755 protein-coding genes, 7 tRNA genes, 6 pseudogenes, 11 riboswitches and 3 other annotated features (2 of these 782 cut by a window edge) are annotated in these 736,815 nt (G+C 41.2%); of the genes and pseudogenes, 585 read left to right on the top strand and 183 right to left on the bottom strand.

The features are described from left to right. The 9 genes from ACLGGR_RS05000 to ACLGGR_RS04960 all read left to right on the top strand — a co-directional run. Positions 1-2 (top strand) — tRNA-Gln (locus ACLGGR_RS05000) (it extends 70 nt beyond the left edge of the window). A 7-nt stretch (positions 3-9) separates the two neighbouring features. Further along, positions 10-84 (top strand) — tRNA-Gly (locus tag ACLGGR_RS04995). Positions 85-89: 5 nt separating this feature from the next. Further along, a tRNA-Cys gene (locus ACLGGR_RS04990) sits at positions 90-160 on the top strand. A gap of 14 nt (positions 161-174) precedes the next feature. Continuing rightward, a tRNA-Leu gene (locus ACLGGR_RS04985) sits at positions 175-263 on the top strand. Between the two features lie 36 nt (positions 264-299). Next, positions 300-381, top strand: a tRNA-Leu gene (locus ACLGGR_RS04980). A gap of 175 nt (positions 382-556) precedes the next feature. After that, positions 557-838 (top strand): hypothetical protein, encoded by a 282-nt coding sequence (locus tag ACLGGR_RS04975; protein WP_410972601.1) that lies wholly within the window; start codon positions 557-559, stop codon positions 836-838. 4 nt (positions 839-842) lie between these two features. Then, complete coding sequence (locus ACLGGR_RS04970) at positions 843-1,310, top strand: hypothetical protein (protein ID WP_410972600.1); 468 nt, start codon at positions 843-845, stop codon at positions 1,308-1,310. A gap of 421 nt (positions 1,311-1,731) precedes the next feature. Next, entirely contained in the window at positions 1,732-2,526 is a 795-nt protein-coding gene (locus ACLGGR_RS04965) for a phosphotransferase (RefSeq protein ID WP_410972599.1), read from the top strand. Positions 2,527-2,544: 18 nt separating this feature from the next. After that, positions 2,545-3,249 carry a hypothetical protein gene (locus ACLGGR_RS04960; protein WP_410972598.1) on the top strand — a complete coding sequence of 235 codons (705 nt, stop codon included), beginning with the start codon at positions 2,545-2,547 and terminating at the stop codon, positions 3,247-3,249. A gap of 34 nt (positions 3,250-3,283) precedes the next feature. On the opposite strand, the gene ACLGGR_RS04955 is transcribed toward ACLGGR_RS04960, so the two are convergent. The 5 genes from ACLGGR_RS04955 to ACLGGR_RS04935 all read right to left on the bottom strand — a co-directional run bounded on the left by ACLGGR_RS04955 (position 3,284) and on the right by ACLGGR_RS04935 (position 6,074). Then, on the bottom strand, positions 3,284-3,826 hold the full coding sequence (locus ACLGGR_RS04955; protein ID WP_251215766.1) for a histidine phosphatase family protein: 543 nt from the start codon (positions 3,824-3,826) through the stop codon (positions 3,284-3,286). Between the two features lie 62 nt (positions 3,827-3,888). Then, positions 3,889-4,086 (bottom strand): hypothetical protein, encoded by a 198-nt coding sequence (locus ACLGGR_RS04950; protein WP_087975674.1) that lies wholly within the window; start codon positions 4,084-4,086, stop codon positions 3,889-3,891. Positions 4,087-4,228: 142 nt separating this feature from the next. Beyond that, a complete protein-coding gene (locus tag ACLGGR_RS04945; protein ID WP_410972597.1) occupies positions 4,229-4,498 on the bottom strand; it encodes a hypothetical protein in 270 nt (89 codons plus the stop codon). Positions 4,499-4,562: 64 nt separating this feature from the next. Next, entirely contained in the window at positions 4,563-5,252 is a 690-nt protein-coding gene (locus tag ACLGGR_RS04940) for a DUF1963 domain-containing protein (protein WP_410972596.1), read from the bottom strand. 18 nt (positions 5,253-5,270) lie between these two features. Beyond that, positions 5,271-6,074 (bottom strand): DUF2262 domain-containing protein, encoded by an 804-nt coding sequence (locus ACLGGR_RS04935; protein ID WP_410972595.1) that lies wholly within the window; start codon positions 6,072-6,074, stop codon positions 5,271-5,273. A 541-nt stretch (positions 6,075-6,615) separates the two neighbouring features. On the opposite strand from ACLGGR_RS04935, the gene ltaS reads away from it, so the two are divergent. After that, the gene (gene ltaS, locus ACLGGR_RS04930) at positions 6,616-8,559 is read left to right on the top strand and encodes a lipoteichoic acid synthase (RefSeq protein ID WP_410972594.1); all 1,944 of its coding nucleotides are present in this window, start codon (positions 6,616-6,618) and stop codon (positions 8,557-8,559) included. Positions 8,560-8,714: 155 nt separating this feature from the next. After that, complete coding sequence (lepB, locus tag ACLGGR_RS04925; protein WP_024425343.1) at positions 8,715-9,281, top strand: signal peptidase I; 567 nt, start codon at positions 8,715-8,717, stop codon at positions 9,279-9,281. Positions 9,282-9,322: 41 nt separating this feature from the next. Here lepB (ACLGGR_RS04925) and ACLGGR_RS04920 read toward each other — a convergent pair whose 3' ends face one another. Continuing rightward, positions 9,323-10,618 (bottom strand): homocysteine synthase, encoded by a 1,296-nt coding sequence (locus ACLGGR_RS04920; protein WP_142946817.1) that lies wholly within the window; start codon positions 10,616-10,618, stop codon positions 9,323-9,325. A 266-nt stretch (positions 10,619-10,884) separates the two neighbouring features. Between ACLGGR_RS04920 and ACLGGR_RS04915 the strand changes: the two genes are divergently transcribed. The 12 genes from ACLGGR_RS04915 to ACLGGR_RS04860 all read left to right on the top strand — a co-directional run bounded on the left by ACLGGR_RS04915 (position 10,885) and on the right by ACLGGR_RS04860 (position 20,124). Next, entirely contained in the window at positions 10,885-11,040 is a 156-nt protein-coding gene (locus ACLGGR_RS04915) for an FbpB family small basic protein (protein ID WP_410972593.1), read from the top strand. A 163-nt stretch (positions 11,041-11,203) separates the two neighbouring features. Further along, positions 11,204-11,971: an ABC transporter ATP-binding protein gene (locus ACLGGR_RS04910; RefSeq protein WP_410972592.1), complete on the top strand. Its 768-nt coding sequence runs from the start codon at positions 11,204-11,206 to the stop codon at positions 11,969-11,971. A gap of 28 nt (positions 11,972-11,999) precedes the next feature. Continuing rightward, positions 12,000-12,977, top strand: coding sequence for an aliphatic sulfonate ABC transporter substrate-binding protein (locus ACLGGR_RS04905; protein WP_410972620.1), 978 nt, complete (start codon positions 12,000-12,002; stop codon positions 12,975-12,977). Further along, a complete protein-coding gene (locus ACLGGR_RS04900; RefSeq protein ID WP_048240186.1) occupies positions 12,974-13,804 on the top strand; it encodes an ABC transporter permease in 831 nt (276 codons plus the stop codon). Before ACLGGR_RS04905 ends, ACLGGR_RS04900 begins: the two co-directional genes overlap by 4 nt. 17 nt (positions 13,805-13,821) lie before the next feature. Next, positions 13,822-14,964, top strand: coding sequence for an FMNH2-dependent alkanesulfonate monooxygenase (ssuD, locus tag ACLGGR_RS04895; protein ID WP_323647482.1), 1,143 nt, complete (start codon positions 13,822-13,824; stop codon positions 14,962-14,964). A 536-nt stretch (positions 14,965-15,500) separates the two neighbouring features. Continuing rightward, positions 15,501-15,713 carry a hypothetical protein gene (locus ACLGGR_RS04890; protein ID WP_003211695.1) on the top strand — a complete coding sequence of 71 codons (213 nt, stop codon included), beginning with the start codon at positions 15,501-15,503 and terminating at the stop codon, positions 15,711-15,713. A gap of 115 nt (positions 15,714-15,828) precedes the next feature. After that, a complete protein-coding gene (locus ACLGGR_RS04885; protein ID WP_142944355.1) occupies positions 15,829-16,575 on the top strand; it encodes an ABC transporter ATP-binding protein in 747 nt (248 codons plus the stop codon). Then, positions 16,553-18,019 carry a hypothetical protein gene (locus ACLGGR_RS04880; protein WP_142944356.1) on the top strand — a complete coding sequence of 489 codons (1,467 nt, stop codon included), beginning with the start codon at positions 16,553-16,555 and terminating at the stop codon, positions 18,017-18,019. Before ACLGGR_RS04885 ends, ACLGGR_RS04880 begins: the two co-directional genes overlap by 23 nt. Further along, the gene (locus ACLGGR_RS04875; RefSeq protein ID WP_410972591.1) at positions 18,003-18,908 is read left to right on the top strand and encodes a PqqD family protein; all 906 of its coding nucleotides are present in this window, start codon (positions 18,003-18,005) and stop codon (positions 18,906-18,908) included. The genes ACLGGR_RS04880 and ACLGGR_RS04875 overlap by 17 nt, the downstream gene beginning before the upstream one ends. Next, a complete protein-coding gene (locus ACLGGR_RS04870; protein WP_251215759.1) occupies positions 18,905-19,186 on the top strand; it encodes a hypothetical protein in 282 nt (93 codons plus the stop codon). Before ACLGGR_RS04875 ends, ACLGGR_RS04870 begins: the two co-directional genes overlap by 4 nt. A gap of 80 nt (positions 19,187-19,266) precedes the next feature. Beyond that, the gene (locus tag ACLGGR_RS04865; protein WP_410972590.1) at positions 19,267-19,923 is read left to right on the top strand and encodes a hypothetical protein; all 657 of its coding nucleotides are present in this window, start codon (positions 19,267-19,269) and stop codon (positions 19,921-19,923) included. 127 nt (positions 19,924-20,050) lie between these two features. Then, positions 20,051-20,124: transfer RNA gene (locus ACLGGR_RS04860), tRNA-Gly, on the top strand. Between the two features lie 98 nt (positions 20,125-20,222). On the opposite strand, the gene ACLGGR_RS04855 is transcribed toward ACLGGR_RS04860, so the two are convergent. Continuing rightward, positions 20,223-20,819: a hypothetical protein gene (locus ACLGGR_RS04855; protein WP_251215757.1), complete on the bottom strand. Its 597-nt coding sequence runs from the start codon at positions 20,817-20,819 to the stop codon at positions 20,223-20,225. A gap of 83 nt (positions 20,820-20,902) precedes the next feature. Here ACLGGR_RS04855 and queG point away from each other — a divergent pair, with 83 nt between their 5' ends. The 10 genes from queG (at position 20,903) to ACLGGR_RS04805 (ending at position 31,560) form a co-directional block, all read left to right on the top strand. Next, positions 20,903-22,051 carry a tRNA epoxyqueuosine(34) reductase QueG gene (gene queG, locus ACLGGR_RS04850; RefSeq protein ID WP_041816180.1) on the top strand — a complete coding sequence of 383 codons (1,149 nt, stop codon included), beginning with the start codon at positions 20,903-20,905 and terminating at the stop codon, positions 22,049-22,051. A gap of 61 nt (positions 22,052-22,112) precedes the next feature. Continuing rightward, positions 22,113-23,015 carry an amidase domain-containing protein gene (locus tag ACLGGR_RS04845; RefSeq protein WP_142944358.1) on the top strand — a complete coding sequence of 301 codons (903 nt, stop codon included), beginning with the start codon at positions 22,113-22,115 and terminating at the stop codon, positions 23,013-23,015. A gap of 43 nt (positions 23,016-23,058) precedes the next feature. Continuing rightward, positions 23,059-23,532 carry a tRNA (uridine(34)/cytosine(34)/5-carboxymethylaminomethyluridine(34)-2'-O)-methyltransferase TrmL gene (gene trmL, locus ACLGGR_RS04840; protein ID WP_034282301.1) on the top strand — a complete coding sequence of 158 codons (474 nt, stop codon included), beginning with the start codon at positions 23,059-23,061 and terminating at the stop codon, positions 23,530-23,532. A gap of 172 nt (positions 23,533-23,704) precedes the next feature. After that, positions 23,705-24,412 carry a YrpD family protein gene (locus ACLGGR_RS04835; protein WP_041109863.1) on the top strand — a complete coding sequence of 236 codons (708 nt, stop codon included), beginning with the start codon at positions 23,705-23,707 and terminating at the stop codon, positions 24,410-24,412. 377 nt (positions 24,413-24,789) lie between these two features. Further along, positions 24,790-26,685, top strand: coding sequence for a PrkA family serine protein kinase (locus ACLGGR_RS04830; RefSeq protein WP_024425326.1), 1,896 nt, complete (start codon positions 24,790-24,792; stop codon positions 26,683-26,685). 139 nt (positions 26,686-26,824) lie between these two features. Beyond that, positions 26,825-27,988: a sporulation protein YhbH gene (yhbH, locus tag ACLGGR_RS04825; RefSeq protein ID WP_034282299.1), complete on the top strand. Its 1,164-nt coding sequence runs from the start codon at positions 26,825-26,827 to the stop codon at positions 27,986-27,988. A gap of 365 nt (positions 27,989-28,353) precedes the next feature. Further along, positions 28,354-28,986: a biotin/lipoyl-containing protein gene (locus ACLGGR_RS04820; RefSeq protein ID WP_142944360.1), complete on the top strand. Its 633-nt coding sequence runs from the start codon at positions 28,354-28,356 to the stop codon at positions 28,984-28,986. A gap of 39 nt (positions 28,987-29,025) precedes the next feature. After that, the gene (locus tag ACLGGR_RS04815) at positions 29,026-30,645 is read left to right on the top strand and encodes a DHA2 family efflux MFS transporter permease subunit (RefSeq protein WP_041116922.1); all 1,620 of its coding nucleotides are present in this window, start codon (positions 29,026-29,028) and stop codon (positions 30,643-30,645) included. A 17-nt stretch (positions 30,646-30,662) separates the two neighbouring features. Beyond that, positions 30,663-31,187, top strand: coding sequence for an NAD(P)H-dependent oxidoreductase (locus tag ACLGGR_RS04810; RefSeq protein WP_024425322.1), 525 nt, complete (start codon positions 30,663-30,665; stop codon positions 31,185-31,187). A 13-nt stretch (positions 31,188-31,200) separates the two neighbouring features. Further along, positions 31,201-31,560 (top strand): hypothetical protein, encoded by a 360-nt coding sequence (locus ACLGGR_RS04805; protein ID WP_048240197.1) that lies wholly within the window; start codon positions 31,201-31,203, stop codon positions 31,558-31,560. Positions 31,561-31,673: 113 nt separating this feature from the next. Here the strand turns inward: ACLGGR_RS04805 and cspB are convergent, their stop codons facing one another. Further along, the gene (gene cspB, locus ACLGGR_RS04800; RefSeq protein WP_003212277.1) at positions 31,674-31,874 is read right to left on the bottom strand and encodes a cold shock-like protein CspB; all 201 of its coding nucleotides are present in this window, start codon (positions 31,872-31,874) and stop codon (positions 31,674-31,676) included. A gap of 211 nt (positions 31,875-32,085) precedes the next feature. Next, on the bottom strand, positions 32,086-33,177 hold the full coding sequence (locus ACLGGR_RS04795) for a GGDEF domain-containing protein (protein WP_410972589.1): 1,092 nt from the start codon (positions 33,175-33,177) through the stop codon (positions 32,086-32,088). 97 nt (positions 33,178-33,274) lie between these two features. On the opposite strand from ACLGGR_RS04795, the gene ACLGGR_RS04790 reads away from it, so the two are divergent. Next, complete coding sequence (locus tag ACLGGR_RS04790; RefSeq protein WP_251215754.1) at positions 33,275-33,655, top strand: hypothetical protein; 381 nt, start codon at positions 33,275-33,277, stop codon at positions 33,653-33,655. 34 nt (positions 33,656-33,689) lie between these two features. Here the strand turns inward: ACLGGR_RS04790 and ACLGGR_RS04785 are convergent, their stop codons facing one another. Further along, on the bottom strand, positions 33,690-34,088 hold the full coding sequence (locus tag ACLGGR_RS04785; RefSeq protein WP_251215753.1) for a spore coat protein: 399 nt from the start codon (positions 34,086-34,088) through the stop codon (positions 33,690-33,692). A 151-nt stretch (positions 34,089-34,239) separates the two neighbouring features. On the opposite strand from ACLGGR_RS04785, the gene ACLGGR_RS04780 reads away from it, so the two are divergent. Beyond that, the gene (locus ACLGGR_RS04780) at positions 34,240-34,746 is read left to right on the top strand and encodes a YhcN/YlaJ family sporulation lipoprotein (protein WP_285845971.1); all 507 of its coding nucleotides are present in this window, start codon (positions 34,240-34,242) and stop codon (positions 34,744-34,746) included. 156 nt (positions 34,747-34,902) lie between these two features. Continuing rightward, positions 34,903-35,778, top strand: coding sequence for a hypothetical protein (locus tag ACLGGR_RS04775; protein WP_323647541.1), 876 nt, complete (start codon positions 34,903-34,905; stop codon positions 35,776-35,778). Between the two features lie 25 nt (positions 35,779-35,803). Here ACLGGR_RS04775 and ACLGGR_RS04770 read toward each other — a convergent pair whose 3' ends face one another. After that, on the bottom strand, positions 35,804-36,448 hold the full coding sequence (locus tag ACLGGR_RS04770; RefSeq protein ID WP_410972588.1) for a spore coat protein: 645 nt from the start codon (positions 36,446-36,448) through the stop codon (positions 35,804-35,806). Positions 36,449-36,592: 144 nt separating this feature from the next. Between ACLGGR_RS04770 and ACLGGR_RS04765 the strand changes: the two genes are divergently transcribed. From ACLGGR_RS04765 to ACLGGR_RS04755, 3 genes are all read left to right on the top strand, one after another. Continuing rightward, a complete protein-coding gene (locus ACLGGR_RS04765; protein WP_410972587.1) occupies positions 36,593-39,973 on the top strand; it encodes a CheR family methyltransferase in 3,381 nt (1,126 codons plus the stop codon). Positions 39,974-40,060: 87 nt separating this feature from the next. After that, complete coding sequence (locus ACLGGR_RS04760; protein WP_410972586.1) at positions 40,061-42,964, top strand: 5'-nucleotidase C-terminal domain-containing protein; 2,904 nt, start codon at positions 40,061-40,063, stop codon at positions 42,962-42,964. A gap of 46 nt (positions 42,965-43,010) precedes the next feature. Beyond that, positions 43,011-43,577 carry a class D sortase gene (locus tag ACLGGR_RS04755; protein WP_095408068.1) on the top strand — a complete coding sequence of 189 codons (567 nt, stop codon included), beginning with the start codon at positions 43,011-43,013 and terminating at the stop codon, positions 43,575-43,577. Positions 43,578-43,615: 38 nt separating this feature from the next. On the opposite strand, the gene ACLGGR_RS04750 is transcribed toward ACLGGR_RS04755, so the two are convergent. Further along, positions 43,616-44,524 (bottom strand): RluA family pseudouridine synthase, encoded by a 909-nt coding sequence (locus ACLGGR_RS04750; RefSeq protein ID WP_410972585.1) that lies wholly within the window; start codon positions 44,522-44,524, stop codon positions 43,616-43,618. Between the two features lie 109 nt (positions 44,525-44,633). Between ACLGGR_RS04750 and ACLGGR_RS04745 the strand changes: the two genes are divergently transcribed. The 15 genes from ACLGGR_RS04745 (at position 44,634) to ACLGGR_RS04675 (ending at position 62,456) form a co-directional block, all read left to right on the top strand. After that, the gene (locus ACLGGR_RS04745; protein ID WP_410972584.1) at positions 44,634-44,984 is read left to right on the top strand and encodes a DUF5365 family protein; all 351 of its coding nucleotides are present in this window, start codon (positions 44,634-44,636) and stop codon (positions 44,982-44,984) included. 310 nt (positions 44,985-45,294) lie between these two features. Then, positions 45,295-45,960: an HAD family hydrolase gene (locus ACLGGR_RS04740; RefSeq protein ID WP_041089572.1), complete on the top strand. Its 666-nt coding sequence runs from the start codon at positions 45,295-45,297 to the stop codon at positions 45,958-45,960. A gap of 15 nt (positions 45,961-45,975) precedes the next feature. After that, positions 45,976-47,514, top strand: a complete 1,539-nt coding sequence (locus ACLGGR_RS04735; protein WP_012009394.1) for a bifunctional GNAT family N-acetyltransferase/carbon-nitrogen hydrolase family protein — start codon at positions 45,976-45,978, stop codon at positions 47,512-47,514. A gap of 212 nt (positions 47,515-47,726) precedes the next feature. After that, the gene (locus ACLGGR_RS04730) at positions 47,727-48,143 is read left to right on the top strand and encodes a VOC family protein (RefSeq protein WP_142944373.1); all 417 of its coding nucleotides are present in this window, start codon (positions 47,727-47,729) and stop codon (positions 48,141-48,143) included. An 85-nt stretch (positions 48,144-48,228) separates the two neighbouring features. Beyond that, positions 48,229-49,146, top strand: a complete 918-nt coding sequence (locus ACLGGR_RS04725; protein WP_142944374.1) for an AEC family transporter — start codon at positions 48,229-48,231, stop codon at positions 49,144-49,146. Positions 49,147-49,178: 32 nt separating this feature from the next. After that, on the top strand, positions 49,179-50,768 hold the full coding sequence (locus tag ACLGGR_RS04720; protein ID WP_142944375.1) for a PucR family transcriptional regulator: 1,590 nt from the start codon (positions 49,179-49,181) through the stop codon (positions 50,766-50,768). A gap of 255 nt (positions 50,769-51,023) precedes the next feature. Further along, positions 51,024-52,364, top strand: coding sequence for an aspartate aminotransferase family protein (locus tag ACLGGR_RS04715; protein WP_410972583.1), 1,341 nt, complete (start codon positions 51,024-51,026; stop codon positions 52,362-52,364). A 167-nt stretch (positions 52,365-52,531) separates the two neighbouring features. Next, on the top strand, positions 52,532-53,089 hold the full coding sequence (locus ACLGGR_RS04710) for a glycerol-3-phosphate responsive antiterminator (RefSeq protein ID WP_142944377.1): 558 nt from the start codon (positions 52,532-52,534) through the stop codon (positions 53,087-53,089). Between the two features lie 213 nt (positions 53,090-53,302). Next, positions 53,303-54,118 carry an MIP/aquaporin family protein gene (locus ACLGGR_RS04705; RefSeq protein ID WP_142944378.1) on the top strand — a complete coding sequence of 272 codons (816 nt, stop codon included), beginning with the start codon at positions 53,303-53,305 and terminating at the stop codon, positions 54,116-54,118. A gap of 15 nt (positions 54,119-54,133) precedes the next feature. Further along, positions 54,134-55,630, top strand: coding sequence for a glycerol kinase GlpK (glpK, locus tag ACLGGR_RS04700; RefSeq protein ID WP_410972582.1), 1,497 nt, complete (start codon positions 54,134-54,136; stop codon positions 55,628-55,630). Positions 55,631-55,769: 139 nt separating this feature from the next. Continuing rightward, positions 55,770-57,431: a glycerol-3-phosphate dehydrogenase gene (gene glpD, locus ACLGGR_RS04695; RefSeq protein WP_323647456.1), complete on the top strand. Its 1,662-nt coding sequence runs from the start codon at positions 55,770-55,772 to the stop codon at positions 57,429-57,431. 196 nt (positions 57,432-57,627) lie between these two features. Beyond that, positions 57,628-59,373: a phospho-sugar mutase gene (locus ACLGGR_RS04690; RefSeq protein WP_142944381.1), complete on the top strand. Its 1,746-nt coding sequence runs from the start codon at positions 57,628-57,630 to the stop codon at positions 59,371-59,373. A 156-nt stretch (positions 59,374-59,529) separates the two neighbouring features. After that, on the top strand, positions 59,530-60,675 hold the full coding sequence (locus ACLGGR_RS04685; protein ID WP_142944382.1) for a GAF domain-containing sensor histidine kinase: 1,146 nt from the start codon (positions 59,530-59,532) through the stop codon (positions 60,673-60,675). Next, a complete protein-coding gene (locus ACLGGR_RS04680; RefSeq protein ID WP_075622701.1) occupies positions 60,672-61,322 on the top strand; it encodes a response regulator in 651 nt (216 codons plus the stop codon). The genes ACLGGR_RS04685 and ACLGGR_RS04680 overlap by 4 nt, the downstream gene beginning before the upstream one ends. A gap of 198 nt (positions 61,323-61,520) precedes the next feature. Continuing rightward, positions 61,521-62,456, top strand: a complete 936-nt coding sequence (locus ACLGGR_RS04675) for a GNAT family N-acetyltransferase (protein ID WP_410972581.1) — start codon at positions 61,521-61,523, stop codon at positions 62,454-62,456. A 51-nt stretch (positions 62,457-62,507) separates the two neighbouring features. Here ACLGGR_RS04675 and ACLGGR_RS04670 read toward each other — a convergent pair whose 3' ends face one another. Further along, positions 62,508-62,756: a YhdB family protein gene (locus ACLGGR_RS04670; RefSeq protein WP_024426598.1), complete on the bottom strand. Its 249-nt coding sequence runs from the start codon at positions 62,754-62,756 to the stop codon at positions 62,508-62,510. Positions 62,757-62,947: 191 nt separating this feature from the next. On the opposite strand from ACLGGR_RS04670, the gene ACLGGR_RS04665 reads away from it, so the two are divergent. Continuing rightward, entirely contained in the window at positions 62,948-63,268 is a 321-nt protein-coding gene (locus tag ACLGGR_RS04665) for a YqzG/YhdC family protein (RefSeq protein ID WP_410972580.1), read from the top strand. Positions 63,269-63,391: 123 nt separating this feature from the next. On the opposite strand, the gene ACLGGR_RS04660 is transcribed toward ACLGGR_RS04665, so the two are convergent. Together ACLGGR_RS04660 and ACLGGR_RS04655 are read right to left on the bottom strand one after the other, a co-directional pair. Then, positions 63,392-64,867 carry a catalase gene (locus ACLGGR_RS04660; RefSeq protein ID WP_142944385.1) on the bottom strand — a complete coding sequence of 492 codons (1,476 nt, stop codon included), beginning with the start codon at positions 64,865-64,867 and terminating at the stop codon, positions 63,392-63,394. 160 nt (positions 64,868-65,027) lie between these two features. Further along, positions 65,028-65,459, bottom strand: coding sequence for an Rrf2 family transcriptional regulator (locus ACLGGR_RS04655; RefSeq protein WP_048238354.1), 432 nt, complete (start codon positions 65,457-65,459; stop codon positions 65,028-65,030). A gap of 183 nt (positions 65,460-65,642) precedes the next feature. Here ACLGGR_RS04655 and ACLGGR_RS04650 point away from each other — a divergent pair, with 183 nt between their 5' ends. After that, positions 65,643-66,842 carry a globin domain-containing protein gene (locus ACLGGR_RS04650; RefSeq protein WP_410972579.1) on the top strand — a complete coding sequence of 400 codons (1,200 nt, stop codon included), beginning with the start codon at positions 65,643-65,645 and terminating at the stop codon, positions 66,840-66,842. Between the two features lie 67 nt (positions 66,843-66,909). Continuing rightward, positions 66,910-68,334 carry a SpoVR family protein gene (locus ACLGGR_RS04645; protein ID WP_410972578.1) on the top strand — a complete coding sequence of 475 codons (1,425 nt, stop codon included), beginning with the start codon at positions 66,910-66,912 and terminating at the stop codon, positions 68,332-68,334. Positions 68,335-68,381: 47 nt separating this feature from the next. On the opposite strand, the gene ACLGGR_RS04640 is transcribed toward ACLGGR_RS04645, so the two are convergent. Then, positions 68,382-69,746 (bottom strand): alkaline phosphatase, encoded by a 1,365-nt coding sequence (locus ACLGGR_RS04640; RefSeq protein WP_410972577.1) that lies wholly within the window; start codon positions 69,744-69,746, stop codon positions 68,382-68,384. A gap of 353 nt (positions 69,747-70,099) precedes the next feature. Between ACLGGR_RS04640 and ACLGGR_RS04635 the strand changes: the two genes are divergently transcribed. Both ACLGGR_RS04635 and bcaP read left to right on the top strand, forming a co-directional pair. Continuing rightward, positions 70,100-70,930 (top strand): C40 family peptidase, encoded by an 831-nt coding sequence (locus tag ACLGGR_RS04635; RefSeq protein WP_142944389.1) that lies wholly within the window; start codon positions 70,100-70,102, stop codon positions 70,928-70,930. Positions 70,931-71,380: 450 nt separating this feature from the next. Further along, positions 71,381-72,781: a branched-chain amino acid transporter BcaP gene (bcaP, locus tag ACLGGR_RS04630; RefSeq protein WP_142944390.1), complete on the top strand. Its 1,401-nt coding sequence runs from the start codon at positions 71,381-71,383 to the stop codon at positions 72,779-72,781. A gap of 60 nt (positions 72,782-72,841) precedes the next feature. On the opposite strand, the gene ACLGGR_RS04625 is transcribed toward bcaP, so the two are convergent. From ACLGGR_RS04625 to ACLGGR_RS04615, 3 genes are read right to left on the bottom strand one after another with little or no spacing between them, the layout of a single operon-like run. Then, the gene (locus ACLGGR_RS04625) at positions 72,842-73,132 is read right to left on the bottom strand and encodes a hypothetical protein (protein ID WP_024425288.1); all 291 of its coding nucleotides are present in this window, start codon (positions 73,130-73,132) and stop codon (positions 72,842-72,844) included. After that, positions 73,120-74,178, bottom strand: coding sequence for an anti-sigma factor (locus ACLGGR_RS04620; protein ID WP_142944391.1), 1,059 nt, complete (start codon positions 74,176-74,178; stop codon positions 73,120-73,122). Before ACLGGR_RS04620 ends, ACLGGR_RS04625 begins: the two co-directional genes overlap by 13 nt. Further along, on the bottom strand, positions 74,171-74,662 hold the full coding sequence (locus ACLGGR_RS04615; RefSeq protein WP_024425287.1) for a sigma-70 family RNA polymerase sigma factor: 492 nt from the start codon (positions 74,660-74,662) through the stop codon (positions 74,171-74,173). Before ACLGGR_RS04615 ends, ACLGGR_RS04620 begins: the two co-directional genes overlap by 8 nt. 371 nt (positions 74,663-75,033) lie before the next feature. Between ACLGGR_RS04615 and ACLGGR_RS04610 the strand changes: the two genes are divergently transcribed. Further along, the gene (locus ACLGGR_RS04610) at positions 75,034-75,636 is read left to right on the top strand and encodes a lysophospholipid acyltransferase family protein (RefSeq protein ID WP_142944392.1); all 603 of its coding nucleotides are present in this window, start codon (positions 75,034-75,036) and stop codon (positions 75,634-75,636) included. Between the two features lie 246 nt (positions 75,637-75,882). On the opposite strand, the gene ACLGGR_RS04605 is transcribed toward ACLGGR_RS04610, so the two are convergent. Both ACLGGR_RS04605 and ACLGGR_RS04600 read right to left on the bottom strand, forming a co-directional pair. Beyond that, on the bottom strand, positions 75,883-77,214 hold the full coding sequence (locus ACLGGR_RS04605) for a hemolysin family protein (protein ID WP_048238362.1): 1,332 nt from the start codon (positions 77,212-77,214) through the stop codon (positions 75,883-75,885). Between the two features lie 58 nt (positions 77,215-77,272). Further along, positions 77,273-77,713 (bottom strand): MerR family transcriptional regulator, encoded by a 441-nt coding sequence (locus ACLGGR_RS04600; RefSeq protein WP_034667702.1) that lies wholly within the window; start codon positions 77,711-77,713, stop codon positions 77,273-77,275. Between the two features lie 337 nt (positions 77,714-78,050). On the opposite strand from ACLGGR_RS04600, the gene ACLGGR_RS04595 reads away from it, so the two are divergent. Next, positions 78,051-79,433 (top strand): hemolysin family protein, encoded by a 1,383-nt coding sequence (locus ACLGGR_RS04595; RefSeq protein WP_142944393.1) that lies wholly within the window; start codon positions 78,051-78,053, stop codon positions 79,431-79,433. 89 nt (positions 79,434-79,522) lie between these two features. Then, positions 79,523-79,915 carry a hypothetical protein gene (locus ACLGGR_RS04590; RefSeq protein ID WP_034282242.1) on the top strand — a complete coding sequence of 131 codons (393 nt, stop codon included), beginning with the start codon at positions 79,523-79,525 and terminating at the stop codon, positions 79,913-79,915. On the opposite strand, the gene crcB (ACLGGR_RS04585) is transcribed toward ACLGGR_RS04590, so the two are convergent. Genes crcB (ACLGGR_RS04585) through ACLGGR_RS04575 form a run of 3 tightly spaced genes read right to left on the bottom strand, consistent with a single transcriptional unit; the run spans position 79,912 to position 81,395 of the window. Continuing rightward, positions 79,912-80,277, bottom strand: a complete 366-nt coding sequence (gene crcB, locus ACLGGR_RS04585) for a fluoride efflux transporter CrcB (protein ID WP_251215736.1) — start codon at positions 80,275-80,277, stop codon at positions 79,912-79,914. The genes ACLGGR_RS04590 and crcB (ACLGGR_RS04585) overlap by 4 nt on opposite strands. After that, on the bottom strand, positions 80,278-80,673 hold the full coding sequence (crcB, locus tag ACLGGR_RS04580) for a fluoride efflux transporter CrcB (protein ID WP_251215735.1): 396 nt from the start codon (positions 80,671-80,673) through the stop codon (positions 80,278-80,280). Between the two features lie 5 nt (positions 80,674-80,678). After that, entirely contained in the window at positions 80,679-81,395 is a 717-nt protein-coding gene (locus ACLGGR_RS04575) for a glycerophosphodiester phosphodiesterase (RefSeq protein ID WP_142944396.1), read from the bottom strand. Positions 81,396-81,700: 305 nt separating this feature from the next. On the opposite strand from ACLGGR_RS04575, the gene ACLGGR_RS04570 reads away from it, so the two are divergent. The 3 genes from ACLGGR_RS04570 to ACLGGR_RS04560 all read left to right on the top strand — a co-directional run bounded on the left by ACLGGR_RS04570 (position 81,701) and on the right by ACLGGR_RS04560 (position 83,816). Next, positions 81,701-81,802 (top strand): YhdX family protein, encoded by a 102-nt coding sequence (locus ACLGGR_RS04570; RefSeq protein WP_017360338.1) that lies wholly within the window; start codon positions 81,701-81,703, stop codon positions 81,800-81,802. Between the two features lie 164 nt (positions 81,803-81,966). Continuing rightward, positions 81,967-83,055: a mechanosensitive ion channel family protein gene (locus ACLGGR_RS04565; protein ID WP_048238367.1), complete on the top strand. Its 1,089-nt coding sequence runs from the start codon at positions 81,967-81,969 to the stop codon at positions 83,053-83,055. A 29-nt stretch (positions 83,056-83,084) separates the two neighbouring features. Continuing rightward, positions 83,085-83,816: an NAD-dependent protein deacylase gene (locus ACLGGR_RS04560; RefSeq protein WP_410972619.1), complete on the top strand. Its 732-nt coding sequence runs from the start codon at positions 83,085-83,087 to the stop codon at positions 83,814-83,816. A gap of 40 nt (positions 83,817-83,856) precedes the next feature. Here ACLGGR_RS04560 and ACLGGR_RS04555 read toward each other — a convergent pair whose 3' ends face one another. Further along, positions 83,857-84,711: a polysaccharide deacetylase family protein gene (locus ACLGGR_RS04555; protein WP_142944398.1), complete on the bottom strand. Its 855-nt coding sequence runs from the start codon at positions 84,709-84,711 to the stop codon at positions 83,857-83,859. Positions 84,712-85,007: 296 nt separating this feature from the next. Between ACLGGR_RS04555 and dat the strand changes: the two genes are divergently transcribed. Continuing rightward, entirely contained in the window at positions 85,008-85,865 is an 858-nt protein-coding gene (gene dat / locus ACLGGR_RS04550) for a D-amino-acid transaminase (RefSeq protein WP_323647427.1), read from the top strand. A gap of 45 nt (positions 85,866-85,910) precedes the next feature. Here the strand turns inward: dat and ACLGGR_RS04545 are convergent, their stop codons facing one another. After that, positions 85,911-86,417, bottom strand: a complete 507-nt coding sequence (locus ACLGGR_RS04545) for a universal stress protein (protein WP_142944400.1) — start codon at positions 86,415-86,417, stop codon at positions 85,911-85,913. A gap of 556 nt (positions 86,418-86,973) precedes the next feature. Between ACLGGR_RS04545 and bmrC the strand changes: the two genes are divergently transcribed. Together bmrC and ACLGGR_RS04535 are read left to right on the top strand one after the other, a co-directional pair. Further along, a complete protein-coding gene (gene bmrC, locus ACLGGR_RS04540; protein ID WP_323647424.1) occupies positions 86,974-88,731 on the top strand; it encodes a multidrug ABC transporter ATP-binding protein BmrC in 1,758 nt (585 codons plus the stop codon). Continuing rightward, entirely contained in the window at positions 88,728-90,743 is a 2,016-nt protein-coding gene (locus ACLGGR_RS04535) for an ABC transporter ATP-binding protein (protein ID WP_410972576.1), read from the top strand. The genes bmrC and ACLGGR_RS04535 overlap by 4 nt, the downstream gene beginning before the upstream one ends. Positions 90,744-90,864: 121 nt before the next feature. Here the strand turns inward: ACLGGR_RS04535 and ACLGGR_RS04530 are convergent, their stop codons facing one another. From ACLGGR_RS04530 to ACLGGR_RS04500, 7 genes are all read right to left on the bottom strand, one after another. Further along, on the bottom strand, positions 90,865-91,482 hold the full coding sequence (locus ACLGGR_RS04530; protein WP_142944403.1) for an NAD(P)-dependent oxidoreductase: 618 nt from the start codon (positions 91,480-91,482) through the stop codon (positions 90,865-90,867). Positions 91,483-91,768: 286 nt separating this feature from the next. Further along, complete coding sequence (locus tag ACLGGR_RS04525) at positions 91,769-91,972, bottom strand: alpha/beta-type small acid-soluble spore protein (RefSeq protein ID WP_039177528.1); 204 nt, start codon at positions 91,970-91,972, stop codon at positions 91,769-91,771. Positions 91,973-92,208: 236 nt separating this feature from the next. Further along, the gene (locus ACLGGR_RS04520; RefSeq protein ID WP_142944404.1) at positions 92,209-93,315 is read right to left on the bottom strand and encodes an ABC transporter ATP-binding protein; all 1,107 of its coding nucleotides are present in this window, start codon (positions 93,313-93,315) and stop codon (positions 92,209-92,211) included. Positions 93,316-93,459: 144 nt separating this feature from the next. Further along, on the bottom strand, positions 93,460-94,335 hold the full coding sequence (locus ACLGGR_RS04515; protein WP_410972575.1) for a helix-turn-helix domain-containing protein: 876 nt from the start codon (positions 94,333-94,335) through the stop codon (positions 93,460-93,462). A 20-nt stretch (positions 94,336-94,355) separates the two neighbouring features. Continuing rightward, a complete protein-coding gene (locus ACLGGR_RS04510) occupies positions 94,356-94,565 on the bottom strand; it encodes a YheE family protein (protein ID WP_008348933.1) in 210 nt (69 codons plus the stop codon). 152 nt (positions 94,566-94,717) lie between these two features. Continuing rightward, positions 94,718-96,076, bottom strand: coding sequence for a YheC/YheD family endospore coat-associated protein (locus tag ACLGGR_RS04505; protein ID WP_410972574.1), 1,359 nt, complete (start codon positions 96,074-96,076; stop codon positions 94,718-94,720). Continuing rightward, complete coding sequence (locus ACLGGR_RS04500) at positions 96,033-97,148, bottom strand: YheC/YheD family protein (RefSeq protein WP_410972573.1); 1,116 nt, start codon at positions 97,146-97,148, stop codon at positions 96,033-96,035. Before ACLGGR_RS04500 ends, ACLGGR_RS04505 begins: the two co-directional genes overlap by 44 nt. Positions 97,149-97,362: 214 nt before the next feature. Here ACLGGR_RS04500 and ACLGGR_RS04495 point away from each other — a divergent pair, with 214 nt between their 5' ends. The 5 genes from ACLGGR_RS04495 to ACLGGR_RS04475 all read left to right on the top strand — a co-directional run bounded on the left by ACLGGR_RS04495 (position 97,363) and on the right by ACLGGR_RS04475 (position 103,253). Further along, positions 97,363-98,496 (top strand): DUF445 domain-containing protein, encoded by a 1,134-nt coding sequence (locus tag ACLGGR_RS04495; RefSeq protein ID WP_323647413.1) that lies wholly within the window; start codon positions 97,363-97,365, stop codon positions 98,494-98,496. 121 nt (positions 98,497-98,617) lie between these two features. Beyond that, entirely contained in the window at positions 98,618-98,974 is a 357-nt protein-coding gene (locus tag ACLGGR_RS04490) for a YlbF/YmcA family competence regulator (protein ID WP_024425750.1), read from the top strand. A gap of 449 nt (positions 98,975-99,423) precedes the next feature. Further along, entirely contained in the window at positions 99,424-100,290 is an 867-nt protein-coding gene (locus tag ACLGGR_RS04485) for a Cof-type HAD-IIB family hydrolase (protein ID WP_142944409.1), read from the top strand. Between the two features lie 113 nt (positions 100,291-100,403). Beyond that, a complete protein-coding gene (locus ACLGGR_RS04480; RefSeq protein WP_410972618.1) occupies positions 100,404-101,903 on the top strand; it encodes a coproporphyrinogen III oxidase in 1,500 nt (499 codons plus the stop codon). A 75-nt stretch (positions 101,904-101,978) separates the two neighbouring features. Then, the gene (locus tag ACLGGR_RS04475) at positions 101,979-103,253 is read left to right on the top strand and encodes a lysine N(6)-hydroxylase/L-ornithine N(5)-oxygenase family protein (protein WP_410972572.1); all 1,275 of its coding nucleotides are present in this window, start codon (positions 101,979-101,981) and stop codon (positions 103,251-103,253) included. Positions 103,254-103,290: 37 nt separating this feature from the next. Here ACLGGR_RS04475 and ACLGGR_RS04470 read toward each other — a convergent pair whose 3' ends face one another. The 3 genes from ACLGGR_RS04470 to ACLGGR_RS04460 form a co-directional block, all read right to left on the bottom strand. Beyond that, positions 103,291-104,514, bottom strand: a complete 1,224-nt coding sequence (locus tag ACLGGR_RS04470; protein ID WP_323647405.1) for a cation:proton antiporter — start codon at positions 104,512-104,514, stop codon at positions 103,291-103,293. A 3-nt stretch (positions 104,515-104,517) separates the two neighbouring features. Continuing rightward, on the bottom strand, positions 104,518-105,015 hold the full coding sequence (locus ACLGGR_RS04465; protein ID WP_142944413.1) for a cation:proton antiporter regulatory subunit: 498 nt from the start codon (positions 105,013-105,015) through the stop codon (positions 104,518-104,520). A gap of 64 nt (positions 105,016-105,079) precedes the next feature. Further along, positions 105,080-105,406 carry a potassium:proton antiporter gene (locus ACLGGR_RS04460; protein ID WP_251215718.1) on the bottom strand — a complete coding sequence of 109 codons (327 nt, stop codon included), beginning with the start codon at positions 105,404-105,406 and terminating at the stop codon, positions 105,080-105,082. Between the two features lie 180 nt (positions 105,407-105,586). Here ACLGGR_RS04460 and ACLGGR_RS04455 point away from each other — a divergent pair, with 180 nt between their 5' ends. Continuing rightward, positions 105,587-106,360, top strand: a complete 774-nt coding sequence (locus ACLGGR_RS04455) for an enoyl-CoA hydratase (protein ID WP_410972571.1) — start codon at positions 105,587-105,589, stop codon at positions 106,358-106,360. A gap of 31 nt (positions 106,361-106,391) precedes the next feature. On the opposite strand, the gene ACLGGR_RS04450 is transcribed toward ACLGGR_RS04455, so the two are convergent. Beyond that, positions 106,392-106,580 carry a YhzD family protein gene (locus ACLGGR_RS04450; RefSeq protein ID WP_034282213.1) on the bottom strand — a complete coding sequence of 63 codons (189 nt, stop codon included), beginning with the start codon at positions 106,578-106,580 and terminating at the stop codon, positions 106,392-106,394. Positions 106,581-106,751: 171 nt separating this feature from the next. Here ACLGGR_RS04450 and ACLGGR_RS04445 point away from each other — a divergent pair, with 171 nt between their 5' ends. From ACLGGR_RS04445 to ACLGGR_RS04430, 4 genes are all read left to right on the top strand, one after another. Continuing rightward, complete coding sequence (locus ACLGGR_RS04445; protein ID WP_410972570.1) at positions 106,752-107,969, top strand: metallophosphoesterase family protein; 1,218 nt, start codon at positions 106,752-106,754, stop codon at positions 107,967-107,969. Positions 107,970-107,985: 16 nt separating this feature from the next. Beyond that, positions 107,986-110,763 (top strand): ATP-binding protein, encoded by a 2,778-nt coding sequence (locus tag ACLGGR_RS04440; RefSeq protein ID WP_410972569.1) that lies wholly within the window; start codon positions 107,986-107,988, stop codon positions 110,761-110,763. 62 nt (positions 110,764-110,825) lie between these two features. Then, positions 110,826-111,773, top strand: a complete 948-nt coding sequence (yhaM, locus tag ACLGGR_RS04435) for a 3'-5' exoribonuclease YhaM (protein WP_267585932.1) — start codon at positions 110,826-110,828, stop codon at positions 111,771-111,773. A gap of 117 nt (positions 111,774-111,890) precedes the next feature. Then, positions 111,891-112,121 (top strand): sporulation YhaL family protein, encoded by a 231-nt coding sequence (locus ACLGGR_RS04430; RefSeq protein WP_041089925.1) that lies wholly within the window; start codon positions 111,891-111,893, stop codon positions 112,119-112,121. Between the two features lie 53 nt (positions 112,122-112,174). Here the strand turns inward: ACLGGR_RS04430 and ACLGGR_RS04425 are convergent, their stop codons facing one another. Continuing rightward, positions 112,175-113,053, bottom strand: coding sequence for a peptidylprolyl isomerase (locus tag ACLGGR_RS04425; protein WP_039177572.1), 879 nt, complete (start codon positions 113,051-113,053; stop codon positions 112,175-112,177). A gap of 161 nt (positions 113,054-113,214) precedes the next feature. Between ACLGGR_RS04425 and ACLGGR_RS04420 the strand changes: the two genes are divergently transcribed. Continuing rightward, positions 113,215-113,301: a YjcZ family sporulation protein gene (locus ACLGGR_RS04420; RefSeq protein WP_008361129.1), complete on the top strand. Its 87-nt coding sequence runs from the start codon at positions 113,215-113,217 to the stop codon at positions 113,299-113,301. Positions 113,302-113,446: 145 nt separating this feature from the next. Further along, complete coding sequence (locus ACLGGR_RS04415) at positions 113,447-113,536, top strand: YjcZ family sporulation protein (RefSeq protein WP_017360317.1); 90 nt, start codon at positions 113,447-113,449, stop codon at positions 113,534-113,536. A 51-nt stretch (positions 113,537-113,587) separates the two neighbouring features. Here ACLGGR_RS04415 and ACLGGR_RS04410 read toward each other — a convergent pair whose 3' ends face one another. Together ACLGGR_RS04410 and ACLGGR_RS04405 are read right to left on the bottom strand one after the other, a co-directional pair. Then, positions 113,588-113,773: a hypothetical protein gene (locus ACLGGR_RS04410; RefSeq protein ID WP_072368131.1), complete on the bottom strand. Its 186-nt coding sequence runs from the start codon at positions 113,771-113,773 to the stop codon at positions 113,588-113,590. Between the two features lie 82 nt (positions 113,774-113,855). Further along, positions 113,856-114,377, bottom strand: a complete 522-nt coding sequence (locus ACLGGR_RS04405) for a DUF3267 domain-containing protein (protein ID WP_410972568.1) — start codon at positions 114,375-114,377, stop codon at positions 113,856-113,858. Between the two features lie 232 nt (positions 114,378-114,609). Here ACLGGR_RS04405 and ACLGGR_RS04400 point away from each other — a divergent pair, with 232 nt between their 5' ends. After that, entirely contained in the window at positions 114,610-114,954 is a 345-nt protein-coding gene (locus ACLGGR_RS04400) for a YhaI family protein (protein ID WP_142944417.1), read from the top strand. On the opposite strand, the gene ACLGGR_RS04395 is transcribed toward ACLGGR_RS04400, so the two are convergent. Together ACLGGR_RS04395 and ACLGGR_RS04390 are read right to left on the bottom strand one after the other, a co-directional pair. Then, the gene (locus tag ACLGGR_RS04395; RefSeq protein ID WP_070325667.1) at positions 114,932-115,552 is read right to left on the bottom strand and encodes an HTH-type transcriptional regulator Hpr; all 621 of its coding nucleotides are present in this window, start codon (positions 115,550-115,552) and stop codon (positions 114,932-114,934) included. The two genes, ACLGGR_RS04400 and ACLGGR_RS04395, sit on opposite strands and share 23 nt — an antisense overlap. Before the next feature lie 187 nt (positions 115,553-115,739). Next, a complete protein-coding gene (locus ACLGGR_RS04390; protein WP_048238393.1) occupies positions 115,740-116,096 on the bottom strand; it encodes a YtxH domain-containing protein in 357 nt (118 codons plus the stop codon). Positions 116,097-116,224: 128 nt separating this feature from the next. Between ACLGGR_RS04390 and yhzF the strand changes: the two genes are divergently transcribed. Next, on the top strand, positions 116,225-116,416 hold the full coding sequence (gene yhzF, locus ACLGGR_RS04385) for a membrane protein YhzF (protein WP_142944418.1): 192 nt from the start codon (positions 116,225-116,227) through the stop codon (positions 116,414-116,416). 49 nt (positions 116,417-116,465) lie between these two features. On the opposite strand, the gene ACLGGR_RS04380 is transcribed toward yhzF, so the two are convergent. The 3 genes from ACLGGR_RS04380 to ACLGGR_RS04370 all read right to left on the bottom strand — a co-directional run bounded on the left by ACLGGR_RS04380 (position 116,466) and on the right by ACLGGR_RS04370 (position 118,781). Continuing rightward, positions 116,466-116,984 carry a tryptophan transporter gene (locus ACLGGR_RS04380; protein ID WP_095408118.1) on the bottom strand — a complete coding sequence of 173 codons (519 nt, stop codon included), beginning with the start codon at positions 116,982-116,984 and terminating at the stop codon, positions 116,466-116,468. A gap of 127 nt (positions 116,985-117,111) precedes the next feature. Beyond that, positions 117,112-118,191, bottom strand: coding sequence for a 3-phosphoserine/phosphohydroxythreonine transaminase (gene serC, locus ACLGGR_RS04375; protein WP_142944419.1), 1,080 nt, complete (start codon positions 118,189-118,191; stop codon positions 117,112-117,114). Between the two features lie 161 nt (positions 118,192-118,352). Further along, entirely contained in the window at positions 118,353-118,781 is a 429-nt protein-coding gene (locus tag ACLGGR_RS04370; protein WP_024425457.1) for an HIT family protein, read from the bottom strand. 486 nt (positions 118,782-119,267) lie between these two features. On the opposite strand from ACLGGR_RS04370, the gene ACLGGR_RS04365 reads away from it, so the two are divergent. From ACLGGR_RS04365 to ACLGGR_RS04355, 3 genes are read left to right on the top strand one after another with little or no spacing between them, the layout of a single operon-like run. Beyond that, positions 119,268-120,008: an ABC transporter ATP-binding protein gene (locus tag ACLGGR_RS04365; RefSeq protein ID WP_073979228.1), complete on the top strand. Its 741-nt coding sequence runs from the start codon at positions 119,268-119,270 to the stop codon at positions 120,006-120,008. Next, complete coding sequence (locus ACLGGR_RS04360) at positions 120,001-121,221, top strand: ABC transporter permease (protein ID WP_410972567.1); 1,221 nt, start codon at positions 120,001-120,003, stop codon at positions 121,219-121,221. Before ACLGGR_RS04365 ends, ACLGGR_RS04360 begins: the two co-directional genes overlap by 8 nt. Positions 121,222-121,272: 51 nt before the next feature. Next, positions 121,273-121,980 (top strand): EcsC family protein, encoded by a 708-nt coding sequence (locus ACLGGR_RS04355; protein WP_410972566.1) that lies wholly within the window; start codon positions 121,273-121,275, stop codon positions 121,978-121,980. Positions 121,981-122,007: 27 nt separating this feature from the next. Here the strand turns inward: ACLGGR_RS04355 and ACLGGR_RS04350 are convergent, their stop codons facing one another. Then, positions 122,008-123,195: a M20 family metallopeptidase gene (locus ACLGGR_RS04350; RefSeq protein ID WP_410972565.1), complete on the bottom strand. Its 1,188-nt coding sequence runs from the start codon at positions 123,193-123,195 to the stop codon at positions 122,008-122,010. A 284-nt stretch (positions 123,196-123,479) separates the two neighbouring features. Between ACLGGR_RS04350 and ACLGGR_RS04345 the strand changes: the two genes are divergently transcribed. Next, positions 123,480-123,632, top strand: a complete 153-nt coding sequence (locus ACLGGR_RS04345; RefSeq protein WP_223250951.1) for a hypothetical protein — start codon at positions 123,480-123,482, stop codon at positions 123,630-123,632. A 65-nt stretch (positions 123,633-123,697) separates the two neighbouring features. Here the strand turns inward: ACLGGR_RS04345 and ACLGGR_RS04340 are convergent, their stop codons facing one another. Beyond that, entirely contained in the window at positions 123,698-124,183 is a 486-nt protein-coding gene (locus ACLGGR_RS04340; RefSeq protein ID WP_142944425.1) for an antibiotic biosynthesis monooxygenase family protein, read from the bottom strand. Between the two features lie 127 nt (positions 124,184-124,310). Here ACLGGR_RS04340 and ACLGGR_RS04335 point away from each other — a divergent pair, with 127 nt between their 5' ends. The 7 genes from ACLGGR_RS04335 (at position 124,311) to ACLGGR_RS04305 (ending at position 134,557) form a co-directional block, all read left to right on the top strand. Next, positions 124,311-126,446 carry a transglycosylase domain-containing protein gene (locus ACLGGR_RS04335; RefSeq protein WP_410972564.1) on the top strand — a complete coding sequence of 712 codons (2,136 nt, stop codon included), beginning with the start codon at positions 124,311-124,313 and terminating at the stop codon, positions 126,444-126,446. Positions 126,447-126,570: 124 nt separating this feature from the next. Then, positions 126,571-127,629 (top strand): uroporphyrinogen decarboxylase, encoded by a 1,059-nt coding sequence (hemE, locus tag ACLGGR_RS04330; RefSeq protein WP_410972563.1) that lies wholly within the window; start codon positions 126,571-126,573, stop codon positions 127,627-127,629. 32 nt (positions 127,630-127,661) lie between these two features. Further along, positions 127,662-128,600, top strand: a complete 939-nt coding sequence (hemH, locus tag ACLGGR_RS04325) for a ferrochelatase (protein WP_251215707.1) — start codon at positions 127,662-127,664, stop codon at positions 128,598-128,600. Between the two features lie 22 nt (positions 128,601-128,622). Continuing rightward, positions 128,623-130,035: a protoporphyrinogen oxidase gene (gene hemY, locus ACLGGR_RS04320; protein ID WP_142944429.1), complete on the top strand. Its 1,413-nt coding sequence runs from the start codon at positions 128,623-128,625 to the stop codon at positions 130,033-130,035. 173 nt (positions 130,036-130,208) lie between these two features. After that, a complete protein-coding gene (locus tag ACLGGR_RS04315) occupies positions 130,209-130,787 on the top strand; it encodes a TetR/AcrR family transcriptional regulator (RefSeq protein ID WP_410972562.1) in 579 nt (192 codons plus the stop codon). Between the two features lie 64 nt (positions 130,788-130,851). After that, positions 130,852-133,161, top strand: coding sequence for a YhgE/Pip family protein (locus ACLGGR_RS04310; protein ID WP_410972561.1), 2,310 nt, complete (start codon positions 130,852-130,854; stop codon positions 133,159-133,161). 346 nt (positions 133,162-133,507) lie between these two features. Continuing rightward, a complete protein-coding gene (locus ACLGGR_RS04305; RefSeq protein WP_410972560.1) occupies positions 133,508-134,557 on the top strand; it encodes a M42 family metallopeptidase in 1,050 nt (349 codons plus the stop codon). Positions 134,558-134,590: 33 nt separating this feature from the next. On the opposite strand, the gene gltT is transcribed toward ACLGGR_RS04305, so the two are convergent. Then, complete coding sequence (gltT, locus tag ACLGGR_RS04300) at positions 134,591-135,880, bottom strand: glutamate/proton symporter GltT (RefSeq protein WP_142944432.1); 1,290 nt, start codon at positions 135,878-135,880, stop codon at positions 134,591-134,593. A 339-nt stretch (positions 135,881-136,219) separates the two neighbouring features. Beyond that, positions 136,220-136,357: a protein YhfH gene (gene yhfH / locus ACLGGR_RS04295; RefSeq protein WP_008359029.1), complete on the bottom strand. Its 138-nt coding sequence runs from the start codon at positions 136,355-136,357 to the stop codon at positions 136,220-136,222. Positions 136,358-136,513: 156 nt separating this feature from the next. Between yhfH and ACLGGR_RS04290 the strand changes: the two genes are divergently transcribed. The 3 genes from ACLGGR_RS04290 to ACLGGR_RS04280 all read left to right on the top strand — a co-directional run bounded on the left by ACLGGR_RS04290 (position 136,514) and on the right by ACLGGR_RS04280 (position 139,975). After that, a complete protein-coding gene (locus ACLGGR_RS04290; RefSeq protein ID WP_410972617.1) occupies positions 136,514-137,257 on the top strand; it encodes an MBL fold metallo-hydrolase in 744 nt (247 codons plus the stop codon). A gap of 2 nt (positions 137,258-137,259) precedes the next feature. Next, a complete protein-coding gene (lplA, locus tag ACLGGR_RS04285) occupies positions 137,260-138,249 on the top strand; it encodes a lipoate--protein ligase (RefSeq protein ID WP_024425472.1) in 990 nt (329 codons plus the stop codon). Positions 138,250-138,421: 172 nt separating this feature from the next. Further along, positions 138,422-139,975, top strand: a complete 1,554-nt coding sequence (locus tag ACLGGR_RS04280) for a fatty acid--CoA ligase family protein (RefSeq protein WP_142944434.1) — start codon at positions 138,422-138,424, stop codon at positions 139,973-139,975. A 104-nt stretch (positions 139,976-140,079) separates the two neighbouring features. Here ACLGGR_RS04280 and ACLGGR_RS04275 read toward each other — a convergent pair whose 3' ends face one another. Continuing rightward, on the bottom strand, positions 140,080-140,487 hold the full coding sequence (locus tag ACLGGR_RS04275) for a YhfM domain-containing protein (RefSeq protein ID WP_142944435.1): 408 nt from the start codon (positions 140,485-140,487) through the stop codon (positions 140,080-140,082). A gap of 177 nt (positions 140,488-140,664) precedes the next feature. On the opposite strand from ACLGGR_RS04275, the gene ACLGGR_RS04270 reads away from it, so the two are divergent. Continuing rightward, positions 140,665-141,948 (top strand): M48 family metallopeptidase, encoded by a 1,284-nt coding sequence (locus ACLGGR_RS04270; RefSeq protein ID WP_410972559.1) that lies wholly within the window; start codon positions 140,665-140,667, stop codon positions 141,946-141,948. 46 nt (positions 141,949-141,994) lie between these two features. Here ACLGGR_RS04270 and ACLGGR_RS04265 read toward each other — a convergent pair whose 3' ends face one another. The 5 genes and pseudogenes from ACLGGR_RS04265 to ACLGGR_RS04245 all read right to left on the bottom strand — a co-directional run bounded on the left by ACLGGR_RS04265 (position 141,995) and on the right by ACLGGR_RS04245 (position 147,095). After that, positions 141,995-143,140, bottom strand: a complete 1,146-nt coding sequence (locus ACLGGR_RS04265; protein WP_410972558.1) for a serine alkaline protease SapB — start codon at positions 143,138-143,140, stop codon at positions 141,995-141,997. Between the two features lie 389 nt (positions 143,141-143,529). Continuing rightward, positions 143,530-144,114: a histidine phosphatase family protein gene (locus ACLGGR_RS04260; RefSeq protein WP_251215703.1), complete on the bottom strand. Its 585-nt coding sequence runs from the start codon at positions 144,112-144,114 to the stop codon at positions 143,530-143,532. Positions 144,115-144,175: 61 nt separating this feature from the next. Further along, complete coding sequence (locus ACLGGR_RS04255; RefSeq protein ID WP_394336034.1) at positions 144,176-144,691, bottom strand: methyl-accepting chemotaxis protein; 516 nt, start codon at positions 144,689-144,691, stop codon at positions 144,176-144,178. Positions 144,692-144,931: 240 nt separating this feature from the next. After that, positions 144,932-145,471 (bottom strand): annotated as a pseudogene (locus ACLGGR_RS04250) (protoglobin family protein); the annotation flags it as partial. Between the two features lie 91 nt (positions 145,472-145,562). Continuing rightward, the gene (locus tag ACLGGR_RS04245) at positions 145,563-147,095 is read right to left on the bottom strand and encodes an FAD-dependent oxidoreductase (RefSeq protein ID WP_410972557.1); all 1,533 of its coding nucleotides are present in this window, start codon (positions 147,093-147,095) and stop codon (positions 145,563-145,565) included. A 141-nt stretch (positions 147,096-147,236) separates the two neighbouring features. Between ACLGGR_RS04245 and ACLGGR_RS04240 the strand changes: the two genes are divergently transcribed. Next, the gene (locus ACLGGR_RS04240) at positions 147,237-148,097 is read left to right on the top strand and encodes an SDR family oxidoreductase (RefSeq protein WP_323647341.1); all 861 of its coding nucleotides are present in this window, start codon (positions 147,237-147,239) and stop codon (positions 148,095-148,097) included. A 56-nt stretch (positions 148,098-148,153) separates the two neighbouring features. On the opposite strand, the gene ACLGGR_RS04235 is transcribed toward ACLGGR_RS04240, so the two are convergent. Beyond that, positions 148,154-148,390: an IDEAL domain-containing protein gene (locus ACLGGR_RS04235; RefSeq protein ID WP_008348804.1), complete on the bottom strand. Its 237-nt coding sequence runs from the start codon at positions 148,388-148,390 to the stop codon at positions 148,154-148,156. A 288-nt stretch (positions 148,391-148,678) separates the two neighbouring features. Here ACLGGR_RS04235 and ACLGGR_RS04230 point away from each other — a divergent pair, with 288 nt between their 5' ends. Both ACLGGR_RS04230 and ACLGGR_RS04225 read left to right on the top strand, forming a co-directional pair. Further along, positions 148,679-149,257, top strand: coding sequence for a competence protein ComK (locus tag ACLGGR_RS04230; RefSeq protein WP_024425481.1), 579 nt, complete (start codon positions 148,679-148,681; stop codon positions 149,255-149,257). Positions 149,258-149,602: 345 nt separating this feature from the next. Then, on the top strand, positions 149,603-150,085 hold the full coding sequence (locus ACLGGR_RS04225; protein ID WP_142944440.1) for a hypothetical protein: 483 nt from the start codon (positions 149,603-149,605) through the stop codon (positions 150,083-150,085). A 31-nt stretch (positions 150,086-150,116) separates the two neighbouring features. Here ACLGGR_RS04225 and pdxR read toward each other — a convergent pair whose 3' ends face one another. Further along, complete coding sequence (pdxR, locus tag ACLGGR_RS04220) at positions 150,117-151,556, bottom strand: MocR-like pyridoxine biosynthesis transcription factor PdxR (protein ID WP_323647338.1); 1,440 nt, start codon at positions 151,554-151,556, stop codon at positions 150,117-150,119. A 145-nt stretch (positions 151,557-151,701) separates the two neighbouring features. Between pdxR and ACLGGR_RS04215 the strand changes: the two genes are divergently transcribed. The 3 genes from ACLGGR_RS04215 (at position 151,702) to ACLGGR_RS04205 (ending at position 154,311) form a co-directional block, all read left to right on the top strand. After that, positions 151,702-152,871, top strand: a complete 1,170-nt coding sequence (locus tag ACLGGR_RS04215) for an MFS transporter (protein WP_410972556.1) — start codon at positions 151,702-151,704, stop codon at positions 152,869-152,871. 65 nt (positions 152,872-152,936) lie between these two features. After that, a complete protein-coding gene (locus tag ACLGGR_RS04210) occupies positions 152,937-153,215 on the top strand; it encodes a barstar family protein (RefSeq protein WP_142945010.1) in 279 nt (92 codons plus the stop codon). Between the two features lie 139 nt (positions 153,216-153,354). After that, on the top strand, positions 153,355-154,311 hold the full coding sequence (locus ACLGGR_RS04205; RefSeq protein ID WP_410972555.1) for an LCP family protein: 957 nt from the start codon (positions 153,355-153,357) through the stop codon (positions 154,309-154,311). 71 nt (positions 154,312-154,382) lie between these two features. Here ACLGGR_RS04205 and ACLGGR_RS04200 read toward each other — a convergent pair whose 3' ends face one another. Beyond that, on the bottom strand, positions 154,383-154,745 hold the full coding sequence (locus ACLGGR_RS04200) for a YhjD family protein (RefSeq protein WP_142944444.1): 363 nt from the start codon (positions 154,743-154,745) through the stop codon (positions 154,383-154,385). Between the two features lie 156 nt (positions 154,746-154,901). Between ACLGGR_RS04200 and ACLGGR_RS04195 the strand changes: the two genes are divergently transcribed. Then, a complete protein-coding gene (locus ACLGGR_RS04195) occupies positions 154,902-155,519 on the top strand; it encodes a TVP38/TMEM64 family protein (RefSeq protein ID WP_410972554.1) in 618 nt (205 codons plus the stop codon). After that, positions 155,519-156,031, top strand: coding sequence for a signal peptidase I (gene lepB / locus ACLGGR_RS04190; protein ID WP_142944445.1), 513 nt, complete (start codon positions 155,519-155,521; stop codon positions 156,029-156,031). Before ACLGGR_RS04195 ends, lepB (ACLGGR_RS04190) begins: the two co-directional genes overlap by 1 nt. A gap of 37 nt (positions 156,032-156,068) precedes the next feature. Here the strand turns inward: lepB (ACLGGR_RS04190) and ACLGGR_RS04185 are convergent, their stop codons facing one another. Next, positions 156,069-157,214, bottom strand: coding sequence for an AbrB family transcriptional regulator (locus ACLGGR_RS04185; protein WP_251215697.1), 1,146 nt, complete (start codon positions 157,212-157,214; stop codon positions 156,069-156,071). 265 nt (positions 157,215-157,479) lie between these two features. Between ACLGGR_RS04185 and ACLGGR_RS04180 the strand changes: the two genes are divergently transcribed. The 3 genes from ACLGGR_RS04180 to ACLGGR_RS04170 are packed head-to-tail and all read left to right on the top strand — an operon-like array spanning position 157,480 to position 159,203. Further along, positions 157,480-157,902: a BlaI/MecI/CopY family transcriptional regulator gene (locus ACLGGR_RS04180; protein ID WP_142944446.1), complete on the top strand. Its 423-nt coding sequence runs from the start codon at positions 157,480-157,482 to the stop codon at positions 157,900-157,902. Further along, positions 157,895-158,734, top strand: a complete 840-nt coding sequence (locus ACLGGR_RS04175) for a M56 family metallopeptidase (RefSeq protein WP_410972553.1) — start codon at positions 157,895-157,897, stop codon at positions 158,732-158,734. The genes ACLGGR_RS04180 and ACLGGR_RS04175 overlap by 8 nt, the downstream gene beginning before the upstream one ends. Before the next feature lie 58 nt (positions 158,735-158,792). Further along, positions 158,793-159,203, top strand: a complete 411-nt coding sequence (locus ACLGGR_RS04170) for a DoxX family protein (RefSeq protein ID WP_142944448.1) — start codon at positions 158,793-158,795, stop codon at positions 159,201-159,203. Positions 159,204-159,399: 196 nt separating this feature from the next. On the opposite strand, the gene ACLGGR_RS04165 is transcribed toward ACLGGR_RS04170, so the two are convergent. Continuing rightward, complete coding sequence (locus tag ACLGGR_RS04165; RefSeq protein WP_410972552.1) at positions 159,400-159,846, bottom strand: ferritin-like domain-containing protein; 447 nt, start codon at positions 159,844-159,846, stop codon at positions 159,400-159,402. A gap of 153 nt (positions 159,847-159,999) precedes the next feature. Here ACLGGR_RS04165 and addB point away from each other — a divergent pair, with 153 nt between their 5' ends. Genes addB through ACLGGR_RS04140 form a run of 5 tightly spaced genes read left to right on the top strand, consistent with a single transcriptional unit; the run spans position 160,000 to position 172,104 of the window. Then, a complete protein-coding gene (gene addB / locus ACLGGR_RS04160; RefSeq protein WP_410972551.1) occupies positions 160,000-163,509 on the top strand; it encodes a helicase-exonuclease AddAB subunit AddB in 3,510 nt (1,169 codons plus the stop codon). Beyond that, positions 163,487-167,191, top strand: a complete 3,705-nt coding sequence (gene addA, locus ACLGGR_RS04155) for a helicase-exonuclease AddAB subunit AddA (protein WP_410972550.1) — start codon at positions 163,487-163,489, stop codon at positions 167,189-167,191. The genes addB and addA overlap by 23 nt, the downstream gene beginning before the upstream one ends. Positions 167,192-167,217: 26 nt before the next feature. After that, positions 167,218-168,393 (top strand): exonuclease subunit SbcD, encoded by a 1,176-nt coding sequence (sbcD, locus tag ACLGGR_RS04150; RefSeq protein WP_251215692.1) that lies wholly within the window; start codon positions 167,218-167,220, stop codon positions 168,391-168,393. Then, positions 168,390-171,785 carry an AAA family ATPase gene (locus ACLGGR_RS04145; RefSeq protein ID WP_410972549.1) on the top strand — a complete coding sequence of 1,132 codons (3,396 nt, stop codon included), beginning with the start codon at positions 168,390-168,392 and terminating at the stop codon, positions 171,783-171,785. Before sbcD ends, ACLGGR_RS04145 begins: the two co-directional genes overlap by 4 nt. Positions 171,786-171,804: 19 nt before the next feature. Then, a complete protein-coding gene (locus ACLGGR_RS04140; RefSeq protein WP_039177660.1) occupies positions 171,805-172,104 on the top strand; it encodes an HNH endonuclease family protein in 300 nt (99 codons plus the stop codon). A 47-nt stretch (positions 172,105-172,151) separates the two neighbouring features. Here ACLGGR_RS04140 and ACLGGR_RS04135 read toward each other — a convergent pair whose 3' ends face one another. The 8 genes from ACLGGR_RS04135 to ACLGGR_RS04100 all read right to left on the bottom strand — a co-directional run bounded on the left by ACLGGR_RS04135 (position 172,152) and on the right by ACLGGR_RS04100 (position 175,615). Beyond that, entirely contained in the window at positions 172,152-172,370 is a 219-nt protein-coding gene (locus tag ACLGGR_RS04135) for a spore germination protein (RefSeq protein ID WP_003211468.1), read from the bottom strand. A 27-nt stretch (positions 172,371-172,397) separates the two neighbouring features. Further along, positions 172,398-172,823, bottom strand: coding sequence for a spore germination protein GerPE (locus ACLGGR_RS04130; protein WP_410972548.1), 426 nt, complete (start codon positions 172,821-172,823; stop codon positions 172,398-172,400). Then, positions 172,823-172,999, bottom strand: coding sequence for a germination protein GerPD (locus ACLGGR_RS04125; RefSeq protein ID WP_003210893.1), 177 nt, complete (start codon positions 172,997-172,999; stop codon positions 172,823-172,825). The genes ACLGGR_RS04130 and ACLGGR_RS04125 overlap by 1 nt, the downstream gene beginning before the upstream one ends. Beyond that, on the bottom strand, positions 172,996-173,610 hold the full coding sequence (locus ACLGGR_RS04120) for a spore germination protein GerPC (RefSeq protein ID WP_410972547.1): 615 nt from the start codon (positions 173,608-173,610) through the stop codon (positions 172,996-172,998). Before ACLGGR_RS04120 ends, ACLGGR_RS04125 begins: the two co-directional genes overlap by 4 nt. A 31-nt stretch (positions 173,611-173,641) precedes the next feature. Then, complete coding sequence (locus ACLGGR_RS04115) at positions 173,642-173,875, bottom strand: spore germination protein GerPB (RefSeq protein WP_008355157.1); 234 nt, start codon at positions 173,873-173,875, stop codon at positions 173,642-173,644. A gap of 14 nt (positions 173,876-173,889) precedes the next feature. Then, positions 173,890-174,111, bottom strand: coding sequence for a spore germination protein (locus ACLGGR_RS04110; protein ID WP_003211745.1), 222 nt, complete (start codon positions 174,109-174,111; stop codon positions 173,890-173,892). Between the two features lie 125 nt (positions 174,112-174,236). Further along, the gene (locus tag ACLGGR_RS04105; protein ID WP_029707539.1) at positions 174,237-174,398 is read right to left on the bottom strand and encodes an aspartyl-phosphate phosphatase Spo0E family protein; all 162 of its coding nucleotides are present in this window, start codon (positions 174,396-174,398) and stop codon (positions 174,237-174,239) included. Positions 174,399-174,520: 122 nt separating this feature from the next. Beyond that, positions 174,521-175,615 (bottom strand): CotH kinase family protein, encoded by a 1,095-nt coding sequence (locus tag ACLGGR_RS04100; RefSeq protein ID WP_410972546.1) that lies wholly within the window; start codon positions 175,613-175,615, stop codon positions 174,521-174,523. A 205-nt stretch (positions 175,616-175,820) separates the two neighbouring features. On the opposite strand from ACLGGR_RS04100, the pseudogene ACLGGR_RS19260 reads away from it, so the two are divergent. After that, positions 175,821-175,895: pseudogene (locus ACLGGR_RS19260) on the top strand (spore coat protein CotG); the annotation flags it as partial. 390 nt (positions 175,896-176,285) lie between these two features. On the opposite strand, the gene ACLGGR_RS04090 reads toward ACLGGR_RS19260, so the two are convergent. After that, positions 176,286-176,501: a hypothetical protein gene (locus ACLGGR_RS04090; protein WP_410972621.1), complete on the bottom strand. Its 216-nt coding sequence runs from the start codon at positions 176,499-176,501 to the stop codon at positions 176,286-176,288. Between the two features lie 111 nt (positions 176,502-176,612). Between ACLGGR_RS04090 and ACLGGR_RS04085 the strand changes: the two genes are divergently transcribed. Both ACLGGR_RS04085 and ACLGGR_RS04080 read left to right on the top strand, forming a co-directional pair. Continuing rightward, a complete protein-coding gene (locus ACLGGR_RS04085) occupies positions 176,613-177,518 on the top strand; it encodes a fumarylacetoacetate hydrolase family protein (protein WP_251215686.1) in 906 nt (301 codons plus the stop codon). Between the two features lie 92 nt (positions 177,519-177,610). Next, positions 177,611-177,979: a YisL family protein gene (locus ACLGGR_RS04080; protein WP_034282135.1), complete on the top strand. Its 369-nt coding sequence runs from the start codon at positions 177,611-177,613 to the stop codon at positions 177,977-177,979. Between the two features lie 38 nt (positions 177,980-178,017). Here the strand turns inward: ACLGGR_RS04080 and ACLGGR_RS04075 are convergent, their stop codons facing one another. Beyond that, complete coding sequence (locus ACLGGR_RS04075) at positions 178,018-178,545, bottom strand: DUF2777 family protein (protein WP_410972545.1); 528 nt, start codon at positions 178,543-178,545, stop codon at positions 178,018-178,020. 154 nt (positions 178,546-178,699) lie between these two features. Between ACLGGR_RS04075 and asnB the strand changes: the two genes are divergently transcribed. The 4 genes from asnB (at position 178,700) to ACLGGR_RS04055 (ending at position 184,507) form a co-directional block, all read left to right on the top strand. Beyond that, entirely contained in the window at positions 178,700-180,541 is a 1,842-nt protein-coding gene (gene asnB / locus ACLGGR_RS04070) for an asparagine synthase (glutamine-hydrolyzing) (protein WP_410972544.1), read from the top strand. A 147-nt stretch (positions 180,542-180,688) separates the two neighbouring features. Beyond that, positions 180,689-182,203, top strand: a complete 1,515-nt coding sequence (locus ACLGGR_RS04065; protein ID WP_251215683.1) for a phytoene desaturase family protein — start codon at positions 180,689-180,691, stop codon at positions 182,201-182,203. Continuing rightward, the gene (locus ACLGGR_RS04060; RefSeq protein WP_410972543.1) at positions 182,200-183,675 is read left to right on the top strand and encodes a phytoene desaturase family protein; all 1,476 of its coding nucleotides are present in this window, start codon (positions 182,200-182,202) and stop codon (positions 183,673-183,675) included. The genes ACLGGR_RS04065 and ACLGGR_RS04060 overlap by 4 nt, the downstream gene beginning before the upstream one ends. Beyond that, entirely contained in the window at positions 183,668-184,507 is an 840-nt protein-coding gene (locus tag ACLGGR_RS04055) for a phytoene/squalene synthase family protein (protein ID WP_410972542.1), read from the top strand. Before ACLGGR_RS04060 ends, ACLGGR_RS04055 begins: the two co-directional genes overlap by 8 nt. 225 nt (positions 184,508-184,732) lie before the next feature. On the opposite strand, the gene ACLGGR_RS04050 is transcribed toward ACLGGR_RS04055, so the two are convergent. Then, a complete protein-coding gene (locus ACLGGR_RS04050; protein ID WP_410972541.1) occupies positions 184,733-186,109 on the bottom strand; it encodes an MATE family efflux transporter in 1,377 nt (458 codons plus the stop codon). Between the two features lie 113 nt (positions 186,110-186,222). Here ACLGGR_RS04050 and ACLGGR_RS04045 point away from each other — a divergent pair, with 113 nt between their 5' ends. The 4 genes from ACLGGR_RS04045 to ACLGGR_RS04030 all read left to right on the top strand — a co-directional run bounded on the left by ACLGGR_RS04045 (position 186,223) and on the right by ACLGGR_RS04030 (position 188,292). Beyond that, positions 186,223-187,089, top strand: a complete 867-nt coding sequence (locus ACLGGR_RS04045; protein WP_410972540.1) for an AraC family transcriptional regulator — start codon at positions 186,223-186,225, stop codon at positions 187,087-187,089. A gap of 14 nt (positions 187,090-187,103) precedes the next feature. Continuing rightward, positions 187,104-187,661 carry a GNAT family N-acetyltransferase gene (locus ACLGGR_RS04040; RefSeq protein ID WP_142944465.1) on the top strand — a complete coding sequence of 186 codons (558 nt, stop codon included), beginning with the start codon at positions 187,104-187,106 and terminating at the stop codon, positions 187,659-187,661. A gap of 63 nt (positions 187,662-187,724) precedes the next feature. Beyond that, complete coding sequence (locus tag ACLGGR_RS04035) at positions 187,725-188,000, top strand: hypothetical protein (protein WP_142944466.1); 276 nt, start codon at positions 187,725-187,727, stop codon at positions 187,998-188,000. A gap of 31 nt (positions 188,001-188,031) precedes the next feature. Continuing rightward, positions 188,032-188,292, top strand: coding sequence for a hypothetical protein (locus ACLGGR_RS04030; protein ID WP_142944467.1), 261 nt, complete (start codon positions 188,032-188,034; stop codon positions 188,290-188,292). Here the strand turns inward: ACLGGR_RS04030 and ACLGGR_RS04025 are convergent. Then, positions 188,287-188,823 (bottom strand): serine O-acetyltransferase, encoded by a 537-nt coding sequence (locus ACLGGR_RS04025; protein WP_410972539.1) that lies wholly within the window; start codon positions 188,821-188,823, stop codon positions 188,287-188,289. The two genes, ACLGGR_RS04030 and ACLGGR_RS04025, sit on opposite strands and share 6 nt — an antisense overlap. A gap of 385 nt (positions 188,824-189,208) precedes the next feature. Here ACLGGR_RS04025 and ACLGGR_RS04020 point away from each other — a divergent pair, with 385 nt between their 5' ends. From ACLGGR_RS04020 to ACLGGR_RS03995, 6 genes are read left to right on the top strand one after another with little or no spacing between them, the layout of a single operon-like run. Next, complete coding sequence (locus tag ACLGGR_RS04020) at positions 189,209-190,555, top strand: aspartate aminotransferase family protein (RefSeq protein ID WP_142944469.1); 1,347 nt, start codon at positions 189,209-189,211, stop codon at positions 190,553-190,555. Further along, on the top strand, positions 190,542-192,038 hold the full coding sequence (locus tag ACLGGR_RS04015) for a pyridoxal phosphate-dependent decarboxylase family protein (protein WP_410972538.1): 1,497 nt from the start codon (positions 190,542-190,544) through the stop codon (positions 192,036-192,038). The genes ACLGGR_RS04020 and ACLGGR_RS04015 overlap by 14 nt, the downstream gene beginning before the upstream one ends. After that, positions 192,035-193,816, top strand: a complete 1,782-nt coding sequence (locus tag ACLGGR_RS04010) for an IucA/IucC family protein (RefSeq protein ID WP_410972537.1) — start codon at positions 192,035-192,037, stop codon at positions 193,814-193,816. The genes ACLGGR_RS04015 and ACLGGR_RS04010 overlap by 4 nt, the downstream gene beginning before the upstream one ends. After that, entirely contained in the window at positions 193,813-194,367 is a 555-nt protein-coding gene (locus tag ACLGGR_RS04005) for a GNAT family N-acetyltransferase (RefSeq protein ID WP_267585987.1), read from the top strand. The genes ACLGGR_RS04010 and ACLGGR_RS04005 overlap by 4 nt, the downstream gene beginning before the upstream one ends. Then, a complete protein-coding gene (locus ACLGGR_RS04000) occupies positions 194,342-195,691 on the top strand; it encodes a lysine N(6)-hydroxylase/L-ornithine N(5)-oxygenase family protein (protein WP_410972536.1) in 1,350 nt (449 codons plus the stop codon). Before ACLGGR_RS04005 ends, ACLGGR_RS04000 begins: the two co-directional genes overlap by 26 nt. 13 nt (positions 195,692-195,704) lie before the next feature. After that, on the top strand, positions 195,705-197,519 hold the full coding sequence (locus tag ACLGGR_RS03995; RefSeq protein ID WP_410972535.1) for an IucA/IucC family protein: 1,815 nt from the start codon (positions 195,705-195,707) through the stop codon (positions 197,517-197,519). A 43-nt stretch (positions 197,520-197,562) separates the two neighbouring features. Here ACLGGR_RS03995 and ACLGGR_RS03990 read toward each other — a convergent pair whose 3' ends face one another. From ACLGGR_RS03990 to ACLGGR_RS03970, 5 genes are all read right to left on the bottom strand, one after another. Beyond that, positions 197,563-198,420, bottom strand: coding sequence for a GNAT family N-acetyltransferase (locus ACLGGR_RS03990; RefSeq protein ID WP_410972534.1), 858 nt, complete (start codon positions 198,418-198,420; stop codon positions 197,563-197,565). A 197-nt stretch (positions 198,421-198,617) separates the two neighbouring features. Beyond that, the gene (locus ACLGGR_RS03985; RefSeq protein ID WP_142944476.1) at positions 198,618-199,553 is read right to left on the bottom strand and encodes an anti protein; all 936 of its coding nucleotides are present in this window, start codon (positions 199,551-199,553) and stop codon (positions 198,618-198,620) included. 120 nt (positions 199,554-199,673) lie between these two features. Next, positions 199,674-203,102, bottom strand: a complete 3,429-nt coding sequence (metH, locus tag ACLGGR_RS03980) for a methionine synthase (RefSeq protein ID WP_410972533.1) — start codon at positions 203,100-203,102, stop codon at positions 199,674-199,676. After that, positions 203,086-204,927 carry a bifunctional homocysteine S-methyltransferase/methylenetetrahydrofolate reductase gene (locus tag ACLGGR_RS03975; protein WP_410972532.1) on the bottom strand — a complete coding sequence of 614 codons (1,842 nt, stop codon included), beginning with the start codon at positions 204,925-204,927 and terminating at the stop codon, positions 203,086-203,088. Before ACLGGR_RS03975 ends, metH begins: the two co-directional genes overlap by 17 nt. Before the next feature lie 78 nt (positions 204,928-205,005). Continuing rightward, positions 205,006-205,124: riboswitch (SAM riboswitch) on the bottom strand. Between the two features lie 81 nt (positions 205,125-205,205). Next, entirely contained in the window at positions 205,206-205,697 is a 492-nt protein-coding gene (locus tag ACLGGR_RS03970; protein ID WP_012009527.1) for a YajQ family cyclic di-GMP-binding protein, read from the bottom strand. Between the two features lie 225 nt (positions 205,698-205,922). Here ACLGGR_RS03970 and ACLGGR_RS03965 point away from each other — a divergent pair, with 225 nt between their 5' ends. The 3 genes from ACLGGR_RS03965 (at position 205,923) to ACLGGR_RS03955 (ending at position 209,541) form a co-directional block, all read left to right on the top strand. Then, complete coding sequence (locus tag ACLGGR_RS03965; RefSeq protein ID WP_142944479.1) at positions 205,923-206,771, top strand: CvfB family protein; 849 nt, start codon at positions 205,923-205,925, stop codon at positions 206,769-206,771. A gap of 146 nt (positions 206,772-206,917) precedes the next feature. Next, a complete protein-coding gene (locus tag ACLGGR_RS03960; RefSeq protein ID WP_251215668.1) occupies positions 206,918-207,895 on the top strand; it encodes a BMP family lipoprotein in 978 nt (325 codons plus the stop codon). Beyond that, positions 207,892-209,541, top strand: a complete 1,650-nt coding sequence (locus ACLGGR_RS03955; RefSeq protein WP_251215667.1) for a methyl-accepting chemotaxis protein — start codon at positions 207,892-207,894, stop codon at positions 209,539-209,541. The genes ACLGGR_RS03960 and ACLGGR_RS03955 overlap by 4 nt, the downstream gene beginning before the upstream one ends. Positions 209,542-209,588: 47 nt before the next feature. Here ACLGGR_RS03955 and ACLGGR_RS03950 read toward each other — a convergent pair whose 3' ends face one another. Next, on the bottom strand, positions 209,589-210,440 hold the full coding sequence (locus ACLGGR_RS03950) for a DegV family protein (protein ID WP_142944482.1): 852 nt from the start codon (positions 210,438-210,440) through the stop codon (positions 209,589-209,591). A 139-nt stretch (positions 210,441-210,579) separates the two neighbouring features. On the opposite strand from ACLGGR_RS03950, the gene ACLGGR_RS03945 reads away from it, so the two are divergent. Next, on the top strand, positions 210,580-211,422 hold the full coding sequence (locus ACLGGR_RS03945) for a YitT family protein (protein WP_024425072.1): 843 nt from the start codon (positions 210,580-210,582) through the stop codon (positions 211,420-211,422). A gap of 14 nt (positions 211,423-211,436) precedes the next feature. Next, complete coding sequence (locus ACLGGR_RS03940; protein WP_410972531.1) at positions 211,437-211,892, top strand: BsuPI-related putative proteinase inhibitor; 456 nt, start codon at positions 211,437-211,439, stop codon at positions 211,890-211,892. Positions 211,893-211,942: 50 nt separating this feature from the next. Here ACLGGR_RS03940 and ACLGGR_RS03935 read toward each other — a convergent pair whose 3' ends face one another. The 3 genes from ACLGGR_RS03935 to ACLGGR_RS03925 form a co-directional block, all read right to left on the bottom strand. Next, positions 211,943-212,134: a DUF3813 domain-containing protein gene (locus ACLGGR_RS03935; RefSeq protein ID WP_024425070.1), complete on the bottom strand. Its 192-nt coding sequence runs from the start codon at positions 212,132-212,134 to the stop codon at positions 211,943-211,945. Further along, entirely contained in the window at positions 212,131-212,280 is a 150-nt protein-coding gene (locus tag ACLGGR_RS03930) for a hypothetical protein (RefSeq protein WP_024425069.1), read from the bottom strand. The genes ACLGGR_RS03935 and ACLGGR_RS03930 overlap by 4 nt, the downstream gene beginning before the upstream one ends. 88 nt (positions 212,281-212,368) lie before the next feature. Further along, positions 212,369-213,181 carry a Cof-type HAD-IIB family hydrolase gene (locus ACLGGR_RS03925; RefSeq protein WP_048238455.1) on the bottom strand — a complete coding sequence of 271 codons (813 nt, stop codon included), beginning with the start codon at positions 213,179-213,181 and terminating at the stop codon, positions 212,369-212,371. Between the two features lie 137 nt (positions 213,182-213,318). On the opposite strand from ACLGGR_RS03925, the gene ACLGGR_RS03920 reads away from it, so the two are divergent. The 13 genes from ACLGGR_RS03920 to ACLGGR_RS03860 all read left to right on the top strand — a co-directional run bounded on the left by ACLGGR_RS03920 (position 213,319) and on the right by ACLGGR_RS03860 (position 227,798). After that, the gene (locus ACLGGR_RS03920) at positions 213,319-214,104 is read left to right on the top strand and encodes an alpha/beta fold hydrolase (RefSeq protein WP_323647294.1); all 786 of its coding nucleotides are present in this window, start codon (positions 213,319-213,321) and stop codon (positions 214,102-214,104) included. Positions 214,105-214,150: 46 nt separating this feature from the next. Next, positions 214,151-214,459: a metal-sulfur cluster assembly factor gene (locus ACLGGR_RS03915; RefSeq protein WP_024425066.1), complete on the top strand. Its 309-nt coding sequence runs from the start codon at positions 214,151-214,153 to the stop codon at positions 214,457-214,459. 122 nt (positions 214,460-214,581) lie between these two features. Then, entirely contained in the window at positions 214,582-216,027 is a 1,446-nt protein-coding gene (locus tag ACLGGR_RS03910; RefSeq protein ID WP_410972530.1) for an FAD-binding protein, read from the top strand. Next, entirely contained in the window at positions 216,024-216,566 is a 543-nt protein-coding gene (locus ACLGGR_RS03905) for an MFS transporter (RefSeq protein WP_410972529.1), read from the top strand. The genes ACLGGR_RS03910 and ACLGGR_RS03905 overlap by 4 nt, the downstream gene beginning before the upstream one ends. 143 nt (positions 216,567-216,709) lie before the next feature. Further along, positions 216,710-217,747 (top strand): N-acetyl-gamma-glutamyl-phosphate reductase, encoded by a 1,038-nt coding sequence (gene argC / locus ACLGGR_RS03900; protein WP_323647291.1) that lies wholly within the window; start codon positions 216,710-216,712, stop codon positions 217,745-217,747. Between the two features lie 22 nt (positions 217,748-217,769). Further along, complete coding sequence (gene argJ, locus ACLGGR_RS03895) at positions 217,770-218,990, top strand: bifunctional ornithine acetyltransferase/N-acetylglutamate synthase (RefSeq protein ID WP_323647290.1); 1,221 nt, start codon at positions 217,770-217,772, stop codon at positions 218,988-218,990. Between the two features lie 14 nt (positions 218,991-219,004). Beyond that, positions 219,005-219,781 (top strand): acetylglutamate kinase, encoded by a 777-nt coding sequence (gene argB, locus ACLGGR_RS03890; protein ID WP_142944489.1) that lies wholly within the window; start codon positions 219,005-219,007, stop codon positions 219,779-219,781. After that, entirely contained in the window at positions 219,778-220,929 is a 1,152-nt protein-coding gene (gene argD / locus ACLGGR_RS03885; protein ID WP_410972528.1) for an acetylornithine transaminase, read from the top strand. The genes argB and argD overlap by 4 nt, the downstream gene beginning before the upstream one ends. Positions 220,930-220,999: 70 nt before the next feature. Beyond that, complete coding sequence (locus tag ACLGGR_RS03880) at positions 221,000-222,061, top strand: carbamoyl phosphate synthase small subunit (RefSeq protein WP_251215660.1); 1,062 nt, start codon at positions 221,000-221,002, stop codon at positions 222,059-222,061. After that, on the top strand, positions 222,054-225,134 hold the full coding sequence (gene carB / locus ACLGGR_RS03875) for a carbamoyl-phosphate synthase (glutamine-hydrolyzing) large subunit (protein ID WP_410972527.1): 3,081 nt from the start codon (positions 222,054-222,056) through the stop codon (positions 225,132-225,134). Before ACLGGR_RS03880 ends, carB (ACLGGR_RS03875) begins: the two co-directional genes overlap by 8 nt. Next, positions 225,131-226,081: an ornithine carbamoyltransferase gene (gene argF / locus ACLGGR_RS03870; RefSeq protein WP_410972526.1), complete on the top strand. Its 951-nt coding sequence runs from the start codon at positions 225,131-225,133 to the stop codon at positions 226,079-226,081. Before carB (ACLGGR_RS03875) ends, argF begins: the two co-directional genes overlap by 4 nt. Positions 226,082-226,183: 102 nt before the next feature. Then, a complete protein-coding gene (locus tag ACLGGR_RS03865) occupies positions 226,184-226,363 on the top strand; it encodes a YjzC family protein (protein WP_008348517.1) in 180 nt (59 codons plus the stop codon). A 169-nt stretch (positions 226,364-226,532) separates the two neighbouring features. Continuing rightward, positions 226,533-227,798: an MFS transporter gene (locus ACLGGR_RS03860; RefSeq protein WP_047201781.1), complete on the top strand. Its 1,266-nt coding sequence runs from the start codon at positions 226,533-226,535 to the stop codon at positions 227,796-227,798. A gap of 114 nt (positions 227,799-227,912) precedes the next feature. On the opposite strand, the gene ACLGGR_RS03855 is transcribed toward ACLGGR_RS03860, so the two are convergent. Further along, on the bottom strand, positions 227,913-228,107 hold the full coding sequence (locus ACLGGR_RS03855) for a YjzD family protein (RefSeq protein WP_003211779.1): 195 nt from the start codon (positions 228,105-228,107) through the stop codon (positions 227,913-227,915). Positions 228,108-228,319: 212 nt separating this feature from the next. Here ACLGGR_RS03855 and ACLGGR_RS03850 point away from each other — a divergent pair, with 212 nt between their 5' ends. From ACLGGR_RS03850 to ACLGGR_RS03835, 4 genes are all read left to right on the top strand, one after another. Beyond that, positions 228,320-229,060: a hypothetical protein gene (locus ACLGGR_RS03850; RefSeq protein WP_142944495.1), complete on the top strand. Its 741-nt coding sequence runs from the start codon at positions 228,320-228,322 to the stop codon at positions 229,058-229,060. A 73-nt stretch (positions 229,061-229,133) separates the two neighbouring features. Next, the gene (locus ACLGGR_RS03845; protein WP_323647286.1) at positions 229,134-229,709 is read left to right on the top strand and encodes a nad binding enzyme; all 576 of its coding nucleotides are present in this window, start codon (positions 229,134-229,136) and stop codon (positions 229,707-229,709) included. A 91-nt stretch (positions 229,710-229,800) separates the two neighbouring features. Then, positions 229,801-230,763, top strand: a complete 963-nt coding sequence (locus ACLGGR_RS03840) for a BMP family ABC transporter substrate-binding protein (RefSeq protein ID WP_048238469.1) — start codon at positions 229,801-229,803, stop codon at positions 230,761-230,763. 12 nt (positions 230,764-230,775) lie between these two features. Next, positions 230,776-230,973 (top strand): ComZ family protein, encoded by a 198-nt coding sequence (locus tag ACLGGR_RS03835; protein WP_034282083.1) that lies wholly within the window; start codon positions 230,776-230,778, stop codon positions 230,971-230,973. Between the two features lie 10 nt (positions 230,974-230,983). On the opposite strand, the gene ACLGGR_RS03830 is transcribed toward ACLGGR_RS03835, so the two are convergent. Next, positions 230,984-231,217: a hypothetical protein gene (locus ACLGGR_RS03830; protein WP_142944498.1), complete on the bottom strand. Its 234-nt coding sequence runs from the start codon at positions 231,215-231,217 to the stop codon at positions 230,984-230,986. A gap of 171 nt (positions 231,218-231,388) precedes the next feature. Between ACLGGR_RS03830 and ACLGGR_RS03825 the strand changes: the two genes are divergently transcribed. The 9 genes from ACLGGR_RS03825 (at position 231,389) to ACLGGR_RS03785 (ending at position 241,359) form a co-directional block, all read left to right on the top strand. After that, complete coding sequence (locus ACLGGR_RS03825; protein ID WP_024425052.1) at positions 231,389-232,327, top strand: beta-ketoacyl-ACP synthase III; 939 nt, start codon at positions 231,389-231,391, stop codon at positions 232,325-232,327. A gap of 21 nt (positions 232,328-232,348) precedes the next feature. Then, the gene (gene fabF / locus ACLGGR_RS03820; RefSeq protein WP_251215656.1) at positions 232,349-233,590 is read left to right on the top strand and encodes a beta-ketoacyl-ACP synthase II; all 1,242 of its coding nucleotides are present in this window, start codon (positions 232,349-232,351) and stop codon (positions 233,588-233,590) included. A gap of 77 nt (positions 233,591-233,667) precedes the next feature. Beyond that, positions 233,668-234,471, top strand: coding sequence for a DUF2268 domain-containing putative Zn-dependent protease (locus ACLGGR_RS03815; RefSeq protein ID WP_410972525.1), 804 nt, complete (start codon positions 233,668-233,670; stop codon positions 234,469-234,471). Between the two features lie 149 nt (positions 234,472-234,620). Further along, positions 234,621-235,601 (top strand): ABC transporter ATP-binding protein, encoded by a 981-nt coding sequence (locus ACLGGR_RS03810; protein ID WP_142944501.1) that lies wholly within the window; start codon positions 234,621-234,623, stop codon positions 235,599-235,601. Beyond that, entirely contained in the window at positions 235,598-236,620 is a 1,023-nt protein-coding gene (locus tag ACLGGR_RS03805) for an ABC transporter ATP-binding protein (RefSeq protein WP_410972524.1), read from the top strand. The genes ACLGGR_RS03810 and ACLGGR_RS03805 overlap by 4 nt, the downstream gene beginning before the upstream one ends. An 85-nt stretch (positions 236,621-236,705) precedes the next feature. Beyond that, a complete protein-coding gene (locus tag ACLGGR_RS03800; protein WP_410972523.1) occupies positions 236,706-238,340 on the top strand; it encodes a peptide-binding protein in 1,635 nt (544 codons plus the stop codon). 227 nt (positions 238,341-238,567) lie between these two features. Continuing rightward, the gene (locus ACLGGR_RS03795; RefSeq protein WP_034621771.1) at positions 238,568-239,518 is read left to right on the top strand and encodes an ABC transporter permease; all 951 of its coding nucleotides are present in this window, start codon (positions 238,568-238,570) and stop codon (positions 239,516-239,518) included. Between the two features lie 33 nt (positions 239,519-239,551). Continuing rightward, positions 239,552-240,451: an oligopeptide ABC transporter permease gene (gene opp4C, locus ACLGGR_RS03790; protein WP_142945012.1), complete on the top strand. Its 900-nt coding sequence runs from the start codon at positions 239,552-239,554 to the stop codon at positions 240,449-240,451. A gap of 155 nt (positions 240,452-240,606) precedes the next feature. Further along, a complete protein-coding gene (locus tag ACLGGR_RS03785; protein WP_039177811.1) occupies positions 240,607-241,359 on the top strand; it encodes a YjbA family protein in 753 nt (250 codons plus the stop codon). 35 nt (positions 241,360-241,394) lie between these two features. Here the strand turns inward: ACLGGR_RS03785 and trpS are convergent, their stop codons facing one another. Further along, positions 241,395-242,390, bottom strand: coding sequence for a tryptophan--tRNA ligase (trpS, locus tag ACLGGR_RS03780; RefSeq protein ID WP_142944504.1), 996 nt, complete (start codon positions 242,388-242,390; stop codon positions 241,395-241,397). A gap of 54 nt (positions 242,391-242,444) precedes the next feature. Then, positions 242,445-242,665 (bottom strand) — a binding site (T-box leader). Between the two features lie 471 nt (positions 242,666-243,136). Between trpS and ACLGGR_RS03775 the strand changes: the two genes are divergently transcribed. From ACLGGR_RS03775 to spxA, 8 genes are all read left to right on the top strand, one after another. Beyond that, on the top strand, positions 243,137-244,774 hold the full coding sequence (locus tag ACLGGR_RS03775) for a peptide ABC transporter substrate-binding protein (protein WP_251215653.1): 1,638 nt from the start codon (positions 243,137-243,139) through the stop codon (positions 244,772-244,774). 116 nt (positions 244,775-244,890) lie between these two features. Then, positions 244,891-245,835, top strand: a complete 945-nt coding sequence (locus tag ACLGGR_RS03770; protein ID WP_047201795.1) for an ABC transporter permease — start codon at positions 244,891-244,893, stop codon at positions 245,833-245,835. A gap of 3 nt (positions 245,836-245,838) precedes the next feature. Further along, positions 245,839-246,756 carry an ABC transporter permease gene (locus ACLGGR_RS03765; RefSeq protein WP_048238483.1) on the top strand — a complete coding sequence of 306 codons (918 nt, stop codon included), beginning with the start codon at positions 245,839-245,841 and terminating at the stop codon, positions 246,754-246,756. A gap of 12 nt (positions 246,757-246,768) precedes the next feature. Then, positions 246,769-247,848, top strand: a complete 1,080-nt coding sequence (locus ACLGGR_RS03760; RefSeq protein ID WP_024425042.1) for an ABC transporter ATP-binding protein — start codon at positions 246,769-246,771, stop codon at positions 247,846-247,848. A 1-nt stretch (position 247,849) separates the two neighbouring features. Beyond that, positions 247,850-248,770: an ABC transporter ATP-binding protein gene (locus ACLGGR_RS03755; protein WP_024425041.1), complete on the top strand. Its 921-nt coding sequence runs from the start codon at positions 247,850-247,852 to the stop codon at positions 248,768-248,770. Between the two features lie 104 nt (positions 248,771-248,874). Further along, a complete protein-coding gene (locus tag ACLGGR_RS03750) occupies positions 248,875-249,162 on the top strand; it encodes a hypothetical protein (protein WP_323647277.1) in 288 nt (95 codons plus the stop codon). 137 nt (positions 249,163-249,299) lie between these two features. Beyond that, positions 249,300-249,878, top strand: coding sequence for a GNAT family N-acetyltransferase (locus ACLGGR_RS03745; protein WP_048238487.1), 579 nt, complete (start codon positions 249,300-249,302; stop codon positions 249,876-249,878). A 193-nt stretch (positions 249,879-250,071) separates the two neighbouring features. Then, positions 250,072-250,467 (top strand): transcriptional regulator SpxA, encoded by a 396-nt coding sequence (gene spxA, locus ACLGGR_RS03740; protein ID WP_003211421.1) that lies wholly within the window; start codon positions 250,072-250,074, stop codon positions 250,465-250,467. Between the two features lie 39 nt (positions 250,468-250,506). Here spxA and ACLGGR_RS03735 read toward each other — a convergent pair whose 3' ends face one another. Next, entirely contained in the window at positions 250,507-251,172 is a 666-nt protein-coding gene (locus ACLGGR_RS03735; RefSeq protein ID WP_142944510.1) for a TerC family protein, read from the bottom strand. A gap of 264 nt (positions 251,173-251,436) precedes the next feature. Between ACLGGR_RS03735 and mecA the strand changes: the two genes are divergently transcribed. The 4 genes from mecA to pepF all read left to right on the top strand — a co-directional run bounded on the left by mecA (position 251,437) and on the right by pepF (position 257,072). After that, positions 251,437-252,102, top strand: a complete 666-nt coding sequence (mecA, locus tag ACLGGR_RS03730; RefSeq protein WP_251215649.1) for an adaptor protein MecA — start codon at positions 251,437-251,439, stop codon at positions 252,100-252,102. A gap of 86 nt (positions 252,103-252,188) precedes the next feature. After that, the gene (cls, locus tag ACLGGR_RS03725) at positions 252,189-253,709 is read left to right on the top strand and encodes a cardiolipin synthase (protein ID WP_323647275.1); all 1,521 of its coding nucleotides are present in this window, start codon (positions 252,189-252,191) and stop codon (positions 253,707-253,709) included. Positions 253,710-253,870: 161 nt separating this feature from the next. Continuing rightward, positions 253,871-255,031 (top strand): competence protein CoiA family protein, encoded by a 1,161-nt coding sequence (locus ACLGGR_RS03720; protein ID WP_410972522.1) that lies wholly within the window; start codon positions 253,871-253,873, stop codon positions 255,029-255,031. Between the two features lie 214 nt (positions 255,032-255,245). Further along, entirely contained in the window at positions 255,246-257,072 is a 1,827-nt protein-coding gene (pepF, locus tag ACLGGR_RS03715; RefSeq protein WP_282707040.1) for an oligoendopeptidase F, read from the top strand. A gap of 107 nt (positions 257,073-257,179) precedes the next feature. Here the strand turns inward: pepF and ACLGGR_RS03710 are convergent, their stop codons facing one another. The 5 genes from ACLGGR_RS03710 to ACLGGR_RS03690 form a co-directional block, all read right to left on the bottom strand. Then, the gene (locus ACLGGR_RS03710) at positions 257,180-257,353 is read right to left on the bottom strand and encodes a hypothetical protein (RefSeq protein WP_185907577.1); all 174 of its coding nucleotides are present in this window, start codon (positions 257,351-257,353) and stop codon (positions 257,180-257,182) included. Positions 257,354-257,649: 296 nt separating this feature from the next. Next, on the bottom strand, positions 257,650-258,561 hold the full coding sequence (locus tag ACLGGR_RS03705) for a ClpXP adapter SpxH family protein (RefSeq protein WP_142944514.1): 912 nt from the start codon (positions 258,559-258,561) through the stop codon (positions 257,650-257,652). Next, complete coding sequence (locus tag ACLGGR_RS03700; protein ID WP_008355333.1) at positions 258,558-258,956, bottom strand: globin domain-containing protein; 399 nt, start codon at positions 258,954-258,956, stop codon at positions 258,558-258,560. The genes ACLGGR_RS03705 and ACLGGR_RS03700 overlap by 4 nt, the downstream gene beginning before the upstream one ends. A gap of 275 nt (positions 258,957-259,231) precedes the next feature. Continuing rightward, complete coding sequence (locus ACLGGR_RS03695) at positions 259,232-259,999, bottom strand: lytic transglycosylase domain-containing protein (RefSeq protein ID WP_410972521.1); 768 nt, start codon at positions 259,997-259,999, stop codon at positions 259,232-259,234. A gap of 21 nt (positions 260,000-260,020) precedes the next feature. Continuing rightward, positions 260,021-260,599 (bottom strand): CYTH domain-containing protein, encoded by a 579-nt coding sequence (locus tag ACLGGR_RS03690; RefSeq protein ID WP_410972520.1) that lies wholly within the window; start codon positions 260,597-260,599, stop codon positions 260,021-260,023. A 234-nt stretch (positions 260,600-260,833) separates the two neighbouring features. On the opposite strand from ACLGGR_RS03690, the gene ACLGGR_RS03685 reads away from it, so the two are divergent. The 4 genes from ACLGGR_RS03685 (at position 260,834) to ACLGGR_RS03670 (ending at position 263,637) form a co-directional block, all read left to right on the top strand. Further along, complete coding sequence (locus ACLGGR_RS03685) at positions 260,834-261,199, top strand: UPF0738 family protein (protein WP_410972519.1); 366 nt, start codon at positions 260,834-260,836, stop codon at positions 261,197-261,199. Positions 261,200-261,232: 33 nt separating this feature from the next. Next, on the top strand, positions 261,233-261,862 hold the full coding sequence (gene yjbM / locus ACLGGR_RS03680) for a GTP diphosphokinase (protein WP_024425028.1): 630 nt from the start codon (positions 261,233-261,235) through the stop codon (positions 261,860-261,862). 63 nt (positions 261,863-261,925) lie between these two features. Next, complete coding sequence (locus ACLGGR_RS03675) at positions 261,926-262,726, top strand: NAD kinase (protein WP_003211364.1); 801 nt, start codon at positions 261,926-261,928, stop codon at positions 262,724-262,726. Positions 262,727-262,734: 8 nt separating this feature from the next. Then, positions 262,735-263,637 (top strand): RluA family pseudouridine synthase, encoded by a 903-nt coding sequence (locus tag ACLGGR_RS03670; RefSeq protein WP_410972518.1) that lies wholly within the window; start codon positions 262,735-262,737, stop codon positions 263,635-263,637. 41 nt (positions 263,638-263,678) lie between these two features. Here ACLGGR_RS03670 and prpE read toward each other — a convergent pair whose 3' ends face one another. Then, a complete protein-coding gene (gene prpE, locus ACLGGR_RS03665; protein WP_410972517.1) occupies positions 263,679-264,422 on the bottom strand; it encodes a bis(5'-nucleosyl)-tetraphosphatase PrpE in 744 nt (247 codons plus the stop codon). A 161-nt stretch (positions 264,423-264,583) separates the two neighbouring features. On the opposite strand from prpE, the gene ACLGGR_RS03660 reads away from it, so the two are divergent. The 10 genes from ACLGGR_RS03660 (at position 264,584) to ACLGGR_RS03615 (ending at position 273,568) form a co-directional block, all read left to right on the top strand. After that, positions 264,584-266,425, top strand: coding sequence for a monovalent cation:proton antiporter family protein (locus ACLGGR_RS03660; RefSeq protein ID WP_410972516.1), 1,842 nt, complete (start codon positions 264,584-264,586; stop codon positions 266,423-266,425). Between the two features lie 59 nt (positions 266,426-266,484). Continuing rightward, positions 266,485-266,594: riboswitch (TPP riboswitch) on the top strand. A 78-nt stretch (positions 266,595-266,672) separates the two neighbouring features. Then, complete coding sequence (gene tenA, locus ACLGGR_RS03655) at positions 266,673-267,383, top strand: thiaminase II (RefSeq protein ID WP_142944521.1); 711 nt, start codon at positions 266,673-266,675, stop codon at positions 267,381-267,383. Beyond that, positions 267,358-267,975: a thiazole tautomerase TenI gene (gene tenI / locus ACLGGR_RS03650; RefSeq protein WP_410972515.1), complete on the top strand. Its 618-nt coding sequence runs from the start codon at positions 267,358-267,360 to the stop codon at positions 267,973-267,975. Before tenA ends, tenI begins: the two co-directional genes overlap by 26 nt. After that, positions 267,959-269,071 carry a glycine oxidase ThiO gene (gene thiO, locus ACLGGR_RS03645; protein ID WP_410972514.1) on the top strand — a complete coding sequence of 371 codons (1,113 nt, stop codon included), beginning with the start codon at positions 267,959-267,961 and terminating at the stop codon, positions 269,069-269,071. Before tenI ends, thiO begins: the two co-directional genes overlap by 17 nt. Further along, the gene (thiS, locus tag ACLGGR_RS03640; protein ID WP_024426466.1) at positions 269,068-269,271 is read left to right on the top strand and encodes a sulfur carrier protein ThiS; all 204 of its coding nucleotides are present in this window, start codon (positions 269,068-269,070) and stop codon (positions 269,269-269,271) included. Before thiO ends, thiS begins: the two co-directional genes overlap by 4 nt. Before the next feature lie 4 nt (positions 269,272-269,275). After that, a complete protein-coding gene (locus tag ACLGGR_RS03635; RefSeq protein WP_142944524.1) occupies positions 269,276-270,043 on the top strand; it encodes a thiazole synthase in 768 nt (255 codons plus the stop codon). Next, a complete protein-coding gene (locus ACLGGR_RS03630; protein ID WP_251215642.1) occupies positions 270,040-271,053 on the top strand; it encodes a thiazole biosynthesis adenylyltransferase ThiF in 1,014 nt (337 codons plus the stop codon). The genes ACLGGR_RS03635 and ACLGGR_RS03630 overlap by 4 nt, the downstream gene beginning before the upstream one ends. A 16-nt stretch (positions 271,054-271,069) precedes the next feature. Then, positions 271,070-271,876 (top strand): bifunctional hydroxymethylpyrimidine kinase/phosphomethylpyrimidine kinase, encoded by an 807-nt coding sequence (gene thiD, locus ACLGGR_RS03625; RefSeq protein WP_251215641.1) that lies wholly within the window; start codon positions 271,070-271,072, stop codon positions 271,874-271,876. Positions 271,877-272,026: 150 nt separating this feature from the next. Beyond that, positions 272,027-272,803 (top strand): enoyl-ACP reductase FabI, encoded by a 777-nt coding sequence (gene fabI, locus ACLGGR_RS03620; protein ID WP_024425017.1) that lies wholly within the window; start codon positions 272,027-272,029, stop codon positions 272,801-272,803. 114 nt (positions 272,804-272,917) lie between these two features. Continuing rightward, positions 272,918-273,568 (top strand): CotO family spore coat protein, encoded by a 651-nt coding sequence (locus ACLGGR_RS03615; protein ID WP_410972513.1) that lies wholly within the window; start codon positions 272,918-272,920, stop codon positions 273,566-273,568. Positions 273,569-273,601: 33 nt separating this feature from the next. On the opposite strand, the gene ACLGGR_RS03610 is transcribed toward ACLGGR_RS03615, so the two are convergent. From ACLGGR_RS03610 to ACLGGR_RS03590, 5 genes are all read right to left on the bottom strand, one after another. Beyond that, complete coding sequence (locus tag ACLGGR_RS03610) at positions 273,602-274,045, bottom strand: CotY/CotZ family spore coat protein (protein WP_142944528.1); 444 nt, start codon at positions 274,043-274,045, stop codon at positions 273,602-273,604. A gap of 203 nt (positions 274,046-274,248) precedes the next feature. After that, the gene (locus ACLGGR_RS03605; protein ID WP_003211658.1) at positions 274,249-274,740 is read right to left on the bottom strand and encodes a CotY/CotZ family spore coat protein; all 492 of its coding nucleotides are present in this window, start codon (positions 274,738-274,740) and stop codon (positions 274,249-274,251) included. 146 nt (positions 274,741-274,886) lie between these two features. After that, positions 274,887-275,381 carry a spore coat protein gene (locus tag ACLGGR_RS03600; RefSeq protein ID WP_142944529.1) on the bottom strand — a complete coding sequence of 165 codons (495 nt, stop codon included), beginning with the start codon at positions 275,379-275,381 and terminating at the stop codon, positions 274,887-274,889. An 88-nt stretch (positions 275,382-275,469) separates the two neighbouring features. Next, the gene (locus ACLGGR_RS03595; RefSeq protein ID WP_142944530.1) at positions 275,470-275,805 is read right to left on the bottom strand and encodes a spore coat protein; all 336 of its coding nucleotides are present in this window, start codon (positions 275,803-275,805) and stop codon (positions 275,470-275,472) included. A 44-nt stretch (positions 275,806-275,849) separates the two neighbouring features. Then, on the bottom strand, positions 275,850-276,236 hold the full coding sequence (locus tag ACLGGR_RS03590; RefSeq protein ID WP_142944531.1) for a spore coat protein: 387 nt from the start codon (positions 276,234-276,236) through the stop codon (positions 275,850-275,852). 175 nt (positions 276,237-276,411) lie between these two features. Here ACLGGR_RS03590 and ACLGGR_RS03585 point away from each other — a divergent pair, with 175 nt between their 5' ends. From ACLGGR_RS03585 to spoVIF, 5 genes are all read left to right on the top strand, one after another. Beyond that, positions 276,412-276,762 (top strand): DUF1360 domain-containing protein, encoded by a 351-nt coding sequence (locus tag ACLGGR_RS03585; protein WP_142944532.1) that lies wholly within the window; start codon positions 276,412-276,414, stop codon positions 276,760-276,762. 71 nt (positions 276,763-276,833) lie between these two features. Further along, positions 276,834-276,962 (top strand): hypothetical protein, encoded by a 129-nt coding sequence (locus tag ACLGGR_RS03580; RefSeq protein ID WP_254967544.1) that lies wholly within the window; start codon positions 276,834-276,836, stop codon positions 276,960-276,962. Between the two features lie 87 nt (positions 276,963-277,049). Continuing rightward, a complete protein-coding gene (locus tag ACLGGR_RS03575) occupies positions 277,050-277,271 on the top strand; it encodes a hypothetical protein (protein WP_041117157.1) in 222 nt (73 codons plus the stop codon). A gap of 83 nt (positions 277,272-277,354) precedes the next feature. Then, entirely contained in the window at positions 277,355-277,489 is a 135-nt protein-coding gene (locus ACLGGR_RS03570) for a YjcZ family sporulation protein (RefSeq protein WP_047201816.1), read from the top strand. 138 nt (positions 277,490-277,627) lie between these two features. Next, positions 277,628-277,885, top strand: a complete 258-nt coding sequence (gene spoVIF, locus ACLGGR_RS03565) for a sporulation-specific transcription regulator SpoVIF (protein WP_008348417.1) — start codon at positions 277,628-277,630, stop codon at positions 277,883-277,885. Positions 277,886-277,901: 16 nt separating this feature from the next. Here the strand turns inward: spoVIF and ACLGGR_RS03560 are convergent, their stop codons facing one another. After that, on the bottom strand, positions 277,902-280,214 hold the full coding sequence (locus tag ACLGGR_RS03560) for a UvrD-helicase domain-containing protein (RefSeq protein ID WP_410972512.1): 2,313 nt from the start codon (positions 280,212-280,214) through the stop codon (positions 277,902-277,904). A 126-nt stretch (positions 280,215-280,340) separates the two neighbouring features. Here ACLGGR_RS03560 and ACLGGR_RS03555 point away from each other — a divergent pair, with 126 nt between their 5' ends. Next, complete coding sequence (locus ACLGGR_RS03555; RefSeq protein ID WP_024425007.1) at positions 280,341-280,598, top strand: hypothetical protein; 258 nt, start codon at positions 280,341-280,343, stop codon at positions 280,596-280,598. An 82-nt stretch (positions 280,599-280,680) separates the two neighbouring features. Here the strand turns inward: ACLGGR_RS03555 and ACLGGR_RS03550 are convergent, their stop codons facing one another. From ACLGGR_RS03550 to ACLGGR_RS03540, 3 genes are read right to left on the bottom strand one after another with little or no spacing between them, the layout of a single operon-like run. Beyond that, complete coding sequence (locus ACLGGR_RS03550) at positions 280,681-281,115, bottom strand: GNAT family N-acetyltransferase (RefSeq protein ID WP_142944534.1); 435 nt, start codon at positions 281,113-281,115, stop codon at positions 280,681-280,683. A gap of 6 nt (positions 281,116-281,121) precedes the next feature. Then, positions 281,122-281,637, bottom strand: a complete 516-nt coding sequence (locus ACLGGR_RS03545; protein ID WP_024426454.1) for a YjcG family protein — start codon at positions 281,635-281,637, stop codon at positions 281,122-281,124. A gap of 52 nt (positions 281,638-281,689) precedes the next feature. Further along, positions 281,690-282,430, bottom strand: a complete 741-nt coding sequence (locus ACLGGR_RS03540) for an alpha/beta hydrolase (RefSeq protein ID WP_142944536.1) — start codon at positions 282,428-282,430, stop codon at positions 281,690-281,692. A 221-nt stretch (positions 282,431-282,651) separates the two neighbouring features. Continuing rightward, a riboswitch (SAM riboswitch) is annotated at positions 282,652-282,773 on the top strand. 78 nt (positions 282,774-282,851) lie between these two features. Here ACLGGR_RS03540 and ACLGGR_RS03535 point away from each other — a divergent pair. The 8 genes and pseudogenes from ACLGGR_RS03535 to ACLGGR_RS03500 all read left to right on the top strand — a co-directional run bounded on the left by ACLGGR_RS03535 (position 282,852) and on the right by ACLGGR_RS03500 (position 289,529). Further along, positions 282,852-283,970: a methionine biosynthesis PLP-dependent protein gene (locus ACLGGR_RS03535; protein ID WP_142944537.1), complete on the top strand. Its 1,119-nt coding sequence runs from the start codon at positions 282,852-282,854 to the stop codon at positions 283,968-283,970. Then, positions 283,967-285,145 carry a cystathionine beta-lyase gene (gene metC / locus ACLGGR_RS03530; RefSeq protein ID WP_410972511.1) on the top strand — a complete coding sequence of 393 codons (1,179 nt, stop codon included), beginning with the start codon at positions 283,967-283,969 and terminating at the stop codon, positions 285,143-285,145. The genes ACLGGR_RS03535 and metC overlap by 4 nt, the downstream gene beginning before the upstream one ends. 132 nt (positions 285,146-285,277) lie before the next feature. Next, positions 285,278-285,350: transfer RNA gene (locus ACLGGR_RS03525), tRNA-Val, on the top strand. A gap of 687 nt (positions 285,351-286,037) precedes the next feature. Further along, a pseudogene (locus tag ACLGGR_RS03520) lies at positions 286,038-286,456 on the top strand (tyrosine-type recombinase/integrase); the annotation flags it as partial. Between the two features lie 676 nt (positions 286,457-287,132). Beyond that, positions 287,133-287,633: a hypothetical protein gene (locus tag ACLGGR_RS03515; protein ID WP_410972510.1), complete on the top strand. Its 501-nt coding sequence runs from the start codon at positions 287,133-287,135 to the stop codon at positions 287,631-287,633. After that, positions 287,630-288,682 carry a serine/threonine-protein kinase gene (locus ACLGGR_RS03510; RefSeq protein WP_410972509.1) on the top strand — a complete coding sequence of 351 codons (1,053 nt, stop codon included), beginning with the start codon at positions 287,630-287,632 and terminating at the stop codon, positions 288,680-288,682. Before ACLGGR_RS03515 ends, ACLGGR_RS03510 begins: the two co-directional genes overlap by 4 nt. 23 nt (positions 288,683-288,705) lie before the next feature. Continuing rightward, entirely contained in the window at positions 288,706-288,888 is a 183-nt protein-coding gene (locus ACLGGR_RS03505; protein ID WP_410972508.1) for a hypothetical protein, read from the top strand. 122 nt (positions 288,889-289,010) lie between these two features. Further along, entirely contained in the window at positions 289,011-289,529 is a 519-nt protein-coding gene (locus ACLGGR_RS03500) for a hypothetical protein (RefSeq protein ID WP_410972507.1), read from the top strand. A 93-nt stretch (positions 289,530-289,622) separates the two neighbouring features. On the opposite strand, the gene ACLGGR_RS03495 is transcribed toward ACLGGR_RS03500, so the two are convergent. Further along, positions 289,623-289,892 carry a hypothetical protein gene (locus tag ACLGGR_RS03495; protein ID WP_341053068.1) on the bottom strand — a complete coding sequence of 90 codons (270 nt, stop codon included), beginning with the start codon at positions 289,890-289,892 and terminating at the stop codon, positions 289,623-289,625. Positions 289,893-290,183: 291 nt separating this feature from the next. Between ACLGGR_RS03495 and ACLGGR_RS03490 the strand changes: the two genes are divergently transcribed. The 3 genes from ACLGGR_RS03490 (at position 290,184) to ACLGGR_RS03480 (ending at position 291,495) form a co-directional block, all read left to right on the top strand. After that, positions 290,184-290,669: a hypothetical protein gene (locus tag ACLGGR_RS03490; RefSeq protein WP_410972506.1), complete on the top strand. Its 486-nt coding sequence runs from the start codon at positions 290,184-290,186 to the stop codon at positions 290,667-290,669. 253 nt (positions 290,670-290,922) lie between these two features. Then, positions 290,923-291,171: a hypothetical protein gene (locus ACLGGR_RS03485; protein WP_410972505.1), complete on the top strand. Its 249-nt coding sequence runs from the start codon at positions 290,923-290,925 to the stop codon at positions 291,169-291,171. Positions 291,172-291,270: 99 nt separating this feature from the next. After that, positions 291,271-291,495 (top strand): hypothetical protein, encoded by a 225-nt coding sequence (locus tag ACLGGR_RS03480; protein ID WP_410972504.1) that lies wholly within the window; start codon positions 291,271-291,273, stop codon positions 291,493-291,495. Positions 291,496-291,808: 313 nt separating this feature from the next. On the opposite strand, the pseudogene ACLGGR_RS03475 reads toward ACLGGR_RS03480, so the two are convergent. The 4 genes and pseudogenes from ACLGGR_RS03475 to ACLGGR_RS03460 form a co-directional block, all read right to left on the bottom strand. Next, a pseudogene (locus tag ACLGGR_RS03475) lies at positions 291,809-292,071 on the bottom strand (tyrosine-type recombinase/integrase); the annotation flags it as partial. A 104-nt stretch (positions 292,072-292,175) separates the two neighbouring features. Continuing rightward, on the bottom strand, positions 292,176-293,120 hold the full coding sequence (locus ACLGGR_RS03470) for an acetyl-CoA carboxylase carboxyltransferase subunit alpha (RefSeq protein WP_410972503.1): 945 nt from the start codon (positions 293,118-293,120) through the stop codon (positions 292,176-292,178). A gap of 32 nt (positions 293,121-293,152) precedes the next feature. Further along, the gene (locus ACLGGR_RS03465; protein WP_041105892.1) at positions 293,153-293,599 is read right to left on the bottom strand and encodes a MarR family winged helix-turn-helix transcriptional regulator; all 447 of its coding nucleotides are present in this window, start codon (positions 293,597-293,599) and stop codon (positions 293,153-293,155) included. Between the two features lie 437 nt (positions 293,600-294,036). Then, positions 294,037-294,456 (bottom strand): stress protein, encoded by a 420-nt coding sequence (locus tag ACLGGR_RS03460; RefSeq protein ID WP_285707914.1) that lies wholly within the window; start codon positions 294,454-294,456, stop codon positions 294,037-294,039. 166 nt (positions 294,457-294,622) lie between these two features. Between ACLGGR_RS03460 and ACLGGR_RS03455 the strand changes: the two genes are divergently transcribed. From ACLGGR_RS03455 to ACLGGR_RS03430, 6 genes are all read left to right on the top strand, one after another. After that, positions 294,623-295,453 (top strand): sialate O-acetylesterase, encoded by an 831-nt coding sequence (locus ACLGGR_RS03455; protein WP_410972502.1) that lies wholly within the window; start codon positions 294,623-294,625, stop codon positions 295,451-295,453. A gap of 110 nt (positions 295,454-295,563) precedes the next feature. After that, on the top strand, positions 295,564-296,220 hold the full coding sequence (catA, locus tag ACLGGR_RS03450; RefSeq protein ID WP_410972501.1) for a type A chloramphenicol O-acetyltransferase: 657 nt from the start codon (positions 295,564-295,566) through the stop codon (positions 296,218-296,220). Positions 296,221-296,395: 175 nt separating this feature from the next. Continuing rightward, complete coding sequence (locus ACLGGR_RS03445) at positions 296,396-297,514, top strand: response regulator aspartate phosphatase (RefSeq protein WP_410972500.1); 1,119 nt, start codon at positions 296,396-296,398, stop codon at positions 297,512-297,514. Continuing rightward, complete coding sequence (locus tag ACLGGR_RS03440; RefSeq protein ID WP_251215630.1) at positions 297,504-297,680, top strand: RapH phosphatase inhibitor; 177 nt, start codon at positions 297,504-297,506, stop codon at positions 297,678-297,680. The genes ACLGGR_RS03445 and ACLGGR_RS03440 overlap by 11 nt, the downstream gene beginning before the upstream one ends. A gap of 109 nt (positions 297,681-297,789) precedes the next feature. Beyond that, entirely contained in the window at positions 297,790-298,620 is an 831-nt protein-coding gene (locus ACLGGR_RS03435; RefSeq protein ID WP_410972499.1) for an SMI1/KNR4 family protein, read from the top strand. Between the two features lie 425 nt (positions 298,621-299,045). Continuing rightward, positions 299,046-299,942 carry a macrolide 2'-phosphotransferase gene (locus tag ACLGGR_RS03430; protein WP_410972498.1) on the top strand — a complete coding sequence of 299 codons (897 nt, stop codon included), beginning with the start codon at positions 299,046-299,048 and terminating at the stop codon, positions 299,940-299,942. A 242-nt stretch (positions 299,943-300,184) separates the two neighbouring features. Here ACLGGR_RS03430 and ACLGGR_RS03425 read toward each other — a convergent pair whose 3' ends face one another. Both ACLGGR_RS03425 and cuyB read right to left on the bottom strand, forming a co-directional pair. Next, entirely contained in the window at positions 300,185-301,060 is an 876-nt protein-coding gene (locus ACLGGR_RS03425) for a LysR family transcriptional regulator (RefSeq protein WP_251215628.1), read from the bottom strand. 23 nt (positions 301,061-301,083) lie between these two features. After that, positions 301,084-301,782 (bottom strand): cysteate racemase, encoded by a 699-nt coding sequence (gene cuyB / locus ACLGGR_RS03420; protein ID WP_251215627.1) that lies wholly within the window; start codon positions 301,780-301,782, stop codon positions 301,084-301,086. 179 nt (positions 301,783-301,961) lie between these two features. Between cuyB and ACLGGR_RS03415 the strand changes: the two genes are divergently transcribed. Then, the gene (locus ACLGGR_RS03415) at positions 301,962-302,486 is read left to right on the top strand and encodes a DinB family protein (RefSeq protein ID WP_323647225.1); all 525 of its coding nucleotides are present in this window, start codon (positions 301,962-301,964) and stop codon (positions 302,484-302,486) included. A 4-nt stretch (positions 302,487-302,490) separates the two neighbouring features. On the opposite strand, the gene ACLGGR_RS03410 is transcribed toward ACLGGR_RS03415, so the two are convergent. Beyond that, positions 302,491-303,054 (bottom strand): GNAT family N-acetyltransferase, encoded by a 564-nt coding sequence (locus tag ACLGGR_RS03410; protein ID WP_410972497.1) that lies wholly within the window; start codon positions 303,052-303,054, stop codon positions 302,491-302,493. 16 nt (positions 303,055-303,070) lie between these two features. Beyond that, positions 303,071-303,961 (bottom strand): LysR family transcriptional regulator, encoded by an 891-nt coding sequence (locus ACLGGR_RS03405; RefSeq protein ID WP_048238561.1) that lies wholly within the window; start codon positions 303,959-303,961, stop codon positions 303,071-303,073. 127 nt (positions 303,962-304,088) lie between these two features. Between ACLGGR_RS03405 and ACLGGR_RS03400 the strand changes: the two genes are divergently transcribed. Beyond that, positions 304,089-305,246, top strand: coding sequence for an MFS transporter (locus ACLGGR_RS03400; RefSeq protein WP_185854343.1), 1,158 nt, complete (start codon positions 304,089-304,091; stop codon positions 305,244-305,246). A gap of 90 nt (positions 305,247-305,336) precedes the next feature. Here ACLGGR_RS03400 and lpdA (ACLGGR_RS03395) read toward each other — a convergent pair whose 3' ends face one another. Next, positions 305,337-306,731, bottom strand: a complete 1,395-nt coding sequence (gene lpdA / locus ACLGGR_RS03395; RefSeq protein ID WP_410972496.1) for a dihydrolipoyl dehydrogenase — start codon at positions 306,729-306,731, stop codon at positions 305,337-305,339. A 186-nt stretch (positions 306,732-306,917) separates the two neighbouring features. On the opposite strand from lpdA (ACLGGR_RS03395), the gene ACLGGR_RS03390 reads away from it, so the two are divergent. From ACLGGR_RS03390 to ACLGGR_RS03375, 4 genes are all read left to right on the top strand, one after another. Beyond that, positions 306,918-307,487, top strand: coding sequence for a TetR/AcrR family transcriptional regulator (locus ACLGGR_RS03390; RefSeq protein WP_410972495.1), 570 nt, complete (start codon positions 306,918-306,920; stop codon positions 307,485-307,487). A gap of 31 nt (positions 307,488-307,518) precedes the next feature. Then, the gene (locus tag ACLGGR_RS03385) at positions 307,519-307,938 is read left to right on the top strand and encodes a GNAT family N-acetyltransferase (protein WP_410972494.1); all 420 of its coding nucleotides are present in this window, start codon (positions 307,519-307,521) and stop codon (positions 307,936-307,938) included. 129 nt (positions 307,939-308,067) lie between these two features. Further along, entirely contained in the window at positions 308,068-309,201 is a 1,134-nt protein-coding gene (locus ACLGGR_RS03380) for a Rap family tetratricopeptide repeat protein (protein ID WP_099663169.1), read from the top strand. Positions 309,202-309,572: 371 nt separating this feature from the next. Then, complete coding sequence (locus tag ACLGGR_RS03375; RefSeq protein WP_410972493.1) at positions 309,573-310,022, top strand: GyrI-like domain-containing protein; 450 nt, start codon at positions 309,573-309,575, stop codon at positions 310,020-310,022. 79 nt (positions 310,023-310,101) lie between these two features. Here the strand turns inward: ACLGGR_RS03375 and ACLGGR_RS03370 are convergent, their stop codons facing one another. Next, on the bottom strand, positions 310,102-310,425 hold the full coding sequence (locus ACLGGR_RS03370; protein ID WP_410972492.1) for a YunG family protein: 324 nt from the start codon (positions 310,423-310,425) through the stop codon (positions 310,102-310,104). A gap of 143 nt (positions 310,426-310,568) precedes the next feature. On the opposite strand from ACLGGR_RS03370, the gene ACLGGR_RS03365 reads away from it, so the two are divergent. The 5 genes from ACLGGR_RS03365 (at position 310,569) to ACLGGR_RS03345 (ending at position 316,304) form a co-directional block, all read left to right on the top strand. Further along, positions 310,569-311,180: a GlsB/YeaQ/YmgE family stress response membrane protein gene (locus ACLGGR_RS03365; protein WP_410972491.1), complete on the top strand. Its 612-nt coding sequence runs from the start codon at positions 310,569-310,571 to the stop codon at positions 311,178-311,180. Between the two features lie 182 nt (positions 311,181-311,362). Further along, on the top strand, positions 311,363-312,544 hold the full coding sequence (gene alr, locus ACLGGR_RS03360; RefSeq protein ID WP_410972490.1) for an alanine racemase: 1,182 nt from the start codon (positions 311,363-311,365) through the stop codon (positions 312,542-312,544). A gap of 118 nt (positions 312,545-312,662) precedes the next feature. Further along, positions 312,663-314,144, top strand: a complete 1,482-nt coding sequence (locus ACLGGR_RS03355; protein ID WP_410972489.1) for a Kelch repeat-containing protein — start codon at positions 312,663-312,665, stop codon at positions 314,142-314,144. Between the two features lie 228 nt (positions 314,145-314,372). Next, positions 314,373-315,194 (top strand): flagellin Hag, encoded by an 822-nt coding sequence (gene hag / locus ACLGGR_RS03350; RefSeq protein ID WP_041105913.1) that lies wholly within the window; start codon positions 314,373-314,375, stop codon positions 315,192-315,194. Positions 315,195-315,482: 288 nt separating this feature from the next. Continuing rightward, a complete protein-coding gene (locus ACLGGR_RS03345; RefSeq protein ID WP_251215616.1) occupies positions 315,483-316,304 on the top strand; it encodes a flagellin N-terminal helical domain-containing protein in 822 nt (273 codons plus the stop codon). Positions 316,305-316,337: 33 nt separating this feature from the next. On the opposite strand, the gene ACLGGR_RS03340 is transcribed toward ACLGGR_RS03345, so the two are convergent. Continuing rightward, positions 316,338-317,810, bottom strand: a complete 1,473-nt coding sequence (locus ACLGGR_RS03340; RefSeq protein WP_410972488.1) for an NAD(P)/FAD-dependent oxidoreductase — start codon at positions 317,808-317,810, stop codon at positions 316,338-316,340. Positions 317,811-318,027: 217 nt separating this feature from the next. Between ACLGGR_RS03340 and ACLGGR_RS03335 the strand changes: the two genes are divergently transcribed. Continuing rightward, entirely contained in the window at positions 318,028-318,852 is an 825-nt protein-coding gene (locus tag ACLGGR_RS03335; RefSeq protein ID WP_410972487.1) for a methyl-accepting chemotaxis protein, read from the top strand. Between the two features lie 235 nt (positions 318,853-319,087). Here ACLGGR_RS03335 and ACLGGR_RS03330 read toward each other — a convergent pair whose 3' ends face one another. Next, the gene (locus tag ACLGGR_RS03330) at positions 319,088-319,459 is read right to left on the bottom strand and encodes a DUF5412 domain-containing protein (protein WP_142944574.1); all 372 of its coding nucleotides are present in this window, start codon (positions 319,457-319,459) and stop codon (positions 319,088-319,090) included. A gap of 242 nt (positions 319,460-319,701) precedes the next feature. Here ACLGGR_RS03330 and ACLGGR_RS03325 point away from each other — a divergent pair, with 242 nt between their 5' ends. Next, positions 319,702-320,325: a poly-gamma-glutamate hydrolase family protein gene (locus ACLGGR_RS03325; protein WP_410972486.1), complete on the top strand. Its 624-nt coding sequence runs from the start codon at positions 319,702-319,704 to the stop codon at positions 320,323-320,325. Positions 320,326-320,352: 27 nt separating this feature from the next. Here ACLGGR_RS03325 and ACLGGR_RS03320 read toward each other — a convergent pair whose 3' ends face one another. Next, complete coding sequence (locus ACLGGR_RS03320) at positions 320,353-320,901, bottom strand: ImmA/IrrE family metallo-endopeptidase (RefSeq protein WP_024424963.1); 549 nt, start codon at positions 320,899-320,901, stop codon at positions 320,353-320,355. A 310-nt stretch (positions 320,902-321,211) separates the two neighbouring features. On the opposite strand from ACLGGR_RS03320, the gene ACLGGR_RS03315 reads away from it, so the two are divergent. Beyond that, entirely contained in the window at positions 321,212-322,111 is a 900-nt protein-coding gene (locus ACLGGR_RS03315; RefSeq protein WP_142944576.1) for an N-acetylmuramoyl-L-alanine amidase, read from the top strand. A gap of 218 nt (positions 322,112-322,329) precedes the next feature. Here ACLGGR_RS03315 and ACLGGR_RS03310 read toward each other — a convergent pair whose 3' ends face one another. The 5 genes from ACLGGR_RS03310 to ACLGGR_RS03290 all read right to left on the bottom strand — a co-directional run bounded on the left by ACLGGR_RS03310 (position 322,330) and on the right by ACLGGR_RS03290 (position 325,687). After that, entirely contained in the window at positions 322,330-322,500 is a 171-nt protein-coding gene (locus ACLGGR_RS03310) for a type II toxin-antitoxin system SpoIISB family antitoxin (protein ID WP_024424961.1), read from the bottom strand. Continuing rightward, positions 322,475-323,245 carry a type II toxin-antitoxin system SpoIISA family toxin gene (locus tag ACLGGR_RS03305; protein ID WP_039177934.1) on the bottom strand — a complete coding sequence of 257 codons (771 nt, stop codon included), beginning with the start codon at positions 323,243-323,245 and terminating at the stop codon, positions 322,475-322,477. The genes ACLGGR_RS03310 and ACLGGR_RS03305 overlap by 26 nt, the downstream gene beginning before the upstream one ends. Before the next feature lie 145 nt (positions 323,246-323,390). Beyond that, the gene (locus ACLGGR_RS03300) at positions 323,391-324,389 is read right to left on the bottom strand and encodes an inorganic phosphate transporter (RefSeq protein ID WP_017359158.1); all 999 of its coding nucleotides are present in this window, start codon (positions 324,387-324,389) and stop codon (positions 323,391-323,393) included. A gap of 15 nt (positions 324,390-324,404) precedes the next feature. Beyond that, positions 324,405-325,022: a DUF47 domain-containing protein gene (locus ACLGGR_RS03295; RefSeq protein ID WP_024426775.1), complete on the bottom strand. Its 618-nt coding sequence runs from the start codon at positions 325,020-325,022 to the stop codon at positions 324,405-324,407. A 206-nt stretch (positions 325,023-325,228) separates the two neighbouring features. Then, on the bottom strand, positions 325,229-325,687 hold the full coding sequence (locus ACLGGR_RS03290; RefSeq protein WP_251215612.1) for an ASCH domain-containing protein: 459 nt from the start codon (positions 325,685-325,687) through the stop codon (positions 325,229-325,231). Between the two features lie 227 nt (positions 325,688-325,914). On the opposite strand from ACLGGR_RS03290, the gene ggt reads away from it, so the two are divergent. The 18 genes from ggt (at position 325,915) to ACLGGR_RS03200 (ending at position 343,250) form a co-directional block, all read left to right on the top strand. After that, positions 325,915-327,666, top strand: coding sequence for a gamma-glutamyltransferase (gene ggt / locus ACLGGR_RS03285; RefSeq protein WP_410972485.1), 1,752 nt, complete (start codon positions 325,915-325,917; stop codon positions 327,664-327,666). A gap of 260 nt (positions 327,667-327,926) precedes the next feature. After that, entirely contained in the window at positions 327,927-328,964 is a 1,038-nt protein-coding gene (locus tag ACLGGR_RS03280; protein ID WP_410972484.1) for a sulfate ABC transporter substrate-binding protein, read from the top strand. A gap of 11 nt (positions 328,965-328,975) precedes the next feature. Continuing rightward, positions 328,976-329,821 (top strand): sulfate ABC transporter permease subunit CysT, encoded by an 846-nt coding sequence (cysT, locus tag ACLGGR_RS03275; protein WP_041105928.1) that lies wholly within the window; start codon positions 328,976-328,978, stop codon positions 329,819-329,821. 5 nt (positions 329,822-329,826) lie between these two features. After that, on the top strand, positions 329,827-330,696 hold the full coding sequence (gene cysW / locus ACLGGR_RS03270; protein WP_142944580.1) for a sulfate ABC transporter permease subunit CysW: 870 nt from the start codon (positions 329,827-329,829) through the stop codon (positions 330,694-330,696). Between the two features lie 15 nt (positions 330,697-330,711). Further along, on the top strand, positions 330,712-331,443 hold the full coding sequence (locus ACLGGR_RS03265) for a sulfate/molybdate ABC transporter ATP-binding protein (protein WP_251215609.1): 732 nt from the start codon (positions 330,712-330,714) through the stop codon (positions 331,441-331,443). A gap of 239 nt (positions 331,444-331,682) precedes the next feature. After that, positions 331,683-332,150 carry a PTS sugar transporter subunit IIA gene (locus ACLGGR_RS03260; RefSeq protein ID WP_041105930.1) on the top strand — a complete coding sequence of 156 codons (468 nt, stop codon included), beginning with the start codon at positions 331,683-331,685 and terminating at the stop codon, positions 332,148-332,150. Between the two features lie 53 nt (positions 332,151-332,203). Continuing rightward, on the top strand, positions 332,204-333,577 hold the full coding sequence (locus ACLGGR_RS03255; protein ID WP_095408274.1) for a PTS galactitol transporter subunit IIC: 1,374 nt from the start codon (positions 332,204-332,206) through the stop codon (positions 333,575-333,577). Positions 333,578-333,596: 19 nt separating this feature from the next. Beyond that, positions 333,597-333,875, top strand: a complete 279-nt coding sequence (locus ACLGGR_RS03250) for a PTS sugar transporter subunit IIB (protein ID WP_003212259.1) — start codon at positions 333,597-333,599, stop codon at positions 333,873-333,875. 60 nt (positions 333,876-333,935) lie between these two features. Beyond that, complete coding sequence (locus ACLGGR_RS03245; protein WP_142944582.1) at positions 333,936-334,382, top strand: hypothetical protein; 447 nt, start codon at positions 333,936-333,938, stop codon at positions 334,380-334,382. After that, entirely contained in the window at positions 334,379-335,410 is a 1,032-nt protein-coding gene (locus ACLGGR_RS03240) for an alcohol dehydrogenase catalytic domain-containing protein (RefSeq protein ID WP_142944583.1), read from the top strand. The genes ACLGGR_RS03245 and ACLGGR_RS03240 overlap by 4 nt, the downstream gene beginning before the upstream one ends. Before the next feature lie 180 nt (positions 335,411-335,590). Further along, positions 335,591-336,574: a pyruvate dehydrogenase (acetyl-transferring) E1 component subunit alpha gene (gene pdhA, locus ACLGGR_RS03235; protein ID WP_410972483.1), complete on the top strand. Its 984-nt coding sequence runs from the start codon at positions 335,591-335,593 to the stop codon at positions 336,572-336,574. A 31-nt stretch (positions 336,575-336,605) separates the two neighbouring features. After that, positions 336,606-337,586, top strand: coding sequence for an alpha-ketoacid dehydrogenase subunit beta (locus tag ACLGGR_RS03230; RefSeq protein WP_410972616.1), 981 nt, complete (start codon positions 336,606-336,608; stop codon positions 337,584-337,586). Between the two features lie 17 nt (positions 337,587-337,603). Beyond that, positions 337,604-338,929, top strand: coding sequence for a dihydrolipoamide acetyltransferase family protein (locus ACLGGR_RS03225; protein WP_251215605.1), 1,326 nt, complete (start codon positions 337,604-337,606; stop codon positions 338,927-338,929). 12 nt (positions 338,930-338,941) lie between these two features. Continuing rightward, complete coding sequence (lpdA, locus tag ACLGGR_RS03220; RefSeq protein WP_410972482.1) at positions 338,942-340,324, top strand: dihydrolipoyl dehydrogenase; 1,383 nt, start codon at positions 338,942-338,944, stop codon at positions 340,322-340,324. An 18-nt stretch (positions 340,325-340,342) separates the two neighbouring features. Beyond that, a complete protein-coding gene (locus ACLGGR_RS03215) occupies positions 340,343-341,044 on the top strand; it encodes an SDR family NAD(P)-dependent oxidoreductase (protein ID WP_251215603.1) in 702 nt (233 codons plus the stop codon). Next, positions 341,022-341,807 (top strand): SDR family NAD(P)-dependent oxidoreductase, encoded by a 786-nt coding sequence (locus ACLGGR_RS03210; protein WP_410972615.1) that lies wholly within the window; start codon positions 341,022-341,024, stop codon positions 341,805-341,807. Before ACLGGR_RS03215 ends, ACLGGR_RS03210 begins: the two co-directional genes overlap by 23 nt. 93 nt (positions 341,808-341,900) lie before the next feature. Further along, entirely contained in the window at positions 341,901-342,857 is a 957-nt protein-coding gene (locus ACLGGR_RS03205; RefSeq protein ID WP_024424944.1) for a sugar-binding transcriptional regulator, read from the top strand. Positions 342,858-342,920: 63 nt separating this feature from the next. Then, positions 342,921-343,250, top strand: coding sequence for a bh protein (locus tag ACLGGR_RS03200; RefSeq protein ID WP_142944588.1), 330 nt, complete (start codon positions 342,921-342,923; stop codon positions 343,248-343,250). A gap of 13 nt (positions 343,251-343,263) precedes the next feature. On the opposite strand, the gene ACLGGR_RS03195 is transcribed toward ACLGGR_RS03200, so the two are convergent. Further along, entirely contained in the window at positions 343,264-344,589 is a 1,326-nt protein-coding gene (locus ACLGGR_RS03195) for an APC family permease (RefSeq protein WP_251215602.1), read from the bottom strand. Positions 344,590-344,918: 329 nt separating this feature from the next. On the opposite strand from ACLGGR_RS03195, the gene ACLGGR_RS03190 reads away from it, so the two are divergent. Then, entirely contained in the window at positions 344,919-345,875 is a 957-nt protein-coding gene (locus tag ACLGGR_RS03190) for a ring-cleaving dioxygenase (RefSeq protein WP_410972481.1), read from the top strand. Positions 345,876-345,909: 34 nt separating this feature from the next. Here the strand turns inward: ACLGGR_RS03190 and ACLGGR_RS03185 are convergent, their stop codons facing one another. Then, a complete protein-coding gene (locus ACLGGR_RS03185) occupies positions 345,910-347,199 on the bottom strand; it encodes a S1C family serine protease (protein ID WP_410972480.1) in 1,290 nt (429 codons plus the stop codon). A 170-nt stretch (positions 347,200-347,369) separates the two neighbouring features. Between ACLGGR_RS03185 and proG the strand changes: the two genes are divergently transcribed. The 10 genes from proG (at position 347,370) to ACLGGR_RS03135 (ending at position 357,771) form a co-directional block, all read left to right on the top strand. Further along, positions 347,370-348,194, top strand: a complete 825-nt coding sequence (proG, locus tag ACLGGR_RS03180; RefSeq protein ID WP_410972479.1) for a pyrroline-5-carboxylate reductase ProG — start codon at positions 347,370-347,372, stop codon at positions 348,192-348,194. Between the two features lie 189 nt (positions 348,195-348,383). Next, positions 348,384-349,208 carry a M55 family metallopeptidase gene (locus ACLGGR_RS03175; RefSeq protein WP_410972478.1) on the top strand — a complete coding sequence of 275 codons (825 nt, stop codon included), beginning with the start codon at positions 348,384-348,386 and terminating at the stop codon, positions 349,206-349,208. 18 nt (positions 349,209-349,226) lie between these two features. Then, entirely contained in the window at positions 349,227-350,162 is a 936-nt protein-coding gene (locus ACLGGR_RS03170) for an ABC transporter permease (RefSeq protein ID WP_410972477.1), read from the top strand. After that, positions 350,159-351,121, top strand: a complete 963-nt coding sequence (locus tag ACLGGR_RS03165; protein ID WP_034281490.1) for an ABC transporter permease — start codon at positions 350,159-350,161, stop codon at positions 351,119-351,121. Before ACLGGR_RS03170 ends, ACLGGR_RS03165 begins: the two co-directional genes overlap by 4 nt. A 6-nt stretch (positions 351,122-351,127) precedes the next feature. Next, entirely contained in the window at positions 351,128-352,138 is a 1,011-nt protein-coding gene (locus tag ACLGGR_RS03160) for an ABC transporter ATP-binding protein (protein ID WP_410972476.1), read from the top strand. Next, positions 352,138-353,760 (top strand): peptide ABC transporter substrate-binding protein, encoded by a 1,623-nt coding sequence (locus ACLGGR_RS03155; protein WP_410972475.1) that lies wholly within the window; start codon positions 352,138-352,140, stop codon positions 353,758-353,760. The genes ACLGGR_RS03160 and ACLGGR_RS03155 overlap by 1 nt, the downstream gene beginning before the upstream one ends. A gap of 115 nt (positions 353,761-353,875) precedes the next feature. Then, on the top strand, positions 353,876-354,817 hold the full coding sequence (locus tag ACLGGR_RS03150) for a S66 peptidase family protein (RefSeq protein ID WP_410972474.1): 942 nt from the start codon (positions 353,876-353,878) through the stop codon (positions 354,815-354,817). Next, positions 354,814-355,893 (top strand): mandelate racemase/muconate lactonizing enzyme family protein, encoded by a 1,080-nt coding sequence (locus ACLGGR_RS03145; RefSeq protein WP_410972473.1) that lies wholly within the window; start codon positions 354,814-354,816, stop codon positions 355,891-355,893. Before ACLGGR_RS03150 ends, ACLGGR_RS03145 begins: the two co-directional genes overlap by 4 nt. 2 nt (positions 355,894-355,895) lie before the next feature. Further along, positions 355,896-356,813, top strand: a complete 918-nt coding sequence (locus ACLGGR_RS03140; RefSeq protein ID WP_410972614.1) for a C40 family peptidase — start codon at positions 355,896-355,898, stop codon at positions 356,811-356,813. After that, positions 356,803-357,771, top strand: a complete 969-nt coding sequence (locus ACLGGR_RS03135) for an ABC transporter ATP-binding protein (RefSeq protein ID WP_224928072.1) — start codon at positions 356,803-356,805, stop codon at positions 357,769-357,771. Before ACLGGR_RS03140 ends, ACLGGR_RS03135 begins: the two co-directional genes overlap by 11 nt. Before the next feature lie 39 nt (positions 357,772-357,810). Here ACLGGR_RS03135 and ACLGGR_RS03130 read toward each other — a convergent pair whose 3' ends face one another. Next, positions 357,811-358,692 carry a dimethylarginine dimethylaminohydrolase family protein gene (locus tag ACLGGR_RS03130; RefSeq protein WP_251215591.1) on the bottom strand — a complete coding sequence of 294 codons (882 nt, stop codon included), beginning with the start codon at positions 358,690-358,692 and terminating at the stop codon, positions 357,811-357,813. Between the two features lie 179 nt (positions 358,693-358,871). Here ACLGGR_RS03130 and ACLGGR_RS03125 point away from each other — a divergent pair, with 179 nt between their 5' ends. The 5 genes from ACLGGR_RS03125 (at position 358,872) to ACLGGR_RS03105 (ending at position 361,753) form a co-directional block, all read left to right on the top strand. After that, positions 358,872-359,393, top strand: a complete 522-nt coding sequence (locus ACLGGR_RS03125) for an acyl-CoA thioesterase (protein WP_008346212.1) — start codon at positions 358,872-358,874, stop codon at positions 359,391-359,393. Positions 359,394-359,507: 114 nt separating this feature from the next. Beyond that, complete coding sequence (locus ACLGGR_RS03120) at positions 359,508-359,834, top strand: PadR family transcriptional regulator (RefSeq protein ID WP_410972472.1); 327 nt, start codon at positions 359,508-359,510, stop codon at positions 359,832-359,834. A 4-nt stretch (positions 359,835-359,838) separates the two neighbouring features. After that, entirely contained in the window at positions 359,839-360,591 is a 753-nt protein-coding gene (locus tag ACLGGR_RS03115) for an HAAS domain-containing protein (protein ID WP_410972471.1), read from the top strand. Between the two features lie 110 nt (positions 360,592-360,701). Beyond that, positions 360,702-361,190 carry a small multi-drug export protein gene (locus ACLGGR_RS03110; protein ID WP_142944603.1) on the top strand — a complete coding sequence of 163 codons (489 nt, stop codon included), beginning with the start codon at positions 360,702-360,704 and terminating at the stop codon, positions 361,188-361,190. 17 nt (positions 361,191-361,207) lie between these two features. Continuing rightward, a complete protein-coding gene (locus tag ACLGGR_RS03105) occupies positions 361,208-361,753 on the top strand; it encodes a GNAT family N-acetyltransferase (protein WP_410972470.1) in 546 nt (181 codons plus the stop codon). Positions 361,754-361,770: 17 nt separating this feature from the next. Here the strand turns inward: ACLGGR_RS03105 and ACLGGR_RS03100 are convergent, their stop codons facing one another. Together ACLGGR_RS03100 and ACLGGR_RS03095 are read right to left on the bottom strand one after the other, a co-directional pair. After that, complete coding sequence (locus tag ACLGGR_RS03100; protein WP_410972469.1) at positions 361,771-362,814, bottom strand: bifunctional transcriptional activator/DNA repair enzyme AdaA; 1,044 nt, start codon at positions 362,812-362,814, stop codon at positions 361,771-361,773. Positions 362,815-363,042: 228 nt separating this feature from the next. After that, complete coding sequence (locus ACLGGR_RS03095; RefSeq protein WP_080701185.1) at positions 363,043-363,177, bottom strand: YrzI family small protein; 135 nt, start codon at positions 363,175-363,177, stop codon at positions 363,043-363,045. Positions 363,178-363,398: 221 nt separating this feature from the next. After that, positions 363,399-363,508, top strand: a riboswitch (guanidine-I (ykkC/yxkD leader). A gap of 66 nt (positions 363,509-363,574) precedes the next feature. On the opposite strand from ACLGGR_RS03095, the gene ACLGGR_RS03090 reads away from it, so the two are divergent. Both ACLGGR_RS03090 and ACLGGR_RS03085 read left to right on the top strand, forming a co-directional pair. Beyond that, positions 363,575-363,904 carry a DMT family transporter gene (locus ACLGGR_RS03090; protein WP_410972468.1) on the top strand — a complete coding sequence of 110 codons (330 nt, stop codon included), beginning with the start codon at positions 363,575-363,577 and terminating at the stop codon, positions 363,902-363,904. Continuing rightward, complete coding sequence (locus tag ACLGGR_RS03085) at positions 363,901-364,215, top strand: DMT family transporter (RefSeq protein ID WP_410972467.1); 315 nt, start codon at positions 363,901-363,903, stop codon at positions 364,213-364,215. The genes ACLGGR_RS03090 and ACLGGR_RS03085 overlap by 4 nt, the downstream gene beginning before the upstream one ends. Positions 364,216-364,413: 198 nt before the next feature. Here the strand turns inward: ACLGGR_RS03085 and ACLGGR_RS03080 are convergent, their stop codons facing one another. Beyond that, on the bottom strand, positions 364,414-364,599 hold the full coding sequence (locus ACLGGR_RS03080; RefSeq protein ID WP_251215584.1) for a hypothetical protein: 186 nt from the start codon (positions 364,597-364,599) through the stop codon (positions 364,414-364,416). Between the two features lie 161 nt (positions 364,600-364,760). On the opposite strand from ACLGGR_RS03080, the gene purU reads away from it, so the two are divergent. The 6 genes from purU to ACLGGR_RS03050 all read left to right on the top strand — a co-directional run bounded on the left by purU (position 364,761) and on the right by ACLGGR_RS03050 (position 370,328). Further along, positions 364,761-365,663: a formyltetrahydrofolate deformylase gene (gene purU / locus ACLGGR_RS03075; protein WP_410972466.1), complete on the top strand. Its 903-nt coding sequence runs from the start codon at positions 364,761-364,763 to the stop codon at positions 365,661-365,663. Positions 365,664-365,706: 43 nt separating this feature from the next. After that, positions 365,707-365,925: a binding site (T-box leader), on the top strand. Between the two features lie 55 nt (positions 365,926-365,980). Then, positions 365,981-367,078: a glutamate 5-kinase gene (gene proB, locus ACLGGR_RS03070; protein ID WP_410972465.1), complete on the top strand. Its 1,098-nt coding sequence runs from the start codon at positions 365,981-365,983 to the stop codon at positions 367,076-367,078. Between the two features lie 12 nt (positions 367,079-367,090). Beyond that, positions 367,091-368,338, top strand: a complete 1,248-nt coding sequence (locus ACLGGR_RS03065) for a glutamate-5-semialdehyde dehydrogenase (protein ID WP_410972464.1) — start codon at positions 367,091-367,093, stop codon at positions 368,336-368,338. 124 nt (positions 368,339-368,462) lie between these two features. Next, positions 368,463-369,599 (top strand): Rap family tetratricopeptide repeat protein, encoded by a 1,137-nt coding sequence (locus tag ACLGGR_RS03060; protein WP_142944609.1) that lies wholly within the window; start codon positions 368,463-368,465, stop codon positions 369,597-369,599. Beyond that, positions 369,589-369,723: a hypothetical protein gene (locus ACLGGR_RS03055; protein ID WP_048238660.1), complete on the top strand. Its 135-nt coding sequence runs from the start codon at positions 369,589-369,591 to the stop codon at positions 369,721-369,723. Before ACLGGR_RS03060 ends, ACLGGR_RS03055 begins: the two co-directional genes overlap by 11 nt. Before the next feature lie 176 nt (positions 369,724-369,899). Continuing rightward, positions 369,900-370,328, top strand: a complete 429-nt coding sequence (locus ACLGGR_RS03050) for an organic hydroperoxide resistance protein (protein ID WP_024424643.1) — start codon at positions 369,900-369,902, stop codon at positions 370,326-370,328. Positions 370,329-370,360: 32 nt separating this feature from the next. Here ACLGGR_RS03050 and ACLGGR_RS03045 read toward each other — a convergent pair whose 3' ends face one another. Next, entirely contained in the window at positions 370,361-370,807 is a 447-nt protein-coding gene (locus ACLGGR_RS03045; protein ID WP_142944610.1) for a MarR family winged helix-turn-helix transcriptional regulator, read from the bottom strand. Positions 370,808-370,968: 161 nt separating this feature from the next. Between ACLGGR_RS03045 and ohrB the strand changes: the two genes are divergently transcribed. Beyond that, positions 370,969-371,385, top strand: coding sequence for an organic hydroperoxide resistance protein OhrB (gene ohrB, locus ACLGGR_RS03040; RefSeq protein ID WP_142944611.1), 417 nt, complete (start codon positions 370,969-370,971; stop codon positions 371,383-371,385). Between the two features lie 36 nt (positions 371,386-371,421). On the opposite strand, the gene guaD is transcribed toward ohrB, so the two are convergent. The 3 genes from guaD to ACLGGR_RS03025 all read right to left on the bottom strand — a co-directional run bounded on the left by guaD (position 371,422) and on the right by ACLGGR_RS03025 (position 375,734). After that, positions 371,422-371,892 (bottom strand): guanine deaminase, encoded by a 471-nt coding sequence (gene guaD / locus ACLGGR_RS03035; protein WP_251215581.1) that lies wholly within the window; start codon positions 371,890-371,892, stop codon positions 371,422-371,424. A 139-nt stretch (positions 371,893-372,031) separates the two neighbouring features. Then, entirely contained in the window at positions 372,032-374,320 is a 2,289-nt protein-coding gene (metE, locus tag ACLGGR_RS03030) for a 5-methyltetrahydropteroyltriglutamate--homocysteine S-methyltransferase (RefSeq protein WP_142944613.1), read from the bottom strand. 150 nt (positions 374,321-374,470) lie between these two features. After that, positions 374,471-374,662, bottom strand: a riboswitch (cobalamin riboswitch). Positions 374,663-374,774: 112 nt separating this feature from the next. Next, positions 374,775-375,734, bottom strand: a complete 960-nt coding sequence (locus ACLGGR_RS03025) for a S8 family peptidase (RefSeq protein WP_024424648.1) — start codon at positions 375,732-375,734, stop codon at positions 374,775-374,777. A 442-nt stretch (positions 375,735-376,176) separates the two neighbouring features. Here ACLGGR_RS03025 and ACLGGR_RS03020 point away from each other — a divergent pair, with 442 nt between their 5' ends. From ACLGGR_RS03020 to ACLGGR_RS02990, 7 genes are all read left to right on the top strand, one after another. Then, a complete protein-coding gene (locus ACLGGR_RS03020) occupies positions 376,177-376,863 on the top strand; it encodes a response regulator transcription factor (protein ID WP_410972463.1) in 687 nt (228 codons plus the stop codon). Positions 376,864-376,866: 3 nt separating this feature from the next. Beyond that, a complete protein-coding gene (locus tag ACLGGR_RS03015) occupies positions 376,867-378,216 on the top strand; it encodes an ATP-binding protein (RefSeq protein WP_410972462.1) in 1,350 nt (449 codons plus the stop codon). A gap of 66 nt (positions 378,217-378,282) precedes the next feature. Beyond that, positions 378,283-378,972 carry a PepSY domain-containing protein gene (locus ACLGGR_RS03010; RefSeq protein ID WP_048238678.1) on the top strand — a complete coding sequence of 230 codons (690 nt, stop codon included), beginning with the start codon at positions 378,283-378,285 and terminating at the stop codon, positions 378,970-378,972. A 93-nt stretch (positions 378,973-379,065) separates the two neighbouring features. Beyond that, the gene (locus ACLGGR_RS03005) at positions 379,066-379,584 is read left to right on the top strand and encodes a PepSY domain-containing protein (RefSeq protein WP_122631240.1); all 519 of its coding nucleotides are present in this window, start codon (positions 379,066-379,068) and stop codon (positions 379,582-379,584) included. A 76-nt stretch (positions 379,585-379,660) separates the two neighbouring features. Beyond that, entirely contained in the window at positions 379,661-379,801 is a 141-nt protein-coding gene (locus ACLGGR_RS03000; protein WP_003212346.1) for a hypothetical protein, read from the top strand. Positions 379,802-379,932: 131 nt separating this feature from the next. Then, a riboswitch (M-box (ykoK) riboswitch) is annotated at positions 379,933-380,097 on the top strand. Positions 380,098-380,305: 208 nt separating this feature from the next. Continuing rightward, on the top strand, positions 380,306-381,664 hold the full coding sequence (gene mgtE, locus ACLGGR_RS02995; RefSeq protein ID WP_142944617.1) for a magnesium transporter: 1,359 nt from the start codon (positions 380,306-380,308) through the stop codon (positions 381,662-381,664). 290 nt (positions 381,665-381,954) lie between these two features. Continuing rightward, complete coding sequence (locus ACLGGR_RS02990; protein WP_251215574.1) at positions 381,955-382,353, top strand: hypothetical protein; 399 nt, start codon at positions 381,955-381,957, stop codon at positions 382,351-382,353. A 106-nt stretch (positions 382,354-382,459) separates the two neighbouring features. Here ACLGGR_RS02990 and ACLGGR_RS02985 read toward each other — a convergent pair whose 3' ends face one another. Further along, a complete protein-coding gene (locus ACLGGR_RS02985) occupies positions 382,460-383,323 on the bottom strand; it encodes a LysR family transcriptional regulator (protein WP_410972461.1) in 864 nt (287 codons plus the stop codon). 182 nt (positions 383,324-383,505) lie between these two features. Between ACLGGR_RS02985 and ACLGGR_RS02980 the strand changes: the two genes are divergently transcribed. Beyond that, entirely contained in the window at positions 383,506-383,877 is a 372-nt protein-coding gene (locus ACLGGR_RS02980; RefSeq protein WP_142944620.1) for a cupin domain-containing protein, read from the top strand. Between the two features lie 126 nt (positions 383,878-384,003). Here ACLGGR_RS02980 and ACLGGR_RS02975 read toward each other — a convergent pair whose 3' ends face one another. Then, on the bottom strand, positions 384,004-384,333 hold the full coding sequence (locus tag ACLGGR_RS02975; protein ID WP_024424656.1) for a MerR family transcriptional regulator: 330 nt from the start codon (positions 384,331-384,333) through the stop codon (positions 384,004-384,006). Between the two features lie 192 nt (positions 384,334-384,525). Between ACLGGR_RS02975 and ACLGGR_RS02970 the strand changes: the two genes are divergently transcribed. From ACLGGR_RS02970 to ACLGGR_RS02960, 3 genes are all read left to right on the top strand, one after another. Beyond that, complete coding sequence (locus ACLGGR_RS02970; protein WP_185847124.1) at positions 384,526-384,681, top strand: hypothetical protein; 156 nt, start codon at positions 384,526-384,528, stop codon at positions 384,679-384,681. Positions 384,682-384,718: 37 nt separating this feature from the next. Next, the gene (locus tag ACLGGR_RS02965; RefSeq protein ID WP_041106000.1) at positions 384,719-384,883 is read left to right on the top strand and encodes a hypothetical protein; all 165 of its coding nucleotides are present in this window, start codon (positions 384,719-384,721) and stop codon (positions 384,881-384,883) included. 357 nt (positions 384,884-385,240) lie between these two features. Beyond that, positions 385,241-385,705 (top strand): MarR family winged helix-turn-helix transcriptional regulator, encoded by a 465-nt coding sequence (locus ACLGGR_RS02960; RefSeq protein ID WP_095408317.1) that lies wholly within the window; start codon positions 385,241-385,243, stop codon positions 385,703-385,705. Between the two features lie 30 nt (positions 385,706-385,735). Here ACLGGR_RS02960 and ACLGGR_RS02955 read toward each other — a convergent pair whose 3' ends face one another. Further along, positions 385,736-388,156 carry a bifunctional diguanylate cyclase/phosphodiesterase gene (locus tag ACLGGR_RS02955; protein ID WP_410972460.1) on the bottom strand — a complete coding sequence of 807 codons (2,421 nt, stop codon included), beginning with the start codon at positions 388,154-388,156 and terminating at the stop codon, positions 385,736-385,738. 245 nt (positions 388,157-388,401) lie between these two features. On the opposite strand from ACLGGR_RS02955, the gene ACLGGR_RS02950 reads away from it, so the two are divergent. From ACLGGR_RS02950 to ACLGGR_RS02935, 4 genes are all read left to right on the top strand, one after another. Beyond that, the gene (locus ACLGGR_RS02950; RefSeq protein WP_142944622.1) at positions 388,402-389,016 is read left to right on the top strand and encodes a DedA family protein; all 615 of its coding nucleotides are present in this window, start codon (positions 388,402-388,404) and stop codon (positions 389,014-389,016) included. A 77-nt stretch (positions 389,017-389,093) separates the two neighbouring features. Further along, positions 389,094-389,264, top strand: a riboswitch (yybP-ykoY riboswitch). A 31-nt stretch (positions 389,265-389,295) separates the two neighbouring features. After that, positions 389,296-390,087, top strand: a complete 792-nt coding sequence (locus ACLGGR_RS02945; protein WP_142944623.1) for a TerC family protein — start codon at positions 389,296-389,298, stop codon at positions 390,085-390,087. Between the two features lie 215 nt (positions 390,088-390,302). After that, positions 390,303-391,058 (top strand): RNA polymerase sigma factor SigI, encoded by a 756-nt coding sequence (gene sigI, locus ACLGGR_RS02940; protein WP_003210952.1) that lies wholly within the window; start codon positions 390,303-390,305, stop codon positions 391,056-391,058. Further along, positions 391,055-392,215: an anti-sigma factor domain-containing protein gene (locus tag ACLGGR_RS02935; RefSeq protein WP_410972459.1), complete on the top strand. Its 1,161-nt coding sequence runs from the start codon at positions 391,055-391,057 to the stop codon at positions 392,213-392,215. Before sigI ends, ACLGGR_RS02935 begins: the two co-directional genes overlap by 4 nt. A 39-nt stretch (positions 392,216-392,254) precedes the next feature. On the opposite strand, the gene ACLGGR_RS02930 is transcribed toward ACLGGR_RS02935, so the two are convergent. Then, positions 392,255-392,449 (bottom strand): alpha/beta-type small acid-soluble spore protein, encoded by a 195-nt coding sequence (locus ACLGGR_RS02930; RefSeq protein ID WP_024424662.1) that lies wholly within the window; start codon positions 392,447-392,449, stop codon positions 392,255-392,257. A 124-nt stretch (positions 392,450-392,573) separates the two neighbouring features. Next, positions 392,574-393,290, bottom strand: coding sequence for a DUF1836 domain-containing protein (locus tag ACLGGR_RS02925; RefSeq protein WP_410972458.1), 717 nt, complete (start codon positions 393,288-393,290; stop codon positions 392,574-392,576). Positions 393,291-393,568: 278 nt separating this feature from the next. Here ACLGGR_RS02925 and htpX point away from each other — a divergent pair, with 278 nt between their 5' ends. The 5 genes from htpX to ACLGGR_RS02900 all read left to right on the top strand — a co-directional run bounded on the left by htpX (position 393,569) and on the right by ACLGGR_RS02900 (position 396,923). Next, complete coding sequence (gene htpX, locus ACLGGR_RS02920) at positions 393,569-394,468, top strand: protease HtpX (RefSeq protein WP_024424664.1); 900 nt, start codon at positions 393,569-393,571, stop codon at positions 394,466-394,468. Positions 394,469-394,623: 155 nt separating this feature from the next. Then, on the top strand, positions 394,624-395,970 hold the full coding sequence (locus tag ACLGGR_RS02915; RefSeq protein ID WP_142944626.1) for a TrkH family potassium uptake protein: 1,347 nt from the start codon (positions 394,624-394,626) through the stop codon (positions 395,968-395,970). 97 nt (positions 395,971-396,067) lie between these two features. Next, the gene (locus tag ACLGGR_RS02910) at positions 396,068-396,586 is read left to right on the top strand and encodes a DUF421 domain-containing protein (RefSeq protein WP_410972457.1); all 519 of its coding nucleotides are present in this window, start codon (positions 396,068-396,070) and stop codon (positions 396,584-396,586) included. 6 nt (positions 396,587-396,592) lie between these two features. Then, positions 396,593-396,757 (top strand): hypothetical protein, encoded by a 165-nt coding sequence (locus ACLGGR_RS02905; RefSeq protein ID WP_087975542.1) that lies wholly within the window; start codon positions 396,593-396,595, stop codon positions 396,755-396,757. Continuing rightward, positions 396,750-396,923, top strand: a complete 174-nt coding sequence (locus ACLGGR_RS02900; RefSeq protein ID WP_185907583.1) for a hypothetical protein — start codon at positions 396,750-396,752, stop codon at positions 396,921-396,923. The genes ACLGGR_RS02905 and ACLGGR_RS02900 overlap by 8 nt, the downstream gene beginning before the upstream one ends. 226 nt (positions 396,924-397,149) lie before the next feature. Here ACLGGR_RS02900 and ACLGGR_RS02895 read toward each other — a convergent pair whose 3' ends face one another. Beyond that, positions 397,150-398,169 (bottom strand): acyltransferase family protein, encoded by a 1,020-nt coding sequence (locus ACLGGR_RS02895; RefSeq protein WP_410972456.1) that lies wholly within the window; start codon positions 398,167-398,169, stop codon positions 397,150-397,152. Positions 398,170-398,462: 293 nt separating this feature from the next. On the opposite strand from ACLGGR_RS02895, the gene ACLGGR_RS02890 reads away from it, so the two are divergent. The 3 genes from ACLGGR_RS02890 to ACLGGR_RS02880 all read left to right on the top strand — a co-directional run bounded on the left by ACLGGR_RS02890 (position 398,463) and on the right by ACLGGR_RS02880 (position 401,392). Further along, positions 398,463-400,673, top strand: a complete 2,211-nt coding sequence (locus ACLGGR_RS02890; protein WP_142944627.1) for a PAS domain-containing sensor histidine kinase — start codon at positions 398,463-398,465, stop codon at positions 400,671-400,673. A 1-nt stretch (position 400,674) separates the two neighbouring features. After that, positions 400,675-401,166, top strand: coding sequence for a methylated-DNA--[protein]-cysteine S-methyltransferase (locus ACLGGR_RS02885; protein WP_410972455.1), 492 nt, complete (start codon positions 400,675-400,677; stop codon positions 401,164-401,166). A gap of 88 nt (positions 401,167-401,254) precedes the next feature. Beyond that, the gene (locus ACLGGR_RS02880; protein WP_185907584.1) at positions 401,255-401,392 is read left to right on the top strand and encodes a hypothetical protein; all 138 of its coding nucleotides are present in this window, start codon (positions 401,255-401,257) and stop codon (positions 401,390-401,392) included. Positions 401,393-401,416: 24 nt separating this feature from the next. On the opposite strand, the gene mtnA is transcribed toward ACLGGR_RS02880, so the two are convergent. Both mtnA and mtnK read right to left on the bottom strand, forming a co-directional pair. Next, positions 401,417-402,478, bottom strand: a complete 1,062-nt coding sequence (mtnA, locus tag ACLGGR_RS02875) for an S-methyl-5-thioribose-1-phosphate isomerase (protein WP_410972454.1) — start codon at positions 402,476-402,478, stop codon at positions 401,417-401,419. 6 nt (positions 402,479-402,484) lie between these two features. Continuing rightward, complete coding sequence (mtnK, locus tag ACLGGR_RS02870) at positions 402,485-403,678, bottom strand: S-methyl-5-thioribose kinase (protein ID WP_410972453.1); 1,194 nt, start codon at positions 403,676-403,678, stop codon at positions 402,485-402,487. Between the two features lie 80 nt (positions 403,679-403,758). Beyond that, a riboswitch (SAM riboswitch) is annotated at positions 403,759-403,916 on the bottom strand. 164 nt (positions 403,917-404,080) lie between these two features. Here mtnK and ACLGGR_RS02865 point away from each other — a divergent pair. The 6 genes from ACLGGR_RS02865 (at position 404,081) to ACLGGR_RS02840 (ending at position 409,128) form a co-directional block, all read left to right on the top strand. Next, positions 404,081-405,271, top strand: a complete 1,191-nt coding sequence (locus ACLGGR_RS02865) for a pyridoxal phosphate-dependent aminotransferase (RefSeq protein WP_251215564.1) — start codon at positions 404,081-404,083, stop codon at positions 405,269-405,271. A gap of 44 nt (positions 405,272-405,315) precedes the next feature. Further along, positions 405,316-405,417, top strand: a riboswitch (SAM riboswitch). Positions 405,418-405,519: 102 nt separating this feature from the next. Further along, entirely contained in the window at positions 405,520-406,740 is a 1,221-nt protein-coding gene (gene mtnW / locus ACLGGR_RS02860; protein ID WP_410972452.1) for a 2,3-diketo-5-methylthiopentyl-1-phosphate enolase, read from the top strand. After that, complete coding sequence (locus ACLGGR_RS02855; protein WP_142944633.1) at positions 406,741-407,436, top strand: 2-hydroxy-3-keto-5-methylthiopentenyl-1-phosphate phosphatase; 696 nt, start codon at positions 406,741-406,743, stop codon at positions 407,434-407,436. Beyond that, a complete protein-coding gene (locus ACLGGR_RS02850) occupies positions 407,400-408,038 on the top strand; it encodes a methylthioribulose 1-phosphate dehydratase (RefSeq protein WP_142944634.1) in 639 nt (212 codons plus the stop codon). The genes ACLGGR_RS02855 and ACLGGR_RS02850 overlap by 37 nt, the downstream gene beginning before the upstream one ends. Positions 408,039-408,054: 16 nt before the next feature. Beyond that, the gene (locus tag ACLGGR_RS02845; RefSeq protein WP_410972451.1) at positions 408,055-408,585 is read left to right on the top strand and encodes a 1,2-dihydroxy-3-keto-5-methylthiopentene dioxygenase; all 531 of its coding nucleotides are present in this window, start codon (positions 408,055-408,057) and stop codon (positions 408,583-408,585) included. Between the two features lie 300 nt (positions 408,586-408,885). Continuing rightward, positions 408,886-409,128: an aspartyl-phosphate phosphatase Spo0E family protein gene (locus ACLGGR_RS02840; RefSeq protein WP_034322108.1), complete on the top strand. Its 243-nt coding sequence runs from the start codon at positions 408,886-408,888 to the stop codon at positions 409,126-409,128. 46 nt (positions 409,129-409,174) lie between these two features. Here the strand turns inward: ACLGGR_RS02840 and kinD are convergent, their stop codons facing one another. Then, complete coding sequence (gene kinD / locus ACLGGR_RS02835; RefSeq protein WP_251215562.1) at positions 409,175-410,680, bottom strand: sporulation kinase KinD; 1,506 nt, start codon at positions 410,678-410,680, stop codon at positions 409,175-409,177. A gap of 205 nt (positions 410,681-410,885) precedes the next feature. On the opposite strand from kinD, the gene mhqR reads away from it, so the two are divergent. Next, on the top strand, positions 410,886-411,341 hold the full coding sequence (mhqR, locus tag ACLGGR_RS02830) for a MarR family transcriptional regulator MhqR (RefSeq protein WP_034281539.1): 456 nt from the start codon (positions 410,886-410,888) through the stop codon (positions 411,339-411,341). Positions 411,342-411,570: 229 nt separating this feature from the next. On the opposite strand, the gene motB is transcribed toward mhqR, so the two are convergent. From motB to ACLGGR_RS02815, 3 genes are all read right to left on the bottom strand, one after another. Beyond that, positions 411,571-412,341, bottom strand: a complete 771-nt coding sequence (motB, locus tag ACLGGR_RS02825; protein WP_251215560.1) for a flagellar motor protein MotB — start codon at positions 412,339-412,341, stop codon at positions 411,571-411,573. Next, positions 412,334-413,128 (bottom strand): flagellar motor stator protein MotA, encoded by a 795-nt coding sequence (motA, locus tag ACLGGR_RS02820; protein ID WP_041085024.1) that lies wholly within the window; start codon positions 413,126-413,128, stop codon positions 412,334-412,336. The genes motB and motA overlap by 8 nt, the downstream gene beginning before the upstream one ends. A 376-nt stretch (positions 413,129-413,504) precedes the next feature. Beyond that, a complete protein-coding gene (locus tag ACLGGR_RS02815; RefSeq protein WP_410972450.1) occupies positions 413,505-415,607 on the bottom strand; it encodes an ATP-dependent Clp protease ATP-binding subunit in 2,103 nt (700 codons plus the stop codon). A 245-nt stretch (positions 415,608-415,852) separates the two neighbouring features. Between ACLGGR_RS02815 and ACLGGR_RS02810 the strand changes: the two genes are divergently transcribed. The 6 genes from ACLGGR_RS02810 (at position 415,853) to ACLGGR_RS02785 (ending at position 420,180) form a co-directional block, all read left to right on the top strand. Further along, positions 415,853-416,896, top strand: a complete 1,044-nt coding sequence (locus ACLGGR_RS02810) for a YkvI family membrane protein (RefSeq protein WP_251215558.1) — start codon at positions 415,853-415,855, stop codon at positions 416,894-416,896. Positions 416,897-416,967: 71 nt separating this feature from the next. Then, a riboswitch (PreQ1 riboswitch) is annotated at positions 416,968-417,012 on the top strand. 159 nt (positions 417,013-417,171) lie between these two features. Continuing rightward, the gene (gene queC / locus ACLGGR_RS02805) at positions 417,172-417,828 is read left to right on the top strand and encodes a 7-cyano-7-deazaguanine synthase QueC (RefSeq protein ID WP_024424683.1); all 657 of its coding nucleotides are present in this window, start codon (positions 417,172-417,174) and stop codon (positions 417,826-417,828) included. Further along, positions 417,829-418,269, top strand: a complete 441-nt coding sequence (queD, locus tag ACLGGR_RS02800; RefSeq protein WP_142944640.1) for a 6-carboxytetrahydropterin synthase QueD — start codon at positions 417,829-417,831, stop codon at positions 418,267-418,269. Next, positions 418,262-418,993, top strand: a complete 732-nt coding sequence (queE, locus tag ACLGGR_RS02795) for a 7-carboxy-7-deazaguanine synthase QueE (protein WP_047202223.1) — start codon at positions 418,262-418,264, stop codon at positions 418,991-418,993. Before queD ends, queE begins: the two co-directional genes overlap by 8 nt. A 15-nt stretch (positions 418,994-419,008) precedes the next feature. After that, positions 419,009-419,506 (top strand): preQ(1) synthase, encoded by a 498-nt coding sequence (queF, locus tag ACLGGR_RS02790; RefSeq protein WP_003211403.1) that lies wholly within the window; start codon positions 419,009-419,011, stop codon positions 419,504-419,506. Between the two features lie 455 nt (positions 419,507-419,961). Then, a complete protein-coding gene (locus ACLGGR_RS02785) occupies positions 419,962-420,180 on the top strand; it encodes a hypothetical protein (RefSeq protein WP_039178087.1) in 219 nt (72 codons plus the stop codon). Positions 420,181-420,304: 124 nt separating this feature from the next. Here ACLGGR_RS02785 and ACLGGR_RS02780 read toward each other — a convergent pair whose 3' ends face one another. After that, complete coding sequence (locus ACLGGR_RS02780; RefSeq protein ID WP_003211747.1) at positions 420,305-420,493, bottom strand: YkvS family protein; 189 nt, start codon at positions 420,491-420,493, stop codon at positions 420,305-420,307. Between the two features lie 167 nt (positions 420,494-420,660). On the opposite strand from ACLGGR_RS02780, the gene ACLGGR_RS02775 reads away from it, so the two are divergent. From ACLGGR_RS02775 to ACLGGR_RS02765, 3 genes and pseudogenes are all read left to right on the top strand, one after another. Further along, on the top strand, positions 420,661-420,855 hold the full coding sequence (locus tag ACLGGR_RS02775; protein WP_060699271.1) for a hypothetical protein: 195 nt from the start codon (positions 420,661-420,663) through the stop codon (positions 420,853-420,855). A gap of 307 nt (positions 420,856-421,162) precedes the next feature. Beyond that, a complete protein-coding gene (locus tag ACLGGR_RS02770; protein ID WP_142944641.1) occupies positions 421,163-421,813 on the top strand; it encodes a cell wall hydrolase in 651 nt (216 codons plus the stop codon). A 283-nt stretch (positions 421,814-422,096) separates the two neighbouring features. After that, positions 422,097-422,325: pseudogene (locus ACLGGR_RS02765) on the top strand (transposase); the annotation flags it as partial. Between the two features lie 35 nt (positions 422,326-422,360). Here the strand turns inward: ACLGGR_RS02765 and ACLGGR_RS02760 are convergent. The 3 genes from ACLGGR_RS02760 to ACLGGR_RS02750 all read right to left on the bottom strand — a co-directional run bounded on the left by ACLGGR_RS02760 (position 422,361) and on the right by ACLGGR_RS02750 (position 424,258). After that, positions 422,361-422,645: a hypothetical protein gene (locus ACLGGR_RS02760; RefSeq protein WP_041115399.1), complete on the bottom strand. Its 285-nt coding sequence runs from the start codon at positions 422,643-422,645 to the stop codon at positions 422,361-422,363. Continuing rightward, complete coding sequence (locus ACLGGR_RS02755; RefSeq protein WP_410972449.1) at positions 422,635-423,762, bottom strand: response regulator aspartate phosphatase; 1,128 nt, start codon at positions 423,760-423,762, stop codon at positions 422,635-422,637. Before ACLGGR_RS02755 ends, ACLGGR_RS02760 begins: the two co-directional genes overlap by 11 nt. 328 nt (positions 423,763-424,090) lie before the next feature. Beyond that, positions 424,091-424,258, bottom strand: a complete 168-nt coding sequence (locus ACLGGR_RS02750; RefSeq protein ID WP_410972448.1) for a hypothetical protein — start codon at positions 424,256-424,258, stop codon at positions 424,091-424,093. Positions 424,259-424,684: 426 nt separating this feature from the next. On the opposite strand from ACLGGR_RS02750, the gene ACLGGR_RS02745 reads away from it, so the two are divergent. The 5 genes from ACLGGR_RS02745 (at position 424,685) to ACLGGR_RS02725 (ending at position 430,935) form a co-directional block, all read left to right on the top strand. Continuing rightward, complete coding sequence (locus ACLGGR_RS02745) at positions 424,685-425,356, top strand: hypothetical protein (protein ID WP_410972447.1); 672 nt, start codon at positions 424,685-424,687, stop codon at positions 425,354-425,356. Positions 425,357-425,667: 311 nt separating this feature from the next. After that, a complete protein-coding gene (locus tag ACLGGR_RS02740; protein WP_142944642.1) occupies positions 425,668-426,984 on the top strand; it encodes a polysaccharide biosynthesis protein in 1,317 nt (438 codons plus the stop codon). Between the two features lie 54 nt (positions 426,985-427,038). Further along, positions 427,039-427,527, top strand: coding sequence for an endospore biogenesis thiol-disulfide oxidoreductase StoA (gene stoA / locus ACLGGR_RS02735; RefSeq protein WP_251215555.1), 489 nt, complete (start codon positions 427,039-427,041; stop codon positions 427,525-427,527). Positions 427,528-427,816: 289 nt separating this feature from the next. Next, positions 427,817-429,736: a heavy metal translocating P-type ATPase gene (locus ACLGGR_RS02730; RefSeq protein WP_410972446.1), complete on the top strand. Its 1,920-nt coding sequence runs from the start codon at positions 427,817-427,819 to the stop codon at positions 429,734-429,736. Between the two features lie 104 nt (positions 429,737-429,840). Continuing rightward, entirely contained in the window at positions 429,841-430,935 is a 1,095-nt protein-coding gene (locus ACLGGR_RS02725; RefSeq protein ID WP_410972445.1) for a M24 family metallopeptidase, read from the top strand. A gap of 54 nt (positions 430,936-430,989) precedes the next feature. Here ACLGGR_RS02725 and ACLGGR_RS02720 read toward each other — a convergent pair whose 3' ends face one another. Continuing rightward, positions 430,990-431,133, bottom strand: a complete 144-nt coding sequence (locus ACLGGR_RS02720) for a hypothetical protein (RefSeq protein ID WP_162842493.1) — start codon at positions 431,131-431,133, stop codon at positions 430,990-430,992. A gap of 93 nt (positions 431,134-431,226) precedes the next feature. Between ACLGGR_RS02720 and ACLGGR_RS02715 the strand changes: the two genes are divergently transcribed. The 11 genes and pseudogenes from ACLGGR_RS02715 (at position 431,227) to ACLGGR_RS02665 (ending at position 442,781) form a co-directional block, all read left to right on the top strand. Beyond that, entirely contained in the window at positions 431,227-432,216 is a 990-nt protein-coding gene (locus ACLGGR_RS02715) for a LacI family DNA-binding transcriptional regulator (RefSeq protein ID WP_251215552.1), read from the top strand. Positions 432,217-432,271: 55 nt separating this feature from the next. Next, positions 432,272-433,126 carry a glucose PTS transporter transcription antiterminator GlcT gene (glcT, locus tag ACLGGR_RS02710; RefSeq protein ID WP_142944647.1) on the top strand — a complete coding sequence of 285 codons (855 nt, stop codon included), beginning with the start codon at positions 432,272-432,274 and terminating at the stop codon, positions 433,124-433,126. A 202-nt stretch (positions 433,127-433,328) separates the two neighbouring features. After that, complete coding sequence (gene ptsG, locus ACLGGR_RS02705; RefSeq protein WP_095408349.1) at positions 433,329-435,428, top strand: glucose-specific PTS transporter subunit IIBC; 2,100 nt, start codon at positions 433,329-433,331, stop codon at positions 435,426-435,428. Between the two features lie 93 nt (positions 435,429-435,521). Continuing rightward, on the top strand, positions 435,522-435,788 hold the full coding sequence (locus ACLGGR_RS02700) for a phosphocarrier protein HPr (RefSeq protein WP_003211078.1): 267 nt from the start codon (positions 435,522-435,524) through the stop codon (positions 435,786-435,788). Continuing rightward, positions 435,788-437,506: a phosphoenolpyruvate--protein phosphotransferase gene (gene ptsP / locus ACLGGR_RS02695; RefSeq protein ID WP_142944648.1), complete on the top strand. Its 1,719-nt coding sequence runs from the start codon at positions 435,788-435,790 to the stop codon at positions 437,504-437,506. Before ACLGGR_RS02700 ends, ptsP begins: the two co-directional genes overlap by 1 nt. 115 nt (positions 437,507-437,621) lie before the next feature. Then, positions 437,622-437,849 carry a splAB operon transcriptional regulator SplA gene (gene splA, locus ACLGGR_RS02690; protein ID WP_410972444.1) on the top strand — a complete coding sequence of 76 codons (228 nt, stop codon included), beginning with the start codon at positions 437,622-437,624 and terminating at the stop codon, positions 437,847-437,849. A gap of 82 nt (positions 437,850-437,931) precedes the next feature. After that, complete coding sequence (gene splB, locus ACLGGR_RS02685) at positions 437,932-438,960, top strand: spore photoproduct lyase (protein WP_410972443.1); 1,029 nt, start codon at positions 437,932-437,934, stop codon at positions 438,958-438,960. Between the two features lie 114 nt (positions 438,961-439,074). Beyond that, positions 439,075-440,097, top strand: a pseudogene (locus ACLGGR_RS02680) (cache domain-containing protein); the annotation flags it as partial. Further along, on the top strand, positions 440,089-441,036 hold the full coding sequence (locus ACLGGR_RS02675; protein ID WP_369810468.1) for a methyl-accepting chemotaxis protein: 948 nt from the start codon (positions 440,089-440,091) through the stop codon (positions 441,034-441,036). The pseudogene ACLGGR_RS02680 and the gene ACLGGR_RS02675, both read left to right, overlap by 9 nt. 73 nt (positions 441,037-441,109) lie before the next feature. Further along, on the top strand, positions 441,110-441,895 hold the full coding sequence (locus tag ACLGGR_RS02670; protein ID WP_142944651.1) for an SDR family oxidoreductase: 786 nt from the start codon (positions 441,110-441,112) through the stop codon (positions 441,893-441,895). Between the two features lie 13 nt (positions 441,896-441,908). Further along, positions 441,909-442,781 (top strand): NAD(P)-dependent oxidoreductase, encoded by an 873-nt coding sequence (locus tag ACLGGR_RS02665; protein WP_410972442.1) that lies wholly within the window; start codon positions 441,909-441,911, stop codon positions 442,779-442,781. Between the two features lie 109 nt (positions 442,782-442,890). Here ACLGGR_RS02665 and ACLGGR_RS02660 read toward each other — a convergent pair whose 3' ends face one another. Next, on the bottom strand, positions 442,891-443,691 hold the full coding sequence (locus ACLGGR_RS02660) for a CAP domain-containing protein (RefSeq protein WP_142944653.1): 801 nt from the start codon (positions 443,689-443,691) through the stop codon (positions 442,891-442,893). Between the two features lie 337 nt (positions 443,692-444,028). Between ACLGGR_RS02660 and ACLGGR_RS02655 the strand changes: the two genes are divergently transcribed. Then, complete coding sequence (locus ACLGGR_RS02655; protein WP_323647083.1) at positions 444,029-446,155, top strand: peptidoglycan D,D-transpeptidase FtsI family protein; 2,127 nt, start codon at positions 444,029-444,031, stop codon at positions 446,153-446,155. Between the two features lie 156 nt (positions 446,156-446,311). Beyond that, positions 446,312-448,141: a PAS domain-containing protein gene (locus ACLGGR_RS02650; RefSeq protein WP_410972441.1), complete on the top strand. Its 1,830-nt coding sequence runs from the start codon at positions 446,312-446,314 to the stop codon at positions 448,139-448,141. A 25-nt stretch (positions 448,142-448,166) separates the two neighbouring features. Here ACLGGR_RS02650 and ACLGGR_RS02645 read toward each other — a convergent pair whose 3' ends face one another. Then, complete coding sequence (locus tag ACLGGR_RS02645) at positions 448,167-449,336, bottom strand: aminotransferase A (RefSeq protein WP_142944656.1); 1,170 nt, start codon at positions 449,334-449,336, stop codon at positions 448,167-448,169. A 293-nt stretch (positions 449,337-449,629) separates the two neighbouring features. Here ACLGGR_RS02645 and ACLGGR_RS02640 point away from each other — a divergent pair, with 293 nt between their 5' ends. Then, positions 449,630-450,514, top strand: coding sequence for a cation diffusion facilitator family transporter (locus ACLGGR_RS02640; RefSeq protein WP_142944657.1), 885 nt, complete (start codon positions 449,630-449,632; stop codon positions 450,512-450,514). Between the two features lie 64 nt (positions 450,515-450,578). Here the strand turns inward: ACLGGR_RS02640 and ACLGGR_RS02635 are convergent, their stop codons facing one another. Continuing rightward, the gene (locus ACLGGR_RS02635; protein WP_185907586.1) at positions 450,579-450,731 is read right to left on the bottom strand and encodes a hypothetical protein; all 153 of its coding nucleotides are present in this window, start codon (positions 450,729-450,731) and stop codon (positions 450,579-450,581) included. A 301-nt stretch (positions 450,732-451,032) separates the two neighbouring features. Between ACLGGR_RS02635 and ACLGGR_RS02630 the strand changes: the two genes are divergently transcribed. The 3 genes from ACLGGR_RS02630 to ACLGGR_RS02620 all read left to right on the top strand — a co-directional run bounded on the left by ACLGGR_RS02630 (position 451,033) and on the right by ACLGGR_RS02620 (position 453,991). Then, the gene (locus tag ACLGGR_RS02630; protein WP_142944658.1) at positions 451,033-451,572 is read left to right on the top strand and encodes an RDD family protein; all 540 of its coding nucleotides are present in this window, start codon (positions 451,033-451,035) and stop codon (positions 451,570-451,572) included. Positions 451,573-451,698: 126 nt separating this feature from the next. After that, entirely contained in the window at positions 451,699-453,009 is a 1,311-nt protein-coding gene (locus ACLGGR_RS02625) for an MFS transporter (RefSeq protein WP_410972440.1), read from the top strand. Positions 453,010-453,082: 73 nt separating this feature from the next. After that, positions 453,083-453,991: a chemotaxis protein gene (locus tag ACLGGR_RS02620; protein WP_142944660.1), complete on the top strand. Its 909-nt coding sequence runs from the start codon at positions 453,083-453,085 to the stop codon at positions 453,989-453,991. Between the two features lie 36 nt (positions 453,992-454,027). Here ACLGGR_RS02620 and ACLGGR_RS02615 read toward each other — a convergent pair whose 3' ends face one another. Together ACLGGR_RS02615 and ACLGGR_RS02610 are read right to left on the bottom strand one after the other, a co-directional pair. Beyond that, complete coding sequence (locus tag ACLGGR_RS02615; RefSeq protein ID WP_410972439.1) at positions 454,028-454,489, bottom strand: YkyB family protein; 462 nt, start codon at positions 454,487-454,489, stop codon at positions 454,028-454,030. Between the two features lie 178 nt (positions 454,490-454,667). Further along, positions 454,668-455,585: an AraC family transcriptional regulator gene (locus tag ACLGGR_RS02610; protein ID WP_410972438.1), complete on the bottom strand. Its 918-nt coding sequence runs from the start codon at positions 455,583-455,585 to the stop codon at positions 454,668-454,670. Between the two features lie 113 nt (positions 455,586-455,698). Between ACLGGR_RS02610 and ACLGGR_RS02605 the strand changes: the two genes are divergently transcribed. After that, on the top strand, positions 455,699-456,595 hold the full coding sequence (locus ACLGGR_RS02605) for a DMT family transporter (protein WP_410972437.1): 897 nt from the start codon (positions 455,699-455,701) through the stop codon (positions 456,593-456,595). Positions 456,596-456,747: 152 nt separating this feature from the next. Here the strand turns inward: ACLGGR_RS02605 and ACLGGR_RS02600 are convergent, their stop codons facing one another. From ACLGGR_RS02600 to ACLGGR_RS02585, 4 genes are all read right to left on the bottom strand, one after another. Continuing rightward, the gene (locus ACLGGR_RS02600) at positions 456,748-456,963 is read right to left on the bottom strand and encodes a hypothetical protein (RefSeq protein WP_323647068.1); all 216 of its coding nucleotides are present in this window, start codon (positions 456,961-456,963) and stop codon (positions 456,748-456,750) included. Between the two features lie 277 nt (positions 456,964-457,240). Next, positions 457,241-458,518 (bottom strand): MFS transporter, encoded by a 1,278-nt coding sequence (locus tag ACLGGR_RS02595; protein WP_221887309.1) that lies wholly within the window; start codon positions 458,516-458,518, stop codon positions 457,241-457,243. A 73-nt stretch (positions 458,519-458,591) separates the two neighbouring features. Continuing rightward, positions 458,592-459,089: a L,D-transpeptidase family protein gene (locus tag ACLGGR_RS02590; RefSeq protein WP_142944665.1), complete on the bottom strand. Its 498-nt coding sequence runs from the start codon at positions 459,087-459,089 to the stop codon at positions 458,592-458,594. Positions 459,090-459,245: 156 nt separating this feature from the next. Continuing rightward, on the bottom strand, positions 459,246-460,103 hold the full coding sequence (locus tag ACLGGR_RS02585) for a metallophosphoesterase (RefSeq protein WP_251215541.1): 858 nt from the start codon (positions 460,101-460,103) through the stop codon (positions 459,246-459,248). A 138-nt stretch (positions 460,104-460,241) separates the two neighbouring features. Between ACLGGR_RS02585 and fadH the strand changes: the two genes are divergently transcribed. From fadH to ACLGGR_RS02510, 15 genes are all read left to right on the top strand, one after another. Further along, a complete protein-coding gene (gene fadH, locus ACLGGR_RS02580) occupies positions 460,242-461,006 on the top strand; it encodes a 2,4-dienoyl-CoA reductase (protein ID WP_251215540.1) in 765 nt (254 codons plus the stop codon). A gap of 64 nt (positions 461,007-461,070) precedes the next feature. Then, positions 461,071-462,291 carry an EAL domain-containing protein gene (locus ACLGGR_RS02575; protein ID WP_251215539.1) on the top strand — a complete coding sequence of 407 codons (1,221 nt, stop codon included), beginning with the start codon at positions 461,071-461,073 and terminating at the stop codon, positions 462,289-462,291. A gap of 398 nt (positions 462,292-462,689) precedes the next feature. Further along, positions 462,690-463,586, top strand: coding sequence for a manganese catalase family protein (locus ACLGGR_RS02570; RefSeq protein WP_142944669.1), 897 nt, complete (start codon positions 462,690-462,692; stop codon positions 463,584-463,586). Positions 463,587-463,770: 184 nt separating this feature from the next. Next, the gene (locus tag ACLGGR_RS02565) at positions 463,771-464,013 is read left to right on the top strand and encodes a YkuJ family protein (RefSeq protein ID WP_003212254.1); all 243 of its coding nucleotides are present in this window, start codon (positions 463,771-463,773) and stop codon (positions 464,011-464,013) included. 144 nt (positions 464,014-464,157) lie between these two features. Continuing rightward, positions 464,158-464,673, top strand: a complete 516-nt coding sequence (locus tag ACLGGR_RS02560; protein ID WP_410972436.1) for a ribonuclease H-like YkuK family protein — start codon at positions 464,158-464,160, stop codon at positions 464,671-464,673. A gap of 149 nt (positions 464,674-464,822) precedes the next feature. Continuing rightward, positions 464,823-465,014, top strand: a complete 192-nt coding sequence (abbA, locus tag ACLGGR_RS02555; protein WP_003210802.1) for an antirepressor AbbA — start codon at positions 464,823-464,825, stop codon at positions 465,012-465,014. Positions 465,015-465,161: 147 nt separating this feature from the next. Further along, a complete protein-coding gene (gene cbpB, locus ACLGGR_RS02550) occupies positions 465,162-465,605 on the top strand; it encodes a cyclic-di-AMP-binding protein CbpB (RefSeq protein ID WP_048238791.1) in 444 nt (147 codons plus the stop codon). A 96-nt stretch (positions 465,606-465,701) separates the two neighbouring features. Continuing rightward, positions 465,702-466,583 carry a transcriptional regulator CcpC gene (gene ccpC / locus ACLGGR_RS02545; protein ID WP_142944671.1) on the top strand — a complete coding sequence of 294 codons (882 nt, stop codon included), beginning with the start codon at positions 465,702-465,704 and terminating at the stop codon, positions 466,581-466,583. A gap of 85 nt (positions 466,584-466,668) precedes the next feature. Continuing rightward, positions 466,669-467,091, top strand: coding sequence for a DUF4275 family protein (locus ACLGGR_RS02540; protein WP_251215538.1), 423 nt, complete (start codon positions 466,669-466,671; stop codon positions 467,089-467,091). A gap of 184 nt (positions 467,092-467,275) precedes the next feature. Then, positions 467,276-467,752 carry a flavodoxin gene (locus ACLGGR_RS02535; RefSeq protein ID WP_070325767.1) on the top strand — a complete coding sequence of 159 codons (477 nt, stop codon included), beginning with the start codon at positions 467,276-467,278 and terminating at the stop codon, positions 467,750-467,752. Then, the gene (locus ACLGGR_RS02530) at positions 467,742-468,635 is read left to right on the top strand and encodes a WD40/YVTN/BNR-like repeat-containing protein (RefSeq protein ID WP_142944674.1); all 894 of its coding nucleotides are present in this window, start codon (positions 467,742-467,744) and stop codon (positions 468,633-468,635) included. Before ACLGGR_RS02535 ends, ACLGGR_RS02530 begins: the two co-directional genes overlap by 11 nt. A gap of 16 nt (positions 468,636-468,651) precedes the next feature. Next, positions 468,652-469,110 (top strand): flavodoxin, encoded by a 459-nt coding sequence (locus ACLGGR_RS02525; RefSeq protein WP_410972435.1) that lies wholly within the window; start codon positions 468,652-468,654, stop codon positions 469,108-469,110. Between the two features lie 109 nt (positions 469,111-469,219). Further along, positions 469,220-469,930: a 2,3,4,5-tetrahydropyridine-2,6-dicarboxylate N-acetyltransferase gene (gene dapD, locus ACLGGR_RS02520; RefSeq protein WP_095408367.1), complete on the top strand. Its 711-nt coding sequence runs from the start codon at positions 469,220-469,222 to the stop codon at positions 469,928-469,930. Positions 469,931-469,964: 34 nt separating this feature from the next. Beyond that, positions 469,965-471,143, top strand: a complete 1,179-nt coding sequence (locus ACLGGR_RS02515; protein ID WP_410972434.1) for an N-acetyldiaminopimelate deacetylase — start codon at positions 469,965-469,967, stop codon at positions 471,141-471,143. Positions 471,144-471,193: 50 nt separating this feature from the next. Further along, positions 471,194-471,436 (top strand): YkuS family protein, encoded by a 243-nt coding sequence (locus tag ACLGGR_RS02510; protein ID WP_024424725.1) that lies wholly within the window; start codon positions 471,194-471,196, stop codon positions 471,434-471,436. Positions 471,437-471,458: 22 nt separating this feature from the next. On the opposite strand, the gene ACLGGR_RS02505 is transcribed toward ACLGGR_RS02510, so the two are convergent. Continuing rightward, complete coding sequence (locus tag ACLGGR_RS02505; RefSeq protein ID WP_024424726.1) at positions 471,459-472,268, bottom strand: mechanosensitive ion channel family protein; 810 nt, start codon at positions 472,266-472,268, stop codon at positions 471,459-471,461. 272 nt (positions 472,269-472,540) lie between these two features. Here ACLGGR_RS02505 and ahpA point away from each other — a divergent pair, with 272 nt between their 5' ends. The 3 genes from ahpA to ACLGGR_RS02490 all read left to right on the top strand — a co-directional run bounded on the left by ahpA (position 472,541) and on the right by ACLGGR_RS02490 (position 474,677). Next, positions 472,541-473,083: a biofilm-specific peroxidase AhpA gene (gene ahpA, locus ACLGGR_RS02500; protein WP_003211758.1), complete on the top strand. Its 543-nt coding sequence runs from the start codon at positions 472,541-472,543 to the stop codon at positions 473,081-473,083. Positions 473,084-473,165: 82 nt separating this feature from the next. Beyond that, the gene (locus ACLGGR_RS02495; RefSeq protein ID WP_024424727.1) at positions 473,166-473,624 is read left to right on the top strand and encodes a TlpA family protein disulfide reductase; all 459 of its coding nucleotides are present in this window, start codon (positions 473,166-473,168) and stop codon (positions 473,622-473,624) included. 480 nt (positions 473,625-474,104) lie between these two features. Next, positions 474,105-474,677, top strand: a complete 573-nt coding sequence (locus ACLGGR_RS02490) for a Rok-like winged helix domain-containing protein (RefSeq protein ID WP_410972433.1) — start codon at positions 474,105-474,107, stop codon at positions 474,675-474,677. A 46-nt stretch (positions 474,678-474,723) separates the two neighbouring features. On the opposite strand, the gene ACLGGR_RS02485 is transcribed toward ACLGGR_RS02490, so the two are convergent. Next, a complete protein-coding gene (locus ACLGGR_RS02485) occupies positions 474,724-475,641 on the bottom strand; it encodes a coiled-coil domain-containing protein (RefSeq protein ID WP_142944677.1) in 918 nt (305 codons plus the stop codon). An 85-nt stretch (positions 475,642-475,726) separates the two neighbouring features. Between ACLGGR_RS02485 and ACLGGR_RS02480 the strand changes: the two genes are divergently transcribed. Genes ACLGGR_RS02480 through moaD form a run of 6 tightly spaced genes read left to right on the top strand, consistent with a single transcriptional unit; the run spans position 475,727 to position 479,861 of the window. Continuing rightward, complete coding sequence (locus tag ACLGGR_RS02480) at positions 475,727-476,308, top strand: molybdenum cofactor guanylyltransferase (RefSeq protein ID WP_410972432.1); 582 nt, start codon at positions 475,727-475,729, stop codon at positions 476,306-476,308. A 29-nt stretch (positions 476,309-476,337) separates the two neighbouring features. Beyond that, a complete protein-coding gene (locus ACLGGR_RS02475) occupies positions 476,338-477,354 on the top strand; it encodes a thiazole biosynthesis adenylyltransferase ThiF (protein WP_251215533.1) in 1,017 nt (338 codons plus the stop codon). A 12-nt stretch (positions 477,355-477,366) separates the two neighbouring features. After that, a complete protein-coding gene (locus ACLGGR_RS02470) occupies positions 477,367-478,641 on the top strand; it encodes a molybdopterin molybdotransferase MoeA (RefSeq protein ID WP_410972431.1) in 1,275 nt (424 codons plus the stop codon). After that, positions 478,623-479,147 carry a molybdopterin-guanine dinucleotide biosynthesis protein B gene (gene mobB / locus ACLGGR_RS02465; protein WP_410972430.1) on the top strand — a complete coding sequence of 175 codons (525 nt, stop codon included), beginning with the start codon at positions 478,623-478,625 and terminating at the stop codon, positions 479,145-479,147. The genes ACLGGR_RS02470 and mobB overlap by 19 nt, the downstream gene beginning before the upstream one ends. Then, positions 479,144-479,635: a molybdenum cofactor biosynthesis protein MoaE gene (locus ACLGGR_RS02460; RefSeq protein ID WP_410972429.1), complete on the top strand. Its 492-nt coding sequence runs from the start codon at positions 479,144-479,146 to the stop codon at positions 479,633-479,635. Before mobB ends, ACLGGR_RS02460 begins: the two co-directional genes overlap by 4 nt. Then, on the top strand, positions 479,628-479,861 hold the full coding sequence (gene moaD, locus ACLGGR_RS02455) for a molybdopterin converting factor subunit 1 (RefSeq protein ID WP_039178180.1): 234 nt from the start codon (positions 479,628-479,630) through the stop codon (positions 479,859-479,861). The genes ACLGGR_RS02460 and moaD overlap by 8 nt, the downstream gene beginning before the upstream one ends. 47 nt (positions 479,862-479,908) lie before the next feature. Here moaD and ACLGGR_RS02450 read toward each other — a convergent pair whose 3' ends face one another. After that, positions 479,909-480,286 (bottom strand): Rok-like winged helix domain-containing protein, encoded by a 378-nt coding sequence (locus tag ACLGGR_RS02450; RefSeq protein WP_048238818.1) that lies wholly within the window; start codon positions 480,284-480,286, stop codon positions 479,909-479,911. A 517-nt stretch (positions 480,287-480,803) separates the two neighbouring features. Here ACLGGR_RS02450 and ACLGGR_RS02445 point away from each other — a divergent pair. From ACLGGR_RS02445 to lepB (ACLGGR_RS02405), 9 genes are all read left to right on the top strand, one after another. After that, positions 480,804-481,004: a hypothetical protein gene (locus ACLGGR_RS02445; RefSeq protein ID WP_410972428.1), complete on the top strand. Its 201-nt coding sequence runs from the start codon at positions 480,804-480,806 to the stop codon at positions 481,002-481,004. Then, the gene (locus tag ACLGGR_RS02440; RefSeq protein ID WP_410972427.1) at positions 481,005-481,409 is read left to right on the top strand and encodes a YIP1 family protein; all 405 of its coding nucleotides are present in this window, start codon (positions 481,005-481,007) and stop codon (positions 481,407-481,409) included. A 31-nt stretch (positions 481,410-481,440) separates the two neighbouring features. Continuing rightward, complete coding sequence (locus ACLGGR_RS02435) at positions 481,441-482,547, top strand: efflux RND transporter periplasmic adaptor subunit (protein WP_410972426.1); 1,107 nt, start codon at positions 481,441-481,443, stop codon at positions 482,545-482,547. Continuing rightward, positions 482,544-483,245, top strand: a complete 702-nt coding sequence (locus ACLGGR_RS02430) for an ABC transporter ATP-binding protein (RefSeq protein ID WP_410972425.1) — start codon at positions 482,544-482,546, stop codon at positions 483,243-483,245. Before ACLGGR_RS02435 ends, ACLGGR_RS02430 begins: the two co-directional genes overlap by 4 nt. Then, on the top strand, positions 483,232-484,425 hold the full coding sequence (locus tag ACLGGR_RS02425) for an ABC transporter permease (protein ID WP_323647032.1): 1,194 nt from the start codon (positions 483,232-483,234) through the stop codon (positions 484,423-484,425). Before ACLGGR_RS02430 ends, ACLGGR_RS02425 begins: the two co-directional genes overlap by 14 nt. A 319-nt stretch (positions 484,426-484,744) precedes the next feature. Continuing rightward, the gene (locus ACLGGR_RS02420) at positions 484,745-485,500 is read left to right on the top strand and encodes a DeoR/GlpR family DNA-binding transcription regulator (protein ID WP_203129755.1); all 756 of its coding nucleotides are present in this window, start codon (positions 484,745-484,747) and stop codon (positions 485,498-485,500) included. After that, positions 485,497-486,408 (top strand): 1-phosphofructokinase, encoded by a 912-nt coding sequence (pfkB, locus tag ACLGGR_RS02415; protein WP_410972424.1) that lies wholly within the window; start codon positions 485,497-485,499, stop codon positions 486,406-486,408. Before ACLGGR_RS02420 ends, pfkB begins: the two co-directional genes overlap by 4 nt. 13 nt (positions 486,409-486,421) lie before the next feature. Then, positions 486,422-488,314 carry a PTS fructose transporter subunit IIABC gene (locus tag ACLGGR_RS02410; RefSeq protein WP_251215525.1) on the top strand — a complete coding sequence of 631 codons (1,893 nt, stop codon included), beginning with the start codon at positions 486,422-486,424 and terminating at the stop codon, positions 488,312-488,314. A gap of 211 nt (positions 488,315-488,525) precedes the next feature. Then, positions 488,526-489,098: a signal peptidase I gene (gene lepB, locus ACLGGR_RS02405; RefSeq protein WP_410972613.1), complete on the top strand. Its 573-nt coding sequence runs from the start codon at positions 488,526-488,528 to the stop codon at positions 489,096-489,098. Between the two features lie 64 nt (positions 489,099-489,162). On the opposite strand, the gene ACLGGR_RS02400 is transcribed toward lepB (ACLGGR_RS02405), so the two are convergent. Beyond that, positions 489,163-489,438 carry a hypothetical protein gene (locus ACLGGR_RS02400; RefSeq protein ID WP_048238832.1) on the bottom strand — a complete coding sequence of 92 codons (276 nt, stop codon included), beginning with the start codon at positions 489,436-489,438 and terminating at the stop codon, positions 489,163-489,165. A 143-nt stretch (positions 489,439-489,581) separates the two neighbouring features. Between ACLGGR_RS02400 and ACLGGR_RS02395 the strand changes: the two genes are divergently transcribed. Further along, positions 489,582-491,201, top strand: a complete 1,620-nt coding sequence (locus ACLGGR_RS02395; RefSeq protein WP_142944692.1) for an ABC-F family ATP-binding cassette domain-containing protein — start codon at positions 489,582-489,584, stop codon at positions 491,199-491,201. Between the two features lie 34 nt (positions 491,202-491,235). On the opposite strand, the gene ACLGGR_RS02390 is transcribed toward ACLGGR_RS02395, so the two are convergent. The 3 genes from ACLGGR_RS02390 to mreBH form a co-directional block, all read right to left on the bottom strand. After that, the gene (locus tag ACLGGR_RS02390) at positions 491,236-492,468 is read right to left on the bottom strand and encodes an aminopeptidase (RefSeq protein WP_142944693.1); all 1,233 of its coding nucleotides are present in this window, start codon (positions 492,466-492,468) and stop codon (positions 491,236-491,238) included. Positions 492,469-492,575: 107 nt separating this feature from the next. Next, positions 492,576-492,707: a protein YkpC gene (locus ACLGGR_RS02385; protein WP_003210922.1), complete on the bottom strand. Its 132-nt coding sequence runs from the start codon at positions 492,705-492,707 to the stop codon at positions 492,576-492,578. Between the two features lie 74 nt (positions 492,708-492,781). Then, the gene (mreBH, locus tag ACLGGR_RS02380) at positions 492,782-493,789 is read right to left on the bottom strand and encodes a rod-share determining protein MreBH (protein ID WP_410972423.1); all 1,008 of its coding nucleotides are present in this window, start codon (positions 493,787-493,789) and stop codon (positions 492,782-492,784) included. A 276-nt stretch (positions 493,790-494,065) separates the two neighbouring features. On the opposite strand from mreBH, the gene abhA reads away from it, so the two are divergent. The 5 genes from abhA (at position 494,066) to ade (ending at position 499,340) form a co-directional block, all read left to right on the top strand. Beyond that, positions 494,066-494,344: a transcriptional regulator AbhA gene (abhA, locus tag ACLGGR_RS02375; protein WP_017359400.1), complete on the top strand. Its 279-nt coding sequence runs from the start codon at positions 494,066-494,068 to the stop codon at positions 494,342-494,344. 145 nt (positions 494,345-494,489) lie between these two features. Beyond that, positions 494,490-495,800: an ATP-binding protein gene (locus tag ACLGGR_RS02370; RefSeq protein ID WP_142944695.1), complete on the top strand. Its 1,311-nt coding sequence runs from the start codon at positions 494,490-494,492 to the stop codon at positions 495,798-495,800. A gap of 4 nt (positions 495,801-495,804) precedes the next feature. After that, positions 495,805-496,641, top strand: coding sequence for a gamma-glutamylcyclotransferase family protein (locus tag ACLGGR_RS02365; protein WP_410972422.1), 837 nt, complete (start codon positions 495,805-495,807; stop codon positions 496,639-496,641). A 37-nt stretch (positions 496,642-496,678) separates the two neighbouring features. Further along, entirely contained in the window at positions 496,679-497,347 is a 669-nt protein-coding gene (locus ACLGGR_RS02360; protein ID WP_008345123.1) for a potassium channel family protein, read from the top strand. A 262-nt stretch (positions 497,348-497,609) separates the two neighbouring features. Next, positions 497,610-499,340, top strand: a complete 1,731-nt coding sequence (gene ade / locus ACLGGR_RS02355; protein ID WP_410972421.1) for an adenine deaminase — start codon at positions 497,610-497,612, stop codon at positions 499,338-499,340. A gap of 92 nt (positions 499,341-499,432) precedes the next feature. Here ade and rnjA read toward each other — a convergent pair whose 3' ends face one another. Together rnjA and ACLGGR_RS02345 are read right to left on the bottom strand one after the other, a co-directional pair. After that, entirely contained in the window at positions 499,433-501,100 is a 1,668-nt protein-coding gene (gene rnjA, locus ACLGGR_RS02350) for a ribonuclease J1 (protein ID WP_003212511.1), read from the bottom strand. Positions 501,101-501,105: 5 nt separating this feature from the next. Next, complete coding sequence (locus tag ACLGGR_RS02345) at positions 501,106-501,315, bottom strand: DNA-dependent RNA polymerase subunit epsilon (RefSeq protein ID WP_008345114.1); 210 nt, start codon at positions 501,313-501,315, stop codon at positions 501,106-501,108. A gap of 399 nt (positions 501,316-501,714) precedes the next feature. Here ACLGGR_RS02345 and ACLGGR_RS02340 point away from each other — a divergent pair, with 399 nt between their 5' ends. Beyond that, positions 501,715-502,494 carry a Cof-type HAD-IIB family hydrolase gene (locus ACLGGR_RS02340; protein WP_142944698.1) on the top strand — a complete coding sequence of 260 codons (780 nt, stop codon included), beginning with the start codon at positions 501,715-501,717 and terminating at the stop codon, positions 502,492-502,494. Positions 502,495-502,533: 39 nt separating this feature from the next. Here ACLGGR_RS02340 and def (ACLGGR_RS02335) read toward each other — a convergent pair whose 3' ends face one another. Together def (ACLGGR_RS02335) and ACLGGR_RS02330 are read right to left on the bottom strand one after the other, a co-directional pair. Further along, entirely contained in the window at positions 502,534-503,091 is a 558-nt protein-coding gene (gene def, locus ACLGGR_RS02335; RefSeq protein ID WP_410972420.1) for a peptide deformylase, read from the bottom strand. A 111-nt stretch (positions 503,092-503,202) separates the two neighbouring features. Continuing rightward, on the bottom strand, positions 503,203-503,403 hold the full coding sequence (locus tag ACLGGR_RS02330; protein WP_142945017.1) for a YjcZ family sporulation protein: 201 nt from the start codon (positions 503,401-503,403) through the stop codon (positions 503,203-503,205). A 233-nt stretch (positions 503,404-503,636) separates the two neighbouring features. Here ACLGGR_RS02330 and ACLGGR_RS02325 point away from each other — a divergent pair, with 233 nt between their 5' ends. The 5 genes from ACLGGR_RS02325 (at position 503,637) to lpdA (ACLGGR_RS02305) (ending at position 509,676) form a co-directional block, all read left to right on the top strand. Next, positions 503,637-504,305 carry a YkyA family protein gene (locus ACLGGR_RS02325; protein ID WP_323647019.1) on the top strand — a complete coding sequence of 223 codons (669 nt, stop codon included), beginning with the start codon at positions 503,637-503,639 and terminating at the stop codon, positions 504,303-504,305. 409 nt (positions 504,306-504,714) lie between these two features. Next, positions 504,715-505,830, top strand: a complete 1,116-nt coding sequence (gene pdhA / locus ACLGGR_RS02320) for a pyruvate dehydrogenase (acetyl-transferring) E1 component subunit alpha (RefSeq protein ID WP_410972419.1) — start codon at positions 504,715-504,717, stop codon at positions 505,828-505,830. Positions 505,831-505,833: 3 nt separating this feature from the next. Continuing rightward, positions 505,834-506,811: a pyruvate dehydrogenase complex E1 component subunit beta gene (pdhB, locus tag ACLGGR_RS02315; protein WP_012009824.1), complete on the top strand. Its 978-nt coding sequence runs from the start codon at positions 505,834-505,836 to the stop codon at positions 506,809-506,811. Positions 506,812-506,918: 107 nt separating this feature from the next. Further along, positions 506,919-508,259: a dihydrolipoamide acetyltransferase family protein gene (locus tag ACLGGR_RS02310; protein ID WP_003211261.1), complete on the top strand. Its 1,341-nt coding sequence runs from the start codon at positions 506,919-506,921 to the stop codon at positions 508,257-508,259. A gap of 4 nt (positions 508,260-508,263) precedes the next feature. Beyond that, positions 508,264-509,676 (top strand): dihydrolipoyl dehydrogenase, encoded by a 1,413-nt coding sequence (lpdA, locus tag ACLGGR_RS02305; protein ID WP_039178233.1) that lies wholly within the window; start codon positions 508,264-508,266, stop codon positions 509,674-509,676. A 125-nt stretch (positions 509,677-509,801) separates the two neighbouring features. On the opposite strand, the gene ACLGGR_RS02300 is transcribed toward lpdA (ACLGGR_RS02305), so the two are convergent. Further along, entirely contained in the window at positions 509,802-510,182 is a 381-nt protein-coding gene (locus tag ACLGGR_RS02300) for a hypothetical protein (RefSeq protein ID WP_223250976.1), read from the bottom strand. A gap of 316 nt (positions 510,183-510,498) precedes the next feature. On the opposite strand from ACLGGR_RS02300, the gene ACLGGR_RS02295 reads away from it, so the two are divergent. After that, positions 510,499-510,618: a GapA-binding peptide SR1P gene (locus ACLGGR_RS02295; protein WP_003212464.1), complete on the top strand. Its 120-nt coding sequence runs from the start codon at positions 510,499-510,501 to the stop codon at positions 510,616-510,618. 43 nt (positions 510,619-510,661) lie between these two features. Here ACLGGR_RS02295 and ACLGGR_RS02290 read toward each other — a convergent pair whose 3' ends face one another. Then, positions 510,662-512,134: an aminotransferase class I/II-fold pyridoxal phosphate-dependent enzyme gene (locus tag ACLGGR_RS02290; protein WP_117603474.1), complete on the bottom strand. Its 1,473-nt coding sequence runs from the start codon at positions 512,132-512,134 to the stop codon at positions 510,662-510,664. 190 nt (positions 512,135-512,324) lie between these two features. Here ACLGGR_RS02290 and ACLGGR_RS02285 point away from each other — a divergent pair, with 190 nt between their 5' ends. Next, positions 512,325-512,594, top strand: a complete 270-nt coding sequence (locus ACLGGR_RS02285; protein ID WP_410972418.1) for a UPF0223 family protein — start codon at positions 512,325-512,327, stop codon at positions 512,592-512,594. Positions 512,595-512,621: 27 nt separating this feature from the next. On the opposite strand, the gene ACLGGR_RS02280 is transcribed toward ACLGGR_RS02285, so the two are convergent. After that, positions 512,622-513,257: a DUF1054 domain-containing protein gene (locus tag ACLGGR_RS02280; protein WP_024426894.1), complete on the bottom strand. Its 636-nt coding sequence runs from the start codon at positions 513,255-513,257 to the stop codon at positions 512,622-512,624. Between the two features lie 287 nt (positions 513,258-513,544). On the opposite strand from ACLGGR_RS02280, the gene ACLGGR_RS02275 reads away from it, so the two are divergent. The 6 genes from ACLGGR_RS02275 to ACLGGR_RS02250 all read left to right on the top strand — a co-directional run bounded on the left by ACLGGR_RS02275 (position 513,545) and on the right by ACLGGR_RS02250 (position 517,774). Beyond that, positions 513,545-513,733 carry a hypothetical protein gene (locus ACLGGR_RS02275; RefSeq protein WP_024424761.1) on the top strand — a complete coding sequence of 63 codons (189 nt, stop codon included), beginning with the start codon at positions 513,545-513,547 and terminating at the stop codon, positions 513,731-513,733. 133 nt (positions 513,734-513,866) lie between these two features. Further along, positions 513,867-514,673 carry an inositol monophosphatase family protein gene (locus tag ACLGGR_RS02270; protein ID WP_142944702.1) on the top strand — a complete coding sequence of 269 codons (807 nt, stop codon included), beginning with the start codon at positions 513,867-513,869 and terminating at the stop codon, positions 514,671-514,673. Between the two features lie 111 nt (positions 514,674-514,784). Continuing rightward, a complete protein-coding gene (locus tag ACLGGR_RS02265; RefSeq protein WP_410972417.1) occupies positions 514,785-516,710 on the top strand; it encodes a hypothetical protein in 1,926 nt (641 codons plus the stop codon). Continuing rightward, on the top strand, positions 516,700-516,963 hold the full coding sequence (locus ACLGGR_RS02260) for a hypothetical protein (protein WP_410972416.1): 264 nt from the start codon (positions 516,700-516,702) through the stop codon (positions 516,961-516,963). Before ACLGGR_RS02265 ends, ACLGGR_RS02260 begins: the two co-directional genes overlap by 11 nt. Next, positions 516,963-517,481 (top strand): sigma-70 family RNA polymerase sigma factor, encoded by a 519-nt coding sequence (locus tag ACLGGR_RS02255; protein ID WP_410972415.1) that lies wholly within the window; start codon positions 516,963-516,965, stop codon positions 517,479-517,481. Before ACLGGR_RS02260 ends, ACLGGR_RS02255 begins: the two co-directional genes overlap by 1 nt. Further along, positions 517,478-517,774: an anti-sigma factor family protein gene (locus ACLGGR_RS02250; RefSeq protein WP_410972414.1), complete on the top strand. Its 297-nt coding sequence runs from the start codon at positions 517,478-517,480 to the stop codon at positions 517,772-517,774. The genes ACLGGR_RS02255 and ACLGGR_RS02250 overlap by 4 nt, the downstream gene beginning before the upstream one ends. A gap of 42 nt (positions 517,775-517,816) precedes the next feature. Here ACLGGR_RS02250 and ACLGGR_RS02245 read toward each other — a convergent pair whose 3' ends face one another. Both ACLGGR_RS02245 and ACLGGR_RS02240 read right to left on the bottom strand, forming a co-directional pair. Then, on the bottom strand, positions 517,817-518,452 hold the full coding sequence (locus ACLGGR_RS02245; RefSeq protein WP_251215514.1) for a hypothetical protein: 636 nt from the start codon (positions 518,450-518,452) through the stop codon (positions 517,817-517,819). Between the two features lie 275 nt (positions 518,453-518,727). After that, entirely contained in the window at positions 518,728-518,907 is a 180-nt protein-coding gene (locus ACLGGR_RS02240; protein WP_142944707.1) for a DUF5325 family protein, read from the bottom strand. Between the two features lie 113 nt (positions 518,908-519,020). Between ACLGGR_RS02240 and typA the strand changes: the two genes are divergently transcribed. Together typA and ACLGGR_RS02230 are read left to right on the top strand one after the other, a co-directional pair. Next, positions 519,021-520,859, top strand: coding sequence for a translational GTPase TypA (typA, locus tag ACLGGR_RS02235; protein WP_095408397.1), 1,839 nt, complete (start codon positions 519,021-519,023; stop codon positions 520,857-520,859). Positions 520,860-520,955: 96 nt separating this feature from the next. Beyond that, positions 520,956-521,237: a YlaH-like family protein gene (locus tag ACLGGR_RS02230; RefSeq protein ID WP_044334035.1), complete on the top strand. Its 282-nt coding sequence runs from the start codon at positions 520,956-520,958 to the stop codon at positions 521,235-521,237. 31 nt (positions 521,238-521,268) lie between these two features. Here ACLGGR_RS02230 and ACLGGR_RS02225 read toward each other — a convergent pair whose 3' ends face one another. Then, positions 521,269-521,499 carry a YlaI family protein gene (locus ACLGGR_RS02225; protein ID WP_024424769.1) on the bottom strand — a complete coding sequence of 77 codons (231 nt, stop codon included), beginning with the start codon at positions 521,497-521,499 and terminating at the stop codon, positions 521,269-521,271. A 102-nt stretch (positions 521,500-521,601) separates the two neighbouring features. Then, positions 521,602-522,219 (bottom strand): YhcN/YlaJ family sporulation lipoprotein, encoded by a 618-nt coding sequence (locus tag ACLGGR_RS02220; protein ID WP_142944708.1) that lies wholly within the window; start codon positions 522,217-522,219, stop codon positions 521,602-521,604. 140 nt (positions 522,220-522,359) lie between these two features. Between ACLGGR_RS02220 and ACLGGR_RS02215 the strand changes: the two genes are divergently transcribed. Next, entirely contained in the window at positions 522,360-523,682 is a 1,323-nt protein-coding gene (locus tag ACLGGR_RS02215; RefSeq protein WP_410972612.1) for a PhoH family protein, read from the top strand. 15 nt (positions 523,683-523,697) lie between these two features. Here the strand turns inward: ACLGGR_RS02215 and ACLGGR_RS02210 are convergent, their stop codons facing one another. After that, the gene (locus ACLGGR_RS02210) at positions 523,698-524,180 is read right to left on the bottom strand and encodes a peptidyl-prolyl cis-trans isomerase (protein ID WP_410972413.1); all 483 of its coding nucleotides are present in this window, start codon (positions 524,178-524,180) and stop codon (positions 523,698-523,700) included. 119 nt (positions 524,181-524,299) lie between these two features. Here ACLGGR_RS02210 and glsA point away from each other — a divergent pair, with 119 nt between their 5' ends. From glsA to ACLGGR_RS02185, 5 genes are all read left to right on the top strand, one after another. Next, complete coding sequence (gene glsA / locus ACLGGR_RS02205) at positions 524,300-525,229, top strand: glutaminase A (protein WP_323646998.1); 930 nt, start codon at positions 524,300-524,302, stop codon at positions 525,227-525,229. Positions 525,230-525,351: 122 nt separating this feature from the next. Then, positions 525,352-525,633: an Fpa/YlaN family protein gene (locus ACLGGR_RS02200; RefSeq protein ID WP_041117290.1), complete on the top strand. Its 282-nt coding sequence runs from the start codon at positions 525,352-525,354 to the stop codon at positions 525,631-525,633. A 210-nt stretch (positions 525,634-525,843) separates the two neighbouring features. After that, entirely contained in the window at positions 525,844-527,055 is a 1,212-nt protein-coding gene (ftsW, locus tag ACLGGR_RS02195; protein WP_041117291.1) for a putative lipid II flippase FtsW, read from the top strand. Between the two features lie 79 nt (positions 527,056-527,134). Continuing rightward, positions 527,135-530,581, top strand: coding sequence for a pyruvate carboxylase (gene pyc, locus ACLGGR_RS02190; RefSeq protein WP_041117293.1), 3,447 nt, complete (start codon positions 527,135-527,137; stop codon positions 530,579-530,581). Positions 530,582-530,681: 100 nt separating this feature from the next. Continuing rightward, positions 530,682-532,118, top strand: a complete 1,437-nt coding sequence (locus tag ACLGGR_RS02185) for a cryptochrome/photolyase family protein (protein WP_410972412.1) — start codon at positions 530,682-530,684, stop codon at positions 532,116-532,118. Between the two features lie 37 nt (positions 532,119-532,155). On the opposite strand, the gene ACLGGR_RS02180 is transcribed toward ACLGGR_RS02185, so the two are convergent. Beyond that, a complete protein-coding gene (locus ACLGGR_RS02180; RefSeq protein WP_142944712.1) occupies positions 532,156-533,079 on the bottom strand; it encodes a COX15/CtaA family protein in 924 nt (307 codons plus the stop codon). Between the two features lie 393 nt (positions 533,080-533,472). Here ACLGGR_RS02180 and cyoE point away from each other — a divergent pair, with 393 nt between their 5' ends. The 6 genes from cyoE (at position 533,473) to ctaG (ending at position 539,645) form a co-directional block, all read left to right on the top strand. Then, complete coding sequence (gene cyoE, locus ACLGGR_RS02175; RefSeq protein ID WP_003211774.1) at positions 533,473-534,390, top strand: heme o synthase; 918 nt, start codon at positions 533,473-533,475, stop codon at positions 534,388-534,390. 279 nt (positions 534,391-534,669) lie between these two features. Beyond that, positions 534,670-535,737 carry a cytochrome c oxidase subunit II gene (gene coxB / locus ACLGGR_RS02170; protein WP_024426909.1) on the top strand — a complete coding sequence of 356 codons (1,068 nt, stop codon included), beginning with the start codon at positions 534,670-534,672 and terminating at the stop codon, positions 535,735-535,737. A 175-nt stretch (positions 535,738-535,912) separates the two neighbouring features. Further along, the gene (gene ctaD, locus ACLGGR_RS02165; protein ID WP_142944713.1) at positions 535,913-537,784 is read left to right on the top strand and encodes a cytochrome c oxidase subunit I; all 1,872 of its coding nucleotides are present in this window, start codon (positions 535,913-535,915) and stop codon (positions 537,782-537,784) included. Next, positions 537,784-538,404: a cytochrome c oxidase subunit III gene (gene ctaE, locus ACLGGR_RS02160; RefSeq protein ID WP_024424780.1), complete on the top strand. Its 621-nt coding sequence runs from the start codon at positions 537,784-537,786 to the stop codon at positions 538,402-538,404. Before ctaD ends, ctaE begins: the two co-directional genes overlap by 1 nt. A 2-nt stretch (positions 538,405-538,406) precedes the next feature. Next, positions 538,407-538,736, top strand: coding sequence for a cytochrome c oxidase subunit IVB (gene ctaF, locus ACLGGR_RS02155; protein WP_024426910.1), 330 nt, complete (start codon positions 538,407-538,409; stop codon positions 538,734-538,736). A 30-nt stretch (positions 538,737-538,766) separates the two neighbouring features. Then, a complete protein-coding gene (gene ctaG / locus ACLGGR_RS02150) occupies positions 538,767-539,645 on the top strand; it encodes a cytochrome c oxidase assembly factor CtaG (RefSeq protein ID WP_410972411.1) in 879 nt (292 codons plus the stop codon). A 270-nt stretch (positions 539,646-539,915) separates the two neighbouring features. On the opposite strand, the gene ACLGGR_RS02145 is transcribed toward ctaG, so the two are convergent. Further along, a complete protein-coding gene (locus ACLGGR_RS02145) occupies positions 539,916-540,281 on the bottom strand; it encodes a YugN family protein (protein ID WP_410972410.1) in 366 nt (121 codons plus the stop codon). Positions 540,282-540,442: 161 nt separating this feature from the next. Here ACLGGR_RS02145 and ACLGGR_RS02140 point away from each other — a divergent pair, with 161 nt between their 5' ends. The 9 genes from ACLGGR_RS02140 (at position 540,443) to coaD (ending at position 545,502) form a co-directional block, all read left to right on the top strand. Next, a complete protein-coding gene (locus tag ACLGGR_RS02140; RefSeq protein WP_251215779.1) occupies positions 540,443-540,865 on the top strand; it encodes a CBS domain-containing protein in 423 nt (140 codons plus the stop codon). A 122-nt stretch (positions 540,866-540,987) separates the two neighbouring features. Then, on the top strand, positions 540,988-542,031 hold the full coding sequence (locus tag ACLGGR_RS02135) for a CAP domain-containing protein (RefSeq protein ID WP_024426913.1): 1,044 nt from the start codon (positions 540,988-540,990) through the stop codon (positions 542,029-542,031). A 111-nt stretch (positions 542,032-542,142) separates the two neighbouring features. Then, a complete protein-coding gene (locus ACLGGR_RS02130; protein ID WP_142944716.1) occupies positions 542,143-542,556 on the top strand; it encodes a YlbD family protein in 414 nt (137 codons plus the stop codon). 19 nt (positions 542,557-542,575) lie between these two features. Continuing rightward, entirely contained in the window at positions 542,576-542,824 is a 249-nt protein-coding gene (locus tag ACLGGR_RS02125) for a YlbE-like family protein (protein ID WP_039178297.1), read from the top strand. Positions 542,825-542,897: 73 nt separating this feature from the next. After that, on the top strand, positions 542,898-543,305 hold the full coding sequence (locus ACLGGR_RS02120; protein WP_024426915.1) for a hypothetical protein: 408 nt from the start codon (positions 542,898-542,900) through the stop codon (positions 543,303-543,305). 57 nt (positions 543,306-543,362) lie between these two features. After that, positions 543,363-543,812, top strand: coding sequence for a regulatory iron-sulfur-containing complex subunit RicF (gene ricF / locus ACLGGR_RS02115; RefSeq protein ID WP_007499807.1), 450 nt, complete (start codon positions 543,363-543,365; stop codon positions 543,810-543,812). Positions 543,813-543,877: 65 nt separating this feature from the next. Then, positions 543,878-544,150 (top strand): YlbG family protein, encoded by a 273-nt coding sequence (locus ACLGGR_RS02110; RefSeq protein ID WP_048238857.1) that lies wholly within the window; start codon positions 543,878-543,880, stop codon positions 544,148-544,150. Between the two features lie 310 nt (positions 544,151-544,460). Beyond that, positions 544,461-545,018 (top strand): 16S rRNA (guanine(966)-N(2))-methyltransferase RsmD, encoded by a 558-nt coding sequence (rsmD, locus tag ACLGGR_RS02105; RefSeq protein ID WP_039178303.1) that lies wholly within the window; start codon positions 544,461-544,463, stop codon positions 545,016-545,018. Between the two features lies 1 nt (position 545,019). Then, on the top strand, positions 545,020-545,502 hold the full coding sequence (gene coaD / locus ACLGGR_RS02100) for a pantetheine-phosphate adenylyltransferase (protein ID WP_024426917.1): 483 nt from the start codon (positions 545,020-545,022) through the stop codon (positions 545,500-545,502). Positions 545,503-545,515: 13 nt separating this feature from the next. Here coaD and ylbJ read toward each other — a convergent pair whose 3' ends face one another. After that, on the bottom strand, positions 545,516-546,724 hold the full coding sequence (ylbJ, locus tag ACLGGR_RS02095; RefSeq protein WP_410972409.1) for a sporulation integral membrane protein YlbJ: 1,209 nt from the start codon (positions 546,722-546,724) through the stop codon (positions 545,516-545,518). 156 nt (positions 546,725-546,880) lie between these two features. Between ylbJ and ACLGGR_RS02090 the strand changes: the two genes are divergently transcribed. Both ACLGGR_RS02090 and ACLGGR_RS02085 read left to right on the top strand, forming a co-directional pair. Then, entirely contained in the window at positions 546,881-547,660 is a 780-nt protein-coding gene (locus ACLGGR_RS02090) for a patatin-like phospholipase family protein (RefSeq protein ID WP_142944718.1), read from the top strand. Positions 547,661-547,664: 4 nt separating this feature from the next. Continuing rightward, positions 547,665-548,693 carry a SepM family pheromone-processing serine protease gene (locus tag ACLGGR_RS02085; protein WP_142944719.1) on the top strand — a complete coding sequence of 343 codons (1,029 nt, stop codon included), beginning with the start codon at positions 547,665-547,667 and terminating at the stop codon, positions 548,691-548,693. A 241-nt stretch (positions 548,694-548,934) separates the two neighbouring features. Here the strand turns inward: ACLGGR_RS02085 and ACLGGR_RS02080 are convergent, their stop codons facing one another. Next, on the bottom strand, positions 548,935-550,182 hold the full coding sequence (locus ACLGGR_RS02080; protein ID WP_410972408.1) for a nucleotidyltransferase: 1,248 nt from the start codon (positions 550,180-550,182) through the stop codon (positions 548,935-548,937). A 206-nt stretch (positions 550,183-550,388) separates the two neighbouring features. On the opposite strand from ACLGGR_RS02080, the gene ACLGGR_RS02075 reads away from it, so the two are divergent. The 3 genes from ACLGGR_RS02075 to gerR all read left to right on the top strand — a co-directional run bounded on the left by ACLGGR_RS02075 (position 550,389) and on the right by gerR (position 551,780). Next, positions 550,389-550,907: a YceD family protein gene (locus ACLGGR_RS02075; RefSeq protein WP_019743276.1), complete on the top strand. Its 519-nt coding sequence runs from the start codon at positions 550,389-550,391 to the stop codon at positions 550,905-550,907. Positions 550,908-550,928: 21 nt separating this feature from the next. Further along, positions 550,929-551,102: a 50S ribosomal protein L32 gene (rpmF, locus tag ACLGGR_RS02070; protein ID WP_008354700.1), complete on the top strand. Its 174-nt coding sequence runs from the start codon at positions 550,929-550,931 to the stop codon at positions 551,100-551,102. 138 nt (positions 551,103-551,240) lie between these two features. After that, positions 551,241-551,780, top strand: coding sequence for a sporulation-specific transcriptional regulator GerR (gene gerR, locus ACLGGR_RS02065; protein ID WP_034281678.1), 540 nt, complete (start codon positions 551,241-551,243; stop codon positions 551,778-551,780). A gap of 46 nt (positions 551,781-551,826) precedes the next feature. Here gerR and ACLGGR_RS02060 read toward each other — a convergent pair whose 3' ends face one another. Further along, a complete protein-coding gene (locus tag ACLGGR_RS02060) occupies positions 551,827-552,306 on the bottom strand; it encodes an N-acetyltransferase (RefSeq protein ID WP_142944722.1) in 480 nt (159 codons plus the stop codon). A 210-nt stretch (positions 552,307-552,516) separates the two neighbouring features. On the opposite strand from ACLGGR_RS02060, the gene ACLGGR_RS02055 reads away from it, so the two are divergent. The 59 genes from ACLGGR_RS02055 (at position 552,517) to ACLGGR_RS01765 (ending at position 614,950) form a co-directional block, all read left to right on the top strand. Then, a complete protein-coding gene (locus ACLGGR_RS02055; RefSeq protein ID WP_323646966.1) occupies positions 552,517-553,416 on the top strand; it encodes a 2-dehydropantoate 2-reductase in 900 nt (299 codons plus the stop codon). A 65-nt stretch (positions 553,417-553,481) separates the two neighbouring features. Beyond that, the gene (bshC, locus tag ACLGGR_RS02050) at positions 553,482-555,101 is read left to right on the top strand and encodes a bacillithiol biosynthesis cysteine-adding enzyme BshC (protein ID WP_410972407.1); all 1,620 of its coding nucleotides are present in this window, start codon (positions 553,482-553,484) and stop codon (positions 555,099-555,101) included. Between the two features lie 128 nt (positions 555,102-555,229). Further along, the gene (mraZ, locus tag ACLGGR_RS02045) at positions 555,230-555,661 is read left to right on the top strand and encodes a division/cell wall cluster transcriptional repressor MraZ (protein WP_003211163.1); all 432 of its coding nucleotides are present in this window, start codon (positions 555,230-555,232) and stop codon (positions 555,659-555,661) included. Positions 555,662-555,727: 66 nt separating this feature from the next. Next, on the top strand, positions 555,728-556,660 hold the full coding sequence (rsmH, locus tag ACLGGR_RS02040) for a 16S rRNA (cytosine(1402)-N(4))-methyltransferase RsmH (RefSeq protein WP_024426925.1): 933 nt from the start codon (positions 555,728-555,730) through the stop codon (positions 556,658-556,660). A 37-nt stretch (positions 556,661-556,697) separates the two neighbouring features. After that, on the top strand, positions 556,698-557,045 hold the full coding sequence (ftsL, locus tag ACLGGR_RS02035; RefSeq protein WP_039178324.1) for a cell division protein FtsL: 348 nt from the start codon (positions 556,698-556,700) through the stop codon (positions 557,043-557,045). A 7-nt stretch (positions 557,046-557,052) separates the two neighbouring features. Then, a complete protein-coding gene (locus ACLGGR_RS02030) occupies positions 557,053-559,203 on the top strand; it encodes a penicillin-binding protein (RefSeq protein WP_221887310.1) in 2,151 nt (716 codons plus the stop codon). A 127-nt stretch (positions 559,204-559,330) separates the two neighbouring features. Beyond that, positions 559,331-561,250 (top strand): stage V sporulation protein D, encoded by a 1,920-nt coding sequence (locus ACLGGR_RS02025; RefSeq protein WP_076839520.1) that lies wholly within the window; start codon positions 559,331-559,333, stop codon positions 561,248-561,250. Positions 561,251-561,461: 211 nt separating this feature from the next. Continuing rightward, positions 561,462-562,937, top strand: coding sequence for a UDP-N-acetylmuramoyl-L-alanyl-D-glutamate--2,6-diaminopimelate ligase (locus tag ACLGGR_RS02020; RefSeq protein ID WP_410972406.1), 1,476 nt, complete (start codon positions 561,462-561,464; stop codon positions 562,935-562,937). A 135-nt stretch (positions 562,938-563,072) separates the two neighbouring features. Continuing rightward, positions 563,073-564,047: a phospho-N-acetylmuramoyl-pentapeptide-transferase gene (gene mraY, locus ACLGGR_RS02015; protein WP_003211854.1), complete on the top strand. Its 975-nt coding sequence runs from the start codon at positions 563,073-563,075 to the stop codon at positions 564,045-564,047. Between the two features lie 9 nt (positions 564,048-564,056). Further along, positions 564,057-565,403 carry a UDP-N-acetylmuramoyl-L-alanine--D-glutamate ligase gene (murD, locus tag ACLGGR_RS02010; protein ID WP_410972611.1) on the top strand — a complete coding sequence of 449 codons (1,347 nt, stop codon included), beginning with the start codon at positions 564,057-564,059 and terminating at the stop codon, positions 565,401-565,403. A 59-nt stretch (positions 565,404-565,462) separates the two neighbouring features. After that, positions 565,463-566,563 (top strand): stage V sporulation protein E, encoded by a 1,101-nt coding sequence (spoVE, locus tag ACLGGR_RS02005; protein ID WP_142944728.1) that lies wholly within the window; start codon positions 565,463-565,465, stop codon positions 566,561-566,563. Positions 566,564-566,761: 198 nt separating this feature from the next. Further along, entirely contained in the window at positions 566,762-567,856 is a 1,095-nt protein-coding gene (murG, locus tag ACLGGR_RS02000; protein ID WP_410972405.1) for an undecaprenyldiphospho-muramoylpentapeptide beta-N-acetylglucosaminyltransferase, read from the top strand. A 31-nt stretch (positions 567,857-567,887) separates the two neighbouring features. Continuing rightward, positions 567,888-568,799, top strand: a complete 912-nt coding sequence (murB, locus tag ACLGGR_RS01995; RefSeq protein WP_142944730.1) for a UDP-N-acetylmuramate dehydrogenase — start codon at positions 567,888-567,890, stop codon at positions 568,797-568,799. Positions 568,800-568,925: 126 nt separating this feature from the next. Then, positions 568,926-569,705: a cell division protein FtsQ/DivIB gene (locus tag ACLGGR_RS01990; protein ID WP_410972404.1), complete on the top strand. Its 780-nt coding sequence runs from the start codon at positions 568,926-568,928 to the stop codon at positions 569,703-569,705. Continuing rightward, positions 569,702-570,391, top strand: a complete 690-nt coding sequence (locus ACLGGR_RS01985) for a DUF881 domain-containing protein (protein ID WP_024424255.1) — start codon at positions 569,702-569,704, stop codon at positions 570,389-570,391. The genes ACLGGR_RS01990 and ACLGGR_RS01985 overlap by 4 nt, the downstream gene beginning before the upstream one ends. Before the next feature lie 20 nt (positions 570,392-570,411). After that, positions 570,412-571,137, top strand: coding sequence for a DUF881 domain-containing protein (locus ACLGGR_RS01980; protein ID WP_024424254.1), 726 nt, complete (start codon positions 570,412-570,414; stop codon positions 571,135-571,137). Further along, entirely contained in the window at positions 571,137-571,505 is a 369-nt protein-coding gene (locus ACLGGR_RS01975) for a small basic family protein (protein ID WP_003210988.1), read from the top strand. The genes ACLGGR_RS01980 and ACLGGR_RS01975 overlap by 1 nt, the downstream gene beginning before the upstream one ends. A 159-nt stretch (positions 571,506-571,664) precedes the next feature. Next, positions 571,665-572,987 (top strand): cell division protein FtsA, encoded by a 1,323-nt coding sequence (gene ftsA / locus ACLGGR_RS01970; RefSeq protein ID WP_410972403.1) that lies wholly within the window; start codon positions 571,665-571,667, stop codon positions 572,985-572,987. 33 nt (positions 572,988-573,020) lie between these two features. Next, on the top strand, positions 573,021-574,166 hold the full coding sequence (gene ftsZ, locus ACLGGR_RS01965; protein WP_024424252.1) for a cell division protein FtsZ: 1,146 nt from the start codon (positions 573,021-573,023) through the stop codon (positions 574,164-574,166). 302 nt (positions 574,167-574,468) lie between these two features. Then, positions 574,469-578,785 (top strand): S8 family serine peptidase, encoded by a 4,317-nt coding sequence (locus ACLGGR_RS01960; RefSeq protein ID WP_410972402.1) that lies wholly within the window; start codon positions 574,469-574,471, stop codon positions 578,783-578,785. A 249-nt stretch (positions 578,786-579,034) separates the two neighbouring features. Then, on the top strand, positions 579,035-579,964 hold the full coding sequence (gene spoIIGA, locus ACLGGR_RS01955) for a sigma-E processing peptidase SpoIIGA (protein WP_410972401.1): 930 nt from the start codon (positions 579,035-579,037) through the stop codon (positions 579,962-579,964). Positions 579,965-580,022: 58 nt separating this feature from the next. Then, positions 580,023-580,742, top strand: coding sequence for an RNA polymerase sporulation sigma factor SigE (gene sigE / locus ACLGGR_RS01950; protein WP_007499746.1), 720 nt, complete (start codon positions 580,023-580,025; stop codon positions 580,740-580,742). Positions 580,743-580,884: 142 nt separating this feature from the next. Further along, positions 580,885-581,664: an RNA polymerase sporulation sigma factor SigG gene (gene sigG, locus ACLGGR_RS01945; RefSeq protein WP_034317964.1), complete on the top strand. Its 780-nt coding sequence runs from the start codon at positions 580,885-580,887 to the stop codon at positions 581,662-581,664. A 150-nt stretch (positions 581,665-581,814) separates the two neighbouring features. Continuing rightward, positions 581,815-582,753 (top strand): sugar-binding transcriptional regulator, encoded by a 939-nt coding sequence (locus ACLGGR_RS01940; protein WP_142944735.1) that lies wholly within the window; start codon positions 581,815-581,817, stop codon positions 582,751-582,753. A gap of 247 nt (positions 582,754-583,000) precedes the next feature. Then, positions 583,001-584,245 (top strand): NAD(P)H-dependent oxidoreductase, encoded by a 1,245-nt coding sequence (locus ACLGGR_RS01935; RefSeq protein ID WP_142944736.1) that lies wholly within the window; start codon positions 583,001-583,003, stop codon positions 584,243-584,245. 12 nt (positions 584,246-584,257) lie between these two features. Then, on the top strand, positions 584,258-584,689 hold the full coding sequence (locus ACLGGR_RS01930) for a transcriptional regulator GutM (protein WP_024424247.1): 432 nt from the start codon (positions 584,258-584,260) through the stop codon (positions 584,687-584,689). 18 nt (positions 584,690-584,707) lie between these two features. Beyond that, a complete protein-coding gene (gene srlA / locus ACLGGR_RS01925; protein WP_003210918.1) occupies positions 584,708-585,238 on the top strand; it encodes a PTS glucitol/sorbitol transporter subunit IIC in 531 nt (176 codons plus the stop codon). A 13-nt stretch (positions 585,239-585,251) separates the two neighbouring features. Then, a complete protein-coding gene (srlE, locus tag ACLGGR_RS01920) occupies positions 585,252-586,262 on the top strand; it encodes a PTS glucitol/sorbitol transporter subunit IIB (protein ID WP_048239606.1) in 1,011 nt (336 codons plus the stop codon). A 26-nt stretch (positions 586,263-586,288) separates the two neighbouring features. Continuing rightward, a complete protein-coding gene (locus ACLGGR_RS01915) occupies positions 586,289-586,645 on the top strand; it encodes a PTS glucitol/sorbitol transporter subunit IIA (RefSeq protein WP_007499733.1) in 357 nt (118 codons plus the stop codon). 130 nt (positions 586,646-586,775) lie between these two features. Continuing rightward, positions 586,776-587,552, top strand: a complete 777-nt coding sequence (locus ACLGGR_RS01910; RefSeq protein ID WP_185907589.1) for an ABC transporter ATP-binding protein — start codon at positions 586,776-586,778, stop codon at positions 587,550-587,552. A gap of 79 nt (positions 587,553-587,631) precedes the next feature. Then, positions 587,632-587,868, top strand: a complete 237-nt coding sequence (locus ACLGGR_RS01905; RefSeq protein WP_008344958.1) for a YlmC/YmxH family sporulation protein — start codon at positions 587,632-587,634, stop codon at positions 587,866-587,868. A 211-nt stretch (positions 587,869-588,079) separates the two neighbouring features. After that, a complete protein-coding gene (gene pgeF / locus ACLGGR_RS01900) occupies positions 588,080-588,943 on the top strand; it encodes a peptidoglycan editing factor PgeF (RefSeq protein ID WP_410972400.1) in 864 nt (287 codons plus the stop codon). A gap of 6 nt (positions 588,944-588,949) precedes the next feature. Next, positions 588,950-589,639, top strand: a complete 690-nt coding sequence (locus tag ACLGGR_RS01895) for a YggS family pyridoxal phosphate-dependent enzyme (protein ID WP_251215495.1) — start codon at positions 588,950-588,952, stop codon at positions 589,637-589,639. A gap of 1 nt (position 589,640) precedes the next feature. Continuing rightward, positions 589,641-590,099, top strand: coding sequence for a cell division protein SepF (gene sepF, locus ACLGGR_RS01890; RefSeq protein ID WP_024424241.1), 459 nt, complete (start codon positions 589,641-589,643; stop codon positions 590,097-590,099). A 6-nt stretch (positions 590,100-590,105) separates the two neighbouring features. Then, positions 590,106-590,387: a YggT family protein gene (locus ACLGGR_RS01885; RefSeq protein WP_024424240.1), complete on the top strand. Its 282-nt coding sequence runs from the start codon at positions 590,106-590,108 to the stop codon at positions 590,385-590,387. 53 nt (positions 590,388-590,440) lie between these two features. After that, positions 590,441-591,217: a YlmH family RNA-binding protein gene (locus tag ACLGGR_RS01880; RefSeq protein ID WP_142944740.1), complete on the top strand. Its 777-nt coding sequence runs from the start codon at positions 590,441-590,443 to the stop codon at positions 591,215-591,217. 26 nt (positions 591,218-591,243) lie between these two features. Further along, complete coding sequence (locus ACLGGR_RS01875; RefSeq protein ID WP_008344947.1) at positions 591,244-591,738, top strand: DivIVA domain-containing protein; 495 nt, start codon at positions 591,244-591,246, stop codon at positions 591,736-591,738. 59 nt (positions 591,739-591,797) lie between these two features. Next, positions 591,798-592,035, top strand: a binding site (T-box leader). Positions 592,036-592,094: 59 nt separating this feature from the next. Then, positions 592,095-594,860, top strand: coding sequence for an isoleucine--tRNA ligase (ileS, locus tag ACLGGR_RS01870; protein WP_410972399.1), 2,766 nt, complete (start codon positions 592,095-592,097; stop codon positions 594,858-594,860). Between the two features lie 160 nt (positions 594,861-595,020). Next, positions 595,021-595,395 (top strand): TraR/DksA family transcriptional regulator, encoded by a 375-nt coding sequence (locus ACLGGR_RS01865; protein WP_024424237.1) that lies wholly within the window; start codon positions 595,021-595,023, stop codon positions 595,393-595,395. A 94-nt stretch (positions 595,396-595,489) separates the two neighbouring features. Further along, positions 595,490-595,957 (top strand): signal peptidase II, encoded by a 468-nt coding sequence (gene lspA / locus ACLGGR_RS01860; protein WP_410972398.1) that lies wholly within the window; start codon positions 595,490-595,492, stop codon positions 595,955-595,957. After that, a complete protein-coding gene (locus ACLGGR_RS01855) occupies positions 595,954-596,868 on the top strand; it encodes an RluA family pseudouridine synthase (RefSeq protein ID WP_410972397.1) in 915 nt (304 codons plus the stop codon). Before lspA ends, ACLGGR_RS01855 begins: the two co-directional genes overlap by 4 nt. A gap of 170 nt (positions 596,869-597,038) precedes the next feature. Continuing rightward, the gene (pyrR, locus tag ACLGGR_RS01850) at positions 597,039-597,581 is read left to right on the top strand and encodes a bifunctional pyr operon transcriptional regulator/uracil phosphoribosyltransferase PyrR (protein WP_024424234.1); all 543 of its coding nucleotides are present in this window, start codon (positions 597,039-597,041) and stop codon (positions 597,579-597,581) included. 155 nt (positions 597,582-597,736) lie between these two features. Further along, complete coding sequence (locus tag ACLGGR_RS01845; RefSeq protein ID WP_039178389.1) at positions 597,737-599,065, top strand: solute carrier family 23 protein; 1,329 nt, start codon at positions 597,737-597,739, stop codon at positions 599,063-599,065. A gap of 131 nt (positions 599,066-599,196) precedes the next feature. Beyond that, the gene (locus ACLGGR_RS01840; RefSeq protein WP_410972396.1) at positions 599,197-600,120 is read left to right on the top strand and encodes an aspartate carbamoyltransferase catalytic subunit; all 924 of its coding nucleotides are present in this window, start codon (positions 599,197-599,199) and stop codon (positions 600,118-600,120) included. Beyond that, the gene (locus tag ACLGGR_RS01835) at positions 600,104-601,390 is read left to right on the top strand and encodes a dihydroorotase (RefSeq protein WP_410972395.1); all 1,287 of its coding nucleotides are present in this window, start codon (positions 600,104-600,106) and stop codon (positions 601,388-601,390) included. Before ACLGGR_RS01840 ends, ACLGGR_RS01835 begins: the two co-directional genes overlap by 17 nt. Further along, positions 601,387-602,481: a carbamoyl phosphate synthase small subunit gene (locus ACLGGR_RS01830; protein WP_251215489.1), complete on the top strand. Its 1,095-nt coding sequence runs from the start codon at positions 601,387-601,389 to the stop codon at positions 602,479-602,481. Before ACLGGR_RS01835 ends, ACLGGR_RS01830 begins: the two co-directional genes overlap by 4 nt. Then, positions 602,466-605,681, top strand: a complete 3,216-nt coding sequence (gene carB, locus ACLGGR_RS01825; RefSeq protein WP_410972394.1) for a carbamoyl-phosphate synthase (glutamine-hydrolyzing) large subunit — start codon at positions 602,466-602,468, stop codon at positions 605,679-605,681. Before ACLGGR_RS01830 ends, carB (ACLGGR_RS01825) begins: the two co-directional genes overlap by 16 nt. Further along, positions 605,678-606,454, top strand: a complete 777-nt coding sequence (locus ACLGGR_RS01820) for a dihydroorotate dehydrogenase electron transfer subunit (protein ID WP_251215487.1) — start codon at positions 605,678-605,680, stop codon at positions 606,452-606,454. Before carB (ACLGGR_RS01825) ends, ACLGGR_RS01820 begins: the two co-directional genes overlap by 4 nt. Then, positions 606,448-607,380 carry a dihydroorotate dehydrogenase gene (locus ACLGGR_RS01815; RefSeq protein ID WP_047202127.1) on the top strand — a complete coding sequence of 311 codons (933 nt, stop codon included), beginning with the start codon at positions 606,448-606,450 and terminating at the stop codon, positions 607,378-607,380. The genes ACLGGR_RS01820 and ACLGGR_RS01815 overlap by 7 nt, the downstream gene beginning before the upstream one ends. Further along, on the top strand, positions 607,352-608,056 hold the full coding sequence (gene pyrF, locus ACLGGR_RS01810; protein WP_410972393.1) for an orotidine-5'-phosphate decarboxylase: 705 nt from the start codon (positions 607,352-607,354) through the stop codon (positions 608,054-608,056). Before ACLGGR_RS01815 ends, pyrF begins: the two co-directional genes overlap by 29 nt. 7 nt (positions 608,057-608,063) lie before the next feature. Continuing rightward, complete coding sequence (gene pyrE / locus ACLGGR_RS01805) at positions 608,064-608,702, top strand: orotate phosphoribosyltransferase (RefSeq protein ID WP_024424225.1); 639 nt, start codon at positions 608,064-608,066, stop codon at positions 608,700-608,702. 168 nt (positions 608,703-608,870) lie between these two features. Beyond that, positions 608,871-608,973, top strand: a riboswitch (SAM riboswitch). Positions 608,974-609,089: 116 nt separating this feature from the next. Further along, positions 609,090-609,194 (top strand): DUF2292 domain-containing protein, encoded by a 105-nt coding sequence (locus ACLGGR_RS01800; protein ID WP_369810469.1) that lies wholly within the window; start codon positions 609,090-609,092, stop codon positions 609,192-609,194. Positions 609,195-609,239: 45 nt separating this feature from the next. Further along, positions 609,240-609,941, top strand: a complete 702-nt coding sequence (locus tag ACLGGR_RS01795; RefSeq protein WP_251215485.1) for a phosphoadenylyl-sulfate reductase — start codon at positions 609,240-609,242, stop codon at positions 609,939-609,941. Between the two features lie 13 nt (positions 609,942-609,954). Next, positions 609,955-611,019, top strand: coding sequence for a sulfate permease (cysP, locus tag ACLGGR_RS01790; RefSeq protein WP_142944753.1), 1,065 nt, complete (start codon positions 609,955-609,957; stop codon positions 611,017-611,019). Positions 611,020-611,076: 57 nt separating this feature from the next. Next, positions 611,077-612,213 carry a sulfate adenylyltransferase gene (sat, locus tag ACLGGR_RS01785; protein WP_410972392.1) on the top strand — a complete coding sequence of 379 codons (1,137 nt, stop codon included), beginning with the start codon at positions 611,077-611,079 and terminating at the stop codon, positions 612,211-612,213. A gap of 14 nt (positions 612,214-612,227) precedes the next feature. Further along, positions 612,228-612,821 carry an adenylyl-sulfate kinase gene (cysC, locus tag ACLGGR_RS01780; RefSeq protein ID WP_044330722.1) on the top strand — a complete coding sequence of 198 codons (594 nt, stop codon included), beginning with the start codon at positions 612,228-612,230 and terminating at the stop codon, positions 612,819-612,821. Positions 612,822-612,850: 29 nt separating this feature from the next. Beyond that, a complete protein-coding gene (cobA, locus tag ACLGGR_RS01775) occupies positions 612,851-613,606 on the top strand; it encodes a uroporphyrinogen-III C-methyltransferase (RefSeq protein WP_142944755.1) in 756 nt (251 codons plus the stop codon). A gap of 74 nt (positions 613,607-613,680) precedes the next feature. Beyond that, positions 613,681-614,466 carry a sirohydrochlorin chelatase gene (locus tag ACLGGR_RS01770; protein ID WP_410972391.1) on the top strand — a complete coding sequence of 262 codons (786 nt, stop codon included), beginning with the start codon at positions 613,681-613,683 and terminating at the stop codon, positions 614,464-614,466. Beyond that, complete coding sequence (locus tag ACLGGR_RS01765) at positions 614,447-614,950, top strand: precorrin-2 dehydrogenase/sirohydrochlorin ferrochelatase family protein (RefSeq protein WP_410972390.1); 504 nt, start codon at positions 614,447-614,449, stop codon at positions 614,948-614,950. Before ACLGGR_RS01770 ends, ACLGGR_RS01765 begins: the two co-directional genes overlap by 20 nt. A 39-nt stretch (positions 614,951-614,989) precedes the next feature. On the opposite strand, the gene ACLGGR_RS01760 is transcribed toward ACLGGR_RS01765, so the two are convergent. Beyond that, positions 614,990-616,699 carry an Rqc2 family fibronectin-binding protein gene (locus ACLGGR_RS01760; protein WP_410972389.1) on the bottom strand — a complete coding sequence of 570 codons (1,710 nt, stop codon included), beginning with the start codon at positions 616,697-616,699 and terminating at the stop codon, positions 614,990-614,992. Positions 616,700-616,864: 165 nt separating this feature from the next. Between ACLGGR_RS01760 and ACLGGR_RS01755 the strand changes: the two genes are divergently transcribed. From ACLGGR_RS01755 to spoVM, 17 genes are all read left to right on the top strand, one after another. After that, positions 616,865-619,540 (top strand): calcium-translocating P-type ATPase, SERCA-type, encoded by a 2,676-nt coding sequence (locus tag ACLGGR_RS01755; RefSeq protein WP_410972388.1) that lies wholly within the window; start codon positions 616,865-616,867, stop codon positions 619,538-619,540. An 83-nt stretch (positions 619,541-619,623) separates the two neighbouring features. Continuing rightward, positions 619,624-620,499, top strand: a complete 876-nt coding sequence (locus ACLGGR_RS01750) for a YicC/YloC family endoribonuclease (protein ID WP_252058018.1) — start codon at positions 619,624-619,626, stop codon at positions 620,497-620,499. Between the two features lie 76 nt (positions 620,500-620,575). Beyond that, entirely contained in the window at positions 620,576-620,845 is a 270-nt protein-coding gene (gene remA, locus ACLGGR_RS01745) for an extracellular matrix/biofilm regulator RemA (RefSeq protein ID WP_008344898.1), read from the top strand. A 9-nt stretch (positions 620,846-620,854) separates the two neighbouring features. Further along, entirely contained in the window at positions 620,855-621,469 is a 615-nt protein-coding gene (gene gmk / locus ACLGGR_RS01740) for a guanylate kinase (protein WP_024424214.1), read from the top strand. Between the two features lie 3 nt (positions 621,470-621,472). Then, positions 621,473-621,676, top strand: a complete 204-nt coding sequence (gene rpoZ, locus ACLGGR_RS01735) for a DNA-directed RNA polymerase subunit omega (RefSeq protein WP_003211647.1) — start codon at positions 621,473-621,475, stop codon at positions 621,674-621,676. Positions 621,677-621,793: 117 nt separating this feature from the next. Then, positions 621,794-623,011 carry a bifunctional phosphopantothenoylcysteine decarboxylase/phosphopantothenate--cysteine ligase CoaBC gene (gene coaBC, locus ACLGGR_RS01730; protein ID WP_410972387.1) on the top strand — a complete coding sequence of 406 codons (1,218 nt, stop codon included), beginning with the start codon at positions 621,794-621,796 and terminating at the stop codon, positions 623,009-623,011. After that, the gene (gene priA, locus ACLGGR_RS01725; protein ID WP_410972386.1) at positions 623,008-625,416 is read left to right on the top strand and encodes a primosomal protein N'; all 2,409 of its coding nucleotides are present in this window, start codon (positions 623,008-623,010) and stop codon (positions 625,414-625,416) included. Before coaBC ends, priA begins: the two co-directional genes overlap by 4 nt. A gap of 15 nt (positions 625,417-625,431) precedes the next feature. Beyond that, positions 625,432-625,914, top strand: a complete 483-nt coding sequence (def, locus tag ACLGGR_RS01720) for a peptide deformylase (RefSeq protein ID WP_267586227.1) — start codon at positions 625,432-625,434, stop codon at positions 625,912-625,914. A 5-nt stretch (positions 625,915-625,919) separates the two neighbouring features. Continuing rightward, positions 625,920-626,873, top strand: a complete 954-nt coding sequence (fmt, locus tag ACLGGR_RS01715) for a methionyl-tRNA formyltransferase (RefSeq protein ID WP_410972385.1) — start codon at positions 625,920-625,922, stop codon at positions 626,871-626,873. Then, a complete protein-coding gene (gene rsmB, locus ACLGGR_RS01710) occupies positions 626,860-628,203 on the top strand; it encodes a 16S rRNA (cytosine(967)-C(5))-methyltransferase RsmB (protein ID WP_410972384.1) in 1,344 nt (447 codons plus the stop codon). The genes fmt and rsmB overlap by 14 nt, the downstream gene beginning before the upstream one ends. A gap of 3 nt (positions 628,204-628,206) precedes the next feature. Beyond that, complete coding sequence (rlmN, locus tag ACLGGR_RS01705) at positions 628,207-629,289, top strand: dual-specificity RNA methyltransferase RlmN (protein WP_410972383.1); 1,083 nt, start codon at positions 628,207-628,209, stop codon at positions 629,287-629,289. A 3-nt stretch (positions 629,290-629,292) separates the two neighbouring features. Next, on the top strand, positions 629,293-630,063 hold the full coding sequence (locus tag ACLGGR_RS01700) for a Stp1/IreP family PP2C-type Ser/Thr phosphatase (RefSeq protein ID WP_034281746.1): 771 nt from the start codon (positions 629,293-629,295) through the stop codon (positions 630,061-630,063). After that, entirely contained in the window at positions 630,057-632,012 is a 1,956-nt protein-coding gene (pknB, locus tag ACLGGR_RS01695; RefSeq protein WP_410972382.1) for a Stk1 family PASTA domain-containing Ser/Thr kinase, read from the top strand. The genes ACLGGR_RS01700 and pknB overlap by 7 nt, the downstream gene beginning before the upstream one ends. A 12-nt stretch (positions 632,013-632,024) precedes the next feature. Further along, positions 632,025-632,921, top strand: coding sequence for a ribosome small subunit-dependent GTPase A (rsgA, locus tag ACLGGR_RS01690; RefSeq protein WP_410972381.1), 897 nt, complete (start codon positions 632,025-632,027; stop codon positions 632,919-632,921). 3 nt (positions 632,922-632,924) lie between these two features. After that, positions 632,925-633,575 carry a ribulose-phosphate 3-epimerase gene (rpe, locus tag ACLGGR_RS01685; protein ID WP_410972380.1) on the top strand — a complete coding sequence of 217 codons (651 nt, stop codon included), beginning with the start codon at positions 632,925-632,927 and terminating at the stop codon, positions 633,573-633,575. 60 nt (positions 633,576-633,635) lie between these two features. Beyond that, positions 633,636-634,280 carry a thiamine diphosphokinase gene (locus ACLGGR_RS01680; protein ID WP_410972379.1) on the top strand — a complete coding sequence of 215 codons (645 nt, stop codon included), beginning with the start codon at positions 633,636-633,638 and terminating at the stop codon, positions 634,278-634,280. A gap of 71 nt (positions 634,281-634,351) precedes the next feature. Next, entirely contained in the window at positions 634,352-634,432 is an 81-nt protein-coding gene (spoVM, locus tag ACLGGR_RS01675; protein WP_008354550.1) for a stage V sporulation protein SpoVM, read from the top strand. A gap of 69 nt (positions 634,433-634,501) precedes the next feature. On the opposite strand, the gene rpmB is transcribed toward spoVM, so the two are convergent. Then, positions 634,502-634,690: a 50S ribosomal protein L28 gene (gene rpmB, locus ACLGGR_RS01670; RefSeq protein WP_003212514.1), complete on the bottom strand. Its 189-nt coding sequence runs from the start codon at positions 634,688-634,690 to the stop codon at positions 634,502-634,504. 271 nt (positions 634,691-634,961) lie between these two features. Between rpmB and ACLGGR_RS01665 the strand changes: the two genes are divergently transcribed. The 93 genes from ACLGGR_RS01665 (at position 634,962) to ACLGGR_RS01205 (ending at position 728,827) form a co-directional block, all read left to right on the top strand. Continuing rightward, a complete protein-coding gene (locus ACLGGR_RS01665; RefSeq protein ID WP_048239670.1) occupies positions 634,962-635,324 on the top strand; it encodes an Asp23/Gls24 family envelope stress response protein in 363 nt (120 codons plus the stop codon). A 15-nt stretch (positions 635,325-635,339) separates the two neighbouring features. Next, positions 635,340-637,013 carry a DAK2 domain-containing protein gene (locus tag ACLGGR_RS01660; RefSeq protein ID WP_142944768.1) on the top strand — a complete coding sequence of 558 codons (1,674 nt, stop codon included), beginning with the start codon at positions 635,340-635,342 and terminating at the stop codon, positions 637,011-637,013. 148 nt (positions 637,014-637,161) lie between these two features. After that, complete coding sequence (gene sdaAB / locus ACLGGR_RS01655; protein WP_024424201.1) at positions 637,162-637,824, top strand: L-serine ammonia-lyase, iron-sulfur-dependent subunit beta; 663 nt, start codon at positions 637,162-637,164, stop codon at positions 637,822-637,824. 20 nt (positions 637,825-637,844) lie between these two features. Then, positions 637,845-638,747 (top strand): L-serine ammonia-lyase, iron-sulfur-dependent, subunit alpha, encoded by a 903-nt coding sequence (gene sdaAA / locus ACLGGR_RS01650; RefSeq protein ID WP_024424200.1) that lies wholly within the window; start codon positions 637,845-637,847, stop codon positions 638,745-638,747. Beyond that, positions 638,725-640,773, top strand: coding sequence for an ATP-dependent DNA helicase RecG (gene recG, locus ACLGGR_RS01645; protein WP_142944769.1), 2,049 nt, complete (start codon positions 638,725-638,727; stop codon positions 640,771-640,773). The genes sdaAA and recG overlap by 23 nt, the downstream gene beginning before the upstream one ends. A gap of 112 nt (positions 640,774-640,885) precedes the next feature. After that, positions 640,886-641,452 (top strand): transcription factor FapR, encoded by a 567-nt coding sequence (gene fapR / locus ACLGGR_RS01640; protein ID WP_024424199.1) that lies wholly within the window; start codon positions 640,886-640,888, stop codon positions 641,450-641,452. Between the two features lie 14 nt (positions 641,453-641,466). Next, positions 641,467-642,465, top strand: coding sequence for a phosphate acyltransferase PlsX (gene plsX / locus ACLGGR_RS01635; RefSeq protein ID WP_410972378.1), 999 nt, complete (start codon positions 641,467-641,469; stop codon positions 642,463-642,465). A gap of 15 nt (positions 642,466-642,480) precedes the next feature. Then, positions 642,481-643,425: an ACP S-malonyltransferase gene (gene fabD, locus ACLGGR_RS01630; RefSeq protein ID WP_410972377.1), complete on the top strand. Its 945-nt coding sequence runs from the start codon at positions 642,481-642,483 to the stop codon at positions 643,423-643,425. After that, positions 643,425-644,168 (top strand): 3-oxoacyl-[acyl-carrier-protein] reductase, encoded by a 744-nt coding sequence (gene fabG, locus ACLGGR_RS01625; protein WP_024424196.1) that lies wholly within the window; start codon positions 643,425-643,427, stop codon positions 644,166-644,168. The genes fabD and fabG overlap by 1 nt, the downstream gene beginning before the upstream one ends. 81 nt (positions 644,169-644,249) lie before the next feature. Next, on the top strand, positions 644,250-644,483 hold the full coding sequence (gene acpP / locus ACLGGR_RS01620) for an acyl carrier protein (protein ID WP_034317822.1): 234 nt from the start codon (positions 644,250-644,252) through the stop codon (positions 644,481-644,483). A 181-nt stretch (positions 644,484-644,664) separates the two neighbouring features. Beyond that, complete coding sequence (rnc, locus tag ACLGGR_RS01615) at positions 644,665-645,408, top strand: ribonuclease III (protein ID WP_008344850.1); 744 nt, start codon at positions 644,665-644,667, stop codon at positions 645,406-645,408. A gap of 105 nt (positions 645,409-645,513) precedes the next feature. Further along, entirely contained in the window at positions 645,514-649,074 is a 3,561-nt protein-coding gene (gene smc / locus ACLGGR_RS01610; protein WP_410972376.1) for a chromosome segregation protein SMC, read from the top strand. 21 nt (positions 649,075-649,095) lie between these two features. Further along, the gene (gene ftsY / locus ACLGGR_RS01605; protein WP_024424194.1) at positions 649,096-650,082 is read left to right on the top strand and encodes a signal recognition particle-docking protein FtsY; all 987 of its coding nucleotides are present in this window, start codon (positions 649,096-649,098) and stop codon (positions 650,080-650,082) included. A 143-nt stretch (positions 650,083-650,225) separates the two neighbouring features. After that, entirely contained in the window at positions 650,226-650,558 is a 333-nt protein-coding gene (locus ACLGGR_RS01600) for a putative DNA-binding protein (RefSeq protein WP_142944772.1), read from the top strand. 13 nt (positions 650,559-650,571) lie between these two features. Then, entirely contained in the window at positions 650,572-651,912 is a 1,341-nt protein-coding gene (ffh, locus tag ACLGGR_RS01595) for a signal recognition particle protein (protein ID WP_041117374.1), read from the top strand. A 105-nt stretch (positions 651,913-652,017) separates the two neighbouring features. Next, complete coding sequence (gene rpsP, locus ACLGGR_RS01590; RefSeq protein ID WP_008344841.1) at positions 652,018-652,290, top strand: 30S ribosomal protein S16; 273 nt, start codon at positions 652,018-652,020, stop codon at positions 652,288-652,290. Beyond that, positions 652,290-652,535, top strand: coding sequence for a KH domain-containing protein (locus tag ACLGGR_RS01585; RefSeq protein ID WP_024424192.1), 246 nt, complete (start codon positions 652,290-652,292; stop codon positions 652,533-652,535). The genes rpsP and ACLGGR_RS01585 overlap by 1 nt, the downstream gene beginning before the upstream one ends. Positions 652,536-652,638: 103 nt before the next feature. Beyond that, complete coding sequence (locus ACLGGR_RS01580) at positions 652,639-653,025, top strand: YlqD family protein (RefSeq protein ID WP_024424191.1); 387 nt, start codon at positions 652,639-652,641, stop codon at positions 653,023-653,025. Positions 653,026-653,033: 8 nt separating this feature from the next. Next, positions 653,034-653,558 (top strand): ribosome maturation factor RimM, encoded by a 525-nt coding sequence (rimM, locus tag ACLGGR_RS01575; protein WP_142944773.1) that lies wholly within the window; start codon positions 653,034-653,036, stop codon positions 653,556-653,558. Beyond that, the gene (gene trmD, locus ACLGGR_RS01570) at positions 653,555-654,289 is read left to right on the top strand and encodes a tRNA (guanosine(37)-N1)-methyltransferase TrmD (RefSeq protein WP_251215467.1); all 735 of its coding nucleotides are present in this window, start codon (positions 653,555-653,557) and stop codon (positions 654,287-654,289) included. The genes rimM and trmD overlap by 4 nt, the downstream gene beginning before the upstream one ends. Before the next feature lie 137 nt (positions 654,290-654,426). Continuing rightward, on the top strand, positions 654,427-654,774 hold the full coding sequence (gene rplS, locus ACLGGR_RS01565) for a 50S ribosomal protein L19 (RefSeq protein ID WP_012009940.1): 348 nt from the start codon (positions 654,427-654,429) through the stop codon (positions 654,772-654,774). Positions 654,775-654,861: 87 nt separating this feature from the next. After that, positions 654,862-655,710, top strand: coding sequence for a ribosome biogenesis GTPase YlqF (ylqF, locus tag ACLGGR_RS01560; RefSeq protein WP_034281765.1), 849 nt, complete (start codon positions 654,862-654,864; stop codon positions 655,708-655,710). 76 nt (positions 655,711-655,786) lie between these two features. Then, positions 655,787-656,551: a ribonuclease HII gene (locus ACLGGR_RS01555; RefSeq protein WP_144470474.1), complete on the top strand. Its 765-nt coding sequence runs from the start codon at positions 655,787-655,789 to the stop codon at positions 656,549-656,551. 26 nt (positions 656,552-656,577) lie between these two features. Continuing rightward, positions 656,578-658,317 (top strand): glycosyltransferase, encoded by a 1,740-nt coding sequence (locus tag ACLGGR_RS01550; RefSeq protein ID WP_410972375.1) that lies wholly within the window; start codon positions 656,578-656,580, stop codon positions 658,315-658,317. Next, positions 658,314-658,589 carry a FlhB-like flagellar biosynthesis protein gene (locus ACLGGR_RS01545; RefSeq protein WP_047202155.1) on the top strand — a complete coding sequence of 92 codons (276 nt, stop codon included), beginning with the start codon at positions 658,314-658,316 and terminating at the stop codon, positions 658,587-658,589. The genes ACLGGR_RS01550 and ACLGGR_RS01545 overlap by 4 nt, the downstream gene beginning before the upstream one ends. A gap of 176 nt (positions 658,590-658,765) precedes the next feature. Further along, positions 658,766-659,926: an ADP-forming succinate--CoA ligase subunit beta gene (sucC, locus tag ACLGGR_RS01540; RefSeq protein ID WP_024426972.1), complete on the top strand. Its 1,161-nt coding sequence runs from the start codon at positions 658,766-658,768 to the stop codon at positions 659,924-659,926. Positions 659,927-659,948: 22 nt separating this feature from the next. Further along, positions 659,949-660,851, top strand: a complete 903-nt coding sequence (gene sucD / locus ACLGGR_RS01535) for a succinate--CoA ligase subunit alpha (RefSeq protein ID WP_003212080.1) — start codon at positions 659,949-659,951, stop codon at positions 660,849-660,851. A gap of 63 nt (positions 660,852-660,914) precedes the next feature. Further along, entirely contained in the window at positions 660,915-661,817 is a 903-nt protein-coding gene (gene dprA / locus ACLGGR_RS01530; RefSeq protein ID WP_251215465.1) for a DNA-processing protein DprA, read from the top strand. Positions 661,818-662,010: 193 nt separating this feature from the next. After that, positions 662,011-664,086, top strand: a complete 2,076-nt coding sequence (gene topA / locus ACLGGR_RS01525; RefSeq protein WP_267586244.1) for a type I DNA topoisomerase — start codon at positions 662,011-662,013, stop codon at positions 664,084-664,086. Positions 664,087-664,156: 70 nt separating this feature from the next. Then, positions 664,157-665,461: an FADH(2)-oxidizing methylenetetrahydrofolate--tRNA-(uracil(54)-C(5))-methyltransferase TrmFO gene (gene trmFO, locus ACLGGR_RS01520; RefSeq protein WP_410972374.1), complete on the top strand. Its 1,305-nt coding sequence runs from the start codon at positions 664,157-664,159 to the stop codon at positions 665,459-665,461. A 62-nt stretch (positions 665,462-665,523) separates the two neighbouring features. Then, positions 665,524-666,441, top strand: a complete 918-nt coding sequence (gene xerC / locus ACLGGR_RS01515; protein ID WP_323646876.1) for a tyrosine recombinase XerC — start codon at positions 665,524-665,526, stop codon at positions 666,439-666,441. A gap of 14 nt (positions 666,442-666,455) precedes the next feature. After that, entirely contained in the window at positions 666,456-667,001 is a 546-nt protein-coding gene (hslV, locus tag ACLGGR_RS01510) for an ATP-dependent protease subunit HslV (RefSeq protein ID WP_024424181.1), read from the top strand. Between the two features lie 16 nt (positions 667,002-667,017). Then, complete coding sequence (hslU, locus tag ACLGGR_RS01505; RefSeq protein WP_142944782.1) at positions 667,018-668,418, top strand: ATP-dependent protease ATPase subunit HslU; 1,401 nt, start codon at positions 667,018-667,020, stop codon at positions 668,416-668,418. A gap of 34 nt (positions 668,419-668,452) precedes the next feature. Continuing rightward, positions 668,453-669,232 carry a GTP-sensing pleiotropic transcriptional regulator CodY gene (codY, locus tag ACLGGR_RS01500; RefSeq protein WP_142944783.1) on the top strand — a complete coding sequence of 260 codons (780 nt, stop codon included), beginning with the start codon at positions 668,453-668,455 and terminating at the stop codon, positions 669,230-669,232. A 288-nt stretch (positions 669,233-669,520) separates the two neighbouring features. Continuing rightward, complete coding sequence (gene flgB / locus ACLGGR_RS01495; RefSeq protein ID WP_012009952.1) at positions 669,521-669,910, top strand: flagellar basal body rod protein FlgB; 390 nt, start codon at positions 669,521-669,523, stop codon at positions 669,908-669,910. After that, the gene (flgC, locus tag ACLGGR_RS01490; protein ID WP_024424179.1) at positions 669,910-670,362 is read left to right on the top strand and encodes a flagellar basal body rod protein FlgC; all 453 of its coding nucleotides are present in this window, start codon (positions 669,910-669,912) and stop codon (positions 670,360-670,362) included. The genes flgB and flgC overlap by 1 nt, the downstream gene beginning before the upstream one ends. A gap of 11 nt (positions 670,363-670,373) precedes the next feature. Next, complete coding sequence (fliE, locus tag ACLGGR_RS01485) at positions 670,374-670,691, top strand: flagellar hook-basal body complex protein FliE (protein ID WP_007499609.1); 318 nt, start codon at positions 670,374-670,376, stop codon at positions 670,689-670,691. A 49-nt stretch (positions 670,692-670,740) separates the two neighbouring features. Continuing rightward, positions 670,741-672,333 carry a flagellar basal-body MS-ring/collar protein FliF gene (gene fliF, locus ACLGGR_RS01480; protein WP_142944784.1) on the top strand — a complete coding sequence of 531 codons (1,593 nt, stop codon included), beginning with the start codon at positions 670,741-670,743 and terminating at the stop codon, positions 672,331-672,333. Positions 672,334-672,344: 11 nt separating this feature from the next. Continuing rightward, on the top strand, positions 672,345-673,361 hold the full coding sequence (fliG, locus tag ACLGGR_RS01475; RefSeq protein ID WP_034281776.1) for a flagellar motor switch protein FliG: 1,017 nt from the start codon (positions 672,345-672,347) through the stop codon (positions 673,359-673,361). After that, positions 673,354-674,118 (top strand): flagellar assembly protein FliH, encoded by a 765-nt coding sequence (fliH, locus tag ACLGGR_RS01470; RefSeq protein WP_251215461.1) that lies wholly within the window; start codon positions 673,354-673,356, stop codon positions 674,116-674,118. The genes fliG and fliH overlap by 8 nt, the downstream gene beginning before the upstream one ends. Continuing rightward, positions 674,115-675,431, top strand: a complete 1,317-nt coding sequence (fliI, locus tag ACLGGR_RS01465; protein ID WP_041117382.1) for a flagellar protein export ATPase FliI — start codon at positions 674,115-674,117, stop codon at positions 675,429-675,431. The genes fliH and fliI overlap by 4 nt, the downstream gene beginning before the upstream one ends. 8 nt (positions 675,432-675,439) lie before the next feature. After that, positions 675,440-675,883: a flagellar export protein FliJ gene (gene fliJ, locus ACLGGR_RS01460; RefSeq protein ID WP_024424173.1), complete on the top strand. Its 444-nt coding sequence runs from the start codon at positions 675,440-675,442 to the stop codon at positions 675,881-675,883. A 12-nt stretch (positions 675,884-675,895) separates the two neighbouring features. Next, complete coding sequence (locus tag ACLGGR_RS01455) at positions 675,896-676,597, top strand: MotE family protein (protein ID WP_142944787.1); 702 nt, start codon at positions 675,896-675,898, stop codon at positions 676,595-676,597. Next, positions 676,598-677,923, top strand: coding sequence for a flagellar hook-length control protein FliK (locus ACLGGR_RS01450; RefSeq protein ID WP_410972373.1), 1,326 nt, complete (start codon positions 676,598-676,600; stop codon positions 677,921-677,923). It abuts the gene before it with no gap. Continuing rightward, entirely contained in the window at positions 677,923-678,366 is a 444-nt protein-coding gene (flgD, locus tag ACLGGR_RS01445) for a flagellar hook assembly protein FlgD (RefSeq protein WP_251215459.1), read from the top strand. The genes ACLGGR_RS01450 and flgD overlap by 1 nt, the downstream gene beginning before the upstream one ends. A 21-nt stretch (positions 678,367-678,387) precedes the next feature. Then, entirely contained in the window at positions 678,388-679,179 is a 792-nt protein-coding gene (gene flgG, locus ACLGGR_RS01440) for a flagellar basal body rod protein FlgG (protein WP_251215458.1), read from the top strand. Positions 679,180-679,216: 37 nt separating this feature from the next. After that, positions 679,217-679,432 (top strand): swarming motility protein SwrD, encoded by a 216-nt coding sequence (gene swrD, locus ACLGGR_RS01435; RefSeq protein WP_230030151.1) that lies wholly within the window; start codon positions 679,217-679,219, stop codon positions 679,430-679,432. Continuing rightward, positions 679,429-679,857: a flagellar basal body-associated protein FliL gene (gene fliL / locus ACLGGR_RS01430; protein ID WP_024424168.1), complete on the top strand. Its 429-nt coding sequence runs from the start codon at positions 679,429-679,431 to the stop codon at positions 679,855-679,857. Before swrD ends, fliL begins: the two co-directional genes overlap by 4 nt. A gap of 33 nt (positions 679,858-679,890) precedes the next feature. Beyond that, positions 679,891-680,889, top strand: coding sequence for a flagellar motor switch protein FliM (gene fliM / locus ACLGGR_RS01425; protein WP_024424167.1), 999 nt, complete (start codon positions 679,891-679,893; stop codon positions 680,887-680,889). Further along, on the top strand, positions 680,879-682,003 hold the full coding sequence (fliY, locus tag ACLGGR_RS01420) for a flagellar motor switch phosphatase FliY (protein WP_410972372.1): 1,125 nt from the start codon (positions 680,879-680,881) through the stop codon (positions 682,001-682,003). Before fliM ends, fliY begins: the two co-directional genes overlap by 11 nt. Before the next feature lie 27 nt (positions 682,004-682,030). Continuing rightward, positions 682,031-682,393 carry a chemotaxis protein CheY gene (gene cheY, locus ACLGGR_RS01415; RefSeq protein ID WP_007499584.1) on the top strand — a complete coding sequence of 121 codons (363 nt, stop codon included), beginning with the start codon at positions 682,031-682,033 and terminating at the stop codon, positions 682,391-682,393. Positions 682,394-682,411: 18 nt separating this feature from the next. Next, positions 682,412-683,071 (top strand): flagella biosynthesis regulatory protein FliZ, encoded by a 660-nt coding sequence (gene fliZ, locus ACLGGR_RS01410; protein WP_251215456.1) that lies wholly within the window; start codon positions 682,412-682,414, stop codon positions 683,069-683,071. After that, on the top strand, positions 683,064-683,729 hold the full coding sequence (gene fliP, locus ACLGGR_RS01405; protein WP_008354479.1) for a flagellar type III secretion system pore protein FliP: 666 nt from the start codon (positions 683,064-683,066) through the stop codon (positions 683,727-683,729). Before fliZ ends, fliP begins: the two co-directional genes overlap by 8 nt. A 16-nt stretch (positions 683,730-683,745) precedes the next feature. Then, positions 683,746-684,015, top strand: a complete 270-nt coding sequence (fliQ, locus tag ACLGGR_RS01400; RefSeq protein ID WP_003211206.1) for a flagellar biosynthesis protein FliQ — start codon at positions 683,746-683,748, stop codon at positions 684,013-684,015. Positions 684,016-684,021: 6 nt separating this feature from the next. Then, positions 684,022-684,801, top strand: coding sequence for a flagellar biosynthetic protein FliR (gene fliR, locus ACLGGR_RS01395; RefSeq protein WP_024426982.1), 780 nt, complete (start codon positions 684,022-684,024; stop codon positions 684,799-684,801). Further along, positions 684,798-685,886, top strand: coding sequence for a flagellar biosynthesis protein FlhB (gene flhB, locus ACLGGR_RS01390; protein WP_142944793.1), 1,089 nt, complete (start codon positions 684,798-684,800; stop codon positions 685,884-685,886). Before fliR ends, flhB begins: the two co-directional genes overlap by 4 nt. Before the next feature lie 29 nt (positions 685,887-685,915). Then, on the top strand, positions 685,916-687,949 hold the full coding sequence (gene flhA, locus ACLGGR_RS01385; protein ID WP_251215455.1) for a flagellar biosynthesis protein FlhA: 2,034 nt from the start codon (positions 685,916-685,918) through the stop codon (positions 687,947-687,949). After that, the gene (gene flhF / locus ACLGGR_RS01380) at positions 687,949-689,067 is read left to right on the top strand and encodes a flagellar biosynthesis GTPase FlhF (protein ID WP_410972371.1); all 1,119 of its coding nucleotides are present in this window, start codon (positions 687,949-687,951) and stop codon (positions 689,065-689,067) included. The genes flhA and flhF overlap by 1 nt, the downstream gene beginning before the upstream one ends. Continuing rightward, the gene (locus tag ACLGGR_RS01375) at positions 689,061-689,966 is read left to right on the top strand and encodes a MinD/ParA family protein (protein ID WP_410972610.1); all 906 of its coding nucleotides are present in this window, start codon (positions 689,061-689,063) and stop codon (positions 689,964-689,966) included. Before flhF ends, ACLGGR_RS01375 begins: the two co-directional genes overlap by 7 nt. After that, positions 689,963-691,036: a protein-glutamate methylesterase/protein-glutamine glutaminase gene (locus ACLGGR_RS01370; protein ID WP_410972370.1), complete on the top strand. Its 1,074-nt coding sequence runs from the start codon at positions 689,963-689,965 to the stop codon at positions 691,034-691,036. Before ACLGGR_RS01375 ends, ACLGGR_RS01370 begins: the two co-directional genes overlap by 4 nt. Positions 691,037-691,041: 5 nt before the next feature. Beyond that, entirely contained in the window at positions 691,042-693,066 is a 2,025-nt protein-coding gene (locus ACLGGR_RS01365) for a chemotaxis protein CheW (protein WP_410972369.1), read from the top strand. A gap of 24 nt (positions 693,067-693,090) precedes the next feature. Continuing rightward, a complete protein-coding gene (locus tag ACLGGR_RS01360) occupies positions 693,091-693,552 on the top strand; it encodes a chemotaxis protein CheW (protein WP_410972368.1) in 462 nt (153 codons plus the stop codon). A gap of 12 nt (positions 693,553-693,564) precedes the next feature. Further along, positions 693,565-694,191 carry a chemotaxis protein CheC gene (locus tag ACLGGR_RS01355; protein ID WP_142944798.1) on the top strand — a complete coding sequence of 209 codons (627 nt, stop codon included), beginning with the start codon at positions 693,565-693,567 and terminating at the stop codon, positions 694,189-694,191. Continuing rightward, complete coding sequence (locus tag ACLGGR_RS01350) at positions 694,191-694,691, top strand: chemotaxis protein CheD (protein WP_048239726.1); 501 nt, start codon at positions 694,191-694,193, stop codon at positions 694,689-694,691. Before ACLGGR_RS01355 ends, ACLGGR_RS01350 begins: the two co-directional genes overlap by 1 nt. Positions 694,692-694,715: 24 nt before the next feature. Next, on the top strand, positions 694,716-695,483 hold the full coding sequence (locus ACLGGR_RS01345) for a FliA/WhiG family RNA polymerase sigma factor (RefSeq protein WP_024424154.1): 768 nt from the start codon (positions 694,716-694,718) through the stop codon (positions 695,481-695,483). A gap of 21 nt (positions 695,484-695,504) precedes the next feature. After that, on the top strand, positions 695,505-696,044 hold the full coding sequence (locus tag ACLGGR_RS01340; RefSeq protein WP_323646859.1) for a Swarming motility protein SwrB: 540 nt from the start codon (positions 695,505-695,507) through the stop codon (positions 696,042-696,044). A gap of 155 nt (positions 696,045-696,199) precedes the next feature. Continuing rightward, complete coding sequence (gene rpsB, locus ACLGGR_RS01335) at positions 696,200-696,934, top strand: 30S ribosomal protein S2 (protein ID WP_007499561.1); 735 nt, start codon at positions 696,200-696,202, stop codon at positions 696,932-696,934. Between the two features lie 90 nt (positions 696,935-697,024). Further along, on the top strand, positions 697,025-697,906 hold the full coding sequence (gene tsf, locus ACLGGR_RS01330; RefSeq protein WP_034281801.1) for a translation elongation factor Ts: 882 nt from the start codon (positions 697,025-697,027) through the stop codon (positions 697,904-697,906). A 134-nt stretch (positions 697,907-698,040) separates the two neighbouring features. Next, complete coding sequence (pyrH, locus tag ACLGGR_RS01325; RefSeq protein WP_008344767.1) at positions 698,041-698,763, top strand: UMP kinase; 723 nt, start codon at positions 698,041-698,043, stop codon at positions 698,761-698,763. Position 698,764: 1 nt separating this feature from the next. Further along, positions 698,765-699,322 (top strand): ribosome recycling factor, encoded by a 558-nt coding sequence (gene frr / locus ACLGGR_RS01320; protein WP_024424150.1) that lies wholly within the window; start codon positions 698,765-698,767, stop codon positions 699,320-699,322. A 128-nt stretch (positions 699,323-699,450) separates the two neighbouring features. Beyond that, positions 699,451-700,233, top strand: a complete 783-nt coding sequence (uppS, locus tag ACLGGR_RS01315) for an undecaprenyl pyrophosphate synthase (RefSeq protein WP_142944801.1) — start codon at positions 699,451-699,453, stop codon at positions 700,231-700,233. A 12-nt stretch (positions 700,234-700,245) separates the two neighbouring features. After that, entirely contained in the window at positions 700,246-701,040 is a 795-nt protein-coding gene (locus tag ACLGGR_RS01310) for a phosphatidate cytidylyltransferase (RefSeq protein WP_024424148.1), read from the top strand. A 39-nt stretch (positions 701,041-701,079) separates the two neighbouring features. Further along, positions 701,080-702,231, top strand: a complete 1,152-nt coding sequence (gene dxr, locus ACLGGR_RS01305; RefSeq protein WP_251215450.1) for a 1-deoxy-D-xylulose-5-phosphate reductoisomerase — start codon at positions 701,080-701,082, stop codon at positions 702,229-702,231. A 6-nt stretch (positions 702,232-702,237) separates the two neighbouring features. Beyond that, positions 702,238-703,503 carry an RIP metalloprotease RseP gene (gene rseP / locus ACLGGR_RS01300; RefSeq protein WP_087975441.1) on the top strand — a complete coding sequence of 422 codons (1,266 nt, stop codon included), beginning with the start codon at positions 702,238-702,240 and terminating at the stop codon, positions 703,501-703,503. A gap of 80 nt (positions 703,504-703,583) precedes the next feature. Then, positions 703,584-705,281 carry a proline--tRNA ligase gene (locus ACLGGR_RS01295; RefSeq protein WP_410972367.1) on the top strand — a complete coding sequence of 566 codons (1,698 nt, stop codon included), beginning with the start codon at positions 703,584-703,586 and terminating at the stop codon, positions 705,279-705,281. Positions 705,282-705,354: 73 nt separating this feature from the next. Beyond that, positions 705,355-709,668, top strand: a complete 4,314-nt coding sequence (locus ACLGGR_RS01290) for a PolC-type DNA polymerase III (RefSeq protein ID WP_410972366.1) — start codon at positions 705,355-705,357, stop codon at positions 709,666-709,668. 429 nt (positions 709,669-710,097) lie between these two features. After that, the gene (locus ACLGGR_RS01285) at positions 710,098-711,948 is read left to right on the top strand and encodes a glycoside hydrolase family 9 protein (RefSeq protein WP_410972365.1); all 1,851 of its coding nucleotides are present in this window, start codon (positions 710,098-710,100) and stop codon (positions 711,946-711,948) included. A 33-nt stretch (positions 711,949-711,981) separates the two neighbouring features. Beyond that, a complete protein-coding gene (locus ACLGGR_RS01280) occupies positions 711,982-714,087 on the top strand; it encodes a glycoside hydrolase family 48 protein (RefSeq protein WP_410972364.1) in 2,106 nt (701 codons plus the stop codon). A gap of 81 nt (positions 714,088-714,168) precedes the next feature. Continuing rightward, a complete protein-coding gene (locus ACLGGR_RS01275) occupies positions 714,169-715,398 on the top strand; it encodes an endo-1,4-beta-xylanase (protein WP_410972363.1) in 1,230 nt (409 codons plus the stop codon). 24 nt (positions 715,399-715,422) lie between these two features. Then, positions 715,423-716,553, top strand: coding sequence for a glycoside hydrolase 5 family protein (locus ACLGGR_RS01270; protein ID WP_410972362.1), 1,131 nt, complete (start codon positions 715,423-715,425; stop codon positions 716,551-716,553). A gap of 241 nt (positions 716,554-716,794) precedes the next feature. Next, positions 716,795-717,268 (top strand): ribosome maturation factor RimP, encoded by a 474-nt coding sequence (gene rimP / locus ACLGGR_RS01265; RefSeq protein WP_003211398.1) that lies wholly within the window; start codon positions 716,795-716,797, stop codon positions 717,266-717,268. Between the two features lie 32 nt (positions 717,269-717,300). Beyond that, positions 717,301-718,416: a transcription termination factor NusA gene (nusA, locus tag ACLGGR_RS01260; RefSeq protein WP_024424140.1), complete on the top strand. Its 1,116-nt coding sequence runs from the start codon at positions 717,301-717,303 to the stop codon at positions 718,414-718,416. A gap of 15 nt (positions 718,417-718,431) precedes the next feature. Further along, positions 718,432-718,716, top strand: coding sequence for an RNase P modulator RnpM (gene rnpM, locus ACLGGR_RS01255; protein WP_024424139.1), 285 nt, complete (start codon positions 718,432-718,434; stop codon positions 718,714-718,716). Continuing rightward, positions 718,709-719,011, top strand: coding sequence for a YlxQ family RNA-binding protein (locus ACLGGR_RS01250; RefSeq protein ID WP_024424138.1), 303 nt, complete (start codon positions 718,709-718,711; stop codon positions 719,009-719,011). Before rnpM ends, ACLGGR_RS01250 begins: the two co-directional genes overlap by 8 nt. 19 nt (positions 719,012-719,030) lie before the next feature. Then, entirely contained in the window at positions 719,031-721,151 is a 2,121-nt protein-coding gene (infB, locus tag ACLGGR_RS01245; protein WP_251215444.1) for a translation initiation factor IF-2, read from the top strand. Then, positions 721,148-721,426: a DUF503 domain-containing protein gene (locus ACLGGR_RS01240; RefSeq protein ID WP_024424137.1), complete on the top strand. Its 279-nt coding sequence runs from the start codon at positions 721,148-721,150 to the stop codon at positions 721,424-721,426. The genes infB and ACLGGR_RS01240 overlap by 4 nt, the downstream gene beginning before the upstream one ends. A gap of 17 nt (positions 721,427-721,443) precedes the next feature. Then, positions 721,444-721,794, top strand: coding sequence for a 30S ribosome-binding factor RbfA (rbfA, locus tag ACLGGR_RS01235; RefSeq protein ID WP_007499525.1), 351 nt, complete (start codon positions 721,444-721,446; stop codon positions 721,792-721,794). A gap of 68 nt (positions 721,795-721,862) precedes the next feature. After that, positions 721,863-722,792, top strand: coding sequence for a tRNA pseudouridine(55) synthase TruB (gene truB, locus ACLGGR_RS01230; RefSeq protein WP_410972361.1), 930 nt, complete (start codon positions 721,863-721,865; stop codon positions 722,790-722,792). Positions 722,793-722,809: 17 nt separating this feature from the next. Beyond that, positions 722,810-723,775: a bifunctional riboflavin kinase/FAD synthetase gene (ribF, locus tag ACLGGR_RS01225; RefSeq protein ID WP_410972360.1), complete on the top strand. Its 966-nt coding sequence runs from the start codon at positions 722,810-722,812 to the stop codon at positions 723,773-723,775. A gap of 140 nt (positions 723,776-723,915) precedes the next feature. Continuing rightward, a complete protein-coding gene (gene rpsO / locus ACLGGR_RS01220) occupies positions 723,916-724,185 on the top strand; it encodes a 30S ribosomal protein S15 (protein WP_008354438.1) in 270 nt (89 codons plus the stop codon). A gap of 180 nt (positions 724,186-724,365) precedes the next feature. Continuing rightward, positions 724,366-726,483, top strand: a complete 2,118-nt coding sequence (gene pnp, locus ACLGGR_RS01215) for a polyribonucleotide nucleotidyltransferase (RefSeq protein ID WP_142944812.1) — start codon at positions 724,366-724,368, stop codon at positions 726,481-726,483. A gap of 124 nt (positions 726,484-726,607) precedes the next feature. Continuing rightward, a complete protein-coding gene (locus tag ACLGGR_RS01210; RefSeq protein ID WP_142944813.1) occupies positions 726,608-727,561 on the top strand; it encodes a polysaccharide deacetylase family protein in 954 nt (317 codons plus the stop codon). A 33-nt stretch (positions 727,562-727,594) separates the two neighbouring features. Beyond that, on the top strand, positions 727,595-728,827 hold the full coding sequence (locus tag ACLGGR_RS01205; RefSeq protein WP_251215441.1) for a M16 family metallopeptidase: 1,233 nt from the start codon (positions 727,595-727,597) through the stop codon (positions 728,825-728,827). Between the two features lie 51 nt (positions 728,828-728,878). Here ACLGGR_RS01205 and ACLGGR_RS01200 read toward each other — a convergent pair whose 3' ends face one another. Then, positions 728,879-729,142: an acyl carrier protein gene (locus ACLGGR_RS01200; RefSeq protein WP_251215440.1), complete on the bottom strand. Its 264-nt coding sequence runs from the start codon at positions 729,140-729,142 to the stop codon at positions 728,879-728,881. A 169-nt stretch (positions 729,143-729,311) separates the two neighbouring features. Here ACLGGR_RS01200 and ACLGGR_RS01195 point away from each other — a divergent pair, with 169 nt between their 5' ends. The 3 genes from ACLGGR_RS01195 to ACLGGR_RS01185 all read left to right on the top strand — a co-directional run bounded on the left by ACLGGR_RS01195 (position 729,312) and on the right by ACLGGR_RS01185 (position 733,890). Beyond that, positions 729,312-730,232 carry an aminoglycoside phosphotransferase family protein gene (locus ACLGGR_RS01195; RefSeq protein ID WP_410972359.1) on the top strand — a complete coding sequence of 307 codons (921 nt, stop codon included), beginning with the start codon at positions 729,312-729,314 and terminating at the stop codon, positions 730,230-730,232. 173 nt (positions 730,233-730,405) lie between these two features. Further along, positions 730,406-732,175, top strand: coding sequence for an ABC transporter ATP-binding protein (locus tag ACLGGR_RS01190; RefSeq protein WP_410972358.1), 1,770 nt, complete (start codon positions 730,406-730,408; stop codon positions 732,173-732,175). Beyond that, the gene (locus ACLGGR_RS01185) at positions 732,172-733,890 is read left to right on the top strand and encodes an ABC transporter ATP-binding protein (RefSeq protein ID WP_251215437.1); all 1,719 of its coding nucleotides are present in this window, start codon (positions 732,172-732,174) and stop codon (positions 733,888-733,890) included. The genes ACLGGR_RS01190 and ACLGGR_RS01185 overlap by 4 nt, the downstream gene beginning before the upstream one ends. Here the strand turns inward: ACLGGR_RS01185 and ACLGGR_RS01180 are convergent. Continuing rightward, positions 733,877-734,137, bottom strand: a complete 261-nt coding sequence (locus ACLGGR_RS01180) for an acyl carrier protein (protein WP_185907591.1) — start codon at positions 734,135-734,137, stop codon at positions 733,877-733,879. The two genes, ACLGGR_RS01185 and ACLGGR_RS01180, sit on opposite strands and share 14 nt — an antisense overlap. Positions 734,138-734,238: 101 nt before the next feature. Here ACLGGR_RS01180 and ACLGGR_RS01175 point away from each other — a divergent pair, with 101 nt between their 5' ends. The 3 genes in view from ACLGGR_RS01175 to ACLGGR_RS01165 are tightly spaced (at most 19 nt apart) and all read left to right on the top strand, a layout consistent with a single transcriptional unit that may run on beyond the window. Next, positions 734,239-735,252: a hypothetical protein gene (locus ACLGGR_RS01175; protein WP_410972357.1), complete on the top strand. Its 1,014-nt coding sequence runs from the start codon at positions 734,239-734,241 to the stop codon at positions 735,250-735,252. A gap of 19 nt (positions 735,253-735,271) precedes the next feature. Beyond that, positions 735,272-735,850 (top strand): CYTH domain-containing protein, encoded by a 579-nt coding sequence (locus ACLGGR_RS01170; protein WP_410972356.1) that lies wholly within the window; start codon positions 735,272-735,274, stop codon positions 735,848-735,850. 6 nt (positions 735,851-735,856) lie between these two features. After that, positions 735,857-736,815, top strand: partial view of a nucleotidyltransferase domain-containing protein gene (locus ACLGGR_RS01165; RefSeq protein WP_410972355.1) — the 5' portion only. The gene runs 187 nt beyond the window's last position; 959 of the gene's 1,146 nt are visible here — the first part of the coding sequence; its start codon is at positions 735,857-735,859; the stop codon falls past the right edge of the window.

Here is a 736,815-nt window from a genome sequence, read left to right as displayed (position 1 = left end):
AGTTGATGTGCGGAAGTAGTTCAGTGGTAGAACACCACCTTGCCAAGGTGGGGGTCGCGGGTTCGAATCCCGTCTTCCGCTCCAATAATGGCGGCATAGCCAAGTGGTAAGGCAGAGGTCTGCAAAACCTTTATCCCCGGTTCAAATCCGGGTGTCGCCTTTTTTGAAAAGACTGCCGGGGTGGTGGAATTGGCAGACACACAGGACTTAAAATCCTGCGGTAGGTGACTACCGTGCCGGTTCAAGTCCGGCCCTCGGCACCATGTTTTTTAATATAAGATGCGCTCTTTAATGATCATGCCGGTGTGGCGGAATTGGCAGACGCGCACGACTCAAAATCGTGTTCCTCACGGAGTGCCGGTTCGACCCCGGCCACCGGTATCTAGTTTTAGATATTCTTTATTGTCGTCAATTACAGAAGAATTAAGGAATATCAACGATTAAAACGTCTTTCTACAAATTGTAGGAGGGCGTTTTTTATTTGTTTTTTAGCTGATTTTACACACGACAAAATTACTTCAAATCGCGTTCACTACTGAAAGGGTGAATTAGCTAAATGGCAAGACGTAAAAATATTTTAGACCAAGGTGAATTGGCAATATTAGAAAAGAAAATTAAGTCTTATGTTGAATTATTTGTTAAGGACTGTGAGTTAAGAAATTTAAGACCACATACTATTCAGTATTACATGAATGAATTTAAGGCGTTTCTTAATTCTCTAACAGCAAAAGGAATAAATATTGCTGAATCAAAGCCTTACAATATGACAGAGTTATATATTAAGGAGATTAACTTTTACTTTATTGATGGTTACCTTATTATTAAACTAAAGGGGTAGGATAATGGAAGAAGGATTGGATAAATTGTACACAGGAGATGTTGTAATGATTACGGTTAAAAATGCTGAAAGTTATCTTAAAGATAGCATTGGTGAAGATACAATTGATATAAAAAAGGTTTGGGAAACATTTAAGGATTTTTCAAAGGAGACAGTTGAGGGCGAAGAAGATAAAGAAATTTTATTTCAGTGTGGTGTCTATGATTTTACAGGAGAGGAACTATTTCATTTTGACTTTGTACGTCAGTTTACAGTTTATGAAGAAGATGATTATTCTCACATGGAACAACTACACTGTGAATTTTTATTTAAACCAACAAGCGAGTTAAAAAAGTTAAAGGTAGTAGAGGAATGGTCAATGGATTATGACGATATAGATCATTTTTTTCATCATATTGAAAGTATTCATGAGTTTAAAATACCTTTGAGTTTAAAGCCGATAAAATCAGAAATATATCAAGAAGAACTTTAATTCTTATTTCATTAACGGTGCTTTATTTTAAGAGAATATACCTTGTTTTTTTGGAATAATTTATCAAGGAGTGCGGTTCGACCCCGGCCTCCAATATCTATTGAAGGTTTCATGAGTGGTTTTTACCATCAACCTAACGTTTCACCCTCGTGGTGAAACGTTTTTTTGTGGTTTAAATGAGTTATTTAGATAAAAATAGAAACCTATTAGAATAGAATGAGCATGTACTACTGTTAACAGTATAATCTTTAGTTGTTTTGCAACATTTGATAAGATACATTTAACCATGTAAGGAAACAAAATGGGGCAGCATATTCACATAAAACAATGTACTACCTTTGAGTAACTAAATGAATATTTGTGGGTACATACACATCTTTAGCTGACTTCAACATTGTGACCCAGTTTAAGGGGAGAATTTATGAAAAAACAAAATGATCATGAGGAGTTATTGGCAGGTGGAAATGTCTCAAACGTATATCGATCGGGAGATACGGTTCGTCGAGAAGTAAAGTCAGACAATATCAATATACGAAAGCTGCTAAAGCATTTAGAAAAAAAGAATTTCTCCTATGCTCCAAAGTTTTTAGGGATTGATGAAAAAGGTAGAGAGATCTTGTCTTTCATTGAAGGCGTAGCCGGTCATGATCCTTTAAAAGAATACATGTGCTCTTCTGATGTCTTAAAAGATATAGCGAAAATGCTTAGACTGTATCATGATGCTGTTCGTGATTTTCCCATTTCAGACGATTGGGAACGAATGGACAATACGCCTGGCGAAATAGAAGTTGTGTGCCATAATGATTTTGCGATGTACAACATCATTTTCAATAGTGAAAAACCAGTAGGTATCATTGATTTTGATGTAGCTGCTCCTGGTCCGAGACTTTGGGATATCGCTTATACCCTTTATACATGTGTGCCTCTCAGTAGATTTTTTCGCACTGAAATAGGGGAGGTCGTGAATTATCTTTCATTACACCATGCAGACCAGATAAAGCATAGAGTGAAGCTGTTTTTTGAATCTTATGGTGAGGAAATAGCAGAAGATTATTTGGATATGGTGCTGCTTCGTTTAGAAGGGTTATGTCAATATATGAAACGAAAAGCGAGTGAGGGTGATATCGCTTTTCAAAACATGATTCAAGAAGGACATCTTGAACATTATCAAAAAGACATTCAATTTATTCATGAACATAGAAAAGATTGGATGTAAAGAGGCGGCGTTGTGATCATGCAAACGAAGACGATATTGCAAGCTATCATTCAAGACGAGGGAGTAAATGATTATCCTCTTTTTAGACAGTACTGTGTGAGAAAAGAACAGGGCCTGCGTAAAGATGCGCTAAAAGTTCTTCAGGCCTTTATTGAAGAGATGAAAGAGAACGATTTTGAAGTACAGCGTGAATTTGCGGCTTGGCTGTTTGAGTGGATTGAACGATTTGAGGATGGTCATCATCTGCTTGTGTATCCGCTGGTAAATGGGGTGATCCAGCCTGTTTTTCAAACGTGGGAGAAAGTTGATCCATTGGATGTGAGACTGTATCGGTGGCAAGGTTTGTTTGTGCATCAGGGAGAAGGGCTGCCTCATTTATTGAAGGCACTAGAGCTTGGGGGCAGCAAGGAACAGCGTGTGATTGTTCAAATTTGTGAAATCTATTTATCGGCCTTGTGGTATTCGTTTCATCATATACATGAAGATCTTTATTTAAGCACCTATGAGAAGGATCAAGAGAGAATTCAAGGGATTGAACGTGTTATGATGCTGATTCAAGATAAAAGAACTCGTACCAATGTTCAAAAACAAGCCGTCTATTATGGCCAGCTTTTAACGGACTGGATGGCGTTTCAGCAGACGGAGACAAGAGGCTTTATGAAATGGTGTGCAGAGCGTAAAAGGCCGTATGAGTGGGTAGAGGCATTTTATTATCAGCAATAGATGAGAAAACGGCAGAGTTCATTCTGCCGTTTTTTTAATGCCATATTCGTTCTGTTTCTATATGACCTGGACTAAAATATTTCAGAATATAGACATCTGGATTACTTAGTTTCTCCCACTCTTCGAATCCAATCGTTGGATCGGCGTGTTTAAGAAGAAGGCTCATGATATTGCCATGTGTGACGAATAGGGTATGATCTTTTTCTAATTTTATTTGTTCGTGGAGTGCTTCTACAATACGATTCATGGCTTCTTGGCTCGATTCTCCGCCTTCACAGGTCATATGTAAATCTGTAAAACTCAGTTTTAGCTTCTCATACCAATTGTCTATTGGCTTATTGCTTAATACACGTTCAGAGAGGCGCTGATCGATTTTTATCTCGAGCTGCTGTGCATGAGCAAGGGGTTCAATGGTTTGGATCGCTCGTTTATATGGACTTGAGATGATCTGATTGAGATGAATGCTGGAAAAAAACTGTGCCAGTTCCTGAGATTGAGTGATGCCTTGTGGCGTTAAAGCTGCATCTTTAGATTGTCCATCTGCTTGGCAGTGTCTGACGATATAATATGTTTTCATTGGATACACCTTTCATTGAGTATAAAAAAATCATCCAGTATTGGATGAGGATTTACGAAGGTCTAGGTAAGCTTGTTTGTGTCTGTTTCTTTATAGGGATCTGTGAGCTTGGAGGTCAGGTCTAGGTTGAACAAAAAATCATCGACGGTGTCTGTGCCAAAGGGAAGTGTGGAGAAGTTGATTGGGATGCTGTCTTCTTGCTTTTCTGAAGTGACTTGCTGTGCAGGCTGTTTTTTTCTCCAGTTCTTAAATAAGCGCATGTGAGGCCCCCTTTTCTTTGAAAAAGATGGATTTATACATAATATACGGGGAGAGTTGTCCAGGCGTCAAATGTTTTCTTCAAAAGGAACGATTCAATTGATAAAACAAGAGCCACAGGAAAGTGCGGCTCTTGTTGTCAGTTTACATTGCACGTTGTAATGCTTGTAGTAATTTACGTTCGCAACTTAAGTTGTATCGTTTTTTATGGAGTTTATCCGTTTTAAACTTGCCTATAACACGTCGAACATCGGGATGATAAATGATGAGGTCCCTGCAAGTTTGATCATGTAATAGGGCTTGAAACCAGCTAGATTTTTTGAGATGTGCTGCGTTCCTCGAGATATCCTCTTCATCCACTTGTAGAAAAGGGATATACACAGCAAATGAAAAGATGTCTAAAATGAATCCCATTTTGCTTCCTCCTTTCATATTATTCATTACGCTTAGGAGAAGGCAAGGTTTCATTCAATAAACGTTAAAAACAATCCCAGTGCATAAACCATTCTTTTAATTCTTTGTCGTAATAGAAATACATTGTGCTGTTATCACCAATCATGAAACGAGGTTTTTCTTCTGAGGCGATTTGCAGCATGAATTCGCCTTGTTGTTGATGAGGTGGGGATTGAATATACGCCCCATATCCACCGATTTTTGTGAACGAATAATTTGTGTATTGATTAAAGAAGTGGTCTGTCGCTTCTTCACTTTCGTTTACTTCTGTTAGATCCACATATGACCATGCTTCTTCCCAGCAAGGGAAATCCCTTTGTTCACTTTCGTTCCATTGGATTTGAAAGGGTTTGAGTCCTCTCACTTCTTCAGGAGTTTCAACTACTTCTAATTCTTCGATTGTTGAATATTCAATGAGTTTCCAGCCTTCGCCGTTTTTGGTGAGATCAATCGGAAGTGCTTTTTGGTTGAGAAAAATTTGAATCATCTTACATTCATTGAAGCCGTTCATTCCTCCTGGCACTTCTGGTAAATAAATTTGTAAAATCGGAATCATGGCCCCATCTTGATCTGTCGGCCAGCCCTGATTAGGATCAATAAAAAAATGGCCGGCAAACCAGCTGTGTACAGCTGGATCAGGACGGAATCCGCCAATTTTGGCGATGGCTGGCGTTTTCCCAATTAGATTTAATTCTTGAAAAGCTTTGATCTCCATCTATTGTTCCTCCAGCCTTTAGCCTGCAATGTGTGCATCTTGAAATGTGCCATTTATATTTCCTGTGATAATAATGACATGTCCCCAAAATAAATCACCGTCATGATAGTAGACTTCAAACTCTCCCTCAGGGTAAACATGCAGGCTTTCAAGTGAAATGCGGCTCATAAATTGATTTAGTGTGAGTTCTTCTTGCTTTTCAGCTGATTCGTCTTGTTCCTGCCAATCTTTTGCTAGATTTATCAGCTTGTTCGCGGCAAATGATTTAATAGAAGAATCCCATTTGGCTTGCTCTTGGATGAGCTTTCTTGCTGTTCGAAGAGAGTCCTTTATTTTTTCATCTTCTTCGAGGTTGAAGTAGAGAAGGCACTCTTCATTGCTCCATTGGATTGTCTTTTCAAATAAGTCTAGTCCTTTCACTAACTCAAAGGTTCCGAGTGTATCATCATGATAAAACACAGGCTTTTGGGCTTCTTCTAAGATTTCTTGAAGTGCTGGATCCTTTGTGTCTGTATCAATCAAAGATACAAGCATGAATTCGCCTTCGCCTTTTCGGACCTGAAGTGTAACGATTGATTCTTTATGTAATTGTGCCTGCTTTTCTCTTAATCCCTCGTCATCTGTTAGCCAGCAAAGTCTTATATTTTCGGTTGTGATATGGCCGTTTTCTTTCCAAGTAATCAGTGGAATAGAAGCGGTCCAAAGAGGTGCCTGTCCTGCTTTTCCTGCCCCTACACCAGAAGGTCCTGTAACAGCAATGATAGTGACAATATCTTCTGAAAATCTTTCTTCAAAAGTGTTGATTTGTTTGTTAATCTTCATATGATGTCCTCCAGCCTGATTTTTTTGTCATGAACATAAGGATGATATGATCAAAATCTACCTCTTAATCACACCGCACATCAGTAGGGGAAATCAAGCTTTTTTTGTTTAAAACTGTTTTTTTAGGGAGGTACATGGATTAATGGAGGTTGAGTCACAATAAAAGAAGCATGGCTCGAATTTTGTATAAATTTGGGTAAGTGAGTCGAAAAGCCTAGGTGATTCTTCCTTTTCTTTATAATTACTTTGACACGAATAGATGAAAAAAGTAAAGTAATACTGAGTGATTTACAAAACCTTCTTCATCCACTAAAACATGAAGTGTGTGTAAATTTAATGTAAATGGATATTTTTCCTTTTATTTACTCGTATTTTTTTTGAAACTTATGATGCTTTTCATTCGTTATATTAAAGGAGCGCATGTATCCGGCGGAGACAGAGCATCGGCATGCTTGGCGAAGAAGATTTACATTTGCAAAATGAATGTAAATTTTTTATGATTTCATTTATATCAGAACGATGATAAGAAAGAAGAGGTTTTATGAAAAAAATATTTGCAAACAAATATAGCTTTTTTGTTTTGGCTGTCCTTTTATTCTGGGCAAAATCGTACACAGCCTACAAAATGGACTTTAATTTAGGAGTAAAAGGTTCTTTTCAAGAGGGGCTTCTCTTATTGAATCCATTTAGTTCAGCCATTGTGTTTTTTGGACTTGCTCTCTTTTTGAAGGGGCGTAAATCTGCCATTGTTTTAATTGTTATTGATTTTATTATGACCGCACTTTTATATGCAAATGTAGCGTATTACCGTTTCTTTGATGACTTTTTGACTTTCTCAACAATGAAGCAGGCAGGTAATCTTGGGGGAGGCATGACTGGCGGTGTGTTAGCAAGCATTAAGCCGCATGATCTTTTATACTTCCTTGATATTATCATCTTGATTGCCATTGTCATTTGGAGACCAGAAGTGAAGAAGTTCCAAATGAAAAAGACGTTTGCACTGCTGATTGTAGCTGCAGGTATTGGATTGTTCTTTGTAAACCTTCATTTGGCTGAAAAGGATCGTCCAGAATTATTAACGAGAACCTTTGATCATAAGTATGTTGTCAAATACTTAGGTGTTTATAATTATACGATTTATGATGGGGTACAGGCAGCACAAAACGCAACACAGGTAGCAAATGCAAGCAGTGAAGATTTAACGGATGTTGTGAACTATACGTCTTCTCACTATGCGAAGCCAAATGCAGAGTATTTTGGGAAAGCAAAAGGTAAAAACATTATTAAAATTCATTTAGAAAGCTTCCAGTCTTTCTTAATTGACTACAAATTAAATGGAGAAGAAGTGACTCCATTTTTAAACAAACTGGCTCATGGGAAAGAAGATTTTACGTATTTCGATAACTTTTTCCATCAGACTGGTCAAGGGAAGACATCAGATGCTGAGCTGATGATGGATAATAGTATGTTTGGCTTGCCAGAGGGAGCAGCATTTGTGACAAAGGGTGAAAATACCTTCCAATCACTCCCTGCCATCCTAGATCAAAAAGCAGGCTATACGAGTGCAGTGCTTCACGGGGACTATAAATCTTTCTGGAACCGTGACACGATTTATAAACATATGGGAATTGATCAATTCTTTGATGCTTCCTATTACAACATGGATGAAGAAAACCTTGTGAATATGGGGCTGAAAGATAAACCGTTCTTCAAAGAATCAATCCCAATGCTAGAATCAATGAAAAAGCCATTTTATGCACATTTAATGACGCTGACAAATCATTATCCATTTAATTTAGATGAAAAAGATGCAACAATCGCTAAGGCAACAACGGGCGATAAAACAGTCGATAATTATTTCCAAACAGCAAGATATTTAGATGAGTCATTAGAGCAATTCTTCAAAGACTTGAAAAAATCAGGTATGTATAAAGACTCAGTCATTTTATTATATGGTGACCATAACGGTATTTCTGAGAACCATAACCGTGCAATGAGTGAAATTCAAGGGAAAGAAATCACTCCTTATCAAAATGCACAAAATCAGCGTGTTCCGCTCATGATTCGTATCCCTGGTAAGCAGGGTGGCGTCAACCATACGTATGGTGGTGAAGTCGACGTCATGCCAACACTTCTTCACTTACAAGGTATCGATTCAAATGAATTCGTGAATTTTGGAACAGATCTATTCTCTAAAAAGCATGATCAGACCGTTGCCTTCCGTAATGGAAACTATGTGACACCGAAATATACACTTGTCGATAATACCGTTTATGATACGAAAACGGGTAAAGTGGTGAAACAAAATAAAGAGACAGAGGCGGTTAAAGCCCGTGTTGATAATCAGTTAAGTCTTTCAGATAAAGTGCTCTATAGGGATCTTCTTCGATTCCATAAGTTATCTGATTTCAAACCAGTGAATCCATCGGATTATTTCTATGGTAAAGCAAACAAAGAAAAAGAAGCGGATTCTTCTGCTAACTAACTGAGTTTTGGGCAAGCACAGAAAGGTGCTTGCCTTTTTCTCTCTCATTGCTTGATTTGTTGGCAAAATATGTTTATATTTAGGGAGAAACAAGCGTGATGCCGGCTGGCAGCTGGTGACACACATTTCGTCCTTGGGGAATTCAGGAGGAGCTTATGACAACAAATACAAAAACACAAAAAAAGAAATCAGAATTATGGGGCTGGATCAAAGCCATCTTAATTGCATTTATTGCTGTTTTTATCATTCGGAACTTTTTATTCGCGCCATACATTGTCAAAGGATCTTCTATGTATCCGACATTGCATGATACAGAGCGGGTGTTTGTGAATAAAACGGTTGATTATTTCGGTGATTATAAACGGGGACAGATCATTGTTCTTGATGGGGAAGACCGCAGCACCCATTATGTTAAACGATTGATTGGTTTACCTGGTGATAAAATTGAAATGAAAAATGATCAGTTATATGTCAATGGAAAAAAAGTGGCTGAGCCTTACTTAGCGTCAAACAAAAAGAAAGCAGCTGCAGATGGTACCTTGCTGACACCTGATTTTGGTCCTCTGACTGTTCCAAAAGGAAAGTACTTTGTCATGGGTGACAATCGCCAAAATTCAATGGACAGCCGCAACGGATTAGGTCTTTTTACAAAGCGTGATATTCAAGGAACTACCTCATTTGTATTTTATCCTTTCCAAGACATTCGATTACTCAATCATTAATAAACAAGAAAAAAGCACACAGCCGTGTGCTTTTTTCAATGTCATTCAGACTGACTTTTTGTAATCGCCTGTTCAAGATCTGCAAGAATATCTTCAATCGCTTCTGTGCCAACAGATAAACGAATGAGCTCTGGTGTGACACCTGTCGCTTTTTGTTCTGCTTCGCTTAATTGTTGATGCGTTGTGCTGGCAGGATGGATGATGAGCGATTTAGAATCGCCCACGTTTGCGAGATGGGAGAAAAGCTTCACAGAATCAATGAGCTTTTTACCTGCTTCGCGTCCACCTTTAATACCGAATGTGAGGATTGCGCCTTGTCCTTTTGGTAAATAGGTTTGCGCAAGCTCATAGGATTCGTGACTTTCAAGGCCCGGATAGCTTACCCAATCGACAAGAGGGTGATCCTGTAAGAATTGTGCTGTTTTCAACGCATTTTCACTATGCCGCTCAAGACGAAGGTGTAATGTTTCTAAGCCTTGCAGAAGTAAAAATGAGTTGAATGGCGACAGAGCTGCTCCTAAATCACGTAAGAGCTGTACTCGTGCTTTTGTGATATAAGCCGCTTCTCCAATTGCTTCTGTATATGTCAGCCCGTGATAGCTTGGATCTGGTTCAGTCAGCCCTTTGAACTTATCGCTGTCAGTCCAAGGGAATCGGCCGCTATCAACGATGACGCCGCCAATTGATGTACCATGACCGCCAATAAATTTCGTCGCTGAGTGGACGACAATGTCTGCACCGAACTCAATAGGTCTTAATAAATAAGGGCTGGCGAGTGTATTGTCCACAATAAGCGGGATATGATGCTTGTGTGCAATGGCTGAGATGGCTTCAATATGTAAAATGTCGCCTTTTGGATTCCCAATGCTCTCTGCATACACTGCCTTTGTTTTGTCTGTAATCGCTGCTTCAAGTTCTTCAAGGTTGGATGAATCGACAAATTTCACAGTAATTCCGAGTTTTTTGAGTGTATGGGCAAATAAATTGTAGGTGCCGCCATAAAGACTGCTTGAGGAAACGATTTCATCCCCAGCTCCTGCAATGTTTAAAATAGAATAAGTCGTCGCTGCTTGTCCAGAAGAAACAGCAAGTGCACCAATTCCACCTTCAAGCTCAGCGATACGCTTTTCAAATACGTCATTTGTAGGGTTCATAATACGTGAATAAATATTTCCCGGTTCCTGAAGACCGAATAAATTCGCTGCATGCTCACTATCTCTAAAACCAAAGGAGCTTGTTTGGTAAATAGGCACGGCTCTTGAATAGGTCGCTGAATCAAGCTCCTGACCTGCGTGAATGGCTTTTGTTTCTAAACGAAATGGACGTTCTTCTGACATGTGTATATCCTCCTTTTGTTAGATAAAACCAACTGTTTTGATAAGAAATATTTAATAAGACTATAAATCTTGTTCCTTGCTCGGTCAATCATTTTTTAGATAAATCTGAAAAAACAATAAATATAGTTGACAGGTAGGAATAGTGTGTATTAACATGAGCATACTGAAAACACGAACAAGAATGGCTGATCGGTCAACCGAAGGCTCTATCACTCAAGCATGAGTGAAGAGCCTTTTTTTTATTTGAATAAGAAAGGATGATGAAGATGGAAAAAAAGAAAAAACGAAAAAAATACAGAAAACACATGGATATCACACTAGACATATTGATTGAGCGGAACAAATATGAGATTTACAGTAACAAGGACCGAATAGAAGCGATTTACGATCGAATCGATGAAAAGCATACAAGGACAAAATAACCATTTTATAAAATTGAGTTGATTTATATGATTAATATGATTTAGGATGGTGCTAACAAATCAATATGATTAGCTGATCGGACAACACGAAGGCTCTTATCTCTTTTTTGGGATAAGGGCCTTTCTGTGTATTTATCTGATCGCAAGAGGAGTGGAGGTTTCAATGACGATTTCAATTGATATTGTGGATAAATCCTTTTGGAAAGACAAACAGACCATTCGGGTACTTGAAGACTTGAGATTGAGCATCATTCCCGGTGAATTTGTAACAGTGATAGGTCCGAGTGGATGCGGGAAAAGTACATTGCTAAAGATCATAGGCGGGCTCGACACAGCGTATCATGGGCAAATTTTGATAGGAGACAGACGGATCACAGAGCCAGGAATGAAACAAGGCTTTATCTTTCAGGAACACCGCCTGTTTCCATGGCTGACGGTCGAAGAAAACATAGCAGCCAATTTCAATTTAAAACAACAGGATGTACGCCGCAAAGTGGATGAATTGATTGAAATTGTTCGATTAAAAGGATTTGAACATGCTTATCCACATGAGCTTTCAGGAGGAATGTCACAACGGGTTGCCATTGCGAGAGCACTCCTTCGTGATCCGGAGATCTTATTGCTTGATGAACCATTTGGTGCGCTGGATGCATTTACACGAAAACACTTGCAGGATGTGCTGCTGGACATTTGGCAGGAGAAAAAAACAACGATGATGCTCGTAACTCATGATATTGATGAATCGATTTATTTAGGAAATGAAATTGTGCTAATGCAAGCGAGACCTGGCCGAATCCATAAGATTCTTCCTGTGAACCTGCCTTTTCCGCGTGATAGAACGTCAACCGCTTTTCAACATTTAAGACAAAAGGTGCTTTCAGAATTTGAGAAAACAGATGAATTGTTACTAAACGATGGATCAGGGATTTAGGGAGGGACATCGCATGAAAAAGAAACAAATGATCGTTATCTTTTTGAGTCTTTTACTTGTTTTAGCTGGGTGTGATCAAGCAGCAGACGGTTCGGAAAACAAGGTGAAAGAAATTCGGATTGGGATTCAGCAAAGTTTGAGCCCGCTTCTTTTAGCAAAGGAAAAAGGTTGGTTTGAACAATCATTTGAAAAAGAAGGAGTGAAGGTAAAGTGGGTGGAGTTTCAAAGTGGTCCTCCCCAATTTGAAGGACTTGCTGCAAATCAATTAGATTTCTCACAAGTTGGTAACTCACCTGTCATCGCAGGTCAGGCAGCAGGTATTGATTTTAAGGAAATTGGTTTATCTCAGGATGGGCTGAAAGCGAACGGTATTTTAGTAAATAAGAACAGTGAGATTCAAAAAGTAGAAGATTTAAAAGGGAAAAAAATCGCTGTCGCTAAAGGGAGCAGTGGCTTTGACTTTTTATACAAAGTATTAGATCAGGCAGGGTTATCTGCGAAGGATGTACAGATCATTCAGCTTCAGCCTGATGAAGCGATATCTGCATTTGAAAATGGGTCCGTTGATGCTTGGTCGATCTGGGAGCCGTTCTTATCCCTTGAAACGATAAAGAAAGGAGCAAAGCTTCTGGTGAATGGGGAAGCGACCGATTTATATTCTCCAGGTTTCACACTTGTTCGAACTCAGTTTGCTGATCAGCATCCTGAACTAGTAGTGAAATTCTTAAAGGTATATGACCATGCGGTGAAGTGGCAGAAATCACATCCAGAAGAGGCTGTTACGCTATATGCGCGTTTAAAAAATTTAGATAAGAAGGTCGTCACACAAGTATTAAACAATACGGAACCACTCAATAAGCCCATTTCGAAGAAGATCATCAATGCTCAGCAGCATACCGCTGATTTTCAATATAAGACAAAGGCCATCCAGCGGAAAATTGATGTTAATCAGGTTGTAGATAATTCGTTTATTAAAAAAATGCTGAAAGAGGAGATGGATGAATGAAAGCTATTTCGAATCCGGCTTTAGCATCTAAAATCGAGCGGACAAAGAAAAAAAGGAGAAAAGCTTCTTCTTTATATAAGTTAAAGGGACTGGTATTACCTGTTCTACTTATTGCGGTTTGGCAGATCATAGCTGGTTCTCAAATCGTTTCTTCCACTGTACTTCCTGCGCCTGTCTTGATTGCAGAATCCTTTCGAGATTTATTTCGTTCTGGTGAACTGTTTGGTCATCTTTACATCAGTCTTTATCGAGCGATATGTGGATTTTTACTTGGGGGTGGTTTAGGTCTTTTGCTTGGCGTATGCGTAGGGTTTTCTAAAAAAACAGAGCAGTATGTAGATCCGACGTTGCAAATGCTGAGAACCGTTCCACATTTAGCGGTCACTCCTTTATTTATCCTCTGGTTTGGCTTTGATGAAACGGCGAAAATTTTATTGATTGCACTTGGCGCTTTTTTTCCGATTTATATTAATACGTTTCTAGGTATCCGCAGTGTAGATAATAAGCTGTTTGATGTGGCCCGCGCCTTAGAGTTTAATCTGTATCAAAGCATCACAAAGCTGATTTTACCGGCTGCACTTCCTCATATTCTTCTGGGCGTGAGGCTGTCATTAGGAATTGCTTGGCTTGGTCTAGTGGTAGCTGAGTTGATGGGTTCAAGCAGCGGCGTCGGCTATATGATTATGGATGCAAGGCAATTCTCTCAAACGGATAAAGTGTTTGTAGGAATTATCATCTTTGCAGTAGTAGGTAAGCTGACAGATTCATTTGTACGTCTGTTAGAAAAGCGTCTGCTCAAGTGGCGCACTAGTTATCAAGGTGAATAATAACAGGGGGCGATGTCATGAATATTTTATGGTTTATTCCAACGCATGGAGACGGCCGTTATTTAGGATCAGCGAAAGGGGCAAGACAGGCAGACTATCCATATTTTAAACAGATTGCTCAAGCAGCTGATCAGCTTGGTTATACAGGGGTTTTGCTGCCTACTGGGAGATCATGTGAAGATCCATGGCTGACGGCAGCTGCTTTAGCTGCTGAAACAACTCATTTAAAGTTCCTCGTGGCTCTTAGACCAGGGCTTATGCAGCCGTCTGTTGCTGCTAGAATGACTTCTACATTAGATCGTCTTTCAGGCGGGAGGCTGCTGATTAATGTGGTAGCAGGGGGAAGTAAAGAGGAGCTTGAAGGGGATGGGCTGTTCATTTCTCATGATGAACGCTATGAGGCAACAGAAGAGTTTTTGACGATTTGGAAGCGGTTATTGAAAGGAGAAAATGTAAAATTTCATGGCAAACATCTACAAGCAGAGAATGGCCGGCTGTTATTCCCTCCAGCTCAAACACCCCATCCACCAGTCTTTTTTGGCGGATCATCAGAAGCAGGAATTCAAGCAGCCGCCAAGCATACAGATGTTTATTTAACTTGGGGCGAACCGCCTGCACAAGTAAAAGAGAAAATTGCACAAGTGAAGAAACAGGCCGAAAAGGAAGGAAGAACGGTGAAGTTTGGCATTCGTCTTCATGTGATTGTGAGAGATACCGAAGAGGAGGCATGGCAGGCAGCGGAACATCTGATTCGTCATTTGGATCAAAAAACAATTGATGAGGCGCAAAAAGCTTTACAGGGGATGGACTCAGTAGGTCAAAGACGAATGGTCGAATTACACCAAGGGAGGAAAGACAAACTTGAAATCAGCCCAAATCTTTGGGCTGGCATTGGTTTAGTACGCGGCGGTGCAGGAACAGCACTCGTCGGAGATCCGCAAACAGTAGCAGATCGTATCATAGAATACCAGTCTCTAGGCATTGATACATTTATATTTTCTGGATACCCGCACCTAGAAGAAGCTTATTATTTAGCAGAGCTTGTTTTCCCGCTCCTTCCATTCAAGAGATCAGGGGATACAGGACTCTCTGTGCCAGCTGGTGAAATCATTGGGAACAATCATTTTCCAGATGCAGCCTCTGCTGCTAGTTCCTCATAAAAAAAGCAAAGCAGTCTGCGGTGGCTGCTTTGCTTTTTTTCATAGAAAGGGAACGAGTCATATGTTGTGTGCTGCTGAAAAAGGTAAGGGCTTTTTTCCCAATCGATTTTCTTGTATATACATATTTTTAGAGTCAAGAGAAGAAGGAAAATATGCTCACTCTTTTATCGGAATTATCAGTAAATATTTCATAAATGACGTTATTGCGACATATAATCAGGACTTTTATATCTGATATATCGGGGGAATTCTTGCTATCTCACAAAAAAGAAAGAATATATATCACAGATGATAAATATGAACTATTTCAAAAAAGGAAGAAAAAAGATGGTTCAATTGACATTATATGGGTTTTGTGGTTCTTATGGGGTGTCAAAATCTAGTAAATAAGAGAGGGTTTAAGCAGTTGAAAGTGAATAATTGAATAAAAAGTCACATTTTAATCAAATGTATGTTCGGTCAAAAATGGGATGTTCTGTAGATGTTTGGAGTGTGACGCCTATGATACGATCATCATAAGCTGGGAGGTGAAAAGTATGACTTATGCAGCGCCGCAAGTTGACTATTCCACTATGGAACCTGCTATTATGGACCAAGCTTGGTTCTTAGTATTTGTTGCTGTCCTTCTTGGATTGGGAGCAACAGTCGTTCTAGGAGCAGCAGTTTGGTGTTTAGCAAACGGCAAGGGTAGCTTTACAGGAGCCGTTCAGTGGGAAAGTGGCTTAAAAGTCCAAATTGAATGTAAGTAGCTATACTTAGGATTCATCTTTTTACTTCTTAGATAAGACACCAGGGCTAAACCGTCTGTGGCGGGCGGTTTAGCCTGATCTGTTTTTAAAGAATATGCAGACACTTGGAGGTTATATGTTTACGATCGAGAATTTAACCAAGACGTATAAAAATAACGTGACTGCTGTCAATGATTTTCATTTAAAGATCGATCCTCATCAAATCGTTGCTGTTGCTGGACCGAATGGTTCGGGTAAAACAACGATGATTAACTGTATACTCGGGATCATTAAGCATACAGAAGGAAGGATTCACTTGCAGAACGTCACAAATGATGAACCATCCTTTAAAAAACAAGTAGCCTATGTTCCAGATGACCTGCTGCTCCCTGAAGCATTGACTGGTGCTGAATATTTAGATTTTGTTTCTTCTATGTATGAATGTAAAACAATTCACAGAAGAAATCAACTAATTGAACTGTTTGATATGGACTCGGCCTTATCAAGACCGATCGAAACTTATTCACATGGGATGAAAAAAAAGACACAGCTGATTGCTGCATTTATGCTTGATAGTCAATTGGTGATCATGGATGAGCCCTTTAGAGGACTTGATATTGAAGCGGTTATAAACACAAAGAAACTGATGAAGCGGTATGCCGAGCACCATGGTGCGATCTTGCTTTCAACGCATGATATGCTTTCAGCGGAAGAGCTGTGCCACAAAATCGCCATTATTTCTAAAGGAAATAAAATGGATGAAGGAACAGTCTCAGCTTTAAAGGAGAAGTATCAATCAAGCACACTGGAACAGGTGTTTCTGAAAGCTTCAATGTTAAGTGATAGGGGTGCACATTTTGATGAAATCATTAATCATTTCTAAAATGATGCTTAAAATGTGGCAGCAGGAGATGTATAAGCTCTTTGATACTCAAACGAAGCGGATCATTGTGGTCTTATTCTTTTTGTTTGCCGTCACAATGGGAGCCATTATCGGATACAGCTTTACGGGTGTCTTTATGAAGGCTTTCTTAAATGGTGATGAACGTTCACTCGGATTACTCGTCGTGTCAATGGCGATCAATGCCTCCATTTTTACAAGCTTGTTATTCGTTTTGATCAAGGTCAGAACACCTGAACAAGACCGGTTTTCTATGCAGCTCAGCTGGTTCCCGCTCTCTACCTTTCAGAAAAGTTTTGGTTACTTCATTCCGATGGTGACAGTAGTGGCAGGGCTTGTTTTATTTTTTATCGGCATCCTGCTTTTACCTAATTTTATTGCCCAGGGAATCGGTATTTTCTTTATCTTCACTTTCTTTTTGATGGTGCTTTTGCAGTCGCTTTTTGTCTTAATGCTGCTGCAGTTTATTTACAATATCACTTATTTGCTCGTTCTGAAATTAAAATTACCGTTGCAAAAATTTGCAGCGATATTTGTTTTATTGGCACTGGTTGTCGCGTATGGATTGACGCACTTTGATATTAGCCAAATTCAGCAATCATATATACAGTTTGATTATCATTTGATGTATTTGACAGCTCCGTTTTTCCTAGCGGGACAAGGAATGTCTCCTGAAGGGGTAAATTATGCCGTTTTGATTCTGTTCATCCTTTTATCGGCAGGCGGTGCATTTCTTTCTCTTGCGATGATGCCAATTATGGCAGAGAAAAAAGCGTTAACCTTTTTACACAAACTGCCGTTCTCTTCTTCAAAGAAATGGTCGCTTATTGTGAAGGAAATGAAGTCACAGGTGCGAAATGAAGAAAATATTTTAAATTTTCTTATTCTCCTCATTGTGATCTTATTCGTCCGTTATCAGTTTGGGGTCCGATTTGAAGAAGAAGCATTTTTTGTTCTATGCGCTCTTGCTGGATTAACAGCCTTCAATTCGTTTGGCAATGATAAACGAATGCTGGGGATGTATAAAACATTTGGCCTGAGATCGTGGGAAGTGGCTTTGTATAAGTTTATCGGCCTTCTGCTCGTTGGTGTACTGCAAATTGTTTTATTCATGCTGACAACGCTGACGCTTCCTGATCAGATTTGGCACGCATTGATTGGTGCCGCTGTCTTATGCAATGCCACTGCGCTTTTTTATGTGGTAGGGATTTTACTTCCTCTTGATCGAAACAATCCCTACACAGGCATTTTTTCATTTGGAGCGCTTATTTTACTCATGATTCCGATTGTTTTTATTGGGAACTATGTTATAGGGGCGTCTAGTCAAACGCTTCAGTGGCTGCTTGTGGCTGCATTTGAGGGTCTGCTCATCTTTGCCATATACAAAGGTTTTTCATGGAGGTATTCACATGATTCAACTTCTTAACAATAAGCTAAAGATTGAGCGGGTACCGGCACTAGCGCCGTATGTGACCTTACAAAAGAGGCATCTCACGGATACGCAGTATGGAAGCACACTCCCGATCAATGAAAGTGCCTATTATATGTTAACGAAAGTGGACGGTAAAAGAACAGAAGCGAGTATTACCGCAGAGCTCGCCGATTTGTTTCAGGTCGATGAGTCGGTGATTGCTCGTGACTTTTATCAGCTGATGATGGGATTGAATCAGCATCACTTGCTGTCTATTCATTATCATTCACCATATCGGATTGTGACAGCCTGCTGCCAATTTTTCAAGCAGTATCAAGTCAAAATGAAGGAACGATTTGATTGTACTGGTCACTCGTTTCTTCACATTTTAGGGACGGCTTTGCTCATGGTGACGCGTAAAATCATCTTTTTCTGGATGCTTTTCATGTTCATGGCAGGGATCGCTTTTTTATTCATTCCCGATCCGTCGATTGCAGCCATTGCGATATATTTTACGATTATTTATTTCGGATTAATTACCGGAACTGCCTTACATGAGGCGGCACATGGCTATGCGCATCGAAAATTTGCGGGGCGAGATGGTCCCCAAGGCTTTTTTGCGAGTGATATGATGTCTGTGAAATTTGTAAGACCCGTATTAGATCCGTTTCAGAAAAAGCAGGTATGGATTACGCTGCTTGGACCGCTTGTTCCTGGTGTGATTGGTGCAGCAGGCATCATTGTGACCGTTCTATTTCTAAAAGAAAACCCGGTTTCGACAGGTTTTTTCATTTTTTCAATCACGTATTTTATTCAATTACTCTATCTTCTTCCGTTTATGGGGGATGGTAAGTCCATTATGAAGCAGCTATTGCTTGGGGGAATGGGAGGACAACGATCATGAACGTACAGGCGATGAAACAAGGCGCGATAGTTGGCAGTTTTCTAGGATTCTTAGGCTTTCCGATGCTGACAATCGGCGTACTGTTCTATCATTTATTTCAATCAAAAACGAATGATGCTTTATTATTTAACAGTCTCGCTTTTGAAATGGAAGGCTCGTCCGCATTTACTTTTCAGATCAAGCCAAACTTTTTTATTTATATGATTGTGATTTTTGCTGCGAGTTTTCTCATTGTGGCATTCCTATCAGCTATAAAACAGAAAAAAGCGAAAGGTTAGGAGAATTCTCCTAATCTTTTTTTGTATGATCAACCAAATTTTAGTATAATGAGAAATAAAAAACATCAAAGGGGATCACAATGTTTAAAAAATGGAGCATTCTTTTATTCGCTGTTTTTCTATTAGCAGGATGCGGCGAGAAGGCCGAAGAAACGACGACAACCGAGAAGACGGTGTCGACAATAAAAAAAGAGCCTGCCACTAAAAACCAAGTAACCATCGAACAAATGAAACTGACAAAAAGAGAAAAAAACTTACTAGAAGCAGCAACCACTAATGAAAAGGTCGCTCTGACACTGAAAGGATTAACGAAGAATGAAAAGAGTATTACGTTTATCGGGAGTCATTACAAAAATGGACGATTAGTGAATAAGGAAGCGTCATCTGCTACCTTTACTTTACACCAGGATGGAACCGACCAAAAAGTGAATGTACTTCTTCAATTACATCATAAGAAAGATACATATGAATCTCAATTTAGTATTTGGTCAGATAAAAAGAATGATGGGATGACGAAAGCAACATCAAGCTTCCCATTCAAAGTAAGTGACTATGTATTTTCTGCACAATCTGAAACTGTCAAAGTCTCATCTGGAGGCAAGGCTCTGATTGCGTATACAGCGGCAATGGGGAAAGACGGAGGTTCAACTATATTTGAAGAGATTGAGAAGAATCCAAAGCAAGCGCTGAAGAATCATTCACATGCCTACTTATTTTATATCCAGCTAGATAAATAACTATCGTAATATATACGGGGGATATGAAGTTTTTTGACGAAAAATCTTCATATTCTCTTGACGAATTGTTAAGAAAGTTGTAACATAATAAAAGTCAACGCGATGACGTTGCTTTTAAAAGATTGATGCGGGTGTAGTTTAGTGGTAAAACCTCAGCCTTCCAAGCTGATGTCGTGAGTTCGATTCTCATCACCCGCTCCAATACATAATTTTGTTTATAACGCAGTATTTCGTTTCTTAGATAAACGAAGTGTTGCGTTTTTTATTATGTCAGTATAATGTGAAAAAGCACTGTCAGGCTACAGTGCTTTTTCAATGAGTTCATATTTGCTTTCTCCGCCATGTATTTGTACAAACATCTTCGTCAAGGATTGAATAAGAGCTTCACTCTTTTCCCGGGAAATAGATGGCGGGAAAAGGATGATTTGAAGAATGTTCTTTGTGTCTTGAGAAATTTGTGCTTTACTTGCTTGAGAAAATAATCCATTCAGTCCTGCGCCGTCCTGCCATTCGATGTGCCCAGCCTCATGTTTTGCCAGTGAAAGCGGTCCTTTGATGCGATCGGCATCTAATGTCAGGATGGGTAAGAAATATTTTAGTGAGAAAAATATCGACAAATCCTGTACGGAATTGGTCGAGTCAATAAATTGTTCCTTTTGGATATCAGAAAGAAGTGGAAGGAAAGGAACGTCTTTTAAAAGATCCGTCCATTCTTTGATTACTGGTACTTCTTCTAAGGCTTTATCTTCGTATTCAAAAAATAAAGATTCTTGAAACAGGCGTAAGCGGCCTTTTAACATTTGAGGTGATGTACCCACTTCAATATGCGAATATTCAATCTGTCCAACATGGATAGACGGGTTTTGAGGATGAGAAATTTCCATATGTATCTTCACAGTGACTCACTCCAATCGGTCATGATACACTCGTATTATACTGAAAACAACAGAAGAAACAAAGAAAGGAGGTTTGCAAGGTGATTCATGTTGGAGAATTAAAAGAAGAATTGATTCAATATGCGAAAGAAATTGGTGTCGATAAAATTCGATTTGCAAGCGCCGATACATTTGATTCATTAAAGGACCGCCTCATCTTACATGAATCGTTAGGGTATTTGTCAGGCTTTGAAGAGCCTGATATTGAAAAACGGACAAACCCTTCTTTGCTGCTTCCGAAGGCCAAATCAATTGTTGCGATAGCGCTCGCGTATCCTTCCAAAATGAAAGATGCTCCTCGAAGTACTAAGGATGCGAGAAGGGGAATCTTTTGCCGGGCTTCATGGGGAACGGATTATCATGTCGTGCTGAAAAAAAAGCTTGATATGCTCGAAGAATTTTTGCGAAGCAAACATGTTGATATACGGACAAAATCAATGGTGGATACAGGAGAATTGTCTGATCGTGCTGTAGCAGAACGTGCTGGCATTGGTTTTAGTGCAAAGAACTGTATGATTATCACGCCAGAGTTTGGATCTTATGTGTATTTGGCTGAAATGATTACAAATGTCCCGTTTGAACCGGATGAGAAAATTGAAGACCAGTGCGGCACATGCAATAAATGTGTGGATTCGTGTCCAACGGGTGCGCTGGTGAATCCGGGGCAGCTCAATTCACAGCGGTGCATTTCATTTTTAACGCAGACAAAAGGATTTTTACCTGATGAGTTTCGTTCGAAAATAGGGAATCGATTGTATGGGTGTGATACGTGCCAAATCGTCTGCCCGATCAATAAAGGAAAAGACTTTCATCTGCATCCTGAAATGGAGCCGGACCCTGAAATTGCAAAGCCGCTGTTAAAGCCGCTTCTGACGATCAGCAATCGTGAATTTAAGGAAAAATACGGTCATGTTTCAGGTTCATGGCGGGGCAAAAAGCCCATTCAGCGGAATGCAATTTTGGCACTCGCTCATTTTAAAGATACTTCTGCTTTACCAGTGTTGATTGAGTTGATGCACAAGGACCCAAGACCGGTCATACGGGGAACGGCTGCTTGGGCAATTGGCAAAATTGGCGACGATCAGCAGCTCCCAGAGCTGGAAAAAGCCCTTGAGCGGGAAAGTGATGAAGAAGCGAAAGAGGAGATTGTGAAAGGGATTGAGCTTTTACAGACACCTTTAAATACTAAATAACATCCCTGTGAACATAGAATGAACCAAACAGAGCTTTTAAAAAATGTTTGGTGGTGTCTGTGTGAAACAATTATTAGAGAAAACTTTAGAAGACAGGCTGGCGTATTTAATCAATGACCGTGCAATCAAACAGCCGCAGCTTATGTCTGATGTGGAAGCAGTAGAGCGGAAAAAAGAGCTTTTTGCTAGAAGACAGGTTGAGATTGTGAAGGCGAAAGCAAAAACAAAACTTCTCGATTCAGCCATTCAAGATGATGGAGCTCAGCATGTGCAGTACCTTGCTCATCTCACTTATGTATGCAAGGATGTAGACGATTCTTTCTATTTAGAGGAACAGGTGGAAAAAAGAGAAGCGTTCCTTTATAACAACATGCTTGTTAAAGATCGGATAATGCTAGAAGAGCGGCAAAGAGAAGAGTCTATGGATGAGCGCTTTCAGACCGAAGAACAATTCGGCAGAGCCTTTCATTATGACCGGCGGGCAGCCGTTCAGTATGCGGAGACATACTGGAATAAGCGGAATCCAGCCTATAAAAATTTTGAAGATAACTGTACAAATTTTATTTCACAATGTTTGAAAGCAGGGAATGCGCCAACGAGAGGGTATCCGAATCGCGGGTCTGGCTGGTGGGTGCGCCCGCATACGTGGAGCTATAGCTGGACGGTGGCTCATTCGATGAAAAATTATTTAGCGAATTCAAAAGCGGGTTTGAGAGCAAAGAAACTCAAAGAAGCGCACGAGCTTCAAATTGGTGATGTCATTTGCTACGATTTTGAAGGTGATGGAAGGTATAATCATACAACTATTGTCGTTGATCATGACAAAGGCGGAATGCCTCTTGTGAATGCACAGACGTATGACTGCCGCATGCGTTATTGGTCATACGAGGATTCGACCGCTTATACACCTGCTATTCGTTATATGTTTTTTCACATTTTGGACGATGCTGCGAAGGATAGTTAGTGGTATAATGTTGAGCGGAAAAGAAAATTAGAGGTGAACTTTTTTGGGACTTCATGTCGTTTTATATCAACCAGAGATTCCAGCTAATACTGGAAATATTGCGCGAACATGTGCAGCAACAAATACAACCCTTCATCTGATTCGTCCGCTTGGTTTTTCGACAGATGACAAAATGCTGAAGCGTGCAGGACTCGATTATTGGAAATATGCCAATGTGGTCTATCATGATTCACTTGATGAATTGTTTGAGGCTCATCCGAAGGGACAATTTTTCTATATCACAAAATTTGGCCAAAAGCCGCATACGACATTTGATTACTCTCAGCTGGATGAAGACTATTTCTTCGTCTTTGGCAGAGAGACAAGTGGATTGCCAAAAGATTTGATTGAACAGAATATGGACCGTTGTCTTCGTTTACCGATGACAGAGCATGTTCGTTCTCTGAATCTGTCGAATACGGCAGCCATTCTTGTATATGAGGCACTTCGCCAGCAGCAATATCGCGATCTCATATAAGATCATGATAAAAGCCGAGATACTGATCTCGGCTTTTTTATGTGAGTTAAGAAACAGAAAGATGAAAAATATGACTTAATTATACTTTTTTTGACATGTTAAAAAATAGGTAGTATGATAGATTGTGATCACGTTTTCAAAAAATCATGAATCCATTAGGAGGAATAATGAGATGAAAAAGCTACTGATCACTAGTGCCATTAGCTCTGCAATTTTAATGGGGACGATTCCAGTCAGTATTCCAGGACTCTCTCAGACGCAGGAGATAGAAGCAGCGCAGTTATCAAAAGGGATTGGCGGGCGTACTTATATCAATAGTAACGGATCCATATTGGTCACAAAAATTCAGCTCCCTTCCACAATGAGTGTGTCAAATGGTACAGCTTATATTTATTCTGGATTCACAGGTTCAAAGGAAGCGGATATTGGTCTTCAATACAGTTCAACCTATAATGTGTGGAAACCTACGATGAAAGTAGGAGCAAATAATCAAGAGACATATATCGAAGGAAAAGATGACTTTACGTATACAAAGGGATTTAAACCTGGAAGTACTGTTCAAATGACGATTTATAAAAATTTGAATGGGCATACAAGAGCGACGTTCTGGGGCACAAATAATGTTGGTTATACCGGCCGCATTATTACAGAAATTCAAAACTCAAACATTGGCTCTGTGACCAAGTGGAAACTACTGTCGACGGTAGCAGTAACTGACGATATTTATCGAAAAGATATTCGGGCGAATTTCTCTACTCGTTTTACTGACATCACATTGGATAATCGTGCCGTTACACCTGTGGTTGATACGCAAGACTTTACGAAGGTTCAGGTGTCAGGGAATACAGTGAATATGCAAGTGCTGAAAACAACGAACTAAATGAAAAAAAGGATGTTCCGCAAATGGAACATCCTTTTTTTCATTTACCAGGCTTGCCTTCGTAGCCAGCAGTGAAAATGGATACTAAAAACGTAATGATGACGCCCATCATAATGACCGTTCTCATATAAGCTCCCCCTTATCCCTTTGTTCCGTTCGCTGCCTGTTTCATATGATGTGAAGTTCACCTTGAAAAGCAGGAGAAGAAAATCATTTTTCTCCTATTTTTCCTTTATTATGAAGGGTCTTGCGGATGGTTGTCAATTCAGTTTGCCAATTCGTCATTTTGAAGAACGAAAGCATGTAATAGGACGCCTCCGCATAGATTGTAAAACAGTATCTGATTTCTAGCTTCAATCTTGAAAGAGGAGGTTCATATGGATATTTTAAAGAAAATTGAACAGCACAGAGAAGAAGAGCAGCGTCTGAAATGGGAAGGCACATTCAGCGATTATTTAGACATTATTAAGGAAAATCCACTTGTCGCTCAATCTGCTCATTCTCGCGTTTATCATATGATTAAAGACAGCGGGATTGAAGAGGAGAATGGGGTCAGAACCTACAAATTTTTTGATCAGGAGCTGTTTGGGTTAGAGGAATCACTCGAAAGATTAGTAGAGGAATATTTTCACCCTGCTGCAAAGCGGCTGGATGTCAGGAAGCGTATTTTATTACTGATGGGACCAGTAAGCGGGGGGAAATCGACGCTTGTCACTAGATTGAAAAGAGGACTTGAAGAATATTCACTGACAGATCATGGCGCAGTTTATGCGATCAAAGGCTGCCCGATGCATGAAGATCCGCTTCATCTCATTCCGCAAAATCTGCGGGAGGATTTCTATAGAGAATATGGGATTCGTGTGCAGGGGAATTTGTCGCCTCTGAACATGATGAGACTGGAAGAGGAATATGGCGGCAGAATTGAGGATGTAAGGGTCGAGCGGATCTTTTTCTCAGAGGATAAACGGACCGGCATTGGTACCTTTAGTCCGTCTGATCCGAAATCTCAGGACATTGCCGATTTAACAGGAAGCATCGATTTTTCAACCATTGCTGAATTTGGATCAGAGTCAGATCCCCGTGCGTACCGCTTTGATGGAGAACTCAATAAAGCAAACCGAGGGATGATGGAGTTTCAGGAGATGTTAAAGTGTGATGAGAAATTTCTCTGGCACCTCCTGTCATTAACGCAGGAAGGAAATTTTAAGGCAGGAAGATTCGCCTTGATTAGTGCAGATGAATTGATCGTCGCCCATACGAATGAAACCGAGTACCGGTCGTTTATTTCAAATAAAAAGAACGAGGCTTTGCATTCAAGAATTATTGTGATGCCAATTCCTTATAACTTAAAGGTCACAGAAGAAGAACGCATTTATCATAAAATGATTTCAGAAAGTGATGTCTCAGATGTGCATATTGCTCCCCATACGCTGAAGGTAGCAGCGATGTTCTCCATTTTGACGAGACTGAAAGAACCGAAGCGGTCTGATATTGATCTGGTGAAAAAAATGCGTCTGTATGACGGAGAAAGTGTCGAAGGCTTCCAGTCAGTCGACATTGATGAGATGAAAAAGGAATTTCATGACGAAGGGATGAGCGGAATTGATCCGCGGTATGTAATCAACCGAATTTCATCCACCATCATTCGAAAGAATATGGAATCGATCAATGCACTGGATGTCCTTCGCTCCTTAAAAGAAGGGTTAGATCAGCATCCATCAATCTCCAGCGAGGACCGGGAGCGTTATTTGAATTTCATTTCAGTCGCGCGAAAAGAGTATGATGATATTGCGAAGAAGGAAGTGCAAAAGGCCTTTGTGTACTCCTATGAGGAGTCTGCGAAAACGCTGATGGATAATTACTTAGATAATGTCGAGGCATACTGCAATAAAAACAAGCTGCGTGATCCGTTAACGGGTGAAGAAATGAATCCTGATGAAAAACTCATGCGTTCAATTGAGGAGCAGATTGGTATTTCTGAAAACGCCAAAAAGGCATTTAGAGAAGAAATTCTGATTCGAATTTCGGCTTATGCGAGAAAGGGAAAACGATTTGATTATAATTCGCATGAGAGATTGCGAGAGGCCATTCAGAAGAAGCTGTTTGCTGATCTAAAAGATGTGGTGAAAATCACGACATCAACGAAGACACCGGATGAACAGCAGCTGAAGAAGGTCAATGAAGTAGTGGCTAGATTGATTGATGAGCATGGCTATAATTCAACAAGTGCAAATGAACTTTTAAAATATGTAGGCAGTCTTCTGAATCGTTAATAAATGAAGGAGGCATTATTGGCGCATCAGCACCGGTAATGTCTTTTTTAGAAATGATCGTCAACTTGGATGACGAGCAGCATAGGATAAAGGAATCGATGGCTAGAAGAATTGTGCAAATAGGTGAGGAGGGGGATGGATGTCCCGGCAAGAAAAAAGTCAGTTTATTGTGTCTCAGGAAGACTGGTCCCTCCATCGAAAAGGCTATGACGACCAGCAGCGTCATCAGAAAAAAGTCAAAGAGGCGATTAAAAACAATTTGCCGGATCTTGTCACAGAAGAAAGCATCATCATGTCGAATGGTAAAGATGTTGTAAAAATTCCGATCCGTTCATTAGATGAATATAAAATTCGGTATAACTATGACAAAAATAAGCATGTGGGTCAAGGCGATGGAGACAGTGAGGTTGGCGATGTTGTTGCACGCGACGGCTCAGACAGTAAGCAGGGCCAAGGAAAGGGGCAGGGCGCTGGAGATCAAGCTGGTGAGGATTATTACGAAGCAGAAGTCTCATTAATGGATCTCGAGGAAGCACTGTTTCGTGAACTGGAGCTGCCAAATCTCAAGCAAAAGGAGCTTGACGACATCATTGTCGAGCAAATTGAATTTAATGATATTCGCAAAACTGGGTTAACAGGAAATATCCACAAAAAACGAACGATGCTGTCGGCATTTAAACGAAATGCGATGACAGGCAGTCCTTCCTTTTATCCAATCTACCCAGAGGATATCAAGTATAAAACGTGGAATGAAGTGACCAAACCAGAGTCGAAAGCTGTCGTTTTGGCGATGATGGATACGAGCGGAAGTATGGGACTTTGGGAAAAATATATGGCGAGAAGTTTTTTCTTTTGGATGACACGTTTCTTACGGACAAAGTATGAGACGGTCGATATTGAATTTATTGCCCACCATACAGAGGCGAAGGTGGTAGACGAAGAACATTTCTTCTCACGGGGTGAGAGCGGGGGGACCATTTGCTCGTCTGTCTATCGAAAGGCACTAGAGCTCATAGACGAACGATACCCGCCGTCGCGATATAATATTTATCCTTTTCATTTTTCTGATGGTGACAATTTGACCTCAGACAACGCTCGGTGTGTGAAACTTGTTTCTGAGATCATGAAAAAAGCCAATTTATTCTGTTACGGTGAAGTGAATCAATACAACCGGCATTCTACATTAATGTCAGCATATAAGCATATTCAGGATGAGAAATTTAAGCATTATATTTTGAAGCAAAAATCAGACGTTTTTCTCGCACTAAAAAAATTTTTTCAGCAGGAAGAAGTTCATTCATAACGAGCACATTTGAAAAAACCTTTCAGCATAAGGGCTGAAAGGTTTTTTTGTGTGGAGAAGGAAAGGATCACCAGAAAAAAAGTAAAACTTTCTCTTTGACATTTCAATTTTCATTTATTAATATTTAATCTTGTTAAATATAAGTTTTTCAAAAAAGATGCCGATCGTCTTTTCTTCTTTTTCTGCTCTTTGCTCATAAGTGAACAATAAGGATAAATGGGCTGCACACCATGACTCGGGCGGGAGTAGATGAAGGGAAAAGGACAGATTGTTGAGCTTGTTTCATATTCTGTCAGATGATGGGCATTCTAAGTTTGCTAAAGCAGATGACACTATATTTTTATACATGAAAGGAGAAACAAAACATGAACAGAGGGCGTTTATTGCTAACGAACATTATTGGCCTTATTGTGATTCTTGCCATTATTGCCGGAGGTGCTTATTACTACTACGAAAGCACAAACTTTGTTAAAACAGATGAGGCAAAAGTGACAGGTGACATGTATCAAATTACAGCACCAGCAGCTGGACAAATCAAAGGCTGGGATATCAACGAAGGTGACGAAGTCGAAAAAGACAGCACAGTTGCAAAAGTTGAAGGACAAACAAAAACAAACATTAAAGCAGTGGCTGATGGCACATTAGTCAAAAAAGAAGTACAAAACAATCAACAAGTGCAGCCTGGTACAGTTCTTGGTGAAACAATTGATTTAAGCAAGCTTTACATCACAGCAAATATCAAAGAAACAGATATTAAAAACATTGAAAAAGGCGACAAAGTCGACATCGTTGTAGATGGTGATCCTGATACAACATTTGAAGGAAACATTGAACAAATTGGTTATGCGACAAACTCAACATTTAATATGCTGCCAGCAACAAATTCAAGTGGCAACTATACAAAAGTAACGCAAAAAGTAGCAGTGAAAATTTCAATTAAAAACCCATCAGACAAAGTACTTCCAGGTATGAATGCTACTGTCAAAATTTCATCTTAATGATGATTGATATCAAAAAATGAAAGGAGGTTGTCTGAGATGGCAAATCAACCTGCAGCGACAAAACAGGGAACAGGCTCCTTGTCTTTACTGATCATTTTAATGGCCGGTTTGTTCGTAGCGATTTTAAACCAAACGCTTTTGAACGTAGCCATGCCCCATTTAATGACTGAATTTAATGTAAGTGCAACGACGATTCAGTGGCTGACAACAGGCTACATGCTTGTCAACGGTGTGCTGATTCCGTTATCTGCGTTTTTAATCACACGTTTTGGGCAGCGCAGCTTATTCCTAGTGGCTATGATCTCGTTTACGCTAGGTACATTTATTTGCGGTATTGCGCCAAACTTTTCAACGATGCTCATCGGCCGTTTGATTCAGGCTGTCGGCGGTGGTATCTTACAGCCGCTCGTCATGACAACAATCCTTTTTATTTTCCCTCCGGAAAACAGAGGGAAAGGAATGGGGATTTTTGGTCTTGCGATGATGTTTGCTCCTGCAGTAGGACCAACATTATCTGGTTACATTATTGAACATTATTCTTGGCGTATTATGTTTTATGGACTTGTGCCAATCGGTGCGATTGTCATTATCGCGGCTTTCTTTATGTTTAAAAATATTGTAGAGCCTAAAAAAATCAAGCTGGACAGTCTTGGTGCGATTCTTTCAATCGTCGGTTTTGCTTCCCTTCTATACGGAGTGAGTGAAGCAGGAAGTGATGGTTGGACAGATCCGATCGTCTTATCTACGATTATTATTGGTGCGATTGCGATCATTCTCTTTATTTTCCAACAATTGAAAGTTGATAATCCGATGCTTGATTTCCGCGTATTTAAATACAGCATTTTCTCATTATCAAGTGTCATTAACATCATTATTACGGTTGCTTTATATACAGGGATGTTCTTACTGCCGATTTATCTGCAAAACCTCGTTGGGTTTACGGCATTGCAATCTGGGCTATTAATGCTTCCAGGGGCACTTGCGATGCTCATTATGTCTCCGATTTCAGGGATCTTGTTTGATAAATTTGGACCTCGTCCGCTTGCAATTGTGGGGATGCTCATTACCGTTGTCACAACATATGAGTTTACAAGGCTGACCATTGATACTTCCTATAGTCACATTGTGCTCATGTATGCAGTACGTGCATTTGGTATGTCACTCTTGATGATGCCGGTTATGACAGCAGGGATGAACCAATTACCGCAGCACTTAAACAGCCATGGTACAGCGATGTCTAATACATTAAGACAAATAAGCGGTTCCATCGGTACGAGTTTGATCACAACGATTTATACGAATCGGACGACATTCCATTATTCCAATATGGCGGATCAAACAAATACAGCGGACCCGTTCTTTATGAATTCATTCCAGGCGGCTGTATCGAATGTGATGCATCATATGGGCATGACAGCTGAGGCTGCTCAAAAATATGTATCCACCCAGCTCTTTACGAAAGCACAGGTTGATTCAAACGTGATGGGAATCAATGATGCTTACATGTGGGTGACATTATTCTGTGCGGCTGGTGTCATTCTCAGCTTGTTCCTGCGAGATGTTCGTAAGGATAAAAAGCGAAAAGAACAGCAGCATAAGAAACAAGAAATATCACTGCTTCCGGCACCTAAGGAAGCTAACCAAGATGCAAGATAAGTGTGGAGGGACCGTACATGAAAATTTATGTTGTATACGATAGTGAAGGTGACCATACAAAAGCACTTGCAGAAGCGATTGCAGCAGGCGCAGGTGAAACAGAGCAAGCTGAAGTATTCATTGATCACGTGAAAGATGCGGACATTCGCAAGCTCGATCAAATGGATGCGATCATTTGGGGCTGCCCTGGTCACTTTGGTACCATTAGTTCTGGGTTAAAGACATGGATTGACCGTCTTGGCTACTTATGGGCAGAAGGAAAACTAATCGATAAAGTCGGGGCTGTTTTCTGTACAACTGCTACAACACACGGCGGTTTAGAAATGACAATGCACAATTTGATTACACCAATGTTCCACCAAGGAATGCTTGTCGTTGGCCTTCCTGGAAATGTTCCAGAGAATGCTTTATACGGCTCTTACTATGGAGCTGGTGTGACATGTCCGATTGATTCAGATGAATTAATTTCTACTGAAGGCATTGAACTCGGAAAAGCACTAGGAAGACGTGTAGCATCAGTCACTGCATCATTTAAGCGATAAGGAGAGGGTTCTTTTGGCGACGATTATTGTAGCGTTAGTAGCTGCTGTTCTAGTCATTATTGGATTAGTAGCGTTCAATGTCAGACACGCATCGGCCGATAAGGAAGAGATCAAAGAAGATGTCTCCAATCAGCCTGACGTGCCGCATAGCGAGCCAGAGGCTGCGGCGAGACCTGTAGAGCCTGAGGTTGAAAAAAAAGCGTCAGAGCCTTCTCAAACAGATGATGCTGCGTCTGGCGATGATTTTTATAGACAGGCGCTTCAAAAGTTTAAGCAGCCAGAACCACCTGTCAAAGAAGAAGAACCAGAGACAAAAATGAATGATGATATGTATCGTTCTGCTTTGCAGAAGCTAAAGCAGAAGGACAAATAAAAAAGAGAACCTTTCATCAGGTTCTCTTTTTTTATGGCACAAAAAAACCGCCGGCAAAAGCCGGACGGTTTTCCTTCACTCTATAAAGTGCTAAAAGAGCAGATGCTCTTAAATTACGCTTTGTTAACGTTAGCAGCTTGTGGTCCACGGTTACCTTCAACGATTTCGAAAGAAACTGCTTGACCTTCTTCTAAAGTTTTGAAGCCTTCGCCTTGGATAGCAGAGAAGTGAACGAATACATCGTCTTGACCTTCTACTTCGATGAATCCGAAACCTTTTTCAGAGTTGAACCATTTTACTTTACCTTCTAACATGAAATTTCCTCCTAAAGCGATCTTAACGCTTAAATTCACTATTCTTGCTCTTACACAAACTTCAAAGACGAAAACTCTTTCAAAACTTTCTTCTTAAAGATGATACGAACAAAAATAATTACCTTTACTTTACCAGTGTTTGCGGGAAAAAACAACTGTTAAACGAAAACTTTTTTAAAAATAATTAGCGCTAACAAATTGAGGAAAATGCCTATGTCAAATGGTCTTTTTTTCTCTCTGAAAAGCTCACTTGATTTCGGCCGGACTCCTTCGCTTTATAAAGCTCCTGGTCAGCTATAATCGGTAATTGTTTGATGTCAGCACTCGTTCCATGAGAATAAGCACACCCAATTGATACCGTAGTGTGAATGGACATACCATTTTTTAAATAAATCGGCTGATCTGCTATTTTTTTTCGTAAGCGTTCTGCGATCTGCCATGTTTTTTCAATTGTACAATTTGGTAGAAGGACAGCGAATTCCTCACCGCCAATCCGCCCAATATAATCAGAGCTTCTTGTGTTTTTAATCAGCCTTGTACCGATTTCTTTTAAAACGATATCTCCCTCATGATGCCCATATTGATCATTGATGGTTTTGAAGTAATCGATGTCTAGGTAAATAAGGGACATTTGATGGATAGGCTGCTTCAGCTTCTTAGTAAAAGCTTCACTTAATACCTCATCGAACTTCCGTTTATTTAAAACACCTGTTAAAAAGTCATAATGAGCTTGGAATTTATACAAATTTAACAGCTGATATGCTTTTGTTTGATGCTCTATGACATAAAAATTAAACAACCCAGCAATATATGAGAAAATCCAATAAGCAAAATGCAGTTTAAGTGATGTCTCATTCACAACCATGATAAACAGGCTTGTGGCCACCACATTACCAATCGTAATGGATAACAGCATTTTCACAACATGATTCATATGACGCTCGGCAATCAAAAAAGAAGAGGTTGCGATAATCATCATGGAAAAAATATTGATGGATGAAGCGATGTTGGCTTCAATTAATAATCGGCCAATGATGACAACAAAGGCTGCAATCATTGTTTGAGCGATGCCTCCATAAAAGGCCGTTAAAATAAGGGGAATATGTCTTAAATCGATGATAGCTGGTCCTGTTTTAATAGAGAAGAACATTAAAAGGACACCGAGTAACCCAGAAAGCATGCCTTTGCATAGTTGTCTGAGCAAGGTATCTTCTTTTTTCAGAAAATTCTCTTTAAACACAAGCATAAATAAATAATGGAAAGTGACAAGAATTGTTAAATTAATAAAGAGGTCTCTTAGCAAAATAGAATCACCTTTTTAAAATTACTAAAATTTGTTGCAAAAGAAAAGGGGAAAAAGGATAATTAATAAAAATTTTCATGATGAGGAATTGAAGAAAATGCGAGGAAAACGCTTTCCAGATCAAACGGACTGGCTTTCTTTTTTTGAAAAAATGCCAGATGCCGGGTTTGAAAAAGAAATGCCGGTTGAATATCAAGATTTGACGTTTCGCTTCGAGAATCAGGAGGAGCGATTTGTTGTGACTATGTCGCTTGCTATGAAGGAATTTACCTTAAAGGTCGTTCGAAAAAAGACCGAATCTGTTTTGGGAATATATGATTTTAAAACAGTGCAGCATGTAGAAATAAAAAAAGATCAGAAGGAAGAAAAGGAACTTTTGCTGATATTAGAGCATTATAGTGACTTCATCACAACAATCGAAATCACATTTTTACCTTCCTTTTGTCTCATGGTCAAAGAACATTTTTCTGGAGAATAAACAGGAGCCTCTTTTTATGAAGGCTCCTGTTTTATCATTTGTGCTCGATGTCATTGATGACTTGCTGGATGGATTCATCATCCAGCACGTTCATCACACTTTCATCAATGTGAAGAGATTGCGCATAAGACTCTGTTGGCTGATGGGTTCTTGATGGTGCTTGGTGCTGGTTCGTTTGATTTGGCTGGACAGCTGTGAATGCTTGCTTGATCATTTGTCCAACTTCACCTGTTCCTTTTGATTCTTTGTGTGAGTGTGACTCATGGCGAGATGAGTCTTGGTGCTGATGGCTTGCGCTTTTCATCATTGAAGACATATTCATTTGTGTCATGCTTTTCAGCCTTCTTCGTAAAACCGGGGAGAACAATGCAATGACAGCTGTTGATACTGCGATCATTGCGCCAGTGCTCATACCTTTTCTTTTTCTAAACAAACGAATCCCTCCATTTGATCGTGATGATCTTTCATCAAGTTTAGGATGACCAAACACAGCTGAATTATGAATTCATTTTGCGGAAACAGAGGATGTGTGCATAAAAAGCCGGCTGGATGAAAAACCTATGAGCAAAAGGAGGGAATAATTGATGAATAAGAAATGGATGCTATCTTTACTGCTCGTGCCAACATTAATTACCGCTGGGTGTGGAATGAACAACCAAGGCGATGAGCGAAGAGGAACAATGAAACGGCAGTATGAAAATGTCACATATAAGAATGACAACATGAGACAGGATCAGCCAGATGTTCAAACACCTCAGAAGGTCAAAGTGGCAGATAAGGCGTCAGAGCTTGTAGCCAATATGTCTGAAGTGAAGTCAGCGAACGTGCTTGTCACAGGAAAAAATGCATTTGTTGCCGTTGTACTTGAAGGCAATAAAAGCGGTGATGTGACGGATGATCTAAAAAAGAAAATTTCAGACAAAGTCAAATCAACGGATCAACAAATCGACAACGTGTATGTATCTGCTAATCCAGACTTTGTCGATCGTATGAAAGGTTACGGAAAACGCATTAAAAGCGGAGAGCCGATTTCAGGATTATTCGATGAATTTACTGAAACGGTTAGACGTGTCTTCCCTGAATCAAAATAGCTAAGACAAAAGCCGTATGTCATATGCGGCTTTTTTGTTTGGAACCGCACCTCGCGCACCTGACTGCATAAAGTAAAAAATATATCACCTCTTGTTGATCTTTGTTTCTTCATAGAAAGAGAAAGAGGGTGCAGGATGAATTCAGGTGGGGAGCAAATGAAAGCCAAGCCGTCATTGATTCATAAAAAACTTGTAGGCGGAATGATTGCAGCAGGTCTGATTTTTTATGCTTTCACCGCGTACTTGATTTATGTTGCGTTTCAGCTGACAGGACAATATTTGGAGCAGCAGTCTTCTCCTAAAACGGTGATCACGGAGGGACTCAATAAGCAAGTCTATGAACATATTCGAATCTACTATTCAGAGGAAGAGGATGCTTTTGTTGATCTGACAATTGAGGCCATGAAACAGGCAGAGAAGAGAACAGCGTCAGTGTTTCAGTTCGAAGCTGACAGACCTTTAGATGTTATTTATTTTGATGATAAAGAGACGATCGAACAAATGGCTGGAATTAAGCATATAACCGGATTTTACTCTGACCATGATCAGATGATTGGGCTATATCCAGATAAACGGGAAGCATTATTGAAGAAAGAGACACTGCCTTTATATTTTTTCAATTCGCTTTTTATTCATGAGTACGCTCATTTTGTTTTCTATGAAAAGGTCCATTCATATGAAGTGTCTCCAGGAATTTTTCCGCTGTGGTTCCACGAAGGAACAGCAGAATGGACGGCCTATGACGTGTTAAATGCTACGTCTGAACGCTTCGACGTGATTCCTTTTCAATCTCTTCATTCTGATCAAGACTGGCAGAACTCTCGGGTAACGTATGAGACAGATGTATATTTACAAAGCTATTATATGATCTATGAGCTGGTGCAGCTTTACGGACGAGACGTCATACATGAGATCATGGAGGAAACTGCGAAAACAGGCCAATTTGCTAGCGGTTTTGAACAGGCGACAGGGGAGAGGCTCACAGATTTTGAAGAACAGTTTAAAGTGATGTACCAAAGAAAAAACGGCTGACCAGAGAAGGGGGTCAGCCGTTTTTTTAATGAAGAGGCTTTTGTTGATCGGCCTTGCTAGGAGGCATTTGAACCTGCCCCTGAAGCGGTGCAAAAGCTGACGTCATGGCTGTCATGTCTTGTTTGGAAAGCTGAGGAACTTGATAGTAGCTATGCTTGTTTTGATACAAGAAAATTTCATATGCCATTTCGATAAAGTTCGGAATCTGCGCAGCAAGCACACGTCTGACAACAGGATTTGTTACTTCTAATGCGGACATGGAAAGTAACCCAGCATGTGATTTGACTAGGCTGAGCATATGTCCTGTGATGCCTAAGTCTTTTACATCCTGTAATGACTGATTCGGCTTCTTCGGCTGAGAAGGTTTGATTCCGTATGTCACTTGTGTGTGTTCTTTCATCATATAAGTAGCGGTTTCTTCACTAGGCTTTTGTCCGGTAGAAAAACAATCTACAGTGACATTGTACTGGGATAAAACGAATTGATATTGTCGATCCAGGATGTCGGATAATGCAGGATCTTGAATAAATTGCCGCAAGATCATATATTGATCCAAAATATTAATCGTGCCGGCTAAAATTTCATGTAAATCGAATAACTCATGCCCGCCATGGTTGAGCTCAGGCTGCTGAGCGCTTCCTTGAAACATTGGATGCTGATCGTTTTGCATTGAGATTCCTCCTTCTGTTTATACAATCTGTTTTAATGTGAGGATGTTTTCACGTTTTCATGCAAAAAACATTATTTACAATTAGAGGGTTTTCTTCCTTTTTGTCGAAAAAAAGTATCAGACGAATGAACATGGGGGTACCAGATGCAGGACAAAATCATTAATCGTTTGATAGAAGACGAACATGTGCAGGCACCAGTGATTGGCATCGGTGTTTCGCCGTTTGAACAGCATCATCTTGAGGCTTTTTTTCAATCGTTTCCACATGAATTAAATGCCTCTTTTATTGTTGTGCAAAATCATGTGACAGGCGATTGTATAACAGATTTGGAAGCACTTGTTTTACCGATTGGCTACCGGGCAAAAACGATTAAACATGGTGAGAAAGTCATGAAGAAGACCATCTATTTTTGTCCGCAGCATGCGGCTGTGACGTTAACAGAAGATCATCGGCTGCATGTATCAGAGCAGCTGCCAACAAACAAGGCATGCTCTGTCGACTCGCTTTTTAAGTCACTTGCCAGTGTTCAAAAGGAAGAGGCGTTTGCGATCTTTTTTCAAAAAGGTCATTGTGTGGGGAGTGGATTGCTTCAGTTGGTTGAGCAAGGTGGTACAGCCTTATCGTGCAGTGAGGTAGAGAGTGGCTTTGACAGCATGTATCATCACACATTCAAAGATCCATCTACCCTTGCGGCATATATGGCCAATATCATGAATGTCTCGCATGCTGATGAGACAGACCCAGCTTTACTAAGAATCATTGAACGTCTTGAAATGTATAAAGGGATTGCCTTTTCAACCTATGAAAAGAAAAGACTGCTTTCTGTCATTCAAAAACGGATGCGCACTGCAAACGAGCCGATGTCATTATTAGCAGAGTACGATCGTTTATTAGAAAGAGAACCAGATGAGCTTGATCGCCTGCACGTCCAGCTTTTAAGCGGCACGACTACTTTTTTTAGAGATATGGAAGCTTTTCGTGTATGTGAACAGAAGATCATACCGTCCATCATTGACCATTCGATGAACAACGGGAAATCTCGCTGCCGAATTTGGATTGCGGGATGTTCCACAGGGGAAGAAGCCTATTCTTTTACGATGTTATTTTTAGAAGAAATGAAGCGAAGAGATGTGTCCATTGAACTTCAAGTCTTTGCGACAGATATCAACCGAAAAGCCATTCAAATAGCTAGTAAAGGTCTTTACTCTAGAGAGTCTATGGCAAGCATACCGGAAAAATGGCGGGCGCGATATTTCGAAACAAAAGGTGACGCTTTTATTGTGAAGCAGTCGCTTAGAAAACATATTGTTTTTGCTCCTCACAATTTATTGATTGATTCACCTTTTATCCACCTCGATTTTATCAGTTGCCGAAATGTTCTGATGTACTTTGAGCCAGAAGTGCAAAAACGAGTATTATCCCGATTCCAATATGCTTTAAAAGATCAAGGGATGTTAATATTAGGGCCCAATGAAACTGTCCCCAATATCCCTCGATTGTTTCAACTGTTCAATGAAAAGTGGAACATTTACACCCATTCAAACATTTCTACATCTAGTGTCCCTTGGATACATGACGCTCGTGATGCCGAGTTACAAAAGCGAGCCGCACAATATATGCAAGAAGTGAGCGAGGATTATGATGCATGTATGGTCATCAATGATGGTAACAAAATCCTGGCGATGTCAAATGGGGCCTATTCTTTCTTAGACCACAAAGAAGTGTCAGATCAATCATGTGAATATGTAACGCCTGATTATTTGAAAGAGATGTTGAGTCAAACCTTTCAAAAGGTATGGACAGACGAGACGGAGGTTGTGTTTCAGCATGTTCTCATTTCGGAAAAAGGCAGAAAGCAGTTTGCGGATTTTATTATAAAGAGTTTTGATCGCCGTTTTAAAGGAGTATACGTCATTCTCATTCGACTGAATGAGAGAGGAAAAAATCAAAAGAACGGCAGGGAAAAAGGGATGCCAGATCAGAATTCAGTCTATCAACAGCGTATTGTCGATTTAGAAAATGAACTCAATGAAGTCAAACAAAAGGAACAGGAGGCAAGGGCTCAATTAAAAGCGAGAAACACGCAAACAGCGGAGCTTGAGAAAAAACACGAGCATTTCATTAATATCATAAACAACTTAAGGGTGACAAGGGAAGAACTGTACAGACCTTCTGTCAAGCCGGAGCTTGCGACGTTGTTTGTGGACCGGGACATGAATATTCGCTACTACACTCCTACAGCTGCCTCTTTATTTACTTCAGCTCAAATAAGGCACCAGCAATCCTTTCAGTCGATGGCCAAGAAGATTACGCAGGAAACGCTCTATCATGACATACAATCCGTTATCTCGGACAGGCGCGTCATCGAACGAGAAATTGAAACGAATGAAGGCGAACAATTCACTGTTCACATCACACCTATCTTTGATCATGATCATGAGGGAGCGGTGATGACGTGGATTAAAATGACGGAAATGTCAAAAATCAAACAGGCACTCCATCTAGCGGTAACAGCACTGGATAACAGCCATATCCATATTGTTGTTGCAACTGAGGAAGGGGTCATCCAATGCGTGAATCAGCGCTTTTGCCAGTTTGTACAGCAGCATGAATACGACCTGATCGGCAAAGATATCTTTTCTGTCTATCATGCGCTGTGTCAATGTGATGATTTAGAAAAGCAATGGGACGTTTGTTTAAAAGAAGGCAGCTGGACAGGTGAGCTGTACTTTCAGGATTTATCAGGCCGTGAACGATGGGAGCGGGTCTCTTTACACCGAATTGATGATCCTGACAAAATGCAGTCAACTGTGATGCGGATTTCAGAGGATATTACCAATCAAAAGCAGTCAGAGAAGATGTTGATGAAGTCAGAGATGCTGTCGGCAGTGGGGCAGCTTGCAGCCGGCATCGCCCATGAAATACGGAACCCGCTGACGTCGTTAAAGGGATTTTTACAGCTGATGATTCAAAGTAAGAAATATCAGAAGGATTATGCAGATGTCATGATGTCTGAATTTAATCGGCTTGAGGCCATTATTAATGAATTCCTTGTGCTTTCTAGAAGCAAATCGGTGAAATTTGAGCCGGTACATGTCAATCTTCTGCTCGAAGAAGTGATCATGGTCGTTGAATCACAGGCGGTCTTAAAAGGCGTGTCTATTCAGAAGAATTTGTCTCCGTCGCTGCCAAACATTCAAGGTATACCAAATGAGCTGAAACAAGTTTTCTTAAACATTCTTAAAAACGGTATTGAAGCGATGGATGGTGTGACAGGTGTCATTCAGGTCACATCCGTATTGGAACATAATCAAATGATGCTGATCTTTGAAGACCAGGGAAAGGGCATACCAGAAGATGAACTGGGGAAACTGGGAGAACCTTTTTATACAACGAAAGAAAAAGGGACTGGCCTTGGTTTAATGATGACCATTAAAATCATTGAAAGCCATGGCGGCAGCATTCGTTTTGAAAGCAAAAGCTTTGAGGGGACACGAGTCATTATTACGTTTCCAATGAGTTAACAGACATAAGATTTACAAGAAATCCATCTACCATCAATAATTACTTAGTACACTATGAGAGATGAAGCTCGAAAGGGGAGAGGTCTAATGAAACGTGTTCGATCCATTCGAATGATCTGCTGTTTGGTTTTGGTGATCTTTAGTCTGCAATCCTTACTGCCTGGCATGATTACAGCAGAACAAGCCAGCGCGTCTGAAAAGAAGGAAACGGTATGGAACCAAAAGAAGCCAATGAAAATCAAGAAAGCCCGTCAGCTGATCGGAGAGACGGTGACGGTGAGCGGAATCGTGACAGCGGATCAATCTGCTATAGGCAATGGGAAACTGTCAACATACATTCAAGATAAATCAGCTGGAATCAATATTTATTCAGCACAGCCTAACAATTTCCCAGAACTAAAAGCGGGCATGAAGGTGACAGTATCGGGGAAGATCACGTCTTATAAAGGCCTGATTGAAATTGTGCCAGATCGAGACCGCCTGAAGATCGATGGTGTGAATCAAACCTTGCCAAAGCCGAAGCGAGTCTCACTGAAACAACTAGAAACGGATCAGGCACGTAAACATGAAGGAAAACTTGTGAAGGTCAAAGGTTATGTTGATTCAAAACCAGAGCAGCCGGCTGGCGGTGGATACAATGTGGTGATCATTGATAAAAAATATCACAGCACCATCCTCAGAGTGATGGTGGATACAAGTGCTATTGATGAAGTAAAGACAGGGAAATGGTATGAGTTTACAGGAGTGTTGAGCAGATATGATACGCTGCAGGTGCTTCCAAGACACAAGGGTGATGTCAGCCTCTTAAAACGCCAGCCAAAGCCGCCAAAAATCAAGAAAGAATACGCGGCAACGGTTGACCGGGTGGTGGATGGAGATACGATTCACTTAAAAAAGCCTGTGCTTGGTACAACAAAGGTGCGCTTTGTGAATATGGACACGCCGGAAACGTACCATAAGCCAAAAAATGAATTAGATCAAAACCAGCTGCGTTTTGGACAGAAGGCGACGGACTATTTAAATACGCTTCTTTCAAGCGGAGATAAAGTCACATTGAAGATTGGTCCCGAAGCGAAGGACGGCTATGGACGTCTCTTAGCTCAAGTGAAAACCAAAAAAGGGGTTAATACGAATTTAGAGCTTGTGAAAAAAGGATATGCCCCTACGTATTTCATCTGGCCAGTTGGAGATGAAAAGGAGTATCAGACGTTCCAAAAAGCTGTCAAAGAGGCGAAAGAAAAAGGGCTGGGCATTTGGAACGAAGCGGACCCGCTGCTAGAACAGCCGTTTGAATTTAGAGCACGTGAACAGAAAAAAGGACTCACACGCTATGTCGGTGATTCATCGGCGAAAACCTACGTATCGCCTGACAGCTGGAAAGAAATTGCTGTAGACAAACGCATCTTTTTTGCTTCAAAAGAAGAAGCAGAACAGGCTGGCTATCAGCCGGCAGAGGGGACGGGCGAAGTCCCATTAACCATTTTAAGCATGAATGATTTACACGGGAAAATCGATCAACAATACGAGCTGGACCTGAAAGGTGATGGCAATAAAGGAACGTACGGACGGATGGATTATGTGGCGGCTTATATGAAACAAAAACAAGCAGCACACAAAAATACGATCACAGTCCATGCTGGAGATATGATTGGCGGCAGCTCTCCAATATCTTCACTTCTGCAAGATGAACCAACGGTTGAACTCATGGAAAACATTGGCTTTGATGTTGGCACGGTTGGCAACCATGAATTTGATGAAGGGGTGGACGAGCTATTACGTATCATAAATGGTGGAGATCATCCTAAAGGCACAAAGGGATATGACGGACAGAATTTTCCGCTTGTTTGTGCAAACTGTGAATACAAGGATACAGGCAAACCACTTTTACCTGCTTATGAAATCATGGATGTTGAAGGAATCCCTGTAGCATTTATCGGAGTTGTGACAAAGTCAGCCGCAGGAATGGTGATGCCAGAAGGGATTAAAGACATTCAGTTTACAGATGAAGTCAAAGCCGTAAATGAAGCCACGAAGGAATTAAAACAAAAAGGGATCAAAGCCATTGCAGTCTTAGCTCATATGACAGCCTTTCAAAATGGAGATACCATCACTGGAGAGAGTGCGAAGCTTGCGAAAGAAGGCGATGATGAAATTGATGTCATCTTTGCAGGGCATAATCACGAAGTGGTAAACGGAGAGGTCAATGGTAAATTAATTGTTCAAGCCTTTGAATATGGGAAGGCCATTGGCGAAGTCAATGTAACACTTGACCGCAAAACGAAGGATATTGTCAAAAAGAGTGCAAATATCCAGTATGTAGACCAATCTGGTATTGAAAAGGACAAGGAATCAGCCGGCATCTTGGCTCATTACGGGAAAGAAGTTGAGCCGATTATTAGTGAGGTAGTTGGAGAAGCTGGTGTCAAAATGGAAGGCGGCTATTCAAATGATGGAGACACGCCGCTCGGTAATTTGATTGCTGATGGTATGAGATATTCGATGAAAAGTGATTTTGCCATGATGAATGGCGGCGGGATCAGGCAAACCCTTGAAAAAGGGCCGATTACGTGGGGAGATTTGTTTAATATTCAGCCTTTCGGCAACGTCTTAGTTAAACTTGAGATTAAGGGGAAAGACTTGGCTGAGATCATAGAAGCGCAAATTTCACCACAGTTTGGACCAGATTATAGCATTTCGGGCTTTTCATATTCCTATGATCCGGTAACATATAAAGTAGTCGACTTAAAGCTGCCTGATGGTTCATCCGTTGCGCTCGATCAAACATATACACTCACAGTAAATAACTTTATGGCAACTGCCACCGGCAGTAAATATGCGCCGATAGGCCGGCTCGGGAAAAATCCCGAAACAGGTCCAGAGGATCTAGAAGCCACTGTCGCTTTTGTGAAGAGCTTTGATGGAGCTTCCATTGTGTATCAAAAAGAGGGACGAATTCAAAAAGCAAAACAAGAAGAAAAAGCAGCAAGCTAAAGAGCGTATCATCTAAGAGAAATGTAACAGGCAAAGGAGTTTAAGCATGAAGAAGTGGCTTGCACTTACTGTGATGACAGCAGGAATCATCCTGCTCGGCTGGGGAATTTGGCAAATCGCCTCTACACACCTTCAAACGGCACAATCATTAGAAGACGCGAAGAAGGCAGTAGCGGACGATCAAGGGATGTCAAAGAAGAAGTTTTCTCCTGAAATAGGGAAAGCTTCTGGCATCCTGACGATTCCGAAATTAAAAGCAGACCTGCCCATTGTCGAAGGGACAGATGCAGATGATCTTGCCAAAGGAGTCGGGCATTACAAAGGCAGTTATTATCCTGATCAAAAGGGACAAATCGTCCTATCTGGCCATCGTGACACGGTATTTCGCCGAACAGGTGAGCTGGATATTGGGGATCAGCTTAAAATCACTGTGCCGTATGGTGAGTTTGTTTATGAAATCACGCATACGAAAATCGTGGATCAGCATGATACTTCCATTATTACTTTGCAGAATGAAAAGGAAGAGCTCGTGTTAACGACATGCTATCCATTTCATTTCGTTGGCAATGCACCAGAGCGGTATATTATTTATGCAAAAAGAGCATCTGTCTAAAGAAAAAAGAGCCTGCTTATCAAAAGCAGGCTCTTTTTTTAATGAATGATCTCGTCAATGAGCTGAGCCATATCTAGTGGAAGCGGCGCTTCTATGCTCAGATGCTCACCTGTAAAAGGATGTGTCATGTCTACTTGTTTGGCGTGAAGAGCGCATCTGTTGATATAGGCGCGAGCCCCGCCATAAAGTGAATCCCCGGCTAAAGGATGCCCGAGACTGCTAAGATGGACACGAATTTGATGTGTTCTTCCGGTCTCTAATTGCAGCTTAACCGCTGTCATTTGCAGATGTTTATTAGTGTCCATAACCTGAAAATGAGTCACAGCACTTTGACCAGTAGGAGAGATTCTTCGTCTGACGCCATGATGCTTGTCACGTCCGATCGCTGCATCGATCGTGCCTTTCTTTTTCTTGAAAAGTCCTTCTGCGATGGCGATGTATGTTCTATGGATCGTTTTTTTAGAAAGCATTTGATCAAGCACGGTATGAGCTAACCTGTGTTTAGCAAAAATGACAGTGCCGCTTGTATCTTGATCAAGCCTGTGGATATGTCTCACCCGTTTTTCCTCGCCATTTGCTTGAAAATGGAAGGCCACAAGGTTAGCCAGTGTGCCTGTTTGTCCCTTTTCATTTGGGTGCGTTGGCCGTCCGGCGGGCTTTTGCACAATCAATAAGTGCTCGTCCTCAAAGAGCACCTCTAATTCACCATATTCTGGCGTTACATCACTCTCTTCCGTTTCAAATAAATCGATCAAGATGTGATCGCCTGTACTGACTTTTGCCGCGTGATGGGCAGGCTTTTGATTTATACGTACTTTTTGATGCTCCATCCAAAAATGGATAATCGGTTTTGAGGCCGACACGGCTGTTTTTAAAAACTGACTAAGTGAAATGTCATGATGCTGCTCACCTGCTTTTAGCGAGAGCGTATGTCCTTTAATGTTCATGATATCCGTTCCTCTCTTTGGGTATATATAGGAAACACTTACCTTGGCGAACGCCTTTTTTTCTGTGCTATTCTGAATGAAGAAATAACGACAGAGAGGTAGATGTCACGTGAGATTAATGAAAGCTGCTACAGACCTGCAGGAGCAGGCGATTGAAGAAATATCAAAGGATGTAGAAGAGCTTCTATCCCATGCTGTTGGTGGAAAGCAGCTCGCCGCGCGTCAAAAAGAACAACCGCTGACCTTTGTTGAAGGGGTTTATAACGGAACGATGGACGATGCTTTTCGTATTTTATCGGGACTTCAGCTATTACATACCATTATTGTAAAACCTAAACGCCAAATTACAAAGCGTGATCGTGAGCTATTCGAGCGAAACCGTGAGCAGATCAATGCATGCGGCTTTTCTTTTCCGTTTGATTTAGACGATTTTTCCAGCCGCCGCCTTCAAAATGCGTAAAAGTTGGTGTGAACTTCCTTGTTAACTTATTAGGCTGCCGCACATACTATTTTTAAGGGAACGGAGAAACCTTTAAGATCTGTAATACCAAACCCGCTCTTTTTCAACATTGCCTATTTCTCCACGAATCGGAGCGCTTGGATCTCTTGCAGAATGAACCAAACACGGGTAGGAGCCTGACAAAATGGTACAGGCTCCTTTTATACATAATTATTTTAGCAGACATTCATCTTTGAAAGTCAATTTTATTCACGATATGATAGCATTGGGTATCATATTAAAGACTTTCGTAAAAAAAGGAGTGGCCTCGTTGGTAAAGGCGATTATATTTGATTTTGACGGATTAATTTTAGATACAGAAACACATGAATATGAAGTTTTACAAGAAATGTTTGCGGAGCATGAGTCGGAGCTGCCTCTTTCCGTATGGGGCAACGTCATCGGAACGCAGGCAGGCTTTAAGCCATTTGAATACTTAGAAAAGCAGCTGGGAAAGACGCTGGATCATGAGGCGCTCACAGCGGACCGGCGTTCTCGTTTTCAAAAGAGGATGAAGGACGAATCAGCAAGACCCGGCGTAGAAGCTTATTTACAGGCAGCGAAGGAGCTTGGGATCAAGATTGGACTTGCTTCCAGCTCAGACTATAAATGGGTGTCTGATCACCTGAAGCAGATTGGTCTTTTCGATTACTTTGAATGTATCCGCACGTCAGATGATGTGGAAGAAGTCAAACCTCATCCAGAGCTTTATTTGCAAACCGCAAGCTGCTTAGGTGTAGAGCCAAAGGATTGTGTGGCATTTGAGGATTCAGTGAATGGGTCAGTTGCTGCCAAACGGGCAGGCATGAAATGCGTTATCGTCCCAAACAAAGTGACGAGCACGCTGCAATTTGAAGAATATGATGTCAGATTAGAATCGATGGCTGAAATTGAATTGCTCCAGCTATTCCATCAGCTTGAAAAAGAGGATCAGTAAGGGGGCAAAAACATCATGGCAGAAAAACTCGATTTAACGCGGTTTGAAAAAAGAATGGTGATCCGTAATATCCGGGAAGAAGATATTGACCGAATTATTGCCTTACAGGAGGTATGCTTTCCGGGCATGGACCCATGGAAACGAGAGCACCTTGAAAGCCATCTTGAGCATTTCCCAGAAGGACAGTTTTGTGCTGAATTTGAGGGAGAAATCATTGGCTCTTGTTCAAGTTTATTAATTAACTTTGATGAATACGATGACCGCCATACTTGGCAGGACATCACAGATGATGGGTACATCACAAACCATAATCCAGATGGGATGAATATGTACGGAATTGAGGTGATGGTCAGTCCTGAGTACCGCCGCATGAAAATTGGCCATCGTTTATATGAAGCAAGAAAAGACTTAGCGAGAAGATTAAATTTAAAAAGCATCATCATTGGCGGACGCATCCCGAATTATCATAAATACCAAGAGGAAATGACGCCTCGTCAATATGTGGAGCAGGTCATGCTTCACCAAATTTATGATCCTGTTTTATCTTTTCAGCTGTTAAATGAATTCAGCCTCATGCGGATCAATCCGAATTACTTGCCGGATGATAAGGCATCCAGCACATATGCGACATTAATGGAATGGAACAATGTTGATTATCGTCCGCAATCGAAGAGATATTATAAATCGGCGTTCCCAGTTCGCATTTGCGTCATTCAATATGCGATGAAACAAATTCATTCCTTCGAGGAATTTATGAATCAGGTGGAGTATTATGTTGATGTCGCATCAGATGCATCAGCCGACTTTGCCGTATTCCCAGAAATTTTTACAACGCAGCTCATGTCTTACTTAGAGGAGCGCTCCCCAAGTCTTGCAGTGCAGCGGATCACGGAATATACCGAGGACTACATTAATTTGTTCACAGACCTTTCTGTGAAGTACAACATTAACATCATTGGCGGATCCCATTTCGTTGAAGAGGAAGGGAAAATCTACAATATCGCTTATTTATTTAGACGTGATGGAACGATTGAAAAGCAATATAAACTTCATATCACACCGAATGAAAGAAAATGGTGGGGGATCTCAGCAGGTGATCAGGTTCGTGTATTTGATACGGACTGCGGAAAAATTGCAATCCAAATTTGCTACGATATTGAATTTCCTGAGCTTGCTCGGATTGCAGCTGATAAAGGAGCAAAAATTATTTTTACTCCGTTCTGTACAGAAGACCGTCAAGGCTATTTAAGAGTGCGTTACTGTGCACAGGCTAGAGCGGTTGAAAACCAGATTTATACCGTTATCTCAGGAACTGTCGGAAACCTTCCGCAAACCGAAAATATGGATGTCCAATATGCACAATCAGCGATTTTTGCCCCATCTGACTTTGAATTTGCAAGAGATGGGATTGTAGGAGAGTGTAATCCGAATATAGAAATGGTTGTCGTGGGCGATGTCGATTTAGAAATTTTAAGAAGACAGCGGCAAGATGGAACGGTACGTCAGCTCAAAGACCGAAGAAGAGACGTGTACCATATTGAATATAAGAAATAAATAATGCAAGGAAGCGTCTGTCACAAGGCGCTTCTTTTTGATGACATTTTTTTAAGAGACGAGCTAAAGCTTTCGCTGCGACCTGTTCAAGATTCATCATCATTTATTGTCTAAATAAGGCGGAGCTCTTATTTTTTCACGTGATAAAGGGATGCCGGAGCAAAATCCGAATATACTTGAAAAGAGATCATGTGTTCAAAAAGGAGAGGAACATGGGGCGACAAGCTAAACATTTGTATATCAATTTGCCGGTAAAGCATGTCAAGGAATCAAGGGCTTTTTTTGAGCAGCTGGGTTTTGACTTTCAAGAGCAGCTTTCGAATGATCAGGCAGCTTGTTTGGTCATTGGTGACACCATCACGGTCATGTTGTTATCCCATAAGCATTTTCAAACCATCTCAGAGAAACAATTGGTGGATGCAAGGCAGGCATCAGAGGTCATTATCTCTATGCGGGTTGATTCACGAAAAGAGGTCGATGACCTGGTGGAGCAGGCGATGGCAGCAGGCGGTTCACCGTTTAAGGAAAAGCAGGATCATGGGTTTATGTATGGCTGGAGCTTTCAGGATCTTGACGGTCATTTGTGGGAAGTGTTTTATATGGATGAGGAGAGGAGCGCCCTTTCATGAGGGTGCTTCTTTTTTATTGTTTAACAATGGTATGATAATGAGGAAGCAAAAAATAGGAATTCATCTAGAGAAAAGTAGGTGCAGCATGGAGTTTTTACTTGTCTTACTGCCAGTGTTCGGCATCTTTCTTATCGGGTATATTGGGCAGAAGGCCATTGGTTTTGACATACATACGCTCTCATCAATGTCTTTATATTTAATGTCACCATTTCTTGCGTTTGAAACCTTTTATCAAAACAAAGTGTCGATGGACTATGTGTACCTATCTATTTTTGTCGTCGGACTTTGTCTTTCACTTGTTTTATGCGTTTTTATTTTATCTCGTATTTATGGTTATTCGAATGAAATGTATTGTGCCATGATTCTGTCGTCAGCCTTTATGAACAATGGGAATTACGGCACGCCCGTAGTCTTGCTTGTCTTCGGAGCTGCTGGGCTTGATATTGCGATTGTGTTAATGGTGCTGCAGCAGCTTGTCATGAGTACAATCGGTATGTATTATGCAGCAAAGGGCGGAGAGGATGCAGGAGATGGAAAGGTTGTGCTGAAAAAAGTGCTGCGTATGCCGGTTGCATATGGGGCACTCCTCGGTCTATTATTTCAGCTGATTGATCTTTCATTACCTAAAGAGGTGATGACTGGTGTTCAGCTAGTTGGGGATGCTGCTATACCAACGATTATGCTTATTTTAGGCATGCAGCTTGCCGTCATTTCTTTTAAGCAAGTGGATTATCGCCATATTTCTTATGCTGTCCTGCTGAAACTATTTATCTCACCAATGATCGCATTTGGTTTTACGCTCATTTTACCGGTAGATGATTTGGTGAAACAAATTATGATCTTAGTGGCCGCTATGCCGACAGCAGCAAATACCACGCTGATGGCTGTACAATTTCGAACGAAGCCTGAGTTTGTCTCAAGCACGACATTTCTCAGTACCGTTTTAAGCATCGTGACATTACCTGTTTTATTATGGATTTTATCTATGCACCCTCTGGGATAGGGGCTAGGCGGCTAACAAAGGGGGACATATGAATGAATGTAGATGTTCATTTTCAAGTGAGTGATGTGTTGAAAACAAAGTATTTTGCCCATGCGAAAGTGTTAGCAGGAGAAAAGGGGTTGTTTCGACAGGTCAAGTGGGTCCATGTGCTAGAAGTGCCTGCTGTAGAAGATTTGTTAAATGGGGGAGAGCTCATATTAACAACAGCCGCAGGCTTTCATGATCAATTGGACGTGTTTCAAGCATTTTTAAAACAGCTGATTGATTCTGGTGCGGCAGGCTTGTGTATTGAATTTGTTCCACTCAGATTCGATGTGCCGGAAGAACTGATTGCGTATGCAGAAGAAAGAGATTTTCCGCTGATTTTGTTTACAAAAGAAGTGAAATTCGTCAACATCACACAGCATCTCCATACGATGATGATTGAACGCCAGTATCAAATGATGGCTGATTTAGAAGCACTATCATCAAAGCTGAATGAGCTATTACTGACTCCTCATCCGCAGATGGATATCTTGGATCAAGTGTATCAGCACGTAAGGGGCATTCTTTTACTCATTCCTGTTCAGGGGGAGCCGATTATTTTATGTGATTCCTCCAAACAAACTGAAGAGCTGGTCATGAATTATTTACAGTTTTCTTCCTTGCCAAGAGGATACGAAGTGACCCAAAAACAAGTGCTCGCACTCAAGCAGACATTTGCAGACCTTGTGCTTATTCATCAAACGAACGCGCTCTCAGAATTCGAACTGCTTGTCATGGATAAAGGAGCAAATGCTCTTGCCCAGCAAACGTTAAGAGAGCTTTATACAGAAGAGCTGAAGAAGACAAAAGAGAACGAATGGCTGCAAAAATGGTTCCAAGAAGAGCATACAGAAAGAGATATTTTAGAGCATCTTGAAGAAACAGAAGGGTTGAAAAAACCAACCGGCTGTGTGGTCATGCTCTTTCAAAAGCATCATCAAATCGAAGAAATTGCAGGAAACCTTTATTTTCTCGTATCGTGCCGCTCCATCTTTCAGCGGGCGGGTTTCCACTTGATTCCATATGAGCATCAAGGACAAACCTTGTTTATTTTATTAAACACGAGAAAGAAGGAGGACTGGAAAGAGCGTGCAGAGAAGGCGGCAGCTGACATCAAACAATTGTATGATCGGGAGCAGCCCCGCGGAACTGTGATCAATTTTGGCATTGGTCCATATTGTGAACAGTTTCAGCATATGAGAAAAAGCTTTCAGGCAGCCAAAGAAGTGCTGCATATAAAGAAAGTGATGCCCCAGCGGGTGGAAAGCCCATTTTATCAAGATTTGCATATGCTCCGTCTCATGCCTGTCATGCAGGAAAGCGGCTTGCTTGAATGTATGGTGAAAGAGTATTTGGAGCCTGTGATTTTATATGATAAGCAAAATAGCGGAAGACTCTATCAAACGCTGAATATCTTTTTACAGACAAACGGTTCTAAAAAGGAAACTGCAAGCCAGCTCTATATTGTCAGGCAGACGCTTTATCATAGACTAGATAAACTGCATGCATTGCTTGGTGAGGATATGATGCAGGCACCGAAACGACAGGCGCTTGAATTTGCGATTCTTGCATATGAATTCCTGCAAGGAAATCGTTAACGAGGTGTGTTAGATTTGCTAAGGCACCCGAGTAGAATGTCTTATGGTTCTTTTCAATCAGTTGACGATCTGTCTAATGTAATCAGCCCGTCCCCTTTTTTATAATGTAAGTAACGATTGGTTCTCTCTTACGGGCGGCCTAGTTTCAGTTTCATATGCCTCCCTTTTCATCCATATAATGAATGGAGAGGCAATGTGCTGCTGAACCGGTCTAAGCTTCTTTAATGATGAAAACGGATACATGGGGGCGGGAAGATGAAAATACATGAGCAGGCTCAAAATCTTCAGACGAAAGATGATCAGTTGATCTGGCATCATATGAAAGGGACAAACAAGGAAAATGAAAGCATGGTCATTCACGAGGCAGAAGGCGCATGGGTGACAGATATTCATGGGAATCGATATTTAGATGGGATGTCAGGTCTTTGGTGTGTAAATGCCGGTTATGGCAGAAAAGAGCTTGCAGAAGCGGCATATAAGCAGCTAAATACAATGCCTTACTATCCGCTGACGCAAAGCCATGTGCCAGCAATTCAGCTCGCTGAAAAGCTAAATGAATGGCTTGGCGGGGACTATGTCATCTTCTTTTCTAACAGCGGTTCTGAAGCCAATGAAGCCGCATTTAAGATCGCCAAACAATATCATGCGCAAAAAGGAGAGAGCACAAGAACAAAGTTCATCTCCAGGTATCGGTCGTATCACGGCAATACAGCAGCAGCCCTTGCCGCAACGGGGCAGGCGCAGCGTAAATATAAATATGAACCATTAGGTCAAGGCTTTATCCATGTCGCACCGCCTGATATGTATCGTCATCCTGAGGATCAAGAGACTTTGGCAAGTGCAGCGGCAATAGATCAAGCCATGACATGGGAACTAAGTGAAACCATTGCTGGGGTCATTATGGAGCCGATTATTACGGGCGGCGGTATCTTAATGCCTCCGAAAGGGTATTTGAAGAAGGTCAAAGACATCTGCGCTTCTTATGGAGCGCTTCTCATTGTGGATGAAGTCATCTGCGGCTTTGGCCGGACAGGGAAGCGGTTTGGTTTTATGCATGAGGAAGTAAAGCCGGACATTATCACAATGGCAAAAGGGATCACAAGCGGCTATTTACCGCTTTCTGCAACGTGCGTGAAACGAGAAATCTATGAAGCGTACGCAGGGGAAGATACGTATGACAGGCTGCGCCATGTGAATACATTTGGCGGTCACCCTGCTTCCTGTGCGGTTGCCCTTGCGAACCTAGAGATCATGGAAAACGAGAAATTAGTAGAACGGTCTGACACGCTTGGGCAAGACATGCTTGAACGTTTGCAAGAGTTAAAAGAGCATCCATTTGTCGGTGATGTCAGAGGAAAAGGCCTGCTGTTTGGAATTGAGCTTGTTCAGGATCAACAGTCCAAAAAACCAGCTGATCCACAGGTTGTCGGTCAATTGATTGCAGAATGTAAAAAACGCGGACTGATCATCGGGAAAAATGGTGATACGGTTGCCGGCTATAATAACGTTGCCCAGCTTGCACCACCGCTAAATATAACAAACGAAGACGCCTCATTTATTATTAACACGCTTAAAGAAAGCATGGCACAGTTATAGCAGAGAGATTTCTCTGCTTTTTTTTTATGGAAAAAGCACATATATAGATCCATTGAGATGCTGATAGGTGAAATCGGCATTGGATACACTAGGTGTATTGAAAAATAGAAGAGATTCTATTACTGTTAGAAGAAGGCTGAACCAATACACTTAGAAGGAGACGGCATATGAGTTTTCATGATCAACCCATTCTACCTGCTGTTCGCAATATGAAGCAATTTGAGGAATTTTTAAAAAGTCCATTTACATATGGGGTCTTACTTGATGTTCATTTAGGCCGGCTAAAGGGCATCATGAATGAGGCAAATGCCCATCATAAAAAAATGTTCGTCCATGTCGATCTTATTCACGGGATCAAACATGATGAATATGGAACGGAATTTATTTGTCAGGAAATGAAGCCGGCAGGAATTATTTCTACTAGGTCTTCTGTCATAGTGAAAGCCAAGCAAAAGAAGGTATATGCCATTCAGCGAATGTTTTTACTTGATACAAGTGCGATGGAAAAAAGCATGGAGTTCGTAGGAAAACATCGTCCAGATTTTATTGAAGTATTGCCTGGGGTTGTGCCGGATTTAATTACTGAAGTGCGCGACCGAGCTGGGATTCCAATATTTGCAGGCGGATTTATCCGCACAAAAGAAGATGTGGAAAGAGCGCTTGAAGCAGGAGCTACAGCTGTGACAACATCGAATACAGCCCTTTGGAAAGCGTTCCAAAAGTGAAAAGATAAAATGTGAAAATTGATTGACAACGTTTTCATCCTCTGATACTATAGCACTAAGTTAATATCATGTGATGGAGAAACGGAGATCCACAACAGCGCTTTACTAGGTGACAAATGACCCTGATGTAAAGTATGTTTGTTGTGGATCTTTTTTCTTTATCTTTTTCACACATTCATAGGGGATGGCAACTGAACCAGAGGAGGAATTTTCATGACACCATTTTGGGGTGAAGTCGTAGGTACAATGCTGCTCATTATTTTTGGAGGCGGTGTGTGTGCGGCAGTCAATTTAAAGAAATCGCTCGCATATCAATCCGGCTGGATTGTAATCGCTTTCGGATGGGGATTTGCAGTAGCCATAGCAGCTTATGCAACAGGTGGAATCAGCGGAGCGCATTTGAATCCAGCACTAACAATTGGGCTGGCGCTAGAAGGAAGTTTTCCTTGGGCTGATGTACCAATGTATATTGCCGGTCAAATGCTTGGCGCATTAATAGGAGCTATTATTGTCTTTTTACATTACTTACCGCACTGGAAAGCAACAGACGATCCGGGTGCAAAGCTGGGTGTATTCTCAACTGGTCCTGCGATTCCGCATACTTTTGCAAACGTACTCAGTGAAGTGATTGGTACATTTGTATTGGTTCTAGGAATTTTAGCGATTGGTGCAAATAAATTCGCAGACGGAGTCAATCCGCTGATTGTTGGTTTCTTAATTGTCGCAATTGGTCTTTCATTAGGCGGAACAACTGGTTATGCAATCAACCCTGCACGTGATTTAGGTCCGAGAATTGCTCATGCGATTCTGCCGATACCAGGTAAAGGTCCATCGAATTGGAAGTATGCGTGGGTGCCAGTCGTTGGTCCAATTTTAGGCGGCGCATTTGGCGGTGTTTTCTACAATGCAGCCTTTAAAGCGAACATCACTCCAGCCTTTTGGATTGTAAGCGTTATTTTAGTTGTGGTATTGTTAGGACTCTATGTCTCTACGAAAAATCAAACAAATGCTGTAAATGAAAGTATGTAAGGGGAGGAAAACACCATGGCAAAAGAAAAATATATTCTCGCTTTAGATCAAGGGACAACAAGCTCAAGAGCGATCTTATTTGATCAAGAAGGCAAAATTGCACATACAGCTCAGAAGGAATTTAATCAATATTTTCCGAACCCAGGCTGGGTAGAACACAATGCAAATGAAATTTGGAGTTCTGTTCTATCCGTCATTTCAACTGCTTTAATTGAATCAGGCATTGGAGCAGATCAAATCGCCGGTATCGGAATTACGAACCAGCGTGAGACAGCTGTTGTTTGGGATAAACATACAGGCGCACCCGTTTATAATGCAATTGTTTGGCAGTCTAGACAAACGTCTGGCATTTGTGATGAGCTAAAAGCGAAAGGCCACAATGAAACGTTTAGAAATAAAACAGGTCTTCTCATAGATGCTTATTTCTCAGGCACTAAAGTAAAATGGATTTTAGACAATGTAGAAGGTGCTCGTGAGAAAGCAGAAAATGGTGACTTGCTGTTTGGCACAATTGATACATGGCTTATTTGGAAGATGACAGGCGGTCAATCACACGTCACAGATTACTCCAATGCGTCAAGAACGTTAATGTTCAACATTTACGATCTGAAATGGGACGAAGAATTACTTGATATCCTTGGCGTACCTGCTTCTATGCTCCCAGAGGTGAAACCATCTTCACACATCTATGGTGAAACAACAGACTATCACTTCTTCGGCAGAAATATCCCGATTGCAGGAGCGGCGGGAGACCAGCAGTCTGCACTATTCGGTCAGGCTTGCTTTGAAGAAGGAATGGCGAAGAACACGTATGGTACAGGATGTTTCATGTTGATGAATACAGGGGAAAAAGCAATTAAGTCGGATCATGGTTTATTAACGACGATTGCATGGGGCATTGACGGTAAAGTTGAATATGCTTTAGAAGGAAGTATTTTCGTAGCTGGTTCAGCGATTCAGTGGCTGCGCGACGGACTGAGAATGTTTAAAGACTCAAAAGACAGCGAAGCCTATGCGGAGCGAGTTGAGTCAACAGATGGCGTATATGTCGTTCCAGCATTCGTTGGTCTAGGCACACCATACTGGGACAGTGATGTCAGAGGCGCTGTATTCGGATTAACACGCGGTACTTCTAAAGAGCACTTTGTCCGTGCAACGTTAGAATCACTTGCTTATCAAACGAAGGATGTTTTAGATGCGATGGAAAAGGATTCAAACATCTCATTAAAAACGTTGCGTGTAGATGGCGGAGCTGTAAAGAATGATTTCTTAATGGGCTTCCAAAGTGATTTGCTGGATGTACCAGTAGAGCGTCCAGAAATTAATGAAACGACGGCACTCGGTGCGGCCTATCTTGCGGGAATAGCAGTTGGCTTCTGGAACGACCGTTCAGACATTGCAAAACAATGGAACCTTGACAAGCGCTTTGACCCTAAAATGGAAGAGGACAGCCGTGACTCGTTATACAGCGGGTGGAAAAAGGCTGTAAAAGCAGCTCAAGCTTTCAAATAAACCAAAAGTATGGTATACTTCAAGTAAGTTAATAGAACGGTTGGAGAACTGGAGAGACCGCAGGCACCGAAGTGTAGAAATACGCTTTGGGTGTTTGCGGTCTCTTTTTCTTTACCGTACAACATGGGAGGAACAAGAGATGACTTTTTCTAGCTTAGAAAGAGAACAAATGCTGCAGGAAATGACAAAAAAACCATATGATGTGTTTATCATTGGTGGGGGTATAACAGGCGCTGGTACAGCACTTGACGCGGCTTCACGCGGAATGCGTGTCGGTCTTGCAGAAATGCAGGATTTCGCAGCAGGTACGTCTAGCCGCTCAACGAAACTAGTGCACGGCGGACTTCGTTATTTAAAACAATTTGAAGTTAAAATGGTCGCAGAGGTCGGTAAAGAGCGTGCCATTGTATACGAAAATGGTCCTCATGTGACAACGCCAGAATGGATGCTTCTTCCGATGCATAAAGGCGGGACATTTGGTAAGTTTTCAACCTCTATTGGACTTAGAGTGTATGACTTTTTAGCTGGTGTAAAACATAACGAACGCAGAAGCATGCTAAGTGCGAAAGAAACACTTGAAAAAGAACCGCTTGTCAAAAAGGACGGCTTAAAAGGCGGCGGCTACTATGTTGAATACCGTACAGATGATGCACGCCTCACAATCGAAGTGATGAAAGAGGCTGTGAAATTCGGAGCGGAAGCGGTCAACTATGCGAAAGTAAAAGAATTTATTTATGATAAAGGCAAAGTGGTTGGTGTTGTCATTGAAGATGTTATGACGCAGAAAACATATGATGTGTATGCGAAGAAGATCGTCAATGCGACAGGTCCATGGGTCGATCAGCTAAGAGACAAGGACCACTCAAAAGAAGGAAAACACTTACAGCATACAAAAGGTATTCACTTAGTATTCGACCAATCCGTCTTCCCATTAAAACAAGCGATCTACTTTGACACGCCAGATAAACGTATGGTCTTTGCCATTCCAAGAGAAGGCAAAACGTACGTTGGAACAACAGATACAGTGTACAAAAAACAGCTGGAGCACCCGCGTATGACAAAAGCCGATCGTGACTATGTCATCCAAGCGATTCAGTACATGTTCCCTGATCTCAATATCACAGAAAAAGATGTAGAATCCAACTGGGCCGGCCTTCGTCCGCTCATTCATGAAGAGGGCAAAGATCCTTCAGAAATTTCTCGTAAGGACGAAGTGTGGACATCATCTTCAGGCTTAATCACCATTGCTGGTGGTAAATTAACTGGCTACCGCAAAATGGCTGAGCATATTGTCGATCTAGTACGTGATGGATTGAAACAGGAAACGGGCAAAGATTACGGACCATGTAAAACAAAGCACATGCCTATCTCAGGCGGTCATGTAGGCGGATCTAAAAACATGGCAGCTTTTGTTCAAGCGAAAACAGCAGAAGGGGCGTCTGTTGGTTTAACAGAACCGATTGCGCAAAAACTAGCTGAGAAATATGGCTCAAATGTCAGCAGTCTCTTCAAACGTGTCGAGCAGCTTCAAGGTGAAGCAGACAAACGAAATATTCCAGCGTATGTACTGGCAGAGCTTGTCTATGCGATTGAAGAAGAATTAGCCGTTACTCCTGTTGATTTCTTCTTAAGAAGAACAGGAAGCCTATTATTTAATATCAATTGGGCAAAAAAATATGCACAGCCAGTCATCGATTATATGGCAGAACGTTTTGGCTGGGATGAAGCAGCAAAACAGAAACATCAAACAGAATTAGATCAACTATTCCATGAAGCAGTCGTACCGCTTGATGCTGAATAAAAAAAGAAGACAAAGGGCTGAAGCAAGATCATTTTAGCCCTTTATCAACAATTTAAAAGCCGATCATGTATCGGCTTTTTTTATTTGTGCAGCATTTTTTTCAACTGCCAATGATATAGCATGACATAAAGGATGATTCCATATAAAATAACAGTAGATGTTATTTTATTGATGATAAGAGCTGGGGAGGACGACCATGAGTTGGAAGACGAATTATGAGCGATGGATCAATGAGAAGCACCTGGATACTGAACTAAGGGAATGGCTGGAGGCGCATCAAGATGACCATCAAGCACTAGAAGACTGTTTCTACAAAAACCTTGAGTTCGGCACCGGAGGAATGCGCGGTGAGATTGGTGCAGGTACGAACCGAATGAATGTGTACACTGTTCGTAAAGCATCAGCAGGTCTTGCTGCGTATATTGCGAAACATGGAGAGGATGCAAAAAGAAGAGGCGTCGCCATTGCATATGATTCACGCCATAAATCGCCTGAATTTGCAATGGAAGCAGCCAAAACACTTGCTTCACAAGGCATTCAAACGTACGTATTTGATGAATTGCGTCCGACTCCAGAGCTCTCCTTTGCGGTTCGTGAGCTGCATGCATTTGCCGGAATCGTCGTGACAGCAAGTCATAATCCACCAGAATATAATGGCTATAAAGTGTATGGTGAAGATGGCGGGCAGCTACCTCCATTTGAAGCAGATCAAGTCATTCAAGAAGTAGATGCAATTGAAAATGAACTGTCGATTTCAGTTGATTCTGAAGAAACGTTGAAACAGCAAGGACTGATCAAAATGATCGGAGAAGAAATCGACCATGCTTATATTGAAAAATTAAAAACCATTAGTGTGCACCCAGAGCTGGCACATGAGGTCGATGTCAAAGTCGTGTTTACTCCGCTTCATGGGACAGCCAATCACCCTGTTAGAAATGGGCTGCAGGCTCTTGGCTATCAGCATGTAACTGTTGTGCCTGAGCAGGAAAAACCAGATCCACAATTCTCAACAGTGACCTCTCCAAATCCAGAGGAGCATGCGGCATTTGAGTATGCCATCAAGCTTGGCGAAAAACAAAATGCTGATATTCTCATTGCCACAGATCCAGATGCTGACAGGTTAGGCATTGCGGTCAGAGATCACGAAGGAGAATTTACCGTCTTAACTGGCAACCAAACAGGCGCCCTGCTGCTCCATTATTTATTGTCTGAAAAACAAAAGCTGGGTCAGCTGCCGCCTCGTCCTGTTGTGATGAAAACCATTGTTACAAGTGAGCTTGGGCGCGCTGTAGCATCTGCTTTTGGTGCCGACACGATAGACACACTCACTGGCTTTAAATTTATTGGGGAAAAAATTAAGCAATTTGAAGAGAGCGGAGAATACACGTTTCAATTCGGTTATGAAGAAAGCTATGGCTATTTGATCGGTGACTTTGCCCGAGATAAAGATGCGGTGCAAGCGGCACTATTAGCCGTTGAAGTCGCAGCCTTCTATAAAAAGCAGGGCAAGTCCTTGTACGACGCGCTTGTTGATATTTTCAAGGAGTTTGGATTTTACCGGGAAGGGTTAAAGTCGTTAACCTTAAAAGGAAAAGAAGGAGCAGAGCAGATTTCAGCGATCCTTCATACCTTTAGAACAAATCCGCCAGCTGCCATCGCAGGGCAGCGCATCACAGTGATCGAGGATTATCAATCAAGTCAAAGGCACCTTGTGGCTGAAAAGAAAGAGGAAACCATTCACCTGCCAGCATCAAACGTGCTGAAATATTTCCTTGAGGATGGCTCATGGTTCTGCTTAAGACCTTCCGGCACTGAGCCTAAAGTGAAATTTTATATAGCAGTCAAAGGCACGTCTTTAACAGATAGTGAAGAAAAGCTGAAGCACCTGTCAGAAGAAGTGATGAAAGTGGTTTATGATATTGTGGAAGAAACAGCGAAATAATGAAAGACAAGGCCATCGTGTGTGAATGCATGATGGCTTTTTTCTCAGCCAAAAGGATGAGAAGAAATCATTCTTTTGGAGAAAGAGCCGAGCGGGGGCTCATGGTATAATGAGCGTAATGATAAGTGAAGGCTGCAAATGCCGGGGGTAAACAGTATGGGAGAATACCAAGAGAAGGTTGAAACATTAAAAACGTTAAAAGAAATTGCTGAAAAGCTAAATGAAGGCATGGAAATGAAAGAAACGCTTCATGAAGTGCTCCAAATGCTGATGGATGTCACAGGCTTTCATTCAGCATGGATTTATTTTATAGAAAAAGACGGGTCATATGAACTGATGGCAGAGGTTTCTTTACCTGAAGCACTCGCAAAGCATCAAAAACAGCTCATGTGTCAAAATGATTGTTATTGCATCAACCGGTACACAAAAGGCTCACTGCAATCAGCCACCAATATTATTAACTGCAAACGGATTGAAACGGCAATTGAAGAAAAGCTTGGGGATACAGAAGGAATTACTCATCATGCGACCGTACCGCTACAAGCGTGTAAGCGTACGTTCGGCTTATTAAATGTGGCGGCAAAAGGAAAAGTCACATTTACGCAAGAAGAGCTGAATTTGCTTGAAAGCATTGCACTTCAAATTGGCACCGCCATTCAGCGGATGAAGCTTGTGCAAAATGAACAGCAGCACGCACTTCTGGAAGAAAGAAACCGGCTGGCACAGGACTTGCATGATTCTGTCAACCAAATGCTGTTCTCTGTGAGTCTGACTGCTAAGGCTGCACGGCAAATGACCAGCGATCAGAATCTAGGGGAAATGATTGATTTTATTCAGCATTTGTCACAAGACGCACTGATTGAAATGCGGTCACTCATTTGGCAGCTGAGACCAAGAGGCCTTGAAAAAGGGTTTACGACAGCAATTGAAGAGTATGCTCAGCTTTTAGGATTACGCTGTACTTTATCTTTAGCAGGCTGTATAGAAATGGATCATTCTCACAATGAAACGTTGTTTCGGGTATGTCAAGAAGCACTGAATAACTGTCAAAAACATGCGGAAGTAGAAGAAGTTGAGGTCAAACTTGAGCAATCAAGAGACACCTTTGAGATGAAAATCATTGACCGCGGAAAAGGTTTTCAATATGACGAGCAGATGAGCCTTCCTTCACTTGGGCTGAAAGGGATGTCTGACCGCATCCAAAGAGCAGGTGGGACATTTTGTATCTATTCAGAATTAGGTAAAGGAACCACGATTCATGTAAAAGTGCCATTTTCACAAGAAAGGAAGGGATCGTCATGAGAGTTGTCATTGCAGATGATCATCATATTGTGAGAAAAGGGCTGGTGTTTTTCTTGCAGACACAGCCTGATGTGGACATCGTTGGTGAGGCGTCCAATGGGCAAGAGGCATTAGAGGTTGTCAGAGAAACTCAGCCTGACATTGTCTTAATGGATTTGTCTATGCCTGTAATGAATGGCATTGAGGCAACGAAACAAATGACGCTGGAAATGCCGGACACCCGCATTGTGATCCTGACAAGCTATGCGGATAAAGATTATGTCATTCCAGCCATTCAAGCAGGGGCGAAAGCCTATCAATTAAAGGATGTAGCACCAGAAAAGCTGCTTTCGACCATGATTGAAGTACAAAATGGCACCTATCAGTTAGATGGTCATATCACAACCTTTCTCGTGCAGCATCTGACAGAGCCAAAAGAGCAGAAATGGGCATTGATGAAAGAGCTCACCAATAGAGAGCGAGATGTCTTATTTGAGATTGCAAAGGGCAAAAGCAACAAGGAAATTGCCTCATCGCTGTTTATTTCTGAGAAGACTGTCAAAACGCACGTATCTCATGTATTATCAAAGTTAGAGCTGGCAGATCGAACCCAAGCGGCTCTATATGCAGTGGATTATCAAAAAAATCAGCCAAAAGAGCTGTTATGACAGAAGGGAATTTAGTCGTTATGCTAAAACTTTTAAGCGCACATTCAATTCAATGAATTGAATAAAAAAGAGCACAGGTGTTGGTTATTTGACGTGCCCTTTTGCGTAAAAAGAGAAGCATGAACAGTCTAATAGAAAAACCATAAAAGACTTGATGAGTGTATGCTCATCAAGTCTTTTTTTATTTTAAAGGAGGTGATGAACCGGTCAGTCACAGGTGAATGTAAAATGGGAGGGAATCAAAGTGGAGACAAGACATATGAATTAGTAAGTGATTATCGCGATGATGACAAATTGAAAGAGAGCTTTAATAAGCTTGCGATCGAAACATTTGATTTGGATTTTAGTGACTGGTACAAAAGAGGCTATTGGGATGAAAAATATATTCCTTATTCCTTTGTACATAACGGGAAGGTGATCTCTAACGCTTCCGTTTATCTTATGTCAGTGATCGTTGATGGGCAAACGTATCGAGCAGCTCAAATCGGCACTGTTATGACAGATCAAGCCTATCAGCGCAAAGGATTATCGACAAAGTTAATACAGCATATCATGGATCAATACGAAAATGAGTGTGATGTCATCTTTCTTTTTGCGAATGAAACCGTGTTAGATTTTTATCCGAGATTTGGTTTTACCCGTTATCACGAAAGTGAATTTAGCTTAAATATCAATAAAAGCGCCATTCAAATAAAAAAGGGCGTACACGTTAAAAAGCTGACATTGGAGCAAGACGTGTCATTACTTGAACAGTTCGCAGAAAAGCGGCAGACTCACTCAATGAAATTGGATGCTCAGCATCACAGCAGCTTATTGATGTTTTATTTTACATTAGTATGGCCGGATGCCATTTTTTATATTGAAGCATTAGATACCATTGTGCTGATGAATGAAGAAAATGAAACGATGCATGTGTTCGATATCATTTCGCTTCAAACACCGGATGTAGAAGAAGTTGTAGGAAGTATTGTGAAGGAAACAACGGAAAAAGTGATCTTCTATTTCACGCCTGATACGACAATTGAAGGTTTACACGCGGTTACGACGCCAAATGACGAGGATGCGCTGTTTATCTACACAAAGGAACATTGGGCAAAAGGCCACTTTATGTTTCCCATCACAGCGCACTGCTAATTGTATGTAAAAGGGAAGGGCTAAAATAAACATCATTTTAGCCCTTTTTCTTTATGTGTACATCGGTTGTGAATAAACTTCAGAAGCAGCAGCCTCTGAAGCATGGTCAATGTACTGCAGGAGCCCATATAAACATTTTTCAACATCTGCATCGTTCCGGTTAAATTGATACGCATGTAAGAAATGCTCAATACGTTTCGAGAGCAAATCATCTTGCGTACGTACCATAAGAATAAGTAGATTATCCCATTGCGAGCGATGCGTATAATAAAGTGCTTTATCATAATCCGCCACATTCATTAAACCTTCTCCTTTCCCTTGAGAAGTCCTCATTAGTTTGCTCGGATCATATCGACTTTTTCAGGGGAAAAGTTGGTGTCCGCATCAATCGTGTACCGGGAATTATAGGCTGAATAAATGCTTCATGTATGAAAAAGGACCGGCCAGCTAAACCTAAACAAAACATATATGAAAGTGAGATCAATGATATCATGCAGCCGAAATGGTGGATGCTTATTACAGCAGGAATCGTTTTGCTTGGCAGTTTGATGATTCATCCTGCATCAAAAGCAGCGGTGCAGCCGCTTGAAAATTGGGAAAGACTTGCGTACACAGCGTTGCAAGATGAATACAAAGGTGCCGCTTTAAACGATTATCATTACATTGGCCGTACACAAGTGAATGATGAGCAGACAAAAGATGTGTTTCGCGTCACTGTAAAGGAAGGCTCAACTCTCTTTGCTGCTCATGCAGAAATTTATTTTCATCCGGTGACCGGTCATTTGATTAGTATTAACGTGTTTCGACTATAAAGAAGCACCTTTTTTTGTAAAGGGTGCTCGAGGCGTTCAGTCAAAAAAGACAAAGGGCTAAAATAAAGATCATTTTAGCCCTTTGTCCAACAATTTATTTCGAGATGCTCATTGCGAATGGAATTACTTCATGCTTCCTTGAAGATAAGCGCGAATATCTACACCAAGTGAATCTGCTAATCGCTGGCCATAATCTTCATCTGCACGATAGAAGTTGCAGATCGCAAGTAATTTTGTTTTGTCATTTACATCTTTTAAATCAGCTGTTAGGTTTTTAATCAATGCTTGTTTCTCTTCCTCAGAGTAGCTTCGATATTTTTCCCCAGCTTGTTTGAAATCGTTCGGTTTCTCTATTTTTTGTCGCACCATACGGTCACCGTGAAGAACTGGCTCACTTTCTTTGTAGTGAGGGTTTTCTTTTGGCTGATCGTCATAACGGTTTGGTTCATAGTTAATATGACCGCTTGGACGGGTCGTTGTCATAAAGCCATCTTGCTGGTTATTGTGTACAGGTGCATAAGGGCAGTTAACCGGAATGCGCATGTAGTTCGCACCAAGACGGTGACGCTGCGTATCAGGATATGAGAAGAGACGGCCTTGAAGCAGTTTATCTTCAGATGCCTCAATTCCTGGAACAAATGCACTTGGCGTGAAAGCAGACTGTTCTGTTTCAGCAAAGAAGTTTTCAGGATTGCGGTTGAGTGTCATGCGCCCTACTTTTTGAAGCGGGTAATCTTCCTCACTCCACGTCTTTGTTGGATCACATGGATCATAATCAAGTTCATCATAATCGCTAAGCGGCATAAGCTGAACATATAAGTCCCATGCTGGGAAGTTGCCTTTTTCAATGCGGTCATATAAATCTCTTGTCGCATGCTGGAAATCGTTTGCTTGAATTTCTGCTGCTTTTTCCATAGATAAGTTGTGAATACCTTCAGAAGGTCTCCAGTGATATTTTACATATTTTGTTTCGCCATATTTGTTCACCCATCTAAATGTATGCACACCAGAACCGCGCATTTCAGCGTAGCTTGCAGGGATTCCTTCGTCAGAGAAGAGCCATGTGAGCATATGTGTAGATTCAGGTGTTAAGGTCATAAAATCCCAATAACGGTCAGGATCTTGAATATTGGTTACAGGATCTGGCTTGAGAGAGTGAACCATATCAGGGAATTTCAAAGCATCACGAATAAAGAAGATCGGCAAGTTGTTACCAACGAGATCATAGTTGCCTTCTTCTGTATAAAATTTGACAGCAAAGCCGCGCGGGTCACGTAATGTTTCGGGTGAACCTTTCGGATGAATAACGGTGGAGAAGCGAACGAAAACGTCTGTTTGTTTCCCTTCTTCACTTAAGAAGGCTGCTTTTGTATGTTTCTCCATGCTGTTTTCTACTTCAAACACACCGTAAGCGCCGGCGCCTCTTGCATGAACGACGCGCTCTGGAATACGTTCACGATCAAAGTGTGCGAGTTTTTCAATCAGATGGTAATCATCAAGAAAGGTAGGTCCGCGGTGACCAGCTGTTCTTGAGTTTTGGTTATCTCCTACAGGCACGCCTTGGTTCGTTGTCAAATTTTTATGATTTGAATTTGTCATTCTTTTCTCCTCCTGTAAACAAAAAAGTGTTTTCTAGCAATCTATATACCCTAATTATATTGAATCAAACATGATAGTCAATATTTATTTATAATAATTTTAAATAAATTATTATTACAAGAAGGTAAAGAAAAAGACGAAAGAATAAAATTCTTTCGTCTTAAAGCAGGAGCTCTCTAAGAGCATCTTTGTTTTGTGTTAAATCCTTTAGTGTGTATCGGTCAAGTACGCCTAAATAAGCAGTGAGTGCTTCATGAAGTACATGCTTTAATGAACAAATCGGGGAGATGATGCAGCCGTTTTTCTTTGGATCAAAGCATTCAACCATGACTAAATCATCCTCTGTATAGCGGACAACCTCTCCAATATTAATGCTTTCTGGGCTTTTTCCAAGCCTGATCCCGCCATTTCTTCCGCGAATCGTGTCCACATACCCGCGTTTTCCAAGATGATAAATCACCTTCGTCAGATGATTTTTAGAAATGCCATAAACATCGGCGATCTGCTGAATATTTGACAATTCATTGTTTTCTCTCGAAGCTAAATAAATGAGTACCCTTAATGAGAAATCTGTGTAATTCGTAAGTTTCATTTTGACGACCTCTAAACCTAATAGAGTTTTGTATCATCGTAACACATTTTAGACAAAAACTGTTCGAGAAAGTGTGAATTGTGACAACATTTAAAACATGTATTATAAATATTGCTTTTAGAGGCTGTCATCCATTACGATAAAGATGTATTTAAAATACTTCTTTTGAAAGAAGGAATGACGATGTTATCTAAAGATCAAATGAATGCAATAAAACAATCAGCTCCTCTACTAAAAGCCGAGGGAACCAAACTTGTCACTGTTTTTTATCAAAATATGATTCGCCAGCACCCGGAGCTGCTCAATCAATTTAATAAAACAAATCTCATGAACGGAAGTCAGCCAGAGGCACTTGCTGCGACACTATATCAAGCTGCACTGCACATCGATCGATTAGAGGAATTACTTCCTGCGGTCAAACAAATTGCCCATAAGCATGTCAGTGTCATGGTCAAAAAAGAGCAGTACCCAATTGTCGGATATCATTTGATTGAAGCGATGAAAGAGGTGTTTGGTTTAACAGAAGAAGATAACACTTTATTAGCTTGGAAAGCTGCATATGACATCATTGCGAATATTTTCATCACCATTGAAGCAGAAATGATGGATGAAAATGTGAAGCAGACAGGCGGATGGGCAGATGTGAAGCCGTTTGTGATTAAGAAAAAGAAGCAAGAATCTCCATCGTTTATCTCCTTTTATTTAGTACCAGAAGATGAATCAGAGCTGCCAATGTATGAAGCAGGCCAATACATTACGATTCAGGCAGATATGCCAGGAGAAGCCTACATGTGCAGCAGACAATACAGCTTATCAGATGAGCATCATCCATCTTATTACCGCATTACAGTCAAGCGTGATGGGCATGTGTCTACATTTTTGCATGATGAAATGGAAGAAGGGGACGTTCTTCAAGTGAGTATGCCGCAGGGAATGTTCTGTTTGCAAGGAGACACAAAAGAGCCTGTTTATTTCATCAGTGCTGGGTCTGGTGTCACTCCAATGATTGGTTTAGTAAAAACAGCAGCACAAAACAGCCAGTTATTTACGATGATTCATGCAGATCGATTAGAGGATGTAAATGCTTTTGAAAATGAGTTTGAAGGCGTTCTAGCCTCAGCTTCCCACGGGCGCATCATCCTATGTAACGAACAATTTGCGCAGTCTGGAAAAGGTGAGCTTGTTGAGAAAGCGGCTTCCCGCATTGACCATCCATTTCTTCAATCGGTGATCGGAGAAGGGAAAGGCCAATTTTATCTATGCGGTTCCCCGGTGTTTACACAGGAGATCATTCATATTTTAAAAGAGCTTGGAATTCCATTGCGCAATATTCATTTCGAAGCATTTGGCGGGCAATCCACGAAAGAAATGGAAGTCGTCTAAACGGTTGGCGGAACATCATGTTTTTTTACATACGCTCATATAGTAGGGATAAGTCCGATGAGGAGGGATGGTTTCCTTGAGCGTATCTGAAAAACGTCTTTTACAAAGAGCGATTGATGAAATTACAGAAATTGCAGAAGGATTTGGTCTAGATTTTTATCCGATGAGGTATGAAATCTGTCCCGCGGAAATTATTTATACGTTCGGTGCATACGGAATGCCAACACGATTCAGCCACTGGAGCTTTGGGAAGCAATTTCATAAAATGAAGCTTCATTATGATTTAGGGTTAAGCAAAATTTATGAACTTGTGATCAATTCAAATCCTTGCTACGCCTTTCTACTTGATAACAATTCGCTCGTTCAAAATAAATTAATTGTGGCTCATGTATTGGCACACTGTGATTTCTTCAAAAATAATTGCCGTTTCCAAAACACAAAACGAGATATGGTCGAAAGCATGTCAGCGGCGGCAGAGCGGATCAAAGAATATGAGCATATCCACGGGACAAAAGAAGTCGAATCCTTTTTAGATGCCGTATTGGCTCTCCAAGAGCATATTGATCCGTCTCTTGTTCGTTCAAAGTTAAGCTGGAATATGGACGATGAAGAAGAATGTGAAGAAGATAAACCAAAACGTCAAACGCCTTATGATGATTTGTGGGGAATGGATGAGCCGAAGACGCATGAGAAAAAGAAAACCGTCAAGCAATTTCCGCCAAAGCCGGAAAAGGATCTTTTACTCTTTATTGAGGCGCATTCCCGGGAGCTGGAGCCGTGGCAGCGGGATGTCCTTACCATGCTGAGAGAAGAAATGCTCTATTTTTGGCCGCAGCTGGAAACAAAGATTATGAATGAAGGCTGGGCATCGTATTGGCACCAGCGGATTATGCGGGAGCTTGATTTAGATTCAAGTGAATCGATAGAGTTTGCGAAATTAAATGCAGGTGTGGTGCAGCCATCTAAAACAGGCATCAATCCTTACTATTTAGGGCTGAAGATTTTTGAAGATATCGAAGAGCGCTATGACAACCCATGTGAAGAATTAAAAAAAGCAGGGGTTACAGAAGGATCTGGCCGCAGTAAAATGTTTGAAGTCAGGGAAATTGAATCGGATATTTCTTTTATTCGAAACTACTTAACGAAAGACCTTGTCATGAGAGAAGACTTGTATTTGTTTCAAAAGCAGGGGAGAGACTATAAAGTCATTGATAAAGAATGGAAAGCGGTTCGTGACCAATTAGTCAGCATGAGAGTAAATGGCGGCTTTCCGTATTTGACCGTGATCGATGGCGACTATTTAAAAAATAATGAACTTTATATTAAGCATTGGTATGAAGGCATTGAACTTGATCTGAAATACTTAGAAAAAGTCCTTCCGTATTTATATCAGCTGTGGGGAAGAAGTGTGCATATCGAGTCAGTTCTTGAAGGAAAAGAAGTCATGTTTTCTTATGATGGAAAAGGAGTTCATAGAAAATATCTTGCATAAAAAAGACAAAAAAAGATGTCTCTTAGCAGACATCTTTTTTGCCCGTTTTATTGATTTTTCAGCAGTTTAAAAATGTGCTTTGCTTGATCGGTGTTTTCCATCAGACCTTTTAGCTGCTGGCTTGTTGGGCCATACGCAAAGAACGGAACTTCATCACCGGTATGACCTGATGTTGTCCAGCCTGTATGTGATCTCGTATTGATCACTTCTTCAATCGCATCATCAATTTTTACAGCATCCTTTGTTTCAGCGGCCTTTTGAATGGAGGCTATTTCTTCTTTTGTGAAATCAAGATTGATGTATTGTTTCAGCGCTGACTCAACAGGCATGCCGCTTGCAATTTTGTTTGCGATAAAATCAGGCGTCTTTTTCGCTGCTTTTACCGGTTTGTAATCCCAGCTGCCCGAACCGTCTGCTCCGAAGGAAAGTCCGCCAGTTGAATGATCCGCAGTTGTGATGACTAACGTGTTTTTATCCTTTTTTGCAAAACGAATCGCTTCTTCAAATGCTTTTTCAAAATCCTTCATTTCGCTCATCGCACTGACAATATCATGATCATGTCCAGCCCAGTCAATTTGACTGCCTTCGACCATAAGGAAAAATCCTTTTTTGTTTTTAGACAGCTGTTTGATAGCTGAGGATGTCATGTCTTGCAGGGAAGGGGTCGTTTTATCACGATCAATGGCTTTATCGAGACCCCCATCAGCAAAAATGCCTAACACTTTTTCATTTTTGTTTTTTTGTAAGGCGGCTTTATTGGTGACATAATCATAACCGGCTTGTTTGAATTCCTTCGTCAAATCACGATCCTTCCGGACAAAATCGACAAGTCCTCCGCCAAGCATGACATCGACTGTATGCTGTTTTCCGATTTTCTCATCGAAGAAATCGTCAGCGATGGCTGCTGTGTTTTTCCTAGACACATCGTGAGCGGCATACGCAGCAGGCGTAGCATTTGTTAATTCAGATGTCACGACAAGACCCGTTGATTTTCCTTTGCGTTTGGCTTCTTCTAAAACGGTTTTTAATTTTTTGCCGTTTTTGTTTACACCAATGGCATTGTTGTATGTCTTTTGACCAGTGGCCATGGCTGTACCAGCGGCTGCTGAATCAGTAATGTTACTTTTAGAGTCGTCAGGGTATGTTTTATGCATGCCAGTGAGGTAAGGGTCAAACGCTGTTTGCTTTGAAAGGTCACCGTTGTGTTTAAATGAGCGGTAAGTTGAAAGATAAGGTGTTCCCATGCCATCTCCAATCAGCACGATCACATTTTGCACGTCATTTTTCGGCTTCTTTTTAGCCTCAGCTTTGTCAGCTTGTCCAAATTCAACCCCTGAAAAAATGCCAATCGATAGCACAGATGCTGCTGCCACTGCAGCGATTTTCGTTTTCGAACTTTTCAACACACTCATTCATTTTGCCTCCTCATTGTTTATGTATCGCTCTTACGTTTACAATGGTAGAGCAGAAGTGTGGATTCCTTTTTACAGCATCGTAAAGTTCACTTTAAAATTGTAAAGGTCCACTTTACATAGAATGAACCAAAAAGAGAAATGAATGTATCATTTATCCATGACAAGATGCGATTATTTTGTCATGATTGTGTAATAAAAATGAAATAAAAAGAACCCTAAAAAAAAATAAATTTTGCCGAATTAATAAGCATAATGTCGTAGGAAGTCAAGACTATTTCTTCTGGTATTTGATCCTTATAATAGGGAGTAGATAAAAATTCGGATCAGATAGATACATACAGGAGGAACAAATGAAAAAACAATTGATCACAGCTGCAAGTGCAGTTCTACTTGGGACGACATTATTTGCCGGGGCTGCCTCAGCACAATCAGTAAAAGTTCAAAAAGGTGACTCTCTTTCTGTTCTAGCGAAAAGATACAAAACAAGCGTGAGCAAAATTAAAACAGACAATAAGCTGAAATCTAACGTGATTTATGTTGGACAAACCTTAAAAGTGAATGGCACTTCTTCGAAAAAAGCAGTGAAAACATCAAAAACAACAACAAAAGTAAAGACGGCTTCAGCGACTGCTACTCATAAAGTTGTCAAAGGTGATACATTATCTAAGATTGGCAAAAAATACGGGATGACTGTGAAAGAGTTGAAATCGTTAAATAAACTTAAAACAGACCTCATTAAAATCGGGCAAAAGCTAAAGGTGAAAAAGACGTCTAAAGTAAAGACAACACCTGTTAAAGAAAAAACAGTCTCTACTTCTTCCTTAAACACGTCTAAGCTCATAGCAGATGCTAAAGCGCAGAACGGTACACCATATAAATGGGGTGGAACGACACCGAAGGGCTTTGATTGCAGCGGATTTATGTGGTATATCATTAACAAACAAAAAAAGATTTCAAGACAAACAACTGAAGGTTTTTGGGGATCGATGAAAAGTGTATCCACACCAAAAGTTGGAGATTTTGTGTTCTTTACCACGTATAAATCGGGTCCATCTCACATGGGTGTCTACCTTGGGAACAATAAGTTTATCCATGCTGCTTCTGACGGTGTAACTATCAGTGATATGACATCAAGCTATTGGAAGCCGATTTATCTTGGAGCGAAAACATTTGTAAACTAATTTATTTTAAGAGACTGCGATGAAGCAGTCTCTTTTTTCATATATCATTTGTGCCTCAGAACTGGTCTTTTCTCATAGATCATTATCAGTCTAAAGGCTTTTAAATAACAAAGTTGTGGACCCGTTTTTAAAAAAGGGTCTTATTTTTGTTGAATAATAAGTATATGAAAAAAATATAATCTTCCATTTTGTATAATAAATAGAGGGAGACAAGCTATCAATTGAATAAGAATTGAAGAAAATCTAACCAATTTATTGACAAAATTTTCGTTGATATATAAGAATTTTCACTCTATTTTTTAAAAAAGTGTTTTCATTTTTTAATTTTCATATATAATAATTTTACGCCACTAATTTATTGTGCTAAACTTAATCTAAATATTCAGAAAATATTGTGAATTATATGGTTGTGGCGTCTTTAGACTGATACTAAGTTTTGGGAGTGATGGTATGAGCAATTCATTGTTTAGAAAAAAGAGCATTTCAGAGCTCATTGCGTCAACACAAGGGGAAAAAGCATTAAAAAAGGAATTGGGTTCATTTGATTTAACCATGCTTGGCATTGGAGCCATTATCGGGACAGGGATATTTGTTCTGACAGGTACAGGAGCCGTTACTGCGGGGCCAGGACTTGTGTTATCATTTGTCATCGCAGGTCTTGCTTGTTTGTTTGCAGCACTATCATATGCGGAATTTGCTTCCACAGTGCCTGTATCAGGATCTGTGTACACATTTACGTACGCATCAATGGGAGAATTTCTAGCGTTTATTATTGGCTGGGATTTAATATTAGAATATATGCTGGCCGCTAGTGCCGTTTCAGCGGGCTGGTCTGGCTATTTTGTGTCTTTTTTAAATGGGATAGGAATTCATATACCAGTTGAGTTAACAGCAGCACCAGGTGGTTTAAAAGGGCAAGTGACATATTTTAATCTTCCAGCATTTATTATTTTAATGGTCATCACCTTCCTGCTGTACTTTGGTATTAAAGAATCAAAACGAGTAAATAACATCATGGTTATTATGAAAATTGCTGTGATTCTGCTCTTTATTTTAGTCGCTGTGAAATATGTAAAACCTGAAAACTGGACACCATTTGTTCCATTTGGGACATCAGGGGTCTTAAGTGCAGCAGCCTTAGTATTCTTTGCATTTATCGGATTTGACGCAGTTGCTTCTGCGGCAGAGGAGACAAAAAATCCATCACGCAACCTGCCTAGAGGAATTATTACTTCTTTATTGATTTGTACGCTGCTTTATGTCGTTGTCAGTGCGATTATGACGGGCATCGTTCCTTTCATGAATTTTGAGGGAGTATCACATCCAGTGTCTCTCGTGTTACAAGTAGCCGGACAAAACTGGGTGGCTGGTATTGTGGATGTCGGAGCGATTCTAGGAATGACAACCGTGATGCTTGTCATGCTGTACGGCCAGACACGCGTGATGTTTGCTATGTCTCGTGATGGCTTGGTGCCAAAGGTTCTATCAAAGGTTCACCCAAAGCATAAAACACCTTATATCAATACACTGTTTTTTGGTACATTGTCAGCATTAATGGGTGGATTTATTCCACTTGATGAGCTGGCAAGCCTAGTAAACATCGGGACACTTTCAGCATTTATTTTGATATCAGTGGCGGTCATTGTGATGAGAAAAACGCAGCCGGACTTACCGAGAGCCTTCAGATGCCCGGCAGTTCCGCTTATTCCAATCTTAGCTATTCTATCTTGCGGATTGCTCATATATAAGCTTGGTGCAATCACTTTTGTTCGCTTCTTAATCTGGCTTGTCATTGGGCTGGTTGTGTATTTCTTATATTCAAGAAAACACTCAGAATTGAATAAAAAATAAATAAAAGCCCGTGTTACTTGGTGCAGTCAAGTAACACGGGCTTTTGATGTTGAGTGCTGATTAAAAACCTAACTGAAGATCGACATCGATTGATACGATGGCATAGACACAAACAATGACAAAGATATTCAGTACGACACCAAGGAAACCTGGACCCGTACGGCCTTTTTTAATGAACAGTTCAATAATGCCAAATGGAACTGCGGCCATTGCAAAAGGAAGCATTTGAAAAGAATAAAATGTCACGTTGCTGATAATGGCGAGGTTTAGCATGAGCAGGGATAATATCGCTGTGCCGACAGAAATCCAGCCAAATACATTATGCTCTTTAAAAATTCTTACCAATTCCATAATTCCACCTCGCTCACTTTTGCCGTTTTAATGCGTTTTGTCTTCACAAATTTCTCAATTTCTTTAGAAGGTCCAGTGACCACAGAGCCATAAACCGTGACGCCATTTTGATCGATATAGCGTATACGATTAGACAGATCAAGATCAGGTCTGCCAGAGATCGTTGTTGCCCATGTCGGGTGCTGGTTGACATAAGCAAGGGCATCTTTAAATTGATCTACTTCAGTTTTTGATGTGTGCTGAAGCTCTTTTAAAAATTCAGAGTCCTTCCCAGGAAAGCCGATTGGCCGCTGATTTCCACTTAATGAATCCTCTGTTTTAATCGCATTCCACAGCACTTTCATATCGTATTTTTTAGCAAAGGTATAAACATCCTTTGGTGTGTAAGCTTTGTCATAGGATACATACACTTCACTTACTGTTCCTTCAGGAAGCTTGTCTAACGTAGTGAGTGTTTGTTTTTTTGAGGCATCTGCCTGCGCCGAAGGATGGGTAAAGAAACCCTCCGTTTCACGTGCGCTGTCACCATAATAAGAGATGGTAGGCTGCTTTAATTTATCGAAAAACATCTCGATTTGTTCACTGCCAATGGCTTCTGTTTTATTGCCAATTTGTTTTTGCAGCTTCAATTCGGTGTTCATCCCAAAAAGTTTGACCTGACCTTTTAAATCCTTCATATCAATGGCCACGTTTGGTTTGGTCAAAGCGACGGTGACAGCGGCTGTTTCCATGAAGTGATTGCCTTTGCTCTCGGCTCCGCCAACGCCGTAGTATAGATAGCTCCCTAATGTACAAAGCGGTAAAATAATGAGTGTCGATATGACAGCAAGTACGGAAATACGTAAATATGATTTTCTTTTTCCGTATTGTAAAATGGCTTTTTGCTTCTCAGGACTGATGGAAAAATCTGTCCAATCCGAGTCGTTCAGTTCCTGGCTTAAGCGTTTTTCGTTTTCTTCAAGCTCTTCCTCAAACGCCATCATTTCTTCCTCATTCATCTCACCATTATTATATTGTTCCCATCGCTTGTTAAACTCTTCATTCATCATTAACACCTCTGTTGTAAAGTGCTTTTAGGCGCTGCCTTGCACGAAATAAAACACTTTTAAAATTTGCTTCAGTAATATTCATGACCTTGGATGCTTCCTTGTAATTTAGTTCTTTTAAATAATACAATGTCAACGCTTCCTTGTAGTTATCTGGAAGCTGCTCCAAATACATGGTGAGGACTTCCTTTATTTCAACCTGTTCAGCAGGGCTTTGTACAGACGTTTGTAAAAGACCGCCAATGAGGTCATCCGATATGGTCACTTCTTTTTTATGTTTCCTGACATAATCAATAAAAGCATTTCGTGCCACCTGAAATAACCAAGGTTTCACTTTGCTATGGTCGTAGGAATGAATATGTATATAAGCACGCATAAAGGTTTCCTGCAATAAGTCTTCTGCCAAATGTTTGTCTTTTGTCATGGAGAGCAGAAACCTGTAAACATCGTTCATATACATTTGATAAATTTCATCGATCGTCACTGATTTTTCTCCCCTCTATGTTATACACGCATAAGAAAGGCATAAAGTTGCACGAAACTTCTCATTACCGTACATTACTCATTTCTTTCGCCGAATCAAAATCATTTCTCCTTATCATAGCGAAATTTGCATCATTTATAAAGTATTTTCAATAGAACAAATCAGGAAAAAACATCGAAAAACGACAAAATTGGACACAATTCCTATTCTATTCTCCCCTAAAACCTTGTGCTTGAATACAGACAGAGCGTTCATTTTAAACGAAAAAGACAGGGAGGATTGGGGTGTTTATAAATTTTTTAGTACCAGGTAATAAAAAATTTGTTATAATAGAGACAAATCCTTCATTCTTCAAACAAAGGAAGTGCACTATGTATAAATTTTCAGGCTATACCATCAAAGTATTATTTGGTCTCCGAGGTGGAATCAAAGTATATCAAAAAGAGAATCTGCCAACTGATCGGGGTTTTGTCATTGCTTGTACACATGAGGGTTTTGTGGATGTTCTTGCATTAGGCGCAGGGATTCTTCCGTTTGAGATCCACTACATGGCGAAAAAAGAATTGTTTGCAAATAAATGGATCGGTGGATTTTTAAAAAAGATTCATGCCTTTCCAGTTGATCGAGAGAATCCTGGGCCAAGCAGTATTAAAACGCCCATTAAATTATTAAAAGAGGGAAAGATCGTTGGAATTTTTCCAAGCGGAACACGTACAACAGAGGATGTTCCTTTAAAAAGAGGGGCGGTTACCATTGCGCAGCTCGGTAAAGCGCCAATTGTTCCAGCAGCATACAAAGGACCTTCAAATGCGAAAAGTCTTTTCAAAAAAGGGAAAATGCGCTTAATCATCGGTGAACCGATTGAGCAGTCTGAATTTGACCATCTCCCGCCAAAAGAAAGATTAGGTGCCATGACGGAAGTATTAAACACGAGAATCAAAGAGCTAGAAGCTCAATTAATGGAAAAGGCATAAGAAAAACGACCGCTTGCTTAGGCAAGGGTCGTTTCAGCGTGTAGACAAACCCTCGCATTCGGTGTCAGTCCTGCGTGCCGGTGCTCACGAATGCTCAATTCGCTCCGCTCCGGTACTCGTCCTTCCTAGACTTCAAAGGTTTTCTATCACGCTGAAAAAGAAGACAAAGGGCTAAAATAAAAATCATTTTAGTCCTTTGTCCACAATGTGAAACGCCCACTTGCTTAAGCAAGTGGGCGTTTTTTGTTACGAAGCGCCTTCTTCAGCTGCTTCTAATAATTGTTCATTTAACTTTTTTACTTCGATGTATGCCACATGGTGTCCATCGACTTCATTAATAATAAATTCATAGCCTTGTTCACGAATGGCGTCATTTTTCTCTACTTCATATTTCTGAGTAAGGAACCAGCCGCCGATTGTGTCGACCTCTTCATTATCAAGCTGTATACCTAATAGCAGATTGACTTGATCAACAAGGACCTTGCCATCAAAGATGTAATGGTCTTCTCCAAGTTTACGCACTTCGTTGATTTCATCAATGTCGAACTCATCACGAATTTCACCAACGATTTCTTCAAGGATGTCTTCAACGGTCACAAGACCTGCTGTACCGCCATATTCATCTGATAAAATGGCCATGTGTACACGTTCACGCTGCATTTTGAGCAGTAAATCATGAACAGGAACCGTTTCAATCACATGAATAATCGGATTGACAAACTTTTCGATCGTATCGCTTGTAGAACACTCACCGCTAATGCAGGCAGTGAGAACCTCTTTAATGTTTAAAACACCGATCATATTGTCTTTGTCGCCATCTTCAATTGGATAACGTGTATATTTCTCTACCTTTGTTACCTTCAGCATTTCCTCAATGGTAATATCATGAGGGAAGCTGACAACTTCGGTACGTGGAATCATAATTTCTTTCGCCAGACGGTCATCAAATTCGAAAATTTTATTTACATATTTGAATTCAGACTGGTTAATTTCGCCGCTTTTATAGCTCTCTGATAAAATAATCCGCAATTCTTCTTCAGAGTGCGCCATGTCATGCTCAGAAACTTGCTGAAGACCGAACGCTTTTGTTAACAAACGAGCAGATCCATTTAATACCCAGATAAATGGGAACATCACTTTGTAAAAAATCATGAGCGGTCTAGCAAAAAGAAGGGATACTTGCTCTGCCTTTTGAATGGCGAGTGTTTTTGGTGCAAGTTCTCCAACCACAACGTGTAAAAACGTCATAATACTAAACGCAATAATAAAAGTGACAATAGAACTAGCTGATTGAGGAATGGACAGCTCTACAAATAGTGGAGCAAGCATGTGCGCAATTGTTTCTTCCCCTAACCAACCAATACCAAGGGCGGTAATGGTAATACCGAGCTGACAGGCTGACAGATACTCATCAAGGTGAGTCGTGACATGCTTGACAGCAACTGCTGTTTTATTACCTTCTGCGATTAACTGATCAATTCTTGAGCTTCTTAAGCGAATGATCGCAAACTCTGATGCAACGAAAAATGCGGTTAAAGCTATAAGCAAAGCAACTATAAGTAAATTAACTATGTCCAATTAAGGCCTTCGTTCTGACTTTGAGAACGAAGGTAACACCTCCTGTTTAGTAAAAATTTTAACTTAACAGCAGTAAAAATGATTGGACAGCCGTCATCTTTTCAGGTGTAAGCTGCTCTTTTAGTTTTTCACGTTGTTCTGGCTGAAGCTGCTTACAACGTGCCAAAATGCGGTCCATATGCTCATTCATCCGATCGATATCAGAGGTTAAATGGACAAGTTCATCATGATCTTCCTTTTGAGAAGGGAATTGTTCATCTAATCTGGATTTGATGTCAGAAAGAGCCAATCTCTGCTGTTTGCAAAGAACGATTAATTGTAATCGTTTTAAAGCATATTCATCGTAATAACGATAATTTGAGCAAGATCTAACAGGTGCAAGCAAACCTAGGTTTGTATAATAATCTACAGTTCGTTTCGTCACCTGTGCAATCTGTGCTAGTTCACCAATACGATACTTTTTCTCAGCCCCATCTGAACATCTCCTCCTAACCGTCACGTTATAGTTTATGAAAATAGTTTAATATAATTCTAGTCTGAAACACAAGTTAATTGTTCATATTTCCTGACAATAAGAAGAAACAGAGGAGGATTTCCCTCGATTTAGTCAGTCATGTCAAAAATAACATGACGATACAGGAATTTTCAGATTATTTATGATAAGATAAAATGAATACCGTTTCATATATATGTAGAGAGACGGAATTTTACGTGAACCGGAGGTGGTTAAGTGGGGCCCTCAATATAGTCTTATTTAATCAGTTAACCGTTTTGCAAAACATAACATCATCAATCAGGAGGTGACTCCTTGTTCTTCTAAGAAAGAGCAAGGTTAAATGGACGATATTGTTAATCTGAGTATAGTCGGTGTTTTGATTGCTTTAACAGCTTTCTTTGTTGCATCTGAATTTGCCATAGTAAAGGTGAGAAGCTCAAGAATTGATCAGCTTGTTGCCGAAGGGTCCAAAAAGGCCATCGTGGCGAAAAAGGTGACATCAAGGCTGGATGAATATTTGTCAGCCTGTCAGCTTGGTATTACAGTGACATCCCTTGGTTTAGGGTGGATTGGTAAGCCAGCTGTAAAAGAACTTTTGGTTCGAGGTTTCGGTTTGACAAACATTCCTGATTCAGCAATCAGCCTGATCTCAGCAACACTTGCGTTCTCTATTATTACTTTTTTGCATGTAGTTGTAGGTGAGCTTGCACCAAAAACGCTTGCCATTCAAAAGGCGGAAAAAATGACGCTATGGCTGTCAGGCCCGCTGCATGCATTTTATATCCTTATGTTCCCTTTCATTTATGTGTTAAACGGGTCAGCACGTTTGCTAACTAAAATGATGGGCATCGATATGGGATCTGAAAAAGAACATTCCCATTCTGAAGAGGAATTGAAGATTTTATTATCTGAGAGCTTAAAAAATGGGGAAATCAACCCGTCAGAATATAATTATATGAACAAGATTTTCGATTTCGATAATCGAATTGCCAGAGAGATCATGATACCGCGGAGAGAAATTTGTGCGATTCCAGAAGATATGCCGTTAGATGATATCCTTGCCATTATGACGCAGGAAAAGTATACACGTTTCCCTGTGTTTTCAGGAGATAAAGACCATGTCATCGGCATGCTGAACAAAAAGCAGCTCTTTGCAGATCTTGTGTATCAAGGAGAAAAAGATCAACTGAAAATTCAAGATTATATATATCCAGTGATTGAGGTCATCGACACGATCCCTATTCAAGAGCTTCTCGTTAAGATGCAGCGTGATAGAATGCATATGGCGATCTTAACTGACGAATATGGCGGAACGTCTGGACTTGTCACAACGGAAGATATTTTAGAAGAGATTGTCGGAGATATTCGAGATGAATTCGATGAAGATGAACAGCCAGTTATACAAAAAAGAGCCGATCATCATTATGTTTTAGATGGTAAAGTGAGATTAGATGAAGTTCAAGATTTGATCGAGATCTCTTATCATGATGAGGAAATTGATACAATCGGCGGGCTTATCTTAAAAGAGAATATTGATATCAGAGAAGGACAATCCGTCTATCTGGATGATATTCGGATGAAAGTGCTGGAAATGGATGGACGTTACGTTAAAAAGATCGATTTGAAAAAAGGCGTCACATCGTCAGAAAAAGGCAGCGCACACACTGGGCTTGATATAAAGGAGCCGCTTTTAGTAAACGAAATGACCTTGAGCGAAAAATAAGCTCAAGGTTTTTTTAGGTATTTAGTCTCTTTTAACGAATGTACGTTCGGTTTATAATGAGAACAAACGTTCGTTAAAGGGGGATGGACATGCTTTGGTATGAAACAGCAAGTATCACGGAGAAAAAAACCTCAATGAAACGAATTGAGTTTCATTTAAAGAATTTCAAAAATTATCAAGCAGCGATCTTAAATATCGAAAGGCAGCTTGAAAAAAGAAGCCCGCATCATCTCGACCACATGACTCGGAAAAAGTTAGAAGAACAAAAAAGTCAGTATGAACTCATCGTTGCTTGTATTGAAACGGCATTAAAAGAGTTGGACGAAATAGAGCAGCAGCTCATCGATTACAAATATTTTCGAGATTGGCGGATGGCAAAGTGTGCAATGGAAATTGGCTATAGTGAAAAAACACTCTTTTTGATGAAGCGCCAGCTCATGGATCAGCTGCTCATCAGCTTAGCCGCCATTACCAATATTTAAAAAAGATGCTGTCCTATTTGATAAAACGCAGCAAAGAGACATAAAGACCCGATGATTGTCACCAATAAGTAGACAGTAAGTTGTCCAATTTGCCGCTCGTGCAGCATGGCCGCAGCTTCTACACTAAATGTAGAGAATGTTGTAAAGCCACCGAAAAACCCAGTCCCAATGATCATAAGCAGCGGATCATTGTCAGTCACTGCACCTGTCAGTAAACCTAAACCGGCAGCGCCGAGTAAGTTGATGAGAATAATACTATACGGAAAATGAGTATGAAACTTGGTTTTCTGAATCGATTGACTAAGGAAGAAACGAAGGGCACTGCCCATCCCGCCAGCAACAGCTGTATAAAATACAATCATTTATCTGCTTCCTTTCGGCTGCTCATTTTGTTGAAAGAGACGCTGAGCGGTGATCAGTCCACATAAGGCAGCGCCCACTCCAGCAATCACTGAGAGTACAATGTACATGACACTTGATGTGAACAGTCCATCCTGTAATAAGAGAACCGTTTCTTTAGAAAAAGTGGACATTGTCGTAAAACCACCGCAAAATCCTGTTCCGATCAAAGCAGCAAGATATTTTTTTCTCTTCCGAAACATAAAATACCCTGTTGAAAAGCCAAGAAGCAGACTGCCTGTAATGTTTTCAATCAGTGTTGCATAGGGGAATGTCTGGCTGACAACGGACTGGCTAAGTTCATATCTGCAAAGTGTACCAACCAGTCCACCGATAAATACGGCGAGATATGCTTTCATTTACATCATTTCTCCTTTAGAAAAAATGGCGGGTGATCCGTCACCACTCCATCAATGGGGTATGTTTTCATCCTGTCGGCTGTTTTTTGGTCTTTCACTGTCCATATAAAGACATCCATTCCAAATGAGTGGATGCGATCAATCAACCACCTGTTGATCATCGTTTTCTTCATATTAAGGCAATCGGCAAAGGAGCTGTACTCCGCTAATTTCCTTTTCGTCAGTTTGAAGGCAGAGGGTTTTATAATAAAAGCTGTTCGAAGAGAAGGAGCGTAAGCTTTGACTCTTTGAAGTGCATTGGCATCAAAAGATTGAACCATGATGTGACGGGAATAGGCAAACCGGTTGATGATGTCGACAACTGCCTTTTCAATCCCAATCTGCTGTTTTGGATGCTTGATCTCAATCAGTATTCCGACACGCTGACTGTATCTTTCAAGAATTTCTTGTAATGTGGGAATTCGTTCGTTGGCGTACTGAGAATCAAACCAGCTCCCTGCATCCAGTTTCTTCAGTTGATCAAGTGTATAACTTTTCACTAATCCGCTTCCGTTAGTCGTTCGATCAACGGTTACATCATGGATGACGGCTACGTGCTGATCCATTGTCAGCTGGACGTCTAGCTCAATATAATCCGCACCTTGCTGAACAGCTAAATCAAATGCGGCAAAGGTATTTTCTGGGGCAGCGCTTGAAGACCCTCTATGCGCGATAATATACACATGCTCCAGCTCCTGACTTAAGTTCTGGTCTTATCATATCAAATTTTTTCTGTTTTTCCTTCTTTACTATATGGAAGGAGGGAGAGCTGTATGTAATGGTAAATGGCATGTGGTGAGAAAGCATCGTGTATGAAAAATGAAAAGTTGCAGGAATATCCCAAGCTCTTATTGAGTAAATCTGAACTACATCATTTTTTCTTCGATCAATTTTGTCCAAATCGTCAGCGTTCGTCAAAATATTAGTGCTTTCGTCATGTTGACTGAAAATTCTGATGTTTTATAATGATGAAAAGGAGGCGAGATGATTGGGTAAAGGGAGAATTAGAGTGGAAGAACGTATTAAGGCCGAAACGGATGCTGAAATGTTTAAAGCGACTCTCCTTGATCAGGCTCAGAAGAAAAAGTAGTTTGCTGCCCGTCGATATGTCTCTAGCCAAAATTTTATATGTGAACATCATGCCTCGGGATCAATCCCGAGGCTTTTTATGTAGAGGTCAGACATTTAAGAGAGGACATGAACGAAGGTTATATTATAAACTAGAGAGGATTGTTTTAAAGGAGAGAGACAGACATGTTTACACAAAAATGGATGGATACATATTTTACAGTAGATATCGCGATCCAAATCGGTATTAGCCTTTGTATTTTATTGCTTTTTTTATTGCTCAGAAAGGTATTTACGAAATATTTATTTCAACTTCTCTTTAGGCTGACGAATCGGTCTAAAACGGAGGTCATTAACCAAATTGTTGTGGCATTCGAAAAACCAGCGAGACTGTTTTTCGTGGCACTTGGTTTATATTTTGCGTTAAGACAGGCACCATACTTTGAACATCATATGGATGTCATCATCAAATTGTATAGATCTTCTATTATATTGATGCTGACGTGGGGGCTCTGTAACTTAACCGCTGCATCTTCCTTCTTGTTTCAAAAGGTCAATTCGAAATTTGAATTAGATATGGATGATATTTTAGCACCGTTTTTATCAAAGGTACTTCGCTTCATTATTATCGCACTGAGTATTAGTATCATTGCACAAGAATTTAATTATGATGTAAATGGACTTGTGGCAGGTCTTGGTCTAGGTGGTCTAGCCTTTGCGCTTGCTGCGCAGGATACAGTGGCTAACTTTTTTGGAGGGATTGTCATCATTACAGAGAAGCCTTTTACGATGGGCGACTTTGTGGAGACACCAAGTGTTCTTGGGACCGTGGAGGACATTACATTTCGAAGCACAAGGTTTCGAACACCTGCTGAAGCCGTCGTGACCGTTCCGAATTCTACGCTTTCTAAGGAGCCGATCACAAACTGGACAAGGATGAATAAACGTCAGATTACGTTCTCTGTTCGCGTTTCCTACAATACACCAAAGGAAAACATTGATCAGTGTATTAAGCGTCTCAAACAGATGCTTCACGAGCATGATGGGGTGCATAAAGAGACGATTATGGTGAATCTCGATGTACTGGCTGACAGCTATTTGAACTTGTTTTTCAATTTTTACACAAACACGACAGCTTGGTCTGAAAATCTTGATATAAAGCAGGATATTAACTATCGCATCATAGATATTTTCCACGAAGAAGGTGTAGAATTTGCTTTCCCTGGACAGGCCATTTATATGAAACAAAAAGGTGAGAAGCAGCTGGGTGAATAAAGGAGGAATGGTGCGTGGATCAAACAAAGGTGGAAGCACTAAGAGAGAAATTATCGCAGGCTTCACATATTACAGTACTCTCAGGTGCTGGTATGAGTACAGAATCGGGTATTCCTGATTTTAGATCAACGGGTGGTCTGTGGACAGAAGATACTTCCCGCATGGAGGCGATTAGCCGGTCCTACTTTTTATCAAATCCTCATCAATTCTGGCCGAAATTTAAGGAATTGTTTCAGATGAAAATGAGTGGAGAATACGAGCCAAATAGCGGGCACACCTTTTTAGCCAGCCTTGAGCAACAAGGGAAGCATGTGGATATTTTCACCCAAAATATTGATGGTCTTCATAAAAAGGCGGGAAGCCAGCATGTATATGAACTCCATGGCTCCATTCAAACGGCTTCTTGTCCATCGTGCCAGGCGGTGTACGATTTGCCTTATTTGTTAAAAGAAGAGGTGCCAGTCTGTCAAAGGGTTTCCTCAGATGGCAGTACGTGTGGACGTGTGCTAAAAACAGATGTTGTCCTTTTTGGAGATATGGTCAAACATCTTGATCAAGTGGAGACATCACTTCAGAAAACGGACATGCTGCTCGTCATGGGGACTTCCCTGGAGGTAGCGCCAGCAAGATATATTCCAGAAGATGCAGCTCATGATCCTTCCATCTTCATGGTGATGATGAATTTGAGTGAAACAGAATTCGATCCGCTTTTTGATCTTGTGTTTCATGAGCGAATTGGCGATCTCGTGAAGGCTTTATAAATCATCAAAAAACCCGCATCCTAAAGGTGCGGGTTTATCTTTATTGCTGCAGCGGCTTCATTGTTTCATCAAGGACTTCAAATGTATAGCCCTTTGCCTTTAGCTGCGTGATTAAGCTGTTTAAGTATTTTGCCGTCGCTGGCTGATCGTGCATTAAGATGATTTTTGGTTCTTTTGGATATTTTGTGTCCAGCACTTGCAGCTGATTTAATACCTCTGGTACATATTTTGAGCTTTTATATTTCCAGTCAAGACTGTCAATGGTCCAATCCCAGTATACAAAGCCTTGTTGTTTTAAACGTGCTTTTTGCTGATCGGTTAAATTTGGGGCGCTGCCATAGGGTGTTCTTACAAGATGGGTATACTCACCTGTGACAGAAGCCAAAATGCGCTGATCTTCTTTCATCTCGTTAACAGGAGAATCACTTTTTTGATAAAAACGTTTCACATCATGGGTGATACCATGAAGCCCTAATTGATGACCTTCTTGATGAAGTCTTTTCACATCTGCGGGGTGTTCTTTAATCTGCGGCCCGAGCATAAAGAATGTGGCCTTCACTTGATGCGCTTTTAGCACATCTAACAGCTGATTTGTAGTCGCTGATGGACCATCATCAAATGTTAAAAAGATCGTTTGATCCGTCACATGTTTATTTGAATTAATCTTAAAATGTGCATCTAATGTTTTCCTAGAATCATCTTTTGCTTTCATACTAGTGCTTGTGTCCCTAAATTGACTGCTTGCAGACAATTTCGCCGGCTGATCTGCTGCCTGCATATTGGTTTTGGACATATCCCAAATAAAAAAGAGGATTAGTGTCAGGATGACAAAACCAATCGCCTTTGAGAGCAGCATTGTGTTTGAAGGTGTCTGTTTTTTTTTAACCCGTTGCATTACAATCGCTCCAATAAATCAAAAATTTGTGTCGAATCATGTAGTGGATTCTGTCTTTTTTCGCTGTTTTTTGTCGTGTTTATATGGGGTAAGTATACAGGAAAAAAGAGCCTATGAATATAGAAGATGCTAAAAAATTGGAATCTTTTTGGTTATAAATCTATATTTGTTACAATAGAAGGTTATCTATTTCATATGATGTGAAATAATTCTGAATAATCATTGAAACGTACCCATTTATCCGCTAAGATAGCATCAGATTCAACCATTAATGCAAAGCGAAGGGGAGATTCCATATGAAAGTATTGTACAATGGAGATTTCATTGAAAAAAAGGATGCACATGTTGATATTGAGGACAGAGGGTATCAATTTGGTGACGGAGTCTATGAGGTCATCCGTGTATACAATGGTACTTTGTTTACGTTAAAGGAACATACAGAGCGTTTGTTCAAGAGTGCAAAGGAAATTGGCATTCATCTGCAAGGTACAGTATCTGATATGGAAGAAAAGTTACAACAGCTCGTCGCTCACAATCAATTAACAGATGGCGGTGTGTATATTCAAGTCACGCGGGGTGTCGCCCCTCGTAAACATCAATATAGTCATTCTCTCACTCCTCAAATCACGGCATATACGTTCCAGGTGAAAAAGCCTGTTCAAGAGCAGAAAGCTGGTGCAAAGGCCATATTATCTGAGGATCTTCGCTGGTTAAGGTGTGATATCAAAAGCTTAAACCTTTTATATAACATCATGGAAAAGCAGAAAGCATCTGAAGCTGGTGCGTTTGAAGCAATCCTTGTGAGAGACGGTTTTGTGACCGAGGGAACCTCCTCGAATGTATATGCCGTGATTGATGGCGTGATTCGCACTCACCCTGCAAACAATTTCATTTTAAACGGCATTACCCGTAGAAAGCTGCTGGAGGTATGTAAGGAAGAAGGATGTACTGTTGAAGAAACTCGAATAAGCAAAGAAGAGCTGCTTCGCGCTCAGGAAATCTTCATCAGCTCGACGACGGCTGAAGTCGTTCCGATTGTTGAAATAGATGGCGAGCCAGTAGGGGAAGGCGTTCCAGGAGAGCTGACAAAGCGCGTACAAGAAGGCTTCCAGCAAAAAATTAAACATGAAAGTGAAACATCGATCTCTTCATAAATAAAAAAGGCTGTAAACCAATGTTTACAGCCTTTTGTAATGCATTTATTTCACAATAAGCACAGGGATATCTGATTTCGCTGATAACTTTTCACTCACACTGCCAAATAGCATTTTTTTTAATCTGCTTTGGTCACGTGCTCCCATGACGATGAGGTCTGCTGATATTTCCTCAGCATATTCGATAATCGCTTCTGCTGGTTCTCCCTCCACAATTTCAATAGCAGCCTCAAACTGTTCCTCATTTAAAAGCATTCGTGCTTCCGCAACGACCTCTTCTGTATGGTCTTCAAAAATCAAGGGACTTTGCTGTTCATCATGTGGTACATACACAGGGGGTGTTTGAAGGTCTGCCGTACCGCCGCCGATATAAGCTCCACCAGTCATTGGGCGCGGTGCATCAAACACCTGTCTGCCTGTTTTGCCATCATGGGCATAGGTAACGGTCAGCTTGGCATGCAAGGTTTTGGCTAAAGCGATTGCCTTTTTTAATGCTTTCTTACTGTCTTCATGACCATCAAACGCAACGACCATACGATCAGCTTGAAACAATGTCCTCATTCCTTTCAAAAGGAGTCTTTACACTCATGATATACCCGTTAATAGAAAAAGATACACATAAAGGAGATGGATTTTTGTTAGAAAATTTCATTTATTGAAAAATATTTATTGACAAAATAGTGACAGCCACTATAAGATAAAAAAAGATTCAAGAGCCAAAAGGAGGAAATGTCATGTGCAACATTGGAAGAATGAAATCAAACTGCATGAATGGGTTGATTCACGTGACAATTACACCTTCATTGGTCATTGTAAAGGAACTCGTATGTTCCAATTGATCGGATGAATCAAGGCGTATGTTGCGTATTTGTCAACATACGCCTTTTTACATGACGAAAAGAGGCGTACCAGCCAGCTGGTGGCCTCTTTTTTTGTTGTATTCATTTCGTATTTCGAAATAATGGGATGGAGATCAATGAATAAATGAAGAGGAGTGAAAGCATGTGAACATGCCAAAATCAAGACAAATGACAAAAACACAAAAAACGAAACAAGGTGACACACAGGAAAATTTAGAAAGCGGCTAGCTTGAAAAGGAGAGACAAACATGTTTTCAGTATTTGCGAAATTAGGCTGGTTCTTTAAACAAGAGTGGAGGCGTTATACGATCGCTATTACGCTCCTGCTCATTGTAAATGTGCTTGAAATGCTGCCGCCAAGATACCTTGGCCAGGCAGTTGATGACATTCGTTCTGGTCAATTTACAACATCCAGTATTATGTTTTATGTGATCATTTTTTGCTTACTAGGTGTCGTCGTCTATACACTTACATATTTTTGGATGTATCAGTTATTTGGCGGCGCAAATGTCATGGAGCGTGTGATGCGCGGGAAACTGATGCGCCACTTGCTTAAGATGACGCCTACCTTTTATGAAAAGAAAAAAACCGGCAACTTAATGGCATTAGGTACAAACGATTTGAATGCTGTGGCCTTAACGACAGGTTTTGGCGTTCTGACCTTGGTTGATTCCACTGCTTATATGCTGATGATCTTCTTTACGATGGGGCTGACGATTAGTTGGAAATTAACCTTAATGGCAATTATCCCTATGCCGCTGATGGCGCTCTTGATTGCGTTCTATGGCAGCAAAATCCATGATCGCTTTACAGTCGCTCAAGATGCATTTGGTGATATGAACGATCGAGTTCTTGAATCAGTGGCAGGCGTTCGGGTCATTCGCTCTTTTGTGCAGGAGAAACAAGATGTCGAACGCTTTCGTGAAATGACAGATGATGTATTCCAAAAAAATATGCGAGTGGCAACCATTGATTCATTATTTGAACCGACAGTGAAATTACTTGTGGGGATCAGCTACTTAATTGGAATTGGCTATGGAGCCTATCTCGTATTCCAAAGTGATTTAACCATTGGGGAGCTTGTTGCATTTAACGTCTATCTTGGCATGATGATCTGGCCAATGTTTGCGATCGGCGAATTGATTAATATTATGCAAAGAGGAAATGCGTCGTTAGACCGGTTGAATCATACACTCAGCTATAAGCCGGACGTAACAGATGCTGCTCAGCCGAAAATGTTACAAGAGCCTGGAGATATTCAATTTGATCATGTGACATTCAGATATCCAACTTCATCTAAAGATAATCTCATTGATGTGTCCTTTACTGTTCGAAAAGGGCAGACGATTGGGATTACAGGCAAAACGGGAAGCGGAAAAACGACCATTGTCAAACAACTTCTGCGTCAGTACCCGGCAGGTGAAGGGCAAATCTTGCTATCAGGTGTTCCGATCCAAAACATTGAATTAGATCAGTTATTTCAATGGATCGGATACGTACCGCAGGATCATATACTTTTCTCAAAAAGCGTGGAACAGAATATGCGCTTTGGTCATCGGGACGCGAAACAAGATGAGTTAGCACAAGCAATCAAGGATGCTTACTTTGAAAAGGATTTACGCCTGCTGCCAGAGGGGCTGGAAACCATGGTTGGAGAAAAAGGTGTGGCGCTGTCAGGCGGACAAAAACAGCGAATATCCATCGCACGTGCTTTATTAATTGATCCAGACATTTTAATTCTGGATGACTCATTATCTGCGGTAGATGCAAAAACAGAAACCGCTATTTTAGAAAATCTAAGACAAAACCGTCATGGCAAAACGACGTTTATTACGACTCATCGCCTATCAGCTGTTGAACATGCGGATCTCATTCTTGTCATGGAAGAAGGACGCATTGTCCAAAAGGGCACCCACAACGAGCTCATCAAGCAGGATGGGTGGTACAAAGAACAATTTTTGCGTCAGCAGCTGACAAATCAGCTGGAAGGAGGGGATGAGGCATGACAACAGGAAGAAGACTCCTTGCCTACGCACTCCTATATAAGAAAGTACTGTCTGTTGCCTTAATCTTTCTCATGATTGCAGTTGGTGCTGAGCTGACAGGGCCGTTTATTGGGAAGAAAATGATTGATGATCATATTTTAGGTGTAGAAAAACCGTATGTCGAGGTCAATGAAAAGACAGACAAAACCGTTTATTACCAGGGAAATAACTATATACGAAGCGATCGATTAAACAATGGAATGGAATCTGGAAAGCAAATCAATGTGGTGCAAGTCGGGTTCGGTTACTATTTTGTGAATGAGCCGATTCGTTTTGATGGAAACAGAAAGATATCCGGAGATCAGCTCACCATTGAAAATGGGAACGAGCGTGAGACATACGAGGTACAGCGTTTATCAAAAGAGGAGATTTTTGCTTTTTATCAGCCAGAAATCAGTGGTTTGGTGCAGCTTGTTCTATTTTATCTAGGACTGCTCATCGTTGCGATTTTCTTTCAGTATGGGCAGCACTATTTGCTCCAGAGGATTGCAAATCGAATTATCCAAAAAATGAGGGTAGACGTATTTGAGCACATCCAAACGCTGCCGATCCGATATTTCGATAATTTACCGGCTGGAAAGGTTGTCGCGAGGATCACCAATGACACGGAAACCATTCGTGATTTATATGTAACAGTCCTTGCTAATTTCGTGACGAGTGCTATTTACATGATTGGGATTTACATTGCCATGTTTTTATTAAATGTGAAGCTGGCACTCATCTGTTTGATCGCAGTACCGATTATTTTCCTATGGTCGATGACTTACAGAAAGTTTGCATCAGTGTACAATCACCGCATTCGTTCGATCATCAGTGAAATCAATGCCAAGCTAAATGAAGCCATTCAAGGGATGACAATTATTCAAGCATTTCGACATGAAAAAGCGACGCAAGAGGAATTTGATGAGCTGAACAACAATCACTTTCGATATCAGCGAAAGATGCTGCATTTAAATTCACTTCTTTCACATAACTTGGTTAACCTGCTGCGAAATTTAGCATATGTGGCACTCATTTGGTATTTTGGAGGTGCTTCGTTAAGTGCGACAGGCATTGTGTCCATTGGTGTGCTCTATGCGTTTGTCGATTATTTAAATCGATTGTTCCAGCCGATTACAGGCATTGTGAATCAATTCTCTAGGTTGGAACTAGCAAGGGTTTCATCGGAGAGGGTTTTCAGGTTATTAGATGAACCAGGAACAGAAGTGGAAGAACCTGTTCAGAAGAAGCTGGAGGGACACGTTCAGTTCAAAGATGTCACCTTTGCTTATAATGAAGGGAAAAATGTCTTAAAGAACATTACGTTTGAAGCAAAGAAAGGTCAAACGGTTGCACTTGTGGGGCATACTGGTTCTGGGAAAAGCTCGATCATGAACTTGCTGCTGCGTTTTTATGACATTCAGCAAGGAGACATTCTCATAGATGGTGAAAGCATTTATGATCAGTCGCGCCAAACGCTGCGTAAACAAATGGGCATTGTGCTGCAAGACCCGTATTTATTTTCTGGAACAATTGCCTCCAATGTCAGCTTAGGAAATGAAGACATCAAAAGAGAAACCATTGAATCCTCATTAAAGCAAGTAGGTGCAGCAGAGTTATTGAAGCACCTGTCAGAAGGCTTTGATGAACCAGTCGTTGAAAAGGGAAGCACCCTTTCCTCAGGGGAACGTCAGTTGATTTCATTTGCGCGCGCATTGGCATACGATCCAGCGATTTTAATTTTAGATGAAGCCACCGCGAACATTGATACAGAAACAGAAGCGATCATTCAGCGGGCGCTTGATGTAGTCAAAGAAGGACGAACAACTTTTGTGATTGCTCACCGATTATCCACTATTAAAAAAGCCGATATGATCTTAGTGTTAGAAAAAGGTGAAATCGTTGAGCGTGGCAGTCATGAACAACTCATGCAGCAAGAAGGGCTGTATGCGCAAATGTACGAACTGCAAAAAGGTGCTGTTGCAAACAGCTGATGAATAGCAGAAAAAAGAGCCTCTTCAAAATTGAATGAGGCTCTTTTCATTTGCATGAGAAAAAGTCGAGGATTCAGTCCTCGACCTTTTACTGGTTATATCGTTTGGACAGGCTGCATCATCAATAAGCGATGCCGACGCGTTGATGCACAAATTCCTTCGAATTTAACTGCTGATATAAAAAGTGTGCGGTATCTTCAACTGAAATTTTCTTTCCATCTATAGGGAGAAAATCTTTCTCATAGCGATATGACCGTGTCACTTCTCCATCTGGTAAATAGGTTGGACAAATAATGGTCCAATCTAGATCAGTCGATTGAAGGATTTCAAACGCTTTCGCATGCTCTTTAGCTGCTCGAGAAGTGGTCCGCCTTGATTCATTTGTTTCAAAACGGTAAAGCTCCGGCTGCTGCCTTGCTTTTAAAATACCTGCTGTACCAATTGTAATAATTCTTGATGTATTTGTTTGCTTCATGGCTTGTACGATATGCTCCATTGAAACAGATAATGTATCATCACCATCTGTTGATAGACAGCTTACAACAATATCTGCTCCTTTGATTGTCTCAAGCACATCTTCTCGATTTCTTGAATTGCCGGTGACTTGAAACATACCCGCAAGCATTTCTTCTCGGTTTGTCCGAATCAATGAACGAACCATGTAACGATCATCTACTTGAACGAAACGAAGAAATGCTTGTCCTACACGTCCATGAGCACCGAAAAGAGCTATTTTCATCTGTTCGATCCCTCCACTACATACTATAAGTGAAAAGAACCCAAAATGGTACAACTTTTATGTGATGCTTTTTTTATAAAGGTGAAAGGACCGAATACTATGAGTATATTCGCATAATAAGGAAATACCGACAAATTGTAGAAGTTCAAAGTTCATACCTGAAATAATGTCCATGAAGATCCGCTCCTTTCTACTACATGATATGAGCTGGAAAGGAGTTTGGTGAGGAATCAAAACAAAAAAAGAAGACACCATAAGAGGTGCCTTCTATGATCCAGATATGAAATTAAGCTTTTGTTCCGCCAAGGTTTTGTTGAGCGTAAGACACAAGACGTTTTGTGATTTCTCCACCAACTGAACCGTTAGCACGAGCTGTAGTTTCTGCTCCAAGGTTTACACCAAATTCAGAAGCAATTTCGTATTTCATTTGATCGATTGCTTGCTCTGCTCCAGGAACTAGTAATTGGTTTGAACTATTAGAATTTGCCATGATGTGATTCTCCTTTTTATATATGATTTATTTTTTTGGTTGGGTTTGCTGGAATCGCACCAGCGAAATGATCAAGTCATTTGCCACTTGGCGAAACCCAATGCAGTAACTGCTTTGTACTAAGTATTATGGTTATTTCCGAAAAAAACATACGAGAAAAGAACATGGTAAATGTTGTGCTAACATACAAAAAACCATCACCCAATAATGAGTGATGGCGCTGCTTATATATCTTTTTATTCAGCTGAGCGGATACGCAGCTCCGTATCTGAATCAAAGAAATGGGCTTTGTTCATATTAATCGCAAGAGGGATAGACTGTCCGGCCTGGACATCGGTACGAGAATCAACACGTGCAATAAACGATTGATCATCGATAGAAGAATAAAGCATCGTTTCTGCTCCCATTAATTCAGCTACTTCTACGTTAGCATTAATTTTTGTGCCTTCAGACGCCTCTATAAATACTGGCTCATCGTGAAAATCTTCTGGTCTGATGCCTAGTATGACATCTTTTCCAATATAGCCTTGGCTGCGTAATACTTTCATTTTTCCTTCTGGTACACGAATATGCGTTTTTCCAACCGCAATGGCACCGTCAGAGAGCTTTCCTGTAAAAAAGTTCATCGCAGGTGAGCCGATAAATCCACCTACAAACACATTCTCTGGGTTTTCATATACATCTTTCGGCGCTCCAACTTGCTGAATAAATCCATCTTTCATGACAACAAGGCGGGTTGCCATTGTCATGGCTTCAGTCTGATCATGTGTCACATAGATAAATGTCGTTTGAAGACGCTGATGAAGTTTAGAAATTTCAGCACGCATCTGAACACGGAGTTTTGCATCTAAATTAGAAAGCGGCTCATCCAAAAGAAACACCTTTGCATCGCGTACAATCGCTCTGCCGAGAGCAACACGCTGCCTTTGACCGCCAGACAGTGCTTTTGGTTTTCTGTCTAAATATTGCTCAAGACCTAATATTTTAGCGGCATTTCGAACCCGCTCATCAATTTCTGCTTTCGGAAACTTCCGAAGCTTTAATCCAAAAGCCATATTGTCGTACACATTCATATGAGGATATAATGCATAGTTTTGGAAAACCATTGCGATATCCCGATCTTTCGGTGCTACATCATTCATCCGTTTTCCATCTAACAGAAAGTCTCCTTGTGAAATTTCTTCTAGACCTGCAATCATGCGAAGGGTTGTTGATTTTCCGCAGCCTGATGGACCAACAAACACAATAAATTCTTTATCTTCTATATGTAGATTAAAGTTATCTACTGCTGTTACCTTGTTATCGTACACTTTATAAATTTGATTCAGCATCATCTCAGCCATTTGATGTCAGCCTCCCAGCCCCTCTTTTTTTTGAAAGCGCTTTACTAATAAATAAAGTGTATAAAATGGGGAAGAGTCTGTAAATGGACAACGTGCACAACATCCTATTTTTATTTTTGGGCATCATGCTCATGCTTTCGTTCTTTATGAAAGATCGAGTAGAGTCATCATGAAATAAGCAGCTGATGCTTCTGGAAAATGTCGTATATCTAGCCCAGTGCGCTCAATAAATTTATCAATTCGATATTGAAGACTGTTTCTGTGAACATATAAGGCTTTTGCTGCCTGGGATGCATTTAAGTTACATTGCATATAGGTCATGAGAGTGCGGTAAACATCCCGGTCAAAGACCGCTTCTTTAAAAGCATCTGAAATAGCATGAGAGAGTGCGGATGCATCATAACAAATGAATGATGGCAGGCATTGATAAAATGTGGCAACCCCTGACCTAAACTTGTCTCGCTCCATATGGCACAAAAAGAGCTGTTGTTCATTTAATAATCTCATCTGTAAATGGTCATTTGGCAAATGCAGCTGCCCTTGTATAAAGACTGAGTCTGTTAAAAAATCACTTGTAATGGCCAGAGACAAATCATGTAACTGATCTAATTGACTATTTTCTGATGTAGCGTCTGATTGAATCAGCATAGCTGTTTCAGGGCCTGTCCATATGAAATGAGTATGTTCGAGGCTGTTATTCACAGCCTCTTTTATTTGCTGTCTTTGTTCTTCTTGATGGACCATCTGAAAATAATAAACACGGACGGGATGTTGGACAGTTAGTGGTTTGTTTTCAAAAAGATAGCTGAACCATTTTTGTTCATCCTCGGTCTGCGCTTTTTGAAATAGATCAATTGGTGTAAGAAAAGAATTGAGAAGAAGTGTTTCTCTAGCTGTAAGCTCCGATTTGTCTACTCCAAATATTTCGCCTTTGTCTGTTTGATACCAAAGAATTTGTTTGTCATGAGTAGGTGAGCTGATGATATGGTCTCCGTAAACAAGTTTTAATTTTTCTAACATGGCGGGGCTCCTTAAACAGTTTAATCATAAACATGGAATAGCATTAATTCGTGGATTTCTTCTTTTAAGGTTGGTTCAACTTCATGGGGCGGAAGCTGAGAGCCCCATTCAATGTCACCTGTTTTGTGGTAGATGCCTTCATAGTGTGAACCGTTGTGAAAAAACGATATTTTCCAGCCTGGCAATTGTGCTTTCTTAAAAAGGGGTTTCCATTGAAAATGAGAAATCATATCATCATTGCCTCCTTGCTTTTATTGATAAAACAATAAACAAACACGACAACACGGAAACAACCTTGAACTTGATATTATTGTATCTCATCTCATGAAAAGAGCATAGAAAAAGCATAAATTTAAGAGCACCGACATGTGACAAAAAAGCGTCAGTAGACGTTCGCGTGATTTGAAGTGGTGAGTGCCGTTTCTGAAAGGTAAGATGCGTAATCCATGATTCTTTTCCCAATCAGCCATTCTGATTTTTTCAAAGAGACATGCTGGAAAACCTCTCGACCAGGGCGAGAATTGGCTTCGAACATCCAAATTGCACCTGTTTGATCAATGCCTAAGTCAAAACCGATTTCACCAATATGCCCGGTCATTTTTTCATCTATCACCTGGCTAAGCGTGATGGCAGTATGAGACAGCTGCTGTAAAATCTGCAAACGTTTCTTTTCTTCTGGAAAGACAGCATAAAGTGTTTTCACCGTTCCCCCATGTGACTGGTGAGTCGTGATGGTGTGATCTCCAGAAACCTTTGCTGCTGCAGCTGTGACTGTCCAATCACCGTCTTTATTTTTATTCGTATGAACTCTGAAATCCATCGGTAAATTGTCTATTTGAAGAAGCTCAATGCCTTGTTGTGCAATAAAATCATGAATTGTATGATCCTTTCGCAGCCTTTGAACAAACTGATCTATTGAATCATATGGAATAGCCCTTCCAAAATTTGAGTATACAGTGATTCCGTGGTTTTCCTTCTTTAACTGATAAATCCCGTCTCCATGACTTCCGTTTGTCGGTTTTAAGTATATAACTTGATGCAGATGGAGGAGCGTTTCAATTTTACTAAGAGCGTCCACGGGATCTAATTGTACAGAATGTGGGAGAAAGGACCATGTTTTTTCATCTGTTAATAGCTGTTCATGAATCTCCCATTTGTTAAAAAAGTAAGGGTTGAACCAAGGGATATCATAGTCTTGGGTGAGTTTTCGCTTCGTTTCTTGAATGATTGCCGACTGAGCAGCTTTTCTATTTGGAAGCCGATCATAGATGACTGACGGCAGGGGAAGCTGTTTTTTTACCCATGAATCTTGCTGGTACAACAATCCTTCTACAATTCCTTTTTCCCAATCAATAGAATGTGACCCAAAAAGATAGGCAAAACCAGCATGCTGCCTGAAAGAATGCAGCAGTTTGATAAAAAATGCTGATCTCGTTCCTAATGGCTGCGTGCTTTGCTCAAAACCTGCACTGAAAATGCCTATCAACGGCCCTATAAAAAGTGTATGGTCAATGATGATCACTTCTGCTTTTGATTGGTAAGGAATCAGTAAATCTTTGTATAGATCTTCAGATAATAAAATTTTATTTGGATGCTGATGATAGGAAATGTTGAAGCCATCTACTAAACGAGATCCTAGAGCAAGAGAATCGATGGCATCTTTCTGTTTATAATGGATGGGAAGATGGATTGTTTTTTTACTTGTGAGGTGTGGGGCGATGATGCAGCGATTTTTGTTCATAAGAAACCTCCTTTGGTTGAGACTTCATCGATTGCGCATGTTCAAGAATGGTACGAATCAATTGATGTTCCTTTTCGGGATAAGCTTTTAAAAAATCGGACCGCCCTGGCTTTGATCTGATATTTGATATGAATAGTCTGCCTTCACTTGTATGAAGTAAGTCTACTGCGAATTCAAAGCAAGGAGAGTAGGTTTTATCTATATAAGCTGGGATTGATGCCTGAATGGATGCAATATCATCTAAAAGGAGCTCCTTGATGTGTGGCTGCAATGTATTTAGATAGTGTTCAAAGCCTATCACAGGACCTGATTTTTGTGTATGACGTAAAAGACTATTTTCTGCAGGTGATTTTGTGTGAATACCCATGCGTTTCCATTGATTTTGTGAATCTTTCATAAGAAAAATCCTGATTTCATTGAATAAAAGTTCTTTTTGATCATTCGTGTTGAAAAATTGAAGGAAATACCGGCCTGCATATTTTTTGCACCAGCGCTCCATCTCTGACGCACGAGAAAATGTAATGGTTTGGTTGGAACTTAGCTGAACGGTGAATGTTGATATGCCATCAAAGGAAATGAAGTAAGTAGATGCTGCATGCTGCTGGGAAAGAGGCTGCATTTTACAAAAGCCGTCAGCCCCGCTCGCCCTTACCATATTGATCAGGTCTGAGGGCTCTTTTAATAATGAGCAGCCAGGTAAATATGGCTGTAAAGAAGAGAGAAGACGGAGTTGCTCAAATAGCGCCATTTTATTTGAAATGCCGGTATTCAAAAAATCCGTTTTTGGATACTTTTTTAGCCATTCCATGATGGGTTTTGCTTTTTTAGATTGTGCGTCATGCCGGTAAAGACATCGGTCGTAAATCAAGTCGGGGATCGGAAATTGTGCGCCTACAAACCCTTGGCTATTCGTATATGTTTGGCCTTGTATCAAATTTGAAGCCGGCTTTAAATCAAGTGGTGTAAAACGAACAACCTTTAAACGATAAGAAGGGGCAGCTTTGGCGAGCTCACGTGTAAATGCCTCTTCATACTGCGGAGAAAGGGTCACAATACCTAATGTTGTTTTCATTAAAAAACACCTTCTTTTCAACTTCTTTTTTTACCATCACAAAAACATTTTTTTATGATTTTACATAAAGCTTGCGCTCCTTTATCATTACGACAGACCGCTTGATCATATGTCTCGCGGCATGCTTCATTTGCTTGGGAACTTGACAACAACTATAATACGTATAGATCAAAACAATAAACATCGGGTGTTGTTTGAAAGGTAGATGACGACTTTGAATATATTCACAACGTTTATCTTTATGATTGTTATCGGCGCAGTCATAGGAGCAGCGACAAACCATCTTGCAATTAAAATGCTTTTTCGGCCTTATAAGCCATATTACTTATTCGGAAAACAGCTTCCATTTACACCAGGGCTTATCCCTAAAAGAAGAGACGAAGTAGCCAAGCAGGTTGGTGTCATGGTTATGGAGCATTTGCTCACGCCAGAAGGAATTCAAAAACGATTTGAATCATCGGAGGCAAAGCAGGAGATCCTGCGTACAGTCCATCGATATATTGACAAAGGCGCAAATATGGAGATCACCGTATTCTCCCTGCTAGAAAAATTCGGCGTTCAACAGGCTGACGTCAAAGCAGATAGATGGCTCCATCAGTGGTCTGATCAGAAGCTTAGTTCACTGCTTGAAACATATAACCAGCAAACTTTATCTGAATTGCTCCCGGTAGAAGTGGAAACCAAAATATCATCGAAAATTCCAGATGCAGCAGATTATATTTTAAAGAGAGGCATTCATTATTTTGAAAGTGATGAAGGCAAAGCAAGGCTCGGCAATATGATTGATGATTTCTTAAAAGAACGGGGAATGCTTGGCAGTATGGTCCAAATGTTTCTAGGGAATTCAAGCTTAATTGATCGTGTACATCCCGAAATCATCAAGTTTTTAAGAAACGCAGAAACAAAAAGATTTTTATCAGATTTACTTGTTCAAGAATGGGACAAGGTGAAGCTATTTTCTCTTCATGAGCTTGATGAAAAATGGAATGTGAAGGAACTTATTTTTAGTGTGAAAAATCAATTGCTTTCTCATTTCTCTACAAAGCTGATATTAGACAAACCAGTTGGAGCATATGTCAGTGCTGTCGCGGATGACCTTAAAACACATTTTGCGCCAGTGTTGATTGATAAGGGGATCGGAGCGGCATCAAATGCTTTAGAGGGGCTGCTTGCAAAGCTGCAATTTGAAGAAATCATTCGTGAACAAATTGAACTTTTCCCGCTTGAAAAAATGGAAGAGCTTGTAGTCAGCATCTCCAATAAGGAGCTGAAGATGATTACATTTTTAGGCGGTCTTTTAGGCGGGATGATTGGAGCTATCCAGGCTGTTTTTGTGGCGCTATTCTAAGACAAGCTAGAGAAATTTTGATGAATTCATTGTATATATGTGAAAGGAAAGCCATAGTTTGTTATAGTGGAGTGGTGTCCGCCGATCATATCGGTGATAACGGATAGAAAGGAGACATAACATGTCTGTAAATCTTTATGATGTTGCATATGACCTTGAAAAAGCATTGCGTCATAGCGAAGAATATTCAACTTTAAGAAATCTTTATGATGAGGTAAACGCGGATGAGTCCTCTAAAAGAATGTTTGAGAACTTCCGTGACATTCAAGTAAACCTCCAACAAAAACAAATGACTGGTCAAGAGATCACACAAGAAGAAGTGGAGCAAGCTCAAAAAACAGTTGCTCTTGTTCAGCAGCACGACAAAATCTCTCAGTTGATGGAAGCAGAACAACGTGTAAGTGTTCTTATCGGTGAATTAAATAAAATTATCATGAAGCCACTTGAAGAGCTTTATGGGAATCCAGAAGAAAACTAATGGAAAGGGCGATGTCATTCGCCCTTTTTTGTTTTATCTTTCCCCTGAATATCTTTTAAAAAAAGGTTGTCGAAGCTCATAAATTCTGCGATAATACTTATATTGAAAGTGCTTTCAAAAAGGCGCTCTCAAGGGACATTGGGTGCGTTTCACTTGGGATTTATGGCGGTGAGCCAAACGAGAGAGAAGCGCTTCTGGGAGAAACGCAAAGCATCATAAGGGGATCTGATATAAGCAATGCTTTGGTGTGTAAATGATAAGGGGATCATGGGGAGCTTCATCACTCCATTGTAACGCATCCAAACCATACATAAAAAAAAGCCTAGGGGTAGGCTTTTTTTATTTATCAATTATTCATAACCTGGTGCTCTTTCAACTGCATGTTCTAAAGCACCAAGCTAGGGCATATCCTCATCGTAAGTACAGTCATCAAGAAGGGGGATGCCTCAGTGTCAAAAAAACTACTTGCACTCAATATAGATGGGACGTTACTTCGTTCCAATGGAAAAATCCATTCCGCTACAAAAGAAGCTGTGGAATATGTAAAGAAAAAAGGGGTTTACGTGACGATTGTCACCAACCGGCATTTTCGTTCCGCTCAAAAAATTGCCAAGGCGTTGAAGATTCCAACATCAACCCTTGTGACGCATAGTGGTGCATTTATCGCCGATAAACTCGATGAGCCGCTTCATGTGAAGAAATTAACGGAAGAAAAGACATTTAATCTTGTGCAAATCCTTGAAAGCTTCGATTGTAATGTCCGCTTGCTACATGAAAAATTCTCGATCGGCAACCGGAAAAAAACGCAGTCTCAGCTGATGGGAAAGACGTTCATTCATCCGTCTGATCCAATTTTCTATCCCGTCCAATTTGTTGAATCGTTAAGTGATATGCTGATGGATGAACCAGTCAGTACACCAGTGATTGAAGTATATTCGACCGCGGAGCTTCAGACTGAGATTCACAGGACCATTCAACAAGCATTCCCATCTGTTGACCTTATTAGGATCAGTGATGAGAAAATGAATATTGTATGCAAAGGGGTTTCGAAAGAAGCGGGACTTTCTCTTTTAACCTCTGCCCTCGGTTTTACTTTAGAAGATACGGTCGTCATTGGTCATGGAACAGATGACATTCCAATGCTTGAATTGGCTGGTTTAGGCGTTGCTATGGGAAATGCCCCCAATGATGTCAAGCGTAAAGCCGATTGGGTGACGCGCTCGCACGATGAACAGGGTGTGGCTTATATGATTAAGGAATACTTTAGAATGCAGCAAAGAGAAGGATTTTTACATCAATTCGATATCAAGAGATAATACAGTGAAGGCCTTGTCAATCAAGAAATGACAGGGCCTTCGTCTGTTCCCTTCATTGCTTTTCCTACATGAATTTTGTAAAATGAAACAAGTTTGAAGATAAAGGTGATATGATGCGAATTTTAATTAAAGGGCTGTCAAATGAACGATTTCATCGCCCGCTTGTCAATATAGCCAATTTATTTGAAGAAGATAGTGAAGTGATGTTTGATCCAAGTGAATTGGATGATGGTTTGGTCATGGAATTTAGTTGGAAAGAAGAAAATGGCATGGTGGAAGCATCTGGTCATATTGATGGATCAGACATCACCAGTCGTTTTTCACGAGATGTCCCAGAGAGCTTGAATGATAAGGAGCGCTGGAAGCAAATCAAAAACACAGTGCTGTCTGTTTATTTACACTTGCTTCAGGAGCACACAGGAATGACACAAAAGTGGGGGATTCTCACAGGAATACGTCCTACGAAATTGCTTCATAAGATGCTGAGAGAAGGTATGTCAAAGGAAGATGCACATGCGGCGTTAAAGCGTGATTACTTGATTCATGATGAAAAAATCAATTTGATGCAGGAGATTGTCGACCGTCAGCTTAAAGCCATTCCAGATCTGTATGACCTTCAGCAGGAAGTGAGTATTTATATTGGCATTCCTTTCTGCCCTACAAAATGTGCTTATTGCACGTTCCCTGCTTACGCCATTAAAGGACAAGCTGGTAGAGTGGGAACGTTTTTGTTTGGTCTGCATTATGAAATGCAAAAAATGGGCGCATGGCTAAAAGAACACGGGATCAAAGTGACGACCGTTTACTTTGGCGGAGGCACGCCAACGAGCATCACAGCGGAAGAAATGGATTTGCTGTATGAAGAAATGTACCGCTCGTTCCCTGATGTGAAGCATATACGGGAAGTGACTGTCGAAGCAGGGCGTCCTGATACGATTTCGCCTGATAAGCTAGAGGTGCTAAACCGCTACAATATTGACCGGATTAGCATCAACCCGCAATCGTATGAGAATGAAACACTCAAGGCTATTGGCCGGCATCATAGTGTGGAAGAAACGATTGAAAAGTATCACTTATCAAGACAGTACGGCATGAATAATATCAATATGGACTTAATCATTGGATTGCCGGGAGAAGGGCTCAAAGAATTTCAGCACTCCTTGCAGCAGACTGAAGAGCTCAAGCCTGAATCTTTAACTGTGCATACACTCTCCTTTAAAAGAGCATCTGAAATGACGCGCAATAAGGAGAAATATCAAGTAGCCGACCGAGAAGAAATCACACGTATGATGGATGAAGCGGTCACTTGGACGAAAGCACATCATTATCACCCGTATTATTTATATAGACAAAAAAATATTTTGGGAAATCTCGAAAATGTCGGGTATTCATTAGATGGACAGGAAAGCTTGTATAATATCATTATCATGGAAGAAGTACAGACAATCATTGGCATTGGGTGCGGTGCAGCGAGTAAATTCATTGATCCACGGACAGGAAAAATTACGCAGTATGCCAATCCAAAAGATCCAAAATCGTATAATGACCGGTATGAACACTATACAGAAGAGAAAATTCAATTCCTTGAATCATTATTTGTTTCTCACGTTTAAACACTGCGATGACGCAGTGTTTTTTTCATTTGTAAAAGGGTATATAAGTGATAAAAAGTTAAAGCAGGTGTACATATGATAGATGTGATCGGAATTGGGATTGGGCCCGCCAATTTAGGATTGGCCGCTTTGTTAGAGGAGTATGAGGATGTTTCATGCTGTTTTTTTGAACAGGAGTCTGAGTTTGCTTGGCATCCCGGTATGCTGATCAAAGGAACGGATTTGCAAGTTTCCTTTTTAGCAGACCTTGTCACAATGGCGAATCCAAGGAGCAGGTATACATTTTTAAATTATTTACATGAATCAAATAGACTTCACCGGTTCTATACATTTGAGCAGTTTGATATCCCGCGGAGAGAATTCAATGAGTATTTATCATGGGTTGCAGGAGAATTAGACAGCTGTCAGTTTGGGATGAAGGTAGAAGAAGTGACGGACTGCCAAGATGGCTATCTTGTGAAAGTCAGACGGCTGAACGATGGATCGCTTTCTGAGTATCGTGCAAAGCATGTCGTGTTAGGCACAGGAAGTAAACCAATGATTCCAGTCGATGTGCCTGAAGCAGCACGTCCATATGTGACTCATAGCAGCCGTTATTTAGATCAGCAGAAAGCACTTCACGAAGCTGAGTCGGTGGCGGTGATCGGCTCAGGGCAGAGTGCAGCTGAAATTTTCTTAGACCTGCTTCAGCATCAAAAGAAAGGACAGCAGCTTTCATGGTTTACGCGTTCTAGTGAATTTAGAGAGCTGGAGACGGCAGAACTTGGCCAAGAACTTTTTACACCAAAGTATGTCGAGTATTTTCATTCGCTTCCTTATGAAGAACGTATGAACACATTGCCTAGGCTGACAGGATTAAGAAATGGCATAGATGCATCAACGCTTTCGCGTATTTATCAGGAGTTGTATCATCGCTCCGTTTCAGGTGAAGAGCCATCTGTGCTCATTCAGCCAATGACCGAGCTTGAAGCGATTCAAATAGGAGAGCATCAGCCTTTGGAGCTGCACCTCAAACAGTGGCAGTTGAAGAAAGAAAAAAGCATAACAGCAGATCATGCTGTATTGGCTACAGGGTACACACCGAATATTCCTGAATGGTTTCGCGCATATGAACCTTTGATTGAATGGGAAAGTGATGAACATTTTAAAGTGACAGACGATTTCAGGCTTGTGTTCAAAGACAAGCGCTCACATCATTTCTTTACATTCACGAATCTTGATCATTCTCACGGAACAGCGGCGACCAATTTAAAACTATCGATTTACCGCAACCAGAAAGTGATTCAAACCATTCGCGGGGTCGAGGAAGCGCCAGTCAAACAAGAAACAGCATTTCAGCAATTTGAATAAGACATAAAAAAGGGCCCAAGCATAGGGCCCTTTTTCATTAGATCGTCGTTTCTTTTTTTACTTTTGGTTTTTCAGGTTTCCATTTGAAGATTTTGTTTAGGAGTTGATAGATTTTCTTAGATTCTTTCGTTACGAGTGGTCCTAAGATCGCAAGGATTAAGACATACAATGCAGCAAAGGGCTTCAAAGTAGCGGCAAGTCCGCCCGCAATACCAAGCTCGGCAACAATGATTGAAAACTCTCCTCTCGATACAATGGTTAATCCAATATTAGAAGAGGCTTTATGAGAAAATCCAGCTCTCCGTCCAGCGAACATTCCGGCAGTGAAGTTTCCAATTAAGGTAAGAATCACAGCGCCGATCGCAAGCCAGAAGGCATCACCCAATGTAAATGGATCGATACTGAGACCAAAGCTGAAAAAGAACATCGCTCCAAAGAAATCTCTAAACGGAACCACGAGATGCTCGATGCGGTCTGAGTGCTCTGTTTCTGAGAAAACAAGACCAAGTAAGAGAGCTCCAATAGCCTCTGCTACATGAATCGTTTCTGAGAAACCAGCGACAAAGAACAAAGCCGCAAAAATCACAATGATGAACACTTCGTTCGAACGGATATCAAACAACTTGTTTAATAGTTTTGGCAGCTTCCGCGCAATGATAAAGAAAAGCATCATATAACCAAAAGCGATTAAAATTGATAATAAGGCACCGCCAACAGTAGTGGCATCTCCAAGGACAAGACCTGATACGACGGATAAATAAACGGCAAGGAAAATATCCTCAAACATAATAATCCCTAGAATTAACTCTGTTTCAGGATTCGCCGTCCGTTTCAAATCGACAAGGACTTTGGCCACAATGGCGCTGGATGAAATGGTGATCACCCCTGCCATAATGAGAACCTCCAGGAATCCAAACCCTGTGATAAAACCGTAGAGCAGTCCTAAGCTGAAGTTGATCAAAATATAAATAGATCCGCCGACTGCAATAGATTTACCCGATTTAATGAGCTTTCCGACAGAGAACTCAAGTCCAAGATAGAAAAGAAGGAACAGGACGCCCATTCTGCCAAAAAACGAAATAATCTCCGTGCTTTCGATAAATTTCAAATCAATGATCCCGATGGTTGGAGCATGCGGCCCAACAATCATTCCGAGGACAATGAGAAAAGGGATGATAGAAAATTTAATTTTATTGGCGATTAAGCTGGCGATGGCGATAAGAATAAGCGCCGTCCCAACTTCAAAGACTAAATGATCCATTCATCACTCTCCCCCTCTAGAAAGAAAATCACGTACCAATCGCTTCAAGTGTTTTCTTTCGCCTGAAATGACCATCGTATCATTTGCATGAATAATCGAATCGGCACCAGGGTTGAGTAATTTTTCATTTGTATGTTTAATGATCGCAATCACGGTGACTTCATAATTTTGTCTCACATCTAAATCACCGAGTGTATGTCCAACCGCTTTTGCACCTTTTTCCACCTTAAACCATTCAATGATTAAGTCATTGAAGGCCATTTCAATGGTTTCTAGTGCCTGCGGTTTATACACCATACCGCCGATAATCGCAGCGATTTGCCGGGATTCAGCATCATCGAGAGAAATGGTAGACAGCACTTCATCTGGATCATCATCGTCAAAACGATAAATTTCCCGTCTGCCATCATCATGAATCACAATCGTCATCTTTTCTCTATTTCTCGTTTCAATTTCAAATTTCTTTCCGATCCCAGGAAGATCATTCTCTTTAATGTTCATTTTATCCCTCCGAATTTGATAGGCTGTGTTTTTCATATAGTGAATACGGATGAAATCAAATGAATCAGTAGAGGTAATTAGATTGATACATAACGGGGATCGCACACTTCATTTCCAAAAAACATAGATCAATGGATAATGCAGCTGATGGGGCACGCTTTAACAGAAAAGCTTTAGAATCCGCCATTGATAATCTGTCCTTCAACAGAATGGATGAGGCATGTTTTTTTGAAAATGATGGTGTCTTCACAGCATTAATTTCTTCATCATAGATGGATGGAGAAATAAGACTAGGTGTGCCCGTTTCTGCCTGTGAAGCAAAAACGACATTTGAAAAAGGAGAAAACATGACGATGAAGCTAACCAATATCATGATGGAACATCTGATCAATCATCCTCCTCCTTTCAAATTTATTTTCTTTCTTTTTTTACTATATAAAAATATATTTCTTGTTTCAATCATTATGCTTATTTTAGTATCAATTGATCTTGAAATTTTTTGTTTAGAGAAAAAGGTTTTACTTGATGGAAATGGAAGTAAGTGATGAGCTTTTTAAGAAAAGGGGGATGGATGATGACATATATCAATTGTCAGTTAGACGGGGATGTTTTTGAAATCGTTTTCAATAGGCCTGAAGCTTATAATTCGTTTCATGTGGACATGTTTGCTGAATTCAAAGAAGCATGTGATGCAGCGGAGGAAAGTAGTGCAAAAGTCGTTGTCATCAAGGGAGCAGGAAAAGGATTTTCAGCAGGCGGAGATATTGGGATGATGCTTAAGCAGGAAAGTGAAGAAGATTTCCATCGTGTGATGGATTTGATCGAGGGAATTACACTTTCTCTAGCTGGTATGAAAAAAGTGACGATTGCGCTTGTCCACGGGTCAGCAGCAGGCCTCGCTTTTAGCTTTGCCCTAAGCTGTGACTACTTGTTTATGCATCAGGATGCAAAACTTGCCATGAATTTTAATGGAGTAGGATTAATTCCAGATGGCGGGGGGCATTTTTTCCTCACAAAAAGAGTCAGTGAGCAAACCGCGAAACAATTGATTTGGAGCGGACAAAAGCTGCCGGCTGAAGAAGCGTTAAAACTGCGCCTTACAGACGGGGTGTTTCAGGATGAGGTCGATACGTACCAAAAAGTGTGTGTGAAGCCGTTTATGAACATGCCGCTTCAAGCCTTTATCGAAACAAAGATGATCTATTTCCAGCAGTCAGAATCAAAGCTCTTATCAGTTCTTCAAAAAGAGAGAGCCGCACAGGCAAGACTGAGAAAAAGTCATGATCACAAGGAAGGTATACAGGCCTTTTTAGAAAAAAGACGACCAGTCTTTCAAAAAGCATAAATGAACATGAGGCCGGCGAAAGCCGGCTTTTTTAACGTTCAAATAAAAGAAGCTTGCCTGCTTGATCAACGAGTCGATGAGAATGTTTTGTGTATTGCTGTTCCATTAAGCGATGACGTCCTAATTCCTTTGCCTTCTCGTCACCATCCGCTGTGATTTTTTCATTTAATAAAGTCTCACCCGACCGGTCAAATACGGTTAAAAAGTATGTCTTCTCCATGCCTCATCTTCCTTTCCTCTGTTTTTAATGTAATTAAACATGGAATAAGACAAAACCTCTTTTTTAGCCCTTAAAAATGTGTTTTTTAGAATGAGAGTGATAGAACGTGCATTCGTAAAAATGGCATGATAAAATATGGACAATGACAGTATCGGACAAGGAGATAGACGTTTGACTAAGCTCACCTTTATTCATGCCGCAGATTTACATTTAGACAGTCCATTTGCAGGAATGTCGACTATACCTAGTTCCATATTTAAGCGGCTCAAAGAAAGTACATTTCAAAGCGCTAAGAACATGTTTGATCTCGCCATTGTGCGGGCAGTAGACTTTGTGTTGCTGAGCGGAGATTTATTTGATGAATCCAATCGCAGCCTGAAAGCACAGCTATTTTTAAGAAACCAGTTTGTAAGACTGCAAACACACGGGATTGAAGTCTTTATTATTTATGGGAATCATGATCATTTAAGCGGTGAATGGACACCGATTGAGTGGCCCGAGAATGTACATGTCTTTTCGAGCAGTACACCGAGTGAGCATTCCTATTATCGAGGGGATCAGCTTGTCGCGAGTATTTATGGGTTTAGCTACAAAGAACGGGCTGTCTATGAAAATATGACATCTCACTATGTCAAAACAACAGATGCTGCCTATCACATTGCGATGCTTCACGGCACATTAGCCGGACAAGAAGGACATGATGCATATGCCCCATTTCAGCTTCAGCAGCTCATAGCGCGGGATTTCGATTATTGGGCGCTTGGACATATACATAAAAGAGCCCTTCTGCATGATGAAGACCCATATATTATTTACCCTGGTAATGTGCAAGGCAGACATATAAAAGAAACGGGAGAAAAAGGCTGTTACTTGATTCACCTCTCCGAAGATTCACGGGCAGCGGATTTTATAAGCTGTGCAGATATCATCTTTGAGAAACTAGTAATAGACATCACAGAAACAGCTCATATGACGGATCTTGTCACACTTGTGGAAAGCAAAATCAATGAACTGAAAAAGGAAGGCATTCCTCATTTTGTGAGAATTGAATTGACAGGTGATGCGCCTTCTTACCTTGAGCATACGCAGCTTGAGGTCCTCGAGGAGCTGATGACTGTTTTTCATGAGCAGGAGGAAGATGAAGATGTGTTCGTTTGGGTGATGTCAATTGACTGCCGAACAAACGAGGATGTGATCTATCCAGAAGATTCCTTTTTGAAGGAACTAACGGCAGAAATTGCACAGTTTGAATCATATGAAGAGCTCCTTTCAACGATCAAGCGTCACCCAACCTACAGGAAGTCAGGACAAGCGCTCACAAAAGAGGATGAAGTGGATATAAAAGAAGAAGCACAAAGGCTGCTGACGGAACAGCTGAAGCAATTATGAGAAAAGGAGAGGTATGATGAAAATACGTTCACTCCATATAGCGAATTTTGGGAAATTTTCAAATCGAACCTTTCACTTTTCTGATGACGGTTTTCAGCTAGTTTACGGTCTGAATGAATCGGGGAAAACGACATTGAAGGCGTTTATTGAGTCGATGTTATTTGGTTTTTCAAAAAACAAGCTGTACAAGCCGAAACAAGGATCTTTTTATGGCGGGTCCCTCACTTGCTTAGATGAGGGGTTAGGTGTCATTCACATTGAGAGATCGTCCGACCGAGGCGGTCAAGCACAGGTGTTTTTACCGAATGGTGAAGTGAAAGACGAGGCATTTCTACGGACTCTTTTAAAGGGAACGGATCGCAGATTATTCCAATCAATTTATTCATTTGATGTGTTTGGACTGCAAAATGTTCAAGCCTTAAACGAAGATCAAATCGGTGAATTCCTCCTTTTCTCAAGTTTATTTGGCTCAGATGCGGCCTCCAAGATGGATAGCAGGCTGCTTAAGCAGCAGGAGCAGCTGTTCAAACCAAATGGCCGCAAGCCGGAATTAAACCAGCAGCTTTATCGTTTAAAAGAGCTGACTGGCCAGCTGAAACAAGCTAGATTGGCAGAAGGCCGTTATACAGATAAAAAACGGGAGCATTCCGAATTAATAGAGAGTATCGCAGCGCTTCAAAAGGAAATGAAGCAGACAGAAGAACAGATTCAGCAATTAAATGAACACATTCGACTTTATCCCATGATAGAGAAGAAGATGGAGTTAAAAAAAGAATTAGCCCGTTATCCAGAACGAGTCAAACGCTTTAAAGCAGAAACAGAGCATGAATTGGATAAATTAGAATCACATCTTCACCCGAAAAAGGCTCAAATGACTGCACTAAAGCAAAAATTAGATCATTTGCAAACCTCGCTGGCACAAGTTCAACCGCTTCATGACAAGGATACGTTACTGGAGATGAAGCGTGTCGTTGATGAATCATCTCATGCTGAACTTGTCAAAAATCGCTTAGCAGAATGTAAAGCAGAACGTAATTCATTGAAACAAAAAATGGACGAAGCCGCAGCAAAGCTGAAGTGGCAGCAGCGTTCAGTCAAGCTCGAACAGATTGATGACTCTCTTGAATTTGAGTGGGAATTAAAGGAGGCTGTCAGCCAATACGTTCGTTTAATGGACAGAAAGGCACAGCTGGATGACCGGTTTGATCATGCAAGACATGAGCTGGAAGAAGCGGAAACCGCTTTAAAAGGATTAAAGGAACAGCAGGCCAAATCGCATAGTACAGTGGAAGCTGGGGGGACAAGAGCAAAAGAGAAACAGGTTCATTCCCGGGCGTGGTTATTTCCTGTGATGGTGATGTTTGATGCTGCATTTCTGCTTGTCCTCTTCTTTTTAACAGAGTGGTGGGTTACTTTCTTATTTGCGGGATTTTCTGTTTTTGTCTTCTTTGCCATTTACCCATTTTTGAAATCAACACAGGAGAAACAGGGAAGCGGTGGGGGAACGTTCGATTCCTTCCAAGTACAGGCAGCTTCAGCTGAAACGCTTGTGAGGCAGAAGGAGCTTTTGTACGAAAGGATCATCCGGCAATATGAAGACTGGGAGAAGGAGCTGGAACCTGTCCAGCAGCAAGTAGAGGAAAAGAAAAGACAGCTGGGCTTGTCCTCAGAGCTTTCTTTCTTAGTAGAAGCCTTCCTGATCCTGAAGCAATTAAAAACGAATACAGCGGAATATGAGGAGCTTAGCCGGGAAATAGACGAGCTTGCCGGCCAGCAATCCAACTATGAGCACAGGGTGGGTCTTCTTCAACGAAAGGAAGGCACCATTCAAGAGAACATCTTGGTCATTCAAGAGATATTGAAAGAGGAGGCGAAGAGAGAAAAAGAACGTCAGACATTGGATGTATCGATTCAACATGTAAAACAGCAGCTCACGACGCTAGAAGGGGAAATTGACTATTACGAAAAACAAATGGACGCGCTTTTTCGTCAAGTAGAAGCAGAGTCCAAAGAAGATTACCAAATTCTTTCTCATCTATCGAAAGAATATCGGGAACGGCTTTCCCATTTGCAGCAGCTGAATCAAGAGCTGCATAGAAGCGGCTGCTTTGATGAGGAAGAATCGATTGTTCGCAAAGGATTGCGTCTTCTTGAAGAGGAGTGTGCGAAAGCGAAGCAGCACCTGAATAACATACAATCGAATGCGGCGAATATGGAAAAACGTCTGGCAGAACGAGCAGTGGAAATCCGGCAAATAGAAGCTTCAGGTACGGTGTCTGATTTGACTCATCAGCTTGCAGCTGAGCAGGAGCATGCAAAGCACCTTGCGAAAAAATGGGCGGCAATTCAGCTTGTCCGCTCCGTCATTCGAGAAAAATTGAATGAGCATAAAGAAACAAGGCTGCCAGCACTGCTGCAAACAGCTTCCCGCTTTATTCAGCCGTTAACGAATGATCGATATGAAGCCATTTTATTTTCACCCGAAGATGACCGGCTGATCGTGAAAAGGATGGATGGACGAATCTTCCGCCCAGAGGAGCTCTCACAAGCAACATGTGAGCAAGTCTATCTGGCCATTCGTTTTGCACTCGCCTTATCTCATCAGCAGGAGTGTCAGCTTCCGTTTATGATGGATGACAGCTTCGTTCATTTTGATCATGTTCGTCTAGGAAGAGTGCTTGAGTTGATGAATGAACTTACTCGTTTTGAAACACAGCTGTTTTATTTCACCTGTCATCAGCATATGACGCAGGCAGCAGAACATGGACAGATTACGAGTTTAGCAGTTGAATGATTGACAAATAATGACTTATGTTATACTTATATGAGCAGAAACATGGAAGGAGCTTTTATTGAATGGCTAAAGGGATCATGACCTATGATGTCGGCGAACAAGTTGACCTGCATTTATTAATTAAATCATCTACTAAAGGAATTGCGAGTAATGGCAAACCATTTTTAACGCTCATTCTTCAAGATCAAAGTGGAGATATTGAGGCGAAACTATGGGATGCAAAGCAGAATGATGAACTCACCTATGCCCCGCAAACCATCGTGAAGGTAGTAGGCGACATTCATCATTATCGCGGGAGGAATCAGCTGAAGCTTAGGAATATACGCCCTGTTGCTGAAAACGAGCAAATTCGAATTGATGACTTTCTCGAAACAGCTCCTATTCCAAAACACGATATGATGGATACGATTATGCAATATATCTTTGATATGAAAAACCCTAATATTCAGCGCGTTACAAGGCATTTGCTGAAGAAATACGGTCAGGAATTTGCTGATTATCCAGCAGCGACAAAAAATCATCACGAATTTGTCTCTGGACTCGCCTACCACGTCGTGTCCATGCTGCATTTAGCTAAATCCATTGTTGACCTATATCCATCACTAGATCGAGATCTTTTATATTCAGGCATCATTCTTCATGATTTAGGGAAAGTGAAAGAGCTTTCGGGTCCAGTCTCCACCACATATACAGTGGAAGGGAATTTAATTGGCCACATTTCCATTATGGTGACAGAAATTGCGAAAGCGGCGGAAGAGCTTAGCATTGATTCAGAGGAAATTTTGATTTTACAGCACTTAGTCCTGAGTCATCACGGAAAAGGAGAATGGGGCAGCCCGAAACCACCAATGGTGAAAGAAGCTGAAATTCTCCACTATATTGATAATTTAGATGCGAAAATGAACATGATGGATCGTGCGCTTGAGCATGTGAAACCAGGAGAATATACAGAACGTATTTTTGCACTTGAGAATCGTTCGTTTTATAAACCAACCTTCCATCACGAATAATCATGTCAAAACGTCCGTTTATGCGGGCGTTTTTTTTCATAACTTGTCTTCTTTTCGCATAAGCATGTAACACAAAGGAAGAGAGGAATGTCCTTAAGAAAAGGAGGCGGTGAAAAAATGTTGTTTTTTCCGTGGTGGGTATATGCATGTATTATCGGCATTATTTTCTGTGCGTATAAATTAATGACAACAGCCAAAGAGGAGCAAGAAATTGATCAATCCTTTATTGAAAAGGAAGGAGAAATTTTTATCGAGCGAATGGAACAGGAAAGAGAGCGCAGACGTCAGGATCAGCAGGTGAAAAGATCACAGGATACTGCGGCACATGAAGATCATTCGATTGCTTAATCTCGTCATACAAAAACCCCTCTGCACGATGATGGCAGAGGGGTTTTTTGTGGTTACTGTTGTGTCTGCTGATTTTGTGCAGGCTGTTCAGATTTTTCTTTGAACGTTTTTTCAAGCTCTTTATCTTTTACTTTCACATCAGCATCTTTTACCAATTTGTTTAAGATGTTTTGGATTTCATTTGTGTCTGCTTGTTTTTGGTCAAGCAGTTCCTTTTTCAAGTCTGCTTTCATGTCATCGTATTTACCGCGTTCTTCGGTCTTTTTAATGATATGGTAGCCGAATTGGGATTTCACTGGCTTGCTGATTTCATTTACTTTTAGTTTGAAAGCAGCTTTGCTGAAGTTCTCGTCCATTTGGCCTTCTTTTGCGAACCAGCCTACATCGCCGCCTTGTGCTGCTGAAGCGGTATCAGTTGAATATTCAGAGACAAGGGCATCCCATTTTTCACCTTTATCTAATTTCTTTTCCACTTCGTCAGCTGTTTTCTTATCAGCTACTAAAATGTGGCTTGCGCGGATTTTCCCTTTAAGGTCATCGTAATATGCTTTTACTTCTTTATCAGTGATTTTGATGTTAGCTTTGGCAGCCTTTTGAGTCAGCAGCTCATATTTCACTTGATCTTTGATGTAATCTTTACCGAATTCATCTTGAAGCTGTTTTAAACGATCTTCACCAAGTGTCTTTTTATATTCTTCCAATTTCTTATCAATTTCTTTATCAGATACTTTGTATTTGTCAGCAAGAACCTTTTGTTGAACAAGTAGGTTTAGAGCATCTCCACCTGCTTGTTTCTTAAGAGTTGTATAAAGTTCTCCTTTTGTGACATCTCCTGATTTTGTTGTTGCGATTACATCTTTATCACCGCTACTGCATGCGCCAAGAGTTAAAACACTTACTGCTGTTACAGCTGCTAAAGCCATTTTTTTCATTCAAAAAACACTCCTAATCTTTCCAAATTATTTATCATTGCTTGTATCATAACATATTGTGACATGCTGTAAAAAGAAATGCAAATGGAAGGGCATTCGTCTAGTCAAAAAATTGCGCGCGACATACACATATATTGATCACAAAAAGGAGGCTGAATTATATGGGAGCAGGATATTCTAATGGGTTTGCTTTATTGGTCGTGCTATTCATTTTGCTGATCATCGTTGGTGCAGCATATCTTTATTAATTAAATCGCTGTGACAGAAGGGAGCCGTCCTGCCGTGCGTGAGGGCGGTTCTTTTTTCAAACGATGACAGGTGCCTAAACGTTTTTTATTTTTCTGCATACACTGAGCTTAGAACAGAGGAAGAACTGGCAGGAGGTGTTTTCACATGGGAGGAGAAGTCTTTGCAGGCGGTTTTGCACTAGTCGTCGTATTATTCATCTTATTGATCATCATCGGTGCATCTTGGATTTGCTAATGAAAATATACACAAAAAGCTGCCCTCAAACTGGCAGCTTTTGCTTTGATCTTAAATAGAAATGGTAATTTCAACAAATGATGAGATAAGTAAGATCAGTATCGATACATTGATAAAGCGAAACACCTTATCTTGCCGTTCTTCAGGAATCTCTCTGACAAGGCATAATGTATTAGTAAGCCTGTTTATTGAATACACAATAAACGCGGCAAAGACGATGAAGTAAAATAAAACTATCGGAGATCCCCCCTCTCTACGCTATTCCCATACTACATTACCAAATTTTTTATGAAAAAGATAGAAGTTGGCTTTAAAAACCTCATGATGAGGAAGTTTGGTCAACTAAAATATCAAACTCGTCTTGAGCTTGATCAATGATGCAGGATTTAGGTGCTTTGAGCAACTTCCATGCAAATAAAAAGTCAGGCAAACAATAGCCTGCATGTATGCTTGCGATGATGATAAAATAGTGTGCGTACATGGGAAACGCCACGCCTAACACAAAGTAAACCGGTGAGATGACACAAAACGGGCTGAGAAGTGAAAAAAGCATCACTTTCTTAGGCACGCGCTGCCAGCAATTTCGTTTCATAAATAGCGTCATTTTTTTCTTATTTTTCATCACTGGGATCAAGTGAACCACACGGTGGACAAGCAATGTCACAAGTAAGAGCACGGCAAAAAACGGTGCGTTATGGCTGCTTAGCCTCGTTTCAGGATGAGTCAGTTGAAAACATAAAAATGCCATAATGAAAAAAAGGATAGCAAGACTTATGGCTGAAATCATCATTCTCGTATAACCATAATCCTTTTCAAGATTAATGGTCTTCCAACAATTCATTTTTCATCCTTCCAATCTAAAAATCGAATTGAATATCTCAAGATAATTTACTCTTCCTGAGGATAAAAATCAATGGTTTTGATGAAAAAAAATAAAATGCTGCCTTCAAATGGAATAAAGAGAGGAAACTTTGGGTTTTTCAAGAAAAAAGAACAGAAGGGGGAGGTTCGTCTCTTTCGTCAATGAGTAATTTCGGCTAAAATAGAAGGACTAAGAGAAAGAGGGAACGTACATGAGTATTGAGGAACGAATGAGCCAGCTTGAATATTATATGGAACTTTTATTGACGACATCCGATATGAGCCGTTATCCATATTATGCGTTATTGATCAGGCAGCGTGTAACGAAAGAAGAGGCAGAGGAAATTGAGCGTATTTGTGCTGAGCTTTCAGAGGAAATGGATAAGCAAAAAGCACAAGGCTACGTCATGTTTGACGATCTCCTTGCGCTCTTTGCGGGACAGTTAATTGAAAAGCTGGATGTTCATGAGACGATATTTGCTTTGCATGATCAAGGGCTGTTTCAGCCGTTAATGAATGAATTTATAAAGATCATTAAACAATTTGATTTGTTTTAGCTGCTTTTTCTGCTGCCTCTGCTGAGTCTTCAAGTTCTTCAGTCTTTTTCGTGACTTTTCCTCGCTCATTCAAAAAGTCCTTCTCAATGTTTGAAAACGATTTCTCAAAAATCTCCATGAAATCCTCACCATAAATGTTTCGGATGATACACATCATTTCTAAAATCTCAGGGAACTTTCCGTAAATGTCATGAAGCGGCTGTGCGCCTTTGACAATACCAGTTCGGGCCGGGTCATAATCTTCGAGTAGTTTATGGAAAGTCTCTTCGCCTTTTGGCGTTAGCTCAATATACGTATTGCGTTTATCGTTTAACTTTTTAGAAAATTTTAAAAATCCTCGTTCCTCCAGTTTCTTGGAGAAGTTAAACGCCGTTGATACATGCATGACGCCAAACTTTGCAATTTCTGATATTGAAGCTCCTTTTAATTGATACGCAATCCACAAAATATGATGTTCATTGATATTTAGGTTATACGGTTTGATCCACTGCTGCCAGTCCTTTTCAATGGATTTCCAAAGAGCTTTGCTCAATTGGGCCATTCTTTGACTGAATAAAAGTGCTTCTTTTACATCGAAAGGCTGTTCCGAATGATTCATCCATTTCACCTACTTCTCTTTTTCTTGTAATTCTATTATGCCAATAAAATAAAGATTAATAAAGCTGAAAATTCAAGAATTTTTAAAAGTCATGAAAAACATTGACAAAATAACCTTTTTTCAACAAAAAAAGTGCGGGATACGCACCCCGCACACTTTTGTAAACGAATATTTTTTTGTGAGTATATTAGTTTTGTAAGGTTTTCTCCAGTTGTTTGAGCTTTTCCTCAATCTCTTGAATTTCCTTTTGTAAGTCCTGCTGATGAGGTTTGATTTCTTCGCGCCATTGCTGAATCGATGTTTGCAATTCAGACCCGACTTCTTTAATGACCTCTGCGCTTTCTTTTGCTGTTTCCACAATTTGCTCTTTTAAAGCTTGTCCATCTCTTTTTAATTTTGTCAGCGTATCTTCGAATTTGTCATAGCCGTCTTTCATCTTTCCGCGCACATCTCTGCCAGAAGAGGGAGTCGTCAGGAGCACTGCCGCACCTCCGAGGAGACCGCCTACAAATAATCCTGTTAATAAAGAACGTCCACTAGCCATTCAAATCACCTCTAGTCAAATTTTACACATTCGCATGTTCTCTCTGAGCTGACGATCAGCTTCATTGAACTTCCATACATAGCTTGCTTTATTTTAGCATACTTTTGAAGAAAAGGGAGGGGAGAAGGTTGTCTGTCTTTCTGTTCGTTTTTATGTGTATCGGCATCGTTTTTACAGGTGGTTCTATTCATTATGCAAGACAGCTTGGGTATGCAGGGTCTTATCCGCCAAAACATGTATTAAAGCAAAAAGCACTTGTGTGTGCAGCAGGTGCAGGGATTTCACTCCTCATTTTGCTGCTGACCCTTTTTCTTTTATAAAAGCATGAAAAAAACCTCTTCATCTATTATGAAGAGGTTCGGTTATTCGTTAAGCAACTTCTATCATTCTTGCACGTCTCAAAATGGACTGAGCAATTGGGAAGACAAATACCATAGCAATGGTATTAATCACGGCTGCTGGCAGGACCACGCCCACAAGAAGTGCCGGTAATGCAGCTGGCAGTCCAGTGATCAGTAAAGCGGCAGATAGGAAAATCACACCGGATACGATGGTTCCAATCGCAGTTAACGCAGCGGTCAGCACCACTTTGTTCTTTATCTTCAAGCAAGATAAGAATAGAGCTAGGAAGATAAAGGCTGTTACTGGCTTATCAATCATATTCGGAATTTGTCCGCCTGGAAATCCCGTTGTTAATGCAGAAATCACGCCAGTCACTAGCGCAATCACGACAACATGCTGAACCTTTGGGAAAAGGATGATGCTTAAAAACATCATGACCAGCATCATATCAGGTTTCATTCCGAAAAAGATGGGCGGGAAAATCGTATGCAAAACAGCTCCCATTGCTGCAAGCAATGACATAATCACTAATTCTTTTGTTTTCATTTCTATGCTCTCCTCTGCTAAGCTCTTATAGGACTCTCCAATAATATGGCTCATCATTTATTGCAAGAGTCATGACTTTATATTTCTCGTTATTATAACAAATTTATTTCCCTATAGAAAAGCCTTTTTACTCATTTTCTTGCTGGAACTTTTTCATAAAGTCCGCAAGCTTTTGGCAGTCTTCAATTGAGACCGCATTGTAAATAGATGCTCTGCATCCACCGACAGAACGGTGGCCGGCAAGTCCAACCATTTGCTCTTGCTTCGCTTTTTCTACAAAGGATGACGTAAGTGCGTCATCGCGAAGAGTAAAGGTGACATTCATATGCGAACGGCTGTCAGCACGCGCATGTCCTTTATAAAAACCGCCGCTTTGATCAATTGTATCATAGAGAATGCCTGCTTTTTGTTCATTGCGTTTTTCCGCTGCTTCTACACCGCCAGCATGTTTAACATGCTCAAGGACAAGTGACAGCATATAAATCGCAAAAGTCGGTGGTGTATGGTAAAGAGAATTGGCTTTTGCGTGTGTTGAATATTTTAATATTTTCGGTGTGCTGCTTTTCTCTTTCTCTAATAAACGTTTGCGCGCAATCACAATCGTGATACCTGAAGGTCCTAGGTTTTTTTGTGCTCCGGCATAGATGAAATCAAATGAAGAAACGTCTATTTTTTTGCTGAGAATATCACTGGACATATCCGCAATGAGCGGGAGTGACGTGTTCGGGAACGTTTTCCACTGAGTGCCGAAGATCGTATTGTTCGATGTGATGTGTAAGTAAGCACCATCTGTTAAATCAGAAGCATCTACTTCTGGAATATACGAGTAGTTGTCGTCTTCACTTGAAGCAAGCACAGATGTCTGACCAAACCCTTTTGCTTCTGACAATGCTTTTTCAGACCAAGCGCCTGTTTGAATGAAATGAGCTGTTTCGCCTTCATGTAAAAAGTTCATAGGAATCATCGCAAATTGAAGACTAGCTCCGCCTTGTAAAAAGAGGACTTCATAATCTTCTGGAATGTCCATCAGTTCCACCAAAAGCGCTTTTGCTTTATTGTGTACTTCTTCGTATTCACCGCTGCGATGAGAAAGCTCCATCACAGACATTCCAGTTTGTTTAAAATCAACAAGTTCTTCCTGTGCTTTTTGAAGCACTTCTAGCGGCAGTGCCGCCGGACCAGCATTAAAATTCGTCGTTCGCTTCATCACTATCTCTCCCTATTTCTCGCGTTAATGGATCAAAAGATAAAACCATCCTATCACAAATTTGAAGCATTTGGACAAAAAATTTGAATCGTTCAAAATATCTTACTATTAAGAAGTGATAGCGATGAAAAAGGAGGTAAAAATAAGAAAAACCCCATCTATTAAGATGAGGTAAGCCGCGTGTGGATGGCAGAAGAAATGTCTTTTAAATCCTCTGACGTGTATTGATCTTGATGTGATTTCCATACAGCACCAAAGCCATCGCCTTTTCCGTAGCGCGGAATGATATGCATGTGGTAATGGAACACGGATTGTCCGGCTTTTTCACCGTTGTTGTTCAGGAGGTTTAACCCAATTGGTTCAAACTCCTGTTTGATCGCCCTTGCAATTTTCGGAATCGCTTGGAAGTAGTGGTTAGACACTTCTGGTGTCATTTCATAGATGTTTTCTTTATGTATTTTCGGGATTACAAGGGTATGTCCTTTTGTTACTTGGCTGATATCAAGAAAAGCCAATACATGCTCGTCTTCATATACTTTTGCACATGGAATGTCTCCATCAATGATCTTGCAAAAAATGCAGTCGCTCACGCCATGTCACTCCTCATTATTTTTCCTTTATCGTATCACAAAAAGAAGCAAAAAAGAAAACAGGACAAGCGAACTCCTTTGGTCGCTCATCCTGCTCCTGCAGAAGAAATGCTGATGCTTTCATTCGAATGCCTTTTGAATTCTCTATTTACTGAAATAAAGAATTCATATGCCTGCTATTTCTGCCGTAAACACCTCATTTGACGTTTTGGTTTGTCGTATACATATTGTATAGGACACAAAAATCAAGAATCAGTGAAGCAAAACAGAAGCTAAGGTTTTTAGATGAAAAACCAACTTGTCATGCGGTTCTTTGCCTTTAACAAACACCTCATTTACTTATTGGTCATCAAGTTCATTTCTTCTACATACATTATGATGACCAAAGCGCCTATTTTTTATTCATGACTCGTCTATAGGTAAACATTTCAAATTATCATTCGTTTTTGTTACTATAAAGGAAAAAAGAAAGAAAGGAACGAATTCATGTCCCTTCTCACTGTAAAAGATGTAACGGGTGGATATACGAAGAATCCCGTTCTAAAAAATATTTCATTTGAATTAGAAAGAAATCAAATCGTGGGTCTCATTGGCTTAAACGGGGCGGGGAAAAGTACAACCATCCGCCATATTATCGGGCTCATGAAACCGCATAAAGGTGTCATTGAATTGAATGGACGAACCCTTCAAGACGACCAAGAGGCGTATCGTTCACAATTTACGTTTATTCCTGAAACACCTGTTTTATATGAAGAATTAACGTTAAAAGAGCATTTAGAGCTGACAGCGATGGCTTACGGTCTATCAAAGGAACAATTAGACGAACGTCTGCCATCATTGCTGAAAGAATTTCGAATGGAGAAACGGTTGAAATGGTTCCCTGCTCATTTTTCAAAAGGAATGAAGCAGAAGGTCATGATTATGTGTGCATTCCTTGTGGAACCAGAGCTGTATATCATCGATGAACCGTTTTTAGGGCTTGATCCTCTTGCGATCAATGCACTGCTTGAACGGATGAATGCTGCGAAGAAAAGCGGTGCTAGTGTCCTGATGTCAACACATATTTTGGCGACAGCTGAACGCTATTGTGATTCCTTCATTATTTTGCACGAAGGGGAAATCAGAGCGAAAGGAACGCTGGCAGAGCTGAGAGAACAGTTCAATATGAGAGATGCGACACTCGATGATCTTTATTTGGAATTAACAAAGGAAGAAAGCTATGAGTAAAACAACGCAAACCATTTGGAAATCAAGGTTAGAGGAACACGTACAAGAAACAAGAAAATACTTAAAATACATGTTCAACGATCATCTTGTTATTGTGCTCATTTTTTTCCTTGCAGGCGGAGCAAGCTGGTACAGCAGCTGGCTTAAACATATTCCGGCTCACTTCCCATCTTACTGGGTAATGGCAGTTGTTTTCTCATTGGTACTCACAAGCTCATACGTACGTACGTTGATTAAAGAAGCCGATCTCGTGTTCTTGCTTCCTTTGGAAGGGAAGATGGAGCCTTACTTAAAACAAGCTTTTAACTTTAGCTTCATTTCTCAGCTGTTTCCTCTCATTGCTGTATCCATTGTCGCACTTCCGCTTTATTCGGCGGTGTCTTCAGGAGGCATCACGGGGTATGTGCTGATACTGGCGCAAATGATCTTGATAAAGGGCTTGAATACAGCCATTCAATGGAGAATCACATATTTTCAAGGAAAACACGTGAGATGGCTCGATGCAGCTCTTCGTTTTCTATTAAATGTGATGTTGATCTACACCGTCTTACAGGCAGCCTATGCGATTGCAATCGTTTTTTATCTTATCTATGGTGCATATCTTGTCTACTTAACAAATGCAGTGAAAAAACAGCCCTTTCAATGGGAAATGCATATTTCTGATGAATTAAAACGGAAGCAGCGCTTTTATCGTTTAGCAAACTTATTTACAGATGTGCCTCACTTAAAGAAACAGGTGAAAAGAAGAGCATACATGGATTGGCTTATGAAATTTGTTCCTTACGATCAGCGTAAAACTTTTTCTTATATGTATGTGAGGGCGTTTGTACGCTCAAATGACTATTTTGGTCTCGTTTTTAGATTAACGGCCGTGTTTGTCCTGATTATTTTGTATACAGGTGCAGCAGGCTGGGTGGGTGCGTTACTTGTCTTGTTCACAGTATTTATCACAGGTGTACAGCTTGTGCCGTTAACGAAGCACTTTGCTCATCTTTCATTACAGGCACTTTATCCAGTTTCTCAAAAAGAAAAGGATCGAAGCTTTTTTGTTCTCGTCCGTAATGTGCTGATCATCCAATCAATCTTGCTGAGCTGTGCGGTACTTCCAGCGGGAGGCTGGCAGGGAAGCGGACTTGCCCTTCTCATTTCTTTGGCGTTTGTGCTTATCCTCTTTAAGCCTTACGTACAAAGCAGGTTAAAAAAGATGAGATAAGTGGCGATATGTTTTACAGCGATCGTATGATGACATCAAGGAGGGAACCGGATGAATGCAGCTGAACGGGAGTTGTATGAAGAAGCCATTCTTTTTCAAACACGTTTTTTAAGAAAACCATCAAAGATCGAACGGTTTTCAAAAGGAGTTCAGCAGCAGGTGAACCGCCGAATTCCTGCCAGGTTTCATCAAGTCATTACAAGTGCGGTCAAAACAATGGTTGAATCCACCGTATCAGGATCACACTTCACTTCATTTTCAGTGATTGATGAACAATTATCTATTGTAGAACGAAATGAACTGGCAAAGGATAAAGTGAAGTATTACCAAAAGGCGGCTGCCATCGAAGGGATTGGAACAGGTGCAGGCGGTTTATTCCTCGGAATGGCAGACTTTCCGCTGCTGCTGAGCATAAAGATGAAATGCCTTTATGAGCTGGCAAGTATATATGGCTTTGATTTATCTCAAAAGGAGGAAAGACTTTTTTTGCTTTGTATATTTCAACTCGCCTTTTCCAGCAGTGCACATCGTCAAAAAATGATGAAGATCCTAGATGATTGGGAAACGAGCCGGGAGGAAATGGATTGGTACAGCTTTCAGCAGGAGTATCGAGATTACATTGATTTTGTGAAGCTGTTTCAATTAATGCCGGTCGTCGGAGCCGCTGTTGGCGGGGTGGCGAATCATCAGCTGACAGGACAGCTCGGAGATGTCGCACGCCATGTGTTTCACATGCGAATATTGAGAGAAATGAAATAGAAAAGCCGCTGATGACAGCGGCTTTTTTTATTCATTGTAGGAAAGAACAGCGTTAGCGAGTACCTTTGCTGCGACAGGCATTGCTTTTTCATTGATATCGAACTTTGGATGATGATGTGGATACACGTCCTGGCTGTTTTCCGGCATGGCACCTGTGTAGAAAAATGTGCCAGGGACATGCTGAAGGTAGTAAGCAAAGTCTTCTCCGCCCATTTGGGTTTCCGCTTCTTTTACTTCTGTGACACCATCTGTCTGGTTTGCAATGTCAGCAATATATTCAGTCGGCTTTGGATGGTTTTTGACAGCAGGGTATCCTCTTACGTATTCATATGTGTAGGCAGCCTCATGCATTTGGCACACCCCTTTTACCACCTGTTCAATTTCTCGTTCGATAATTTGCCGTGCACTTTCTTCAAAGGATCGTGCAGTACCAGTTAAAACAGCTGAATCTGCAATGACATTAAAGGCATTCTCCGCTACAAAACCTCCAACAGAGACAACAGCAGAATCAATCGGATTGACTTTACGGGCAACGACTTGCTGCAGGTTTGCAATGATTTGTGAACCGATGAGTACGGCATCTTTTGTTAAATGAGGCTGGGCGCCGTGTCCGCCTTTCCCTTGGACTTGAATAGAGAAACGATCGGCGGCTGCCATAAAATTCCCGCTTTTATAAAGAATCGTGCCACAAGGCTCTGAAGACCAAAGGTGCGTACCAAATATCACATCGACACCGTCTAAACAACCATCTTCAATCATTGGTTTTGCACCGCCTGGAGCATATTCTTCCGCATGCTGATGAATGAGGACGATCTTCCCTTTTAATTGATCACGATGTGTATGCAAGATTTTTGCTAATACAAGAAGTGTCGCAGTATGCCCATCGTGACCGCACGCATGCATCACTCCAGGCTTTGTTGATTTGTAAGGCACATCCTTTTCATCGTGGATGGGAAGTGCATCAAAATCAGCTCTGAGGGCAATGGTTGGCCCCGGAGAAGCTCCTTCAATAAAAGCGAGTACGCCATGGCCGCCCACCTGAGTACGCGTAGGAATTTGTAAAGTATTATAGTAGTTGGCGATGAAAGCGGCTGTTTCTTCTTCCTGAAAAGAAAGTTCAGGATTCATATGGAGATGGCGTCTAATTTCAACCATTTCCTCATAATGTTCATCAAGACGTTCATTGATGCTTTTTTGTAAAGTGGATATTGTCATTGAATCGAAAACCTCCTTCATGCTCTTTTACTGATTGTATGGTAATTGTTAGAATCTTTCAACAGAAGAGGATTTCGTGGCCAGTATCAAAAGGTCATTTTACAAAAAAGGTCGAAGTTGATATGAAGCAGGGAAAGGGAGGAGTAGCGTTGGGAAGCTGTCCAAATTGTTCAAAAACATTTTCTTTCGTCGAAAAGTTTCATTTATCACATACGAAAATGATGATATGTCCAAGCTGCCGGCATCAAATCAAAGAAACGTTTGTCTCAAAAATGAGTTTTTTCATGATCTGCTTGATTCCGCTATTGGTGCTGCTGATTCAATTGAAAGGTGCTTCACCTATGTTGAAGTGGCCGATTTTATTAGGATGGATATTGCTGAATTTCTATGTGCTTCAGCCGATCATTCATCGGTATGAGCTAAAATCAAGCGGATAAAATGAAGAGCCCAGCGACTGGGCTTTTTTTTGATGAAAAAAAGAAGTGCTGAGAGCAGCACTTCCTTAATTGTCTGTGACGGCATGGTAGGATGTGAGGTAAGCTGGACGAGAGAAAATGGAGCCTGTATCCTCGTGTGGCTGAAAGAATGCTTCTGATTCTTGAAAGTCTTGAAACAAGTCCTCTGATTCCCAAAGTGTCAAAATCAAATAAACTTCTTCATCTTTTTGAGGTCTTAAAACGCGAAGAGCCTGGAAACCGCGCTGATGTTCTGAAATGTTCGTCTTTTTCTGAAAGGTGGATTCAAACAGTGTTCTGCTTTCAAGCTTAACAGGGATATGATTCAAGGTGACGAAACCAGATTGGACAAGCTTGCCTTTCGCATAAATCACATCATAGGCATGAGGGGCTTTAAATACAGTCTCACCCTCCGTTTCATGAAAAAGAGCTGCTTGTTCTTTCCCGACCATATAAAGCAGATTTTCCAGATGGTGTTTCTTTGCGATTTTATGCAAAAAATCTGCTGTTCCATATGTAATATAGAAATTCATCTAAACCGCCTCCTGCTTGATAGTATAACAAAAGAATGATATATAATTCTTTGGTAGTCAATCCATAAAACATATTATGAAGCAATACATCCCATACTATCCGTATAAAGGAATGAGGTGACCTAATTTGAAGAAAAAGAAGATAATCATTCCATTAGTCATTGCAGGAAGTACAATCGTACTCTCATTTATTGGCTATCTGACGATTTTATTTTTAGGACATTATGTCATAGATGAAAAGAAGCTTGTTTTTCACGCTTCCTCCAAAATCATTGATCAGAATGGAAAAGAACTCACAAGCATGTATTCAGAAAATCGGGACCCTGTGTCCTTAAAAGAGGTGCCTGATAAAGTAGCGAAAGCTTTTGTGGCTGTCGAGGACAAGCGTTTTTATGAGCATCACGGCATTGATGCACAGTCTATTTCAAGGGCGGTTTATCGAGATATATTAGCAGGAGGAAAGGTAGAGGGCGGCAGTACAATTACTCAGCAGCTTGCAAAGAATATTTTTCTCACAAATGACAAAACCTTTCTCCGAAAAACGAAAGAAGTCATTATTGCCATTAATTTAGAAAGAGATTATTCAAAGGATAAGCTGCTTGAGATGTATTTGAATCAGCTTTACTTCGGCCATGGTGTTTATGGTATTCAGGCAGCGGCCAATTATTACTTTAGTAAGGATGTCAAAGATTTAACAGTCAGCGAAGGTGCCACGCTCGCTGCGATGCCAAAAGCACCATCTTCTTACTCGCCTGTTTTACACCCTGATAAAAATAAACAAAGGCGGGACACCATCCTGAATTTAATGAACGAACAAGGATATTTATCTTCCACAGAAACAGTAGAAGCAAAAGGGAGAACACTAGGTATTCATTTGAAAAAGAAATCAGAAACGCCTTGGGTGGACAGCTATGTCGATCTCATCATTAAAGAAGCAGAGTCAGAGTATGCCATTTCACACGAACAATTGCTTCAAGGCGGCTATACCATTACAGTTCCGATTGATATGAATCTGCAAAAAACCGCATATGATGCGATGAAGAACAACCGTTATTTCCCGGGAAAAAGCGGATCTCCGGAAGGCAGCGCCGTATTTATTGATAACGATTCTGGCGGAGTGAAAGCAGCCATCGGAGGACGAGAATATCAGGCAAGAGGCTATAACAGGGTGACGGCTGTTAGGCAGCCTGGATCTGTTTTTAAGCCGATCGCGGTCTACGGTCCGGCAATGCAGGAGAAAAAATTCAGACCTTATTCACTGCTTGAAGACAAAGAAAAAAGCTATGACGGCTATTCACCTAAGAATTACGATGGGCAGTATGAAGGCAGGGTCACAATGGTGGAAGCCCTCATGAAAAGTAAAAATACCGCTGCTGTGTGGACGTTAAGCCAGCTGGGCATTGATACGTCGAAATCTTATCTTGAGAAAATGGGGATAGATATCTCGGATAAAGGACTAGCCTTGGCGCTTGGCGGTTTAGAAAAAGGAGTTTCTCCATTACAGATCGCTGGAGCCTTTCATACATTTGCAAATGAAGGCGTATATAAAAAGCCTTTCTTCATTCAAAAAATCACCAATGATGAAGGAGAAACTGTAGAAAAGAATCGTGGTAAGCAAGAACGAGTGTTTAGCGTGCAGAATGCTTGGAATATGACAAGAATGCTTCAGCAAGTCGTCAAAGGCGGGACAGCCCAGAGCGGTTCATACGCTGGAGATTTAGCAGGTAAAACAGGTACCACCACATATTCGGGTGTGAAAGGTGCAACAAAGGATGCTTGGTTTGCCGGCTATACGCCTAGTACAACGGGGGCGATTTGGATGGGGTATGACAAAACCGATAACAGCCACTATTTAACGGGGGGTAGTCAATACCCAGTGCAGCTGTTTAAAGATATTTTAACAACAGCTCAAATCACCAATGAAACGTTTGAAAAACCAGAGGGGATAAAAGAGCTCGAGTCGCCTATCCATTTAGAGGGACTATCAGGATTTGAAGCCCGCTATGCGTTTAAAATCAAAGGATTGTTTACATTAGAGCTGTCTTGGGACAATCAGGAGGATAAACGCGTTGAATACCGTATCTATGAAAAGAGAAATGGAAGCGAGACGCTGATCGACACAGTGACAGGCGTGGGCAGCTATACAATGCCTTATGCCAATGTGTTTTCGAATACAGAGTATAAGGTTGTTCCATATAATATCCAAACGCAAGAAGAAGGCGAAGGCAGTCCGTATGTTAAGCCAGAGACTTTTGGACGTTAATATTCGGCGATTTTTTGAACATTGAGCCGCTTTAGTATACCGTTCCTTGAAAACACGGTATAGTAAAAGCAGTGTTTGAGCCTTATACAAAGAGAGTGTAAGGCGAAAGGTGGAATGAAAGGTAATGGGAAAAACGAAGGTTTTTAATGACACGTTCTTAAAGGCGTGTAAAGGGGAAAAAACAGACCATGTACCAGTTTGGTATATGAGACAGGCAGGACGCTCACAGCCTGAATATCGTGCCCTTAAAGAAAAATACGGGCTATTTGAAATTACGCATCAGCCAGAGCTATGTGCTTATGTAACAAGACTTCCTGTAGAACAATATGGTGTAGATGCCGCTATTTTATATAAAGATATTATGACCCCGCTTCCGGCTATTGGAGTGGACGTTGAAATTAAAAATGGAATTGGACCTGTAATTGATGCACCAATTCGATCAAAAGCAGATATCGAACGTCTTGGGGAACTTCATCCAGAAGAAGACCTGCCATATGTGCTTGATACCATTCAGCTTTTAACGAAGGAACAGCTGAATGTTCCACTCATCGGTTTTGCTGGCGCACCATTTACGATGGCAAGCTATATGATTGAAGGCGGCCCATCTAAAAATTATCATAAAACAAAGGCACTGATGTACAGTGATCCTGAGGCGTGGATGCTGCTCATGAACAAATTAGCTGATATGACGATCACGTACATACGCGCGCAGGTAAAAGCAGGGGTCAGTGCATTTCAAATTTTCGATTCATGGGTTGGCGCTTTAAATGCAGCAGATTACCGGACATTCATTAAGCCTGTCATGCAGCGAATTTTCACAGAGCTGAAGTCTGAAAACGTACCAATGATCATGTATGGAGTTGGTGCAAGCCACCTAGCGAAAGACTGGCATGACTTACCGCTAGATGTGGTTGGACTGGATTGGCGTATGAGTGTAGACGAAGCGAGAAAAGAAGGGCTCACAAAAACATTACAGGGGAACCTTGATCCAACCATCTTACTTGCTCCTTGGGAAGTCATTGAAGAAAGAGCAAAAGATATTTTAGATCAAGGAATGAAATCAGATCACTTTATCTTTAACTTAGGCCATGGGGTATTTCCTGATGTTTCACCAGTTACGTTAAAGAAGCTGACAGATTTTATTCACGATTATTCAGCGAAACATAAAAAATCATCCATCTAAACTATTTCAACTGATCTGAAGGAGTGTTGGTTGTGGAGAAAAAGAAAATGGGACTTCTTGTCATGGCATATGGCACCCCATATAAAGAAGAAGATATTGAGCGTTATTATACACATATCCGCAGAGGCAGAAAGCCGGAGCCAGAGATGCTGCAAGATTTGAAAGATCGCTACAAGGCAATCGGCGGTATTTCTCCTTTATCAAAAATTACAGAACAGCAGGCAAATGGTTTATGTGATCATTTGAACGACATCCAAGACGACATTGAATTTCATGTCTATATTGGTTTAAAACATATCGAGCCATTCATTGAGGATGCAGTTGCAAAAATGCACCAAGACGGTATCACAGAAGCAGTGAGTATTGTTCTTGCGCCGCATTTCTCAACCTTTAGCGTGAAATCGTATAACAAACGTGCACAAGATGAGGCAGACAAGCTTGGCAATCTGAAGATTACGTCTGTTGAAAGCTGGTACGATGAGCCGAAGTTTGTGGACTATTGGGTGAAACAAGTGAAGGATACGTATGCATCGATGAGTCAAGAGGAAAGAGAATCGGCAGTGCTCATTGTGTCTGCACACAGCCTTCCTGAAAAAATTATTGCAGCAGGAGACCCGTATCCTGATCAGCTCGCACAATCTGCCAAAATGATTGCAGAAGGTGCTGGAATTGAACATTATGAAATTGGCTGGCAAAGTGAAGGCAACACGCCTGATCCATGGCTTGGACCAGACGTTCAAGACTTAACACGGGACCTATTCGAACAAAAAGGCTATAAAACGTTCGTATATGTGCCTGTTGGGTTTGTCGCTGACCATCTTGAAGTGTTATACGACAACGATTATGAATGTAAAGTCGTGACAGATGAAATCGGTGCAGCCTACTATCGTCCAGAAATGCCAAATGCGAAACCAGCATTTATTGATGCTCTGGCAACTGTCGTATTAAAGAAGCTTGACGAAAGCAAGTAATTATATAAAAGAAGGCGATCCTATGCATGACAATCAAAAACACCTTGTCATCATTGGCGGTGGCATCACTGGTTTAGCCGCCGCCTTCTATTTGGAAAAGGAAGTCGAAGAAAAAGGTCTTCCAATTCAAATATCTCTTATTGAAGCGAGCCCTAGGCTAGGTGGAAAAATACAAACACTATATAAAGACGGCTACATCATTGAACGTGGACCTGATTCATTTTTAGAAAGAAAGGTCAGTGGACCGCAGCTGGCGAAAGATGCAGGTCTCTCGGATCAGCTCGTCAATAATGAAACAGGGCAAGCATATGTACTAGTCAATGAAACCCTTCACCCGATGCCAAAAGGCGCTGTAATGGGTATTCCAACTCAAATCAGCCCATTCATCACAACCGGTCTTTTTTCAGTTGCAGGAAAAGCGAGAGCCGCAATGGATTTCGTTCTGCCAAAAAGCAAACAGACAGAAGATCAGTCGCTCGGTGAATTTTTTAGAAGACGTGTCGGTGATGAAGTTGTTGAGAATTTAATCGAGCCTCTTCTATCAGGCATTTATGCAGGTGACATTGACCGCCTCAGCTTAATGTCCACCTTCCCGCAGTTTTATCAAACAGAACAGAAGCATCGCAGTTTGATTCTTGGGATGAAAAAATCACAGCAGCATGCGAAAGCGCAGCAAGTGACAGCGAAAAAGCAAGGGCAGTTCCAAACGATCAATCAAGGACTTCAAGCGCTTGTTGAAGCAGTAGAAAGCAAGCTCAAGCTGACAAAGGTTTATAAAGGGACAAAAGTGAAGAAGATTGAAAAAACAGATGGAGGCTACGGTGTGCATTTAGACAGCGGTCAAACGCTTTTTGCCGATTCAGCCATTGTGACAACTCCGCATCAATCGATCTATTCTATGTTTCCAAAAGAAGCAGGGCTTGAATACTTGCGTGATATGACATCTACTTCTGTTGCAACGGTTGCACTCGGTTTTAAAGAAGAGGATGTTCATAATGAATATGAAGGCACTGGTTTTGTCATCTCAAGAAACAGTGATTTCTCTATTACAGCCTGTACTTGGACGAACAAAAAATGGCCGCATACAGCACCTAAAGGAAAAACGCTATTGCGTGCATATGTAGGGAAGGCTGGCGACGAATCAATTGTCGAGCAGTCAGACCATCAAATCGTCAGCATCGTGCTGGAGGATTTGAAAAAAATCATGGATATTAAAGCAGATCCAGAACTGACGACAGTGACTCGCTGGAAGACCAGCATGCCGCAATATCACGTCGGTCATCAAAAAGCCATTTCGAACATGCGAGAAACGTTTAAGCAATCATACCCTGGTGTTTATATCACAGGTGCTGCTTTTGAAGGTGTCGGAATCCCTGATTGTATTGATCAAGGAAAAGCCGCTATTTCAGAAGCTGTATCTTATCTATTTTCATAAAACAAGCTCCCTTTTCTATCAAGGAAAGGGAGTTTTTCATGTTCGAATCATTTAGAAAGAGTTGTGAATAATAAAAGTGAACAAAGTTGTTGCATCCGGGGAAAAGGATGTGGTATATTACTTTCTGTACTTAATGACCGAAACGTTCAAATAGTCATTTTGGGAGTGAGATCATGAGTGTTGATAGGAGACAAATGATTTTAGATGGAGCTACAAAGGCGTTTACTCAATTCGGGTATAAAGCAACCACAATGGACCTTGTGGCGAAGCTTGCCAACGTTGGAAAAGGAACCATTTATACCTTTTTCAAAAACAAAGAAGAGCTGTTCGATGAAATTTTCACATCACTGTTAATGGAGATGAGGAAAATTGCAGATGAAGCGATAGATGAGAAGAATAGTTTCTCAGAAAACCTTCATTTAGCACTCTTTGCAATATTAGAATTTCGAAAAAACCACCAGCTCACAATCAAAATCTTTCAGGAAAATGCAGAGCTTGGCACATCAGCGGTCAAAGAAATGATTGAGAAGATGGAGCAAATGATCATCCGCTATATCAAAACGAAAGTAAAAGAAGCGGTTGATAAAGGCGATATTAAGCCATGTGATCCTGAATTGACTGCATTTGTGATGGTGAAACTATATATTGCACTTATTTTTGATTGGGAAAAGCGATACGAGCCTTTAACAAAAGAAGAGGTGGCCGAGTCGCTGGAGCTTTATGTACTTAAAGGACTTTCAGCAGCAACATAATTTTTTTTAAGTTCAAATGACCAAATTCTAAATTTAGTCATTCATCTATGGGAGGAAAACAGCAATGAATTTAATTCGGAATCAATGGAAAGACATTGTGACGAGCAAAAAACTACTGATCCCGATTTTAGCTGTCTTATTTATTCCGCTGATTTACAGTGGCGTATTTTTAAAAGCGTACTGGGATCCATATGGTACAGTTGATCAATTGCCTGTAGCGGTTGTCAACTTGGATGAAGGCAGTCATTATGACGGGAAGACACTGCATGTCGGCGATGATTTAGTGAAGGAATTAAAGAAAAACGATAATTTCAAATGGAACTTTGTCGATAGTGAAGAAAAGGCAGTGAAGGGATTAAATAATGAGGATTATTATCTCGTCGTGGAAATACCAAAGGATTTCTCGAAAAATGCAAGTACAGTCCTCGATAAACATCCAAAAAAATCGAATCTGAAATATTACACGAATCCAGGCGCCAACTATGCGGCGTCACAAATTGCGAATAATGCCATTATCAAATTAAAAGATTCGGTTTCAAAGGAAGTCACAAAAAATTACGCAGAGGTCATTTTTGATAACTTCAAAACGATTGCAAAAGGTTTAGATCAAGCAAGCGATGGTGCGAAGAAAATTGATGACGGAACAAAAAGTGCAAAAGATGGCAGTAACAAGTTAAAGGACAATTTAGCAAAATTGGCTGAAGGAACATTAACCTATAGCGAAGGTGTTCATCAGTTTGCTGGTAAAATGGGTGAATTGAACACAGGGATACAATCTCTTGACAGCGGACTTGGCCAGCTCTTAACAGGCTATCAAACCATCGATCAGAAATTTGGAGAGCTTGGTACAGGGATTGATACATTGACTGAAGGGTTAAACACAAGCCGCGAAGGTCATCAGCAGCTCGCTTCTAAAATGCCGCAATTCACAGCGGGTATTGAGCAGCTAAACAACAAAGCACAATCTTTTTCAGAAAAAATTGAAGCAGTAGAAAAAGTCTTGTCGTCACCAGAATTAGCGAATCTTGAAAAGATGGCGCCTAAACTCGATCAGGTGAAAAAAGACGCAAAAACGTTTAGTACAAAACTTGCTTCATTAAAAGAAGCGCTATCGAATCGAGATGCTAAAGTAAAAAGCATCATCCAAAACAGCTCTATGACAGATGAAGAGAAAAAGGCGGCAATGGATCAGCTTGACAGTCTGCCTAAAATCGAACTGCCTGATCTGTCTGGACTTGAACAAAGCTTAGCGGCCTTGCAGGAACTGCCTGATGCAAGTGAGGTTCAATCTGCGGTTGCCTCTGCAAAAGCTCAGCTGCAACAAGTCAAACAGCTGCCAAAGAAAACGGAACAGCTGTACACATCTACAGTCGCGATACAAAATGCAATTGATCAAATGACATCTGGTACGAATCAATTGTATCAAGGTGCACTAAAGCTTCAAACAGGTCAAGGCCAATTACAAGATGGTCTGCAGACAGCAAATGGAAAGCTTGATACAGCAAAAAGCGGTGCGGATAAGCTTGCCAATGGTTCAAGCCAGCTAAGCGCAGCGTTAAATAAGCTGGAAAGTGGTTCAACGAATATTCAAAGCAACACTTCTAAGCTTGCTGAAGGCTCAAAATCACTCGATAAAGGATTGGGCGATTTAAAGAGCGGTACAGGTAAGCTGTCCGATAAATTAAAAAGCGCCGCTGATGAAACAGGAGAAATTGATGCGGGTCAAGACAATTACAATATGATTGCAAGTCCGGTGAAAACAGAAAATGATACAGCGAAAAAGATTGATAATTATGGTACAGGGCTCACACCTTATATTTTATCAATGGGACTCTTTGTAGGGGCTCTCATGCTCACCGTTGTATTCCCAATGAAAGACCCTGCTGGACGCCCTAGAAATGCATTTGAATGGTTTGTCAGCAAATATAGCGTGCTCCTACTTGTCGGTATTCTGCAAGCAGTTATTGCAAGCTCCATGCTCATCTTTGGGCTTGGTCTTGAGGTGGAAAGCCTCTGGCGCTTCTATCTCTTTGCGATCATCGTCAGTCTGACATTCTTAGCGATCATTCAACTGCTAGCGACAACTATGGGGAACCCAGGACGCTTCATTGCTGTTATTATCTTGGTTCTTCAGCTCGCAGCAAGTGCTGGTACATTCCCGCTTGAGCTTGTGCCGAAATTCTTCCAAGTCATTCATAGTCTGCTTCCAATGACGTACACAATCAATGGATTTAGAACGATCATTGCAAGCGGTGATAACAGCTATTTATGGCACCAAGCAGCGATCCTTGGAACAGTTGCGATCATCATGATGGCGGCAACAACAGCATACTTTGCTTGGAACGTAAGAAAAATGAAACAGGACGAAGCTTAATCTATGAAGCCTTTCTCTTTAAAGAGAAAGGCTTCAGCGTGTAGACAAACCCTCGCATTCTTTGTCAGTCCTGCGCGCTGGTGCTCACGAATGTCAAATTCGCTCCGCAAAAGTAGCCGTCCTTCCTAGACTGCAAAGGTTTTCTATCACGCTGAAAAGAAGACAAAGAGCTAAAATAAAGATCATTTTAGCCCTTTGTCAACAATCTGAATCCTTTCTCTTTATAGAGAAAGGATTTTTCATTTGAAATTAGACATCTCGAACCTGAAGCGATATATTTTAAGAAGAGATGCTGAAAAAGGCATACATGGAAGGAATTGCTTTCAGACAAAGGAGGAAATGCCGAATGACAACTGAAGTAAATGAAACTGTTCAGCTGATTCAAAAGCTCGTATCTATCCCAAGTCCATCAGGAAATACAGAAAAAGTGATCGGCTTTGTTGAACGTTTTTTACAAGATTTGAATATTGAGACAAAACGAAATCGAAAAGGCGGATTAATTGCCACAATTAAAGGAACAGATGACAAGGAACACCGCATGCTGACAGCGCATGTCGATACGCTCGGTGCGATGGTTAAGGAAATTAAATCAAATGGACGGCTTCGTCTTTCACTCATTGGAGGCTTTCAATATAACTCAATTGAAGGCGAATATTGTGAAATTGAAACAGCATCAGGCCATACATACACAGGCACTATTCTTATGCATCAAACATCCGTTCATGTTTATGCGGATGCTGGAAAAGCGAAACGAAATCAAGAAAATATGGAGATTCGTCTCGATGAAAAGGTGAAAAATGCAGATGATGTCAAAGCACTTGGCATTCAAGTAGGGGACTTTATCTCATTTGATCCGAGAGTGGAAGTGACGTCTTCAGGTTTTATTAAATCAAGACATCTTGATGATAAGGCAAGTGTGGCGCTGCTTTTGCGGCTCATTCACCGAATTCAAAAGGAAAATATCACATTGCCGCATACGACGCACTTCTTAATTTCTAATAATGAAGAGATTGGCTATGGCGGAAACTCGAATATTCCAGAAGAAACGGTGGAATATCTCGCTGTAGATATGGGCGCGATCGGTGACGGTCAATCAACAGATGAATACAGTGTATCGATTTGTGTAAAGGATTCGAGCGGTCCTTATCACTATGGGCTACGCAAGCATTTAGCCGCATTAGCAGAAGAGAACAACATTGATTATCGCCTTGATATTTATCCTTATTATGGATCTGATGCATCAGCTGCCATTAGAGCAGGGCACGACATCATTCATGGACTGATTGGTCCTGGTATAGATTCCTCTCATGCTTTTGAAAGAACACATGAAGATTCACTTGTCCATACAGCGAATCTTCTTTATCACTATGTCCAATCAACATTAATCACAGCATAAAAAAAGAACCCCGATAGAAGGGGTTCTTTTTCATTAGCTTGAAAGCTGTGTTGGTTCAGGTGCATCTTGTCCAGTCATCACACGATGTCCTTTTTCAGGGTCATACTGCCCTTCCCATTTAGACATGACAACAGCTGCAAGTGCATTACCTGTTAAGTTCACAACAGTCCGCGCCATATCCATGATACGATCCACACCTGCAATAAATGCAAGACCTTCAGCAGGGACACCGATTGTTCCTAATGTCGCGAGTAATACAACAAATGAAGTACCAGGAACGGCAGCCATTCCTTTAGATGTTACCATCAGTACAAGAACAAGTGTAAGCTGCTGGACGATCGTGAGGTCAATGCCATATACCTGTGCAAGGAAAAGCGCAGCAATGGCTTGATACAAGACGGAGCCGTCCAGGTTAAACGTATAACCGATTGGGATAACGAACGAAACAATCCCTTTTGGACATCCGATGCGCTCCATTTTATCCATGACTCTTGGTAAAACTGTTTCAGAGCTGGATGTACTAAAGGCAAGAAGCATTTCGTCTTTCATGTAAGCAAGAAATCTGAAAATATTGACGCCAATCATCTTTCCGATAATTCCGAATACAACGATAAGGAAGAGAGCGAGCGCAAAATAAACAAGACCTACAAGCTTACCTAATGAAATAAGAGATTCAAGACCAAATTTTGATACGGTCACACCAATGAGTGCGAATACACCAAATGGCGCAGCTTTCATCACAACATTGACGACATGGAACATGGCATGTGATACACCTTCGAAGAAGGCGAGCACTGGTTTGCCGCGTTCACCAATGGCTGAAACGCCAAGTGCAAATAGCACAGTGAAGAAAATAATCGCAAGCAAATCACCTTCCGCCAATGATTGGAAGAAGTTCGTTGGAACGATATGAAGGAACGTATCAGCAACTGATTTGCTGCTTTGCTCTTTTTCCGTTTCAACATACTGGCTAATATCTTGTTTTTCCGTATTTCCAAAGTCAACGCCTGCACCAGGTTGTACAAAGTTGGCAAGCACAAGACCAAGGACAATCGCAAATGTTGTGATAATTTCAAAATAAAGAATGGTTCTAAAACCAAGTTTTCCTACTTTTTTACCATCACCCGCACCTGCAACACCTAAAATTAAGCTGGATACGACAATTGGTATGACAATCATCTTGATGAGCCTTAAGAAGAAGTCTCCAATTGGTTTTAAGTATGTCTCGACACCTGGGTTACCAAAAAAGATCGCCCCAACAACGACACCGAGAATAAGGCCGATTAGGATTTGAGTAGCCAATCCAAATTTTAATTTTTTCATAGATTTCCTCCCTAACATATTCATTAAAGGAATATTCCCATCATATTAAGTTTTAATATATGAATTAAAGTATAACTAAAATTAAAGAGGTTCGTCCACGATAAAATTATATTAAGAAAATACAAAATTGTTAGAAAAAATAGACATTTAGAACCTCCTTCATTGTTTCGAGTCAATAAAAAGTGTCTTCAGAACTAAAACTCATCATCTGAAAATACTAAAAAACCCTTTTGTGACAAGGCTTTTACCTTTTTACCTATTTTTCAGAAAAAATAAAAAGCACTTTTGACTCCAACTGACGACGGAGGAAAAAAGTGCTTTTTAATTCAATTTATTCCCTTATTTAAGATAACTTACTTGTGAGCATTCCTCACATTCATTACCGTAACACTCGTGCTGTTCCATTAAATCATTTCCACATTTTGTGCATTTCTTTGAGGGCAAATTTCTAAAAAACTCTGTGATTTTTCCTAGCATTTGTCATCCTCCAATACGTTTTGTTGCTATTATTGTATTATAACAGATTAGTAATTGTCAATCTGTTTTGCAACAATAGGCAGGAAGAATGCTTTTTCCACGAAAAATGGGTATATTGTAAGAAGGGGATTTTTAGAAAAGGAGGGAAAAATGACGATGAAATTAACCGTGATTGGATGCTATGGAGGGTTTCCAGCAGCTGGTGAAGCGACATCAGGCTACCTTTTTGAATCAGATGGCTTTCGTCTTCTTGTAGACTGCGGAAGCGGTGTTCTTTCAAAGCTGCAGCAATACATTGATATAGAAGAACTAGATGCTGTTCTCCTTTCTCATTATCACCACGATCATATTGCTGATATCGGACCACTCCAATATGCGAAGCTAGTGGGATATCATTTAGGAAAAAGCAGCGGCCCGCTTCCGATCTATGGACATACTGGTGATCAAGAAGCATTTGGACGGCTTTCTGATGATGTACATACAAAGGCAAAGCCTTACCAGCCGGAAGAAGGGATGCAGCTCGGACCATTTCAAATTGATTTTTTGAAAACGATTCATCCGGCAGAGTGCTATGCTATGAGAATTCACGCAGAGGATGCTGTGGTCGTGTATACAGCAGACTCAAGCTATCAGGACACATTTATACCATTTAGCAAGGGGGCAGATCTGCTCATTGCCGAAAGCAATTTTTACGCTGGACAGGACGGATCAGGTGCAGGACATATGAACAGCACGGAAGTAGGGAAGATTGCAAAGGAAGCAGATGTTGGGGAACTCATCATCACTCATCTGCCCCATTTTGGCCGTCATAAAGACCTAGTCAATGAAGCACAGGCGTTATATACTGGCAGTATACAGCTTGCCCATTCAGGGCTTAGATGGAACAAGGAAGGAAGATAGAGATGCTGTTTATCGATAACGAACAACATTATGATCCAATGATTAATTTGGCAATTGAAGAATATTGCTTAAAATATTTAGATCCAGAAGAAACATATTTACTGTTTTACATCAATCAGCCATCGATTATTATTGGAAAGAACCAAAATACAATAGAAGAAATCAACACGAAGTATGTGGAAGACAACGGAATTAAAGTCGTGCGCCGCTTATCCGGCGGTGGTGCAGTTTACCATGACAAAGGAAACTTAAACTTCAGCTTTATTACAAAAGATGATGGAGACAGCTTCCATAACTTTAAAAAGTTCACGGAGCCAGTCATCAAAGCGCTTGAAAAGCTAGGCGTCAAAGCTGAATTGAGCGGCAGAAATGACATCATGGCAGATGGACGTAAAATTTCTGGAAATGCCCAGTTCGCAACAAGAGGACGTATTTTCAGCCATGGCACACTGCTATTTGATTCAGAAATTGAACATGTCGTTTCGGCTTTAAATGTGAAAAAAGAAAAGATTGAATCAAAAGGCATCAAATCGATTAGAAGCAGGGTCGCCAATATTAGTGAACTGATGGATCAAAAAATGACAACAGAAGAATTTAGAAAAATTCTTTTAAGCTACATTTTTGATACAAATGGGGATGTGCCTCAATATCGCCTGACTGAAAAGGATTGGGAAAAGATTCACGAAATTTCCCGAGATCGCTATCAAAAATGGGAATGGAACTACGGCCGTTCACCGAAATTTAATTTGCAGCATTCTAAGAGATTCCCTGCAGGCTCCATTGATTTGCGATTAGAAGTGAAAAAAGGGATGATTCAGGATTGCAAAATCTTTGGTGATTTCTTTGGCGTAGGGGATATTGCCGATATTGAAAAGAGACTTATTGGACAGCAATATGATCGTAAAACGATCAGCGACGTCTTAGAAGATATGGACATGCGTCACTATTTCGGCAACGTATCAAAAGAGGATTTTCTTGATTTGATTTATTAATTCCGGGAAAGCACGGCTAGGAATAGCGGTGCTTTTTTGATTGAAGGAAATGAAAGCGATTTACATTTGATCTTGTGGATTTTTTCGATTGTCTATTATAATAGAAAGGAGGAATGTTTGGCTATAAAATGAATGGTCATTCATTCATTGATGACACGTAAGGGGTGGGAGAATGGATTTGATCAAAAATCTTCAGCAGACGGCGATGACGAAGGGAGAAAATATCGCACTGATCTTTGAAGGAAAGAAGTGGACCTATCGAGAGCTGATGACAAGTATCGAACGTTTTGCAGATGGATTAGTCAACGAAGGGTTTCAAGCTGGGGATCATATCGCGCTTATTTTAGGAAATTCACCGCATTTTGTCATTTCTTTTTTTGGCGCATTAAAGGCAGGAATTGTCGTTGTACCTATTAATCCAACATACACACCTAGTGAAATTGGATATATGCTCGTCACAGGCGATGTAAAAGGCATTGTGGCGCCTGAACAGCTTCTGCCAGTGTACGAGCAGGTGTATGAACAGCTTCCGTCCATTGAAAGAGTCATTATATGTGCAGAAAATGAATCGGCGTGCAGATCAAGCTTTAAGGAAGTATCTGATCGGCTTGTTTTCTTTGGAAAGCTTGTGTCAGGTGGTGCGAATGAAAACGTACATCCTTCCATTCAGCCAGATGATACCGCAGTTATTTTATTTACATCTGGCACGACAGGAAAACCAAAAGGCGCCATGCTCACTCATCTCAACCTTTATTCAAATGCCAGAGACACCGCTGAATATTTATCGATTGACGAAAAGGACAAGGTCATTGCCGCTTTGCCAATGTTCCATGTTTTTTGTTTAACAGTCTGTATGAATGCACCGTTGATTCATGGCGCGACAATTTATGTCTTGCCGCATTTCAGCCCATCTGAGCTTTTGCACATGATGGAAAAAGAGAAGCCAACGCTATTTGTTGGTGTTCCTACCATGTATAACTATTTGTACCGCCAGGAGGGGCATGAAGAAGCAATGTCTTCCGTGAGAATCTGTATATCAGGCGGTGCCTCAATGCCTGTTGCCTTACTCCATGGATTTGAGAAAAAGTTCGGAGTGACGGTCCTTGAGGGCTATGGGTTATCAGAGGCATCTCCAGTGACTGCATTCAATCCTCTTGACGGAAAAAGAAAACCGGGTTCTGTCGGGACTGATATTATGAATGTGAAGAATAAAATTGTGAATGAACTTGGAGAAGAAGTCGGTCCTAATGAAGTCGGAGAGCTGATAGCAAAAGGGCCAAACATCATGAAAGGCTATTATCAAATGCCAGAAGATACGGAAGCTGCATTAAGAGACGGCTGGCTGTATACTGGCGATTTGGCGAGAAGAGATGAAGAAGGATATATTTATATTGTCGATCGGAAAAAGGATATGATTCTTGTTGGCGGTTATAATGTTTATCCAAGAGAAGTAGAAGAAGTACTTTATCAACATGAAGCTGTAGCAGAAGCCGTCGTCATCGGTGTGCCAGACCCAAACACAGGAGAGGCAGTCGTCTGTTACATTTCCCCTAAGAAACATGCTCACATTAATCAAGAAGACATCATCACACATTGTTCACGCTATTTAGCGAAATATAAGCAGCCCCAAACGATCCATTTCATAGATGATATTCCAAAAAACACAACAGGTAAAATTTTAAGAAGAGCGCTAAAGGAAAAGTATCAAGCAGAAGAAAGTAAATAGAAAAGGGAGTCTCTGATGAGGAGGCTCCCTCAGCATGTAGACTACCCCTCGCATTCAAGGTTTTCTATCACGCTGAAAGAAGACAAAGGGCTAAAAAGATCATTTTAGCTCTTTTGAATGGCTTCTTTTAACTGTCTCTGAAAAGATTTCGACTGGTTTTGATTCAGTTCATAAAACGTCCCATCTACTAAAAAAACGACCTGTGATCGGTTAGTCCAAAGCTGAAAGGTGGTGCCATTGGTTCGTCCGAACATCACCTTGGCGATATAATCGGGCTTTTTTAAATTTTTTTTGAGATGATTGCTTGTTTGTTTGCCTTTATTTAATTCTTCAATTAAATCTTCTGCTGTGTCCTTATCATCTATTTCATAAGAGATGGATTCATTCGCTGGGGAGAGCAGCAATTTTTCTGCTCGATTCTCATCAAAGATTTCGCTCGTCCGGCTGAACACATAAAAGAAGGTGATTAATAAAAGTCCAAAAATCACAACTCCTGCAAGGATTTTCTTCATTTTGATCCTCCAACTCACTGTTTTACATGTAGCTTCTCCGATTTTTGAGCCGCATAATCATTTTTTTCGCGAAAGCTTTTTCAGATGGGGCATGCTATGATGGAGCCACATGAGACAGGTTCTAAAGGAAAAAATGCGTGATTAGAATAGAGAGAGGGATGGAAAGGAGGCTGACCTGTGCGAGTACGTAAATGGGTAGCTCTTGCAACGGTAGCATACATATTGTACGGTCTTTTTATTTATTCGTATTTGTTTTTAATGGGGGATTCATCTGTTCCTGAAAGTGTGAAAGGGACAAGTGCAGATCCGCATACCTTTATGACAAGTCATGAGCTTGTGATCAGCGAGAATTACTCGAACATACGAAACCTGCTGTATTTTATAACAATTCCATTAGATTGGTATGTCTTTTTCCTTTTGCTCATTTCAGGGTTTTCACGGAAAATAGCAGACTGGAGCCTGGCAGCAGCTCGTTTCACGTTTTTAAGTAAACTTGTGTATGTGTTTGTGCTGTCGCTTTTAACAATGCTCATTTCATTGCCAATTAAGTGGATTGGCTATCAGCTGTCTTTGCACTACGGAGTATCTGCACAAAGTACGGCAAGCTGGTTGAAAGATCAAACACTGGATTTTTGGATTCAATATCCGCTCCTTGCCCTTTGTGCTATTGTATTCTTTTGGCTGATTCAAAAAAGAAGAAAGCGCTGGTGGCTGTATGCGTGGTGTTTGACAGTTCCAGTTACGCTGTTTCTCTTCTTTATACAGCCGGTCGTCATTGATCCGCTATATAACAATTTTTATCCACTAAAGGATCAAGCTCTTGAGAAGAAGATATTAACGCTGGCAGACAAAGCGCATATTCCGGCAGATCATGTATATGAGGTCAATATGTCTGAGAAAACGAACACGATGAACGCATATGTTACCGGAATAGGTGAAAATAAGCGTATTGTCTTATGGGACACAACACTGCAAAAGCTGAAAGACCGCGAAATTTTATTTATCATGGCGCATGAAATGGGACATTACGTCATGAAACATGTCTATATTGGGTTAGCAGGATACTTAGTGCTGTCACTGGCCGGATTTTTTGCCATCGACCGTCTTTATTTTTATCTTTATCAAAAAGGAGCAGCCTCATTTCGACTCAAGGTGTCACACGACATCGCTGCTCTTCCGCTTCTTTTAATCATTGTATCTATGCTGTCATTTGCAGCTTCACCTTTTACAAATGCAGTGTCAAGGCATCAAGAACGGGCAGCCGACGAATATGCGGTGAACATGACAAAAGACGGGGAGGCAGGCGTAACGTCTTTTCAAAAGCTTGCAAAATCAGGGCTGTCCCAGGTAAATCCACCGTTTTTAGTGAAGATCTTCCGCTATGGACACCCGACGATGATGGAGAGAATCATCGATATGGAAAAGGCAGCGAAAAAAGAGGAAGCATCGAAAAAGCAATAAACAAAAAATCCGGCTCAGTCAGCCGGATTTTTTTGTCACAATTATTTTAGTTAGAAGCCGCTTGAACGTTAATTAATCCTTTTCCGTAATAGAATGAATCACCAAGCGGTGTTGCCGTGTTTTCTAAGCGCTGACGAACCTGAGTAGTGGATAGATTCGGATACTTAGAAAGAATAAGCGCTGCTGCTCCTGCTACATGAGGAGACGCCATAGATGTTCCAGTATAAGAAGTGTATCCACTGCTTGGCACTGTACTTAAAATAGAAGTACCAGGTGCAGAAACATCTAATTCAGGACCTGCGCTAGAAGATGAGTTTCTGACATTGTTACTGTTCACATTGGCAACAGCAATTGTAGAATCGTATTTTGCTGGATAGCCAACGGTGCTAGTAGAGCCAAATGAACCTGAATTTCCTGCTGCGGCAACGACAACTACTCCGCGGTTATTCGCTGTGTCAACAGCATTTTTAAGCGCTGTTGAGCCGTTTGGTCCGCCTAAGCTCATATTGATGACATCCATATTATTCGCTACAGCCCATTCAATACCGCTAATAATCCAGCTGTATTGTCCGTCGCCATTACGGTCTAATACTTTCACAGCATATAAGGAAGCGCTTGGAGCGACCCCAAGAACACCAATTGTGTTATCAAGGGCAGCAATGGTTCCAGCTACGTGAGTTCCATGTGATTGAAAGTCTTGGGTGGCATTTGGCTCTGAAGGGACGAAGCTCGCACCGCCTGCAACATTTAAGTCAGGGTGTGCAGCGTGGATTCCAGTATCAAGGACAGCTACTTTGACATTAGCACCTTTATAACCTTGAGCGTGTACAGCTGGAGCTTTGATTTGAGGGATTCCATAAGGGACGGTTTGTGCATATGCTTCTGCTTTATGGTCTTCTTCTACGTAAGCAATGCTAGGGTCATGTTCAAGTTTTTTGGCGGCTTGTTCGGACATTTTCACTTGTGCAGCATTAATGAGGCGGTATTGTTTTTCTAGTTTTCCACCATTTTGAATGACAGCTTGTTTCTTAGAACTGTTTGTGGTGGCAGAGGCTTTAAAACCAACAATATAGCTTTTTTCACTATCTGTTTTGGAGACCGTCTCGGCATTTGCCATGGATTCTCCAAACCCTGCTGAAAACAGAAGAGGGACAGCCAATAAAACACTTGTCATCACATTTTTCTTTTTCACGCACTTTCCACATCCCTTTTTTCTTATTTCAGAATAATCATCCGTAGTCTATAAGAATGATCCGTTTGATTATTCTGTATATTCAGTTTAAGGGAAGTAGGCAAATAAGAGTAGACCCGAATTTTTGTGAAAGTCCTAGCGAAAATTGGGGAATTAAGTCACTTGGAACTGGTGGTAAAATATGTTTATTCTATCATTTCAGCGATCATCTATTAAAAAGGAAGTGTGCTTTTTTTCTCATGATCCATTTCTGGTTAAATATTCGATACCCGAAAAGCCATAAAATAGGTAGAATCGTCTAGCATCTATTTCGAATTTCGATATAAAAAAATATTATTTTATCATTGTTTTTGTCATGAAAAAAAGAACCTGCTAAGATAACAGGCTCTTTAAGAAGGGGCGGATTGAGTTAAATGGGTGACCACGTTGTAATCACGGACCTTCCATTTACCATCTGTCCATTCCACATAATTTAAGCAAGCATTGACAAGTCTCGTGTTCTGTAGACCCATATGTTCATCAGCCAAAGTGGTGAGTAAAGCATGGATAGCAGCACCGTGAGCCACGATCAGGACATGTTGATCTGGATAGGCTGCTCTGACTTTCTCAATTCCTTCTAACATTCGACTTTGAATCGTCTCTAGTGGTTCCATATTTGGATACTGTTTATCTGGAAACAGCTTTTGCCGCTCCTCAAACGACATGCCTTCAGCGTCACCGTAATCTCGTTCAATGAAATCATCCATGATGACAAGTGGGGCATGAACATGATTTAAAATCAAGTGTGCCGTTTCTTTTGCCCTTGTTAGTGGACTGGAAATGACAACATCCCAATGGACATCCTTTAAGTAAAGTCCAGTTTGTTCAGCCTGCCATTTACCTGTGTCGTTTAAAGGGATGTCTGTTCGTCCTTGAATTCGTTTCGCTGCATTCCAATCTGTTTCCCCATGTCTGACTAGGCAAATTGTTGTCAATCAAATCCCGCCTTTTCTATCTTTTCTTCTATTATACTAAAGCAGAAGAAAAAAGACTGTCTTAGCGATTTGTCAGGCTTGTTAAGGATTCGACGGAGCTTGCAACTTGAGACACCGTTTGTTTGACTTCCTTCAATTCGTTAAGGAAGGTCTGAAGGTCAATTTCAATTTTTCCGTTTTGGTTTTTGCTTAAGTTCATGCTGCTGACGATATCATCGAAGAGTGAATTGATTTGTGTCATTTTTTCTTTACTGTCTGTCACAAGTAAATTCACGTCGGCAATGTGCTGAGACACAATGGCGATTTGTGAATTGGTATTGTTGACAAGTTCAGATACAGTTGAAACCGTTTTCTTGGTGTCCTCTGATAATTTGCGTACCTCGTTTGCAACGACAGCAAAACCTTTTCCATGTTCACCTGCTCGTGCAGATTCGATTGAGGCATTTAAAGATAACAAGTTTGTCTGCTCTGCAATGCCTGTGACAATCCCAAAGATTTGTTCAATTTGTTTGGCGATTTCTTCAAGGCGCTTAATTTCTGTTTCAATCTTTGTCATGCTGCCATCAATTTGATTCATTTGTGTTTGCTGAATTTCTAATTCTTTTTTACCGCCGATTGATTTTTCTTCGACCTGTGCTGAAATTTGTGTTCCAGCTTGTGACATGTCCGCCATCTCATCCGATTTTGAGACAAGCTTGTCGACTGCACTTGTTGTGTTTGAGAAGAGCGAAGCAAGCGAATTTGAAGTCTCTGTGATTTTTGTATGAAGCTCCTGCTGCTGCTCTTCTGCTTCATCACGAATTTTAGAATATTCATTTTGGAATGTATCTAGGACAAGCTGCTGCTCTAAATTTAAAATTTTCGTCGTCGCTTTGACCGCTGTCTGATATTCTTTGAAATCTTGGATATGGTTAGCGAATAAATCCATAATTGATAGCAGAAGGTCTTGGAACGCTGCCATGTACCATTTAGGCTGGAGTCCAATCCGTAAATGAACTTGCGCAATTTTAATGCGTTTTGCCACATAGGCTTCGTCAATCACACCTGCAAACATTTCGCTAATATGAATGCGGAGTGTTTTTTTCAAACGATCGACAGAACTATTGTCTTGAATGATATGCATCAAGGAAGACTCGACTTCTAAATTTTTATAAAACTTATCAACAATATGTGCAATATCATCCTGAACAATTGGATTGAGCTGCTTTAATATTAATAGGTCATGCTGCGTCAGGTCGATCATTTTGATTTGTTTCGCGATGTCCGTATTGTTCGAGAAGTTGATTCGTTTTATCCCATCATCCTGCTGTGTGAAAAAAGCAGTGTTTTTTCTTTTCGGTTCTTTTTTAAATAACAATGTGTTTGTCCCCCCATAATCATCAAAAATATCAGACTTTATGTTTTTTATCGGATAATATTGGATTTTTTAAAGGGGGACGAGTGAAATTTTACTGTTCTGTATATGACCTTTTTAGTGGTTTTTTAGCAGGGCCTTCTACTACTTCTCCAGTAATGGAAAAACGTGAACCGTGACACGGGCAATCCCAAGTGCGGTCACTATTATTCCAAGCCACTTCACAGCCTAGGTGTGTACACGTTGTATCGACTAGAAAGACATTCCCATCCTCTGATTTATAGGCGCCGCACTTTTTATGTTCATACGAGATAATGCCGCCTTCTCCTAGTTTTAAATCATTGATTGTTTGATCAGTTTGTTTGAATTTACCACTGATCAGCTTGGCAGCGACATTGGCATTTTCTTTAACGAAATCTTTGACGAAAGAGTCAGTAACAGCTCTTGATGGCGTAAAGATTGATTCGTATGGATTCGATTTTCCTTCTATTAAATCACCGATAAGAGTGGCTGCGACGTGGCTTGTGGTCATGCCCCATTTTCTAAAGCCGGTTGCTACAAAGATATTCTGATGGTGTTTGGTCAGGCGGCCAATGTAAGGGATTTGATCCATTGTGACCATATCGTGTGTCGACCAGCGATACAGCACTTCTTCTATTCCAAGAGTGGCGTCTCCAAACGTTTCTAGTCCTTCATAGTGAGCGGATTCATCTCCGCCTTGTCCTGTTTTATGGCCTTCTCCTCCGATGAGGACTACTTCTTCACCGTGCCATTCTGCCGTTCTTAAAGAGTGAGCAGGCTGGTCAATTCCTAAGTACATTCCGTCTGGGAGCGGTTTGGTTGTTTTAACTGCTACGACATAAGACTGCTCTGGATGAATTCTGGTGAAATAAAGTCCTTTCCCATCATAAAAAGGAAAGTGTGAGCATGAAATGACATAGCGCCCTGTCAGATGATGTCCGCTTTTTGTGACGACAGCAGGCCGGTTCCCTTCTTTTACATCAACAGCGGTTGTTTGTTCAAAAATACGTACACCTCGCTCTAGGAGCTTGTCGATTAGGGCATTGAGATAATGAAGGGGATGAAACTGTGCCTGCTTGGTCATCGCAAGGGCTGCTTTGATGTCAGCGTCAAAAGGAAGCTTTGTTTTCCATTCCCGGTCAATACCAAGCTGTTTGTAGGCATCTAATTCCTTCTTTAACTTTTTTACACCGCTTTCTTCCTTTGTATAAAGGTAAGCATCTTTTATCTCTAACTGACAATCGATGTTGTGCTCTTTGACACGAGCTTGAATGAGGTCTTTTGCTTTCTCATTTGCTTCAACATACAAACGTGCTTTTGGCATCCCAATCTGTTGAATCAGCTCATGGTAGTATACATCATGCTGTGAGGTGATTTTTGCTGTTGTGTGTCCGGTCGTGCCTTGCAGCAATTGACCGGCATCAATGATGATTACTTCTAGTCTTCGCTCTGTCATTTCAAACGCCGCCGCGATACCGGAAATACCGCCGCCGACAATGATCACATCTGCCGTAAGATCCTCACTAACAGCAGGAAAAGAATGCTTCTGACTGTCCGCCAGCCATAACGATTTTGCCTGTTCCATTCCTTTATGTTCTTGTTCCATGTTGTCGCCTCCACTTGACTTGTTGTGTATAATTTTTCCACAACGCTGAAAATCATACATCTGAAAGGAAAGAGGGGCGCATACATAAAAAAGACGCCAGCACATAAAAATAAACAAGATAAAAGGAAGGAGTGGACAAACGTGTCAACAAAGCAGCCGAAAAAAACATTGCCGCCTCAGCACCAAAATGAACGTCCTGGTCTTGAATATAAAATGAACCCCAGACCTGTCTTTGATCGTGAGGTGCAGGACAAAAAGTTAGCAGGAAAAACAGCCATTGTGACCGGAGGAGACAGCGGGATCGGAAGAGCAGTCTCTGTCTTATTTGCGAAGGAGGGCGCCAATGTCGCCATTGTTTACTTAAGTGAACATCGCGATGCCGAGGAGACGAAGGACTATATTGAGAAAATGGGAGGCCGTGTCATCTTAATTGCAGGTGATTTAGGGGATGAGGCTTTTTCAAATGAGGTCGTCAAAAAAACAAAAGATGCCTTCGGTTCCATTGATATTTTGGTGAATAACGCTGGGGAACAGCATCCGCAAAAAAGCATTGAGCAAATTACCTCGCATCAGCTTCTTCGGACGTTTCAAACGAATATTTTTGCCATGTTTTATTTAACAAAGGCTGTTCTTCCTCATTTAAAAAAAGGAAGCAGTATCATTAATACAGCATCTGTCACCGCCTATAAAGGGCATGAAACATTGATCGATTATTCATCTACAAAAGGGGCGGTCGTCACCTTTACGAGATCATTATCCTTATCGCTCATTAAACAAGGGATTAGAGTGAATGGGGTAGCACCCGGCCCTATTTGGACACCACTGATTCCATCAACCTTTACGGAAAAAGAAGTTTCTGAATTTGGCGGAGATGTCCCAATGGAACGTCCTGGTGAGCCAGTAGAGCTTGCGCCAAGTTATTTATTTTTAGCGAGCGAAGACTCATCTTATATGAATGGACAAATGCTGCATGTGAATGGCGGGACCATTTTAAATGGATAAACAAAAAACTTGCGGTAAAGAGACGAGTTGCTGTCTCTCTGCCGCAAGTAAAATCATCATGATTGATGTAAGCAGTGTTCTGCATATTGAGCTGACAGGTCATTGAATCGCTTTTCATCACGCTGATCCAGTGCCTTATCAATCTCTTCTCTTAGGAAGGTTAAGCGCTGTTTATAAAGCGCTTCATCTAAAACCATTTGAATATAGATGTCTAAAATGGTGACGCCGTTTTCTTCGGTTTTTTGGGTGTTGCGGGACTTCATGAGCTCAGCATACGTTTTTTTCTCTTTCATAAAGAATCCCCCCGATGCCTTTTTTATAGTATATGGATTGGCGGAGAAAAAATCAACAAGAATTTATAATTTTTAGACAATTTATTTTTGAGCAGAATCGACACCTCTTGTCCAATCGACAGGATGTGATATATTTTAAAAATGGCTTTTCGATAGATCGAATGGACTAAAAAATATGATAAAAAGATGATTTTTAATAAATTTTGAAAAAATCCTGTCGTTTCTTATATGTTGGTGATAGATTAATAGTATCTTGAATAACCAAATATTAACACAGGAGGAAATGAAGTGTCAGGAATTAGTGAAACACCTTTAGATTCATACGTCATTAATCAAACAACAATGGCGGTCCTTCCAGTTGAAGAAGGAAAAAGAGTATATTCAAAAGTCATAGAAAGAGAGACAAGCTTTTACGTTGAATTAAAACCCCTGCAAATTATTGAACGCAGCTGCAGATTCTTCGGTTCAAGCTATGCAGGCAGAAAAGCGGGAACATACGAAGTAACAGGAATATCCCATAAGCCTCCAATTGTGATTGACTCATCCAATCACCTGTATTTCTTCCCAACTTATTCATCCAACCGTCCTCAGTGCGGCTGGATCTCCCACAAATACATTCATACCTTCCAAGAATCATCCCTCGGAGACACGGTGGTCACCTTTACAAATGAGCAAACCGTCAAACTTGATGTCTCATATAAATCATTTGAGAGTCAGGTGCACCGGACAGCATATCTCCGAACGAAATTCCAAGATCGTCTGGATGGAGGTCTTCCTAAGAAACAAGAATTTATGCTGTATCCAAAGGAACAGCAGCTCAATCTCGTATACGATTTTATATTGAGGGAGCTACGCAATAGATATTAGTCAAAAGCCAGCGGCAGAGCAGCCGCTGGACCTCTTATCAAGCGTGGGTTTAGCATATATGGATTTAATGCAATGCAAAAGGCGCCAAAAGGGGGAATGCATCATAAAGATAAATCCATTGAAACCAAATACGTATGTCTCGTCGTCTATTGGTTGTATTGGGAAATGACAGGGAAATGTGAATCCTTAGACGTATTTTTATCCATTTACTCATAAATCACAGAAGTGCCACGAGCTTGTCTGTTACAATAAAAGAAATCATTTCTTGCGAAGAATTCTTATGTAGTAAAGGATGCTCATATTTGACCGATATGAACGAATGGGATAAAGAAATGGAGGCTCTGTATGAAAAAACAATCACATTTGATGCTGCTATTTATCCTAACAGTGACATTACTAGCAGCCTGTCAGCAAGCAGGTCAATCGCCTTCAAAGCAAGACGCAAAAGAAGCCGCGTATGAACAATGGGTTCAGTCTTATATGGATGAGTTAAATGAAGCATATGATAAGTTGACCGATCAGTTTATCTCAGATGGACATGGAAAGATCCAAACAAATAAAAAATTGACAGAAGCGACAAAAGCATTTGATCGTGTGATTCAAAAAGGGCTTGATCATCAAGAAGTTCCAGCCGCTTATCAAAAGGCCGATCAACAATTAAAGACAGGTCTTGCTTCCTTTGAAAAAGGGGTCAGTAAGGTGGAGAAGCTCTTGAAGCATCCCGATCAAGAGAAGCTGTTTATTTCCGCTACCCATCATTTTCAGGATGGCTTGCAGCAGACAGCTGCATTTATTGAAGAAGTAGGTCAGATTCAGCAATCATCCTAAAAAAGCTTGGAAGGTTTACTTCCAGGCTTTTTTAGGTGTGAATTATTTTTTTTAAACGGCGAACGCCCTCTTGAATCATGCTTTCGTCTGTACAGGCGAATCCTAGCAGTAATCCCTTTCGATTGCTTTTAAAACAATAAGGACTTAATGGATAAATGCCAACGCCAGCTGCTTTTGCTGCCTCGATGCTTCCTTTTTCATCAAAATCTTGCGCTCCTTCTAAAAAGACATGAAGTCCCGTATCGGTTCCATAGATACGGAAGTGTTTGTCAAAGTGATGTGTCATAAGGGCATCCATCATGGCTGCTTGTCTTTTTTTATATAGCTGTCTCATTCGTCTGACATACCGCGTGAATTCTCCTTCCTTGAAAAAAGAAGCGAGTGTGATTTGTTCCATAATGGGCAGCTGTCTTTGAATGAGTGATTGCAGTGCGGCCATTTCTTTCATGACTGCTTTGGAGCCGATAATGGCAGCCAGGCGGATACCAGGTGCCAGCACCTTTGAGAAGCTTAAGATGTAAATCACATGCTCAGGTGCTTCTGAAAATAGGGAAGGGAGCGGCCCGCCATGGTAACGATAATCTCCATCAAAATCGTCCTCTAATATATAAGACTGATGGCTGACAGCAAACTTCAGCAGCTGCTGCCTTCTGTTTACACTCATACATACACCAGTTGGACGCTGATGGGAAGGCGTCACAGCAATCAGTTTTGTTCGCCGGGGCAATGTATTCACCACCATTCCTTCTTCATCAACTGGTGCGGGGTGAATGTTCATTTCGCGATGCATAAACGACAGCCTTGCCCCAGGGAAACCTGGATCTTCAACAGCCACTGTATCACCTTTTTTAAGCAATACCTGTGAAATTAAATCAATGGCTTGCTGCGTGCCCCCCGTTAACACCATTTGATCTTCTTCTACATCGATCCCGCGTTCAACAGATAAGTATTGGCGTATTTCTGAACGCACTTCCCATAATCCATGCGGAGAGGAATAGCCCCAATCCTTCATATCTAATCGCTGTAATGCTTTCATGAGCGAGCGTTTCCATATGTTTTGAAAGTGGTCGTCGATGGCTGGCTCCTGATGACGAAAATCAATATCAAGCTTCTCATGAAATTGATTGGCTGACAGCCAATGATCCATTTGTTTTTCGGCCTCTTCAAAGTGAGGTCTTATCGGAGGTGAGAAAGGCGGTTCGCTTTGATGGGGAGGGGAAGCTGTATATTGTTCGCTTGAAATGACCTTTGTACCACCTCTTCTAGATGTGCTCACGTAGCCTCTTGCCAGCAGCTCATCGTAGGCAAGCTGTACGGTTGATCTTGATACATTAAGCTCCTGTGCTAACACTCTTGTTGGTGTTAACTGATCGTCAGGATGCAGTTTTTGTGTATGAATTTTTTGAATGATTTCAGTCACGATTTGCTGCCAGAGCGGAGTAGCGCTTGAACGGTCTAAATGAATATACATCGTGCACCTTCTCTCATTGTCACGTCATAACATGATGATGACACGGAATTATGGACTGGTCAATAGTGTCATTTTTGGATGTAGGAAGTAAGCCAAATGGTGTGTACACTGTTCTCATATGCAATGACATAGAGGAGAGAGTCAAATGATCCCAGCATCCAAAGAAGAAACGGCACACTTATCCTTCGTCCCGTTTATTTTCGTTTTACTAGGTCTTTTTATGATTACGATTGCTGTGAATCTGCAAGTGCCCCTTTATACGGCGTATGCAGAACAAGCAGGGTACGGAAAGGCGGCAACAGCACTTGTATTTGCCGCGTATGTCTTCGGACTTATTCCAGTTTTGCTTTTTCTTGGCGGCATTTCGGACCGGGCAGGTCGCAAACCGATTTTATTGGTCGCCCTTAGCTTTTCGTTATGTGCCACCTTGTTGATGATTGTGCATCCTTCTATACAGATGCTTTTTGCTGCCCGGCTATTGCAAGGTGTCGGTCTTGGTCTTAGTGTTGGAACATGCACCGCATATTTGATTGCTTTATATCCAGAGAAATCAGGCTGGATTCCAACTTTTATTGCGCTATGCAGTTCGGTTGGATTTGGGGGCGGTGCTCTTTTTACGGCACTTCTATCTTTTCAGCGTGTGTCACTCACGCCGCTTAGCTATTGGATTGTGCTGGCCTTTTTGATTTTAACCATTGTGGGTGTCTTCTTTTTCGTGCCGCCTGTACAAGGAGATTCAGGTAAACCGATGATGAACATGCCAAGATTTCCAAAAGGAACAATGCTGGCGAATGCAGCCATTGCTATCGCGTGGTCGGTGTGCGGCCTTGTCATTTCGATTTTGCCAGCACAGCTTAAATTAAATGGTTATGAATTGTGGGTAGGACCGGCGCTCTTTTTAATTAATATGGCAGGTGTCCTGATGCAGCCCTTTGTGCGCAAGATGAATAGCAGTACAGCGCTCCTTGCGGGTTTTATCTGTCTTCCATGCGGATATGGCCTCTTGTTATACGGTGCAAGCAGCGGGTCTATCTTCCTTGTGCTTTCCGGCACGATGCTGGCGGGTACTGCCTGCTATGGATTTACTTATTTAGGTGGACTTCAGCTCATTGTTGAGCGAGGGAAAAAGGAGGCGGCTAGAGCCGTTGCAGGGTATTACTTGTTTGCTTATTTAGGACTTGGTATTCCGAGTGTTTTTGTTGGACTCTTTGCTGATATTTACGGTACTCAGATCGTATTAACCCTCTTTTTCTTGCTCGTTTTGGCTGCCTGCCTCATTCTATTGCTATCAGGTGTCAGACAGAAACAAAAGTAAGATGTCCATCTTTCTCTTTCTCCTCCAATTCGTTTAAAATATAGAGAGGAGAGGGGAAGATGAACATGAAAAAAGTGCAGCTTGATGGCGCAGCGTGCAGATCGCAAGAAGAGCTTCATGACCAGCTAAAAACAGTTTTACACCTTCCTGACTATTACGGAAAAAATCTTGATGCCCTTTGGGACTGTTTGACAGGAGAGGTGACTCTTCCAGTAGAACTGACATGGGTGAATTTTCAAACGAGCAAAGACTCTCTTGGTGATTATGCTGAGAGCTTGCGCCAGTTATTTCAAGAAGCAGAAGAAGAACTGAAGGGACAATTTCAATTGACTATTCAATCATGATGAAAAAAGCAGCCGCTGCCGCAGGCTGTTTTTTTATTGTGGATTCATAAAAATATGTTGCATGAAGGAAACTTTCTTCAAAATATGTTATAGTGGAACCTACATTGATAGACTAAGATAGAGTGAGGGTTCGGAAAGGATGAAGAAAAAAACAAGATCAAAGAGAAGACTGAGGCCTTGGGTAAAAGCCGTGCTGTTTATGATGGCATTTGTTATGGTGATGGCAGTGTCCGTGACTGGATACGCATACTATAAAATTTCAAAAGCGTCGAACAAGGCGCAAGTATCATTAGAAAGAGGAGACACCTCGCAAAAGCGTGTGAAAGCTTTTGATCCAGGAAAGGACAGCTTTTCGGTGCTGCTGCTTGGAATTGACAGCCGTCCAGGTGAAACGGTAGACGAAGCAAGAAGTGATGCGGTCTTACTGGCGGCGGTGAACCGAACAGACAAAACCATTAAGCTTCTCAGTATTCCTCGTGATTCTTATGTGGATATACCGGGAAGAGGATATGATAAAATTGCTCACGCCCATGCGTTTGGGAGTGCAGATTTGTCAGTCAAAACGGTCGAAAACCTATTGAACATTCCTGTAGACTATGTGATTTCAGGGAACTTTAAGGCGTTTCAAGACATTGTGGATGAGCTAAATGGAATTGACGTAACGATTGAAGATGAAAGCATCGCAAAACAAATGAAAAAGGATTCAAAGGGAAAAGTTCAAGTGCAGACAGGCACTCATAGACTGAATGGCGAAGAAGCTTTGGCCTTTGTGAGAACGAGAAAGGCAGACAGTGACCTCATGCGCGGAAAGCGCCAAATGGAAGCACTTCAAGCCATCTTTGAAAAATCTAAATCGATTTCTTCGATCCCGTCATACGACAACATCATTGATACCCTTGGTGATAACGTCTCAACCAATCTTTCCATGAAACAGTTCATCGGTCTTTTTCCATTACTGAGCTCATTGAAATCAGTGGATACCATTCAGCTAAAGGGCCATGATTATCAGCCTGGGAATGTGTATTACTTTGAGTTAGATGGACCAGGATTAGAAGAAGTCAGAACAGAGCTGAGAAAACAGCTTGAATTATCATAAATAAGAAGGAGCCTGCCGCCGCGGCAGGCTTTTTTCTTTGCATGGGTACCACGCCGCATTTCAGCAAGAAGTTAATTTGCTTGATGCAGAAAATATCCAGTCAGCAGCTCCTCTACTCGATGACGTATACGCGGATTAAAGTATTTATGCTTTTCTTCATAGCCATTTATGATAAATAGATACGTTGTAAATGCTTCATCGTGTTCAATTTGCTGTACCTTCATGTTTTCTTTACGTAAATGCTGCTTCAGTTCGTAAAGTGCTTTCTGCGCTTCCTTTAACACAGAGGTCACAAGCTGAATGTATGGTTCATTTAATTTAAATGTTTGATGTTGTTTTAAGTGTGTCAGATCACGATTGAGGATGGAGATGACCATTGGAAGAAAGATGGCCTGTTCCATCATCTGAAGCTGTATTCTTGATAGTCTCGTCATGTCCAAGCCTGCTTTCTTTAAAAATAGAACAAATGTTCTTGTTTATTATATCGAATGAGTCAAACAATCTCAAGGGGGCGAGTGGGATTCATTTGTATATTTTTATGTTTTCCATGTAAAATGAAATGTAGACAAACCTTGAAGGAGTCAAACAAGTTGACATCATTTCTTTCTCTATTTACTCATGAAAATATCACATCATTTTTTGAAAGCTACAAGGCCTTTGGACCAATTGTCGCTATATTGCTTCCTCTGATTGAAGCATTTCTTCCGTTTTTACCACTCGTGGCGTTTGCGGTGGCCAATGCAAATGCATTCGGCCTTTGGGAAGGCTTTTTATTAACCTGGATCGGTGCAAGTGCAGGGTCTATTCTTGTCTTTTTACTGATCAGAAAATTTGGACAGATGAGAATGCTGAACTTTATCAGCAGACACCCTTCCATTAAAAAATTGATGCTTTGGGTGGAGAGGCGGGGATTTGGTCCATTATTTATTTTACTCTGCTTTCCTTTTACACCTTCTGCTGCCGTCAATGTTGTCGCAGGCTTATCAAGAATTAGCATGTGGCAATTTTCATTAGCTGCTTTAGCTGGTAAGTGTGTCATGCTCTTTATCATTAGTTTTATCGGTTATGATCTTTCCGCTTTAGTAAAGAATCCGTTAAGAAGTGTTTTTGCGGTTCTAGTTATCGTTTTATTATGGTATGTTGGAAAGAGAGTAGAAAATAGGTTAAACATTCGAATGAGCAAGCGTGAGGACAAAGGAGGCTCTTAATGAAAAAGAAGCCATTGCTATGGTTGATGATTATTACATGCATCGTCTTATTGTTCCAGGTAAAGAATTTCATGTTTGTGAAGTATAAAGTAGAAGGGGTTAGTATGGACCCGACATTTACAGATGGAACAGAATTATTAATCAACAAGTTCTCGCCAAAACTCACGAAAATTAGCCGGTTCGATTATGTGTTATTTCACGGACCCAAAAATCAAATTTTGATTAAACGGGTCATTGGGCTCCCAGGAGAATCGATCAAGTATGTCGATGATCAGTTATTTGTCGATGGTGCAAAATGGAAAGAACCCTATTTAAAAGAGCAGAAAAAACATAAAATGGGGAATGTCCTGACAGGAGATTTTCAGCTGAAAGCCATCACTGGACAAAATAAAATCAAAAAAAACCATTACTTCGTGATCGGAGATAACCGAATACATAGCTTCGACAGCCGGCATTTTGGAACGATTTCAAAGGACCAAGTAGTTGGTGTCAAAAGAAATCATGGTGAATAAAAAAGAGGCGCTCTGCACATGCAAAGCGTCTCTTTTTTTATTTTGCGGCTTTATAATCAGGATGTCTTTTTGCCCAGACATGATGTAAGAATCGAAAAAACGGCGGCAGCATAGCAATGACAAGAATGATTCTAACAACTTGTACAGCCACTACAAAGGTTGAGTCCTCATGGAGTGTGACTGCTGTTGTTGCCATTTCTGCAATACCGCCAGGCGAAAAGGCAAGAATGGCTGTAATGACAGAAATGCCTGTCACCTCTGCAATGGCAATTGAACTGAGAACCGTTGCAGCTATCAGTCCAGCTGAGCTGACGACGGCTACAATTAACGTGTTTTTAAGCCCGACAAACATCTGTTTATTCATTTTTGACCCGATGGTTGCACCTAGAAATACCTGTGATGCGATATTCGCTTGTGCTGGCCAGTAAGGAATTAAATCATGACCTATGAGCGCACCTGCACCTACTTGAAGAGCTGCAACTCCTAACATGCTGCCAATCAGCCAAGGGGCAGGGAAATGAAGACGAACCGCCAAGCGTGACATAAGCCAGGCACCTAAAATAAGTGCAGCAGTCCACGAGATATTTGACAGGGTGAAAACACCGGATGAAAAAGCGCTCCCTTGCACGCCTGCAGCTGCATCCGCTGGATTTTTTGTATTTAAATAGAACACCGTAAATGGGATGGTGAGTACGACCATTAATACACGTGTTGTTTGTACGAGACTGACAACGGCGGTATTTGCTCCAACCTCTTGGGCAATCCCTGGCATAGCAGATAAACCGCCTGGTGCTGTTCCGACAAAGCTGGTCAGCATATCTGTTTTACTCAGCTTCCACAAGGCAAAGCCAGAAAGCATCGCCAGTAGAATAGAAAAAACGAGCATGAAACTCACAGGGAGCCAATGTTCAGCGAAAATATGAAGAACTTTCATGTTCATTTTTTGTCCGAGTTCGATTCCGAGAATAAATTGACCAAGGAGTAGCCATCTGCTGTGAATACGCAAGGTGTTGTTTCCTTTACGCTGAAACAGGGTTGGACGTCGCATGGCAATAAATGCAGCTGTGATTAATGTACCGACCATCCAGCCAATAGACATTCCTGTTAAAGACAAAAGAAATCCACCTAAACCGCTTATCGCGATCAAAATGAGATCGGATCGAAGGCTGTTTCCTTGTTTCATCACATGTAACCTTCTTCCTGTAAATTTGTTCAGTAAGTGAAATGTTGTTATCTTCACTATAATACAAAAGTCTCTATAAATAAAATACGAATTTTTTTACCATTTTCATAAGATTATCTTATCATGAATCGGATAGCCTATTGATATAAATAGGGATATAATTTTTACCAAAAAGCAAGGTAATATGCAACGATTTTCCCCTATTTTGGTTATCTGTTGACTATCATTTTCAATTACACTACAATCCTTAGTGTGAGGTGATGACATGAAAATTCCTTCTTTTAAATATAATGAAAAGGGATTGAATCGCTTTTTCGGTCCTTTAGAGGGAAGGATTATGGAGATCCTTTATCAAGGTGAGGATATGCCGATTAAAGAAGTGCAGCAGAAGCTGTCAGATGAGAAGCCGATTAATTTCAACACGGTGATGACTGTGCTGAACCGCTTAACCGAAAAGGGAATTGTCGAGAAGAAAACAAAAGGGCGTTCATCTATTTTTAATCCCATTTTAACAAAAGAAGAATTTCTAAATGAGCAGACAAAATGGATTACGCAAGGGCTGATGGACGATTTTGGTCCACTGGCAGTGAATCATATGGTGGATGCAATTGAAAGTGCTGATCCTGAATTACTCAAAGTGCTTGAAGCAAGGCTGGCATCAAAAAAAGAGGAGCAGCAAAATGAATAAAATGAAATCGAGTCTGCTGTTTTTAGGCGGTATATTGATTGGTTTAACGATTTTTTATCAGATGGGTTATTACGTGCTTTCAAGCTTTTTTGGCTGGAATCAAGCATATAATCTCATTCATGTATGCCAGTCTGTTCTCGAATTCTATGGATTCACTCCTTTGAAATATTTTCTAGATGCTTTAGTCCTCTACACACTGGGATTTGCAATTTTCTATATGACGAAGCAAATCAAAACGTACATTCAATTCAAGCAAAATCTGATGCTTGCAGTCGATTACCACTCGACCGAATCTTTATCTGAGAAATATGCAAATGACATCATTGTGTTTCATTGTCATGAACCGCTTGCTTTTGCCATGGGGATGCTTCACCCAAAGGTTTATTTATCAACATCTCTCATGGACATGCTGGATAAAGAGGAGATTGACGCTGTTGTTTATCATGAATTACACCACAAATACAGCTATGATCCTTTAAAGGCTTTCACATTCTCAATGCTCACAAAAGTTATTTGGTACATTCCAGTGTTAAAGCATATGAGACAAAGCTATTCCGTTTTTCGTGAAGTGATCGCAGATGACTATGCTATTCGGCAGACAGGCACTGAGCTTGGAGTAGGGCAAGCCCTTTTGAAACTCATTAAAAAGAGAACTCAATTTCAAAAACAAACGAAGTTTGCGGTATCCTTTGGAGATCGGGCATTGAATTTAAGAATACAGAAGATCTTAAATCCAACTTACAATATTCCTTTCAATGTACCCATCATTCCCATTGTCACATCAACCATTCTCATGGTGGTCTTAATGATTATGCTTAACCTAAATTACTAATTTTTTTTTACTTATTAACATTACATTATGTAGTGTAAAAACAGGAGGAAATCACTATATGAAAACGAATCAAGAAATAGGAACACTTTTCGTACGTGTTATTTTAGGTAGTATCTTCTTTCTACACGGACTTCAGGCATATCAAGGAGGTCTGGGAGGAACAGCGGCATTCTTTGGACAAATCGGTGTACCGGAATTTATGGCCTATATTGTAAAGACAATTGAGCTGGTCGGCGGTATCGCCTTGATTTTAGGTCTAGGAACACGTATTTTCGCAGCATTATTTGTACCAATTATGGCTGTGGCGATTATTACGGTTGGTTTTTCTAAAGGATTTGTTGGCGGTTACGAATTTGAACTATCGCTGCTTGTCATGGCACTTTATTTAACACTTAGCGGCAGTAAGATGCTGTCCATTGATGGGGTCCTAAAACATCAGCAGCAAAGCAATGAAGCAAAATTTCATTAAACGATCATGAAAAAAACTCCTTCTGCTATTTGTGGCAGAGGAGTTTTTTATTTATCAAATTGTCGTTTTCACATTTGAAAAAGTGAAAGAGATGAGAGGTTTGCTGAGAATAGTACTTTATTTTATAGATTGAATGAATAAAAAGACAATTTCATTTTTTGACGGAACATACGATCTCCTATTAAAATAGGACTATCTAAGACACATGGTGCGTTAAAAGATATAAAAACCATACAGCATGCTGCTGTTCATCTTGAGCGATACGTTTCATCAGCTCTTTTGTTCCTTGATCCCGGACATAATCTGATACCGTTAAGTAAAAATCGACCGTTCTTTGTTCATCTTTAAATGCGAAAACAAGTCCTTCTCTAAATTGATCTGGACAAGGTTCTGTTACGCTTGGTTTGTGGTTTTTACCTGTTAAAGAATAATACAGCTTTGAAAATAGTTGATAGTGTCTGACTTCATCCTGGCGTATTTCTTGAATGATTTTTTTTGCCTCAGGAGTATTTGCTCTTTGGGCAAGTTTTTCGTAGCATTGGATCGCAGAATATTCACCGTTGATCGATTTTTCTAGGTCTGAAATGATTCTTGTGTTTTGGCGCATGTCATATGGCGAGTAGTCGTAATAACCGTAATACATGATATTGCCAGCCTCCTTTGAGTTCATGATGGTTTATGATATGAAAAGAGTGAGGAAAGGTGCCTATATCTTTTTTAGGGAGGAGAAGGGGAAAATAGCTATTTACTTTTATTTTCGCTAGAATATGAGTACATAAGAAAGGTGTTGTGGAGCGTGGAGATTCAGTTTTTAGCAGGCAGATCGGGGAGTGGAAAAACGACTGCAATCTTAGAGGAAATCAAAGAACAGCTTCGGCTTGATCCGTTGGGTCCGCCAATCATTTTTTTAGTCCCGGATCAAATGACATTCTTAATGGAATACGAGCTTGCAAAAACGTCTGAAGCTGGCGGGATGATCAGGGCCAAAGTATTTAGTTTCACGCGTCTTGCTTGGTCTATTTTACAGCAGACTGGCGGAGCGAACCGGCAATTTGTGACAAGCACAGGAATTCAAATGCTTTTAAGAAAAGTGATTGAAGAGGAGAAAGAAAAGTTTAAGGTATTCAAAAAAGCGAGTGATAAGCCGGGGTTTGTGGAGCAAATCGAAAAGACGATGGCTGAGTTCAAAAGGTACTGCATGCTGCCGGAGGATATTGAAAAAATTTCATTATCGAGCATGTATTCAGAGTATACAGAAGAAAGACGGGCAGCCGAAAAATTGCATGATCTGCATGTTCTTTATCAGCAGATGGAGCAGCATTTACAAGATGAATATGTGCACTCAGAAGACTATTTGACGCTTCTCACGCAGCAAATTCCTTTATCTGAAGAAATAAAAGGAGCACACATTTATATAGATGGTTTTTATCAATTTACACCTCAGCAGCTTCTCGTCATTGAACAGCTTCTGCTGCATGCTGAGAAAATAACTGCTGCTTTCACAGTGGATCGTTCCTATTATGATAAGCAGCCAAATGAACTTGATTTATTTCGTATGACAGGTAAAACGTATTTCCAGCTCTATCAGCTTGCCAAAGAGTGCGGAGCGGTCATTTCTGAGAACATTTTGGAGGGAAATCACCGTCATCTTCATACGCCGGATCTTGCTTATTTAGAACGTCAATATGAGCAGAGACCGGTGCAGCCATATCAGGAAGTAACCCCTCATCTCACAGTATCTAAAAGTGCAAGTAAACGAGCTGAAATTGAGGGAGTAGCGAGAGAAATTCTTCATTTAGTGAGAGAAGAAGGACTCAGACTGCGAGATATTTCGATTGTAGCGCGGCATGTAGACGACTATAAAGATACGTTAAAAGAGGTTTTTCGAGATTACGATATTCCTTTTTTTATTGATGGAAATGAATCGATGCAGTATCATCCGCTCATTGAATTGATTCGTTCGAGCTTGGATGTCATAAAAGGGAACTGGCGGTATGAGGCTGTGTTTCGCTGCGTGAAGACAGAGTTCTTATTTCCGCTCGAACTTGCCAAAAACAAAGCGAGAGAACAGGCAGATCAGCTTGAAAACTACTGTATTGCTTATGGTGTAAAAGGAGAACGCTGGACAAACGGCTCCCGTTTCCATTACAGACGATTCCAATCCTTAGATGAAGATTTTGGACAAACAGATCAAGAAATTGAAATGGAACAGATGCTGAATGATGTAAAGGAATGGATTGCACCACCGCTTTTCCAATTGCAAAAAAGGCTGAAAAAAGCGCAAAAGGTCAAAGACATGGTGGAGGCAGTCTATGTCTTTTTAGAGGAAATACAAGTGCCGGATAAACTTGAAAAGGCCAGGCTGGAGGCTGAGGAAGCAGGTAGATTAGCTGAAGCCATGCAGCATGGACAAGTATGGGATGCTGTTATTCAATTAATGGATGAATTTGTTGAAATGCTCGGTGAGGAGGAGCTCTCATTTCCTTTATTCCAACAGATGATGGATACAGGATTGGCCTCTCTAAAGTTCGCTTTAATTCCGCCTTCACTCGACCAAGTATTTATCGGAAGTATGGATTTATCAAGAATGTATCAAGTGAAGTGTATGTTTATCATTGGGGTAAATGATGGCGTTATTCCCGCACGCCCTTCTGATGAAAGTGTTTTGTCTGAGGATGACCGGGAGTGGTTAAAACGAGCAGGAGCAGAACTGGCAGAGACAGGAAAGGAACGGCTGCTAGATGAGCAATTTTTAATTTACCAAGCGCTTTCGAGTCCATCCCATCATTTGTATCTGTCTTATTCGGTGTCAGATGAAGAGGGGCGCTCTCTATTGCCTTCGACTCTTATCAAGTATTGCCAGGAGCTTATGCCGAATCATCAGCATGCTTTGTATGTGTTAGATCCGGAACAGCTGGATGACGATGAGCAATTAAAATTTGTAGCGAATGAGCATGTCTCGTTATCTTATACCGTCTCACAGCTGCAGCAATGGCTCAACCAATATCCCATCAGTGGTGTATGGTGGAGTGTCTATAATTATTTGATGACGTCATCTCATCGGGATGTATCAAAAAACATCTTGTCGAGTTTGTTTTTTACAAATCGAGCGAAGCGCTTAAAACCAAACGTCACCAAAGAACTTTACGGTGATCACATCCAAGGCAGCGTTTCAAGAATGGAGAAATTCAATGCGTGTGCGTTTTCTCACTTTGCTTCCCACGGGTTAAAACTAAAGGACCGGCAATTTTATAAATTGGAAGCACCCGATATCGGCCAGCTGTTTCACTCAGCTTTAAAGCATATTTCAGATACGCTTGTTGAACAAAAAAAGGATTGGAAAAACCTAACGAAGGAAGAGTGTGTCACCTACTCAAGACATGCAATCGAACAGCTTGCTCCGCGTCTTCAAAAGGAAATTTTATTAAGCTCTAACCGGCATGCTTATATTAAAGAAAAGCTCCAGAAAATCTTGATTCGAGTTTCTTCTATCTTAAGTGAGCATGCAAAAGTGAGTGGATTTTCTCCCGTTGGGCTCGAGTTAGGCTTTGGCGGTCAAGGACCTCTGCCGCCGTTTACTTTTCAATTGAAAAATGGCTGCACGATGGAGCTTGTCGGAAGAATTGACCGGGTGGATAAAGCAGAAGGTTCAAAAGGGCTGTTGTTGAGAATCGTCGACTACAAATCGAGTGAGAAAGGTCTTGATCTAGCAGAAGTATACTATGGGCTGGCCTTGCAAATGCTCACTTACTTAGACCTGACTATTACGTATTCAAAGGAATGGCTCGGCGTAGAAGCAACGCCAGCTGGCATTTTATATTTCCATATTCATGATCCGCTCATTCAAGCACCGATTCCGCTTGCAGAGGATGAAATTGAGCAGGAAATATTCAAGAAATTTAAAATGAAAGGTCTATTGCTTGAAGATGTAGAAGCGGTAAAGCTAATGGATCAAACGCTTGAATCAGGAAGATCACAGGTCATTCAAGCTGGCTTGAAAAAGGATGGGTCTTTCCGTTCTGACTCTGCTGTTTTAAGTGAAGATCATTTTCATATACTCACACAGCATGTTCGGCGCACGTTTGAAGAGGCAGGCGAAAGAATTACAAATGGCGAGGTAGCCATTAATCCATATAAATTGAAGGATCAAACACCATGCCGCTTTTGTTCATTTAAGTCTATTTGCCAATTTGATGAATCAATAGAGGATAATGAATTTAGAGTGCTTTCATCTGAAAAGGATGATGTCGTGATAGACCGGATCAAAAAAGAAGGGGATCAGTATGCAAATACCAAAACCGAATAACAGTACTTGGACGGATGACCAGTGGGAAGCCATCGTTTCAGAAGGACAAGATATCCTTGTTGCGGCGGCGGCAGGGTCAGGTAAAACAGCTGTTTTGGTTGAACGGCTGATTCGAAAAATGACCCGTCCTGAAGATCCAGTTGATGTGGATCGTCTGCTCGTTGTGACTTTCACAAATGCATCTGCGGCAGAGATGAAGCATCGGATCACAGAAGCACTTGAAAAGGAATTAGCTAAGAACCCCGGGTCCCTTCATATGAGAAGACAGCTGTCACTCATGAATCGTGCCAATATTTCTACCTTGCACTCCTTTTGCTTGCAGGTTCTGCGCACCTTTTACTATGAGATTGACCTTGATCCAGGCTTTCGTTTGGCTGATCAAACAGAAGGAGAATTATTAGGAGATGAAGTGTTAGATGAACTGTTTGAGGATGAATATAAGGCTGGAAAGCCAGCGTTCTTTGAATTGGTTGATCGTTACACTTCTGACCGTCATGATTTAGACTTGCAATGGCTTGTGAAGAGAATTTATGAGTTTTCCAGATCTCACCCTTCACCTGAGCAATGGATGAGGGCATTCCTTTCTCTTTATGATGTAGATGCTCAAACAAAAGTAGAACAATTGCCGTTTTACCCATATATCAAAGAGGATCTTTCTCTCATTTTTCAAAGCTGTCTGGAACTGCTCGAACGAGCTCTCGCTCTATCAAAAGAACCGGGCGGCCCAGCACCGAGAGCAGAAAATTTTATAGATGATTTAGAGCAAGTCAATGAATTAATAAGCCATCAAGATGATTTTGAGAAGCTTTACGAGCTTTTGCCAAACATCAATTTTAAAAGGCTTAAAACATGTAAAGGGGACGAATATGACCCTGTGCTGTTAGAAAAAGCCACAGATGCACGCAATCAAGCAAAAAAACAATTAGAAAAGCTCAAAGATGAATACTTTATGCGAAGTCCCGCCCAGCATTTGAAAAGCTTAGCTGAAATGAAGCCAGTGGTCGAAACGCTTGTGGAGCTTGTCATCCAATTTGGACAGCGTTTCGAAAGAGCGAAGCAAGAAAAATCAATCGTGGACTTTTCGGATTTAGAGCATTATTGCTTACGCATTTTAGCAGAGCAGGACGCGGAAGGAAATTTGATCGAAACAGAAGCGGCCAAGTACTATCAACAGCAGTTTGAAGAAGTGCTAGTTGATGAATATCAAGATACAAACCTTGTACAAGAAACGATTTTAAAGCTTGTATCTAAAGGAGAACATGCTGCAGAGGGCAACCTGTTTATGGTTGGTGATGTAAAGCAGTCCATTTATCGTTTTAGACTGGCTGAGCCCATGCTCTTCTTAAACAAATACAAACAATTTACACCAGCTGGCAAAGAAACAGGAAAGAGAATTGATTTAAATAAAAACTTCCGCAGCCGTTCAGATGTGTTAGACAGTACGAACTTTTTGTTCAAACAGCTGATGGGGGAAACAGTTGGAGAAATTGAATATGATGAACAAGCTGAATTAAAGCTTGGAGCGAGTTATCCAGAAAGTAAAGATACAACGACAGAAATGCTCCTTGTTCATTTAGATCAACAGGAAGCAGAAACTGACGAAGAGCGAGAAGAACTAGAGACCGTACAACTAGAAGCGAGAGTCATTGCTAAACAAATAAGACAATTGGTGGAGCAGCCATTTCAAGTGTACGATGCAAAACAGCAAATGACCCGTAACTTGCAGTATCGGGACATTGTGATTTTGCTTCGCTCCATGCCGTGGGCCCCGCAAATGATGGAGGAATTGAAGAAGCAGGGAATCCCTGTGTATGCGAATCTTTCCTCCGGTTATTTTGAAGCAACAGAGGTGTCTGTGATTCTTTCTCTGTTAAAAGTCATCGATAATCCATATCAGGATATCCCGCTTGCAGCTGTATTAAGATCACCAATTGTTCATTTAGACGAAAATGAAATGGCACTAATCCGCACGAGTGATAAAAAAGGCACTTATTATGATGCTGTGAAGGCATTTATGAGTGTGACTCATTCAGATCACCCTACATGCAAAAAACTAGAACGGTTTTTCAGGTTGCTGCGTAAGTGGCGTGATTTCTCCATGAATCATTCAGTAGCGGAATTGATTTGGGAAGTATACCGCGATACGCAGTACCTAGATTACGTTGGCGGGATGCCTGGAGGCAAGCAGAGACAGGCGAATCTCCGTGCTCTTTATGATCGAGCGAAGCAGTATGAAAAAGCTGCCTTTAGAGGGCTGTTCCGTTTTCTTCGCTTTATTGAAAGAATGCAGGAGCGTGGAGATGGTCTTGGTGCGGCAAAAACGTTCAGTGAAACAGAGGACGTTGTTCGCATGATGACGATCCACAGCAGTAAAGGGTTGGAATTTCCAATCGTTTTTACCGCAGGACTCGGCAGGAACTTTAATATGATGGACTTAAACCAGTCCTATTTACTTGATAAAGAATTAGGCTTTGGAAGCAAATATATTCATCCTGAGCTGAGAATTAGTTATGCAACATTACCGCTTGTGGCAATGAAAAAAAAGATGAGAAAAGAGCTATTATCTGAAGAGCTGAGAGTTCTATATGTGGCGCTCACAAGGGCTAAGGAAAAATTATTTCTTGTCGGCTCTGTCAAAAATCAGGTGAAAGCATTAAGCAAATGGCAAAATGCCGCAACCGGAGAAGATTGGCTGCTCCCTGATTTTGAACGTTATCAATCGAAAACATACTTAGATTTTATTGGTCCTGCCCTCATCCGTCATCAAGCGATGTCATCTATTTTAGAAGAAACAGGTGATGTTGTTCTGTCGCATCCATCAGCATTCACGATCTCATTTACTCAAGCTTCCGATCTTCTAAAAGAAGATATGTCACTTGAAAAGAAGCAGCAGGACGAGGTGGTACAAGCTTTGATGGAAGGTCTGCCTGTTGAAGGGTATGGTGATGCTGATGAGAAAGTAGCAGAGAGACTTTCATGGAGATACCCATATCTAGCGGCCTCACAAGTCGGCACAAAGCAGTCTGTTTCCGAGATAAAGAGAATGAAAGAAATACAGGATGAGTACAGTGTTCCTTCTTCTCTTCGAAAAGCTCGTGCAACAATATATGACCGGCCGGCTTTCATGAAGAAAAAAGCACTCACAGCTGCAGAGCAAGGCACCGCAATGCATACAGTCATGCAGCATATTCCGCTTCCTTCTGACGAGCCCTATGATGATTCACGTATACAGCAGCTGCTCGATTCCTTACAGCAGAGAGACTTGCTAACAAATGAGCAAGTCCAGTCAATTGATCAAGAAGGAATTGCAGCTTTCTTCTCTACTTCTATTGGTCAAAAGCTGCAAAAAGCGGAATGGGTGAAACGAGAAGTGTCATTTAGTATGGTGTTACCTGTTAAAGAGGTATACAGCCATATTGATGCAGAGGGAGAGCCTGTCCTTATTCAAGGGATGATTGACTGTTTATTTGAAACGGACGGAAAGCTATATTTACTAGATTATAAAACCGATAGAGTGCAAGGCAGATTTACAGGCGGCCTTGAAGCAGCAGCGCCTATATTGAAAAAGCGCTATGAAACTCAAATCGCGTTATATGCAAAAGCAGTAGAACGTTTAACAAACAGAACATTAGAGGAGAAAATTCTTTATTTCTTTGACGGGAATTTAGAAATTTCTTTATAAATGGTTCGGAATGAGAGGTGAATCACATGAGGATTCTGCATACGGCAGATTGGCATTTAGGAAAAACCCTTGAAGGCCGAAGCCGGCTTGATGAGCAAGCACAGTTTTTAGATGAGCTGTATCAAATTGTAAAAGACGAACACATTGATGTCATTGTCATGGCTGGAGACGCCTTTGATACAGTGAATCCGCCTGCTAGAGCAGAGCAGCTTTTTTATGAAAGTCTATCCGCCTTATCGGATAAAGGAAAACGTCAGGTAGTGGTCATCTCAGGAAACCATGATAATCCGGATCGCTTATCCGCCGCATCCCCTTTAACAAATGATCAGGGGATTCATTTAATTGGATATCCGACAAATGATATCATCCGCATCGATGTTCCTTCTTCGAGTGAACGTTTATCCATTGCAGCTCTTGCTTATCCGTCTGAGGCGAGGCTAAACGAGGTGTTGGCTGAAACATTTGAAGAGAAATTACTTCGTGATCATTACAATTTAAAAATACAGCAAGCGTTCCAGCATTTAAGCACTCAATTTCAAGCGGATACGGTCAATATCGCAACGAGCCATATTTATGTGGCGGGAGGAAGTCAAACCGATTCAGAAAGACCAATTGAAGTAGGCGGCGCATATACCGTTGCGGCTGAAAGTCTGCCAGAAGCAGCCTGCTATGTGGCCCTTGGTCATTTACACCGCCCGCAAACCATCAAGCGTGCCAAAACGATTGCCCGCTATTCCGGGTCACCTCTTGCTTACAGTTTTTCTGAATCAGGATATGCCAAATCAGTCACGATTGTAGAAGCAAAACCTAATGAAAAAGCAAGCTGGAAAGAAGTGTTGTTATCAAGCGGAAAACCACTTGTGAAATGGAAGGCGACTGAGGGACTGAGTCAAGTACACGAGTGGCTGGATGAAAAACGGGATCTTCAGGCATGGATTGATTTAGAGATTCATTTAACAGATCAGCTCTCTATAGAAGAGATCCATCAGCTCCGAAAGCAGCATAGCGGGTTTGTCCACATTAGACCAAAGTTTAAAGAACTGCAGCAAATGGAAGAACAAAAACAAGTCGAAAAGCTCTCAATCGAAGAGCGGTTCGTGAAATTTTATGAGCGCCAGACAGGCGGCGGTCTTCCTGATGAAAAAACAGTCAAGCTGTTTTTGGAGCTCGCCAATGAAATGCAAGAGGAGGAAGCGACTTGAAGCCGATTACGCTAACCATTAAAGGACTTCATAGCTTCAGAGAAGAACAAACAATTGATTTTAGCTCATTATGTGATGCAGGTGTGTTTGGCATTTTTGGACCGACAGGAAGCGGAAAGTCGTCCATATTAGACGCTATGACCCTGGCACTCTATGGCAAAGTGGAACGTGCGTTAAATAATACACATGGTATTTTGAACCAAGCGGAAGAAAAGCTGTCGGTTTCCTTCACATTCGCTTTGCAAAAGGAACATCACATTTCTTATAAAGTCGAACGTGCTTTCAAGCGGGCAGATGAAATGAAAGTCAGAACGACACTATGCCGTTTGATTGAAATTGGTGATACGCAGACAGTTCTTGCAGATAAAGCGAGTGAGGTCAATCGTAAAATAGAAGAATTACTTGGGTTAACCATCGATGATTTTACGCGAGCGGTTGTCTTGCCTCAAGGCAAGTTTGCAGAATTCCTTTCTCTAAAAGGAGCCGATAGACGACAAATGCTACAGCGTTTGTTTAACCTGGAAAAGTATGGGGATCAGCTTGTCAAACGTTTGCGCGCGAAGGCGCAGAATCAATATGGACAAAAAAATGAATTGCTTGCTGAGCTGAATGGTTTAGGTGAAGCTGGCCCAGAGGCGCTCGTACAGGCAAAGGAAGCAGCTGAGCAGGCAAAGGCTAATTTTCATGAGAAAAAACAAGCGCGGGATGAAGCGTTCACTGCTTTTACAAAGGCGCAAACGATTTGGCAGTATCAAAAGGAACAAGAAGCTTATGAGACGGAACTAAACCATTTGAATCAACTGGCACCATCAATGGAAGAGAAAAAGGCCAAGCTTCATATTGCTGAGCAGGCAGAGGCATTAAAGCCCTATGCGGATGCATTAACAAAGGCTGAAAATCAGCTTTCTCAAGCATTAAAAGAGAAGCAGGAAGCAGAAAATCAGCTTCTGCATCAACGAACGATCTATGATCAAATGACGCAGAACTATGAGCAAGCCAGACAAAAGAAAATAGAAACTGAGCCAGAACTTCTCCAAAAGAAAGAGCAGCTGATTCAGCTAAAGGAAATTGAACGGAAAAAAGAGGCGGCTCTTCAGGAAAAGACGGCAATCGAACAACGAAAAAATAATACAGCGCAGCAATTATTACAAAAAAAAGAAGAAGCAGACAATCTCCAATCTTTGTTAGAACGTGCACTGGCAAAACAAACACAGCTGAAACGTGAGCTGGAGCAATTGCAAGTCTCTGTAAAAGAACGGAAAAGTGTACAGGATGCTTTGCGTTTAAGCGAAAATGTTCAAAGAATACATCAGAGCATACACAAAGAAGAACAAAAGATGGAAGAGCTCAAAAAGCGATCATCACAGACCGCAGCAGCATATGAAAAGCTTCAAAAACAGCAAAAAGACCATCATGAAAAAATAGATCAATCATTTCAAGCGATTGAACAGCTCTATTTCTATGTATGTGAATTCGAACGCGCTTTTACAGAATGGAGTAAAAGAGAACAAAGTCAGAAGCTCGAAAAATTAAAACAGCGTGACGCTGTTAGGGCGGCAGAATTAAGAAAAGAATTAGCAGCAGAGCTCGTAGATGGCGAGCCATGTCCTGTTTGTGGATCGATTCATCATGATCCGAAGGCATTGGAAAACAATGACCATGAAGAAACTGTGGCACAAATTGATGAAGTGATTCAAAGGATGGACAAAGAACTCAAGCTGGCAGAGGAATATGCAAGAGACATGTATGCCGCCAAGCAGCTATTGGAAACGCACGCCAATCAATTAGTAAAGCAGTTTGCCTTTTTATCTCAGAAAGCGCCTGGTGCGGAAGTTGCTGCAGCAGTAGAAGCAGTGCAAAATCCGGAGTCCTTGCAGTATCTCATGCAAGAATGGAAAGGCTTGAAACAAGATATTCAAGAAGTTGAACGTAAACGAGCTCGTTTAATGGATGAAACACACGATCAAGCAGCTGAGATAAGCAAGATGAAAGATCAAATGACATTTGAACAGCAGCGTATTGAAGAATTAGACAGACTGATCAAGGAGCTTCAATCTGAGCTGTCAGAGCAAACGTCTCAATTTGAACAGACCTTCCCGCACTTTACATTGCATCAAGTACAAGAGATGCAAAAGCAGATCGATGAAAAGGACCAGCAAGCGGAAGGCTATAAAGAGCGTATTGAGAAAAGTATTTCATTTTTGGAAGAAAAGCAGCAGGCAAAAGAACAGCTGCAAACAGCCATATACGATGTAGAGAAGGAACTTGATAAACTAGCGCATCAGCTAGAAAGCCAGCAGCAGCTCATTCATCAATATGAAACAGATTTAGGGAGGTATCCATTAAAAGCTGTCTCTATTTCTGATGAACTGATTGAGGTTGAACACACGCTTGCTCGTCTTAATGAAATGGAACAGCAATCGTACAAGCAATTACAGCACGCGCAGGAGCTCTTTAGTGAAGCGCAAAGTCATTTTTCAAGCTGTGAGCGTCAGCTTCAAGAGGCTGACCGGAGAAAACAAGAAGCAAGTGCAGCATGGGCTAAAGAATCGGAGTCTTCTCCTTTTGATAAGCCTCAAGAGATTGAATCTGCTTTTATGAATCAGGCAGTACGTCAATCGGTTAAACAAGAAATTGACGAATTTGAGGATAAAAGAAAGCAATGTGCCGCAAACTTAAAGCGAATTTCTGAACTGCTGAAAGATGAGTCATTAAATGAACAGCAGTGGACTGACATTCAACTGAGAAAAGAAGCGGCAGATAAGGCATTGGAAGAAGCAACAGTAATGAGCGGCTCTGCATATGAACATCTGCGCGTAATGGAAGAGAATCACCAGCGCTTTGCAAGTATTCATGAACGCTTGAGAGAGCTTCAGCAAGAAATTGATCGGCTCGATAAGCTGCAAACTGTGTTTAAAGGAAATACATTTGTTGAGTTCTTAGCAGAAGAACAGCTGGAAAGTGTCAGTCGTGATGCATCTGCCCGTCTTGGTATTTTGACAAGACAAAGGTATGCGATTGAGGTTGATTCAGAAGGCGGTTTTGTCATGCGTGATGATGCGAATGGCGGTGTCAGACGTCCAGTGTCCAGCTTGTCCGGCGGGGAAACCTTCCTGACGTCGCTTGCGCTTGCATTAGCTCTTTCAGCGCAGATTCAGCTGAGAGGTGAGTTTCCGCTGCAATTCTTTTTCCTTGATGAAGGCTTCGGTACCCTTGATCAAGACTTGCTTGATACGGTGATTACCGCATTAGAGAAGTTACAATCCCAAAACTTAGCTGTCGGTGTCATCAGCCATGTGGAAGAATTGAAAATGCGGCTGCCGAAAAAACTGATTGTCCATCCAGCAGATCCAAGTGGGAAAGGGACAACAGTCTCAATGGAATTAATGTAAATTTTGAGGTGATGACACGGTGGCAAAGCAAACAATTGGATTATGTGAGCTGTGCGGAAGACAAGATGTCCTGCTCACAGAACATCACTTAACGCCAAGAGAAGAGGGCGGTGCCTTTTTACCGACTGCCTTCCTGTGCATCCCTTGTCATAAACAAGTACATGCCCTCTTTACAAACCAGGAGCTTGCCGCACGTTTGAACACAATTGATGCGCTAAGGCAGGATGAAAAGCTTGCTTCTTACATCAAATGGATTCGGAAACAGCCGGCAAGCAAGCTGGTCAAAACGAAAAAATCGAGACAGCGCAGAAAGAAATAAGCATAAAAAAGCGCTCCTCTATTTGAAATGAGTGTAGAGGAGCTGCTTTATGCATTGCCTACCATATTCTGATCATTTAAGTCAGGATCCACATAGTTGGTGGCGCTAATACCATTATTTAAAATCAAGAAATCTCCGGTATTCCCCGCTCCAGAGCCTAAAGCAGATTTTGACGAACTTTTAGGCGATAGGTAGAATGAGTCACCGACGTTTACGACGCCTCCAGAAATAGAGTTAATGTAAATGGGTCCGACAATTGCTGGCATAATCGACATCCTTTATTCGAAGTCATATCACATCATATGCATAGGTAGGTCCATTTGTGAGTTTTGCGGACTTTCATCATTGCTAAATAGCTCCCTGATATGCTTCACTCGCGCAATGCCATTCATTCTACAAGTAGAGCCGATTTGATAGACAGAGGACGATGATACCCCTTCTACATGGATTGAAGACACCTTAATCACAGGCTTTTCATGGTAGAATGCCGTTCTAACTGATCGTTCTGGCAGCATCAATGGAATGGGTTCAACATACACTTCAAATTCTTTCGCATCTAAATTTCCTGCTTCATAGCCATAAAACAAACTAATGGTTCGTTGAACAGCTAACACCTTGACTACCGGGCATAGCTCCTGTGTATCACCAATTTGAACCACACTCGAAATCCCGACAGAATTCACCTTTGAGAACTTCACTTTAGATGTGCGCTTGATCATTATCGAGGTGCCAGAGGAACAAACGGGCCGATAATCAGTGATTCTGGCGGTGTATCGAAAATCGAGGATAATTGTACATGGTCTGTGTCCCCGATGATAAACAGGGAAGAGGACGATACCCCGACTACTTTAATGCTTCCGGTCTCGATGTTGCGGTTGACAACAGTAAAATTCATCCGTTTTCCTCTCCTTTCGTTTCACTTGGAATATGGGCTAAAAAGTGCTCAATCGCCCGCTTTACATCATGTTTCACATATTCAGCAATTTGCTCTGAACGCTGCAGCGGGGTCATATCTTCCCGCTGTGGCAGCTGTCCCTCATAGTATTTGATCCTGCTGTCAATTTGCTTGCGAATGTCCTCAATGATATGGTGTTTGTTGCTTTCATCAAGGGACCCTTCATATCGCTGCTCTAGCTCTTCAAGAAGGTCCGGTGCTTCTTCATTTAAGAATGCATCGACAAGCTGTCGTGTTTGATTGAAAAATTGACCAGCCATTTCTTGCTGCATCATTCCAATTCCCGGGGTTGTTGTTTGGCCCACTTCAAAGTTTTGAACACTGTTTGGATCAGATGGATTGAGGCCGATATTCAGCGTTCCTTCCAGCCGTTCGATTTTCAGTTGATCAAATTGATAATCAATCCGTTCAATATTCGTTGTCGGCTTATCTTTGATCATTTGTATTTCCTGCTGAAGTTCGTTAAGCTTTTTTTCAAGCATCATGATTTGTTGTGTTTGTTGTTGAATGATGCCATACACTTGTGAAGCGTTGCTTTGATAATCATACATTTACATACACCTCCGGGGATTGCAGATGAACTTAAGATGTTGGTGACTGAAGCGGTACAAAAGGTGCTGTGCTTGCGCCTTGAGATTCTTCAATTCCTTGTGTACCTGCTGCGGCAGGCGCTGCTTCTACGTAGCTTCCCGTGTTATACAGGTTGGAAAGGGCTTTGATGGACCCAGCACTTCCTATTTGCAGAACAGAGGAGTTACTCACAGACTCTACACGTAAATAATTAATTTGTATCGCTTGATTAATATAGAAGTTCAACGGATCCTCACTCCTTACAAGTTACCAACAAGCGGTTGATCAATGACATCACTGTCGTACGTATTTGTCACACTTTTGTAGTTGCTAATTCGCAATTGATCACCAGTATTAAAACTGCCTGCGCCAGCAAACGTTTTAACCTGACTATTTGGAGAAATGGTGATGCAGTCTCCAACATGAACGACTCCGCTCGTTCCGACGGCATTTACTTTAAAGGCTCCAACAATAGCCGGCATAGCGGTGCACATCCTTTATAAAATTAGGGCACTTGTTTTGGGCGTTTCACCATAGCTTATGATGGGTCTTTTAATGTGTGATTGTCTTTTTGAATGCTTTTGATGAGAGGAATTAGATGTATGGCTTACCCTTTTTTTGAGCAATCTTTAGAGGTGGATTTGATACCTTTATTTAAGAGTGTGTCAAGCTCTTGACTGCACCTGATCGTTTCTTCGGCATTCATCCCGAATTTTTTTGCAGTCTCAATTAAATGTAATCTTTTTTGTTCAATTTCATAATTGATCATAACGGACGCCAACTCTCACATTTTTTATCAAATAGAAGGATATGGTTAGTATACCCTATTTTTCTATAAAAAAAGCTGTTTCGTCAATATGAGTAATAAAGTGACAAAATTCGAAAGTGTTCTTACGTGCCAAATATCTCTTTTCTTATCTCAGCCTGTAAATAACGTCGTCTTTTGTTGATATACTGCCTGATTAAGTCTCGTTCAGACTTCAGGATGTCTTTGCGATCTTTCGTATATGGATCATCTCCAATTCGGTACTCAATCGATTCATGCCATTTCTCGATGATTGGGCAGAGCTGGTCTTCTACAAAATGTGTATCGAGTACATGCTGGAAAAGTGTGTAATAGGCTCTTTTAAATGAAGGGATATCTAGTAATCTAGCTGTTAATGTATTAAAGCCGTTTACTGGGATATAATCAAACGCCATTTCTTCTCCATGAATGTCTCGACCCCATGTTGCATCATAATCCCAAGGAAGTACTTGAAACCTTCCTTGTTCATTCACATAAAGAGCGTAGTTATGAACAAAACCATCAAAGTTTTGTGTGCATACCACACCGATGAGCCAGCGGAAATATTGTGTCACATCTAGGTATTGTTCTATTTTTTCTGCAAAAGTGTCATCTTTCGCTGTGTTGAGAAAGTAAATAAATTCGCTCAGCTGCTGATCATGTTGAGAAGTCCCCGTTTTTTTCTCGTATCCGAGAAGAAGGTGCTTTTTTGGCTTTTTATCAAAAGAACTCAAAAGGGAGAAGTTCGCATCGTCATCAACTGCATAATAAATGCCGCCTCCTGAAAGCTGCCGTTTTTGAAGAAAAAACTCATCGACGGATTCTATTTTCAAATAAATGCCTTCTTTTCTTCCGTTTATGGTGAGAAACACATGAGAAGCGGCTGGGCTTAGCACCCCCATCTGCTCAAAGAAATAAAAGGACAGCCTGTTTCGGATAAAAGAAGGGTCATTGTACTCTGCATTTAAATGAAAGATGGATTCGCCTTGTCTTTGTTTTGGCTTTCGGTATTCAATTTGATAGGACTTTTTCTTAAGCTTTCTAATGTGTGATCCGCGGTATGAAGCATAAATATGTGATTTGGTTTGGCCGGTTTTCAGAATGGCTTCAACAGGTTCATCGTTCCAAATGTCTTTTTTTAATTCAATCAGGTCCTTTGGATGAATCCACATATCAAGTTGTTTTAAAGGTTCTGTGTTCATATGTTCATCAGCCTCCTATATGCTCTTCTTTACGATATGAAAGTGAAGGAATGTCCTGTACCGGCTGGTAGGTATTCATGGAGTTTTCAAGGAAAGAGGCATTCGTCACGAACACTTGTCTACCGAGTCTCGTAACATAAAGCAGAGAAGATAAACAGCTTTGTCTGTTTGTTTTGTCGAAGATAGACTGGGAGGGGAATTGTTCGTGAGTACATTTGATCATTCACACATTGAACATGCAGTGGCTTCACTTCGAAGTGAGGGACGTGATCATCACTTAGATCGTGAACCAGAATCGAGACGTTCGCACAAGTCAGCTCGTTCTCGTCATTCAAGTCGCGGCCATTGGTTCTTTGGCGGTGGTGGACGCCGTAAATCACGCCGCAGTAAAAAAAGCTACAGAAGCTATCGTTCAAAGAAAAGTTATCGCTCAAAGAAAAGCTATCGTTCGAAGAAAAGCATGAAGAGTAAAAAGTCATATAAAAGCAAAAAATCTTACAGAAGCAAAAAGAGCGAACCGAAAAAGTCACACCGCAGCAAATGCAGATCGCATCATAAGAAGAGCTGCCGCAAATCACACCGCAGCAAACACAGATCGCATCATAAGAAAAGCTGCCGCAAGTCACACCGCAGCAAATGCAGATCGCATCATAAGAAGAGCTGCCGCAAGTCACATCGCAGCAAGCACAGATCCCACCATAAGAAGAGCCGCAAGTCGCGCCGCAGCCATCGATCTAAACGTTCTCATCACCATAAGCGCAGCCGCTCTTGCCGAAGATGTGGAAAGAAATCGCATCGTTCCAGAAATAGAGGAAATGTTGAGCGTAAATGGGATCAAGGGAACATGTGGGAGTACCGCCGTTTCCGCTAAGCATTCGATCATCATTTTTGAAACCCTTTTTAAAAGAGAGTATGATAAAAAAGGGTTTTTTTTATTTCATAGAGAAATAAAATGAGACATCATAACTTAGCGAAATGAAGATTGTGAGGGGAAGACATGAAGTTTTTTACTGGTGAGATACATAGCAGCATGTTTATTGGGGTAGTCATTGATGATGAATGGGTGATGGACGTCAAAAAGGCAGAAGCCAAATTATTTGAGCTTGAGACACTGCCAAACTCATTATCTGAGTGTATCAAAATGGGGGACAAGTTTGTGGAACATGTAGGGCAGCTTCTTGATTGGGCTGAGAAAAAAGAAGAAGACCGCGGTTCTTATGTCTATCCGCTTTCGGACGTGAAACTCCATGCACCGATTCCAAAGCCGTCTAAAAACATCATGTGTGTCGGAAAGAATTATCAAGATCATGTCATGGAGATGGGTAGTGCGGCGGATATTCCTAAAGACGTAATGATTTTTACAAAGGCACCTACTTCTGTCATTGGACACGAAGCGGACATTCATCTTCATGAAGGTGTGACAAGTGAATTGGATTATGAAGGAGAGCTTGCCATCGTGATGGGCAAATCAGGGGAAAACATTGCTCCTGAAGAGGTCCAAGATTATATATTCGGTTACACCATTTTAAATGATGTGACGGCAAGAGATTTGCAGAAAAAACATAAACAATTTTTCATTGGTAAAAGCTTAGATACAACCTGCCCGATTGGACCTTATATCGTTCATAAGTCAATGATCGAGGATCATGGTGCGCTCCATGTGGAAACAAAGGTAAACGGAGAGGTTCGTCAGTCTGCGAGTACGGAATTAATGATCTTCACAATTGAGGACATTGTCTCCACTCTTTCAAAAGGGATGACGTTAGAAGCGGGTGACATCATTGCAACAGGTACACCTTCTGGGGTGGGGAAGGGCTTTGAACCGCCTAAGTTTTTAGCTTCTGGAGATCGTATTGACATTACGATTGAACCGATTGGAACGCTGACGAATCACGTCAAATAAAGCGCGTGATGACACAGGATTGTCGCTTTGTGTATGACTTATTTCGTGGTACGATGAGAAGGTACTTGTTCTGATAAAGGGGGAAATCACAAATGGGAACACATTTACATATCACAGCATGGGTGCTGGGGATTATTTTATTTTTCGTAGCCTTTGCTCTAGCAGGTAAAAACGACAAAGGCGCTAAAATTGTGCACATGATCGTTCGCTTATTCTACTTGATCATTATCGCAACAGGCGTAGAGCTGTATGTTCGCACAGGAATGAAAATTCCAGGTTTCGGGGGCGAGTATATTGGAAAAATGATTCTCGGTATCCTCGTGATCGGTTTCATGGAAATGGTCCTAGTGCGCAAGAAAAAAGGAAAATCGGTGACTGGTGTGTTGATTGGTTTTATCGTATTTGCGATTGTGACCATTCTTCTCGGTTTACGTCTCCCGATCGGTTTCCATATCTTTTAATATAAAAAGGGCATTGCTTATACGAAGCAGTGTCCTTTTTATGTGGCATCAAATTGTGAAACCGTCCGGTGCCCGTCTGAGGTGGTCCATTCAAAACGGATGTGGCTGGCTGCAGGCTCATAGTGATATTGAAGTGCAAGTGATTGCGTATCTGCCGAAAACTGAAAGAAAGAGACGCGCTGCATTGAATGAAAGGAAGAGAAGACACAATCATAGACGGAAAAACCAAGCTGCTCTACCTGTTCAAGGATGTGATGAAAGATGTTTTCCGGTACGAACATGAGAAGATCAAGCCATCCTTTCGCAAGGGACGCCGTATATTGAATTTTTTCTCCCCCTTGTACTTCTATTAGCTGCCCGTTTTCATGGAGAATCATGGAACCAAGCAATTCTCCTTTTGTCCATCGGTCATTTTCCTGCAAACAGATCATCGTGCTTTGGAGACTTTCTGGCAGCATGATCTCTCCTTCTTCATCTTCAATCAGACAATGCCCGTTTTCAATGAGCAAATACCCGTTACACCATCTTCGGTTGCAGCGTTCAAGCTGCTTCATTCGATTCTCCATTTACAAAAGCTCCTTTCTTCTTTCTTTTCTTACCAAATCAAGCTTGTCCTATACGCCGGGAAAAAAGGACAAATCAACTATCAAGGAGACGATGCATAAACTAAGAAAGGCTGAATGAGAACAATTGAGGAAAAACGGATGGGAGCTGATGATGATGTGTGGAATTACAGGCTGGGCAGACTTTAAAAAGCAGCTCATCCAACAGGATCATGTAATCAATCAAATGACAGATACATTATCTAAAAGAGGGCCAGATGATACAAATACGTGGAAAAGTGAGCACGTTCTTTTCGGGCATAAAAGGTTAGCGGTTGTAGATGTAGAAGGCGGAAAGCAGCCGATGACATATACACATCAAAACCATGCTTATACGGTTGTATACAACGGAGAGCTCTATAACACAGAGGATATAAGAAAAGAATTATTAAAAAGGGGTCACCGCTTTCTTGGGCATTCTGATACAGAAGTTCTTCTTCATGCCTATACAGAATGGAAGGAAGAGTGTGTCTCCCATTTTAATGGCATTTTTGCATTTGTGATCTGGGATAGTGAGCGTGAATTGTTATTTGCAGGGAGAGACCGGCTCGGCGTCAAGCCGTTTTTCTATACAGAACGTCATCATTCCTTCTTATTTGGTTCAGAGATCAAAGCACTTCTTGCTCACCCTAATATCAAAGCAAAAGTCGATCATGAAGGGCTGTCGGAGATCTTTGGCTTAGGGCCGTCAAGAACACCAGGCCAAGGAGTGTTTAAAGGGGTAAAAGAGCTGAGACCTGCACATGCCTTGACCTTTTCAAAAAACGGACTGCGCGTGTGGAGATATTGGAATGTCAAAAGCAAGGAGCATACCGACTCACTTGATGACACCGCACAGCACATTAAGCATCTCTTTACAGATGCCGTGACAAGACAGCTCGTCTCTGATGTACCTGTATGTACATTTTTATCTGGGGGCGTTGATTCTAGTGCTATTACTGCCATTGCCGCAAAGCACTTTGAGAAAATAGGGAAAGCACCGCTTCATACGTATTCCATTGACTACGAAGAAAATGATCAATTCTTTGAAGCGAGTCACTTCCAGCCGAATGCTGACGGCCCATGGATTGATCAAATGACCAAAGCGTTTCAAACAAATCATCACAGCTGTATCATCGGGCAAAAAGAGCTGGCTGCATATTTGAAGGAAGCGGTTGAGGTTCGAGATTTACCTGGTATGGCAGATATCGATTCTTCTTTACTTATATTTTGCCGAGAAATTAAAAAGGATTTCGTTGTTGGTTTGTCAGGTGAGTGTGCTGATGAGATTTTTGGCGGCTATCCTTGGTTTCACATGGCAAATGAAACAAATAGTTTCCCTTGGATGAGATCGACTGAAGCGAGAACGCAGCTTTTGCAAGACACGTGGCAAAAAAAGCTGTCACTGAAGGAATACGCGCAAAGCAAATATGAAGAAACGTTGGCAGAAACGCCTCTTTTAGATGGAGAAACTGGAGTCGATAAAGCCCGGAGAGAACTTTTTTACTTAAATATGATCTGGTTTATGACAACACTGCTTGACCGAAAAGATCGCATGAGTATGGGCGCTAGTCTTGAGGTACGTGTGCCATTTGCAGATCATCGTCTTGTCGAATATGTGTGGAATATTCCTTGGGAAATGAAAATGCATGGAAATCGTGAAAAAGGGGTTTTGCGAAAAGCATTAGAGGGAATTTTACCGAATGAAGTGCTTTATCGGAAGAAGAGTCCTTATCCGAAAACACATCATCCAGCCTATACTCAGGCTGTGAAAGAGATGCTAACAGACTGCCTTTCGCAAAAAGATTCTGTACTTCACGAATTTTTAGATCCACATCAATTAAAACAGCTGATTGAAACGGAAGGAGCTTCCTTTCATGTGCCATGGTATGGCCAGCTCATGAAGGGCCCGCAGTTGATTGCCCATCTAGCACAGATTCATCATTGGTTTGAAACGTATCGTATTGATATAGAAGCGTAATAAAGGGTCGGCTTTCTTGCACTTGTTGAAAGGAAGCCGGCTTTTTTGATACATAACATGAGCCTTTTTGAGCACATCAAAAGTTGATCAAACCTTTTCAATTTGTATAATTAACTTAAAGTGAATTAATTTGGAGGAAAAAGGATAATGAAAATCATTGTGATCGGAGCGGGACCAGGGGGACTTGCGGCAGCTATGATGCTTCAAAGCAAAGGACATGACGTTCATGTATACGAAAAGCAGCCCTTTGTCGGTGGACGTAACGCTAAGTTTCAACTTGGTGATTTTACGTTTGATACAGGTCCTACCTTTCTCAGCATGATTCATATTGCAGAGGAACTGTTCACCTTTGCTGGAAAAAATCTTTATGATTATATCGATGTGATTGAATTAAAAGAGATGTATAGATTAATTTTTCAAGACAATCAGCTTGATATGATCAGGGATCGCGATGAAATGTACAGACGATTAGAAGCCTTTGCACCTGGTGAGGGCGAAGGGTATCTAAGATTTATGAATGATACAAAGCGCAAAATGGATCGTCTGACACCAATTTTACAAAGTAAAATGGATCGCTTTCATCATTACTTGCGCCCGAAGGTGATCAAAGCACTTCCACAGCTTTCGCTAAATAAAAGTTTGTATGCTGTGCTGTCAGACTATTTCTCGAATGAATCAGTGAAATATGCCTTTACATTTCAATCAAAGTACTTAGGGATGTCCCCGTGGGAATGCCCTGGTGCGTTCTCAATCCTTTCGTTTATGGAACATGACACAGGTGTATTCCATCCGAAGGGCGGTGTCAATCAGCTGTCAGAAGCGATGGCAAAGGCGGCGGTTGAAGCAGGAGCCGCGATTCATCTGTCAGCGGGCGTCGAAAAGCTGCTCACGGAGGGAAGGAAAGTAAAAGGCATTCGTTTAGAATCTGGGGAAGAACTACAGGCAGATGAGGTTGTCGTCAATGGAGACTTTGCACATGTGATGACAAGGCTTGTCGAGCCAGGACTCTTAAAGAAATACAGTGAGAAAAAATTAAAAAAGAAAAAATTTTCATGCTCTACCTTTATGCTTTATTTAGGACTGGATACCATGTATGATGAGCCGCATCATACCATCGTTTTTTCCGATGATTATGCTCGATTCGTTAAAGGCATTACGAAAACATATGAGCTGCCAGATGATCCGTCTATTTATATTCAAAATGCAAGTGTAACCGACGACTCCCTTGCTCCAAAAGGAAAATCAGCTCTTTATGTTCTGGCTCCAGTTGCCAATAACCAAAGCGGTATTGACTGGGAAGCGCATCAAGACGAATTTAGAGAGCTTGTGCTGGATACATTGGAGCGGAAAACCGGCTTTCAGAATGTGAGACAGCATATAGAAGTTGAGCGGATGATCACACCGAAGCAATGGGAGGAAGACCTTTACGTATATGAAGGAGCTACATTTAACCTTGGCCACCAGCTGACGCAGATGATGGTCCTAAGGCCGCACAATGAATTTGATGAATTAAAGCACTGCTGGCTCGTTGGAGGAGGAACGCATCCAGGAAGCGGACTCCCAACCATTTTAGAATCAGCACGTATCACGACAAATGCCATTCTTTCAAAAGAGAAACATTCACACAAAACAATGCCGCATCAAAAGGGGAGCGCCTCATGAGAAAACATATATTGATTGCAGGCGGCGGTATTGGCGGAATGATCTCAGCGCTTTATTTAAAAAAAGCGGGACATGATGTCACCCTTGTCGAAAAAAATGAGCGGCTTGGCGGGAGACTTGCTTTTGTACGTGAGAAAGGATATAAAGTAGATGAAGGTCCGACCATTGTCCTACTTCCTGACATGTTAAAAGGCATTTTACATGAGGTAGGAATTGACGATTCATCGCTTGATCTGTTGCAGCTTGATCCGCTGTACACCATTCAATATCAAGATGGAACCTCTTATACGAAGTACTCTGATGCCCTTCGTCAGCTAGATGAAATCAGACGTGTATTTCCAAAGGAAGATCAAGGGTTCCTGAGGTTTATGGAAGAAATGACGGACCGGTTTCAAGAAGGCCAGCAAGCCTTTCTAGAAAAATCATTTCACGAAAAACGTACATTTTTTACAAAAGCGAATATGAAGATTTTAATGAAATTAAAAGCGTATCGAACGGTACAAAGCGCTCTGAAAAAATATTTCTCAGACGAACGCCTGCGAGATGCATACGCACTTCAAACCCTCTATGTTGGGGGAAACCCGTATGAAGCATCGGCTATTTATTCGCTTGTGTCATATAGTGAGCACGCACATGGAATCTACTATTTAAAAGGCGGCTATGCGAGTTTAGTAGATATATTGGAAGGGCAGCTCATCAAAATGGGTGTGCATGTAAGAAAAAATGAAGAAGTCACGCAATTGGTGTTTGAGGGGAAACGGGCAGTCAAGGCAAAAGTAAATGATGAACATGTAACCGCTGATGCATTTGTGATCAATGGAGATTATCCAGCTGCGTTAAAACAGCTTGGTTTAGAAGAACAAGATCGCCGGAAATACGTGCCGTCCTCTGGGTGTGTGATGGTGTATCTCGGGTTAAACAAGATGTATCATGAAGCACCTGTTCATCAATTTTTTATGGGAGAACACTTTGATCAGCATATGAAAGAAGTTTTTCAAACGAAAACGATTCCTCAAAATCCATCGTTTTATACATTTAATCCATCGATCATTGATCCATCTCTTGCCCCAGAGGGCTGTAGTGTTCTCTATATGCTGATCCCCGTTCCTTCAGGAGATCATATCAACTGGGAAGAGGAGACAGATTTTGCCGAGAACATGGTGGATGTCCTTGAGAAAAGAGGCTTTCCGAGATTGCGAGAGTCGATTGTCTGGAAAAAGGTCAGAACACCAAATGATTCCTTGCGAGAAGGATTGTTTGAAGGCGGCAGCTTTGGACTTGCGCCTAATTTGTTTCAATCAGGTGTCTTCCGCCCGCAAGTGAAGGTCAGAGAGACAGACAATCTTTATGCGGCAGGTGCCTCCATTCATCCAGGCGGCGGGGTGCCGATCGTGATGCAAAGTGCAAAGCTCATGGCTTCTGTACTACTAAAAGATTTGAATGATAGAAAGGAAGTGAAGCTAAGTGGTTGATGTACAAACAGCATTGAAAGTGTGTGAGGAAACCATTCAAACCCATTCAAAAACGTTTTACCGTGCTTTTTCCATGCTGCCTAAAAAGAAGAGACAGGCCGTCTGGGCTGTATATTCCTTTTGCCGGAAAGCAGATGACATTGTAGATGAGTCGCCTTCGCCAAAAGAGGACCTTGCATCCTTTCGGGAGACGTTTGATCGATTTTTACAAGGTGAGGTAGACCGGAAAGATCCAATATGGGTGGCGCTAGAGCATACATTTCAAGAGTTTCGGATGGATGAAGCCCCGTTCCGTGACCTGCTCCAAGGACAGGAAATGGATTTAGAGCAGCAGCGATACGAAACGTTAGATGAACTGCTCATCTATTCCTATCATGTTGCTAGTACCGTTGGACTCATGCTGCTTCCTATTATTGCACCGCGTAAAAAAGAGCAGCTAAAAGAAGCAGCCATTTCGTTAGGGATCGCTATGCAGCTAACCAACATCCTTCGGGATATTGGCGAGGATCAGGCTGAAAGAGACCGCATTTATTTGCCAAAGCAAGTGATGGATCAATTCGGGTACACAGAGCAAGAATTGCAGGAAGGGATTGTAAATCAAGCTTTTCAGCACGTCTGGGAGTACATTGCTTTTGAGGCAGAGGCATACTACGAGGAGTTTTTTGACCATCTTCATGAATTCCCGCTGTATTCACGTATACCGGTGAAAGCAGCAGCCTACTTTTATAAAGCCATTTTAGATAAAACAAGAGAAAACGAATACCGCGTCTTTACAGAGCGAGCATTTATTTCAAAACAGGAAAAAGCACTTATTTTAGAAGATATTACGTAAAAAAGGACTGCACCCGCAGTCCTTTCAGCATGTAGACAAACCTTCGCATTCTTTGTCAGTTCTGCGCGCCAATGCTCACGAATGTCAAATTCGCTCCGCTTCGGTGCTCGGCCTTCCTAGACTGCAAAGGTTTTCAATCATGCTGAAAAGAAGACAAAGGGCTAAAATAAAAACCATTTTAGCCCTTTGTCAAAAATCTTGAAAGGACTGCACCCGCAGTCCTTTTTATGTGGAAGAAAAACGATACTCCGTCCATACTCTGGAACGCCAGCGCCTATACATGAAGATGCCTCTTATCCATTCATCCACGATAAAAGAAATCCAAACCCCGATGAGCCCCATTTCAAGCTGAATGCCTAACAAATAAGCGATCGGAAGCCCAATTCCCCACATTGATATCATCGCCATATACACTGGAAACTTCGCGTCACCAGCAGCCCGCAATGAATTAATAATGACCATATTAAAAGAGCGTCCCGGCTCTAAAATGATCGTCAATAGGAGAAGTGTGGCAGCAATTTGAATAATTTCTCGATTGCTAGTGAAAAACGTAAGCAAATGCGTCGATGATAAAGATAGAGCAGTGGAAGAAAGAAGAGAGATCCCAATGGCCCAGTATAGGCTTTTCATACATCTTCGGTAGGCCGCATCGAATTCTTTCGCCCCAATATGGCGCCCAATTAAAATCTGTGTCCCTTGGCTAATCGCTGCACCAAACAACATAATGAACATCATCAAATTTTGAGTGTAGACCTTTGCTGCTAAAGCCTGCGTCCCCATAAATGTAATAAACAGTGTAATGATCATTTGAGAGCCGTTATAGGAAAGCTGCTCCCCAGCAGAAGGAATGCCAATTTTCAGCAGCTTTTTTAAATGCGTCCGCTGGATGTGAAACATGCTCTTCAGCGAAAAGCGCAATCCAATTCGGCGGCGGACAATGAGGATCATCGCCAGCAATCCGATCAATCGAGCCAGCGAGGTTGAAAAGGCAACACCCATGACACCTAATACCGGAAAGCCAAACGGACCAAAAATGACCAAATAATTGCCGGCAACGTTTAGCAAATTCATTCCGATGGTGACATACATCGTGTCTCTTGTATATCCGTAGCTTTTTAAAATAGCACTATACGTCATAATGAGCGCTTGAATAAAAGAAAGCAGCCCGACAATTTGTAAAAAGACCGCCGCATCCGGCATGAGTGCACTTGATAAGCCCATCATGTGCAGGATTGGAACAGCTAACACAAACATGAGGAGACTAATGATAAAGCTGATCAAGAAGTTGGTTCCTAAAGAGACATAGGCAACTTGAGTCGCTTCCTGCCTGCGTTCAGCTCCTAAAAGCTGGGCAATCACAATGGTCGTTCCTGTTGTAATGAAGCTGAACATGACAATTAATAAATTCAGGAGCTGGTTGCTTACACCTACTGCGGCCACACTGTTATCAGAGTATTGGCTGAGCATGAGTGTATCAGCGCTCCCCATAAGCATATATAAAGAGATTTCGATAAATATAGGCCAAGTTAATGCAAATAATGAAGGGTGTGTTTTCTCATCTTTGGCTTGAACCTTTTCATATGACAGGGTTTGAGGTTTCATCACATAGCCTCCTTTCGTATAAATCCGATTTATAGTGTACCTTGCATCGACTATAATAAGAAGAGATGAAACCGAAACTTATTGGAGAAATCCGACTTCATAAGGAGATGAATATGGCTCGATTTATTACATTTACTGTACCGCCGTTTCCTATTTATATTGCTTCAGGTAAAGGTGTATTTCATCAAGGAGAAAGACATATCTCAAGAACCTTTACTGTATTTGATCTTCTCTATGTTACAAAAGGAGAACTATGGATGACAGAGGACGAGGATGCTTATCACATAAAAGAAGGTGAATATATGATTCTCTCACCGGGTCTGTCTCATGGTGGACATTTGCCATGTGAAGAGGCAACACACTATGAGTGGCTGCATTTCTCAATTGATCGATTTGAGCTGACGAACCGGCCGAGAGAACACTGGATTGATATGAAACAAAACCAATCGACCTTCGAAAAGCCGGCAACCTATGAATTTAGCCTGCCCCGTTTAGGAAAAGTGAAAGGACGAAGTTTGTTAGAAAAACACCTTTCAGCGATGAGAGCACTAAATCATGATGCATCTGAACTTCCGCTGAAAAAACAGCTTCTATTTGAAGAACTGCTCATTCACCTGCAAAAGGAAGCATTCCATATTCCAAGTGCAAAGGAAACCGTTGCATCAGAAGTGGTTCACTATCTTGAGCATCACTTTATGAAGAAATTACACATGGAGCAGCTTGCAGAAAAACTGCACTATCATCCTGACTACATGACAAGATGTATGCAGACGGTATATGGATTGACGCCAAACCAGTACAGCCATCGTCTCAAGATTGAAAAGGCCAAAAGCATGCTCGTCTCAACGAATGAAAAAATCGCAGCCATTGCAGAGCATGTAGGCATTGACGACCCTACTTATTTTTCTAAGCTGTTTCGGCAGAACGAAGGCATGACGCCGATCGAGTACCGTCATTTAGCAAAAAGAACGACAAAGTAAAGGAACGTGAACAGATGAAAAGAGAAAAGGAAGAGCTTGTGAACATACGTCCATTAACCGAAACGGACTTAGAGACGGTGTGGCATTTAAAATTTAAAGCACCAGATCAGTCCTATCGAAAATGGAATGCCCCTTATTTTGATGAACACGAAATCCCGCTTGCTGCATTTAAGAAACGATACTTACAGGATGAATCCATTCCTAAAAAGCTATATGGCATTGAAATAGGCGGTGATATTAAAGGCACTGTCTCATATTATTGGGAGAATGAACGTACACGGTGGCTTGAATGCGGCATTATCATTTATGACTCACGCTTTTGGAGCGGGGGCATTGGAACAAAGGCTTTAAATCAATGGATTGATGTATTATTTACGCATATTGATATCCCTCGAATTGGTCTAACTACTTGGTCAGGGAATGAACGGATGATGCGGTGCGCAGAGAAATGCGGATTTGTCCTTGAGGGAAGACTGCGAAAGGTCCGTTACTACCAAGGAGAGTATTATGATTCGATGCGCTATGGGATGCTGAGAGAGGAATGGCAAAGCCTCCCGCGCAATATCCTCTGAATCATTATTTTTTTAGGATAAAAGTATCATATAATGGAATAAACTAAAGAAGAAGGGTGGCAGATGAATGTGGGCTGGATAACTGGATGGTTTGTTTCTATTTTAGTCGCAATCTATCTATTTATAGATGCACCAAAACATGGGAAAAATAAATGGTTATGGTCTATTTTAGGTCTATTATTCGGGCTCTTTGCATTTGGGATCTACCTCATCAAAACAGGAAGAAAAGGATTGGGCTGGACAGTTCTGATCGTGTCCATCATCATCTATGTTATTGTTATGCTAGCCTATGTCTTTTACTTCCTGATGCTGATCTTCGGATACTCAAACGCATCATAGAGAGCGCGTATACATAAGGGGGAGTTTAATCTTGAGAATAACGGGTCTATTCGTTTCACTCGCTGTGGCCATCTATTTATGGTTTGATGCGCCAAAGCACAACAAAGACAAGTGGCTGTGGGCTATTTTAGGTGTGCTATTTAGTACCATCGTACTCGGTATTTATTTGATCAAGACAGAGAGGAAGGGGCTGGGCTGGACGATCTTGATTTTAACCATCTTGTTTTATCTCATGCTGCTCATCTCTGTTTTGATCGGTGTTATTCTTTTTTATCAGGTGGGTCCTTCATGAAGAAGGGCTTTTTCCTTTTACCTTTTGAGCCGGCACACCAGCAATGACAATCTGCTCTTCATGAAAGGAACGATTCACTACGGCATTTGCTCCAATTGAAATATGATTCGCAATATAAATGTCCCCAAACAGCTTAGCGCCGGGGCCAATCCATACGTGATCTCCAATGGTTGGTACATCCTTTTCGGAATGGTTTTGGCCAATGTTCACCCCTTGATGAATATCACAAAATGCCCCGATTTTTGCGTGCCTGTTCACAATTAAGAGCCCGGTATGATTGATTCTAAGGCCGGGGCCAAAGACGCCAATCGGGATATCAAAGCCAAGCTGCATGCCTTTCTTTTTATGTAAATAACGATAAAACCATTTGCGGAGTAGAGCGCCGCTATTAGAATAGTATTCATATTTTCGTAAATACCTTTGATATTTCCATATATCATCCCCAAACCACTTTGGCCTTCTGCGCGTGATCGTTAATGCTTTCTTATCCTGAGTTAAGTAGTGGTGAAGATCGTGCTTCGTTAAAATCATCAAATTCCCCTCCATTCCCTTATGTTTCAGAGAAATTATACCACCAGAACCATTTATATCAAGAAAAAACGGTGTGATTTCTTCAATTTTCTACCTTCATTTCATCCAAAATTCTGCATAAAATGAGTGCTTTGAGTCGAATAGAACAAAAGAACCAGGAAGAATGATTTGTAATTTTTTTCAATATCAATCCGTTTCATGTGTTCCTTCTCCTTATGGCAGTAGAGGTTTGTAAAAATTACTCGAAAAAACTCATTAAAAAGAGAATATTGCATTCATATGCTTTTCGAATCATCTTTTTGAATACAATTGACTTTCCTATCTCACATCCTCTAGGCTAGTAAATGAAAATGATAATCTTTATCAATTGGAGGAGTGTTTTATAATGTCCATCAAAACCGTTTCTAAAAATCAGCAATTTTTAGAGCAGCAAAGTCAAAGAGAATCTAATGCAAGGTCTTACCCGAGACGGTTCCCATTAGCCATGCAAAAAGCCGAGGGTATGATCGTGACAGATGCGGATGGCAGAGAGTTTTATGACTGTCTCGCAGGCGCAGGAACACTTGCACTTGGTCACAATCATCCGGTTGTTATAGAAGCTATTGAACGTATGCTTCATGAAAAAAGACCATTGCATACGTTGGACATAACCTCAGAAATTAAAGAAGAATTTGTGAATGAAATTTTTTCTCACCTGCCAGAAGAGTTTGCAAAGAGAGCGAAAATTCAATTTTGTGGACCAACTGGCGGTGATGCCATAGAAGCAGCGATTAAATTAGTCAAGACAGCGACAGGAAATCGTTCCATTCTTTCTTTCCACGGTGCTTATCACGGTGCGACACATGGCACGATGTCATTAAGCGGGAATTTGTCTCCAAAGGAAAGAGTGCAAGGGTTAATTCCAGATGTGCATTTCATGCCTTATCCATATGAATACCGCTGCCCATTTGGAATTGGCGGGAAAGATTCACACCGCATTTCCAGCTCTTATATTGAGCGTGTATTAAATGATCCTGAAAGTGGTATTCTTCCGCCAGCAGGTATGATCTTTGAAGCAGTGCAAGGTGAGGGAGGCTCAATTCCAGCATCTATTGAATGGATGAAAGAAATGAGAAGAATCACAAATGAAAAAGGCATTCCACTCATTATCGATGAGGTTCAATCAGGCATTGGCCGAACAGGTAAGATGTTTGCCTTTGAACATGCGGGAATTGTACCAGATGTCATTGTATTATCTAAAGCCATTGGTGGAAGCCTGCCGCTTTCAGTTGTGATTTATGATAAAGATTTGGATCAATGGAATCCAGGTGCACACATTGGCACATTTAGAGGGAATCAAATGGCGATGGCTGCAGGAACCGCTACGCTTAAATTTATAAAAGAAACCAATCTGCTTGATCATGTTGACCAGTTAGGGAATCGCATGCAGGCATATCTAAAAGACATTCAAAAAAATGTACCTGCTATCGGTGATGTTCGAGGCAGAGGGTTAATGATTGGTGCTGAAATAGTTAATCCAAATGAGAAACAGGACGTGGATGGAAGTTATCCAGCAAATCCTGAGCTAGCCAGTCTCATTCAAAAGAATTGCTTCGATAAAGGCTTAATTGTAGAGACAGGAGGCCGTTTCGGAAGCGTCATTCGATTCTTACCGCCATTGATCATGACTGAAGAGCAGCTTGAACAAGTCATCGCTATTTTTAGAGAGGCCGTTTACGATGCAATCAACTAAGGCTTCTGTTGATTCATTATTTATCAATCAAAGCCAGCTTGGAAGAGAGTCCTTCCAAGCGGCTCTTCATACATCTATCGACAGCCTACTGGATCAGTGGCAAAAAGACCAAGGTCCATACAGCGGAATATTGCCTGGGAAATTAGCGGCTAGTGTCGAATCATTATTTCAGTTTCAACCGTCTGGCGAATCAATGGAATCTGTTTTTCAAAATATAAAGCAGCACCTTTTGCCGCATCTCGTTGATGTATCGCACCCTAAATGTTTGGCACATTTGCATTGTCCGCCGCTTATACCTGCTCTTGCCGCAGAGGTGATAGTAAGTTCATTTAATCAATCAATGGATTCTTTTGATCAAAGCGGTATTGCATCTTTGGTTGAGGAGGAAATTCTAAAGTGGCTATGTGCGAAGTTTTCTTATGGAAATCTAGCAGATGGGACATTTACGAGCGGTGGAACCCAATCTAACTACATGGGGCTGCTTCTTGCAAGAGATGCATTTTGTGAAAACACATGGCAATGGAATGTTCAGCAGAAAGGCTTGCCGAGTGAGGCCCACCGTATGAGAATTCTTTGTTCTAAGAATGCTCATTTCACTGTGAAGAAATCTGCATCCCAGCTAGGCTTAGGGGAGCAGGCAGTCGTTCTGGTAGAGACGGATGAGCATCACCGTATGGACCTCAATGATTTGAAGAAGAAACTGCTTAAGTTAAAGGAACAGGATCTCCTGCCTTTTGCGGTAGTGGCGACTTGCGGGACAACTGATTTTGGCAGTATTGACCCGGTTCGAGATGTGTATGACATCGTCAAGCCATTTGGTCTGTGGATTCACGCAGATGCTGCCTACGGCGGTGCGCTTGTATTAAGCGAAACCTACGGGCGTAAATTAGACGGTATTGAGCTTGCTGATTCCATCACGATCGACTTTCATAAACAATTTTATCAGCCGATCTCCTGCGGGGCATTTTTGCTGAAGGATAAAAGGCATTTTGGTTTGATTAATTATCATGCAGATTATCTCAATCCAAAGGAAGATGAACTGGATGGAATTCTACACCTCGTCAATAAATCTGTCCAAACGACGCGCCGATTCGACGCACTGAAATTGCTTCTTTCTCTTCGTCTAATTGGGGAGGAAGGGTTTGGTGACATCATTGACCTTACCATTGATTTTGCGAAGGATGTTGCTGCACTTATTGAGAGAAATGATCACCTTGAAGTGATCAATCCTGAGCCGGAAATCAATGCAGTTGTGTTTCGATTTAAGGATGATCACCGAGCGGATGACATCAATAAAATCATTCATCGAACGCTGTTCAAATCAGGAGCTGCTGTCATTGCGAAAACAGTGGTGGATGGTCAAACATGCTTAAAATTCACTTTGTTAAATCCGAGAACGACAATCACACATATTGAGGAAATCCTTTCTGACATCGTTGATATCGGGATCGCTCATATTCAATCCGGGAGGGTACTACGTTGAGTCAATATAAACAAATGGCTGAAAATGCAACTATGCAAAGCTTTTTAAACTGTTTTTTACGTGAAACAGGAATCGATCGATCTGCAAAAAAAGAGACGAAAGCAGATGGTTCGCTTGTATTCGTGGCAAAACTGGCAAAGCAAGACCTTGAGCTTGTGATTCCGATCCGATATTTTTCACCTGTAGGCCGCCATCTCTTTGATTTTCCGATTCGCTTTCGTCCGGATGGCAGCGAGCAAGAGGGAACGATCGTCGATTATACGACACTTGTTGCTTTATGTTCAAAGGAGCTGCTCATTGAATATGGCCGCACTGATGCAGAGGATGAATTCATGCTTCGCATCATTTTAAGCTGCCGAAATATTGAACGATTCTTAAAGGAGAGAGAAAGTGATCAAGCTGCTTTATCTCAAGCTGATTTTGAGTACATCGAGGCTGAGCAGTCACTTCTCCTTGGACATTTAACACATCCTACACCAAAAAGCAGACAAGGGATGACAGAAGAGGAGGAAGCCGTCTATTCTCCTGAGCTGAAAGGAGCTTTCCAGCTTCATTACTTTAAAGCGCACCATTCGATTGTGCTTCAGGATTCGTCTATTTTACAGCCTGCGGCAAGCCTCATGTTAGAAGAGCTTTCGCGTCAGGTACCAGAAGAAACAGAGAGACTGAATATGTTAACAGAAAACGGAGAATATGTGCTCATTCCGATTCATCCGCTGCAAGTCAAAGTGGTCATGGAGAAGGCATTCGTGAAGCGATATATGGAGGAAGGGAAACTGACTTATTTAGGGCCGCTGGGATCTGAATACACAGCGACCTCATCCTTTAGAACGGTCTATCAAAAGGATTCTGCTTACATGCTCAAATTCTCTGTTCCTGTAAAAATTACGAACTCTTTACGTATCAATAAACAAAAGGAACTGGATCGAGGAGTTGAGATGTCCCGCATCTTAAAAACAGAATTAGGCGTTTCTTTATATGAAAAATTCTCTGGATTCCGGGTCATTGAAGATCCTGCATATCTCTCTATTCGAGGAGATGAAGCGGAATCTGGCTTTGAAGTGGTCATTCGTCAAAATCCATTTTTGCATCGTGAAAAAGGCGCAAGCTTAATTGCTGGGCTATGTCAGGATCATGCGTACGGAGGAAAATCGAGATTAGCAGGAATTATTCATAAACTTGCAGACGCAGAAGGCCGGTCAACAGAAGCGGTCAGCCAAGATTGGTTTAAACAATATTTGAACATTTCGTTAAAGCCGATGCTCTGGCTGTTTGAAACGTATGGTCTTGCACTTGAGGCTCATCAGCAAAATGCTGTTGTGCAAATGAAGGATGGTTATCCAGAGACTTTCTATTATCGTGACAACCAAGGCTACTATTATAGTGAATCAAAAAAGGATAAGCTCGCAAATCTAGTTCAAAACTTGAGCGTAAGAAGTGAAACCATCTGTGCGGATGATGTAGCCGTTGAGAGACTCCGTTATTATTTCTTCTTTAATCATTTATTTGGTCTCATTAATGGCTTTGGCACGGAAGGACTAGCAAAGGAAGAAGACTTGCTGGCACTCGTGAGAGATACATTGCTCGCTCATGAGGAGACGTACGGAGCATCTGATCTGACTAACAGCCTTCTCCGCTCAAAAGAACTTCCTTCAAAAGCGAATTTGCTGACACGATTTGAAGATATGGATGAGCTCACAGGATCTTTGGAAACACAGTCTCGTTATACGGCTGTCTTGAATCCGCTCTTTTTACATAAGGAGGCGCTGATTGGATGAGGCATCGTATTAGGTTTATTCGTGCTGAATATGAAAGAGACGTCCAGCTTGTCCATAAGTGGATGCAAGAAGAGTACGTTCACCCATTTTGGCATTTGAATATTCCGTTTCCTGCTTTTGAAAAGCATTTTTATCAGGCCATACATGATCCGCATCAAACCCTTTATTTAGGCACGATTGATGGGACGCCAATGAGTTATTTTGAGGCTTACAACGTCAAAGGGGATGTCATTGAATCCTACTATGAGCCTTCTCCGCATGACCAAGGCGTCCACCTGTTAATAGGGGAGCCGGATTATGTGGGAAAAGGATTTGCTGCGCCGCTCCTTCAGGCAATGACAGCATTTCAATTTGAGCAGAACAAACGAACAGAAAAAATCGTCGCTGAGCCGGATATTCGCAATGAAAAAATGATTCATGTATTTGAGAAATGCGGCTTCGAACGTGTAAAACCAGTCACTTTACCTGATAAAACAGGTCTTTTGATGTTTTGTGATCGAGAACGATTCGAAAGGAAGTATAACCATGACGCGGTTCAACAAGCAAAATAATATAGTGGATGTAATTGGGATCGGCATTGGCCCGTTTAACCTGGGGCTTGCCGCATTATCTGAAGAGGTAAATGAAATCGACGCTTTGTTTTTTGAAAGAAGTGAAGCCTTTCATTGGCACCCAGGGATGCTCATTGAAGGGACGACACTGCAAGTCCCATTTTTAGCGGACCTTGTCAGCATGGCAGATGTGAAAAGCAAATATAGCTTTCTCAACTATTTGCAGGAACAAAACCGTTTGTATTCATTTTACTTTCTAGAGGACTTCCATATCCCGCGCAAGGAATACAGTCATTATTGCCGCTGGGTCGCTGATCAGTTAGACTCTTGCCGATTTGGCATGAATGTAGAATCTGTATCACTGATCGAAAAGGCAGGGGAAAAGCGCTATGAAGTGCATGTCCGTCATGTAAAGGATGAAACTGTAGAGGTGTTTGAAAGCAAGCATCTTGTTTTAGGAATTGGCACGCAGCCAGCGATACCCGCATCGCTCCAGCCAGCTTTAGGAGAGAAGGTTTTTCACTCCGCTGACTATTTAAAACGAAAGAAAGAAGGCTGTTTCAAAGGGAAATCTGTGACAGTTATCGGCTCTGGTCAAAGTGCGGCAGAAGTGTTTTATGACATTTTATCAGATGATGAGGCGCAGGATATTCACTGGTTTACACGGTCAAAAGGATTTTTCCCAATGGAATATTCAAACCTTGGACTTGAATATTTTTCCCCTGACTATATTGATTTCTTTTATGAGCTTCCGCAAACAAAAAAGGATGCGTTATTAAAACAGCAAGATTTGCTGTATAAAGGCATCAGTTCGGCGATGATTCGTGATATTTATCATTTGCTTTATGAACGTTCTGCCTGCGGAGAGCAGCTGAAAACAGTGCTTCAAGCCATGACAGAGGTCAACTTGATTGAGGAAACAACAGGCGGATTATCACTTTCATGTACGCAATGGGTCAAGGAAGAATCTTTTACACATGAGACAGATATTGTCGTATTGGCGACTGGCTATCAATCAGTTCTGCCGCCATTTATCAATCCTATTTCTCATCACATTCAATGGGATGATCAAGGACGTTTCCAAGTTGAACGTGAATATCGATTGAAAACAAATACGATAGGTGAAAATGATATTTTTGTACAAAATGCAGAGCTTCATACACATGGGGTCGGCGCTCCAGATTTGGGGCTTGGGGCTTATCGAAACAGTGTGATCATCAATGAACTTGCTCGTCAAACCGTGTATCCACTTTATCAAAAGCACGTCTTCCAGACATTTGGTACACACAAGAACGCACACACATTTGAAGAAATCAAAGGTTAAGGAGGATGAAGCGATGAGTGTACAAGATGAATTGAAAAAAGCGGTGAATCCTGCTGCTTGGAAAAAGGCAAACCAGCGAATGGTGGCAAAAATGCTGTCTGAATACATGTATGAGGATATGCTTCATCCTGTAGAACTGGATTGTAAGGATGGCATCGCCCAGTATGAATTAATCATTCACGAACATAAGAAATATCGTTATCTGGCAAAACCTCGATTGTTTGATAGTTTTGATACAATCGCTGAATCAATTGAGTGCTGTCAAGATGGAGAATGGTCAAAGGATGTCAGTGCCATTGTGTTTTTAATAGACATTCAGCCGATCATTCCAATGTCCTCTGACACAACAGGCCATCTTATCAAAGAGCTTCACCATACTCTGTTAGCCGATGTCCATTTGCTTTCTAAAAAAGCACTTAGTGCGGATGAGTTAACAGATACTGATTATGCATGGATTGAAGGAGAGATGACAGGCCATCCTTGGATTGTGTATAACAAAGGACGTATAGGGTTCAGTTACGATGATTACTTAGCCTATGCACCTGAACGGCAAGAAAGCGTGCAGCTGTCTTGGATTGCTGTACACAGGGAGCTTGCAACATTCCATGCAGTCGATCATGAAAACTATGAGCAGGTGATCGCTAAAGAATTAGATGAAGTCACGATTCGTCAATTTCAACGTGTGTTAAAGGATGAAGGACTGAGTGCGGCTGACTATTATATGATGCCTGTCCATCAGTGGCAGTGGACGCATATGATTATTCAGCATTTCCCGGAAGATTTGGCCTTGCGCCGGATTGTGTATTTGGGAGAGGGGCTGGATCAATATATCCCGCAGCAGTCGATCAGAACCTTTACAAATATCTCAAATAAAGGCAAGCATCATATTAAACTGCCGATGAGTATTTTAAATACACTCGTGTACCGTGGACTCCCATCAGAACGTACGGTCATTGCCCCGCGCATTACAGCGCATATTAAAGGGATTGCTGATCAAGACTCATTTTTATCTGATGTGTGCCGTGTCATTTTACCAGGTGAGAATGCAAGTATCAATGTCGATCATCCATACTACAGCAAACTGCCTGGTGCGCCGTATCAATATCTTGAGATGCTCGGTGTCATTTTTAGAGAAAGCATTTATACGTACTTAGATGAAGGGGAGAGCCCTGTTACACTTGCGGCACTCACTTATGAGGATCATGAAGGAGAGCCGTATATCAAGCAGCTGATTGAAAAATCAGGTCTCTCAGCAAAAGAATGGATGGCGAAGTTTTTCCATGTCGTGATGCCGCCGCTTTTGCACTTTATGTATCAATACGGCACAGTCTTTTCACCGCATGGTCAAAATACGATTCTTGTGTTAAAAAATCATCAGCCGCATCGTTTGGCGATCAAAGATTTCGTTGATGATGTGAATATAAGTGACCAGCCGCTGCCTGAATTAGCTTCACTAGAAGAAGATTTAAAAGAAGTGCTGCGCAGTGAGCCGCCAGAAGGTTTAGTACAATTTATCTTTACAGGATTATTTATTTGCAATCTGCGTTATGTATCCAACGTATTAGACAATCACGATCTGTTAGATGAAACGACTCTTTGGCGTTTGCTTGCTGAAGAAATTCAGCAATATCAAAATCAATTTCCACAGCTAAAGGACCGCTTTGAATTATTTGATCTATTCCAGCCGAAGCTGACAAAGCTTTGCTTAAATCGTAATCGAATGATTGATTATGGCTATGGAGATGGAGATGACCGCCCGCATGCATCAGAGCATGGAAAGGTCACAAATGCACTCGCTCATGTTCTTTCGTCAGTTGGAGAGAAGTAATAGAAAAGCTGTAGACACTTGATGTCTACAGCTTGTTTGTTTTTTAAGAAAATGCTTGAGAGGCAAGGAAATAGAAAAGGGCGGGATCATTCAGTTTTTCTTTCCCGCGAACCATCATAAAATGGGCTACGTTTGTTTTCGTAAATCCTGCTTCAACAAGTGTTTCATGCAGGCGCTCAGCTGTTTCTTCCTGCATATCTAAACGAATTGCCCCTGAATAAGACGAGATGAGTGATTGGATAAGCGAGAGAGCGGTTTGTTCATCGTTTGCTGTAAGCGGTCCAATCAGTAGATTAGCAGGGGTTTCGACGCCAAACGCAAAGCCGGTTGTTTCATGATGTTCATTCTGTGCGATCATTCGGAATGCTGCCCGGTGCATCCGATTTTTTAAAAAGCTTGATCGATTGGCTCCTGCTCCTTTTGCGTCAAGTGTTTCAATAGATGGGAGATGAGTTTCATCAACGGGTGACAGATGAATCTTATCTGACAGCTGAAGCGCAGAAGGATTTGTTTTCTGTGCTTTGTATGTATGAATGTAGCCGGTCGTTTGAAAACCGATTTTTTCGTAAACAGGCCGTCCTTGTACAGTAGCGGTTAAAACGACAGGAACACTTTGATCGCTTCGACGAAGCAGGGTGTCAATCATTTTCCGTGCAAGGCCTAAACCGCGATGCGTTTCAGATACAATGACAGCACCAATTGATGCTGCTTTATCATATTGAAAAAGTCCCGCACATGAGATGACTTGTCCATCCGTTGTTGAAAAACCTGTAAAATATCCATTTGTTAAAAGAGATGTAAGTTCTTCCGCATTGTAATCAGGCCAGTTGACCTCTTTTGACAATGCGATAAGATCGGGTATGTCATCAAGTGTTAATGTTCGTTGTACAACGTTTTCCAATTCACGCAACTCCTTCTTAGCTGAATTTACCTATATGTATCGTATCATAAGAAGGCGAAAGAAAAAGGAAAAGGGAGATCCTTTTCCTCTCAGCGTGTAGACAAGCCCTCGCATTCGTTGTCAGGGCTGCAAAGGTTTTCTATCACACTGAAAAAAGGAAAGGGCTAAAATAAAGATCATTTTAGCCCTTTGTCCTTTTAATAATTCAAGTCCCGGTTGTATTCATATTCAAAGGTGAGCTGTAAGTTTTTAATCGACACTACGCCTACTTTGATTAATCGCCCGCCAATAAACTGAGGGACCTCTATCGCGTTGAAAGAAACAAAAAAGCGGTCGTTTGCTGGAACCTGGCTTGTTTTATAGGAAGAGATATCGACCTTTTGACCGTTCCAAGGTACATTCACTGCCCCGCCTTTTAGGGAAGAAACGGTGAAGACATAATTGTGCGCGTTTGTACTGCCTTTATCAGCCTCTAATGAAAGGCCAGTCACGACAGCATCTTGCGGCAGGCTGCTTAAATCAAAATTAGAATTTGGAGAACCGGCTTCATTGAAGCTGTTGAGTGTGGCTGGCGATCCATATCGTTTGAGTGTTGCTTTTTCAATGCTTTTGTCAAAGACAATGCGGTACGTTTTATCTTCTTCATTTACTAATTGTTTAGGCTTAACCGCTAAATAATAGTCCGTACTGGTAGCAATTTTCGGCATATGAATGATCTCATTTTGGTTGTAAGTCCGCACAGAAGAAGACACAAGTGCGCCGTTCTTATTGTAAAGATAGAGATCAAAATCATTTCCTGACTTTACATTCACAAGTTTAATAGAAAAACGACCATCCGCACCATCGAATTTGGAGCTGGTGAAATGGTAAAAGTCGACATCATTTATAGAAGAAATACTTCCCTCATGATATAGATAAGATTTATTCAAATAAAGGGAAGGCTGTAGGAACTGTGCTTTTTCCATCGTATCATTGTTGGCATAATCACTGTCTGGATACAGGTGCTCCAATTCTTCTGTATAATTTTTTGTTTGTTTCGTAGATGCTTCACTTGCTTGTGCAGGTGATTGGAAGAGAGGGGCAGTGATGAAGAGGCCGGCAAGCAGTAAAATCCCCATTTTCTTTTTGAACATAACAAACATCTCCTTTTCAGTCATTTTCTTTCATTTGTATTATCGGATGATTATTGTAAAAATTGATATTTATTCCAATTTTATATCAAAAAAGAACCCCCAATGACGGAGGTTCTAGTATTAATGAACATTAAAGTATCGAGCTTCAGGGTGGGAAACGACGATCGCTGAAACAGATGCTTCAGGTTCCATCATGAATCCTTCTGTCAGATGGATGCCGATTTTTTCGGGCTGAAGCAGCTTGAAGAGCTTTTCTTGGTCCTCAAGATTTGGACACGCTGGATAACCAAAGGAATAGCGCTGCCCTTGATATTTCGCCTGGAATCGTTTGTCCATTGTGAAATCGACTGGGTCAGGAAAGCCCCATTTGTCACGAATCACTTGGTGTGTTCTTTCAGCTAATCCTTCTGCAAGCTCAAGCGCCAGAGCTTGGACAGCATGCATTTTTAAATAATCCCCTTCCTGCTTAAATTGCTGCGCGACTTCACGTATACGCGCGCCGGCTGTGACGGCAAATAAGGCAATATAATCTTTCTCGTTTTCATCACTTTTCCGTACATAATCAGATATGGAGCGGTACGGTAGCTTCTCCTGCCTTGGGAATTGGAATGTTTCAATGATGCGGTCAGGCTCTTCGGGATCATAAATATGCAAATCATTTCCGTTTGAATTGGCAGGGAAGAATTGATAGACAAATGCAGGTGCAAACCAGTTTTTCTCTCTGCCTTCATTTAGAAGATCCGTGACAAGCTGTTTTAATTCCAATGCTTTTGGGTGCTGTTCAGCTAATAAGGTTTTGACCTTTCCCTTTAAACCGAGATGATGACCAATAAGCATTTGTTCATTCACATAAGGCATAATATGATGCAAATCGATGTCCCTTACATAATGGCGTGCGGTGTTTTCTGGTTTAAATACCGGTGCCTGCGGGAGTGCTGCGCGTTTTTCTAGTAGTTCAATGACAGCTTTCGGCTGCTTTCCTTCTTTCTCCTTGAAAGGTGCCGCTGGTTCCTCTTGCGGCTTTGTTTGAAATTGAAGAGGATTCGCTTTTAACTCATTGGCTAATGAAAGTCCGTCCATCGCATCTTTTGCATAAAGAACAGGTCCATCATAATGAGGCGAAATTTTCATTTTCGTAAATTTACGAGAAAGGGCCGCACCGCCGACCAAAATAGGAACAGAAATGTTTGCTTTTTGTAAATCCTGAGCGGTTAATACCATTTGCTGGGCGGACTTTACAAGTAAGCCTGATAACCCGATCATATCTGGTTTTTCCTTTTGCACAGCTTCAATCAATGTTTGAGGTGTCACCTTGATGCCGAGGTCGACCACTTGAAAGCCGTTATTGCTCAAAATGATGTCGACAAGGTTTTTCCCGATATCGTGGACATCTCCTTTTACGGTCGCAAGTAGAATCTTTCCTTTCCCGCTCGCATGCTGCTTTTCCATATATTGCTCAAGGAACGAAACAGATGCTTTCATGACCTCAGCCGATTGAAGCACTTCGGCTACAATCAGTTCGTTTTGATTAAAAAGACGACCAACTTCAGCCATTCCCTGCATTAATGGACCATTAATGATATGAAGCGGCGATTCATATTGCTCCAAAGCAAGGGATAGGTCATCGATGAGACCTTCTTTCGTTCCTTCGACGACGTAGAGCGCCAGCCTTTCATCAAGTGATAAGGAGACCTTTGGTTTTTTCTCCGTTTTCTTTTTGCCGCGGTAAAATTGGGTGAATTCAGCTAGTGTTTGATCATTTGTTTCATAAAGCAAGGTTTCAGCTAGTTTGATTTCTTCCTTTGGAATGGAAGCGAAGCGTTCAAGCTTTTCTGTATTTACAATGGCATAGTCAAGCCCTGCTTGCACGCAATGATACAAATAGACGGCATTTAAGATTTCTCTGCCAACAGGCGGAAGTCCAAAAGATACGTTGCTGATGCCTAAAATGGTGAGGCACTCAGGCAGGGTTTCCTTGATCATTTTAATGCCTTTGATCGTTTCTTCAGCGGCGCCAATATATTGCTCGTCGCCAGTGCCTACAGGAAAGACAAGCGGATCAAAAATGATGTCACTTGCGGGAATACCATATTTCTTTGTTAGTAAATCGTGAGAACGTACAGCAATTTCAAGCTTTCGTTCTGCTGTCACAGCCATTCCTATTTCATCAATTGTGCCAACAACAAGTGCACCGCCATATAGCTTCACAAGAGGAAGAATCTCTTCAAAGCGTTCCTCGCCATCCTCAAGGTTGATGGAATTGATGATGGCTTTCCCTTGAGAATAGGTGAGTGCCTTTTCAATCACGTGTTTATCCGTTGAATCAATGACAAAAGGGGCTTTGACCTTTTTCATGGCTTCTTGTAAGAAACCTTCCATGTCTGCTGCCTCATCACGGTCTGGATCGGCGAGACACACATCAACGACGTGAGCGCCATTTTTCACTTGAGCACGAGCAATTTCTGCTGCTTCTTCAAACTTTTGTTCCGCAATGAGCCGTTTGAATTTGCGAGATCCAATGACATTGGTTCGTTCGCCTACAAAAAGAGGACGCATCGAATCCTCATAAATAAGAGGTTCAATTCCTGATACGGTATGCTGCGGCGATTCGCGAGTGATATGACGCGGCTGAAGCGTGCATACTTCATCTGACAATGCTTGAATATGTGCAGGTGTCGTTCCGCAGCAGCCGCCGACGATATTTAACCAGCCTTCCTTAGCGAAGGCGGCGATTTTTTTAGCAAGAGAAGCAGGGGATTCGTGATATTGACCTTCTTCATCTGGGAGTCCAGCATTCGGATAGCAGCTCACCGCTGACTTTGCAATAGAGGAGAGAGTCCGGATATGGTCTGTCATAAATTCTGGACCAGTCGCACAGTTAAGGCCCACACTGATTGGTTTCATATGCTCAAGAGAGATATAAAAGGCTTCGATATCCTGACCAGCAAGGGTGGTGCCCATCGGTTCAATCGTACCTGATACCATGAGTGGTAATTGAATGCCTGTCTGCTGAAAGGCTTCCTGAATTCCTTTGAATCCAGCTTTTACATTCAGCATGTCTTGGCTTGTTTCTAAAAGAAGGGCATCACACTTTCCGTCAATTAGAGCGCGGGCCTGCTCTTCATAGTTTCTGACGAGCTCACTGAAGGTTGTGCCGCCTGTTACAGATAATGTTTTCGTTGTCGGGCCCATTGCGCCTACAACAAAACGAGGCTTTTCCGGTGTGGAGAAACGGTCAGCTTCTGCCTTTGCCAGCTGCGCAGCTCGAACATTGAGTTCATAGGCAAGGTGCCCAAGCCCATATTCGTCAAGAACGAGCTTTGTCGCACCGAACGTATTTGTTTCAATGAGGTCAGCACTTGCTTCGAGGTACTCCCTATGGATCTGAGAGATGATGTGAGGGGCTGTCACATTCAAATACTCGTTACAGCCCTCATACTCTTCTCCGCCAAAGTCCTCTGCTGTCAGATTGGCGTTTTGAATCATTGTGCCCATTGCACCATCAAGGACGAGGATGCGTTTCTTGAGCTGTTCAGTGATAGTTGACATGGATGTTAGACTCCTTTTCTTTCTGATGGATGTAGGTGGTCAATTCTGCTGTTAAATCTGATCGAAGGAAAGGAGTAATCAAATAAATGCCATGAAACAATTCGCAGGCTGTATCTAATAAAGAGCGGGCAATTGCTAAGCCTTCTGCTCGCTGCTTTTCCTTATCTTCACCAGCCTTTGCCATAATGTCACGAATAGAATCAGATAATTTGATGCCAGGAATTTCGTGATGAATAAACTCTGCATTTCGGCTACTTGTTAACGGCATAATGCCGATATAAATCGGTTTATCCAAGTGGCGGCTTTCCTCATGAATTTTCACAAGCTGTTCCTCAGAATAAACAGGCTGTGAAATAAAATAATCAGCACCGTATTCTATTTTTTTCTCAAGACGTTTCACCGCTTTATCAATATGGCGCACATTTGGGTTAAAAGCGCCAGCCACTGAAAAATTGGTCTTTTTGCCAAGGGGCTTTCCTGAGAAAGAAAGGCCTTCGTTAAACTGTTTGATGAGACGAATCAAATCAAAGGAGGTTAAATCATACACAGATGTTGCACCCGGGAAATCCCCGATTTTAGATGGATCGCCTGTGATGGCTAAAATATCGGTTAATCCAAGGGTGTCAAGCCCCATTAAATGAGATTGAAGTCCAATCAAATTACGGTCGCGGCATGTGATATGAACAAGAGAACGCATATCGAGCTGCTGCTTTAATAATGCGCCGCAAGCGACATTGCTAATGCGCGGAGTCGCAAGAGAATTATCGGCTAACGTCAACGCATCAATGCCAGCATTCTTTAATTCATTTGCAGCAACGAGAAATTTTTCGAAGTTCAGCTTCTTCGGCGGATCAAGCTCTACGATAATCGATCGTTTTTTCACAGCCAGCTCATCAAGACCCGGTTCAGTGCGCTGATCTTGGATTGAAATGATTTCTTCTTTTAACACTTTCACTTCTTTTTCAGTGATCGGTGCTAAATCTTTGACCGCTTCAGCCATTGCGCTAATATGCTGGGGTGTTGTTCCGCAGCAGCCTCCGATAATACGTGCGCCCTGATTTCTAAATTCAAGTGCACTTTTTCGGAAATAATCGTTATCTGTATCATAGACGAGTCTGCCTTCTTCAAGAGAGGGGAGACTGCTGTTAGGATAGACAGATAAATGAGAATTTTCCAAAAGCGGAACGCCTTCGAGTGCCTGAATCATGTGATAAGGGCCCAGCCGGCAGTTGATGCCGACGACATCTGCACCAAGAGATGATAACTCAGATAAACCATCACTCAGCGGGGTTCCATCCTGCAAAACGCCTTGTTCATGCATAGAGACGTTCATGACAATCGGAAGAGTCGTTTCTTTGCGGGCAATTTGGAGAACAGCCTTCGCTTCTTCTATATCATAATATGTTTCAAGCAATAATCCATCAGGCTCTTCATTTAATAGGATGTACAGCTGCTCTCTAAAGCTTCGTTTGATTTCTTCTATAGAGTAGGCATTTTTGTTAAACGTTCGAATGCCGCCAACTGTTCCGAGTACATAAGCAGAGCCTGCGGCTGCTTTTGCAATTTGTACAGCCTTTGTATTGATGCGTTTCGTTTCTTCCTCTAAGCCGTAGCGGGATAGTTTAATATAATTCGCACCGTAAGTGTTCGTTTGGATGATGTCAGCGCCTGCCTGCACATATGCCTCATGCACGCGTTTCACTTCATCCTCTTTCGATAAATTTAATTCTTCAAAGCAGCGGTCAATGCCGTAAGAGTATAAAAGTGTTCCCATCGCTCCGTCAGCAATCAGTACGCGGTTTTGTAAGTCTTGTAATAGGCCCATTGTATTCCTCCTTATTTCTATGTAACAAAAAAAGCCTTCTGATAAGAAGAAGACTTTTTGGCTGTATCGTAATTCTTCTCCTTATCTTCCAAGCAGTTGCTTGCTGGATTTAGCACCTTGGTCATAGAAAATAGATTTCTACTACACCGGTTGCTGAGGCTTCACAGGGCCAGTCCCTCTGCCTCTCTTGATAAGAAAGCAATATGAACATGTCAATGAATTGAACTTCCATCAACTGTAACGAAAAATGCAGAAATAATCAATGGAAAATTTGAAATTTATCGAAAATTTATAAATTGGACATCAATCGGCAAATCGGCCTTGCGCATAAGAGAAATAACCTCTTGTAAATCATCTTTATTTTTCCCTGTCACACGCACTTGGTCATCCTGAAATTGTGATTTCACTTTGATGCCAGACTGCTTGATGAGCGCGTTGATCTTTTTGGCGTTGTCTTGATCAATCCCGCTGATCAGCTTCGCACGCTGACGTACTGTACCGCCTAGGGCATGCTCAGTTTTTCCGTAATCGATGTTTTTAGTTGGAACATTTCGTTTGATCAGCTTTGTCACAAGCACATCCTTTAGCTGCTCAAGTTTGAAGTCATCATCAGAAATGAGAACAAGCTCTTCTTTTTCGAGAGAAATATCACTTTTACTTCCTTTAAAATCATAACGGTTTTTAATTTCTTTCAGTGCTGCTTGAACAGCGTTTTGCACCTCAGGCAGTTCAACCTTCGATACAATGTCAAATGAGCTTTCTTTTGCCATCACACATGACCTCCAAATTTAGATATTGCGTCTATTTTATCATGCAATTAACAGAAGAAGAAAACTTTATCAAAGAGTAAAGCCGCCAGCCGTATAAATCGTGTCCAGTTTGTCCACTTTAGCTAACAGAACTAGAGATGTTCATGCGGGGAGAAGTATAGTAGAATAGAGTGAATCAAAAGATGAACGAACGCTCTTTTATGGGCAGATAGGAAGGAAGAGAACATGAGACCAGGTGAGCAACTGACCTTGCAAATAGAGAACGAAATGGAATACGGCTACTTTTTGACAGACGGTGAAGATTCGGTCCTCTTACATCGCAGTGAAATGACAGAAGATATTGGTGACCGAGATGAAGTAGAGGTCTACTTATATGTAGATCATGAAGAAAGACTTGCTGCCACGATGAAAATACCTACAATTAACGCACATACATACGACTGGGTAGAAGTCGTGGACGTGGTAGAAGACATGGGCGCATTTGTCGATGTTGGGCTGTCAAAGGATGCACTTGTTGCAACAGAACACCTCCCGCCTTTTGAAGAAGCATGGCCGAAAAAAGGAGACAAACTCTACTGTATGCTGAAAGTCACAAGCTACGGCAGAATGTTCGCAAAACCAGCCACAGAAGATGTGATCAGTGAATTGTTTACTGAGGCACCAGAAACCTTAATGAACAAAGAAATCACTGGAACAATCTATCGCTTAATTGCGACAGGTTCTTTTATGCTGACAGATACAGGCGTGCGTGGGTTTATCCACCGCACGGAACGAAAGGAAGAGCCTAGATTAGGATCGACTGTTACAGGACGCGTCATTGCAGTGAAAGAGGATGGAACCGTGAACGTTTCTCTGCTTCCTAGAAAACAGGAGGCATTATCTGTCGATGCAGAAGAAATTTTAACCTATATGAGAACAAGAAACGGCGCTATGCCTTATGGGGATAAAAGTGATCCAGAGGACATCCGCGAAAGATTTCAAATGAGCAAAGCAGCCTTTAAACGAGCACTAGGTCATCTCATGAAAAATGATTTAGTTTACCAAAAAGAAGGCTGGACATACGAGAAAAAGTGAGCATTTGCTCACTTTTTTATTTTTGTCTTAAATAATGGATTTTTTCTATGAAAAAAGTCATGAAAAACCTTCACTAGATCATTGAAACAACGCCCCTCAAATCCGATAAAAAAGGAGTAAGGATGATAAAAGGAGTGTGTTTTTGGATGAAAGTGAAGATTTCATTACTTCTGATGGCAGCCATGCTTATGGTGCTCGCCGCATGCGGTAATCAACAGGAGGGGGCGCCAAAATCAACTGCGAAGCATATTGGCGTTATGCTCACAGATGATGGTCTTGGTGATCAATCATTTAACGATTCATCATTTAAAGGATTAGAAAAAGCACGTGATGAGCTTGGCATTGAATTTGATTATAGAGAAATAGCAGAAACTGACACATATGAAAAAGGGCTGACAGAGCTCGTAAAAGAAGGTAATGACCTCATCATCGGTGTAGGTTTCAGTATGCAAGAAGACCTAGAAAAAGTCGCAAAGAAATATCCGAAGAAGCAGTTTCTTCTGATCGATGCTGTTTCTGAGCTGAAAAATGTGACCTCTGTGACGTTTAAAGAAGAGCAAGGCAGCTATTTAGCAGGTGCACTTGCTGCGATGACAACGAAAAGCGATGTCATTGGATTTGTTGGCGGTGTTGACGCAGATGTCATTCATCGTTTTGAAAAAGGATTTCAAAAAGGTGCCAAATCAGTCAATCCGAAAATCAAAATATTATCCACCTATGCCGGTACGTTTAGTGATGCAGGCAAAGGTAGTAAAATAGCCAAAGACATGATCAAAAAGAAAGCAGACGTTTTATATGCCGCAGCCGGTTATACAGGTGTCGGTGTATTAAAAGAAGCGCAGTCACAGGGTAAATATGCCATTGGTGTAGACAGTGATCAGTACTATACTGCTGAAAAAGCGGTCATTTCGTCTATGGTGAAAAAAGTCGATGAAGTGGTCTATCAATTCAGCGAACAGCTCGTCAAGAACAATCAAATGAAAAGCGGGCATGTTGTCTATGACTTAAGCAATGATGGAATCGATATGGCAAAAATCCGGGTTCTGAAAAATGCTGAGACATTGACCAAAAAATTAAATGGTCTGAAGCAGACGCTTCTAAAAGAAGAGGGGGACGCATCATGAGTTTACGCGTCAAAATTTTACTTAACTCACTTATTTCACTTCTTTTAGCAGTTGGCGTCATCGCCTTTATCATTGTCAGCATGACAAAGATCCAATCATCAAATGAGACAGATGTCCAAACCTTATTAAACGTACAAAAAACGAAGGCAAGCTTTGAAAGTGTCGAGCAAGCCATGACCAATTATTCGATGACACTCTCAGATGAACAGCTAGAGATCGTTCAAAACGATATTTCTACAGCAAAAAAACAGCTGCAAACGTTAAACAAACATGCAGGAAATATGAACAAAGAGGCATTAACAAGGTTAAATTCAAAATATGACACGTGGACCAAGGAAGCAAACAACGCCATTGGTGAAAAAAACGCCTCGGATGCAAGACGTGTGGCAGCAAGAATTGATGGCGTTTTAAACGATGTGCATACGTTGAATAAAAGAGCAGAAGAAGCGTATAAACGAAATCTAGAGGCTGCAGCAGACAATGTGCAATGGATTATTACAAGTGCACTCGTCTCAGCACTCACACTGATTGTCATTGCCGTCTTTTTGAATATTGGATTAACGCGATCCATCGTGACACCCATCAAATCACTATCCTTCAGAGCAAAGCAGATCGCAGAAGGCAATCTTGCTGTGGAGCGGATGGATATTCAGCGCAAGGATGAAATCGGCGGCTTGAATGAATCCTTTAATCAAATGACAGATCAGCTGATTAGTCTGATTAAAGAAATCAGCACTGTCTCAAGCCGAGTAGAGACATTCTCGATCCATCTGAATGATGAAAATAAAAAGATGATGGAGTCTGCGAATCAAGTATCTGTCTCAACAGACGAAATGGCCAATGGGTCACAAGCGATTTCAGAAGACCTCCAGCATGGCGTCAGCTTGATTGAGAAAATGGACCAGCATGGACGTAAAAATTCCGAACGCTCACAAACGGTCATCCGCAGTACAGAGGATGCCATCGAAGCAGTAGAAAGCGGAAAGCACACGTTAACAGAAACAAAAACAGCGATTGAAAAAAATACACATGCCACGAGACAAATCGAAGAATCAGCAGGAGAATTCACGCAATACGCCAGCGGAATCTCGGCCATGGCCAAAACGGTTTCTGACATTGCGGACCAAACAAACCTGCTTTCCTTAAACGCAGCCATTGAAGCGGCAAGAGCAGGCGAAGCTGGAAAAGGCTTTGCCGTTGTAGCAGATGAAATTCGCAAGCTTGCTGATGAATCGTCTAATGCAACAAGACAAATCTTTGACATGGTCAGTCATATTGAAAGAGGCATTCAATCCATTAGTCAAACTGTTCAAGAAGGGGTCAAGCTTTCACTTCAGCAGCAGGATGCCATGGACAAAACCTCACACTCCTTTGAAGATATAGAAACAAAAGCGCAGCATATTAAACAAGAAATGGCGGTCTTAAATGACCAAATTATGCAATCAACAGAACTTGGCGGACAAGTGCTGCACTCGATTGAAAATATTAGTGCAGTGGTAGAAGAAACAGCAGCTGGCAGCGAAGAAATTTCTGCCTCAGCCAATGAACAGCTGCAATCGTTCCATCAAATGAACAAACAGGTCGAAGAATTGATGAATATGACGGCAAGGTTAAATGAAACCGTCCATCGATTTAAACTTTCATAAGAAAAGCACCCTTCCCGTGTTGTGTCAGGGAAGGGTGCTTTTTATGATCATTTGCCTGTAAAAAAGATCGCAAGTGTGCTAGGTCCAGAATGGGACCCAACAGCGGCGCCGATGATCTGAATATCAATTTCTTTTGGGTGAAATTCGGCTTCGATTAGTTGTCTCATGTCTTCTGCCAGTGCAGGATCATCACCGTGACTAATGCCAACTGTTTGGTTCGACCAATCCGTTCCGCGTTCTTTCATCAGTTCAATAATGCGTTTCAGCAGTTTTTTACGTCCGCGGATTTTTTCAAGCGGGATGAGTTTTCCATCTTCAACATGTAAAATGGGCTTAATGCTTAACAAACCGCCAACAAATGCGGACGCTTTACTGATTCTTCCGCCTCTTGCTAAATACGTTAAATCGTCTACAGTAAAAATATGTTGTAAAGATTCGCAAAAATGCTTTACAGACGTTTCAATTTCTTGTATTGTATTTCCGTCAATGGCAAGTGATTGAGCGTGTTTGACAGCAAGCCCATAGCCGAGTGAAGCGCATTTAGAATCAATGATTCGTAAATCAAAATCAGGGTATTCTTCCTTCACTTCGTTTGCCATCATCACAGCTGTTTGGTATGTACCAGAAAGCTCTGATGAAAAAGCGACATAGATGGCAGATGTATGGGTTTGAGCGGCAGAAACAAAGGCTTCCTTGATCCGGTTTGGTGAAGCCTGTGACGTTTTTGGACTGGCTCCTTGTCTCATCGCATCAAATACTTGTTTTGGTTCAATGGTGATTAAATCCTCAAATTCCTGCTCGCCAAGCAACACGCGGAGCGGAATGAGCGTTATGTTATGTTCATCATAATAAGAAAGAGGCAGATCAGCAGCACTGTCTGCTATGATATGAACAGTCATATAAATCCCTTCTTTCTAAAAAATAAGCCATATTTTACATCTTTTTAGCCTAACTATATCATAGAAATCATCTTTTCGTGTTCAAATTCTAAATTTTAGGGAAAACCATAGAGAGAATGGTAAGTGGAGGAATGACAACATGTTCATTGGAGAAGCAAAAAAACTCATTGTCGTCGTTATTGGTGCATTACTCAATGCGATTGGACTGAATTTATTCTTAATCCCAGCTGACGTATATGCGAGCGGTTTTACAGGGGTTGCCCAGCTGCTATCTAGCTTAATCGATCAATATGCGCCATTTTATGTATCAACAGGGATTCTATTATTTATTTTAAACATTCCAGTCGGCATTTTAGGCTGGATGAAAGTTGGCCGTTCCTTTACTTTGTACAGCATCATCAGTGTTGCACTGACGACCATTTTCCTCGGCATTTTACCAGAAACGAGTGTTTCCCACGATATTTTATTAAATGCTGTGTTTGGCGGTGTCATATCCGCAGTAGGGATTGGGATTACGCTCAAATACGGGGCATCAACAGGCGGACTCGACATTGTTGCCATGGTTTTAGCGAAGTGGAAGGATAAACCAGTTGGCACGTATTTCTTCATTTTAAATGGAATCATCATTTTTACAGCAGGATTATTACAAGGTTGGGAGAAAGCATTATATACCCTTGTCACATTATATGTGACCACAAGGGTCATTGATGCCATCCATACAAGACATGAGAAGCTGACCGCGATGATTGTCACGAAGAAAGCAGATGAAATCAAAGAAGCCATTTATGGAAAAATGGTCAGAGGCATTACGACTGTACCTGCAAAAGGCGCATTCACCAACGAGCAAAAGGAAATGATGGTGATCGTCATTACAAGGTATGAGCTGTATGAACTTGAACAAATTATTAAAGAAGTCGATCCAAAAGCCTTTACAAATATTGTGCAGACAACCAATATTCTTGGATTTTTCAGACGAGATTAAAAGGTGGGTAGCAGATGAAAAAAGGGTTTGTGCTTCTTCTCATTGTATTGGTTTTAGCCGCTTGTGGACAACAAAAAAAGGATGAACCAGACAAGGAGGTATCCGGTCAAATGGGAGAAAAAACGGTTGAGCTCACAGTAGACCCCGTCCAGAAAGGTTCTTCAGTTCAATTTAACATGTCACTGAAAAATGAATCAGATCGAGATATTGAATTTACTTTTAACACAAGCCAAAAATTCGAACTTAGTGTGTATGACGAAAACGGGAATGAACAATACCGCTATTCGAAAGACCGCATGTTCACACAGGCCATCCAATCTTTTGTACTGAAAAAAGGCGAAGCCTATGATTTTCAAGATACATGGTCAAACGGTGTAAAGCCGGGAACATACGAAGCGGTCGTAACGTTTAAAGGAAGAGCAGAAGGGCTGAAGCAAATCACGGAGAAGAAAACGTTCCAAGTCAAATAAGCACGGGAATCAGAAAAAGCTGGCCACATTAGGTGGACAGCTTTTTTATGTTAGAGATCATCGAGCAAGTCTTGGAAGGTATGCAGCTGGTTTCTTTCTGCATCTGTCGAATTAGCAAATGCAGAGGATACGGCATTTTTCGCTCGTTTGACCGCCTGCTGACGCTCTAACCCAGATGAAAATGAAGAAGTAAGTGCTTCTTCAGTAAATGATTTGGCTTGATCAAAAAGTTCGTTTCTCACAATGAACCTCCAGAAGCATCAGTCTTCATATTTCCTCTGTCTGACGCTTCTTCAAGTGTCGAACGATAAGGAAAACGTGCGTCATGAAGACTGACAGAATCTTTACCTTGTTGTATAAAGCGTTTCGATTTGCTTCTTTTACCCATTCGGAATCCGCCCCTTTACACAAGCTGACAGGACAACCTGTCTAACGGTAGTATGCCCGTTTCCATCTGCTATGTATGAATGGAAAAATTAAAGCGAGAAGTAATTCGTTAGAAACTTTGCAATCCCATCTTGTTCATTCGTATCAGTGACTTCATTTGAGACACGTTTCACGGCATCAATTCCGTTGCCCATTGCCACACCGCATCCAGCAAATTCAAGCATTTCTAAATCATTGTCTTCATCTCCGAATGCCACAATCCGCTCCTTAGGAACGCCGTAATAATCACTGATCTTTTGCAGTCCAACGGCTTTGTTCATGCCTGTTTTAATGATTTCAATCACGTGCCACGGGGCAGCCCAGCGCCTGTGATCAATCACTTCTGCATGAACATCTGATAAATAGCTTCGAATGGCTCCGACGTCCTCTTCTTTTGCATGAATTAACACGCTCGTCACATTCTCCCCAAGGTTGTCCCTAAGGTCTCCAACGGTGACTTTGTTTGCATTCATATTAAATATATCAATGAGTTTTTCATCATGATAATGGAAATACAAATCATCTAACACTTCAGCTAACACATTGTGCACTTTATATTCTTCACTAATGTCTACAAGCTGTTTGACCACTTGAAGATCAAGTGACGTATGAAATCTGCCCCATTTTTCATCAAGAGGATGATGGACAAACGCTCCGTTAAAATTCACAATGGGTGAATCAAGCTGTAATTGCTGATAATAAGGAGAGCTGGATCGAAATGGCCGGCCTGTTGATATACAGACGTGATGTCCGCTGTCTCTCACTTTTCGAATGACGTCAAGTGTATGCGCAGAAATGGTTTTATCATCTTTTAATAATGTGCCATCCAGGTCAAGTGCGATTAGATAAGGTTTAGTCTCCATAAAATCTCCTTTGATCTGTAAGTGATAGGAGGCAATTCATGTTAGCGCCTCTATCTATAGTGTATCTTTATCACATCTTTGTTGTCTACATGTTAAAATAAACAAAGACGGGAATGATAAAGGAGGATTCATAGGCTGTGATCACCATTGATGAGCAAATTACGCGCGATATTCCATTTTTACATATCGTAAAAGCTGAAAATAAAGACAAACCGCTGCCGCTTGTATTTTTTATTCACGGATTTACAAGTGCACGCGAGCATAATTTACACTTCGCCTTCCATTTGGCGGAAAAAGGCATGAGAGTCATTTTGCCTGACTGTGCTTATCATGGTGTAAGATCAGAAAACCTCAGCTTAGAGGAACTGGCATCAAAGTTCTGGGAAATTGTCCTGAACGAAATTCGTGAAATCGATATACTCAAAACATACTTTCAAGAAAAACAATTGATTGAAGCCGATCTGATAGGCGTTGCGGGTACATCCATGGGCGGTATCACCACCTTTGGTGCACTTGCCAAGCATGATTGGATCAAAGCCGCTGTCAGCTTGATGGGAAGTCCAAACTATACGACGTTTCTAAAAGCACAAATCATGGACATGCGTCACAAAGGGTTGATGAAAGATATTACAGACGAAGAGGTTCATCTGCAATTAGACGCCCTGCGCCCATACGATTTAACGCTGCAAACGGATCGATTAAACAAAAGACCGCTGTTATTCTGGCATGCAGAAAACGATCCTGTCGTCCCTTATCGGCACGCAAAATCTCTATATGATGAGTTAGCGGCCACACAATATAAGCAGGATCCGCACCTGATTCGTTTTATCACTGATGCACAAGCTGGCCATAAAGTCTCAAGACAAGCGATGTTTGAAACGATTGACTGGTTTGTGACACATCTGAAAAGCACAAACGTTTAGTCAAAAGAAAAAGTACGTTATACTAATGGAAAAAGGAGTGGATATCATGGATGAAGCATTGAAAGAAAATATTTTAGGCGCCCTAGAACAGGTGATTGACCCTGAGCTAAATGTCGACATCGTCAACCTTGGGCTTGTCTATGATGTCGATCTTGATGAGAATGGAAAAGCGGATATCACCATGACCTTAACATCAATGGGTTGTCCTCTTGCACCAATTATCGTGGATGAAGTCAAAAAAGCATTGAGTGATCTTCCAGAAGTAAAAGAAACAGAAGTTCACATCGTATGGAATCCGCCTTGGACACGTGACAAAATGTCAAGATACGCAAAAATCGCGCTCGGTATTCAATAAGCAAAAAAGAAAAATGCCTGGTATGAGTTGAACTCATGCCAGGTTTTTTTATGAAAAGTTAAGGTGGAGGAAGAGAGTAGCTTGATATAATGGATGTAATTTTAAAGAACGGAGTACCTATCATGAAACGAAAATGGCTATGGATCGTTCTTTTGATCGTATATGTTGCTGCATTTTGTGCATCAATCACCATACGAGAAGGCAAGGCACGCAATAAACAGGATCTTGAGGCTTTTACAGATGTCAGTCATCTCATGCCTGTCAAAATCAAAAAAGTTGTTCAAGGAAAAGAAATAGACACGTTAAAAGAAGTTATAAAAGAAGCAAAAGCAAAACACCTGCCGATTTCTATTGCCGGCAAACAGCATAGCATGGGCGGCCACACGTATTATGAAAACGGCATTGTGCTCGATATGACGGAATTCCGCCAGATTTTAGCGTTTGATCCAAAGAAGAAAACGATTCGGGTTCAAAGCGGTGCTACATGGGATGATATACAGAAATATGTGAATCCATACGGTCTTGCTGTGAAGGTAATGCAATCGCAAAATATCTTTACAATTGGCGGATCTTTAAGTGCAAATGCACATGGACGTGACATTCGCTACGGGTCACTCATTGATACGGTACGTTCCTTTAGGCTGTTAAAAGCAGATGGTGAGATTGTCACAGTAAAGCCAGGTGATGATTTGTTTTCTGCGGTCATTGGGGGATACGGATTGTTCGGTGTCATTTTAGATGTTGAGCTTTCTTTAACAAAAGATGAATTATATAAAATGGAGACAACCTCTCTCAATTACGATGAGTATACGGATTATTTTCAAAAACATGTCAAACACAATAAAGAAGTACGCATGCATCTTGCCAGAATCTCCACAGCAAAAACAAACTTTTTGAAAGAAATGTATGTGACGAATTATTCCCTCACTTCAAATCAAGAAATCGAATCATATCAAGAGCTGAAAGAAGATCAACTCGTCATGCCATTGAAATTTATGCTCGGCCTTTCAAGGAGATTTGATATGGGGAAAGGTCTGCTCTGGAATTTGCAAAAGAAGTATTTCCTAAGTCAAAATGATCAGCTGATCACAAGAAACAATGTGATGCGTTCTGATTCTGCCTTTTTGGAATATGAAAATGATTCAGACACAGATGTGCTGCAGGAATATTTCGTTCCAGTTGACCGTTTTCGTGCGTACATCGATGAGATGAGAGTTTTTTTACAACAGGAAGAATTGAATTTAATGAATATCACAATCCGCTACGTTCAAAAAAATGAAAATGCGGATCTCTCATATGCGAAACAAGATATGTTTGCTCTTGTGCTTTTAGTGAATTACGGGTTTGAAAAAGAAGAGAAAGCGGAAGCAGAGCGGATCATTCGAAAAATGACAGATATCACGCTGCGGCACGATGGAAGCTATTACTTACCGTACATGCCTTATCAAACGAAGGCGCAAATGAAGAGGGCTTATCCTAAAACCGATGTATTCTTCCAAAAGAAAAAACAAGCAGATCCAGATGGTACGTTTACCAATTACTTTTATGAGAGGTACAATACACAATGAATGCAAAAGCAATGAAATGGTTCGTCTACTCACAAAGTCTGCTATTTTTCGCCAGCAGTTTGATTTTCCCTTTTTACATTCTTTTTATTAAAAATGTTGGATCAAGCTATTCACAGTTTGGTCTCGCCTATGGTCTGTTTGGTTTAAGCGGTGCGTTTATTCATTTACTTTTAGGGAAACTGCCAGAAACCACCGACAGGCGGCTCTTTTTAATCATTCATTCGTTCGGTATGGCGTTTCTTTTGCTGCTTTTTCCGCATATAACAGAAGTGGAGCAAGTGTATATCATTCAGCTTGCGCTTGGTGCGCTGGGCGGCTTTCAAAAACATGGGGAGAAACTGCTTGTCACTGATCTGACAACAGAGAACAAAAGAATGAAAGAAGTCGGGCACTATCATTTTTGGACAGCCCTTTTTTCATCCATCGCCATTATGCTTGGCGGCCTGTTTGCTGATTTCTTTACCGTTTACTTCATTTTTTATGCAAGCTCCATATTATATTTATGCAGTGCGCTCATGGTCATCTATATCAAAAACTAAAGATAAATCCGCATGTCTCATGAAGATATGCGGTTTTTTTGTTGAAAAAAAATGAAAACAAATATTAAATATACAATTGAATTAATTTTTATACATGTTATAATGTTAAATAATTTCACAAAGATCAAGAGGGTGTATTGACGTTGAAAATAGGTATTATAGGTGCTACAGGGTACGGTGGTGCGGAATTGGTTCGTATCTTCAAGCATCACCCGCATGTGGAGGAATGTATATTGTATTCATCAAGTGGTGATGGGCAATTATACAGTCAATCTTATCCGCATCTAACAAACATGACTGACCAAACATTAAAAGCGATTGACCCGGCTGCCATTGTGCAAGAGACAGATGCTGTGTTTTTAGCAACACCAGCAGGCGTATCAAGTGAACTGACGCCAAAGCTTATGAATCAAGGGGTGCCGATCATTGATTTATCAGGTGATTTGCGCATTCAAGATGGAGCAACCTATGAAGCTTGGTATAAACGAAGGGCAGCGGATGAAGCATCTGTTCAACAAGCGGTGTACGGTTTATCCGAACTGAATCGTGACAAAATTCAACAGGCTGAAGTGATTGCCAATCCGGGCTGCTTTCCTACCGCAGTTCTTCTCGGTTTAGCACCGCTCATCAAACAGAATGTCATCGATGAATCCATGATCATAATAGATGCAAAAACAGGGGTGTCCGGTGCCGGACGATCTGCCTCACTTGGAACGCATTTTTCAGAACTAAACGATAACTTTAAAATTTATAAGGTGAATGAGCATCAGCATACGCCAGAAATAGAGCAAATATTAAGAGAATGGAATCCGCAAACGGCGAACGTCACATTTTCAACGCATCTTGTCCCGATGACAAGAGGAATTATGGCGACGATGTATACACAATTAAAATCAGATGTCACAAAAGAAGAATTGATGAAGCGAATGAAAGGCTTTTATGAAGATTCCTATTTTGTCAGAGTGAGAGATCACGGAATTTATCCACAAACGAAAGAAGTATACGGCAGTAACTTCTGTGACATTGGCTTTCATTTAGATGAGCGAACAGGAAGACTTACAATCGTGTCTGTCATAGACAATCTTATGAAAGGCGCGGCCGGCCAAGCGGTTCAAAACTTCAACATTATCAAAGGCTTACATGAAGAGGCGGGCCTCACAATGACACCTCTTTATCCATAAGAGAACAGGGGAGACAACAAACATGATCGAATTGAATGAAAAAAGCATTGTCAAAATAGACGGTGACGTATCATCACCAAAAGGCTTTGAAGCGAAGGGGATTCACATTGGCTTGCGCTATTCAAAAAAAGACCTTGGCCTTATCGTCAGCGAAGTACCAGCAGCAAGTGCAGCGGTCTACACACAAAGTCACTTTCAAGCTGCACCTCTCAAAGTCACACAACAAAGCTTAAAAAAGACAGGACAATTAAAAGGTGTCATTGTCAATAGTGCCATCGCTAATGCATGTACTGGTGAACAGGGATTAAAAGATGCATACGACATGCAGGCTGCCTGTGCAGATATGTTAGGTGTAGCTCCTGATTACATTGCTGTTTCTTCTACTGGTGTCATTGGAGAATGTCTGGAGATGGATAAAATCAAAAAGGGCATCGCCGAGTTAAAAGAAGCAAAAGCCGAAAAAGGCCATTTTGAAGAAGCGATCTTAACGACAGATACTGTCATTAAAAATACAACATACACCCTTACGATAGACGGAAAAGAGATCCTCATTTCAGGCGCAGCAAAAGGATCTGGCATGATTCACCCGAACATGGCGACAATGCTTGGCTTTGTCACAACAGATGCAAATGTCGAACAGGAAGCCTTACAGCAAGCGCTTCGTGACATTACGGATGTGACCTTTAATCAAATTACCGTCGATGGAGAAACTTCGACAAACGATATGGTGCTTGTGATGGCAAATGGCATGGCAGAAAACGATGTACTCAATGAAGAGCATCCAGAATGGCTATTGTTTAAAGAAGGATTAAAACTAGCTTGTGAGGATTTAGCCAAAGAGATTGCGAGAGATGGAGAAGGTGCAACCAAATTAATTGAAGCAAAAGTCGCTGGTGCTAAAAATAACTTGGAAGCCGGCATCATTGCGAAAAAGATCGTTGGTTCAAGTCTTGTTAAAACCGCCGTATATGGTACGGATGCCAACTGGGGCCGAATCGTTGGAGCGATTGGTCATAGCGCAGCTTCCGTCACACCGGAAGAGGTAGAAGTCTATTTAGGCGGACAATGTTTGTTCAAACACAATGAACCGCAGCCATTCTCAGAAGAAGAAGCAAAAGCATATCTAGAGCAGGATGAGATTACGATTTTCATTCAAATGAGTGAGGGGAATGGTGAAGCAGCAGCATGGGGCTGTGACCTTACCTATGATTATGTGAAAATTAACGCGAGCTATCGCACATAAAGAAGGAGATAGACATGAATAAAACGATCGTGTTCAAGTGTGGGGGCAGTGTCATTCGAGAACTTTCAGATACCTTTTATGAAAATGTCCGCTCACTTCAAGCCGCTGGATTTAAACTGGCTATCGTGCATGGCGGAGGACCTGAAATCACCAGCATGCTGCAAAAATTAGAAGTGAAAACAGAATTTGTTGACGGGCAGCGTAAAACAACGAAGCCTGTGTTAGAGGTAGCCGAAATGGTTCTCTCGGGAACGGTCAATAAATACTTTGTGTCAGAGCTCGCAAAGCATGATATTTCATCTGTCGGCGTATCCGGCAAAGATGGGCAGATGCTTGTCGCCGATTTCCTAGATCAAGACGTTTACGGGTACGTTGGCGAAATCAAAGAAGTTCATCCAGAGATGGCAGAAGCACTCATGGAAAAACAATTCATTCCTGTGATTGCGCCGCTGTCTATGACGGAAGAATGCCAAACCTTAAATGTGAATGCCGATTTAGCAGCATCAGCTGTCGCCGGAGCCATGAAGGCTGATAAGCTCATGTTTGTCACAGATGTTGAAGGCATTTTAAAAAATGGTGAACTATTAGATGTCGTCACTGAACAAGAAGCCCTTTCACTCATTGATGAAGGCATTATTTCCGGGGGAATGATTCCGAAAGTACAATCCGCATTGAGTGCTTTATCAGGTGATGTGGATGAAGTCATGATCGTAAATGGCAAAGGCAGTATCTTTACAGGAGAAACCTTTAAAGGAACAAGAATTGTGAAACAAAAGGAGGCGGTCCTGTGAGTCATCTCTTTCAAACTTATGGACGGTGGAATGTTGAAATTAAAGAGGCAGCAGGTTCTTGGGCAATCGATACAAATGGAAAAAAATATTTAGACTTTATACAAGGCATTGCGGTTACAAATTTAGGCCACAATCACCCAAAGGTCAATGAAGCCATTAAGGAACAGCTTGACCACGTCTGGCATGTATCAAATCTGTTTGAAAATGGACTGCAAGAAAAAGCAGCAGAAAAGCTGGCAGAAAACAGTTCAGGGGATCTCGTGTTTTTTTGCAATAGCGGGGCAGAGGCAAATGAAGGTGCCATTAAATTAGCACGTAAAGCGACAGGGAAAACAAATATCGTCACATTTTTGCACTCTTTCCATGGGCGCACGTATGCTGGTATGGCTGCCACGGGTCAAGATAAAATCAAAACTGGCTTTGGTCCTATGCTAGAAGGCTTTCACTACGTACCGTTTAATGATCCTAACGCTATGTCAGCGTGTGAAGTCGATGATGTGGCAGCGGTGATGCTGGAGGTTGTGCAAGGTGAAGGTGGAGTGAATCCAGCGACACCAGAATTTCTAGAAGCCGTTCAAGCATTTTGCAAAAAACATGAAGCACTGCTGATTGTAGATGAAATTCAAACGGGCATCGGTCGAACAGGAGCAGCATTTGCATACGAAGAGACGGGTCTTGATCCTGATATTATCTCTGTGGCAAAAGGGTTAGGAAACGGCTTTCCAGTCGGTGCAGTCATAGGGAAAAAAGAGTTAGGAGATGCATTCTCCCCAGGTTCACATGGCACAACATTTGGTGGAAACATGCTCGCCATGGCCGCTGTAAATGCGACACTCGATGTGATTTTCAAAGAAGAGTTTCTTTCAGAAGTCAAAGAAAAGGGCGATTACCTGTTAGAAAAGCTGCAAAATGTCAACCAGCTGAATATCGTAAAAGAAGTTCGGGGAAAAGGATTGATGGCAGGTATTGAATGTGATCAGCCAGTCGGAGACTATATCACAGCACTTAGAGAACAAGGGCTGCTAGTGCTTCCAGCTGGTCCGAATGTCATTCGTTTATTACCTCCGCTGAATGTGAAAAAAGCAGAGCTGGATCAGGCGATCGAAGCAATTGTTCAAGTATTAGCAAATAAAACAGTTTCTGTGTAAATTTTTTTACAAAGAAACGTATAAAAATGCATAGATATCATTAATTATTCAATTTTGGGGTGACATAAGCATGAAAGGTTATTTGAATTTAGAAGATGGAGCCTCTTTTGAAGGAGATCTGACAGGAGAAGCTGGCATCACAGGTGAAGTGGTCTTTTTTACAGGTATGACAGGTTATCAAGAGGTACTCACAGATCCTTCCTATAAAGGTCAGATCATTGTTTTCACATATCCGCTGATCGGAAATTACGGCATCAATCATGAAGACTTTGAGAGCAAAAAGCCTCAAGTAAAAGCGGTGGTTGTTTACGAGGCAGCAGAGCATTTTTCACATCATCTTGCAGCGGTCAGCTTAAAAGATTATTTACAAAAGTGGAATATTCCGCTTCTGACACATACAGATACGCGCGCAGTCGTGCAAAACATCCGGGCAAATGGAACAATGAACGCTGTGCTCAGTGTAGACGAAAACGAAACGCCGCCTGCAATGAAACAAGACAATGTCGTCGCACAGGTGACAGATAGCGAGATATACACACAAGGCAGTGGTGAGGAACATGTGGCGCTCATTGATTTTGGCTTTAAAAAATCAATTGCAGATTCGCTTGCAGCGCGCGGCTGTAAAGTAACCGTCATTCCATATAAACAAATGGAAAAGGTGTTTGAGATGAAGCCGGATGCGATCCTGCTGTCAAACGGACCTGGAGACCCGAAAACCATGACACCATATTTAAAAACAATTCATGACATCATGATGACATTTCCGACACTTGGGATCTGCCTAGGTCATCAATTAATTGCTCTAGCACTTGGCGGGGATACGTATAAGCTGCCATTTGGCCACCGGGGAGCAAATCATCCTGTACAGGATACAGAATCCAAACGTGTCTTTATGACAAGTCAGAACCATAGCTATGTTGTGAATGAAAAAAGCATGAATGACAAAGAAGTGGACGTGAAATTCCTTCATGTCAATGATGGATCTGTAGAAGGATTCATTCATAAAGAAAAGCTGATTATGTCAGTGCAATTTCATCCAGAAGCACACCCAGGGCCTGCTGAAAGTGAATGGGTATTCGATGATTTTATTGAGAAAGTGAAACAAGCAAGGAGAGAAGTCGCACATGCCTAAAGATCAAAGCATACAAACCATTCTAGTCATCGGGTCTGGTCCAATTATCATTGGTCAGGCAGCAGAATTTGATTACTCAGGAACACAAGGATGTATGGCCTTAAAAGAAGAAGGCTACAAAGTCATCTTAGTGAATAATAACCCAGCAACCATTATGACAGACGAGTCATTTGCTGATGAAATCTATTTTGAACCGCTTTCAGTTGATTCAGTGGCCAGAATTATTGAAAAGGAAAAACCAGATGGACTTTTAGCCAACCTTGGCGGACAGACAGCTTTAAACCTTGCTGTCGAGCTAGAAAAAGCAGGTGTGCTGAAAAAGCATGGGGTGACCCTGCTCGGAACGTCAGTTGAAACAATTGAAAACGGTGAAGATCGAGAGAAATTCCGTGCTCTCATGAAGCATCTGAACGAACCTGTGCCAGATAGTGAAATTGTGGATAATGCGGAAGATGCTCTTCAATTTGCAAAAGAAGTCGGCTTCCCAGTCATCCTAAGACCAGCATACACACTTGGCGGTAAAGGCGGCGGAATCGCTCTAACAGAAGAGGCGTTTAAGCCGCTCATTGAAGGAGCTCTTTTAGCGAGTCCGATTCACCAGTGTTTAGTTGAAAAAAGCATAGCTGGCTTTAAAGAAGTCGAATATGAGGTCATGAGAGACCGTCAAAATACGTGTATCACGGTATGCAACATGGAAAATATCGATCCAGTTGGAGTGCATACAGGAGACTCGATTGTCGTTGCACCTTCCCAAACATTAACGGATCAGGATTATCAAATGCTCCGTTCAGCGAGCCTGAAAATCATTTCAGCGCTGGATGTAGTCGGCGGGTGCAACATCCAATTTGCTCTTGATCCACTCAGTAAAGAATACTTTGTCATCGAGGTGAATCCTCGGGTCAGCCGTTCTTCTGCTCTTGCATCAAAAGCAACAGGCTATCCGATTGCGAAAATGGCAGCAAAGCTTGCGGTGGGTTATACACTAGACGAATTGAAAAACCCGCTCACAGGTACAACCTATGCTAGTTTTGAGCCGGCACTAGATTATGTTGTCGTGAAATTCCCGCGCTGGCCGTTTGATAAATTTAAACAGGCAGATCGTAAATTAGGCACAAAAATGAAGGCGACTGGCGAAGTCATGGCGATTGATCGGAATTTAGAGTCAGCCATCCAAAAAGCAGTTGCATCACTTGAAATTAAAACGAAGGGCTTCCACCTGCCAGAACTGAAAGAGCAATCGACAGAACATTTATTTGAACTCATCAAAACACCAGACGATCGCCGGTTTTTCGCTGTAATGGAGCTTCTTTCAAGACAAGAAACGGTTGAAACGATTCATCAAACGACGAAAATCGATCGATTCTTCTTACATGTGTTCCAGAATATGATCACGCTCGAACAAGAATTGAAAGCTCATAAGGGTACACTATCAAAAGATACCTTGAAAAAGGTAAAGGAAAAGGGTTTCCTTGATGAAACGATTGCTCACTTTACCGGTCACACGGAAGAGTCAATCAGGCAGCTTCGTCAAGAATACGGCATTGCTGCTTCATTTAAAATTGTTGACACATGTGCGGCGGAATTTGATGCAAAAACGAATTACTTCTATTCCACCTACTTTGGAAAAAGCGATGGTGAGCATCAAGAAAAAACAAAGCAGCGTGCACTCATTATTGGCTCTGGCCCAATTCGAATCGGGCAGGGGGTCGAGTTTGATTACAGCGCTGTGCATGGCGTTCTGACCTTGCAAAAACTTGGATTTGAAACCATCATGATGAACAACAATCCAGAAACAGTAAGTACTGATTATGAGATTGCAGATCGCTTATATTTTGAGCCGATTACATTAGAGCACATTTTAAACGTTGTGGAAGCAGAACAAATTGATTTCGTCATTGTCCAATTTGGCGGACAGACTGCGATCAATGTCGCAGAAGGCTTGGAAAAAGCCGGCGTCACGTTGTTAGGTACGTCCTTTGATACACTTGATGCACTCGAAGACCGTGATTTATTCTATCAGCTTCTTGATGAACTGAACCTTCCTCACGCAAAAGGAGATACGGCTCATTCAAAAGAAGAAGCACTCGTACATGCGAAAAGCATCGGTTATCCTGTATTAATTCGCCCATCGTATGTCATTGGCGGAATGGGAATGATCGTTGTTCAGTCAGAAGCACATTTAGTATCACTGCTTGATCAGCCAGATCATTTGCCATACCCAATCTTAATTGATGAGTACGTGACGGGAAAAGAAATTGAAGTGGATCTTATTTCTGACGGAAACAAGGCCTTCATTCCAACGATCGTAGAACATATTGAGAAAGCGGGCGTGCACTCAGGTGACAGCTTTGCCATTTTACCAAGTATCTCAATCAGTGAAGACATCAAACAGCAGGTGCATACCGCGTCTGAACAAATAGCGAAGAAATTATCGTTCAAGGGCATTATGAATATCCAATTTGTCATCAAAGGTGATCAGGCGCTTGTATTAGAGGTGAATCCGCGGGCAAGCCGGACTGTACCAGTCGTCAGTAAGGTAATGGGCATTGATATGATCCCAATGGCCACTCAATTATTAGCTGGTGCCTCGCTTGAAGAACTAAACCCTGCAACGAAAAACAAAGGGGGGACAGCGGTCAAATTCCCAGTGTTCTCATCACATGCCATTCAAGATATTGACCTCAAGCTGACACCTGAAATGAAAGCGACAGGAGAAGGAATGTGTGTAGGCAAGAACGCCGAAAGCGCCTTGAAAAAAGTGTTTGCGCCGATCTGGAAGCAAAAAGGAAGCCTCTTTATACAAGGCAGCGAGCAATTGATAGATGAAGCGAAGCATGCAGGTTTTGACGTCTGGACTGGCAGCTTTGAATCCTGGCTGCAGAATGAGGATAAATCCCTTCATATTCATTTAGGAGAAGATGAAGAGGCAAAAGAGCAGCGTGTAAAAGCACTCACACACGGCGTTCAAGTCCTAACCGAATATGAAACTGTTCAAGCATTCCTGCAAGGAAAAAATGGAGATGTGTCACCAGTATCGCTCCATGAATTATATAAAAAGGAAGTGACGGCATGAGTCAAGTTGACGTGCAACCGGCATTATACGGAAAAGACTTTTTATCGTTAAAAGATTTCTCAATCCATGAGATTGCTTATTTAATTGAAAAAGCAGAAGAGATGAAACAAAACCCATATCAAGATTTATTCAAAGGGAAAACGTTAGCGATGATCTTTGAAAAATCTTCAACTAGAACCCGAGTCTCGTTTGAAGCGGGGATGACGCAGCTAGGAGGACATGCGCTTTTCCTCAGCTCAAATGATTTGCAAATTGGCAGAGGTGAAACCATCAGTGATACAGCGCAGGTGCTGTCTGGTTATGTAGACGGCATTATGATTCGAACCTTTGAGCATGAGAAGGTTGAAGAGCTTGCACAATACGCGTCCATTCCAGTCATTAATGGATTAACTGACTACTCACATCCATGTCAGGCGCTTGCTGATTTATTAACCATTAAAGAAACAAAAGGTACTTTAAAAGGAATCAAAGTGGCCTATATCGGTGACGGAAATAACGTGGCACACTCCTTAATGGTCGGCTGTGCGCAGTTAGGCTGTGATATTGCGGTTGCATCACCAAAAGGCTATGAACCGCTTCAAGAAGTCACAAACACTGCCCGTGAGTTTGCAAAACAATCAGGCGCAGAAGTGACCGTGACAACAGATCCTGTCGCAGCTGTACAAGATGCAGATGTTATTTATTCAGATGTGTTTACAAGCATGGGGCAGGAAGCAGAAACAGAGAAACGTCTTGCTGAATTTAAAGAATATCAAGTCAATGACGAACTGATGAGTCATGCAGCAAAGGACTATATTTTCCTTCATTGTCTCCCGGCACATCGCGGTGAAGAAGTGACGGCAGATATTATTGACGGGCCGCATTCAAAAGTATTTCAACAGGCAGAAAACCGTCTGCATGTGCAAAAAGCGTTAATGAAAGAACTCATGTATCAACCATCCAAATAAATCAAAGTGTCCCTGACTCGTATGAGCAGGGACTTTTTGCATAAAGGATTGGAGAGGCAATGGACGGGACATAATAACATCAATCGAGAAAGGAGGATGAAAATGGGTCAGCAGCATCAGTTTAAATCAGGGAATAAAGCACCGAATAATGGTGTGTATATCGAGATCGGTGAAACTGGCAGTATGGTGAAAGATCCTTTAAAGATTAAGCTTAAAGCAGGCGATGTCTTTCCTGATAACTCGAACCATAATCGTGTTTGGACCTACCAAAGAAAGCCGTAAGCAATTGACTAAGAGTCAGCAGGAATAAGACTTTAGAGGCATGTGTCATGCCTCTTTTTTCTTTATAATAAAAAACAATTAAGTTCAAATTTTCAAATAAATAGTATGAAAAAAAGAAAACTTAAGGTAAAATATGTAAGAGAATGATATTGTTGAAAGGATTTGTGTGATGGAAAAGATGAATCTCAGTGAAAGTGTTTGGAATAAACGCTTCACCTCATTATTCATATCAAGACTCATTAAAAACACAGGAGAAAGTTTTGCTTTTACATCCGTCCTTTGGCTATTGATTTTAAGAGGGGATGGAGCGCTCGGTACAGGACTTCTTCTAGCAGTAACGGTTCTCCCTTCATCTTTGTTAGCCCCAATTTTAGGACCTCTTATGAAAAAGCACCATTTGTCTAAATGGATGTTCGCTTCAGATGTTGTTCGAGCAACAATTGTACTCATTATTCCTCTTCTGCACTTTTCGCATCTATTGCCTCTATGGTTATTGATCTCATTAATGGTTATTCAATCGGCAACAGGTGCAGCGTATAATCCAGCTTCCGTGGCTATCTTACCGCAGATTGTTCCAAAGCATCTCATTCAAAAAGCAAATGCGATCCTGCAATCTTCTTTTGAGATTGTCGCACTTGCAGCAGTCATGGTGGCTGGTCTTTTGGTTAAATTAATTGGACCTGCTGATACCCTGCTGATCACCACTGCTTTATTTGTCATTTCTGGCCTGTTTATTATCGGGGTCAAACTAAAGAAAACCGATGAAGAAAAAGCAGCAGGCATTAAACAAGCGAAGAATACATATTTGTATAACTTAAAAAGAGGGTTTCTCGTTGTCAAAAACCATCACATTTTATTTGCGCTCACGCTCTATTGTATCTTAATGAATGTCGCAGCAGCTCCATGGCAGGCACTATCAGCGGTATACGTAGCAGAAGCGCTGCAAAGCGACTCCATGGTGTATTCCATTTTAAGAGGCGTTGCCGCAGTTGGCGCGTTTATGATGGGCTTTGCTCTGGCAAAGGTGAAAATTAAGAGATTTGGTTTGTTCTTTATTGTCGCTGGCATGATTGAAGGGGCTGCGTTCTTTATGACAGGGATGAGTACATGGCTGCCGGTCGTTCTGCTTGCTTCCTTTATTTTTGGAGCTGCTGTCAGTGCGATCAATGTACCGGAAATGGTCATTATTCAAACGTCTGTTGACCAAGAGGATCAGCCGCAAGTATATGCTGTGATCAATGCGTCATCAAATGTCTTTCTCCCGCTTGCAGCTGTCGTATCAGGCGTCCTCGCAGAAAGATTTGGAGCGGGACCTGTCATTGCCGGCGGAGGAATCCTTGAAATTTTATCAGGTATCGCGATCTTCCTGTTTACAGGGCTTGCGAAAAGCCATTTGACAGCGGACAAACAAAAGTCCGAAACCGTCGAGGTGTAAACGATAAAAACCCCCTGTATGTTGAAGGCAGGGGGTTTTAGCGTGCCGCTTTTCAATCAAAATGAAAAAGAAAAAAGAGCTAAACATCAATTTAGCTCTTTTTCACAAGTCATATTAAGAGTGTTTTGTTGAACTTTCCGTTTCTTTCATTGGACTTACTTCAGCAAAGATGAATAAAATAACCGTAAACACAACTGCAAGAATGGAAGTGAGCGTAAAATCATAAGCAGCTCCATTCATAGAGGCAACGATGTAACCAGCCATATGTGTCAGCAGAAAAGTCCAAATGAGGGTGATAATATAATGCATAATCCCACCGTCCTTTATGTAACAATCTATTGATTATCATACCATAGATGCAAGTGAAGGGAAAAGACTGTTTTCCGCCTTTATGTGACCATTTTGAGACCTTCTGCTATAAAAATAAAAAGAATTCTTCTGTCTTTAGGGGATTTCCTTATTCCTACAAGAGTTGTTGTTCATATCATAGAAAGCAGAATCACTGAAAGGAGGCTGGCCATATGGGTGTAAGCGAACGTTTTTTCCAGCTTGGTTCCCAGTGGAACATCATTCACCTTCCTCAAAAACCAAATGGCTTTGGCATTCTAATCCTCGGTGACCGAAATCACTTTGTGCAGGAAAATACATCATTCTGGCTTCAGCATTATGGAAGAAACCAGCTTTTAACTGCCTTAAAGGATGAAGGATATACATTGTTTAATAGTCATCTTCATGGGAATCACTGGGGATGCGAAGATGCTGTTTTTAGTGCTAAGCAGCTCGTGCATCACACGCTAAAACACGAAATATTAAACCGGGAAATCCATGTGCTCGCAGAGGGAATGGGGGCACTTGTTGCCATGAGCCTTGCTGAGGAAATGCCTGAAGTGCTAAGGTCCATTGCGATGGTGAATCCATGTCTGCATCTCTCTGCACAACGAGAAAGAGAAAAAGAACACAAATTCTTTTATAAGCAGCTGATCAAAGAGTTAGCAGAGAGCTATGGCTGCTCTGAAAAGGAAGCTGAAACGTATCCACTGCCTTCTTGCCCTGTTCATTCTGCTCATGTACCGATTCATATATGGCAAAGACTAAACGGCGCACCTTATGCATACGAACTTCACGCAAAGCCTTTTATTGATCAGCATATGAAAAATCCAGAACATTGTCAGATCGATCTCACGCTGCATATGTTCGATCATCCGAGAAGAATCTTTCAATCCATTCACAAGTTTTATAAATCGCATGAAAGAGAATTGTGATGAATAGGATGATAACAGCCCTTCATAGAAAGGGCTCTTCTTTTTATTCGATATTAAAAAAGGGGACATGAACATGGAAACAGGACTGATCATAGGGGCAGATGAGTTTTTTGGCCTGACACTTTGTGAATATATGATGAAAGAGGGCATTCAAGTGGATATCACGCGTCCTCATGATCTTAAAGAAGAACAAAAGGGACTGTTAGAAGAGCGGATGATGTGGCTAGGCAGAAATGATCTTGTTCGAGTCATTGACCTTCAGGATAGCAAAGACACGTATGACCTCATTTTTATTCAGTCAGAGGAACCGCATAACAGGCAGGAAGACATCAAAGCAAAACATGGCATGTACCGGATTCTTTATGAAAAATCTGAAAATGAATCAGCGAAACAGAATGTACCGGCAGTTATTCTTCCTCGCATGTTCGGACCATGGACACTCAATGAAGAGAGGACAAAGCGTGCTGATTCACTTTTTGTAGAAGATGTGGCAAAGGACTTGTTACAATGGGCATCGGACACAGGTCAAAGAAAGGACATGACGTATGAATTGAAGGTAGAAAGCCAAACAGATGACAAACAGGCAGAAGACATGATTGCAGAATGGAAAAGACAAAACTCAACATTTTTCGACAAAAAGCAAGAATGATCTTCCATCTTATCTTTTTTCAGTATAAAATAAACCTATATTTAACATACAGGTTCATCACTGCATGTTGCAAAAGGGAGTTGAACATGGCATGAAGTACCAGCGGCTTGTCATGATCTTTTCGTTCCTTCTTCTATTATCTGCCTGCTCGCAGGCTCCTTTAAAAGGAAAAATTGAGAAGGTGGGTTTACTCGTCCCCGATACGATTAATGATCAAGTTTGGGGAACGAAAGGTTATAAAGGCTTATTAAGTATCCAATCAACATTTGGTGTAGATGTTTATTATAAGGAAGGAATGGTCGACAAGGAGAAAATCGTTGATGCCATTGAAGAATTCCATAAAAAAGGAGTCAATTTGATTATTGGCCATGGTAATGAATACAGTGAAATTTTCAACTTGATCAGTGAAGATTATCCAAACATACAATTTATTACGGTCAATGGAAACAAGCCTCAGGCGGACAATGTCACAAACGTGACGTTTAAAGGTGAAGCAATGGGCTTTTTCGGAGGCATGACAGCTGCACATATGTCAAAAACAAAAAAGATTGGTATTCTTGCTACATATGATTGGCAAAGTGAAGTAGACGGCTTTATCAAAGGGGCAAAATATCAAGATGAACATGTACAAGTGTTAGCGGAGTTTGTTGAAAACTGGGATGATGCTGACAAAGCGGTGGAGCTCTATCAAAAATTAAAAAAGCAGGGCGTAGATGTTGTGTATCCAGCAGGTGATGGTTATAATATCCCTGTCATTGAACAAATCAAAGCCGATAATTTATCAGCGATCGGGTATGTCACCGATCAATCCAACCTCGGCAGCCATACGGTTTTAACGAGCACTGTACAGCATGTTGATAAAGCGTACAGTATCATTGCAAAGAAGTTTAATGAAGGCAAGCTAAATGAACAAGGTGAGTACTCCTTTGATTTTAAAGAAGGAGTGATCGAAATGGGGAAATTTAGCTCCACCATTGACGACGCTTTTGTGAAAGATATTGAAAGTGATATTGCGTCTTACAAAAAAACAGGCAAACTGCCAAATGAAAAGTGAGGAGACGACGACATGCAGCACGAAAAATCGATGGAATTTTTACAAATTGCCATGAAGTATTTTCCGCAGGCGAAGGAAGAGTTAGATAAAGCAGGGATTCAGCTTGACCCTGAAGCACTTCAGCCGCTTCTAACATTATTTACATCTGTCATGCAGGAAGCATATGAGCTTGGAAAAGCAGATGCAGAATCAGAAAAAGCCACAGAATAGTGGCTTTTTTTTATGATAATTTTTTCTTAAAAGCACTAATCATAGGCCCAACATCTTTAAACACAGGCTTCAGCTCATCAATGGAGTTCATAATGTTCCCAATTTGATTCATGACATGCATGTAGTCAATCGAGTCATCACTTGAAGATGTCTCCGCACGTTCCTCCTTTGCCTCTGTCTTACTTTTCTCCTTTTCAATCGGCTGTCCAAACATCATTGCTGAGAAAATATCTTTTTGCGCCATATCACATGTTCCTTTCTACTATTGGTATATATCATTAATCTATGAAAAAAGTGAGAGGAAAGGTTAGACGTTTGTATTGCCAAGAAGAAAAAAATAAGGTAAAATTAGTACCAGATACTAATATAAGATCACAATATCACATGCTCGTATGAGTAAAAGGAGTCTTATTCAATGAATGCTGGAATTATTGGCCTTGGCCGCTATATACCTGAAAAAGTATTAACAAATCATGATTTAGAAAAAATGGTTGAAACTTCTGACGAGTGGATTCGTACTAGAACAGGTATAGAAGAAAGAAGAATTGCATCTGATGATGTCAATACATCTCATATGGCGCTTGCTGCTGCAAAAAAAGCATTAGCTGACGCAGATGTGGCTGCAGAAGATATCGATATGATTCTTGTGGCGACAGTCACGCCAGATCAAGCATTTCCGACAGTTGCTTGTATGATTCAAGAGCAGCTCGGTGCACATAAAGCATGTGCAATGGATATTAGCGCTGCGTGTGCTGGCTTTATGTATGGGCTTGTTACTGGAAAACAATTTATCGAATCAGGAACTTACAAACACGTGCTTGTCGTCGGTGTAGAAAAGCTTTCTCGCATTACCGACTGGGATGACCGCAATACAGCTGTTTTGTTTGGAGATGGAGCTGGAGCTGCTGTGCTGGGAGAAGTCAGCGAAGGCAAAGGAATTCTATCATTTGAACTTGGAGCAGATGGAAGCGGCGGGAAGCACTTGTACTTAGATGAAAAAGATCATACAATCATGAATGGACGAGAAGTATTTAAATTTGCTGTAAGACAAATGGGCGAGTCAAGTGTAAACGTCATTGAAAAAGCTGGACTATCAAAAGAAGACGTTGATTTCTTGATCCCGCATCAAGCAAATATTCGCATTATGGAAGCAGCACGCGAACGCTTAGAGCTGCCAGTTGAAAAAATGTCGAAGACTGTCCATAAATATGGAAACACATCAGCAGCTTCTATTCCAATTTCACTATGTGAAGAAATCGAAGCCGGAAAAATTCATGACGGCGATGTGATTGTAATGGTTGGTTTTGGTGGCGGATTAACTTGGGGCGCAATCGCTATGCGATGGGGCCGATAAAAGAGTGGGGTGCACAAATTAATGGATAAGAAACGAGTAGTTGTTACAGGTTTAGGTGCTTTGACACCACTTGGCAACGATGTAGAGTCAACATGGAAAAATGCTTTAGCGGGTGTATCAGGGGTTGGGCCGATCACACGTGTCGATTCAAGTGAATATACCGCAAAAGTAGCTGCAGAACTAAAAGATTTTAACATTGAAGATTACATGGAGAAAAAAGAAGCGCGTAAAATGGCACGCTTTACGCAATATGCAGTCGTTGCTGCTCAAAAGGCGCTGGAAGATTCACGTCTTGAAATCACAGATGAAATCGCACCGCGTGTTGGTGTATGGGTTGGGTCTGGTATTGGCGGACTTGAAACATTTGAAGAGCAGTTCGAAGTGTATTCAAATAAAGGGGCAAGACGCGTAAGTCCATTCTTCGTCCCAATGATGATTCCTGATATGGCGACAGGCCAAATCTCTATTGCACTTGGCGCAAAAGGGGTTAACTCTTGTACAGTGACAGCATGTGCAACAGGTACAAACTCAATTGGTGATGCATTTAAAGTCATTCAGCGCGGCGATGCAGATGCGATGATCACAGGCGGAACAGAAGCGCCGTTAACAAAGATGTCGTTTGCAGGCTTCTGTGCGAACAAAGCCCTTTCGACAAATCCTGATCCAGAGACAGCAAGCCGTCCATTCGACAAAAACCGTGACGGATTTGTCATGGGTGAGGGTGCAGGAATCATTGTTCTTGAAGAACTTGAGCATGCGTTAAAACGTGGTGCGACCATTTATGCAGAAATCGTTGGTTATGGTTCAACTGGAGATGCCTACCATATCACAGCGCCAGCTCCAAACGGTGAAGGCGGCGTCCGTGCAATGCAAGAAGCGATTCGAGATGCAGGTTTGTCTGTGGAAGAAATTGATTATATCAATGCCCACGGTACAAGCACACCTTACAATGATAAATTTGAAACAATGGCGATTAAAGAAGTGTTCGGCGAGCATGCGAACCAGCTTGCAATCAGTTCGACAAAATCAATGACAGGTCACTTACTTGGCGCAGCAGGCGGAGTAGAAGCCATTTTCTCTGTTCTTGCGATTAAAGACAGCGTCATTCCTCCAACCATTAACCTTGAAACACCGGATGAAGAATGTGATCTTGATTATGTAGCAAATGAAGCACGTTCAAAAGAAGTACAAGTTGCTTTAAGTAACTCACTTGGTTTTGGCGGGCATAATGCGACAATTATTTTCAAAAAATACGAAGCGTAATACTTCCTGAGAAAGCGGCGATCGATAAACAGATCGCCGCTTTTTTGCATATGATGAAAATGGAGGTGTTCAGCGGTATGGGTCTGATCAATACACAATATCTCATTCAACAATCATCATCATTTCAGGAGCTTGCAGCGCGCTTTGTTCCTTATTTTAAAGGGGCCGAGGAAAAAGAATGGTCGTCTATCCTCGCTCACCTGCAGCATCACGGGATGGTTCGGTCTTGGAGTTCGTGCCAAAACATGATCGACAAGCAAAAGGAAAAAGGGTACTTCAAGCTTGTCATGAAAGAATATCAAACGCTTCAAAAACAGTGGGAAGGTCCAGATATTCCTGTGTTTATTTTACCTGTCAATGAGACCAGCAGAGAAATCAGAGAGCAGTTTTATTATCAATCCGGCATGGCATTTGATGACAAGGTCTTTCTTTTTTTGTCTCCAAATACCCCGAAGGAGCGAATCGGTACATTGCTGACTCATGAATATCACCATGTATGCAGGCTGCATTTTCTCACAAAAGAAGAAAAAGACTTTACATTCCTCGATACAATCATGATGGAGGGGCTCGCTGAATATGCTGTGTATCATAGATATGGAGAAAGCTACACAGCGAAATGGACCACCTTCTATAGCGAAGATCAGCTTCAGCGCATGTACAAGAAATGGGTATCTGGACATCTAGATCAAAAAGTCCAGGACGACGAAAGGCTGATACAGAATCTTCTTTATGGAAAAGGGAACTACCCTAAAATGCTTGGTTACGCCACTGGGTTTTATATCGTGAAAAAGTATTTCAATGAGCACCGAATCAGCGAGGAGTCGATGATTGCAGAGCCGGCAGAAACCTTTTTAAAGGCGATAGAATCACAAAGTGAATAATTCGCATAAAAAGAGACATATTACAAATTTACTAAATACTTCTTGATTTCGTCATAACGATGTAATAATATACAAATAATTCTTTTTATTTTAAAAAGACGGAATATTCAGGTTCAATTCTATTGATCTATGGAGAAAGGGGCGAATGAATGAGCACGCTGCTTGAAGTGCAAAACTTAAAAACTTATTTTTTTCGAAAAAAGGAACCGATACCTGCTGTTGATGGCGTTGATTTCAGCATCAATAGAGGAGAAACTGTCGCATTAGTCGGTGAGTCTGGGTCTGGCAAAAGCATTACGTCCTTATCCATTATGGGTCTGATTCATGGAACGGGTGGGAAAATTATGGACGGTTCCATCAAACTTGATGGAAAGGACCTTGTTACATACAGTGAAAAGGAATTATGCAGCATCCGCGGTAATGATGTATCTATGATCTTTCAGGAACCCATGACCTCACTTAATCCCGTCTTAACCATCGGAGAACAAATAACAGAAATCCTCATCTATCACAAAAAACTTTCAAAAAAAGAAGCGGTCAAAAAAGCGGTTGATCTGCTGAAGCTTGTTGGTTTTTCCCGTCCGGAGCAAATCATGAAAGATTATCCGCACCGTTTATCAGGCGGCATGCGGCAAAGAGTGATGATTGCCATTGCGCTAAGCTGTGATCCGAAGCTTCTCATTGCAGATGAGCCGACAACTGCCCTAGATGTGACCATTCAAGCCCAGGTACTCACATTAATGAAAGATTTATGCTCTACCTTTGGTACATCTATTCTTCTTATCACACATGATTTAGGTGTCGTGTCTGAAGTTGCAGATCGTGTGATTGTCATGTACTGCGGACAGGTTGTTGAAAACGGGACCGTCGAAGAGTTGTTTGAACAGCCGCTTCATCCTTACACAGAAGGGCTGCTTGAATCGATTCCTGTCATTGACGGAGACATACAGCCGTTAACAGCGATCAAAGGGAATGTTCCTGCGCCAGATCAGCTTCCAGCTGGCTGCCGATTTGCTCCTAGATGCCCGCAAGTGAAGGAACGCTGCCTGGGAGAGCTGCCTAAGCTGAGAACATTTGAAAATGGCAGAAGCGTCAGATGTTTCTTATATGAGGAGGCAGACCAAACATGACCCTTACTCAAAATCAAACACAAATAACGGAATTACTAGAGAAAGAAACGATCCTTGAGCTGAAACAGATTCGAAAACATTTTCCGATTAAAGCGGGCGTCTTTCAGAAGAAAGTCGGTGCAGTGAAAGCTGTTGACGGCATAGACTTGAAGATTTATAAAGGTGAAACATTGGGCATTGTTGGAGAGTCAGGATGTGGTAAATCCACATTAGGCCGGACAATGATCCGCCTATATGAACCAACTGACGGTCAAATCTTTTTTAAAGGGCAAGACATCTCGCGCGTATCAGAATCAAAGCTAAGACAATCTACACGAAAAAACATCCAAATGGTTTTTCAAGATCCCTTTGCATCACTCAACCCTAGAAAAACACTTCGAAGCATCATCAAAGAACCCTACAAAACACATCACTTATATTCCTTAAAAGAAAGAAATGAAAAAGTAGAACAGCTTTTATCAAAGGTAGGTCTTCATCCAAGCTTTGCGAACCGCTATCCCCATGAATTTTCAGGCGGGCAGAGGCAGCGAATCGGCATCGCTCGTGCACTTGCCATGAATCCCGACATGATCATCGCAGATGAGCCTGTATCAGCACTTGATGTATCCATTCAGGCGCAGGTCATTAATCTGATGGAGGAGCTTCAGGAGGAATTTGATCTTACCTATCTATTTATCTCTCACGATTTAAGTGTGGTCAGGCATATTAGCGATAGAGTCGGCGTCATGTATCTCGGCAAAATGATGGAGCTTGCCGATAAGCACAGTCTGTACGATGAACCGCTCCATCCGTATACACAGGCCCTGCTTTCTTCTGTTCCCGTCACCCGTAAAAAAGGGCAGACGAAAAGAGAACGCATTATGCTGCAAGGTGACCTGCCGAGTCCTGCGAATCCGCCAAAAGGCTGTGTATTTCACACAAGATGCCCGCATGCGAAAGAAATCTGTAAAGAAAAAGTACCAGCATTTGAGGAATTAAAAACGAACCACTTTGTTGCCTGCCACCTCTACAACGCTTGATCAAGCTTGTATAATCTCATCTTTGAGAGGGGGGATGAAACAGGATTCTGTCATTATTTTTAAAAAAAGATAGGGGGAATTGTCTATGAAAGTTAGAAATAGAAAGTCCATTTTGGTCAGTTTACTGATGATTTTTACATTAATCCTTGCTGCTTGTTCTGGTGGAAATAAAACGTCTGGAGACAGTGAAAAGAAATCCACTGGTAAACCTGTACAAGGCGGCGATCTTGTCATCGGTTCAATTGCAGAGCCGACATTATTTAACTCGCTGTATTCTACAGATGTAGCAAGCTCTGATATTGAGGAAAGAATCTACAGCTTTTTACTTCAAACCGACGGAAAGCTGAACCCTCAGCTATCGCTGGCAGAGGATATTAAAGAATCTGATGACGGCAAGCAGTTTGATGTCACCATTAAAAAAGGTGTGAAGTTTCATGATGGTGAAGAACTGACTGCTGATGATGTTGTGTTTACATACAGCATTCCAATCAATAAGGACTACAATGGGGAGCGCGGATCAGGCTTTGAAGTATTAGAGTCTGTTAAAAAGACAGGGGACTACTCGATCGAATTCAAGCTCAATAAAAAAGATCCCTATTTTTATAATGTCACACTAGGAAGCTACGGTATTTTACCTAAGCATATTTTAGGTGATGTGCCTATAAAAGATCTCGGTGAAAACGAATTTAACCGAAAAAAACCAATCGGTTCAGGTCCATTTAAATTTGCAGAATGGAAAGAAGGAGACTACGTTAAACTAGAAGCCTTTGACGATTATTGGGATGGACGTCCTTACCTTGATACCGTCACGATTAAAACGATTCCTGATCAGAATGCAGCGGTTGCCCAGCTGTCAGCAGGAGATATTGATTTCTTTGCTGTACCAGGATCCGAGCTGCAAACAGCTGAAAAAGTGAGCAACATTAAAATTGAATCTGATTTAGGACTCAATTATTCATACATTGGCTGGAACCAGAAAAATGAACTCTTTAAAAGTAAAAAGGTCCGTCAAGCGCTGACACATGCCATTGATCGTCAAACGATTGTTGATCAAGTGTTAGATGGAGACGGCAAAGTAGCCAACATCCCAGAAAGTCCGCTGTCATGGAACTATCCAAAGGATGAAAGTGTTCCTGTGTTTGAATTTGATCAAGAAAAAGCGAAAAAGATGCTGAAAGAAGAGGGCTGGGAGGATACAGATGGAGATGGCTATCTTGATAAGGATGGTAAGAAATTCTCCTTTGTATTAAAGACCAACCAAGGAAACAAAGTTCGTGAAGATATCGCTGTCGTTGTCCAGCAGCAGCTGAAAGAAATTGGTGTAGAAGCAAAACCGCAAATTGTGGAATTCAGTGCACTCATTGAGCAGACGACAGCACCTAAATGGGATTATGATGCACTGCTGCTCGGCTGGAGCCTTGCGACATTCCCTGATCAGTTCAGCATCTTCCACTCAAGCCAGTCTGAAAAAGGCTTAAATAACATCTGGTATAAAAATAAAGAGGTCGATAAGCTGTTAGTTGATGCTAAAAAATTAAGTGATCGAAAAGAATATTCAAAGGCGTATGAAAAAATTTATAAACTGATCGCAGAAGATCAGCCGTATACGTTCCTTTACTATGCTAACTCACATCGTGCTATGCCATCTAATCTCCAAGGCTATTCTTACCACCCGAAAGATGAGTATTACAAAATCGAAAAATGGTGGCTTGAACAGTAGACTGCTAGTGAAGAAGGGGGAGAATTCTCCCCTTTCACCGTGAGAACAATCCCTTGCATTCGGTGTCAGTTCTCTGCGGGTGCTAAAAAGATCATTTCGTTCGCTCCGCTCAGCACGAGGATTCAAGGGTTTTCATATCACGCTGAAAAGAAGACAAAAGGCTAAAATAACATCATTTTGGCCTTTTTTTCACAGAATGGCGATCCGATGAAAAAGGAGTTGTGCATATGGTTACATATATCATTAGAAGGACATTGCTGTCGATTCCCATCTTATTGGGGATTACCATTTTGTCCTTTGCCATTATGAAAGCAGCACCAGGCGATCCGATGTCACTCATGATGGACCCTACCATTAGTGCGGCAGATCGGGAAGCCTTTATTGATAAGTACGGCTTGAACGATCCTGAATATGTGCAATATATGAAATGGCTTGGCAATATGCTTCAAGGTGACTTTGGCACATCCATTGTCAAAAAGGGAACGCCCGTGGCTGATTTGATTTTTGCCCGGCTGCCAAATACCCTCATCCTCATGATCTTTTCTACATTAGTTGCCCTGCTGATTGCTATCCCATTTGGTGTTCTTTCAGCAAAACGTCCGTATACAAAGCTTGACTATGGCATTACGGTTACATCTTTTATCGGACTGGCTATTCCAAACTTTTGGTTTGGTCTCATCCTCATTATGGTTTTATCCGTGAACTTAGGGTGGTTTCCAACTGGCGGAGTCTCTACCTTGAATGCCGATTTTAATGTGTTTGACCGGCTCCATCACATCATTTTACCAGCCTTTGTTTTAGCAACGGCTGATATGGCTGGGCTGACCCGGTACACAAGGTCGAGTATGCTTGATGTCATGAGGCAGGATTACATTCGCACAGCAAGAGCGAAAGGCTTTAGAGAAAACAAAGTCATTTTTAAGCATGGTTTAAGAAACGGTCTTATGCCTGTCATAACGATTTTCGGATTGATGATACCATCCTTTATTGGCGGCGCAGTCGTGGTGGAACAAATCTTCACATGGCCTGGACTTGGAAAGCTGTTCATTGATTCTGCCTTTTCGAGAGATTATCCGGTCATTATGGCAATGACCGTTATTTCCGCAGTGCTTGTGGTGGTTGGAAATTTAATAGCGGATATTTTATATGCAATCGTTGATCCGCGTATTGAATATTAGAAGGGAGCTGAAGCACAATTGGCACAGCCTAATATGGGAACACCTCCTGTTGATATCAAATTAAAGGAGGGCCTTCCGCCAAAGCCAGAGACGATGCTGCGTTTATTTTGCGAGAAATTTTTCAAAAATAAATTGGCGGTTGCCGGCTCCGTGATCTTATTGGTCATTATCTTTTCTGCCATTTTCGCTCCAGTGATTGCTCCATATGCACCAGAGCAGCAAGATTTATTGAAGCGGCTTCAGCCGCCAAGTGCTGAGCATTTTATGGGCACTGACAAGTTTGGACGCGATATTTTCTCAAGGGTGCTATATGGCGCGCGGGTCTCTTTATTAGTCGGTTTCGTCTCAGTGGTCGGTGCAATCACCATTGGCACTGTCGTTGGCGCGGTCGCGGGGTATTTCAAAGGATTTGTTGATTCCTTGTTAATGAGGTTTGTGGATGTCGTGTTGTCGATTCCAGACATTTTTCTATTGATCACGCTTGTCACCATTTTCAAGCCGGGCGTTGATAAATTGATTTTAATCTTTGCTTTGACCGGCTGGACAACAACGGCCAGGCTCATACGCAGTGAATTCTTATCACTTCGAACAAGAGAGTTCGTACTTGCGGCGAGAACCATTGGAACGAAAAATCATGTCATCATCTTTTCGCATATTTTACCGAACTGTATCGGTCCTATTATTGTATCGGCTACATTAAAAGTAGGCTCCGTGATTTTAGCTGAATCAACGCTCAGCTACCTTGGCTTTGGTATTCAGCCGCCAACGGCAAGCTGGGGCAACATGCTGCAAGATGCGCAAAATTTCTCGATTATGGTGCAAGCTTGGTGGTATCCGCTTTTTCCAGGTTTATTCATTTTGCTGACTGTTTTATGCTTTAATTTTTTAGGAGATGGGCTGAGAGATGCGCTTGATCCTAAAAAACTAAAGTAAAGTTTAAAGGGGCTCTGCATGCGCTCTCCGTTTCCTGATTGAAATAAACATGAAGCCATCATTCGCTCAGCTTGAAGTTTTGATAAAGTTGGAATAATTTCTCTATCCCTTGCCCATACTGTGGACAACAGTTTTTATAAAGTGAGGGATTGGTTATGTTATTTCTTCATGACGTATGGGTGAATTGGTTTGAAGGGGAAGAAAATGGCTACAATGTGTGTCATTTTCATGAGTGGCGCAAGGAGGACAGCGTTGAGCTGTTAGATCAAGTGCCTTTACTTAAGGTGCAGAGTCCTTTGTTTGATTACATAGAAAATGATCTTTCAGAGCTGCCAAAGACGCTGCTAGAGTCTGTATTTGAGAAATCATATATTCGAAAAAATCATGAACGCCGTAAATTAGAGTATTGCTTTGTGGTCACAGACGGCATACGAATCATTGCCGTGGATACGATTGGGTATTCCATACCTGTGAGAAAAAGCCGCTTGATCCCAAGGCAGGAGCAATTGGTGTATGAAATGGTGAAAGATGTGAAGGCAGAGGAATATGAATTTTCTAAGGACAGCCTTGAATCGACGAAAGAGTATCACATCCTATCACTGCCGCCGCAGCATATCAGCGGATTAACGAGAAAAGAAAGACAGCTGAAGCAGCTGATGTTTATGGCGCTCGATCAATTAAAAGGACTCCAAAATAGGGCAGAAATTGCGTATTGGTATACGGAATGGAACCCGCGCATGTACAACCAAATCAAACGAATGTCATTCGAAGAGATTTGGAACATGCTTTACAATGAGACGATTGATGGGTGGTCAGAGAATCATTTAGCCTTCTGTGAAAAAATGATTAAAGGACAGCCATTTTTCGAAAAGCTTTGGGAAATGGAAAACGAATCAAAAGTAAATTAGAAAAAGCTTGCAGCGTGTCGTGCTGCAAGCTTTTTTTATTTGCGTTTTCTGCCAAGACCCATCGCATTCTCCATTTTTTTCAGCATTTTGTTTGCTGCACGGTTTGCTTTTTCAGCACCTTCGTCTAGAATACGGTCAAGCTCGTCTGATTCAATGAGTTCATAGTAACGATCTTGAATAGGTTTTAAAGCATTAACGACAACGTTCGCAAGATCTCCTTTAAACTCACCATACCCTTTGCCTTCGTACTTTTGCTCCAGCTCTGCAATCGATATGTTGCCTAATACAGAATAAATCGTCAGCAAGTTGGCAATTCCAGGCTTGTTCTCTTTGTCATACCTCACGATGCCTTCTGAATCCGTCACAGCACTTTTAATTTTCTTTTCAAGCTGCTTTGGTTCATCTAATAAGGTAATGAAGGATTTTTGGTTCGGATCGGATTTGCTCATTTTTTTCGTTGGATCAGTTAAAGACATAATCCGAGCGCCTTCTTTTGGAATTTTCACTTCAGGCACAGTGAAGATGTCATTGTACTTTCGATTAAAGCGTTCAGCAAGCGTTCTAGTCAATTCAAGATGCTGCTTTTGGTCTTCTCCAACAGGGACTAAATCAGTACCATATAATAAAATATCGCCAGCCATTAATGGGGGATACGTTAATAGGCCTGAAACAACAGCTTCCTTACCAGCGGATTTGTCCTTAAATTGGGTCATTCTTTCTAATTCCCCAATATAAGCAACACATTGCAGCATCCATCCTGCCTGGGCGTGAGCAGGTACCTCTGATTGGATAAACAATGTCGCCTTCTCTGGATCAAGTCCAACAGCTAAATAAAGAGCTGCTAAGCTTCTAATATTTTGGCGGAGAGCTAATCGGTCCTGACTCACTGTAATCGCATGCTGATCTACGACACAAAAATAGCCATTATAGTCATGCTGCAAATCGACAAATTGCTTCATTGCTCCAATATAGTTCCCTAATGTGACAGAACCGCTCGGCTGAATGCCTGAAAAAATTGTCTTCTTTGTCATACTAAAAACCTCTTTTCTTCAATATAAAAAGGCCCACCCGTCACTTTTCAACAGAAAAGGGACGAATGAACCGTGGTACCACCCTTGTTATTTCACATAGAAATCACTCAAGACGTTGATAACGGAGACTGCTCCGTCTAAGCCTACTCACTTTTTTGGAAGTGTTCGGTTAGCTGCTCCAAAGCCCATTCCATACATGCCATTATCTGCTCACACCGGCCGCAGACTCTCTGTAAATGGTGAATATATGTACTCTTCTTTTTCATCGCAACAATATGTCTATCTATTATAAAGGATGACCATGAAAAAGTCACGAAGCCATTATGTGACCTTCTCATCATGCCTATTGACACTTAAAATTTTAGATAAAATAACAAATATCTGTTAAAAAGGATGATTAATTATATGTATAAAACATTATTCCTGCTGAATTTGTTAAATTATTTTAATCAATTTACGCTTTAATTTGTTGAAGTGATTGAGACTTTAGTTTATAAAAATCCCTCTTTATCCCCATTTACGTTTTTAAAAAATATATGAAATTGATATTGCAATAAATTATTCTATTCATTATAATGAATTTGTTCACACGTTTGTGCTAGGCTCTTTACATAGTGAAAATTCAGAAAAAACAAAAGAAATAGAAAGTAAGCTATTCAGGGACTTTTTTACGCTATTTCTTAAATCTGAATCTCATCTTCTATCGAGACCTTTGAACTAAAAACATATTATAAGGGGGAATACAGTTGAAAAAGCGTTGGTCTGTTGTTACTTTAATGCTTATTTTCACACTTGTATTAAGCGCTTGTGGTTTCAGCGGAAACAAATCAGGCGACAGCACGAGCAGTTCTGGAGAGGCTAAAACAACATTAAATGTGAATATCTCCACTGAGCCTTTTTCTCTACATCCGGGATTGGCAAATGATTCAACTTCAGGTAGTGTCATCCGTCAGACTTTTGAGGGATTAACAAGAATTAACGCTGAAGGAAAGCCAGAAAATGCAATGGCTTCTGATATCAAAACAAGTGCTGATGGTAAAACATACACATTCACACTTCGTGATGCAAAATGGTCTAATGGTGACCCTGTCACAGCTAAAGATTTCGAATATGCTTGGAAATGGGCATTAGATCCTAAAAATGAATCTCAATATGCTTACCAGCTTTACTATATTAAAGGTGCTGAAGCAGCAAATAAAGGGGAAGCAAAAGTTGATGATGTTGGCATTAAAGCTAAAGACGACAAGACGCTTGTAGTTGAGTTAGAGAACCCAACACCGTTCTTTACTGAACTAACTGCATTCTATACTTATATGCCAATCAACCAAAAAGTGGCTGAAAAGAATAAAAACTGGTACACAAATGCTGGTGAAAACTACGTATCTAACGGACCATTCGTTCTTTCTCAATGGAAACACGGCGGTTCTATCACGCTTGAAAAGAACAATGAATACTGGGATAAAGATACTGTGAAATTGAAAAAGATCAACATGTCTATGATCAAAGATACAAACACTGAGCTTAGCATGTTCAAAAAAGGCGAGCTTGACTGGGCTGGTTCTCCAACTGGAAGCCTACCAACTGAGTCTTTAAAAACATTGAAAAAAGATGGCGGTTTGAAAATCCAAACGATCGCTGGTATCTATAACTACAAATTCAACACAAAAGTAAAACCTTTAAACAATGCAAACATCCGTAAAGCCCTTACTTACTCAATCAACCGTCAAGCGATCGTTGACAAAATTACGCAAGGTGAACAAGTTCCAGCAATGGCAATCGTTCCACCGACAATGAAAGGGTTCACTGACAACAAAACTGGCTACTTCAAAGATCATGATGTAGCAACTGCTAAAGAACTTCTTGAAAAAGGTGTGAAAGAATTAGGTTACAAGTCTGTTTCTGATCTTCCAACATTGAAACTTTCTTACAACACAGATGAAGGCCACCAAAAGATTGCTCAAGCAATTCAAGAAATGTGGAAAAAAGATTTAGGCGTGAAAGTTGAACTTGATAACTCTGAGTGGAACGTATACATCGACAAAATCCACAGCGGAGACTACCAAATCGGACGTATGGGCTGGTTAGGTGACTTCAATGATCCAGTCAACTTCCTTGAGCTTTACAAAGATAAAGACGGTGGAAACAACGACACTGGCTGGGAAAACAAAGAGTACAAACAATTGTTGAATGATTCTGCAAAAGAAACAGATCAAACGAAGCGTGAAGAAATGCTGAAAAAAGCAGAAGAAATCATCATTGACGATATGCCTGTAGCACCAATTTACTTCTACACTCAGCTTTGGGTACAAGATCCAAAACTTAAAGGTGTAGTTGTATCTGGACTAGGTGATGTTCAATACAAATGGGCACATTTCGAAAAGTAAGAGTTATAGTGTAAGAGATCTACGGCAAGGATCTTAAGGTATATGGAGGATGTCTCTCCATATACCTTTCTTGCTGATTAGAGAAATTGTTGTAAAATCATGGAGGTGCAATTCCGTTGCTTAAATATATCGGTAAGCGATTAATATATATTTTAATCACACTGTTTGTTATTGTAACTGCAACTTTCTTTCTCATGCAGGCAGCACCTGGTGGTCCATTCTCTGGTGAGAAGAAACTTCCTGCTGAAATTGAAGCAAACCTAAACGAGCACTACGGGTTGGACAAGCCCTTATTTGTTCAATATGTAAGCTACCTAGGTTCAGTTGCAAAATTAGATTTTGGTCCCTCATTTAAATATAAAGGACAAACCGTAAATGACTTAATCAGTTCTGGATTCCCCGTTTCCTTTACCCTCGGAATTGAGGCAATTCTCCTCGCATTAGCATTTGGTGTATTGTTTGGGGTCCTTGCAGCGCTCTATCATAACAAGTGGCAAGACTATACGATTGCCATTTTAACGATCTTTGGAATCTCAGTTCCAAGTTTCATTTTAGCGGCGCTACTACAATATGTATTTGCATCTGAGGCAAGCATTATAGCGATCTTCCCAGTTGCAGGATGGGAGTCTTGGGCCAGCACCGTACTACCTTCTATTGCACTTTCCTTCATGCCAATGGCATTTATCGCTAGACTTGCACGGTCAAGTATGCTTGAAGTACTAAATAGTGACTACATTAGAACGGCTAGAGCGAAAGGATTAACAAAATCAGCTGTGACGATCAAACACGCCATCCGAAACGCATTGTTACCTGTTATCACATACATGGGACCAATGGCTGCTTCAGTTTTAACAGGTAGTTTTGTCGTTGAGAAGATTTTTGGTATCCCTGGATTAGGCTCTCACTTTGTCACAAGTATTACAAACCGTGATTACACCGTCATCATGGGTGTTACAGTCTTCTACAGTATTATTCTATTAGTCAGTATTCTAGTCGTTGACGTCCTCTACGGTATTATCGATCCTAGAATTAAACTGACGAAGGCGAAGAAAGGGGTCTAACACATGGAAGAGATGAGAAAAGATTTATTTGTGCCTGCGACAGCTGACGCAGCAGAATCTGAAAAAATTTCTAAACCTAGTCTATCTTTATGGAAGGATGCTATGCTTCGCTTCCGTGCCAATAAACTTGCAATGGTTGGACTCACAATCATTTTTATTATTGTGATGCTGGCCATCTTTGTTCCGATTTTTTCTAAATACGATTACTCCACGACCGATTTGCTGAATGCTGACCAGCCGCCTTCAAAAGAGCACTGGTTCGGTACAGATGATTTAGGACGTGACATGTTTGTCCGTACATGGGTCGGAGCAAGAATTTCGATCTTCATCGGTCTTGCTGCAGCGCTCCTTGACGTAATCATCGGTATTATTTGGGGAAGTATTGCTGCGTTCAAAGGCGGCCGTACAGATGAAGTGATGATGCGTATTGCAGACGTTTTATGGGCGATTCCAACACTATTAATGGTCATCTTAATGATGGTTGTTCTTCCTAAAGGATTATTAACGATAATCCTCGCCATGACAGTCGTAGGCTGGATTAACATGGCACGTATTGTTCGGGGACAGGTTTTACAATTAAAGAGTCAAGAGTACGTTCTTGCAGCACAAACATTAGGTGCGAAAACATCTAGACTTTTATTTAAACACTTAATTCCAAACTCAATGGGACCAATTCTTGTGACGATGACATTAACGATTCCTTCTGCTATCTTCACAGAAGCATTCCTAAGCTATCTAGGGCTTGGTGTACCGGCTCCGTTAGCGAGCTGGGGAACAATGGCGTCTGACGGAATTCCGGCCATGACGTACTACCCTTGGAGATTATGGTTCCCAGCCGCATTTATCTGTATTACAATGTTTGGTTTTAACGTGGTTGGAGACGGACTAAGAGACGCTTTAGATCCGAAGTTGCGTAAATAAGGAGTGATTAGGATGGAACGTGAACGTATTCTAGAGGTGAAAGACCTTGCAATCTCATTTAAAACATATGGTGGAGAGGTTCAAGCCATTCGTGGTGTGAACTTCCACTTAAATAAAGGCGAGACACTTGCTATTGTAGGTGAATCTGGCTCTGGTAAAAGTGTGACATCACAAGCCATCATGAGATTAATTCCGATGCCGCCGGGTTATTTCAAGCGCGGACAGATCCTGTTTGATGGGCAAGATATTGTCAAGAAAACCGAGAAACAAATGCAAACCATTCGAGGAAAAGACATCTCAATGATCTTCCAAGATCCGATGACGTCTTTGAATCCAACGATGAAAGTTGGGAAACAAATTACAGAAGTGCTGTTCAAGCATGAACAAATTTCAAAAGAAGCGGCTGAAAAAAGAGCCATTGAACTATTGGAGCTTGTTGGAATTCCAATGCCTGAAAAAAGAATTAAACAATATCCGCACGAATTTAGTGGCGGGATGAGACAAAGGGTTGTCATCGCCATGGCACTCGCAGCAGATCCAAAGCTGTTGATTGCCGATGAGCCGACGACTGCACTTGATGTAACAATTCAAGCACAAATTTTAGAATTAATGAAAGAAATTCAGCAAAAGGTTGACACTTCGATTATCTTTATTACGCATGATCTAGGTGTTGTTGCTAACGTCGCTGATCGTGTAGCTGTTATGTATGCAGGACAGATTGTGGAAACAGGGACAGTCGATGAAATTTTCTACAATCCAAAGCATCCGTATACATGGGGACTTTTAGCATCAATGCCGAGCCTTGACACAGATGGCGGAGATGAAGGAAAGCTGACGGCAATTCCAGGAACACCACCAGATCTGACAAACCCGCCGAAAGGAGATGCATTTGCACTCCGCAGCGATTATGCAATGAAAATTGACTTCGAACAAGAACCGCCAATGTTCAAAGTATCAGATACGCATTATGTGAAATCATGGCTACTTCATCCGAATGCACCTAAAGTTGAACCGCCTGCTTCTGTAAAGGCGAGAATGCGTGAACTAGAAGGTAGCTACGAAAAACCTGTATTAGTAAAAGAGGGTGAATAGCATGGCAGAAAAACTGTTAGAAATCAAAAATTTGAAGCAACATTTCCATACAGCAAGAGGAACTGTGAAAGCAGTTGACGGTGTTTCATTTGATATTTACAAAGGTGAAACGCTTGGTCTTGTAGGTGAGTCTGGTTGTGGTAAATCCACTACGGGCCGTTCGATCATTAGACTTTATGATGCGACAGACGGTGAAGTTCTTTATAAAGGGGAAAATGTACACGGGAAGAAATCAAGACAAAAAATGCTTGAGTTCAACCGTCAAATGCAGATGATCTTCCAAGATCCATATGCTTCACTCAACCCTAGAATGACAGTGCTTGATATCATTGCAGAGGGCATCGACATTCATGGCCTTGCGAAAACAAAGCAAGCGCGTAAAGAGCGTGTGTACCAATTACTTGAAACCGTTGGCTTGAACAAAGAGCATGCGAACAGATACCCGCATGAATTCTCTGGTGGTCAAAGGCAGCGTATCGGAATTGCACGTGCATTAGCAGTAGAGCCAGATTTCATCATCGCAGATGAACCAATCTCTGCATTAGACGTGTCGATCCAAGCGCAGGTCGTCAACTTATTGAAAGAGCTTCAAGAGGAAAAAGGCTTAACGTATTTATTCATTGCGCATGATCTGTCCATGGTAAAATACATCAGCGATCGTATCGGCGTGATGTATTTCGGAAAATTGGTTGAGCTGGCACCAGCGAATGAATTATACGAAAACCCGCTGCATCCATATACAAAATCATTGCTGTCTGCGATTCCGCTTCCAGATCCAGATTATGAGCGTAACCGCAAACGAATCAAGTATGACCCATCTGTTCATAAAGGAACAAACACCGAGTTCCGTGAAGTAAAGCCAGGTCACTTTGTGAGCTGCACAGAGGAAGAATTCAAAGAGCTTCAGGCGAAACAATCATAAGAAGAAAGAAGCACTGCTAAGTCAGTGCTTCTTTTTTTAGTTTACAAAAAAACAAGATGATGGTAATTTTTAGTTAAGTACAAGCAGATACCGGAGGAAATCAGATGTCCAATTGGAAAACTTATCGTTATTCATTACTTCATGTTCTCATTGTATTCATGCTTTTTTCAACTTCTTTTTTCAGGAAATCAAACGGAGGAAAGTGGATGCTTGCGTTTATGGTGCTCATTGGGATTGTGTCTTTTTCGGTGGAATATATGCTTAACCGAAAGACAAGCGGTCAGAAGCAAGAAGCACGTCGTGTAAAATACCTTTATTTGATCATGTTTCAAATTGCGATGACACTTATCCTCTTTGGCTGTTTTCAACTCGTTATGAATCGTTCGTTATAAAACATTTTTTACGTTAATTGAAAAAAAGTGAAACTACTTAAGACTTTGCTGCGTCTTACTAGTACAGGCGTTTAAATAGCAGGAAATCGGGAATATCTAAGGAAGTGGTTCTTAACTATAGCATAAGGAGCAGATCCATGAATTGGTATGAAAAGCTCAGTGAATACTTCCCGATAGAAGAAATGAAGTCAAAAGAGCATATGGAAGCTTTATTAAAGGAAAGAAGTGATATTTATCATAAGGAGGAAGGACCTCATCATGTGATGATGTACGCCGAATTTGATTCTTTCATCTTTATTGATTATTTATTTGTTTCCAAAGATGCAAGAGGTGAAGGCCTCGGGTCAAAGCTTATTCATAAGCTGAAGGAAAAAAAGAAACCGATCTTGCTTGAGGTCGAGCCTGTAGATGAAGATGATGCAGATACTGCAAAACGCCTAAAGTTTTACCAAAGAGAGCACTTCAAGCATGCAGAATCAATCGGTTATAAACGCAGGTCACTTGCAACAAATGAAGTGAACCGCATGGAAATTCTTTATTGGTCGCCTCTTACAAATCATGAGGAAGAAATCATGGAAGCCATGAGGAAAACCTATGAACGAATCCATACGTATAAAGATGAAGAATGGTATGGACAATCGTATGAGGATGTTGATGATGTATTGAAGGTCATTGAAAATAGAAAGCAAAAAAATATTTTCGATCATCTCGACTAAATGAGAATGTTCAGACATCAAGCAGCACCACAAAATGAATGAAATTGTCTACTTTTTGTCACAAAAATTGCAAGAAAATCTGTTCACACTTACTTTTTTATAGTATAATCACTATAAAGATTACTTATTTAGAACAATTTTAATTTAAGAATACAGATCAATATTCATTCTACAAATTGAGGAGTGAAGATTTATGGTAACATTATACACATCACCAAGCTGTACATCATGTAGAAAAGCAAGAGCGTGGTTAGAAGAGCACAATATCCCATATCAAGAGAGAAACATTTTTTCTGAGCCTCTTTCAATCGATGAAATCAAAGAAATTCTTCGAATGACAGAAGACGGTACAGATGAAATTATCTCAACACGTTCAAAAGTATTCCAAAAACTAAATGTCAATGTTGAGACAATGCCGCTTCAACAATTGTATAAACTAATCAATGAGCATCCAGGTCTTCTGCGTCGTCCAATTATCTTGGATGAAAAAAGATTACAAGTTGGGTACAATGAAGATGAAATTAGACGTTTCTTACCAAGAACGGTTCGTACATTCCAACTAAGAGAAGCTCAGCGACTTGCTAACTAATAAAAACACGAAAAGCTGCCGATCATTTGGCAGCTTTTTTTATTTGTTTTCAGCCGTTTGCTCGTAAAAGAGGCTGGCTAATATGACCGCTATGACGGTTAAAAACGGAAGCATCAATTCAAGCGTGGCATGCTGTGCCATAAATTCAGTCAATTTCACATCACGCACAATCATTTCGCCACCTGTAAAGGCCAAGAGCGCACTTCCTCCGTATAAAAGAAACGGAAATTTGGTTAAAGCTGCATGAATCAGCTTGCTTCCCCAAATAATAATCGGTACAGAAATCATAAGACCAAACGCGGTCAGTAGCATGTTGCCTTTAGCTGCACCTGCAACTGCTATGACATTATCAAGTGACATAAAGAGGTCGGCAATCACAATGGTTTGAACCGCACGCCAAAGGGAGCCGCTGCTCTTAATCCGAATGGATTCCTTCTTTTGTTCAATTAACAGATTGTATCCTATATAAAGGAGAAAAAGACCGCCAATAAATTGCAAATAAGGGATAGTCAATAAATAAACTGCGGCACCAGTCATTGTAATTCTCATCAGCACGGCCAAAAGTGTGCCGATCAAAATGGCTTTATTGCGTTTGTCATGTGATAAGCTTCGACTGGCCATCGCAATAATGAGCGCATTATCTCCGCCTAAAATTAGGTCTATGCCAATAATCATCAGTAAGGATACGATCCACTCTGTTTCCATCCATTTCACCTCATGTCCCAAATAGAGCTCGTACAACCAATATATGAAGACAATTCAAATATATGTTTCTGCAAGTTTTCTCTGCAAAAAATGCGTTTTTATTTCTTTTATTCATGTTTTATCATAAAATAGACAGTACGAAGCAATACCTCAATTCTTTAAAAGGTTAACATGTAGACGGAACGGGTAAAGTGTAGTAAAGTACTATTAATTGGGAGCTTGTATGTCCCTTCAACATCTTATATAGAAGGGAAGGTTGGCAAAATGGAAATCGAAAGAATAAATGAACATACAGTCAAATTTTATATTTCCTACGGTGATATTGAAGATCGCGGATTTGACCGTGAAGAGATTTGGTACAATCGTGAGCGCAGTGAAGAGCTGTTTTGGGAAGTAATGGACGAAGTGCACGAAGAAGAAGAATTTGCAGTAGAGGGACCGCTTTGGATTCAAGTACAGGCACTTGACAAAGGTCTTGAAATTGTCGTGACAAAAGCCCAACTTTCTAAAGATGGACAAAAGCTCGAATTGCCGATTCCAGAAGATAAAAAAGGTCAAACAGATGAAGAAAGCTTAGACGCACTGCTTGATGATTTTAATAAAGAAGAGCAAGATCAAGAAGAACATAATGAGAAGGACAAAAAACTTCAACTTCAATTTGTGTTAAAAATGGATGACTTTGAAGATTTGATTGCACTTTCTCAATTAAATATGCAGGATTTTACCACAAGTTTATATTCGTTTGAAAACCGTTATTATCTATATGTTGACTTCCACGAGGATTTGTCAGATGAGCAAGTGGAGAATAAGCTCAGCATTTTGCTTGAATATGCTCATGAATCAGTGGTCAGCATCTACAGACTGAAAGAATACGGTCAGCTGATTATCGAAGGGAATGCCCTTGAAACGATTCAACAGCACTTCTCGTAACTAACAAAAAGTCGATTTCTATAGAGGAATCGACTTTTTTATCTGAATGAATAGGTAAATAAAGAGATCGGCAAGGAGAAAATGAAATGAGAAATGTAGTCAAAGTTCTATTTTTTCTTATCATTACGATAGGTGCTTATTTAATCATCCAGTTGATTGCCGGTGATTTAGCGGTAAGTGTATTAAGTTCTGTCAGTGTTCTATTTACTTTATCGATTATTTTCATCGGCTTTGTTATTTTCTTGGAGAACCGGAATCCGTCTCAAACGATTACATGGCTTGTCCTCCTTGGCAGCTTTCCATTATTCGGCTTTTTGTTCTACATTTTCTTTGGACGCAATATCAAAAAGCGCCGGCTGTTTGAAAAGAAGGCGGTACTGGACGAGCAGTTAATCCAGGAGGATGAACGTATTCATAGAGAAGCGATTGAAAAAATGACGCATATGGGTGATCATCAGCAGCTCTTATTTAAGCTGGCCCATAGACTTGGACATACCCCTATTACATATCGCACGTCCTCTAAAGTCTTAACCAATGGTGAAGAAACATTCTCTCATATTTTTGAAGAGATCAAAAAAGCAACACATCACATTCATTTAGAATATTACATTCTCCGCCACGATGACCTTGGCCAAGAATTAAAGGACATTCTCATTGAAAAAGCGAAAAATGGTGTGATTGTCCGCTTTTTATATGACGATGTAGGAAGCTTAAAGCTCTCGCGTCAATATATTGCTGACCTAGAAAAGGCTGGCGTTCAGATCGTTCCGTTCTTACCAGTAAGGCTTCCCCTTTTAAATAATAAAATCAACTTCCGAAATCATAGAAAAATTGTCGTGATTGATGGAGAAGTGGGATTTGTCGGCGGACTTAACATTGGTGACGAATACATGGGTAGAAGCAGACAATATGGATTCTGGCGTGATACCCATCTGATGATTAAGGGCGAAGCTGTTCGCGACCTCCAGCAGATTTTCATGCAGGATTGGTATTATATGACGAATGAAAGATGCTCAGGTGTGGACTATTTCAAAGATTTCAGCCACCTTGAGAGTACAACAGAAGGCGTACAAATGATTGCTGGCGGGCCTGACAAGCAGTGGGAGGTCATTAAAAATCTCTTTTTCTCCATGATCATCTCCGCCAAAAAGTCCATTTGGATCGCATCACCGTATTTTGTGCCGGATGATGATATTTTGTCCGCATTGAAAATTGCCGCATTGAGCGGAGTAGATGTACGGATTATTGCTCCAAAGAATCCTGATAAACGAATTGTCTTCCATGCATCTCGTTCATACTTCCCGGAGCTTCTTGACGCAGGGGCAAAGGTGTACGAGTATGATCAAGGCTTTATGCATAGTAAATTTATTATTGTGGATAGCGAGCTGGCTTCGATTGGAACGGCAAACATGGATATGAGAAGCTTTCATTTGAACTTTGAAGTGAATGCCTTCCTTTATAAAACGAAAAGCACAGAGAAGCTCGTCAACGATTTCTTAGGTGATTTAGAGCAGTCACATGAGATTGTTCCAGAAGAATTTGCAAAGAGACCTTTGAGGGTCAGACTGTTTGAATCAACAGCAAGATTATTGTCACCACTTTTATAAAGATTGTATTTTCCCCCTTTTCTAAAAGGGGATTTTTTATTTTACTGAGGAAATGATCAGTAAAATCATCTTTTGACACGATAAAAATTCATTTTGCCTATTCGCTTCCTTATAGACGAACAAGCTATAATACGGTCATCAAAGAACAAGGGGTGAACTGAATGAATGCAGCAATTATGGATAACGGTAAGCTTCTCCGAATGACACATCATCTATCGAAAAGCCGTCTGGAGCATGTAAGGACGACGTGCAAATTTTATTGTCCTGAATGCAGTGAGGAGGTGCAATTAAAGCTAGGGGAGCATCGTATCTACCATTTTGCGCATAAACAGCTGACCGCATGTCCGTTAGCCTCAGGGGAAACGGCTTATCATCAGGAGGGAAAGGAAGCCATTATGAATTGGCTGAAGTGGCTTGGATATAAACCGGCTCTGGAAAAGTATATGTCAAAGATTCATCAGCGTCCTGATGTCACTGTCTCTATAGGAAGTACAACCTATGCAATCGAATTTCAATGTGCAAATATTTCCCGGCAAGAGCTGCGAAGAAGAACAGCGGGTCTTCGTGAAGCAGGATTCTGGCCTATATGGATGATAGGGGCAAATCGTTTAAAACGAAAATCTGCCCAGCTTTTTTCTTTCTCCTCCATTCATTGGGAAATTTTAAGGGAATCAGAGAAGCGGCGGTTGATTTTTTTCTGCCCGATCCAGAATCGGTTCATCCATCTTGATCAATTTCTCGTGTTTCAACCAACGAAAGTATGTGCCGCAATGACTGTCAGACCACCTTCAGCATACCGTGAAATTCCGGCACTCTTATCTCTGTCCTCAAGCAAGCATCAAGTAAACCAACAATGGCTTAAATGTATACAGCAATTTAGGCACCGTCCTCCCCGCATTTTATCAAATGAAAGCAAACGTATGAGAGATATTTTTTATGAGCATCATCAAACAGCATTCCCTTTTTTGCCAACTGAATTATTTATCCCAGTGCAAGAAGCGTATATCTTTGCAAGTCCCGTGTATGTTTGGCAAGGGTGTCTCTATGATTGGATGATAAGGAAAAAAGGAAACGGAAGAGTGACGATTCAACAGCTGATGATGGAAATCAATCGATGTGTGCAAATGAAAGAAGTAAAACTCCGATATGGCGATGTTTCAAGAGAAGAAATAAAAGAGGTGATCACTTCATATGTAAAGGGGCTTGTTAGACAAGGGTTTTTACATATGACGAAAGAGGGTAATTATGAAGTATCGTCGAATCAAATGCCTATACGAACAGTAGATGAAGTGTTAAAACGGGATGCTTTCTTATTTCATTAGCATGTTTCATGACCACTTTGATCATGATAAGAAAAAGGTGGTGCTGCTATTGAATCGAAAGAAACGCTTTTTTCTCATTTTTTTAGTCTGTTTGGTATTTATTTCTGCATATGATTTGACAAATATAGTTCAAAACAAAGAAGATAAATACAACACCAATTTTTTTCACTTTCCGAAAGGTTGGTTCAACACAACTCATGCAAGGGGGATTCATATGACTTCACAAAACAAAAACAATCATTTACCAGACAGAAGCGAAGTAAAAGAAGAAAACAAATGGCGTCTTGAAGATATTTTTGAAAGCGTCGATGCATGGAACAAGGAATTCGAAGCGGTCAAAAAAGAAATTCCGAAGCTGGCCCAATTTAAAGGCAAGCTGGCCCATTCTGCTGATGTCCTGTATGAAGCCCTAACCTTTCAGGATCAACTTTCTGAAAAGCTTGGCAAGCTTTATACATATGCGCACATGAAATACGATGAAGATACAACGAACTCATCATTTCAGGCGTTAAATGATAAGGCATCAAATCTATTTACACAGCTGTCTAGTACATCTGCTTATATTGTTCCAGAGATTTTATCGATTCAAGAAGATAAATTGCAGCAATTCATACTGGAAAAAGAAGAATTAAAACTGTATTCACATGCTCTCGAAGAAATTAATAAAGAGCGTCCACATATTTTAAGTGAGGAGCAGGAAGCTTTATTAGCTGAGGCCTCTGAACCACTTTCATCTTCATCTACTACTTTTAGTATGTTTAACAACGCCGATATTTCGTTCCCTTCTGTAAAGGATGAGAATGGAGAGGAAAAGAAAATTACCCACGGCAACTTTATCACATTTTTAAATAGTGATGATCGTGAAGTGAGAAAGAATGCCTTTAAAGCTGTGTATAAAACGTATGATCAGTATAAGAACACACTTGCTTCTACACTGAGCGGTTCGATTAAGAAGGATAATTTTTATGCAAAAGTACGAAATTATAAATCGGCAAGAGAAGCAGCACTATCACGAAACAGCATTCCGGAAGAAGTGTATGACAATCTAATTGATACAGTTCATCAATATTTACCGTTATTACACCGCTATATTGAATTACGTAAAAAGGTATTAAAGCTTGATGAAGTGCACAATTACGACTTGTATACACCACTTGTGAAAGATGCTGGCATGAAGCTCACCTACGATGAAGCAAAGGATTATATGCTGAAAGGGTTAGCACCATTAGGAGAAGAATATGTGTCCGTGTTAAAAGAAGGACTCGACAATCGCTGGGTAGACGTTTATGAGAATAAAGGGAAACGAAGCGGTGCGTATTCATCTGGAAGCTATGGTACAAATCCATATATCCTCATGAACTGGCAAAATAATATTGATAATTTGTTTACGCTGGCTCATGAATTTGGCCACTCTGTCCACAGCTACTATACAAGAAAGCACCAGCCATATCCGTATGGAAACTATAGTATCTTTGTAGCTGAAGTGGCTTCCACTACAAATGAAGCGTTACTAGGCGAATACCTGCTTAATCATTTAGACGATAAAAAGCAGCGTTTGTATGTGTTAAACCACTTGTTAGAAGGATTTAGAGGAACGGTATTCAGACAAACGATGTTTGCTGAGTTTGAGCATCTTATTCATGTGAAGGCACAAGAAGGAGAGGCTTTAACGCCAGAATTTATGACAAACCTTTATTATGACCTGAATAAGAAGTATTTTGGTGACGGCATGGTGGTTGATAAGGAAATTGGATTAGAGTGGACGAGAATCCCTCATTTCTATTACAACTATTATGTGTATCAATACGCGACAGGCTATAGTGCGGCGCAGGCATTAAGCAAGCAAATCTTACAAGAAGGAAAACCAGCGGTAGAGCGCTACACAGATTTCCTTAAAGCAGGAAGCTCTGATTATCCAATCAATGTGCTGAAAAAAGCAGGTGTTGATATGGCTTCTAAAGAACCAATTGAAGCAGCATGTCAATTGTTCGAAGAAAAACTAAAAGAAATGGAAGAGCTTATCTCAAAAACAGGTGAGTAATGAAAAGACTTCTGTCAGAGGTGTGAGTGCTATCTCATCTTTTGACAGGAGTTTTTTTCTCATAAAAAAAGACCTCTTCAGGTGTCGAGGCCGTTCCTTGTCAATCATCAACCTTTAAAACCTCTAAAGGTCTTACGGTGATTCATTCGATAAAGCGTAAAAAGAATCGAAGCAAACAAGAGTGGAGACGTCAAATAAAGAGGAAGCATCTTCATTAAGCCTAATATATTTAAAAAGAAACATATGCCAATGGCAACAAGTCCAATAGTTGTGCTGCGCATGCAGATCCCCCCATTTTTTTGTTACTTTTACTATATGAAAGTGACAACCCTCTTATGTTTTGTGACAAAAATATGAACATATAGTATATCTGTTGTCATAAGTCGACAAAATTTGATATACTACAGATGTGAAATTAATCACATACAAACATTACCCCTTTGTTTGACCGTGAAAAATTTCTCCCATCCCCTTTGTTGTCGTTAAGACATAGTGAAACCGCGCTTATCCCGGCGCGGTTTCTTCGTGTTTATAATTAGAACAAACGTTCCTGATGGAGGTAAAGAAAAAACATGGGTCAGCACCCATGTTCATTCTCACAGCGATAGACATCAAGATCTGTATGGTGATCATTCTCTTTATAGCGCCAAAACATTTCTTGCTGCACTTGTACACGTTCTACTTTTTGAGAGAAAGCCAGCTTCTTCATTTCTCGTTCAACTTCGTCAAGCGTCAAGTCATAGACAACGGCTATCTCTTTTGCGGAAGCAAATTGAAAGTAAGCAATAAACCATTCAATTGGAGGCCGTTCTGAAGGTGTTGGTTTTTCACCAATCATTTCAAAAAGGATTTCCTCGTATATATCATAAGAGTAGGCACCTGAAATTTTTAATCCTTCATCTCCATTTACGGTATTAAAAAAGGCGAAGGTTGGAAGCTCAGATACGTCCATTTCAGCTGCAATTTTCATATCACATTGTAGGGCTTTCACAGCACTTTGAGAATGAATGTCACGCTGGAATTCTTCGATGTCCAGTCCAGCATTTTTTGCATTTTCTAGAAGTACCTGCTCACTTGTGACATCCTGCTGATGGCAAAAAAGTGATTCTTGAATGAGACGCAAAAATTTCATTCCGCATTTTCTACCTTGAAGCTCCGCCGCTTTTAGTGCGAGTGAGGCGAGGTAGGGTGATGTCACAATTTGTTCAGACAGCATTTGTTCTTTTTTGGTCTGTGTTTTAGTGGCAAATTTCCCCCATGCTTCAGTCAGTAAATGCTTCTTTCTTTTCCGATTCAATGCATTAATACTAGAGCTTGTTACCGTTCGTAAAGTGAAAAAACGGCCATATTTCATTTTTAATTTTTTAATGGATGGCTCTAATAACCAGCAGTCCGGGCTTAGAGGATCAATGAATACATAGATTTCAATCGGCTTTTGAGGATGTCCGTGACAGTGTGAGAAATATTGATCGTGCGTATTGCAGCTCAAGATCGTCCATCCTTTTCAGGTGTTTGGTTGACCATATGGCGAGCCGTCAGAGAAAGCCGCTCAAATAAAAAGTCACGAATATCGCCGGTTAATCCTACTTGATCCATTGCATCCTCCATGCATTCAAGCCATGCGTCAGCCCGCTCCTCAGTAATCGGAAAAGGGAGATGTCTCGCCCGCAGCATTGGGTGGCCATGCTCCTCTGTATAAAGCGGTGGTCCGCCTAAATATTGCGTTAAAAACTGTTTTTGTTTTCTTGCTGTTTCTTTTAAGTCATCCGGGAAAATAGGATGAAGCAAAGGATGACACTTTACATTTTCATAAAAAGTATCAACAAGTTGCGATAGAAGTTCCTCTCCAACCGCTTCGTAAGGTGCGTTAAACGATTGTACCATGTTGACTACTCCTTTTACTCGTAGTTAATAGGATGACCCACCCTATTGCGAATTTCATTTATTTCAAAAGTGATATTCAGTTTGTTCTATTTTATTGTTTCTATTCTTGTACTTATTTTAACAACCTCAACTCGATTCCACAAACAAACCGCTTTGGCCTATTGGAAATAAAGAGAGAAACGGATTCCGTGATCAATTGACCATATCATAACACATTCAGTCAAAAAAGGGGGAAAAGCGACATACAAAAAACCGAAGAGGTTATTCTCTTCGGTTTAAGCGAAATATTGAGCTGTGATTTTCTTGACATAATTTTGTGTTTCTTTAAATGGAGGAATGCCCCCGTATTTATCTACATTTCCTGAACCTGCATTATAGGCAGCTAAGGCGAGAGAGATATTCCCGTTATATTTATGGAGCATTTGTTTTAAATACTTCGTTCCGCCTTCAATGTTTTGGGACGCATCAAAGGCATTGCTTACGCCAAGTGACTTAGCCGTAGATGGCATGAGCTGCATGAGACCAAGCGCACCTGCATGGCTGACAGCATTCGTGCGATAGCCGGATTCCTGCTTGATGACCGCGTGAATCAGCTTTTCAGGAACGCCGTGCTTTTGAGCCATTTGTGACACGATTTGATTAATTTCTTTTGATGATGACCCGCTTGAGACAGCCTTTTGAAGCGGCGGGGTGTAGCTGTTGTTTAAGACATTTCCAATGCCATTCGCTGTATTCAATTGATTGTCATTTGCATACAAAGATTGGGCCTCAAGCTGATCACTGCCGGCAATCGCAGATAAATATGGGTTTGTACGCGCATATTGCGTGTTCGGAGCCGTTGATGGGTCCGTACCCATGAAAGCAGAGATGGAAAGCGGGAGACGCGATAATTCTGATCCGTCTAAAAAATCTTTCAGCAGCGACTGAAATGACGCTTGGGCATTTGATTCTTGACCGTCAGACATTTGCGTTTGTGCTGGATCTGTTTGTAACGTTTTAAGCGCTTGAAGCTGCATAAAGGATTGAAGTTGATTAACGTTCATCATGTTCCTCCTTCAAGGAATTCATCTATTCTGTGTTTTCATTTTCTCTTCATAAAAACGAACGACTTTGTTTTTCGTGTTTCGTACTGGGATATGAAATTTGCGGAGCAGTGCGGAGAAAGCGGCTTGTCCGATTTCCAGCTCGCTCACTTCAAATTCAAGTTCATAGTCCTCTACTGTTAAATATCGGCTGTGATCCAAAACAATTAAGCCTTCTTCAATCATTTTTTCTGCTCTTGACGTTTCAAGCGAACCAAAGTACACAATTTGATCCTTTTGAATGTTCAGGTGGTCTAATCTGTCCGCAACTTCACCTTCTGGCAGCTCAAAATCGTCAAGTTGTGATGGGGGAGTGATCGTTTGGTGTGTTTCGAGCAAACCTATCTCGTGCGGTTCCTTTAATGTGAGAACCCAATGACCGTCTTTTTCTCTCATTCTTAATGCAGCCAATTTAGATTTTATATCAAATTGAGGTGTATCAAAATAATAGTTGGTTTGCGTGTGGAAATCCGCATCATTCAATTGAAAATGCTGTTTCAGCTGTTCAAATTCTTCTTTCATTAATAATTGCTTTAGTTCTATTTCAATTTCCTGTGCCATTTGACATCAACCTTTCGTTTAGAGGAAATATGATTATTGTACATGAAGTGTGTTCACCATGTAAAAGACTGTTTTTTCTCTATATTTTCTTTAGGCATGGACCAAAATGAATGAAGAAGCATGGGAAAGAATCATTTAAAAGAGAAAAACAGGATTTTCTCAAAAAGTTCGGTTTATCAATATTGAACTTGATATGATAAAATAAAGCTGTACTTTGTTGTAAAGGAGATCATGATGCAAAACAGAATTGAAATCACAGAAGCAACTTTAAAAGAAGACAGGCTGATTTTGACAATCCAGTCAGTAGAGCAAATCCAAAAAGCAAAAGCATCAGGACAAATGCTTGTTGATTCTGATCACTTTGCGTTCGTTTACATACTTGAAACTGAGGAGTCCTTTTCGTATCTTATTCTAGGGGAACATACATGGGCTCCATTAAAAGAAGCAATGATTCGTGACATCCCTGTCTATTTGGCATCGGATGAACATTCGCTAGAACTCATTCAGCTTCAACAGGAATTAGATTATTTAATCGACAATATTAAAGACAATGCCAATTACGGAGATATGGAAGAGAAAGTGAAAAGCACATTCCTCTGAAATAATTAGGTATATGGAATTGGGGGAAGTTTCATGGACAAAAAACAATGGGATCAATTCCTCGCACCGTATAAACAAGCAGTCGAAGAATTAAAAGTGAAACTAAAAGGCATTCGAAAGCTGTATGAATTCGAGGATGACCATTCACCAGTAGAGTTTGTCACAGGCCGAGTGAAACCCGTTGCCAGCATATTAGAAAAGGCAAAGCGTAAAAACATCCCGATGCATGAGATTGAAACGATGCAGGATATTGCTGGGCTTCGCATTATGTGCCAGTTTGTAGAAGATATACAAGTCGTGAAAAAAATGCTCCAGTCACGTAAAGACTTTGTGGTTGTTGATAAACGCGACTATATTGCAGAACATAAAGAAAGCGGATACCGCTCGTACCACCTTGTTGTGTTATATCCGCTGCAAACCGTAAGCGGAGAGAAACAGCTCCTCGTCGAAATCCAAATTCGTACGCTTGCCATGAACTTTTGGGCGACCATTGAGCATTCTCTGAATTATAAATATAGCGGGAATATCCCGGAGAAGGTCAAGCTGCGCCTTCAAAGAGCATCTGAGGCAGCATCTCGTCTCGATGAAGAAATGTCCGAAATCAGAGGGGAAATTCAAGAAGCCCAAGTGGCATTTTCCCGGAAAAAGAAAAACGACAGCTGAGCCAGTTTGATCAAATATGATGCTGCCCTCTCGTAGCAGCAAGGTGAAAAAGGAGAAGAATTCATGAAATTTGCAGTTTCTTCAAAAGGGAATTCTGTATCTGACACGCTCAAAAGTAAAATTCAGACCTACTTATTGGATTTTGGTATGGAACTAAATGAAGAGGAACCGGACCTTGTCATTACGGTTGGTGGAGACGGTACACTTCTTTATGCGTTTCACCGTTATAGCGACCGTCTAAATGAAACAGCTTTTGTCGGTGTTCATACAGGTCATCTTGGTTTTTATGCTGACTGGGTGCCAAGTGAAATTGAAAAACTTGTCTTAGCCATTGCGAAAACGCCTTATCATATTGTGGAATATCCGATCTTAGAAGTCATTGTCAGATACAACGACGGCGGCAGAGAAGAGAAATATTTAGCGATGAATGAATGCACGATTAAAAGCATGGAAGGGACACTTGTAGCAGATGTTGAAATTAGGGGTCAGCTGTTTGAAACATTTAGAGGTGACGGTCTTTGTCTGTCTACACCATCTGGCAGTACCGCCTATAATAAGGCACTGGGTGGTGCCATTATTCACCCTTCCATTAGAGCCATTCAGCTGGCAGAAATGGCTTCAATCAACAACAGAGTGTTTCGGACAGTCGGTTCACCGCTTATTTTGCCTGACCACCATACTTGTGTGATTAAACCAAGGAATGATGTCGATTTTCAGGTGACCATTGATCATTTGACACTGCTTCATAAAGACGTCAAATCCATTCAATGCCGAGTGGCAGACGAGAATGTCCGTTTTGCCAGATTTAGACCGTTTCCGTTTTGGAAAAGGGTGCAAGATTCCTTTATCGGAAAAGGAGAATAAGAAAGAGGTTGTTCCCGCTGGAATACTTTACGTTAAACAAAACCATAACAGCCAAAGAAGAAGGGATGCTTTTAAAGGAGTATTTAATTGATCTTGGCATTTCGAAAAGAATGCTGACAGATATTAAGTTTGATGGCGGTGACCTCCTCATCAATGGAGAGCATGTTACCGTGAAGTGCGAGCTGCATGAAGGGGACAGGCTCACCGTTTTATTTCCCGAGGAAAAAGTGAGTGAAGGGTTGAAGCCTGCACCCATTCCGCTTGATATTATATTTGAGGACGAGCATGTCCTTGTGCTGAATAAAAGACCATATATTCCTTCGATCCCTTCTCGGGAGCACCCTGAGCACAGTATTGCGAATGGATTGCTGCATCATTATGCCAAGCAATCTGTTCGGCATACGGTTCATTTGGTGAACCGCCTTGATCGTGACACATCTGGCGTCATGCTTGTGGCGAAGCATCGCTTTGCTCATAGCCTTTTATCAAAAGCGCAAAAAAGTGGAGCGGTTAAACGAACGTACAGAGCGTTTACACATGGCATGATCACAGAAAAACATGGGACGATCGCTGCAAAAATTGCCCGAAAAGGGGATAGTATCATCGAGCGGATGGTTGATGATGCTGGGCAGGAGGCAGTGACGCATTATTCCGTGCGAGCGGTAATCGGTGAGTTGAACATGTCGGATGTGTCTCTCTCACTTGAAACCGGAAGAACACATCAAATTCGTGTTCATATGCAATTTCTTGGGCATCCGCTCATCGGAGATACGCTGTATGGTGGAACGGCTGAGCGGATAGACAGGCAGGCACTGCATAGTGAGACCCTTGTGTTTCCTCATCCGATGACAGGTGAGCAAATGACATTTTCAGCTCCGCTACCTGATGACATGAAATCCTTGCTTCTTTAAACAGAGAAACCCGGTCACCTGCAGCGCAGGGCCGGGTTTTTTTATGATGTGAAATGCTGAAACCTTGAATCGTCATAAGGCATAGATGAAGGAACAGAGACTGTTTTAAGCTCAGGGTATGTGAGGGCAGACAGCTGGTTGCCAAATACGCAGCCTGTATCAATATTGACGGTTCTGCCAACGAATCGGGGTACTTTCACTGGTGTATGGCCGTACACAATCCACGGTTTTCCGTGATACTCCTTTGCCCAATCCTTCCGAACAGGCCGTCCATCTGGCCATGTTTCTCCTGTGACGGCACCAAATAATAGATAGGACCGCATCTGTTTATTCGGCTTTTTTCCAATATCCTTTTCCTTCATCGCTGCGTGTGCAATGATCAGCTCATCAGGAACGAGTACATCATAAAGCGGAGCCTTCTCGAATAACTGCTTAAATTCATGTGACAATTTGTTTTGTTCATGAATTGGCAGTTTTTTTATTTCGTTCACTGTGGTTTCGATGCCATGAAGCAATTTGACCGGATTTCCTTTTAAATAGCGGTAAAGCTTAAAGCAATGGTTGCCAGGTACATAGCGGATTGCGCCGTGTGAATAGGCATGAATGACAAACCGCATGACGTCTACTGACTGAGGTCCACGATCTGTTAAATCACCAACAAGGGCCAGCATTCTCTTATCAGGATGGACGGGTAATCCATGTTTGAGTTCGTATCCTAGTTTGTGTATGAGGGTAAGCAGCTCTTCGTAGCAGCCGTGGATATCGCCAATAATATCGAATTTCATAAGGTTTCCTCCTGATTTTTTCATCCATTCATCGGGTATAAAGAAGTTTGAATTTTAGAAAATATAACGAATGGCTTTCATTTCATTTGGGCAATTGTTAGAATCAATGCTTTAACGTAAGACTTAAAAAATTAAACATGAATGTTAGGAGGCTTTAGCCAATGGAGCATACATCTGTTTCATCACTCGTTGTCGTTATTATTGTCGCCTTTTTCACCCCTATTTTATTGCACCGATTTAAGCTGACCATTCCGGTCGTTGTAGCTGAAATCATCATGGGGCTCATCATTGGGAAAAGCGGTCTTCAACTGGTTGTCGAACATGATGCGTGGTTAGATACATTATCCATGCTTGGATTTATTTTTCTGATGTTTTTAAGTGGGCTTGAAATAGATTTTTCTTCTTTTGAGTCAAAGAAGAAAGCAAGAGAACTTCCAAATGGTTTAAAAGAACCAAATACATTTAAAGCAGCCTTCATTATTTTTCTTGGGGTATTTTGTATGTCCTTTATCTTGTCCTATGCGTTTGTACTCGCAGGGTTTATCCAAAATGCTTTTTTAATGACGCTTATTATCTCTACCATCTCATTAGGCGTAGTGGTTCCAACCTTAAAAGAGGAAAAGTTGATGCAGACGAATATCGGCCAAATCATTCTGCTTGTAGCTGTCATTGCTGATTTGGTCACGATGATTTTACTTGCTGTGTTTTCCTCTATTTATGGAGATGGAACAGGAAACATGTGGCTCCTGCTCTTATTATTTGCTGCAGGCATTCTTCTTTATTTATTTGGCCGCGTATTTAAGACAAAGTCAATTTTTCAGTCGATGTCTAAAGGAACCGTGCAAATTGGGACAAGGGCAATCTTTACTCTCATTATAGTCTTAGTTGCCTTATCTGAATCACTTGGGGCTGAAAATATTCTTGGGGCGTTTTTAGCTGGCGTGCTTGTGTCTCTTCTTTCGCCAAATAAAGAACTCGTTCAGCAGCTGGACTCATTTGGCTACGGATTTTTAATCCCGATCTTTTTCGTGATGGTCGGGGTAGATCTGAATATATGGGCACTGTTTAAGGACCCAGCCATCATGATCATGATTCCGCTGCTGTTTATTGCGCTGCTTATGAGTAAGCTTATCCCGATTCTTTATTTGAAAAAATGGTATGACATGAAAAAGGTCATTGGCTCCGGCTTTTTATTAACTTCAACGCTATCACTCGTCATTGCAGCTGCAACGATTGGTGAGCGGCTCGGTGTCATTGATCATAAAATGTCAGGAGCGCTGATTTTAGTTGCTGTGTTAACGAGTATTTTAACACCTGTTTGGTTTAAAGCGCTGTTTAAAAAAGAACAAGCGGCAAGCCATAAGAAGCGTGTGACCTTTATTGGTGCAAATCAGCTGACCTTACCTGTCACACTTGATTTGCATCAGGATGAATATGACATTCGGATTTTGCATGTTTTTCAAGAAAATAAGGAAGCACTGCTGGCAGACTCTATCTTTGAAGTCGAATCAATTGAACAATACGACGATGAGACGCTGAGAAAGGCAGGCGTCGGCCAAGAGGATGTCCTTGTCGTCGCAACTGGCAGTGAGACGAAAAATAAGGAAATTGCTTTATTTGCAAAAGAAGAAGGTTCAAAACAAGTCATTGCAAGTGTCAACAAAGCAGAGGCAGAGCTGACATTGAAGGAAGCGGGTATTGATACGTTTTCTACTTTCCTTTCATCTAAAACGGTGCTAAGAGCTTTGATTGAAGCACCTGATGCGATTCGATTGCTAACAAATGAAGATTCTTCTTTGTATCAAATTCAAATGAACAATCATCGTTATCATAATGTCATGCTGAGAGAATTTCCTTTCACCGGTGATTTGGTATTTGTCCGTATTTTCAGAGGGGTAGACAGCTTAGTACCGCATGGAGATACGACACTTAGAAGCGGCGACCGTGTGCTTGTATCGGGCTCCCGGGAGTATGTGGCAGGACTAAGAGCCCAATTAGAATGACAATGAACCCTTGACCAATGAACAATTCCTGATTAAGATAGAGGTACAACATCATATATTTGATCCACTAGGGGAGTCCTTTAAAAGGGCTGAGATAAAAGTGTCGACTTTTAGACCCTCATTACCTGAACAGGTTCATACCTGCGTAGGGAAGTGGTGCGGTTTTTGACTATGCTTTTTACAAATTCCAAGCCACTTTCCACGCGGAAAGTGGCTTTTTTATATGGAAAAACAGGAGGAGAGGAACATGACGTTTTCAACAGAATGTAAAGAGGCTGCATCAACATGGTGGAATGGAAGCTTTACGCATCCTTTTGTCAAAGGGATTGGAGATGGCACACTTTCACTCGATCGTTTCACCTATTACGTGATGCAGGATTCGTATTATTTAACTCATTTTGCAAAGGTGCAGGCATATGGAGCGGCGATTAGTGAGGACTTACATACGACGGGCAGAATGGCGTATCATGCTCAGGGGACGTATGAAGCAGAGCTGTCGCTGCATAGGAAATTTACAGAGCTTTTGCAGATTTCTGATGAAGCCATTGAGAACTTTAAGCCTTCCCCCACTGCTTATGCGTATACCTCTCATATGTACCGATCTGTAAAAAGCGGACGGTTTGAAGAGATTTTAGCCGCGTTATTACCATGTTACTGGCTTTATTATGAGGTAGGTGAAAAGCTGAAACAAACAACACCTGACCATCCAATTTACCAAGAATGGATTTTGACCTATGGAGGCGATTGGTTTAAGGAACTCGTCTTCGAACAGGTGAACCGATTTGATGAACTAGCGGAAAAAGCACCAGAACATGTACGGGCCAATATGAAAGAAAATTTTGTGATTTCCAGCTATTACGAATATCACTTCTGGGAGATGGCGTATCAAAAAGAAATGTGGCAAACAGCATGCTTGGATGGGGTTGGTGCAAATGGAACTCCACGCAGTGACAAATGATTCGCTTCCTGCGGGTGAACTGATCAAACAAATAAAAGCCATTGCGTCTGAAGTGGATTTTATTCATATTCGGGAACGGTCTAAAACAGCAAGTGAGCTTGTTGATCTCGTGAAGAATCTCCTTTTAGAAGGCGTGCCGAAAGAAAAGCTCGTGATCAATGACAGAGTAGACGTTGCGCTGCTTACCAATATTCACAGGGTGCATCTCCCGGGCCACAGCTTTTCGCCAAAAGAGCTGCGAAAAAAATTTCCTCACCTTCATGCGGGAGTGTCTGTCCATTCGATAGAAGAAGCGAAAGCAGCAGAGAAAAATGGAGCAGAGTATGTCATGTTTGGTCACGTATATGACACCTCTTGTAAACCAGGACTTCAGGCAAGAGGTGTACAGCTTGTGAAAAAACTGACTTCTGCACTAACGATTCCAGTGGTGGTCATCGGCGGAGTGACCCCAGAACGAGTACCAGAATTGAAACACGCAAATGTGAAAGGAATCGCTGTCATGTCTGGGATTTTTACTCATCATCAGCCGCGTATGATGGCACAAGCATTTTCTGAAAAGGTAAAGGAGAATCCTTATGAAGAAGCATTATGATGTAGCAATCATTGGTGGTGGAATCATAGGGATGTCCATCGCCTATCACCTTGCAAAATCAGGAAAACAAGTGGTCTTATTTGAAGCGAATGAGATAGGGATGCAAACGACAAGTGCAGCTGCCGGGATGCTCGGTGCACATGCGGAAGGAGAGGGGCACGAGGATGTTTTCTTTCAGGCTGGCAGAGCAAGTCAGGCATTGTACGAAAAATTAAAGGTCGATCTTTTGCATGAATCAGGCATTGATATTCGAACTTCAGCGGGCGGTATCATGAAGATCGCCTTTACAGAAGAAGAGAAACAAGCCCTTTGCCGGATGCAGCAATTGTCTACATTTAAATGGCTTGACGCAAGCAGTGTAAAAAAATGCATGCCTCAAGTCACAGATCACATGCTGGGAGCAGGTTTAATTGAAGAGGATGTTCATGTGGAGCCTTACGCGGTATGCAGGGCTTTGTGGCAGGCGGCGGTTCGGTACGGAGCAGATGTGAAAGAGTGTACACCTGTGATCGAAGTGAAGCGGGACAAAGAAGTGTTAACTGTCAGAACAATGAAGGGTACATTCACATGTGATGACCTGACAGTCGCAAGTGGTGTATGGTCTGGCCGTTTTTTTGAAGAGCTCGGATTATCGCATTCTCTTTATCCAGTAAAAGGGGAATGTGTGTCTGTATGGAATAACGGTCCAGCGCTCACACACACCATTTATCATGATCATTGTTATATCGTTCAGCGAGATAGCGGAAAGCTTGTCATCGGCGCAACGATGAAGCCAAACGAGTGGCAGGCTGTTCCAACGCTTGGCGGCATGGAAGCTGTGATTCAAAAGGCGTCTCAGCTTATGCCTTCTATTAAGGAGATGCCGATTGAAGAGTGCTGGGCAGGCCTTCGTCCGGCGACAAACGACCGGCATCCTTATATCGGAAGACATCCAGAAGACAAGCGTATTCTTTTTGCTGCAGGGCATTACAGGAACGGTATTTTACTAGCGCCGATTACTGGAGAAATCATTCGTGACCTGATATTAGACGAACCGGTCAAAGAGGAATGGCTTCATGCGTTTCGTATTGGACGAAAGGAGGCACTATTCGTATGAAGATTCAATTGAATGGCAGAATCGTTGATTTCGATCAAGAGAATGGAACGATCTATGATCTGCTATCAGCCTATCAGCTTGAAAACCGTGTGGTGATCGTTGAAAAGAACCATGAAATCATTGATAAAGAAGCGTTTCAACAAGTAGAAATTCAACCAAATGACACGATTGAAATCGTTCACTTTGTAGGAGGAGGATGACCCAATGCTGCACATTGGCGGAAAAACATTCACATCAAGACTATTACTCGGAACAGGGAAGTATCCATCATTTGAAATTCAAAAAGAAGCGGTGAACGTATCGGAAGCCGAAATTTTAACCTTTGCTGTCAGAAGAATGAACATATTCGAAGCATCTCAGCCTAATTTTTTGGAGCAGCTTGATTTATCAAGATATACGCTGCTTCCGAATACAGCTGGTGCAAGTACAGCAGAAGAGGCAGTGCGTATTGCCCGTTTAGCAAAGGCTTCTGGGCTGTGTGACATGATCAAGGTAGAAGTCATTGGCTGTTCAAGGTCTCTTCTGCCAGATCCAGTTGAAACATTAAAAGCATCTGAAATGCTACTCGAAGAAGGATTTATCGTGCTGCCATATACATCTGATGATGTGGTGCTGGCAAGAAAATTAGAAGAACTCGGTGTCCACGCCATCATGCCTGGTGCTTCTCCAATTGGTTCAGGCCAAGGCTTGCTAAATCCTCTGAATCTCTCATTTATTATCGAGCAGGCGAAGGTGCCGGTCATTATTGATGCTGGCGTAGGCTCTCCGAAGGATGCAGCTTATGCGATGGAGCTTGGAGCTGACGCTGTATTACTAAATACCGCTGTGTCTGGTGCAAAGGATCCTGTGAAAATGGCAAAAGCAATGAAACTCGCGATTGAATCAGGAAGACTAGGCTATGAGGCAGGACGTATTCCGCTGAAAAACTATGGGACAGCGAGCAGTCCACAGGAAGGAATGCCGTCATTTTGAGCACTCGTTACTCACGCCAAGAGCTTTTTCAGCCAATCGGAACAGAGGGGCAAAAGCGGCTAAAGGACTCAAAGGCGGTCATTATTGGAGCGGGGGCACTTGGAACCGCTAGTGCTGAAATGCTCGTTCGTGCCGGCGTTGGATCTGTCACCATTTTGGACCGAGATTATATTGAATGGAGCAACCTTCAGCGTCAGCAGCTTTACACGGAGCAAGACGTGAAGGATCGGCTGCCAAAGGCTGTGGCTGCTGAAAAAAGACTCAAGCAAGTAAACAGTGACGTGCACGTCAAAGGAATCGTGATCGATGTGACTGCTCACAATATTGACGAACTTGTCAGTGAGGCTTCGATCATTGTCGATGCAGCGGATAATTTTGAGGTGAGAATGATCGCAAATGATGCCGCCGTTAAACATCAAATACCGTTCCTTTATGGGGCCTGTGTGGCGAGTTATGGCATTCAGTTCACTGTGATCCCTGGTGAGACGCCTTGTTTACACTGTCTGCTTGAACATTTACCCGCACAAAGCATGACATGTGATACAGCAGGTATCATTAGTCCAGTTGTGCAGCAAGTGGCGGCATATCAAGTGGCAGATGCACTTAAATATTTAACAGGACATCAAGTGACTCCAATATTAAAATCCTTCGATTTATGGAAAAACGAACGGTCTGATATTCGGTCGGCCGCGTCTTTAAAGAAGAAGCAATGTCCAAGCTGTGGACTGAAGACCTATCCATTCCTTTCATATGACAAGAGAGCGAAGGCGGATGTACTATGCGGCCGCAATACGGTACAAATCCGCAGTGCAGCAGAAACACCGCCGCCTTTACATGAAGTAGCTCTTCGGTTAAAGAGGGCAGGGATGGATGTGCTTGAGAATGCATATTTGCTTTCATGTCAAAAGGATGAGTTTAAACTTGTCTTATTTAAAGATGGCAGAGCGCTTGTACATGGTACGAATGATATTGCCAAAGCAAGAACCATTTATCATCAATGGATTGGCTAATGAGAGGTGTGAAGAAATGACGATCAAAAAAGCATTCACAATCGCGGGTTCTGATTCTGGCGGCGGAGCAGGCATTCAGGCAGATTTGAAAACTTTTCAGGAGCTCGGTGTGTACGGAATGTCTGCGATCACAGCGATTACTGCGCAAAACACACTAGGTGTTCACGGGATATACCCGCTTTCAATCGAGGCGTTAGAACGTCAAATAGATGCAGTGGCAGAAGACTTACCGCCAGATGCCGTCAAAACAGGGATGCTGTGGAGTGCAGACATGATTAAGATCGTAGCTGAAAAAACGGTTCAATATGATATGAAGCTGATTGTAGATCCAGTCATGATCGCAAAAGGAGGGGCCTCTTTATTAAATGAAGATGCGGTCTCTGCGATGAAAACACACTTGCTTCCTGTCAGCTATGCCGTAACGCCAAACCTTCCTGAGGCAGAAGTACTGACAGGCATACGTATTCAGACGAAAGAGGACCGCTATCTGGCAGCGGAGCGTCTTTATGAGCTCGGTACGAAACATGTCGTGATCAAAGGCGGTCATGGTCCATCTAATGGGATGATTACAGACCTGCTGTATGATGGAAAAGGCTTTATTGAAGTCACAAATGAATATATTGATACACCACATACACATGGTACAGGCTGCACGTTTGCAGCAGCATTAACAGCTGAAATTGCGAAAGGATTTTCGATGAAGGAAGCCTTTGAAACAGCAGAAACCTTTGTCCATGAAGCCATCAAATTCCCTTTACGTATTGGATCTGGACACGGGCCTACGAACCATTTTGCTTATCAGCAAAACAGAATCAAACGTTAAAGGAATCGAACCGTCTTCACTTGTGAGGGCGGTTTTTTCGTGAAAATGAAACTTTCTTTCAGCGGAAATTGTCATTCTCTTATGATCTGTGATAATATTATGATCAGGTACTAATACTATGTCTTGAAAAAATAGGAGGCTTTATTACATATGAACTTTTCTTTAGAAGGCCGTAATATCGTGGTCATGGGTGTTGCCAATAAACGGAGCATCGCTTGGGGAATTGCTCGCTCACTTCATGAAGCTGGAGCTCGTTTGATTTTTACTTATGTTGGAGATCGTCTTGCTGAATCGGTAAAAGAGCTTGCAAGCACACTTGAGCGTGATGATTCAATTATTCTTCCATGTGACGTGACAAGTGATGAAGAAATCGAAAAATGTTTTGCTGCAATTAAAGAAAAAGTACAAGTCATTCATGGCGTTGCGCATGCAATTGCATTTGCAAACAAGGAAGAGCTTGTTGGTGAATACTTGAACACGAACCGTGAAGGTTTCCTTTTGGCGCACAACATTAGTGCATACTCATTAACTGCTGTAGCAAAAGCAGCACGTCCATTAATGACAGAGGGTGGAAGCATTGTGACGCTTACATACCTAGGCGGAGAGCGTGTTGTATCAAACTACAACGTAATGGGTGTAGCGAAAGCATCACTTGAAGCAAGTGTGAAATATTTAGCGGCTGATTTAGGCGCAGAAGGCATCCGCGTGAACAGTATTTCTGCTGGTCCAATTCGTACGTTATCTGCAAAAGGCATCAGTGGCTTTAATACCATTCTGAAGGATATTGAAGAGCGTGCACCACTTCGCCGTACAACAACTCCTGAAGAAGTTGGCGATACAGCTCTATTCTTATTCAGTGATCTATCTCGCGGCATGACAGGTGAGAATCTGCATGTTGATTCTGGCTTCCATATCATTGCCCGTTAAATGAATACATGACTTGCAGCATACCGATGAAGGGTATGCTGTTTTTTTATTTTTCTTCTGATTTGAGGCCTCCGTTCATATATATAAGGAATGAATCATTCGGGAGGGATTAGTATGTCAAATAAAGGTGATGAGAATCAAAAGCCGCTGATGTATATTGTTCAGCCGAGCTATCATGAATCAAAGCCGGCGATGCAAAATATTGTGAGAAAGCGAAAGAAATCAGAAAAACAGCCAGAAAGTGATACCAATGCAAAAGATGTGATCAAAGAAAGCACGCAGGAGGAGCCCGCAGCTCAAGAAATAGAGCATAAAAAAGAAGCCGAGCCGCCTAAACTTCAACAAGAACGAGATATGACACAAGCAGCTGAGTTTACAGAAGAACAAGAGATCCCACAAGAAGCCGAGCCTGCGCAGGAACAAGAGATTACCCAAGAACCAAAGCACATACAAAAGCGAGAGTCTCAAGAAGAAGAGGGAAACCAGCCAGAAGGTGTCTTTCATGAAACAAAAGAAGAACCAAGAAGAAAACGAGTGAAAAAGCCTTTAAGTCAGATGAGTATTGATGAAAAAGTCGATTTTCTCACAAGACTGCCTCATAATATGCCAAGAGCTCTTTGTCTGATTGAAGCTGATGGTAAAACATATAGAGGAATCATCATGGATCGAAAAGATGATACAGTGGTCATTCGTACAGCAGGCGGGGGAAATCCAGTCGAATTAGCGATTGCTGAGATTTCTTCCATCCACCCGCTTGGTTTTTAACAAAGAAAAAGTCCCATATAGGGACTTTTTTTGTTAGCAGTTACGGTTGATGAGTCGTGGGTTTAGGCACTCGATTGCGCAGAAGCAGTCAAGGTCTACTTCAATGCAATATTTCGATTTTTCTAATCGGAACACATCACATAAGGAATCTTTATCTGTAAAATCTAAAATATGACGGTCTTTGTCAAATGCGATAAGCAAGCTGAGTGTTGCGCAGTGATCAGAGATGTGTTCGACTCTGAAAAATGCAGTGCTGAAGCAAGGGCCTGCATCTACTTCTCCGACGTTTCCGAATGCGACGAATGGTTTTGATTTGGATGTAAAGAGAACAAACGGGACAGTGTCACCTAATGAATGCGATGGAGAAAGGAGATTGCTGTAACAGCTGGTCGGACAATCTTCTTCGACGGCATTTTGTAAGTCGTTAATGTTTTCAACAGCCTCTGCTACACAGTTCCATGAATGTTTGCGGCTCATATTCAACCCTCCTATACTAGGAAATTTGTTTGAGTGTTTGAGCACTGTCATCATCTACAAGCTATCTTTGCCGGCTCGTGCATCTACTTTTAACCAATGCGGAAGCAGCCGCTTCTTATGCTGACTGCTCCGCATGATTGGCTGTCATTCGTGAGGAAGGGGATGCTTTGACTCATGACAAGTTAGATCAGCGGCCTGTTGATTTAGCCGTGGTGATGATGCTTTTTATCTTTTGATGGCATGACTCTGTCGACAAGCTCTGGGTTTAAGCATTGGATTGCGCAGAAGCAGTTTAAATCAACCTCAATACAAAAGTCCGTTTTTTCTAGACCAAAGAAGTCAGGGTCACAAGGGTGACACACGCTTAGCGTATGTCCGTGTACATCAACAGGTCTTAATACAGATAACGTAGCACAGCAGTCGTGTAATTTTTCAACCCGGAAGAAAATAGATTCGAAGCATTGGCAATCGTCAACGAATCCTCCAATGTTTCCAAAAGTAGAGAACAATCCGCCCTTTTTATCAAAAAGTAAAAACGGAATCGTATCTTTTCCAGAAACGGTTGGGCTTAATAAATTACTGTAGCAGCTCGTAGGACATTTATCTTCTACAGCTTCCTGCTCTGCTAAAATCTTATCAACCGCATCGCATACACAGTTTTCATCATGTCGGCCATGGTGTTTTCCGCAGCTCATGGATTTCAGCTCCTTTAACAAGGTATTTGACTTTAGTCCTTAACAACATATGTATGCGCCCTCTAGTTGGTGTGGGTAAATGACCATTTATATTTGATGTATTTTGATAAAAGGAAAAGCAGAGCTTTTCGCTCTGCTTTTGTACATTAGAGGATACCGATTGCAACGATTGTCGCAACAAGTGTTTGAGTAAGTGTTTGGATTGCGATAGAGATGTCCGCATCGATTGTAGATACTGTAACGTTTCTTGAATTTTCGATGACAAGTTTTTGGCGGTTTGTTTGTTTGTGAGTAGCGGCTTGTAAAAGATCCTGCGTCACGCGGTCTGCCAAATCACCGTCAGCGATTGAGATATTTGTAATAGTGATGATCGCTGTTTGAACAGCTACTTGGATAGATGCTGCAACCTGTGCATCAACAGAAGAGACGTTAATGTCACAAGAGTCTCTGACGATAATGACTTCCTCAGATGTCTGCTTTGTGACGCTTACTTGATCAAAGTCTTGTAATACATCTTCATCATCATAATAGTCGTCACAAAGTGCTTTTCTTTCATAGTTGCAATCGTCGTGGTGTCTGTGGTGTCCGTGGTGTGTACAGTTACGATCTAGAGCGACCCAAGAGTATGGTTTAGAATCCATTTCTATTCCTCCTTCCGTTTACTTTATTAAATGCTGGAATACGTTGTTTTGTCTCGGGCATTTACCCTAGCAGGCAACCCATTTTTATTTATTCGTTATTACGCTGCGCATCACGACGCTGCTGAATACGATCTCGAAGTGAATTTCGTTTTGGACGTGCTTTTGGTTCAGGCTGTACTTCTTCTACATGCTTTGCTGCCTCAGCCTGCCTTTTTTTCTCCTGCTGCTGTTCAACGAAATCGTTTGCTTTCTTTTGCAAGTCCTCCACTAATTTCAAAATCATTCTTCTTTGATCTTCTGAAATATTTGCTTTCTGATCATCGGTGATATTGTTTTTGTTTAACACATCACTTACAAGAAGACTTGTTAATGGATCAACATCAGTATTGATTTGAAACTCCTTTTTTTCGTTCTCTTCAGCCACGATGATTTCACCTCTTTCATACGTCATGTTAGAAAAAGAAAGGGTCAAAGAATGCCGGCTTCAACTAAGAGTACATTCAATGTTTGAGTGAGAATTTGTACGGAGTTCATAATGGATGCATCTGATAATGTAATTGTGACGTTATAGCAGTTGATGATTTGAATCACAGTTTTCTTTTGGACTGTCACTTGTTGTGTGGATAAAAGCTGATCTGTGATGTCTGCAGCCAATTCATCGTCTGGTATAAGAAGCTGGATTAAAAGAGTAATGATTGTCGTTACGGTCGCTTGAAGGGAGAGTGCAGCTGTTACATCTGTTTTATGAATCGTGACATTTTCGGAATCTTTGATCTCAATGAAATCATCATAATTGCTGATTAATTCGTTTAACAGTTGTGTGTATAATAAATCAGCACTTTCTTCAATAGACAATACTTTCACTCCTTTCTTATCTATACATTATTTAATGCAGCAAGGACGCAAGGTGGAATCGGAAAGTGTAAAAAAGTACAACCCAATTTTATTTCCGCTTGATTCATCATGGCGGTCTTTCTTCTTGCATATATAAAGAAAGGACGGAAAAAAAGAGAGAGGGAGGTGGAGGCTTCTGAGCGGTGCTTTATCATTTGTCGTGTTTGCCCTCGCATCCTTTAGACTGACGAGACTGATTGTGTTTGATACCATTACTGCCCCTTTCCGCCGTTTATTTCATGAGGAACAAGAAGAGGTAAACGAACAAGGTGAAGTGGAAACGTATATCATCATTAAAGGAAAAGGACTGCGGTCTTGGGTAGGGGAACTGTTAAGCTGTTATTGGTGTACTGGCATATGGTGCACTGCTGCCTTACTTCTGATATACATATTTTTTCCTGTCATCAGCATGTGGCTTAATTTACTATTAGCCATTGCCGCAGCAGCAGGCATTATTGAAGCGATCGTCTCAAAGCTGGTGAAATAAACAGGCATTCTGATCAGACACGCTTTCAAAAAATGCATATACTATCATGGAATAGGAAAGGAAGGGTTGCGATGAAACCAACTGAAACGCCGTCACATATGCTTCAAGGTTATCCAGCGCAGTCAAATCAACAATCTGTATATACGAAGAAAATCAAAAAAACAGGCTGCGGCTGTGGAAACAAAAAGAAACCTCAATAGAAGAGAAAAACAAAAGCCGGATTTATCCGGTTTTTTTGTTGCCCTTTTTTTGAATGGTGCATATGTAAGAGAGAAGGGGTGACCAGAATGGATGCATTCGAACAATTAATCGGTTCCTTGTTCACTAAACCCCATGATGGGAAAGAACAAGCGCACGAAAAGGCTGAAATGGATCTAGCGGATAAAGCGAATGATCTTGAGGAGCACTTAAAAGCATTTGGCGTGAAGATGGAAGCTTTTGCGAAAGAAACAGAGGCATTCATGATGCGTCATAGAGAGGCAGATTACGTCTTTAAACAGCAGAAATAAAATTCCGCACTTTTTTATGTGATCGTCCAAACCATTTCTTTCATTTTTCATACTTTGTAAGGGAGAAGAGGAGGTGCTTATATATGAGTTGTTACGGTGGCGGTTATTGCGGCGGCTACGGCGGTGGCTACGGCGGCGGATATGGATCAACATTTGTTCTTGTCGTTGTGCTTTTCATCCTTCTAATTATCGTTGGTGCTTCTTTCTTTAACTACTAAAAAGTAAGAAGGTGAGGGAAGCAAGGGGGAAGCCTTTTGCTTTCCTTTCTCTTTGGTCAAACAAGGCTTTAGGATAGGCACATATCTCGCCTATTTTCATATAGTAAGGTGATTACTCCACAAAGAGGAGGCAAATGAATGGATAATAAATTCTTTAAAAGCGTAGAAAACAAAACCGGTGTGAATATGAATGATGTGTTTAAACTTGCAGGTTCTTTGCAAAATGCCAACTTTAAAGATGAGAATACCGTTCGAGGTGTCATTAAAAAAGTAGCACAGCTTGCGAACAAACGTGTACCTAAAGAAATGGAAGACAAAATCGTTCAATCGATTACAAGCGGGAAAGAAAAGCTTGATTTCAATACAATCGCTAAAATGATGAACAACAAAAAATAAACAACAGGCTCTCCGTTTAAAGGGGGGCCTGTTGTTTTTGCGTAAATAATTCACGGTTTTTCTTTAGAAGAGGATACAAAAAACGAGAACGATGAGCCGTTTTTCCTCGTCTAAATGATGGAACAGACAGATAAAGAGATTGTTCTGCTCTTGTCATGGCAACGTATAATAAACGGCGTTCTTCTTCCAGCGCTTCTTCATCACCGTTTCTGAGTTCTTCCAGTGAGAAATCATGAGGCAAGGCCCCGTCGACCACACAAGTGATGTATACTGTCTGGAACTCAAGTCCCTTTGCGCGGTGTATCGTCATGAGCTGAACACCGGGTTCATCTGTTTTTTCCTTTTCGGCAGACTTCATATGTTCGGCATGTGCGAGAAAGGCTTCAATCGTTTCAAAGCGTTTGGCGGCTGTTTTCACATCACGTACATCATCCGCCCCTTTTTCAAGTACATTCGTATCGTTCACCCGTTTTTTTAAGTAATCCCCGAGTCCCATCTTTTGTTCAATAAATGTCACCGCGTCCGATGGCTTTAATGTTCGTAACGTTCGGAACAAAGGAACAATTGATTGCAGCTTTTTTCGTTGAAACGGCTGTATATCTGTCAGTTTTCCGAGCGCTTCTACCATTGAGCAATCTTCTGTGATGGTCAGTGCCTTTAGTGTATTCAGGGTTTGCTGCTTTAAAAAGAAAACCGGCAGCAGCTGTTTCATGGCGGCCACATCATCTGCATCCTGACTTAAAGAAAGAAAGGCGAGGAGAACCCGAACCATTCGTCTGCTGTAGAAGGCTTTGACGCCGGCATCTGTCTCATAAGGGATCGCCGATTGATGCAGCCGTTCATAAATCGCACGGCCCCCTGTATTCGTTCGAAACAGTACGCAGAAGTCATTCGGTTTTCCACCGTTTTTAATTTTCTCTTGAATATCTGCGACAATCATCGTCGCTTCCTCTTCTTCATCATATGGATAAAAAAGCGTCGGAGGAATTTGCTCCTCGCGGACGGCTTTTAACGTCTTCTCATAACGATGCTGATTTTTCTTAATAATTGCATCTGCACTTGCGACAATCGTATGGTGAGACCGGTAATTCGCATGTAAATGGACGATCTGAGCCGAAGGATAGTCCTGTTTGAATTCAAGAATGAAAGCAGGATTGCTCCCTCTAAAGGCGTAAATGGCTTGATCATCATCGCCTACACAAAATAACTGCTCTGATTCTCCGGCTAAAAGCTGAATTAATTGATATTGTACTGGATTAATATCCTGAAATTCATCCACTAAAATATACTGGAATCGTTCTTGATACCGTTTTAGCAGTTCGGGCTGTTCTGTCAGCATATGTAAGCAGGCAATCGCCATATCATCAAAGTCAAATTGCTGATTGTCTCGTTTTTGCTGTTCATATGATTGATAGATCGTCCACATGTGTTTTTCCTTTTCATCCTTTAAATCAGGAAGTTCACCTGGTAAAAAGGCATTTTTCCAATAGCCGATCGATTGCAGTACTTGATCAGTAGGGTAGTCTTTCTCATCAAGCCCTTCATTCATTATGGCTTTTCGAATGTATTGCTCCTTTTGCCAGTCAAACTTGATCAGATGCTGGCCGTTCCATTTGCTTGCGTCATCGTGAAGCAGCATTTTATAAAAAAGACTGTGGAAGGTGCCTGTCACTACTTGGCTGGCTTGTGAAGGATGAAGCTGGTATTGCTTGCGCAGCCTTTCTTTCATCTCACTGCTCGCTTTGGTCGTGAAAGTTACGAGTAAAATATGGTGAGCAGGAATATGATGATGGGACATGAGATAAGCCGCTCTAGCCGTCAGGACTCTTGTTTTCCCGCTGCCGGCACCAGCCAGCACAAGCATCGGACCATCTTGATGTGTGACAGCTTGAAGCTGCGGTGTGCTAAAGGTGATATGCGGAAAGAGGTCGATCGTATGAACTTGTTCATTCTCTTCTAAATGTAAGGCGTCGCTCAATTGAATCGACCTTGGTTCCTGCCAGTCATATGATTCGTTTGTTTGCGAGATGATCTGTTTACCGGTTGGAAAACGGAAGCCGCCAAGTTCTTTGTAGGAAGCTCTTTCCTCTTGTTCTGCCGTTTTATTGTGATCAGCTTGTTCTTCAGCTTTTTCACAGATCTCTTGCTGAGACATGTGCTTATGAATAAAGGCAGGTTCATCATGTATATTTAATCTAAAAAAGACCGGTTTTCCGCAATATGGACAGAATAATTGTCCTTTTTTTCCCTCGTCATGGAGGAATTGATAGTGTTCTCTCGAATACGTATGTAATGAGATCGTTCGATCATGTCGTCGTGCGCATTTCAAAGCTAGTCCTCCAATAGTCAATCAATCTTAAAATGAAACACATCTAATCATATCAAATGAGGCGTGTTTCAAACAGTCATAATTAGGGAATAGTAGAGTAAGAGAGAAGCAAAGGAGGCGTTCTTGATGGGATATATAGCCCCGATTCAGCCGGATCTGTATTTTCAATATATCAATCGTCCAGCTCCTCAGGATAAAGAAGACTACGCGAAAGTAACAAAGGTTACTCGCACCTTTCATGACAAGATATACAGAGAGCTGGAGAAAAAAGAGGACTTAGTGACAGAAGCGGAAACGAAAGTACAGCAAAAAAAGCGGGAACGCTTTGTACGAGATATGTTTATGGAGGAAGGCAAGGGCATTCATATCAATACGTATATATAAATGATTGCGCTTTCTTCCTGTGGCGAACGATAATGAAAAAGAAAAAGCCAGGGCATCTTGAATGCTCTGGCTTTTCTTTTGGTCAAACAGACAGTGTTTTTGTCATTTTGACATGTTTGATTCCTGCTTCTTCAAACGGTTCAGAAACCGCTTTATAGCCTTTCTTTTCGTAGAAAGGAAGCGCTTGGACTTGGGCATGCATCACCGCTTCTTTTGCTCCATTAGCAATCGCTTCTGTTTCTAGCGCTTCTAATAGCTTGTGGCCAAGGCCGAAAGAGCGCGCCTCTTTTAACACACAAATTCGTTCAAGTTTTGCCTTTGAACCCTCAATGATCCGCAGTCTAGCGGCTGCCTGAGGCTTTTTGTCATCATTGTAAATGACAAAATGGGTGGCTTTGTCCTCTAGTTCATCTATTTCGATCTCTACTGGAACTTCTTGTTCTTTTACGAATACTTCTTTTCGTACATAATATGCATCTTCTCGTTGTGTTTGTTCTGTTACGATGACTGTTTTCAAATGTCTTTAACCCTCTTCTCCTAAAATAAATGTTTCATAGACGGTCCAAGATCCGTTCTCTAATTGATATAAAAGGTGGAAGCGATCCACTGTTTCTTCATGGTCAATCTTTCTCAGCTTTAATGTGCCAAGTACGTCTGAATGCTCATCATCTGATAGTTTTTGAGCCACTGTCACATGCGGAACAAAGGCATATTCTGGTGTGCCGGCAAGTGGATCTGCGTACAATCTTTCATTGAGCGCCATGATGTCCTCGTTCGGTTCTACTTTCATATAAATGACGTTGTTTACAGGAGCGAATGAACTGAATTTTTTAATACGTAACGTAATAGGAGAAGCATTTTTTGCATAATCTCTTAACGTTGAGACGACCTCAGCCGCTTCTAGATCCGTTAATTCAAAAGGTGTTCTTAATGTTAAATGAGGCGGTATGAGTGCATAGTTCGGATCATAACGCTTCCGGTAAGAGTTCGCAATATCTTGCAATTTTTTTGATGGAAATATAACAACTCCGTATTTCATCATGTTCCCTCCTGAATAAGAAAGTATTTATTATTGTTTATTATAACAAAATTCAGTTGATTAACGAATATGGGAGCATTCTTTTTAACGAAGGCGCAATGAGCGGCTGCCAAAACGTCCATTTATGATCTCCTTCGAATGTCTCAAATAAATAATCCGCACCAGATTGTTCAAGAAGGGCCTTTAAATCTTCGTTCGGCTGAACAAAATCAAGCACCTGGCCATCTGTTGTTTTCACAGCGGTTTCCTCAAGCCCAATTTGATGGATAATGGCATAATGAGAAAGGGCTGTCGACTGTTTGACGGCATCTAGAACCGACTCGTCAACGTAAGGGGACTGTAAAATCAGTCCGCCAAATAAAGAAGGATAATCAATGGCTGTCATGAGGGAAATCGTCGCACCCAGTGAATCACCAATAAACGTTCGTCCTGATCCAATTTGATAGGTTGGATAGTGTTTATCAATATAAGGGACCAGTTCATTTGCTAAAAAGCGTTTATACGCTTCAAACTTTGTACCGTCTGGATGATACGTGTTTCGTCTTTCTGTGACATTTTCATAAGGGACACCAATGATAATCGAGCGTTCCATTTCTTTGTTTTGCATCAATTCTTCTGCCTGTCTGCCTATTTTGCCTAGGCGGAAATAATCATGACCATCCTGGGCAATGATGACATGATATGTATAAAGGGGGGAGTAATTGACTGGCAAATAGATCAAAATGGTCATGTCCGCCCCAAGTTCTTTTGACTGTAAGGTTTCTTCTTGAATGATTCCTGTTTTCTTCACCATAATCCATTCCTCCAGCTAACCAAATTCATCATAAAGTGAAACGTTTCCATTCATTGTAACATGAAAAACAGCGTTGTTCCTATATGCTAACATGCAATCAAATCGTATAACATCGATTCTGTTATAAAATACAGAAAATTTTAATTAATCATGACATTTCCCCTTGAAAAATGAGATTTAATGGGTTACAGTATTAAGAATTAGAACAGACAGACAACACATTCTTATCGTGAGAGGTGGAGGGACTGGCCCTTTGAAACCTCAGCAACCGGTATGCATCACTTCATGTGATGTACCAAGGTGCTAAATCCAGCAAGCAGCTTTTTTGCTTGGAAGATAAGAGGAAGCGATTAAACCCCTTCTTCTTATGAAGAAGGGGTTTTCTGTTTTGAAATCAGATTTTTACTTAGGATGGTGTCAAATGACAGAACATGTGGAAACGAAATTAGCGCAGATTGGAAACCGTAGCGAAGAGGTGACTGGCACTGTCAGTCCTCCCATTTATCTCTCGACAGCATACAGACATAGAGGGATAGGGGAATCTACAGGATTTGATTACATTCGAACGAAAAACCCAACAAGACAGCTCGTAGAGGATGCAATTGCTTCACTCGAAGAAGGGACGGCCGGTTTTGCCTTCAGTTCGGGAATGGCGGCGATCCAAACGATCATGGCTCTATTTGAAAGCGGAGATGAACTCATCGTCTCTTCAGACCTATATGGCGGTACATACCGTTTGTTTGAAAACGAATGGAAAAAGTACGGCTTACGTTTTCTTTATGATGATTTTTCAGATGAAGACTGTTTACGCTCTAAAATCACGCCAAACACAAAAGCGGTCTTTATTGAAACACCGACAAATCCACTGATGCAGGAAGCAGATATTCAAAAAATAGCGAAGATTGCAAAAGAGCATGGTGCTTTGGTGATTGTCGACAACACCTTTTACACACCAGTCTTGCAAAAGCCGATTACGCTTGGAGCGGACATTGTCATTCATAGCGCAACCAAATATTTAGGCGGACATAATGACGTTCTTGCAGGACTTGTGGTGACAAAAGGAGAGCAGCTGTCTGAAGACATGTTCCAGCATCAAAACGCGATTGGAGCGGTTCTAGCACCATTTGACTCATGGCTTTTAATGAGAGGTATGAAAACACTGGCTCTTAGAATGCGCCAGCACGAGGCAAATGCGAAGGAGCTGGCACAGTTTTTAGAGCAGCAGCCAGAAATTCAAGATGTCCTTTACCCAGGAAAGGGAGGCATGCTGTCTTTCCGAGTAGCTAAAGAGGACTGGGTCAATCCATTTTTGAAGCAGCTGAAAACGATTTGTTTTGCTGAAAGCCTTGGCGGAGTCGAAAGCTTCATTACGTATCCTGCAACACAAACGCATATGGATATTCCAGAAGAGATTCGCATTGCAAACGGTGTGTGTAACAAGCTGCTCCGTTTCTCTGTTGGCATCGAGCATGTAGATGATCTGAAAGCAGACCTGAAACAGGCACTATCACAAGTAAAAGAGGAGGTACACGCCAAATGACCACACACAATTGGACACTCGAAACACAACTCGTTCATAATGCGTTTAAAACAGACCGTTCAACAGGTGCAGTCAGTGTACCGATTCAGCATGCATCCACATTTCATCAAAGCAGCTTCGATGAATTTGGCCAATATGACTACTCGAGATCGGGAACTCCGACACGTCAAGCATTAGAGGATACGATTGCAGCGCTGGAAGGAGGAACGAGAGGGCTTGCCTTTGCATCAGGCATGGCAGCCATTTCGACTGCTTTTCTTCTATTATCAAAGGGAGATCACGTCCTTGTCACAAGAGATGTGTACGGCGGGACTTTCCGAATGATCACCCAAGTTCTTTCAAGATTTGGAATTGAGCATACCTTCGTGGACATGACGGATTTGAATGAAGTCAAAAGAGGCATTCAATCGAATACAAAGGTCATTTACATGGAAACACCGTCGAATCCAACACTAGGGATTACAGATATTGAAGGTGTCGTTCAGCTTGCGAAAGAGCATGGCTGTTTGACTTTCTTAGATAATACGTTTTTAACACCTGCGCTTCAGCGTCCGCTAGACCTTGGAGTTGACGTTGTTCTGCACAGCGCAACGAAATTTTTAAGCGGCCACAGTGATGTACTGTCAGGCTTAGCTGTGGTAAAAGATGAGAAGCTCGGAGACGAACTCTATTCACTGCAAAACTCCTTCGGGGCGGTCCTTGGTGTGCAGGATTGCTGGCTTGTGTTAAGGGGGTTAAAAACCCTTCAGGTGAGATTAGAAAAAGCCAGCCAAACGGCATTTGAACTCGCTGCATTCCTCAAAGAACATCCTGCGGTGAAAAAAGTATACTACCCAGGCTTAGATGACCATCCCGGGGCAGACATCCAGCGCAAGCAAGCAAGCGGAGCAGGAGCCGTTCTCTCATTTGAACTAGAAAACCAAGCGGCAGTCAAAGAATTAGTGGACGCCGTCACATTACCTGTATTCGCCGTCAGCCTCGGCGCCGTCGAATCCATTTTGTCGTACCCAGCCAAAATGTCACATGCGGCTATGCCAAAAAAAGAAAGAGAAAAAAGAGGGATTACAGATGGGCTGCTTCGTTTAAGTGTCGGAGTTGAAAACGGAGAAGACCTCAAACGTGACTTCAAACAAGCACTCGATCAACTAAAGCCCGTCCTTGTGAACCAATCATAAAGAAGGAGAGAAAAAAGCCGGCACGGCCGCCGGCTTTTTGACCTTTTTTGAACAAAACCATTGACGATTTATGATGATGGTTATATAATAGAGACTGTCAGTAACAGAAAGCCCAGAACTGATACATAACCCGATTCCGTAGCTCAGCTGGGAGAGCGCTACCTTGACAGGGTAGAGGTCGCTGGTTCGAGCCCAGTCGGAATCATATGAAAAGTCGTTGATGAAAAGCCATTCTTGAACTATTCAAGGATGGCTTTTTTCTATTTAAAATTTGAAAACCATACTGAGAATTTTAGTGTGGTCATTTTAATATAACCTAACTGTTGTCTTTTGATATGAAAATATGAGCGTATGTTTTAAGTGTTGCTATTATAGTACTGTGTCCGAATTTTTAACTAACAGCTTTATTTTACATTAAAATAGTTGAACATGTATGTATTAGATGATTAAACCTTATTATTGTAACATCACATTCGTTATCCAGTTCGGATGTTAGTTCACTCATGTTTAACCCATTTAGATTCCATACGTGATTCTTCAATTATTATCTCTCAAATTTCTTGATAAAACTGATCTTTTGAAACGAGATATCCCCGTATACTTGAGGAAAGATCGCTATTGAGTAGAGCTTTGCATGATAAATTAATGTTTAATTGTTCTTTGACTGCTCAACTTTTTCTTTCCAAATTAACTGTGTTAGCATGCCACAATTTAAAATCTCTTTAAAATTTTCAACTTAAACGTAAGTAGATGTAACGATGGTAACTTACTCATAAATGTAAGAGGTCACTTGATTAAGTAGAGTCATTGTTTGCTCGTTTTCTAGAAACAATGTTTAGAACAAGCATTAATATAAACAATATACCTCCAACTATCCCTGTGATTACTTTTTAAAACGGAAATTATAGGCTATCCTTTGAATGAAGGTCAATCGTATGTTATGAGTCATAAAGTGTTCGGTAAAGGTACAGGTGAAGGCAAAGTTTTAGAGTATATGGTGAATTTAAAGGCATCCAAGTACATGAGGCTGTGGCATGAGAAACGTGGATATGACCATGAGTTCATCTTCTTACTCAATATGGTAAACCTAAGCAAATCTCAGAGTCATGGGCAGATTATTTTTGCTCAGATGTTCTGTCTGACATTCTCGGTAGATGGATTAACCCTTACCTATTTAATGCCTCTTGTATCACTTGCCTCCTTGAAGTTAAAAAGATCAAGTTGGAATTGGTTAGCAAATACATCGCACATCACGAAGACATACCAACTACAATTAAAAATTATGATTTAAGGAATTTTGAAGAAGAATAAAATCAAATCTTCATATAAAAAACGGGCTTTTTTATTTAGGCATTCCCCCAACCTATTTTTCACAAAATCCATATTATGTGATCATTAGGCATAAGGAGGAAATGAGAAAATGTTTAATTATTACCCATATGAAATGTATAATGTTAGGCAACATGTCCCACCACACCAACATGATTGGACTGATCCGCAGGCTGCAGATTATATAGCCCAATATAGAGGTCAGTATATTCGAACTTCTATTACAGGATATGGCGTTGTGACCGCACAGTTAACAGATTATAATCCCACAACAGGCACAGTGGACTTAAATGTCTATTTTACACCAGGTCGTCCCCCATCATTTATGAGGGTAAATAGGCAAGATCTAACGGCAATAGTACCTTTAGGGTTTCAGCCGCCACCTGAAATATCGGCACAGCCTGTGCCAACTACGTCAACTCCAACTGTTAAACCTGCTTTTTGTTCCTGGATGCCATATCATCCAATGTGTAGATAATAACTGGCAGCATTTTGTGAATATGTTGTATATATCTTTTAAATCCCTCTTTTATTCAGAATCAAGATTCTTCTTTTGAGGGATTTTGCTTATGATTGAAATAAAATGTAAAAAAAGAAGGTAATTTATCCTATCATGTCGAAATGTTCATATATAGAATAATGATAGGAGAGAATAAAGTTGCATTCCATTGGTATTAGAGTTTCAACCAAAAGAAAAGAATCAAAAGGGAAAATATTTTTTGCAGTAATCGAAATCGAGAATGACAATCTAAATTTAATTAGAACATCCAGTATTACAATTCCAACCTCTCTAGAAGTTCCAGAACAGTTGGCATATATAAGAACGAATCTTCTAGCACTAATGAAAGAATTTAACGTTAAATTCGCTGGGTTAAGAATTGTTGAGGGATCTGCGAACACTCAAATTTCATACCGGAAAAATATTGAGGGAGTTATCCAAGAGCTTTTTGCAAATAGTGAGATTAAAGCTTATGATCTATTGCTAATTAATAAATTCGCAAGAATATTTAGCAAAAATACTGCTGAAATAAAAAGCGTAATCGAAGGTGAACTTGATTTTGCTGGCATGTCGAAAAAAGAGTGGAAATCGCATCCTAAAGAAATTAGAGAAAGCATTCTGGCTAGCCTTTCAATTGTCTCATGCGGGGAAGCTATATGATAGCATATACTGACACAATATTAAAACTAGAGCTCAAAAAAGAAATTGGGGTTGAAGGCAGAAACTCAACTGTTCATATAGCTTATGACCCTCAGCTAGATACCGATTTAGTAATAAAGAAAATAAGTAAAACTGATTTCACAAAAGTTGAGAAATATTTTACTGAAGCTCAAATGCTTTATTTTACACAGCACCCCAATATAATGCCAGTAAAGTATGCCTCACAGGATGAGCAAAATGTATATATTGCGATGGAATTTATGGAAAAAGGTTCTCTTAACAGCCTTATAGAAGAGCGCTTCTTAACACCTAGGGAAATAATTAAGATATCTTTAGAATTCCTTTCTGGTATACACTTTATGCACGCAAAGAAACTTGTGCACTTTGACATAAAACCAACAAACATCCTAATTAACAATGCTAACAAAGCGATCGTAACTGATTTTGGTACAAGTAAATATTTAAATGATTTCGGTTTAGCAAGACCTGATAAATTATACGGTCTACACATTCCTCCAGAAAAATTCGATTTTGGGCATTTCTCATTCTTTAGTGATATTTATCAAGCTGGTCTTACAATATATAGAATGTGCAATGGTAACAAGTTTTTTAAGGAACAACTCGCAGACTTGAACATAAGAAATGCAGAAGAACTTGCTGATGCTATTTCTTCCAACAAGTTTCCTAATAAGAAAAAGTTTCTTCCGCATATTCCAAAAGAATTAAGGAATATTATAACTAAATCACTTTCGATAAAAGTAGAGGATAGATACGAAAGTGTTTTGGAAATGATGAATGATCTTGCTAAGCTTGAAAATAAGTTAGATTGGCGTTACAATGAAGTAACAAACATACATTCGACTGTTTCGCATAAAACAGATACTCACTTATCTGAGGTTTCTGTTTTAAAAATGGAATCAGATCAATGGTGTACTGAAGGTTATAAAATAAGATTAGCCGACGACAAACGAACAAAAATAAATAAATTTTTTATTAAAAATTTAAAAACAAAGCAAGATGCTTTCGAATCAATTTATAAAATTCTTTAGTTGAAGAAAGGTGTGATCAAGGCATGGGTTTTGAACTCAAATTAAATACAAAGAAAAACAATGTAACGCCATACCCTCTTTGCACCTTGAAAGAAAGATTGATTAAAGATAAGGCTGTGGACATGAAGGATAATTATCGAATTATTGATTTGGAGAATGGTTTTGTTAAAGTTGTCCCAATCTATGAAAATAAGTTGGTTAGATAATTAAACCCTTCAGGTTAAATTGAAAACAAGATTAACTGAGCCTCACCTTTGGTGGGGTTTTTCTATGTCATCATTTAACAACCATTCCCTTCTGCCGATAATTCTTTTGAGGTGGTAAAGGAATGAGTTGGTACCCGTTCAAAAATTTTAGGGAAAAGAAAGCTGCTATAAAAAAGTTTAAAAACGAAGAGTTCAACAAAGCAAATCTTAGGAATAACTTAGTTAGCATGAAAACAAATGTGTTCGTTGAATATTTAGAATTTCACTTCTCTCTCGATGGACAGAGGTATCGATCTTATAGAAGTAAGCTTCGAGTAATAAATTCACTTGAAGAAGAAGTGCTACTGATAGCCATTTCGAGAATTAAGGGGCTTGAAAAGGTTTATGAAACTAAGTATATTACTTTTTATGTCGGTGCTATTCTCACAGCTGTAGTACAAGTATTAACAGCATTCGGCAATTTGTTTCCTGGTTACACTATTGTTTTTAGCCTTATTGTTATGGCTTTTTCCATGTTAACATTAAAGATATTTTTAAGGTTAATGATGAAGGATAAAAATTTCATAGCTGTGCTTATATCATTTAGAGATTTATTGGAGAAAACACTCGACAAGAAGCATTTGAAAAATGAAAATGATTGATTCTCAACTCTTTAATAAAGGTATCCCTAGAAAACTATGCAAAATCAATTTAGATGTAATAAAAACCCACCCCGATCTGGGGTAGGTTTAAACTCATTTATAGACGTAACATGTTCCATTGATAACATCAATACAATCGAATGTTCTATAATATGAGTCTCCATCATCATCTCTAAACCAAACACGAACTTGTGCTATTCCCTGACTATTATAACCAAGCCAGTTATACTCATAGCCTTTGTGTTTGTTTCGGATAGGTGTTAAATCTCCTGGTTTTACTGGATCTGATGCATGAGCTGGGACAGCAGATACAAGCAAAGCCCCTGTAACTAAAACACTTCCAATGATTTTTTTCAAATTCATAAATGACACTTCCTCTCAAATTTATGTATCTATTGAACCGCTAATAGACATCCTAATATTAACATTTAATTTATTCATAATTTGTCGAATTGTGTAGTTTTATTAAGATATTTTCCATTTTTAACTTATAATAACATCTTATTCAACAAGATGATTATATGCTAGAGAAAAAGTCTTGTTGACTTTTAAAAAAGCCTCAAAATAACTTCAATCATAAGCGCAGTTTCCGATATTATCCATGAGGTGACTATAAATGAGAAGCACACTGAAGGAAAATAGAGAAATTAAGGAATGAGAAAACAGAAGTTTACTAAGCAAAATTTAAAGCATAATTTGGTGGAGTTGAGTTCACGTGGACTCATTGTTTACTTAACAAAGAATTTCCCAAGAAATGGTCAAGATTATCCCGAACATAAAAAGAAGATGATGATTCTAAAATCATTAGATACGGAAGATATATCAGGCGCTATCGCTCGAATGGATAGGATTAATCATGTTAATGATCAAAAAAGATTCTTCTTCTTTATTGGAGCAATGTCTACGATTATTGGCGCTGCAATTGGTACCATTCTTGGGAACATAGAATTCGATCTAGATGCAACCAATTTAGAAATTGCTACAACTATTGCAATGATATACATAGTTCCTGTAATTATTTGTCTAATGTTTTCTTGGACAGTGATAATGGACAGTTTCAGCAAAGCGACGGTTAATTATTTTAAAGACTTGCTTATCCTTGCAAGAGGTGAGAAAAAGAACGATATTGAAATTGTTTAGCTTATCCCCTGTTCAATTTTATTTATATCCAGTTTACTCATCGTAAATTTTGGCGATATGTTGAAGAATACACTCATTTTCAATGAGGGTATTAAGTTGCCTAAATTGAACTTAGGGAGTATATGAATTAACTATCGACTAAACCTATAGTGGGAAAGTCCACATTCGGAATACTGTCGTTTTAAGCTACGGTATTCTTTTCAGTTCGTTCAAATTTTGTGTATAATTATGGAAAAGGAATTAGGGGATACAAGTGAAGGTTCTTAGATTTGAATATGAGAAAAATAGTTTTAAATTATATGCGATGTTTATGGACGATATTTCAACCATGAGAGATGTTGATATTCAAAGAGATATGCTAAATAAGAGTAAAAATATAGTTAAAGCTGGCCTGGGCTTTGAGGGCTATTTGAAACAAGAACATTTTTCAACATACGAAGAAACCAATTCTGTGCATTGCTCATATACGTTTGGAAAGAATAACAAGATAAGAAGCGTTTAGAACGTGAGTTAGACGAAATTAAGACTATGAATTGATTGAGGATTAATTATTAACCCATGTTATCATAGAAGAAAATGGATAATGGGGGATTGTCAATAAATGCTTAAATCAAAGTTAGTTGTTTGGACGTTTATTATTGTGACTGGATTCTATATGCTGGTGAGTATATGGAACATTGCTGTATTTCCAGATAAGACATGGACAGATTACGAAGGACAGATTTTAATTGTTGTTTTTGGAAGTATGGTAAATGGTTTAATCGCTGCATTCTTTATGTACGCAGTAGCCATGTTAGTGAAATATATTAATCGCAATAAGGCTTAAATTTGCATACAGTCATAAGTTTAAAACAGGCATATAAAAAGGTAACAAAAAAGGTAACATTTTTTTCAGTTTTTAAAAAATACGAAGGAACACCAGAGGATACAGAAGGGGAAGGAAAGCTTATGTATCAAGGTTTATAAGTGAATAGAGGGTATCGCTAATAATCACAGGATTCCATATATCTACCTTGACAGGGTAGAGGTCGCTGGTTCGAGCCCAATCGGAATCATCGTTTAAACCCTTGCGTAGCAAGGGTTTTTTGTTTTTTTTGCAACGAATATTTGTTCTGTTTCTTTTGATTGGGGACGAACTGTCCGGCTCTTTTCTGAATAGCATTAATGCTCTCACCAGCCTCTATAAGGAGAACGACCATTGTATGTCTTAAATCATGTAGTCGAATGTTTTTAATTTGTTTTTGTTTTTGATTTTAGACCATTTGGAAGTAGGGGTTGTGTAATAATAAGGCTAATCAAAGCCATTATGAAATAAATATTGGTGATCATCTCTTTCCCATTAGTCACCAACTAATAGTTTTTCTTTTTTCCAAATGATATAGTACTGCTTTAATTTATCCATTGTAGAGTAATAGTATCATCATATCCAGTTTAAGTGGTTACTTACAAAAAATTTAGAATTTTTTGCGAGAATCCTCCTATATGCAATACGGACTTTAAATATTTTCATTTATAATTCTCTATTTGTCTATATTTTTCATAACGCTGTTGTATAAGCTCTTCCGAGGATAATGGTATCAATTGTTTTAGAGATGATTCGATTGCAGATTCAATCATGTTTGCCTGTGATTTTATATCATTTTGTGCTCCGCCTTTAGTTTCAGGTATGATTTCATCAATAATTCCTAAATGTTTTAAATCTTTTGCTAAAATTTTCATATGTTTAGCAGCTTCTGGAGCATACTTAGTGTCCTTCCATAGGATAGATGCTGCTCCTTCTGGCGAAATTACTGAATACCATGAATACTCTAACATATGGATGTGGTTACCGACACTAATGCCAAGAGCTCCACCACTTGATGCCTCTCCAATTACAATACAAACAATTGGCACTTTAAGTGTAGCCATTTCCAATAGATTTCGAGCTATCGCTTCAGAAATTCCACGTTCTTCAGACCCTTTCCCTGGATAGGCGCCTATTGTATCAATAAATGTAATAATAGGGCGATTAAATTTATCAGCTTGTTTCATAAGTCTTAGCGCTTTTCTATAACCTTCTGGATGTGCCATTCCAAAATTTCTTTCTATATTTTCCTTTGTACTTCTACCTCTTTGATGACCAATAACCGTAACGGGCATTCCTTTAAATTTTGCAATACCACCTATCATTGCTTTATCATCACCATATAATCGATCACCATGAAGTTCGAAAAAGTTTGTAAACAATAAAGGTATATAATCCAATGTCGTGGGCCGGTTACGTAGCCTTGCAATTTGAACTCGTTGAAAAGGTGTAAGATTAGAATAAATTTCTTCTTGCATTTTATTTAAACGTTTTTCTAATAAATGAATTTCTGACGATAAATCTACATTATTTTCTTTCATCATTTTCTTTAATTCATCAAATTTCTCTTTTAGTTCAATAATAGGACGTTCAAAATCCAAGCTCATTTTATCCTCCAAAGGTTATGATTTACCTCACTCTAATCAAAAGACTTAGAAATAGAATCAATAAATAATTCAAAACCATCCACAACTATTTTTTGTTCTGATTCTGATAAATTATTGAGGATACGTTGATAAAATGTAAGGGATTGTTCTCTTAAGCGATTAACAGTAATGTGTCCTTTTTCTGTGAGGTGCAGAAAAAGTTCTCTTCTGTTTTTTTCATTTACTTCACGATAAACAAGCCCCATTTTTACTAACTTATCTACCAATCTACTTACAGTTGAAGTCTCTAATCTAAGTTTATTGGATAGTTGCCAAACAGTTAATTTTTCCACCTCTAGTTCCTCTAACGCCATCATTTGAGAAGTTGGTAGAGGTTTTTCAAATGGTCCATTGGGCAAATTTTGAGATTCAAAAACCCCAGTGATTATAATCATTTTCTTAATATCTGTTCTTAGTTTTAAGGCATCTTCTCTTTTCAAAAAGGTCACTCTCCTACAATTGATGTATTATACAACAATTGTATTATACATGAATATGATTTTTTCACAAGCTTAACGTAGGCCACTATTCAAGAATGTACAGTATTGCAGCTGATCGATACACAACATCGATCGAAACACAACTTCTCAAAACATATAGGCAAAATTAAAACAGACCCTGCATGGTCTGTTTTTTTATGGGGACGGATTGGGGGCGAACCCTTTCAGTTTTCTTCAGAAATGCACATTTTTTATCGAAAGGCTCATCATAGAACCTTATTAAATCAGCCTTTTTCAGGGAAGGTCTGTTTGCTCAGGATAAGGTCATTCACCTTAACTGGGTAGAGGTGACGGTTCGATCCAGCAGAATTAGAGACCATCGTAAAGAACTCTTCTCTGTTAAAGATTAAAGAAGCAATAAGTAAAAAAATATGAAACTATTTTATTTCCTCATCCATCACTTTCTTATATTTTTCAAACTCAGAATCCTTCATTTCTCCGTTCATTTGTAACAGGAAATTCCCTTTTGAATATGTGTGAGAGAAGAACATAGATCCAGCATTTCCTAACTCATCATAATAAGATTTGGCCTGGTTAAGATCCGTTTCATTGCCAAATTTAAAAATCCTTCCTCCAGCATTTTCGCCTAAAGAAGGAATGAGAATCCTTTTTCCTTCTTCTCTTATATTTCCAAACTCTTTTTGTTCAAGATCGGTTGGTTTTTCTGCTTCAAGCCCAGCACTTTTGAAAGCTTCAATCACGTTGTCTGTGGTGAGCTGTTTTTTAGTAGATGCTGCACTGCTACAAGCTGTTAACAATAATAAACATGTAAAAAATAATACAAAATATTTCTTCATAGTAGATCCTCCTGATTGATAGATGCATAAGGATCTTACACTAAGTAATTCCTGTTTACTATCCTTTCGACAAAAATAGACAAATATGAAAAAATAAAGAAGGGTAAAATGATAACGTTCAGGTGAATAGATATTTGATAAACTATTTAGCGAGGGGGAGAAAGATATGAAGTCATTTTTACTAATTGGACAATCAAATATGGCGGGGCGCGGCTTCAAACATGAAGTTCCTCCGATTTATAATGAAAGAATCATGATGCTGCGAAATGGTAGATGGCAAATGATGACTGAACCCATTCATTTTGATAGGCCGGTAGCTGGCGTAGGACTAGCGGCTTCCTTTGCGGAGGCTTGGTGTAAGGATCATGAGGGAGAGAAGATTGGCCTTATTCCTTGTGCAGAGGGTGGCACTTCCATTGATGAGTGGTCACAGGATGGAGCATTATTTCGTCATGCAATAAGTGAAGCTAAATTTGCAAAGGAAAGTAGCGAATTGGCAGGGATATTATGGCATCAAGGAGAAAGTGACAGCCAAGATGGGAAATACAAAGAATACTATGAAAAAATACTAAGATTGTTTCATGAACTAAGAACTGAATTATCTGTACCTAACATTCCGCTTGTAATAGGAGGTTTGGGCGATTTCTTGGGAAAAGTGGCATTTGGCGCAGGATGTGTGGAATATCAACTGATGAATGAGGAACTGCAAAAATATGCACATCATAACGAAAATTGTTATTATGTTAATGCCAAAGGCCTTGGATCTAACCCAGACGGAATTCACATCAATGCGATGTCCCAGAGAATATTTGGTATAAGATATTATGAAGCATTTCGAAAAAAAGAACATATACATGAACCATTACCAAATGAATATGAGTTAGTGAATGAATGTCATAATAGAATGAATACCTCAGCGGAGAAAACATATATAGCACTAGAACAGTTCACGTTAGGGAAGATGACTTACGAAGAGTTGCTGAAGGTTTTATCGTAGGCTAAGTGATAGACTGAAATATAATATATCTCTTGAAAGGATGATTGTGGTGGTGAAAACAGAAAAAGTCTCCTCCTGAATACAGTAAATCACATTCAGGAGGAGATAAAATGTTTAAACAAATAGACGAAAATTATCCGAGAAAAGAGCACTTTCATCATTATATGACGTTAACCCGATGCTCATATAGCCTGGTGATCGATCTAGACATCACGAAATTGCATGCAATATTAAAAGAAAAAAAGCTAAAAGTATATCCTGTGCAAATTTATTTGTTAGCAAGGGCTGTGCAAAAAATACCGGAGTTTCGGATGGATCTAGTGAACGATGAACTTGGTCACTGGGATCTTCTCCATCCTAGTTATACGATTCTAAATAAAGAAACAAAGACATTTTCAAGTATTTGGACGCCTTATGACGAAAACTTTGCTCAATTTTATAAAAGCTGTGTGGCCGACATTGAAACATTTAGCAAAAGCAGCAACCTATTTCCGAAACCTCATATGCCAGAAAACATGTTCAATATTTCAAGTCTGCCGTGGATTGATTTTACTTCTTTTAACCTTAATGTATCTACAGATGAAGCTTATTTACTGCCGATATTTACGTTAGGCAAATTTAAGGTGGAAGAAGGAAAAATCATCTTGCCAGTCGCCATTCAAGTACATCATGCTGTTTGTGACGGCTATCATGCCGGTCAATATGTGGAATATTTGAGGTGGCTTATAGAACATTGTGAAGAGTGGTTAAGCGAGTCATTGGTGTAGTCATTTGATTTTTAGAAAAGCAGACTTGATAGAGTCTGCTTTTTTGTTATGTGAAGAAAATGTGTAAAATCTGTTACTCAACTGTTCTTTTTGCGGTTTCTTTTCGGTGCCTTGTAAACTCATACATGTGATAATAAATGTAATATAAGGGAAATTAGTGGAAGGGGAATAAGGGATGGAGAAAGTTCTTTCTTCACATGTTGGTGTGAAAATAAATGAATGGTATAAAATGATTCGGCAATTCAGTGTACCTGATGCAGAGATTTTGAAAGCTGAGGTAGAACGAGAAATTGAGCGAATGGAAGAGGATCAAGACCTGCTCATTTACTATCAATTGATGTGTTTTCGACATCAGCTTATGCTCGATTATATTAAACCTTCAGAAAAACGATCGCCTTCTGTTTCTGATTTGGTTGATAAAATCGAAAATTCAAATCATCAACTTTCTGGTATGCTGCAATACTATAATGCTTTTTTTAGAGGAATGTATGACTTTAGTAAAAAAGAATACATAAAGGCTATCCAATATTATAAGATCGCTGAAAGGCAGCTCGCATTGGTGGTCGATGATATTGAGCAAGCGGAGTTTCACTTCAAGGTGGCTGAAGCCTACTATATTATGAAACAAACTCATGTTTCTATGCATCATATTATAAAAGCCTTAGACATCTATAAGCAGCATGAACAATATAAAGTTCGCCAAATACAAAGCTTGATTGTTATTGCAGGAAATTATGATGATTTCAAGCGATATGACAAGTCATTAGAGCATCTAAATACAGCTTTTTCTATAGCAGAAGAGCTCGCCGATAATATGTTAATTGCTAAAATTCTATTGAACATAGCGAATACATATGATCGACAACAAAAGTACACTGAAGCAATCATACGCTACAGAGAAGTTTTAGACATTATTACGCCACTAAGTATCAATATAAAACCAATCACCCTATTTAGTTTAAGTTGGTCGTTGTATAAGTCTAGTCAACATGATGAAGCCGCTCCACTCGTAGAAGATGGTCTTAAGTGCTCCTTAGAGATAAATGATTCGTTGTGTTTGATGTTATTTAAAGCTTTAAAAGCGATTTATATAGATGCTAATGAGAAAGCAATTCTAGAAGTGCTAGATTATTTTGAGGAAAAGCAACTATATGTCTATGTCGAGGCATTTGCTCAAAGTATAGGATTATCTTCTGAAAAAAAAGGGGACTTTGAAAAAGCTGCCGAATATTACAGAAAGGCTCTTAAAGCTCAAAATGATATTCAAAAAGGAGAGTGTCTGTATGATTATTAAAAAATTACTAGTCATTGTATCCATTGTATTGTTAAGTGTTTCAACAGCAGAAACTTTGAAAATCATTGAAACAAAATCAATTCGGAATACAACTATGGAGGAACAACAAAAATCAAATCGAAACACGACTATGATTGATCGAAATACAACCTCTGAAAACGTATAGACAAGATTAAAACAGACTTTAATAGTCTGTTTTTTTATGAAATAGAATGAGCAAATGAACAGTTGGTCAATGTTATACTTATCTCAATAGATATAGGGAGGCATCCACTTTGAAACCATTTTGGGAGAAAGAAGAAGAGAGTCCTTTCACGTTAGAAAAGATAGATGAGGAAAAAATTCGTGAGGCAGAGGGAACACTTGGTGTCACTTTACCTGATACATATAAAAAGCTCATTTTAGAATGGAACGGTGGCTTTACAGTTCGCAATGCTTTTCCAACCGAAAAGCCGAATTCATGGGCAGATGATCATGTTCAATTTGACCATTTAAGAGGAATCGCCAAAGGTGATGGAATTATGACTAGTCCTCAGTTAAGTGATGAATTGGAGCTGCCTCAGGGACTTGTATTCATCAGCGGAGAAGAAGATACATGGGTCGTAATGGATTATCGAGAAACGAAAGAACATCCTCCTATTCACTATATTGATTTAGAGATGGGAGTCGATTTTAAGCTGGCAGATACTTTCGATGCTTTTATTGAGCAGTTATATACAGCTGAAGACGCCATGGTCGAGGTAGTAGAGATTGATGAGGAATCCTCGGATTTGTATGTCAGTAAAGAAGAGCTTGAACAAATTTTTGAGAGACAAGACCTTCGTCAGCAGAATCTCTTTAAAATGGCACATTATCCGATGGAAGAAATTGAAGAGATTGAATGGTTTTTCGATCGTATGAAACAATGCATCCAACAGATAAAAGATCAACATGTTTTGTATAAAGCAGCGACAACGATTCACTCCATCCTTCTGTTAAACCCGGATATGCAAAGAAATGACCTTATCAATCAAGAGCTGAAAGAAATAGCGGAGTTTCTAGAAAATAGTGGTGAGCCTAATACCGCTTTTTTGGGAGAAGACATTCATCCAGGGAATAAACGATAGTGAAAGACGAAAAGCCCCTGAAAAGGGCTTCTTTTTGTAATCTTATTGAAAGTCATATTTAAATAAAGTATAGTAACTTTATTGACAAAGAGGAGGATGGTTAAAAATGATGCATGCAGGAAGATTACGCCAGCAAACTTTGAACAATCAGTAATTTCATATGTTCAAAGGCTCTGTTTTCATCAAACGGAGTAAACGGGGTAGTCTGCACATTTTTAATGATCTTCAGCGGGAAAGTATGCAATTTCACTAGAAGACAGGCAGATAATTGTTCTGTCTTTTTTTGTATGTTTTTATAATACAAAGAAAGGCATAAGTCTAGCTTTGTTTACTCTGACCACATAAAGTAGCCTGTTTGTGGTTTTTTGTGATGATATTCTTGATGCCTATTGATCATGATTAAATGAGCAATTGGAGGAATGAATATGAATAGACTAGAATTAAAGCAGTTAGCCAATCATCACGGATTAGAAATTTCAGAGAATACCATCAAAATAAATGAATCAGGTGTGGATTTCCGTGTCGCACATGTCGAAGATTTACATGGTGACCAATGGATATTAAGAGTGCCTCGCAGACCTGAATCAATGAAACATACCTTACAAGAAAAAAAGACATTAGATCATATTAGAAAACAGGTTCAATTTCAGGTCCCTCAGTGGTCTATCTTTACAGAAAGTCTGATTGCTTATAAACAATTAGAGGGGGTACCGGCGGCTAGTATTGATGTGGAGAAGCAATCGTATGTGTGGAGTTTTGACCAAACGAATGTACCGCAAGCTTATTATGAATCATTAGGAAGAGTTTTAGCGAATGTACATTCCTTAGATCAACAGCCTTTTAAAACGATCGGTGTGGAGAAGCTCAGTGCTCATGAATTAAGAGCATCAATGAAACAGCGAATGGAACGTGTCAAATCGCAATACACCATTAACAGCGGTTTATGGGAGCGCTGGCAAGAATGGCTAGCTAAAGATTCTTTATGGCCGCCTTTCGTGGGAGTGAAGCATGGAGATTTGCATCCTGGCCACATTCTGATTGATGAAAATCAATGTGTGACGGGTGTGATTGATTGGTCTGAAGTGGGGGTTGGTGATGTATCTGCAGATTTTTTGTCGCATCAACTTCTCTTTGGGAAAGAGGGATTAACGAAACTTATCCATGCGTATGAAAAAGCAGGCGGGAGAACTTGGCCAGGAATGGATGAACATATAATAGAACTTCTGACGACAAGTGCGATCACTGTGGCCGAGTACGCACAGAGATCAGGATTGAAAGCTATGCATGAAACTGCAGTATACATGTTGGCAAACGAAAGTTAATCAATCAGAACGAATCCAAAAAAAGCCCTGAAAAGGGCTTTTTCAGCGTGTAGACAAACCCTCGCATTCGTTGTCAGTCCTGCGCGCTGGTGCTCACGAATGTCAAATTCGCTCCGCGCCAGTGCTCGTTCTTCCTAGACTGCAAAGGTTTTCTACCACGCTGAAAAGAAGACAAAGGGCTAAAATAAAAATCATTTTAGCCCTTTGTCAACAATCTGAAAAAGCCCTGAAAAGGGCTTTTTTTAATCTAATTCATGAAAAAACTGTTTGAGTTGGTCAATGAAAACGGATTTGGATTTTCCTTTTTTATAAATGAACTCGATATTGATGTTGAAATTGATGGATGGCTCGATTGAAATTTGTTTTAATGTTCCTTGTTCTACTTCATTTCTAACACAATGATGAGGTAGAAACGATAGTCCCATTCCTTGCAGCACTAAATTTTTTGCAGTTTCCATATGATCAACCTCAATGGAAATGTTCGGTGTGATGTTGTTTTTTTGAAATAATCGGTGGAGCATGAACCAATCAAATGACCCATAGTCAAAGAAAATAAAAGGCTGTTCTTCTAGTTCTTTCATATTGATGTTGCCTAGGCTGGCAAGCGGGTGATGAGTTGGAACGAACAGCCCGATTGGATCGCTGAAAATAGGGATTGATTCAATTTGAGGATGTGTTTCAGTCCTGACAATGCCAAAGTCTACTTGGTTATTAATCACTTTTTGGACTACATCCTTTGAATGTCCTGTTACAATTTTCACTTTCAGGTTTTCGTATTTTTCTTTTAGGGCGGGCAATATGTGAGGCAATAGATTATTGGAAATTGAGGATGCGCATCCAATCGTCAATTCATAAGGGATCATCGTTTGTTTGAGATTATGCTTTGCTTCTTGATAAGAATGGAGAATCTTTTTGGCATGCGGGTAAAACTGTTCACCTTTTTCCGTCAGAGATAGTTTATTTCTCTGTCTATTAAATAATTTCAGGTCTAATTCTTTTTCTAATGATTGAATACGTGCCGAAACAGAAGGCTGGGTTAAATACAGCGCTTCCGCAGCTTTATTGACACTGCCTAGCTGGCATACATAAATAAACGCTTCTATATTCTCAATATTCATTTTATCCCCTTATGCTGCGTTCTTTAAATGTTTAGTTTTTCAAGCTCATACACTAATTTTACAGCTTCTTTCGCCAAAATGACAGTAGGGTCAATCACTTTCACATCTTTAGTTGACCTTAGGACTAAGGGGATTTCTGTACAGCCGGCAATGATGGCTTCTGCTCCTTGATTGATTAAAATTTCTGCAGCTAACGCCAATTCACTTTCGCCTTTACTTAATTTTCCTGCTTTCACCGCATATATCCCATTCATCACGTTTTTCTGAAGATTTTCACTAGGAGTCATGACGTCAATCTTGTGATGAGCACAAGCCTTTTGATAGAGCTGGGTTTTTAATGTTCCATCAGTACATAGTAAGCCTACAGATGTATAGTGATGTTTGTTTAGGTAATTTGCGGTTTCTAATGGCATGTTCATAATAGGGATATGAGTGGAATGTCGTACGTTTTCTAAAAAGAAGTGTGCGGTATTGCATGCAATGAGAATAAAGTCAGCTCCGGCGCGTTCTAATCTCCTGGCTGATTCAATCATATAATCTGTAGGATCGTCACCTTTCCCAAAAATTGCAGTGGTTCTATCAGGAATTTTCGGGAAATTATCAGCAATCACATGTAAATGATCCTGATCTTTAATAGCGGGAGTATGTGAAATGATTTTTTTCATCAGATCAACCGTGGCTAAAGGACCCATCCCGCCCATAATACCAATCGTTATAGACATAGATATCACCACATTTCATTTTTTTCTATTATAAAAAAAGAAAGCATGGTAATCGTTATAGAAAAGTTCTATTTGTATATAGAAAGTTGATCAAAAGCGCCTTTATCTGTCTTGAAGTATGAGTTGCAATCTATTCAAAAAACATTAGAATAAAGAAAAATTGAAAAAGGAGCAACCATATGAATTTTAATTTAAATGAAGCTTTAGATATGTTGAGTCGAACTCCTCACACGTTAGAAAGTCTTTTGTCCGGTTTATCGAAGGATTGGCTTCACAGCTGTGAAGGGGAGGGAACGTGGAATCCGATTGAAGTCATTGAACATTTGATTGAAGCAGAAAAATTCAACTGGATTCCTCGATTAAATGTGATTCTTGCTGATGGAGAGAATACACCATTTCCTGCGTTTGACCGCTACTCTCATTTGAACCAATCTGAAAGACAGATAGAACAAGCACTATCTGAGTTTCATCATGTGCGGATGGAGAATGTGGCATACATTCAGCGCATGACACAATCAGGCCTTGATTTAGAGAAAAAGGGCGTCCATCCGGAGTTTGGAGTCGTGCAAGTGAGCGAATTACTCTCTGCGTGGGTTGTCCATGACTTCACCCATATGTCCCAAATTGTTCGGGTCATGGCGGAACGATATCGAGCCGATGTGGGTCCATGGAGCGCTTATTTAGGAATTTTAAATAGGAAATAAATGTTTAATGGCGCTTAGCGGCCCACTCAGATTGAAGAATGGCATACTGATATTCATCGACCCAATGTCCCTTAGACATATAATTTTGCAGCAAATGTCCTTCGCGTCTCATTTCTAAACGTTCCAGCACTCGAATGGATTTTTCGTTGCGCACATCTGTAAAGGCAATGATTTTATGTTTGTTCAATGTCATAAAAATATATTCGAAGATTGAACTGAGAGCTTCGTGAATATAGCCCATTCCTTGGTATTCAGGCGCGAGGGTAAAACCTATTTCAACGATTCTAGGTTCACTATCTAGTGTATGGATGGCGCAATCTCCTATCAGCTGATTGGACTCAGATAAGGCAATAGCGTATTGAAACCACGTCCCCGGTTGATTAGGTTTTTGCGTCATTTGATGTTGAACAAATGATTCAGCATCTTCGTACGTGTAGTTTTCCCAAGATTGAAATTTTGCAATAGAGGGATTTGCTCGGTACTGATAAAATGCTTCAATATCCTGTTTATCAAATTTGCGAATCACAACCCGGTTTGTTCTTGTAAATATGCTGTTTGCATTCTTCATGTGTTTACCTCACTTTTTAGTTTGTTCTTGATTTGAAAAAGTCTATCAGCCATTCAGATAGCTGCTGTTGTGCTTTGCTGACAAATCGATCTGCATAATAAATTAATTCCAAGTGACGGACAGGAGCTGGCTCAGCAATAGGAATCGAAACAATATTGGGCCACGTCGAATGTTGTTTTAGTAATCCTCTTGGCTGAATGGTTGCACCGATTCCCGCTTCAACCAGCTGCAATAGCGAAGATGCGGACCCGACCTCCATGGCAGTGTCCAGTTCAACACCCTGTTCTTTACATACGTCATCTACTAAATCCCTTCCTAGATATCCCTTCGGATACATGACCAACGCATGCTGAGTCAGCTCTTCTAAAGTCACTTCACTCTTTTGGGCCAAATCACTTTCTGAATGAACAAATAATTCGTAGGGTTCACTACCAAGTGGAATTTGAACGAGACGCTTATCCGCAGGCCCTCGCAGTCCGATGCCGAGGTCTACTTTATGAGAAAGGACTTCTTCACGAACGAAGATATTTGAATAGGCCTTCAGATTGGTTTCGGGATAAAGGGTTTTAAAGTCTACAAAAAGTGGAACCAGCTGAAAATCAAGATCGGAGGGGAGTACTGCGAGACGAACGGTTCCTCGTTTTTCTGATAATAGTTCTTTCATCGCATTTTTTGCATCTCTTTCAGCTTGCAGCATTTTCATGCCATATTGATAAAGCAGCGAACCAGCTTCGGTAGCAACGACCTTTTTGCCGATTCGATCAAAGAGCGGCATCCCAACTTCTGCTTCAAGCAGTCGAATTTGCTGGCTAAGTGTAGGTTGTGATATGCCTAGCTGCTCAGCAGCCTTTGTAAAATGCAAATGATTGAATACAGCCATAAAATAGGTAATATGCCGAGTATCCATATGTCTTCCTTTCGTAAATGATAGTCTTTTTCTATCATCATAATATGATTTATTGTATTGATCAATGAATGCAGCAGATTTATACTCAAAGTAACCTTAACAAGATGAGAGAGAAAGAAGGGTATTGATGAAAAAAATATATTATTTAGCCGCTTTATTTTTAGCGGCATTAAACTTACGTCCGATCATTACGTCAGTGGCTTCCATGATGAGCATGATTCAATCAGAGCTTGGTGTAAACGCTCTGACAGCAAGTCTTTTGACCACTTTGCCTGTCCTTTGTATGGGAATATTTGCTCCCGTTGCAACGATACTTAGCCGGCGGTTTGGTTTAGAGAGAACGCTGTTTTTCTCGATTCTTCTTATCACGATTGCCACCGCACTGCGTGGTACAAGCCAATCGGTTGCTATCCTGCTCATGACTGCGTTTGCAGGAGGTGTAGGGATTAGTTTCGCGGGTCCTTTATTGTCTAGTTTTATTAAAAAATATTTCCCGAGAAATCCCGGTATTGTTAGTGTGTATTCAATTTCTATGACAATAGGTGCAGCGCTCGCTTCCGGTTTCACGATTCCGATTTATCTGCGCAGTCAGCATCATCTTCCATTTGCGTTGTCCTGCTGGGCTATTCTAGGAGTGATTGCACTTATTCTATGGGTCGGTTTAGTTCGCAAAAATGAGCAGAGTGATCATGTCACTTTGCCGTTAAAATTGCCGCTGAGAAACAAAAAGGCCATTCAATTCACCTTGTTCTTTGGCTTTATGTCCAGTATGTTTTATTCTTTGACGGCATGGATTTCACCGATTGCTCTTAGTTTCGGAAACAGTCCGCAATATGCTGCCATGCTCTTGACCATATTTACACTCATTCAGATTCCGGTGGCACTACTCGTTCCAGCGGTCGTTACTCGATTAGGAAAACCGAAATTATTTCTCATCTTATGCAGTCTGTCTGAACTCATTGGACTTATCTTTCTACTTCTGCCCATGCCGATCTTGCCAGCCGTCATTTTCCTCGGTATGGGTGCCGGAGGGTTGTTTCCTTTAGCGCTTATGCTCCCGATTATGGAGACGAGTACTCCGGAGGAAGCCGGAACCTGGTCCGCGATGTCGCAGATGGGCGGGTACATCGTGGGGGGATTCGGTCCATTTTTCATTGGCTTGGTTTTCGATCTAAGCGGACATTTTTATGCTTCCATTGTGGCAATGCTTGTCATCGTCATGCTGATGATTGGGGTTCAGTTATCCATGAATCTCGGTAAAAAACGCGAAGTAGGATCCAATTAACGATAAATGGACCGGCGCTTTTATATGATGGCTCAATTGAAATCGCCATAGCCTATTCCTAAAATAGGCTATGGCGATTATTTTGCTCAATTATCGTGCAAGATATTTTTCAACTTTACGGGTAGCCATTTCTGCAGCATCCATGATCATTTCACCTAATGTTGGGTGAGGATGAATCGTCATTGCTAAATCTTCTGCTGTAGCGCCAATTTCAATAGAGAGAGCTAGTTCTGATATAAGAGTAGATGCTTCAGCACCTACGATTTGCGCCCCTAGAATAAGCCCAGACTCAGCATGGGCTACAATCTTCACAAAACCTTCTGGTTCTTTTAATGCAAGCGCTCGGCCATTAATGGAGAACATTGTTTTCCCAATGACAGTCGGAATGGATTGTTGCTTGCAATCCGTTTCGCTTAGTCCAACACTCGCCAATTCTGGGCTGGAAAAAACAACGAGAGGGATCGCTTTATAATCTATAATAGAAGGTTTACCAGCGATTGCTTCTGCTGCAACCTTCGCTTCATAGGAAGCTTTATGAGCCAGAGCAGGACCCTCGGTGATATCACCAATCGCATATATGTGCGGAATGGATGTTCTGCATTGTTCATCAATTTCAATACGTCCGTGAGGGGGAAGAGACAACCCGATAGTATCAAGACCTAATGTTCCATCTGTATTCGGTTTTCTTCCGACAGTAATCAGTGCATATTCCGCTTTCACCGTGTAACTTTCTTTCTGTTTCTCATAATGAAGATCAATTCCGCTCATATGCTGCTCGGCATCTGTGACGTTTGCTCCTGTAATCAGCGTGATTTTATCTTCTTTCAATTGACGAACGACAGGCGAGACAAGTTCACTTTCAAAGCCTGGCAATACTTGATTGCCACCTTCCAAGATGGTGACTTTTGTTCCAAATCTTGCAAACATCTGCCCTAGTTCAACACCAATATACCCACCCCCAACTACGACAAGGCTTTTAGGGATCTCGGGAAGGGAGAGTGCTTCCGTGGAAGACAATATACGACCTCCGAAAGGGAGTGATTTAATTTCAATTGGACGGGAGCCGGTTGCTAGTATAAGGTGTTTGAAGTTGACTCGCTTCTCACCTTTTTCGGAATGCTGAATGACCGCTGTATGCGGATCGATCAAGCTTGCCTCGCCTTCCAGTATGGTCACTCCCGATGACTTTAACAAAAATTGGACGCCACCCGCTTGTTTTTCCACAACAGCTTTTTTGAACGCTTGAGCTTCCTTGAAAGTGCCGCCTTCTTGAAAACCACCCCATTGTGTGCGGAGTTTGAACCTCTCTGCTTCTGCTATTAGCGCCTTTGAAGGGATACAGCCTACATGGGTGCATACTCCACCTAACTGATCACGTTCTACAATCGCTGTCTTCATGCCGAGATGAGCTGAACGTAATGCCGCCACGTAGCCTCCCGGACCTGATCCAATTACTAATGTATCTACTGTTTCTAAATGAATCATTTCTTGCACCTCCAACTTTAAAATATGATGATCATAATATATTATAGTCATCATATTTTAATGGAGTCAATCCCATCTAGTAAGGAAAGATGGATTTCAGTCAATTGACACAAGATAATATGATGAATATAATATTTTGATAAACATACTTAGAATCAGTGAAAGAGAAGGAGGTTAGGTAGAGGGATGCCTTATCCGAAAGGTCATAAGTCAAAAGTGAGAGAGCAGATCATTGTAAGTGCTGCACGAGCATTTCGAACAAATGGCGTTCGTAATATCAGTTTGCCATTCATTATGAAAGGGGCAGGTCTAACTCATGGAGGGTTTTATGCTCACTTTAAGAACAAGGATCAGTTGGTGATAGAGGCTTTTCATTTTGCTATTACTGATACGATAAAGCTGCTGCAAAGTGTTGCAGACAAGAAAGCAGACCAGCCTCGAATTCAGACGATCATTGAATTCTATTTAAGTTCCGTTCATCGTGATCAGACAGAGGTCGGCTGTATACTGCCTGCGCTGGCAGGAGAAATTTCTCAATTATCGCAAGAGGTACGGAAAGCTTATACCGATGAACTGAAACGATTTATGGAGTTTATAGCTGATGCTGGAAACATAGATCTCTCTACGAGTTACGCACTAGTAAGTAGCATGATTGGTACAATTGCTCTTGCACGTGCTGTCAATGATTCGCAGTTCAGTGATCAATTGTTACTGGCAGGCATAATACAGGCAAAACGTGTTCTTGAGGTGAATTAACATTCAAATAAAAAACATAGGGGATGCTGCGATGTTGATTAGAGAAGCAAGCATAGAAGATTATCCAGAATTAAGGCAAACCTATTTAGAATCCCGACGCCAGAGCTTTCACTGGCTCAAGCCAGAAGAACTCAATCTGCAAGATTTTGATCAAGATACGCAGGAAGAGCAAATTTTTTTAGCTGAGGAGAACAATAAAATCCTTGGATTCATTTCTCTATATGTACCAGATCGTTTTATTCACCTCTTGTTTGTCCATCCAGAAGCTGCTGGTCAAGGGGCTGGCGATCTGCTGCTCAAGCAAGCTATAAAAGTTTTGGGAACACCGGTCACCCTCAAATGTGTCTCCGAAAATCACAAAGCTTTGTCTTTTTATCAAAAAAGAGGCTGGAAGGCTGTTGTAGAAGAAGGAGAACCTGGGGCGAAATACTGGGTGCTTATTTATGAATAGAAGTCATTTTATCTTATCATTTTCACGGCCCTTTATTGGGCCTTTTTGCGGTTTCTTTTCGGTGTCGAATGGTTCATAAAATGATAATATATGTCATTATAGGGAAAATAGAGGAAGGGGTAAGAGCTGATGGAGAAAGTGCTTTCTTCTCACGTCGGTTTGAAAATCAATGAATGGTATTATCATATTCAAAGATTTAACGTACCGGACGCCGAAGCATATAAAGAGGAAATCAAATCAATGCTTGATCATATGGAAGAAAATCAAGATTTATTATTGTATTTCTCACTCATGGAGTTCAGACATAAATTAATGCTTGATTACTTGAATCCTTTAGAAAATGGGAAAGAGCGGGCCAACTTCAAGGAACTCGCAATGAAGATCAAAAGGGACCAAGAGAAATTAACAGGATTACTCGAGTATTACTTCAATTTTTTCTACGGCATGTACGAATTTGAAAATTATGAATACCTAAATGCAATTACCTTCTATAAACGGGCAGAAAAAAAGCTGTCTCTTGTCAGTGACGATATTGAACGGGCCGAGTTCAATTACAAGATGGCTGAAATCTATTACCACATGAAACAAACCCACATGTCCATGCACCATATCGCACAGGCGATAGAATGCTATCGAGAAAAAGATACATACACAGTAAGAGAAATACAATGTTCTTTTGTCATCGGATTAAACTATATAGATATGGGCTGCCCCGAAAAAGCAATACCCCATTTTCAACACGCATTAGAAAAAGCCGCCGACAACTCAACAAAACGATTAAAAGGATCAGCACTCTATAATTTAGGGTTGAGTTATTTTCATCATAATGACCTTTCAATGGCAATTAAATATTTTAATGAATCTATTCATTCATTTAAAGAACAAGGTTATGAGCATTTAAACAAAATTCTTGATCCGCTGGTCATGTTGACAAAATCATACTTTAAAAATGATCAGAGTGATTTAGGTTTATATGCATTAAACTATGGATTTGAATTAGCTGAAAAATTAAAGGATGATATTTTTATAAATACATTCATTATGTTGAAATCACTATATATAGATAACAATGTTAATCGTATAACAGAGTCAATGGCTTATTTGGAATCAAAGTCTTTTTTTGCAAATCTTGAAGATTTAGCGAAAGATGCAGCGAAGCATTATAATAAAGCAGGAGATATCGAACGCTCAAACGAATTTTATGAGAAGATTCTATATTTCCAACACCAAATTAAAAGGGGAGACTGTCTTTATGAAATTTAAGTCAGTAGCAACCGTATTTATAATTGTCAGTGTGTTAGGTGCTTTTAGCTATGTTTCGTCAAACGATATCCATAATGAAGCCCAAAGAGGACATACATCTAGTATCGGTTATTTTGCTTAAACTAAAAAAGCCTTGTCAATGGCTTTTTTAGTTTTCAATGTGCTAAGCCTTCAAAAAAATGAATAGTAATAAAAGTGAGCGGCCGTTGTCCGTTCTTTTTTGTTTTAAAGATTCAAATCTTGAAAAAATATGTATTTTCCATCATACATCACATTATTTTTAATATCCTACTGCATTATATTTTAAAGGATGTTACCGTTGTTTGTAAGGAATGATTGGCCAGTCTTCCAATACGAGTTGGAGGGAAATCATGAATTACAACATTGAAATGTTAACGAATATGAAAATGGTGTATATGAGAAATATCGGATCATATGGCAGCAAAGAGAATTTTGAGATGATGAAGAGATTTAAAAAATGGATCAAGCAACATCATTTAAATGATGAATTAAAGGAATATGGTATATATGGTGTTCTTCAAGATGATCCTGAGAAAATTCCACCAGAAAGATGCAGATACGACCTCATGCTTATGACAAATAGAGATTTCTCAAAAGATCAAATGGTTCAGACTGGTCATTTTGAAGGGGGAACGTATGCTGTGTTTACAGAGACACATACAACCGAAAAAGTGAATTTGTTCTGGAGACAATTGCCCCAAATGATCCAAAACAATCAATTGAACATGCGTCAGGCACCTATTATAGAGCGATATAGAGAAGAAGAAGGCGTGTGTGAGTTCTTACTACCTATCTTTTAAACACTTTATTGACCTTCAATGAAAACAGACCTCTTATGGTCTGTTTTCATGAATAGTATATGTTTAAATATTCTACGACTCATTCCATTAAATATCGATACTGATCCTCATTCGTATCTTGAAATGCTTCTTCTCGATTTGAAGGTACATCCATATAAACGATTTCTTCAGAGAATTGTGAAGAAGTAAAATCGATTCTTGTTCCATTCACTACGTTGTAAAAGTGCCATCCGTTGGGTAATGAGGTCTTGTTTATTTTTCCACCTAAAAGATCATGGACGACTAAAGAAGTAACGCCGCATTGTCCGTTTGCAGGGTTGTCTTTACTCCATTTTGAACTAGATTGAGAAGACCATGCTTTTTCAAGAGCATCAATGATTTCGTCTGTCGTGTAAAGGTTCATCATAAAAATCCTTTCTATTTAAAAAGTGAAATGAATGTAGTATCTGTTTAGTCTATAGTAGATTTTTTTCGATCAAAATCTAGATGCTATACTATGATTAAACCAATATTTACAATGAAGGGTCATGACAGGAGGAGCATGGTGTGATATTCATCATAGGCATTGTAATCGCTTTTATTGTTGCTATTTTAGGCTTTACTGTTTTCGTAAATGTAGGTAATGGGTTGGGAACGGTATTTAGCATCATAGGCGCAATGGTCATTTTATGGATTGCGGGAAGGCTGCAAAGACAAAAAGAAAAGAATGATCCAAACATACTATTAGATCAAATGATGATGCTTTTTCACGAAGACGGGTTTCAGGCTTCAACATACATCTTTTCACAAAATGTTGATAAAGGCTTTGCGATTGATGATGAGCGAAAGGAAATGCGCTTTATTACACATCAACCTGGCGGCTCATCTCGAAACTTCAGGTTTGAAGTGACTGAGCTTTCCTTGAAAGAGTTGAAACAAGTTGACATGTTAGAGGATGGTATACCGATTGAATATTCTACTGAGAGTGATAATAATGAAGAGATCTCGACACTTGAATTAAGATTAACTATGAATGATCAGGATTCATCAACGATCACGATCACCTTTTTAAAATTTGATGTGCCAGTTCGTAAGAGCGACGCCGAATATTTGACTGAACGAGAAAATCTGGAGGAAATTTATCATGAAATTGATTCAATGATGAAATCTGTGGATTAACGAAATGACTGTTCATAAAGAAGAAATCACAATTTGAGGTGGTTTCTTTTTTTATGTCAATCAAGACAAAGCTGGTTCAGTCATTGCGGTTGAATGTTTTTCACAAAAATGAATAAAGATAGACTAGACACGAAAACGAACATTGATATCGAAATGACTCATGTGATGAGGAGGAAACATACATGCAAAAGCTTTGCAGGGAAGTCTGGATCGAGGTTAATCTTGATGCGATTAAAAGAAATATTGAAGCCATTCAAGCGCATATTCCAAGGAAAAGTAAGATCATGGCTGTGGTGAAGGCGAATGCTTATGGACACGGTTCAGTGGAGGTAGCTCGTCAGGCACTGGAAAGCGGTGCGACGGAACTCGCAGTTGCTAGTTTGGAAGAAGGCATTGTATTGCGAAGAGCAAAAATTGAAGCACCGATTCTGGTCCTTGGATTTACCCCGCTCGACTGTGTGAAAAGGGCTGCAGCTTGGAAAATTGACCTCTCCGGCCTACGAGAAGACTGGATTGTTCAAGCAAATGAGATTTTAGCGGAAGAAGAAAGTCAGCATCGCCTGGGGATTCATGTCAATGTCGATACGGGGATGGGACGATTAGGTGTACGAACAAAGGAAGAGTTGTTAGCAGTGGTAGAGGCGCTTGAAGAGAGCGAAAACCTGAGATGGGATGGAATATTTACGCATTTCTCCACTGCGGATGAGCCTGACCCTGATTTCACACTACTGCAGCACAGCATTTTTATTGATTTTCTTCGTTTCTTAAAAAAACAAGGCATTACACTGCCCACGGTACATATGAACAATACAGCGGCTGCTATCGCATTTCCTGAATTTAGCGCAGATATGATTCGGCTCGGCATCGGGCTATATGGACTGTACCCCTCGCAATACATTGAGAGTTTAGACGCTGTTAAGCTAGAGCCCGCTCTCAGTTTAAAAGCAAGGATTGCGTTCGTGAAGGAAATGGTGACAAAGCCAAGGACCGTCAGCTATGGGGCAACTTATGTAGCGAAACCTGATGAAGTCATTGCGACCATACCGATCGGTTACGCAGATGGGTACTCACGTGCTTTATCCAATCGAGGATTTATGCTTTTCCGCGGAAAACGAATGCCGATTGCTGGCCGAGTCACAATGGATATGACCATGATCAGTTTAGGAGAAATGAAAGCAAAGCAAGGCGATGAAGTCGTTATTTACGGCCGTCAAAAAGGCGGAGAAATTTCTGTCGATGAAATCGCCGAAATGCTCAATACGATCAACTACGAAGTCATCGCCACCTTAAGCCGCCGCGTCCCAAGGTTTTACCGTCGAGGCGGGAAGATTATTAAAATATCGACACCGGTGATGTATGTGTGAGGATAAATTATAGGTGCAATTTGGAGATATTCATTCTGGTGTACAATGATAAAATTTAAATTATGTTACAAATATGTCGATAAAAGGAGGGATATTTAAGATATGGAGGAAAGAAACGATGAAAAAAGGTTTATTTTTAGTGCTTTTGACCATTTTGATGATGGTCACCATTAGTCCATTGAAAGCTCATGCAGCTGAAACAAATGGGTGGATGAAGCGAGCGGACTTACCGGAAGAGCGTATCGGAGCAAGTGTAGGAGTAGTTGAAGGGAAAATATATGTATTCGGTGGAGCTAGTCAACAGTCTAAGTTCAATGATTCAACATATATGTATGATCCTAAAACTGATTCTTGGACAGAAAAATCAAATATGCCTAGAGAAAGAACTGGCGCTGCTTACGCGACAGTAGGTAAAAAAATCTATGTCATTGGCGGCCTTACTGATACAACTAAAACAGTTCACAAAACCATCGATGTTTATGATACAGAACTAGATCAATGGACAGAAGAACCAATTAAGATACCTGAGAAATTTATATATACATCCTATTCAACTGGTTCCTTAAGAGCAGTTACAGTTGGAGAAAAAATTTATATAGTAGCATCTTTATCAAGCTCTCAAGTAAATTTTTATTCCTATGATACGGTAAGTGGAGAGTGGGAAAGCTTAGATAATTCTCAATTAGCTTCTCGTCAGGGAAGAAGCATTTCAGAGATAAATGGAAAGTTATATATTGCTGGTGGTGAGGCTAATGTTAGCCGAGCGAAAGATAAAGACATTTTAGAATATGATATGACGTTAGGTAAGTGGCAACGCTTAAAGGATATTCAATTAAATTCTTTTGCATATGAAGCTGCATATGCGACCGCCAATCATAAATTATTTATGATTGGCGGTCAGCAAATTGGAGATAGATCGAGTAAATTATTAAAACAAGTTCAGATATTTGATCCACAAACTAGTCAAGTTCAAGATTCTTTATATGAAATTCCTGAAGGTAGAGTTGGATCTGTAGCAGTTATTGCTGATGATCAATTATATGTTATTGGTGGAAGAGATTATGCTGAATCAATTGGTAGTCATTCTGTCAAAAACAATTTTAAATCTGTTATCTCTATTCCATTAAAAGATCTGCAAAAAGTGTCAAAGGATCAGGATGAAACAAAACCAGATGATGGCACAAGCGAAGAGCCGAAAGATAAAGACGGGACAAAGCCAGGTGACGGCACAACCGAAGAACCAAAAGATCAAGACGGGACAAAGCCAGGTGATGGTTCAACAGAAGAACCAAAGGATCAGGACGGAACAAAGCCAGGTGATGGCACAACCGAAGAACCAAAAGATCAAGACGGGACAAAGCCAGGTGAAGAATCAACAAAAGGTATACTTTCAATTACGATGATAAACGGGCTGCAAAAGGATTATTTGCTTTCAATGAAAGAAATCAACGATTTTCTTAACTGGTATAAAGAAAGAAGCTTTGGAATTGGGATGAACTTCTATGAAATCAATGATGAACACAATAAAGGTCCTTTCACAAGTAAGAAGGATTACGTGGTGTACCAAAATATCTTAATGTTTGATATCAAGCAATACTGAAATTCATAAATTGTAAAGCTGCTGATAAGATCAGCAGCTTTTATTTTTATAAAATTGTTAAAATTAGGAGCAGCGTCATAAAAAAATATGATATTTTTTAAAAAATCTGCTAAACATCCTATAACCACATCCGATAATAGAATTGTCAGGGTTGATAAGCCCTAGAATAAAGGACTTTTTTCAGACAAGGACGTCTGTCAGGTCCCACATACATGGAGGTAATAGGAAATGAGAATTAACCACAATATCGCAGCACTTAACACATTAAACCGTTTGTCTGCAAACAACGGTGCGAGCCAAAAGAATATGGAGAAACTTTCTTCTGGTCTTAAAATCAACCGTGCAGGGGATGACGCAGCAGGTCTTGCAATCTCTGAAAAAATGCGTGGACAAATCCGCGGATTAGAAATGGCTTCTAAAAACGCACAAGACGGTATCTCTCTTATCCAAACAGCTGAAGGTGCATTGACTGAAACACATGCAATCCTTCAACGTATGCGTGAACTAACTGTTCAAGCAGGTAACACAGGTACTCAGCAAACTGAAGATTTAACTGCTATTAAAGATGAGATGGATGCACTTGTTGAAGAAATCGATGGAATTTCTAATCGTACTGAATTTAACGGAAAAAAACTATTAGATGGTACTGAAACTACAGGTTTTACTTTCCAAATTGGTGCTAATGCAACTCAGAATATCAATGTTACAATTAGTAGCATGGATGCAACTACTCTAGGCGTAGATACTATTGATGTTGCGGCTACTGGTTTCAGTTTTGACACAGAAATCGCAAAAATCGATACAGCAATTAAAAGTGTATCTTCAGAGCGTTCTAAACTTGGTGCAGTTCAAAACCGTCTAGAGCACACTATCAACAACCTTGGTGCTTCTGGTGAAAACTTAACAGCTGCTGAGTCTCGTATCCGTGACGTTGACATGGCGAAAGAAATGAGTGAGTTCACAAAGAACAACATTCTTTCTCAAGCGTCTCAAGCAATGCTTGCACAAGCGAACCAACAGCCACAAAACGTACTTCAATTACTACGTTAATGAAAGGCCCCTTGATGGGGCTTTTTTTATGCTGTTTTTTCCTTCACATTTTCTCCAGTCTTATGATTCTTAAATCCCTCTGATAAATCATGAAAAATGACCTTTAAATTTGGCATACTCTAGCGAAACGATCATATTGAATGAGACTTATTCCTTATTTATTCCTTTTTTGTTAAACATATTCCATTAAAGTTCGATAAATGGATTGTAAGGCTTACAAAAAAATTCTATTTTAGAACTTTTGGATAAGGACGTCCAATTGGTTCAAACACACGGAGGTCATTTAACATGAGAATTAACCACAATATCGCAGCACTTAACACATTGAACCGTTTGTCTGCCAACAATGGTGCAGGGCAAAAGAACATGGAAAAGCTTTCTTCTGGACTTCGTATCAACCGTGCAGGAGATGACGCAGCAGGTCTTGCAATCTCTGAAAAAATGCGTGGACAAATCCGCGGATTAGAAATGGCATCTAAAAACGCACAAGACGGTATCTCTCTTATTCAAACAGCTGAAGGTGCATTAACTGAGACACATGCGATTCTTCAACGTATGCGTGAGTTGACAGTTCAAGCTGGGAACGTTGGTACTCAACAGACTGAAGATTTAACGGCGATTCAAGAAGAACTCACTGCTTTGGTTGATGAAATTGATGGAATTTCTCAGCGTACAGCATTTAACGGCAAGAATTTGTTGGATGGTAGTGTTGAAGATGGATTCCAATTTCAAATTGGCGCAAACATTGAGCAAAATATCAACGTACAGATTGGTAAAATGGATGCAGAAACTTTAACTGTAAAAGATATTGTAGTGAATGAAGATGGTTTTGACTTTGACACCGAAGTAGCAAAAATCGACGCAGCAATCGGTGCAGTATCTAAACAGCGTTCAGCTCTTGGTGCAGTCCAAAACCGTCTAGAGCACACAATCAACAACCTTGGTGCTTCTGCTGAAAACTTAACAGCTGCTGAGTCTCGTATTCGTGACGTTGACATGGCGAAAGAAATGAGTGAGTTCACAAAGAACAACATTCTTTCTCAAGCATCTCAAGCAATGTTAGCTCAAGCAAACCAACAGCCGCAAAACGTACTTCAATTATTACGTTAATGAAAAAGCCCCATTAAAGGGGCTTTTTTTATTTCAATTGAATGACAGCAAGTGCTCTAGACGGAAGTCAGGAACCGCTTCATGGAAAAAAGCTCGGTTGCCTTCATCGTTCTTTTGATCCCATTGCTTCCACCATTCGGCGGTTTCTCCAGAGGTGTCAGCTTGAATCATGTTGTGCAGCTGTTCTAAGTTAATGATTTCTCTAGGTTCTGTTAAGAAAGAATGCATCCGGTGATACGCTTCAAGACATTCAGGCTGTTTTGTGACAATGGCGTATTGTACGTAGCGATTTAAAAATTCCTGTACGAACGTCAAGTGGGGGATGGTTGTTTCTCCTTTTAACTCGACGCCGTCCCACGCCATATCAGCAATCGCACAAAGCCACCAGCCAAGTTCACTCGCGTGTTGCATTTGTTGTAATGTGTCCTTTTCAAAGGATAGCCGCTCATTTTTTTGTGCATGTTTGAGCATACGGTCAAGTGTTTGTGCTTCAAGAGCTGCCTTTGTCATGCCCTGCCCATGAATGGGATCTAATGTACACAAGGAATCGCCCATCACCAATAATCCACTTGGCCAATCCTGCATTTGTTCATAATGATGTCTTACGCAAGAAGGGACTCTAAATCCTTTTGGTTTTGTAAAGGGCGTTAAATGGGTGATGGCTTCTGCTATCGCGGGATGGGTCAGTGCAGCGGTTTCTGAATCAAATTGATCAGCATCTGTTGTTGGATAATGTGAACCGCCAGCTGCAGAAAGAAGAACAGCCACTAAATCATGATCTACCCGTTCAAACAGTCCTGTTGGGATTTGTTTATGGGGCTGGCCAACTACGACCATTGATTGTAGGTACGGCGCACCTGGTGGTATTTGATAGTATCTTGTGCTGTAGCCTAGAAACACACTTAACTCATCAGTCTGTGGTAAGGTCAAGCCAGCGTCTTTCAGCCATTTTGGCAATTTCGACATTCTTCCAGACGTATCAATCACTAAGTCTGCTTTCATTTCATGAATGCTTCCAGGCTTTACTTGCCGGTCCTTCACGATCAGTCCAGTGACTTGATTTTTTCCTTCTTCAAACTGAAGCGAGATGGCTTCATGTTTTTCTAAAAACTGCACCCTGTCCTCATTTACCATTCTTTGCATCAGCACCCACTCTAGCAGAGCACGTCTTGTAACCGCAGTTTCTTCAGTATCGGTGAGTGCTAATTCGCCATCTTTTGTAATAAATCGAGATGTCTGATGCAATGTGTTGTACCCGCCCAATTCCAGTAACTCTTTTGTATAACCAGGGAATAGACGTTCAACAATTTGCTTGCCAAGTGGCAGCATTCTATGTGGATGAAAAGCTTGAGGAGTGCCGAGACGATTCTCAGGAGAATCTGGCAGTTCATCCTTTTCAATGATCAATACTTGATGATAATACGTTGATAAAACTTTTGCAGCGAGCATCCCAGTGATACCTCCGCCAATGACGATTGCCCGCTCATATTTCATGGGTTGTGTCACAACATGCGCCTCCAATAAATACACAAAATGGTTACATGACCATTTCATCATATGTTGATGGATTAATTATAGCAAATTTACGTTTGAATATAGAAAGTAAACGTACTTCTTTTTACTCGTAAATATGAAGAATTTCTACAATCATCATCATTATTTTTAAAAAGTAACTATTAATTTAAGAAGAACGACCGATAAACTATATAAGGGGGTAGAGAAATTGGATATACTACAGAGTATTGTGACAGCAGCACCTTATATGATGCAGATTTTAAAAAACGAAGTGACGATGGGTGTCATTGATCGAGAGAAATTCTTGCTGTATTTGCCGTCGAAAGATGTGGATTTTCAAATTCGTGCTGGAGAACTTATTAAACCAGATGATTTAAATATGAAAAAAGCGCTCAGAGGTGAAACATCAAGTATGTTTGTGCCTGAATCAGTTTACGGAATACCGTTAAATGCAATGGGTTTGCCAATTTTTGATGAAAATCAACAAGTTATTGGTGCAATCGCCTTAGGTTTTCCACTTAAAAATCAATTAGAGCTTGAAGCGTATATGGAGTCGTTAAATGACATCATTCATAGTATTCAAGAAAAGGTGCATGTGGTGGCGGCTCATTCAGAGGAGCTTTCTGCGACAAGTGAGGAAATGACGTTACAAACGCAGCAAACACTTGAAAGCTCGAAAAAAACCTCCGATATTACAAAAATGATTAAAGGCATTTCGAAACAAACGAGTTTACTGGGATTGAATGCATCAATCGAAGCAGCGAGGGCAGGAAAAGAGGGTGCTGGTTTTAGTGTTGTAGCAAGTGAGGTTCAAAAGCTTTCAAGTGAAACTTCACGTGCAACAGAAAACATTGAAAGCTCACTGCAAGGGATTTCCTCCAATATACATACATTACTTGAGAGTATGGGTCATATGAAAGGTTCATCAGCAGAGCAAGCTTTACTTGTGACAGAGTTTAGCGAAATCGTGGAACGATTGACGATCGTAAGTAAAGAAATGAAAGAATTCATGCAGCATGTAATGTCAACGTAAAAAACGAATCCAATTGGATTCGTTTCAGCGTGTAGACAAACCCTCGCATTCTTTGTCAGTCCTGCGCGCTGGTGCTCACGAATGTTCAATTCGCTCCGCGCCAGTGCTCGTCCTTCCTAGACTGCAAAGGTTTTCTATCACGCTGAAAAGAAGACAAAGGGCTAAAATAAAAATCATTTTAGCCCTTTGTCAACAATTTGAAACGAATCCAAAAGGGATTCGTTTTTTTGATGCGCTATTTTCTTTTGTTCCGATCAAAGCGATAATCGTATGTTTCTCCCTTTACCACATTTAAAAATTCATGCCCAATTTGAACAAGCTGCCCGTTTTTCCATTTGATGAGAGGGTCTTTATCAGGGTATTTCCAGTAAATCGTTTTCTTTCGGTGGGTGAGTTTGTTTTCAATTTCTGCTCTAACTGCGTTCTCCTTTAGTTTCCCACCGCTATGTCGATAGGTATTGATGATATATGTTCCGTCAGGTGATGTCATCGAGCGGATAAAGGTTCCGTGAGATACGCCTTGAAGAGAAAAGCATTTCCAGTAAATGATGCCAGCGAAGCTAAGGGATAAGATGACAAGGGTGATGGTGGTTTTCTTCTTTAACATGAATTCCTCCAGATGTAGATCACAATATTTCTAATTTATGAGAGAGAATGCAAAAAGATTCATATAGTCCAAAAGTTCTATTCATTTCAATTATCGGTCATTTTTTCTCAGAATTCAACAGATAGCCGTAAAAATAAGGAAAATTTAAGGATGTTTCATGTTGATAGATCGTTCGAAATTCCTTTACAAAAGAATTTGAGAGCAGTAGACTTATGCTCATATAGAGAAATGGGGAAGATGGAATGACACAAATCATTGATACATATCAAAGTTATGAAGAGCTTTCCGCTCATGAAAGAGAAGGAATCGACTATCAAATTCTTCACGAGCGGAAAGGTGACCAGCTTTTGGTTTTGTCCCCTCATGCCGGAGGGATTGAATCTGGTGTGAGTGAGCTCATTCATGAAATCGCAAGTGATCATTCTATGTATTTATTTGAAGGCCTTAAAGTGAAAGGCAATCATGTGCTTCACATTACAAGCACACGTTTCGATGAGCCGGTGTGCCTTTCTCTAGTGCATACCCATCATTATACGTTTGCACTCCATGGCTACGGGGAAACGGAGGTGCTTCAAACATTAGTGGGCGGGACAGACAGAGAAAAAGCGGCAGAAACAGTGAAACGTTTAACGCTTCATGGATTTCCCGCAGTGCTGCTATCTGAATCTGATCGCTATTCTGGAACACACCCTCACAATATTAACAATCAATGTCTGACCGGAAAAAGTGTACAACTTGAAATCAGTCAGGCGCAAAGAAGAGCATTCTTTCAAGACTTCAGACGGAGCTATCGTCGTGAAACGCAAAATGAGCAATTTTATCGGTACACAAATGTACTCAAGCAAGTATTAGACCTTTACGAATAAACCCCTGTCGCCCCATGCAGAAGAGGCTTACGTTTGATAAACAGCTTCTTTTTCCGCGACCTTTTCGGCTTTCATTAAATAAGATGTAAACTCTTGTTGGAAGCGAATGCCTGCTTTCCGCTGTTCGAATAAGGCCAGCCGTTTTTCAGCAAAAGCCCAGGTGACGTGAAACGTTTGCGCAATGTGCAAAATGGCTTGCTGCCGAAGGTTTGGAAGCTTCATTTGCATCAGCATAAAGGTCGGCACACAAAAGTGATACATGAATTGTTTTGCCTGAAACTCTTGCAGCTCTCGAAAGAGTTTGTGCATCTTGAAATGATTGCCTGCATGCTTCAGCACATGACAAAGCTCGTGAGCAAAATCCTGCCATTGTTCCTCTGAAGATAGAGATCTGTTTAATATAATACTGTAAAGACCTTGATGCTTGATCATCATGCTGCCAGTATCCTCATAGTGTACCCATACATGAAATTCAGAAGCGATCCTTTGCATGTCTCTATAAGCAGGACCGCTTATTTGTAATTTGGCATATAACCGCTTAATCTCTTCTTCTAAATGGGTTAAAAAACCAGTCATTTAAAAACCTCCAAGCAAACGTACGTTCTATTTTTGGCGTAAAAGAAAAGTCCATATAGGACTAAATAGCTAATGAAGCTATTGCTTACTTTTAATATCGGCTTATTTTTAACAATTTTAACATAAAATCAAGGAAAAATGGAATTAATTCCTGTTTTTTTCTTCATTTTTGCGTTTTCCACTACTAAAAATAGTGGATTGAATTCAAATTTTACCATAGTCTTCTCACTAAAACAAACTCATGTTGTCTTACGAACGCCACCAATTGATGAGAAAGATCAATTCAATCTAGCAAAAGGGAGTGCAGAACATGGTAGAAATTTATCAAGATTTTATTCCAGTTGGAAACGGGAACCGCCCAGGATACGCCATGACACCGATGTATGTGACGGTGCATAACACAGCAAACACGTCAAAAGGAGCGGATGCGAAAAGTCATGCGGCCTATGTGAAACGCCCAACGACTGAGGTGAGCTGGCACTTTACAGTGGATGATCATGAAATCTTTCAGCATCTGCCGTTAAATGAAAATGGCTGGCATGCAGGGGACGGACAAGGCAATGGTAACCGAAAGTCGATCGGCATTGAAATTTGTGAAAATGAAGATGGGAATTTCCAGCAAGCGGTCAAACATGCGCAATGGCTCATCCAAAAGCTGTTAAAGGAACATAACATTCCACTAGCTAATGTGGTCACACATCAGCATTGGTCTGGAAAAGCATGTCCACGCCTGCTTCTTGCTACATGGGATGAATTTAAAAAAGGAATTGAAACGGCAGGAGATCCAGAGACGGTCATCACGTATGTCGTCAAAAGCGGGGATACGTTAACGAGTATTGCTAAAGCTCATGACGTCACAGTTCAAGATCTACAGAAGTGGAATAACATTAGCGATCCAAACAAAATTCAAATTGGACAGGTTCTCAAAATTTATCGAAACGATGGAAAAATGATGTATGAGCTGCCAGATGGGGTTTTAAAGGTGACTTCTCCTCTAACGAAGGGAGAGCACGTACGTCTCGTCCAAAAAGCGCTTGCTGCTGTTTATTTTTATCCTGATAAATCGGCTGCAGATAAAGGCATCGATGGTGTTTACGGGGAAAAAACGGCAAATGCCGTAGCACGCTTTCAGCTGATGAATGGGCTGACAAGTGATGGGGTATACGGTCCTAAAACGAAGGAAAAGCTGCTTAAACTGTTAAATCAGTGAGTGTTTCTGTTTGTATGATTGGATGGCTGTTTCACTTTTTTCAATTAATCGCCGAGTATATGGGGAAGGCTGATATTCGGCAAACTGAACATATCTCAGTTGTTTGATTTTCTTTTTCATTTTGGCACCTCAATCGTTGCAGCGTATGGTGTATTGTATGCAAGTCTATGTAAAAATGGAATCAGGACGCGGATATCGTTCCGCGTCCTTTAGTGTAATCAAGCCTTTTTGTTTTTATACTCATCCAGAAGCTGTTCATTCTTTTTAAAAATTCGCTCAGTATGGGGACTTACCTTATAATCGGCCATACTGATATGGCGTTTTTTCTTTAAAATCTTAAAAGGGTTTTTCTTAGGGTTGTTGTTATCCCCTTGAAGTGCGTGGTCCATCTTCATCACCTTCCTCTTCGTCAGGCAAGATTAGGTCATAAATTGTTGTAAGTGATGTCATTAATAAATAGTCGAACTCCGTGACAATTTCATCGGAGGTGAGCTTAATGACAAAGTGAGCATCTGCTACAGAAAATGGGATGAGCACTAAATGACCGAAATCATCGTAATATACTTCCTGCCTGTCAAGCTTCGCCTGAATAAGAGCCCGCTGGTCAAGTGTCCGAAGCAGGTCGTCTTTTTGTTCCTGCGTATCGTATGGACAAAGCACCGCTTGAATATTCATCTTGTCGGCAAAAGAATAAATCAGCCGCTCAATTCCCTCTATATATGCCTCTACACTTCCATAATATACATGGATCGGTTCATTTTTCAATAGGTATTGGTACGTTTTTAGTTTATTGAGGTAGGAATGAAGCAAATCGTTATTTTGTTCAAGGAGTTGATGGGTGTCGGTTTCCAGCTCATGATTTCCGAGTTTCTTTATATAGGAGCTAAGAAAGATGAAAGCATCGGTTAATGCGAAAAAAACGGCAATGATCAAGTAGTGCATCCAATCGGTGAAGATCGAAGAAGGGTCATTTGTCCAGTACACAACAGCACCAGCTACATAAATCCAATACCACGTTTTACGAATGGCAAACATCTTTTCTTTTACTTTTTGTTCAAAGCGCCATACTGCAAATACATACACAGCAAGAGCACCTAGCAATAACCATACGGTCAATTGAAAAAATAATAGCATGTTCTTCTCTCCCATAGACAGATGAATACTTGTTTATTTCTATGGATATGATTGGAAAACCTGCTTCATGAAAAAATGTCCTGCAGGTAAAGTGTTTGAGTGTGCAGGGCAAATAAAAAAAGACCTGTCAGACAGGTCTTTGAAATTAGAGAATCGCATTTAACACGAAGTATATAAGAGCTCCTAGAGTTCCTGAAATCGGTAATGTGATGACCCAAGTGACAAGCATACGTTTTGCCGTACCCCAGTTTACCCCTTTGACTCTGTGTGCAGAACCTACACCTAGAATAGAAGATGAGATAACGTGAGTGGTACTAACAGGTAAATGAATAAACGTCGCACCGAAGATAATAGCTGCACCTGTTAAGTCGGCAGATACTCCGTTGACTGGACGAATTTTCATAATTTTACCGCCGACTGTTTTGATAATCTTCCAGCCGCCAATAGAAGTACCTAGTCCCATTGCAAGCGCACAAGAGAATTGTACCCAGAAAGGAATGTCGTCTGTTGTATGCAAATTACCTGCAATTAAAGCCATCGTAATAATACCCATCGCTTTTTGCGCATCGTTTGTTCCGTGGGTATACGATTGCAGTGCAGCCGTTAAAATTTGAACACGTCGGAATTGCTTATTTGTTTTTGCGAGATTGTTGTTTCTAAATATAATTTTGATAATGGTATACACGATATATCCCAATACGAAAGCTAGGATAGGTGAAAGCAAAAGTGCTTGAATGATTTTAATGAATCCCGAATAGTTTAAAGCGCCAAAACCAGCAGAGGCAATAACAGCGCCTGCAATTGATCCGATTAGTGCATGTGAAGAACTACTCGGAATCCCGTAATACCAAGTAAGCAAGTTCCATGTGATGGCGGCAATTAAAGCAGCCAAGATCACAACAGAGCCGTTTTGAAGTGTAAATGGATCTGCGATGTCTTTTGTAATGGATTTTGCCACACCCGTAAATGTCATTGCTCCTAAGAAGTTCATGAACGCAGCCATGATGATCGCATGTCTAGGCTTTAATGCCTTCGTTGAAACTGAAGTCGCAATGGCATTTGCTGTATCGTGGAACCCGTTAATGAAATCAAAAGCAAGTGCACAAATGACAATAAGTATGGTAAGGATGAGTAATGTGTCCATGTTTAACTAACCCCGTTACGCATTCTTCATAATGATTGTTTCTAGATTGTTGGCCACACTTTGACAGGAATCAGCGATTTCTTCAAGTGTTTCGTAAATTTCTTTGTATTGAATCACCTTAATTGGATCTGTTTCTTTTCCAAACAAGTTCTTTAATGATTTACGATGAAGATTGTCACAATTATGTTCAATCTCTTTGATCTTGATTGCGTGCGGATGAATATCTTTCAAGCGATTTTCAGCTAGTAAATCAATTGTGATTAAAATTTCTTTCGCACACTCTCTGATGTAGTGGCTGAATTTGTCGATATGTTCGTCAGAGCTTGTGATTGAGTAAATTTCTAATGTTGCTGAAAAATGCTCAATTCCATCTAAAACATCATCGAGGCTATTCGTCAATTGAAGAATGTCTTCACGTTCAATCGGTGTAATAAAGGCTTTGTTCAGCTCTTTAATCATGGTATGAACATGATTATCACCTTTTGTCTCATATTCCTTCAATGTGTCAGAAAATTCTTTCAGAGTGGTTTGATTTGTTACTTTATAGCTAACAAAATACTCAGCAGTTTCGTCTAAATTTTTAGCAATCTCCGTTAACAAGACGGAAAACTTGTCTTTTTTCCTTTTTAACATGTAAAAACCCTCCATTGTATAAATGAGACAATGCACACATCAAATAATTATATATTCTTTTGTCGAAAAAAAACAGGTGTAGTCGAAAATTTCTTCACTTTTTCTATTTGATCTTATTCTGACCTAAAGATGTGATCTCAACACACCTTTTTCTAAAAGGGGAAAAGCAACGAAAAAAGCGGGCCATTTTTGGCACCGCTTATAGGCTAAGAAGCCGAATGAATCAGCTTAAACCGTTCACAAACAAGAAGCATATCCTCTTTGAAATCTAATCCGTATGATTGGAGTGCTTCTGTGAAAAATTCTTTATGTTCTCTATACCAATAGTCATAAGATAAATCGCCTTCACCTTCTGCTTGTGCAAATGATTCGGGGACTTCATTCATTGGCATGACATCTACATGTGTGATTTCAATGATGGCTTTTGGTTCTTCCTGGCTGTCCAAAATGACCGCATATTGTCCAGGTTTTGGAAGCGGCTCCTGTTCCTTTTCATAAAACAGGTGTCCAGAACAAGTGGCTGTTTTTTTCCCTTGCTTGACAAGATCAAGCAAATGATCAGGATCTGATCCGAATGCCCACGCCGAAACAAGCGCGTCAGCAGGTGCTTTTTCTGATGTCTCTTTCCAATAGTTTTCCCAAAATAATCTGCTTTTGTTGTTCACTGTTTTTCCCCCTCTTTGTTGTGTTTATTATACCTTGAAGCAGAATCGTTGGAAATTCTGTGTCTTTATTCCTAATGAGAGAGTGTGTCATATGTTTTGAAAAGCAATGTTCGATTTGGGAAATGTAGGATGATAGGATGAAAATTTTTGAAATTTTAGAATAATCTATTGTATTCTGGTCAAGAAGTCGGTAAGGTCAAAGTAAGAATATGGAAGGGGTGTTGTTCATGAAACGCATTTCTCTAACTGTTTTGTCCATATGTCTGTTTGTTTTCTCGTTTTTTCTGCCAGTCAGCAAAGTCAATGCGAACGAATCACATGGGAGTAAAGTAGCTGTTGGGAAAGATGGTATGGTGGCTACTGCTCACCCACTGGCATCAGAAGTAGGTGCTGATGTATTGAAGAAAGGTGGAAACGCAGTGGATGCTGCTGTTGCCATCCAGTACGCACTGAATGTGACAGAGCCAATGATGTCTGGAATTGGCGGCGGTGGTTTTATGATGGTTTATGATGGAAAGACAAAAGAAACATCCATCATCAATAGTAGAGAACGAGCACCACAGGGCGCAACACCTGACATGTTTTTAACGGATGAGGGAACAGTCATCCCATTTGCTGAGCGGTCCACACACGGTAATGCGGTTGGTGTTCCAGGGACAGTAAAAGGCCTCGAGGCAGCATTAGATAAGTGGGGGACCCGTTCGATGAAGGAATTGATTGAGCCTTCCATTCAGCTTGCAGAGGATGGATTTGAAATCGATTCTGTTCTGGCACAAGCCATTGAAGATCATCAAGAAAAGCTGAAAAAAACGGCTGCAGCGCCAATCTTTCTTCCAGATGATCAGCCGCTCAAAGAAGGCGACCTGCTTGTACAGCCAGGGCTTGCTAAAACATTTAAGCTCATTGCGAAAAAAGGAAGCAAAGCATTTTATGAAGGAAAAGTAGCAAAGGCACTTGCAAATACAGTCCAAGATTTTGGCGGAACGATGACAACTGATGACATTGGTCATTATGAGGTCAAGACTGACAAGCCTATCTGGGGAGACTATAAAGGATACCAGCTTGCAAGTATGCCTCCACCAAGCTCTGGCGGTGTGTTTATGCTGCAAATACTCAAAATACTAGATCACTTCAATCTATCTCAATATGACCCCAAATCATTCGAAAAATATCAGCTGCTTGCTGAAACAATGCATCTCTCCTATGCTGACCGTGCTGCATATGCAGGCGACCCCGAATTCGTAGATGTTCCACTAAAAGGACTACTAGACGATGATTACATTTCAAAAAGAGCCTCTCTCATTCAATTAGATCAAATGAACAAAAACCCGAAAGAAGGAGATCCATGGGCGTATGAGGATGAAAAAAATCCATCCCCAATTGTCCCGCAGCCAGAAGATAAAACCATTGGCGAGACCACCCATTTTACTGTTGCTGATCAGTGGGGAAATGTCGTGTCATTCACAACAACCATTGAACAGTTATTTGGTACAGGGATTCTTGTTCCGGAATATGGCTTTTTCTTAAACAATGAACTAACAGATTTTGACGCAAGACCAGGCGGAGCAAATGAAGTCCAGCCAAACAAACGTCCATTATCCAGTATGACCCCGACCATCATATTCAAAGATAACGAACCGGTCATGACTGTGGGCTCACCTGGAGGAACGACCATTATTGCTTCTGTTTCACAAACCATTCTGAACTTGCTTGAATACGACATGGAGCTCCAAGATGCGGTGGAAGAGCCGCGGATTTATACAAACAGTACAACTTCTTACCGCTACGAAGTAGGTGTTCCCCTTGATGTGAGAACGAAGCTAAATGACATGGGTCACCGTTTTGGCAGTTCGCCTATTGATATAGGAAATGTGCAAGCCTTACTCATTGATCGAAAAGCAGGGACATTTACTGGAGTAGCTGACTCCTCGAGAAATGGAACCGCTGTTGGTGTCAATTTAAAGCTATCTGCCGATTAAGACCATTTCCCGGGAAAAGAAGCGCCTCTTCAAGATGGCGTTTCTTTTTTTGTTTAAATGAAAAAACAGAGTTGACACCTGTGAATAGTTTGAATAATATATAGACTAACATCAATCATATATAGCTGATCGGACAACCGAAGGCTCTTGGCAATTTGAAGTACAGGACTATGATGTATTTCAGGTGGCTAAGGGTCTTTTTTGCGTATGAAACGGCAAGGTTGGTGTCACTATTATTTGATAACGGGGAGCGGGATAACATGAAAAAGTGGAAATGGGTCTCTATCGTGACCATCATATTAGTCTTGGCTGTGACGAGTACTGCATGCTCAAACGCAAACGAAGCTTCAAAGCAAAAGGGAAAGGTTGAGCTGTTAAATGTTTCGTATGATCCTACACGTGAATTGTATCAGGAATACAATCAAGCCTTTCAGACGTATTGGAAAGACAAAACTGGTGAGGATGTCACGATCAAGCAGTCTCACGGTGGATCAGGAAAGCAGGGAAGATCGATTATTGATGGACTCGAGGCAGATGTGGCAACACTGGCTTTAGGGTATGACATTGATGCGATTGCAGATCGCGGACTGCTTTCAAAGGATTGGCAAAAGGAATTTCCAAATCAGTCCACACCGTATACATCGACCATTGTGTTTCTTGTGGAGAAAGGGAATCCCAAAAATATTAAAGACTGGGACGACTTGATCCGGCCAGGTGTGTCCATCATTACGCCGAATCCGAAAACGTCCGGCGGTGCGAGATGGAATTACTTAGCTGCATGGGCCTATGCGGATAAAACATTTCATGGGAATGAAGAAAAAACAAAGGATTTTGTCAAAAAGCTATATGAACATGTCGAAGTCCTTGATTCAGGTGCACGCGGAGCCACAACGACCTTTGTTGAACGCGGTCTTGGAGATGTGTTAATTGCATGGGAAAATGAAGCCTATTTGACGCAGCATGAACTAGGCAAAGACAAATTTGAAATTGTCACCCCATCGATTAGTATTCTAGCGGAGCCGCCCGTTGCGGTCGTTGATCAAAATGTGAAACGTAAAGGAACAGAGAAAGTGGCGAAGGCTTATTTAGATTATTTATATTCTAAAAAAGGGCAGGAAATTGCGGCGAAAAACTATTATCGCCCTAGAAATCAAGAAGTCTTAAATAAATATAAAGACCAGTTTAAAAAGATTGATATGGTGACGATTGATCAAGCGTTTGGCGGGTGGAGAAAGGCGCAGAAAAGATTTTTTGATGATGGCGGCTTATTTGATCAAATATACAGCGGACAAAAATAGGGGGCGATGTGATGAAGAAAGCACATGCAGCCGCCAATAAAAGAAAACGTATATTGCCTGGATTTGGTCTGAGCCTTGGGGTGACGCTCGTTTATGTGAGTGCGATTGTCGTCATTCCTTTATCCATGGTATTTATTTGGACGGCTTCATTAGGAGCAGAGGGGATTTGGAAGGTTTTTACCGATGCAAGAGTATTGAAGTCGCTTCAGCTGACCGTGACGACTTCCTTTGCAGCTGCTCTCATCAATGCAGGGTTTGGTGTACTAATTGCCTGGGTTCTCGCCAGGTACACATTTCCTGGAAAGAAAATCTTAGATGCTCTCATTGATTTGCCTTTTGCTCTCCCAACCGCTGTTGCAGGTATTGCCCTGACCACCCTTTATTCTCCTAATGGATGGATTGGTCAATTTCTGCATATAAAGGTGGCGTACACACCGATTGGGATTATTTTGGCACTGATTTTTATTGGCATTCCATTCGTTATCCGGACCGTTCAGCCTGTGATAGAGGGACTGCAGCAGGAAGTGGAAGAGGCTGCGGCGATTCTTGGTGCGACAAGGAGACAGACCTTTTTTCACGTGCTGCTGCCTGCCTTGTTTCCTGCGGTGATGACTGGATTTTCACTTGCGTTTGCAAGAGCACTAGGTGAATATGGCTCTGTTGTGTTTATTGCTGGAAATATTCCGTTTAAAACAGAAATTACACCGCTGATGATCATGTCCAAGCTTGAACAGTATGATTATCATGGTGCCGCAGCGATTGCATGCTTGATGCTGCTTCTTTCATTTTTCATCCTGTTATTGATTCACGGCATTCAGTGGTATGTTGAGCGGAAAAAACAAGTATACGTGAGGTGAAACCATTGGAGAGAGAGCTTAGTCATCCGCACCATGTTCAGTATAAAAGTCCTGTAACCGAATCTAAATCGGTGAAAATTCTATTGATTACAGTGGTGTATGCTTTTTTGATTTTATTTTTACTCATACCGCTGATCGCCGTTTTTTCAAAGGCATTTGAGAAAGGGTGGAGTTCATACCTTCTGGCCATCTCACATCCAGATACACTAGCGGCGATCAAATTGACCGTTTTCATTGTCGTCGTCACTTTGCCGCTTCAAATGATTTTTGGGGTTAGTGCTGCATGGCTTATCACAAAATTTAACTTCCGCGGAAAACGTTTGTTAACGACTGTGATTGACCTCCCGTTTGCCGTTTCACCTGTGATTGCTGGACTTGTATTTGTGCTTTTATTTGGTTCAAACGGGCTGTTAGGGCCATGGCTTATGGAGAATGGATGGAAAGTCATTTATTCTGTTCCAGGCATGATCCTAGCAACCATATTCGTTACATTTCCGTTTATTGCTAGAGAATTAATCCCGTTTATGCAGCATGAAGGCATTCATGAGGAAGAAGCATCGCTTACACTTGGTGCCAACGGATGGAAGACTTTTTTCTTTGTGACACTGCCGAATATCAAATGGGCTCTTTTTTACGGTGTCATCTTAGCCGGGGCAAGAGCGATTGGTGAATTTGGTGCCGTGTCGGTTGTATCAGGTCATATTCGAGGGATGACCAATACGATGCCGCTTCATATCGAAATTTTATACAATGAGTACCAATTTCAAGCCGCTTTTGCTGTGGCGTCTCTCATGGCGTTTGTGGCAGTCATTACTTTAATTATTAAGCAAATCATTCAGCAGAGGGATCACCGGCTTGGCAAGCGGTCAACATAAATGGAGGGATCGGTCTTGGGAATTACTGCAAAACAAATATCAAAACAATTTGGTCAGACAAAGGTTTTGCAAAACGTGGATTTATCGATAAGAAATGGTGAATTGATCTCTTTATTAGGACCGTCTGGCTCTGGAAAGACGACGTTATTAAGAATCATTGCAGGTCTTGATTACGCCAATAACGGGCAGATTTTATTCGGAGATCAGGATTACACACACATTCCAGTACGAAAGCGGCAAATCGGTTTTGTGTTTCAGCAATATGCGCTTTTTCGAAATATGACGGTTTTTGATAATGTGGCATATGGACTGAAAATTAAACCTAGAGGAGAAAGACTGCCTAAACAAGACATCAAAGAGCGGGTACATGAGCTTTTAGAGGTTGTTCAGCTGACGCAGTATGAGCAGCGGTATCCAGAGCAGCTGTCAGGCGGACAAAAGCAGCGTGTAGCACTGGCGCGCGCACTTGCCGTTCAGCCGAAGGCACTCCTGCTGGATGAACCCTTTGGTGCACTTGATACAAAGGTGAGGAAAGAATTAAGGCATTGGCTGAAAAAAGTTCATCGTGACTTTCAAATGACCACCATTTTTGTGACACATGATCAAGAAGAAGCATTCGATATTGCTGATCGTGTTGTGGTGATGAATGAAGGAAGAATCGAAAAAATTGGCACAAAGGAAGAAATGGCAGTACAGACAGACAATCTATTTGTATCTGAATTTTTAGATATAGGAAGCCACATTTAACAAGCAGTATAGAAGGTTAGAAGGAAAAGACGCGGTGGTCACTGCGTCTTTTTTTATAAAAATTTCCCTAGGAACATTGACTTATAATTTCGAATATTATAATATCTTTACAAAGGTAACAGCATTGAACATTTTTCAGAACACATAATTGTAAGCGCTTTATAAAAGGTTCTAATCTAAAATGTTCTTTATTTTTGTTACATGTGTTCATATTTATACCAAATGAAAGGGGTGGTTGTTTGAACAGCTTGTTTGAGTTAGATGAACAACTGATTAAGCTGCAGTTCGAAGCATCTTCGAGAGAGGAGGTGACCACATATTTAGCAGGGCGGTTAGAAGCTGGAGGGTACATTAAATCGAGCTTTTTACCAGCAGTGCTTGAAAGAGAAAAAACATATCCTACAGGTCTCCCGCTTGCAGCCTTTGGGGTAGCGATTCCGCATACAGATCCAGAGCATGTGAACAAACCGGCGATTAGTGTAGCTACTTTAAAGGAACCTGTTATTTTTCATAAGATGGGAAGCCCTGATGAAACAGTGCAAGCCAAAATTGTGTTTGTCCTAGCAATCTCTGAGCCTAGCAAGCAGCTTGTGATGCTGGAGAAGCTGATGACACTTTTTAGAAAAGAAGAAGTGATGACAAAGCTATCTTATATGACATCTTATGAAGAAGCGGTAGACGTGCTTCAGCAAGAACTAAACCAGTAGCCATTCACGAAAATATGTAAGCGCTTTATCTGAAAAATTCAGGAGGTGGATGTATGATCAAGCAAGCCGTCGATTTTATATTAGACCTTGGACCAACTATTATGCTCCCGATTATTATGACGCTTTTCGGTATGATTTTAAGGCAGGGCTTTAAGAAATCCTTCAGGGCCGGTATTACGATCGGGATTGGATTTGTCGGTGTCAATCTTGTCATTAATTTGCTCGTGAGCGGTCTTGGGCCAGCAGCGAAAGCCATGGTTAATTCCCTTGGGCTAAAGCTCGATATTTTGGATGTTGGATGGCCGATTGGAGCTGCCATATCCTTTGGTACACCCGTTGCCCCGCTCATGATTCCTCTTGTGCTTTTATTAAATGTTATCTTATTGTCCGTGAACTTTACGAAAACGCTGAATGTGGATATTTGGAACTTCTGGCATTTGATTTTCGCAGCCTCTGTTACTTACTACGCTTATCATAATATGTTCTTGGCTCTTGCTGTTGGCTTGATTGTCTCTGCGATCACGCTGAAATTAGCCGATTGGACGGCGCCGACAATCGAACACCATTTCGGATTAAAAGGCGTATCGATGGCTCATGCTGAAACGGTCAACTTTGCCCCGCTGATGTATGCGTCCAACCGCATCATTGATAAGATCCCTGGTTTAAACAAAATTCATGCTGATCCAGAAACCTTGAAGAAACGCTTTGGCATCTTTGGCGAACCGCTTGTGATGGGTCTCATACTTGGTATCATTATTGGTCTTCTTGGCGGCTATGATGCAAAAGGTGTGATGACGCTCGGTATTCAAATGGCGGCAGTTCTTGTCTTAATGCCAAGAATGGTTGCGTTATTAATGGAAGGACTCATTCCAATCTCTGAGGGCGCTCGTTCTTATATTCAAAAGCGTTTCCCAGGGAAAAATGTCTATATTGGTTTAGATACAGCGATTGTTATTGGTCATCCAGCGAATATGGCGGTAGCCCTTTTAATGGTGCCGATTACGATTTTGCTCGCTGTTGTTCTCCCTTACAATGGCATGCTCCCGTTTGCTGACTTATCGGTTCTGCCATTTACAGTTGTCTGGGCAGTAGCAGCCGCTCGTGGAAATATTATTCGCGGTCTTATTAACAGTATTTTTACATTAATGATTGTCTTCTTTATCGCAACGAACCTTGCTCCGCTTGCGACAACAATGGGGAAAGCAGTCGGCTTTGATTTCCCAGAAGGGGCAAACATGATTTCAGGTATTGATCTTGGTTCTCACGTCATTCCTTGGATCATGGTGAGACTTCTTGATCCGAGCAACCCGTACTTTATTGCAGCGATCATCTGTGCACTCGCTTATGCGCTTCTATGGTACTGGGTGCGAAATGATATTAAAAAGCAGTATGCGAAAGAAATGGGCTTAGATCAGAAAGACCAATAAATGAGCTGGAGGGATTCTAATGGCGAAGAAAATATTAGTATCATGCGGAACGGCAGTTGCAACATCAACGGTTGTGGCTAAAAAGGTAGAAGAGACGTTAAAGGAAAAAGGATATGATGTCGTCGTGGAACAGTGTAAGGCATCTGAAGTCCCGCAAAAAGCGGAAGGCGCCGATTTAATTGTGACGACAACGCCTGTAAGTGATACAAAAGGGACACCTGTGATTCAAACATTATCCTTTTTAACTGGATTTGGTATTGAAGATGATATCGAGAAAATCATCGATCATATCAAGTAGAAGACTATTGCAAGGAGGAGCTTTCGAGCTCCTTCTAGTGATCTGAAAGGAGGAAGTCTCATGCAGCATCATGCTTATAGCCGAACGTCTGCAATGTTGTCTATTTTTCTTCCAGCCGTGCTCATCTGTCTGTTTTTTCTCTGGTCTCTTTATACGTTATGGTCAGCAGGACCTGAGCCATTAGCTGTGTTAGGCGTTTATACACTGCCTATTCTCATGCTTTCTAGTATCACAGGACTGAACCAGCCGACAAACGTCATCATTAGTGACGATCAACTGAAGATAGGGGCTTTTGGCAGATGGCACACATATGCAGTTTCTGATATTAAAGGAAAGCTTTTTTTAAAGCCTTATCCTCATATCGGAAAAGTCTATGTCAGGGTGGGGCCAGCCCGTATATTCGGAGGGCGCTACTGGATATCCAGTGAGATGAGTGAGTACAAGCAGCTTGTTCAAACGTTGCAGGATTTTGCGAAGGTTGATGAAAAGGAGGATGCAGCTACATGAAATCAGCTGTCTTTTATTCTTCAGAGAACATTCGGTATGAGGAGCGGAACCGGCCAGTCATCGGTGATGATGAAGTTCTGTTAAAGCTGCGAGCCTGCGGCTTATGCGGAACGGATATTTACAAAGCAACGCATGAGACTGTACCTCCTGGGACGGTGCTGGGACATGAAATCGCTGGTGATATTGTCGAGACCGGCAAGCACGTGACAAATGTCCAAACGGGAGACAGGGTCTATGTGGCACATCATGTGCCTTGTTTCACCTGTGACTTTTGTCAAAAGGGATTTTATACGATGTGTCCGCAGTTTACAGCCACAAATGTAGAGCCGGGCGGGTTTTCAGAATATATCCGTGTACCTGCTTTGCATGTCAAGCACACGATGGGCAAGCTTCCGAAAGATGTATCGTATGAGCAAGGGGCGATGGTAGAACCTGTTGCCTGCTGCCTGCACGGATTTGAACGAGCACCTGTTCATCCAGGAGATTCCGTCTTGATCCTTGGAGCGGGGCAAATTGGCTGTATTCAATTGCAGCTCGCCAAATATTATTTGGCAGGGAAAGTGATGATAACAGACGTGAATGAGAACAGGCTGCTGCAAGCGAGGAGTTTAGGTGCAGACATCGCTTTTCATCCAGCAGCTGAGCCAGTGGAAAACCGGGTGATGAAAGAAACAGATGGAAAGGGAGCAGACCTCGTTATTATTTCTGTTGGGAGCAGTGCGCTTTTAAAAGAGGCGTTTCAGGCTGTAGCGCGAGGCGGGACGATTTTGGTGTTTGCTCATTTTCCAAAGGGCGATGTGGCCATTCCTGCTGAACGGTTTTTCAATGATGAAGTGAAGGTAGTAGGAGCCTATTCCTCTCATCCATATCACTATCGTGAAGCCCTTGAGCTTCTGAAAGCAAAAGTGGTCAACACTGAAAAGATGGTGACGCATCGTTATCCGTTAAGCCAGCTGCTTCAGGCGATAGAATGTGCGAGGCACCCTGAGGGTGAGAGCGTCAAAATCATGATGTATCCAGATGAATGAGTGTATGAGATTGAAAGAGAAAGAGAAGTTCTTTGGAAAAGGGCTTTGCCTTTCTCTTTTTTTCTGATAAAAGATGAAAACGCTTAAAAATGAGAGAGAAATGCTTGACTTCGATGATACTTAAACGTATGATAATTACAAATGTAACACATAAGAACAAATGTAAAGGGGAGAGAAGAAATGCAAAAACAAATCACTTTGCCTGAACAGATTAGTCATGAGAAATTAGCAGATTTATATAAACAAATGTGGTTAGTAAGATATTTTGATGAAAAGGTCGATCAATTCTTTGCAAAAGGACTTATCCATGGCACCACTCATTTATGTGTTGGACAGGAAGCATCAGCTGTTGGATCGATTGCCGTATTAAAAGATAAAGATAAGATCGTCAGCACACACAGGGGACATGGTCACTGTATTGCAAAAGGGGCCGAGGTCAATAAAATGATGGCTGAATTGTTTGGACGTGAAACCGGCTATTGTAAAGGAAAAGGCGGCTCCATGCATATCGCGGACTTAGAAAAAGGAAATCTTGGGGCAAATGGAATCGTTGGCGGCGGTATCCCGCTGGCAACAGGTGCAGCGCTCACATCTAAAATGAAACAGGAAGGCTTTGTTGTTCTTTGTTTCTTCGGAGATGGTGCCACAAATGAAGGCAGCTTCCATGAAGCTTTAAACCTTGCGTCCATTTGGGATTTACCGGTTGTGTTTATTTGTGAAAACAACCAGTACGGCATGTCTGGCCCTGTGAAAGAAATGATCAACATTGAAGACATTTCAACAAGAGCAGAAAGCTACGGAATGCCAGGTAAAACGGTTGATGGAAATGACATGGTCGAAATTATGAACACAGTAGATGAAGCAGTCAGCCGTGCGAGAGCGGGAGAAGGCCCATCACTCATTGAAATGAAAACATACCGCTGGAAGGGTCACTCTAAGAGTGATGCGAAAAAATACCGTACACGTGAAGAAGAGACAGAGTGGAGACAAAAAGACGGAATCAAACGCTTTAAGTCTCTCTTGATTGAACTGAATGTTTTGACAGAAGAGCAGGCAGCAAGATTACAGGAAGAAGCGAAGCAGGAAATTGAAGCGTCTGTAGAATTCGCCAAAAACAGTAAAGAACCGTCAATTGACACACTATTAGAGGATGTATACGCCTAATTAGGAGGGAAATCACGTGACAAAAACAACAGTGAGAGAGATTTCATATTTAGAAGCCGTTCGAGAGGCTATGAGTCAGGAAATGAGAGAAAACCAAGATGTCTTCATTTTAGGTGAAGATATCGGCGTATATGGAGGTGCTTTTGGGGTCACGCGCGGCATGGTTGAAGAATTCGGTCCAGAGCGCGTTCGCAATACACCTATCTCAGAGGCTGCCATCGCAGGTGGGGCAGTCGGAGCGGCTTTAACTGGTATGCGTCCGATTTTAGAACTTCAATTCTCTGACTTTATTACAATCGCAATGGATCAGCTTGTGAACCAAGCGGCTAAAACACGATACATGTTTGGCGGAAAAGGAAAGGTGCCGCTCGTCGTGAGAACACCAGCAGGATCAGGAACGGGTGCAGCGGCGCAGCACTCACAAAGCTTAGAAGCGTGGATGGCCCATATTCCAGGACTCAAAGTGGTTCAGCCTTCAACAGCCTATGACGCAAAAGGACTTTTAAAAGCGGCGATGGATGATGACAACCCTGTCATTTTCTACGAGCACAAGCTTCTATATAAAACAATCGGTGAAGTGCCTGAAGAGCAATATTCAATTCCTCTAGGGAAAGCAGATGTGAAAAGAAGCGGGAAAGACGTCACGATTGTAGCAACAGCGATTATGGTACACAAAGCGTTAGAAGCGGCAAAGGAACTAGAAGCAGAGGGAATCGATGTTGAAATCATTGACCCAAGAACACTTGTCCCATTAGATGAAGAAACTATTATCGAATCTGTGAAGAAAACAGGTAAATGTATCGTGGTTCATGAAGCGGTAAAACGAGGCGGCTATGGCGGAGAGATTGCAAGTATGATAGCGGAAAGTGAAGCCTTTGACTACTTAGATGCTCCAATTAAACGACTTGGCGGTCTTGCGGTCCCAATCCCATACAACCCGACGCTGGAAAAAGCGGTCATTCCACAAGTGCCAGATATTATTGAAGCAGCAAAAGAGCTTGTGCGCTCTTAAGTAAAGGGGAGAAGATCATGCCAAAAGAGATATTTATGCCGAAGCTGAGCAGTACGATGGAAGTCGGCACCTTGCTTCAATGGTTTAAAGAAGAAGGAGATTCGGTTGAAATCGGTGAGCCTCTTTTTGAAATTATGACAGACAAGATCAATATTGAGGTGGAAGCCTATGACGATGGTATTTTTCTAAAGAAATATTATGAAGCCGATGATCAAATTCCAGTCAATGCTGTCATTGGATACATCGGAGAGGCAAATGAACAGGTGCCAAGCGAACCGCCAGCACAATCAGATGAAGATTCACCAGGCAGCAGTGAATCGTCTTCATCAGGCGCGGATTCATCCAGTCCTGCTGAAGCCCCAAAAACACCTAATGAAAAAGTACGTGCCACACCTGCGGCAAGAAAAACAGCAAAGGATCATCATGTAGCGATTCACGAGGTATCTGGCACAGGACCTAAAGGCAGAGTTCAAAAGCGGGACGTCGAGGCGGCCGTCCACTCTAGTGAGAAAAATCAGCGCGTGTCACCGCTTGCAGAAAAAGTGGCTGCTCGTGAAGGAATCAATTTAGCGAATGTTGCTGGATCTGGTGCACACGGGAAAATTATGAAGAGTGATGTAACGGCAGCAGCTGTACAAACAGCAGAGTCTTCTCCAGTGAAAACACAAAAACTAGCTGGTATGAGAAAAGTGATCGCTGATCGCATGTCACAAAGTGCCTTTACAGCACCGCACGTGACATTAACAAGTGAAATCGATATGTCAAAAGCGAAAGAAGTACGCAAACAGCTATTGCCAGCGATTGAAAAAGAGACAGGCTACAGACTGTCGTTCACAGAAATTATCATTCATGCGGTCAGCAACGTACTCACGCGCCACCCGCAGATCAATATGACGTTTGAACAAAATGAGCTCCATTTCCATGATGATGTGCACATTGGTCTCGCTGTCGCTGTAAAAGATGGCTTAATGGTTCCAGTCATTTCTCATGCGAACCAAAAAGGGTTAAAACAGCTGACAAAAGAGGCAAAAGAAATCGGCCGAAACGCACGTGACCAAAAACTGCTGCCAGATCAGCTGAAAGGGTCCACTTTTACCATTAGTAACTTAGGTATGTATGCGATTGATACCTTTACCCCGATTATTAATCAGCCAGAAGTGGCGATCTTAGGGGTTGGGCGCATTCAAGAAAAACCTGTTGTGGTAGATGGAGAAATTCAGGTGCGGCCGATGATGGGCGTTAGTTTATCGTTTGATCACCGAGTGGTAGATGGCGCACCAGCGGCTGCCTTTTTAACAGACCTTAAAAAAGTGCTTGAACAACCATTTGAATTGCTAATGTAGGAGATGAATCGGATGACGAAAACGTATGATCTGACAGTCATTGGCGGAGGGCCTGGCGGGTATACTGCCGCCCTTCAAGCAGCTGATCGTGGACGAAAGGTCGCATTGATTGAAGAGGATTTTCTAGGCGGTACTTGTTTAAATCGGGGCTGTATTCCTTCCAAGACACTGCTTAAACATGCAGAAGTCATTGAATCAATTGAGAAGGCGAAAAGCTGGGGAATTGAAACAGGTGATATGGTCCTTTCCTTCGATAAAATGAGAAAGCGCAAAGACGACGTCATTGAAAAGCTTAGAGGCGGAATTGCCTTTTTATTAAAGCAAGGAAAGATTGATGTATATAACGGCAGAGGTACAGCTGTTACAAGGCACCGAATTGAGATTGAAAAACAAAATGGTTCAGAATCGATTGAAACGAAAGAGCTTATCATTGCTACTGGATCTTCACCTGCCATTCCGCCAATACCAGGGCTTAAAGACATTCAATTTGACACAAGTGATACGATCTTTGACATTCCAGATATTCCTGCATCAGTCGTCATCATTGGCGGCGGTGTCATTGGACTTGAGCTGGCTTGTATCTTCCAGAGTCTTCAATCAAAAGTCACGATTATTGAAGCGGCTCCATCCATTATTCCGCAAGAGGATGAGGAAGCATCTAAGCTGCTAGAAAGAGAATTAAAGAAAAAAGGCATCCATATCGCGAAGAAAACCACTGTGACAGAGGTGACGGAAAGCGAAGGAGTCAAAGCGGTTCATGCAGCAGACGATAAAGGGGAGACGCATATCTTTACGGCTGAAAGGCTACTTGTTTGTGTAGGAAGAAGACCTAGTGTATCTGCCGTCAGCCAGCTTGACCTTCAGCTGGATGGTCCTTTTATCAAGGTGAATGACAAGATGCAGACAAGTGTGGAAGGTGTCTATGCAGTTGGGGATGTTGCTGGCGGCTATCAGCTGGCTCACGCAGCAATGGCAGAAGCCGCTGTTGCGGTCAGTAATATTTGCGGTGTGTCTGAAAAGATGAATGCTGATATCATGCCTAGATGTATTTATACATTACCAGAGGTAGCAAGTGTCGGTCTGACTGAGAAAGAGGCAAAAGCCAAAGGACTTAACGTGCGGGCAGAACGATTTGATTTAGCGGCAAGCGGTAAAGCGCTAGCGGCAGGTGATCAAACAGGCTTTATTAAATTGGTATACGATACAGCCTATGGTGAAGTGATTGGCGCGACGATGGTTGGCCCGCACGTCACAGAGATGATTTCAGAAGCTTCCTCCTTTATGTATTTAGAAGGAACAGCAGAAGAGATGGCGAAAATGATTCATCCGCATCCGACCATCTCAGAAGGTTTTTATGAAGCAGCTCTTGATATCGTGAGTAAGCTGAGAAAATAATCAAGGGATAGGGAGGAGATGCATGTGCACGTCCAGCTTCATCAGAAAGCGGCACTTGTGACAGGTAGCACAGATGGATTTGGAGAAGCCATCTGCCTGGCTTTAGCCCAGGCAGGTGCACATGTTTTTTTACACACGTTTCATGATGAATCAAAGGCTAAAACCATTCGTGAAGACATTCAAAAAATGGGCGGTCAAGCGAGTATCATTCAGAACCCGCTGGAAACACCGCGTGATGCCACACGGATGCTAAGGCAAGTGATTGATACATGCGGTAAACTGGATATTTTGGTCAATCAAGCAGAGCAAGGAGCGGGCACAGGGCTTGATGACGTGAGTCCTGATGAGTGGGTGGATGAAGTGGAATCGGCTGTGAATACCGTCTTTCTTTCCAGTCAGGCTGCCGTATGGCATATGGTTGATCAGAAGCAAGGCTGCATCATTAATATATCGTCATCAGGCAGTATTACAGGTGATGGCGGGATCTCGCATGCTACATCGAATTCTATGCTGAATGCCATGACAAAAGGATTAGCGAGAGAATTTAAAGACAAAGGCATCCGGGTGCTTGCGCTGCTGCCGCCTCCTCTCCATTTGGCTTCTGATACAGAGCAAATCAAGGAGACTGTGGCCCATATGACGGTGTTCCTCAGTACATCCTATGGTGCATTTACAGATGGCGTGGCGATTATGCTTGATGGGGGTGAGAGCGCTGGCTAATGTTCAAAAACCAGTTCTCATCGTTGGCGGAGCCCAAGGGATCGGAAAAGAAATTGCAGAGCGATTTTTAAAAAAAGGGCACCAAGTCGCTGTGTCAGATATAGATGAAAAGGGACTATCGCTCTTAAAGATACAGTATCCTCAGTTGCTGACATTTCAAGCTGACGTTTCATCGTGGGAAAGTGTTCAGCAAATGATATCAGCAGCTGAAGGGGAGCTGGGCGGCATTGCTCACCTTGTGTATTCAGCAGGAATGACAAAATCACTGCCTTTTTTAGAAGTCGATTTTTCACTTTGGAAAAAGACACTGGCTGTGAACTTATATGGCCTTTACTATTGCATCAAAGCGTTGGCACCCTATATGTGTGAGCGGCAGGAAGGCAGTGTTGTCATTATTGGATCGGGATCTGCAATCACCGGCTCAGGAGGCGGTATTCAATATTATGCATCAAAAGCAGGTGCTTTTGGATTGATGCGTTCGCTCGTAAAGGAACTAGGCTCGCATCATATACGCATCAATGTGATTGCCCCCCGCGTCATTGAATCTCAAATGCTTGATACGCTCTATCCTACTGTAGAGGAGAAACGGCAGCTGCAATCACTCATTCCCATCGGAAGATTAGGAAAGCCTGAGGATATCGCAGGACTCACTTTATTTCTCACACGTGGCGAGGGGAGCTATTTGCACGGACAAATTATCCTGTTAGACGGAGGGAGAACGTATCAGCCGAAATATACTGAGGGAAAAAGAGCGGAGAGTTAATCGCTCTTTTTGTCATTTTCATAACAATTGTTCCAATTGGAAACGAATGTTTGGTATACTGGTAATCATAGTATATTAAAAGGATGATGTCACATGCTGAATTGGGAAGAAAGACGACAGCTCGTCAAAGTTGCTCATCTTTATTATACAGACGGGTGGACGCAGCAGGAAATTGCAAAAAAGCTCAATGTCTCAAGACCAGTCATTTCAAAGCTCTTACAAAAAGCAAAAGATGTGGGAATCGTTGAAGTGTACATTAAAGACGAAAGCATTCATACGGTGGAACTTGAAAAGCAGCTAGAAACAACCTTTCAATTAACAGATGCAGTCGTTGTCCCAAGTGTCGGGACAATGTCTGAGATGGTGAAGCGGGCAGTCGGTCAAGCAGGCGCCTATTATTTGTCTAAAAACATGAAAAATGCGGAGAAAATCGGCATTTCATGGGGGACGACGCTTGCTGAGCTTGTAAAAGAATATCCGTTTGAACGAAGAAACGATGTGAAGGTCATTCCTTTAGAGGGCGGAATGGGCAGGCAGGCGGTCGACATTCATGCCAATCAGCTGGCATATGAGCTGGCAAAGAAAATGAACGGCACGTGTTCCTATTTATATGCCCCTGCGATTTTAGAAACAGAAGAATTAAAAGAACGGCTTATGGCGATGCAGGACATAGAAGCTGTTCTTGAAGAAGGCAGAAATGTGGATATTGCCCTCATCGGTATTGGCAACCCGCATAAAGGGTCAACTTTAAAAACAGTCGGTTATTTAAAAGAAGAGGACTTATCTGGTTTAAGGCAATCAGGGGCTGTCGGTGATATTGGCTTTCGTTTCTTTGATGGAGAAGGAAAACCTGTCCAAGATGAACTGAATCAAAAGGTCATTGGCTTATCGCTGGAACAATTAAAGAGCGTCAAAACGGTCATCGCTGTTGTAGAAGGAACCCATAAAGCTGAGAGTATTTTAGGGGCTTTAAATGGCGGCTTCATCCAAGTACTGGTGACAGACGAACTAACGGCGGCAGCCATTTTAAAGGAAGCATCCGTCCAATAAAAGGCTGACAGTGTTCGAATGGTATAACAAGAGCAACATCAAACGAGAAAGGAGCTGTGTATCTTGAAGAAAACCGAAATGGAAGCAAACCTACACTGTACTCGGTGCCAAGAAGAGACCCTCCACAGCATCGTTTATGTGAATGATCAGATGAAAAGCGTTGAGTGTACAGAGTGTCATCAAAAGATCAGTGTGCAAGTCGACATCATGAAGGAATTTTACAAAGAAGTATACGAGAAAATAGCGACAAAGCCAAAGCGCATGACGCAGGAATATAAGTCGAACCTGAATGGATTTATCTCAAGGCTCCCAATCCGCGTGCTTAGTAAACCATACCGGCTCATGAGATATTTAAACGAATCATACAAAGTGATCAAACAATATAAAAAATAAAGCAGAGGGCTGTTTAGCGCTCTGCTTTATTTTGTGTTTTTTTCATATAATAATAAATAGGCAGTCCAGCAATGCCGATCAGCATGGAGATCAGGCAGCTTTTCCAATCGGTGATCATGGTGCTGATTAAGACGAAGAAAGAACCGATAATCGCAATGATTGGTGTCAGCGGGTAAAGTGGTACACTGTAAGCACGCTTTATTCCGCTGTTTTGTTTTCTCAGCTTAAAGACTGCGAAAAAGGCCATGACATAAAAGATGTAGATCATGAAAATCGAAACCTCTGACAGCTTCTCTGGATTACTGACGATCATAAACACAATGGCGATCAGAATTTGCACAAATACAGCGATCCAAGGTGTTTTAAACGTTGGGTGAATACGCGAAATCGCGTTGGCGAAGGGAATCTGCTTTCGTTCTGCCATCGCAAAAATCACACGTGGGAATGAAAGAACCTTGCCGTTCAAACAGCCAAAGATGCTGATGATGATCCCAATACTAATGATTTTCCCGCCAATTGGCCCAAAGAGCATGGTAGCAGCAGTGCTTGTCGCATTTTCACCTAACTGGACGATTTGATCAGCTGGCAGCACGTGCAAAAGTGCGACATTAATAAAGAGATAACAAGCCGTCACGATTAAAATTCCGCCTGCCATCGCACGAGGAAGCAGTTTCTCAGGGTTTTTCATTTCACCCCCAAGTGCAGCAAGTAAAATCCAGCCATCATAGGCAAACAGCGTAGCCAAAATCGCTGCACCGAAGTTCATTTGAGCGATACTATCGTTGACAGCCATAAAGATATTTTCGTTCCCTTTCCATATGCCAAACACAATAATAGCGGCAATTGGGACAAGCTTTCCGATAGTAGTCAGCCCCTGAACAAATCCGCCGTATTTTGTTCCCATGATGTTGATGATACATAAAAATAAAACGGTGATAATGCCGATTGTTGTAGACCATAAAGTCGAAAGAGAAAATAAATTAGCTAATAATGAACCAAAATAAAGTCCAAGTGCACCAATGATGGCTGGTCCGTAAATAATAATCTGCACCCAGCCGCATAAGTAGCCCCAAAATTCACCATACACTTCTTCAAGATAGGCGTACAAACCGCCGGTTCTCGGGATTTGTGTACCAATTTCAGCGACAGTCAGTCCGCCTGCAAGGGTTAAGATGCCACCTAACAGCCAAGCGAATAAGGCGATGTCTGAGCTTCCTGAATAGGAAAGGACGTTGCCTGGCTTCATAAAGACGCCTGACCCGATAATGGTCCCGATGACAAGAGATAGGGCGAAAAATAAGCCGATGTCTTGTTTTAACGCTGGTTGTTCTTTGTTCATTACACACGACCTCCTGCATCACTTTCGTACGTTACTGTGACATGTATTTTGTTCATTGTAATACGATTTTAGGAAAACAAGAATTAAAAAAATTTTCTGATTTTCGTATTTGTATTTAAAAGTGTTCATTTATTGGAGATATCAGGGTAAATGTAGTGTTAAAAACGAACGATGAAAGATTATTTCTGACTTAATGTTAATTTAATGACCAGAAACCGAACATCCAGTAAACGTGCAGCCAAATGGTTGACTTTTCTTGAAAAATGAACTATTTTATTCATAAGGATATTATCTCGAATTCGAGATAATTTAAAATAGGAGTGAAAATAATGAAAATCAATGGGATTCACCACGTATCTGCGTTAACAGCCAATGCTCAGAAAAATGTTGATTTCTACCGCCAAATCCTTGGCTTGAAACTTGTAAAGAAAACAGTCAATCAGGATGACCCGTCTATGTATCACTTGTTTTATGGAGATGAGGTCGCTTCACCAGGAACGGAGCTAACATTTTTTGAAATTCCAATGCTTGCCCGCCGTTTGGAAGGGACAAATGCGATCACAAGCACAGGTCTTCTCGTTTCTTCTGAAGAGGCACTCACGTTTTGGGAAAAGCGGTTTGAAGATAAAGGCGTGCAGCAAGAAACAGCTTCCTTGAGAGGCGGAAGACCTGCTTTGCGTTTTAAAGACCCAGAAGGGCAGCAGCTGTTTTTAACAGTAGAACCGAATACGCAAGAGGAAGGCTCACCGCCAGTGCATGACGATATTCCGGCAGCGTTTGCGATTAGAGGTTTAGGTCCAGTTGAATTAACCGTTGCAGAAGCCGACAAAACGATCGGTGTTTTAACGGATATCCTTGGATTCACTGAAAGAGCCCGTGAACAATCAAATGATGGTGAGATCGTGACCATTTTTGAGTCAGGAAATGGCGGCGCTGGAACAGAAATTCATGTGATCGAAAAAACAGAAGGGCCTTCTGAGCGTTCGGGAAGAGGAAGTGTGCATCACGTCGCATTTCGTGTGAAAGACGCAGAGGAGCTTGAAAAATGGTATGAAAAAATCTCAAAAGTAGGCTTCACGAACTCTGGTGTTGTGGAACGCTTCTACTTTAAAGCCCTTTATTTTAGAGAGCCGAATGGTATTTTATTTGAAATTTCAACAGATGGCCCTGGGTTTACAGTCGATGAAGGGGTGGATGAGCTTGGCGATCAATTAGCCCTTCCACCGTTCCTAGAGCATAAACGAGCAGAAATTGAACAAAGATTAACACCAATTCAGTCGTCATAAAAAAAAGCAGCTCATCAACTGAGCTGCTTTTTCATTAGGAACTGACCTGCTTAGATTCAGATTGTGTTAATGTGACCTGCTTTGTTTCTTGTTTTCCGTTTCGAATGAGGGTGATGCTCACGGTGTCTCCTATTTTTGCATTCGTGTATAGCTCATGACGTAATTCACTGCCAGTTTTGATTTGTTTCCCATTGATGCCGGTAATGACATCCTCTGACTTTAAGCCAGCTTTGGCGGCAGGTGAACCAGCGGCGATATCTTTGATGTACACGCCTTGATCGAGCTGACTGCTTTTGAGTCCGAGTGTTTCTTTCTGATACACATCTGGAACTTGTTCGAGATCCAGCATGCTGATGCCGATATATGGACGTTCAATTTTTCCTTTTGCAAGAAGCTGATCAGCAATTGGTTTGACATCGTTGATTGGCAGTGCGAACCCAATGCCTTCAACACCTGTTTCAGATATTTTCATACTCGTGATCCCCACAACCTTTCCGTCTGTTGTCAGAAGCGGGCCGCCGCTGTTACCTGGGTTAATGGCTGCATCTGTTTGAATGACATTAATGCTGCTTTCGCCTGCTGATGTATTCATAGAGACTGTTCGGTCGACGCCGCTGACAATTCCTTGTGTCACCGTTCTAGAAAGATCTTCACCAAGCGGGTTTCCGATCGCAATAACGGTTTCCCCAGCACGCAGTGAGGAGGAATTGCCTAATGCCGCAACCTTCGTCACATGACTGCTGCTAATTTCCACAACGGCTAAGTCAGTGAGCGGATCAGCTCCAACCAGTTTTCCTTCAATGGTTTTGCCATCGTGTAAGGATACGGTTAGTTTATTTGCCCCTTCAATGACGTGGTTGTTTGTTAAGACATAGGCTTTATTGCCTGATTTTTTGAAAATCACTCCTGAGCCTGTACCGGTTTCTTCCTCTTGACTGCTTTTGTTTTGCTGTGATTCATCGAAAGGCGTATTAAAATCGCCAAAGCTCGTGTCTGTTTGTGTTTGAGATTGGTAGTTTGTAATGCCGACGATAGCTGGTGATACATTTTCGACCATGCTGGAGATGCTGCTTGATGAATTTGATGTTTGGACGGCTGTTGTTTTTGACGAATTCGTGTGATTTGTCGATACTGCTTCAGTTTTCGCTGCCGAATCATTTGCAGTGCTGTCTGATGAATGCTGAGCATATGGCGTAAGAACGTAAATGCTTAACGCTAATATACCGCCCACAACACCGCTGACAAATGGCTTAAGCCAGCCGTTTCGCTTTTTCTGCTTTTGAGTTTGTTCAATTGTTTGTTTATCATCTTTGTGGTGTGTCATTTAAATCACTCTCTTTCATCGATTTTTTCATGTATGTGTTCAAGGGCGTATTACCGTATGTGGTGGAGACTGACTTTATCGTAAGAAAAAAGTGTGGGATAAAAATGAAAACATTGTGGGAAATTGTTAAAATAAGTAGTGAATCTAAGCAAAATAGAGGAGATTAAACTGTGGAGACAATTGGAATGATTGGATATGGAAGTATGGCTGATATGATGGTGCAAAAGTGGCTGGAAAATGAGGTGCTGCATGCTCATCAAATCATGATCCATACAAGAAGTGAAACGGAGCGCCTGCTGCAGCTCAAAGAAAAACATCAAGAAATCAACATTTGTTCATTAGACGAACTTTCTGCGTCATGTGATCTATTGTTTGTCTGCGTGCCGCCGCTTGCAGTACTTGATGTTCTGGATCAGCTGCCTTCTCAAGCGAGAACGGTACATATTGTGTCAGTAGCAGCAGCTGTGACATTAGAAAGGTTACAAGCGCATACAGCACAGCCAGTGTCTAGATACATCCCAACACTCACGTCAGCTGTTGGGACGGGCGTATCACTTGTTGCGCATGGTGCAACAGCAGGACGTGAGGAAACGGAGCGTTTGCACCGTCTGCTTTCAGCTTTCAGCATCGTCAGGGAAGTAGAGGAAGACCGGTTTGATGCGGCGAGCAATTTGACAAGCTCATCTCCTGGTTTTATCGCTGCTCTTTTTGAAGAAATGGCGAAAGCGGCTGTGAGAAATAGTAACCTTTCCTTAGAGGAAGCGAATGAATTTTTAACGTATGCCCTTTTAGGTACTGGCCAGGTCCTTGTAGAACGAGGCCTAACCTTTGCTGAAACTGTCGATAGAGTGGCGACAAAAGGGGGAATTACAGGAGAAGGTGCAGAGGTCATTCAACAGCAGGCACCTCAAATGTTTGATGATTTATTTACACAAACCATGAAGAAATATGAACAGCTGAAATCGCAGATCAACGAAGCGGATAAACACCACTAAAGACATAGTTAGTGGTGTTTTATTTGTTAAAAAAATCCTTTCTGATAAAGTCTTTTGACCTGTAGTATCTAAGTCTAAATTCCTTATTTTCAGACATTGTATTGAAAAATCAATCAAGTTCTCATATAATTTTTTAGAAAATTTAGAAAAATATACACAAATTTTATGTTTAATTAAAGGGGGATGGGAATGAAGCTCTATGTATCTGTCGATATGGAGGGGATTACTGGTCTAGCTGATCATACATTTGTTGATTCGCGCCAGCACAACTATGAGCGGGGCAGACGCATCATGACGGGTGAAGTGAATGCTTGTGTAGAAGCGCTTCTTCAGCATGGTGCAACCGACATTTTGGTCAATGACAGTCATTCTAAAATGAATAACCTTTTGATCGAAGAACTGCATGAAGAGGCAGTTCTCATATCAGGTGACGTAAAGCCTTATTCAATGGTGCAAGGATTGGATCAAACCTATGATGCAGCTGTTTTTTTAGGCTATCATGCAAGGGCATCAATGAAAGGTGTGATGTCACACAGTATGATTTTTGGGGTCAGACATTTTTACATAAATGATCATCCAATTGGGGAAATGGGCTTTAATGCGTATGTTGCAGGCTACTATGGTGTTCCAGTGATTCTTGTTTGCGGGGATGATCAAGCAGCACTTGAGGCAGAAAAGCTGATGCCTGGTGTGAAAACAGTAGCAGTGAAAGAGACCATCTCAAGATCTGCTGTGAAATGCTTACCTCCTGCCAAAGTGAATAAACAAATCTCGCAGCAAGTGGAAGCCGCGATGAAACAGATTGATCAAATGAAACCGCTGACGCCTCCTGATCAGCCGCTGCTTAAGATTGAGTTTGCCAATTATGGACAAGCTGAATGGGCGAATTTAATGCCGGGTACTGCCATCATAGAAGGAACAACGACGGTGACGTACCAAGCAGACAATATATTAGAAGCCTATCAAGCGATGCTTGTCATGACAGAGCTTGCCGCACGTACAACATTTTGTTAAGTGAGGGGGAGACAGCAGATGGCCAGCTTTTTGCTCAAGCGTTTTATTGCGATGATTGCTACGATCTTAACGATTACGACTTTAACGTTTATTTTAATGAAGGTCATCCCAGGATCGCCTTTCAATGAAGAACGAAATACAAACGAAACCGTCCAGCGAAACCTCGAAAGCTACTATCACTTAGACGAACCACTCTATGTACAATATGTCATCTATTTAAAATCCATTGTTACCTTTGATTTTGGTCCTTCCATTAAAAAGCCTTCTGAAAGTGTCAATGATCTATTGGCAAGAGGCTTCCCAGTCTCATTTGAACTTGGTCTTATCTCAATATTGATTGCTGTCATCTCTGGCATTCTGCTAGGGGTCATGGCTGCCCTCCGGCACAATGGCTTGATTGATTACATCGCCATGACCATTGCTGTTTTTGGTATATCCATTCCAAACTTTATCTTTGCTACCCTATTAATTCAGCAGCTTGCTGTGAATTTGCAGCTCTTTCCTACAGCGATGTGGACAAGTCCGATGCATATGGTGCTGCCAACCATTGCTCTTGCCGTTAGTCCGATGGCCATTATTGCTCGGCTAACAAGATCGAGCATGATTGAAGTGCTGTCTCAGGACTATATTCGCACGGCTAAAGCAAAAGGACTTTCTCCCTTTAAAATTGTGTTCAAACATGCGCTTCGTAATGCGCTTTTGCCTGTTGTGACCATTCTTGGCACACTTGTCGCAAGCATTTTAACAGGAAGTTTTGTCATTGAAAAAATCTTTGCGATTCCTGGCATGGGAAAATACTTTGTCGAGAGTATTAACAACCGTGATTATCCTGTCATCATGGGAACCACTGTTTTTTACAGCATCATTTTAATCACACTTCTCTTCATTGTCGATGTGGCGTATCGTCTCCTTGATCCTAGGATTCAGCTGCATCAGAAAGGAGGAAAGGCATGAGTATACACCTTCAGCATGATCCACCGAACAGACATCCTGAAGTGCCGGACGAATGGTTTTCTCCTCGAGAGCAAAAGAAAACGGAAGCCCATGCCATTAAAAGACCCTCTCTTTCATATTGGGCAGATACATGGAGACGGCTGAAACAAAATAAGCTTGCGATGTTTAGTCTATCGGTCCTGATTTTTCTTTTTGTCATGGCAGTCTTAGGCCCATTGCTTGCGCCAAATAGTGTGACAGAGCAGCGTCTTTCGATGCAAAATCTGCCGCCTTCGGCTGCTCACTGGTTTGGAACAGATGAGCTTGGACGAGATGTGTTCACACGTACTTGGTACGGAGCACGCATTTCGTTATTTGTGGGCGTCATGGCAGCCTTGATTGATTTTGCCATCGGTGTGATTTATGGGGGCATAGCCGGCTATAAGGGAGGCAAATACGACCATGTCATGATGCGGATTGTCGAGGTGCTCTACGGTCTTCCTTATTTACTCGTCGTCATTTTATTGATGGTGCTCATGGGACCAGGGCTTGTCACCATTATTGTAGCGCTCACTGTCACCGGATGGATTGGAATGGCAAGAATTGTGAGAGGACAGGTTCTTCAGCTGAAAAGCCAGGAATATGTCCTTGCCTCAAAGACCTTTGGTGCCAAAAGCCTGCGGATCATTCGCCGTAACCTGCTGCCGAATACGATGGGGCCCATTATCGTTCAGATGACCCTGACTGTGCCGACCGCGATATTTGCAGAAGCGTTCCTAAGCTTTCTCGGTTTAGGTATTCAAGCACCGTTTGCAAGCTGGGGCGTGATGGCCAATGATGCTTTGCCGACTGTGCTGTCAGACAATGGACATTGGTGGCGTTTATTTTTCCCGGCATTTTTCATTTCACTCACGATGTTTTGCTTTAACAATTTAGGTGATGGCTTGCAAGATGCGCTTGATCCAAAGATGAAGAGGTGAAGCGCTTTGAAAAAAGTTCTACAAATTATCGATCTGCACGTCAGCTTTCGGACATACGGCGGTTCAGTTCAAGCAGTACGCGGAGTGAATGTCGATGTATACGAAAAAGAAACCCTGGCCATTGTGGGAGAATCAGGTTGCGGGAAAAGTGTGACATCACAAAGCATTATGAGGCTTCTGCCTGCATACAGCTCGCATGTTGATCAGGGAGAAATCTGGTTTCAAGACCGCAACTTGCTGTCATTATCTGAAAAAGAAATGCGCGCCATACGAGGTGTGGATATTTCGATGATCTTCCAAGATCCTATGACGGCACTGAACCCAACCTTGACAATAGGGGATCAGCTGATGGAGGCGGCGAAGGAGCATCAAAAACTGACGAAAAAAGAAGTGCAAGAAGCCGCCATACAGATGCTTGATTTGGTCGGTATTCCGCAGCCGAAGGAGCGACTAAAGCAATATCCGCACCAATTCAGCGGGGGAATGAGGCAGCGGCTCATGATTGCCATGGCACTGATCTGTGAGCCAAAGGTACTGATCGCAGATGAACCGACGACCGCGCTGGATGTGACCATACAGGCACAAATTTTAGAGCTGTTTAAAGAGATTCAGAGGAAAACAGGGGTTACCATTATCTTAATCACACACGACTTAGGGGTCGTAGCCCAAGTCGCCGACCGGGTAGCGGTCATGTACGGAGGGAAAATGGTTGAAACCGGAACAAGACAAGATATTTTTTACAGTCCGCAGCATCCTTATACAAAAGGGCTCCTGCAATCTGTTCCAAGACTTGATATGAAAGATGAACTGATTCCGATTGAAGGAAGCCCGCCTGATTTATTTGCTCCGCCAAAGGGCTGTCCGTATACCGATCGCTGCCCGGCTGCCATGAAAGTATGTGATCATATCATGCCGCACGAAACGCAGCGGTCACCTACTCATACAGTGCATTGCTGGCTTCAGGATGAGCGAGCGAATCAAGCGATGTTATCTACAACACAAAGGGGGAGTTTTTGATGAGGAAAAAAGGGTGGATCATCAGTATTTGTTTGTTTATCATCATGCTGCTCGCTGGATGTACAGCCAATGAGCAAGCAGGTAAAGGATCATCAAGCGATAAGGATGAAAAGAAAGTATTAACCTTAAATAACGAAAACGAACCGACGTCATTTGACCCGCCGATTGGTTTTAATAATGTATCGTGGCAAGGGCTGAATAACTTAATGGAGGGATTAACGAGGCTGAATGAAAAGCACGAACCATCTCCTGCAATGGCGGAAAAATGGGAGATTTCAGAGGATGGAAAAACGTACACATTTCATTTAAGAGACGGTATCAAGTGGTCGAATGGTGACCCAGTGAAAGCGAGTGACTTTGAATATGCGTGGAAGCGTCTGCTCGATCCGAAAACAGGCTCCTCTGCATCGTTCTTAGCTTACATGATTGAAGGCGGAGAGGCATTTAACAGCGGAAAGGGAAAGAAAGAGGACGTAAAAGTCAGTGCTGAAAATGACAAAACACTAAAAGTCACATTGGCATACCCACAGAAATCGTTCTTAAATATGACCGCAAACCCTGCCTTTTTCCCTGTCAATGAGAAGATAGCTGAGAAGGACCCTAACTGGGCAAAGGACGCCAAAACCTTTGTTGGGAATGGACCGTTTCAGCTGACAGAATGGAAGCATGATGAGAGCTTCACTATGGAAAAAAGTGAGACGTATTGGGATAAAAAAACAGTCAAGCTGGATCAGGTAAAGTGGCTGATGATCAGTGATCGAAACACTGATTATCAAATGTATCAATCAGGAGATTTAGATACTGCCTTTGTCCCAGCAGAACAAAGTGAAAATTTGCTGAAAAATAAAGATGTGCAAATTGAAGATCAGGCCGGACTGTTCTTTTATCGTCTGAATGTGAACATGGAACCTTTTCAAAATAAGAACATTCGCAAAGCCTTTCAAATGGCGATCAATCCGCAAGATATCGTGGATTATGTAACAAAGAATAAAGAGAAGCCAGCTCGCGCCTTCGTTTCGCCGGGGATTCTAGATTCAAAGGGTGAGGATTTCAGAGAAGCTGGCGGCGATCTTGTCAAACAAGATACGAGTGAAGCTGCGAAGCTATTAGAAAAAGGGCTGAAAGAAGAGAACTATTCAAAGCTTCCGCCCGTCACATTAACATATAGTACAAAGCCTGAGAATAAGAAAAAAGCTGAAGCCATCCAGCAGCAATTAAAAGAAGCGCTGGGTGTGGACGTGAAGCTTGCAAACATGGAAGCCAATGTATTTGCAGAAGACCAAAAGGCGCTGAAATTCCAATTCTCGCAAAGTTCATTTTTAGCAGACTATGCAGATCCGATCAATTTCCTAGAGAGCTTCCAAACAGGGAATGCGATGAACCGGACTGGATGGTCAAACGACACCTATGATCAGCTCATTAAAAAGGCGAGCCAGGAAGCAGATGAACAAAAAAGAAACAGCATCCTTCATGATGCAGAGGCACTTCTCATTGAAGAAGCACCGATCATTCCAATTCATTTTTATAACCAAGTCCATTTACAAAAAGAGGGCGTGAAGGGAATTGTCCGCCACCCTGTTGGGTATATCGATTTGAAATGGGCGCAAGTAGACGGAGAGTAATTGAAGTAATGAGGAACACGGACGCTTTGAACAAAAGCGTCTGTTCCTTTATTCGTTCATGTTATAGAGAAGATGCCCATAGATTGAAAGAAACAAAGAGAAAGAGGGGATTGGCATGAACCAGCTGCCAGCAGCGCTTCAAACAGGGGATACGGTGGGAATTATTGCACCAGCAAGCCCGCCTGATGAATTGAAATTAGCAAAAGGGATTGCCTTTTTAGAAAGCCTCGGGCTGAAGGTGAAAAAAGGGAAGTATTTGGGCCGCCGGTACGGGTATTTAGCAGGACGTGATCATGAAAGAGTGGAAGATCTTCATGGCATGTTCCAAGATCCAGAAGTCAAAGCGATTATTTGTGCCTGCGGAGGGTACGGAACGGGAAGACTTGCGGAAGCCATTGACTATGACCTCATTCGCAGGAATCCAAAAATCTTTTGGGGTTACAGTGACATTACGTTTTTACATACGGCCATCCAGCAGCAGACGGGTCTTGTGACCTTTCATGGTCCAATGCTTTCCTCTGATGTGGGACTTGAAGAGGCCCATCCGTATACGAAGGATACCTTTTTGCAGCTGTTCACGCCAAAGGCCTTTACGTATACGCATCACTTGTCACCTCTTCATACCTTCTACCCCGGCACCGCTTCAGGTGACATCATAGGAGGGAATCTTGCCCTTATCGTGACAACACTTGGCACACCTTTTGAAATTGATACGAAGGGGAAGCTGTTATTCATTGAAGATATTGACGAAGAGCCGTATAAAATCGATCGCATGATGCAGCATCTTACCTCTGCTGGAAAATTGGATGATGCGGCTGGATTCATCATTGGAGATTTTCATCAATGTGAACCAAAAAAGAAAGACCAGTCCTTAACCTTGGAACAGCTATGGGAAACCTATATTGTCCCGCAAAAGAAACCTGCACTTGGCGGCTTTCGGATCGGTCATTCATCACCCAACTTTGCCATTCCAATGGGCGTGCAGGCTGCATTAGATGCGGAAGGGAAAAAACTGCACATTTCCCCAGGGGTCGCAGCGAAAGAGGCGATCAAATGAAAATCGTGGATGTTCGTACATGCAGAACGAGTGTACCGCTAAAAAAGCCTTTCAAAACCGCTTTAAGAACGGTGTATGACGCAGCATCCCTAATCGTCATCATCACATATGATCAAGGTGACGTCAGCTACGGAGAGGCAGTTCCCACATCGGTGATTACAGGAGAAACTTTGGAAAGCATCGACTATGCCATCTGTGAAGTCATTAGACCCATTTTGCTCGGGGCTTCCTTGGCAGAGTATGAACAAATCTTTTCTGCTATGAACCGCGTGCTTGCATGCAACACAAGCGCAAAGGCTGCGATCGATATGGCCATTTATGATGGCTTAGCAAAGCAGGCAGGACTTCCGCTTTATCAATACCTTGGCGGATATCGTCATCAGCTCGAAACCGACTATACAGTCAGTGTAAACCGTCCGCTTGAGATGGCGGAAGATGCGAAGCAATACGCAGCTGAAGGCTTTCAGACGTTAAAGGTTAAAGTAGGAAAAGATGATATACACACAGATATTCAGCGGATCAAGCGGATTCGAGAAAAAATCGGGCCGGATATTCAGATCAGGCTCGACGCAAATCAGGGCTGGACGTGGAAGGAAGCGATCATAGCCATTCGAAAAATGGAAGCGCTGGATATTGAACTAGTAGAACAGCCAGTGCCGAAGGAAGATATTGAAGGCCTGCGCCGTGTGACGGAAGCAACTGAAACATTGATTATGGCAGACGAAAGCATTTTCAGTTTTCATGATGCCATCAAGGTGCTTGAAACGAGAAGCTGTGATCTGATCAATTTAAAATTAATGAAATCAGGCGGCATAAAAGAAGCACTAAAAATCAATGCCCTAGCTGAAGCATACGGTGTTCAGTGCATGGTTGGCAGTATGATTGAGTCAAAGCTTGGCATTACAGCCGCCGCACATTTCGCCGCAAGCCAGCCGAATATCACCCGCTGCGATTTTGATGCCCCGCTTATGCTGAAAGAGGACATGATAGACGGAGGAATCGTCTACAAAGGAAAAGATATATTTTTACCGCTGCATCATGGGTTAGGCATTCAAGGGGTGAAAGGAGTCTCATGATGATGATATATGAATCAAAGGTTCCAGTCGCTAACGTATGGACAGCGCCGCAGTCTCCGAGAGAAATCGATCGAAAGGTACTTCAGGACTCCATCAACATCAAAGAATGGATTGACCAGCAAACATATGAAGAAAAGCTGGCTTTATGTGAAGAAAATTTGATTCAATCTCAAGTACTGCTCGGTGAACGAGTGATTGGATTAGAAGAGGCAGATGGCTGGATGAAAGTCGTCATTCCACAGCAGGCCAGCCGGAAACATCCAGAAGGCTATCCAGGCTATATACCTGCTGAGCAATTAAAGCAAGTAACAGAGGGAAGTGCGCCAGCTGCATCTCTTATCGTTTGTCAGAAAAAAGCCACGCTATATCAAAACGGGGAACCCGATATGGAGATTAGCTTTTTAACAGAGCTGGCAGCAGTTAAAGAAACAGATGATCAATTTCATGTTGTCACCCCATTAGGAATAAGAGAAATCAACAAAGCGGATGTACGTCCAGCTTCACATGCTTACTCTTTGACCGGCAAAGATGTCGTAGACGCAGGAAAACAATTTATGGGTCTTTCATATTTATGGGGAGGCATGAGCAGCTTTGGCTATGATTGTTCAGGCTTTGCTTACAGCATGTACAAAGCGTGCGGATATCTTTTGCCGAGAGACGCAAGTGACCAAGCAGTTCAAGGAACACCGGTTACATCAAGCCATTTAGAACAAGGCGACTTGCTGTTTTTTGCAAATGAAAACGGAAAGGGAGCGGTCCGCCATGTAGGGATCTACGCTGGGAACGGGATGATGCTTCATTCGCCTAAAACCGGCAGACAAATTGAGCTTCTCTCCCTTTCTGGCACTTCATATGAAAAGGAATGGGCAGGTGCAAGGCGGTATTTACCAAGCGAGAGGAGGAGCGATCATGACAGTTGAACCACTTTTACAAGTAAACAACCTTAAAAAACATTTTCATCTATCGAAAGGGAGAACCTTAAAAGCGCTGGATGGTGTCTCTTTTCAGCTGAAACAAGGAGAAACCTTTGGTCTCGTTGGTGAGTCTGGCTGCGGCAAATCTACACTTGGAAAAGTGCTCATGCGTCTTTATGAACCAACAGATGGTGAAGCCTTATATGAAGGGAAAAGTCTTCACCACCTTTCTAAAAAAGAATCATTTGATTTCAACCGGCAAATGCAAATGGTCTTTCAAGATCCGTATTCCTCCCTAAATCCAAGACTGTCAGTAAAAGATATTATGCTGGAGCCAATGGAGATTCATCAGCTTTATGGCAGTCAAAAGAAAAGGATTGCCCGCGTGAAAGAACTGCTTGAAGCGGTAGGATTAAGCTATGATTTTGCCACCCGCTATCCGCACGAATTTAGCGGGGGACAGAGGCAGAGAATCGGCATTGCAAGAGCACTTGCCTTAGCGCCAAAGTTTATTGTGGCAGATGAGCCGATTTCTGCACTAGACGTCTCCGTTCAAGCGCAGGTCGTGAACCTGCTGAAAAAACTGCAAAAAGAGGAAGGATTAACATTTCTCTTTATTGCACATGACTTGTCGATGGTGAAATATATTAGTGACCGAATCGGTGTCATGTATTTAGGTCATCTCGTTGAATTGACGACGAGTGATGCACTATATCAAACACCGCTTCACCCATATACACAAGCCTTGCTGTCTGCAATCCCTATTCCAGATCCTGACGTAGAGGACAAGCGCAAAAGGTTCATTTTAAAAGGAGAAATTCCAAGTCCAGTGAACCCGCCAAGCGGCTGTGTATTTCGAACAAGATGTCCTGCCGCAATGGATGTGTGTGCTGAAAAAAAGCCAGTATTACAAGCAGTGGAAGAAGGACATGAAGTCGCCTGTCATTTATACAATAGAAAATAGGACAAGCCCGATAAAAAGCCAGCAAGTAGACAAACTGTTCTACATGCTGGCTTTTTTAGTGGATGAACGCCGAATAGGCAATGTGCAGCATCTGAAAGAGCCGCCAGATTTAATAATTTCCGAAAAGTCCACTTCAATAACGGTGTACCCGTGAGCGGTTAATAAAGCATTTGTTTCTTGGTTGCTGGGCAAGCTGATCACTTTTTTCTGCCCAATGGATAAAACATTGGGTCCAAGTGTGAATTGCTCTTGTTCACTGATTTCAATCAGATCATAATACGTTTTGAGCAGCTGGAGATCCTCTTGTTTGAACGCTTCAGGATAAATGAATAACTCGTCATGAGACAGAATATTCATCACACAATCAAGATGCAAAATGTGAGGAGGAAGGTGAATCGGAATGATGTCGTGATCAGGCAGTTCCTTTTTGAGCTGATAAATAGCGGCTGGGCTGGTTCTTTTGCTCGTGCCAACAAACACACGGTTCTGATCCACAAGCACATCGCCGCCTTCAATCGTTCCGTCTGTCAAGGTGACAGCTGACCACCCTTTTGCCTGTGCCCATTCTTTAAGGTATTGTTCTTCCCCTTGCCGAACCGGAGCGGCCATCTTTGAAACAAACAGTGTATGTCCAATCGTAAACCCAATATCCCGAGTGAAGACTTGCTCAGGGAATTGGTCATTTGCAGGGAGCAGGATGGGCCGTACTTGATGATCTTTAAGTGTCTGGATCAATTGCTTATGCTGAGCGACTGCTTTCATTTGAGAAATATTTTCTTTCACAAAATGTTTCTGGGTTTCATTGATAATTTGTTTGATTTCCATATAAATAGGACTGCATAAAAGAACTTCTTGTAAATCGTCATATTCACTCATGCATTGCGGCATTTTGTATAATTGCTCTGCTTTCATAGAATCCATTAAATGGCCTCCTTGTTCGTTCATAGTTCTATTATTCCTTCTTCTAGTCATGGTTGAAACATTTCCGAAAGAAAATCTCTCACATAAGACTAAAGCAAAAAGTTTAGACAAACCTAAAAGAATAGTGTTTAATAAAAGTCGTTCCGCATCCACGAAAACTGCAAGAAGGAGCTATGATGATGAGTGAAGAAAATTTCAAATACTGCAAGGAATCGAAAGTTGTTAAAACCAGCAGGGTATTCCCTCTCGATACGAATAACCACCAAACGTTATTTGGCGGGAAATTAATGAGTTATATAGATGACATTGCCTCCATCTCGGCAGCAAGACACAGCCGCAGTGAAACGGTTACAGCTTCAATGGATTCTGTTGACTTTTTAGAGCCGATTGGACAAAAGGAGTCAGTATGCTTGGAATCCTATGTCACATGGGTCGGTACGTCTTCTATGGAAGTGTTCGTCAAGGTCATTAAAGAAAACTTGATGTCTGGAGAGCGCAGACTCGCAGCGACTTCATTTCTGACATTTGTCTCATTAGATGAAAACGGAAAGCCTAAACGAGTCCCGCAGGTGATGCCGGAAACAGAAGAAGAGATCATGCTTCATCAAACAGCGAAGCAGCGAGCAGAGGAAAGAAAAAGCCGCCGAAAGCATAGTAAGGCGCTTGCTGACGCACTTGGGACAGATAAACCTTGGGCGTAAAAATCACCCTTTAAGCGGTGATTTTTTTCTATGTCGGTATCTTGCATGGCAAGATAGTGTATGATAAGATGAAGCTATCTTGTGGTGCAAGGTACTGGAATCGGAGGAACAATCATGACAACATCCACACAAATGCTAAAAGGAATTTTAGAAGGCTGCCTGCTGTCGATTATTTCTGAGGGCGAAATTTATGGGTATGAAATGACGAAGAAGCTCGCGCATTATGGGTTTGACCAAATAAGTGAAGGCAGTATCTATCCGATTTTGCTGCGTATGCAAAAGGAACAGCTGGTGACCACTGTTACAAAAGCGTCAGCAAGCGGGCCGAAAAGAAAGTACTATACGCTCACACAAGCGGGAGAACAAGCGCTCACAGAGTTTATTGCCCGCTGGAATGAGCTTTCAAAAAATGTAAACCTCTTATTACAAAAAGGGAAGTGAGATTATGGTATCAAAAGAAACGAGACACATTCTACTAGAGCTGCAACTTTATCTCATATCAAAGGGAAAAAATCAGGATGAGATTGATGAGTTGATGGACGAACTGACAGCACATGCAGTTGAAGCTGAAAAAGACGGCAAAACAGGGGAGGATGTGTTTGGCGGAGATCCGCGGAGCTATGCTGATGAACTGGCAAAAGAGCTGTCAGGAAATCATAAAGACTGGGTGCCATTCGTCAGTGCTTTCTTAATTGGATCTCTTTTTTACATGATGTTAGCAGATGCCATCAGTCAAAGTTTATCGTATTCTTGGTATGCACTCATTGGTTATCCTCTGATTATAGTGTCCAATGTGATCATGACCATTGTGATGTTTAGAGCTTCAGCCTTTCAAACAAGCAGGAGGGCATTCTTTTACTTTTGGATATTAGGTGTTTTTCAGATGACAGTCTTGATAACAGTGAAATTATTGGATCAAAAACTTGGTACACCTTTACTTGTGCTGACCTCGAGCCAAAGATGGGGCGTCATTCTTCTTTTGCTGCTGTGCATTGTCTTATTAAATGCCATATTAAAGGCGAATATGGTGTCGCTCATTCCGCTGATCTTCTTCGGACCGCAGCTCCTATTCGAATGGCTTGGATGGACATCGCCTCTGATGCTTCTTTTCACAAGTCTGCTATCCATTGTCATTTTAGTCTTGCTCACGATTGTTTTTTTACGGAAAACAAACAAGAAAAATGAACACTCAATGTAATTAGAGCACATCTCTTGCGATGTGCTTTTCTTTTTCTAAAAAAATGTAGAAATGGAATTGTATTTTTCATTACAATGGGGAGAGGACAAAAATGAAAAGGGGTTCTGTTTTTGGATATCTTATGGGGATATGTACTCGTTTTTGTATTGGCTGCTTTGCCTTTTTTTGAAGTGATTGGTGTCGTTCCATTCGCAATCTTAAGTGGGTTGCATCCTGTGACAACGGCTGTAATTGGATTCATCGGCAACTTTCTCACAGTTTTGCTTCTCATTGTGTTTGTGGACCGGTTTAAAGCATGGTGGTTAAAGAGAAAAGAAGAGAAAGGTGATGAAAAAGGAGAGAAAAAGCAGCTGCGGGCGAGAAAAATTTGGGAACGATACGGTCTGCCTGGATTAGCGCTCATTGGTCCTTTTATCATCGGCAGTCATTTAGCGGCCTTGATGTGCATGAGCTTCGGAACGAAAAGAAGGCAAGTCGCGGTGTGGATGACCGTCAGTTTAATGATGTGGACAGCGCTGGCTGCTAGTTTAACCGGTGCGGGCTTCCATTACTTTGCCCCAGATTCAAATGGGTTGTTCGGAGATATTTTTAGCAAGTAAAAAAGGGAGGGTCATCAATGACACATCAAATAAGGACAGTGCTTGAAACAGAGCGCCTTAAACTGAGAACGATGAATGAACATGATGCGTCATTTTTATATGAGGAGCTGTTCCAGGATGAAGAAGTGATGAAGTATTATCCTTCTTTGAAGGATGAACAGCAGACAAAAGAGTGGATTGCATGGAATCAAAAAAATGACCGCATGTACCACACCTCTCTATGGATCATTGAAGATAAAGAAACAAATGAACGACTTGGACAAAGCGGAATTGTCCTGCAAAATATCGAAGGACAAACGGAGCTTGAGATCGGCTATATGCTAAAGAAAGCGGCGTGGGGGAATGGCTATGCTGCTGAGGCCGCAAAAGGCTGTCTTACCTATGGATTTGAAGAAATGAAGGTCAGACGGATGGTCAGCTTAATTCGTCCTGAGAATAAAGCGTCAGTGAAGGTCGCTTTAAAAATGGGCATGAAAAAAGAAAAAACCATTTCAAAATGGGACCAAATCATAGATGTATACAGCATTACCCGTAATGGAGAAAACGGCTCGCTTACCGAATAAGCAGAGCCGTTTTCCTTTTATTCACGCTGTTCTAACTGAAGCAAATATTTCTTCCGTTCAATCCCCCCGCCGTAGCCTCCAAGCTCACCACTTGTTTGAATCACGCGGTGGCAAGGAATGATAATCGCCAATTGATTGGCACCATTTGCATTACCAACGGCACGAACCAAATGCGGATCACCAAGTTTCGTGGCTAGATCTCGATAGGATCTCGTTTCTCCTGCTGGAATGCGTGAGAGCTGGTCCCACACCTTCATTTGAAAAGGGGTGCCATGTAAGGAAAGTGGTACAGTAAATTTGGTCAGCTTTTTCTCAAAATATAATGCCAATTCCTTTGCTAATTGCTGATGAACGTTTGTTTCTCCAACTAAAATGCGGGCATGATGCTTCTTTCTTAATGATTCAATTTCTTTTTCGAGTCCCCGCCTGTCCATAAATTCCAGTAAATACACATGTGTGGTATCTGTCACGCTGATCATCCGCCCGATTGGTGTGGAAATAAAATTAGCATAGAGAATGTGAATCTGTGCTTTTTTAGGTGGATTTCCCATGATTTTCGTAAATGCATCATTGAAGGCGCTTGAAGATTCATAGCCGAAGGTGACCTGCTGATCGATCACTTTTTTTCCGTTCAAAATTTCTTTAAAGGCAAGTCCCATTCGGCGTGATCTTGCATATTGAACAAAGGTCATGCCGTAAATGTCTTTGAATTTTCTTCGAGCTGTGGCAGAGTGAATCCCTAATTGGCGAAAGTCCTCTTCCTTCCAGCGTTTCTCGGGATTTTTTTCTACTGCTGAAACGAGTGTTTTGACTTCTTCAGGAATGCTGTTAGGGTATGTTAATGGTGTGCAGCGCTTGCATGGGCGATACCCTGCCAGCAGTGCTTCCTCCGCTGTAAAGAAAAACTCACAGTTTTCATATTTTGGCTTTCTAGCCGTACATGTGGCATGACAGAAGATACCGGTTGTCTTAATACAGGCAAAGAATGTACCGTCATATTGCGGATTCTTGTCAACAAGTGCTTGATAAAATTCATGTTTTTGTTCATCGGTCATCATCATATGAATCCACCTCTTGATTTTTTAAAATGTTTTTCAGCATTGTTAGGAGTACAACGGATGATCTGTAAATGCATCATCCTAAAGTTGAACGTTCATCACATCAATCTGATTTCATTATATCAGCGGTGTGATCGTTGCCGTACCCGGAATAGATCCTTCTCCCTCGTATCACAATCAAGCATCATAAACGTGTCAATCTCCTTCTTTTCTCATTTTTCACTTCATGTTTTAGTTCATATATTTTAGCTGCTTCTGTTTCATTTCTTCATAAAATGCTTCGACTTCTTGTTCGTAAAGAACGGTCTCCATGTCCTTGTATTTACGCTTGATCGTCAATGTCATAAAAAATAAATGAATTATCATATATGTTTGTTTCCCTTCAGTTCGCAGCCCCCGAAATAGCCCGCAAATCTTTTTTATCAGTTAAATTGTTTCTAACCCTTAGTATACGGCGGTCCCATAAAATTTCTTTCGAAAAATGAACAAGTATATTTGTGTGTGGCAAGCAAAGCGGTAGACCGGTATTTCGGGGTGTGATACACTTTTTTATACAGAATCTGCTATATGCTAGATCTGTTCATAATGACTTGGTTTTCTAGGGTTCCGTGCGGGTGGCGCAGTCTGGACCGAGAGAAAACACATAGGGTCTACACAATAGACCGTATGGACACGGAGGGATAAAAGCCCGGGAGATTTGATCAAACGATCGATTTCCAGGCTTTTTTTGTTGGTTGGAATCGTTCAGAAAGGAAGGGATCTAATGAAATGGGGAAATGTCTTGATTGCGGCGGTCTTTGAAGTCGGCTGGGTGATGGGATTGAAATATGCTGACTCTTTATTGGAATGGACTGCAACCATCGTTTGTATTGTCGTCAGCTTTTATTTACTCCTGAAAGCCACGACTGTACTGCCAGTTGGCACACTTTATGCCGTTTTCACCGGACTTGGGACAGCAGGTACTGTCATAGTAGGTATGGGAATGGGTGAGCCGGTCCAGCTAGTGAAATTACTTTTAATCATGGTGCTTTTAAGTGGTGTATTAGGGCTCAAACTGACCACAGGTGAAAAGAAAGGGGAGACTGAATCATGAGCTGGCTTTTACTCATTGGGGCAGGCATTTTAGAAATGCTCTGTGTCACCATGATGAATCAATTCCAGAAAGACCGGCATGTCAAATGGATTTTATTCATTGCAGCTGGCTTTTCGCTGTCCTTTCTCATGCTCTCCCTTGCAATGAATACAATTCCGATGGGAACGGCATACGCCATTTGGACTGGCATTGGAACTGCTGGAGGAGCCATTGTTGGCATGCTGTTTTACGGTGAGTCGAAGGACGCAAAACGTATTTTCTTTATCGCACTGATTTTATCTGCGGCGGTCGGGTTAAAAATCATTGAATAAGAAAAAGGCTGGCAGAGAGATGCCAGCCTCAGCATGTAGACAAACCCTTGCATTCTTTGTCAGGCCTGCGCGCGGGTACTCACGAATGTCAAATTCGCTCCGTTCCGGTGCTCGCCCTTCCTAGGGCTGCAAAGGTTTTCTATCACGCTGAAAAAGTAGAAAAAGGGCTAAAATAAAAATCATTTTAGCCCTTTTTTGTTACATCGAATGATGATTGGAATCGTTTTCATTTTTGCGGTAAAGCTGACTCACTAGAAGAAAACAGACACCAAATGTGAGCAAAGGAATGAGTCTCTCGCCGGCCATAAAAAGATAAATACCCGTGATCAGACATACGATGCCGAGCCAAAAGCTCACTTTACCAAACAAAGTCATGTTTTTCATCTCCATCACTCCTTTTGTAATAAAAGGTCTACTCACATTATATCACGCTAGGTGCAGAATTGAATGAATATTCAATAAAAAACAGGCTCTCCATTGCTTTTTCTCTTTCCAGTCCAGTATAATATTTCATTAGAATGAAAACGTAAATGAGGTCATGATACATGAGAACATTGATTACAGAGAAACTTGAATTACACAGACAAAAGCACGAGCAAAAAGGCAGATTGCTTGTCAGCTGCCCGGATCAGCCTGGTATTGTATCAGCTGTTTCTTCCTTTTTATTTGAGCACGGAGCGAACATCATTGAATCCAGCCAATACACAACCAATCATGAAAGCGGCCGGTTCTTTTTAAGAATTGAATTTGATTGGAAAGACATCTCGGCGAATATGGATCAATTGAAAAATAGCTTTGAGCCAATCGCAGCATCATTTCAAATGACGTGGAGCATGTCGCGTGCAAGTGAGCTTAAAAAGCTGGCAATCTTTGTGTCAAAAGAGCTTCATTGTTTAAATGAGCTTCTGTGGGAATGGCAAAGTGGAAATTTAATGGCCGAAATCGCAGTTGTGATCAGCAATCATGAAACGGCAAAAGATACAGTAGAAGCACTTGGGATCCCATTCCATTTTGTAAAGGCGAACAAAGATATTCGCAAAGAAGCTGAAAAAGAGCAGCTCGCCCTATTAGAAGAGTACGACATTGATGCGGTTGTGCTTGCTAGATACATGCAAATTTTAACGCCTGGATTTATTGAAGAGCATCCGAACAAAATCATTAATATTCATCATTCCTTCCTGCCAGCGTTTATTGGTGCAAACCCATACAAGCGGGCATATGAACGGGGAGTCAAATTAATTGGTGCGACTTCTCATTATGTCACCAATGATTTAGACGAAGGGCCAATCATTGAACAGGATATTGAGCGTGTAGATCACCGGGATGATGCGGAAGCACTAAAAAATATTGGCCGGACAATTGAGCGCAGTGTGCTTGCACGTGCTGTCAAATGGCACCTGGAAGATCGAATTATTGTTCATGAGAATAAAACGATTGTCTTTAATTGACCGCTTGACTTTTCTTTAGCAATTGGTGATAATATAAAAAAATTAACGAGCGTTGAAAAGGAATAGTAAGCAGGAACTGGTGCGTAAAGAGAGCAAATGATGTGCTGAAACATTTGCCGCAGACAGCTGCTGAACCTGCCCTTTGAGCCTTAGAGGAAAAATCTAAGCGCGTGCCTGGCGTTACAGGAGTTGAGTGGAATAAGCAGATCGCATGCTTATTCAATGAAGGTGGTACCACGGAAAATCCCTTTTCGTCCTTTACATAAGGAGAAAAAGGGATTTTTTTGTGCCTAAAGGTATAGCGGAGGGAATCAAGGATGAAAAAGCAAAGGATCGTCATAAAAATTGGCAGCAGTTCATTAACAGAGCAAAAAGGAGCCATTGATGAACAAAAGATGCAGGATCATGTAAGAGCGATAGCAAAGCTCAAAGAAGCAGGGCATGAAATCATTTTAATTTCGTCAGGAGCCGTTGCAGCAGGATTTGGCAGCTTAGGCTATCCATCAAGACCTGTGACCTTAAAGGGGAAACAGGCAGCTGCCGCCGTTGGTCAGGGCTTGTTAATGCAGAAATATACAGAGCTTTTTTCACAGTTTCACATGACACCTGCTCAAATGCTTTTAACACGTAATGACTTTTCAGATCGAACAAGGTATCGAAATGCTTACGCAACGATGATGGAGCTGCTGGAAAGAAAGATTTTGCCGATCATAAATGAAAATGATTCAGTCTCGATCGAGGAGCTTACCTTTGGGGATAATGACATGCTGTCGGCTCTTGTTAGTGGATTAATCCATGCAGACCAATTGATCATATTAACAGACATCAATGGCATTTATGATGCAAATCCAAATGAGCATCCTGAGGCGAAGCGGTTTGATGTATTGACCCACATTTCAGAAGAATTGTTTTCATATGCGAAGAGCACTGGTTCAAAGGTTGGAACAGGCGGAATGAAATCGAAGCTGTCTGCTGCACAAACGGCACTATCACTTGGCGTGAAAGTCTTCATTGGCACAGGCACTGGGGAAGACAAGCTGCTTCGCATTCTTGCGGGGCAAGGTGATGGAACGTATATCGGTGAACAGGATTTATCAGCTGTGAACAACCGTCGTCAATGGATTCAATTCCACTCACCGGTCTCTGGAAAGATCATGATTGATGCAGGAGCAGAAGCGGCGATTTTGCATAATGGCAGAAGCCTTCTTCCGGCAGGAGTCATTGATGTCGCTGGTGACTTTTCTAAAGGAGAGGTTGTAGAAGTCGTCGGTCCAAACGGATTAGTTGGGAAGGGGCAAACCTTGTACGCATCCGATGAGCTTCTCGGCATTAAAGGAATGAGAAGTGACGAGCTTTCAAATGAGAAGCCTGAGGTCATACACCGGGATCACTGGGTACAGCATGTACAAAACTGAGGAGGGAATACGATGAATGAAGTTCTTGAAAAAGCAAAAAAAGCAAGTGCAGCCAAAGATCAGCTGCTCCTAAAAACGACGGAACAAAAAAATGCTGCCCTGCACGCCATTGCGATTGCACTAAAAGCATCTTCAGCTTATTTAATGGAGGAAAACCAAAAGGATGTTCAGGCTGCTGAGGAAAAGCAGTTCACGCCATCTGTCATTGACCGGATCACACTCACGGAAGAGAGAATTGAAGCCATTGCAGACGCGACTCTTCAACTCATTCAGCTAAAAGACCCAATTGGTGAAACGTTAGAAACCATTCAAAAAGAAAACGGTCTGTTCATCGAAAAGGTCCGTGTACCCCTTGGAACGGTTGGAATGATTTATGAAGCAAGACCAAACGTGACAGTAGATGCTGCGACCCTTTGCTTGAAAACGGGGAATGCTGTTATACTGCGCGGAAGCTCCTCTGCTATTCATAGTAATAAAGCGATTGTCAAGGTGATACATGAAGCGCTTCAAACGACGGATATTCCTGTAGACAGTGTGCAATTGATTGAAGATACAGGCCGTGAAACGGCGAAAACGCTGTTCACCTTAAATGAATATCTGGATGTCCTCATTCCGCGCGGCGGGAAGAATTTAATTGATCTTGTCGTGAGAGAGTCGACTGTGCCAGTGCTTGAGACAGGTGCAGGAAATTGTCATATCTACATTGATGAAACAGCAAAAAACGAAATGGCTGAGCGGATTGTGCTGAATGCCAAAACCCAAAGACCATCTGTTTGTAATGCGATCGAGAGCATTGTCATTCATGAAACATGGGCAAAAACATACGGTGCTTCGCTATTTGAAGCCCTTCAATCAAATGGGGTAGAGATACGCGGGGATGAAGCCGTTTGCGCGCTTGCTCCTAGTGCTGCATTAGCGAAAGCAGAGGACTATGCAACGGAGTTTTTAGCACCAATTGTCAGTATTAAAATTGTAGAAAACATAGAAGAAGCGATTCATCATATTCAAACATATAGCTCCAAGCACTCTGAAGCGATCATTACGGAAAATGATGAGCATGCAGCCCTTTTCTTAACAGCTGTCGATGCTGCCGCTGTCTATCATAATGCCTCTACTCGTTTCACAGATGGCTTTGAATTCGGCTATGGAGCAGAAATAGGCATTAGTACACAAAAACTTCATGCAAGAGGGCCAATGGGTCTGCCAGCCTTAACGTCTGAAAAATTTGTCATTCGTGGCCAAGGACAAATAAGAGAATAAGGAATTTAAAAGAGAGTCTTGTGACAACAGGCTCTCTTTTTCCTTTCATTTTTGTATTTCTCCGGTCAAGTATGATAAAATATGGTAATGTTTTATATTTTGAGAAGATTGGAGAAGGCAACGTATGGCGAAAATCATTCCCTCTTCGGATATTGGAGTGAAAATCAACAAGTGGTATGAATTAATCCGCAGATTTGATTCAGAACAAGCAGAACAGTTAAAACAGGAAATTCGCACCTCTCTTGATTCAATGGAAGAAGATCAGAATTTGCTTCTCTATTTTTCTTTAATGGAATTTAGGCATGAGGTCATGCTCGATTATTTAAAGCCATTAAAGGAAGGAAAGCTTCGCGCCAACTTTTCCGAGCTTTCGAAAGAAATAGATGAGCATCAAACGCATGTCACAGGCATGCTTGAATACTACTATCATTTTTTCAGAGGCATGTATGAATTCGGACGTAGGGAGTACATTGCTGCCATATCGTCTTATCAAAAGGCAGAGCACAAGCTATCTTTTGTATCAGATGATATTGAACGTGCGGAATTTCATTTTAAAATGTCAGAAATATATTACCACATGAAACAAACACATATCTCAATGCACCACGCTAAACTAGCGCTGGATGTTTATGTTCAGCATGAACTGTATGCGCTTCGCACCATTCAGTGTGAATTTATTGTGGCCGGTAACTACGATGATATGAGAAGACATGAAAAAGCATTACCACATCTCGAAAAAGCACTTGCGAGATCAAGAGAGTTTCAGAATGTGCGTTTTATTGCCTCCTCTTTGTTTAATATGGGCAACAGTTATTACCGAATGGGAGACTTGAGCCGCGCACTCGAATTAATGAAAGAATCCATCTCGTTATTTGATCAAAATCAATCCGATCATCTTCGTCGATCTATAGACCCTCTTTATACAGCCGCTCAGATATTATACAAACAAGGAAAACACGAAGAAGCATTACACTACAGAGAAGAATGTATGAAGCGAGCAGAAGCTCTTCAAGATGACATTCATATACAGAAAACCATCTTTCTAGAAGCATTGTATTTAAGACAAGATGCTGAGCATATCAAACGTATTTTCCATTTTTTAGAGTCTGCCTATGCATATCCAGATATAGAGGAACTGGCATTAGATACCGCGAAGTATTATAATGAAATGGAGGATTATGAAAAATCTTCCATGTTCTATAGGGAAGCGGAACATGCTCGAATCTATATTCAGAGAGGGGATTGTTTATATGAATTTTAAAAAATGGGCAGTCGTCTGTACAAGCATCACCATCATGGCATTGTGGCTGGCAGGTGCAAATACCGACCCAGATAACAGAAACCACACGCTAGAACAACCGAATCCGCAGCATGATATCATCTAAAAGCCCTTGTTAAAGGGCTTTTTTTTACTGCCTAAACACAATTCTGCGGGAGATGTTCATAAAAAGGATATGAGGAGGAAAACTTAAAAAAGAGTCTTTATTGATTGACTCTACAATTTAAATTGTGTACAATTAAATTGTAGAAAATATTATTGGAGAGAAAGAGGGTTATATTCATGTCAGACGTTTTATTTACAGCAACGGTATCAGCTGTCGGAGGAAGAGAAGGAAAGGTTGTTTCAACAGATGGTGTACTTGAGCATGATGTAGCAATGCCTGGAACACCAAGAGCAAAAAAACTTGAAAAAGCAACAAATCCAGAGCAATTATTCGCAGCAGGCTACTCTGCATGTTTTGATTCAGCCCTTCAAATGGTAGCGAGACAAGAGCGTATTCGTTTTGAAAGTGAAGTTACAGCACATGTCAGCTTATTAAAAGACAGTTCAGATGGCGGCTTCAAACTAGGCGTTCAATTAGAAGTAAAGGGAACTGGAATTGAGCAGTCAGCATTAGAAGAACTTGTTCATAAAGCACACGGCGTTTGCCCATATTCAAAAGCAACTCAAGGAAATATTGAAGTAGAACTAGTAGCTGTCGCACAATAATAGACATCATAAAAGGCTGAGGGAATGTTCCCTCAGCCTTTTGGTTGTGTTAAATTTTGCAAAAGCTCATGTAAAGAGGCACGCAGTGTTTTTAGCTCTTCTTCCGATCTGCCTGTCCCAGTCAGCATGTGAGACGGAATCGCAGTAGCCTTCTCTTTTAGCTGTTCTCCGTAATCCGTTAAACGAATTTGCACAGACCGCTCATCCTCTTTCGAACGTTCGCGGATAATGAGTCCGTTTTGCTCCATTCGCTTCAGCATGGGTGTGAGTGTACCGGAGTCTAAATAAAGAAGCTCTCCCATCGTTTTCACATTTAATGTTCCATGCTCCCACAATAAAAGCAGTGCCAAATATTGCGGATACGTAATGTTTAATTCTTCTAATAACGGTTTATACTGCTTCGTCATCTCTCGTGAACTTGCATATAACAAGAAACAAAGCTGATTTTCCAGCTTCATATGTTCAAATTCATTTGTCATGTCAGTCACCAACTATTTTTTGTCATACTTATCATTGTATAAGATTTTCTTCCTTTTTAAAATAAATACAGACGAAAAATGAAAAATTCTTCAATGTGCGATAAATGTTTGAGAAATGAATAGAACGTGAAAAGGATGAATAGATGAAGGAGGAGATGAAGATGAAACCATTATTCACAGCAAAAGTAAAGGCGCAGCATGGAAGAGCTGGACATGTTCGTTCAGAAGATGGTGTGCTCGATCATAACATTGTCATGCCTAACGCAAAGAAAGATGGAGAGACTGGCACAAACCCAGAGCAATTATTTGCAGCAGGCTATGCAGCTTGTTTCGGAGGAGCACTTGAGCAGGTAGCGAAGAAGCAAGGGGTAGAAATAGAATCGGACATAGAAGGACATGTCAGTCTTTTAAAAGATGAAAGCGACGGCGGCTTTAAGCTTGGCGTAAAGCTAATTGTGTCTGCGAAAGGTCATGATCATGAGAAAGTGAAAGAGCTTGTCCATGCTGCACATGAATTCTGTCCATATTCAAAAGCAACAAGAGGGAACATTGAAGTAGAGCTTGAAGTGGCGGAGTAATAGTAGAAGACACCTGCTTACGAGCAGGTGTCTTTTTTAATATTCTTTCTTTTTATCATATGCTTCCCAGGCTTCAAATGGCGCAAGGGTTTTTTGAGGTGTCAGCTTGTAAAATGGTATATTTCTTGATTCGTACTCTTTATTGATTTCTTCATAAATAAACGAGTCATCAAAACCAGAATCCGCTGCATCCTGATGGCCAGCGGCAAAATACACCGCTTTCGGTCTAGCCCAGTAAATAGCACCAAGGCACATCGGACAAGGCTCACAGCTTGTGTATAGAGTGCAATCTTCTAATTGGTATGTATTCAGCGTCTGGCACGCCTTTCGAATGGCTGTAACTTCAGCATGTGCGGTTGGATCATTTGTTGTTGTCACATTGTTGCTTCCCTCGGCAATAATCTGACCATCCTTGACAATAACTGCTCCAAAAGGGCCGCCAGTACCACTATTGACTCCTTCTACTGCAAGATCAATTGCGCGTTGTAAAAAATCTTCGTGATTCATTGTCTTCCTCCCTTTGTTCGACTGACTTCTCTAGTATAAACGAATCATGCTAGAAAAGAAATCATCATAGTAGAAGATCGAACAGGACAATTTGCGCATAAAAAACCCCTGCCATGTTCAGCAGGGGAGAGACATTCAGTTATGCGTGCTGCGCCAGCTTTTTACGAGCGACTTCAGCAGCGGTGACCATGTTTTTCAAAGCAGCAATGGTTTCAGGCTCTTGTCTAGTTTTTAGACCACAATCCGGATTCACCCAGAAGCGATCTGTCGGACAAACGTTCAGCGCATCATCAATGATTTCGCTCATTTCTTCAACAGATGGAACGCGCGGGCTATGGATGTCATAAACGCCTAGTCCAAGTCCTTTCAAATACGGATGCTTTTCTAAGTAATCGAGGAATCCGCCATGACTGCGTGAATGTTCAATTGTAATCACGTCAGCATCCAAGTCTTCAATCGTATCGACAATATCCTCGAAGTTACTGTAGCACATATGTGTATGAATTTGTGTGTCATTTTGAACGGATGATGTGGATAAACGGAATGACTCTGCTGCCCAGTTTAAATATTCTGCCCAATCACTTTCTTTGAGCGGAAGACCTTCCCTTAGCGCAGGCTCATCCACTTGGATGACTTGAATACCTGCTGCCTCTAACGCTTCTACCTCTTTACGCAAAGCGAAAGCGATTTGGAATGCAATGTCTTTACGAGAGATATCCGTTCTTGGGAATGACCAGTTTAAGATGGTGACAGGTCCTGTCAGCATTCCCTTGACTTTTTTCTCTGTTAAGCTTTGTGCGTAAACCGTCTCTTTCACTGTCATTGGCTCTGTAAACTCTACATCTCCATAAATGATTGGCGGCTTCACGCAGCGTGATCCATAAGATTGCACCCAAGCAAATTTCGTAAAGGCAAATCCGGCTAGCTTTTCACCGAAGTATTCAACCATGTCCGTACGTTCAAATTCTCCATGTACGAGCACATCCAGGCCAATTTCTTCTTGAATATCAATCCATCGTTTTGTTTCTTTCTTAATAAATTCATCATACTCTGCATCTGTCCACTCATTTTTGCGCCACTTTTGACGAGCACTGCGCACTTCGGCAGACTGCGGGAAGCTGCCAATCGTTGTTGTTGGAAGAAGCGGAAGCTCAAGAGATTCGTTTTGGATACGCAGGCGTTCTTCAAAGGCTACTGGGCGTTTAAAATCCTTTGATGAAAGGTTGTTGCGTTCTGCTGTTAGATCCGCATTTGTTCCTTTTGCGAACTCTTTTAAAGTAAGAAGTGCTTGTGCTGCTTCGTTAATGTCGGCATCAATGGCAGCTGCTCCTTTTGTTAAGCCTTCTTTTAGCAGTGTCAATTCAGCCAGTTTTTCAGTGGCATAAGACAGTCCGTTTAATAGTTTTTCTTCAAGCTGTTCGCTTGGGTGTTTGGCAACTGGCACATGCAGTAAGCTGCTTGATGGCTGCAGCCATACTTCTTTCGGTTGAACGTCAGCGATGACTTCAGAAATAAAGGATAATCTTTCGCCAAGATCTGATCTCCAAATATTTCTTCCATCAATGACGCCTGCTGCTAAAATTTTATCTTTCGGGAAGCCGTGCTTTTTCACTTGATCAAGGTTGCGACCTTGATCATGGACAAAATCAAGACCGATCGCTTCAACAGGATATGTGACAAGCTCTTCATACGCATCTACTGAATCAAAGTATGTTTGAAGAAGAATGTTCAAGCCAGGTACGGCTTCTTTGATCGTTTGATAGATTTCTTTTACGGCTTTTACGTCTTCACTTGAAGCTGTGACAAGTGCAGGTTCATCAATTTGAACCCATTTGACGCCGGCTTCTTCAAGTTCTTTTAAAAGCTGAATATAAAGCGGCACTAGACGCTGCTGGATTTCTTTCACTTCATTTGCTTCATAACCTTTAGAAAGTGAGACAAATGTATAAAGACCAAGTACAACAGGTTTTGTTTCAACACCAAACGCCTTTTTCACTTTTTCGTAAGCTTCAAGCGGTTTGTTGTGTGTGAGTTTAAATTCTGTGCTTTTTTCGTATTCTGGAACGATGTAGTGATAGTTTGTATTAAACCATTTTGTCATTTCACTTGAGACGGCATCTTTTGTTCCTCTTGCCATCGCGAAGTATGTATCTAGCGGGTCTTTTAAGCTGCGGAAGCGCTCTGGAATCCAATTGAACATAACAGCAGTATCCAGCACATGATCATAGAAGGTGAAGTCTCCAGAAGGAACAACATCAATTTGCTGATCGATTTGTGTTTTAATGGCAGTTAAAAATTGTTCATCCAGTGTGCTTAAGAGGGTTTCGCGGTCTGTTTGACCTTTCCAGTAAGACTCAAGTGCTTTTTTCCATTCTCTGTTTAAACCAATTCGCGGAAAGCCTAGATTACTTGTTTTAACAATTGTCAATTCCAATTCCTCCTCTAAATATAAAAAGACATTTACGCTCATGATCAAGATTGATGAGGGCAAATGTCTGGTTTAAAAGACAAAATGTGTGTGCGAAATAAGGCGTGAGTATCACTAACGCTTTTCCGACATCTCCTATCAACCGTAGGGGTTTGATGTGATAGAGCGGCTGGTATCCTGGCTGGTGAATCTGCAAGCTTTTCATCCTTCCCATCCTGATGACAGTGGATTCATGAGAAAAGCTCTCCTCACTCACAGTGGCGGGACCGCGCCGGATTTTCACCGGTCTTCCCAATTAAAATTCGACGTGTGATCGAATTACCGACTCTCAAACTATGAATTTATTGTGTTCGATTATATAACGTTCACTTCATTTCGTCAAAGTAAATTTTGAATAATTTTAATTAAAAAAATCCTGAGAAAATTCTATCTTTTCTCAGGACCTCTATTTAAGCTATAGAGATAAAAGATCTGCTTCCAATGTTTTTTCTAAAAGAACATCAGGCGCAGTTAAATATAAAAATCCATTCCCTACAAGGGCTTTCGACTGCTTTAATGGTAAGGTTCTTCTGACAAGCTGAGCATAGACCTCAGGCTCTGTCAGTTTGCGCTGGAACGCTTCTTCTTCAGCATTTTTGATAATGGCTAGTGCTCCGCTTACGTGAGGGGCAGCCATTGAAGTCCCTGTGAGTCTTCCATATTTATGGTTAGGGAGAGTGGATAAAATGTCTTCTCCTGGAGCAACGAGGTCGATTTCTTTATTGGCATTAGAAAATTCAGAGGATTCTCTTGCAAGGGAAACAGACCCGACGGCAATGACTTCATTGTATGCTGCTGGGTAGGAGAACTCTTCCGTACGCTCGTCCCCGTCCCCTTCATTTCCTGCTGCGCACACAACAAGCACACCGCTTTTTACCGCATTTTGAATGGCTTCCTGCAGGGCTGGCTCATTGCTTGGACCACCGAGAGACATGGAGATAATATCAACTTTCTGCTCTGCGGCATAGTTGATGCCGTCAATGATCCATTCATATTTTCCGCTGCCATTTTCACCGCCAAGAACTTTTACAATGAGCAGCTTGGCTTCAGGGGCAACCCCTAAAATTCCGCCATTTTGATCTGTTGCGGCAATCGTTCCTGCAACATGGGTACCATGCCCATTGTAGTCTTTTACATTTTCAGCATCTCCATCGTCATCATCGGTAAAGTTCTTCCCTCCGATAATCTGATCTTTTAAGTCGGGATGCTCTGTGTCACAGCCTGTATCAAGGACAGCAATGGTTATGCCTTTTCCTTTGAAGCCACTTGACCAAAGTTCGGGTGCTTTAATCTCCTGAATACTTTCCGGCGTCTCTTTCGCTTCCATCACATTGGCTTTTACTTCATACGGAATTAAGCGAATTTCACCTTTCATAAGAAAGCCCTCCTTATTTTGTTTTCAAAGTAGATTCAGGCTGCGTAATGTTATTGTATAAAAGAAACTTTTGATCGGAAAGGGTCAATTGTAATAATTTTTCAAATAATCAATCTATTATCGAAAGTGCAGTTCTCCTCACTTATTGACGAAAGAGCTCACCTTTTGAAGAAAACTCTTGATATCATATGAAAAAGAAGGAAATGCTGCATAGTGAGGTTGCACCTGTACAGAAAAAAATGGGTGAATAGAACTAAAAGAGGCAGACTAAAAAATAATGAAATCAAGTAACAAATGAGAAGAAGGCACAAGCCAAATGTTTTTGTTCAAAAATAATTCCCTCCATAAAAAAATAGATGTGAAGATTGTGACTGTTCCAAATGAGAAAGGCAACATATAATAATGGAAAGACAAGCTTGCCTTTCAGATAGGAGAGATAGAGATGAACAAAGGGAAGATACTCGTAGTCGAAGATGAAAAGAAAATCGCAAGGGTGCTGTCACTTGAACTTGAATATGAAGGATATGAGGTGACAGTCAAAGAGACAGGAATGGACGGCCTTCAAGCTCTTGAAGAAGAAAGCTTCGATTTGGTGCTGCTTGACGTCATGCTTCCAGAGTTAAGCGGGCTTGAAGTGCTGAGAAGGGTTCGGAAGACAAACACCGCGACACCTATTATTTTGATTACAGCAAGGGGAAGTGTTCCTGATAAGGTAAGCGGGCTCGATCTTGGGGCGAATGATTATATAACAAAACCTTTTGACATAGAAGAATTATTAGCGCGAATTCGCGCGCAGCTAAGATTGAATATACAGGCACAAGAAGAAAAGGAGACAGAGCTGAGCATAGCAGATTTAACGGTCAACGAGAAAACAAGAGAAATAAAAAGGGCTGGGCAAATGCTTGAACTAACGCCGAGAGAGTATGACCTGCTTGTCCACTTCCTGAACCATCAGCAGCAAGTGCTCACTAGAGATCAGCTTTTAACAGCCGTTTGGGGCTTTGATTATTTCGGTGATACAAACGTGGTAGATGTCTATATCCGTTATTTAAGGAAAAAAATCGATTACCCATTCGAAAAACAGCTGATTCACACAGTGAGAGGTGTGGGTTATGTGATGAAAGGATAAAGAATGAGATTAAAAAATAAGATTCAGCTTTATACGTCGTTGTCTTTGTTTTTAATGGTGCTCTTGTTTCATACAGCCATTTATTTTATTTTTTCGATGACCTTGACGCAAAAAGATATGTCCCGCTTGTCTGAGGTGGCTGAAAATATAGCCATTGCTTTAAAAAAATCAGAAGAAGAGGGTCTTCCATCCTCTGAGCTGCTGAAGGCATACTTGCCTCAAAATGGCATGATCCGTGTTGTGACAGAAACGGGAGAGTCAAAACTGACAGTCACAAAGGAATCAACGTTTAGTTCACTGCCTTTTACATACGAATCGGGCCAGACGGCAGAAATCAAAGAATACAATAAGCATATGATTGCGTTTGCTGCTATTCCGGTCATCTGGACAAATGGTGAGATTATGTCGCTTCAAGTATATGAAGAAATCGAAAATACGGAAGAGAACTTAGCGTTATTAAAAATGATTTTAATCGCTACTGGCGTTTTGATTATTGTGCTTTCCTATTTTGCAGGTCACGTTTTAACAAAACAAATTGTCCGGCCGATTAGCAGAATGACAAGTACCATGAAGGTAAGTATGAAAGAGAAGGCGTTTAAACGAATTGAATTAACAGGCGATTCAAAGGATGAATTATATCAAATGGGACAAACCTTTAATGAAATGTCCGAGATTCTCGAGAAGCATTATGAAAAAGAACAGCAATTTTTGCATGATGCCTCTCATGAATTGAAGACACCGATTACCGTCATTATGAGCTACAGTAATTTATTAAAACGCTGGGGGCAAACACGTCCAGAGGTTGTAGAAGAATCCTCCCAAGCGATTCATGATGAAGCGAAAAAAATGAAAAGGCTGACAGATCAATTACTGACATTGGCGAAAAACGGTCAGCCGTTATACTTGGATATGAAGCCGGTTGATCTTGGTCATTTGTGCAAGCAGCTATGTCATACACTTGAAGTGGCCACGAATCGAACGATTCAAGCCCATGTGCAGACAGATCAGCCGCTGATCGCAGAAGGAGACGAAGAGAAAATCAAACAGCTTTTGACCATCTTAATTGATAATGCGGTCAAATATAGTAGAGAGCCAGTTGATGTGACCTGCGGATGGGCAGGAGACAAGCCATTTATTTCAGTGATTGATCAAGGAATTGGCATAAAAGAAGAGGATTTGCCGAAAATATTTGACCGCTTTTTCCGTGTGGATGAAGCGAGAAACAGTGAGACGGGCGGAACCGGGCTCGGTCTTTCAATTGCGAAGCAAATTGCAGAAGAACATGGGGCCGAGCTGAAGGTAGACAGCCGTATCGACGAAGGGACAGCCATGACCATTCTTTTTCAGAAATAAATGGGTCTTTTCTCATCAATTTCTCATTTCCTCCTTATAAAATAGGAAATAGGAAGGAGGCGCTGCATGTCTAGAAAAACGAAAATGGTGCTTGCGCTCGCAGGATGTTTTGTGATTCTTGCGGCCTTTGCAATGCTCATGATCCAAACCATTGATCAAAAAATATTAAGTGAAGCAGAAATGAAAAAAATGATCTCAAAAGACTACAATGGAAACATTACACATATTGATTTAATCAATCATAAACAGGACTATACATTGACGCTGGAAAATGCAAATGGCATCTATCAAATCATTGCATCTTCTGCAAGCGGTCAAATGAAAGAAATTAGACAGTTAAAAAGCTATCAGAAGCCGAATGAAAAAAATGCTGAGCTCCAGGCAGAAGAGGCGGCTGTTAAAAAGGTGAGCGGAACCGTCATTCAAAAGAAAGAGACGTCAGATCGTTTTATTTTTACTATCCAATCAAAAAAAGAATTATATCAAGTCGATGTCGACAAACAATCATTTAAGGTGCTTGAAGCAGAAAAGAAAAAACCAACCTCTAAAGAAAAGAAGCTCACGAAAATCACCGTCGAGGAAGCCATCCAAATTGCCGTCAAAGAAGTTGGCGGAACAGTGGATGATGCTGATCTTGAAACATTCAGCGGCATGCTCGTATTTGAGGTGGAGCTAGATTTGCCTGACGGCAGAGAGGCAGAGGTGCTTGTGAACGCCTATACAGGAGACATTGAGGGCATTACGTACGAAAACTAATCTTTTTCTCATGATATTCTCATGTTTCTTTCCTTCCTTTATCATCTTGTTTTTTTAAGATATAGAAGAAATCAAACAGAGGAGGAAATGAACATGATGAAAAAAGTACTAGTAGCTACAGCATTAACGGGAACTCTTGTCGCAGGTGGTTTCACACTTCAAGCGCAAAATACAAATCAAACAGCAAACGCCGAGCAAGTGGTGCAAAAGAAATCGTCATTTGTTTCAAAGAAACAAGCTGAAAAAGCAGCCTTAAAAGTGGTGAAAGGCTATGTAGATGATGTGGATCTAGAGCGTAAAAAAGGAAAATGGGTGTATGAGGTCGAGATTAAAAAAGGCGGCTTTGAATATAAAGTATATGTCGATGCAAAAACTGGAAAAGCGCTGAATGATCCAGTCAAAGAAAAGAAACAGAATGTGAAGATCACGAAAAAACAGGCTGAAAAAATGGCTCTTGCAAAAGTAAAAGGCACAGTCACTGATTCTGATTTAGATAAAGAAAATGGTGTGTACATTTACGAGATTGAAATCACAACACCAAGCGGCGAGGAAGTTGATTTTGAGATTTCCGCTAAAACAGGCAAAATCCTGAAGCAAGAATGGGATGATTAAGCCATGACCAAACCTTACACTTTCATGTGTAAGGTTTTTTCATTGGGACAAACTACGGGAAAGGAGGCGAGAGAATATGAAGAAAAAAGAAGAAGAGCAGACAATGGATCATGCGGAATACGTTCCGCACCCTGATGGAGAAGGATATGCTTTGTTTTTGCATGATTCCTTTCATCTCCTCTCCCAAGAGGATATGAATCAGCCGGAAGAGGAATAAAAAGACATGAAAGGGCGATGGCCGAGCTGTCTATCGCTCTTTTTTGAAAAGTAAGCGAATACATAAGGATATTTGGCATCTTGCTTATTGACATCATTCCGCTTTTTCTGTAATCTCAGTGTGTTAACAATATGAGACTTCGTTAGGTGAGGCTCCTGTATGGAGATACGCTGCTGCCCAAAAATGTCCAAAGACGCCAATGGGTCAACAGAAATCATCGACATAAGGTGATTTTTAATGCAGCTGGATTTTATCCTATGCCATACAGTGCTAAAGCTCTACGATTGAAGGAGCAAGTGTTTATTTTGTCATGCTTACAAAGCGCCTTCATTCGGTTGAAGGTGCTTTTTTATGAGAAAAGGAGGTGTGGGGATGGATCATCCCGATTCGAGACACATAGAGAGTATGTCAAAAGATCAGATTGACGCATCAGATAGAGGAGATCCTGACCCCCGCACATTCTAAGGGATTCGGGTATCTCCTGACTTTGGGGAGGTAACAGCGATGATACAGAACATTACGTACGATGAACTCATTTTAAGAATCATTATTTTATTAAGAGATGGCAAACGCAAAGAATTTAAAAACATTATGGAAGAACTTCAGCCATATGATATGGCCTATTTATTTAAAGAGCTTCCAGAAAAACATCGCGGCCGTTTCCTCAGCTTTTTAACAGTCGATGATGTGACGGAAATGATGGGTGAGCTTGAGCGCGAATACCAAGAAATTGTGCTTGAAAAAGTAGGGAAAGACAAGGCCACCTTCGTCACAAACAAAATGGATAACGATGATCTAGCCAACTTGTTTGATGAAATGGATGATGAGCTAAAAGATCAGCTTTTATCAAACATGGAGGCAGAGGAATCAAAGGCCGTCCAGCTTCTCATGAATTATCCTGCTGAGACAGCAGGCCGGATCATGACCAACCGGTACGTATGGATTCCTCAGCATTATACGGTTCAGGACGCAGTTGTAAAGCTGAAAAGCTTTGCTGAAATTGCAGAATCGATCAACTATTTATATGTCATTAATGATCAAAAGCAGCTAGTAGGGGTTCTGTCGTACCGGGATCTCATTTTAGGTGAACCAGATGAAAAAGTGCAGGACCTTATGTTTACAAGAGTCATTGCGGTTGGAGCCTTTCAGGATCAGGAAGAAATCGCAAAGCTGATTGAACGGTATGATTTTCTTGCCATTCCTGTTGTGGAAGAGAACAATGTTCTAGTCGGAATCGTCACAGTCGATGATATCATTGATGTCGTCATTCAAGAGGCAGGAGAAGACTATGAGAAGTTCGCTGCCTCTGGTAAAGATATTACGTTCGACACGCCTGCTTTTGTTGCGGCATACCGCCGTCTCCCATGGCTCATTTTGCTCTTATTCATTGGGCTGATTTCAGGCAGTATTTTAAATTACTTTGAAGATACCCTTCAGCAAGTCGTCGCCTTAGCCTTCTTCATGCCAATGATTGCTGGGATGACAGGGAATACAGGGACACAGTCGCTTGCGGTCGTCATTAGAGGACTTTCAAAAGAAGAATTAACGAAGAAAACCATTGTGCGACTGATTTTTAGAGAGCTCCGAACAAGTATTTACATTGGGATTGTCTGTTCCATCATTATTACAGTCGTCGCAATGGTGTGGCAGGGCAATATGATTTTAGGATTTGTTGTCGGTTCCTCACTTCTTGCCACACTGATTATTGGAACCATGGCAGGTACGGTCGTGCCTATTATTTTACACAGATTAAACGTGGATCCGGCTATTGCATCTGGGCCGCTAATTACAACATTGAATGATATTTTATCACTGCTCATCTATTTTGGAATTGCGACAGCGTTCCTCCATACACTTATGTAGCAAGAAGACTGTAAAACATGACGTTTTACAGTCTCAGCGCGCCGACAAACCCTTGCATTCGTTGTCAGTCCTTGCGTGCCGGTGCTCACGAATGTTCAATTCGCTCCGCTCCGGTACTCGTCCTTCCTAGACTTCAAAGGTTTTCAGATCGCGCTGAAAGGTAGACAAAGGACCATCCTTTGTCCACAATCTAAGACTGTAAAACATGACGTTTTACAGTCTTTTTTTGTATAAAGATTGCATATAGCGCTTCCATCCTTTACATTTTAAGGAGAAGGTGGGAGAGAAACATGAAGAAATTCTTATTCATTTTGATATGTATGCTTTTGATGAGTGCATGTCAAAGGGAGGACGAGGGGAAAGACCGGAGGCTAGTGGCTGCAGAGCATATGCTCGAAGCTATCACTGAAGGAAATAAAAGAAAAATGGAAGACATCTACGTCGAAGGTGCAGTTCCGAGCCCGAATGACATTCTGAAACTGAAAAAAGAATGGGGCATAGACACGCTTTCTTATGAGGATTTTCAATTGGAAGAAGCCAGCATTCATGTGTTCCATGCGAATTATGAAGATGCAAAAACCGGGAAGAAAAAGGCACTTGCCCTGCGGGTGAAAGAAGATCCTGAAAGAGGCGGTGTACGGATAGACTTTGTAGGGGTCGTTGAAGGATCTGAGGCATCCTCTAAATAAAAGTCAAGGTATATTTAAAAGGATAGAAGAGCTGACAGAAATTAGCTCTATCTATCCTCTTTTTTATCACAAATCACCTTATTTACAAAAAAATATCTGTTGCCGATCATATATTCGTTATACCCATTAACTCCATAAAGTGTGAGAGGGCACTGGTCATGTAAGAATCGCGGCGCCTTATAAACACAGTGGGCACGATTCTATGTGGCTCTGGTAATGGATGACAGGTAAAGCCGCCCTGCATCCGAGATTCAACCATAGATTTTGGTAATACGGTAACTCCCAGCCCGTTTTCAACGCATTTAAGCACGCCCTCTAAAGTACCATATTCCATTACCTTCATAGGAGGATAGCCATTGCTCTCTAGCCATTGCTGCCAACGGCCCAAATAGATGCAATGCGCGAATGATGAGAGCAATGGTTCATGTAAAATTGATTCTACCTGGAATTGCTCTGTGGAATAGCTTGTAATCAGGACCAGAGATTCGTCCAATACAGGATACTCAATAATTTCCGGATGAAGAATGGGCCCATCTACCAATGCGCCGTCTACCTTGTAGTTGAGAATAGCACTGACCTGATCTACTGTAGGTGCCATATACATACTCAAATCTACTTGTGGAAAATTCTGATGATATTCAGAAAAAATTTTTGGCAATCTTGTAGAAGCGGTTGACTCTATAGAACCAATGTGTAAAGTTCCCCGCGGAGTAGAGGAAAGCTTTACTGCCTCTATCGCTTCTTCGAAATCGTAGAGTAATTTGTTTACATAAGGCAATAGTTCGCGTCCTGCTGGTGTTAAAGATATCTTCTTATGATATCGATAGAGAAGGGGAACACCTAATTCTTGTTCAAGACGTTGGATTCGTGCAGTAACATTGGACTGCACATAATTTAATTTCTGTGCAGCTTTTGTGATGCTTTGTTCAATTGCAACCGCTTTAAACACTTCCAAAGATTTAATATCCAAGATAACTCTCCTTTTGCATCACAAATTGTGATTAACTATACATTATTTTTTGATTTTACGTGATCCAATGGAATAAGTAAACTTAATGATATAAGAGTTGATGCTAAGGAGGATGGTGAGGTAGGGAATTTTATCTAGGAAAAGATAAACAAGACGTTACCAATGAATGAGGAGGGAATCTATTGATTTCAAAGACGAATGTCCAAGAGAAATTTTTGCAAATAAATGATTATTGGAATCCTAGAATAAGCGGAGAATTGAACGATTCATACATTAAAATGGTAAAAATTAAAGGTGAATTCATTTGGCATCACCATGATGACGAGGATGAAATGTTTTTTGTATGTAAAGGGAAGCTGGTCATCCGCTTCAGGGATAGTGAAATAACTCTTAATGAAGGAGAGTTTATTGTGATTCCTAAAGGAATTGAACATCAGCCAATTGCTGAAGAAGAAGTTCATCTGCTATTAATAGAACCCAAAACGACTCTAAACACGGGGAATGTGATCAATGAACGAACCGTTTCGATTCCTGAACGAATTGATGAACACTAAATCGTTGCACTTAACAGGTGCGTTAGTGAAAAAAGAGGCAGCAATTGCTGTCTCTTTTTCATTAAGCAATTGCAACAATCAATATGAACAAAGCTTTTTTTAAAGAGTAAGTGATTCGTTATTTGTTTATCGATTTTTATACCGAAAGTGTGCGTTAATCTGGCCTTCCAGCATTTTTTTCTTAAATTGTCCGCTTTTTAGCGCTTGTTCTTTTTTCTTCATGTCTTTTAAAATTTCAGCTGTCTGCACACCGTCTTCCCGTTTGTTGGCGATGTCCATTAAACGTTCAACATCTGCAAAAGAATATTTCCGTGTGCCTCTTGTTGAGCGCTGGGGGTAGATGAGTTTACGTTCCTCATAATATCGGATTTGCCTGACGGAAAGTCCTGTTAATTCACTGACAATCCCGATTGAAATGACTTTTTTATCTTTATAAGATACATCTTCCTGCGTCATACACTCACCCCTGCAAGTCTTTTCTTCATATTATATAGAACGAGAAGTAAAAAAACCTATCGTTTGTTAGAAAATATAACACAAAAACGGAAAAAATGAAAAAATCATGGGAGGAAAGATGACAGGAAGTGTGCAACATATCTTACGACGGCATATAATCATGGTGAGTTGACATAGGAGGAGGAGCATATGATGGAGCAAGCACAGATCATACGTATGGCAAAAGAAATCATCGCATTAGATGTGAAGAGGGATGAATTGCTTGAGCAATTCATGCAGGCTGCAGGACAGAATGCACATGCGCTTCTAAGAGCCATACAAAATGATTTGTATAAGAGGTCTTCATAAGCACCGATCCAAATCACTTGATAGGAGGGGATAATCGATGCGGCGTATATTAAAAGAAGCTTTAGCAAAAGAAAGACATTATTATACAAAGCAGCTATGTTCATTGGGGGTTTATAGCCCTGATGCGGCCAAGAACATGACAATTAGTGACTTAAAAAAAGAGTATCATTTCTTTTTCAACAAAACAGAGCGCTATCTGTAAAAATCCCTTGGAATGTGCGTATGTCACATAAAGGGTTCTTTTTTTGTGTTTAATATTATAGCAATATTGAATTTTGTAGAAATTTGACGAATGAAGTGCAAGAAACCATAGATTCTTTACAGATTATGTTAAAGTGTGTCACATCTTGATGGTTTGCTGAAAAAGCTTTTTTTCGAGATGATTGTGAAAAATAAGAAGGATTTTAAAAGTTTATATCGAAAACTTATACATAACACGAATGGAGTCACTTATGTGGTTGAAAGGGTTTTCAAAAACGTACTTCTATTTTTTACGAAAGGCTCCAACTGCACCGCAAGACAGCCTTGAAGTTAAAAAAATATTATAAGAGGTAGATATGTGATGAGACTATCGTTTAATGAAGAAGAAGTAGAACGCTCAATGACGCTTTACAAGGTTTTTGCAAGAGCATTTAAAAGCGTTTCAGAACACAGTATTAGAGACAGCAAAGAGCATGGGTTTAATCCAACTGAATTTGCCGTTCTTGAATTACTGTACACAAGAGGTGCTCAAAAGCTTCAGCAAATCGGCTCAAGACTCCTGCTTGTCAGCGGGAATGTGACGTACGTAATTGACAAATTAGAACGAAATGGTTTCATTGAAAGAGAACAGGACCCCAAGGATAAACGGTCGGTTTATGCCCATTTAACGGATAAAGGGCGAAGTTATCTTGACAAGATTTATCCGATCCACTCGCTTCGGATCGCGCGTGCATTCTCTGGTCTGACGCGTGAAGAACAAGAACAATTGATTAGTCTATTGAAAAAAGCAGGTATTCACAGTCAGCATTTATTATTTAGATAAAACGAAAAGGTGCCGTAATTGGCACCTTTTTTATGTGTCCAGCTGCGCCGGATAGGCAATGAATTTTTCAATATCGCTTGCTGGCAGCGGCTTGGCATAATAAAACCCTTGCAGGTCGTCACATCCCTGGGCAGATAATAGCTGGGCCTGTGCAAATGTTTCAACACCTTCTGCTATGACTTCGAGAGATAATTGGTGTCCCATCGCTATAATAGCTCCTGTAATCTGTTCAGACTTTGAATCACTTAAAATATCCTCAATAAAGGATTTATCAATTTTTAGTCGATGGATAGGTAAATCCTTTAAATAGCTTAAGGAGCTGTGTCCTGTGCCGAAATCATCAATACTAATGCGGACACCAAGCTGTTTCAGCGAGGTTAACACTTGTTTTGATTGTTTGATATTGTCCATTGTCATACTTTCGGTGACTTCAAGCTCCAAGAGTGACGGTTTCAGATCGTATTTTTTCAGTGTCAGCTTGATCAAATCAATTAAGTCTTCAGAATTGAATTGTTTCGCAGATAAATTGACAGCCACAGGGATCTTTAGCCCATCGTCATACCACATTTTTGCCTGCCTGCCAGCTGTATCAATGACCCATCTGCCAATATCGATGATCAGTCCTGATTCCTCTGCCAGCTCAATAAAAGCTTCAGGTGACTTTAAGGAACCATCTGGTGCCTTCATTCTTAAAAGGGCTTCAACCCCAGTCATTTTTCTTGTTTTGGCACTGACTTGCGGCTGGTAGTGAAGGACAAATTGTTCTCTTTGAATGGCATCCCTCAGCTCCAGCTCCCGGTTTAACCTGTCCTCACTCAATCTTTCCATGGATTCGGTAAAGAACTCATATCGGCTTTGCTTATGTTTTTTGGATAAATACATGGCCATATCGGCTTTTCTCATCAGCTCCATCCCATTTTTGCCATTTTGCGGAGAGATGGCGATCCCAATGCTGATTGATGTAATGAGCTGATGGTTCTGGATGAAAAAAGGACGTTCAAATTGATGGATGATATTTTTAGAAAATTGTTCGATTTTCTGTGTATCATGATCCATGTGAGGAAAGATCATTAAAAATTCATCACCGCCAAGTCTTGCGATAAAGCCATTGTCCGGTAAACATTTCGTCAGTCTGTTTGCGGCAGCTTTCAGCAGTAAGTCTCCTATGTTATGACCAAGTGCATCATTAATAATTTTAAAACGATTTAAGTCCAGAAACAGAACCGCTGTTGATGTTTTTGCCTTTTCTTGAGCGGAGAGAACATCATTTAAATGATTGATGCCGTGGCGGCGGTTAGGAAGCTCTGTTAATGCATCATAATGTGCCATCACATGAATTTCTTTTTCTGCAATCCGCTGCTGCGTTAAATCTTTTAAAATAAGATAAATGCTGTCAAGTGAATCGTTCACATGAACGGGTATGTAAGTGACATGATAATAATAAAAACGATCTGCTGCTTTCAGTTCTGCTTCGCGTGTGATGGCTTTTTTTGACTGAGAAATAAATTCTTCCCACAACTCAGTAGGCATCACATATTGGCTGACATCATCACCAATCTTAGAATTGCACAAATCTAAGATTTGTTTACCAGAGTCATTTGCAGAAAGAACCTTTCGATCGACAGATAACACGATAATGCCGTCTATATTATGTTTGATAAGCGATTGAAACCGCTGTTCATTTTCTTTCAGCTGATCTGACTGCGTCATGATCCGGTGATCAATATAGGCACCAAAGATCATCAGCGTTTGGACAATAAGTGTCATCAATCCGATGAAAATCGACAGACTGAATGGCGACATTTCAAAAAAACCACCTGCAACGGCCTGTCCATTTGAATGATAAAACATGGTAGAGGCAGCCATACCAGTATAATGCATGCCTGCTATAGCACCGCCCATCAACATTGACCCAAGGCTCTTTAAAAGATAATTCTTCCGTTTACTTTTCATGTGCTCAACACGAAAGAAGAGCTTCAATGAAAAGTAGGAGGCAATGGCAGCAATGAAAAATGAAAGAAAAAAGAGGACTGGATCATAGCTGATTGAGACATTGGCCATTGATTCCATTCCAAGATAATGCATGCTGCAAATAGCTGTACCCATGGTGATTGAACTAATGAGCAGCCGTCTTCTAGAGACCTGCTTTTGAATGCATATTGAAAAAGCAATCAAGGATCCGATAAATGAGACCAAAATAGATAAAATCAGTAAGGGAGTATCATATGTGATGCCAACACGCATTTGAAATGCCATCATGCCAATAAAATACATCGACCATATCCCCATTCCCATGATCATTGCACCAATGAGCAGCCATACCTTTTTCTTTGCACCGCTTGACTGTGCTACCCTGCTGGCTATATGAAGAGCTGAGTAGGAGGCGACAGCGGCGACAGCGATTGATAGAAAGACAAGCCATCCATTGTAGCTTCCTGTTAAATGGGTCATGTAAGAAAACCTCCTGTATCTTAAAACAGACATATACTTAATATATCGGATCGAATCGCTTCTGTGTTCACCTTTCCTTCACTTAAATACAACAATCAGCGTTTTTTTCATTCTTCATTTATAGTAAAATCAAATTTAATGTAAAAAAACGACGAAAAGTGAATCGTTTCTTCGGTTTTATTCGTTTAATATATGGTGTGATTCTTAAAAGAGATAGAATCAGTCAAATGATTATGTGAAAGGGTTTGATAAACATCGAAGATTTTATTATTTCTTTAGCTGATGCCTTCAAGAACTTGTCATATTTTGGCATCTTCCTCGCATTATGCATTGAATTTGTACCTGCTGAAGTGGTTTTGCCTCTTGCGGGTTACTGGGTCTCTGAAGGGGACATGGCCTTTATCGGAGTTGTGGCGGCCGGCTCTATTGGCGGCGTGGCTGGCCCCTTGACCTTGTACTGGTTAGGACGTTACGGCGGCAGACCCTTTTTAAATAAATATGGAAAGTACTTTTTTATAAAACCTGAGTCGCTTGATAAATCGGATGCTTTCTTTGAAAAGCATGGCGGATTCGTTGCATTCAGCGGCCGGTTTATACCAGGGGTTAGGACGCTTATCTCTATCCCATGCGGTATTGCCAAGATGAATGTGTGGGTCTTTTGCCTGTATACGTTTTTGGCGATTACACCAATTACGTTTGTGTATGTGTATCTTGGGTTTATGCTCGGAGAGAACTGGAAAGAGGTTGGCACCATGTTAGATCCATATCTTTTACCAATTGGGATCGGTGTTGTGTTATTGTTTGTTCTCTACCTGTTGATAAAACGAAGAAAAAGAAAAACAGAAACGCCAACTGCTTAATCAATGGATCAGAGTGAAAGTCACCTGTTGACAATCCAGTGTCTATTGATTAAGATATAAGTAATCTAAATATTCTAAATCCCGCCAAAGGGGAGTAGCGTCCGGTTTTTACCGGAAACAAAGTCGTCATTACATGGACTGATGTTCATCGGCTTTGTTGGCATGATTCTACATATCACATGTCTAGCAAGACCTTTGCCATTACAGGCAAAGGTCTTTTTTGCATTCATAAGCCTTTGTCTGTTGTGGGACAATAGATAAAAACAAGGAGGAATGATGATGGATGCAGCCATTATTTTAGAGTACGGGTGGGTTCTGCTCGTACTGATTGGATTAGAAGGAATTTTAGCAGCTGATAACGCGCTGGTCATGGCCGTGATGGTCAAACACCTTCCTGAAAAACAAAGGAAAAAAGCACTGTTTTACGGACTTGCAGGTGCGTTTGTCATGCGATTTGGTTCTCTGTTTCTTATTTCATTTTTAGTGGATGTATGGCAAGTTCAAGCCATTGGCGCAATTTATCTTCTTTATATTTCCATTCACCATATTTTAAAATCGCACGTATTTAAGAAAAAGGAAACTGAAACAAACGTAAAACAAAGCGGCTTCTGGGCAACAGTCGTGAAAGTAGAGCTTGCCGACATTGCTTTTGCTGTAGATTCCATTTTAGCGGCCGTCGCTTTAGCTGTGACACTGCCGGCAACAAGTCTTCCGCAAATCGGTGGACTCGATGGCGGTCAATTTATTGTCATTCTTTTAGGCGGTATCATTGGTCTTGTCATTATGCGATTTGCAGCCACGGTCTTTGTGAAACTGCTCAAAACAAGACCGAGCCTAGAAACAGCAGCATTTGTCATTGTCGGATGGGTAGGTGTGAAGCTCACGCTTTATACACTGTCACATCCAGCCATTGGGGTCGTATCGTCTCATTTTATCCATTCAACATTATGGAAAGTCATTTTCTGGACAGTGCTTCTCGCAATTGCAGCTTTTGGCTGGTTTTTATCAAGTCCATCAAGAAAAGGCGGGCAGGAAAACGAGGAGAAACAAGAGGCACGCCTAGGAGAGTAGGTTTTTTGAAAGAAATATCATTTCATTTTCATAACACGTATATTACAAATAAGGGGGAGATACCCCCTTATTTCTTTGCTTTTAGACGAAACATTGTAAAGTAGATGACGACATACATGTCATAATTGAGTAACAGGAAATGAATTCCTCATTTCTTCCTTTGCGCTTCCCTCATAAATTAGCTATCATAAATGAGTAATATAGGGAGAACTGAGGTGAAACCATTGCTTAGCCTTTTGTTTAAAAAAGGAAAGAAAAAACAAACATTAGAGCAGTCGGCTATCAGTATTCAACAAGGTGATATCGAGCTGCAAAATGCATTAATAGAGCAATACAAACCATTTGTCGCTAAGACGGTTTCATCCGTTTGTAAACGATATATAGATGAAAAAGATGATGAATTCAGCATAGGCTTAATTGCCTTTAATGAAGCGATAGAAAAATACTCTGCCGAAAAAGGAAACTCACTGCTTGCTTTCGCAGAATTAATTATTAAAAGAAAAGTGATCGATTATATTCGAAAAGAAGCGAGAAATGCGCCAACGGTTCAAATGGACCTGCAAGAAAGTGAGAATGGCGAATACTCTCAAAGCATGATTGAAGCAGAGCTCTCAGCAAATGAATATAGGCGTTTAATTGAACAAGAACATAGAAGAGAAGAGATTGAACATTTTAAAGAACGATTGAAAGTATACGGTCTCACGTTTCAAGAGCTGCTCGAGCATTCACCAAAGCATGCAGATGCCAGGCAGAATGCCATTAAAGTAGCCCATACACTCGTTGAACACGATGAGCTGAGAACCATTTTATTTCAGAAAAAACAATTGCCCGTCAAACAGCTGGAAAAGCTAGTGGAAGTCAGCCGCAAAACGATTGAGAGAAATAGAAAATATATCATTGCGATGGCGATCATTATGACAGGTGATTATGTGTATTTGAAAGATTACCTTAAAGGGGTGCTTAATTCATGAGAAGAGGCATTATAGTAGAGAAAAACAAAAAATATGTCACGCTGCTGACCCCTGATGGACAATTTCTGCGGACAAAATATGAACAGCAAAACTATGAAATCGGCCAAGAAGTGACATTTCCAAATGAATCACGTCTCGAAAGAAAAAGAGCCGGTTTTTTTGACCTGCTTTGTTTACGTCCATTAAATGCGGGAATCCTATCAATTGCAGCGATTATTGTCGTAATTTTTACTATGATGCCATCTTTCTCAAGTCAAAAAGCATATGCATATATGACAATTGACATTAACCCAAGCTTTGAGCTGAAGCTTGATCACAATTATCAAGTGATCGGTGTCACACCGCTGAATAAAGATGCGAAGCAAGTATTGGCGAGTATGAAGGATTTAGAAAAAAATGACATGACCAAAGTCGTGCAGGAAATTATAGATGACTGTGACAAAAAAGGATATGTGAACGACTCTAAAAGTATTTATATTTCAACCGTTTATGAAAACAAGCAGGACAATACATATAAAACAAACGTAAAAAGCAAAATTAACACCATCTCTGGTGAATATCAAAAACGCAATTATAAGCTGGAAACTGTGGAAAGTGACCTGGAAACGAGAGAAAAAGCTCAAAAGGCAGGCATTTCAACAGGAACATATATTAGAAATCAAGAAATGCAAGACAAAGAACATGAAGACATCAAAAAGGATGAAGATGCAGCAGAGGATGATGCTGTGAAGGAAGAAGATCCTAAGAAACATGATGAAGAAGAAGCAGATAAAGACAAACAAGAAGAAGTAAAGCCAGACGATAGCGAAGAGATGAAGCCAGATCAAGAGGCTCCTGAAGCTGAGGACAAAGAGCAGAAGGAAGCAGAGAGGGAAGAGCAAGGATCTGTTCAAAAGCCTCAAAAACCTGATGATGAAAACAAAGACAACAAGATAAAGGAAGAAAAGGATCATTCTTTCGATAAAGACCAAAAAAAAAATCACTCAACTAATCCTGATGAGAGAAGACACTGGAACGGCACATCACGTGGTGATGCAGAAAAACACGCAAAAAAAAACGGCAGGGATCAGAACAATCCATCCGCTGAAAGGTCAAAAGGGAAAGGTGCACCGTTTCCTTATCGTGAGAACCGGCATGAGCACACATATCAACAATAAAAAAACGCCAGAATAGCTCCGGCGTATTTCACCATGTCATTATTTAGATTGATTACCCATTTGTGATTGAGCCTGTTGAACGAGTCTTTTTGTGATTTCACCGCCAACAGAACCGTTTGCACGTGAAACTGTATCTGAACCGAGAGTGACGCCAAATTCTTGAGCGATCTCGTATTTAAATTGATCTAAAGCTTGTTCTACTCCAGGAACAAGAAGTTGATTTCGATTTGCCATGTTCGTATTCCTCCTTTCACCTCATGTTTGTTGCGCCTTCTTATTTTGAAAAAAAAGCCGTACAATTATGCTGGCAATTGCTGTACAAAAAAACCGAGGTGATGAAGGTCACCTCGGTTCTTATTTATCCCTTATTCAGCTGCAGCGTATTATACATCATTTCTTGAGCTGTACTTTGCAAATGAGAAGTAAATACAGAGAAGACGGTAGAACTGATAATGCCTTTAATCAAATTCCATTGGCTCTTCGTCAATTCTGTAAACTCGTTTTGGAGCTTGTCTGTCTGCTCCTCGGTTATTTCTCGTAAATTTGTTTCCTTTAATGGAAATTGTGTATGGTGATAAATAAAATCAAGGACGTGCGCATATGCTTCATAAAAACGGATTGGACTAATAATATCATCTGTTCGATCTGTAATGGTGTTAAATAAGGCAGATAAGATCATACGAATGGCATCGAAGTCAAAAACTGATTTTAAATCCCTGACAATTAATAAAATAACGACCTGATCAATAGAGTACTTCTTGCCAAGCTCTGGATGGCCAATCATATCTTTAATATCACGTTTGATCCAATTTTGAATCGCCGTCGATTTAAGAGAAGTCAGCTCACACAAGTTGCCAAGCTCAACAATTTCATTTGTAGAAAGTCCATGCTCTGACTTTTGCTTCCGCCGTTCAAGCTTCTCAAAAAAAGACGGGATCTTTAATTCATCATAGTCATGATCCTTGCTATTTTTTACAGATAGTTTCAAAAGCTGAAGCGGAGTCAGATCTCCTTCTCCTTTTAGAGAATACAGAAGTCTTGTCATGTCAATTCTCGTTAATTTATAAGTAACCATGTTCCACCTCATTTGTACGTTAACACGTGATTATTGATCTAATTCAACATCATAGTCTCTTTTTGATAAAAATGCAAAATAAACTCAAAATCAGGCCGGCGCGTCACAATTTGTTCACTTTTCTGCTGGGTCAAATGTCATAAATATTGATGTGACGGGGCTTTAGCCGTTATGATAAACAGAGAAAGTGATTCCTTTTTCCTTGCAATTTGAGACGTTTATTTTTATAATTTTATTAATAAGTTCATTTGAACTTAATATGACAGCGGAGGTTATGTATGGGTAAGAGAATATTTCTGTTTATATTAACGAACATTCTTGTTATCACTACGATTGGTATTGTACTGTCGGTTATTAGTGCAGCAACTGGTGTTGGTTCTTATATAGGAGCAGACGGAAGACTTAATATCCTTTATCTTCTAGTATTCAGTGCAGTTGTTGGTTTTGTTGGCTCGTTTATGTCACTTGCAATGTCTCGCTGGATGGCAAAAATGATGATGGGTGTACGTGTGTTAAATCCAGAAAAGGATTCATTAACATATGATGAGCAGCAGCTTGTTGACCGCGTGCACAGACTATCAAGAGCAGCAGGTCTTTCTAAAATGCCTGAGGTTGGTATTTATCAATCATCTGAAGTAAATGCTTTTGCAACAGGTCCTTCTAAGAGAAGATCACTTGTTGCGGTATCAACTGGATTGCTTCATGAAATGGATGATGCAGCAGTTGAAGGCGTAATCGCACACGAAGTCGCTCACGTTGCAAATGGTGACATGGTGACGATGACGCTGCTTCAAGGGATCGTCAACACGTTTGTTGTGTTCCTTTCAAGAATTGCGGCATGGATCGCAAGCCGTTTTGTTTCACGTGAAGAGCTTGTGCCGATTGTTCACTTTATCGCTGTGATTGTCTTCCAAATCATTTTCTCTATCCTAGGAAGCCTTGTCGTGTTTGCATATTCTAGACACCGTGAATTCCATGCAGACCGCGGCGGAGCCGACCTTGCAGGTAAAGACAAAATGATTCATGCACTTCGTTCACTTGAGGCGTACACGTCAAGAATCAAAGATGATGATCAAACTGCGGTCGCTACACTGAAAATCAGCGGTAAACGAAAAGCTTCTCTTTTCTCAACACACCCTGATTTAAACGAAAGAATTAGAAGACTAGAAGCAAAATAAGAAAGACGAAAAGACATCGAAAAGACATTCTTTGACAGGATGTCTTTTTCTTTTTGATGAAAAAGAAAATAAAGCATAAAATAGCTTTAAAATCATGTCTCTTTTCATTAAAATGATAAAGGTATTCGAAAAGATAGATAAAAGAAGGAATGACAATGAATCCTATAAAAAAGCTAATTGACCGGCTGTCAGCGTTTCAGTTGATTGCCCTTTATTATTTTCTTGCTGTGACCGTGTCGCTTATTCTTCTCAGCCTGCCAGTGGCTCATCAAGAGGGAGTAAAATGGACATTCATTGATGCCTTATTTACAGCGGTGAGTGCTGTAAGTGTCACAGGACTCACTGTTGTCGACACCTCACAAACATTTAGTGTGACAGGGATGTGGATCCTTGCGTTTGTTCTGCAAATCGGTGGAATCGGCATTATGACGCTCGGTACCTTCGTATGGCTTGTCATGCGAAAAAGAATTGGGATTAAAGAGAGAAAGCTTATCATGGCAGATCAAAACCAGAGCAATTTATCAGGAATTGTGAAACTAATGAAGCAGGTCTTATATTTAATTTTGCTGATTGAGTTTGTCGGCGGTCTGATTTTAAGCATGTATTTTCTCAAATATTACGATGTGCAAGGGGCCTTCTTACACGGCTTCTTCTCAAGTATTAGTGCGACAACCAATGGGGGCTTCGATATTACTGGAAGCTCGCTTATCCCCTACAAAGATGATTATTTCGTCCAGTTTATAACGATGCTGCTGATCATTTTTGGAGCGATTGGCTTTCCTGTGCTCGTGGAAGTGAAGGACTATTTGTTCAATCAGGACCGAAAGCACGCATCGTTCTCGTTGTTTACAAAAATCACAACGATCACGTTCGGCGGCCTTGTCGTTGTTGGAGCGATTGGAATATATGCACTTGAAGCCGGGTTTAGCTTTGTAGGGAAAAGCTGGCACGAAATCTTGTTTTATTCTTTGTTTCAATCGACTGCAACAAGAAGCGGGGGGCTGACAACGTTAGATATTACGCAGCTGACGGAACCGACGCTTTTATTTTTATGTATGCTGATGTTTATCGGGGCTTCCCCAAGCTCTGTAGGGGGCGGAATTCGGACAACTACGTTTGCCCTTAACTTACTCGCCTTGTTTCATTATGCTAGGGGAAATAAGTCCATTAAAATCTTCAAGAGAGAACTTCATCAAGCGGATATTAATAAATCCCTTATGGTGACCATGATGGCCTTTATTTTGGTCTTTGGTGCTACATTCCTGTTATCCTTAACAGAGCATAATACACTTCTTGAAAATTTATTTGAAGTTTGCTCTGCTTTCGGAACAACGGGGCTGTCGCTAGGCATCACCTCAGATCTCACTGTGTTTGGTAAATGTATCATCATGGTTGTCATGTTTATTGGACGGATTGGCATTCCAAGCTTTTTATATTTAATAGGCCGAAGAGAAAGCGAAGCGAATTATCATTATCCGAAAGAGCGTGTCATCATTGGCTAAACAGCATTCAAATCGAATGCTGTTTTTTTATTTCCATTATCTAACTGGCTAAATCTCATGGGATGTTCGCAATCTATAGGTAAGAGGTGAACGAGACGTGCTGGATGTATTATGGAAAGCAATTGTCATGCTGCTAGTTGGTACCTTGCTGCTGAGAATAGCAGGGCCTAAATCCATTAGTCAATTAACTGTACAACAAACAGTGATTATGATTTCAATCGGATCGATTATTATCCAACCCTTTATTGAGCATAATTTACTTGAAACCATTTATGCAGCTACCATCTTTATTGTGGCACTTGTTATTATGGAGAAGCTGTCGATTCAATCGGATTTTTTTGAAAAATTGCTTTCAGGCAAATCAGTCGTGATTTTACAGGATGGTGAAATGCTTGATCATAAGCTGAAGAAAACAAGGCTCACAAGGGATCAATTTAAAATGCGTTTAAAGCAGCAAGGCATCACTGACATCAGCAGTCTCAAAAAAGCCACGCTTGAAGCCAATGGACAAATTGGCTATGAGTTAAAACCCGAGGAAAAACCAGTGACGGTCAAGCAAATGAAGGAACTTCTTGACCAATTAAGAGAAGAACTAAACCTGTCAAAAAAGGACTGAATTCAGATGAAAAGAAAAGCAGCGAAAAATGAAGCATTAACAAATAATATGACGCCGACAGAAAGCATGGCACATGATCAAGGACAAACTCAATTTGACGAACAATCAAGAGATCGTCAGGCAAACCGAAATTCTCATAAAGGGAAACAAGGGGGAGCATCTCGTGACTAGAAAGCATGTAAAGAGCAAAGAGATGAAGGAACATAAAAAGCCAATGGACCCAGATATTTTAGAAGAGGAATTTGGCAGTGAGCTTGGAGATATCAACAGCAGCAAATGGATTGATACGTTGGTGAAGCCAAAGAAAGATGCTGCATGTAATCAGAATAAAAAATAGAAAAAACGATCCATTTAGGATCGTTTTCAGCGTGTAGACAAACCCTCGCATTCGTTGTCAGGTCTGCGCTCCGGTGCTCACGAATGTCAAATTCGCTCCGCTCCGGTACTCGCCCTTCCTAGAATGCAAAGGTTTTCTATCACGCTGAAAGGAAGACAAAGGGCTAAAATAAAGATCATTTTAGCCCTTTGTCAACAATCTGAAACGATCCATGAAGGATCGTTTTTTATTTGATATAACTCCCTTGCCTGCCGGTGATCGTTCGCATGAGATTAGACATTTTGAGTTCGATCACTGGCTGTGCAACGGTTTTGACAAAAGTGCTAGACAGGGTAAAGGTTAACAGAATGGTTAGCAGCAATAAAATCAGTACACTTGCTGCATTTAGCGCCCAGTCATCAAACCAAGTGGTTCTTAGCAGCTTGATCACAAAGCCATGTAATAAATAAACATATAACGTTCTTGTTCCCCATTTTGTAAAGAAGAAACGGCGTGTTGGAACTAAAGCAAAGAAGCTGAATGTAGCGCCAAATGCAAGCAAATACCATGCCATTCGTTTCATCGCAGCAATCATTCCTTCATCTCCAAGAGAAGCATATGACTTTGAGCCAAATAAGAAGGAATAATCAAATTCATAGAAGTAGCAAAACAGGAACACAGCCATTAATACAAAAAGTGCTGCCAGCTTTCCTTTGCTTGTACGGATGAATTCAAAATGCTGCTTTTTTAAATAGAATCCAGCTAAAAACATAGGCAAAAAGACAAACGTACGTGATAAGCTGAGTGTATCGCTGATGCTGTCCACATAACCGACAAGTAAAGCAATCGATAAACTGACGATCATCGCCCAGTGGAACGGCAGTTTTGAAAAAGGAATGAGCAGCAAATTCCAAAAGAATAAACTAATTAAAAACCATAAAGACCATTGCGGATCAATTGGATTTAAATTGGCCATGCTTTGATCCTGCAAGAGATAATAGTAAACCGAATAGATCACCTGAAAGATTAAATATGGGATGATCAACTTAACGGCGACTTTTTTCATAAAGCCCGGTTTTCTAAACCCTTTTGCAAAAAAGCCAGAAACTAAAATAAAGGCGGGCATGTGAAAGGTATAAATAAACTTGTATAAATAGAGCATCCAATCATTATCATGAATGAATGATCGTAACAAATGACCAAAAACAACTAGAAAAATCAGAAGGAATTTCGCATTATCAAAATAACTATCTCGTGAAGATGCCATAACATCACCTTTCCTGCTCGATTTCAAACATAAATGTTCTAAGTGCACTGTTCCCTTATTTGCCTCATTCTAAAATACATTTTCGCTCAATTCGCCATTTGATGTGAAATTGTAGAATGGTTGTAAAAGAAGCGTAAGAAAAGTGAACCATTATACAATCCTGTCATCCAAATGAAATAAATGAGATAGTCTTCGTGTAAAAAGTTATCTTTTTTTATGAGTCGAATGAAGGAACAATGAAAATATTGTAGAAATATTGTAGAGGAATGAGGCTGGAAAAGGAGTGTAAGAGAATGACTGAAACGCTCGATGGCAATAGGTTAACCCCTGCGGGAGATATCAGAAAATTAGAAAAAGAGAACGAATATTTGCGAACTGAGTTAATGCAGCAAAAAATGCTGTTAAATAAGACGCTCGATGCCATTTTTATATTTGATCAGCACCTCAACATCATCCAAGCCAACGAAGCAACATGCAGGCTTGTACAGACACCGAAAGAAGACCTCCTCAATAAATCCGTTCTAGATTTCCTATACGGCATCCCGAAAGATAAAATTGAATGCTCACTCGATCTATTTTTTCGAAAAGGCACGTTAAAAAGAGAAATCTCCATTCAGCTGGAAAATGGCGAAACAAAATACATTGAATTTGTCGCAGAGCACGACACCATGAATCAGCAATATATCGTGGTCATGCGGGATATTTCCTCAAAGAAAATATTAGAACGAGAACGCTCCATGAATGAACAGCTGTTCAAAGATTTGTTTGACCGAGCCATTGACGGGATGGTCATTTTTGATCAGGATGGCTGCATAATCGATGCGAATCATTCTTTTTGTCAGAGCTTTGAGCTGCAAAAGACTGATTTAACTGATCGCTATTTACATGAATTTGTTGAAGAAGATAATCTTCCAGCCTTGCAGCACCTTTTAACGTCACTTAAAGAAACAGGGAAAGCAAAAGGAGAGCTTCCTGTTACTCTACAATCTGGCCAGCACAAATTATTCGAACTCACCATTACATCAAATGTGATGAGTGGTTTTTATATGTCCATCATGCGGGATATTACAGAAAAAAGGCTGATGGAAGAGAAGCTGTTAAAAAGTGAAGAACGCTTCAGAGAAATTTTCGAAAATGCAATGGATGCCATCATCATATGGGCCGACGATGGAGAGATTGTGAAAGCCAATGAATCCGCCTGCCGAATTTTTGAATTACCGATGCACTCACTGATTGGCAAAAAACTCACCGACTTTCTCGTCAAATCTGATAAGAGATATAGACCAACAAGAAGACGCTATATCCGGAACGATGAAATAAGGGAAGAGCTTTTGTTCAAAATGGCAAATGGACAGTATAAAGAGCTTGAGTTTACATCAAAGCATGCGGTATTAGAAGGCCAGCACTTAACCATTTTACGTAATGTAAGTGATCGAAAAAGAATGGAGCAGGAGCTGCGCGAAAGTGAGCTCAAATTCCGTAAAGTCTTTAATGGGTCAATGGACGGCATTGTTCTTTTTGATAATCAATACCGAATCATTGAAGTCAATCCATCTGCCAGCGAGCTGCTTCAATTGAAGGACGATCATTTAACAGAAATGAATCTTTTCCACATCCTTGCCCCTTATCAAATTGAAAATTTGGCTCAGCCTGCCGAGGCGATGTCATTAGATGAAATGGACAATGAGGTTCCATTTGTACTGAACCATCCAGATCAGCGTATACTGGAATTCTCTTTTAAACGCAACATTATCCATAATATGAATTTGGCGATCTTTAGAGATGTGACAGAGCGGAAGGAATTAGAAGAGCGGGTAAGAAAATCAGATACCCTTCATGTGGTCGGAGAGCTTGCCGCTGGAATTGCTCATGAAATTAGAAACCCGATGACAGCCTTAAAAGGCTTCATTCAGCTGTTAAAAGGAAATATAGAAGGGGAGTATTCGCTCTATTTCAATGTCATCACATCAGAGCTGAAAAGAATTGAATCCATCATCACCGAATTTTTGATTTTAGCGAAACCGCAAGCCATTGTATATGAAGAAAAAAATGTGGTGCAAATTGTGAAAGACACGATGGATCTCCTGCATGCACAGGCGAATCTTGGCAATGTTCAAATGCATCTCAATGTGCTGGATGAGATTCCGCTCATTTATTGTGAACAAAACCAATTAAAACAGGTCTTTATTAACATTTTAAAAAATGCAATTGAAGTCATGCCGCACAAAGGAAATGTCTATGTGAGCATTCAGCGGAAGGGCGAGGATCATATTGTCATTTCACTGCGTGATGAAGGCTGCGGAATGGCAGAGGATAAGCTAAAGCGTCTAGGTGAGCCTTTTTATACTACGAAAGAAAGAGGAACTGGACTTGGCTTAATGGTTAGTTATAAAATTATTGAAGAGCATCAAGGAACCATTGAGGTAGAAAGTGAGGAAGGCGTAGGAACCGTCTTCCATCTCACGCTGCCACTAAGGCAGCAGAAACAAGAAGGAGAGCAGTAACGTGTATTATACCGTCTATCACGCACCCATCGGGGCATTATACATACTAGAAAAGGACGGTGCCATCATCGAGGTGTTGTTTGATGATGAACCGTTTTTAGCAAAAAAGCAGGCAGCCAATCTAAAACAAGCAGATACGTCTGTCTTACAAGAAGCGAAAAAGCAGCTAGATGAATATTTCAAGGGTGAGCGTCAAGTATTCGATCTCCCGCTCAAACAAACGGGTTCTCCGTTCCAAGAGCAGGTGTGGGAAGCATTGTCGGCCATTCCATATGGTCAATCAAAAAGCTATGCAGACATTGCAGAAGCAATTGGTAACCCAAAGGCTGTGAGAGCCATCGGCCAAGCTAACAGAAGGAATGCATTACCTATTTTTATCCCGTGTCACAGGGTCATTGGAAAAGACCGGTCTCTGACGGGCTATGCAGGATCGAAGACAGACATGAAAGCGGTCCTGCTTGAATTGGAAGGCATTCCATTTGTTCAAAAATAAATCGATTGACCTGTTCCAAATGTTTGTCAAGCGACATATCCTTTTATTAAGCTAAAAAAGTTGGTTGAGGGAAAAAGGAGGCGCTGGCATGTTTTGGGGCAAAAAAGATAAAATGTATGCCGTTACGTCACTTTGTGTCAAAATGAACGTCTTGACAGAAGAACAGAAAAAAGAAATCTTAACAAAAACGAATCAAGAAACAAAAAAGCGCGGTGCTCTTAAGTGACAAGGACACGGCGCTTTTTCGCGATCAATGGGAGATGCTTTCTGCGAAAAGAGCATCAATCTCTTCTGCATAGTTTGATGTGATAATTCCTTTTTCTGTAATGATGCCTGAAATAAGATGATGAGGAGTGACATCAAAGGCGGGATTGAATACCTGAACATCAGGCGGTGCAATCGGGACGCCGTTTAATTCCTTTACTTCCAGCGGGTCGCGCTCTTCAATTGGAATATCTGACCCGTCGCGGGTGGATACATCAAAGGTTGAAAGCGGTGCTGCTACAAAAAACGGAATGTTAAAATGTTTGGCTAGAACGGCAAGACCTAACGTTCCAATCTTATTCGCAGTATCTCCATTACGGGCGATACGGTCAGCTCCAACAATGACAGCAGAAATTTGCTTTTCTTTCATCGTATGGGCTGCCATATTATCTGTAATGAGCGTCACATCCACGCCGCCTTGCATGAGCTCCCATGTTGTCAGACGAGCCCCTTGAAGAACAGGGCGTGTTTCGCATGCATAAATGTGAAGATCAAGATTTTTCTTTTTGGCTAAATAAAAGGGAGCAAGGGCTGTTCCGTACCGGCTCGTTGCGATGGAACCTGCATTACAAATGGTCATGATACGGTCACCTGATTTAAAGAGCTGAAGTGCATTTTGACCGATTTGTCTGCATGTTTCTTCATCTTCTATTTGAATTTGAATGGCTTCATGGACAAGGTCTGTTTTGGCTGCATTCACTGATGCTGCACGCTGAATGCGCTGCACAAGCCGGTCTAGTGCCCAGGCGAGGTTCACAGCGGTTGGACGAGCACTGTTTAAATATTCTTTTATCCGAATGACATCTTGTTTAAAAACATCCATTTCTTCTGTTTCAATGGCTTGCGCACTAAGCGCCAGTCCAAAAGCTGCTGTTATGCCAATTGCAGGCGCTCCGCGTACTTTTAATGTCACAATCGCATCATACACATCTTCTTTCGTATATAAATGCTCAAATACAGTTTCGGCCGGTAATTTTTGCTGATTTAAAATGTTAATACGGTTTTCTTCCCATTCGACAGAACGGGGGACTTCAAATTCTTTTGACAAAACCCGTCACTCCTTTACAGATGGCTGGAATAATGCGACGAGGTCAGACGCTGTTTCCACTGCATGATATTGTTTAATAAATGTTTTTCCGAGTGTCAGTGCTGCTTTTTTCTGCTGAATCCGTCTAGTTGGTGATGGAATCGCATCAAGATCAGCGGCATGAGCAAGACCAATTGTTCGGCGGATAAGCTCACAGCCGGCAAAGCCTGTCGCTTCTTTTAAAATCCGGTCAAACGTTGTTTCTAAAAAGCTGTCCGATACACTAAATGCTTCAATGCTGTCCTCTTTCCAAGCTTTTGTGAACACTTCTTTGAATGTTGCCCATACATTGACGACATGGTCAAAAAGCTGCTGCTGCTCGTGTTCATTCTCGCGAGATAAAGCATTCAGGAACAGATTAGCGATAAAGTGGCCGATATCGAATCCAAAGGGGCCGTAAAACGCGAATTCTGGATCAATGATTTTCGTTTCAGTCTCATTTGCAAAAATACTGCCTGTATGAAGATCTCCATGAACCAATGTTTCAGCTGATGTTAGGAAGATACGCTTTAATTCTGCTGCTCTAGCTTGCACTTCAAGGTCTGCCCAAAGCGCTTCTGCTGATTCTCTTAATTCTTCTTCGAAGTCATTTGTTTCACTATTAAAGAAAGGGTCTGTGAAGACGAGTTTTTCTGTGATATCACACAGGTCAGGGTTCGTAAATTGCTTCACAAATTGTTTTTTGATTTTAGGATTTGTAGCAAAGTCAGATGTGTAAAAAAGTGTTTTTCCTAAAAATTCGCCGACATGATCGGATAAATGCGGATATTGTTTTCCGGCAATTAGCCCTTTTCTGACGATTTCTAAGTGTGAGAGATCCTCCATGGCTGTCACTGCAAGAGCTGTATCTGAATAATAGACTGCTGGTACGAGGTGCGGCGCATATTCTGACTGCTTGATCAGGGCGGCACTTTCAATTCGTGCCCTGTCTAATGTAAGCGGCCAGCTCTCCCCAACCACCTTTGCATAAGGCAGCGCCTGTTTGATGATCAATCCTTTTTCTAGTTTGTGATCATAAATATGAAAGACGTAATTTAAATTCCCGTCACCAATTTCAGTACATGTCAAATGACTGCTTTCTTGGATCAAGCCGAGTCTAATTGCGAGTGCAACTGCCGAGCTTTCTGTTAGTTCTTCATATGATGCCGTAAGTGTAACCAATTGCTTCCCCTCCAAATCATATAAAAAAGCCTCTTTCTCCTGAGAGAAAGAGGCTTGATGGTGTGTATGCTCAAAGCCTCTCTTATCTCTCAGCACATACGTCTGATGGAATTAGCACCGTGCCCTATAAGACAATTGTCTTGGCGCTTTACTTGCTGCGCCCCACTTCACAGTGGTATTAACGGTCGGTTGCTGTTGGGGTCAAAAGGCCAAATCCCTCGCCCAACTCTCGATAAGAGAAATCAATATGTAATTGTTTCGTGTTTGTTTGCATTTCTTAATTCAAGATATTATCAGAGCTGCGCTTAACATGTCAATCTTTTTTCAAAATTGCTTTACAATTCATAAAACAATCCATTACAGTGATTGTATTGTCACGTAACTTGAATAGAAGGTGAAGAAATGGAATTCCAGCAATCAGATGTGTTGAAACAATTACCGAAGCAATTTTTTGCGTCCCTTGTCCAAAAAGTGCAGAAAAAAGTGAAGGAAGGGGCAGATATCATTAATTTGGGGCAGGGAAATCCTGATCAGCCAACTCCTCCGCACATTGTAAAAGCTATGCAGGAAGCGGTAGCAAAACCTGAAAATCATCAATACTCCTCATTTCGCGGAACAGCGAAATTAAAAAAGGCTGCTGCTGCTTTTTATGAAAGAGAATATGGCGTCACGCTTGATCCAAAGACGGAAATTGCGATTTTATTTGGCGGGAAAGCAGGGCTTGTTGAGCTGCCGCAATGCCTGCTGAATCCGGGTGATACGCTTCTTGTCCCTGATCCTGGTTATCCAGATTATTGGTCAGGTGCTGTGCTTGCTGGAGCTCATATGGTAACCATGCCGCTTCTTGAAAAAAATGATTTTTTACCTGACTACAATTTGCTCCCTGAGAATGATAAGAAAAAGGCAAAATTAATGTACTTAAATTACCCTAATAATCCGACGGGGGCTACGGCAAGCCGTTCATTTTTTGAAGAAACCGTTACGTTTGCGAAAGATCACAAGCTATGTGTTGTCCATGATTTTGCATATGGCGGCATTGGATTTGATGGAGAAAAGCCGCTCAGTTTTCTGCAAGTAGATGGAGCGAAGGAGACGGGAATAGAAATTTACACATTGTCTAAAACGTACAATATGGCAGGGTGGAGAGTAGGATTTGCAGCAGGAAATCCGTCAGTTATTGAAGCAATTGAGCTTTATCAGGATCATCTGTTTGTCTCCCTGTTTAAAGCCACTCAAGATGCAGCAGCGGAAGCCCTATTAAGCGATCAAACGTGCGTACAGGTGCAAAATGATCGATATGAGAAAAGGCGAAATGTGTGGATTGCTGCCTGCAAAGAAATTGGCTGGGAAGTCAGTGCACCAAAGGGATCATTTTTTGCATGGTTAAAGGTGCCAGAAGGATATACATCTGAAGCTTTTTCTGACTTATTATTAGAGAAGGCACATGTTGTTGTAGCGCCAGGTAATGGCTTTGGTGCTCACGGTGAAGGATACGTGAGAGTAGGGCTTCTAACAAGTGAGGAGCGGCTACAAGAAGCCGCTCAGCGCATCGCTGCTTTGAAGCTGTTTGAAAAAAAGCCATTGACAACATAAAAAAATGGTGCGATAATTCAGGCAATATTTAAGAAAATTGAATATTCTTATCAAGAGTAGGCAGAGGGACTAGCCCAATGAAGCCCGGCAACCGACTTCCATGAAGCACGGTGCTAATTCTTGCAGCAAGCGCTGAGAGATAAGATTCGGATGAATGACACGAAACAACCTCTTTAAGGCGCTCATGAAGCACTTGAAGAGGTTTTTTTATTGAACATATGCATGACGCAATCGAAAGGGGATTCCTAGTGAGTGAATTACTGGCAACATACGTATTAACACATCGAGAGGATGAACAAATAAATCGAAAAGCGGAGCAGATCGCGCTTGGTTTAACAGTTGGATCATGGACGGATTTGCCGCAGCTCAAAAAGGAGCAGCTTCAAAAGCATAAAGGCCGAGTTGAAAAAGTATCAGAAAAGGTTGCTCCAGCAGAAAATGGTCTTTATCAATCAGAGGTGACCATTGCTTATCCTGAGGCAAACTTTTCAGCTGATTTACCAGCTGTTTTCACGACGATTTTTGGAAAGCTTTCACTAGATGGAAAAGTGAAGTTAGTCGATATCCAATTTTCTGAAGAATTTAAAAAAAGTCTGCCAGGACCGGTATTTGGAATTGATGGCATACGAAAAAAGGTAGGCGTGTTTGATCGTCCATTATTGATGAGTATTTTTAAAGGCGTCATCGGCCGTGATATGCAGGATTTAAAAGAGCAGCTCCGTTTACAGGCATTAGGCGGGGTTGACCTCATCAAAGACGATGAAATTTTATTTGAAAGTCCATTAGCTCCTTTTGAAGAGCGAATAAAAGAAGGAAAAGAGATTTTGAAAGAAACGTATGAAGAGACAGGACACCGCACGCTGTATGCTGTCAATTTAACGGGCAGAACCTTTGACCTGAAGGATCGAGCGAGAAAAGCCGCTGAACTTGGGGCAGATGTGCTTTTATTCAATGTCTTTGCTTACGGCCTGGATGTCATGCAAAGCCTAGCTGAGGACCCAGATATTCCACTGCCTATTATGGCGCATCCCGCTGTGAGTGGTGCTTTGACATCCTCTCCTGAATATGGATTCTCGCATTCTCTTCTTTTAGGCAAATTAAATCGATATGCTGGCGCTGATTTGAGCCTCTTTCCCTCACCTTATGGGTCGGTTGCACTTTCTAAAAAAGATGCCCTTGGAATCTATGAAGCTTGCGTAAAAGAGGATACCGTTCAAAAAACATTCCCTGTCCCGTCAGCAGGCATTCATCCAGGAATGGTTCCAGTATTGATCAAAGATTTTGGAATTGATCATGTGATTAACGCAGGTGGAGGCATTCACGGACATCCGCGGGGAGCCATCGGCGGAGGAAAGGCATTTCGATCAATTATTGATGCAGTGATACATGAAGAGTCAATCCGAGATAAGGCAGCTTCCTGCCAAGACTTACAAGCGGCACTTGATCTTTGGGGAAGGGTAGCAGAATAAATGAAAAAACCAATTGTCTGTTGTGATTTTGATGGAACGATTACAAAAAATGATAATATCATCCGCATCATGAAACAGTTTGCACCGAGTGAATGGACGAAGCTGAAGGATGGTGTCCTGTCAAAGGAAATCACCATTCAAGAAGGCGTCGGGCAGATGTTTCAATTACTGACAAGTGATCAGAAGGATGCTATTCAATCATTTATTTTAGAGGATACAGAGATTCGAGAAGGATTTAAGCAATTTGTGGATGAGGTAAAAAAAGCAGATATTCCTTTCTATGTACTTAGCGGGGGGATGGACTTTTTTGTCTACCCTATCCTTGAAGGCATTGTCGATCGAGACGATATTTATTGTAATCATGCATCATTTGTGGGAGACCATATTCAGATTGAATGGCCGCATGCCTGCGATACGCAATGTCAAAATGGCTGCGGATGCTGCAAGCCCTCGATCATTCGAAAGCTGACTCATGAGGATGACTTCATCATCATGATCGGAGATTCAGTGACCGATGTGGAGGCGGCGAAACATGCGGATCTTACGTTTGCGCGCGACTACTTGCTCAATGAATGTCAAGAACTCGGGCTCGTACATAAGGAATATGACACATTTATTGATCTACACACGCAATTTGTTCAAATAAAGGAAGTGAAGGAATGGCAGACGCAAAGAGCAAACGCTGGCAGGAGCTAGCAGACGTTAAACGTGAACTGGCACAAAGAGACTGGTTTTTCGGAACAAGCGGTAATTTATCGATCAAGGTGTCGGATGATCCAATCACGTTTTTGGTGACGGCAAGCGGCAAAGATAAACGAAAAGAAACAAACGAAGATTTTGTGCTAGTGAATGCGGCAGGCCAGCCTCATGATCCGAACGAGCCGCTTAGACCATCAGCTGAAACACTGCTTCACACGTATGTGTATGAACGGACGAAAGCAGGCTGCTGCCTCCATGTCCATACCATCGATAATAATGTGATGTCAGAGCTGTATGGGGATAAGGGGGAAATTCGTTTTAGAGGCAACGAAATCATCAAAGCGCTTGGTTATTGGGAAGAGGATGCAGAAGTGTCCATTCCGATTATTGAAAATCCAGCTCATATTCCGCATCTTGCAGAGCAATTTGCAAAACATCTGACACTAGAGGCGTCATCTGGTGCTGTACTCATTCGCAATCATGGCATTACTGTCTGGGGAAAAACAGCCTTTGAAGCAAAACGAGTATTAGAAGCATATGAATTTTTATTTAGCTATCACTTAAAATTAGCGCTTTATCAACAGCAGCTTGTAAGATAAAAAGGAGGAAAAACACATGGCGACGATTTTGATTCATAACGAAGAGAACACATTACTGGAAAGCGAGCAAGAGGTAGCATCATATTTAGAAAACCAAGGAGTCATTTATGAGCATTGGGATATTGAAAAGCTGCCAAACCGTTTATCAGAAAAGTATGATTTAACCAATGAGGAAAAGGATGAGATTTTGACTGTTTTCCAAAAAGAAATTCAAAGTATATCTGAAAAAAGAGGGTACAAAGCGCAGGATGTGATTTCATTATCTGATGCCACGCCAAATCTTGATGAGCTGCTCCAAAACTTTAAACGTGAGCATCACCATACAGATGATGAAGTACGCTTTATTGTAAGCGGGCACGGAATCTTTGCTATTCAAGGCAAGGATGGCGTCTTTTTTGATGTGAGACTGAATCCAGGTGATTTAATTTCTGTGCCGCCAAACATTCGTCATTACTTTACACTTCAAGAGGATCGCAAAGTGGTCGCAGTTCGCATATTTGTCACAACTGAGGGCTGGGTGCCAATTTACGAGGAAGAAACGGTTTAATGATAGAGCTGATCATTCCGCATGAGGCGGAAGATCAGCTTTTTTTTAGGGAATTAGACATAAAATGAGAAAGAAAATAGTTGATTTTGATCTTCTGCATAGGATAAAATTCTGTTTAATCAATGTGTCAGTCCTGTCCAAATTTGAAGTTTACCCCCAAATTTGATTGGGTAAAAGGTCTTTAGGCTGTAAAAAATTAAATAAAATAAGCATATTTAATTTAATTTACAAATAAAGTATAATTTTGGTGTCGAATCATTTTGAGCATAGACAGTCGAAATCATTGCGGGAGCTGAGATCATGAATATTTATGTAAGGAAAGAACAATTGCTGATGTCCATTGATGAGAAGAGAAAACAAATGGTAGAGGCTGCTCAAGTGGAAGGGTACACTGGTGAGACGACAATTAAATATAGTCAAGAACTGGACAACCTGATGAATGAATATCAGCATCTTCTTTTTCATGAGAAACAATCTGCACCCTCCTTTCATGATCTTGTGTCTCAAATGAGTCTTCTATCTGTGAACCGTCCCTCTTATTGACATAAAAAACCGGTCTTGCATAAGCAAAACCGGCTGACATCTTCCGCTAGGCTGAGTGAGCAGAAGGAAGCATGATTATGACAGTCGTTCCTTTATTCACTTCACTATGAATATCAATTGTTCCGCCATACATCGAAATGATTCGTTTACACACGACAAGCCCAAGACCTGTGCCTTTTTCCTTCGACGTAATAAAGGGGAGGAAGATGTGCTTTAACATCTCTTCTGGTATGCCTTCACCTGTATCTTTTACTTTAATGACGACATGTTCTTTTTCAGCCTCGATCACAATCTTCAAATGACCGCCGTTTGGCATCGCTTCTAAAGAGTTCTTCGCTACATTTAACACGACTTGTTTAATATGATCCTTCGTGCAATACACGCCCACATCTTGAATCGTATTGATTTGCAAATCCACTTCGACATTATAAAGGTTTGCCTCAGAGAAAACGATCGGCATGATCTCACTTACAATTTCTTTTACAGAGTTATTCTGCCATTTTTCTGCCGTTGGCTTTCCTAATACAAGAAATTCACTGACGATTTGGTTGATCCGTTTAATTTCTTCCTCGATGACAGAAAAATAGAGCTGATCTTCTTCTGAATGATACTTCTTTTGCAAAAGCTGGATAAATCCGCTAATCCCTGTTAATGGGTTGCGAATTTCGTGTGCTGTACTTGCTGCGAGGGTTCCGATCAATTCAAGCTTCTGCGCTTCGTTTTGATGACGCTCCTGCTGTGTTTGCCGCCTTAACACGATGTATTGGACAAGTGTGAATAAAATATTTAATAAAATAAAAGCACTGGATAAAGGAATCAGCATCACAGACAGCACTTCACTTGTTGAAGCACGCTGCGGAAAGACCTCCAGCTTCCAGCTGTTTTCATCTAAATATGTAGACACGGTGCTGCCGTTTTCAGATACTGGCTGTGGACCGCTTGTAAACACGACATGTCCATTTTGATTCAGCATCTTAAAATGAAGATCAGGATTCAATACATTCATTATATTTCTTAAATAATCAATTTGAATGGCGGCAACCAGCACATTTGTGACTTCATCGTTTTCATCCAGAACAGGCACACAAATGGAGAGAATCCGCTGTTTTGTAATTCGGCTCACATAGTTGTCTGTAATCACGGTCTGTTTGGTCACTTGAATGCGTTTAAAGTAATCTCTGAATGATAGGTTGATTTTTTCCTTTAACGGGGTGGTGCTTGCTGTTACATTTCCTTTTTTGTCTAGGAGATACAGACCTGAAAAACGAGGTTCTTGTTTATAGATTTTCTCTAGGATGTTTTGTACTTTTTTCGTCTCAAGCGGCTGGTCAAATCCCATGGCAAGGGAAGATAATCTCGCTTCTGTTTCACTTATTAAATAATTCATTTGGTTTTTGTGAATATTTAACATAAGTGTAGCGGTTTGTTTGTTCTTTAAATCAATTTTTTCAGTTTCTTTCTCGTAGATAAAATAACTAATGATTAGGGTTGGAAGCATGACCAAAATAAGGTAAAGCCTGATCTTCTTCCAAAACCCTTTCAGTATACTCATCATTCATCGCTCCAACGTATTACCTAATAGACTTATTATAGCATTGAACCTATCTTTATTACGATGACTTGTGTGATTTTTAAAAAATTAGGTGATTCGTTCTGGTCTCATTTTCGTGCTAAAAGATGGATCAAAATGTTGACATTTTACTTATTGTTTATTAATGTCACATTAGTGGGTTGCATTTCATAAAGGATGATAAAAAATGGAAAATCATAATGTTGAAAAATCATTGAAATTATTTATTGTATTATCACGTGCCTATCGCTCAATTAATCATCACATGAACAAACATATTGTGAAGCACGGGCTGAATCCAACTGAATTTGCTGTGCTAGAATTGCTGTATCATAAGGGTGATCAGCCGCTTCAGCAAATCGGTGATAAGATTTTGCTTGCAAGCGGAAGCATCACGTATGTGGTCGATAAATTGGAGAAGAAAGAACTCCTCAGTCGCAAGGCTTGTGCAGAAGACCGCAGGGTGACATTTGCGCATATTACCAAGCAGGGACGAGCTTTGCTTGATGACATCTTCCCAGATCATGCGAAAGAAATTCATGAGATGATCAGCGTCCTGAGCGAAGAAGAAAAGGATGCCTGCATTGATATGCTCAAACATGTGGGGCTGCGTGCAAAGCATTTATATGATCATCAAGAATAAATAAAAAGGAAGCCGCTGGCTTCCTTTTCAGCGCGCAGGCAATCCCTCGCATTCGATGTCAGTCCTGTGTGCCGGTGCTCACGAATGCTCAATTCGCTCCGCTTCGGTACTCGTCCTTCCTAGACTTCAAAGGTTTTCAGGTCACGCTGAAAAGAAGAAAAAGGGCTAAAATAGAGATCATTTTAGCCCTTTGTCAACAATCTTTAAAGGAAGCCGCTGGCTTCCTTTTTTATTTCGCTTTTTTCTCAATCGGTAAAATGAGTACTTCTACACGCCGGTTTTTACTTCTGCCTTCTGCTGTATCGTTTGAGGCAATCGGTTTGAATTCGCCGTATCCTTTTGTACTAAAGTTCTCTTGGTTTAGATTGCTGTTTTCAAGAAGAATATTCAAAAAGTTTACAGCACGAATGGCGCTTAAATACCAGTTTGATTCAAATTCTGAATTTCTGATCGGTACATTATCTGTATGTCCGCTAATGACAATGTCACGAGCAGGATTAATGACGAGCAGCTTTGAAATTTCTTTTGCTAACGGGACATCCTGAGAGCGAATAACTGCCCGCCCAGAATCAAAGAAGATACTGTCCTCAATCGTAATGAGAAGACCTTCATCCGTAAGCTTTGTTTCGAGCTTTGAACCAAGTTTTTTATTTGCAATGAATGAATCGACCTGCTGTTTGACCTTTGTGAGAACCGCTTGGTCTCGAGCCTTTGCTTTGGCTTCTTCATCTTTCTCTTCCTCGGCTGCTTTCTTGTCTTGGTTGCTGTTTTCAGTTTCTTCCGTGCTTTGCATGCTGGATTGATCCATAACACCAGTACCGCCAGTAAAAACTACATTAAAAGACTTAGCCATCTGTTCATATTTTGCCGCATCAATTGAACTAGATGCAAAAAGCACAATGAAGAGGGCGAGAAGAAGCGTTAGAAGATCGGCATAAGGGATAAGCCAAGATTCATCTACATGGTCTTCATGATCATGGTTTTTACGTTTCCTAGCCATTTTGATTTTCTCCTTCTTCAATGACAAGATTTGCACGTTCTTTTGCTGGTAAGTACATAAGAAGTTTTTGTTCAATGACTTTTGGAGATTGACCTTCAAGAACAGAAAGAATACCTTCGATCATAATTAGGCGAAGCTTTACTTCTTCCTTAGATTTACGCTTCAGCTTGTTGGCAAATGGATGCCATAACACATATCCGGTAAAAATCCCAAGCAGTGTGGCGACGAAGGCAGCACTGATCGCATGTCCAAGTGCTTCAATATCTCCCATGTTTGCGAGTGCGGCAATAAGTCCGACAACGGCACCAAGTACCCCTAGGGTTGGAGCGTATGTACCAGCTTGTGTAAAGATTAATGCGCCTGACTGATGTCGTTCAGACATCGCGTCGACTTCTTCTGTTAAGACGTCTCGAATAAATTCAGCACTTTGGCCGTCAACCGCCATGCTTAAACCGTTCTTTAGAAAATCATCATCGACTTCCTCAAGACTTGCTTCTAATGCCAAAAGACCTTCACGACGCGCAATTTGTGCCCAGTTTGAAAATAGAGGGATCATTTCTTGAATCGTTGGTAGCTGGCTGTCTTTGAAAATTTTGCCGAACAATTTTGGTGTTTTCTTAATTTCACTAGAAGGGAATGCGATGACAACAGCTGCAACCGTCCCAACAATGATGATTAATATAGCCGCCGGGTTGATAAGAGCGGTTAGACTCACACCTTTCAAAACCATACCGACACCTAGCGCAATAAATGCTAAAATAATACCAATTAACGATGTTTTGTCCATTATCTCACCAAATCCTTTAACTATCTTTTTCTATAGTTAATATCGGTGTGTTCCAGAAGGGTTTTAGTCAGAATATAAAATTAAGACACTTTCTGTGAAGAATTTTTGACGAAAGCGCTTTCTATCTGCGTAAAAAGAAACTCCCTCTCATATAAAGGGAGTCTCCATTTAATCGTTTTGAGCTGGTTCATCTAAATGAAGCAGCTCTTTTAATTTTTCTTCATACATGATTTTGACAAGATCGTAGCTCCAATTCATCATGTGATCCACCTCTTTTTCTTTTATCATAAAGGAAAAGAGGCGGGGGAGCGTCGTCGTTCAGATGGAGCTTAGACGCCGCAACATGATGGAGATGCATATCATCCTGAAGATGTAGTTATCCTTTTTTTACGACGATTTCGTCATGTTCAACATCCACAGTAAATCCAGAAAGCTGTTCCTCTTCAAGCAGGATTTCCGTCATTTGATCTTCAACGTGCTCTTGGATGGTTCTTCGAAGTGGACGAGCACCAAATGCAGGGTGATATCCAAGCTCTGCGATTTTTTCTTTCGCTTCATTTGTGACATGGACAGTTAAATTCTGCTCTTTTAATTGCTCTGACAGCTCATTGAGCAGAAGATCAACAATCTTCACTAAATCCTCTCTGTCTAATGAATCAAACTGAATGATGCTGTCAAAACGGTTCAAGAATTCTGGTTTGAAGTAGCTGCTGAGTGAATCAATGAGTGATTGTTCCTCAATCGCTTCTTCTTGATCAGACTGGAAGCCGACCTTGACCGTTTTATCTGCGCTGCCTGCGTTACTTGTCATGATGATGACTGTATCTTTAAAGCTGACCGTTCTGCCTTGGCTGTCTGTTAAGCGGCCATCTTCCATGATTTGAAGGAAGATGTGCTGTACATCTGGATGTGCTTTTTCAATTTCATCCAGCAAAATGATGCTGTATGGTTTTCTGCGCACTTTTTCAGTCAGCTGGCCAGCTTCATCATGTCCAACGTAACCAGGAGGAGAACCGATGAGTTTGGATACAGAGTGTTTTTCCATGTACTCACTCATATCTAATCGAATGATCGCATCTCTTGAACCAAATAATTCTTCAGCCAGCGTTTTAGACAATTCAGTCTTCCCGACACCTGTTGGTCCAACGAAAAGGAAGGAGCCAGTCGGTCTATGTTTCGATTTTAAACCAGCTCTGCTTCTTTTCACGGCTTTTGCCACTTTGTCAACCGCATGCTCCTGCCCAATCACTCGTGCTTTTAGACGGACGTCAATTTCTTTCATTTTGGTTTGTTCGTCTGCTTGCAGTTTACCGACAGGAATGCCTGTTTTTTGTTCCACGATGGCCTGGATGTCCTCTGCTGTGACGATATGTTCTTTGTCAGTTTTTTTGTTTTGAAGTCTAGCTTCAATGGCTTCTTCTTCATCGCGAAGCTTTGCTGCTTTTTCATATTGTTCTTCTTTTAGCGCAGCTTGTTTTTCTGCGGCAATTTGCGCTAATCGGTTTGTCAGCTCATCTTCACTTGCTGCATCAATGGAAAGGTTCGCTTTTGAACCAGCTTCATCCATTAAATCAATGGCTTTATCCGGCAAATGACGGTCTTGAATATACCGTGAAGATAATTGAACGCACGCTTTGATCGCTTCATCTGAATAGGTGACACCATGATAGGCCTCGTACTTATCTTGAATGCCTTTTAAGATGTCGATCGCTTCATCTTGTGTTGGCTCATCCACGATGACGGGCTGGAAGCGTCGTTCGAGTGCAGCATCTTTTTCAATTTGGCGATATTCTTTTAATGTCGTCGCACCTACTAGCTGCAGTTCGCCTCTTGCAAGGGCTGGTTTTAAAATGTTTCCAGCATCCATTGATCCTTCTGCAGATCCTGCGCCCACAAGAAGGTGAATTTCATCTACAAATAAGATGATATTTTTACGGCTTTGCAGTTCTTTAATTAACTGCTTCATTCTTTCCTCAAATTGACCGCGTACACCTGTGTTTGCGACAAGTGAAGAAACATCTAATAAATAGATTTGTTTGTTCTTTAATTTATTAGGCACATCGCCGCTCGCAATTTTCAGTGCGAGTCCTTCTGCGATTGCTGTTTTCCCAACACCTGGTTCACCAATAAGAACAGGGTTATTTTTATTTCTTCTATTTAAAATCTCAATGACTCTTGCGACTTCTTCATCACGGCCGATGACTGGATCAATTAAACCAGCATTTGCTCCATCTGTTAAGTTACGGCCAAGCTCATCGAGTAAGCCCTTTTGTTTTGGCTGCTCCCCGTTTGGAGCATGTCCTGCTGCCTGAGAGAAGAATGAACTTCCTCCAAACAGCTGAGGTCCCATTTTCATTTTTGACTGCTCCATCAAAGAGGTATAGCAGTCTTCACATAAAACCATTTGGCTCCGGGACGAATTCACTTGCATATTCAGGCGAATAGTTGCTTCATTTACTTGACAATGTTGACAACGCATTTGCCATGACCTCCTTAAAATAAAGTTTGACTTTATTTGACCAATGAATATTAAAGAAAATGGTCTGTTGTTTGACCATCTTTGACTATAGTATACTCTGACCTATTTTGACTTTCAACTGTTTTGCTCAAAGGACGAATAAAAATCCTTTTTTGCATTTAATCATGGTTTGTCCTTCTTTTCAAGGAACTTGTCTCATAGGATAAAAAAGAGACAATCGAAAGTGATGGGTGCGGAGGGGTCACATGAAACGTTCAAATGAATCCGCTTTTCAGCTTGCCTTTGTATATGTAGGAACAGTGGTTGGAGCTGGGTTTGCGACAGGAAAAGAAATCGTAGAATTTTTTGTTCGTTTTGGCTGGATCGGACTATTAGGAATCCTGATTAGCGGCGTTATTTTTACTGGCCTTGGTGCAAAAATGATGCTGATTTCGAAACGAATCGAAGCAGAGTCTTATCAAGATATGAACCGTTTTTTATTTGGAACAGCTGCGAGTCGATATATTAATATTGTCATGTTTTTTATTTTACTTGGTGTCACCTCAGTGATGATTTCAGGCGCAGGGGCTATTTTTGAGGAACAGCTTGGCATATCGAAGGAGTATGGGATCTTTTTGACGATCATTCTGAGCGTCATTGTACTCTTCAAAGGGTCAAAAGGGTTATTTGGTGTCAACGTGCTTGTCGTTCCAATGCTGATTTTCTTTTCATTGATCGTGTTTCTTGATTCATTTGTTTTTAGCAGCAGTGAAAGTTATGTTCTTGCGCTGCAAATGGGTGAGGGCGAGTGGATATTATCAGCAGTGTCATATGGTGCCTTTAATTTAGCACTGTCACAGGCAGTGTTAGTACCCGTCGCAAATGAAATGACCTCTGAGGCGGTCATTAAAAAGGGAGCGGTGCTTGGGGGCGTTATGCTGACTCTCATTTTACTTGCTTGCTTTTTGTCTCTTTCTTCATTAGATATGCTGGAGGCATTTGATATTCCAATGGCACAGGTGGTGTATCAAGTCGCAAACTCCATTCATCTCATATATTTATTTGTCATCTTCGGCGAAGTTTTTACATCCGTCATAGGCAATTTATACGGGCTGGAGAGACAAGTGAGGGCATATATTCGAATGAACAGTATCTATACGATATCCCTTATTCTCCTATGCTGCTATGTGATCAGTAAAATTGGTTACGGTACACTGATTTCAACGGTTTATCCGGTTTTTGGCTATGTTAGCATCTTTTTTATCCTCTTTCTTTGTCTAAAAAAAGTGCCTGCATCGTTTGATAAGTAAAGAAGGGATAGCCTGCATGAAAAATATGTGGTACACTATCCTCTGTGAAAATTGAACAAAAATCCGTGAAGACGGGAGAGGTTCTAGCAAAACCCTCTATAAAAAACTAAGGACTTGCCGTATCCTTGGATGTGGCATTTTTTATTTTTTATGGCTGGGACACCTCATACACATGTAAAGGTGTCTTTTCTTATGAGAAAAATAGGGGTTTTCAGGAGCCTTTCAGATGCAGTGTTGTACGGTTGTACTCATCTGCAAAAGGAGGAGAACAGAAAATGAAAAATGAAAAAGCAGTTGTTGTCTTTAGCGGGGGACAGGACAGTACGACATGTTTATTATGGGCACTGCAACAATTTGAAGAGGTAGAAACAGTGACCTTTCATTATAATCAGCGTCATCAAGAAGAAATTGATGTCGCCAAAAGAATCGCTGACAAATTAGGTGTGAAGAATCATCTATTAGATATGTCTCTTTTGAATCAGCTCGCACCTAATGCTTTAACAAGAGATGACATTGATATTGAGGAAAAAGAAGGCGAGCTGCCTTCCACATTTGTGCCAGGAAGAAACTTAGTGTTCTTATCCTTTGCCTCTATTCTTGCGTATCAAATCGGAGCAAGACATATTATCACAGGAGTTTGCGAGACAGACTTTAGCGGCTATCCAGATTGCCGTGACGAGTTTGTGAAATCTTGCAACGTCACAGTGAATTTAGCAATGGAAAAACCATTTGTGATTCATACACCACTGATGTGGCTGAATAAAGCAGAAACATGGAAGCTGGCAGATGAGCTCAATGCCCTGGATTTTGTGAAAAATGAAACGCTCACTTGCTATAACGGCATCATCTCTGATGGCTGCGGAGAATGTCCTGCATGTAAGCTGCGGAAAAACGGCTATGACACATATATGGAAATGAAGGAGGCAAAATAAATGCTTTCTCAAATCTATCCACAAACCGATCATCCATTTTCATTTGAATTGAACAAAGACATGCATGTATCAGCTGCCCATTTCATCCCGCGAGAAGATGCTGGCGCATGCAGCCGTGTTCATGGTCATACGTACACCATCAATATCACGATTGCGGGAGACGACCTAGATGACTCGGGTTTCCTTGTCAATTTCAGTACATTGAAGAAGCTCATTCATGGGCAGTACGATCACACGCTGCTTAATGATCATGAGGAATTCTCATCAAACGATCCATACGCGATGCCAACCACTGAGGTGGTGGCAAAGACCGTACATGACAAAGTCGCAGCGTATTTATCGACTTTAGCGAACAAGCCGACATGTGTTCAGGTCTTTGTCAGAGAGACACCAACAAGCTACTGCATTTACCGTCCGAAACGAGTTGAGATCAATGGCTAAAGCGATTCCTGTATTAGAAATCTTTGGTCCAACGATTCAAGGAGAAGGAATGGTGATTGGACAAAAAACAATGTTTGTCAGAACGGCTGGCTGTGACTACTCTTGCAGCTGGTGTGATTCCTCCTTTACATGGGATGGCTCAGCGAAGCATGACATTCAGTGGCTTGAGGCAGAAGACATTGTCAAAGAATTAAAAAGAATAGGCGGACAGGCTTTTTCTCATGTCACCATTTCAGGAGGAAACCCGGCGCTTTTAAAACAAATGGAATCCCTCATAGATTTACTGCATGAAGAGGGGATTGATACAGCGCTTGAAACACAAGGAACGATGTATCAGGAATGGTTTTTGAAAATTGATGATTTAACCATTTCTCCTAAGCCGCCAAGCTCGAATATGAAAACAGATTTTACGAAACTAACACGTATCATAGATGAGCTGAAAAACGGAAATAGATTGCAGCATGCTAGCCTGAAGGTCGTGATCTTTGACGATCGTGATCTAGCTTATGCGAAGGATGTTCATGCGAAATATCCTGAGCTTCCTTTTTATTTGCAGGTAGGAAATGATGACACGACGACAGGTGATGATGCGTACTTATTGACGCATTTATTAAAGAAATATGAAGCGCTTGTAGATCAAGTCGCGCAAGATCCAGACTTAAACCGTGTAAGAGTGCTGCCGCAGCTTCACACGTTATTGTGGGGAAATAAACGAGGCGTATAGAAAGGAAGAGATGACATGACGACAAGAAAACCAGAAGAATTAGAAGGTGTCACGTTACTAGGAAACCAGGGAACCAATTATTTATTTGATTATGCACCACAAGTGCTTGAAACGTTCCCAAATAAACATACAAATAGAGATTACTTTGTGAAATTCAACTGCCCAGAATTTACATCACTTTGTCCGCAAACAGGACAGCCGGATTTTGCGACGGTTTATATCAGCTATATCCCAAATGAAATCATGGTCGAAAGTAAATCGCTAAAATTATATTTGTTCAGTTTCCGTAACCATGGTGACTTCCATGAGGACTGTATGAACATTATTATGAACGACCTGATTGAATTGATGGACCCAAGGTATATTGAAGTATGGGGCAAATTTACACCAAGAGGCGGTATTTCAATTGACCCGTATACGAACTACGGGAAACCTGGGACAAAGTATGAAGAAATGGCATCGTATCGTATGATGAACCATGATATGTATCCGGAGACGATTGATAATCGTTAATAAATAGGAAAAGACATGCAGGATGCATGTCTCAGCGTGTAGACAAACCCTCGCATTCGTTGTCAGGTCTGCGCTCCGGTGCTCACGAATGTCAAATTCGCTCCGCTCCGGTACTCGTCCTTCCTAGACTGCAAAGGTTTTCTATCACGCTGAAAAGAAGACAAAGTGCTAAAATAAAGAACATTTTAGCACTTTGTCAACAATCTAAGACATGCAGGATGCATGTCTTTTTTGATGAGATTGAAGCGAATCGATCATAAAAAAAGAGAAGAGTCATGTCACTCTTCTCATACGAATGGGAATAGAACTTGCTAGGACGGCTGGGGGCTACCAGCTCGTAAACATATTATACATGACAGAACGTATGTTTGTAAAGAGGGATCATGCTTTTTTTGCTTATCTCATTTGATTTAAGATAAAATAGGGACAATGAATGATAAACGGAGGCGTTTGAGTTGGCAAACAAAGAAGAGCGGGCAGAGCAGCTGCTAATGGAGCTAAGAGAAGAGCTTCAAATGCTTGAACATCAAAACAAAGAACGGTATAAATGGAGTGCCTCCACATTGCTTGGAGTGATTGCCCTTTTAATTGATAAAGGAGTAATCACTCCCGAGGAAGTCGAGATGTACAAGACGAAGGCGGAAATGCAAACCTTTCATACGCAAAAAGACTGATCCCCTCTTTATATGGTATCAGTCTTTTATATATGTGATTGTCAAAATAGAGCAAAGTTGTCAAACAAGCCAAATTTGCTTTATATATACGTATGTAACGATCGTCTGAATTGAGGATTGCAAATTAATGTACGGAGTCTTTGATGATTTTATAGTTTTTATGATTAACGACTGTTAGTGAATCCAGTTCTAAATCTCTATAGTTGTCCATAATGGTGACGTCCACAATAACAGAGTTTTCATTCACTTTTTCAACTACACCTGTTAAACCATTTCTAAATTCGATCACATTTCCAATTTTTGCAATCTTCAACCGATCCCTCTCCTTTAAAAACAGATTTCATTCCCTATTAAAAAGTATTTTGCAATATTTTCATACCAATGTAAAGGATAAAGACGTTTTTGTTTTGTTTTCGTTGTATGCTTTTCTAACGAATGGTATATTTAATATTTGATCATGGCTGAAAAGGAGCGGTTTTTTTGACTGAAGAACAAATCCTCACAATACTCGAATCTTTACGGAATGGGACGGAAAAACAAGTGACCATCCAAAAAGATGATTTTTTAACGTTTCGTTCTGTTTTGGTAGATCAAGATGATTTTAAACATTTTCGCGGGATCGCCAAACATGGTGGAGATGTTATTTTTGAATATCTTACAGAAGCAAGAAGCTAAAGCTTTTTCTCATTGATGAGAGAAAGCTTTTTTATTTTCGTTCTTTTGTCACACTTCAAACCACTCTGATACATATGAAAAGAAAATGTAATAACCCATAATCAGGAGCATAAGGATGATGATAGGTGAAAAAGGGACCTTTTTAAGCGCTAACAATTCCATTTTATGTGCGCCCAACTAGGACATGCCATTTAATGACGGAATTTGGACAGGCATGTAAATCTTTGTGAGTGAAAATAGAATGAGCTCTTGTTAGAGTGGACAAGTATCTTACAGCCAACTTTTGATTAAAGGAGGAAAAAGGCGAATGATTAAAATTCATACAGCTCTTTTTGTCATCCTGATGCTTGTTGCAGCAATGAAGATGGACAATATACAAGAGCAGCAAGGCACATTAAGTCACGAACTTTCACAAGCACCTGTTAAACATCAGCTTTCATATATAGATCAAGATCACGATCAAGTCATCCCAGCATTTTCTGAAGAAAAGCGTCAGCCAAAAGTGAAATTGCTAAGTACGTCAACAGAAGAAAAGTCTTCAAAACCGAAGCAAAAGAAAAAAGTAAAATCTGAATCGACGAATAAGGCAAGCGGCAAACAGTATTCTAATGAAGAAATGGACTTACTTTCTCGATTGGTACATGCTGAAGCGAAAGGTGAATCTTACGAAGGGAAAAAAGCGGTGGCAAGCGTCGTCTTAAACAGGGTGGAGCATCGTTCTTTTCCAGACAGCGTTAAAGGTGTGATTTATCAGCGAAATGCTTTCCAGCCAGTATCAAATGGAAGTATTCATGATAAGGCAGATCAAGATTCCATTAAAGCTGTGAAGCAGGTAGTAAAAGAGCATGACAGAACAACAAAGGCTATTTATTTTTATAATCCAAAAACGGCAACAGATCATTGGATTCGTTCCCGCAAAATTGTAGAACGCATCGGACGTCACGTATTTGCTGTTTAAAGAAAAAGAGTGATCAATGAGATTGCTCTCAGCGTGTAGACAAAGTCTACACGCTTTTTTGTATAATATGGACAATAACATATTTCTGTGGGGGATGAACATGCTATCGAAACGTGAAGAAGAAAGAAGAAATCAATTAGAAGTAGTGGCCTTAGATGAATTAGTGCCTGAAGATCATTTTGATTTCGTTTATGATCTTGTCAAAGGATTATTTTAGTTCAGACAATGGCAGATCAAGTGTGGATATTGTTGTCCTCATTAAAATGGTTTTGATCTAATATCTATTTGGCAGGACTATCTAAATGAAGCAGATCATCTGAGACTCACACAAATGAATAATGACATCTATGCAAAAGGAAAGAGACAATAGAACGTGTTTTTGCAGATGCAAAAGAAAAGCATGTATGCGATGGACGAAACTTCGAGGACTGAAAAAAGTTTCAATGCAGGCTATCTATTTTATCAAAATAAGTGAAAACCCCACTTTTACTCGAAGTAAAGGTGGGGCTTGACTACGGTCTTAGACCCTAAAGGTCTGTTTGATTCATCAAGTAGATAACCTAGAATCACGTGTTCCAAAACGAATATCCGGATTTACACTAGAACGGGTTCCATTCCTCACAGCAAAATCGTTATCATGTTGAGATAAAGTTATAAGAGGAAAATCTTGAGTAGTAACGCTACTGCCTGTAGCATTTCTTACTGTCAGATCAGTTGATTCTGGAGAAGTAGCATTTCTTGAATTCACATCAAAATCGACAGATGATAATGAGATCACACCTAGCAATGCTGAAGCACTCAAAAAACCAGTAAGAACCGTTTTAAAATTCATATGAACAGTCGCCCCTTTGGATTTGTTTTCGGGCGTACATCACTTTTTCGTACATTTTTACAGATTCATCCATACGCCCATTCTCATTATAGTACCGAGCCGCTTCGAGCGCTAGGTCTTCTAAGTATGGATAACCCCTCTCGTTCTCTAATTTTTCCAACGAGATCAAGACCTCACTTAGGTTTGCTGTTTTTAAAAATAAATTTTCCAATACCATCAGCAACGATAAAAACAGATCATTTTTTCTATTCTTCGCTTCTTCCAAGCCTCTTTTGAAAAATCTTTCACCCTCAATAAATTCCTTTTGACTCAAATGAAATAACGATAATTCATAATAAACCAAAAGCAACTCTGTAGCATTAATAGGCTCTCCTTCAAGAATAACCTGATTAAAATAAGCAAGTGCCCTATTAAAATCACCTAATCCTTTATAACAACAACCAATATTAAATAATGACTTCACAATCATTGGCTTATTAGAAATTGCCTTAGATCTTTCTAAAGCTGACAATAAATGAGGAAGCGCCTTTTCTCTGCATTCAAAATCAATGAAATTACCTGCCATAACAGTTAGACAATTAATTTCTCGAATCATATAAAGTGAATTGCTCTTATGTGCCTTATAGGTATCATAAGAAAGACCAACGTAATACATAGACACGTGTGTCTGTTTCATGTGATAAAACACTTCTGATAATTTGTAGTAAAATTCCGCTCTTTCTAACTCATCCCCTACTTGCTCCAGGCGCTTTTCCGCGCGCTTATAGAACACAATAGCTCTAATAAACTCACCATTTTTGAATTCATACATTCCTTGAAAAAAATTAAAATAGTATTCAAGAATGGCTGACATCTTCTTTCCTTGTCCTTCTACAGCTTTCAAGTAATCCGATTTTTCAAGTGGTTCATTAGAAGGCTGCACATAGTCTGTCATCAATTGGTGACGGAACTCCATCAGCTGAAAATAAAGAACTGCCTGTTCATCTTCTTCCATGACATCTATATCTTTTCTAATCTCTTCCCTTAGCATCTGGGCCTCTTTCACATTGAATCTTTTTATATGCTTATACCATTCATTTATCTTGATCGCTACAACTGGAGACGGTATAGACGCCATCTACAATCCCCCCTAGAAAACCAATTTTTAATAAATGTTAGCACAAGAATTCCTAATAAAATCCTATTTTTACATTCATATGTAAAATTTTCGGCATGACGCAAACACTTTTTAAGCAAGTAGGACACAAGACATATCAATCTTTAGATGCTATCGCAGCAGTTAACGCATTTAAATCCCATATAAGCGTTCTTGAAGAATCACACTATGAAAATACCCGAGCATAAATAAAGGTGCTTAGAAACGAATATGAACGCTCTTGGTGGTTTGAAATAGGCGCTATGTTTTTAAGAATCAAAAAAAAACAGGCTCTTTAGCCTGTTCTTTATTATCGAGTGATGACCATATTGATGAATGAGACACTCAGTAAAAAGAAAACAAAGGCAAAAACAACTTTATAACCCATCTCTTTTTCTTTATTATTCTTACGTTTTATCATATAAACAGCAAAATAAGAAGCACCAATTAACATCATCAATACTGGTATTACAGTCATCATAAATTCTCCTCCCAAATAAAAGAACCTATATTGCGGTCACCGCAACCCAAAAAGAAATTTTCCAATGAATTCCCAAATGTGAATCGATCAATGATAGGATGAAAACATGAAAACATGAAAACATGTCAAAAAAAGGAGGGAGAACTATGACTTATGCTGTTTTATTTTTTTACGCCGCCACTTAATAAAAGTCACTGAAAACACAAGAAGTAAAATCGCAATAAGCTTGAAAATAAAGCGAGTGAAGAAAGTAGCATCTTCGAACTCCGTTGCAAAAATACAAGCTCCTATGATTATCCCGATCATGCCTACTACCCAATTCCAAAACACATCAATCACTCCTCAATTACCTTTTTTTAAAATAAAAGCATTTTTTATCCATTTGTATATTATCGCACAAAAAACAAGGGGGAAATATCCAAATTGAAAAAGTTCATAATCGTGCTTTTAAGCCTGACGCTATTTTTAACAGTTCCATTACAAACCGCAGCCGCAGTAACCCACCAACCTAAAGAAATTAAAGAATCTTATCAAACAAAAATTGAAGGGAAACTACATACTTTCAATTCTGTAGTCAAAGGCAGCACTCAAACAATAACCATTGATAATGGCGAAAAAGTAGAAACCATATTTTATGACCGAGCAAAAGAAGAACTTCGTATCAACAATGAACTAGTAGACATTAAAGAATTTAAAGAAGCTGGACAAGAATTATTAAGTGAAGACGGCGAATTTAACACAAAATCAAATAAAGATTATCAATGGAGACTTGTAAAAACCTATAAAAACAAATTCAACGTTACTGTTGCTATTGTCGTTCTTGTGACAACTACAATTTTGGCTCTACCGACAGGGACCGGCGCTGTAGCTGGCGCAGTCTTGACACTAAAAGCAGTAGCCATAATTGCAACAACTGTAACTACAGCTTCAGGATCAACAGGTCAAAAAGTCTTTCATTACACATTCAAAACGTACTACAGTCCAAAAAACGGCTACTGGAACAACAAATTTGTCTTATCTGTCTACAAAGATTCAAAGCGCAAAAAACTTCTAAAAAAGGTTAGCCATCAGACACGACTCGGAAAAAAATATTAAAAAGAAGCAGGCTCCAGTAAGAGCCTGCTTCAGATTGTTGACAAAGGACTAAAATGTTGTTTATTTTAGCCCTTTGTCTTCTTAATCGTGATATGAAAATCCTTAAATTCTAGGAAGGACGAGTATTGGCGCGGAGCAAGTTTGACATTCGTGAGCACCAGCACGTGGGACTGACACCAATAGCGAGGGTTTGTTTACATGCTTAGAGCGATCAATGAGATTGCTCTTTTTTTGTCTTCAATTATTAAAATATTTTTTGGACTTGTCTCATAGAATGTGAAAAGAATTTGCTTTAGACAAGGGGAGGCTACATGAATCGATTTGTAAAAGGGGTCATTCTGCTATCTGTCGCAGCTTTTATTGCGGAGTGTATAGAGTTTTTAGTCAATATGATTTTAGCGAGAGAGCTTGGAGAACATGGAATGGGTTTATATATGAGTATCCTTCCAATCATCATGCTTGTCCTTGTGATCGCCAGCTTAGAGCTGCCAGTCTCCATTTCTAAATTCATTGCAGAATCACATGAGCGTCTCCACAAAAGTATGCTCCGCCATGCCTTTAAAATGACGCTTGTGGTGACAAGTACAACAACAGCTATAGCAGCCATTGTACTGCCTTTCATTCCAGTGTTTCAGTCGTATCATCCGCTTATGAAAGGCTTGGTGCTGTCACTTATCCCGATTATTGCGTTTACCTCCATTGCCCGCGGCTATTTTATGGGAAAGCAGCAAATGGGCAGAATCGCTCTAGCCAATATGCTGAAGAAAACGATCCAGCTTATCTGTTTGTTCTTGTTTTTTCATTGGTATTCGTTTGATATTGAAACAGCAGTACTAATCGCCATTGGTGTCATTGTTGCGAGTGATCTTGTCGTCTTTATTTATTTATACTCCCAATACGTCATGGCGAAAAATGCTGTGAATGTCAGGTCTGTTGAATTAAGAGGGATTGATGTGCGAAAGCGCCTATTAGCCGTTTCCATTCCGACAACGGGCATGCGCATCTTTCATGCGATCGCAAATGCAGTTGAACCATTTTTAATCAAAGGTGCGCTCGTTGCAGCAGGCATTTCTGGAACACTTGCAGTTGATCATTACGGCATGCTGGCTGGTGTCGCAATGTCGATTGGTTTTTTCCCAGCGTTTATCGCTCATTCCATCATGATTGTGATGATTCCGAGTGTCTCTGAAGCCTATGCTTTAGGCCAGTATGATCTTGTGAAAAAACGTGTCAGACAAGCAATTTTCATAACGTTTGGATACGGGGTGCCGGCAGTGATGGTGATGTATTATTTTGCTTACCCGCTCACACAGCTCTTTTTTGATTCACCGCAAGCTGCGGTCTATTTACAGCTGCTTTGGCCATACTTTTTATGCCATCTGTTTGTGATGCCGTTTCAAGCGTGTTTAATCGGTATGGGGCTTATCAAAGATGTGTTCCTACATAATATATGGGTGCATGTCGTCTCGTTTTCTATGGTGTATTTCCTCGGTTCAATTGAAAGCTTGAATATGATGGGGGTCATTTTAGGGATGAACACAGGCATGCTGCTTTTGACCGCACTGCATTATGCAACCATTTGTAAGGAGCTAGGCGTTTCAATGTTCCTTACATTGAAAAAAGCTTGAATGTCATCATCATCGAGCGGGCAAGCTATAAGAAAACTGGGAAGGAAGATCATGATGAATCGTAAACATCTACCCGCCAGTCTTCTGCTGATGACCCTGCTGCTATTTCTAATGAGCGCAGCAGTAGAAGCAAAAGAGCCCGTAATGGCGCCAAGAATAGAGGCCCCGACATTAACTGGTGAAACGCAGCTAGTTCCCGCAAAAGGAAAAAAGACCATTTTGCATTTTTGGACAACATGGTGCCCGTCCTGCAAAATGGAACTGCCTGCATTTGAACAAATCGTGAAAGAAAATCAGAGTGATGTTGACATACTGACCGTGAATTTACTAGGTGCTGAACAAAGTAAACATGCTGTTGCCCAATTTGTGAAAGACAGAAGGTTTACATTCCCGATCATACTAGATGAACACGGAGAAATGATGAAGAAATATCAAATCATCACCATCCCAACGACCTTTTTGATTAATGAAAAAGGAGAAGTGGTGAAAAACCATGTAGGTCCACTGACGAAAAAACAAATCAAAGAGTGGACAAATTCGTAGAACAAATCCTTTCTGTGAAAGAACCAATTCTGTTGGTTCTTTTTTGTGTTCATTTGCTTTTCATCTGAATACACTGTGCTCAGAAGAAAACGGAACGGTCTTTATCAATAATGATAATTATTATCAAAAAGAAATTATAATAATTATTAATTGAAAATTGTTCAGAACCTGTTATAATGAGTTACAGACCAATAAAAAGCTTGAAATAGCAGAAAATATAGATGGAAAAAGAAACGGGCAACGATTGATAATGTGAAAACGATTATCAATTAGAGAGGAGAAAACAATCATGAATGAGAATACAGCACTTTACCAAACGACAAATCAAAAGGAATCGAAATGGTCCTTACATAAATGGGCACAGCACGGAGAATTAATGGCAGCAGGTATCTCGGGGATTCTCATTTTAATTGGATGGATTCTAAAGGATCAGAGCATGTGGAGCATTCCTCTTTTCATCCTAGCATTTGTCATTGGAGGTTTTGCAAAGGCGAAGGAAGGAATTGAAGAAACGATTTCGTCTAAGACCTTGAATGTGGAACTTTTAATGATTTTCGCAGCAATAGGCTCAGCTTTAATAGGCTATTGGGCAGAAGGCGCTATCTTAATTTTTATTTTCTCACTGAGTGGTGCGCTTGAAACGTATACGTCAAATAAAAGCAAGAAAGATTTAACAGCATTAATGAGCATTGCACCAGATGAAGCAACTTTAATTGAAGAAGATGGTACGACCATTCAAATCGCCGCTTCATCATTGACACCAGGTGACCGTATTATGATCAAAGCTGGGGAACGCATTGCAGCAGATGGTGTGATTATAAGCGGGAAAACAAGTGTGGATGAATCTGCACTCACAGGCGAATCTGTTCCACAGGAAAAAGGGCAAGGGGAAGACGTATTTGCAGGGACAGTGAACTTAAATGGTTCCTTAACAGTGGAAGTCACGAAACATAATGAAGAAACACTTTTCCATAAAATTATTAAACTTGTCGAATCCGCTCAAGAAAGTGTTTCGCCAAGCCAAGCATTTATTGAAAAATTCGAAGGTGCCTATGTAAAAGGTGTGTTGATCACCGTCGCGATTTTAATGGTTCTGCCACATTTTGTACTCGGCTGGAGCATGAGTGAAACCTTCTACCGGGCAATGGTGTTTATGGTCGTTGCTTCACCTTGTGCTCTTGTTGCATCCATAATGCCAGCCGCATTGTCATTGATCTCAAATGGCGCGAGAAATGGAATGCTTGTCAAAGGAAGTGTCTTTTTAGAAAAACTAGGCACAAGCAGTATGATTGCTTTTGATAAAACGGGAACAATTACAAGCGGGAAGCCAGCCGTAGAACACGTTGTCATGACGAAAGGGCAGGATGAATCTGCTTTTTATCAGGCACTCTATCAAATTGAGAGTCAATCAAACCACCCATTAGCGAAAGCAATTTCTGATATGGCAAAAGAACATCAAACAGAAAGAACAGTCCATGTCACCATTGAAGAAACCTCTGGATTTGGTGTGAAAGCACAATTAAATGGAGAAACATGGAGGATTGGGAAGAAAGACTTTGCTGGTAAAGCGTCAATCGACCGCGAGATTGAAGAGACAGGTGATGATCTTTCAGCGCAAGGATATACAGTGGTCTACGTTCAAAAGGGTGAAGAAGTCGTTGGCTGCCTTGGTCTTAAGGATCAAATCAGACCTGAAGCCAAAAAAATGATTCAAGAACTAAATGATTTAGGTATCCAAACCGTCATGCTGACAGGAGATCAGCAAAAAACGGCTGAAGCCATTGCGCAGGAAGCCGGCATCCAAGCTGTCGTGGCTGAATGTCTTCCAGATGAAAAGGTACATGAGGTCAATCAATTAAAAAAACAAGGTAATTCAATCATCATGGTAGGAGACGGAATCAATGATGCACCAGCGCTCGCCACAGCAGATGTTGGGGTTGCGATGGGCGGAGGCACAGACGTTGCCTTAGAAACAGCGGATCTCATTTTAATGAAGAATAATTTAAATAACCTAACAAAGATGATCCGTCTTTCAAGAAAAATGAATCGAATCATTAAGCAAAACATTATTTTCTCATTAACGGTGATCTGTCTGTTAATTTGTGCGAATTTCTTGCAAGTGCTTGATTTGCCTTTTGGCGTCATCGGGCATGAAGGAAGTACGATTTTGGTCATTTTAAATGGTCTGCGTCTGCTTCGAGCATCTTAAATCAATCATCTGGGCGCACTGGATTCATGCCAGTGCGCTTTTGTGCGAAATACAGCAAAAACTGATACAATAGACCAGTAGTAAAACGTGTGAGGAGGATCATGATGAACCGAATGAAGAGCTTGTCTTCTTGGATTAAGAAGGAAGACATTCAAGGTGCATTTATACATACAAAGGAAAATGTGTTTTATCTATCTGGATACTTCACAGAGCCGCATGAAAGAGTGATGGGGCTGTTTGTGTTCCAAGAAGCAGAACCATTTTTTATTTTGCCTAAAATGGAAGTTGAGCAGGCAAAAAATGCAGGATGGTCCGGCGATATCATTGGATATGAAGATCATGAGAATCCATTTGATTTCATTCAATCAGCGATAGAAAAACGAGGTATTCAAGTGGCACGTCTTGCCATTGAAAAAGAATCAATTCCGCTTCAAAGAGCAGAACAGCTCCAAGCTGTCACAGGGGCAGAAACTTTCGTCCGGGCTGAAGATGAGCTCAATCAGCTCAGACTGATTAAAGATGAATCTGAAATTGCTACACTAAAAAAAGCGGCTGAATTGGCAGATGAAGGTGTAAAAATTGGGGTTAATGCCTTAAAAGAAGGAATCACGGAAACAGAAGTGCTCGCTGTCATTGAATATGAACTAAAGAAAAAAGGCATTCAAGGCATGTCCTTTTCCACCATGGTTCTCTTTGGTGAAAAATCAGGCGAGCCTCATGGAAATCCGGGGCAGGCAGCCTTAAAAAAAGGCGATTTTGTGTTATTTGACCTCGGCGTCATTGTAGATGGATATTGCTCAGATATCACAAGAACATTCATCTATCAGGAAGCTTCTGAAAAACAAAAGGACATCTATCAAACCGTCTTAAATGCAGAAATGGCAGCACTTGAAATGAGTAAGCCCGGCGTGAGAATCGGTGATCTTGATTTAAAAGCTCGCGGGCTGATCACAGAAGCAGGGTATGGTGAATATTTCCCACATCGCCTCGGACATGGGTTAGGGGTTTCTGTTCATGAGTTTCCTTCTATGAGTCAAGCAAATGACGATCTTCTGCAAGAAGGTATGGTGTATACAATTGAGCCAGGAATTTATGTGCCGGGAGTCGGCGGCGTAAGAATTGAAGATGATGTTCTCATTACGGCAGAGGGTCCAGTCACCTTAACCAATTATCCGAAAGAGTTGACGATCATCAAGTAATGAAAAAAATCACGATGAACGTCCATGTCATGGAAGCGTCATCGTGATTTTTTATCACTCTTCTCGATCCTTATCAACAAAAAAATCATCAATTGATTGAAACGGTTTGATTTTATGTTCTTTTCCTAAAGGATGTAATGCAAAACGAGCAGAAAACAAAACAGTCATACATAATATAATCCATATGATGAAACCCATCTTGAATTCCCCTTTCCATCCAGTGATTTGTTCAGCTCACATACATCTTAAAGTATGAAACGCTTACCATATCAAGAGAAAGTAGGAGAAAAAATGGCAAACATAAGGGAGATTGCGAAAAGAGCGGGCGTATCTGTGACAACTGTATCACGTGTGCTGAATCATCATCCTTATGTCAAAGAGGAAAAAAGAGAGCGTGTTCTACAAGCGATGGAAGAGCTCAAGTATACGAGAAACATTCAGGCAGTCCATTTAGCGAAGGGCTATTCAAATATGCTTGGCATCGTCCTTCCAAACATTGAACACTCTTATTTCAGCGCACTCGTCACAGGTATTGCAGAAAAAGCACAGGCGCATGGCATACATTTTGCTTTATTTCAAACAGGATATGATCCATTAAAAGAAAAAGAAGCGTTAATGAGCTTAAAAGAGCGCCGTGTAGATGGTTTAATATTTTGTTCAAATGCGTTAAGTGATGGGCACATTTTGAAGTGGCAGGAATCAGGGCCGATTATATTTTGTCATCCTGCGCCGCACGATCAATGCTCAACCGTGTCGATTGCGCATGATCAAGCATTTAAGGAAGGCCTGCATCATTTGGCGGCTTGCGGCCATCAACGAATTGCGATCGTTCTTGCCAGAACAGAAGGAGCAAATAGCGAGTCGCGCCTTCAGGCTTATCAAGATATGATGCAATCGCTCGGGCAGACCATTGATGAGGAATGGATCATCGAAGGGAAGTTATCCCTGTTTGATGGGAAGCAATTATTTGCAGAATGGCAGGAAATGAAAAATCGTCCTACAGCTTTATTCATTACAAATGACGAAGTCTCTGCCGGCTTTTTATTAGAGGCGCAGCGTCATGACATAAAAGTAGGAGAATCACCAGCCATACTCAGCTTTCAAAATAACCAATTGAGTGAGGCTTTGGGGATTTCCAGCATTCATATTCCCCTCAAACAAATGGGGCAGGAAGCATTTGACTTGTTCGACCGGGCATTAAAGGGAGAGAAATCAGAACAAAGAATGCTGCCATTTCGCCTGATTGAGCGAACAACAACCGTTTTGAAAAACAATCGTTGACGCACGTTTCATCTGTTTTGTACGATAAGAGGGATTGAATAAGAAGGAGGTGGGGATGTTCATGGAATCCTTCACCGTTGATAAAGCGTTAAATAATAATGTCATCATCGCAAGACACCCTTCTTTGGGCGAAGTGGTTCTGATTGGGAAAGGAATCGGCTTCGGGAAAAAATCGGGGGATCATCTCGATCAAGACGTGTTTGAAAAGATGTTTGTGTTAAAAAACACGAAGGAACAAACAGAATATAAACAACTGCTTCATCATATTGATGAGAACATGATCGAGCTTGCCAATGACATCATTTATCATATACGAGAAAAAATGGGGCAGCGCTTGAATGAGCATATTCATGTTGCACTGACTGATCATATTGCGTTTAGTTTTAAGCGGGTGCAGCAAGGCTATGATATCACGAACCCTTTTATGCTTGAGACGCAATCGCTATACCCGAAAGAATACGAGGTCGCAAAGGAAGTCGTTGAACTGATTAACAAGCGGCCAGATGTCGAAACAAAGCTGCCAGAAGGTGAAATTGGCTTTATAGCGCTCCATATTCATTCGGCTTTGACGAATCGGCCTTTATCTGAGGTGAACCGTCATTCGCAGCTTATTACGCAAATGGTCCAAGTCATCGAAGATTCATTTCATATGAAAGTAGACAGAGAAAGTATTCATTATTTACGCTTATTACGCCATATTACGTTTTCAATTGAGCGTATTAAACGGGGAGAATCATTAGAGGAGCCAGAAAAATTACTTCATCTATTGAAAAATGAATATCCTTTATGCTACAATACTGCTTGGAAAATGATCAAAATTTTGCAGCATGCATTGAAAAAGCCTGTACAGGATGCTGAGGCTGTCTACCTGACACTTCATCTGTACAGATTGACAAATAAAATTTCATAGTTTCCTTGAAACGTGTAACTGATTCGATCAGGCATGAGTGACTTAAGGTAAATACAGGATAAGATCCTGTTATTTGCGCAACCTTATATCACCATGCCTTTTTCTGCGTTTGAAAGTGAAATGTAAACGGTTAATTATGAAGTGTACGTCAGGGAGCAGCCCAAATGTATGTTGTAAGCGAAAACAAAAGGAGGTTCAACCAGTGTTTAAATCACTTTTTGGTGTGTTGCAAAAAATTGGACGAGCACTTATGCTTCCAGTTGCGATCCTTCCTGCTGCCGGTATTTTACTAGCACTTGGGAATGCGATGCAAAATCCGCAGCTGATTGATGTAGCTCAATTTTTAAGCAATGATACAATTCAGCTTGTTGCAAGTGTCATGGAGAATGCGGGGAACATCGTCTTCTCGAATCTTCCGCTTTTATTTGCTGTAGGGGTTGCCATCGGTCTTGCCAATGGAGACGGAGTGGCAGGGATTGCCGCTATCATCGGTTACCTTGTCATGAACGTAACGATGAGTGCCGTATTAATGGCCAACGGATCTATTCCATCCGATTCAATCAAATTGGCTAAGTTCTTTAAGGAAAGTCATCCAGCATATGTGAATATGCTCGGCATACCGACCTTGTCTACCGGCGTTTTTGGCGGGATTATTGTCGGGGTATTAGCCGCTTATATGTTTAATAAATTTTACAAAATTGAGCTCCCGCAATATCTTGGCTTCTTTGCTGGTAAACGTTTTGTTCCAATCGTCACTTCTATTTCAGCACTTATTTTAGGGCTTTTGATGCTAGTCATTTGGCCGCCAATCCAAGGTGCACTGAACTCGTTTTCAACAGGACTGCTTGCAGCGAATGAGCCGCTGGCTGCCTTTGTATTCGGTGTCATTGAACGCTCATTAATTCCGTTTGGTCTGCACCACATTTTCTACGCGCCATTCTGGTATGAATTTTTTAGCTATAAGAGCTTATCAGGAGATATTATCCGTGGTGACCAGCGTATCTTCATGGCGCAAATCAAAGATGGTGTTCAGCTGACAGCTGGTACATTCATGACAGGGAAATATCCATTCATGATGTTCGGTCTTCCAGCAGCAGCTCTTGCGATTTACCATGAAGCAAAACCAAAGAATAAAAAGCTTGTAGCAGGAATTATGGGATCAGCGGCCCTTACTTCTTTCCTAACAGGGATCACTGAACCACTTGAATTCTCATTCTTGTTTGTTGCACCAATATTATTTGCGATTCACTGTGTATTCGCTGGATTATCCTTTATGATAATGGATATTCTAAACGTGAAAATCGGGATGACCTTCTCAGGAGGGTTAATCGACTTCTTCCTATTTGGTATCCTGCCGAATAGAACCGCTTGGTGGCTTGTCATTCCAGTAGGTCTCGTACTTGCTGTCATTTACTACTTCGGATTTAGATTCGCCATTCGCAAATTTAATCTGAAAACGCCAGGCCGCGAGGATGAAGCAGCAGATGGAGCAAGTGAGGCGAAGTCTGAAAAAGGTAATGACTTGCCTTATGAAATCCTTGAAGCAATGGGTGATCAAGAAAACATTAAACACCTTGATGCTTGTATCACGCGTTTACGTGTCACTGTCAATGATCAGAAAAAAGTGGACAAAGACCGCTTGAAAAAGCTTGGCGCTTCAGGTGTTCTCGAAGTAGGGAACAACATCCAGGCTATCTTCGGTCCGCGCTCTGATAATTTAAAAACACAAATGCAGGACATCATTGCAGGCCGCACGCCTCGTCCAGCGAAAGACCCTTCTGCAAAAGAAGAAGTCAGCCAGCAGGTCGAAGAAGTCATTGCAAAGCCGCTTCAAAATGAACAAGGGGAAGAAATTTTTGCTTCACCAATTACAGGGGAGCTTCATCCAATTACAGATGTACCAGATCAAGTATTCTCAGGGAAAATGATGGGTGACGGTTTCGCTATCTTGCCAACAGATGGAACAGTGGTTTCACCGGTAAGAGGGAAGATCTTAAATGTGTTCCCAACGAAACACGCCATTGGCCTGCAATCTGATGGAGGACTTGAAATTTTGATCCACTTCGGAATTGATACGGTCGGCCTCAAAGGAGAAGGATTTGAAGCATTTGTACAAGAGGGAGATCAAGTAGAAATCGGTCAAAAACTTTTAGAGGTTGATATTGATAAAATTAAGACTGAAGTACCATCTTTGATGACACCAATTGTATTTACCAACTTAAGTGAAGGACAATTTATTGACCTTCAAGAATCCGGTGAAATCAAAGCTGGACAAGAAAACATCATGAAAATTTCAAAATAATTTTCATAACTGCCGTTCTTGTTAGATGACAAGCTCGGCAGTATGATATAATATTGTGGATGTATTAATTGTATAAAAAGGAGATTGATAAAAATGGCTCAACAAACATTCAAAGTAACTGCAGATTCTGGAATTCACGCACGTCCTGCAACAGTTCTTGTACAAACTGCTAGTAAATATGATGCTGATATCAACTTAGAATATAATGGTAAAACAGTGAACCTGAAATCTATTATGGGTGTAATGTCTCTAGGAATTGCGAAAGGTGCTACAATCACAATCTCTGCTTCTGGTTCTGATGAAAATGATGCACTTGCTGCGCTTAAAGACACAATGAAAAGTGAAGGCCTAGGCGAGTAATGCAACAACTGAAAGGAATCGGTGCTTCAGCAGGCGTTGCGATTGCAAAAGCATATCGTCTGGAAGAACCAGATTTAACAGTTCACCAAAAAGACATCAACGATCCAGAGACAGAAGTGAAGCGTTTTGAAGAAGCAATTCATGTTTCTAAACAAGAACTTGAAGCAATTAAAGAACATGCGCTAAAAGAGCTTGGCCAAGACAAAGCAGATATCTTTTCTGCCCACCTTCTTGTGTTAAGTGATCCAGAGCTGCTTAACCCAGTAAAGGATAAAATCAAATCTGATAAAGTAAATGCTGAATTTGCTTTAAAAGAAACAGCGACAATGTTTGTTACAATGTTCGAAGCAATGGACAATGAATACATGAAGGAACGTGCAGCGGATATTCGCGACGTAACTAAACGTGTGACTGGACATTTGCTGGGCGTTGACATTCCAAACCCAAGCATGATTTCTGAAGAAGTCATCATCATTGCTGAAGATTTAACACCTTCTGATACTGCTCAGCTGAACAGACAATTTGTCAAAGGGTTTGCGACAGATATCGGCGGTCGTACTTCTCACTCAGCGATCATGGCAAGATCTATGGAGATTCCAGCAGTTGTTGGGACAAAAGAAGCAACAAAAACGGTGAAAAACGATGATCTGATCATTGTGGATGGTATTACTGGAGACGTCATCATTCAGCCTTCTGAAGATGAAGTGAAAGCGTATCAAAAAAAGCATGAAGACTACTTAGCTCAAAAAGCGGAATGGGCGAAACTTGTTGACCAGCCAACGGTTACAAAAGACGGCGTTCACGTAGAGCTAGCTGCAAATATCGGAACACCTGAAGATGTAAAAGGTGTACTTGAAAATGGCGGCGAAGCAGTTGGATTGTACCGTACTGAATTTTTATACATGGGCAGAGACCAGCTTCCTACAGAAGAAGAGCAGTTCGATGCGTATAAAACAGTTTTAGAGAAGATGGAAGGCAAAGCAGTGGTTGTCCGCACACTAGATATTGGTGGCGATAAAGAACTTCCTTACTTGCAGCTTCCAAAAGAAATGAACCCGTTCCTTGGCTATAGAGCGATTCGCCTTTGCCTGGAAGAACAGGAGATTTTCAGAACACAACTACGCGCTTTACTTCGTGCAAGTACATATGGAAACTTGAAAATCATGTTCCCTATGATCGCGACGTTATCAGAATTTAGAGAAGCAAAAGCTATTTTACTTGAAGAAAAAGAAGCATTGGTTGCCGCTGGTACAGACGTTTCTGATTCCATTGAAATCGGAATGATGGTAGAAATTCCATCAACGGCTGTCATCGCAGACCAATTTGCAAAAGAAGTAGATTTCTTCAGTATTGGAACAAATGATTTGATTCAATACACAATGGCTGCTGATCGAATGAACGAACGAGTGTCTTATCTTTACCAGCCTTACAACCCAGCGATTTTACGTCTTATTACGCTTGTGATCGAAGCAGCGCATAAAGAGGGTAAATGGGTCGGCATGTGCGGTGAGATGGCAGGAGATGAAATCGCAATTCCGCTTCTACTTGGATTAGGATTAGATGAATTCTCAATGAGTGCAACATCCATTCTTCCAGCTAGAACGCAGCTAAGCAAACTTTCTAAGGAAGAAGCGGCATCATTTAAAGAGCATATTTTATCACTTAGCACGACAGAAGAAGTTGTTGATTTCGTCAAGAAAACGTTTCAACAGAACTAAGTGAATCAAAACCAGACAGGTGAAACTGTCTGGTTTTTTTGTCGAATTTTATCATATTGAGTCATATTGGTCAGTGAGAAGGGTACCCTATAATTAAAAAATGGAGGTGACCAGATTGCCTTTCTCAGATTATAAACCGGGTGATCAAGTATATGTGATTTATCGAAATCCACATGCTGCAAACGTAGCACAAATTAAAGAAGCAGAAATTGTTTCACATCCATACAACGAAGAAGAGCTTGCTCTTTTTTTACTTGAAACGTATCATCCACTAGCACCTGATGATGCTGTGTTTCCAACATATGAAGAAGCAGAATCTCTTTATCAAGACTTGTTTGAATAAGGGAGATTTTAGAAAGGATAAAAGCCATTCTGTGAGGTTAAAGTAACGGTAAGAAAACCTTAATGGTAAGGATGTGCTAAACATGATCAAACCTTTCGTTCCCCAGCTTGTTTACATTGAACCCCGGGCGTTAGAGTACCCGCTAGGACGAGAGCTGAAGGAAAAGTTCGAGGGTATGGGAATCGAAATAAGAGAAACGACCTCACACAACCAGGTAAGAAATATTCCGGGCAAAAATGATCTGCAAAAGTATCGTAACGCGAAGTCAACGCTTGTCATTGGTGTGAGAAAGACGTTGAAATTTGACTCGTCTAAACCATCTGCAGAGTATGCGATCCCATTTGCAACAGGATGTATGGGTCATTGTCATTATTGCTATTTGCAAACAACAATGGGAAGTAAGCCTTACATCCGAACGTACGTCAATGTGGAAGAAATATTAGATCAGGCTGAGCAGTACATGAACGAGCGAGCACCGGATATCACAAGATTTGAAGCGTCCTGTACGTCAGATATCGTAGGAATTGACCATTTGACACATACACTCAAACGAGCGATTGAATACTTCGGGCAGACCGACCTAGGAAAACTTCGCTTCGTCACGAAATTCCATCATGTCGATCATCTGTTAGATGCAAAGCATAACGGCCGGACAAGATTCCGTTTTAGTATCAATGCCGATTATGTCATTAAATATTTCGAGCCCGGCACATCACCGCTAGATCAGCGGATTGAAGCGGCTGTAAAGGTGGCAAAGGCAGGCTATCCTCTAGGCTTTATTATTGCCCCAATCTACATCCACGAAGGCTGGCAGGAAGGGTATAAATTTCTTTTTGAAAAGCTCGATGCAGCCCTTCCCGAAGATGTGAGAGGCGATATCACCTTTGAGATGATTCAGCATCGCTTTACAAAACCAGCAAAACGTGTGATTCAAAAAAACTATCCGAAATCAAAATTAGAATTAGACGAAGAAAAAAGAAGATACAAATGGGGAAGATATGGAATAGGAAAATATATCTATCAAAAAGATGAGGAACAGGAACTAAGAAAGACTTTAGAGTCATATATAGATCAGTACTTTCCTTCTGCAAAAATTGAATATTTTACTTAAACAAGCCTATATGGCTTGTTTTTTCTATTTAAATTTTCTTACAACTATTGAATGCGGTATCATTTTGCCGATATATAAATTAAGGTGTGAAAGTAGATGTAGGGGTGTGAGGAGATGTTTAAGAAACTTCAAGTGAGAATAGCTGTTTTCATCTCAGTTATTTTAATTTTAACCGTCGTGGCTGTTCAAGTGGGTTCCAACTTAGTATTAAGACCACTTATTGAACGAGATGCAAAAACCACCGCAGCAGCAACGGCAGAAAGCATGAAAGACATTATTACAGAAAAGCTTGATAATTACGGCAATACCATTAACAAAGTAGCAACAGGTAAAATGACTGAAGAATTTGCGCAAAAACAAACAAAGCAAACACTGGATTTTGAAAAAAGTGCACTAAAAAACTTGCAGGAACAGGATAAACTCATTTCGTTTGCCTATATTGGAACAACTGACGGCAAAATGCTCGGCTTCCCAGAGTTCGATCTTGGCGAAGGGTATGACCCATCTAAACAAGGCTGGTTTAAACAAGCAGCCGAAAATCCTGATCAGGTCGTTTGGACAGATCCATATGTTGATGAAGCAACGAAAAAAGTAATTGTTTCAGCCACGAAGGCGATTGTCAAAAATGGAAAGGTCATTGGGGTAGCAGGACTTGATTTGAAGCTATCCTCTATTCAAACTTATATAAATGAACAAGAGATTCCTTATAAGGGGACCGCTTTCTTAGTTGATGGCACAGGCACCCTTTTGGCGCATCCAACAGAGCAAGGAAAAAACATATCAAAGGTCGCCTCTGTGAAAAAAGCGCTTGACAACTCAGGTATTGATGACAGCAAAGAACTGACGGTCATATCTAAAATCAAAGAAGCCAATTGGACGGTTGGTGTCAGCTTTGAGAAAAGTAAACTGCTTTGGATCATAGAACAAATGAATCAAATAAGCATTATTATATCTGTCATTGCCATTATTCTTGCGATGATCCTCAGCTTCTTATTGGCAAGAAGTATCACTACGCCAATCAAGCGTCTAATAGAGCATGTGCGTAAGGTGTCAGAAGGTGATTTAACAAGTACGCTTGCAGTGAAATCCCAAGATGAAATTGGTTTCCTCACGAAAAGTATTAATCAAATGACCGAGGATATCAGGGAGTTAATTGAAAAAGTGAAAGGGGCTTCAGATCAAGTTGTGAAATCAGCAGATGAAGTGACCCACATTTCAAATGAGACCTTGCTGTCTAGCGAACAGATTGCAACGGCTATTCAAGAGGTGGCAACAGGAGCGACTAAGCAGGCATCAGATGCAGAAACGATTAATGAAAAATCAGAGCATTTGTATGAGAAAGTACGCCATATGGGTGAGCTTGCCACGCAAATGCAAACCAATTCAAAATCATCTGAAGATGCAAGCTATAAAGGGCTTGATGCACTTGGTGTGCTCGTCCAAAAATCAACACAAGCGAGTGAAGAATCGAAAAAGGTTGAGCAAATGCTGCTAGACCTTGAGCATAAAACGAAAAATATTGAAAACGTCGTGACTGCTATTTCTGAAATCTCGGATCAAACGAATTTACTTGCACTGAATGCAAGCATTGAAGCAGCGAGAGCAGGAGAAAGTGGACGAGGATTTGCTGTAGTTGCAGAAGAAGTGAGAAAGCTTGCTGAACAATCTGCGCAGTCAACAAAACACATTAGTGAAACCGTCAAACTCATTCAAGATGAATCGAAGAAAGCGGCTGAAGCGATGACAACAGCAAGTAAAATGAATGAGGAACAAGGTGCGGCCATCAATGCAACAGGTGAGGCACTCAGCAGCATCACAATGGAAATGCAGGCACTTGTCGGTTCAATCGACAGCATTCATACACAGATTAATGAAATGACAGAAGAACAGCAGAAGATGAGTGACTCCATTCAAAGCATTGCTGCCATTTCAGAAGAATCTGCTGCCTCAGCTGAGGAAGTGCATGCGTCTACAGATGAACAAGTTCAAGTGTTAGAAAGAACGAAAACCTCAACTGAAATGCTGAACGAATCAAGCCAGGCACTGCGTCAGGCGGTTGACCGATTTAAGGTGTAATGAGCGGAAAGGAACCTTGCGATGTGAGCAAGGTTCTTTTTGTATGATAAAATAAATTAGAGGAGGTGTTGACATGGATGTCAATCTATCTGGAAAAAAAGCATTGGTGGCTGCAAGCAGTCAAGGTATCGGAAAAGCGATTGCCTTTGCTCTAGCAAAAGAGGGAGCAGATGTGATGCTCTCGGGAAGACATGAACAGAAGCTGAAAGAAACAGTCAACGAGCTGTCTCCGCTTGTCAAAGGACAGCTGACTTATCAAGTATGTGATGTATCTGACGCCGGGCAAATCAAGGCGCTTGTTCAAGCGGCGGCTGGTGATGAGAAGTGTCTAGACATTCTTGTGAACAATACAGGCGGGCCTAAAACAGGAACGCTTGACACCTTAACAGATGAAGATTGGATCGAATCATTTCAGCTTCATTTACTCAGCTATATTCGATTATTAAAAGAGGCATTGCCTTATTTGAAAAAACGGGGCGCACGTGTGTTAAATATTGCGTCAATGTCAGTGAAAGAACCGATCCCGGGCTTGATGCTGTCGAATACATTTAGACCGGCCATTGCAGGCTGGACAAAAACAGCCGCTCAAGAGCTTGCAAAGGATGGTATTTTGATCAATACGTTAGCACCTGGAAAAATTGAAACAGACCGTGTGAAACAGCTGGAAAAGCACCGCGCACAAAAAGAGCATCGAACGGTTGAAGAAATCAAAGCACAGGCTGAACGAGCGATCCCGCTTGGCCGTTATGGACAGCCAGAGGAATTTGCAGCATATGCAGCGTTTCTTTTATCAGAAGCCAATACATATATGACAGGTCAAACACTCATCATTGATGGTGGATTGACAAAGTCTCTTTAAGGAGGAACAAGTGATGGCACAAATCAAAACAGTTGGTTTTATTGGAATCGGTGTAATGGGACGCAGTATGGCAGGACATTTAATGGATGCAGGCTATGAAGTTCTCGTTTATACAAGAACGAAAGCAAAAGCAGACGCATTGATTCAAAAAGGGGCATCATGGAAGCCAGAAGTAAAGGAGATTGCAGAGAGTGCAGATGCCGTCATCACAATGGTGGGGTATCCATCGGATGTAGAAGAAATCTACTTAGGTGAAAATGGGCTTGTGGCACATGCCGCGCCTGGTACATATCTCATTGATATGACGACATCGAAGCCCCAGCTTGCAAAAGAAATTGAGCTGAAAGCGAAAGAAAGAGGTGTATTTGCATTAGATGCACCTGTATCAGGCGGAGACATAGGAGCCAAAAATGGCGCGCTGGCCATTATGATCGGCGGAGAAAGGTCAGCCTATGAAGCCTGTCTGCCGCTATTTGAGCAAATGGGTGAAAACATTCAATATCAAGGACCGGCAGGAAGCGGTCAGCATACAAAAATGTGTAACCAAATTGCCATCGCAGCGGGGATGGTAGGTGTCGCAGAGGCAATGGCCTATGCCGAAAAATCAGGGCTTGATCCAGAGCAGGTGCTCAAAAGCATCACAACAGGTGCAGCCGGAAGCTGGTCCTTGTCAAACCTTGCACCAAGAATGCTGAAAGGCGATTTCGAGCCAGGGTTTTATGTGAAGCATTTTATCAAGGATATGGGCATTGCACTTGAAGAAGCAGAGCTGATGGGTGAAGAAATGCCAGGGCTCTCACTTGCGAAGTCACTTTATGAAAAGCTAAGCGAACAGGGCGAAGAAAATAGCGGAACCCAGAGTATCTATAAATTATGGGTCAAATAAAAAACTGCCCCGCCTAGGTGGGACAGATTGCAGCTTGTAAAAAAACTCGCATTGCTGAAAAAGAAGATAAACTAAAAACCTGTCCAAATAAGGACAGGTTTTTTTGATATTATTTTCCGATGAATTGCTGCGTCCAGTAGTTGCCAGATTTCACATAGCCAACACCGATATGTGTATAGCTTTTGTTTAAAATGTTTGCTCTGTGGCCTTCACTGTTCATCCATGCTGTCACAACTTCTTGAGGGGATCTTTGACCTTGTGCAATGTTTTCACCTGCTGATTTGTAAGTGATACCGAATTGCTTCATTTGATCAAATGGAGATCCATAAGTTGGGCTTGTATGAGAGAAATAGTTTTTATCTTTCATATCTTGAGATTTTGCACGAGCAGATTTGCTTAATTTAGAATCAACAGAAAGTGCCTTTAAGCCTTGTTTTGCACGCTCTTTATTTGTCAGCTCAACCACTTCTTTTTCAAATGCATTTAAGCTGCTGTCAGCTTTTGATGCCGTTGTGTCTTTTTGGTCAGCTTTTGTGCTGCTATTGTTGTTTGTGTTTTCTTTTGCTGGAGTGCTTGGTTTAGAAGCAGTTGGTTTTTTCACTGATTCTTGTTTTTGTTCTTGTTTTGCTTTGTTTACTTCTTTCACTACTTTTGTACCAGTAACAGGTTGACCGCTTTTGATCAGCTTGTTTAATAGAGCTTCGATCTCTTTTTGATTCGACTTGCTTAGCTTGTTTACATCAGAAGAGATATGTAATTTTGCTGCTAGTGTATGAAGATCAATGGCTTGATGCTGTACATTTATCACTTGTTTCAGGTTAAGCTCCTTCGCATCAGCTGAATGTCCTCCAGTGAATGTGATGAGTGCAGCAGCTGTCAGCGCTGAAAAAAAGAATGATTTCTTCTTCATATTGTAACTCCTCCTAAAATCTTTGTTTTGTTTTCTCACAAAAAATCATAACATGGACTTTTTGTTATAAACGTACCAGCATCCTCCATTGACAATGCCAGTTTGTCATTTTTGTTAAAGTCATAGTAAGAGCCGCTTTATATCAAAGGATAGGGAATTCTTCCATTTAAAGAAAACGACATAAACATACCAATATTTTAAAGTGTTAGTATATTTTTTTGTAGATTAGGGATTGACAGCTTTTTTTCACTCGTTTCGCTGTAACAACTATTACAAAAGTGTTACAATAATGAGTGGTAATTGTAAAAGATTGAAAAGGATGAGAGGAGCTACATAAGTGGGAGAGAAACAGCATCAAGGTGCTGCCGAGCAGAAAAAAATTAAGCGCCGGAACGCCTGGAGGATTAATCTCTTTTTCTTCGCTGTATTTAGTTTATTTGCTGGACTTGTGATCAAGCTTGGTGTGCTGCAAATCGTCAATGGTGAAGATTATAAAAAGCAAGCCAACCGAACAGAGGTCAAAACAGCATCATACCCGTCTCCAAGAGGAAAAATGTATGACGCGAGAGGAAGAGTCGTCGTAGATAACGAAAGTGTGCCTGCCATCGTTTATACATCAGAAAGCGGTGTGAAAGCGGAGGATAAGATTAAGGTAGCAAGAAAACTTGCGACTTATATAAAAATGGATACTGATTTTTTGAGAGAGCGTGACATTCGAGATTTTTGGCTGGCAAGCCATCCGAAAGAAGCGGATAAACTCATTTCAAAAGCGGAGAAAAAAGATATCGATGCAAAGGATGTCTATCCGCTACAAGTAGAGCGTGTCCCAAAGAAAGAAGTCAAGGCGATCGAAAAGGATGCAGAGGAAAAAGCAGTTGCAGCGATTTATCGAAGATTCACAGGCGGATATGCCTTTGAGCCTCAAATCGTGAAGGCAATGGACCCAAACGAAGAGAAAAAAGGGGACGAAAAAATTGCTTTACTCGATGAAACGAAAGAATCAAAACAGACTTCATCCGTGAGCTTGACATATGAAGAGATTTCACTTGTCTCAGAGCATCTTGATGAACTGCCTGGTGTGAACGTCATCAACGACTGGACAAGAAAATATCCGTATGAAAAGACCCTTTATAATGTACTTGGCGGTGTGACGACACCAGAGCAAGGAATCATTAAAGAACGTGAAGATTACTATATGGCAAGAGGCTACTCGCGAAATGACCGGGTAGGAAAGAGCTATTTAGAATATCAGTACGAGGACTTTCTAAATCCTGAGAAAGCGACCGTTCAATATACACAGGTTGGCGGGAAGCTGCTCGATGAAATCAAGCGGACAGAAGGACGAAGAGGACTTGATCTTGCGCTGACATTTGATATGGAGCTGCAAAAGGAAGTCGACAAAATCGTCGAATCAGAGCTTAGATCCGCCAGTGCGAGAAACTATATGATGGATCGTGCCTTTGTCGTCATGATGGACCCTCACACAGGGGATGTTCTCGCAATGTCGGGCAAGAAAATGGACGGTAGAGACGTCACAGATTATGCGATCGGAACATTTACGACCCAGTACGAAATGGGCTCTGTTGTCAAAGGAGCCACAGTACTTGGCGGTTATCAGGACGGGATGTCACACAACCAAGCCTATATGGATACACCGCTCTATTTTGCAGGAAGTAATGGAAAGGCGAAACAGTCTTACAAAGTTCTTGGATGGGTTAACGACATTCAGGCACTCCAAAAAAGTTCCAACGTTTACATGTTCCAAGTAGCGATGAGAATGGCGGGCATCACCTATCAAAAGGATGGTCCGTTACCTGCAAGACCAGAGCACTTACAAAAAATGAGAAACTACTATGCGCAATTCGGTCTTGGTGTGAAAACAGGGATCGATCTGCCGCAGGAATCAAGCGGGATGCAGACGCATCCTAAGACGGTCGGCGGACTCTTGCTTGATGAAGCAATTGGTCAGTATGACACGTATACACCGCTTCAAGTAGCACAATATATGTCGACGATCGCCAACGGAGGCAGTCGTATTCAGCCAAGAGTGGTGAAAAGCGTCCATCTTCCAACGAAGAAGGATGAAGTAGGCCCAGTCGTAAAAAAATATGAGCCGAAGGTGCTGAACACGATTAACAACTCAAAAGCAGATATTGACCGCGTAAAAACGGGACTGAAAATGGTCACCTCAACAGGCGGAACTGCCGCTGGCCGGTTTGGTCAGCATGATGTCGCAGGAAAAACGGGTACAGCGCAAACCTTCTACTATGGCGCCAACCGCAGCTGGTGGGGGAATGCCACGTACAATTTAACCTTTGGAGGATATTATCCTTCATCTAATCCAGAGGTGGCGTTTAGTGTCGTGACACCTTATGTCTCAGATAAAGATCCTGTTATTAAAAACATCCCGAGTAAAATTGTGGATAAGTACGTTGAATTACAAAAGAAATATGAAAAACAATAAACCGCAGGGAGCACAGCAGCAAAAAGTGCTCCCTTTTTGCTGAAAATATGGACGTTTCCCTCGATGACAGAAGGAAAATACGGGTTTTCTAGCGAATCTTTTTTATACATCAATCTAAGGACAACCCTAAAAAATGAAAAGGAGGGTCGGACGACGATGGAACAACAAATGAAAGATTCGAATCAATTGTATTCGAACATCGATTTACATGCCGTTCTTTCTTCTAATGGCCGCTTTCTCTACATTTCTTCCAACTGTAAGCAGCTTTTGCTCTATGAACAAAAGGATTTACTAGGGTGTTTTTTGAAAGACTTTGTTCATACCGAAGATCAATTTCTCGTCGAAAGTTATTTTTACAATCAGCACATGCTAGAGGTTTGCCACTTTAGACTGCTAAGAAGTGATCTGACAGCTGTATGGATTGAAGCAAGCATTGATTTTGTTGCTTGCGATGGGTTAGATAGCGAAGTAAGTAGAGAAATGATCCTGAAAATGAGGGTGCTGGATACTGAGCCCCAAAAAGCAGCATTTCAAGCAGCATCAAAAGTAGCAGAACAGTCGTTAGGCAGTCTGCCGGCTTTCCAAAATGTCAGTGAAGCTGAACAATTGATTGCCATGCTGCCCAATCCATTATGTATTACGACTTTAGGGAAAATTGTGTATGCGAATGATGCGATGCTGCAATTAATGGGGGTAAGTGCAAGAGATGACATGATCGGCAAGTCCGCGTTTGATTTTATTGCTGAAGAGTACCATGATATTGTCAGAAGCCGAATAACAAGGCTGCAGCAAGGCCTTCCAGTCGGAATGATTGAACAGATATGGAAGCGTAAAGATGGGAGCAGTATTCATATTGAGGTAAAGTCATCACCGACGATTTATCAAAATCAACGGGCAGAGCTTTTGCTGCTAGTCGATATCTCATCCCGTAAAAAATTCCAAACCGTTCTTCAAAAAAGCCGGGAGAGGTATCAGCTGCTCATTCAAAACTCCATTGATACGATTGCAGTTATCCATGACCACAAGTGGGTATTTATGAATGAATCAGGCATTAAATTATTTGAAGCCGAGCATTACGATAAATTAATAGGAAAGGATATCTTTCATCAAATCCATTCCTGTGATCAGCAAAAGGTCAAAAAGAGCTTATCACGTATTATTGAAAGAGCATCAGATTCTGAGATTGTCACGATGAGCTGTCATACGTTTAAACATAAGCTGATTTATACAGAAATGGTATGTATCCCAACTACATTTTTTGGAGAAACAGCGGTTCAAATTATTTTAAGAGATATATCCGAACGTAAACAGACAGAAGAGCTCATGCTCCGCTCTGAAAAATTATCGATCGCAGGTCAATTGGCAGCTGGCATTGCACATGAAATCAGAAACCCATTGACCGCCATCAAAGGCTTTTTGCAGCTCATCAAACCGAAAACAAAAGATCGCGATCAGTACTTTGAGATTGTTTTCTCTGAGCTGAGCCGAATAGAAATTATATTAAGTGAGCTGCTAATGCTGGCAAAACCACAGCAAACGGCATCGATGCAGACGCTTGATTTGAAAAAAATCATCAGCGAAGTCACAGCCTTGTTAGAAACACAAGCGAACTTAAATGGCATTTTAATGAACACAAGTGAGATAGAGGAAGGTCTTCTGATAAACGGAGATCAAAATCAGCTCAAGCAAGTGTTTATCAATTTAATCAAAAATGCCGTAGAATCCATGCCGGACGGTGGAAAGGTAGACATCATGGCCAAAGCAGAAAGTGATGGAATACTTGTCACCATTCGTGATGAAGGGGTCGGCATTCCTGAATCGGTGATGAAGCGGATTGGAGAGCCTTTTTTAACCACAAAGGAAAAAGGAACCGGACTTGGCCTCATGGTCACATTTAATATTTTAGAAAATCATAACGGGACGATTCGTGTAGATAGTCAGCCTGAAAAGGGCACCGTATTTCACATCATGTTTCCTGCAAAATAAAAACAACGGCAAGAGGGCCGTTGTTTCAATCTAGCGAATGAATGGAACGTTTTTCAAGTACAAATTGTTCTAACCGGTCAAGTCCTTCTTTCAGCGTTTCAAGTGAATAAGCATAAGACAGGCGCACATACCCTTCGCCGAGTGGAGAGAAAGCCGAGCCTGGTACGACCGCAAGTCTTGTACTTTCTAACAGCTCCATGCAAAAATCAAAGGAACTCATCCCAAACGATTCAATGGATGGAAAAATATAAAAAGCGCCAGAAGGTTTAATCACCGGAAGCCCCATAGAAATGAGCCGATCATATACATAATCGAGTCTTTTCTTATATTGCTCTCTCATGATTAGTGCATCATCCACACCATTTGTCACAGCTTCAAGTGCCGCCTTTTGTGAGACAGCCGAGGCACAAGACACGTTATATTGATGTACTTTTAATACATGTTTAGCAATTGGAGCTGAAGCAAATAAAAACCCAATTCTCCATCCAGTCATGCTATGAGATTTAGACAGTCCATTGATGACAATGGTCTGTTCTTTTAAGAAAGAGGCAATTGAATGATGCGGCCGGTCAAATGTCAGCTCGCTGTAGATTTCATCGGATAAGATAAAGATGTCTTTTCCTTCAAGGAGCTGGGCAATTTCTTTCAATTCTTCTTCTGAAAGTGTGACACCAGTTGGGTTTGAAGGGTAAGGAAGAACCACACACTTTGTCTTTTCCGTTAACGCATCCTCAATCAGCTTGGCATTCAATTTAAAGCCAGCATTCGTTGTGTCGATATGTACGGGCATGGCACCACACATTCGAATGATCGGTTCATAGCCAGGGTATACAGGTCCAGGTAAAATGACCTCGTCGCCTTCTGTCAAAATGGTGCGAAACGCAGCATCAATTGCTTGACTTGCGCCTGTCGTCACAATGATTTCTGACTCTGCATCATAATCAAGATTCACTTTCTTCTTGATATAATGCTGGATCGCTTGTCTTAGCTCTAGGAAACCAGCATTGTGAGTGTATGAGGTGAAATTCTCATCAATGGCTGTTTTGGCAGCTGTTTTGACATGATGCGGCGTATAAAAATCGGGCTGGCCTATCGTCAATGAAACGACATCCTCATATGACGATACGAGATTTGAAAATGTTCGAATGCCTGAAATTTCAATATCCTTTACTCTTGGATTCAGCAAATGCTCCATTTCTCATCACCTTAAAAATTTATGTTTTTATCCTATTTTACCATTCACTGCATAAATGTCACCTGCGAAAGGCACTGGATATCGTTATATGTAGTCTATTCTCCTATCCATCACCGCATGAGTGATATATTGAAGAAAGAGCAACATTTATTATAGCGTAACCTCAAGAGAAAATACAGGCTGTGATAAAGATGATTAGAAAACGTCAAAACTGCGTAAACTGAAAGAACGTGAGAATCAGGGTCATGGGAATTGCTTTCATAGACATACGATCTCCTAAAGGAGGACGATAGATGGAACAATCAGCGAAGACATCGAAAATTGCGTTTCTATCCGTGCTGAGCAACACTTTTGTTGTCATCTTAAAAATCATTGTGGGTCTATTAACTGGATCTGTTGCGGTGTTATCAGAAGCCATTCATTCGTTTCTCGATTTAATGGCGTCGTTTATTGCATTTATTTCTGTTCGTATTTCAAGAAGGCCAGCAGATTCTAAACATCCTTATGGACATGGAAAAGTCGAAAATATTTCTGGAACGATTGAGACCCTGCTGATTTTCGTTGCTGGCATTTGGATTATATACGAATGTGTTCACAAATTAATGCATCCTGAGCCAGTCAAGCTGCCTGTGCTTGGCATTGTGGTCATGCTGCTAGGCGCTCTCATTAATTTTGTTGTATCGAGGGTTGTGAACAAAGAGGCTGAGCGAGTACATTCAGTCGCCATGAAATCAAATGCACTGCACCTTTTAACGGATGTGTATACGTCATTAGGGGTGGCATTCAGTTTATTGCTTGTGGCATTAACTGACTGGTATTTCCTAGATCCGATCATTGGAATGGTTCTGGCCCTCTTTATTATGCGTGAAGCGTTTAAACTTATGAAGGAAGCCTTCCCGCCGCTTGTTGATGCTCGATTAACACCAGAGGAAGAACAATCAATTGAAGCGATCATTCAAGGATTCAGTCAAGAATTTATTGAATATCATGACTTTCGAACAAGGCGGTCTGGTGCGGAGGAATATATTGATTTCCATTTGATTGTAGATGGGAAGACAACGATTGAAGATGTTCACCAATTATGTGATCGAATTGAAGAGAAGATTCAGCTGGAATTTCCGCATGCACAAATCTTTATTCATGTGGAGCCTGAAAGTGAAAGAAGCTCACAAACGTAAAAAAGGCGATCAACCTAATCTCAGGTTGTATCGCCTTTTTTTACGCTTCATCTATGAAATGAAATCAATATCCATAAGCAGTATCGTAGTCTTCGTACCAAGAGATATAAGCTGTGTCATCGTTTGACAAACCATGCTTCATTTCTAAAAAATCAGCTTCGCAAATATCTTCAATTACAGTCATTTCGTTGTTCTTTAATAATACGACAGTTCCCATCATGAACACCTTTCTTTAAAAAATCCTTGACTATTGTACCATTTGAAGAATTATTGTCAACAGAAGAATGGAAACAAGACGAAAATATCACAAAATGTTAAAAAATCAGGAGGTAAAAGAACTAGAAGTGCCATGATTTTCACAAATTTTCAGTATTTATTCACATAATTCGTTTAGATTAAACTGATCTAAAATGTATGTAAAAGTGTAAAGCTCCATTGATCTTGCTATATTCATAGGATATAATAACGAATGATTATAAGAAATTTATAGAAAACATACATAATAAAGGAGAAATAGGATGGAAACCAACATAACAGAACCACACATTCAAGAAAAGAAGCATCCTGAGCTAGCAGGTGTAGGCTATCGTTTTCTTGCACACCTTTTGGACGGTATCATCATCGGAGTACCAATTGCATTTATCATGTTTATTTTGGCGTCAGTCTTTTTTGTCTCAAGCCCAGAGGCAGCAATGATGATGGATGACGACAGCTATTACTATTCTTCAACCGTCATAACGGATGAGGAATGGGAAGCAATTATGGGACTGATCTTTTTATATATAGGGGCAATCTTGATGGGTACAGTGGTGACATGGCTTTATTACGCCATCATGGAATCATCAAAATTGCAAGGAACTCTCGGGAAGATGGCTCTCGGCCTCAAAGTAACAAAAGTCACAGGCGAAAAGGTCACATTCGGACGTGCAACTGGCCGCTTCTTTGCAAAAGGCTTTTTGTCTCCGATCTTATATATTGGCTATATCATTGCCTTTTTCACAGAGAAAAAACAAGCACTTCACGATTTGATTGCAAGTACCATTGTTGTGAAGAAATAATGAAAAAAAGCACCTCTGCTATATAGTAAGAGGTGCTTTTTTTCATAGATCACTTGTATGGAAGAGGGAAACAGCACATAAAATAAAATGATAGTGAAAAATAAGGCAGGGAAGGGAGACAATCGATTGAGAACAGGAAAAAAGACCGCACAGAAAAAAGGGGCAGGCTTCGGGCTGTTTTTGACAGCACCTGTGCTGGCCTGGGCGTTGTATGATTTTGCAAATACGATCTTTTCATCAAATATGATCACCATTTTCTTTCCATTTTACTTGCAGGAAACGATCGGGGACAGTGCGAGAATGGACCAAATCGCCAGTACCTTTATTTCTTATGCAAATGCACTAGCCAGCTTTTTTCTCGTCATTTTTACACCTTTATACGGAGTGCTGATTGATCGTACGGGAAAAAAGAAACGCTACATTACGGTGTTTACGTTCATATGTATTGCTTGTACGCTTTTGATGGGGATTTTTGCTGGGATTGATTTCTCAAGTGAATGGTTTGGGCTGCCTGTTTCTTTATTAGTCGTGGTCACCTTGTTTGTGATCGCAAAGTTTTTTTATCATTCTAGTCTTGTTTTCTATGACACCATTTTGCCCGATCTTGGGACAAAGGAAGAAATCCCGCTTATTTCCGGATTTGGCATCGCCGTCGGCTATTTAGGAACACTTGTCGGCCTCTCTGTGTATTTACTTGTCGGCAATGACCAGTTTCATGAAGCATTTATTCCGACAGCCCTTTTATTCCTTCTCTTTTTTCTACCCTTTCTCTTTTTTGTAAAAGATCCTCATCCGCTCCCTCAACAAGAGAAAAAGGCGTCTTTTTTCAGCGGGTATAAAGAGATTATTCACACGTTTAAAGAGATGAAAAGGTACAAGCCAGCTTTTATCTTTATGATTGCTTTCTTTTTTATGAATGATGCCTTACAAACAGCGATTGCGATGATGGCTGTTTATGCCAAGATCATCATTGGCTTTACCGCTGGGCAATTTATTCTGCTCTATCTTGTGTCGACCATTTCAAGTATCATTGGCTCCTTTCTGTTTGGATATATCACAAAAGCGATAGGGGCAAAGCGATCGATTACAGTCGTGTATGTCATTTTAATTGCTGCGCTGATTCTGGCTGTGACAGCGACAACCGAATGGGTCTTCTGGGTAGCGGGCAGTTTATTCGGGATTTCACTTGGCGCAAGCTGGGGAGCATCACGAATCTTGATTATTGAACTGACACCGAAGGAAAAAAGGGGACAGTTTTTTGGTCTCTTTGCATTCTCAGGGAAGGTATCTTCCATTATCGGGCCCATCATTTATGGTTCAGTTACCCTGCTGTTTGCAGAGCACGGAAATCTCGCAAGCCGCCTTGCACTAGGGTCTTTACTCATCCTTGCAGCGATTGGACTTGTGATTCATCAATTCGTTCGAGAGAAAGCGTAAAGAAACGTCAACTTTTTACCTATGCTGCCGATATAAAAAGTACAATCTTATATTGAAGAATAGAGGGATTTCCGTGGCTTTAAACAAACAAGAAATTTTACTTGACTCTGGTACCAATGAATTGGAAATTGTGAAGTTTGAAATTGGTTCAAATCAATTCGGCATTAACGTCATGAAAGTAAGAGAAATCATTCAGCCGGTTGAGGTGACGGTTATACCGCACTCTCACCAAGATGTAGAAGGAATGATTAGTTTACGAGGCGAGATTTTACCAGTCATCAATCTATTTTCCTTTTTTAATGTCGAGTCAGATCAGTCAGAACAAGAGAAATATATTGTGACTGAATTCAACCAACGGAAATTTGTGTTCCATACGGGAACGGTATCACAAATTCACCGCGTCAGCTGGGAAGAAATTGAGAAGCCGACTGCACTCAATCAAGGGATGGACCGTCATTTAACGGGCATCATTAAGCTTGATGAAAAAATGATTTTCCTTCCAGATTACGAAAAAATCATTTATGATATTGAATCCGCTTCTGGTGTTGATACGTATCATATGTTTGACGGTGAGAAAGACGAGAGAAGAACAGGGAAAAAACTGTATGTCGTTGAAGATTCTCCGCTTCTCATGCGTTTATTAACAAATGAATTAACCGAAGCAGGCTATAAAAACATTGTGACCTTTGAAGATGGCAAACAGGCATATGATCATGTCATGGATCTTGTCAGCAAAGGAATCAGTGTCACAGAAGAAATTGATATGATTATTACGGATATTGAAATGCCTAAAATGGATGGCCACCGGCTAACAAAACTGCTCAAGGACAATCCTTTAACAAATTCCATTCCGATTCTTATCTTCTCTTCGTTAATCACTGAAGATTTGCGTCATAAAGGGGAAACGATCGGTGCAGATGATCAAATCAGTAAACCAGAAATTCATCAGCTGATTGAAAAAGTCGATCATTTTATTATCTAAACAAAAAACCACTCGGCATGAGTGGTTTTTTTCTGTTTAAAAATAACTTTCCCCGAGTCGTTTGAAGACGGGCTTTGTGTAATGTGATTTTTGTTTTGTGGCGGCAGATTTTTCTTTTAAACCGACATACGTTTGCAGTATTTGCTTTGCTCGGTTTAATGACATATTCGCTTTCGGATTGCGATATGATTGATTTAAATTACCTAAGTGTGGCAAAAATTCGAAGTCTTCTTTAGTTGGTGGCAGGTGAAAATAATAATCTCCAATTTCAATCAGCACGTCGGACTGTTGTTGACTATACTTGGGATTGTTAGAGAAATGTAGGCCCACTTTTCTTCCTTTACCTTCTTGCAATAGTTTTTGCAGCGCGCGTTTTTTCAAAAGGTAAAGAAACTTTGGGTTTGGTGCGGTTTTAGCATGGCGGTTAACAGTATAAATGGCTTTTGCGATGTTTTCTGCTGTAGGTTCTATGTCTTTTGTATGAGCATAATCGTCCATTTTTTCTCTCCTTTGTCTTTCGTCTTCCTGTGCTTAGTATAAATTATACGTTTTAATTAGTAAATTGCAAATAGAGTTATTGTAAAAAGCGATCGGATGATCATCGCTTGTATTTACAATAGCCATTTATGATGGGGCTCAAACACCTTCTTCATTTTAGCAAACACGCTAGCTGTTATTATTTTTCCTCTACCCGTTTGATCTGGAGAGAATCTTGCTGTTTTAATTTTCTATATGCTAAAGGTGTCGTATTTTTTATTCTTTTAAACAGATTGATAAAATAGCTTGTGCTGTTGAAGCCTACTTGGTAGGCGATTTCTGTGATATTGAAGTCCGTTTCTTGAAGCAGGATGAGGCTTTGCTGAATTTTATATTCATTTACATAATGCATGGGTGATTTCTTTAAAATGTCTTTAAAGTATCTGCAGCATTCTGAGCGGCTAAGCTGTCCTGCACGAGCAATATCTTGGAGAAGGATCTTCTCATGATAATGCTGATGAATCCAATTCAGCATGTGTTTCATCCGTTCATTTTTATCGTGTTTACGCGCATCATGTTTCATTTGAAAACCATTTTGTAATAAGCTTTTCCAAATGGTGATGAGCTGAATATTGAGTTCAAGTTCATAATAGACTGGAGTTTCATCGATTAATTGTTGAATGGTTCGAATACATTGATAAATATGCTTTGGCCAGTGATCTTTTTGGTTGAGTAAAATATAAGGCGTCTGGCTCGCATGCATATAAGGATGGACAAATGTGGTGAATAATTCATTCGCTGTGATGAAATGAGGCGAGACATTTAAACAAACATAAGTACATGCCGTCCCATTCGCATCTTTTGCCATGTGCAGGCAGCCACTGTTGATGAAAATGCCATCTCCTTGCTTCAAATATACCGTCTCTTCATTGATATGAAATTCAGCTTCACCCTCTAAAATAAAGACAAATTGAAACTCGTCATGCCAGTGAAGAGGGATATAGCCGCTTCTGTGATGACGAATCTTTGTATGATAAAGAGCAATAGGCCATGTTGTCGTGGAATGCTCCGTTAATTCTTTCAGGTTGTAGTCAATCAGAAAATGATGGTTGTGCATGATTCTCCTCAATATACTTTTATTTTTATGTTCAATTGATATATCAATATGTAACAAAGTGAACTACTATCAACTATATTATCATGATTTGTTGAGAATTGAGGAGAATGAAAATGAATAGAAGAAAGGGCATTTTACTTGTACTCATAGGCGCCATCTGCTGGGGAGTAGGAGGAACAATTTCACAAAAATTGTTTCAGCAATATGGGATTGATGTTAATTGGCTTGTGACGGTCCGGCTGCTCATCTCAGGGGGACTGCTTTTCATTGTTCATGTGATGACAAAAGAAAAAACACATCTGATCGGTGTGTGGAAAAAGAAGAGGACAGCGATGCAAATCCTACTATTTGGATTAATGGGGATGCTGGCTGTTCAATATACTTATATGGCATCCATACAACATGGAAATGCTGCTGTGGCAACACTGCTTCAGTATACAGCCCCTGTCATGATTATCGTGTATTTGGTCATTCGCAGGCAATCAGCCTTCACTAAAAGAGATCTGGTCACAGTGGTATTGGCTTTAGCGGGTATGTTTTTCTTATTGACGAATGGCTCTATTTCAACATTAACCGTTCCATTTGTGGCAGTAATTTGGGGAATACTATCAGCTGTGGCGCTCTCGTTTTATACGTTATATCCAATCAGCCTGTTAAAACAATTCGACTCTCTAGTGGTTGTCGGATGGGCGATGCTTATAGGAGGAGGCGCCCTTAGCTTAATCCATCCCCCATGGAAGGTTAATTTAACTCATTTACCCTTTGAAGCGTATGTCTATTTATTGTTTGTGGTCATATTTGGAACGATGATCGCTTTTTGGTTTTACATAGAAAGTTTGCAATACTTATCACCAAAAGAGTCGAGCTTAATTGGAAGTGTTGAGCCCCTTGCAGCAGTCGTCACGACTGTTTTCTGGTTAAAAGAGCCATTCGGTCTTTTCCAGTGGATAGGGACAGCTTGTATTGTCTATATGATTTTATTCTTGGCATTGTATCAGCCGAAAAAATGAGAGGGATGGGTGTTGAGCAATAGAAGGAATGATAAGAAGAATTGACTGAATGAAATATAAATAAAGTGAACTATTAGTTCATGATAACTACCTATTTATTAAAATGGGTAGTTTCTCAAATGATATTTTTTATATGATGTAAGCAGGATGAATTATTTTGTATGAATAGAATAAGCACAATAAAAACAACCATTAAAGTCGGTTTCATTCGTCACTTGCTTGGCTTCATCAATGGCGCTTTTACCATTCATGTGCAGGCCAATCAACGTACGGCTTGCAGCATCACCTAAAAATGCACAATCTTCTGTATGTACAACAAACTGTCCTTGTTCATTTTTTGTATGAATAAAATAGTAACTTTTTAGCATTTCTTTCACCTCCAACCTGACCATCCTACTATAAAATGCTTAAAGATGTAAAGGGATTTTATTGTGAAAAACAAGAAAAAATGGATCAACAAAATGTGAGGTGCTAAATGGATGGAGGGTTAGTGAAGCAAGGTATATGTAATAAAAATCTGTAGCTTTTTGTTTATTAGAATTTATGCATGCTTCAAGCAGTTTCTATCAACAGTGAAAATGACATCAAACGTTTCAGCCATGAAAAAAAGGACTTTCCTTAACAGAAAGTCCTTTTTGCTATTACTTATTGCGCTCCCTGACCCTTTAGTTCACGCTGCACATCTAAGTCGGCAGCTTCTCTGCTGAATTTTGGCAGTGTAATGAAGTAAAAAAGGAAGACGAGTAAAATAATAAAGCCCATTCCGTAATAAATATAAGAAACATTTGTGATGAGTTTTGGAAACAATACAGCAATCAGACCTAATGTCATCGATTGAGCAAACATAGTGAGCGGATCAACCCATCCTGACACACGGCCCATCAGGCGAGGGTGGACGATTCTAGGCAGCCAGCCGCCAATGACAATGTTGACTGGGCCAATGCATGTACCAATGACAAATGATGTGACATAAAATAACCATAATGTATGGGTAGACCCAAGGACAAAAATCAGAATACCTGCGACCAGAATTGGAATCGACATGAGATATTGCATCTTTACCTTTTTAGCGAGGACAGAGCCCATTAAGCTTCCAACGAGCAGTCCTGCACCGATCGCAATGGTAAAGAAGGATGTATGCAGTTCAAAATGGTCCGGTGAAAGTCCATATTTCATTGTAAACATCGGAAGAACGGCAAATGCGCCATTGACAAGACCGAAAACAAAAAAGCCAAAAATTAAAGAAGCCAATAATTTGTTTTTTAAAATATACAGAATGCCTTCTTTAAAATCTTTCAGAGACGTTTTGATGGTCATGCCTCTCCAGCCAGCTTGTCCATTTGGCTGACGCGCTTCAATTGGAATGTTACATGAACGAATCAGGATGCCTGAAATAATAAAGCTGACTAAATCAATTGTAATAGCACCGTGAAGTCCAATCGTTTTATACATAATGGCACCAATTCCAACGCCAAATACCATAAATAAACTAAACAGCATTTGATTTAAGCCAGCAGCTTTTGCATATTGATCTTTATTTAAAATGGCCTGAACGAGAGAAGCTTCAGCTGGATAGAAGAACTTCGTAATGGCACTTCGAATGAACAAGATCAAGAAAATAAGTGGCAGTGAATTAAAATAAATAACGATGAATAATACAATCGTCAGCCCAGCTCGTATCCAATCACAATTCTCTGCGACTTTTTTACGATCAAAACGGTCTGCGACCACACCGACCATAAAAAAGACAAAGACGGTAGGAAGAGAATACATGAGCTCAGCCAATGTGGCGTATGCGGGCTGATGGCTAAAATGGTCGAGCAAATAAAAGGCAAACGCCATATTGCCTACTGTTGTCCCCATTTGCGAAGCAAGTGCTGCAAAAAAGAGACGAACAAAATTTCTGTTTTTAAAAATATCCATAAATACGCTCCTTAACCTGAAGATCCCACTTAATATCATATAAAATTTTAATGATTCGTACAATTGATTTCTTCTACTGGCTAATGGTCACAGGTGTTCCGTTTGGAACGAGTGAAGCAAGCTCGATGACATTCTGATTGTACATGCGAATGCACCCTCTAGAAACAGCTTTACCAATTGAAGACGGGTTATTCGTACCATGAATGCCGTAATGAATTTTCGAGAGGCTCAGCCAATAAGCGCCAAAGGGACCTCCTGGGTTTGGCTGTCTGTTGACAATATAATAAGAACCTGTCGGTGTCATATTTAAAATTTTCCCTGTTGCAATCGGATACGAACGAATAAGCTGTGATCCAGAAAACAAAACGAGACGTTTCGTTGAAATCGAAACAAAGATGCGGTAAGGGATCGTACTAGGATCCGGCAAACCGGGAATGATGATGACCTCATTTTGTTCGGGCTCGCGAGCTTGAAGTGACGGATTTGCAGCTTTTAAGGCAGCTGTTGTTGTTCGGAAATCAATCGCTATAGAAGCAAGGGTTTCCCCGCTTTTCACCGTGTATTGCAGCACCAAAGCACACTCCTTTTACTCAAATAAAAGAAGCCATGATGCCGTCACTTGACATATTATATGGACGGAATCAGGCCCAGTAAGGTTTCTCCTAACATTTTCCACGAAAAAGACCTTTGATTATACATATGCAGGTGAGGGCGGTTTGGCTTCTGTTTACACGCGAGATGTGAAGGTGAAAAAGGTTAACTCGGGTTTGGCTAAAAATCGAAGCGGCAGCCGCGTTGTCCCAAGTCCACGGTTGACATAGATGCGGTGCTGATCGCTTCCGTATAAACCTTCTACATATGTATGGCCGTAAGGTGCCGTGAGAATCGGTCCATAGAAAGGCAGCTGTACTTGGCCGCCATGCGTATGCCCGGAAAGCTGCAAGTTAATAGGTGTTGTTGTCAGCTCTAGTGCGGCATCAGGCTCATGGACGAGCAGTAACGTAAATAAATCAGATGATACTTCCCGTTTGATCAAATCGTAATCAGGCACGCTCATCATGAGATCATCCAGTGCAGCAATCTGAATATGTGAATGATCTTTTTCTAATAGAAACACATCATTTTTACATAACGTAAATCCACAAGCCTCCATTGTTTTCTCATAAAGCTCCACGCCAAATGGTCCGTAGTCATGATTTCCGTAGATGGCGAGCTTACCGTACGGTGCATGAAGTTTATTCAAATAAGCCTTCGCTTTTTCATGCTCTTCAGGGGATGCTTGAAAATCAACAAGATCACCTGTGAACACAATGAGATCTGGAGATGCGGCATTGATTTTCTGGACGATGGCTTCTAAATCCTTTGCAGGAAATGTATCACTTAAATGAACGTCACTAAATTGGGCTATTTTAAACTGGTCAAATGAAGCTGGAAGCTGAGCATCTTGAATGGTCAATGACACGGAATCGATCATGCGCGGCTCAATGTACCTGGCATAACCATATCCACAACTTGCAGCCAAAAAACCGAGAATACTCGCACCAGCTGCTCCTTTTAAAAATTGTCTGCGGGAAAGCTGCTTCATATAAGACTCCTTTATAAATAAAATTAAGTATAGCATCATATTTGGATAATCTCCCATATGGTGCACCGGGGGTCAATCATGATATGATAGACAATAATGAATGAATAGTCATTCAAATGACGCAAAGGGGGAGAACAAATGACGAAACAAACAGTGATTGTCACAGGGGGATCAAGCGGTATGGGGAAGGCGATGGCTGCCCATTTGGCAGCCGAAGGCTGGAATGTCGTGATTACTGGTAGAACGGAAGAGACGCTGGAAAAAGCGGCAAAAGAAATGAAGCAGAAGGGCGGATCGGTTGCTTACTTCGAAATGGATGTGCGAAACCCAGAGGATGCTGACCAAATGGTCAAGTTTGCAGTGGATACATTTGGTGATGTCGATGCCCTCATTAACAACGCAGCAGGAAATTTTTTAGTGCCAGCAGAAAAATTGTCTCCTAATGGCTGGAAGGCTGTCATTGATATTGTGTTAAATGGTACATTTTTTTGCAGCCATGCAGTGGGTAATTACTGGATTCGTCAAAAGAAAAGGGGAAGTATGATTAACATGGTGGCCACCTATGCATGGGGTGCTGGTGTAGGAGTGGCGCATTCGGCGGCAGCAAAGGCCGGCGTGTTGTCCCTGACTCGAACGCTTGCTGTTGAATGGGGGAAGCAATATCGCATTCGCGTCAATGCCATCGCACCAGGCCCAATCGAGAGAACAGGCGGTGCAGATAAACTATGGGAATCTGAAGAGGCAGCGCAAAGAACAGTAGATAGTGTTCCTATTGGCAGACTGGGCACACCTGAGGAAATTGCAGCGCTTGCGAGCTTTTTATTGTCGGAGCATGCATCTTATATAAATGGAGATTGTATCACGATGGATGGGGGACAATGGCTCAACCAATCACCATTTTGATTGACGATGTAAGACCTGCTTTTGATGTGGTATAATCACACAAAGAGAGAAGCAGGTGATGAAAATGGTCGATCCATTGGATATTTTAACGAATATTGAAGATGTTTTCCCGCACTATCAAGCAATATTCAGTGCGGAAGAACAAAAAGTGATAGGCTATGAGATTCTAGGAAGAATGAAGCTTGAGTCAGAAACGGTCAGCCTAGGCTCCTTCTTTACGGATTCATCTATTCCTGACGAATATAAATTGGAAGTAGATCACAAAGTATTGACTCAAGCACTTGATCACTTCACAACAGCAGATGACGATTTGCTCATTTTTATTAATCATGATGCCAATATCCTCATGCTGGATCATGGAGAAAGCTTTTTAGAACTTTTAAAGGAATATGAAGCAAGGGGTATTCAGCTTAACCGGTTTGTTATTGAGTTTGCAGAGCATACGTTTAGCGGCGACATTGAACAGCTATACCATACGTTAACGTATTATCGTACATATGGGATTAAAATCGCCGTCTCAAATATAGGAAAAGAAAGCAGTAATCTGGACCGGATTGCTTTGCTTTCACCTGATTTATTAAAAATAGATTTACAGGCATTAAAGGCATCGGCGCCATCTCCTTCCTATGAATATGTCTTGTACAGCATTTCATTGCTTGCGAGAAAAATAGGAGCTGCCTTAATTTATGAGGACATTGAAGCAAATTTCCAGCTGCAGTATGCTTGGAGAAATGGCGGGAGATATTTTCAAGGGTTCTATCTTCATGAGCCTGCGGGAGAATTAATCGACCGAAGCCACCGAAAAGATCAGCTTAGAGAAGAATTCCAGCAATTTATTGCCCATGAGAAAAAGAAGCTGCAAGCTGTCTACGAACATTCTGAAACATTTTATAAACGAATTCATCAAGCTGTCACGACTTTAAAAAAATCGTGCAGCACAAATGATGAGCTCATTCAAAAACTGGCACTTGAACTAACAGATTGCAGCTTTCGAATTTATATGTGTAATGAAGAAGGCTTTCAAATCACTGGAAATGTGTTCAAAAAAGAAGAAGAATGGCTGTTTCAGCCGGAATATATAGAAAAAAACTGGAGCTGGCGTCCTTATTTCCTAGCAAATATTCTTCAAATGAGAATTAGCGGAAAAGGATTTTTCAGCGATATTTACAGTGATTTAGAAACCGGTGAGAGGATACGTACGTTTTCTTATCCTTTAGAGGGAGATATGTACTTGTTTATCGACCTTCCGTATGCCTATTTATATGAGCAAGATGGATTAATTTGAAGGCACAGCGTGAAGACAAATCCTGCTCAAGAATGTACAATTCGCTCCGCTCCGGTACGCGTCCTTCCTAGACTTCAAAGGTTTTCTATCACACTGAAATGTAAACAAAAGGCATTTTAGCCTTTTGTCTCAATCTGAGCAGCCTCGTAGGCTGCTTTTTTTGATAGAAAAAAAGAAATAAAAAATGGTTGACAATGAAACTGATAATCATTATCATTTAGTTATAGAGAGAAGCTACTCTCTGTTCCCCAACCCCTCTATCAGATCAAGATCCAAAAAACTTGGCGCTACCCCCGCCAAGTTTTTTTTGTGCTTCAATCTTTCCCTTCATGCATAGGACAGCCCAAACTCTCCATACATCTTAAGTGATGATAGTTAGACGGTAGGAGGGAAACATCATGATCAAACGTGACATGCGGCTGCTCATTGATTTGCCAAGACCAGATCACCCAGATGCAAATGGTGCCGCTGCGGTGCAAGAATTACTCGGCGGGAAATTTGGTGAAATGTCCACATTAAATAATTACATGTTTCAATCCTTTAACTTTAGAGGAAAACGAAAACTTAAACCGTTTTATGACCTCGTATCAAGTATTACGGCTGAAGAATTCGGTCATGTCGAGCTTGTGACCACAGCCATCAATCTCATGATTACAGGAACCACACATGGCGGGGATCCAGATACGACGCCGATGAAGGCAGCTGTCGATAAACGAAATACACAGCATTTTATTCAAACAGCTCAAACAGGCTATCCGTTTGATTCAATGGCAAAACCTTGGACCGGAGAGAATGTGTTCTCAAGTGGCAATCTCATTCTTGATCTCCTCCATAATTTCTTTCTTGAATGCGGAGCTCGTACGCACAAAATGCGTGTATATGAAATGACGGACCATCCTACAGCAAGAGAGATGATCGGTTATTTACTTGTCAGGGGCGGTGTGCATGTTGTGGCATATGCAAAGGCACTTGAAGTCGCTACAGGAGTCGATGTAGGGAAGATGCTGCCAATCCCAAATCTCGACAACAAATATTTTGATTCAGCGAGGAAATTCGAAGACCAGAATGTTCATACAAGGCTGTACACATTTAGTGATACGGATTACAAGGATATCAATAAAATTTGGAAAGGCAGCCACCCGATTGATGGAAAGCCGCTGACAGTCATTGAGGGCACCCCGCAAGGTGCACCTGTGCCAGATTATAGAGAATTGCCAGAAGAGTTCGCTCCGGGGATTTCTAAAGAAGATTTTGATGAAATTGCTAAACGGCTGATGAGATCTGCCGGTTTATAAAAATCAAGGTGCATGAGATGAGAAAAAAGACTCAAACTAAAAAAACAGATTCTTTTTCTTTTTTTGAATTCAAGAGGAAAAATATCATCTGAGAACACTTTATGGTATGATGCTTTGTAGGACTTGTGTATAATCAATACGGGTTCATCTTGAGTTGTTTTTTTGAAAGGAGTCTTTTTTTAGAATGTCACAATTAATGGGTATCATTACAAGGCTGCAAAGTCTTCAAGAGACAGCAGAAGCTGCAAACGAGCCGGCACAGCGTTATTTCGAAGTGAACGGTGAGAAAATTTGTAGTGTTAAGTATTTCGAAAAGAATCAAACGTTTGAATTGACTGTTTTTCAACAAGGGGATAAGCCAAATACTTTCCCATTTGACAACATTGATATGATTTCGATTGAGATTTTTGAGCTTTTACAATCCTAAGCTGAATCTTATGAAATGTTTTTTCTGAGGATTCCTTCGTTTATTGCGGCAGCATACATGTATCATCATAGATGATATACAAATGGAAGATGATCAATCAGCGCATTTTTCGGATAAGAGACCATTAAAAAGGAGTTCCTTTCTGTGAATGATTCTTTTTTCTACAATCTTTCTGAAGATTATTTAGCGTTTTCTGATGTCGTCATGAGAATGAAAGACTTTATTCGAAAAGACCCTAGATCCGCCTATGTGTTATCAATTGGTACGGACTCTCAGGTCAATCAAAATGTCACTACATTTATGACTGCAATTCATCTCCACCGGATTGGCAAAGGAGCTTGGGGCTGTCTCACACAACAAGTGATCGAGAGGCCTGTGCAAAGCCTTAGAGAAAAAATTTCATTAGAGACAGCGTTTAGCCAAAAGGTATGTGCAGACATCCTTGAGGGGCCTTTAACAGAACTGATGGATTTGCTTCTTCCGTTTGCTGAGGAAGGGGCAGACCTTCGTTTTGAAGCCCATCTGGATATTGGCAAAAAAGGAAGTACGAAAGAGCTGATTCAGGAAATGACCGGAATGATCACAGCTATGGGAATTGAAGCAAAAATAAAACCCGACTCATATGCAGCATTTTGCTATGCCAATCGATACACAAAATAAATTCCGTCATTTTTCTCCAAACCTTGTCGAAACGTGCGGTTGACGATTCGATTCTAGTTCCTTATTCTAGCTGTATAGAGAGGAAGCAGACATTCAAAAGCCTGCTAATCAATATAAAAGCATATATGAAACAGGGGGCCTGATGTTGAATGAGCGTCATCGAAAATCGTTTTAATGAAGAAGAGAAAAAGCTATTATTAAACGTATTGCTGAATCAGGAATATGCTGTCGAATTACTAAGCAGTGAGATCAATGATATAGAATGTGGAACAAAAAATGTCGACGACAATACGTATAAGCAATTGATCACATTGTATGACAGAGTAAGGTTTGAGAATTAATATTGGTTTAACATTCTATTAGATACTCGGGGGCTGAGTATCTTTTTTATGCAGAAAAAAATCTTTCGACAAAATTCGTTTTAGTTTATGCTTAATCATAAAGGGGAATGTATGATTGATGATTGAGAGAAAAGGGGTCGAAGAAACATGATAGAGATAGAACCGACTCAATTGCTTGAGTCAACAGTAGCCGAACATATGATTGATGCAGATAAAGTGGCACATGTTCAAATTGGAAATAACCTTGAGCATGCCCTATTGGTTCTCACAAAAACAGGATATACAGCCATACCGGTATTAGACGCTTCTTATCGTTTACACGGGTTAATCGGAACGAATATGATTATGGATAAAATCTTCGGTTTAGAACGTATCGAATTCGAGAAGCTGGACCAGTTGAAGGTTGAAGAGGTCATGCTGACGGATATTCCGAGACTTAAAACAACAGATCCTGTACTAAAAGGCGTTCACGCTGTGACGAATAATGGATTTGTTTGTGTAGAAAATGAGGAGCAGGTCTTTGAGGGCATTTTTACTCGACGAGTTGTATTAAAGCGCTTAAATGAGGTCATTCATTCCGCGAAAAAATGAGCTGCAGACCAGCTTATTTTTTTTGCCTTCATAAGTTAAAATTTATATAATGAGCATATGGAATAAGAAAAACTTATAGAGAGAAAGGGGACGCCCATGCAGCTTCAGGAGTTACATATGCTTGTTGTACTAAGTGAAGAATTGAATATGAGAAAGGCTTCAGAGCGGCTCTTTGTCTCTCAGCCTGCTTTATCTCAAAGATTGCAGACGATTGAAAAGGAATGGGGAACCAAAATTTTTTTTCGTTCTCAGAAAGGGCTCACCGTGACTTCAGCAGGTGAACAGATTATTCAATTTGCAAAAGAGGTGACGGTTGAGCAAGATCGAGTAAGAGAACGAATCGATGAACTTGAAGGGGAAATTCACGGTACACTAAAGCTTGCGGTGGCATCCATTATTGGACAGCACTGGCTGCCGAAAGTGTTAAAGCGGTATGTCGAAAAATACCCAAATGCGAAGGTGTCACTTGTGACCGGCTGGAGTAGTGAAATGCTCAAAAGCTTATATGAGGACCATGTGCACATTGGGATCATTCGCGGAAACCCTGATTGGAAGGGAACAAAGGAATATTTGATGACAGATCATTTATATTTAGTCGATTCCGTGATCAAGGACGTAGACGAATTAATCAAGACGGAGCGGCCGTTTATCCAATTTAAAAGCGACAGCACATATTATCAGGAAATCCAGCATTGGTGGCACCAAAAATTTAAAGTGTCTCCAAAGCAGACGATTCTCGTGGACCAAATTGAAACATGTAAACAAATGGCCTACCACGGCATCGGCTACGCCATTTTGCCTTCTGTTACCTTATATGACCACGAAAAAAGTGTTTATAAAACACCGCTTGTTGATGTGAACGGAGAGCAAATCGGCCGTGACACATGGCTGCTAGGCTATGAAGCGTCTTTTCAGCTAAAACAGGTGCAAGCTTTTGTTGGTGTGGTTAAAGAAATGCTTGAGAACGAGGCTGTGTAAAGTACCTTATTGGAAGAAGAAGGTGCTTTTTTAGGATAAGTGTTGTCCTCGATGTCATACACTATTTGAGGAGCGATTTCACCAGATGAGAAACAAACAGTTCATCAAAATTAACAAACCAAAATGGGGACATGATTTACGCGCGAGATGGCGTGAACGTTTTGCTCGTCATCTGTCAATCAAGGAACAAAAAGAGACGGCGATAGATGATTTTCTATGGCATTTATGCAGTTCAGGAATGGTTGCATGCCTTGAAAAAGATGAAGCGATTGACGCATTTCTTAAACAACCAAAGTACAAATGTACTGTTTTTTATCAATTTGTGAATGAGGCGTATCTGTTCGAAAATGCCAGCTCACTTTCAATCAATGATTTACCATATCAATCTGATGATATGGATTATAGCGATATGTATGTGATGGATTGGAATGAAAAATGGACATTTGTGATGACGCATGAAATGGACTATGGTCCATATTTTATTCAAATAGATGAAACGAGCGAATGATCAAGCCATGATCCTTTCGAAATAAAAAACCCGCCTTCCAATTGGAATGAGCGGTTTTTTTATTTGGTTATGCTGATCTTGATCAATGTCTTTTCATAAAACATTTGACAATGAAAATCATTATCATTTAAAGTGTACATATAATAATTGAAAATGATTATCATTTAGATGAGGTGACCGATAGATGAAAGCACTAATTACATTTGCGAGTATGTCTGGAAATACGGAAGATATGGCAGCGATCTTAAAGCAAACACTTGAAGGAAAAGGGATCGATACAGAGATGATGGAGTTTGATGATACGAATGCAGAGGATCTTTCCTCCTACGATTACGTATTCATTGGTTCCTATACATGGGGTGATGGAGATTTGCCTTATGAAGCAGAGGATTTTTATGAGGAGGTCTCTACTCTTGAACTTAGTCACATCAAAGCAGCTGTCTTTGGATCTGGTGATTACAGCTATCCAAAGTTTTGCGAGGCCGTCCATACATTTCATGACATGCTGAAATCAACGGGTGCATCTGTTTTTCCTGAAACATTAAAAATGGAGCTTGCACCGGATACAGATGAAGATGTGGCGTGCTGTCAGGAATTTGCAGCGAGCTTTTTAACGTGGGCCGCTTTGTCTGAGAAACGAGTTGAGAATCATGTTTCATAAAGGAGCAACGGCCGTTGCTGCATCTAAAAATGGTGGATATTTTGTTGCTGTAAAACGTGAAGGTATTTTTCACTATAGTGTTGAGAGCGGATGGAAGCAGCTGTTTAAGCTCAAGCATAAAATCCATGCCATCAGCTATATTGGCCCTTATTTATTCGGTGTTGGTGAAAATGGCACAGTGATTAGATCAGGAGATGAAGGCAGTACATGGGCGTTATCTTCATTCCCAACAAATGCAGTCGTCTGGTCTATTACAGGACGCAAAGATGGGTTTGTATGTGCACATGGTAAACATAGTATCTATGTGTCAAATGATTTCGGAATTTCCTGGGAAATTATGAAGCCGTTTGCTCATGTGAATCATCCACCGGTCATTCGTTCTTTATGTGCTGCAGGTGATCACCTTTATATTGGCACACAGATTCATGAGGTTCACGGAGGAATATGGGTGTATGACTTGCAGAGTGAACAGATTTTTCTTCTAAACAGAGAGGAGCACCGAATGACAGCTTCAATGCTGCTCTGTCATGAACATCTTCTTGTATGTGCATTAGGTTCAAAAAAAGGCAAAAAAGGATCTGTTCAAATTTTAGATTTACATACAAATATCCTGCATGATATTCAATCACAGGCCTTTGCTAGAGAAGAATCATTTTTGGATGTATCAGAGGATAATGGCATTGTGTATGTGACCACTTCACAAGATGAACACGGGTTTTCTAAAGTGTATCAGCTTGATATTGAGCAAAAAGAGCTCAAATGGTTTGATACGATCAAAGGACACGGTTTTCGTGTAGCCAATCAAAACGAAAACTTTTTCTGTGCGGGTTTATATGAAAGTAAGTTTGTCAGGCCATATGAGGAGCCTGCATTGATTCATTAATAAGGAGGAAGAAAAAGTGACAGAAAAGGTTTTATTGGTATATGCCACGATGTCTGGTAATACAGAAGCGATGGCGGATTTAATTGAAAAAGGTTTAACGGAAGCAGGTGCCAGCGTGGATCGGCATGAAGCGATGGATATTGATGCTGAGCTGCTCAATGATTACTCGCACATTATATTAGGGGCGTATACATGGGGAGATGGTGATCTTCCGGATGATTTTATTGATTTATATGAAGAAATGGAAGAGCTTGATTTAACGGGAAAAGCATTTGCAGTATTCGGTTCTGGTGATACATCTTACGAACATTTTTGCGGAGCTGTCGACCTAATCGAAGAAAAAGTGAAGGAGCTTGGCGGTGACATTGTCCTGCCATCAGTTAAGATTGAGCTGAATCCAGAAGGAGAGGAAGAGGACGAATTGATTTCTTTTGGCAAACAATTTGTTCAGCTTCACCAGCAAGAAGCGGGATAATCGGTCCCGCTTGTTTTATTTTCCATTGTAGAGTTGACTCTTTCACTTGTCATTAAAACTCTCCTTTGGTACAGTAATGAAGTATAAATTAAGAGGAGGACATACATACATGAAACAAATGGACGCTAATGAAATTATTTCATTTATTCAAAATAGTACAAAATCAACACCTGTCAAAGTCTATATTAAAGGTGACTTAGAAGGTATTGAGTTTGGTGAACATGCAAAAACATTCATCACAGGAAACACTGGAGTTGTTTTCGGTGAGTGGAGCGAAATTCAAGAAACTCTAGCATCAAACAAAGACAAAATTGAAGATGTTGTCGTGGAAAATGACCGCCGCAACTCTGCAATTCCGATGTTAGATTTGAAAAACATTAAAGCTCGTATTGAGCCAGGTGCAATCATTCGTGACCAAGTTGAAATCGGTGATAATGCAGTCATTATGATGGGTGCTTCTATTAATATCGGTTCTGTGATCGGCGAAGGTACGATGATTGACATGAACGTGGTACTTGGCGGCCGTGCGACAGTAGGTAAGAACTGTCATATCGGTGCTGGATCTGTTCTTGCAGGTGTCATTGAGCCGCCGTCTGCTAAACCAGTTGTTGTAGAAGATGATGTTGTCATCGGTGCGAACGCTGTTGTTCTAGAAGGTGTGACAATTGGTAAAGGAGCAGTAGTAGCTGCCGGTGCGATCGTTGTGAACGATGTAGAGCCTTACACAGTTGTAGCAGGTACACCTGCAAAGAAAATTAAAGACATTGATGAAAAAACAAAAGGTAAGACAGAAATCAAACAAGAACTGCGTCAGCTTTAATTCATATAATTCGCAGCTGAAGACAAAGACGTGGATGAGATATCCACGTCTTATTCGTATAGAGGAAAGGAAGCGAGTTCACTTGTTAAATCGTGAGCAATTAATATCCATTCGAAGAGATTTACACCAAATCCCTGAGCTTGGTTTCCAAGAATTTAAAACACAAGCGTATCTCATTCAGCATTTGAGCACCTATTCAAAAGATCGAGTTGAGATTGAAAAGTGGCGAACTGGCCTTTTTGTAAAAGTGAAAGGAACGAATCCAACGCGCGTATTTGCTTATCGTGCAGATATGGATGGATTGTCTATTCCTGAGGAAACAGGATATCCATTTGAATCTGTGCATGAAGGAAAGATGCATGCATGTGGACATGACCTTCATATGACCATTGCACTTGGTATCATTGATCATTTCGTTCATGAACCGATTAAAGAAGATGTATTATTTATCTTCCAGCCGGCAGAAGAAGGCCCAGGCGGTGCCGAACCAATGCTTGCAAGTGATGTTCTCAAAAAATGGACACCAGACTTTATTACAGCGCTGCATATCGCACCTGAATATCCTGTTGGAACAATTGCTACAAAGCCGGGGCTGTTATTTGCCAATACGAGTGAGCTTGTAATTGATCTTGAAGGAAAAGGCGGACACGCTGCATATCCTCATTTAGCAAATGATATGGTTGTTGCTGCAAGTGCACTTGTAGGTCAGCTGCAATCGGTCATTTCGCGTAATGTCGATCCCCTTGATAGTGCAGTCATTACAGTCGGTACGATTACCGGCGGAACGGCTCAAAATATTATTGCGCAGCATGCAAAGCTTGACGGTACCATTCGCACACTTTCACCAGAGTCTATGGACAAGGTGAGAAAACGAATTGAAGCACTGGCAAAAGGAATTGAAATTGGCTACGAATGCAAGGCAACCGTTCGATACCCTTCATCTTATTACGAAGTGGACAATTCAAAGGATTTGACAGAGGAATTTATGTCATATGTAGCCGAAGAAGGGCTTGCGAATGTGATTGAATGCAGAGAAGCGATGACAGGAGAAGATTTTGGCTACATGCTGAAAAAATATCCCGGCTTCATGTTTTGGTTAGGTGTCAATTCAGAATACGGCCTGCACCATGCAAAGCTCCAGCCTGATGAAAACGCGATTGAAACAGCTGTGAATGTCATGACGGCTTATTTTAAAAAGCAAGCTGGTGAATGAATAATCGAGCTCCCTCCTGTACACCTTATGAACAGGAGGTGTTCTTGATTATGACAAGAATTGGTGTAGAGCAATCTTTATCCGATGTAGAAGAACTATTGAAGCAAAAAGGGTATGATGTTGTACGTATTCAAAATGAACAGCAAATGGATCAATGTGACTGTTATGTAGTTACAGGACTAGATTCAAATGTTCTTGGCATTTCAGACACAACAACAAAGGCATCTGTTATTACAGCATCAGGTATGACGGCTGATGAAATTTGTCAAGAAGTAGAACAGCGTGTTCAATAAAACAAGAAAAAGAACCGGTAGATTATGATCCCGGTTCTTTTTGCTCTTTCTCTATATCGAGTACTTCTTTCATTTTTTTGCGCAAAATTCGTTCTACCCGCCATTGCTCCATTGTTTCGGTCTTCGCTATGATGCGCAGCACAAGGGAAGAAGAACCGAACGCCTCCACGCCGACAACTTGAGGACCTTCGATAATTTGAGGAGTTTCCTCCCGCACCTCATCACATGCAGCTTGAAGGGCTGTGATCATCTGATCCACATTTTCATCCGGTGACAGCTCAATATCAACGAGTGCTTGCATCGTCCCTCTTGAATGATTGCTCACATTCAGTATGCTGCGATTTGGAATGAAATGAAGGGTGCCGTCAAAGCTTCGAAGCTGCGTGGTTCTTAGTCCAATTTGTTCGACAATCCCATCAAAGCCAGCGACCGTTATATATTCTCCTACATCAAATTGTTTTTCCAATAATATGAAGAATCCGGTCACAATATCACTCACTAACCCTTGAGCGCCAAAACCGATCGCAAGTCCCACAACGCCTGCACCTGCCAGCAAAGCGGTCGGGTTATAATGAAATAAGTCGAGGATCATCACAACTAGAATAAAAATCAATAAGTAGGCGAAAATATTTAACGTCAAACTTTGCAGCGTCTGAGCTCTTGATAAAGAGACTTCATGCTTTTCAGCGAATGTTGAATAGGCGCGCTTAATCATCTTGTTTCCTATGGCTCTGATGATAAAATAAATGGCAAAAATGGCGACTAGTTTTAGCAAAATCATACTGCTATTGAGGATAATGGAAACCCAATCTACTTGTTGAAATGCTCTCATGATCTTCAAAACCTTTCTATGTATGCTCTAAAAGAGAAGCTAATCATTTGTTCCCTTATGCAAGTCATGTTAAACTTTTGATAGGTGTAGCAGGAAATTGTGACAAATCGTTAATTAAATTTATTATTAATTAATATTGACTAAAAATCGCATAAGTATTATAATTGTAATTGTGAAGTTATTAACTAAATGAGAATTTTAAGTTTTGATTCTCATTTTATATACAGCTAAGAAGCCTGTATAAAGATATTATTTTTTGGAGGGATTTACATATGGCAGAGCGTTTTGTAGGAAAACAAGCTCCACGTTTTGAAATGGAAGCAGTACTTGCTAACAAGGAATTTGGTAAAGTAAGTTTAGAGGAAAACATGAAGAATGACAAATGGACAGTTCTTTTCTTCTATCCAATGGATTTCACATTTGTTTGCCCAACTGAAATTACAGCAATGAGCGATCGTTATGATGAATTCGAAGATTTAGATGCAGAAATCATTGGTGTATCTACTGATACAATCCACACGCATCTTGCTTGGATCAATACAGACCGTAAAGACAATGGTCTAGGAGAATTAAAATACCCGCTAGCTGCTGATACAAACCACACAGTATCTAGAGAATACGGCGTTTTAATTGAAGAAGAAGGAATTGCTCTTCGCGGTTTATTCATCATTAACCCAGAAGGCGAACTTCAATACCAAACAGTATTCCACAACAATATCGGTCGTGATGTAGATGAGACATTACGTGTTCTTCAAGCATTACAAACTGGTGGACTTTGCCCAGCGAACTGGAAACCTGGTCAAAAAACACTTTAATTGATAGCTGAAGAAACAGGAGGGTCTAACTAATGTTAGACCTTTTTGTTTCGACACATACAATGGATGGAGGCGCTTCATAATGAAATTACGTCAACCAATGCCAGAACTAACTGGTGCAAAAGAATGGTTAAATGGAGAAGTAACAAAAGAAGATTTGATTGGTGACAAACCAACATTGATTCATTTCTGGTCAGTCAGCTGTCATCTTTGTAAAGAGGCAATGCCTCAAGTCAATCAATTCCGTGATGAATATAAGGATCAACTAAACGTTGTGGCTGTTCATATGCCTCGTTCTGAGGATGACCTAGATCTAGAAAAAATCAAAGAAGTTGCGAAAGAGCATGAAATCACGCAGCCAATCTTTGTGGACAGTGATCATCATTTAACAGAAGCCTTTGAAAACGAATATGTACCAGCATATTATGTATTTGATAAAACAGGTGCTTTGCGCCACTTCCAAGCTGGCGGAAGCGGAATGAAAATGCTTGAAAAACGTGTCAACCGAGTGCTTTCTGAGTCTGAAAAGGCTGCAGAATAGGCTTTCCCCCATAAATGGGGGTTTTTTCATGGGCAAAAATAGGCGGCATATTGCACTGGACGAGTTTTTATGTAGGTGCTATTCCTAAGAAAAGAGAAAATGAGGGAGTTTATTAAAAAATATCCCTGAAACAAAAAGGTATAACGACCTATTTACATTTTTGTTTTGAAATGAAAATGTAAAGATTTTAACTTTTTACTATTCAGAACGTTTTTGCACAAAAGAAATTTCAGTTAGGTAAATAACTATATAAATCAAGTAGTATAAGCGTTTATTCAATTTTTTTACAATATTTTAAGGTTTGTCAAAAGCCTATAGTGGCAATGAAATGGGTGCCGATTTTTCCTCTTTGGCAAAATTTTAGTTGAAAATACCTATCTGTTAGCAAACTGTAAAATGATAAAAAAATAGTTGATAAAATTAGTTTTCTAATCTAATATTTACTATAGAATATTTTTTATATGATGAGGGGGAAATCCATTGTTTAATGAGAGGGAAGCGTTACGTTTACGATTGGAACAATTAAACGAGGCAGAAGTAAAGGTCATCCGTGAATATCAAATTGAGCGAGATGCGATTTATGCAAAATTAAGAGAATTAGACCGTCAAGGAACAGGTCTAGTGTCAGATACAAAAAAAGAAGTGCGTACAGATAGAAAGACGGATTCACTGCCTGTATTAGCTGAGCTTGCTGCGCAAGAGATGAGAAGCTACCAGCAGCCGGCACAAACACAATCATCTTCTTTAGGAACAGGGCAGCTAAACGGTGCACCTGTAGGTATTCCTGAAGGATCGACAAGACGCAGAAGAGGCACAGCCCGTCCTGGTTCAAAGGCAGCAAAGCTTCGTGAAGCTGCGATTAAAACGTTAAAGCGTCATAATGCAGCGATTAAAAGCTCAGAGCTTCAAAAAGAAATCGAAAAAGAGAGCGGTCTTGAAATCCCAAATATGACAACGTTTATGCAAAGTTTAATTAAAATGTACCCTGAAGTGAAGAAGCCTTATCGCGGACAGTATATTTTAGAAGGCGATATTCAAACAGAAGATGAATAAATAAAAAACTGCTGGGCGTAAAGCCAGCAGTTTTTTATTTCGAGAATTACTTCTTTTGATCAACTGTATAGACAATTTTGCGTTCCTTAGGCAGGTGTTCACGCTGTTTTTTGAAGCCGTCGATTTTGACTGTCATGACTTCTCCATTACGCTGCACTGCATCGACTTGTTCCTGAAGCGTTTGAACTTGTTCGTTGAGTTTCTTCAAAATCGGTTCGATTTCTTCTGTCGTTTGCAGGATGCGGTCTCGTGAGAATGGCTGTGCAGTTGTTTGTGCTGACTGGTCAATATCAGCAAAATGAGAGGCGATCCATTCTTCGCTTTCTGCTAACTGTTTTTGATAGCTTGTGAGCGTTTCGTAAAAAATCTCTTCTTTTGCTTTTTCAATTTGCAGCAATTTCTCCTGTGTTTCATAAAAGCGCTCTTGAAGGTGTCTGACGCCTTCCTGTAATACATGGAGCTCTGCGTTTTTATTGCCCAATGTTTGCTGCAGCTTCTCAATCACTGCGGATAAAGTATTTCCTTTTTTCTCCTCTTTTGCAAGTCGTTTATCTTGATCCTCTATCCGTTCATTTAATTGTTGAGAGATTTCTTTATATTTGACAACTTTCAAATGCAGCCTGTGTTTTTCTTCGGTTTCTTTTCTTCTATGATAGGTTTCCTTTTGCAGCATCTCATGGAGAAGGATAATTTTATGTAATAATTCTGATTTGCTGTAGGAGAGATCCTGTATTTTTGAGGCAGCATCATGTTGATCATTGGTCATTTCATCCAGTTGTTGTTTTAATTGCGTGAAATCCTTTTTCATCTCATGATATTCTTGAGTTAACTTCTTATTTTTAGAATACGTATATGAGGACTGTAAATCAGAGATCATTTGTTGATATTTTGCAGTTTCAGCTTTTAAGTATAAATTCTCTTGAGATAAATCATGGAATAGGGGAGAAGCATGGCGCCTGTTCATCGATAGACCCTCCTTATTCATGTTACCAATAAAGTATGCGAAAGGAGTGCGATTAGAACAACCATGTCAAAGGAGGACTTAGAGGATGCACTTAGTGAATGTAATTTTAGCTGGAGGAGCTTCCAGACGCTTTGGAGAGCCAAAGGCAAGTCATATGTATCAAGGGAAACCATTATATGAGCATGTGAAAGAGCAGCTTTTAGAAGGGCAGACGGTCATCATCAGCCATCCATCGCTTCTTCCTTTTTTCAAAACAAGAGGTGAACAAAGTGTGTGGTTAGATGATGAAGAGGTGCGAGGATGCGGACCACTTGCTGGCATATATACGGCGATGCAAAAGCAAGAAGCAGATTGGTATTTAGTGACGGCATGTGACATGCCTTTCATACGGAAGGAAACAGCGGAAGTATTATCGTCTTATTGCAGCGAGCACGCAGATGCCATTATCCCGCTTGTTCAGGGCAGATTACAGCCTTTATTTGCGCTTTATCACCGCCGCTCTCTGCCGTTTATTCGCGCGTGTTTAAAAGAGAATCAATTTGCTGTCAAAGACTTGCTTCAAAAGCTTCATGTGCGCATCGTTTCAGAAGAAGAACTAAACGTGACATCAAACGAATTTCGTAATATCAATAAAAGAAGCGATTTACCTGAAAACGGTATGATATGATACATAAAAACGGTGAGGAGAGAACAGCATTGAATGACCGATATTCAAGACAAATCTTGTTCCCTCCGGTTGGGGAAAAAGGACAGCATGCGCTGGCTGAAAGTCATGTTCTGATCGTTGGAGCCGGTGCACTTGGTACCGCTTCTGCGGAAGGGCTTGTCCGGTCTGGCATCGGTACGCTTACGATTGTCGATCGTGATTATGTGGAATTTTCAAATTTACAGCGGCAGCAGCTGTACACGGAACAAGATGCAAAGGCACATGTACCAAAAGCAGCTGCGGCAAAAAAACGTCTCGAGCAGATCAATCATGAAGTGACCATACACGCCCTGATTGAAGATGCAGGGGCGGAGCTGTTAAGGCCGTTATTCCAGAGAGCAGATATCGTCATTGATGCAACAGATAATTTTGAGACAAGAATGGTCATGAATGATTTATCTCTAGAAACAAAGACGCCGTGGATATATGGCGCTTGTGTGAGCAGTCAGGGAATGTATATGACCATATTGCCGGATAAAACGCCATGTTTATCATGTGTGTTCACGGCAATGCCTGTTGGCGGCTTGACGTGCGATACAGCGGGAATTATTTCACCTGCCGTTCAAATGGTTTCTGCTTATCAGCAAACAGAGGCATTAAAATATTTAACAGGGCATGAAGATCAAATTGAGCGGAAATTTGTCACGTTTGATCTTTGGCAGTCCACATCTTTTAAAATGGATTTATCTCGCACTAAAGAAAAGAACTGTCCAACTTGCGGCACGGCAAGAACCTATCCTTATTTACATGATCAGCGTAAAAAAACGACGGTCCTTTGCGGACGTGACACCGTTCAAATTGTTTCAAAAGATTTAGCAAAACTATCATTTCAGCATATAAAAGAGCGTCTCTCATCTATATGTGAGGTGGAAGTAAACGACTTCTTAATCCATGTACGCTACGAAAACTACCGAATGGTCTGTTTTAAAGGAGGACGTGCATTAATCCATGGGACAAATGATGAAAAAGAAGCCAATTCATTACTAGCAAGACTGCTAGGGATATAGGAGTGAAGTGTAATGGAAAGACGGCAGCCGATACCAGTAGAAGAGGCCATAAAGAAAGTTCACCAATACGAAAAACATGGAAAAATAGAATGGGTCCCTTTAAAGGACAGCCTTGGACGGTTTATTGCAGAAGATATTTTGGCAGACCATGATGTTCCGGCATTTGATCGTTCTCCGTATGATGGCTTTGCACTTCGGGCAGAAGATACAAAAGAAGCGTCAAGTGCGCATCCAGTTGAATTCGAGGTCATTGATCATATTGGTGCAGGAATGGTCTCAGCAAAAACCATCGGTCCCTTTCAGGCCATCCGTATTATGACAGGGGCAAAAATTCCAAATGGAGCAAATGTCGTCATCATGATCGAACTGACGAAGACTTTCGAAAAAGACGGCAAATCATTCATGTCACTGAAAAGACCGCTGAAAAAGGGAGACAATATTTCTCGTCAAGGAGAAGAGGTGCTCAAAGGAAACGTGATGGTCAAAAAAGGAACAGACGTCACTTCTGGCGTCACGGCTCTATTGGCGACATTCGGATATGCGGTAGTACCAGTGGTCAAAAAGCCGGTGATCGGCATTATCTCAACGGGCACAGAGCTTCTTCAAGTAAGTGATGCCATGGTGGATGGCAAGATTAGAAATAGTAATCTTAGTATGGTCTATGCACAGGTACTTGAGGCCGGAGCTGAGCCGCTTGATTTAGGCGGAGTCTCTGATGATTTTGACAAAAGTTATTATGCAGTAAAAGCAGCCATGAGTAAGGTAGACATTTTGATTACAACAGGCGGTGTGTCAGTGGGTGATTTTGACTTTCTGCCTGCCATTTATGAAAAGCTGGGAGCCAAGGTCCTGTTTAATAAAGTAGCTATGAGACCTGGAAGTGTGACAACTGTTGCTGCAATGCCAAATGGTCAATTGCTGTTTGGGCTGTCCGGAAACCCTGCTGCCTGTTTTGTGGGCTTTGAATTATTTGTGAAGCCGATCATTTATAAATGGTATATGAAAGAAAATTCGTTTCCTGCTTTTGCTGAGGCGAAACTCACACATGATTTTCCAAAAGCCAATCCGTTCACTCGATTTGTCAGGGCTGCCCTTCAATTCACTGGCAGTCACATCAGTGTGACTCCTACAGGTCTTGATAAATCAAGTGCAGTGACCTCTATTGCAGAGGCTAACTGTTTCATCGTGCTTCCTGGGGGAACAAGAGGTTTTCAAGCAGGTGATCGAGTTGCTGTTCTGCTGTTTCAGCACAAAGGCGGTGGTTCCTCGTGCTGGATGACAAATTAAGCATATTACAGGTGGTCGGTTATCAAAATAGCGGCAAGACTACCTTGATCGAAAAGCTCTGTCAGCTGGCTGAACGTGAAGGGCTGAAGCTAGGCTGCTTTAAACACCATGGACATGGCGGGACACCAGATCGTCTTTTCAAAGAAAAAGATACCGATCGATATGTACAAGCGGGGGCATATGCCGCAGGTGTTGAAGGAGAGGGGGAATTTCACTTTTCGATGCAGCACATCACGTTAGAGCAGCTGCTTAGCATGTGTCAGCATCTTCCGTTAGACGCTGTGCTCATAGAGGGGTACAAACAGGCGCCTTATCGCAAAATCGTTTGTGTAAAGAATGAAGAGGAGCTTATTGACCTTTCAACTCTTTCTAATATACAAGCAGCTATTTATTTTTCTCAAGAGGATCAATTAACCGAAAATTACCCGTTTCCTGTGTTTTCAGCTTTTGATAAGCGCGGGATGACATTTGCTTTTCACTTATTGAAGGGAGGCGGCACGTTTTGAGCGAACTTTTTAAAATAACAAAAACGCCTATTGATGTAAACGAATTGATTCAGCATGTGACAAGACGAAAGGCAGGAGCGATTACGACGTTTATCGGGACGGTCAGAGAATGGACAAACGGCAAAAAAACATTGCGCTTAACGTACGAAGCATACATACCAATGGCGGAAAGCATGCTAAGGCAGATTGGACAAGAAATGAAGAATCGGTGGCCTGACACTGAAGCAGCGATTGTGCACCGGATTGGAACTCTTGAGATAACGGATATTGCTGTTGCGATCGCCGTTTCGTCTCCTCATAGGAAGGCTGCCTATGAAGCCAATGAATATGCCATTGAACGAATCAAGGAAATCGTTCCCATTTGGAAAAAAGAATATTGGGGAGACGGAGAGGCCTGGATAGGTGATCAGCTTGAAACAGTTTCATATCCAGAAGGTAAACCTAGCGATCTTCTGCTTGCAGAGAAAGAAGGTGATCAGCATGATTAATGTATTATTGTTCGCCGGCCTTGCTGAGAAGGCCGGTAAACAACAAATCATCATTCAAAAAGATCAAACAACGGTTGATGAGATTAAAATAGAATTACAGGAGGTATATGGTGTTGATGCTGCACAAAATGTGATGGTTGCAGTCAACGAAATATATACGAGGGAAAATGCTGAAGTGCGTAGCGGGGACACTGTTGCACTCATTCCTCCTGTAAGTGGTGGATAATAGATATTAGAGGATTTGGTTATGGCCACCCGGCTGTAACCAATTTTTTATGTGTGAAAAGTTTGTAGAGGTATTTGGGTGTGATCTTCGTAAATAAAGCATCCCCTTCTTGCTTTAGAAATGTGAGGATCGAGCTGCTGAATGAGATCATACAATTCGCTGATTCGTCTCACATTGAAATCTGTTTGGGCTTGAAGCTGTTCCTTTAATTCTTTTGTGCTCACAATGCTTCCCTTTTTCTCTTTAATAATATCTACACATCTAGCAGCGTAGTATATTTTGTCATTAGAAGGTCTGCTTTCTTTCATATCAAGTAACTTGAGCTCATGATAAATCGATTCTCTTTCCTTTCGAAAGTATTGCCATGCTTCTTGTTCCTTTTCATACAGTAAAATCAATTGCATTTTCAATTTTTCTCTTAACATTCACTTGACTCCATTTCCACTATCATTTAACCTACCTCTATTTTACATTATATGAAAAAATAACTTTTGATCAAGTAAAATCCCTTTATTTTTAATTTTTTAATATGAAAGTATTGATACTAAAGGCTTATTTGTTCTGTAAAAGAAACCAATCATAGTCCTATAAAGCCGGGATTTGTCGAAATTACTAGGATTATTTTAACAAAAAATCGTTGTGTCTATCTAAGACCATGCGAATCCAAAAGAAAAGGATATTTATTCCGAAAGACATATTGTTTACTTAATAAAATGTTTTTAAGTCAGTAAAAGCACGATTATTGATATGAATATGGTCGGATCAAGGAGGCATTTGAAGGGTTTCATTCGTGAAAATAGAATAATAGATAAAATTTCTTCTCAATGAAAATAAGAAAATCAAATGATCGATCACTTATTGGCAATCTTTTGATAAAATAGAAAGAAAAAGAGAGTCATTGTGCGTTTGCATACTTGCTTGATATAGAGAGGATGACATTTGATGAATGAAATCATGCAAAAACCTACGATCATTGGAGTGAGCACAAGACCATCAGAGCACCTGAAAAGAGTATGGGAAAATCCAGTTGTTTGGTGGCCTTTATCTTGTGTGCTTATTTTAACAGTCGCTGTGACTTATTTGACTGAGCTCGTAAATAAGGGAATGTGGGCAGATTTAAGTTTGCCGGTACCTGTTGTTTAAGTGGTGACGCTCATTGGTCTCGTATTTGGGATTGTCATCAATGCTGCTATATATAAGTTCATCGTATTTTTAGCGAAAGGTGATGCATCATTTCGGCAGCTGTTTTCAGCGGTTCTGTTCATTACACCCGTTACGATCATAGGGACGATTATTTCTCATTTGGCAGTAATCCTTTTTCATGTTCCAAAAGACATCACGGTTACCTCGTTAAACGCACTCATTCAAATTTCTGGTCCATGGCATGCGGTGTTAGCCAATATCGATCTATTTGTGATCTGGAATCTTGTTTTAACAGGCTTTTTATTCATCCAAGTTGGGCGTATATCACCGAGAATTTCTTGGGTAATTATAGGCGTCTTTTATATCTTATCGTTAATTTTTCAATATATAGGAAACAGCAATTAACATATCAGTAAGCTGGGGGTAGAAGGTTTTTATGAGAAAGAAAATCATCATTGGATCTATTTTAATTATTGTGATTGGACTATTTATTGGATTTAATATTGCGAAAAACCAAGCAAAGCCTGCTTCTACAGTAGCGATTAAAACAGTCAAACTCACGCCGAAAGAAATCACATCGACGGTGATGACACCCGGGACACTTTCGTTCTCTGAAGAGCAGTTCATCTATGAAGAAGAGGAAAAGGGGAAATTGAAGGGAATTGCTGTGAAAGAAGGGGAAAAGGTAAAGGCTGGTACGCCGCTTCTTACATATGAAAATAAGGAACTGGAGCTTGAGGAGCAGCAGCAAGCACTAGCGGCTGAGTCAAGTACATTAAAACTGGAACAATTGCAAAAAAGGCTGAGTGAATTAGATGAGAAAAAAGCAGGCGGATCTGACGCTAATGCTAAAAGCGAGCGAGATCAGCTTCAATTAGAACTGAAAGCGGCTGAATTAGAACAAAAGCAAGCAGAGATCAGCCAAGAAAAAGTAAAGGCGCAAATAGAAGATTTAACCGTACATAGTAAAATTGATGGAACAGTCATTTCCATTGAGCAAGAGGCCGGGGCAGGGGGGCCGGAAGAAAGACAGCCGATCATCCATATTGGTCATGAGAAAAAAATGATTGTGCGGGGTTTGATCTCAGAGTATGATGCCATAAAAATCAAAAAGAAACAAAAAGTGAAGGTAACGTCTGATGTCATTCGCGGGAAGAGCTGGCAAGGAGTCGTGAAAAAAGTGGGCGCTGTTCCTGTCCAGACAGCAGCCGAAACAACTTCGAGCGATCAAACGGTTCAATATCCTGTTGAAATTGAGATAAAGGGAAAGAAACCTGAGGCGAAGCCGGGCTTTAAAATGATCATGGAAATTGAAACAGATAAGCGTCAAGCGCAAACGCTTCCTGAAACAGCGGTAAAAAAAGAGACTGACGGACAATACGTTTATGTTGTTGAAAAAAATGTACTAAAAAAAGTGAAAGTGGTCATAGGGGAAACGTCTGGTCATGATCTTGAAGTGACAAAAGGTGTCAAGGCAGAGGATCAGATCATTGCTCATCCAACTGATGACATGTATGACGGAATGGAAGTGAATGCTGAATGATTCAGCTTTCCAATGTGACAAAAAGCTATGAGGTCGCACACGAAACATTTGATGTATTAAGTGACATGAATCTTGTCATTGAAAAAGGCGAGTATATGTCCATTATGGGCCCGTCCGGCTCTGGAAAGTCAACGTTAATGAATATTATTGGCTGTTTAGACCGCCCGACGACAGGACAATATCATTTTCAAGGTACAGAGCTGTCAGCAGCAAAGGATCAAGAACTCGCAGTCATTCGAAATCAATCCATTGGATTTGTTTTTCAGCAATTTCACCTGCTGCCAAGGTTAAATGCGAGGCGCAATGTGGAACTTCCGATGATTTACGCTGGAGTCAGCCAAAAGGAAAGAAAAGAACGTGCGGAATTGGCACTTGAAAAGGTTGGTTTGGCAGATCGAATGAAACATATGCCAAGTGAGTTGTCAGGAGGACAAAAGCAAAGGGTGGCAATTGCACGAGCGATTGTCAATGAGCCTCAGCTGATTTTAGCAGATGAACCGACTGGTGCTCTCGACTCAAAAACAAGCAGCTCAATTATGGAACAGTTTACAAAGCTGAATGAGGAAGGGACAACGATTGTGCTTGTTACCCATGAAGAAGAAATAGCTGCGTATACAAATCGGACGGTCGTTGTGAGAGATGGACGGCTTGTTGAAGATAGATGGATACAAGGGGACGCTATGAATGAAACTCTTTGAAAATATCAAAATAGCGCTGAATTCGGTTTTAGCTCATAAATTACGTTCTATTTTAACGATGCTTGGGATTATTATTGGTGTTGGATCGGTCATTGCAGTTGTGGCGATTGGTCAAGGCGGTGAGCAAATGTTAAAAGGATCGATTTCAGGTCCAAACAATACCATTGATATGACATATACGCCTTCTGACGAAGAGTTAAATGCAAATCCAAATGCCTTATTCGAAGCCGCATTTACTGAGGAAGACATAAAAAGCATTAGGACAATCAACGGGGTGAAGCAGGTCGCCTCCTCGACTGCACAAGGAATGCAGCTGAGATTTCAAGATACGACAGTTGATGCGACAGTTAACGGTATAAATGAAGGGTATACCGATGTACATTCATTACAAATCGCAGAAGGACAGAATTTAAGAGATATTGACTTTAGAAGCGGCAGAAGAGCTGCCCTCATCTCAGATGGCTTACAAAAAGAACTATTCAACGGACAAAAGGCATTAGGCGAACTGATTTGGATGAACGGACAGCCAGTTGAAGTCATTGGTGTTCTAGCAAAACAGAAAGGGATGTTTTCATTTGATATGAATGAAATATATGTCCCATTTGCGATGCTCACCTCCACATTTGGTATGAATGAATATGATAAATTGTCTATTCAAGTCGCACATGCTGATCAAATGAAGGAAGTAGGAAAGAGCGCGGCTGCCTTATTAAATGAAAATCATCATACAGAAGATGCTTACGAAATGATCAATATGGAAGAAATCGCAGAAGGGATCGGTCAAATCACCTCCGTTATGACAACGATTATTGGCTCAATAGCCGGAATCTCTTTACTTGTCGGCGGCATCGGTGTGATGAATATTATGCTCGTTTCTGTGACAGAGAGGACAAGAGAAATCGGTATTCGAAAGGCGATGGGAGCAACAAGGGCTCAAATTCTCGTTCAGTTTTTAATCGAGTCTGTCGTCTTAACACTCATCGGCGGGCTGATAGGGATCGCACTTGGTTTAGGCGGTGCTTCGCTAGTTTCACTATTTGCCGGCTGGCCGTCACTCGTATCTTGGCAAGTAGTTTGTGGAGGCGTACTGTTTAGTATGCTCATTGGTATTGTTTTTGGGTTAATTCCTGCGAATAAAGCAGCGAGACTAGACCCTATTGAATCGCTCAGGTATGAATAATTCGGAGAAGAAAAAAGCATACAAACGGTTTACATTCGCCTTCATTACCCATCAAAAGCTTTTATGCAAATCGCATAAAAGCTTTTTTTAGTTCCATTGAATGAAATAAAAAATGATAGAAATGCTAATATCATGACTTTCATCTTAATGTCACATATTTTTCAGTTTACAAATGGTACATATAAAGGTAAGATGACCATGGTGAAAGATTTTGATAGTTATTGAATGTATTTGATTGTTTTGTATTGATAATGTTGAAAAAAGCGATTACAATAAAGGTGCGCACAAAATGAATACGTTTTCAAAAAGGGGTGTTCTCATGTTAACACCGGAAAGACATCAACTCATTATCGACAGCTTAGAAGAAAATGATGTCATTAAAATACAGGACTTAACGATGATGACGGATGCGTCTGAATCTACAATTAGAAGAGATTTATCAGCTCTTGAAGAAAAAGGATTTCTGAAAAGGGTTCATGGGGGAGCAGCCAAGATATCAAGTATTCGCCTTGAACCAGATGTATTTGAGAAATCTGCCAAAAACCTTCAAGAAAAGTCATTGGTTGCAGAGGCAGCGGCATCTCTTTTAAAACAAGGCGACTGTATTTATTTAGATGCTGGTACAACCACACAGCAAATGATTGAATATATCGATCCAGATCAAGATATTGTCGTGGTGACAAACGGTGTGATGCACATTGAAGCACTCATGAGAAAAGGCATTTCCTTTTACTTGATAGGCGGATCAGTGAAACATCGGACAGGAGCCATGGTGGGAGCCGCAGCTTTGACAGCGATGGAAAATTATCGTTTTGACAAAAGCTTTATTGGGACAAACGGCATTCATCCCGAGGCGGGTTTTACAACACCTGATCCAGAAGAAGCGCTCATGAAAAAAAGAGCCATGAAACAGGCGAAAAAAACCTATATCTTATCAGATGCCTCGAAGTTTGGCGAAATATCGTTTTCAGCCTTTGCTAGTTTACAGGAAGCCACCATTATCACAAACGACGCAAAAGAGGATTCATTCGATAATTACCATGAAAAAACGGTTATAAAGGTAGTGAAAACATGATTTATACAGTTACTTTAAACCCATCAGTTGATTACATCGTACACGTGGAGGATTTTGCAGTCGGCGGTTTAAATCGTTCAACCTATGATCAAAAATATCCAGGTGGTAAAGGAATCAATGTCTCAAGGTTTTTAAAACGTCACGGTGTTGAATCAAAAGCACTTGGATTCATTGGTGGATTTACAGGCAAATATATTCAAGATTTTTTACAGAACGAACAATTACAAACAGCCTTTCACGAGGTGTCAGAAGATACAAGAATCAATGTGAAGCTAAAAACAGGTGAGGAGACAGAAATCAACGGACTCGGCCCATCTATTACCGAAGCGCAGTTTGAGTCGTTTCTATCTCAATTTTCTTCATTGACTGAAGGAGATGTCGTTGTTTTAGCTGGCAGCATTCCTTCTTCATTACCTGATAACACATATGAGCGTATTGCTGAAGTTTGCAAAGAGCAAGGTGTAAGAGTTGTTCTTGATATTTCTGGCGAAGCGTTAAAAAAAGCAGCAGACATGAAACCGTTCTTAATGAAGCCAAATCATCATGAGCTGGGTGAAATGTTTGAGACAAGTATTTCATCAGCAGCAGAAGCAATCCCTTATGGGAAAAAGCTGTTAGAACAAGGTGCTGAACATGTCATTGTATCCATGGCTGGAGATGGTGCCCTCTTATTCAGTAAAGAAGGTATCTATCAATCCAATGTTCCAAAAGGAACGCTCGTTAATTCAGTTGGCGCAGGGGATTCAGTCGTTGCGGGGTTTTTAGCCGGCGTGTCAAAAGGCCTTTCAATTGAAGATTCATTTAAGCTTGGTGTCACTTCAGGAAGCGCAACAGCATTTTCTGAGGAGCTTGGAACAAAAGAGCTTGTCGACACACTATTACCACAAGTAAAAGTCACACGCATTTAAAGGAGGAGTCATCATGAAAATTACAGAACTACTCACGAAGCAGACCATTAAGCTTCAATTAGACAGCCAGCAGAAAGAAGCAGTCATTGAAGAGCTGGTCACTGTTTTAGATACAGCCGGCAAGTTAAATGATAAAGAGGGCTACAAAGAAGCTGTGATCAATCGTGAAAAACAGAGCTCTACTGGTATTGGCGAAGGAATTGCCATCCCGCACGCTAAAACAGCAAGTGTAAAAGAGCCTGCCATTGCATTCGGCCGCTCAACTGCTGGTGTAGATTATGAATCACTGGACGCGCAGCCGAGTCATCTTGTCTTTATGATTGCCGCAACTGAAGGCGCAAACAATACGCACTTAGAGGCACTTTCTCGTTTATCTACACTTCTAATGCGTGAAGAAATTCGAAAGCAGCTCCTTGAAGCGGCGACTGAAGATGAAATCATTGAGATCATCAATACACATGATCAAGACGATGAAGAAGAAGAGGAAGTTCAAGACGAGCCTGCTGCAGAAGGAAAACCTGCTAAAATTTTAGCGGTAACAGCTTGCCCGACCGGCATTGCACATACATTTATGGCAGCAGATGCTTTGAAAGAAAAAGCAAAAGAAATGGGCGTTGACATTAAAGTTGAAACAAACGGCTCTGGCGGTATTAAACATGCCCTTACAGCAAAAGAAATTGAAGAAGCGCCAGCCATCATTGTGGCAGCGGACAAGCAAGTTGAAATGGAACGCTTTAAAGGCAAACATGTCATTGAAGTCCCTGTAACAGCTGGTATTCGCCGTCCGCAGGAATTGATTGAAAAAGCAATCAATCAAGATGCGCCAATTTATAAAGGTTCAGGCGGCAGTTCTTCAAAAGACGAAAATGAATCATCTGGCAAAGGAAGAAGCGGATTTTACAAGCACTTAATGAGTGGTGTAAGTAACATGCTTCCATTTGTTGTCGGAGGCGGTATCCTTGTTGCGATTTCATTCTTTTGGGGGATTAACTCAGCAGATCCTAAGGACCCTTCATTTAATTCATTTGCAGCTGTATTAAAAGGAATTGGCGGAGATAATGCGCTTGCCTTAATCGTTGCTGTATTAGCTGGATTTATTGCTATGAGTATTGCAGATCGTCCAGGTTTTGCACCAGGTATGGTCGGTGGATTTATGGCGTCAGCAGCAGGTGCAGGGTTCCTGGGCGGACTGATTGCTGGTTTCCTAGCGGGTTATATTGTTGTGCTGCTCAAAAAAGTATTCACATTCGTACCGCAGACACTCGACGGAATTAAACCAGTTCTGCTGTATCCATTGTTCGGTATTTTCTTCACCGGCATTATCATGCACTATATTGTCAACACACCAGTGAAAATGGTGATGGACGGATTAACACATTGGCTTGAATCATTAGGTACTGGAAACCTTGTCTTAATGGGTATTATTTTAGCTGGTATGATGGCAATTGATATGGGAGGTCCAATTAACAAAGCGGCTTACACATTTGGTCTTGCAATGATTGCTGCTGGCAACTATGCACCGCATGCTGCGATTATGGCAGGCGGAATGGTTCCACCACTAGGTATTGCACTTGCAACAACGATCTTTAGAAATAAGTTCTCAAAACGTGACCGTGAAGCAGGGATTACATGTTACTTCATGGGAGCTGCCTTCATCACGGAAGGGGCGATTCCATTTGCTGCGGCAGATCCTCTTCGTGTGATTCCTTCAGCTGTTATTGGTGCAGCAGTTGCTGGCGGATTAACGGAATTCTTTAGAGTGACGCTTCCTGCACCGCATGGCGGACTATTTGTTTTCTGGGTAACAAATCATCCAGTTCTTTATATCATCAGCATCTTAATCGGTGCCGTTGTGACAGCGATTTTACTGGGTATTTTGAAAAAACCAGTCAGGCAAGAAGCGTAATGCAGAAGAGAAGCATCGTGAAAAACGGTGCTTCTTTTTGTTTAATCATCAGTGAATTAGGAAAAAATATCTAATTAGATGGTTGTCTTGTGAATTTTTAAATGACATATGATAAAGTAAAGTTATTCAATTCACGTTTCAAGTCTTTTAGCAGAAAGTCTTAGGAGGAAGCAGTATTTTGAACGAAGAAAACAAACAAAACGAAAATGAAATTCAATCTGATGCAAAGCAAGCCAGAACAGAGAAGAAAAGTTCACTGTTTGAATGGATCAAAGCCATTTTAATCGCACTTGCGCTCGTCTTGCTCATCCGTACCTTTATATTTGAACCGTATGTAGTGGAAGGAGAGTCAATGGAACCGACCCTTCATGACGGGGAAAAGCTGTTTGTCAACAAAACCATTAACTATCTCGGTGGTGTGAAACGCGGTGACATTGTGATTATTAATGGAAAAGATGGTCAGAAGATTCATTATGTTAAACGATTAATCGGCTTTCCAGGTGATACGATTGAAATGAAGGATGATACGCTTTACATTAATGGAAAAAAAGTAGATGAGCCTTATTTAAAAGAGAACAAGGCGCATGCGAAAGAGTATGAAGTGCATTTAACTGGAGATTTTGGTCCAGTGAAAGTACCGAAAAACGATTACTTTGTGATGGGGGACAACAGACTAAATTCCATGGACAGCAGAAATGGACTTGGCCTCATTGAAAAGGATCGGGTTGTCGGAACATCAGAATTTGTTTTCTTCCCATTTGGCGACATTCGACAGACAAATTAAAAGCACCTTCTCGTGAGCAAGAGAAAGGTGCTTGAACGAGCGACCCTTACAAGAAGGGTCGTTTTTAATTTGGCGTGAGCACTGTAACAATGATCACAATCGCTAGAACAGAAACGAACACAGATCCGGTAATGGCCAAAACGGATCGAAACAATCCGATCTTTTGGTTTTCTTTGCCCCGCTTTTGTAAAAAACGTTTGGAAAAGATGTGGACCAGTGTATAAATGAGGACAAGCCCAATATAAAGGCCAAAGTCCTTCGCATTAAAACCTGTTGCAGATAAATAAATGCCCATAAAGAAAATCAATAAACAGTATTCCATCAGTGTGAGTAATCTCAAATCGCCCGAGCTCCTTCAATCAATCATTCCTGTTTATTATACCATAATGGACAAAAAGCCTTTGTTCTTCGCAAGAGACGTTTCTATCAAACGTTATTCATGTTATACTTCATAATGATGAATGAGTGATGGAGGATTAATAAATGATTGCAGTAAATAATGTTAGTTTGCGCTTTGCTGATCGTAAACTATTTGAAGAAGTAAATATTAAATTCACTCCTGGCAACTGCTACGGATTAATTGGTGCCAATGGAGCTGGTAAATCAACGTTCCTAAAGATTCTTTCTGGAGAAATTGAGGCTCAAACGGGCGATGTTCATATGAGTCCTGGTGAGCGTTTAGCGATTTTAAAACAGAACCACTTTGAATACGAAGAATTTGAAGTATTAAAAGTCGTCATGATGGGTCACAAACGTCTATATGATGTGATGCAGGAGAAAGATGCGATCTATATGAAACCTGATTTCTCAGATGAAGACGGAATTCGTGCAGCAGAGCTTGAAGGTGAGTTTGCTGAGTTAAACGGCTGGGAAGCAGAAAGTGAAGCAGCGATCTTATTAAAAGGTCTTGGCATTCCAGAGAGCCTTCAATCGAAGAAAATGTCTGAGCTTGGCGGTTCTGAAAAGGTAAAAGTACTTTTAGCTCAAGCTTTATTTGGCAAGCCTGACGTTCTTCTTCTCGATGAGCCAACGAACCACTTGGACTTACAAGCAATCCAGTGGCTCGAAGAGTTCCTCATTAACTTTGAAAATACCGTCATCGTTGTTTCGCATGATCGTCATTTCTTAAATAAAGTATGTACACATATTGCGGACCTTGATTTCGGTAAAATTCAAGTATACGTCGGTAACTATGATTTCTGGTATGAATCCAGCCAGTTAGCGCTGAAACTCAGCCAAGATGCAAATAAGAAAAAAGAAGAACAAATTAAGCAGCTTCAAGAATTCGTTGCCCGGTTTAGTGCGAACGCTTCTAAATCGAAGCAAGCGACATCAAGAAAGAAATTGCTTGATAAAATCTCTTTAGACGACATTAAGCCATCTTCACGTAAATATCCGTATGTTCATTTTGCGCCAGAGCGCGAAATCGGAAATGATGTCCTTCAAGTAGAAGGTCTATCAAAAACAATTGACGGTGTGAAAGTACTGGATAATGTCAGCTTTATTATGAATCGCGAAGATAAAATTGCGTTCTTAAGCCGTAATGAGCTTGCTGTGTCCACTTTATTTAAAATCCTTGCTGGTGAAATGGAGCCAGACAGCGGATCATTTAAATGGGGCGTTACAACGTCACAAGCCTTTTTCCCGAAAGACAATAGTGAATACTTTGAAGGAAACGACGTTGATCTCGTCGATTGGCTTCGTCAATATTCTCCGAATGATCAAAGCGAAAGCTTCCTGCGTGGTTTCTTAGGACGTATGCTTTTCTCTGGGGAAGAAGTGAAGAAAAAAGCAAGTGTCTTATCAGGAGGAGAAAAGGTTCGTTGTATGTTATCAAAAATGATGCTGTCTGGAGCGAATGTTTTGCTGCTGGATGAGCCAACGAACCACTTAGACCTAGAATCCATTACAGCGCTGAATAACGGCCTCATGAGCTTTAAAGGAGCTATGCTCTTCTCATCTCATGACCATCAATTTGTTGAAACAGTCGCAAACCGGATTATCGAAGTGACGCCAAATGGCATCGTCGATAAACAAACAACATATGATGAGTTTTTATCAGATCAAGACATCCAAAAAAGACTTCAAGAGCTTTACGCATAAAAAAAAGACATCCACATGTGGATGTCTTTTTTGATTAAATCGCCCAGTTTCCATTTCGGAAGATCGGTTCGCGTTTCCCGTCTTTTGTGATCCCGTCAATATTCATTTCCTTTGAACCAATCATGAAATCTACGTGTGTAATACTGCTGTTCACACCCGCTGCATCCAATTCTTCTCGTTTCATTTCTTTTCCGCCTTCGATATTAAACGCATATCCGCTGCCGATGGCAAGGTGGTTTGATGCATTTTCATCGTAAAGTGTATTGTAATAAAGAATATTTGAGTTAGAAATTGGTGAATCATCTGGTACGAGGGCAACCTCACCTAGATAATGAGAGCCTTCATCTGTTTCAACGAGAGATTTTAACATATCTTCGCCTTCTTTTGCTTTCACATCCACAATCCGACCATTTTCAAAGGTTAATGAAAATTCATCAATGATGTTTCCAGCATAGCTGAGTGGCTTTGTGCTTGAGACTGTCCCGTTTACACCGTCTTTTTTCGGTACGGTAAAGACTTCTTCTGTCGGCATGTTGGCCATGAACGAGACGCCGCGTTCACTTACGCTGCCAGCACCTACCCAAATATGCTGCTCTGGAAGCTCGATCGTTAAGTCTGTGCCCGGTGCTTCATAATGAAGCTTGTGGTAGTGGCGTTCATTGAGTATTTTGACCTTTTCGTTTAATGACGCATCGTGGTTTTTCCAAGCCTCAACAGGATCTGCTTGATCAGCGCGTGCGACTTTAAAGATTTGATCCCACAATAAAGCGGCTGCCTCTTCATCTGTATGATCAGGGAAAATCTTTTTCGCCCATTCTTTTGATGCAGCACCTACGACTGTCCAAGCGACTTTGTCAGATTGAACGTATTGACGATATGTATGTAGTGCTGACCCAGCAGCCTTTTGCTGTGCTGCAATTTTTTTCGAGTCAATGCCTCGCAGAAGGTCAGGGCTTTCTGACAGGATGGTAATAAAAGCGCCGCCGCGTTTTGCGATGGTTTCCATCATCTGTGCTTCCCATTCTGGGAATTGCTCAAATACATCTTGCGGTGCATGTTCATATTTTAAACGAGTGAGAACACCATCACTCCAGCGGATATGTACGTTTTTCGCCCCGCGCTCATACGCGTGTTTCGCTACAAGACGAACAAGGTGTGCAGATTCAGTAAATGCAGACACAACCACTTCCTGCCCCTTTTGTACATTTACACCGACTTCAACGATGGTCTTAGCATATTGATCTAGTTGTTTTTCAAATGAACTCATAAAAAACCCTCCTTTAGTCATGTTCATCATATCAGATTTAAGACCGAAAAGGAAAATGGGGAGCACGCGTAAGGCCAAAATAAAAAAGCCGCTTTCGTGCGACTTTTTTAGCGGTTCAGTTGTTTCACAGGCTGTGCATTAGAAGGCGGCATATGTGAAAACGACAAGCTCATTCCTCCTAAAATAATACCCGTTAAAATGACTGTGACAACGACCCGTTTACCTAAATCAAGCAACATGTTCTTCCTCCTTCACGTTTATCCATTTCTCACGATATGATCGAAATGACGAAAAAAGAAGTAGAACAAGAAGATTATTTTAAAGTTTTTTGCAATTTGTCGATCACTTCTAATGAACGACCTGTCCCAATTGCAACAGATTCAAGTGGATTGGCTGCAATATGGACTGGAACAACAATCTCTTGAGAAAGCCATTCTTGAATTCCGTTTAAAAGGGCACCGCCGCCAGTTAAAATAACGCCGCGGTCTACAATATCTCCGCTTAGCTCTGGAGGGCTGTCCTCTAATGTGGCACGAATCGCTTCTAAAATATGAAGAAGTGATTCTCGCATGGCGCCTTGAATTTCATGAGAAACAAGTGTGATCGTTTTTGGCAGACCTGTCACAAGATCGCGCCCGCGCACTTCTAATGATTCAGGCTCATGCTCAATAAGACCATACCCAATTTCCACTTTCACCTGCTCGGCAGTCCGTTCGCCGATTAATAGGTTATATTTCTTTCTGACAAACGTAATGATATCTTCATCCAGCTGATCGCCGCCAATTCGGATCGAATGACAAGAGACAACGCCGCCAAACGAAATGATCGCAACTTCCGTTGTTCCGCCGCCAATATCGACTACAACGTTCGCAACGGGCTCGTCTACCGGAAGATCAGCACCGATCGCAGCTGCAACAGGTTCTTCAATTAAATGCACATGTTTGGCTCCGCAGTTTTTCACAGCATCACTGATGGCACGGCGCTCAACAGCCGTTGAACCAGAAGGTGTACATACAACGACCGTTGGCTTTCTGAAGGTGAATCCGATATTTTTACCTGCTTTTTTCATGATTTGTTTAAGTAAATCTGTTGTCATATCATAATCAGCGATGACACCGTCTTTCATCGGACGGATCGCAACAATTTTCCCAGGTGTTTTCCCGATCATTTCTTTTGCTTCTGCTCCGACGGCAAGTACAGTCTTTGTTTCTGTATCGACTGCCACGACAGACGGTTCGTTTAAAATAATTCCCTTATTTTTACTATAAACCAATATGTTAGCTGTTCCTAAATCAATTCCAATTTCGGCATTTTGAAACATGTTTTCACCCAATCTCTATTTTTGCTGTTTTAAACAATTTTACATTTAAAAGTTCAGAGGGTTGATGACATTTGTGGGGGTTTGTGATCACCTTGAAATGAATCTGTAAAATTCAAGTATCATTTTGACAATCACAATAAATTTTCCCTTTGTTTTTTTGTTTATGAAAAAAATTTTTATATAGGAGAAACCTTTTAAGAATCTCTTACGTCTACGATATATCAATTGGTGAAAAACAGATTGATCTTGAGCTAATGAAAGAAAGAGGGAACGAAATTGAAATCTATCGGAGTTGTAAGAAAAGTAGACGAACTAGGGCGTATTGTGATGCCAATCGAATTGAGAAGAGCACTTGATATCGCTATTAAAGACAGTATGGAATTTTTTATAGATGGAGATAAAATCGTCTTGAAAAAATATCAGCCAGAGGGTGTTTGTCTCATGACTGGTGAGATTACATCAGAGAACCATGAATACGGAAATGGTCAAATTACATTAAGCGCTGAAGGCGCAGAACTACTGTTAAAAGAGCTGCAAGAGGCTCTTCAGCAGTAATCAAAATAGCCTGCTCTCTTCCTTTGTGCTGAGAACAGGCTATTTTTTCTTTAAAAAAGTTCCTTAAAAATGCCCCATCTCCCTCAAAAAATAAGTGGAAAATGGTACAATTGACAAAGAATCTCAGGGCGGCAGGTGGAATCATTTGAACAAAACATATCAAGTGCGGATCATGTTATCTGTTCTTGCATTTATCTTAATCTTAAGCTGGGATTTCTTTTATTATCTAGGCGGCTATCAAATTAATTGGCCGCTCGATCTAGCCTTTACAGTCGTTGTGTTAGCAGGGATCTGGGTTGTCTCAGGTTATGTAGACCGTTTGAATTTACTTGTCTCAGATCTAAATAAGAGAGAAAAAGAAGCACACGAACTGACAGAGCGGCTGAATCGAATTACAGATAACTTGCAAGAAATCGTCTTTGAAACAGATGAAAAAGGGCAAATCATTTTCTTAAATCAAGCATGGAAACAAATGACCGGCTATGACATAGATGAATGTCTAGGCACGATGTACAATCAGTACTTTGATCAAGAAGAAAGAGTTGTTCAGCATTTATTATCTGTCATCCAGGAGCATAAGGATTCAGGGCGGATCGAGCTGCAGCTTCTTCACAAAGAGGGAAAGAAAGTATGGGGAGATGTTCATTATAAGCTCTACTTTGATGAGAAGCACCAGTTTACTGGAGGCATTGGAACAGTTGCAGATATTACAAAACAAAAGCTGGCAAAGCTTGAGCTTGAAAGATCAAATCAACAATTGCAAATGCAGGCGCAAAAGCTGGCCGTTGCAGGACAAATAGCCGCTGGAATCGCCCATGAAGTCAGAAATCCGCTGACCTCAGTAAACGGCTTTTTGCAGCTGATGAAAACACAATATCCTGAAAGAACCGATTATTTTGACATAATCTTTTCCGAAATTAAACGGATTGATTTTGTTTTAAGTGAGCTGCTTGTGCTGGCAAAGCCGCAGTCGGTCCACTTTCAAGAAGTTCAGCTTCATGGACTGTTAGAGCAGGTCATTACATTGCTGAAAACGAATGCAGTTCTTTCGAATATTGATCTTAAACAGCCTTTTAAAAAGCAAGATGCCGGTGCTATATTAGCAGACGCTAACCAAATGAAGCAGCTTTTCATTAATTTAATCAAAAATGCCATTGAGGCAATGCCTGAAGGCGGAAGCATTTACATATCAACAGAAAAATTGATGAACGAATGGAAAATTACCATTCAAGATGAAGGAAAAGGGATGTCTGAAGAGGATATTCAGAAAATATATGATCCTTTCTTCTCCACGAAAACAGAAGGGACGGGGCTTGGTCTCACCATCTGTGCAACGATTTTAAAAGATCATCATGGTAGAATGGATGTGTCTAGTGAGCTGGGTAAAGGTACAGCTTTTCATATCTATTTACCTGTGTGTCAAAAAAGCAGACAGCAGCAAGGCGAGAGGGCGTGATTTCATGACAATGAAAGCTTTATTTGTATATGGGACGCTTCTGCAGCATGAAGAGCACCATGAGACGTATATGAAAGAAAGCAGACCATTAGCTAAATCAGCTTGGATCAGTGGCAGAATCTATGATACAGGTCATGGATATCCTGCATGCATTCCTGAAGAAAAAAGCACAGTATATGGTGAATTGTACGAGGTAACCGTAAGCGCATTGAATAAGATAGATTTACTTGAGGAAGGGTATGACAAGCAGGTGGTCGATGTCATGACAGACCAAGGGCCGGTGGCGGCTATTACATACACTCTACCAAAGCAGAAGGCATCAGCGCTGAAGGAGATCGAGAGCGGCTGCTGGAAGGAATATAGCATGTGGCAGCAGAAGCCGGCATCCTTCTATTATTTTGCCTATGGCTCCTGTATGGATGATGCAAGATTTAAGCTGGCGGAAGTCGATCATTATTTTAAACAAATCATCGGCGGCGGGGCACTGAACGGCTTTACAACTAGATTTACATTGGTGAGGCCTGATGGATCAAGAGCCGATATGGTAGAAGACGGTGGAGAAACAGAGGGCGTTTTATATGAGGTTCCTTTTGATGCCATTCGATATTTGTACAAACGAGAAGGCGTATATGAGGGCACATATCGTCCAGCTTTTGTCGACATCAAAATAGGTGATCAAATATATGTTGACTGTTTAACCTTTCTTGTTCTTCAAAAGAGTGAAGAAATTGCTCCGCCAGGTCATTACCGCAGTGAAATTGAAAAAGGAGCAGATCTTTACTTAAGTGAAGCGTTCCGCAAAAAAATTCGCTCGCATATGGATTCATTAATCAAACCGTAGTAAAATGCATGGTAAGTGAGATAAAAGGAGTCTGAACATGAAAAAGGAATATGCAGTCATTGGTCTTGGACGCTTTGGCGGAAGTATTTGCAAGGCGCTGAGCGAAGAAGGACTTGAAGTCATGGCCATGGATATGAATGAAGATCGAGTGAACGAATACGCGAAAATCGCCTCACATGCGGTCATTGGCGATTCGACGGATGAATCTGTTTTAAAAAATCTCGGCATTCGCAATTTTGACCATGTCATCGTTGCGATTGGTGAAAACATTCAGGCCAGTATTTTAACTACGATTATGCTGAAAGAGCTTGGCGTCAAAATGGTCACAGTAAAAGCGCAAAACGATTACCACGAAAAGGTGCTAAATAAAATTGGAGCTGATCGCATCGTTCATCCAGAGCGGGACATGGGCAGAAGAATTGCACATAAAATCATCTCCAACAACGTATTAGATTATCTTGAGCTGTCAGATGAGTACAGCCTCATTGAAATCGTTGCCAACAGCAGGCTTGCAGGGCATTCTCTTCTAGATCTCGATATTAGAGCGAGATATGGTATTAATATTGTAGCGATAAAGCGCGGAAAAGAAGTGATTGTTTCACCGCTCGCAGATGAAATGATTCAAAAAGAAGATATTCTGATTGTCATTGGGGCAGTAGCCGATATCGGGCGCTTTGAAAAACGAGAAATGCAGAACGATTATTAAACACTCCTGGGCGGGGTGTTTTTTTATATGATTTTGTACACATGAGGTGGACAGTGGAGAGGAAAGAAGGCATGAAGAAGGGCTGTTTTGTTCTGAAATAACAGCAAAAGTCAATCATCATATTTTTCGTGCAATTACCACTATTCAGAAATAAAAATCAGTCTTTTTATCTGGTTGATTTTCTCTAAATGTCATTGACTGAGCAAACAGATTCGTTTACGATAAGAAACATTATATTGTTTACTTGGAGGAGGCAGTGTCGTTGGATAAGGAGCTTTTCAGACATCAAATTGAAGTAGCTGCAAAGAGAAAAAAAGCAGCCCTAGTGATTAAACATGCGAAGGTTATGGACGTGTTTAACCAGGAATGGATAGACGCTGATGTCGCTGTTGAAAATGGACAAATAGTAGGGATTGGAGAGTACGAGGGAGAACAAGAGCTGGATGCAGCAGGTCAAATGCTTGTACCCGGTTTTATTGATGGCCACGTTCATATCGAGTCCTCTATGGTTACCCCTGCTGAATTCTCCAAAGCTGTCGTCCCGCGCGGTGTGACAACTGTCGTAACAGACCCGCATGAAATTGCCAATGTGTCAGGTATTACAGGCATCCGTTTTATGCTGGAAGAAGCGAGAAAAGCTGCCTTAAATATTTATTTTATGCTGCCTTCCTGTGTACCGGCAGTCAGTTTTGAACGATCAGGTGCTGTTTTGAAAGCGAAAGATTTAAAGCCCCTTTATCAAGAGAAGGAGGTTCTTGGTCTTGCCGAGGTGATGGATTATGTCGGTGTGGAGCAGGCAGAAGAAGATATGCTTCAAAAGCTGCTTGATGCTCAAAACGAGAATAAATTGATTGATGGCCATCTAGCAGGCTTAACGGACCGATTAATAAACGTTTACCGCACAGCGAGTGTCCAAACAGATCACGAGGTCACAACAGCCGGCGAAGCCCTTGAACGTGTAAAACGAGGCATGTATGTCATGCTGAGAGAAGGCTCTGTTGCCAAAAACGTGAAAAACGTTTTACCAGCTGTGAATGAAAAGAATGCGAGACGCTTTTTCTTTTGCACCGATGATAAACATTTAGATGATTTAATGGATCAGGGAAGTATTGATGATCAAGTACGCATGTCTATAAAAGAAGGGCTGGACCCATTTTTAGCGTATCAAATGGGAAGTTTAAACGCAGCGGAGTGTTTTGGCCTCAAAACAAAGGGAGCCATTGCGCCAGGCTTTGATGCTGACTTTATGCTTGTCTCTGATCTTCATCAAGTAGACGTCACTAGCGTATTTATTGCAGGAGAATTGGTTGCGCAGCATGGAGAGTACAAGCCAAGTATCGAAAAGGTTGCACCGAGTCCAGCATTATTACAATCTGTTCATGCTATAGACGTTCAAGAGCAAGATCTGATACTGCCTATTACAGACCATCAAAAAATGAATGTCATCCGCATTATTCCGAATCAGCTAGAAACAAAATTAGAACAAGTCTCTCCTTCAGAAACGAACGGACAATTCACTAGTGATACAGAAAGAGATGTATTAAAAATGGTGCTTGTCGAACGTCATCAAGGCTTATCTGAAATGGGGGTAGGGATTGTCAGCGGTTTTGGGTTAGAAAAGGGTGCAATTGCAACAACGGTTGCGCATGATTCTCATAATTTAATTGCGGTTGGCACAAATGATGCTGATATCGTGAAAGCCATTGACGTGTTAAAAGAAGTAGGCGGCGGTTTGACTGTTGTCAAAGATGGTCAGTCTCTTCATACGCTGCCATTACCGATCTCTGGTTTATTGTCAGATCAGCCAGCACATCTTGTAAATGAAAGCCTTCATGCACTCCATGAAGCGTTAAAAGAAACAGGTTTTACTTTAGACTTTAATCCGTTTTTGACGCTGTCATTCTTGGCACTCCCAGTCATTCCTGATGTGAAAATGACGACAAAGGGTTTGTTTGATGTCAGAAGCTTTCAGCATCTCCCAATTCAATCATAAAAAGAGAGAAACCGCATAAGTATATATGCGGTTTTTTTAATGAATGGTGAAAAAAAGAGACACAGCCAAGCGGCTTGTGTCTCTTTTTGAGATTATACTTCCATAATAATCGGTAAGATCATTGGGCGGCGTCTTGTTTTTTCATAAAGGAAAGGTGCAAGGGTATCAGTAATTTCGTTCTTAATTTCAGACCACTGAGTTGTCTTACGTTCCATTACTTTTTCAAGATGCTTTGAAATTAAATCCTGTGCATCGTTGATTAGGTCTCCAGATTCTCTCATGTAGACAAAACCTCTTGAGATCAAATCAGGGCCAGCAGAGATTTTGAATTCTTTCATGTCCATGCTGACGACTACAATGACAAGACCCTCTTCAGAAAGGATGCGGCGGTCTCTTAAAACGATGTTTCCGATATCGCCAATACCGCTTCCGTCGATATACACGTTGCCTGATGGAATTTTGCCAGCGACACTTGCTTCGTCACCTTTCAGTGCAAGCACTTCACCGTTATCCATGATAAAGCAGTTTTCCTCAGGAATGCCGCAATCATTCGCAAGTTTGATATGCGTTTTTTGCATGCGGTATTCACCGTGAATCGGCATAAAGAATTTTGGTTTAATTAAACGGAGCATGAGTTTTTGTTCTTCTTGTCCGCCGTGACCAGATGTATGAATATTATTAAGCGAGCCATGAATGACCTCAGCGCCGGCACGATAAAGCTGGTTAATGGTGCGGCTTACGCTAATATTGTTACCTGGGATCGGTGAAGATGAGAAGACAACAGTGTCTCCAGGGTTAATGGAAATCTGGCGGTGAGTACCGTTCGCAATACGTGAAAGAGCTGCCATCGGTTCACCTTGGCTCCCAGTACAAAGAATTGTCACTTTGTTTGCTGGAAGGCGGTTGATTTCATTATGTTCAATAAACGTGTTTTTCGGACATTTAATATAGCCAAGATCTTGTCCAATATCAATAGCAGACTCCATACTGCGTCCAAATACAGCGACTTTTCTGCCGTTGGCAACAGCAGACTCAATCACTTGCTGAAGTCTGTGAATGTTTGAAGCAAACGTGGCAAAGATGATACGTCCATCGACTTTTCTAAAGATGTCATCAATGCTTTCACCTACGCGTCTTTCAGACATCGTAAATTCTGGGATTTCACTGTTTGTACTATCAGATAAAAGACAAAGAACGCCTTCTTTTCCGATTTCAGCCATTTTGGTTAAATTGGCAGGCTCGCCAACAGGAGTAAAGTCAAACTTGAAATCACCTGTATGTACGATGTTACCAGGAGGTGTCTTGACGACAATTCCATAAGAATCTGGAATACTGTGTGTCGTTCTAAAGAAAGACACAGCTGTTTTTCTAAACTTAATGGTATCTTCTTCTTCATAAATATGAAGTTTTGTTTGTCTCAAGAGACCATGCTCTTCCAATTTATTACGAAGTAGGCCGATTGCGAGTTTGCCGCCGTAAACTGGAATATTCACTTGCTTGAGAAGGTAAGGGATACCGCCGATGTGGTCTTCATGTCCGTGAGTGATGAAAAGACCTTTGATTTTATCTTCGTTTTTAACTAAGTACGTATAGTCAGGGATGACGTAGTCAATTCCAAGTAGCTCATCTTCAGGAAACTTAATACCAGCATCAATTAAAATGATTTCATCTTGAAATTGAACGCCATACGTGTTTTTACCGATCTCGCCTAAACCGCCGAGCGCAAAAACTGCCGCCTGATCGTTTTTAACAAATTTCATTCCTCTCATAGCTCCAATACTTTAAAATTTTCACTTTCTCGTTCATAGTCTAAAAAAGCACCGTCTACAGGCTGAATGAATTCAATGTTGTAGTTATGTTTTTTCAACTTATCGCGTACGTCTCTTTCAGAAACCGCTTCAACGTATAGTGAATCTGTGTGTTCTCTTACAGGTACCTCAGTAGTACTTGCCTGAAAAAATACCTTATATATCATCCAAATCTCTCCTTAAATACCGTATGTTACACTCGCTTATTCTATTATATTAAAAAAACGCGCATAAGAAAAGTCTCTGAGAAAAAAGGACCTTCAGCAAATGTGCGGAAGATCCCTTTAAGCAATCGATTTTTTACGAAGCATGTCCTTCCATTGTCTTCGAATTTTCTTGCGCAGACGACGTAGCATCACATGCCGCCTCCTTTCGGTTTGAAGTGAGCTTAGACAGCGTATTCCGTTCTCTCTATATACTTGTATTATATGATGTTTCCAATGAATGTTACATGGTTATATGTGGGAAATAGGCGTTTTCAAAAGGAATTGGTTTCGAAAGCGGAAATCTTTCTGTATGATGAAAGGGAGTGTGTATATACATAACAAAGGGCAGGAGGGCGAGATATGAATAAAAAAGTCATCTTCTTTGATATCGACGGTACTTTATATGACCATGATAAAAAAATACCTGAGTCAACGAAGCGAGCAGTTCATTTATTAAAAGAAAAAGGACATCATCTCTTTATTGCATCTGGGCGTTCTCCTTTTCTGATTCAGCCCATTTTAGAAGAATTAGGGCTTGACTCATTCATTGCTTATAACGGTCAGTATGTCATGTATGAGGGAGACGTTATTTACGGCAATCCGCTGAAGCAAGAGCTGATGGAGCGGATTTATGAGACAGCGGATCGTCATGATCATCCGCTTGTTTTTATGGGGGAAGAAACGATGAAGGCGTCTGTGCCGAATCATCCGTTTATCCATGAAGGAATCGGTACTTTAAAAACAGAGCATCCTGAGCATGATTTGTCTTTCTTTAAAGAAAACGACATTTTTCAAATGCTGTTATTTTGTAAGGCAGAAGAGGAAGTTCAATATAAGGCTTTCCGCGAAGAGATTGACCTTGTCAGATGGCATGAGCTGTCAACAGACGTTCTGCCAAAAGGCGGATCAAAAGCTGAAGGGATCAAACGAGTCATCGAAAGACTTCCTTACGATCAAAAGGATACCATTGCCTTTGGAGACGGACTGAATGATAGAGAAATGATTTCGTTTGCAGGAACAGGCGTTGCGATGGGGAATGCTGTGAGTGAACTGAAAGCTTTGGCTGATTTTGTGACAAAGCCAGTAGATGAGGACGGCATATTTCATGCAGTGACCCATCTTGGCCTCATTGAAGAATAAAAAAAGAAGACCCTTAGATCGCCGGGTCTTCTTTTTATGTTATGATCTGCCGATTGCAACAGAATTTTCTGGCTCAGCGAATGGCTGATCCTTTTGAATATGATCATAAAACATAATGCCATTCAAATGGTCAATTTCATGCTGAAAGACAATGGCAGGGAACCCTTTTAGGCGGATATCAATGTCGTCTCCTTCAAGAGTTGTCGCCTTGACCCTGATTTTTTGATATCGAGGAACAAATCCAGGGATAGCTTCATCAACAGATAAGCAGCCTTCACCAGTCGCTAAATAAGCTCTTTTGACTGAATGACTGACAATACGCGGGTTGAACAGAGCATAGCTGTATTCTTCTCCGTCTTCATCTTCGCAGTGAACAGCGATCATCCGTTTACTAATATTGATTTGCGGAGCAGCCAATCCAACGCCGGGTCTTAGGCCGTATTTTTCAGCAATGTCAGCATCCTGACTGTTTTTAACGAATTCAATCATGTCAGCTAATTGTTGTTTTTCCTCTTCTGTCGGCGGGAGCTCGACCGCTTCAGCTGTTTGTCTTAAGACGGGATGTCCGTCCCTTACGATATCTTCCATGGTAATCACAAAACTTCACTCCTATTTCCTTTGTATGTAAAGTATATAAAATGATACACAACATATGCAATGAAATAAAGAAGACCGGTCCTATGAGACCGGTCAGAGGCTTAAACCGCCTTAGCAGCAGCCACCGCCGCCTAAGAATGCTGCGCCAACGATGATTAATAGGATGAAAAGCACAACGATTAAAGCGAATGTACGTCCGCCGCCGTATCCGCATCCGTATCCACCGCCATAACTTGGGTAACAACAGCCGCCGCCATATCCGCCACCGAATCCATACCCGTAACCGCCGTATCCACCGTATCCACCATACATACTTCCATGACTATAATTAGACATACTTTTGACCTCCTTTGGAAATACACTCGGCCTCTCATAAGTGAAGGCGAAGCGTGTAATATAAACTATGTATGAATGCACTATTTGTATAGTCATGCGCCTATGGCTTGAAAAAAATCTTCTCCGCCTCATCAGGCTGACCTCTTTCCTTGTCACAAACGCCTATAAAAATTATAGTGGTATGTGGAGATGTAAAGGGGGACCTTGTGATGAGACAGATGAAAAGAAGCATGAAAGCAGGTGCTGCTTTAGCGGGGATATGTACCCTTTTGCTGGCAGGATGCGGAGGTCAAAGTCCGTTCAATGACATGCAGGATGCGATGACGAAAATGAGTGAAAAAGAAGCATCTTTCGAAAAAGAGCAAGATACACTGCAAAGCTATGAAAAAAAAGAGCAGAAGCTGTATTCAAAAATGATTCAAACAACAAAGGACCATACAAAAACAGTGTCAAGCCTTTCTAATCAGGCGTTAGCATCGGCAGCGAAACGAGAAGAACATTTAAAAACAGAAAAAGACAGTATGGATGAATCGAAAAAGGAATTGAACACGGTAAAGGAATCGGCCGCACGATTGCAAGATGCGGAGTTAAAAGAGAAAGCCAATCAAACAGTTAAATCAATCGAGAAACGATATGCGTCATATGATCAGCTTTACAAGGAGTATCAAAAGGCACTGAAACAAGATCAGCATTTGTATCAATCTTTAAAGAAAAAGGATTTAGGATATAAAGAGCTGAAGTCTAAGCTGAAGGCCGTGAATCGTTCATATAGTAAAGTCAGAAAAGAAAGTAAGAAGTTCAATCAATATACAGACCAATTGAATGAGTATAAACAAGCTTTGTATAAAGCGGCAGATCAAGAGTCAAAAAAGAGCTGAAAAACAGCTCTTTTTTTATTTTTCGACAAAAACAAACATTTTCTATTGTAGTACAGCAGTACACTCTATACTAGTACAGTTCGGGTTGTTTGTTAAACAGATTGATACAGTTCACCATAAAAAGTAAAGCGAATACATTTATTTAAATAAAGCCGTTAAATCAATTGACGGACTATTTTTCTTGTTGTAAACTATTCCTTGTTAACAGAAGTTGTATTAGTTTTTTGTGAACTATCGTTAATACAGTTAGAAGGACTCAAAAGTGAGTGGTCAACCAATGTTTCGACAACGATCTTAGTGGCTATTATATACAGGAGTCATATGAGTATTTTGGGTTATCCTATATCTGTATGTATAAATGGATTCACGACAAATGGACTGTTAAAAGAAAGGAAGAGGTGACTTTAGAATGGCTGCAAAAACAAAAAAAGCAATTGTTGATAGCAAAAAGCAATTTGATGCCATCAAAAAGCAGTTTGAAACGTTTCAAATTTTAAACGAAAAAGGCGAAGTCGTAAACGAAGCGGCAATGCCGGATCTTTCAGATGACCAATTAAAAGAATTAATGCGCCGTATGGTGTTTACACGTGTATTAGATCAACGTTCAATTTCATTGAACCGTCAAGGACGTCTTGGCTTCTATGCGCCAACAGCTGGACAAGAGGCTTCTCAGCTTGCAACTCACTTTGCACTTGAGAAAGAAGATTTCATTCTTCCAGGATATCGTGATGTACCACAATTAATCTGGCATGGTCTTCCGCTAACAAAAGCATTCTTGTTCTCTCGCGGACACTTTGTTGGTAACCAAATGCCTGAAGATGTGAATGCACTTTCACCGCAAATCATTATTGGTGCACAAATCATTCAAGCTGCTGGTGTAGCTCTTGGTTTGAAAAAACGCGGTAAAAAAGCTGTTGCAATCACTTACACTGGTGACGGTGGAGCTTCACAAGGTGATTTCTACGAAGGTATTAACTTTGCAGGGGCTTACAAAGCGCCAGCGATTTTTGTTGTCCAAAACAACAGATATGCGATCTCTACACCTGTTGAAAAGCAGTCTGCTGCACAAACAATTGCACAAAAAGCAGCTGCAGCTGGTATCGTAGGCGTACAAGTTGACGGTATGGATGCATTAGCTGTTTATGCAGCAACTGCTGAAGCTCGTGAGCGCGCTGTAAATGGTGAAGGTCCAACATTAATCGAAACTCTTACATTCCGTTACGGCCCACATACAATGGCTGGTGACGATCCAACAAGATATCGTACAAAAGAAGATGAAAACGAGTGGGAGCAAAAAGATCCATTGGTACGCTACCGCAAATTCTTGGAAAACAAAGGCATATGGTCTGAAGAAGAAGAGAATAAAGTCATCGAAGATGCAAAAGAACAAATCAAACAAGCAATCAAAGAAGCTGACGAACAGCCTAAGCAAAAAGTCACTGACTTGATTGAAAACATGTACGATGTGAAACCATTCAACTTAGTTGAACAGCTTGAAATTTACAAACAGAAGGAGTCGAAGTAAGCCATGGCGCAAATGACAATGATTCAAGCGATCACTGATGCGTTACGCACAGAACTGAAAAATGACGAAAACGTTCTCGTTTTCGGAGAAGACGTTGGTAAAAACGGCGGCGTATTCCGTGCGACTGAAGGATTGCAAAAAGAGTTTGGTGAGGATCGTGTATTCGATACTCCACTTGCTGAATCTGGTATTGGCGGTCTTGCAATTGGCCTTGGACTACAAGAATTCCGCCCAGTAATGGAAATTCAATTCTTCGGATTCGTTTACGAAGTATTAGATTCTGTTTCTGGACAAATGGCTCGTATGCGTTACCGTTCTGGCGGACGCTGGCATTCTCCAGTGACAATCCGTTCTCCTTTCGGCGGGGGAGTTCACACACCTGAGCTTCACGCTGACAGCTTAGAAGGTCTTATCGCACAACAGCCTGGTATCAAGGTTGTCATTCCTTCAACGCCTTACGATGCAAAAGGATTATTAATTTCTGCAATTCGTGACAACGATCCTGTAGTATTCCTTGAGCATATGAAACTTTATCGTTCTTTCCGTCAGGAAGTTCCTGAAGAAGAGTACACAATTGAAATCGGTAAAGCTGACGTGAAACGTGAAGGTTCTGACCTTTCAATCATCACTTATGGTGCAATGGTTCACGAATCACTAAAAGCTGCTGAAGAGCTAGAAAAAGAAGGCGTTTCTGCTGAAGTTATCGACCTTCGCACAGTAAGCCCGCTTGATATTGAAACAATCATCGCTTCTGTTGAAAAAACAGGCCGTGCGATCGTTGTTCAAGAAGCACAAAAACAAGCTGGTATTGCTGCAAACGTAGTAGCTGAAATCAATGACAGAGCGATCCTTAGCTTGGAAGCACCAGTACTTCGTGTAGCTGCACCTGATACTGTATTTGCTTTCTCTCAAGCTGAGAGCGTATGGCTTCCAAACCATAAAGACGTACTTGAAACAGCGAAGAAAGTTCTTGAATTTTAATTAAATGACAGAGGGGAAAAGAATTTATTTCTCTTCCCCTTTATCAATTACATGACCGTGTAAATATACACAACAAGGGTTCAACAAAATCTAGGAGGCGAAAAACAGTGGCATTTGAATTTAAACTTCCGGACATCGGAGAAGGTATCCACGAAGGTGAGATCGTTAAGTGGTTTGTTAAACCAAACGACGAAATCAATGAAGATGACGTTTTAGCAGAGGTACAAAATGATAAAGCAGTTGTAGAAATTCCTTCACCTGTTAAAGGAAAAGTATTAGAATTAAAAGTTGAAGAGGGAACAGTTGCAACTGTAGGACAAACAATCATTACGTTTGATGCACCTGGTTACGAAAATCTTCAATTTAAAGGCAGCGAAGAAGAAGGCGAAGCAAAAACTGAAGCTCAAGTACAAGGTACTGCTGAAGCTGGTAACGAGCCAGAGAAGAAAGAAGTAGCACAAGAAGAAGCGGCAGCAGCAACTGGTGCAGGCGCACAAGAGCAAGTAGATGCTGATCCAAACAAACGCGTTATCGCTATGCCATCTGTACGTAAATATGCTCGTGAAAAAGGCATTGAAATTTACAAAGTTGCAGGTTCTGGTAAAAACGGACGTGTGTTAAAAGAAGATATCGACAGCTTCGTTAATGGTGGTTCTGCAGCTCAAGAAGCAGCACCTCAAGCAGCTGAAAGTGCGAAAGAAGAAGCAGCTCCTAAAGCGGCAGCAGCTCCAGTTCTTGAAGGAGAATTCCCAGAAACTCGCGAGAAAATGAGCGGAATCCGCAAAGCAATCGCGAAAGCAATGGTGAACTCTAAGCATACAGCTCCTCACGTAACATTAATGGATGAAGTTGATGTAACAAACCTTGTTGCACATCGTAAACAATTCAAACAAGTTGCAGCTGATCAAGGAATCAAGTTAACTTACTTGCCTTACGTTGTAAAAGCTCTAACTTCTGCTTTGAAAAAGTACCCAGTGCTTAACACTTCTATCGATGATAAAACAGATGAAGTTGTGCAAAAGCATTACTACAACATCGGAATTGCAGCTGACACTGAAAAAGGCTTGCTAGTTCCAGTTGTGAAAAATGCAGATCGTAAAGCGATTTTCGAAGTTTCTAACGAAATCAATGAGCTTGCAACAAAAGCACGTGATGGTAAATTGGCTCCAGCTGAAATGAAAGGTGCATCTTGCACAATCACAAACATCGGTTCTGCTGGTGGACAATGGTTTACTCCAGTCATCAACCACCCAGAAGTAGCGATCCTTGGTATTGGCCGTATCGCTGAAAAAGCGGTTGTTCGTGATGGCGAAATCGTTGCAGCTCCAGTCTTAGCTCTTTCCCTAAGCTTTGACCACCGTATGATTGACGGAGCTACTGCGCAAAATGCCCTTAACCACATCAAGCGTTTATTGAATGATCCACAATTAATTTTAATGGAGGCGTAAATTCATGGTAGTAGGAGATTTCCCAATCGAAACAGATACTCTTGTCATCGGTGCAGGTCCTGGTGGATATGTAGCTGCTATTCGTGCTGCACAACTAGGACAAAAAGTAACAATCGTTGAAAAAGGAACACTTGGCGGCGTATGTCTAAACGTCGGCTGTATCCCTTCAAAAGCATTGATCAATGCTGGACATCGTTTCGAGAATGCAAAGCATTCTGAAGACATGGGTATCAAAGCTGAAAACGTAACAGTTGATTTCACAAAAGTTCAAGAGTGGAAAGCTTCTGTTGTAAACAAATTAACAGGTGGAGTTCAAGGTCTTCTTAAAGGAAATAAAGTAGACATCGTTAAAGGTGAAGCTTATTTCGTAGACAGCAACTCTGTACGTGTAATGGATGAAAATTCAGCGCAGACTTATACATTTAAAAATGCAATTCTTGCAACTGGATCTCGTCCAATCGAATTGCCTACATTTAAATACACAGACCGCGTGATCAACTCAACTGGTGCTTTAGCGCTTAAAGAAGTACCTAAAAAGTTAGTTGTCATCGGTGGTGGATACATCGGTACTGAGCTTGGTACTGCTTATGCAAACTTTGGAACAGAAGTTGTGATCCTTGAAGGTGGAGACGAAATCCTTCCAGGGTTCGAAAAGCAAATGAGCTCATTGGTTAAACGTAACCTGAAGAAAAAAGGAAACGTTGAAATCCATACAAACGCACTTGCAAAAGGTGTTGAAGAAAAATCTGATGGTGTCACTGTTACGTTCGAAGTAAAAGGTGAAGAAAAAACAGTTGATGCTGATTACGTACTTGTGACTGTTGGTCGTCGTCCAAACACTGATGAGCTTGGTCTTGAGCAAGTTGGTGTTGAATTGACTGACCGCGGAGTTGTCAAAACAGACAAACAATGCCGTACAAGCGTATCTAACATCTATGCAATTGGTGACATCGTTGATGGACCACCACTTGCACACAAAGCTTCTTACGAAGGTAAAATTGCAGCTGAAGCAATCGCTGGAGAGCCAGCTGAAATTGATTACCTTGGTATTCCTGCTGTTGTATTCTCTGAGCCAGAACTTGCAACTGTTGGATACACGGAAGCAGAAGCAAAAGCAGAAGGAATCGAAATCGTTGCAGCGAAATTCCCATTCGCAGCGAACGGACGTGCACTTTCTCTTGATGCAACTGATGGCTTCATGAAAATGATCACTCGTAAAGAGGATGGTCTAGTGATCGGTGCACAAATCGCAGGTGTTGGCGCTTCTGATATGATTTCAGAGCTTAGCCTTGCAATCGAAGCTGGAGTGACTGCTGAAGATATCGCAATGACAATTCACGCTCACCCAACATTAGGTGAAATTACAATGGAAACGGCTGAAGTAGCAATTGGAAGCCCAATCCACATCGTAAAATAATAAACCTATGAAACCCTCTCCTTGATGGAGAGGGTTTTTTTGGCGCCCTGAACACCATATGAAAAACCCCTCATCAGGTGAGGGGTTTTTTCATATGGTTATATATAAGTGCAAGCAAAATATCATTAGTTTGTATTGACGCGGTCCAAAGCATGGCATAAGGGCGATAAGATCTCCTGTTTACTGCGGACATTTCCTTCAACCTTCACGATGACTTTTTCATCATTGACAAGTAAAATAGCCGGCAGTTCATCAACTTCATTTTTCCAGCCTTTACGATCTTCTTTCACAATCATTTTTGACATTTCCTTAGGGTATTCATTTTTTAAATCGAGGACTGCATCATAATAAGGGCTTTCTTTATCAAGATTTTCTGCATCAGTAAAAAAGAGAATTCTCGGTTTTTGAATATGACGGACTTGGTCGGTCTGATTCGGTATGATATACGCAAATGAGCATGAACTAAGTACAAAAAGCATGGGGAATATAATGAGAAGTGTCCTCATAAAATTCAATCTATTCACCTCAAAATCATTTGGGGTTGTCCCAACATTTTTAGGAGCTTGTTCCCTGTTAGTCACTCTAGTGTATCATGTCCTTTTTGACAATTTTCGATTGTTACTCAATTGTTACAGAATTGATATGAAGAAAAATACAATTGAAACGTTCCCTCAATATGATGAGAAAAAAGCACATATTTATAAAAAATGATTAAATGTGTCATACAATTAACCGTTGACAACTTAATTGTGACATCATATTATAGAGATATGAAATAGATTAAACGCTTTCAAACTATGAATGAAGAAAAGGGGAATGTACGTGGGTACAATTATTTGTCAAGATTGCAATGAAACCATTGATCAATTTGAAAATGAAAAAGTGACAACGCTATACGGAACATGCGGTCACTGTCATTGCTGTGATGAAGCCTCTGAATAAATAAAAAAGCATGCAGCTCCATTTGGGGCTGCATGTTTCTTTTTTATAAAATTGCTTTTTGTTCCTTAATCACACGAATCATTTCGAGCGTTGAATCTTCAGGTCCTTGGACAGGAAGACCAATTTCAATGTTTTTATAGATATACGAAATATTTTCTTCTGTGATAATTTCACCTGGTATAAAAATCGGAATACCTGGCGGGTACACCATGACAAACTCTGCGATGATGCGGCCGGCTGCTTCCTTAAACGGAACGACTTCTGTTGTAGCATAAAAGGCGTCACGCGGCGTCATAGCAAGCGATGGGATCTCAGGCAGCAGCACTTCCGTTACCGCTTGTTTGCCGCTCTCACATGTAGAGGCTGCGGCAATTTCCTGCATCGCTGTCACGAGCGTATCAATCGTCTCATCTGAATCTCCAGGGGTGACGATACATAAAATGTTGTACAGGTCAGAGAGTTCTACTTCAATTCGGTAACTTTCTCTCAGCCATTTTTCGACATCATGCCCGTTTAACCCAAGGTCTTTAATGGAGATAATTAATTTCGTTGGGTCATAATCGTAAGTAGAAGCTGAACCGAGTACTTCCTTGCCAATGCAGCTAATCCCGTCAATTTGATTCAAGCGGTCTCTCGCTGATTCAGCCAAACGAATGGCTTCATCTGCAAGTGCCTTTCCTTCAGTGGCTAATCGCTTTCTAGCGACATCAAGTGACGCTAAAAGTAAATAAGAAGTGGACGTTGTCGTCAACATACTCAAAATCGACTGCACGCGGTCTTTTGAAACAAGCCCTTCCTTCATATTTAAAATAGAGCTCTGTGTAAGAGAGCCGCCGAGTTTATGGACACTTGTTGCTGCCATGTCGGCACCTGCCTGCATCGCAGAGAGGGGAAGCTCATCGTGAAAATGTATATGCACACCGTGTGCTTCATCGACAAGGACAGGCACATCAAATGAATGGGCAATATCTACGATTGATTTTAAGTCTGCTGAAATACCAAAATACGTTGGATTAATGACAAGCAAACCTTTTGCATCTGGATGCTCAGTGAGCGCCTTTTTGGCTGATTCAGGTGTAATGCCGTGAGAGATGCCAAGCTCTTTGTCTATTTCTGGGTGAATAAAAACAGGAACTGCGCCAGAAAATACAATCGCGGACATAATCGATTTATGGACGTTACGCGGAACGATAATTTTATCTCCAGGTCCGCATACCGTCATCACCATAGTCATGATGGCGCCGCTTGTTCCTTGAATGGAGAAAAACGTATGATCAGCACCGAAGGCTTCAGCAGCAAGCTCCTGTGCTTCTTTTATCATCCCTTTAGGTGAATGTAAATCATCGAGAGGTTCTATATTAATGAGGTCAATGCTTAAAGCATTGTCGCCAATGAATGCTCTAAATTCAGGATCCATTCCGGCTCCTTTTTTATGGCCTGGAATGTGAAATTGGACTGGATTGGCTGCTGCGTGTTTTTTTAGTCCAGTGTATAAGGGTGTATCATGTTGTGACAATTGCTTTCCCACCTTCATCGAAATACCTGCTCTTATTGTGCCAATTACAGCAGATTTCATTGCATAAAACAAAAGAATTATATTATGAACTGATCGGAATGTAAAGCATAAAATCAATCGGTTTCTGATCAAACAGATGCTATAATAAAAGTTCAAATCAGAAATGAGTGTTAAAGTGAGGGACAAGTAAATGGAATATCAATATCCAATGGATGTCGACTGGACAACAGAGGAAAAGATGGCGGTCATTTCGTTTTTTCAGGCTATTGAAAAAGCCTATGAAAAAGGAATTGCGAAGCAGGAGTTATTAGATGCTTATAAACGATTTAAAGAGGTTGTGCCATCAAAAGCTGAGGAAAAAACGCATTGTGCGGCGTTTGAAAAGGGAAGCGGGTATTCCCCTTATCGTGCAGTGAAAACCGCAAGAGAGGCAGAAGAGACAGCCGTTATACGCATGTAAAAAACGAGCCTATAAGGGCTCGTTTTTTTATACAGATTCTTTCTGTGTGAAGCGGTATAGATACGTCAGCGTGCGGAAGGCATTTTCAATTTTTGATAGAAATTCTTCATTATTCATTTGAACGACTTCCTCTCTAGGCAGCTGAATGCCGCACAGAAGCTCGGCTTTCTTGACTGTTTGAACACGTTCAAACAGCGTTTTCAGCTGTTCGGAATCTAGTTCGCTGTGACGCATGACATCTGGTTTCATATGATCTTTAGACCAAACAAAATCTTGCGGTATTTTCTGCTGGATGGTGTCTAGCTCTTTTTCAAATAGCTGGCCGTACTCACCTTTTACTGGAGATTCATAAATGAGCGCAAACCAGACAAAGACATGTGTTTTCCAAAGCCCAATTTGAAAATGAGGGAGTTTTTTATATCCGCGCTTACTGTTTGCAAAAGCAACCCACGTATCATTTGGCGGGTTGACAGATCTTCTAGCATGCTTTGCGACGTGTACAAACATTTCGTCTCCTGTAATAGAAGAAAGAAGTGGTGCAAAATGTTCGCCAAGTGCCTCAAGCTTTGGACGGACTCTTTCTTTTAATACAGTCATTCTTTCATCTAAACCATCAACTGTGAATGTTTCAAAATCTTCATCTCTAAAACGCATTTCACTCATGTTATGCCTCCTGTATCTTTTCGCTGATCATATTTTATCATAGCTTGGATCAAGCTCAAAAAAAGATGCACCGTCAGATCAAAGATTGTAAAGGACGTGGTGCAGCGTTTAAAACCTTTCATTTTGTGGTACATCATTAATAGGTAAAGACACAATTTTCAGAATGTCGTTGCGGTTATGCGATCGCTTCATACGATATAAGCAAGAACCATTTCTCTTATCGATTGAATTTTTTATCAATGAAAACTGACAAGGAATGAATCATTCTCTGGAAGGGGCGTTGACCAATGAAGCAAATCGTGAAGCAGGGGTATAGACAAGAGAAGAAGAATCGCATCGCTGTGTGGAGATTAGAGGTTGATTATGAGCTTTCTACGCTTCATGAAGCCATCGAACAAAAAGATGACATCCAAATCGAACGCAGCAAACGAAAGCTTGAGCGCCTAAGAAAAGAATGGGAGCAGCTTCAAGGGTAAAACAGGGTGAGGTAAAAACGAACCAAATCATCGGTTCGTTTTTGTATGAAGCTGCTTTTTTCTTGCTTTTACGTACATAATATCAGTATGCTATTACAAATAGGTCCTACATAGAAAAGAGGTTTACAATCTGATGACAAACTGGGTGGAAATTGACCGTCTTGCAAAGCTTTGGGTAAAAGAAGCAGGGAGCCGTATTAAAGCGTCCATGCAGGAAGGTCTATCAATTGAAACAAAATCAAATCCAAATGATCTTGTCACGAATATCGATAAAGAGACAGAACGTTTTTTTATTGAAAAAATACAATCGACATTTTCAGATCATCACATTTTAGGAGAAGAGGGACAAGGGGAAGAGGTGACCTCACTTGATGGGATTGTGTGGATCATTGATCCGATCGATGGCACAATGAACTTTGTCCATCAAAAACGCAATTTTGCCATTTCAATCGGGATATTTGAAAATGGTGTGGGGAAAATCGGTCTTATTTATGACGTCATTCATGACGAGCTCTACCATGCCATCAAAGGAGAAGGAGCTTATATGAACGATACACTGCTCCCGCCATTAAAAGACGTGGAGATTGAAAAAGCCATTGTGGGTATTAATCCGACATGGGCGATTGAAAGCCCTTATTTTGATGCTAAACCGTTTGCCCGTCTCGTGCGTGACGTGAGAGGGACACGAACGATTGGATCAGCTGCCCTTGAGCTTGCTTATATTGCAAGCGGCAGAAGTGACGCATATGTCACGTTAAGGCTTGCGCCGTGGGATTATGCAGCGGGCTGCGTACTGCTTGATGAAGTAGGGGCTGTTTACTCAAATATCCACGGAGAACGTCTTACGTTCTTAGATAAAAACAGCATCGTCGCCGGAAATCGATCCATTTGTGAAAAAATCTTGCATGATTACATAAAAGGAAGCGGAAATAAAAAATAAACGACATCACTTCATGAGAATGAAGTGATTTTTTGTTTTTCCTGAAACTTTTTGGTAAGGCGGATGTCTATACGAATGAGGCCTTAATTTCATGTAAAGGATTGTGTATCAATGTTTGATTTGTTTAGTGATTTATCGCTCCATTTTGAAAGGTATTTTATTTTAAATGAGTACAGTATTCACATCATTCAATGGTGTGTACTTGGACTATTTGTCCTTTTTATGACACTTCCCATATGGAAAGAAAAGAAGAGTGGTTATGTCTTCTATGCTGGAATCGTATTAAGAGTTGTTCTGCTTGGCGGTATGACAGTTGAAATGATCCACCAAGTCCTAGCTAGACAGTATACGATCGAAACATTTGAAGTGCTGACAGATTTCATGCAATTTCTCATCTATGGGTATGTCTTGCTTGCATCATTGTATTATGTGATTACTCTTCCTTATTTAAAAAATAAAGGTATGTTTTTTGCTTTTGATTTATCTGTGTTACTTCTGCCTTTATGTCAAACAGTGTTTATTGTGTTTGCTGAAAGCAAAAAGTTCTTTCTTAGCGGTGATACGGGGTTAGTATGGAGAGATATGATCACCATTTTGGCTATGGCTTGCTTTGCCGCTTTGCTGCTGCACCTTTTCTTTCGCTTGTTTTGGCATTGGAAGTGGAAGGAATTGCTTTTGTTTTATATCTTGATTTTCGCAGCCTTGCTTTATATATTTTATCCTTCTATTTCGAAGTATGAGCTTCAATCTACATTTAAATCGATTGTCATTTTAGCGGCAGCAGCAGGAAGCTTTATGACGATTTATTTGTTATCTGCTTTACTACGGGACAAGGTGAGATTAAGGCAGTGGGGCGCTGGTTGTATAGCTGTCTTTTTTCTGCTATTACTCAACCCGATTGTCAATATTCCTCATACGATGTTCCAATTCACCAAAACGGAACTGGTAGATACTTTTTCAGATGAATATCGTCCTTTATCAGCAGTAAATGCAAAAGCATTCGCTTCAAAATTTGTACCAGAGGATCAATCGCTTTATTTAAATGCTAGTCATCAGCCTATCCCTTATCATTACGTGTTTGCAGATGATCAGTATGAAGTGAATATTTCTGCGTTTACAGGTGAATTAAGCGAATTTTCTTATCGAGGTCGTGTAGAGGGAAAGGAACTGACCGATAAAGAATATAGGAAAAAAACCATCGAATTTTTCGAAAGAAGTGGGCGGTCAATCGATCTACAGCGCATTCAATTAGCTGTAAAAAAAGAGGACGGAGAGACGGACGTTCTTCTTCTGCCAAAAATGTCTCAGAATGAAGAGGACAGCTTAGCGTTTGCCACCTGGAAAAAAGGGACGCTTCGACAAGCGCAATACGAAAACGCCATCTTTCAATTAAAGGATATAGACGGCATCCGTTTAACAGAAATGGAGATAAAAAACAGGATCAACAGTATTTATAAACATTTAAACCTAAAGCCGCCAGCTTATCAAATCACAGGCATTGATGAATTTTATTTTGATTGGCAGCATGAAGTGAGGGTCACAACAAAAGATCAATCGGAGTTTCTGTTTAATGGCTCAACAAAAGAAGTTATCAGCTTTAAGCTGTCAAAAGCGATTCTTCAACAGAAAAAAGGGAACGTCAGCGATGATGATTTGTTAAAAATCATAGGGAAAACGCCAAAAGACGTAAGAAAAGAAACAGGCACTAGTGAAAGTAAACAATATACATTTAAAGGCTCCTCTCATGTCGTCAATCTGTTTAAAGGGGATGATGGAATTGAGTTGAGAGTGCAAGCAGCTTCTTCTATCCCGCACGGAGTATCTAATCAAGATCGTAATGAAGTCTATCAGCAAGTACTTAAAAGGTATAAACCATATACGATCTATAAAAAACAAATAAAACCTGTGAGGATGATCGACAAAGAAGGGAATATCGACATTTCATGGCTTGTCATTATACAAACCTTCGGATCAAATGAGCATAAAATCTATGAAGTGAATGGGCGAACAAAAGAGGTGCATCGTTTTGACAGATAAAGAAAAACAAGCCATCTTTCAAGACTTATATGAACTGTATCAAGAAGGGGATCTAGGAGCCGAGGCAGCTAGCTGGATGAAGGCACACGAACAGCAATATCAGCATACGGCCACGGTTAAAAAGCAGTCCTCAGCGCCGGTGGAAAGTCAGAATGGCTATGACGAGTTAAAACGCATGAAAGGGTTTATTTACTCGTTATACTTCTTTTTTATCGTTTTATCGATTTGGATGACTGTGTGGTTTTATTTTTGATGTCCAGACCAGCTGACCAAATTGAAAAAATCTATGAAGAATATTTTCAGGAAATCACCAAATATTTATATCGCCGGACGGGAAATATGGAAACGGCCAAGGACCTTTCGCAAGACGTATTTATGAAGGCACTGCATGGGTTGTCCTCCTTTAAGGGACATTCTAGTATAAAAACATGGCTTTATACCATTGCGTATCACACATTTGTGAATGACTATCGCCGAAAAATAAAATGGACTTTTACGAACGTAGAAGAAATGGATTTCTTAGAGCAGCAGTCGTTCACAACACCAGAAGATTACATCGAAACACAAGCTGACATAGAAAGGCTGTGGCATCATATTCATCAGCTGAAGGATTCATATCGGGATGTCCTCATTTTAAGAGATATTCAAGAATTATCATATGAAGAAGTAGCTGAAATTTTGAATTGGACTTTATCTAAAGTCAAAACAACCCTTCATCGAGCGAGATTAGAGCTGAAGCGAATGCTACATTGTGAGGAGTTCAATAAATGAGCTGTTATTTGATTGAAGAATTGTTACCACTTTATATAGAGGGAGACACAAGTGCAGAAACAAATAAAATTGTTGCAGAGCACATACAATCCTGCGAAAGCTGCCGTCACCTTTATCACGAAATGAAAGAGCCAATAACCCTTATACAGACTCCTGATCTCATGCCATATATAGATGAAAAGGAAGAAAAAAGAAAATTTGAAAAGCGCTACTATGGTAAGCTGCTTTATCGAGCAAGTATCGCGTTTGGTATAGGATACGTCATGATGGTCATTCTTTATTGGCTGAAATAGAAAACCCCCATCTGGATGAACCAGGTGGAGGTTTTTCTGAGCTTAGCTTAATTTTTCTTTCGCAATTTGAACTGCATCATAGAACGTTTTCAATTGCTCTTGAGGAATTTTCTTAAGCATTTGGTTGAAAACAAGTAATTCAGTAGAGCTGAATCCAAGACCTTTTGCGATTTTTGAATCAATCACAACGTTTCCTTTTTTGTCTAGAACAAGTGCATCACCAGCAAGATCAGCAATTCTGATCACTGATTTGAAAAGCTTTTCGAATTTAGCCGCTTCTTCTTTTGTAAGACCAAGTTCAACAGCTTTTGCTGAATCAAAAACCAATTTCCCTTTTTCGTTTTTAGTGATGCTTTCACTGAAAACGATTGTAAGAACAGCTGCGCGATCTAAGAATTTCTCAGCAGTCGCCGCTTCTTCTTCAGTTAGTCCGAGCTCAACAGCTTTTTTCACATCAAATGTGTAGTTGTTGTCTTCCTCAACAAATGAATTGATGAGAATGTTGATGACACGCTCGTTTTTCTCCAATAATTCTTTAATGATTTGCTGCTGTTCAAAAGGAATTCCTTTGAAAGTTGCAGCGCTTGCTTGCCCAGGAGCTACTGTTGTGAAAGTAAGAATGATAGCTAAAGCGAAAAATACAACAGAGCTGAGCGATTTGCTCAAAAACTTCTTCATGCTTCTTTTCTCTCCCTTTTCTGTTAAATTTTGTTGCAAGAAAAGCATACCATGAGAAACTTTGTGGAAGAATAGGAAAAATGTAACTTTCTGTTTGATTTTGGAGAACTATAAAAGTTCTTGTCGAAAAATGTAGGGGTGCAGATTGCTTACTTTTGTCAATTATTCAAGATACGTTTCGTCTGATGAATGGAGCTTTCATAGGTGATTTGTCTTGTTTTTACTCAAAATAAAAAGCCTTCTACATATAGAATGTAAAAGGCTTTTAACTAATTTTATGATTGCACGTTTAATTTTCTTTTTAATGTAAATCCTGTACCCATGAAAATCATGGCGAACACGATACTTAAACATGTGCCCAGTATGTTTTTTTCTGCAAGAGATACCCCAATAAACGCCATACTGACAACTGCAAGTAATGCACATAATAATAGAAGCCATTTGATTTGTTTCATTTGTCTCCATCCCTTTTTTTAGAGTTAATATAAGTTTACAGAAAAACGATCGGCATTTAAAGGGGATTGTGATATAATATGAAAGTTATCTAATTATTTTAGGAGATGAAAATGTGAAACTTCGAAAAGACCTTCGCAACATCGCAATTATTGCCCACGTTGACCATGGTAAAACGACGCTTGTTGACCAATTGCTCCATCAAGCTGGTACTTTCCGTGCGAATGAAAATATCGCTGAGAGAGCCATGGATTCAAATGATTTAGAGCGAGAGCGCGGTATTACGATTTTAGCTAAAAATACTGCGATCCATTATAAAGATACACGCATTAATATTTTAGATACACCAGGACACGCCGATTTCGGTGGTGAAGTTGAGCGTATCATGAAAATGGTAGATGGTGTACTCCTCGTTGTGGATGCTTATGAAGGCTGTATGCCTCAAACACGCTTTGTGCTGAAAAAAGCACTTGAGCAAAACTTAACACCAATCGTTGTCGTCAATAAAATTGACCGCGACTTTGCTCGTCCGGCTGAAGTAGTCGATGAAGTGATTGACTTGTTCATTGAATTGGATGCAACAGAAGAACAGCTTGAATTCCCAGTTGTCTATGCATCTGCAATTAATGGTACAGCAAGTAACGATGCGAGCAAGCAAGATGAAAACATGGAATCTTTGTTTGAAGCCATTGTTAACCACATTCCTTGCCCAGTTGATAACCATGAAGAGCCGCTTCAATTCCAAGTGGCACTACTTGATTACAATGATTATGTTGGCAGAATTGGAATTGGCCGTGTATTCAGAGGAACAATGGAAGTAGGACAGCAAGTGGCCTTGATGAAAATCGACGGCACAGTGAAACAATTCCGTGTAACAAAGATCTTTGGTTTCCAAGGATTAAAACGAGTGGAAATCAACGAAGCGAAAGCGGGAGATCTTGTCGCTGTATCTGGAATGGAAGACATCAACGTAGGTGAAACGGTTTGTCCGGTAGAACACCAAGAAGCACTTCCAATCCTTCGTATTGATGAGCCGACACTTCAAATGACGTTTGTTGTAAACAACAGCCCATTTGCAGGCCGTGAAGGAAAATACGTGACATCACGTAAAATCGAAGAGCGTTTAGAGCAGCAGCTTCAAACAGACGTCAGTCTTCGTGTGGATCCAACTGATTCACCTGATGCTTGGGTTGTTTCTGGGCGCGGAGAGCTTCACTTATCCATTCTCATTGAGAATATGAGACGTGAAGGATTTGAATTACAAGTATCGAAGCCAGAAGTTATTGTAAAAGAAGTTGATGGTGTTCGATGTGAGCCTGTTGAGCGCGTTCAAATTGATGTACCAGAAGAGCATACTGGCTCTGTTATGGAATCAATGGGTGCAAGAAAAGGTGAAATGATTGACATGATCAATAATGGTAACGGTCAAGTTCGCCTGATCTTTACAGTGCCATCACGTGGTTTAATTGGTTATACAACTGAATTTCTTTCATTAACTCGTGGTTTTGGTATTTTGAACCATACGTTTGACAGCTACCAGCCAATGCAGTCTGGTCAAGTTGGCGGACGCCGTCAAGGTGTACTTGTTTCAATGGAAACAGGTAAAGCGACTGCTTACGGAATCCAAGGTGTTGAAGAGCGCGGTGTGATCTTCGTTGAGCCGGGTACTGAAGTATACCAAGGGATGATCGTTGGGGAGCATAACCGTGAGAACGACCTTGTTGTGAACGTAAGCCGTATGAAACAGCAAACAAACGTACGTTCAGCGACGAAAGATCAAACAGTTAGCATGAAAAAACCTCGTATTATGTCACTTGAGGAATCCCTTGAGTACTTGAATGAAGACGAATATTGTGAGGTTACACCTGAATCAATTCGTCTTAGAAAGAAAATTTTAGACAAAAACGAACGCGAGAGAGCAGCGAAGAAGAAAAAGCTAGCAGGATTATCTTAATTCCATGAAGAATTAAAAAGATAGAACCCTGAAAGATAAGGGGAGGGAATCTTTTTGAATGATCAGGAAGTAAGTGAAAATCTATCCTTTTTCGCGATGCTGTTTCGTGTCGATGAAAATCCGCAAACAGGGATGTGGCTCCTATATGGCACCATCCTTGTTTTAGCGATTATTGTTTTTAAGCTCGGCTTTGCTAGACGTTTACCGATTTTAAAAGCGCTCGTGATTTATTTGTTTTTGATTTTTGGCTGCACGTTTCTCACATTTCTAGGAATCTTCCTGCCAGTAGCGGAAGGACTGGTTGTGGCAGCTGCCATTTTAATTATTTATAAAATACGGCTGCATCGTGCGAAAAAAGAAGGAACAGTCAATACGTAAAAAAAGACCTGAACATGTGTCAGGTCTTTTTTTATGTCTTTTGTTCTTTCTTTCCTTTTTTCTTCTTTTTCTCTTTCGTCGCAGGATCTTGATAAAGAGAGAATCTGCCAGTTTTGATGCGGGCTTCTGTTTTTATTTTAATGCGTTCTTGGCAGTCATCGCACATATATGTATGAATGGGCCGGTTTCTTAACCGTTTAGCAACGAGTGTATCATCATCAATGGTTTCAAGCTTTTCACATAATGAGCACTTCACTCTCATCATTTTCACCTCACTTTATTGCATTTATTATAGCATGTTTTCCAGACACTTAAAATCAGCGTAGAAAAAGGCTTATATCATAGGAGATATAAGCCGTTCTCATTATTTCTTCTGGTTCATATGATGATTTGATTGGTCGTTTTGATTTTTTTCTAACTGCTTTTGATCCTGTTCTTTGAGCTGATTATTCGGATCATTTGTCGGGTCTTTTTCGTTACGGTCGATCTCATTTCTTGGCATCTCTGGCATCACGCGGCCGACAATGGCAGCTAGTTCATCCATAATTCCGCTTACAGGACGGCCTGCTTGAATTTCTTTGCCCATTTCTTTTAAACGGCTGACTGTATCCGGGTCAGCAACCACAACAGCATTTGCACCTTCAGGGTCATTTCTCAGCGCTTTTGCAACTGAATATTTAATGGTTTCTACTTTGCTTCTATCTAAATCATCTTTTACATCGATACCAACAACAGCATAGCGGCCGATGACGATTGCCGTTGCATCATTGACATCTGCTACGTGCTCTGTCACATTGACAAGATGCTGCGCAACATCAGTGGATGGGCGGGCTTGATTTGTCTTTTTCTTTGAAGAGTCTGACACCTTTACTAAGTGCTGGCGTCCATCTTGCTTGTCCAGCGCTTCTGGCTTTTCCTGCTGCTGGCAAGCGCCTAACAGAATGATCGTTTGAATCATGAATAATGTTAAAAATAGTCGCATCTAAAATCCCTCCTTCACAAACTGCATGATTTATTTTATTGTTGAATTAACCTTCTAACTTTATTCATGAAAACATATATTTTAACAATCGTTTTGGGAAAGACAAGGATGAATGAAACCCCGATCAGGAGGCGAAGGACCTGAGTAAAATTTATGTATTAGACACAAATGTGTTATTACAGGATCCGAATTCAATCTTTTCATTTGAAGACAACGAGGTCGTCATTCCGGCCGTTGTGTTAGAAGAAGTAGACTCGAAAAAGAGATACATGGACGAGGTTGGGCAAAACGCCCGGCGTGTCTCACGTTTAATCGACGGTTTGAGATCGAAAGGGAAACTGCATGAAAAAATTACGCTAGAGTCAAAAGGGACGCTGCGCATCGAGCTGAATCATCGCTCTTTCCATGAGCTTCAAGAAATTTTTATTGAAAAAACGAATGATAATCGGATTTTGGCTGTCGCGAAAAATTTGAGCTTAGAGGAAGAAACAAAGCCTCACGGCCGGCCCGTCATTTTGGTCAGCAAGGATGTCTTAGTCCGGGTAAAGGCAGATGCCATCGGTCTTCAAGCAGAGGACTTCTTAAGTGACCGTGTGCTGCAAAACGAAGACATTGATAACGGCTATCATGAGCTCTATATTCCGACGGAGCAATTGAATACATTTTATAAGCAAAGTCAATTGCTGGTAAAAGAAGTCACAAGTGCACCGTTAAATCCTCATCAATTTGTCATTATGAAGGGGAATGAAGGCGGCTCTGCTTTAGGAATGCTTGATCAAAAAGCAGAGAACGTGAAACGGCTCATTTATGATCAAGAGCATGTTTGGGGAATCCGTCCGAAAAATGTTCAGCAGACGATGGCATTAGAGCTGCTATTGCGCCGTGATATTCCGCTCGTGACATTGATCGGAAAAGCGGGAACTGGTAAAACACTGCTTGCCCTGGCTGCCGGATTAATGCAGACAGAGGATCTCGGCATGTTTAAAAAACTGATCGTAGCCCGTTCAATTGTTCCTGTCGGTAAGGACTTAGGCTACTTGCCAGGTGAAAAGGAAGAGAAACTCAGACCATGGATGCAGCCGATCTATGACAACTTAGAATTTTTATTTAATACCAAAAAATCTGGTGAACTTGATGCGATTTTGGCGGGAATCGGTTCTATTCAAGTGGAAGCTTTAACGTATATCCGCGGAAGAAGTATACCTGATCAATTTATAATCATTGACGAGGCGCAGAATTTAACGAAACACGAAGTGAAAACATTATTAACGCGAGTCGGAGAAGGAAGTAAAATTGTGCTGATGGGGGACCCGGAGCAGATCGATCATCCTTATTTAGACAGCTTAAATAATGGACTTACGTATGTCATTGAGCGGTTCAAAGGACAGCAAATATCTGGACATGTCAAGCTTGTCAAAGGAGAAAGGTCTGGACTTGCGCAGCTTGCAGCTGATTTGCTGTAGTCCAGACCCTCTGTCTTATGTAATGATGAGCTCTTTGACACCTTTTATCGGTTGAGTGAGGTTGGACTGATCCGCGAAATAAACGTGGATTGGTCCTTCTTCTGTCATAGGCTTTCCATTTTGGCTGAAGTGTGCAATGCTTTCCATCGCCTGAGAAAGCGGCACAGCAATTGTCCCTGTTTCTGTGACAAATTGGCATGTATCTGCATGTTCAAGCGGTTCTGCATTTTTCAGCATATCACCTAGCTTCATTCCGAAGCTGCCTGTGACGAGTCTTTCCTTTTCGTACTTCTTCTCTGTTTTTAAAGTAGGTGGAAGTGTTTGCCCTTCTCTAATCACCCGCTCTTGGTCAAGCTCCTGATCCAGCTGATTTTCTTCATTTGCTGCGCTTTTTTCAAAAAATGAATCCATTAAAAATTTGCGGTCATCAAAAATCCAGACACTTGGATCAATGGTGATCTTGTACTTTACGTTCCCCTTAATTTGAATGATGCTCATGTTCAAGACAACCCCTTTCCATCATAAATTATAGAAGTTTTCGCCTGTTTTGTCACTTTCATAAACAAGCTTCTCCTTGTACACACTAATCGTACATGAAAGATAGGAGGATGTTGGGCATGGCATGTCGTGACAATGAAGAGCTTAAGCGTTTTGTGGAGGAAGCAAAAAAAGTGGCCAAAGATGGCAAAGTAGCATCCTATATTCCCGCTCTTGCCAAAGCGGAACAGACAGATTTATCTGTGGCTGTGTATCATGTAAGTAATACTTGCCACTCGGCAGGAGATGTAGATAAGCGCTTTACCCTTCAAAGTATTTCTAAAGTATTAGCTCTTGCGCTCGTGCTTTCAGAAGAAGGACCAAAAAAAGTCTTTCAATTTGTTGGACAAGAGCCTACAGGTGACCCGTTTAATTCAATGATTAAGCTGGAGACAGCAAGTCCGAATAAGCCGCTGAATCCAATGATTAATGCAGGAGCGCTTGCAGTCACAAGCTTAATAAGAGGGGCGACTCCGCAAGATCAGCTGAATCGCTTGCTCCGCTTTATTAGAGAGCTCGCAAATGATAAAAGCATTACATACTGCAAGGAAACAGCCGCATCCGAATTTGAGACATCGATGATTAACCGGGCTATGTGCTATTATATGAAGCAATATCATATTATTAGAGGGAACGTAGAAGAGGTCATGGATGTGTATACGAAACAATGTGCCATTATGATGAACAGCTTAGATTTGGCGAAAATTGCTTGTGTTTTTTCATTAGATGGCAGACATCCAGAGACGGGGCAGCAAATTCTTTCAAAAGATGTCGCTAGAATATGTAAAACCTTTATGGTGACGTGCGGAATGTACAATGCAAGCGGGGAATTTGCCATTAATATCGGCATACCTGCTAAAAGCGGTGTTTCAGGCGGGATTATGGGAGCGGCTCCATATGATTTTGGGATCGGAATTTTCGGTCCTGCCCTGGATGAAAAAGGGAATAGTATTGCTGGGATTAAGCTGCTTGAGCTCATGAGTGAAAAATATGAGATGAGTATCTTTTAATGATGATTGTCTTCTTTTTATTTTTACAATGCGAACTGTACAAATCTGCTTGCAATTTTGGCCGTTTCGCTTTATGATAAATAGAAGAATTAGGTACTCGCCTGGGGAACGGAGGGATACTTTTGGCGTCAGAAATTTTAGTCGATCATCGGCAAAAAGCACTGGCTTTATTAAAATTGGATGCAGAGAAAATTTTAAAATTGATCCAAGTGCAAATGGACAACTTAACGATGCCGCAATGTCCTCTTTATGAAGAGGTTTTAGATACTCAAATGTTCGGATTATCAAGAGAAATTGATTTTGCTGTCCGGCTTGGATTAGTTGATCAACATGAAGGCAAGAAACTACTCGATAAACTTGAGAGAGAGCTTTCCGCACTTCATGATGCGTTCACAAAAAAATAATGATTGAAAACTCAAACTTCCATAACACAAGTTTGAGTTTTTTTGTCCTCTCATTTCTTTTGATGGATTAACGGCAAACGGACTTGATTCTTTCATGAATGACGAACAATATAAAAGAGGTAAAACGGGATCAAACAGAGAAAATGTAGTAGAATAAGAACAGCTAAGAAGATATCAAGCAGTAGAAACAGACGTTAGGAAGAGGATTATATGTTAAAGAGAATGCTAAAATCGTATGACTACTCATTATTGTTCGCCATTATCTTAATCAGCGCATTCGGTTTGGTTATGGTGTATAGCTCAAGTATGATTACATCTGTTATCAGATACGATGCTCCGCCAGATAACTTTTTTAAGAAACAGCTCTTATTTATGATTGTTGGGGCAGCCATCTTGATCTTTACGGCATTGGTTCCATATCAGCTGTTTTCAAATAAGAAATTCCAGATTGGTATGCTGCTGCTTTCAGTTTTTTCCCTCATCTATGTGTACTTTGGCGGTCATATTGCAGGGAACGCAAGAAGCTGGATCAAATTAGGCCCTTTTAGTCTTCAGCCAGCTGAATTCGTGAAGATTGTTGTCATTATCTATCTTGCTGCGGTGTATGCCAAAAAGCAGCATTATATTGATCATATTTTAAGAGGTGTTACGCCTCCGATCGTGATTGTCTCTATCCTGTGCGGATTTATCATTTTGCAGCCGGACTATGGGACAGCCTTTATTATTGGCATGATAGCCCTTGCGATGATTTTATGCTCAGGCTTTAGCGGCAAAACGCTTGCGAAGCTGCTCGCGCTATTTAGTGCCGTAATGGTCGTCGTGACCCCATTTATTATTCTTTTTTGGGATAAAATTTTCACGCAAAATCGTCTCGGACGTTTTGAAAGTTTCCAAGATCCCTTTAAAGATGCAGGGGCTACTGGGCATCAATTGATTAATTCGTATTATGCGATTGGATCAGGCGGCTTTTTTGGACTCGGTCTAGGGGAAAGCGTTCAAAAGTACGGGTATCTTCCAGAGCCGCACACAGACTTTATCATGGCAATTATCTCAGAAGAGCTTGGCTTTTTCGGCGTGTTTTTTGTTCTCGCTCTTCTTGGTTTCATCGTCGTGAAAGGTTTTTATATTGCGAGAAAGTGTGAAGATCCGTTTGGAAGTTTGCTTGCAATAGGAATTTCCTCCATGATTGCGATCCAAACTTGTATCAATTTAGGCGGTGTTTCAGGTCTTATTCCAATCACCGGGGTGACACTTCCGTTTATCAGCTACGGAGGATCGTCCATCATTTTACTTAGCATCTGTATGGGAATGCTGCTGAATATCAGCATGTTTACTGAATATAAAGAGCGTTACAAAAAGAAAAAATCAATGAGCAAACCATCGATTGAAAAAAATGGATTGCAGAAAACTTTGAATCTTTAGAAAACAAAAGTGTACAGTTTTCATTTCTTCCTTTATTATAGAGTACATATAAAATTTTAAGGGATATGGAGGAGTGAGAATGTCACAGAGAACAATTCAAAAGGTTCTAGTTGCAAACAGAGGGGAAATCGCTATCAGAGTCTTCAGGGCCTGTACGGAGCTCAATTTACGTACAGTGGCCATTTATTCCAAAGAAGACTCGGGCTCTTATCATCGCTATAAAGCGGATGAAGCATATCTAGTTGGAGAAGGGAAAAAACCGATTGATGCCTACCTCGATATCGAGGGGATCATCGAAATTGCAAAACGAAATGACGTGGATGCGATTCATCCAGGCTACGGATTTTTATCCGAAAATATTCATTTTGCAAGACGATGCGAAGAGGAAGGCATTCAATTTATCGGCCCAACTTCCCGCCATTTAGATATGTTTGGAGATAAAGTAAAGGCGAGAGATGAAGCGAAAAAAGCTGGTATTCCAGTCATTCCAGGAAGTGACGGACCAGTTGATTCGGTTAAAGAAGTCGAAAAATTCGGTGAAGAATACGGTTACCCGTTTATTATTAAAGCTTCACTAGGCGGCGGCGGCCGGGGTATGCGGATTGTCAGAACAAAAGAAGAGCTGAAGGAAGCCTATGACCGTGCGAAGTCAGAGGCAAAAGCTGCTTTTGGAAATGACGAAGTATACGTTGAAAAGCTGATTGAGAATCCGAAACATATTGAAGTGCAGGTGATTGGTGACAATCACGGCAATATCATTCATTTATATGAGCGTGACTGCTCTGTCCAAAGGCGGCATCAAAAGGTCATTGAAGTGGCACCAAGTGTGTCTCTAACAGATCAATTGCGTGAAGATATTTGCGAAGCGGCTGTTCAGCTGGCCCAGAATGTATCGTACATCAATGCTGGGACTGTAGAATTCCTTGTTGCAAATGGAGAGTTTTACTTTATTGAAGTTAATCCAAGGGTGCAGGTAGAACACACGATCACAGAAATGATCACAGGTGTCGATATCGTCCAAACCCAAATTCTTGTTGCAAAGGGGTATAACCTTCATAGCAAGGAAGTTGGTATTCCAAAGCAAGAAGATATCTTTACACACGGCTTTGCCATTCAATCAAGGGTCACAACAGAAGATCCTCTAAATGACTTTATGCCAGATACAGGAAAAATCATGGCCTACCGTTCAGGTGGGGGATTTGGTGTACGTCTTGATACAGGGAACAGCTTCCAAGGTGCGGTCATTACACCTTATTACGATTCACTATTGGTCAAGCTGTCCACATGGGCACTCACGTTTGATCAAGCGGCTGCTAAAATGGTTCGAAATTTACAAGAATTCAGGATTCGCGGAATTAAAACAAACATCCCATTTCTTGAAAACGTAGCTAAGCATGAAAAGTTCCTTAAAGGGGAATACGACACATCGTTTATCGACTCAACACCAGAACTATTTAATTTCCCTAAGCAAAAAGACCGCGGAACGAAAATGCTGACTTATATTGGTAACGTTACCATTAATGGGTTCCCTGGTATTGCGGAGAAAAAGAAGCCTCATTTTGACAAGCCAAACGTACCGAAGCTTCCTCTCCATCAAGAGATTCCATCTGGGACAAAACAATTGTTAGATACGCATGGACCTGAGGGCCTTGCCAATTGGGTAAAAGAACAAAATAGCGTCCTTTTAACCGATACAACCTTTAGAGATGCGCATCAATCTCTGCTTGCGACACGCTTTAGAACACATGATTTAAAGAAAGTGGCCCAGCCAACAGCAGGTTTATGGCCTGAGCTGTTTAGTATGGAAATGTGGGGCGGCGCTACATTTGATGTTGCGTACCGTTTCTTAAAAGAAGATCCTTGGGAACGATTGAAAGAGCTTCGTCAAGAAGTGCCAAACACGCTGTTCCAAATGCTATTAAGATCATCAAACGCTGTTGGATATACAAACTATCCGGATAATGTGATCAAAGCATTTGTAAAAGAATCAGCTGAGGCAGGCATTGACGTATTCCGTATTTTTGACAGCTTAAACTGGGTCAAAGGCATGACGCTTGCCATTGATTCTGTTCGGGAATCAGGCAAAGTGGCAGAGGCGGCCATTTGTTATACGGGGGATATTCTTGATCCATCTCGTCCAAAATACGATCTTGAGTACTATGTATCTCTTGCAAAAGAGCTTGAATCTGCCGGCGCACATATTTTAGGTATTAAAGATATGGCGGGGTTATTAAAACCGCAGGCGGCCTACGAGCTAGTCTCTGCTTTAAAAGATGAGCTTACGATCCCTATCCATCTTCATACACATGACACGAGTGGAAATGGACTGTTCACCTATGCAAGAGCGATTGATGCAGGTGTTGATATTGTGGATGTTGCCGTCAGCTCTATGGCAGGACTCACATCGCAGCCAAGTGCAAGTTCACTTTATTATGCTTTAGATGGGCATGAAAGAAAGCCAGACATGAACGTCCAATCTGTCGAACGCCTTTCTCAATACTGGGATTCCGTCAGAAAATACTATCATGAGTTCGAAAGCGGCATGAATTCACCTCATACAGAAATTTATGAGCATGAAATGCCTGGCGGTCAATATAGTAACTTGCAGCAGCAGGCGAAAGGTGTCGGTCTTGGCGAGCGCTGGAATGAAGTAAAGGAAATGTACAGACGTGTGAATGACATGTTTGGTGATATTGTGAAAGTTACACCTTCCTCTAAAGTAGTTGGAGATATGGCACTTTATATGGTGCAAAATGATCTGACAGAAGAAGATGTTTATGAAAAAGGAGCAACACTAGACTTCCCGGATTCTGTTGTGGAATTGTTTAAAGGCTATTTAGGCCAGCCGCATGGCGGATTCCCTGAAAAACTGCAAAAGCTGATTTTAAAAGGGGAAGAGCCTCTTACTGTCAGACCTGGTGAGAAGCTGAAGCCAGTGGACTTTGAAGACATTAAGAAGCAGTTCAAAGAATCTCATGACCTGACGTTAACAGAGCAAGACGCAATTGCGTATGCCTTATATCCGAAAGTCTTTTCTGAATTTGTCCAAACAGCAGAAAGTTATGGTGACATCTCTGTTCTTGATACACCAACATTCTTCTACGGGATGAGGCTTGGAGAAGAGATTGAGGTAGAAATTGAAAAAGGAAAAACCCTTATAGTCAAACTTGTATCAATTGGTGAACCGAATCCAGATGCCACAAGAGTTCTTTACTTTGAGTTAAATGGCCAGCCGCGTGAAGTGGTGATTAAGGATGAAAGCATCAAATCCTCCGTTCAAGAAAAAATGAAGGCGGACCGTTCGAATCCAAATCACATCGCCGCATCGATGCCAGGCACTGTCATCAAAGTACTCGTGGAAAAAGGGCAGAAAATTTCACAAGGTGAGCATTTGATGATCAATGAAGCCATGAAAATGGAAACGACTGTACAAGCACCATTTTCTGCGGTCGTAGATGAAATACATGTGACAAATGGAGAACCGATTCAAACCGGTGACCTGCTAATCGTATTAAAGCCTGAATAAGAAGTGAGACACATCCACCGTGATGTGTCTTTTTTTTGAGCGCATTAAAATGTGCAGCAGCCAGTGAGAGTGATTACACTATAGAGTGAGGTGAAGAAGGTTGGACAAAATTGTTGTGATTTGGTTTCGCCGGGATATGCGATTAGATGATCATATCGCTTTATCAAAAGCGATCACATATGCAAAAAAACACGAGTACAAATTATTTGCTCTTTATCATCTAGATCCATTTTTTACTGAAATGGACCTCGATTTAAACAACGAACATTTTTTTCAAAACTTGGCGCATTTCGTCAAGGAAGCAAGAGAATCTCAAATGTATGTTCACCTTCTCCATGACGATGTCTTGCGTGCCTTTCAGCAAGTTATTGATGTGTATGACATCAAGGCTGTCTTTTTTAATGAAGATCAAGTAGGAATCGGTCAAAGGCGTGACCATCATGTAACCGGTTTTTTAGAAAAGAAGGGCATTCATGTGTCAAAATGGCAAGATACACACCTTCACGGGGCGCAAGATATTTTAAAAGCGGATGGCACTCATTATCAAGTGTTTACTCCATACTATCAATCATGGCGAAAGCAAGAAAAGCAGCCTGTGATAAAAGTTGACAAATCATTTCTCAGCAGCGCTCATACGATTTGTGATGAGCCACTTTCGCACAAAGGGAATGACAAACTGCGCAGTATAATTATGAGATGCTCAAGGAAATTTGATCAAATCGGCTCACGCAAAGCGATGAACACGCTGCATGACTTTATCCAAAAAAGACTAACACGTTACCATGAAAAACGAGATATTCCATCTGTTTTTGGAACGAGCAAGCTGTCACGTTTCTTAAAAACAGGGGCCATCTCAATTCGAACGATCTTCCATGCGGTTCATGAGGAGGCGCTGTTTGAAGACGAGGGCCGAGAAACCTTTATCAAAGAGCTGGCGTGGCGGGATTTTTACCATATGATTTATGCTCATTATCCAGAGATGAAAGAAAAAGAAATCAATTCGGCGTTTCAAGGGATGAAATGGAATGAAGATGAGGCGCTGTTTGAAGCATGGTGTAAAGGTGAAACAGGCTTTCCCCTCGTTGATGCAGGAATGAGACAGTTAAATGAGGAAGGCTGGATGCATAACCGTTTAAGAATGGTCACCGCCTCATTTTTAACAAAGGATTTTTTGATTGATTGGAGAAAGGGAGAAGCGTATTTTGCAAAAAAACTTGTGGATTATGATGAGGCTTCGAATATCGGAGGATTTCAGTGGGCAGCTTCTGTTGGGACAGATGCCGTGCCGTACTTCCGTATTTTTAACCCAACGACCCAGTCGAAGCGGTTTGATCCAAGCGGGGAATATATTAGAAAATATGTACCAGAGCTAGAGCATGTTGATGAAAAATGGATTCATGAACCAAGTAAAATGCCGATAGATGAACAGCTGAAATCAAGCTGTGTGCTAGGTGATACATATCCGCTGCCGACAGTTGATCACAAGGAAAGACGCAAAAAAGCCATCTCGCTATTCGAAGAAGCAAAACAACAATAAAAAATCCCCCTCTCCACATGAAAGGGGGATATAATTCTTATCTAAATGGCTCTTTGCTTTCATATTTAAACCGGGCAATAAGTAAGCAGAAGTAGCATAGTACCCCAAACAAACAAGAAATAAAGAATGAATGAGCCAGCGCGTAACCAAGTGCAAGCTGAGAATAAACAGACATCACACCTGAAATGGCTTGAAGTGTAATGAGAATGGCTGAAATGATCCATCCATAATACAGCTGCTTCTGTTCTTTATAATGTTTCATGGCATGGAACATAGCGACAAATATCCAGACGAATAAAAGAAGTGCTGCTGCTCGGTGAGACATTTGGACCCACTGATTAAAATACGCTGGAAGCGCACCGTCTTTTGAACAAAACGGGAAGACAGAGCAAGCAAGGCTTGACTTTGTATGTCTCACATAAGCACCCGTATACACCACGATATACGTATACGTGATCACCCCATAAATATGGAACTGCATTTTTTTGCCGATATGAAGCGGCTTCACAAGCTTTGTTTCAGATCTGGTTGCTTCAAAAACAAGAAGTGCAAGCAGTAATACTGAAGCAAATGAAATGAGTGAAATACCGAAGTGCAGTGCCATCACAAGTGCATTAGAACCAAATACGACAGCAAGAGCTCCTAACAGCGCTTGAAGCATTAAAAATATAATGGACATGATGACCAAAAATTTGGTTTCACGGAATACTGGACTAATTTTTTTCCAGCATAACACCGCCAGTGCCAGAACAAGAATGGTGGAAACCCCTGTTGACATACGGTGACTCCATTCGATGATGGAAGCGGGGTTCATTTCAGGAAAGAAACGACCGTGGCAAAGGGGCCACTGTCTACCGCAGCCAAGACCCGAACCGGTTTTCGTAACAAGCGCACCGCCAATCAGTACGATCAGCATCACAAACGTTGTGATCACGCTCAATAGCCTTAAAGCAAATTTCATCAAATTATTTCACCTTCTCTAAAAAACTTCTGATATAAATGAAAACCTCACATGCTCTCAAGTTTAAGCCAAATGCGTGTTCTGTTGCAATTCATAATGACCAAAGTTCACAAAAAAATGATATGTTAGTTCACAAAGTTTACAGATTTAGAGTGCTTGATCTTTCTTTGACAGTCTGATAGAAATAGAGGAGAGAATATTTCATTTTGCACCGCCTTCTGAAACACACATATATCCTAATAAATTCACGAAAAGTTCACAAATAACTTCAAGTTTGTCGTTTATTATTTAATAGGATGTTTTTTTACAGCTGTTTATCTTGTATGATAGAGTTGTAATGATTTTACGTGTCATTCGTTCGTTTGAAGGTTTGGGCAAGGGAGGTTATACACATTGGCAAATTCCAAAACAGCCGCGGAAGCAGCTATTCATGGACAAATAGAAGAAACAACAGCTTGGAAAGATTTTCTTGCTCTGATTAAAATGGGCATCGTCAATTCCAATTTCATTACGACATTTACTGGAATGTGGCTTGCTTTTTATTTTACAGGTATGAGTTTTCTTGGAAATCTTGATATTGTGCTGTTAACAATGATTGGTTCTTCTCTTATTATTGCCGGTTCATGCGCGATTAATAATGCGTTTGACCGTGATATTGATATATTAATGGAAAGAACAAAAACAAGACCGACGGTTACAGGTAAAATTCAGCCGGGGCAAGCGTATGCATTTGGCATTTTGCTTGTTGTATTAGGACTCATTATGCTTTTGATGACAACCATTACATCAGCAGTGATTGGATTTATTGGAGTCTTTACTTATGCGGTTCTTTACACCATGTGGTCTAAACGCCATTACACCATCAATACAGTCATCGGAAGTGTATCTGGCGCGGTTCCGCCATTAATCGGCTGGACAGCTGTCACAGGTACAATCGACACAACGGCTTGGGTTTTGTTTATGATTATGTTCATTTGGCAAATCCCTCATTTTCTGTCACTTGCGATTAAGAAAACGGAAGATTACCGTAAGGCGGGCATTCCAATGCTGCCAGTTGTTTACGGCTTTGAAGTCACAAAACGCCAAATCATCATTTGGACAGCATGTCTTCTTCCACTTCCATTTTTCTTAGGTGGATTAGGATGGCCGATTGTCGCACTTGGTACATTGCTTAATATTGGATGGCTCGTTATTGGCCTTATGGGCTTTAAAATGAAAGACGTCATGAAGTGGTCAACGCTCATGTTCGTTTATTCATTAAACTATTTAACCATCTTTTTCGTAGCGATGATTATTATTACACTATTCTAGAGTGAAATACACTTTGATCACATCAAAACAATGGCTATATCTTATAACACAACATTTTCTAACAACTATGAAAGCCGCCTGATATTCAGTTCTATTTAGGCGGCTTTCTGTTTATACATAGATGGTATTTTGAGTAAAAACATCATTTTTTTATGAAAAGAGGAAATGTAAGTGCTTTTATAAGAGGCGGGGGTTATTGATGGGTAAGAAGTGATTTTATAAATAAGAGGTAAAAAGCGAAAGGCAAAGGAGATCAAGCAAAAGGGGTTGGGACAAATTATGATAAGAAAATGGCGTGTTTATTCACTGTTTCTCTTACTGACGCTCGTTTTGGCGGGCTGTGGTGAACCATACTTATCAACACTCAAGCCAGTTGGGGAAGTAGCAGATAAACAGTTTTTCCTAACGGTACTGAGTACACTCATTATGGTTCTTGTCGTCATTGTTGTATCGATCATTTTCTTTTACGTCATCATTAAATTCAAACGTTCTAAAGTGGGAGAAGATACGATTCCAAAGCAGGTGGAAGGGAACCGCAACCTGGAAATTACATGGACAGCGATTCCGATTCTTCTACTCATTATTCTCGTTGTACCTGTTGTCGCATACACGCTTGAATTAGGGGATACAAGCGCTATGGATAAGAAAAAACGAGATCCTGAAAAGACACTTGTTGTCAATGTAAGAGCCAGCTTATATTGGTGGGAATTTGAATACCCTGATTATGGGATTGTCACAAGTCAGGAATTAATCGTACCAACAGATCAAAAGGTGTATTTTAAGCTGAAAGCATCCGATGTCAAACACTCATTCTGGGTTCCGTCTGCTGGCGGTAAAATTGATACAAACACAGATAATGAGAACAAATTTTATTTAACCTTTGACTCGAAACGAACGAAAGATGCAGGGGAATATTTCTATGGGAAATGTGCGGAGCTTTGCGGGCCGTCACATGCTTTAATGGACTTTAAAGTTAAAACGCTTTCTCAAGATGAGTTCTTAGGATGGACGAAAAAAATGGCTGATTACAAGAAGCCTGAATCCACAAAGGATCTCGCTTTAGAGGGTGAAAAGCTATTTAAAGAGAAAAACTGCTTAAGCTGTCACGCAGTAGAGCCTGGTGACGAACGGCCGGAAGCAGCAAGGACAGCACCAAACCTTGCGACCTTCGGAGAGCGAACGAAAGTAGCTGGAATCAAAGACATGAACAAAGAAAATGTGAAAGCATGGCTGAAAGATCCAGAAAGCTTTAAACCAGGTAATAAGATGACAGGAACGTACCCTAAATTAAATGACTCAGAAGCAGATGCACTTTACGAGTATTTAAAAGGTCTTAAAATCGAGTAACGCCTAGAGCAGATATTCAAGAGGGTATGTGATCGATGTGAAGTATTTGTTAAGAGCTCCCGAATATGTCTCTACAACCGAGAAGCCGTCATCTGTCAGACACAGTCTGTTAAAAGGATCGTTAAGATAGACATCTATATGAAAAGGGGCAAATGGGAGATAAGAGGGGGATTTCATGGTGAGTACAATAGCTAAAAAGCGGGGGTTTGGCGCTGTCTTATGGGATTACTTGACAACGGTTGACCACAAAAAAATTGCCATTTTATATTTAGTGGCAGGGGGATTTTTCTTTTTGGTTGGCGGGATAGAAGCGATGTTTATCCGTATTCAGCTAGCCATCCCTGAAAGTGATTTTGTCAGTGCAGGGGTTTACAATGAAATCATGACGATGCATGGAACAACAATGATTTTCCTTGCAGCTATGCCGCTTTTATTTGCATTAATGAATGCGGTTGTGCCAATTCAAATTGGTGCACGTGACGTAGCATTTCCGTTTGTGAATTCACTTGGTTTTTGGTTATTCTTTTTCGGAGGAATTTTCTTAAACCTTGGATGGTTTATGGGCGGAGCACCTGATGCAGGCTGGACTGCATACGCTTCGCTCACGCTGAATTCAGAAGGGCATGGAATGGATTTCTATATTTTGGGTTTGCAGATTGCGGGGATTGGTACGCTGATTGCCGGGATTAACTTTCTTGCAACGATTATTAATATGAGAGCGCCTGGTATGACGTATATGAGAATGCCGCTCTTTACTTGGACGACATTTGTCGCCTCCGCACTTATTTTATTCGCATTCCCGCCGCTGACAGCAGGGCTTGCGATGCTGATGCTTGATAGAATGTTTGACACGAGCTTTTTCAATCCAGAGCTTGGAGGAAACACAATCATCTGGGAGCATTTGTTCTGGATTTTCGGACACCCGGAAGTATATATCTTGATCCTGCCGGCATTCGGAATCTTCTCTGAGATCATTCCAGTGTTTGCAAGAAAAAGATTGTTTGGCTACTCGTCCATGGTGTTCGCTACTGTATTGATTGGTTTCCTTGGATTCATGGTGTGGGCGCATCACATGTTTACAACGGGGCTTGGACCTATCGCCAATGCGATTTTTGCCGTAGCGACCATGGCAATTGCGGTGCCAACAGGAATTAAAGTATTCAACTGGCTGCTCACGATATGGGGCGGTAATGTGAAGTTTACAACGCCGATGCTTTATTCTGTTGCCTTTATTCCGTCGTTCTTACTTGGCGGGGTAACTGGGGTCATGCTTGCGGCAGCTGCAGCGGATTATCAATTCCATGATACGTATTTTGTTGTGGCGCATTTCCATTACGTCATTATCGGCGGGGTTGTATTCGGTATTTTAGCAGGTGTGCATTACTGGTGGCCGAAAATGTTTGGAAAAATACTGAATGAGAAACTTGGAAAAATTGGTTTTGTGCTGTTTTTCATCGGTTTCCATTTAACCTTCTTTATCCAGCATTTCCTCGGTCTATGGGGCATGCCGCGCCGGGTCTTTACATTCCTGCCAGGTCAGGGTCTAGAGCTTGGGAACTTGATTAGTACGATTGGGGCACTGTTTATGTTTGTCGCTGTTGTGATCATGATCATTAACATCATCTGGACAACAGCAAAAGGGGAGCGTGTATCGAGCGATCCTTGGGGAGATGGAAGAACACTTGAATGGGCAGTGTCTTCGCCTCCGCCAGAATACAACTTTAAACAGCTTCCGCTTGTCAGAGGACTAGATCCATTATGGATTGAAAAAATGGATGGTAAAAAAGGAATGACAGCATCTGAACCGCTCGATGATATTCACATGCCGAATAACTCCATCTTGCCTGTCATTATCTCATTCGGTCTATTTGTGTCAGCGTTTGGTTTCATGTATCGTCAAGAGCACAGCTGGGGGCTTCCGGTGATCTTCATTGGTCTTGGTATTACGTTTGCGACCATGCTGGTTAGGTCTCTGAAAGATGATCATGGATACCATATTCACAAAGAAGATTTGACCGACGACGATGATAAAGGGGTGAAAGCATAATGGAACCACAAAAAATGACGGCGGAAACCTTTCCGGCTTCTCCTGAGAAGGCCACGTTAGAAGGGAAGAATAAGTTTGTTGGGTTCTGGCTGTTTCTTGGAGGAGAAACCGTTCTGTTTGCATCGCTTTTTGCCACTTATTTGGCGCTGAAAAACTCAAATGCAGGCGGAGCAAAAACAACTGATATGTTTGACCTCACACTTGTCTTTATTGCCACCATGCTTCTATTAACGAGCAGTTTAACGAGTGTGTATGCCATGTATCATATGAAAAACTTTGCCTTTAAAAAGATGCAGCTTTGGCTTGGTATCACGGTCCTTTTAGGTGCTGGATTTTTAGGGGTTGAGATTTATGAGTTTTATCACTATGTGCATGCGTATGAATTTACGATTACCAGCTCAGCTCTTGGTTCTTCCTTCTATACACTTGTAGGAACTCACGGAGCTCACGTTGCCTTCGGACTTTGCTGGATTACCGCTCTTATGATTCGAAATATGAGACGCGGACTCGATTTATACAATGCGCCGAAATATTATGTGGCAAGTCTCTATTGGCACTTCATTGATGTTGTGTGGGTCTTCATCTTTACCGTTGTATATTTAATGGGAATGGTGGGATAAGAATGGGAAATAAAAACACAAATCAGTCCAAAGTCGATCTTGTATATCGTAAAAAGAAAAATGCCGAGGAAATGAAGCATCAGCTCATTTCCTTCGGCTTGATGATTGGATTAACATTTGTTGCGTTTTTAACGATCGCCTCAGAAGACGTTGGAAATTGGTTCGCAGTACCATTTATTTTACTGCTTGCAGGCATTCAGGTGGCTTTTCAGCTTTATTATTTTATGCACATGAACCAAAAAGGGCATGAAACACCCGCTTTGTTTCTATACTCAGGTGTGTTTGTTGCGTTTATTACCGTATTAGCCTTTTTGACCATTATATGGTGGTAAACCCGCTTTGCCCTTGAAGGAGGCGCAGCAATGGAGAACTTAGAAATATTCGGATTTCGGGCATTATGGAGCCCTTATTATTTGATTTGTATTGCGGTAGCAGCTGCTCTTTATCTGCTTCTTGTGACAAAGGGAAAGCACCGTGCGACGGTGAAAGAGAAAACGTTATTTCTGACGGGGCTTGTTCTGTTATATGCTGTGAAAGGGAGCCCAATTGATTTAATGGGGCATATTATGTTTAGTGCACATATGGCGCAAATGGCGGTGCTATATTTAGTCATCCCGCCTCTCCTTATTACAGGATTGCCTCCAGCTATTTGGGAGCGGATCATTCAAACACCAGGGATTCAATCCGTTTTCCGTTTGTTTTCCAAACCTTTAATTGCACTGCTTGGGTTTAACGGCTTGTTTTCGCTGTATCACATTCCGCTTGTGTTTGATTTTGTGAAAACAGATCCGTTTTACCACGCATTGATGACGGTCGTTATTTTTATCGCTGCCTTTTTCATGTGGTGGCCGCTTGTCCATAAAGTTCAAAGTCAGCCGCAGATCACAGGCATTTTGAAGCTGGGATATATCATGGCAGACGGGATATTGATGACTCCCGCCTGTGCACTCATCATGTTTAGTGAAGCACCGATCTATGCAACCTATTCTGATGCAGGCGCATGGATACAAGCACTGCATTTATGTGTGCCAAGTGAAATGCTTGCAGGCCTTGCTCTCACTGGCCCTGATATGTTCCACACCTTGCCGCTGCTAGAGGACCAGCAGCTAGGTGCCATTTTGATGAAAATTATTCAGGAGATTGTGTACGGCTCTATTCTTGCTGTTGTCTTCTTTGACTGGGCAAGAAAAGAAAGAGCAAAAGATGCCGTACCAGATGCGCTTATTCCGAAATATGAATAAAAAAAGCACAGCCAGATGGCTGTGCTCAGATTGTCGACAAAGGGCTAAAATGAACTTTATTTTAGCCCTTTGTCTTCTTTTCAGCGTGATAGAAAACCTTTGAAGTCTAGGAAGGACGAGCACTGGCGCAGAGCGAATTTGACATTCGTGAGCACCAGCGCGCAGGACTGACAAAGAATGCGAGGGTTTGTCTACACGCTGAGCACAGCCAGATGGCTGTGCTTTCATCGTATGTGGAAAAGGGCTAAAAAATCATTTTAGCCCTTTGTTTTATGCATCAGCCGTCATGGCTTCTAGTTTTTCCTTCAGTTGTGCAAGTGTTTTTTTGCTTGATTGGATGAGAGACTTAGGGAAATCTTCGCCTTCGCCGTATTCAACGCCATGTGGATAATAGTGTTTTCCAAGTAATGGTGTTAGAAGCTGAATGTGTGCCTTTTTGGAACCGACATCTCCTTCAGTAGTATAGCCGGAAATCCGTAAATAAAAGGTTCCCTCTACCATGCTGTACTTTCTGTCGTACGTCACACGCTCATAATCCCATTGATCGGCTCGTACAAATCCTTCACTTTCCATAATGAAATCTAATTTATTTAAGTCAGCTGATACCTCTTCAATCCCCGTACCTTCAAACTTCACCCAAAACCCCTCCTTATAAAAATTCCCTTTACTGACAATCATAGTATGAAAGCGTTAAACTTTCAACTGTGAAAGGTATGTTCTTTTATAAGCTGGTTACAGTAATAAAGAAAATAACGGATGGAGGAATCAACGTGAAAACGAAAAAAATCAAAGATATTATGACAAAAAAAGTAGTAACATGTCAGCAAGATGACAATACGTATGAAGCAGCAGTCAAAATGAGAGATGCTGACATCGGTGCCATTCCAGTGGTTGACGGAGATCAGCTCGTTGGCATAGTGACAGACCGTGACCTTGTGCTTAGAGGCATTGCAGAAAAAAAGCCAAACTCACAGGAAGTGGGCTCGCTGATGACGAAGGAAGTACTAACAGCTGAAGAAGATGCAACACTTGAAGAAATTGTCCGGCTCATGTCAGAGCATCAGCTCCGCCGCATTCCCGTTGTGAAAAACGGCGCATTAACAGGGATTGTCGCTCTAGGAGATTTATCAGTCGAAGATTTATCAAATGATCGTGCGGGAGATGCGCTGACAGAAATCTCTCAACAGGATCAAAATCATGGACAAGGATTTCTTCATTAAGAGGGGCATATTTTAAATTCGTGTTAAATAGGCTGTATTGTCGTTGATAAATGGAGCAAGTTTTGTTTAAATGACAGTAGAAGGTACTTTTTGTACCTTGCCAATTTAACGGAGGTGTTTATTTGAAAACTGTGCTCAAAACACTCCTCATCCTCCTGATTATATCTGGAACGTACGTTCTGTTTATTCAATATGGATCTTCACCAGAAAAAGAAAACAGCAATGAACCGAAGGTGTCTAATGAAGAAACATCTAGCGATAAGCCGATCAACATCCCAAAAAAGGGACTCATGTCCTTTATGGGGAAATCTTCAAACGAAGTGCTTAAACAGCTGGGAGAACCAGATCGCATTGATCCTTCCGCATATGATTATGACTGGTGGATTTACAACCAATCGAAGAAGCACTATATTCAAGTAGGGGTAAAGGATAGTAAAGTGGTGACCTTGTTTGCAACAGGAGACGGACTGAATGTAGAACCGTTTAAAATCGGTCAAGCCACGAGTGAAGTATTTAAGAAAACACAAATTGCACCTTACATTCATGTAGAGGATGAACAAAATTCATACCGCTTTGAATTCTCAGAAGACGATATGAATACAAGACCCACTGTGAAAGTGGGAGATGATGTGTATGTTCAGCTTTACATGGATAAGTTTGAAAGTACCCTTTCAAGTATCAGGGCCTTCAACGCAGATACATTTGTGAAACAAAAGCCGTATGAGGTGGTCTATCGAGGTCAATTGATAGAACCTGAGGCGATATCGGGCGAAAAGTGGAAAGATATCGAAGCTTCCAGTCAAAAACAAATTTTTGATATGACCAATATTATCCGTCATAAGTACAACCTGCCGATCTTAAAGTGGGATGATGAAACCTCTGAAGTGGCCTTCATGCATAGTGAGGACATGAAAGAGAATCATTATTTCTCCCATGAATCTAAAAAATACGGTACGCTGAAAGACCGGTTAGAAAGAGGCGAGGTGGGCTTTCAGCTCGCAGGTGAAAACATTGCCTATAACTATGTCGATGGACCTGCTGCGGTAGAGGGCTGGCTCAATAGTGAAGGTCACAGGAAGGCGTTATTAAATAAAGATTACACGCATCTTGGCGTAGGGGTGAAAGAAAAATATTACACCCAAAATTTCATCAAGAAAACATCTTAAACGAAAGCAGCTGCATAGTCGCAGCTGTTTTTTTGATGTTTAAAAAGAGGCTCACCAAAACAGATGCTGGTGTATATAGTATAGTAGGCATTTGTATGGGGGGGTGAGGATATGACAAACAAGCAAAAACAAACATCCATTGATGAATTTAAACAATTCGTCAGACGCCATCCGAAGTTAATTCAAGAAGTGCAAACGCAAGAAAAAAGCTGGCAAAGTGTATACGAGAATTGGGTCATGTTTGGTGAGGAAGATGAGATGTGGTCACCTTACCGGCAATCGAAATCTGAAGACGCTAAAGAAGAAAAAGCCTCTAAGCCAAGTGAAGCAGGAAAAGCAGATTTTATGTCTAAAATGGTTTCTGCTGTGAAAAAAATGGACGCTGATCAAATGAATGAACAGATTAACAAAATGAGCCAGTCTATTTCCTCTTTACAAAGCTTACTCGGCCAATTTTCAACCAATGGTTCAAAGAAAGGTTCATCTGGAGGCAGTCAGCACCCGTTCTCCTTCAGGAAAGATTAAGTGAAAGGGGATGCTTCTGGTGCGAAAAGAAGTACAGGAATTTGTCATGGCCGAAGAGGATCGAATCAAATTCATAAGGCAGCGTCCTCTCTGGTACAGACAGCTGACGCGGCATCCTGAAAATCTATCGTCCTTTGAATTAGATAAAATGAACTTTTACGAAAAAACCATTCCTCATCGTGTGAGTCAGTTGAGCAATAGCGTCCAAATGGCTGAAATGATGATTCAAATGTTCCAAGCAATGCGCAATCAAAATGGAGCCGGTTGAGGCTTTTTTTGAGTTGATTAAGATGTCTATTTCCTGAGCATCCTATAAAAGTAGATGAAAGGAGAATCAGATGATGAAATGGATGCTGTCAATAGGCGCATTGCTTTTTCTTGTCACCGGGTGTCAAAGTCAACATGGAGAAGAGCAAGTGATCAAGCAAGACCCAGCAGTACCAGTCATGCAGCAAGCTCAAAGCGAAATGAAGCAGCAAGGCTTTTTGAAATACAAAGTGCAGGGATCGTCTGTCTATATAGAAAGTACACTTCAAGATTTTCATCTTCAGCCAGAGCGTCTGAAAAAGAACGAGAAGGCGGGATATTTTACAGTGTATGTAGACGGGAAACGTGCAGGGAATGAGTATACCGCGGCATTTGTGGTCAAGCACCTTTCAAAAGGAAAGCATAAAATGACTGTTGTGCTGAATTCTCGTCATCCTGAATATAAACAGAAAAGAGAAACATGGGATGTATTTGTCACGTAAAAGCATTTTCTGATCCATAGGTTTCGTGGTAAACTATGAATTGGAGGTGCATCATTTATGTATGCGACAATCGAATCTGTGGAGCTCCAAGAGGAAGCAAATCAATTGGCTGCCATGATTCTTCAGTCGGAGGAGGCTGAACATTACCGCAACTGCTTTAAGCGTCTCCAGCAAGACGAAGAAGCCCAACAAATTATTGCTCATTTTACAAAAGTAAAAGAGCAATATGAGGATGTGCAGCGGTTCGGCAAATACCATCCGGACTATAGAACGATCTCAAAGGAAATGCGTGAGGTCAAAAGAAAGCTAGATCTTCACGATACAGTGGTTGATTTCAAAAAAGCAGAAACAGCGATTCAATCCATCTTAGATGAGATTAGTATTGAAATCGGTCAAGCTGTATCAGCATATATTAAAGTTCCAACAGGGAACCCATATTTTGATGGTCTATCATCATGCGGCGGTGGCTGTGGATCAGGTGGCAGCTGCGGCTGTAAAGTATCTTGACGAGACTTGAATGTCTCGTCTTTTACATAATGAATGAAAAGAATTGAAAAGCGGCAGGTGAAAAGATGGAAACCAAACGTCAAGGGATGGTCGTCTGGCTGCATTCGTTAAAGCAGTCAAAAGCGCTAAGAAAATTTGGGAATGTTCACTATATTTCAAGGAAAATGAAATATGCTGTGATCTATTGTGATATGAATGATCTTGAGCGCCATATGACGAAGCTCAGCTCGTTACCATTTGTGAAACGTGTTGAGCCTTCATATAAACCTTTTATTAAATTAGAGTACGAATCCAAATTGGACAAAGCAAAAGAGTATGATTATAAGGTGGGCTTTTAAAGACACAAAAAAATCCCCGCGGCATCACCCGCGGGGTCCTTCTATTCTTAATGATTCATTAAGGAGAAGGCAAAGGGAGAGGAGAAACCGGAGGAAGAACTTATGGGGAAACGTAAGTCTTCTCCGCGGTTGGCAACAGCACCACATCAGATGCTGTTATAAGTAGTATGACCCCGGATTTCTTGATCTATACATAGAAAATGAATGAATATCAGTGCATTGTTCCTTGAGGAGTGATGTGGTAAGATAATGTTGAATTTTTTGTCATAAACAATGACCAATAGAAGCAAGCAGAAAAAGTGGTGGAAAAATGAGAGTCATCTCTGGAACGAGAAAAGGCCGCACACTTAAAGCGGTACCAGGTCAATCAACAAGACCGACAACAGATAAAGTAAAAGAATCGATATTTAATATGATCGGCCCGTATTTTGATGGCGGATGGGCCCTTGATTTATTTGCAGGGAGCGGTGGTTTAGGAATTGAAGCGCTTTCTAGAGGATTCGATCATTGCATATTCGTTGATCGAGATATGAAGGCGATTCAGACGATTAAAGGCAACCTGAATCAATTGTCGCTAATGGATCAAAGTGAAGTGTTTCGAAATGAAGCAAAGCGTGCACTCGCAGCTGTTGTGAAACGAGAGGAATCCTTTCAAGCCATTTTCCTTGATCCGCCCTATAAAGATCAACAGCTAAAAGCACTTCTTGAAATGATTGACGAGCATGCTTTGTTAACAGATGACGGCGTGATCGTGTGTGAGCATGATAAAGACGTGAAGCTGCCAGAAGAAGCAGGACAGCTTCACATCACAAGGCAGGAACTGTACGGATTGACTGGTATTACGATCTATAGAAAGCGGGGAAATTAGCATGGGGAACATAGCCGTTTGTCCGGGCAGCTTCGATCCAGTCACATTGGGGCATTTGGATATTATCAAAAGAGGCGCAAAGATTTTCGATGAAGTGTATGTATGTGTACTAAATAATTCATCTAAAAAACCGTTATTTACTGTTGAAGAACGGTGTGAGCTTATTCGCCAAGCGACGAAGGAGCTGCCAAATATCAAAGTTGAATCCTTTCACGGCCTGCTTGTTGATTACGCGAAGCAAAAAGAAGCCAAAGTCATTTTACGCGGATTAAGGGCTGTGACGGACTTTGAGTATGAGATGCAAGGCACCTCAATGAACAAAGTGTTAGACGATGAAATTGAAACGTTTTTTATGATGACCAACAATCAATATTCCTTCTTAAGCTCCAGTATTGTCAAAGAAGTAGCGAAATATCATGGGGCAGTCAAAGATCTTGTACCAAAAGAGGTAGAAGCAGCACTGAAGGAAAAATTTAATGGATGAGTGCACCCGGCACTCATCCATTTTTTAATTTCCGATAGTATAGTGCGATATACACAATCAAGCTGCAAAGTGTGATCAAAGGACCAGCTGTCACAAGCTGATTCCAAACCACGGTGCTGAACATGACGACCTGCTGGCTTGCATCAAAGGCACCCGCTGGGAGAGCCATGTCTGATCGAGAGATATAAAGAGGCTTGAATAATAAAAAGGCAAAAACAGCTGCATAAATTCCGTGAAGCAAACGGGCGAAGAAAAACGGTTTAAAGCGGATATCGGTTGCCGCTAAAATGCCGGCGACTTGGGCTTGAACAGAGAACCCGCTGAATCCTAAAATAAAGCTGACGACAACGGTTTTAGCGAGAAGGGTGACTTCCTGTGACCCCGTCATCTGGCTGCCTAATGTGATTTCAAATAAACCGGCAATCATGGCAAGGTCTAATTCTGGCGGAAGATGCATCGTTTGCAGCATATATCCGAGTCCTATAGATAAAAGGTCTGTCACATGGACAACTGACAGCATTTTGCTAAACACAGAAAATAAGATGATAAAGCCGCCAATCATAAAGAGTGTTTGGACTGATGACATGACTGCATCACTTAAAATTTGGCCGAGCGGTCTTTTCTCTGCGAGTCTTGCTGTATGAAGAGCATGGAATGCCTCTTTAAACGGAGGGAATAAAAATTTCTTGCGGCTTCTTAGGTGGGCATCATGCCGCGCTTTATATCCCCGCATCGTCACACCAACAGCAAGATTCCCTAAATAATGTGCGCTGGCGAGTACAATGCCTAAAGCTGGGTGATGAAAAAAACCAACAGCCACCGCACCGAAAATAAACAATGGATTCGATGAATTTGTAAAGGAAACGAGACGCTCTGCTTCGATTCTCGTCAGCTGCCTTTCCTGTCTGAGTCTTGTTGTTAATTTTGCACCAGAAGGAAAACCTGAAGCCATTCCCATAGCTAGGACAAATCCGCCTACACCCGGCACCCGGAAGATGGGGCGCATAAATGGCTCTAATAATACCCCGACAAATCTGACAATCCCGAAACTAATTAATAGCTCGGACAAAATAAAAAAAGGAAGCAATGATGGAAATACCACCTCCCACCACATTGCAAGACCATTTTTTGACGCTTGCAAAGAGGCTTGTGGATGTGTAATCACAGTGGCTGTTAAAAAAATAAAAAAAGCAGCGATGAACAGAGTGTTCCATTTTTTCATGGAGATTTCGCCCCTTGCCGTTATGATCTATTGGCGAGCTCGTGATTATAGAAAAAGAAACTTGCCGAGCCTGTCTTCTATTACTATACGAGCAGTAGGGGCATGTTTAGACCTATAGATTCGTATATATGCATAGAAAGAGGAGGGTGGATTTTCATGAAGCGACCGATCATCGGGCTTGCACTAGGCTCCGGGGGTGCGAGGGGAATGGCGCATATCGGGGTTTTGTCTAGTCTTGAGAAGCAAGGGATACAAGTAGATATGATCGCTGGAAGCAGTATTGGCGCACTTGTTGGGAGCTTTTATGCGGCAGGACAAGACGTAGAAAAAATGAAAAAACTTGCACTTGTCTTCAGAAGAAAGTATTATGCTGACTATACACTGCCAAAAATCGGTCTTTTAAAAGGAAATCGAATTTTGCAGCTGATTCACACGTTTACATATGGAAAAAAATTCGAAGAATTAAGAATGCCCCTTGCGGTGGTTGCCTGTGACCTCGAAACAGGGGAAAAGGTTGTGTTTAAAGAAGGGTCTGTCTCACAAGCAGTCAGAGCAAGCATCAGCATTCCGGGCGTGTTTGTTCCTCACGAAATGGGCGGCAGACAGCTAGTGGATGGAGCGGTTGTTGACCGCATTCCTGTGTCTGTTTTAAAAGAAATGGGCGCAGACCTTATTATCGCCTCTGATGTATCTAGGGTGAAAAAAACAGAAAAGGCGACGAGATTATCGGATGTGATTATGCAAAGTTTGGACATCCTTCAAAATGAATTGGTCCGTCATCAAACCATTCATGCAGATCTCATGATCCGGCCGAGGCTTGAAACATTTAGCTCCAGTTCGTTCACACAGGTTCAGGAGATGATTGAAGCTGGTGAGCTCGCCGCAGATCAACTAGCAGGTAAACTGAAAGATGTCATTGATAAATGGGAGTGTTAATCGAATGAAAAAATTGAATATTCGCTGGCTCAGCTTTTTTGTCGTTGTTCTTGTCCTATTTGGCTTAACTTTTGTCAAACTGCCGTATTACGTGACAAAGCCGGGTGATGCAACAGAGATTGCCCCTCACATTCAAGTGGACGGTGGATACGGCGAGAAGGGCAGCTTCTCTCTTATGACGATAAAAGTAGGTCCAGCCAATCCGTATACGTATTTGCTTGCGAAAATGAATAAATATGACGAGATCGTCCCAGAAGAAAATATTAAAGCGGACGGAGAATCGGATGAAGATTATATGAAAAGACAGCTTCAGCTGATGAAAAGCTCTCAAGAAAATGCCATGATTGCAGCGTATACAAAAGCAGGCAAAAAAGTAGATTATACGTTTAATGGGGTATATGCGAGCTACGTCATGAAAGGCATGCCTGCTTATGGCAAAATTGAAGTGGGCGACCGAATTAAAAGCGTTGATGGCAAGACGTATGATTCTGCTGATAAAATGGTTTCGTATATCAGCCGTCAAAAAGCTGGTACATCTGTCCGTTTTGTCCTTGAACGAAACGGCAAGGATATCACGCAGAAAGTGAAGTTAAAACCTTTTAAAGAAGAGCCAAACCGAGTCGGAATTGGCGTATCATTATTTACAGATCGAAATGTGAAAGTGTCGCCTTCTATTAAGGTGGATATTGAAAATATCGGCGGCCCGTCGGCGGGTTTAATGATGTCACTTGAAATTTATAACCAGCTGACAAAAGAAGACGAAACACATGGATATGCAATTGCAGGGACTGGAACGATTGACGCTGATGGTACGGTCGGGCCAATTGGCGGAATTGATCAAAAGGTTGTTGCAGCAGATAAAGCAGGAAAAGATATCTTCTTTGCACCAAACGATAAAGGTGATCCAAATTCAGACTACAAAAATGCAGTGAAAACAGCGAAAGATATTAAAAGTGATATGAAAATCGTTCCTGTGGACACAATGCAGGACGCACTGAACTATTTAAACAAGTTAAAAGAGAAAGCATCTTAAGTGAAAAAAGAGCAGCCTTCATCAAAGGCTGCTCTCAGCGTGTAGACAAACCCTCGCATTCGGTGTCAGGTCTCTGCTCCGGTACTCACGAATGTCAAATTCGCTCCGTTCCGGTGCTCGCCCTTCCTAGAGCTGCAAAGGTTTTCTATCACGCTGAAAAGAAGACAAAGGGCTAAAATAAAGATCATTTTAGCCCTTTGTCAACAATCTAAGAGCAGCCTTCATCAAAAGGCTGCTCTTTTTATCGAGATTGGAAGAGACCAGTCTCTTCATCATAGCGGATCGGTGAGGTTTTAAATTCTGCTTCTGTTAACTTTGTTTGCATTGGTTCGCTGATCGGAAGGCTGAAGACGCGGGAAGCGCGAATGTCAAGATCAAGGGCAGGATGTGAAAAGGAAGACAGCTTGCTGACAAGCGGTACGTCCAATTCTTTTTTTACAAGAGATAAGTATTGCTGACCTTTCTTTGACATACCAAGTAAACGAATGTATGGTGCTTGTTTTTCCTTTAGCAGCTCATGCATGACCGTTTTCTTCACCCTCATTAAAAGGTGTGTATTCATCCGCTGCAGCCTTGTCCACGTATATCGTTTTGTTTTCACAAGTGATAGATATTCCTCGTAGGAGGACGCGTGTGTGATCGCCTTTTGCATGCGGTGTTCGATGCCTTCTTCAATTTCATAGATGCCTTCTAATTCTGCTGTATCCATTGTGTGAAACACATGTTTTAAGAAGCTGAAATAGTCTTCTTGTGTATGTAAAAGATCATAAGAAGAATAATAGTCATGTAATTGTTTAAGCGAAGCTTCTGGGAGATAAGAGGCAACAGTATCAAATGAACCGTTCTCTTTTAAGGCTTTTCGGATGCTTGTTGCGCTGGCAATTTTCTGATGTTTAGGAAGCTCTTGATCATGATAACCGGATGCAATTCTTTGAGAGGTAAAGGGCTGCATGTGAGGAAATCTCTCTAAGATCGCTTTGACATAATGGAAACCTAAAATGTTATTAGGCCTAGACAGATCAAGTAAGTGTTTAGGATCAATGACCTCTTGAAACGCAGCGGCAGCGGCTGCTGGATAACTAAGGCCTTCTTTGACCTTTGCTTTTGTGAAAAGGTCAATTTCTTCTTTTTTCTCATGCCAAGCGTGAGCTGTTCGCTCAAATGCTTTGATGTCTCCGTCCTCACTTCCGAAAAAAAGGGAGCGGCATTTTAAAGCATCTAGAATAGACACAGCGCCGTTTGCAAAGGTTTCTGCCTTTTGCACTGCATATATGTATGGAAGCTCACACACGATGTCTACACCGTTTTGCAAAGCCATTTTTGTTCGTGCCCATTTGGAGACGATAGCAGGCTCTCCGCGTTGGAGGAAGGAACCGCTCATGACGGCAATGGCTACATCTGAGGAGGTATGTGTTTTCGCCTGGCGAACATGATAGGCATGTCCATAATGAAATGGATTGTACTCGACAACGACTCCTGTTGCTTTCAATAGATGTTCCGCCTTTCTTGCTATGGTTAAATGGTCTATGCTACAGTAGCATAAGGGAAAAATGAAGCCCATTTTTTTCAGTGTAGGCATTCCGTGAACTGATGTCAAACAACGCTCTGACATCACAAAGGACTGTAAAGAAAAAATATTGACAAATAGCATGATGAAAGCTATAATCATGTTTGTTGCTCTTAGAGGTGATACAATTGAAATGGACAGTTTATCAGTTACATCAAAAAGCTAAAAACAGCTTCGATTTTCATGAGACGGTTGACTTAAATGAACTTACTAGCCTTCATTCAGATATACGTCGCATTTCACCGGTAGAGGTGAAAGGGACTGGAGTGATCGAATCAAAGCAAGTCGCATTTGATTTAACCATCACAGGTGAAATGACATTGCCTTGTTCAAGAACGCTTGTTGATGTAAATTATCCATTTGCGATTTCAACGAAAGAACTATTTGTACTTCATAAGACAGACGATATAGAAGATGAAGACGTATCTGTTGTAGAAGACGATATCATCGACTTAACGCCTATAGTCAAGGAAGAAATTCTTCTTGAAGTGCCGATGCAAATCTTTTGCGACCAAACAGACGTAAAAGGTGCTGCACCACAGGAAGGGAATGACTGGGCGGTCATTTCGGAAGATGCACATCAAAACCGAATTGATCCGCGTCTGGAAGGCTTGAAGAAGCTCTTAGAAGAAAATAATGAATCTTAACTCTTTAAGGAGGTGGGAATAATGGCTGTACCTTTTAGAAGAACTTCTAAAATGAAAAAAAGATTGCGTCGTACGCATTTCAAACTACAAGTACCTGGTATGGTAGCTTGCCCAGAATGCGGTGAAATGAAAATTTCTCATCGTGTCTGCAAATCTTGCGGAACATACAAAGGCAAAGACGTAAAAAGCAACTAATGCTTGATAAAAAAGCGTAAGGGAATCTTCCCTTGCGTTTTTTTATTTGTCTATTTTTTAGGTTTCTCTCCTGCAAATAGTCTATCTACTCTAGTAAGCGCATATGATGTGGTATTCAGATTCAGGGGGGATGATCAATTGACGATTACAAGGCAGGACGCATGGACACAAGATGAAGATTTACTTTTAGCAGAAGTCGTCTTAAGGCATATTCGAGATGGAGGAACGCAGCTTTCCGCATTTGAGGAAGTCGGGAAAGCATTGTCAAGAACAGCGGCAGCATGTGGATTCAGATGGAACTCATACGTCAGAAAACAATATCAGGCAGGCATTGAACTGGCGAAAAAACAGCGGAAAGAACTGCGTAAAAAGATTGGAATTCATTCCTCGGGTTTACCGCAAAATACGCTAACCATAGAAGAGAAGGCATCTTCAGATCAGGCTGAATTGACTTTGCGAGAAGTGATTCAGTTTTTAGAGAAGCTTGAAAAAGAACCTGCTGGCTCTGCTTATTTACGCGAAGAACTGGCGGACACGCAGCATCAACTGAAGTCGCTCACAGAGGAAAATGAACATTTGAAGCGGCAATTAAAAATGACAGAAGAAGATTACCGGGCACTCATTGGGATTGTTGAAAGAGTCAAACAGAATATCAACTTAAAAGAATATGCTAAATAAGAAAACGCCCCTCACAGAGAAAGGAGGGGCGTTTTGCCATCAGTGATTAAGCGGATTCACCTGTATTTTTTTGAATATGAGCAGGTTCCCAGATGAGTGGATTTTCACCTTTATCGCGTTCCATATCATATTTTACAGCTTCAAAGCCCATTTTATCCCAAAAACCAGCAGATTTGACGCGTGGATTGGTCCGGATTGGCAGTCCGAAAGATTTGGCGAAATCAACAAGTGCCTCGCCGTACCCTTTACGCTGATACCCAGGAAGCACTTCCAGCTTCCACAGCTCTAAATAATCATGATTGTGGTTAAAATATGTTGTCGTCGAGCCGTCCACTTGATAAAGGCTCATACGTGCGACCAGCTTATCTCCAAAATAAATCCCGTAAAATGGAGAGTTGCTGTCATTTTCAATCATATTACTTTCAAGGTCTTCAAGCATAGATAGTTCTTGTATACCATATTCCTTAAATTGTTTAAATTCCTCTAAAGTTTTGTAATTGATTAGAAGTCGTTTTACTTGTGTCATATGATCTTCCCCCTTACACACATAATGTCGACAGTGATGTCATTGAAGGCGTTTTCATCCCATCCGCCTAAAAATGTTTTTACACTTATTATTATAGTTTTTAAATTAAAAAAATTCAATCATGGCGCGCTATCTGCTTTTTGCATCGCGGCATGAAACTGTTAAAATGGTTGATATGATGAAGTAAACAGAAAAAGGGAAGTGCGGCAGTTGAACATTGGAATCATTGGCGGCGGTGCGATTGGTCTGCTTTGTGCCAGTTATTTATCACAGCATCATGACATCACTGTATTGACAAGAAGAAAAGAACAGGCAGAGGAGATTCGAACATTAGGAATTAAGCGAACGGTAAAAGGAGAGACATTCCGGTCGGCTGCCGAGGCAAGGGCAGGGATTACGGGAGTATTTGATCTGCTGATTGTGACGGTGAAATATCACCATTTGCAAGAGGTACTTGATGAGCTATCGACATTACCTCGTCAGCGAATCTTATTTTTACAGAATGGCATGGCCCATTTATTAGATTTAGAAAACTGGGACACGTCGCATTCGATATATATAGGTGTCGTAGAGCACGGGGCCATGAAGGTATCAGACCATGCAGTGAACCATACAGGGATTGGTGTCATCAAGTGGGGGGCTTTTCATCCTGAGGATGCAGCTGCTGTGAGAAATGCTTTGAATGAAACGCCGGCCCATTTTCAGATGATTTATACGGATGAATGGAAAAAAGTGCTGGAGGAAAAACTGCTAGTCAATGTCTGCATTAACCCGCTCACGGCTTTATTGCATGTGAAAAATGGGGAATTGATCGCAAATCCTGCATATGAATACATGATGAAATGTGCATTTGAAGAAGCATTGTCCATTCTAGGCCTGCCTGAAAAAGAGCGGCTCTGGTCACACGTCGCTTCAATTTGTAAAAAAACGGCCGCCAATCAATCGTCAATGCTTCAGGATATTGTCAAAGGCCGTGAAACTGAAAGAAAAGCCATCGTTGGCTATCTTTTAAAAAAGGCTCAAGCTCAAGAGATTCTGGCGCCACATCTTACTTTCTTCAATCGAAGCTTGGAAGTATTGGAAAAAAAGCAAACAAAATCTTTTGAGTGAGCTCATTTACATGCTATACTTTTTTCGGGAAACTAACTATTTATTGAAGAAAGGAAGTTCTAAACATGCAATTGACTGAACTTTCCATCCGAAGTCAGAATTTATTCATACGTGATTATATAGAAGAAAAAAAAGAGATGACTGCTTTTTTTGATTATGATATACATTCTGAGCACACATGGAAAAAGAGATACGACGATCTCATGGAAATGAGCTTCCCGCGCGAGGCTTTAGCAGATTATATGAGCGCATACCATGCAAAGTTTGAATCGGCAGCGATGCGTCAGAACATTGAAAAGATCCGTGACGAACGGAGTGTCATGGTGGTTGGAGGGCAGCAGGCAGGCCTACTGGCAGGACCGCTTTATACCATACATAAAATCATATCCATTATTCAGTTCGCAAAGGAAAAAGAATCAGCGCTTGGCGTTCCTGTGATTCCAGTCTTTTGGGTAGCAGGTGAGGATCATGACGTAGATGAAATTAATTTTGTCTACACATCTGGCGAAAAAGGTCCAGTTAAGCAAAAGCTGCCATTACATAGCGTCAAAAAAACTGCTGCAAAAAGAACACCGCTGCATCAAGAAAAAACAGAGAAATGGCTCCGTGATGTGTTCTCAACGTATGAGGAATCTGCATATACAAATGACTTGCTTGATCAGCTGCTTCGATGTTTACGCAAATCACAAACATTTACTGATTTCTTTGAATGGATTGTATGCGACCTTTTTGAAGAAGATGGACTGCTTCTATTTAATTCAGGAGACTTAGGCGTCAAACCACTTGAGCGTACGTTATTTAAGCACATTGTCGAGACAAATGATGCGGTTACAGCTCGTTTGAATGAAACGCAGACTGCCATGAAACGAGCGGGATATCAGCCGATCATTGAAGCTGGTGATAATCAGGCGAACCTTTTTTACGAATATGATGAGGAGCGTTTCCTTATTGAAAAAGAAAACGGCCAGTTTTCTATATCAGAAGTGGGGCTTACGTGGACAAAAGAAGAGCTTTTGCAGGAAATTGAGGAGCACCCAGAACGGTTCAGCAACAATGTGGTGACGCGTCCCTTAATGCAGGAAACCCTTCTCCCGACACTTGCTTTTATGGCAGGACACGGTGAAGTCAACTATTGGGGAGAGCTGAAAGGAATTTTTGAGCACTTTGAATTAAAGATGGCACCTGTTCTTCCAAGACTGCACGTGACCATTCTTGAAAGGCACATCGACAAGAAGCTGCCGGTCAGAGAGCTGTCGGTAGAAGAAGTGCTCACAAGCGGAGTGAAAGAAAAGAAAGAGGCTCACTTTGAGCAAAGCCTCCCAGACAGCTTTGTTCAAGCCGTTGAGCAGGCGAAACGTGAATTAGCGAATGTTCATGGCGTATTGAGGCAAGAAGCACTGGAGGTTGAACCAAACTTTGAGCAGCTGCTCGATAAAAATGCCAAATTTATCGAAGATCAGCTTCAATTTGTTTATCAAAAGGTGGCGCAACGTGTGGAAGAGAAGGAAGGATATATCCTTCGGGATTTTGAACGGATTGAAAATAGCTTAAAACCACTAGATGCCCCGCAAGAAAGAATTTGGAATATCATGTACTTTTTAAACAAATATGGTCCAGAATTCTTCAAAACGTTCAAAAATCTGCCATTTTCATTTCAAAACAAGCAGCAAATTGTCAAACTTTGAAATAAAGTTTTAATGAACCCTGACTAGTTCAGGGTTTTTTTTTATGTAGAAACAGTGTAAAATAAGTTTTGTGGAGAGAAGTGGTGGATAGTGGAGAGTAAGGGTGAGAAAGTGGGGCTCTGATTATCATGTTCATGGGTGAATACCAACATACGATTGATACAAAAGGGCGCATGATCATCCCTGCTAAATTCAGAGACGGTCTCGGAGAACAGTTTGTGCTGACGAGAGGGCTTGATCAATGTTTATTTGGCTACCCTATGAGTGAGTGGAAACTAATCGAAGAGAAACTCAAAGCACTGCCGCTAACGAAAAAAGATGCACGTGCGTTTACCCGGTTCTTCTTCTCTGGCGCAGTTGAATGCGATCTGGACAAGCAGGGGCGCATTAACATCGCATCAAACCTACTCCAATATGCAAAACTCGAAAAAGAATGTGTGGTCATCGGCGTTTCAAATCGAATTGAGTTGTGGAGTAAGTCGATCTGGGAACAATATACAGAAGAGCAAGAAGATTCTTTTGCTGAAATTGCTGAAAACATGATTGGATTTGATATATAATAATCCCTTGTGCAGCAAGCTTTCTACACATTCATTTCTATTTGAAAAAGGTGGGACCATAACATCATGTTCCAACATGAGACAGTATTATTAAAAGAAACAGTTGACGGTTTAAACGTCAAAGAAGACGGTACATATGTAGACTGCACGCTAGGCGGAGCGGGTCATAGCTCATATTTACTATCTCAACTATCAGAAAAAGGTACATTGATTGGATTTGACCAAGACGATGCTGCACTGGATCATGCACGAGAGAAGCTCGCGGATTCTAAAGCGAACATTCTTTTCATAAAAAGCAACTTCCGATATTTAAAAGAACGTCTGAATGAACAAGGTATTACAAGCGTAGACGGTGTGATTTTTGACCTTGGGGTTTCATCTCCTCAGCTCGACACACCAGAGAGAGGCTTTAGTTATCACCATGATGCACCTCTTGACATGCGAATGGATCAAACAGCCGCATTGTCGGCAAAACAAGTGGTGAATGAATGGCCATTTGAAGATCTAGTTCGGATTTTCTACAAATATGGGGAAGAAAAATTCAGCAAGCAAATCGCACGCAAAATTGAAGAAGCTAGAAAAAAAGCGCCAATTGAAACAACAGGTGAGCTTGTCGACATTATCAAAGAAGGAATTCCCGCACCTGCAAGACGAACAGGCGGACATCCAGCAAAAAGAGTGTTTCAAGCGATCCGAATTGCCGTAAATGATGAATTGAAAGTTTTTGAAGAAGCACTAGAACAAGCAATAGAGTTACTCAATCCGAAGGGGAGAATTTCTGTCATTACATTCCATTCACTTGAAGACCGGATTTGTAAAAGTACATTTAAAGAAATGTCTTCTCTTCCAGAACTTCCGCACGGACTACCAGTGATTCCAGAAGGACTTGAACCGAAACTGAAGCTGATCACGAGAAAACCAATCGTTGCATCAGAACAAGAGCTGGAACATAACAACCGTGCCCGTTCAGCGAAGCTCCGAATTGCAGAAAAAAAGTAAAACGACACCATAGATGATGATAAAAAGGAGGTTTCTTATGAGTAATTTGGCTTACCAAAGAGAAGTAAAGCAATATCAAACAGAGCAGCAAGGCCAATCGGTGGTTATCAAAAGACGAGGTTCTATCACACTTGGTGAAAAAATCTTACTTGTCATGTTTGTCATGGCTCTTATGTGCAGCTCCATTCTCATCATTTCTAAAGCCTTTGCTGTCTATCACGCCAATATTGAGGTGCAGAAATTAGAACAGCAAGTATCTTTAGAATCGAAGAAGATCACTGAGCTTCAAAAGGAAAAAGACTTACTGAGTGAACCAGAGAGAATCATCGAAGCTGCGAAAAAAGCAGGCTTAAGCATATCGAAAGATGTTAAGAAGGTCGATTAAGATGGCGATGCCGAAAAAGAATAAAATGATGAACAGAGGCGCGGCAATTGCGAGTATTTGCTTCGCCCTGTTTTTCTTTATCATCCTTGCACGTTTTATCTATATTCAGATTACAGGAACAGTCGATGGTCAAGTATTAGCCGCAAAGGCAAATGAACAATATCAATCTAAGAAAACACTTGAAGCGAAAAGAGGGTCTATTTTAGACCGAAATGGGAATGTGATTGCAGAGGATACTTCTGTCTATAAGCTCATTGCAGTCATGAGCAAGAAAATGACGGTCGATCCAAAGCACCCAATGCATGTCGTCGACAAAGAAAAAACAGCAAAAGAGCTGTCAAAAGTCATTGATATGAGCGAAAGCGAAATATTAAAGCGTCTGAATACAAAAGATGCGTTCCAAGTTGAGTTTGGTAAAGCTGGGAAAGATATCAGTTTTTCAACAAAGGAAAAAATTGAAAAGCTAAAGCTCCCAGGGATCGCATTTGAAAAAGACACGAAGCGATATTATCCAAACGGCATGTTTGCTTCGAATCTGATCGGTTATGCAAGATTAGATGAGGCGACGAAGGACATGTCAGGCGCGATGGGACTTGAGAAGGCGCTGAACAAATATTTAAAAGAAAAAGACGGCTATGTGACATATAACAGTGACAGAAGCGGATGGGCACTTCCAAATAGTAAAGAAGACATTGTCGCACCGAAGGATGGAAAAAACGTCACGCTGACTATCGATCAAAAAATTCAAGCGTTCCTTGAAGAAAGTATGACGCAGGTTGCCAAAAAATATAAACCGAAGAAAATCATTGCCACAGTCGTTGACCCAAAAACGGGAAAGGTGCTCGCAATGGGACAGCGGCCAAGCTTTAATTTAAATGAATTAGACATTACGAATTATAACAATGATGTCATTTCATATGCGTTTGAGCCAGGTTCAACGATGAAAATCTTTACACTTGCTGCGGCAATTCAAGAAGGGGTCTACCAAGGCAATGATAAATATCAATCCGGTACTTATAAAGTAGGAGGCGGCCTTGTAAGAGATCACAACAACGGAAATGGCTGGGGAAAAATTGACTTTCATCAAGGGGTTCTCCGTTCGTCAAACGTAGCTTTTGCAAAGCTGGCAAAAGAAAAACTAGGCTTCACGCGATACGAACAATATTTACAAAAATTCCATTTCTATGACAAAACAGGCATTGACTTGCCGAATGAAGCGTCTAGTAAAATCAATTTCAGATACGAATATGACAAAGCATCGACAGCTTATGGTCAAGCGTCTGCTATTACACCGATTCAACAAATCCAAGCAGCGACAGCGATAGCGAACGGCGGAACGATGATGAAGCCATATGTCATTGATCATATTACAGACCCAAACACAAACAAAACGATTTTACAGCACGAACCAACAGTAGCTGGAAAACCCATTTCCTCTGATACAGCAAAGCAAGTCCGTAACATTTTAGGTGAGGTTGTTTCTTCGAAGATTGGAACAGGTCAGCCTTACCAAATCAAAGGCTTTGACGTTGCTGGAAAAACAGGAACAGGACAAATTGGCGGTGCCGGCGGTTACCTCCAGGGAAGAAATGATTACGTCTTTTCATTTATGGGAATGGCACCAAAAGATGATCCGAAGCTGCTCGTTTATGTGGCTGTACAGCAGCCGCAGCTGTCTGATACAGAAACAGGCTCTGCACCAGTTGCACAAATCTTTAACCCAGTGATGAAAAATAGTCTGCTATATTTAAATATTGCACCAACCAAAACAGACGATAAAAAATCAGGCGAACAAAAGGTGAAACAAGAAACAATGCCTTCATTCCTAGATTTAGAAGTGAAGCAGGCGGAAACAGAAGCCAAAAATAAAAACTTAACGCCTATTGTCATCGGCGACGGCCTCTCCATTAAACGACAGTGGCCAAGTGCAGGCTCTGAATTCTCTGAAAGCCAGAAAGTCTTCTTGAAAACAGCAGGGAAAACCATGAAGATGCCTGATATGACAGGCTGGTCGAGAAGGGAAGTCCTTCAATATGCCTCCATTTCCGGTGTGCATATAGAAACAAAGGGACAAGGATATGCTGTCAAACAAAGTGTGAAAAGTGGAGCGGAAATTTCAGATAAAGTCGTTACTGTGACATTTAAAAGCCCGAATTAATTGCAAAACCTAGCAAACGACTTGCTAGGTTTTTTCTTTTGCCGAGTGGGATGACGAGACGTTCTACATAAGGACGGGCCTGCATATGATGGAAACAAGCCATATGTATGTAAGGAGTGAACCGGGCGTGCGAGTATCAAGTGTAACAGTGAGAAAACGATTGCTTTTCGTGCTGCTGTTTGGGGTGATCATTTTTTTCATCATAGATACTAGATTAGGATATGTACAGTTTATTATGGGCGAGAAGCTGACAAGCTTAGCAAAAGACTCATGGAGCCGGAACCTCCCGTTCGAACCAGAAAGGGGAGATATTTTGGACCGAAATGGGGTAGAGCTTGCAACGAATAAAAGCGCCCCATCTATATTGGTCGTCCCCCGGCAAATTAAAGATCCCGCAGAAACAAGCAAGAAACTGGCGGCAGTTCTGAATATGTCTGAGGAGAAAGCGTACAAGCACGTCACAAAAAAAACATCAATCGAACGAATTTCTCCAGAAGGGAGAAAAGTATCTCATGAAAAAGCAAAAGAAGTCAGAGAGCTAGATTTAGATGGCGTTTATGTTGCGGAAGACAGCATCAGACACTATCCGTTTGGCAGTTTTCTTTCTCATGTGCTTGGCTTCGCTGGAATTGATAATCAAGGGTTACTTGGACTGGAAGCCTATTATGACGATGACCTAAAAGGTGAAAAAGGCTCTGTCAAGTTCTATTCCGATGCAAAAGGGCAAAAAATGCCAGATGAAGCAGATGATTATACACCGCCTAAAGATGGTCTTGATATGAAATTAACTGTCGATGCGAAAGTACAAACCATTATAGAACGGGAATTAGACAATGCGCAGGCAAAATATAACCCAGATGGCATGATTGCGATTGCGATGAATCCGAAGAACGGTGAAGTACTTGGGATGTCGAGCAGACCTGATTTTGACCCAGCGGACTATCAATCAGTTGACTCGAAAGTGTTTAACCGAAATCTACCGGTATGGAGCACATATGAGCCAGGTTCGACGTTTAAAATTATTACACTTGCAGCAGCACTAGAAGAGAAAAAAGTCAATTTAAAACGCGATCATTTCTTTGACAGCGGATCTGTGACAGTTGATGGTGCGAGACTGAGGTGCTGGAAAAAAGGCGGACACGGATCACAGTCATTTTTAGAAGTGGTACAAAACTCCTGTAACCCCGGCTTTGTTGAGCTAGGCGACCGTCTTGGAAAGGATAAATTATTTTCCTATATTAAAAATTTCGGGTTTGGGCAAAAAACAGGAATCGATCTTCAAGGGGAAGGGCGAGGCATTTTGTTCCCGCTGGACCGGGTTGGTCCTGTAGAGCAGGCGACAACTGCCTTTGGTCAAGGTGTATCTGTTACGCCGATACAGCAAGTGGCTGCCGTAGCAGCTGCGGTAAATGGCGGAACACTTTACACGCCGTACATTGCAAAAGAATGGATAGATCCAATCACGAAAGAAGTTGTGAAAAAGCAATCACCGATTGCCAAAAAGAAAGTGATTTCAGCAGAAACATCAAAAGAAATCAGATATGCGCTTGAAAGTGTAGTCGCTCAAGGGACTGGCCGAAATGCATTTGTTGAAGGTTATCGAGTTGGCGGAAAAACAGGGACAGCACAGAAGGTAAAGGACGGCAAGTACATGGAAAATAACCACATTGTGTCGTTTATCGGATTTGCGCCTGCTGATGATCCAAGTATCGTTGTATATGTGGCTGTAGATAACCCGAAAGGCACCATACAATTTGGTGGGACAGTTGCAGCACCAATTGTTGGTCATATTATGCGGGACAGCCTGCCTGAGATCGGTGTGAAAAAAAGAAAAGGACAAATTGAAAAGAAGTACCAGTGGCTGGACACAAAAACCATTGAAGTACCGAATCTTGTAGGGGGATCTGTTTCAGACCTTGAATCCCTCCTGATTAACCTTAAGATCGATGCTTCTGGAACGGGCAGTAAAGTGGTGAAGCAATCACCTGCTGCCGGGACAAAGGTCAAGGAAGGCTCCACCATCAGATTATACTTAAACGATGAATAATAAAGAATGAACAGAGGGTAGCCGCACTCATTCGGCTGCCTCTTTTTGTTGAAAGAGATGATCTGTTTGAAAAAAAGAGCCTAAAGTGTGTTTTTTCCAAGAGAAACTTAAGGAATACGCTGGATGTATCCTTTTTTTTACGATAAAATATAGACTGTGTGTTTTTTTCACAAGACATGCACGTGAACGAATTTGAGAGGTTTGATATGAAATGAAATTACAAGAACTCCTTACATACTTTAAAAGTGAAAACAACGAATTAATAAACGAAAATCCTGATATCACTTCCATTGAAATGGATTCAAGAGAGGTGAAAAAGGGAAGCCTTTTTGTCTGTATAAAAGGCTATACAGTAGATGGGCACGATTATGCTGAAAAAGCTGTGAAAAGCGGGGCTGCAGCGATTGTAGCAGAACACCCACTTAACATAACAGATGTACCAGTCGTTATTGTGAAACACTCTCAAAGAGCTCTTGCAAGAATAGCTGATGCGTTTTACGAGCAGCCAACTCATAAGCTGAATCTCATCGGGATCACAGGAACAAACGGAAAAACTTCCACAACACACATGATTGAACAAATGATGAGAAAAGCTGAAAAGAAAACAGGCTTAATTGGTACAATGTATATGAAGGTGAATGATGACATTCTCGATGTGAAAAACACCACACCTGAAAGTGTCACACTTCAAAAAACCTTTAAACAGATGCTTGATCAAGATGTAGACACAGCCATTATGGAAGTATCATCACATGCACTGCATCTTGGCAGGGTTCATGGATGTGATTATGATATTGCCGTATTCACAAACCTTTCGCAGGACCACCTAGACTACCACAACACAATGGAAGAATATAAACATGCGAAAAGCTTGCTGTTCTCACAGCTTGGCAGTGCCTTTCATCACGATAAGCCGAAGCATGCGATTTTAAATGCAGATGATGACGCTTCGAGTTATTATGAAAAAGTTACAGCTGCTGAAGTTATGACATATGGCTTAGAACAAGAAGCAGATGTCATGGCAAAGAATATTCAAATCAAACCGAAGGGAACTCAATTTGATTTAATCACTCCAATTGGCACAAAAAATGTGACAGTTGCCCTCATCGGAAAGTTTAATGTGTACAACATTCTGGCAGCTGTATCAGTAGGGATTGTATCTGGCTTAACATTTGAAACGATTGTAAGTGCTATTGAAGAGCTGGAGGGAGTCAAAGGCCGATTTGAACTTGTGAACTGTGATCAAGAATTCCCTGTTATCGTCGATTACGCCCATACACCTGACAGCTTAGAAAATGTCCTTACAACTTGTAGAGAATTAACAGAGGGCAAAATTTTCTGTGTGATAGGCTGCGGCGGCGACCGTGATAAAACAAAGCGTCCTCAAATGGCCCAAATCGCTGTGAAGTATGCAGATGAGCCTGTATTTACATCAGACAACCCAAGAAGCGAAGATCCTTCAGCTATTTTAAAGGACATGGAAAATGGGGTGCCAGACGCATATTATCATAGCTTTGTAAATCGTAAACAAGCCATCTTTTTTGCGATTGCCAATGCGAAAAAAGGCGATACAGTCTTAATAGCGGGTAAAGGTCATGAGACATATCAAATCGTTGGCGATCAAGTTTACGATTTTGATGATGCAAAGGTTGCTATAGACGCTATTTTAGATCTAAACAAATCTTAAAATGATGAAAAGAGTGTAATGAAATGAAGCATTTTGTACAAAAACAACATACGAAGAACGCGAATGAATACCTTAATAATGAATGCAATTTTCTGATGGAAAACGGCTTTGGAAATTCGGAAGGAGTAAAGAACGATGCTTGAACAGGTGATATTGTTTACAATCATAATGGGATTTTTAATCAGTGTTCTTTTATCCCCGATTTTTATTCCGTTTTTAAGAAGACTTAAATTTGGTCAAAGTATTAGAGAAGAAGGACCACAGTCTCACCAAAAGAAATCAGGTACTCCGACAATGGGCGGAATTATGATTATCTTTTCTATCACAATTACGACGATTGTGATGATCAACAAATTCTCTGAGATTAGTCCAGAAATGTTTTTATTGTTATTTGTCACGCTTGGCTACGGTCTATTAGGATTTTTAGATGATTATATTAAAGTAGCGATGAAACGAAACCTCGGTTTAACATCGAAGCAGAAATTAATCGGTCAAATTGTGATCGCGGTGATTTTTTATGCAGTCTTCCATTATTATCAGTTTGCAACGACGATTCGCATTCCAGGAACAGATGTCAGCTTTGATTTAGGATGGGCTTACTTTATCCTTGTCGTTTTCATGCTTGTCGGAGGTTCTAATGCCGTGAATTTAACGGATGGACTGGATGGTCTATTATCTGGAACCGCAGCTATTGCTTTTGGGGCCTTTGCTATACTGGCTTGGAATCAATCACAGTACGATGTAGCGATCTTTTCAGTAGCTGTTGCTGGAGCCGTCCTAGGGTTTCTTGTGTTTAACGCGCATCCTGCAAAAGTATTTATGGGTGATACAGGTTCGCTTGCTTTAGGCGGAGCGATTGTAGCGATTGCCATTTTAACAAAGCTTGAAATTTTACTAGTCATTATTGGAGGAGTATTTGTTGTCGAAACGTTATCTGTTATTCTTCAAGTGATCTCCTTTAAAACAACTGGAAAAAGAATCTTTAAGATGAGTCCGCTTCACCACCACTATGAGTTAGTAGGCTGGTCTGAGTGGAGAGTAGTTGTCACCTTCTGGACAGCTGGTTTATTACTTGCTGTTTTAGGAATTTACATCGAGGTGTGGTTATAATTGAATAAGATGCAAATGTTAAAAAACGAACATGTACTAGTATTAGGTCTTGCAAAAAGCGGATTTGCGGCAGCTTCAATTCTTCATGAGCATGGAGTAAATGTTACAGTAAATGACCAAAAACCGTTTGAAGAAAATGAACCTGCTCAGCTTCTTTCTGAAAAGGGGATAGATGTCATTTGTGGAAGCCATCCTCTTCGTATATTCGATGATAAAGAAATTACAATTTTAATTAAAAATCCGGGAATTCCATATGAAAATGTGATGGTTCAAGAAGCGCTTCGCCGCCAAATTCCAGTTTGGACGGAAATAGAATTAGCTTATCATTTAACCTCAGCTCCATTTATTGGGATTACTGGATCAAACGGAAAAACCACGACCACGACTTTGATTTATGACATGCTGAAACAAGACAGTCAAAAAACTTTAGTGGCAGGTAATATTGGAACAGTTGCCAGCGAAGTCGCTGCAAATGCAGCTGGCGATGAGTGGATCGTAACTGAGCTCTCTTCTTTTCAGTTAATGGGAACAGTTGACTTCAGACCTAAAATCAGCTTAATATTAAATATTTTTGATGCACATTTAGACTATCACCACACTCGTGATGAATATGAAAAAGCAAAGCAGAAAGTTTACGCACATCAACTGGAAGATGATATAGCAGTCATTAACCTTGATGATCCATCAGTCGTAAAACTGGCTGAAGCTTCAAAAGCAAAAAAAGTGTTTTTCTCCGTGAAAGAGCGAGTAGAACATGGTGCGTATATTAAAAATGGTGCGATCTACTACATGAATGAACACATCATTGATTTAAAGGATGTTGTTCTTCCTGGTGAGCATAACCAAGAAAACATTTTGGCAGCTATTTGTGTCGTGAAAAATGCAGGCTGTTCAAATGAAGCAATCGCACACGTTCTCACGACATTTAGTGGAGTGAAGCACCGTCTGCAGTTTGTAGATACAATTCAAAGCAGAAAATTCTATAACGATAGTAAAGCCACCAATATACTGGCAACAAGTAAAGCATTGTCAGCTTTTGAGCAGCCGACTATTTTATTAGCCGGCGGACTTGATCGCGGCAATGAATTTGATGAATTGAAACCTTTCATGAAAAATGTAAAAGGAATTATTACATTTGGTGAGACGGCACCTAAGTTTGTGAAGCTTGGTGAAGAACTGGGAATACATCATGTAAAACATGTCGATAATGTTGAACAAGCAGTACCTGCGGCGTTTAACATTTCTAAAGAAGAAGACGTGATTTTATTATCTCCGGCTTGTGCAAGCTGGGATCAGCATAAAACATTTGAAGAACGTGGAGACATGTTTGTAAACGCCGTGCATATGCTTAAATAAGGGCTTGTCTCTCATATGACTGACAGCCCAAATGAAATTATGCTTGGGGTGTCGGTCTCTTGACGAATAAGAAAACTTCTCCGGATTTTTTGCTTGTTGTCATTACGTTACTTTTATTGACGATTGGTTTAATTATGGTGTACAGCGCTAGTGCTGTGTGGGCATCGTATAAATTTGATGATTCGTTTTATTTTGCAAAAAGACAGCTTTTGTTTGCCGGAATCGGAGTTATCGCGATGTTTTTCATTATGCGAGTCGATTATTGGACGTGGCGGACTTGGTCAAAGATATTGATTGCTGTTTGTTTTCTCCTTTTGCTGCTTGTACTTATTCCTGGTATCGGTATGGAGAGAAATGGATCAAGAAGCTGGATCGGTGTCGGTGCGTTCAGTATTCAGCCCTCTGAATTTATGAAGCTTGCGATGATTGCGTTTCTTGCAAAATTCTTATCTGAAAAACAAAAAAATATCACATCCTTTCGTAAAGGTTTCGCACCAGCATTAGGCATTGTGTTTTCTGCATTTGCCATCATAATGCTGCAACCTGATTTAGGAACAGGGACTGTAATGGTGGGAACCTGTATTATTATGATATTTGTTTCAGGTGCGAGAATTGCTCACTTTATATTTCTCGGTCTTTTAGGGCTCAGCGGATTTGCTGCACTTGTCTTGTCAGCGCCCTACCGTATAAAACGAATTACATCGTACTTAAATCCTTGGGAAGATCCACTAGGCAGTGGGTTTCAAATTATTCAATCCTTATACGCTGTTGGTCCAGGCGGTCTGTTCGGAATGGGTCTCGGTCAAAGTAGACAAAAATTCTTTTATTTACCTGAGCCTCAAACGGACTTCATCTTTGCGATATTGTCTGAAGAGCTCGGTTTTATAGGAGGATCACTCATTTTGCTGCTCTTTAGTGTTCTATTATGGAGAGGCATACGAATAGCACTTGGAGCCCCAGACCTATACGGAAGTTTCTTAGCGGTTGGTATTATTTCAATGGTTGCCATTCAAGTGATGATTAATATCGCAGTTGTGACTGGACTTATCCCAGTGACAGGTATCACGCTCCCATTCATAAGTTATGGCGGATCATCACTGACATTAATGCTGATGGCAATTGGCGTACTTTTGAATGTAAGCAGGTACGCTAGATATTAATGTGCTGTTAGTTCATGAAACCATGGTGGCATTTATTTTGCAAAAGTACAAAAAAATGATTTGAAGAGTAAAAATGACAGATTTTGTATTGGAAACATGTTTTTCGACTCTTCTTTACAGGTTTTAACGGAGCCCTGTTGTTTAAAACAGGGTTTATACTTTGTTCAGAGCAGAAAAAAATCGAGGGGAAATGGTATAATGCGTATAGTAATCAGTGGAGGCGGAACAGGCGGACATATTTATCCGGCCTTAGCTTTTATTAAAGAAGTGAAAAGACTGCATCCTGATGTAGAATTTTTATATATTGGTACTGAAAATGGACTTGAAAAGAAAATTGTAGAAAGAGAAAATATCCCTTTTAAGTCCATAGAAATTTCAGGTTTTAAAAGAAAGCTTTCCTTTGATAATGTAAAAACGGTGATGAGATTTCTAAAAGGCGTTCAAAAAAGCAAATCTTACTTAAAGGAATTTAAGCCAGATGCGGTCATTGGAACAGGTGGTTATGTGTGCGGCCCTGTTGTTTATGCGGCTTCTAAGCTGAAAATCCCGACCATTATTCACGAACAGAACAGCCTGCCTGGTATCACAAATAAGTTTCTAGCAAGATATGTTGATAAGGTAGCGATCTGCTTTGAAGAAGCAAAGGCACATTTTCCTTCTGAAAAGGTTGTATTTACGGGAAACCCTAGAGCCTCTGAAGTCGTCTCTATAAAAGAGGGGAAATCTCTGAAAGAGTTTGGGCTGGATGAAAAGAAAAAAACGGTTCTTATTTTTGGCGGGAGCCGGGGTGCTGCTCCGATTAATAGAGCAGTCATTGACATGCAAGATGAATTAAAGGATAAAAACTATCAGCTTTTATATATCACAGGTGAGGTTCATTATGAAAAAGTGCTGGACGAATTAAAGGAAAAAGGTTCAGCACCTAATATGATCACAAAGCCTTTCTTGCATCAAATGCCGGAGTACTTGAAATCGATTGATGTGATTGTTGCAAGAGCGGGAGCCACAACGATTGCTGAAGTGACAGCCCTTGGAATTCCAACTATTTTTATTCCAAGTCCATACGTGACGGCAAATCACCAGGAAATCAATGCAAGATCACTAGAAAAGCATGACGCTGCAATCGTTTTAAGAGAATCAGAGCTTTCTGGAGAGAGCCTCCTTCATGCCATTGATGAAATTGCTGGTCATGAAGAAAAATTAAACGAAATGAGCCGTTTAACAAAAGAACTCGGAGTACCAGATGCGGCTGGACGTTTATATAATGTATTAAAAGAAATTACGACTACATGATGGAATGATATTAGGTAAGGCGGAGGGTAATATGGAGAACTTGAAGAATGAATTATTAGAAGCGCAAGTCGGTAAAGTGCTTGTAAATGAGCCGCTTGCAAATCATACGACAATGAAAATAGGCGGGCCGGCAGATCTATTGATCGTTCCTAAAGATATTGATGCAGTTAAAACGATCATGGATCAAGTAAAGAAACACCAGGCGGACTGGACGGTTATTGGGAGAGGATCTAATTTACTCGTACTTGATAAAGGAATACGTGGTGTCGTCCTGAAGTTAGGCGCAGGACTTGATCACTTAACTGTAAATGATGAAGAAATTACAGTTGGCGGCGGCTATTCTGTTGTAAGGCTTGCAACGTCTCTAAGTAAGCAGGGTCTTTCGGGACTGGAATTTGCAGCTGGTATTCCAGGGTCTATTGGCGGCGCTGTTTATATGAACGCAGGTGCACACGGGTCTGATATCAGTAAGATTCTTGTGAAAGCGAGAATCTTATTTGAAGATGGAAGCATCGAGTGGCTAACAAATGAGCAGATGAACTTTAGCTACAGAACGTCTGTCCTTCAAAAGGAACGACCAGGTATTGTTCTCGAGGCCGTGTTTAAGCTCAAACAGGATGATCGAGAGAAAATTACAAAGAAAATGCAGCAAAATAAAGACTATCGTAAGGAAACACAGCCTTATAATCGACCATGTGCCGGAAGTATTTTTCGAAATCCGCTGCCTGAATATGCAGGACAGCTTGTAGAAAAAGCGAATTTAAAAGGGTACCAAATTGGCGGAGCAAGAATCTCTGATATGCATGGCAACTTTATTGTGAACGCTGGTGGCGCTACTGCTCAAGACGTGCTGGACTTAATTCAGTACATCCAAAATAAAATTAAAGAAGACTACAATGTAGATATGCATACAGAAGTAGAAATTATCGGTGAAGCAAATTAAAAGCTAGTTTTTATGAATGATGGCATCACGGGAAAACAAACGGCATGAAAGAATGCCGTTTGTTTTCTCATCAAATGATGATCCAAAGGTGTGGACAAGCAGCTTTGAATGAGGTGAAGAATATATATGCGGCCTGATCATGAAAATGAAAAGATCGTCAATATAGAAGAGCGGATTCCTAAAATTAAAGAACAAAGGAAGCAGAAAGCGAATCGGAGACTGATCTCTTTTATTCTACTGTTTTTTATCATGGTTTTAATCATTATTTATTTGCAGACACCAATCAGTAAAATCTCTTCTTTAACCATTACGGGTAACGAGCATGTTCCTGCAAAACAGCTTGTGAAACTTTCGCAAATTAAAGAAGGCGAAACAGAGTTTTGGAATTTAAATAGAGATTTAACAGCAGATCATATTAAGCAAAACAAACTGATTAAAAGTGTCAGTATCAAAAAACATTTTCCAAATAAGGTTAGTATTGCTGTCAAAGAATATGCCAATATTGCGTATCTTCAAAAGGGAAATCTATACTATGAGCTTCTTGAAAATGGGACAGCATTACCAGAAGAAGTCACACCAAGTCATGCAGGACCTATTTTTGTTGATTGGGACAATAAAGAGAAGCTGAAGCAAACTGTTAGATCTTTAAATCAGCTGCCAGACTCTATTCAGGAACTCATCTCAGAAATATATTATGTGCCGACAAGCTCAAACCAGTGGCTTGTTAAATTTTATATGAATGATGGGAACACCGTGATTGCATCAATTAAAACATTCGCTGATAAAATGAAAACCTATCCTGCCATTGTAAAAGAACTTTCGCCATCTGAAAAAGGCACAATCCACATGGAAGTCGCGACGTATTTTGAAGCGTTTAAATCTAAGAAAAAGGAAGATGAACGTTGAGAGGCAAAACAGTTATATTCTCAATTGTAATGCTTGTTCTTGGTTTTCTGATTTCTTTTTCATACCAATATACTAAGCAGCATCAGGCAGATGTCATTCGAACAGAGCAATGGAAAAAAGAGTACTCCTTGAAAAGTCAGCTGACAAAGCAAGAAAAGGCGAATCAGAAACTTGAAAAAGAATTATATAGTCTTCAATCACAAGTTCAAGCCACTGAGTCCAATTTGAAAAATGAAAAAGAGCAGTATTTTAATGTATTGGAAGATGTTGAGAAATACAGGATGTTTACAGGAGAGATCGGTGTAAAAGGAAAAGGGGTAAAAGTATCCCTTGAAGATGCATCTTATATCCCGAGTGGACAAAATGTCAATAATTACATTGTTCATGAGAGCCACATTTTTCATGTGATAAACGAACTATTTATATCAGGGGCCTCTGCCGTATCTATTAATGGACAGAGAATTACACACCAATCATACATACATTGTAACGGACCAGTTGTCACAGTTGACGGTGTTCAGCATCCAGCGCCATTTGTTATTTCTGCTATCGGTGATCCGGCTGTGTTAATACCTGCATTAAATATTGCAGGAGGAGTGGTCGATCAGCTGACAAGTGATCACATTTCGATGACGATTGAAAAAAAAGATATTCGTATGAATCCTCTTTTAAAACACAAAGATTAAAAGTGAAAAGGTGAGTGGTGTTGAGGAAAAAGAAGCCTTTACTTAGTTTGACAGCCTTAATGGTGATATTCGGCATCATGGTCTCCATCCAATTTAATTCATTGCAAAAGCCCAAAGTTCGTGATACTCGCGATGTGTGGGAGCTAAGAGAGGATTTATCTGCATCTAAAAGTAAAGAATTGGATTTACTGAAAGAAATTGATAAATACGATGAAATGCTGAAAAAGTATGGTCATCAAGGAGATCAGTCTAAAGAAGCTCAACTAACAAAAACATTAAAAGATTTAAAAGAAAAGGCTGGTTTTACAGAAGTGACAGGGGAGGGAATTGAAGTTGACATCTCTCAACTCTTCTCCAAGGATCTGACCGGAGAAGAAGTGAAAAATATCCCGCCTGATCTTCTGAAAAAGTTAATCAACGAAGCCAATATGTATGGGGCAAAACATATTTCCATTAATGATCACCGTGTGATTAATACAAGTGTGATTCGAGATATTAATGGCACGACGAAAATGGATGGCTACAGCTTAGATGGTGATGAAGTGACTATCAAGATGATCAGCGACCAGGCCGACAAATTATACAGCCGTTTAAATGTATCAGATATTGGTGATTTGTTTGCTCAGGAAAATTTCGGCTTGAGTATTAGCCAGCCGAAGCAACAAATTCAATTAAAAGCATATGACGGTGCAATTCAGTTAAACGAGTTGAAGCCTCTTGACGATGTAAAGGAGGGAAAATCTTAATGTGGCTTCCTGTACTTGGCTTAATCATAGGAGTTGCGATCGGTTTCTTAACAAATTTTACGATACCGAATGAGTATTCTAATTATCTTTCCCTCGCTGTACTTGCTGCGCTTGATACATTGATTGGTGGAATCAGGGCACATCTGCAAGGGGCATACGATGAACTAGTGTTTGTATCAGGCTTTTTCTTTAATATTATACTTGCAATAAGTTTAGCTTTTCTGGGCGTCCATCTTGGTGTAGACTTGTATTTAGTCGGAATGTTTGCTTTCGGCGTTAGATTGTTTCAAAATATAGCAGTTATTCGAAGAATTCTACTAACAAAATGGACAATTTCTAGAGAAAAAAAGAAAAAAAGTGAGTCATAAAAAAGGATATACATATGATGTAACGAATATTTTCAGTAATCCTAATAAAAAATGTTGATTTTTTAAGTTTTGTTACACACTTGTAAAAACACATTCATTGTATTGTTGTTCAGCAAATAATAGAATAGAAAGTATTGATATGTGAGGAGGTGCCATAGAATGAACAACAATGAAATTTACGTCAGCCTTGACATCGGTACATCCAATATAAAAGTCATCGTCGGAGAAATGGCGGATGATTCGCTTAACATTATAGGTGTTGGAAATGTCCCTTCAGAAGGGTTAAAAAAAGGATCGATTGTTGATATAGATGAGACAGTTCATTCTATTAGACAAGCATTTGAACAGGCTGAAAGAATGGTAGGTTTTCCTTTACAAAAGGCGATTGTCGGAATTAACGGAAACCACATTCATATTCAGAATACGAGCGGCGTGGTCGCAGTATCTAGTGAAAACAAAGAAATACATGCTGAAGATGTGAGACGTGTCTTAGATGCTGCACAGGTAGTATCTATTCCTCAAGAACATCTCGTCGTAGACGTGATCCCGAGACAATTTATCGTCGACGGAAGAGATGAGATCACTGATCCGAAAAAAATGCTTGGTGTTCGGCTAGAGGTGGATGGATCGTTAATTACAGGTTCTAAAACGATTCTACATAACTGGCTCCGATGTGTAGAAAGAGCTGGAATTGAAATTATGGATATTTGCTTGCAGCCGCTCGCATCGGGCTCAGCAGCATTATCGAAAGATGAAAAAAATCTAGGGGTAGCTCTCGTCGATATTGGCGGCGGATCTACAACGATTTCCGTATTTGAAAACGGGCATCTCTATTCTACTCACAGTATCCCTTTGGGCGGAGAGAACATTACAAAAGATTTGTCTATAGGACTTAGAACTTCTACTGAAGAAGCTGAACGAATCAAAAAACAATTTGGACATGCGTTTTATGATGAGGCATCGTCTGAGGAAACATTTGAAGTTTCTGTCATCGGTACCGATCAGAAACAGACGTATACACAGCTTGAAGCGGCTAATATCATCGAAGCTCGGCTGGAAGAAATCTTTCTCTTTGTGGCAGAGGAATTAAGAAATATGGGTGTCCAGGATTTGCCTGGCGGATTCGTTCTAACAGGTGGACAGGCAGCTATACCAGGTATCCTTTCTCTTGCACAAACGGTCTTGCAAAACAATGTTAGAATTGCAAGTCCGAATTATATTGGGGTGAGAGAGCCTCAGTATATGACAGGGGTGGGTCTGATCCATTTTGCTTATCGCAATGCAAAGATTCAGGGCAGACAGGTTGGATTCCAAATGCCGGATGAGGCGTTTCATGAAGTAGGCGCATCTATGGAGCCGGTTTCTTCTTCATCACAAGTGAAAGAAGCGCAGCCAAGACCGAAAGTAAAACAAAAAGCACAAGAAGAGACAAATAAAAAACCGGGCAAAATGAAAAAACTATTTAATATGTTCTGGGAATAGAATTAGATTTTCGACGGATTAGGAGGATTCAGCATGTTGGAGTTTGAAACAAATATAGACGGCCTAGCATCAATTAAAGTAATCGGAGTAGGTGGAGGCGGAAATAACGCTGTCAACCGAATGATCGAAAATGACGTACAAGGTGTCGATTTCATTGCAGTCAATACAGATGCACAGGCATTAAATCTATCAAAAGCAGAAACGAAAATGCAAATCGGTGCTAAGCTGACAAGAGGGCTTGGAGCAGGTGCGAATCCTGAAGTCGGTAAAAAAGCTGCTGAGGAAAGCAAAGAACAGATTGAAGAAGTATTAAAAGGCGCAGATATGGTCTTTGTTACTGCTGGTATGGGCGGTGGAACTGGTACGGGTGCTGCACCTGTCATTGCAAAAATCGCAAAAGATTCTGGTGCATTGACAGTTGGAGTCGTGACTCGTCCTTTCACATTTGAAGGAAGAAAGCGTCAGCTTCAAGCCGTCGAAGGAATTGCTTCTATGAAAGAAGCAGTTGATACATTAATCGTCATTCCAAACGACCGCTTGCTTGAAATTGTTGATAAAAACACGCCAATGCTTGAAGCATTCCGTGCAGCAGATAACGTGCTACGACAAGGTGTTCAAGGGATCTCAGATCTTATTGCCACACCAGGTTTAATTAACCTTGACTTTGCTGACGTGAAAACGATCATGTCCAATAAAGGTTCTGCTCTTATGGGTATTGGTGTCGCAACAGGTGAAAATCGTGCTGCTGAAGCTGCGAAGAAAGCTATTTCTTCACCACTTCTAGAAACTGCGATTGACGGTGCACAAGGTGTCATCATGAATATTACTGGTGGTACGAACCTAAGTCTTTATGAGGTACAAGAAGCAGCGGACATTGTTGCTTCTGCATCTGACGAAGATGTAAACATGATTTTCGGGTCTGTCATTAATGATAACTTGAAGGATGAAATTGTGGTAACCGTCATCGCTACTGGATTTATTGAGCAAGAGCCAGAAGTGACAAAACCACAAAGAAATCCATTAGGACAAGGATTAAAGCAAAATCAATCTATTCCTCAAAAGCGTGAAGTAAAACGTGAGGAACATCAGCAGCCATCATCTCAACCGAGACAAAATACACAATCAAGTGATGATACGCTGGATATCCCAACGTTCTTGCGCAACCGTAATAAACGCTAAGCGAGTATCACTCATCCCCTTCCATTGGAAGGGGATTTTTTGATGTTTACCATAAAAAGAAACCCGCATCTCCTCTGATCAAAAAGTATTAAATGTTTCTGGATCACTTCATTCAACACATGCATTTTGGCTCATGGTTATTAAGTAAAAAGGATCATTTTTAAATCCTATTACAAAAAGCGACAAAATGATGAACTTTATTTGACTACATTAAATAGAACACCATGAATCTTGTCATGAACAAAAGAAAGGGAGGAGTGAGACCTACACTCTGTTTCACCATTTGAGGAGGAGGGATTTGATTGAAAGTGAAGTTTCGCAAAACCGCCGGCTATCGTTTGATGAGTCTTTTGGTGATTGGTACTTTAACGATGACAAGCTTTGGGATGGTTCAAGCAAAATCGACTTCTACCTCATTTCAAGAGGAAGCTGTTTCCTCCAAGAAAGTAAAAGCAAAGATCTCATCTAGATTAATGAAACAGTTTCAACAAGAAGACAAGGTGACCTTTTTAGTTAAAATGAAGGAACAAACAAATGTCAAAAAAGTGGCGAAGGATGCTGTGTCAAAAGCCAAAAAACAGAAGTTAACAGCTGCTAAAACGCAGTACACAAAAAGATCAGCTGTCGTATCAGAACTAAGAGCAACATCTGAAGAAACGCAGGAAGCGCTGCTTGCGTATTTACAAAAGGCACAAAAGAAAAAGCAAGTGAAGGATATTCATTCGTACTATATTGTGAATGGTCTCGCTGTGACGGGAACGAAAGAAGTGATGGAAAAGGTGGCTTCCTTCCCAGAAGTAGATCAAGTGCTACCAAATGAAATTCGTCAAATCCATCGTCCTGTTGATTTGAAGACTTCAAAGAAGAACAAACAAATCAAAGCAGCAGATGGAATCGAGTGGAATATTTCTCAAGTTCATGCCCCAGAAGCATGGGCATTAGGCTATGACGGTACAGGTACCGTTGTGGCAAGTATTGATACAGGTGTGGAATGGGATCATCCTGCATTAAAAGAAAAATACCGCGGATTTGATCCTGCACGTCCGAATGAACCTTCTCATGAATTCAATTGGTACGATGCAACGACAGGTTCTGAAGCGCCATACGATGATTTAGAGCATGGGACACATGTAACGGGAACGATGGTTGGCTCTGAGCCAAATGGAGAGAATCAAATTGGGGTCGCACCAGGTGCAAAATGGATCGCGGTAAAAGCTTTTTCAGAAGATGGTGGATCAGATGCTGATCTGCTTGACGCAGGTGAATGGATTTTAGCTCCAAAAGATGGAAACGGAAACCCTCATCCAGAAAAGGCGCCAGATGTGGTCAATAATTCTTGGGGCGGTGGCCCTGGTCTTGATGATTGGTATAAAGATGTGGTCAATGCTTGGAGAGCTGCGGACATCTTCCCGGAGTTTTCAGCTGGTAATAAGGATTTATTTAACCCTGGTGGTGAGGGATCTATTGCAAATCCTGCGAATTATCAGGAAGCCTTTGCGACGGGTGCAACAGATCAAAACAACAAATTGGGTTCTTTCTCTTTGCAAGGTCCCTCTCCATATGGCGTCATGAAACCAGATATTGCGGCCCCAGGGGTAAACATTCGCTCTTCTATTCCTGGGAAAGGGTATGAAGATGGCTGGAATGGAACCTCGATGGCAGGTCCGCATGTTTCAGCTGTTGTGGCTCTTCTGCGCCAAGTACAATCGGATCTGTCTGTTGAAGAGATCGAAGACATTCTCATTGATACTGCAAAGCCGCTGACAGATCAGCAATTTCCGGAATCTCCTAACAATGGATATGGGGCAGGATTAGTTGATGCAAAAGAAGCGATTACAGCATTAACAGATGGAATTGGTACGATTGAAGGACAGGTGACAAAAGAGGGAGAAGATACAGAACCACCCGTTTTTTCTCATAAAGGACCGAATGAAATATTTGCCTCTACACCAACACCTCTAAGCATCACAGCAGAAGATGAAGTAGCTGTGACACATGTCTCCTTGACCTATCAAGTGGATCAAGGGAAAAGTGAGACGCTGCAAGCAAAACGTACGGATGGAAATCATTTAAAAGGGACTTTTGTTGTCCAGCTCCCAGAACTTGAGGGAGAAAACGTTACGTACCAATGGATTGTGAAAGATTTTGGAGAAAATGAAGCCGCATCAGAACCGTATACGCTTCCGATTAAAACATCCATCACGACTGGCTACTCGCAAGATTTTGAAGCTTGGCCAAGTGGATGGTTCAGTGGTGGAACAAAAGATCCTTGGCAGTGGGGGAAGCCGACCACAGGTCCGAAACAAGCCTTTACTGGAGATCATGTGTACGCCACAAATCTAGACGGTCCTTATGAAAATCAAACAGATGCTCATTTATCTATGCCGATGATTGCTGTACCTGAGTCAGGCCCCTCCTTTTTACAATATCAATACTGGCATGACCTTGAAGCAAATTATGACTATGTGCATATTCATGTGCAGCCTGAGGGAGAAGAGGCTGTTCAAGTGGCAGCCTACACAGGCAAAACAAGTGCATGGACAAAAGGCGAAGTTGATTTATCTGCCTACAAAGGTCAAAACGTGAGAGTTATTTTTCAGCTAAGAACGGATGGCAGTGTGACAAAAGACGGTTTTTATTTAGATGATGTGAAAATAACTGATCAAGCCTTACCTCAAAAAGCAAAGAAACAACTTGGCGTCATCAAAAAAGAAAAGCCTGCACAGGAGCAGAAGAAACCCGTCGATCCGAAAAGTGCAAAGCCTGCTAAACTAAAAGAAAAGCATGTCCAGATGAAAAAGGAAAAAAGTTTAGATGCCCCGTCTATCAAAGCTCTTCCGATGAAGGCAGAAATCAGTGTTCTGGAAAGCGGTAAATCCACGTACACGGATGAAGCGACAGGGAGATATCAGCTTTCTCATGGTGCAGGTGAATTTACAGTGAAAGCTGAAGCATATGGCTTTGAATCACGCACCCAAAAAGTCAATATTTCTGCAAATGATCAGGCAGAGGCGAATTTCTCCTTACAGCCACTTGAGAAACGAACGATATCTGGCACAATTGTCAATGAAACAACGGGTGAAAAAGTAAAGGATGCTACGGTTTATCTTGTAGAGGATGCGAAAATTGAGCCGGTGAAAACAGATGAATCTGGCGAGTTTTCTCTAGAGGCATTGAGCGGTGTATATACAGTCAAAGTATTTGCGAAAGGGTTTAAAGGATATTCGTTTACAGCAGATGTGACAGAAAAGCCGTTTGACAAATCAATCAAGCTGGAACCTTTCATCGGTTTTGCTGGCGAAATTGGCTACGATGACGGGACAGCTGAAAATGCACGGGCATTCTATGATCCTGGCAATGGCTGGGCGGTGAAATTTTCATTAGAAAAGGGGAAGAACCAAGCGCAAGTTACAGGGGGGCTTTTCCGTTTCTGGACAACAGAGTGGCCAGCCCCTGGCGGGAATGAATTTGCGGTTGAAGTGTATGATGCTTCTGGGAAGGACGGCGCTCCAGGTGAGAAACTTGCTGGACCTTTCAAAGCGAATGCGCTGCGTAATGGTGAATGGACAAAAGTAGATTTAGAAGATCAAGCTATTACGGTGGATGGAGATTTCTATCTTGTCTATATTCAAACGAAAAAGAATACGGAATCTCCAGGCCTTGCAACAGATGAAGATGGACCAAATGCTGAAAGAAGCTGGCAGCTGACAAGCGGTGCTTTTTCTCCTTCTCCAAAAGAAGAGGGAAATTATATGATTCGTGCGCTTGTTCAATATGAAGCTGATGTGCCAGAAATAACATCTCCAAAGGCTGGAACGATCACGAATAAAGATGAATTGGAGATTGAAGGTAATGCCTCTCCAGGACTTGATGTAGCGATCTATCAAAACGATGAAGAGATTGCCAAAGTGAAAGCAGATCAATCAGGCGTTTTCAAAGAGAAGGTCACAGTTTCAAGCGGAGAGCATGTATTCACAGCTGCCACTGTTACGGATAAAGGCGCAACGAAAAAATCCAAATCAGTAAAGGTGATCATTGATCAAACAGCTCCAGTGTTGACGATAGATACACCGAAAAAAGGGGAAAAATCTAATAAAGAATCACTCACTGTAGAAGGAAAGGTAACGGATGATCACCTTGATCAAGTGACTGTGAATGGAATAAAGGCAGCCGTAAAAGATGGGAAATATTCTGCAAGAATCCTGCTTGAGAACGGAAGAAATACGATCAAAGTAACAGCGAAAGATGCGGCAGGAAACAAAACGACTAAAAAAGTCGATATCGATGTTCAATACGAGGCACCTGAGATTTCTGAGCTGACACCAGCAGAGAATGTCAATCTATCATCAGGTGAGTCTGTTAAAATTTCATTTAACAGCAGAGAAAAGCTAGACGCAACGTTTGTCATTCACATGCCGCTGACAAACGCGAGATCAAAGCTGCAAAATACAACAGAGCTGCCGCTTCGCGAGGTAGCCGGCGGAACATATGAAGGCTACTGGACAGCTACTTCTACCGCTAAAGCAAAAGGTGCAGTCATTGAGGTGATTGTGCGGGATGATTATGGAAATGTCACACGACAAAAGGCTTCAGGCACATTAAATATCAATGAAAAATAATCCTTAAAAAAGGCACGACTCCTCGGAGCGTGTCTTTTTCGTTTCGAATCATTGTTTGAAAGCTTGTCCGGGAGCACATTCTCTTGCTTTGCGCTCTCATTCCTCGACAAAAACAATAACAATCCACCAAAAGTTCTCTATCATCCCCAACAAGAATTGACAGACTTCCATCTCATGACTGTTTTATACTGGTACAAACAAGTGCAAGTACTGCTTTTGATTCTTTGTTTCAGATGAAAGGAGCAGAAGGTGGTCATTTATTTAGATGTGATTTGGCTGTTAAACTTTTGTTTTGATCTATTGCTTCTCTTACTCACTGCATTTATTCTCAAACGACAAGTAAAAAAAAGGCGATATATGTTAGGAGCTCTGATTGGATCGAGCATTGTTCTCTTGCTCTTTACACCATTTGCAATGGTTGTGTCACACCCTTTAGGCAAACTGCTTTTTTCTGTCTTGATCGTGCTTGCAACCTTTGGGTTTCAAAGATTTCGTTCCTTTTTTCAAAACCTGTTTGCTTTTTACTTTGTAACATTTTTGATGGGAGGAGGCATGATCGGGGTTCATTCGTTTTTACAAACCAATACTGTTATTCAAGACGGGCTGCTGATTTCACAAAATGACGGCTTTGGTGATCCCATTAGCTGGCTTTTCGTTTTAACCGGCTTTCCTGCAATTTGGCTGTTTTCAAAGAAAAGATTAGGAGAGGTCGGTGCGAAAAAAAGACAGTTTGATGAACAAGTACTTGTGGAGATACACATTCAAGGAGAGACCATCCGCTTAAAGGGACTCGTCGATTCTGGCAATCAGCTGTATGATCCTATGACGAAAACACCTGTGATGATCGTTCAGGCAGATGAGCTCATGTCCATTTGCGGAGAGCCATTTATAGAGCTTATGAAGCAGTCTCATCCTGTTGAAGTGATGCAACAGCTCGGTGATCGATTTCCGCTTCTTGATCGTTTACGACTTGTTCCATATCGAGCGGTCGGTCATGATCACGGGTTTCTACTATGCTTAAAACCAGATACGGTCATCATTTATTCAAAAACGCATATGATCCAGCCAGCCAAGTGTTTTGTAGGCATGAGTCTGAGCGGTTTATCAGCAGATCAGGAATTTCAATCCATCATTCATCCAGATATGTTAGACGGAAAAATCATCCAAGGGGTGTCTTAAGTTTTGGTGATGTCTTTTATCTTACGAGGTCAACTTGACATTTAGAAGGGAGAAGAAGATGAAAAAATTAAAATTTAAACTCACTTACTACTGGTATAAACTCCTCATGAAGCTAGGTCTAAAGAGTGATGAGATTTATTATATTGGTGGTAGTGAGGCGCTGCCGCCTCCATTATCAAAGGATGAAGAGCAGGAACTGCTTGTCAAATTACCAAAAGGTGATCAAACAGCAAGGGCTATCCTGATCGAAAGAAATTTGCGGTTGGTGGTCTATATCGCAAGGAAATTTGAAAACACAGGGATTAATATTGAGGATTTAATTAGTATTGGAACCATTGGCCTGATTAAAGCAGTCAATACATTTAACCCAGAAAAAAAGATCAAGCTTGCGACATATGCTTCGAGATGTATTGAAAACGAGATTTTGATGTATTTGCGCCGAAATAATAAAATTCGTTCAGAAGTATCGTTTGATGAACCGCTCAACATTGATTGGGACGGAAATGAACTGCTTTTATCAGACGTACTTGGAACAGATGATGATATTATCACACGGGATATTGAAGCAAATGTAGATAAAAAACTTTTGAAAAAAGCGCTCGAGCAATTAAATGACCGTGAAAAACAGATCATGGAGCTCAGGTTCGGTTTGGTTGGCGGTGAGGAAAAAACCCAAAAAGATGTCGCTGACATGCTAGGCATTTCCCAGTCGTATATTTCAAGGCTTGAAAAAAGAATTATTAAACGATTACAAAAAGAATTTAACAAAATGGTCTAAAAAAATTTTTAAAATGCTCTGTCCCTTTGCTGTCAAAGGAATCAACTTCTTTTCTCATGATTCTCGTCATCACTCGTGCATATTTTTCCATCCCAAGGAGATACTGAACTTTGTACAACAGCTCCTGTAGGGAGGGAAAAAAGTGTCCAGAAATAAAGTGGAAATCTGCGGAGTCGACACCTCCAAACTGCCTGTTCTGAAAAACGAAGAGATGAGAAAATTGTTCAGACAGCTGCAAGATGAGGGTGACGATACAGCAAGAGAAAAGCTAGTCAATGGCAATTTGCGGTTGGTTTTAAGTGTGATTCAGCGTTTTAACAACAGAGGCGAGTATGTGGATGATCTCTTCCAAGTAGGCTGTATCGGATTAATGAAATCAATTGATAATTTTGATTTAAGCCACAATGTCAGATTTTCAACTTATGCGGTCCCTATGATCATAGGAGAAATCCGTCGATACTTGCGTGATAACAACCCGATTCGGGTGTCTCGTTCACTAAGAGATATTGCCTACAAAGCGCTTCAAGTCCGCGAGAGGCTGATTAGTGAGACAAGCAAGGAGCCAACGGCAGAAGACATTGCTAAAGTGCTGGAAGTGCCTCATGAGGAAATTGTCTTTGCCCTAGATGCGATCCAAGATCCTGTTTCTTTGTTTGAACCGATCTATAATGACGGAGGAGATCCGATTTATGTGATGGATCAAATTAGTGATGAGCGGAACAAAGACACACAATGGGTAGAGGAATTGGCCTTAAAAGAGGGAATGCGCCGATTGAATGATCGAGAAAAAATGATTCTTCGCAAACGCTTCTTCCAAGGAAAAACGCAAATGGAAGTCGCTGAAGAGATCGGGATTTCTCAAGCACAAGTCTCAAGACTTGAAAAAGCAGCCATCAAACAAATGAATAAAAACATCTTTTAAAGCCGCGCTTCATGTGCGGCTTTTTTCATTCTTGTGAGAGAGCACGTCTCTAGTATTGACTCGGTCATTTTTTTCATTTAATCTGTTTTTAACAAATGTTATTTTAGATATCATTTGTTAGGGAACACTTAAGCGGAAAGAAGGGTTATTATGTCATTCCATGATGAAAGAAGGCTGCTCATAAAGGTTGCGCATATGTATTATGAAGAAGGCGCCACTCAATCTAACATTGCAGAAGCTGTTGGGGTTAGCCGTTCACTCATATCAAAATATTTGGCTAAAGCACGTGAAGCAGGCATCGTGGAAATCATTATTCATGATGAAGTGAATCAACAATATGGATCGTTAGAAAGAAAAATAGAGCGGAAATATGGGCTGCGAGAAGTCGTCTGTGTGGAAACGCTCAGTCAAGAAACAACAAAAAGCAGAATCGGCGCTGCGGCGGCAGGGTTTTTATTAAAAGTAATAAAGGATGGACAAGTCATCGGTTTTTCCTCAGGAACCACTTTGCATGAAATGGCGAAAGCGCTTACGTCAGTTCAGCACTATCCATCCGTAACATTTGTTCCACTTGTCGGGGGTGTGGGAAACGAAGATGTTGATATCCATGCCAACTATATTATTGCGAGGTGCACAGAGGCACTGAAATCTAAATGTGAGTTTTTACATGTGCCTGTCATGCTTGATACGAAAGAAGCGAAGGATGTACTGATTCGTCAGCCGTCAATCAGAAAAGTGATTGAACTAGGAGAATCATCAAATATTGCGGTTGTCGGGATTGGCGGGGTTCCTCAGCATTCAACGATGGTGAAATCTTATATGACAAGCGGTGAGGAGGATATTCTTCAAGCGAAGGATGTAGCGGGTGACATTTGCTATAACTTTATTGATCACCAAGGGGAAGTGTATCCTCACCCATGGAACGACCGGGTAATGGGCATAAGCCCGCAAAAGCTGAAAGAAATCCCGCTTGTCATTGGTGTCGCTGGAGGAGAAGAAAAAATTGAAGCGATCCGGGCAGCATTAGAAGGTGGATTAATTCATGTATTAATTACGGATGAACGAACAGGAGATGCCTTATTAAAGTAACTACCTAATATGATTAGGTAGTTTTTTTTTTGAGTCTTTAGACTCAAAAAGATTGAAAATTTTATCGATTTTAGCTTGACACAAAGTTGACACATCATATAAACTAAGTTCATAACAAATGATAAATAAAATAACAAATGTTACAAGAAACAGTTTTTTGTTAATTTTTATAACATTTGTTAAAAGTTTCAGATTATTTTTCTAGCAATCTACCCGAGAAGCAAGAAAACCTGAAAGGATGATTTAGATGTCAATCTATCAACAGTTGTTAGCTCGAGAACGCAGTGGAGATCCAATCAAAGTAGGAATTATTGGGGCAGGCCAAATGGGCTTTGGACTCATTTCACAAATTTCTAAAATTCCAGGCATGATTGTAGCAGGTGTTTGTGATATTCACCTTAGTGCAGCCGAGAAGGCAGCGAATTTTTACAAGCAGCATGCGAAGCCGCATCAAATGGTCGTTACGAATGATTATAGAGAAGTGATTCAATCAGATTTCGTGGAAGTTGTCGTAGATGCAACAGGAGTTCCAGAGGTCGGAGCAAACATTTCTTTGGAAGCGCTTAATTCAAAAAAACATCTCGTTCTTTTAAATGTAGAAGTTGATATTACCATCGGTTTGGTGATGCATAAATTATTCACAAATGCAGGGCTTGTTTACTCAGGATCGGCTGGAGACGAACCGGCAGCAACACTAGAATTATATGAATTTGCAAAAACAATGGGACTTGAGGTGCTCGTTGCTGGGAAAGGCAAGAACAACCCATTCTTCCCAGAAGCAAATCCAGATACGTGTAAAGCAGAAGCAGATAGTAAACATATGAGTGCACATATGCTGGCGGCCTTCCAAGACGGAACTAAAACAATGGCAGAAATGAACTTATTAAGTAACGCGACAGGGCTTTTGCCAGATAAGGTCGGCATGCATGGAGTCGAAGCAAATTTAGAGAATGTAGCAGATAAATTGAATCAAAAACAACAAGGCGGCGTGCTCGATAACTTCGGAGTCGTTGAATATGTAAATGGGCTGGCACCAGGCGTATTTGTCATCGTCAAGAGTGATCTAGAGCCAGTAGATGAAGAGCTTCGTTACTTAAAAGTTGGAAAAGGTCCACACTATACGCTTTACCGTCCTTTCCACTTAGCGAGTCTTGAAACACCTGTTACGATCGCAAAAGCGGTCCTACAGCATGACTCATCGATCCATCCAATTGGTGTACCGGTGTCAGAAACAGTCGCTGTTGCGAAAAGAGATATTAAAGCAGGGGAATCACTTGACGGAATTGGCGGATACTCCGTAAGAGGTGTACTTGAAACGCATCAAGACATGAAAACGAACGGTCACATTCCGATTGGCTTAATCAGCGGAAAAGTCATAGCGAAAAAAGACATCAAATTAGGGCAATTCCTCACTCATGATGATGTAGAGCTTGATTCAAACACAACCGTCTGGAAGCTGCGTTCATTACAAGATCACTTATTTCAATCATAAGGACGTGAAGCTATGGAAAAATTAGCAATCGTACTTTGTATCATTCTCATTGTGCAGTATGGGTTATCTTTTATTCAAATCAAGTATTACCGCAAAAGCATGGACTCACTAATTGATGACTACAGAGGGAAACAGGGATATCACTTATTTTCAGGAATGGAACGGCGCAAAGTTGGCCCTGGGGCCATTGCGCTCATCATTGTGGATGAATCGTATATCATTCAAAAATGCCATGTGCTTGGCGGCGTGTCGATCTTATCTAAATTTAAAGAAGTCCCTGCATATGAAGGCAAGCATGTAGGGGCTGTGCTGGACGAGCACCACATGATGAAGAAAACGTTGAAAAAGCGTAAAAAGGCGCCAGCAGTCATGCAAGCACTTTCCATGGCGGCTGAGCAGGCACTTGTCTCGATTTCGAAAAAAAATATAACAAATGTGAACTAAAGAAAGGGGAGATGAAACATGGAATGGATTCAATGGTTTGGAGAGCACTTTATCGGAATGTTTGAAGCCGGCGGAAAGCAATTCATGGGTCTTGTTACAGGTATCGTTCCAACGCTTGTTGTGTTACTTACTTTCACTTATGCTGTCATGAAATTTATTGGAGAAGAGCGAGTGAATAGAGCCATTCAGTTTGCAGCGAAATATACCATTTTGCGCTACACGTTAATGCCGATCTTATCTGTTCTTATTTTGACAAACCCAATGGCTTATACGTTTGGCCGCTTCTTACCTGAAAAACAAAAACCAGCATTCTATGATTCAGCTGTTTCATTTGTTCATCCGGTGACATCACTGTTCCCGTATGCCAACGCAGGAGAACTATTTGTCTACTTAGGAATTGCGAACGGGATTAAAGAAGCTGGATATTCAATGTCAGAGCTTGCTGTTCGTTACTTTTTAGTCGGGATCGTCGTTATTTTACTACGCGGAATCATTACTGAATGGATTACAAAATATTTAGCAGGAAAAATGAAAGCGAATTCACAATAGGGGAGGGTTAGACATGACAAACCACAAAGTATTTGTTGCAAAAGGTGCTGGCGGATGGGGAGAAGGCTTAGAACTTGAACCAACTGGTAAAAGAAGAAAGGTTGTTTCGATTACAGGGGGAGGCATTCACCCGGTTGCACGTAAAATTGCAGAAATGACAGGGACAGAAGCATGTGATGGCTTTAAAAACTCTATACCAGAAGATGAAATGATGTGTGTTGTCATTGACTGTGGTGGGACAGCGCGTATCGGACTTTATCCAATGAAACGCATTCCAACTGTAGACGTTTTGGCATCCTCTCCTTCTGGACCGCTTGCAAAACATATTACAGAAGATATCTTCGTATCAGGCGTAACAGAAAAAGATATTTCCTTTGCAGAAGCATCTGATGGTGAGGCGAAAGCAGAAGGCGAGGAAAACAGTGAGTCGATTGACAAAGAGAATTTCAAAGAGACGTATGCAAAGCTGAAAGAGGAAAATATCGAGCGGCAGGAAAAAGGCAATTTCCTTATGAGATTCTCACGCGGAATCGGGAAAGTCACCGGTACGTTCTATCAGGCCGGCCGTGATTCTGTTGATATGCTTTTGAAAAACATTATTCCATTCATGGCATTTGTCAGTATGTTAATTGGAATTATCAATTATACAAAAATCGGTGACCTGATTGCCCATTTTCTATCACCTTTGGCAGGATCTCTTTGGGGGCTCTTACTGCTCGTTGTGGTCTGTACATTGCCGTTCCTATCACCTGTCTTAGGACCTGGAGCAGTCATTGCCCAAGTCATCGGTGTTCTGATTGGTAGTCAAATTGCACTAGGTAACATTCCGCCTCAATTTGCACTTCCTGCACTATTTGCCATCAACGGTCAAGTAGGGTGTGATTTTATTCCAGTGGGGCTGTCACTTGGTGAAGCGAAGCCGGAAACGGTACAATATGGGGTACCAGCTGTTTTGTATAGCCGTCTCATTACAGGGGTTCTATCTGTTGTGATCGCATACGTTGCCAGCTTCGGTATGTATTAAACGTATTAAAGGAGGAATCGAGATACATGGTAACACAATCTGTCGTAAAAGAAATTGGGATCTTAGTCCCGCAATTTAAAGAAGATAAGCTGATTGTTTTATTTGGACCCGCAGCGCCGCAGGAATTAAGAGATATGTCTGTCATTCATGAGTTCGAACATCTAGAAGAAGAGCCGCTGAAGCTAGGCGGAACCATTCAAGTGGGCGATCAAACGTACACGATCACAGCCCTCGGCAATAAAGCGAATGACAACTTTAAAGAGCTCGGCCATATTTCGATCTACTTCCAAGAGCCGTTTGATGATGTATTACCAGGAGCTGTTTTTGCATCCCCGCACACGTTTCCTGATATAAAAGAAGGCGTACGAATTGAAATTTCGTAACGATGTAAAAAAAGCTGTTCCTAAAAAGGAGCAGCTTTTTTATGTGAGGTTTACCAGAAAGAGCATTTACGATATGCTGTAAACATTCATTATTTGTATATTCAGAATTTTTACTCAGGGGGAAGTTATGGTGTCACTTGAATTGAAGAATGTTTCATTAAAACGAAATGGGAAATGGCTGCTGCAGTCTATTGACTGGCAGGTGAACAAACAGGAACACTGGGTGCTTTACGGTTTAAATGGTGCGGGAAAAACCGCTTTATTAAATATGCTCTGCTCCTATTATTTCCCCACGTCAGGCGAGATGACAGTGCTGGGACATGTCTTTGGCAAGGAAGCGCTAGGTGAAAAACTAAGGAAGAAAATCGGTCTCATCTCAGCGGGACTTGAAAAGAAATTGCACAGAGACGACAATGCATTTGAAATTGTACTTAGCGGCGCATTTGCTTCTATCGGGCTTTATGAAACCCCGACAGATGAAATGAGAGAGAAAGCCATTGATCTATTAAAAGCATTTGGTTCATTCAAATATGCCAACAGAACATATGAAACACTCTCACAGGGGGAGAAGCAAAAAGTCTTGATTGCGAGGGCTTTAATGAATGATCCCAAGCTCTTGATTTTAGATGAACCTGTGACGGGGCTGGATTTTTTAGCAAGAGAGCAAGTGCTTGAGACCATCTCATTTATTGCAGCAAAGCCTGATGCGCCTACTTTGCTCTATACGACCCATCATGCAGAGGAGATTCTGCCTGTTTTTCAGCACACCTTATTATTAAAAGATGGATCTGTTTTTGATCAAGGAGAAACGAAAGAAATGATGACAAGCGGCTTGCTTTCTTCTTTTTTTGAATGTCCAGTAGATGTCATGTGGAGAAATGGCCGTCCGCATTTAAGCAAATTGTAGACAAAAGAAACTATTGGTCTGCGTCCCTGCTTTTCCATCATACATATTATAGTAGAAAACGAAAGGCGGGGAAGGACAGATGATCAGTATTTCTGAATTCCAAATCAAGGATGTCGTCGATGTATCCAGCGGAAAAAAACTAGGCACCATTGGGGACATTGATATTAATGTGACAAGCGGCAAAATACAAGCGATTATTATTGGCGGCACAGGTAAAATGATGGGATTTTTCGGAAAAGAAGAGGAAATGATCGTCCCTTGGCGAAATATAGTAAAAATTGGCGAAGATGTGATACTTGTCCGATTGTCTTCTTAATTCATATAACTCCTCAATGAATCATTCAATTTTTCCTTAAAACAAGCTCTCCATTCTCAGCAAACAATGTCTTTTTCGGGTAAAAAGATTACGTTTTCATATCAATTTGAAAAAAAACCTGCAGAAAGGGCACATTTGAGTGTAATATTTAATGAATCCCACTAACTGTCTATGCATGTCTTGTGGTAAAATAGGAGCGATATAAAGAGAGATGAATGAAAGGTGGGAGGCAGCTTTGACACACAAATATGACCCCTTTCAGCAGAAATCACTATATGCAATGACCATTCATGATTGGACGAACATGACATGTTCTGGAAAAGAGGTATTGGCCGGATTTACGACAAAAAATGGCGGCTTCAGCCTACCTCCATATCAATCATTGAATACTGGACTCCATGTAGGAGATGATGCTTCTAGTGTTCAAATGAATCGTCAAGTCATAGCAGATGCTGCTGCTGTGCCGCTCTCTGATTGGGTGTTTGCAGACCAAACACACGAGGATCGCATCCTGAAAGTCACCAAGGAGCAAAGAGGAAGAGGAAGTCTTCATTATCATGAGGCACTGCCTGGTACAGACGGTTTATATACGTCTGAGACGAACATGATGCTCGCTCTTTGTTTCGCTGATTGTGTTCCGCTTTATTTTCTAGCTCCGCAAAACGGATTAATTGGAACGGCTCATGCCGGCTGGAAAGGAACCGTCAAGCAAATTGGTGCAAAGATGGTTGATGAATGGGTCAGCCAAGAAGGTGCCAAGGCCGATCATATTCAAGTCGTCATTGGACCATCCATTGGCAGCTGCTGCTACATAGTCGATGACGCAGTCATGGATCAAGTGAAACAGCTTCCTTTTTCAACAGAGGATGTATATTCCGAGATTTCACAAGGACAATATAAAATTGATCTGAAAACATTAAACAAAAACGTATTGCTTCATGCAGGAATAAAAGAAGAAAACATACATGTTAGTTCGATGTGCACAAGCTGCAATGATCAGCTTTTCTTCTCACACCGGCGTGATCAAGGGAAAACAGGACGTATGATGTCTTTTGTCGGGTTTAAGGAGGCATAAGTGCAATTGAATGTACGAGAGAATCTCAGACAAATAAATGAACAAATAAACGAAGCATGTAAAAGAGCCGGTAGACAACCAGCAGATGTATCGGTCGTCGCTGTGACAAAGTATGTCTCAATTGAACGAGCACAAGAAGCCAAAGAAGCAGGAATTATGCACTTTGGTGAAAATCGTGACCAAGGGTTACTTGAAAAGCAGGCGGCCATAACCGATGAAAACATTAGCTGGCACTTCATCGGCAGCTTACAAACACGAAAAGTCAAATCTGTCATTCAGACAATTGACTACTTACATTCGCTCGACAGGATGTCTCTTGCGAATGAAATTGAAAAAAGAGCGGATCACACAGTTCGCTGTTTTGTACAAGTGAACACATCACTTGAGGAGTCAAAGCGCGGCCTGCAAAGTGAAGACGTCATTCCATTTGTGAAGCAGCTCGCTGATTTCAAACAGATTGAAATTGCTGGACTGATGACGATGGCTCCATTTACAGATGATCACACTGTGATTCGAAACTGTTTTAAAACATTAAAAAACCTTCAAGAAGAAGTAAAACATCTTAACCAAGTAAATGCACCTTGTCAGCATTTATCGATGGGCATGTCAAATGATTTTGAAATCGCAATTGAAGAAGGTGCGACATTCGTTCGGATTGGCTCTTCACTTGTTGGAAATGAAACAGGAGGTGCGTGACATGAGCATAAAAAATAAGTTTAAAAGCTTTTTCACTCTCGACGATGAAGAGTATGAGTACGAATATATTGATGAAGAAAGAGAACCCGTTCAAGAAGAAAAAGGAACGAAAGATAAAGCAGCATTTCAAGATCGTCCACAGACAGGAAAACAAAATGTCGTCAGCTTGCAAAGCGTGCAGAAATCCTCTAAAGTGGTGTTAAGCGAGCCGCGTGTTTATGCAGAAGCGCAGGAGATTGCAGACCATATTAAAAACAGACGTGCAGTCGTCGTGAATTTGCAGCGCATTCAGCATGATCAAGCAAAGCGAATCATTGACTTCTTAAGCGGAACCGTTTATGCAATCGGTGGAGACATCCAGCGTATTGGCTCGAATATATTCCTCTGCACACCTGATAATGTAGATGTATCTGGTACAATATCAGAACTTTTGACAGAGGAAGAACCTCAGAGGTGGTAAATCATAGTGATTCTAAATTTCATTTTTAATATTTTAGGAACGGTATTAACGATTTACTCATTCGCGATTATTATTTACATCTTTATGTCATGGGTGCCATCTGCAAGAGAAACTGTGTTTGGCCGTTTTCTGACAAATATTTGCGAACCGTATTTAGAACCATTTCGTAAAATTATTCCGCCAATCGGCATGATTGACATCTCGCCGATTGTGGCATTGCTTGTGATTCGTTTTGCATCATCATATGGACTAACTGGTCTTTACAATATGATTGTGCGCTTCATGTAAACAGGCTGCCGGGCTTGGCACAGCCAGGCTCTTTTACATAAGAGGGGAACAAAATGAGCGATATCTATCAGCATTTTAGAAAAGACGAACAGCCATTTGTCGACCAAGTGCTAGGCTGGAAAAAAATCGCACTCGACCAATATCGAATGAAATTAACAGACTTCCTTGATCCGCGTGAGCAATTTATTACTGAGTCCGTCATTCAGCATGCTGAAGAACTTGGGATCATGTTTTTTGGCGGATATGAAGGTGCGGAGCGCAAAAGAGCCCTCATTTATCCTGATTATTTAGAACCGTCTATTCAAGATGTTGAGCTGTCTTATTTTCAGGTGAACTATGCGAAAAAATTTATTTCCATCGAACACCCGAAGCTTCTCGGCTCATTGATTGGGACAGGCTTGAAGCGTCAAAAATTCGGAGATCTATTATTTTCAGAGGAAGATGTGCAGTTTATTTGCACAAGTGATGTCGCCGATTTTGTGCGGGCGCAGCTGACACATGTCGGCAGAGCATCCGTTTCATTAGAGGAAATCACGCAGGCAGATATAAAGCCAGTGATCAATAAGACTGATATCAAAGAAGATACCATTTCTTCACTTCGGCTTGATGCTGTATGTGCTGCTGTCAGCCGTCAGTCTCGGCAAAAAGCACAGCTTTTAGTCAAAAATGGGCTTGTTAAAGTCAATTGGAAAGTCACTGAGGACCCTTCCTTTACAATCGGTGAAGGCGATCAGCTCTCTGTACGGGGATTTGGCCGCTTTAGCCTCAAAACGATTGATGGGAAGACCAAAAAAGATAAATTCAAAGTAACATTTGAGCTTCTGACATAACGAACTTGAATCTGGAGGTGGCGAGGTTGCCATTAACACCTAATGATATTCATAATAAAACGTTCACAAAAAGCTTTCGCGGCTATGATGAAGATGAAGTAAACGAGTTTTTAAGCCAGGTACGTAAAGACTACGAGATCGTACTCCGTAAAAAGAACGAGCTTGAAGACAAAGTAAACGAGCTTGACGAAAGACTAGGTCATTTTGCAACAATTGAAGAGACATTAAACAAATCGATTCTTGTAGCGCAGGAAGCAGCAGAAGACGTAAAACGTCATTCTGATAAGGAAGCAAAATTGATTATTCGTGAAGCAGAGAAAAATGCAGACCGTATTATCAACGAAGCGCTGTCAAAATCAAGAAAGATTGCAATGGAAATCGAAGAGCTGAAGAAGCAGTCGAAGGTCTTTAGAACTCGCTTCCAAATGCTCATCGAAGCGCAGCTTGATCTTCTGAAAAATGACGATTGGGATCATTTATTGGAATATGAAGTGGACGCTGTCTTTGACGAAAAAGAATAAGCGCATCATCTTGACATGACGTGCTCATGTTGCATATAATACCATCATAAATTAACAAGAGATAAACGTTTGAAAGGGACACTCGCAGTTGTCACATGCGTAATAAAGCGAATCAGGGATGGTGGAAGCCTGACATTACGAGACGCTGCAATGAGATCACCCCTTTAGTTCCTTTTCTGAAATGAATGAGTAAGAAAAGGCGTCTGATCACGTTACGATTTTAGAGTGGATAAGCGGCTTTTTCATATCGCTTGTCTAAAAGGGTGGTACCGCGAGACAAGCCTTCTCGTCCCTTATGGGATGAGAGGGCTTTTTTTATTGTTTTTTAATCAGAATTTGCATGTGGAGGAATGGGTATGAACTACAAAGACACCTTATTAATGCCGAAAACAGAATTCCCGATGAGAGGGAACTTGCCGAACAAAGAGCCTGAAATCCAAGAGGAGTGGGCAGAGAAAGACATCTATCAAATGGTTTTAGAGCGGACAAAAGGACGCCCGACGTTTATTTTGCATGATGGACCTCCATATGCGAATGGTGACATTCATATGGGGCATGCACTCAATAAAATCTTAAAAGATTTTATCGTCCGTTTTAAATCAATGAACGGGTATCACGCGCCGTACGTACCGGGCTGGGATACACACGGCTTACCAATTGAAACAGCTCTCACTAAAAATAAAAAAGTCAAACGCAAAGAAATGTCTACAGCAGAATTCCGCAAACTATGCGAGGAGTATGCTTGGAAGCAAATTGAAGGTCAGCGCAGCCAGTTTAAGCGATTAGGCGTCAGAGCAGACTGGGACAATCCATATGTCACATTAAAGCCTGAATACGAGGCGCAGCAAATTCTTGTCTTTGGTGAAATGGCGAAGAGAGGCTATATCTATAAAGGACTAAAGCCTGTTAACTGGTCTCCTTCAAGTGAATCAGCCCTCGCTGAAGCGGAAATTGAATATAAAGACAAACGTTCACCATCAATTTACGTTTCGTTTAAAGTAAAAGATGGCAAAGGCGTTCTTGAAAACGGCGAACAATTCATTATCTGGACAACAACACCTTGGACGATTCCTGCAAACCTTGGCATTTGTGTTCATCCAAACTTAGAGTACAGCGTTATTCAAGTGGGTGCTGAGCGATATGTCGTTGCATCTGAACTGGTTGAACAAGTGGCAAAAACACTCGGCTTTGAAGAGTATGAAGTCGTGAAAACGCTAAAAGGAAAAGAATTAGATAACATCGTTGCAGAGCATCCGATCTATGGTAGAGATTCTCTTGTGATGCTTGGCGATCACGTGACAACGGATGCAGGAACAGGCTGTGTTCACACAGCACCAGGTCACGGGGAAGATGACTTTAATGTGAGTATGAAATACGGTCTTGATGTGCTATGTCCAGTAGATGAAAAAGGTGTGATGACAGAAGAAGCACCTGGTTTTGAAGGACTATTCTACGAGGATGCCAATAAAGCCATCACAGAAAAGCTTGAAGCAAAAGGCGCGCTGAAAAAGCTCGACTTTATCACGCACTCCTACCCGCATGACTGGAGAACGAAAAAGCCAACGATTTATCGTGCAACAGATCAGTGGTTTGCATCGATTAAAGACTTTAGAGAAGCGTTATTAGATAATATTAAAGAAACGAATTGGGTTCCAGCATGGGGCGAAACACGCCTGTTCAATATGGTGCGTGACAGAGGTGACTGGTGCATTTCAAGACAGCGTGTATGGGGCGTTCCAATTCCGGTCTTTTATGCGGAAAATGGTGAGCCGATCATCACGGACGAAACCATTCAGCATGTATCTCAATTATTTAGAGAGCATGGCTCAAATATTTGGTTTGAAAAAGAAGCGAAAGAGCTATTGCCAGAAGGCTTTACACATCCAGGCAGCCCGAATGGTGAATTCACTAAAGAGCAGGACATCATGGATGTATGGTTTGATTCCGGTTCTTCTCACCAAGCTGTTTTAGAAGAAAGAGATGACCTAGTCCGTCCGGCAGATCTTTACCTTGAAGGCTCTGACCAATATCGCGGCTGGTTTAACTCCTCCTTATCAACAGCAGTTGCTGTCACTGGTAAAGCACCATATAAAGGTGTCCTAAGTCACGGCTTTACGCTTGATAAAGAAGGACGTAAGATGAGTAAATCATTAGGCAATACGATTGACCCAACGAAGGTCGCGAAGCAGCTTGGTGCTGAAATTCTTAGACTTTGGGTATCTTCTGTCAACTATCAAGCCGATCATCCAGTGTCTGATGATATTTTGAAACAAGTTGCAGAAGTCTATCGTAAGATCCGTAATACCTTCCGCTTCCTGCATGGAAACCTATTTGACTTTGACCCAGCAGTTAATGCCGTGCCAGTAGAAGAGCTTCGCGAAGTGGATCAATACATCTTGATCAAATTAAACAAATTGATTGATAAAGTGAAAAAAGCTTATGATGATTACGAATTTGCGGTCGTCTATCATGCGATTCACAATTTCTGTACGATTGAGCTCAGCTCTTTCTATCTCGATTTTGCAAAGGATGTCGTCTACATTGAGCATGCCGATCATCCAGACCGCCGCAGCATGCAGACTGTCTTCTACGAAACGTTAATGGCATTAGTGAAGCTGACTGCACCAATTCTTCCGCATACAGCAGATGAATTATGGAGCCACTTAAGCTTTGTTGAAGAGCCAAGTGTTCAGTTAACAGATATGCCAGAAGGTGCGGTAGTTCCTCAGGCTGAAGCGACAGAAGCGAAGTTTGACCGCTTTATGGAGGTACGTGACGATGTGCTAAAAGCGCTGGAGATTGCGCGTAACGAGAAAGTCATCGGACGTTCACTTGAAGCAAGTGTGACGCTTTATGCGACAGATGAAGTGAAAAACCTTCTTGCATCCATTAAAGAAGATGTGAAGCAGCTCTTTATCATCTCTGAATTAACGGTAGAAGATGAGCAGCATGCAGATACATCAGCGCCTGAATATACGTCAGGACGAATTGTGGTTCAAAAAGCAGAAGGAGAACTGTGCGAGCGTTCCCGCATTATTTCAAAAGACGTTGGTGCAAATCCGAAATACCCAACATTGTCACTTAAAAATGCTGAAATCGTGGAGAAATATTACCAGAATTAACAGCGCGATATCACAAGCTGGCGCCCCGTCATATGCGGGGCGTTTTCTTTTATGAGAAAATGACAGCGTTTAGAACGAAAGGAAAAATCTTATGGCTTTAAAGTGAGCAGGCGGGGTAACAATATGATTATCACGACAGGGCAGGAGTTGAAATAGCGACATGAATGGCGATCTAGAGACGATTTACACGGAACTCCTTCAAATGAAAGAAGAGCTGCAATCCAAACTGTTTGAATACGCATCATTTCGTTCACCCGCTGAGCATGTCACATTGAATGAGGTCAAAACGACCACACTTCTTTATCACATCAAAGAAGAGCTGCAAGATGTGTCTCTCGCTATTGCAAAAATCGAACAAGGAACCTATGGCATATGTGAGGCGACAGGAGATGTGATTCCGCTTGAACAAATGAGTATTCTTCCTACCGCCCGCACAGCTGACGACTTTTTATATCATAAGCAATACGAGAAAAAAGCATTCACTCCTTATCCTTACGAATCAAATGATTCTCATTTTGAAGCCTTCCACATGTAGGGAGGTTTTTGTCTGTCAACTAAAGTTTCTTTACTCCTACCTGTTTTCTTGATAAAATGCTTAAAGATCAAAGTATGAAGTTGGAGGAACGTGTGTGTTCTATTACATAATCGCATTCGTTATCATTTGTTTAGATCAATTAACAAAATGGCTCATTGTCAAAAATATGATGCTCGGAGATTCTGTTCCAGTAATTGATGGATTCTTTTATATCACGTCTCACCGAAATTCAGGAGCCGCATGGGGAATTCTCCAAGGGCAAATGTGGTTTTTCTATGTGATCACACTCGTTGTCATTGCGGGAATTGTTTATTACTTGCAAAAACATGGACAAAAGGACAAGCTGCTTGGAGTAGCACTGGCCTTAATGCTTGGCGGAGCGATCGGCAACTTTATCGACCGTATTTTCCGTCAGGAAGTGGTAGATTTTGCTCATTTCGTATTTGGGAATTATCACTACCCAATCTTTAATATTGCAGATTCTTCTCTCTGTATAGGGGTTATTCTGCTCTTCATTCAAATGCTGTTAGATGGAAAGAAAAATAAGGAGTCAACTACATGAATCAAGTAAATATTGCCGTTTCAGAAGAACAAACGAGTGAACGGCTTGATAAATTTCTAAGCACGACAGAACCAGAATGGTCAAGAACCCAAGTCCAGCAATGGGTAAAAGATGGGCTGATCGAAGTAAACGGGAAACAAGTAAAGGCCAATTACAAAGTACAAGCTGGAGATCAAATCAAAGTGGACATTCCAGACCCAGAAGAGCTAGATGTAGAAGCAGAACCAATGGATCTTGATATTTATTATGAGGATGCAGATGTGTTAGTCGTCAATAAACCACGAGGAATGGTCGTTCATCCAGCGCCGGGTCATGTGTCCGGAACGCTTGTAAATGGTCTGATGGCACATTGCAAGGACTTATCAGGGATTAACGGTGTGATGCGTCCTGGAATTGTCCACCGAATTGATAAAGATACGTCTGGACTGTTAATGGTCGCGAAAAACGATATGGCACATGAGTCACTCGTCAATCAGCTGGTGGCTAAGACCGTCACAAGAAAGTATACGGCCGTTGTCCACGGCATTATCCAGCATGATACAGGTACAATCGATGCGCCAATTGGCAGAGACAAAAAAGACCGCCAAAGCATGACGGTTACAAAAGAAAATGCAAAACAGGCTGTCACTCACTTTGATGTGATTGAACGCTTTAAAGATTTTACAGTTGTCGAGTGCCGTCTTGAAACAGGAAGAACACACCAAATTCGTGTTCATATGAAATATATCGGCTACCCTCTTGCAGGAGATCCGAAATATGGACCAAGAAAAACGGTCGATTTTAATGGACAGCTTCTGCATGCAGGTGTTTTAGGATTTGATCATCCTAGAACAGGAGAATATATTGAGTTCACAGCACCAATTCCAGCTGATATGCAGGATTTTATCGATTCATTAAGAAATAACGATTGACAGGCCGTTCTTTTTCTGAAATAATAAACGAAGAAATTGAGATTCTTTAAAACAGTCCAGAGAGGCTGAGAAGGATAACGGATCAATTTGTGCACGAGTGTGCACAAATGAACGCCCCTCTCTGCCCTTTGCAGAAGGGGCTTTTTATTTGTCAAAAAGAGGTGTAAAAGATGGAACAAAAAGCAGTCATTCTTGATGAACAAGCGATCAGACGAGCGCTTACCCGAATTGCACATGAAATGATTGAGCGCAACAAAGGGATGAAGGATGTCATCCTTGCCGGGATCAAGACAAGAGGCATACATCTTGCAAAGCGCCTTGCAGAGCGCATCGAGCAAATTGAAGGAAATCCAGTCACTGTGGGTGAACTTGATATTACGCTATACCGTGATGACCTGACAAAAAAGACAGACAACCAAGACCCGCTTGTAAAGGGTGCAGACATACCAGCTGATATTAATGACAAAACACTCATTGTCGTTGACGATGTCCTGTTTACAGGCAGAACCGTCAGAGCAGCTATGGATGCCCTTGTGGATGTAGGAAGACCATCTTCCATTCAGCTGGCTGTGCTCGTCGACCGGGGACACCGGGAGCTGCCGATTCGAGCGGATTATATCGGAAAAAACATTCCGACTTCAAAAGCAGAGACAGTCATGGTTCAGCTCAATGAAGTAGATCAAAACGACCTTGTCGCTATATATGAAAAATAACCTTTTTAAATGCATTCCAGAGAGTTTGCAAAGAGGGCAATAACAGAGACACCGAGCACACGGCTAATATGACGTGTCTGGTTTTTCTAGGCCTCTTTGCGCTTACTCGCAAAGAGGCTTTTTTAATGAAAAAGGACACATCTAGGAGGAAAATCATGAGTCAGCAAAAAGCCAATTTAGGCATTCGAGATATCCCAAAACCATTCACATGGCTGTCACTTAGCCTTCAGCATTTGTTTGCGATGTTTGGTGCGACCATTCTTGTACCAAAAATCATTGATATGAGTCCAGCCGTCGCACTCATCTCGAGCGGTGTAGGAACGATTGTTTACTTAATTATCACAAGAGGACAAATTCCGGCGTATCTTGGATCGTCCTTTGCCTTTATCGCCCCCATACTGAATGTTAAAGCAACGGGCGGCCCTGGAGCCGCAATGGTTGGCGCCTTCATGGCGGGTGTTGCGTATGCGCTCATCGCCCTGTTCATTAAATGGCTCGGCACAGGCTGGCTGATGAAGCTTCTGCCGCCGGTTGTCGTTGGACCAGTCATTATGGTCATCGGACTTGGACTCGCTGGAACAGCAGTCAACATGGCGATGTATGTTGATCCGAATGCCACCGAGCTTGTTTACAGCCTCAAGCACTTAATGGTTGCTGGCTTCACACTGGCTGTCACGATTATCAGTATGATTTTCCTAAGAGGATTCCTTAGCTTAATCCCAGTATTAATCGGCATAATCAGCGGCTATCTCTTTGCCTTAACTCAAGGCATCGTGAACTTCCAGCCGGTCATTGACGCAAAATGGTTTGCTGTACCAGACTTCGTCGTGCCATTTGTCGACTATACACCTGCTGTGACCTTAAGCATTCTTACAGTGATGGTGCCGGTTGCCTTTGTCACAATGTCTGAGCATATCGGCCACCAAGTGGTGTTAAGTAAGGTCGTAGGACAAGATTTTATTAAAAAACCAGGTCTTCACCGCTCCATTTTAGGAGACAGTGCGGCGACGATCTTCGCTTCACTTATTGGCGGACCGCCAACAACAACTTATGGAGAGAACATTGGCGTACTTGCCATCACAAGAGTGTTCAGTATCTTCGTCATCGGCGGAGCAGCGGTGTTTGCGATCTGCTTCGGTTTTGTAGGGAAAATATCAGCATTAATCAGTACAGTGCCGTCCGCGGTGATGGGAGGCGTTTCGTTCCTGCTATTTGGAATCATTGCCTCAAGCGGCCTGAGAATCCTGATTGATCATAAAGTGAATTTTGAAGAAAAGCGTAATCTCATTATCGCATCAGTCATCCTAGTCATCGGAATTGGCGGGGCATTCATTGAGGTGAAACAAATCAATCTCACTCTATCTGGAATGGCGCTTGCTGCGATTACAGGTGTCCTGTTAAACCTGATCCTGCCGCATCAAAAAGCAGAAGATGACGAGTCAAATGAATCAAATACAGAAAACCTTTTAAAAGAAGTCCAGTGAGGCTGACAAGGGTTCTAAAATGAGCAGAATGCACCGAAAGTGCCACTGCTTCTTTTGGAGAACCCTAAGCTGCCAAGGCTTAGGGTTTTTTTGAACCTGAAAGTGATGAAAAACTAGAGGGGGAAGAAAAAATGAATGATCTATCGACAATGAGCAGCTTATCAAAAGAAGAGATTTTACAGCTGATTGAAGAAGCAGCTGCACTCAAAAAGGGGAAACAAGAACATGGATTAGCCGGAGAATTTGTGGCAAACCTCTTCTTTGAACCAAGCACAAGAACACGTTTTAGCTTCGAAGTAGCCGAGAAAAAACTAGGGATGAATGTCCTGAACTTAGATGCGTCAAGCACCTCCGTTCAAAAGGGTGAAACACTTTACGATACGGTAAAAACACTCGAATCGATCGGAGTAAAGGCATGTGTGATAAGGGACAGCGCCGATGAATATTACAACGAGCTCATCGGGAAGGTTGGAATTCCTATCATCAATGCAGGGGATGGCTGCGGGCAGCATCCAACCCAATCACTGCTTGACCTCATGACCATCTTTGAAGAGTTTGGCGGCTTTGAAGGCTTAACGATTTCGATTCATGGAGACATCAAACACAGCAGGGTGGCAAGGTCAAATGCCGAGGTTCTCTCAAGGCTGGGAGCGACAGTGCTCTTTTCAGGACCTGCTTCCTTTCAGGATGATCAAAACCCTCATGGAACGTATGTTCAAGTAGATGAAGCCATCGCACAATCTGATGTGGTGATGCTGCTCAGAATCCAGCATGAACGGCACGCTGAAAAAATGGGCAGTGAAGATTACTTATCAACTTATGGATTAACAGTAGATAGAGCAAACAAAATGAAAGAACGCGCGATTATTATGCATCCAGCACCAGTAAACAGAGGTGTTGAAATAGATGATTCATTAGTAGAGTCCAAGCAGTCAAGGATTTTTAAGCAAATGGAAAATGGTGTTTATATCCGAATGGCAGTATTAAAAAGAGCTTTTCAAAATAGCAGACTACATCAAAAAGGGAGAGATTCTGTCTATGTCATATCTCATTAAAAACGGTTTTATCTTAACAAGCACAGGCGAAAGAGTGCAGCAGGATATTAGGGTAAAAGGAGAAGTGATTCAAGCGATTGGTCACATAGAAAGAGAAGACGGAGAAGAGGTTATTGATGCAGCAGGGCTATTTGTATCGCCAGGTTTGATCGATCTGCATGTGCATTTAAGAGAGCCAGGCGGAGAGAAAAAGGAAACGATTGAAACAGGCTCTAAAGCAGCCGCAAGAGGCGGATATACGACGATTGCAGCGATGCCGAATACAAGGCCGGTTCCAGATACAAAAGAGCAAATGGAATGGCTTATGAATCGAATCGAAGAGACCTCATCTGTGAGAGTGCTGCCATACGCCTCCATCACAACGAGACAAATTGGTGAAGAAATGACGGATTTTGCAGCACTAAAAGAATCAGGCGCCTTTGCCTTTACAGATGACGGTGTCGGCATCCAAACAGCAGGCATGATGTACGAAGCGATGAAACAGGCAGCAAGTCTTGATCAAGCGATTGTGGCACACTGTGAAGATAATTCGCTCATTTACGGCGGGTGCGTTCATGAAGGAGAATTTTCAAAAGCAAATGGGTTAAACGGAATACCGTCCATTTGTGAATCGGTGCATATTGCAAGAGATGTTCTTTTAGCAGAAGCAGCGAACTGTCATTATCATGTATGTCATATCAGTACGAAAGAATCTGTCCGGGTCGTCCGCGATGCAAAAAAAGCAGGCATCCGTGTAACGGCTGAGGTGTCACCGCATCACCTTCTATTATGTGACTCAGACATCCCGGGTCTTGATACAAACTATAAAATGAACCCGCCGCTCAGAGGAAAAGAGGACCGGGAGGCATTGATCGAGGGACTTTTAGATGGAACGATTGATTTCATCGCAACAGACCATGCGCCGCATACAGAAGAAGAAAAGAACGAAACGATGCAGCGTGCTCCGTTTGGAATTGTGGGACTTGAAACAGCGTTCCCGCTTTTGTATACACGATTTGTCAAAACAGGCGAATGGACATTAAAAGAACTTGTTGATTATATGACAATCAAACCAGCAGAAGCATTTTCTCTTCCATACGGAAAGCTTGAAGAAGGACACATAGCTGATATCACACTCATTGATTTAAACAAAGAAATGGCAATCGATAAAAAAAGCTTCTTATCTAAAGGGCAAAATACACCGTTTGACAAATTGACTGTATCAGGATGGCCGGTCATGACACTTGCATCTGGGAAAGTCGTTTATGAAGAGGGGAGACTAGTAAAATGAAGAGACGCTTAGTGCTAGAAAACGGAACAGTATTCGAAGGAACAGGCTTTGGCAGCTTAGAACCATCAGTCGGAGAAGTCGTCTTTAATACAGGGATGACGGGCTATCAAGAAATTTTATCTGATCCATCATACTGCGGACAAATTGTCACACTGACTTACCCGCTTATCGGCAACTATGGCATTAACCGTGATGATTTTGAATCGATCACACCGTTTGTAAAAGGGCTGATTGTGAAAGAGCTTTGTGAAAAGCCCTCAAACTGGCGCTCTTCATACTCACTCGATGAATATTTAAAAATAAAAAACATTCCAGGGCTGAGCGGAATCGATACACGGAAACTGACTAGAATGATTCGAAGTGCAGGCACTTTAAGAGGGGCGTTTGCAGGACCTGATGAACAAGTGGGTGACGTTGTCCGCCGCCTTCAAACAATGCAGCTGCCAACTGATCAAGTGAGTCAAGTATCTGTGAAAAATGCGTACCCAAGCCCAGGAAGAGGAAAAAGAATTGTCCTTGTCGATTTCGGCATGAAGCACGGCATTTTGCGCGAGCTCAATAAACGTGACTGCGACGTCATTGTGGTGCCATACAACATCACTGCAGATGAAGTGCTGCAGCTAAAGCCTGATGGCATCATGCTTTCAAACGGACCTGGAGATCCCGTGGATGTACCAGAAGCCGTTGAGATGATTCAGCAATTGATTGGAAAGGTACCACTCTTTGGTATTTGCCTCGGACATCAGTTATTTGCTCTAGCGTGCGGTGCAAGCACAGAAAAAATGAAATTTGGTCACAGAGGGTCTAACCATCCGGTGAAAGAACTAGCAACTGGCAAGGTGACACTAACGTCTCAAAACCATGGCTACACGGTTAGCAGGATTAACGAAGACGTGCTCGAAGTCACACATATTGCCCTAAACGACAATACGATTGAAGGATTAAAACATAAAGAAGCACCAGCATTCACTGTTCAGTACCACCCAGAAGCATCACCGGGTCCAGAAGATGCAAACTACTTATTTGACCAGTTCATGGAAATGATTCATACGACTGAGAAAGAAGGGGAAGAAGTATGCCAAAACGCGTAGATATCAAAAAGATTTTAGTAATCGGATCAGGTCCTATCATCATCGGTCAGGCAGCGGAGTTTGACTATGCAGGCACACAGGCTTGCTTAGCGCTAAAAGAAGAGGGCTATGAAGTCGTTCTTGTGAACTCTAACCCTGCGACCATCATGACAGATACAGAAATGGCCGACAAGGTATACATCGAACCACTGACACCAGAATTTTTAACACGAATCATTCGAAAAGAACGCCCCGATGCGATCTTACCAACGCTTGGCGGGCAAACTGGATTAAACCTTGCAGTTGAATTATCAGACCTTGGTGTATTAGCTGAATGCGGCGTTGAAGTGCTCGGTACAAAGCTGTCAGCAATCCAAAAAGCAGAAGATAGAGATTTATTCCGTAATTTGATGAATGAACTAAATGAGCCTGTACCAGAAAGTGAAATCATTCATAACCTGGAAGAAGCGATGGCGTTCACAGATCAGATCGGTTTCCCTGTCATCGTTAGACCTGCCTATACATTAGGCGGAACGGGCGGCGGAATTTGTACAAACGAGCAAGAACTGAAGGAAATCGTTGAAAACGGTCTGAAGCTAAGCCCAGTTACACAATGCTTACTTGAAAAAAGCATTGCCGGCTTTAAAGAAATTGAATATGAAGTCATGCGAGACAGCGGTGACCATGCAATCGTTGTTTGTAACATGGAAAACTTTGACCCTGTCGGCATTCATACAGGTGACAGTATTGTTGTAGCACCAAGCCAAACGTTAAGTGACCGTGAATATCAGCTGCTTCGCAATGTGTCGCTTAAGCTGATCCGTGCACTTGGCATTGAAGGCGGCTGTAACGTACAGCTGGCACTTGATCCCAACAGCTTTCAATACTATATCATCGAAGTAAACCCGCGTGTGAGCCGTTCTTCAGCGCTTGCATCGAAAGCGACAGGCTATCCAATTGCCAAATTGGCAGCGAAAATTGCTGTCGGCTTAACGCTTGATGAAATGATGAACCCAGTCACAGGTAAAACCTATGCAGCCTTCGAGCCGGCACTTGACTACATCGTTTCTAAAATACCGCGCTGGCCGTTCGATAAATTTGAATCTGCCAACAGACGTCTTGGTACGCAAATGAAGGCAACTGGTGAAGTCATGGCGATCGGCCGCACATTAGAAGAGTCACTTCTAAAGGCTGTACGTTCACTTGAAGCCGATGTGCATCACATTGAATTAAAAGATGAAGCAGACATCACAAATGAAGTGCTTGAAAAGCGGATTATCAAAGCGGGAGACGAACGATTATTTTATATCGCTGAGGCGCTTAGAAGAGGCTATACAGTCGAACAAATACATGAATTCTCAAAAATTGATTACTTCTTCCTTCATAAGCTGGAAGGCATCATCGCCTTTGAGAAGACATTAAAAGAAAACAAAGGCAATACAGACGTATTAAAAGAAGCAAAAGAAAAAGGCTTCTCAGATATCTACATTAGCCGCGAGTGGAATATGAACGAAGCGGATGTCTACAAGCTAAGACAAGAAGCAGGCATTGTACCTGTATACAAAATGGTGGATACATGTGCGGCAGAATTTGAATCAGAGACACCATATTTCTACAGCACGTATGAAGATGAAAATGAATCAGAACGGACTGACAAGAAAAGCGTCATCGTATTAGGTTCAGGTCCTATCCGAATTGGACAAGGAGTTGAATTTGATTATGCGACCGTTCACTCTGTGTGGGCTATTAAACAAGCAGGCTATGAAGCGATCATTATAAACAACAACCCTGAAACGGTCTCAACAGACTTTAGTATTTCAGATAAGCTTTACTTTGAACCACTCACTGTAGAAGATGTGATGCACATTATCGACCTTGAACAGCCTGAAGGAGTCGTTGTTCAGTTCGGCGGGCAAACAGCGATCAACTTAGCAGATGAATTATCAAATAGAGGGGTTAAAATTCTTGGTACTTCTCTAGAAGACCTAGACCGCGCAGAAAACCGGGACAAGTTTGAACAAACGTTAGAAACACTCGGCGTGCCGCAGCCTAAAGGGAAAACAGCAACGTCTGTGCCTGAAGCTGTAGCGATTGCAAATCAAATCGGCTACCCAGTCCTTGTCCGTCCTTCCTATGTATTAGGCGGCCGCGCGATGGAAATTGTGTATCAAGAAACAGAGCTTCTTCACTACATGGAGAATGCGGTGAAAGTCAATCCGCAGCATCCGGTGTTAATTGACAAGTATTTGACAGGAAAAGAAATTGAAGTAGATGCCGTGTCTGATGGAGAAACTGTCGTGATCCCAGGCATTATGGAACACATTGAAAGAGCTGGAGTTCACTCTGGTGACTCAATTGCGGTCTACCCGCCGCAAACATTGTCTGAGGACATCAAAGCGAAGATCGCAGAATACACGATCAAGCTTGCAAAAGGACTCAACATCATTGGGCTTTTGAACATACAATTTGTCCTATCAAAAGGTGAAGTGTATGTACTTGAAGTGAATCCGAGATCAAGCCGGACGGTTCCTTTCTTAAGTAAAATTACAGGCATCCCGATGGCCAACCTTGCGACAAAAGTCATCTTAGGAGACAAGCTCAAAAATTATGGCTACGAAGAAGGGCTTCACACAGAGCAAGAAGGAGTGTACGTCAAAGTTCCGGTCTTCTCTTTTGCAAAATTAAGAAGAGTGGATATTACACTCGGGCCTGAAATGAAATCAACAGGTGAAGTCATGGGGAAAGATGTCACGATTGAAAAAGCCCTATATAAAGGATTGATTGCATCAGGCATTCAAATTCCTAAAGACGGAACAGTTCTTCTGACAGTGGCTGATAAGGATAAAGAAGAAGGACTTGAGATCGCAAGAAGATTCCATTCGATCGGCTATCATATTTTAGCGACAGAAGGAACGGCGAATTACTTAAAACAAGCCTCCATTCCATCAAGTGTGGTCGGCAAAATCGGAGAAGAAGGCAAAAATCTTCTCGATGTCATTCGCAACGGGGAAGCCCAATTTGTGATCAACACATTAACAAAAGGAAAACAGCCGGCAAGAGACGGCTTTAGAATTAGACGTGAATCTGTTGAAAACGGAGTGGCTTGCTTAACGTCACTAGATACAGCAGAAGCCATTTTAAGAGTGCTTGAGAGTATGACATTTAGAGCGGATGAAATGCCAGAAGTGAAAACGAATGCTGAGGTGACAGTAACGATATGAAAAAAGCATACTTGACGGTCGTCTCGAACCGAGAGATCGCTGATCATATTTACGAAATGACATTAAAAGGTGACCTTGTGGACTCCTTTCAAACGGCTGGACAATTTCTTCATCTAAAGGTCAGTGAATCCATGACACCGCTGCTGAGAAGACCGATCAGTATTGCCAACATTCATGCCGAACAAAAAGAAGCAACCATCATTTACCGCGCAGAAGGAGAGGGCACAAAGCTCCTCTCCCAAAAGCGGATGGGAGAATCAGTCGATGTATTAGGGCCGCTTGGAAACGGTTATGATCCTTCAGTCGTCAAGCCCGGAGAGACGGCATTGCTAGTCGGCGGCGGGATTGGCGTACCGCCTCTATATGAGCTGTCCAAGCGTTTAACGAAAAAAGGCGTCATCGTGAAGCATGTCCTCGGCTTTCAATCGAAAAAGGATGTATTTTACGAAGAGAAATTTCAAGCACTCGGCGATACGTTTATTGCAACTGTTGATGGCACATATGGTGCTAAAGGATTTGTAACAGATGTGATAAGAGAGCAAAACTTGAGCTTTGATGTGCTGCTTTCCTGCGGTCCGACACCTATGCTAAAAGCGCTGAAAGACACGTATCCTGATAAGCCAGTCTACATTTCAATGGAAGAACGAATGGGCTGCGGGATTGGTGCCTGCTTTGCATGTGTCTGTCATACCGATCAGCTCGATAAACCTTACGTCAAAGTCTGTCTTGATGGACCTGTTTTTAAAGCAGAGGAGGTGGCATTGTCATGCTAAACGTTGAGTTACCTGGATTATCTTTAAAGAATCCAATTATCCCTGCATCAGGCTGCTTTGGATTCGGGAGAGAATTTGCATCCTTATATGACCTATCATTGCTGGGCGGTATCATGATTAAAGCCACAACCCTTGAACCGAGATTTGGCAATCCCACGCCAAGGGTAGCTGAGACAGGAGCAGGTATGCTCAATGCAATCGGCCTTCAAAACCCAGGTCTAAAAGGCGTGCTTGAAAATGAATTGCCTTGGCTCGAGCAGTTTGATACACCAATTATCGCAAACGTTGCTGGCTCACAGGTTGATGATTATGTTGAAGTAGCCAAGCAAATCAGCCAAGCCAAAAATGTTCATGCCCTTGAACTGAATATTTCTTGCCCAAATGTTAAAACAGGCGGAATCGCCTTTGGTACAGATCCAAATATGGCGGCGTCATTGACAAAAGCAGTCAAGGAAGTTTCTTCCGTACCTGTCTATGTCAAGCTGTCACCTAATGTAGCCAATATTGTGGAAATTGCTCAAGCGATTGAAGCTGCTGGCGCGGATGGACTCACCATGATTAACACATTAATCGGGATGCGTTTAGATTTAAAAACGGGGAAACCCATCCTTGCCAATAAAACAGGCGGATTATCAGGACCAGCTGTCAAACCGGTCGCTGTGCGAATGGTGCATGAGGTGAGTCAAGCGGTTTCTATTCCGATTATCGGGATGGGCGGAGTGCAAAGTGCTGAAGATGTACTTGAATTTTTACTAGCAGGTGCAAGTGCAGTAGCTGTCGGTACAGCCAATTTTGTGAATCCATTTATTTGCCCGGAAATCATTGAAGAGCTGCCAAATGTGTTAGCAGCATATGGTTATTCATCTGTAGAGGAATGCATCGGAAGGAGCTGGAAACATGAAGCACTTGCCCATCATCGCGCTTGATTTCCCATCAGGGAAGGAGGCGCTTGCCTTTTTAGACCCCTTTGAGGGGAAACCATTATTTGTGAAGGTCGGCATGGAGCTGTTTTACCAAGAAGGACCTGCCATCCTTGATGCGCTGAAAGAAAAAAATTGCCGCATTTTTCTTGATCTAAAATTACATGACATTCCAACAACGGTGCAAAAAGCGATGAACCGGCTTGCCGCACTTGGCGTTGATTTGGTCAATGTGCATGCTGCTGGCGGGAAACGAATGATGCAGGCTGCGTTAGAGGGACTTGAAAGCGGGACTCCTGCTGGACAAAGCCGCCCAGGCATTATTGCAGTGACCCAGCTGACTAGTACGTCAGAAGACATGATGAGAAGCGAGTTACTCATTGACCGTCCGCTGCAAGAGACTGTTATCCGGTACGGACAATTAGCATATGAAAGTGGACTAGACGGTGTTGTTTGCTCTGTCCATGAATCAAAAGCACTTCATGAACATATCTCACCATCTTTTCTCACTGTAACGCCAGGAATTCGCTTACCGAATGATCGAACCGATGACCAGCAGCGTGTGGCGACACCTGCCTATGCAAAAGAGCAAGGTGTTTCACAAATTGTTGTCGGAAGATCGATCACAAAAGCTGAAAAACCAATAGAAGCCTATCATCAAATTTTGAAAGAGTGGGAGTGACTGCCAGATGAAATCAAAAATCGCGAAACATCTATTACAAATCAAAGCGGTCTCATTAAAACCAGACGAACCGTTTACATGGGCGAGCGGTATAAAATCACCGATCTATTGTGATAACCGCCTGACATTGTCATATCCAGAAGTCAGACACGACATTGCTGAAGGTCTAAAGGATTTGATTCTCACTCATTTTAAGGGAGCAGAGGTTGTCGCGGGTACTGCAACAGCAGGCATTCCGCATGCGGCATTAGCGGCAGACCGCTTGAATATCCCGATGTGTTATGTCAGAAGTAAGCCGAAAGCACATGGAAAAGGAAATCAAATTGAAGGGGCCGTATCGAAAGGCCAAAAGGTTGTCGTCGTCGAAGACCTTATTTCCACAGGAGGCAGTGTGCTGGAAGTAGTCGCTGCTCTTCAAGCTGAGGGTTGCGAGGTACTAGGGGTTGCCGCGATCTTCACATATGGACTGCCAAAAGCAGCGGCAGCTTTTCAAGAAAAAAATATTCCATATGTCACCCTAACAGACTATGACACATTGACAGACGTGGCACTTGAACTGAAAGCGATTGAGCCGTCTGCGATGAACAAACTAAAACGCTGGAGACAAGATCCTTCCTCTGAATCTTGGATGGAAGAAACGGTCTGAAAAGTCAAAGTCCATTGTCAACAATTTCAAAAGCTGTGCCTGCCCGCACGGCTTTTTTATTTGGGGAAAAATAGTAAAATAGACTCAAATTTTAATAAAAACTAATCCTATCAATAAAGTCGGGTTGACTTTTGTTTGAATTGTGTTAATATTTAAGACAAATTGAAACTCTTATCCAGAGAGGTGGAGGGACTGGCCCGATGAAACCCGGCAACCTGCGATTCGCAAGGTGCTACTTCCTGCAAAATGATTCTATTTTGAAAGATAAGGAAATCGTGAGCTTCCTCATCTTTCTTTCGGAATGAAAGAAAGTTTTTTTATTTTAACGGTGAGGAGGAAGAGGAGATGGAAGTGAAACAAAATCAGGATGAGGACTTAGTAAAGCATATGCAAGAACTGATTGGGGATATGAAATTCGGTTCAATTACGTTAATTGTTCAGGACGGTCAAGTGATTCAAGTGGAAAAAAACGAAAAAATTAGATTGAAGTAGTGCGAAAAATAGCAATATGAGCGGTACTCCGGAAGGGGAGAAATCATGTTAACTTATGAAAATTGGCAAGAGCCGTCCATTACATTTCAAGAGGATGATTTGTATAAAGGAGCCCTGTCTGTACTGAAATGGGCGTACGGTCATTATGGTGACGAGCTCGTATATGCGTGCAGCTTTGGGATAGAGGGCATCGTACTGATTGATCTTATTGCAAAAGTAAAAAAAGATGCGAGAATTGTCTTTTTAGATACAGGTCTGCATTTTAAAGAAACATACGACACAATTGATGCAGTAAAGGAAAGATACCCGGGTTTAGACATTGTACTGAAAACGCCTGAGCTGACGGTTGAACAGCAAAATGAGCAGCACGGTGATGAATTATGGAAAACAAATCCTCAAAGCTGCTGCCATATGCGTAAGGTCATTCCTTTACAAGAAGCCCTCTCTGGTTATCCAGCATGGCTTTCCGGTTTAAGAAGAGAGCAGTCACCAAAACGAGCAGGGACGAATTTCTTAAATAAGGATGAAAAGTTCAAATCAGTGAAAGTATGTCCGCTCATCCATTGGACGTGGAAGGACATATGGAGATATGCATCTAGAGAGGAACTTACTTATAATCCGCTGCATGACCAAGGATATCCAAGTATCGGTTGTGCACCGTGTACACAGCCAGCATTTACTGCAGATGATCTGCGTTCTGGCAGATGGTCAGGAACAGCAAAGACAGAGTGCGGATTACATGAGTAAGGGAGCATAATGTATGGAAATCGCCGCAATTTTATTTAGTCTATTCTTTGCTTTAAACATAGGCGCAAGCGGAGCAGCTGCTTCTATGGGCATTGCGTATGGATCAGGTGCCATTAAAAAGCCTATTTATGCGCTCAGCGTTTGTGCAGTTGGGATTTTAGCAGGTTCAGTGATTGGCGGGGGTGAGGTCGTCAAAACGATCAGCTCTGGTATTATGCCAGAATCAGTCATTACACTTGAAATCGTTTGTATTATCATTGGTTCTGCTGCACTATCACTTTTCATAGCGAATCTGATGGCGATCCCTTTATCAACAAGCGAGGTCACAGTAGGGGCTGTGGTTGGTGTGGCAGTCGCGTATAAAGTATTGTTTGTGAAATCCATTTTAGTGATTGTGGCATTTTGGGTCATCATCCCGCTTTTCGCCTTTCTTTTTACCTTTGCTATCGTCAAAATCATCAGAATGTTCCCTAAACGAAAGCTGTCTAAAAAAGGCACAGCTATTTTATCTGTCGTATTAATCCTTAGTGGATTTTTAGAAGCATTTTCAGCCGGTATGAACAATGTGGCAAATGCGGTCGGCCCGCTCGTCGCCTCAGGCGTTTTATCAGTTGGGCAGGGAACACTTTACGGCGGAATCTTCGTCGCAGTAGGGGCTCTCTTGCTAGGTAGAAGAGTACTGGAAACAAACGGAAAGAAAATCACCCGTTATCAAACGGGCGAAGGGATTTTACTTTCGAGTACCGGTGCCGGGCTTGTCATCGTCAGTTCTATTTTTGGGCTGCCAGTTCCGCTTACGCAAATCACCTCCTCGTCTATTATCGGGCTTGGAATGGCAAAAGGCGGACCTAATATTTTTCACAAACACGTTGTGAAAAAAATGCTGAAAGTGTGGGTGGTGTCACCCTTCTTATCACTCAGCCTATCGTATTTGCTTGTGAGCCTTTTCTTAAAAGGAGACTATTACTCTATCTTTATCATGATGAGTGTACTGCTTGCCTCACTTGGTGCACTGAGTCTGATGAAGGCAGTCAAAAATGAAAGCAACTCTATTCATGAACAGGGCGGCGGGATTTAACGACAAATCCGACTATTAACATCTAATAAATATGAACATTGAGAGGAAGATGAACAAATGAGTTTAACACCACATGGTGGCGTATTAATTAATCGAGTAAATGAAGAATATGATCTCAGCACGGCTGCGAAGGAAATTGAACTAGATGCGATTTCCTTTGCGGACCTTGAACTCATTGCAATTGGCGGATATAGTCCAATTGAAGGGTTTTTAACAAAAGCTGATTATGAAGCAGTTGTAAGCAGTATGCGGCTAGCAAGTGGTGTCGTTTGGTCTCTTCCTATTACACTGCCAGTGACAAAAGAAAAGGCAGCGGAAATCCAACAAGGCGATATCGTGCGCTTATCCTACAATGGAACTGTATATGGGGTCATTGAAGTAGAGGATCAATACACACCAGATAAAGAAAAAGAAGCGGTGAATGTCTATAAAACTGATGACCGCAATCATCCAGGCGTGAAAAAATTATTTGAACGCGGCGATTCTTACATTGGCGGGAAAATTACACTGTCGAAACGCAGTGAAAAACCATTCCCTCAATTTACGTATGAGCCAGAAGAAACAAGACGTCATTTTAAAGAAAACGGCTGGAAAACTATTGTTGGTTTCCAAACGAGAAACCCTGTTCATCGTGCTCATGAATATATTCAAAAAACGGCACTGGAAACAGTCGATGGTTTATTTTTAAATCCACTTGTCGGTGAAACAAAATCTGACGATATCCCGGCAGATGTGAGAATGAAAAGCTATCAAGTGTTATTGAACGGTTATTATCCAAAAGACCGCGTCTTTTTAGGTGTTTTTCCTGCTGCAATGCGTTATGCTGGACCAAAGGAAGCCATTTTTCATGCGCTAGTGCGTAAAAATTATGGCTGCACCCATTTTATTGTCGGAAGAGATCATGCAGGTGTTGGTGACTATTACGGCACATACGAGGCGCAGGAACTCTTTGATCAATTTACAAGCGAAGAAATCGGCATTACCCCATTAAAATTTGAACACAGCTTCTACTGTAATACATGCGAAGCGATGGCCACACCAAAAACGTGTCCTCACGATAAAAGCGAGCATGTCATTCTTTCAGGTACAAAGGTTCGAACGATGCTGAGAAACGGTGAATTACCACCAAGCACGTTCAGCCGAAAAGAAGTCATTGAAACATTAATCGAAGGATTAAAAACGACAGTATCTTAATGGGAGGGTATGACATGAGCAACGAACATATCGTGTGGCATGATTCATCTATTACAAAAAAAGAATATCAACAGAAAAACAATCATACGAGCGGCATTATCTGGCTTACAGGTCTAAGCGGGTCAGGTAAATCAACGATCGCAAATGCAGCCGCTAGAGAGCTGTTTGAACAAGGCTACCAAGTCACAGTTCTTGATGGTGATAACGTGCGGCACGGACTCAATAAAGATTTAGGGTTTTCAGATGATGACAGAAAAGAGAACATCCGCCGAATCGGAGAAGTGGCGAAATTATTTGTGGAGCAAGGAACGATTGTCATCACTGCTTTTATTTCTCCATTTCAAGAAGACCGCCACATTGTGAGACAGTTAGTCGAAGATGGAGAATTTCACGAAGTGTTTGTCAAATGTGATTTGAACGTGTGTGAAGAGCGTGATCCGAAAGGGTTATATAAAAAGGCCAGAAATGGTGAAATTCCATTTTTCACTGGAATTGATTCACCGTATGAAGAGCCTGCTGCGCCTGAGCTCGTATTAGATACAGGGGAATTATCCCGTGAGGAATCCAAACAGCGTCTTGTTGATTATGTAAAAGGAACAACGAAATAATCGCCTGATGGCAGGGGGAGAAAAGCAAGATGGGGAAAGTATACATTGTGGGTGCTGGACCCGGGGACCCAGATTTAATTACATTAAAGGCCCATAAGGCTATTCAGCAGGCAGATGTCATCTTATATGATCGTCTTGTCAATCAAGATATTCTCGCCCACGCCAAACCGGAGGCGGAATTGATTTATTGCGGCAAGCTACCAAATCATCATACAATGAGACAGGAAGCCATCAATGAAGCGCTTGTGGCTCATGCAAAGGAAGGGAACGTTGTCGTTCGGCTGAAAGGCGGCGACCCCTTTGTCTTTGGCCGTGGCGGTGAAGAAATCGAATGCTTAGCTGAGCACGGAATTCCGTATGAGGTCGTCCCGGGAATTACTTCTGGTATTGCAGCGGCTGCTTATGCGGGCATCCCTGTGACGCATCGTGAATTCAGCTCAAATGTGGCTTTTGTCACAGGTCATTATCAAAAGGATGAACATTTTGAAGAAAAGTGGGAGGCGCTGGCTACAGGAATTGATACTCTTGTGATTTATATGGGTGTCAAAAACGTGGAGAGAGTGCAGCGCCTGCTTTTGAAAAATGGACGGGACCCTGAAACACCCGCTGCATTTATACACTGGGGAACCACAACGAGGCAAAAGACAACTTGCTGTACTGTGGCGACACTGTCTGAAACCGTTGAAAAAGAAGGGATCGAGCATCCAAGTTTAATTGTTGTTGGAGATGTCGTTCATTTTCATCAAAAGCTGAACTGGTTTGAACCCGCATTAATTGAGAATTAAGAATGATAGAGAAAAGACACGTACATACATCGTGTCTTTTCGTCTGATGAAAACAAGTGAAAGGGAGGAGCCGCATGAAACAAGCTGTACTTTATGTTGGGCATGGAAGCAGGGTGAAAGAAGCACAAGATAAGGCCATTTCTTTTATGAAAAGCTGTATGCCGTTAGTGAAAGCAGATATACAAGAAATTTGTTTTTTAGAGCTGACGGACCCTTCTATAGAAGAAGGGTTTGAGGCCTGTGTGAACAAAGGAGCGACACACATTGCCATCGTCCCGCTCCTCCTTTTAACTGCCATGCATGCCAAATCGGATATCCCGATCGAAATTGAGAAAGTGCACGCGCGTTTCCCGCAAGTGAAGGTCACATATGGTAAGCCAATCGGCGTGAATCAAGAAGTAACAAAAGCGGTTGCCGCAAGAATTGAAGAAGCAGGATATCAAGGAGAGCGCGCGCGGATTCTTTTAATTGGCCGCGGGAGCTCTGATCCGGATGTGAAGCGAGATGTGTTTGGCATTGCAGACGATGTCCGAAGCCTGCTTCCTCATGCAGAGGTTCTTCCGTGTTTTATTACAGCATGTGAGCCAAATTATCGAGATGTTCTCGCGCAGTTATCAGCAGATGACGATGGGCCTGTCTATATCGTTCCTTACTTGCTGTTTACGGGGATTTTAATGAAAGAAATTGAAAGTGAAGCCGCTCAGGCGAGAAAGCGGCTGAAAGATGTCCGGGTATGCCGGTATATTGGCTTTCATCCGCATGTCAAAGCGGCTTATATTGAACGCGTGCAAGAAACCATGTTAAATAAAGACGATGTGTTTCGTTTCCGAGGAGAAAGCCATGCTTCCAGTCCATCTTGATTTAACCAATAAACAAGTGGTCATCGCCGGCGGCGGATCTGTCGCGTTAAGAAGAGCGAAGGCGCTGTGTACGGAGTCTTGCCATATAACCATTGTGAGTCCTAATATTTCTGAAGAGATGGCACGCTTCATTGATACATATGCGCTCAATTGGAAGGAAAAGAAGGTAGACGCTGAAGATTTGAATGATGCATTTTTCATTGTAGCTGCTACAAACGACCCTTCGGTAAATGAATGGATTGCACAAACAGCACAGCCTCACCAGCTCGTGAATTGTGTGAGCCAATCAGAGCTCGGCAATGTCATTGTGCCGAAGGTTGTCAAAGCAGGAAAAGTGACGATTTCAGTCTCTACAAGCGGTGCAAGCCCCGCCCGGACAAAGCAGCTGGCTGCGGCAATTGAATCCTTGCTTCAAGAAGAGGATATTGACGCACTTGATGCCCTTTACATCGAAAGAAAAAAACGACAAAGAAAAAGCCGATAAAATCGGGGACTGACCCTCGATTTTATCGGCTTTTTTTATTTATTTTCTCAGCTTGAGCACAAGATCTTCGTCAGGCGTGACAAATAATGTTTGCTGCTGATCATACGTAACAAAGCCAGGCTTTGCTCCGTTTGGTTTTTTCACATGCCGGATTTTTGTATAGTCGACAGGAACGGAGCCGGACTCTTTTGCCTTCGAGAAGTAGGCGGCAATTTGAGCCGCTTCAAGCAGCGTTTGTTCATCAGGTGCTTGGTGACGGATGACGACATGTGACCCAGGAATATCCTTTGTATGCAGCCAAATGTCATCACGAGCAGCTGCCTTTGTAGTCAAATACTCGTTTTGTTTGTTGTTTTTTCCGACTAAAATTGGAATGCCTTGGGACGACTCATACGTTTCGAGCTGAATGGCCGCCGGTTTTTTCTTTTTGGCGTGACGTTTTTGTCTGGCGCGCAAATATTTTCCTTCAACAAGCTCTTCTCTCATTTCCTCTAAATCCTTCGGTGAAGCAGAGGACAGCTGCTGAATCAGTTCTTCAAAATAAGCAATCTCTTCATGTGTCCGCTTAATTTGTTCATTTACAGCTTCTACAGCATTTTTTGCCTTTTGATATCTTGTAAAATATGCCTGTGCATTTTCAGAAGGGGTTTTGTTTGTTTTGAGCGGGATCGTGATTTCTCCGCCGTCTTCATCGTAATAATTGATGACAGTCGCTTCTTTATCCCCTTTTTTAATCGCATATAAATTGGCTGTTAACAGCTCACCATAGAGCTGATATTTGTGTGCATCTTGAGATTCTTCAAGGGTTCTTTTTAGCTTTTTCAGCTTGTTTTCATTTTTCTTTTTTTCATTTACAACAAACCGTTCAAGGTCTGCCGCCTGCTGTTTGACTCTGTCTCTCTCAGCTTTTCCAAAATAAAAACGGTCAAGCAGCTGGCTGAGTGAGTCGAATGTCTTCATCTCGCCATGGACATGCTGAAGCTCTAATAAATAAAAATACTCTTTCCCGTCTTTTCTTGTGAGCTGCGGCGTAAAAGAATGCATGCGTATGAGCTGGAACATGTCGAGCAGTGTATTTGGAATCGTTTCTTGATTGGCAAGGCCGGCCCGGTGTACTGCTTCCTTTGCAAACAGCGGGGATACCCCAGAGAAGGTATCGACAATTTGATTCGCGATCTTTCCTTCTTGAAAGCGTAAATGCTTCAAAATATCATCCTTTGTCACTTCAAAAGGATTCAATTTTTGCTGCGCAGGCGGCAGTAGGTATTCTTGACCAGGTAGCACCGTTCGATAGCTGTTAACTGATGGAGAAAGGTGTTTTAAACCATCAATGATCTGCTGCGTTCCATCCTCTACAAGAATCAAATTACTATGACGTCCCATGATTTCAATGTAAAGCTTACGCGTCTGCTCATCGCCGATTTCGTTTCGGCTTCGCACGTGAAGCACGATGACTCGGTCAAATCCAATCTGTTCAAAACGTTCTATGAAGCCGCCCTCAAGATGCTTTCTGAGGAGCATACAAAACATTGGCGGCTCGCTTGGATTGTCGTATTGATGCTCTGTGAGCTGCACTCTCGCATAGCTCGGATGAGCCGATAAAAGGAGCTTATGATTTTTTCCGTTTGAACGAATATGAAAAATCAGCTCGTGTTTATATGGCTGATGGATTTTTGAAATCCTCCCGCCAGTTAATGTCTCTTGCAATTCATTTGTCATACCATATGTAAAAATGCCGTCAAATGACATGTTGGATACACCCTCTTCTTTCACACAAATCTACTGAAAGAACCTTCCGTTTTCTCGTTCTTTAGGCAGTCTTATTATTATAGCATGATTTAGGACGAGTCTGAATAAACTGGCTTATAGAACACTGCATAAGAGAGAGAACAAAAGAGGAGTGGACGAGGTCAAATGAATTGGCATGAACTGAACCAAACCGATTTATTAAAAACAATGAATACATCGATAGGTGACGGACTGTCAGAAAAAGATGTACAAAAGCGGCTTGAAAAACACGGGCATAATGAATTGCAGGAAGGAAAAAAGGCGTCGGCTCTGATTATTTTTTTAGCACAGTTTAAAGATTTCATGGTGTTAATCTTGCTTGCAGCAACAATTATTTCTGCCTTTTTAGGAGAATACATTGATGCTGTTGCGATTGTAGCCATTGTTTTAATTAATGGTGTACTCGGTTTTTATCAAGAACGCCGGGCGGAGAAATCCCTTCAAGCGTTAAAAGAATTATCAACTCCGCACGTGTATGCAAGGAGAAATAATGAATGGGTCAAGATCCCGTCTAAACATCTCGTGCCAGGGGATATTGTGAAATTTTCAAGCGGAGACCGGATTGGGGCAGATATTAGATTACTAGAAACAAAGAGCTTAGAAATCGAGGAGTCCGCTCTCACTGGTGAGTCCATCCCAGCGGTCAAACACGCAAGTCCGATTTCAAGCAGCCATGTCTCGCTTGGAGATTTGACGAACATGGCCTTTATGGGGACGCTTGTCACTAGAGGCAGCGGCGTAGGGGTTGTCATTGGTACAGGGATGAATACGGCGATGGGACAAATTGCCGGCATGCTGGATGCAGCAGGTAATATGGAAACACCGCTGCAAAGACGTCTCGAGCAGCTTGGGAAAATTCTGATTGTGGCTGCTTTATTTTTAACGGTGCTCGTTGTTGTTCTCGGTGTTGTGCAAGGACATGAATTGTATCATATGTTCCTAGCGGGAGTATCTCTTGCTGTTGCGGCGATTCCAGAAGGACTGCCGGCGATTGTCACTGTCGCACTTTCCCTAGGGGTGCAGCGGATGATCAAACAAAAATCGATTGTCAGAAAGCTCCCGGCGGTGGAAACACTCGGCTGCGCGTCAATCATTTGCTCAGATAAAACTGGAACCATGACGCAAAATAAAATGACCGTGACCCATGTATGGGCAGAGGGAAAAACGTGGAATATTTCTGGCACAGGCTACGAGCCAACCGGTGACTTTACCTTAAACGGAGAAATCGTCCATGTCGACAAGCACCCAAGCTTGCAAAAGGTGTTATTATACGGGGCGCTTTGTAATACATCGACCATCGTTGAAAAAGACGGGGAGATGAGGCTTGATGGAGATCCGACAGAGGGGGCGCTTCTCACCGCAGCACGTAAAGCGGGTTTTACAGAGCAATTCATCGAAGCTGGATTTCATGTCATTGAGGAGTTTCCTTTTGACTCAGAAAGAAAGATGATGTCAGTCGTCGTTGAAACGAATCAAAAAGAGCGGTATGTCATTGCAAAAGGTGCGCCGGATGTACTAATGAACCGTTCAAGTCATATCATGCACGGCGGGCGCACAGCTTCTTTTTCAGCCACTCACAGGCAAGAAACAGAAGCTGCAATTCAAGGCTTAGCAAGACAGGCGCTTAGAACCATTGCCATTGCCTATAAAAAAGTCGGTCTGACAGACAAAATCACCTCTGTACAGCAGGCTGAAACCGATTTAACATTGATCGGGTTAGAGGGCATGATCGATCCACCGCGTCCTGAAGTCAGACGAGCGATTAAAGAGTGCCGGGATGCCGGCATTAAAACGGTCATGATTACAGGGGACCACGTGGAAACGGCCAAAGCGATCGCCAAAGACTTAAGCCTTTTACCGAAGCAAGGACAGGTGCTTGACGGGAAGGCACTTGATCAGATGAGCGACAAAGAACTTGAGCAAACGGCTGAAAATGTATACGTCTTTGCCCGGGTTTCCCCTGAGCATAAACTGAGAATTGTCAGAGCCTATCAAAAAAATGGTCATGTTGTGGCGATGACAGGTGACGGGGTCAATGATGCGCCTGCCATTAAACAAGCAGATATCGGCATCTCCATGGGCATCACTGGAACCGACGTAGCCAAAGAAGCATCTTCTCTTATTTTACTTGATGACAACTTTGCGACCATTAAATCCGCCATTAAAGAAGGCCGGAATATTTATGAAAACATTCGTAAGTTTGTCCGCTATTTGCTGGCATCAAATGTCGGGGAAATTTTGGTCATGCTGTTTGCGATGCTCCTCGCGCTGCCGCTGCCGCTCGTTCCTATACAAATCTTATGGGTAAACCTTGTCACAGATGGTCTCCCGGCTATGGCACTTGGCATGGATAAGCCAGAAGGCGATGTCATGAAGAGAAAGCCGCGGAATATGAAAGAGGGCATTTTTGCAAGAGGGCTTGGCTGGAAGGTCATCTCAAGAGGATTTCTTATTGGGCTTGCGACCCTTTTGGCATTTATATTTGTGTATCACCGCGATCCAAACAATCTGCAATATGCACAGACTGTCGCATTTAGTACGCTTGTTTTGGCGCAGCTCATTCATGTATTTGACTGCCGCAGTGAACGGTCCATTTTTGAACGTAATCCATTTGGAAACCTTTATTTGATCGGTGCGGTTTTGTCATCACTTTTACTCATGTTTGTGGTCATTTATTACCCACCGCTTCAGCCAATTTTCAAAACGGTCGCGATTGCACCAATTGATTGGCTGCTGATCATTGGGATGTCTGCACTGCCAACTTTTTTACTGGCAGGATCACTTTTGACAAGAAAAAAATAATTGATTATGGTATAATTTTGAGGTAATAGTGTCTGCTATTACCTTTTTCATTTTATTAATATGAAAGAATTGGGTGTTTTGACATGATACGCAGTATGACGGGATTCGGCCAAGCGAGTAAAACGGATGGCGAGCTGACAGTGTCAGTTGAGCTAAAATCGGTCAATCACCGTTTTAAAGAGGTTCATGCCCGTTTGCCGAGGCCGCTTTTATATTTCGAAGATACATTAAAAAAGATCATTCTTCGTCACGTGCAGCGCGGTCGAATTGAGCTGTTTGTTACGATTGAAGGCGGTAAACTAGCAAGCCGGTCCTTACAGATCGACTGGCCGCTGCTTGATGAATACATGAAAGCCGCAAAAGACCTCGAAGAACGCTATCACATTTCAGGCATTCAGCATGCACATGACTTACTCGGGCTGGAGCTTGCCGTTCAGGTGGAAGAGTCATCCAGCCGAAATGAACAGTTAGAGCAGCTGCTGATGGAAGCTTGCGAGGCTGCTGTCAAGGAGCTTTGCTTCATGAGAGAGCAAGAGGGAGCATCACTTCAAAAAGACTGTGAACTGAGGCTTTCTGAATTAGAGGCCTATACAGAAGAAATCAAAGTTTTTGCACCAGAGGTTGTAAGTCAGTACAAAGAACGATTAAACCAGCGATTGCAAGAATGGATCGGAGAAGCGCTTGACGAAAGCAGACTGACAACTGAGGCTGCCATCTTTGCTGACCGGTGTGACATTACAGAAGAGATTACGAGATTAAAAAGTCATTTTCAGCAGTTCCAGCAAATCTTGCTGCAAGGCGGTGCTGCCGGACGAAAACTTGACTTCCTTGTACAGGAGCTCAACCGTGAAGTGAATACCATTGGATCAAAAGCGAACCATCACCATTTAACAAAGCTGGTGGTTGAAATGAAAAGTGCTATTGAAAAAATAAAAGAACAAGTGCAAAATATAGAATAGTCATTGTGTATGCTGTTTACAGTGCGTCTCTTTCGGCGAGACTAGAGACGTTTATATTACAGGGGGACGAAAGAAGATGACCATAAAGTTGATCAATATCGGATTTGGAAACATCATTTCAGCGAATCGGATGATTTCGATCGTCAGTCCGGAATCAGCACCGATTAAACGAATGATACAAGACGCAAGAGATCGAGGCATGCTCATAGATGCTACATACGGAAGAAGAACCCGTGCTGTTGTCATTATGGACAGTGACCATGTCATCTTATCTGCCGTTCAGCCTGAGACTGTCGCGCAAAGACTTTCTGTAAAAGAAGAAATCATAGATGAAGGGCAGGGGTAATACGCCATTATGAAAGAAAGAGGACTTTTAATCGTTCTCTCTGGACCTTCGGGAGTTGGAAAAGGAACGGTCAGACAAGCCATTTTCTCCCAGGAAGATACGAAATTTGAATACTCTATTTCTGTGACGACGCGCAAACCGCGTGAAGGTGAAAGAAATGGTGTCGATTATTTCTTTAAAACCAGGGAAGAATTTGAACATATGATTGAAAACAAAAAACTGTTAGAATGGGCAGAGTACGTCGGGAATTACTACGGCACGCCTGTTGACTATGTAGAACAGACATTAAGCGAAGGAAAAGATGTTTTCCTTGAAATTGAAGTGCAAGGCGCACTTCAAGTAAGAGAAGCATTCCCAGAAGGTCTTTTTATTTTCCTTGCACCGCCTAGTCTTTCAGAACTTCAAAACCGCATCATTACTCGCGGTACAGAATCTGAGGAGCTCATTCGAAACCGAATGGCCGCTGCGAAAGAAGAAATTGAAATGATGGATGCTTATGACTATGTCGTTGAAAACGATGATGTCGAGCTTGCTTGTGAAAGAATCAAAGCGATTGTCCTTGCAGAACACCTGCGCAGAGACAGAGTCGCACCAAGATATAAAAAAATGCTGGGGGTAGAATAAACCATGTTAGATCCTTCAATTGACTCATTGATGAACAAACTTGATTCAAAATATACACTTGTAACAGTGTCTGCACGCCGTGCGCGTGAAATGCAGATCCACCAAGATCAGCAGATTGAAAACACAAAGTCTTACAAATTCGTAGGCAAAGCACTAGAAGAAATCGACGCTGGTCTTTTGACATTTGAAAAAGAGGATCAAGAATAACACATCGCTTCTGCTATGCAGATACGATACGTTCAAAAAAGTCAAAACTATGATTGGTTTTGACTTTTTTGAATTGTAGACGAATTTGTGAAAAAGGCCGTTAAGGGGGACAAACAAATGTTACAGTCAAAAAATATTTTGCTCGGTGTCAGCGGTGGAATCGCCGTATATAAAGCAGCAGCACTTACTAGTAAACTCGTACAAGCAGGCGCAAATGTAAGAGTGATTATGACGGAATCTGCTCGTGAGTTTGTGTCTCCGCTTACCTTCCAAGCACTGTCTCGGCATGAGGTATATGTGGATACATTCAAAGAAAACAATCCAAAAGTCATTGCACATATAGACGTAGCTGACTGGGCCGATCTCATTCTTGTTGCCCCTGCAACAGCACATACGATTGGTAAAATGGCCGCTGGACTTGCAGATGATATGCTCACAACGACTTTGCTTGCTTCTACAGCGCCTGTATGGGTCGCACCAGCGATGAATGTGCATATGTACGATCACCCGGCTGTGAAACGGAACATTCGCACATTATATGAAGACGGCTACCGCTTTATTGAACCGAGTGAAGGTTATTTAGCCTGCGGATACATTGGAAAAGGGCGATTAGAGGAACCAGAAAAAATTGTTGAACACATTCGTGCTTTTTTTGAAGAACCAAAAAGTTTGCCGCTCTCAGGTAAAAAAGTCGTGGTGACAGCAGGTCCTACACGTGAAGTGATCGATCCTGTCCGGTTCTTTTCAAACCGTTCTAGTGGAAAAATGGGCTATGCGATTGCAGAGGCTGCTCAGCAAATGGGGGCTGATGTTACGCTGATTTCTGGACCTGTTTCTTTAACGGCACCTGATCATGTACATGTAGTGCACGTTGAATCAGCTGAAGAGATGTATCAAGCTGCGCTGGATGTATACGGGGAAGCTGACCTTGTTATAAAATCAGCAGCTGTCGCCGATTACACCCCTGTCACAACATATGCTCATAAAATGAAAAAACAGGACGGCGCTCTAGATATTGAATTCACCCGGACAAAAGATATTTTAAAAGAGCTGGGAAAAAGAAAAGAGCATCAAGTGCTGGTCGGTTTTGCTGCTGAAACGCAGGATGTAGAATATTATGCGAAAAAGAAAATTGAATCCAAGCATTTAGATATGATTGTGGCTAATAGCGTCACTAAAGAAGGTGCAGGTTTTGGCACAGATACAAATGTGGCAGCGATCATCAAAGCAGATGGAACGAAAAAAGAGCTGCCGATGATGAGCAAAAAAGACCTCGCTTTTGAAATTTTAAAGGAGGCAATACTGCTGCTTCCAAAAGAGCGTGATCGAGCATGATTGCTGAAGTCATCGTAGATGTCACAACGAAAGCCATTGACCGGCCATTTGATTACCGTGTGCCAGATCGATTCAAAGATCTCGTCAAAGCGGGAATGAGGGTGGTCGTTCCCTTTGGCCCGCGGAAGATTCAAGGGTTTGTGACAAAAGTCAAAGATGAAACAGACATCAAGACAGGAAGCATCAAAGAGATAGTCGATTTATTTGATTTATCACCTGTTCTGACAGATGAGCTATTGGAGCTTTCCCACTGGCTGACGGAAAAAACATTGTCCTATCATATTACGGCACTTCAATCGATGCTGCCCGCAGCCATGAAGGCAAAGTATGAAAAAGAAATACAGGTGCTATCAGAGGAAGAACTTCCGCAGTCATTGAAAGAGCTTTTCGGTCAGCGAGAAAGCATTCTTTATGCTGACATCCCTGCTGAACAATTAAAACAGATTCAAAAGCATGTCCAAAAAGGTCATCTAGAGGTGAGATACCATGTCTCGCAAAAATCTGGAAAGAAAAAGGTCCGCATGCTTCAGGTGGCTGTATCGAAAGAAAAACTTGAAGAAAAACAGCAGCAGCTAAAGAAAAATGCGGTGAAACAAAAGGCACTGATCTCCTATTTGCTTCAAGCGGGAGAGACAGCCTTTTTAGCAAAAGACTTGCAGCAGCAAACAGGCGCGAGTTCTCAAACGCTTAAAACCTTTATTCAAGAAGGGCTGTTAACAGAAAGCTATGAAGAGGTCTATCGGGATCCTTATCGTGACCGGGAGTTTACACCATCTGCTTCACTTGATCTCACGCCTGAGCAAAGAGAGGCGGCAAAACATATACATCAAGCAGTCAGTGAGGACCAGCACGAAACCTTTCTGCTTCACGGGGTGACAGGAAGCGGCAAAACAGAGATTTACTTGCAGACAATTGATCATGTTCTTCAAAAAGGAAAAGAAGCGATCGTTTTAGTTCCTGAAATCTCGTTAACCCCTCAAATGGTGCAGCGATTTAAAGAACGATTTGGCTCAAATGTGGCCGTTCTTCACAGCGGCTTATCAACAGGAGAAAAATATGATGAATGGCGGAAAATCCACCGCAAGGAAGTCAAGCTTGTTGTTGGCGCAAGGTCTGCTGTTTTCGCTCCATTTGAAAATTTAGGCATGATTATTATAGATGAAGAGCACGAATCCTCTTATAAACAAGAAGAAATGCCTCGTTACCATGCCAAGGATGTCGCCATTGAACGAGCAAGGCGGCATCAATGTCCAGTCGTATTAGGCAGTGCAACACCTTCTCTTGAAACCTATGCACGTGCGAAAAAAGGCGTCTATACATTGCTGCCGCTCAAGCACCGCGTCAACCAGCAGCAGATGCCGCACGTTTCGTTAATTGATATGAGAGAAGAACTAAGAAATGGCAACCGCTCCATGTTTTCAGAAGAATTAATGCTCAGGTTAAAAGAAGTGCTTGATAGAAAAGAACAAGCCGTTTTATTTCTAAACAAAAGAGGCTATTCATCCTTTGTGATGTGCCGTGATTGCGGATATGTGGAGCAATGTCCTCATTGTGAAATTTCTCTCACCTATCACCGCTATCAAAAACGGCTGAAGTGTCATTATTGTGGACACGAAGCACCAGTACCTGCTGAATGCCCAGAATGCCACAGTGAGCATATACGCTACTTTGGAACTGGCACGCAGCGAGTAGAAGAAGAACTGACTAAGGTATTGCCTGAGGCGCGTGTGATCCGAATGGATGTGGATACAACGTCTCGTAAAGGTGCTCACGAAAAGCTTCTTACGTCTTTTGGCAATAAAGAAGCAGACATTTTGCTCGGGACGCAGATGATTGCAAAGGGGCTGGATTTCCCAGATGTCACACTTGTTGGTGTTCTCAGTGCGGATACATCCCTTCACATCCCTGATTTCCGTTCAAGTGAAAAAACATTTCAGCTTCTCACGCAGGTCAGCGGCAGGGCAGGGCGCCATGAAAAAGCGGGATCGGTTATTATTCAATCGTATACGCCTTCTCACTATAGTATTGAATTAACGAAGCAGCATGACTACGAAGCCTTTTATGAACAGGAGATGCTGCATCGCCGGCACCAGTCCTATCCGCCGTACTACTTTTTGGCGATGGTGACAGTGTCACACGAAGAAGTGACGAAGGCGGCACATGTCACTGATCAAATTGTCCAGTTCCTAAAAACGAACTGTGCACCGAATACTCGAATCCTTGGTCCGGCTGCATCGCCAATCGCTAAGATCAAAGATAGATATCGCTATCAATGCGTGATAAAATACAAAAGGGAAAATGAACTGGCAAGTTTACTACGGAAAATACAAGACCATTATCAGAAGGAAATGGAACAAAAACAATTGATGATTTCAATAGATATGAATCCATATATGATGATGTAAAACGGAGGGCTATCAGTGGCAGTAAAACCAATAGTCATACATCCGGCAGAAGTGCTTGAACAAAAGACGGAGCGTGTCGATACGTTCGATAAAAAGCTTAAAAAACTGCTGGATGATATGTATGATACAATGCTTGAGCTGGATGGAGTTGGACTAGCAGCACCACAAATCGGTATTTCAAAAAGAATCGCTGTTGTAGATATCGGAGAAGAATCTGGCAGAATTGATTTAGTGAACCCCGAGGTGCTTGAAGTAGAAGGAAGTCAAACAGATATTGAAGGCTGCCTGAGCTTTCCATCTTTATACGGCACTGTAGAGAGACCAAGCTATGTGAAGGTAAAAGCCTTTGATAAGAAAGGCAAACCATTTACAATAGAAGCAGACGGATTTTTAGCAAGAGCTTTATTGCACGAAATTGATCATTTAGACGGCATATTATTTACGTCAAAGATCATTGAAACCTATACAGAAAAAGAACTTGCGGAAATGGAAGGGTGAAGAAAATGGCACGTATCGTATTTATGGGAACCCCTGATTTCTCAGTACCTGTGCTGCAAACTCTTATAACAGAAGGATACGAAGTTGTAGGGGTTGTCACGCAGCCAGACCGCCCGAAAGGAAGAAAACGAGTGCTTACACCGCCTCCTGTGAAAGTGGAAGCCTTAAAGCACAGCATTCCTGTGTTGCAGCCTGAAAAGGTACGCCTTGATGAAGAAATTGATAAGGTGCTTGCATTACAGCCGGATTTAATTGTCACAGCGGCATTTGGACAAATTTTACCAAAGCGGTTGCTCGATGAACCTAAGTTTGGCTGTATCAATGTTCATGCCTCGCTGCTGCCAGAACTAAGAGGCGGCGCGCCGATCCATTATGCGATCCTTCAAGGCAAAAAGAAAACAGGCGTTACCATCATGTACATGGTGGAAAGACTTGATGCAGGTGACATGATCAGTAAAGTAGAAGTAGAAATCGATGAATTAGACAATGTGGGAACATTGCATGACAAATTAAGTGCAGCAGGTGCCGCACTGCTAAAAGATACGGTGCCAAATGTTCTAAGCGGGTCTATTTCCCCGATTCCGCAAAATGAAGAAGCCGCCACATACGCACCAAACATTAAGCGGGAGCAAGAAAGATTAGACTGGACAAAAACCGGCGAAGAGCTTTACAACCAAGTCCGCGGCTTAAATCCTTGGCCAGTTGCCTATACTGAATGGAACGGCGCTCATCTAAAAGTATGGGAAGCGAAAAAGGTTCCGCTTCAAGCGCAAGAAGAACCTGGGAAAGTGATTGAGCTTCAAAAAGAAGGTCCGGTCATTGGAACTGGGAATGAGCAAGGCCTTTTATTAACAGGTGTGCAGCCAGCTGGTAAGAAAAAAATGAGCGGCGAAGACTTTTTAAGAGGCGCAAATATCGAAATTGGGCAGAAATTAGGGTTAATAAATGAAGAAAAGTAATGTGAGAGAAGTAGCGCTGGACGCTTTAATCAAACTCGAACAAAACCAAGCATACAGTAATTTGCTTTTGCAGTCAGTTATGAAAGATAAAGACTTAGCTGATCAGGACAAACCGCTGTTAACAGAGCTAGTGTATGGTACACTGCAAAATAAGCTGGCATTAGATTATATGCTGACGCCCTTTGTGAAAAAACCGCAAAAGGTAGCTCCGTGGGTGATGCAGCTTTTACGGATGTCTCTTTATCAAATGGTGTACCTTGAAAAAATCCCAGATCGTGCAGCGATTCATGAAGCTGTTGAGCTAACGAAAAAACGGGGGCACAAAGGGATTTCTTCACTTGTGAACGGTGTTCTTCGTTCCGTACAAAGAGAAGGCGTTCCGGCATTTGATGCGATCAAAGATCCCGTAAAACGGCTTTCCATTGAGACAAGCCACCCATTATGGCTTGTGCAGGAATGGGTTCAGGCGTACGGATTAGAAGCGGCAGAAAGCATGTGCCGCATTCATTTAGTGCCGCCAAAGCAAACCCTTCGCGTCAATCGAATGAAAACTGACCGCATGGCACTGCAGCAAAAACTAATGGATGCAGGCATCGAAACGGAGCTTGGCGACTTATCACAAGATGCACTCAAGCTCATGAAAGGGTCCATCGTCTCAACTCCTTCTTTTCAAGAAGGCTATGTTACGATACAAGATGAAAGCTCCATGCTTGTCGCAAGAGCGCTCGACCCTCAGCCGGGAGAAACTGTGCTTGACGCCTGTGCGGCTCCTGGCGGAAAATCAACACATATTGCAGAACGTATGAATGATGAGGGCAAAATTGTTTCACTTGATTTACATGAACACAAAGTGAAACTCATCAAACAAGCAGCAAAACGTCTGAACCTGACTCACATTGAGGCAAAAGCACTTGATGCAAGGAAAGCCGCAGACTATTACAGCGAGGCTTCGTTTGACCGTATTCTCATTGATGCGCCGTGTTCTGGTTTTGGCGTCATTAGACGAAAACCAGATATGAAATATACAAAGTCTAAAGAAGACTCAGCAAGGCTTGCTGCAATTCAGCAGGCAATTTTAAAAGAAACAGCTCCGCTTTTAAAACCGGGCGGAACCCTTGTATACAGTACGTGTACAATGGACCCAACAGAAAATCAACAAGTGATTCATGCGTTTTTACAAGAACACCAAGACTTCGAACCCGATCTATCTCTTAATGAACGGCTGCCTGACCAGGTTGCTCCGTTTGTTCAAAACGGAAGTGTACAAATTCTTCCTCATTATTTCGGAACAGATGGTTTCTTTATTTGCAGCATGAGAAAGAAGGGATAAAAAATGACAGAACAAAAAGTAAGAAAAGAACTGAAGACAGATATGCCGTCGATCTACTCATTTGAGCTTCACGAAATGAAAGAATGGTTAAAAGAACAAGGCGAAAAGCCTTTCCGCGCAGCTCAAATTTTCGAGTGGCTTTATGAGAAACGTGTGACATCCTTTGACGATATGTCTAACCTTTCAAAGGATTTAAGAGAGAAATTAAAAGATCAATTTACGATCACCACATTAAAAACTGTGATCAAACAAACGTCTCAAGACGGAACGATCAAGTTTTTATTTGAATTACATGATGGCTATACCATTGAAACAGTGCTGATGCGCCACGAATACGGCAACTCTGTCTGTGTCACAACTCAGGTTGGCTGCCGAATTGGCTGTACATTCTGTGCATCTACACTTGGCGGGTTGAAACGAAATCTTGAAGCAGGAGAAATCGTTGCTCAAGTATTGAAAGTGCAGCAGGCACTAGACGAAACAGATGAGAGAGTCAGCTCGGTTGTCATCATGGGAATTGGCGAACCGTTTGATAACTTTGACGAAATGCTTGCTTTCCTTAAAATCATCAACCATGACAACGGCTTAAATATTGGTGCGCGTCATATTACAGTGTCGACAAGCGGAATCATTCCAAAGATTTATCAATTCGCTGATGAGCAAATGCAAATCAATTTTGCTGTCTCCCTGCATGCACCAAACACAGAGATCAGAAGCCGTCTGATGCCGATCAATAAGGCATATAAGCTGCCAAAATTAATGGAAGCCATTGAATACTACATTCAAAAAACAGGAAGACGTGTCAGTTTTGAATACGGCCTGTTTGGCGGAGTAAATGATCAAGTACATCATGCAGAAGAGCTTGCAGACTTATTAAAAGGAATTAAGTGCCACGTGAACCTCATTCCGGTGAACTATGTACCGGAAAGGGATTATGTAAGAACACCGAGAGAACAAATCTTCCTATTTGAAAAAACGCTGAAAGAACGCGGCGTAAACGTAACGATTAGACGAGAGCAAGGCCATGACATTGATGCTGCTTGCGGTCAGCTAAGAGCGAAGGAGCGTCAGGAAGAGACGGGGTGACGAATGTTGATAAGGGCAGCCTTTCAAACCGATACAGGAAAAGTCCGTCAGCATAATGAAGATGATGCAGGTATTTTTGAAGCAAAAGAAGACACCCTTCTAGCTGTTGTAGCAGATGGAATGGGAGGTCATCTTGCTGGTGATGTCGCCAGCAGGATGGCCGTCTCTTCTTTAAAAGAATACTGGGAAGAAACATCTTCAATTCCAGCAAAACCAGCAGAGCAAGAAAGCTGGTTAATCTCAAAAATTAGTGACATTAATGATCAAGTATATGAACATGCGAAAAACAATGAGGAATGCCAAGGAATGGGGACAACCATTGTTTGTGCGCTCGTTCATTTGCAAACGGTCACAATTGCCCATATTGGAGACAGCCGCTGCTACTTGCTAAGAGAAGGAGCACTGACCCAGCTAACGGATGACCATTCACTTGTAAATGAGCTTGTGAAAACAGGTGAAATTTCTAAAGAGGATGCAGAATATCATCCAAGAAAAAATGTGCTCACGAAAGCATTAGGAACAGATAAACACGTTCAAATTGATGCACATACCTTTGAAGTGGACCCAGGAGATCAAATCCTGCTTTGCTCAGATGGTTTATCAAATAAAGTAGAAGAAGAGAATTTGATTCATATTTTAACGCAAACGACCGCTCCAGATGAAAAAGTAACAGCGTTAATCCAAACAGCGAATGACAACGGCGGTGAAGATAACATTACAGCAGTATTGTTAGAAATCTCCTCCCAGCCAGAGGAGGGTGACAGCAAGTGTTGATCGGAAAACGGATCAGCGGCCGTTATCAGATTCTTCGCGTCATAGGCGGAGGCGGAATGGCAAACGTTTATTTGGCGGAGGATATGATTTTAGATCGCGAAGTCGCGATTAAAATTTTGCGCTTTGACTTTGCAAGCGATGATGATTTTATTAGACGTTTCCGGCGTGAAGCGCAATCAGCCGCAAGCTTAGATCATTCAAATATTGTCAGCATCTACGATGTAGGGGAAGAAGACGACATTTATTATATTGTCATGGAATATGTCGAGGGGATGACGCTGAAAGAATACATACACGCCAATGGCCCGCTTCATCCGAAAGAAGCCGTACGCATTATGGAGCAAGTCGTTGCGGCGATGGAAGAAGCCCATGCGAAACAGCTCGTCCACCGGGACATTAAGCCTCACAATATATTAATAGACAACATGGGGAATATTAAAGTCACTGATTTTGGGATTGCCATAGCTCTCAGCTCAGCGACCATCACCCACACAAATTCTGTCCTAGGATCCGTGCACTATTTGTCTCCAGAACAAGCACGCGGAGGTCTTGCGACGAAAAAGTCAGACATCTATTCACTTGGAATTGTGCTCTATGAACTCATTTCTGGACGCATGCCATTTGAAGGAGAATCAGCTGTCAGTGTTGCGCTGAAGCATTTGCAATCAGAGCCGCCATCTGTGAGAAGGTGGAATCCATCTGTTCCACAAAGCGTGGAAAACATCATTTTAAAGGCGATGGCCAAAGATCCATTTTATCGATATGAAGATGCATCTGAAATGCAAAAAGATTTACAAACTGCTTTCGATCCTTCAAGACTAAAAGAAAAACGCTTTGTCATTGAAGAGGATCATGAAGCAACGAAAGCGATCCCAATCATTCAAGATCATCAAGTCGATCAAGACAATGAAAAAACAGCTGTCCATCCGGTGAAAAAACCGAAGAAAAAAGAGAAACAAAAGCCGAAAAAGAAACGAAAAAAATGGCCTTGGGTTGTGGCATCCATCCTGTTTATTCTGACAGCTGCGACCATTTTAGCCATCACTGTGTTTCCGGGGCTGCTCTTTCCAAAAGATGTTGAGGTCACTGATGTATCTGGCATGACGATTGAAAAAGCCGAGGACACCTTGAAGAAAGCTGGCTTTACCGTCGCCTCTGAACCAATTGAGATTGCTGATGAAAAAATTGAAAAAGGGCTTGTCGTCAAAACAGACCCGAAAATCGGCACAAAGGTAAAAGAAGGAACCGAGATTCAGCTTTATCAAAGTACGGGCAAGGAAAAGACCGAATTACCTGACGTAACAGGTGAAAAGGTCGATAAAGCAAAAGAATTATTAGAGAAAAAAGGGTTTAAGCAAGTTGTTGTGGAGGAAGTAAATGATAATGACACCGAATCTGGGATTGTCATGGAACAGAAACCTTCAGCGAGTACTGAGCTTGTGGCAGCAGATGAAGAAGTGACGTTGACGGTCAGCATAGGTCCTGCCGATATTACATTGCGGGATTTAACGACATATAGTAAACAGGCTGCATCGAATTATTTAGAGGATAACGGATTAAAGCTTGATGAAAAAGAAGCGTATTCTGACGATGTGCCAAAAGGTGAGGTAATGAAGCAGGAACCGGGAGCTGGTACTGCTGTTAAACCAGGTGATACGGTTAAGATCACCTTCTCACTTGGACCGAAAGAAAAACCGGCTAAAACGGTGACTGAGAAGATTGCCATCCCGTATGAACCAGCGACAGAAGGGCAAGAGATGACTGTTCAGATTTCCATTGACGATGCTGAGCATAGCATTTCTGATTCATATGAAACCTTTAATATCACTGCACCAACTGAACGGACCATTAAATTTAAGATTGAACCAGGTCAAAAAGGATACTATCAAGTGACAGTTGATGATAAGGTCGTAAGCTCTAAAACGATCGAATACCCTGACGATGAATAAAGGAGGGACTTTATGCCTGAGGGCAAAATTATTAAAGCATTAAGCGGATTTTATTATGTGCTCGATGAGTCTCTAGAAAGTGGAAAAGTGATTCAGTGCAGAGCGAGAGGCATTTTTCGAAAAAATAAAATCACACCTCTTGTTGGAGATTATGTCGTATATCAAGCGGACAACGATAAAGAAGGCTACTTATTAGAAGTAAAAGAGCGGACAAATGAACTTGTTCGTCCGCCTATTAGTAACGTCGATCAAGCGGTACTCGTTTTCTCTGCGACAGAACCAACCTTTAGCACATCGCTTTTAGACAGATTTCTAGTGCTGGTGGAAGCAAATGATATTAAGCCGATTATCTGTATCACAAAAATAGACTTATTGAAAACAGATCAAGAGCGTCAAAGTATTCAAGGCTATGCAGAGGACTACCGGCGAATTGGGTATGATGTTCATTTAACATCCACGATTGAGAGAGACGGAATTGAAAAGCTGACCCCGCATTTTCACAATAAAATCACTGTATTTGCCGGTCAGTCTGGTGTAGGCAAGTCCTCCCTTTTAAATGCGATGAGTCCTGATTTGGCGCTGAAAACCAATGATATCTCATCCCATCTTGGAAGAGGGAAGCATACGACAAGACATGTCGAACTCATTCGTACAGCAGAAGGGCTCATTGCAGATACACCTGGCTTTAGCTCTCTCGAATTTACCGGCATCGAAGCGGAAGATTTAGGTCTTTACTTTTTAGAAATCAAAGAGCGGAGTGCTGATTGTAAGTTTAGAGGCTGTCTGCACGTGAAAGAGCCTGGCTGTGCGGTAAAAGATGCGGTCGAACAAGAGCAAATCAGAGCGTATCGCTATCAGCATTATTTAGAGTTTTTAACTGAAATCAAAGACAGAAAGCCGAGGTACTAAATCATGGTTTATATTGCCCCTTCCATTTTATCAGCAGATTTCGCCAATTTGGAGAAAGATATCCGTGATGTGGAACAAGGCGGAGCGGATTACATTCATATCGATGTGATGGACGGTCATTTTGTACCGAATATCACATTTGGGCCGAATGTTGTGGAAGCGATCAGACCGCATACAAAGCTGCCGCTCGATGTTCACTTAATGATTGAGCAGTCAGACCGGTATATACCTGCATTCGCAAAAGCAGGTGCTGACATTATTTCTGTCCATGTAGAGGCTTGTCCACACTTGCACAGAACGATACAGCACATAAAAGAACAAGGTGTAAAAGCAGGCGTCGTCTTGAACCCGCATACACCTGTTTCTCAGATTGAGCATGTATTAGAGGATGTAGACCTTGTCTTATTCATGACGGTGAATCCCGGTTTTGGCGGACAGGCGTTTATTCCATCTGTCCTCACGAAGGTAAAAGAAGTGAAGACACTTAGTGAACAAAAGGGCTTATCAGACTTACTTATAGAAATAGACGGCGGTGTCAATGTAGAGACTGCAAAGAGCTGTAAAGAGGCGGGCGCTAACTTACTTGTGGCCGGCTCAGCGGTATACGGTAAAGACAACCGCGCAGCAGCCATTCAGGCCATTCGAGAAGCGTAAAAAAAGGAACCAAAGTCACTCTGATCTTTGGTTCTTTTTACATGGAGAGGAGCGTATATCATGCACATACATATCGTAGCCGGCGGTCCTTTTGAATACATCCCGCCCCTTGAACAGGAAGCATCACAGGACGATATTCTCTGGGTCGGTGTAGACCGGGGGACGCTCTTTTTACTAGAGCACGGCATCATGCCTGCCAAGGCTTTTGGTGATTTTGACAGTGTGACAGAAGAAGAGCTTCGCGAGCTGAAAAAGAAATTGCCTGCTCTGAATGTATTTCAGGCTGAAAAAGACGAAACCGATTTAGAGCTTGCGCTGAACTGGGCCATGCGCCAGCACCCTGTGCATATTCACATCTACGGCATTACAGGAGGAAGGGCTGATCACTTTCTAGGAAATATTCACCTTCTATATAAAGGCATTCAGCACAAGCAGATCATCACTCTTGTAGATAAGCAAAATATCATTCAAATGTTTGAACCTGGTACATACGAAATAAAAGAAGACCCGGATAAAAAATATGTGTCGTTTCTGCCCTTTGGGACATCGGTTGAAAGGCTGACATTAAAAGGTTTCAAATATCCTCTGAAAAATTGTCATATTGAGCCTGGTTCCACACTATGTATTAGTAACGAACTCATCCACTCAAATGGTACTTTTTCTTTTCATGAAGGCATATTAATAATGGTAAGAAGCAAAGATTGACCAACCTATCAATGTGGATGGCTGATTAAGCTCAATTGTGCTGCAAGCGGTACTTTTAGGAGGGGGACAAAATGAAATTTTATACAATCAAACTGCCTAGATTTCTTGGCGGCATTGTCCGTGCGATGCTTGGTTCATTTAAAAAAGATTAATGAGTATTCTCCTTTATTTCCACATAAAAACGCCTGCTACAGTTTATTGTAGCAGGCGTTTACTCTTGCTTATACACGCTCAACTTTACCAGATTTCAAAGCTCGAGCTGATACATATACTCTTTTAGGCTTACCGTCCACTAGAATACGAACTTTTTGAAGGTTCGCGCCCCATGTACGTTTTGTAGAGTTCATTGCGTGAGAACGGTTGTTCCCAGCTTTTGTTTTTCTGCCTGTAATAACGCATTTACGTGCCATTTGTTTCCCTCCTAACTGCGAAAACATCATCATAATCTTCATCTACGTACTTAGAGATGCCTCAAGATACTTTAATAATTTACCACAGCTTCAAGGGGTTTGCAAGGATTGTTTACTCCTCTTTCAAGAAAAATACCTTGACATCTTGATAAAAAATCAAGGCTATAGTATAAGTAGGATTGGGTCGGATTGAATGATTTCTTTTAAAAAGAAGGGTCTTATAGTAAAATAGTGATAACTCAGGGCAATTTCTCAAAAAGGGGGAACCAATGTGTCCATTGAACTTAGAACGAAATACGGACAAATTGATATATCAAATGAAGTCATTGCAATGGTGGCAGGAGGCGCTGCGATCGATTGCTATGGTATTGTTGGCATGGCGTCCAAAAATCAAATTAAGGACGGCTTGACGGATATTCTCCGCAAAGAGAACTTCAGCCGGGGTGTTCTTGTGCGTCAAAAAGAAGACCGCATTCATATTGATATGTACATCATCGTCAGCTACGGTACAAAAATATCAGAAGTCGCACATAATGTTCAAACGAAAGTCAAATACACGATTTCTCACACAATTGGACTTTCTGTTGACTCGGTCAACATCTATGTACAAGGAGTAAAAGTTACGAACCCGTAGTAAGGAGGAAATATATTGTCTATTAGAAATCTTGATGGCCGCTCATTTGCAAAAATGATTCTTGCAGGTGCTCACCATCTTTCTCAAAACGCACAAATTGTTGATGCGTTAAATGTTTTTCCAGTGCCAGACGGAGACACGGGGACAAATATGAATTTGTCGATGACTTCAGGGGCCAAAGCAGTTGAAGAAACAAACACCGATCATATTGGGAAGGTCGGCGTGGCCCTGTCAAAAGGGTTATTGATGGGTGCAAGAGGAAACTCAGGCGTGATTCTGTCACAGCTCTTTAGAGGTTTCAGTAAACATATTGAACAAAAAGAAACGATAGATGCAAAAGAATTTGCCCTTGCCTTACAGGCGGGTGTTGATACAGCATATAAAGCCGTGATGAAACCGATTGAAGGAACCATCTTAACAGTTGCAAAGGATGCAGCAAAGAAAGCGGTTGCTGTTTCAGCAGCAGAAGATCAAATTGACCGCGTTTTAGAGTTAACGATTGAGGAAGCAAGAGCATCACTTGATCGAACGCCGGATCTGCTTCCTGTCTTAAAAGAAGTGGGTGTTGTCGATAGTGGAGGTAAAGGACTTCTATGCGTATATGAAGGTTTCCTTGCTTCATTAAGAGGAGAAGAGCTTCCTCCTAAATCAGCTTCTTTACCTACGCTAAAAGAACTCGTTAGTGCAGAGCATCATAAAAGTGCGCAAAGCCATATGAACACAGAAGATATCGAATTTGGCTACTGTACTGAATTTATGGTGAAATTTGAAGAAGACAAACAGTCCTTTGATGAGAATGCCTTCAGAGAAGACTTAAGTGAATTCGGAGATTCACTTCTTGTGGTGTCTGACGATACACTGGCGAAAGTTCATATTCATGCAGAGCAGCCAGGAGATGTCTTATCATATGCACAGCGCTACGGCAGCTTAATTAATATGAAAATTGAAAACATGAGAGAGCAGCATAGCTCAATCGTGAACGAAGAGAGAGAACACGCGCCTGCTGCACCAAAAGCACCTGCTGCTGAAAAACAGCGCTTTGGCGTTGTCAGTGTCGCAATGGGAGAAGGAATTGCTGACTTGTTCAAAAGCATCGGAGCTTCCGTCGTCATTGAAGGCGGGCAGACGATGAATCCGAGCACAGAAGACATTGTCACAGCAATAGAAAGCGTACATGCCGAAACCGTCTTTATCTTACCTAATAATTCTAATATTGTCATGGCAGCTAAACAGGCGGCAACTGTCTCAAGTCGTGAGGTCGTTGTCATTCCGACGAAGACCGTTCCTCAAGGAATGTCGGCACTTCTTTCTCTCAATGAAGCAGCTTCAAATGAAGACAATGAAAGAGCGATGCTAGAAGCGATTGACCATGTGAAAAGCGGGCAGATTACCTTTGCAGTGAGAGATACTCAAATTGATGGAATCGATATTGCGAAAGGTGACTATATGGGTCTGTTCAACGGGAAAATCACCTTAACAGCGAAAAATCAATTAGATGCAGCAAAAGAACTTCTCACCAAAATGGTGACAGAAGATGATGAGATTGTCACAATCATTAAAGGGGAAGATGCATCATCTGATGAGATGGACGCGTTACAAGCCTTTATTGAAGAAACATTTGAAGATGTAGAAGTTGAAGTCCACGATGGAAAACAGCCTCTTTATTCATATATTTTGGCGGTTGAATAACGAAAGAAGGGCAAATGAAGCCCTTCTTCTTCTTTTGCAATTTTTTACTAGCCATTCAACGGTGAAATGAGTTGCGGGAAACGAATGAATCCATTAGTCTAAAGAAAGAACCAAACCATACGCGAGTGGTTATGAGAGGGGAAGACCTATGAAATTTAGAAGTGTGTTTGATATTATTGGACCCGTCATGATTGGTCCATCAAGTTCGCACACAGCGGGTGCGGCTCGTATCGGAAGAGTAGCTCGCAGCTTATTTGGAAGAGAACCGAAACGAATTGTCGTTTCATTTTATGGTTCCTTTAAAGATACGTATAAAGGACACGGTACAGATGTCGCCATTATCGGCGGTGTTCTTGACTTTGATACATTTGATGAACGAATCAAAACAGCGATCGATATTGCAAAAAGCAAAGAGATCGATATTGAATTTAAAGAAGAAGAGGCAGTGCCGGCACATCCGAATACAGCAAAAGTAGAGATTTCAGATGCGAACGGAAGCCTTGAACTAATCGGGATTTCCATCGGCGGAGGTAAAATTGAAATCACAGAATTAAATGGGTTTGAGCTCAGGCTTTCAGGGAATCATCCAGCCATTCTTGTGGTTCATAACGATCGCTACGGGACGATTGCGGCAGTTGCCAATGTCTTAGCGAAATTCGCCATCAACATCGGTCATATGGAAGTGGCGCGTAAAGATGTCGGGCAAGAGGCACTGATGACCATTGAAGTGGATCAAAATATTGACCCAGCTGTCCTATCAGAGCTTGAAACGCTGCCAAACATTATTCAAGTCACACAAATTGCAGAGTAACAACAAGGAGGTTATGAATGATGTTTAAAAACGTCAAAGAACTCGTGCAGCTAACAGAAGAACGGAATACCTCCATTTCAGAAATTATGATTGTGCAAGAAATGGAAGTGACAGGGAAGTCACGTGAAGAAATTTTCTCCCAGATGTACCGCAACCTAGAAGTGATGGAGCAGGCCGTTGAAAACGGGCTGAAGGGTGTGAAATCATTATCAGGGTTAACAGGCGGAGATGCGGTCAAACTTCAAGCCTATATCGCATCAGGCAAAACGCTGTCTGGTCATACGATATTAGATGCTGTCAGTAAAGCAGTTGCAACAAATGAAGTCAATGCCGCAATGGGAACCATTTGTGCAACGCCTACAGCAGGCTCAGCAGGTGTTGTACCAGGTACGTTATTTGCAGTAAAAGAAACATTAAAGCCAACAAAGGAACAAATGGTCAGATTCCTATTTACTTCTGGCGCATTTGGTTTTGTTGTGGCGAATAACGCCAGCATTTCCGGTGCAGCAGGCGGCTGTCAGGCAGAGGTAGGTTCTGCATCAGGTATGGCGGCAGCAGCTATTGTCGAAATGGCAGGCGGTACACCGCAGCAATCTGCTGAAGCGATGGCGATTACACTCAAAAATATGCTTGGACTTGTTTGTGATCCAGTAGCGGGACTTGTCGAGGTACCTTGCGTGAAACGAAATGCAATGGGTGCATCTAACGCTATGATCGCAGCAGACATGGCTCTTGCTGGCATCACAAGCCGCATTCCATGTGATGAAGTCATTGATGCGATGTACAAAATCGGTCAAACGATGCCAACGGCTCTTCGCGAAACAGCACAAGGCGGACTCGCTGCGACACCGACAGCAAGAGAGCTTGAAAAGAAGATTTTCGGAGGTGTGACCTCATCTCGTGATACAGAAACTGCAAGATAGTGTCTCTGTCCTAAAGGGGATTGGAGAGGAAACCGAAAAAACACTCAATGAACTTGGAATCTACACAGTAGCCGATTTACTCGGCTACTTTCCTTATCGATATGACGACTATGAGCTTCGTAACTTAGAAGAAGTAAGGCATGACGAACGTGTCACAGTTGAAGGGAAAGTACATAGTGAGCCCGTTCTCACGTACTATGGCAAAAAACGAAGCAGGCTGACATTCAGGCTGCTTGTCGGGCGTTTTCTCATTACAGCAATTTGCTTCAATCGCCCATATTTAAAACGAAGCCTTGTGTTAGGTGATACAGTTTCCGTTACAGGAAAATGGGATAAAAACCGTCAATCGATCATGGTGCAGGAATTCAAAAAAGGGACGCACGAGCAAGATGGCAGTATTGAGCCCGTTTATTCAGTAAAAGAAAATGTAACTGTGAAGATGATGAGGCGTTTTGTAAAACAAGCCTTGTCACTTTATGCAGATAAAGCTGAAGATCCATTGCCAACGCAGCTTGTCTCTGCCTATAAACTCATGTCCTATCAGGAAGCATTAAAAACCATTCATCTCCCAGAAACAAGAGACTCGCTCAAGCAAGCAAGACGCCGTTTTGTGTACGAAGAATTTCTCATCTTTCAACTGAAGATGCAGGCGATTAGAAAGAAAGAACGAGAGAGAACATCAGGCATCCAGCATCCGTTTTCCAAAGAGGCTGTTTTTGAGTTTGTTGACAGCCTGCCATTTCCACTGACGAAGGCACAATCAAGAGTGCTTGACGAAATCATGTCGGACATGGCGTCTCCATATCGAATGAACCGGCTGCTCCAAGGAGATGTAGGTTCAGGGAAGACAGCTGTTGCAGCCATTGCGCTTTATGCCGCTCATTTATCAGGCTTTCAAGGTGCATTAATGGTCCCAACAGAAATTTTGGCAGAACAGCATGCCGATTCGCTTTACCAGCTGTTTGAAAAATGGGGACTGAATATCGCCCTTTTGACGAGCTCTGTGAAAGGAAAGCGACGCAGAGAATTGCTTGAACGTTTAAAAGAAGGCGAGATTGACATATTAGTCGGCACCCACGCACTCATTCAAGATGAAGTCGAATTTCAGCAGCTCGGTCTTGTCATCACAGATGAACAGCACCGGTTTGGCGTAGAGCAGCGGAAAAAACTAAGAAGCAAGGGGCAGGACCCAGATGTCTTGTTTATGACTGCCACACCTATTCCGCGAACACTTGCGATCACTGTCTTTGGAGAAATGGACGTCTCCGTCATCGATGAATTGCCAGCGGGCAGAAAACAAATCGAAACGTATTGGGTGAAGCATGACATGCTTGAGAGAATTCTTGCTTTTGTGGATAAAGAGCTGAGAAAAGGCAGACAGGCATATATCATTTGTCCGCTCATTGAAGAATCAGATAAGCTTGATGTCCAAAATGCGCTTGATGTCCATAGCATGCTCACTGAGGCGTACCGCGGCAAGTGGTCGATCGGCTTAATGCATGGGAAGCTGGCGAGTGATGAAAAAGATCAGGTCATGAGAGCCTTTACTGCAAATGAAGTACAAATTCTCGTTTCAACCACAGTCGTTGAAGTCGGGGTCAATGTGCCGAATGCAACCATCATGGTCATTTATGATGCAGACCGCTTCGGACTGTCTCAGCTTCATCAGCTAAGAGGCCGGGTCGGACGAGGAGAGCATCAATCATTTTGTATTTTAATGGCTGATCCAAAATCCGAAACGGGGAAAGAGCGGATGCGGATCATGTCCGAAACAACCGATGGCTTTGAACTGTCTGAAAAGGACTTAGAACTAAGAGGACCTGGCGACTTCTTCGGTAAAAAACAAAGCGGGATGCCAGAATTTAAGGTAGCAGATATGGTTCATGACTATAGAGCACTGGAAACGGCTAGAAAAGATGCGGCAGACCTTGTTCAATCGGACGCTTTTTGGACTGATCCTGAATACAAAGAACTCCGGCAAACGCTGATAGACAGTGGTGTGCTGGGCGGAGATAAATTAAGCTGATCAAACGCTGGAGGAATTTTCTTGTCTTTTTGAAACAAGGATTGATTTATCATCTATGAGATTATATACTACTATTAGTACCTAGTCATAAATGTACGGATGGTGTCTGCATATGAAACTAAATAAAAAAGAACGTCAAAAGCTTCTCCAGCAAACGATCAGCTCGACTCCATTCATTACTGATGAAGAATTGGCAAGTAAATTCGGTGTCAGCATACAAACGGTTCGTCTTGATCGTTTAGAGCTGTCGATCCCTGAATTACGCGAAAGAATTAAGCATGTGGCCGAAAAGACATTAGAGGATGAAGTAAAGTCACTTCCACTGGATGAAGTGATTGGAGAAATGATTGATGTAGAGCTTGATGACCAAGCCATTTCCATTTTAGAAGTGAGAAAAGAGCATGTATTCAGCCGAAACCAAATTGCCAGGGGACATCATCTCTTCGCCCAGGCAAATTCGCTGGCAGTTGCCGTCATCGACGATGAACTGGCTTTAACAGCAAAAGCGAATATCAGGTTTACAAGGCAGGTGAAACAAGGCGAAAGAGTTGTCTCTAAAGCTAAAGTAGCCTCACATGATAAAGAAAAAGGAAGAACCGTAGTTGAAGTAAACAGCTATGTTGGTGAGGAAGTTGTCTTCTCAGGTGACTTCGTCATGTATCGCTCAAAACAAAAGTAAAAGGTGGCAGTAATATGAGAATTGCAGTCGATGCAATGGGGGGAGATCATGCCCCTAAAGCCATTATTGACGGTGTGCAAAAAAGCTTAACAGCATTTTCAGATATCGAGATTACACTTGTCGGCGATGAAAGCAAAATCAAACCATACATAACAAACAACGATCGCATCACGATTTTAGATGCAAAAGAAGTGATTGAACCGACGGATGAACCAGTACGTGCAGTTAGACGTAAAAAGGATTCATCTATGGTGAAAATGGCGCAAGAAGTATCCGAAGGACGAGCAGATGCCTGCATCTCAGCAGGAAATACTGGAGCCCTCATGACAGCTGGACTGTTTATCGTAGGCAGAATTGACGGTATTGACAGACCTGCACTTGCCCCAACTTTGCCAACACTGGATGGCAGCGGCTTCTTATTACTAGATGTTGGCGCCAACGTTGATGCTAAACCAGAACATCTCGTTCAATATGCCATGATGGGATCAATCTACGCAGAGCGTGTTTTCCCGAAGAGCAATCCGCGTGTTGGACTGTTAAATGTAGGAACAGAAGATAAAAAAGGCAACGATTTAACGAAAAAAACTTTTGAATTATTAAAAGCATCAGACTTGAATTTCGTAGGAAATGTAGAGTCTCGTGACTTATTAGAAGGTGTTGCTGACGTTGTTGTCACAGATGGTTTCACAGGAAATATTGCGCTTAAAACAATTGAAGGCACAGCCCTTTCTGTCTTTAAAATGCTGAAAGAAACATTAACATCCAGTTTTACAGCAAAAATAGCAGCAGGCATGATGAAGCCGAAATTAATGCAGATGAAATCTAAAATGGATTACTCCGAATATGGCGGTGCCGCTTTATTTGGTTTAAAGGCACCTGTCATTAAAGCGCACGGCTCCTCTGACGAAATTGCCATTTTCCATGCAATTCGTCAGGCACGTGATATCGTAGAAAAAGACGTTTCAGCCATCATTCATCAAGAAGTCCAAAAAGAAACAACGAATGAGTCTTAATGGAGGTAAAGCAGCATGACTAAAATTGCATTTTTATTCCCTGGCCAAGGCTCTCAAAAAATTGGCATGGGAAAAGATTTATTTGACCAAGCAGCAGAATCTAAAGCTGTTTTTGAAGAAGCAGACAAGACCCTCGGGTTTGACTTATCTTCTATGATTTTTGAAGGGGATGCAGAAGAACTGACGCTCACCTTTAACGCGCAGCCAGCTCTTTTAACAACAAGTATCGCCATCTTAAAGAAATTTGAAGAGAGCGGAATCAAAGCAGATTATGCAGCAGGACACAGTCTTGGTGAATACACTGCCCTCGTTGCAGCAGGCGCATTTTCGTTTAAAGATGCTGTTTATGCAGTTAGAAAGCGCGGAGAGTTAATGAATGAAGCTGTCCCAGCAGGAGAAGGCGCCATGGCAGCGATTCTCGGCTTAGACAAAGCGGCACTTTTAGAAGTGACAAAAGAAGTGACAGAAAGCGGTCATCTTGTAGAACTCGCTAACTTAAACTGTCCTGGTCAAATCGTGATCTCTGGTACAGCAAAAGGGGTAGAACTTGCTTCAGAGAAAGCGAAAGAAAAAGGCGCAAAACGTGCAATTGCCCTTGAAGTGAGCGGACCTTTCCATTCTGCATTAATGAAACCAGCCGCTGAAAAATTTACAGATGTTCTGTCAAAGCTGGACATTACGGATGCGAAAACACCGGTCATCTCAAATGTAACAGCAGATATCGTGACATCTCGTGATGACATTGAGACTAAGCTCATTGAACAACTGTATTCTCCAGTTCGTTTTGAAGAAAGTGTGGAACGCCTCATTGATTTAGGTGTGACAACATTTATTGAAATTGGTCCTGGCAAAGTGCTTTCAGGTCTTGTGAAAAAAGTGAATCGCCGCCTGACGACGATTTCCGTTTCAGATCAAGAAACAATTGAAGCAGCCATTCAAACATTGAAGGGGGATTCTTGATGCTTACAAATAAAACAGCCGTTGTAACAGGAGCATCACGCGGGATTGGCCGTTCCATCGCGATCGATCTAGCGAAAAGTGGTGCAAATGTTGTCGTGAACTATTCTGGAAACGAAGCAAAAGCAAATGAAGTCGTAGATGAAATCAAAGCACTCGGCCAGCAGGCATTTGCTGTGAAAGCTGATGTCTCAAATGCTGAAGAAGTACAAGCCATGATGAAACAAGCGATTGATACCTTTGGTTCAATTGACATTCTTGTGAATAATGCAGGGATCACAAAGGACAACCTGCTCATGAGAATGAAAGAGAATGAATGGGATGATGTCATTAACATAAACTTAAAAGGTGTCTTTAACTGTACAAAAGCCGTAACACGTCAAATGATGAAGCAGCGAAGCGGAAGAATCATCAATTTGGCTTCAGTCGTTGGTGTGTGTGGGAACCCTGGACAAGCAAACTATGTTGCAGCAAAAGCTGGCGTCATCGGATTAACGAAAACAACAGCAAAAGAGCTGGCAACCCGTCATATTACAGTTAATGCAGTAGCACCAGGCTTTATTTCAACAGATATGACTGACAAGCTTGATGAAAATGTACAGACGGAAATGCTCAAGCAAATTCCGCTCGCACGCTTTGGTGCACCTGAAGATATTAGCAACGTCGTTGTCTTTTTAGCTTCAGAAGGAGCAGGTTATATTACAGGCCAAACCATCCAAGTAGATGGCGGGATGGTCATGTCCTAAGAAATATCAAAATTTCATTAGGTTTTCTCTAGTTTTTTAAAAACAATTCAACTATAATACTTTGAGGGGAGGTGAAAGGCAATGGCAGACGTATTAGAGCGTGTAACAAAAATTATTGTAGACCGCCTTGGCGTTGATGAGGCTGACGTGAAAATGGAAGCTTCATTTAAAGAAGATTTAGGCGCTGATTCCCTTGATGTAGTTGAGCTAGTTATGGAACTTGAAGATGAGTTCGATATGGAAATTTCTGACGAAGATGCTGAAAAAATTGCAACAGTCGGTGACGCTGTGAACTACATAAATAACCAGCAATAAGTGTAACAAAGTCCCGTCTACTTTTGACGGGACTTTGAAAATTTATGTTAGTTTCAACACATTCAGCTGATCAATTGTCAGCCTTTTTCAGATGCTGGGAGCAATGTTTCCCTGCATGTAGAAAGAGAGACTCCATATAATCAGTATCCTTAAAGGCGATTACGCCTACCTGGAGGTTGCTATGCCAAAACAATATAAAGACAAACAGAAACAGAGCAAAAAACTAGAGCAATTTAGAGAATTCCAGCAGCGCATTTCTGTACACTTCAAAAATGAAAAGCTTCTATATCAGGCCTTTACCCATTCCTCTTATGTGAATGAACACCGGAAAAAGCCATACGAGGATAATGAAAGACTTGAATTTTTAGGAGATGCTGTTTTAGAATTGACCATTTCTCAATTCTTATTTGCGAAATATCCAGCGATGAGCGAGGGAGATTTAACGAAACTAAGAGCGGCGATCGTATGTGAACCGTCACTTGTATCACTAGCGCATGAGCTGTCCTTCGGAGACCTTGTACTTTTAGGAAAAGGCGAAGAAATGACAGGCGGCAGAAAACGCCCAGCACTTTTAGCGGACGTATTTGAGGCGTTTATCGGTGCACTTTATTTAGATCAGGGGCTTGAGCCAGTTGAACGTTTCCTAGAAGCGTACGTCTATCCGAAAATTAACGATGGAGCATTCTCGCACGTTATGGACTTTAAAAGCCAGCTGCAAGAATTTGTACAGCGCGATGGAAAAGGTGTGCTTGAATATCGCATCCTGCATGAAAAAGGGCCTGCACATAACCGGGAATTTGAAGCAAATGTATCCCTTCGAGGTGAAGTGCTTGGAATTGGAAATGGACGCTCTAAAAAAGAAGCAGAGCAGCACGCTGCACAGGAAGCACTTGCTAAATTGCAGAAACATCATATGAACCAATAAAATCCCCCTCGTTATTCAGGGGGATTTCACTCTGTTTTCCATCATCTTTTTTCACTTCATATGGTAAGATGATAGTACTTTAAATACATAAGGAGGATCACTCTCATGTTCCTCAAACGTTTAGACGTGATAGGATTCAAATCATTTGCACAGCGAGTGACCGTGGACTTTGTTAAAGGGGTCACAGCTGTTGTTGGACCAAACGGAAGCGGCAAAAGTAATATTACCGATGCCATCCGCTGGGTACTTGGAGAACAATCAGCGAAAAGCCTCCGCGGAGGAAAAATGGAAGATATCATTTTTGCAGGAAGTGACTCAAGAAAAAGAGTTAATCTAGCAGAGGTGACTTTAACGTTAGATAACGAAGATCACTTTTTACCGATCGATTTTCACGAAGTCAGTGTGACAAGAAGAGTCTATCGTTCAGGAGAAAGTGAATTTCTCATAAACAATCAATCTGTCCGCTTAAAGGATATTATTGATCTTTTCATGGATTCAGGTCTTGGAAAGGAAGCTTTCTCCATCATCAGCCAAGGAAAGGTAGAGGAAATTCTATCAAGTAAGGCAGAAGAGAGAAGAAGTATCTTTGAAGAAGCGGCTGGCGTTTTGAAATATAAAACAAGAAAGAAAAAAGCCGAGAATAAACTGTTTGAAACGCAGGACAACTTAAACCGAGTAGAAGATATTCTGCATGAACTTGAAGACCAAGTAGAACCATTAAGAATGCAGGCCTCTATTGCAAAGGACTATTTGCAAAAAAAAGAAGAGCTTGAAAATGTGGAAATTGCCTTAACTGTCCATGACATCGAAGCACTTCATGAAAAATGGACAACACTTGGTGAAGCAGTCGAGCGCTTCAAACAAGATGAAATGAAGCAGTCTACAGATATCCAAGCAAAAGAAGCCAAAATTGAAGAGTCGAGAGACCGCATTCAAGCGCTTGACGAATCAATTAATGACCTGCAAGAAGTTCTTCTTTTCACAAGTGAGGAATTAGAAAAGCTTGAAGGAAAAAAAGAAGTGCTAAAAGAGCGGAAAAAAAATGCCGCCGCAAACCAAGGACAGCTAGAAGAAACGCTCGTTCGCTTAACTGAAAAGCAGGCGCTGTTAACCGAAAAGATTGAGCAGCAGAAAATCACGCGTGACAGCCTGCAAAAAGAAGTACACCAGCTAAAAGATGAAGTCAAAACAAAGCAGCATCAACTGTCGCTTCATAGTGAAGATGTGGAAGGTCAAATTGAACAGCTGAAAAGCGATTATTTTGATCTGCTCAATGAACAGGCATCCATCCGTAATGAACGTAAATTACTAGAAGAACAGCAGCGCCAAGCGGCGATGCAGCTGGAGCGGCTGACGCAAAATAACCAAAAACATATCGAAGAACGAGTGTCTGTTAAAGAAAAGAAAACAGAAGCTGAGCAGCAGCTTTCAGCACTGGAAGAAGACATTCTGGCTCAAGTAAAACGCTTTAGAGAAGCGGAACAAAAACTTGAGCAAATGAAACGACAATACGAGAAAAAAGAAACGGCTCTTTACCAAGCCTATCAATACGTACAGCAGGCAAAATCCAAAAAAGAGATGCTTGAATCCATGCAGGAAGACTTCTCAGGCTTTTTCCAAGGAGTGAAAGAGGTCTTAAAGGCAAAAGAACGGTTAGGCGGTATTCATGGTGCCATTGCAGAGCTGATTCAAACGGATCAGCAGTATGAGACAGCGATTGAAATTGCGCTGGGTGCAGCCACGCAGCACGTCGTTACAGAAAATGAATCAGCTGCGAGACAAGCGATTGGATACTTGAAGCAGCATTCCTTTGGACGTGCAACCTTCCTGCCAATGAACGTGATCAAAGAAAGAACCATTCAGCTCAGAGATGTTCAAACAGCAGAGCAGCATGCTGCATTTATCGGCGTAGCGAGTCACCTCGTTTCCTTTGATGAAAAGTATCAAAAGGTGATTCAGAATTTGCTTGGAACTGTGCTGATCGTTAGAGACTTAAAAGGCGCCAATGAACTGGCAAAAATGCTTGGACATCGTTACCGCATCGTGACCCTTGAGGGAGATGTCGTAAACCCCGGCGGTTCAATGACTGGTGGCGGCGTAAAGAAAAAGAACAATTCTCTTCTTTCAAGAAACCGGGAGATCGAAACGTTAACAAAGCAGCTCGTTGAAATGGAAGAGAAAACAACGATCCTTGAAAAGGAAACAAAAGAAACGAAGCAATTGATCGGAACAAACGAAAGCCAATTAAACGAACTGCGTCAGCGCGGCGAAACGCTTCGTGAAAAGCAGCAAGATCTCAAAGGGAAGCTATACGAACTGCAAGTTGCAGAAAAAAATATCAATGCTCATCTTGAACTCTATGATCAAGAAAAAGAAGAATTGCTGCAGCGTTCTACTGAACTCACGGATAAGGACAAAAAGCAGGTCGCTCTTGAATCCTCTATAGGTGAGAAACTGACGGCTCTTGATCAAGAAATCAATACATTAACAAAGCGTAAGCAGACGCAAAGCTCAACGAAAGAAACCATTTCTGCCGAATTAACAGAGCTGAAAATCTCGCTTGCCAAAAAAGAGCAGTCCTTAGCGAATGAACAAGAAAAGCTTTCGAGCTTAATGGCTGAATTAGAAGAAGCTGAACAGACGCTGATGGAAACAAAAGAAGATCTGTCACTCTTAACAAGTGAAATGTCATCAAGTTCAAGCGGAGCAGAACAACTGGAAGAAGCGGCGAAAGAGAAGCTGGAAAACAAAAACAAAACAACCGCACTCATTTCAGAGCGTCGTAAGCAGCGTCTCGCTCTTTCTGAAACATTAGAATTTGCTGAACGTGAACTTAAAGAACAAAAGCGTTTGTATAAGCAGCTCACCACAAGCTTAAAAGATGAAGAGATTAAGCTTGGCCGTATGGAAGTCGAGCTCGATAACCTGATCGCTTATTTGAACGAAGAATATGCCCTTTCGTTTGAAGGAGCAAAAGAGATGTATCAGTTGACGTTATCGCCAGATGAAGCAAGAAAACGAGTGAAGCTGATCAAACTAGCGATTGAAGAACTTGGAACAGTGAACTTAGGCAGCATTGACGAGTATGAACGTGTGAATGAACGCTATCTCTTCTTATCAGAACAGCGAAATGATCTGACAGAAGCGAAAAATACATTATTCCAAGTCATCGAAGAAATGGATCAAGAGATGACAAAGCGTTTCTCTGAGACATTCTCTCAAATCCGCGGCCACTTTGAAGCTGTTTTTCAAGCATTATTTGGCGGCGGAAGAGCAGATCTTAAACTGACAGATCCAAATGATTTACTCAATTCAGGCGTTGATATTGTTGCGCAGCCGCCAGGGAAAAAACTGCAAAACTTAAGCCTGCTTTCAGGCGGAGAGAGAGCCTTAACAGCGATCGCTTTACTATTCTCTATTTTAAAAGTGAGACCTGTTCCATTCTGCGTATTAGATGAGGTAGAAGCGGCGCTTGATGAAGCAAATGTTTTCCGTTTTGCGCAATATTTAAAGAAATACAGTGAGGAAACACAGTTCATTGTCATTACGCACCGCAAGGGAACAATGGAAGAAGCCGATGTGCTCTACGGCGTGACGATGCAGGAATCAGGTGTTTCTAAGCTTGTATCTGTCAAACTAGAAGAAACGAAAGAGCTTGTCCAGTAATTAAAGGAGGTTTTTAAACCAATGAGCTTTTTTAAGAAATTAAAAGAAAAATTTACGCAGCAAACCGATTCAGTATCAGAAAAGTTTAAAGATGGACTCGAAAAAACGAGAAACTCCTTCCAAGGAAAAGTAAATGAACTGATTTCTCGCTACCGCAAAGTCGATGAAGACTTTTTTGAAGAGCTGGAAGAGGTTCTGATCGGCGCTGATGTCGGTTTCACAACTGTGATGGAACTGATTGATGAGCTGAAAAAAGAAGTGAAATTAAGAAACATTCAAGACCCAAGTGAAGTACAAGCAGTGATTTCTGAAAAACTGGTTGACATCTACAATAGTGGAGAGGAACAAATCTCTGCGCTGAACATTGAAGATGGGCGTTTGAATATCATTTTATTTGTGGGTGTCAACGGTGTTGGGAAAACAACAACTATCGGCAAGCTTGCAAACAAGCTGAAAAATGAAGGGAAATCCGTCATTTTAGCAGCAGGTGATACGTTCCGTGCCGGTGCCATCGAGCAGCTTGAAGTGTGGGGAGAACGTTCAGGTGTTCCTGTCGTCAAACAAACGGCAGGCTCTGATCCAGCAGCGGTGATCTATGATGCCGTTCAATCAGCAAAAGCGAAAAATGCGGATGTCCTCATCTGCGATACAGCAGGAAGACTTCAAAACAAAGTCAACTTGATGAAAGAGCTGGAGAAGGTCAAGAGAGTCATTGAGCGCGAGGTTCCAGATGCACCTCATGAAGTATTGCTCGCCCTTGATGCGACAACGGGTCAAAACGCCATGGCACAAGCCAAGGAATTTTCTAAAGCGACAAATGTCACAGGAATTGCTTTAACAAAGCTTGACGGTACTGCTAAAGGCGGGATCGTTCTTGCGATTCGAAATGAGCTGAACATTCCCGTGAAGCTTGTCGGTTTAGGTGAAAAGGTGGACGATCTGCAAGAGTTTGATGCAGAATCGTATGTGTATGGATTATTCTCAGACGTGATTGATCAACAAGACTAACAAAAAAATGTCGGCTAAACTGCTGGCATTTTTATTTATATGCCGCTTCATGAAGTGACAAGATAAAAACTTGACACATAGAAGAGAACCGTGTAAACTTAGTTGATGTAAAGGGAATGAACTTAACAAAGGGGAGAGAGCCCATGACGCTTGAAAAAACAACGAGAATGAATTACTTGTTTGACTTCTATCAATCGTTGTTGACCGCAAAGCAAAAGAGCTACATGTCGCTTTACTACCTAGACGATTTTTCCCTCGGTGAAATTGCGGATGAATATGAAGTATCAAGGCAGGCTGTTTATGATAATATTAAACGGACTGAAGCGATGCTTGAACAATATGAAGAAAAGCTGCTCTTGTTTAAGAAATTTAAAGAGCGTAAAGAACTTCTCGAAAAAATGAGAGAGCTTGTAGCTGATTCTGCGCAAACGGAAGAAGCAGAAGCTTTAATTGAATCGCTTGAGAAATTAGATTAGGAGGCGGCACAGTATGGCATTTGAAGGATTAGCCGACCGACTGCAGCAGACGATTTCAAAAATCCGCGGCAAAGGAAAAGTGTCAGAGCAAGATGTAAAAGAAATGATGCGCGAGGTACGCCTTGCCCTTCTTGAAGCTGACGTCAATTTTAAAGTAGTCAAAGACTTTGTGAAAAAAGTAAGTGAGCGGGCAGTTGGACAAGAGGTCATGAAAAGCCTTACCCCTGGACAACAGGTCATTAAAGTTGTAAAAGAAGAACTCACTGAATTAATGGGCGGAGAAGAGAGTAAGATCGCTGTAGCGAAAAAATCTCCAACAGTCATTATGATGGTTGGTCTTCAAGGGGCAGGTAAAACAACCACAACTGGGAAGCTTGCCAATTTACTTCGCAAAAAACATAATCGCAAGCCGATGATGGTAGCTGCTGATATTTACAGACCAGCAGCGATCCAGCAGCTTCAAACGCTTGGGAAACAGCTTGATATGCCGGTGTTTTCATTAGGTGATCAAGTCAGCCCTGTGGAAATTGCCAAACAGGCAATTGAAAAAGCGAAAGAAGAACATCATGATTATGTCATTTTAGATACAGCAGGACGTCTTCATATCGATGAAGAATTGATGGATGAACTTCAGAAAGTAAAAGAAGTAGCTAATCCAGAAGAGATTTTCCTAGTTGTTGACTCGATGACAGGTCAAGATGCTGTCAATGTCGCAAAAAGCTTTAATGAACAGCTTGGTTTAACGGGTGTCGTTCTAACAAAACTAGACGGTGACACAAGAGGCGGTGCAGCACTTTCTATTCGAGCTGTCACCAATACGCCGATTAAATTCGCTGCGCTAGGAGAAAAGCTTGATGCGATTGAACCATTCCATCCGGAGCGGATGGCATCAAGAATTCTTGGCATGGGAGATGTGCTCACGCTTATTGAAAAAGCACAGGCAAACGTCGACCAAGATAAAGCGAAAGAGCTTGAGCAAAAAATGCGGACAATGAGCTTCACGCTCGATGATTTCCTCGAGCAGCTTGGCCAAGTTCGGAATATGGGTCCACTTGATGAACTGATCCAAATGATGCCGGGAGCCGGTAAAATGAAAGGGCTCAAAAACGTCCAAGTAGACGAAAAGCAGCTTAATCATATCGAAGCGATCATTAAATCAATGACGACCGAGGAAAAAGAACAGCCAGAGGTCATCAATGCAAGCCGCAGAAAACGGATTGCAAAGGGAAGCGGAACATCTGTACAGGAAGTCAATCGCCTTTTAAAGCAATTTGATGAAATGAAAAAGATGATGAAGCAAATGACCAACATGTCCAAAGGAAAGAAAAAGGGCTTTAAATTACCATTTATGTAATTGGTTATACATGATAAAACCGTTGTTAAGAAAAAACACTTTACAAACCCTTTTATCATTGTTAATATACTATCTTGTTGAAATATTTTCGGAGGTGCTAGTAAAATGGCAGTAAAAATTCGTTTAAAACGTATGGGAGCAAAAAAATCTCCTTTCTATCGTATTGTTGTAGCAGATTCTCGTTCACCACGTGACGGTCGTTTCATCGAAACAGTTGGAACTTACAACCCAGTGGTATCACCAGCTGAGGTGAAAATCAACGAAGAATTAGCGCTTAAATGGCTTCAAAATGGTGCGAAACCATCTGATACAGTTCGCAACCTTTTCTCAAGCCAAGGAATTCTTGAAAAATTTCATAATGCGAAAAACAGCAAATAATGAATGAGCTGTCCTTGGAAGAATTGATTGTGTCCATCGTCGAGCCACTTGTTGATTTCCCTGAAGATATTCACGTATCTTCATTAGAAAAAGATGAGCAGGTGATTTACACACTGTCTGTCAATGCTGAAGATACCGGAAAAGTGATCGGAAAGCAGGGACGTACAGCAAAAGCGATACGAACAGTCATTTTTGCAGCAAGTGCAGAGTCTTCTAAGAAAGTTCAACTTGAGATTGCTGACTAAAAAGGGAGAGGGCTTAGGACCTCCCCTTTTTTTACACGTTTAAATCTATTTTTCGTTATACTGTAGAGGACAAATGCCTTCGGATAGGGGGACAAAAAGGAAGATGCAGATCATTCAACATGTCACCGTGATGCAAGTATTAACTGAAAGCAGTAAGGACAAACTGTTAACGACTTTTTTGGAGAAAAAAGAAAGACTAGAACGTGAATGCAATCAACTATATTTTCAACTAAAAAAACATGAAAAAGAACCACATCAGCAAGAAGCCATCCCTCAATTTCAAAAAGCGATCGATAAAAGGCAAGAGAAGATCCGGCAAATTGATTTTCAAGTAGAGCAGCTGCATATTTTGCCGCTTGGAAGTGAAATGAAAGAAACAGAAGTGGATGCACTGGTTGAAGTAAAAATAGGTGATAAATGGGATGACAAGATGCAAGATAATGTCATCGTCGTGAAAGACGGCACCATTGTGGAAATACGTCAGGGGTGATTGAGAACATGGAGCTAGAATGGTTGAATGTTGGAAAGATCGTCAATACACACGGAGTGCGCGGAGAAGTACGCGTCGTGTCAAAGACGGATTTCCCAGAAGAGCGCTACAAAAAAGGAAGCGTCCTCTATATTTTTAAGCAAGGTCAAAGCGAGCCGCTGAAAGTGACTGTCGCATCACATCGGCAGCACAAACAGTTTGATTTGCTCACATTTGAAGAAATCAATTCATTAAATGAAGCAGAGCAATTGAAAGAATCAATCTTAAAGGTAGAAAAAGAACATCTCGGGTCATTAGATGAAGGAGAATTTTATTTCCACCAAATCATTGGCTGTGAAGTATACGATGAAGAGGACAAGCTAATTGGCCAAATCAAAGAAATCTTAACGCCAGGGGCAAATGATGTGTGGGTGGTAGGTAGAAAAGGCAAAAAAGATGCCTTGATTCCTTATATTCCATCTGTCGTTAAAAACATCGATATCTCATCCAAAACCGTACACATTGAAGTGATGGAAGGACTCATTGACGAATGAAAATCGACTTCTTAACCCTTTTTCCTGAAATGTTCGAAGGTGTGCTTCACTCATCGATCTTAAAAAAAGCACAGGAGAAAGAAGCTGTCTCATTTCAGGTCGTCAATTTTAGAGAGTATTCGGATCATAAGCATAAAATAGTGGATGACTATCCGTATGGCGGCGGTGCTGGTATGGTACTGAAAGCACAGCCTGTATTTGATGCGGTAGAAGATTTAACGAAGAAAGCAAGCACGAAGCCCCGAGTTATTCTTGTCTGTCCTCAAGGAGAAAGATATACACAAAAGAAGGCAGAAGAACTTGCAAAAGAAGAGCATCTTATGTTCATTTGCGGCCACTATGAAGGCTACGATGAGCGCATCAGGGAGCATCTTGTCACAGATGAGATCTCAATTGGAGATTTCGTCCTCACAGGCGGAGAGCTGCCAGCGATGATGATTGCAGACAGTGTGGTCAGGCTTTTGCCTCATGTGCTTGGAAAAGAAGCGTCGCACATCGAAGATTCATTCAGTACAGGTCTGCTTGAGCACCCGCACTATACAAGGCCAGCGGATTATAAAGGACTAAAAGTGCCGGATGTGCTCCTCTCTGGAAATCACGCCAAAATTGAAGAGTGGCGGCGCAAAGAATCCTTGAAGCGAACCTATACAAGACGACCAGATTTGATCGATTCATGCAAAACGTTAACGGATGAAGAAAAAAGATGGCTTTGGCAGCTTCATAATGACTAGATTGTATTGCACACGGCATAGAGGTATGGTATGATACTACTTGTGACTTGGACGGCTTGCCGATTCAAGTTTGAAAACGATGTTCCGCTGCAATGAAGAAAGAGGACATGAGCATCTGTTGGAAGGAGTTGAAAACGATGCAACAATTGATTGAAGAAATCACAAAAGAACAATTGCGCACTGATCTTCCTGCGTTCCGTCCTGGTGACACTTTACGTGTACACGTTAAAGTTGTCGAGGGTACTCGTGAGCGTATCCAGATCTTTGAAGGTGTTGTAATTAAGCGTCGTGGTGGTGGAATCAGCGAAACTTTCACAGTTCGTAAGATCTCTTACGGTGTAGGCGTTGAGCGTACATTCCCTGTACACACACCAAAAATCGCTAACATCGAAGTTGTACGTCACGGTAAGGTACGTCGTGCGAAACTTTACTACCTACGTGAACTTCGCGGTAAAGCGGCTCGTATCAAAGAAATCAGACGATAATGATATCAAAGGAAAGAGCTTGTTACCTGTAACAGGCTCTTTTTTTGTACAATGTATAGAGATAGATAGAAGAGAGAAGGTGCACATATGACGATTCAATGGTTTCCAGGCCATATGGCAAAAGCAAGACGTGAAGTCACAGAAAAGTTAAAGCTCATCGACATCGTATTTGAATTAACCGATGCAAGAATTCCGATGTCCTCTAGAAACCCAATGATCGAAGAAATCCTTCAAAACAAACCCAAAATTATGCTTTTAAACAAAGCAGATAAAGCAGATCCTCGTATGACAAAAGAGTGGCAGGCGCATTTTGAGCAGCAAGGCGTTCGGTCACTTGCCATTAACTCAGTCGATGGACAAGGGTTAAATCAGATTATCACGGCTTCAAAAGAAATTTTAAAAGAAAAATTCGACCGCATGAAAGCAAAAGGCGTCAAACCACGTGCAATTCGAGCGCTGATTATCGGGATTCCCAACGTCGGAAAATCGACCTTAATTAATCGTTTAGCAAAAAAGAACATTGCCAAAACAGGAGACCGGCCTGGTATTACGACATCACAGCAATGGGTGAAGGTAGGGAAAGAACTAGAACTGCTCGATACCCCAGGAATCCTCTGGCCGAAGTTTGAAGATGAGCAAGTAGGACTTAGGCTTGCGGTGACTGGAGCGATCAAAGATTCGATTATCAATTTACAGGATGTCGCTGTGTATGCACTTCGTTTTCTAGAAGAGAACTACCCAGAGCGATTAAAAAAACGCTATGACCTAGCGGAGATACCTGAAGATACGGTTGAGCTGTTTGATGCAATTGGCACTAAGCGTGGCTGTCTAATGAGCGGGGGATTCATAAACTATGACAAAACCACCGAAATCATTATTCGGGATATTCGAACAGAAAAATTTGGTCCCCTCACTTTTGAGAAGCCTGAAAGCTAAAAGACACGCAGCTCATGCGGGTCTTTATTTTTTGCGAAAAACTGCCGATATAAAGAAGGAGGCTGCGAAAAAGCCCATGTACACGGTGAAACAAATAAAAGAACTAATTGAAAAGCATGCAGGCGACGAGTCATACATTCGCGAGCTTGTTAAAGATGATACGAGAAAAAGTGTCCAAAAACTTATAGAAAAGTGGCACAAAGAGAGAGAAAAGCAGCAAGCACTTCGCGCAGCATGGCATGACATGCTGCAATTTGAAAACAAAGCAAAGGCGCAGGGATACACATGTATTGCTGGAATAGATGAAGCAGGAAGAGGCCCGCTTGCCGGCCCAGTTGTGGCAGCAGCGGTTATATTAAAGGAAGATACAGTCCTGCTCGGTTTAAACGACTCAAAGCAATTATCTGAGAAAAAAAGATTGGCTTATTATGATTTAATTCAAAAAGAAGCACTTGATATCGGAATCGGCATTGTTGATGCGGCTACGATTGATGAAATCAATATTTATGAAGCATCAAGACTGGCGATGGTGAGAGCTGTGGAGCAGTTAACTCATACACCTGATTATCTACTCATAGATGCCATGACACTTCCGCTTTCTACTCACCAAGAGAATATCATCAAAGGAGATGCAAAAAGCGCATCTATTGCAGCAGGTGCGTGTATTGCGAAGGTGACAAGGGATCAGATGATGGAAGAGTACGGTCGTAAGTATCCTGAGTATCAATTTGAAAAACATAAAGGGTACGGAACGAAAGAGCACCTGGCTGCGATTCAAACACATGGTGCTACCCCAATCCACCGATTATCGTTTGCGCCGGTGAAATCTGTTATATCATAAATTTTATTCTAAGGAGGCTGCCTGTGATGACAAGAGTTGAGGACATACATACAGCATTGAATAGCCGGCTGAATACAGCCGAATCGGTTCCATTAAACACCGAAGGGAAGGATAATGTTCATCGGCTGATTCTCGGCAAGGTACTAAAAATGCTTGGAGATGATACAGCCCTTGTTCAAATTGGCTCAACGAAAATAAAAGCGCAGCTCGCAGCGCAGCTTAAAGCAGACGCATTTTATTGGTTCCAATTTGAACAAGAGGGTGGAGGCAGCCTCAATAAACTAAGACCCGTTCAGCAATTTGATCAAGATCCTAAGACATTAAAGGATGCAGCAGCCAAACTATTAGAAGGTCTCTCACTGAAAAATGGGCTTGAAAACACGCTGACTGCTACAGCTTTTTTAAAGGAAAAGCCGGTCATCAACGAAGGAGAGTTAAAAACGGCAGTGAAGTGGATCGAACAGCTTCAAGGAGCTGATGTGAAGAAAGGGCTCCAGTCACTTCTCTTTGCTTTAAAGAAAGATTTACCGATCCAGCAAGGGGTGCTTCAATCTATTTTAGCTGTAAAATCATCCTCTGCCCTTCATCAGGATATAACAGCACTATTAAATCAATTAACACAGCTTCCGAAGCACACAGACGCCACACAGACCCTTACACAAGCCGTTCGTTCAGTCGTAGATGCAGAGACAGCCGTCCATGCAGAAAAGCTCTTATCGGTCCTTCTAGCAGCAAGAGAAGGCGAGGCGAAGCAAGGCGGCAATTTACCAGTAACGACTCAGCTCAATCCGTCTCAGCAAAAAGAAAATAGCCATGCCGCAATCGTTCAAGAGCGTCAGCCGTCCCAAGTTGTTCAGACAAACGTGCAGCAGTCAACAAGTCCAAAAGAAGAGCTGCAAATCCCGCTTCAGCAAATTGAGCGGATACTGGCAAGTTTGATGAAACAAGGTGCAGACGGGCAGCAAGAGCCCAACTTAAAACAGCTCACAGCATTGCTGCAAGGGCTCCAGCAGGCAGGATCTCAGCCTGACGCAAAAGCAGCTGTGCTTCAAAAAGAGTTTCCCTTCCTGTCAAAAAGAGAGGCAAAAGCTTTGGCCCAGGTAGTGCAGCAGACTGAACCAACATTAAGCAATAAAACTGATGTGCTCGATTTACTGATGACGATGAAAAAGGCAATAGGTGTACGTGATGAAATAGGTATGCTGAAACTGCTTGAAAAAGGCAGCCAGGATGTCAAAAGTCAGGAGCTGCACCAGTTAAAGCTTGTTCTAAATGATGTGAAGCAGGCGGATTTACCAGAGCACGTTAAAAAAGAAGTGGATCAATTGTTTCATAGATTAAATGGACAGTTATTAGTGCAGCAAGAGAACCAAACCGTCAGTCAAATGATGGTTTCTTATCCTCTTTTCTCAAAACATAGTGTTCAAGATTTAACCTTTATTCTAAAGGGACATAAGAAAAAAGATGGCTCTATTGATATTTCTCAGTGCCGCCTCATGTTTTACTTGAACATGGAAAACCTTGAAGAAACTTTAATAGACTGTACGATTCAGCAAAAGGTCATGTCAATTACGGTCGAGACAGCCCATGAACTGCAAGGAACCATTAATCCGATGATTCCGGCTGTTCGGGAGAATTTAAATGCTCTAGGATACAGTTTGACGGGAATTACAGCGAAAAAGAGACAAGAGCCAGTAGATCCGTCTCAATTTCTAGATGAACACTTTCATAAAATCAGCGAGAAAGGGCTGGACTTACGAGTATGAAGGATTCAAAACCGCTTAGAAGAGCGGTCGCTCTGCATTATGATGAAGAAAAACAAAAGGCGCCAAAAGTCGTTGCAACAGGCAGCGGCTATGTGGCAGATCATATTATTGAAGAAGCAAAAAAGTCGGGAGTCCCTATCCAGGAAGACCGTAATTTAGTCGAACTCATGCGCCACTTAACACTAGATGAGGAGATCCCTGAAGCATTATACGATACTGTAGCAGAAATTTTTTCGTTTATCTACAAGTTAGATCAAAAAATGAAAAAATAAGGTAAAATAAGTGATTTGACTGAAAAATTTATATTTTTAATAAAATAAAAGTTTGAATGTTTAGAAGGATTTTACGATTTTACATAGAACCCTAGACATTCTCTTTTTTATTCTTTAAAATGAAAGCGCAGTCTATTTTATAATTTTTGTTTCTACATATGTTGGGAGGATGGGAAATGAATATCCATGAGTACCAAGGAAAAGAAATCCTAAGAAAATATGGGGTTTCAGTTCCAAATGGTAAAGTAGCATTTACACCTGATGAAGCAGTGAAAGCATCAGAAGAGCTAGGGAGCTCTGTATATGTCGTAAAAGCACAGATTCATGCAGGCGGCCGTGGTAAAGCAGGCGGGGTAAAAATTGCAAAAACGAAAGATGAAGTGAAAGGGTTTGCAGAGGAATTGCTCGGCAAGACACTTGTCACACATCAAACAGGGCCTGAAGGGCGTGAAATAAAACGCTTACTTATTGAAGAAGGCTGCGATATTCAAAAGGAATACTATGTTGGACTAGTCTTGGACAGAGCGACATCAAGAATTGTATTGATGGCATCTGAAGAAGGCGGTACTGAAATTGAAGAAGTAGCAGAAAAAACGCCAGAAAAAATCGTCAAAGTGGTCATCGACCCAGCGATTGGCCTGCAAGGCTATCAGGCGAGAGAAGTAGCATTTAAAATTAATATTCCAACAAAATTAGTTGGCCAAGCTGTTAAGTTTATGACAAGCCTTTACAATGCGTTTATTGAAAAAGATTGTTCAATTGCTGAGATTAATCCACTTGTTGTAACAGGCGATGGAAAAGTCATGGCACTTGATGCAAAATTAAACTTTGATAGCAATGCCTTATATAGACAAAAAGATATATTAGAATACCGTGACCTTGATGAAGAGGATCCAAAAGAAATTGAAGCATCTAAATATGACTTAAGCTACATTTCTCTAGATGGAAATATTGGCTGTATGGTCAATGGAGCAGGTCTTGCGATGTCTACAATGGATATCATCAAGCATTACGGCGGGGACCCTGCAAACTTCCTAGATGTTGGCGGCGGTGCAACAGCTGAAAAAGTAACGGAAGCATTTAAAATCATCTTATCTGATCAAAATGTCAAAGGGATTTTCGTGAACATTTTTGGCGGCATCATGAAATGTGATGTGATTGCAGAAGGTGTTGTTGAAGCGACGAAACAAGTCGGCTTAACATTACCACTTGTTGTACGTCTTGAAGGAACAAACGTTGAATTAGGGAAGAAAATCCTGAGTGATTCAGGCTTAAATATCACTTCTGCTGAGTCTATGGCTGACGGGGCAGAAAAGATTGTATCTTTAGTCAAGTAGAGCAGAAAGGCAGGGAACCTAAATGAGTGTATTTATTAATAAAAATACGAGAGTAATTGTTCAGGGGATTACCGGTTCAACCGCATTGTTCCATACAAAACAAATGATTGAGTACGGAACAAATATTGTTGGTGGTGTCACACCTGGAAAAGGTGGAACTGAAGTAGAAGGAGTTCCTGTATTTAATACAGTATCTGAAGCTGTTCAAACAACTGGAGCAAATGCTTCTGTTATCTATGTACCAGCACCATTTGCAGCAGATGCCATTTTAGAGGCTGTTGATGCAGAAGTCGATCTAGTCATTTGTATTACTGAACATATTCCAGTACTTGACATGGTCAAAGTAAAACGGTATATGGAAGGGAAAAAGACAAGACTTGTTGGCCCTAACTGTCCAGGTGTCATTACACCTGAAGAATGTAAGATTGGGATCATGCCAGGCTACATTCATAAAAAAGGTCATGTGGGTGTTGTTTCTCGTTCTGGAACGCTTACATATGAAGCGGTACATCAGCTTTCAGAAGCTGGCGTTGGTCAATCGACAGCTGTAGGAATCGGCGGAGACCCTGTCAATGGGACAAACTTTATTGATGTATTAAAAGCATTCAATGAAGACCCTGATACACATGCTGTGATTATGATCGGTGAAATCGGCGGTACAGCTGAAGAAGAAGCAGCTGAATGGGTCAAAGCAAATATGACTAAACCAGTCGTTGGCTTTATTGGTGGTAAAACGGCGCCTCCAGGAAAACGTATGGGACATGCTGGTGCCATTATTTCTGGTGGTAAAGGAACAGCTGATGAAAAGGTAAAAACAATGCGTGAATGTGGAATTGAAGTGGCAGAAACACCATCTGTCATGGGAGAAACGTTGATTAAAGTATTAAAAGAGAAGAATCTTTTCGAAGCTTGTAAAACGCATTAATGACACAAGAAGACTTGTTCTTTGACAAGTCTTCTTCTTTCTATCTTAAAATGGAGGAATGGTATGTACAACGTGTCCGAAAGAATGATTTTTCACCGCTTAAAAGGCCTCATCTCACCCTCATTATTAACAAAATGGTGGAAAGTCGATCCTGAGCTATATATAAATGAAGAAACACATCATTTTAAACAGGATCGAGCATTACAAACGATCGACTTTACCCGCTTAAAACAAGCTGAAGAAAATGAATTCCCCATTTTTCAACACATCGTTCAAGCCTATTTAAAGCAAAACATTCACATGATTCCCATCACATCACCCTTATATCCCAGCACACTAAAAAATATTTATGATCCTCCCCCTGTGTTATTCCTAAAAGGAAACGTATCATATTTAAATGAAGAAAAAAGTTTAGGTGTAGTCGGCACAAGAGTTCCATCATCTTATGGAGAAGCATGTGTGAAGAAAATTGTTGGTGAGCTTGTAAAGGAAGATTGGATCATTGTCAGTGGTTTAGCTAAAGGAATCGATGGACTTGCACATAAAGAGTGCATCAGGAAAAAAGGAAAAACGATCGGCATTATAGCGGGTGGCTTTCAGCATTTATACCCAAAAGAGCATGCGCAAATGGCTCAATACATGGGCGAACATCATTTGCTTTTGTCAGAGCATCCTCCTTATGTCAAACCAGAAAAGTGGCATTTTCCAATGAGAAATCGTTTAATTAGTGCATTGACGAAAGGAACCATCGTGATTCAATGCAAAGAAAAGAGCGGTTCTCTTATTACAGCCTATCAAGCGCTTGAGCAAGGAAAAGAGGTATTTGCGGTTGCTGGATCCATCTTTGATCCTAATTCCACAGGTCCGGCAAAACTCATTCAGCAGGGAGCAAAGCTTGTTCATTCAACAAAGGATATTTTAGAGGAATTCTCCTTCCGCAGCGTTCAATATACTGAACTCTCATAAAAATATCGTTTGACAAAAGACATCGGAATATTTAATAATAGTGAGGATTTAAGTTTACACTTTGTTTTTCGTGTTTATAATGATGTTCATCATAAAGAATTTTTAATGATTGCCTGTTAGATAGGTGCAATTAACATAAATATGAATTGTGAAATGTATAAAGAGAGAACACCTCTTAAGGGGGATTTTGAGTATGGCTGATTATTTAGTCATCGTTGAGTCGCCAGCAAAGGCGAAAACGATTGAGCGTTATTTAGGAAAAAAGTATAAAGTAAAAGCTTCAATGGGGCACGTAAGGGATTTACCGAAAAGTCAGCTCGGTGTTGACACTGAGCATGACTTCGAACCGAGATATATTACGATTCGCGGGAAAGGCCCAGTTTTAAAAGAATTAAAAACAGCGGCGAAAAAAGCAAAAAAAGTTTATCTCGCAGCTGACCCCGATAGAGAGGGAGAAGCGATTGCTTGGCATTTAGCACACAGCCTTGACCTTGACCTCTCTTCTGACTGCCGCGTTGTTTTTAACGAGATTACAAAGGATGCGATTAAGGATTCCTTTAAGCATCCACGTATGATCAATATGGACTTAGTTGATGCGCAGCAGGCAAGACGGATCTTAGATCGTCTTGTTGGGTATAAAATCAGTCCGATTTTATGGAAGAAAGTGAAAAAGGGCTTAAGTGCCGGACGTGTGCAATCAGTTGCACTCCGCCTCATTATTGATCGCGAGAATGAAATTAATGAATTTAAACCAGAAGAATACTGGACAATTGACGGTACATTCCTTAAAGGAAAAGAAAGCTTCGAAGCGAGTTTCTTTGGCCTCAATGGCAAAAAACATCCATTGAAAACAAAAGAAGATGTAAAAGAAATCCTTTCGAAATTAAAAGGAAGCAAATTCTCTGTAGAGAAAGTAACGAAAAAAGAGCGGAAACGTAATCCAGCCGTTCCGTTTACGACTTCTACTTTACAGCAGGAAGCTGCAAGAAAATTAAACTTCCGTGCGAAAAAGACAATGATGATTGCACAGCAATTATATGAAGGAATTGATCTTGGTAAAGAAGGTACAGTCGGTCTCATTACATATATGAGAACGGACTCAACACGTATTTCCAATACGGCGATTGAAGAAGTATCTGCTTTCATTGATCAGACGTACGGCAAGAATTTCTTAAACACAACAAAACGACCGGCCAAAAAGAATGAAAATGCACAAGATGCTCACGAAGCCATCCGCCCGACTTCTACGTTAAGAAAACCGGCAGATGTCAAGCACGTGCTTAGTCGTGATCAGCTTCGCCTGTACAAATTGATTTGGGAACGATTCGTGGCAAGCCAAATGGCGCCGGCTGTTCTTGATACAATGAGTGTGGATCTTGATCATAACGGTCTTACTTTCCGTGCGAATGGAAGTAAAGTGAAATTCCCTGGGTTTATGAAGGTTTATGTGGAAGGAAAGGACGACCAGCTAGAGGAAAAGGACAAAATGCTTCCTGATCTAAAAGAAGGAGATACAGTTCTTTCAAAAGATATCGAACCTGAACAGCACTTCACACAGCCGCCTCCGCGCTACACTGAGGCAAGATTGGTCAAAACACTTGAAGAGCTCGGTATAGGCCGTCCATCTACGTATGCACCAACATTAGATACGATTCAAAAGCGCGGCTATGTCGCACTTGATAATAAACGATTTACACCGACAGAGCTTGGAGAGATTGTACTCAACTTAATCATTGAATTCTTCCCTGAAATCATTAACGTTGAATTTACAGCGAAAATGGAAAAGGAACTTGATAGTGTTGAAGAAGGTACGATCGAATGGGTTCGTATTATCGACAGCTTCTATCAAGACTTTGCAAAACGGGTAGAAAAAGCTGAAGCAGAGATGCAAGAAGTTGAGATTGAGCCGGAATACGCCGGAGTTGATTGTGAAGAGTGCGGACATCCGATGGTGTACAAAATGGGTCGATACGGTAAGTTCATGGCTTGCTCTAACTTTCCTGACTGCCGTAACACAAAACCAATTGTCAAAGATATCGGTGTCAAATGCCCGACATGTCATGAAGGAAACATCGTTGAACGAAAATCGAAGAAACGCCGCATTTTTTACGGCTGTGATCGTTTTCCAGAGTGTGAATTCGTCTCTTGGGACAAACCAATTGAAAGAAAGTGTCCAAAATGCGAAAATATGCTTGTAGAGAAAAAGCTGAAAAAAGGTGTTCAAGTTCAATGTGTGAACTGTGATTATAAAGAGGAACAACAAAAATAGCGGTGAGCATCCTTGTTCACCTGCTTTTTTATGTCATCAAACAGACCATACAAAATAGGAGAGTTGTACAATGAGTCAATTTGTAAATGTGATCGGAGCTGGTTTAGCTGGAAGTGAAGCAGCATGGCAAATCGCTAAACGAGGAATTAAAGTCAATTTATATGAAATGAGACCTGTGAAACAAACGCCGGCTCACCATACAGATAAATTTGCGGAGCTTGTATGCAGCAACTCACTGCGTGCGAATGCTTTGACGAATGCAGTAGGTGTATTAAAGGAAGAAATGCGTCATTTAGATTCAGCCATTATTGCAGCAGCAGATGAAAGCTCAGTTCCTGCTGGCGGCGCGCTTGCAGTAGACCGTCATGAATTTGCAGCAAACGTGACAGACCGCGTGAAAAATCATCCGAATGTTACTGTCTTTCAAGAAGAGGTGCAGAGCATTCCAGAAGGTCCGACAATTATCGCGACTGGCCCGCTGACATCAGAAGCACTTTCAAAAGAATTACAATCGTTAACAGGAGAAGAATATCTCTATTTCTACGATGCAGCAGCACCTATTCTAGAGAAAGACAGCATTGATATGGATAAGGTGTACTTGAAATCACGCTATGACAAAGGAGAAGCCGCTTATTTAAACTGTCCAATGACAGAAGAGGAATTCGATCGTTTTTATGAGGCGCTCATTTCTGCTGAAACTGTGCCATTAAAAGAATTTGAAAAAGAAATCTTCTTTGAAGGCTGTATGCCAATTGAAGTCATGGCGAAAAGAGGAAAGAAAACGATGCTGTTTGGCCCGATGAAGCCAGTAGGACTTGAAGATCCGAAAACAGGAAAAAGACCTTACGCTGTTGTTCAATTAAGACAGGATGATGCAGCAGGTACTTTATATAACATCGTTGGCTTCCAGACACATCTGAAGTGGGGGGATCAAAAGGAAGTATTCCGTTTGATTCCAGGTCTTGAAGAAGCGGAGATTGTTCGTTACGGCGTGATGCACCGTAATACATTTATTAACTCGCCAAGCCTTTTAAGACCGACTTATCAGTTTAAAAATAGAGATGACCTATTCTTTGCCGGACAAATGACAGGTGTTGAAGGGTATGTCGAGTCCGCGGCGTCCGGACTTGTGGCTGGCATTAACGCTGCTCGTTTTGTCAAAGGAGAAGAGCTTGTGACACTTCCTGAGGAAACGGCGATTGGCAGTATGGCTCACTACATCACATCGACAAACAAGAAAAGCTTCCAGCCGATGAATGCGAATTTTGGTTTGCTGAAAGATCTAGGGGTTCGAATTAAAAACAAACAAGAACGTTATGCAGAGTACGCTAAGCGCGCAATCGAAACTATTCAAACTATTTCGAAATCTCTGTAGTAAAACATTGCACGGAAAGCCAGATATGTGATACCATTTAAAAGCCTTAAAGAGGTGTAAAAATGACGAATAAACAGCGTCTTGTCCACTTATTCATTGAATATCTGCAAATTGAAAAAAACTATTCAGCTTTAACGATCTCAGGATATACAGAAGCCATTGAAGAGTTTGTCAGATTTATGAACATTCAAGGAATAGACGGTTTTGAAGAGGTATCCTATCAAGATACGAGAATTTATTTAACAGAAGCTTATGAAAAAGGCCTGACAAGAAGAACGATTAGTAAGAAAGTCTCTGCGCTTCGCAGCTTTTATAAATTTTTATTAAGAGAACAGCTTGTGAAAGAAAATCCTTTTTTACTCGTTAGCTTACCAAAGCAGGATAAGCGGATTCCTTCATTTTTGTATGAAGAGGAACTAAAAGAGCTTTTTACAGTTTCCGACGTCAGCACACCGCTTGGGCAAAGAAATCAAGCCATTTTAGAACTTCTTTATGCAACAGGTATGAGGGTCAGTGAGTTATGTTCATTAAAAGAATCTGATCTTGATTTATCGATGGATACAGTGCTTGTTCATGGGAAAGGCAGCAAGCAGCGGTATGTTCCTTTCGGGTCATATGCACATGAAGCGCTCATTACTTATTTAGAGGATGGAAGGCAGAAGCTGAAAGCTAAGGGGGAAGACCGTGCTGATAGACATGTGTTTTTGAATCAGCGCGGGACGCCTCTTACAGACCGAGGTGTTCGATTCATTCTCACTGAATTAATGAAAAAGGCGTCAGGTACATTACATATCCATCCTCACATGTTGAGGCATACCTTTGCCACGCATCTCTTAAACGAGGGAGCGGATTTGAGAAGTGTTCAAGAACTTCTCGGTCATTCAAATTTATCATCTACACAGGTGTACACGCATGTATCAAAAGATTCTTTAAGAAACACGTACATGTCTCATCACCCAAGGGCTTTTAAACGATCCTAAAAGGAGGTTTTTTCATGTCATCATTTCATGCAACAACCATCTTTGCCGTTCAACATAAAGGAAAAAGTGCTATGGCTGGCGACGGTCAAGTCACTTTCGGGCAGGCTGTCGTGATGAAACACACAGCAAAAAAAGTGCGCCGTCTTTTCGGAGGCAAGGTGCTTGCAGGTTTTGCAGGTTCAGTAGCAGATGCTTTTACACTCTTTGAAAAGTTTGAAACAAAACTTGAAGAATATGGTGGTAACTTAAAGCGGGCAGCCGTAGAACTAGCGAAGGAATGGCGAAGTGACAAGATGTTAAGGCAGCTTGAGGCTATGCTCATCGTCATGAATAAAGAAAGCATCCTGCTCGTCTCTGGAACTGGAGAGGTCATAGAACCAGATGATGGGATTTTGGCAATTGGCTCAGGCGGCAACTATGCGCTTAGCGCCGGGAGAGCACTTAAAACCCATGCAGGTGATCATCTCTCAGCGAGAGAAATTGCAAAGGCCGCTCTTGAAACGGCCGGAGAAATCTGTGTCTACACGAACGATCAAATCACTTTAGAAGAGCTTGAATAGAAAGGACATGAGACGTATGGAGAAAAAGCCGTTCACCCCAAGAGAGATAGTTGAAAAGCTTGATCAATACATCATTGGTCAGCTTGATGCGAAAAAAGCAGTGGCGGTGGCTTTAAGAAACCGTTACAGAAGAAGTCTTTTACATGATAAGCTAAAGGATGAAGTCGTTCCTAAAAACATTTTAATGATCGGCCCAACAGGTGTTGGGAAAACAGAAATTGCCCGCAGAATTGCTCGAATTTCTGGTGCACCTTTTATTAAAGTGGAAGCGACGAAGTTTACTGAAGTGGGTTATGTCGGCCGTGACGTAGAGTCCATGGTGAGAGATTTAGTTGAAACAGCGATTAGACTTGTCAAAGAAGAAAAGATGAAAGATGTTCAAGAAGAAGCAGAAAAACAAGCAAATAAACGTCTTGTCCATTTACTTGTTCCTGGTAAGAAAAAAAGCCAGTCTGTGAAAAACCCTTTTGAGATGCTGTTTGGCGGTTCTGATGAAGATGACCGTGATCGAGATCATTCAAATGAAGACGTGGAACTCGAATCGACAAGAAAGCGAATCGCTCATCAGCTGGCTATGGGAGAACTTGAAGATCATTACGTCACGATCGAAGTAGAAGAACAGCAGCCTTCCATGTTTGATATGCTTCAAGGCTCGGGTATGGAGCAAATGGGTATGAACATGCAGGATGCCCTTGGCAATCTCATGCCTAAAAAGAAAAAACGCAGAAAGCTGACTGTCAGAGAAGCTAGAAAGGCGTTAACGGCTGAGGAAGCTTCAAAACTGATTGATATGGATGAAGTCAGTCAGGAAGCGGTCTACAAAGCAGAGCAGCAAGGAATTATTTTTATCGATGAAATCGACAAAATCGCCAAAAGCGGTGGTGCATCATCTGCAGATGTTTCTCGTGAAGGGGTTCAGCGTGATATTTTACCGATTGTAGAAGGTTCAACTGTGATGACGAAATATGGTGCCGTAAAAACAGATCATGTGCTGTTTGTTGCAGCAGGTGCATTTCATATGGCAAAGCCATCAGATTTGATTCCAGAGCTTCAGGGACGCTTCCCAATTCGTGTAGAATTAGATAAATTAAGTATAGAAGACTTTGTGAAAATCTTAACGGAACCAGATAATGCATTATTAAAGCAATATAAAGCTTTACTTGAAACAGAAGGTATATCTCTTGAATTTTCTGACGATGCTATTCATAAGATTGCCGAAGTGGCTTATCATGTCAATCAGGAGACAGATAACATCGGTGCAAGAAGGCTTCATACCATACTTGAAAAGCTGCTTGAAGAGCTTTCATTTGAGGCGCCTGATATTACAATGGAGACAGTGACCATTACCCCTCAGTATGTCGAAGAGAAGCTAGGAAAGATTGCAAATAACAAAGATTTAAGTCAATTTATACTTTAACAAATGAATAAAGTAATCTAGGAGGATCATTATTATGGCGTTACTACAAAAAACAAGGATTATTAACTCAATGCTGCAAGATGCAGCGGGGAAACCAGTTAATTTCAAAGAAATGGCAGAAACACTCAGAGATGTCATTGATTCAAACATTTTCGTATTGAGCAGAAGGGGAAAGCTTCTTGGCTACTCCATCAACCAACAGATCGAAAATGCACGTATGAAAAAAATGCTTGAAGATCGTCAGTTCCCTGAAGAATATACAAAGAGTCTATTCAATGTCCCTGAAACGTCTTCAAACCTTGATATTAACAGTGAATATACAGCTTTCCCGATTGAAAACCGTGACTTATTCCAATCAGGCTTAACAACAATTGTCCCTATCATTGGTGGAGGAGATCGTTTAGGAACATTAATCCTGTCTCGTTTGCAAGATTCATTCAAAGATGATGATTTAATCCTTGCCGAATACGGAGCAACAGTTGTTGGAATGGAGATCCTTCGCGAGAAAGCAGAGGAAATCGAAGAAGAAGCAAGAAGTAAAGCGGTTGTCCAAATGGCGATTAGCTCTCTTTCATACAGTGAGCTTGAAGCGATTGAGCACATTTTTGAAGAGCTTGATGGGAACGAAGGTCTTCTTGTCGCAAGTAAAATTGCAGACCGTGTAGGGATCACTCGTTCAGTGATCGTAAACGCCTTACGTAAGTTAGAAAGTGCGGGCGTGATCGAATCTCGTTCTCTTGGAATGAAGGGAACGTACATCAAAGTGTTAAACAACAAATTTTTAATTGAACTTGAAAATTTAAAATCTCATTAATCAAAAACCCTTTTTGGCCGAAATAAATGCTGAAAAGGGTTTTTTTATGTGAAAAAATGAGGATTTGTCCGAAAAATGTCACTCTTTTTTCCAAGAAACCCCTTACAATTCTGTAGTGCTTTGAATCTAGGTCTTTATACCTATTCGTAAAATAGATATATATTACGAGTTTTTTTTACATATACATCATAGACTTTAATCCTATTATTTCTTACAATGAACATATGGTTTTACAAATCTCGACATGATTAAATGGAATGAAATACATATGATTGGAGGTATATGGTTTTGGATATATTTTCTGGAACGATAAGCAACCTTGAGAATGCCTTGGGCAGAGCGAATGTTAAGCAAAAAGTCATAAGCAATAATATCGCAAATATAGACACACCGAACTACAAGTCGAAAAACGTCGCATTCCATGACATGCTAAATGATGCGTCAATCAAATTAGATGCTAAAAAAACATACCAAGGTCACATTGATTTTTCGAAAACAGGGTCTAATTATTCAGTTGTTTCGAGCAACCGTACTTCATATCAAGAAAACGGAAATAATGTCGATATTGATCAAGAGATGAGTGAACTCGCTAAAAACCAAATTCAGTATAATGCGCTGGTGGAAAGAATGAGCGGGAAATTCAATTCTCTTAAAACAGTTTTGACAGGAGGTAAGTGATGTCGATCTTTTCAGGAGTGAACGCTTCGGCCTCAGCATTAACGGCACAGAGGCTCAGAATGGACGTTGTATCCTCAAACCTGGCCAATATGGATACAACAAGAGCTAAACAGGTTGATGGCAACTGGGAGCCTTATAGACGTAAGCTTGTCACATTACAGCCGTCAGGTGAATCATTTTCATCTATATTGAACTCAAGTATGAATTCGAGCGGCAAATTAGGAAACGGCGTCAAAGTAACAAAGATTACTGAAGACGAAACTCCATTCAACCTTCAATATGATCCTACAAATCCCGATGCCAATGAAAATGGATATGTTCAAACACCAAATGTCGATCCATTAAAAGAAATGGTTGACCTCATCAGCAGCTCAAGATCATATGAAGCAAACGTGACTGCTCTAAATGCGAACAAAAGCATGCTGATGAAAGCTTTAGAAATAGGAAAGTAAGGTGAAAACAATTGGTTAATGCAATATCTCCTTTCCAGCTTCAAACTGCTCAGCAAGCAAGTGAATTGACGAATGCATCGTCCGTTCAGGCGGCTGCACCCAAAAGTCAAACGAATTTCTCTGATGTGCTGAAGAATTCCATTGAGGCATTAAATCAATCACAGCTGAAATCAGACCAGTATACAAATGCGCTTGCACAAGGAAAAGATGTCAATCTCGATGAAGTCATGATTGCTTCACAAAAAGCGAGTGTCACACTCACAGCTGCAACAGAGTTTCGAAATAAAGCAGTCGAAGCGTACCAAGAGATTATGAGAATGCAGATGTAGGAGGTGCTGGTGGACAAAAAAAGACTGAATGGAATGACCGGGGGTTAAGATGAATCGTACTTTAATGCAATTAAGAACAAAAACAGTTGAGTTTTGGCGAAATCGATCAAAATTACAAAAAATACTCATGATTGGCGGCGTTGCTGCCCTAGCAATCATTATTACGGTTGTTAGCATCTTTGCTTCTTCTGAAAAAATGGTTCCGCTCTTTAGAGACTTGTCTGAGGCAGAAGCTGGACAAATCAAACAGGAACTAGATGGCAAAAACGTTAAATCGGAACTTGCAAACAATGGAACAACGATTCTTGTTCCAGAAAAGCAAGCAGACTCTTTAAAAGTAACACTCGCATCTGAAGGGCTTCCTAAGACAGGCAACATTGATTATTCCTTCTTTGCAAACAATTCAGGCTTCGGTTTAACAGATAATGAATTTGATGTTCTGAAAGTAGACGCAACTCAGACAGAACTATCCAATCTGATCAACACAATTGATGGGATTAAAGATTCAAAAGTTATGATTAACCTGCCAAAAGATTCCGTTTTTGTTGGAGAAGAGCAAAGTAATGCATCAGCATCCATTGTGCTGCAAGTTGAGCCAGGCTACACGCTCACACCGCAGCAAGTAAAAGGCCTTTATCATCTTATTTCAAAAAGTGTGCCGAATTTAAAAACAGAAAACATTGTCATTATGGACCAAGATTCCAACTACTACGACTTAAACACCAGCTCCGATTCCTATGCAAGTGGAATGGATGCACAGCAGCAGAAAAAAGAGGAAATCGAAAAGAACCTTCAAAGAAAAATTCAGCAGCTGCTCGGAACAATGATGGGTCAAGATAAAGTGGCTGTATCGGTCACAACAGACATTGATTTTACTGAAGAAAAAAGAAAAGAAGACCTTGTAGAACCTGTTGATAAAGAAAACATGCAGGGAATTGCTGTCAGCGCTGAAAAGATTGCTGAAACTTATTCAGGCAATGGCGCAGCAGCTGGAGGCACTGCTGGAACAGGCGACGATGATGTCACAAATTATCAAGGTGCCGATGGAGCGAATGGAAGCGGAGATTACGAAAAGAGCGAAGATCGCATCAATTATGAAGTCAACCGCATTCATAAAGATATCAAAGAAAGTCCTTATAAAATTAGAGATGTTGGCATTCAAGCATTGGTCGAACCACCAACTGCAAACGATGCAAACTCTTTAACTGCTGCAAGACAAGATGATATCAAAAAGATTCTTTCAACGATCATTAGCACATCGATTGATAAAGAATACACAAATGGTCAAGCGCTCACTCAAGCAGACTTAGATAACAAAATCGTTTTATCTGTATCAAAATTAGACGGTAAACAGCAAACTGCGGCAAATAACCCTTCAAACAATATTCCAATCTGGGTTTATATTGTAGGCGGTGTGCTCCTACTTGCAATTATCGCTCTTATCATTCTTCTTGTACGCAAGCGTAGAAAAGATGAGGAAGAAGAGTTTGAGTTTGATGAACGTACACCAATCGATGTTCCTGATATCGACACTGAACCAGAAACAGAAGAAATGGTGAGAAAAAATCAGCTTGAAAAAATGGCAAAAGAAAAACCAGAAGACTTTGCTAAATTGCTACGCAGCTGGCTGTCCGAGGATTAGGAGGAATACACATGTCGAGAAAAGATCCAAATCGACTAACAGGCAGACAAAAAGCAGCAATCCTAATGATTTCCTTAGGGCTAGACGTGTCAGCATCTGTATACAAACATCTGTCTGAAGACGAAATAGAAAAATTAACATTAGAAATTTCCAATGTACGAAGTGTAGATACTGCTAAAAAAGATGAAGTCATCGAAGAGTTTCACAGCATTGCCATCGCGCAGGACTACATATCGCAGGGCGGTCTTATGTACGCAAGACAAGTGCTTGAAAAAGCGCTTGGTGAGGACAAAGCGGACAGCATCTTAAATAGGCTAACATCCTCTCTTCAAGTGAAGCCATTTGATTTTGCTCGAAAGGCTGACCCAGAACAAATTTTAAACTTTATCCAGCATGAGCATCCACAAACGATAGCACTTATCCTTTCCTACCTGGATCCAGTGCAGGCTGGGCAAATTTTATCTGAGTTAGGCGAGGAAGTACAAACTGAGGTTGCGAGACGTATTGCCTTAATGGACCGTACATCTCCAGAGATCATCAATGAGGTGGAGCGTATTCTTGAACAAAAGCTCTCTTCAACCTTTACGCAGGACTATACGCAAACGGGCGGAGTCGAAGCGGTTGTCGAAGTGCTAAATGGTGTAGACCGTGCTACTGAGAAGACCATTTTAGACACACTTGAAATTCAAGATCCAGAGCTTGCTGATGAAATTAAGAAACGTATGTTTGTCTTTGAAGATATTGTCACTCTTGACAGCAGAGCGATTCAGCGTGTCATCAGAGATGTTGAAAATGATGACTTATTGCTCGCACTCAAAGTGGCAAGCGAAGAAGTCAAAGAAATTGTCTTCCGCAACATGTCACAGCGGATGGTCGAAACATTCAAAGAAGAAATGGAGTTTATGGGGCCTGTCCGGCTTAGAGATGTCGAGGAAGCACAAACCCGTATTGTCAGCATCGTAAGACGACTTGAGGAAGCTGGAGAAATCGTCATAGCTCGAGGCGGAGGAGACGATATCATTGTCTAGGATTATCAAACATGAAACATCTGTTATTCCTGAACAAGGACGGCAAACGATTCCTTTACAGCAAGTGGAGTTTAAAAGAGAACATCACGAAGAAGAGCTTGTTAATGAAACTGAAGCATCGCAGCTAGTACTCAGTGATGCAGAAGATCAAGCGAGCCGCATATTAGAACAAGCAAACAGTGAGCTGGAAAAAACATTAGCTGAAATCAATCAGCGCAGAACTGATTTTGAAGAAGAAAGAATGCAGCTCATTGAAGAAGCGAAACAAGCAGGTTATCAAGAAGGCTTCCAAAAGGGCGAAGCAGATGCGAATATGAAGTACCAAGCTACTCTTGATCAAGCAAATGACATCGTGAGTCTTGCAAGGCAGGACTACGAAGAGAAAATTGAAAGCTCTGCTGAGCAAATTGTGGAACTCGCTTTTGAACTCGCCAAACGCGTTTGGTATGTAGCTGAGGACACAAAAGATCAATTTTTGGCTCTTGTGAAGCAGGTCATTTCAGAAGTGAAAGAATATGATGATATTTCCATCTATGTTGACCCTGAACATTACGAGCATGTGATGGAATATAAAGACGAATTGATTAGAATCCTTCAAAAGGATACACACCTTGCCATTTACTCGGATGAAAAAGCGCCAAAAGGAACTTGTTACGTAGAAACAAGTTTTGGAAAAGTGGAAGCGAGTGTTGATACCCAAATGAATCAGTTGAAAGAAAAGTTATTAGAAGTCATTGATTCAGGTGATCACAAATGAAAATGGATGTGCTAAAAGAAACGATTGAAACCGCCGATCCTTATAAACGATTTGGTAAAGTCAATCGAGTGGTTGGGCTGATGATTGAATCGAAGGGGCCGGAGAGTTCGATCGGTGATGTGTGTCTCATTCATAAAAAAGGGAGCAAGCATCATCCGATAAAAGCAGAGGTCGTAGGGTTTAGAGATGAAAACATTCTGCTTATGCCTTATGTAGAAGCATCCAATATTTCACCAGGAAGTCTTGTTGAAGCGACGGGTGAGTCGCTGAAGGTCAAAGTAGGGACTGGATTAATAGGTGAAGTCGTTGATGCCTTCGGTCATCCGCTTGATGGCAGTATGCTTCCAAAGGGACTTGCACCTGTTTCGACAGATCAGTCACCTCCAAATCCGATGGACAGGCCGCCTATTCGAGAAAAGATGGGTGTTGGTGTTAGAGTCATCGACAGTCTGCTCACAGTTGGCACTGGTCAAAGGATCGGGATTTTTGCCGGAAGTGGTGTTGGAAAAAGTACCTTAATGGGAATGATTGCAAAGCAGACAGAAGCAGACCTCAATGTGATTGCTCTTGTAGGGGAGCGTGGCCGTGAAGTTCGTGAGTTTATTGAAAAGGATTTAGGCGCTGAAGGACTGAAGCGATCAATTGTTGTCGTTGCAACTTCTGACCAGCCCGCACTGACGAGACTGAAAGCTGCGTATACAGCAACAGCCATTGCGGAGTATTTCAGGGACAGAGGAAAAAATGTCATGTTCATGATGGATTCTGTTACGAGGGTTGCCATGGCGCAAAGGGAAATAGGTCTTGCAACTGGCGAGCCGCCAACGACAAAAGGATATACACCTTCAGTGTTCGCTATACTGCCAAAATTGCTCGAACGAACTGGGACAAATCAGCTTGGTTCTATCACAGCTTTTTACACAGTGCTTGTTGATGGGGACGATATGAATGAGCCGATCGCTGATACAGTGAGGGGGATCCTGGATGGCCACATTGTACTTGATCGTGCTTTAGCCAACAAAGGACAATTTCCCGCTGTGAATATTCTGAAAAGTATCAGCCGTGTCATGAGCAATATCGCAAGTCATGATCACAAGGAAGCGGCTAACCGGTTCCGCCAGCTTTTGTCCACTTATCAAAACGCTGAAGACCTCATTAATATTGGAGCATATAAAAAAGGCTCCTCCAAAGATATTGATGAGGCCATGCAGGCCTATCCTCATCTGATTTCATTTTTGAAACAGGATGTAGAAGAGGCGGTATCTATTGAAGACAGTGTGAGTTTATTGCTCAGTTTGATGAATAGAGAGGATTGACAAAAACAGTGAGATATCAATACAAATTTCAAAAGCTCTTAGAACTGAAAGAAAGTGAAAAAGACAAGTCACTCGCAGCGTACCAACAATCCGTTTCGGCATTTGAGCAAGTCGCTGAAAAACTCTATGAAAATATGAGTAAAAAAGAGCTAATGGAAAAAAGCAAAGAAGAAAAGCTGAGAAGTGGAATGAGTGTTCAAGAAATGCGTCATTACCAGCAATTTGTGACCAACTTAGATAACACCATCCAGCATTATCAGCAGCTTGTGATCATGAAACGCCATCAAATGAATGAAAAACAATCTGATTTAACTGAAAAAAACATTGAGTTTAAAAAGTTTGAAAAAATGAAAGAAAAGCAATTTGAAAAGTTCTCCCTTGAACATAAGGCAATTGAAATGAAAGAAATGGATGATATCTCTATCAGCCAATTCATGTTTCAAGGACATTAGGAGTCGAGATGAATGCCTAAGAAGGAAAAAACGAAGGAATCAGGCGGCGGAAAATTTCAATGGATCTTGTTTATTGTCATCATCCCATTGATTGTGCTTGTGATTGTAACTGGCACGATCCTTTATATGGCAGGTTTTGATCTGAAAAAACCGCTCCAAAACATTCCGGGGATCAGCAGTTTGGTTGGTTCAGATGACACCTCAAAAACGTCATCTTCACATAGTGATCAAGGCGATGCAGAGCTGAAAGATCTGAAAAAGACCATTAAAGAGCAAAAGAATGAGCTCGAAATTGCACAAAAAGATTTGAAAACAAGTGATGAAGAGATTAAAAGACTCAACCAAAAAATCAACTCACTTGAAAAAACATCAGAAAATGATGCAAAGAATACGTCAGCCAATGACAGTTCATCGAATAACAGCTCATCAAATAACACGTCAGATAATAACTCAGCAGGAACGTCTTCTGATGCAGCGGCATCCTCTAATCAGCAGACAAAAGGAAAGGTCGCCAGCATTTATGAAAGCATGGACCCAGGGAAATCCGCCAAAATTTTATCAGAATTAAGTGATAAAGAGGCGTTAAAAATCCTTGAAGAGCTGAGCAAAAATAAACTGACAGACATATTAGCAAAACTGACACCTCAGAAGGCAGCAACGTTTACAAAAGAGCTTGCCAAAAAAGAAGAAAGTGAAAATGGGGGTGGGCAATAAGTGAAGCTATTGGATATTGGAGCCTTACAGCAATCTTCTCAAGGTCTCTCGGGACTAAAGGGAGGCGGCGCGGTATCTGCACGCGGTTTGTTTAAACAATTGCTTAGCGGAGCAGGCGCCGAAAGCGGCCCTGTTCATGCTGAGACAGCCGCTGCTGCCTCTCTTTCTATCAATGATGCGATGCAAATCATTGAAAAGTGGATGCAATCACCTGAAGAAGGAATGAACGCAGACCTTCTAAGTGCGCTTCAAACACTACAAGGTCAAACACTTGAATCATCTGATCTCAAGTCACTTGAAGAATTATTTCAAAAAATGGAATCTTCCATTTACGGTGATCAAGCTGAAAAGCCAGGTTCTGAACATAGTGAACAGCTCATACAAGTCCACTTTTTCATCTATCAGTTGCTCAATCAACAGCCGCTCAGCTTTGATGCGAAACTTGTGCAGGATATTGAAGGGAAAGGTCAAGACTTTATCCACTTTCTTTCGAAAAACGGGGTAGATGAAAAACTCATTCAGCAAGTAAAAGAGCAGTACTTCTCGCAGGAGTCAACGCCCAAGCTGAATTCGATGACTCAAAGTGAGCTAAAGCACTTTAATCAGTTAATCGACCATATGATGGCGAATGCAAAAGGATCTGACAAAGAGTGGAAAATTTCACTAGGAGAGTTGAAGGAACTTGTCTCTCCAAAACAAGAATCTACTCTCGCTTCTCCGGCAAAAGGGAATGCGTCTCTTGAGTGGCTCATCAAAAAAGAAGTCGTTAAAGGACCAAGCACTGCTGCGCCAGCTTCTGAAAAGATAATGACCCATACACTTCTGCCAGGTCATAAGCAGTTTTTTCAACTGCAGTCAGCGGCTCCTGTTCAGCAGACACAAACGACTGATGAAAAGCCAGGAACGGTTGATCAGCAAATTCTAAACACATGGAAGCAAATGAAATTCACGCCGTTTGGCAATTCAAGCGGACGCTTTACCGTTCGATTAAATCCGGAAAATCTTGGATTCATTACCATTCAGCTAACGAAGCAAAACGGGATGTATGCAAGTAAAATTACCGCTTCGACGCAAGCAGCGAAAGAGCTGTTAGAGCATCATCTGCCGCAGCTCAAGCAGGCGCTTCCAAATATGTCGGTTCAAGTGGACCGTTTCCATATACCGCTTCAATCAAATGAACAGCCGTTATTTGGACAGTTTAGTGAAGAAAACAAGCAGCAACAGTCAAAAGGACAGAATTTCCAGCAGACTGATGAACAGGAAGCAGAATTCCAAGATGTACTGGATGCTCTTGTTGGGTCAGATGAAGAAGAGGAGGAAATCTAATGGCAACAGTTGATGCTACGAATAGAACAGCCGCACAAGCAGACACTTCTTCAAAGGCAGAAAAGAAAACAGATACGCTTGGCCGAGATCAGTTCTTGAAAATTTTGCTTACGCAGCTTCAAAACCAAGATCCGACAAACCCGATTGATGACCGTGAGTTTGTCACACAACTTGCAACATTTTCTTCTTTAGAACAGCAAATGAATATGAATGAATCAATTACTCAAATGAATCAAATCATGTCTACATTTGTTGCACACCAAGATCCGTTTACGACATATGTAGGTTGGATTGGTAAAGAAGTAGCAGGCAAACAAGATGATAAAGACATATCTGGCACTGTCAAGTCTGTTAAAAACATAAACAATGAATACTTCCTATATTTAGAAGATGGCACGAAAATCAGCCCTTGGGACGTTACAACTGTTGGAGAAAAATCGTAAGCAAATCGAGGAGGAAAATAAATGTTACGCTCACTTTACTCAGGAATTAGCGGAATGAAAAACTTCCAAACAAAATTAGATGTGGTAGCCAATAACGTGGCCAACGTCAATACACACGGTTACAAAAAAAGCCGTATCACGTTTAAAGATATGGTCAGTCAAACCCTTGCAAGTTCTGGTGGACCTACGAACAACTCTGGTTCAATCAACTCGAAACAAGTTGGTTTAGGATCATCTTTATCTTCTATTGATAAAATCATGTCATCCGGGGCTTCTCAAAATACAGATGATCCATGGGACTTCTATATCAATGGAGATGGATTTTTCCAGATACAAAAGCAAGGTGAGACCCTATATATGAGAGCAGGGAACTTCAAGCCTGATTCTGAAGGGGATCTGGTAACACCTGATGGAAACTACCTTTTGGGAATGGATGGACAAAAGATAACGATTCCAGATGGCATTTCAAGTGTAAGTGTTGGTCCGGATGGAACGATTTCGGTTGTTGAAAACAATGTATCTAGAACTGTTGGACAGGTATCACTCGTATCTTTCCGTAACGCAGGAGGATTAGACAAAGTTGGTGACAACCTTTACCGCCAAACGTTAAGCTCAGGTGCACCAAGTAACCCTATTGCACCTGGTGAACAAGGAACTGGCGTAATCCAAACAGGGAAACTTGAAATGTCAAACGTTGATTTAACAGACGAGTTTACCGAAATGATTATCGCGCAGCGCGGATTCCAATCGAATGCAAAGACGATCACAACATCTGATGAAATCCTGCAAGAGCTTGTGAATCTGAAACGATAGGAGGTAGGGGGAGCGGATGATCGCTTCTCTGCTTAATATGATTGAAGTGACAAGATTAAATGGCAAAGGATTTATGCTGAACGCTCTCCATATCGAGCAAATCGAAAGCTTTCCAGACACGACCATTACTTTGGCTAATGGAAAGAAATTCGTTGTGAAAGAAGATGAAGTGCAGCTTCAAGAGAAAATCATTTCTTTCTACAGAAAAATCCAAGTCATTTCATTGAATCAAGGAATAGAGGAATTTGAATGAAGAAGAAATTAGTCGTAGTAATGCTAATCATGATTATTGCCATCGTCGGAATTGGTGCAGGCATCTTTTTTCTACTGAATGGGTCAGACGAAGCAAAAGCTGAAAAAGAGCCAACAGCAGATGAAGTCGTAAAAGCTTCTGTTGAAATTCCTGAGATTATCACCAATTTAAAGTCTGAAGGAAATGCTGTCAAACTTGTCCTGAATATTGAAACGGACTCTGAAAAAGCAAAATCAGAGCTTGAGAAAAGAAGTTTCCAAGTAAAAGATGCTGTAATCGACATTTTATCAGACACGAATGCAGATGAACTTGATGGCAAAAAAGGCAGAGAACATTTTAAAACACAAGTCAAAAACAAAGTGAATAACTATTTGCAAGATGGCAAGGTGAAAGAAGTATATATAACCTCCTTTAATCTGCAATAGAGGCGATTAATTGAACACGATGGAGGTGAAGAAATGTCAGGAGAAGTGCTTTCCCAGAATGAGATCGACGCATTATTATCCGCCATCTCAACAGGCGAAATGGATGCAGAAGAGCTGAAAAAAGAGGAAACGACGAAAAAAGTGAAGGTGTATGACTTTAAACGTGCACTGCGTTTTTCAAAAGACCAGATTCGAAGTTTAACAAGGATTCATGATAACTTCGCTAGACTGCTCACCACGCATTTTTCAGCGCAGCTAAGATCATATATTCAAATTACTGTCAGCTCGGTTGACCAAGTACCATACGAAGAATTTATTCGTTCGATTCCTAATATGACATTATTAAACTTATTTTATGTCAGCCCGCTTGAAGGAAGAATCATGCTTGAAGTGAACCCAACAATCGGCTATGCGATGATGGACAGGCTGATGGGCGGGATTGGCATTAGTCATAATAAGACAGAATCACTTACAGAAATTGAAACAAAGATTATCTCAAATATGTTTGAGGGAGCTTTGGAAAATTACAGAGAAGCGTGGCAGTCCATAACCGACATCGAGCCTGAAATGGCAGATTTCGAGGTAAATCCCCAGTTTGTTCAAATGGTGTCACCAAACGAAACAGTTGTCGTCATTTCTCTTAATACACAAATTGGCGAGGTAAGCGGGGTTATTAACCTATGTATTCCTCACGTTGTATTAGAGCCTATTATTCCGAAGCTGTCTGTACACTACTGGATGCAGTCTGAACGAAATGAACCAAAACAGCAAGAAACAAAGGCCATTGAAAAACGGATTATGAAGGCAAAAATACCGGTAGTCGCAGAGCTGGGACAATCGGAAATGACGGTAGAAGAGTTTTTGAATTTGGAAATTGGTGATTGTATTGCCTTGGACAAACCAGTAAATGCGCCTCTTACTGTTATGGTCGGAAATAAACCGAAATTCTTGGGACAGGCCGGCCGCGTGAATCGGAAACAGGCGATTCAAATTCTAGATCACGACATAAGAGGTGAAGAAGATGGAGAATAACGGAAGTAAATTATCACAAGACGAAATCGATGCGCTCCTTAAAGGAGGCAGCAATGACGATGTAGAGCCTGATACAATCCTTTCTGCAATGGAGCAAGATGCCATTGGAGAAATCGGAAATATTTCATTCGGCAGCTCTGCAACAGCACTTTCAACCCTATTAAATCAAAAAGTGGAGATTACAACTCCAACTGTTACTGTGATTCAAAAAAGTATGCTGAATGAGGAATTTCCTCATCCGTATGTCGCTATCGAAGTGAATTATACGGAAGGCTTCAGCGCAAGTAACCTGCTTGTCGTCCAGCAAACAGATGCAGCAGTCATTGCGGATTTAATGATGGGCGGAGATGGGACAAATGCTGACCCTTCTTTAAGTGAGATTCACTTAAGTGCAGTACAAGAAGCAATGAACCAAATGATGGGTTCTGCTGCGACATCCATGTCGACTGTCTTTAATAAAAAGATTGATATTTCTCCGCCGCGCGTCGAATTGCTTGATGTGAAAGAAGGAGAAGGGACAGACCGCATTCCAGCTGAAGAAATGCTTGTCAAAGTATCCTTCAGATTAAAAATAGGTGAACTCATCGATTCAAATATTATGCAGCTTTATCCTATTACATTTGCGAAGGATTTAATCGCAGAATTAACAGATCCTGCGCAAGAAGAAGAGCCGGTTCAAGAAGCTCAAGTGAGTGCACCTGAACCTCAGCCGGCAGCACCTCAAACGCAGTCTGCCCCAGCGCAGCAAGCAGCACCGCCGAAAAGACAGGCGAAGCCAAAGCCGGCAGCACCTGTAAATGTGGCGCCAGTTGAATTTGAATCGTTCAGTGAGCCTCAGCATACAACAAGCCAGCTTGGAAACCTTGATATGCTGATGGACATTCCTCTTTCCATTACGGTGGAACTTGGAAGAACTCAGCGAAGTGTGAAAGAAGTTCTTGAGCTTTCAGCTGGAAGTATCATTGAACTGGACAAACTTGCTGGTGAGCCAGTAGACATTCTAGTTAACAAGCGAATCGTCGCCAAAGGGGAAGTCGTTGTCATTGATGAGAACTTTGGTGTTCGTGTGACTGATATTTTAAGTCAGTCTGAAAGACTTTCTAATTTAAAATAAACAAACATATAGGGAGAGAATAAGTAAATGGCTACTAAGGTATTAATCGTAGATGATGCAGCATTCATGAGAATGATGATCAAGGATATTCTTGTAAAAAACGGATTTGATGTAGTAGGAGAAGCAGAAAACGGCGCTCAAGCAGTTGAAAAATATAAAGAAACATCTCCTGATCTTGTCACAATGGATATCACGATGCCAGAAATGGACGGAATCACAGCACTAAAAGAAATTAAACAAATCGATGCTTCTGCAAAAATCATCATGTGTTCTGCAATGGGGCAGCAGTCAATGGTTATTGACGCGATCCAAGCAGGTGCAAAAGACTTTATCGTGAAGCCCTTCCAGGCAGACCGTGTACTTGAAGCAATTAATAAAACGTTAGGCTAAAAAAGGGTGTAAGATTTGTTGAAAAAACGTTTGATATGTATAGCAATGATCAGTTTTATGCTTTTCTTGACGATGCAGCCTGCCTCACTGTTTGCCGAAACAAAAGATCCTGAGAATGGCACAGTGAATGACTGGCTCAAAGATGAGAAAGAAAGCAAAAAGGATACAGAGAAGAAAACCACTGACAATCAAACGAATCCGGCAGAAGAAGTTCCCTCTTCTTCTGTCTCCATTATGGATTTTGTCAAAATGATTGGTGCCTTACTTTTTGTCATCCTGCTTATTTATGGTTTAGTGAGATTTGTTGGTAAGCAAAACCGCTTACTCAAACCATTTCGCTATGTTGAAAATATCGGCGGAACGACAGTCGGACAAAACCGTTCAGTCCAGCTGATCAAAGTGGGCAAACGAGTATTAGTTGTCGGCGTAGCAGACTCAATCCAGCTGCTAAAAGAAATTGATGATGAACAAGAATGTGAAGCGATCGTGAAACAATATGAAGAAGCGATGGAAAGCAAAACCGATTTACCAAAAATGGTTCAAAAATTCACATCGCAGATAAAGAAACATGATCAGCCGACCACTTCTTCTTTTTCAGCCAATTTAAAGGCGCAGCTAGCCGAATTGAAAAAGACCCAATCAGAAGTCAGAAAGAAAGGCCCGAAACAAAATGAATGAGTTTATCGATTTATTTAATTCCAGCGGTGCAGGAAATATCAGCACATCTGTCCGTCTTCTTTTACTTTTAACTGTATTTTCGGTTGCACCGGGCATTCTCATTTTAATGACGTGTTTTACACGGATTGTGATTGTTCTTTCATTCGTCAGAACATCACTTGCAACCAACTCAATGCCGCCAAACCAAGTGCTTGTTGGACTTGCGTTGTTTCTCACATTTTTTATCATGGCACCCACGTTCTCACAGATTAATAAAGAGGCGCTGACGCCCCTTTTAAATGACGACATCACGTTAAATCAGGCATATGAAAAAGCCGAAGTGCCTATTAAAGAGTTTATGAGTAAACATACAAGACAAAAAGATTTGGCTTTATTTCTTAGCTACGCAAAAATGGATACACCTGAATCGATTAAAGATATTCCTTTAACGGCGATGGTTCCCGCTTTTGCCATTTCAGAATTAAAGACGGCATTTCAAATTGGTTTCATGATCTTTATTCCATTTTTAATTATTGACATGGTGGTCGCAAGTGTTCTGATGTCAATGGGGATGATGATGCTTCCGCCGGTTATGATATCGCTCCCTTTCAAAATCTTGTTATTTGTTTTAGTCGATGGATGGTATTTGATAGTCAAATCTTTGCTGCAAAGCTTTTAGAGTAGGTGCTTAAAACATGAGTTCAGAATTTGTCATTACGATGGCTGAAAGATCAGTGTATGTAGTATTGCTTGTGAGTGGGCCGCTTCTAGCGCTCGCACTCATTGTGGGACTGATTGTCAGTGTGTTTCAGGCGACAACCCAAATTCAAGAACAGACGCTTGCGTTTATTCCTAAGATTGTTGCAGTACTCATTGGACTTGTTGTGTTTGGTCCATGGATGCTTTCAACAATCGTGTCCTTTACGACAGAGCTGTTCTCGAATTTAGATCGATTTGCAGGTTAACCAGCGATGTCAATCATAGAATTATTCCCTGCTTTTCTTTTAGTTTTTATTCGGATCACCGCTTTTTTTGTGACAGTACCGCTTTTAGCGCATAGAACGATCCCGGCTGTACACAGAGTTGGATTCTCGCTGTTTTTAGCTGTCATTAGTTTTAGCACCATAAAAGAACCGCCAGCACTCGACATAGACGGTCTTTATATGATGCTTGCGGTGAAAGAAGCAATGGTCGGACTTCTGCTTGGGCTGATTGCATACATCATGGTGTCCGCTGTTCAAATTGCCGGCTCATTCATTGACTTTCAAATGGGTTTTGCGATTGCCAATATTATTGATCCGCAAACAGGGGCGCAAACGCCGCTGATGGGACAGTTTTTTTATACGGTCACATTGCTGTTGATGCTGGCAACAAACGCACATCACCTGCTGCTTGATGGAATCTATTACAGCTTTCAATACATTGCAGTTGATCAATATGCGCTGAATTTCGGCAGTGAATCCTTTGCTTACTTTATCGCAAAGAGCTTCAATCAAATGTTTATCATAGCCTTTCAAATCTCGGCACCTGTAGTGGCAAGTCTATTTTTAGTCGATTTGGCACTGGGGATTGTGGCACGTACAGTTCCGCAAATGAACGTATTTGTGGTCGGACTTCCTATTAAAATGGGTGTGAGTTTTATTATGATCATCATCTGTATGGGCGTCATCTTCGGTGTTGTCCAAAACACATTTGAAACGATTGTACTCACCATGAGGAATTTCTTAGCATTGGTCGGTGGTTCGTCATGATGACAAGGCTTAGACTAGACTTGCAATTTTTCGCAGGTGAAAAAACAGAAAAAGCAACGCCGAAAAAAAGGCAGGATTCACGTAAAAAAGGACAGGTTGCCAAAAGTACCGACGTCAATACAGCCATCTCATTTCTATTAATCTTTTTATCATTCTTTTTTATTGGGCCTTTTATGAAAGAGCGGATTATCGCGCTCATTGAACGTTTTTATTCAACAACTATGCTAATGAAGGTTAGCACATCTAATATTCATCAATTATTCTTGGAATTGCTTCAGGAAACAGGGCTCCTCCTCATGCCAATCCTTGGTGTTGGTATGCTGGCGGGCATTCTCAGTAACTATTTACAAGTTGGCTTTCTCTTTTCGCCAGAAGTGATCAAACCGAAATTAGAAAAGCTTGACCCAATCAAAGGGTTTAAACGGATATACAGTATTCGAGCCCTCGTAGAGCTATTAAAATCGATTTTGAAAATTGGCTTTGTTGGCTTTGCGACATTTATTGCTCTTTGGATGCACTTTGACGAAATTCTGCGGCTTCCTTTATTAACAGCAGAGGAAACCCTTCATTTCGTCGCAAATATGACCTTAATTATGGGGCTGTATGCTGCTGGTGCTCTTCTGATTTTAGCAGGGCTTGATTATATGTATCAGAAATTTGATTATGAAAAAAACTTGCGGATGTCCAAACAAGACATCAAAGATGAGTATAAAAAATCAGAGGGTGACCCGCTCATAAAATCTAAGATTAAACAGCGTCAGCGGGAAATGGCCATGAGACGAATGATGCAGGAAGTCCCAAAAGCGGACGTCATCATTACAAACCCAACCCACTATGCCATTGCTTTAAAGTATGACGAAGAAAAAATGGACGCGCCCTTTGTTGTCGCAAAAGGAACCGATATTTTGGCTTTGAAAATTAGAACGATTGCGAAAGAGCACGATATCATGACCGTAGAAAACCGGCCGCTCGCTCGTGCACTATATGATCAGGTCGACATCGACCAAGCGGTGCCAGAAGAATACTTTAAGGCCATCGCAGAAATTTTAGCTTACGTCTATAAAACGAAACAAAAGATTTTATGAATTTTTGGTTTTAAAAGGAGAGAACAGGCATGTCAGCAAGAGATTTATCTGTTTTATTCAGTGTTATTTTAATTGTGGCGATGCTGGTCATACCGTTTCCGCCAATGCTATTAAGTATTTTAATCATTATTAATATTTCTCTTGCGCTTATCGTGCTTCTCACCACAATGAACATGCAAGAACCACTGCAATTTTCAATTTTTCCATCATTGCTTTTGCTCTTAACGCTGTTTCGTTTGGGGCTTAACATCTCTACAACACGTTCTATTCTTTCAACAGGAGATGCTGGAAAGGTTGTAGAAACGTTCGGTTCATTTGTTGTTGGAGGAAATATCCTCGTTGGTCTCGTTGTTTTCCTTATCCTGATCATCATTCAGTTTATTGTTATCACAAAAGGGGCAGAGCGTGTATCAGAGGTTGCGGCAAGATTTACACTCGATGCGATGCCAGGTAAACAAATGAGTATTGACGCAGATTTAAATGCAGGTATGCTGACAGAAAGTGAAGCAAGAAATCGCCGTGAAAAAGTAGCGAGAGAAGCAGACTTTTATGGAGCGATGGATGGTGCCAGTAAGTTCGTTAAAGGGGATGCCATCGCAGGTATTATCATCGTTATTATTAATATTATTTTTGGAATCATTATTGGGATGCTTCAGCAAGGAATGTCGATTCAAGAATCAGCTTCCCACTTTACGCTATTAACGGTAGGAGACGGGATTGTTTCACAAATTCCTGCACTTCTCATTTCAACAGCAACAGGGATTGTCGTCACTAGGGCTGCTTCTAATGGGAACCTTGGTTCAGATATCACTGAACAGCTGTTTGCATTCCCTGCTATGCTTTACGTCACAGCAGGCACGATTTTCCTTCTTGGGCTGTTTACGCCTATCGGCATACTTTTGACAGGACCGATCGCAGGTTTACTTGCCCTCGGCGCATACTTGATGTCGAAAAACAAACAAGACCAAGAAGAAATTGAAGAGGTACTGGAGGAACAGGCAGAGGTAGAAGAGATGAAAAGTCCAGAAAGCGTCATTCATCTCCTGCAAATGGATGCCATTGAATTTGAATTTGGCTACGGCCTCATCCCGCTCGCTGATGCAAATCAGGGCGGTGACCTGTTAGACCGAATTGTAATGATCAGAAGGCAGCTTGCCCTCGAACTTGGTCTTGTCATTCCAGTCGTCCGAATCCGGGACAATATCGCACTGAACCCAAATGAATACCGGTTGAAAATTAAAGGGAACGAAGTAGCAAAAGGAGAGCTGCTGCTTGATCACTACTTAGCGATGTCCCCAACGCCTGATGATGATCCGATTGAAGGAATTGAAACAATCGAACCATCCTTTGGTCTGCCGGCTAAATGGATATCAGAAGCAGAAAAAGATCAGGCTGAGATGCTAGGCTATACGGTTGTGGATCCAGCATCTGTTGTGTCTACTCACATTACAGAGAAAATTAGACAAAACACACACGAACTGCTCGGACGCCAAGAAACGAAGCAATTAATCGATCATTTGAAAGAAAGTTATCCTGTCTTAGTGGATGAGGTAACGCCAAATCCACTGGCAGTCGGTGATATTCAAAAAGTACTGGCGAAGCTGCTGAAAGAAAAGGTCTCTATCCGAAACCTTGTCACCATTTTTGAGACGCTTGCAGACTACGGAAAATTAACGACTGATACAGATTTATTAACAGAGTATGTTAGACAGGCGCTGGCAAGACAGATTACCGCACAGTATGCAAGAGAAAATGAATCACTCAAAGTCGTGACATGCTCAGGCCGAGTCGAAAAAGTAATTGCAGACAGCGTTCAGCAGACAGAGCATGGCAACTACTTATCGTTAGATCCAGAATCCTCTGAAAGTGTGATTCAATCAGTGGCGAGAGAAATTGAACAGCTTTCGCTTCGTCAGGAAACGCCGGTTCTATTATGCTCACCTCCTATAAGAATGTACGTTAAGCAGTTGTTAGAAAGATATTTCCCAGACTTACCGGTACTATCTTATAACGAACTAGAAGCGAATGTGGAAGTACAGAGCATCGGAGTGGTGGATATCTAATGAAAATGAAAAAAATCATAGCAAATTCTATGCAGGAGGCAACGATTCAAATTAGGCAGCAGCTTGGGAAAGATGCCGTTATTTTAAATTCCAAAACCGTTGTCAAACGCAAACTGTTCGGTTTAAAGAAGCAGCAAATGGTCGAAGTGATTGCAGTGCTGGATCAAGATTTCGAGGAAAGAGCTGGTAAAGGTTTAAACCCTGCGCCGCCTCTCCCAGTGTTACCAAAAAAGGAGCAAGTTCAAAAGCTGCCCGAAGAGCCTTCCTTTGCTCCCAAGGCGGCGAAACCAGCGCCTTCTCATGCTCAGCCTTTAGAATATGTGAGGAATGAACGGCATGCGGGTATTCTGCCTGATCCTCTTATAGCAATCGATCAAAAGCTAAAGGATCAAGGGCTTGATGATGCTATTCGAGACGAATGCCTGAAGGGTCTTTTAACAAAGGGCGCAGTTAAAGATGATCACATAAATAAAGAGCTTGAACAACTGCTGACAGATATGCTGCCAGCGCAAACCTCTGATGAGCCGATGATTTCGTCAAAATACATTGTACTGTTCGGTTCAACCGGAGCTGGTAAAACGACAACGATTGCAAAGCTTGCCGCTAAAACAGCCATTCAGCAGCAAAAGAAGATTGCTTTTATTACAACCGATACGTACCGTATTGCAGCAATCGAACAGCTGAAAACTTATGCTGAACTGCTGAATGCACCGCTTGAGGTTTGTTATTCGAGAGAGGATTTTGTGAAAGCCCAAGAGACCTTTAAAGAGTATGATCATATTTTCATCGATACAGCAGGCCGTAACTTTAAAGAAGAAGCGTATATCAAAGAGCTGACCGACATTATTCCATTTGATGAGAGCATTCAAAGCTTTCTCGTGATGAGTGCGACATCGAAGTATCAAGACATGAAAGCCATGGTCAAACGTTTTGAACACGTTCCAATCGATCAATTCATTTTTACAAAAGTAGATGAAACGGACACGATGGGAACCATTTTTCAAATCATTGCAGACTCTCAAATCAAACTTGGTTTTTTAACAAATGGCCAAAATGTGCCTGAGGATATTCTTGAAGGCTCTCCTCTTGAACTAACAAGGATGGTTTTACAATCATGAAGCCCGACCAAGCAGAAGGGTTAAGAAAACTAGTTCAGCAGAGTCAAATGATTACACCGGCTCCTCTTAACGTCAGCGGACAGGCAAAAACCATTGCCGTCATGAGCGGTAAAGGCGGGGTTGGTAAATCGAATTTGACCCTGAATATGGCACTGTCTATCGCAAGTACAGGCAAAAGAGTGTTAGTGATTGATCTTGATTTTGGGATGGGGAATATTGATATTTTACTAGGGAAAACATCGACTAGTTCTATATTAGATGTTCTCGTCAGAAAAAAATCCTTCCAAGCAGCCATGACAAAAGGAACGGATAACTTATATTACATTTCTGGCGGAAGCGGACTTGAACAGCTGTTTTCTTTAGATAAAGATCAATGGTCGTTCTTTTTGGAAGAGATGGAAAGAATGATGCAGGGCTTTGATTGTATTTTCTTTGATATGGGTGCCGGCTTGTCGAAAGATCAGCTGCCTTTTGTCTTATCAGCAGGAGAAGTGGTCGTTGTGACTACACCAGAGCCAACATCCATCATGGATGCTTACAGCGCAATTAAACACTTAGCCATTCATCAGTTTGAACGGTCTGTGCAGATCATTGTCAACCGATGTAAAACCCCGTCAGAAGGGTCTGAAACCTACCGGAAATTAGCAGGAGTGGTCACATCTTTTCTTCACAGAAAACTTGTATTTACTGGCGCTGTGCCTGATGATCCTGCGGTTCCTAAAGCAGTATTAGAACAAATTCCATTTTATATGAAGCAGCCTCATTCAAGGCTGAGTAAAACGATTAAGATGCTGGCAGAAACACTATATCATCAGCAGATAAGAGAGGCACGGAGAGAACAGCATACGTTTATAGATAAGTTGTCCTCTTTTTTTAAAAGGAGGAAGGTGGACTCATGATCAGAGTGCTAGTAGTAGATGACTCGGCCTTTATGAGAAAGCTCATTAGTGATTTTCTAAGTGCCGAGCAAGAAATAGAAGTCGTCGGAACGGCGCGAAATGGGGAAGATGCCTTAAAACGGATCAAGGAACTGAATCCAGATGTTGTCACATTAGATGTGGAAATGCCTGTTTTAAATGGAACAGAAGCATTAAAACAAATTCTGGCTGAACACGACCTTGCCGTGATTATGGTGTCAAGCCAGACAAAGCAAGGAAAAGATTTAACCATCCATTGCTTAGAACTCGGTGCTTTCGACTTTGTGACAAAGCCTTCGGGAAGTATTTCTCTCGATTTGCACAAAGTAAGGGGGCAAATTGTAGAGCGGGTACTTGCAGCAGGACTATCAAGGAAACGCACTGAAGAGAAGGTGTCTCCTAAGCCAGTGATCAAGCCGCCAAGTCCAGTGGCTGCACCCCGCCCGCAATCAGTAAAAGGCAGCTCACTCCGAAAGATTATTACTATCGGAACATCTACAGGAGGCCCAAGGGCGCTTCAACGAGTCGTAACGAAGCTGCCTAAGGACATAGAGGCGCCTATATTGATTGTGCAGCATATGCCGGCAGGATTCACGGCATCACTTGCTACTAGGTTAGACCATTTATCCCAAATTACGATTAAAGAAGCACAAGACGGAGACATCGCGAAAAATGGAGTGGCTTACATAGCTCCTGGTGGAATGAATATGTCACTTCATGACCAAGGGGGGGCACTCGTCATTAGGCTGTCCCCTGAAGACACGGAAAGCCGGCACAAACCATCTGTTAACTATTTATTTGAATCCATCAGCAGCATAAAAGGTTACGAGAAAATCGCTGTCATTATGACAGGCATGGGCAGTGACGGTACTGAAGGTGTCAAAAAAATGGTCGCAAGCGGCCATACGAAAGTCATTGCAGAAAAAGAAGAATCATGTGTTGTTTTCGGAATGCCTAAATCAGTCATTAAAGCAGGCCTTGCACATGAAACAAGGCATGTGGATGACATCGCACATGCAATTATAAGCTCCATGAAAAAAGAGAGGGCGTGAACACGTTGGATGTAAACCAATACTTAGATATCTTTTTAGATGAAAGCAGAGAACACTTACAAACTTGTAATGAAAAACTTCTTGATTTAGAAAAGAACCCAACCGACTTGCAGCTAGTGAATGATATATTCAGAGCGGCTCATACATTGAAAGGCATGAGTGCGACGATGGGCTTTGACGATATGGCTCACCTAACGCATCACTTAGAAAACATGTTTGATGCTATCCGTAATGAACAAATGATTGTTACTCCTGAGTCAATGGATACGATGTTCGAAGCACTCGATCATCTTGAAGCAATGGTTCAATCGATTGCAGAAGGCGGAGACGGGAAACGTGATGTCACAGAGATTAGTAAAAAGCTAGATGTGACAGGAAGCCATGCTGAGGCAGCTTCTAGCGTTGAAACAGCGGATGCATCAGCTGCTAATGACTTAGATTATAACGAATTTGAACGAACGGTTCTTGATGAAGCGAGAGAGCAAGGCTTCAAATGCTATGAACTCAACGTGACATTAAGCGAAGCGTGCTTACTAAAAGCCGTTCGTGTCTATATGATTTTTGAAAGACTAAATGAAGCAGGCGAGGTTGTCAAAACCGTTCCAAATGCAGAACTATTAGAATCAGAAGATTTCGAATCTGAATTCAGCATTTCTTATCTTTCTAAACAGCCGATGGACGAAGTGCAGAAAATCGTCACATCAATCTCAGAAGTTGAGAAGGTTGAAATCTCTGAAGTCTCCGCATTTGAAGAAGCAGCTCCAGTTGAAACACAAGAGGCGCAGCCTGAACAGAAAAAAGAAGAAGTATCCGTTCCTGCTGCGAAAGCGCCAGCAAATGATGCGCCAAAAGCAAATGGCAATAACGGTGCAGCTGCAGGCGGAACAAAAACAATTCGTGTCAACATCGACCGTCTAGATTCTCTTATGAACCTATTTGAAGAACTTGTGATTGATAGAGGCCGTTTAGAACAGATTGCCAAAGAACTAGAAAATAACGAACTCACAGACACAGTCGAAAGAATGACACGTATTTCAGGAGACCTGCAATCAATCATCCTGAACATGAGAATGGTCCCTGTGGAAACTGTGTTTAACAGATTCCCGCGTATGATTCGTCAATTGACGAAAGAGCTTAATAAGAAAATTGAACTTATTATTGAGGGTGCTGAGACAGAGCTTGATCGAACAGTGATCGATGAGATTGGAGATCCTCTCTTGCACTTACTTAGAAACAGTCTAGATCACGGGATTGAATCACCAGAAGAACGTGTGAAAAAAGGCAAGCCGGAAAAAGGTACGGTTCTATTAAAAGCGTATCATAGCGGAAATCATGTCTTCATTGAAGTAGAAGATGATGGAGGCGGTATTAACCGTAAAAAGGTGCTTGAAAAAGCGTTAGAGCGCGGTGTTATTACAGAAAGAGAAGCAGAAACGCTTGAAGATCATCAAATTGATTCATTGATCTTTGCAGCAGGATTCTCTACAGCTGATACGATTTCTGACATCTCAGGCCGTGGTGTAGGTCTTGACGTTGTGAAAAACAAGCTGGAATCACTAGGCGGATCTGTGAGCATTAACTCAACAGAAGGACAGGGCTCACTATTCTCAATCCAGCTTCCGCTTACATTATCGATTATTTCCGTTCTTCTTGTAAAACTAGAAGAGGAAACATTTGCGATTCCGATTTCTTCTATTATTGAAACGGCTGTCATTAAGAAAAGTGACATCCTTCAAACGCATGATCGTGAAGTGATTGACTTCCGCGGATTTATCGTACCGGTCGTGTACTTGAAGAAACAATTCCACGTACCAAATGCGAATGAATTAGAGGAAGAACTGCACATCATTGTTGTTCGTAAAGGAGACAAGCTGACAGCATTTGTGGTCGATTCATTTATTGGTCAGCAAGAGGTTGTATTAAAATCACTAGGAGATTATCTGCCAAACGTATTTGCGATATCCGGCGCAACCATCCTAGGTGACGGTCAAGTTGCACTCATCGTTGACTGTAATGCACTGATCAAGTAAAAAACAATAGAGGAGCGGTCTGAAATGAGTACAGATATCAAAACTGGCGAAAAGATGATTGTGTTTATCGTAAACAAAAAAGAATACGCCATTTCAGTATCAGAAGTAAAGTCCATTGAAAAATGGCAGCAGCCGACAAGAGTTCCTGGCGTTGCCCCTTATATATGCGGTGTTATTAATTTACGCGGTGTCGTGACGCCTGTCATTGACCTGAGAGTCAGACTTGGTTCCACTGATAACGAGATTACAGATGAAACAAGAATGATCATTGTACAAGTTGGCGACATTGAAGTCGGCTGGATTGTTGATGAAGCAAATGATGTGATTACCGTCCATCAGGAAGAAGTAGAATCTTCTCCTGAATCAGCTGAAAAAGAAGGACAGTCATGGGTGACAGGTATCATTAAGCATGATCAGCGTCTTTTCAATATCATTCATGCCGGTGCTGTCCTCGATAAGAGCGTTCAAGGTACACCTGTTCATTAAGGGGGATGTGAAATGAGCATTTTCAACGAAATTAAAGATGAACAGCTAGATATTTTAGGAGAGGTTGGGAATATCGGGGCAGGCCACGCAGCGTCTGCTCTTGCCAACCTATTGGATCGCAAAATAGATATGGCTGTTCCTTTTGTCAAGGTTCTCTCGTTTGAAGATTTAATGGAATTCTTTGGCGGTGCAGATCTTCCCGTTGCAAGTATTTTCCTGCGAATGGAAGGGGATTTATCCGGTTCAATCTTTTTCATTATGCCGTTTGAGCAAGCGGAGCAATTTGTAAGAGAGCTTGTCCAGGACCCGGCATTTGATATTGATACGATTCATGAACATGAGATGGGAACGTCAGCACTTCATGAGCTGGGAAATATTTTAGCGGGCTCTTATTTATCAGCCCTTGCCGATTTAACAAAATTGCAGCTTTACCCAAGTGTTCCAGATGTCACGCTCGATATGTTCGGGGCTGTCATTAGTGAAGGGTTAATGCAATTCAGTCCTCTTGGCGATCAGGCTATTGTGATTGATACATCTATTTTTGATGATCAAAATAAGCAAGAGCTGAAAGGAAATATGTTTCTACTACCAGACTTTGAATCGTTTGAAAAACTATTCAAAGCATTAGGTAACCTATAATGAACGTGCAAATTCCGGCAGTTGTAAAGGTTGGTATTGCAGATGTTCAGCTTGTCAAAACACCGGACCGCATTCGGACATCCGGTCTTGGTTCTTGCGTAGGGCTTGTCTTGTTTGATCAAGAGAAAAAGCTGGCAGGTCTTGTCCATGTTATGCTTCCAGACTCCTCTCTTTCAAAAGGGGCGGTGGAGAACTTGGCTAAATATGCAGATACAGGTGTCAAGCATACAATTGATCTGCTCCTAAAAGCAGGCGCACGCAAACATGCGCTAAAGGCAAAACTTGCTGGCGGGGCGGAAATGTTTAAGTTTAAGTCAACCAATGATCTTATGAGAATTGGACCGAGAAACGTTTCAGCTGTGAAAGAACATCTGTCTCTTCATCATATCCCGATTATTAGTGAGGATACAGGCGGAAACAATGGCCGTACGATTGAATTCGATCCGCTTACGGCAGAGCTTGAGATCCGCACAGTGAAGCAAGGCATTATGAAGATATAACTAAGGAAGTATAGGGGGATAAAGATGCAATCCTTAAATTACGAAGATCAGGCGCTATGGGCTAGATGGAAAGAGTGGAAAGACCCAGCTGCTGGAGATGATCTTATGCGCCGCTATATGCCGCTTGTCACATATCATGTTGGAAGAATTTCCATCGGTCTCCCGAAGTCAGTGCATAAAGAAGACTTGATCAGTCTAGGGATGCTCGGTTTATATGATGCCCTTGAAAAATTTGATCCCGGAAGAGATCTGAAGTTTGATACATATGCATCCTTCAGAATCCGCGGGGCCATCATCGACGGTCTTCGTAAAGAGGACTGGCTGCCTCGTACATCAAGAGAAAAAACAAAAAAAGTAGAAGCGGCTATTGAAAAGCTTGAACAGCGTTATTTGCGTAATGTGACGCCAACAGAGGTGGCTGAGGAACTCGGCATGAGTGAACAGGATGTCGTCACAACGATGAATGAAGGATTCTTTGCAAATCTGCTCTCAATCGATGAGAAGCTGCATGATCAAGAAGACGGAGAAAACGTTCAAGTCATGATTCGCGATGAGAAGTCTGTGACTCCTGAAGAGAAAATGCTGAAAGATGAATTAATTGAACAGCTTTCTGAAAAAATCACAGAGCTTTCAGAAAAAGAAAAGCTCGTGATCAGTCTTTTCTATAAAGAAGAACTGACATTAACGGAAATCGGTCAAGTGCTTAATTTATCTACCTCGCGCATTTCGCAAATTCATTCAAAGGCCTTGTTCAAGCTTAAGCATCTGCTTGATAAAGCCATTCAATCTTAAAGAGTTAGTGAGTGAAAATATATGTTATGGCTGATTAGCTTTATGCTTCATGCTGCACTTATTTATTTTGTGATCATTTTATATACGAGAATGAATTCGCTGAAGGCAACAGAACAAAAGCAGCGAGAACTTCTAGAAGAAACGGAAAATACCCTGGCTGCCTTTTTGATGGAAGTCAAAGAAGAGAATGACAAACTATCAAAAGTGGCAGCCGCTTCCCCTGATTTTTCTGCTGAAGAGCTGAAATCGGATCTTCAGACACCAAAGCAGCCACAACCACCAATTGAATCCCAGCAATCGGTCGAAAGTGAAGATCCCGTACCAGAGCACCTGTCGGCTCTCCTTAGCGAAGTTGAGGTGCAGGAAGAGAAGGTAAATGAACCCGTTCCAGAACTTGAAACAGAGGCTTCTCTGCCTTCTAAAAGTGAAATAGAAGAAACATTCGAAGACCAAGTGAAGACCTTATATGAAGAAGGGCGATCACTAGAAGAAATAGCGAAAGAAATGAAAACTGGCAAGACAGAAATCGAGCTTTTATTAAAATTTAGCGGAAAGCTGTAAAGGATTCTTGATTGTCAGTCCATCATGTGTTATATTATTTCTTGGTGTTAAATACACACGCTTAATGATTCGTATGAAGGTGCTGCCGTGGCGCAGTTTTATGTGAACATGACTTAAGCGGAGGAAAAAAAACCATTATATTAGGAGGCAACAAAATGTCAGTTATTTCTATGAAACAATTGCTAGAAGCTGGTGTTCACTTCGGTCACCAAACTCGCCGTTGGAACCCAAAAATGAAGCGTTACATCTTTACAGAGCGTAACGGTATCTACATCATCGACCTTCAAAAAACGGTGAAAAAAGTAGAAGAAGCTTACAACTTCACGAAAAACCTTGCTGCTGACGGAGGAAAAATCCTTTTCGTTGGTACGAAAAAGCAAGCACAAGATTCAGTGAAAGAAGAAGCAATCCGTTCTGGTATGTTCTATGTGAACCAACGCTGGCTTGGTGGAACTTTAACAAACTTTGAAACAATCCAAAAACGTATTAAACGTTTAAAAGATATTGAAAAAATGCAAGAAAACGGTACGTTCGAAGTTCTTCCTAAGAAAGAAGTCGTTCAACTGAAAAAAGAATTAGAGCGTCTTGAAAAATTCCTAGGCGGAATCAAAGACATGAAAGGTCTTCCGGATGCACTTTTCATTATCGACCCTCGTAAAGAGCGTATTGCAGTTGCAGAAGCTCGTAAATTGAATATCCCAATCATCGGTATCGTTGACACAAACTGTGATCCAGACGAAATTGATGTTGTGATCCCTGCAAACGATGATGCAATCCGTGCTGTAAAACTTCTAACTGCTAAAATGGCAGATGCGATTCTTGAGTCTAAACAAGGCGAAGAAGAAGCTGTTGTAGAAGAAACGACAGAAACTGAAACAACAACTGCGTAACCTATTCAAAAGGTGATAAGAGGGAAATGCCTTTTATCACCTTTTTTTCACCTAGTAATCCGTGTTTAACATAGAAGGAGGAAATGTAAAATGGCAATTACTGCTCAATTAGTTAAAGAACTGCGTCAAAAAACTGGTGCAGGTATGATGGACTGTAAAAAAGCGTTAACAGAAACTGATGGTGACATCGAGAAAGCAATCGACCTTCTAAGAGAAAAAGGAATCGCAAAAGCTGCGAAAAAAGCAGACCGTATTGCGGCAGAAGGATTAACTCTTATCAAAACTGACGGCAACACAGGCGTAATCCTAGAAGTGAACTCTGAGACTGATTTCGTTGCGAAAAACGAAGGATTCCAAGCACTTCTTAACGAACTTGCTGATCATTTGCTTGCTGCTAAACCTGCAACAATTGAAGAAGCTCATGCTTCTAAAATGGAAAACGGTTCTACAGTTGAAGAGCATATCACATCTGCAATTGCGAAAATCGGAGAGAAAATCACTCTACGCCGTTTCTCTGTCATCACGAAAGAAGATAATGCTGCATTCGGTTCTTACCTGCACATGGGCGGACGTATCGGTGTGTTGGCTGTTCTTAACGGAACAACTGACGAAGAGCTTGCAAGAGACATCGCAATGCACGTTGCAGCTGTAAACCCTAAATACATTTCTCGTGACCAAGTGTCAGAAGAAGAAGCAAACCGTGAGCGTGAAGTATTAACACAGCAAGCGCTTCAAGAAGGAAAGCCTGAAAACATCGTAGCTAAAATGGTAGAAGGCCGTCTAAACAAATTCTTCGAAGAAATTTGCTTACTTGACCAAGCGTTCGTTAAAAACCCAGATGAAAAAGTGAAACAAGTTGTAGCAGCGAAAAACGCAACTGTTCAAACTTATGTTCGCTATGAAGTGGGCGAAGGTATTGAAAAGCGTCAAGACAACTTTGCTGAAGAAGTTATGAGCCAAGTGAAAAAATAATGTTTGAAAAGCTCTCTGGGGCTTTTTTAGGGAGCACAAGCACTGTGTTCCCTATTTTTTAGAGGATATTGATTTACAAAAGGCAGTTTCTTACGCATAATAAGAGACGGTATAGTATACACTTGGAGGTTATCATGAGCAAACCGAAATATAATCGCATTGTACTGAAGCTAAGTGGCGAAGCACTAGCGGGTGATGCTGGAAATGGAATTAACCCAACTGTCATTCAATCCATTGCAAAGCAAGTAAAAGAAATTGCAGAGCTTGATGTTGAAGTTGCAGTCGTTGTAGGCGGAGGAAACCTTTGGCGCGGGAAGACAGGCAGTGATCTAGGAATGGACCGTGCAACAGCAGACTACATGGGGATGCTGGCAACAGTGATGAACTCACTGGCGTTACAGGACAGTCTAGAAACACTTGGCATTCAGTCTAGAGTGCAAACCTCTATTGAAATGAGACAGGTTGCAGAGCCATACATAAGAAGAAAAGCGATCCGTCATCTTGAAAAGAAACGTGTCGTCATTTTTGCTGCTGGAACAGGGAACCCTTATTTCTCTACAGATACTACGGCAGCACTTCGAGCAGCAGAAATAGAAGCAGATGTCATTTTAATGGCGAAAAATAATGTAGATGGTGTCTACAGTGCTGATCCTCGTACAGATGCGGATGCAGTAAAATATGATAAGCTTTCATATCTTGATGTACTTAAAGAAGGGCTTGCTGTAATGGATTCTACTGCGTCCTCATTATGTATGGACAATGACATTCCATTAATCGTATTCTCCATTATGGAAGAAGGAAATATTAAACGTGCCGTAAACGGCGAATCAATCGGAACGATCGTGAGGGGGAAATAACGTGTCAAAAGAAGTGTTGAACCAAACGAAAGAAAAAATGGAAAAAGCCGTACAAGCATACGGACGTGAGCTTGCAACTGTTCGTGCAGGCCGTGCAAATGCTTCACTGCTTGATAAAGTGACAGTTGATTATTACGGTGCACAAACACCTCTTAATCAAATTGCGTCAATCACAGTGCCAGAAGCACGTATGCTGATTATCACACCTTACGATAAAACAGCAATCGGTGATATCGAAAAAGCGATCCAAAAGTCTGATCTTGGCATCACGCCAACAAGTGACGGAAATGTGATCCGCATTGCGATTCCTGCGCTGACAGAAGAAAGACGTAAAGAGCTTGTGAAAGTAGTAAAAAAATACTCAGAAGAAGCAAAAGTGGCTGTTCGTAACGTGCGTCGTGATGCAAACGATGATTTGAAAAAGCTTGAGAAAAATGGGGAGATCACTGAAGATGAATTAAGATCATCAACAGAGGATGTTCAAAAATTGACAGATGAATATGTCGCTAAAATTGATGACGTGACGAAAGATAAAGAAAAAGAAATCATGGAAGTTTAAGAAAAAACTATGTACAATAGATAATAGTGAAAAGACCCTCTTCATGTTTACAGGGGGTTTTTTTGTTAATACTGTTGATGACTATATTTTAGCGGGAACGCAACCTTTTTGGGTGATGGAGGAATCTCATGCTCAATATACTCAAAAATTGGAAGAATCAGCAAACAGCAGCTTCCAACTTAGAAAGCCTGACAAAAGAAGACATATTAAATGGAGAAATTCCTGAACATATCGCCATTATCATGGATGGGAACGGAAGATGGGCGAAAAAACGTGCTCTTCCACGGGTAGCAGGTCATCATGAAGGAATGAAAGTCGTCAAGCGCATGACAAAGCTTGCAAATGAGCTGAATGTCAAAGTGCTGACTTTGTATGCTTTCTCTACGGAAAATTGGAAACGTCCAAAACTAGAAGTAGACTTTTTAATGAAACTTCCTGAGGAATTTTTAAACATCTACCTGCCTGAACTCATCGAAGAAAATGTCCGTGTGCGTTTAACAGGTGATCCAGACGGCCTCCCGCAGCATACGAAAAAAGCGGTAGAGAACGCAGTAAAGAGTACGGCGAACAACGACGGACTCATTTTAAACTTTGCGCTCAACTATGGAGGGCGCACAGAAATCGTCTCCGCATGCAGACAAATTTCTGAAAAGGTCAAAGAAGGTAAGCTTCAAGCAGAAGACATCACAGAAGAGATGTTTTCAGCTTATTTAATGACAGAATCTCTTCAAGATCCGGATTTGCTCATTCGCACGAGTGGAGAAATTAGATTAAGCAACTTTATGCTTTGGCAAATTGCGTACAGCGAGTTTGTCTTTACGGATGTGCTTTGGCCTGACTTTTCTGATGAGCACCTTATAGGCGCTATTGGAGAGTACCAGCGCCGCGGCCGGAGGTTCGGTGGAATTTAGAGGGTGGTGCAGATGAAACAAAGAATTTTGACGGGTGTTTTGGCAGCTGCAGTCTTTTTGCTTGCTGTTATATATGGACAGATGCCATTTACCCTGCTGATTTATTTAATGGGAAGTGTCGCTCTCTTTGAGCTTTTAAGAATGAAAAAGATCTCGATTTTCAGCTTTCCTGGTATTGTCAGCTTAATATTGCTTTGGCTTTTAATGGGCGGAGACAACAGCTTCTTCCCAAACGTAGACGCATCAAAAATGCAGATTGCTTTATTTGCAGTCTTAATACTTTTAACTTATACAGTTTTGAGCAAAAACTCTTTCACATTCGATGAGGTTGCTTTTGTTGTATTAGCCACATTATATATTGGCGTTAGTTTCTATTATTTTATCCAAATTAGAGGCTTATATGGCATGAGTGCCATCTTCTTCGCAGCAGTGATTATTTGGTCTACTGACTCAGGAGCCTACTTTATTGGGAAATCTATGGGGAAACGAAAGCTTTGGCCAGAAATCAGCCCAAACAAAACAGTAGAAGGATTTATCGGCGGAATCGTCACAGCGGTCGTGTTGTCACTTGTGTTTCAGGCGGTTACAGGATTTTTGCCATCATATCTGCTTGTGATGTTTATTACTCTTTTACTCAGTATCTTTGGACAGCTTGGCGACCTTGTGGAATCTGCTTTAAAGCGTCATTATCACGTGAAGGATTCAGGGACAATTCTCCCTGGCCATGGCGGGATTTTGGACAGGTTTGACAGCTTTTTATTCGTTCTGCCGTTTTTATACTTACTGCTCGCAACGTTTGCCAGCTAACCTCATAGAAACTTATTGAACGAGAGAAGGAGTGGCAATTTGAAATATATTTCGCTATTAGGCGCAACAGGATCAATTGGAGAACAAACGTTAGATGTGATCAGGCAGCACCCGGACAAGTTTCAGCTGAAAGCCATGACATTTGGCAGGAATATAGCAAAGGCGATTCCGATCATTGAGCGTTTTCAGCCTGAACTCGTCGGCTGTGTAGACGAAGAAACCTATCACACACTAAAGAATCATTCATTTGCATACGATGTGAAGCTGGCTGCTGGTGATGAAGCCAACATCGAGGCAGCGACCTATGATGCAGTGGACGTTGTGGTCAATGCACTTGTAGGAAGTGTTGGACTTGTTCCAACATTAAAGGCCATTGAACAAAAAAAGACAATTGCACTCGCAAATAAGGAAACACTTGTGACAGCTGGTCATATAGTAAAAGAGTACGCCAAAACATATGGTGTACCTTTACTTCCTGTCGATAGTGAGCATTCCGCTATTTTTCAATGCCTGCAAGGTGAACAAGCTAAAAACATTGAACGCTTAATCGTGACAGCTTCAGGTGGTAGTTTCCGAGATAAAAAACGAACTGAACTCGAAGGTGTTACGGTTGAAGAAGCGCTAAACCATCCGAACTGGTCGATGGGAGCGAAAATCACCATTGATTCAGCAACGATGATGAATAAAGGGCTCGAGGTGATCGAGGCGCATTGGTTGTTTGATATCCCTTATGAACAAATTGATGTGCTGCTACATAAAGAGAGCATTATCCATTCGATGGTCGAATTTCACGACAAAAGCGTCATGGCTCAGTTAGGGACACCTGACATGAGAGTACCTATTCAATATGCACTCACATACCCTGACAGGGCGCCGTTACAAGAAGCGAAATCATTGAACCTTTGGGAGATTGGACAATTGAATTTCCAAAAAGCGGATTTTGACAGGTATCGCTGCTTACATTTTGCTTATGAATCAGGTAAAATAGGAGGGACAATGCCTGCTGTACTTAATGCAGCAAATGAAATGGCAGTCGATGCATTTCTAAAAGGCAAAGTAACGTTCCTGCAAATTGAAGAATTGATTGAAAAGGCACTAATTAGACATCATGTGATTTCAACGCCTAGTTTGCAAGATATCCATGAAGTGGACAAAGATACACGAGACTTTGTTCAATCAATCCTCACATAAGGTGGTATGTTCGTGAATACAGTGATTGCGTTTATTATTATTTTTGGAACGCTCGTTTTTTTCCACGAGCTTGGCCATTTAATTATGGCGCAGCGCGCGGGGATTTTATGCCGCGAGTTCGCAATTGGTTTTGGGCCGAAGATTTTCTCCTTTAAACGAAAAGAAACCGTTTATACCATTAGACTTCTTCCTATTGGCGGATTTGTTAAAATGGCTGGAGAAGACCCTGAAGTCATAGAAATTAAACCAGGTCATACAGTGGGGCTCTTATTCAATGAGCAAAATGAAGTAGAAAAAATCATTTTAAATGATAAAGAAAAATATCCTGATGCACTTGTCATCGAAGTTGAGCAGATTGATTTAGATCATGCCATGAGAATCTCAGGATATGAAGCTGGAAATGAAGATATTCTGACTGGCTATAATGTTAGTCAAACAAGTTTCTATATTGCAGATGGTGAAGAGATTCAAATCGCACCATACAATCGTCAATTCGGTTCAAAAACGGTATGGCAGCGAATTAAAGCCATCGCAGCTGGACCGATCATGAACTTTATTCTAGCGTATGTGATTTTGGTTGCTTTAGGCTTTATTCAAGGGGTAACCGTTGATGATCCTGTACTCGGTAAGCTCACAAAAGACGGCCGGGCCGCGGAAGCTGGACTCATGCAGGGAGATCACATCGTGTCCATTAATGGCGAGAAAATGAATTCTTGGACAGACGTCGTTCAAACAGTTCAAAAGAACCCTGAGAAAAAAATGAATGTCGTCATTGACCGAGACGGCAAAGAAAGCACTGTTCAGGTTGTACCAGAGGCTGTGAAAGCGGACGGAAAAAGCATTGGCCGTTTCGGATCTTATCCGCCAACGGAAAATGGATTCTTGAAAGTCATTTCCTCTTCAGGAACAACTGTCATTTCAACGGCAGGTCTGATCTTAACGAACTTGCAAAAAATTGTCACAGGACAATTTTCACTAGATATGTTAGCAGGTCCTGTTGGAATTTATGACATGACAGGAGAAGTAGCCAAACAAGGTGTGTTAACATTAATGCAGTTTGCGGCGTTCCTCAGTATCAACCTAGGCATCGTGAATTTATTACCGATTCCAGCACTAGACGGAGGACGTTTACTATTCTTATTTGTTGAAGCCATTCGCGGTAAACCAATTAATCGTGAGAAAGAAGCACTTGTTGTCTTTATCGGTGTTGCTTTCCTCATGCTGTTAATGTTAGTGGTAACGTGGAATGACATTCAGCGGTTATTTTTATAAAAACCATTCTCTCTTGTTTCTCATTCCGGGAAACAAGAGTTTTTGTGAGAAGTCCTATTTCATAAATGAGGTGTAACGACATGAGACAATCCCTGACTTTCATTCCAACTCTTCGAGAGGTGCCGGCAGATGCTGAGGCAAAAAGTCATCAACTCTTAGTAAGAGCTGGATTTATTAGACAAAATACAAGTGGAATCTATCATTATCTGCCGCTTGCGCATAAAGTCATTCAGCATATTCAATCCATCGTTCGCAAGGAAATGGAAAAGGCAGGCGCAGCTGAGCTTTTAATGCCAGTGCTGCAGCAGGCAGAAATGTGGCAAGAGTCAGGAAGATGGTATACATACGGTCCAGAACTGATGCGTATGAAGGATCGCCATGGCCGCGAATTTGCACTTGGCCCAACCCACGAAGAAGTGATCACATCACTAGTACGCAGCGAAGTGAAATCGTATAAGAAGCTTCCTTTAACTCTATATCAAATCCAATCAAAATTCCGTGATGAACAGAGACCACGCTTTGGACTGCTGCGCGGACGTGAATTTATTATGAAGGATGCATACTCATTCCATTCTTCACCAGAAAGCCTTGATGAAACATATAGCAAAATGTTTACGGCTTACTCTAATGTGTTCTCAAAAGTGGGTCTCAATTTTAGACCAGTCATTGCAGATTCAGGGGCAATGGGCGGAAAAGATACGCATGAGTTCATGGCGCTCTCAGAAGTCGGAGAGGATACCATCGCTTATTCTGATACTTCCTCATATGCCGCGAATATCGAAATGGCGGAGGCTGTATATCACGGAGAAGAAGCAAATCCTGCGGACTTCAAAGAACTTGAAAAAGTCCACACGCCGCAAGTGAAAACCATTCAAGATGTGGCTGGATTTTTAGAAGTTGACCCTAGTGCTTGCATTAAATCTGTTTTGTTTAAAGCAGATGATGCGTATGTTCTGATCCTAACTAGAGGCGATCATGAAGTAAATGATGTGAAAGTGAAAAACTTGGTAGGAGCACAGCTTGTCGAGCTTGCTTCACGCGAAGAAGTGCTAGAAGTCATTGGAACTGAGCCAGGATTTGTTGGACCTGTTAAACTGGAAGCAGAAGTCGATATTTATGCGGACCTTGCTGTTAAGGGAATGACAAATGCAGTCGCTGGTGCAAACGAAGCGGATTATCACTATGTCAATGTCAATCCTGCACGTGATGTGTCAGTGAAAGAATTCACAGACCTTCGCTTGATTCAAGAAGGAGACATTTCTCCAGATGGAGAAGGCACTATCCAGTTTGCAAAAGGAATTGAAGTAGGACAAGTCTTTAAACTGGGCACTCGTTATTCTGAGTCAATGGATGCAACGTACCTCGATGAGAATGGTCGTGCGCAGCCAATGATTATGGGCTGCTATGGCATCGGCATCTCTAGAACTCTTTCAGCGATTGTTGAACAGCATCACGATGAGAAAGGAATCATTTGGCCGGAAACAGTGGCGCCATATGACCTTCACCTCCTTGCATTAAATATGAAAAACGATGCGCAAAAAGAACTGGCTGAAACATTGTACGAGCGATTAGAAGATGAAGGCTTCGACGTACTGTTCGATGACCGCCAGGAGCGTGCAGGAGTAAAATTTGCAGACAGTGATTTAATTGGACTGCCAATCCGCATTAGCTGCGGAAAACGTTCAGAAGAAGGTATTGTTGAAGTGAAGTTTAGAAAATCAGGTGAATCACATGAAGTATCTGTTGATGAGCTGATTTCGTTTATACGCCAAGCATAAAACGAACAAAAAAATGAAGGTACCTCCTGTAGAAAAGAGGTACCTTTCTGATTGACAAAAGGAGGGTCCTGTCTTGGATGAACAATTACCGATCACACGGCGGCAATTTCATATATTACTCAATCAGATTCAAATGACAGATGATGACCTCAGTCGTTACTTTGAAGAAGGGGAAATCGTCAAATTGACGGTGCATAAGGCGACGAAAACATGGCATTTCCTTTTTAAATTTAAGGCGCTTTTGCCTTACAAAGTATACGCCATGTTTCTCAGCAGGCTGACAAATGCATTTTCTCATATTGCACAAATCACTTGTACGATTGAAGTGAATGATCCGCACATATCTGAAGAACTCGTGCAATCGTACTGGTCACATTGTGTGGAAGAACTTCAAGGAATTTCTCCCCCAATTATCAGCTTGCTTCAGCAGCAAAAACCATCGCTGTCTGGACATAAAATCATCATTAAAACGAAAAGCGAAACAGAGGCACTCGCTATTAAGAAGAAGTACAGCCCAATGCTCCAGGCTGCATTTAAACAAGTGGGCTTTCCAGAGCTGCAATTCGATACAGAAATTTTTGTATCAGATCAAGAGATTCAGAAGTTCAGAGAACAAAAGCTTGCTGAAGATCAAGAAAGAGCCATGCAAGCCCTCACTGAGATGGAGAAGAAAGAAAGTGAGGAGCAGGATGAAGCTCCGTCAGGCCCTCTGATGATTGGCTATCAAATCAAAGACAATGAAGAAATTCGTACGCTTGATAGTATCATGGACGAGGAAAGAAGAATCACCGTTCAAGGCTACGTATTCGATGCAGAAACGCGTGAGCTGAAAAGCGGGAGAACGCTTTGTATCTTTAAGATCACAGATTATACAAACAGTATTTTGATCAAAATGTTTGCAAGAGAAAAAGAAGATGCTCAGCTGATGAAATCATTGAAAAAAGGCATGTGGGTGAAAGCAAGAGGAAGCATTCAAAATGATACGTTTGTCAGAGATCTTGTCATGATCGCCAATGATGTCAATGAAATGAAACCGCAGCTGAAAGAAGATACAGCACCTGAGGGTGAAAAGCGTGTGGAGCTTCATTTACATTCCCCTATGAGCCAAATGGATGCTGTCACTGGCATTGGGAGGCTTGTTGAACAAGCAAAGAAATGGGGACATGAAGCAATTGCCCTGACGGATCATGCCGTTGTACAATCCTTCCCTGATGCGTATGCAGCAAGTAAAAAGCATGGCATCAAAATGATGTACGGTGTGGAGATCAACTTAGTTGATGATGGTGTACCGATTGCATATAACCCAGAGCACCGCTTGTTAGAGGATGCGACGTATGTCGTATTTGACGTAGAGACAACTGGACTTTCAGCCGTTTATGACACGATCATTGAGCTGGCAGCAGTGAAAATAAAAGGCGGGGAAATCATTGACCGCTTTGAAGCATTTGCAAATCCCCATCACCCGTTATCAGCGACAACCATCGAATTAACAGGTATCACCGATGATATGGTGAGAGATGCACCAGATGTTGTCGACGTTGTGCGGGATTTCAAAGAATGGATTGGACAAGATATCCTTGTTGCGCACAATGCGAGCTTTGATATGGGCTTTTTAAATGCAGCGTATAAACGCCTGTTAAAAACAGATAAAGCGTCAAACCCTGTCATTGATACACTTGAACTTGGCCGATTCCTTTACCCAGAATTTAAAAATCACCGGCTGAATACCCTTTGTAAAAAGTTCGATATTGAACTAACGCAGCATCACCGGGCGATCTATGATGCAGAGGCGACAGGCTATCTCATGCTGAAGATGCTAAAAGATGCGGCTGAAAAAGAGATTGCCTATCACGATCAATTGAATGAAAACATGGGGCAGTCGAATGCATACCAGCGCTCACGTCCTTACCATGCCGTTCTGATCGCACAAAATGAGACAGGGCTGAAAAATTTATTCAAGCTTGTTTCTCTTTCTCATATTCATTATTTCTACCGGGTGCCGCGCATACCGCGCTCACAGCTTGAGAAATATCGAGAAGGACTAATTATCGGGTCTGCCTGTGATAAGGGTGAAGTGTTTGAAGGGATGATGCAAAAATCACCTGATGAGGTGGAAGACATTGCAGCATTTTATGACTATTTAGAGGTACATCCGCCAGAAGTGTATCAGCACCTGCTGCAGCTTGAGCTTGTTCGAGATGAACGTGCGTTAAAAGAAATCATCACAAACATTGTCAAACTTGGCGAAAAGCTGAATAAACCAGTTGTAGCGACTGGAAATGTACATTACCTGCATCCAGAGGACAAAATATATCGTAAAATCTTAATTTCATCACAGGGTGGAGCGAATCCGCTGAACCGCCATGAACTGCCAAAAGTTCATTTTAGAACGACAGATGAAATGCTCGAAGCGTTCTCCTTCCTAGGAGACGAAAAAGCGAAAGAGATCGTCGTAACGAATACGCAAAAAGTATCTGAGATGGTCGAAAGCATTAAACCTATCAAAGATGATCTTTACACACCAAAAATTGAAGGTGCAGATGAAGAAATACGGGAAATGAGCTATCAAATGGCGCGCAGCATCTACGGAGATGATTTGCCGAAAATCGTAGAAGACCGCATTGAGAAAGAATTAAAAAGTATTATCGGTCATGGCTTCGCCGTTATTTACTTAATCTCTCATAAGCTCGTAAAAAAATCACTTGATGATGGGTATCTTGTTGGTTCAAGGGGATCTGTCGGCTCATCTCTTGTTGCGACATTAACAGAGATTACTGAAGTGAATCCACTTGCACCTCATTATGTATGTCCAAGCTGTAAGCACTCTGAGTTCTTTAATGACGGATCTGTTGGTTCAGGCTTTGACCTTCCTGATAAAGACTGCCCAGAATGTGGTACGCCGTATAAAAAAGACGGACATGATATTCCGTTTGAAACGTTCTTAGGTTTTAAAGGAGACAAAGTTCCTGATATTGATTTGAACTTCTCAGGTGAATATCAGCCGATAGCACATAACTATACGAAAGAGTTGTTCGGGGAAGAGTACGTATACCGAGCAGGTACGATTGGTACCGTTGCAGAAAAAACAGCATATGGTTACGTGAAAGGCTATGCAGGAGATCATAACCTTCATATGAGAGGCGCTGAAATCGACCGGCTTGTACAAGGCTGTACTGGGGTAAAACGGACAACTGGCCAGCATCCAGGCGGGATTATCGTTGTGCCTGATTATATGGACATTTACGATTTCTCACCTATTCAATATCCGGCCGATGCGACAGGTTCCGATTGGAAGACGACACATTTTGATTTCCATTCAATCCACGACAACTTGCTCAAGCTGGATATTCTTGGGCACGATGATCCAACGGTCATTCGTATGCTTCAAGATTTAAGCGGAATCGATCCAAAAACGATTCCAACAGATGACCCTGAAGTCATGAAGATTTTCCAAGGAACAGAGCCTCTAGGTGTAACAGAAGAGCAAATTGGCTGTAAAACAGGTACACTCGGTATCCCGGAATTTGGGACAAGATTTGTTCGCCAAATGCTAGAGGATACAAAACCAACGACCTTCTCAGAGCTTGTTCAGATTTCTGGACTATCACACGGTACGGATGTATGGCTCGGAAACGCGCAAGAGCTCATTCACAATAAAACGTGTGAACTAAGTGAAGTGATTGGGTGCCGTGATGATATTATGGTCTATCTCATCTATCAGGGCTTAGAGCCGTCACTCGCCTTTAAAATCATGGAATCTGTTCGTAAAGGGAAGGGACTTCCTCCTGAATGGGAAGAAGAAATGAAGAATAATAATGTACCAAACTGGTATATTGATTCTTGTAAAAAGATCAAATACATGTTCCCTAAAGCCCACGCGGCTGCTTATGTACTAATGGCTGTTCGTATTGCTTATTTCAAGGTGCATCATGCACTTCTGTACTATGCGGCTTACTTTACCGTTCGTGCGGATGACTTTGATATAGAAACGATGACAAAAGGATCGAATGCGATTCGAGCCGTTATGGATGACATTAACTCAAAAGGTCTAGATGCATCACCGAAAGAAAAGAACCTATTAACTGTACTAGAGCTTGCCCTTGAAATGTGCGAAAGAGGCTACCATTTCAAAAAAGTGGACCTCTACCGCTCAAGTGCAACAGAGTTTATCATTGATGGAGATGGTTTAATTCCGCCATTCAACTCGATCCCTGGACTCGGAACAAACGTTGCGCTAAATATTGTTCGCGCGCGGCAAGATGGGGAATTCCTTTCAAAAGAAGATTTGCAAAAACGCGGAAAAGTGTCGAAAACCATCCTTGAATATTTAGATCGTCAAGGCTGTTTAGAAGCACTTCCTGATCAAAACCAGCTTTCTTTATTTTAATTTGATGAAAAAGAGCGCCCTACTAAATGGGCGTTCTTTTTTCTATATACAATAATATTATTATGTTAACTAATAAAGATTTTTCACCAACTGGAATTATTTTCTTATTTATTCATATATCTTGATTTAGCGTGATGTTTTAAGAGAAGAGATTGTATGTCATTCTTTCTACCCAAATAGAGCTCAAAAGAGAATTTCGCCGTCTGAAATGTTCTCAAGCGACATATGATCATTCTGGGTACAGTCAGAAGGAGAATCAAGAGAAAAACCTTCGATGAGCGTAAAGCTGATTGCTGTTTACTATGCTTATTTTTGAAACATATTTGATTCTTTTCAAAAACTGTACAGATCACGAAACGAAGTATAAAAAGGAGGCGGTTCGTCTATTGATCAAGGTTTCACTAAAAAGAAGGGGTGAGCAATAGAGAAATGGCATCTTACAACTATGTAGAGGTTCTACAAAAATCCATGCTGTTTTATGAAGCGCAGCGGTCAGGCCGGCTTCCGGAAAGTAATCGTCTTAACTGGCGGGGAGATTCTGGACTAGAGGACGGGAAGGATGTTGGGCACGACTTAACTGGCGGCTGGTATGATGCAGGAGATCATGTGAAATTTGGACTTCCGATGGCTTACTCAGCAGCCGTGCTTGCGTGGACAGTATATGAATACCGAGAAGCTTATGAAGAGGCGGAGCTGCTTGATGAGATACTAGATCAAATCAAGTGGGCAACGGATTATTTCTTGAAAGCACATACAGGACCGAATGAATTTTGGGCGCAAGTAGGTGATGGAAACGCCGACCATGCTTGGTGGGGACCAGCAGAAGTGATGCCGATGAACCGGCCAGCTTTTAAGATTGATGAACATTGTCCTGGAACAGAAGTAGCTGCACAAACTGCGGCGGCTTTAGCAGCAGGCTCTATCATTTTTAAAGAAACAGATGCGCCCTATGCAGCAAAGCTTTTGACGCACGCCAAACAGCTATATGCATTTGCTGACAGGTATCGCGGCAAATATACAGATTGTGTCACCAATGCGCAGCCATTTTACAACTCCTGGAGCGGCTATGTTGACGAACTTATTTGGGGCGGAATCTGGCTGTACTTGGCGACAAATGAAGAAACCTATTTAAACCAAGCATTAAAAGCGGTAGAGGAATGGCCGAAGGATTGGGATTATACGTTTACCATGTCATGGGACAATACTTTTTTTGCTTCACAAATCTTACTTGCAAGAATCACGAAAGAAAACAGATTTATAGAATCGACTGAGCGTAATCTTGATTACTGGACCACAGGTCTCGTTCAAAATGGAAAAGTAGAAAGAATCACCTATACGCCTGGCGGTTTGGCATGGCTGGATCAATGGGGTTCACTTCGTTATGCCGCCAATGCAGCATTTTTAGCCTTTGTTTATGCTGATTGGGTAACTGATCAAGAAAAGAAGAATCGATACCAATCGTTTGCGATCAAGCAAACTCACTATATGCTAGGGGATAATCCGCTGAATAGAAGCTATGTCGTTGGTTTTGGCCAGAATCCGCCGAAGCACCCGCACCACCGTAATGCACATGGCTCATGGTCGAACCAGCTGACAAATCCTCCAGTTCATCGGCACACACTTTATGGAGCGCTTGTTGGGGGCCCTAATGAACAGGACCAATATGACGATGATATCTCGGATTATGTATCAAACGAGGTGGCGACTGATTATAATGCCGCCTTTACTGGAAATATTGCCAAAATGGTGCAGCTGTTTGGTCAAGGGCAATCAAAGCTGCCCAATTTTCCGCCTAAAGAACAAGTGGAGGATGAGTTTTTTGTAGAGGCAGCTGTGATGCATAACGATACAACATCTACTCAAGTGAAAGCAGTGCTATACAACCGGTCCGGCTGGCCGGCAAGAAGCAGTCAAACACTGTCCTTTAGATATTACGTCAATCTGAGTGAGGTTTTTGCAAAGGGGTTCACTGAAAAGGATATTCAAGTGACAGCAGCCTACAATGAAGGCGCTTCCTTATCACCTTTAAAGGTATATGACGAATCAGCCCGCGTCTATTTTGCAGAAATTGATTTTACGGGCGTAGCTATTTCTCCTAGAGGAGAATCTGAGCATAAGAAGGAAATACAATTTCGATTATCTGCTCCAAATGGATCGAATATATGGGATGCCTCAAATGATTATTCCTATCAAGGATTAACAGCCAATATGCAAAAAACAACGAAGATTCCTGTCTTTGACGATGGTGTTTTAGTATTTGGCACACTTCCAGACAAATAAAAAAACAATGATTTTATTGAAAGGGTGAAGGACTTGTCAAACAAAGAACGGTTTTTAACGCTTTATCATCAAATCAAAAGCGATGCGAATGGATATTTTTCACCAGAAGGAATTCCGTATCATTCAATTGAGACGCTCATTTGCGAAGCGCCTGATTACGGGCATATGACAACCTCAGAAGCGTATAGCTATTGGCTGTGGCTTGAGGTGCTGTACGGACATTACACAGGGGATTGGAGCAAATTAGAGGCTGCTTGGGACAATATGGAGAAGTACATCATCCCAGTCAATGAAGATGGAAATGATGAGCAGCCGCATATGAACGCTTACAATCCGTCCAGCCCAGCCACATACGCAGCAGAGAAACCATTTCCGGATCAATACCCAAGCCAGCTGACCGGTGCTCGTCCTGCTGGTCAAGATCCAATTGATAGTGAATTGAAATCAACCTATGGAACGAATGAAACGTATTTAATGCACTGGCTCCTTGATGTAGATAACTGGTATGGCTATGGAAACTTGCTCAACCCATCACATAAAGCCGCATATGTGAACACATTCCAGCGTGGTCCACAGGAATCTGTATGGGAGTCCATCCCTCATCCATCACAGGACGATAAATCTTTTGGCAAGCCGAATGAAGGCTTTATGAGCTTATTCACAAAAGAAAATCAAGCTCCAGCTGCTCAGTGGCGCTATACGAATGCAACGGATGCTGATGCGCGTGCAATACAAGCGATGTATTGGGCAAAGGAGCTCGGCTATAATCAGTCAACTTATCTTGATAAAGCGAAAAAAATGGGGGATTTCCTCCGTTACGGCATGTACGATAAATATTTTCAAACGATTGGAAGCGGGAAGCAGGGGAATCCGTATCCTGGAAACGGAAAAGGTGCCTGTCATTACTTAATGGCATGGTATACGTCTTGGGGCGGAGGACTTGGGGATAATGCAAACTGGTCATGGCGTATCGGAGCGAGCCATTGTCATCAAGGATATCAAAATCCTGTCGCCGCTTATGCTTTATCCTCAGATAAAGGAGGCTTAAAGCCAACTTCAGCTACCGGGGCAAGCGATTGGGAAAAAACATTAAAGAGACAGCTTGAATTTTACGTATGGCTTCAATCGAAAGAAGGTGCCATAGCAGGAGGCGCAACCAATAGCTGGAATGGAGACTATAGTGCTTATCCAGCAGGAAGAAGTACTTTTTATGATATGGCATATGAAGATGCACCTGTTTACCTTGACCCGCCTTCAAATAACTGGTTTGGAATGCAGGCGTGGCCAATAGAGCGTGTAGCAGAGCTTTATTATATTTTTGTGAAAGATGGAGACAAAACATCTGAAAATGTCCAAATGGCCAAATCTGTCGTGACAAAATGGGTCAACTATGCCTTAGATTACATTTTTATCGGCAGCCGTCCTGTGTCTGATGATGAGGGTTATTTCTTAGATGAGCAAGGACAAAGAATTCTAGGAGGAACAAACGTTTCTGTTGCTACAACAAGTGCGCCTGGAGAGTTTTGGCTTCCTGGAAATATTGCTTGGAGCGGACAGCCTGATACTTGGAACGGGTTCCAGTCTGCAACAGGAAATCCAAATTTAACAGCGGTAACAAAAGATCCGACTCAGGATACGGGCGTATTAGGAAGTCTAGCCAAAGCTTTGATATTCTTTGCAGCAGCCACAAAGCTTGAAACAGGTGATTATACAGCGCTTGGTGCAAGAGCAAAAGATGCAGCCGCGCAGCTCCTAGAGGTTGCGTGGAATTACAATGATGGCGTCGGCATAGTGACAGAGGAAGATAGAGAAGACTATGACCGTTTCTTTAGAAAAGAAGTGTATTTCCCAAATGGATGGAACGGGACATTTGGTCAAGGAAATCAGATTCCTGGAGCCAGCACCATTCCTTCTGACCCGCAGCGAGGAGGGAATGGGGTCTATACGAGTTTTGCTGATCTTCGTCCGAAGATTAAACAAGATCCAGCGTGGTCTTCACTCGAAAGTAAATATCAATCTTCATTTAATGAAGCTACAGGTAAATGGGAGAATGGCGCACCAGTTTTCACTTATCACCGCTTCTGGTCTCAAGTGGATATGGCCACTGCCTATGCTGAATACCATCGTCTGATCAACTAAGAGGTCAAAATCAAGCTGTCGGCTTCTGGCCGGCAGTTTGAATAGGTAATAACAATCCAATGAAAATAAGGGTGATTTTACATGGTTAAAGAAAGAAGCTTTCTTCATCATTCATTCAATAGAGGCGAAAATGGCCAGGAAAATCTAATGTGGAAAAAAGAGGCGGATGATCGAATCTCAGAGCATAGACAAAGAGATCTTGTGATCAACGTGACAAACGGCGATAAAAAGCCAATAGCAGGTATAGAGGTTGAAATTAAGCAAATCAAGCATGAGTTCGCATTTGGTTCGGCGATGAATGACCAAGTGTTATTTAATCAACAATATGCTGATTTTTTCGTGAAGTATTTTAATTGGGCTGTTTTTGAAAATGAGGCAAAATGGTATGCGAATGAGCCGCAAAGAGGGAGAATCACCTACGAAAAAGCAGATGCGATGCTGAATTTTGCAGATCGACATCAACTTCCAGTGAGGGGGCACGCTTTATTTTGGGAGGTAGAGGATGCGAATCCAAGCTGGCTGAGGTCACTGCCGAATCATGAAGTATATGAAGCCATGAAAAACCGGCTTGAGCATGCGGGCAATCATTTTAAGGGAAGATTCCGTCACTGGGATGTAAACAATGAAATGATGCACGGTTCATTTTTTAAAGATCGCTTTGGGAAAAATATTTGGAAGTGGATGTATGAAGAAACGAAAAAAATTGACCCTCAAGCACTATTGTTTGTGAATGATTATAATGTAATTTCATATGGTGAGCACCATGCGTATAAAGCGCATATCAATGAACTGCGTCAGTTAGGCGCACCTATTGAGGCGATTGGGGTTCAAGGCCATTTTGAAGAACGGGTCGATCCAGTCATTGTCAAAGAGAGGCTTGATGTGCTTGCTGAGCTTGGTCTTCCAATATGGGTCACAGAGTACGACTCTGTTCACCCTGACCCTAATAGAAGAGCGGATAACCTAGAGGCTTTATATCGCGTCGCATTTAGTCATCCAGCCGTCAAAGGAGTACTGATGTGGGGATTTTGGGCAGGTGCTCATTGGAGAGGTGAACATGCGGCCATCGTGAATTATGATTGGTCTTTAAATGAAGCAGGACGACGTTATGAAAAGCTTCTAAATGAGTGGACGACCCAAAGAGTTGAAAAAACAGATGCTAATGGCAATGTGATATGTCCAGCATTTCACGGAACATATGAGATTCAAATCGGCAAAGAAAATAAAATGTTGAAACAGCAGACAATTGAACTTGATTCAAATGAACAAACACCGCTTCAACTAGATGTGATCCTGCCTCAAGAAGGATAGAGATAGATTGTGAGGAGAATGTAAATGAAAAAGTGGGCTCAAAGAGTGTCTTGCTTCATACTTGTGGCCGCTATATGGTCCGGCTGGTTTTCACTTACGATGAAAGCCGCCGCTTATGTGCAGACGTCTGGTACACAATTTACGCTGAACAATCAACCATTTTACTTCGCCGGCACAAATAATTACTACTTCCATTACAAATCTAAAAAAATGGTAGATGCTGTGTTCGATGATATGAAAGCAATGAATTTAAAGGTCATACGGATTTGGGGCTTTCATGACGGGGCACCTCAAGAAAACTCAGTCTTACAATCTAGTCCAGGGGTCTATGAAGAATCGGGTTTTCAAAAACTAGATTATGCGATTTATAAAGCAGGACAGGAAGGGATAAAGCTTGTCATTCCACTAGTGAACAATTGGGATGACTTTGGCGGTATGAATCAATACGTAAAGTGGTTCGGGGCAGGAACGCATGATGCCTTCTATACAGATCCTCGAATTCAAAATGCTTACAAAAATTATGTGCGCTATGTATTAGAAAGAACCAATACGTATACAGGTGTTCAATATAAAGACGATCCAGCTATTATGACTTGGGAATTGGCCAATGAGCCGCGTGTGCAGTCAGATCCAACGGGAAATGTACTAGTCAAATGGGCAGATGAAATGAGTTCATGGATCAAATCGCTGGATCGTCACCATCTTGTTGCAGTAGGAGATGAAGGTTTTTTCCGCATACCAGGGCATGAAGATTGGTTTTACGGAGGCGGAGAAGGCGTCGATTGGGACCGTTTGACGGCTCTTCCTCATATCGATTATGGGACCTATCATCTGTACCCAGATCATTGGAACAAGTCTGCTGTCTGGGGAGTGAAATGGATTGAAGACCATATCACCCGAGGGAAATCAATTGGAAAACCAGTTGTGTTAGAAGAGTTTGGCTATCAAAATCAATCAGCTCGTCCTGACGTATATCAAAGCTGGCTGTCAGCGGTTGAGCGGCTCGGAGGGGCTGGCAGTCAATTTTGGATTTTAACAAGCATTCAGGACGACGATTCGCTCTATCCGGATTATGACGGTTTCCGCATCATAAAAGGGAGCAGGGAGGCAGCACTTATTAGTGAACATGCGAAAAGAATGAATGAAAAGAAATGATGACGAATGCCTGCTGAATAAGGAACTTCATTTGCATAAAAAAATTGGATATGGTATAGTTTTTATGGAAATGCTAACGATTACCGAGACAAGAGTGGGGAAACCCGCTCTTTTGTATTGAACAGGCAATTTTTGTCTCGACATTATTCATCCGTTTTCTGCTCCCCCTGCTCACATAAAGCAGGGTTTTTATGCAGAATGATTGATAAGAGCGTTTATCGAAAGCACAAGGAGGAAGAGAATGAGCAAAAAAGTAGTGGATGTCGTAAGCGAAATGGTACAGCCAATTTTAGATGGCTTACAGCTTGAACTCGTTGATGTTGAATTTGTCAAAGAGGGTCAAAACTGGTTCCTTCGCGTGTTTATTGACTCTGATAAAGGCGTCGATATCGAAGAGTGTGCCAAAGTGAGCGAAGCCTTGAGCGAAAAGCTTGATGAGGCAGATCCGATTAGCCAAAACTACTTTCTTGAAGTGTCCTCTCCTGGAGCGGAGCGCCCATTAAAGAAAAAAGCTGATTTTGAAAAAGCACTTGGAAAAAATGTTTTCATGAAAACATATGAACCAATTGATGGTGAAAAAGCATTTGAAGGTGAGCTTACAAGCTTTGATGGTGAGATTGCAACAGTGACAGTGAAGATCAAGACAAGAAAGAAAGAGATCAATATTCCATACGAAAAAATAGCTAACGCAAGATTAGCAGTTTCGTTCAATTAACCTTTTCATTGATATAAGGGGGAACCATAAAAATGAGTAGTGAGTTGTTAGATGCCCTGACTGTTCTTGAGAAAGAGAAGGGTATTAGTAAAGAAATTATAATTGAAGCGATAGAAGCTGCACTCATTTCTGCATATAAGCGTAATTTTAATCAAGCACAAAATGTTCGTGTTGATTTAAACCGCGAAACGGGAACGATTCGTGTGTTCGCAAGAAAAGATGTTGTAGATGAAGTGTATGATTCTCGCCTTGAAATCTCAGTAGATGATGCAGCCAATATTAACCCGAATTACATGGTTGGTGACGTCGTTGAGATTGAAGTCACACCAAAAGACTTCGGACGCATTGCAGCTCAGACAGCGAAACAAGTTGTGACGCAGCGAGTGAGAGAAGCAGAGCGCGGTGTGATCTACACTGAGTTCATCGACCGCGAGGAAGACATTATGACGGGAATCGTTCAGCGAATTGACAGTAAATTCATTTACGTGTCACTTGGCAAAATCGAAGCCCTTCTTCCTGTCAATGAACAAATGCCAAATGAGGAATACAAACCGCATGACCGCATTAAAGTATTCATTACAAAAGTAGAAAAAACAACTAAAGGACCACAAATTTATGTGTCTAGAACACATCCAGGTCTCTTAAAGCGTTTATTTGAAATTGAAGTGCCAGAAATTTATGATGGTACTGTAGAGCTTAAATCGGTTGCTAGAGAAGCTGGAGACCGTTCTAAAATATCTGTTCGTACAGATGATCCTGATGTTGATCCAGTTGGCTCATGTGTTGGACCAAAAGGCCAGCGTGTACAAGCAATTGTCAATGAGCTGAAAGGCGAAAAAATTGACATTGTCCACTGGTCAAATGACCCGGTTGAATTTGTTGCCAATGCGCTGAGTCCATCAAAAGTACTTGATGTCATTGTGAATGAAGAAGACAAGGCGACAACAGTCATTGTCCCTGATTATCAGCTGTCATTAGCGATTGGTAAAAGAGGTCAAAATGCTCGTCTTGCAGCGAAGCTGACCAGCTGGAAAATTGACATTAAAAGCGAAACAGATGCAAGGGAACTCGGTATTTTCCCAAGAACTGAAGACTCTGAATCTCTTTTCTTAGAGGCTGAACCAGTAGCTGAGGAATCTGACGAATAAGAGGTGATATAAAAGGTGAAAAGCCGAAAAAAAATCCCGCTTAGAAAATGCGTCGTGACGGGAGAAATGAAACCAAAGAAAGAACTGATCCGTGTTGTTCGTTCTAAAGAAGGAGAAGTGTCTGTTGACGCTACCGGAAAAATGAACGGACGCGGAGCTTACCTTTCTCTCGATAAAGAAACTATTCTTGCGGCAAAGAACAAACGCAGTTTACAGCAGCAATTTCAGACACAGATTGACGAACACATATTTGAAGAATTACTAGAACTAGCTGAAAAGGTGAAAAAACCTAATGAATGAATCTGAATGGTATCCTTTGCTTGGTCTAGCAAATCGAGCTCGTAAAGTCGTGTCAGGAGAAGATCTGGTGATCAAAGAAATTAGACATGCGCGTGCTAAGCTGGTTCTTCTTGCAGCAGATGCCTCATCTAACACAGAGAAAAAGGTATCTGACAAATGCAAATTTTATAATGTTCCGGTTAGAAAAGTTGAAGACCGTTCCGTTCTCGGACGTTCTATTGGGAAAGAAGCTCGCGTAGTTGTCGCTGTCACTGACCAAGGCTTCGCTAAGAAGCTCATAAGCTTGCTCGATTAATTTATTTGGGGGTGAACGAATGGCTAAAGTGAGAGTATATGAATACGCAAAAGCCATAGATGTTTCAAGTAAAGATATTATAGCAGCGCTTAAGGATATGAACGTGGAAGTGAACAACCACATGGCGACGCTTGAAGACGACACTGTGAAAAAGCTAGACGCTATCTATAAAAAAGCCAAAGCAAAAGAGACAGCTAACGAGAAACCCGCAGAACAAAAAAAACAATCATCTAACAAAAACAATGATAGAAAGAAGAATGACGTGCAGAATAATCAATTTAATAAAAACAAAAAAAACAACAACCAAAATAAAAACAAAAACAAACGCGGTGGAAATAACAAACCGCAGCATCAGCAAGCTAGACCTGTGAAGCCTAAAAAAGAGCTTCCTGAAAAAATTGAATTTACAAATTCAATGACTGTCGGCCAGCTGGCTGATGAGCTTGGAAAAGAATCAGCTGAAATCATTAAAAAGCTGATGATGCTTGGTGTCATGGCAACAATCAACCAAGAACTTGATAAAGATACAGTGGAATTAATCGCTTCTGAATATGGTGTTCCAGTTGAGGAAGTCATCATTTTAGAAGAAACTGAACTTGAAAAGTATGAAGTTGAAGATAAAGAAGAAGATATGCAAGTACGCCCTCCAGTTGTAACGATCATGGGACACGTTGACCACGGGAAAACAACTCTTCTTGACAGCATTCGTAAGACAAAAGTCGTCGAAGGCGAAGCAGGTGGAATCACGCAGCATATCGGTGCATACCAAATTGAAGAAAATGGCAAAAAAATTACGTTCCTTGATACACCTGGACACGCAGCATTTACAACGATGCGTGCACGTGGTGCCGAAGTAACGGATACGACAATTCTAGTCGTTGCAGCAGATGATGGTGTCATGCCGCAAACAATTGAAGCGATTAACCATGCGAAAGCGGCAGAAGTGCCAATCATTGTCGCTGTCAACAAAATTGACAAACCAACAGCGAACCCTGACCGTGTGATGCAGGAGTTAACTGAGCATGGTCTTGTACCAGAAGCTTGGGGCGGCGAAACGATCTTCGTTCCACTATCTGCAAAAACAGGTGAAGGCATTGACGAATTGATCGAAATGATCCTTCTTGTCAGCGAAGTAGCAGAACTGAAAGCCAACCCAAATCGTGCGGCAAAAGGGACTGTCATCGAGGCTGAGCTTGATAAAGGAAGAGGTTCTGTTGCAACCCTTCTTGTTCAAACAGGTACACTTCAAGTAGGTGACCCAATCGTTGTCGGAAATACATTTGGCCGTGTACGTGCAATGGTCAATGACATCGGCCGCCGCGTGAAAACAGCAGGGCCATCTACACCTGTTGAAATCACTGGTTTAAACGATGTACCAAATGCAGGGGATCAGTTCCTCGTATTCAAAGATGAAAAAACAGCTCGTCAAGTCGGTGAAGCGCGTGCTTCTAAGCAGCTGGATGAACAGCGTTCAGACAAAGCGAAATTATCTCTAGACGACCTATTTGAGCAAATCAAACAAGGTGACGTAAAAGATATCAACTTGATCGTGAAAGCAGACGTACAAGGCTCTGCTGAAGCATTAACGGCAGCTCTTCAAAAAATTGAGGTCGAAGGCGTAAAAGTGAAAATCATCCATACGGGTGTTGGAGCGATTACGGAATCAGATATCATTTTAGCAAGTGCTTCTAATGCGATTGTGATCGGCTTTAACGTACGTCCTGATGGAAATGCGAAGAGCACAGCTGAAACAGAGAACGTAGATATCCGCTTGCACCGCATTATTTATAAAGTCATCGATGAAATTGAAGCTGCGATGAAAGGGATGCTTGACCCTGAATATGAAGAAAAAGTCATCGGTCAAGTTGAAGTTCGTCAAACGTTCAAAGTATCTAAGATCGGTACAATCGCTGGCGGCTATGTGACTGAAGGAACGATCACAAGAGATAGCGGAATCCGCTTAATCCGTGACGGCGTCGTTATTTTTGAAGGCGAAGTCGACGTATTAAAACGATTTAAAGATGATGTCAAAGAAGTTTCACAAGGCTATGAATGTGGTATTACCATTAAGAAATACAATGATATCCGTGAAGGCGATGTTCTGGAATCATTCGTTATGCAAGAAATCGAAAGAAAATGATCGGTTATACCGAATGTGAGTGCATGATCTATGATGCATCCTCACTGAAGGAAAAACGTGCGGTTCTTCAGCGTATATTGACAAGAACGCGTCATAAATTCAATGTAACCATTGCTGAAATGGATTACCAGGATACATGGCAGCGTACATCAATCGGAATCGCCGTGATTTCCTCATCTCGGGTTCAAGTGGAAAAGGAGCTTCAGCGTGTATTAAGCTTTATCGATTCTTTTCCTGAAATTGAACGAACGATCACGAAAACTGAGTGGTTTTAATTAGAGGTGATAAGATCATGAGTATGAGAGCAACCCGTGTGGGTGAGCAAATGAAAAAAGAATTGGGCGACATCTTAGGCAGAAAGCTAAAAGATCCAAGAATCGGCTTTTTGACTGTAACTGATGTCGAAGTATCCGGTGATTTGCAAATTGCCAAAGTCTACATTTCTGTTCTTGGCGACGAGAAGAAAAGAGAGGAAACCTTAAAAGGCCTTGCAAAGGCTAAAGGGTATATCCGCTCTGAAATTGGCAATCGAATCAGACTTCGCAAAACACCAGAACTGCATTTTGAATTCGACGAATCCGTAGATTACGGAAACCGAATTGAAAGCCTGATTGCTGAGTTAAACACAAAAGATCATGAATAAGACGTTGAAATAAGGATAGACGATGATCGTCTGTCCTTTTTCATCGTTTATGAAAGGAGAGAACGCAGATGATAAATGGTGTTCTTTTATTACATAAAGAAAGAGGCATGACCTCTCACGACTGTGTGTTCAAAGTAAGAAAAATCTTGCACACAAAAAAAGTCGGACATACAGGCACCCTCGATCCAGAGGTTTCAGGTGTTCTGCCTATTTGTATCGGAAGAGCAACGAAGATTGTAGAATATTTAACAGATAAATCGAAAACGTATGATGCGGAAATCACGATTGGCTTTTCTACAACAACAGAAGACCAAACAGGTGAGATCGTAGAAGAGAAAAAGGTGGAAAAACCAATTTCAGAAAAAGAAATTGATGCGGCGCTGAAGCAGTTTGAAGGAACCATTGAACAAATTCCTCCGATGTTTTCTGCTGTGAAAATTGGCGGAAAAAAACTCTATGAATATGCAAGAGAAGGCATTGAAATTGAGCGGCCGAGCCGTGAAATTACCATTCACCGTATCGAGCGGACAACACCTGTCACGTATGAGGATGGCAGCGTGTCATTTAGATTCACTGTTCTATGCTCAAAGGGAACGTATGTGAGAACTTTAGCGGTTGATATCGGGAAGAAACTAGGGTTTCCAGCCCACATGTCACATCTCATTCGCACAGGGTCTGGGAATTTTACACTTGATGAATGTATCACGCTGGATGAGCTGCGAGATATAAGCGAGGAAGGAACTGTAGATGAGCACCTTGTCCCGATCGAGCGTGCGCTCAATCATTTGCCGAAATGGGAGATAAATGATACATTAGCAAGTAAAGTGGAAAACGGTGCAGTCCTGCCAATGCCTGATGAATTTGCTCATTTCGCAGAGGAGGATCGTGTCGCTGTATTTGCTCCTTCAGGTCGTTGTCTGGCGATATATATGAAGCACCCGACCAAACAGAACCTGATGAAGCCGGCGAAGATCTTATCTCAGGACAAGCAATCTTAAAGAAAAGGTGACATCTCGTGAAGACTATACATATTTCACACCCACATACATTGAATCAAAAGGATCAAGTCCCGTCTGTCATGGCTTTAGGCTACTTTGACGGTGTTCACCTCGGGCATCAAAAAGTCATTGATGAAGCAAAAAGCATTGCGAAAAAAGAAGGATTGGCCTTAGCGGTTATGACCTTTCATCCGCATCCATCACATGTTTTGCAAAAGGCACGGGAACCAAAAGACTTAATTACACCGCTTGAGGATAAAATTGATTTCATCGAACAGCTGGGCGCTGACTATTTATACATCGTGCAATTCAGCGAGAGCTTTGCAGCACTATCTCCTCAAGAGTTTGTGGATCAATATTTGGATGAACTGAATGTGAAGCACGCAGTAGCAGGATTTGATTTTACGTTTGGCCGTTTTGGTGCAGGCACAATGGAAACGTTCGATGAATACGGAAAAGGCCGTATCACGGCAACCATTGTACCTAAGCTGTCCAATCAAGACAGAAAAGTCAGCTCCACTCTCATCCGTTCCGCATTAAAAAATGGGGATGTTGAATATGTGAGCGAGCTATTAGGAAAACCTTATCAGCTTCGCGGTATTGTCATCCATGGAGACAAACGTGGACGGACGATCGGTTTTCCGACAGCTAATGTCGGATTATCTGCTGAATACATTATTCCGCCAACAGGGGTATATGCAGTAAGAGCAGAAGTGAAGGGCAAAGAATATGACGGCGTTTGTAACGTTGGCTATAAACCAACATTTTATGAAAAGCGTCCTGATCAGCCTGCCATTGAAGTAAACCTTTTTGATTTTAACGAAGAAATATATGGCCAGCCGATTAAATTACAATGGTTCAAGCGCATTCGCAGTGAACGAAAATTTAACGGAATCCAGGAGCTGACGGCTCAAATCAGTCAAGATAAAGAAGAAGCGATTCAGTTTTTTCAAGATCAGCTCAAGCAAACAAAAAAATCATAGAAAAACTGCTCTACTATTTGCAAATTCAGCATATTTTTAGTATGATTATTCCTGTAGCTTTAAAACCACTTACTTGGCAGGCCGACTTCACCGACGGTTGCGAGGTAGATGGGGCTAACATGATTTGGAGGTGAAACAGGATGGCTATTACTCAAGAGCGTAAAACGCAATTAATTAATGAGTTCAAAACACACGAATCTGATACTGGATCTCCAGAAGTTCAGATCGCTGTCCTAACAGAATCAATTAACAACTTGAACGAGCATTTACGTACTCATAAGAAAGATCACCACTCACGTCGCGGTCTTTTGAAAATGGTAGGTAGACGTCGTAATCTTCTTACGTATCTACGTAATAAAGACGTAACTCGTTACCGTGAGTTAATTAACAAACTAGGCTTACGTCGATAATCGTAAAAAGCGGGAGGATTCCCGCTTTTTTATCGTATAATCACTAATATTTTATGGTTAAAATGTTGAAAGAATGGCAAAACCCTTCTACATACAGCTTTCACATTGATATGTGAAAATCATTTTGTTCATAATAAGAACTAACTAAAACTTTACGATAAGAGAGGAGTTTATCTCAGAATGGGACAAGAGAAACATGTCTTCACCATAGACTGGGCTGGACGTCAACTGACAGTTGAAACTGGCCAGCTTGCAAAGCAAGCAAACGGAGCGGTCCTCGTACGCTACGGAGATACGGCTGTGCTTAGCTCAGCAACAGCTTCTAAAGAACCAAAACCACTTGATTTCTTCCCGCTCACTGTGAACTACGAAGAAAGATTATACGCAGTAGGTAAAATTCCTGGCGGCTTCATTAAAAGAGAAGGCCGTCCAAGTGAAAAGGCGATCCTTGCGAGCCGCTTAATTGACAGACCAATTCGTCCGCTGTTTGCAGATGGATTTAGAAACGAAGTACAAGTCATTAGTATCGTCATGAGTGTGGATCAAGATTGCTCATCTGAAATGGCTGCAATGTTTGGCTCATCTTTAGCTTTATGTGTGTCTGACATTCCATTTGAGGGACCAATCGCCGGCGTTACAGTAGGACGAGTGGATGGAAAGCTGATCATTAACCCAAATGTGGAGCAGCTTGAACAAAGTGACATCAATCTTGTGGTTGCCGGAACAAAAGATGCGATCAACATGGTAGAAGCTGGTGCTGATGAAGTACCGGAAGAAACAATGCTTGAAGCGATCATGTACGGTCACCAAGAGATCAAACGCTTAATTGAATTCCAAGAAGAAATTGTGAAGGCAGTCGGTAAAGAAAAAATCGATATTCCTTTATATGAAGTAGATCAAACGTTAGCAGACGAAGTAAAAGCACTTGCTGAAGCTGACCTGCTGAAAGCGATTCAAGTACATGAAAAGCATGCGCGTGAGAATGCAATCAGTGCTGTGAAAAAAGCTGTAGTTGAGAAGTTTGAAGCAGAAGAACGTGACGAAGCAACGATTAAACAAGCGAAAGATGTATTAAACAAGCTTGTCAAAAACGAAGTTCGCCGTTTGATCACTGAAGAGAAGGTACGTCCAGATGGACGCGGCGTAGATCAAATCCGTCCACTTTCTTCAGAAGTAGGACTTCTGCCAAGAACGCACGGTTCAGGCCTATTTACAAGAGGACAAACACAGGCGCTCAGTATTTGTACATTAGGTGCACTTGGCGATGTGCAAATTCTTGATGGTCTAGGTGTTGAAGAATCAAAACGCTTTATGCACCATTACAACTTCCCGCAATTCAGTGTTGGTGAGACAGGTCCAATGCGCGGTCCAGGCCGTCGTGAGATCGGACATGGCGCACTAGGTGAACGTGCACTAGAACCAGTCATTCCATCCGAAAAAGATTTCCCTTATACGGTTCGCCTCGTTTCAGAGGTATTAGAATCAAACGGATCTACTTCACAAGCAAGTATTTGCGCAAGCACACTTGCGATGATGGATGCGGGTGTTCCAATTAAAGCACCAGTTGCAGGGATTGCAATGGGACTTGTGAAATCTGGTGAATACTACACAGTGCTGACAGACATTCAAGGAATGGAAGATGCACTTGGAGATATGGACTTTAAAGTTGCAGGTACATCAAAAGGTGTAACAGCCCTTCAAATGGACATCAAAATCGATGGTCTATCAAAAGACATCTTAGAAGAGGCGCTTCAACAAGCGAAAAAAGGAAGAATGGAAATCCTAGACAGCATGCTGTCAACGATTCCTGCTTCTAGAGGAGAATTGTCTCGTTATGCACCAAAAATCTTAACGATGACGATCAATCCAGATAAAATTCGCGATGTCATTGGACCAAGCGGTAAACAAATCAATAAAATCATTGAAGATACCGGTGTGAAAATTGATATTGAACAAGATGGTACTATCTTTATTTCTTCTACAGAAGAAGATATGAACCAAAAAGCGAAGAAAATCATTGAAGATCTTGTGAGAGAAGTTGAAGTAGGACAGCTTTACCTAGGTAAAGTCAAACGCATTGAAAAATTCGGTGCCTTCCTTGAAATCTTCAGCGGAAAAGATGGACTTGTTCATATTTCTGAGCTTGCGCTTGAGCGTGTGGGCAAAGTAGAAGATGTCGTGAAAATTGGCGATGAATTACTTGTCAAAGTCACTGAAATCGATAAACAAGGCCGTGTGAATCTTTCTCGAAAAGCTGTTTTACGTGAAGAAAAGGAAAAAGAAGAAAAGCAGTCTTAATGAGATCAAATAAAATGTGTTAGAAGCCAGGTATCCGTGCCAGGCTTCTTTCTTTTCTTGCGCTAACAATAGTTCTAGCTTGTTTCTCCCCATCATAATTTGTGGTAAAGGGGAGGGACAACCATTGAAAAAAACGTTACCATTCATTGTGTTTGTATTTTTACTGCTCGTGTCTTATCAAACGATGAAGCAGCCGGCTGCTGTTACATATATTGAATCAATGAAAGAGCATGCCGAGGTTGCATCTGTTTCAAAAGATATTTTATATCAGGAGATTGAATCGAAGTCTTCTGACTATGAAGTAAAGGCGCAAAATGCTAAGATTGATAAAGTGTGGAAAAAGATGCCTGGCTTAAATGGACAGACAGTCGATATCGATGCTTCTTACGAAAAAATGAAGAAACAAGGAACCTTCGATGAAAAGCTGCTTGTGTTGAAAGAAACAAAGCCATCTACTCATTTACATGAGCTTGGTGCTGAGCCCATTTATAAGGGGCATCCAGATAAAAAAATGAATGCATTCCTGATCAATGTGGCTTGGGGTGACGAGCATTTAATCAACATGTTAAAGACGCTGGAAAAGCATCAAGTCAAAGCGACCTTTTTCTTAGAAGGCAAATGGGTGAAAAAAAGCACAGACCTTGCTAAAAAAATCGTAGCAGATGGTCATGAAATTGGAAATCATTCATACAATCACCCAGATATGCGCACACTGACAAGAGAACGAGCATTAGAGCAGATAACGAAAACAAATCGCCAAATTGAAGAATCCCTTGGGAAGAAACCAAAATGGTTTGCGCCTCCAAGCGGCAGCTTTAAAGACGAAACAGTCAAGCTTGCCAAACAAGAAGGCATGGAAACCATTATGTGGACAGTAGACACCATCGACTGGCAAAAACCATCCCCGGCTATTTTACAAAAGCGGGTGCTTGGGAAAATTCACAATGGGGCGATGATATTAATGCATCCAACAGATGCAACAGCGAAAAGTCTTGACACACTTATCACTCAAATCAAGGAAAGAGGATATGAATTAGGGACGGTTTCTGACCTCCTAAGTGAAAAAAGACATCCGTGATGCGATCTGTTTGTTGAATAGGAGGAGCAAAACTTGGTCAAAACGTATACTTGCCAAAACGGAGTAAGAATTGTACTCGAAAACAATCCCACTGTAAGGTCTGTCGCAATTGGCGTCTGGATTGGAACAGGCTCTAGACATGAGACACCTGAAATTAATGGGATCTCACACTTTTTAGAGCATATGTTCTTTAAAGGAACAAAGACAAGATCTGCACGTGATATCGCAGAATCCTTTGACCGCATTGGTGGTCAGGTGAATGCCTTTACATCAAAAGAATACACTTGCTACTATGCAAAGGTGCTTGATTCACATGCTGGCTACGCCCTCGATGTATTAAGCGACATGTTCTTTCACTCTGCTTTTGATGAAGAAGAGCTGAAAAAAGAAAAAAATGTGGTGTACGAAGAAATTAAAATGTATGAGGATACACCTGATGACATCGTTCATGATTTATTAAGCAAAGCCATTTATGGTGATCATTCATTAGGATATCCGATTTTAGGAACAGAGGAAACACTCTCAACCTTTAACGGAGACTCACTTAGAAAATACATGGATGAATTCTATACCCCGGACCGCGTCGTGATCTCAGTTGCAGGGAACGTAGATGAGAGCTTTATTCGTGAGGTTGAAAAGCTATTCGGCTCTTATGAAGGAAAAGGGAAAAAACAGCCTGTAGAAGCTCCAGCATTTCATTATGACAAGCTCACACGCAAAAAGGAAACGGAACAAGCGCACCTATGCCTTGGCTTTAATGGCCTTCCAGCTGGAGATAAGGGCATCTATGACTTAATCGTCTTAAATAATGTTCTTGGCGGAAGCATGAGCAGTAGATTATTCCAAGATGTAAGAGAGGACAAAGGGCTTGCTTATTCTGTCTTCAGCTATCATAGTTCATTTGCAGATAATGGAATGCTGACGATTTATGGCGGAACTGGAGCGAAGCAGCTAAACCTGCTTTCTGAAACCATCTTACAAACATTAGACGTCTTAAAGCGTGAGGGAATTACGCAGAAAGAACTAGAGAACTCTAAGGAGCAAATGAAAGGCAACCTCATGCTCAGCCTTGAAAGCACAAACAGCAAGATGAGCAGAAACGGTAAAAATGAACTGCTCCTTGGCAAACATCGGACACTCGATGAAATTATTGACGAAATCAACCACGTCACATTAGACGGCGTGAATAATTTGTCTAAACGCATCTTTACAGAAGATTATGCGCTCTCGCTCATTAGTCCGACGGGTGATGTACCTTCTGCTTAAACAAAAAAGGCATGTCTTTTAAAGAGATGCCTTTTTTTCATGCAAAAAAGATTAATCAGCTAACTTGTTTTGCAGCTGATGAACAATTTTATTGATTGTCGAAAAGTGCTCTGTTAGTAATTCCTCGTCTGCAAATTGAATATCAAAAACCTCTTCTAATTCCAAAATGAGTGAAACTGCTTTAATCGAATCGAGACCGTGATTTGTTAATTCTTCATCTGCACCAATAGAAACCTTGCTGCTATCATCCAAAGAACGCAGAACCAAATCTTTTACTTGACTTGAAAGTGAAAGGACATCCGTCGTTTTATTCATCTGCAACGCTCCCTTTTACAAATTTTCTACCATTTACATAAATTAACTATATTAGAATGGAAAAACATTGTAAAGCAGTTTCGGCATAAATAGGAATTGTTGATCATTCTATTCAAATGAAATATTTGGTAGAGTGAGAAGAAAAGAGACTGGAAGGATGAATCAATCCATGAATAAAACAGACCTTATGCAGCACATTCCCTTATTAAAAGAAGCGGTCAGCATAGATCAGATTGATAAAGGGTATTCTCGGGATCAAAAATGGGTCTTGACTAAGGTATCAGGTGAAAAATATGTCCTTCGATTCACAGATCAAGACCAGTATGACAAAATAAAGACGCAGTTTAACCTGCTATATGAATTAAGACGTCACGGTGTTCAGTGTGCTGATCCAGTGAACATCGGTGTTTTAGAAGCAAAACAGCAAGTGTACTATATTTTATCGTTTATAGAAGGCCAGGAAGCAAAAGAAATCATGAGTCAGTTAACCGAAGAAAAGCAGTATGCAATCGGGGTAAGTGCAGGTCAGGATTTACGAAATATGCATAGATATCCGGCACCTTCACACATCGAACCTTGGGAAGATCGTGTCATTAAAAAGCATCATCGATATTTAACTGCTTATCGGGAAAGCGGTATCTCCATTGAAGGGGATGAAAAAGTGGCTCAGTTTATAGCAAAGCACATAGATATTGTGAAAGGCAGGCCTAATCAATTTCAGCACGATGATTTTCATTTAGGGAACATTATTGTAAACAATCATAAATATGCAGGTGTTATTGATTTTAACAATTTTGATTGGGGAGATCCCATTCACGATTTTTATAAAGTAGCTCTTTTCAGCAGAGAAACTAGTGAAGCCTTTTCGGCTGGTCAAATCAATGGATATTTTGATGGGAACATTCCAGATGACTTTTGGCTGCTTTACTCTGTTTATGTCGCAATGAGTATCTTTTCATCGATTATGTGGGTCATTAAATTCGATCCGGGTCAAATGGATGAGATGATTGAAAGACTAGAAAATGTGCTAAAAGATCATAATTATTTTAATGAAATAGAGCCTCAGTGGTATGCGCGTATCACTAGATAACAGTGAAATATAGGACGATTAGGCAGTGATGGAAGTCACTGTCTTTTTTGTTATAATGATACAAATTGCACATTGTCATGACTAAAAACATTTTATATAATCCAAACAAGGATCGAAAAAGATGTAAAAAAATTCCGTTTTTTGTTGAAAAAGAGCAAAAGGCTGGTGGTGGATTGAAACAAATCGACAAGCATTCAAAGCAGTTATGGCGTGTTTATTTATGGACACTTTCATTCTTAAAGCCTTATACAGGTAAAGTGATTCTAGTTATTATGAGTGGTTTCGTTATTACCTTGAGTGAGCTCATCATACCTAAATTTATTCAATATTTTATTGAGACCATTTTGCCAGCAAAAGACTTTTCAAAAATGAATGGTTTATTGTTAGGACTGACTGGCTTAATTGTACTTGGTATTATACTGACAGCCGCACGAAATTTATGGCAAAGAAAATTAATTGAACAAGCCTCAAGAGATTCACAATTTGCTGCCTTCCAGCAAATTCGTCAACTTGGTTTCTCATACTACGAACAACATTCTGTTAGTGAAACACTCTCCTTTGTTAACACACAGACACGAGCTGTACAAGAAATTTACAGACGATACTTCCCACAATTTATCAATCAGACATTATTTATCGCCATCTCACTTTACTTTATGATCAACATTTCTATTTTTCTCACACTAATCATCATTCCAAGTTTTATACTCTACTATGTCTTTGGACCATGGCTTGAAAAAAAGGCAACGATCTACGGTAGACAAAGTGCGGAAGGTTTTCGCACGCTGCAAACAAAATTATACGAAAGTCTTGCTTCGATGGAAGAGCTTAGAATTTTAGGCTATATGAAATGGGATATGAAACGGATTCAAACGTTGCATGAAAAAGTGCGCCAAGATCATGAAAAAAATGTTTTTTTCGCCTATTTACGAGGAAGCAATCGCAGGCTGACTTATTATATTGGCGCTCTTGCCACTTTTGTTATCGGTGTCCACCTTGTAAAGACTGGACAGCTAACGACAGGTGGTTTTGTAGCATATATACTATATTATTTTTCAGCAATGCATATGCTTACTTCCATTGTCACACTTTTAACAGAACAACGGATATTAACCTTTCAAATTGAACCTTTATATCATTTTATGAAAAAAACACCTGATATTAGTGAGCCTCAGCAGCCGGTACACCTTGATCATGTAGAAGGCGATATCGTGTTTCATGACGTCGATTTTCATTATCCCAATCATCCTCCTTTATTAAAAGGGATGAATCTACATATTCGGAAGGGTGAAAAAGTAGCGCTGGTTGGTACGAGCGGCGGAGGGAAAACATCGCTTCTTAAGCTAATTGGGCGCTTTTATGATCCCTCAACAGGGATGATTACAATGAATGGAGTTGATTTGCGCCGTTTACCTACTAGTCAAATAAGAGATGCGATGGGATTTGTTTTTCAAGAAACGTTCTTATTTAATATGAGTGTAAAGGACAATATTCGTTTTGGAGATACAAGTCTTTCAGATCATGAGATCATTGAAGCCGCAAAAAAAGCAGACTGTGATTCATTTATAAAAGAATTAGAAGATGGATACGACACCATACTTGGGGAAAGGGGATTAAAACTTTCCGGCGGGCAAAAACAAAAGATAGCGATTGCCAGGCTATTTGCTAAAAATCCAAGTGTTGTATTACTCGACGAAGCCACAGCATCTCTTGACAATGTCAGTGAGCAAAAAGTCCAGCAGGCATTACACCAAACATTTAAGGAGTCTACTGTCATTGCAGTTGCTCATCGTTTATCAACGGTCAAACATTTTGACAGAATTATCTTTATAGAAAATGGTTGTGTGTTAGAGGCTGGACAATTTCATGAACTGATGAGGAAAAAGGGGCATTTTTATCAATTGGTGTCTGACCGCTCAGAAAAGGAGGCAGGTGTAACATGAGAAAAAATTGGCTGTTTCTTTTGATCACAAAGCAAAAATGGATGCTCATCCTTGCTCTTTTACTCGTTTTGATTGAAGCAGCAGCTAATTTAGCCATGATAGGACTGCAAAAGTGGCTCATTGATGATGTTCTTTTGAATAGTGGTATCAGTCAACATTTCTCCCAGATCTTGATGCTGTTTGCCATGATATTTCTTGTATATGTTGTGATGTTTGTTGCCAGTCCATATGTGATGCATAAAAACTATCTGACCATCCACCATTCATTGCAGAAAATGATGCTAGATCAGCTTCAGCAAGTATCCATGAGATCATATAAAACTCACCCAGTTAGTTTTTATTTACACAAGCTGAATCAAGATGTAAAGACAGTTGCTGTTACGGCTGCTTTACATATACCAAAAATTGTACAAACGATTTTTATGGCCGTTGTTTTATCTATCATTTTACTATCTGTGAGTTTTGTCTTATTTTTCTTGCTTCTCTTTGCAAGCGCTTGTTATTTTATTGTCGGTAAAAAAATGGCGAAAACGGCAACAAACATAGCAAAAGATGTACAGGAGAGAAAATCAGACCTATTCGTGCATGTAGAAGAAGGAATTTCTTCTACAAGGGAAGTTGTCGCATTTGATCGACGCAAGTGGGAAATTGGTTTGTATGAAAAGCTATTTAACAAAATGATGGATCGTGTCATGAAGGAAGGTAAGTTTCAAAACAAGCTTCTTTTTTTAACAGAGCCATTGAAATGGTTTGGGATACTATCAGTTCTAGTGTTTGGCACATATCAAGTAGCAGCAGGAAACATGTCCATCGGTTTATTTGTCGTCATTTACCAATATGCATCTCAATTAATGAAGAGTTATCAAGAGTTATTCCAGTATGTATTTGAATTTTTCCAGCAGCGTGCATCTGTTCATCGAATCGCTGAAGTGCTGCAAATGGAAAACGAAGAAAAAGGAACAAAACGAATTGATGCTGTAGAAGACGTGGTGTTTGAAGATGTTTGCTTTTCTTATGAACAAACATCTAAAGGCGCTTTAGACGGCTTAAATCTTCATATTCCAAAGGGAAGGAAGGTGGCAATTGTTGGAGCGAGCGGCAGCGGGAAATCGACGATCTCAAAACTTACACTTGGGCTTTACCGGCCAGATAGCGGGGGAATTTTAGTGAATGGGGTTGATCTATCAGAGATCAATCCATCTCATTTATTAAAGCGAATAGCCGTTGTCCCGCAAGAACCCTATTTTTTCCCAGACACGATACGCCTGAATTTAATCATGGGATTACATGATGTGACCGAAGAACAACTTGAACAGGCTTGTGAAGTTGCACAAATTCTTTCCTTCATCAAAGGGCTTGAAAAAGGTTTTGATACAGTCATTGGAGAGAGGGGGATTTCCCTCTCAGGAGGACAAAGACAGCGTTTAGCTATTGCCAGAGCGCTTTTAAAACAGGCTGATTTACTTATATTAGATGAGGCGACCTCCGCGCTAGATCGGCAGACAGAAAGGAAGGTTCAAAAAGGGATAGACGATGCCAAAGGGGGCGGCACCTTGCTTGTGATTGCACACAGATTATCGACCATACAAAATGCAGATATGATCTATGTACTTGAAGGCGGAGCTGTTCAAAGCTGCGGTACTCATGAGGAGCTGATGGAAGCCTCCTCGCATTACCGCTCTTTATTTAAGGCCCAGGTGATTACAGCGTCTTAGTCAGTTTGTTTTTAACCAAAGTGAAGAGTCGATCTAAGGTGCGGAAGTGGTCCGGATGTAATTCTTCGTCTTCAAAGGCAATATGAAAGGTATCCTCTAATGAAATAACAAAAGAGACGATTTGGACAGAATTTAATCCTAAAGCTTTTAAACTATCATCCCGGCTTGGCTGCTCATTGAGAGACAACTTATTCATGACAAGCTGGACAATTTTTTCTTCAACTTCAGTTAGTGTCAGTTCATTCATGTCGCGGCTCCTTTCTAAGAGAATAATATATGTTACATTTTGGTTGATGAAGGAAAAAAATGCAATTGTTTTTATAAATCTATCATAAGGGGTGGCATTCATTGTCATATGTAAGCTATCAAAAAAATGATGTTCATGTCGTATTAGGTGCAGATGAATCAGTTCAAAATATAGTGATAAGTAAAGTGCATCCCTATATTAATTGCAGCAAAATAACAGAAAAACATGAAGGTGACGTTTGGACGATTTTAACCAGTAAATATGCACAAGAAATTCAAAAAGAAGTACCGCTTGAAGAAGTCTTTTACGAAACGAAGATGGAGCCTCGCTGCCGCTATCTGTATGACGGAGAGAAAAAAATCATTGTGATAGATGAACCAAAAGATGTCAGATGGGCAGCCCAGCATGCGCTTCGGTTAATCAGAGTTTTGCTTCGCCTTTTGTGTTATCAGGATGGACTCATCTATTTGCATGGAGGCATGATGGAGATGAATCAAAAGGGGGTTGTCCTAGTAGGTGGATCAAGGGCAGGGAAAACGTCCACCATCTTATCCTTATTATCATTAACCGATGCCCGATATATCACAAACGATGATATAGGTGTTTCATATACGAACACCGAGTACACAGGAACTGGCTGGCCGAGATCTATGAGTATTCGGAAAGATTCGTTTGAAGCCATTGAAAAGCTAGGTACCCCATACAGACTCCAAACATCTAGTCATCCATTTAACGAGGATGATAAAAGCTATCATTTTGTATATCCAGAGGAGTTAGAAAAATGGTTTTCACGTGAAGTCAAAACAATGGGAAAAATCGATGTGATTGTGTTTCCTGAATTTTTACCTCACGGGCAAACTGGTGCAGAACTTTCGAAAATGACTCCGCAGGAAGCAGCTGAACGTTTGAAGCAGCATGCAGTCATTAATCCTGGAAGACATAATGAATTCTTATTACCGTATTTCACATTGCCAACACCCGAAGAGCTAGAACCATTTCTTCACGCACTAGCGGAAAAGGTGCCCTGTTACTCATTAAAGCAGGCATTTACTTCATTAGAGAAAGGCACTGTCCTCATTCAAGAGCTTCTTGAACAATCCGACATTGTCGTGTAAGACTTTTTGGAGGTGAGTTATGGTTGAGCAGGAGTACAAATATTTGTTGTCACAAACCGATTTTCAGCACATATATGACATGTTCATTCAAAATCATACCCCTACTTATATACTTAATTTCAATTACTATTACGACACACCAGATTTTTTATTAAAACGATTTGGTTATACCGTACGTGTCCGTCAAATCAGCGGCAAACTAACTCTTGAAATCAAATGCCCTAGTCAAACGTCTGGCTATAAAAGAATAAGAGAAGAAACGTCATTACCTATTGAGGAGTTACCGCAAAAACTAGATGTACAGAACATCATGACTTCTTTACCGGTTACAATCACTCAACAGCCACAATTGTTAGGGCTATTGGTCACTGAACGAACAACCTTTTACATTGAGAAAGGCATCAAAGTGGATTTGGATCAAAGCAGCTATCTTGGCATCACAGATTATGAACTGGAAATTGAATATGACAGTGAAAAAGCATATGAGGCAGATCAATTGTTTCATACACTGACTGATGATTTGGACAAGCCAGACAATCGAAAAGGAAAGCGCTCTCGATTTATCACTAGATTTCAATCATTTTACGGGAAGGAGTAGTCAAACATGCGGGCTGTTTTGGATCAATCCACTCTCTCAAACGAGCAGAGGCTGTTATTACTTAGCTCACGTATTCAATTAAATGAACAAGAAGAAGAGTCTATTAGAGCTCTACTGAAAGATGGCATCGATATGCCTAAATTAATTGGACTGGCATCAAGACATAAGGTGCTTCAGCTGATTACGCCTCATTTGATTCGTCTTGATGATGAAAAAAGCATGACGACAACATACAAATTTTTGCTTCACTATCACTATATAGGGAATCGTCAAAAAAACGTGGAGAGATTCAAAGAATTCAAGCGTCTGTTACAAACATTCCGAAATGCAAAGCTGAAAGCGGTCCCCCTTAAAGGTGCCATTTTAACCCCTCTTGTGTACAAAGATTATGGACTGCGGATGATGTCAGACCTTGATTTCTTAATTCATCCAGATGACCGAAAGAGTGCCTCTTCATTGCTCAAGAAGGAAGGGTTTATCATCGGGAAATATGACTGGGCAGCCGATCAGGAAATACCGATTGAAAGAGAAGAAGAAATGATGTGGAGAATGAATGCCGGGAATCTTTATTCACATATTAAACGAAGCGGAGAAGATTTTTTAAAGGTACACCGAGTCGATTTCTCTTATGATGTTGAGCTGAAAAAAAACTACGAAGCAACAAATGCCTTGCTGGATGCTGCTGAAGAAAAGCCCTTTTTTCAAACAGATGTCTATTTGCTTCAGCCGTTAGATTTTCTTATCCATCTTGCCTTTCATCTCTATAAGGAGGCAACAAACGTACAGTATGTCTACTTACATGCAGATCTTAATTTGATTAAGTTTTGTGATGTAAGGGAGTACGTCATGTTTACTGAAGAGCAAAATCAGCTGGATTGGCACGTTTTGCAAGAAAGAGCGAAGGAATTAGGGGCCGAGAAAGCACTTTTTTACACGTTTACGTTTTTAGATTTATTGTACCAAAC

Source organism: Bacillus sp. BD48, assembly GCF_046566805.1.
Lineage (GTDB): Bacteria > Bacillota > Bacilli > Bacillales > Bacillaceae > Bacillus > Bacillus safensis.
Note: the sequence above shows the minus strand (reverse complement) of the source record. Positions and strands in the feature narration are given on the sequence as shown.

Excerpts from the sequence above, each read along its gene's own strand:
- ACLGGR_RS03320 (WP_024424963.1), bottom strand. The coding sequence starts at position 320,901 with ATGACTGGTTTTTTAACCCATTTAGAAGAAGAGATTAAGCGGTTATAT.
- ACLGGR_RS03280 (WP_410972484.1), top strand. The coding sequence starts at position 327,927 with ATGAAAAAGTGGAAATGGGTCTCTATCGTGACCATCATATTAGTCTTG.
- ACLGGR_RS04535 (WP_410972576.1), top strand. The coding sequence starts at position 88,728 with ATGACAACAGGAAGAAGACTCCTTGCCTACGCACTCCTATATAAGAAA.
- ACLGGR_RS03210 (WP_410972615.1), top strand. The coding sequence starts at position 341,022 with ATGGGGGTGAGAGCGCTGGCTAATGTTCAAAAACCAGTTCTCATCGTT.
- ACLGGR_RS02275 (WP_024424761.1), top strand. The coding sequence starts at position 513,545 with ATGAAGCAAATCGTGAAGCAGGGGTATAGACAAGAGAAGAAGAATCGC.
- trpS (WP_142944504.1), bottom strand. The coding sequence starts at position 242,390 with ATGACAAAGAAGACAATTTTTTCAGGCATTCAGCCGAGCGGTTCTGTC.
- ACLGGR_RS03015 (WP_410972462.1), top strand. The coding sequence starts at position 376,867 with ATGAGATTAAAAAATAAGATTCAGCTTTATACGTCGTTGTCTTTGTTT.
- ACLGGR_RS04940 (WP_410972596.1), bottom strand. The coding sequence starts at position 5,252 with ATGGAGATCAAAGCTTTTCAAGAATTAAATCTAATTGGGAAAACGCCA.
- ACLGGR_RS04500 (WP_410972573.1), bottom strand. The coding sequence starts at position 97,148 with ATGAAAACAACATTAGGTATTGTGACCCTTTCTCCGCAGTATGAAGAG.
- ACLGGR_RS03925 (WP_048238455.1), bottom strand. The coding sequence starts at position 213,181 with ATGGAGACTAAACCTTATCTAATCGCACTTGACCTGGATGGCACATTA.
- catA (WP_410972501.1), top strand. The coding sequence starts at position 295,564 with ATGTTTAAACAAATAGACGAAAATTATCCGAGAAAAGAGCACTTTCAT.
- ACLGGR_RS03865 (WP_008348517.1), top strand. The coding sequence starts at position 226,184 with ATGGGTCAGCAGCATCAGTTTAAATCAGGGAATAAAGCACCGAATAAT.
- ACLGGR_RS02480 (WP_410972432.1), top strand. The coding sequence starts at position 475,727 with ATGCACTTAGTGAATGTAATTTTAGCTGGAGGAGCTTCCAGACGCTTT.
- ACLGGR_RS04425 (WP_039177572.1), bottom strand. The coding sequence starts at position 113,053 with ATGAAAAAAATGGCTTTAGCAGCTGTAACAGCAGTAAGTGTTTTAACT.
- ACLGGR_RS04680 (WP_075622701.1), top strand. The coding sequence starts at position 60,672 with ATGAGAGTTGTCATTGCAGATGATCATCATATTGTGAGAAAAGGGCTG.
- ACLGGR_RS01340 (WP_323646859.1), top strand. The coding sequence starts at position 695,505 with ATGTTATGGCTGATTAGCTTTATGCTTCATGCTGCACTTATTTATTTT.
- ACLGGR_RS01350 (WP_048239726.1), top strand. The coding sequence starts at position 694,191 with ATGAACGTGCAAATTCCGGCAGTTGTAAAGGTTGGTATTGCAGATGTT.
- pdhA (WP_410972419.1), top strand. The coding sequence starts at position 504,715 with ATGGCTGCAAAAACAAAAAAAGCAATTGTTGATAGCAAAAAGCAATTT.
- ftsY (WP_024424194.1), top strand. The coding sequence starts at position 649,096 with ATGAGCTTTTTTAAGAAATTAAAAGAAAAATTTACGCAGCAAACCGAT.
- rsmH (WP_024426925.1), top strand. The coding sequence starts at position 555,728 with ATGTTCCAACATGAGACAGTATTATTAAAAGAAACAGTTGACGGTTTA.
- trmFO (WP_410972374.1), top strand. The coding sequence starts at position 664,157 with ATGAGTCAATTTGTAAATGTGATCGGAGCTGGTTTAGCTGGAAGTGAA.
- ACLGGR_RS03425 (WP_251215628.1), bottom strand. The coding sequence starts at position 301,060 with ATGAATATTGAGAATATAGAAGCGTTTATTTATGTATGCCAGCTAGGC.
- ACLGGR_RS03960 (WP_251215668.1), top strand. The coding sequence starts at position 206,918 with ATGAAAGTGAAGATTTCATTACTTCTGATGGCAGCCATGCTTATGGTG.
- ACLGGR_RS04175 (WP_410972553.1), top strand. The coding sequence starts at position 157,895 with ATGAATAAAATGAAATCGAGTCTGCTGTTTTTAGGCGGTATATTGATT.
- ACLGGR_RS04590 (WP_034282242.1), top strand. The coding sequence starts at position 79,523 with ATGCTTTGGTATGAAACAGCAAGTATCACGGAGAAAAAAACCTCAATG.
- ACLGGR_RS04365 (WP_073979228.1), top strand. The coding sequence starts at position 119,268 with ATGTCCCTTCTCACTGTAAAAGATGTAACGGGTGGATATACGAAGAAT.
- ACLGGR_RS02360 (WP_008345123.1), top strand. The coding sequence starts at position 496,679 with ATGAAAAAGGAATATGCAGTCATTGGTCTTGGACGCTTTGGCGGAAGT.
- kinD (WP_251215562.1), bottom strand. The coding sequence starts at position 410,680 with ATGAGTATACTGAAAGGGTTTTGGAAGAAGATCAGGCTTTACCTTATT.
- ACLGGR_RS03155 (WP_410972475.1), top strand. The coding sequence starts at position 352,138 with ATGAGGAAAAAAGGGTGGATCATCAGTATTTGTTTGTTTATCATCATG.
- hslU (WP_142944782.1), top strand. The coding sequence starts at position 667,018 with ATGGAGAAAAAGCCGTTCACCCCAAGAGAGATAGTTGAAAAGCTTGAT.
- ACLGGR_RS03355 (WP_410972489.1), top strand. The coding sequence starts at position 312,663 with ATGAAAAAAGGTTTATTTTTAGTGCTTTTGACCATTTTGATGATGGTC.
- ACLGGR_RS04280 (WP_142944434.1), top strand. The coding sequence starts at position 138,422 with ATGGATTTGATCAAAAATCTTCAGCAGACGGCGATGACGAAGGGAGAA.
- flhB (WP_142944793.1), top strand. The coding sequence starts at position 684,798 with ATGATGACAAGGCTTAGACTAGACTTGCAATTTTTCGCAGGTGAAAAA.
- ACLGGR_RS01360 (WP_410972368.1), top strand. The coding sequence starts at position 693,091 with ATGAGTACAGATATCAAAACTGGCGAAAAGATGATTGTGTTTATCGTA.
- topA (WP_267586244.1), top strand. The coding sequence starts at position 662,011 with ATGGCTGATTATTTAGTCATCGTTGAGTCGCCAGCAAAGGCGAAAACG.
- ACLGGR_RS03610 (WP_142944528.1), bottom strand. The coding sequence starts at position 274,045 with ATGAGCCGCAAACATTCATGGAACTGTGTAGCAGAGGCTGTTGAAAAC.
- rsmB (WP_410972384.1), top strand. The coding sequence starts at position 626,860 with ATGAAGAAAAGTAATGTGAGAGAAGTAGCGCTGGACGCTTTAATCAAA.
- ACLGGR_RS03755 (WP_024425041.1), top strand. The coding sequence starts at position 247,850 with ATGGCAGAAAAACTGTTAGAAATCAAAAATTTGAAGCAACATTTCCAT.
- ACLGGR_RS02925 (WP_410972458.1), bottom strand. The coding sequence starts at position 393,290 with ATGGTTACTTATAAATTAACGAGAATTGACATGACAAGACTTCTGTAT.
- rsgA (WP_410972381.1), top strand. The coding sequence starts at position 632,025 with ATGCCTGAGGGCAAAATTATTAAAGCATTAAGCGGATTTTATTATGTG.
- murB (WP_142944730.1), top strand. The coding sequence starts at position 567,888 with ATGGAGAACTTGAAGAATGAATTATTAGAAGCGCAAGTCGGTAAAGTG.
- ACLGGR_RS01700 (WP_034281746.1), top strand. The coding sequence starts at position 629,293 with ATGTTGATAAGGGCAGCCTTTCAAACCGATACAGGAAAAGTCCGTCAG.
- crcB (WP_251215736.1), bottom strand. The coding sequence starts at position 80,277 with ATGATTGTATTTTATACAGCTGTTGCTGGCGGGATGGGCAGTGCCCTT.
- fliP (WP_008354479.1), top strand. The coding sequence starts at position 683,064 with ATGAATGAGTTTATCGATTTATTTAATTCCAGCGGTGCAGGAAATATC.
- lepB (WP_024425343.1), top strand. The coding sequence starts at position 8,715 with ATGACAACAAATACAAAAACACAAAAAAAGAAATCAGAATTATGGGGC.
- ACLGGR_RS03825 (WP_024425052.1), top strand. The coding sequence starts at position 231,389 with ATGAATGCTGGAATTATTGGCCTTGGCCGCTATATACCTGAAAAAGTA.
- ACLGGR_RS01845 (WP_039178389.1), top strand. The coding sequence starts at position 597,737 with ATGAGTCAGCAAAAAGCCAATTTAGGCATTCGAGATATCCCAAAACCA.
- ACLGGR_RS04040 (WP_142944465.1), top strand. The coding sequence starts at position 187,104 with ATGAAAAGAGAAAAGGAAGAGCTTGTGAACATACGTCCATTAACCGAA.
- cysC (WP_044330722.1), top strand. The coding sequence starts at position 612,228 with ATGAGCAACGAACATATCGTGTGGCATGATTCATCTATTACAAAAAAA.
- ACLGGR_RS02650 (WP_410972441.1), top strand. The coding sequence starts at position 446,312 with ATGGAACAACAAATGAAAGATTCGAATCAATTGTATTCGAACATCGAT.
- ACLGGR_RS04245 (WP_410972557.1), bottom strand. The coding sequence starts at position 147,095 with ATGGAACAAGAACATAAAGGAATGGAACAGGCAAAATCGTTATGGCTG.
- ACLGGR_RS03095 (WP_080701185.1), bottom strand. The coding sequence starts at position 363,177 with ATGATAATTCATTTATTTTTTATGACATTGACGATCAAGCGTAAATAC.
- ACLGGR_RS03060 (WP_142944609.1), top strand. The coding sequence starts at position 368,463 with ATGGCGAAAATCATTCCCTCTTCGGATATTGGAGTGAAAATCAACAAG.
- opp4C (WP_142945012.1), top strand. The coding sequence starts at position 239,552 with ATGGGAACACCTCCTGTTGATATCAAATTAAAGGAGGGCCTTCCGCCA.
- ACLGGR_RS04650 (WP_410972579.1), top strand. The coding sequence starts at position 65,643 with ATGTTATCTAAAGATCAAATGAATGCAATAAAACAATCAGCTCCTCTA.
- ACLGGR_RS03690 (WP_410972520.1), bottom strand. The coding sequence starts at position 260,599 with ATGGCACAGGAAATTGAAATAGAACTAAAGCAATTATTAATGAAAGAA.
- ACLGGR_RS03855 (WP_003211779.1), bottom strand. The coding sequence starts at position 228,107 with ATGCATTATATTATCACCCTCATTTGGACTTTTCTGCTGACACATATG.
- ACLGGR_RS04885 (WP_142944355.1), top strand. The coding sequence starts at position 15,829 with ATGTTTACGATCGAGAATTTAACCAAGACGTATAAAAATAACGTGACT.
- asnB (WP_410972544.1), top strand. The coding sequence starts at position 178,700 with ATGTGTGGAATTACAGGCTGGGCAGACTTTAAAAAGCAGCTCATCCAA.
- ACLGGR_RS04290 (WP_410972617.1), top strand. The coding sequence starts at position 136,514 with ATGAAATTAACCGTGATTGGATGCTATGGAGGGTTTCCAGCAGCTGGT.
- ACLGGR_RS01855 (WP_410972397.1), top strand. The coding sequence starts at position 595,954 with ATGAATCAAGTAAATATTGCCGTTTCAGAAGAACAAACGAGTGAACGG.
- ACLGGR_RS02110 (WP_048238857.1), top strand. The coding sequence starts at position 543,878 with ATGGAAACCAAACGTCAAGGGATGGTCGTCTGGCTGCATTCGTTAAAG.
- ACLGGR_RS03245 (WP_142944582.1), top strand. The coding sequence starts at position 333,936 with ATGCAGCATCATGCTTATAGCCGAACGTCTGCAATGTTGTCTATTTTT.
- ACLGGR_RS03700 (WP_008355333.1), bottom strand. The coding sequence starts at position 258,956 with ATGGTACAATCGTTTAACGCACCTTACGAAGCGGTTGGAGAGGAACTT.
- glpD (WP_323647456.1), top strand. The coding sequence starts at position 55,770 with ATGACTTTTTCTAGCTTAGAAAGAGAACAAATGCTGCAGGAAATGACA.
- ACLGGR_RS04625 (WP_024425288.1), bottom strand. The coding sequence starts at position 73,132 with ATGGAATTGGTAAGAATTTTTAAAGAGCATAATGTATTTGGCTGGATT.
- ACLGGR_RS02410 (WP_251215525.1), top strand. The coding sequence starts at position 486,422 with ATGAAAATTACAGAACTACTCACGAAGCAGACCATTAAGCTTCAATTA.
- ACLGGR_RS04215 (WP_410972556.1), top strand. The coding sequence starts at position 151,702 with ATGATCCCAGCATCCAAAGAAGAAACGGCACACTTATCCTTCGTCCCG.
- ACLGGR_RS02845 (WP_410972451.1), top strand. The coding sequence starts at position 408,055 with ATGGCGACGATTTTGATTCATAACGAAGAGAACACATTACTGGAAAGC.
- flhA (WP_251215455.1), top strand. The coding sequence starts at position 685,916 with ATGTCAGCAAGAGATTTATCTGTTTTATTCAGTGTTATTTTAATTGTG.
- ACLGGR_RS01940 (WP_142944735.1), top strand. The coding sequence starts at position 581,815 with ATGTCATTCCATGATGAAAGAAGGCTGCTCATAAAGGTTGCGCATATG.
- ccpC (WP_142944671.1), top strand. The coding sequence starts at position 465,702 with ATGCAGCTTCAGGAGTTACATATGCTTGTTGTACTAAGTGAAGAATTG.
- ACLGGR_RS03370 (WP_410972492.1), bottom strand. The coding sequence starts at position 310,425 with ATGAACCTTTACACGACAGACGAAATCATTGATGCTCTTGAAAAAGCA.
- ACLGGR_RS03170 (WP_410972477.1), top strand. The coding sequence starts at position 349,227 with ATGGCCAGCTTTTTGCTCAAGCGTTTTATTGCGATGATTGCTACGATC.
- ACLGGR_RS04685 (WP_142944382.1), top strand. The coding sequence starts at position 59,530 with ATGGGAGAATACCAAGAGAAGGTTGAAACATTAAAAACGTTAAAAGAA.
- ACLGGR_RS02635 (WP_185907586.1), bottom strand. The coding sequence starts at position 450,731 with ATGGGAACTGTCGTATTATTAAAGAACAACGAAATGACTGTAATTGAA.
- ptsP (WP_142944648.1), top strand. The coding sequence starts at position 435,788 with ATGCAACAACTGAAAGGAATCGGTGCTTCAGCAGGCGTTGCGATTGCA.
- ACLGGR_RS01830 (WP_251215489.1), top strand. The coding sequence starts at position 601,387 with ATGAAGAGACGCTTAGTGCTAGAAAACGGAACAGTATTCGAAGGAACA.
- motB (WP_251215560.1), bottom strand. The coding sequence starts at position 412,341 with ATGGCTAGGAAACGTAAAAACCATGATCATGAAGACCATGTAGATGAA.
- rpsO (WP_008354438.1), top strand. The coding sequence starts at position 723,916 with ATGGCTATTACTCAAGAGCGTAAAACGCAATTAATTAATGAGTTCAAA.
- ACLGGR_RS04060 (WP_410972543.1), top strand. The coding sequence starts at position 182,200 with ATGAGAAAACATATATTGATTGCAGGCGGCGGTATTGGCGGAATGATC.
- cheY (WP_007499584.1), top strand. The coding sequence starts at position 682,031 with ATGGCTACTAAGGTATTAATCGTAGATGATGCAGCATTCATGAGAATG.
- ACLGGR_RS01935 (WP_142944736.1), top strand. The coding sequence starts at position 583,001 with ATGTCAATCTATCAACAGTTGTTAGCTCGAGAACGCAGTGGAGATCCA.
- argB (WP_142944489.1), top strand. The coding sequence starts at position 219,005 with ATGAATAAAACGATCGTGTTCAAGTGTGGGGGCAGTGTCATTCGAGAA.
- ACLGGR_RS02895 (WP_410972456.1), bottom strand. The coding sequence starts at position 398,169 with ATGGCATCTTCACGAGATAGTTATTTTGATAATGCGAAATTCCTTCTG.
- ACLGGR_RS03185 (WP_410972480.1), bottom strand. The coding sequence starts at position 347,199 with ATGACACACCACAAAGATGATAAACAAACAATTGAACAAACTCAAAAG.
- metC (WP_410972511.1), top strand. The coding sequence starts at position 283,967 with ATGACCACACACAATTGGACACTCGAAACACAACTCGTTCATAATGCG.
- ACLGGR_RS02600 (WP_323647068.1), bottom strand. The coding sequence starts at position 456,963 with ATGCTAAAAAGTTACTATTTTATTCATACAAAAAATGAACAAGGACAG.
- yhfH (WP_008359029.1), bottom strand. The coding sequence starts at position 136,357 with ATGCTAGGAAAAATCACAGAGTTTTTTAGAAATTTGCCCTCAAAGAAA.
- ACLGGR_RS02340 (WP_142944698.1), top strand. The coding sequence starts at position 501,715 with ATGAATAAAAAAGTCATCTTCTTTGATATCGACGGTACTTTATATGAC.
- ACLGGR_RS04820 (WP_142944360.1), top strand. The coding sequence starts at position 28,354 with ATGAACAGAGGGCGTTTATTGCTAACGAACATTATTGGCCTTATTGTG.
- fliI (WP_041117382.1), top strand. The coding sequence starts at position 674,115 with ATGAAAATGGATGTGCTAAAAGAAACGATTGAAACCGCCGATCCTTAT.
- ACLGGR_RS02245 (WP_251215514.1), bottom strand. The coding sequence starts at position 518,452 with ATGAAGAAGTTTTTGAGCAAATCGCTCAGCTCTGTTGTATTTTTCGCT.
- addA (WP_410972550.1), top strand. The coding sequence starts at position 163,487 with ATGCAAATACCAAAACCGAATAACAGTACTTGGACGGATGACCAGTGG.
- fabG (WP_024424196.1), top strand. The coding sequence starts at position 643,425 with ATGCTTACAAATAAAACAGCCGTTGTAACAGGAGCATCACGCGGGATT.
- ACLGGR_RS04750 (WP_410972585.1), bottom strand. The coding sequence starts at position 44,524 with ATGAACATTAAAGGACATACGCTCTCGCTAAAAGCAGGTGAGCAGCAT.
- ACLGGR_RS01765 (WP_410972390.1), top strand. The coding sequence starts at position 614,447 with ATGCTTCCAGTCCATCTTGATTTAACCAATAAACAAGTGGTCATCGCC.
- ACLGGR_RS01600 (WP_142944772.1), top strand. The coding sequence starts at position 650,226 with ATGACGCTTGAAAAAACAACGAGAATGAATTACTTGTTTGACTTCTAT.
- ACLGGR_RS04610 (WP_142944392.1), top strand. The coding sequence starts at position 75,034 with ATGTATAAATTTTCAGGCTATACCATCAAAGTATTATTTGGTCTCCGA.
- cspB (WP_003212277.1), bottom strand. The coding sequence starts at position 31,874 with ATGTTAGAAGGTAAAGTAAAATGGTTCAACTCTGAAAAAGGTTTCGGA.
- ACLGGR_RS03000 (WP_003212346.1), top strand. The coding sequence starts at position 379,661 with ATGAAGAAAAAAGAAGAAGAGCAGACAATGGATCATGCGGAATACGTT.
- ACLGGR_RS04935 (WP_410972595.1), bottom strand. The coding sequence starts at position 6,074 with ATGAAGATTAACAAACAAATCAACACTTTTGAAGAAAGATTTTCAGAA.
- ACLGGR_RS02610 (WP_410972438.1), bottom strand. The coding sequence starts at position 455,585 with ATGCACAACCATCATTTTCTGATTGACTACAACCTGAAAGAATTAACG.
- ACLGGR_RS03380 (WP_099663169.1), top strand. The coding sequence starts at position 308,068 with ATGGAGAAAGTGCTTTCTTCTCACGTCGGTTTGAAAATCAATGAATGG.
- lpdA (WP_410972496.1), bottom strand. The coding sequence starts at position 306,731 with ATGATTCATTTAGAAACAGTAGATACATTAGTAATTGGATCAGGTCCG.
- ACLGGR_RS04960 (WP_410972598.1), top strand. The coding sequence starts at position 2,545 with ATGCAAACGAAGACGATATTGCAAGCTATCATTCAAGACGAGGGAGTA.
- rseP (WP_087975441.1), top strand. The coding sequence starts at position 702,238 with ATGTTCGTGAATACAGTGATTGCGTTTATTATTATTTTTGGAACGCTC.
- ACLGGR_RS04735 (WP_012009394.1), top strand. The coding sequence starts at position 45,976 with ATGGCAGAAAAACTCGATTTAACGCGGTTTGAAAAAAGAATGGTGATC.
- flgG (WP_251215458.1), top strand. The coding sequence starts at position 678,388 with ATGTTACGCTCACTTTACTCAGGAATTAGCGGAATGAAAAACTTCCAA.
- ACLGGR_RS04210 (WP_142945010.1), top strand. The coding sequence starts at position 152,937 with ATGAAAAAAGTGCAGCTTGATGGCGCAGCGTGCAGATCGCAAGAAGAG.
- pgeF (WP_410972400.1), top strand. The coding sequence starts at position 588,080 with ATGAATGAAAGGTGGGAGGCAGCTTTGACACACAAATATGACCCCTTT.
- ACLGGR_RS04465 (WP_142944413.1), bottom strand. The coding sequence starts at position 105,015 with ATGAACATTAAAGAGAATGATCTTCCTGGGATCGGAAAGAAATTTGAA.
- ACLGGR_RS01585 (WP_024424192.1), top strand. The coding sequence starts at position 652,290 with ATGAATGAGCTGTCCTTGGAAGAATTGATTGTGTCCATCGTCGAGCCA.
- ACLGGR_RS04360 (WP_410972567.1), top strand. The coding sequence starts at position 120,001 with ATGAGTAAAACAACGCAAACCATTTGGAAATCAAGGTTAGAGGAACAC.
- ACLGGR_RS02865 (WP_251215564.1), top strand. The coding sequence starts at position 404,081 with ATGGAATTCCAGCAATCAGATGTGTTGAAACAATTACCGAAGCAATTT.
- argJ (WP_323647290.1), top strand. The coding sequence starts at position 217,770 with ATGATCGAATTGAATGAAAAAAGCATTGTCAAAATAGACGGTGACGTA.
- ACLGGR_RS01270 (WP_410972362.1), top strand. The coding sequence starts at position 715,423 with ATGAAAAAGTGGGCTCAAAGAGTGTCTTGCTTCATACTTGTGGCCGCT.
- crcB (WP_251215735.1), bottom strand. The coding sequence starts at position 80,673 with ATGAAAGCATATCTCGCCGTATTTATCGGTGGACTGGTTGGTACACTT.
- nusA (WP_024424140.1), top strand. The coding sequence starts at position 717,301 with ATGAGTAGTGAGTTGTTAGATGCCCTGACTGTTCTTGAGAAAGAGAAG.
- ACLGGR_RS02605 (WP_410972437.1), top strand. The coding sequence starts at position 455,699 with ATGAATAGAAGAAAGGGCATTTTACTTGTACTCATAGGCGCCATCTGC.
- ACLGGR_RS02700 (WP_003211078.1), top strand. The coding sequence starts at position 435,522 with ATGGCTCAACAAACATTCAAAGTAACTGCAGATTCTGGAATTCACGCA.
- pyrE (WP_024424225.1), top strand. The coding sequence starts at position 608,064 with ATGAAATCAAAAATCGCGAAACATCTATTACAAATCAAAGCGGTCTCA.
- ACLGGR_RS03055 (WP_048238660.1), top strand. The coding sequence starts at position 369,589 with ATGAATTTTAAAAAATGGGCAGTCGTCTGTACAAGCATCACCATCATG.
- xerC (WP_323646876.1), top strand. The coding sequence starts at position 665,524 with ATGACGAATAAACAGCGTCTTGTCCACTTATTCATTGAATATCTGCAA.
- ACLGGR_RS04565 (WP_048238367.1), top strand. The coding sequence starts at position 81,967 with ATGTTTACACAAAAATGGATGGATACATATTTTACAGTAGATATCGCG.
- ggt (WP_410972485.1), top strand. The coding sequence starts at position 325,915 with ATGAAACGCATTTCTCTAACTGTTTTGTCCATATGTCTGTTTGTTTTC.
- hslV (WP_024424181.1), top strand. The coding sequence starts at position 666,456 with ATGTCATCATTTCATGCAACAACCATCTTTGCCGTTCAACATAAAGGA.
- pdhB (WP_012009824.1), top strand. The coding sequence starts at position 505,834 with ATGGCGCAAATGACAATGATTCAAGCGATCACTGATGCGTTACGCACA.
- mraY (WP_003211854.1), top strand. The coding sequence starts at position 563,073 with ATGCTTGAACAGGTGATATTGTTTACAATCATAATGGGATTTTTAATC.
- ACLGGR_RS02485 (WP_142944677.1), bottom strand. The coding sequence starts at position 475,641 with ATGAACAGGCGCCATGCTTCTCCCCTATTCCATGATTTATCTCAAGAG.
- rplS (WP_012009940.1), top strand. The coding sequence starts at position 654,427 with ATGCAACAATTGATTGAAGAAATCACAAAAGAACAATTGCGCACTGAT.
- ACLGGR_RS02085 (WP_142944719.1), top strand. The coding sequence starts at position 547,665 with ATGAAAAAATTGAATATTCGCTGGCTCAGCTTTTTTGTCGTTGTTCTT.
- ACLGGR_RS02715 (WP_251215552.1), top strand. The coding sequence starts at position 431,227 with ATGGCAAACATAAGGGAGATTGCGAAAAGAGCGGGCGTATCTGTGACA.
- ACLGGR_RS04480 (WP_410972618.1), top strand. The coding sequence starts at position 100,404 with ATGCGAATTTTAATTAAAGGGCTGTCAAATGAACGATTTCATCGCCCG.
- ACLGGR_RS01580 (WP_024424191.1), top strand. The coding sequence starts at position 652,639 with ATGCAGATCATTCAACATGTCACCGTGATGCAAGTATTAACTGAAAGC.
- hag (WP_041105913.1), top strand. The coding sequence starts at position 314,373 with ATGAGAATTAACCACAATATCGCAGCACTTAACACATTAAACCGTTTG.
- srlA (WP_003210918.1), top strand. The coding sequence starts at position 584,708 with ATGGAATGGATTCAATGGTTTGGAGAGCACTTTATCGGAATGTTTGAA.
- ACLGGR_RS01750 (WP_252058018.1), top strand. The coding sequence starts at position 619,624 with ATGATACGCAGTATGACGGGATTCGGCCAAGCGAGTAAAACGGATGGC.
- ACLGGR_RS02760 (WP_041115399.1), bottom strand. The coding sequence starts at position 422,645 with ATGAATTTTAAAACGGTTCTTACTGGTTTTTTGAGTGCTTCAGCATTG.
- ACLGGR_RS02325 (WP_323647019.1), top strand. The coding sequence starts at position 503,637 with ATGAGACAGATGAAAAGAAGCATGAAAGCAGGTGCTGCTTTAGCGGGG.
- ACLGGR_RS01240 (WP_024424137.1), top strand. The coding sequence starts at position 721,148 with ATGATCGGTTATACCGAATGTGAGTGCATGATCTATGATGCATCCTCA.
- ACLGGR_RS02670 (WP_142944651.1), top strand. The coding sequence starts at position 441,110 with ATGGATGTCAATCTATCTGGAAAAAAAGCATTGGTGGCTGCAAGCAGT.
- cbpB (WP_048238791.1), top strand. The coding sequence starts at position 465,162 with ATGATAGAGATAGAACCGACTCAATTGCTTGAGTCAACAGTAGCCGAA.
- queF (WP_003211403.1), top strand. The coding sequence starts at position 419,009 with ATGACGACAAGAAAACCAGAAGAATTAGAAGGTGTCACGTTACTAGGA.
- ACLGGR_RS03050 (WP_024424643.1), top strand. The coding sequence starts at position 369,900 with ATGTCAGACGTTTTATTTACAGCAACGGTATCAGCTGTCGGAGGAAGA.
- truB (WP_410972361.1), top strand. The coding sequence starts at position 721,863 with ATGATAAATGGTGTTCTTTTATTACATAAAGAAAGAGGCATGACCTCT.
- mgtE (WP_142944617.1), top strand. The coding sequence starts at position 380,306 with ATGATACAGAACATTACGTACGATGAACTCATTTTAAGAATCATTATT.
- ACLGGR_RS03810 (WP_142944501.1), top strand. The coding sequence starts at position 234,621 with ATGAGCACGCTGCTTGAAGTGCAAAACTTAAAAACTTATTTTTTTCGA.
- ACLGGR_RS04660 (WP_142944385.1), bottom strand. The coding sequence starts at position 64,867 with ATGACAAATTCAAATCATAAAAATTTGACAACGAACCAAGGCGTGCCT.
- ylqF (WP_034281765.1), top strand. The coding sequence starts at position 654,862 with ATGACGATTCAATGGTTTCCAGGCCATATGGCAAAAGCAAGACGTGAA.
- ACLGGR_RS03500 (WP_410972507.1), top strand. The coding sequence starts at position 289,011 with ATGAGTTGGTACCCGTTCAAAAATTTTAGGGAAAAGAAAGCTGCTATA.
- ACLGGR_RS01455 (WP_142944787.1), top strand. The coding sequence starts at position 675,896 with ATGCCTAAGAAGGAAAAAACGAAGGAATCAGGCGGCGGAAAATTTCAA.
- rpoZ (WP_003211647.1), top strand. The coding sequence starts at position 621,473 with ATGTTAGATCCTTCAATTGACTCATTGATGAACAAACTTGATTCAAAA.
- ACLGGR_RS02905 (WP_087975542.1), top strand. The coding sequence starts at position 396,593 with ATGAAAAGAAAAGCAGCGAAAAATGAAGCATTAACAAATAATATGACG.
- ACLGGR_RS04515 (WP_410972575.1), bottom strand. The coding sequence starts at position 94,335 with ATGTTAGAAAAATTAAAACTTGTTTACGGAGACCATATCATCAGCTCA.
- ACLGGR_RS03795 (WP_034621771.1), top strand. The coding sequence starts at position 238,568 with ATGGTTACATATATCATTAGAAGGACATTGCTGTCGATTCCCATCTTA.
- spoVM (WP_008354550.1), top strand. The coding sequence starts at position 634,352 with ATGAAATTTTATACAATCAAACTGCCTAGATTTCTTGGCGGCATTGTC.
- ACLGGR_RS02030 (WP_221887310.1), top strand. The coding sequence starts at position 557,053 with ATGCCGAAAAAGAATAAAATGATGAACAGAGGCGCGGCAATTGCGAGT.
- pyrR (WP_024424234.1), top strand. The coding sequence starts at position 597,039 with ATGGAACAAAAAGCAGTCATTCTTGATGAACAAGCGATCAGACGAGCG.
- ACLGGR_RS04875 (WP_410972591.1), top strand. The coding sequence starts at position 18,003 with ATGATTCAACTTCTTAACAATAAGCTAAAGATTGAGCGGGTACCGGCA.
- ACLGGR_RS03135 (WP_224928072.1), top strand. The coding sequence starts at position 356,803 with ATGACAGTTGAACCACTTTTACAAGTAAACAACCTTAAAAAACATTTT.
- ACLGGR_RS04225 (WP_142944440.1), top strand. The coding sequence starts at position 149,603 with ATGAAAAAACAATCACATTTGATGCTGCTATTTATCCTAACAGTGACA.
- fliY (WP_410972372.1), top strand. The coding sequence starts at position 680,879 with ATGGAGAATAACGGAAGTAAATTATCACAAGACGAAATCGATGCGCTC.
- ACLGGR_RS03995 (WP_410972535.1), top strand. The coding sequence starts at position 195,705 with ATGAGTGTACAAGATGAATTGAAAAAAGCGGTGAATCCTGCTGCTTGG.
- ACLGGR_RS03005 (WP_122631240.1), top strand. The coding sequence starts at position 379,066 with ATGATGAAAAAAGTACTAGTAGCTACAGCATTAACGGGAACTCTTGTC.
- ricF (WP_007499807.1), top strand. The coding sequence starts at position 543,363 with ATGTATGCGACAATCGAATCTGTGGAGCTCCAAGAGGAAGCAAATCAA.
- ACLGGR_RS02770 (WP_142944641.1), top strand. The coding sequence starts at position 421,163 with ATGATTAAAATTCATACAGCTCTTTTTGTCATCCTGATGCTTGTTGCA.
- ACLGGR_RS03125 (WP_008346212.1), top strand. The coding sequence starts at position 358,872 with ATGAGTGAAGAAAATTTCAAATACTGCAAGGAATCGAAAGTTGTTAAA.
- ACLGGR_RS02740 (WP_142944642.1), top strand. The coding sequence starts at position 425,668 with ATGAATCGATTTGTAAAAGGGGTCATTCTGCTATCTGTCGCAGCTTTT.
- ACLGGR_RS04910 (WP_410972592.1), top strand. The coding sequence starts at position 11,204 with ATGACGATTTCAATTGATATTGTGGATAAATCCTTTTGGAAAGACAAA.
- ACLGGR_RS02390 (WP_142944693.1), bottom strand. The coding sequence starts at position 492,468 with ATGAGTTCATTTGAAAAACAACTAGATCAATATGCTAAGACCATCGTT.
- ACLGGR_RS03950 (WP_142944482.1), bottom strand. The coding sequence starts at position 210,440 with ATGACTGTTCATATCATAGCAGACAGTGCTGCTGATCTGCCTCTTTCT.
- ACLGGR_RS03250 (WP_003212259.1), top strand. The coding sequence starts at position 333,597 with ATGGCGAAGAAAATATTAGTATCATGCGGAACGGCAGTTGCAACATCA.
- rimP (WP_003211398.1), top strand. The coding sequence starts at position 716,795 with ATGAGCAAAAAAGTAGTGGATGTCGTAAGCGAAATGGTACAGCCAATT.
- ftsA (WP_410972403.1), top strand. The coding sequence starts at position 571,665 with ATGAACAACAATGAAATTTACGTCAGCCTTGACATCGGTACATCCAAT.
- ACLGGR_RS02585 (WP_251215541.1), bottom strand. The coding sequence starts at position 460,103 with ATGAAGCAGCTTTCCCGCAGACAATTTTTAAAAGGAGCAGCTGGTGCG.
- ACLGGR_RS02665 (WP_410972442.1), top strand. The coding sequence starts at position 441,909 with ATGGCACAAATCAAAACAGTTGGTTTTATTGGAATCGGTGTAATGGGA.
- ACLGGR_RS03145 (WP_410972473.1), top strand. The coding sequence starts at position 354,814 with ATGAAAATCGTGGATGTTCGTACATGCAGAACGAGTGTACCGCTAAAA.
- ACLGGR_RS04255 (WP_394336034.1), bottom strand. The coding sequence starts at position 144,691 with ATGAATCAAATTGATGGCAGCATGACAAAGATTGAAACAGAAATTAAG.
- ACLGGR_RS03295 (WP_024426775.1), bottom strand. The coding sequence starts at position 325,022 with ATGTTAAAAAGGAAAAAAGACAAGTTTTCCGTCTTGTTAACGGAGATT.
- ACLGGR_RS03445 (WP_410972500.1), top strand. The coding sequence starts at position 296,396 with ATGGAGAAAGTTCTTTCTTCACATGTTGGTGTGAAAATAAATGAATGG.
- ACLGGR_RS03105 (WP_410972470.1), top strand. The coding sequence starts at position 361,208 with ATGACACATCAAATAAGGACAGTGCTTGAAACAGAGCGCCTTAAACTG.
- sigE (WP_007499746.1), top strand. The coding sequence starts at position 580,023 with ATGAAAAAATTAAAATTTAAACTCACTTACTACTGGTATAAACTCCTC.
- flhF (WP_410972371.1), top strand. The coding sequence starts at position 687,949 with ATGAAAATGAAAAAAATCATAGCAAATTCTATGCAGGAGGCAACGATT.
- pyrF (WP_410972393.1), top strand. The coding sequence starts at position 607,352 with ATGAAGCACTTGCCCATCATCGCGCTTGATTTCCCATCAGGGAAGGAG.
- ACLGGR_RS02060 (WP_142944722.1), bottom strand. The coding sequence starts at position 552,306 with ATGACACAAGTAAAACGACTTCTAATCAATTACAAAACTTTAGAGGAA.
- ACLGGR_RS03835 (WP_034282083.1), top strand. The coding sequence starts at position 230,776 with ATGCAGCACGAAAAATCGATGGAATTTTTACAAATTGCCATGAAGTAT.
- ACLGGR_RS01990 (WP_410972404.1), top strand. The coding sequence starts at position 568,926 with ATGCGGCCTGATCATGAAAATGAAAAGATCGTCAATATAGAAGAGCGG.
- codY (WP_142944783.1), top strand. The coding sequence starts at position 668,453 with ATGGCGTTACTACAAAAAACAAGGATTATTAACTCAATGCTGCAAGAT.
- acpP (WP_034317822.1), top strand. The coding sequence starts at position 644,250 with ATGGCAGACGTATTAGAGCGTGTAACAAAAATTATTGTAGACCGCCTT.
- ACLGGR_RS02140 (WP_251215779.1), top strand. The coding sequence starts at position 540,443 with ATGACAAAAAAAGTAGTAACATGTCAGCAAGATGACAATACGTATGAA.
- sepF (WP_024424241.1), top strand. The coding sequence starts at position 589,641 with ATGAGCATAAAAAATAAGTTTAAAAGCTTTTTCACTCTCGACGATGAA.
- ACLGGR_RS02880 (WP_185907584.1), top strand. The coding sequence starts at position 401,255 with ATGTTTTGGGGCAAAAAAGATAAAATGTATGCCGTTACGTCACTTTGT.
- ACLGGR_RS01770 (WP_410972391.1), top strand. The coding sequence starts at position 613,681 with ATGAAACAAGCTGTACTTTATGTTGGGCATGGAAGCAGGGTGAAAGAA.
- ACLGGR_RS02220 (WP_142944708.1), bottom strand. The coding sequence starts at position 522,219 with ATGCGACTATTTTTAACATTATTCATGATTCAAACGATCATTCTGTTA.
- ACLGGR_RS04945 (WP_410972597.1), bottom strand. The coding sequence starts at position 4,498 with ATGGGATTCATTTTAGACATCTTTTCATTTGCTGTGTATATCCCTTTT.
- ACLGGR_RS03635 (WP_142944524.1), top strand. The coding sequence starts at position 269,276 with ATGCTGCACATTGGCGGAAAAACATTCACATCAAGACTATTACTCGGA.
- ACLGGR_RS02330 (WP_142945017.1), bottom strand. The coding sequence starts at position 503,403 with ATGTATGGTGGATACGGTGGATACGGCGGTTACGGGTATGGATTCGGT.
- ACLGGR_RS02970 (WP_185847124.1), top strand. The coding sequence starts at position 384,526 with ATGGAGCAAGCACAGATCATACGTATGGCAAAAGAAATCATCGCATTA.
- cysT (WP_041105928.1), top strand. The coding sequence starts at position 328,976 with ATGAAGAAAGCACATGCAGCCGCCAATAAAAGAAAACGTATATTGCCT.
- ACLGGR_RS04415 (WP_017360317.1), top strand. The coding sequence starts at position 113,447 with ATGGGAGGAGAAGTCTTTGCAGGCGGTTTTGCACTAGTCGTCGTATTA.
- fliF (WP_142944784.1), top strand. The coding sequence starts at position 670,741 with ATGAATCGTACTTTAATGCAATTAAGAACAAAAACAGTTGAGTTTTGG.
- trmD (WP_251215467.1), top strand. The coding sequence starts at position 653,555 with ATGAAAATCGACTTCTTAACCCTTTTTCCTGAAATGTTCGAAGGTGTG.
- ACLGGR_RS01550 (WP_410972375.1), top strand. The coding sequence starts at position 656,578 with ATGACAAGAGTTGAGGACATACATACAGCATTGAATAGCCGGCTGAAT.
- stoA (WP_251215555.1), top strand. The coding sequence starts at position 427,039 with ATGAATCGTAAACATCTACCCGCCAGTCTTCTGCTGATGACCCTGCTG.
- yhaM (WP_267585932.1), top strand. The coding sequence starts at position 110,826 with ATGGCTAAAGGGATCATGACCTATGATGTCGGCGAACAAGTTGACCTG.
- hemY (WP_142944429.1), top strand. The coding sequence starts at position 128,623 with ATGCATGACAATCAAAAACACCTTGTCATCATTGGCGGTGGCATCACT.
- bshC (WP_410972407.1), top strand. The coding sequence starts at position 553,482 with ATGCAATTGACTGAACTTTCCATCCGAAGTCAGAATTTATTCATACGT.
- ACLGGR_RS04340 (WP_142944425.1), bottom strand. The coding sequence starts at position 124,183 with ATGAATTTCTATATTACATATGGAACAGCAGATTTTTTGCATAAAATC.
- ctaG (WP_410972411.1), top strand. The coding sequence starts at position 538,767 with ATGGAGAACTTAGAAATATTCGGATTTCGGGCATTATGGAGCCCTTAT.
- coaD (WP_024426917.1), top strand. The coding sequence starts at position 545,020 with ATGGGGAACATAGCCGTTTGTCCGGGCAGCTTCGATCCAGTCACATTG.
- ACLGGR_RS03325 (WP_410972486.1), top strand. The coding sequence starts at position 319,702 with ATGACACAAATCATTGATACATATCAAAGTTATGAAGAGCTTTCCGCT.
- ftsW (WP_041117291.1), top strand. The coding sequence starts at position 525,844 with ATGTTAAAGAGAATGCTAAAATCGTATGACTACTCATTATTGTTCGCC.
- fliM (WP_024424167.1), top strand. The coding sequence starts at position 679,891 with ATGTCAGGAGAAGTGCTTTCCCAGAATGAGATCGACGCATTATTATCC.
- ACLGGR_RS03410 (WP_410972497.1), bottom strand. The coding sequence starts at position 303,054 with ATGAAGAATGCAAACAGCATATTTACAAGAACAAACCGGGTTGTGATT.
- sdaAA (WP_024424200.1), top strand. The coding sequence starts at position 637,845 with ATGTTTAAAAACGTCAAAGAACTCGTGCAGCTAACAGAAGAACGGAAT.
- ACLGGR_RS02255 (WP_410972415.1), top strand. The coding sequence starts at position 516,963 with ATGTCCAGACCAGCTGACCAAATTGAAAAAATCTATGAAGAATATTTT.
- ACLGGR_RS03600 (WP_142944529.1), bottom strand. The coding sequence starts at position 275,381 with ATGGATTCTAAACCATACTCTTGGGTCGCTCTAGATCGTAACTGTACA.
- ACLGGR_RS04045 (WP_410972540.1), top strand. The coding sequence starts at position 186,223 with ATGGCTCGATTTATTACATTTACTGTACCGCCGTTTCCTATTTATATT.
- ACLGGR_RS04105 (WP_029707539.1), bottom strand. The coding sequence starts at position 174,398 with ATGATCAATTATGAAATTGAACAAAAAAGATTACATTTAATTGAGACT.
- ACLGGR_RS03225 (WP_251215605.1), top strand. The coding sequence starts at position 337,604 with ATGCCAAAAGAGATATTTATGCCGAAGCTGAGCAGTACGATGGAAGTC.
- ACLGGR_RS04655 (WP_048238354.1), bottom strand. The coding sequence starts at position 65,459 with ATGAAACTTACGAATTACACAGATTTCTCATTAAGGGTACTCATTTAT.
- thiS (WP_024426466.1), top strand. The coding sequence starts at position 269,068 with ATGAAGATTCAATTGAATGGCAGAATCGTTGATTTCGATCAAGAGAAT.
- ACLGGR_RS03985 (WP_142944476.1), bottom strand. The coding sequence starts at position 199,553 with ATGTTCAAAAAGAAAATGGGGATTTTACTGCTTGCCGGCCTCTTCATC.
- ACLGGR_RS02725 (WP_410972445.1), top strand. The coding sequence starts at position 429,841 with ATGAACCGAATGAAGAGCTTGTCTTCTTGGATTAAGAAGGAAGACATT.
- plsX (WP_410972378.1), top strand. The coding sequence starts at position 641,467 with ATGAGAATTGCAGTCGATGCAATGGGGGGAGATCATGCCCCTAAAGCC.
- ACLGGR_RS02915 (WP_142944626.1), top strand. The coding sequence starts at position 394,624 with ATGAATCCTATAAAAAAGCTAATTGACCGGCTGTCAGCGTTTCAGTTG.
- ACLGGR_RS02470 (WP_410972431.1), top strand. The coding sequence starts at position 477,367 with ATGGAAAGACGGCAGCCGATACCAGTAGAAGAGGCCATAAAGAAAGTT.
- ACLGGR_RS02285 (WP_410972418.1), top strand. The coding sequence starts at position 512,325 with ATGGAATATCAATATCCAATGGATGTCGACTGGACAACAGAGGAAAAG.
- ACLGGR_RS04920 (WP_142946817.1), bottom strand. The coding sequence starts at position 10,618 with ATGTCAGAAGAACGTCCATTTCGTTTAGAAACAAAAGCCATTCACGCA.
- rimM (WP_142944773.1), top strand. The coding sequence starts at position 653,034 with ATGGAGCTAGAATGGTTGAATGTTGGAAAGATCGTCAATACACACGGA.
- ACLGGR_RS04135 (WP_003211468.1), bottom strand. The coding sequence starts at position 172,370 with ATGCCAGCAATTGTCGGACCCATTTACATTAACTCTATTTCTGGAGGC.
- ACLGGR_RS04970 (WP_410972600.1), top strand. The coding sequence starts at position 843 with ATGGAAGAAGGATTGGATAAATTGTACACAGGAGATGTTGTAATGATT.
- ACLGGR_RS03175 (WP_410972478.1), top strand. The coding sequence starts at position 348,384 with ATGAAGCTCTATGTATCTGTCGATATGGAGGGGATTACTGGTCTAGCT.
- ACLGGR_RS03020 (WP_410972463.1), top strand. The coding sequence starts at position 376,177 with ATGAACAAAGGGAAGATACTCGTAGTCGAAGATGAAAAGAAAATCGCA.
- ACLGGR_RS03330 (WP_142944574.1), bottom strand. The coding sequence starts at position 319,459 with ATGTTAAAGAAGAAAACCACCATCACCCTTGTCATCTTATCCCTTAGC.
- ACLGGR_RS04710 (WP_142944377.1), top strand. The coding sequence starts at position 52,532 with ATGAGTTTTCATGATCAACCCATTCTACCTGCTGTTCGCAATATGAAG.
- ACLGGR_RS03010 (WP_048238678.1), top strand. The coding sequence starts at position 378,283 with ATGTCTAGAAAAACGAAAATGGTGCTTGCGCTCGCAGGATGTTTTGTG.
- ACLGGR_RS04815 (WP_041116922.1), top strand. The coding sequence starts at position 29,026 with ATGGCAAATCAACCTGCAGCGACAAAACAGGGAACAGGCTCCTTGTCT.
- ssuD (WP_323647482.1), top strand. The coding sequence starts at position 13,822 with ATGAATATTTTATGGTTTATTCCAACGCATGGAGACGGCCGTTATTTA.
- ACLGGR_RS02510 (WP_024424725.1), top strand. The coding sequence starts at position 471,194 with ATGACAAGAATTGGTGTAGAGCAATCTTTATCCGATGTAGAAGAACTA.
- ACLGGR_RS04000 (WP_410972536.1), top strand. The coding sequence starts at position 194,342 with ATGACGCGGTTCAACAAGCAAAATAATATAGTGGATGTAATTGGGATC.
- ACLGGR_RS02955 (WP_410972460.1), bottom strand. The coding sequence starts at position 388,156 with ATGACCCATTTAACAGGAAGCTACAATGGATGGCTTGTCTTTCTATCA.
- ACLGGR_RS03540 (WP_142944536.1), bottom strand. The coding sequence starts at position 282,430 with ATGGTGAAGAAAACAGGAATCATTCAAGAAGAAACCTTACAGTCAAAA.
- ACLGGR_RS01250 (WP_024424138.1), top strand. The coding sequence starts at position 718,709 with ATGAATGAATCTGAATGGTATCCTTTGCTTGGTCTAGCAAATCGAGCT.
- ACLGGR_RS03150 (WP_410972474.1), top strand. The coding sequence starts at position 353,876 with ATGAACCAGCTGCCAGCAGCGCTTCAAACAGGGGATACGGTGGGAATT.
- rpmF (WP_008354700.1), top strand. The coding sequence starts at position 550,929 with ATGGCTGTACCTTTTAGAAGAACTTCTAAAATGAAAAAAAGATTGCGT.
- pfkB (WP_410972424.1), top strand. The coding sequence starts at position 485,497 with ATGATTTATACAGTTACTTTAAACCCATCAGTTGATTACATCGTACAC.
- ACLGGR_RS02180 (WP_142944712.1), bottom strand. The coding sequence starts at position 533,079 with ATGAAATTTGCTTTAAGGCTATTGAGCGTGATCACAACGTTTGTGATG.
- pyrH (WP_008344767.1), top strand. The coding sequence starts at position 698,041 with ATGAGCAAACCGAAATATAATCGCATTGTACTGAAGCTAAGTGGCGAA.
- ACLGGR_RS02395 (WP_142944692.1), top strand. The coding sequence starts at position 489,582 with ATGATTGCAGTAAATAATGTTAGTTTGCGCTTTGCTGATCGTAAACTA.
- ACLGGR_RS02250 (WP_410972414.1), top strand. The coding sequence starts at position 517,478 with ATGAGCTGTTATTTGATTGAAGAATTGTTACCACTTTATATAGAGGGA.
- ACLGGR_RS01680 (WP_410972379.1), top strand. The coding sequence starts at position 633,636 with ATGCACATACATATCGTAGCCGGCGGTCCTTTTGAATACATCCCGCCC.
- ACLGGR_RS04405 (WP_410972568.1), bottom strand. The coding sequence starts at position 114,377 with ATGAATTGTTGGAAGACCATTAATCTTGAAAAGGATTATGGTTATACG.
- ACLGGR_RS03090 (WP_410972468.1), top strand. The coding sequence starts at position 363,575 with ATGAAATGGGGAAATGTCTTGATTGCGGCGGTCTTTGAAGTCGGCTGG.
- queD (WP_142944640.1), top strand. The coding sequence starts at position 417,829 with ATGCTTTCTCAAATCTATCCACAAACCGATCATCCATTTTCATTTGAA.
- ACLGGR_RS04530 (WP_142944403.1), bottom strand. The coding sequence starts at position 91,482 with ATGAAAATAGCTCTTTTCGGTGCTCATGGACGTGTAGGACAAGCATTT.
- lplA (WP_024425472.1), top strand. The coding sequence starts at position 137,260 with ATGCTGTTTATCGATAACGAACAACATTATGATCCAATGATTAATTTG.
- htpX (WP_024424664.1), top strand. The coding sequence starts at position 393,569 with ATGGGTAAGAGAATATTTCTGTTTATATTAACGAACATTCTTGTTATC.
- yhbH (WP_034282299.1), top strand. The coding sequence starts at position 26,825 with ATGTCCCGGCAAGAAAAAAGTCAGTTTATTGTGTCTCAGGAAGACTGG.
- ACLGGR_RS01195 (WP_410972359.1), top strand. The coding sequence starts at position 729,312 with ATGAATAAAACAGACCTTATGCAGCACATTCCCTTATTAAAAGAAGCG.
- ACLGGR_RS03455 (WP_410972502.1), top strand. The coding sequence starts at position 294,623 with ATGAAGTCATTTTTACTAATTGGACAATCAAATATGGCGGGGCGCGGC.
- ACLGGR_RS04520 (WP_142944404.1), bottom strand. The coding sequence starts at position 93,315 with ATGGCTGAGATGATGCTGAATCAAATTTATAAAGTGTACGATAACAAG.
- pdhA (WP_410972483.1), top strand. The coding sequence starts at position 335,591 with ATGCAAAAACAAATCACTTTGCCTGAACAGATTAGTCATGAGAAATTA.
- moaD (WP_039178180.1), top strand. The coding sequence starts at position 479,628 with ATGATTAATGTATTATTGTTCGCCGGCCTTGCTGAGAAGGCCGGTAAA.
- ACLGGR_RS02575 (WP_251215539.1), top strand. The coding sequence starts at position 461,071 with ATGGTCGATCCATTGGATATTTTAACGAATATTGAAGATGTTTTCCCG.
- ACLGGR_RS02505 (WP_024424726.1), bottom strand. The coding sequence starts at position 472,268 with ATGAGAGCATTTCAACAAGTAGATTGGGTTTCCATTATCCTCAATAGC.
- ACLGGR_RS03440 (WP_251215630.1), top strand. The coding sequence starts at position 297,504 with ATGATTATTAAAAAATTACTAGTCATTGTATCCATTGTATTGTTAAGT.
- gltT (WP_142944432.1), bottom strand. The coding sequence starts at position 135,880 with ATGAAAAAATTAAAATTTGGATTGGCTACTCAAATCCTAATCGGCCTT.
- ACLGGR_RS03845 (WP_323647286.1), top strand. The coding sequence starts at position 229,134 with ATGGAAACAGGACTGATCATAGGGGCAGATGAGTTTTTTGGCCTGACA.
- ACLGGR_RS02365 (WP_410972422.1), top strand. The coding sequence starts at position 495,805 with ATGACAATGAAAGCTTTATTTGTATATGGGACGCTTCTGCAGCATGAA.
- proB (WP_410972465.1), top strand. The coding sequence starts at position 365,981 with ATGAAAAAGCAAAGGATCGTCATAAAAATTGGCAGCAGTTCATTAACA.
- ACLGGR_RS04905 (WP_410972620.1), top strand. The coding sequence starts at position 12,000 with ATGATCGTTATCTTTTTGAGTCTTTTACTTGTTTTAGCTGGGTGTGAT.
- ACLGGR_RS03130 (WP_251215591.1), bottom strand. The coding sequence starts at position 358,692 with ATGGATTCTATGAAAGCAGAGCAATTATACAAAATGCCGCAATGCATG.
- ACLGGR_RS03735 (WP_142944510.1), bottom strand. The coding sequence starts at position 251,172 with ATGGAAACAGAGTGGATCGTATCCTTACTGATGATTATTGGCATAGAC.
- ACLGGR_RS01820 (WP_251215487.1), top strand. The coding sequence starts at position 605,678 with ATGAAAAAAGCATACTTGACGGTCGTCTCGAACCGAGAGATCGCTGAT.
- ACLGGR_RS02850 (WP_142944634.1), top strand. The coding sequence starts at position 407,400 with ATGGCAGACGCAAAGAGCAAACGCTGGCAGGAGCTAGCAGACGTTAAA.
- fabD (WP_410972377.1), top strand. The coding sequence starts at position 642,481 with ATGACTAAAATTGCATTTTTATTCCCTGGCCAAGGCTCTCAAAAAATT.
- lpdA (WP_410972482.1), top strand. The coding sequence starts at position 338,942 with ATGACGAAAACGTATGATCTGACAGTCATTGGCGGAGGGCCTGGCGGG.
- ACLGGR_RS04390 (WP_048238393.1), bottom strand. The coding sequence starts at position 116,096 with ATGGCTAGTGGACGTTCTTTATTAACAGGATTATTTGTAGGCGGTCTC.
- ACLGGR_RS04085 (WP_251215686.1), top strand. The coding sequence starts at position 176,613 with ATGAAGTTTTTTACTGGTGAGATACATAGCAGCATGTTTATTGGGGTA.
- ACLGGR_RS02675 (WP_369810468.1), top strand. The coding sequence starts at position 440,089 with ATGACCGAGGATATCAGGGAGTTAATTGAAAAAGTGAAAGGGGCTTCA.
- ACLGGR_RS04790 (WP_251215754.1), top strand. The coding sequence starts at position 33,275 with ATGCGAGGAAAACGCTTTCCAGATCAAACGGACTGGCTTTCTTTTTTT.
- thiD (WP_251215641.1), top strand. The coding sequence starts at position 271,070 with ATGACGATCAAAAAAGCATTCACAATCGCGGGTTCTGATTCTGGCGGC.
- remA (WP_008344898.1), top strand. The coding sequence starts at position 620,576 with ATGACCATAAAGTTGATCAATATCGGATTTGGAAACATCATTTCAGCG.
- ACLGGR_RS04760 (WP_410972586.1), top strand. The coding sequence starts at position 40,061 with ATGAAACGTGTTCGATCCATTCGAATGATCTGCTGTTTGGTTTTGGTG.
- ACLGGR_RS02890 (WP_142944627.1), top strand. The coding sequence starts at position 398,463 with ATGACTGAAACGCTCGATGGCAATAGGTTAACCCCTGCGGGAGATATC.
- ACLGGR_RS04100 (WP_410972546.1), bottom strand. The coding sequence starts at position 175,615 with ATGAACACAGAACCTTTAAAACAACTTGATATGTGGATTCATCCAAAG.
- ACLGGR_RS01815 (WP_047202127.1), top strand. The coding sequence starts at position 606,448 with ATGCTAAACGTTGAGTTACCTGGATTATCTTTAAAGAATCCAATTATC.
- ACLGGR_RS01180 (WP_185907591.1), bottom strand. The coding sequence starts at position 734,137 with ATGAATGAACTGACACTAACTGAAGTTGAAGAAAAAATTGTCCAGCTT.
- ACLGGR_RS04090 (WP_410972621.1), bottom strand. The coding sequence starts at position 176,501 with ATGATGATCGAATGCTTAGCGGAAACGGCGGTACTCCCACATGTTCCC.
- yjbM (WP_024425028.1), top strand. The coding sequence starts at position 261,233 with ATGGACAAAAAACAATGGGATCAATTCCTCGCACCGTATAAACAAGCA.
- ACLGGR_RS01345 (WP_024424154.1), top strand. The coding sequence starts at position 694,716 with ATGCAATCCTTAAATTACGAAGATCAGGCGCTATGGGCTAGATGGAAA.
- alr (WP_410972490.1), top strand. The coding sequence starts at position 311,363 with ATGCAAAAGCTTTGCAGGGAAGTCTGGATCGAGGTTAATCTTGATGCG.
- ACLGGR_RS04755 (WP_095408068.1), top strand. The coding sequence starts at position 43,011 with ATGAAGAAGTGGCTTGCACTTACTGTGATGACAGCAGGAATCATCCTG.
- priA (WP_410972386.1), top strand. The coding sequence starts at position 623,008 with ATGATTGCTGAAGTCATCGTAGATGTCACAACGAAAGCCATTGACCGG.
- ACLGGR_RS03880 (WP_251215660.1), top strand. The coding sequence starts at position 221,000 with ATGAAAGGTTATTTGAATTTAGAAGATGGAGCCTCTTTTGAAGGAGAT.
- lpdA (WP_039178233.1), top strand. The coding sequence starts at position 508,264 with ATGGTAGTAGGAGATTTCCCAATCGAAACAGATACTCTTGTCATCGGT.
- ACLGGR_RS01930 (WP_024424247.1), top strand. The coding sequence starts at position 584,258 with ATGGAAAAATTAGCAATCGTACTTTGTATCATTCTCATTGTGCAGTAT.
- dapD (WP_095408367.1), top strand. The coding sequence starts at position 469,220 with ATGAAACAAATGGACGCTAATGAAATTATTTCATTTATTCAAAATAGT.
- ACLGGR_RS04965 (WP_410972599.1), top strand. The coding sequence starts at position 1,732 with ATGAAAAAACAAAATGATCATGAGGAGTTATTGGCAGGTGGAAATGTC.
- ACLGGR_RS03300 (WP_017359158.1), bottom strand. The coding sequence starts at position 324,389 with ATGGACACATTACTCATCCTTACCATACTTATTGTCATTTGTGCACTT.
- ACLGGR_RS04400 (WP_142944417.1), top strand. The coding sequence starts at position 114,610 with ATGAGTATTGAGGAACGAATGAGCCAGCTTGAATATTATATGGAACTT.
- ACLGGR_RS04205 (WP_410972555.1), top strand. The coding sequence starts at position 153,355 with ATGAAGAAAAAAACAAGATCAAAGAGAAGACTGAGGCCTTGGGTAAAA.
- ACLGGR_RS03750 (WP_323647277.1), top strand. The coding sequence starts at position 248,875 with ATGTCCAATTGGAAAACTTATCGTTATTCATTACTTCATGTTCTCATT.
- pepF (WP_282707040.1), top strand. The coding sequence starts at position 255,246 with ATGACTTCACAAAACAAAAACAATCATTTACCAGACAGAAGCGAAGTA.
- ACLGGR_RS01915 (WP_007499733.1), top strand. The coding sequence starts at position 586,289 with ATGGTAACACAATCTGTCGTAAAAGAAATTGGGATCTTAGTCCCGCAA.
- ltaS (WP_410972594.1), top strand. The coding sequence starts at position 6,616 with ATGAAAAAAATATTTGCAAACAAATATAGCTTTTTTGTTTTGGCTGTC.
- ACLGGR_RS03315 (WP_142944576.1), top strand. The coding sequence starts at position 321,212 with ATGGTAGAAATTTATCAAGATTTTATTCCAGTTGGAAACGGGAACCGC.
- ACLGGR_RS02630 (WP_142944658.1), top strand. The coding sequence starts at position 451,033 with ATGGAAACCAACATAACAGAACCACACATTCAAGAAAAGAAGCATCCT.
- ACLGGR_RS01905 (WP_008344958.1), top strand. The coding sequence starts at position 587,632 with ATGATCAGTATTTCTGAATTCCAAATCAAGGATGTCGTCGATGTATCC.
- sat (WP_410972392.1), top strand. The coding sequence starts at position 611,077 with ATGAGTTTAACACCACATGGTGGCGTATTAATTAATCGAGTAAATGAA.
- ACLGGR_RS02730 (WP_410972446.1), top strand. The coding sequence starts at position 427,817 with ATGAATGAGAATACAGCACTTTACCAAACGACAAATCAAAAGGAATCG.
- ACLGGR_RS01310 (WP_024424148.1), top strand. The coding sequence starts at position 700,246 with ATGAAACAAAGAATTTTGACGGGTGTTTTGGCAGCTGCAGTCTTTTTG.
- ACLGGR_RS04315 (WP_410972562.1), top strand. The coding sequence starts at position 130,209 with ATGAGTGTTGATAGGAGACAAATGATTTTAGATGGAGCTACAAAGGCG.
- ACLGGR_RS04635 (WP_142944389.1), top strand. The coding sequence starts at position 70,100 with ATGAAAAAACAATTGATCACAGCTGCAAGTGCAGTTCTACTTGGGACG.
- ACLGGR_RS02120 (WP_024426915.1), top strand. The coding sequence starts at position 542,898 with ATGAAATGGATGCTGTCAATAGGCGCATTGCTTTTTCTTGTCACCGGG.
- ACLGGR_RS03785 (WP_039177811.1), top strand. The coding sequence starts at position 240,607 with ATGTTATTTCTTCATGACGTATGGGTGAATTGGTTTGAAGGGGAAGAA.
- ACLGGR_RS03570 (WP_047201816.1), top strand. The coding sequence starts at position 277,355 with ATGAGTTGTTACGGTGGCGGTTATTGCGGCGGCTACGGCGGTGGCTAC.
- ACLGGR_RS03965 (WP_142944479.1), top strand. The coding sequence starts at position 205,923 with ATGAGACCAGGTGAGCAACTGACCTTGCAAATAGAGAACGAAATGGAA.
- ACLGGR_RS01975 (WP_003210988.1), top strand. The coding sequence starts at position 571,137 with ATGTGGCTTCCTGTACTTGGCTTAATCATAGGAGTTGCGATCGGTTTC.
- rpmB (WP_003212514.1), bottom strand. The coding sequence starts at position 634,690 with ATGGCACGTAAATGCGTTATTACAGGCAGAAAAACAAAAGCTGGGAAC.
- ACLGGR_RS02130 (WP_142944716.1), top strand. The coding sequence starts at position 542,143 with ATGACAAACAAGCAAAAACAAACATCCATTGATGAATTTAAACAATTC.
- ACLGGR_RS04075 (WP_410972545.1), bottom strand. The coding sequence starts at position 178,545 with ATGGAGAATCGAATGAAGCAGCTTGAACGCTGCAACCGAAGATGGTGT.
- ACLGGR_RS04915 (WP_410972593.1), top strand. The coding sequence starts at position 10,885 with ATGGAAAAAAAGAAAAAACGAAAAAAATACAGAAAACACATGGATATC.
- ACLGGR_RS02280 (WP_024426894.1), bottom strand. The coding sequence starts at position 513,257 with ATGAGTGAAATGCGTTTTAGAGATGAAGATTTTGAAACATTCACAGTT.
- ACLGGR_RS02430 (WP_410972425.1), top strand. The coding sequence starts at position 482,544 with ATGATTCAGCTTTCCAATGTGACAAAAAGCTATGAGGTCGCACACGAA.
- ACLGGR_RS02615 (WP_410972439.1), bottom strand. The coding sequence starts at position 454,489 with ATGGACGATTATGCTCATACAAAAGACATAGAACCTACAGCAGAAAAC.
- ACLGGR_RS01285 (WP_410972365.1), top strand. The coding sequence starts at position 710,098 with ATGGCATCTTACAACTATGTAGAGGTTCTACAAAAATCCATGCTGTTT.
- rsmD (WP_039178303.1), top strand. The coding sequence starts at position 544,461 with ATGAGAGTCATCTCTGGAACGAGAAAAGGCCGCACACTTAAAGCGGTA.
- ACLGGR_RS04640 (WP_410972577.1), bottom strand. The coding sequence starts at position 69,746 with ATGAGTGTGTTGAAAAGTTCGAAAACGAAAATCGCTGCAGTGGCAGCA.
- ACLGGR_RS02815 (WP_410972450.1), bottom strand. The coding sequence starts at position 415,607 with ATGCGTTGTCAACATTGTCAAGTAAATGAAGCAACTATTCGCCTGAAT.
- ACLGGR_RS03805 (WP_410972524.1), top strand. The coding sequence starts at position 235,598 with ATGACCCTTACTCAAAATCAAACACAAATAACGGAATTACTAGAGAAA.
- abbA (WP_003210802.1), top strand. The coding sequence starts at position 464,823 with ATGAGCGTCATCGAAAATCGTTTTAATGAAGAAGAGAAAAAGCTATTA.
- ACLGGR_RS03310 (WP_024424961.1), bottom strand. The coding sequence starts at position 322,500 with ATGGACCACGCACTTCAAGGGGATAACAACAACCCTAAGAAAAACCCT.
- ACLGGR_RS02840 (WP_034322108.1), top strand. The coding sequence starts at position 408,886 with ATGAATATTTATGTAAGGAAAGAACAATTGCTGATGTCCATTGATGAG.
- ACLGGR_RS02020 (WP_410972406.1), top strand. The coding sequence starts at position 561,462 with ATGAAATTACAAGAACTCCTTACATACTTTAAAAGTGAAAACAACGAA.
- ACLGGR_RS04420 (WP_008361129.1), top strand. The coding sequence starts at position 113,215 with ATGGGAGCAGGATATTCTAATGGGTTTGCTTTATTGGTCGTGCTATTC.
- ACLGGR_RS04125 (WP_003210893.1), bottom strand. The coding sequence starts at position 172,999 with ATGAATTTTACTGTTGTCAACCGCAACATCGAGACCGGAAGCATTAAA.
- ACLGGR_RS03045 (WP_142944610.1), bottom strand. The coding sequence starts at position 370,807 with ATGACAAATGAATTTGAACATATGAAGCTGGAAAATCAGCTTTGTTTC.
- ACLGGR_RS02640 (WP_142944657.1), top strand. The coding sequence starts at position 449,630 with ATGGAACAATCAGCGAAGACATCGAAAATTGCGTTTCTATCCGTGCTG.
- ACLGGR_RS03675 (WP_003211364.1), top strand. The coding sequence starts at position 261,926 with ATGAAATTTGCAGTTTCTTCAAAAGGGAATTCTGTATCTGACACGCTC.
- ACLGGR_RS02975 (WP_024424656.1), bottom strand. The coding sequence starts at position 384,333 with ATGACGCAGGAAGATGTATCTTATAAAGATAAAAAAGTCATTTCAATC.
- ACLGGR_RS04665 (WP_410972580.1), top strand. The coding sequence starts at position 62,948 with ATGCAGCCGAAATGGTGGATGCTTATTACAGCAGGAATCGTTTTGCTT.
- mhqR (WP_034281539.1), top strand. The coding sequence starts at position 410,886 with ATGGAAAATCATAATGTTGAAAAATCATTGAAATTATTTATTGTATTA.
- ACLGGR_RS04675 (WP_410972581.1), top strand. The coding sequence starts at position 61,521 with ATGAACCGGTCAGTCACAGGTGAATGTAAAATGGGAGGGAATCAAAGT.
- ftsL (WP_039178324.1), top strand. The coding sequence starts at position 556,698 with ATGAGTAATTTGGCTTACCAAAGAGAAGTAAAGCAATATCAAACAGAG.
- ACLGGR_RS01355 (WP_142944798.1), top strand. The coding sequence starts at position 693,565 with ATGAGCATTTTCAACGAAATTAAAGATGAACAGCTAGATATTTTAGGA.
- ACLGGR_RS03745 (WP_048238487.1), top strand. The coding sequence starts at position 249,300 with ATGAATTGGTATGAAAAGCTCAGTGAATACTTCCCGATAGAAGAAATG.
- ACLGGR_RS03975 (WP_410972532.1), bottom strand. The coding sequence starts at position 204,927 with ATGGGCCTATTACAAGACTTACAAAACCGCGTACTGATTGCTGACGGA.
- ACLGGR_RS04865 (WP_410972590.1), top strand. The coding sequence starts at position 19,267 with ATGTTTAAAAAATGGAGCATTCTTTTATTCGCTGTTTTTCTATTAGCA.
- ftsZ (WP_024424252.1), top strand. The coding sequence starts at position 573,021 with ATGTTGGAGTTTGAAACAAATATAGACGGCCTAGCATCAATTAAAGTA.
- ACLGGR_RS04455 (WP_410972571.1), top strand. The coding sequence starts at position 105,587 with ATGATGACATATATCAATTGTCAGTTAGACGGGGATGTTTTTGAAATC.
- ACLGGR_RS04185 (WP_251215697.1), bottom strand. The coding sequence starts at position 157,214 with ATGAAACAAGGAAACAGCCTTCGATCCGATCTCATTTTGATCGCGATA.
- ACLGGR_RS03205 (WP_024424944.1), top strand. The coding sequence starts at position 341,901 with ATGCTGAATTGGGAAGAAAGACGACAGCTCGTCAAAGTTGCTCATCTT.
- ACLGGR_RS03080 (WP_251215584.1), bottom strand. The coding sequence starts at position 364,599 with ATGAAAAACATGACTTTGTTTGGTAAAGTGAGCTTTTGGCTCGGCATC.
- ACLGGR_RS02565 (WP_003212254.1), top strand. The coding sequence starts at position 463,771 with ATGTCACAATTAATGGGTATCATTACAAGGCTGCAAAGTCTTCAAGAG.
- ACLGGR_RS04690 (WP_142944381.1), top strand. The coding sequence starts at position 57,628 with ATGAGTTGGAAGACGAATTATGAGCGATGGATCAATGAGAAGCACCTG.
- swrD (WP_230030151.1), top strand. The coding sequence starts at position 679,217 with ATGATTGAAGTGACAAGATTAAATGGCAAAGGATTTATGCTGAACGCT.
- ACLGGR_RS03255 (WP_095408274.1), top strand. The coding sequence starts at position 332,204 with ATGATCAAGCAAGCCGTCGATTTTATATTAGACCTTGGACCAACTATT.
- ACLGGR_RS04170 (WP_142944448.1), top strand. The coding sequence starts at position 158,793 with ATGAAAACGAATCAAGAAATAGGAACACTTTTCGTACGTGTTATTTTA.
- ACLGGR_RS04775 (WP_323647541.1), top strand. The coding sequence starts at position 34,903 with ATGAAAGCCAAGCCGTCATTGATTCATAAAAAACTTGTAGGCGGAATG.
- guaD (WP_251215581.1), bottom strand. The coding sequence starts at position 371,892 with ATGAATCACGAAGATTTTTTACAACGCGCAATTGATCTTGCAGTAGAA.
- ACLGGR_RS02720 (WP_162842493.1), bottom strand. The coding sequence starts at position 431,133 with ATGGGTTTCATCATATGGATTATATTATGTATGACTGTTTTGTTTTCT.
- ACLGGR_RS04705 (WP_142944378.1), top strand. The coding sequence starts at position 53,303 with ATGACACCATTTTGGGGTGAAGTCGTAGGTACAATGCTGCTCATTATT.
- ACLGGR_RS04430 (WP_041089925.1), top strand. The coding sequence starts at position 111,891 with ATGTTGTTTTTTCCGTGGTGGGTATATGCATGTATTATCGGCATTATT.
- glcT (WP_142944647.1), top strand. The coding sequence starts at position 432,272 with ATGTTCATGGAATCCTTCACCGTTGATAAAGCGTTAAATAATAATGTC.
- ACLGGR_RS04835 (WP_041109863.1), top strand. The coding sequence starts at position 23,705 with ATGAAAAAGCTACTGATCACTAGTGCCATTAGCTCTGCAATTTTAATG.
- ACLGGR_RS04730 (WP_142944373.1), top strand. The coding sequence starts at position 47,727 with ATGGGGCGACAAGCTAAACATTTGTATATCAATTTGCCGGTAAAGCAT.
- ACLGGR_RS03460 (WP_285707914.1), bottom strand. The coding sequence starts at position 294,456 with ATGAAGAAATATTTTGTATTATTTTTTACATGTTTATTATTGTTAACA.
- ACLGGR_RS04670 (WP_024426598.1), bottom strand. The coding sequence starts at position 62,756 with ATGAATGTGGCGGATTATGATAAAGCACTTTATTATACGCATCGCTCG.
- ACLGGR_RS03195 (WP_251215602.1), bottom strand. The coding sequence starts at position 344,589 with ATGAACAAAGAACAACCAGCGTTAAAACAAGACATCGGCTTATTTTTC.
- ctaD (WP_142944713.1), top strand. The coding sequence starts at position 535,913 with ATGGTGAGTACAATAGCTAAAAAGCGGGGGTTTGGCGCTGTCTTATGG.
- ACLGGR_RS02810 (WP_251215558.1), top strand. The coding sequence starts at position 415,853 with ATGAAACGTTCAAATGAATCCGCTTTTCAGCTTGCCTTTGTATATGTA.
- ACLGGR_RS03720 (WP_410972522.1), top strand. The coding sequence starts at position 253,871 with ATGAATGCAGCAATTATGGATAACGGTAAGCTTCTCCGAATGACACAT.
- ACLGGR_RS02270 (WP_142944702.1), top strand. The coding sequence starts at position 513,867 with ATGACAAACTGGGTGGAAATTGACCGTCTTGCAAAGCTTTGGGTAAAA.
- rnc (WP_008344850.1), top strand. The coding sequence starts at position 644,665 with ATGCCAAAACAATATAAAGACAAACAGAAACAGAGCAAAAAACTAGAG.
- ACLGGR_RS04490 (WP_024425750.1), top strand. The coding sequence starts at position 98,618 with ATGTCTGTAAATCTTTATGATGTTGCATATGACCTTGAAAAAGCATTG.
- ACLGGR_RS04200 (WP_142944444.1), bottom strand. The coding sequence starts at position 154,745 with ATGACGAGACTATCAAGAATACAGCTTCAGATGATGGAACAGGCCATC.
- ACLGGR_RS04720 (WP_142944375.1), top strand. The coding sequence starts at position 49,179 with ATGAATGTAGATGTTCATTTTCAAGTGAGTGATGTGTTGAAAACAAAG.
- ACLGGR_RS03115 (WP_410972471.1), top strand. The coding sequence starts at position 359,839 with ATGGTATCAAAAGAAACGAGACACATTCTACTAGAGCTGCAACTTTAT.
- ACLGGR_RS03215 (WP_251215603.1), top strand. The coding sequence starts at position 340,343 with ATGCATGTGCACGTCCAGCTTCATCAGAAAGCGGCACTTGTGACAGGT.
- ACLGGR_RS04900 (WP_048240186.1), top strand. The coding sequence starts at position 12,974 with ATGAAAGCTATTTCGAATCCGGCTTTAGCATCTAAAATCGAGCGGACA.
- ACLGGR_RS03605 (WP_003211658.1), bottom strand. The coding sequence starts at position 274,740 with ATGAGCTGCGGAAAACACCATGGCCGACATGATGAAAACTGTGTATGC.
- ACLGGR_RS02645 (WP_142944656.1), bottom strand. The coding sequence starts at position 449,336 with ATGGAGCATTTGCTGAATCCAAGAGTAAAGGATATTGAAATTTCAGGC.
- ffh (WP_041117374.1), top strand. The coding sequence starts at position 650,572 with ATGGCATTTGAAGGATTAGCCGACCGACTGCAGCAGACGATTTCAAAA.
- ylbJ (WP_410972409.1), bottom strand. The coding sequence starts at position 546,724 with ATGAAAAAATGGAACACTCTGTTCATCGCTGCTTTTTTTATTTTTTTA.
- ACLGGR_RS04020 (WP_142944469.1), top strand. The coding sequence starts at position 189,209 with ATGTCCATCAAAACCGTTTCTAAAAATCAGCAATTTTTAGAGCAGCAA.
- sbcD (WP_251215692.1), top strand. The coding sequence starts at position 167,218 with ATGAGGATTCTGCATACGGCAGATTGGCATTTAGGAAAAACCCTTGAA.
- metH (WP_410972533.1), bottom strand. The coding sequence starts at position 203,102 with ATGTCAACTATCACTGAACAGCTCAAGAAACGCATCCTCGTCCTTGAT.
- ACLGGR_RS04810 (WP_024425322.1), top strand. The coding sequence starts at position 30,663 with ATGAAAATTTATGTTGTATACGATAGTGAAGGTGACCATACAAAAGCA.
- fliL (WP_024424168.1), top strand. The coding sequence starts at position 679,429 with ATGAAGAAGAAATTAGTCGTAGTAATGCTAATCATGATTATTGCCATC.
- serC (WP_142944419.1), bottom strand. The coding sequence starts at position 118,191 with ATGAAGCGAACGACGAATTTTAATGCTGGTCCGGCGGCACTGCCGCTA.
- ACLGGR_RS03945 (WP_024425072.1), top strand. The coding sequence starts at position 210,580 with ATGTTCATTGGAGAAGCAAAAAAACTCATTGTCGTCGTTATTGGTGCA.
- ACLGGR_RS03535 (WP_142944537.1), top strand. The coding sequence starts at position 282,852 with ATGACAGAACATGTGGAAACGAAATTAGCGCAGATTGGAAACCGTAGC.
- ACLGGR_RS01760 (WP_410972389.1), bottom strand. The coding sequence starts at position 616,699 with ATGTCATTTGACGGCATTTTTACATATGGTATGACAAATGAATTGCAA.
- ACLGGR_RS03765 (WP_048238483.1), top strand. The coding sequence starts at position 245,839 with ATGGAAGAGATGAGAAAAGATTTATTTGTGCCTGCGACAGCTGACGCA.
- ACLGGR_RS04130 (WP_410972548.1), bottom strand. The coding sequence starts at position 172,823 with ATGATCAAGCGCACATCTAAAGTGAAGTTCTCAAAGGTGAATTCTGTC.
- ACLGGR_RS02450 (WP_048238818.1), bottom strand. The coding sequence starts at position 480,286 with ATGTTAAGAGAAAAATTGAAAATGCAATTGATTTTACTGTATGAAAAG.
- ACLGGR_RS03830 (WP_142944498.1), bottom strand. The coding sequence starts at position 231,217 with ATGGCGCAAAAAGATATTTTCTCAGCAATGATGTTTGGACAGCCGATT.
- glpK (WP_410972582.1), top strand. The coding sequence starts at position 54,134 with ATGGCAAAAGAAAAATATATTCTCGCTTTAGATCAAGGGACAACAAGC.
- ACLGGR_RS02300 (WP_223250976.1), bottom strand. The coding sequence starts at position 510,182 with ATGAGGACACTTCTCATTATATTCCCCATGCTTTTTGTACTTAGTTCA.
- ACLGGR_RS01865 (WP_024424237.1), top strand. The coding sequence starts at position 595,021 with ATGAATGGCGATCTAGAGACGATTTACACGGAACTCCTTCAAATGAAA.
- ACLGGR_RS02935 (WP_410972459.1), top strand. The coding sequence starts at position 391,055 with ATGAGAAGAGGCATTATAGTAGAGAAAAACAAAAAATATGTCACGCTG.
- ACLGGR_RS03085 (WP_410972467.1), top strand. The coding sequence starts at position 363,901 with ATGAGCTGGCTTTTACTCATTGGGGCAGGCATTTTAGAAATGCTCTGT.
- carB (WP_410972527.1), top strand. The coding sequence starts at position 222,054 with ATGCCTAAAGATCAAAGCATACAAACCATTCTAGTCATCGGGTCTGGT.
- fabF (WP_251215656.1), top strand. The coding sequence starts at position 232,349 with ATGGATAAGAAACGAGTAGTTGTTACAGGTTTAGGTGCTTTGACACCA.
- ahpA (WP_003211758.1), top strand. The coding sequence starts at position 472,541 with ATGGCAGAGCGTTTTGTAGGAAAACAAGCTCCACGTTTTGAAATGGAA.
- ACLGGR_RS04780 (WP_285845971.1), top strand. The coding sequence starts at position 34,240 with ATGAATAAGAAATGGATGCTATCTTTACTGCTCGTGCCAACATTAATT.
- fmt (WP_410972385.1), top strand. The coding sequence starts at position 625,920 with ATGGCACGTATCGTATTTATGGGAACCCCTGATTTCTCAGTACCTGTG.
- ACLGGR_RS03345 (WP_251215616.1), top strand. The coding sequence starts at position 315,483 with ATGAGAATTAACCACAATATCGCAGCACTTAACACATTGAACCGTTTG.
- ACLGGR_RS04770 (WP_410972588.1), bottom strand. The coding sequence starts at position 36,448 with ATGCAAAACGATCAGCATCCAATGTTTCAAGGAAGCGCTCAGCAGCCT.
- ACLGGR_RS03940 (WP_410972531.1), top strand. The coding sequence starts at position 211,437 with ATGAAAAAAGGGTTTGTGCTTCTTCTCATTGTATTGGTTTTAGCCGCT.
- ACLGGR_RS01555 (WP_144470474.1), top strand. The coding sequence starts at position 655,787 with ATGTACACGGTGAAACAAATAAAAGAACTAATTGAAAAGCATGCAGGC.
- srlE (WP_048239606.1), top strand. The coding sequence starts at position 585,252 with ATGACAAACCACAAAGTATTTGTTGCAAAAGGTGCTGGCGGATGGGGA.
- uppS (WP_142944801.1), top strand. The coding sequence starts at position 699,451 with ATGCTCAATATACTCAAAAATTGGAAGAATCAGCAAACAGCAGCTTCC.
- mreBH (WP_410972423.1), bottom strand. The coding sequence starts at position 493,789 with ATGTTTCAAAATGCCGAAATTGGAATTGATTTAGGAACAGCTAACATA.
- fapR (WP_024424199.1), top strand. The coding sequence starts at position 640,886 with ATGAAACTAAATAAAAAAGAACGTCAAAAGCTTCTCCAGCAAACGATC.
- ACLGGR_RS04180 (WP_142944446.1), top strand. The coding sequence starts at position 157,480 with ATGAAAATTCCTTCTTTTAAATATAATGAAAAGGGATTGAATCGCTTT.
- splB (WP_410972443.1), top strand. The coding sequence starts at position 437,932 with ATGATCAAACCTTTCGTTCCCCAGCTTGTTTACATTGAACCCCGGGCG.
- ACLGGR_RS02420 (WP_203129755.1), top strand. The coding sequence starts at position 484,745 with ATGTTAACACCGGAAAGACATCAACTCATTATCGACAGCTTAGAAGAA.
- ACLGGR_RS02965 (WP_041106000.1), top strand. The coding sequence starts at position 384,719 with ATGCGGCGTATATTAAAAGAAGCTTTAGCAAAAGAAAGACATTATTAT.
- ACLGGR_RS03190 (WP_410972481.1), top strand. The coding sequence starts at position 344,919 with ATGAAAATCAATGGGATTCACCACGTATCTGCGTTAACAGCCAATGCT.
- ACLGGR_RS02425 (WP_323647032.1), top strand. The coding sequence starts at position 483,232 with ATGAAACTCTTTGAAAATATCAAAATAGCGCTGAATTCGGTTTTAGCT.
- ACLGGR_RS02210 (WP_410972413.1), bottom strand. The coding sequence starts at position 524,180 with ATGAGCATCATTCAAATTAAGGGGAACGTAAAGTACAAGATCACCATT.
- ACLGGR_RS03385 (WP_410972494.1), top strand. The coding sequence starts at position 307,519 with ATGTTGATTAGAGAAGCAAGCATAGAAGATTATCCAGAATTAAGGCAA.
- ACLGGR_RS04950 (WP_087975674.1), bottom strand. The coding sequence starts at position 4,086 with ATGCGCTTATTTAAGAACTGGAGAAAAAAACAGCCTGCACAGCAAGTC.
- ACLGGR_RS03100 (WP_410972469.1), bottom strand. The coding sequence starts at position 362,814 with ATGATGATGACCGATGAACAAAAACATGAATTTTATCAAGCACTTGTT.
- rpe (WP_410972380.1), top strand. The coding sequence starts at position 632,925 with ATGGTTTATATTGCCCCTTCCATTTTATCAGCAGATTTCGCCAATTTG.
- ACLGGR_RS02435 (WP_410972426.1), top strand. The coding sequence starts at position 481,441 with ATGAGAAAGAAAATCATCATTGGATCTATTTTAATTATTGTGATTGGA.
- glsA (WP_323646998.1), top strand. The coding sequence starts at position 524,300 with ATGGCATGTCGTGACAATGAAGAGCTTAAGCGTTTTGTGGAGGAAGCA.
- ACLGGR_RS02855 (WP_142944633.1), top strand. The coding sequence starts at position 406,741 with ATGAAAAAACCAATTGTCTGTTGTGATTTTGATGGAACGATTACAAAA.
- ACLGGR_RS02930 (WP_024424662.1), bottom strand. The coding sequence starts at position 392,449 with ATGGCAAATCGAAATCAACTTCTTGTTCCTGGAGTAGAACAAGCTTTA.
- thiO (WP_410972514.1), top strand. The coding sequence starts at position 267,959 with ATGAAGAAGCATTATGATGTAGCAATCATTGGTGGTGGAATCATAGGG.
- ACLGGR_RS04050 (WP_410972541.1), bottom strand. The coding sequence starts at position 186,109 with ATGAAACCTCAAACCCTGTCATATGAAAAGGTTCAAGCCAAAGATGAG.
- argF (WP_410972526.1), top strand. The coding sequence starts at position 225,131 with ATGAGTCAAGTTGACGTGCAACCGGCATTATACGGAAAAGACTTTTTA.
- murD (WP_410972611.1), top strand. The coding sequence starts at position 564,057 with ATGCAAATGTTAAAAAACGAACATGTACTAGTATTAGGTCTTGCAAAA.
- ACLGGR_RS04035 (WP_142944466.1), top strand. The coding sequence starts at position 187,725 with ATGAATGTGGGCTGGATAACTGGATGGTTTGTTTCTATTTTAGTCGCA.
- ACLGGR_RS04715 (WP_410972583.1), top strand. The coding sequence starts at position 51,024 with ATGAAAATACATGAGCAGGCTCAAAATCTTCAGACGAAAGATGATCAG.
- ACLGGR_RS01200 (WP_251215440.1), bottom strand. The coding sequence starts at position 729,142 with ATGAATAAAACGACGGATGTCCTTTCACTTTCAAGTCAAGTAAAAGAT.
- ctaF (WP_024426910.1), top strand. The coding sequence starts at position 538,407 with ATGGGAAATAAAAACACAAATCAGTCCAAAGTCGATCTTGTATATCGT.
- ACLGGR_RS04380 (WP_095408118.1), bottom strand. The coding sequence starts at position 116,984 with ATGAAAACAAAAGAATTAGTGATTATGTCATTGCTTGCAGCAATGGGA.
- hemE (WP_410972563.1), top strand. The coding sequence starts at position 126,571 with ATGGGAAAAACGAAGGTTTTTAATGACACGTTCTTAAAGGCGTGTAAA.
- ACLGGR_RS03480 (WP_410972504.1), top strand. The coding sequence starts at position 291,271 with ATGCTTAAATCAAAGTTAGTTGTTTGGACGTTTATTATTGTGACTGGA.
- ACLGGR_RS02225 (WP_024424769.1), bottom strand. The coding sequence starts at position 521,499 with ATGAGAGTGAAGTGCTCATTATGTGAAAAGCTTGAAACCATTGATGAT.
- infB (WP_251215444.1), top strand. The coding sequence starts at position 719,031 with ATGGCTAAAGTGAGAGTATATGAATACGCAAAAGCCATAGATGTTTCA.
- ACLGGR_RS04395 (WP_070325667.1), bottom strand. The coding sequence starts at position 115,552 with ATGAATCATTCGGAACAGCCTTTCGATGTAAAAGAAGCACTTTTATTC.
- fliG (WP_034281776.1), top strand. The coding sequence starts at position 672,345 with ATGTCGAGAAAAGATCCAAATCGACTAACAGGCAGACAAAAAGCAGCA.
- ACLGGR_RS03685 (WP_410972519.1), top strand. The coding sequence starts at position 260,834 with ATGCAAAACAGAATTGAAATCACAGAAGCAACTTTAAAAGAAGACAGG.
- ACLGGR_RS04830 (WP_024425326.1), top strand. The coding sequence starts at position 24,790 with ATGGATATTTTAAAGAAAATTGAACAGCACAGAGAAGAAGAGCAGCGT.
- ACLGGR_RS04595 (WP_142944393.1), top strand. The coding sequence starts at position 78,051 with ATGGACGATATTGTTAATCTGAGTATAGTCGGTGTTTTGATTGCTTTA.
- ACLGGR_RS04475 (WP_410972572.1), top strand. The coding sequence starts at position 101,979 with ATGATAGATGTGATCGGAATTGGGATTGGGCCCGCCAATTTAGGATTG.
- rnjA (WP_003212511.1), bottom strand. The coding sequence starts at position 501,100 with ATGAAATTTGTTAAAAACGATCAGGCGGCAGTTTTTGCGCTCGGCGGT.
- bcaP (WP_142944390.1), top strand. The coding sequence starts at position 71,381 with ATGAGCAATTCATTGTTTAGAAAAAAGAGCATTTCAGAGCTCATTGCG.
- flgD (WP_251215459.1), top strand. The coding sequence starts at position 677,923 with ATGGCAACAGTTGATGCTACGAATAGAACAGCCGCACAAGCAGACACT.
- ACLGGR_RS03575 (WP_041117157.1), top strand. The coding sequence starts at position 277,050 with ATGGATGCATTCGAACAATTAATCGGTTCCTTGTTCACTAAACCCCAT.
- dat (WP_323647427.1), top strand. The coding sequence starts at position 85,008 with ATGAAAGTATTGTACAATGGAGATTTCATTGAAAAAAAGGATGCACAT.
- ACLGGR_RS01840 (WP_410972396.1), top strand. The coding sequence starts at position 599,197 with ATGAATGATCTATCGACAATGAGCAGCTTATCAAAAGAAGAGATTTTA.
- ACLGGR_RS02515 (WP_410972434.1), top strand. The coding sequence starts at position 469,965 with ATGAGATATCCACGTCTTATTCGTATAGAGGAAAGGAAGCGAGTTCAC.
- ACLGGR_RS01880 (WP_142944740.1), top strand. The coding sequence starts at position 590,441 with ATGAGCGATATCTATCAGCATTTTAGAAAAGACGAACAGCCATTTGTC.
- ACLGGR_RS04110 (WP_003211745.1), bottom strand. The coding sequence starts at position 174,111 with ATGCCGGCTATTGTTGGAGCCTTTAAAGTAAATGCCGTCGGAACGAGC.
- tenA (WP_142944521.1), top strand. The coding sequence starts at position 266,673 with ATGACGTTTTCAACAGAATGTAAAGAGGCTGCATCAACATGGTGGAAT.
- ACLGGR_RS03905 (WP_410972529.1), top strand. The coding sequence starts at position 216,024 with ATGAATGCAAAAGCAATGAAATGGTTCGTCTACTCACAAAGTCTGCTA.
- sucD (WP_003212080.1), top strand. The coding sequence starts at position 659,949 with ATGAGTGTATTTATTAATAAAAATACGAGAGTAATTGTTCAGGGGATT.
- ACLGGR_RS03065 (WP_410972464.1), top strand. The coding sequence starts at position 367,091 with ATGAATGAAGTTCTTGAAAAAGCAAAAAAAGCAAGTGCAGCCAAAGAT.
- ACLGGR_RS04350 (WP_410972565.1), bottom strand. The coding sequence starts at position 123,195 with ATGACAATATCCACTTTACAAAAAAGCATCAATGAACGTCTTGATGAA.
- ACLGGR_RS04305 (WP_410972560.1), top strand. The coding sequence starts at position 133,508 with ATGACAACTGAAGTAAATGAAACTGTTCAGCTGATTCAAAAGCTCGTA.
- motA (WP_041085024.1), bottom strand. The coding sequence starts at position 413,128 with ATGGACAAAACATCGTTAATTGGTATTATTTTAGCATTTATTGCGCTA.
- ACLGGR_RS04440 (WP_410972569.1), top strand. The coding sequence starts at position 107,986 with ATGAAAATACGTTCACTCCATATAGCGAATTTTGGGAAATTTTCAAAT.
- ACLGGR_RS03165 (WP_034281490.1), top strand. The coding sequence starts at position 350,159 with ATGAGTATACACCTTCAGCATGATCCACCGAACAGACATCCTGAAGTG.
- ACLGGR_RS02265 (WP_410972417.1), top strand. The coding sequence starts at position 514,785 with ATGTTTGATTTGTTTAGTGATTTATCGCTCCATTTTGAAAGGTATTTT.
- ctaE (WP_024424780.1), top strand. The coding sequence starts at position 537,784 with ATGGAACCACAAAAAATGACGGCGGAAACCTTTCCGGCTTCTCCTGAG.
- ACLGGR_RS03555 (WP_024425007.1), top strand. The coding sequence starts at position 280,341 with ATGGGATATATAGCCCCGATTCAGCCGGATCTGTATTTTCAATATATC.
- coaBC (WP_410972387.1), top strand. The coding sequence starts at position 621,794 with ATGTTACAGTCAAAAAATATTTTGCTCGGTGTCAGCGGTGGAATCGCC.
- fadH (WP_251215540.1), top strand. The coding sequence starts at position 460,242 with ATGACGAAACAAACAGTGATTGTCACAGGGGGATCAAGCGGTATGGGG.
- ACLGGR_RS02750 (WP_410972448.1), bottom strand. The coding sequence starts at position 424,258 with ATGACTGTAATACCAGTATTGATGATGTTAATTGGTGCTTCTTATTTT.
- ACLGGR_RS03545 (WP_024426454.1), bottom strand. The coding sequence starts at position 281,637 with ATGAAATACGGAGTTGTTATATTTCCATCAAAAAAATTGCAAGATATT.
- ACLGGR_RS02495 (WP_024424727.1), top strand. The coding sequence starts at position 473,166 with ATGAAATTACGTCAACCAATGCCAGAACTAACTGGTGCAAAAGAATGG.
- ACLGGR_RS03760 (WP_024425042.1), top strand. The coding sequence starts at position 246,769 with ATGGAACGTGAACGTATTCTAGAGGTGAAAGACCTTGCAATCTCATTT.
- ACLGGR_RS04890 (WP_003211695.1), top strand. The coding sequence starts at position 15,501 with ATGACTTATGCAGCGCCGCAAGTTGACTATTCCACTATGGAACCTGCT.
- ACLGGR_RS02755 (WP_410972449.1), bottom strand. The coding sequence starts at position 423,762 with ATGGCGTCTATACCGTCTCCAGTTGTAGCGATCAAGATAAATGAATGG.
- ACLGGR_RS02530 (WP_142944674.1), top strand. The coding sequence starts at position 467,742 with ATGTTTCATAAAGGAGCAACGGCCGTTGCTGCATCTAAAAATGGTGGA.
- mecA (WP_251215649.1), top strand. The coding sequence starts at position 251,437 with ATGGAAATCGAAAGAATAAATGAACATACAGTCAAATTTTATATTTCC.
- ACLGGR_RS02345 (WP_008345114.1), bottom strand. The coding sequence starts at position 501,315 with ATGATATATAAGGTATTTTTTCAGGCAAGTACTACTGAGGTACCTGTA.
- ACLGGR_RS02090 (WP_142944718.1), top strand. The coding sequence starts at position 546,881 with ATGAAGCGACCGATCATCGGGCTTGCACTAGGCTCCGGGGGTGCGAGG.
- ACLGGR_RS02990 (WP_251215574.1), top strand. The coding sequence starts at position 381,955 with ATGAAGAAATTCTTATTCATTTTGATATGTATGCTTTTGATGAGTGCA.
- ACLGGR_RS03860 (WP_047201781.1), top strand. The coding sequence starts at position 226,533 with ATGGAAAAGATGAATCTCAGTGAAAGTGTTTGGAATAAACGCTTCACC.
- ACLGGR_RS01370 (WP_410972370.1), top strand. The coding sequence starts at position 689,963 with ATGATCAGAGTGCTAGTAGTAGATGACTCGGCCTTTATGAGAAAGCTC.
- pnp (WP_142944812.1), top strand. The coding sequence starts at position 724,366 with ATGGGACAAGAGAAACATGTCTTCACCATAGACTGGGCTGGACGTCAA.
- mraZ (WP_003211163.1), top strand. The coding sequence starts at position 555,230 with ATGTTCATGGGTGAATACCAACATACGATTGATACAAAAGGGCGCATG.
- ACLGGR_RS03470 (WP_410972503.1), bottom strand. The coding sequence starts at position 293,120 with ATGAGCTTGGATTTTGAACGTCCTATTATTGAACTAAAAGAGAAATTT.
- ACLGGR_RS04870 (WP_251215759.1), top strand. The coding sequence starts at position 18,905 with ATGAACGTACAGGCGATGAAACAAGGCGCGATAGTTGGCAGTTTTCTA.
- ACLGGR_RS04015 (WP_410972538.1), top strand. The coding sequence starts at position 190,542 with ATGCAATCAACTAAGGCTTCTGTTGATTCATTATTTATCAATCAAAGC.
- ACLGGR_RS01275 (WP_410972363.1), top strand. The coding sequence starts at position 714,169 with ATGGTTAAAGAAAGAAGCTTTCTTCATCATTCATTCAATAGAGGCGAA.
- queE (WP_047202223.1), top strand. The coding sequence starts at position 418,262 with ATGGCTAAAGCGATTCCTGTATTAGAAATCTTTGGTCCAACGATTCAA.
- queC (WP_024424683.1), top strand. The coding sequence starts at position 417,172 with ATGAAAAATGAAAAAGCAGTTGTTGTCTTTAGCGGGGGACAGGACAGT.
- ACLGGR_RS03840 (WP_048238469.1), top strand. The coding sequence starts at position 229,801 with ATGAAGTACCAGCGGCTTGTCATGATCTTTTCGTTCCTTCTTCTATTA.
- ACLGGR_RS03240 (WP_142944583.1), top strand. The coding sequence starts at position 334,379 with ATGAAATCAGCTGTCTTTTATTCTTCAGAGAACATTCGGTATGAGGAG.
- ACLGGR_RS04345 (WP_223250951.1), top strand. The coding sequence starts at position 123,480 with ATGATCTGCTTGATTCCGCTATTGGTGCTGCTGATTCAATTGAAAGGT.
- ACLGGR_RS01170 (WP_410972356.1), top strand. The coding sequence starts at position 735,272 with ATGGTTGAGCAGGAGTACAAATATTTGTTGTCACAAACCGATTTTCAG.
- pdxR (WP_323647338.1), bottom strand. The coding sequence starts at position 151,556 with ATGTATATTCATTTAGACCGTTCAAGCGCTACTCCGCTCTGGCAGCAA.
- cysP (WP_142944753.1), top strand. The coding sequence starts at position 609,955 with ATGGAAATCGCCGCAATTTTATTTAGTCTATTCTTTGCTTTAAACATA.
- rbfA (WP_007499525.1), top strand. The coding sequence starts at position 721,444 with ATGAGTATGAGAGCAACCCGTGTGGGTGAGCAAATGAAAAAAGAATTG.
- ACLGGR_RS04120 (WP_410972547.1), bottom strand. The coding sequence starts at position 173,610 with ATGTATGATTATCAAAGCAACGCTTCACAAGTGTATGGCATCATTCAA.
- ACLGGR_RS03305 (WP_039177934.1), bottom strand. The coding sequence starts at position 323,245 with ATGCTATTATTTTTTCAATTGACCGTATGGTTATTGCTAGGTGCTCTT.
- ACLGGR_RS04065 (WP_251215683.1), top strand. The coding sequence starts at position 180,689 with ATGAAAATCATTGTGATCGGAGCGGGACCAGGGGGACTTGCGGCAGCT.
- ACLGGR_RS01295 (WP_410972367.1), top strand. The coding sequence starts at position 703,584 with ATGAGACAATCCCTGACTTTCATTCCAACTCTTCGAGAGGTGCCGGCA.
- ACLGGR_RS01835 (WP_410972395.1), top strand. The coding sequence starts at position 600,104 with ATGTCATATCTCATTAAAAACGGTTTTATCTTAACAAGCACAGGCGAA.
- ACLGGR_RS04725 (WP_142944374.1), top strand. The coding sequence starts at position 48,229 with ATGGAGTTTTTACTTGTCTTACTGCCAGTGTTCGGCATCTTTCTTATC.
- ACLGGR_RS03695 (WP_410972521.1), bottom strand. The coding sequence starts at position 259,999 with ATGAACGTTAATCAACTTCAATCCTTTATGCAGCTTCAAGCGCTTAAA.
- ACLGGR_RS04955 (WP_251215766.1), bottom strand. The coding sequence starts at position 3,826 with ATGAAAACATATTATATCGTCAGACACTGCCAAGCAGATGGACAATCT.
- ACLGGR_RS04470 (WP_323647405.1), bottom strand. The coding sequence starts at position 104,514 with ATGGATCATTTAGTCTTTGAAGTTGGGACGGCGCTTATTCTTATCGCC.
- ACLGGR_RS03505 (WP_410972508.1), top strand. The coding sequence starts at position 288,706 with ATGGGTTTTGAACTCAAATTAAATACAAAGAAAAACAATGTAACGCCA.
- ACLGGR_RS03430 (WP_410972498.1), top strand. The coding sequence starts at position 299,046 with ATGAATAGACTAGAATTAAAGCAGTTAGCCAATCATCACGGATTAGAA.
- ACLGGR_RS03510 (WP_410972509.1), top strand. The coding sequence starts at position 287,630 with ATGATAGCATATACTGACACAATATTAAAACTAGAGCTCAAAAAAGAA.
- ACLGGR_RS03815 (WP_410972525.1), top strand. The coding sequence starts at position 233,668 with ATGGGTCTGATCAATACACAATATCTCATTCAACAATCATCATCATTT.
- fliR (WP_024426982.1), top strand. The coding sequence starts at position 684,022 with ATGTCAATCATAGAATTATTCCCTGCTTTTCTTTTAGTTTTTATTCGG.
- ACLGGR_RS03375 (WP_410972493.1), top strand. The coding sequence starts at position 309,573 with ATGAATTACAACATTGAAATGTTAACGAATATGAAAATGGTGTATATG.
- spxA (WP_003211421.1), top strand. The coding sequence starts at position 250,072 with ATGGTAACATTATACACATCACCAAGCTGTACATCATGTAGAAAAGCA.
- pyc (WP_041117293.1), top strand. The coding sequence starts at position 527,135 with ATGTCACAGAGAACAATTCAAAAGGTTCTAGTTGCAAACAGAGGGGAA.
- ACLGGR_RS01800 (WP_369810469.1), top strand. The coding sequence starts at position 609,090 with ATGCAAGAACTGATTGGGGATATGAAATTCGGTTCAATTACGTTAATT.
- fliQ (WP_003211206.1), top strand. The coding sequence starts at position 683,746 with ATGAGTTCAGAATTTGTCATTACGATGGCTGAAAGATCAGTGTATGTA.
- tenI (WP_410972515.1), top strand. The coding sequence starts at position 267,358 with ATGGAACTCCACGCAGTGACAAATGATTCGCTTCCTGCGGGTGAACTG.
- ACLGGR_RS03660 (WP_410972516.1), top strand. The coding sequence starts at position 264,584 with ATGGAGCATACATCTGTTTCATCACTCGTTGTCGTTATTATTGTCGCC.
- ACLGGR_RS03400 (WP_185854343.1), top strand. The coding sequence starts at position 304,089 with ATGAAAAAAATATATTATTTAGCCGCTTTATTTTTAGCGGCATTAAAC.
- ACLGGR_RS04555 (WP_142944398.1), bottom strand. The coding sequence starts at position 84,711 with ATGCAACGGGTTAAAAAAAAACAGACACCTTCAAACACAATGCTGCTC.
- rpsP (WP_008344841.1), top strand. The coding sequence starts at position 652,018 with ATGGCAGTAAAAATTCGTTTAAAACGTATGGGAGCAAAAAAATCTCCT.
- gmk (WP_024424214.1), top strand. The coding sequence starts at position 620,855 with ATGAAAGAAAGAGGACTTTTAATCGTTCTCTCTGGACCTTCGGGAGTT.
- prpE (WP_410972517.1), bottom strand. The coding sequence starts at position 264,422 with ATGAAATTCGATATTATTGGCGATATCCACGGCTGCTACGAAGAGCTG.
- carB (WP_410972394.1), top strand. The coding sequence starts at position 602,466 with ATGCCAAAACGCGTAGATATCAAAAAGATTTTAGTAATCGGATCAGGT.
- cobA (WP_142944755.1), top strand. The coding sequence starts at position 612,851 with ATGGGGAAAGTATACATTGTGGGTGCTGGACCCGGGGACCCAGATTTA.
- ACLGGR_RS03390 (WP_410972495.1), top strand. The coding sequence starts at position 306,918 with ATGCCTTATCCGAAAGGTCATAAGTCAAAAGTGAGAGAGCAGATCATT.
- ohrB (WP_142944611.1), top strand. The coding sequence starts at position 370,969 with ATGAAACCATTATTCACAGCAAAAGTAAAGGCGCAGCATGGAAGAGCT.
- ACLGGR_RS04025 (WP_410972539.1), bottom strand. The coding sequence starts at position 188,823 with ATGATTTTAACGAAGCACGATCTTCACCACTACTTAACTCAGGATAAG.
- ACLGGR_RS02535 (WP_070325767.1), top strand. The coding sequence starts at position 467,276 with ATGAAAGCACTAATTACATTTGCGAGTATGTCTGGAAATACGGAAGAT.
- ACLGGR_RS03970 (WP_012009527.1), bottom strand. The coding sequence starts at position 205,697 with ATGGCAAAAGAAAGCTCATTTGACATTGTATCGAAGGTTGAACTGCCT.
- ACLGGR_RS04510 (WP_008348933.1), bottom strand. The coding sequence starts at position 94,565 with ATGATTTCTCATTTTCAATGGAAACCCCTTTTTAAGAAAGCACAATTG.
- ACLGGR_RS04765 (WP_410972587.1), top strand. The coding sequence starts at position 36,593 with ATGCAGGACAAAATCATTAATCGTTTGATAGAAGACGAACATGTGCAG.
- ACLGGR_RS03490 (WP_410972506.1), top strand. The coding sequence starts at position 290,184 with ATGAGAAAACAGAAGTTTACTAAGCAAAATTTAAAGCATAATTTGGTG.
- ACLGGR_RS03915 (WP_024425066.1), top strand. The coding sequence starts at position 214,151 with ATGGATGAAGCATTGAAAGAAAATATTTTAGGCGCCCTAGAACAGGTG.
- ACLGGR_RS01185 (WP_251215437.1), top strand. The coding sequence starts at position 732,172 with ATGAGAAAAAATTGGCTGTTTCTTTTGATCACAAAGCAAAAATGGATG.
- tsf (WP_034281801.1), top strand. The coding sequence starts at position 697,025 with ATGGCAATTACTGCTCAATTAGTTAAAGAACTGCGTCAAAAAACTGGT.
- ACLGGR_RS03140 (WP_410972614.1), top strand. The coding sequence starts at position 355,896 with ATGATATATGAATCAAAGGTTCCAGTCGCTAACGTATGGACAGCGCCG.
- ACLGGR_RS03910 (WP_410972530.1), top strand. The coding sequence starts at position 214,582 with ATGAAACGAAAATGGCTATGGATCGTTCTTTTGATCGTATATGTTGCT.
- ACLGGR_RS04880 (WP_142944356.1), top strand. The coding sequence starts at position 16,553 with ATGAAATCATTAATCATTTCTAAAATGATGCTTAAAATGTGGCAGCAG.
- rpsB (WP_007499561.1), top strand. The coding sequence starts at position 696,200 with ATGTCAGTTATTTCTATGAAACAATTGCTAGAAGCTGGTGTTCACTTC.
- ACLGGR_RS03495 (WP_341053068.1), bottom strand. The coding sequence starts at position 289,892 with ATGAATTTGAAAAAAATCATTGGAAGTGTTTTAGTTACAGGGGCTTTG.
- ACLGGR_RS03615 (WP_410972513.1), top strand. The coding sequence starts at position 272,918 with ATGTCAAATAAAGGTGATGAGAATCAAAAGCCGCTGATGTATATTGTT.
- ACLGGR_RS03930 (WP_024425069.1), bottom strand. The coding sequence starts at position 212,280 with ATGGGTAAAAGAAGCAAATCGAAACGCTTTATACAACAAGGTAAAGAT.
- ACLGGR_RS04310 (WP_410972561.1), top strand. The coding sequence starts at position 130,852 with ATGAATTTAATTCGGAATCAATGGAAAGACATTGTGACGAGCAAAAAA.
- ACLGGR_RS04165 (WP_410972552.1), bottom strand. The coding sequence starts at position 159,846 with ATGTATTACGGTTATTACGACTACTCGCCATATGACATGCGCCAAAAC.
- sucC (WP_024426972.1), top strand. The coding sequence starts at position 658,766 with ATGAATATCCATGAGTACCAAGGAAAAGAAATCCTAAGAAAATATGGG.
- purU (WP_410972466.1), top strand. The coding sequence starts at position 364,761 with ATGAGAACATTGATTACAGAGAAACTTGAATTACACAGACAAAAGCAC.
- ACLGGR_RS04235 (WP_008348804.1), bottom strand. The coding sequence starts at position 148,390 with ATGAAAGAGAAAAAAACGTATGCTGAGCTCATGAAGTCCCGCAACACC.
- ACLGGR_RS02570 (WP_142944669.1), top strand. The coding sequence starts at position 462,690 with ATGATCAAACGTGACATGCGGCTGCTCATTGATTTGCCAAGACCAGAT.
- cls (WP_323647275.1), top strand. The coding sequence starts at position 252,189 with ATGAGAAATGTAGTCAAAGTTCTATTTTTTCTTATCATTACGATAGGT.
- ACLGGR_RS03120 (WP_410972472.1), top strand. The coding sequence starts at position 359,508 with ATGACAACATCCACACAAATGCTAAAAGGAATTTTAGAAGGCTGCCTG.
- sdaAB (WP_024424201.1), top strand. The coding sequence starts at position 637,162 with ATGAAATTTAGAAGTGTGTTTGATATTATTGGACCCGTCATGATTGGT.
- ACLGGR_RS04355 (WP_410972566.1), top strand. The coding sequence starts at position 121,273 with ATGAATGCAGCTGAACGGGAGTTGTATGAAGAAGCCATTCTTTTTCAA.
- ACLGGR_RS03580 (WP_254967544.1), top strand. The coding sequence starts at position 276,834 with ATGAAACCAACTGAAACGCCGTCACATATGCTTCAAGGTTATCCAGCG.
- ACLGGR_RS03955 (WP_251215667.1), top strand. The coding sequence starts at position 207,892 with ATGAGTTTACGCGTCAAAATTTTACTTAACTCACTTATTTCACTTCTT.
- dprA (WP_251215465.1), top strand. The coding sequence starts at position 660,915 with ATGTACAACGTGTCCGAAAGAATGATTTTTCACCGCTTAAAAGGCCTC.
- cuyB (WP_251215627.1), bottom strand. The coding sequence starts at position 301,782 with ATGTCTATAACGATTGGTATTATGGGCGGGATGGGTCCTTTAGCCACG.
- rlmN (WP_410972383.1), top strand. The coding sequence starts at position 628,207 with ATGACAGAACAAAAAGTAAGAAAAGAACTGAAGACAGATATGCCGTCG.
- ACLGGR_RS02385 (WP_003210922.1), bottom strand. The coding sequence starts at position 492,707 with ATGTTGCTTGATTTAGGTAAACGGGTCGTTGTCACAGTCATTTTAACG.
- ACLGGR_RS03710 (WP_185907577.1), bottom strand. The coding sequence starts at position 257,353 with ATGCGCAGCACAACTATTGGACTTGTTGCCATTGGCATATGTTTCTTT.
- ACLGGR_RS04450 (WP_034282213.1), bottom strand. The coding sequence starts at position 106,580 with ATGGAGAAGACATACTTTTTAACCGTATTTGACCGGTCGGGTGAGACT.
- ACLGGR_RS03025 (WP_024424648.1), bottom strand. The coding sequence starts at position 375,734 with ATGAAAGGTGAAATTCGCTTAATTCCGTATGAAGTAAAAGCCAATGTG.
- ACLGGR_RS02540 (WP_251215538.1), top strand. The coding sequence starts at position 466,669 with ATGAGAAACAAACAGTTCATCAAAATTAACAAACCAAAATGGGGACAT.
- ACLGGR_RS04620 (WP_142944391.1), bottom strand. The coding sequence starts at position 74,178 with ATGAATGAAGAGTTTAACAAGCGATGGGAACAATATAATAATGGTGAG.
- ACLGGR_RS04525 (WP_039177528.1), bottom strand. The coding sequence starts at position 91,972 with ATGGCAAATTCTAATAGTTCAAACCAATTACTAGTTCCTGGAGCAGAG.
- murG (WP_410972405.1), top strand. The coding sequence starts at position 566,762 with ATGCGTATAGTAATCAGTGGAGGCGGAACAGGCGGACATATTTATCCG.
- ACLGGR_RS03415 (WP_323647225.1), top strand. The coding sequence starts at position 301,962 with ATGAATTTTAATTTAAATGAAGCTTTAGATATGTTGAGTCGAACTCCT.
- ACLGGR_RS04275 (WP_142944435.1), bottom strand. The coding sequence starts at position 140,487 with ATGAAGAAAATCCTTGCAGGAGTTGTGATTTTTGGACTTTTATTAATC.
- ACLGGR_RS02240 (WP_142944707.1), bottom strand. The coding sequence starts at position 518,907 with ATGAAACAAATCAAATGGCTTCTATTATTATGTGCATTACTTGCAGTT.
- ACLGGR_RS02595 (WP_221887309.1), bottom strand. The coding sequence starts at position 458,518 with ATGGATATTTTTAAAAACAGAAATTTTGTTCGTCTCTTTTTTGCAGCA.
- ACLGGR_RS03850 (WP_142944495.1), top strand. The coding sequence starts at position 228,320 with ATGGGTGTAAGCGAACGTTTTTTCCAGCTTGGTTCCCAGTGGAACATC.
- smc (WP_410972376.1), top strand. The coding sequence starts at position 645,514 with ATGTTCCTCAAACGTTTAGACGTGATAGGATTCAAATCATTTGCACAG.
- spoVIF (WP_008348417.1), top strand. The coding sequence starts at position 277,628 with ATGGATAATAAATTCTTTAAAAGCGTAGAAAACAAAACCGGTGTGAAT.
- ACLGGR_RS02445 (WP_410972428.1), top strand. The coding sequence starts at position 480,804 with ATGAATGAAATCATGCAAAAACCTACGATCATTGGAGTGAGCACAAGA.
- ACLGGR_RS02660 (WP_142944653.1), bottom strand. The coding sequence starts at position 443,691 with ATGAAGAAGAAATCATTCTTTTTTTCAGCGCTGACAGCTGCTGCACTC.
- ACLGGR_RS01755 (WP_410972388.1), top strand. The coding sequence starts at position 616,865 with ATGAATTGGCATGAACTGAACCAAACCGATTTATTAAAAACAATGAAT.
- ACLGGR_RS03405 (WP_048238561.1), bottom strand. The coding sequence starts at position 303,961 with ATGGATACTCGGCATATTACCTATTTTATGGCTGTATTCAATCATTTG.
- ACLGGR_RS01545 (WP_047202155.1), top strand. The coding sequence starts at position 658,314 with ATGAAGGATTCAAAACCGCTTAGAAGAGCGGTCGCTCTGCATTATGAT.
- ACLGGR_RS04975 (WP_410972601.1), top strand. The coding sequence starts at position 557 with ATGGCAAGACGTAAAAATATTTTAGACCAAGGTGAATTGGCAATATTA.
- lepB (WP_142944445.1), top strand. The coding sequence starts at position 155,519 with ATGAAAAAGAAGCCATTGCTATGGTTGATGATTATTACATGCATCGTC.
- coxB (WP_024426909.1), top strand. The coding sequence starts at position 534,670 with ATGATAAGAAAATGGCGTGTTTATTCACTGTTTCTCTTACTGACGCTC.
- ACLGGR_RS02945 (WP_142944623.1), top strand. The coding sequence starts at position 389,296 with ATGGATGCAGCCATTATTTTAGAGTACGGGTGGGTTCTGCTCGTACTG.
- ACLGGR_RS04505 (WP_410972574.1), bottom strand. The coding sequence starts at position 96,076 with ATGAACAAAAATCGCTGCATCATCGCCCCACACCTCACAAGTAAAAAA.
- ACLGGR_RS01795 (WP_251215485.1), top strand. The coding sequence starts at position 609,240 with ATGTTAACTTATGAAAATTGGCAAGAGCCGTCCATTACATTTCAAGAG.
- ACLGGR_RS03800 (WP_410972523.1), top strand. The coding sequence starts at position 236,706 with ATGAAAGTTAGAAATAGAAAGTCCATTTTGGTCAGTTTACTGATGATT.
- flgC (WP_024424179.1), top strand. The coding sequence starts at position 669,910 with ATGTCGATCTTTTCAGGAGTGAACGCTTCGGCCTCAGCATTAACGGCA.
- ACLGGR_RS04005 (WP_267585987.1), top strand. The coding sequence starts at position 193,813 with ATGAGGCATCGTATTAGGTTTATTCGTGCTGAATATGAAAGAGACGTC.
- ileS (WP_410972399.1), top strand. The coding sequence starts at position 592,095 with ATGAACTACAAAGACACCTTATTAATGCCGAAAACAGAATTCCCGATG.
- ACLGGR_RS02230 (WP_044334035.1), top strand. The coding sequence starts at position 520,956 with ATGCTGTTTCGTGTCGATGAAAATCCGCAAACAGGGATGTGGCTCCTA.
- ACLGGR_RS04080 (WP_034282135.1), top strand. The coding sequence starts at position 177,611 with ATGGGAACACATTTACATATCACAGCATGGGTGCTGGGGATTATTTTA.
- fabI (WP_024425017.1), top strand. The coding sequence starts at position 272,027 with ATGAACTTTTCTTTAGAAGGCCGTAATATCGTGGTCATGGGTGTTGCC.
- bmrC (WP_323647424.1), top strand. The coding sequence starts at position 86,974 with ATGTTTTCAGTATTTGCGAAATTAGGCTGGTTCTTTAAACAAGAGTGG.
- ACLGGR_RS04645 (WP_410972578.1), top strand. The coding sequence starts at position 66,910 with ATGGTTTCCTTGAGCGTATCTGAAAAACGTCTTTTACAAAGAGCGATT.